The sequence below is a fragment of the Burkholderia sp. R-40 genome, assembly GCF_049942845.1.
Classification (GTDB): Bacteria; Pseudomonadota; Gammaproteobacteria; order Burkholderiales; family Burkholderiaceae; genus Burkholderia; species Burkholderia ambifaria.
In genome coordinates this window covers 969,198-1,886,937 of sequence record NZ_CP187967.1, presented here as the reverse complement: position 1 = coordinate 1,886,937, position 917,740 = coordinate 969,198, and the positions used below count along the sequence as shown (strand labels likewise).

The 917,740-nt window shown below is 67.0% G+C and carries 829 protein-coding genes, 22 tRNA genes, 1 other RNA gene, 3 pseudogenes and 5 riboswitches (2 of these 860 only partly in view); of the genes and pseudogenes, 316 read left to right on the top strand and 539 right to left on the bottom strand.

The window, feature by feature from the left end:
• Together ACP26O_RS08705 and cydX are read right to left on the bottom strand one after the other, a co-directional pair.
• A protein-coding gene (locus tag ACP26O_RS08705; RefSeq protein WP_175666542.1) for an AAA family ATPase crosses the window boundary here: on the bottom strand, positions 1-470 show its 5' portion. It extends 157 nt beyond the left edge of the window; the window shows 470 of its 627 coding nt (coding positions 1-470); its start codon is at positions 468-470; its stop codon lies off the left edge, out of view.
• Complete coding sequence (gene cydX / locus ACP26O_RS08700) at positions 467-613, bottom strand: cytochrome bd-I oxidase subunit CydX (RefSeq protein WP_012363934.1); 147 nt, start codon at positions 611-613, stop codon at positions 467-469. The genes ACP26O_RS08705 and cydX overlap by 4 nt, the downstream gene beginning before the upstream one ends.
• Positions 614-792: 179 nt before the next feature.
• On the opposite strand from cydX, the gene corA reads away from it, so the two are divergent.
• The gene (corA, locus tag ACP26O_RS08695; protein ID WP_175666543.1) at positions 793-1,770 is read left to right on the top strand and encodes a magnesium/cobalt transporter CorA; all 978 of its coding nucleotides are present in this window, start codon (positions 793-795) and stop codon (positions 1,768-1,770) included.
• A 9-nt stretch (positions 1,771-1,779) separates the two neighbouring features.
• On the opposite strand, the gene ACP26O_RS08690 is transcribed toward corA, so the two are convergent.
• Positions 1,780-2,067 (bottom strand): YciI-like protein, encoded by a 288-nt coding sequence (locus tag ACP26O_RS08690; RefSeq protein ID WP_011656925.1) that lies wholly within the window; start codon positions 2,065-2,067, stop codon positions 1,780-1,782.
• Between the two features lie 464 nt (positions 2,068-2,531).
• Here ACP26O_RS08690 and ACP26O_RS08685 point away from each other — a divergent pair, with 464 nt between their 5' ends.
• Together ACP26O_RS08685 and ACP26O_RS08680 are read left to right on the top strand one after the other, a co-directional pair.
• Entirely contained in the window at positions 2,532-3,020 is a 489-nt protein-coding gene (locus ACP26O_RS08685; RefSeq protein ID WP_006755037.1) for an aminoacyl-tRNA deacylase, read from the top strand.
• A 272-nt stretch (positions 3,021-3,292) separates the two neighbouring features.
• Positions 3,293-4,783, top strand: a complete 1,491-nt coding sequence (locus tag ACP26O_RS08680) for an ISNCY family transposase (protein ID WP_175666727.1) — start codon at positions 3,293-3,295, stop codon at positions 4,781-4,783.
• Positions 4,784-5,119: 336 nt separating this feature from the next.
• Here ACP26O_RS08680 and ACP26O_RS08675 read toward each other — a convergent pair whose 3' ends face one another.
• A complete protein-coding gene (locus tag ACP26O_RS08675) occupies positions 5,120-6,460 on the bottom strand; it encodes an APC family permease (RefSeq protein ID WP_175665242.1) in 1,341 nt (446 codons plus the stop codon).
• 129 nt (positions 6,461-6,589) lie between these two features.
• Positions 6,590-7,435 (bottom strand): carbon-nitrogen hydrolase family protein, encoded by an 846-nt coding sequence (locus ACP26O_RS08670; RefSeq protein WP_175665250.1) that lies wholly within the window; start codon positions 7,433-7,435, stop codon positions 6,590-6,592.
• 160 nt (positions 7,436-7,595) lie between these two features.
• Between ACP26O_RS08670 and ACP26O_RS08665 the strand changes: the two genes are divergently transcribed.
• From ACP26O_RS08665 to ACP26O_RS08635, 7 genes are all read left to right on the top strand, one after another.
• A complete protein-coding gene (locus tag ACP26O_RS08665; protein ID WP_175665241.1) occupies positions 7,596-8,414 on the top strand; it encodes a response regulator transcription factor in 819 nt (272 codons plus the stop codon).
• Positions 8,415-8,827: 413 nt separating this feature from the next.
• A complete protein-coding gene (locus tag ACP26O_RS08660; protein ID WP_175660828.1) occupies positions 8,828-9,970 on the top strand; it encodes an acyl-CoA dehydrogenase family protein in 1,143 nt (380 codons plus the stop codon).
• 49 nt (positions 9,971-10,019) lie between these two features.
• Positions 10,020-10,922 (top strand): HpcH/HpaI aldolase/citrate lyase family protein, encoded by a 903-nt coding sequence (locus ACP26O_RS08655; RefSeq protein WP_175665240.1) that lies wholly within the window; start codon positions 10,020-10,022, stop codon positions 10,920-10,922.
• An 8-nt stretch (positions 10,923-10,930) separates the two neighbouring features.
• Positions 10,931-11,584 (top strand): pyridoxine/pyridoxamine 5'-phosphate oxidase, encoded by a 654-nt coding sequence (locus ACP26O_RS08650; RefSeq protein ID WP_175701367.1) that lies wholly within the window; start codon positions 10,931-10,933, stop codon positions 11,582-11,584.
• A 47-nt stretch (positions 11,585-11,631) separates the two neighbouring features.
• Complete coding sequence (gene metC, locus ACP26O_RS08645; protein ID WP_175665249.1) at positions 11,632-12,813, top strand: cystathionine beta-lyase; 1,182 nt, start codon at positions 11,632-11,634, stop codon at positions 12,811-12,813.
• Positions 12,807-13,451, top strand: a complete 645-nt coding sequence (locus ACP26O_RS08640; RefSeq protein WP_175660825.1) for a glutathione S-transferase family protein — start codon at positions 12,807-12,809, stop codon at positions 13,449-13,451. Before metC ends, ACP26O_RS08640 begins: the two co-directional genes overlap by 7 nt.
• 21 nt (positions 13,452-13,472) lie before the next feature.
• Positions 13,473-14,261 (top strand): glutamine amidotransferase, encoded by a 789-nt coding sequence (locus ACP26O_RS08635; protein WP_175660824.1) that lies wholly within the window; start codon positions 13,473-13,475, stop codon positions 14,259-14,261.
• Here ACP26O_RS08635 and ACP26O_RS08630 read toward each other — a convergent pair.
• The 5 genes from ACP26O_RS08630 to ACP26O_RS08610 form a co-directional block, all read right to left on the bottom strand.
• The gene (locus ACP26O_RS08630) at positions 14,184-14,918 is read right to left on the bottom strand and encodes an autoinducer binding domain-containing protein (protein ID WP_175660823.1); all 735 of its coding nucleotides are present in this window, start codon (positions 14,916-14,918) and stop codon (positions 14,184-14,186) included. The two genes, ACP26O_RS08635 and ACP26O_RS08630, sit on opposite strands and share 78 nt — an antisense overlap.
• A gap of 85 nt (positions 14,919-15,003) precedes the next feature.
• A complete protein-coding gene (locus tag ACP26O_RS08625) occupies positions 15,004-15,435 on the bottom strand; it encodes a hypothetical protein (protein ID WP_175660822.1) in 432 nt (143 codons plus the stop codon).
• A gap of 59 nt (positions 15,436-15,494) precedes the next feature.
• A complete protein-coding gene (locus ACP26O_RS08620; protein ID WP_175665238.1) occupies positions 15,495-17,033 on the bottom strand; it encodes a DHA2 family efflux MFS transporter permease subunit in 1,539 nt (512 codons plus the stop codon).
• Positions 17,030-18,391: an HlyD family efflux transporter periplasmic adaptor subunit gene (locus tag ACP26O_RS08615; RefSeq protein WP_175665237.1), complete on the bottom strand. Its 1,362-nt coding sequence runs from the start codon at positions 18,389-18,391 to the stop codon at positions 17,030-17,032. The genes ACP26O_RS08620 and ACP26O_RS08615 overlap by 4 nt, the downstream gene beginning before the upstream one ends.
• Before the next feature lie 9 nt (positions 18,392-18,400).
• Complete coding sequence (locus ACP26O_RS08610) at positions 18,401-19,900, bottom strand: efflux transporter outer membrane subunit (protein WP_175665236.1); 1,500 nt, start codon at positions 19,898-19,900, stop codon at positions 18,401-18,403.
• Between the two features lie 103 nt (positions 19,901-20,003).
• Here ACP26O_RS08610 and ACP26O_RS08605 point away from each other — a divergent pair, with 103 nt between their 5' ends.
• The 3 genes from ACP26O_RS08605 (at position 20,004) to ACP26O_RS08595 (ending at position 23,217) form a co-directional block, all read left to right on the top strand.
• Entirely contained in the window at positions 20,004-20,840 is an 837-nt protein-coding gene (locus ACP26O_RS08605) for an AraC family transcriptional regulator (protein ID WP_175665235.1), read from the top strand.
• Positions 20,841-21,233: 393 nt separating this feature from the next.
• Positions 21,234-21,644 (top strand): acyl-CoA thioesterase, encoded by a 411-nt coding sequence (locus tag ACP26O_RS08600; RefSeq protein WP_105834432.1) that lies wholly within the window; start codon positions 21,234-21,236, stop codon positions 21,642-21,644.
• Positions 21,645-22,509: 865 nt separating this feature from the next.
• The gene (locus tag ACP26O_RS08595; RefSeq protein ID WP_175665234.1) at positions 22,510-23,217 is read left to right on the top strand and encodes an SDR family NAD(P)-dependent oxidoreductase; all 708 of its coding nucleotides are present in this window, start codon (positions 22,510-22,512) and stop codon (positions 23,215-23,217) included.
• A gap of 54 nt (positions 23,218-23,271) precedes the next feature.
• Here ACP26O_RS08595 and ACP26O_RS08590 read toward each other — a convergent pair whose 3' ends face one another.
• A complete protein-coding gene (locus ACP26O_RS08590) occupies positions 23,272-24,204 on the bottom strand; it encodes a LysR family transcriptional regulator (RefSeq protein WP_175665233.1) in 933 nt (310 codons plus the stop codon).
• A 264-nt stretch (positions 24,205-24,468) separates the two neighbouring features.
• Here ACP26O_RS08590 and ACP26O_RS08585 point away from each other — a divergent pair, with 264 nt between their 5' ends.
• The 5 genes from ACP26O_RS08585 (at position 24,469) to ACP26O_RS08565 (ending at position 27,288) form a co-directional block, all read left to right on the top strand.
• Positions 24,469-24,933, top strand: coding sequence for a RidA family protein (locus ACP26O_RS08585; RefSeq protein ID WP_175665232.1), 465 nt, complete (start codon positions 24,469-24,471; stop codon positions 24,931-24,933).
• A 273-nt stretch (positions 24,934-25,206) separates the two neighbouring features.
• Complete coding sequence (locus ACP26O_RS08580; RefSeq protein ID WP_006754192.1) at positions 25,207-25,626, top strand: organic hydroperoxide resistance protein; 420 nt, start codon at positions 25,207-25,209, stop codon at positions 25,624-25,626.
• A 66-nt stretch (positions 25,627-25,692) separates the two neighbouring features.
• Positions 25,693-26,019 carry a DUF4148 domain-containing protein gene (locus tag ACP26O_RS08575; RefSeq protein ID WP_165751438.1) on the top strand — a complete coding sequence of 109 codons (327 nt, stop codon included), beginning with the start codon at positions 25,693-25,695 and terminating at the stop codon, positions 26,017-26,019.
• A gap of 72 nt (positions 26,020-26,091) precedes the next feature.
• Complete coding sequence (locus ACP26O_RS08570; protein ID WP_175660813.1) at positions 26,092-26,421, top strand: DUF4148 domain-containing protein; 330 nt, start codon at positions 26,092-26,094, stop codon at positions 26,419-26,421.
• Between the two features lie 141 nt (positions 26,422-26,562).
• Positions 26,563-27,288, top strand: a complete 726-nt coding sequence (locus tag ACP26O_RS08565; RefSeq protein WP_175665231.1) for a GNAT family N-acetyltransferase — start codon at positions 26,563-26,565, stop codon at positions 27,286-27,288.
• A 138-nt stretch (positions 27,289-27,426) separates the two neighbouring features.
• Here the strand turns inward: ACP26O_RS08565 and ACP26O_RS08560 are convergent, their stop codons facing one another.
• From ACP26O_RS08560 to ACP26O_RS08545, 4 genes are all read right to left on the bottom strand, one after another.
• Positions 27,427-27,882 (bottom strand): MarR family winged helix-turn-helix transcriptional regulator, encoded by a 456-nt coding sequence (locus tag ACP26O_RS08560; RefSeq protein ID WP_165751435.1) that lies wholly within the window; start codon positions 27,880-27,882, stop codon positions 27,427-27,429.
• 126 nt (positions 27,883-28,008) lie between these two features.
• The gene (locus ACP26O_RS08555; RefSeq protein WP_175665230.1) at positions 28,009-28,149 is read right to left on the bottom strand and encodes a hypothetical protein; all 141 of its coding nucleotides are present in this window, start codon (positions 28,147-28,149) and stop codon (positions 28,009-28,011) included.
• On the bottom strand, positions 28,146-28,517 hold the full coding sequence (locus ACP26O_RS08550; protein WP_165751433.1) for a GFA family protein: 372 nt from the start codon (positions 28,515-28,517) through the stop codon (positions 28,146-28,148). Before ACP26O_RS08550 ends, ACP26O_RS08555 begins: the two co-directional genes overlap by 4 nt.
• A gap of 193 nt (positions 28,518-28,710) precedes the next feature.
• Positions 28,711-29,811, bottom strand: coding sequence for an NAD(P)H-dependent flavin oxidoreductase (locus ACP26O_RS08545; RefSeq protein ID WP_175665229.1), 1,101 nt, complete (start codon positions 29,809-29,811; stop codon positions 28,711-28,713).
• Positions 29,812-30,021: 210 nt separating this feature from the next.
• Between ACP26O_RS08545 and ACP26O_RS08540 the strand changes: the two genes are divergently transcribed.
• Both ACP26O_RS08540 and ACP26O_RS08535 read left to right on the top strand, forming a co-directional pair.
• Positions 30,022-31,194 carry a hypothetical protein gene (locus ACP26O_RS08540; protein ID WP_244099021.1) on the top strand — a complete coding sequence of 391 codons (1,173 nt, stop codon included), beginning with the start codon at positions 30,022-30,024 and terminating at the stop codon, positions 31,192-31,194.
• Between the two features lie 469 nt (positions 31,195-31,663).
• Entirely contained in the window at positions 31,664-33,121 is a 1,458-nt protein-coding gene (locus ACP26O_RS08535; protein WP_175665227.1) for an MFS transporter, read from the top strand.
• Between the two features lie 68 nt (positions 33,122-33,189).
• Here the strand turns inward: ACP26O_RS08535 and ACP26O_RS08530 are convergent, their stop codons facing one another.
• The 20 genes from ACP26O_RS08530 to ACP26O_RS08435 form a co-directional block, all read right to left on the bottom strand.
• Entirely contained in the window at positions 33,190-34,083 is an 894-nt protein-coding gene (locus ACP26O_RS08530) for a LysR family transcriptional regulator (RefSeq protein ID WP_175665226.1), read from the bottom strand.
• A gap of 159 nt (positions 34,084-34,242) precedes the next feature.
• Positions 34,243-35,070, bottom strand: a complete 828-nt coding sequence (locus tag ACP26O_RS08525) for an alpha/beta hydrolase (RefSeq protein ID WP_175665225.1) — start codon at positions 35,068-35,070, stop codon at positions 34,243-34,245.
• A 451-nt stretch (positions 35,071-35,521) separates the two neighbouring features.
• Positions 35,522-35,905, bottom strand: a complete 384-nt coding sequence (locus tag ACP26O_RS08520; RefSeq protein WP_175665224.1) for a VOC family protein — start codon at positions 35,903-35,905, stop codon at positions 35,522-35,524.
• A gap of 25 nt (positions 35,906-35,930) precedes the next feature.
• The gene (locus tag ACP26O_RS08515; RefSeq protein ID WP_175665223.1) at positions 35,931-36,893 is read right to left on the bottom strand and encodes a hydroxymethylglutaryl-CoA lyase; all 963 of its coding nucleotides are present in this window, start codon (positions 36,891-36,893) and stop codon (positions 35,931-35,933) included.
• 21 nt (positions 36,894-36,914) lie between these two features.
• Positions 36,915-38,105, bottom strand: coding sequence for a CaiB/BaiF CoA transferase family protein (locus ACP26O_RS08510; protein ID WP_175665222.1), 1,191 nt, complete (start codon positions 38,103-38,105; stop codon positions 36,915-36,917).
• Between the two features lie 577 nt (positions 38,106-38,682).
• On the bottom strand, positions 38,683-38,895 hold the full coding sequence (locus ACP26O_RS08505) for a hypothetical protein (RefSeq protein ID WP_006753449.1): 213 nt from the start codon (positions 38,893-38,895) through the stop codon (positions 38,683-38,685).
• A gap of 122 nt (positions 38,896-39,017) precedes the next feature.
• Positions 39,018-41,600 (bottom strand): EAL domain-containing protein, encoded by a 2,583-nt coding sequence (locus ACP26O_RS08500; RefSeq protein WP_175665221.1) that lies wholly within the window; start codon positions 41,598-41,600, stop codon positions 39,018-39,020.
• Between the two features lie 63 nt (positions 41,601-41,663).
• Entirely contained in the window at positions 41,664-45,398 is a 3,735-nt protein-coding gene (locus ACP26O_RS08495; protein WP_175665220.1) for a hybrid sensor histidine kinase/response regulator, read from the bottom strand.
• A 71-nt stretch (positions 45,399-45,469) separates the two neighbouring features.
• Positions 45,470-46,546 (bottom strand): ABC transporter substrate-binding protein, encoded by a 1,077-nt coding sequence (locus ACP26O_RS08490; RefSeq protein ID WP_244099020.1) that lies wholly within the window; start codon positions 46,544-46,546, stop codon positions 45,470-45,472.
• Positions 46,547-47,038: 492 nt separating this feature from the next.
• A complete protein-coding gene (locus ACP26O_RS08485) occupies positions 47,039-47,476 on the bottom strand; it encodes a hypothetical protein (RefSeq protein WP_165751421.1) in 438 nt (145 codons plus the stop codon).
• 208 nt (positions 47,477-47,684) lie between these two features.
• The gene (locus ACP26O_RS08480; protein ID WP_175665218.1) at positions 47,685-48,608 is read right to left on the bottom strand and encodes an ABC transporter permease; all 924 of its coding nucleotides are present in this window, start codon (positions 48,606-48,608) and stop codon (positions 47,685-47,687) included.
• A complete protein-coding gene (locus tag ACP26O_RS08475; protein WP_175665217.1) occupies positions 48,608-49,480 on the bottom strand; it encodes an ABC transporter permease in 873 nt (290 codons plus the stop codon). Before ACP26O_RS08475 ends, ACP26O_RS08480 begins: the two co-directional genes overlap by 1 nt.
• A 46-nt stretch (positions 49,481-49,526) precedes the next feature.
• Positions 49,527-50,606 carry an ABC transporter ATP-binding protein gene (locus tag ACP26O_RS08470; protein ID WP_175665216.1) on the bottom strand — a complete coding sequence of 360 codons (1,080 nt, stop codon included), beginning with the start codon at positions 50,604-50,606 and terminating at the stop codon, positions 49,527-49,529.
• Positions 50,607-50,655: 49 nt separating this feature from the next.
• Complete coding sequence (locus ACP26O_RS08465; RefSeq protein WP_175665215.1) at positions 50,656-51,822, bottom strand: ABC transporter substrate-binding protein; 1,167 nt, start codon at positions 51,820-51,822, stop codon at positions 50,656-50,658.
• A gap of 285 nt (positions 51,823-52,107) precedes the next feature.
• Positions 52,108-52,692 (bottom strand): RBBP9/YdeN family alpha/beta hydrolase, encoded by a 585-nt coding sequence (locus tag ACP26O_RS08460; RefSeq protein WP_175665214.1) that lies wholly within the window; start codon positions 52,690-52,692, stop codon positions 52,108-52,110.
• Between the two features lie 32 nt (positions 52,693-52,724).
• The gene (locus tag ACP26O_RS08455; RefSeq protein ID WP_175665213.1) at positions 52,725-54,053 is read right to left on the bottom strand and encodes an MFS transporter; all 1,329 of its coding nucleotides are present in this window, start codon (positions 54,051-54,053) and stop codon (positions 52,725-52,727) included.
• Between the two features lie 162 nt (positions 54,054-54,215).
• Positions 54,216-55,271, bottom strand: coding sequence for a 3-keto-5-aminohexanoate cleavage protein (locus ACP26O_RS08450; protein WP_175665212.1), 1,056 nt, complete (start codon positions 55,269-55,271; stop codon positions 54,216-54,218).
• A gap of 116 nt (positions 55,272-55,387) precedes the next feature.
• Positions 55,388-56,236: a TauD/TfdA dioxygenase family protein gene (locus ACP26O_RS08445; RefSeq protein ID WP_175665211.1), complete on the bottom strand. Its 849-nt coding sequence runs from the start codon at positions 56,234-56,236 to the stop codon at positions 55,388-55,390.
• 10 nt (positions 56,237-56,246) lie between these two features.
• A complete protein-coding gene (locus ACP26O_RS08440; protein WP_175665210.1) occupies positions 56,247-57,227 on the bottom strand; it encodes a quinone oxidoreductase family protein in 981 nt (326 codons plus the stop codon).
• A gap of 33 nt (positions 57,228-57,260) precedes the next feature.
• Positions 57,261-58,202, bottom strand: a complete 942-nt coding sequence (locus tag ACP26O_RS08435; protein ID WP_426356234.1) for a universal stress protein — start codon at positions 58,200-58,202, stop codon at positions 57,261-57,263.
• A 268-nt stretch (positions 58,203-58,470) separates the two neighbouring features.
• Between ACP26O_RS08435 and ACP26O_RS08430 the strand changes: the two genes are divergently transcribed.
• The 3 genes from ACP26O_RS08430 (at position 58,471) to ACP26O_RS08420 (ending at position 63,465) form a co-directional block, all read left to right on the top strand.
• Positions 58,471-61,164 carry a LuxR C-terminal-related transcriptional regulator gene (locus ACP26O_RS08430; RefSeq protein ID WP_175665208.1) on the top strand — a complete coding sequence of 898 codons (2,694 nt, stop codon included), beginning with the start codon at positions 58,471-58,473 and terminating at the stop codon, positions 61,162-61,164.
• A 264-nt stretch (positions 61,165-61,428) separates the two neighbouring features.
• A complete protein-coding gene (locus ACP26O_RS08425; protein ID WP_175665207.1) occupies positions 61,429-62,553 on the top strand; it encodes a porin in 1,125 nt (374 codons plus the stop codon).
• Between the two features lie 207 nt (positions 62,554-62,760).
• Positions 62,761-63,465: a glutathione S-transferase N-terminal domain-containing protein gene (locus ACP26O_RS08420; protein WP_175665206.1), complete on the top strand. Its 705-nt coding sequence runs from the start codon at positions 62,761-62,763 to the stop codon at positions 63,463-63,465.
• A 202-nt stretch (positions 63,466-63,667) separates the two neighbouring features.
• Here ACP26O_RS08420 and ACP26O_RS08415 read toward each other — a convergent pair whose 3' ends face one another.
• Positions 63,668-64,201 carry a MarR family winged helix-turn-helix transcriptional regulator gene (locus ACP26O_RS08415; protein ID WP_175665205.1) on the bottom strand — a complete coding sequence of 178 codons (534 nt, stop codon included), beginning with the start codon at positions 64,199-64,201 and terminating at the stop codon, positions 63,668-63,670.
• 128 nt (positions 64,202-64,329) lie between these two features.
• On the opposite strand from ACP26O_RS08415, the gene ACP26O_RS08410 reads away from it, so the two are divergent.
• Complete coding sequence (locus ACP26O_RS08410; protein WP_175665248.1) at positions 64,330-65,526, top strand: MFS transporter; 1,197 nt, start codon at positions 64,330-64,332, stop codon at positions 65,524-65,526.
• A gap of 41 nt (positions 65,527-65,567) precedes the next feature.
• Here ACP26O_RS08410 and cobM read toward each other — a convergent pair whose 3' ends face one another.
• The 4 genes from cobM to cbiE are packed head-to-tail and all read right to left on the bottom strand — an operon-like array spanning position 65,568 to position 69,400.
• The gene (gene cobM / locus ACP26O_RS08405; RefSeq protein WP_175665204.1) at positions 65,568-66,296 is read right to left on the bottom strand and encodes a precorrin-4 C(11)-methyltransferase; all 729 of its coding nucleotides are present in this window, start codon (positions 66,294-66,296) and stop codon (positions 65,568-65,570) included.
• 43 nt (positions 66,297-66,339) lie between these two features.
• Positions 66,340-67,080: a cobalt-precorrin-6A reductase gene (locus tag ACP26O_RS08400; protein ID WP_175665203.1), complete on the bottom strand. Its 741-nt coding sequence runs from the start codon at positions 67,078-67,080 to the stop codon at positions 66,340-66,342.
• Positions 67,077-68,165, bottom strand: a complete 1,089-nt coding sequence (locus ACP26O_RS08395) for a cobalt-precorrin-5B (C(1))-methyltransferase (RefSeq protein WP_175665202.1) — start codon at positions 68,163-68,165, stop codon at positions 67,077-67,079. The genes ACP26O_RS08400 and ACP26O_RS08395 overlap by 4 nt, the downstream gene beginning before the upstream one ends.
• Positions 68,165-69,400 (bottom strand): precorrin-6y C5,15-methyltransferase (decarboxylating) subunit CbiE, encoded by a 1,236-nt coding sequence (cbiE, locus tag ACP26O_RS08390; RefSeq protein ID WP_175665201.1) that lies wholly within the window; start codon positions 69,398-69,400, stop codon positions 68,165-68,167. Before cbiE ends, ACP26O_RS08395 begins: the two co-directional genes overlap by 1 nt.
• A 204-nt stretch (positions 69,401-69,604) precedes the next feature.
• Positions 69,605-69,796, top strand: a riboswitch (cobalamin riboswitch).
• A 68-nt stretch (positions 69,797-69,864) separates the two neighbouring features.
• Between cbiE and cobG the strand changes: the two genes are divergently transcribed.
• The 5 genes from cobG (at position 69,865) to ACP26O_RS08365 (ending at position 76,094) form a co-directional block, all read left to right on the top strand.
• Positions 69,865-71,292, top strand: a complete 1,428-nt coding sequence (cobG, locus tag ACP26O_RS08385) for a precorrin-3B synthase (RefSeq protein WP_244099019.1) — start codon at positions 69,865-69,867, stop codon at positions 71,290-71,292.
• Positions 71,285-71,911, top strand: coding sequence for a precorrin-8X methylmutase (locus ACP26O_RS08380; RefSeq protein ID WP_175665200.1), 627 nt, complete (start codon positions 71,285-71,287; stop codon positions 71,909-71,911). The genes cobG and ACP26O_RS08380 overlap by 8 nt, the downstream gene beginning before the upstream one ends.
• On the top strand, positions 71,908-72,642 hold the full coding sequence (locus ACP26O_RS08375) for a precorrin-2 C(20)-methyltransferase (protein WP_175665199.1): 735 nt from the start codon (positions 71,908-71,910) through the stop codon (positions 72,640-72,642). The genes ACP26O_RS08380 and ACP26O_RS08375 overlap by 4 nt, the downstream gene beginning before the upstream one ends.
• Complete coding sequence (gene cobJ, locus ACP26O_RS08370) at positions 72,639-74,384, top strand: precorrin-3B C(17)-methyltransferase (RefSeq protein ID WP_175701366.1); 1,746 nt, start codon at positions 72,639-72,641, stop codon at positions 74,382-74,384. The genes ACP26O_RS08375 and cobJ overlap by 4 nt, the downstream gene beginning before the upstream one ends.
• A gap of 354 nt (positions 74,385-74,738) precedes the next feature.
• Positions 74,739-76,094 (top strand): chitinase, encoded by a 1,356-nt coding sequence (locus tag ACP26O_RS08365; protein WP_175665197.1) that lies wholly within the window; start codon positions 74,739-74,741, stop codon positions 76,092-76,094.
• Between the two features lie 121 nt (positions 76,095-76,215).
• On the opposite strand, the gene ACP26O_RS08360 is transcribed toward ACP26O_RS08365, so the two are convergent.
• From ACP26O_RS08360 to ACP26O_RS08345, 4 genes are all read right to left on the bottom strand, one after another.
• Positions 76,216-76,959: an IclR family transcriptional regulator gene (locus tag ACP26O_RS08360; RefSeq protein WP_105834396.1), complete on the bottom strand. Its 744-nt coding sequence runs from the start codon at positions 76,957-76,959 to the stop codon at positions 76,216-76,218.
• A 60-nt stretch (positions 76,960-77,019) separates the two neighbouring features.
• Positions 77,020-78,186: an acyl-CoA dehydrogenase family protein gene (locus ACP26O_RS08355; protein ID WP_175665196.1), complete on the bottom strand. Its 1,167-nt coding sequence runs from the start codon at positions 78,184-78,186 to the stop codon at positions 77,020-77,022.
• Positions 78,187-78,328: 142 nt separating this feature from the next.
• Positions 78,329-79,630 (bottom strand): CitMHS family transporter, encoded by a 1,302-nt coding sequence (locus ACP26O_RS08350; RefSeq protein WP_426356233.1) that lies wholly within the window; start codon positions 79,628-79,630, stop codon positions 78,329-78,331.
• 112 nt (positions 79,631-79,742) lie between these two features.
• On the bottom strand, positions 79,743-80,909 hold the full coding sequence (locus ACP26O_RS08345; protein WP_175665194.1) for a CaiB/BaiF CoA transferase family protein: 1,167 nt from the start codon (positions 80,907-80,909) through the stop codon (positions 79,743-79,745).
• A gap of 270 nt (positions 80,910-81,179) precedes the next feature.
• Here ACP26O_RS08345 and ACP26O_RS08340 point away from each other — a divergent pair, with 270 nt between their 5' ends.
• Both ACP26O_RS08340 and ACP26O_RS08335 read left to right on the top strand, forming a co-directional pair.
• Positions 81,180-81,419 carry a hypothetical protein gene (locus ACP26O_RS08340; RefSeq protein ID WP_175665193.1) on the top strand — a complete coding sequence of 80 codons (240 nt, stop codon included), beginning with the start codon at positions 81,180-81,182 and terminating at the stop codon, positions 81,417-81,419.
• A gap of 162 nt (positions 81,420-81,581) precedes the next feature.
• On the top strand, positions 81,582-82,010 hold the full coding sequence (locus tag ACP26O_RS08335; RefSeq protein ID WP_011656850.1) for an NUDIX hydrolase: 429 nt from the start codon (positions 81,582-81,584) through the stop codon (positions 82,008-82,010).
• A 26-nt stretch (positions 82,011-82,036) separates the two neighbouring features.
• Here ACP26O_RS08335 and ACP26O_RS08330 read toward each other — a convergent pair whose 3' ends face one another.
• The 7 genes from ACP26O_RS08330 to cobW form a co-directional block, all read right to left on the bottom strand.
• The gene (locus ACP26O_RS08330) at positions 82,037-82,363 is read right to left on the bottom strand and encodes a low molecular weight protein tyrosine phosphatase family protein (protein WP_175665192.1); all 327 of its coding nucleotides are present in this window, start codon (positions 82,361-82,363) and stop codon (positions 82,037-82,039) included.
• Between the two features lie 36 nt (positions 82,364-82,399).
• Positions 82,400-82,972 carry a DUF1993 domain-containing protein gene (locus ACP26O_RS08325; protein ID WP_105834389.1) on the bottom strand — a complete coding sequence of 191 codons (573 nt, stop codon included), beginning with the start codon at positions 82,970-82,972 and terminating at the stop codon, positions 82,400-82,402.
• A 127-nt stretch (positions 82,973-83,099) separates the two neighbouring features.
• Positions 83,100-83,552: a YaiI/YqxD family protein gene (locus ACP26O_RS08320; RefSeq protein WP_011656847.1), complete on the bottom strand. Its 453-nt coding sequence runs from the start codon at positions 83,550-83,552 to the stop codon at positions 83,100-83,102.
• A gap of 91 nt (positions 83,553-83,643) precedes the next feature.
• Positions 83,644-84,252, bottom strand: a complete 609-nt coding sequence (locus tag ACP26O_RS08315; RefSeq protein WP_175665191.1) for a vWA domain-containing protein — start codon at positions 84,250-84,252, stop codon at positions 83,644-83,646.
• 68 nt (positions 84,253-84,320) lie between these two features.
• On the bottom strand, positions 84,321-85,412 hold the full coding sequence (locus ACP26O_RS08310; RefSeq protein ID WP_175665190.1) for an ATP-binding protein: 1,092 nt from the start codon (positions 85,410-85,412) through the stop codon (positions 84,321-84,323).
• On the bottom strand, positions 85,409-89,221 hold the full coding sequence (gene cobN, locus ACP26O_RS08305; RefSeq protein WP_175665189.1) for a cobaltochelatase subunit CobN: 3,813 nt from the start codon (positions 89,219-89,221) through the stop codon (positions 85,409-85,411). Before cobN ends, ACP26O_RS08310 begins: the two co-directional genes overlap by 4 nt.
• Positions 89,222-89,227: 6 nt before the next feature.
• Positions 89,228-90,316, bottom strand: a complete 1,089-nt coding sequence (gene cobW / locus ACP26O_RS08300) for a cobalamin biosynthesis protein CobW (RefSeq protein WP_175665188.1) — start codon at positions 90,314-90,316, stop codon at positions 89,228-89,230.
• Between the two features lie 337 nt (positions 90,317-90,653).
• A riboswitch (cobalamin riboswitch) is annotated at positions 90,654-90,916 on the bottom strand.
• A 137-nt stretch (positions 90,917-91,053) separates the two neighbouring features.
• A riboswitch (cobalamin riboswitch) is annotated at positions 91,054-91,290 on the top strand.
• A 170-nt stretch (positions 91,291-91,460) separates the two neighbouring features.
• Between cobW and cobA the strand changes: the two genes are divergently transcribed.
• The 4 genes from cobA to ACP26O_RS08280 are packed head-to-tail and all read left to right on the top strand — an operon-like array spanning position 91,461 to position 94,529.
• Entirely contained in the window at positions 91,461-92,210 is a 750-nt protein-coding gene (gene cobA / locus ACP26O_RS08295; protein ID WP_244103689.1) for a uroporphyrinogen-III C-methyltransferase, read from the top strand.
• Positions 92,207-92,584 (top strand): cobalamin biosynthesis protein, encoded by a 378-nt coding sequence (locus ACP26O_RS08290; RefSeq protein WP_175665186.1) that lies wholly within the window; start codon positions 92,207-92,209, stop codon positions 92,582-92,584. The genes cobA and ACP26O_RS08290 overlap by 4 nt, the downstream gene beginning before the upstream one ends.
• A 34-nt stretch (positions 92,585-92,618) precedes the next feature.
• Positions 92,619-93,221 carry a cob(I)yrinic acid a,c-diamide adenosyltransferase gene (gene cobO / locus ACP26O_RS08285; protein ID WP_011656839.1) on the top strand — a complete coding sequence of 201 codons (603 nt, stop codon included), beginning with the start codon at positions 92,619-92,621 and terminating at the stop codon, positions 93,219-93,221.
• Between the two features lie 3 nt (positions 93,222-93,224).
• A complete protein-coding gene (locus ACP26O_RS08280) occupies positions 93,225-94,529 on the top strand; it encodes a cobyrinate a,c-diamide synthase (protein ID WP_175665185.1) in 1,305 nt (434 codons plus the stop codon).
• Here ACP26O_RS08280 and ACP26O_RS08275 read toward each other — a convergent pair.
• Positions 94,526-95,733: pseudogene (locus tag ACP26O_RS08275) on the bottom strand (M20 aminoacylase family protein). The gene ACP26O_RS08280 and the pseudogene ACP26O_RS08275 overlap by 4 nt on opposite strands.
• A 355-nt stretch (positions 95,734-96,088) precedes the next feature.
• Here ACP26O_RS08275 and ACP26O_RS08270 point away from each other — a divergent pair.
• Together ACP26O_RS08270 and ACP26O_RS08265 are read left to right on the top strand one after the other, a co-directional pair.
• The gene (locus ACP26O_RS08270; protein ID WP_175665183.1) at positions 96,089-97,159 is read left to right on the top strand and encodes a type IV toxin-antitoxin system AbiEi family antitoxin; all 1,071 of its coding nucleotides are present in this window, start codon (positions 96,089-96,091) and stop codon (positions 97,157-97,159) included.
• Positions 97,128-98,033 (top strand): nucleotidyl transferase AbiEii/AbiGii toxin family protein, encoded by a 906-nt coding sequence (locus tag ACP26O_RS08265; RefSeq protein ID WP_175665182.1) that lies wholly within the window; start codon positions 97,128-97,130, stop codon positions 98,031-98,033. Before ACP26O_RS08270 ends, ACP26O_RS08265 begins: the two co-directional genes overlap by 32 nt.
• A 42-nt stretch (positions 98,034-98,075) precedes the next feature.
• Here the strand turns inward: ACP26O_RS08265 and ACP26O_RS08260 are convergent, their stop codons facing one another.
• The 9 genes from ACP26O_RS08260 to ACP26O_RS08220 all read right to left on the bottom strand — a co-directional run bounded on the left by ACP26O_RS08260 (position 98,076) and on the right by ACP26O_RS08220 (position 120,435).
• Complete coding sequence (locus ACP26O_RS08260) at positions 98,076-98,498, bottom strand: type II toxin-antitoxin system VapC family toxin (RefSeq protein WP_011656832.1); 423 nt, start codon at positions 98,496-98,498, stop codon at positions 98,076-98,078.
• Positions 98,495-98,761: a type II toxin-antitoxin system VapB family antitoxin gene (gene vapB / locus ACP26O_RS08255; protein ID WP_175665181.1), complete on the bottom strand. Its 267-nt coding sequence runs from the start codon at positions 98,759-98,761 to the stop codon at positions 98,495-98,497. Before vapB ends, ACP26O_RS08260 begins: the two co-directional genes overlap by 4 nt.
• A 277-nt stretch (positions 98,762-99,038) precedes the next feature.
• Positions 99,039-100,055, bottom strand: a complete 1,017-nt coding sequence (locus ACP26O_RS08250; protein WP_175665180.1) for a GNAT family N-acetyltransferase — start codon at positions 100,053-100,055, stop codon at positions 99,039-99,041.
• Positions 100,055-100,894: a formyltransferase family protein gene (locus tag ACP26O_RS08245; RefSeq protein ID WP_006755049.1), complete on the bottom strand. Its 840-nt coding sequence runs from the start codon at positions 100,892-100,894 to the stop codon at positions 100,055-100,057. The genes ACP26O_RS08250 and ACP26O_RS08245 overlap by 1 nt, the downstream gene beginning before the upstream one ends.
• Positions 100,895-100,980: 86 nt before the next feature.
• Positions 100,981-103,269 (bottom strand): TonB-dependent siderophore receptor, encoded by a 2,289-nt coding sequence (locus tag ACP26O_RS08240; protein ID WP_426356232.1) that lies wholly within the window; start codon positions 103,267-103,269, stop codon positions 100,981-100,983.
• A gap of 46 nt (positions 103,270-103,315) precedes the next feature.
• Positions 103,316-104,692: a lysine N(6)-hydroxylase/L-ornithine N(5)-oxygenase family protein gene (locus tag ACP26O_RS08235; RefSeq protein WP_175665178.1), complete on the bottom strand. Its 1,377-nt coding sequence runs from the start codon at positions 104,690-104,692 to the stop codon at positions 103,316-103,318.
• A gap of 34 nt (positions 104,693-104,726) precedes the next feature.
• Positions 104,727-105,752 carry a GNAT family N-acetyltransferase gene (locus ACP26O_RS08230; RefSeq protein ID WP_175665177.1) on the bottom strand — a complete coding sequence of 342 codons (1,026 nt, stop codon included), beginning with the start codon at positions 105,750-105,752 and terminating at the stop codon, positions 104,727-104,729.
• Positions 105,742-110,751, bottom strand: a complete 5,010-nt coding sequence (locus ACP26O_RS08225) for a non-ribosomal peptide synthetase (RefSeq protein ID WP_175665176.1) — start codon at positions 110,749-110,751, stop codon at positions 105,742-105,744. The genes ACP26O_RS08230 and ACP26O_RS08225 overlap by 11 nt, the downstream gene beginning before the upstream one ends.
• A 9-nt stretch (positions 110,752-110,760) precedes the next feature.
• Positions 110,761-120,435 (bottom strand): non-ribosomal peptide synthetase, encoded by a 9,675-nt coding sequence (locus tag ACP26O_RS08220; RefSeq protein ID WP_175665175.1) that lies wholly within the window; start codon positions 120,433-120,435, stop codon positions 110,761-110,763.
• 272 nt (positions 120,436-120,707) lie between these two features.
• Here ACP26O_RS08220 and ACP26O_RS08215 point away from each other — a divergent pair, with 272 nt between their 5' ends.
• Positions 120,708-122,453 carry a cyclic peptide export ABC transporter gene (locus ACP26O_RS08215; protein ID WP_175665174.1) on the top strand — a complete coding sequence of 582 codons (1,746 nt, stop codon included), beginning with the start codon at positions 120,708-120,710 and terminating at the stop codon, positions 122,451-122,453.
• A 190-nt stretch (positions 122,454-122,643) separates the two neighbouring features.
• On the opposite strand, the gene ACP26O_RS08210 is transcribed toward ACP26O_RS08215, so the two are convergent.
• From ACP26O_RS08210 to ACP26O_RS08145, 14 genes are all read right to left on the bottom strand, one after another.
• Positions 122,644-123,681 carry an ABC transporter substrate-binding protein gene (locus ACP26O_RS08210; protein WP_175665173.1) on the bottom strand — a complete coding sequence of 346 codons (1,038 nt, stop codon included), beginning with the start codon at positions 123,679-123,681 and terminating at the stop codon, positions 122,644-122,646.
• Positions 123,678-124,478, bottom strand: a complete 801-nt coding sequence (fhuF, locus tag ACP26O_RS08205; RefSeq protein ID WP_175665172.1) for a siderophore-iron reductase FhuF — start codon at positions 124,476-124,478, stop codon at positions 123,678-123,680. Before fhuF ends, ACP26O_RS08210 begins: the two co-directional genes overlap by 4 nt.
• Entirely contained in the window at positions 124,475-126,568 is a 2,094-nt protein-coding gene (gene fhuB, locus ACP26O_RS08200) for a Fe(3+)-hydroxamate ABC transporter permease FhuB (protein WP_175665171.1), read from the bottom strand. Before fhuB ends, fhuF begins: the two co-directional genes overlap by 4 nt.
• Positions 126,565-127,416, bottom strand: a complete 852-nt coding sequence (locus ACP26O_RS08195; RefSeq protein WP_175665170.1) for an ABC transporter ATP-binding protein — start codon at positions 127,414-127,416, stop codon at positions 126,565-126,567. The genes fhuB and ACP26O_RS08195 overlap by 4 nt, the downstream gene beginning before the upstream one ends.
• Complete coding sequence (locus ACP26O_RS08190; RefSeq protein WP_175665169.1) at positions 127,406-128,425, bottom strand: TauD/TfdA family dioxygenase; 1,020 nt, start codon at positions 128,423-128,425, stop codon at positions 127,406-127,408. The genes ACP26O_RS08195 and ACP26O_RS08190 overlap by 11 nt, the downstream gene beginning before the upstream one ends.
• Before the next feature lie 46 nt (positions 128,426-128,471).
• The gene (locus tag ACP26O_RS08185) at positions 128,472-128,714 is read right to left on the bottom strand and encodes an MbtH family protein (RefSeq protein ID WP_006753776.1); all 243 of its coding nucleotides are present in this window, start codon (positions 128,712-128,714) and stop codon (positions 128,472-128,474) included.
• 95 nt (positions 128,715-128,809) lie between these two features.
• Positions 128,810-129,478: an RNA polymerase factor sigma-70 gene (locus ACP26O_RS08180; RefSeq protein ID WP_175665168.1), complete on the bottom strand. Its 669-nt coding sequence runs from the start codon at positions 129,476-129,478 to the stop codon at positions 128,810-128,812.
• 426 nt (positions 129,479-129,904) lie between these two features.
• On the bottom strand, positions 129,905-130,927 hold the full coding sequence (locus tag ACP26O_RS08175; RefSeq protein ID WP_175665167.1) for a fimbrial protein: 1,023 nt from the start codon (positions 130,925-130,927) through the stop codon (positions 129,905-129,907).
• Positions 130,924-131,670: a fimbrial biogenesis chaperone gene (locus ACP26O_RS08170; RefSeq protein WP_175665166.1), complete on the bottom strand. Its 747-nt coding sequence runs from the start codon at positions 131,668-131,670 to the stop codon at positions 130,924-130,926. The genes ACP26O_RS08175 and ACP26O_RS08170 overlap by 4 nt, the downstream gene beginning before the upstream one ends.
• 15 nt (positions 131,671-131,685) lie before the next feature.
• Positions 131,686-134,139, bottom strand: a complete 2,454-nt coding sequence (locus ACP26O_RS08165; RefSeq protein WP_175665246.1) for a fimbria/pilus outer membrane usher protein — start codon at positions 134,137-134,139, stop codon at positions 131,686-131,688.
• A gap of 121 nt (positions 134,140-134,260) precedes the next feature.
• Positions 134,261-134,773, bottom strand: a complete 513-nt coding sequence (locus ACP26O_RS08160) for a fimbrial protein (RefSeq protein ID WP_011656811.1) — start codon at positions 134,771-134,773, stop codon at positions 134,261-134,263.
• An 833-nt stretch (positions 134,774-135,606) separates the two neighbouring features.
• On the bottom strand, positions 135,607-137,064 hold the full coding sequence (locus tag ACP26O_RS08155; protein WP_175665165.1) for an efflux transporter outer membrane subunit: 1,458 nt from the start codon (positions 137,062-137,064) through the stop codon (positions 135,607-135,609).
• Positions 137,064-140,201, bottom strand: coding sequence for a multidrug efflux RND transporter permease subunit (locus tag ACP26O_RS08150; protein ID WP_175665164.1), 3,138 nt, complete (start codon positions 140,199-140,201; stop codon positions 137,064-137,066). Before ACP26O_RS08150 ends, ACP26O_RS08155 begins: the two co-directional genes overlap by 1 nt.
• Positions 140,202-140,219: 18 nt before the next feature.
• Positions 140,220-141,407 (bottom strand): MexX/AxyX family multidrug efflux RND transporter periplasmic adaptor subunit, encoded by a 1,188-nt coding sequence (locus ACP26O_RS08145; RefSeq protein ID WP_011656808.1) that lies wholly within the window; start codon positions 141,405-141,407, stop codon positions 140,220-140,222.
• Between the two features lie 151 nt (positions 141,408-141,558).
• Here ACP26O_RS08145 and ACP26O_RS08140 point away from each other — a divergent pair, with 151 nt between their 5' ends.
• Together ACP26O_RS08140 and ACP26O_RS08135 are read left to right on the top strand one after the other, a co-directional pair.
• Entirely contained in the window at positions 141,559-142,206 is a 648-nt protein-coding gene (locus tag ACP26O_RS08140) for a TetR family transcriptional regulator (RefSeq protein ID WP_175665163.1), read from the top strand.
• Positions 142,207-142,535: 329 nt separating this feature from the next.
• Positions 142,536-143,813, top strand: coding sequence for a M23 family metallopeptidase (locus ACP26O_RS08135; protein WP_175665162.1), 1,278 nt, complete (start codon positions 142,536-142,538; stop codon positions 143,811-143,813).
• A gap of 33 nt (positions 143,814-143,846) precedes the next feature.
• Here the strand turns inward: ACP26O_RS08135 and ACP26O_RS08130 are convergent, their stop codons facing one another.
• From ACP26O_RS08130 to ACP26O_RS08040, 19 genes are all read right to left on the bottom strand, one after another.
• On the bottom strand, positions 143,847-144,572 hold the full coding sequence (locus tag ACP26O_RS08130; protein WP_175665161.1) for an amino acid ABC transporter permease: 726 nt from the start codon (positions 144,570-144,572) through the stop codon (positions 143,847-143,849).
• Between the two features lie 2 nt (positions 144,573-144,574).
• Positions 144,575-145,297: an amino acid ABC transporter permease gene (locus ACP26O_RS08125; RefSeq protein ID WP_175665160.1), complete on the bottom strand. Its 723-nt coding sequence runs from the start codon at positions 145,295-145,297 to the stop codon at positions 144,575-144,577.
• 120 nt (positions 145,298-145,417) lie between these two features.
• Positions 145,418-146,233 (bottom strand): ABC transporter substrate-binding protein, encoded by an 816-nt coding sequence (locus tag ACP26O_RS08120; RefSeq protein ID WP_175665159.1) that lies wholly within the window; start codon positions 146,231-146,233, stop codon positions 145,418-145,420.
• Between the two features lie 179 nt (positions 146,234-146,412).
• Positions 146,413-148,332, bottom strand: coding sequence for a rhomboid family intramembrane serine protease (locus tag ACP26O_RS08115; RefSeq protein ID WP_175665158.1), 1,920 nt, complete (start codon positions 148,330-148,332; stop codon positions 146,413-146,415).
• Positions 148,333-148,698: 366 nt separating this feature from the next.
• The gene (locus ACP26O_RS08110) at positions 148,699-150,003 is read right to left on the bottom strand and encodes an MFS family transporter (protein WP_175665157.1); all 1,305 of its coding nucleotides are present in this window, start codon (positions 150,001-150,003) and stop codon (positions 148,699-148,701) included.
• Between the two features lie 235 nt (positions 150,004-150,238).
• Positions 150,239-151,918: a SpoVR family protein gene (locus ACP26O_RS08105; RefSeq protein WP_006759305.1), complete on the bottom strand. Its 1,680-nt coding sequence runs from the start codon at positions 151,916-151,918 to the stop codon at positions 150,239-150,241.
• Complete coding sequence (locus tag ACP26O_RS08100; RefSeq protein ID WP_011656801.1) at positions 151,915-153,183, bottom strand: YeaH/YhbH family protein; 1,269 nt, start codon at positions 153,181-153,183, stop codon at positions 151,915-151,917. Before ACP26O_RS08100 ends, ACP26O_RS08105 begins: the two co-directional genes overlap by 4 nt.
• Positions 153,184-153,308: 125 nt before the next feature.
• Positions 153,309-155,231, bottom strand: coding sequence for a PrkA family serine protein kinase (locus tag ACP26O_RS08095; RefSeq protein WP_006754311.1), 1,923 nt, complete (start codon positions 155,229-155,231; stop codon positions 153,309-153,311).
• 519 nt (positions 155,232-155,750) lie between these two features.
• Positions 155,751-157,514: a methyl-accepting chemotaxis protein gene (locus ACP26O_RS08090; RefSeq protein ID WP_175665156.1), complete on the bottom strand. Its 1,764-nt coding sequence runs from the start codon at positions 157,512-157,514 to the stop codon at positions 155,751-155,753.
• 286 nt (positions 157,515-157,800) lie between these two features.
• Complete coding sequence (gene rbsK / locus ACP26O_RS08085; RefSeq protein ID WP_175665155.1) at positions 157,801-158,730, bottom strand: ribokinase; 930 nt, start codon at positions 158,728-158,730, stop codon at positions 157,801-157,803.
• Positions 158,727-159,758, bottom strand: coding sequence for a LacI family DNA-binding transcriptional regulator (locus ACP26O_RS08080; protein ID WP_006759468.1), 1,032 nt, complete (start codon positions 159,756-159,758; stop codon positions 158,727-158,729). The genes rbsK (ACP26O_RS08085) and ACP26O_RS08080 overlap by 4 nt, the downstream gene beginning before the upstream one ends.
• Before the next feature lie 36 nt (positions 159,759-159,794).
• Positions 159,795-160,814 carry an ABC transporter permease gene (locus ACP26O_RS08075; RefSeq protein WP_175665154.1) on the bottom strand — a complete coding sequence of 340 codons (1,020 nt, stop codon included), beginning with the start codon at positions 160,812-160,814 and terminating at the stop codon, positions 159,795-159,797.
• Complete coding sequence (locus ACP26O_RS08070) at positions 160,811-162,424, bottom strand: sugar ABC transporter ATP-binding protein (RefSeq protein ID WP_175665153.1); 1,614 nt, start codon at positions 162,422-162,424, stop codon at positions 160,811-160,813. The genes ACP26O_RS08075 and ACP26O_RS08070 overlap by 4 nt, the downstream gene beginning before the upstream one ends.
• A gap of 145 nt (positions 162,425-162,569) precedes the next feature.
• Entirely contained in the window at positions 162,570-163,520 is a 951-nt protein-coding gene (locus tag ACP26O_RS08065; protein ID WP_011656795.1) for a sugar ABC transporter substrate-binding protein, read from the bottom strand.
• An 873-nt stretch (positions 163,521-164,393) separates the two neighbouring features.
• Positions 164,394-165,320: a CysB family HTH-type transcriptional regulator gene (locus tag ACP26O_RS08060; RefSeq protein WP_006755334.1), complete on the bottom strand. Its 927-nt coding sequence runs from the start codon at positions 165,318-165,320 to the stop codon at positions 164,394-164,396.
• 79 nt (positions 165,321-165,399) lie between these two features.
• The gene (locus tag ACP26O_RS08055; protein WP_011656793.1) at positions 165,400-166,458 is read right to left on the bottom strand and encodes a sulfate/molybdate ABC transporter ATP-binding protein; all 1,059 of its coding nucleotides are present in this window, start codon (positions 166,456-166,458) and stop codon (positions 165,400-165,402) included.
• 13 nt (positions 166,459-166,471) lie between these two features.
• Positions 166,472-167,419, bottom strand: a complete 948-nt coding sequence (gene cysW / locus ACP26O_RS08050; RefSeq protein ID WP_012363820.1) for a sulfate ABC transporter permease subunit CysW — start codon at positions 167,417-167,419, stop codon at positions 166,472-166,474.
• Positions 167,416-168,315, bottom strand: a complete 900-nt coding sequence (gene cysT / locus ACP26O_RS08045; RefSeq protein ID WP_175665151.1) for a sulfate ABC transporter permease subunit CysT — start codon at positions 168,313-168,315, stop codon at positions 167,416-167,418. The genes cysW and cysT overlap by 4 nt, the downstream gene beginning before the upstream one ends.
• A gap of 146 nt (positions 168,316-168,461) precedes the next feature.
• Positions 168,462-169,499 (bottom strand): sulfate ABC transporter substrate-binding protein, encoded by a 1,038-nt coding sequence (locus ACP26O_RS08040; protein ID WP_011656790.1) that lies wholly within the window; start codon positions 169,497-169,499, stop codon positions 168,462-168,464.
• A gap of 264 nt (positions 169,500-169,763) precedes the next feature.
• On the opposite strand from ACP26O_RS08040, the gene lexA reads away from it, so the two are divergent.
• The 3 genes from lexA to ACP26O_RS08025 are packed head-to-tail and all read left to right on the top strand — an operon-like array spanning position 169,764 to position 171,510.
• Positions 169,764-170,411, top strand: a complete 648-nt coding sequence (lexA, locus tag ACP26O_RS08035; RefSeq protein WP_006754655.1) for a transcriptional repressor LexA — start codon at positions 169,764-169,766, stop codon at positions 170,409-170,411.
• Between the two features lie 26 nt (positions 170,412-170,437).
• The gene (locus tag ACP26O_RS08030; protein WP_006754654.1) at positions 170,438-170,776 is read left to right on the top strand and encodes a hypothetical protein; all 339 of its coding nucleotides are present in this window, start codon (positions 170,438-170,440) and stop codon (positions 170,774-170,776) included.
• 29 nt (positions 170,777-170,805) lie between these two features.
• Positions 170,806-171,510: a DUF2939 domain-containing protein gene (locus ACP26O_RS08025; protein WP_175665150.1), complete on the top strand. Its 705-nt coding sequence runs from the start codon at positions 170,806-170,808 to the stop codon at positions 171,508-171,510.
• A gap of 101 nt (positions 171,511-171,611) precedes the next feature.
• Here the strand turns inward: ACP26O_RS08025 and ACP26O_RS08020 are convergent, their stop codons facing one another.
• Positions 171,612-172,109 carry a universal stress protein gene (locus ACP26O_RS08020; protein ID WP_011656788.1) on the bottom strand — a complete coding sequence of 166 codons (498 nt, stop codon included), beginning with the start codon at positions 172,107-172,109 and terminating at the stop codon, positions 171,612-171,614.
• A gap of 331 nt (positions 172,110-172,440) precedes the next feature.
• Here ACP26O_RS08020 and nodI point away from each other — a divergent pair, with 331 nt between their 5' ends.
• Both nodI and ACP26O_RS08010 read left to right on the top strand, forming a co-directional pair.
• Positions 172,441-173,355, top strand: a complete 915-nt coding sequence (gene nodI, locus ACP26O_RS08015; protein WP_006754651.1) for a nodulation factor ABC transporter ATP-binding protein NodI — start codon at positions 172,441-172,443, stop codon at positions 173,353-173,355.
• 6 nt (positions 173,356-173,361) lie between these two features.
• Complete coding sequence (locus ACP26O_RS08010) at positions 173,362-174,195, top strand: ABC transporter permease (protein WP_175665149.1); 834 nt, start codon at positions 173,362-173,364, stop codon at positions 174,193-174,195.
• A gap of 55 nt (positions 174,196-174,250) precedes the next feature.
• Here the strand turns inward: ACP26O_RS08010 and ACP26O_RS08005 are convergent, their stop codons facing one another.
• From ACP26O_RS08005 to ACP26O_RS07990, 4 genes are all read right to left on the bottom strand, one after another.
• Positions 174,251-174,673 carry a hypothetical protein gene (locus ACP26O_RS08005; RefSeq protein WP_006754649.1) on the bottom strand — a complete coding sequence of 141 codons (423 nt, stop codon included), beginning with the start codon at positions 174,671-174,673 and terminating at the stop codon, positions 174,251-174,253.
• 179 nt (positions 174,674-174,852) lie between these two features.
• Entirely contained in the window at positions 174,853-175,911 is a 1,059-nt protein-coding gene (locus ACP26O_RS08000; protein WP_175665148.1) for a permease, read from the bottom strand.
• Positions 175,908-177,035 (bottom strand): tRNA 2-selenouridine(34) synthase MnmH, encoded by a 1,128-nt coding sequence (mnmH, locus tag ACP26O_RS07995; RefSeq protein WP_175665147.1) that lies wholly within the window; start codon positions 177,033-177,035, stop codon positions 175,908-175,910. Before mnmH ends, ACP26O_RS08000 begins: the two co-directional genes overlap by 4 nt.
• Before the next feature lie 64 nt (positions 177,036-177,099).
• Positions 177,100-178,053, bottom strand: coding sequence for a LysR family transcriptional regulator (locus tag ACP26O_RS07990; RefSeq protein ID WP_175665146.1), 954 nt, complete (start codon positions 178,051-178,053; stop codon positions 177,100-177,102).
• Positions 178,054-178,216: 163 nt separating this feature from the next.
• Between ACP26O_RS07990 and ACP26O_RS07985 the strand changes: the two genes are divergently transcribed.
• Together ACP26O_RS07985 and ACP26O_RS07980 are read left to right on the top strand one after the other, a co-directional pair.
• On the top strand, positions 178,217-179,638 hold the full coding sequence (locus ACP26O_RS07985; RefSeq protein ID WP_175665145.1) for a M20 family metallopeptidase: 1,422 nt from the start codon (positions 178,217-178,219) through the stop codon (positions 179,636-179,638).
• A gap of 35 nt (positions 179,639-179,673) precedes the next feature.
• On the top strand, positions 179,674-180,960 hold the full coding sequence (locus tag ACP26O_RS07980) for an MFS transporter (RefSeq protein ID WP_175665144.1): 1,287 nt from the start codon (positions 179,674-179,676) through the stop codon (positions 180,958-180,960).
• 85 nt (positions 180,961-181,045) lie between these two features.
• Here ACP26O_RS07980 and ACP26O_RS07975 read toward each other — a convergent pair whose 3' ends face one another.
• Together ACP26O_RS07975 and ACP26O_RS07970 are read right to left on the bottom strand one after the other, a co-directional pair.
• Entirely contained in the window at positions 181,046-182,098 is a 1,053-nt protein-coding gene (locus tag ACP26O_RS07975) for an NADP(H)-dependent aldo-keto reductase (RefSeq protein WP_006751002.1), read from the bottom strand.
• A gap of 200 nt (positions 182,099-182,298) precedes the next feature.
• The gene (locus ACP26O_RS07970; RefSeq protein WP_006751003.1) at positions 182,299-182,736 is read right to left on the bottom strand and encodes a PaaI family thioesterase; all 438 of its coding nucleotides are present in this window, start codon (positions 182,734-182,736) and stop codon (positions 182,299-182,301) included.
• Positions 182,737-182,906: 170 nt separating this feature from the next.
• On the opposite strand from ACP26O_RS07970, the gene ACP26O_RS07965 reads away from it, so the two are divergent.
• Together ACP26O_RS07965 and ACP26O_RS07960 are read left to right on the top strand one after the other, a co-directional pair.
• Complete coding sequence (locus ACP26O_RS07965) at positions 182,907-183,389, top strand: winged helix-turn-helix transcriptional regulator (protein WP_011656778.1); 483 nt, start codon at positions 182,907-182,909, stop codon at positions 183,387-183,389.
• Between the two features lie 468 nt (positions 183,390-183,857).
• Positions 183,858-184,481 (top strand): phospholipase D family protein, encoded by a 624-nt coding sequence (locus tag ACP26O_RS07960; RefSeq protein ID WP_041489924.1) that lies wholly within the window; start codon positions 183,858-183,860, stop codon positions 184,479-184,481.
• Between the two features lie 171 nt (positions 184,482-184,652).
• Here the strand turns inward: ACP26O_RS07960 and ACP26O_RS07955 are convergent, their stop codons facing one another.
• The 5 genes from ACP26O_RS07955 to ACP26O_RS07935 all read right to left on the bottom strand — a co-directional run bounded on the left by ACP26O_RS07955 (position 184,653) and on the right by ACP26O_RS07935 (position 187,325).
• Positions 184,653-184,871 (bottom strand): hypothetical protein, encoded by a 219-nt coding sequence (locus ACP26O_RS07955; RefSeq protein ID WP_041491161.1) that lies wholly within the window; start codon positions 184,869-184,871, stop codon positions 184,653-184,655.
• Between the two features lie 659 nt (positions 184,872-185,530).
• Positions 185,531-186,004 (bottom strand): VOC family protein, encoded by a 474-nt coding sequence (locus ACP26O_RS07950; protein ID WP_105834331.1) that lies wholly within the window; start codon positions 186,002-186,004, stop codon positions 185,531-185,533.
• 163 nt (positions 186,005-186,167) lie between these two features.
• Positions 186,168-186,761: an aspartyl-tRNA synthetase gene (locus ACP26O_RS07945; RefSeq protein WP_175665143.1), complete on the bottom strand. Its 594-nt coding sequence runs from the start codon at positions 186,759-186,761 to the stop codon at positions 186,168-186,170.
• On the bottom strand, positions 186,725-186,979 hold the full coding sequence (locus ACP26O_RS07940) for a hypothetical protein (RefSeq protein WP_341771710.1): 255 nt from the start codon (positions 186,977-186,979) through the stop codon (positions 186,725-186,727). Before ACP26O_RS07940 ends, ACP26O_RS07945 begins: the two co-directional genes overlap by 37 nt.
• 37 nt (positions 186,980-187,016) lie before the next feature.
• Complete coding sequence (locus ACP26O_RS07935; protein ID WP_175665142.1) at positions 187,017-187,325, bottom strand: phosphatidylserine/phosphatidylglycerophosphate/cardiolipin synthase; 309 nt, start codon at positions 187,323-187,325, stop codon at positions 187,017-187,019.
• A gap of 209 nt (positions 187,326-187,534) precedes the next feature.
• Here ACP26O_RS07935 and ACP26O_RS07930 point away from each other — a divergent pair, with 209 nt between their 5' ends.
• Together ACP26O_RS07930 and ACP26O_RS07925 are read left to right on the top strand one after the other, a co-directional pair.
• Positions 187,535-188,278: a DUF695 domain-containing protein gene (locus ACP26O_RS07930; RefSeq protein WP_126227793.1), complete on the top strand. Its 744-nt coding sequence runs from the start codon at positions 187,535-187,537 to the stop codon at positions 188,276-188,278.
• 685 nt (positions 188,279-188,963) lie between these two features.
• Complete coding sequence (locus ACP26O_RS07925) at positions 188,964-189,428, top strand: plasmid fertility inhibition factor family protein (RefSeq protein ID WP_011656770.1); 465 nt, start codon at positions 188,964-188,966, stop codon at positions 189,426-189,428.
• Between the two features lie 72 nt (positions 189,429-189,500).
• Here the strand turns inward: ACP26O_RS07925 and ACP26O_RS07920 are convergent, their stop codons facing one another.
• The gene (locus ACP26O_RS07920) at positions 189,501-190,019 is read right to left on the bottom strand and encodes a GNAT family N-acetyltransferase (RefSeq protein WP_175665141.1); all 519 of its coding nucleotides are present in this window, start codon (positions 190,017-190,019) and stop codon (positions 189,501-189,503) included.
• Between the two features lie 467 nt (positions 190,020-190,486).
• On the opposite strand from ACP26O_RS07920, the gene ACP26O_RS07915 reads away from it, so the two are divergent.
• A complete protein-coding gene (locus ACP26O_RS07915; RefSeq protein WP_175665140.1) occupies positions 190,487-190,855 on the top strand; it encodes a hypothetical protein in 369 nt (122 codons plus the stop codon).
• A gap of 79 nt (positions 190,856-190,934) precedes the next feature.
• Here ACP26O_RS07915 and ACP26O_RS07910 read toward each other — a convergent pair whose 3' ends face one another.
• The 9 genes from ACP26O_RS07910 to ssuD form a co-directional block, all read right to left on the bottom strand.
• Positions 190,935-191,126, bottom strand: coding sequence for a hypothetical protein (locus ACP26O_RS07910; protein ID WP_175665139.1), 192 nt, complete (start codon positions 191,124-191,126; stop codon positions 190,935-190,937).
• 358 nt (positions 191,127-191,484) lie between these two features.
• A tRNA-His gene (locus tag ACP26O_RS07905) sits at positions 191,485-191,560 on the bottom strand.
• Positions 191,561-191,623: 63 nt separating this feature from the next.
• Positions 191,624-192,610, bottom strand: coding sequence for a tRNA dihydrouridine(20/20a) synthase DusA (gene dusA, locus ACP26O_RS07900; RefSeq protein WP_233465783.1), 987 nt, complete (start codon positions 192,608-192,610; stop codon positions 191,624-191,626).
• Between the two features lie 125 nt (positions 192,611-192,735).
• Positions 192,736-192,990 carry a hypothetical protein gene (locus ACP26O_RS07895; RefSeq protein ID WP_059524526.1) on the bottom strand — a complete coding sequence of 85 codons (255 nt, stop codon included), beginning with the start codon at positions 192,988-192,990 and terminating at the stop codon, positions 192,736-192,738.
• A 55-nt stretch (positions 192,991-193,045) separates the two neighbouring features.
• On the bottom strand, positions 193,046-193,243 hold the full coding sequence (locus ACP26O_RS07890; RefSeq protein ID WP_011656764.1) for a hypothetical protein: 198 nt from the start codon (positions 193,241-193,243) through the stop codon (positions 193,046-193,048).
• Between the two features lie 139 nt (positions 193,244-193,382).
• A complete protein-coding gene (locus tag ACP26O_RS07885; protein ID WP_006400187.1) occupies positions 193,383-193,598 on the bottom strand; it encodes a TOBE domain-containing protein in 216 nt (71 codons plus the stop codon).
• 57 nt (positions 193,599-193,655) lie between these two features.
• Positions 193,656-194,615: an ATP-binding cassette domain-containing protein gene (locus ACP26O_RS07880; RefSeq protein WP_175665137.1), complete on the bottom strand. Its 960-nt coding sequence runs from the start codon at positions 194,613-194,615 to the stop codon at positions 193,656-193,658.
• On the bottom strand, positions 194,612-195,424 hold the full coding sequence (gene ssuC / locus ACP26O_RS07875) for an aliphatic sulfonate ABC transporter permease SsuC (protein ID WP_175660710.1): 813 nt from the start codon (positions 195,422-195,424) through the stop codon (positions 194,612-194,614). Before ssuC ends, ACP26O_RS07880 begins: the two co-directional genes overlap by 4 nt.
• A 16-nt stretch (positions 195,425-195,440) precedes the next feature.
• Positions 195,441-196,598: an FMNH2-dependent alkanesulfonate monooxygenase gene (ssuD, locus tag ACP26O_RS07870; protein ID WP_006751021.1), complete on the bottom strand. Its 1,158-nt coding sequence runs from the start codon at positions 196,596-196,598 to the stop codon at positions 195,441-195,443.
• A 341-nt stretch (positions 196,599-196,939) separates the two neighbouring features.
• On the opposite strand from ssuD, the gene ACP26O_RS07865 reads away from it, so the two are divergent.
• A complete protein-coding gene (locus ACP26O_RS07865; protein ID WP_175665136.1) occupies positions 196,940-197,368 on the top strand; it encodes a hypothetical protein in 429 nt (142 codons plus the stop codon).
• A 118-nt stretch (positions 197,369-197,486) separates the two neighbouring features.
• On the opposite strand, the gene ACP26O_RS07860 is transcribed toward ACP26O_RS07865, so the two are convergent.
• The 3 genes from ACP26O_RS07860 to ACP26O_RS07850 are packed head-to-tail and all read right to left on the bottom strand — an operon-like array spanning position 197,487 to position 199,518.
• On the bottom strand, positions 197,487-198,647 hold the full coding sequence (locus ACP26O_RS07860) for an enoyl-CoA hydratase/isomerase family protein (RefSeq protein ID WP_175665135.1): 1,161 nt from the start codon (positions 198,645-198,647) through the stop codon (positions 197,487-197,489).
• Between the two features lie 31 nt (positions 198,648-198,678).
• Positions 198,679-199,017, bottom strand: coding sequence for a DMT family transporter (locus tag ACP26O_RS07855; RefSeq protein WP_011656759.1), 339 nt, complete (start codon positions 199,015-199,017; stop codon positions 198,679-198,681).
• 3 nt (positions 199,018-199,020) lie between these two features.
• On the bottom strand, positions 199,021-199,518 hold the full coding sequence (locus ACP26O_RS07850) for a heme-degrading domain-containing protein (RefSeq protein WP_175665134.1): 498 nt from the start codon (positions 199,516-199,518) through the stop codon (positions 199,021-199,023).
• 226 nt (positions 199,519-199,744) lie between these two features.
• On the opposite strand from ACP26O_RS07850, the gene ACP26O_RS07845 reads away from it, so the two are divergent.
• From ACP26O_RS07845 to ACP26O_RS07815, 7 genes and pseudogenes are all read left to right on the top strand, one after another.
• Positions 199,745-199,821, top strand: a tRNA-Met gene (locus ACP26O_RS07845).
• A gap of 172 nt (positions 199,822-199,993) precedes the next feature.
• Positions 199,994-200,539, top strand: a complete 546-nt coding sequence (locus ACP26O_RS07840) for an NUDIX hydrolase (protein WP_006751026.1) — start codon at positions 199,994-199,996, stop codon at positions 200,537-200,539.
• Positions 200,540-200,550: 11 nt separating this feature from the next.
• Positions 200,551-201,315 (top strand): leucyl/phenylalanyl-tRNA--protein transferase, encoded by a 765-nt coding sequence (aat, locus tag ACP26O_RS07835; protein ID WP_006751027.1) that lies wholly within the window; start codon positions 200,551-200,553, stop codon positions 201,313-201,315.
• Between the two features lie 33 nt (positions 201,316-201,348).
• Entirely contained in the window at positions 201,349-202,179 is an 831-nt protein-coding gene (locus tag ACP26O_RS07830; RefSeq protein ID WP_126227785.1) for an arginyltransferase, read from the top strand.
• 153 nt (positions 202,180-202,332) lie between these two features.
• The gene (locus ACP26O_RS07825) at positions 202,333-203,370 is read left to right on the top strand and encodes a quinone-dependent dihydroorotate dehydrogenase (protein WP_006751029.1); all 1,038 of its coding nucleotides are present in this window, start codon (positions 202,333-202,335) and stop codon (positions 203,368-203,370) included.
• Between the two features lie 100 nt (positions 203,371-203,470).
• Positions 203,471-204,264: pseudogene (locus tag ACP26O_RS07820) on the top strand (transporter substrate-binding domain-containing protein).
• 122 nt (positions 204,265-204,386) lie between these two features.
• Complete coding sequence (locus ACP26O_RS07815) at positions 204,387-205,079, top strand: amino acid ABC transporter permease (RefSeq protein ID WP_426356321.1); 693 nt, start codon at positions 204,387-204,389, stop codon at positions 205,077-205,079.
• A gap of 55 nt (positions 205,080-205,134) precedes the next feature.
• Here ACP26O_RS07815 and ACP26O_RS07810 read toward each other — a convergent pair whose 3' ends face one another.
• The 6 genes from ACP26O_RS07810 to rnr form a co-directional block, all read right to left on the bottom strand.
• A complete protein-coding gene (locus ACP26O_RS07810; RefSeq protein ID WP_175665132.1) occupies positions 205,135-206,121 on the bottom strand; it encodes a Gfo/Idh/MocA family protein in 987 nt (328 codons plus the stop codon).
• Between the two features lie 101 nt (positions 206,122-206,222).
• Positions 206,223-206,939 carry a FadR/GntR family transcriptional regulator gene (locus ACP26O_RS07805; protein WP_006751033.1) on the bottom strand — a complete coding sequence of 239 codons (717 nt, stop codon included), beginning with the start codon at positions 206,937-206,939 and terminating at the stop codon, positions 206,223-206,225.
• Between the two features lie 283 nt (positions 206,940-207,222).
• A complete protein-coding gene (gene rpiA, locus ACP26O_RS07800; protein ID WP_175665131.1) occupies positions 207,223-207,915 on the bottom strand; it encodes a ribose-5-phosphate isomerase RpiA in 693 nt (230 codons plus the stop codon).
• A gap of 103 nt (positions 207,916-208,018) precedes the next feature.
• On the bottom strand, positions 208,019-208,888 hold the full coding sequence (locus ACP26O_RS07795) for an N-acetylmuramoyl-L-alanine amidase (protein ID WP_175665130.1): 870 nt from the start codon (positions 208,886-208,888) through the stop codon (positions 208,019-208,021).
• Between the two features lie 126 nt (positions 208,889-209,014).
• Positions 209,015-209,758: a 23S rRNA (guanosine(2251)-2'-O)-methyltransferase RlmB gene (gene rlmB / locus ACP26O_RS07790; RefSeq protein WP_175665129.1), complete on the bottom strand. Its 744-nt coding sequence runs from the start codon at positions 209,756-209,758 to the stop codon at positions 209,015-209,017.
• 150 nt (positions 209,759-209,908) lie between these two features.
• A complete protein-coding gene (rnr, locus tag ACP26O_RS07785; RefSeq protein ID WP_175665128.1) occupies positions 209,909-212,362 on the bottom strand; it encodes a ribonuclease R in 2,454 nt (817 codons plus the stop codon).
• A 250-nt stretch (positions 212,363-212,612) separates the two neighbouring features.
• Between rnr and ACP26O_RS07780 the strand changes: the two genes are divergently transcribed.
• The 9 genes from ACP26O_RS07780 (at position 212,613) to ACP26O_RS07740 (ending at position 220,826) form a co-directional block, all read left to right on the top strand.
• Positions 212,613-212,699: transfer RNA gene (locus ACP26O_RS07780), tRNA-Leu, on the top strand.
• 182 nt (positions 212,700-212,881) lie between these two features.
• Positions 212,882-213,871, top strand: a complete 990-nt coding sequence (locus ACP26O_RS07775; RefSeq protein ID WP_175665127.1) for an aliphatic sulfonate ABC transporter substrate-binding protein — start codon at positions 212,882-212,884, stop codon at positions 213,869-213,871.
• Between the two features lie 110 nt (positions 213,872-213,981).
• A tRNA-Leu gene (locus tag ACP26O_RS07770) sits at positions 213,982-214,068 on the top strand.
• A 245-nt stretch (positions 214,069-214,313) separates the two neighbouring features.
• A tRNA-Leu gene (locus tag ACP26O_RS07765) sits at positions 214,314-214,400 on the top strand.
• Positions 214,401-214,853: 453 nt separating this feature from the next.
• Entirely contained in the window at positions 214,854-216,101 is a 1,248-nt protein-coding gene (locus ACP26O_RS07760) for an ROK family protein (RefSeq protein WP_175660702.1), read from the top strand.
• Positions 216,088-217,641, top strand: coding sequence for a sugar ABC transporter ATP-binding protein (locus ACP26O_RS07755; protein ID WP_175665126.1), 1,554 nt, complete (start codon positions 216,088-216,090; stop codon positions 217,639-217,641). Before ACP26O_RS07760 ends, ACP26O_RS07755 begins: the two co-directional genes overlap by 14 nt.
• A 40-nt stretch (positions 217,642-217,681) precedes the next feature.
• A complete protein-coding gene (locus tag ACP26O_RS07750; RefSeq protein WP_006751041.1) occupies positions 217,682-218,719 on the top strand; it encodes an ABC transporter permease subunit in 1,038 nt (345 codons plus the stop codon).
• An 85-nt stretch (positions 218,720-218,804) separates the two neighbouring features.
• Entirely contained in the window at positions 218,805-219,749 is a 945-nt protein-coding gene (locus ACP26O_RS07745) for an ABC transporter substrate-binding protein (protein ID WP_175665125.1), read from the top strand.
• Between the two features lie 126 nt (positions 219,750-219,875).
• On the top strand, positions 219,876-220,826 hold the full coding sequence (locus ACP26O_RS07740) for a carbohydrate kinase family protein (protein ID WP_175665124.1): 951 nt from the start codon (positions 219,876-219,878) through the stop codon (positions 220,824-220,826).
• 39 nt (positions 220,827-220,865) lie between these two features.
• Here the strand turns inward: ACP26O_RS07740 and ACP26O_RS07735 are convergent, their stop codons facing one another.
• From ACP26O_RS07735 to ACP26O_RS07725, 3 genes are all read right to left on the bottom strand, one after another.
• On the bottom strand, positions 220,866-222,584 hold the full coding sequence (locus ACP26O_RS07735) for a SulP family inorganic anion transporter (RefSeq protein ID WP_175665123.1): 1,719 nt from the start codon (positions 222,582-222,584) through the stop codon (positions 220,866-220,868).
• A gap of 24 nt (positions 222,585-222,608) precedes the next feature.
• Positions 222,609-223,235 (bottom strand): ParB-like protein, encoded by a 627-nt coding sequence (locus ACP26O_RS07730; protein WP_011656723.1) that lies wholly within the window; start codon positions 223,233-223,235, stop codon positions 222,609-222,611.
• 139 nt (positions 223,236-223,374) lie between these two features.
• Complete coding sequence (locus tag ACP26O_RS07725) at positions 223,375-223,917, bottom strand: GNAT family N-acetyltransferase (protein WP_175665122.1); 543 nt, start codon at positions 223,915-223,917, stop codon at positions 223,375-223,377.
• A gap of 290 nt (positions 223,918-224,207) precedes the next feature.
• On the opposite strand from ACP26O_RS07725, the gene ACP26O_RS07720 reads away from it, so the two are divergent.
• The 4 genes from ACP26O_RS07720 to ACP26O_RS07705 all read left to right on the top strand — a co-directional run bounded on the left by ACP26O_RS07720 (position 224,208) and on the right by ACP26O_RS07705 (position 229,366).
• On the top strand, positions 224,208-225,428 hold the full coding sequence (locus ACP26O_RS07720; protein WP_175665121.1) for an MFS transporter: 1,221 nt from the start codon (positions 224,208-224,210) through the stop codon (positions 225,426-225,428).
• 216 nt (positions 225,429-225,644) lie between these two features.
• Positions 225,645-226,475: a TetR/AcrR family transcriptional regulator gene (locus ACP26O_RS07715; protein ID WP_175665120.1), complete on the top strand. Its 831-nt coding sequence runs from the start codon at positions 225,645-225,647 to the stop codon at positions 226,473-226,475.
• 192 nt (positions 226,476-226,667) lie between these two features.
• On the top strand, positions 226,668-228,422 hold the full coding sequence (locus tag ACP26O_RS07710; protein WP_011656719.1) for an AMP-binding protein: 1,755 nt from the start codon (positions 226,668-226,670) through the stop codon (positions 228,420-228,422).
• 29 nt (positions 228,423-228,451) lie between these two features.
• A complete protein-coding gene (locus tag ACP26O_RS07705) occupies positions 228,452-229,366 on the top strand; it encodes a DUF1571 domain-containing protein (RefSeq protein ID WP_175665119.1) in 915 nt (304 codons plus the stop codon).
• Positions 229,367-229,393: 27 nt separating this feature from the next.
• Here the strand turns inward: ACP26O_RS07705 and ACP26O_RS07700 are convergent, their stop codons facing one another.
• On the bottom strand, positions 229,394-229,675 hold the full coding sequence (locus ACP26O_RS07700) for a hypothetical protein (RefSeq protein WP_126227643.1): 282 nt from the start codon (positions 229,673-229,675) through the stop codon (positions 229,394-229,396).
• Positions 229,676-229,970: 295 nt separating this feature from the next.
• On the opposite strand from ACP26O_RS07700, the gene hfq reads away from it, so the two are divergent.
• On the top strand, positions 229,971-230,561 hold the full coding sequence (gene hfq, locus ACP26O_RS07695; RefSeq protein ID WP_175665245.1) for an RNA chaperone Hfq: 591 nt from the start codon (positions 229,971-229,973) through the stop codon (positions 230,559-230,561).
• 83 nt (positions 230,562-230,644) lie between these two features.
• Here the strand turns inward: hfq and ACP26O_RS07690 are convergent, their stop codons facing one another.
• The 14 genes from ACP26O_RS07690 to ACP26O_RS07625 form a co-directional block, all read right to left on the bottom strand.
• The gene (locus ACP26O_RS07690) at positions 230,645-231,352 is read right to left on the bottom strand and encodes a DUF2968 domain-containing protein (protein WP_175665118.1); all 708 of its coding nucleotides are present in this window, start codon (positions 231,350-231,352) and stop codon (positions 230,645-230,647) included.
• Positions 231,353-231,407: 55 nt separating this feature from the next.
• The gene (locus ACP26O_RS07685) at positions 231,408-232,799 is read right to left on the bottom strand and encodes a sigma 54-interacting transcriptional regulator (RefSeq protein ID WP_011656714.1); all 1,392 of its coding nucleotides are present in this window, start codon (positions 232,797-232,799) and stop codon (positions 231,408-231,410) included.
• A gap of 17 nt (positions 232,800-232,816) precedes the next feature.
• Entirely contained in the window at positions 232,817-234,682 is a 1,866-nt protein-coding gene (locus ACP26O_RS07680) for a TadG family pilus assembly protein (RefSeq protein ID WP_175665117.1), read from the bottom strand.
• 11 nt (positions 234,683-234,693) lie between these two features.
• Positions 234,694-235,026: a DUF3613 domain-containing protein gene (locus ACP26O_RS07675; protein WP_175665116.1), complete on the bottom strand. Its 333-nt coding sequence runs from the start codon at positions 235,024-235,026 to the stop codon at positions 234,694-234,696.
• A 23-nt stretch (positions 235,027-235,049) separates the two neighbouring features.
• Positions 235,050-235,937 carry a pilus assembly protein gene (locus tag ACP26O_RS07670; RefSeq protein WP_175665115.1) on the bottom strand — a complete coding sequence of 296 codons (888 nt, stop codon included), beginning with the start codon at positions 235,935-235,937 and terminating at the stop codon, positions 235,050-235,052.
• 24 nt (positions 235,938-235,961) lie between these two features.
• Positions 235,962-236,975 (bottom strand): type II secretion system F family protein, encoded by a 1,014-nt coding sequence (locus ACP26O_RS07665; protein WP_105834287.1) that lies wholly within the window; start codon positions 236,973-236,975, stop codon positions 235,962-235,964.
• A gap of 4 nt (positions 236,976-236,979) precedes the next feature.
• Positions 236,980-237,948, bottom strand: a complete 969-nt coding sequence (locus ACP26O_RS07660) for a type II secretion system F family protein (RefSeq protein ID WP_105834286.1) — start codon at positions 237,946-237,948, stop codon at positions 236,980-236,982.
• A complete protein-coding gene (locus ACP26O_RS07655) occupies positions 237,941-239,305 on the bottom strand; it encodes a CpaF family protein (RefSeq protein ID WP_011656708.1) in 1,365 nt (454 codons plus the stop codon). The genes ACP26O_RS07660 and ACP26O_RS07655 overlap by 8 nt, the downstream gene beginning before the upstream one ends.
• A 3-nt stretch (positions 239,306-239,308) precedes the next feature.
• On the bottom strand, positions 239,309-240,589 hold the full coding sequence (locus ACP26O_RS07650; RefSeq protein WP_175665114.1) for a fimbrial protein: 1,281 nt from the start codon (positions 240,587-240,589) through the stop codon (positions 239,309-239,311).
• Between the two features lie 45 nt (positions 240,590-240,634).
• The gene (locus tag ACP26O_RS07645) at positions 240,635-241,969 is read right to left on the bottom strand and encodes a type II and III secretion system protein family protein (protein ID WP_175665244.1); all 1,335 of its coding nucleotides are present in this window, start codon (positions 241,967-241,969) and stop codon (positions 240,635-240,637) included.
• Between the two features lie 64 nt (positions 241,970-242,033).
• Positions 242,034-242,939, bottom strand: a complete 906-nt coding sequence (gene cpaB / locus ACP26O_RS07640; RefSeq protein ID WP_175665113.1) for a Flp pilus assembly protein CpaB — start codon at positions 242,937-242,939, stop codon at positions 242,034-242,036.
• 88 nt (positions 242,940-243,027) lie between these two features.
• Complete coding sequence (locus ACP26O_RS07635) at positions 243,028-243,498, bottom strand: TadE/TadG family type IV pilus assembly protein (protein ID WP_175665112.1); 471 nt, start codon at positions 243,496-243,498, stop codon at positions 243,028-243,030.
• The gene (locus ACP26O_RS07630) at positions 243,495-243,995 is read right to left on the bottom strand and encodes an A24 family peptidase (protein WP_011656703.1); all 501 of its coding nucleotides are present in this window, start codon (positions 243,993-243,995) and stop codon (positions 243,495-243,497) included. The genes ACP26O_RS07635 and ACP26O_RS07630 overlap by 4 nt, the downstream gene beginning before the upstream one ends.
• Positions 243,996-244,075: 80 nt before the next feature.
• Entirely contained in the window at positions 244,076-244,240 is a 165-nt protein-coding gene (locus ACP26O_RS07625) for a Flp family type IVb pilin (RefSeq protein ID WP_011656702.1), read from the bottom strand.
• Between the two features lie 666 nt (positions 244,241-244,906).
• Between ACP26O_RS07625 and ACP26O_RS07620 the strand changes: the two genes are divergently transcribed.
• From ACP26O_RS07620 to ACP26O_RS07605, 4 genes are all read left to right on the top strand, one after another.
• On the top strand, positions 244,907-246,490 hold the full coding sequence (locus tag ACP26O_RS07620) for a collagen-like triple helix repeat-containing protein (protein ID WP_175665111.1): 1,584 nt from the start codon (positions 244,907-244,909) through the stop codon (positions 246,488-246,490).
• A gap of 40 nt (positions 246,491-246,530) precedes the next feature.
• Entirely contained in the window at positions 246,531-247,802 is a 1,272-nt protein-coding gene (locus tag ACP26O_RS07615; RefSeq protein ID WP_175665110.1) for a collagen-like triple helix repeat-containing protein, read from the top strand.
• A 143-nt stretch (positions 247,803-247,945) separates the two neighbouring features.
• On the top strand, positions 247,946-249,631 hold the full coding sequence (locus tag ACP26O_RS07610) for a ShlB/FhaC/HecB family hemolysin secretion/activation protein (RefSeq protein WP_175660684.1): 1,686 nt from the start codon (positions 247,946-247,948) through the stop codon (positions 249,629-249,631).
• 165 nt (positions 249,632-249,796) lie between these two features.
• On the top strand, positions 249,797-250,258 hold the full coding sequence (locus tag ACP26O_RS07605; RefSeq protein WP_175665109.1) for a DUF2147 domain-containing protein: 462 nt from the start codon (positions 249,797-249,799) through the stop codon (positions 250,256-250,258).
• Between the two features lie 99 nt (positions 250,259-250,357).
• On the opposite strand, the gene ACP26O_RS07600 is transcribed toward ACP26O_RS07605, so the two are convergent.
• From ACP26O_RS07600 to typA, 6 genes are all read right to left on the bottom strand, one after another.
• Positions 250,358-250,768, bottom strand: a complete 411-nt coding sequence (locus tag ACP26O_RS07600) for a transposase (RefSeq protein ID WP_006752277.1) — start codon at positions 250,766-250,768, stop codon at positions 250,358-250,360.
• A gap of 144 nt (positions 250,769-250,912) precedes the next feature.
• On the bottom strand, positions 250,913-252,010 hold the full coding sequence (gene zapE / locus ACP26O_RS07595) for a cell division protein ZapE (protein WP_006752278.1): 1,098 nt from the start codon (positions 252,008-252,010) through the stop codon (positions 250,913-250,915).
• A gap of 99 nt (positions 252,011-252,109) precedes the next feature.
• The gene (lpdA, locus tag ACP26O_RS07590; RefSeq protein WP_175665108.1) at positions 252,110-253,540 is read right to left on the bottom strand and encodes a dihydrolipoyl dehydrogenase; all 1,431 of its coding nucleotides are present in this window, start codon (positions 253,538-253,540) and stop codon (positions 252,110-252,112) included.
• Positions 253,541-253,621: 81 nt separating this feature from the next.
• Entirely contained in the window at positions 253,622-254,899 is a 1,278-nt protein-coding gene (gene odhB / locus ACP26O_RS07585) for a 2-oxoglutarate dehydrogenase complex dihydrolipoyllysine-residue succinyltransferase (RefSeq protein ID WP_175665107.1), read from the bottom strand.
• Between the two features lie 135 nt (positions 254,900-255,034).
• On the bottom strand, positions 255,035-257,899 hold the full coding sequence (locus tag ACP26O_RS07580) for a 2-oxoglutarate dehydrogenase E1 component (protein WP_006752281.1): 2,865 nt from the start codon (positions 257,897-257,899) through the stop codon (positions 255,035-255,037).
• Positions 257,900-258,216: 317 nt separating this feature from the next.
• A complete protein-coding gene (typA, locus tag ACP26O_RS07575; protein ID WP_006752282.1) occupies positions 258,217-260,043 on the bottom strand; it encodes a translational GTPase TypA in 1,827 nt (608 codons plus the stop codon).
• Between the two features lie 322 nt (positions 260,044-260,365).
• Between typA and ACP26O_RS07570 the strand changes: the two genes are divergently transcribed.
• From ACP26O_RS07570 to ACP26O_RS07555, 4 genes are all read left to right on the top strand, one after another.
• Complete coding sequence (locus tag ACP26O_RS07570) at positions 260,366-260,860, top strand: MarR family winged helix-turn-helix transcriptional regulator (protein WP_105834276.1); 495 nt, start codon at positions 260,366-260,368, stop codon at positions 260,858-260,860.
• A gap of 84 nt (positions 260,861-260,944) precedes the next feature.
• On the top strand, positions 260,945-262,441 hold the full coding sequence (locus ACP26O_RS07565) for an efflux transporter outer membrane subunit (protein WP_175665106.1): 1,497 nt from the start codon (positions 260,945-260,947) through the stop codon (positions 262,439-262,441).
• Between the two features lie 52 nt (positions 262,442-262,493).
• Positions 262,494-263,711, top strand: a complete 1,218-nt coding sequence (locus ACP26O_RS07560) for an efflux RND transporter periplasmic adaptor subunit (protein WP_012363744.1) — start codon at positions 262,494-262,496, stop codon at positions 263,709-263,711.
• Positions 263,712-263,739: 28 nt separating this feature from the next.
• Positions 263,740-265,299 carry a DHA2 family efflux MFS transporter permease subunit gene (locus ACP26O_RS07555; RefSeq protein WP_011656691.1) on the top strand — a complete coding sequence of 520 codons (1,560 nt, stop codon included), beginning with the start codon at positions 263,740-263,742 and terminating at the stop codon, positions 265,297-265,299.
• Positions 265,300-265,401: 102 nt separating this feature from the next.
• Here the strand turns inward: ACP26O_RS07555 and truB are convergent, their stop codons facing one another.
• The 9 genes from truB to ACP26O_RS07510 form a co-directional block, all read right to left on the bottom strand.
• Positions 265,402-266,334 (bottom strand): tRNA pseudouridine(55) synthase TruB, encoded by a 933-nt coding sequence (gene truB / locus ACP26O_RS07550; RefSeq protein WP_175665105.1) that lies wholly within the window; start codon positions 266,332-266,334, stop codon positions 265,402-265,404.
• Between the two features lie 13 nt (positions 266,335-266,347).
• Positions 266,348-266,746 carry a 30S ribosome-binding factor RbfA gene (gene rbfA, locus ACP26O_RS07545; protein WP_006752288.1) on the bottom strand — a complete coding sequence of 133 codons (399 nt, stop codon included), beginning with the start codon at positions 266,744-266,746 and terminating at the stop codon, positions 266,348-266,350.
• A 114-nt stretch (positions 266,747-266,860) separates the two neighbouring features.
• Positions 266,861-269,779 (bottom strand): translation initiation factor IF-2, encoded by a 2,919-nt coding sequence (infB, locus tag ACP26O_RS07540; RefSeq protein ID WP_175660682.1) that lies wholly within the window; start codon positions 269,777-269,779, stop codon positions 266,861-266,863.
• A 91-nt stretch (positions 269,780-269,870) separates the two neighbouring features.
• Positions 269,871-271,346, bottom strand: coding sequence for a transcription termination factor NusA (gene nusA / locus ACP26O_RS07535; RefSeq protein ID WP_006757628.1), 1,476 nt, complete (start codon positions 271,344-271,346; stop codon positions 269,871-269,873).
• Positions 271,346-271,804: a ribosome maturation factor RimP gene (gene rimP, locus ACP26O_RS07530; protein ID WP_006752291.1), complete on the bottom strand. Its 459-nt coding sequence runs from the start codon at positions 271,802-271,804 to the stop codon at positions 271,346-271,348. Before rimP ends, nusA begins: the two co-directional genes overlap by 1 nt.
• Before the next feature lie 415 nt (positions 271,805-272,219).
• Complete coding sequence (gene rluB / locus ACP26O_RS07525) at positions 272,220-273,938, bottom strand: 23S rRNA pseudouridine(2605) synthase RluB (RefSeq protein ID WP_175665104.1); 1,719 nt, start codon at positions 273,936-273,938, stop codon at positions 272,220-272,222.
• A gap of 60 nt (positions 273,939-273,998) precedes the next feature.
• Positions 273,999-275,021, bottom strand: coding sequence for an SMC-Scp complex subunit ScpB (scpB, locus tag ACP26O_RS07520; RefSeq protein ID WP_175665103.1), 1,023 nt, complete (start codon positions 275,019-275,021; stop codon positions 273,999-274,001).
• Positions 275,022-275,292: 271 nt separating this feature from the next.
• Positions 275,293-276,495, bottom strand: a complete 1,203-nt coding sequence (locus ACP26O_RS07515; protein ID WP_175665102.1) for a pyridoxal phosphate-dependent aminotransferase — start codon at positions 276,493-276,495, stop codon at positions 275,293-275,295.
• A gap of 64 nt (positions 276,496-276,559) precedes the next feature.
• On the bottom strand, positions 276,560-277,462 hold the full coding sequence (locus ACP26O_RS07510; protein WP_011656685.1) for a LysR family transcriptional regulator: 903 nt from the start codon (positions 277,460-277,462) through the stop codon (positions 276,560-276,562).
• Between the two features lie 432 nt (positions 277,463-277,894).
• Between ACP26O_RS07510 and ACP26O_RS07505 the strand changes: the two are divergent.
• A pseudogene (locus tag ACP26O_RS07505) lies at positions 277,895-278,290 on the top strand (transposase); the annotation flags it as partial.
• A gap of 203 nt (positions 278,291-278,493) precedes the next feature.
• The gene (locus tag ACP26O_RS07500) at positions 278,494-278,745 is read left to right on the top strand and encodes a hypothetical protein (protein ID WP_011656684.1); all 252 of its coding nucleotides are present in this window, start codon (positions 278,494-278,496) and stop codon (positions 278,743-278,745) included.
• Positions 278,746-278,934: 189 nt separating this feature from the next.
• Here ACP26O_RS07500 and ACP26O_RS07495 read toward each other — a convergent pair whose 3' ends face one another.
• Positions 278,935-279,252: a hypothetical protein gene (locus ACP26O_RS07495; RefSeq protein WP_006754206.1), complete on the bottom strand. Its 318-nt coding sequence runs from the start codon at positions 279,250-279,252 to the stop codon at positions 278,935-278,937.
• A gap of 199 nt (positions 279,253-279,451) precedes the next feature.
• On the opposite strand from ACP26O_RS07495, the gene ACP26O_RS07490 reads away from it, so the two are divergent.
• From ACP26O_RS07490 to ACP26O_RS07480, 3 genes are all read left to right on the top strand, one after another.
• Positions 279,452-280,126 (top strand): YdcF family protein, encoded by a 675-nt coding sequence (locus ACP26O_RS07490; protein ID WP_012363737.1) that lies wholly within the window; start codon positions 279,452-279,454, stop codon positions 280,124-280,126.
• Between the two features lie 222 nt (positions 280,127-280,348).
• Positions 280,349-280,621 (top strand): hypothetical protein, encoded by a 273-nt coding sequence (locus ACP26O_RS07485; RefSeq protein WP_011656682.1) that lies wholly within the window; start codon positions 280,349-280,351, stop codon positions 280,619-280,621.
• 136 nt (positions 280,622-280,757) lie between these two features.
• On the top strand, positions 280,758-281,015 hold the full coding sequence (locus tag ACP26O_RS07480; RefSeq protein ID WP_006758856.1) for a hypothetical protein: 258 nt from the start codon (positions 280,758-280,760) through the stop codon (positions 281,013-281,015).
• A 652-nt stretch (positions 281,016-281,667) separates the two neighbouring features.
• On the opposite strand, the gene bamC is transcribed toward ACP26O_RS07480, so the two are convergent.
• The 3 genes from bamC to ACP26O_RS07465 form a co-directional block, all read right to left on the bottom strand.
• Positions 281,668-282,876 carry an outer membrane protein assembly factor BamC gene (gene bamC, locus ACP26O_RS07475; protein ID WP_011656681.1) on the bottom strand — a complete coding sequence of 403 codons (1,209 nt, stop codon included), beginning with the start codon at positions 282,874-282,876 and terminating at the stop codon, positions 281,668-281,670.
• A gap of 141 nt (positions 282,877-283,017) precedes the next feature.
• A tRNA-Pro gene (locus ACP26O_RS07470) sits at positions 283,018-283,094 on the bottom strand.
• 172 nt (positions 283,095-283,266) lie between these two features.
• Positions 283,267-283,980: a class I SAM-dependent methyltransferase gene (locus ACP26O_RS07465; RefSeq protein ID WP_011656680.1), complete on the bottom strand. Its 714-nt coding sequence runs from the start codon at positions 283,978-283,980 to the stop codon at positions 283,267-283,269.
• Between the two features lie 564 nt (positions 283,981-284,544).
• Between ACP26O_RS07465 and ACP26O_RS07460 the strand changes: the two genes are divergently transcribed.
• Positions 284,545-286,755 (top strand): hypothetical protein, encoded by a 2,211-nt coding sequence (locus ACP26O_RS07460; protein ID WP_175665101.1) that lies wholly within the window; start codon positions 284,545-284,547, stop codon positions 286,753-286,755.
• 72 nt (positions 286,756-286,827) lie between these two features.
• Here ACP26O_RS07460 and ACP26O_RS07455 read toward each other — a convergent pair whose 3' ends face one another.
• The 13 genes from ACP26O_RS07455 to ACP26O_RS07395 all read right to left on the bottom strand — a co-directional run bounded on the left by ACP26O_RS07455 (position 286,828) and on the right by ACP26O_RS07395 (position 299,778).
• Complete coding sequence (locus ACP26O_RS07455) at positions 286,828-287,241, bottom strand: MerR family transcriptional regulator (protein WP_165751305.1); 414 nt, start codon at positions 287,239-287,241, stop codon at positions 286,828-286,830.
• Between the two features lie 60 nt (positions 287,242-287,301).
• Positions 287,302-287,688 (bottom strand): integration host factor subunit alpha, encoded by a 387-nt coding sequence (locus ACP26O_RS07450; protein WP_006753316.1) that lies wholly within the window; start codon positions 287,686-287,688, stop codon positions 287,302-287,304.
• Between the two features lie 72 nt (positions 287,689-287,760).
• Positions 287,761-290,190 carry a phenylalanine--tRNA ligase subunit beta gene (pheT, locus tag ACP26O_RS07445; RefSeq protein WP_175665100.1) on the bottom strand — a complete coding sequence of 810 codons (2,430 nt, stop codon included), beginning with the start codon at positions 290,188-290,190 and terminating at the stop codon, positions 287,761-287,763.
• A 96-nt stretch (positions 290,191-290,286) separates the two neighbouring features.
• Positions 290,287-291,300, bottom strand: a complete 1,014-nt coding sequence (gene pheS, locus ACP26O_RS07440; protein ID WP_006753318.1) for a phenylalanine--tRNA ligase subunit alpha — start codon at positions 291,298-291,300, stop codon at positions 290,287-290,289.
• A gap of 148 nt (positions 291,301-291,448) precedes the next feature.
• Positions 291,449-291,808 (bottom strand): 50S ribosomal protein L20, encoded by a 360-nt coding sequence (gene rplT / locus ACP26O_RS07435; protein WP_006052502.1) that lies wholly within the window; start codon positions 291,806-291,808, stop codon positions 291,449-291,451.
• A 30-nt stretch (positions 291,809-291,838) separates the two neighbouring features.
• Positions 291,839-292,036: a 50S ribosomal protein L35 gene (gene rpmI, locus ACP26O_RS07430; RefSeq protein WP_004191477.1), complete on the bottom strand. Its 198-nt coding sequence runs from the start codon at positions 292,034-292,036 to the stop codon at positions 291,839-291,841.
• Between the two features lie 190 nt (positions 292,037-292,226).
• Positions 292,227-292,751 carry a translation initiation factor IF-3 gene (gene infC / locus ACP26O_RS07425; protein WP_081467222.1) on the bottom strand — a complete coding sequence of 175 codons (525 nt, stop codon included), beginning with the start codon at positions 292,749-292,751 and terminating at the stop codon, positions 292,227-292,229.
• A gap of 49 nt (positions 292,752-292,800) precedes the next feature.
• Positions 292,801-294,708 carry a threonine--tRNA ligase gene (thrS, locus tag ACP26O_RS07420; protein WP_011656673.1) on the bottom strand — a complete coding sequence of 636 codons (1,908 nt, stop codon included), beginning with the start codon at positions 294,706-294,708 and terminating at the stop codon, positions 292,801-292,803.
• 271 nt (positions 294,709-294,979) lie between these two features.
• A tRNA-Val gene (locus tag ACP26O_RS07415) sits at positions 294,980-295,056 on the bottom strand.
• Between the two features lie 95 nt (positions 295,057-295,151).
• Complete coding sequence (locus ACP26O_RS07410; RefSeq protein ID WP_175665099.1) at positions 295,152-297,371, bottom strand: RelA/SpoT family protein; 2,220 nt, start codon at positions 297,369-297,371, stop codon at positions 295,152-295,154.
• Between the two features lie 39 nt (positions 297,372-297,410).
• Positions 297,411-297,764, bottom strand: coding sequence for a RidA family protein (locus ACP26O_RS07405; RefSeq protein ID WP_006758848.1), 354 nt, complete (start codon positions 297,762-297,764; stop codon positions 297,411-297,413).
• Positions 297,765-297,845: 81 nt separating this feature from the next.
• The gene (locus ACP26O_RS07400; protein ID WP_175665098.1) at positions 297,846-298,742 is read right to left on the bottom strand and encodes an alpha/beta fold hydrolase; all 897 of its coding nucleotides are present in this window, start codon (positions 298,740-298,742) and stop codon (positions 297,846-297,848) included.
• A 130-nt stretch (positions 298,743-298,872) separates the two neighbouring features.
• Entirely contained in the window at positions 298,873-299,778 is a 906-nt protein-coding gene (locus tag ACP26O_RS07395) for a LysR family transcriptional regulator (RefSeq protein WP_175665243.1), read from the bottom strand.
• Positions 299,779-299,916: 138 nt separating this feature from the next.
• Here ACP26O_RS07395 and ACP26O_RS07390 point away from each other — a divergent pair, with 138 nt between their 5' ends.
• From ACP26O_RS07390 to ACP26O_RS07380, 3 genes are read left to right on the top strand one after another with little or no spacing between them, the layout of a single operon-like run.
• Positions 299,917-300,474 (top strand): ester cyclase, encoded by a 558-nt coding sequence (locus tag ACP26O_RS07390; protein ID WP_175665097.1) that lies wholly within the window; start codon positions 299,917-299,919, stop codon positions 300,472-300,474.
• 11 nt (positions 300,475-300,485) lie between these two features.
• The gene (locus ACP26O_RS07385) at positions 300,486-301,493 is read left to right on the top strand and encodes a polysaccharide deacetylase family protein (RefSeq protein WP_175665096.1); all 1,008 of its coding nucleotides are present in this window, start codon (positions 300,486-300,488) and stop codon (positions 301,491-301,493) included.
• Positions 301,494-301,531: 38 nt separating this feature from the next.
• Positions 301,532-302,245: an SDR family oxidoreductase gene (locus ACP26O_RS07380; RefSeq protein ID WP_175665095.1), complete on the top strand. Its 714-nt coding sequence runs from the start codon at positions 301,532-301,534 to the stop codon at positions 302,243-302,245.
• 77 nt (positions 302,246-302,322) lie between these two features.
• Here ACP26O_RS07380 and ACP26O_RS07375 read toward each other — a convergent pair whose 3' ends face one another.
• On the bottom strand, positions 302,323-302,964 hold the full coding sequence (locus ACP26O_RS07375) for a CoA transferase subunit B (protein WP_175655837.1): 642 nt from the start codon (positions 302,962-302,964) through the stop codon (positions 302,323-302,325).
• A gap of 1 nt (position 302,965) precedes the next feature.
• Positions 302,966-303,670, bottom strand: a complete 705-nt coding sequence (locus tag ACP26O_RS07370) for a CoA transferase subunit A (RefSeq protein ID WP_426356319.1) — start codon at positions 303,668-303,670, stop codon at positions 302,966-302,968.
• 223 nt (positions 303,671-303,893) lie between these two features.
• On the opposite strand from ACP26O_RS07370, the gene ACP26O_RS07365 reads away from it, so the two are divergent.
• On the top strand, positions 303,894-304,439 hold the full coding sequence (locus ACP26O_RS07365) for a PAS and helix-turn-helix domain-containing protein (RefSeq protein WP_011656664.1): 546 nt from the start codon (positions 303,894-303,896) through the stop codon (positions 304,437-304,439).
• Between the two features lie 106 nt (positions 304,440-304,545).
• Here the strand turns inward: ACP26O_RS07365 and ACP26O_RS07360 are convergent, their stop codons facing one another.
• Positions 304,546-304,977 (bottom strand): acyl-CoA thioesterase, encoded by a 432-nt coding sequence (locus ACP26O_RS07360; RefSeq protein ID WP_006753331.1) that lies wholly within the window; start codon positions 304,975-304,977, stop codon positions 304,546-304,548.
• Positions 304,978-305,009: 32 nt separating this feature from the next.
• Entirely contained in the window at positions 305,010-305,786 is a 777-nt protein-coding gene (locus tag ACP26O_RS07355) for an SDR family oxidoreductase (RefSeq protein ID WP_011656663.1), read from the bottom strand.
• 178 nt (positions 305,787-305,964) lie between these two features.
• Here ACP26O_RS07355 and ACP26O_RS07350 point away from each other — a divergent pair, with 178 nt between their 5' ends.
• Positions 305,965-307,638 (top strand): electron transfer flavoprotein-ubiquinone oxidoreductase, encoded by a 1,674-nt coding sequence (locus tag ACP26O_RS07350; RefSeq protein WP_012363721.1) that lies wholly within the window; start codon positions 305,965-305,967, stop codon positions 307,636-307,638.
• 112 nt (positions 307,639-307,750) lie between these two features.
• On the opposite strand, the gene ACP26O_RS07345 is transcribed toward ACP26O_RS07350, so the two are convergent.
• The 3 genes from ACP26O_RS07345 to rbsK (ACP26O_RS07335) form a co-directional block, all read right to left on the bottom strand.
• Positions 307,751-308,698 (bottom strand): dihydrodipicolinate synthase family protein, encoded by a 948-nt coding sequence (locus ACP26O_RS07345; protein WP_175663832.1) that lies wholly within the window; start codon positions 308,696-308,698, stop codon positions 307,751-307,753.
• A 44-nt stretch (positions 308,699-308,742) separates the two neighbouring features.
• Entirely contained in the window at positions 308,743-310,062 is a 1,320-nt protein-coding gene (locus tag ACP26O_RS07340) for an MFS transporter (protein ID WP_165751295.1), read from the bottom strand.
• 63 nt (positions 310,063-310,125) lie between these two features.
• Positions 310,126-311,055: a ribokinase gene (gene rbsK, locus ACP26O_RS07335; protein ID WP_175664178.1), complete on the bottom strand. Its 930-nt coding sequence runs from the start codon at positions 311,053-311,055 to the stop codon at positions 310,126-310,128.
• Between the two features lie 238 nt (positions 311,056-311,293).
• Here rbsK (ACP26O_RS07335) and ACP26O_RS07330 point away from each other — a divergent pair, with 238 nt between their 5' ends.
• Positions 311,294-312,370, top strand: coding sequence for a LacI family DNA-binding transcriptional regulator (locus tag ACP26O_RS07330; RefSeq protein ID WP_175663833.1), 1,077 nt, complete (start codon positions 311,294-311,296; stop codon positions 312,368-312,370).
• A 69-nt stretch (positions 312,371-312,439) separates the two neighbouring features.
• Here ACP26O_RS07330 and aroC read toward each other — a convergent pair whose 3' ends face one another.
• From aroC to ACP26O_RS07315, 3 genes are all read right to left on the bottom strand, one after another.
• Positions 312,440-313,540, bottom strand: a complete 1,101-nt coding sequence (gene aroC / locus ACP26O_RS07325; RefSeq protein ID WP_105830864.1) for a chorismate synthase — start codon at positions 313,538-313,540, stop codon at positions 312,440-312,442.
• A 198-nt stretch (positions 313,541-313,738) separates the two neighbouring features.
• Positions 313,739-315,673, bottom strand: a complete 1,935-nt coding sequence (locus tag ACP26O_RS07320; protein ID WP_011656656.1) for an MFS transporter — start codon at positions 315,671-315,673, stop codon at positions 313,739-313,741.
• 142 nt (positions 315,674-315,815) lie between these two features.
• Complete coding sequence (locus tag ACP26O_RS07315; protein ID WP_006755543.1) at positions 315,816-316,271, bottom strand: CBS domain-containing protein; 456 nt, start codon at positions 316,269-316,271, stop codon at positions 315,816-315,818.
• 157 nt (positions 316,272-316,428) lie between these two features.
• Between ACP26O_RS07315 and ACP26O_RS07310 the strand changes: the two genes are divergently transcribed.
• Complete coding sequence (locus ACP26O_RS07310; protein ID WP_012363714.1) at positions 316,429-316,746, top strand: Mpo1-like protein; 318 nt, start codon at positions 316,429-316,431, stop codon at positions 316,744-316,746.
• Positions 316,747-316,764: 18 nt separating this feature from the next.
• Here the strand turns inward: ACP26O_RS07310 and ACP26O_RS07305 are convergent, their stop codons facing one another.
• Positions 316,765-318,096, bottom strand: coding sequence for a YihY family inner membrane protein (locus tag ACP26O_RS07305; protein ID WP_175655845.1), 1,332 nt, complete (start codon positions 318,094-318,096; stop codon positions 316,765-316,767).
• Positions 318,097-318,240: 144 nt separating this feature from the next.
• On the opposite strand from ACP26O_RS07305, the gene wrbA reads away from it, so the two are divergent.
• Genes wrbA through ACP26O_RS07285 form a run of 4 tightly spaced genes read left to right on the top strand, consistent with a single transcriptional unit; the run spans position 318,241 to position 321,545 of the window.
• Positions 318,241-318,861 carry an NAD(P)H:quinone oxidoreductase gene (wrbA, locus tag ACP26O_RS07300; RefSeq protein WP_175663834.1) on the top strand — a complete coding sequence of 207 codons (621 nt, stop codon included), beginning with the start codon at positions 318,241-318,243 and terminating at the stop codon, positions 318,859-318,861.
• Positions 318,858-319,250: a DUF2069 domain-containing protein gene (locus tag ACP26O_RS07295; protein ID WP_175663835.1), complete on the top strand. Its 393-nt coding sequence runs from the start codon at positions 318,858-318,860 to the stop codon at positions 319,248-319,250. The genes wrbA and ACP26O_RS07295 overlap by 4 nt, the downstream gene beginning before the upstream one ends.
• A 20-nt stretch (positions 319,251-319,270) precedes the next feature.
• Positions 319,271-320,692, top strand: coding sequence for an FAD-binding oxidoreductase (locus ACP26O_RS07290; RefSeq protein ID WP_175664179.1), 1,422 nt, complete (start codon positions 319,271-319,273; stop codon positions 320,690-320,692).
• A 25-nt stretch (positions 320,693-320,717) separates the two neighbouring features.
• On the top strand, positions 320,718-321,545 hold the full coding sequence (locus ACP26O_RS07285) for a metallophosphoesterase (protein WP_105830858.1): 828 nt from the start codon (positions 320,718-320,720) through the stop codon (positions 321,543-321,545).
• A gap of 56 nt (positions 321,546-321,601) precedes the next feature.
• On the opposite strand, the gene ACP26O_RS07280 is transcribed toward ACP26O_RS07285, so the two are convergent.
• Together ACP26O_RS07280 and ACP26O_RS07275 are read right to left on the bottom strand one after the other, a co-directional pair.
• Positions 321,602-321,760: a hypothetical protein gene (locus tag ACP26O_RS07280; protein WP_175663836.1), complete on the bottom strand. Its 159-nt coding sequence runs from the start codon at positions 321,758-321,760 to the stop codon at positions 321,602-321,604.
• A 124-nt stretch (positions 321,761-321,884) separates the two neighbouring features.
• On the bottom strand, positions 321,885-322,826 hold the full coding sequence (locus ACP26O_RS07275) for a LysR family transcriptional regulator (protein ID WP_011656649.1): 942 nt from the start codon (positions 322,824-322,826) through the stop codon (positions 321,885-321,887).
• 157 nt (positions 322,827-322,983) lie between these two features.
• Between ACP26O_RS07275 and ACP26O_RS07270 the strand changes: the two genes are divergently transcribed.
• From ACP26O_RS07270 to ACP26O_RS07255, 4 genes are read left to right on the top strand one after another with little or no spacing between them, the layout of a single operon-like run.
• The gene (locus tag ACP26O_RS07270) at positions 322,984-324,600 is read left to right on the top strand and encodes an efflux transporter outer membrane subunit (protein WP_175663837.1); all 1,617 of its coding nucleotides are present in this window, start codon (positions 322,984-322,986) and stop codon (positions 324,598-324,600) included.
• A gap of 15 nt (positions 324,601-324,615) precedes the next feature.
• Positions 324,616-326,817, top strand: a complete 2,202-nt coding sequence (locus ACP26O_RS07265; RefSeq protein ID WP_175663838.1) for an FUSC family protein — start codon at positions 324,616-324,618, stop codon at positions 326,815-326,817.
• Positions 326,814-327,017 carry a DUF1656 domain-containing protein gene (locus tag ACP26O_RS07260; RefSeq protein ID WP_006755504.1) on the top strand — a complete coding sequence of 68 codons (204 nt, stop codon included), beginning with the start codon at positions 326,814-326,816 and terminating at the stop codon, positions 327,015-327,017. Before ACP26O_RS07265 ends, ACP26O_RS07260 begins: the two co-directional genes overlap by 4 nt.
• Positions 327,018-327,029: 12 nt before the next feature.
• Positions 327,030-327,908, top strand: coding sequence for an efflux RND transporter periplasmic adaptor subunit (locus tag ACP26O_RS07255; RefSeq protein WP_011656646.1), 879 nt, complete (start codon positions 327,030-327,032; stop codon positions 327,906-327,908).
• An 18-nt stretch (positions 327,909-327,926) separates the two neighbouring features.
• Here the strand turns inward: ACP26O_RS07255 and ACP26O_RS07250 are convergent, their stop codons facing one another.
• Positions 327,927-329,603 carry a methyl-accepting chemotaxis protein gene (locus ACP26O_RS07250; protein ID WP_175663839.1) on the bottom strand — a complete coding sequence of 559 codons (1,677 nt, stop codon included), beginning with the start codon at positions 329,601-329,603 and terminating at the stop codon, positions 327,927-327,929.
• 395 nt (positions 329,604-329,998) lie between these two features.
• On the opposite strand from ACP26O_RS07250, the gene ACP26O_RS07245 reads away from it, so the two are divergent.
• Positions 329,999-331,237, top strand: a complete 1,239-nt coding sequence (locus ACP26O_RS07245; RefSeq protein WP_175663840.1) for an MFS transporter — start codon at positions 329,999-330,001, stop codon at positions 331,235-331,237.
• A gap of 69 nt (positions 331,238-331,306) precedes the next feature.
• On the opposite strand, the gene ACP26O_RS07240 is transcribed toward ACP26O_RS07245, so the two are convergent.
• The 4 genes from ACP26O_RS07240 to ACP26O_RS07225 all read right to left on the bottom strand — a co-directional run bounded on the left by ACP26O_RS07240 (position 331,307) and on the right by ACP26O_RS07225 (position 335,385).
• A complete protein-coding gene (locus ACP26O_RS07240) occupies positions 331,307-331,582 on the bottom strand; it encodes a hypothetical protein (protein ID WP_011656643.1) in 276 nt (91 codons plus the stop codon).
• Positions 331,579-332,061: a DUF2778 domain-containing protein gene (locus ACP26O_RS07235; protein ID WP_011656642.1), complete on the bottom strand. Its 483-nt coding sequence runs from the start codon at positions 332,059-332,061 to the stop codon at positions 331,579-331,581. The genes ACP26O_RS07240 and ACP26O_RS07235 overlap by 4 nt, the downstream gene beginning before the upstream one ends.
• A gap of 154 nt (positions 332,062-332,215) precedes the next feature.
• Positions 332,216-333,025, bottom strand: a complete 810-nt coding sequence (locus tag ACP26O_RS07230; RefSeq protein WP_041491153.1) for a 5'-methylthioadenosine/adenosylhomocysteine nucleosidase — start codon at positions 333,023-333,025, stop codon at positions 332,216-332,218.
• The gene (locus ACP26O_RS07225) at positions 333,022-335,385 is read right to left on the bottom strand and encodes a UvrD-helicase domain-containing protein (protein WP_175663841.1); all 2,364 of its coding nucleotides are present in this window, start codon (positions 335,383-335,385) and stop codon (positions 333,022-333,024) included. The genes ACP26O_RS07230 and ACP26O_RS07225 overlap by 4 nt, the downstream gene beginning before the upstream one ends.
• Before the next feature lie 203 nt (positions 335,386-335,588).
• Here ACP26O_RS07225 and ACP26O_RS07220 point away from each other — a divergent pair, with 203 nt between their 5' ends.
• Positions 335,589-338,456 (top strand): valine--tRNA ligase, encoded by a 2,868-nt coding sequence (locus tag ACP26O_RS07220; RefSeq protein WP_175663842.1) that lies wholly within the window; start codon positions 335,589-335,591, stop codon positions 338,454-338,456.
• Between the two features lie 87 nt (positions 338,457-338,543).
• Positions 338,544-339,428: a UTP--glucose-1-phosphate uridylyltransferase GalU gene (gene galU / locus ACP26O_RS07215; protein ID WP_426356318.1), complete on the top strand. Its 885-nt coding sequence runs from the start codon at positions 338,544-338,546 to the stop codon at positions 339,426-339,428.
• 60 nt (positions 339,429-339,488) lie between these two features.
• Here galU and ACP26O_RS07210 read toward each other — a convergent pair whose 3' ends face one another.
• The 7 genes from ACP26O_RS07210 to ACP26O_RS07180 form a co-directional block, all read right to left on the bottom strand.
• Positions 339,489-340,103, bottom strand: a complete 615-nt coding sequence (locus ACP26O_RS07210) for a DUF4136 domain-containing protein (protein WP_175663843.1) — start codon at positions 340,101-340,103, stop codon at positions 339,489-339,491.
• A gap of 37 nt (positions 340,104-340,140) precedes the next feature.
• Positions 340,141-342,528, bottom strand: coding sequence for a CHASE2 domain-containing protein (locus tag ACP26O_RS07205; protein WP_175663844.1), 2,388 nt, complete (start codon positions 342,526-342,528; stop codon positions 340,141-340,143).
• A 10-nt stretch (positions 342,529-342,538) separates the two neighbouring features.
• Complete coding sequence (locus tag ACP26O_RS07200; RefSeq protein ID WP_175663845.1) at positions 342,539-343,900, bottom strand: FecR family protein; 1,362 nt, start codon at positions 343,898-343,900, stop codon at positions 342,539-342,541.
• Positions 343,897-344,601 carry a response regulator transcription factor gene (locus ACP26O_RS07195; protein ID WP_006756066.1) on the bottom strand — a complete coding sequence of 235 codons (705 nt, stop codon included), beginning with the start codon at positions 344,599-344,601 and terminating at the stop codon, positions 343,897-343,899. Before ACP26O_RS07195 ends, ACP26O_RS07200 begins: the two co-directional genes overlap by 4 nt.
• Positions 344,602-344,948: 347 nt before the next feature.
• A complete protein-coding gene (locus tag ACP26O_RS07190) occupies positions 344,949-345,353 on the bottom strand; it encodes a peptidase (RefSeq protein WP_175663846.1) in 405 nt (134 codons plus the stop codon).
• A 225-nt stretch (positions 345,354-345,578) separates the two neighbouring features.
• Entirely contained in the window at positions 345,579-345,806 is a 228-nt protein-coding gene (locus tag ACP26O_RS07185) for a sulfurtransferase TusA family protein (protein WP_006753156.1), read from the bottom strand.
• A 131-nt stretch (positions 345,807-345,937) separates the two neighbouring features.
• Positions 345,938-346,873, bottom strand: coding sequence for a LysR family transcriptional regulator (locus ACP26O_RS07180; RefSeq protein ID WP_006759565.1), 936 nt, complete (start codon positions 346,871-346,873; stop codon positions 345,938-345,940).
• A 108-nt stretch (positions 346,874-346,981) separates the two neighbouring features.
• Between ACP26O_RS07180 and ACP26O_RS07175 the strand changes: the two genes are divergently transcribed.
• Positions 346,982-348,502: a CoA-acylating methylmalonate-semialdehyde dehydrogenase gene (locus ACP26O_RS07175; protein ID WP_175663847.1), complete on the top strand. Its 1,521-nt coding sequence runs from the start codon at positions 346,982-346,984 to the stop codon at positions 348,500-348,502.
• A gap of 54 nt (positions 348,503-348,556) precedes the next feature.
• Here the strand turns inward: ACP26O_RS07175 and ACP26O_RS07170 are convergent, their stop codons facing one another.
• The 8 genes from ACP26O_RS07170 to ACP26O_RS07135 all read right to left on the bottom strand — a co-directional run bounded on the left by ACP26O_RS07170 (position 348,557) and on the right by ACP26O_RS07135 (position 357,584).
• Positions 348,557-349,441: a MurR/RpiR family transcriptional regulator gene (locus ACP26O_RS07170; RefSeq protein WP_165751277.1), complete on the bottom strand. Its 885-nt coding sequence runs from the start codon at positions 349,439-349,441 to the stop codon at positions 348,557-348,559.
• A gap of 271 nt (positions 349,442-349,712) precedes the next feature.
• Positions 349,713-350,885, bottom strand: a complete 1,173-nt coding sequence (locus ACP26O_RS07165; RefSeq protein WP_175663848.1) for a Gfo/Idh/MocA family protein — start codon at positions 350,883-350,885, stop codon at positions 349,713-349,715.
• 63 nt (positions 350,886-350,948) lie between these two features.
• A complete protein-coding gene (locus ACP26O_RS07160) occupies positions 350,949-351,875 on the bottom strand; it encodes a TIM barrel protein (protein ID WP_126227584.1) in 927 nt (308 codons plus the stop codon).
• Between the two features lie 58 nt (positions 351,876-351,933).
• On the bottom strand, positions 351,934-352,947 hold the full coding sequence (locus ACP26O_RS07155; protein WP_175663849.1) for a Gfo/Idh/MocA family oxidoreductase: 1,014 nt from the start codon (positions 352,945-352,947) through the stop codon (positions 351,934-351,936).
• 63 nt (positions 352,948-353,010) lie between these two features.
• Complete coding sequence (locus ACP26O_RS07150) at positions 353,011-353,925, bottom strand: sugar phosphate isomerase/epimerase family protein (RefSeq protein ID WP_175663850.1); 915 nt, start codon at positions 353,923-353,925, stop codon at positions 353,011-353,013.
• 37 nt (positions 353,926-353,962) lie between these two features.
• Positions 353,963-354,988: an ABC transporter permease gene (locus ACP26O_RS07145; RefSeq protein ID WP_006753148.1), complete on the bottom strand. Its 1,026-nt coding sequence runs from the start codon at positions 354,986-354,988 to the stop codon at positions 353,963-353,965.
• Between the two features lie 26 nt (positions 354,989-355,014).
• Positions 355,015-356,589 (bottom strand): sugar ABC transporter ATP-binding protein, encoded by a 1,575-nt coding sequence (locus ACP26O_RS07140; RefSeq protein WP_175663851.1) that lies wholly within the window; start codon positions 356,587-356,589, stop codon positions 355,015-355,017.
• 68 nt (positions 356,590-356,657) lie between these two features.
• Complete coding sequence (locus tag ACP26O_RS07135) at positions 356,658-357,584, bottom strand: sugar ABC transporter substrate-binding protein (RefSeq protein ID WP_175663852.1); 927 nt, start codon at positions 357,582-357,584, stop codon at positions 356,658-356,660.
• A gap of 317 nt (positions 357,585-357,901) precedes the next feature.
• Here ACP26O_RS07135 and ACP26O_RS07130 point away from each other — a divergent pair, with 317 nt between their 5' ends.
• The 5 genes from ACP26O_RS07130 to ACP26O_RS07110 all read left to right on the top strand — a co-directional run bounded on the left by ACP26O_RS07130 (position 357,902) and on the right by ACP26O_RS07110 (position 364,233).
• Positions 357,902-359,857 carry a bifunctional 5-dehydro-2-deoxygluconokinase/5-dehydro-2-deoxyphosphogluconate aldolase gene (locus ACP26O_RS07130; RefSeq protein WP_175663853.1) on the top strand — a complete coding sequence of 652 codons (1,956 nt, stop codon included), beginning with the start codon at positions 357,902-357,904 and terminating at the stop codon, positions 359,855-359,857.
• 46 nt (positions 359,858-359,903) lie between these two features.
• A complete protein-coding gene (iolD, locus tag ACP26O_RS07125; RefSeq protein ID WP_175663854.1) occupies positions 359,904-361,787 on the top strand; it encodes a 3D-(3,5/4)-trihydroxycyclohexane-1,2-dione acylhydrolase (decyclizing) in 1,884 nt (627 codons plus the stop codon).
• Positions 361,788-361,848: 61 nt separating this feature from the next.
• The gene (gene iolE / locus ACP26O_RS07120; RefSeq protein ID WP_175663855.1) at positions 361,849-362,778 is read left to right on the top strand and encodes a myo-inosose-2 dehydratase; all 930 of its coding nucleotides are present in this window, start codon (positions 361,849-361,851) and stop codon (positions 362,776-362,778) included.
• Positions 362,779-362,821: 43 nt separating this feature from the next.
• Positions 362,822-363,640 carry a 5-deoxy-glucuronate isomerase gene (gene iolB / locus ACP26O_RS07115; protein ID WP_175655867.1) on the top strand — a complete coding sequence of 273 codons (819 nt, stop codon included), beginning with the start codon at positions 362,822-362,824 and terminating at the stop codon, positions 363,638-363,640.
• Positions 363,641-363,726: 86 nt separating this feature from the next.
• On the top strand, positions 363,727-364,233 hold the full coding sequence (locus tag ACP26O_RS07110) for a heme-degrading domain-containing protein (RefSeq protein ID WP_175663856.1): 507 nt from the start codon (positions 363,727-363,729) through the stop codon (positions 364,231-364,233).
• Between the two features lie 22 nt (positions 364,234-364,255).
• On the opposite strand, the gene ACP26O_RS07105 is transcribed toward ACP26O_RS07110, so the two are convergent.
• The 8 genes from ACP26O_RS07105 to ACP26O_RS07070 form a co-directional block, all read right to left on the bottom strand.
• The gene (locus ACP26O_RS07105; RefSeq protein ID WP_126227574.1) at positions 364,256-365,002 is read right to left on the bottom strand and encodes a glucose 1-dehydrogenase; all 747 of its coding nucleotides are present in this window, start codon (positions 365,000-365,002) and stop codon (positions 364,256-364,258) included.
• A 174-nt stretch (positions 365,003-365,176) separates the two neighbouring features.
• Positions 365,177-365,881: an ABC transporter ATP-binding protein gene (locus tag ACP26O_RS07100; protein ID WP_175663857.1), complete on the bottom strand. Its 705-nt coding sequence runs from the start codon at positions 365,879-365,881 to the stop codon at positions 365,177-365,179.
• The gene (locus ACP26O_RS07095) at positions 365,878-366,627 is read right to left on the bottom strand and encodes an ABC transporter ATP-binding protein (protein ID WP_175663858.1); all 750 of its coding nucleotides are present in this window, start codon (positions 366,625-366,627) and stop codon (positions 365,878-365,880) included. Before ACP26O_RS07095 ends, ACP26O_RS07100 begins: the two co-directional genes overlap by 4 nt.
• Entirely contained in the window at positions 366,624-367,850 is a 1,227-nt protein-coding gene (locus ACP26O_RS07090) for a branched-chain amino acid ABC transporter permease (protein ID WP_175663859.1), read from the bottom strand. The genes ACP26O_RS07095 and ACP26O_RS07090 overlap by 4 nt, the downstream gene beginning before the upstream one ends.
• Positions 367,843-368,781, bottom strand: a complete 939-nt coding sequence (locus ACP26O_RS07085) for a branched-chain amino acid ABC transporter permease (RefSeq protein WP_175664180.1) — start codon at positions 368,779-368,781, stop codon at positions 367,843-367,845. The genes ACP26O_RS07090 and ACP26O_RS07085 overlap by 8 nt, the downstream gene beginning before the upstream one ends.
• 13 nt (positions 368,782-368,794) lie before the next feature.
• Positions 368,795-369,232: an acyl-CoA thioesterase gene (locus ACP26O_RS07080; protein ID WP_175663860.1), complete on the bottom strand. Its 438-nt coding sequence runs from the start codon at positions 369,230-369,232 to the stop codon at positions 368,795-368,797.
• Between the two features lie 130 nt (positions 369,233-369,362).
• A complete protein-coding gene (locus ACP26O_RS07075; RefSeq protein WP_011656614.1) occupies positions 369,363-369,899 on the bottom strand; it encodes an NUDIX domain-containing protein in 537 nt (178 codons plus the stop codon).
• 119 nt (positions 369,900-370,018) lie between these two features.
• Positions 370,019-371,245: a YbfB/YjiJ family MFS transporter gene (locus tag ACP26O_RS07070; RefSeq protein WP_175663861.1), complete on the bottom strand. Its 1,227-nt coding sequence runs from the start codon at positions 371,243-371,245 to the stop codon at positions 370,019-370,021.
• Between the two features lie 124 nt (positions 371,246-371,369).
• On the opposite strand from ACP26O_RS07070, the gene ACP26O_RS07065 reads away from it, so the two are divergent.
• Positions 371,370-372,284: a LysR family transcriptional regulator gene (locus ACP26O_RS07065; protein ID WP_175663862.1), complete on the top strand. Its 915-nt coding sequence runs from the start codon at positions 371,370-371,372 to the stop codon at positions 372,282-372,284.
• A gap of 153 nt (positions 372,285-372,437) precedes the next feature.
• Here the strand turns inward: ACP26O_RS07065 and alaS are convergent, their stop codons facing one another.
• Entirely contained in the window at positions 372,438-375,062 is a 2,625-nt protein-coding gene (gene alaS / locus ACP26O_RS07060; protein WP_011656608.1) for an alanine--tRNA ligase, read from the bottom strand.
• 427 nt (positions 375,063-375,489) lie between these two features.
• Between alaS and ACP26O_RS07055 the strand changes: the two genes are divergently transcribed.
• The gene (locus tag ACP26O_RS07055) at positions 375,490-376,710 is read left to right on the top strand and encodes a CaiB/BaiF CoA transferase family protein (RefSeq protein WP_165751257.1); all 1,221 of its coding nucleotides are present in this window, start codon (positions 375,490-375,492) and stop codon (positions 376,708-376,710) included.
• A 73-nt stretch (positions 376,711-376,783) separates the two neighbouring features.
• On the opposite strand, the gene ACP26O_RS07050 is transcribed toward ACP26O_RS07055, so the two are convergent.
• Together ACP26O_RS07050 and ACP26O_RS07045 are read right to left on the bottom strand one after the other, a co-directional pair.
• On the bottom strand, positions 376,784-377,332 hold the full coding sequence (locus tag ACP26O_RS07050) for an RBBP9/YdeN family alpha/beta hydrolase (RefSeq protein WP_175663863.1): 549 nt from the start codon (positions 377,330-377,332) through the stop codon (positions 376,784-376,786).
• Positions 377,333-377,494: 162 nt separating this feature from the next.
• Positions 377,495-377,704 carry an ornithine acetyltransferase gene (locus ACP26O_RS07045; RefSeq protein ID WP_006497729.1) on the bottom strand — a complete coding sequence of 70 codons (210 nt, stop codon included), beginning with the start codon at positions 377,702-377,704 and terminating at the stop codon, positions 377,495-377,497.
• Between the two features lie 253 nt (positions 377,705-377,957).
• On the opposite strand from ACP26O_RS07045, the gene ACP26O_RS07040 reads away from it, so the two are divergent.
• Positions 377,958-379,667, top strand: a complete 1,710-nt coding sequence (locus ACP26O_RS07040; protein WP_175663864.1) for a glutamine--tRNA ligase/YqeY domain fusion protein — start codon at positions 377,958-377,960, stop codon at positions 379,665-379,667.
• 114 nt (positions 379,668-379,781) lie between these two features.
• On the opposite strand, the gene ACP26O_RS07035 is transcribed toward ACP26O_RS07040, so the two are convergent.
• The 3 genes from ACP26O_RS07035 to ACP26O_RS07025 form a co-directional block, all read right to left on the bottom strand.
• Positions 379,782-380,252: an NUDIX hydrolase gene (locus ACP26O_RS07035; RefSeq protein ID WP_175663865.1), complete on the bottom strand. Its 471-nt coding sequence runs from the start codon at positions 380,250-380,252 to the stop codon at positions 379,782-379,784.
• A gap of 10 nt (positions 380,253-380,262) precedes the next feature.
• Positions 380,263-380,649 (bottom strand): hypothetical protein, encoded by a 387-nt coding sequence (locus ACP26O_RS07030; RefSeq protein ID WP_175663866.1) that lies wholly within the window; start codon positions 380,647-380,649, stop codon positions 380,263-380,265.
• A gap of 127 nt (positions 380,650-380,776) precedes the next feature.
• The gene (locus tag ACP26O_RS07025; protein ID WP_175663867.1) at positions 380,777-382,126 is read right to left on the bottom strand and encodes a cytochrome-c peroxidase; all 1,350 of its coding nucleotides are present in this window, start codon (positions 382,124-382,126) and stop codon (positions 380,777-380,779) included.
• A gap of 221 nt (positions 382,127-382,347) precedes the next feature.
• Here ACP26O_RS07025 and ACP26O_RS07020 point away from each other — a divergent pair, with 221 nt between their 5' ends.
• Positions 382,348-383,934 (top strand): acid phosphatase, encoded by a 1,587-nt coding sequence (locus ACP26O_RS07020; protein WP_175663868.1) that lies wholly within the window; start codon positions 382,348-382,350, stop codon positions 383,932-383,934.
• Positions 383,935-384,039: 105 nt separating this feature from the next.
• Here ACP26O_RS07020 and ACP26O_RS07015 read toward each other — a convergent pair whose 3' ends face one another.
• Genes ACP26O_RS07015 through ACP26O_RS06990 form a run of 6 tightly spaced genes read right to left on the bottom strand, consistent with a single transcriptional unit; the run spans position 384,040 to position 389,768 of the window.
• The gene (locus ACP26O_RS07015; protein ID WP_426356317.1) at positions 384,040-385,584 is read right to left on the bottom strand and encodes an alginate export family protein; all 1,545 of its coding nucleotides are present in this window, start codon (positions 385,582-385,584) and stop codon (positions 384,040-384,042) included.
• Positions 385,581-386,276, bottom strand: a complete 696-nt coding sequence (locus ACP26O_RS07010) for a YoaK family protein (RefSeq protein WP_175663870.1) — start codon at positions 386,274-386,276, stop codon at positions 385,581-385,583. The genes ACP26O_RS07015 and ACP26O_RS07010 overlap by 4 nt, the downstream gene beginning before the upstream one ends.
• Positions 386,273-387,187: a glyoxalase gene (locus ACP26O_RS07005; RefSeq protein WP_175663871.1), complete on the bottom strand. Its 915-nt coding sequence runs from the start codon at positions 387,185-387,187 to the stop codon at positions 386,273-386,275. The genes ACP26O_RS07010 and ACP26O_RS07005 overlap by 4 nt, the downstream gene beginning before the upstream one ends.
• A 53-nt stretch (positions 387,188-387,240) precedes the next feature.
• Complete coding sequence (locus ACP26O_RS07000; protein ID WP_175663872.1) at positions 387,241-387,687, bottom strand: DoxX family protein; 447 nt, start codon at positions 387,685-387,687, stop codon at positions 387,241-387,243.
• Between the two features lies 1 nt (position 387,688).
• Complete coding sequence (locus ACP26O_RS06995; protein ID WP_426282978.1) at positions 387,689-389,581, bottom strand: amidohydrolase; 1,893 nt, start codon at positions 389,579-389,581, stop codon at positions 387,689-387,691.
• Between the two features lie 19 nt (positions 389,582-389,600).
• The gene (locus tag ACP26O_RS06990) at positions 389,601-389,768 is read right to left on the bottom strand and encodes a DUF1427 family protein (RefSeq protein ID WP_006756038.1); all 168 of its coding nucleotides are present in this window, start codon (positions 389,766-389,768) and stop codon (positions 389,601-389,603) included.
• A 101-nt stretch (positions 389,769-389,869) separates the two neighbouring features.
• On the opposite strand from ACP26O_RS06990, the gene ACP26O_RS06985 reads away from it, so the two are divergent.
• Positions 389,870-390,793 carry a LysR family transcriptional regulator gene (locus ACP26O_RS06985; RefSeq protein ID WP_175663874.1) on the top strand — a complete coding sequence of 308 codons (924 nt, stop codon included), beginning with the start codon at positions 389,870-389,872 and terminating at the stop codon, positions 390,791-390,793.
• Positions 390,794-390,870: 77 nt separating this feature from the next.
• Here ACP26O_RS06985 and ACP26O_RS06980 read toward each other — a convergent pair whose 3' ends face one another.
• Positions 390,871-391,557: a hydrolase gene (locus ACP26O_RS06980; protein ID WP_011656592.1), complete on the bottom strand. Its 687-nt coding sequence runs from the start codon at positions 391,555-391,557 to the stop codon at positions 390,871-390,873.
• 275 nt (positions 391,558-391,832) lie between these two features.
• Here ACP26O_RS06980 and ACP26O_RS06975 point away from each other — a divergent pair, with 275 nt between their 5' ends.
• Genes ACP26O_RS06975 through ACP26O_RS06960 form a run of 4 tightly spaced genes read left to right on the top strand, consistent with a single transcriptional unit; the run spans position 391,833 to position 395,050 of the window.
• Positions 391,833-392,093 (top strand): XapX domain-containing protein, encoded by a 261-nt coding sequence (locus ACP26O_RS06975; protein WP_006755534.1) that lies wholly within the window; start codon positions 391,833-391,835, stop codon positions 392,091-392,093.
• 25 nt (positions 392,094-392,118) lie between these two features.
• On the top strand, positions 392,119-393,699 hold the full coding sequence (locus tag ACP26O_RS06970) for a cation:proton antiporter (RefSeq protein ID WP_175663875.1): 1,581 nt from the start codon (positions 392,119-392,121) through the stop codon (positions 393,697-393,699).
• Between the two features lie 49 nt (positions 393,700-393,748).
• A complete protein-coding gene (locus tag ACP26O_RS06965; protein WP_011656589.1) occupies positions 393,749-394,141 on the top strand; it encodes an OsmC family protein in 393 nt (130 codons plus the stop codon).
• A gap of 24 nt (positions 394,142-394,165) precedes the next feature.
• Complete coding sequence (locus ACP26O_RS06960) at positions 394,166-395,050, top strand: pirin family protein (RefSeq protein ID WP_175663876.1); 885 nt, start codon at positions 394,166-394,168, stop codon at positions 395,048-395,050.
• A 60-nt stretch (positions 395,051-395,110) separates the two neighbouring features.
• Here the strand turns inward: ACP26O_RS06960 and ACP26O_RS06955 are convergent, their stop codons facing one another.
• The 9 genes from ACP26O_RS06955 to bcsB are packed head-to-tail and all read right to left on the bottom strand — an operon-like array spanning position 395,111 to position 409,863.
• Positions 395,111-395,308: a hypothetical protein gene (locus tag ACP26O_RS06955; protein WP_012363646.1), complete on the bottom strand. Its 198-nt coding sequence runs from the start codon at positions 395,306-395,308 to the stop codon at positions 395,111-395,113.
• A complete protein-coding gene (bcsG, locus tag ACP26O_RS06950; protein ID WP_175663877.1) occupies positions 395,290-396,843 on the bottom strand; it encodes a cellulose biosynthesis protein BcsG in 1,554 nt (517 codons plus the stop codon). Before bcsG ends, ACP26O_RS06955 begins: the two co-directional genes overlap by 19 nt.
• A 27-nt stretch (positions 396,844-396,870) precedes the next feature.
• A complete protein-coding gene (gene bcsA / locus ACP26O_RS06945) occupies positions 396,871-399,408 on the bottom strand; it encodes a UDP-forming cellulose synthase catalytic subunit (protein ID WP_175663878.1) in 2,538 nt (845 codons plus the stop codon).
• A complete protein-coding gene (gene bcsQ / locus ACP26O_RS06940) occupies positions 399,405-400,193 on the bottom strand; it encodes a cellulose biosynthesis protein BcsQ (RefSeq protein ID WP_175663879.1) in 789 nt (262 codons plus the stop codon). Before bcsQ ends, bcsA begins: the two co-directional genes overlap by 4 nt.
• Positions 400,190-400,399 carry a hypothetical protein gene (locus tag ACP26O_RS06935; RefSeq protein ID WP_105833244.1) on the bottom strand — a complete coding sequence of 70 codons (210 nt, stop codon included), beginning with the start codon at positions 400,397-400,399 and terminating at the stop codon, positions 400,190-400,192. The genes bcsQ and ACP26O_RS06935 overlap by 4 nt, the downstream gene beginning before the upstream one ends.
• The gene (gene bcsE, locus ACP26O_RS06930) at positions 400,396-402,360 is read right to left on the bottom strand and encodes a cellulose biosynthesis protein BcsE (protein ID WP_175663880.1); all 1,965 of its coding nucleotides are present in this window, start codon (positions 402,358-402,360) and stop codon (positions 400,396-400,398) included. The genes ACP26O_RS06935 and bcsE overlap by 4 nt, the downstream gene beginning before the upstream one ends.
• A gap of 22 nt (positions 402,361-402,382) precedes the next feature.
• Positions 402,383-406,327: a cellulose synthase subunit BcsC-related outer membrane protein gene (locus ACP26O_RS06925; protein ID WP_175663881.1), complete on the bottom strand. Its 3,945-nt coding sequence runs from the start codon at positions 406,325-406,327 to the stop codon at positions 402,383-402,385.
• Entirely contained in the window at positions 406,312-407,544 is a 1,233-nt protein-coding gene (bcsZ, locus tag ACP26O_RS06920) for a cellulose synthase complex periplasmic endoglucanase BcsZ (protein ID WP_175663882.1), read from the bottom strand. The genes ACP26O_RS06925 and bcsZ overlap by 16 nt, the downstream gene beginning before the upstream one ends.
• Before the next feature lie 3 nt (positions 407,545-407,547).
• A complete protein-coding gene (gene bcsB / locus ACP26O_RS06915; RefSeq protein ID WP_175663883.1) occupies positions 407,548-409,863 on the bottom strand; it encodes a cellulose biosynthesis cyclic di-GMP-binding regulatory protein BcsB in 2,316 nt (771 codons plus the stop codon).
• Positions 409,864-410,161: 298 nt separating this feature from the next.
• Here bcsB and ACP26O_RS06910 point away from each other — a divergent pair, with 298 nt between their 5' ends.
• Both ACP26O_RS06910 and tssF read left to right on the top strand, forming a co-directional pair.
• Positions 410,162-411,388 (top strand): sensor domain-containing diguanylate cyclase, encoded by a 1,227-nt coding sequence (locus tag ACP26O_RS06910; RefSeq protein ID WP_244101290.1) that lies wholly within the window; start codon positions 410,162-410,164, stop codon positions 411,386-411,388.
• A gap of 196 nt (positions 411,389-411,584) precedes the next feature.
• Complete coding sequence (gene tssF, locus ACP26O_RS06905; RefSeq protein WP_175663885.1) at positions 411,585-413,396, top strand: type VI secretion system baseplate subunit TssF; 1,812 nt, start codon at positions 411,585-411,587, stop codon at positions 413,394-413,396.
• A 50-nt stretch (positions 413,397-413,446) separates the two neighbouring features.
• On the opposite strand, the gene ACP26O_RS06900 is transcribed toward tssF, so the two are convergent.
• The 10 genes from ACP26O_RS06900 to ACP26O_RS06855 form a co-directional block, all read right to left on the bottom strand.
• A complete protein-coding gene (locus ACP26O_RS06900; RefSeq protein ID WP_105787315.1) occupies positions 413,447-413,698 on the bottom strand; it encodes a PAAR domain-containing protein in 252 nt (83 codons plus the stop codon).
• Between the two features lie 39 nt (positions 413,699-413,737).
• Positions 413,738-414,439, bottom strand: coding sequence for a putative type VI secretion system effector (locus tag ACP26O_RS06895; RefSeq protein ID WP_244103848.1), 702 nt, complete (start codon positions 414,437-414,439; stop codon positions 413,738-413,740).
• Positions 414,440-414,464: 25 nt separating this feature from the next.
• The gene (locus ACP26O_RS06890) at positions 414,465-415,202 is read right to left on the bottom strand and encodes a putative type VI secretion system effector (RefSeq protein WP_175663886.1); all 738 of its coding nucleotides are present in this window, start codon (positions 415,200-415,202) and stop codon (positions 414,465-414,467) included.
• Positions 415,202-418,027, bottom strand: a complete 2,826-nt coding sequence (locus tag ACP26O_RS06885) for a T6SS effector BTH_I2691 family protein (protein WP_175663887.1) — start codon at positions 418,025-418,027, stop codon at positions 415,202-415,204. The genes ACP26O_RS06890 and ACP26O_RS06885 overlap by 1 nt, the downstream gene beginning before the upstream one ends.
• Before the next feature lie 5 nt (positions 418,028-418,032).
• On the bottom strand, positions 418,033-419,055 hold the full coding sequence (locus ACP26O_RS06880; protein WP_341771696.1) for a DUF4123 domain-containing protein: 1,023 nt from the start codon (positions 419,053-419,055) through the stop codon (positions 418,033-418,035).
• A 2-nt stretch (positions 419,056-419,057) separates the two neighbouring features.
• Complete coding sequence (locus ACP26O_RS06875) at positions 419,058-421,589, bottom strand: type VI secretion system Vgr family protein (protein WP_175663888.1); 2,532 nt, start codon at positions 421,587-421,589, stop codon at positions 419,058-419,060.
• A 242-nt stretch (positions 421,590-421,831) separates the two neighbouring features.
• Positions 421,832-422,284: a hypothetical protein gene (locus ACP26O_RS06870; RefSeq protein ID WP_175663889.1), complete on the bottom strand. Its 453-nt coding sequence runs from the start codon at positions 422,282-422,284 to the stop codon at positions 421,832-421,834.
• Entirely contained in the window at positions 422,284-423,687 is a 1,404-nt protein-coding gene (locus ACP26O_RS06865) for a phosphatase PAP2/dual specificity phosphatase family protein (protein ID WP_175663890.1), read from the bottom strand. Before ACP26O_RS06865 ends, ACP26O_RS06870 begins: the two co-directional genes overlap by 1 nt.
• Complete coding sequence (locus tag ACP26O_RS06860; RefSeq protein ID WP_175663891.1) at positions 423,684-425,453, bottom strand: bifunctional alpha/beta hydrolase/class I SAM-dependent methyltransferase; 1,770 nt, start codon at positions 425,451-425,453, stop codon at positions 423,684-423,686. The genes ACP26O_RS06865 and ACP26O_RS06860 overlap by 4 nt, the downstream gene beginning before the upstream one ends.
• A 68-nt stretch (positions 425,454-425,521) precedes the next feature.
• Positions 425,522-426,127, bottom strand: a complete 606-nt coding sequence (locus tag ACP26O_RS06855) for a CDP-alcohol phosphatidyltransferase family protein (RefSeq protein WP_011656574.1) — start codon at positions 426,125-426,127, stop codon at positions 425,522-425,524.
• 450 nt (positions 426,128-426,577) lie between these two features.
• Here ACP26O_RS06855 and ACP26O_RS06850 point away from each other — a divergent pair, with 450 nt between their 5' ends.
• Complete coding sequence (locus ACP26O_RS06850) at positions 426,578-427,210, top strand: lysophospholipid acyltransferase family protein (protein ID WP_105833282.1); 633 nt, start codon at positions 426,578-426,580, stop codon at positions 427,208-427,210.
• A gap of 36 nt (positions 427,211-427,246) precedes the next feature.
• Complete coding sequence (locus ACP26O_RS06845) at positions 427,247-428,176, top strand: phosphatidate cytidylyltransferase (RefSeq protein ID WP_175663892.1); 930 nt, start codon at positions 427,247-427,249, stop codon at positions 428,174-428,176.
• A gap of 59 nt (positions 428,177-428,235) precedes the next feature.
• On the opposite strand, the gene ACP26O_RS06840 is transcribed toward ACP26O_RS06845, so the two are convergent.
• The 6 genes from ACP26O_RS06840 to ACP26O_RS06815 form a co-directional block, all read right to left on the bottom strand.
• Complete coding sequence (locus ACP26O_RS06840) at positions 428,236-429,060, bottom strand: topoisomerase IV (protein WP_175663893.1); 825 nt, start codon at positions 429,058-429,060, stop codon at positions 428,236-428,238.
• Positions 429,061-429,093: 33 nt separating this feature from the next.
• On the bottom strand, positions 429,094-429,870 hold the full coding sequence (locus ACP26O_RS06835; RefSeq protein ID WP_175701236.1) for a hypothetical protein: 777 nt from the start codon (positions 429,868-429,870) through the stop codon (positions 429,094-429,096).
• A gap of 122 nt (positions 429,871-429,992) precedes the next feature.
• Positions 429,993-431,822, bottom strand: a complete 1,830-nt coding sequence (locus tag ACP26O_RS06830; RefSeq protein WP_175663895.1) for a methyl-accepting chemotaxis protein — start codon at positions 431,820-431,822, stop codon at positions 429,993-429,995.
• Positions 431,823-432,100: 278 nt separating this feature from the next.
• The gene (locus ACP26O_RS06825) at positions 432,101-432,412 is read right to left on the bottom strand and encodes an AtuA-related protein (RefSeq protein ID WP_175663896.1); all 312 of its coding nucleotides are present in this window, start codon (positions 432,410-432,412) and stop codon (positions 432,101-432,103) included.
• Positions 432,412-433,773, bottom strand: a complete 1,362-nt coding sequence (locus tag ACP26O_RS06820; RefSeq protein ID WP_175663897.1) for an acyclic terpene utilization AtuA family protein — start codon at positions 433,771-433,773, stop codon at positions 432,412-432,414. Before ACP26O_RS06820 ends, ACP26O_RS06825 begins: the two co-directional genes overlap by 1 nt.
• 36 nt (positions 433,774-433,809) lie before the next feature.
• The gene (locus ACP26O_RS06815) at positions 433,810-435,108 is read right to left on the bottom strand and encodes a CitMHS family transporter (protein WP_175663898.1); all 1,299 of its coding nucleotides are present in this window, start codon (positions 435,106-435,108) and stop codon (positions 433,810-433,812) included.
• A 97-nt stretch (positions 435,109-435,205) separates the two neighbouring features.
• On the opposite strand from ACP26O_RS06815, the gene ACP26O_RS06810 reads away from it, so the two are divergent.
• A complete protein-coding gene (locus ACP26O_RS06810) occupies positions 435,206-436,102 on the top strand; it encodes a LysR family transcriptional regulator (RefSeq protein WP_175663899.1) in 897 nt (298 codons plus the stop codon).
• Positions 436,103-436,142: 40 nt separating this feature from the next.
• Here ACP26O_RS06810 and ACP26O_RS06805 read toward each other — a convergent pair whose 3' ends face one another.
• Positions 436,143-436,736 carry a flavin reductase family protein gene (locus ACP26O_RS06805; protein ID WP_175663900.1) on the bottom strand — a complete coding sequence of 198 codons (594 nt, stop codon included), beginning with the start codon at positions 436,734-436,736 and terminating at the stop codon, positions 436,143-436,145.
• 119 nt (positions 436,737-436,855) lie between these two features.
• Positions 436,856-437,638: a hypothetical protein gene (locus ACP26O_RS06800; protein WP_175655913.1), complete on the bottom strand. Its 783-nt coding sequence runs from the start codon at positions 437,636-437,638 to the stop codon at positions 436,856-436,858.
• Between the two features lie 393 nt (positions 437,639-438,031).
• Between ACP26O_RS06800 and ACP26O_RS06795 the strand changes: the two genes are divergently transcribed.
• Complete coding sequence (locus ACP26O_RS06795) at positions 438,032-439,192, top strand: porin (RefSeq protein ID WP_011656562.1); 1,161 nt, start codon at positions 438,032-438,034, stop codon at positions 439,190-439,192.
• Between the two features lie 455 nt (positions 439,193-439,647).
• Complete coding sequence (locus tag ACP26O_RS06790) at positions 439,648-440,874, top strand: transglycosylase SLT domain-containing protein (protein WP_175663901.1); 1,227 nt, start codon at positions 439,648-439,650, stop codon at positions 440,872-440,874.
• 73 nt (positions 440,875-440,947) lie between these two features.
• Here ACP26O_RS06790 and ACP26O_RS06785 read toward each other — a convergent pair whose 3' ends face one another.
• Both ACP26O_RS06785 and ACP26O_RS06780 read right to left on the bottom strand, forming a co-directional pair.
• On the bottom strand, positions 440,948-441,268 hold the full coding sequence (locus ACP26O_RS06785; protein ID WP_175663902.1) for a hypothetical protein: 321 nt from the start codon (positions 441,266-441,268) through the stop codon (positions 440,948-440,950).
• 273 nt (positions 441,269-441,541) lie between these two features.
• A complete protein-coding gene (locus ACP26O_RS06780) occupies positions 441,542-442,288 on the bottom strand; it encodes a MipA/OmpV family protein (protein ID WP_011656559.1) in 747 nt (248 codons plus the stop codon).
• Between the two features lie 246 nt (positions 442,289-442,534).
• Here ACP26O_RS06780 and ACP26O_RS06775 point away from each other — a divergent pair, with 246 nt between their 5' ends.
• Together ACP26O_RS06775 and ACP26O_RS06770 are read left to right on the top strand one after the other, a co-directional pair.
• Positions 442,535-443,260, top strand: a complete 726-nt coding sequence (locus ACP26O_RS06775) for a response regulator (RefSeq protein WP_175663903.1) — start codon at positions 442,535-442,537, stop codon at positions 443,258-443,260.
• On the top strand, positions 443,261-444,631 hold the full coding sequence (locus ACP26O_RS06770; RefSeq protein ID WP_175663904.1) for an ATP-binding protein: 1,371 nt from the start codon (positions 443,261-443,263) through the stop codon (positions 444,629-444,631).
• 158 nt (positions 444,632-444,789) lie between these two features.
• Here ACP26O_RS06770 and ACP26O_RS06765 read toward each other — a convergent pair whose 3' ends face one another.
• From ACP26O_RS06765 to ACP26O_RS06745, 5 genes are all read right to left on the bottom strand, one after another.
• Positions 444,790-445,770 (bottom strand): NADPH:quinone oxidoreductase family protein, encoded by a 981-nt coding sequence (locus tag ACP26O_RS06765; protein WP_175663905.1) that lies wholly within the window; start codon positions 445,768-445,770, stop codon positions 444,790-444,792.
• Positions 445,771-445,896: 126 nt separating this feature from the next.
• Positions 445,897-447,726 (bottom strand): acyl-CoA dehydrogenase, encoded by a 1,830-nt coding sequence (locus ACP26O_RS06760; RefSeq protein WP_175663906.1) that lies wholly within the window; start codon positions 447,724-447,726, stop codon positions 445,897-445,899.
• 452 nt (positions 447,727-448,178) lie between these two features.
• Positions 448,179-450,503, bottom strand: coding sequence for a xanthine dehydrogenase family protein molybdopterin-binding subunit (locus tag ACP26O_RS06755; protein ID WP_175663907.1), 2,325 nt, complete (start codon positions 450,501-450,503; stop codon positions 448,179-448,181).
• Entirely contained in the window at positions 450,500-450,961 is a 462-nt protein-coding gene (locus ACP26O_RS06750; RefSeq protein WP_006754739.1) for a (2Fe-2S)-binding protein, read from the bottom strand. The genes ACP26O_RS06755 and ACP26O_RS06750 overlap by 4 nt, the downstream gene beginning before the upstream one ends.
• Positions 450,962-451,343: 382 nt before the next feature.
• Positions 451,344-452,048, bottom strand: coding sequence for a FadR/GntR family transcriptional regulator (locus tag ACP26O_RS06745; protein WP_105787298.1), 705 nt, complete (start codon positions 452,046-452,048; stop codon positions 451,344-451,346).
• Positions 452,049-452,287: 239 nt separating this feature from the next.
• Here ACP26O_RS06745 and ACP26O_RS06740 point away from each other — a divergent pair, with 239 nt between their 5' ends.
• The 10 genes from ACP26O_RS06740 to ACP26O_RS06695 all read left to right on the top strand — a co-directional run bounded on the left by ACP26O_RS06740 (position 452,288) and on the right by ACP26O_RS06695 (position 462,323).
• The gene (locus tag ACP26O_RS06740) at positions 452,288-453,835 is read left to right on the top strand and encodes a sugar ABC transporter ATP-binding protein (RefSeq protein ID WP_175663908.1); all 1,548 of its coding nucleotides are present in this window, start codon (positions 452,288-452,290) and stop codon (positions 453,833-453,835) included.
• Positions 453,828-454,859 (top strand): ABC transporter permease, encoded by a 1,032-nt coding sequence (locus ACP26O_RS06735; protein WP_175664183.1) that lies wholly within the window; start codon positions 453,828-453,830, stop codon positions 454,857-454,859. Before ACP26O_RS06740 ends, ACP26O_RS06735 begins: the two co-directional genes overlap by 8 nt.
• A 39-nt stretch (positions 454,860-454,898) precedes the next feature.
• Positions 454,899-455,846, top strand: a complete 948-nt coding sequence (locus tag ACP26O_RS06730) for an ABC transporter substrate-binding protein (protein ID WP_175663909.1) — start codon at positions 454,899-454,901, stop codon at positions 455,844-455,846.
• 68 nt (positions 455,847-455,914) lie between these two features.
• Positions 455,915-456,931 (top strand): aldo/keto reductase, encoded by a 1,017-nt coding sequence (locus tag ACP26O_RS06725; RefSeq protein WP_175663910.1) that lies wholly within the window; start codon positions 455,915-455,917, stop codon positions 456,929-456,931.
• Positions 456,928-457,800, top strand: coding sequence for an amidohydrolase family protein (locus ACP26O_RS06720; RefSeq protein WP_175663911.1), 873 nt, complete (start codon positions 456,928-456,930; stop codon positions 457,798-457,800). The genes ACP26O_RS06725 and ACP26O_RS06720 overlap by 4 nt, the downstream gene beginning before the upstream one ends.
• A gap of 13 nt (positions 457,801-457,813) precedes the next feature.
• Entirely contained in the window at positions 457,814-458,821 is a 1,008-nt protein-coding gene (locus tag ACP26O_RS06715; RefSeq protein WP_175664184.1) for a zinc-binding alcohol dehydrogenase family protein, read from the top strand.
• A 24-nt stretch (positions 458,822-458,845) separates the two neighbouring features.
• The gene (locus tag ACP26O_RS06710; RefSeq protein WP_175663912.1) at positions 458,846-460,006 is read left to right on the top strand and encodes a mannitol dehydrogenase family protein; all 1,161 of its coding nucleotides are present in this window, start codon (positions 458,846-458,848) and stop codon (positions 460,004-460,006) included.
• Positions 460,003-461,526, top strand: coding sequence for a UxaA family hydrolase (locus ACP26O_RS06705; protein ID WP_175663913.1), 1,524 nt, complete (start codon positions 460,003-460,005; stop codon positions 461,524-461,526). Before ACP26O_RS06710 ends, ACP26O_RS06705 begins: the two co-directional genes overlap by 4 nt.
• 41 nt (positions 461,527-461,567) lie before the next feature.
• Positions 461,568-461,927: a hypothetical protein gene (locus ACP26O_RS06700; protein ID WP_175663914.1), complete on the top strand. Its 360-nt coding sequence runs from the start codon at positions 461,568-461,570 to the stop codon at positions 461,925-461,927.
• A 54-nt stretch (positions 461,928-461,981) separates the two neighbouring features.
• A complete protein-coding gene (locus ACP26O_RS06695) occupies positions 461,982-462,323 on the top strand; it encodes an L-rhamnose mutarotase (protein WP_175663915.1) in 342 nt (113 codons plus the stop codon).
• Between the two features lie 109 nt (positions 462,324-462,432).
• Here the strand turns inward: ACP26O_RS06695 and ACP26O_RS06690 are convergent, their stop codons facing one another.
• The 4 genes from ACP26O_RS06690 to ACP26O_RS06675 all read right to left on the bottom strand — a co-directional run bounded on the left by ACP26O_RS06690 (position 462,433) and on the right by ACP26O_RS06675 (position 464,853).
• On the bottom strand, positions 462,433-462,879 hold the full coding sequence (locus ACP26O_RS06690; RefSeq protein ID WP_175663916.1) for a hypothetical protein: 447 nt from the start codon (positions 462,877-462,879) through the stop codon (positions 462,433-462,435).
• 412 nt (positions 462,880-463,291) lie between these two features.
• On the bottom strand, positions 463,292-463,909 hold the full coding sequence (locus ACP26O_RS06685) for a hypothetical protein (RefSeq protein ID WP_175663917.1): 618 nt from the start codon (positions 463,907-463,909) through the stop codon (positions 463,292-463,294).
• A 29-nt stretch (positions 463,910-463,938) separates the two neighbouring features.
• Positions 463,939-464,256, bottom strand: a complete 318-nt coding sequence (locus tag ACP26O_RS06680) for a RebB family R body protein (protein ID WP_175663918.1) — start codon at positions 464,254-464,256, stop codon at positions 463,939-463,941.
• Between the two features lie 114 nt (positions 464,257-464,370).
• A complete protein-coding gene (locus ACP26O_RS06675; RefSeq protein ID WP_244101298.1) occupies positions 464,371-464,853 on the bottom strand; it encodes an RNA polymerase sigma factor in 483 nt (160 codons plus the stop codon).
• Between the two features lie 574 nt (positions 464,854-465,427).
• On the opposite strand from ACP26O_RS06675, the gene ACP26O_RS06670 reads away from it, so the two are divergent.
• Complete coding sequence (locus tag ACP26O_RS06670; RefSeq protein WP_244101291.1) at positions 465,428-466,009, top strand: Crp/Fnr family transcriptional regulator; 582 nt, start codon at positions 465,428-465,430, stop codon at positions 466,007-466,009.
• Positions 466,010-466,087: 78 nt separating this feature from the next.
• Here ACP26O_RS06670 and ACP26O_RS06665 read toward each other — a convergent pair whose 3' ends face one another.
• The 8 genes from ACP26O_RS06665 to ACP26O_RS06630 all read right to left on the bottom strand — a co-directional run bounded on the left by ACP26O_RS06665 (position 466,088) and on the right by ACP26O_RS06630 (position 471,880).
• A complete protein-coding gene (locus ACP26O_RS06665) occupies positions 466,088-466,411 on the bottom strand; it encodes a RebB family R body protein (protein WP_126227514.1) in 324 nt (107 codons plus the stop codon).
• Positions 466,412-466,609: 198 nt separating this feature from the next.
• The gene (locus ACP26O_RS06660; protein WP_105833278.1) at positions 466,610-466,978 is read right to left on the bottom strand and encodes a RebB family R body protein; all 369 of its coding nucleotides are present in this window, start codon (positions 466,976-466,978) and stop codon (positions 466,610-466,612) included.
• A 199-nt stretch (positions 466,979-467,177) separates the two neighbouring features.
• Positions 467,178-467,510: a RebB family R body protein gene (locus ACP26O_RS06655; RefSeq protein WP_166722286.1), complete on the bottom strand. Its 333-nt coding sequence runs from the start codon at positions 467,508-467,510 to the stop codon at positions 467,178-467,180.
• Positions 467,511-467,594: 84 nt separating this feature from the next.
• On the bottom strand, positions 467,595-468,245 hold the full coding sequence (locus ACP26O_RS06650) for a hypothetical protein (protein ID WP_175663920.1): 651 nt from the start codon (positions 468,243-468,245) through the stop codon (positions 467,595-467,597).
• 985 nt (positions 468,246-469,230) lie between these two features.
• Positions 469,231-469,608 carry a DUF3592 domain-containing protein gene (locus tag ACP26O_RS06645; RefSeq protein WP_175661814.1) on the bottom strand — a complete coding sequence of 126 codons (378 nt, stop codon included), beginning with the start codon at positions 469,606-469,608 and terminating at the stop codon, positions 469,231-469,233.
• An 860-nt stretch (positions 469,609-470,468) separates the two neighbouring features.
• Positions 470,469-470,545: transfer RNA gene (locus tag ACP26O_RS06640), tRNA-Arg, on the bottom strand.
• 175 nt (positions 470,546-470,720) lie between these two features.
• Complete coding sequence (locus tag ACP26O_RS06635; RefSeq protein ID WP_166722291.1) at positions 470,721-471,551, bottom strand: undecaprenyl-diphosphate phosphatase; 831 nt, start codon at positions 471,549-471,551, stop codon at positions 470,721-470,723.
• A 221-nt stretch (positions 471,552-471,772) separates the two neighbouring features.
• Positions 471,773-471,880 (bottom strand): hypothetical protein, encoded by a 108-nt coding sequence (locus ACP26O_RS06630; protein ID WP_006750334.1) that lies wholly within the window; start codon positions 471,878-471,880, stop codon positions 471,773-471,775.
• Between the two features lie 158 nt (positions 471,881-472,038).
• Here ACP26O_RS06630 and ACP26O_RS06625 point away from each other — a divergent pair, with 158 nt between their 5' ends.
• From ACP26O_RS06625 to ACP26O_RS06605, 5 genes are all read left to right on the top strand, one after another.
• On the top strand, positions 472,039-472,950 hold the full coding sequence (locus ACP26O_RS06625) for an aldose epimerase (protein WP_175663921.1): 912 nt from the start codon (positions 472,039-472,041) through the stop codon (positions 472,948-472,950).
• 110 nt (positions 472,951-473,060) lie between these two features.
• Positions 473,061-473,753, top strand: coding sequence for a peptidoglycan DD-metalloendopeptidase family protein (locus ACP26O_RS06620; protein ID WP_011656525.1), 693 nt, complete (start codon positions 473,061-473,063; stop codon positions 473,751-473,753).
• A 376-nt stretch (positions 473,754-474,129) separates the two neighbouring features.
• Positions 474,130-475,749 carry an acyl-CoA synthetase gene (locus tag ACP26O_RS06615; protein WP_175663922.1) on the top strand — a complete coding sequence of 540 codons (1,620 nt, stop codon included), beginning with the start codon at positions 474,130-474,132 and terminating at the stop codon, positions 475,747-475,749.
• A gap of 78 nt (positions 475,750-475,827) precedes the next feature.
• Complete coding sequence (locus ACP26O_RS06610; protein ID WP_126227507.1) at positions 475,828-476,154, top strand: DUF2288 domain-containing protein; 327 nt, start codon at positions 475,828-475,830, stop codon at positions 476,152-476,154.
• A 10-nt stretch (positions 476,155-476,164) separates the two neighbouring features.
• Positions 476,165-477,535: an MATE family efflux transporter gene (locus ACP26O_RS06605; protein WP_175663923.1), complete on the top strand. Its 1,371-nt coding sequence runs from the start codon at positions 476,165-476,167 to the stop codon at positions 477,533-477,535.
• 19 nt (positions 477,536-477,554) lie between these two features.
• On the opposite strand, the gene ACP26O_RS06600 is transcribed toward ACP26O_RS06605, so the two are convergent.
• Positions 477,555-477,731, bottom strand: coding sequence for a hypothetical protein (locus ACP26O_RS06600; RefSeq protein WP_006750327.1), 177 nt, complete (start codon positions 477,729-477,731; stop codon positions 477,555-477,557).
• Between the two features lie 138 nt (positions 477,732-477,869).
• Here ACP26O_RS06600 and ACP26O_RS06595 point away from each other — a divergent pair, with 138 nt between their 5' ends.
• Complete coding sequence (locus ACP26O_RS06595; RefSeq protein WP_006750326.1) at positions 477,870-478,040, top strand: hypothetical protein; 171 nt, start codon at positions 477,870-477,872, stop codon at positions 478,038-478,040.
• Between the two features lie 207 nt (positions 478,041-478,247).
• On the opposite strand, the gene ACP26O_RS06590 is transcribed toward ACP26O_RS06595, so the two are convergent.
• Positions 478,248-479,054 (bottom strand): GNAT family N-acetyltransferase, encoded by an 807-nt coding sequence (locus tag ACP26O_RS06590; protein ID WP_011656520.1) that lies wholly within the window; start codon positions 479,052-479,054, stop codon positions 478,248-478,250.
• A gap of 159 nt (positions 479,055-479,213) precedes the next feature.
• On the bottom strand, positions 479,214-479,675 hold the full coding sequence (sixA, locus tag ACP26O_RS06585) for a phosphohistidine phosphatase SixA (RefSeq protein WP_041491139.1): 462 nt from the start codon (positions 479,673-479,675) through the stop codon (positions 479,214-479,216).
• 161 nt (positions 479,676-479,836) lie between these two features.
• On the opposite strand from sixA, the gene ACP26O_RS06580 reads away from it, so the two are divergent.
• Positions 479,837-479,913 (top strand) — tRNA-Pro (locus ACP26O_RS06580).
• 1,128 nt (positions 479,914-481,041) lie between these two features.
• On the opposite strand, the gene ACP26O_RS06575 is transcribed toward ACP26O_RS06580, so the two are convergent.
• The gene (locus tag ACP26O_RS06575) at positions 481,042-481,179 is read right to left on the bottom strand and encodes a hypothetical protein (protein WP_175701237.1); all 138 of its coding nucleotides are present in this window, start codon (positions 481,177-481,179) and stop codon (positions 481,042-481,044) included.
• 523 nt (positions 481,180-481,702) lie between these two features.
• Between ACP26O_RS06575 and ACP26O_RS06570 the strand changes: the two genes are divergently transcribed.
• The 5 genes from ACP26O_RS06570 to ACP26O_RS06550 all read left to right on the top strand — a co-directional run bounded on the left by ACP26O_RS06570 (position 481,703) and on the right by ACP26O_RS06550 (position 488,734).
• Positions 481,703-484,210: a type VI secretion system Vgr family protein gene (locus ACP26O_RS06570; protein ID WP_175663925.1), complete on the top strand. Its 2,508-nt coding sequence runs from the start codon at positions 481,703-481,705 to the stop codon at positions 484,208-484,210.
• Between the two features lie 60 nt (positions 484,211-484,270).
• Entirely contained in the window at positions 484,271-487,093 is a 2,823-nt protein-coding gene (locus tag ACP26O_RS06565; protein WP_244098981.1) for a cell wall hydrolase, read from the top strand.
• 81 nt (positions 487,094-487,174) lie between these two features.
• Positions 487,175-487,519, top strand: coding sequence for a hypothetical protein (locus ACP26O_RS06560; protein ID WP_175663926.1), 345 nt, complete (start codon positions 487,175-487,177; stop codon positions 487,517-487,519).
• Between the two features lie 195 nt (positions 487,520-487,714).
• Positions 487,715-487,966, top strand: a complete 252-nt coding sequence (locus ACP26O_RS06555; RefSeq protein ID WP_175663927.1) for a PAAR domain-containing protein — start codon at positions 487,715-487,717, stop codon at positions 487,964-487,966.
• A 336-nt stretch (positions 487,967-488,302) separates the two neighbouring features.
• Positions 488,303-488,734 carry a hypothetical protein gene (locus ACP26O_RS06550; protein WP_175663928.1) on the top strand — a complete coding sequence of 144 codons (432 nt, stop codon included), beginning with the start codon at positions 488,303-488,305 and terminating at the stop codon, positions 488,732-488,734.
• Positions 488,735-488,798: 64 nt separating this feature from the next.
• Here the strand turns inward: ACP26O_RS06550 and ppx are convergent, their stop codons facing one another.
• A complete protein-coding gene (gene ppx, locus ACP26O_RS06545; protein WP_105833740.1) occupies positions 488,799-490,313 on the bottom strand; it encodes an exopolyphosphatase in 1,515 nt (504 codons plus the stop codon).
• 279 nt (positions 490,314-490,592) lie between these two features.
• Here ppx and ppk1 point away from each other — a divergent pair, with 279 nt between their 5' ends.
• Positions 490,593-492,656, top strand: a complete 2,064-nt coding sequence (gene ppk1 / locus ACP26O_RS06540; RefSeq protein ID WP_105787272.1) for a polyphosphate kinase 1 — start codon at positions 490,593-490,595, stop codon at positions 492,654-492,656.
• A 109-nt stretch (positions 492,657-492,765) separates the two neighbouring features.
• On the opposite strand, the gene phoR is transcribed toward ppk1, so the two are convergent.
• From phoR to ACP26O_RS06485, 11 genes are all read right to left on the bottom strand, one after another.
• Positions 492,766-494,085, bottom strand: coding sequence for a phosphate regulon sensor histidine kinase PhoR (phoR, locus tag ACP26O_RS06535; protein WP_006750314.1), 1,320 nt, complete (start codon positions 494,083-494,085; stop codon positions 492,766-492,768).
• Positions 494,086-494,142: 57 nt separating this feature from the next.
• Positions 494,143-494,844, bottom strand: coding sequence for a phosphate regulon transcriptional regulator PhoB (gene phoB / locus ACP26O_RS06530; protein WP_006750313.1), 702 nt, complete (start codon positions 494,842-494,844; stop codon positions 494,143-494,145).
• Positions 494,845-494,873: 29 nt separating this feature from the next.
• The gene (gene phoU, locus ACP26O_RS06525) at positions 494,874-495,578 is read right to left on the bottom strand and encodes a phosphate signaling complex protein PhoU (RefSeq protein WP_006750312.1); all 705 of its coding nucleotides are present in this window, start codon (positions 495,576-495,578) and stop codon (positions 494,874-494,876) included.
• Positions 495,579-495,596: 18 nt separating this feature from the next.
• A complete protein-coding gene (gene pstB / locus ACP26O_RS06520) occupies positions 495,597-496,445 on the bottom strand; it encodes a phosphate ABC transporter ATP-binding protein PstB (protein WP_011656506.1) in 849 nt (282 codons plus the stop codon).
• Between the two features lie 15 nt (positions 496,446-496,460).
• The gene (gene pstA, locus ACP26O_RS06515; protein WP_011656505.1) at positions 496,461-497,354 is read right to left on the bottom strand and encodes a phosphate ABC transporter permease PstA; all 894 of its coding nucleotides are present in this window, start codon (positions 497,352-497,354) and stop codon (positions 496,461-496,463) included.
• Positions 497,351-498,337 (bottom strand): phosphate ABC transporter permease PstC, encoded by a 987-nt coding sequence (gene pstC, locus ACP26O_RS06510; protein WP_011656504.1) that lies wholly within the window; start codon positions 498,335-498,337, stop codon positions 497,351-497,353. Before pstC ends, pstA begins: the two co-directional genes overlap by 4 nt.
• Before the next feature lie 94 nt (positions 498,338-498,431).
• Complete coding sequence (pstS, locus tag ACP26O_RS06505) at positions 498,432-499,466, bottom strand: phosphate ABC transporter substrate-binding protein PstS (RefSeq protein ID WP_105833742.1); 1,035 nt, start codon at positions 499,464-499,466, stop codon at positions 498,432-498,434.
• Positions 499,467-499,923: 457 nt separating this feature from the next.
• Positions 499,924-501,279 (bottom strand): phosphoglucosamine mutase, encoded by a 1,356-nt coding sequence (glmM, locus tag ACP26O_RS06500; protein WP_006758676.1) that lies wholly within the window; start codon positions 501,277-501,279, stop codon positions 499,924-499,926.
• Positions 501,280-501,315: 36 nt separating this feature from the next.
• Positions 501,316-502,257, bottom strand: a complete 942-nt coding sequence (gene folP, locus ACP26O_RS06495) for a dihydropteroate synthase (protein ID WP_175663929.1) — start codon at positions 502,255-502,257, stop codon at positions 501,316-501,318.
• A gap of 28 nt (positions 502,258-502,285) precedes the next feature.
• Positions 502,286-504,181 carry an ATP-dependent zinc metalloprotease FtsH gene (gene ftsH / locus ACP26O_RS06490; RefSeq protein WP_011656500.1) on the bottom strand — a complete coding sequence of 632 codons (1,896 nt, stop codon included), beginning with the start codon at positions 504,179-504,181 and terminating at the stop codon, positions 502,286-502,288.
• 166 nt (positions 504,182-504,347) lie between these two features.
• Positions 504,348-505,010 (bottom strand): RlmE family RNA methyltransferase, encoded by a 663-nt coding sequence (locus ACP26O_RS06485; RefSeq protein WP_012363552.1) that lies wholly within the window; start codon positions 505,008-505,010, stop codon positions 504,348-504,350.
• Positions 505,011-505,203: 193 nt separating this feature from the next.
• On the opposite strand from ACP26O_RS06485, the gene ACP26O_RS06480 reads away from it, so the two are divergent.
• The gene (locus ACP26O_RS06480; protein ID WP_012363551.1) at positions 505,204-505,731 is read left to right on the top strand and encodes a YhbY family RNA-binding protein; all 528 of its coding nucleotides are present in this window, start codon (positions 505,204-505,206) and stop codon (positions 505,729-505,731) included.
• A gap of 64 nt (positions 505,732-505,795) precedes the next feature.
• Here the strand turns inward: ACP26O_RS06480 and ACP26O_RS06475 are convergent, their stop codons facing one another.
• From ACP26O_RS06475 to gloB, 8 genes are all read right to left on the bottom strand, one after another.
• Complete coding sequence (locus ACP26O_RS06475) at positions 505,796-506,254, bottom strand: DUF4149 domain-containing protein (RefSeq protein ID WP_175664186.1); 459 nt, start codon at positions 506,252-506,254, stop codon at positions 505,796-505,798.
• A 14-nt stretch (positions 506,255-506,268) separates the two neighbouring features.
• The gene (gene greA, locus ACP26O_RS06470; protein WP_006750301.1) at positions 506,269-506,745 is read right to left on the bottom strand and encodes a transcription elongation factor GreA; all 477 of its coding nucleotides are present in this window, start codon (positions 506,743-506,745) and stop codon (positions 506,269-506,271) included.
• A 118-nt stretch (positions 506,746-506,863) separates the two neighbouring features.
• Positions 506,864-510,118, bottom strand: a complete 3,255-nt coding sequence (gene carB / locus ACP26O_RS06465; RefSeq protein WP_006750300.1) for a carbamoyl-phosphate synthase large subunit — start codon at positions 510,116-510,118, stop codon at positions 506,864-506,866.
• Positions 510,119-510,178: 60 nt separating this feature from the next.
• Positions 510,179-510,850, bottom strand: coding sequence for a leucine efflux protein LeuE (gene leuE, locus ACP26O_RS06460; protein WP_006750299.1), 672 nt, complete (start codon positions 510,848-510,850; stop codon positions 510,179-510,181).
• Between the two features lie 37 nt (positions 510,851-510,887).
• Positions 510,888-512,033 (bottom strand): glutamine-hydrolyzing carbamoyl-phosphate synthase small subunit, encoded by a 1,146-nt coding sequence (gene carA / locus ACP26O_RS06455; protein ID WP_006750298.1) that lies wholly within the window; start codon positions 512,031-512,033, stop codon positions 510,888-510,890.
• Positions 512,034-512,396: 363 nt separating this feature from the next.
• A complete protein-coding gene (locus ACP26O_RS06450) occupies positions 512,397-513,629 on the bottom strand; it encodes an MFS transporter (protein WP_175663930.1) in 1,233 nt (410 codons plus the stop codon).
• A gap of 159 nt (positions 513,630-513,788) precedes the next feature.
• The gene (locus tag ACP26O_RS06445; protein ID WP_175663931.1) at positions 513,789-515,363 is read right to left on the bottom strand and encodes a transglycosylase SLT domain-containing protein; all 1,575 of its coding nucleotides are present in this window, start codon (positions 515,361-515,363) and stop codon (positions 513,789-513,791) included.
• 151 nt (positions 515,364-515,514) lie between these two features.
• Complete coding sequence (gene gloB / locus ACP26O_RS06440; RefSeq protein WP_175663932.1) at positions 515,515-516,321, bottom strand: hydroxyacylglutathione hydrolase; 807 nt, start codon at positions 516,319-516,321, stop codon at positions 515,515-515,517.
• Positions 516,322-516,339: 18 nt separating this feature from the next.
• On the opposite strand from gloB, the gene ACP26O_RS06435 reads away from it, so the two are divergent.
• The 3 genes from ACP26O_RS06435 to dnaQ are packed head-to-tail and all read left to right on the top strand — an operon-like array spanning position 516,340 to position 518,365.
• The gene (locus ACP26O_RS06435) at positions 516,340-517,152 is read left to right on the top strand and encodes a class I SAM-dependent methyltransferase (protein WP_006750294.1); all 813 of its coding nucleotides are present in this window, start codon (positions 516,340-516,342) and stop codon (positions 517,150-517,152) included.
• Positions 517,149-517,592 carry a ribonuclease HI gene (gene rnhA, locus ACP26O_RS06430; protein ID WP_105833750.1) on the top strand — a complete coding sequence of 148 codons (444 nt, stop codon included), beginning with the start codon at positions 517,149-517,151 and terminating at the stop codon, positions 517,590-517,592. The genes ACP26O_RS06435 and rnhA overlap by 4 nt, the downstream gene beginning before the upstream one ends.
• A 38-nt stretch (positions 517,593-517,630) precedes the next feature.
• Positions 517,631-518,365 carry a DNA polymerase III subunit epsilon gene (gene dnaQ / locus ACP26O_RS06425; protein WP_175663933.1) on the top strand — a complete coding sequence of 245 codons (735 nt, stop codon included), beginning with the start codon at positions 517,631-517,633 and terminating at the stop codon, positions 518,363-518,365.
• Between the two features lie 51 nt (positions 518,366-518,416).
• On the opposite strand, the gene ACP26O_RS06420 is transcribed toward dnaQ, so the two are convergent.
• A complete protein-coding gene (locus tag ACP26O_RS06420; RefSeq protein ID WP_165751182.1) occupies positions 518,417-518,749 on the bottom strand; it encodes a YnfA family protein in 333 nt (110 codons plus the stop codon).
• A gap of 539 nt (positions 518,750-519,288) precedes the next feature.
• Between ACP26O_RS06420 and proP the strand changes: the two genes are divergently transcribed.
• Positions 519,289-520,770: a glycine betaine/L-proline transporter ProP gene (gene proP / locus ACP26O_RS06415; protein WP_175663934.1), complete on the top strand. Its 1,482-nt coding sequence runs from the start codon at positions 519,289-519,291 to the stop codon at positions 520,768-520,770.
• Between the two features lie 112 nt (positions 520,771-520,882).
• Here the strand turns inward: proP and ACP26O_RS06410 are convergent, their stop codons facing one another.
• Together ACP26O_RS06410 and ACP26O_RS06405 are read right to left on the bottom strand one after the other, a co-directional pair.
• On the bottom strand, positions 520,883-521,077 hold the full coding sequence (locus ACP26O_RS06410) for a hypothetical protein (protein WP_105833836.1): 195 nt from the start codon (positions 521,075-521,077) through the stop codon (positions 520,883-520,885).
• A 355-nt stretch (positions 521,078-521,432) separates the two neighbouring features.
• The gene (locus tag ACP26O_RS06405; RefSeq protein ID WP_175663935.1) at positions 521,433-522,062 is read right to left on the bottom strand and encodes a glutathione S-transferase family protein; all 630 of its coding nucleotides are present in this window, start codon (positions 522,060-522,062) and stop codon (positions 521,433-521,435) included.
• A gap of 183 nt (positions 522,063-522,245) precedes the next feature.
• Between ACP26O_RS06405 and phaZ the strand changes: the two genes are divergently transcribed.
• Entirely contained in the window at positions 522,246-523,469 is a 1,224-nt protein-coding gene (phaZ, locus tag ACP26O_RS06400; RefSeq protein ID WP_175663936.1) for a polyhydroxyalkanoate depolymerase, read from the top strand.
• Here the strand turns inward: phaZ and ACP26O_RS06395 are convergent.
• From ACP26O_RS06395 to madL, 11 genes are all read right to left on the bottom strand, one after another.
• Positions 523,456-524,124, bottom strand: a complete 669-nt coding sequence (locus ACP26O_RS06395; protein ID WP_175664187.1) for a phosphoribosyltransferase — start codon at positions 524,122-524,124, stop codon at positions 523,456-523,458. The two genes, phaZ and ACP26O_RS06395, sit on opposite strands and share 14 nt — an antisense overlap.
• A 179-nt stretch (positions 524,125-524,303) precedes the next feature.
• Entirely contained in the window at positions 524,304-524,825 is a 522-nt protein-coding gene (locus ACP26O_RS06390; protein ID WP_175663937.1) for a phospholipase D-like domain-containing protein, read from the bottom strand.
• A gap of 338 nt (positions 524,826-525,163) precedes the next feature.
• On the bottom strand, positions 525,164-526,096 hold the full coding sequence (mdcH, locus tag ACP26O_RS06385; RefSeq protein ID WP_175663938.1) for a malonate decarboxylase subunit epsilon: 933 nt from the start codon (positions 526,094-526,096) through the stop codon (positions 525,164-525,166).
• Positions 526,093-526,959 (bottom strand): triphosphoribosyl-dephospho-CoA synthase MdcB, encoded by an 867-nt coding sequence (gene mdcB / locus ACP26O_RS06380; protein ID WP_175663939.1) that lies wholly within the window; start codon positions 526,957-526,959, stop codon positions 526,093-526,095. Before mdcB ends, mdcH begins: the two co-directional genes overlap by 4 nt.
• On the bottom strand, positions 526,956-527,624 hold the full coding sequence (gene mdcG / locus ACP26O_RS06375) for a malonate decarboxylase holo-[acyl-carrier-protein] synthase (protein WP_175663940.1): 669 nt from the start codon (positions 527,622-527,624) through the stop codon (positions 526,956-526,958). Before mdcG ends, mdcB begins: the two co-directional genes overlap by 4 nt.
• On the bottom strand, positions 527,611-528,318 hold the full coding sequence (gene mdcE / locus ACP26O_RS06370) for a biotin-independent malonate decarboxylase subunit gamma (RefSeq protein WP_175663941.1): 708 nt from the start codon (positions 528,316-528,318) through the stop codon (positions 527,611-527,613). The genes mdcG and mdcE overlap by 14 nt, the downstream gene beginning before the upstream one ends.
• A gap of 126 nt (positions 528,319-528,444) precedes the next feature.
• Positions 528,445-529,368, bottom strand: coding sequence for a biotin-independent malonate decarboxylase subunit beta (locus ACP26O_RS06365; RefSeq protein WP_175663942.1), 924 nt, complete (start codon positions 529,366-529,368; stop codon positions 528,445-528,447).
• Positions 529,365-529,679, bottom strand: a complete 315-nt coding sequence (gene mdcC / locus ACP26O_RS06360; RefSeq protein WP_175663943.1) for a malonate decarboxylase acyl carrier protein — start codon at positions 529,677-529,679, stop codon at positions 529,365-529,367. Before mdcC ends, ACP26O_RS06365 begins: the two co-directional genes overlap by 4 nt.
• Positions 529,680-529,689: 10 nt before the next feature.
• Entirely contained in the window at positions 529,690-531,336 is a 1,647-nt protein-coding gene (gene mdcA, locus ACP26O_RS06355; RefSeq protein ID WP_175655949.1) for a malonate decarboxylase subunit alpha, read from the bottom strand.
• Between the two features lie 164 nt (positions 531,337-531,500).
• Positions 531,501-532,268, bottom strand: coding sequence for a malonate transporter subunit MadM (gene madM / locus ACP26O_RS06350; RefSeq protein WP_012363531.1), 768 nt, complete (start codon positions 532,266-532,268; stop codon positions 531,501-531,503).
• An 11-nt stretch (positions 532,269-532,279) separates the two neighbouring features.
• Positions 532,280-532,675, bottom strand: coding sequence for a malonate transporter subunit MadL (gene madL, locus ACP26O_RS06345; protein WP_105833763.1), 396 nt, complete (start codon positions 532,673-532,675; stop codon positions 532,280-532,282).
• 332 nt (positions 532,676-533,007) lie between these two features.
• Between madL and ACP26O_RS06340 the strand changes: the two genes are divergently transcribed.
• Positions 533,008-533,856, top strand: a complete 849-nt coding sequence (locus ACP26O_RS06340; protein WP_011656476.1) for a LysR substrate-binding domain-containing protein — start codon at positions 533,008-533,010, stop codon at positions 533,854-533,856.
• Positions 533,857-533,863: 7 nt separating this feature from the next.
• On the opposite strand, the gene ACP26O_RS06335 is transcribed toward ACP26O_RS06340, so the two are convergent.
• On the bottom strand, positions 533,864-534,781 hold the full coding sequence (locus tag ACP26O_RS06335; protein ID WP_175663944.1) for a 3-hydroxyacyl-CoA dehydrogenase NAD-binding domain-containing protein: 918 nt from the start codon (positions 534,779-534,781) through the stop codon (positions 533,864-533,866).
• 244 nt (positions 534,782-535,025) lie between these two features.
• Between ACP26O_RS06335 and ACP26O_RS06330 the strand changes: the two genes are divergently transcribed.
• On the top strand, positions 535,026-535,466 hold the full coding sequence (locus tag ACP26O_RS06330; protein WP_175663945.1) for an Hsp20/alpha crystallin family protein: 441 nt from the start codon (positions 535,026-535,028) through the stop codon (positions 535,464-535,466).
• A gap of 16 nt (positions 535,467-535,482) precedes the next feature.
• Positions 535,483-535,902 carry an Hsp20/alpha crystallin family protein gene (locus ACP26O_RS06325; protein WP_175663946.1) on the top strand — a complete coding sequence of 140 codons (420 nt, stop codon included), beginning with the start codon at positions 535,483-535,485 and terminating at the stop codon, positions 535,900-535,902.
• A gap of 110 nt (positions 535,903-536,012) precedes the next feature.
• On the opposite strand, the gene ACP26O_RS06320 is transcribed toward ACP26O_RS06325, so the two are convergent.
• Together ACP26O_RS06320 and ACP26O_RS06315 are read right to left on the bottom strand one after the other, a co-directional pair.
• Positions 536,013-536,315, bottom strand: a complete 303-nt coding sequence (locus ACP26O_RS06320) for a zf-TFIIB domain-containing protein (protein WP_175663947.1) — start codon at positions 536,313-536,315, stop codon at positions 536,013-536,015.
• A gap of 60 nt (positions 536,316-536,375) precedes the next feature.
• A complete protein-coding gene (locus ACP26O_RS06315; protein ID WP_126227479.1) occupies positions 536,376-537,131 on the bottom strand; it encodes a TerC family protein in 756 nt (251 codons plus the stop codon).
• 109 nt (positions 537,132-537,240) lie between these two features.
• Here ACP26O_RS06315 and ACP26O_RS06310 point away from each other — a divergent pair, with 109 nt between their 5' ends.
• Positions 537,241-538,134, top strand: a complete 894-nt coding sequence (locus tag ACP26O_RS06310) for a LysR family transcriptional regulator (protein WP_175663948.1) — start codon at positions 537,241-537,243, stop codon at positions 538,132-538,134.
• A gap of 148 nt (positions 538,135-538,282) precedes the next feature.
• Positions 538,283-539,386 (top strand): DUF2242 domain-containing protein, encoded by a 1,104-nt coding sequence (locus ACP26O_RS06305; protein ID WP_175663949.1) that lies wholly within the window; start codon positions 538,283-538,285, stop codon positions 539,384-539,386.
• Between the two features lie 77 nt (positions 539,387-539,463).
• Here the strand turns inward: ACP26O_RS06305 and ACP26O_RS06300 are convergent, their stop codons facing one another.
• Positions 539,464-540,384 carry a pyridoxal-phosphate dependent enzyme gene (locus ACP26O_RS06300; RefSeq protein ID WP_175663950.1) on the bottom strand — a complete coding sequence of 307 codons (921 nt, stop codon included), beginning with the start codon at positions 540,382-540,384 and terminating at the stop codon, positions 539,464-539,466.
• Between the two features lie 173 nt (positions 540,385-540,557).
• On the opposite strand from ACP26O_RS06300, the gene ACP26O_RS06295 reads away from it, so the two are divergent.
• Positions 540,558-541,469 carry a LysR family transcriptional regulator gene (locus ACP26O_RS06295; RefSeq protein WP_175663951.1) on the top strand — a complete coding sequence of 304 codons (912 nt, stop codon included), beginning with the start codon at positions 540,558-540,560 and terminating at the stop codon, positions 541,467-541,469.
• Positions 541,470-542,064: 595 nt separating this feature from the next.
• Positions 542,065-543,270: an MFS transporter gene (locus tag ACP26O_RS06290; protein ID WP_175663952.1), complete on the top strand. Its 1,206-nt coding sequence runs from the start codon at positions 542,065-542,067 to the stop codon at positions 543,268-543,270.
• 120 nt (positions 543,271-543,390) lie between these two features.
• On the opposite strand, the gene ACP26O_RS06285 is transcribed toward ACP26O_RS06290, so the two are convergent.
• The 3 genes from ACP26O_RS06285 to ACP26O_RS06275 are packed head-to-tail and all read right to left on the bottom strand — an operon-like array spanning position 543,391 to position 547,051.
• A complete protein-coding gene (locus ACP26O_RS06285) occupies positions 543,391-544,413 on the bottom strand; it encodes a histone deacetylase family protein (RefSeq protein WP_165751164.1) in 1,023 nt (340 codons plus the stop codon).
• A gap of 25 nt (positions 544,414-544,438) precedes the next feature.
• Positions 544,439-545,710 (bottom strand): Zn-dependent hydrolase, encoded by a 1,272-nt coding sequence (locus ACP26O_RS06280; protein WP_175663953.1) that lies wholly within the window; start codon positions 545,708-545,710, stop codon positions 544,439-544,441.
• Between the two features lie 30 nt (positions 545,711-545,740).
• Entirely contained in the window at positions 545,741-547,051 is a 1,311-nt protein-coding gene (locus tag ACP26O_RS06275) for an MFS transporter (protein ID WP_175663954.1), read from the bottom strand.
• A 183-nt stretch (positions 547,052-547,234) separates the two neighbouring features.
• On the opposite strand from ACP26O_RS06275, the gene ACP26O_RS06270 reads away from it, so the two are divergent.
• Positions 547,235-548,191 (top strand): LysR family transcriptional regulator, encoded by a 957-nt coding sequence (locus ACP26O_RS06270; protein ID WP_011656462.1) that lies wholly within the window; start codon positions 547,235-547,237, stop codon positions 548,189-548,191.
• Positions 548,192-548,436: 245 nt separating this feature from the next.
• On the opposite strand, the gene ACP26O_RS06265 is transcribed toward ACP26O_RS06270, so the two are convergent.
• From ACP26O_RS06265 to ACP26O_RS06150, 24 genes are all read right to left on the bottom strand, one after another.
• Entirely contained in the window at positions 548,437-549,867 is a 1,431-nt protein-coding gene (locus ACP26O_RS06265) for a purine-cytosine permease family protein (RefSeq protein ID WP_175663955.1), read from the bottom strand.
• A 257-nt stretch (positions 549,868-550,124) separates the two neighbouring features.
• Positions 550,125-550,802 (bottom strand): SOS response-associated peptidase family protein, encoded by a 678-nt coding sequence (locus ACP26O_RS06260; RefSeq protein ID WP_165751159.1) that lies wholly within the window; start codon positions 550,800-550,802, stop codon positions 550,125-550,127.
• A 339-nt stretch (positions 550,803-551,141) separates the two neighbouring features.
• Positions 551,142-551,771 (bottom strand): NAD(P)H-binding protein, encoded by a 630-nt coding sequence (locus ACP26O_RS06255; protein WP_175663956.1) that lies wholly within the window; start codon positions 551,769-551,771, stop codon positions 551,142-551,144.
• A 266-nt stretch (positions 551,772-552,037) separates the two neighbouring features.
• On the bottom strand, positions 552,038-553,429 hold the full coding sequence (gene lpdA, locus ACP26O_RS06250; protein WP_175663957.1) for a dihydrolipoyl dehydrogenase: 1,392 nt from the start codon (positions 553,427-553,429) through the stop codon (positions 552,038-552,040).
• Between the two features lie 5 nt (positions 553,430-553,434).
• Complete coding sequence (locus ACP26O_RS06245) at positions 553,435-554,781, bottom strand: dihydrolipoamide acetyltransferase family protein (protein WP_175663958.1); 1,347 nt, start codon at positions 554,779-554,781, stop codon at positions 553,435-553,437.
• Position 554,782: 1 nt separating this feature from the next.
• The gene (locus ACP26O_RS06240) at positions 554,783-555,826 is read right to left on the bottom strand and encodes an alpha-ketoacid dehydrogenase subunit beta (RefSeq protein WP_011656456.1); all 1,044 of its coding nucleotides are present in this window, start codon (positions 555,824-555,826) and stop codon (positions 554,783-554,785) included.
• A 2-nt stretch (positions 555,827-555,828) separates the two neighbouring features.
• Entirely contained in the window at positions 555,829-557,061 is a 1,233-nt protein-coding gene (locus tag ACP26O_RS06235) for a 3-methyl-2-oxobutanoate dehydrogenase (2-methylpropanoyl-transferring) subunit alpha (protein ID WP_105833783.1), read from the bottom strand.
• 386 nt (positions 557,062-557,447) lie between these two features.
• The gene (locus ACP26O_RS06230; RefSeq protein ID WP_175663959.1) at positions 557,448-558,074 is read right to left on the bottom strand and encodes a flavin reductase family protein; all 627 of its coding nucleotides are present in this window, start codon (positions 558,072-558,074) and stop codon (positions 557,448-557,450) included.
• Positions 558,075-558,358: 284 nt separating this feature from the next.
• Positions 558,359-558,505: a DUF3096 domain-containing protein gene (locus ACP26O_RS06225; protein WP_011656453.1), complete on the bottom strand. Its 147-nt coding sequence runs from the start codon at positions 558,503-558,505 to the stop codon at positions 558,359-558,361.
• 336 nt (positions 558,506-558,841) lie between these two features.
• Entirely contained in the window at positions 558,842-559,855 is a 1,014-nt protein-coding gene (locus tag ACP26O_RS06220) for a hypothetical protein (protein ID WP_175663960.1), read from the bottom strand.
• A gap of 201 nt (positions 559,856-560,056) precedes the next feature.
• Complete coding sequence (locus ACP26O_RS06215) at positions 560,057-560,575, bottom strand: DDE-type integrase/transposase/recombinase (protein WP_208446706.1); 519 nt, start codon at positions 560,573-560,575, stop codon at positions 560,057-560,059.
• A 3-nt stretch (positions 560,576-560,578) separates the two neighbouring features.
• Complete coding sequence (locus ACP26O_RS06210; RefSeq protein ID WP_208446604.1) at positions 560,579-560,677, bottom strand: IS3 family transposase; 99 nt, start codon at positions 560,675-560,677, stop codon at positions 560,579-560,581.
• Positions 560,678-560,699: 22 nt separating this feature from the next.
• Complete coding sequence (locus tag ACP26O_RS06205; RefSeq protein WP_208446603.1) at positions 560,700-561,089, bottom strand: transposase; 390 nt, start codon at positions 561,087-561,089, stop codon at positions 560,700-560,702.
• 216 nt (positions 561,090-561,305) lie between these two features.
• A complete protein-coding gene (locus ACP26O_RS06200; RefSeq protein WP_175663961.1) occupies positions 561,306-561,887 on the bottom strand; it encodes a 4'-phosphopantetheinyl transferase family protein in 582 nt (193 codons plus the stop codon).
• 188 nt (positions 561,888-562,075) lie between these two features.
• Positions 562,076-562,393, bottom strand: a complete 318-nt coding sequence (locus ACP26O_RS06195) for a hypothetical protein (protein WP_175663962.1) — start codon at positions 562,391-562,393, stop codon at positions 562,076-562,078.
• A gap of 47 nt (positions 562,394-562,440) precedes the next feature.
• Positions 562,441-563,190 (bottom strand): SDR family NAD(P)-dependent oxidoreductase, encoded by a 750-nt coding sequence (locus tag ACP26O_RS06190; RefSeq protein ID WP_199569555.1) that lies wholly within the window; start codon positions 563,188-563,190, stop codon positions 562,441-562,443.
• 51 nt (positions 563,191-563,241) lie between these two features.
• Positions 563,242-564,012: an SDR family NAD(P)-dependent oxidoreductase gene (locus tag ACP26O_RS06185; protein WP_175663963.1), complete on the bottom strand. Its 771-nt coding sequence runs from the start codon at positions 564,010-564,012 to the stop codon at positions 563,242-563,244.
• Positions 564,013-564,014: 2 nt separating this feature from the next.
• Positions 564,015-565,112, bottom strand: a complete 1,098-nt coding sequence (locus tag ACP26O_RS06180) for an NADH:flavin oxidoreductase (protein WP_175663964.1) — start codon at positions 565,110-565,112, stop codon at positions 564,015-564,017.
• 49 nt (positions 565,113-565,161) lie between these two features.
• Positions 565,162-566,154 (bottom strand): AfsA-related hotdog domain-containing protein, encoded by a 993-nt coding sequence (locus ACP26O_RS06175; protein ID WP_175663965.1) that lies wholly within the window; start codon positions 566,152-566,154, stop codon positions 565,162-565,164.
• Positions 566,155-566,226: 72 nt separating this feature from the next.
• Positions 566,227-568,068, bottom strand: coding sequence for an asparagine synthase (glutamine-hydrolyzing) (asnB, locus tag ACP26O_RS06170; RefSeq protein WP_175701239.1), 1,842 nt, complete (start codon positions 568,066-568,068; stop codon positions 566,227-566,229).
• A gap of 94 nt (positions 568,069-568,162) precedes the next feature.
• Positions 568,163-569,203 carry a 3-oxoacyl-ACP synthase III family protein gene (locus ACP26O_RS06165; RefSeq protein WP_175663967.1) on the bottom strand — a complete coding sequence of 347 codons (1,041 nt, stop codon included), beginning with the start codon at positions 569,201-569,203 and terminating at the stop codon, positions 568,163-568,165.
• A gap of 2 nt (positions 569,204-569,205) precedes the next feature.
• The gene (locus ACP26O_RS06160; protein WP_175661766.1) at positions 569,206-569,445 is read right to left on the bottom strand and encodes an acyl carrier protein; all 240 of its coding nucleotides are present in this window, start codon (positions 569,443-569,445) and stop codon (positions 569,206-569,208) included.
• Positions 569,446-569,548: 103 nt separating this feature from the next.
• Positions 569,549-571,108, bottom strand: coding sequence for an MFS transporter (locus ACP26O_RS06155; RefSeq protein WP_175663968.1), 1,560 nt, complete (start codon positions 571,106-571,108; stop codon positions 569,549-569,551).
• Positions 571,109-571,671: 563 nt separating this feature from the next.
• Positions 571,672-572,346, bottom strand: a complete 675-nt coding sequence (locus ACP26O_RS06150) for an NADPH-dependent F420 reductase (protein ID WP_175663969.1) — start codon at positions 572,344-572,346, stop codon at positions 571,672-571,674.
• Positions 572,347-572,527: 181 nt separating this feature from the next.
• Here ACP26O_RS06150 and ACP26O_RS06145 point away from each other — a divergent pair, with 181 nt between their 5' ends.
• The gene (locus ACP26O_RS06145; RefSeq protein ID WP_175655977.1) at positions 572,528-573,484 is read left to right on the top strand and encodes a LysR substrate-binding domain-containing protein; all 957 of its coding nucleotides are present in this window, start codon (positions 572,528-572,530) and stop codon (positions 573,482-573,484) included.
• A 101-nt stretch (positions 573,485-573,585) separates the two neighbouring features.
• On the opposite strand, the gene ACP26O_RS06140 is transcribed toward ACP26O_RS06145, so the two are convergent.
• The 5 genes from ACP26O_RS06140 to ACP26O_RS06120 form a co-directional block, all read right to left on the bottom strand.
• Positions 573,586-575,025 (bottom strand): efflux transporter outer membrane subunit, encoded by a 1,440-nt coding sequence (locus ACP26O_RS06140; protein ID WP_175663970.1) that lies wholly within the window; start codon positions 575,023-575,025, stop codon positions 573,586-573,588.
• Positions 575,022-578,198, bottom strand: a complete 3,177-nt coding sequence (locus ACP26O_RS06135; RefSeq protein WP_426356316.1) for an efflux RND transporter permease subunit — start codon at positions 578,196-578,198, stop codon at positions 575,022-575,024. The genes ACP26O_RS06140 and ACP26O_RS06135 overlap by 4 nt, the downstream gene beginning before the upstream one ends.
• A gap of 14 nt (positions 578,199-578,212) precedes the next feature.
• Entirely contained in the window at positions 578,213-579,406 is a 1,194-nt protein-coding gene (locus ACP26O_RS06130; protein ID WP_175663972.1) for an efflux RND transporter periplasmic adaptor subunit, read from the bottom strand.
• A gap of 183 nt (positions 579,407-579,589) precedes the next feature.
• The gene (locus ACP26O_RS06125) at positions 579,590-581,134 is read right to left on the bottom strand and encodes an amidase family protein (protein ID WP_175663973.1); all 1,545 of its coding nucleotides are present in this window, start codon (positions 581,132-581,134) and stop codon (positions 579,590-579,592) included.
• Between the two features lie 61 nt (positions 581,135-581,195).
• Entirely contained in the window at positions 581,196-581,441 is a 246-nt protein-coding gene (locus tag ACP26O_RS06120; protein WP_175663974.1) for a hypothetical protein, read from the bottom strand.
• A gap of 467 nt (positions 581,442-581,908) precedes the next feature.
• On the opposite strand from ACP26O_RS06120, the gene ACP26O_RS06115 reads away from it, so the two are divergent.
• Positions 581,909-582,496 carry a TetR/AcrR family transcriptional regulator gene (locus ACP26O_RS06115; RefSeq protein ID WP_175663975.1) on the top strand — a complete coding sequence of 196 codons (588 nt, stop codon included), beginning with the start codon at positions 581,909-581,911 and terminating at the stop codon, positions 582,494-582,496.
• A 301-nt stretch (positions 582,497-582,797) separates the two neighbouring features.
• On the opposite strand, the gene ACP26O_RS06110 is transcribed toward ACP26O_RS06115, so the two are convergent.
• A complete protein-coding gene (locus ACP26O_RS06110; RefSeq protein ID WP_175701240.1) occupies positions 582,798-583,037 on the bottom strand; it encodes a hypothetical protein in 240 nt (79 codons plus the stop codon).
• Positions 583,038-583,711: 674 nt separating this feature from the next.
• Here ACP26O_RS06110 and ACP26O_RS06105 point away from each other — a divergent pair.
• The 7 genes from ACP26O_RS06105 to ACP26O_RS06075 all read left to right on the top strand — a co-directional run bounded on the left by ACP26O_RS06105 (position 583,712) and on the right by ACP26O_RS06075 (position 591,175).
• Positions 583,712-584,737, top strand: coding sequence for a LacI family DNA-binding transcriptional regulator (locus ACP26O_RS06105; RefSeq protein ID WP_175663977.1), 1,026 nt, complete (start codon positions 583,712-583,714; stop codon positions 584,735-584,737).
• A 57-nt stretch (positions 584,738-584,794) separates the two neighbouring features.
• Positions 584,795-585,823 carry an ABC transporter substrate-binding protein gene (locus ACP26O_RS06100; RefSeq protein WP_175663978.1) on the top strand — a complete coding sequence of 343 codons (1,029 nt, stop codon included), beginning with the start codon at positions 584,795-584,797 and terminating at the stop codon, positions 585,821-585,823.
• A gap of 17 nt (positions 585,824-585,840) precedes the next feature.
• Positions 585,841-586,665, top strand: coding sequence for an ABC transporter permease (locus ACP26O_RS06095; protein ID WP_175663979.1), 825 nt, complete (start codon positions 585,841-585,843; stop codon positions 586,663-586,665).
• 10 nt (positions 586,666-586,675) lie between these two features.
• Positions 586,676-587,572: an ABC transporter permease gene (locus ACP26O_RS06090; RefSeq protein ID WP_105787219.1), complete on the top strand. Its 897-nt coding sequence runs from the start codon at positions 586,676-586,678 to the stop codon at positions 587,570-587,572.
• Positions 587,573-587,596: 24 nt separating this feature from the next.
• Complete coding sequence (locus ACP26O_RS06085; protein WP_175663980.1) at positions 587,597-588,628, top strand: ABC transporter ATP-binding protein; 1,032 nt, start codon at positions 587,597-587,599, stop codon at positions 588,626-588,628.
• A gap of 38 nt (positions 588,629-588,666) precedes the next feature.
• Positions 588,667-589,491, top strand: a complete 825-nt coding sequence (locus ACP26O_RS06080) for a phosphodiesterase (RefSeq protein ID WP_175663981.1) — start codon at positions 588,667-588,669, stop codon at positions 589,489-589,491.
• A 484-nt stretch (positions 589,492-589,975) separates the two neighbouring features.
• Entirely contained in the window at positions 589,976-591,175 is a 1,200-nt protein-coding gene (locus ACP26O_RS06075; protein ID WP_175663982.1) for an MFS transporter, read from the top strand.
• A gap of 21 nt (positions 591,176-591,196) precedes the next feature.
• On the opposite strand, the gene ACP26O_RS06070 is transcribed toward ACP26O_RS06075, so the two are convergent.
• On the bottom strand, positions 591,197-592,375 hold the full coding sequence (locus tag ACP26O_RS06070) for an EamA family transporter (RefSeq protein WP_175661753.1): 1,179 nt from the start codon (positions 592,373-592,375) through the stop codon (positions 591,197-591,199).
• 173 nt (positions 592,376-592,548) lie between these two features.
• Between ACP26O_RS06070 and ACP26O_RS06065 the strand changes: the two genes are divergently transcribed.
• The 3 genes from ACP26O_RS06065 to ACP26O_RS06055 all read left to right on the top strand — a co-directional run bounded on the left by ACP26O_RS06065 (position 592,549) and on the right by ACP26O_RS06055 (position 593,502).
• Positions 592,549-592,761, top strand: coding sequence for a hypothetical protein (locus ACP26O_RS06065; protein WP_426282909.1), 213 nt, complete (start codon positions 592,549-592,551; stop codon positions 592,759-592,761).
• Between the two features lie 109 nt (positions 592,762-592,870).
• Positions 592,871-593,224 (top strand): type II toxin-antitoxin system RelE/ParE family toxin, encoded by a 354-nt coding sequence (locus ACP26O_RS06060; RefSeq protein ID WP_175663983.1) that lies wholly within the window; start codon positions 592,871-592,873, stop codon positions 593,222-593,224.
• Positions 593,221-593,502, top strand: coding sequence for a helix-turn-helix domain-containing protein (locus tag ACP26O_RS06055; RefSeq protein WP_011656442.1), 282 nt, complete (start codon positions 593,221-593,223; stop codon positions 593,500-593,502). Before ACP26O_RS06060 ends, ACP26O_RS06055 begins: the two co-directional genes overlap by 4 nt.
• A 21-nt stretch (positions 593,503-593,523) precedes the next feature.
• Here ACP26O_RS06055 and ACP26O_RS06050 read toward each other — a convergent pair whose 3' ends face one another.
• The 3 genes from ACP26O_RS06050 to ACP26O_RS06040 all read right to left on the bottom strand — a co-directional run bounded on the left by ACP26O_RS06050 (position 593,524) and on the right by ACP26O_RS06040 (position 595,320).
• Entirely contained in the window at positions 593,524-594,312 is a 789-nt protein-coding gene (locus tag ACP26O_RS06050) for a molybdopterin-dependent oxidoreductase (RefSeq protein WP_126227454.1), read from the bottom strand.
• A 29-nt stretch (positions 594,313-594,341) separates the two neighbouring features.
• Entirely contained in the window at positions 594,342-594,974 is a 633-nt protein-coding gene (locus ACP26O_RS06045; RefSeq protein ID WP_175663984.1) for a cytochrome b/b6 domain-containing protein, read from the bottom strand.
• A 94-nt stretch (positions 594,975-595,068) separates the two neighbouring features.
• A complete protein-coding gene (locus ACP26O_RS06040) occupies positions 595,069-595,320 on the bottom strand; it encodes a pentapeptide MXKDX repeat protein (RefSeq protein WP_175663985.1) in 252 nt (83 codons plus the stop codon).
• A 269-nt stretch (positions 595,321-595,589) separates the two neighbouring features.
• Positions 595,590-595,707, top strand: a riboswitch (TPP riboswitch).
• 124 nt (positions 595,708-595,831) lie between these two features.
• Here ACP26O_RS06040 and thiC point away from each other — a divergent pair.
• The 5 genes from thiC (at position 595,832) to ACP26O_RS06015 (ending at position 601,621) form a co-directional block, all read left to right on the top strand.
• Positions 595,832-597,763, top strand: coding sequence for a phosphomethylpyrimidine synthase ThiC (gene thiC / locus ACP26O_RS06035; protein ID WP_012363481.1), 1,932 nt, complete (start codon positions 595,832-595,834; stop codon positions 597,761-597,763).
• 238 nt (positions 597,764-598,001) lie between these two features.
• Positions 598,002-598,214, top strand: coding sequence for a glycine zipper 2TM domain-containing protein (locus ACP26O_RS06030; protein WP_006754219.1), 213 nt, complete (start codon positions 598,002-598,004; stop codon positions 598,212-598,214).
• 200 nt (positions 598,215-598,414) lie between these two features.
• Positions 598,415-598,663 carry a hypothetical protein gene (locus ACP26O_RS06025; protein ID WP_175663986.1) on the top strand — a complete coding sequence of 83 codons (249 nt, stop codon included), beginning with the start codon at positions 598,415-598,417 and terminating at the stop codon, positions 598,661-598,663.
• Positions 598,664-598,805: 142 nt separating this feature from the next.
• The gene (locus ACP26O_RS06020) at positions 598,806-599,732 is read left to right on the top strand and encodes a DMT family transporter (protein ID WP_011656437.1); all 927 of its coding nucleotides are present in this window, start codon (positions 598,806-598,808) and stop codon (positions 599,730-599,732) included.
• A 608-nt stretch (positions 599,733-600,340) separates the two neighbouring features.
• Complete coding sequence (locus ACP26O_RS06015) at positions 600,341-601,621, top strand: EAL domain-containing protein (RefSeq protein WP_175655995.1); 1,281 nt, start codon at positions 600,341-600,343, stop codon at positions 601,619-601,621.
• Positions 601,622-601,672: 51 nt separating this feature from the next.
• Here ACP26O_RS06015 and arfB read toward each other — a convergent pair whose 3' ends face one another.
• Genes arfB through recC form a run of 4 tightly spaced genes read right to left on the bottom strand, consistent with a single transcriptional unit; the run spans position 601,673 to position 611,422 of the window.
• On the bottom strand, positions 601,673-602,077 hold the full coding sequence (arfB, locus tag ACP26O_RS06010; RefSeq protein WP_011656435.1) for an alternative ribosome rescue aminoacyl-tRNA hydrolase ArfB: 405 nt from the start codon (positions 602,075-602,077) through the stop codon (positions 601,673-601,675).
• Positions 602,074-604,386, bottom strand: coding sequence for an AAA family ATPase (locus ACP26O_RS06005; RefSeq protein WP_175663987.1), 2,313 nt, complete (start codon positions 604,384-604,386; stop codon positions 602,074-602,076). Before ACP26O_RS06005 ends, arfB begins: the two co-directional genes overlap by 4 nt.
• Complete coding sequence (gene recB / locus ACP26O_RS06000; protein ID WP_175663988.1) at positions 604,383-608,087, bottom strand: exodeoxyribonuclease V subunit beta; 3,705 nt, start codon at positions 608,085-608,087, stop codon at positions 604,383-604,385. Before recB ends, ACP26O_RS06005 begins: the two co-directional genes overlap by 4 nt.
• Entirely contained in the window at positions 608,084-611,422 is a 3,339-nt protein-coding gene (recC, locus tag ACP26O_RS05995) for an exodeoxyribonuclease V subunit gamma (RefSeq protein WP_175664189.1), read from the bottom strand. Before recC ends, recB begins: the two co-directional genes overlap by 4 nt.
• Before the next feature lie 180 nt (positions 611,423-611,602).
• Between recC and ACP26O_RS05990 the strand changes: the two genes are divergently transcribed.
• Together ACP26O_RS05990 and ACP26O_RS05985 are read left to right on the top strand one after the other, a co-directional pair.
• On the top strand, positions 611,603-613,894 hold the full coding sequence (locus ACP26O_RS05990; RefSeq protein WP_175663989.1) for an FUSC family protein: 2,292 nt from the start codon (positions 611,603-611,605) through the stop codon (positions 613,892-613,894).
• A gap of 307 nt (positions 613,895-614,201) precedes the next feature.
• A complete protein-coding gene (locus ACP26O_RS05985; protein WP_175663990.1) occupies positions 614,202-615,569 on the top strand; it encodes an amino acid permease in 1,368 nt (455 codons plus the stop codon).
• A 171-nt stretch (positions 615,570-615,740) separates the two neighbouring features.
• Here ACP26O_RS05985 and ACP26O_RS05980 read toward each other — a convergent pair whose 3' ends face one another.
• Positions 615,741-615,902, bottom strand: coding sequence for a hypothetical protein (locus ACP26O_RS05980; RefSeq protein WP_006754390.1), 162 nt, complete (start codon positions 615,900-615,902; stop codon positions 615,741-615,743).
• 242 nt (positions 615,903-616,144) lie between these two features.
• Between ACP26O_RS05980 and ACP26O_RS05975 the strand changes: the two genes are divergently transcribed.
• Genes ACP26O_RS05975 through ACP26O_RS05965 form a run of 3 tightly spaced genes read left to right on the top strand, consistent with a single transcriptional unit; the run spans position 616,145 to position 619,632 of the window.
• Positions 616,145-617,188 (top strand): Fe(3+) ABC transporter substrate-binding protein, encoded by a 1,044-nt coding sequence (locus tag ACP26O_RS05975; RefSeq protein WP_006754391.1) that lies wholly within the window; start codon positions 616,145-616,147, stop codon positions 617,186-617,188.
• Positions 617,178-618,854: an ABC transporter permease gene (locus ACP26O_RS05970; RefSeq protein ID WP_175663991.1), complete on the top strand. Its 1,677-nt coding sequence runs from the start codon at positions 617,178-617,180 to the stop codon at positions 618,852-618,854. The genes ACP26O_RS05975 and ACP26O_RS05970 overlap by 11 nt, the downstream gene beginning before the upstream one ends.
• Before the next feature lie 4 nt (positions 618,855-618,858).
• A complete protein-coding gene (locus ACP26O_RS05965) occupies positions 618,859-619,632 on the top strand; it encodes an ABC transporter ATP-binding protein (RefSeq protein WP_126227444.1) in 774 nt (257 codons plus the stop codon).
• A 46-nt stretch (positions 619,633-619,678) separates the two neighbouring features.
• Here the strand turns inward: ACP26O_RS05965 and ACP26O_RS05960 are convergent, their stop codons facing one another.
• The 4 genes from ACP26O_RS05960 to ACP26O_RS05945 form a co-directional block, all read right to left on the bottom strand.
• Entirely contained in the window at positions 619,679-620,149 is a 471-nt protein-coding gene (locus tag ACP26O_RS05960) for an Lrp/AsnC family transcriptional regulator (RefSeq protein ID WP_006754321.1), read from the bottom strand.
• Positions 620,150-620,452: 303 nt separating this feature from the next.
• Positions 620,453-621,094, bottom strand: coding sequence for an NAD(P)-dependent oxidoreductase (locus ACP26O_RS05955; RefSeq protein WP_175663992.1), 642 nt, complete (start codon positions 621,092-621,094; stop codon positions 620,453-620,455).
• Positions 621,095-621,229: 135 nt separating this feature from the next.
• Positions 621,230-621,685, bottom strand: a complete 456-nt coding sequence (locus ACP26O_RS05950; RefSeq protein ID WP_006754319.1) for an Rrf2 family transcriptional regulator — start codon at positions 621,683-621,685, stop codon at positions 621,230-621,232.
• A gap of 92 nt (positions 621,686-621,777) precedes the next feature.
• Positions 621,778-622,206, bottom strand: a complete 429-nt coding sequence (locus ACP26O_RS05945) for a hypothetical protein (RefSeq protein WP_165751135.1) — start codon at positions 622,204-622,206, stop codon at positions 621,778-621,780.
• 192 nt (positions 622,207-622,398) lie between these two features.
• Here ACP26O_RS05945 and ACP26O_RS05940 point away from each other — a divergent pair, with 192 nt between their 5' ends.
• The 10 genes from ACP26O_RS05940 (at position 622,399) to ACP26O_RS05895 (ending at position 638,848) form a co-directional block, all read left to right on the top strand.
• Positions 622,399-622,734 carry a hypothetical protein gene (locus tag ACP26O_RS05940; protein ID WP_175663993.1) on the top strand — a complete coding sequence of 112 codons (336 nt, stop codon included), beginning with the start codon at positions 622,399-622,401 and terminating at the stop codon, positions 622,732-622,734.
• Between the two features lie 250 nt (positions 622,735-622,984).
• Positions 622,985-624,178, top strand: coding sequence for an ammonium transporter (locus ACP26O_RS05935; RefSeq protein ID WP_175663994.1), 1,194 nt, complete (start codon positions 622,985-622,987; stop codon positions 624,176-624,178).
• Between the two features lie 192 nt (positions 624,179-624,370).
• The gene (locus tag ACP26O_RS05930; RefSeq protein WP_175663995.1) at positions 624,371-626,329 is read left to right on the top strand and encodes a PhoX family protein; all 1,959 of its coding nucleotides are present in this window, start codon (positions 624,371-624,373) and stop codon (positions 626,327-626,329) included.
• Positions 626,330-626,657: 328 nt separating this feature from the next.
• Positions 626,658-627,533 (top strand): alpha/beta fold hydrolase, encoded by an 876-nt coding sequence (locus tag ACP26O_RS05925; protein WP_011656420.1) that lies wholly within the window; start codon positions 626,658-626,660, stop codon positions 627,531-627,533.
• Positions 627,534-627,612: 79 nt separating this feature from the next.
• On the top strand, positions 627,613-628,755 hold the full coding sequence (locus tag ACP26O_RS05920) for an FAD binding domain-containing protein (protein ID WP_175663996.1): 1,143 nt from the start codon (positions 627,613-627,615) through the stop codon (positions 628,753-628,755).
• 516 nt (positions 628,756-629,271) lie between these two features.
• Positions 629,272-630,096, top strand: a complete 825-nt coding sequence (locus tag ACP26O_RS05915) for an IclR family transcriptional regulator (protein WP_011656418.1) — start codon at positions 629,272-629,274, stop codon at positions 630,094-630,096.
• Positions 630,097-630,340: 244 nt separating this feature from the next.
• Positions 630,341-631,714 (top strand): MdtA/MuxA family multidrug efflux RND transporter periplasmic adaptor subunit, encoded by a 1,374-nt coding sequence (locus tag ACP26O_RS05910; protein WP_175663998.1) that lies wholly within the window; start codon positions 630,341-630,343, stop codon positions 631,712-631,714.
• Between the two features lie 15 nt (positions 631,715-631,729).
• A complete protein-coding gene (locus tag ACP26O_RS05905; protein WP_175663999.1) occupies positions 631,730-634,849 on the top strand; it encodes an MdtB/MuxB family multidrug efflux RND transporter permease subunit in 3,120 nt (1,039 codons plus the stop codon).
• 3 nt (positions 634,850-634,852) lie between these two features.
• Complete coding sequence (locus tag ACP26O_RS05900) at positions 634,853-638,161, top strand: efflux RND transporter permease subunit (RefSeq protein WP_175664000.1); 3,309 nt, start codon at positions 634,853-634,855, stop codon at positions 638,159-638,161.
• Positions 638,162-638,464: 303 nt separating this feature from the next.
• Complete coding sequence (locus tag ACP26O_RS05895; RefSeq protein ID WP_175664001.1) at positions 638,465-638,848, top strand: VOC family protein; 384 nt, start codon at positions 638,465-638,467, stop codon at positions 638,846-638,848.
• Positions 638,849-639,054: 206 nt separating this feature from the next.
• Here ACP26O_RS05895 and ACP26O_RS05890 read toward each other — a convergent pair whose 3' ends face one another.
• Positions 639,055-640,569: an NYN domain-containing protein gene (locus ACP26O_RS05890; protein ID WP_175664002.1), complete on the bottom strand. Its 1,515-nt coding sequence runs from the start codon at positions 640,567-640,569 to the stop codon at positions 639,055-639,057.
• Positions 640,570-640,821: 252 nt separating this feature from the next.
• Here ACP26O_RS05890 and ACP26O_RS05885 point away from each other — a divergent pair, with 252 nt between their 5' ends.
• On the top strand, positions 640,822-641,451 hold the full coding sequence (locus tag ACP26O_RS05885; protein WP_175664003.1) for an SDR family oxidoreductase: 630 nt from the start codon (positions 640,822-640,824) through the stop codon (positions 641,449-641,451).
• Between the two features lie 108 nt (positions 641,452-641,559).
• Here ACP26O_RS05885 and ACP26O_RS05880 read toward each other — a convergent pair whose 3' ends face one another.
• A complete protein-coding gene (locus ACP26O_RS05880) occupies positions 641,560-642,111 on the bottom strand; it encodes a peroxiredoxin (protein WP_175664004.1) in 552 nt (183 codons plus the stop codon).
• 281 nt (positions 642,112-642,392) lie between these two features.
• Here ACP26O_RS05880 and cdpA point away from each other — a divergent pair, with 281 nt between their 5' ends.
• Both cdpA and ACP26O_RS05870 read left to right on the top strand, forming a co-directional pair.
• Positions 642,393-644,132 carry a putative bifunctional diguanylate cyclase/phosphodiesterase gene (cdpA, locus tag ACP26O_RS05875; protein WP_208446707.1) on the top strand — a complete coding sequence of 580 codons (1,740 nt, stop codon included), beginning with the start codon at positions 642,393-642,395 and terminating at the stop codon, positions 644,130-644,132.
• Between the two features lie 27 nt (positions 644,133-644,159).
• Positions 644,160-645,683 (top strand): HDOD domain-containing protein, encoded by a 1,524-nt coding sequence (locus ACP26O_RS05870; RefSeq protein WP_175664006.1) that lies wholly within the window; start codon positions 644,160-644,162, stop codon positions 645,681-645,683.
• Between the two features lie 96 nt (positions 645,684-645,779).
• On the opposite strand, the gene ACP26O_RS05865 is transcribed toward ACP26O_RS05870, so the two are convergent.
• From ACP26O_RS05865 to hpnI, 16 genes are all read right to left on the bottom strand, one after another.
• Positions 645,780-646,574, bottom strand: a complete 795-nt coding sequence (locus ACP26O_RS05865) for an ABC transporter substrate-binding protein (protein ID WP_006755075.1) — start codon at positions 646,572-646,574, stop codon at positions 645,780-645,782.
• A 358-nt stretch (positions 646,575-646,932) separates the two neighbouring features.
• Complete coding sequence (astE, locus tag ACP26O_RS05860) at positions 646,933-648,000, bottom strand: succinylglutamate desuccinylase (RefSeq protein ID WP_175664190.1); 1,068 nt, start codon at positions 647,998-648,000, stop codon at positions 646,933-646,935.
• Between the two features lie 7 nt (positions 648,001-648,007).
• Positions 648,008-649,348: an N-succinylarginine dihydrolase gene (gene astB, locus ACP26O_RS05855; RefSeq protein ID WP_175664007.1), complete on the bottom strand. Its 1,341-nt coding sequence runs from the start codon at positions 649,346-649,348 to the stop codon at positions 648,008-648,010.
• 14 nt (positions 649,349-649,362) lie between these two features.
• Positions 649,363-650,826, bottom strand: a complete 1,464-nt coding sequence (gene astD / locus ACP26O_RS05850; protein WP_175664008.1) for a succinylglutamate-semialdehyde dehydrogenase — start codon at positions 650,824-650,826, stop codon at positions 649,363-649,365.
• Positions 650,827-650,833: 7 nt separating this feature from the next.
• Positions 650,834-651,880 carry an arginine N-succinyltransferase gene (gene astA / locus ACP26O_RS05845; RefSeq protein WP_175664009.1) on the bottom strand — a complete coding sequence of 349 codons (1,047 nt, stop codon included), beginning with the start codon at positions 651,878-651,880 and terminating at the stop codon, positions 650,834-650,836.
• Positions 651,877-652,938, bottom strand: a complete 1,062-nt coding sequence (gene aruF, locus ACP26O_RS05840; RefSeq protein WP_175664010.1) for an arginine/ornithine succinyltransferase subunit alpha — start codon at positions 652,936-652,938, stop codon at positions 651,877-651,879. Before aruF ends, astA begins: the two co-directional genes overlap by 4 nt.
• A 30-nt stretch (positions 652,939-652,968) precedes the next feature.
• Positions 652,969-654,201 carry an aspartate aminotransferase family protein gene (locus ACP26O_RS05835; protein ID WP_126227425.1) on the bottom strand — a complete coding sequence of 411 codons (1,233 nt, stop codon included), beginning with the start codon at positions 654,199-654,201 and terminating at the stop codon, positions 652,969-652,971.
• A 934-nt stretch (positions 654,202-655,135) separates the two neighbouring features.
• Positions 655,136-656,176 carry a GlxA family transcriptional regulator gene (locus ACP26O_RS05830; protein ID WP_175664011.1) on the bottom strand — a complete coding sequence of 347 codons (1,041 nt, stop codon included), beginning with the start codon at positions 656,174-656,176 and terminating at the stop codon, positions 655,136-655,138.
• A gap of 22 nt (positions 656,177-656,198) precedes the next feature.
• On the bottom strand, positions 656,199-656,999 hold the full coding sequence (locus tag ACP26O_RS05825) for an ABC transporter ATP-binding protein (protein WP_011656393.1): 801 nt from the start codon (positions 656,997-656,999) through the stop codon (positions 656,199-656,201).
• A gap of 21 nt (positions 657,000-657,020) precedes the next feature.
• Complete coding sequence (locus ACP26O_RS05820; RefSeq protein WP_175664012.1) at positions 657,021-657,734, bottom strand: ABC transporter permease; 714 nt, start codon at positions 657,732-657,734, stop codon at positions 657,021-657,023.
• Positions 657,731-658,420 carry an ABC transporter permease gene (locus ACP26O_RS05815; RefSeq protein ID WP_006755250.1) on the bottom strand — a complete coding sequence of 230 codons (690 nt, stop codon included), beginning with the start codon at positions 658,418-658,420 and terminating at the stop codon, positions 657,731-657,733. The genes ACP26O_RS05820 and ACP26O_RS05815 overlap by 4 nt, the downstream gene beginning before the upstream one ends.
• 272 nt (positions 658,421-658,692) lie before the next feature.
• On the bottom strand, positions 658,693-659,250 hold the full coding sequence (locus tag ACP26O_RS05810) for a hypothetical protein (protein ID WP_105833828.1): 558 nt from the start codon (positions 659,248-659,250) through the stop codon (positions 658,693-658,695).
• A gap of 85 nt (positions 659,251-659,335) precedes the next feature.
• Positions 659,336-660,379: an HpnL family protein gene (locus tag ACP26O_RS05805; protein WP_175664013.1), complete on the bottom strand. Its 1,044-nt coding sequence runs from the start codon at positions 660,377-660,379 to the stop codon at positions 659,336-659,338.
• Positions 660,376-661,260 (bottom strand): hopanoid biosynthesis-associated protein HpnK, encoded by an 885-nt coding sequence (gene hpnK, locus ACP26O_RS05800; protein WP_175664014.1) that lies wholly within the window; start codon positions 661,258-661,260, stop codon positions 660,376-660,378. Before hpnK ends, ACP26O_RS05805 begins: the two co-directional genes overlap by 4 nt.
• Before the next feature lie 3 nt (positions 661,261-661,263).
• Positions 661,264-662,685: a hopanoid biosynthesis associated radical SAM protein HpnJ gene (gene hpnJ / locus ACP26O_RS05795; RefSeq protein ID WP_105833831.1), complete on the bottom strand. Its 1,422-nt coding sequence runs from the start codon at positions 662,683-662,685 to the stop codon at positions 661,264-661,266.
• A 188-nt stretch (positions 662,686-662,873) separates the two neighbouring features.
• Positions 662,874-664,049 (bottom strand): bacteriohopanetetrol glucosamine biosynthesis glycosyltransferase HpnI, encoded by a 1,176-nt coding sequence (hpnI, locus tag ACP26O_RS05790; protein ID WP_175664015.1) that lies wholly within the window; start codon positions 664,047-664,049, stop codon positions 662,874-662,876.
• A 647-nt stretch (positions 664,050-664,696) separates the two neighbouring features.
• Here hpnI and ACP26O_RS05785 point away from each other — a divergent pair.
• Positions 664,697-665,695 (top strand): LLM class flavin-dependent oxidoreductase, encoded by a 999-nt coding sequence (locus ACP26O_RS05785; RefSeq protein ID WP_175664016.1) that lies wholly within the window; start codon positions 664,697-664,699, stop codon positions 665,693-665,695.
• Positions 665,696-665,739: 44 nt separating this feature from the next.
• On the opposite strand, the gene ACP26O_RS05780 is transcribed toward ACP26O_RS05785, so the two are convergent.
• The gene (locus ACP26O_RS05780) at positions 665,740-666,798 is read right to left on the bottom strand and encodes an alpha/beta fold hydrolase (protein WP_175664017.1); all 1,059 of its coding nucleotides are present in this window, start codon (positions 666,796-666,798) and stop codon (positions 665,740-665,742) included.
• 174 nt (positions 666,799-666,972) lie between these two features.
• Here ACP26O_RS05780 and pdxY point away from each other — a divergent pair, with 174 nt between their 5' ends.
• The 3 genes from pdxY to ACP26O_RS05765 all read left to right on the top strand — a co-directional run bounded on the left by pdxY (position 666,973) and on the right by ACP26O_RS05765 (position 671,780).
• Complete coding sequence (gene pdxY / locus ACP26O_RS05775; protein ID WP_006755531.1) at positions 666,973-667,833, top strand: pyridoxal kinase PdxY; 861 nt, start codon at positions 666,973-666,975, stop codon at positions 667,831-667,833.
• Between the two features lie 304 nt (positions 667,834-668,137).
• Complete coding sequence (locus ACP26O_RS05770; protein ID WP_175664018.1) at positions 668,138-670,282, top strand: phosphocholine-specific phospholipase C; 2,145 nt, start codon at positions 668,138-668,140, stop codon at positions 670,280-670,282.
• A gap of 349 nt (positions 670,283-670,631) precedes the next feature.
• A complete protein-coding gene (locus ACP26O_RS05765; RefSeq protein WP_006755533.1) occupies positions 670,632-671,780 on the top strand; it encodes a branched-chain amino acid ABC transporter substrate-binding protein in 1,149 nt (382 codons plus the stop codon).
• 210 nt (positions 671,781-671,990) lie between these two features.
• Here ACP26O_RS05765 and ACP26O_RS05760 read toward each other — a convergent pair whose 3' ends face one another.
• On the bottom strand, positions 671,991-672,752 hold the full coding sequence (locus tag ACP26O_RS05760) for a FadR/GntR family transcriptional regulator (protein WP_011656382.1): 762 nt from the start codon (positions 672,750-672,752) through the stop codon (positions 671,991-671,993).
• A 361-nt stretch (positions 672,753-673,113) separates the two neighbouring features.
• On the opposite strand from ACP26O_RS05760, the gene gudD reads away from it, so the two are divergent.
• On the top strand, positions 673,114-674,466 hold the full coding sequence (gene gudD, locus ACP26O_RS05755; protein WP_175664020.1) for a glucarate dehydratase: 1,353 nt from the start codon (positions 673,114-673,116) through the stop codon (positions 674,464-674,466).
• A 410-nt stretch (positions 674,467-674,876) separates the two neighbouring features.
• On the opposite strand, the gene ACP26O_RS05750 is transcribed toward gudD, so the two are convergent.
• From ACP26O_RS05750 to ACP26O_RS05740, 3 genes are all read right to left on the bottom strand, one after another.
• On the bottom strand, positions 674,877-675,347 hold the full coding sequence (locus ACP26O_RS05750) for a DUF2214 family protein (RefSeq protein ID WP_175664021.1): 471 nt from the start codon (positions 675,345-675,347) through the stop codon (positions 674,877-674,879).
• Between the two features lie 37 nt (positions 675,348-675,384).
• Complete coding sequence (locus ACP26O_RS05745; protein WP_175656032.1) at positions 675,385-676,185, bottom strand: hypothetical protein; 801 nt, start codon at positions 676,183-676,185, stop codon at positions 675,385-675,387.
• 236 nt (positions 676,186-676,421) lie between these two features.
• Positions 676,422-677,486, bottom strand: coding sequence for a glycosyltransferase family 4 protein (locus ACP26O_RS05740; protein WP_011656377.1), 1,065 nt, complete (start codon positions 677,484-677,486; stop codon positions 676,422-676,424).
• Between the two features lie 562 nt (positions 677,487-678,048).
• Here ACP26O_RS05740 and ACP26O_RS05735 point away from each other — a divergent pair.
• Positions 678,049-679,878 carry an ABC transporter ATP-binding protein gene (locus ACP26O_RS05735; RefSeq protein WP_041491128.1) on the top strand — a complete coding sequence of 610 codons (1,830 nt, stop codon included), beginning with the start codon at positions 678,049-678,051 and terminating at the stop codon, positions 679,876-679,878.
• A 93-nt stretch (positions 679,879-679,971) separates the two neighbouring features.
• On the opposite strand, the gene otsA is transcribed toward ACP26O_RS05735, so the two are convergent.
• Entirely contained in the window at positions 679,972-681,351 is a 1,380-nt protein-coding gene (otsA, locus tag ACP26O_RS05730) for an alpha,alpha-trehalose-phosphate synthase (UDP-forming) (protein ID WP_165751109.1), read from the bottom strand.
• Complete coding sequence (gene otsB, locus ACP26O_RS05725) at positions 681,348-682,100, bottom strand: trehalose-phosphatase (RefSeq protein ID WP_011656375.1); 753 nt, start codon at positions 682,098-682,100, stop codon at positions 681,348-681,350. Before otsB ends, otsA begins: the two co-directional genes overlap by 4 nt.
• A gap of 283 nt (positions 682,101-682,383) precedes the next feature.
• Here otsB and ACP26O_RS05720 point away from each other — a divergent pair, with 283 nt between their 5' ends.
• From ACP26O_RS05720 to ACP26O_RS05710, 3 genes are read left to right on the top strand one after another with little or no spacing between them, the layout of a single operon-like run.
• A complete protein-coding gene (locus tag ACP26O_RS05720) occupies positions 682,384-683,037 on the top strand; it encodes an SCO family protein (RefSeq protein WP_012363427.1) in 654 nt (217 codons plus the stop codon).
• Complete coding sequence (locus tag ACP26O_RS05715) at positions 683,034-683,474, top strand: copper chaperone PCu(A)C (protein ID WP_175664022.1); 441 nt, start codon at positions 683,034-683,036, stop codon at positions 683,472-683,474. The genes ACP26O_RS05720 and ACP26O_RS05715 overlap by 4 nt, the downstream gene beginning before the upstream one ends.
• A 10-nt stretch (positions 683,475-683,484) precedes the next feature.
• Positions 683,485-684,357 (top strand): cytochrome c oxidase assembly protein, encoded by an 873-nt coding sequence (locus ACP26O_RS05710; protein ID WP_011656372.1) that lies wholly within the window; start codon positions 683,485-683,487, stop codon positions 684,355-684,357.
• Between the two features lie 19 nt (positions 684,358-684,376).
• On the opposite strand, the gene ACP26O_RS05705 is transcribed toward ACP26O_RS05710, so the two are convergent.
• The gene (locus tag ACP26O_RS05705) at positions 684,377-684,868 is read right to left on the bottom strand and encodes a GNAT family N-acetyltransferase (protein WP_011656371.1); all 492 of its coding nucleotides are present in this window, start codon (positions 684,866-684,868) and stop codon (positions 684,377-684,379) included.
• A gap of 128 nt (positions 684,869-684,996) precedes the next feature.
• On the bottom strand, positions 684,997-685,863 hold the full coding sequence (locus ACP26O_RS05700) for a pirin family protein (protein ID WP_175664023.1): 867 nt from the start codon (positions 685,861-685,863) through the stop codon (positions 684,997-684,999).
• A gap of 110 nt (positions 685,864-685,973) precedes the next feature.
• On the opposite strand from ACP26O_RS05700, the gene ACP26O_RS05695 reads away from it, so the two are divergent.
• Complete coding sequence (locus ACP26O_RS05695) at positions 685,974-686,891, top strand: LysR family transcriptional regulator (protein ID WP_105833183.1); 918 nt, start codon at positions 685,974-685,976, stop codon at positions 686,889-686,891.
• A 145-nt stretch (positions 686,892-687,036) separates the two neighbouring features.
• A complete protein-coding gene (locus ACP26O_RS05690) occupies positions 687,037-687,540 on the top strand; it encodes a GAF domain-containing protein (protein ID WP_175664024.1) in 504 nt (167 codons plus the stop codon).
• Between the two features lie 142 nt (positions 687,541-687,682).
• Here ACP26O_RS05690 and map read toward each other — a convergent pair whose 3' ends face one another.
• Positions 687,683-688,489 (bottom strand): type I methionyl aminopeptidase, encoded by an 807-nt coding sequence (map, locus tag ACP26O_RS05685; protein WP_175664025.1) that lies wholly within the window; start codon positions 688,487-688,489, stop codon positions 687,683-687,685.
• Positions 688,489-688,725, bottom strand: coding sequence for a ParD-like family protein (locus tag ACP26O_RS05680; protein WP_006751861.1), 237 nt, complete (start codon positions 688,723-688,725; stop codon positions 688,489-688,491). The genes map and ACP26O_RS05680 overlap by 1 nt, the downstream gene beginning before the upstream one ends.
• A gap of 127 nt (positions 688,726-688,852) precedes the next feature.
• Between ACP26O_RS05680 and ACP26O_RS05675 the strand changes: the two genes are divergently transcribed.
• The 4 genes from ACP26O_RS05675 (at position 688,853) to ACP26O_RS05660 (ending at position 691,305) form a co-directional block, all read left to right on the top strand.
• Positions 688,853-689,512, top strand: a complete 660-nt coding sequence (locus ACP26O_RS05675) for a helix-turn-helix domain-containing protein (protein ID WP_175664026.1) — start codon at positions 688,853-688,855, stop codon at positions 689,510-689,512.
• Positions 689,509-690,057: a GNAT family N-acetyltransferase gene (locus ACP26O_RS05670; protein WP_012363418.1), complete on the top strand. Its 549-nt coding sequence runs from the start codon at positions 689,509-689,511 to the stop codon at positions 690,055-690,057. The genes ACP26O_RS05675 and ACP26O_RS05670 overlap by 4 nt, the downstream gene beginning before the upstream one ends.
• Before the next feature lie 267 nt (positions 690,058-690,324).
• A complete protein-coding gene (locus ACP26O_RS05665; RefSeq protein ID WP_175664027.1) occupies positions 690,325-690,813 on the top strand; it encodes a hypothetical protein in 489 nt (162 codons plus the stop codon).
• Between the two features lie 162 nt (positions 690,814-690,975).
• Complete coding sequence (locus ACP26O_RS05660; RefSeq protein WP_011656363.1) at positions 690,976-691,305, top strand: hypothetical protein; 330 nt, start codon at positions 690,976-690,978, stop codon at positions 691,303-691,305.
• A 346-nt stretch (positions 691,306-691,651) separates the two neighbouring features.
• Here the strand turns inward: ACP26O_RS05660 and ACP26O_RS05655 are convergent, their stop codons facing one another.
• The 5 genes from ACP26O_RS05655 to ACP26O_RS05635 all read right to left on the bottom strand — a co-directional run bounded on the left by ACP26O_RS05655 (position 691,652) and on the right by ACP26O_RS05635 (position 696,833).
• Positions 691,652-693,130, bottom strand: a complete 1,479-nt coding sequence (locus tag ACP26O_RS05655; protein WP_175664191.1) for a sensor domain-containing diguanylate cyclase — start codon at positions 693,128-693,130, stop codon at positions 691,652-691,654.
• A gap of 241 nt (positions 693,131-693,371) precedes the next feature.
• A tRNA-Ser gene (locus ACP26O_RS05650) sits at positions 693,372-693,489 on the bottom strand.
• A gap of 21 nt (positions 693,490-693,510) precedes the next feature.
• Positions 693,511-694,044 (bottom strand): hypothetical protein, encoded by a 534-nt coding sequence (locus ACP26O_RS05645; protein ID WP_212061146.1) that lies wholly within the window; start codon positions 694,042-694,044, stop codon positions 693,511-693,513.
• Between the two features lie 19 nt (positions 694,045-694,063).
• Entirely contained in the window at positions 694,064-694,894 is an 831-nt protein-coding gene (locus ACP26O_RS05640) for a hypothetical protein (RefSeq protein WP_426356315.1), read from the bottom strand.
• Between the two features lie 1,234 nt (positions 694,895-696,128).
• Positions 696,129-696,833, bottom strand: coding sequence for an SOS response-associated peptidase family protein (locus tag ACP26O_RS05635; protein WP_426356314.1), 705 nt, complete (start codon positions 696,831-696,833; stop codon positions 696,129-696,131).
• Positions 696,834-696,886: 53 nt separating this feature from the next.
• Here ACP26O_RS05635 and ACP26O_RS05630 point away from each other — a divergent pair, with 53 nt between their 5' ends.
• Positions 696,887-697,378 carry a hypothetical protein gene (locus ACP26O_RS05630; RefSeq protein WP_212061150.1) on the top strand — a complete coding sequence of 164 codons (492 nt, stop codon included), beginning with the start codon at positions 696,887-696,889 and terminating at the stop codon, positions 697,376-697,378.
• A 59-nt stretch (positions 697,379-697,437) separates the two neighbouring features.
• On the opposite strand, the gene ACP26O_RS05625 is transcribed toward ACP26O_RS05630, so the two are convergent.
• Positions 697,438-697,677 carry a hypothetical protein gene (locus ACP26O_RS05625; RefSeq protein ID WP_426356313.1) on the bottom strand — a complete coding sequence of 80 codons (240 nt, stop codon included), beginning with the start codon at positions 697,675-697,677 and terminating at the stop codon, positions 697,438-697,440.
• 328 nt (positions 697,678-698,005) lie between these two features.
• Between ACP26O_RS05625 and ACP26O_RS05620 the strand changes: the two genes are divergently transcribed.
• Genes ACP26O_RS05620 through ACP26O_RS05600 form a run of 5 tightly spaced genes read left to right on the top strand, consistent with a single transcriptional unit; the run spans position 698,006 to position 700,603 of the window.
• On the top strand, positions 698,006-698,413 hold the full coding sequence (locus ACP26O_RS05620) for a PAAR domain-containing protein (protein ID WP_175765987.1): 408 nt from the start codon (positions 698,006-698,008) through the stop codon (positions 698,411-698,413).
• 4 nt (positions 698,414-698,417) lie between these two features.
• On the top strand, positions 698,418-698,921 hold the full coding sequence (locus tag ACP26O_RS05615; protein ID WP_426356312.1) for a DUF4123 domain-containing protein: 504 nt from the start codon (positions 698,418-698,420) through the stop codon (positions 698,919-698,921).
• Positions 698,914-699,393 (top strand): hypothetical protein, encoded by a 480-nt coding sequence (locus tag ACP26O_RS05610; protein WP_426356311.1) that lies wholly within the window; start codon positions 698,914-698,916, stop codon positions 699,391-699,393. The genes ACP26O_RS05615 and ACP26O_RS05610 overlap by 8 nt, the downstream gene beginning before the upstream one ends.
• Positions 699,278-699,871 carry a restriction endonuclease fold toxin 5 domain-containing protein gene (locus ACP26O_RS05605; RefSeq protein WP_346274631.1) on the top strand — a complete coding sequence of 198 codons (594 nt, stop codon included), beginning with the start codon at positions 699,278-699,280 and terminating at the stop codon, positions 699,869-699,871. The genes ACP26O_RS05610 and ACP26O_RS05605 overlap by 116 nt, the downstream gene beginning before the upstream one ends.
• A 6-nt stretch (positions 699,872-699,877) precedes the next feature.
• Positions 699,878-700,603 carry an immunity 52 family protein gene (locus ACP26O_RS05600; protein ID WP_426356310.1) on the top strand — a complete coding sequence of 242 codons (726 nt, stop codon included), beginning with the start codon at positions 699,878-699,880 and terminating at the stop codon, positions 700,601-700,603.
• 37 nt (positions 700,604-700,640) lie between these two features.
• Here ACP26O_RS05600 and ACP26O_RS05595 read toward each other — a convergent pair whose 3' ends face one another.
• From ACP26O_RS05595 to ACP26O_RS05460, 28 genes are all read right to left on the bottom strand, one after another.
• On the bottom strand, positions 700,641-701,429 hold the full coding sequence (locus ACP26O_RS05595) for a DNA adenine methylase (RefSeq protein ID WP_212061160.1): 789 nt from the start codon (positions 701,427-701,429) through the stop codon (positions 700,641-700,643).
• 168 nt (positions 701,430-701,597) lie between these two features.
• The gene (locus ACP26O_RS05590; RefSeq protein WP_212061162.1) at positions 701,598-702,092 is read right to left on the bottom strand and encodes a DUF2514 family protein; all 495 of its coding nucleotides are present in this window, start codon (positions 702,090-702,092) and stop codon (positions 701,598-701,600) included.
• Positions 702,089-702,583 carry a glycoside hydrolase family 24 protein gene (locus ACP26O_RS05585; protein ID WP_212061164.1) on the bottom strand — a complete coding sequence of 165 codons (495 nt, stop codon included), beginning with the start codon at positions 702,581-702,583 and terminating at the stop codon, positions 702,089-702,091. Before ACP26O_RS05585 ends, ACP26O_RS05590 begins: the two co-directional genes overlap by 4 nt.
• A 2-nt stretch (positions 702,584-702,585) precedes the next feature.
• Positions 702,586-702,870: a phage holin family protein gene (locus ACP26O_RS05580; protein ID WP_060145593.1), complete on the bottom strand. Its 285-nt coding sequence runs from the start codon at positions 702,868-702,870 to the stop codon at positions 702,586-702,588.
• Between the two features lie 73 nt (positions 702,871-702,943).
• Complete coding sequence (locus ACP26O_RS05575; protein ID WP_212061165.1) at positions 702,944-703,996, bottom strand: phage late control D family protein; 1,053 nt, start codon at positions 703,994-703,996, stop codon at positions 702,944-702,946.
• 10 nt (positions 703,997-704,006) lie between these two features.
• The gene (locus tag ACP26O_RS05570; protein ID WP_176307939.1) at positions 704,007-704,213 is read right to left on the bottom strand and encodes a tail protein X; all 207 of its coding nucleotides are present in this window, start codon (positions 704,211-704,213) and stop codon (positions 704,007-704,009) included.
• Positions 704,188-705,069 carry a phage tail protein gene (locus tag ACP26O_RS05565; RefSeq protein ID WP_426356309.1) on the bottom strand — a complete coding sequence of 294 codons (882 nt, stop codon included), beginning with the start codon at positions 705,067-705,069 and terminating at the stop codon, positions 704,188-704,190. Before ACP26O_RS05565 ends, ACP26O_RS05570 begins: the two co-directional genes overlap by 26 nt.
• Positions 705,070-705,078: 9 nt before the next feature.
• Positions 705,079-707,493 carry a phage tail tape measure protein gene (locus ACP26O_RS05560; RefSeq protein WP_426356308.1) on the bottom strand — a complete coding sequence of 805 codons (2,415 nt, stop codon included), beginning with the start codon at positions 707,491-707,493 and terminating at the stop codon, positions 705,079-705,081.
• 55 nt (positions 707,494-707,548) lie between these two features.
• Positions 707,549-707,878, bottom strand: a complete 330-nt coding sequence (locus ACP26O_RS05555; protein ID WP_426356307.1) for a phage tail assembly protein — start codon at positions 707,876-707,878, stop codon at positions 707,549-707,551.
• 94 nt (positions 707,879-707,972) lie between these two features.
• Positions 707,973-708,476 (bottom strand): phage major tail tube protein, encoded by a 504-nt coding sequence (locus ACP26O_RS05550; protein WP_175739597.1) that lies wholly within the window; start codon positions 708,474-708,476, stop codon positions 707,973-707,975.
• A 10-nt stretch (positions 708,477-708,486) separates the two neighbouring features.
• Complete coding sequence (locus ACP26O_RS05545; RefSeq protein ID WP_212061169.1) at positions 708,487-709,656, bottom strand: phage tail sheath subtilisin-like domain-containing protein; 1,170 nt, start codon at positions 709,654-709,656, stop codon at positions 708,487-708,489.
• Between the two features lie 78 nt (positions 709,657-709,734).
• Positions 709,735-710,187 (bottom strand): phage tail protein, encoded by a 453-nt coding sequence (locus ACP26O_RS05540; RefSeq protein ID WP_175701301.1) that lies wholly within the window; start codon positions 710,185-710,187, stop codon positions 709,735-709,737.
• A gap of 1 nt (position 710,188) precedes the next feature.
• Positions 710,189-711,307: a gp53-like domain-containing protein gene (locus ACP26O_RS05535; RefSeq protein WP_249180258.1), complete on the bottom strand. Its 1,119-nt coding sequence runs from the start codon at positions 711,305-711,307 to the stop codon at positions 710,189-710,191.
• Entirely contained in the window at positions 711,304-711,873 is a 570-nt protein-coding gene (locus ACP26O_RS05530) for a phage tail protein I (protein WP_212061170.1), read from the bottom strand. The genes ACP26O_RS05535 and ACP26O_RS05530 overlap by 4 nt, the downstream gene beginning before the upstream one ends.
• The gene (locus ACP26O_RS05525) at positions 711,863-712,756 is read right to left on the bottom strand and encodes a baseplate assembly protein (RefSeq protein ID WP_212061171.1); all 894 of its coding nucleotides are present in this window, start codon (positions 712,754-712,756) and stop codon (positions 711,863-711,865) included. The genes ACP26O_RS05530 and ACP26O_RS05525 overlap by 11 nt, the downstream gene beginning before the upstream one ends.
• Positions 712,753-713,097, bottom strand: coding sequence for a GPW/gp25 family protein (locus tag ACP26O_RS05520; protein WP_212061173.1), 345 nt, complete (start codon positions 713,095-713,097; stop codon positions 712,753-712,755). The genes ACP26O_RS05525 and ACP26O_RS05520 overlap by 4 nt, the downstream gene beginning before the upstream one ends.
• Positions 713,094-713,300 (bottom strand): hypothetical protein, encoded by a 207-nt coding sequence (locus tag ACP26O_RS05515; RefSeq protein ID WP_212061175.1) that lies wholly within the window; start codon positions 713,298-713,300, stop codon positions 713,094-713,096. Before ACP26O_RS05515 ends, ACP26O_RS05520 begins: the two co-directional genes overlap by 4 nt.
• Positions 713,301-713,363: 63 nt before the next feature.
• Complete coding sequence (locus ACP26O_RS05510; RefSeq protein WP_212061177.1) at positions 713,364-714,044, bottom strand: phage baseplate assembly protein V; 681 nt, start codon at positions 714,042-714,044, stop codon at positions 713,364-713,366.
• Positions 714,041-714,568, bottom strand: coding sequence for a hypothetical protein (locus tag ACP26O_RS05505; protein WP_212061179.1), 528 nt, complete (start codon positions 714,566-714,568; stop codon positions 714,041-714,043). Before ACP26O_RS05505 ends, ACP26O_RS05510 begins: the two co-directional genes overlap by 4 nt.
• Positions 714,561-715,088: a phage tail protein gene (locus tag ACP26O_RS05500; RefSeq protein WP_212061181.1), complete on the bottom strand. Its 528-nt coding sequence runs from the start codon at positions 715,086-715,088 to the stop codon at positions 714,561-714,563. Before ACP26O_RS05500 ends, ACP26O_RS05505 begins: the two co-directional genes overlap by 8 nt.
• Before the next feature lie 5 nt (positions 715,089-715,093).
• Entirely contained in the window at positions 715,094-715,384 is a 291-nt protein-coding gene (locus ACP26O_RS05495) for a head-tail joining protein (protein WP_105833213.1), read from the bottom strand.
• A 1-nt stretch (position 715,385) separates the two neighbouring features.
• Positions 715,386-716,381, bottom strand: coding sequence for a major capsid protein (locus ACP26O_RS05490; protein WP_175723050.1), 996 nt, complete (start codon positions 716,379-716,381; stop codon positions 715,386-715,388).
• A gap of 74 nt (positions 716,382-716,455) precedes the next feature.
• Positions 716,456-716,800, bottom strand: a complete 345-nt coding sequence (locus tag ACP26O_RS05485) for a head decoration protein (RefSeq protein WP_105833215.1) — start codon at positions 716,798-716,800, stop codon at positions 716,456-716,458.
• Between the two features lie 29 nt (positions 716,801-716,829).
• Positions 716,830-717,897, bottom strand: coding sequence for a head maturation protease, ClpP-related (locus ACP26O_RS05480; protein ID WP_212061183.1), 1,068 nt, complete (start codon positions 717,895-717,897; stop codon positions 716,830-716,832).
• Entirely contained in the window at positions 717,894-719,387 is a 1,494-nt protein-coding gene (locus tag ACP26O_RS05475; protein ID WP_212061185.1) for a phage portal protein, read from the bottom strand. Before ACP26O_RS05475 ends, ACP26O_RS05480 begins: the two co-directional genes overlap by 4 nt.
• Positions 719,384-719,590: a phage head-tail joining protein gene (locus tag ACP26O_RS05470; protein WP_006497114.1), complete on the bottom strand. Its 207-nt coding sequence runs from the start codon at positions 719,588-719,590 to the stop codon at positions 719,384-719,386. The genes ACP26O_RS05475 and ACP26O_RS05470 overlap by 4 nt, the downstream gene beginning before the upstream one ends.
• 13 nt (positions 719,591-719,603) lie before the next feature.
• Positions 719,604-721,646, bottom strand: coding sequence for a phage terminase large subunit family protein (locus ACP26O_RS05465; protein ID WP_426356324.1), 2,043 nt, complete (start codon positions 721,644-721,646; stop codon positions 719,604-719,606).
• Positions 721,591-722,121, bottom strand: a complete 531-nt coding sequence (locus tag ACP26O_RS05460; RefSeq protein ID WP_212061189.1) for a MarR family transcriptional regulator — start codon at positions 722,119-722,121, stop codon at positions 721,591-721,593. Before ACP26O_RS05460 ends, ACP26O_RS05465 begins: the two co-directional genes overlap by 56 nt.
• Before the next feature lie 573 nt (positions 722,122-722,694).
• Between ACP26O_RS05460 and ACP26O_RS05455 the strand changes: the two genes are divergently transcribed.
• Entirely contained in the window at positions 722,695-722,955 is a 261-nt protein-coding gene (locus tag ACP26O_RS05455) for a hypothetical protein (protein WP_176307950.1), read from the top strand.
• 240 nt (positions 722,956-723,195) lie between these two features.
• On the opposite strand, the gene ACP26O_RS05450 is transcribed toward ACP26O_RS05455, so the two are convergent.
• The 5 genes from ACP26O_RS05450 to ACP26O_RS05430 all read right to left on the bottom strand — a co-directional run bounded on the left by ACP26O_RS05450 (position 723,196) and on the right by ACP26O_RS05430 (position 728,185).
• Positions 723,196-723,969 (bottom strand): hypothetical protein, encoded by a 774-nt coding sequence (locus tag ACP26O_RS05450; RefSeq protein ID WP_426356306.1) that lies wholly within the window; start codon positions 723,967-723,969, stop codon positions 723,196-723,198.
• Between the two features lie 222 nt (positions 723,970-724,191).
• The gene (locus ACP26O_RS05445) at positions 724,192-726,699 is read right to left on the bottom strand and encodes a VapE domain-containing protein (protein ID WP_426356323.1); all 2,508 of its coding nucleotides are present in this window, start codon (positions 726,697-726,699) and stop codon (positions 724,192-724,194) included.
• 260 nt (positions 726,700-726,959) lie between these two features.
• Entirely contained in the window at positions 726,960-727,343 is a 384-nt protein-coding gene (locus tag ACP26O_RS05440) for a hypothetical protein (protein WP_426356322.1), read from the bottom strand.
• Entirely contained in the window at positions 727,330-727,875 is a 546-nt protein-coding gene (locus ACP26O_RS05435; protein WP_069232778.1) for a hypothetical protein, read from the bottom strand. The genes ACP26O_RS05440 and ACP26O_RS05435 overlap by 14 nt, the downstream gene beginning before the upstream one ends.
• A gap of 85 nt (positions 727,876-727,960) precedes the next feature.
• Positions 727,961-728,185: a hypothetical protein gene (locus tag ACP26O_RS05430; protein WP_059456070.1), complete on the bottom strand. Its 225-nt coding sequence runs from the start codon at positions 728,183-728,185 to the stop codon at positions 727,961-727,963.
• Positions 728,186-728,199: 14 nt separating this feature from the next.
• Between ACP26O_RS05430 and ACP26O_RS05425 the strand changes: the two genes are divergently transcribed.
• The 9 genes from ACP26O_RS05425 to ACP26O_RS05385 all read left to right on the top strand — a co-directional run bounded on the left by ACP26O_RS05425 (position 728,200) and on the right by ACP26O_RS05385 (position 733,110).
• On the top strand, positions 728,200-728,811 hold the full coding sequence (locus ACP26O_RS05425; protein ID WP_426356305.1) for a helix-turn-helix domain-containing protein: 612 nt from the start codon (positions 728,200-728,202) through the stop codon (positions 728,809-728,811).
• The gene (locus ACP26O_RS05420) at positions 728,756-729,220 is read left to right on the top strand and encodes a hypothetical protein (protein WP_426356304.1); all 465 of its coding nucleotides are present in this window, start codon (positions 728,756-728,758) and stop codon (positions 729,218-729,220) included. Before ACP26O_RS05425 ends, ACP26O_RS05420 begins: the two co-directional genes overlap by 56 nt.
• A gap of 129 nt (positions 729,221-729,349) precedes the next feature.
• Positions 729,350-729,568, top strand: coding sequence for a hypothetical protein (locus ACP26O_RS05415; protein ID WP_426356303.1), 219 nt, complete (start codon positions 729,350-729,352; stop codon positions 729,566-729,568).
• A gap of 50 nt (positions 729,569-729,618) precedes the next feature.
• On the top strand, positions 729,619-729,981 hold the full coding sequence (locus ACP26O_RS05410; RefSeq protein ID WP_426356302.1) for a beta-hexosaminidase: 363 nt from the start codon (positions 729,619-729,621) through the stop codon (positions 729,979-729,981).
• Positions 729,981-731,567, top strand: coding sequence for a ParB/RepB/Spo0J family partition protein (locus ACP26O_RS05405; RefSeq protein WP_426356301.1), 1,587 nt, complete (start codon positions 729,981-729,983; stop codon positions 731,565-731,567). The genes ACP26O_RS05410 and ACP26O_RS05405 overlap by 1 nt, the downstream gene beginning before the upstream one ends.
• Positions 731,564-732,040 carry a hypothetical protein gene (locus tag ACP26O_RS05400; protein ID WP_426356300.1) on the top strand — a complete coding sequence of 159 codons (477 nt, stop codon included), beginning with the start codon at positions 731,564-731,566 and terminating at the stop codon, positions 732,038-732,040. The genes ACP26O_RS05405 and ACP26O_RS05400 overlap by 4 nt, the downstream gene beginning before the upstream one ends.
• Positions 732,037-732,498, top strand: a complete 462-nt coding sequence (locus ACP26O_RS05395; RefSeq protein ID WP_176016910.1) for a hypothetical protein — start codon at positions 732,037-732,039, stop codon at positions 732,496-732,498. Before ACP26O_RS05400 ends, ACP26O_RS05395 begins: the two co-directional genes overlap by 4 nt.
• 16 nt (positions 732,499-732,514) lie before the next feature.
• On the top strand, positions 732,515-732,775 hold the full coding sequence (locus ACP26O_RS05390; RefSeq protein ID WP_426356299.1) for a hypothetical protein: 261 nt from the start codon (positions 732,515-732,517) through the stop codon (positions 732,773-732,775).
• On the top strand, positions 732,772-733,110 hold the full coding sequence (locus ACP26O_RS05385) for a helix-turn-helix domain-containing protein (protein ID WP_074800689.1): 339 nt from the start codon (positions 732,772-732,774) through the stop codon (positions 733,108-733,110). The genes ACP26O_RS05390 and ACP26O_RS05385 overlap by 4 nt, the downstream gene beginning before the upstream one ends.
• Before the next feature lie 36 nt (positions 733,111-733,146).
• Here the strand turns inward: ACP26O_RS05385 and ACP26O_RS05380 are convergent, their stop codons facing one another.
• From ACP26O_RS05380 to uvrC, 7 genes are all read right to left on the bottom strand, one after another.
• Complete coding sequence (locus ACP26O_RS05380) at positions 733,147-734,346, bottom strand: site-specific integrase (RefSeq protein ID WP_426356298.1); 1,200 nt, start codon at positions 734,344-734,346, stop codon at positions 733,147-733,149.
• Between the two features lie 171 nt (positions 734,347-734,517).
• Positions 734,518-734,591, bottom strand: a tRNA-Cys gene (locus ACP26O_RS05375).
• A 100-nt stretch (positions 734,592-734,691) separates the two neighbouring features.
• Positions 734,692-734,767: transfer RNA gene (locus ACP26O_RS05370), tRNA-Gly, on the bottom strand.
• A gap of 50 nt (positions 734,768-734,817) precedes the next feature.
• Positions 734,818-734,893, bottom strand: a tRNA-Gly gene (locus ACP26O_RS05365).
• Positions 734,894-734,945: 52 nt separating this feature from the next.
• Positions 734,946-735,021: transfer RNA gene (locus tag ACP26O_RS05360), tRNA-Gly, on the bottom strand.
• Positions 735,022-735,162: 141 nt separating this feature from the next.
• Positions 735,163-735,750 carry a CDP-diacylglycerol--glycerol-3-phosphate 3-phosphatidyltransferase gene (pgsA, locus tag ACP26O_RS05355; protein WP_006757520.1) on the bottom strand — a complete coding sequence of 196 codons (588 nt, stop codon included), beginning with the start codon at positions 735,748-735,750 and terminating at the stop codon, positions 735,163-735,165.
• 108 nt (positions 735,751-735,858) lie between these two features.
• Positions 735,859-737,913 carry an excinuclease ABC subunit UvrC gene (gene uvrC, locus ACP26O_RS05350; protein ID WP_175664028.1) on the bottom strand — a complete coding sequence of 685 codons (2,055 nt, stop codon included), beginning with the start codon at positions 737,911-737,913 and terminating at the stop codon, positions 735,859-735,861.
• A 75-nt stretch (positions 737,914-737,988) separates the two neighbouring features.
• On the opposite strand from uvrC, the gene earP reads away from it, so the two are divergent.
• The 3 genes from earP to ACP26O_RS05335 all read left to right on the top strand — a co-directional run bounded on the left by earP (position 737,989) and on the right by ACP26O_RS05335 (position 741,537).
• Positions 737,989-739,182 (top strand): elongation factor P maturation arginine rhamnosyltransferase EarP, encoded by a 1,194-nt coding sequence (earP, locus tag ACP26O_RS05345; protein WP_175664029.1) that lies wholly within the window; start codon positions 737,989-737,991, stop codon positions 739,180-739,182.
• Between the two features lie 139 nt (positions 739,183-739,321).
• Positions 739,322-739,879, top strand: coding sequence for an elongation factor P (efp, locus tag ACP26O_RS05340; protein ID WP_006751871.1), 558 nt, complete (start codon positions 739,322-739,324; stop codon positions 739,877-739,879).
• 272 nt (positions 739,880-740,151) lie between these two features.
• On the top strand, positions 740,152-741,537 hold the full coding sequence (locus tag ACP26O_RS05335) for a sigma-54-dependent transcriptional regulator (protein ID WP_175656041.1): 1,386 nt from the start codon (positions 740,152-740,154) through the stop codon (positions 741,535-741,537).
• Positions 741,538-741,693: 156 nt separating this feature from the next.
• On the opposite strand, the gene nagZ is transcribed toward ACP26O_RS05335, so the two are convergent.
• The 22 genes from nagZ to ACP26O_RS05225 all read right to left on the bottom strand — a co-directional run bounded on the left by nagZ (position 741,694) and on the right by ACP26O_RS05225 (position 761,576).
• Positions 741,694-742,722 carry a beta-N-acetylhexosaminidase gene (gene nagZ, locus ACP26O_RS05330; protein ID WP_175664030.1) on the bottom strand — a complete coding sequence of 343 codons (1,029 nt, stop codon included), beginning with the start codon at positions 742,720-742,722 and terminating at the stop codon, positions 741,694-741,696.
• A gap of 16 nt (positions 742,723-742,738) precedes the next feature.
• A complete protein-coding gene (gene acpS / locus ACP26O_RS05325) occupies positions 742,739-743,179 on the bottom strand; it encodes a holo-ACP synthase (protein WP_175664031.1) in 441 nt (146 codons plus the stop codon).
• A 69-nt stretch (positions 743,180-743,248) separates the two neighbouring features.
• Positions 743,249-744,025 (bottom strand): pyridoxine 5'-phosphate synthase, encoded by a 777-nt coding sequence (pdxJ, locus tag ACP26O_RS05320; protein WP_011656356.1) that lies wholly within the window; start codon positions 744,023-744,025, stop codon positions 743,249-743,251.
• Positions 744,022-744,861 (bottom strand): DNA repair protein RecO, encoded by an 840-nt coding sequence (gene recO / locus ACP26O_RS05315; RefSeq protein ID WP_011656355.1) that lies wholly within the window; start codon positions 744,859-744,861, stop codon positions 744,022-744,024. Before recO ends, pdxJ begins: the two co-directional genes overlap by 4 nt.
• Entirely contained in the window at positions 744,848-745,747 is a 900-nt protein-coding gene (gene era, locus ACP26O_RS05310) for a GTPase Era (RefSeq protein WP_011656354.1), read from the bottom strand. The genes recO and era overlap by 14 nt, the downstream gene beginning before the upstream one ends.
• 60 nt (positions 745,748-745,807) lie before the next feature.
• Positions 745,808-747,085 (bottom strand): ribonuclease III, encoded by a 1,278-nt coding sequence (gene rnc / locus ACP26O_RS05305; protein ID WP_175664032.1) that lies wholly within the window; start codon positions 747,083-747,085, stop codon positions 745,808-745,810.
• Positions 747,086-747,245: 160 nt separating this feature from the next.
• Positions 747,246-748,139 (bottom strand): signal peptidase I, encoded by an 894-nt coding sequence (gene lepB, locus ACP26O_RS05300; RefSeq protein ID WP_011656352.1) that lies wholly within the window; start codon positions 748,137-748,139, stop codon positions 747,246-747,248.
• Positions 748,140-748,155: 16 nt separating this feature from the next.
• A complete protein-coding gene (gene lepA, locus ACP26O_RS05295) occupies positions 748,156-749,949 on the bottom strand; it encodes a translation elongation factor 4 (protein WP_006759775.1) in 1,794 nt (597 codons plus the stop codon).
• 213 nt (positions 749,950-750,162) lie between these two features.
• On the bottom strand, positions 750,163-750,399 hold the full coding sequence (locus ACP26O_RS05290) for a glutaredoxin family protein (RefSeq protein WP_012363408.1): 237 nt from the start codon (positions 750,397-750,399) through the stop codon (positions 750,163-750,165).
• A 7-nt stretch (positions 750,400-750,406) separates the two neighbouring features.
• Positions 750,407-751,906 (bottom strand): DegQ family serine endoprotease, encoded by a 1,500-nt coding sequence (locus tag ACP26O_RS05285; RefSeq protein WP_175664033.1) that lies wholly within the window; start codon positions 751,904-751,906, stop codon positions 750,407-750,409.
• Positions 751,907-751,922: 16 nt separating this feature from the next.
• On the bottom strand, positions 751,923-752,975 hold the full coding sequence (locus tag ACP26O_RS05280) for a MucB/RseB C-terminal domain-containing protein (RefSeq protein WP_175664034.1): 1,053 nt from the start codon (positions 752,973-752,975) through the stop codon (positions 751,923-751,925).
• Between the two features lie 5 nt (positions 752,976-752,980).
• On the bottom strand, positions 752,981-753,598 hold the full coding sequence (locus ACP26O_RS05275) for a sigma-E factor negative regulatory protein (protein ID WP_175664035.1): 618 nt from the start codon (positions 753,596-753,598) through the stop codon (positions 752,981-752,983).
• Positions 753,599-753,685: 87 nt separating this feature from the next.
• Positions 753,686-754,285: an RNA polymerase sigma factor RpoE gene (gene rpoE, locus ACP26O_RS05270; RefSeq protein WP_006752490.1), complete on the bottom strand. Its 600-nt coding sequence runs from the start codon at positions 754,283-754,285 to the stop codon at positions 753,686-753,688.
• Between the two features lie 91 nt (positions 754,286-754,376).
• Positions 754,377-754,841 (bottom strand): protein YgfX, encoded by a 465-nt coding sequence (locus ACP26O_RS05265; protein WP_105833448.1) that lies wholly within the window; start codon positions 754,839-754,841, stop codon positions 754,377-754,379.
• A gap of 12 nt (positions 754,842-754,853) precedes the next feature.
• Entirely contained in the window at positions 754,854-756,086 is a 1,233-nt protein-coding gene (gene fabF, locus ACP26O_RS05260) for a beta-ketoacyl-ACP synthase II (protein ID WP_105833447.1), read from the bottom strand.
• A 162-nt stretch (positions 756,087-756,248) separates the two neighbouring features.
• Entirely contained in the window at positions 756,249-756,488 is a 240-nt protein-coding gene (gene acpP / locus ACP26O_RS05255) for an acyl carrier protein (protein ID WP_004197638.1), read from the bottom strand.
• A 144-nt stretch (positions 756,489-756,632) separates the two neighbouring features.
• Positions 756,633-757,382 carry a 3-oxoacyl-ACP reductase FabG gene (gene fabG, locus ACP26O_RS05250; RefSeq protein ID WP_175664036.1) on the bottom strand — a complete coding sequence of 250 codons (750 nt, stop codon included), beginning with the start codon at positions 757,380-757,382 and terminating at the stop codon, positions 756,633-756,635.
• Between the two features lie 36 nt (positions 757,383-757,418).
• On the bottom strand, positions 757,419-758,351 hold the full coding sequence (fabD, locus tag ACP26O_RS05245) for an ACP S-malonyltransferase (RefSeq protein ID WP_105833446.1): 933 nt from the start codon (positions 758,349-758,351) through the stop codon (positions 757,419-757,421).
• 85 nt (positions 758,352-758,436) lie between these two features.
• A complete protein-coding gene (locus ACP26O_RS05240) occupies positions 758,437-759,426 on the bottom strand; it encodes a beta-ketoacyl-ACP synthase III (protein ID WP_011656343.1) in 990 nt (329 codons plus the stop codon).
• A complete protein-coding gene (gene plsX / locus ACP26O_RS05235; RefSeq protein WP_175664037.1) occupies positions 759,427-760,533 on the bottom strand; it encodes a phosphate acyltransferase PlsX in 1,107 nt (368 codons plus the stop codon).
• A 129-nt stretch (positions 760,534-760,662) separates the two neighbouring features.
• Positions 760,663-760,842, bottom strand: a complete 180-nt coding sequence (gene rpmF, locus ACP26O_RS05230) for a 50S ribosomal protein L32 (protein ID WP_006051932.1) — start codon at positions 760,840-760,842, stop codon at positions 760,663-760,665.
• A 98-nt stretch (positions 760,843-760,940) separates the two neighbouring features.
• The gene (locus ACP26O_RS05225; protein ID WP_175661076.1) at positions 760,941-761,576 is read right to left on the bottom strand and encodes a YceD family protein; all 636 of its coding nucleotides are present in this window, start codon (positions 761,574-761,576) and stop codon (positions 760,941-760,943) included.
• Positions 761,577-761,832: 256 nt separating this feature from the next.
• Between ACP26O_RS05225 and ACP26O_RS05220 the strand changes: the two genes are divergently transcribed.
• Positions 761,833-762,462, top strand: coding sequence for a Maf-like protein (locus tag ACP26O_RS05220; protein ID WP_006759763.1), 630 nt, complete (start codon positions 761,833-761,835; stop codon positions 762,460-762,462).
• A complete protein-coding gene (locus ACP26O_RS05215; protein WP_006752481.1) occupies positions 762,459-763,181 on the top strand; it encodes an SAM-dependent methyltransferase in 723 nt (240 codons plus the stop codon). Before ACP26O_RS05220 ends, ACP26O_RS05215 begins: the two co-directional genes overlap by 4 nt.
• Positions 763,182-763,251: 70 nt before the next feature.
• Here ACP26O_RS05215 and ACP26O_RS05210 read toward each other — a convergent pair whose 3' ends face one another.
• Genes ACP26O_RS05210 through ACP26O_RS05195 form a run of 4 tightly spaced genes read right to left on the bottom strand, consistent with a single transcriptional unit; the run spans position 763,252 to position 766,333 of the window.
• Positions 763,252-764,244 (bottom strand): S49 family peptidase, encoded by a 993-nt coding sequence (locus tag ACP26O_RS05210; RefSeq protein ID WP_011656339.1) that lies wholly within the window; start codon positions 764,242-764,244, stop codon positions 763,252-763,254.
• A gap of 12 nt (positions 764,245-764,256) precedes the next feature.
• The gene (locus ACP26O_RS05205; RefSeq protein WP_126227395.1) at positions 764,257-764,667 is read right to left on the bottom strand and encodes a Rieske (2Fe-2S) protein; all 411 of its coding nucleotides are present in this window, start codon (positions 764,665-764,667) and stop codon (positions 764,257-764,259) included.
• Positions 764,664-765,323, bottom strand: a complete 660-nt coding sequence (locus ACP26O_RS05200; RefSeq protein WP_041491125.1) for an HAD-IA family hydrolase — start codon at positions 765,321-765,323, stop codon at positions 764,664-764,666. The genes ACP26O_RS05205 and ACP26O_RS05200 overlap by 4 nt, the downstream gene beginning before the upstream one ends.
• A gap of 5 nt (positions 765,324-765,328) precedes the next feature.
• A complete protein-coding gene (locus tag ACP26O_RS05195; RefSeq protein WP_105833442.1) occupies positions 765,329-766,333 on the bottom strand; it encodes an RluA family pseudouridine synthase in 1,005 nt (334 codons plus the stop codon).
• A gap of 721 nt (positions 766,334-767,054) precedes the next feature.
• Between ACP26O_RS05195 and ACP26O_RS05190 the strand changes: the two genes are divergently transcribed.
• From ACP26O_RS05190 to ACP26O_RS05165, 6 genes are all read left to right on the top strand, one after another.
• Positions 767,055-770,240, top strand: a complete 3,186-nt coding sequence (locus tag ACP26O_RS05190) for an Rne/Rng family ribonuclease (protein WP_175664038.1) — start codon at positions 767,055-767,057, stop codon at positions 770,238-770,240.
• 131 nt (positions 770,241-770,371) lie between these two features.
• A complete protein-coding gene (moaA, locus tag ACP26O_RS05185; protein WP_175656048.1) occupies positions 770,372-771,484 on the top strand; it encodes a GTP 3',8-cyclase MoaA in 1,113 nt (370 codons plus the stop codon).
• 28 nt (positions 771,485-771,512) lie between these two features.
• The gene (mobA, locus tag ACP26O_RS05180; RefSeq protein ID WP_175664039.1) at positions 771,513-772,130 is read left to right on the top strand and encodes a molybdenum cofactor guanylyltransferase MobA; all 618 of its coding nucleotides are present in this window, start codon (positions 771,513-771,515) and stop codon (positions 772,128-772,130) included.
• Positions 772,131-772,235: 105 nt separating this feature from the next.
• Positions 772,236-773,531, top strand: a complete 1,296-nt coding sequence (gene glp, locus ACP26O_RS05175; RefSeq protein ID WP_175664040.1) for a molybdopterin molybdotransferase MoeA — start codon at positions 772,236-772,238, stop codon at positions 773,529-773,531.
• Between the two features lie 37 nt (positions 773,532-773,568).
• Entirely contained in the window at positions 773,569-773,844 is a 276-nt protein-coding gene (locus ACP26O_RS05170; protein ID WP_006401288.1) for a hypothetical protein, read from the top strand.
• The gene (locus ACP26O_RS05165) at positions 773,841-774,326 is read left to right on the top strand and encodes a GNAT family N-acetyltransferase (protein WP_175661035.1); all 486 of its coding nucleotides are present in this window, start codon (positions 773,841-773,843) and stop codon (positions 774,324-774,326) included. Before ACP26O_RS05170 ends, ACP26O_RS05165 begins: the two co-directional genes overlap by 4 nt.
• 94 nt (positions 774,327-774,420) lie before the next feature.
• Here the strand turns inward: ACP26O_RS05165 and ACP26O_RS05160 are convergent, their stop codons facing one another.
• The 5 genes from ACP26O_RS05160 to pncB form a co-directional block, all read right to left on the bottom strand.
• Positions 774,421-775,908: a DNA recombination protein RmuC gene (locus tag ACP26O_RS05160; protein WP_175664041.1), complete on the bottom strand. Its 1,488-nt coding sequence runs from the start codon at positions 775,906-775,908 to the stop codon at positions 774,421-774,423.
• A complete protein-coding gene (locus tag ACP26O_RS05155; RefSeq protein WP_175664042.1) occupies positions 775,905-776,894 on the bottom strand; it encodes a 2-hydroxyacid dehydrogenase in 990 nt (329 codons plus the stop codon). The genes ACP26O_RS05160 and ACP26O_RS05155 overlap by 4 nt, the downstream gene beginning before the upstream one ends.
• An 81-nt stretch (positions 776,895-776,975) precedes the next feature.
• Complete coding sequence (locus ACP26O_RS05150) at positions 776,976-778,406, bottom strand: sodium:proton antiporter (RefSeq protein ID WP_175664043.1); 1,431 nt, start codon at positions 778,404-778,406, stop codon at positions 776,976-776,978.
• A gap of 52 nt (positions 778,407-778,458) precedes the next feature.
• Positions 778,459-779,121 carry a LutC/YkgG family protein gene (locus ACP26O_RS05145; protein ID WP_175701243.1) on the bottom strand — a complete coding sequence of 221 codons (663 nt, stop codon included), beginning with the start codon at positions 779,119-779,121 and terminating at the stop codon, positions 778,459-778,461.
• An 86-nt stretch (positions 779,122-779,207) separates the two neighbouring features.
• Complete coding sequence (gene pncB / locus ACP26O_RS05140) at positions 779,208-780,407, bottom strand: nicotinate phosphoribosyltransferase (RefSeq protein WP_175664045.1); 1,200 nt, start codon at positions 780,405-780,407, stop codon at positions 779,208-779,210.
• A gap of 286 nt (positions 780,408-780,693) precedes the next feature.
• Here pncB and fdxA point away from each other — a divergent pair, with 286 nt between their 5' ends.
• The 8 genes from fdxA to ACP26O_RS05100 all read left to right on the top strand — a co-directional run bounded on the left by fdxA (position 780,694) and on the right by ACP26O_RS05100 (position 785,081).
• Positions 780,694-781,017, top strand: a complete 324-nt coding sequence (gene fdxA / locus ACP26O_RS05135) for a ferredoxin FdxA (protein WP_006753067.1) — start codon at positions 780,694-780,696, stop codon at positions 781,015-781,017.
• A gap of 105 nt (positions 781,018-781,122) precedes the next feature.
• Positions 781,123-781,198, top strand: a tRNA-Asn gene (locus ACP26O_RS05130).
• A 71-nt stretch (positions 781,199-781,269) separates the two neighbouring features.
• A tRNA-Asn gene (locus ACP26O_RS05125) sits at positions 781,270-781,345 on the top strand.
• A 107-nt stretch (positions 781,346-781,452) separates the two neighbouring features.
• On the top strand, positions 781,453-781,938 hold the full coding sequence (locus ACP26O_RS05120; protein ID WP_175664046.1) for a CreA family protein: 486 nt from the start codon (positions 781,453-781,455) through the stop codon (positions 781,936-781,938).
• Positions 781,939-781,999: 61 nt separating this feature from the next.
• On the top strand, positions 782,000-782,917 hold the full coding sequence (locus ACP26O_RS05115) for an AraC family transcriptional regulator (protein ID WP_105833434.1): 918 nt from the start codon (positions 782,000-782,002) through the stop codon (positions 782,915-782,917).
• Between the two features lie 122 nt (positions 782,918-783,039).
• Positions 783,040-783,813 carry an AzlC family ABC transporter permease gene (locus ACP26O_RS05110; RefSeq protein ID WP_175664047.1) on the top strand — a complete coding sequence of 258 codons (774 nt, stop codon included), beginning with the start codon at positions 783,040-783,042 and terminating at the stop codon, positions 783,811-783,813.
• Complete coding sequence (locus ACP26O_RS05105; RefSeq protein WP_175664048.1) at positions 783,810-784,148, top strand: AzlD domain-containing protein; 339 nt, start codon at positions 783,810-783,812, stop codon at positions 784,146-784,148. Before ACP26O_RS05110 ends, ACP26O_RS05105 begins: the two co-directional genes overlap by 4 nt.
• Before the next feature lie 156 nt (positions 784,149-784,304).
• Positions 784,305-785,081, top strand: coding sequence for a DUF4088 family protein (locus ACP26O_RS05100; protein WP_126228792.1), 777 nt, complete (start codon positions 784,305-784,307; stop codon positions 785,079-785,081).
• 115 nt (positions 785,082-785,196) lie between these two features.
• Here the strand turns inward: ACP26O_RS05100 and ACP26O_RS05095 are convergent, their stop codons facing one another.
• Positions 785,197-785,607, bottom strand: a complete 411-nt coding sequence (locus tag ACP26O_RS05095; protein WP_175664049.1) for a hypothetical protein — start codon at positions 785,605-785,607, stop codon at positions 785,197-785,199.
• 287 nt (positions 785,608-785,894) lie between these two features.
• Here ACP26O_RS05095 and ACP26O_RS05090 point away from each other — a divergent pair, with 287 nt between their 5' ends.
• The 3 genes from ACP26O_RS05090 (at position 785,895) to fumC (ending at position 789,166) form a co-directional block, all read left to right on the top strand.
• Complete coding sequence (locus tag ACP26O_RS05090; RefSeq protein WP_175664050.1) at positions 785,895-786,113, top strand: RNA-binding S4 domain-containing protein; 219 nt, start codon at positions 785,895-785,897, stop codon at positions 786,111-786,113.
• A 128-nt stretch (positions 786,114-786,241) separates the two neighbouring features.
• The gene (gene norM, locus ACP26O_RS05085) at positions 786,242-787,630 is read left to right on the top strand and encodes a multidrug efflux MATE transporter NorM (protein ID WP_011656317.1); all 1,389 of its coding nucleotides are present in this window, start codon (positions 786,242-786,244) and stop codon (positions 787,628-787,630) included.
• Positions 787,631-787,771: 141 nt separating this feature from the next.
• Positions 787,772-789,166, top strand: coding sequence for a class II fumarate hydratase (gene fumC / locus ACP26O_RS05080; protein WP_175664051.1), 1,395 nt, complete (start codon positions 787,772-787,774; stop codon positions 789,164-789,166).
• A 57-nt stretch (positions 789,167-789,223) separates the two neighbouring features.
• Here fumC and ACP26O_RS05075 read toward each other — a convergent pair whose 3' ends face one another.
• Together ACP26O_RS05075 and ACP26O_RS05070 are read right to left on the bottom strand one after the other, a co-directional pair.
• Positions 789,224-789,736 (bottom strand): acyl-CoA thioesterase, encoded by a 513-nt coding sequence (locus ACP26O_RS05075; protein WP_011656315.1) that lies wholly within the window; start codon positions 789,734-789,736, stop codon positions 789,224-789,226.
• A 142-nt stretch (positions 789,737-789,878) separates the two neighbouring features.
• Entirely contained in the window at positions 789,879-790,019 is a 141-nt protein-coding gene (locus ACP26O_RS05070) for a hypothetical protein (RefSeq protein WP_006753078.1), read from the bottom strand.
• A 174-nt stretch (positions 790,020-790,193) separates the two neighbouring features.
• Here ACP26O_RS05070 and ACP26O_RS05065 point away from each other — a divergent pair, with 174 nt between their 5' ends.
• The gene (locus ACP26O_RS05065; RefSeq protein ID WP_175664052.1) at positions 790,194-790,901 is read left to right on the top strand and encodes an ArsR/SmtB family transcription factor; all 708 of its coding nucleotides are present in this window, start codon (positions 790,194-790,196) and stop codon (positions 790,899-790,901) included.
• A gap of 162 nt (positions 790,902-791,063) precedes the next feature.
• Positions 791,064-793,667, top strand: coding sequence for a DUF6600 domain-containing protein (locus ACP26O_RS05060; RefSeq protein ID WP_175664053.1), 2,604 nt, complete (start codon positions 791,064-791,066; stop codon positions 793,665-793,667).
• A gap of 108 nt (positions 793,668-793,775) precedes the next feature.
• Here ACP26O_RS05060 and ACP26O_RS05055 read toward each other — a convergent pair whose 3' ends face one another.
• Together ACP26O_RS05055 and ACP26O_RS05050 are read right to left on the bottom strand one after the other, a co-directional pair.
• Entirely contained in the window at positions 793,776-794,747 is a 972-nt protein-coding gene (locus tag ACP26O_RS05055; RefSeq protein WP_126227378.1) for a thymidylate synthase, read from the bottom strand.
• 42 nt (positions 794,748-794,789) lie between these two features.
• Positions 794,790-796,187, bottom strand: a complete 1,398-nt coding sequence (locus ACP26O_RS05050; protein ID WP_012363373.1) for a sigma-54 dependent transcriptional regulator — start codon at positions 796,185-796,187, stop codon at positions 794,790-794,792.
• 464 nt (positions 796,188-796,651) lie between these two features.
• Here ACP26O_RS05050 and ACP26O_RS05045 point away from each other — a divergent pair, with 464 nt between their 5' ends.
• Both ACP26O_RS05045 and ACP26O_RS05040 read left to right on the top strand, forming a co-directional pair.
• Complete coding sequence (locus tag ACP26O_RS05045) at positions 796,652-797,020, top strand: hypothetical protein (RefSeq protein WP_425100705.1); 369 nt, start codon at positions 796,652-796,654, stop codon at positions 797,018-797,020.
• Between the two features lie 282 nt (positions 797,021-797,302).
• On the top strand, positions 797,303-797,803 hold the full coding sequence (locus ACP26O_RS05040) for a dihydrofolate reductase (protein WP_006753184.1): 501 nt from the start codon (positions 797,303-797,305) through the stop codon (positions 797,801-797,803).
• An 88-nt stretch (positions 797,804-797,891) separates the two neighbouring features.
• Here ACP26O_RS05040 and pmbA read toward each other — a convergent pair whose 3' ends face one another.
• On the bottom strand, positions 797,892-799,262 hold the full coding sequence (gene pmbA / locus ACP26O_RS05035) for a metalloprotease PmbA (protein ID WP_011656307.1): 1,371 nt from the start codon (positions 799,260-799,262) through the stop codon (positions 797,892-797,894).
• 130 nt (positions 799,263-799,392) lie between these two features.
• On the opposite strand from pmbA, the gene yjgA reads away from it, so the two are divergent.
• Together yjgA and mog are read left to right on the top strand one after the other, a co-directional pair.
• Positions 799,393-799,995 carry a ribosome biogenesis factor YjgA gene (gene yjgA, locus ACP26O_RS05030; protein ID WP_012363370.1) on the top strand — a complete coding sequence of 201 codons (603 nt, stop codon included), beginning with the start codon at positions 799,393-799,395 and terminating at the stop codon, positions 799,993-799,995.
• Entirely contained in the window at positions 799,979-800,587 is a 609-nt protein-coding gene (gene mog, locus ACP26O_RS05025) for a molybdopterin adenylyltransferase (protein WP_105833462.1), read from the top strand. Before yjgA ends, mog begins: the two co-directional genes overlap by 17 nt.
• Positions 800,588-800,621: 34 nt before the next feature.
• Here mog and orn read toward each other — a convergent pair whose 3' ends face one another.
• Positions 800,622-801,242 (bottom strand): oligoribonuclease, encoded by a 621-nt coding sequence (gene orn / locus ACP26O_RS05020; RefSeq protein WP_011656304.1) that lies wholly within the window; start codon positions 801,240-801,242, stop codon positions 800,622-800,624.
• Positions 801,243-801,341: 99 nt separating this feature from the next.
• On the opposite strand from orn, the gene ACP26O_RS05015 reads away from it, so the two are divergent.
• The 3 genes from ACP26O_RS05015 to ACP26O_RS05005 are packed head-to-tail and all read left to right on the top strand — an operon-like array spanning position 801,342 to position 803,909.
• Positions 801,342-802,601, top strand: coding sequence for a M48 family metallopeptidase (locus tag ACP26O_RS05015; RefSeq protein ID WP_175664056.1), 1,260 nt, complete (start codon positions 801,342-801,344; stop codon positions 802,599-802,601).
• Positions 802,598-803,539 carry a ribosome small subunit-dependent GTPase A gene (rsgA, locus tag ACP26O_RS05010; RefSeq protein ID WP_012363367.1) on the top strand — a complete coding sequence of 314 codons (942 nt, stop codon included), beginning with the start codon at positions 802,598-802,600 and terminating at the stop codon, positions 803,537-803,539. The genes ACP26O_RS05015 and rsgA overlap by 4 nt, the downstream gene beginning before the upstream one ends.
• A 52-nt stretch (positions 803,540-803,591) precedes the next feature.
• Positions 803,592-803,909: a hypothetical protein gene (locus ACP26O_RS05005; protein ID WP_012363366.1), complete on the top strand. Its 318-nt coding sequence runs from the start codon at positions 803,592-803,594 to the stop codon at positions 803,907-803,909.
• Positions 803,910-804,003: 94 nt separating this feature from the next.
• Here ACP26O_RS05005 and ACP26O_RS05000 read toward each other — a convergent pair whose 3' ends face one another.
• The 6 genes from ACP26O_RS05000 to rpsP form a co-directional block, all read right to left on the bottom strand.
• Positions 804,004-804,942 (bottom strand): CobD/CbiB family protein, encoded by a 939-nt coding sequence (locus ACP26O_RS05000; protein ID WP_011656300.1) that lies wholly within the window; start codon positions 804,940-804,942, stop codon positions 804,004-804,006.
• Positions 804,943-805,062: 120 nt separating this feature from the next.
• Entirely contained in the window at positions 805,063-805,749 is a 687-nt protein-coding gene (locus ACP26O_RS04995) for a CoA pyrophosphatase (protein ID WP_011656299.1), read from the bottom strand.
• Between the two features lie 86 nt (positions 805,750-805,835).
• Positions 805,836-806,228 carry a 50S ribosomal protein L19 gene (gene rplS, locus ACP26O_RS04990; protein WP_011883860.1) on the bottom strand — a complete coding sequence of 131 codons (393 nt, stop codon included), beginning with the start codon at positions 806,226-806,228 and terminating at the stop codon, positions 805,836-805,838.
• Positions 806,229-806,361: 133 nt separating this feature from the next.
• Positions 806,362-807,156: a tRNA (guanosine(37)-N1)-methyltransferase TrmD gene (gene trmD, locus ACP26O_RS04985; protein ID WP_006761287.1), complete on the bottom strand. Its 795-nt coding sequence runs from the start codon at positions 807,154-807,156 to the stop codon at positions 806,362-806,364.
• A complete protein-coding gene (gene rimM, locus ACP26O_RS04980) occupies positions 807,153-807,833 on the bottom strand; it encodes a ribosome maturation factor RimM (RefSeq protein WP_105833421.1) in 681 nt (226 codons plus the stop codon). The genes trmD and rimM overlap by 4 nt, the downstream gene beginning before the upstream one ends.
• A 42-nt stretch (positions 807,834-807,875) precedes the next feature.
• On the bottom strand, positions 807,876-808,130 hold the full coding sequence (rpsP, locus tag ACP26O_RS04975; protein ID WP_006476550.1) for a 30S ribosomal protein S16: 255 nt from the start codon (positions 808,128-808,130) through the stop codon (positions 807,876-807,878).
• Positions 808,131-808,283: 153 nt separating this feature from the next.
• On the opposite strand from rpsP, the gene ACP26O_RS04970 reads away from it, so the two are divergent.
• Both ACP26O_RS04970 and ACP26O_RS04965 read left to right on the top strand, forming a co-directional pair.
• Positions 808,284-809,423 (top strand): PQQ-dependent sugar dehydrogenase, encoded by a 1,140-nt coding sequence (locus ACP26O_RS04970; RefSeq protein WP_175664057.1) that lies wholly within the window; start codon positions 808,284-808,286, stop codon positions 809,421-809,423.
• 109 nt (positions 809,424-809,532) lie between these two features.
• On the top strand, positions 809,533-810,000 hold the full coding sequence (locus ACP26O_RS04965) for an NINE protein (RefSeq protein WP_165751070.1): 468 nt from the start codon (positions 809,533-809,535) through the stop codon (positions 809,998-810,000).
• Between the two features lie 17 nt (positions 810,001-810,017).
• Here ACP26O_RS04965 and ACP26O_RS04960 read toward each other — a convergent pair whose 3' ends face one another.
• Both ACP26O_RS04960 and ACP26O_RS04955 read right to left on the bottom strand, forming a co-directional pair.
• Positions 810,018-811,196 carry a PA0069 family radical SAM protein gene (locus ACP26O_RS04960; protein WP_175661021.1) on the bottom strand — a complete coding sequence of 393 codons (1,179 nt, stop codon included), beginning with the start codon at positions 811,194-811,196 and terminating at the stop codon, positions 810,018-810,020.
• Between the two features lie 103 nt (positions 811,197-811,299).
• Positions 811,300-811,788: an Lrp/AsnC ligand binding domain-containing protein gene (locus tag ACP26O_RS04955; protein WP_006762687.1), complete on the bottom strand. Its 489-nt coding sequence runs from the start codon at positions 811,786-811,788 to the stop codon at positions 811,300-811,302.
• A gap of 145 nt (positions 811,789-811,933) precedes the next feature.
• Here ACP26O_RS04955 and ACP26O_RS04950 point away from each other — a divergent pair, with 145 nt between their 5' ends.
• Complete coding sequence (locus tag ACP26O_RS04950) at positions 811,934-813,220, top strand: D-amino acid dehydrogenase (RefSeq protein WP_165751068.1); 1,287 nt, start codon at positions 811,934-811,936, stop codon at positions 813,218-813,220.
• Between the two features lie 315 nt (positions 813,221-813,535).
• Here ACP26O_RS04950 and ACP26O_RS04945 read toward each other — a convergent pair whose 3' ends face one another.
• The 5 genes from ACP26O_RS04945 to ACP26O_RS04925 all read right to left on the bottom strand — a co-directional run bounded on the left by ACP26O_RS04945 (position 813,536) and on the right by ACP26O_RS04925 (position 817,967).
• Positions 813,536-814,471: an electron transfer flavoprotein subunit alpha/FixB family protein gene (locus ACP26O_RS04945; RefSeq protein ID WP_175656068.1), complete on the bottom strand. Its 936-nt coding sequence runs from the start codon at positions 814,469-814,471 to the stop codon at positions 813,536-813,538.
• Between the two features lie 16 nt (positions 814,472-814,487).
• Positions 814,488-815,237: an electron transfer flavoprotein subunit beta/FixA family protein gene (locus ACP26O_RS04940; RefSeq protein WP_011656291.1), complete on the bottom strand. Its 750-nt coding sequence runs from the start codon at positions 815,235-815,237 to the stop codon at positions 814,488-814,490.
• A gap of 229 nt (positions 815,238-815,466) precedes the next feature.
• Complete coding sequence (locus ACP26O_RS04935) at positions 815,467-816,261, bottom strand: MetQ/NlpA family ABC transporter substrate-binding protein (RefSeq protein ID WP_175664058.1); 795 nt, start codon at positions 816,259-816,261, stop codon at positions 815,467-815,469.
• A gap of 28 nt (positions 816,262-816,289) precedes the next feature.
• On the bottom strand, positions 816,290-816,943 hold the full coding sequence (locus tag ACP26O_RS04930) for a methionine ABC transporter permease (RefSeq protein ID WP_011656289.1): 654 nt from the start codon (positions 816,941-816,943) through the stop codon (positions 816,290-816,292).
• Positions 816,933-817,967, bottom strand: a complete 1,035-nt coding sequence (locus ACP26O_RS04925; RefSeq protein ID WP_105833416.1) for a methionine ABC transporter ATP-binding protein — start codon at positions 817,965-817,967, stop codon at positions 816,933-816,935. The genes ACP26O_RS04930 and ACP26O_RS04925 overlap by 11 nt, the downstream gene beginning before the upstream one ends.
• A 215-nt stretch (positions 817,968-818,182) precedes the next feature.
• On the opposite strand from ACP26O_RS04925, the gene ACP26O_RS04920 reads away from it, so the two are divergent.
• Complete coding sequence (locus ACP26O_RS04920) at positions 818,183-819,103, top strand: alpha/beta hydrolase (protein ID WP_175664059.1); 921 nt, start codon at positions 818,183-818,185, stop codon at positions 819,101-819,103.
• 26 nt (positions 819,104-819,129) lie between these two features.
• Here the strand turns inward: ACP26O_RS04920 and ACP26O_RS04915 are convergent, their stop codons facing one another.
• Complete coding sequence (locus ACP26O_RS04915; RefSeq protein ID WP_006750743.1) at positions 819,130-820,053, bottom strand: histone deacetylase family protein; 924 nt, start codon at positions 820,051-820,053, stop codon at positions 819,130-819,132.
• Between the two features lie 43 nt (positions 820,054-820,096).
• Here ACP26O_RS04915 and mltB point away from each other — a divergent pair, with 43 nt between their 5' ends.
• Positions 820,097-821,443, top strand: a complete 1,347-nt coding sequence (gene mltB, locus ACP26O_RS04910; protein WP_175664060.1) for a lytic murein transglycosylase B — start codon at positions 820,097-820,099, stop codon at positions 821,441-821,443.
• A gap of 78 nt (positions 821,444-821,521) precedes the next feature.
• On the opposite strand, the gene cysM is transcribed toward mltB, so the two are convergent.
• The 16 genes from cysM to gyrA all read right to left on the bottom strand — a co-directional run bounded on the left by cysM (position 821,522) and on the right by gyrA (position 839,242).
• A complete protein-coding gene (cysM, locus tag ACP26O_RS04905; protein WP_175664061.1) occupies positions 821,522-822,424 on the bottom strand; it encodes a cysteine synthase CysM in 903 nt (300 codons plus the stop codon).
• 192 nt (positions 822,425-822,616) lie between these two features.
• Positions 822,617-822,961, bottom strand: coding sequence for a ComEA family DNA-binding protein (locus tag ACP26O_RS04900; protein WP_175664062.1), 345 nt, complete (start codon positions 822,959-822,961; stop codon positions 822,617-822,619).
• Between the two features lie 73 nt (positions 822,962-823,034).
• The gene (rfaD, locus tag ACP26O_RS04895; RefSeq protein ID WP_166722807.1) at positions 823,035-824,027 is read right to left on the bottom strand and encodes an ADP-glyceromanno-heptose 6-epimerase; all 993 of its coding nucleotides are present in this window, start codon (positions 824,025-824,027) and stop codon (positions 823,035-823,037) included.
• Between the two features lie 55 nt (positions 824,028-824,082).
• Positions 824,083-825,033: a D-glycero-beta-D-manno-heptose-7-phosphate kinase gene (gene rfaE1 / locus ACP26O_RS04890; RefSeq protein WP_011656282.1), complete on the bottom strand. Its 951-nt coding sequence runs from the start codon at positions 825,031-825,033 to the stop codon at positions 824,083-824,085.
• 7 nt (positions 825,034-825,040) lie between these two features.
• A complete protein-coding gene (locus tag ACP26O_RS04885) occupies positions 825,041-826,441 on the bottom strand; it encodes a UDP-glucose dehydrogenase family protein (protein ID WP_175664063.1) in 1,401 nt (466 codons plus the stop codon).
• A 90-nt stretch (positions 826,442-826,531) separates the two neighbouring features.
• Entirely contained in the window at positions 826,532-827,704 is a 1,173-nt protein-coding gene (gene lapB / locus ACP26O_RS04880; RefSeq protein ID WP_175656077.1) for a lipopolysaccharide assembly protein LapB, read from the bottom strand.
• A gap of 53 nt (positions 827,705-827,757) precedes the next feature.
• Positions 827,758-828,051, bottom strand: coding sequence for a lipopolysaccharide assembly protein LapA domain-containing protein (locus ACP26O_RS04875; protein WP_006750751.1), 294 nt, complete (start codon positions 828,049-828,051; stop codon positions 827,758-827,760).
• 210 nt (positions 828,052-828,261) lie between these two features.
• Complete coding sequence (locus ACP26O_RS04870; RefSeq protein WP_006750752.1) at positions 828,262-828,585, bottom strand: integration host factor subunit beta; 324 nt, start codon at positions 828,583-828,585, stop codon at positions 828,262-828,264.
• A 22-nt stretch (positions 828,586-828,607) separates the two neighbouring features.
• A complete protein-coding gene (gene rpsA, locus ACP26O_RS04865) occupies positions 828,608-830,320 on the bottom strand; it encodes a 30S ribosomal protein S1 (RefSeq protein WP_034176254.1) in 1,713 nt (570 codons plus the stop codon).
• A gap of 143 nt (positions 830,321-830,463) precedes the next feature.
• Positions 830,464-831,150, bottom strand: a complete 687-nt coding sequence (gene cmk / locus ACP26O_RS04860) for a (d)CMP kinase (RefSeq protein WP_006750754.1) — start codon at positions 831,148-831,150, stop codon at positions 830,464-830,466.
• A 13-nt stretch (positions 831,151-831,163) separates the two neighbouring features.
• Positions 831,164-832,468: a 3-phosphoshikimate 1-carboxyvinyltransferase gene (gene aroA, locus ACP26O_RS04855; protein ID WP_105833411.1), complete on the bottom strand. Its 1,305-nt coding sequence runs from the start codon at positions 832,466-832,468 to the stop codon at positions 831,164-831,166.
• A 13-nt stretch (positions 832,469-832,481) separates the two neighbouring features.
• Entirely contained in the window at positions 832,482-833,408 is a 927-nt protein-coding gene (locus ACP26O_RS04850) for a prephenate dehydrogenase (protein ID WP_175664064.1), read from the bottom strand.
• 186 nt (positions 833,409-833,594) lie between these two features.
• On the bottom strand, positions 833,595-834,677 hold the full coding sequence (gene pheA / locus ACP26O_RS04845) for a prephenate dehydratase (RefSeq protein ID WP_011656277.1): 1,083 nt from the start codon (positions 834,675-834,677) through the stop codon (positions 833,595-833,597).
• A 34-nt stretch (positions 834,678-834,711) separates the two neighbouring features.
• Positions 834,712-835,794 (bottom strand): 3-phosphoserine/phosphohydroxythreonine transaminase, encoded by a 1,083-nt coding sequence (gene serC, locus ACP26O_RS04840; protein WP_175664065.1) that lies wholly within the window; start codon positions 835,792-835,794, stop codon positions 834,712-834,714.
• A gap of 161 nt (positions 835,795-835,955) precedes the next feature.
• Positions 835,956-836,555: a DUF2059 domain-containing protein gene (locus ACP26O_RS04835; RefSeq protein WP_006750759.1), complete on the bottom strand. Its 600-nt coding sequence runs from the start codon at positions 836,553-836,555 to the stop codon at positions 835,956-835,958.
• Positions 836,556-836,638: 83 nt separating this feature from the next.
• Positions 836,639-839,242: a DNA gyrase subunit A gene (gene gyrA / locus ACP26O_RS04830; RefSeq protein WP_011656274.1), complete on the bottom strand. Its 2,604-nt coding sequence runs from the start codon at positions 839,240-839,242 to the stop codon at positions 836,639-836,641.
• Between the two features lie 536 nt (positions 839,243-839,778).
• On the opposite strand from gyrA, the gene ompA reads away from it, so the two are divergent.
• From ompA to ssrA, 4 genes are all read left to right on the top strand, one after another.
• On the top strand, positions 839,779-840,447 hold the full coding sequence (ompA, locus tag ACP26O_RS04825) for an outer membrane protein OmpA (RefSeq protein WP_006750761.1): 669 nt from the start codon (positions 839,779-839,781) through the stop codon (positions 840,445-840,447).
• 154 nt (positions 840,448-840,601) lie between these two features.
• Positions 840,602-841,300, top strand: a complete 699-nt coding sequence (ubiG, locus tag ACP26O_RS04820; RefSeq protein ID WP_011656273.1) for a bifunctional 2-polyprenyl-6-hydroxyphenol methylase/3-demethylubiquinol 3-O-methyltransferase UbiG — start codon at positions 840,602-840,604, stop codon at positions 841,298-841,300.
• A gap of 13 nt (positions 841,301-841,313) precedes the next feature.
• On the top strand, positions 841,314-842,030 hold the full coding sequence (gene gph, locus ACP26O_RS04815) for a phosphoglycolate phosphatase (protein ID WP_175661010.1): 717 nt from the start codon (positions 841,314-841,316) through the stop codon (positions 842,028-842,030).
• Positions 842,031-842,047: 17 nt separating this feature from the next.
• Positions 842,048-842,417: a transfer-messenger RNA gene (ssrA, locus tag ACP26O_RS04810) on the top strand.
• Between the two features lie 240 nt (positions 842,418-842,657).
• Here ssrA and ACP26O_RS04805 read toward each other — a convergent pair.
• From ACP26O_RS04805 to ACP26O_RS04795, 3 genes are all read right to left on the bottom strand, one after another.
• A complete protein-coding gene (locus ACP26O_RS04805) occupies positions 842,658-843,011 on the bottom strand; it encodes a DUF4148 domain-containing protein (RefSeq protein WP_011656259.1) in 354 nt (117 codons plus the stop codon).
• A 324-nt stretch (positions 843,012-843,335) separates the two neighbouring features.
• Complete coding sequence (locus ACP26O_RS04800) at positions 843,336-843,605, bottom strand: hypothetical protein (RefSeq protein WP_012363336.1); 270 nt, start codon at positions 843,603-843,605, stop codon at positions 843,336-843,338.
• A gap of 100 nt (positions 843,606-843,705) precedes the next feature.
• A complete protein-coding gene (locus tag ACP26O_RS04795) occupies positions 843,706-844,812 on the bottom strand; it encodes a substrate-binding domain-containing protein (protein ID WP_426356297.1) in 1,107 nt (368 codons plus the stop codon).
• Between the two features lie 131 nt (positions 844,813-844,943).
• Here ACP26O_RS04795 and ACP26O_RS04790 point away from each other — a divergent pair, with 131 nt between their 5' ends.
• The 4 genes from ACP26O_RS04790 to ACP26O_RS04775 are packed head-to-tail and all read left to right on the top strand — an operon-like array spanning position 844,944 to position 850,246.
• A complete protein-coding gene (locus ACP26O_RS04790; protein ID WP_175656080.1) occupies positions 844,944-845,444 on the top strand; it encodes an NAD(P)H-dependent oxidoreductase subunit E in 501 nt (166 codons plus the stop codon).
• The gene (locus tag ACP26O_RS04785) at positions 845,441-847,018 is read left to right on the top strand and encodes a formate dehydrogenase beta subunit (RefSeq protein ID WP_175664066.1); all 1,578 of its coding nucleotides are present in this window, start codon (positions 845,441-845,443) and stop codon (positions 847,016-847,018) included. The genes ACP26O_RS04790 and ACP26O_RS04785 overlap by 4 nt, the downstream gene beginning before the upstream one ends.
• Before the next feature lie 17 nt (positions 847,019-847,035).
• Positions 847,036-849,987 carry a formate dehydrogenase subunit alpha gene (gene fdhF, locus ACP26O_RS04780; RefSeq protein WP_175664067.1) on the top strand — a complete coding sequence of 984 codons (2,952 nt, stop codon included), beginning with the start codon at positions 847,036-847,038 and terminating at the stop codon, positions 849,985-849,987.
• 7 nt (positions 849,988-849,994) lie between these two features.
• Positions 849,995-850,246, top strand: a complete 252-nt coding sequence (locus ACP26O_RS04775) for a formate dehydrogenase subunit delta (protein WP_006750770.1) — start codon at positions 849,995-849,997, stop codon at positions 850,244-850,246.
• Positions 850,247-850,254: 8 nt separating this feature from the next.
• Here the strand turns inward: ACP26O_RS04775 and ACP26O_RS04770 are convergent, their stop codons facing one another.
• A complete protein-coding gene (locus ACP26O_RS04770; RefSeq protein ID WP_175664068.1) occupies positions 850,255-851,907 on the bottom strand; it encodes an FAD-dependent monooxygenase in 1,653 nt (550 codons plus the stop codon).
• Between the two features lie 130 nt (positions 851,908-852,037).
• Between ACP26O_RS04770 and ACP26O_RS04765 the strand changes: the two genes are divergently transcribed.
• The gene (locus ACP26O_RS04765) at positions 852,038-853,876 is read left to right on the top strand and encodes a tetratricopeptide repeat protein (protein ID WP_425100713.1); all 1,839 of its coding nucleotides are present in this window, start codon (positions 852,038-852,040) and stop codon (positions 853,874-853,876) included.
• Positions 853,877-853,951: 75 nt separating this feature from the next.
• On the opposite strand, the gene ACP26O_RS04760 is transcribed toward ACP26O_RS04765, so the two are convergent.
• The 3 genes from ACP26O_RS04760 to ACP26O_RS04750 all read right to left on the bottom strand — a co-directional run bounded on the left by ACP26O_RS04760 (position 853,952) and on the right by ACP26O_RS04750 (position 857,722).
• Positions 853,952-855,250 carry an MFS transporter gene (locus ACP26O_RS04760; RefSeq protein ID WP_175661003.1) on the bottom strand — a complete coding sequence of 433 codons (1,299 nt, stop codon included), beginning with the start codon at positions 855,248-855,250 and terminating at the stop codon, positions 853,952-853,954.
• Between the two features lie 460 nt (positions 855,251-855,710).
• Complete coding sequence (locus tag ACP26O_RS04755; RefSeq protein ID WP_175664070.1) at positions 855,711-856,361, bottom strand: DUF2968 domain-containing protein; 651 nt, start codon at positions 856,359-856,361, stop codon at positions 855,711-855,713.
• A 164-nt stretch (positions 856,362-856,525) separates the two neighbouring features.
• Positions 856,526-857,722, bottom strand: a complete 1,197-nt coding sequence (locus ACP26O_RS04750; protein WP_175664071.1) for a gamma-glutamyl-gamma-aminobutyrate hydrolase family protein — start codon at positions 857,720-857,722, stop codon at positions 856,526-856,528.
• 269 nt (positions 857,723-857,991) lie between these two features.
• On the opposite strand from ACP26O_RS04750, the gene ACP26O_RS04745 reads away from it, so the two are divergent.
• The 8 genes from ACP26O_RS04745 (at position 857,992) to ACP26O_RS04710 (ending at position 866,011) form a co-directional block, all read left to right on the top strand.
• Positions 857,992-858,672 carry a GntR family transcriptional regulator gene (locus tag ACP26O_RS04745; protein WP_175664072.1) on the top strand — a complete coding sequence of 227 codons (681 nt, stop codon included), beginning with the start codon at positions 857,992-857,994 and terminating at the stop codon, positions 858,670-858,672.
• Between the two features lie 7 nt (positions 858,673-858,679).
• A complete protein-coding gene (locus ACP26O_RS04740) occupies positions 858,680-860,056 on the top strand; it encodes an amidase (RefSeq protein ID WP_011656246.1) in 1,377 nt (458 codons plus the stop codon).
• 149 nt (positions 860,057-860,205) lie between these two features.
• Positions 860,206-860,718 (top strand): disulfide bond formation protein B, encoded by a 513-nt coding sequence (locus ACP26O_RS04735; RefSeq protein ID WP_175664073.1) that lies wholly within the window; start codon positions 860,206-860,208, stop codon positions 860,716-860,718.
• 623 nt (positions 860,719-861,341) lie between these two features.
• On the top strand, positions 861,342-862,346 hold the full coding sequence (gene xdhC, locus ACP26O_RS04730) for a xanthine dehydrogenase accessory protein XdhC (protein WP_175664074.1): 1,005 nt from the start codon (positions 861,342-861,344) through the stop codon (positions 862,344-862,346).
• A gap of 18 nt (positions 862,347-862,364) precedes the next feature.
• Positions 862,365-863,390 carry an adenosine deaminase gene (locus ACP26O_RS04725; protein ID WP_175664075.1) on the top strand — a complete coding sequence of 342 codons (1,026 nt, stop codon included), beginning with the start codon at positions 862,365-862,367 and terminating at the stop codon, positions 863,388-863,390.
• A 27-nt stretch (positions 863,391-863,417) separates the two neighbouring features.
• A complete protein-coding gene (locus tag ACP26O_RS04720; protein ID WP_175664076.1) occupies positions 863,418-863,801 on the top strand; it encodes a hypothetical protein in 384 nt (127 codons plus the stop codon).
• On the top strand, positions 863,798-865,117 hold the full coding sequence (guaD, locus tag ACP26O_RS04715) for a guanine deaminase (RefSeq protein WP_175664077.1): 1,320 nt from the start codon (positions 863,798-863,800) through the stop codon (positions 865,115-865,117). The genes ACP26O_RS04720 and guaD overlap by 4 nt, the downstream gene beginning before the upstream one ends.
• Positions 865,118-865,219: 102 nt before the next feature.
• Positions 865,220-865,360, top strand: a riboswitch (yybP-ykoY riboswitch).
• A gap of 78 nt (positions 865,361-865,438) precedes the next feature.
• On the top strand, positions 865,439-866,011 hold the full coding sequence (locus tag ACP26O_RS04710; RefSeq protein WP_041489770.1) for a TMEM165/GDT1 family protein: 573 nt from the start codon (positions 865,439-865,441) through the stop codon (positions 866,009-866,011).
• A gap of 74 nt (positions 866,012-866,085) precedes the next feature.
• Here the strand turns inward: ACP26O_RS04710 and ACP26O_RS04705 are convergent, their stop codons facing one another.
• Positions 866,086-866,787 carry a DUF4136 domain-containing protein gene (locus ACP26O_RS04705; RefSeq protein WP_175664078.1) on the bottom strand — a complete coding sequence of 234 codons (702 nt, stop codon included), beginning with the start codon at positions 866,785-866,787 and terminating at the stop codon, positions 866,086-866,088.
• 187 nt (positions 866,788-866,974) lie between these two features.
• Between ACP26O_RS04705 and pepN the strand changes: the two genes are divergently transcribed.
• From pepN to ACP26O_RS04670, 7 genes are all read left to right on the top strand, one after another.
• Positions 866,975-869,668: an aminopeptidase N gene (pepN, locus tag ACP26O_RS04700; RefSeq protein ID WP_426356296.1), complete on the top strand. Its 2,694-nt coding sequence runs from the start codon at positions 866,975-866,977 to the stop codon at positions 869,666-869,668.
• Between the two features lie 288 nt (positions 869,669-869,956).
• Entirely contained in the window at positions 869,957-870,976 is a 1,020-nt protein-coding gene (locus tag ACP26O_RS04695; RefSeq protein ID WP_012363316.1) for a class 1 fructose-bisphosphatase, read from the top strand.
• A 208-nt stretch (positions 870,977-871,184) separates the two neighbouring features.
• Positions 871,185-871,260: transfer RNA gene (locus ACP26O_RS04690), tRNA-Thr, on the top strand.
• 170 nt (positions 871,261-871,430) lie between these two features.
• The gene (locus ACP26O_RS04685; protein ID WP_175664080.1) at positions 871,431-872,240 is read left to right on the top strand and encodes a helix-turn-helix transcriptional regulator; all 810 of its coding nucleotides are present in this window, start codon (positions 871,431-871,433) and stop codon (positions 872,238-872,240) included.
• A gap of 174 nt (positions 872,241-872,414) precedes the next feature.
• Positions 872,415-874,163 (top strand): FAD-dependent oxidoreductase, encoded by a 1,749-nt coding sequence (locus ACP26O_RS04680; RefSeq protein WP_175664081.1) that lies wholly within the window; start codon positions 872,415-872,417, stop codon positions 874,161-874,163.
• A 5-nt stretch (positions 874,164-874,168) separates the two neighbouring features.
• Positions 874,169-874,378 (top strand): hypothetical protein, encoded by a 210-nt coding sequence (locus tag ACP26O_RS04675; protein ID WP_175664192.1) that lies wholly within the window; start codon positions 874,169-874,171, stop codon positions 874,376-874,378.
• A gap of 261 nt (positions 874,379-874,639) precedes the next feature.
• Entirely contained in the window at positions 874,640-874,894 is a 255-nt protein-coding gene (locus tag ACP26O_RS04670; RefSeq protein ID WP_011656234.1) for a GlsB/YeaQ/YmgE family stress response membrane protein, read from the top strand.
• Between the two features lie 84 nt (positions 874,895-874,978).
• On the opposite strand, the gene ACP26O_RS04665 is transcribed toward ACP26O_RS04670, so the two are convergent.
• The 4 genes from ACP26O_RS04665 to ACP26O_RS04650 all read right to left on the bottom strand — a co-directional run bounded on the left by ACP26O_RS04665 (position 874,979) and on the right by ACP26O_RS04650 (position 879,576).
• Entirely contained in the window at positions 874,979-875,461 is a 483-nt protein-coding gene (locus ACP26O_RS04665) for a TlpA disulfide reductase family protein (RefSeq protein ID WP_175664082.1), read from the bottom strand.
• Positions 875,458-876,717, bottom strand: coding sequence for a sialidase family protein (locus ACP26O_RS04660; RefSeq protein WP_175664083.1), 1,260 nt, complete (start codon positions 876,715-876,717; stop codon positions 875,458-875,460). The genes ACP26O_RS04665 and ACP26O_RS04660 overlap by 4 nt, the downstream gene beginning before the upstream one ends.
• Positions 876,705-879,059, bottom strand: a complete 2,355-nt coding sequence (locus ACP26O_RS04655) for a TonB-dependent receptor (RefSeq protein ID WP_175664084.1) — start codon at positions 879,057-879,059, stop codon at positions 876,705-876,707. The genes ACP26O_RS04660 and ACP26O_RS04655 overlap by 13 nt, the downstream gene beginning before the upstream one ends.
• Before the next feature lie 127 nt (positions 879,060-879,186).
• Complete coding sequence (locus ACP26O_RS04650) at positions 879,187-879,576, bottom strand: DUF2946 domain-containing protein (RefSeq protein ID WP_175664085.1); 390 nt, start codon at positions 879,574-879,576, stop codon at positions 879,187-879,189.
• Between the two features lie 238 nt (positions 879,577-879,814).
• On the opposite strand from ACP26O_RS04650, the gene ACP26O_RS04645 reads away from it, so the two are divergent.
• Positions 879,815-879,919, top strand: coding sequence for a chorismate mutase (locus tag ACP26O_RS04645; RefSeq protein ID WP_162269111.1), 105 nt, complete (start codon positions 879,815-879,817; stop codon positions 879,917-879,919).
• A 220-nt stretch (positions 879,920-880,139) separates the two neighbouring features.
• Positions 880,140-880,733, top strand: a complete 594-nt coding sequence (locus ACP26O_RS04640; protein WP_175664086.1) for a chorismate mutase — start codon at positions 880,140-880,142, stop codon at positions 880,731-880,733.
• 36 nt (positions 880,734-880,769) lie between these two features.
• On the opposite strand, the gene ACP26O_RS04635 is transcribed toward ACP26O_RS04640, so the two are convergent.
• Positions 880,770-881,897, bottom strand: coding sequence for an exonuclease domain-containing protein (locus tag ACP26O_RS04635; RefSeq protein WP_175664087.1), 1,128 nt, complete (start codon positions 881,895-881,897; stop codon positions 880,770-880,772).
• Positions 881,898-882,058: 161 nt separating this feature from the next.
• Positions 882,059-882,262, bottom strand: a complete 204-nt coding sequence (locus tag ACP26O_RS04630; protein WP_006750857.1) for a cold-shock protein — start codon at positions 882,260-882,262, stop codon at positions 882,059-882,061.
• 391 nt (positions 882,263-882,653) lie between these two features.
• Here ACP26O_RS04630 and ACP26O_RS04625 point away from each other — a divergent pair, with 391 nt between their 5' ends.
• Both ACP26O_RS04625 and ACP26O_RS04620 read left to right on the top strand, forming a co-directional pair.
• Entirely contained in the window at positions 882,654-882,917 is a 264-nt protein-coding gene (locus tag ACP26O_RS04625; RefSeq protein WP_175664088.1) for a hypothetical protein, read from the top strand.
• 508 nt (positions 882,918-883,425) lie between these two features.
• Positions 883,426-884,568, top strand: a complete 1,143-nt coding sequence (locus ACP26O_RS04620; RefSeq protein WP_175660984.1) for a porin — start codon at positions 883,426-883,428, stop codon at positions 884,566-884,568.
• 102 nt (positions 884,569-884,670) lie between these two features.
• On the opposite strand, the gene greB is transcribed toward ACP26O_RS04620, so the two are convergent.
• Entirely contained in the window at positions 884,671-885,234 is a 564-nt protein-coding gene (gene greB / locus ACP26O_RS04615; RefSeq protein WP_006750853.1) for a transcription elongation factor GreB, read from the bottom strand.
• A gap of 130 nt (positions 885,235-885,364) precedes the next feature.
• On the opposite strand from greB, the gene ACP26O_RS04610 reads away from it, so the two are divergent.
• From ACP26O_RS04610 to ACP26O_RS04600, 3 genes are all read left to right on the top strand, one after another.
• Positions 885,365-885,441 (top strand) — tRNA-Arg (locus ACP26O_RS04610).
• A 67-nt stretch (positions 885,442-885,508) separates the two neighbouring features.
• A tRNA-Arg gene (locus ACP26O_RS04605) sits at positions 885,509-885,585 on the top strand.
• 61 nt (positions 885,586-885,646) lie between these two features.
• Positions 885,647-885,723, top strand: a tRNA-Arg gene (locus tag ACP26O_RS04600).
• A gap of 193 nt (positions 885,724-885,916) precedes the next feature.
• On the opposite strand, the gene ACP26O_RS04595 is transcribed toward ACP26O_RS04600, so the two are convergent.
• The 4 genes from ACP26O_RS04595 to ACP26O_RS04580 all read right to left on the bottom strand — a co-directional run bounded on the left by ACP26O_RS04595 (position 885,917) and on the right by ACP26O_RS04580 (position 890,297).
• Entirely contained in the window at positions 885,917-888,283 is a 2,367-nt protein-coding gene (locus ACP26O_RS04595) for a RelA/SpoT family protein (protein ID WP_175664089.1), read from the bottom strand.
• 63 nt (positions 888,284-888,346) lie between these two features.
• Positions 888,347-888,550 (bottom strand): DNA-directed RNA polymerase subunit omega, encoded by a 204-nt coding sequence (rpoZ, locus tag ACP26O_RS04590; RefSeq protein ID WP_006756189.1) that lies wholly within the window; start codon positions 888,548-888,550, stop codon positions 888,347-888,349.
• A gap of 58 nt (positions 888,551-888,608) precedes the next feature.
• A complete protein-coding gene (gene gmk, locus ACP26O_RS04585; RefSeq protein WP_175664090.1) occupies positions 888,609-889,292 on the bottom strand; it encodes a guanylate kinase in 684 nt (227 codons plus the stop codon).
• An 81-nt stretch (positions 889,293-889,373) separates the two neighbouring features.
• Positions 889,374-890,297, bottom strand: coding sequence for a YicC/YloC family endoribonuclease (locus ACP26O_RS04580; protein WP_011656223.1), 924 nt, complete (start codon positions 890,295-890,297; stop codon positions 889,374-889,376).
• A gap of 174 nt (positions 890,298-890,471) precedes the next feature.
• Between ACP26O_RS04580 and rph the strand changes: the two genes are divergently transcribed.
• The 9 genes from rph (at position 890,472) to ACP26O_RS04535 (ending at position 896,768) form a co-directional block, all read left to right on the top strand.
• A complete protein-coding gene (gene rph, locus ACP26O_RS04575) occupies positions 890,472-891,212 on the top strand; it encodes a ribonuclease PH (protein ID WP_175664091.1) in 741 nt (246 codons plus the stop codon).
• Positions 891,205-891,834 carry an RdgB/HAM1 family non-canonical purine NTP pyrophosphatase gene (rdgB, locus tag ACP26O_RS04570; RefSeq protein ID WP_175664092.1) on the top strand — a complete coding sequence of 210 codons (630 nt, stop codon included), beginning with the start codon at positions 891,205-891,207 and terminating at the stop codon, positions 891,832-891,834. The genes rph and rdgB overlap by 8 nt, the downstream gene beginning before the upstream one ends.
• A gap of 34 nt (positions 891,835-891,868) precedes the next feature.
• Positions 891,869-893,083, top strand: a complete 1,215-nt coding sequence (gene hemW / locus ACP26O_RS04565; RefSeq protein ID WP_165751031.1) for a radical SAM family heme chaperone HemW — start codon at positions 891,869-891,871, stop codon at positions 893,081-893,083.
• Positions 893,084-893,125: 42 nt separating this feature from the next.
• Positions 893,126-893,213: transfer RNA gene (locus tag ACP26O_RS04560), tRNA-Ser, on the top strand.
• 151 nt (positions 893,214-893,364) lie between these two features.
• Positions 893,365-893,766 carry a hypothetical protein gene (locus ACP26O_RS04555; RefSeq protein WP_165751030.1) on the top strand — a complete coding sequence of 134 codons (402 nt, stop codon included), beginning with the start codon at positions 893,365-893,367 and terminating at the stop codon, positions 893,764-893,766.
• 157 nt (positions 893,767-893,923) lie between these two features.
• Positions 893,924-894,217: a hypothetical protein gene (locus tag ACP26O_RS04550; protein ID WP_175664093.1), complete on the top strand. Its 294-nt coding sequence runs from the start codon at positions 893,924-893,926 to the stop codon at positions 894,215-894,217.
• 161 nt (positions 894,218-894,378) lie between these two features.
• Positions 894,379-894,867: a TonB family protein gene (locus ACP26O_RS04545; protein WP_175664094.1), complete on the top strand. Its 489-nt coding sequence runs from the start codon at positions 894,379-894,381 to the stop codon at positions 894,865-894,867.
• A 303-nt stretch (positions 894,868-895,170) separates the two neighbouring features.
• A complete protein-coding gene (locus tag ACP26O_RS04540) occupies positions 895,171-896,484 on the top strand; it encodes an MFS transporter (protein ID WP_175664095.1) in 1,314 nt (437 codons plus the stop codon).
• A gap of 104 nt (positions 896,485-896,588) precedes the next feature.
• A complete protein-coding gene (locus tag ACP26O_RS04535) occupies positions 896,589-896,768 on the top strand; it encodes a hypothetical protein (protein ID WP_175664096.1) in 180 nt (59 codons plus the stop codon).
• A 48-nt stretch (positions 896,769-896,816) separates the two neighbouring features.
• Here ACP26O_RS04535 and waaC read toward each other — a convergent pair whose 3' ends face one another.
• Positions 896,817-897,815 carry a lipopolysaccharide heptosyltransferase I gene (waaC, locus tag ACP26O_RS04530; protein WP_126227320.1) on the bottom strand — a complete coding sequence of 333 codons (999 nt, stop codon included), beginning with the start codon at positions 897,813-897,815 and terminating at the stop codon, positions 896,817-896,819.
• Between the two features lie 169 nt (positions 897,816-897,984).
• Between waaC and ACP26O_RS04525 the strand changes: the two genes are divergently transcribed.
• Positions 897,985-899,550 carry a chloride channel protein gene (locus tag ACP26O_RS04525; protein ID WP_175701245.1) on the top strand — a complete coding sequence of 522 codons (1,566 nt, stop codon included), beginning with the start codon at positions 897,985-897,987 and terminating at the stop codon, positions 899,548-899,550.
• 117 nt (positions 899,551-899,667) lie between these two features.
• Here the strand turns inward: ACP26O_RS04525 and ACP26O_RS04520 are convergent, their stop codons facing one another.
• The 5 genes from ACP26O_RS04520 to ACP26O_RS04500 all read right to left on the bottom strand — a co-directional run bounded on the left by ACP26O_RS04520 (position 899,668) and on the right by ACP26O_RS04500 (position 902,955).
• Complete coding sequence (locus ACP26O_RS04520; RefSeq protein WP_175664098.1) at positions 899,668-900,069, bottom strand: YXWGXW repeat-containing protein; 402 nt, start codon at positions 900,067-900,069, stop codon at positions 899,668-899,670.
• Between the two features lie 168 nt (positions 900,070-900,237).
• The gene (minE, locus tag ACP26O_RS04515) at positions 900,238-900,492 is read right to left on the bottom strand and encodes a cell division topological specificity factor MinE (protein ID WP_006750836.1); all 255 of its coding nucleotides are present in this window, start codon (positions 900,490-900,492) and stop codon (positions 900,238-900,240) included.
• Between the two features lie 12 nt (positions 900,493-900,504).
• A complete protein-coding gene (minD, locus tag ACP26O_RS04510; RefSeq protein WP_006750835.1) occupies positions 900,505-901,320 on the bottom strand; it encodes a septum site-determining protein MinD in 816 nt (271 codons plus the stop codon).
• A 59-nt stretch (positions 901,321-901,379) separates the two neighbouring features.
• The gene (gene minC, locus ACP26O_RS04505) at positions 901,380-902,144 is read right to left on the bottom strand and encodes a septum site-determining protein MinC (protein WP_126227317.1); all 765 of its coding nucleotides are present in this window, start codon (positions 902,142-902,144) and stop codon (positions 901,380-901,382) included.
• Positions 902,145-902,301: 157 nt separating this feature from the next.
• A complete protein-coding gene (locus ACP26O_RS04500; RefSeq protein WP_244098983.1) occupies positions 902,302-902,955 on the bottom strand; it encodes a GNAT family N-acetyltransferase in 654 nt (217 codons plus the stop codon).
• A gap of 537 nt (positions 902,956-903,492) precedes the next feature.
• Here ACP26O_RS04500 and ACP26O_RS04495 point away from each other — a divergent pair.
• Positions 903,493-904,653: an alkane 1-monooxygenase gene (locus ACP26O_RS04495; protein WP_175664099.1), complete on the top strand. Its 1,161-nt coding sequence runs from the start codon at positions 903,493-903,495 to the stop codon at positions 904,651-904,653.
• 36 nt (positions 904,654-904,689) lie between these two features.
• On the opposite strand, the gene ACP26O_RS04490 is transcribed toward ACP26O_RS04495, so the two are convergent.
• The 3 genes from ACP26O_RS04490 to serS form a co-directional block, all read right to left on the bottom strand.
• Positions 904,690-906,225, bottom strand: coding sequence for a methyl-accepting chemotaxis protein (locus ACP26O_RS04490; protein ID WP_175664100.1), 1,536 nt, complete (start codon positions 906,223-906,225; stop codon positions 904,690-904,692).
• Between the two features lie 400 nt (positions 906,226-906,625).
• Positions 906,626-906,716: transfer RNA gene (locus ACP26O_RS04485), tRNA-Ser, on the bottom strand.
• Between the two features lie 114 nt (positions 906,717-906,830).
• Positions 906,831-908,132, bottom strand: coding sequence for a serine--tRNA ligase (gene serS / locus ACP26O_RS04480; protein ID WP_175664101.1), 1,302 nt, complete (start codon positions 908,130-908,132; stop codon positions 906,831-906,833).
• 249 nt (positions 908,133-908,381) lie between these two features.
• Between serS and ACP26O_RS04475 the strand changes: the two genes are divergently transcribed.
• Positions 908,382-908,648, top strand: a complete 267-nt coding sequence (locus ACP26O_RS04475) for a DUF2164 domain-containing protein (RefSeq protein WP_006750829.1) — start codon at positions 908,382-908,384, stop codon at positions 908,646-908,648.
• A 37-nt stretch (positions 908,649-908,685) separates the two neighbouring features.
• On the opposite strand, the gene ACP26O_RS04470 is transcribed toward ACP26O_RS04475, so the two are convergent.
• The 3 genes from ACP26O_RS04470 to ACP26O_RS04460 form a co-directional block, all read right to left on the bottom strand.
• On the bottom strand, positions 908,686-909,996 hold the full coding sequence (locus ACP26O_RS04470; RefSeq protein WP_175664102.1) for a replication-associated recombination protein A: 1,311 nt from the start codon (positions 909,994-909,996) through the stop codon (positions 908,686-908,688).
• Between the two features lie 234 nt (positions 909,997-910,230).
• A complete protein-coding gene (lolA, locus tag ACP26O_RS04465; protein ID WP_006750827.1) occupies positions 910,231-910,920 on the bottom strand; it encodes an outer membrane lipoprotein chaperone LolA in 690 nt (229 codons plus the stop codon).
• A 46-nt stretch (positions 910,921-910,966) separates the two neighbouring features.
• Positions 910,967-913,276 (bottom strand): DNA translocase FtsK, encoded by a 2,310-nt coding sequence (locus tag ACP26O_RS04460; protein ID WP_126227313.1) that lies wholly within the window; start codon positions 913,274-913,276, stop codon positions 910,967-910,969.
• A gap of 301 nt (positions 913,277-913,577) precedes the next feature.
• Here ACP26O_RS04460 and trxB point away from each other — a divergent pair, with 301 nt between their 5' ends.
• The 3 genes from trxB (at position 913,578) to ACP26O_RS04445 (ending at position 916,065) form a co-directional block, all read left to right on the top strand.
• Entirely contained in the window at positions 913,578-914,540 is a 963-nt protein-coding gene (gene trxB, locus ACP26O_RS04455; protein ID WP_006750825.1) for a thioredoxin-disulfide reductase, read from the top strand.
• Positions 914,541-914,675: 135 nt separating this feature from the next.
• Positions 914,676-915,455 (top strand): Smr/MutS family protein, encoded by a 780-nt coding sequence (locus tag ACP26O_RS04450; RefSeq protein WP_175664103.1) that lies wholly within the window; start codon positions 914,676-914,678, stop codon positions 915,453-915,455.
• Positions 915,442-916,065 (top strand): trimeric intracellular cation channel family protein, encoded by a 624-nt coding sequence (locus ACP26O_RS04445; RefSeq protein WP_006750823.1) that lies wholly within the window; start codon positions 915,442-915,444, stop codon positions 916,063-916,065. The genes ACP26O_RS04450 and ACP26O_RS04445 overlap by 14 nt, the downstream gene beginning before the upstream one ends.
• A gap of 88 nt (positions 916,066-916,153) precedes the next feature.
• On the opposite strand, the gene ACP26O_RS04440 is transcribed toward ACP26O_RS04445, so the two are convergent.
• Positions 916,154-917,269: an ABC transporter ATP-binding protein gene (locus ACP26O_RS04440; protein WP_006750822.1), complete on the bottom strand. Its 1,116-nt coding sequence runs from the start codon at positions 917,267-917,269 to the stop codon at positions 916,154-916,156.
• 112 nt (positions 917,270-917,381) lie between these two features.
• A protein-coding gene (locus ACP26O_RS04435; protein ID WP_006750821.1) for a carbohydrate ABC transporter permease crosses the window boundary here: on the bottom strand, positions 917,382-917,740 show its end. The gene runs 499 nt beyond the window's last position; 359 of the gene's 858 nt are visible here — the last part of the coding sequence; its start codon lies beyond the right edge, outside the window; it ends in the stop codon at positions 917,382-917,384.

Sequence of the window (917,740 nt, the reverse complement as noted above, 5' to 3'; positions counted from 1 at the left end):
TGCCGGTATTCGTCCCAGTGCGCGAGCTTGTACGCGTCGTTCGGGTTGCCGCGCGCGACGATCCGCTGGTGCGCGACGTCTTCCGCCGTATGCACCCAGACGACCGTCAGCGCGATCTCCGGCCCGATGCCGAGCCACGCACGGTCGAGGATGCGCCGGTCACGCACTTCGCGCGACAGCGGGCCGACTACGAGCGCGCCGATGCCGAGCGCGAGATTCTCGCGGGCCGTGTCGAGCAGGCCCTGATATTCGGGATCGCGCAGATGCTTCAGGTAGAGCGGGCTGTCGCGATCGTCCGGATCGGAGGTGAGGGCGCCCATCGCGGCCGAGCTGTAGCGGCCGTAGAGCGTGTCCTTGTCGAGCAGGCAGAAGGCTTCGCCGGTCGCGCGCATCAGCGGCCCGATCAGCCGCTTCGCGAGCGTGGTCTTGCCGGTGCCGGCATGACCGCAGAAGAACACCAGGTGCGTCACGAATACCGGCTCCCCGAGCCCGCGCGCGACGCGTCGGTGCGCTTGTCTTCGCGCGGGAACACTTCCGCCTCGAGCCACATCACGTTGATGATGCCGAAGCCGAGCGCCACGCCGATGCCGAGGATCCACGAGAAATACCACATGGGTCTGTCTCCTTGATGGTTGGGCCGCGCGGCCGTGCCGTGCGTTTGCCGAAGCGGTGCCGCGCGCGTGCTGCGGCGCAGGCAGCCCGATCATGACCAATATCGGCGCGCCGCGCAAGCCGGGCCGCCCGCGCGTCAAACCGGTAAACTGATGCGCAAACCGCAACATTACAGACACCATGCTGATCAATTGTGCTGCATACCAGGACGGCCGCAAGCTGGCCGACATCGATATCGATGCCATCAGCGACTACGTGTCGAAGCCCGAGTGTTTCGTGTGGGTCGCCCTGAAGGATCCGACACCGGAAGAGATCGACCTGATGGGCGAGGAGTTCGCGCTGCACGAACTCGCGCTCGAGGATGCCCGCAAGGGGCATCAGCGCCCGAAAATCGAGGAGTACGGCGACTCGCTGTTCGCGGTGCTGCATACGGTCGAGCTCGATGAAGACGGCGAATTCAATGTCGGCGAGCTGAACGTGTTCGTCGGCCCGAACTACGTGCTGTCGATCCGCAACCATACCGAGCAGGACTTCCGCGCGGTGCGCAAGCGCTGCGAGCGCGAGCCGCATCTGCTGCAGGAGGGCTCGGCGTTCGTGTTCTATGCGTTGATGGACCAGGTCGTCGACCGCTATTTCCCGATCCTCGAGACGCTCGGCACCGAGCTGGAGGAACTCGAGGATCGCATCTTCGCGAAGGCCACGCTCGCGTCGTCGCGGGCGATCATCGAGGATCTCTATTCGCTGAAACGCCGGCTCGTGATGCTGTACCAGCACACCGCGCCGCTGATGGAGCCGCTCGCGAAGCTCACCGGCGGCCGCATTCCGCAGGTCTGCAGTGGCATGCAGCATTACTTCCGCGACGTGTACGACCACCTGCAGCGGATCGTGAAGACGATCGAAGGGCGGCGAGAGATGGTCGTGACCGCGATCCAGGTCAATCTCGGGATGATCTCGCTCGCCGAGAACGAGGTGACCAAGCGGCTCGGCTCGTTCGCCGCGCTGTTCGCGATCCCGACGATGATCGCCGGCATCTACGGGATGAACTTCGCGAACATGCCCGAACTGCACCTCAAGTACGGCTTCTACGGCTGCATCGCGGTGATGGTCGCGGCCGATCTCGCGCTTTGGTGGCGCTTCAGGCGGGCGGGGTGGCTGTAGCCGCGACGCCTAGTGCGGTGCGTGCTTGCCGACCACGACGCGCCACGGCCGCACGCGCCACGACTTGACGAGGCCGTTCTGCACGTACGGATCGGCGCGCGCGAACGATTCGGCGGCCTCCGGCGAATCGCCTTCGAACACGAGCACGGCCTGATCGGACGGATCCTGCAACGCGCCGGCGAGCACGAGCTCGCCGCGTTCGGTTGCGGCCTTCGCAAGCGCGAGGTGCTCGGCGCGGTATTGCTCGCGCCGGGACAGGTAATCGTCGACGAGTTCGTAGATTAGCTGGTAATGCATGGTCGCTCCCGGAATCGGCCGCCGCGGGATGGCGGGCGCTTGGGCTCAGTATAGGGCGCGATTCGGGCTTTGTCGGGACGGCTTGCGGCAGCTTGCCGCTCGTGGCTGGCTGACCTTGGCGGCTGTCTGGGATGATTTCGATATCTCGTTACCTGTCCTTTCAGTGCAACTAACGGTCTAACGCGAATCCGCCGTCGCATGATTTTGCGTTATCGCGCCGGACGGCTCGTCGCAGGTTTGGTCTTCAGGCAAGGCAGGTTTGGCAAGCGTATGGGACGCGCATTCCGGGGCGGAATTTCACATGTCGGCGAGGGCGGTCGCGTGATCGGAAAAAGGGCCGAAGCCCGGTGTGGGCGTCCGGACGGGGTGCCGCGGGAGGGCGTTTCCATTGGCCGCAATGCGACCTATGCTGAACAAATCCGGAGCGAACTCCATTCGCCCGATTCGCCCAGACGAGGTGTGCCATGCCTGTATCAGCCACCCTGCAGGATTGCCTGCGCCAGAAGTCATCGCGGTACGAAGTCGTGTACCACCCGTATAGCCATACCAGCATGGAGACGGCCGCCGCCGCGCATATCCCCGGCGATCGCCTCGCGAAAACCGTGCTGCTCGAGGACGACGAAGGCTACGTCGCCGCCGTGCTGCCGACGTCGCACGCGGTGCGATTGTCGGATCTCTGGGTCAAGACCGGCCGCCATCTCGTGCTCGCCAGGGAAATGGAACTGCGCGAACTGTTCAAGGATTGCGACCTGGGCGCGTTGCCGCCGGTGTGCATGGCGTACGGAATGAAGACGTTCCTCGAGGAACAGCTCGCGCAGCAGCCCGAGGTGTATTTCGAGGCCGGCGACCACGAAGCGCTGATCCATATGACGCAGGACGAATTCCTGTCGCTGATGGAGACGGCCGAGCGCGCGCATTTCTCGCACAAGATGCAGGGGATGTGGGTTTCCTGATTGCGTTGGTGCGGGAGGTTTGTCGTGAATGAGAACGGCGTCTGATGGGCGCCGTTGGGGCGTTGCGGGCTGTCGATCCAGGCGTCGTCGGGTTGGGTTGCGTTCGAATCAGCTATGTTTCCGGCGCAATTTCACATTTGACATAATCATAATTATCAAAGTTGAATTTTGTAATGGCTAGATTGAAATGTCCGCTTTTGGCTACATAGAAATGTCCGCTTTCGTGCCGCGTAAGCTGAACGGCCGCCGGGTGTCCGGCGCCGGAGGCTGCGATGGCTGCAACGGAGCGGATCACGATGACGATGCGCGAGTTGGACCGATTCAAGGTCATTCAGGACGTGGCGGACGGCAAGCTCAAGCCATGGCGTGCGGCAGAACGGCTGGAATTGACGACGCGGCAAGTTCGCCGGCTGGTCGCCCGGCTGCGTGAGCACGGTCCGGCAGGTTTGGTGTCGGGACACCGATCGAAGCCCGGCAACCGTCGCCTGGACCCAGGAGCCGCCGACCGGGCGCTCTCGATCATCCGCGACCGCTACGCCGATTTTGGCCCGACGCTGGCCTGCGAGAAGCTATGGGAATGTCATGGCATTCGGCTGGCCAAGGAGACGGTCAGGAAGCTGATGACGGACGCCGGCTTGTGGGTTCCGCGCCGGCAACGACCGCCGAAGATCTACCAGCCGCGAGCGCGCCGGGCATGCCTGGGCGAACTGATCCAGATCGACGGCAGCGACCATCGATGGTTCGAGGAGCGTGCGCCGGCGTGTACGCTGCTGGTGTATGTGGACGACGCGACGAGCCGGTTGATGATGCTGCACTTCACGCAGACCGAATCGACCTTCAGCTACTTCGAAGCGACGCGAGCGTACATCGAGCGGCACGGCAAACCTGGGGCGTTCTACAGCGACAAGGCCAGCGTGTTTCGCAACGTGAAGCCGGGCAAGACCGGCAATCGCGTGACGCCGTTTGGCCGGGCGATGTACGAGCTGAACATCGACACGTTCTGCGCGAACAGCAGCTCGGCCAAGGGGCGCGTGGAGCGAGCGCACCTGACGTTGCAGGATCGATTGGTCAAGGAGATGCGATTGCGCGGGATCAACACGGTGGCCGACGCCAACGCTTACGCGCCCTCCTTCATGGCCGCCTACAACGCACGCTTCGCGAAGCCGCCGAAGAGCGACTTCGATGCGCATCGGCCGCTGCGGGCCGACGAGAATCTGGACTTGGTGCTGACGTGGCGCGAGCCGCGAAAGGTAACGAAGTCGCTCACGGTGCAGTACGACCGGGTGATGTATTTGCTGGATGACACGCCGGCCAACCGGAAGCTGATCGACCGCCAGATCGAGGTATGGGAGTACCCGGATGGGCGGATCGAAATCCGGGCTGATGATCGTGTGTTGCCGTACCGGCAATACGATCGCCTGGCTGAAATCGATCAAGGTGCCGTCGTTGAGCACAAGCGTTTGAGCCATGTGCTGCAGGTCGCGCAAGCGCTTCAGGCGCAACGCGATAACAGTCGCATTGGTAAAGCTCCGTCACGCACCCATCGAGGCGACTCAACCCGGACCGACCGAAACGAGCCCCAAGCGGGCAAGAAGAAGCAACGCGAGATCACGCAGGCCGACGTCGAGCATGTGATCGTGGATCTGGCGCAACGTCGGCAGACCGCAAAGCCGCCAAACAAACCGGGCCGTCGGTCTGCAAAAGCTGGGGAAACAAGCGTGAGCGCCCTGCCCGTTCAGGCGCCGACCTTCGACACTGCGTAACGGTCAAAACGAGGAAACAGAAGTAGCAAAACCAACCTTAAAACCGGACATTTTTAAATGGCTGGAAGGTGGACATCTGAATCCGGGTATGACAAATTGCGGTTCAATGATGGGGCCCTAAAATTGTTTGTAAGGCCCATGTCGCACCATGTCCAACCCGGATGAAAATCCGGGATTTTTCGCGCCGTGTAAAGCGACCGGCCGCCGGGTGTCCGGCGCCGGACGCTGCGATCGCTGCAACGGACCGAGCGCCGGATTGTGGATCCGAGCGCCGAAGGTTTGTGTGATACCCCCAGCCGCATTCGAATACCCGCTGCCCATCCGTCCGCGACCCGCTCAAATCGCAACTTCCGGCGGTGCCTGGCGGAACAGGCGCGTAATCCAGCACAGATACACCAGCCCCAGCACGAACCACGCGACGCCGAGCACGAGCGCAGCCTTCTCGAGGCTCACGAGCAGCCAGATATCGGAAACCGCGCCGATCGCGGGAAACACGAGTCCGCCGATCACGCCAATCCGGCGTTCGCCTGACTGCCCCCGCAGGTACAGGCGAATCACGCACAGATTGACCGCTGTAAAGGCAAGAAACGCGCCGAAGTTGATGAACGACGTGGACGTGGCGACATCCAGCTTCAGCGCGATCAACCCGACGCTGCCGGCCAGCACGATGTTGATCGCGGGCGTCTTGAAACGCGGATGGATGAACCCGAAGATCCGCTTCGGCAGGATTTCGTCGCGGCCCATCGCATAGAGCAACCGGCCGACACTCGCTTGCGCGGAGATGCCCGACGCGAACTGAGCGAGGATCAGGCCGGCGAGGAACACGGTGACGAACAGATCGCCGCCGATCATCTTCGCCACTTCGAACGCGGCCGAATCCGTATCCTTGAATTCGACTCCCGGATGCGCGAGCTGCATCGTGTACGCCGCGATCACGAAGATCGCTCCGCCGATCAGTGCGATCAGCAGGATCGCGCGCGGCATGTTCTTTTTCGGATCGATCGTCTCTTCAGTCAGCGTCGAGACCGCGTCGAAGCCGAGGTATGAATAGGCGGCAATCGCGGCGCCTGCCATCGTCGCGCCGAACGGCACGTGCGGCTTGAAGAGCGGCTGCGCCATGGCAATACCGCCCGCGCCTGCCGCAGCCGACGCATAGTGCACGCACAGCACGACGAACATCGCGACGACCGCCAGTTGCACGACCATCAGCACGATGTTGAACCGCGCGGCCAGATCGATGCCGACGATGTTCAGGCCGCTCGTCGACACGATGAATGCCACGATCCAGATCCAGGTCGGCACGTGCGGAAATGCCGCGTTCAGATATGCCGCGCCGATCAGCCAGATCACCATCGGCAGAAAGAAGTAATCGAGCAGCGTTGCCCAGCCGATCATGAAACCCAGATGCGGGTTGAACGTCTTGCGCGTGTACGTATAAGCCGAACCCGCGGCCGGATGGAGCCGCGCGAGCTTGCCGTAGCTGAGCGCGGTGAAGGCGATGGCGACCAGCGCGAGCAGATAGGCCAGCGCGGCCGTGTCGTCGCTGGCCTTGGCCAGCACGCCGTAAGTACCGTAGACGATCAGCGGTGCCATGTAGGCGAGCCCGAACAGCAGCACGGACGGCAGGCCGAGTGTGCGCTTCAGGCGTGCGGGTTCATGGGATGATGACGCTTGCATGTTGTCTCCTGGGCCTCGGCGGCCGATACGAATGGCTGTATGCCGACTGGCCGGCATTTCAATGGGACGGGCGAGCACGTGCAGGGCATCGTGCCCTGCCCCATGCGTCGAATGGACCGTGGATTCCGCCTATTCGGCGCGGTGACGGCGCGGTTCGATCATGACTACGCGGTTCCCGCCCGCCCGTTCGACGGGCGACAGACCGAGCGCCACACGGGCATCGTGCAGATAGTTGTAGTGCTCGCGACTCGCTTCGAGACGCGTCGGATCGACGCTCGTGGGCACGACCGCCTCGTCTCGGCCCAGCTCGATCACCGTGTCGCCAAAGGGATCGACGAGCGTGGAAAGGCCGGCGAACGTCAGGTTGTCGTCGCCGGAACCGCAGCGGTTCACCATGACCGCGAACATCTGGTTTTCCATCGCGCGCGCGGCGATCGCACGGCGATGCACCGGACCGAACGGGTCCATGTTGCCGTTCGTGACGATCAGCAGATCGGCATCGAGCGCACCGACGGCGCGTGCCGTTTCGGGGAATTCGATGTCGTAGCAGATCAGCAGGCTGACCGTCAGACCGTTCCAGCTGCAGGTCTCGAAGCGATCGCCCGGCGTGAAGACGCCGACATCCGACGCCCAAAGATGCGTCTTGCGATAGCGCAGCACGATATCGCCCTGCTCGTCGACGAGCACCGTGGTGTTGTAGAACTGCCCGCCGTCGCGCTCGGCGAGGCCCACGGCCACGGCAACGCCCTTTTGCCGCGCCGCGTCGCGTACCGCGGACAATGCCGGGCCATCGAGCGGCTGCGCGACGTCGGCGACCGTGTCCCGCGTCGGGAAGCCGGACAGCGTCGTTTCGGGGAACACGATCAGCCGGGTACCGCCTGCGCTGTCGACGTGTTCGATCGTATCGATCACCTTGCGCGTGTTGTGCGCGACGTCGCCGTCGACGAGCGTCAGTTGCGCGAGTTCCACCTGCATGAAGTCATCTCCTTCCAATCGCCTTTCAGTTGCACGTCTGATGCCACGCGCGCCGAGCAAAGCGCCGCATGGTCTGCTGCGTGACGAAGTGAGGCTGATTATCGGGTTATTATTTTTGACCTGAAATTCCCCGCCAGGGTTACCCTCACCGGAGGACACGATGGACTTCGAATGGCGAGATCTCGCTTTTCACCGGGAGATTGGTTCGGCCATCGATGCCCTCGATGGCCCGCATTTCTGGGCGCGCCTCACGCGGGTGCTCGAACGGCACGTCGCTTTCGACAACTGGGTCGCGCTGTGTTTCGCGCGCGACGCCGCCCCGCTCGTGCTCGCCGAACAGGCGATGCCCGACGGCAAGATCGACCTGATGTTTCAGGACTATCTGGCCGCGCTCTATCAGCTCGATCCGTTCTATCTCGCCGCGTTCGAAACGCAGGCGCCCGGCTTCTATACCCTTGCCGACGTCGCGCCGGACAACTTCCGGATGACCGAGTACTACGAGCGGTACTTCAAGAAGAATATCGTCGGCGACGAAGTGCATTTCAACGTCGTGATCGATCGTGATCACACGCTCGGCTTCTCGCTCGGCAAGACAAGCAAGTACGACGAGCGCGAGATGGCACTGCTCACGCTGTACACGCCGTGGGTACTGTCGCTGATGCAGCAGCGCTTGCGGTTCGAAACGTTCGCGGTCAAAGGCGCGTCGCGCCCGGCGGAAATCGATGCGCCCGATCCGCATGCGCGCTTCGGCATGCTGACGGGAAAGAACGGGCGCGGCGCATTGACGACGCGCGAAATCGAAGTCGCGATGCTGTCGTTGAGCGGATTCTCGTCACGCGCGATCGGGGAGAAGCTGTCGATCTCGTTTGAGACCGTGCGTGCGCATAAAAAGCACATCTACGCGAAGCTCGGCGTCGGATCGCAATCCGAGCTGTTTGCCATGTTCTACGATCGGGCGCGAACGGACGAGCGCGGGTGATGTCCGTCGTGGCGGTCGGGGACGGGCGATACGTGTGAACCGGGGCCGGTGATCGTCAACCCCCTGCTGCTCCGTTACTACAGAATGGCCGGCATTCAGATCCGGGCGGTGGTTTGTCTCCGGCGCTGCCCCGAGATTGGCGAACCGCGTAAGTCTGGCTGACCGCACCAGCGCGGATCGTCGCGGTCGCCGCCACTGTCCGTCGGCGGCCGACGAGAATTCACCAGATCGACGCAGACCGTCACGGGTGTTATCGCCGGATCTGCGGTCCTGCGAATCCCACGCGGGCCGACAGTCGTTGGCCCCGAAACTACCACTACTGCCAGTACCTCCGCTGTCCGTGCCCACTTAATCTTGTCGGCATCGCAGGCGCGCCATCGAAGGCTGCGCCGACTCGATCGGAGACAAGACAGATGCCATTCGACTGGACGCAGGAACAGCACGCGACGCTCGCGCGCTTTCGCGAAATCGGCGCGGAAATCGCAGCCGCCGCGGATCGCGACGGCCACGCGCCCGCCGGATTCGACGATGCCGGGTGGGCACGACTCGGACAGGAAGGACTGTGGGACATGATCGTGCCGGAAACGTACGGCGGCGACGGCCATGGCTGGTGGCACTTTTCCGCTGCGCTCGAGGGGCTCGCATCGGCGGTCCGCCGCCCGGCGCTGCTGTTGTCGGTGATCGCGCAGGCCGGCATGGTCCGCGCGCTCGAACGATACGGCAGCGCTAGGCAGCAGGACCGCTATTTCGGCGCAATCCTGCGTGGCGAGCTGAGTGCGACTGCGATTGCCGAGTCGGGCACCGGCACCGACGTGCGCAGCATCGCGACGAAGCTGGTCGAGCACGGTAACGGCTATCGGCTGGCCGGCAGCAAATTCAATATCGCGCATGCGCCGCTCGCGCGCTTCGTCCTGGTCGTCACGCGCATCGAAACGCAGGACCGGCGCAATACCGCGCTCGTGATCGTCGATCACGACCAGCCGGGCATGACCATCGCCGCGCCCGACCGCAAGCTCGGCCTGGACGACCTGCCGACCGGCGCGCTGCATTTCGACGACTGCCCGATTGCGCGCGACCAGCTGCTCGGCGACCCCGGTGCGGGGCTCGGCAACCTGATCGACATCATTTCGCTCGGCCGCCTCTACTACGGCCTCGTCGCCGCACAGGTGACGGTGCCGTATCTGCGCGACGCGATCGGCTACTGCCGCAACCGGCGCAGCTTCGACAGCACGATCGATGCTCACCAGTACGTGCAACGGCGTCTCGTCGACCTGCAGATTGGTATCGAACGCGGTACGTGGCTCGCGCGCGGCGCCCTCGCGCAATTGCTGACGAATCACCCGCAAGCGCTGATGACGTGCTCGATCGCGAAGCTGGTCGGCGCACAGGATCTCGTCGACGGCGCGCTCGGCCTCGTGCGGTTGTACGGCAGCCTCGGCTATCAGGCCGGGCCGGTGGCGGCTTTTGCATCGGATGCGCTGGGTTTCATGAGCGTCGGCGGAACCGAGGAAATGCACCGCAAGAACATCTTCAACCAGATGATGCGTGCCGGCTGAACGCCCGCGTCATCGATATGCGCACCACGCGCGTTACAGGAAATCCAGCATGACATCGACGAACCGACGCCCTTCCCGCTTGCGCCGCTCCTGGCTATTCCTCGCCGGTGCGGATCACGACGCGCTCGTTGCCGGTGCCGCGAGCGGCGCAGACGTCCTGATCCAGGAGCTCGAAACCTTCACGCCGCCCGAGCGCCGTCCGGCCGCGCGCGAGCTCAGCGAACGCATGCTGGCCGGCTGGCGCGACGCCGGCGTGCTGGCGGCCGTGCGCGTGAATCCGCTCGATGCGGGCGGAATCGATGACTTGCGTGCCGCGATGCGCGGCCGCCCGGACATCGTGATGATGTCCTACGTTGCGACACCCGAGCAGGCCGCCGCGCTCGACGAAGCGGTGACGCGTTTCGAGCACGAATATGAGATCGCGCCCGGCTCGACTGAACTGGTGCCGAACGTCGAGACGACGCTCGGTCTCGTGAACACGATGGCGATCGCCCGTTCGAGCCCGCGCGTGTCGGCCGTACTCGTCGCGACCGAGGACATGGTGGCCGACATGAGTGCCGAACGCACGCGCGCGGGCCGCGAGCTCGACTACGTTCGCTCGCGCTTTCGCGTCGAGTGTGCGGCGGTCGGCGTCACCGCGATCGACTGCCCGTACAGTTATGCCGACAACGAGGGCGCGGAACGCGACATGCATGTATCGCGCGGCCTCGGTTACCAGGCGAAAGCGATCGTCAACGCGCAGTTCGTGCCGGTCGTCAATCGTGTGCTCACGCCGACGTCCGACGAAGTCGCCCTCGCCCGCCGCGTGATCGACGCGTTCGATACCGCTCGGCGCGAATCCGGCGGGCGCCGCGTTGCAGCGGCCGTCGTCGACGGCTTTCTCGCGGAAGTTCCCGACTATCTCGCCGCGCATCGGCTGATTGCCCGCGCAACGCAATTCGGTATCGCATGAGCCACGCCATGGACACGATCGCAATGCGTCTGAAGGCGCTGAAAACACTCGCACATGCCGCGCCCCATGTTGCCCCGCACGACTGGCCCGACACGCCGCATGCGCAATTCGAGCGCTGGCTCGGCGAGGCCGTGACGGCAGGCGCGCTTGAACCGCAGGTGATGACGCTGTCGACGGTCCGCCCAGACGGGCGGCCCGATGCGCGCGCTGTCGTCCTGCTGAACGTCGATGTGCGCGGCTGGCATTTCGCGGCGAATGCACGCAGTCCCAAGGGGCGTCAACTCGAACACCGGCCGTACGCCGCGCTGACGTTCTACTGGCCGGCGATCGCCAGTCAGGTCCGGCTCAGCGGCCCGGTCGAGCGGCTACCGGCCGCGGCCGGCCGAGCCGATTTCGCAAGCCGCCCGGAACGCTCGCGCGCGAGCATTCTGGCCGGCCGGCAAAGCGAACGGCTCGATGATCCGGCCGACCTCACGCGCGCAATCGATGCGCAGCTGGCGCGGCTGGCCGCCGATCCGGATCTGGCATCGGACGACTGGCACCTGTACGCGCTCGCGCCGGACGAAGCTGAATTCTGGCGTGCCGACAGTGTGCGGCGTTTTGCGCGGCAGGCGTACCGCCGCGCCGGCCAGCGCTGGGACCGGTGCGCGCTATGGCCTTGACGCCTGCCGAACGCCGATCGCAGCCGTGCGACGATCTGTACGGCGGGATGCACGACGACACGCAACTCGTGCATGCGGGCCGCGACAGCGCGGCATGGCACGGCTTCGTGAACCCGCCCGTCTACCACGCGTCGACCGTGCTCAGCCCGACCGTGTCGGATCTGCTGAACCGCACGCAACCATACATCTACGGCCGGCGCGGCACGCCGACTACGGAAGCGCTCGAGCAGGCGATAACGAGTCTCGAAGGTGGCGCCGGTACGGTGCTGTGTCCGTCCGGGTTGTCCGCGTGCACCCTCGCGCTGCTATCGTGTCTGAAACCGGGAGACCACCTGCTGATGACCGCATCGGTGTATGGTCCGGTGCGCCACGCATGCGAAGGCGTGCTCGCGCGGCTCGGCGTCGAGACGAGCTGGTACGACGCCGATACGCCCGTTGCAGCCGCATTCCGGCCGAACACGCGCGCGGTGTATGTCGAAGTTCCGGGATCCTACACGTTCGACATGCACGATGTGCGTGCGCTCGTCCGGCTCGCGCACGCGCACGGCGCACTGGTCATCGCGGACAACAGCTGGGCGACGCCGCTGTTCTTCCGGCCGCATGCACTCGGTATCGATCTGTCGATCCAGGCCGGCACGAAGTATCTGGTCGGGCATTCCGACGCGATGCTCGGCGTCGTCTCGGCGAACGAGCGCGCGTGGTCCGCGTTGAAGCAATTGCATGGCGATCTCGGGCTATGTGTCGGCCCGGACGACGTCTATCTCGCGCTGCGCGGCTTGCGCACGCTCGGTGTGCGGTTGCGGCAGCACCACCGCAACGCGCTCGCGGTCGCGACCTGGCTGACGACACGCGCGCAAGTGCAGCGCGTACTGTATCCCGCGTTGCCCGGCGATGACGGACACGCACTGTGGCGCCGCGATTTCCGCGGCGCGTCCGGGCTGTTCTCGATCGTGCTGCAGCCCGCACCGCGGCAGGCGGTCGACGCGTTTCTCGATCACTTGACGCTGTTCGGGCTCGGCTACTCGTGGGGCGGCTACGAGAGCCTCGCACTGCCCTTCGAGCTGGATGCGCATCGTCTTGCGCAGCGCTGGCCACCGGGCAGCCGCGGTGTGCGGCTGCATATCGGACTCGAGGATGCGGACGACCTGATCGCCGATCTGGCCGCCGGCCTCGACCGCTACGCTGCATTCGCGCGCACCGGTAGCTGCGAGGATGCCGCGCGATGCTGACCGTCTGGGGGCGCCGCACGTCGTTCAACGTGCAGAAGGTGCTATGGCTCGTCGGCGAGCTGCGACTGCCGTACCGGCACATCCCGGCCGGCGGCGAATACGGTTCGCTGCAGACGCCCGCATTCGCGGCGCTGAATCCTGCCTGCCGGATTCCGGTGATCGACTGGGACGGCGACGTCGTGTGGGAATCGCACACGATCCTGCGTTATCTCGCCGCGCGCGTGCCGAACAATCCGTTCTGGTGCCGCGACACGTTCGCCCGTTCGCGCGCGGAGCGCTGGATGGACTGGTCGCAGACCGCGCTCGAACCCGATGTGATGACCGGGCTGTTCTGGGCGTTGATCCGAACGCCGTCGGCGCAACGCGACGATGCGATCGTGCGGGACAAAACCGCACGCTGCGCCATGCATTACCGGCTGCTCGACCGGTTGCTGTCGACGCAGCCGTTTCTCGGTGGCGCGACGCCGGGCCTGGCCGACATTCCGGCCGGTGCGACGCTGTTCCGCTATTTCTCGCTCGACGTCGAGCGGCCGCCGTTGCCGCATGTCGAGGCCTGGTACGCTCGCCTGTGCCGTCGATCCGCCTATCGCGAACACGTGATGGTGTCGTTCGACGCGCTGCGCGGCCAGCCGGGTTGATCCTCCATCCGTCCACACAAGATGACGCACTCCACACTTCGCCCGATCCTGATCGTGCTGCATCGCGAACAATCGAGCCCCGGCCGGATCGGGCGCTTGCTGGCCGCACGTGGTCATCCGCTCGACATTCGCCGTCCGCCGCTCGGCGATCCGTTGCCGGCGACGCTCGCCGGGCATGCCGGTGCCGTGGTGTTCGGCGGGCCGATGAGCGCCAACGACGACGATCTGTGGATTCGCGACGAGATCGACTGGATCGGCGTGCCGCTGCGCGAACGCGCGCCGTTTCTCGGTGTGTGCCTCGGCGCGCAGATGATGATTCGCCATCTGGGTGGCCGCGTGAGCGCGCATCGGGACGGGCGCGCGGAAATCGGCTATTGGCCGATTGCCGCGACACCCGCCGGGCGGCGGCTCGGTTCATGGCCGTCGCATGTCTATCAATGGCATCGCGAGGGCTTCGAACGTGTCGCGGGGCTCGAGGTCCTCGCGACCGGCGAGCATTTCGAGAACCAGGCGGTTCGCTACGGACCGTGCGCATATGGCGTCCAGTTTCATCCGGAAGTGAGCTATCCGATGATGCGTCGCTGGAGCACGGCCGCCGCACACAAGCTGTCGGCACCCGGCGCGCAGGATCTCGCGACGCAGAATCGCGAGGGTCGGCGGCACGATCGCGCGACGGCAGCGTGGCTCAGCGCGTTTCTGGACCGCTGGGTCGCTGGTGAGCCCGCTGCGGCACTAGCCGGGCACCGTCACGTCGGAGATGCTGATCAGCCCCCACTCGACCGCGCGCAGCACGGCTTCGTGTCGACGTGACACGTTGAACTTGCGACGGATGTTCATGAAGTGGAAATTGATGCACGACTCGGTCACATTCAGGATGTGGCCGATCTCCCACGAGGTCTTGCCGGCCGCATGCCATCGCAGGCATTCGACTTCCCGTCGGCTGAGCCGCGGCACGCTGTCGGGCGGGGCATGGCAGGGCGTGCCGGCAATCGCTTCGCACGCGACGTCGCGCAGCAGCGTCAGCACCGCCAGATGGCGGTTACAGCGCGCACGCGTCGTGGTGATGTCGTCCACGCTCGCGCACGACAGCATGCCGACCTCCCCTTTCGCGCCGCGGGCCGGCAGCACGACCCCCGTGCGCATGCCGTACGCGGACGCCGCTTCGTAACACCGCCGCTGCTCAGGCAGCGCGAACAGCTCGCCGTCCCATACGAGCGGCAGCGCCGAACGAAAGCAATGCCGCAGCATCGGGTCGACGCGGTCGAACTGGCGCTGTCGGTACAGTGCCGTCCAGCCGGGCACGCCGCTGCTCCATTTACGCGCGAGATCGAACGATGCGCCGGCAAACGGCAAGACGATCAGCACGACCTTGTCGAACCCCATTCCGGCGGCCGCGTCGGTCATCCGCTGCCATGACGCGTCCGTGTCGCCGGGTACCAACCAATTCAGACATTCCAGTCCATTCATACAAGCCACCCCGTTTATTCGTTGGAATCTGCATTCAGGCGGACTTGCGCAACCGGTTCGAGGCGTTGCGCGCGCACGGCCCGCGCTAGACCGCACCAGTCAGGCGTCGCCGGCCTGCCTGCCTTGCATCGTCGAGCGAAGCCGCCACGTCGAACGGAACACCGAATGCCTTTTCGATTCCAGCCCCGTTTGCGACGGCCGCGTCGCGTTCCTTCGGGTCCGGTTCGACGGTGATCAGCGCACGGCAGACCGCGGCGAGCGCGGCACGGTTCTCCTTGAGCCACTTGCCGCGTTGCTTGCGATCGTCGTGCGCTTCGTCCGGGCGGGCCGGCGGAAAGATCATGACAAACGGCTCGCCGTGCCGCAGCAGCACATCCATGTCGTCGAGCCAGCGCTGCGCATAGCCGTCGGAAGCGATCGCGTCGTTGCGTACGACGACGAGCGGAAAGTCGGTGACATCGAATACGGCGAGCGTCGCCAGTGCGGACGACATCTTTCCAGCGTGTTGGGTATGCATCAGGTCGATCTCCTTCGAGTTGAACAGCATGGGTCGAAACGGGCCGCGCGGCGCCCGTTTCATCGTTTCGCGCCGGCACCGGGGCCGAACGGCGGGCGGGCGAGCCATACCACCGCCATCACGGCGAGATAGACGCAGCCGAGCGCGAATGAAACGTCGTTGAACGAAATCTGATAGGCCTGCGCGTCGACCAGATTGCCCAGTAGCGTGGCGGCCCGTTGCGGGTCGCCACCGCCGAGCCGCGCGACCTCGGCGCGCACGGCCGGATCGAACGCGCTCACGTGCTCGCTGAGTTGCGCGTGGTGCACGACGGCGCGCCGATCCCACAGGAACGACGTGATCGACACCGCGAAGCTCGCGCCGAGCGTGCGCAGGAAGGTCGACAGGCCGGAGCCTGCGGCGATCTCGTCGGGTTTCAGGTCGGACAGCAGGATGCTGTTGATCGGCATGATGAACAGCGCGAGGCCGAGCCCCTGCAGCAGCTGGATCAGCGCGATGTGCGTGAAGTCGACGTCGGGCACGAACCCTGCGCGCAGGAACGACGACGCACCGAGGATCGCGAATGCGCAGCACACGAGCACGCGCATGTTGAAGCGCGGCGCGTACTTGCCCATGAACGGCGCCGTCAGCACCGGAATCACGCCCATCGGCGCGACGGCAAGCCCGGCCCAGAACGCCGTGTAGCCGAGCGTGCGCTGCAGCCATTGCGGGACGATCACGTTGACCGCGAAGAACGCCGAGTATGCGAGCACGAGCGTCAGCGTGCCTGCCGCGAAGTTGCGATGGGCGAAGAGCCGCAGATTCACGATCGGATTCGGCTCGTTGAGTTCCCAGATCAGGAACAGCGCGATGCCGAATGCGGCGACCACCGACATCACGACGATGAACGTCGAGTTGAACCAGTCGGCCTCGTTGCCCTTGTCGAGCACGATCTGCAGCGCGCCGACGCCGACCACGAGCGCGGCGAGGCCGACATAGTCGACGCGCGCGGCGACGGTCGTTTCGACGCGCGCACGCATCTGCGCGAAGACGCAGAGCGCGGCGAACACGCCGATCGGCAGATTGATCAGGAACGCCCAGCGCCACGAGTAATGCTCGGTGATCCAGCCGCCGAACACGGGGCCCGCGATCGGCGCGACGACGGTAACCATCGCGATCATCGACAGCGCGAAGCCGCGTCGCTGCGGCGGGTAGATCGACAGCATCAACGCTTGCGTGGTGGGGATCATCGGCCCGGCTACCAGGCCCTGCAGCGCGCGAAACGCGACGAGCTGCGGCAGGTTTTGCGCGAGGCCGCACAGCAGCGACGCGAACGTGAAGGCGAGCGTGGCCCACACGAACAGCCGGACCTGCCCGACGCGCTTGACGAGAAACCCGGTCAGCGGCAGCGCGATTGCATTGCTGACCGAGAACGTGGTGACGACCCATGCGCTCTGCGTCGTGCTCACGCCGAAATTGCCGGCGATCGTCGGCAGCGATACGTTCGCGACGGTGCCGTCGAGCACCTGCATGAAGACCGCGAGCGCGAGACCGAACGTCGTCAGCGCGACGCTCGGTGGGCGAAAGCCGCCATCGGCGGCCGGCATCGGCCCGCTCATCGCACACGCTCCGCGCGCGCCGTCGCCGGCAGGTTTGCATGCAGGACATCGGCGATCAGTCCGTCGGCGCGCGCGAGCTCCTCACGGTATACATCGGTGCGGAACACGGGATCTCGCTGCGCGCGTTGCGACAGCATTGCGCCGCTGCGATCGTGCTGATCGACGCTTGCGTGCATCGACAGGCCAATGCGCAGCGGATGCGCGTCGAGCTGTGCCGGGTCCGTCAATTCGATGCGAACCGGCAGCCGCTGCACGATCTTGATCCAGTTGCCGGTCGCATTCTGGGCGGGCAGCAGCGAGAATGCGCTGCCGGTGCCGACCCCGAGGCTCTGCACGCGGCCGCTGTAACGGACGTTGCTGCCGTACAGGTCGGCCGTCAGTTCGACAGGCTGGCCGATCCGCATATGGTCGAGCTGCTTCTCGGTGAAATTGGCATCGACCCACAACTCGCGCAACGGCACGACCGCGAGCAGCGGCACACCCGGCGACACGCGCTGGCCGACCTGTACCGTGCGCTTCGCGACATAGCCGGTAACGGGGGCGACGATATCGGTGCGAGTGCGCGCCAGGTAGGCGGCACGCAGGCGTGACGCCGCGGCCTGAACGTCGGGATGAGAGGCGACGGCGGTGTCGTCGACCAGCGCCTTGCTCGTCTGATGCTGTTCGCTCAACGTGGCGAGCGCACTTTGTGCGGCCGCATACGCGCTTTGCGCGGATGTCAATGTATCGCGTGCATGAGCGAGCTCCTCGTGCGAAATCGCGCCGGAGCGGCCGAGATCCTCGCGGCGCCGGTAGTCGGCCTTCGCCTTGTCGAGCGCGGTGCGGCGCGCGGCGAGTTCGGCGCGCGCGCCGTCAATGCTGTTCGCGAGCCCGCGCTCGTTGCTGTACAGGCCGCGCACCTTCCGCACCGTTGCCGCGAGATCGGCCTGTGCGGCCGCGAGCGTGACCTGCGCGTCGCTCGGGTCGAGGCGCACGAGCGGCGTGCCTGCATGCACGAGGTCGCCGTCGTCCGCGTCGATCGACACGACGGTGCCCGTCACCTGCGGCGTCAGCTCGACGACGTTGCCTTGCGCGTAGGCGTTGTCGGTCGTTTCGTACCATCGGCCGACGAGCGCATACCAGGCGCCCCACCCGGCAATGCCGAACGCGAACACGGCGACGAGCGCGCGCACCAGATGCTTGCGTCGCGCGGGCGGTGCCGCGGGTACCGTCCCGCCCGCTCCCGGTTGCGCGCGGGGAGCGGCGTCGGCCGGCGAGCGCGATCCGCCCGGGTGATCGCCGACGGGATGCTGGCGCGCGCTGGCCGGATCGGCGGCCGCGGGTCGAGGAGGAGTCTGCAGGGTGTTGTCGCTGCTCATGGTTCGATCTCAGGGACGGTGGGAAGGCGTGACGGCGAGTGCGACGTCGTCGGGTTCGGCGCGGAAGCCGCCGCCCAGTGCCGCGACGAGCTGCAGCGATTGATCCGCGCGCTGGGCGCGCAGCGCGGCGACTTCGCGGCTCGCGACCAGTAGCTGCTGGCGCACGACGAGCGCATCGAGGTAGCTGCCGACTCCGGCCCGGTAGCGCGCGTCCGCGAGTCGCCACGCGTCGGTGGCGGAATCGAGCGCACGCTGCTGCGCGTCGGCCTGCATGGCGAGCGAATCAAGCCGGTGCAGATCGTCGGCCACTTCGCCGATCGCACCGATCAGCGTCTTGTTGTAGCCGGCGACCGCCAGGTCGTATTGCGCGTCGCGCTTGCGCAGCACGCTGCGCCGCTCGCCGCCGTCGAAGATCGGCAGGCTCACGGCCGGACCGATGTTGTAGGTGCGCGACGCGGCCTGGAACAGCGATGCGCCGCCGCGCGTCGCGAGCCCGATCAGCGCGGTCAGGCTCACGTTGGGCAGGAAGTCCGCGCGGGCGGCGACGACGTTGCGGCTCGCCGCCTCGACCCGCCAGCGCGCGGCGACGATATCGGCGCGCCGGCCGAGCAACGTGGCGGGCAGATCGGCCGGCACCGCGAGCGCCGCGATCGGCAATGGCGCGGGACGCGCGAGCGCAAGGCCGCGGTCGGGGCCCGCGCCGAGCAGGATCGCGAGGGCGATGCGCGCGCTGCCGATCGCCTGAGCCGCGCGTGCCTGCTCGCGCGCCGCGGCCGCGACCTCGCTTTCCGCCTGGCGCTGTTGCGCGACGTTGTCGATGCCTTTGGTTACACGCTGACGCGTCAGTGTCAGCGCTTCGTCGGCACGCTCGTATTCGGCACGCGCGACGTCCTGCTGATCGAACGCATACGCAAGGTTCACGTATGCGCGTGCGACGTTGACGGACAGCATGATGCGTGCGGCCCGCGCGTCGACCCGCGCGGCACGCGCTTCGCCGAGCGCGGCTTCCCATGCGGCACGGCGGCCGCCCCACAGATCGAGATCCCAACTGAAGCCGAGATTCATCTCGCGCGTGTGGCTGAAGAAACCGCCGCCTTCGCCGGTCGAGAACTGCGTGCCGGATGGGCGCTCGCCCTTCGCGCTCGCGCGGCCGACGACGTGCGGCACACGCGCGGCCTGCGCCTCGATCACCAGGGCTTGCGCTTCACGTGCGCGCGCATCGGCGGTGGCGAGATCGGGATTGCCGGCGAGCGCCTCGTCGATCAGCGCGTTCAGCTGCGGATCGTGCAGCGCACGCCACCAGTCGGCGGCCGGCCAGTCGGCAGTCGATGCGTGCGCGAGGCTGCGCGTCGCAGCGAACGACTCGGCGCCGCGCAGCGTGCCGGCCGGCGTGAGCCCGTCGCGGCTCGCGCACGCACCGAGCATCGCGAGCGCTGCCGCGATCGCCATTCGCGACACGACGCGCCGCGCGGCCGCAACGTCCGTCCAGGGAGCAAGTGCTGCATGCATCGCATTCCTCTGCTTCGTTTCGGTTTGAACACGACATGCATTGTTGGACGCCCAGGGACAAAGCTGATAATGTTGTTTAGACAAAAAATAATGAATTCCGGCCATGCCCATCCGTGAAGCTTCTCCGTCGCGCGCCGTGCAGCGCGCCGACGCCGATCCGAGTGAACGCGAGGACGGTCCGTCGCTGATCGCCGTGTGGGGTGAGGACGACGGCAGCAACGCGTATCAACTCGGCACGCGCGAAGTCGACTGGCACAGTCATTTGCGCGGTCAGGTGTTCTGCGTGGAGAGCGGGTTCGCGCACGTGCGCACGCCGCACGGCTCATGGCTGCTGCCACCGCATCGCGCAGGCTGGATTCCGCCGGGAGAGCAGCACAAGGTCAGCATCAGCGGTGCGTTGAGCGGCTGGAGCGTCGTGATCGCACCGGCCGCGAGTCGGCGGATGCCGGACCGCCCCTGCGTGATTGCGATTACTGAGCTGATGCGCGCGCTCGTGCGGCGTGCCGTGTCCTGGGCCGACCAGGACAGGCTCGATACCGAGCAGGCGCGCATGAGCATCGTGCTGCTCGACGAGATGCGCCGCGCGCCGCATGAACCGCTCCATTTGCCGATGCCGCACGATCGCCGGCTGCTGCGGATCGCCAATGCGATCCTCGGCCAGCCGCACGACAGCCGCACGCTCGACGCGTGGGCCGAATGGGCCGGGTTGTCCGCCCGCACGCTGAGCCGGCTGTTCGTCGCCGAGACCGGCACGAGCTTCGCGCAATGGCGACAGCAGGCGCGGCTCACGCACGCGCTCGAACGTCTCGCGAACGGCGACAGCGTCGCCAATATCGCGGATGCGCTCGGCTATGCGACGCCGAGCAATTTCATCGCGATGTTTCGCCGTGCATTCGGCGATTCGCCCGCGCATTACTTCGCGAAGCGCAAACAGCCCTAGCAGCACTGGCGCGACGCAGCCCGGCGCGCTTCCCTACCCCCTGTCAGTCGTGCGCGAGCATCGGTGTGGCTATAGTCGCCGTGTCGCCGGCGATCGGTCGCTCGATGCGTTTTCTGGAAGGGGCCGGCGTCGAATGCCGTCGGATCGTACAACCCGCCGGATCGTCTCCGAGCAGCATCTTGTCGCCCGCTGCAAGCCCGCCGGGCTATTCAGGATAGGGGCCGAGCATGAAAAGTTCGTCGCCGCCTGTTACGACGGGCCCTCCGACATCGCTGCCGTGCGCTATCCGTTCTGATAGTGGCGCTCCGATAGGCGTTCGATTAATTTTTCGGGTACCTGACTGTAAAGCAGGTTCGAATATATAAATCAACCCAGCCATTCCGGAGAGACATCATGACCAAGCGACATTACGAAACGCCGATTCACGTGAAGTATCGCGATACGGATTCGATGGGGCACGTGAGCAGTCCTGTCTATTACGACTATCTGCAGCATTCTTACCTCTGTTATATGTTCGATCTGCTCGGCCTGCCGCGCAGCGAGAAACTGCCGCACATCATGGTGAAGACGCAGTGCGAATACCTCGCGCCTGCGCAGTTCGGCGACAACCTGACGATTCGGTCGAGCATCGTGCGCTTCGGCAGCAAGAGCTTCGACCTCGAACATCTGATGGAGCGCGATGACCGGACTATCGTTGCGCGCGGCGCGTCGACGCACGTGATGTTCGATTACGCGAGCAATACGACGCTGGCCGTTCCGGACGACTTCAAGGCGCGCGTGCTCGAATTCCAGGGTTCGCTGTAACGCGCGCAGGCCGCGGCGTGAGCCGCATGTGAATGCGGCGGTGACGCGCGCACGGCGTCGGATCGATGCGATCGTCATCGTGCGCCTGCGGGACGCGGGCGTCGCCGTTTCGTTCGATGCGGCGACGCTTGCTCACGACGCGTCGTTGGCCGAGCGGTGCGCTGGTCGGCGGCCTCGCCCTGCGCCTTTGGCGACCACGGCCGTCCCGCGACGGTACGTCCGTTCGTACGCCGCAGACCATCGCGGCCAATGCGGTCGAGCACATCGCGGCCGGCAATCCGGACGCGCGACCCACTCTATCGGGAATGCGCGCATGCGACCGTCGATACCACCGCTCACGACATCGCGCGTGCGACGGCAAACGTATTGACGGTGCTGCATGCGTGGTGAGCGCGCCGGATTGACTGCGTGCTTCGCTTCTTCCACGCCCCCAGCGACCGGAACCCCCGTCAGACGCATTCTGGAACGAGCGAGTTCGTGCTTTTAATCGAGCTATTGTGATAAGAAAAGTTATCCAGATAGAATTGGTAAATTCGCGAAGTGCCTGCCGTGTTACGAACAAACCAGCGCCCGGCGCTCGCAGCATTTGACCGCGCAAACCCCGCATTCGAGACGATTCGACGCGCGTCCTTGCCCGATTGCCCGCTCGTTGACGATCACGTCGACCCACCTCCGCCAACACCACCGCCGCACCGATCGCCGCTGCAGGCGCCCCCACCCTCCCCGCATTTGTTCCCGCGACGCAAGACTGTTGCTCCACGGTGGGTGTTCGAACTCCGGCCCGACACGCCTAGAGTCTGGTCCATCGGATTCATCGATCCGGTCGGCACTGAAGCCAAAAACCAGTCACCTGTCGAGGCATATCATGAGCACATCCAAAGTCATCATCGTCACCGGCGCATCGCAAGGCATCGGTGCTGAAACGGTCAACGCATTCCGCGCCCACGGCCATCGGGTGGTCGCGACGTCCCGTTCGATCGGGCCGTCGGACGATCCCGATCTCGTCACCGTCGCTGGCGACATCGGCGATCCGGCGGTCGCGCGGCGCGTGGTCGACACCGCAATCGAGCGCTTCGGGCAGGTCGACACGCTCGTCAACAACGCGGGCGTGTTCATCGCGAAGCCGTTCACGCAATACACGGCGGACGACTATGCGGCCATCACCCGCGTGAACCTGGACGGCTTCTTCCACGTCACGCAGCGCGCGATCGCGGCGATGCAGCGGCACGGCGGCGGCCACGTGGTCAGCATCACGACGAGCCTCGTCGACCACGCGAACAGCAACGTGCCGTCGGTACTCGCATCGCTGACGAAAGGCGGGCTCAATGCGGCGACGAAGTCGCTCGCGATCGAGTATGCGAAGGCCGGCATCCGCGTGAACGCGGTGTCGCCCGGCATCATCAACTCGCCGATGCATGCGCCCGACACGCATGCAACGCTCGCATCGCTGCATCCGGTCGGCCGGATGGGCGAGATGAGCGACATCGTCGGCGCGATTCTGTATCTCGATTCGGCGCCGTTCGTCACCGGCGAGATCCTGCATGTGGACGGCGGCCAGAGCGCCGGGCACTGAGCGGCAAGGTAGTGAGAACGGCCGGCGCGGATGGCGCGCACCGGCCGAACGCGGCTAGCGCTTCCGTTTGTCGGGCGCCTGCTCGAGATGTTCGACGAGAAAGTCGACGAAGACGCGCACGCGTGACGACAGATAGCGCGCATGCGGATACAGCAGCATGAACGGCCGCGACCGCCCGCCCTGACCGGACAGCACCTCCGCGAGCGTGCCCTCCCGCAGATCCCGTTCGACGATGAAGCGGTAGGTCTGGAACAGGCCCGCACCACTGCGCGCCAGCGTGACGCCTGCGAGGACATCGCCCGACGTGCCGTAACCGCTGGTCGTCGCGATTTCAATTTCTGCCGCGCCGTCGTTGAACAGCCAAGGAATCGGCCGCCCGCTGCTCGGGAGCTCGAACTGGATGCATTCGTGCGCGTGCAGATCGTCGACGGCGCGCGGCACGCCGGCGCGCTTCAGGTAGCCGGGCGTCGCGACGACGACAAGTTCAGCGTCCTCCAGCTTGCGCGCGACCAGGCTCGAATCCGCCGGCGCACGGCCGCGGATCGCAAGGTCGAAACCCTCTTCGGCGAAGTCGATGTTGCGGTTGCTCAGGTGCGTTTCGACGCGGACGTCCGGGTAGCGCTCGCGAAACGCGGGCAGCAGCGGCAGCACCCGATAGTGTCCGTACGGCGTCGGCATGCTGATGCGCAGCACGCCCGCCGGCGTTGCCTGCTGGCCCGTTGCCTCGCGCTCCGCGTCGACGAGCTGAGACAGCGCGTCACGGCATTGCTCGAAGTAGCGCCGTCCGGAATCGGTCAGGCGGATTTGCCGAGTGGTCCGGACGAACAGGCGTACGCCGAGACGCTCCTCGAGCCGCGCGACCGACCGGCTGACGGCGGCCGGCGTGACGCTCGCGGCCGTCGCGGCGAGCGTGAAGCTGCCGAGTTCGGCTGCCAGGCAGAACAGCTCGATGCTGCCGAGCAGGAGGTCGTCGAATTTTCGTTGCATGAAGCGGCTCCAGCGGTGTCCGGTGCTTGCGTCGCGGGACGTCGAAGCAACGAGTGTGCATGAATCCCCGGCGGCAAACCAGCGAACCGGAGAACACGGCGGGCGGCACCGGGCCGCTTTGCCGGCACGCGTTCGCGCCGTTCGATGCCGCGCGCGATTCGTTACATCGTGTGCCAAATCAATTGCGCGAACGATATTTACCGGCGCCGACCGCCTCACTAGAGTGACTGACAGACCCGTCAATCATCCCCGAAGGAGAACGCGATGACGATCGAACAGAAACTGGCCGGACTCGGCTTTTCGCTACCCGAACCGCCGCAACCGCTCGGCAGCTATACGCCCGTCAGCGAAGCCGGCAACCTGTTGTTCGTGTCCGGGCAACTGCCACTCGTCGACGGCAAGGTGGCCTATACGGGCCGCGTCGGCGAACAATTGAGCGTCGATGACGGTCGGCACGCGGCGCAGCTCGCGGCGCTGAATGTGCTCGCGCAAATCGGCAAGCACCTCGGCGGGTTCGACCGACTGCATCACATCGTGCGGGTCGAGGGCCACGTCGCGTCGGCCGACGGCTTCTACGGCCAGCCGGCCGTGATCGACGGTGCCTCCGACCTGTTCGCCGCGGTGCTGGGCGACAAGGCCGGACACGCTCGCTCGGCCTTTTCCCAGCGCCAGTTGCCTGCCGACGCTGCCGTGATCCTGGTCGTGATCGCCGAAATCCGTCCGGCGTAACGGGGTTTCCGCTGCCGAGACTGCGGCCATTCCGACAGGCGTCTGCCCCGCCCGCCGTAAAATTTCCCCTGACGCATCGCCTTTTCAATATAAGGGATTGATCGCCGAAAAGCCTTGCCCCGCAAGGCCCGAAACGATTCAGATACATTGAAATACAAAATATCGCACGCGATTTAATCGAATCCGCTTGACGTGAGTCGGCGCCTCGACGAAACTGCATCGCATGCGATCGAATCGCATCTGAAAAAACCTTCAAACCTGACGGAGTGAATGATGAGCAAGATCGAAAAAGTGCTGTACACGGGCAAGACGCACACGACTTCCGGCGGCCGCGACGGCGCGGCGCGCAGTTCCGACGGCCGCCTGGACATCCAGCTGTCGTCGCCGGGCAGCGCCGGCACCGGCACCAACCCGGAACAACTGTTCGCGGCCGGCTGGTCGGCCTGCTTCATCGGCGCGATGCAGCTTGCGGCGCGCGCGGCGAAGGTGACGCTGCCGGCCGATCTCGCGGTGGACACCGAAGTGGACCTCGGCATGGGCGGCAACGCGTACTTTCTGCAGGCCCGCCTGAACGTGAGCGTGCCGGGGCTCGATCGCGACGTCGTGCAGCACATCGTCGATACCGCACATCAGACCTGCCCTTATTCGAAGGCGACGCGCGGCAACATCGATGTCGAAATCCGCATCGTCTGAGCATTGCATCGGGCGGCCAGACGCCGCCCTCACGAATCTCCCACCCTATTCTTGTCGAGGTAAATGATGAAAACCCAACTGATCGCTGCCCTTCTCGTTGCCGTGTCCGCCGCCGTTGCCGCCCCGGCCTTTGCCAGTGAAGCCGTCGTGACGCGTGCACAAGTGCGTGCCGAACTCGTCCAGTTGCAGCAGGCCGGCTATGCGCCGGGCCGCGCGAACGATCCGCACTATCCGGACGACCTGCAGGCCGCGCTGACGCGTATCCACGCGAACGACGCCGTCGCGGCCGATACGGCGACGTCCGGTTATGGCAGCGACGCCGCAGCCGTCACGCAGTCGGGCAGCCGTGCCGTCACGCGTGTCGCCGAACGTTCGATCTACTTCGGCCATTGAACGAAACCGCGACCGGCATCGCATGCCGGCGTGCCCGGACAACCCTGAATACGCTCTTTTCCATCGAGGTGAATGATGAAGACTCAACTGATTGCAGCCCTGCTCGTCGCCGTGTCGGCTTCCGTTGCCGCACCGGTTTTCGCCGCCGAAACCACCGTGACGCGCGCGCAGGTGCGGGCGGAGCTGGCCGCGCTCCAGCAGGCCGGCTATCTGCCGAATCGTCCGAACGATCCGAACTATCCGGACAACCTGCAGGCCGCGCTGAAGCGGGTTCGCGACAACGGCGCGACGGCGGCCGACACGCAGGCAGCCGGTTATGGCAGCAACGCTGACGGCGCGACGCAGTCCGGCGGTCGCAGCACGATTCGCATGGCCGAGCGCTCGATCTATTTCGGTCATTGAACGTCACGACGAAATCGGCGATACCGCCCGCCAAATAAAGCGCATGCGATGTAATCGCGTGCGCTTTTTGTTTGCCTGCAACCTGCGTGACCGATCGCGTCTATGCTGTGCGGCGGACAGCGTTCAATCAAGGAGCACGCGATGCGGGAAGCAACGGCGGGACACGAAGAAGGCGGATCGCACCCGCTCGACAACGCCGTTTGGCATGCGCTCGCCGGCGAGCAGCACCGTTTTGCGCTCGGCGATGTGCGTGCGCGGCGGTTTCCGCCGGCGCTCGCGCCGTTTGCCGGCATGGCCGATCGCAGCCCGGCCGCGTTCGACGCGTTGCGCGGACTGATCGACGCATACGGGCCGGCGGCACTGTTCTCGCCGGACGAGATTCCGACGCCGGTCGGTCTTTCAGTGGTCCGGCGCGCGACGCTGCATCAGATGATCTGGCAGGGAACGCTCGACGACGCCGATCCTTCGGAGCATGTGCCGCTGACCGAAGCCGACGTGCCGGAGATGCTCGCGCTGATCGCGGCGACGGAACCCGGCCCGTTCGGCCCGCGCACGATCGAATTCGGCGGCTATATCGGTGTGCGTAGGCAGGGCCGGCTCGTCGCTATGACAGGTCAGCGGCTCCGAGCCGGCGGCCATGCGGAGATCAGCGCCGTGTGCGTGGATCCGGCGTTTCGGGGCCAGGGGCTCGCTGCCGGACTGATCCGGTCATTGATCGCGACCATCCGTGCGCGGGCGGAAACGCCGTTTCTGCACGTGCTCACGTCGAATCACGTCGCGATCGAGCGCTATCGGGCACTCGGCTTCGTGACGCGCCGCGATATGCATTTGCTGGTGCTGGAGCGTGCGCAGACCCGGACGGGTTAGCAGGAAAGGAGCCGGCCTTGCCTGGTTGCGGCGGTGCGTCGGCCGCGATCGCCGGAGGTGTTCGGAAATTGCGGAAATTTCCGCAATGGCCGGCGGCAGGTGCGCCGCCGGCTCGTGTCTATTCGTGTCTATTCGTGTCTATTCGTCGATCGAATCGATCAGGTTGCCGCGCAGCGTGACGATCGCCTTCTGCATCTTCGCGAATTCGTCGGGCTTCAACCCGGTGGCTTCGACGAGATCCATGTCGAGCCCCTTCTCGCGCACGCGGCGGCCGCTTTTCGTCAGGCTCACAAGCACCTGGCGCTCGTCCGACGGATCGCGGTGCCGCTCCAGATAGCCCATCGCCTCGAGTTTCTTCAGGATCGGCGTCAGCGTGTTCGATTCGAGGAACAGCTTTTCGCCGAGCTGCCCGACCGTCTGGTTGTCCTCCTCCCATAGCGCAATGATCGTGATGTATTGCGTGTACGTGAGGCCGAGCTCCTCGAGGATCGGCTTGTATGCCTTGCCGAACGCGAGGTTCGTCGAATAGATCGCAAAGCACAGGAACTCGGACAGTTTCGGCGTGGCAGGCGATGGTGCGTCGGTCGGTTTCATGAGCGTCCTCCCTCGACACGGGATCGTGTCGCAGATGAACGCATTATATATCGCGTGCGATCTTATCGGAAGCATGATTATCGCTTCCGATCAACGGGATGCGATACACGCGGCGCCCGCCGGCGCTCAGTCTCGGCCGTCGTTCCGACCCCGGCGGGTGCCGACCCGCTGCCGGCTGATCGACAGCAGCGAACACTGCACCGGATGGGCCATTTCGGTCGCGAGGCCACCCGCGGCGAACAGCAGGATCATCAGCCAGCGTTTCATGCGTCCTCCACGACCGAAAGGCTCGCACCGTTGGCGACTGTCGCTTCGAGCGCGTACGGATCGACACCCTCGAGGCAGCCGAGATTGACCCGCCAGCACGCGGGATCCTTGCGCGTCTGGTGGAACGGGTAGATCCCGCACCGGCTGCAGAAAAAGTGGTGGGCCGTGTGCGTGTTGAACCGGTAGCTGGTCAACGCGCTCTCGCCTGCGACGATCTTCAGTTCGCTTGCGTCGAACATCGGGCTCATCAGCGCGCCGCGACGGCGGCAGAGGCTGCAGTTGCAGCGGGTCGCCGGCGCAAGCGCGGTCCGGACTTCGAATTTCACGGCGCCGCAATGGCAGGATCCGTTGAACCATGTTGCAGACATGTCGTGCTCCTCAGGAGGTCATGTCTGCTTTATAGCGGGCCGGGGCCCATGCTTTGTATCGCGTTGTATCCGTGCGGCGCTCAGATACAGAACATTGCAATTTTGTGGCCGGCGCCGTGCGTTGCGTATTGCGCGTTGCGGTGGCATCGCTGCGCATTCGCCCAGCCCGCTGCGCGCGGCGCGGGCCCTGGAATCAGTCCAGCACGTGCTGCAACCGCGCGATGGCCGCTCGCGTCTCGCGCTCGAGCGTCGCGAACAGCTCAGCCGCCGGCAGCGACCGGACGAGGGGCGCCGCCTGCCCGGCCCATTGTGCACCGTAGCCAAACTCGCCTTTCGCCTTCGCGGCCGCATGCAGTGCCTTGCCGGCGTCGTACGCGATCGGATAGGCCGGCGTGGCCGGTGCGCGCGGATCGTCGCCGAGCTCGGTCAGCCGGTTCGCGATGCCGCGCGCGAGCCGGCCGGAGATCGCGCTCGTGAACGTCGTGCGGCGCGCCGCGTCGCCGAGGATCGCGCGGCGATAGCCGTCGTCGATCGATGTCTCCGGGCACGCGACGAAGGCGGTGCCGAGCTGCGCGGCCTGCGCGCCGAGTGCGAGCGCCGCGGCGATGCCGTCGCCGTCCATGATGCCGCCCGCGGCGATCACCGGCAGCGCGCATTCGCGCACGATCAGGCGCGTGAGCGCGAACGTGCCGAGCCGATCGTCGTGCGCCGTCGAGTCGAACACGCCCCGGTGCCCGCCGGCCTCGATGCCCTGCGCGACGATCGCATCGATGCCGGCCGCGGCGATCTGCCGGGCTTCGTCGGGATTCGTCGCGGTCGCGAACAACGTGACGCCCGCGCGCTTCAACATCGCGATTGCCTCGTCGGATGGCAACCCGAAATGAAAGCTCACGACGGCCGGTTTTTCTTCGACCAGCATCGCGAGCATTTCATCGTCCGCGACGAAGCTCGTATAGATCTCCGACAGCGACGCCGGCGGCGTCGCGCCGTGTTCGCGAAATGCGGGCGCGAGCCAGTCGAGCCACGCGCGTTCGACGGCGGCGTCGGCACGGGCCGGCTGGTGGCAGAACAGGTTGATGTTGAACGGCCGGTCGGTCAGCGCGCGCGTGTCGCGGATCATCTTGCGCGCGCCGTCGGCGTTCGTCGCGCCGACGCCCAGCGAGCCGAGCCCGCCCGCATTCGACACGGCTGCCGCCAGCGCGGGTGTGCTGACGCCGGCCATTGGCGCCTGGATGATCGGGGTGCGGATGCCGAGGGTGCGCAACAGCGTCCGGTTGTCGGTCGAGGGAATCATGTCGTGCGTCTCCTGTGGGCGGCGCGAACGCAAACGGGAAGCATGCCGGCGGGCATGCGGGGCGGCCGGCGGGCCGGCGTTTCAGAAATCCAGCGCTCAGGATAGCGGACCGGGAAACGGCCTCCAAGTCGGCCGAACGGCAGATGCCCGTCGCGCCGCTTCGTGAAATACTGCGGCCACGCGTCCTTCCGGAACCCCGAGATGACCGACATGCCTGCCGTACCCTCGTTTCTTTGCCTGATCACGCGTTGCGCGCGGACGTGCATCGCCGTGTTGCTGATCGCCGGGCCGGCGACGGCCGCCTTTGCCGCGGACCCGGCGGTCCGTGCGCCGCAGCGCATCCTGTTTGTCGGCGACAGCCTCACACACGGCCGTTACGCGCCCGTGCGTTCGTACGGCGCAATGCGCACCGGCAGCCAGGGCGTCGGGGGCACCGCGCAGGTCGTCGACGAAAACTTCGGGCGGACCGATGCCCGCGCGGAACGCGAGCCGGGCCCGTGGGGCGGAATTCCGGGTATCTTCGCGCGCCTTGCCGTCGAAGCCGGGCTCGACTACGACGTGCACCTCGAGGCGATGTCGGCGACGAGTCTCGCGAAACATGCCCGCGTGGCATCGGACGTGATCGATCGGCCCACGTGGGATGCGGTCGTTCTGCAGGAGCTGAGCGCCAAGCCGCTGCCGTTTGCGCTCACGCACAGCCGCGCGAGCGATCCGGCCGGTTTCTGTGCGAGCGTAGCGAAGCTGGCGCGCGGCATTCGTGCGACGGCGCCGCAAGCGCGTGTCTATCTGTATGAAACCTGGCCGCGCGCCGATCTCGCGAAAGCGCTCGCGGGCGGGCCGGGCAGCGACGGTTTTCACGCACGCTACGTCGAGCGTCTCGCCGACATCGTCGCCGCGTATCGCGATGCATTTGATCGTGCGCGCCGCACCGATCCGTCGATCGCCGCGGTCGCGCCGGTCGGCCGCGCGTGGCAGCGCGCATGGGCGACCGGTGTTGCCGATCCCGACCCGTATGTGCGGTCCGGCGCGCCGCTGCTGTGGTACGGCATGCGTGAGCGGAACGACCCGCCGATCTCGCGGCCCGACTATCTGCATCCGGGCGTGTCGGGCGCTTACCTGAGCGCGCTCGTGTTGTTCCAGCAGATCGCCGGCGTCGACGTCCGAACCTTCGGCCCGCGCGAGCAAGCGGCCGCGCAACTTGGCATCGCGCCCGACCTGGCGGCAAGGTTGCAGGCTGTTGCGTCCGATACGGTCCGGGGTGAACGGGGCGACGCCGGAGGCGATGCTGGCGGTAGTGCCGGTGCGGATGTCAATGCCGCTCCCGGTGCTGATGCTGATGCGACCGCGACGGCCGGGCGTTCCGATCCGTGCGCGTCGCCATGAGCGGCGACAATGCGCGCCCTATGCGCCCTATGCGCCCTATGCGCCCGATCGATCGCCGGACGCTGGACGCCGACGAACGCGGGAAACCGAGTTCGCAGCTCTGTTGTGCGCCGCCAGGCCAACCGAGCCGATATCGAACCGCGCGCTACGGCATCGCGGAGCACCAGACACGCGCCACACCACCGATGGTTTTCCCTGCCCTCGTGTTCCCGCAGCGGCCGCCGCACCGTCCGACGCCCGTCCCGCGGGCGTTCCGCAGCCTTTCTGCGCAGGAAAGGATGCTTGAGGCATCCGCAATTATCGCGCCGCTCAAATTCGCCCACCATGTTTCGGACGATCGGCGCCCCCCGCGCATCCGGCCTTTCACGGGCTTGGCGGGCACGTGCGTCGCGTCGTGCGAGCGGGCCCACAGGGCCGGCCGCGAACGGCCGGGCGTCGCGCCACGGCAAATCGATAATCAGGAGACACGATGAACAGCCAATCCTTCGACCTTGGCGGCACCGCAGGAGATCCCGCGTCCGCCGTACCGCCCGCGGCCCGGGCCGGCGCCGATGCGACGGCCCTGCCCGCCCGCGCCATCACGCTCGGCGAATTCATGGACGATCTGCCGGTCGGTGCGCTGCACCGGTTCGTCGTCTGGGTGATCGGCATCGGGCTGTTCTTCGACATGTACGAGATCTTCCTCGTCAGCACGATCGGTTCCGCGTTGCAGAACGAATACGGGCTGAGCCGGCAAAGCGCCGATTTCAAGCTGCTGCTGGCCTCGGCATTCATCGGGATGTTCGTCGGCGCGATGTGTCTCGGCAGCCTCGCGGACCGCATCGGACGGCGCAAGGCGTTCCTGATGACGCTCGTCTGGTACAGCGCGTTTTCGCTGATCGGCGCGTTCTCGGTGAATGCCGACATGCTGGTGGCATGCCGGTTCCTGACGGGCATCGGCGTCGGCGCGATCTACCCGGTCGCCGACAGCTTCCTGTCGGAAATCCTTCCGAGGGAAAAGCGCGGGCGGCTCGCCGCGTGGGCGTATACGACTTCATACGTCGCGGTGCCGCTGGTCGGCTTCCTCGCGCTATGGCTGAACCCGCTTCACGTCGCGGGCGTGGCCGGCTGGCGCATTATCCTCGCGATCGGCAGCCTCGGCGCCGTCTACGTGCTGCTGATCCAGCACCGGCTGCCGGAGAGCCCGCGCTGGCTGCTCGCGCAGGGCCGCACGGCGGAAGCGCATGCCGCGGCGCGGCGCTTCGCGGAGAGCGCCGGCGTGCGCGCGCCCGAGCAGTTCGCGGCGTCGGTCGAACCGCAGCGGCCGCTGAGTCTCGGCGAGCGCATCGCGCTGCTGCGCCACCGGCCCTACGGCGCGCGCTACCTGATGCTCGCGGTGTTCCACCTGCTCCAGGGCTTCGGCTATTACGGCTTCGGCACGCTCGCGGGCACGGTCGTCAAGAGCCGCGGTTTCGACGTGACGGACAGCACGCTGTTCATTGCGCTGTCGTTCATCGGTTATCCGATCGGCTCGCTGCTGTCGATTCCGTTGCTGAACTGGATCGAGCGACGCACGCTCGTGATCGTGTCGATCCTGTCGATCGCCGCGTTCGGGCTGTGCTTCGCGTATTCGGGCAATACGGCGCTGATCGTCTGCTTCGGTTTCCTGACGACCTGCGCGTCGAACGTGTTCAGCAACGCCTATCACGTGTACCAGGCGGAGATTTTCCCGGCGCGCGTACGCTCGACTGCGATCGGCAGCACGTACGCCCTGTCGCGCATCGTCAGCGGCGCGCTGCCGTTCGTGCTGCTGCCGGTGCTGGTCGCACACGGCGCGGGTGCGATGTTCGGCGTGATCTCGGTCGCGCTCGGCATCGTCGCCGTCACGTTGCGCGTGCTCGGGCCGCTGACCACGCGCCGCAGCCAGGACGACATCAACCCGGTATGACGCGGTGCGCTGCGCCGGGGCGTGCGCATGTGCGCCCGGGTGCTTCGCGTGCGGCGCGTTCCCCTCGTTCAGCGTGCCGACATGAAATCGAACAGCTTCGCAATGTCGGTGGTCAGCACGGTGCCGGCCTTCACGCCGACCCACAGCGTGCGCGTCGCCCACGCGTCGTCGAGCTTCACGACCCCGAGCCGCGCCGCGCGCTCGCCGGTCACCGCGTCGCGCGGCAGCACGCCGATCCCGAGGCCGGCCTCGATCATCCGGCTCACGCCGTCGAAATTCGATACCTGGATGCGCAGTTTCAGCGAGCGCTCGGCCGCAAACGCGGCGTCGGTCATTCGCGCCAGCAGCGAGCTGCCGTCGCTCAGGCCGACGTAGTCTTCGTCGAGCGTCTCCGCGAAGCGGATGCTGTCGTGCGCGGCAAAGCGATGCCCGCGCGGCACGAGCAGCACGAGCTCGTCGCGCCGGTACAGCCGCCGTTCGATGCCGGGTGCGGGCACGTTGTCCGCGAACACGCCGAGATCGGCCTTGCCGGAGCCGAGCGCGTCGACGATCTCGTGGCTCAGCCGCTCCTCGAGGCTGACCTTGATGCCGGGATTGTCGGTGAGGAACGCGGCGAGATCGGCCGGCAGGAACTGGACGATGGCCGACGTGTTGGTCCACACGTGAATGTGGCCGCGCACGCCGGCGACGTAGTCGCTCATCTCGTGCGCCATTCGGTTGACCTGCTCGATGACCTTCGCCGCATGCTCGAGCAGCGCGCGGCCCGCCGGCGTCAGCTCGACGCCGCGCGCATGCCGCACGAACAGCGCGCTGCCGGTCACGCTCTCGAGCTCGGCGATCCGCTTGCTGACCGCGGACAGCGTGAGCTGGCCGTGTTCGGCCGCCTTGGTCAGGCTGCCGTGCTCGGCGACGAGCGCGAACACGCGCAGCGACTGTAGATCGAAATGAAGCGGGTTCACCATGATGAGGTCCTGGGAAAAGCCATGCGGCGCGGACGAACGGCACCGGACCGGCCCGATGCCGATCATACGCCCGGCCGCGCGCGGCGCGAACCGGTGTGACTCGGGGCGAAGCCGTGCGAATCCGTGCGGATTCGTACGACTTGGCGCAATACGTCGCGCTCAGCGCGGCGCGATCGCCTGCAACGCGGCGAGCATCGCGCTGTCGGGTGTCGCGAGATCGTCGAGCACCGTGAAATGCTGCATGCCGGGCAGCCACGCGCGCGCGATCCGCTCGCCGGCCGCCTCGCATGCGTGCGCATATTCGTGGGCGTGGCGTACGAGTTCCGGCAACTCGGCCGCGCCGACCGCGACGACGGTCGGCGCGCCGGGCCCGATATGACGCAGCGGACTGTAAGCGGCGATTTCGTGCGCGGTGAGCTGCAGTCTGTCGTTAAGCACGCACAGCGAGATCGGTTCGAGATCGACGAGCGGGCTGATCGCGAGCGCCGACACGACGGCAGGATGCGCGCGATGCACGGCCGTCAGGTGGCCGCCCGCCGAATGACCGCTCAGGTGGATCGGCCGTCGCGCGGTGCCGATGCCGTCGGGGTCGGTCGACAGGTAGTCGAGCAACGCGCCGATCTCGCCGACGATGTCGGTCATCGATGCGGCCGGGGCAAGCGTGTATTCCGCGAGCACGACGTCGAAGCCGCGCGCGAGCGGCCCGGCGGCCGCGTACGCGAAATCCTCTTTCGCGCAGTGCTGCCAGTAGCCGCCGTGAATGAACACGAACAGCGGCGCGTCGGGCCGGCCGCAGCGCAGCCAGTCGAAGCGCTGCGCGGGGCGCGCGCCGTAATGGAGGTCGCGCTGCCCGGGCGTCGCGTCGTACAGCGCCCGGCTGCGTGCCTGGCACGACGCGAGCACGGCCGGAAAATCGGCAATGGCTTTCGTGTTGAGGTAGGCGGCGTCGAGCGCCGCGCGGTCCATGCCGCGATAGAGGATCGTCATTCGGAAAGCGTCCGGGTCGGATAGGCGAATACGCGGATAGGCGGATGACGCGAGGACATTCACGGCGCCCGCGGCGAAGGCGCCGGACGGGCCGGCGCCGTTGCTCCATTATCCGCAGCGCGACCGGGGCCGGCTATCCGGAATCGGCGGCTGCGGCGTGCGCCTGTCCGCTTTCGGCGGAGGACTGCCGCGCGGCTGGCACGTCGTGCCGCCGCGCGAGCAAGCGAGCAAGCGAGCAAGCGAGCAAGCGAGCAAGCGAGCAAGCGAGCAAGCGAGCAAGCGAGCAAGCGAGCAAGCGAGCAAGCGAGCAAGCAAGCAAGCAAGCAAGCAAGCAAGCGAGCAAACGAGCAAACGAGCAAACGAGCAAACGAGCCAGCGAGCCAGCGAATAAACCGAGCAAACGAGCAAGCCGGCACGACAAAGCAACACGACCAACCGCCCGACGAGCCCCTCAAATCAATTCAGAGATCTCGATCAAGTTCAAATCCGGGTCGCGCACGTACACCGACCGGATCTTCTGCGTCGCCCCGGTGCGTTCGACGGGCCCTTCGACGATCGGCCATTCGACGCGTCGCAGATGCGCGATCACATCGTCGAGCGGCACCGACGCGATGAAGCACAGGTCGAGCGCGCCGGGCACCGGCACGTGCGCCTTCGGCTCGAACTCCGCGCCGCGCACGTGAACGTTGATCTTCTGGTTGCCGAAGCGGAACGCGAGCCGGCCCGCGCCGAAGGTTTCGAGCCGCATCTGCAGCACTTCGGTATAGAAATGCTTCGTCCGCTCCGGATCGACGCAAGTCAGGACGAGATGGTCGAGGTGGTCGATCAGCGCCATGTGATTCGCTCCTGTTGACGACTGTTCACGAAAAAGCCCGCTGCACCGGCATGTCGCCGGCTTCGGCGCACGGTGCCGGATGCAGGTCGGAGCGGCGCCCGGCCTTCAGGATCTGGCTCGGCACGTCATGCCCGATCAGCGCGGGCAGCCGTGCGGCCGCGGCGAGCACGGCCGCGAGGTCGATGCCGGTATCGTAGCCGTCGAGCGTGAGCATGTGCACGAGCTCCTCGGTGCATGCGTTGCCGGAGGCGCCCGGCGCGTACGGACAGCCGCCGAGCCCGCCGAGCGACGCGTCGAAGCGGTCGATGCCGGCGTCGAGCGCGGCGAGCGTGTTCGCGAGCGCCATCCCGCGCGTATTGTGAAAATGCAGCGTGAGCTGCAGCGCGCCGAAGCGTTCGCGCGCGCGTTCGGCCAGCGCGCGCACCTGCGACGGATACGCCATGCCGGTCGTGTCGCACAGCGTGAAACCGTGCACGCCGAGATCCGCGAAGCGCTGCATCCACGCGAGCACGGTTTCGTCGCGCACGTCGCCTTCCATCGGACACCCCATCGCGGTCGACAGCGACACGTTGATCGCGACGCCGGTGCCGCGCATCGCGTCGATCACGTCGCGCAGCTGGGCGAACGACTGCTCGCGGGTCATCCGCAGGTTCGCGCGGTTGTGGCTCTCGCTCATTGACATCACGAGGTTCACCTCGTCGACGCCGCACGACAGCGCGCGCTGCGCGCCGCGCACGTTCGGCACGAGCACCGTATAGACGACGCCCGGCGCGCGCACGATGCCGTGCATCACGGCCTCCGCGTCGCGCAGCGCAGGGATCGCCTTTGGCGACGTGAACGACGTGACCTCGATCTTCGCGTAACCGCACGCGCTCAATGCGTCGACGAGCGCGATCTTGTCGTCGGTGTCGACGAACGCCGCTTCATTCTGGAAACCGTCGCGTGTCGCGACTTCGTGGATATAGAGTCGTTGGGTTGGCTTACGCATGTCGTCGCTCCGCTGGCCGGTTCAGATCACGCCGCGCGTGCGCCACGCGTCGCGCGTCGCGGCATCGATGCCGATCGATTCGAGTACCGTGTCGGTATCGGCGCCGAGCGCGGGTGCGGGACGCTCGATGCGCCCCGGCGTCGCGCCGAGTTTCGGCACGATGCCCGGCACGAGCACGGGCGTGCCGTCGGGCAGCGCGGCGTCGACGATCATGTCGCGCGCGCGGTAATGCGGATCGGCCGCGATGTCCGCGACGTCGTAGATGCGCCCCGACGGGATGCGCGCGTCGTTCAGCGCGGCGAGCACGTCGTCGAGGTCGTGCCGCGCGCTCCATTCGCCGATCGCCGCGTCGATGCGCGCGACCTGCGCGACGCGCCCGTCGTTGTGCGCGAGCGCGGGATCGCCGCCGAGGTCGGGACGCCCGATCAATTCCATCAGGCGCCGGAAGATGCTGTCGCCGTTGCCGGCGATCAGTGCGTACTTGCCGTCGCGGCAACGGTACGCGTTGGTCGGCGCGATGCCGGGCAGGCTGCTGCCGGCCGCCTCGCGCACCGCGCCGAAGGCCGAGTATTCGGGCAGCAGGCTTTCCATCATGTTGAAGACTGATTCGTACAGCGCGACGTCGACGACCTGCCCGTTGCCGCCCTGCTGCTCGCGATGCCGCAGCGCGAGCAGGATGCCGATCACGCCGTGCAGCGCCGACAGCGAATCGCCGAGCGACACGCCGACGCGCACCGGCGTGCGACCCGGTTCGCCAGTGAGGTGGCGCAGCCCGCCCATTGCCTCGGCGATCACGCCGAAGCCGGGCCGGTCGCGATACGGGCCGGTCTGCCCGAAGCCCGACACGCGCAGCACCACGAGCCCGGGGTTGATCGCGGACAGCGTGTCCCAGCCGAGCCCCCAGCCTTCGAGCGTGCCGGGCCGGAAGTTCTCGATCAGCACGTCGGTCTCGGCGACGAGGCGGCGCACGACGTCCTGCCCTTCCGGCGTGCGCAGGTCGAGCGTGAGCGACGTCTTGTTGCGCGACTGCGCGGCCCACCAGACCGACGTGCCGTCGTGCAGCAGCCGCCATTTGCGCAGCGGGTCGCCGACGCCGGGCGGCTCGACCTTGATCACGTCCGCGCCGAATTCGGCGAGCATCCGGCCCGCGAACGGCCCGGCGATCAGTTGGCCGAGTTCCAGCACGCGGATACCGTCCAGGGGTCGCGTCATGACTGTCTCCGATGAAATCGTGTTGTCGATGACGGCGATCATGACGGCGTTCGCGCCCGGCGAAAATCGATCGATGCTCAACCAGCCTTTCCCGAACGGAAAGGCACGCACGGCAGAGAACCGGAAGAACGCCGCGCCGCCTTTCCGCGCGGGAAAGTGCGCTCGCGCAATGCAAGCCCGACGCGCGCCTGGCGTCGGCAGCGACGCGCCGGCTCGCCGGACATCAAGACAGGAAGGCAGAAAGACGCAACGCCGCGTTGCGGGCAACTCGTCGCAGCAGGATCGGACAATCGGGGAGACGGTATTGAGGCGACGCGCTGCCCGAACCGGTACGCGCGGGTGCGCGATGCACGCCACCGACGCGTGTCGGCCATCGGCCGCGCGTAGACAGAAAGACGCGACGCCGCGTTGCGGACAACTCACCGCAGCGGGATAGGCCAATCGGGGAGGCGGTATTCAGGCGACGCGCAACCCGAACCGGTGCGCGCGGATGCGCGATGCGCGCCGCCGACGCGTGTCGGCCATCGGCCGCGCGTCAGCGGGAATCAGTATGGAGCGGCCAGTGGACGGCCGGGCGTCAGTAAGCGGACATCTCGACGCAAGGATCGACCTTGGACGGCGAGCAGATGACCGAATACTTGGCGCTTTCGCGCATCAGCGCTTCGCCTTCGTGCAGCGCGATCTTGATCTCGGGATGACGCTCGTACGCCAGGAAGGCGGAGCAGACGACCGCGGACATCACGACCAGGGAAAACACAAATTTTTCAAGGGGTTGGAAACGTTCTGGCATGGTTCGACCTTTCTTCTAGGCCGACATTATACCGAAGAATAAGGGTTTTCCCTATATTCGCGGCGGCATACCGAACATCACCCAGGTCGTACCCCTTTTATCTGTCGATTCCCATCTCCCGTTCAAGTCCGCCCAGGCGCCTGCGCCACGTCGACGGCCCTGAGCGGAGACGGATGAATGCCGAGATGGCCCGCGCCGAGGCCCACCCGATTCTGCAGCGAACTGTGCTCGAACCGCTGGAACGACTCCGCAATATGCTTGCGCAGCAGCGCGACATCCCACGGCTTGATCAGCAATTTCTGGACGGACCCGTTGCCGGCCGCGTCGGCGAGCGAGTCCCCTTCCCCGTAGCCCGACAGCAGGATGCGCACGATGTCCGGGTACAGCGCCTTCACACGCTGCAGCAGGTCGATACCGGACAGGCTCGGCATGCGGAAATCCGACACGATCACGCCGACGCGATGCTGCGCGAGCAGGACGAGCGCTTCGTCGGGATCGGTGGTGTCGAGAATCTCGTAGCCGTCGCGGCCGAGCGCCCGCCTGAGCCTGCGCAGGACCTCGCGGTCGTCGTCCACCAGCAGCAGCGTCCGGTGCAGCAATTCGCGCTGCCGGCAGTGCTCGGGAAGCTGCGAGCCGGCGGACAGCATGTCGGCGATTTCATCGCCGGTGACCGGATGGCTGAAGTAGTAGCCCTGCATCGCATGGCAGCGATGCCGGTTCAGGAACGACAGCTGCGCTTCGGTCTCCACGCCCTCGGCCACCGTCTCCATGTGCAGCGACTCGGCCATCGCGATGATCGAGCGCGTCAGCGAAGCGCCTTCGGCGCTGGTGGTGACGTCGTCGAGGAACGACCGGTCGATCTTCACGACATCGATCGGCAAGTCCTTCAGGTACGACAGGCTCGAATAGCCGGTGCCGAAATCGTCGAGCGACAGCACGACGCCGAGCGCCTTCAGTTCGCGCAGCGTGTGCGCGATCGCGTCGCAGTCCTGCATCAGCACGCTTTCGGTGAGTTCGAGTTCGAGCGAGTCCGGCGCCAGGCCGGTCTCCTCGAGCGTCGTGCGCACCATGGCGGCCACGTCCTGCTGCCGGAATTGGCGCGCCGACAGGTTGACGGCGATCCGGATCGGCGGATGGCCTTCCCGGCGCCATGCGACGGCCTGCATGCACGCGGTGCGCAACACCCACTCGCCGATCGGCAAGATCAGCCCGCAGTCTTCGGCGATCGGGATGAAGCGGTCGGGCGGAATCACGCCGATCCCCGGCCGCCGCCAGCGAATCAGCGCCTCGACGCCGCTGATCTGGCCGGTCTTGAGATCGACCTTCGGCTGGTAGTACAGCTCGAGCTCGTGGTTCGCGACGGCCTGATGCAGCGCGTTCTCGAGGATGGTCTGCTCCTCGACCCGCGCACCCAGTTCGCGTGTATAGAAGCGGTAGCAGTTGCGCCCGTGTTCCTTCGCCGCATACAGCGCGGCGTCGGCCGTTTTCAGCAGCGTTTCGGCGTTGGTGCCGTCGGTCGGGCACAGGCTCACGCCGACGCTGGTCGTCACGTGCAGGTCGTGTTCGTCGAGCGTGAACGGCTCGATGAAGGTGTCGAGGATCTTGCGGGCGATCACGTCCGCGTCCGCTTGCGTCGCGAGGTTGACCAGCATCACGACGAACTCGTCGCCGCCGAGCCGCGCGACCGTGTCGCCATCGCGCACGGAGCGCTTCAGCCGTGCGGCGACGACGCGCAGCAGCCCGTCGCCGACCGAGTGGCCGAAGCTGTCGTTGATGTGCTTGAAGCGGTCCAGGTCGAGCACCATCACCGCGACGAGCTGCCCGGTGCGGCGCGCCTGCGACATCGCCTGCTCCATCCGGTCGCTCAGCAGGTTGCGATTGGGCAGGCCGGTGAGCGCATCGTGGTTGGCAAGATATTCGATGCGGCCCTGCTGCATCTTGCGCTCGGTGATGTCCTGCACGATGCCGCGCAGGATGATCGCGTGGTTCGGATCGCGCCCCGACTCCGCCTGATGCAGCACGCAGCGCTCGGTGCCGTCCGCGTGAACGAGCCGATGCTCGAGCGAGAACGGTACGCCTTCGGTGCGCAGGCTCGTGAACGACTGCACGAGCAACGGCTGTTCGTCGGCCGGCACGGCCTGCAGCAGCCGCTCGAACGTCGGCGGCGCGTGCTCCGCGTCGAGCCCGAGGATCCGGTACAGCTCCGGCGACCAGTAGCCGTCCGTGCGTCCCGCCTGGAATTCCCAGTTGCCGACATGCGCGAGCGCTTGCGCATGCGTGAGGCTGACCTCGGTAGTCGCCAGCTTTTCGACCGCCGCGGCGGCGCGCAGCAGATACCGGATCCGGTAGCCGAGCAGCTTCCAGCGCATCGGCTTCGACACGAAATCGGTCGCGCCGGCGTCGAACGCGCTGGCGATCGATGCGTCGTCGTCGTTGCCGGTGAGCATCACGATCGGCACGCGGCGGCCTTCCGGCAACGCGCGCAGTGCGCGGCAACAGTCGAAGCCGTCGCCGCCGGGCATCTCGACATCGAGCAGCACGACGGCGGGACGATGACGCAGGAACGCTTCGATGCCTTCCTGCGGCCCCGTCGCCTCCTCGACGCGAAAACCATCGGGCTCCAGCGTTTCCACGACCAGCATCCGCGTCATCGCGTCGTCGTCGATGATCAGAATCGCCGGCAAATCGGCATGTTCGTGGTTCACGACCGTCCTCCTGTTCCTGTATCTGTCGCTTCGCGATCGCGGTGGCGATCGGCCGGCGGCCAGTCAACTTTCGACGCGCTCCGCGACCAGCGCGGCGTGCGCCTGTTCGAATTCCGCATCCGTGCCGGCGACGAGCTCGACGGCCGCGTTCACGTCGGCAGCGCGCGCCAGCCGCTCGATCTCGCGGCAGCGGGCCGACAGCAGATGCGCGCCGACGTTCGCGCTGCTCGATTTCAGCGTATGGGCGGCGAGCTTCAGCGCGTCGGCATCGCCCGCTTCGACCGCGGCGTGCATGTCGCGGATCAGCCGCGGCGCGTCCATCGTGAATTGATCGATGATCCGCGTCAGCACGTCCGGGCGGCCGGGCCGCTGGAGCGCGCGCAATGCATCGAGCGCCTTGCGGTCGATCACGTTCGCGTCTTCGTCCGGCTCGGCGGCCGCTGCCGCGCTCGTTGCCACGCTCGTTGCGGGACGCGTTTCGATGCTTGCTTCGAGGTTCGTTTCGATACCGGTCCGGGCCACCGCTTCCGCGTTTTCGCTCGCGGCGGCCGGCACGTGTGCCCCGCCGCGAACATGGCGTGCGAGCGTCTGCAGCAGCGCATCCCGGCGGAACGGCTTGCCGAGATAGTCGTCCATGCCGGCGGCCAGGCAGCGCTCGCGGTCGCCGCTGAGCGCATTGGCCGTCAGCGCGATGACCGGCAGGCGCGGCGCGCCCGCTTCGGCTTCGCGCCGACGCAGCCGCCGCGTCGCCTCGAAGCCGTCCAGCACCGGCATCTGACAGTCCATCAGCACCACGTCGAACGCGTCTTGCTCGAGCATCTTCAATGCCTGCTCGCCATCGTCGGCCACGGCGACCCGATAGTCGGTGTCTTCGAGCATCGCGAGCGCGATCTGCTGATTCACCGCGTTGTCCTCCACCAGCAGCACGCGCGCGGCGATCTCGTCGAGCGGCCTGCCCGAGTCCGCCCCGGCTTCATCCGACACGGGCGCGGCCGACGCCAGCCGAGGCGGCATCACGTGCACCGCCGCCGCGATCGCCGTATAGAGATCGTTGCCATGGAGCGGCTTCGTCAGCCGGGCGGCGATGTCGAGTTCGTGCGCGACCTGGATGCTGTCCATCATCTCGAACGCGGTCAGCGTGATGATCCGCAGCGCACGCAGCGCCGGATCGCGGCGGATGTGCTGCACGAGCGAGATGCCGTCCATGCCCGGCATCCGCACGTCGATGATCGCGAGGTCGAACGGCGCACCGTCGGCGACGGCGGCCCGCAACTGCGACAGCGCATCGTCGCCGCCGATAGCCGAGGCGACGCACAGGTGCCATTCGATCGCATGTTCGAGCAGCACGCTGCGATCGGTCTCGCTGTCGTCCACGATCAGCACCCTCAGGCCGGCGAGCGACGGTCTTCCGTGCGCCGCGACGCCGACCTCGCCGGACGCCGGTTCGAACGGCGTCGTCACGGTGAATACCGAGCCCTTGCCGGGCGTCGAGTCGAGCGCGAGCGTGCCGCCCATCATCTCGGCGAGCTGGCGGGAAATCACGAGCCCGAGGCCGGTGCCGCCGTATCGGCGCGCGGTCGAACTGTCGGCCTGCTGGAACGGCCGGAACAACTGCGCGGCGACATCGGGCGCGATGCCGATGCCGCTGTCGGCGATCTTGAACACGATGCGCCCGTCGTCCGAATACGCGGCGCTGAGCCCGACGTGCCCGTGCTCGGTGAACTTGATCGCGTTGCCGAGCAGGTTCGTCAGGATCTGGCGCAGGCGGACCGGGTCGCCGCGCATGCGCTGCGGAACGGAATCCGCGCGCTGGTACACGAGCTCGAGCTCCTTGCGTTGGGCATTGGGCTCCATCAGCGCGACGACGTCGTCGAGCAATTGATGCAGGTTGAAATCGATGCGCTCCAGCGTCAGCTTGCCCGCCTCGATCTTCGAAAAATCGAGTATGTCGTCGATGATCACGAGCAGCGTCTGGCCGGACCGATACACGGTGTCGACAAACTTGCGTTGCTTCGACGTCAGCCGTGTGCGCTGCAGCAGCTCGGTCATGCCGAGCACGCCATTCATCGGCGTGCGGATCTCGTGGCTCATCCTCGCGAGAAAATCCGATTTCGCGGAATTCGCGGCTTCGGCCGTCGCGATCGCCGCCTGCAGATCGACGTCGCGCCGCTCGATTTCGTCGAGCATCATGTTGAAGCCGGCGATCAGCGCCGCGATTTCGTCGCTGCCCTTGTGCGACATGCGCAGCGACAGGTCGCTGCCGCTGCGGATGCGCGCCATCGTGCGCGTCAGGCTCGACAGCGGGCGCGCAATCGACGTGCCGAGCCGATGACTGATCACGAACCCGCCGATCGCAAGCAGGAACGAGACCACCACGATCATCAGGAACGCGCTCGTCACGGCCCGGTACACGTCCGACACGATGCCGCGCTGTTGCAGATCGACGCGCACCGCCTGCTGTTCCGTGTAGGCCGCGAGGCGATTGGCGGTGGTGTCGACGTCCGCGACGATGCGCTGCATCGCCACGTCGTTGGACAGCATGTCCGACTTCACCGCGACGATGCGGCGCGCGGCGCCGGCGAGTTCCGTGGTGAGCGCAACCACCGCCTGTGCGCGGTTCGCGTTGCCCTGCCCGTCCGTGACGAGGGCGTCGCGCAGTGCGCTCGCGGACTGCGCGAGCGTGCCGGCAAGCTTGTGCAGTTCGGTGTCGGCGTGCTTCAGACGCTCGGCCGTTTCGCTTTGCGCGACCATGCGCAGGTTGAACGCCAGTGTGTTGATGCCGCCGTTCACGGCGGCCGACAGCGACGCAATCCGCGCGGCGCGGCCCCGGAACGCGATCGCTTCGTCGAGGCGCTGGCGCGCAGCGACGATCCGCAACGCGAACGGATCCGCGATCTCCGCGAGCTTCACATCCAGCGCGTCGAGCGCGCGCAGCACCTGGTCCTCTTTCGCGCGGTAGCGTGTCGTGACGGACGGTTGCGCGAACATGCCGGCGCGCAGCGCGACGAGCCCGTCGTTGCCGTCGAGGATGTCGGCCGCCACGCGCCCGAGCGCGCTCGTGATGCCCTGCGCGGTCGCGGCATCGAGGTTCGGCGCCGCGATCGCGAGTGCGTTGCGCGCGCCGTCGATGGACGCCTGCATGCGTTCGCGCAGCGGCGCGAGCCGATATCGGTTCGGCGCGACGTCGACGCGGCTGGCGACGGTCGTGACGTCCTTGACGTTCGTCCGGACCTGGTCGAGCGCATGAATCGTCCGGTTGTAGGCGGTATTGGCCGCGAGCGCGTCGTTCACCCTCGCATCGGCGTCGGCGCCCAGCCGATCGGTTTCCTTGCCGATCTCGCCCAGCAGCGTGGTGCCCCGTGCCTGCACGCGTTCGATCAGCTGGCGTTCGGCGACGAGTTGCGCGTCGCCCCGCAGGCGCTTGTCGACGCCTTCGTTCATCGACCCGAGCATCGTGCGCAGGTCGGCGGACGGCGCGTCGATGCCGCCGTGCCCGTCGATCGCGCGCACGGCCGCCGTGATGCGCGCGATGCGCTGCAACTGCGTGTCGATCTCCGACGACGACTGCTCACGCTCCGATGCGTCCCGCGCCCGCTCGAGCTCGCCGAAATTCACCGCGAGTTCCGCGTACGCGCGCTGCAGCTCGTTGCTGTGCATCTGCAGCGGCAGCGATTCCGTCGTCAGCGTGCGCACGCCGGATGCGATACCGTGCACGGCGATCAGGCTGGTCATGGCAATCGCCACCGCGCCGAGCAGCATCAGGCTGGTGCTGGTGACGAGCTTCGCCTTGATGTCCATGCAGCCCTCCAGGATCGGGATGGCCAATCGGGATGGCCAATCGGACGGCCAGCGCGCGGCCGTCCGGCCGGTTATCTGGCCGGTGCGTCGAGCGGCGTGACGCGGCCGTGTGCGATTTCGGTGAGGAACACGTCGTCGAACGCCTGATGATCGTCGGCATTCAGGTCGGCCACCAGGCCGCCCAGGTCGACATGCCGGATCGATTCGAGCGCCTGCTTCAGCGTGGCGCGGGTCGGCGCCGGGCCCGCGCGCTCCAGCCCGATCAGCGCGATCTTCGCGTCGAGGCAGCCCTCGATGTGCACCACACCGGCCCGTTCGCCCGGAAAGCGTTGCTCGATCAGCCGGACGCAGTCGCGGATGACGGGGCGCTCGCTCTGCGGAAGCGGCACGACCTGCGAGATCAGCGTGCCGTTTCCTTCTTCGCCGAGCAGGCGCAGCAAGTCGTCGGTGCCGACGAACGACACCGCCGCGAGCCGCGCGTTCAGCCCTTCGCGGTGCGCCGCGCGAATGAACGCGGCCACCGGCGTATACGGGCCGACCATGATGACGACGTCCGGCCGCCCCTCGAGGACGGCCGCCAGGCCGGTGTCGACGGCCGTGGTGCCGCGCCGGAACGTTCCCGTCGCGACGACGTCGAGGCCATGGCGCTGCAGCGCGAGCCGCGTGCCGGCCAGCACCGCGAGCCCGAAGCCGTCGTCCTGGTAGAACACCGCGAAACGCTTGGCGTGGTCGTGCGCGAGCAAACGCTCGACCAGCGCGCGCGTTTCGTCTTCGTAGCTCGCGCGGATGTTGAATACCTCCGGCGTGACCGGCCTGCGCAGCGCCATCGCGCCGCTGAACGTGCCGACGAGCGGAATGCCAGCGTCCCGGATCATCGGCAGCACCGCGGTGGTCGTCGGCGTGCCCACATAGCCGAACAGCGCGAGCACGTTGCGCCGCTCGATCATCTCCAGCGTGTCGTCGACGGTCCGCTCGGGCTCGTAGCGATCGTCGGCGACCACGAGCTCGATCTTCCTGCCGTGCACGCCGCCGCGCGCGTTCACATCGTCGAATACGGCCTGCGCGCCCATCAGCAGACCGCGTCCGAGCCCGGCGGAATTACCCGACTGCGCGTTGACCATGCCCAGGCGGATCGTGTCGTCGCTCACGCCGGGCTCCGCCGCGATGCACGCGGCGGGGCCGGCCATCGCGGCGCAGCACGCGATTAACGCAAGCGTGCGTCGGTAGCGTGGACGGACAAGCCGGTGCAACACGTTCGAAGACGAGGTACCCGAACACATCCGTGCGACAGACACGCTCTCGTCCATGCTGGGTTCCCCTTCGGCACCCGGTTTTGTCGATTTGATGGTGCGCCGCGCCGTTGCCGTGGTACGCGTCAATTAGTCATATATATAGATTGCATCTATTAGGACTGCAAGGCGACGAGCGAACGATGGCGTTCGTGGTGGGCGTTGCACCGCAGCAACCGAACGCGCGCGGGCCGCGGCGGCGCCGGAATTACGCCGGCGGAATTTCGATACGGTCGTCAATGCGGGGCGTTGTTGCCGGAACCGGTTCGAGCGGGCCGGAGCCCGTCGTGCCGGCGAATCGGAAAATTCGGGAGATGGTGCGAGAAGATGCGAAGCGGCGCGATGGACGACTTACCGCGGCGCCGATGCGCTGCTGGCCGCATTGCCGGGCCATGCGTTGCCGATCTTGTCGATCAGCGATTTGGCGGCGCCCGTCGCGATGGCGGCGTCGACGCCCGAGGTCTGCCACGACCCATCGGCGGCCTGCACGAAGGTCAGGTTCGCCCGCGACGGCGCGTAATCGGTGTTGCGCCACGTGACCACGACATCGCACGTGTAAGTGCGCTCGCGGATCTTCCTGCAGTCGCCGTCGGGCTTCGCGGAAATCACGTCGGCAGACACGGGCAGCGGCTGGCCGAACAGCGCGTTCAGGCCGCCGTGGTTTTCCGCTTCGAGCGCGCGGCGCACCGCGGCGTCGACGTCGCTCGAGCCGGGGCCGTCGTGGAGCAGGTTGCAGGCGGCGAGCAGCGTGGCCGCACAGCCGAGCGTCAGCAGCGTGGGAAACTTCATGGAACTCCGTGGGTCGGGTGAGCGTCGGGTGGCATGCGGCGATGCCAGTGAACGCATCGCCGGGCCGGTACGCTGCGTAGTCTGCAACGTCGGCGCGTCGTTCGCGGTATCCATTTGTAACGAATTGCACGCAGGCTTGCGCAAGCACGGACGGCCCGAAGGGTACGACACGGCACGCGCGTCACTACCCCGCCGCTGTCCTCCGCGCTTACTGCCGCTCCTGCTTCACGCGGCTGACGAGCTGCGTCGGACTCACGAACTGCAGCGCGATCACGACCCATATCAGCGTGATGGCCATGTAGATCATCGCCATCGCGTCGATCGACTGCGGTGCGCGCACGCCGGTCGAGAACACCGCGTAATACAGCGCGACGACGAGCGTCTGCGTGCTCGGGCCGGCGGTGAAGAAGGTCAGCTCGAACATCCCGATCGTGCGCACCAGCACGAGCAGCGCGGCCGCGAGCATGCCGGGCACCAGCAGCGGCAGCAGCACGTAGCGGAAATAGCGCCATGTGTTCGCGCCGAAGATGCGCGCGGCGGCCTCGAGATTCGGGTCGATCTGCTCGATGAACGGCGTCATCACGAGGATCACGAACGGCAGCGCCGGCACGAGGTTCGCGAGGATCACGCCCGACAGCGTGCCGGCGAGCCCGACCTTGTACATCACGGTCGCCATCGGGATCCCGTACGTGACGGGCGGCACCATCAGCGGCAGCAGGAACACCAGCAGCGCGAAGCGCTTGCCGCGGAACTGCACGCGCGCGAGCGCATAGGCGGCCGGCACGCCGAGCGCGACCGACAGCAGCACGACCGCGCCCACCACTTCGACTGTCACCCACAGCACGCTCGCGAGCTGGAAGTCTTCCCACGCCTTCGCGTACCAGTGCAGCGTGAAGCCCTGCGGCAGCGGCGTGCCGAACCAGCGCGTCGCGACCGAGTTCACCGCGACGGTCGCGATCAGCAGCATCACGTTCAGCAGGAAGAACGCCATCAGCCCCCACACGAGGGCCTTCCATGCCCGGCCGGCGAGGTTGCTTCTCATCTTCTGCGGTGTCCTCGCGTTGACGGGGCGCGCATCGGGCGCGCCATGCTTCGGCGGCCAGGCCGGCGCGGCATGATTGTCGGTCGCCATCAGCCCTTGCCCCCTGTCACCGGCCCCGTATAGAAGAAGCGGCGCGCGCCGAGCATCGACGCGACCACCAGCAGTTGCACGAAGCCCATCACGATCGCGATCGCCGACGCGAGCGAATAGTCGTAGCTCTCGAACGCGGCTTCGGCGGCCGCGATCGAGATCACGCGCGTCGGCCCGGCCGGCGCGCCGAGCAGCACGGCCGACGGGAACACCGAGAACGCCTGCACGAACGACAGGCACGCGGCCATCGTGAGCCCCGGCACGAGCAGCGGCAGGTAGATCTGCCGGAACTGCTGCCACGGGTTCGCGCCGAGCGTGGCCGCGGCGCGTGCGAGCGTCGGGTCGATGCCGCTGATGTACGACAGCATCAGCAGGAACGCGAACGGAAAGCCCGACACGATCAGCGACAGCAGCACGCCCCAGTAGTTGTGCGTGAGGCGCACTTCGTCCGTGTACAGGTGCAGCCCCTGCAGCGCTTGCGGGAACCAGCCGTTCGGGCCGAAGTACGTGAGCATCCCGTCGGCGACGAGCACCGTGCCGAGCGTGATCGGAATCACGAGCAGCGTGGTGACGAACTTCTGGTACGGCGAGTTGCGGCGCAGCGCGAACGCGACCGGCACCGAGATGCCGACGTTGAGCAGCGTCGCCGGCACCGCGAGCTTCAGCGTGACGAGCACGGTCGGCCACATCGCGGTGTCGGTGAAGAACTGCACGTAGTTCGCGAGCGCGCTGCCGCCGTTCATCGGCTGGAACGACAGCACGAGGCCATAGGCGAACGGATAGATGAACAGCGCGACGATGAACGCGAGCGCGGGCGTGACGAGCCACGCCTTCGCGTCGCGCGGCGTGGCGCCGGTCGTGAGCGTGCTCATGCGGCCTCCCGCCGGCGCATTGCCGCGCATGCGGCACGGCGACCGTTCATTGCACGTCTCCCGCATAGACGAGCGTGCGCGCCGGCGCCACCCGCAGCCGCAGCCGCTCGCCTTCCACGAATTCGCCGGCGACCCGCGCCCAGATCGAGCCGAACGGCGTGATCGCACGGATCAGCGAATCGCGGCCGCCGTACTCGACCGTTTCGACGGTCGCGTCGAACGCGTTGTCGGCACCGGCTTCCGCGCGCTCGATGTCGTCGGGACGCAGCGCGATCACGACGTCCTTGCGGTCGAAGCCGGCCATCGGCACGCCGGTGATGCGCACGCCGGCGGCGGCGACGTTCACGTAGTCGCCGGCCATCCCTTCGAGCGTAAATGGCAGCACGTTGCGATAGCCCATGAAGCGTGCAACGTGCAGGTTGTGCGGGCGCGTGTACACGTCCTTCGGCGACGCGACTTGCTGCACGACGCCCTCCTTCATCACGACGATCCGATCGGCCATCGACAGCGCCTCGTCCTGGTCGTGCGTCACGTAGATCGTCGCGCGTTCGAGCTGCGTATGGATGCGGCGGATCTCGGCGCGCATCTCGATGCGCAGCTTCGTGTCGAGGTTCGACAGCGGCTCGTCCATCAGCACCAGCGGCGGCTCGATGACGATCGCGCGCGCGATCGCGACGCGCTGCTGCTGCCCGCCCGACAGCTGTCCGGGCAGCTTGCCCTCGTGGCCGACGAGCTGCACGAGTTCGAGCGCCTGCTGCGCGCGCCGCCGCGTTTCCTGCTTCGGCACGCCGCGCATCTTCAGCCCGAAGCCGACGTTGTCGAGCACCGACATGTGCGGAAACAGCGCGTAGTTCTGGAACACCATCCCGAAGCCGCGGCGCTCGGGCGGCAGCACGTCGATGCGCGTGTCGTCGAGCCAGATGCCGCCGCGCGTGAGCGGCTGCAGCCCGGCGATGCAGTTCAGCGCGGTCGACTTGCCGCAGCCCGACGGGCCGAGCAGCGCGATGAACTCGCCGCGCCGGATGTCGAGATCGAGCCCGTCCAGTGCGGCGACCTGCGCCCCTTCCGCATTCGTGAAGCTGCGGCACACGCCGTCGAGCCGCAACCGTTCGAAACTGTGCTTCATTACGCGAACTCCGTCGGCGCGGGCGCCGCAGCGCCCGCGGGTTCATGCGTCATTTCGACTTCTGCGAACCGATCTCGCGGTCCCACTTCTGGAACGCGGCGACCATCGCCTGCGCATTGAGCGGCTGCACGTGCGGACGTTCCGCGAGCAGCTTCGCGTACTCGGGGCGGCCGAACTTCCTGATCACCTCCTGGCTGTGCGCGGGCGCCATCTCGAGCGTCACGCCCTTCACCGCCGGGCCCGGATAGAAGTAGCCGTCGTCGTAGGTCATCGCCTGCTGCGCCGGTTCGAGCAGGAAGTTCATCAGCTTGAACAGCGCGTCGAGCTTCTCCTTCGGCACGCCCTTCGGGATCACCATGTAGTGCGCGTCGTTGACCCACGTCATGTCGTCGAACGCCTGGATCCGGAAGTCGGCCGGCACGATGCCGAGCGCGCGCGGGTTGAGGTCCCAGCCGGTGACGGTCACGGTCATGTCGCGCGTGCCCTCGCCGAGCTCCTTCATCACGGCCGACGTGCCGCCCGGGTAATACGGGATGCAGTCGTTGAGCTGCTTGAGGAACGCCCAGGTCTTGTCCCAGCCGTTGATCGGATCCTGCGGGTTCTTGTCGCCCAGCACGTAAGGCAGCCCCATCAGGAACGTGCGGCCGGGGCCCGAATTCGCCGGGCGCGCGTAGATCAGCTTGTTCGGATGCGCCTTGCACCACGCGAGCAGTTGGGCGGGCGTCTTCGGCGGATCGCTGACTTTCGCCGGGTTGTATTCGAGCAGCGGGCCGGCCGGCATGTACGTGACTTCGAGGCCGAAGCCCTGCGCGACATCCTGCATCTTGCGCGGGCCGGGCGCGTACTTGTCGAGCACGCCGGGAAAGGCGCCCGCGTTGTCGGGCAGCAGCTTCATCCACAGGTTCTGCTCGATGCCGGCGGCGAGCGCGTCGGTGCCCGTCAGCACGAGGTCGATGTCGGAGCGCCCCGCCGCCTGCATCGCCTTGATCTTGCCCGGCAGTTGCGGCGCGGGCGCGTTCGTGAACGTGACGTTCGATACGAGGTTCGGGTTCTTCTCCTTGAACGCCTCGATGGCGCCGCGCGTGAGCTGCAGGTTGCCCGCGACGTCAACGACATTCAGCGAAACGGGGGCCGCGACGGCGGCCGCGGCCGACAGCGTCAGGCCCAGCGCCAGGGTGATCCGGCGAACACGGCGCGCGATCGTAGTGGTGTTCATGTCTCCTCGCTTCGGTCGATGGATGGGACCTTTCTTTCGGGGAATCATGACGGCGTTATACGATGTCGGTCAACAAAAAACCGTGTCGCGCGGGGCGGGAATTTCCCTAACAAAAACCTTCCGTTCGCCAATGTTTGGCTGATCGATCGATTTCGCGGCGCGACGGTGCAACGGCCAAGCCGCGTGTTAGGACGTCGTATATCAATCGATGCTGAAATGGAATCGGTTCACGCGGACGCGCAGGCATGAAATCCTGCGCGCCGTGTTGCGATGCGTTGTGGGTACTCAGGCCGCTCGGGCCGCACGGAGCGCCGCCACCTCCCCGATCAACCGCTCCGCGTCATGCCACACGCCATACCCCGACGCCGGGTTCAAATGCCCGACCTCGCCGAGATCGACGAGCTTGCTGCCCCACCCCGCCGCGAACGCCTCGGCGCGTTCGAAGCGCGCAAGCGGATCGTTGCGGCTCGCGGCCACGATGCTCGGAAACGGCAGCCGCTGCGTTGGCACCGGCGTCCAGCCGTGCGCGTCAATCGCATCGGGCGCCGGATAGCCTGCGGGCATCGGCGTATCGAGATCGGCCGGCGCGGCAAGCAGCGCGCCGTCGATCGCACGCGTGGCCTGCCGCGCCCAATGCGCGACGATCATCACACCCGCGCTATGCGCGACGAGCATCACGGGGCCGTCGATCGCGGCCAGCGCCGCGTCGAGCGCCGCGACGCGCGCGGCGCGGCTCAGTTTGTCGGCTTCGAGCGGCGCGACGGCGCGCGCGTTCGGCAGGCGGCGTTGCAGATGCGTCTGCCAGTGGTCTTCGACGTGATCGCGCAAGCCGGGCACGATCAGGATGGTGGGCGTGGTCGCCAGGGTCATGCAGCCTCCGGGAGGGTTCGGTTCAGGAAGGTTCACGAAAAACGGGATGCGCGCCGTTCGCGTTCGACGCGCGCGATATCGGCCGAGTAGCTCGCGCGTCCGATCGCGAACAGCACGGCGGCCGCAAGCGGCACGGCGGGAATCCACTGCAGTGCGCCGACGAGACCCGCGCGATCGGCGACCCACCCCGTCAGCAGCGGGCCCGGCGCCATGCCGAGCAGGTTGTTGGCGAGCGTGAGCGTCGCGAACGCCGATGCATGGATCGCGGCCGGCGTCAGGTTCGCGACCATCGCGCCCGACGCGCCGGACGCCCCCGCGCCGACCAGCATGCCCGCGCAGATCAGCGCAAGCTGCAGTGGTCCGGGCGGCAACCGGAACGCGATCGCGAGGCACACGCCCGTCAGCACGCAATACGCGATCGCCGTCAGCCATTTGTGCGCGCCGTCGGCACGCCCGACGCGATCGGTGACGATCCCGCAGCCGACCATCCCGACGCCCGACAGCAGCACGAAGCCGGCCGCGAGCACGGCGGCACGGTCGGGCGCCATCGCGTAATAGCGGTTCAGGTAGCTCGGCAGCCACGCGAACAGCGCGCCGGGCACGAACAGGTGCAGCCCGCTGCCGACATACGCGCAGATCACCGAACGCGACGCGAACAGCCCCGACATCAGCACGCGCACGCTGCCGCGCAGGTCGCGCGGCGCATCGGGATGGGGCCGGCACGGTTCGACGCGGCACGCCGCGAGCCGCCGTTCGGTCACCACGCAGCGATACGCGATCAGCAGCACGATGCCGAGCGCGGCCATCACGCCGAACGACCAGCGCCAGCCGAGATGCGCGCCGACCAGCCCGCCGAGCGCCATCCCGAACACCGAGCCGAATGCGCCGCCGGCCATGAACGCGCCGGTCAGCGTCGCGCGCAGGCGGGCCGGAAAGATGCTGAGGATCAGTGCAACGCCGACGCTGCCGTACGCGGCTTCACCGAGCCCGACGAGGCCGCGCGCGACGAGCATTTCCGCGTAATTGGTGGACAGCGCGCAGCCGAGCGTCGCGACGCTCCACAACGCGGCCATCAGCACGATGCTGCGCACGCGCCCGAAGCGGTCGGCGAGCACCGACAACGGAAACGTCAGCAGCCCGACCAGCAGCGCGACGACGCCGGACAGCGAGCCGAGCTGCGTGTCCGACAGCCCCCACGCGTGCTTGAGCAGCGGAAACACGGCGTTGAGCACCTGCCGCGACATATAGTCCGACAGCAGCAGGCCGACGGTCAGCCCGAACACGAGCCAGGCATAGGCCGGTGCGCGCCGGCCGGTGGCGGCCGCCTCCTGCAGCGACGGCTCGACGTGATGAATCAGCATGCGTGTCTCCTCCGGCACCGGAGCGGTCGTGCTCCGGCGCGGCTTGCGTGGCCCCGCTCCGTTGACCGGAGTCAGCCCCCGCGCCGTGCGCAGGGGTGGGTGCCACGCCACAACGATCGGCGGGCGGCGGCCACCAAGGCCGCTACCCGGATGCGCGGCGCGTCAGGCCGCGCGCAGCGGCACGCTCGCCTGACCGGGCCGGCGGTTCGGCGCCATCCCGAGTTGCGCGAGCGTCTCGTCGACGCCGTCGTACTGCACGCCGATCCTGTAGATCGCCTTCGCTTCCTTGCCGGTCGCGATGTCGCGGCCGAGTTCGTGCGCGATCCGCACGCACTGCTCGACCTGCTGCACGGACGTCATCCGGTTGCCCTTCTGGTCGATGATCGTGTCCTCGATCCCGCAGCGCGGATGCAGGCCCAGCGCCATCGCGACCGTGTTGATCGGCAGCACGTTCTTCATCAGCGATTCGAGCGTGATGCACGCGCCGTCCGGGCAGCGCCGCACGAATTCCATGAAGTTGTACGGATTCGGGCCGTCGAAGCCGCCGCCGATGCCGACCCACGTGACGTTCAGCGGGCCGCGATAGACGCCGCGGCGGATGATCCGTTCGAGCGTTTCGAGCGCATGCATGCCGGTGAGCTGGAAATGCGGCTGGATGCCGGCCGCCTGCAGCCGGCGCAGGTGTTCGTCGACCCAGCCGGGGCCGGCCGGCACCGTCATCTCGCGGTACGCGTCCCACAGCGCGGGTTCGTTCAGCGACGTGCCGGCGATGTCCTGACGGTTCATCAGCTCGGTGATGTTCATCTGCACGGTGTTGATCGCGACCGTCACCTGGTCGGGCTTCGGCGTCAGCTCGGCGAGCATGTGGCGCGTGTCGTCGGACAGCCATTTCGCGTCGGCGCCGTCGCCTTCCGGCGCGAACGAGATCGAGCCGCCCACCTGCAGGATCATGTCGGGCACGGCCTCGCGCAGCCGGCCGAGCAGTTCGTTGAATTTCGACAGCCGCTTGCTGCCCTTCCCGTCGAGTTCGCGCACGTGCATGTGCAGCACCGTCGCGCCCGCGTTGTAGCAGTCGACGGCCTTCTGCACGTGCTCGTCCATCGTCACCGGAATGTCTTCCGGAAAATCGGCGGGCATCCATTCGGGGCCGTACGGCGCGACCGTGATGACTACCTTGTCCTGGTTTTCCGGGTGCAGCGAATCGTCGAAAAATTGCATGTCGTCCTCCAGTGGAAATCGTTGTGTTCGGGCGTACGGGCGTGCGTATCCCGTCGCGCCGGGCGGCGAACCCGGCGCGTTGTATCGGTCGTGGATCGGTTACGGTGCGCGCGTGCTCAGAACGGCACGTCGCCAACAATGCCCGCGCGCTCCATCCGCCGCACGCACGGCGGGTAGTCCATCACCGCGTAATGCTGGGTGGCGCGGTTGTCCCAGATCGCGACGCTGTTCTTCTTCCAGCGCCAGCGCACCTGGTATTCGGGGATCATCGCCTGGCCGATCAGGTAGTGCAGCAGCTGGCCTGCGCCGGGGTTCGCGTCCTGCCCGACGCGCACGCGCGCGGGGGTGTGGAAGTTGGTGAAATGCGTGGTGAACGCATTTACGTACAGCACCTTCTCGCCCGTTTCGGGATGCGTGCGCACGACCGGATGCTCGGCATCCGGATACTGCGCCTTCAATGCGAGGCGCTTGTCGATCGGCATCGCCGCGCCGAAGCTCGCCTCGATGCTGTGGCGCGCGCGCAGGTCCGCGATCTGCTGCTTTACGTGGTCCGGCAGGTTCTCGTACGCGAGCACCATGTTCGCCCACATCGTGTCGCCGCCAACCGGCGGACCGTCGATGCAGCGCAGCACACAGCCGAACGGCGGCGCCACGCGCCAGCTCGCATCGCTGTGCCACGCATTCTCGTAGCGGTCGTTCGGCTGGTCGGGCGACTTGTAGATCCGCACGAGCCCCGGGTGCTCCGGATCGCTGCCAGCGACCGGATGATCCTCGAGTTCGCCGAAGCGGCGCGCGAACGCGACATGCTCGGCACGCGTGATGTCCTGGTCGCGCAGGAACAGCACGCGATGGCGCAGCAACTGCGTGCGGATCTCGGCGAACAGGCCGTCGTCGTGCACGGCGTCGGCAAGGTTCACGCCAAGCAGTTCCGCGCCGATCGCACAGGTCAGGGGTTCGACTCGCATGCGCGTCTCCTCAGACGATGAATACCGACGAGCCGGTCGTCTTGCGCGACTCGAGGTCGCGGTGCGCCTGTGCCGCGTCCTGCAGCGCATAGCGCTGGTTGATTTCGATCCGGATGCGGCCGGCCGCGACATGCGCGAACAGTTCGCCGGCGAGATCGTTCTTCTCGGCCGGATCGGCGATGTAGTCGGCCAGCGCCGGGCGCGTCAGGTACAGCGAGCCCTTCATCGCGAGGCGCTGCGGATCGAACGGCGGGATCGGGCCCGATGCGGTGCCGACGCAGACCATCAGCCCGCGCCGCTTCAGCGAATCAAGCGAGCCTTCGAAGGTGTCCTTGCCGACGCTGTCGAACACGACGTCGACGCCGGCGCCGCCGGTCAGTTCGCGCACGCGTTTCGCGACATCCTCGCGGCTGTAGTCGATCGTGTGGTCGCAGCCGTGCGCGCGGGCGACCGCCGCCTTGCGTTCGCTCGACACGGTGCCGATCACCGTGAGCCCGAGCAGCTTCGCCCATTGCGACACGATCAGCCCGACGCCGCCCGCTGCCGCATGCAGCAGGATCGTGTCGCCCGGCGCGAACGCATGGATGCGGCGCAGCAGGTAGGCCGACGTGAGCCCGCGCATCGTCATCGCCGCCGCCGTTTCGCATCCGATGCCGGCCGGCAGCCTGACGAGGGGTGCGGCCGCGATCAGCCGCTCGGTGCTGTACGCGCCGAGCGTGTTCAGGAAGCCGGTGTAGGTCACGCGGTCGCCCACGGCGACGTTCGTCACGCCGGGCCCGACGGCCTCGACCACGCCGGCCGCCTCGACGCCGATGCCGGCCGGCAGCGCAACCGGATACAGGCCGCTGCGGAAATACGTGTCGGCGAAGTTCAGGCCGACCGCCTCGTGCCGCAGGCGCACCTGGCCGGGGCCCGGATCGCCGACGTCGACTTCTTCCCAGCGCAGCACGTCGGGGCCGCCGGTTTCGTGGAATCGCACTGCATGTGCCATCTTGTTCTCCGTAGATATTCAGTCGGATGCGCGTCACGCATCGTCGGGTTCGTTCGCGCCCGGTGGCGTCGCACTTGCGCCGCTCACCGGGGGCGCGTCCAGTTCGGTCCAGTCGGCGTCGACCAGATAGCGCCGCGCGGCCGGGAAAATCACGCCTTCCATGCGGCCCATCTGCTCGAATGCGCCACGCGCATAGACGGCAAGCGCGGCATCGAACGCGCTCGACCGCAACCCGCCGGCGGCGAGCCGCGCCAGCGCGTCGAGCGCGTGCGCATCGCGGCGCCGCTGGCGATCGAGCTCGTCGAGTTCGGCCGCGGTGCTCTGCGCCCGGATGCGCAATGCCGCGCAGAGACGGGCTTCGGGGCCGGTGCCGAAGCGTGCGTGCTGCAATGCCGCGAGCGATGCCAGTGCGGCCAGCGTGCCTCCCGTGTCGGCCGTCGGGTGCTCGGCAGCGTCGGGGCCTCCGCTTGCCATCATCAGCGCCTCCAACCGCTCGCCGAGTGCACGATGCGCGGCGAGACAGCGGGCCATCACGCGCGCCTCGGCCGGCCCATGCCGCGCCGGGCATACGAGCACCGGCACGTCGCTGGTCGCGAGCAGCGCCCGCCGTTGCGCGGCTGCCGCGGCATCGGCGTCGTGCGGCAGCGCCGCCACGCCGATCAGGTCGCAGCCGAGCGCGCCGGCGAGCGTGGCGGGCGACGTGTCGCCGGCCGCCGGATGGCCGGCCCCCGGATGGCCGGCCCGCGGATGGCCGCCCCCCGCGATCACATGGGACAGGCCCTGCGCCCGCGCGGCGGCTTCCACTTTCGCATCGTGTCGCGGCATCCGCGCTCCGGATAAACGCGAGTCGGGCACGGCGCCCGACAGCACGAACGTGACCCGCGCGCCGACCGCACGCGCCAGCTCGAGCGCATGGCCGATCGCGTCGATGCCGCCGGGCACGCCGTCGACCGTCACGAGCAGATGGCGATACATCGTGCCGCTCCGCTTATCCGGCGCTCGGCACGCTGTGTCGCGCGCCGGTCGATACGATGTTCATGGTCCCTTCCTCGTTGCATGGGTGAGTTGCATTCGTCAGTTGCGTTCGTCACGCTTCGGAACCCATGCTATCGACCGCGCGGCGCCGCGGCCCCACTCGTCGCGGGGGGGATTGACGCGCGAGCGCGGTTCGACCGATCCTTCCCCCCACACCCACCCCGGACGCTGGCCCGCACGGCATCGCCGGAATCCCACTGCTGCCCCGATGGCCCACCCACCCGATCGCGCCGACGCGCCCCCCACCGAACTCGTGCTGAAGACGACCGCGCCGCGCGTGCCGGCGCAGTTGCTCGCGCGTGCGCGGCTGAGCCTCGCCGCGCCGGCGTTCGACGCCCGGCCCGTGATGCTCGTGCAGGCGCCGGCCGGCTACGGCAAGACGTCGCTGCTCGCGCAATGGCGCCGCGAATCACTCGCGCTCGGCCGCGCGGTCGTGTGGCTGTCCGCCGACGAGCGCGACGACGCGCCGCGCCTGCTGCAGGGGCTCGTGCAGGCGGTGCGCACCGGTTGCGCGCGGCCCGGCTTCGGGCGCCTGATCGCGGGCGGCGCGGCGCGCGCGCTGGAGGGGCTCACCGCGTGGCTGGCCGAAGTCGCGCAACTGTCGATCGACGCGCTGTTGATTGTCGACGACGCGGAGCGGTTGCCGCCCGCCGGCCTCGACGCGCTGACCTATGTGCTGCACAACGCGCCGCAGAACCTGCGTGTGATCGTCGCGGGCCGCCGCGGGCTCGATCGCGCGGCCGGCGACCTGCTCGCCGGTGGCCAATGCACGCTCGCGGGCCCCGAATGGCTGCGCTTCACGCTCGACGAGACGATCGCGCTGGTCGGTGCGCGCTTCGCGCAGCGGGTCGACGCCGATGCGTGCGCGCGGCTGTTCGAGCGCGTGGACGGCTGGCCGCTCGGGCTGCAGCTCGCGATGGCCGCGATGGCGCGCTCGGCCGATCCGCGCCAGGCCGTCGACGCGCTCGCCGCGCGCATGGACGGCACCCGCGACCGGCTCGTCGAGCTGCTGCTCGCGAACCTGTCCGCCGACGACACCGCGTTCCTGACGCGCACGAGCATCGCCGACCGCCTGCATCCATCGCTGTGCGCCGCGCTGCTCGACGACGCGGGTGCGCCCGACCGGCTCGCGCGGCTCGCGCGCGATACGCCGCTGTTCATCGCATCGGATGACTCCGACTGGTGCCGGCTGCATCCGCTGGTGCGCGATACGCTGCGCGACCGCCTGGCGACGGGCCCGGCCGCGGCGCGCGGCGCGCTGCATGGACGCGCGGCCGCATGGCTCGATGCGCACGGGATGACGGAGGAAGCCGCACGTCACGCGTATGCGGCCGGCCAGGTCGAGACCGCGTACGCGCTCGCGCAGCGCTGTCTCGAGGATGCGATCAAGCAGGGCCGAATCAACGACGTGCTCGACTGGCTCGCGCTGCTGCCCGATGCGGAACTCGACAAGCGTCCGACGCTGCGGATCGCGGTGGCCTGGGCATTGGCGCTGGGCGAGCGCCATGTGGAGGCGCAGCGCCAGATCGCCGGCATCCTCGCCGACGCCGGCACGCCGGCCGCGATGCGCTACGAATGTGCGCTGATCCTCAGCGCGGCGGCCTATTACGCGGACGAAATCGACCGTTTCGTCGAGCTGTTCGAGCCGTGGGCCGACTTCACGCCGCCCGCGGCGACGTGGCTCGCGCAGATGCATGCGAACCGCCTGTCGGCACGCGCGATCATCGTCGGCGAACCGGCGCAGGCGCGCCGCTACCAGCAGGCCGCGCCGCGCGGCGGCACTGCTGCCGGGTTCGGCTACGTCGCGCGCTGGGGCGAGCTGATCACCGGCCTGAGCTACCTGTGCGAAGGCCAGATCCGGCTCGCCGACGACGCGTTGTCACCGGCACTCGCGCGCGCGGAAGCCGACCTCGGGCGCCGCCATCCGCTGACCTGCATGTTGGCGGCGATGTGCGCGGCGATCGCCTACGAGGCCGATCGCGTCGACCAGGCCGCCGCACTGCTCGCGAACCGGCTCGACGTGCTCGAGCACGCGGGCACACCCGACACCGTGCTGCTCGGCTATCGGACGGCCGCGCGCATCGCGTTGCTGCGCGGCGTCGAGCATCGCGCGATCGACCTGCTCGAGGCACTCGACGCGCTGGGCGTCGCGCGCCGGCTGCCGCGGCTGTCGGTGGCGAGTCTCGCCGAGCAGGTGCGCATTCACGCGGCGCGCTATCGCGAGGCGACCTGTCATGCGCTCGTCGAGCGGATCGATGCGATCGCCGCGGCCGAGTTTCCGTCGCATGGCCCGCTGTGGCGGCGCCCCGTCGTGCTGCTGCAGGCGATCGCGCATGCGGGCGCCGCGCTTGCCGCGCGCCGCTGGGACGATGCGTGCGCGGCGCTCGACGAAGCGGCCGTGCTGGCCCGCGAGATGAGTCTCGGGGGCGCGCGCATCGAGATCATGGCGCTCGGCGCGTTCGCGCTCGAACAGTCGGGGCACGACGGCCGCGCGCGGCTCGACGAGGCGATGAACCTCGCGGACATGTTCGGCCTCACGCGCACACTCGCCGATACGCATCCGGCCGTCGCCGACTGGGCGCGCCGCATCGGCGACGAGGCGATCGAGCGCGACGGTCCGGCAAGGTCCGCGCAACCGCAGCCGCGCATCGTGCCACCCGCGCCGCGCAGCACGGCCAGCCCGCGCGCGGTGCCGAGCGTCGTGCTGACGCCCAAGGAGCGCGCGATTCTCGAGCTGCTCGCGCGCAGCCTGTCGAACAAGGAGATCGCGGTGGCGCTCGCCGTCGGCGAGGAAACCGTGAAGTGGCACCTGAAGAACCTGTTCGGCAAGCTCGACGCCAGCTCGCGCAAGCACGTCGTGCGCCGCGCGCTGGTGCTCGGGTTGCTCGAAAGCGCGCCTTGATCGCTGCGTAGGCCGGCGTTGCCGGCTGTTGCACCCGTTGCGCCTGTTGACGCCGGCATCGGCGCCGCTCCCCTTTCGATTCTCCGCAACCCTGCCCCCCGCGCATGGGGGGGAGCGGCCACGCGCCGTTGCGTAGTCTTTCCGCACGGCTCGAACCGGCGTCGCCTCGCGCGCGTTCCCGCCTGCCTCGATGCTGCCCCGCTTCACTCGCTTCACCCGCCCGGGCTCGATCCCGTGCGGTCCATTACGATCCTGGAGACTTCGATGAAGACGAAACTGGCCGCGCTCGCGGCGCTTGCCGGCTGTTCGGCGCTCGCGCATGCGCAATCCTCCGTCACGCTGTACGGCGTGGTCGACACGGGCCTGCTGTACCAGAGCACGTCGGCCGCTTCGTTCCGCCCGAACGCGCCGAACACCGGCAAGGTGTTCCGGATGAAGGACGGCGGCATCTACTCGAGCTTCTGGGGCATCAAGGGCAGCGAGGACCTCGGCGGCGGCTACAAGGTCAACTTCAAGCTACAGGGTTCGTTCGACAGCGGCACCGGCCGGCTCCAGCTGAGCGACACGCCGGGCGCCGTCGCGATCTTCAACCAGATTGCGTCGCTCGGCGTATCGGGGCCGTTCGGCACGTTCACGGCCGGCCGCCAGATCGTGCCGATGATCTACGCGATGGCCGACACCGACGTGCGCAACGCGCAGTTCTTCGGCAGCGTGCTGACCGCGTGGCTCGGCCTGAACACCGCGGCCGGCTGGCCCGCGACGAGCACCAACGGCGCGATCGGCGCGCTGTACGACAGCAATGCGCTCGTGTATCAGTCGCCGACGTTCGCGGGCGTGTCGCTCGCGCTCGAATACGCACCCGGCGGCGTCGCCGGACAGTTTCAGGGCGGCACGCGCGAATCGGTCGTGCTCCGGTATTCGAACTACGGGCTCAATGCATCGGCCGTCTACTACAACGGCCACGACACGAATCCGGCACCGGGTGTCGCGCCGACCGGCGTCGACAACAACCGCTTCGTCTACGTCGGCGCGAAATACACGATCCGCGATTTCTCGATGTCGGCGTCGTACGGCAACGGCCGGAATCCCGCGCATGCGGACCGCGTAAACCTCGACATGCTGTCGGCCGGGGTCGGCTATCGCTTCACGCCCGCGCTGCAGGTCGCCTCCGCCGTGTACTACCTGAAGGACCGCAACCGCGCCGCGAACCGGTCGACGGCCGTCGTGCTCACGGCCGACTACAGCCTGTCGAAGCGGACGATGGTCTACGCACAGGCCGGCCACGTGAACAACCGCGGCACGATGGACCAGATGCTGGTGTACGGGCAGCCGGTCGCGCCCGGGGTCGGCACGACGGCCGCGATGGTCGGGTTGCGGCACAACTTCTGACGACGAAGTGACATGCGGCGGCGCTCGCGCGCGACGCGCGGCGGCCGTCTGCAACGATCGCGGGGATCGGCTACAGTGGGCGTTTTCGGCGCGGCCCGCCCGCCTGCCGATGCGCTCGTCCCGCCCCAGCCGCCGTGCCGGGGGCGCTCAGCGACGCACGGCCGGCCCGGCGGATCGCGGAACCTCCACGTTGACGAGCGAATCTCCATGCCCGACCTGTCCGCCTTCCCGATCACGAAAAAATGGCCGGCCCAGCATCCCGACCGTCTCCAGCTGTACTCGCTGTCGACGCCCAACGGCGTCAAGGTGTCGATCATGCTCGAGGAGACCGGCCTGCCGTACGAGCCGCACCTCGTGAGCTTCGACACGGACGACCAGATGTCGCCCGAATTCCTGTCGCTGAACCCGAACAACAAGATCCCGGCGATCATCGATCCGAACGGCCCCGACGGCCGGCCGCTGCCGCTGTTCGAATCGGGCGCGATCCTGATCTATCTCGCCGACAAGACGGGCCAGTTGATCCCGAAAGATGCCGCGGGCCGCTACGAGACGATCCAGTGGGTGATGTTCCAGATGGGCGGCATCGGCCCGATGTTCGGCCAGGTCGGCTTCTTCCACAAGTTCGCCGGCCGCGACTACGAGGACAAGCGTCCGCGCGACCGCTACGCCGCCGAGTCGAAGCGCCTGCTCGCCGTGCTCGACGCGCATCTCGCGAACCGCAAGTGGATGATGGGCGATACGTACACGATCGCCGATATCTCGATCTTCCCGTGGGTGCGCAACCTGGTCGGGTTCTACGAAGCGGGCGATCTCGTCGGCTTCAGTGAATTCCGCAACGTCAAGCGCGTGCTCGACGCGTTCGTCGCGCGTCCGGCCGTCGCGCGCGGGCTCACTATTCCGGCACGCGGCTGATTCGCGGCAGCGGGCGCGCCGTGTGCGGCCCGCTGCGTGATTGGCTCGACGCCTGTCCGGCCCGCCGCCTTGCGCGGCGGGCGGTTTGCTGGTTACCGTTCTGCTTTCCTGCTTTCCTGCTTTCCTGCTTTCCTGCTTTCCTGCTTTCCTGCTTTCCTGCTTTCCTGCGTTTCTGCTTTCCGCGCGTCGCGTTCAGCGTGACTCAGCGTGACGATCCGCGCCGCTGTTTTTCGGCCGGCGTCGGCTTCCCTTCTTCCAATCCCGCCAGCAGCTTTTCCAGCAGCGCCGACAACTGCGCCTGCTCCGCCTGCGACAGCGCGGCCAGCATCGCGCGCTGATTATCGACGTGCGCGACCACCGCCTCGTCGATCAGCGCGCGGCCCGCGTCCGTCAGCGCGACGAGCGTGCCGCGGCCGTCGGCCGGATTCGGCCGGCGCTCGACCCAGCCGGCCTTGTGCAGCCGGTCGATTCGTGCGGTCATCCCGCCCGACGACATCATCAGCGCGTCGTACAGCGCGGTCGGCGTCAGCGCGAACGGCGCGCCGCTGCGCCGCAGCGTCGCCAGCACGTCGAATTCGCCCGGCTGCATCCCGTAGCGCGCGAACAGCGGATTGAGGCCGTCGCGCGCGATCACGAGCGCGGCCTCCTGCAGCCGTCCCATCACGAGCATCGACGACGCATCCAGATCCGGGCGCTCGACGCGCCATTGCGCGAGCGCATGCGCGGCTCGATCCATTAACCCTCCTCGGCTCACCAGTTATCTTGACGTCGAGATAAATGCCGATTTATCTTGATGTCGAGATACTTTACATGAAAACGCACGACACGCCGACGGCGGTGTCGCGCACCGATATCGAGGACTCCATGAATCGCTGCATTTCCCCCGGCTGGCGGCTTGCCGCCATCGTGCTGGTCGGTTTGAACCTGCGGCCGGCGCTGGCCGCGATCGGTCCGCTGCTCGACATGATCCAGCGCGCGACCGGCATCGGCGACGGCGCGGCGAGCCTGCTGACCACGATCCCGATCCTGCTGATGGGCGTGGGCGCGCTGAGCGCGCGGCGGCTGCAACGCGTGACGGGGATCGCTGGCGGCGTGTGGCTCGGCGTCGCGCTGATCGGGTTCGCCTGCGCGTCGCGCATTGGTGCGCAGCATGCGTGGGTGCTGCTGGCGAGCGCATGCTGCGCGGGCATCGGGATCGCCATGGTGCAGGCGTTGCTGCCGGGGTTCGTGAAGACGCATTTCGCGACGCGGATCGGCGGCGCGATGGGCGTCTATTCGACGTCGATCATGGGCGGCGCGGTGCTCGCGAGCGTCGTCGCGCCGTTCGCCGCGGCCCGCTGGGGCTGGCTCGCCGCGCTCGCGGGCTGGGCGCTGCCGGCCGGCCTTGCAGCGCTCGCGTGGCCGCTGGCCAGTCGTGACGGCGACGCGCCGGCGTCCGGAGCGCTGCCGGCGTCGGCCGCGACATCGATGGCGCATGCGCGACCGTCGCGCTCGCCGCGCGCATGGCGGCTCGCGGTGTTCTTCGGGATCGCGACCGGTGCCTACACGCTCGTGCTGGCGTGGCTGCCGCCGTACTACATGCGGCTCGGCTGGTCGCCGACCGCGGCCGGCGGCCTGCTCGGCGGCGTGACGCTCGCGGAAGTCGTCGCCGGGCTGACGATCTCGGCGACGATCGACCGCCTGCCCGATCGCCGGCCGGCGCTGCATGCGGCGATCGCGTCGCTGCTGGCGGGGCTGCTGGTGATGCTGGCCGCGCCGCAGGCGCTCGCGTTGCCGGCCGCGCTGCTGCTGGGTGCGGGCATCGGCGCGCTGTTTCCGCTGTCGCTGATCGTCACGGTCGATCATGCGGCGACGCCGGCCGATGCCGCATCGTTGACCGGGTTCGTGCAGGGCATCGGCTATCTGGTCGCGGGGCTATTTCCGTTCGCGGCGGGCGTCGTGCGCCAGCATCTCGCGGATCTGTCGCCCGCGTGGGTCGCGATGGCTTGCCTGTGTGTCGTGCTGTTCGCGCTGGCGGCGGGTTTCGCGCCGCAGCTTACGCCGCGCGTCGCGCGTGCGTAGAGCGTGTGCCTCGGCCCGCATCGCGTTTCGCTTACGCGCAATCAGCCGCCGCTCGCATACAGCGTCGAATCCGCGAACCCTTCCGCATCGAGCACGCGCCCGACCAGAATCAGCGCGGTGCGTTCGATCTGCGTGCCCTGCACCTTGCCGACGATGTCGGCCAGCGTGCCGGTCACGCGTTCCTCGTCGGGCCAGCTCGCGCGATAGATCACCGCGACCGGGCAGTCGGGTCCGTAATGCGGCAGCACTTCGTCGACGATCCGCGCGAGATGGCGCACGCCGAGATGGATCGCGAGCGTCGCGCGGTGCGCGGCGAGCGCGCCGAGCGCTTCGCCTTCCGGCATCGTCGTCTTGCCCGCGAAGCGCGTGAGGATCACCGTCTGCGCGATACCGGGCAGCGTCAGCTCGACGCCGAGCGTCGCCGCGCATGCGGCCGTGGCCGTCACGCCCGGCACGATTTCATACGGAATCCCGAGCGCTTTCAGCCGGCGGATCTGTTCGCCGATCGCGCCGTACAGCGACGGATCGCCCGAATGCACGCGCGCGACGTCCTGCCCTTTCGCATGCGCATCGGCGAGCAGCGCGACGATCGCATCGAGGTCGAGCTCGGCGGTATTGACGACCTGCTCCGCGCGATGGCCGTCGAGCACGGCCGGCGGCACGAGCGAGCCCGCATACAGGATCACCGGGCACGTGCGCACGAGGCGCTGGCCCTTCACCGTGATCAGTTCGGGGTCGCCAGGGCCCGCGCCGATGAAATACACCGTCATCCAGAAATCTCCATCCAGTCATTGGGCAACCGGTCGCGCGGCATCACGTGCGCGCGGCCGGGTCGAGCGTATCGAGCGCCTCGAGCAGCGCGGTGGCCGAGTCGAACGCGCGGTCGGCGTCGGGCAGCGGCGGCCGGCGCAGCATCACGACCGGCAGCCGTCGTTCGCGCGCGACGTCGAGCTTGGCCTCGGTCGCGGCGCCGCCGCTGTTCTTGCTGACGACGACGTCGATGTCCGCGAGCGCGAACAGCGCGCGTTCGCCGTCGAGCGTGAACGGCCCGCGCGTCGCGACGATCTGCGCGCGCGCGTTGCCGGGATGCGCATCGAGGCAGCGCACCAGCCAGAACTGGTGTGGCGGGATCTCGTCGAGATGCGCGAGCGGTTCGCGCCCGAGTGTGAACAGCGGCCGCCGGAACGGCGCGAGCGCGGCCTCGATCCCGGCCCAGTCGTCCACGATCCGCCAGTCGTCGCCGGGCCGCGGCGTCCACGGCGCGCGGCGCAGCGCCCACAGCGGCACGCCCGCGTCGCGCGCGGCGGCGGCCGCGTTCGCGCTGATTTGCGCGGCATACGGATGCGTCGCGTCGATCACGAGACCGATGCCGGCGCTGCGCAAGTAGGCGGCAAGCCCCGCCGCTCCGCCGAACCCGCCGACACGCACGTCGCAGCGCAGGTCGTCCGGCACCTTGCCAAGGCCTGCGAGGCTATAGACGTGCCCGGGGCCGAGCGCGCGCGCGATCTTCAGCGCGTCGCCGGTGCCGCCGAGAAGCAGGATGCGTACGCTCATCGCGCAGTTCCGACGAAACGGCCCTGCCGGTCGATCGCGAACATCTCGACGGCCACCGAGGCCGGCACGATGTCGCGCGCGACCCGCAGCGCGTGCGCACAGACGAGGTCGCCGAGCGGCACGCCGTCCGCGAGCGCGAGCTTCAGCGCTTCCTGGCTGGTGTTCGCCGCGCGCATCGCGGCCTGCAGCGCATCGCTTGCACCGGCCTCGGCCGCCCACTGCGCGAGCAGCGGCAGGTCGATGCTCGAATGGCGGCTGTGCAGGTCGAGATGGCCGGCCGCGAGCTTGCTGAGCTTGCCGAAGCCGCCGCACATCGACAGGCGGGAGACCGGCGCGCGGCGCAGATGCTTGAGCACCGCGCCCGCGAAATCGCCCATTTCGATCAGCGCCATGTCGGGCAGGCCGTAGTGCGCGCGCATCGCATCCTCGCTTGTGTTGCCGGTGCACGCGGCGATGTGCGCGATGCCGTTCGCGCGTGCGACGTCGATGCCCTGGTGGATCGACGCGATGTACGCCGAGCACGAGAACGGCCGCACGATGCCGGTCGTGCCGAGGATCGACAGTCCGCCGACGATGCCCAGGCGCGGGTTCATCGTCTTCAGTGAGAGCGCCTCGCCGCCCTCCACGCCGATCGTCACATCGAAGCCGCCTGCGTAACCATATTCGGCCGCAAGCGCGTCGAGGTGCGTGGTCATCATCTGGCGCGGCACCGGATTGATTGCCGGTTCGCCGACCGGCAGCGTGAGCCCCGCGCGCGTGACCGTGCCGACGCCCGGCCCCGCATGAAAACGCACGCCCGGCGCGGCGGACAGTGCGACGCGCGCGAACACCAGCGCACCGTGCGTGACGTCCGGATCGTCGCCGGCGTCCTTGATGGTGCCGGCCTCGGCGCCGTCGGCGGTGGTCCGGCAGAACTCGAGCCGCATCATCACGCGCTGCCCCTTCGGCAACACGATCTCGACCGCATCGTCCGCGTGGCCCGCGAGCAGCAGGCGCGCGGCGGCGAGCGACGTCGCGGTCGCGCAACTGCCGGTCGTATAGCCGAACCGCAGTGGCGCCGGTCGTTCGGGGGTTTCGTCGCGCATCACGCGGGGCCCGTGAATTCCGTTGCCGCGGGATCGGGCTTGCGCCCGTCGTACAGCGTGACCGGCAACGGCTGCCGCCACGTGTCGAAGCGGCCGAGCGGCTCGGCATGCGCGAGCGACACGCGCGTGAGCGTGCCGCCATGGGCGTCGCGCCAGGCCGCGAGCGCCAGTTCGCCCTGCAGCGTGACCGCGTTCGCGACGAGCCGGCCGCCGGGCTTCAGCGCCGACCAGCACGCATCGAGCACGCCGGGTGCGCTCGCGCCGCCGCCGATGAAGATCGCGTCGGGCGCGGCGAGCCCCGCGAGCGCGTCGGGCGCGCGCCCCGCGACGAGTTGCAGCCCCGGCACGCCGAGCGCGTCGCGGTTGTGCTCGATGAAGCGCTGCCGTTCCGCATGCGACTCGATCGCGATCGCCTGGCACGACGGATGCGCGCGCATCCATTCGATGCCGATCGAGCCGCTGCCCGCGCCGACGTCCCACAACAGTTCGCCCGGTGCGGGCGCGAGCCGCCCGAGCGTCAACGCACGCATGTCGCGCTTGGTGAGCTGGCCATCGTGGCGGTACGCGTCGTCGGGCAGGCCGGGCGTGAGTGCGCGGCGCGGCGCATCGGGGCCGGCCCGGCAGTCGAGCGCGATCAGGTTGAGCGCGGCGGTTTCGGCGACGGGCCAGTCTTGCGCGAGGCCGTCGAGACGCCGCTCGAGCGGCCCGCCGAGATGCTCGAACACGCTGATGCGGGTCGGGCCGAAGCCGCGCGCCGTGAGTTCGGCGGCGACCGTGGCCGGCGTGCGGCCGTCGGCGCTCAGCACGAACAGGCGCCGGCCCGGCAGCAGGTGGCGCGCGAGCGTCGCGAGCGGCCGGCCGACGAGCGACACCGCGCCGACGTCCTGCAGCGCCCAGCCGAGCCGTGCGGCCGCCAGCGACAGCGACGACGGGGCGGGCAGCACGCGCCATTCGTCTGGGGATAGCTCGCGCGCGAGCGTGGCGCCGACGCCGAACAGCATCGGGTCGCCGCTTGCCAGCACGCAGACGGGCGCGTCGCGCCGTGCGAGCAGGCCCGACACGTCGAACGGCGACGGCCATGGCTCGCGCGCGGCCCGCAGCCGCGCGGGCAGCATGTCGAGGTGCCGCTTCGCGCCGACGACCCGCGTGGCGTCGAGCAGCGCGCGCCGCGCGCTGCGTCCAAGCCCCGCGTAACCGTCGTCGCCGATGCCCACTACCGTCAGCCACGCCGTCATGCACCCTTCCCCATCGTCCGATTCCATCGAGTCGCCGCACGGCGGCCGTGAAGGCGCCGGTGCGGCCGTCCGCGTTGCGAAAGTCGGCATGGTACCGTGTTCCACCGCGCGTTTCATCTGCGGGACTGCCCGCGCCGGGCCGCGTTTCGCTTCGGTCATGGTGCCCGCTCGACGGTCGCGAAGCGCCGGTGAAATCGGGTATCCTACGGCCGTTCGTTCGCCGGTGCCCTTCGGGGCCGAAGAGGGAACACAGGGCGCGCATCGCGCCGCTGTGGCTGCCCCCGCAACTGTAGACAGCGAGCCGATCTCCCCCCTCATGCCACTGGTTTCACCGGGAAGGCCGGGAGCCGGCGCCGACCTGTCAGCCAGGAGACCTGCCGGCCTGAAAGTGCGTGCGTGCCAGTCGGCGTCGGGCGGGGTGTACCGATGCGTTGGCCGCGGCGCCACACTGCCCCGGTATCCCGTTGAGTTCCGCCCCCGTTTCGATTCCTGCGTTGCCCGTCGTGCGCCCGTCGGCTTGCCCGGGGCTCGTGCGCGTCGTCGCGGCCGCCGACGGCGGGCTGTGCCGGATCAAGCTGCCGGGCGGCCGGCTCGATGCGCGGCAGGCGCGCGCGATCGCCGCCGCGGCGCGCAGCTACGGCTCCGGCGCGATCGACGCGACCAATCGCGCGAATCTCCAGTTGCGCGGCATTCGCGACGGCGCGGCTGATGTGCTGGCCGGTGCCTTGCTCGATGCGGGCCTCGGTCCGCGTGCGAGCGCCGCCGATGCCGCCGATGCCGCCGATGCCGCCGATGCCGCTCAGGATAGGGCCGCGCTCGCCGCGAGCGACGACGTGCGCAATCTGATGCTCAGCCCGCTCGCCGGGCTCGATCCCGCCGCGCTGCTCGACAGCCACGCACTCGCACGGCCGTTGCTCGACATGCTGACGCACGAACCCCGTCGCGGCGAACTGTCGCCGAAATTCTCGATCCAGCTCGACGGCGGCGAATCGGTCGCGGCGCTCGATCATCCGCACGACATCTGGCTTGCCGCGCGGCGCCGCGGCGACGGCGCGCTGCGCATCGCCGCGGGCCTGGCCGGCTGTCCGCCGGTCTCATCCGACGATTCGCCCGCTTCGTTCGACGTGGCGCCCGACCAGGCCGTCGCGCTGGTGCGCGCGTTGCTGCTCGCATTCCTCGATCTTGCGCCGGCCGACGTCACGCGGATGCGCGGGTTGCTCGCGACGGGCGGCGAACGCGCATTGCGCGAGCGCGCGCAGCACTACGCACCCTTCCCGCTCGAGGCCGATCCCGCGCTGGCCGGCTGGCGGCGCATGCCCGCGGATGCCGCGCTGCGTTTCGGCGCGCGGCCGTCGCTCGACGCGGCGCGCTGCAGCGTCGGCGCGCAGTTCGTGCTCGGTCGGCTCGACGCGACGCAACTGGAACGGCTCGCGGCACTCGCTGAAGCCGAAGGCGACGCCACGCTGTCGATGACGCCGTGGCAAGGCGTATTCGTGCACGGCGTGCGGCGCGAACGCGCGCCGGTCGTGCTCGATGCGCTCGCGTCGCTCCGTCTCGTGTGCACGCCGTCCGACCCGCTGGCGGCGCTGGTTGCCTGCACCGGCAGCGCGGGCTGCGCGAAGGCGCGCGCCGATACGAAACACGATGCGCTCGCGCTGGCCGCGCGCGTCGGCCAGCCGGTCGACGTGCACCTGACCGGCTGCGAGCGCCACTGCGCGCTGCCGCATCCCGCGACGTACACGCTCGTCGCGGTTGCGCCCGCCCGCTACGACCTTTACCGGCGCGACGCCGCCGCGGGCCTCGGCGCCCCGCTCGCGCGCCATCTGACGATTGACCAGGCCGCGGCCCGATTGACGGGCGCGGCACAGCCAGGACATACCACCGATGCTTGACTACATTCGCGACGGGCAGGAAATCTACCGCCAGTCGTTCGCGACGATCCGCGCCGAGGCCGACCTGTCGCAGGTTCCGCCCGATCTCGAGAAACTCGCGGTGCGCGTGATCCACGCGTGCGGGATGGTCGATGTCGTCTACGACCTGCGCTTCTCGGCCGGCGCCGGCACCGCGGGCCGAACGGCGCTCGCGGCCGGCGCGCCGATCCTCTGCGACGCGCGGATGGTCGCCGAAGGCATCACGCGCGCGCGGCTGCCGGCCGGCAATCGCGTGATCTGCACGCTCGGTGAACCGGAGGTGCCCGACCTCGCGCGGCATCTCGGCAACACGCGTTCGGCCGCGGCGCTCGAACTGTGGCGCCCGCAGCTGGCCGGCAGCGTCGTCGTGATCGGCAACGCGCCGACCGCGCTGTTCCACCTGCTCGACATGATCGACGCCGGCGCGCCGCGCCCCGCGCTGATCCTCGGCTTTCCGGTCGGCTTCATCGGCGCGGCCGAATCGAAGGCGCTGCTCGACGCCGAGAGCCGCGGCGTGCCCTACGTCACGCTGCTCGGCCGGCGCGGCGGCAGCGCGATGGCGGCCGCCGCCGTCAACGCACTCGCGACGGAGGCCGAATGACGGCCCCGCGCGGACGCCTGTTCGGGGTCGGCGTCGGCCCGGGCGATCCTGAACTGATGACGATCAAGGCGCTGCGCGTGCTGCAGGCCGCGCCGGTGGTCGCGTATTTCGTCGCGAAGGGCAAGAAAGGCAATGCGTACGGGATCGTCGAAGCGCACCTGCTCGACGCGCAGACGCAACTGCCGCTCGTCTATCCGGTGACGACCGAGGCGCTGCCGCCGCCGCTCTGCTACGAGACGGTGATCGCCGACTTCTACGACACGGCCGCCGAGATCGTCGCCGCGCATCTCGACGCCGGGCGCGACGTCGCGGTGATCTGCGAGGGCGATCCGTTCTTCTACGGGTCGTACATGTACCTGCACGATCGCCTCGCGGCGCGCTACGACACCGAAGTGATTCCGGGCGTATGCGCGATGCTCGGCGGCACGGCCGTGCTCGGCCAGCCGCTCGTCTATCGCAACCAGAGCCTGTCGGTGCTGTCCGGCGTGCTGCCGGAGGACGAATTGCGCACGCGGCTCGCGCAGGCCGACGCGGCCGTCGTGATGAAGCTCGGCCGCAACTTCGACAAGGTGCGGCGCGTGCTCGACGAACTCGGGCTCGCGAAGCGCGCGCTGTACGTCGAGCGCGCGACGATGGCGGCCCAGCGCATCGTGCCGCTCGACGAAGTCGATCCGATGGCGTCGCCGTATTTCTCGCTGCTCGTCGTGCCGGGGGAAAAATGGCAAGGATGACGACTCCGCCCGCGATCGTGATTCTCGGCGCGGGCGCGCTCGACACCGCGCGGCGTATCCAGGCGCGTTATCCGGGCGCTCGCGTGCATGGGCTCGCGTCGCGCGTCGAGGCCGACGTGCCGTTCGACGAACTCGGCGCGCACCTGCGCGAGCTGTACGCGCGCGGCCTGCCGATCGTCGCGCTGTGCGCGGCCGGCATCGTGATCCGTTGCGTCGCGCCCGCGCTCGCCGACAAGGGTGTCGAGCCGCCGGTGCTCGCGGTCGCGGAAGACGGCTCGGCCGTCGTGCCGCTGCTCGGCGGACTGACGGGCGTGAACCTGATCGCGCGCGAAATCGCCGAATGCCTCGGCGTTGCACCTGCGATCACGACGAGCGGCGAACTGCGCTTCGGCGCGTGCGTGCTCAATCCGCCCGACGGCTATGCGCTCGCCGATCTCCAGCAGGGCAAGCGCTTCGTGTCCGACCTGCTCGCGGGCGCGGCCACGCGCATCGACGGCGCGGCGCCGTGGCTCGACGACGTCGCGCTGCCACGCGACGACGCGGCCGCGCATGCGATCCGCGTGACGCCCGATGCGTGGCGCGGCGCGCGCGACGAACTCGTGATCCATCCGCGCAGCGTGGTGGTCGGCATCGACGCGCGCGGCGTGCAGGCCGACGCATCGCCATCGCTCGCCGAACGCATCGATGCGCTGCTCGATGCACACGGCCTCGCGCGGCTGGCGCTCGCCGCGCTCGTCGCACCGGCGACGTTGCTCGGCGATGCGCGGGTCGAAGCGGCGGCGCACGCGCTGGGCGTGCCGCTGCGCTTCGGCGAAGGCGAAGGCGATGTCGAAGGCAAAGGCAAAGGCAAAGGCGACACCGACACCGATGCCGCCGCACTGCTCGGCCGCACGTTGCGCGTCGCGCACACGCTGCGCGCAACGTCCGACGGCCTCGCCTGCGCGGTCGCGGCACAACCCGTCGATCCCGCCGCGCTCGGCCGCGCGCGCGGCCGCCTGACGGTGCTGGGCCTCGGCCCGGGCGATGCGGCATGGCTCACGCCCGCCGCACGCGACGCGCTCGCGCAAGCGACCGATATCCTCGGCTATACGACCTACGTGACGATGGCCGGCCCGTTCCGCGCGGACCAGCGCGTGCACGGCACCGACAATCGCGAGGAAATGCAGCGTGCGCGCCATGCGTTCGAACTGGCGGCCGAGGGCCGGCGCGTCGCAGTGGTGTCGTCGGGCGATCCGGGTGTGTTCGCGATGGCCGCGGCCGTGCTGGAAGCGCTCGACGAAGCGCGCGACCCGCGCTGGGCCGCGGTCGAGCTGCGTGTCGAACCCGGCGTATCGGCATCGCTCGCGACCGCCGCGCAGGCCGGCGCGCCGCTCGGCCACGATTTCTGCGCGATCTCGCTGTCGGACAACCTGAAGCCGTGGGACGTGATCGAGACGCGCTTGCGGCATGCGGCGCAAGCCGATCTCGTGATGGCGTTCTACAACCCGATCTCGCGCGCGCGGCCGTGGCAGCTCGATCGTGCGCTCGACGTCGTGCGCGCGCACCGCGCGGCCGACACGGTCGTCGTGCTCGGCCGCGATATCGGCCGGCCGGGCGCGACGCTCGCGACGACGACGCTCGGCGCGCTGCGCAGCGACCAGGTGGACATGCGCACGATGGTGATCGTCGGTTCGTCGACGACGCGGCGTTTCGCGATCGGCGACGGCCGCGAGTGGGTGTATACGCCGCGCTGGTATCGCTGAAGGCCGCTGTGCACGGCGCGGCACGTCCGCACACAGCATGCCGGCCGTCGGTGCCAGTGCCGGCGCGACTCATCCATGCACGCATTGGCCGCGCGCCGTGGGCACCGGTCGAGCGTCCGGCGCTTGCGCTTCATCGCACGACCAAGCAGACAAATCGCCCGCTTTACGTTTCGATATTCGCTCGAATCGGCGAGATTGTTAATTGCATGTGATGCAATAATAAAAATAACGTGCAACTGTTCATTGTTAGGAACTAATCCTTCAAGATGTGCATGCCGCCGGGCGGGCATGTGCAGCCGCCCGCCCGGCGGCGATACGCGGGCCAGCGTATCCCTCTTCCACTTGGAGAAAACAATGAACAACACCGTGTTGTCGCGATTCAACCCGCGCGCGCTCGTCGCGGGCTGCCTGCTCGCCGCCGCGAGCGTGTCCCACGGCGCCGGCGTCTATGCGCCGTTCGTCGACGTGACGCTCTACCCGACGCCGCTCGTCGACCGGATCGGCGTCCAGCAAGGCATCCAGCAGTTCACGCTCGCGTTCGTGACGGCGGGCAACGGCTGTGTGCCGTCCTGGGGCGGCGTGCAGCCGATCGGCAACGGTGCGAGCGGCGATCTGCTCGCGTCGCTGTCGACGTCGATCGCGAGCTATCGCGCGAAAGGCGGCGAGATCGCGGTCTCGTTCGGCGGCGCGAACGGCACGCCGCTGATGCAGGCGTGCTCGACCGTCCCCGCGCTGAAGACGGCCTACCAGACCGTGATCGACACCTACGGCCTCACGCATGTCGACTTCGACATCGAGGGCGCATCGCAGCAGGACAGCGCCGCCGTCGCCCGCAACTTCCAGGCGGTTGCGCAGCTGCAGTCCGACTACGCGGCGAAAGGCCGGCCGCTGCACGTCACGCTGACGCTGCCGACGATGCCGACCGGGCTCACGCAGGATGGCGTGAACGTCGTGACCGCGGCCATCGCGAACAAGGTCGCGTTCGACGCGGTGAACCTGATGACGATGGACTACGGCCCCGCGAACATCGACATGGGCGCGGCGGCGATCAGCGCCGCGCAGGCGCTCTACGCGCAACTCGACACGGCGTTCAAGTCGGCCGGCCAGCCGAAGACCGGCGCGCAACTCTGGCAGATGGTCGGGGTCACGCCGATGATCGGGATGAACGACGTGCAGGGCGAAACCTTCACGCTCGCCAATGCGCAGAGCGTGCTGAATACGGCGCTCAACAACGGTTACGGGTTCTTCGGCAACTGGTCGGTCGGCCGCGACCAGCCGTGCCCGAACAATGGCGCGTATGTGTCGCCGACCTGCTCGGGCATCGCGCAGCAGCCGTACGCGTTCGCGTCGATCTTCCGCAAGCTCGACGGCAAGTGGGGCGCGGGCGTCACGCAGGATCCGAACTACGGAGGCGGCTCGAACGGCGGAACGCCGCAGCCCGGCGCGCCCTGGTCGGCCGGCCAGGTCTATACGGCCGGCGCGACGGTCACCTATCAGGGCACGACGTACCAGGCGCAATGGTGGACGCAGGGCGACGTACCGGGCCAGGCGAGCGTGTGGAAAGCGATCGGCGGCGGCACGGCGACGTGGTCGGCAACGACCGCGTACCAGGGCGGCACGTGCGTGATGTATCAGGGCGCGAAATACTGCGCGAAATGGTGGACGCAAGGCGACAACCCGAGCGCCGGCGGCGTGTGGGTAAAGTCGTGACGTCGTGAAGTCTTGACCGCCGGCGCGTGACGGGCCGGCCGCGGCCGTTCCCCGGGGCGCCGTCCGGCGCGGCGGCGAACGGCCGCCGAAGCAGGTGCTGCGCGCTGCTTCCCGGCCCTTGCTATCCGCGCCCCTGCTCGGCCAGCAACCGCGCCTTCGCATCGACCAGCAGCGCCGCATGCGTGTCGCGATGCTGGCGGATCCGCTCGGTCGGGCCGACGACCGACAGCCCGTACCAGTCGCCGTCGAGCGTCAGCGCAACGGCGATCGCCGACAGCTCGGGCGCGCTTTCGCCGAAGTTCTCGGCCCAGCCGAGTTCGCGAAACCGCGCGGTTTGCGCGACGAGCGCCGGCAGGTCCGCGACGCTCGCGTCGGTGAAGCGTTCGAAAGACAGCTGCGCGCCGAGCGCCTGCTGCGCATCGCTCGCGAGCTCCGCGAAGATCGCCTTGCCGATCGAGTTCGCATGCAGCGGGCGCAGCTCGCCCGGCTGGCGCGTATAGCGGATCGCCTGCTCGGATTCGACGACGTCGAGATACGTGACCGACGTGCCCTGGATCTTGCCGAGCACGGCCGTCTCGCGGCTCGCATCGCGCAGCGCGACGAGATGCGGATGCACGATGTCGACGACCGGATCGGTCGCATCGATTGCCGCGGCGATCGTCTGCAGCCGCCGCGTCGGGTAGTAGCCGCCGCGCTTGCGCACCTCGTACAGATAGCCGCGGCTCACGAGCGTGCGCGCCATCGCCAGACAGCTCGACGCCGGCACATTGAGCAGGCGCGCAAGCTCGGTGAGCGGCAGCGGCCGCCGTTCGGCGGCGAACAGCTCGAACAGGTCGAGCGTGCGGGCAACGAGTTTGACGTCCATGTCGAGCGCTTGATTCGGAACGGGAAGCCGCGCGCCGGGCGAGCCGCCGGGTCGATACGGTCAGTACGACTTCGGCAGCCCGAGCACCTTCTCCGCGATGTAGCAGAGGATCAGTTGCGGGCTCACGGGCGCGAGCCTCGGAATCATACACTCGCGCAGGTAGCGCTCGACATGGTATTCCTTCGCATAGCCCATCCCGCCGTGCGTCGCGATCGCCGTCTGGCACGCCTCGAACGCGGCTTCCGCACCGAGGTACTTCGCGGCGTTCGCCTCGGCGCCGCACGACTGCCCCGCGTCGTAGCGCGTCGCGGCCTTCATCACCATCAGCCACGCGGCCTCGAGCTGCATCCACGCCTGCGCGAGCGGATGCTGGATCGACTGGTTCTGCCCGATCGGCCGGCCGAACACGACGCGCTCGCACGCATACTGCGTCGCGCGCCGCAGCGCGGCCTGGCCGAGGCCGATCGCCTCGGCGGCGATCAGGATCCGCTCGGGGTTCAGCCCGTGCAGCAGATAACGGAAACCGTCGCCCTCGTTGCCGATCAGGTCCCCGCGCGGCACGCGCAGGTTGTCGATGAACAGCATGTTCGAATCGACGGCCTTGCGGCCCATCTTCTCGATCTCGCGCACCTCGACGCGCGACCGGTCGAGGTCGGTGTAGAACAGGCTGAGCCCGTCGGTCGGCTTCGCGACCGCGTCGAGCGGCGTCGTGCGCGCGATGATCAGCATCTTGTTCGCGACCTGCGCGGTCGAGATCCAGATCTTGCGCCCGCTCAGCACGTAGTGGTCGCCGTCGCGACGCGCCTGCGTGCTCAGGTGTGTCGTGTCGAGGCCCGCGTCGGGCTCGGTCACCGCGAAGCACGCCTTGTCGCGTCCGGCGATCAGCGGCGGCAGGAAGCGCGCCTTCTGCGCGTCGTTGCCGAACACCTGCACCGGGTTCAGCCCGAAGATGTTCATATGGACGGCCGAGGCGCCCGACAGGCCGGCGCCCGACGCGCTGATCGTGCGCATCATCAGCGCGGCCTCGGTCATCCCTAGCCCGGCGCCGCCGTGGGCCGGGTCCATCGCGATGCCGAGCCAGCCGGCTTCTGCGAGCGCCGCGTGAAAGTCGGACGGAAACCCGCCCGCGCGATCGCGTTCGAGCCAGTAGTCGTCGCCGAAGCGTTCGCAGATTTTCTCGATCGCGCTTTCGATCGCGCGCTGGTCGTCGGTCAGGTCGAACTGCATGGATTGCTCTCCTCGAAATAGGCGAGCGGCCGCGCCGCTCTCAGCAACACGCCGGATGGAGCCAGCGCTTGCGCGTCGAAAAACGTCCGTTTGCGGGATGGGCCACCCGGCACATTGGCGCGAAGCGGCACGTCCGGCGCGCTCACAACGGAAACACGCCCACGATCACCGCGGCGAACACCATCAGCACGGTGGCGGCGAACAGGAACGGAATCGTGAATTTCTGGTGCTCGGCCAGCTCGACGCCGGTCAGGCCGACGATCAGGAACGTCGCCGGCGTGAGCGGGCTGACCGGGAAACCGGTCGTCATCTGGCCGAGCAGCGCGGCCTGCGCCATCTGGATCGGCGGCACGCCGAGCAACTTCCCGCTTTCCGCGAGCACCGGCAGCACGCCGAAGTAGAACGAATCGGGATCGAACAGCAGGCTGAGCGGCATCGACAGCAGGCCCAGCACGAACGGCATGTGGCGCGCATGTTCGACCGGCACGTGCGCGACGACGACCTCGGCCATCGCCTTCAGCATCCCGGTGCCCGACATGATTCCCGTGAACGCGCCGGCCGCGAGCAGCACGCTCGCCATCATCAGCGCGGCCTTCGCATGCGCGTCGATCCGCTCGCGCTGCGCCTGCACGTCCGGATAGTTGATGACGAGCGCGGCGACCGTGCCGAGCATGAACATCACCATCGGGTCGACGATGCCCGACACCAGCGTGCCGAGCACGACGAGCGTCAGCGCCAGGTTGATCCGGAAGCGCCCGGGCCGGCGCAGCGCGCGTTCGGCGTCGGTCAGCTCGCGCGGCGCGATCGCGAGCGACGCCGCGCCGGCGCGATTGAGCCCGAGCCGCTTCGCCTCGCGCACACCGAGCACGTACGCGGTGCCGAACACGAACACGAGGCCGACGATCTGCACCGGGATCATCGGCATGAAGATCGCCGAGCCGGGAATATGCAGCGCCGCGGACGCGCGCAGCATCGGCCCGACCCACGGCAGGAAGTTGACGCCGGCCGCCATCGACGCGACGCACGCGAGAATTCGCCGGTCCATCCCGAGCCGCGTATAGAGCGGCATCATCGCGGGCAGCGTGACGAGAAACGTGACGGCGCCCGAGCCGTCCAGATGGATCAGCAGCGCGAGCAGCGCCGAGCCCATCACGATGCGCGGCGGATGGCAGCCGATCACGCGCAGCACGCCCGCGATGATCGGGTCGAGCATCCCCGCGTCGGTGAGGATTCCGAAAAATAGAATCGCAAAAACGAACATGCCGGCGATCGGGCCGATGTTCTGCACGCCGTGCACGATGAACTTGCCGGTCGAGAGTCCGAAACCTGCCGCGAGCGACGCGGCCACCGGCACGACGATCAATGCGACGAGCGGCGACAGCCGCTTCGTGATGATCAGGCCGAATAGCGCGACGATCGCGATCGCGCCGATCCATGCGAGCATGATGTGTCTCCTCTGGCGCCGGCGCGCGTCGGGCGCGGCGTGATGTCCGAAGCGGCGTGAGGCCGTGCGGCGGCGGGCGACGCCATCGCACGGCCGCCGGCCGCGATGCGTGTCAGTGGTCGTGCTTGCCGGGGTCGTCTCGTTGCGCGTCGGCAAACACCTGCGCCGCGTGTTCGTTCAGCGCGGGCGGCGGCCGCCGGTACGCGGCCGGCGTGCGGCCGAGCTTGATCGGCGACGCGATGCCACGATGCCGGCCCAGTTCGACCTTCATCTGCCGATGCGCGACGTGCGGATGGTCGAGCGCCGCATCGAGCCCCAGCACGGGCGCGCACGGCACGCCGCGGCGCATCAGCTGCTCGGCGAGCGCCGCGCCATCGTGTGCGGCCAGCGCCGTTTCGAGCAGCGCGCGCAATGCGGCGCGGTTCGCGCTGCGCGCGCGGTTGTCGGCGAAGCGCGGGTCGTCGGGCCAGTCGCGCGTGCCGAGCACGTCGCATAGCGCGGCGAACTGCCCGTTGTTGCCGACCGCGAGAAAGATGTCGACGCTCGCGGTCGGAAAGCTGTCGTACGGCGTGATGTTCGGATGCGCGTTGCCGGTGCGCACCGGCGCCTTCCCCGAGTGGAAGAAATTCGGCGTATGCGGATGCAGAATCGACAGCGCGCAGTCGAACAGCGTCGATTCGACGAACTGGCCGCGCCCGCTCGCATCGCGTTCGCGCAGCGCCATCAGCACGCCGAGCGCCGCGTTCAGTCCGGTGACGAGATCGACGATCGGCACGCCGACGCGCAGCGGCGCGCCGCCCGCTTCGCCGTTCACGCTCATCAGCCCGGCCAGCGCCTGCACGGCCGCGTCGTAGCCTGGCAGCCCGCCGAGCGGGCCGTCCGCGCCGAAGCCCGACACGCGGCAATAGACGAGGCGCGGAAAGCGCGCATGCAGCGCGTCGAAGCCGAGGCCCCAGCGTTCCATCGTGCCGATCTTGAAGTTCTCGACCAGCGCGTCCGCGTGCTCGAGCAGGCCAAGCAGCCGTTCGCGATCTTCCGGCTTCGTCAGGTCGAGCGCGATGCCGAGCTTGTTGCGGTTCACGCCGAGGAAATACGACGCGGTGTCGCCGTCGAACGGCGGGCCCCAGGTGCGCGTCTCGTCGCCCGACGGCGGTTCGACCTTGATCACCTCCGCGCCGTGGTCGGCGAGAATCTGGGTCGCGTACGGGCCGCCCAGCACCCGCGACAGATCGATGATACGCAACCCCGCCAACGCGCCCTGCTGCTCCAGCTCCGCCATGCGTCTCGCTCCTGCTTCCGGTTGTTCGGACCGCCGGTTCCGCCCTGCCGACTCTACGGCGCGGTTTTCCTGGCTCGAATAATAATTCCTGTACGTGAATTTATATTCACACCGGAGAATTTTATTGTCAAGCCGGGCATACGCGGGCAACCCCGCGGAGGACGCGGCAACCTGCACGTGGGGACGACGTCGAACGCACGCCGGTTGCCGCGCCGGGCCGCGGTTCGCTAAGCTGCGGACGGTGCTCATCCGAACCAAGGCGGAAATTTCATGAAACGCATGCTGCTCGCGGCCCTCGTGCTCGCGTCGACGTTGGGCGTCGCCCGCGCGCAAACCCAGACCTTCCATTTTGGCGAGGGACAATCACAGCCGCGGGCCGCCGCGCCGGCGGCACGCCCCGCGCCCGCGCATCGGCACGTGACGCCGCCGCGTCACCGGCATGCGCTGCACAAGCGGCGCCATGCGCGCTCCGGCAAGCCGGCACGCCCGGTGATCCAGACGCAGGCGTGACGCGAGGCGCGTGGCGCGCGACAACGCACGGAACTGTCACGAACGGCCGGTATGATCGGCGCGGCGGCTTTGCACGCCGTCGTGTCAGCCCATCGGGCGACTGGCCGGCAACGCCGGTGCACGTGCATTTCACTCCACGATTCAGTACCTGTTTTGCCGAACATGAATACCGGGCCGGATACCGTCGCCAGCATCAAGGAGCGCGCCACGATCGTGTGCCGCCAGCGCAGCAGCGTGCTGCTGGTCGCGCGCACCGCGGCGCGCTGGACGCTGCCGGGCGGCACGATCCGGCGCGGCGAGACACCGCTGGAGGCCGCGCAGCGGGAGCTGGCGGAGGAAACGCGGCTCGAAGGGCTCGCGCTCGACTATGCGGTGCAGTTCGGCGGTCTCACGAAGCTCCATCACGTGTTCGTGGCCGACGTGCCGAAACATCTGGTCCCGCGCGCGAGCAACGAGATTGCGCGCTGCAAGTGGTTCGACGTCGAACGCCTCGAGACGCTGCGCGCGAGCGTACCGACCCGCAAGATCATCGAGCTGCTGCACCTCGACCGCTTTTCCCCGCTCGCGGACGGCCCGCTTCGTCTGCGCTGAAGCGACCCCGCGCGGCCCCGCACCGGTCACGCGCGCAGCAACGGCCCGGCCTTGCGTTCGAGCAGCGCGATCAGCTCGGGCTGCATGTACGTGTAGCGGTCGGGAATGTCGAGGCAGACGATCTTCTTGTGCTTCAGTCGGGCGCCGAACCGGGCGGTGAGCCTCGCCTTGTGCGCGCGCTCCATCACGAACACGATTTCGGCCCATTCGAGCTGCTCGACACACACTTGCGTGTCGGCGTCGGGCGCGAGCCCCGCGGAGTCGGTTTCGACACCCGGCCATCCCGCGAACACCGCCTCGGCGGTCGGGCTGCGCAGCCGATTGCGGCTGCAGATAAAGAGCGCCCGCGTCATGCCGGCGCGCCGCGGCCGGCTCGTCCGGTCATCCGTTCAACCTTGCGGAATCGTGTCGGGGCGCACGTACGCCAGCATGTGCGGCACGTAGTCGGCCTTGCCGAGCTCGACACCGTAATGGCGCAGGATCGCGTACGCGGCGATCGCGTGAAAGTAGAACTGCGGCAGCGCCCAGTCGCGCACGTACTGCTCGCCCGTCATGTCGAACGCGATGCCGTTCGGCAGCTCGAGGGCGATCGGCCGCGCGGCGCCGCCATCGAGCGCATCGGGCGCGAGTTCGCCGAGGAATGCGATCGTGCCGGACAGGATCCCCTGCGCGTCGCTCACCGTACCCGGCTGCGCATCGGCGTGCCAGCCGGCTTCGCGCAGCGCGAGCAGCGCATCCGGCAGCGGTTCGCCGCGCAGCCGGTAGACGGGCTCCATCGCCTGGAAGCACGAGAACCGCACCTGTGCGGCGAGCGGATACATGTCGGGCGCGAGCTTCAGCGTCAGCAGCGCATCGGGTGCGTCGCCGGCGGCCTGCCGGTGCGCGACGGCCTTGTCGAGCCACGCGGATTGCGCGCGCAGCATCTGGGTCAACGTCGGAACGAGAAGTTGGGTTGGTGACATCCATGCCCTCCGGTGGTTCGTTGGCGCTGCGATATCGATGTCGCGGCGAATCCGTATTCTGCCGCAGCCGACGATTCGACGCGAAACCGGTGACGCATCGCACGGCGCACGGCCGGCGCCCTAGGCGTCAGGGCTTGCCGTGGCGTGCCAGGAACCGGTCAAGCTGCGATGCGAACGCCTTGCCGTCGCGTGCGCTGAACGGGGCCGGGCCGCCCGTGTCGACGCCCGAGCTGCGCAGTTGATCCATCATCGCGCGCGTCGACAGGCGTTCTTCGATGTTCTCGCGGCTGAACCAGTTGCCGCGCGGATCGAGCGCATGCGCGCCCTTGTCGAGGACGGCCGCGGCCAGCGGGATATCGGCGGTGATCACGAGATCGCCGGCTTGCGCGAGCTCGACGATTCGCGCATCGGCGACGTCGAAGCCGGCCGGCACCTGCACCGACTTGATGAACGGCGACGGCGGCGTACGCAGGAACTGGTTCGCGACCAGCGTCACGCAGATCTCGGCACGACGCGCGGCGCGAAACAGCATGTCCTTGATGACGGCGGGACACGCGTCGGCATCGACGAGTACTTGCATGGCAGACGTTCCGGTAAGCAGAAACCGCGATCATAGCGCAGCGTCGGCGATCGTCCCGCGCGGTCGCTGCTCCGATCAACCGGTCAACCGATCAGCCGGTCAGCCCGGCGCACAGCGACGCGGCCGTCGTCCATTGCGCGCCCCATGCGTCGGCGAGCCGCCTGCCCTGCCCGATCCGCACGGCCGCGTCATCGAAATCGACGAACACGACGTGATCGGCGGCTGCCGGTTTCGGTGCCGTTTCGCGCGTGCGTCCATCGGATAGCACCCACAGCCAGCGCTGCTGGTCCGGCCTACGCCGTGCCGCGTGCGCGAGCAATTGCGCGGCGGCCGCGATGCCGTCCGCGAGCGGCGTGCCGCCGCCGCCGTCCACCGGCTCGAGCCAGCGCGCGTTCCACCAGCGCGGCACGGCCGGGCCGAAACGCCGCGCGGCGCCGTTGCCGCCGAAGCAGATCAGCGCGGTTTCCACCCGGTCGCGCGCGGCCTGGTCGAAGTACGCGACGATCAACCCTTTCGCGAGCGCGAGCCGTTCGTCCGACAGCATCGACGCCGAACAGTCGAGCACGAAGCAATGGAGCGCGCGCGGGGCGCCGGCCTGTTTGCGAAAACGCAGATGGCCGGCGTGCAGCGGGCCGCCGCGCTTCGCGGCGAGCGTCGCCGGCCACGCAACGGCCGTGCCGGCGCGTGCCGTCCCCGGCACACGCGCGGCAGCGCCTGGCTGCCATCGAGGACCGCGAACGGCGTTCGCGGCGGCGTCGGCTCGATGGCTCAGCGTTTTTTTAGCGGCAGCGGCACCACGCTTTTCACGTCGCGCAGGCCGGCCGGTTCGGGCGGCAGGTAGCCCCACTCGCCTTGCGATGCGGTCGCATCGTTGCGTGCCGCGCCCGGGTGATCGTCGGGCTGCCGGCGCGTGTCCGGCGGCGAACGGTCGTCGCGGTCGTGGTCGTGCTCGCCGTCGCCGCGCGATGGCGACGCGCCGGACGGCGGCGCGCCCGCATGACGCCGATGCCGCAGCACCGCGTCGGCCACGCGTTCGACATGCGACACCGTCACCGCGTCGGCCTGCTCCAGCGCCGCGAGCGCGCGCGCGGCGCGCAGCATCACGAGGTCGGCGCGCAGGCCGTCGACGGCCGCGTCGATGCACAGCGCGCTCACGCGTGCGTGAACCGCATCGTCGAAATCGAGCGCCGACAGCCGGGCCCGCGCCGCGTGAATCCCGTCGCGGAGTTCTCGCTGTGCGCTTGCGTGGCGCGCACGAAACGCGTCCGGATCGAGATCGAACGCGAGGCGCGCCTTCACGATCCGTTCGCGCTGCGTGGCGTCGAAGCAGTTCTCGAGCTCGACCATCAGCCCGAAGCGGTCGAGCAGTTGCGGGCGCAGCTCGCCTTCCTCGGGATTCATCGTGCCGACCAACACGAAGCGTGCATCGTGCGCGTGCGACACGCCATCGCGCTCCACCACGTTCACGCCGCTCGCGGCGACGTCGAGCAGCGTATCGACGAGCCCGTCGGCGAGCAGGTTCACCTCGTCGACGTACAGCACGCCGCGATGCGCGCGCGCGAGCAGGCCCGGCCGGAAGCGCACGCCGTTGGCGGCGAGCGCATGGGCGAGATCGAGCGTGCCGGTGACCTGCTCGTCGCTCGCCGACAGCGGCAGCGTGACGAATTCGCCTTCGGGCAGCAATTCCGCCAGCGCGCGCGCGGCGGTCGATTTCGCGGTGCCGCGCGGCCCGCTGACGAGCACGCCGCCGAGCGACGGGTCGATCGCGGCGAGCAGCAGCGCCTGCTGCAACGGTTGCTGTGCGACCAGCGCCGCGAACGGGAACACCGCGCGTGCGCGGGGCGTCGTCGGATCGGTCATCGCCGTCCTCCTTCCTGGAGTTGTTCGCTGTCGAGCCAGACCGCTTCGATCCGCTCGCGATAATCGCCCGGCTGCTGCCACAGCCCGCGCTGCATCGCTTCGACGAAGCGTTCGCAGATGCCGTGCAGCGCCTTCGGGTTGTGTCGTTCGAGGAACGCGCGCGTGTCGTCGTCGAACAGGTACGCATCGGCGACGAGCGCGTACTGGTGGTCCGACAGCACGCGGGCGGTCGCGTCATAGCCGTACAGGTAGTCGACGGTCGCGGCCATTTCGGCCGCGCCCTTGTAGCCGTGACGCTTCACGCCGTCGAGCCATTTCGGGTTGACGACGCGCGAGCGGATCACGCGCGCGATCTCCTCGCGCAGCGTGCGCATCTTCGGCGCGACCGGGTTCGCATGGTCGCCGTGGTAGATGCTCGGCTGCTGGCCGGACAGGTGGCGCACGGCCGCTGTCATCCCGCCCTGGAACTGGTAGTAGTCGTTCGAGTCGAGGATGTCGTGTTCGCGGCTGTCCTGGTTCTGCACGACGACGTCGATCGTCGCGAGCCGCTCGCCGAACACGTCGGGGGCCGCGTCGCCCGCGCTTTTCTGCGCGTACGCATGGCCGCCCCACTGGCGGTACGCGTCGGCGAGGTCGGCGTCGGTCTGCCAGCGGCGCTGGTCGATCATGTCCTGCAGGCCGGCACCGTAGCTGCCCGGCCGCGCGCCGAACACGCGCCAGCCGGCGCGGCGTCGCGCTTCGTCGGGCGCCACGCCCCGCTCGATCCAGGTCGCGCGTTCGCGCTCGATGCGCGCACGGATCGGGTTCAGTGCCTCGGGCTCGTCGAGCGCGGCGACGGCCTGCACGGCCGCGTCGAACAGGTGCATCAGGTTCGGGAACGCGTCGCGGAAGAAGCCCGACACGCGCAGCGTCACGTCGATGCGCGGCCGGTCGAAGATCTCGATCGGCAGGATCTCGAAGTCGGTCACGCGATGACTGCCGTGCGCCCATTTCGGCCGCACGCCGAGGAGCGCGAACGCCTGCGCGATATCGTCGCCGCCGGTGCGCATCGTGGCCGTGCCCCAGACCGACAGACCGATCGCGCGCGGATAGTCGCCGTGATCCTGCAGATGGCGTTCGATCAGCTGCTGCGCGGATTTCAGCCCGAGCGACCACGCGGCCTGCGTCGGCACCGCGCGCGTATCGACCGAATAGAAGTTGCGGCCCGTCGGCAGCACGTCGGGACGGCCGCGCGACGGCGAGCCGCTCGGCCCCGGCGGCACGAAGCGGCCGTCGAGCCCGCGCAGCAGCTGGCGCAGTTCCTCGCCGCCGCACGCGTCGAGCGCGGGCAGCAGCGTCGCGCGCACGCGTTCGAGCACGGCGAGCGTGTGCGGCCATGCCCCCGGCGGCGTCGCATCGATGCCGGCGTCGCCGCCAACATTCGCACAGCACAGTCCATCGAGCCACCGCTGCGCGAGCCGCTCGAGCCGCTCGCGCGTGTCGCCCGCATGGCGCCACGGCGACGCATCGAGCGCCTGCAGAACGGCCGGCCGCGGGCCTGTCCACGGCGCGGCCCAGTCGGCCGCGAGCGGATCGAAATCGTCGCCGAGCGCGAGATCGCGCGCGAGCGCGGCGATCAGCCCCGCGCGTTCGCCCTTGCCGTCGCCGACCGGAAAGCGTGCGAGCGCGAGCAGCGTATCGCGCCGCTGACGGTCGAGCGGCGACGCGCCGAACACGTGCAGCCCGTCGCGAATCTGCGCTTCCTTCAATTCGCACAGCCAAGCGTCGACGCGCGTGAGCAGCGCGTCCTCGTCGCCGGCGTCGCGCGGCGGCGACACGCTCAGCTCGTCATGCAGCCGGTGTTCGGCGATCGTCGCGAGGATCGTCTTGCGCAGCAGCTTCGCGCGCCGCGCATCGACCATCAGCGCTTCGTAGTATTCGTCGACCTGCCGTTCGAGATCCTGCAGCGGGCCGTAGTTTTCCGCGCGCGTGAGCGGCGGCATCAGGTGATCGATGATCACCGCCTGCGCGCGGCGCTTCGCCTGGCTGCCCTCGCCCGGATCGTTGACGATGAACGGATACAGGTGCGGCAGCGGCCCGAGCGTCAGGTCCGGCCAGCACGCGTCGGACAGCGCGACGCTCTTGCCCGGCAGCCATTCGAGATTGCCGTGCTTGCCGAGGTGGATGACCGCGTCGATGCCGAACGCATCGCGCAGCCAGAAATAGAACGCGAGGTACGCGTGCGGCGGCACGAGGTCCGCGTCGTGGTAGCTCGCATAGTCGTTCTCGCCGCGCGAACGCGACGGCTGGATGCCGACGAACACGTTGCCCGCGCGCCAGCCGGCGATCGGGAAGCGCCCGTGGCGCAGCGTCGGGTCCGCGTCGGGCGGCCCCCAGCGCTCGTTCAGCGCGTCGCGCACGGCGGCCGGCAGCCGCGCGAAATGCGCGACGTAGTCGGCCAGCGCGAAACTCTGGAACGCGGGGCGCAGTGCGCGCACGGCCGGGTCGTTGGTCACGCCTTCGGTGAGCCGCGCGATCAGCGCGTCGCCGTCGGCCGGCAGGTCGGCCACCGCATAGCCCGCGTCGCGCAGCGCCGCGAGCACGCGCAGCGCGGACGCCGGCGTGTCGAGCCCGACGCCGTTGCCGATCCGCCCTTCGCTTTGCGGATAGTTCGCGAGAATCAGCGCGATGCGCTTGTCGGCGTTGTCGAGCGTGCGCAGCCGGCACCAGCCGCGCGCGAGCGCCGCGACGAACGCGATCCGTTCGGCGTCCGGCTGGTAGCGCACGACGTCGACTTCGGTGTGCGGACACCGATACGCGAGCCCCTTGAAGCTCACCGCGCGCGTGACGATGCGCCCGTCGACTTCAGGCAACGCGATGTGCATCGCGATGTCGCGCGCGTGCAGCCCCTGGTTGTCGGCCACCCATGCGTCGCGGTTGCCGCCGGAGAGGATCACCTGCAGCACCGGCGCATCGCCGGCGAGCACGTCGGGCTCGGGGCTGTCGATCGCGCCGGCCGCGAAGGCCGTGGTGTTCAGCACGAGCGCGACGTCGTGCGTGTCGCAGAGCTGCGTGATGACCTCGCGGCTCACCGCGTCCTTCAGCGACGTGACCGCGATCGGCAGCGGATTGAGCCCTTCGCGCACGAGCGCATCGGCCAGCGCGTCGAACACGGCCGTGTTCGCGGCCTGCCAGTGCGCGCGATAGAACAGGATCGCGACCACGGGTGCGCCCGGCGTCCAGCGCGTGCGCCAGTCGTCGACGCTCGCCGGGTCGCGCGCCGGGTGATACAGCGCGGCGGCCGGCAGCGGGCGCGGCGGCTCGGGTTCGTCGCCGAAGCCTAGCGTATGGAATGCGATGCTGCGCAGCAGCGCGTCGGCGTTGTGCATCCCGCCGTCGCGCAGGTAGCGCCACCACAGCCGGCACAGCGCGGGCGCGACCGTGCTCTTCGCGACGAGGTTCGGGTCTTCCTGCAGGTCGCCCGAGAACATCGCGAGCTGCTGCCGGCGCTTGGACGCGAGCGACACGGCCTGTTCGATCCCGTACGGCCAGTATGCTTCGCCGCCGAGATGATCGATCACGACCGTCTTCGCATGACGCAGCACGTCGTCGACATAGAAATCGACCGACGCCGGCTGCCGCAGGAACGTGACGTTCGCGAGCCGCACGCTCGGAAAGCCGGCCGGCAGCTTCGGCACGACGCTCGCCAGCAGCGACAAGGTCGTATCGGCCGAACTCAGGATCACGATGTCGGCCGGTTGCTGGTCGATCCGGACGACGCCCTGCGTATCGTCGACGAAGCCGCCCGGCGTGGTGCGCAGCAGATGCATCGCGCGTTACGCCTGCTGCGTCTGGGCCGCGCACGCGGCCTCGAACGCGCGCTGCAGTTCGGCCGCGTCGAGATCCTCGCCGATCAGCACGAAGCGGCTCGCGCGCGTTTCGCCGTCCTGCCAGCGACGGTCGAAATAGCTGTCGAAGCGGCGGCCGACACCCTGGATCACGAGCCGCATCGGCGCATCGGGCAGCGCCGCGAAGCCTTTCGCGCGGTAGATCGTGTGCGTCTCGACGACGCGCTGCAGCGCGGCGATCGTCGCTTCGCGCGAGCCTGCGTCGCCCGACACCACGACCGAATCGAAATCGTCGTGATGGTGATCGTGATCGCCGTCGTCGGCCGAGCCGTGATGGTCGTGCCGCAGGTGGATCGTTTCCTCCGACGCCGATTCGAGCCCGAGCAGCATCGCGAGATCCAGTTCGCCGCGCGTCGCGCGCACGATCTTCACCTGCGGCGGGATCTCTTCGCGGATCGCGGCCTCGACTTCGGCGAACTGCGCGTCGGCGACGAGATCGGCCTTGTTCACGATCACGAGATCGGCGGACGACAGCTGGTCGGCGAACAGTTCGTGCAGCGGCGATTCGTGGTCGAGGTTCGGATCGGCGCGGCGCTGCGCGTCGACGGCCTGCGGGTTCTCGGCGAACTGGCCGCTCGCGGCGGCCGGCCCGTCGACGACCGTCACGACCGCGTCGACCGTGAAGCTGTTGCGGATCGTCGGCCAATTGAAGGCCTGCACGAGCGGCTTGGGCAGCGCGAGGCCCGACGTCTCGATCAGCACGTGGTCGATGTCGGCGCGACGCTCGACGAGCGCTTCCATCACCGGATAGAACTCTTCCTGCACGGTGCAGCACAGGCAGCCGTTCGCGAGTTCGTACAGTTGGCCCGACGCTTCGCCCTGCGCGCCGTCGCTATCGTCGCAGCCGATCCCGCAGCCCTTCAGGATTTCGCCGTCGATGCCGAGCTCGCCGAATTCGTTGACGATCACCGCGATGCGGCGGCCTTCCGCGTGCTGCAGGATGTGGCGCATCAGCGTGGTCTTGCCGCTGCCGAGAAAGCCCGTGACGATCGTGACGGGAAGCTTGCGTAGGGTCATGGTAGGTCCTGTGGCGAAAGTGGAATCAGGCCGGGATCGTCGCGTCGAATGCGGCGCGGCATGTCGTCGGGCGGATCGCGGGGATGGCGCGGCGCAGTCCGGCCGGACGGCCGCACGACGCACGGAACGACGAATCGGACATGACGCTTCCTTGTGAACGGTCGGCATGGTCAATGCCGGCACGGCTGCCGCCGGCCCTGCCCGCGCCGCCTGCCGTTCGTCGCGCCGGCCCGGGCGCGGCGCGCGTGCGGCGGCGGGCGGATCGGCGGAGGAAGCGGGAAACGCTCGGGTGTCGGGCATGCTGCGGCCGTGGACGATGCGCCGCCTCCCCGCGGCGCTGAACCCCAACGTTTCGGCCGGTATCCGGGCTGACGAACACGCCGCTTCGCCTTCCCGGATGCGCGGCATCCAGTGGCGGTCGTCCGCATGCGGCAGGCATGCGGCGAAGCGGCGCTGCGTCGCGCTGGGCGCGACGCGTTCGCTTACCGTTGCGGGGGCAGCACAGGTTGGCTCGACTGCGGCGCAGGCAGGCTCCCTGTTTCCCGTTTAACTGCGCGCGCCGGAGGAGCGCGCGCGAGCACCAAAACGCGTGCGAGTGTAGGCGGCGGTGCGGGGAGCGTCAAGGTGAAACGGGCCGCCGCGGGGTGTCCGGCATGGCCGCGGCAGCGCGTCCGGGGCCACGTCCTGGGCCACCCCAGGCGCCCGCGCGGCGGGTTCGCGCGGGCCGGGCGCTGTGCTATCGTATGCGCCGCGTTCGGTGCTCGCGCGCGCTCCTCCGGCGTGCGCAGTTAAACGGGAAACAGGAGGCGGAAGTCCGCCCGGCCTGTGCTGTCCCCGCAACGGTACGCCGCCCGCGCGTCGCGGTTCCCCGCACGCGCCCAGGCCGCCCGCGATGCCACTGCCCTTCAGCGGGCGGGAAGGCTGCGGCCTGGCAAGCGGCTAGCCCGGATACCGGCCGACGCAAGGGGCGAGCCCGCTGCTCGCCGAACGCCCGATCCGCGGGGGACGGATGGGGTGCGCTTTCCGCCCGCGCTCGCGCGGGCTTCGCTCGATCCGTCATGCATTGCCTGTCCGCCGGCCGCCGATGTGCCGCTCGCTGTCCCCTTTCCTCTGCCACGACACGGTGCGCGCCGTGCCGCGTCCGATGAGCCGCGCATGGCTCGTCGGCGCCGGCCCCGGCGACGCCGATCTGCTCACGCTGAAGGCCGTGCGCGCGATCGCCGCGGCCGACGTGCTGCTCGTCGACGATCTCGTGAACCCCGACGTGCTGCGCCACGCGCGCGCCGACGCACTGATCGAGCACGTCGGCAAGCGCGGCGGCCATGCGTCGACGCCGCAGGAAACGATCGTCGCCGCGATGCTCGCGCATCTGCGCGCGGGCCGCAGCGTCGCGCGGCTCAAGGGCGGCGATCCGTTCGTGTTCGGCCGCGGCGGCGAAGAATTGCTCGCGCTCGGTGCGGCCGGGTTCCCGGTCGAGGTCGTGAACGGCATCACGGCCGGGATCGCCGCCCCGGCCGCGCTCGGCATTCCGGTCACGCATCGCGGCGACGCGCAGGGCGTGATCTTCGTCACGGGCCACGGCGCGGGCGCGGACGAACCGGACTGGCGCGCGCTGGCCGCGACGCGGATGACGATCGTGATCTACATGGGCATTCGCCGGCTCGACGCGATCGCGGCCGCGCTGCATGACGGCGGCGTGGCCGGCGACACGCCGTGCGCGGCGATCGAGAACGCGACGCGTGACGGGCAGCGGCACGTGCTCGCGACGCTCGACACGATCGTCGAACGCGTGGGCGCGACCGGTATCGGTTCGCCCGCGATCGTCGTGATCGGCCGCGTCGCGGCGCTCGCCGACGATCCCGCGGTGCGCGCGGCGCTTGGCGGCCGCGCATGATGCGCGTCGCGCTCGGCGTCGGTTTCCGCGCGGGCGTGACGGCCGCGCAACTCGATGCCGCGATCCGCGCGGCGCTGGCAAGCCACCCGGGCGCCGAACCGGCCGTCGTCGCGACGCTCGCCGAGAAGGCGCGTGCCCGGCCGCTGCGCATGCTGTGCGCGCGGCGCGGCTGGCCGCTCGTCGCGTTCGACGCAGCGCAGCTCGCGCAGTGCCCCGAACCGGCATTGAGCGGCCCGTCGGCGGCCGCGCTGGCGCGTTTCGGCGTCGCGGGCGTGGCCGAGCCGTGCGCGCAACTCGCGGCGCCGCATGGCCGGCTGCTCGGCCCCAAATCCAGCCGGGACGGCGTGACAGTCGCGCTCGCCGGCCCGCTCTGAACCCTTTGTTTCGCTTTCGACAGGACGATTCCCGATGAAGACCGATGCCGAATCCCATCAGCGGATGGCCGAACGCCGCCGCGCCGGCCATGAAAAGAAGCAGGCTGCCGCCACCCAGGAAAAGGGCCTGCTGATCGTCAACACCGGCAACGGCAAGGGCAAGAGCACGGCCGCCTTCGGCATGGCCGTGCGCGTGCTCGGCCATGGCATGCGGCTCGGCGTCGTGCAGTTCATCAAGGGCGCGCTGCACACGTCCGAGCGCGACTTCCTCGGCGCGGTCGCGCAATGCGACTTCGTGACGATGGGCGACGGCTATACGTGGAATACGCAGAACCGCGACGCCGACGTCGCAACCGCGCGCAAGGGCTGGGACGAGGCGCGCCGGATGATCGAAAGCGGCGAGTACCGGATGGTGATCCTCGACGAGCTGAACACCGTGCTGAAGTACGAATATCTGCCGCTCGACGAAGTGCTCGCGACGCTCGTCGCGCGACCGGATTCGGTGCACGTCGTCGTCACCGGGCGGCATGCGCCCGATGCACTGATCGACGCGGCCGACCTCGTCACGGAAATGCGGCTCGTCAAGCATCCGTACAAGGAGCAAGGCGTGAAGGCGCAGCCCGGCGTGGAGTTCTGAGCGATGCCGGCCTGCCCCGCGCTGTTCGTCAGCGCGCCCGCGTCCGGCCAGGGCAAGACGTCGGTGACGGCCGGCCTCGCGCGGCTGCACCGCCGGCTCGGCCGGCGCGTACGCGTGTTCAAGACCGGGCCGGATTTTCTCGATCCGATGCTGCTCGAGCGCGCGAGCGGCGCACCCGTGCACGCGCTCGACATCGGGATGGTCGGTGAAGCCGGCTGCTGCGCGCTGCTCGCCGATGCCGCGCGCGACGCGGACCTGATCCTGATCGAAGGCGTGATGGGGCTGTTCGACGGCACGCCGAGCAGCGCCGATCTCGCGGCCGCGTTCGGGGTGCCGGTCGTCGCGGTGATTTCCGCGAAGGCAATGGCGCAGACGTTCGCAGCGATCGCGTTCGGGCTCGCGCGGTTCCGGCCGGAGGTGCCGTTTCACGGCGTGCTCGCGAACCGCGTCGGGTCGCCGCGACACGCGGAACTGTTGCGGCAGGCGCTGCCGGACGACTTGCGCTGGCTCGGGCACGTGCCGGCCGATGCGGGCATCGCGCTGCCGGAACGGCATCTCGGCCTGCACCAGCCGGCCGACATCGGCGATCTCGACGCGCGGCTCGAGCGTGCGGCTGACGTGCTCGCGCAGACCGCGCTCGCCGAATTGCCGCCGGCCGTGTCGTTCGCGGAACCGGAAGCCCGCGCCCCGCTGCCGCGCGCGCTCGCCGGCAAGCGAATCGCGATCGCGCGCGACGCGGCGTTTTCGTTTATCTATCCGGCCAATCTCGCGCTGCTCGATGCGCTCGGTGCGCAGCTGCGGTTCTTTTCGCCGCTTGCCGACGAACCCGTGCCCGACGCGTGCGACGCGCTGTTCCTGCCGGGCGGCTATCCGGAGCTGCATGCGGCGACGCTCGCGGCGAATGCCGTGGCCGCGCGGACGATTCGCGCGCATGCGGCGGCCGGCCGACCGATCGTCGCGGAATGCGGGGGAATGGTGTATCTGTGCGAGTCGCTGACCGACGTCGAAGGCGCGACGACATCGATGCTCGGGCTGCTGTCAGGCCATGCGACGATGCAGCGCCGGTTCGCGGCGCTCGGCATGCAGCAGTTGGACACGCGCAGCGGGCCGATGCGCGGTCATACGTTTCATTATTCGCGGCTCGACACGCCGCTGGCGCCGGTGGCTGCCGCCGCCCGGCCCGATGGGGAACCCGGCAGCGGCGAAGCCGTGTATCGCACGGGCTCGATCGTCGCGACGTACATGCACATGTACTGGCCGTCGAATCCGGATGCGGCGGTGGCGTTGTTTAGCGGGGCTGGGTTCTAGCTCGGCACATGCCGCGATTGAATCGATTCCCCGCATTCACCGTCACACCAGAAACGCTCGGCGAGCGCGATCCAGTAGCTCGCGCCGGTCGCGAGGCACGCGTCGTTGAAGTCATAGCCGGGGTTATGCACCATGCAGCCGCCCTCGCCGTCACCGTTGCCGATGATCAGGTAGCAGCCCGGCCGCTTCTCCAGCAGGAACGCGAAATCCTCGCTGCCGGTGAGCGGCACCATCTCGTCGATCAGGTTCGCTTCGCCCACCCACTCGCGCGCGACGTCGCGTGCGAACGTGGTCATCCGCGCATCGTTGACGAGCACCGGGTAGCGGCGCTGGTAGTCGATCGTCGCGGTCGCGCCAAAGCTGTCCGCCTGACCTTGCACGACTTCCGCGATGCGCCCCTCGAGCAGCGCGCGCACGTCGGGTTACAGCGCACGCACCCACAGTCGCATCACGACGCATCGGGAATCACGTTCGGCGCGTCGCCCGCGTGGATCGCGCCGACCGTGACGATCGCCATGTCGAGCGGCGACACGTTGCGCGACACGATCGTCTGCAGCGCAATGACGATCTGCGCGCACACGACGACCGAATCGATCGCCTTGTGCGGCACCGCGCCGTGGCCGCCGCGCCCCTGCACGTCGACGATCACGGTATCCGACGACGCCATGAACGGCCCCGGCAGGAAGCCGAACTTGCCCGTCGGGAAGCCCGGCATGTTGTGCATCGCGAAGATCGCGTCGCACGGGAACTGCTCGAACAGCCCGTCGTCGAGCATTTTCTTCGCGCCGCCGAGCCCTTCCTCGGCCGGCTGAAAAATCAGGTTCAGCGTGCCGGAAAAGCGCCGCTCGCGCGCCAGGTGCTTCGCGGCCGCGAGCAGCATCGCCGTGTGGCCGTCGTGGCCGCACGCGTGCATCTTGCCGGGGATCGTGCTCTGGTACGGCAGGCCGGTCGACTCGTGGATCGGCAGCGCGTCCATGTCGGCGCGCAGGCCGAGGCGCTGCGTGCCGTTGCCGACCTTCAGCTGCGCGACCACGCCCGTGCCGCCGAGCCCGCGGTGCACCGTGTAGCCCCATGCCTGCAACTGCTCGGCAACGAGGTCGCTGGTCGCGAATTCCTCGAAGCCCAGTTCGGGGTGGGCATGAATGCGGTGCCGGATCTCGATCATTTCGTCGGCGAGGCCTGCGGGGATCACGCTGTGCGTCACGGTGTCGTCTCCTGGATTTGGTGGGGAATGTGCACGCAAGGATAGTCCGTTGGGCAGCAACCGGACAGACAGAAAGTCGTCGTGGAGGCAACCAGGGGTTGCTAGCGCCTCATCGCCGCACATGAGAAATCGCCTGCTGGCGGAACCGGCCATCCGGGCGACTGCCGCGCATGAGCCGGATTCGCGACACTGTACATTCCGTCTCGATTTCTCCCCGTGGGAGCTTGCGTTGATTGCTGTTCGCCATTCCGGAATAATTCCGTCACATCAAAGGGTTGAGCGTTCTTGTTCATTTTTTGACGGCTGTACATTTTTTGTGTACGCTGACAAAAAAGTGAACACGCGATCCCTCCCGATGCCCGAGAACGCCACCCTGTCGATAGCGGAACAGCACGTGCTCGACGAAGCTTGCGCCGCGTTCGAACGCGCGACCCGACGCTTCAACGCACGGCCGGTGCGCGTGCCGACCGCATCCCGCGCGCATGCCGACGCGATGATCCGCTTCGGCATTGGCGGGCAGACCTTCGAGATGCCGGCCGCCGTGAGCGTTGGCGTCGAATCGGTACAGGACGCCCACGCCGCGCTGCTTCGCCGCAGCGCCACCCCGCTGCCCGGCGAGCGGCAACTCATGCTGGTCGCCCCGTACGTGTCGGCCGAGCTGGCCGCGCACCTGACCGATCAAGGCATCCCGTTCCTCGATACCGCCGGCAACGCGAGCCTGCTGGTGCCGGAGGCGACCGTGCTGATCTCCGGCCGGCCGAAACCTTCCCGCACGCCGCGCCGGCAGGCGTCGCGCGCGACCACGCCCAAGGGGCTCGCCGTGATGTTCGCGCTCGCGACGCAGCCGGGCCTCGTCGCGCAACCGTACCGGGCGATCGCCGCCGCGTCGGGCGTCGCGCTCGGCACGGTCAATCTCGCGATGGACGACCTGCTCGCGCGCGGCTTCGTCGCGCAGCGGCGCAATGGCGAGCGCCTGATGCCCGACTGGCCGCGCTTCGTGCAGGAATGGGTGGCGCTGTATCCGAGCCGCCTGCGCGCGAAACTGCCGGCCCGGCGGTTTGCCGCCGTCACGCCCGACTGGTGGCGCGACTTCGATTTCGCGGCATTCGATGCGCGGCTCGGCGGCGAACCGGCGGCCGACCTGCTGACGCACGACCTGAAGCCAGCCGCGGTCACCGTCTATACGCACGGCGCCGTGTCGAACCGGATGCTGCTCCAGGCGCGCCTGCGCCCGGACGAACGCGGCGACGTCGAGCTGCTCGAAGCGTTCTGGCCACCGTCGCCGGCGCTCGACTGGCGCGAGCCGGACGTGCCGCTCGTGCCGCCGCTGCTGATCTACGCGGATCTCGTCTCGTCCGGAGACAGCCGCAATCTTGCCGCCGCCGAACACATCCATGACCGATACCTCGCCCACCCGCCCGCTTGAAGTCGACGCGCGCCGGCCGCTCGAGCCGGCGGCGGCCGCGCTGCTGCAGGCGGTCGGCACGACCTGCGTGCAACTCGACACGGCATTCGTCGTCGCCGGCGCAACCGCGCGCGACATCCTGATGTGGCATGTCCACGGCATCCGGCCGGTACGTGCGACGCGGGACGTCGACGTCGCGGTGTGCGCGGTGAGCTGGCCGTTTCACGAGCGGCTCGTCGATGCGCTCGTCGCGACCGGGCAATTCGCGCGCGCGCCGAAGCATCAGCAGAAACTACTGTTCGACAGCGGGACGCAAGGATTTCGCACGGAGCTCGATCTCGTGCCGTTCGGGCCGCTCGAAGCACCGCCCGGCGAAATCGCGTGGCCGCCGCGCGGCGATTTCGTGCTGAACGTGCTGGGCTTTCAGGAGGCGGTCGATACGGCGCTGGCCGTGTCGATCGGCGCCGATATCGCTGTGCCGGTGGCGAGCCTGCCGGCGCTCGCGCTGCTGAAGTTGCTCGCGTGGAAGGATCGGCGCGCGCGCCAGAACAGCGACGCGTACGACCTGCTGTTCCTGCTCACGCATTTTCACGACGCGGGCAATCGCGAGCGCATCTGGGATGTCGCGCCCGATCTGCTCGAACGGCACGGTTTCCAGCCGGAGCTGGCGGCCGCCGGGTTGCTCGCGCGCGATGCGAAGCGGATTGCTTCGCCGCAAACGCACGACGCGATCCGCGCGCTGTTATCGGACGAAGCGGTTTACGCGACCCTCGCGCAAGACCTGCAGGCCCGCGCATTCGCACTGCTGCCGGGTGAATTCAACGATGACGCCGACCGGTATCTCGACGCGTTCCGCGGTGCTTTCCTGGCAGAACCGCCCATTCCTCGCGCGTGACGCGCTGCCGCGCGACAACACCGCCATCGTGCATTCGCCATCCTAGGCCGAGGCTGCCCAGTCTTCGAGCGACAACCCCGCGACACGGCTGAATTCGCGACTGTTGTTCGTTACAAGCACGGCACCGGCCGCGATCGCGTGACCGGCGATCGACGCGTCGTTCGCGCCGATCGGCGTGCCACGTGCGGCAAGGTCGACGCGAATCGCGGTCGTTGCATCGACCGCCGCGGTATCCCACGACAGCACGCCATCCAGCCGCGAAACAAAGGCCGTCACGAGTTCCGCATGCTTCGGCGAAGCCTTTCTGCCGACTGCGCCGAACCGCATCTCGGCATAGGTGATCGCCGACACGACGATCCGGTGCTGCGCATTGACGCACGACTGCAACCGGGACAACACCGCGGATGGCCGCTCGCGCATGATGAACGAACAGATGTTCGTATCGAGCATGTAGAGCGTCGTCACCGGGCCGACTCCGTCGGTACATCGTCATCGGCGCCGGGCAGGTCGAAACGACCGGCTTCGACCACCGTCGGGCGCTCGACGAGGAAGTCGGCATCGGCCCGTGGTTCAGTCGCGAACGACAGCCACGTCGGCCGCACCGGACGCAGCAGCAACGTGTCGCCCTCGCGGCGGATCTCGAGTTCCGTCACACCCTCGAACTCCATGTCCTTCGGGATGCGGATTGCCTGGTTACGGGCATTCTTGAAAATGGAAACGGTGCGCATGAGCCACTCCACAGGAGTACGATGCGCCCATTTTAGGCATATGCCAGCATATGTCAATGTCGGGGGACGTGCTGCGGGGATCGCGCCCGATGCTATCGCGGGTGTGCTTGCCATGTCGATTGGACCTGTCTGCGATGAGGATGCAATCCATTCTTCCTCATGCCGCCCGCCCGATCCATATCCCGAACGGCCGATGTCCGCGGCCCTTCGACCGCGCGAAACGTCGTCGCTTGCGAATTGACGCATCGGCGCATCGACGCTTCGCGCCCCCGCTCCATCACGGCAACCGGAAAGTGTCAAAGAACGTTTCGCGCTCCATCACGGTGAGCGCCGCCCGCTTGTGCGGGAAGTCGAACTCCTTCAGCGTGTAGAACCCGAGCCGATGCATGTACGCGATATGCCGCACGTGATCGACGCGCGGCTCGCCGACGAGCCGCTGCGTGCGCGGTTCGTCGACGAACATGTAGTGCAGCACCCCGCTCCACCATGCATGCAGCTTGCCCGCGCTCTGGAAGCGCGAGTCGCCGATCAGCAGATGCAGCCCGCGATCGTAGTCATGCGCGTCGTAGAACGGCGCGAGGCGGTCCTCCTTCGCCCAGTAGAACTCGAAATAGCCGAACGGCGTGTCGTCGAAATAGCCGATCATCGGATGCATGTGCGGATCGGCGAGCCGCTCCGCGAGATACGCGGCGTGCTCGTCGCGCGTGCCGCGCTGATCCCAGAAATGCGCGACGCGATCGAGGTTCATCCAGTCGCTGAACAACTGCGCATGTTCGTCGATGTCGACGGTGCGCAGGCTGAACGTCATCCCGACCTGCGGCATGTAGCGCGCATAGATCTCGCCGGCCGGCGACGGCGGCCGCACCGGATGCCGGTGGCCGTTCGTGATCGCGTAGCGCAGCGGCATCCCGCCCGATGCAGGCGCCTTCAGCCACGGCCGCGGGTTCTGCCAGAACGTCGCGCGCGATGCGCTCAGGCGCAGCCGGTCGCCGGCGACCTGCGCGCCGTCGATCACGCCCTCGCGCACCGCGCGCGCGACGTACGACGCGACGGCCGCCGGCCCGGCGCCGCCGAGCGGCACGGACACCGTCGCCGCGTCGTGCCGCGTGTCCGTGTTGAACAGCGCGACGAATTCCGCGAGCAGCGCGGCCGGCGCATCATCGGGCCGCCACGCGTCGAGCGTGCGCTCGGCGGTGGCCGCCGCATGCGCGGGCGCCGCGCCGTCCAGCGCCGCGACTACCTCGCCTTCGACGGCGTCCGCCGGGCCGGCCGGTTTCGTGAGGGTGTCTTCCATCACAGTGCTCCCGCGTCGTGGCGATCGGCGAGGATGTGCAGCCCCCGCTCGAGCGCCGGAAACAGGCTGCGCTGGAAGTTGTTCCAGCGCAGTTCGAGAATCGTGTCGTCCGGCGCGATCGGCGTGTCGAGCACGTCGCAGATCACCTCGCCGGAATCGATGCCATTGTCGACGTAGTGGAACGATGCGCCCGTCATCGTCACCGGTTCGACGCGCGACGTCGTGCCGCTCGCCCAGTCGACCCGTTCGCCGCGCGCGCCGTGCAGCGCATCGAGCGTCGCCCACGCGCCGCGCCGCTGGTACGGCGAATCGTCGGCCGTGATGCCGGGGTGGATGTTCGCGATGCGTCGATGAAAGCGCGCGCCGGGGCGCACCAGCTCGTCGAGGATCACGAGCAGCCCGTCGAGCACGACCACGTCGGCGTCGAGTTCGAGCAGGCGTTCGAGCAGGCGGCGCTCGAACGCCTGCTTGCCCGTCACGCGCTCGCGCGCGTCGCGCGGCAGCCGGCGGTACGTCGACGCGATCGTGCAGAACAGTTCGTCGACCGGCCGGCCCTGCACGGTCAGCCCGTCGGGCAGGATCCACGGGCGGCCCGGCGTGCGCGCGAAGCCGTAGTCGGCGACCTTCGCGCGATCGGCGGGCGAGCCTTCGTCGTCGTCGACGATCACGCCCTTGAGCGTGTAGCGCTCGCCGAGCGGCGAGTCGTTCAGGCGCTCGACGAGGAATTCGAGCGGCGCCTTCATGTAGCGCGTGCCGCCCTGGTAAGCAACCGGCTGGCCGGCGCGATCGGCCGCGCCGTTGCGCAGCGACTGGATGTAGACGAGATTTTTCTTCGGCATGGAGGCGTCGTGGAAAAAGCGGACGACGGCGCCACGGCCCGCCCGCACCGACCCGAAGGCCGGCCGGCGCGCCGCGGCGCGCGGCGTCACCAGTTGTATTTCGCGGTGGCGATCACCGTACGGTCGGTACCGAAAATGCACACGCTCGTCGACTGGCAACCGCTGATGTAGTGGCGGTTGAACAGGTTCGTCCCGTTCACGGCAAAGCGCCAGTTACGCGTGTCGTAGTGCACGCCCGCATCGAACAGCGTGTAGCTCGATACCGTCAGCGAGTTGTCCGCCGCACCGGCCGCCGCGCTCTGGTAACGCACGCCGCCGCCGAGGCCGAAGCCCGTGAGCGGCCCCGTGTGCCATGTCCAGTCGGCCCACAGCGACGCCATCTGGCGCGGCCGCGGAATGTCGACCGGCCAGTTGTTCAGCGATGCGTCGTTGGCCTTCACGTTCTTCACGTCCTGATACACGTAGGACGCGATCAGCGACAGGTTCCGCGTGAGCTTGCCGGTCGCGCTCAGCTCGATGCCGCGCGAACGCACTTCGCCGGTCTGGATCGACGTCGTACCGGACGGATCGAGATTCAGCGGCGTCGACGTGAGCACGTTGGTCTGGTTGATCTGGTAGATCGCCGCGTTCAGCATCAGGTTCTTGCCCGGCGGCTGCCAGCGCAGGCCGGCCTCGATCTGCTTGCCGCGCGTGGGCTGCGGCAGGCCACCGCCGTACAGGTTCACGCCGATCAGCGGGTTGAACGACGTCGCGTAGCTGATGTACGGCGACAGCCCGTAGTCGCCCTGGTACGTGAGGCCCACGCGGCCGGTGAACGCCGTGATGTCGGCCTTCGACTGCGTGCCGCCCGCGCGGTCGTCCAGCCGCTGGTTGACCCAGTCCTCGCGGCCGCCGAGCGTCAGCGTCCAGCGGTTCCACTTGACCTGGTCCTGCACGTACAGCCCGAACGTGTTCATCGTCGTGTACGTGTTGGTACGGTACGTGGTGTTCGGCGGCGAGAACACGGACAGCGTGACCGGCGTGTAGACCGGGTTGTAGATGTTCAGCGTCGGCGCGGCGGCCAGCCATTCGCTGTCGGTCGCGGTCTGCCGGTTGTACTGGAAGCCGAGCAGCAGCGTGTGCTCGAGCGGCCCGGTGCCGAAGCGGCCCTGCAGGTTGTTGTCGATGTCGAAGCGGCTGTAGTTCGTCTGGAACACGCCGGCCCAGCGGTTGATGTCGGTCAGGCTGCCGTCCGCGAAGCCCGCGCCGAACACCGAACCGTTGTCGAGCGACAGGTGCATCCAGCGCACGTTCTGCCGGAACGTCCACATCGAGTTCAGGTTGCGCTCGAACTGATAGCCGAGCGACCACTGCTTCTTGCGGTAGTAGTTGAAATTCGGGTCGCCGCCGTAGACGTCCTTGTCGAGCTGCCCGTTCGGGTTCGGCAGCACCGTGCCTTGCGCCGGCAGGAAGTTCGACGAGATGTCGCCCCAGTCCTGCAGATACGTGGCCGACAGCGTCAGCGACGTATCGGCGTCGGGGCGCCAGCGGAACGTCGGTGCGAGCGCGACGCGCTGGTCGTTGTTCGGGCCCGTCAGCGCGTTGCCGTCGCGCGCGACGCCGACGAACCGGTACGCATACTTGCCGTCCGCGTCGAGCTTGTCGCCGACGTCGATCATGAACTGCTTGCGCGCATAGTTGCCGAACTGCACGCCGGCTTCGCGCACGCGCTCGCCGTCGGCCATCTTGGTCTGCACGTCGATGATCGCGCCGGGGTCGCCCGCGCCGTACAGCACCGACGTCGGCCCGCGCAGCACGGTGATGCTGTCGATCATGTACGGATCGACGCGCCAGCTCGACAGGTTCAGCGTGTTCGGCACCTGCAGGCCGTTCACGTAGGCCGTCGGCGTGAAGCCACGCAGCGCCGCGTACCAGTCGGAACGGTTGTCCGAGCCGTACGACGAGAAGCCCGGCACGTAGCGCAGCGCCGCGTTCACGTCGGTCGCGCCGGTCATCTCGATCTGCTGCGCGGTGACGACGTTGATCGTCTGCGGGATTTCATTGATCGACGTATCGGTCTTGGTGCCGGTCCTGCTGCGCTTCGCGACGAGACCGACCGTGCCGTCGCCTTCCGAGCCCGCGTTGACGTTGATCGCCGGCAGCGTGCCGGTCGCCGGGCCGTTCGGCGTGCCGTTCGGCGCGCGGGTCGACGAACCGGTCGCCCCACTGGCTCCCGCACTCGCCGCCGCACCGTTGCGCGCGCTGTCGGCCGACGTCGCCGCACCCGCGTTCACGGCCGGCGCCGTCTGCGCGAATGCGTGCCCTGCCGCCATCCCGAACGTCACGCTCGCCGCGGCCGCGATCGCACGCAAACGCGTGCCTGTTGCCCACTCCATCTTTCTCTGCTCCACTTTTTTGATGCGGTCTCCGACCGCTCCTTTGTCAAAGAGCGAAAGCCATGCGGCCCGCGCTCGCCCCGTTTTGATGTCGTTGTTCATGCAATGCCCGGGCCGCGCCATCATCGTGGGCGGGCGCGATCCCGTCTTCGAGCGACGCGCAGATCTCGTCCGCACGGCGTGCCAGCACCGACAGCAGCGTGTCGGACAGGCCGTGGCTGTCTTCGCAGCAGCCTTGCAGGTAGATGCGCGGCGCGAAGTGCTCGGGTGTCGCGAGCAGGTAGTCGCGCGTGACGTCGCCGCGCGTGAGCGCGTCGCCGAGGTGCGGTGCGAGCCCTTCGAGCAGCGCCGAATGCGTGTCGCGCCGATAGCCGGTCGCGAGCACGAGCGCGTCGAAGCGCTCGACGCGCGTCGCGCCGTTCATCCGGTCGCGCAGCGTCAGCTCGATGCGGCCGTCGGCGGTGCGCACCGCGCCTTCGATCGCGCTGTTCGCGAGCAATGCATGGCGCGGCGTGCCGTCGATGCGCTGCAGGTACAGCATTTCGTAGATCTGCTCGATCAGCGGCCGGTCGACCACCGCGTAGTTGGTGTCGCGGTAGCGCTCGAGCAGCGCGCGGCGTGCATCGTGCGGCTGCGCGTAGACGACGTCGGTGAACTCGGGGCTGAAGATCTCGTTGACGAACGGGCTGTCGTCGGCCGGCTTCAACGCGCCCGCGCGCATCACGAGGTTCGCGTCGACATGGGGGAAGCGGCGCGCGAGATCGATGAACACCTCGGCCGCGCTCTGCCCCGCGCCGATCACCGCGACGCGGCGGCGTTCGCCGTCCGGCGACGCGACCAGCCGGTCGATGTCGGTCAGGTACGACGACGAATGGATCACGCGATCGCGGCCGAGCGCGGCGAACGCATCCGGCACCGCCGGCGTGCCGCCGACGCCGACCGACAGCGCACGCGTCACGCGCTGGCGCTCGCGGCCGGCCGCGTCGCGCGACAGCACGCGCAGCGCGTCGATCCGCGCACCGTCGCCGCGCACCGGCTCGATCGCCATGACGGTCTCGCTGTAATGGACGTGCGCGTCGAACGCATCGGCGACCCAGCTCAGGTAGTCGTGGAATTCGACGCGGGTCGGATAGAAGTTCTTCAGATTGACGAATTCGTTCAGCCGGCCACGTTCGAACAGGTAGTTGATGAACGTGTAGCGGCTCTTCGGATCGCGCATCGTGACGAGATCCTTCAGAAACGAGATCTGCATCCGGCAGTCGTCGAGCAGCATGCCGCGGTGCCAGCCGAATTCCGGCTGTCGTTCGATGAAGCAATGGGCGAGCGGGCGCGCCGCACGCCGCTCCTCCAGACGGATGGCCAGCGCCAGATTCGACGGCCCGAAGCCGACGCCGATCAGGTCGAATACGGTTTCTCTCTGCATGTCTCTCAGCTCCCTTGTCGGTGAAACCGGCCCGTCAGACGTGACGGCCGGAAAAGAAGGTCTCGCGCAGCGTGCGCATCCACAGCGGCTGTGCGTCGGCGAGCGCCAGACGGCGCTGCCGCGCGAAGCCATGCCGCGCGAGGGTGTCGACGACCCGCGCGCGGCCGGCCGGGACCGCGCAGCCGACCGCTTCGGTGCGCGGGTCGTCGAGAAACAGGTAATGCACGACGGACGGCAGCCAGCCGGCCACGCAATGCGGGCCGCGCCAGCGCGATTCGCCGACCAGCATCCGCAGCCCGCGGTCGTAATCGCGCGCGCCGACGTGCGGCGCGAGCGGATCTTCCTTCAGCCAGAACGCCTCGACATACGCGAACGGTTCGCCGTCGAAGCAGCCAACGAGCGGCGTGACGTGCGGATCGGCATCGGGCGCCGTGCCGTGGGCGCCGGGCTGCGTGCCGGGCCAGCCGTCGCGCACGCGCGGCTCGTCGAACCAGCGCGCGACGCGTGCGGCGTCCTCGCCCGGTTGCCAGCCGCGCAACGTGAAGCGCACGCCGAGCGCCGGCAGGTCGCGCGCATACACGTCGCCGCGCGGCGCGGGCGGCCGGCGCGGATGACGCCGGCCGTCGGTCAGCATCGGCAGCGTCGCGCACGGCAGCGGCGTGCCGACGCGCCACAGATCGGCCTGCTGCGCCCAGCCTTCGCGCATGCACAGGCCGCCGTCGGCGAGCACGCCGCTCGCGCGCAGCGCATCGAGCGCGACCGCGGGCCACGCGGCCGGGTCGAGCCGGATCGCCGCGCGGCGCACGTCGTCGGAAAATGCGGCGGCGAGCGCGGCCAGCAGCGCACGGCGCTGGTCGGCCGGCGCCGCGCGATGGTTGTACGCGACGAGGCGCAGCGTGCCGTCGTCCGCGAGTTGCGCGCGCAGCAGCTGCGCGCCGATGCCGTCGCCCTGCGCGACGCGGATCTCCGCGTCGTCGCGCGCGGCGAACAGGCCGTCCGCGAACGCGAGACGGCAGGTGTCGGGCATCGTGAAGCCGTCCGGACGCACTTCAGCCAGCATCGCGCACCTCCTGCTTCGTTTCGGCCGAGGCCTCGATTCGCGCGCCGAGCGCCGCGAGCGTCGGCGACGCGAACACGTCGGCCACCGTCAGCGCATGGCCGGCGCGGCCAGCCGCGTCGACGAAGCGCACGACGTCGAACGACGTCGCGCCGGCCTCGAACAGGTCGGCGTCGGGTGCGGGCGCGGCCGTCGCGAACGTGTCCGACCACAGCGCGGCGAGCGCGGTGGCTGCGTTCGGCGCGACATCGCTCGATGCCGTGACGCGCGGCGCGTCGCCGGCCGGCGCGGCCGCCGTGTGGGCGGCGAACAGCGCATCGGGCGCGCCGAGCGCCGTTTCCGGCGCCCCGGCAAAACGCGCGACTTCGTCGTGATAGAGATCGACGAGCGCGTCGACGAAGCGGCCGTCGAGCAGTTCGTCCGCATACGAGAACGCGGCGCTCACGCGCCCGTCCGGATGCTCGACGACGTCCAGCTCCAGCGTGAACACCACGCGATGGCGCACGTCGTCGAATTCGGCGAGCGACAGGCCGGCCCAGTCGCGCGCGGCGGCGCCGGTCGGGCGCAGGTAGTTGAACATCACCTGAAACAGCGGATTGGCGTGCGCGGCACGCGGCGCGCGCAGCGCCGCGACGACGTCTGCGAACGGCACGTCGGCATGCGCATACGCGGCAAGCGCCGTATCGCGCACCTGCGCGAGCACGTCCGTGCGGCTGGCCGCCGAATCGAGCCGCGTGCGAACGACCACGGAATTGATGAACAGACCGAGCGCATCGCGCGCCGCATCGCCCGTCAGCTCACGCGTCGACGCGAGCACGCCGACCGGCTGGTCGGCCGCGCCGGTCACGCGGAACAGCGCGGTGTTGAGCGCCGCGTGCAGCAGCATCGGCAACGTCGCGTGCGCGGCCGACGCGGCGTCGCGCGCGGCGCGGATCAGCGCCGCGTCGAACTCGAACGCGATGCGCGCCGCACGCCATTGCGGGACGGCCGGCGCGTTGGCGCGCCGCGGCAGCACGGACGACGGCAGGTCGGCCAGCGCGTCGCGCCAGTACGCGACGCGGGTGGGATGGCACGGCGCGGGCAGCACGAGCGACGTGTTTTCCGGCGTCGATGCTGCCGGTGCCATCGCTGCCGCCGCTGCCGAAGCGTCGCCCCGCACGAGCGCGACATAGCGCGCACGCACCGCGTCGAGCCACAGCTCGATCGATTCGCCGTCCGACACGATGTGATGGATCGTCACCGACAGCACGTGATCGTCCGCGCCGAGCCGCAGCACGCGTGCGCGCCACAATGGCGCATCGGCCGCGAGATCGAACGGCGCGAGCGCATCGGCGTCGGTCAGCGCCGCCGCGCGGGCGAGCGCGTCGGGTTGCGCGGACAGGTCGACCAGCGGCAGCGCGACGGGCGCCGCGGCGTCGATGCGCTGGCCCGGCCGCATGCCGTCGCGCGCGACGAGCCGCGCGCGCAGCGCTGGATGCGCGGCGGCCGCCGCCGAAAACGCCGCGCGCATCGCATCGACGTCGAGCGGACCGCGCACGCGCAGCGCGACCGGGATGTTGTAAGCGGCGCTGTCCGGCTGCGCGCGCCACAGGAACCACAGGCCGAGCTGCGCGGGCGACAGTGGCCACACGCCATGCGCATCGGGTTTGACCACCGCGACGCCCGGCGCCGCGGCACCGGCGTGCGCGGCGCGCGGCGCGTCGGCCACCTGGCGCGCGTATTGCGCGAGCACCGGCGCCTCGAACAGCGCCCGCACCGGCACGTCGCGGCCGAGCCGCTCGGCGACGCGCGTCGCGACGCGCACCGCTGCCAGCGAATGCCCGCCGAGTTCGAAGAAGTGATCGCCGCGACCGACGCGTTCGACGTTCAGCACGTCGCGCCAGATCGCCGCGAGCGCGGTTTCGTCGCCATCGTGCGGCGCTTCGTATGCGCGTTCGACGCGCACCGGGGCCGGCAGCCGCGCACGGTCGACCTTGCTGTTCGCATTGCGCGGCAGCGCATCGAGCACAATCAGTTGCGCGGGCACCATGTAGTCGGGCAGCGTGCGGCGCAAGTGCGCGTCGAGCGTCGCGGCCTCGACCGGCTGGGCGGCGGCCTGCGCATCGGCGCTCAGTTCGACGTACGCGACGAGCTGCGCGTGCGCGCCCTGCCCGTGCACGACCGCGCATGCTTCGCGCACCGCGTCGTGCGCGGCCAGTTGTGCCTCGATCTCACCGAGTTCGATGCGCAGCCCGCGCAGCTTCACCTGATGATCGACGCGGCCGATGAAGTCGAACACGCCGTCCGCGCGGCGTCGCACGAGATCGCCCGTGCGATACAGGCGCGCACCCGGCGCGCCGTACGGATCCGGCACGAAGCGCTCGGCCGTCAGCGCGGGACGATCGAGGTAGCCGCGCGCCACGCCGATCCCCTCGCCGCCGAGGTACAGTTCGCCGATCACGCCGACCGGCAGCGGATGCAGCCGCTCGTCGAGCACGTGCGCGGTGCGCGCGCCGACCAGCGTGCCGATCGGCAGATAGGCGGCGTCACCCAGCTTCGCAAGATCGTCGCCGGGACGGAACATCCACAGCGTCGGCGTGATCACGGTTTCGGTCGGGCCGTAGCCATTGACCACGCGCACGTTCGGCATCGCGCGGCGCAGCATCGCGAACGCTTCGCGCGAGGTCGCTTCGCCGCCGACGGTCAGCGAGCGCAGCGTCGGCGGCGCCCCGTGCGCGAGCGCCCATTCGGCGAGCTGAGCCGCGCAGCCGGGCGGCACGTAGGTCATCGTCACGCCGTCGCGGACCATCATCGCGCAGGTCTGCGCGGGCGGCCACAGCACGTCGGCCGTCACCGACACGGCGGCACCCGACAGGTATTGAGAAAACCAGCCTTCGTGCGCGCCGTCGAAGTTGACCGACTGGAACAGCAGGAACACGTCGTTCTCGCCCGCGCCGTAGCGCTCGGCAATCGCCACGCAATGCCGTGCGAACGCCGCGTGATCGACGATCACGCCCTTCGGTTTGCCGGTCGAGCCCGACGTGTAGATCGCATACGCCGCATGGCCGGGCAGCACGTCCGGCAGCACGACGTCCGCCGCCTCGTCGAGCGCGTCGACTTCGTCCGCGCGCCAGATGCGCAGTGCCGGCAACTCGGGCAGCGATGCGGCGCTCGCGCCGTCGGTCAGCACGTGCGCGATGCCCGCATCGCCGACGATCTGCGCGAGCCGTTCGAGCGGATGAGCCGGATCGAGCGGCACGAACGCGGCGCCCGACTTCAGCACCGCGATCAGCGCGACCAGCAGGTCGACCGACCGCTGCAGCGCGACGCCGACGCGCATCTCGGGCCGCACGCCGGCCGCGACGAGATTGCGCGCGATGCGTGCCGCGCGCGCGTCGACCTCGCCGCGCGTCAGCGCGCGATCGATGTCGGCGACGCCGCGTGCTTCGGGCCGTGCCTTCGCATGCGCGGCGATGCGCGCGTGCACCGGCACGAACGGCTCGGCTTCGGCCGCGCCTGCCGGTGCGTTCCACGCGAAGAGTTGCGCGAGTTCATCGGCCGGCAGCCAGTCGAGATCGCCGATCGGCAACTCGGGGCGAGCGAGCGCGTCGCCGAGCAGCGTGACGAAGCGGGCGGCGAGCCGCGCGATCGCGTCGGCATCGAACAGGTCGAGTGCGTAGATGAACGCAGCATCGAACGTGCCATCGGGCGTCGCCTCGACGGCAAGCGTCAGGTCGAATTTCGCGGACGGCGTGCCGGACGGCAACAATGCGGCCGACGCCGCGCCGAGCGCCGGCAGCGCGCGCCGCTCGCCATACGCGGCCATCACCTGGAACAGCGGATGGTGGCTGGCGCTGCGCGGCACGCCGAGCGCGTCGACGACCTGCTCGAACGGCACGTCCTGGTGCATCTGCGCATCGACGAGCGCGCGCTGCGTGCGCGCGACCAGCGACGAGAAATCACCGTGCGCCGGCACGTCGACGTCGATCGCGAGCGTGTTGACGAAGAAGCCGATCAGGCCGGCCGTTTCCGCGCGCTCGCGGTTCGCGGCCGGCACGCCGACGCAGATCCGCGTGTCGCCGGTCGCACGCGCGAGGAGCGCGTCGAGGGCCGCGAGCAGCACCGCGAACGGCGTCGCGCCCGATGCGGCCGCGAACGCACGGAGCCGTGCACCGATATGGGCGTCGAGCGAAAACACATGACGCGCACCGCGCGCGCTGCGGCGTGCGGGCCGCGCGGCCGCACCGGGCAGCGTGAGCACGCCGCGCTGCGGATCGAGCCGTTCGCGCCACAACCCCAGCTGGCGATCGCGCTCGCCGGCATCGAGCCAGCGGCGCTGCCACAACGCATAGTCCGCGTACTGGATCGGCAGCGGCGCGAGCGGCACCGGCTTGCCCGACGCATACGCGCGATAGAACGCCGCGAGTTCGTCCAGCATCACGCCCGACGACCAGCCGTCCGACACGATGTGATGCACGGTCAGCGCGAGCCAGTGATGCGTCGCGTCGAAGCGGATCAGGTGTGCGCGCACGAGCGGCGCCGCGCCGAGATCGAACGCATCGGCTTCGTCGGCCGCGGCGACGCTTTCGGCGCGCGCGACGCGCTGCGCATCGGGCAGCGCCTCGAGATCGGTCTCGCGCCACGGGCAGCGCAGCGGCGGATGAATCGTCTGCGCGACGCCGTCCTCCGCTTCGTCGAAGGTCGTACGCAGCGCTTCATGGCGCGCGATCAGCGCATCGCACGCGAGCCGCAGCGCGTGCGCGTCGAGCGGGCCCGTCAGCGCGAGCCGCTCGGTGATGTGATATGCGTCCGGCGCGTCGATCAGCCGCGCGTGCAGCCACAGCCGCGTCTGCGCGAACGACGCCGGCACGCGATCGCTGCGCGGCGTGCGCGGCGGGATCGGCAGCACGCGAAAATCGATGCCGGCCGCGCCGAGCTTGTCGATGAACACCGCGCGCTGCGCGTCGGGCAGTTGCGCGAAACGCGTCGCGAGCGCGAGCCAGTCGGGTTGAACCTTCGTCATCCGTCGTCCTTATTGGGTTTCCAGTTCGCCGAGCAGCGCGTCGATCGCGCTCGCCGCGTCGGTTTCGCCCTGTGCCGCGCAGGCCGCGTCGATCGCCTCCGCGCAGCGTGCGAGCGTGCGGGTGTCGAACAGCGTGCGCAGCGGCAGCGCGAGACCCCAGTGCAGGTTCGCCTGCGCATGGGCCTGTGTCGCGAGCAGCGAGTGGCCGCCGAGCAGGAAGAAATCGTCGTCGCGGCCGATCGCGTCCACATGCAGCACGCGTTGCCAGATCGCCGCGAGCGCGCGCTCCGTGTCGGTCGCGAGTTCGACGGCCGCGGCCGCCTCGCGCACCGGCGCCGGCAACGCATGGCGGTCGCACTTGCCGTTCGGCGTGACCGGCAGCGCGTCGAGCTCGATCAACTGCGACGGCACCATGTACGCGGGCAACTGCGCGCGCAGCGAATCCAGCAGTGCCGCCCGGTCGAGCGAAGCCGCATCGCCGCGTGCGACATAGCCGATCAGCTGCTCGTCGCGCACGATCACGACCGCGTCGTGCACACCCGGCGCCATGCGCAGCAGCGCCTCGATTTCACCGGGTTCGATCCGCTGGCCGCGCAGCTTCACCTGCGTGTCGACACGGCCGAGGTAGTCGAGTGCGCCATCGGCGCGGCGCCGTGCGAGGTCGCCGGTGCGGTACATGCGCGCGCCCGGCACGAACGGATCGGGCACGAAGCGCTCGGCGGTCAGCCCCGGGCGGCCGAGATAGCCGCGCGCGAGGCCCGCGCCCGCCAGATACAGTTCGCCAGTCGCGCCGGCCGGCACCGGCTGCCATGCCGCGTCGAGCACGTGCAGCTGCAGGTTCGCGATCGGATGGCCGATCGGCACCGCGACGGCGCTCGCGTCGTCGGGGCCGCAGGTCCAGTGCGACACGTCGATCGCGGCTTCCGTCGGCCCGTACAGGTTCACGAGCGTCGCGTTCGGCATGAGCCGTGCGACCTTCGCGACGAGTTCGGGCGCGAGCGCTTCGCCGCTCGCGACGATCAGGCGCACGCTGTCGCATTGCGCGGCGGCCGAGAAATCGTCGAGATACGCGGCGAACGCGGCCAGCATCGACGGCACGAAGTGCAGCACCGTCACGCCGTGCGCGTGGATCGCGGCCGCGAGGCGGGCCGGATCGCGGTGGTCGCCGGGCGCGGCGATCGCGAGCTTCGCGCCGATCGCGAGCGGCCACACGAATTCCCATACCGACACGTCGAAGCCGAACGGCGTCTTGTGCAGCACGACGTCGTCGCGCGTGAGCCGGTACGCGTGCTGCATCCACGCGATCCGGTTCGCGAGCGCGCCGTGCGAGTTGCCGGCGCCCTTCGGCTTGCCGGTCGAGCCGGACGTATAGATCAGGTACGCGAGCCGGGCGTCGTCGATGTCGGTGTCGGCCGCGGCTTCGTTCGCTCCATTCGCTTCGCCTGCTTCGTCGGCGAGCAGATCGGCCACCGTCAGCAGCTGCGTCGTCGCGTCGTCGCCGAGCGCGGCCTCGACCTGCTCGCGCAGATGGGCCTGCGTGATCGCGACCGCCGGCCGCGCGTCGCGCAGCAGATACGCGATGCGCTCGGCCGGATAGTCGGGATCGACCGGCAGGTACGCCGCGCCGGCCTTCAGCACGCCGACCAGCGCCGTCACCATGTCGAACGAGCGCTCGACGCACAATGCCACGGGCGTATCGGGCCGCACGCCGCGCCGGCGCAGTGCGGCGGCAACGCGCGTCGTGTTCAGGTCGAGTTCGCGATAGGTCGCGCGTTGCACGGCGCCGTCGGCATCCGCGTATTCGAGCGCGATCGCATCGGGCGTCGCCTGTGCGGCGGCCGCGAATTGCAGATGCAGCGGCTGCCGCTGCGCGTGCGGCCACGTCCGCGCGGTGTCCTGCGCGCGCGCCAGTGCGGCGCGCGCCGCGTCGTCGGCGATCGACAGCGTGCCAAGCAGCGCATCCGGCGTGCGGGCCAGCGCGTCGAGCGCGCATGCGAACGCGCGGTGCCAGGTCTCGACCTGGTGCGCATCGACGCGCGCGGTGTCGTAGCCGTAGTCGATCGTCAGCTCGGTACCGCTCTCGATCACGAGCGTGAGCGCGAAATCGGTCGCTTCGATGCTGCGCACGTCGCTCAGCGCGAGCGCGCGTGGATCGGCGTCGCGCACGGTCTCGTCGACCGGATAGTTCTCGAATACGACCAGCGTGTCGAACAGGGCGCCGCCGGCGCCACGCGCCCAGCGCTGGATATCGGCGAGCGGCGTGTGTGCATGCTCGGCGGCGGCCGCGTTCTCGCGTTGCAGCGCCTGCAGCCAGTCGGCCGCGCGCTGCTGCGGCGCCGGCGCCGTGATCACCGGCAGCGTGTTGATGAAGAGGCCGAGCACCGTGTCGACGTCCGCGAGCGCATCGGGACGGCCCGCGACGGTCGCGCCGAACGCGACGGCCGGATGGTGCGTCATGCGCTGCAGCGCGAGCGCCCACGCGCCCTGCACCAGCGTGTTGACGGTCAGCTTCAGCGCACGCGCCGTTTGTGCGATGCGCGCAGTCGCATCCGCATCGATCGTCGCGCGCCACGTGACCATCTCGGCGTCGGCGCGATCGGCCACGCGTTCGGCGATCAGCGTCGGCGCGTCGAGCCGCGCGAGCCGGTCGGTCCAGAAGCGTTCGTCCGCGGCACGATCGCGGGTGCCGAGCCACGCGATGAAGTCGCGATAGCGCAGCGCCGGGCGGCTCGCGAACGGCGACACCGCATCGGGGTCGCGATAGTCGCGCAGCACGTCCGCGAGCAGCCGCGCGGTGCTCCAGCCGTCGAGCAGCACGTGGTGACGCGTCCAGACGACGCGCCACGCGTCGTCCGTCACGCGGATCAGCGTGAGCCGCATCAACGGCGGCTCGCGCCAGTCGAAGCCGCGGGCGCGGTCGGCCGCGAGCCACGCGTCGAAATCGGCGTCGAGCGTGTCGGCGCGCGTGCGCCAGTCGAGCTGCTCGACCGGCATCTGCGCATGGCGATGCACGCATTGCAGCGGCGCGGCCTCGTCGGGCATCACGCTGGTGCGCAGGATGTCGTGGCGCGCGACCGAGGCGCCGAACGCGGCCGCGAGCCGGTCGGCGTCGAGCGCCGTTGCCGTCGCGACGAGCTGGTTCACATAGCTGGCATGACCGGGCGCGAACAGCGCATGGAACAGGATCCCCTGCTGCATCGGCGACAGCGGATACACGTCGTCGATCGTGCGCCAGTCGAGCGGCGCGCGTTCGATCGCGGCCTGCGTGAGGCCGGCAGCCTGCGCGAGCGGGAAATCGCCCGGCGTCGCGCCGCCGCCGCGATGCGCGACCCGCGACGCGCAGGCATCGGCGAGTTCGCGCAGTGCGGCGGCAAAGCGCGCCGCGAATGCGTCGATCGTCGCGCGCTCGAACTGCGGCGCGCCGTATACCCAGTGAACCTTCAGCGTGCGTGCGCCGTCGCGGTCGGTATCAAGGTATGCATGGATCGCGAGCGTGTTGCCGAGCGGGCCTTGGCGATCGCGCTCGATGCCGGTGCCGCCGAAGCGCGGCACGAGCGTCGCGTCGCGCGGCGCGTCGAACTGGCCGAGATAGTTGAACGTGACGCGCGGACGCGGCACGGCGGCCAGCGCCGCACGCGTCGCCGCATCGCCGTAGTGCGCGAGCACGCCGAAGCCGAGCCCCTTGTGCGGCACCGCGCGCAACGCATCCTTGACCGCGCACAGCGTGTCGCGCGCGGTGGCTTCGACCGGCAGCGTCACCGGATAGTGGCTCGTCAGCCAGCCGATCGTGCGGCTCGCGTCCGCATCGTCGAACAGCGCCTCGCGGCCATGGCCTTCGAGTTCGACGCGGCACGACGCGGCGCCGCCGGCACCGGCCAGCGCCAGCGCGAGCGCCGCGCCCAGCAGTTCGATCGTCTGCGTGCGATACGCGGCGTGGGCGTCGGTCAGCGCGGCGCGGGTCAATGCCGCGTCGATCGTCTGCACGACGACGGCCGCATCGGCGTTCGTCGCCGGTGCGTCGGGATGATCGGGCACGAGGTCGTCGCCTTCGGCCATGCCGGCCCAGTATGCGGTTTCAGCGGCAAACGGCGATCCGGGCTGCGTCGCGGCACGCGCGAGGCGGGCGGCCCATGCGTCCGCGCGCAGGCCCGGCTGCGACAGACGAGCCGGCGCGCCCTCGCATGCGGCGCGATACGCTGCGTCCAGGTCATCGAGCAGGATGCGCCACGACACGCCGTCGACGATCGCATGGTGGATCGCCAGATACAGTTGCGTCGAACCGTCCGGCAGCCGCGCCGCGCACGCGCAGGCGAGCGGCCCGCGGCCAAGGTCGAGGCGGCACTGCAATGCGTCGAAGCGCGCCAGTGCGTCGGCTTCGTCGCGGGCGGCGACTTCGACGAACGGCAGCGCGTCGTACGGCTTCGCCGCATCGCTCGCGTGCCACTTGCCGTCCGCGCCGCGCGCGAAGCGCTGACGGAATGCGTCGTGATGGGTCAGCAACGCATCGAACGCACGCGCGAACGCATCGGCGTCGAACGGGCCGCGCACGTCGAACGCGACCGACTGGTTCCAGTGGCCCGGATGCGGCACGTCGAGCGCGAAGAAGCGCTGCTGCGCGGGCGTCAGGATCGCGTCGGCAGCCGGTGCGGACTGCGCCGGCGCAGGCGTTGTCGTTGCAGCGCCGGCGTCCCCGGTCTTCGCGACACGCGCGAGTTCGGCGACCGTCGGGCCGTCGAACAGCTGCTTCGGCGTGAAGCGCACGCCGCGCTTGCGGGCACGCGCGATCACCTGCAGCACGAGGATCGAGTCGCCGCCGAGTTCGAAGAAGTTGTCGTCGCGACCGACGTGCGGCGCCTTCAGCACCGCTTGCCAGACTTCGGCGAGCGCCGTCTCGACCGGGCCCCGCGGCGCGTCGCCTGAGGCCGTCGCCACCGGCGCGGCCGCCCGTTCGCGCAGCGCCGCGCGATCGATCTTGCCGTTCGCGGTCACCGGCAGGCCGGCGAGCGCGACGAACTGCGCGGGCACCATGTAGTCGGGCAGCGTCGCGCCGAGCGCCGCGCGCACGGCGGCCTCGTCGAATGCCGCGCCGTCGCGCATCACGACGAATGTCGCGAGCCGCAGACGGCCGTCGTGCTCGATCGCGAGCGTTTCAGCCTGCGCGATCGGGCCGGCCGCGCGCACCGCCGCGCTCACCTCACCCGGCTCGACGCGATAGCCGCGAATCTTCACTTGATCGTCGATGCGGCCGAGGAACGCGAGACGGCCGTCCGTGCGCAGACGCACGCGGTCGCCGGTGCGATACAGGCGCGCACCGGGCGTGAACGGATCGGGCACGAAGCGCTCGGCGGTCTGCGCCGGCCGGTTCAGGTAGCCGCGCGCCACGCCCGGCCCGCCCAGATACAGCTCGCCCGTCGCCCCGGCCGGCACGCACGCGCCGAACGCGTCCAGCACCAGCGCGCGCGCATTCGGCAGCGGCACGCCGAGCGGCACGCCGCTCGCCGGATCGCGTGCGTCGGCCGCGATCGACGCGGTGTCGCAGGCAATCGCGCCGACGGTCGCTTCGGTCGGCCCGTAATGGTTGATCACGCGGCAGGCCGGTGCGAGCCCGGCCGCGCGCGCGACGAGCGCCCACGTCAGCGTTTCGCCGCCGGTCACGAGCGCGTGGCGCGGCAGCACGTCGGCCGGCACGCGCGCGTCGAGCAGCGCCTGCAGATGGCTCGGCACGATCTTCAGCACGCCGACGTCGCGGCCGCGCATTTCCTGCGCGAAGAGGTCCGGATCGAACGCGCACGCAGCCGGCAGCAGATGCAGCGTGCGGCCCCCGCACAGTGCGCCGAACAGCGTCGTGTGGCCGAGATCCGCGGCGACGGTCGACACCATCGCGAACGACGCGTCCGGCGCGAACGCGAGTTCGTCGAGCATCCCCTGCACGTAATCGGCCAGTGCGCCGTGCGACACGACGACGCCCTTCGGCGTGCCGGTCGAGCCCGACGTATAGATCAGATAGGCGCCCTGTTCCGGATGCGGTGCGACGCGCACGCCGGCCGCATGGGCAAGCGTCGCGTCCTGCGCGAGCGTGTCGACGTCGAGCGGCTGGGCGTCGATGCCGGCCGGCCACGCGGCCACATCCGCGACGAGCGCGCGGCGTGCGCCGCAATCGGCGGCCGCGGCCGCCAGGCGCGCGGCCGGCTGCGCGGGGTCGAGCAGCACGGCCAGCGCGCCGGCCTTCAGCGCGCCGAGCAGGCCGACGACGAAGCGGGCCGAACGCTCGATGCAGACGATGACGGGCGCTTCGGCCGTCACGCCCTGCAGTTTCAGTGCGTGCGCGATGCGGTTCGACGCGTCGTCGAGTTCGGCGAACGTCAGCGACGCCGACGCATCGGCCAGCGCGACGCGATGCGGATAGGCGGCCGCCTGCCGCGCGAATGCAGCGACGATGTCGGCGTGTTCGATGCTCAGCGCGCGGCCGTCGCGCGGCTGGCGCGTCGCCGGCGACGCGTCGCACGGCAGCGCGGCCGTCGCGCATTGCGGTTCATGGGCGGCGCACGCGAGCAGCGCCGCGTAGCTGTCGAGCCATGCGCGCGCGGTATCGGCGTCGATGCAGTCGGTCGCGTAGGCGGCGACGAGTTCGATCCCGTTCGCGTCGTCGGTGAAGTCCAGCGCGAAGTCGAAGCGCGCGGCGAGATCGGGGCCCGGCGTCGCCACCGCGGTCGCGCCCGGCAGCACGCTGTCGTGCCGCGCATCGAACTGCTGCGCGAATTTCACGCGCAGCCATTCGTCGCCGCGCTTGACGGGCGGCTTCACCGCATCGACGACGCGCTCGAACGGCACGTCCTGGTGCGCGACCGCGTCGAGCGCCGCCGTGCGTGCCGCGTCGACCAGCGCGCGGAACGGCAGCGTCGGCGCCACGCGCACGCGCAGCGCGACCGTATTCAGGAACAGGCCGAGCAGCGCGCGCGTTTCCGGGCGCTGACGATGCGCGACCGGCACCGCGACGACCACGTCCGTCTCGCCGGTCAGGCGCGCCAGCCATGCGTCGAGCGCGGCCAGCAGCACCGTGAAGACGGTGGCCTGCGCGTCGCGCGCAAGACGCCGCACGTCGGCCGCCACCGCGTCGGGCAGGCGGACCGACACGCGTGCGCCCTGCAGCGTGCGCGTCGCGCCCGGCTGGCGGTCGACCGGCAGCGCGAGCGGGCCCGGCACGTCGCGCAATGCGCGGCGCCAGTAGTCGAGCTGACGCTCGCCCTCGCCGCCGGCGAGCATGTCGCGCTGCCAGTCCGCGTAGTCGGCGTACTGGATCGGCAGCGCAGGCAACGACGGCTCGCGGCCTTGCGCGTACGCGCGGTACGCGGCGGACAGCTCGTCGAAGGCGCAGCGCGAGCTCCAGCCGTCGGTGATCGCGTGGTGTGCGGTCAGCAGCAGCCGGTGGCGATCGTCGGCGAGCACGACGAGCGTCGCGCGCAGCAGCGGACCGCGCGACAGATCGAACGGCGCGCCCGCGTCGCGTTCGGCAATGCGGGCGGCTTCCGCGTCGCGTGCCGCCGGCGGTTGCTCGCGCAGGTCGAGCGTCGTGATCGCCACCGGCAGATGTGCATGGATACGCTGCATCACGATGCCGTCGTCGTTGTCGACGAGCGTCGTGCGCCACGCGTCGTGCCGCTCGATCACGTGGTCGAGCGCGCGCTGCAGCGCAGCGCGGTCGAGCGCGCCGTCGATCGTCCAGTGCGCGGCGATGTGATAGGCAGCGCTTGCGTCGCGCGTCTGCGCGAGTACCCAGAAGCGTTGTTGCGCGAGCGATGCCGCGCGATCGACATACGGCACATCGCTATCGGCCGGCGCACGGCGCGCGGCGATCGCGGCCAGCGGTTCGCCCGTTTCGCGTTCCGCGCGATCGACGTGCGCGGCGAGTTCGGCCAGTGACGGATCGGCGAACAGCATGTCGAGCCGCAGGTTCACGCGCAACGCGGCGCGAATCGCGGCCTGCAGTTGCATCGCGGCGAGCGAATCGGCGCCCAGCGCGAAGAAGCGGTCGTCGCGCGACGGCGTCGTGTCGAGGCCGAGCAGCGTCTGCCAGAAGCCGGCAATCTGCGCTTCGGTCGGCGTGCGCGGTGCGTCGCCCGCCTGTTGTTCGGTGTCGCGCGCGGCGGCAATGCGCTCGCGCAGCGCGGCACGGTCGATCTTGCCGTTCAACGTATACGGCAGCGCATCGCAGCGCACGAACCGGTGCGGCTGCCACGCGGCGGGCAACTGCGCGCCCACGTGCGCCTTCAGCGCCGCATCGTCGGCGGCCGCGCGCAGCGCGACGCACGCGATCAGCCGCGTCGGCCCGTTGCCAGTTTCGGCGATCACGGCCGCGTCGGCCACGGCCGGATGCGTGCGCAGGCACGCGGCGATTTCCGCAGGCTCCACGCGCACGCCGCGCACCTGGACCTGGTCGTCGAGACGGCCGAGATAATCGAATGCGCCGTCGGCACGCAGGCGCGCGAGGTCGCCGGTGCGGTACACGCGCGCACCGGGCTCGCCGTGCGCATCGGGAATGAAGCGCTCGGCCGTCAGCGCCGGGCGGCCGTGATAGCCGCGCGCGATGCACACGCCGCCGAGGAGCAGCTCGCCGCCCTCACCCGACTCACCGGCCGCGTCGCCATCGATGCGCGCGACACGCGGACCGATCACGCGGCCGATCGGCAGCGACGCATACGCATCGTCGGCGGCCAGCTCGGGTGTGTCGCCCGGCTCGACGGGCCACAGCATCGGCGAGATCACGGCCTCGGTCGGCCCGTAACCGTTGATCAGGCGCACCGACGGGAAGGTGCGGCGCACGAATTCGAATGCCTGCTGCGGCAGCGCTTCGCCACCGAATGCGAGCACGCGCAGCGCCGGCGGCACGCCGTCGCGCGCGGCGAGCGCCGCGAATTCGCGCAGGTAGGCCGGCGGAAACGCGGCGACGCTCACCGATTCGCGCACCATCAGCGCGTGGGCGGCGTCCGGCGCGAACGGCTGCGGCGGCGCAATCGTCACGCTCGCGCCGACCGCGAGCGGCGCGAGCCAGCATTCGTGCGCGGCGTCGAAATTGACCGACGCGAAATGCAGCAGGCGGTCGCCGCCTTCGATCGGCAGCGCGGCCGCGAGCGCGTCGCAATGCGCGGCGAGCGGCCCGTGCTCGACGACCACCGCCTTCGGCGTGCCGGTCGAGCCCGACGTATAGATCATGTAGGCGGCTGCGCGCGGATGCACCGGCACGTCTTCGTCGTCGGCGAACGCGGCGGCATTCGCGCCGTCATCGGTGGCCGACATCGCGTCGAACGCATGTTCGAACGGCGCGCCGAGCGCCGCGCGGCCCGCCGCATCGACGATCCCGTGACGCAGCTGCGCATCGCGCACGATCCAGTCGAGGCGCGCGGCCGGATGACGCGGATCGAGCGGCACGAACACGCCGCCCGCCTTCAGCACGGCCAGCAGCGCGACGAACAGCTCGCACGAGCGTTCGACGCAGACGCCGACCCGCACTTCCGCGCCGACCCCGGCCGCGCGCAGTTGACGGGCCAGGTGCGACGCACGCGCGTCGAGCGCGCCGCGCGACAGGCGCAGGTCGTTCTGGAAAGGCGCGGCGAGCGCGGGTGCGTCGGGCGCACGGCGCGCCAGTTCGCGAATTCGGTGGTGCAACGCAGTCGGGAAACTCGTCATGTGCGTGAAGTCCTTCGGTCCGGCCGCTTCGGCCAAGTCTCGGGGCCGCAAGGGGCGGCTTCACTGGTGTGACGAACGGCGCGGCTGGTTTTTTACCGTTTTGCGTGCAAAGTCCGAATAGATGCATTTTTTGACGATGCGACTAAATATTTGCGCGGCCCGTTCGTCTATCAGGAAGGAAAGCCGCAACCGGGCCCGGCCCGCGCGCTGCTTTCACGTCAGTCTTGCCGTTTCCGCACGGTTTGCTTGCCCTTCATTTACCGACGTTGCCGATGACAGCCGCCCACGAGCCTTCTTCCCCGCCGTCCCTCGACGCCTCCCCCGGCCGCCCCGCGGCCCGCCTGATCCTCGCGCTGCTGCGCGAAAGCCGCGCGTCGCTCGCGCTGGCGCTCATCGCCTGCGTGCTCAACGGCGTCGCGAGCGTGCTGCTCGTCGCGACGCTGAACCGCGCGCTCGCGCAGCCCGGCGCGGCCGATGCGTCGCTCGCGTGGCGCTTCGCGCTGTGCGCGGTGATCGCGCTCGTCACACGCATCGTGTCGGGCACGCTGTTCGCCCGGCTGTCGCAGGACACGATGGCGCGGCTGCGCGTGCATCTCGCGCGGCGCGTCGGCGCGGCCGAGCTGCGCGACATCGAGCGGATCGGCGCGGCGCCCGTGCAGTCGGTACTGACCGACGACGCGACCAACGTGTCGATGCTGTTCTTCGCGCTGCCGAACCTGGTGATGCACGGCTCGATCGTGTTCGGCTGCCTCGGCTATCTCGCGTGGCTGTCGTGGCCGGTGTGCCTGCTCGCGCTGACCGCGATCATCGCGGGCTCGCTCGGCTATCACACCGGCGATCGCCGCGCGATCGCGTCGCTCGAAGCGGCCGGCCAGGCGCAGGACCGCCTGTTCGGCTATCTCGGCTCGCTGTTCTCCGGCGCGAAGGAGCTGAAGCTGCACGACGCGCGCGCGCGCCAGTTCGTCGACGGCCAGCTCGGCGCCGCGATCGGCGAGGTGCGCGACCACCGTCGCCGCGCGTTCAGCGCGTATGCGGTCGGCGTCGGCTGGATCATCTTCCTGTTCTACGTGTTCCTCGGCGCGGCCGCGTTCTGGCCGCAGCTGGGCGTGCATGCCGATCCCGGGACGGCGGCCGGCTACGTCGTCGTGTTCCTGTTCATGCTGGTGCCGCTCGACGGGCTGCTGAACAACCTGCCGACCGTCAACGCGGCGCGCGTGTCGCTCGGGCGCATCGAAGGCGTGATGGCCGAGTTCGGCGCGCTGCGCACGGTGCCGCCCGCGAGCGACGCGCCCGACGTGCCGCCGGCCGGCGCCGTCACGCTGCGCGGCGTCACGCATGCGTACTTCCACGAGCGCGATGAGCGGATGTTCCGCATCGGGCCGATCGACCTGACGATCCGGCCGGGCGAGCTCGTGTTCATCGTCGGCGGCAACGGCAGCGGCAAGACGACGCTCGCGAAGGTGCTGACCGGGCTCTACGAGCCGGAGGAAGGCACGATCGAGGTCGACGGCCGCACGATCGGCTGGCGCGAGCGCGCCGCGTACCGGCAGCGCTTCAGCGCGGTGTTCAACGACTTCCACCTGTTCGATGCGCTGCTCGGCATCGTCGATCCAGACGATCCGGCGCGTACCCAGGCCGATGCGCGCGCGAACGCGCTGGTCGCGAAGCTCGCGCTCGATCACAAGGTGAAGGTCGTCGATGGCGCGTTCTCGAACCGTGCGCTGTCGACCGGGCAACGCAAGCGGCTCGCGCTCGTCGTCGCGTATCTGGAAGACCGCCCGTTCTACCTGTTCGACGAATGGGCGGCCGACCAGGATCCGTCGTTCAAGGCTGTGTTCTACGAGCAGCTGTTGCCCGAGCTGCGCGCACGCGGCAAGGCCGTGATCGTGATCACGCACGACGACCGCTATTTCGATCTCGCCGATCGGCTGCTGAAGCTCGACAACGGTCAGATCGTCAGCGACACGACGCCCGCGCGTTCACGCGCACAAGCGGGTGTCGATGCGCTGAGTGCGTAAGCATGGTGTGAACACCAGCCGCCTGCGCGCAGCGATTGCGGCGCGCGGGCGGTGTCCGGTTGGAAGGATCGGGAAGGTTTGGAAAATCGGGAAAGGCCACGGGAATGTTGCAGCCCGTTCGGGCAACATGCGGACGGCAACGCAGTTCCCGACCACACCACCCCGCCCGCTCACGACGCGCTGCTACCGTTCAACGCCCGACGGCCGGCAGCTTCAGCATCGTATCGGTCATCACGTCGGCCAGCTTGAGCGCCGACATCGGGCCGCCGAACCCCCAGATATTGCGCTCGATGAGCGCGATCCGATGGTCGCGCAGCGCGGGCACGAAACGCCACACCGGCGAATCGAGTTTCGACGACAGCGGCACGTCCATCCCCGTTGCGGTGACGAACAGCACGGCGAGATCGCGCTGCCGGAGCAAATCGGCGGACGTCACGTAAACCGTGCCTTCCCGCGTCGGCTTCTTCGGCCACGGATCGAGCCCGAGCGCGCGCGCCAGCCCCGCCGACGTGCTGTTGCCCGTATAGGCCCAGTAGCGGTCGGGCAGACCGAGATCCTGCAGCAGTGCGATGCGTTCACCGCTGCGCCCGGCCTCCCTGAGCCGCGCCGCATTGCGGGCGATTCCCGCGTCGAGTTGCGCTTCCACCGCTTTCGCACGCGCGTCGCGCCCGGTGACGGCACCGATCGTGCGGAAGATCTCCCGCATCCAGTCGAGCTGCGTGACGGGCACGCCGTCTTCCGACACGTTCGGGCTGAACTGGAACAGGATCGTCGGCGCGATCCGGTCGAGCGCGGCGAAGATCGGCGCATGCCGGAAGCCGACGCCGATGATGAGATCGGGCTTCACCGCGGCGATCGCCTCGAGCCCCGGCTCCTGGCGTGAACCGATGTCGGTCACGTGCGCGAGCCGGTCGCTCCCGTAGCCGAGCCAGCCCGGATAGAACGCCGTATCGGCCATGCCGACCGGCACGAGGTCGAGCGCGATCACGCTTTCCGCGAACATGAAGTCGAGCGCGACCACGCGTTGCGGCCGTACGGGCATCGTCGCGCTCGCCTGCGATACGACGGGGTTGCCGGCGAGCGAGCGGCCCGCTGGCGACGCCGTGCTGCCCCACCCGCCGTGCGCGTCGTCAGCGAATGCGACGGCCGGTGCAACCAGCGCGCCGCAGCACGCGGCGCCGAGCGCGGCCAACGCGGCGAGCGCATGGCGGCGGCCGGCCCGCGTCACCGGATCGCGTCCTGCCCGGCCAGCGCCGCGTCGTCCATCGTCAATAGCAGGGGGCAGCTTCCACACAGTTGCGTTTCTCCAGGAATTTCATAGCGCAGGCAGCACACGCGGCGTGCGCGAAACGGTGTCGGCAGCAGCGGCGAGCGCGGCACGGCATCGCGCACCGGCAGGCGCAGCGGATTCGGCTCGCCGCGCACGCAGGACGCGCCGAACAGCCAGTCCGCATCACGAACGGGATCCGCCACGCACGGCAGCGACCGGTACGTGTCGAGCAGATAGTCGAGCAGGTTGCCCGCGTTGCTCCACAGCACGCGCGGCGTGACGCGGCCCATTGCCGCGAGCAGGTCGATCACCGCGCCGAGATGCGCGACGAGCCCCGCATAGCGCGACGCGGGCTCGCTGCACGGCGCGCCGAGCGCGGCCGGCGCGAAATACAACGCGGCCGGCATCCCGTCGTCGAGCGCGACGAACGTGCGTTCCGGCGTCATGTCGAGCGGCCGGCCGAGAGTCAGCGCGGCCACCACGCCGGCGGGCGCCGCGCGGCCGAAGTAGTACTTGCTCCATTGCGACATCAGCGCGCGCGCATGCTGCGCCGGATCGCCGCCATAATGGCGCACCATCGCGTCGAGCACCGCGTCGCGATGCGCGGGCAGCGCGCTCACGGGCACGACGATCCGGCCCGGCGCGTGCGTGTCGTCGGGCATCCCGAGCCATACGACGTCGAGATGCTCGGCGAATGGTTCCGGCGCGAACGCGGAAAAGCGCGTGGCGCATGCGCCGTCGAGCGCCGGTGTCATCGCCCCGTGCGCCGGGCGCGGCGCCCCTCGAGGATCAACAGGCCGAGCAGGTACGGCGCACCGATCAGCGCGGTCAGCACGCCAGCCGGCACTTCGCGCGGCGCGACGACCGTGCGGGCCGCCAGATCGGCGAGGCCGAGGATCAGCGCGCCGCAGGCGGCCGCGAGCCACAGCCGCGTGCGATGCCGGCGTGCGCCGAGCATCGTCGCGACGTGCGGCGCCATCAGCCCGATGAAGCCGACCGGCCCGACGGCCGCGACGGCCGCGCAGGCCGCGAGCGTCGCGATCGTCAGCGCGAGCGGCCGCAACGCGGCGACCGGCAGCCCGAGCGCGGCCGCCTGGTCGTCGCCGAGCGCGAGCATGTCGAGCGGCCGCGCGAGCCACGCGAATACGGGGACCGCGAGCACGCACCACGGCAGCAGCATCGACACCTCGCCCCAGCTGCGGCCGTAGGTGCCGCCGACGAGCCAGACGACGAAGCGCGCGGGCTGCACGCTTTCCTGCGTGATCAGCCATTGCGCGAGCGTGGTCCATAGCGCGCCGATCGCGATGCCGGTCAGCGCGACCGCGAGCGGTGCGTAACGATGCCGATGATTCAGCGCGAGCGTGATCGCGAGCGACAGCGCACCGCCGGTCAACGCGGCCGCGGCAAGCGTCACGTGGCCCATCAGCGGCCACGTCGACAACGCGAACAGCGTGACGAGCCCCGCTCCCTGCGTGACGCCGAGCACTTCGGGGCCGGCGAGCGGATTGCGCACGACGCTCTGCATCGCGACGCCGCTCACGGCCAGCAGCGCGCCCGCGAGGAGCGCGCACAGCAGCCGCGGCATGCGCAGGTCGATCAGCATCCGCGCGAGCGCATCGTGGCCCGACAGCGCGGCCAACCAGCGCGCGGGCGACAGCCACTCGGGGCCGGCCGATACGCCGACGAACAGCGCGAGCCCGCTGGCCGCGACGAACAGCACGGTGCGCAGCGGCCAGCCGAGCCCTTCGAGCCAGCCGACCACGCGCGTCGAGCCGCTGCCGGCCGCGCGTTCGGCTTGCGCATGCAGCACGCCCGACCACGCGGCGCCGCGCCGGATCATCGCGAGCATCAGCGGCGTGCCGACGAGCGCGATCGCGACACCTGTCGACAGCGTCGCGTCGAGGCCCGACGCGAGCACCGCGCTGTCGGTGACCAGCACGAGCGCACCGCCCGCGAGCGCCGACAACGGCACCAGCACGCCGAGCCGCGCGGCGCGGGCCCCGCGCACCTGGCGCAGCAGGTTCGGCGCGACGAGCCCGACATACGACAGCGGGCCCGCGATGCTGACCGCGACGCTCGTGAACGCGACCGCGACGATCGTCGCGGCGAGCCGCGTCGCATCGACACGCACGCCGGCCGCGGCCGCCGCCTCGTCGCCGAGCGCGAGCGGATTCAGCGGCCGGATCACGAACGGCAGCGCAAGCAGCGGCACGACGAGCCAGCGCGCGGCGAGCGCGAGCCCGGTCGCGCCCGGTTGATAGAGACTGCCGTTGGTCCACAGCGCGGCGCCCGCGATGTTCTGCTCGAAGAACGCGAGCACGAGCGTCGACAGCGCCGCGAACAGCAGCATGCAGACGCTGCCCGCGAGCACGAGCCGCAACGGCGTCGCGCGCCAGCCGCCGGCCGCGACGATCGCGCATGCGGCGGCGATTAGCCCGCAGACGAACAGCAGCGGCACCGATGCGACCCCGGCGAGCGCCGGCACCAGCATCGCCGCGAGCAGGCCGAGCTGCGCGCCGCCCGTCACGCCGAGCAGGTCGGGCGACGCGAGCGGGTTGCGCGTGAGCGACTGGAACAGCGCGCCCGCGATGCCCAGACAGCCGCCCGCGACGAGCGCGGCCGCGACGCGCGGCAGGTTGAGATCGAACAGGAACACGCCCGCGAGCGCGGCGGCGTCGCTGCCCGGCACGGCGTTCCACCACACGCGCAGGTCCGGCGCGACGCGCAGCACCGCCAGCATGGCGATCAGCACGACGAGGCCGAGCGCGATCGCACCGGCGCGGCGGCCGGATACCGTGCGCTGCCCGCTCGCCGCGAGCCGCTGGCGCCCCGCGACCGTCGTCATACGGCGATATCCCGGTCGACCGCGTGCTCGAACGCGTGCGCGGTGTCGGATGCCGGCGGCCCGTAGGCCGGCACGCACATCGGCGCGCCCGTCTGCGGATGCGCGAGCTTCAGCATGTCGACGCCGAACGCGGCGCGCAGCTGCGCCGGCTCCAGCATCGCGTCGGGCGACCCCTGCGCGACGAGTCGGCCGGCCCGCATCAGCACGATCTCGTCGCTGTACGCAGCCGCCTGGTTTAGGTCGTGCAGGACCCACACGATCGTCAGCCCGCGCGCGCGGTTCAGCGCGCGCAGCGCGTCGAGGATGTCGAGCTGGTGATGGATGTCGAGATAGGTCGTCGGCTCGTCGAGCAGCACGATCGGCGCCTGCTGCGCGAGCGCCATCGCGATCCACGCACGCTGGCGCTCGCCGCCCGACAGCGCGCCGACGTCACGCTCGGCATCGCCGGCGAGGCCGCTCGTGTCGAGCGCCTCGTCGATCGCCGCATGGTCGGCACGCGACAGCCCGCGCAGGAAGCCGCCATACGCGTAGCGGCCGTACGCGACGAGCTCGCGCACGGTCAGCCCCGAAGGAATCTGGTTGAACTGCGCGAGCATCGTGAGCTCGCGCGCGAGCGCGCGACGGCGAAACGACGCGAGCGGCCTGCCGTTCACGTCGACGTGGCCCGCGCGTGCCGGCTGCAGGCCCGCGAGCGTACGCAGCAGCGTGCTCTTGCCGCAGCCGTTCGGGCCGCACAGCGCCGTCACGCGGCCGGCCGCGATCGACAGGTCCAGCCCGTCGATCACGACATGGTCGCGATAACCCACCGTCAATCCGCGCGCGGCAAGCGCGGCGGTACTACGCGTCATCGGTCCTCCGTTCGGTCGCGCGCGGGACCGTGTAGCTCTGCGCCATCGCCACGACCACCTTGCGCGGCCCGTCGAACGGGTCGCGCGCATGCGCGCTCAGCATGTTGTCGAGCATCAGCACGTCGCCCGTGCGCCACGGGAACACGATGCGCTGGCGCTCGAGCACGCCGCGGATTTCCGCGAGCGCGTCGGCTTCCAGCGGCGCGCCGTCGCCGTAGTACACGTTGCGCGGCACGTTCTCGAGCCCGACCGCATCGACGAGCGCTTCCTGCATGTCGTCGTCGAGCGCGGACAGGTGAAACAGGTTCGCCTGGTTGAACCACACGCGGTCGCCGGTGCGCGGATGGCGCGCGACGGCCTGGCAGCGTTCGCGCGTGCGCAGCAGCAGTTCGCCGTCGTCGTCGGTGCGCCACGTGCATTCAATCCCGCGCGCCGCGCACATCCGCTCGACCTCGGCCGGCTCGTCGGTGCCGAACGACTGCTGCCACGGCAGGTCGAGCCCCTGGCCGAAATTGCGCACGTACAGCAGCTCGCGCTGCTCGAAGCGCGCGACGAGCGCCGGATCGAGCGCGCGATAGACGGCGCGGCTGTCGGCAATCGGCGTCGCCCCGCCCTTCGGCGCCGCGAGCGCGCAATGGAACCAGATCCGCAGCGGCCACTCGCGCGTGTACGACTGCTCGTTGTGCAGCGGAATCGCGCGGTGCGGCGGGTATTCGGTCGACGTGTAGACGGCGCCTTCGACCTGGCTGCGCGGCGTCGACGCATATTCATAGCCGATCAGCGGATCGCCGAACGATGCCGCGAACTGCTGGAACGCATCGATCGACGGCACGTGAAAGCCGGTGAACAGCACACCGCCCGCCCGTTCGAGCGTGTCGGCCGCGATGGCACGCGCCAGCGGCGCGACTTCGTCGATCGACATGCCGTCGGCGCTGCGCGGCGACACGACAGTGGGCAGCCCCGGCTCGATACGCAGGTCGTCGAGCGTCGGCAACGAAAGCAGGGTCATGCAACGTCCTCTTCAGGTGGCGCGCCGCCAAGCGCGGCGCAACGGGTCACGACGCGCGCGTCGCACGCTCGCCGTCCATCGCGCGGCGCAGGCTCGCGGGGCGCATGTCGGTCCAGACCGTCTCGATGTGCGCGAGGCAGTCGGCCTTCGGGCCGCGCACGCCGACCTCGCGCCAGCCGGCCGGCACGGGCCGGAACGTCGGCCAGATCGAATACTGTTCTTCGTCGTTGATGACGACCGTGTAGACCAGGTCGTCGGTGTCGGCGGAAGGCGTCGTGGCTTGCGTCATGATCGGAAAAAAGCGGGAGACGGTTGAAGGAAGCGAAGCGGCGGACTGTCGAATCGGCCGCTCCTGTCTTGAAGACGATTGGCCGGCGCGATTTTTTACCGGCGCCGCGCGCGACCGCCGAGAAACACCGGACACGCGACCCCGCGATGGCACGCGTCGAGACACTCCGCGCAGTGGCGCTCCGCGTCGCGCACCATGAAATGCACCAGCGTCTGCGACACGTTTAGCGCGCGCGCCGCGGTCTGCAGCGTCTCCTCGCGCAGCCGCACCATCTCGAACGCCGCGCGGCTGCGCGCCGGCAGGTCGTCGAGCGCGGCCCACACGCGGCGCAGCGTGTCGCGCGTCATCAGCGCGGCCTCGGGCGTCGGTTCCGGCGACGGCACGTCGAAGCCGTCGTCCTCTTCCGTGTGATAGACGTTCTCGAGGCTTTGCCGGCGGCACGCGTCGATCGATGCATTGCGCACCATCCGCGTCACGTACGCGACCGGCTGGCGCACCGCGTCCTGGTTCGGGAATTCGACGAGCTTCACGAATACGTCGTGGACGACGTCCTCGGCGCGGCTCGCGCAGCCGACGAAGCCGCGCGCTACGTTGACGAGCATCGCGCGATGGGCAATCAGCACGTCGAGCAGCGCGCCCTGCGCACGCGGTTCCTTGGCACGACGCGCACGCGGCGCGGGGCGCGACGGCAGGTCCGGATAACTGCCGAGGAACGGGTTCGCCGCTGCCGCTGCCGGGCGTTCGAGCACTTCCGCCATTGCCATCGATCTGCTCCGTCGAATTCCGAGATAAGGCAATTTAACGTAAACGCAAATCATTCTCAATGCGATTACCGAATGCCCCTTTCGGTTGTCGGGATTTGTCTGATCAATCGTGGGAATCGGTGCTTTGGAGGATGGGCCGGAGCCATGGAGGCTGCGGCATTCAGATAGCTTTCGACTTGAAAGGAAAGACGCCCAATGCCAAAAACGGCCCGAATTCTTGCTGCGAGCGTCTCTGCGGCGGGTTCACGGTTCGCTCACCCGCACCGCGGCGCCCGCATGGTGCCGGCGCAAGTTTTCATCATTCTAACGACGAGCATACGGCCGCCATTTGTCGTCGCAGCCTTATTACCCGCGAAATTTTGGGGTCGTACGACCGACGTGCCGATTCAAAGCGCGTGCCGGCCATCGCGGACGCGCATCCGCACGTCAGTAGATGAACAACCGGATCGTTGCGGTCGCATCGAATCGCCCGATCTTCGGCGGACCGAACGATTTCAGCACCGCGTCCATCAACACGCTTTGATTCATCACGTTGGACGCGAACTGCGCCAGCGTGAACTGCTGATTGAACGGAATGGCCTTGCCCTGGCTGTCCTCGATGCCGATACCGAAATTGCTGTCCTTCGCCGGCACCAGCAAGCCGTTCTGCACCGGAAAGCTCGTTTCGAAATACCCGTCGACCCGCACCGCGACGTTGCATTTCTTGGTCAATGACAACGAGAACCGCTTGCGCGGCACTGCCGGCATGAAGCCGTTACCCGCCGCCTGCACCTGCCCGAAGTTGACGACGCCCGGTTCGGGTGTGACGAGCACGTCGACGAAACACGGTGTCGGCTTCAAGTTGCGCAGGCCGCTCAGCCGGTACTGGAAGCTCGGGCTGTACGCATTGAGCCCGAACTCGCCGTCGAACTGGAAGACCGTGTAGATGTCGCTCGGTGGCTGGACCCAGTTGCCCTTCTTGCGCACGACGACCTGATAGTCGATGCTGATGCGGGTCTGCTGGCACCGCCCGCGGTCGAAATCGTACCGGCTGCACGGCGGCACCGAATAGCCGGTAAACACGCCGCCGCCGCGATTGCTCGTCTTGTCGAAATAGTCGATGCCCCGGTAGCGGATGCCGATCTCGAGCCCCCACGCGGCCGGGTCCGTGCGATTCGGGTTCGCGTAGAAATAGATGTTGTCGACGACTTTCAGGCTGCCCGCGTCACCGAGATCCTTGTAGCAATACCCCGTCGTTGTGCGCACCGGCGAGACCCAGATCACGTAGCCATCCGGCGCGTCGGTCGGATACGACGCCACGCCGCCGATCGGCTCGGTCAGCGAGGTCGCGCCGCTGTTGGTCAGGCACCGCAACGCCCACGCGGGCTGCGCCGCCGCAACGAACAACGCGAGCACGATCCAGCGCAACCATGCCGCCGGCATGTGCCGTTCACGCATTGCGCTACTCATCGCTTCACGCTCTTGCAAGCCCCCGCGTCACACGCATATTCGACGGCCACCTGGCCGCCGTAATCGTCGATATGCGTGATGAACAGCGTCGATGGCGTTGTGGCCTTGAACGGCACGTCGGCCGTGCTCATCGGGTCCACCATCACGGGCTCGATCGGCACCGGCGTCTTCTGCGCGCCCGCCGTCACGTCGACCACCGTCACGTGGTACGGCGTCGGATTGTCGAACACGAGCCGGTGCGCGGCCGCGTCGACGCGCAGCGTCATCGGCAGCGTCCAGTCCTCGTCACGTGCGGGCTGCACGCCCTTCGGCCGGTAGAACAGCTTCATCTGCGTATGCAGCGCGATCTGCAGCGTGTTCGGCGTATCGGTCTTCGGCGGCACTTCGCGGATGTTCAGATAGAACACCGATTCGCGATCGGCCGGCAGCGCGGCCCCGGGCAGCTTCGCGATGCGCAGCACGTTACGCTCGTTCGCCTCGACGCGCTGCAGCGGCGGCACGACCATCAGCGGCGACGTAATCTTGTTGCCGCGCGTGTCCTCGAGCCACGACTGCACGAGATACGGATACGTCGTGCTCTTGTTGGTGATCGTGACGATCGCGGCCGGTTCGCCTTCGTTGAAGATCACGCGCGTGCGGTCCGGCACGATCGCCGCGTGCGCGGCGCCTGCGAGCAGCGCGCTGGCCGCGGTCAGCATGCACGCCGCGCGGCGCGGGAAGGAAAGAGAGAAAACAGGGTTCATGCGGGATCCGTGAAATCATCGGTCGACCCGTGCGGCCGCTGCATGCGACTCGCCGGGCGGCTGGCACGTCACCGGAATCGGCGTGCCTTCGAGTTGAAGCTGGTTCGGCAGTGCATTCACCGCGCACAGCGTGCGTTCGCCTGCCCGCACCACCAGCGCGGATTTCGGCTGCACCTGGGTCAGGAACGCGGCGCCGGCTTCGCCGACGATGCCGAGCTCCTTGCCGTTCGCCGCGTCCTGCACGGATGCGCCGAACGGCAGCGGCTTGCCGGCCGCATCGGTCAGCGTCAGGTACAGGTTGCTGCCGCGCGCGGCGGAAAACTTCACGAAACCGATCGCACCGTCGGTCAGCACCATGCGCTGGATCGGGTTCGACACCTGCACCTCGAGCGGCAGCTTCTCGACGTTGACGGTCGCGTCGTACACGTTGTACGGCGAGATCCCGTCGAGCACCGCATAGCCGCGCGAGTCGGTATGCGTGAGCGTGCCGGACAGCGGCACGTCGGGCACGCCATCGGTCGATACCAGCAGCCGCGTATCGCCCGCGTTGCCGTTCGCATGCGCGGACACGCCGTACTGCGTCGCGACGAGCGAGCCGTCGACTTCGAGCGACGCGGCCGCATACGCGTTGGCGAGCGTCGACGCCTGCGCGCTCAGCTGGTAAGTCGACGTTCGCTGGCGGAAGCTCGCGTTCGCCGACGCGCGGCCGTCGGTCGCGCCCGCGTTGATCTGGTACGTGCGGCCGGCCGGATCGTCGTAGATGTAGCCCGCGTTCGCGCTCGTGCTGCCGCTGCCCGTCGTCAGGTTCGACGTGACGGTGTGGCGGCCGCCCAGCGGCAGCGTCGCGGTCACCGAGAACTGGTTGCCGCTCGCGCCCGCGCTTTGCGTGCGGAACGCCGACACGCTGACGTTCAGGTTGCGCAGTGCGCCGATCGAAAATGCGCGCGTGAGCGTGAGGCCGACGCGCTGCTCCGACGCGCGGGCCCAGTAGGTCGTCTGGTCGTACGAGAAATAGGTCGACGTGTCGCCGAAGCGCTTGGACATCGTCGCCGAGTAGCGTTGCTTGCTGTTGGCGAGGCCGTATGCGGTCGGGTCGCCCGAGAACTGCGCGAAGTTGGTGTACTCGCGTTCGGAGAAGCGATAGCCGAAGAAGCGCACGTCCGCGTCGAGCCCGTCGAAGTGCTTCGAATAATTGATGCGATACGAGTTGCCGTTGCGCGTCGCGCCGTTCCACCACAGGTGCGCACGCGCATGCGTGACATCGGCCGATACCGCGCCGAACGTGCCGAAATCGCGGCCGACGCCCAGTGCGATCGACGTATAGCCCGACGCGGCGATGAAGCCGCCGTACAGCGTGACGTCGAACGGCAACCCATACGCGACTTCACCGAACCCGAAGAACGGCGTGATGCCGGCGCCGCCGAACTGCCGCGGCTTGCCGATGGCGGCCTTGTAGCGCAGCTGTCCGGTACGGGCGAGGAACGGCACCGCGGCTGTCGTCACCTGGAAGCGCTGCACGCTGCCGTCTTCCTCATCGACCGTGACGTCGAGCGTGCCCTGCACGCTCGTGTTGATGTTCTGCAGCGCGAACGCGCCCGGCGACACGCGCGTCACGTACAGCACGCGGCCCGCCTGCGACACGGTCACGGTCGCGTTGGTGCGCGCGACGCCCGAGATCAGCGGCGCATAGCCGCGCAGCGAAGGCGGCAGCATGCGATCGTCGCTGCGGATCGACGCGCCCGTCAGCGCGAACGTGTCGAAAATGTCCGAGCTCAGGTAGTCGTCGCCGAACGTCACCGTCGACTGGATCGACGGCAGCGCGCGAAACGCGTAAAGCCGGCTGAAGCGGAACGTGCGGTCCGCATACGCCGTATTGCCCACGTTCGACTGCGCCTGGTAGTCGCCGCGAAAGCGCCATGCATCCCAGTTCGCGCCGATCGTTCCGTAGGCCTGGATCGAATTCGTCTGTCCGCCGCCCGAACCGAAGTTGCGGTTCGTGTTCGCGATCACGCGATAGTCGAGCATCGCGCCCGCAATCCCGTCGGACCAGCTCGACGGCGGCAGGTAGGTCGAATCGGTGAATTCGAGCGCGGCCTGCGGAATCGTGATCTTCAGCCGTCCGTCGCTCTTCAGGTAACGCACGGTCGCACCCTCGATCGCGCCGAGATCGACGCAACGTCCGCCCTGCAAGCGCGGCAGGTCCTTCGCGAGCGACGGTTTCAGCCCGAACCGCGCGACGAGTTCCGGCGGCAGGCACGGCTTGCCCGCGCCGGATGCGTCGAGCGCGATGAACTGAATCGCCTGCAGCCCGTAGAACAGGTCGTTGACCTGCACGTCGAGCATGTACTCGCCCGGCAGCGTGAAGTCGGGCTGCGAGAACTGAGACAGGTCGACATTGCTCGTGCCGTCGATGTCGAGGAACGACGAATTGAATTCCGTCGCATGGCTCGGGCTGCCGACGACCAGCACGGAGACGCAAAGGAAGGAATGTCTGATTCGCACGCGGCGCTACCGGAAATCCGGGGAAGTAGAGACGTGAAGGCAAGGAAGACGGAGAAAGGGTGTGCACACCCCTTCTCCGATACGGCGCTTACTGGTAGCGGACCGTGAAGTTCGCGACGCCGTCGGCCGTACCCGGCGTCACGCCGGCGGCCGTGGCTTCGTACATCGCTGCGAAGCGCGCGATGTTCGTGCCGTTTTGCAGCAGGGTCGGCGCCTTCTGCTCGGCGCCGTTGTCGAGGTATTCGCCCGATGCGGACTGCAGGCGGATGCCGACGTTGGTTGCCGAACCGATCGTCGCGAGCAGCTTCGGCTGGCCCGCGCTCGACGTGCCCGTGAACGTGAAGTACGCGTTCTGCGCGATGCTGGTGTCGCAGTCGGTCAGCTTGATGTCGAACGACACCGCGTCCGACTTGTCGCCGGCTTGCTTGAACTTGTTGGTCGGCACCTTGCCGAGCTGCACGGTCTGGTTGACGGAGTTCGAATCGATGCCGCATGCGCCCGCGACGATCTCGCCCGTGAAGTTGATCGTGCCGGTGCCCGCTGCGAAGGCCGAAGTGGACAGGGCTGCGAGTGCGACCGCGCTCAGGAGGGATTTTTTCATGACGTTTTCCGTGAGAATTGCAAAGGGAACAGACGACGTGGCGGATACAAAAGGCAGCGTGTGGTTGGCTCCCGTCCGACACGAGGCGGCATTATCGAGATAAGCGCGAAGGGATTTTGTAAATCATTGTCAAATCTCAATGACAATCTTCGTTTTATGGGTTTCAAAACCCAATCCCTCCTGCCGGCCGTCAATCCCGATATTTTCGTCCGCAGTCCTTTTTTATTTTCCGGAACCAACTGAAAATTAAAGACATTTCCTTTTCGGGCTTGAGAACTCCCCGCTTCTCCTTACCGGACAAGGCCTTTCGAGATACCCGACGTGAAATGCCAAAACTCTGTCCGATTCCGCCATCGTTGTCCTATCGCAACGAAAGCATTCGATGACTTTCAACTGACAGGAAATTAACGAGCGATATTCAACGCCGCAAAATTTTCGCGCAAACGATTGCGAAATTCGCACAAACGTTTTACCGCGACACTTTGTCGCCTCTTATTGTTCGCAATTCGCGAATTAATCGAATCGTCAACCCGGGATTAAAGCGGCGTGTAAAACCGTGCGCGCCAAAAGGACGTCCGCGGCACTGGATGGAGTCGGAATAAGAGGAAATCCGGCACGATCGGAGGCCGGCGGCGACGCGATCGGTCGCCGGGATGCGAGTCGAGTGGAAGGCGGCCCTTCAACCCGACTGCGTGGAGGAAAAACGGAGTCGACGACGCCCGCATGCACGTGTCGTCGATGGCTGCCGGAAACCCGACAGCAGCAACACCGACCGCGGCAGCGGCGACGCATCGCGATGCGCCGCCGCCACCTGGCCGATGCCGGTCAAGCCATCACGCGGCAGCTTCGCCAGCGGTGGCCGGCGCCCACCCGCCGCCGAGCGCGCGATATAGCGCGATCGCATTCGCGAGCCGCAGCGCCTTGAGCCGGATCAGCTCATGCCCGGACTCGTACGTGCTGCGCTGCGCGTCGAGCAGTTCGAGATACGTCGCGACGCCGCCCGCATAGCGGCGCTCGGCGAGTTTCAACCGCGCGCCGTCGGCCGCGTAGACGTCCTGCTGCGCGGCGAGCTGGCGATCGATCCAGTCGCGCGCGGCGAATGCGTCGGCCACTTCGCGGAACGCGGTCTGCACGGTCTTCTCGTACTCGGCGACCGCGATGTGCTTGCGCGCATTCGCGACGTCGAGATTCGCGCGATTGCGACCACCCGCGAAAATCGGCAGCGTGATGCGCGGCGCGAACGTCCACACGCTCGTGCCGGCCGCGAACAGGGTCGAGAACGCATCGCTGACCGAGCCGTAGTCGGTGGTCAGCGCGACGCGCGGGAAGAATGCCGCGCGCGCGGCGCCGATCTGCGCGTTCGCGGCCTTGAGCCGCGACTCGGCCTGCCGGATGTCCGGCCGCCGCTCCAGCAGCGCGCTCGGCGCGCCGGGCGCCACCGGCGCGATCGCGAGCGTGTCGAGCGCGGTGCCGTCGGCGGGCACGCTGCGCGCGAAATCGCCGGCGAGCAATTGCAGCGCGCGCACCGATTGCGCATGCTCGCGCTGCAGCGCAGCCTGCGATGCCCGCGCGGACGCGACCAGCATCTCGGCCGAACGCAGTTCGATCGCGTCGCTCGTGCCGGCCGCGTAGCGGCGCTGCGTGAGCGCGGCGATGCGCTCGCGCGCGTCGAGCGTGCGCTGGGCCAGCGCCAGTTGCTCGCGCAACGATCGCTCCGACACGTACGCCCCCGCGACTTCGGCAATCACGCCGATGCGCACCGTGCGCTGCGCGTCGGCCGTCGCGAAATACTCGGCGAGCGCCGCATCGGACAGGTTGCGCACGCGGCCGAACAGGTCGAGCTCGTACGCGCTGACGCCGACGCCCGCGCGATACAGCCCGCTCACCGCGCTCTCGCGCACGACCGGATCGTACTGGCGCGTGCGTTCGTAGCCGAGGTTCGCGTCGACCGACGGCATCAGGTCCGCGCGCTGCACGCCGTACAGCGCGCGCGCTTCGTCGAGCCGGCCGGCCGCGATCCGCAAGTCGCGATTGTTCGCGAGCGCGGCATCGATCCATGCCTGCAGCGCCGGATCGGTGAAATACGCGCGCCAGTCGTCGAGCAGCGCGGCGTCGGCCGTCGAAGCCGGGCCGACGCCCTGCTGCGTGTCGCCATCGACCGTCGCATAGCTGGCCGGCACCGGCGCCGCCGGCCGCTCGTAACGCGGCGCAAGCGAGCAGCCCGCGAGCGCGAGCACGGCGGCCAGCGCGAGCGGAAGCCTCGGTGCGGCCCATGCATTCAATGCAAACATCACTGCGAACCCTCCATCGTCGCCGGCTGCGCGCCGCCGCGCCGGCGCGGGCCGACGTCGAACAGGCGGCCGACGATCACGAAAAACAGCGGGACGAGGAACACCGCGAGCACCGTCGCCGTGATCATGCCGCCGAGCACGCCGGTGCCGATCGCCATCTGCGCGCCGGATGCGGCGCCCGACGCGAACGCGAGCGGCAGCACGCCGACGCCGAACGCGAGCGACGTCATCACGATCGGCCGCAGCCGCAGGCGTGCGGCCTCGAGCGCGGCGTCGACGAGCGACATGCGCTGCGCGACCAGGTCCTTCGCGACCTCGACGATCAGGATCGCGTTCTTCGCGGACAACCCGATCGTCGCGATCAGCCCCACCTTGAAATAGATGTCGTTCGGCATCGCGCGCAGCGTGACGCCGAGCACCGCGCCGATCACGCCGAGCGGGACGACCAGCATCACCGCGAACGGGATCGACCAGCTCTCGTACAGCGCCGCGAGCGCGAGGAACACGACGAGCACCGACAGCGCGAACAGCATCGGCGCCTGCGCGCCCGACAGCCGCTCCTCAAACGACTGCCCCGACCACGCGTGGCCGATGCCGGCCGGCAGCTTCGCGGCGATCCGTTCGATCGCGGCCATCGCTTCGCCGCTGCTGTGGCCGGGCGCGGCCGAGCCGTTGATCGTGAACGACGGATAACCGTTGTAGCGCGTGAGCTGCGGCGGCCCGAGCGTCCAGTGCAGCGTCGCGAACGCCGCGAGCGGCACCATCTCGCCGCCCGCGTTGCGTACGCGCAGCTTCTGCACGTCGGCCGGATCGAGCCGGTGCAGCCCGTCGGCCTGCACGATCACGCGGCGCACCTGCGTGCCGTGCATGAAGTCGCCGATATAGTCGGAGCCGAACATCACCGCGAGCGTCGTGTTGATCTCGTCCATCGACACGCCGAGCGCCGACGCCTTCGCGCGATCGATGTCGAGCTTCAGCTGCGGCGCGTCCTGCGTGCCGGCGAACATCACGTCGGTGAGCGCCGGATCCTTGCCGCCCGCCGCGAGCAGTTGCTCGCGCGCGGCGCTGAACGCGGCGTAGTCGAGCCCGCCGCGGTTCTGCAGCCGGAAGTCGAAGCCGCTCGTCGAGCCGAGATCGGGCAGCGCCGGCGAGTTCATCGCGAACACCGTGGTGTTCGCCGTGCCCGCGAAGCGCTCGTTGATGCGCGCGACGATCGCCTGCACGTGATCGCGCGCGGCCTTGCGCTCCTTCCAGTTCTTCAGCGTGACGAAGATCATCCCGCCGTTCGGCCCTTCGCCGTACAGGTTGAAGCCGCCGAGCGCGAACGTGTACGCGGCCGGCTCGTCGCGGCGAATATACGATTCGACCTCGCGCACGCTCTGCATCGTTTCCGCGAGCGGCGTGCCCTGCGGCCGGATCACCATCACCATGAAGTTGCCCTGGTCCTCGTCGGGCAGGAACGCGCTCGGCAGTTGCGTGAGCATCAGCGCCGCGGCCGCGGTCAGCGCGCCGTACACGACCAGCCAGCGCAGCGGCTTCTTCAGCATCGCGCCGACGCGCGTCGCATAACGCTGCGTCGAACGCGCGACGAAACCGTTGAACCAGCCGAAGAAGCCGCGCTTCTCGTGATGGTCGCCGGACACCGGCTTGAGCAGCGTCGCGCACAGCGCGGGCGTGAGCGACAGCGCGAGAAACGCCGAGAAGCCGATCGACACCGCGAGCGACAGCGCGAACTGCCGGTAGATGTTGCCCACCGCGCCGCCGAAGAACGCCATCGGCACGAACACCGACGTCAGCACCACGGTGATCCCGACGATCGCGCCGCTGATCTGCCGCATCGCCTTGACGGTCGCGTCGTAGGGCGCGAGGCCCTCCTCGACCATCAGCCGTTCGACGTTCTCGACGACGACGATCGCATCGTCGACGAGGATGCCGATCGCGAGCACCATCCCGAACATCGTCAGCACGTTGATCGAGAAGCCCGCCGCATACATCACGCCGAACGTGCCCGCGAGCGCGACCGGCACGACGAGCGTCGGAATCAGCGTCGCGCGCAGGTTCTGCATGAACAGGAACATCACGAGGAACACCAGCACGCCGGCCTCGATCAGCGTCGTGACGACCTTGTTCATCGACACGCGCACGAACGACGACGTCTCGTACGGGATCTGATACTTCACGCCCGGCGGGAAATACGCGGACAGCTCGTCCATCGTCGCGCGCACGCGCTTCTCGGTCGCCACCGCGTTCGAGCCCGGCGCGAGCTTGATGCCCATGCCGGTCGCGACCTTGCCGTTCACGTACGACGGATAGTTGTAGTCGTTGCCGCCGAACTCGATGCGCGCGACGTCGCGCAGGTGGAGCGCGGAGCCGTCCGGCTGCGTGCGCAGCGCGATCGCGCCGAAATCGGCCGGCGTCTTCAGCGGCGCATCGGCGAACACGGTCGCCGCGATCGGCGCGCTGTCCGGCACCGCGCTGCGGCCGATGTCGCCGACCGTCACGCGCGCGTTGTGCGCGCGCACGGCCGACGCGATGTCCGACGCGGTGAGGCCGTGACCGGCCAGCTTCACCGGATCGGGCCAGATCCGCATCGCGTATTCGGCGCCCCAGAACTGCACCTTGCCGACGCCGTCGACGCGGCGCAGCGCCTGCACGACGTTCGCCGACGCGTATTCGCCGAGCTGCACGTCGGTCATCCGGCCGTCGTCCGATGTGAGCGACACGACGAGCTGGATGTTGTCCGCGGCCTTCTCGACCTGGATGCCGTCGCGCCGCACCGGTTCGGGCAGCCGCGCCTCGACCGTCTTCAGCCGGTTCTGCACTTCGACGGCCGCGAGATCGGCGTTGACACCCTGCTTGAACGTCAGGTACAGCGACGCGGCGCCGGCGCTGCTCGTCGCGGACGTATACAGCAGCCCCGGCGCGCCGTTCATTTCGCGCTCGATCAGCGCGGTCACCGATTCCTCGACGACCTGCGCGGACGCGCCCGGATACGTCGCATAGATGCTGACGACGGGCGGCGCGATGTCCGGGTATTGCGCCACGGGCAGCGCGCGAATCGCGAACGCGCCGCCGAGCATGATGAAGAGTGCGATCACCCACGCGAAGACGGGGCGATCGATGAAGAAACGTGCCATGTTGGTCTATTGAACCGGTCAGGTTTGACGGGCGGCCGCCGGTTGCGCGGCCTTCGTCGGCGATGCCTGCTCGACGGGCTTGACGGCGGTATCGGGCGCGAACTGCGCGGCGTTGTCGACGATCACGCGCTCGCCGCCCGACAACCCGCGCGTGATGCGCCAGTCGCGTCCGCTCATCTGGTCGGCGACGACCTCGACGTCCTTCACCTTGCCGTTCGTGCCGACCACGCGCACCGACGTGCGCTCGGCCGTGCGCAGCAACGCATCGCGCGGCACGAGGATCGCCCGCTGGTCGACGGCCGCATCGAGCGCGATCCGCACATACGCGCCCGGCAGCAGCTCGCGCTCGGGATTGGGGAACAGCGCGCGCATCGCGACGGTATCGGTGGTCGGATCGACCGCGAGATCGCTGAACAGCAGCTTGCCCTTCAGCGGATACGCGGTGCCGTCGGCGCGCCGCAGCGTCACCGTGACGTCGTGCTGCGCGATCCCCGTCGCGTGCCCGCTCTTCACCGCGCGACGCAACGCGTCGACGTCGGCCGCCGGCTGCGAGAAATTCACGTAGATCGGATCGAGCTGCTCGACGGTCGTGAGCGGCGTCGCCTGGTCCTGGCCGACGAGCGCGCCTTCGGTGACGAGCGCGCGTCGTGCGCGGCCCGAAATCGGCGCGGTGACGGTCGCATAGTCGAGCTGCAGCTGCGCGCGGGCGAGCTCCGCCTTCGCGGAAGCGACGTCGGCCTTCGCGCGCGTGTCGTCGGCGACGGCCTCGGTGTGATCGCGCTCGCTGACCGCGTGGTCGCGCACCAGGTCGTCGTAACGGCGGCGCTTGTCGCTCGCCGCGAGCGCGGCGGCCTGCGCCTTCGCGAGCGCACCCTGCGCGGCATCGCGCGCGGCCTTCAGCGGCGCGGGATCGATGCGGAACAGCACCGCGCCCTGCTTCACTTCCTGGCCTTCCTCGTAAGTCCGCGCGGTGACGATGCCCGCGACCCGTGCGCGCACTTGCGCTTGCCGATACGCGTCGAGCCGGCCCGGCAATTCGACGGTCATCGGCACGGCCGTCGGACGCACCGTCACGACCGTCGCGTTCTGAATGGCCTCCGGCGCCTTGTCCTTGTCGCCCTTTCCGCATCCCGCCACGGCCAGCATGGCCGCGAGCGCGACGGGCGCCAGCCGGAGGCGGCGCGCGAGGGAGCGTTTGTTATTCATGTGTGACCTCGGAAACGTTCGCCGTCGATACAATGCGGCGGCTCAGGGTGGTCGATTATAATCAGTCACGACTGATTAAATACACCCGGTTGCCCTGCCACCGCCCCACTGTCTCAATAAAACGACAGCGAACTGTAAGGAAATTCACGCCATGGCCCGCAAGACCCGGGAAGAATCGCTCGCCATCAAGCACCGGATCCTCGACGCCGCCGAGCTGGTCCTGCTCGAAAAAGGCGTCGCGCAAACCGCGATGGCGGACCTCGCCGAGGCCGCCGGGATGTCGCGGGGCGCCGTCTACGGCCACTACCGCAACAAGATGGAAGTGTGTCTCGCGCTGTGCGACCGCGCGTTCGCACGAACCTCGGAAGGCTTCGACGCGGTGGACAGCCTGCCCGCGTTCGCGATGCTGCGCCGCGCGGCGTCGCACTACCTGCAGCAATGCGGGGAGCCGGGCTCGATGCAGCGCGTGCTGGTGATCCTCTATACGAAGTGCGAGCAGAGCGAGGAGAACGGCGCGCTGCAGCGGCGCCGCATGCTGCTCGAGCTGCAGATGCTGCGCATCACGAAGGCGCTGCTGCGCCGTGCGATCGCGGCCGGCGAAATCGCCGCCGATCTCGACGTGCACCTGGCGGCCGTCCATCTCGTGTCGCTGCTCGAAGGCGTGTTCGCGTCGATGATCTGGACCAACCGCCTGCGCGGCAATCTGTGGAACGACGCGGAAGCGATGCTCGACGCCGGTTTCGACGCCGTCAGGACCTCCAGCGCACTGCGGGTGCGCGCGCAAAAATTGCCTGCCTGACGAAAAGCCGCGCAATAAATGCTGATTTAACCCGATTTACCGCAGTGCGAAACGAATACGCTGACCCTCTTTAAAATTTTTAACATTTCGCGGAACATCGGTAGACTGACGCTGTCATCTTTCTTTAGCGTCTTCGTGATAATCCGGGTTCGACCCGGAAAGTTCACGCCGTCGTTCGAAGCGGGCATCCCGCAAGTTGGGTCGAACGGAAACGACACAGGCCCCTGGCGGGGCCTGTTTTGTTGCACGCCCATCGCCCGCCACCGTCGTCACCCGACGGATGGGCCGCCGATGGCTCCTGCCCACACCTCTTTGAACCGTTTTCCTGGATGTGGACACCTTTGGTCAAGCCTGCCGCAATTCCTGATGCTTTCGCGCCCGGGCGCGCGCAGCGCCTCGTGCGTGCGCTCGTGCCGGCCGCCGTGCTCGGCGCCCTCGCCGCCTTCGGTCTCGCCGCCGCGCTGCCCGCCGTCTCGCAGTTGCCGGGCGCCGTCGATTCGGGCACGGCCGCGCTGCCGCAGCGCGTGCTGTCCGACACGCCGTTTCCCACCGCGCAGCATTTCGTGACGAGCGAGCTCGCGCGCACGCTCGGCGAGCGCAACGAACTCGACGAACATAGCGACCGCAGCCCGCAGCCGGGCCTGTTCGCGCCGCTCAGCGCGCACCGCAACGACATGCTCGGCTATGCGAGCCTGTTCCAGTTCGCGGCGCCCGAAACCCAACACGGGACGCGCGCCGGCGACATCGAGCTCACGCTGTCCGATACGCTGAACCGTCTCGACGTGCCGCCCGAGGTGCGCATCCAGCTCGGCGATCTCGTCACCGGCAAGGTCGCGATGCGCGCCAGCGCGCAGCGCGGCGACTACTACCGCATCGCGTACGACACGAACAACGGCACGCCGCACCTCACCGCGCTCGAGCTGCGCGTCGCGGGCCGCACGTTCGGTGCGATCTGGTTCCGCGCACCGGGCGCCGACCACGGCGCGTACTACACGCTCGACGGCGCGCCGCTCGAGGCGGCCGCGTTCACGATGCCCGTCAAGTGGACGCGCATCAGCTCGTTCTTCGGCGAACGCGTGCACCCGCTGTCGCAGGCGATGGCGTTCCATACGGGCGTCGATCTCGCCGCGCCGTCCGGCACGCCCGTCAACGCGGCGGCCGATGGCGTCGTGTCGTTCGTCGGCACCGATCCGGACGGCTACGGCCGCTACGTGATCGTCGATCACGCGGACGGCTATTCGACCTACTACGCTCATTTGTCCGCGTATGCGCGCGGGCTGAAGACGGGCGAAACCGTGAAACAAGGCCAGCGCATCGGCTCGGTCGGCATGACCGGCGCGGCCACCGGCCCGCACCTGCACTTCGAGGTGCGCGTCGCGAACGATCCGGTCGATCCGCTCGTCGCGCTCGCGAACGCGCAGACCGGGCTGTCCGACATGCAGCGCACCGCGTTCCGCCACGAAGCGGCGCAATGGCGCTTCCGCCTCGCGTCGATCAAGACGTCACCGTTCGCGTTCGCGCAAAACGACGGCCCGCTGTGGGGCGACTTTGCGACCGACTCGTCAACGTTGCGTGCGGTCTTCAACACGCACTACAGCGCGTCCTGACGCCGACGCTGCGAAGCCCCTATACGCCCGCCGTCACCGCACGGGTTCCGTACGTTCGGCCGCGGCCTGCGCGATGCGCGCCGCACGCGGCCGACGTGACAACAGCCAGCGCGCCGCGCCGTCGAGCGACGTGCACAGCACCAGGTAAAGCGCCGCGACGAACAGGAAGATCGGCGCCGGATAAACCATCAGCCGGTTGTTCACCTGCGTCGCGACGAACGACAGTTCCGGCACGCCGACGATATACGCGAGCGACGTGTCTTTCACGAGCGCGACCCACTGGTTGACGAACGACGGCGTCATGATCCGGATCGCCTGCGGCAGCAGCACGTAGCGCACCGTCTGCCAGCGCGTGAGCCCGAGCGACAGCCCGGCCTGCCACTGCCCGTCGCCGGCCGCGACGATGCCCGCATGCACCGCATGCGCGAGATACGCGCCCCCGATCAGCGCCAGCGCACACATGACCGTCGCGAGCCCCGGCACATCCACGTGCAGCAGCATCGGCAGCAGGAAGTACGTCCAGAAGATCAGCATCAGCACCGGAATCGCGCGAAAGAAGCCGATGAACGCGAGCAGCAGCACGCGCAGCGGGCCGCGCGCGAGCGCCATCGCGACGCCGAGCGCCACCCCCAGCACCGCCGACGCGACGGCCGACGCGATCGCCAGCACGAGCGACAGCGCGGCGCCGCCGAGCGGGCCGTCCGGGAACGCGCCGACGAGCAGGTACGGCAGGTTGTCGAGCAGCAGCGACACATCCATCGTCAACGCCCCGCCCCGAGCCGGTCGCGCCATTGCGTGGCCGCGTAGGCGCCGGCCTCGATCGCGGCCACCGCGGCGACGTACAGCACGGTCGCGACACCGAACGCGGCAAAGGTCTTGAACGTCTCCGTCTCGACCTGCCGCGACGCATACGACAGCTCGGCGACACCGATCGCCATCGCGAGCGACGAGTTCTTCACGAGATTCATGTATTGGCCGAACAGCGGCGGCAGCGCGATGCGCACGGCCTGCGGCAGCACCACGTAGCGCAGCGACTGCATCGGCGTGAGGCCGAGCGCCGCGGCCGCGTCGTGTTGCGCACGGCGCACGCCGCGCAATCCGGCTTCGCACTCCTCGGCGACGAACGCGGCCGTGTAGGCGCTCAACCCGACCCAACCGGCGACGAACTCGAACGACGGCCATGCGAGCGTGAGCGGGCCCGCGCTCAGTTCATGGCGCGCGTTCAGCCACGTGATCCACGTATCGGGCAGCAACGACGCGACGCCGAAGTACCAGAACAGCAATTGCACGAGCAGCGGCGTGTTGCGGAACGCGACGACGTAGCCGGCCGCCACCGTGCGCACTGCCGTGCCGCGTGCATGCCGCATGACGGCGAGCAGCAGCCCGCCGACGGTCGCGGCGAGCGCCGACGCGCCCGCGAGGCCGAGCGTGAGCAGGAAGCCCTGCCAGAGCCAGGACAGATATTTGGGAGCCAAGCCGAGCATGCTGTTGTGTGCGGTCGCTGAACAATGCGAAAGAAGATGGAAGCAAGCGCAAAGCGCCGCGACCCGCGCATACCGGCACGACCGGCGGCGGATCGCGGCGCATGCGGCGCGGCGCGCGACTCAGGTCCGGTCGCCGATCCGGAAGATGCGCGTGAGCGGCGTCTTCGTGGCCGGCCCGAACCACGCGTCGTAGATCTGTCCCGCGCGGCCGTTCGCCTCGAGCCCCTTCAGCGTGTCGTTCACGAAGCCGAGCAGGCGCGTCTCGCCCTTCGGCACGCCGACGCCCATGTAGTCGTTCGAGATCGTGAACGCCGGAATCTCGTAGTTCTGCTTGTCGGGCACGTTCGCGAGCAGGCCGATCAGTTTCGGTCCGTCCTGCGTGATCGCCTGCACGTTGCCGGCACGCAGCGCGGCGAACGCGAACGGCGTGTCGTCGTACGCGACGATCGTCGCCTTCGGATACTTCTCGCGCAACGTGATCTCGTTCGTCGTGCCCTTGTCCGCGCCGACGCGCAGGCCGTTCAACTGGTCGGCCGATTTCAGCACGCCCTTCTTCGCGAGAAACTGCTGGCCCGACGAGAAGTACGGGATGCTGAAGTCGACCTGCTTCGCGCGCTCGTCGGTGATCGTGAAGTTCGCAAGCACGAGGTCGACCTTGCCGGACGTCAGGAACGGAATGCGGTTCGCGGGATTGGTCGGCTGCAGTTGCAACTTTACGCCGAGCTTGTCGGCGAGCGCCTTCGCGTAATCGACGTCGAGGCCGACGATGTGGTTGCTCTTGCCGTCGACATAGCCGAACGGCGGATTGCTGTCGAAGGTCGCGACGCGCAGCACGCCGGCCTTCCTGATGTCGTCGAGCCGGTCCGCGTGCGCGACCGTGCCTGCCGTGACGAGTGCGGCCCCGACGAGCCACGTGGCGAGAGTGTGAAATTTCATGAGCACGACCTGATTGTTATGAAGGCCGCCGCGGATCGCGCGGCGGCCCGGTTCGAGGAACATCGCGACGTGGTGTGTCGCCGCGAAGCCGCTAACGTATCAGCGCGTGCGGCGATTTCGAACCAACAAATGGTGCTTTGCTCTGCGGGTTTTGTGATGACGCACACCCGCGCTCGCGGTCATTCGCTATCGTCGTCGGTGGCGGCCACGGACGCCGCGCACAGGAACTCGCCGTCACCGCCGTCCTGCAGGTAATCGAGCGAACGGTCCATGCGCAGGAACGACAGCGTGCCGGCTGCGCCGAGCGCGAACAGCGTCTTGTGATCCGGCGCGAAGATCACCTGCGACACGCCGCCCGCGACCGGAAACTCGCCGACGGTACGACGCGTGGCGGTCTTGATCACGCGCATCGGCTTGTCGTCATAGCCGGTCACGGCGATCAGCGAACCGTCGCCGCTGCCGTCGAAGCTGTGCATCGACTCCTGGCAGACCGGATAACTGTCGCGTACGGCAAGGCTCGACGCATCCCGCCACTGAACCGACGACTTGTTGTAGACCCAGATGCCCGCGCCCTTCTCGCCAAGCTGAGCCTGGATGAAATCCGAATCGACCGGATAGGTCGCTACCTGCGCATTCGTCGCCGTATCGAACGCGACGATCGCGCCCTTCTGCATCGCGTATGCATACAGCCGCCGACCGTCGGGCGACAGCCACATCGACAGCGCACGGCCGAACTCGACGCCCGATGCATCGTGATCGCCGAGCCGCAGCGTCGCGATGACCTGCGGCCAGTGCGCGAGACTGACGACGGAAATCGTGTCGTCGACGCTGTTCAGCACGTACAGCCTGTCGTTGGATGCGGACGCAACGATTGCGCGCGGAAAGCGTCCGAGCGTCACGCCATCGACGATCGCACCGCTGTTCAGGTCGATGCGCGCGAGGCCGTTCTCGCGCATCGACGCAACATACGCGTAGCGCTCGTCGGGGCTCACGTACACGCCGCTCGCGCCGCGGCCGCGGCACATGTTCCCCGGGCAGCCGTCGAGCCCCGTCGCGAACGGCTCGCCTGTGATCGTGCGCACCACCGCCTGCCGCTCGACGTCGACGACGACGAGCGTGTTCCGGTCGTTGTCGGTCACGTACAGGCGTTTGCCCGACGCGCCCAGCACCATCGCGTACGGCCACTTGCCGACGGGTACGACGGTGCCTGCCGCCTGCTCGGCCGACACGGGCGCCGGACGGTGCTGCTCGTCGTCGCGGATCTGCTCGGCAATCGCGGCCGCCTGCTGTTGCGCGTGGCGCTTCGCGGCGTCGCGCTCGACGTCGCGGTGGGTCGCGTCACGCCAGCCTAGCAGTTCCTCGCTGCCCGCCCGCTGCGCGGCGAACAACATCGCAGCGCTGCCGAGCACCGCGAGCACGAGCGGCACGGCGACGCGCATCGAGCGGCCGGCCCCGTACATCAGCCAGCCGGCGATGAATCCGACGACCACGCCGCCGAGATGCGCGGCCTGATCGATACCGGAGATGAGGAAGCCCGAGCCCAGGTTGATCGCGATTACCTGCCCGAGCGCGCCGAGGTTGATGGCAACCGGCGCATCGCCCGCGCTGTCGCGTTGGCGTTGCAGCGCGAATGCCGCGGCCGCGCCCGCCAGTCCCATCAGCGCGCCCGACGCACCGACACTCACGACCGGCTGGATCCCGCTGGACGCCAGCGCGACGCCGAACGCAAAGGTGGCGCTGCCGACTTCGTGATAGCCATGCCAGAGCGCGCTCAGCAGCGAGCCGCCGAGCGCGGACAGAAGATACGCGACGCCGAACCGCAGCGTGCCGCCCGCGCGTTCGAGCACGATGCCGAGCACGACCAGCATGTACATGTTCAGCGCGAGATGGACCCAGCTGCCGTGCAGGAACGCGCTGGTCAGCAGCCGCCACGGCTGCCCGGTGAGCGTGTACGGCGCGAAGTTCGCGCCCCAGTCGAGCAGCAACGCGTTCGATAGCGAGCCGTACGACGCCTGTCGCCACATCAGCACGAATATCACGATATTGACGACGGCCAGCAGAATGGTCAACCACGGCCTGGAAGAATGTTGTTCTCTCATCGGGATCTTGTATGGGTTATCGCGCGTGAGCCGCGCGAGCGCCATTATATTTCGCGTCCCGCAAGCAACGAGCGTGTGACGAGGCCGGTCGGCGAACCGGGAATAAAAAAACACCCGCTGCATGCAGCGGGCGCGAATCCCAGTCAAGGAGGTGTCACACGAACTACGCGTTCAGCATAAAAGCATCGCCGGCCGCGGACAACGAAGCGATTGCAATATCGATATCGCGCGGCGCGCGATGCGCAATGCGCTTGCACGCGGCGACGCGAACGTGCCGCCCATGAAAAAACGGCGCGCCGCCTGCGTGGCGGAGCGCCGTTCCATTGTTTCAAGCCGCTCGAAGCGGCAGCCGGGTTGCCCCGTCGATCACGGCTCGTGACGCAGATACCCTTCCTTGCTCGGATCGCGCATCCGCCACGACACGATCAGCGACACCGCACACAGCGCCGTCACGTACCAGTAGAAGGTTTCCTCGCTGCCGACCGACTTGAACCACAGCGCGACGTATTCGGCCGAGCCGCCGAAGAGCGCGTTCGCGACCGCATACGACAGGCCGACGCCCATCGCGCGCACTTCGGGCGGGAACATCTCGGCCTTGATGAGGCCGCTGATCGACGTGTAGAAGCTGACGATCGCCAGCGCGATCGTGATCAGCACGAACGCGGCCGTCGGGCTCGTCACGGTCTTCAGCGCATGCATCAGCGGCACCGTGCCGATCACCGCGAACGTGCCGAACAGGATCATCGACGTGCGGCGGCCGATCTTGTCGGACAGCGCACCGAACACCGGCTGTATCAGCATGTACACGAGCAGCGCGACGGTCATCACGTTGCTGGCCGTCTTCGCATGCATGCCGGCCGTGTTCACCAGGTACTTCTGCATGTACGTCGTGAACGTGTAGAAGATCAGCGAGCCGCCGGCCGTGAAGCCGACCACCGTGAAGAATGCGCCCTTGTGCTGCCACACGCCGCGGATCGTGCCCGCGTCCTTCTTGTCGCGCGATGCGCTCGTCGACGTCTCGTCGAGCGATTTGCGCAGGTACAGCGAGATCAGCGCGGCCGCCGCACCGCAGACGAACGGAATGCGCCAGCCCCACGCCTTCAGTTCGTCATTCGACAGCGTCTGCTGCAGGATCACGAGCACCAGCAGCGCGCACAGCTGGCCGCCGATCAGCGTCACGTACTGGAACGACGCGAAGAAGCCGCGCCGCCCCTTCAGCGCGACCTCGCTCATGTAGGTCGCGCTCGTGCCGTATTCGCCGCCCACCGACAGCCCCTGGAACAAACGCGCGACCAGCAGCAGCGCCGGCGCGAGCGCACCGATCTGCGCATAGGTCGGCAGGACCGCGATCACGAGCGAGCCGCCGCACATCATCAGCACCGAGATCATCATCGCCGCGCGGCGGCCGTGACGGTCGGCGATGCGGCCGAACAGCCAGCCGCCGATCGGACGCATCAGGAAGCCGGCCGCGAACACGCCGGCCGTGTTCAGCAGCTGCGTCGTCGAGTTGCCGCTCGGGAAGAACGCCGGCGCGAAGTACAGCGCGCAGAACGAGTAGATGTAGAAGTCGAACCACTCGACGAGGTTGCCCGATGAGGCGCCGACGATGGCGAACACGCGCCGCCGGGTGTCATGCGCGGACAGCGCAGCTTGGTCGGTCTGGACGTCCATGGGTTGGTCTGTTCCTTTTAGTGCTTTCTAGGCGAGACGACCAGGGGCCGCCGCGTGCGGTCGACGTGGCACCGGTTCCGGTGCCACGGCGCTACGGGATTTTAGCGAAATGTAAAGTAACAGGCTTTCCGGGTTCGTCCGGATGTAGAAAAATTTTCTCGTTCGACCCGTTCGTCATATGAAAACGCCAGCCGTCAGGCTGGCGTCCGATGCAAGCTCTTTGGGGGCGAGCGATTCAGATACGCACCTCGGGCGGCACGTAGCGGCACTCGTAGCGCTTGCGCACGGTCCCGGCCTCGTCGACGCTTTCCAGGAACACGTCGAACTGCCAGAGTCGCGCCATGTGCTTGAGCACTTCTTCGCTGTCGTTCGACAGATGGCGGTTGTCGGTCATGAAGTGGCGCAGCGTGAGGCTACGGTCGCCGCGCGTGTTCACGGCCCAGACCTGGATGTTCGGCTCACGATGATGGATGTCGTACTGCCGCGACAGCGCCTGGCGCACGTATTGATAACCGGCCTCGTCGTGGATCGCCGACACCTCGAGCGAATCGCGCATGTCGTCGTCGAGCACCGAGAACAGCCGCATCTCGCGGATCAGGTTCGGCGACAGGTACTGCGCGATGAAGCTCTCGTCCTTGAAGTTGCGCATCGCGTAGTGCATCGCCGGCAGCCACGGAGTGCCCGCGATCTCCGGAAACCACTTGTAGTCCTCTTCCGTCGGCGCTTCGCAGATCCGCCGGATGTCGCTCATCATCGAGAAGCCGAGCGCATACGGGTTGATCCCGTTGTAGTACGGCTTCGTGACGGGCGGCTGATAGACCACGTTGCTGTGCGAATGCAGGAACTCCATCATGAAGCCGTCTTCCAGCTTGCCCTGGTTGTACAGCGTGTTCAGCAGCGTGTAGTGCCAGAACGTCGCCCAACCTTCATTCATCACCTGCGTCTGCCGCTGCGGATAGAAATACTGGCCGATCTTGCGCACGATGCGGATCACTTCCCGCTCCCACGGCTCGAGCAGCGGCGCGTTCTTCTCCGCGAAATACAGCAGGTTCTCCTGCGGCTCCGGCGGATAGCGTTCCTCCTGCTCTTCCATCTGCTCGGGCTTCTTGCCCGGCAGCGTGCGCCACAGCTCGTTGACCTGCGACTGCAGATACGCCTCGCGCTCGCGCCGCAGCGCGGCCTCCTTCGACAGCGACGGTTTCTGCGGCCGCTTGTAGCGGTCGACGCCGTAGTTCATCAGCGCATGGCACGAATCGAGCAGTTCCTCGACGCGATCGAGACCGTAGCGCTCCTCGCATTCGGCGACGTAGTTCTTCGCGTACACGAGATAGTCGATGATCGCGTGCGCGTCGGTCCACAGCCGGAACAGGTAGTTGCCCTTGAAGAAGGAGTTGTGCCCGTATGCCGCGTGCGCGATGACGAGCGCCTGCATCGTCATCGTGTTCTCTTCCATCAGATACGCGATGCACGGGTTCGAGTTGATGACGATTTCGTACGCGAGGCCCATCTGGCCGCGGCGATAGCTCTTTTCGGTCGCGAGGAAGTGCTTGCCGAACGACCAGTGGCGATAGTTGACCGGCATCCCGACCGACGCGTACGCGTCCATCATCTGCTCGGCGCTGATCAGTTCGAGCTGGATCGGATAGATATCGAGCTCGTATTGCTCGGCGACCTGCGAGATGTGCGTGTCGTATTCCTCGAGCAGTTCGAACGTCCAGTCGGACGGGCACGGCAGCGGCTTGCGTTCGGCAACGTTCATACGCGCTTCCTTCTGCCCGGAGCCGGGCAAGTCGGCGGCCGGCGGCGCCGGTTCGACCCGGCCGCTTTGCTGCGATGCGGCAGGACCGGCCGTGGCGTCGCCGGAAGGGCGCGGCGCATAGCCGCGCGACTCGTTGTGCAGATGGCGGGTCGTCATGACATTTCCACCTGCTTTTCGAACAATTCGCGAAACACCGGGTAAATGTCGGCAGCCGATTCGGCTTTCTTCATCGCGAGGTGCGGTTGCGACAGCGCCAGCTGCGCGTACTCCAGCCACAGGTTCTGCTCTTCCGGGGCAACCTGGATATACGCGAAATAGCGCGTCTTCGTGAGGATATCCTCTTCCAGGATTTTGCGACACTTCGGCGAATCGTCGGTCCAGTTGTCGCCGTCGGACGCCTGCGCGCCGTAGATGTTCCACTCGCTCGGCGAGTAGCGCTCGTTCATCACCTTGCGCATCAGTTCGAGCGCGCTCGACACGACGGTGCCGCCGCTTTCGGTCGAATGGAAGAAGGTATCTTCGTCCACCTCCTCGGCGCGCGTGTGGTGACGGATGAACACGACCTCGATGCGCTCGTAGTTGCGCTTCAGGAACAGGTACAACAGGATGAAGAAGCGCTTCGCGAGATCCTTGCGTTGCTCGTCCATCGAACCCGACACGTCCATCAGGCAGAACATCACGGCCTGGCTCGACGGCTGCGGCTGCTTCACGCGATTGATGTAGCGCAGATCGAACGGATCGATGAACGGGATGCGCCAGATGCGCCCCTTCAGGTGATGGATCTCGGCCTCGAGCGTCGCGATGTCCGCGCGACGGTCTTCGGGGTCGAGCTTCATCACCTCGAGCTGGGCTTCGAGCTCGCGCAACTCGTTGACGAGCGGCGAGCCGAGCGCGATGCGCCGGCCGAGCGCGCTTCTCAGCGAGCGCACGACGTCGATGTTGTTCGGCGTGCCTTCCGCCGACCAGCCCGCGCGCACGTTCTTCCAGCTCGGCACCGTCAGCAGGTGCGTCTTCACGAGACGCGGCAGTTCGAGATCGTCGAAGAAGTACTGCATGAATTCGTCGCGCGACAGCTCGAACACGAAGTCGTCCTGCCCTTCGCCCTCGTTGCTCGCCTGACTGCCGCCGCCGCCCGAGCCGCCCTGCGGACGCGGAATCTTGTCGCCGCGGACGTAGTCCTCGTTGCCCGGGTGCACGTATTCACGACGCCCGCCCGGCGCGTGCCGGAAATTCGGCTCCGCGATGTCCTTGCGCGGGATCGTGATGCTTTGCGTGCTCTGGATATCCTTGATGCTACGGTCGCGCACCGCGTCGGAGACGGCACGACGAATGTAGTTCTTGACGCGACGCAGAAAGCGTTCGCGGTTGGCGATGCTCTTGTTCTTGCCGGCCAGCCTGCGGTCGATGATTTGATGAAGCACTCCCGGTCTCCCGCTCGAAAGTCGATATGCCGGGACGCTCGCCGCACATGCCGTCTGCCGTCATGCGGGCGGCGTCTCTGAGGGCGCCCGTGCGGACGAACCGCACGGGCGCGGTACCGCGCGCGTCATGACGACTTGCGCACGCGCAGGTACCAGTCGCAAAGCAGCCTCACCTGCTTCGGCGTATAGCCCTTCGCGACCATCCGGTTCACAAAGTCTTCATGCTTGCGTTGCTCCTCTGCCGAGCCCTTCGCGTTGAACGAAATGACCGGCAACAGTTCCTCGGTATTCGAGAACATCTTCTTCTCGATCACGACGCGCAACTTCTCGTAGCTCGTCCACACGGGGTTCTTCCCGGCGTTCGCCGCCCGCGCGCGCAGCACGAAGTTCACGATCTCGTTGCGGTAATCCTTCGGATTGCTGATCCCGGCCGGCTTCTCGATCTTCTCCAGTTCCGCGTTCAGCGCGGCGCGGTCGAAGCTCTCGCCCGTGTCGTGATCGCGGAATTCCTGATCCTGGATCCAGAAGTCGGCATAGGTGACGTAGCGATCGAAGATGTTCTGCCCGTACTCCGAATACGATTCGAGGTAGGCCGTCTGGATCTCCTTGCCGATGAAGTCCGCGTAGCGCGACGCGAGCACGTCCTTCACGAAGGACAGGTACTTCTGCTCGGTTTCCGGCGGGAACTGCTCGCGTTCGATCTGCTGTTCGAGCACGTACATCAGGTGCACGGGGTTCGCCGCGACCTCGCTCGAATCGAAGTTGAACACGCGCGACAGGATCTTGAACGCGAAGCGTGTCGACACGCCCGTCATCCCTTCGTCCACACCCGCGTAGTCGCGATACTCCTGGTACGACTTCGCCTTCGGATCGGTGTCCTTCAGGTTTTCGCCGTCATAGACCTGCATCTTCGAGAACAGGCTTGAGTTCTCCGGCTCGTGCAGGCGCGACAGCACCGAGAACTGCGACATCATCTTCAGCGTGCCCGGCGCGCACACGGCTTCGGCCAGCGACGAATTGCGGATCAGCTTCTCGTAGATCTTCGTCTCTTCCGACACACGCAGGCAGTACGGCACCTTCACGACGAAGATCCGGTCGAGCAGTGCCTCGTTGTTGCGGTTGTTGCGGAACGCCTTCCACTCCGACTCGTTCGAGTGCGCGAGGATCACCCCGTCGAACGGAATCGCGCCGAATCCTTCGGTGCCCTTGAAGTTGCCTTCCTGCGTCGCGGTGAGCAACGGGTGCAGCACCTTGATCGGCGCCTTGAACATTTCGACGAATTCGAGCAGCCCCTGGTTCGCGAGGCACAGGCCGCCCGAATAGCTGTACGCATCGGCATCGTCCTGCGCGTACTGCTCGAGCTTGCGGATGTCGACCTTGCCGACGAGTGACGAAATATCCTGGTTGTTCTCGTCGCCCGGCTCCGTCTTCGCGATGCCGACCTGACGCAGGATCGACGGGTAACGGCGCACGACGCGGAACTGGCGGATGTCGCCGTTGTATTCGTGCAGGCGCTTGACGGCCCACGGACTCAGGATGCTCTTCAGGTAGCGGCGAGGAATGCCGTATTGCTCCTCGAGGATCGGGCCGTCTTCGTCGTAGTCGAACAGCCCGAGCGGCGATTCGTTGACGGGCGAACCCTTCAGCGCATAGAACGGCACGCGCTCCATCAGTTGCTTCAGACGCTCGGCGATCGACGACTTGCCGCCGCCCACCGGGCCAAGCAGGTAGAGAATCTGCTTCTTCTCTTCGAGCCCTTGCGCAGCGTGGCGGAAATACGCGACCACCTGCTCGATCACTTCCTCCATTCCGTAGAACTCACGGAATGCGGGATAGACCTTGATCACCTTGTTCGCGAAGATCCGCGACAGGCGCGGTTCGTTGCGGGTGTCGACTTGTTCGGGTTCCCCGATTGCAGCCAGCATGCGTTCGCCTGCCGTGGCATACGCTGACGGATCGTTCTTGCAGAGCGCGAGGTACTCCTCCAGCGAGAGCTCTTCCTCTCGCGTTTTTTCGAAGCGGTTCGCGAAGCTGCTGTAAATATCCATGCTACCTCCCTCGCCTGAGTCTGAAGACGTGCTTGCCTTCGTATGACTGCGCAGAAGCAAGCGCGTTCGAATTCATCCTAAACCCTTTCTTATTTTTTTTCACGAACTCTTCGTATGAAGTGCGTCATTCTCAGCAACACCGCTTGGACAACGCATTTTGACGCTTTACAATTGATCTCCCGTGCCGCAGAAACTGCATCCGTGGCGTCTCGTCCAGCATCGGAACGTCTCACGCGTTGGCCCCCTCCGTCGTCGTTGCGTCCTTCACTCCCCCTCCATCACTAGACGTTCGAGCGCACGTTTACGACGACATGCGGCGAGCACCGTTACAAATTTTTTTCGCATCGTCCGGAGATACCCGTAGCGCCGATGCGCGCATGCGACACGCGACGTTGTGCGAACGTTCATATGCGCTGTCACATTCGATCGGTGGCCGAAACGACGACGCCCGCAGTAGCGGGCGTCGTGTGCTGCCAAATAGGGAAAGATGCTCGGGATAGAGGCGCGGCGCGCCGCGAATCAGAACGTTTCCCAGTCGTCGCCGCCGGCAGTCGCGGCGGCCGGTGCGGACGCCACGGACGCGCCCGCCGGCTTGCGTACCGGCGCCGCACGCTTGGGCGCTGCGTCGCGATCGTCGCGCGCCGCAGCCGGTGCGGGCGAGCTCACCGGCACGGCAGCCGGCGCGGGCACCGCGCGCGGCGCCTGACGTGCGGCGGGAGCAGCTGCCGGCTGCGCCGCATCGTCGTCGATCCGGAAGACCGCCGCCGTGTCGCGCAGGCGCGCGGCCTGTTCGTCGAGCGACTGCGCGGCGGCCGCCGCTTCCTCGACGAGCGCGGCGTTCTGCTGCGTGACTTCATCCATCTGCGCGACCGCGCGCGCGACTTGGTCGATGCCGCCGCTCTGCTCCTCCGATGCAGCCGCGATTTCGCCCATGATGTCCGTCACGCGCTGCACGGCCGCGATCACGTCGCTCATCGTGCGACCGGCCTCGTCGACCAGCGTCGAGCCCGTGCGGATGCGGTCCACCGACGCGTCGATCAGCGCCTTGATCTCCTTGGCCGCGCTCGACGAGCGCTGCGCGAGGCTGCGCACCTCGCCCGCGACGACCGCGAAGCCGCGCCCTTCCTCGCCGGCACGCGCGGCTTCGACGGCCGCGTTCAGCGCCAGGATGTTGGTCTGGAACGCGATTCCCTCGATGATCGCGATGATGTCCGCGATCTTCGCGGAGCTGTCGTTGATCTCGCCCATCGTGCCGACCACCTGGCCGACCACCGTATTGCCCTTGTTTGCAATCTCCGACGCGTTCGCGGCCAGCGAGCTTGCCTGCCGCGCATTGTCCGCGTTCTGTTTCACCGTGCCGGTCAGCTGCTCCATGCTCGACGCGGTTTCCTGCAGCGCCGACGCCTGTTCTTCCGTGCGCGAGGACAGGTCGATGTTGCCGGCGGCGATCTGCCGCGCCGCGGTCGCGATCGACTCGCTGCCGCCACGCACCGTGCGCACCGTATCGACGAAGCCGCGCTGCATCCGCGCGAGGCCGTCGAGCAGCTGGCCCATTTCGTCGCGCCGATGCACGACGATCGAGCGGCGCAGGTCACCCGCGGCCATCGCGTCGAAATGCGCGAGCGCGTCGGCGAGCGGACGGCCGATCGCGCGGCTGAGCGTCAGCCACGACAGCGCCGCGGCGATCAGGCCGGCCACCAGCACGACGATCGACAGCACGCGCAGCGTGTCGTAGACCGATTCCGCGCGGTCGAAGTCCGCCTGCGCAGCGCTGAACTGGAAATTGCGCAGCGCTTCGCCCGAGATCGAAAGCTCGTTGTACAGCATCTGGAGCTGCTTGGCGCCCTCGCCGATCCGGTCGTGGTCGCCCGTCACAACCGTGCTTCCGAACGCGTCGCAGCTGCGCTGCAACGCCTGTCGCTTCGCGGCGACATCCTGTGCAAGGCGGTCCTCCTCCGGGCCGCGCGGCAGCGCGAGGTACTTCTGCCACCACGCGTCGGACTGCGCGCGCATCGCGCGGCTGCGCTCCACCGCGGCAGCGGAGTCGGGCGAGCCGGCCAGCAGCGCGGCGCGATCGAGCGCCAGGCGCTCGCGCGCCGCGTACATTTCCGCCACGGCCACGTTGACCGCGCTCGGCATCTGGTTCGTGAAGATTTCGCGTGTCGCGTCGTTCGAGCGCGTCATCCCGTACACGCCCAGCACCCCGATCAACCCCAGCAGCACCGCGAGAAACGCCATCGTCAGACCGATGCGCGCACGTATCGTCAGGTTTCCGATCACCATCATTCTTCCTGTGTTGCGTCGTCATGAACGGGCCGGGCCCGTTTTTCGAAACAGTGTTTCGCCCCGATGCATTTACGACCGTTCGCCGCACAACTTGATGGTATTGACGTCAATTTTCTCCGCAATTGATCTGTTTATTGCATTCTGCTGAATAATGGGGTGCGAAACACGCCGGCCGGTGCCGGGAGAGGACAGAGCGAATGTCGGGTGCGGGCCGATGAGGAAGCGATAGCCAGACAGCCGGCCGCCTGCTGTCGCAGGCGCCGGCCACGGTGCGCGCCGCGGCCTATCCGGCCAGTTCGGCGAGGGTGGGAATCGACGGCTGCGCGCCCGCGCGCGTGACCGACAGCGCCGCCGCGCGTTGCGCAAAGCGGATCGCGGTGTCGACGTCGTCGCCCGCGGCGAGCCGCGCGGCGAAACCGCCGATGAAGGTATCGCCGGCCGCGGTCGTGTCGAGCGCCTGCACGACCGGCGCCGGATAGTGGCGCGCCGCGCCGTCGGCCAGTAGCGCGAGCACGCCGCGTGCGCCGAGCGTGATCAGCACGTTGCGCGCGCCGGCCGCCTGCAGCATCCGCGCCGCGGCTTCGGCGTCGGCCGGGTCGCGCACCGGCAGCCCGGTGAGCGCTGCCGCCTCCACTTCGTTCGGAATCAGGTAATCGACCAGCGGCAGCCAGCCGTCCGGCAGCGGCGCGACCGCCGGCGCCGGATTGAGCACCACCGTGCGGCCGAGCCGCCGTCCGGCCGACAGCGCCGCGAACACGGCGTCCGGCGGCGTCTCGAGCTGGCAGATCAGCACGTCGGTCGCGGCCAGCGCGGCCTCGTGCCGGGCCACCGTCTCGGGCGTGACTTCGCCGTTGCCGCCCGCGACGATCACGATCGTGTTCTGGCTCGCGTCGTCGACGACGATCAGCGCGACACCGGTCGATGCCGCCGCGCTCGTCGCGAGCCGCGCGCAATCGATGCCTTCGGCCTCGAGGCCGGCCCGGAGCGCCGCGCCGTGCGCGTCCGCGCCGACGCAGCCGATCATCGTGACCTGCGCGCCGAGCCGCGCGGCCGCGACGGCCTGGTTGCCGCCCTTGCCGCCCGCCGCCTGCGCATACGCATGGCCGGCGAGCGTTTCGCCCGGCAGCGGCAGCCGCGGCGCCCGCACGACGAGATCCATGTTGAGGCTGCCGACCACCGTCACGCGGCCGGCGCCCGTCGTGCGCGCCGTCATGCGCGAGCGCCGGGCGCGGCCGGCTCGCGGTAGATCGCCGTCGATTCGCGCAGCACGAGGCGCGGCGATACGACGCGGCGGCGGCTCGGCGCAGCGGTCGAGCCGCCGCCGATCCGCTCGATCAGCGTCTGCGCGGCCATTTCGCCGAGCGCGCGCACCGACTGGCCGACCGTCGACAGCGCCGGGTACGTGTAGCGGGAGAATTCGATGTCGTCGAAACCGATGATCGAGCAGTCGTCCGGCACGCGCAATCCGCGCTCGGCCGCGGCGCGCAGCGCACCGACGCCCATCAGGTCGTTGCCCGCGAAAATCGCGCTCGGATGCACCGACTCGAACAGCCGCGACGCCGCGTGATAGCCGCCGAGGCACGAAAAATCGCTTTCCGCGATCGCGCCCGGCACGATGTCGATCCCGCGCTCGGCCATCGCGCGGATGAAGCCGTGCACGCGCATCGCGCTGACGGCCGTGTCGGTCGGCCCGGTGATGCAGCCGATCTTCGCGTGCCCGAGTTCGAGCAGGTGGCGCGTCGCCAGATACGCGCCGCGCTCGTGATCGATCTGCACGAGGTCGGCCGCGAGCCCCTCGATATTGCGGTCGACGACGACGAGCGGCGCATGCGCGTGCGCGAGCGTCTGCGCGAGCACGGCGTCCTCGCCGGCCGATGCGACGATCAGCCCGTCGATGCGCTTTTCCTGCAGCACGCGCAAGTAGTTGCGCTGCTTTACGGGATCGTCGTCCGAGTTGCAGAAGAACACGCAATAGCCGTTGGCCGCGCACTGATCCTCGATGCCGCGCGCGAGCTCCGCGAAGTACGGATTCGTACTGTTCGGCACGACGAGTCCGATGGTCGCCGTCGAACGCGCCTTGAGCGAGCGCGCCACGGCCGACGGCACGTAATTCAGCTCACGGATCGCGCCCTCGACCTTCGCACGCACGTCCGCGGACACCGGCCGCGAATTGTTCACCACGTGCGAGACGGTCGTAAACGACACGCCCGCCATGGCCGCCACATCCTTGATCGTCGCCATTTCCCGTTTCTCTCTGGTCTGCTTTCTGTGTAGTTCTTACCGGGCGCGCGCGCGCCGGCTGCGATACGTATCGAGCACGACCGCCACCACGATCACCGCCCCGGTGATGATCCGTTTGGTCGGCTCGTTCGCGCCGATCTGCGCCAGGCCCGCGGCCAGCACGGAGATGATCAACACGCCGAAGAACGTGCTGATCACCGAGCCGCGCCCGCCCATCAGGCTCGTGCCGCCGATTACGACGGCCGCGATCACCTGCAGTTCGAGGCCCGCGCCCGCGTTCGGATCGGCGGCCTCGAGCCGCGAGATCTGGAACAGCGACGCGAGCCCCGCGAGCGCGCCCATCAATGCGAATACGAGGATTTTATACGGCCGCGGGTTAACCCCGGCGAGCCGCACGGCCTCCTCGTTCGTACCGATCCCGACGAGATAGCGCCCGAACACGGTACGCGTGAGCACGAACTGTGCCGCGATCATCACCGCGACCGCGATCAGGAACGCCGGCGAAATGCCCAGCGCGATCGGGTTCGACAGGAAATCGAACGCGTCGCCGATGTAGGCAGTGCGCGAATTCGTCAGTTGGTAGGCGACGCCGCGCGCGGCCTCGAGCACGCCAAGCGACACGATGAACGACGGAATCCGCCAGCCGACCGTGATCGCGCCGGTCAGCGAGCCGGTCGCGGTCGCGACCGCGATCCCGATCAGCGCGGCCGGCAGCGGCCCCCACTGCCATTTCAGCGCGGCCACGCTGACCATCGACGCGGCCAGCGCGAGCACCGAGCCGACCGACAGGTCGATGCCGGCGATGATCAGCACGAAGGTCATCCCGACCGACATCACGACGAGATCGGGGATCTGGTTCGCGATCGTACTGAACGTATCGTAGGTCAGGAAATGCGAGCTCAGCGCGGAAAACAGCGCGATCATCGCGGCGAGCGCACCGGCGAGCCCGAGATAGTTCGACAGGCCGAGCCGCGTGCCGGACAGCGTGCGCGCGCGGCGCCCCGTCACGTCCTGCTGCGCGCCTGCGTCGCTCGGGGATACGGGATGCTGGGTCATTGCTGTCGTCCTGTGGTCGAAGTGCCGGAAGCCGCGCGCGGCGCCGCTTGCGCATCCGGGTGGCGCGTGCCTTCCGGCAGCGCGTCGCGGCCGAAGCCGGCGAACGCCGCGGCCAGCAGCGCATCCTGGGTCCAGTTGCCGCGTTCGAATACGGCGGTCATGCGGCCGGCCGACATCACGCCGATCCGGTCGCAGATCAGCATCAGCTCGCGCAGGTCGCTCGAGACGACCACCAGCGCGCGGCCGTCGCGCGCAAGCGCGCCCATCAGCGTGTAGATCTCGAATTTGGCGCCGACGTCGATTCCGCGGGTCGGCTCGTCGAACAGCAGCACGCCCATGTCGCGCGCGAGCCAGCGGCCGATCACGACCTTCTGCTGGTTGCCGCCCGACAATTCGCCGACCGGCTGTGCTGCGCCGTGCGTGCGGATCCGCAACGCGTCGATCTGCTGCTCGGCGAGCGCCGTTTCGCGCGCCGTATCGACGATGCCGCCGCGCGCGAGCTGCTCGAGCTGGCCGAGCGACACGTTCGACGTGACCGACTGCGACAGCAGCAGCCCTTCGCCCTTGCGGTCCTCGGTGATCAGCGCGATGCCGTGCCGCACCGCGTCGACGGGCGAAGCGATGCGCGCCGGCTTCAGCGGATCGCCGACTGAGATCATCCCGGCGTCCGGCGTATCCGCGCCGTAGATCAGCCGCAGCAATTCGGTGCGCCCCGCACCGATCAGCCCCGAGATGCCGAAGATTTCGCCCGAGCGCACTTCGAGCGACACGTCCTGCACGGCCGTGCCGCGCGTCATGCCCGACACGGCGAGTCGCGGCGCGCCGATCCGGCGCGGGCCCAGATCGATGTGCTCGCCGATCTCGCGCCCGACCATCAGCGTGACGAGCCCGTCGGACGTCGTCGCGGCCATGTCGCCGACGTGCACGAGCCGGCCGTCGCGCAGCACCGCGACGCGCTCGGCGACGCGCGCGAGCTCGTCGAGCCGGTGCGAGATGTAGACGATCGCCACGCCGTGCGCCTTCAACCGGTCGATCTGCTCAAACAGCAGCTCGACCTCGCGCGCGGTCAGCATCGCGGTCGGTTCATCCAGGATCAGCACGCGGCAGTCGCCGATCAGATTGCGCGCGATCTCGACCATCTGCTGGTGGCCGATGCCGAGCGCTCCGACCGGCGTGTCGGGGTCGATCGCGTCGAGCCCGACACGCGCCATCGCCGCCTGCGCGTCGTCATGCAGCCGCGCGCGGTCGATGATGCCGAAGCGTCGCGGCAGACGGTTCAGAAACAGGTTTTCGGCGACCGTCAGCGTCGTCAGCAGGTTCAGCTCCTGCATCACCATGCGCACGCCGAGCGCTTCGGCCTGCGTGCGGCTCGCCGGCGCATAGGCCTGGCCGCCGAGCTGCATCGTGCCGGTCGTCGGGTCGACGAGCCCGCCGATGATCTTCGACAGCGTGCTCTTTCCTGCGCCGTTCTCGCCCGTCAGCGCGAGCGCCTCGCCCGGCGCGAGCGTCAGCGTGACGTCGGCGAGCACCGGTTCGGCGTAGGTCTTGCCCACGCCGGAGACGGACAGCACGGGAACGGCTGAACGGGAGGGTTGGAAGGTCGGTTCCATCGCGATCCTGATTGCGGCCGCGCGCACGCGACGCGCGGGTATGACGCTCACAAGTGCATGTGCATGCAGTGGCCGTGATCGCGCTCACTCCGTATAACGGCCGCCAGCCCGGATTCTTGAGCGTGGCGGCCGCGTCGGGGCGGCGTTACTTCGTCACGAGATCCACCGGCGTCTCGACCACACCGGTCATGTCGGCCTGCTTGCGATGCTCGGCAATCGCCTTGAGCGCCGTGTCGATGCCGAACACGGCCTGCTTCGCCGCGTACTGGTCGGCGGTCGCGAGCACGCGGCCGTCCTTCAGCATCGGCTTGATCGCGTTGATGTTGTCGTAGCCGACCACGAACACCTTGCCCTGCTTGCCCGCGGCCCGCACCGCCGACACCGCGCCGATCGCCATGTTGTCGTTGCCGCACAGCAGCGCCCGCAGGTTCGGGTATTCGTTGAGCATCGCGGACGCGACCGCATTGCCCTTGTCGATCTCCCATTCGCCCGACTGCACCGACACGACCTTCATCCCGCCCGCCTTCATCGCATCCTGGAAGCCGGCCGTGCGCTGCTGCGCGTTGGTCGTCGTCGACACGCCTTCGAGGATGCCGACCTGGTCACCCGCCTTCAGCCGCTTCGCGAGGTAGTCGCCGATCTTGCGCGCGCCCTTGCGGTTGTCGGGGCCGACGAACGGCACGTTCAGGTTCTTCGACTTCAGCACGTCGGGATCGAGCCGGTTGTCGATGTTCACGACGATGATGCCCGCGTCGACCGCCTTCTTCACGACCGGCACGAGCGCCTTCGAATCAGCCGGCGCGAGTACGATCGCATCGACCTTCGATACGATCATCTGCTCGACGATGCGGATCTGGTTCGCGGTATCGGTCTCGTCCTTGATGCCGTTCGTGATCAGGTCGAACTGGCCGGCGTTGTGCTTCTGGTATTCCTTCGCGCCGGTTTCCATCGTCAGGAAGAACTCGTTGGCGAGCGACTTCATCACGAGCGCGACCTTCGGCTTGGCCCCCGCTTGCGCGTGGACGGCCGGTGCGGCGGCGACCGCGACGGCGGCAAGCGCGGCGGTCAGGAAACGACGGCGAAAGAGGACATTCATACACATCTCCTGGCGACTGGCCCGTGGGGCCGGATTGTTGTCTGGTTGTTGTTTTAATGCGAGCAAACGTTTGCGCCCAATTACCCGTGCACTGGCCATCGATGCTGCTTGTCGGTACCAAGGAATGGAAGCAGGCAGACGGCCGACTGCCTGGCGCGCGCTGTCGTCGACACGCCACCGCCGGCGGGAAGCCGGCGGAGTGAAAGCTATGCTGTACCGTTTCGGTTCGACGCGCAACCCGTCTGATCAATATTTAAGGGTTTATTCGGAGCACGCTGCGACGCTTGCAGATTGCGGCGCGTTACATCGCATTCGACGGTGGCGCTTCGTTGCGATCGTGGACGAAAAAGAGAAACCGTTTTCGGGTTCAATGATCCGCCTTCGTCGGATCCGGCTTGTGCGTCGGCTTTGGTTTGCGTTTTCCACGTGTGCGCTGTTCGGGTTTCATTCGGCGCGACGCGATGGCGATGCGATGGCGATGCGATGGCGATGCGATGGCGATGCGATGGCGGTGCGATGGCGGTGCGCTCGCCGCAGCAGGCTCGAGTCGGCTGCGGCAATGGCCGCGCAGCGCGCTGCCGACGCGGGTTGTCGATCCGCGTTCCGGCGCATTAAATCGTATCTTTGTGAAAATGCGCGTCGCTCGAGAAGGTCGACGCGAAGCATTCGAAGGTGCCGTCTTGTTGTTCTGTTTGATCGGCACATACGTGACGGTGGCCGCGCGCGGCAACGCGGATTGTCAGCGACGACGTCGATCGACGGTTCGACGCGTCGTCACGCCATGACATGACGACGCGAAACCGCCGTCATGTCAGCCATCGCGCAGCCCGTCCGGCGGGCGCTCGCCGCGCCCCCCGGGACACCGCCCCGCCGTCAGACCGTTTCGCGCAGCTGCGCGGCGATTTCCGCTTCGTTCAACTGCGGCGCGAACATCTCGATCAGCCGGTACGCATACGCGCGCAGGAACGCGCCCTTGCGGAGCCCGACGCGCGTCGTGCTCGCCTCGAACAGGTGCTGCGTGTCGAGCGCGACGAGGCCCGTGTCGCGCTGCGGATCGAAGGCCATCGCCGCGACGACGCCAATCCCCATCCCGAGCTCGACGTAGGTCTTGATCACGTCCGCGTCGATCGCGGTCAGCACGACGTCGGGCACCGCGCCGGCCTGCGTGAACGCCTGGTCGATGTGCGAGCGGCCCGTGAAGTCCTGGTCATACGTGATGATGGGATACTCGGCGATTTCGTCGAGCGTCAGGTTCTCGCGGCCGACGAGCGGATGCCCCTTCGGCACGACGACCGTGTGGTGCCACGAATAGCACGGGAACGTCACGATGTCCGGATAGCGGTCGAGCGCCTCGGTCGAGATGCCGAGATCGGCTTCGCCGTTCAGGATCATCTGCGCGATCTGCTGCGGGCTGCCCTGGCGTAGCGCGAGATGCACCTTCGGGAACACGTCGGTGAACTGCCGGATCACCTTCGGCAGTGCGTAGCGCGCCTGCGTGTGCGTGGTCGCGACGACGAGGTGGCCGCTGTCCTGGTCGGCGAACTGGCGCGCGACGCGGCGCAGGTTCTCGGCGTCGAGCAGCATCCGCTCGATCAGCTGGTGCACGGCCTTGCCGGGCTCCGTGAGCCCCGTGAGCCGCTTGCCGCGCCGGATGAAGATGTCGACGCCCAGTTCGTCCTCGAGATCCTTGATCTGCTTCGACACGCCCGACTGCGACGTGTACAACACGTTCGCGACTTCCGTCAGGTTCATGTTCTGCCGCACGGCTTCGCGCACGAAACGCAATTGCTGAAAATTCATGGGTATGCCTCTTAGGCTGTCGTTGTTCGAATGTCGCTCCGGAGCGGTATCCGCCCTCTTCTCTTTACCGCGTTCGGCGTCAGTGTGCGGGAAATACCCGGACCGCGCGCGGCACGGCCGTCGCGCCGTCGCCGACCTGCAGCGCAAGCGCACGCCACGCGTCGCGATCGAGTTCCGCTTCGAGTGCGCCGCCCGTGCGCGCCTCGAGTTCGACCCGCACCGAGCCGCCGAGCGGGATCACGCGGCGCACGTCCACCGCGATGCCGTCGCGATGACCGTCGCCGGCCGGCCACAGCTGCAGGTCGTGCGGCCGCACATACGCGTTCGCGGGGCCCGCGAAATCGGCATCGACCGCGATCGGCGCCGCCGCGCCCTCGGCGACGAAGCCACGGCCGGCGACCGTGCCCGGCAGGCGGTTCGCCGCGCCGAGAAATTCGTAGACGAACGCGCTTTGCGGATGATCGTAGACGTCCTGCGGGCTGCCGACCTGCTCCACGTGCCCGCGGTTCAGCACGACAATCCGGTCGGCCACTTCCAGCGCCTCTTCCTGGTCGTGCGTGACGAAGATCGTCGAGATGTGCAGGTCGTCGTGCAGGCGTCGCAGCCAGCTACGCAGTTCCTTGCGCACCTTTGCGTCGAGCGCGCCGAACGGCTCGTCGAGCAGCAGCACCTTCGGCTCGACCGCGAGCGCGCGGGCGAGCGCGATCCGCTGGCGCTGGCCGCCCGACAGCTCGGACGGATAGCGCTGCGCGAGCCAGTCGAGCTGCACGAGCTTCAGCAGCTCGTGCACCTTGTCGCGGATCACGGCTTCCGACGGCCGCTCGCGGCGCGGCTTCACGCGCAGCCCGAACGCGACGTTCTCGAACACGGTCATGTGGCGAAACAGCGCGTAATGCTGGAACACGAAGCCGACCTGGCGATCGCGCGCGCCGACCGACGCGACGTCGAGCCCCTGCAGCACGACCTGGCCGGCGTCCGCGTGCTCGAGGCCCGCGATCACGCGCAGCAGCGTGGTCTTGCCGCAGCCGGACGGCCCGAGCAGCGCGACGAGCTCGCCCGCGGGGAAGTCGAGCGACACGTTGTCGAGGGCGGTGAAATCGCCGAAGCGCTTCTGAAGGTGACGGACGGTGATACCCATTCTGGTTGCCTCTTTACGATTTCGACGAAATGGCGGCGACGGGGCCGGCATGAGCGGGAACGTCATCGCGTGCGCCGGCCAGTTCGGCGGCGAGATGACGCTCGGCGAGCAGCTTCAGCGCGAGCGTGACGAGCGCGAGTAGCGCCAGTACCGACGCCACCGCGAACGCCGCCGCGAAGTTGTATTCGTTGTACAGGATCTCGACGTGCAGCGGCATCGTGTCGGTGACGCCGCGAATGTGGCCGGACACGACCGACACCGCGCCGAACTCGCCCATCGCGCGCGCATTGCACAGGATCACGCCGTACAGCAGGCCCCACTTCACGTTCGGCAGCGTCACGCGCCGGAAGATCTGCCAGCCCGACGCACCGAGCACGCGCGCGGCCTCTTCCTCGTCGGTGCCCTGCGCCTGCATCAGCGGGATCAGCTCGCGCGCGACGAACGGGAACGTGACGAAGATCGTCGCGAGCACGATGCCCGGCACCGCGAAGATGATCTGCACGTCGTGGTTCTGCAGCCACGGCCCGAGCCAGCCCTGCGCGCCGAACAGCAGCACGTAGACGAGGCCCGAGATGACCGGCGACACGGAGAACGGCAGGTCGATCAGCGTGGTCAGCAACGCCTTGCCGCGGAATTCGAACTTCGCGATCGCCCACGACGCGCACACGCCGAACACGAGGTTCAGCGGCACCGCGATCACGGCGACCGTCAGCGTCAGCTTGATCGCCGACCATGCGTCCGGATCGGCGAGCGATTCGAGATAGAAGCCGACACCCTTGCGCAGCGCCTCGAAGAACACCGCGGCGAGCGGCACCACGAGGAAGAACGCGAGGAACGCCAGCGCGATGCCCGTGAGCAGCCAGCGCACGACGCGCGACTCGCTGACGGGGTCGGGCCGTTTCGCGGCACGCGCGCGCGCGGCGGACGGATTGTTCAGCACGGCACTGGACTCCTGGCTCATTGCTGGCCTCCTGCGGCGGTGGCAGCAACGGTTGCGCTCGACGGCGCGGGGCCGCTCGCCCCCTTGCTCGTACGACGCTGCAGATACCACTGCAGCGTGTTGATCAGGAGCAGCATCAGGAACGACACGACCAGCATCACGACCGCCAGCGCGGTCGCGCCCGCATAGTCGTACTGCTCGAGCTTCGTGATGATCAGGAGCGACGTGATCTCGGATTTCATCGGTACGTTGCCGGCGATGAAGATCACCGACCCGTATTCGCCGAGCGCGCGCGCGAACGCCAGCGCGAAGCCGGTGAGCAGCGCCGGCAGCACGGCCGGCAGCACGACGCGGCGGAACGTCAGCCAGCGCGATGCGCCGAGGCACGCGGCGGCCTCCTCCTGCTCGCGCTCGAAATCCTCGAGCACGGGCTGCACGGTGCGCACGACGAACGGCAGCCCGATGAAGGTCAGCGCCACCAGCACGCCGATGGGCGTGAACGCGATCTTGATGCCGAACGGCGCGAGATACTGGCCGACCCAGCCGTTGGTCGCATAGACGGCTGCAAGCGAAATGCCCGCGACCGACGTCGGCAACGCGAACGGCAGGTCGACGATCGCGTCGACGAGGCGCTTGAGCGGGAACCGGTAGCGCACCAGGACCCACGCGACGAGAAAGCCGAACACGGCGTTGATCAATGCACCGCCGAGGGCGGCGGAAAACGTCAGCCGGTACGACGCGAGTACGCGCGGCGACGTGACGGCGGTGACGAACTGGTCCCACGACAAAGTCGCGGTCTTCAGGAACGTGGCGGCGAGCGGAATCAGCACCACGAGGCTCAAATAGGCCACCGTGATGCCGAGCGTCACGCCGAAGCCGGGCAGCGCGCTCGGCTTGCGAAAGGTGTACGTCGTCATCGGATGCTCTTGCTGGGTCGATGCTGCTCATGGGTCCGACGCAAACGCCGGCGCGGGAAATCGCGCCGGCGGCCGCCGGGGATGCGGCGCGCTATCGTGGCGCGCCGCTGTCGTTATGGGTTTGCTGCGTGGTGCTACTGTTCGCGTTACTGCGGCTTGTAGATCGAGTCGAACACGCCGCCGTCCGCGAAATGCGTCTTCTGCGCATTCGTCCAGCCGCCGAACGTGTCGTCGACCGTGTACAGCTTCAGCTTCGGGAACTGCTTCGTCAGCTCCGCCGGCACGTTCTTCGAACGCGGGCGGTAGTAGTTGCGCGCGGCGATCTCCTGGCCCTGCGGGCTGTACAGGAAATTCAGGTAGGCCTCCGCCAGCTTGCGCGTGCCCTTCTTGTCGACCACCTTGTCGACCACCGCGACGGGCGGCTCGGCCAGAATGCTCACCGACGGCACGACGATCTCGAACTTGTCGGTGCCGAATTCCTTGATCGACAGAAACGCCTCGTTCTCCCACGCGATCAGCACGTCGCCGATCCCGCGCTGCACGAAGCTCGTCGTCGCGCCACGCGCGCCCGAATCGAGCACGCCTGCATTCTTGTAGAGCTTCGTCACGAATTCCTTCGCGCCCTGCTCGTTACCGCCCGGCTTGTGCACGGCATACGACCATGCGGCCAGGTAGTTCCAGCGCGCACCGCCCGAAGTCTTCGGGTTCGGCGTGACGATCGAGATGCCCGGCTTGGTGAGATCGTCCCAGTCCTTGATCCCTTTCGGGTTGCCCTTGCGCACGAGGAACACGATCGTCGACGTGTACGGCGATGCGTTGTCCGGCAGGCGCTTTTGCCAGTCCTTGTTCACCAGCCCCTTGTTGGCGAGCGCGTCGATGTCGTAGGCGAGCGCCAGCGTGACGACGTCGGCCTGCAGGCCGTCGAGCACCGAGCGCGCCTGCGCGCCCGAGCCGCCGTGCGACTGCTTGAAGTTGACCGTCTCGCCCGTCTTCGCCTTCCACGCCTTGCCGAATGCCTGGTTGAAGTCCTGATACAGCTCGCGCGTCGGGTCGTACGACACGTTCAGGAACGTCGTATCGGCCTGCGCATGCGTGACGACGCCCAGCGCCGCCGCCGCGCCCAGCGCGAGTGTTGCGATCAGGCGGCCCGCTCCGCCCACCAGCCCCGTATTGCGCTTCGCCATCCTTGGTTCTCCAGTGTTGTCGATGTTGCGATGTCGGGCCAGTCTAGCGAACGGGTTACATGATTAAAAATAATCGTTCTTCATTTTTTAATACTCAAAAGTGCTAACGCAGACTGGGCGGACGGTCGCGGCAGACAAACCGGCGTCCGGACGTCGCGAAATCGCGGCGGAACCGGCGCGATCGCGTCGAACCTCAAGTAACACTTGAAATTCGCCAAGTACTGTATAAAAATACAGCTCACTGTCTATCCATACAGTTAAGCCATGACCAAACTCACCGCACGTCAGCAGCAAGTGTTCGACTTGATCCGCCGGGCGATCGAGCGCTCCGGTTTCCCGCCCACGCGCGCCGAGATCGCGGCCGAGCTGGGTTTCAGCTCGCCGAACGCGGCCGAGGAACACCTCCGGGCGCTCGCGCGCAAGGGCGTGATCGAGCTCGCCGCCGGCGCGTCGCGCGGCATTCGCCTGCTCGGCATCGACGATGCGCCGCACCAGTTCACGTTGCCGCACGCCGGGCTGATGCAGCTGTCGCTGCCGCTCGTCGGCCGGGTGGCGGCCGGTAGCCCGATCCTCGCGCAGGAGCACATCTCGCAGCATTACGCATGCGATCCCGCGCTGTTCACGAGCAAGCCCGACTACCTGCTGAAGGTGCGCGGCCTGTCGATGCGCGACGCCGGCATTCTCGACGGCGACCTCCTCGCCGTGCAGAAGCGCACGGAAGCGAAGGACGGCCAGATCATCGTCGCGCGTCTGGGCGACGACGTCACGGTCAAGCGCCTGATGCGCCGGCCCGGCGGCCTCGAGCTGATCGCGGAGAACCCGGATTACGAAAACATCTTCGTCAAGGCCGGCAGCGCGGAATTCGCGCTGGAAGGCATCGCCGTCGGGCTGATCCGCTCGGGCGAACTCTGACAATCGGTCTCGCTGAGGAGAACACCATGGAACGCCTTTCCCGTTTGCTGCCTTTCCGTCAATTCGGTCGCCTGCGTCATCTGCGCGGCCGCACGCCCTGCGCGCCGCTGTCCGCCGCGGCGCCCGTGGTGAGCCAAGAAGTCGCAGTTGAACGGCAGGCGTCGCTGCTGCCGTCGGCGCTTCCCGCATTCGCGCGGGTTTCGCTGAATGCCGGCCTGAATCACGCGGAACCGGCGCGCCGTGCGCCCGTGCGCGTCTATCACGGTCGGTCGCGGCTGATCATGGTCGGGACGATCGATGCCGTGTGCCGGATGATCGATCGCTGCATCGCCGAGGAACGATCGTCCACGCACGGCGGTCTCTGATTGCGGAACCTGTTCGCACCGGAGGCATCGTGACTGGATCTTCGGGCCGCGCGTGGCGGCTCAAGCCCCTGCTGATCGTCGTGCTGGCCGTCGCCATTCTGGTGGCGGTCGGCTATGCGTACGCGTCGCCGTACGTCGCGCTAGGTCGCCTGAAATCGGCAATCGACGCGCGCGATTCGCAGGCGGTCAGCGAATATGTCGACTTTCCGTCGCTGCGCATCAGCCTGAAGCAGCAAGTCACGGAAGAGTTGATGCGCCGGATCGACGCGGTGAAGAAGGACAATCCGTTCGCGGTGATTGGCGCGCTGATCGGATCGGCGTTGATCGGCCCGCTGGTCGATGCGTATGCGACACCGGAAGGGGTGGCGGCGCTGATGAGCGGCATCCCGCCGCGCGGTAATCCGGGCGAGCGGCCACCCGACTGGTCGGGGCCGCCGGCAGGCGGCGCGCCCGGCAACGCACCGGCCGCGCCACCGGCCAATTCGGCTAGCGCGCCCGTGCCGGGCAGCAATGCCACCGCGTCGGCTGCATCTGCGCCGGCGGCGGCGCCCACGCCCGCCCCGGCGAGCCCGACCGACGCGGGTCATCCGCAGCAAACGAGTGCCGGCTACCGGAATATCGATGAATTCGTCGTGACCTACCAGCGCAGCGCCGACGGCACGCGCTATGCGGCGGTCTTCCGCCGCTTCGGCCTGTTCTCGTGGAAGCTGTCCGCGATCGACCTGCACGCCTGAGCAATCGCAGTCGTCACGGTCGCGCCCGATGCCGCCGATGCGGCACTGCGCGCGACCGCGCCTGAATCGCAGGCCATCCGGCCGTTCACGCGATTGCTGCGTTACTTGCCGTTCGAGATGGCCGCTTCGCGTTCGCGCGCGATCTCGGCCTTTTGCTCTTCGGCCGACGAACATGCGACCAGAATGCTGCAGTTCACGCGATCGAGCAGTTGCGTGTTGCCCGACCCCATCCACCATCTCGACAACCCGCTGCGGCACCGATGGCCGACGACGACGAGGTCGGCCTTCAACTCCGTCGCGAGATTCGCGATTTCGTCGATCGGATAGCCGAACGCGAAATGGCCTTCCGCCTGAACGCCGCGCTCGCGCAGCCAGTTCACGCCTTCCTGCAGGATCTCGCGCGCGGTTTCCTCGAAGCGGCCGCACGCGACGTCGGTCAGCAACCCGGCGCTTTGCGCGATGCTCGAGCGCATGTCGACGACCGACAGCAAGTGTGTTTCCGCCTTCAGGTCCAGCGCGAGGTTGGCACCGCACCGCAATGCCTTGCGCCCCTCGAGCGTGCCGTCGTAGCACAGCAGAATCTTGTTGTAGCTAGCCATGAAACCTCCCTATCGCGACTACATGCGCTATGCACTCATCATGGTGCGCCGCAATTGAGGACGCAAGGGATGGAAAACGCTGATTCGCCACGCGGGGCGCGCGGGCGATGATGCGGTGCACGATCCGTGCGCCGACGCACCATGCCGCGCCGGCATGCGCTGAAGAGACGCAGCCGATGCACTAGAATGGCCCGTTCGTGCCCTCGACGTGCGTTCGCCCCGGTCATGCCCATGTGACACGCATTCGCCCGATCCGTTCGCCGGCCCGCATGTCCAGCCAGCCAGCCGGCAACGAACCGCGTCCGCGCCCGCTTACAACGACAACCTGCCCATGTCCGTTGCACCGATCGATTTCCGGAACGTTGAAAAGCGCTATGGCGACAAGCTCGTCGTCAACGACCTCTCCTTCCACGTGCAGGCCGGCGAATGCTACGGCCTGCTCGGGCCGAACGGCGCCGGCAAGACCACGACGCTGAAGATGCTGCTCGGCCTCGTGTATCCCGATGCCGGCGCCATTTCACTGTGCGGCGAGCCGGTTCCGACGCGCGCGCGGCATGCGCGCCGGCGCGTCGGTGTCGTCCCGCAGTTCGACAACCTCGATCCGGACTTCACGGTCCGCGAAAACCTGCTGGTGTTCAGCCGCTATTTCGGGATGTCGGCGCAGGCTGCACGCGCGCTCGTGCAGCCGCTGCTCGAATTCGCGAAACTGGAAAACAAGGCCGATGCCAAGGTGGGCGAGCTGTCGGGCGGGATGAAGCGGCGTCTGACGCTCGCCCGCGCGCTCGTCAACGATCCCGACGTGCTGGTGCTCGACGAACCGACCACAGGCCTCGATCCGCAGGCGCGCCACCTGATGTGGGAGCGGTTGCGCTCGCTGCTGGCGCGTGGCAAGACGATCCTGATCACCACGCATTTCATGGAGGAAGCCGAACGCCTGTGCGACCGGCTGTGCGTGATCGAGGAAGGCCGCAAGATCGCCGAAGGCGCGCCGCATGCGCTGATCGAGTCCGAGATCGGCTGCGACGTGATCGAGATCTACGGGCCCGAGCCGGTCGCGTTGCGCGACGAGCTGGCGCCGTTCGCGAAGCACACCGAGATCAGCGGCGAAACGCTGTTCTGCTACGTGACCGATCCCGAGCCGCTCAGTGCGCGACTCAAGGGGCGCGCGGGGTTGCGCTATCTGCATCGCCCGGCCAATCTGGAAGACGTGTTCCTGCGGCTCACGGGCCGCGAAATGCAGGACTGATCGATCATGGACGCACGCAACTATTCCGCCGCGGCACCGTCCGCGCCGCCCCGCGAGTCACGCTTCGCGATGGCACTGCCCGCGAACGCGACCAACTGGATCGCCGTGTGGCGGCGCAACTACCTCGTGTGGCGTAAGCTCGCGCTCGCATCCATGTTCGGCAATCTCGCCGATCCGATGATCTACCTGTTCGGGCTGGGGTTCGGGCTCGGCCTGATGCTCGGCCACGTCGACGGCGTGTCGTATATCGCGTTCCTCGCCGCCGGCACGGTCGGTTCGAGCGTGATGATGTCCGCGAGCTTCGAGTCGATGTATTCCGGCTTCTCGCGGATGCACGTGCAGCGCACCTGGGAAGCGATCATGCACACGCCGCTCTCGCTGGGCGACATCGTGCTCGGCGAGATTGTCTGGGGTGCGAGCAAGGCGCTGCTGTCGGGCGTCGCGATCATGCTCGTCGCGGGCCTGCTCGGCTATGCGCACTTTCCGTCGATGCTCGCGGCGCTGCCCGTGATCGCGCTCGCCGGCCTCGCGTTCGCGAGCACCGCGATGATCGTCACGGCGCTCGCGCCATCCTACGACTTCTTCATGTTCTATCAGACGCTCGTGCTGACGCCGATGCTGCTGCTGTCGGGCGTGTTCTTCCCGCTCACGCAGTTGCCGCCGATCGCGCAGCGCGCGGCGCACGTACTGCCGCTCGCGAACGCGGTCGAACTGATCCGGCCCGCGATGCTCGGCCGGCCGGCGACGGACGTCGGCCTGCATCTCGCGGTGCTCGCCGGCTATGCGATCGGCGGATTCCTGGTCTGCGCGTGGCTGTTCCGGCGGCGGATGATGCGCTGACCGGCGCATCCGGCGCCGGCCCGATGCGACGACATTGAGACGCCGTCAGACGACGTTACTCGTCGTCATCACTCCACGGGATTTCGACGTCGGTCAGGAATGCGACGGTCGCCAGCGGGCCGCCTTCCTGGCGCCCGAGCTTGCCGTCCGCCCGATGCCATTCGACGCGGAATTGCGTACCCGGATCGTCGGCGATCAGATAGACCGCACGCAGCTCTTCCGCGTCGGCTTCTGCGACCGGGCCGTCGAACGACACCAGCATCTTCTGCGGCCACAGGCCGTTTACCGGATCGTAAATGCGGTCGCCCTGCGGAATCTCGATGCTGGCCTCGACGCCGATCGTGGCGGAGGCCTCGATGATCATCGTGCCGAGCGCGTTCAGCACGGCAGTCGCCCGCGCGGAATTGGCCTGGCGGATCGCGAGATCGCCGCGCGTCAGCGCCTTTTCGAGTCGAGGATGAATCTTCGGTTGGGTCATGCGTTTTCCTGTTTGCTTCTTGTAAAGGGCGCCGCACGTGCGAAGCGGCGGCGCCGGATGAATACGACGATCATGCGGCGGGATCGGTCAGCGCGCGGCGCGGCGGCCATCCCGCAGGGCCGGTCGCCGGCTCTGCCCCGGCGCTTGTTCGCGCCGGCTGGCCGTCCCGTGCGTGTTCGTCAGAACCCGAACGCAATCGCGAGCAGCCCGCTCGCGATCCCGAACACGACCACGAGGGCCGTGACGATCGCCAGCATGTACGGCTTGAACGAACGCGCGAGCATCGCGAGCGACGGCACGCTGATCGGCGGCAGCGTCATCAGCAGCGCGGCGGCCGGGCCGACGCCCATGCCGAGCGACAGCATCGCCTGGATGATCGGCACCTCGCCGGCCGTCGGGATCACGAACAACGTGCCCGCGACCGCGAACGCGACGATCCAGCCGAGATGGTTGCCGATGTCCGGGCCGATATGCGGGAACAGCCACGCGCGCGCCGCGCCGAGCAGCAGCACGAGCACGATGTATTCGGGCACGAGCCGCACGGCCATCCGCACGAGCAGCTTGATCCAGCGGACGAACGGATTGCCGGCCGCGGCCTGCCCGGCCACCAGCGCGGCGAGTTGCGCATCATCGATGCTGCGGTCCTCGGGACGCGCGATGCGGTTCAGCAAATAGCCGATCCCGAACACCATCGCGATGCCGAGCACGAGCCGCAGCACACTCCAGTGCCAGCCGAGCACGAAGCCCATGAACACCAGCGCGGCCGGATTCAGCACCGTGTTGCCGAGCCAGAACGCGACCGCGCCGCCCGGCGACGCGTGCCGCGCGCGCAGGCCGGCGACGACCGGCGCCGCGCAGCACGTGCACATCATGCCGGGCAGCGACAGCAGGCCGCCCGCGGCGACACTGCCGAAGCCGGTACGACCGAGCACGCGTGCGACCCAGTGCGCGGGCAGCAGCGCCTGCACGGCCGAACCGAGCAACAGGCCGAGCACCATCGCCTGCCAGATCGCCTTGCCGTATGCCCATGCGTAGTCGAGCGCCGCCTTCAGCGACGGCTCGGGCGCGCTCGCCGACGTGCCCATCAGGATCGACTGGCCGATCGAATGATGCTCGGCGGCGACGAATGCCTTGTTGTAGTACGGGAACCATTTCACGTAGAACAGTCCCGCGACTGCGATCAGCAGGAAAGTCATCCAGCCGAGCGCCGGATTGGGTTGGGTGCGTGTGGTCGTCATCGTGTGGTGGTCGATTGGTTTGTGTCGGTGTCGGATCCTGCTGCGTCGCCGGCGACGGGCGACGCCGGAAGCCCGGCGCGCGCGAGCGCGTCGAGCAGCGCACGCGCCTGCTGGCGCACGTCGGCCGCATTCGGCCGGAACGTGAAGGTCAGCATGCGGTTCGATTTGTCGTACGACGAACGGTAGGTGCGTGCATACGCAGGATCGTAATGCTTGTCGATCAGTGTGCCGAACAGTTCGGCACGCGCGTTCGCGTCGATCAGTGCGTTCCAGCGCGCGACCTCTTCCCGGCTGTGCAGGCCGATCAGGCGATGCAGCTGCGCCTTGAACGCGGCCGGGTCGTCGAACAGGTGGGCGTAGTCCTCGAGCAGGAACGCGATGCGTTCGTCATGCTCGGCCTCGACCTGCACCCACGGCCCCGCGCGAAACGCGTCCATCAGCGCGAGCGGCAACTGCACGAGCCCGATCTTGCGGCTTTCCGATTCGACGAAGACGGGCCAAGCGGGGTCGAAACGCTCCAGCGTGCCGACGAGGCCCGAATCGAACGACTTCTGCGCGGGCTGCGGCACACCCGGCAATGCGCCGAGCAGCGAGCCGCGGTGGCAGGCGAGCGCCTCCAGATCGAGCGTCTGCGCCCCTTCGTCGCGCAGCGCGTTCAAGAGCCGCGTCTTGCCGCAGCCCGTGTGGCCGACGAGCGCGATGTAGCGGAACCGCGTGGGCAGCGTGTCGAGCGTCGCGCACACCGAGCGGCGGTATGACTTGTAGCCGCCGTCGAGCTGCCGCGCCTGCCAGCCGATCAGGTTGAACCAGGTCGTCATCGAGCCCGAGCGCTTGCCGCCGCGCCAGCAGTAGATCAGCGGCCGCCAGTTGCGCGGACGGTCGGCGAACGTGGTGTCGAGATGGCGCGCGATGTTGCGTGCGACCATCGCCGCGCCGACGCGCGTCGCTTCGTACGGCGACACCTGACGGTACATCGTGCCGACGATCACGCGTTCCTCGTTGCTGAGCACGGGTGCGTTCAGCGCGCCGGGAATATGATCCTCGGCGAACTCGAGCGGCGTACGCACGTCGATGATCTCGTCGAACTCGCCAGCGCGATCGAGGGTGACAATCAGGTTCTTCAATTTGGCGTCGAACAGGGGCGATGCGGCTCGGTGAGCCGCACGGGCACGGAAGGCGGATTCGCGATTATCTCATGCTCGGGCGTCTCGGGCCGCGCGCGGCAACGGGCGGAGGCGACGCGGCGCTCATCACGTCGACCAGATGGTCGCGGAACGCGCGTACCGACGCTGGCAGGTCGCGCCCCGCCATGGTCTGCACCTGGATGCTGCGCTCGCGCAACTGCGGGTTCGTGACGGGCACGACGACGAAGCCGTCCGAGTCGAAGCGGTCGCGCACCGACAGCAGCCCCGTGAACATCACCGCGCCGGTGCGCTGCGCATAGCGGTACATCACGGCGGTGTTGTTGCTGGTCAGTTCCGGCTCGAGCATGAGCCCGTCGAGCACGCACGCGATGTCGATCAGCTGGCGCACCGTCGTGCCGGCCTCCGGCAGCACATGCGGGTGCCGCGCGACGTCGGCGAGCGACACCGAGTCGCGCGCCGCGAGCGGATGGTCGCGCCGCACGAGCGCGAAGACCGGCGCACGCTCCGTGTGCTCCACGCGCACGCCCTGCTCCGGCGCCAGACTGAACGTCAGCCCGATGTCGGCGTCGCCGTCGCGCACGCGCCGCGTCGCCTCCGCCGGCGACACGACCCACACCGAGAAGTCGACGCCCGGGTGGCGCGCCTTGAAGCCCGCGAGCGCGCCCGGCAGGAAATCGATCGCGAACCCTTCCGAGCAGACGATCTTCAGCAGGCTGCCGTGCAGCGCCTCCAGCCCGCCGATTTCCTTCATCACGTGCTCGGCCTCCAGCAGGCTGCGCTGCGCGAAGCCCAGCAGCCGTTCGCCGGCCTCCGACAGCGTCATCCCGCGCGGCCGGCGCTCGAACAGCGGCGCGCCCAGCTCGCTCTCGAGCTTCGCGATTTGCCGGCTGATCGCCGAGACGGCCACGTGCAGCCGCGCCGATGCGTCGCTGATCGACCCGGTGCGCGCCACTTCGACGAAGTACCGCAGCGCAAGACCATGCAGGAAAGCCGCCATCGTTCTCTCCGGGCCCGTCGGCCGGGCTGTTTTGCTTTGCCTTTTCGGCAACGAAATGTTCGAAATTCGATCATTGTGACAAAAAAAACGGCTTCCTAGAATCGATCGCACTTCCCGCCGTGCGCGCCGCGCCCGCCGGAAAAACCGAGAAAGGAGTCACCTCTTGAGCCGTACCGCCGCCATCCAGCACGCGCTGAACCAGTTTGAATCGGGCGCCTTCTTCACGACCCTGAGCCGCCGCGTCGGGCTGCGCACCGAAAGCCAGGACAGTGGCGCGGGCGCCGCGTTGCGCGCGTACCTGACCGACGAGATCGCGCCGGAAGCCGCGCGCCTCGGCTTCACGTCGCGGATCGTCGAGAACCCCGTCGTCGGCGGCGGGCCGTTTCTGCTGGCGTCGCGCCACGAGGACGACGCGCTGCCGACCGTCCTGATCTACGGCCACGGCGACGTCGTGCGCGGCTACGACGCGCAATGGCGCGCGCCGCTGTCGCCGTGGAGGCTGACCGTCGACGGCGATCGCTGGTACGGCCGCGGCAGCGCCGACAACAAGGGCCAGCACACGATCAACCTGGCCGCGCTGGCGAGCGTGCTCGACGCGCGCGGCGGCCGGCTCGGCTTCAACGCGAAACTGCTGATCGAGATGGGCGAGGAAGCGGGCTCGCCGGGCCTCGACGCGCTGTGCCGCCAGGAGCGCGACGCGCTCGCGGCGGACGTGCTGATCGCGTCCGACGGGCCGCGCGTGACCGCCGAACGCCCGACCGTATTCCTCGGCTCGCGTGGCGCGGTCAACTTCAAGCTGAGCCTGCGCGCCCGCGACGGCGGCCATCACTCCGGCAACTGGGGCGGCCTGCTGCGCAATCCGGCGACCGTGCTCGCGAACGCGCTCGCGAGCCTCGTCGACGCGCGCGGCGCGATCCGCGTGACAGGCCTGCGCCCGCCGCCGATCCCGGCCGCCGTGCGCGCCGCGCTCGCCGACCTGTCCGTCGGCGGCGGCCCCGGCGATCCGGCGCTCGACGCCGACTGGGGCGAGCCTGGCCTGTCCGCCGCCGAGCGCGTGTTCGGCTGGAACGCGTTCGAGATCCTCGCGTTCAAGGCCGGCAATCCCGAACATCCGGTCAACGCGATTCCGCCCGTCGCGTATGCGCACTGCCAACTGCGTTTCGTGGTCGGCACCGACTGGCAAGCGCTGCATGCGCACCTGCGCGCGCATCTCGATGCGCATGGCTTCGCCGACGTCGAGATCGACGTCGAACGCGGCGCGCCGGCGACGCGCCTGCCGCCGGACGATCCGTGGGTCCGGTGGGCCGTCGCGTCGCTCGCGCGCACGACCGGCAAGAAGCCCGCGATCCTGCCGAACCTCGGCGGCACGCTGCCGAACGAAGTGTTCGCCGATACGCTCGGGCTGCCGACGTTGTGGGTGCCGCACTCGTATCCGGCCTGCTCGCAACACGCGCCCGACGAGCACCTGCTCGCGAGCGTCGTGCGCGAGGGACTGCAGATGATGGCCGGCCTCTTCTGGGATCTCGGCGACGCCGTGCCGCCCGTTCGCCGCGCGGCACCCGCCGCGGCCGGCGCCGCCCTGTAACGCGCTTCGCCCCTTTCTCGGGACCTGCTCACACGATGAATACGACCACCCTGACCTCGCAGGACGCCGCGCTCCCCAGCGCCGCGAAGATCCGGCGCATCATCTTCGCCGCGTCGATCGGCAATGCGCTCGAATGGTTCGACCTGATCGTCTACGGCTTTTTCGCGGTGACGATCGCCAAGCTGTTCTTCCCCGCGACCAGCGAGGCGACGTCGCTGCTGCTCACGCTCGGCACGTTCGGGCTGTCCTACCTGATCCGGCCGATCGGCGGCTTCGTGCTCGGCGCCTACGCCGATCGCGCGGGCCGCAAGGCGTCGCTGCTGCTGTCGATCGCGATGATGATGGTCGGCACGCTATTGATCGCGTTGATGCCGACCTACGCATCGATCGGCGTCCTCGCACCGCTCGGGATCATGCTGTCGCGGCTGATGCAGGGCTTTTCGGCCGGCGGCGAATTCGCGAGCTCGACCGCGTTCCTCGTCGAACATGCGCCGCAGCGGCGCGGCTTTATGTCGAGCTGGCAGTTCGCGAGCCAGGGGCTCGCGACGCTGCTCGCGTCGGGCTTCGGCGCGCTGTTGACGTCGACGCTGAGCACCGCGCAACTGGAAAGCTGGGGCTGGCGCGTGCCGTTTCTGTTCGGGCTCGCGATCGGTCCGATCGGCCTCTATATCCGCCGCTACGTCGACGAAGGGGTCGAGTTCAAGACGCAGGCGCGCTCCGAAGCACCCGTGCGCGAGCTGTTCGCGGACCAGAAGATGCGCGTGCTGCTGTCGATCGGCGTGCTCGTGATCTCGACCGCGATCAACTACATGGTGCTGTACATGCCGACGTATGCGATCAAGCAGCTCGGGCTGCCGGCCTCGACGGGCTTCGCGGCGACGCTCGCGACCGGCTTCGTGCTGACGCTCGTCACGCCGCTTGTCGGCCACCTGTCCGATCGCACCGGACGGATCCGCGTGATGGCCGCGGCCGCTGTGCTGATGCTCGCGACCATCTGGCCGACGTTCGTGTGGCTCACGCATCACGCGTCGTTCTCGACGATGCTCGCCGCGCTGATCTGGATCGGCCTGCTGAAGGCGACGTACTGCGGCGCGCTGCCGGCGCTGATGGCCGAGCTGTTCCCGGCGCAGACCCGCGCGACCGGTCTCGCGGTCAGCTACAACACGGGCGTCACGCTGTTCGGCGGCTTCGCGCCGTTCGTGATCACGTGGCTGATCAGCGCGACCGGCAACCGGCTGTCGCCCGCGCTGTATCTGATGGGCTGCGCGGTGTTGAGTCTCGTCGCACTGTTGGTTGCGCGCATGCGGCTCGGGATGCGCTGACCGCGCTCAAAGGAAAACGACCGCGCAACGATGCGCGTCGGACGCGGCCCGTCGCGGCAACCCTGCCGCGCGGGCCGCTCGCCGTTTACGGCGCCGGGTTCGGCTGCAGTTCGTGCAGCGCGTCGATCTCGGCCAGGATCTCGTCGGACAGCTTCACGTCGATGCTGCCGATGTTCTCCTTCAACTGGTCGAGTGACGTCGCGCCGACCAGGTTGCTGCGCACGAACGGCCGGCTGTTGACGAACGCGAGCGCGAGCTGCGCGGGCGACAGCCCGTGGCGCTTCGCGAGCGCGACATAGCGCGACGTCGCTTCGACCGCGTGAGGCTTGCTGTAGCGCTGGAAGCGCTCGAACAGCGTGATGCGCGCGCCGGCCGGACGCGCGCCGTTCTCGTACTTGCCGGACAGCCAGCCGAATGCGAGCGGCGAATAGGCGAGCAGGCCGACGCCATCGCGATGCGTGAACTCGGACAGGCCGTTCTCGAACGTGCGGTTCAGCAGGCTGTACGGGTTCTGGATGCTCGCGATGCGCGGCAGCCCGAGCTTCTCGGCCGCGCGCAGGAATTGCGCGACGCCCCACGGCGTTTCGTTCGACACGCCGATCGCGCGGACCTTGCCGGCCTTCACGAATTCCGCGAGCACGCCCAGCGTTTCCTCGATCGGCACCGTATACGCATCGTCGACCCACGGATACGCGGGGCGGCCGAACGTCGTCGTGCTGCGATCGGGCCAGTGCAGCTGGTACAGGTCGACATAGTCGGTCTGCAGGCGCTTGAGGCTGCCGTCCAGCGCCTCGGTCAGGTTCTTGCGGTCGAACTGGTTGCCTTCGCCGCGAATGTGGCGCGGATTGTGCGGTTGCCGCGCCGGGCCCGCGATCTTCGTCGCGAGCACGATCCGGTCGCGTTGCGCACGATGCTGCGCGAGCCAGGTGCCGATGTACTGCTCCGTGCGGCCCTGGGTGTCGGGCTTCGGCGGCACCGGGTACATCTCCGCGGCGTCGATCAGCGTGACGCCCTGCCCGAGCGCGTAATCGATCTGCTCGTGGGCGTCGCGCTCCGAATTCTGCTCGCCCCACGTCATCGTGCCGAGACCGATCAGGCTGACCTCGATGCCCGAATCGCCGAGTGTGCGGTATTCCATGCTGTTCCTGTCACGTCAGTGGAAAGCAGAAACGCTATCACATTGAACCGAACGCTTCAGATGGCCGAGCCGCATGCTTACAGGCGGCCTTCGGCGTGTGACCGGCGCTCGGTCATGCGGATTGGGCCCGCCTCCGTCTCCGCGTGCGCGTCGTTCGGATGACGCCAGGCGGCCGAGGCGCCGCGCCGCGGCCCGCCGCGTCACTGCGGTCGCTGAATGAAGCAGGTCGCCGATGCGTGCGCGACGATCTTGTCGTCCGGCGTCTTCAGCGTGCCTTCCGCGACGCCGAGCGAACGCGACAGGTGAATCACGCGCCCTTCGGCGATCAGGTCGACGTCGCGCGGCACGGGACGCAGCATCTTCACATGCAGATCGACCGTGCCGTAGCCGACGCCCGCGTCGAGCATCGAATGCACCGCGCAGCCCGTGACCGAATCGAGCACCGTCGCGGCGAACCCGCCGTGCACGCCGCCGAGCGGATTCAGGTGCCGGCCGTCCGCCCGCGCCGAAAACTTCACGTAGCCGAACTCGACGCCCAGCGGACGCATCGGGATCGTTTCGGAAATCGACGCAAGCGGCACGTCTCCGGCGGCGGCCGCACGCAGCAGATCGAGACCGGACAGGGAAAGAGGATTCATCGGGTTGTCTCCGGGTTGATGGCGCGTCGCCGCGCGAGTAAGTTCTAAATTGGAACTCATTATTGACAACTGCTCCGGGCTTGTCAACGCAGCCGATGCGTCGTTGCAGTCGAAGGTAAGTTCTATAATCGAACCCGCTTCTTTGATGAACCGCCGCGCGAGACTCGACGATGAAATGGGATGACATCGGTACGCTGAACTGTTCGGTCGCGCGCACGCTCGCCGTGCTCGGCGATCGCTGGACCATGCTGATCCTGCGCAACGCCTTTCTCGGCTGCCGCCGCTTCGATGCGTTCCAGACGCAATTGGGCCTCACGCGCCACGTGCTGGCCGAGCGGCTCGCGCGCCTCGTCGACGAAGGCGTGCTGGTCAAGCGCGCGTATCAGGAACGGCCGCCGCGCTTCGAATACCGGTTGACCGAAAAAGGCCTCGATCTCTATCCCGCCCTGCTCGCGCTGATGACATGGGGCGACCGCTGGAAGGATGACGGCCAGGGACCGCCCCTGCAGTTGCGGCATCGCAACTGTGGTCAGCTGATGCATGCAGTCGCGGTGTGCTCGGCATGCGGTGAGCCGCTCGATGCGCACGACGTGCAGCCGGAACCCGGGCCGGGGTGGGTCGCGCCTGAGGCGGCGGGGCCGGTCGAGTCGTGATGCCGTGATGCCGTGATGCCGTGATGCCGTGATGCCGTGGTGCCGTGGTGCCGTGGTGCCCTGATGCCTAATGCCTGACGCAGCGCGCGTGCCACGCGCATCGCCGCGCGGCCTCATGCGGACGCGAGTTGCATGCGTTTCAGCCTGCCGAGCATTCGCGTTGCCGCCCTCGATGGGCTCCCCCCATCTCCTCAATCACACAGCGCATTGAATTTGCACCAGCGCGTACGCGCATTTCTTCTTGCGCGGCCTTGTCGTTCCACCTGTGCATGCACGCGCTGATCAATCGACCTCCATCAACCGGCGCGACCATCCGGCCGCTGCGGAAACCCCGCGGCATGATGAGCATCGCCCCATCAATCGTTGCAGTCGATCACGCCATCGCTCCATTCGCATTCGGGCGTGGCCGCGCCGCCGTGTCTGCGTTACACTCACGGCCCGCTGTCTCAAAATCATTCGCTGTCCAAGATGTTGTCGCGCAAACGCCTCGCCGCCACCTGCCTCGCCGCTTCCCTGCTTGCCACGCCCTTCGCCGCCTTCGGCAAGACGCACAATGAATCGCTGCTGCAGCAGGCAATCGACTTCATCGCGCAGCTGCTGCCGACGCCGACCCATGAAGCACCCGCCACGCAGGCCGTCGAATCGGCGTTCTCGCCCGACGGCGGCGCCGAGGCGCTCGTGCTGAAGGCGATCGGCGCCGCGCGCACCTCGATTCGCGTAGCCGCCTACTCGTTCACGTCGCCACCCGTCACGCGCGCGCTGCTCGCCGCGAAGCGGCGCGGCGTGAATGTCGCGGTCGTCGTGGACGACAAGGGCAATCGCGCCAAGAGCAGCAAGCAGGCGCTGAACCTGCTCGTCAACGCGGGCATTCCAACGCGCACGATCGACGCCTATGCCATCCATCACGACAAGTACCTCGTGATCGATGCCGAACATGTCGAGACCGGCTCGTTCAACTACAGCGCTTCGGCAGCCAGCCGCAATTCCGAAAACGTCGTCGTGGTGTGGAACAATCCGCAACTCGCGTCGCGCTACCTCGCGCATTGGCAAAGCCGCTTCGACCAAGGCGCGCCGTACCACTCGTCATACTGACGCATCCCACAAACGCAATCGCCATTCGCATGCGGCGCGGCCGACGCGCGTCGTTGCATGCATTCGGTTCGTGATGTCGTCAATGATCGCTGCGCACGACGCGCCCATCAACCTGGCCGAATGGCCGGCACACGCAGCGTGACAGTGCCGCGATCAGCAGCATCGATGAAATCAATGAATGTTGGGCGATCGCTCCGCGACTTGCGCGGTCGCGACACACCGGCTCGCCCGCGCATGCGCGTCGCTTGACGAAAACTTCGGCAGATCGCGATTGCCGCCCGGCAGCGCGCGCAGTACGCAGTCCGAGCTGAAGGTCAGCGTGTTCTGCACCATCGGATAAATCAGGTACAGCGCCAGCGCGAGATAACCCGCGTACAGAATTCGGACCATGGTGCGATAGATGAACGATTGACTCGTCCTATTTACGGCATCGCACCGGGCAGCTTGAGGCACCAGACACAAATTCATCTCGTGCATGCGTGAAGCGTCTGCATCGCTCTGTGCGCATGCGCTGCTCGCGAACGACAAGACGGTGATCCAGGACGCGCGCAACGACGATCGCTTCCACGACAACCCGCGCGTCACGGGGCCGCCGGGCATCCGCTTCCACGCAGGCAGGCCGCTCGCTGCGCCGAACGGCCTAACCGCCAGCACTCGCAACCGCGCGAACGCTGCGCCGGCGCACTCGCCCGGCTCGGCAGCGGCGAATTCGCGTGCTGTTGAGCACCGCCGATCCTGCCGACGTCGGCGAGCCGACCGCGCGCGTCACGCCGGCGCACGCGCAGCACAACGCGGCCGACGCACGCGGCTATGCGATCCGGTTCAGAGTCGGTCACGTCGCATACGGTCCTCAGCGGCATCGTACGGTCGCCAGCCTTGCTCGACTCAGCCGATCGTCACAGGTCCGAGGACAACCAGCGCGGCAAGGCCGCCGGCGCGTGAGCGCAGACGAACCGCGCGCCGATACGCGACGACCCGCGCCACCGCAACCGCAGGCGTAACCGCAACCTCCGCCGCCAGCCGCGCTCAGTCCGCTCAGCCCCCCTCGCTCAGCTCCCACACGGCGGCGCGCTCGCCATCGCTTCCGCGATCTGCTCGGGCGTCAGATCGCGCTGATGGGTCGCGATCGACCAGCGATGGCCGAACGGATCCTCCACTTGCCCATAGCGATCGCCCCAGAACATGTCGGCGGCCGGCATCTTGACCGTTGCGCCGGCCTCGACGGCCTGCGCGATCGCAGCGTCGGTGTCCGGCACGTACAGGTGCAAGCAGACCGACGTGCCTTTCAGCGCCTTCGGTCCGAGTGCGCCATGCTCCGGCATTTCATCCACGAGCATCAGCGTCGAATCGCCGATTGCGAGGCACGCGTGCGCGAGCCGGCCGTCCGGGGTCGGCAGGCGAAACCGTTCGGTCGCGTTGAACGCACGCTTGTAGAAATCGATGGCTGCGGCTGCGCCGGCGCAGATCAGATGCGGCGTCAGCGTGCGCATTCCTTCCGGGATCGGGTTGACGGACGTGGCCATGGGTGTCGCTCCTTCAGTCGGTTGTCGTGTCGGAAATCGGGACGGACGCACGATGCGCACGCCTCCAACGCTACGACGGACGGGCTCGACGGAAATCGACACGCATGCCGGAATTTTTTTAGCGCTCGCGACTGGCCGGCCAGATCACGCACGACGCACGGAATCAGTCCGTTCGGCCGACAGGATCATCCGGCATGCCGAACTGCCGGCGGCACGCTTCGAGCAACGCGGCAACGGCGTCGAGCGGAAGGTCGGCGAACCGGTTGATCGGCAGCATCACGCCGCCGGGCACCCTGGTGCGCGGCGAGTGCGCCGAGAACTGGTAGCCGATGTATCGGTTGCCTGCGACGCTGATCATCCCGAACTCGGTCACGTCGCGCCACCGCGTCACCGGCTTTTCACGCACGGAACCGACCAGCCTGAAGCCGGTTTCGTCGATATGTAGCGCCATCTTGCGGCGCGACACGAAGAAGAAGGCGCCGCTCGCGAGGGCCAGCACCACGGCCAGTGCCCCAACCGGCCAGAGCGTCCGGTCGGCCGCGTACCCGCATACGGCCAACCCGGCCAGCACCGCGCTGACGATCGCCTTGCGCCTGAAACTGCGGCCGTCGACCGGCAGGACCACCGGCAACGCGCCGATCACCGTTCCGGCAACCGGATCGACATGCCAGCCGGAATCGTTCGTTTCGCTTGCGTCGCTCACCGTTTCGGCCGCTCCCGTCAATTGCACACGTTGGCCGTGCCGTTCGACGTGCATTGACCGACCGCCCAGTGACTCTGCGCGGCGAGGTGCGGCGCAACACCGATTCCGCGAATCGGCGCCGCCGGCGACGACGCCGGAACCGGGGCCGATGCGGTCTCGGGCGACGGCTGCATCGATTCGGTCTGACAGGCCGCGAGCATCAGACAGAATGCGGCTCCCAACGGGGCAATGGCGTATGTGGACATGGCTTCGTGCGCGGTAGCGTGATTCATGTGTGGGCGGCTCGCGGAAACACGGGCCGATCGCCTTTCAGATTTGCGGAAGATCACGCAACGTACGCGACTCGTTCGTCGCATCGATGTCTAGCTCGATTCCTGCCGACGCGTCGCGATACAGCACGCGCTTCAGTTTCGGCCCCACCGCCGTTCCGTCCGCTTCGTCAAACACGGCACGAACGTCGTTGCCTGCGGCAAGCGCGCGTGCCACTTCCTCCACCGACGCCTCGCTCGGCGTCGCCGCCCACGACCGATCCGTCGGATTGACGGCCGCCCAGCGCACATGCGTCACGCGCGCACTGAGCACGTCGATTCGGACACCATTCACAGCGAACATCGACATCGGAATCTCCTTCGAAACGGTTGCGGCCGGGCGCACGCCTGACGACGGAAGCCGACGATTACACGATAGCAGGCGAATGCGACTGCCACCGGACCCGCCGGGTCAGTCGGACCGGCAATCATTGGCGCAGCATCGGCCAGCGCTGATTTTCGATGATACATTGGGACGCTTTGCAACCGTCAACAGACAATCGTGTACGGGAGAAACACATGAACGACGCCTGGGGAACCTTCCCTGCCAGAATGGGCGACCATCAGGCTTTCATCAGCTTCAATCAGAGCTTTGCCGAACTCGCCGAAAGCGATCCGCGCACGTCGCTGCTCAGCGTACGCGTCACGCTGGCGCATCCGACGCCCGAAGGCCTGCCGAGCGGCGACGAGTTCGCCGAGCTGACGAAGATCGAGGATCTGCTGGACGCCGCCGTGACCGCGAAAAACGGCGTGCAGGTCGGCCGCGTCACGGTCGACGGCAACCAGGATTTCCTGTTCTACGTGCCGTTCGACGAAGAAACCGCGAGCGGGATCGTCGACTCGCTGGCCGAACAGACGACCTACGCACTTCAGTACGCGTATCAGGACGATCCGGACAAGGAAACGTACTGGCGCACGCTCTACCCGACCGACGACGACTGGCAACTGATGCGCGACATGCGCGTGCTCGACGCGCTGCGGCAGAAAGGCGACGTGAGCGACATGAGCCGGCGCGTGATGCACTGGGCCTACTTCCCGGAGCCGAGCGACGCGCACCAGTTCGCCGACTGGGCCGAGTCGAAAGGCTATCTGGTCGAATCGGTCGCGCCGACAGAGGACGGCAAATCGGCCGTGCGGTTTGCACACGAAGGCACGATGGTGCTGGCCGACATCACGCACCATACGCTCGAGATCAATCGCGAGGTACGCTCGCTCGGCGGCGAATACGACGGCTGGGAAACCAGCGTCGAGCAGGCGGGCTGATCCGGCCGACACGCGCGTTGCGTGCGACCGGGCCTTGACGGTTTCGGGACAAAAAGCATCCCGGCAGCGCGAATGCGCGCCGCCGGGACCAAGGCATCACCGGCCGTAACCGGCGATGGGCCCGAGCGGCCGCTCAGGCACGAGGAAAGCGATTCATGCGGATCAGGCGAACGGATGCCGGGGGCGCAAAACGCCGCGTGCCGAACGCCTGTCCGGTTTCGCCGACGCGGCATGCATGCGCCGGGCGGGCAAAAAGCCCCGCTCCTGCGCGAGCGAGCGGGGAAACAGTTGACCGGGCCGGGGTAGAACGGTCAACCGGTCAAATTGTGATCGTGGGCCATGCGACCGTCTGTGCGGCAACTCACCCTTTCAACCGGAAAGCCCTCCTGCCACGCACACGGGCGTGCCGGGCAGCGACGATCGCGCCGGCAGTCAGCAGCGTTCCTGTGTTCATGATTCGCATGCGGATTTTTGATTTATGCGGGCGATTTCTTATATCGCACTGGAGCCTCTGGCATGTCGCATGCATTGCCAAAACCGCATGATTCCGTTTTTCCTTGAATCAGCGATTTGTCTTTTCGGATTTTCGTGAAATCATGTTTCGCGATCGGTATCTGTCGGCTTCTCGGCCGCGATCGCGCTGCTACCTCCGGCCACAAAAATCGCTTCGCCACCCAAGGAAACAATGACACTCGCTCGGGCACAACATGACGGCGTCGATGTCTGGATCGTCCAGCTTCCGGGACACACCGCCTATGCCTATACGCACCTCAAGCGGGTATTCGCATCCGACGACTCGCGGCATCGCGTCGTGACGGTCGACCTGACGAAGCTGCTCGCCTGCGCCGATCGCGACACGACCGACTACGTGCTGCCGGCGGTTCAGTACTGGGCGCCCGGCAAGGCCGCCGGCATCCGCGAATTCCTTGACCCGGCCGAGCGGCGGATTCCCGATATGCCCTTCATCACATTTCGCGAGACGAGAACGCGGACGCTGCTCGGCATCCCGGGCCTGTCGAAAGTGGGCGTCGCGTCGTTTCGGAACGGTCAGCATCGCGCGCGCTATCTGGCGTATGCGGGGGCGACGCGCCTGCCTGTCGAAGTGCATGAGACGGAGGCGGATTTGCTCGTGCGGTATTGCGGCGAGTGACGCACAGGCGCTTGGTCGATAGCGGAAAGGATCGTGCAGCGGGCCGCCGTTCGATTCGATGCCGACAGGCCGTCAGGCCTCGATCACGTAGGTTCGGACGGCGACTTCCGCCCGGCCGATGACGCTGGTTTCGACAGCCGCCAATCGCCAGCCGTTGTGCTCGTAGAAACCAATCGCGCGGACGTTGCCCTCGAGCACCAACAGATGAACCTTGTCCACGCCGATATTTCGCGTCCATGCGCGAACGGCTGCGATCATGCGTTTGCCGATACCGCTTCCGTGATGTTCGGGAAGGACGTGAAGACAATCGAGCAGGACGCCGAGCGCCGGATCGACCGGTCTTTCGGCGCTCACGAAACCGATGGGCACACCGTCCGATTCCGCGATCAGCACGAGGCCCCATTCCGCTTCGTCGCGGTCGAAATAGCGCCGCCACCGCGCCGCGTGTTCCGTCGGCACCTCGTCGGACAGATAGGCCGCGGGCAGGATATGGCTGTATGCACTCTGCCAGCTCAGCGTGTGCAAACGCGCGACGTGCTCTGCGTCGTGTGACGTCACGCTGCGCAGCGTGATGGTTGGGGTTTCCGGCATGCTGGGGTCGCTTCCGTTGCGTAATCGAGGCCGGGAAAGTGTAGCAGTCGCGATGTTTTAAACGGTCGATTGCATCGCGAATCGCATCGGACGCTGCACGGCGCCGCAGCTGGCAAAAAAATGCCCCGGCGCCTTCCGGGGCGCCAGGACAGAACGGCCCTGGAAAATCGAGGGCACGAGGAATCGATACATTACACGAATGTAAGCATGTTAAGCATTGGCGGGTTGCGCCAATTCACTGGTTTATTCCGCCAAGTTGCGCGCGATGGGCGTGCCAGGACGATCGCTTGGCTTGGCGAGTTCGCGAACGGCGCGGTACATGCGAATCCGGAAACGACATATCGGCATTACGATCGATGGAAGATTGAATCAGCGGACGCGACGGCATGAATTCTGAAATTCATACCGTGGAAAGCAAAACAGGCGCCGAAGCGCCTATTTCATTCAAGTAGTTTGGGGATCCTAGCATGACCGACCGTCTGAATTTGTTCAGCGGTGTGCTGATGGTGCGCGCCCTCCTCGAAGGCCACAAGACGCAGACGAGATGCGCATTTAATGCGCCGCCCGAAGCATCAATTGAATTGTGCTTGAAGCAGTTCCACCAGAATCACGAGCACAAGCCAAATAAGCGGTCCAAATGCGATCAGCAGCGTCAATCCGAGCCGCTTGCGCATCCGATACTTCCTGAAGCACCAGAACATAAAGACACTAAAGACAAGCCAGATTATGGCCAATCCGAGAAACATGTAGATGGCAAGACCTGCCACACAGCTACCGTCACCGCACGCGTATGCAACCGTCGGGAAAATCAGCGCGAGTCCGGGCACGGAACATAAGAGCCGGACGGCGTTAGCTACGCTACCCACATCGAACATGGGGGCAATGGATTTGACCCGCGAGGACTTTCGATTCATGTTATTCGTAGCGGCTGGCCCACTCCACTGAGCAGTTCTTCGTGTATTCGACAGCCTCGGCTTCCGTACCGAATTCGCCGAGTTGGCGAAACGCAGCCTCCCGGCTGAATCGCACCTCAGTTACCTCGACTTGGGTGGCGTACCTGCCGTCCTCCGTCACGCGCTGCTCGCAGTTCATCTCGTAACCACGCATCACAATTCTGCCGCATTACTTCAATGCTTATTTGAGGGAGAGGGATCGTAGCACACCGGACTCACCAACTCTAATTGCGCCCGCCCCTTACGTCACCATGGCCCTCGCCTGCTACCACCTGTCGTACAACATGCCGCATAGCTACGCGACGGCGATGCTGATGGCTGGAATGATCCCAGCCTTTGCGCGAAACAACTCGCGCTCAGCATCGAGATGTTCCTGACAACGTACGCGAAATGGATGGATGGTGAGCAGAACGCTCTAGAGATGGCGAGGCTCGAATCGACGTTATTGTCCCCGAGTTGTCCCCCGCAAAGCAAAACAGGCGCCTAAGCGCCTGTTTTGTTAATGCATTCGGTGGGGTGGCTGATGGGACTCGAACCCACGACGACAGGAATCACAATCCTGGACTCTACCAACTGAGCTACAGCCACCACTGATACTGCTTTGTTTCTTCGCTGTTTCGTTTCGTTCGTGTTCAGCAGCGAAGAACAAGATTATACGAACACTTTTCCGTCTTGCAAAGCATTTTTTTCAAAATTTTCGATCGCGTCGTTCAGATGCGTGCGCGCCTCGTCGAACACGGCCAGATCGCCGCGCGCGAGCTTCTTGTTGTCCGACAGCACGCGACGCCAGCCGCGTGCACCGCCGACACCGCGATACAGCCCGAGTGCGTGCCGGACGATCGCGCCGAGATACGTGCCGCGCTTCAGTTCCGCCGCGCAGTATTCGATCAGTTTCGCCTCGGCCTCTTCGCGCGTCGGCACCGCCGCGGTCGAACCATAGAAGCGCGCATCGACGCCCGCGAGCACATACGGGTTGTGATAAGCCTCGCGGCCAAGCATCACGCCGTCGACATGCTCGAGATGCTGCGCGACTTCGTCGAGCGTCTTGATCCCGCCGTTGATCACGATCTCCAGCGACGGAAAATCGCGCTTCAGTCGATACGCATAGTCGTACTTGAGCGGCGGGATCTCGCGGTTCTCCTTCGGCGACAGCCCCTTCAGGATCGCATTGCGCGCGTGCACGACGAACGTCTCGCAGCCCGCTTCCGCCACCTTGCCGACGAAGTCACGCACGAACGCATAATCCTCGACCGCGTCGACGCCGATCCGGTGCTTGACCGTCACCGGCACCGACACCGCATCGCGCATCGCCTTCACGCAGTCGGCGACGAGCTGCGGCTCGTTCATCAGGCACGCGCCGAACGCTCCCCGCTGCACGCGCTCGGACGGACAGCCGCAATTCAGGTTGATCTCGTCATAGCCCCATTGCTCGCCGAGTTTCGCGGCGCGCGCGAGATCGTCCCGCTCGCTGCCGCCCAACTGCAGCGCGACCGGCGATTCGTTCGGCGTGAACGCGAGATGCCGCTGCGCGTCGCCGAACAGCAGCGCGCCCGTGGTGATCATTTCCGTATACAGCCACGTGTCGCGCGTCAGCGTGCGATGGAACGACCGGCAATGACGGTCGGTCCAGTCGAGCATGGGCGCCACGGAGACGCGGCGGGGAGGAAGCGAGGACGGTGCGGACATGGAATTCGGGGCAGCAAGCGGCGCGGGAACAACCCGGCATTTTACCGCAACGCGACGAGCCCAGCCCGGCTGGTCGACTAGACCGGCCCGCCCTCGCCCAGTTCGGCGTCGACGGCCCGCCGCGCCTCCTCGAGTACGCGCTCGATCACGCGCCGTTCGGTGAGCAGCATCCCGTCGACCTTCACGAGCCGCCAGTCGATCCGCACGGCCGCGCCTTGCAGCACGCGGTAGTGCGCATGCTCGCCGTCCCACACCTGCTCGGTCTTCACCTCGATCTCGTAGCCGCGGTACGGCTCGCTGAAATCGCCGAGATCGCTGCCTCTCGGTTCCATCGCTCGCTCCGTGGCGACGCAGCGCCAGACCGCCTCGGCGGCCGGCGCCACGCGCTCAATCGTATTCGTTAGACAAAACGGCTTTGCCGTCGGCGGTCAGGTCGACGCGGTTGGCAGCCGCCTGGTAGATGAGCCCTTCGTTCAACAACGCATAGACGACATCGTCGAACGCGGCAGGAACCGCCCGGGTGTCGCCGAACTGGTCGACCCACTTCAGCGCCTCGATGGCTTCGGGAGAAAGGATGGGCGTCATGCGTTGGCCTCCGGCGTCGGTGTCGTTCCATCCTAGCACTTCGTCCGGACGCCGAATACGGAGGCAAACGCGCGCCGCGAAAGCCGGGGCGTCGCGCACGGTCAGACCGCCCGCGCCGCCCCGGTGCACCAACCGGCGCTCAGAGGCGCGCGATCGACACTTCGGTGGACTTCACGAGCGCGACGACCTCGGCGCCGACCTTCAGCTCGAGCTCGTCGACCGAGCGCGTCGTGATCACCGACGTGACGATGCCGAACGGCGTCTCGACGTCGACCTCGGACACCACCGGCCCGCGAATGATCTCCTTCACCTTGCCCTTGAACTGGTTACGCACGTTGATTGCAGTGATGCTCATCGGGTTGATCGCTCCGAACAAAAAAGTCTGAGAACGGGCGGCCTGCGCCGCCCGGATTTAAACGGCCCAGCGAATCTGCCCGACCGGTCGTACGTGATCGACTTCAAGCGCCGCCTCCTGATCTGCGCCACCCGGCCCGCCTGCGAGCACGCGTTGCAGCACACGGTCTTCCAGCGCGGCGAACGCGGCCGATGCGCGCGCACGCGGCCGATCGAGCGGTACCTGCTGATCGAGGGCGACGCGTCCCTGCTCGATCAGCAGGATGCGGTCGCCCAGCGCGACGGCTTCCTGCACGTCGTGCGTGACGAGCAGCGCGGTGAACCGATGCTCGCGCCACAGCCGCTCGATCAGCGCATGCATCTCGATGCGGGTCAGCGCGTCGAGCGCGCCGAGCGGCTCGTCGAGCAGCAGCAGTTGCGGCCGGTGCACCAGCGCGCGGGCGAGCGCGACGCGCTGCCGCTGGCCACCCGACAGCTGCGCGGGCCAGTCGTTCGCGCGCTCGAGCAGCCCGACTTCGTCGAGCACCGCGCGGGCCCGATCGCGCGCGCCGCGCCCAAGACCCAGCATCACGTTCTGCAGCACGGTCTTCCACGGCAGCAACCTTGCATCCTGGTACATGATCCGCGTGTCGAGCGCGCCGCCGCCCTCGCCGCGCGTGACGAGCGCACCGCTGCTCGGCGTCTCGAGCCCGGCGACGAGGCGCAGCAGCGTGGATTTCCCGCAGCCGCTGCGGCCGACGATGGCGACGAAGCTCCCGCGCGCGATGCCGAGTTCGACGTTGTCGAGCACGGTACGCGTGCCGAAGCGCTTGCTGACGCCCGACAGCGTCACCGCATCGTCGGGCGCGGGGCTGCCGGTGCGCCGCCGCGCGAGCGGAACGACGGATGCACCGCCGTCCCGATCGACGATCGCCGCATCCCGTACGGCGTCGTCCGTCACGCGCGCCTGTGCCAGTTCGGCCTCGAGGTCCGCGCCGGCGAGCGGGCCGTAGGCGGCCGCCGAAGTGGTCGCATTCATGCCTTTGCTCCTGATTGATAAGCGGGGTGCCAGCGCAGCGTCGTGCGCTCGATCCATTTCGCCAGCACGTCGGCCAGCTTGCCGAGCACTGCATACAGCAGGATGCCGACCACCACCACATCGGTTTGCAGGAATTCGCGCGCGTTCATCGTCATGTAGCCGATGCCCGACTGCGCGGAAATCGTTTCCGCGACGATCAGCATCACCCACATCAGCCCGAGCGCGAAGCGCACGCCGACGAGAATCGACGGCAATGCGCCGGGCAGGATCACGTCGCGATACAGCGCGAAGCCGCGCACGCCGTAGCTCTTCGCCATCTCGATCAGGTTTGCGTCGACCGAGCGGATCCCGTGATACGTGTTGATGTAGACGGGGAAGAACACGCCGAGCGCGACGAGGAACAGCTTCGCCTTCTCGTCGATGCCGAACCACAGGATCACGAGCGGAATCATCGCGAGCGCGGGGATGTTGCGGATCATCTGGATCGTCGAGTCGAGCGCGACCTCCGCCGCTTTCGACAGACCGGTCGCAAGCCCCAGCGCCAGGCCAACGCCGCCGCCGATCGCGAAACCGAACAGCGCGCGCCAGGTACTGACCTTCACATTCGCCCACATTTCGCCCGACGTCACGAGCGACCATGCGGCGCGCACGACCGCCACCGGTTCGGGCAGCACGCGGGTCGACAGCCAGCCGACGCGCGCGCCGACTTCCCACACGACCAGCAGCGCGAGCGGCACGAGCCACGGCGCGATTGCGCGCCACGCGCGGGCGGCCACGGCGGTGCCGGTCGTCGACGTTTTCGTTGTCATCGCATGCCTCCTTCGCTCAGCTCTGGCTCGCCTTGGGCAGGTAGTTGTTGCCGACGATCTCGCCGAACGGGCCCGACAGCGGGCCGGACGGCCGCTTTGCGCCCTCGCCCTTGATCAGCGGGAACACGAGCTCGGCAAAACGGTACGACTCCTCGAGGTGCGGATAGCCGGACAGGATGAACGTTTCGATGCCGAGATCCGCGTATTCGCGCATGCGTTCCGCGACCTGCTCGGGATTGCCGACGAGCGCGGTACCGGCGCCGCCACGGACAAGCCCGACCCCAGCCCACAGGTTCGGATACACCTCGAGCGCGTCGCGGCCGCCGCGCTTGCCGCCGTGCAGCGCGGCCATCCGGCGCTGGCCTTCCGAATCCATGTTCGCGAATGCCTTCTGCGCGCGGGCGATCGTCTCGTCGTCGAGCCGGCTGATGAGGCGCTCGGCATCGCGCCATGCTTCGTCCTCGGTCTCGCGCACGATCACGTGCATGCGGATGCCGAAGCGGATCTTGCGGCCGCGCGATTCGGCGCGCGCGCGGATGTCGGCGATTTTCTTCGCGACGGCCTCGGGCGGCTCGCCCCAGGTCAGGTAGGTGTCGATGTGATCCGCGGCGATCGTGTGCGCGGCCGGCGACGACCCGCCGAACCACAACGGCGGATGCGGGCGCTGCACGGGAGGATAAAGCGCCTTGCCGCCCTTCGACTGAAGGTGCTTGCCGATGTAGTCGAAGCCGCCGTTGTCGTGCGAGGCGGCGAGCAGCCCGCGCCAGATGTGCAGGAAATCGTCGGTGATTTCGTAGCGCGTGTCGTGATCGGCGAACAGTCCGTCGCCTTCGAGCTCGGCGGCGTCGCCCCCCGTCACGACGTTGATCAGCAGGCGGCCGCCCGACAGGCGGTCGAACGTCGCGGCCATCCTCGCCGCGAGGCCGGGCGATGCGATGCCCGGGCGCACGGCGACCAGGAACTTCAGGCGCTGCGTCGCGGGAATCAGGCTCGATGCGACGACCCACGCGTCCTCGCAGGAGCGGCCGGTCGGCAGCAGCACGCCTTCATAGCCGAGCGTGTCGGCCGCGACGGCGATCTGCTTGAAGTAATCGTAATCCGCGGCGCGCGCGCCTTCGGCGGTACCGAGGTAACGGCTGTCGCCGTGCGTGGGGATAAACCAGAAAACATTCATCTGCTGCTCCTGCTTGACTGTCCTTGCCGGAATCTGGATAAAACGAGGCCCTGCTCGCGTCGCGGATGAGCGACGCATGCATGATGTGCGTTCGAATCGGGATGGCTCGCCGGTCAGGCCGTGCAGCGGGCGAGTACGCGATTGCACGGCTGTTTCTGGGAAATCAGTCTATGGATCGGTACGGGGCTTTGGAACGATTTTTTTGAGCTTAGGTTTTCCGCTTTCGTGATTAGCACGACGCTCCAGCGAATATCGCGGCGGCCGGGCCCTATAATGGCGCACCAATCCGAACAACTTCGCGCGGACGGCCCCGGCCAGCCGCGCCTGCAATGCACTCACCGATGCAGAAAGTCATCCTGCCGTTCCTGTCCGGCTTCCTGGCCGCCCTCTTCTTTCGCGAAGCGACGCTCGCGCTGCTGCACACGGCCGACCTGATCGCCGCAGCGGGGTTCTCCACGCAACCGTTCGCACCGCTCGGCATTCCTGAATTTGTCGCGAACGCGCTGATCAGCGCGTGCTGTGCGATCCCGATGGCGTGGCTGCTGCGGGTGTCGCCGGAGCGCGAGGCGCCGTGGATCGGCGCGCTGGTGTTCGGCGGCATCGTGCTGACGGCCGCCCGCGTGTTCGCGATCGATCCGCTGCGGGGAATCTGGCCGTCGGGCAACATGATGCCGGTGCTCGCGTCTGGCTTCGCCGCGAACGCGGTCTGGGGCTTCGGCGCGCTCGTGTTCATGCGCGCGTTCATGTCGGACGAGGCCGGCGACGACTGACGCACGTCTCGCGGCGAGGCCCCGGCCCGCTGCCGCCGAGCCCGACCGCATCCGCCAATGACAAGGCCGCCTGCACCTGCAGGCGGCCTTTTTGCTTTTCACGCCGATAGCGCGCGCGTCAGTCCTTAAGCTTGCGCAGCGGATGCGTGTCGGGCGTCCACGGGCTGTCGAACATCGCGAGCACGTCGGCCCGGTCGATATCGGCGGCCGACTTGAAGCGCCAGACCGGCTGGTGGTCCTTGTCGACGATCAGCGCACGCACGCCTTCGATCACGTCGCCGTGCGCGAACGTCGAGCGCGTGAGGTCGAGATCGCGCCGCAGGCAATCGGCCATCGTCGCGCCACGCGCCCGTTCGACAACTTCGAGCGACACGGCCATCGACAGCGGCGACAACTGGCTGCGCATCGCATGCGTCGCCTTCTCGACCCATCCGTCGACGGCCGCGCAATCCTGCTCGGCGTCGAGCGACGCGAGGATCGCGCCGATATTGGGTTGCGCGAAATGCCGATCGATCCCGGCGCGCGCGTCGGCCAGCGCCGACGTGTCGGGCGTCGGCACGACCTTGTGCGCGGCAGCCGCGTCGGCCACGCACGCGACCGCCTGTGCGCCGCTGTCGATGCGCGCGCTGCGCAGCGTATCGAGCAGCGCCGGCAGCGCGGCATCGGGCAGATAGACGTCGGCGAGCTGCGCATACAGGGCGCCCGCCGCGTCGAGCGACGCGCCGGTCACCGCGAGATAGCGGCCGATCGCGCCCGGCGTGCGCGCGAGGAACCAGCTCATCCCGACGTCCGGGAACAGGCCGATGCGCGTTTCGGGCATGGCTATCTTCGTCGAATCGGTGACGACGCGCAGGCCGCCCGTATGCCGCGCAGCCTGCGAAATGCCCATGCCGCCGCCCATCACGACGCCGTGCATCAACGCGATGTACGGTTTCGGATAGGTGAAGATCGTGTGGTTGAGCGTGTATTCGTCGATGAAGAACCCGTCGATCGCCTCGCGGTCGCCGCGCTGCCACGCGTCGTGGAAGAAGCGCACGTCGCCGCCCGCGCAGAACGCGCGCGGATGCGGGCTGTGCACGACGACGGCTACCACGTCGGCGTCGTCGCGCCACGCGTCGAGCGCCTGCTGCATCACGCGGATCATCCCGACCGACAGCGCATTCAGCGCCTTCGGCCGGTTCAGTTCGAGATAGCCGATGCGGTTCGCGACATACGTGCGCACGTCGGGCTGGGCGACTTCGGCGGAAGCGGAATCGGAAACGGAAGCGGAATCGGTCATGTGAGCCATCCGGCGTATCGCGGGCGCACGCTCAGTGCGCCTGCATCTTCGAGAACAGGTTCAGCACCACGACGCCCGCGACGATCAGGCCGAGGCCGATCACCGCCGGCACGTCCGGCACCTGACGATAGAGCAGCATCGCGACGAGCGTGATCAGCACGATGCCGGCGCCCGACCACACCGCATAGATGATGCCGACCGGCATCGTGCGCAGCGTGAGCGACAGACAGTAGAACGCGATGCCGTAACCGGCCACGACGAGCGCCGACGGCCAGAAGCGCGTGAAGCCGTCCGCCGCGCGCAGCGCGGACGTGCCGACCACTTCCGCGACGATCGCGATCGCGAGCCATGCGTAACCCGGAAGCTGCATCGCTCAGCTCCTCGCAAGCGCCAGCGCGGCGTAGTCCTGCCCGAGCTCGGCGCACAGCGCTTCGACGACGAACTCGTGATCCGCGCGCTGCGGCAGCCCCGACGCGGTGATCGAGCCGATCACGCCGGCCCCCGCGACGGTCAGCGGAAACGAACCGCCGTGCGGCGAATAGTCGGAGATGGGCAGCCCGTGCTTGTCCGCGAGCGACGCGCCGGCCTGCTGCATGCGCAGGCCGATCGCATACGAACTGCGGCGGAAATGCGCGACCACGTTGCGCTTGCGACGCACCCAGTCCGCGTTGTCGGGCGTCGCGCCAGGGAGTGCCGCGTAGAACAGCGGCTGGCCGAACGTGACGATGTCGATTGCGATTGCGTGACCGCGCGCCGTCGCGAGCGCATGCATGCGGTTGCCGAGCGCCCACGCACGGGCCGGGTCGAAATGGGGAAACACGAGCGCCTGTTCCTGCGCGCCGATCGATTGCAGATCGTGAGCGATGTCCATGAATCCGTCGAGGCAGTAGTAACAACAGTAGTGAGCGTTGCAACGGCACCGATGCGATCGCGCACGGCTTCGCTGCAGGAATGAACGACACGAGCAAACCGTTCGATTCTAGCGCACGCCCCCGCCGTACCGGCCCCACAAGCTGCCAACGCGCCCCGGTGGCGCGATTGCCAAAAAGTGCTTGCATGCGTTCCGGATAGTCCATATAATTCATTTCTTCGACGGACGCGGGGTGGAGCAGTCTGGCAGCTCGTCGGGCTCATAACCCGAAGGTCGTAGGTTCAAATCCTACCCCCGCAACCAACGTCCCGATTCATGCAAAAAGCCCGGCTCCGCGCCGGGCTTTTTGTTTTTCCGCGCCCGTTCCCGCGCATCGCGGTCGCGCTTCGCACGGCACGCCGCGCGCAAGCGCTCGCGTTCGAGAATGCCGCGCCCCGGTGATACACTCGCATTCACCTCGTCCCTTCCACTCGACATGAAATTCTGCTCCGTCTGCGGTCACGACGTCATCGCACGCATTCCTCCGGGCGATAACCGCGAGCGCTTCATTTGCGATCACTGCGGCACGATCCATTACCAGAATCCGCGCAACGTGGTCGGCACGGTGCCGGTCTGGGGCGATCAGGTGCTGCTGTGCCGCCGCGCGATCGAACCGCGCTACGGGTTCTGGACGCTGCCGGCGGGCTTCATGGAAATGGGCGAGACGACGGCCGAGGCCGCCGCGCGCGAGACGCTCGAGGAAGCCGGCGCGCGTGTCGAGGTGCAGAACCTGTTCACGCTGCTCAACGTGCCGCACGTGCATCAGGTCCATCTGTTCTACCTGGCGCGGCTCGTCGATCCGGCTTACGAGGCCGGCGAGGAAAGCCTCGAGGTCAAGCTGTTCGATGAAGCCGACATTCCGTGGGACGAAATCGCGTTCCCGACCGTCAGCCAGACCCTGCGCTTCTTCTTCGCCGATCGCGCCGCCGGCGACTACGGCGTGCATACCGGCGATATCTTCCGCTCGCTGCGCAACGGCTGAGCACGCGCCCCATGGTCCCCTGGCTCGGCCCGGACGATCCGTTTCCGCCCGTCGAACGCGCGCTCGGCCCCGCGACCGGCGCGCCGGGGCTGCTCGCCGCGAGTGCCGACCTGCTGCCGTCGCGCCTGATCGAGGCCTACCTGCGTGGCATCTTCCCGTGGTATTCGGACGGCCAGCCCGTGCTGTGGTGGAGCCCCGACCCGCGGATGATCCTCGCACCGGCCGAATTCAAGGTGTCACCGTCGCTGCGCAAGACGCTCCGGCGCGTGCTGCGCGAACCCGCGTGGGAAGTGCGCGTCGACCATGACTTCGCGGGCGTGATGCGCGCGTGCGCGCAGGCGCCGCGCCGTGGCCAGCGCGGCACCTGGATCACGGCCGAGATCATCGACGCGTATACGTCGCTCTACCGCTCCGGCAACGCGCACAGCATCGAGACCTGGCACGACGGGCGCCGCATCGGCGGTCTGTACGGAGTGGCGTTCGGGCGGATGTTCTTCGGCGAGTCGATGTACGCGGATGCCACCGATGCGTCGAAAATCGCGCTGGCGACGCTGGTCGCCCACCTTCGCGAGCAGGGGCTGGAGATGATAGACTGCCAGCAGAATACGTCGCATCTAGCGTCGCTCGGTGGCCGCGAGATCGCACGCAAGGCCTTTGTTGCTCACGTGCGCCGCGCGGTGGCCGAACCGCCGATTCCGTGGCAGTTCGACAAGCGCGTGCTCGCCGCGCTGACGGGCCCCGCCGAACCGGCGGCGCCCTCCGGGATCGAGCGCTAGCGCGGCACTCCCTCCCTGCATCGAGAGCTGCCCATGACTCACCCGACTGAGCTGCCGCTTTCACCGCTTTCGGCGCTGCAATTCTATGCAACGGCGCCCTATCCGTGCAGCTATCTGGACGGCCGCATCGCGCGCTCGCAAGTCGCGACGCCGAGCCACCTGATCAACTCCGACATCTATACCGAGCTCGTGAAGGCCGGCTTCCGGCGCTCGGGCGTGTTCACCTATCGCCCGTACTGCGACGGGTGCCGCGCCTGCGTACCGGTGCGCGTGCCGGTCGGCGCGTTCACGCCGTCGCGCACGCAGCGCCGGATGTGGAAGCGGCACCGCGCGCTCGTCGCGACCGTCTCGCCGCTGCACTACGACGAGGAGCACTACGCGCTCTACATGCGCTACCAGTCCGCGCGCCACGCGGGCGGCGGCATGGACCGCGACAGCCGCGACCAGTACGAGCAATTCCTGCTGCAGAGCCGGATCAATTCGCGCCTCGTCGAATTCCGCGACCTCGACGCGCCGGGCGGCGAGCCGGGCAAGCTGCGCATGGTCAGCATGATCGACATCCTCGGCGACGGGCTATCGTCGGTCTACACGTTCTTCGAACCCGACGACCAGCACACGAGCTACGGCACCTACAACATCCTGTGGCAGATCGAACAGGCGAAGAGCCTCGGCCTGCCGTACGTGTATCTCGGCTACTGGATCCGCGAGAGCCCGAAGATGGCCTACAAGGCGAACTTCCATCCGCTCGAAGGATTGCTCGACGGCCGCTGGAAAGTGCTCGATCCCGATCGGGTCGAGCTGCCGCCGGTCGACGCGGCACTGGCGCGCGCGCCGCTGCCGGGCGGACATTCCGGGTCGGGTTGACCTCTGCTCCCGCGGTGCGGCTTCTCGCCTGCGCGCCGCCGCACCGCACGAGACGCGCCCCCGCCGGCGCGCGCGAAGCGAAGCCCGCCCGTGCCGCGCAACTCCCGGTAAAATAGCGGGTTGTCATTCATTCCGGCCGTCCGCCCAATTCCCGTGTTCAGTTCCCTCTATCCGCTGGCCCGCGCATCCCTGTTCAAGATGGATGCGGAAGACGCTCACCACCTCACGCTGCGCGCGCTCGGCGCGGCCGGCCGCACGGGCCTCGCCTGCGCGCTGTCCGCGCGCGTGCCCGATGCGCCGCGCACCGTGATGGGGCTCACGTTCCGCAACCCGGTCGGCCTCGCCGCCGGCCTCGACAAGGACGGTGCAGCCATCGACGGCCTCGCGTCGCTCGGCTTCGGCTTCATCGAGGTCGGCACCGTCACGCCGCGCCCGCAGCCGGGCAATCCGCGCCCGCGGATGTTCCGCCTGCCGCAGGCCGACGCGCTGATCAACCGGATGGGCTTCAACAACCACGGCGTCGACCAGTTCGTGAAGAACGTCCAGGCGGCCCGCTATCGCGGCATCCTCGGCCTGAACATCGGCAAGAACGCCGACACGCCGATCGAGCGCGCCGCGGAAGACTATCTCTACTGCCTCGAGCGCGTGTACCCGTTCGCGAGCTACGTGACGATCAACATTTCGTCGCCGAACACGAAGAACCTGCGCCAGCTGCAGGGCGCGGGCGAGCTCGACGCGCTGCTCGCCGCGCTGAAGGACAAGCAGCAGCGCCTCGCCGATCTGCACGGCAAGCTCGTGCCGCTCGCGCTGAAGATCGCCCCCGATCTCGACGACGAACAGGTGAAGGAAATCGGCGACACGCTGCTGCGCCACAAGATCGAAGCGGTGATCGCCACCAACACGACGCTGTCGCGCGCGGCCGTGCAGGGCCTGCCGCACGCGGACGAAGCCGGCGGCCTGTCGGGCCGGCCGGTGTTCGACGCGTCGAACGAAGTGATCCGCAAGCTGCATGCGGAAGTCGGCAGCGCGGTGCCGATCATCGGCGTCGGCGGCATTTTCTCGGGCGAAGACGCACGCGTGAAGCTCGCGGCCGGCGCATCGCTGGTCCAGCTGTATACGGGCTTCATCTATCGCGGCCCGGCGCTCGTGGCCGAATGCGTAAAGGCCATCGCGCGCGAACGCACCGCGTAATATAGTCATAAACAAACGATATTTAGTGGTCGATTGCATTTTTGCTATGATCGACCCCATTGTCAGACTCAAGCCCCGCCGGGGCAAGGAAGCTCACACGATGAAAATTTCGCTGCTGAAGAAGCTGCTCGTCGCCGGCCTGATCGGCACGTCGTTCGCCGCCGCCACCGCGCATGCGGCCGACCTCCTCGACCAGGTGAAGCAACGCGGCACGCTGCGCGTCGGCCTCGAAGGCACGTTCCCGCCGTTCAACTACCGCAATGCCGAAGGACAACTCGAAGGATTCGACGTCGACATCGCGAAGGCAGTCGCCGCGAAGCTCGGCGTGAAGCCGAGTTCGTCACGACCGAATGGAGCGGCATCATCGCCGGGCTGCAGGCCGGCAAGTTCGACGTGATCGTCAACCAGGTGGGCATCACGCACAAGCGCAAGGAAACGCTCGACTTCAGCATGCCGTACGTGTATTCGTCCGCGCAGCTGCTGCAACGCCAGAACGACACGCGTGCGTTCAAGTCGCTCGACGAGCTGAAGGGCAAGAAGGTCGGCGTGACGATGGGCAGCAACTACGTCGATCTCGTGAAGACGGTGCCCGCGATCGATCTGCAGGTCTATCCGGGCACGCCGGAAAACCTGCGCGACCTCGCGGCGGGCCGTATCGACGCGGCGCTCAACGACCGCCTGATGCTCGCGTATCTGATCAAGAACTCGCAACTGCCGCTGCGTCCGGGCGCGAACGTCGGCTCGGCGAATCCGTCGGGCATCCCGTTCAGGAAGGGCAACCCGAAGTTCCAGAAGGCGATCGACGACGCAATGACGCAACTCGAGGCCGACGGCACGTTCACGAAGATCTCGGACAAGTGGTTCGGCATCGACGTGACGAAGCCGATCAAGTAAGCACGCCTCTGTTTCCCGCCTGACGGCGGGCCGGAAAGGGCGGCATCCGAAACGATGCCGCCCTTTGTTTTATCGGTCCGGTTTATGATTGCGCTTTCGCGCACGCACTCGCTTCGTATTCCATGTCGACAACGTCCCTGCTCGTCCAATCGCTGCCGGTGCTCGCCCAGGGTGCCGTACTGACCGTCAAGTTCGCCGTGCTGTCGATGGTGTTCGGCCTGCTCGGCGCCGTCATGCTCGCGATGATGGGCATCCGGCAAAGCGAACCGCTCGAAGGCTTCGAACGCATCTGGGTCAACGCGCTCGCGTGGCTCGCGCGCGCGTATGTGAGCCTGATGCGCGGCACGCCGCTGCTCGTGCAGATCTTCGTGATTTATTACGGATTGCCGAGCCTCGGCATCTCGCTCGATCCGACGCCGGCCGGCGTCATCGCGCTGTCCGCGAACGTCGCCGCTTACATGTCCGAAAGCATGCGCGGCGCGATCAACGGGATCGCGCGCGGCCAATGGCTGGCCGCCTACAGCCTCGGGCTCACGCACGGGCAGACGCTGCGCTACGTGATCGGCCCGCAGGCGCTGCGCATCGCGGTGCCGAGCCTGTCGAACAGCCTGATCAGCCTGATCAAGGACACGTCGCTCGTATCCGTGATCACCGTGACCGAGCTGCTGCGTAGCGCGCAGGAAGTGATCGCGGCGACCTATCAGCCGTTGCCGCTGTACCTCGCCGCCGCCGCCGTCTACTGGGTGCTGTGCCAGATCCTCGAATGGGTCCAGCGCTGGTACGAAAAACGCCTGTCGCTGCCCGCGCGGCACTGAGCACGTCGCATCACCCGCCGGGCCGCGGATACGCGCCCGGCCCCTTCCTTCCCGTCTACTCGCCCGAATAGCGCACGCCGAGCGCCGCGCGTGCCGCGTCGGTCATCGCGATCATCTGTCGTGAATGGTCGTGCGTCATGATCGGGCTCTCAAGTTCACCCGCGCGCAGCAGGTCGCAGAAATGCGCGGTCTCGTAGTTCAGGCCGCCGCCGTCGAACGGTGCATCGAGTTCGACGGTACGTCCGTCGGCATAGCGGATCGTCGCCCGCGTGGGGTTCCACCACTTCTCGTGAATCGTCACGTGGCCGCCCGCCGCGGCGATCAGCGCGTCGCCGCGTCCCATCACGTCGAGCCCGCAAAAGAGCTGCGCGATGCCGCCATTCGCGTGGCGGCTGTTCAGGCTCGCGAAGACGTCGACGCCCGTCGCGCCGATACGGCCGAGCGTCTGCACATCAAGTGCGGCGCCGAGCCAGTCGACCGCGAGAAACGCTTCGTAGATCCCGATGTCGAGCAGCGCGCCGCCGGCGCGGTCGAGTCGATAGACGGAATGATCGTCCGGCACCGACGACGACGCGCAGCCCGCGCGCACGAGCCGGATCTCGCCGATCGGATCGTCACGCAGGTGCGCACGTAACTGTCGGTACAGCGGAAAGAACGGCGGCTTCATCGCTTCCATGAAGAGCCGTCCGGCAGCGCGCGCCGCGTCCAGCACCGCGTCGAGCTGCGCTGCGTTCAGCGTCGCCGGCTTTTCGCACAGCACGGCCTTGCCGGCGGCGAGCGCCGCCTGCGCGTACTGCGCATGGCTGTCGTGGAGGGTCGCGATGTAGATCGCGTCGATGTCGCTCGCGAGGAGCGCGTCGAGGCTGGCCGCGGGCGTGCCGCCGCAGCTGTCGCAGAAGGCGGCTGCCGCGTCGGCGCGGCGTGCCCACACGCCGGCGAGCGCGGCGCCCGGCACGTGAGCGAGGCTTTGCGCGAAACGGCGTGCGATGCTGCCTGCGCCGACGATGCCGAAGCGCACCGGGCGCTTGTCGAGGTCGTTCATCCGGATCTTCCGTGTCGTTCGTATAACGGTGGCCGACACGCTGCCGGCCGGCCGTCATGATAAACGGCTCGCCGGCTCAGGGCTAAGCGACGCGGTGGGATTCAGGCGCGGGCGGGCACGTCGACGGAGAAATCGCGCGAAATCTCGTCGGCGCTGAAATCGATCAGGGCGAGCGATGCCGCTTCGGCTTCGCGCGGATCGCGGCGTTCGATCGCATCGACGACGCGTGCATGCGCCTTGACCGCGATGTCGTGCGCGCCATCCTTCTGCACGACGCGCGGATTCACGAGCCGCACTGCGCCGCGCACGATCGCCGCCATCTGCTGGAAGAACTGATTGCCGCTAGCTTGAACGATGCGCGTGTGCAGCAGTTCGTCCGCCGTGTCGTAGCCGGGGTCGCCCGGTTGCAGCACCTTGAACGCGTCGAATGCCTCGCGAATGCCCGCGATGTCGACGGCCGTTGCACGCACCGCCGCCTGCGCGGTCGCGCGCGGTTCGATCAGCATCCGGAATTCGATGACGTCGCGCATGAATTGCGGATCCGGTTTCGCGCGAAACCGCCAGCTCACGACGTCTTCATCGATCATGCGCCAGTCGCGCATCGGTCGAACGCGCGTACCGACTTTCGGACGCACGTCGAGCATGTCGCGCGCAAGCAACATCGACAATGCTTCGCGCATCACCGTACGGCTCACGTCGAACTCTTTCGACAGCACGTCCTGCGGCGGCAAAATGCCGCCGTACTTGTCCTCGACGATACCCGCGACAAGCCCATCCATCACTTTGGCGACCAGTGACCGGTCTTTGCCCTGCTCCATGACACCTCCCCGTGCGTCGATTTGCGAACACCTGCTCCGCAGTTCCGCCGGCCCTGGTTACGACTGTTCTTATGATCTATAAGTTGATGATTTCGGGGATATTCCGCTATCTGGTAAACACCTGACAGGGTTATCCCTCTTTTGGAAGAGGTGATTTATAAGGCTTCAAAAAAAGCCCGGAAAGCGCGCTGCGCTTGCCGGGCCGGGACTTCCACAAGATTTAACCATGCAATCCATTACGGCTTGTTGACGCCATTACGGACTGCTTCTCATTCAGTCTTGATTAAGCGGGATAAACGATCGTCTCGACGCCGTTCGGCGTGCCGAGCAGGCACAGATTCGCGCCGCGTTCGGCGAACAGGCCGACCGTCACGACGCCCGGCCACGCGTTGACCTGCGCTTCGAAACCGCGCGGATCGGCGATCTGCAGCCCCTTCACGTCGATGATCTCGTTGCCGTTGTCGGTGATGTACGGTGCGCCGTCCTGCGTCACGCGCAGCACCGGCACGCCGCCGAGCGCGGTCACGCGCCGGCCGATCGCCGTGCGCGCCATCGGCACGACCTCGATCGGCAGCGGAAATGCGCCGAGCACCGGCACGCGCTTGCTGCCATCCGCGATGCAGACGAACGTATCGGCCACCGACGCAACGATCTTTTCGCGCGTCAATGCACCGCCGCCGCCCTTGATCATTGCACCGCTTGCGTCGATCTCGTCGGCGCCATCGACGTACACCTGCAGCGACTCGATCTCGTTCAGGTCGAACACCTTGATGCCGTGCGATTTCAGGCGCTCGGTCGTCGCGACCGAGCTCGACACGGCGCCGCGATAGCGCGATTTGACGGCCGCGAGCGCGTCGATGAAGCAGTTGGCGGTCGAGCCGGTGCCGACGCCGATCACGGCGCCTTCCGGCACGTTCTGGATCACATAATCGGCGGCCGCCTGGCCGACCAGGCGTTTGAGTTCGTCTTGAGTCATGAGGTGGGAATGCAGCGGGATTGCGGAAAACCGCCAGTTTACCGGACTCGCAACACGGCCCGGGCTTTTTCCGCGCGGATGTCGGCCCAGGACAAGCCGACGGTCACGGCGTGCCGTCGGCGGACACGTTGTCGGCAGGCGCAGCGGGGAAATACTTGTCGAGCAGCGCCTGCGCGATCGCGTCGGTCTCGGCGTCCGGGTTGCCCGCGTAGTCGGATGGCCGGAAGTGCATCTGGAATGCGGCGAAGACGCGGCGCGTGCGCGCGTCGAGCACGCCGTCGGTCGGCACGTCGTAGCCGTAGCGCGCGAGCTTCAGCTGCAATTCGCGCACGTCGACGAGCGCGTGCGGATCGCGATCGCCGAGCCGCGCGGCCACGGTCGCATCGTCCGGCCATGCGCCGACGCCGGCCTGCGCGAGCGCATGCCACGGGAACAGCGGACCGGGATCGATCTTGCGTTGCGGTGCGATATCGCTGTGTCCGACCACGCGCGTCGGCGCAATCCCGTAGCGCGCGACGATATCCTTCGACAGGCGAATCAGCGCATCGACCTGCTCGGGCGAATACGGCTGCCAGGTAAGGTTTTGCGGATCGAGCGGGCCGCGATTCACGTTCTCGATGCCGATCGACGCCGCATTGAGCTCGGTCGTGCGCTGCCATTCGCTGATGCCCGCATGCCATGCGCGCTTCGATTCAGGAACGAGCTGATAGACGACCGGCATCCCGTGTTCGATGCGCGGTTGCGGCGGCACGACGTAGTGCACGCTGACCGAATCGCCGGTCAGCGTGCGCAGCGATTTCGCTTCGTCGCTTTCGGTGTAATGCATCACGAGAAAGCGGATCCGCGCATCGGCGCCGCGCGCTTGCAGGCTCGTGTCGGCGTAGTAGCTGCCGCGCTCGATCAGCGACGGCGACGTGCAGGCGGCCAGCAGGCCAAGGATGGCGCACGATGCGCCGAGGCGAATCAGGGTCATGGTTCGCGAGTTCCGGGGCCGCGTGCCGCGCACAATCGCGGCACGCGTCGTTCGGGTCGTGGCGGCCCGCGCATCGCGCGAGACCGCGTGCGTCTGCCCGTGAGTCGGCCGGAGAATCAGCCGGTGTCAGCCCTTCACGCGCCGCTGCCGCACCGCTTCGTACAGGCACACGCCGCTTGCAACCGACACGTTCAGGCTCTCCACGCTGCCGGCCATCGGGATGCTCATCACGTCGTCGCAGGTGTCGCGCGTGAGCCGGCGCATGCCTTCGCCTTCCGCGCCCATCACGATGGCGACAGGGCCGTCGAGCTTCGTGTCGTACAGCGTCGCCGACGCGTCGTCCGACGTGCCGATGATCCATACGCCCGCTTCCTTCAGCTCGCGCAGCGCGCGGGCGAGGTTCGTGACCGTGATGTACGGCACCGTGTCGGCCGCGCCGCTCGCGACCTTCGCCGCGGTCGCATTCAGGCCGACCGCGCGGTCACGCGGCGCGATCACCGCATGCGCGCCTGCCGAATCGGCGACCCGCAGGCACGCGCCCAGGTTGTGCGGATCGGTGACACCGTCGAGCACCAGCAGAAGCGGCGTGCCCTGGATGCCGTCGAGCAGTTCGGACAGATTCTGCGCGAGCGGAACGTCCTCGACGCGCGCGACGACGCCCTGGTGGCGCTCGGTATGCGCGAGGCCCCACAGGCGGGTTTCGTCGGCCGCGATCAGCCGCACGCCCGCTTCCTTCGCGGTGTGCAGGAAGTCCTGCATGCGGCGGTCGCGGCGCGTCTGGTCGTACAGCACCTCTGCAACCGTCGATGCATCGTGCCGCAAACGTGCGGTCACCGCATGAAAACCGTAAAGAACCTTCAGACGTGACATGCTGGAACAACCTTCGATCAAACGTGCGGCCGCGCAACGTGCGCAGCCGCGATCCATGGAAAAGGAAAGCGCCGCGTTGCCGGCCGGTGACCGGTAGAACGCGGCGTCTCTCGATACTGCAAGGGCGTGCGCGTGCGCCGCCCCGAACGCTCAATACTTCTTGCGGGCGTGTGTCTTCTTCGCGGCCGTCTTCGCCGGCGCGCCGCCCTTCTTCTTCGCCGCACGCGCGTCGTTCACCGCGGCGGTCGGTGCGCTGGCCGTCCGCTTGCGACGCGGCGCGGCTTCCTCCACCGGCGGCAACGAGCGCACACGCGGGCCGCCGCGATCGTTACCGTTGCCGACAGCAACCGGCGCCGGTGCGGGACGCGGCGCCTTCACCGGCGTGTCGCGCACGAGGCGGAAGTCGATCTTGCGCGCATCGAGATCGACGCGGCTCACCTGCACGCGCACGCGATCCGACAGGCGATAACGGATGCCCGTGCGCTCGCCGCGCAGCTCGTTCTTGATCTCGTCGTACTGGAAGTAGTCCGAGCCGAGTTCCGTGACGTGCACGAGCCCTTCGATGAACAGCGTGTCGAGCTGCACGAAGATGCCGAACGACGTGACGCCGTTCACCATCCCGCCGTATTCCTCGCCGAGCTTGTCGCGCATGAAGTAGCACTTGAGCCAGGCCTCGACGTCGCGCGACGCTTCGTCGGCACGCCGCTCGTTCGCCGAGCAGTGCAGGCCGAGTTCTTCCCAGATCGCGGTGTTCACGCGCGACCGGCCGCGCGCTTCGTCGTCGGCCTGCTGCATCGCGCGGGCGCGCGGCGACAGCGCGGTATTCAGCTCGAAGCCGTCCGGTGCCTTCGGCGTGTACTTCTTGCCCGACAGGATCGCGTAGATCGCGCGGTGCGTGAGCAGGTCGGGATAGCGGCGGATCGGGCTCGTGAAGTGCGCGTACGCCTCATACGCGAGACCGAAGTGGCCGATGTTGTCCGGGCTGTAGACGGCCTGCTGCATCGAGCGCAGCAGCATCGGCTGCAGCATCTGCGCGTCGGGCCGGTCGCGAATCTGCGCCATCAGCGCCGCATAGTCGCTCGCATGCGGCTTCTCGCCGCCGCCGAGCGACAGGCCCATGCCGCGCAGGAACGCGCGCAGGTTCTCGAGCTTTTCCGGCGTGGGCCCCGCGTGCACGCGGTACAGGCCCGCATGCTTGTTGCGCTTCAGGAAGTCGGCCGCGCAGACGTTCGCGGCCAGCATGCATTCCTCGATCAGCTTGTGCGCATCGTTGCGCTGACGCGGCACGATCTGTTCGATCTTGCCCTGCGAGTTGCAGACGATGTACGTCTCGGTCGTGTCGAAGTCGATCGCGCCGCGCTTCTGGCGTGCGGCGAACAGCGACTTGTAGACGCCGTACAGATCCTGCAGGTGCGGCAGCAGGTCCGCGCGGCGCGCGGCCTCCGGCCCCTTCGTGTTCGACAGCACGGCCGCGACTTCGGTGTACGTCAGGCGCGCGGCCGAATGGATGACCGCCGGATAGAACTGGTACGCCTTGATCTCGCCGCGCGCGGTAATCACCATGTCGCACACGAGCACGCAGCGGTCGACCTGCGGATTCAGCGAGCACAGCCCGTTCGACAGCTTCTCCGGCAGCATCGGGATCACGCGGCGCGGGAAATAGACCGACGTGCTGCGCTCCAGCGCGTCGGCGTCGAGGCCGCTGCCCGGCTGCACGTAGTGCGACACGTCGGCGATCGCGACGATCAGGCGGTAGCCGTCGCCGCGACCGACCTTGGTCGGCTCGCAGTAGACGGCATCGTCGAAGTCGCGGGCGTCCTCGCCGTCGATCGTCACGAGCGGCACGTCGCGCAAATCGACGCGGAAGCGCAGGTCGGCCGGGCGTACCGCGTCCGGCAGCGCGGCGGCATCGTCGAGCGCCCGCTGGCCGAATTCGTGCGGCACGCCGTACTTGCGCACGGCGATCTCGATTTCCATGCCCGGATCGTCGATGTCGCCGAGCACTTCGACGACGCGGCCGAGCGGTTGCGAATGGCGGCTCGGGAAGTCGGTCAGTTCGACGACGACGACCTGCCCGACCTTCGCCTTCTTCACGTTCTGCGTGATCAGGATGTCGTGGCCGATGCGCTTGTCTTCGGGCGCGACGATCAGCGCGCCGTTCTCGTTGAGCAGGCGGCCGATCACGCGCTTGTTCGCGCGCTCGGTGACCTCGACGACATGGCCTTCCGGCCGGCCGCGGCGATCGTAGCCGACGATCCGCGCGAGCACGCGGTCGTTGTGCATCACCTTCTGCATCTCCCCGTTCGGCAGGAACAGGTCGTCCTGGCCGTCGTCGCGGATCACGAAGCCGTAGCCGTCGCGATGCCCTTGCACGCGACCGGCAACGAAGTTCGACGGATGAGTGAGCTGGTAGTGGCCGCGCTTGTCGAGGCGGATCTGGCCGTCGCGTTCCATTGCGGCGACACGCCGGAAGAACCCCTCGCGTTCCTGGCGCTTGATCGACAGCGCTTCGGCGATGTCGTTGGCGGCCAGCGGCGCGTCGCTCGTACGCAGCACGCCGAGAATTTCTTCACGGCTCGGAATGGGGTACGGATATTTGCTCAAGGGTTTGTCGATGATTGTTCTCGTTGCGTTGACTGATGGTGCACGGCATCAACATAGAAGTGTCCGTCAGACAGTTCTATAGTGACGGCGGCGGGTCATTCTATCATCCGACAGTGGCGCCAAATAACCGCGAATGCCGCGTGCGGGCGCCACGGCGGCCGGTTCGCGGCGCATCGCAAAAATGTGTTGACACGGATAATTGGGGCGCTATAATTTCGCTTCTTTGCAGCAGGCAGCTACTGCAAAACGTGCCCAGGTGGCGGAATTGGTAGACGCACTAGGTTCAGGTCCTAGCGGTGGCAACATCGTGGAGGTTCGAGTCCTCTCCTGGGCACCATCTGTTTTTGAAAAGGTCGGCTTCTAGCCGGCCTTTTTTCATTTCGGCCTCGCATTGCGCGCACTGGCCGCGCCATATGCCCGTCACTCCGATCGATAGCAGAATTAATCGGTTATCGATTGCCCTCCCCGTTGGTACGTTAGCCGCGTTGCTTTCAACGAACCCAACGGGGAACCCGCTCCATGACGTCGATGAACCGCCGCGCGTTCGCGCAGGCGATGCTGGCCGCCGGCCTGAGCGCCGCCGGCATCCGGACGCACGCCGAGAACACGCCATCCACACTGCGCATCGGTTATCAGAAATCGTCGACGCTCATCACGCTGCTCAAGACGCGCGGCACCCTCGAGCAGTCGCTCGCGCCGCTGGGCCTGCGCGTGTCGTGGCATGAATTCGCGAGCGGCTTGCCGCTGACCGAAGCGCTCAACGTCGGCGCGATCGATTTCAGCGCCGACGTGGCCGACACGGTTCCCGTCTTCGCACAGGCCGCGCATGCGCGATTCGTGTACGTCGCGCAGGAAGCGCCATCGCCCAAAGCGCAAGCCATCATCGTCAAGAACGGCAGCACGCTGCGCACGCTCGCCGACCTCAGGGCCAAGCGCATCGCCGTCACGAAGGCTGCCGGCAGCCACTATCTGCTGCTTGCCGCACTCGCGCACGCCAAGCTCGCCCCGACCGACACCGCGATCCACTACCTGACACCGGCGGACGGCCACGCGGCGTTCGAGCGCGGCAGCGTCGATGCGTGGATCACGTGGGACCCGTATGTCGCGTCCGTCGACTCGAACCCAGACGTGCGGATTCTGGCCGACGGCAACGGGCTTGCTTCGTACCAGCGCTATTACCTCGCGTCGAGCAGCTTTGCCGCCGCGCGCCCCGACGTGATCCAGATCGTCTTCGACCGCCTGTCGCAGGCCGGCGCGTGGCTGCGCGAGCATCAGCAGGAAGCCGCCGATACCCTCGCGCCGATCTGGGGGCTCGACGCGAAGACGATCGAGCGCGCCAACGCGCGACGCAGCTATCTCGTGCGCGCCGTGGTCACGCAGAATTTCGGTGAGCAGCAGAAGATCGCCGATACGTTTCTCGCAGCAGGCTTGCTGCCCGCCCGCGTCGACACGGGCGATGCGTTGCGCTGGAATTTCACGGCCAAGCGCGCGGAGCCGATCGGCGCCTGATGCCCCTCCCATGCAACGCACGATATTTTTATCGCCGTCGGTCAAATTGTGTTGACAGCCTGTTCGAACACGCTACAATAGCGGTCTTCGCATCGCAGCAAGCGAAACGTGCCCAGGTGGCGGAATTGGTAGACGCACTAGGTTCAGGTCCTAGCGGTGGCAACATCGTGGAGGTTCGAGTCCTCTCCTGGGCACCATCTGTTTTTGAAAAGGTCGGCTTATGCCGGCCTTTTTTCATTTCCGGCGCCGGATTGATACGCGCGCTCGCGGCGACATCTGTCCGCGCACCCCACGTCACGACGCATCGGCGATTCGTGGCCGCCCATGCCCTCGCCCAACGTCGCAGACAAGCCATCAAATAATTTTGCTCGCAACCCGTTGACAGATCCTTCAGGCGCGCTATAATTTCGCTTCTTTGCAGCAGGCAACTACTGCAAAACGTGCCCAGGTGGCGGAATTGGTAGACGCACTAGGTTCAGGTCCTAGCGGTGGCAACATCGTGGAGGTTCGAGTCCTCTCCTGGGCACCATCTGTTTTTGAAAAGGTCGGCTTCTAGCCGGCCTTTTTTCATTTCAGCTTCCGCAAGCGCGATATCGCGTCTCATCCCGTCCCTCCCCATTACGCGCGCCGGGCGTACCGCATCCCATTCCGCGTCATCTTCGCGCAAGGACAAACCTCCTCGGCCTTCGCGAGGAACCCACACGCGTCAGTGGCATCAAGCAAACGATCCGGTCGGATCGCGCTGAAATGGGGCGCCGACCAGGACCGCGCGTTCGTGCTTGGCAGCCCAATTCTGCCCCTCGTCGCACCCCGCAACCACGCCCCCTGAAAACCCACCACACCCGCAAACCCCCGCCCCGCCTGCCTTTCCGGCCGAGGCCGGGATTTCCCTAGGCTGACATACCATCGCTCACGCGGTTAAATAAATCAACGTGATTTATTTAATGCGTCGACAGACGACGCGCCCATGGAAGGAGACGCCATGAGAAGCCCGCACATCGGCCAGGGAAGCAACTCGGCCAACGTGCGCCGTTACAACGAGCGCCTGCTGTTGAAGACGCTGCGCCGGGCGGGCAGCGCGTCAAAGGCCGACCTGGCGCGTCTCGCGAGCATGACGGGCACGGCGGTCGGCAGCATCATCGCGTCGCTCGCCGACGCGAAGCTGATCGAATTCGCCGGCCGCACCGAGGGCCAGCGCGGCCAGCCGGCCTCGCTGATCCGTCTCGATCCGCGCGGTGCGTTCGGCATCGGCGTCCATCTCGACCGGATGCGCATCGAGACGGCGCTCGTCAATTTCGCGGGCGACGTGCTCGGCCGCCGCTCGCACGACACGCTGCTTCCTCCGCCCGCCGACGTGCTCGACATCGTGCGGCGCGACATCGATGCGATGCAGGATCTGCTCCCCCCGCATGAGCGCGCGCGCCTCACGGGCGTCGGCGTCGCGCAGCCGTACAACCTCGGCGCGTGGATGCGCGAGCTCGGCCTCGCGCCCGACACGTTCCGCGCATGGGAAGACGTCGATTTCGCGAGCGATCTCGGGCGCATGCTGTCGCTGCCCGTGTTCGGCGAAAACGACGGCAACGCCGCCGCGATCGCCGAACTGTTCTACGGGTACGGCCGGCAGTGCGACGACTTCGTCTACCTGTTCATCGGCCCCGCGATCGGCGGCGGCATCGCGGTCGACGGCGACTGCCTGCGCGGCGTGACCGGCAATGCCGGCGACATCGCCGTGATTCCCGTGCCGCCGAGCCGGCTGGCGTCCGCACCGCCGCCGCGCGGCCCGTGGGACATCCTGCTCGCCCGCGCGTCGCTGCATGCGCTCGTGCGCCACCTGCGCCATCACGGCGAGACGGTCGAGAATCGCGCCGACCTCGAGGCCTGCATCGCGCGCGGCCTGCCGGCGGTCGACGAGTGGATCGACGACTGCGTCGACGCGCTCGCACCCGCATTGCGCGCGGTGCTGTGCGTCGTCGATGCACCGGTGGTCGTGCTCGACGCCGATACCGACGCCGGCCTGCTCGACGCGGTGACGACCCGCCTGCGCGCGGCCCTCGTCGCCACCGCGCCGGAAGCGCGCGGCACGCCGACGCTCGTGCGCGGCACGTTCGGCGCCGACGCCGGCGCGATCGGCGCCGCGACGCTGCCGATGTTCTTCAACTTCTCCCCGCGGGCCGGCATCCTCAAGGGCGCCCGCACCGAATCGCAGGAGGTCAACCATGTCGCGTTCTGAGTCGTCCCGGCCGCTGCTCGAGATGCGCCGGATCAGCAAGACGTTCCCGGCCGTGCGCGCGCTCGACAACGTCAGCCTGACCGTCTATCCGGGCGAGATCCATTCGCTGATGGGCGAGAACGGCGCAGGCAAATCGACGCTGATGAAGATCCTGTCCGGTGCGTACCGCGCCGACGCCGGGGGCGAGATCCTGATCGACGGCGAGCGCATCGACGTCGACGGGCCGCTCGCCGCGCGCGATGCGGGCGTCGCCGTGATCTACCAGGAGCTGTGCCTGGCGCCGAACCTGACCGTCGCGGAAAACATCTACGTCGGCCGCGAACTGCGGCGCGGCAACCGGCGCTGGGGCACCATCGACCGCGCGGCGATGGCGCGTGGCTGCGAGGACGTGCTCGCCCGCCTCGGTGCGCCGTTCGGTCCGGACACGCTCGTCGGCACGCTGTCGATCGCCGAGCAGCAGCTCGTCGAGATCGCGCGCGCCGTGCACACCCGCGCGCGCATCCTCGTGATGGACGAACCGACGACGCCGCTGTCGTCGCGCGAGACCGAGCATCTGTTCGGCCTGATCCGCCAGCTGCGCGAGGAAGGTCTCGCGATCATCTACATCAGCCACCGGATGGCGGAAATCTATGAATTGTCCGACCGCGTGTCGGTGCTACGCGACGGATCGTACGTCGGCACGCTCGAGCGCGAATCGCTGTCGGCCGAGCGGCTCGTCGCGATGATGGTGGGCCGCGACATCTCCGGCTTCTACAAGAAGGAACATGCGCCGTACGACCCCGGCCACCTGCTGCTGTCGGTGCGCGACATCGCGGACGCCGATCGCGTGCGCGGCTGCAGCCTCGACCTGCATGCCGGCGAGGTGCTCGGCATCGCCGGGCTCGTCGGCGCGGGCCGCACCGAACTGGCGCGGCTGATCTTCGGCGCGGAACCGCGCACGCGCGGCGACGTGAAGCTCGGCGACCGCGCGTTCGGCGCGCACTCGCCGCGCGATGCGATCGACGCCGGCCTCGTCTACCTGACGGAAGACCGCAAGCGCCAGGGCCTGTTCCTCGACATGAGCGTACGCGACAACATCAACATCTCCGTGTGCAACCGCGATGCGCGGCTCGGTGCGCTCGATCTCGCACGCGGTGCGCAACGCGCACGCGACGCGATCAGCTCGCTGTCGATCCGCGTGCCGAACGCCAACGTCAACGTCGGCGCGCTGTCGGGCGGCAACCAGCAGAAAGTGCTGCTGTCGCGCCTGCTCGAGACCAAGCCGCGCGTGCTGATTCTCGACGAACCGACGCGCGGCGTCGACATCGGCGCGAAATCCGAGATCTACCGGATCATCAACGAACTGGCCCGCGCGGGCGTCGGCGTGATCGTGATCTCGAGCGAACTGCCGGAAATCATCGGTGTCGCCGATCGCGTGCTCGTGATGCGCGAAGGCGAGATCGCCGGCGAACTCGGCGGACACACGCACACGCCCATCACGCAGGAAGCGATCATCGCGCTCGCGACCGGCTCACAGGCCGAACTCGCCGACGCGCACTGACCACGGCCCATTCATTTCCTTCTTCATTCAAGGTACCGAAATGATCAACCCGACCAAGCAGCGGAACCTCGCTTCCGCGACGGCCCATCCGGTGGCCACCCGTACGCCGCTGATGCGCGGCGCCGATCATCGCGCGCGCATGCAGTCGCTGATGCGCACCGCCGGCATGCTGCCGGTGCTGCTGGTTCTGTGCATCGGCTTCGGATTCCTGACCGACGGCTTCTTCACGCTGCAGAACCTGTCGATCGTCACGCAGCAGGCATCGATCAACATCGTGCTCGCGGCCGGCATGACCTTCGTGATCCTGACGGGCGGCATCGACCTGTCGGTTGGCTCGGTACTCGCCGCATCGGCCGTCGCCGCGCTGCTCGCGTCGACCATCCCCGGCTGGGGCTGGCTCGGCGTGCCGATCGCGCTCGCCGTCGGCCTCGTGTTCGGCGCGATCAACGGCGGCCTGATCTCGTTCCTGCGCCTGCCGCCGTTCATCGTCACGCTCGGCGCGATGACGGCCGTGCGCGGGGTCGCCCGCCTGATCGGCAACGACACGACCATCTTCAACCCGCAACTGCCGTTCGCGTTCATCGGCAACGGCACGATCCTCGGCGTGCCGTGGCTCGTCGTGATCGCCTGCGCGGTGATCGCGCTGTCGTGGTTCATCCTGCGCCGCACGGTGCTCGGCATGCGGATCTATTCGGTCGGCGGCAATCCGGAAGCCGCGCGGCTGTCCGGCATCAACGTGCGGGCGATCCAGCTGTTCGTCTATGCGGCGTCGGGCCTGCTCGCGGGTCTCGGCGCGGTGATGTCGTCCGCGCGGCTCTATGCGGCCAACGGCCTGCAGCTCGGCCAGTCGTACGAACTCGACGCGATTGCCGCGGTGATCCTCGGCGGCACGAGCTTCGTCGGCGGTGTCGGCTCGATCGTCGGCACGCTGATCGGCGCGCTGATCATCGCGGTACTGACCAACGGCCTCGTGCTGCTCGGCGTGTCGGACATCTGGCAGTACATCATCAAGGGGCTCGTGATCATCGGCGCGGTCGCGCTCGACCGATATCGCCAGCGCGACTCGGCTCGTACCTGACACGCAGTCCTCACCATTAACCATCAGGGCGCAGGCAGGTCCTCCTGCGCCCGTCCGCCAACGGACCTCCCGGAGACACAACGACATGTTCAAGCACAAAGCCGCCCTGACCGCCGTCGCCTGCACGCTCGCATTCGGCACTGCCGCCGCCCACGCAGCCGACAAGCCGCTGAAATCGATCGGCGTCACGGTCGGATCGCTCGGCAATCCGTACTTCGTCACGATCGTGAAAGGCGCCGAAGCGCGCGCGAAACAGCTCAACCCGAACGCGAAAGTAACCGCGGTGTCGGCCGACTACGACCTGAACAAGCAGTTCACGCAGATCGACAACTTCATCTCCGCGCACGTCGACATCATCCTGCTCAACGCGACCGATCCGAAGGCGATCGAGCCGGCGGTGAAGAAGGCGCAGGCGGCCGGCATCACGGTCGTGGCGGTGGACGTCGCGGCAGCCGGCGCGAACGCGACCGTGCAGACCAACAACGTGAAGGCCGGCGAGCTGGCCTGCGACTATCTCGCGAAGAAGCTCAACGGCAAGGGCAACGTGATCATCGAGAACGGCCCGCAGGTGTCGGCCGTGATCGATCGCGTGAACGGCTGCAAGGCGGTGCTCGCGAAGAATCCGGGCATCAAGCTGCTGTCGAGCGACCAGGACGGCAAGGGCTCGCGCGAAGGCGGAATGAACTCGATGCAGGGCTACCTGACGCGCTTTCCGAAGCTCGACGGCGTGTTCACGATCAACGACCCGCAGGCGATCGGCAGCGATCTCGCGGCGAAACAACTGAACCGCCCGAACATCGTGATCACGTCGGTCGACGGCGCGCCCGACATCGAGGTGGCGCTCAAGTCCAACACGCTCGTTCAGGCATCGTCGAGCCAGGATCCGTGGGCGATGGCGCAGCAGGCCGTCAACGTCGGCTACGGCATCATGAACGGCCAGAAGCCGGCCAATCCGATGATCCTGATCGAGCCGACGCTCGTCACGCGCGACAACGTGAAGGGCTACAAGGGCTGGACCAGCCCGCGCTGATCGCGCTGCGCGACCCGCGACCGCGGGCGGCGCCGGGCCGCGTTGCCGCGTGCGACGCGCGCCCGCCCGTCCGTCCACCTCAACCGCCGCACCGCCGCGCGACACGCCGCGGCACGAGATTTAGACATGACGACGACGTTCCCCCGCCTGATCGTATTCGGCGAAGCGCTGACCGATTTCATCCGCGACGACGCGCAGCACTGGCGCAGCGTCGCCGGCGGCTCGTGCTGGAACGTCGCGCGCGTCGGCGCGCGGCTCGGCGTGCCGACCGCGTTCGCCGGCACGGTCAGCCGCGATATCTTCGGCGACGAACTGATGCGCCGCAGCGCCGATGCGGGGCTCGACCTGCGCTTCATCCGACAGGTCGATTGCCCGCCGCTGCTCGCGATGGTCGTGTCGAAACAGCCGCCCGACTATTTCTTTATCGGCGAGAACAGCGCCGACCTCGCGTTCGATCCGGCCGACCTGCCCGCTGGCGCGCTCGACGCGGCCGAGATCGTGCACGTGGGCTCGCTCGGCGTCGTGCGCGAGCCGCTCGCGCCGCGCCTGATCGAAGTCGTGCGGGCTGCCCGCGCGGCCGGCAAGCGGATCTCGTTCGACCCGAACTATCGCGCGCCAATGGCCGCGCCGTCGTATCGCGACACGCTGCGCACGCTGGCCGGTCTCGCCGACTGGATCAAGGTCTCCGATGAAGATCTGCGCGGCCTGTTTCCCGAACTCGACGAAGCCGCCGCGCTCGCGCAATTGCGCGCCTGGGCGCCCGACGCGACCGTGCTCGTCACGCGCGGCGCGGCCGGCATGCAGCTCCTGCACCGCGACACCGCGCTGTTCCAGCCCGCGTTCGCGACCGAGGTCGCCGACACCGTCGGCTGCGGCGACGCCAGCATCGGCGGCTGGCTCGCCAGCCAGCTCATGTATCCCGGCGCACCGGCCGCCGACCATCTGCGCTACGCGGCAGCCTGCGCGGCGGTCGCCTGCGCGCATGCGGGCGCGTATGCGCCGACCGCTGCCGAAGTCGCCGACGTCATCGCCAGCCGCGCGAGCGCCGAACCGGCCGACGCCGCGCTATCGCACTAGGCGGCACGAAGCGCTAACCGGCGCGCGTGCCTCGCAGGCTCACGCGCCGCCCTTGTCGACATGGCCGCGCGCCTGCAGCAGTTGCAGGCTCTCGTCGACGCTCAGCTCCGACATCGCCGCGTCACGCAGCGTATCGTCGGTCGCGCGACTCAGCGCATGCAGCGCGTGCTCCTTGAGTCGCACGATCGCAAACTGCAGCCCGCGTGCCGCGCATTCGGCCGCGAACGTGCGCAACGACTCGATCGTCGTGCCGTCGACGTCCGGCGTTTCCTCGAGACTCAGCATCACGGTATGCGTATCGGGCGCGGCCTTCAGCAGCGCGCGCACGCGATTGAGCATCCGGTCGGCGTTCGCGAAGAACAGCTGAGCCTCGGGCCGCACGATCAGCACGCCGGGTATCGGCTTCGCATCGGCGTGATTCGCGACGTCGACGAAGTCGTGCCCGTCGCGCAGCCGGCCGAGCACGCTGACGTTCGGCTCCGACAACTTGCGCAGCGTCAGCAGCAGGCTCACGCCGATTGCCGCGAGCAGCCCGTGCAGCACGCCGAGCACGAGCACGGCGAGCAGCGCGGCAGCCACGACGAGCCGATCGCGATGCCAGACCCAGTACGGCCGGAACACCGACGGATGCAGCGAATGGCTGACCGCGAAGATCACGATCGCCGCGAGCACGGGCTCTGGCGTGCGCGCGAGCTGCGGCAGCAGCAGCCACACGATCAGCGCGACCACGCCGGCCGCCCACAGGCTCGACAAACGCGATTGCGCGCCGGCCGCCTCGTTCGCCGCTGTCGCCGAATAGCCGGCGCCGACCGGCATCCCGTGCAGCAGCCCCGACACGAGGTTCGCGCAGCCGAGCGCGACGAGGTCGCGGTTCGGCGACACGCTGTCGCCGTGCTTCAGCGCGAAGTTGCGGATCGATCCGTACGACTCCGCATACAGGATCAGCATCAGCGCGAAAGCGAGCTCGACCGTCTGCATCCATGCGTTGCGGTCGAGTTGCGGCAGGCCGAATGCGAGGTGCTGGAAATCGATATGACCGACGATCGCGATCCCGTAGCGCTGCCAGTCGACCATATAGCCGGCCGCGATCGACAGCACGATCACGACGAGTGTGGCCGGCACCCGCTTGCTGCGCCCGAGCACGAACAGCAGCGCAAGCGCGCTCCCGCCGAGCGCGACGCTCGCGAGGTTCGCACGCGGCGCACCGGCGACGAGGTCGAGCGCGACATGCGGCGCATCGCTGTGCTGCACGGAGATCGCGAGGATCTTCGGCAGTTGCTTGAGGACGATCGTCAGCGCCAGTCCGAACGTAAACCCGCGCAGCACCGGCCGCGCGATGAAATCCGACATGCCGCCGAGCCGTGCCGCGCCCGCCAGGATGAACAGCACGCCGGTCATCGCGACGAGCGCGGCCGCCAGCGCGAGTTGCGCGGCGAGCGCCATCCCGGATTCGGCCAGCACGGTCGCCGCGAGCACGGCCGCCGACGACGAGGTCGACGACACGATCGCAAAGCGGCTGCTGCCGGTCAGCGCATACACCACGAGCCCCGACAGCAGCGCGATCAGACCAGCCTGGGGCGGCAGGTTGGCGAGCCCCGCATACGCGACCGCCTCCGGAATCAGCAGCCCGGCGATCGACAGACCGGCCAGCGCGTCAAGGCCGATGCGCCGCGTGGGCCGCGGCGTTGCCGCACCGAGTGCGGCGAAATGCTCGGGATGCTGCGGGCCGGCATCCGGACGGGGCGAGACGGTCGTCATGAGGCGATAGGCGTCGTGCGCATGTCAGGGTTTGGCGGCGATGACACCCGACCAGCCGGGCAGATAGCGCGCGTCCTGGTCGTGTGCGCGGCGCAGCGAGAGGTCCAGCGCCTTCGAGAAGTTCTTGCGGATCTGGTCGAGCGTCACGTGCTGGCGCAGGTAGTCGGCCCACAGGAATTCGCTGAACGGCGTCGCATCCTTCGCATAGCCGCCCGCCGTGCGCAGTTCGCCGGCGAGGCTCCGGTACGGATCGTCCTCGAGCCCCGTCAGCACCTTCGGCAGATTCGCGTAGTCGCGACGCGAGCCGTCCGGACCGAACGGATGCACCCACTGGTTGTGCTCCATCATCCGCCAGAAGATCGTGTCCTCGAGCCACGACAGATCCTTCAGCAGCATCGCGTTCACGCGCGTCTGCCCTTCCTCGATCAACGCGAGGCCGAGATGGTGATGATCGGTGATGTAGTAAAGGCCGCCCGGGCCGAGGACGGCCGGAAACCAGTGCGAGTCGATCGCGGCCTTGCGCGCACGCTTGTCGAGCGCTTTCCAGTGCCTGCGCTTCGCTTTCACTTCGCGATAGCCGACCGTCATTTGCGTCGGACGCAATGCGTCGAGCCGCACGGGAATGAGATGAACGTCGTTGCCGAGTGCCATGGTCGTACCCCATGTTGGGAATTTCCGGCAACGATACTCCTGATCGTGCGAACTGCTAATCCCTCGCGACGCGGATAAGCCTGCGCTTGACCTTGGCCAACAAACCGGCGTCGCCATCGCATCGCATCGCGCCACCGCGTCATGCTCGCAGGTCGTCGCGCTCGAGACGATGACGCACGTACGGAATCCCGTCGTGCACGACGCCCACGCGCCGCATCCCGAGCTTGCGTGCGACGTTCAGCGAGCCCGTGTTCGCCTCGGCGATATCGGCGATCACGCGCGGCAGCCGCACGGTGTCGAACGCATGACGCACGACGGCCGCGGCGGCCTCGCACGCGATGCCGCGCCCCCACGCCGCGCGCACGAGCCGCCAGCCGATCTCGACGTCGCGCGCGCCGTTCGCATAGTCGGGAATCAGCAGGATCCAGCCGATGAACGTGTCGGGCGCGGCCTTCTCGAAGATCGACCAGTAGCCGAGGCCCGGCGGATAGTCGCGCGTGATCCGGTGCGTGACGAAGCGGCGATGTTCGTCCGGGTCCTGCCACGGGCCCGCGATGTAGCGCGTGACCTCCGGATCGCGATCCATCTCGATGCTCGCGTCGAGATCGGCCAGCACGCGCGGGCGCAGCCACAACCGCTCGGTCTCGAGCACAGGCAATGCGGCCACGGAAGGTTCGGTCATCGGGACTCCTGATTCGGGGGCGATGCGCAGCGTGCGCATCACGCATTACATCACTGCTACAAAAAGCCTTCCGGAATAATACAGACGCCTGACGCTTGTCTCGCACGCCATCGTTTCCGCTTGCTCAACAGATCATTTCGTAGGGATTATTCCCGATTCACGGTTATCGCGCCCGACATCGGACGGCGTCGCCGCCTACACTCGACCCATGCCCCCGCGCCGCGCGCCAGCCGGGGCCGGCATCCGCCTTCAGATCGTGAGCGCAAGAAGCCCAACGAGGAGCCTCGGACATGAGCTGGACCCGCGAACAACGCAACGTCACGATCGCCGCCTACCTCGGCTGGACGCTCGACGCATTCGACTTTTTCCTGATGGTCTTCGTGTTGAAAGACATCGCCGCCGAATTCGCGTCGACGATTCCCGCCGTCGCGTTCGCGCTCACGCTGACGCTCGCGATGCGCCCGATCGGTGCGCTGATCTTCGGCCGGCTCGCCGATCGCTTCGGCCGCCGCCCGACGCTGATGGTCAATATCGCGTGCTATTCGCTGTTCGAACTCGCGTCGGGCTTCGCGCCGAGCCTGACCGCGTTGCTGGTGCTGCGCGCGCTGTTCGGCATCGCGATGGGCGGCGAATGGGGCGTCGGCTCCGCGCTGACGATGGAAACCGTGCCGACCCATGCGCGCGGCTTCGTGTCGGGCTTGCTGCAGGCCGGTTATCCGAGCGGCTATCTGCTCGCGTCCGTCGTGTTCGGCCTGCTCTACCAATACATCGGCTGGCGCGGGATGTTCATGGTCGGCGTGCTGCCCGCGCTGCTCGTGCTGTACGTGCGCGCGCACGTGCCCGAGTCGCCGGCGTGGAAGCAGATGGAAAAGCGTCCGCGGCCGAGCCTCGGCGCGACGCTGCAGCAGAACTGGAAGCTCACGATCTACGCGATCGTGCTGATGACCGCTTTCAACTTCTTCTCGCACGGCACGCAGGATCTCTACCCGACCTTCCTGCGCGAACAGCATCACTTCGATCCGCACACCGTGTCGTGGATCACGATCGTGCTGAACCTCGGTGCGATCGTCGGCGGCCTGTCGTTCGGCGCGATCTCGGAGCGGATCGGCCGCCGCCGCGCGATCTTCATCGCCGCGCTGATCGCGCTGCCGGTGCTGCCGCTGTGGGCGTTCTCGAGCGGGCCGGTCGCGCTCGCCGTCGGCGCATTCCTGATGCAGATCTCGGTACAGGGGGCGTGGGGCGTGATCCCCGTCCACCTGAACGAGATCTCGCCCGACGAGATCCGCGCGACCTTCCCCGGGGTCGTCTACCAGCTCGGCAACCTGCTGGCGTCGGGTAACGCGACAATGCAGGCGTCGCTCGCGGTGTCCCAGGGCAACAACTACAGTTTTGCGCTCGCGCTCGTCGCCGGCACCGTCGCGGTCGTGATCGCCGTGCTGATCCTATTCAGCCGCGAACGCCGCGGCATCGACATGACGCAATCGGTCAATACGCGTACCGCCGTCGGCTGAACCCGCGCGTTGCCGCATTGCATCATCGCGTGCGGCCCGTCCCGCGGGGGCCGCATGCGATGTATCCCGCAACCGCACATCGAACTAGAGGAATTTGTCCAGATTCCCTGCTTGCCCGCGCCGCCCGCGTTTTTTTATCTTAATAAAAACGGCTGTTTGAATTACATAATCAAATCACCTGTTCGCGGCCGCGCGACCGGCATAGGGAGGCGGGACATGGCAGTCATTCAGGAGGGACGATCGTCCGCGGGACGGCCGTCCGGGACGCGGGCACCCGGCAATCGGCAGGCCGGCGGCACGAAGGCGCGCATTCTCGATGCGGCCGAGGACCTGTTCATCGAGCATGGCTTCGAAGCGATGTCGATGCGGCAGATCACGTCGCGCGCGGCGGTGAACCTCGCCGCGGTCAACTACCACTTCGGCAGCAAGGAAGCGTTGATCCACGCGATGCTGTCGCGTCGGCTCGACCAGCTCAACCAGGAACGCCTCGGCATCCTCGACCGCTTCGATGCGCAGCTCGGTGCGCACATCACCTGCGAGCACGTGCTCGGCGCGATGTTCATTCCGGCGCTGAAGGCGTCGCGCGACCCCGATCGCGGCGGCCCCGCGTTCCTTCGACTGATCGGCCGCGCGTACACCGACCCGTCGCCGTTCGTGCGCAACTTCCTGACCGCGCACTATGCGAGCGTCGCGGGCCGCTTCTTCGATGCGTTCCAGCGCGCGCTGCCGCATCTGCCGCGCACGGAGCTCGGCTGGCGGCTGCACTTCGCGATCGGCGCGCTGTCCGGCGCGCTGGCCGGTGCCGAAACCGAAAGCCTGATCGACGAATTCTCGCAACGCCGCACGATGAACGACGTGCAGATGATCGCGCGGCTGTCGTCGCTGATCGTCGCCGCGCTGAAGGCGCCGATGCCCGACAGCACGCAGTTGTCGATCTTCGCGGCCGTGCTCGACGATGCGGGCGCGAGCGAAGCGTTCGGGCTTTCGCCGGGTACGGGTACGCCCGCGGCCACGGCCGATACGGCGACTGCACATTCGGCGAGCTGATTGCGTCACGCCGCGCAGGCGGCGATTCACGATTTGGGCGGCCCGGGCCGGCGTTGATGCGCGGGCCCGGGCCGTACGATTGTCATGCGGCGGGAGCCACGGCTGGCCGGCTTTCGTCGACGAAAAGCATGGGACGAGCGCAAAGCGCTGAAGCGCCGACGCTCGTTCCCCGCAAAGCCTTGGAGACACATCATGTCCTCGTCCGCAGCAACCGCAACGACCCAGCTGCCGCCGAACAGCGACGGCGTCTGGTACGCGTCGTATCCGCCCGGCGTGCCGCACGAGATCGACGTCACGCAATACACGTCGCTCGTGCAGTTCTTCGACGAATGCACGACGCGCTTCGCCGAGCGGGTCGCGTACGTAAGCGCGGGCGCATCGATGACCTACCGCACGCTCGCGCAGAAAGTCGACGCGTTCGCGTCGTATCTGCAAAGCATGGGCGTAAAGCCCGGCGACCGCGTCGCGATCATGCTGCCGAACACGTTCCAGTACCCGGTCGCGCTGTTCGGCACGCTGAAGGCCGGCGCGATCGTCGTCAACGTCAATCCGCTCTATACTGCGCGCGAACTCGCGCACCAGCTGAAGGACAGCGGCGCGCAGACGATCGTCGTGTTCGAGAACTTCGCGCGCACGCTGCAGGAAGCGCTGCCGGAAACGCAAGTGAAGAACATCGTCGTCACCGCGCTCGGCGACCTGCTCGCCGACGGTTTCAATGCGAAGGGACGCCTGATCAACTTCGTGCTGAAGCACGTGAAGAAGCTGGTGCCCGACTACAGCCTGCCGCAGGCGATCCGGCTGCGCTCCGCCCTCGCGCTCGGCGCGCGCGGCAAACCGCAGCCGGTGCCGACGACGCGCGACGATCTCGCGTTCCTGCAATACACCGGCGGCACGACCGGCGTCGCGAAAGGCGCGATGCTCACGCACGGCAACCTGATCGCGAACCTGCTGCAGGCCAAGGCATGGATCGCCGATCAGGTGTCGGGCGACGTCGAGACCGTGCTGACGCCGCTGCCGCTCTATCACATCTATTCGCTGACGGTGAACGCGTTCATCTTCATGGGGCTCGGCGGGCGCAACATCCTGATCGCGAACCCGCGCGACATGAAGATGGTGATGAAGATCATCCGCAACGAGACGTTTACCGGGATCACCGGCATCAACACGCTGTACAACGCGTTCCTCGACAACGAGGAATTCCGCAAGCGCGATTTCTCGCAGCTCAAGCTCGCGATGGCGGGCGGGATGGCGATGCAGCGCGCGGTCGCGGAGCGCTTCCAGCAGGTCACGGGCCGGCCGGTCGTCGAAGGCTACGGCCTCACCGAATGCTCGCCGATCGTCACGATGAATCCGGTGAACCTGAACGACATGGGCGAATTCAGCGGCTCCATCGGCCTGCCCGCGCCGTCGACGCTCGTGCGCTTTCGCCGCGAGGACGGCACCTGGGCCGCCGTCGGCGAGCCCGGCGAGCTGTGCGTGCACGGGCCGCAGGTGATGCGCGGCTACTGGCAACGGCCCGACGAGACCGCGAAGGTGATCGACGCCGACGGCTGGCTCGCCACCGGCGACATCGGCGTGATGGACGAGCGCGGCTTCATCCGCCTCATCGACCGCAAGAAGGACATGATCCTCGTGTCGGGCTTCAACGTGTATCCGAACGAGATCGAGGAAGTGCTGGTGATGCATCCGGGCATCAGCGAAGCCGCGGCCATCGGTATCCCGGACGAAGTCCAGGGCGAACGGATCAAGGTCTTCGTCGTGCGCCGCGACCCGACGCTGACGGTCGACGACGTGCTCGCGCATTGCCGCAAGAACCTGACCGGCTACAAGATGCCGAAGTTCGTCGAGTTCCGCGACGCGCTGCCGCAGACCAACGTCGGCAAGATCCTGCGCCGCGCGCTGCGCGACGAGGAGCTCGCCAGGATCAAGGCCGCGAAACAAGGCTGAACGACGCATCGCTCCGGGAGACACTGTCGATGAACGAAGGACACAAGCGCCGCGCGATGCAGGCGGCCGCCGCGGTCGCCTGCATGCTGTTGCTCGCGCAGCCGGGCCTGCATGCGCAGGAAACGGCCGATGCCGCGAGCGCGACCCAGGCGGCCGCGCTGCCGGCGGAGCTGGCGAAGGTCACACACGAGCCGCCCGCGCAGCAGGCGCGCTGGCTACGCACGGCCGCCCAGCGCGGCACGCTCGCCCAACTCGACGATGCGACGCTGACGACGCTGTTCAAGGCGCTCGATCCGCTCGCCGTGCCGCTCTATATCCGCAACGGTCCCAACGGTTATCCGTCGTACCAGTTCACGATGGTGCGGCAGGAACGCATCAGCGGGAAATGGTACGACACGCCCGATCGCATGCTCGTGAAAACCACCCGCGAGCCGCTGCGGGTCTATGCGAAATGGCTGCCGGGCGGCGCACATGCGGGACAGGAGACGATCTACGACACGACCCAGCGCAAGGACGAGATGTACGGCCATCTCGGCGGCCTGCTCGGCAAGATTCCGTTGTGGACGGCGCTCGACGGCGCACTCGCACGCGCGCAGTCGAATCACCAGGTGAAGGATCTCGGCACCGAGTTCATCACGAACCTGTACCTGACCGAAGGGAAGAAATACCAGGAAGCCGGCGTGCAGCGGCCGACGCAGGTGGAAGCGAAGACGATCGGTGGGGTGCGCGTCGTCGCGCTCACTTACGAGACGCCGACTGGCCGGCCGCAGTTTTACGCGAAGAAGGAAACGCTCGGGCTCGACCTGCATGCGCCCTACTTCCGGACCGTCGAATCGTATGACAACGACGGCAGGATCTTCGAGCGGATCATCATCGAGAAGATCGCGCCGGCCACGCTCGACGAAACCGCGTTCGACCCGAAAAACCCGGACTACGCGTTCTGAGCGCCGACGGCGCGGCGCATGGCGCGCTCAGTCGTCGTCATCGTCGTGGTGATGCTTGTGCCAATGCTTGTAATAGTGCTTGCGCCATTTCCGGTAACGGTCGTCGTCCTCGTCGCCGTCGTAACCGTATCCGTAGCCCGGATACGCGACCACCGCCGGCTGCGGCGCCACATAGACCGGCGCCGGTTCGACATAGACCGGCGCGACCGGCACGCCGACGCCGACCGACAGGTCGACGTGCGCCATTGCACTGGCGGAAGCGAGCAGCGCCACGCTCCCGATCGATACCGCCCATCCCCTCTTGTTCATGTTTCCGTTCCCTGATCCGCCGGCCTGCCCGGCACGCGCGATGAAGATAAGCCGGCCGCGCCGGGCCAGGTGCTACGGCGCTGCGAGAGTCGTAACGCGACGTAACGAAACGGCGTTAGCCATTTGGCCGAATCGCGAAAACGCGCTGGAACGTCTATAGTGGGTTACGGTTCGACACAATCACGAGCGCGCGCTGCTGGAACGAACAGGGTAAAATCCCGCCAAACACCTGGTGGGCGACCACGCCATCCACACGCACAACATATTCTCTGACGCAGGCTCCTGCCGCACCTCAATGGCCAATCCCGCAGAATCCCATCCGCAAAACGACTTCATCAATTCGGCGCGCAAGGAACGTAAGCGTGTTGAAATCTATCTCGTCAACGGCATTCGTCTGACGGGGTGTATCGAGTCGTTCGACCAGTACCTGGTGATGCTGCGCACCCCCGTGGGTCTGCAAGGCATCTACAAGCGTGCGATTTCCACGATCCAGCTCGATACGGGCGGCTCGCGCCCGGGCGGCGGCGGCCCCCGCGGCCCGCGCACCGGCGGTCGGCCGGGCGGCCGCGAAGGCGGCGGTCACAGCCCGTACGGCTCGCACGGCGGCTCCCGCGAATCGCGCGGCGACGGCGGCTACGGCTCGCGCGAGCCGCGTGAAGGCTACGGCTCCCGTGAACCGCGCGAAGGCTATGGCTCCCGCGAACCGCGCGAGGGTTATGGCGCGCCCCGCGAAGGTTACGGCGCGCCGCGCGAACCGCGTGAAGGCTACAGCGCGCCGCGCGACACCGGCGACGCATCGGGCAGCACGTCGCCGTCCGATAGCCGCGGCGGCAACGGGCCGGTGATCGTCACGCGCCGCCGGCGAATCGTGCCGGACGGCCAGTAAGACAAAAGGGCAAGCCAACCGGCTTGCCCTTTTTCCTGGTGAGCCGGCGCGGCATGTCGCCGCACCGGCCGTACCGCGACCGCTCAGTGTGCGGTCGCCGGCAAGCCCGCGTTGGCCTCGCGCTGCAGCGAACGCACCTGCTGCTGCAATGCGCGCAGCTGCGACTGAAGCTCCGCCTGTTGCGCCTGCAGCGCCGCCGTTTCATTGCGGACGCTCTTCTGGCGATCCACGACCGCGGCCTGCTGCTCACGTGCGATGGAGATGTCGGCCTGCAGACGCCGCGCCCGCTCCTGCGTGAGCGCGATCTGCCGGTCCATCTGGGCCTTCTGCGATTCCAGCTTCGCCGCACGCAATTCGTTGACGGCCAGCCGCTCCGCCTGATGCGAGAAATCGCGATAGATCGCTTCGGCCCGCGTTTCGTCGTAACTCTTGATCACGCGCCAGAACGCCTTCTGCTGGAACAGCGCGACGAAATAGGCACCGTCCTTCACGCTGAACAGCAGGCTCGCGCCGTAGCTGCCGTTATAGCTCGTGCGCATTTCCGTCAGCGAATGCGCCTGGATCTGGCGCTGCAGTTCGTCAACCGTGCTCGGCCCGGTCGTCTCGCCCGCCTGCGGCTGCACCGACGTTTGCACCTGCTGATCCAGCACCGGAATCGCCGCCACCGGCGCCGATGCCTGCTGTACGGCCGGCGCTCCATTGCCTGCCAGCCCCTGCGCGTACGCGCCCTGCACGCCTCCCATCATCGCGAGCAACACACACGCCCGCGCCAACCCAGTCATATGGCTCATGAATTTTTATTCCCCGCCCGTATCGTTGTAATGCAGCGCGATTTTATCTCATTAATTATTCGCTTTCGCGGGTCTCGGGCTCTTCGTCGAATATCTGATATTTACGCATCTTTTCCCACAACACCTTGCGGCTGATGCCGAGCTGCAGCGCCGTATCCTGGCGCCGCCAGCCGTTTGCGTCGAGGGCGGCGATCACGCGGCTGCGCTCGTTCATGTCCCACTTGCTTCGGTCGACGAAGACTTCCGCCGCGCTTTCCACCGGCACCGGCTGCGCCGAGTTGCGCGCATGCGCGACCAGCCGCTGCAGCCGGGCCGCGTCCCAGCCGCCTGTCTGCCGCACCGTCACGCCGACGCGCTCCGCGAGGTTGCGCAGTTCGCGCACGTTGCCGGGGAAATAGCTGTCCGCGACCGCGTCCGCGAGCCAGTAAGGCAGATCGGAGAGCTGCGCGAGCCGCTCGTCGCCCACCACTTCCGCGACGAACGATTTGAACAGCGCGATCTTGTCGACCGCGCCGCGCTCCTCCAGCGACGGAATGCTCAGCTCGATCACCGCGAGCCGATAGTAAAGATCCGCGCGGAACAGGCCGTCCTTCACGAGCTGCGGCAGCTTCTTGTTGCTGGCCGCGACCAGACGAAAATCGACCTTGATCGGCGACGTCGCGCCAACGCGCAGCACGGCGCCGTCCTCGAGCACGCGCAACAGCTTGACCTGCTGGTACAACGGCAGGTCACCGACTTCGTCGAGGAACAGCGTGCCGCCCGCCGCCTGTTCGAAATAGCCTTTATGCGCGACAACCGCGCCGGTGAACGAACCTTTCGCATGCCCGAAGAACAGCGATTCGAACAGGCCGTCGGGGATCGCGCCGCAGTTGACCGGCACGAATTCGCCGTTGCGATAGCGCGAATGCTTCTGGTGGAGCAATTGCGCGATGCGCTCCTTGCCGACGCCGGTTTCGCCGTGCAGCAGCACGTTGGTGTCGCAGTCGGCGAACGTGTCGACTTCGTGCAGCAGCGCCTGCATCGACTCCGAGTGCGCGACGAGTTCGGACGGCTGCAGCGTTTCGGCCGCGTGCGCGCGCAGCTGCGTGACGAGCTTGCCGATCATCCCGCGCAGTTCGGCGCAGGTGAAGTCGAGCGGCAGAATGTGCGAATAGTCGGGCGGATACTGCGATGCGTCGTGGTCGCGCGCCGCACCGACCCAGACGACCGGCATGCCGATGTTGGCTTGCCAGTCGCGCAGGAACGCCGCGCCGGTTTCGATCATCGTCACGCTGATGATCGCGAGCGAGGGCCGCAATGCGGCGCGCTCCGGCGAGATTTCCGCATTGTCGGCGCGGATCACTTCGACGTCGAAGCTCGCCATGCAGCGGGCAACGCGGTCGACAATGTCCGCCTTGCCTTCCCAGACGTACAGATCGAGTTCTGCGATTGCGGGCGTGTTTCTCATCGGGTGGTCTTGCTTCTCTAATTACTGACAGTTTGCGCAGCGCCGCAGGTCAGCGACATCTGATGTACCGTGGCGGCACCGAGCTGGACGCCAAGCAGATCGAGCAGTGGATCGATGATACCGTCCAGCGCGCTCAACAGCGGGCTCAAAACACCGGTCAGGACCCCTAGCAGTTTCGGAACAAAATCCGCTGTGAGCGGGACGGTGACGAATCCGAACAGCAGCTCCACTTTCGGTGTGATCGTGGCCGAGCTCAGACCCGCCAATGCATTGCTCACGGCTGAACCCAGCGCATTCGTGTTGGTGGTCCAGTAGTAGGACGGATCGCTTCCGCCCCGCCCGTAAAACGTATTGGTCGCCGTGTTGCCGGCCAGAGCCACCGACACATTGGAGACGGTCGCGGACACCTCGACCGCGCCCGCCAGTACCTTCACGTCTAGCACCGTGGCGGGCGTCGAACAGCTGTAGGTCGCCGGCAGGTTGAGCAGGTTGCCGCTGAGCGGCGGCTGGCCGATACATAGATTCGCGACGCTCGGTTGCGCGCTGATCGTGGCCGAATTCGGCGAGGTCCGGCAATTGGTCGACAACAGCGTTGCGCTGCCCGCACCGAGCTGCACGTAAAGCGGCAGATACACGTTCGCGGACGCCACGACCGGCAGCGGATTCACACCGAGGTCGACGAGGAGATAGACGCCGATCTGCGCATTCGTCGCGACCGTGCGCCACGCGCCGGTCGCGTCCTTCCCGCCTTCGCCCACCGCGATGGTCGGCGGACTGATGACCTGCACCTGCAACTGCGCGATCGATACGGAAGTGCCGTTCGGCAGCGCAAGCGGCACATTCGCGCCGATTACGACGCCCGGCTTGCCGCTCTGCGAGATCTGCGCCATCGCCATCACGAGATCGAGCACGTTCACGGTCGCGTCGGCCGCCGCCTCCGCATTCGCGAGGCCGAGCGTGAGCAGCGACGTGGCACCCTGTCCGGTCAGGCGCGCGACGTTGATGCTGGTATTGCTGAGCAGGCTCAGGTTGAGGATGTTGTTCAGTGCGCCGGTAGCACTCGACTGCAGAGCGGTGCCGAGGGTGGTGGTCTTCCCGACTGCCGCCACCGTCGCCTTGAGCAGCGTGCCGACCGATGCCTGCGCATTCACCAGCCCGCCCATCGTCCCGTTGCCCACCGACAGCGACTGCAGTGCGACGGCGATATCACCCAGCTTGACGTTCGCGCAGGCAAGGCCCTGATAGGACGCAAGATTGAGCGTCAGTGGCGTACCGCCCTGGCCTTGCAGCAGCGCGCCCAGCAGCGCATTCACCAGACCGGGATTGCCGGTCGGCACACCCGAGCAGCCGACTCCACCGACGGCGGCCAGCGTCGCGCCGATCGAGAATGTGTCGATGTTGGTCGCCTTTGCGGTCGACGTGGCGATCACGGTGCGCGTCGGTCCGAAGAAGAAATACGGCATCGACTTGGAAATCGTGACCCGGACCGCATTCAGCTGGGTGAGCATGGGAACCGACGTTTTCGACGAATAGAAACTGCTCGACGTCCCGGTGGCCGTCGGTGCCCAATAACCGCAATCGGCCGACAGGGTCGTGGTGCCGCCGACGGAAAAGCCGTTCGTCGATGCGTTGCTCGTGGCCACGCTCGTCACGTTCGCACACGCATCGTCCAGTCGCTGGACCGCCGCCAGCGCCGCGAGATCGGCGACGCGCTGCATGTCGCGGCGGGCCAGGAAGACGTTGCCGATGTCGACCGAACCGAGAATGACCATCGCCAGCAGTATCCATACGGACGCCATGACGACGACCGCGCCGCGCTGTCGCCGCGGCGCGGTGTGTCTCCGTCCGATCACTCGATTCGATGAATGGCGAGCCGCGATCATTACCGTCTCGCTCAATACGTTTGCATGGAATGCTGTCCGCCGGAGCCGCCGCTGCCGTTCGCGTTGACCGGTGATCCCATCGACTCCGGAATCTTGTGCTTGAACGAATCGAGATAGCGCTGGTAACTGAGCGACGCGGTATCGCCCAACATCGGCAACGCCGGTCCGGCCGCACGGTTGTCCCGCTGCAGCGCGAGCAGCGCGTCGGTCGCATGGCCGACTTCGGCCGCCGACGACATCGATTCCGCGCAATGTGCCGCAGTCGTCGCCCCCAGAAATGCAACCACTGTGATGCCGCGATGCAGCCATACATGGCTGCGCTTGAAACGTTTGTCGTTCGTCATGTCACTTCCCCCCGAATGCCTTGTCATTGTGCGAACCGTTGCAGCATCGGCGCGGTGGGATCGAATCCCTGAATGTTTGCGACGGGCGACGGCCGCCGCGAGACATCGGCGCCCGACACGTCGACCACGCTGCCCGAGCCGACCGGCGTCACCGTCGCGACCGAGGCCGGCGGCGGTGCCGCGCGGCGCCACGCACGCGCTGCCGCCGTGATTTTCATCGCGTCGCCGCGGATGTCGTTGCGCACGTCGGCCGACAGCTTCTGCTGCGCCATGAGCCGCTGCGCGTCGCGCGTACGGCCGGACGCGAGCAGGTACAGCACCAGGTTGCTGATGATCTTTGGATTGTTCTGGTCGAGTTCAGCCGCCTTCATCAGCGGGATGCGCGCACCGTCGATATCGCCGCCGCGCAATTTTGCGTAGGCGAGATCCGACAGCGTCGCGGCATCGGTCGGTGCCAGCACCGTCGCCTGCGCCAATGCCTGCGCGGCGCGCGGAAAATCGCCCGCCGCACCGGCGATCAGCCCCAGCCCGCGATACCCGCGCGCCGCCAGCGGCGTGTTGAGCAGTTGCGTATAGACAGCCGTGCTCGCGGCGGGCTGGTCTGTCATGCGCAACGCATCGGCGCGCAGAAGGATGGTCTGCGGTGACGCACCGTACTGCTTCTCGTACGCATCGATATGCGCAAGCGACGCGTAGTACAGTCCTTGCGACTGCATCCGCTCGATCAGGCCCAGATACATGCCGGGCGTATCGGGTGCTGACTGTTTCTGGGCCGCGGCGTCCATCAATGCCGCACGCTCGGCTTGCGGGCCAACACCGTACCCGCTTTCCTTGAACGCCGAACATGCGCAGAGCAGGCCAGCCATCGCCACCATGCCGGCCACTTTCGCGACTTCATCGATGCGTTTCATTTTCCGTCCTTTCCCTTCCCTGCATCAGTGCTGCGCCTGGTTCAGCGCACGCAGCACCGAAATCATCCCCGGCCCGGCCGTCACGATCAGCAGCGCGGGCAGAAGCGTCACGATCATCACGCCCGTCATCTTCACCGTCAATCGACCGATGCGCTCGCGCAGCATCGCGCGACGGGCCTCGCGCAAGCGCTCGCCGAACTGCTTGAGCGGCTCCTGGACCGCGCCGCCGTGCTTGTCGACCTGTATCAGCAATCGCACGATGGCGCGCAGATCCTCGTTTTCAAAGCCCGACGACAACCGCTGCAACGACTGCTCGCGTGTTCGCCCCGCCGCGAACTGCCGTTGGGCGATTTCCATTTCCGACGAGAGCACGGGCATCATGCCCTTGAAGTCGTTGGTGACGACCTGAATACTCTGATCGAGCGACAGACCGACTCCTTGAAGCAGACGCAGCATGTCGACCAGCAGCGGCAACTCGTCGGTCACCGCTTGTCGACGCTTCGCGGCACGGCGCCTCAGGTACAGCTTCGGCACCATGAATCCGACGATGAACGAAATACCCACGCCCAGCCACCACTGCGTGCCACTCACATGCGGCCCGACCACGCCGATGTATGCGAGCGGAATGACGATCGAGCAGGCGATCCGCGCACTCAGGAACAAGCCGCGCGTGCGCGTATCGACAAAACCGCATTGCTCGAGCAGCAGCCGATCCTCTTCGGCCACGACCAGCCGACCGATACCGGTATCCAGCCAGCGCATCCCGAACACCGACAGACGTGCCTGCATTTGCGCGAGTCGCGACGGCTGACCGGGTGCCTGCCGCGCGTCCGGCTCCTTCCGCAACGATTCGTCCGCGTCCTGGGCCGCCCGCCCGCTTGCGGCCGCCAGCGCTGCAAGCCGCCGCTCGAGTGCGTCGGTCAGTGTCCGGCCGCTGCGCGATTGCGCATGCGCGCTGCGGATCGCGAGCAGCGCCAGCAACAGGATGCCCAGCGCCCCAAGCACCAGTGCGAGCGAACCAAGTTGATTGGCTGTCATGCCGTCACCTGAGTTTGGCCATGTGATAAAGCCAGATCCCGCCCGCTGCCTGCAGCATGAAAGCGAGGACCAGCAACTGCCGACCGGTGTAATCGTTCCACATCGACTGGAGATAGAGCGGATTGGTCGCGATGACGAAGCTGCCGATCGCGATCGGCAGCATGACGAGCACCCATGCAGACAAACGCGTTTCCGACGACATCGCCTCCAGTTCCCGCTCGGCCTGTTCGAGGTCGCGCATGAACGTCGACATCCGGTCGAGCATGATGTCCGCGCGGCCGCCGTACCGCACCGACAGCCGCAGCACCGACCCGACCAGTTCGAACTCCTTCGTGTGGTACACGTTCGCGATATGCATCATCGCGCGGTCGATCTCGACGCCCGTGCGCAGCATCCTCGACACATGGTCCAGGCAGCCGCGCAACGGCGCCTCGGTGGTCTGCAGCGCGGCCTGGAACGCGGCCGGCACGCTATTGCCCAGCGTCACCAGCCGCACGATGCCGTCCAGAAACGACGGCAACTGGCGAACGATCATCTGGCGCCGCCGATGTATGCGCGACACCAGCCAGAACACGAGCAGCGCGGCCCCGCAGACGAGCGCGGCGATGCCGCCGAGCCAGCCGCCCCGATCCCCGGCGGCGAACGCGGCCCCGATCAGCGCCAGTAACGCAAGCAGCGCCTTGCCGCGCGCGTCCTCGATTCCCGCGCGGCTTGCCACGTTGGCGAAATACTCGGTCGCGACTGCGCGCCAGCGTGCCCATTGCGAAGCGGGTACGCCGGCTGACGCGCGCGCCGCGGCGGGCGCCGCCGGCCGGGCTTGCTGCTGACGCACACCGCCCGCTCGCGCGCCGGGTTCGATCCGGCTGTCGATGAAGCGCTGCACGTCGGCGCGATCGCGCTTCATCTCGCCGTGCCGCCACAGCATCAGCGCGGCGGCCACGAGCAGAAGCGCCATTGCCAGCACGCTATACATTGAAACCCCCGCCGCCGCGGCCGAATCCGCCGCCGAACCCGCCACCGCCGCCGCTACCGCCGAAGCCGCCCTGCAGCGTCTGACGGAAGCGGGCGAGCTTCGGCGAGTGCGGATGAATGCCGAGCGATTCCCAGGTGTCGACTTCTTCGCCTTCGGGCGTCACGCGCGCCTCGTAGCGATACAGTTCCTGCGTCGCGATGATGTTGTCCGACAGGCCGGTTACCTCGGTAATCGACAGGATCCGGCGCCGGCCGTTGGACAGACGGCCAATCTGCACGATGAAGTCGATCGCGTTCGCGATCTGCCGGCGCAGGCTCGACTCGGTGCCCTGGAACCCGGCGAAGCCGGCCAGCATCTCGAGACGATAGAGGCACTCGCGCGGCGAACTCGCATGCACGGTTCCCATCGAGCCGTCGTGGCCCGTGTTCATCGCCTGCAGCATTTCGAGCACCTCGCCGCCGCGCACTTCACCGACGATGATCCGGTCCGGGCGCATCCGCAACGTATTGCGCAGCAAATCGCGAATCGACACGACGCCGGTGCCGTCGAAGCCGCCGGGCCGGCTTTCGAGGCGCACGACATGCGGGTGATTCAGCGACAGTTCGGCCGTATCCTCGATCGTCACGACGCGTTCCGGCTCGGGAATGTGGAACGCGAGCGCATTGAGCAGCGAAGTCTTGCCCGAGCTCGTGCCGCCCGACACGAGGATGTTGCAGCGAGCCTCGACCGCCGCCTCGAGCAGCGCGCCGAGCTCCGCATTGAACGTGCCGTTGCCGAGCAGATCGGCCGGCTTGAGCGGATCCTTGCGGAATTTCCGGATCGACACGACCGGCCCGTCGATCGACAGCGGCTCGATCACCACGTTGACACGCCCGCCGTCCGGCAGGCGCGCATCGACCATCGGATTCGATTCGTCCAGGCGTCGGCCGATCGGCGCAAGGATGCGTCGCACGATACGCAGCAGGTGCGCGTTATCGGTAAAGCGGATCGGCAGCTTGGCCAGGATCCCGTGGCGCGACACGTAGATGTCGTTGTAGCCGTTGATCAGGATGTCCTCGACATGCGGATCGGCGAGCAAGTCCTCGATCGGCCCGAACCCGGCAAGCTCCTTGGTCAGCGCCTCGGCAATCGTCCTGACCTCGTTCTCGTTGAGCGGGATGCGCCGCAAACGCACGAAGCTGTCGATTTCCAGGTCGACGAACTGATTGATTGCCTGGCGCGACCAACGACCGAATTCGGCCCCCAGTTCCTCGATGCGCGTCAGCAAATGTTCGTGCGCGGCATTCTTGATGTCATGGAACTGCTGCGACTGGGAGAACGGCGCGGCGCCGTCGGCAAATTGAATGTCGTGTGCCATCGCTTACGAACGCTTGGACGAAGGTTGAATGAAACGCTTGAGCACGGACAGGCCCGAAGCGGCGCTCTTTGCCGGCGTCACCGTGCCTGCCAGTCGCTCCGCGAGCGGCTCGAGCGCACGCACATACGGATCGCGCTCGGCCATGTCGACGATGAGTCGCCCCTGGTTGGCTGCCTGCCCGATCGACACGCGCCGCGCAGGCAGCGTCGCCAGCAACGCGATGCCGAGCCGGTCTGCGATCTGTGCCGGCGTCAGGCTCAGTGCCGCGTCGTACTGGTTGACAACGAGACGCATCTTGCCGAGGTCCATTCCTGCATCGCGCAGCCCCTCGAGCAGATCGACCGCGGAGACGATCGACGCGACACCCTGATCGCAGACCAGCCACGCCTCGTCGGCAACCGCCGCGATCTGCGCGACGAACTCCAGGTTGGTAAAGCCGCCCAAATCGACAATCTGCTGATCGAAGAATGCGCGCAGCCGGTTCAGCAGGCCGACGCAGGCCGCGTACGACACGTCGCGCAAATCGGCGAGGTTCGGTGGCAGCGTCGTCAACGCCACGCCGCTCGCGTGTCGGGCGAGGGCCGTGTTGACGAAGGTCCGGTCGATGCGGCGCAGGTTGCGCACGGCCTCGACGAAATGGAATTCGCAGCGCGTGTTGAGAAAGAGTGCGCTATCGCCCGCCGGCAGACCGAGATCCACGAGCGCCGTTTGCCGGGCATGCGGCGTGGCGACACCGAAGGCAGGCGCGTCGCCGGCGACGATGCCGGCAGCGCCGCGCTTGTGCAGCCATACGGCGAGATTCGATGCGAGCGTACTCACGCCCATCCCGGCGCGCGCACCGAGCAGCGCGACCAGCTTGCCGTGGCGATTGGCCGGTTCCGCGCCGGCGTGCTCGAGCAGTCCGCGCGCGATGCGCAATGCGTCTTCCGCACTGCCGGAAACGTCGATGAAATCGCGCACGCCGGCCCGCAGCGCCGCGAGCGCGCTTTCCGGCTGCGCCAACGTACCGAGCGCGACGACCGGCAGGCTCGGATGTGCAAGACGGACCGCCGCGGCGGCAGCACTCGCTTCGGCATGGGCACGGGAAAAATCGATGAAGACGATCGCCGGGTTGAGCCCGAGGATGCGCTGGGCCAGCGCGCCGGGCTCCAGCGATACCGCTTCCACCATGCCGGCCGAGACGAGCGTATCCCGCAGCCAGCGCAGATGCTCGTCCTGGTGGGATGCGCATACAAAATAATCAGTCACGGCGGGCTCAGCCAATGAAAGGGTTCTCGCGTTCATGTTGAATACCCCCGAATCCGTATCGCGCGATGCCGCGCCGTGCGGTCATTTCGAAAATCCCGGCGCGGCATCCGGCGACGCGATACCGCCAAGATACGAGCGCCAGACAGGCCCGTCGCGCTGCTCGGACAGCTCGCCCGGCGTCGCCGGCAGCGGTGCGCCCTTCGCGATCGGCGCCACCAGATGCGGCGTCACGATGATCACCAACTCCTTGTCGTTCTGCTGGTAATTCAACGATTTGAAGAACGCACCGATGATCGGCAGATCGCCCAGGACCGGCACCTTGCTGATGTTCGACATCGTTTCGCGGTCGATCAGGCCGCCGATCACGAAGCTCTCGCCATCACCCAGTTCGACCGTCGTATCCGCGCGCCGGGTCGTGATGGCCGGCACCGACACGCTGTTGATCGTCACGCCGTGCTGAAAGTCGAGCTGGCTCGATTCGGGCGCGACCTTGAGCGCGATCCGATGCTGGCTCAGCACGGTCGGCGTCAGCGTGAGACCAACGCCGTACTGCTTCCAGTCGATCGCCGTCGCGCCGAGTGCCTGCGGCACCGGTACTGGAATTTCACCGCCCGCGAGAAAACTCGCGCTCTGTCCCGACAGCGCCACCAGCGTCGGCTGCGCAAGCACGCGGGCCAGGTTGTTCGCTTCGAGAATCGAAATATTGCCGAAAATGCCGCGACCGGCGGAATTCACGACTAGGTTGAACGCCGACGCGATCGGAATGCCGCCCGTCGCCGCGAAGGCCGACGTCGCGCCTCCCGTCACGGACTGAAGGCCGCCCGGCGAAAACGCACCGAACGCGAATCCGTTGCTCTGCTTGAAGAAGTTCAGCCCCGCTTCCTTCAGCACCGAGCGGCTGAATTCGACGACGCGCACATCGACCTGCACGACGCTCCGGTTACCGACCGTCGACGCATCGATTACCGTGCCGTCCTTGCCGCCCATCCGCTTGCCGACGGCCACAGCCCGTTCATGCGCGTCGAGCGACGCCGAGGAGCCTGACAGGACCGCGGCTCCGCCGTATCCCTTGACCTTCGGCCCCGAACCATCCAGTGCCGCCTGGGCGGCCGCATCGACGACATTGACGTTCCACACCGTCGGCTCGTCGCGGCCCCGCTCCCACAACAACACGTTCGTCGAACCCGGTGCTTTCGCAACCAGCAGCACGGATCCGGCATGGCTCCCCTTCATGACCAGCACGTCGACGACAGCGGGATCGCCAACCGCAATCCGTTGCAGCGTGCGGCCGGCAGCGACCTGTCGTTGCGAGCCGACCGCAAGGTCAATCGACGCGTTCGTACCGGCAGCCTCCGTCAGGACACCAAAGGTCATGGCCCAGATAGCAATCGCGTATGCAATCAGTTTGTTTGTCATTGTGTCGGTGCCGTCGCGCGGCCTTCTCTGTTCCGTAGCTGCTGTCGATGATCGTACGTTGATGTCAATAGGCAACCGTTTCGGCACGCCCGCCACGAATGACTTCGATACTGCTGCCGCTCCCCCGGGCCATCACCGGCGCGCGCGGGACAACCGGCGCGCGGGGCGTAGCACGCGCACGCCCACCCGACAGGTCGTCCAGCCATACGCCGCTCGCGGCCTGCGCCGACGGCGTCGCGCCCCCGCCCCCCGTACGAACCGCGACCGTCTGTGTCGCGATGTCGGTGTCGCGCGGATTGCGCAGCGCGAGCGTCAGACGACCGCTTGCCTCGGCGAGCGTGAGCGCATCGACCTGTGCGGTCGGCACGGCGAGCACCGCGGTCCGTACCGCGCCGCCCGGTCCGCCACCGCCGTCCCGATCGGAGGTCGCATCGCCGAACGACAGCACACGGACCCTCGACAGCAGCAGGCGCGCCTGCGTAGCGGGAATCTCCGAATTCACTTGGGCGCCGCCGGATCCGTCACGCCGCAGATTCAGGAACACGTCGACAAAGTTGCCGGGCCGCAGCCGGTTGCCGACCGCGTTCGATTCGTCGACCTTCACGGCGACGGCACGCTCACCAAGCGACACCTGGTCGGCCAGTCCGGAGGTCAACGCGCCTTCGAGCACCGGTGCTGCGGCAAGAATGTCGTTCGCCGGCACGCGACCGACAAGGGCCGTCGGATCGCTGAACCCGCCAGTCGGCATCATCGGCACCTGTGCAAGCTTCAATGCATCGGCGGGAATCGGCTGGCCGGCCGGCAGCACGCGCGCGGCCACGACGAGCGGCACCGATTGCGCCGCGACGGTCGGCGTTGCCACAACCGGCGGATGAGCCGGCGCGCGGCCAAGCGTCCATGCATAGATCCCGAGCAGGACTGCGATTGCGATCAGCAGCCCGGCGATGATCTTCGTCAAGTTGTTGGCCATGGTGAATGTCGGTGCCGTAGATTGATGTTGTTATGTTCGCGCGTGGACACCGCTGTGTGCATGTGACCCGCCGTGTATGCTGCCCGGCTCATAGGATGGTTGCCGGATTGATCTGGACGGTGGCCGTGCCGGTAAGCTGCGCCGGCGTGACGAGACCCAGCAACGGCAGAGACGGAACCAGCGGATGCGCCTGGTACGGATAGGTCACCGTGACCGTCACGCAATACATCGCCGGGTCGTAGCTGCAGGCTCCTGATACCGGCGTGGGGATCTGGACATGGGCCAGCCATGAAGTGAGGCCGGCAGCCGTCGTCTTTGCCGCGCTCGCCCGGTCCGTCAGCGCCTGCGAGCCCGAACCGTTGGCCTCATACACATAGTTCAGTGCCGAACGCGCGCCCTCGGTCGCCGCAAGCGTGAGGCTCTGCTGAACCGCGAAAATGAGCCCGAACGTCACGATCGCGTACAGAATCAGGAAAAACAGCGGAAATACCAGCGCGAATTCGACGGCAGTCGCTCCTCGCTCCCTCGAGCACGCGGCCAGTCGATACTGTCGTTTCATCGCCCGCTCCAGGTAACGACCAGATAGCCCAGCCAAATGGCCGCGGGAACGACGAGACACGCCGCGTACGGTGTCGAGCGCCGTCCGGCGAGCGCCATTGCCGGCAATCCGCGCACCCATAACGCGCCGAGCGGCGTGCGAGTGAGCAGCATCAATCCCAGGACGTGCACGCCGGCGGCAAGGCTGGCAATCACCCACAGCCAAAGCAATATCGGCAAACCGCACCACGCACCGAGGACCGCGAATACCTTGACGTCCGCCGCGCCCATGACGCGCATCGCAAAAAGCGGGAAGAAACTGACCAAACCGACCAGCATGCCGATCAATGCCTGCCCGGTTGAAATACCAAATGGATTTGCGTGTATCAGTGAACTGACGAGCGCAGCAGTGCCTCCGCAGATGACAAGCGAATTCCGAACGAGCCGAAATCGAATATCACCGGCAGCAACGAGAGCGGCCCAGGCAAAAAAAATGCTGGTGCTGAGGAGATGTGCCATATCGCGAACGACTGCGCATGCCGATGTAACGGCGAGCGAGCCGCGACCGCGACTCGCTCGCCCCCAACGAACCGCAATGGTTAGGGCAGCGAACTGGCAATCGTGGAGAACAGAGCCGCGATCTTCGTGCCGATGGTCGTCACGCTGGTAATGATCAAGGCCGCAATCAAACCCGCAATCAGCCCATACTCGATCGCGGTCACCCCGTCTTCTTCCTTGAGGAAGCGCTTGATAAGTGCTTTCATTTTTTAATTCCTCGTGCCTGTATGTACGTGTTTTTTGGCCTTTTATACGTTGTACATCCCCGTATATCTGGCCCGTGCCCCGCGCCGTTCGTTATCTGCGTAACGACAAGCGGGTGCGCTTTCTTTATATGTCACCCAGAGGGGTGAGTATCACAATTTGATGGAAGTTAACATTCGCGATAGTGCCCCTCCTCGAACGTCGTGTACCAATCCGTACATTTCCTTACATCTGCTCCGGATTCTATATCCGTTCCTATTTAAGTTCCAACCTCTTTCAGGACGGCTTCGAAAAAACTTTCCGAGAGCACAACGCATTTGTACGGCGTTTCGGTACGACTTACACATAGGATTTACGATAGGTTAGATGTGCACGCCTAATCCACCAGTAAAACAACAGACCGCCCGCGGGGCCTGTACCGGCCCTACGTTACGCCGCACGCGTAACGCCAATGTTGTGACGTTACGTTACGAAACGACCGAAACCGTTCTCATTTGAGTGCTTTTAAACAGATTCAACAATCTTTCAATTTCCCCAAATTCCTTTTCCGACAAGGAATTGCGTCGTTTAAAGCCAATCGTCGAGCCGACGGCTCTCGAAATGGCACGACAGTTGCAGAGTAATCCTCGCAGCACTCAACACAACATCAGCTTCAATGCGAGGACGAAATGGACATTCAGGTTATCCCTCATGGCATGCTTCGGACGACTATGATCGCGGCCACCGTGGCAGCCATGCTTTCCCTCTCCGCGTGCGGCGGCTCGGGTTCCATCAGCAAGGGGATCAGCGGCGGCTCCGGTTCCGGCGGCAGCGACTCGATCTCCACGTCGGGCGGCGGCACCTCGGGCGGCACGTCCGGTTCGACGAGCGGCGGCACCTCGGGCAGCACCAGCGGCTCGACCAGCGGCAGCACGAGCGGTTCGACGAGCGGCAGCACGAGCGGAACGACGAGTGGAACGTCCAGCGGTACGAGCGGCACCTCCGGTGTGTCGGCGAACCCGGTAGGAAGTGTCCTCGCACAAGGCGGCAACGTCATCACGAGTCTCGGTGGAACCGCGTCGGGCCTCGGCAGCACCGTCGCGAACCAGTCGCTGCCCGGCGTCGATCCGGCCACGACGCAGGCCGCCGGCGGCATCATCCAGTACGTCGGCGGCGCGGTCACGGCGCTCGGCACTGGCGTGGGCGGCGGCCTCGGCCAGCTCGGTGCGACGAAAGACCCGGTCGGCGTCACGGTCGCGAGCACGGGCGGCGTCGTCAACCAGCTCGGCGGCGCGGTCACGCAGACGGGCAACCTGGTCACGAGCCTCAGCAGCGGCCCGCTGTCGCCGCTCGCCCCCGTCACGGGCGCCGTCGGCGGCCTCGTGACGCAAGTCGGCAACGCGGTCTCGAACGGTGGCACCACGCTGTCCAACGCCCTGTCGACCGGCCCGATCCAGCAGATCACGCAGACGGTCAGCTCGGCCATCACGCCGATCACGACGATGGTCGGCCAGACGACGCAGACGATCGGGACGGCCACCGGCCTCGGCGCGCCGGTCAACACGCTGCTCGGCACGATCGGCAACGGCCTGAACCAGGGCGGCGCGCTGATCGCCTCGACGGGCGGCAACCCCGTCACGACCGGCCTCGGCAACACCGTCTCGTCGACCGGCAATACCGTCAAGGCAGTCGGCGGCCTGCTCACGGGCAGCACGGGCGGCGCGACCAACCCGCTCGCCCCGCTCACCGGCCTCCTCTCGACGGTCAGCGGCCCGCTCGGCGGCGCAACGGGCGGCACGAGCGGCGGCCCGCTCGCTCCGATCACCGGCCTCGTGTCCACCGTCACCGGCACGCTCGGCGGCGCAGCCGGCGGCACCAGCGGCGGCCCGCTCGCTCCGGTCACCGGCCTCGTCTCCACCGTCACCGGCGCACTCGGCGGCGCAGCCGGCGGCACCAGCGGCGGCCCGCTCGCTCCGGTCACCGGCCTCGTCTCCACCGTTACCGGTGCACTGGGTGGCGCGGCCGGCGGCACGAGCGGCGGCCCGCTCGCCCCCGTCACGGGCCTCCTCTCCACGGTCACCGGCGCGCTCGGCAGCGCAACCGGCGGTGGCAATCCAATCGCCGCTCCGGTCACCGCGGTCACCAGCACGGGCGGCGCACCGTCACTGAGCGGCACCACGGGCGCCGTCACGAACTCGGGCTCGGGTTCGAATCTGCTCGCACCTGTCACGTCGCTGATCGGCGGCCTGCTCGGCGGCACGCGCGGCAAGTAATCAGACATCCATTCATCGACAAGACAGCGAGGAGTCCATCATGTCCCAGCAACGTTCCATCACGACAGTCGCGCTGCGCCAGTGGCGCATGCCCGTCACCGTATTCGCCGCTGCGTGCCTGCTGGCCGCCTGCGGCGGCAACAGCGTCAGCACGCCGCCGACCGCCAACAACGGCGGCGGCTCCAGCGGCACGAGCGGTACCAGCGGCACGAGTGGCACCAGCGGTACGGCGACCGGCACCAACGGCGTCGTCAGCACGGTCGGCCAGACCGCGACCGACCTCGGCAGCACGGTCGGCAACATCAGCGTGCCGGGCCTCGGCGACGGCGTGACGAAGGGCGTCGGCAGCACCATCTCGAGCACCGGCACGATCGTCGGCGCGGCCGCCGACGCGTTGAGCAACGGGCTGGGACAGACCGGCACGATCAAGGACCCCGTCGGCACGACGGTCGCCGGCCTCGGGAACGTCGTCGGCGCGACGAGCAACACCGTGTCGGGGCTGAGCTCGACGGTCAAGGCGCTCGGCACCGGGCAGCTCTCGCCGCTCGCCCCGGTGACGACACCTGTCGGCACCGTGCTCGACACCGTCGCCAACGGTCTGACGGCCGCCGGCACGACGATCGGCTCGACGCTGTCGTCGGGTGCCGTGCAGCAAGTGACGCAACCGCTCAGCTCGGCAATCACGCCGCTGGTGATCACCGCGGGTCAGGTCACGCAACAGGTCGGCACGACCACGGGCCTCGGTCAACCGGTATCGGGCCTGCTCGGTCAGGTCGGCGGTGCGATCAGCTCGGCGGGCAAGCAAGTGGGTAGCACGTCGAATCAACCGCTCGTTGGCGACGTCGGCCAGCTCGTCACCGCGGTCGGCAACACCGTGACGAACGCGGGCGGCCTCGTGAACCCGAACGGCCCGAACGGCGCGGCACCCATCCCCGGCCTGATCACGAGCCTCGTCGGCGGCTCGACCACGGCCGTTCAGAACGGCTCGTCGTCGGGTTCCAGCGCGACGAACCCGCTCGGCGGCCTGCTGTCCGGCCTCGGCTCGACGCCGCTCGGTTCGCTCACGGGCGCGGTCGGCGGCGCGACGGGTGGCGCAGGCGGGGCAAACCCTCTCGCGCCGGTCACCGGTTTGCTGAATACTGTCACCGGAGCAGTGGGTGGTGCGGCGGGATCCGGGGCTTCGTCGAATCCGCTCGCGCCGGTCACGTCGCTCGTCGGCGGGGTGTCGGGGACGGCCTCGTCGGGCGGCTCGACGGGCCTGCTGGCGCCGGTAACGGGGCTGCTGGGCACGCTGGGTAGCGCCGGCAAGTAAGGAGGACGGTCGCGCCTTTGCAGCCGGAGCAGGAGGCGCGGCCGTACAAAACACAACCGGCCATGCGGCACGCGGCGCGCGACACTACGATGTCGCGCCCGCATTAGAACGAAGACGAAAAGAAAGGCCTACGAGGAAGAACAATGAAATCCAGATTCGATACATGGATGATGCTGCTCGCCATCGCAGCAGCAGGCACGGCACAGGCACAGACGCGCGCAGCAGGCAACCCGCTCGATTCCCTCCCCCAGATCAACGCGCCGAAGAAAGGGCCGAGCGTCACCGTGCAGGTCGCGCCGCAGGCACCGCAGTTGCAGGAATTGCTGTCGCGGCACGTGACACCGACAACGTTCCAGGTCGAAGGCGTGAAGTCGGTGCCGTTCGACGAAATCTCGCGTCGCTTCACGCCCCTCGTCGGCAAGGACATCACGATCGGCGAGCTGATCGAAACCGCCAACGGCGTGACGAAGCTGTACCAGGATCGCGGCTATGCGCTGTCGTTCGCGTTCATTCCCGCGCAGACGTTCGAGAACGGCGTCGTGCGCGTCACGGTCGTCGAAGGCTACGTGTCGGACGTCAAGGTCACCGGCAAGCCCGGCGCGATGGAATCGAAGATCCGCGCGATCGCCGCGCACATCACGGCCGATCGCCCGCTGCGCCGCGCGACGTTCGAACGCTACGTGAACACCTTCGGTCTCCTGCCCGGCGTCACGGTGAAGGCTAACGTGCCGCCCCCGCAAACGACCGACGGCGCGACGACGCTCGAACTCGCCGTCGACCGCAAGGCATTCAACATCAGCACCGGCATCGATTTCAATCATCCGGGCGTCCAGGGGCTCATCACCGCGACGGAGAATGGCCTCACGTCGTTTGGCGAGCAATTGAGCATTTCCGCACTGGTGCCGCCCGGACGCGACAAGCAGACCTACGTCGCATTCAGCGGCGCGGTGCCGGTCGGCAGCAGCGGCCTGGTCACGCGCCTCGACGCCAGCACGTATCGCGGCAAGCCGACCGACAACCCGGGCCTGCCGTCGACCGTCGAGCGCACGGTCAAGAACGAGAAGCTCGGTCTTTCGGCCTCCTATCCGTTGCTGCTGAACAACCAGCGCAGCCTGCTCGGCACCGTGTCGGGCTATGCGTCGCACAACGAAGACCGCTATCAGAACACGATCACCGGCAACAGCATCGACACGCGCTCGCAGGTCCGCGTGCTGCAGATGCAGCTCGACTACACGAGCGTGTCGGCCAAGCAGGTTCAGAAACTCAGCGTCAACGTCGCGAAGGGCTTCAACATTCTCGGCGCGTCGAAATCGCAGGACATCACGCTCGGCTCGACCACGACGTCGGTGGACAGCCCGATTTCGCTGACGTTCGTGCGCACCGGCGCGACCTTCACGCAAACCAACGAATGGCCGTTCAAGATCGGCACGTCGGTCTCGCTGACGGGCCAGTACAGCCCCGATTCGCTGCCGACGTCCGAACAGATCTCGTTCGGTTCGACGCGCTATGCGCTCGGCTACCAGCCCGGCGAAACGTCGGGCGACTCGGGTTGGGGGATGTCGCTGGAGGTCAATCGCGCCTTCACGCCGGGCTGGACGTACATGAAGTCGATCACGCCGTACATCGCTTATGACCGGGCACGTGTGTACCTGCATACGGGCACGCCATCGCCGAGCCGCTTGTCGTCGGTCGGTATCGGCGTACGGTTTTCGGACAGCCGCTACTACAGTCTCGACCTGAATATCGCGAAGCCAGTGGGCGATGCGCCGGTCGAAAGCGCATCGCGCAGCCCGCGCGTGAATGCCGCGTTCTCGTATCAGTTGAACTGATCGGTCACCAGACAGCGCGCGTCTCGCGGGCTGTTTGGATTAGAGCCCCCTCTATCAAACGCAGCGCGTCGTTTCACGTATTCTGGGAAAGCTCGCAACATGCCACGCCCCATGCAGGCGGTCGTGCGAGCGAATCGAACACGACATGAAACAAGGAGGAAGACGATGATTCAACTGACCCGCCCGTTGCGCGCACTGGCCGTCGCAAGTGCCCTGCTCGCTTGCGCCGCCCCCACCTACGCGCAGGCCGACAACCCTGTCGGCATGTGGCAGACGATCGACGACAACACGCATCAGCCGAAGGCACTCGTGCAGATCGCCGAGGACGGCGACGGTATGCTGTCCGGCAAGGTCGTCAAGGGCCTCGGCGCCAACGACACGCCCGATCGCCGCTGCACAGCGTGCACGGACGAGCGCAAGGATCAGCTCATCAAAGGCATGACGATCATCAAGGCGATGAAGAAGGACGGCGACCACTGGGACGGCGGCAACATTCTCGACCCGGAAAACGGCAAGGTCTACAAGTGCAAGATGTCGCTGGCAGACGGCGGCCAGAAGCTCGTCGTGCGCGGCTACGTCGGCGTATCGCTGCTCGGCCGGTCGCAGACCTGGGTTCGCGCACAATAACGCGACGCGCGTCGATACGCGCGACGCAATGAAAAATCGGCCTGCGATGTAGTCAGGCCGATTTTGTTTGGGTGCGTGCGTGAATGAAACCGGGCGACATCACGCAGCGTGCTTCAGCGTATCCGACGCATAACTGCCCGGTGCACGATACACCGGCGCCGCGGCACCCCGCGCCTCTGCCGCCTTCGATTGCGTGTGCTTGCGCATCCGCGTGGACAGTTCGTTGCACAGATTCACGCCTGCGTCGCCATACAGCTCACGCATCACCTGCATCAACGTGCCGGTCTCGTGCCAGACCTTGAAGCGGCGATGGCATGTCTGATATGAAGGGTAACGACGCGGCATCGCGGACCAGGTCGCGCCGCTATAGATGACCCATAGAACGCCGTTCAGGACGGCGCGCGTGTTGGCCAACGGCCGGCCGCGCAACTCGGTGCGCGGCTGCATTTCGGGCAGAAGCGGCACGACGCAGTGCCACTCGTGGTCGGTCAGATCGCGATACGGTGTCATGGATATCTCCAGCCTTAGGAACCATGACACAACGATATCGGCCGACTTCAACGATGAATATAAGACAAGTCCGAAAATACCTGGGGATCGCGATAATTTGACCGGAATTGACGTTTAAAGCCCGTCATTTATCGAAAACTACGCTCAGGTCAGCGAAGTATCGACGATGCGACGCGGCGTTTCAATGTATTCCTTCGACTGCATCTCGACGATCCGCGACACCGTGCGCGCGAACTCGTTCGCCATCGGCCCTTCGACGTACAACTGCTCCGCCGGCACCGCCGCCGACATCAGCAGCTTGACCTTGTGGTCGTACAGCACGTCGATGAGCCACGTGAAGCGCCGCGCCTCCGATGCCATGCGCGGCGACATCTGCGGCACTTCGGACAGCACGATCGCGTGAAAACGGCTCGCCAGCTCGAGATAGTCGTTCTGCGAACGCGGGCCGCCGCAGAGCGTCGCGAAATCGAACCAGACGACCCCGTCGGCCTTGCGCAACGCCTTCAGCTCGCGCTTCTCGATATGCAGGATCGGGCTTTCGTCGGGCACTGCGGCGAGCTTCGCGAATGCATGACGCAGTTCACGATCGGCGTCCGCGCCGAGCGGCGTGTGATACATCCGCACCTGCGCGAGCGTGCGCTGGCGATAGTCGACGCCCGCGTCGACGTTCAGCACGTCGAGCTTTTCCTTGATCAGCGCGATCGCCGGCAGCATGCGGTCGCGATGCAGGCCATCGGGATACAGGTCGTCAGGATCGTAGTTGGACGTCATCACGAACTGCACGCCGTTGTTGAACAGGCGATCGAGCAGCCGGTACAGGATCATCGCGTCCGCGATGTCCGATACGTGGAATTCGTCGAAGCAGATCAGCCGGTAGCGCTTCGCGATGCGTCGCGCGAGTTCGTCGAGCGGATCGGCCTGCCCTTTCAGCTCCTCGAGTTCGCGGTGCACTTCACGCATGAATTCGTGGAAGTGCAGGCGCGTCTTGCGCTGCACGGGCACCACCGCGTAGAAGCTGTCCATCAGGAAGCTCTTGCCGCGGCCGACGCCGCCCCACATGTAGACACCACGCGGCAGGTCCGGATGATTGATGAGCTTCTTGAACGCGTTCGAGCGGCGCGCCTTGTAGTCGACCCACTCGTCGAAGCAGTGCTGCAGGCGGTCGACGGCCGCGCGCTGGGCGGGATCGGACTGATAGCCGCGCGTGGTCAATTCGCGCGTGTAGTATTCGGTGACGTTCATCGGGCAAACCGGAAAAAACGAAGGCGAGCGGGAAACTCCCGCCCGCCTTCGTCATGAGACGGCCGCACCGGCCAAGGGCCGGCCGCCGCTATACCGCACTCAGCTGTTCAGCGAGCGCTTGTCGACGGCGAGCGCCGCTTCGCGCATCACTTCCGACATCGACGGGTGCGGATGGCAGATGCGTGCGATGTCTTCCGACGCCGCCTTGAACTCCATCGCCACCACGGCTTCGGCGATCAGGTCCGACGCGTTCGCCGCGATCACGTGCACGCCGAGCAGTTCGTCGGTCTTCGCGTCCGCGATCATCTTCACGAAACCGTCCGGCGCGTTCATGCCGAGCGCGCGACCGTTGATCGAGAACGGGAACTTGCCCGACTTGATCTCGCGGCCTTCGGCCTTCAACTGCTGCTCCGTCTTGCCGACCCAGGCGATTTCCGGGTACGTGTAGATCACCCACGGAATGCAGTTGTAGTCGATGTGCGGCTTCTGGCCGTCGATCACTTCCGCGACCAGCACACCTTCGTCTTCCGCCTTGTGCGCGAGCATCGGGCCGCGCACCACGTCGCCGATCGCGTAGACGTTCGGCACGGCCGTACGGCAGTGGTCGTCCACGTCGATGAAGCCGCGCTCGTTCGCCTTCAGGCCGATTGCCTCGAGGCCGAGGTTGTCGGTGTTCGGCACGCGGCCGACCGACACGATCAGGCGGTCGGCGTCGAGCGTCTGCGCGTTGCCGTCCTTGTCCGTGTAGGCGATCGACACGCCGCTCGCGGTCGTCTTCACGTCACCGATCTTCACGCCGAGTTGGATGTCGAGGCCTTGCTTCTTGAACAGCTTGGCCGCTTCCTTCGCGAGCGCTTCGTCGGCCGCGCCGAGGAACGCCGGCAGCGCTTCGAGCACCGTCACTTCGGCACCCAGGCGACGCCACACCGAGCCGAGCTCGAGGCCGATCACGCCCGCGCCGATCACGGCGAGCTTCTTCGGCACCGACTCGAACGTCAGCGCACCTTCGTTGTCCGACACGATCTTGTTGTCGACCGGGACGTTCGGCAGGTGACGCGCCTTCGAGCCCGTCGCGATGATCACGTTCTTCGCGGTGACGACTTCGGTTTCACCTTCGCCGCTCACTTCGATCTGCACGCCGGCGTCGGTCTTGCCGGTGAACTTGCCATGGCCCTTCAGCCAGGTGATCTTGTTCTTCTTGAACAGGAACTCGATCCCGCTCGTCATCTTCTCGACGATCGCGTCCTTGCGGCCGAGCATCTTCGCGACGTCGATCTTCACGCCGTCGACCGTGATGCCGTGGTCGGCCAGGTGATGCGACGTGTTCTCGAACTCTTCCGACGACGCGAGCAGCGCCTTCGACGGAATGCAGCCGACGTTCAGGCAGGTGCCGCCGAGCTTCAGCGCGCCGGCCGGGTTCTTCCACTTCTCGATACAGGCAACGGTCTTGCCGAGCTGCGCAGCGCGAATCGCGGCGATGTAGCCACCGGGGCCGGCGCCGATCACGACGACGTCAAATTCCTTGGACATGACAATCCTTTCTACTTGTACGTCCGCACGCTCGCGCGGTGGCGCGAGCGTGCGGAGCGGGTCAATGCAGTGAGACTCGGCTTACAGATCGAGCAGCAGGCGTGCCGGATCTTCCAGCGCGTCCTTCATCGCGACGAGCGACAGCACGGCTTCGCGGCCGTCGATGATCCGATGGTCGTACGACAGCGCCAGGTAGTTGATCGGACGGATCACGATCTGGCCGTTTTCGACAACCGGGCGCTCCTTCGTCGCGTGCACGCCGAGGATGGCCGACTGCGGCGGGTTGATGATCGGGGTCGACAGCATCGAGCCGAACACGCCGCCGTTAGAGATCGAGAACGTACCGCCCGTCATTTCCTCGATCGACAGCTTGCCGTCCTTCGCCTTCTGACCGAATTCGGCAATCTTCTTCTCGATCTCGGCGAGGCTCAGTTGATCCGCATTGCGCAGGATCGGCACGACCAGGCCGCGCGGCGAACCGACCGCGATACCGATGTCGAAGTAGCCGTGATAGACGATGTCGTTACCGTCGATCGACGCGTTCACCAGCGGGAACTTCTTCAGCGCGTGCACAGCCGCCTTCACGAAGAACGACATGAAGCCGAGCTTCACGCCATGTTCCTTCTCGAACTTGTCCTTGTACTTGTTACGCAGTTCCATGACCGGAGCCATGTTCACTTCGTTGAACGTCGTCAGGATCGCGTTGGTCTGCTGCGACTCGAGCAGACGCTCGGCGATGCGCGCACGCAGGCGCGACATCGGCACGCGCTGTTCCGGACGGTCGTTCAGCCACGTCGCTGCCGACGCCGGCACCTTCACTTCCGGCAGCGCCGGCTTCGCAGCGGCGGTCTTCGCCGGTGCGGCGGCCGGAGCGGCCTTCGGTGCGCTGCCAGCTGCGAGCGCGTCGCCCTTCGTGACGCGGCCATCGCGGCCCGAACCTGCAACGTCGCCTGCCGACAGGCCCTTCTCGGCCAGCAGCTTCGACGCGGCCGGCGATGCGGCAGCCGAGCTCGATGCGATAGCGGCAGCCGGCTGGGCTGCCGGTGCGGCTGCGGCAGGTGCTGCCGCCGGCTTCACTTCTGCGGCGCCTGCCGCGGCTTCGGCAGCACCTGCCTTCGCTTCGGTGTCGATCGTCGCGATGATCTGGTCGGCAACGACCGTGTCACCGTCGTTCTGCAGCACTTGCGCGAGCACGCCCGCGGCCGGTGCCGGCACTTCGAGCACGACCTTGTCGGTCTCGAGTTCGATCAGGATTTCGTCCTGCGCGACTGCTTCGCCCGGCTTCTTCTTCCACTGCAGCATGGTGGCTTCCGACACCGACTCCGAAAGCTGGGGGACTTTGACTTCTACGATAGCCATGTGATTTTCCTGGATGCTTAATCTGGGTAATGACGAGGTTCGTGCGATTCCTTCGGCCGAAGCGGCGCGCGACGCGCCCGGCGGGCCAAAAGAGACGGGAAAGCGCCGCGCGCCTTCCCGTTTCGCTTCCGTCGGTTATTTCGCGATCGATGCGCTCTTCAGGCGGCCGAACGCACCTTCGATCAGTGCCTTCTGCTGCTCGTAGTGCTTCGCGTAGTAGCCAACCGCCGGCGAGGCCGAAGCCGGACGGCCGCTGTATGCCAGCTTCTGCCCTTCCTTCATGCCTTCCTTCAGGTGGTGCTCGACGTAGAACCAGGGGCCCTGGTTCTGCGGCTCGTCCTGCACCCAGACCACTTCAGTCGCGTTCTCGTACTTCTTCATTTCGGCTTCGAACTGCTTGTGCGCGAACGGATACAGCTGCTCGATACGGATGATCGCGACGTCGTTCGCCTTCGCTTCGCGGCGATGTGCGACGAGGTCGTAATACACGCGGCCCGAGCATGCCAGCACGCGCTTGACCTTCTTCGCGTCGATGCCGCCGTCGGTTTCGCCCAGCACCGGCTGGAACGAACCCTTCGCGAGTTCCGACAGATCCGACACCGCTTCCTTGTGGCGCAGCAGCGACTTCGGCGTGGCGACGATCAGCGGCTTGCGGAACAGACGGATCATCTGGCGACGCAGCAGGTGGAAAATCTGCGCCGGCGTCGTCGGCTGAACGACCTGCATGTTGTGATCGGCACACAGTTGCAGGAAACGCTCGATACGGGTCGACGAGTGTTCCGGACCCTGGCCTTCGTAGCCGTGCGGCAGCAGCATCGTCAGGCCCGACACGCGGCCCCACTTCACTTCACCCGACGAAATGAACTGGTCGATCACGACCTGCGCACCGTTGACGAAGTCGCCGAACTGGGCTTCCCACAGCACGAGCGTGTTCGGCTCGGCGGTCGAGTAACCGTATTCGAAGCCCAGCACCGCTTCTTCCGACAGCACCGAGTCGATCACCGTGAACTTCGCCTGACCTTCGGCGATGTTCTGCAGCGGCACGTACGTGCCGTCGTTCCAGCGCTCGCGGTTCTGGTCGTGCAGCACCGCGTGACGGTGCGTGAACGTACCGCGGCCCGAGTCCTGGCCCGTCAGGCGCACCGAGTAGCCCGATGCGACGAGCGACGCGAATGCGAGGTGTTCGCCCATGCCCCAGTCGAGCGGCTGGTCGCCGCGCGCCATGTTGCGGCGGTCGTTGATCACGCGCTCGACGAGCGGGTGAACCTTGAAGTTTTCCGGGACCGTCGTGATGCGTTCGCCGAGGCGCTTCAGTTCGGCGAGCGGCACGGCCGTATCGGCTGCGTCCGTCCACTTGCGGTTCAGGAACGGAACCCAGTCGACCGCGTACTTGCTCTTGTAGTTCGACAGGACCGGATCGACGGTGTGGTGGCCGTCGTCCATCGCCTTGCGGTACGCCTTCACGTAGTTGTCGGCGTCTTCCGCGGTGATCACGCCCTGCTGCACGAGCTTCTCGGCGTACAGCGCACGGGTGCCCGGGTGCTGCGCGATCTTCTTGTACATCAGCGGCTGCGTGACGGCCGGCGTGTCCTGCTCGTTGTGACCCAGCTTGCGGAAGCAGACGATGTCGATCACGACATCCTTGTGGAACTGCATCCGGTAGTCGATCGCGATCTGGATCGCGAGCACGACGGCTTCCGGATCATCGCCGTTCACGTGCAGCACCGGCGCCTCGATCATCTTGACCACGTCGGTACAGTACAGCGTCGAGCGCGCGTCGCGCGGGTCGGACGTCGTGAAGCCGATCTGGTTGTTGATGACGATGTGCAGCGTGCCGTGCGTGCCGTAACCGCGCGTCTGCGCGAGGTTCAGCGTTTCCATCACGACGCCCTGGCCGGCGAAGGCCGCGTCGCCGTGGATCTGCACCGGCAGCACCTGCAGGCCGTCTTCGTCGCCGCGACGGTCCATCCGCGCCTTCGCGGAACCTTCGACCACCGGGTTCACGATTTCGAGGTGCGACGGGTTGAACGCGAGCGACAGGTGGACCGGGCCGCCTTCGGTCGACACGTCCGACGAGAAGCCCTTGTGATACTTCACGTCGCCGGCCGGCAGGTCGTCGACGTGCTTGCCTTCGAATTCGGCGAACAGGTCGGCCGGCATCTTGCCCAGCGTGTTGACCAGCACGTTCAGACGGCCGCGGTGCGCCATGCCGATGATGATTTCCTGCACGCCGCTCTTGCCTGCGTGCTGGACGACTTCGTCCATCGCCGCGATGAAGCTTTCGCCGCCTTCGAGCGAGAAGCGCTTCTGGCCGACGTACTTGGTGTGCAGATAGCGCTCGAGGCCTTCCGCTGCCGTCAGGCGATTCAGGATGTGCTTCTTCTTGTCGACCGAGAAGGCCGGCGTCGCGCGGGTCGATTCCAGGCGCTCCTGCCACCAGCGCTTCTGCTCCGGATCGCTGATGTACATGAACTCGGCGCCGATCGTGCCGCAGTACGTGTCACGCAGGCCCTTGACGATGTCGCGCAGCGAAGCCTGGTCGAAACCGAAATACAGGTTGCTTGCGCTGTAGGTCTGGTCGAGGTCGCCTTCGGAGAAGTCGTAGAACGCGGGTTCGAGCTCGGGAATGGCGGGACGTTCGCGACGCTTCAGCGGATCCAGATTGGCCCATTGCGAGCCGAGGAAGCGATAGGCGCTGATGAGGGACTGGACGTGGACCTGCTTGCGCGCGGTCGCCAGATTGCTGGTGCTTTCGCGCGGGATGAAGGCATTGGCCTTCGCACGCTCGGCGAACGATTCGACGATCGGAAAATGAGCGACGTCATTGGCGGTCGAGCCGTCGGTTGCAGGCACGTTCTGCAGCGCGTCGAAATACTCTCGCCAGTTCTCCGGCACCGATGCCGGATTGTTGAGGTATGCATCGTACAGTTCTTCAACGTACGAAGCATTGCCGCCGAACAGATAGGAGTTCAGCTGAAACTGCTTCATTACATCTGACATTTTACGCTCACCTTTCTTCGAGCTTCTCGAGAAATAGCGGGTTGCTCAACCTTCCGCGACACGGCCTGACCGTTTAGCGGATTGCGAATCAAGTCTTGCTTGGAAGGACCTAAAACTTGCGTGCGCGCAGCATATCACAGAACCGATACCGAAGTTCACGGCGAGATGCGCCCGGAAGGGCCGTACGACGGGGTTTTGCCCGATTGCCACGACACCGGGGAACAGTGTTTTGCAACCGCTCCGGTTGCACCTCGCGAGAATGCAAAAAAGGCCGCCCGAAGGCAGCCTTTTTCGTCATGCACGGGAACGATCGATGCTTAGTCGACCGCGCCTTCGCGGCTCGCGCGGCGACGCTCGTGCTCCTTCAGGAAGCGCTTGCGCAGGCGAATCGACTGCGGCGTCACTTCGACGAGCTCGTCGTCGTCGATGAATTCGACCGCGTATTCGAGCGACATCTGGACCGGCGGCACGAGACGCACGGCTTCGTCGGTACCCGACGCACGCACGTTGGTCAGCTGCTTGCCCTTGATCGGGTTCACGACGAGGTCGTTGTCGCGGCTGTGGATGCCGATGATCATGCCCTCATACAGCGCGTCGCCCGGCTTCACGAACATGCGGCCGCGATCCTGCAGCTTCCACAGTGCGTATGCCACTGCCGCGCCGTCGTCCTGCGAGATCAGCACGCCGTTGCGGCGCTCGAAGACCGAGCCGTCCTTGACCGGTGCGTACGAGTCGAAGATGTGGCTCATCAGGCCCGTGCCGCGCGTGAGCGTCAGGAATTCGCTCTGGAAGCCGATCAGGCCACGCGCCGAGATCTTGTATTCCAGACGCGTGCGGCCGCGGCCGTCCGACGCCATGTCGAGCATTTCGCCCTTGCGGCGGCCGAGCTCTTCCATCACGCCGCCCTGGTGCTCGTCCTCGACGTCGACGGTCAGCAGCTCATACGGCTCGTGGCGCACGCCGTCGATTTCCTGCATCACGACGCGCGGACGCGACACGGCCAGCTCATAGCCTTCACGGCGCATGTTTTCGACGAGAATCGTCAGGTGCAGTTCGCCGCGGCCCGACACTTCGAACACCGTTTCGTCGCCCGTGTCCTTCACGCGCAGCGCGACGTTGTGGTTCAGTTCCTTCATCAGGCGATCGCGGATCTGGCGGCTCGTGACGAACTTGCCTTCGCGGCCGGCCAGCGGCGACGAGTTGACGAGGAAGTTCATCGTCAGCGTCGGCTCGTCGACGGTGATCATCGGCAGCGCTTCCGGCGTATCCACCGCGCAGATCGTCGCGCCGATGCCGACATCTTCAATACCGTTGATCAGCACGATGTCGCCTGCTTCGGCCGAGTCGACCTGCACGCGCTCGAGGCCCGTGAACGACAGCACCTGGTTGATCTTGCGGTTCAGCACATCGCCTTCCGGGCCGAAGCGCATCGCGACCGGCTGACCCGGCTTGATGCGGCCGCGCGTGATGCGGCCGACGCCGATCCGGCCGACGTACGTCGAATAGTCGAGCGACGTAATTTGCAGCTGCAGCGGCGCGTCCGGATCGGCCGGACGGACCGGCACGTGCTGGAGGACCGCCTCGAACAGCGGGCGCATGTCGCCCTCGCGCGCGGCCGGGTCGAGCGACGCATAGCCGTTCAGGCCCGATGCGTAGACGATCGGGAAGTCGAGCTGCTCTTCGGTCGCGCCCAGCTTGTCGAACAGGTCGAAGGTCTGGTTGATGACCCAGTCGATCCGCGCACCCGGACGATCGATCTTGTTGACGATGACGATCGGCTTCAGGCCGAGCGCGAGCGCCTTCTTCGTGACGAAGCGGGTCTGCGGCATCGGGCCTTCGACCGCGTCGACGAGCAGCAGCACCGAGTCGACCATCGACAGCACGCGCTCCACCTCGCCGCCGAAGTCCGCGTGCCCCGGCGTGTCGACGATGTTGATGTGCGTGCCTTCGTATTCGACCGCGCAGTTCTTCGCGAGAATCGTGATCCCGCGCTCTTTTTCGATGTCGTTCGAGTCCATCACCCGTTCGGCAATCTGCTGGTTCTCGCGGAAGGTGCCGGACTGGCGGAGCAGTTGGTCGACGAGCGTGGTCTTGCCGTGGTCGACGTGGGCGATGATGGCGATATTGCGAAGGGCGCGGGTCATAGAAACCTGGAAATCGTTGAACGCGCAAACGCGCACGCTCGTCAGTCCGTGGGACACGTGCGCGCGCGTTGCAGCTTGGAAACCACAAATTATAGCACGTGAGCGTGGCGGCAGCCGGACTCTTCGTTGCAGCGCAACAAACCACCCGCCCCTGCGGCTGCCCCGCCCCGGGTCGACGGGCCGGCGGCACGCCGAAGACCCTGACGCCGACAAGGGGATTTTGGGGCGCGGAGCGCGCCCTCGTCCGTTCGATTAACATTTGCCGCGGCAAGCAATTGTGCCTATACTGCTGCCTAGTCAACTATTGCAGCTTCAGGGTTTTATGTCGGATTCTCCTTCCCAACCGCCTGTTTCGCCGCTGTCCTCCTATCAGATGAACGACAGCGTCGGTTATCTGATGTCGCGTGTGAAATCGGTGATGACCAACCTCGTCACGCAGCGCACGCAGGAAGAGCTCGGCATCACCGGCACGCAGGCGAGCATGCTGTTCATGATCGCAGTCGGCAGATGCTCGACGGCCGCCGAGCTCGCGCGGGAATACGGGATCGACGCGAGCGCGGTCACGCGCCTGCTCGATCGCGTCGAGAAGCGCGGGCTGCTGTCCCGCGTGCGCAGCATCGAGGATCGGCGGGTCGTGCGGCTCGAGCTGACCGACGAAGGCCGGGCGCTTGCCGAGCGGCTGCCGCCGGTGTTCCGCAGCGTGCTCGACGAGCTGCTGGGCGGATTTACGCCGGAAGAAGTCGGGTTCCTCAAGAGCATGCTGCGCCGCATTCTCAGCAACTATTGCGAGAACGCCGGCGGTAGCGCCCCGCAATAGTTGCCATAACAATTACTTTTGACAGATTAATGTAAGGAAATCCTTGCAGTGTCCATCATTCATTCCGAGTCAGGGAACAGCGCGATGAAACCCTCCCCGTTGTCCATGCGCGCCGGGTCGTGCCGCGCCGCCGTCGCCGCCGCGGTTGCCGCGCTGGCGCTGGCGGGCTGCGCAAACTACATCGGCATCAAGAGCGACAAGCAGATCGCTCCCGCGTCGCAATTCGACACCACCCAGAGCCTGCCGGCCCAGGGCGGCCAGTGGCCGGCGCTCGACTGGGCCAACCAGTTCGGCGATCCGCAGCTGCCGAAGTTGATCGACGAAGCGCTCGAGGGCAGCCCGTCGATCGCGCAGGCGCAGGCGCGCATCGCGAAAGCATCGTCGTACATCGAATCGTCGCGCTCGAACCTGATGCCGAAGGCCGAAGCCAGCTACTCGTGGACGCGCGAGCTGTATTCGTCGAACGCGCTGTTCCCGCCGCCGTACGGCGGCCAGTGGTACAGCGAGAACAACGCGCTCGCGAGCGCGTCGTGGGATCTCGACCTGTGGGGCAAGAATCGCGAGCGCCTGCACACGGCCGTGTCGCAGGAAAAGGCCGCGGAAGCCGACATGCAGCAGGCGCGCATCACGCTCGCGGCATCGGTCGCCCGCACCTACAACTCGCTCGCGCAACTCTATGCGCTGCGCGACATCGCGCAACGCGAGATCACCAACCGCCAGACGGTCGGCAAGATCACCGACGGCCGCGTGTCGGCCGGCCTCGACACCAACGTCGAACGCCAGACCGCGCGCGGCAATATCGCGACGACCCAGGCGTCGCTGTCCGACCTCGACGGCCAGATCACGACCGTGCGCTACCAGCTCGCCGCGCTGCTCGGCAAGGGTCCGGACCGCGGGCTTCAGATCGCCGCGCCGGTGATGAGCCCGGCCGGCGACGTCGCGCTGCCCGGCAACCTGCCGGCCGACCTCGTGTCGCGCCGCCCCGACATCGTCGCCGCGCGCTGGCAGGTCGAGGCCGCGATGCACGACGTGAAGGAAGCGAAGGCCGAATTCTTCCCGGACGTGAACCTCGCGGCCGGCTTCGGCTTCGATGCGTTCGGCTGGGGCAAATTCCTGAATTTCGCGAGCCGCCAGGCGCAGTTCGGTCCGGCCATCCACCTGCCGATCTTCGATGCCGGCGCGTTGCGCGCGCAGCTCAAGGGCCGCTATGCGGACTTCGACCTGTCGGTCGCGAACTACAACCAGACGCTGATCAACGCGCTGAACGACGTCGCGACGCAGGTCGCGTCGATCCGCGCGGTCGATCGCCAGATGGACGACGCGCAGCGTGCGCTCGACGCGTCGACGCGTGCATACGATCTCGCCGTGATCCGCTACAAGGCCGGCCTGTCGCCCCAGCTCCAGGTGCTGACCGCGGACAGCAACCGCCTCGCATCGGAACAGACGGTGACCAACCTGAAGATGCGCCGGCGCGACATGCAGCTCGCGCTGATCAAGGCGCTCGGCGGCGGGTTCGACGCGACCGGCACGCGGCTCGCCGCGCCCGACGCCGACAAGCCGACGAAACAGGCCGCCAACTGATCCGGCGCCACCACTACGCAGACACTCGAAATAACGGACGGAGAAAATCGCCATGAGCGACCCTCAACAAAACGCCGCCAGCGCACAGCCGCAGAACAACGGGAAGCGCAAACGGATGATGACGCTGCTGATCGCGGTCATCGTGATCGCGGCCATCGCGTACGGCCTGTACTACTTCCTCGTCGCGCGCTTCCATGAAGAGACCGACGACGCGTACGTGAACGGCAACGTCGTGCAGATCACGCCGCAGATCACGGGTACCGTGATCGCCGTGAAGGCCGACGATACGCAGACGGTCAAGGCCGGCGACCCGCTGGTCGTGCTCGATCCGGCCGACTCGCAGGTCGCGCTGCAGCAGGCCGAGGCCAACCTCGCGCAGACGGTGCGCCAGGTCCGCGGCCTGTTCGTCAACGACGATCAATACCGTGCGCAAGTCGCGCTGCGCCAGTCCGACCTGTCGAAGGCGCAGGACGACCTGCGCCGCCGGGTGGCCGTCGCGCAGACGGGCGCCGTGTCGCAGGAAGAAATCTCCCACGCTCGCGACGCGGTGCGCGCCGCCCAGGCGTCGGTCGACGCGGCGCAACAGCAGCTCGCATCGAACCGCGCGCTGACCGCGAACACGACGATCGCGTCGCACCCGAACGTGATGGCTGCCGCGGCGAAGGTGCGCGACGCGTACCTCGCGAACGCGCGTAACGTGCTGCCCGCGCCGGTCACCGGCTATGTCGCGAAGCGCTCGGTGCAGGTCGGCCAGCGCGTGTCGCCGGGCAACCCGCTGATGTCGGTCGTGCCGCTCAATGCGGTGTGGGTCGACGCGAACTTCAAGGAAGTCCAGCTCAAGCACATGCGCATCGGCCAGCCGGTCGAGCTGACGGCCGACATCTACGGCTCGTCGGCGGTCTACCACGGCAAGGTCGTCGGCTTCTCGGCCGGGACGGGTTCGGCGTTCTCGCTGCTGCCGGCGCAGAACGCGACGGGCAACTGGATCAAGGTCGTGCAGCGCCTGCCGGTGCGTATCGAGATCGATCCGAAGGAGCTCGAGAAGCACCCGCTGCGTATCGGCCTGTCGATGCAGGTCGACGTCAACATCAAGGACGAGCGCGGCGACCAGCTCGCCAACGCGCAGAACACCGTCTACGAGACCAACGTGTTCGCGAAGTACGGCGATGAAGCCGACGCCGAGATCGCACGCATCATCGCCGAGAACGCGGGCGGCAACGCGCCGGCGCCGGCCGCCGCGAAGGCGAGCGGCGCCGCCAAGATGATGTAACGACTCCGACTCCGGAAAAACTACCGACATGGCACAGGCTCCAGTCTCCCACCCGCCCCTGCAGGGCGGGCAACTCGTGCTCGGGACGATCGCGGTATCGCTCGCGGTGTTCATGAACGTGCTCGACACGTCCATCGCGAACGTCGCGATCCCGACCATCTCGGGCGACCTCGGCGTATCGTCCGACCAGGGTACGTGGGTCATCACGTCGTTCGCGGTCGCGAACGCGATCTCCGTGCCGCTGACGGGTTGGCTGACCGATCGCTTCGGACAGGTTCGCCTGTTCCTCGCGTCGATCCTCCTGTTCGTCATCTCGTCGTGGATGTGCGGGCTGGCGCCGACCCTGCCGTTCCTGCTCGCGTCGCGCGTGCTCCAGGGCGCGGTCGCGGGGCCGATGATTCCGCTGTCGCAATCGCTGCTGCTGTCGAGCTACCCGCGCGCGAAGGCGCCGATGGCGCTCGCGCTGTGGTCGATGACGACGCTGATCGCACCGGTCGCGGGCCCGATCCTCGGCGGCTGGATCTCCGACAACTATTCGTGGCCGTGGATCTTCTACGTGAACATCCCGGTCGGCATCGCCGCCGCGCTGGCCACGTGGTCGATCTATCGCACGCGCGAATCGACGGTGCGCCGCGCGCCGATCGACGGCGTCGGCCTCGCGCTGCTCGTGCTTTGGGTCGGTTCGCTGCAGATCATGCTCGACAAGGGCAAGGATCTCGACTGGTTCGCGTCGACGACGATCATCGCGCTCGCGCTGATCGCGGTCATCTCGTTCGCGTTCTTCGTGATCTGGGAGCTGACCGCCGAACATCCGGTCGTCGACCTGTCGCTGTTCCGCATGCGCAATTTCACGGGCGGCACGATCGCGCTCGCGGTCGGCTACGGGCTCTACTTCGGCAACCTCGTGCTGCTGCCGCTGTGGCTGCAGACCCAGATCGGCTACACGGCCACCGATGCGGGCCTCGTGATGGCGCCCGTCGGGCTGTTCGCGATCCTGCTGTCGCCGCTGACCGGCAAGTTCCTGCCGCGCACGGACCCGCGCTACATCGCGACCGCCGCGTTCCTGACGTTCGCGCTGTGCTTCTGGATGCGCTCGCGCTACACGACCGGCGTCGACGAGTGGTCGCTGACGCTGCCGACGCTCGTGCAAGGCATCGCGATGGCCGGTTTCTTCATCCCGCTCGTGTCGATCACGCTGTCCGGCCTGCCCGGCCATCGCATTCCCGCGGCGTCGGGCCTGTCGAACTTCGTGCGGATCATGTGCGGCGGCATCGGCACGTCGATCTTCCAGACCGCGTGGGATCACCGGAACAACTTCCACCACGCGCAACTGGTCGAGCAGGCGAACCCGTATAACCCGACGTTCAACCAGGCCGTCACGCAGATGGGCAACCTCGGGCTAACGCAGAACCAGGCGCACGGCCTCATCAACAACATGGCCACGCAGCAGGCCGCGCAACTGGGCGTGAACGATCTGTTCTACATCTCGGCGGCGATCTTCGTGCTGCTGATCGGACTCATCTGGATCACGAAGCCCGAACGCGCGGGCGGCGGCGATGCGGGGGCGGCGGCGTCGGCTGCGCACTGAACATTGAGCACCGCGCTCGAACGCGCGCGCCAAACAAAATAGCCCGGTCGATTCCGACCGGGCTATTTTTTTATTCCGACGGCGGCGCTTGCGCGCCGCGCATCACGCAGCCGTCACGACCAGGCGTTCGGGTGCGAGCACGCCGTTGGCCTTGCGCGCCACGCCGAGCAGCCGTGCCGCATCGTATACGCGCACACGCTCGCCCTCCGCCGCATCGATCGGATCGAGCGCCGACAGCGGCAAGCGCTGACCATGCAGGAACCGCTTCGCGCCGGCTTCGTCGAGACGCACCAGCGGAAACGTCGACAACAGCGCGTCGACCGGCTGAAGCCACGCATCGCGCGCCGCTTCGTCCGCATCGGACAGCGCGTCGAGCGTCACCGCATGCTCGAGCGTCAGCGCACCGACACCCGTACGACGCAACATCGTCAGATGCGCGCCGCAACCGAGCGCTTCGCCGATATCTTCGGCCAGCGTACGCACATACGTGCCCTTGCTGCAGGTCACGCGAAACGTCACGTCCGGCAGCTCGCAGGCCAGCAGGTCGAGTGCAAGAATCGTCACGTTGCGGCCTTCCCGTTCGACGGTCTGGCCCGCGCGCGCATATTCGTACAGCGGCTTGCCGTCGCGCTTGAGCGCCGAATACATCGGCGGCACCTGCACGATCTCGCCGGTGAAGCGCACGAGCGCGGCTTCCACCGCCGCGCGATCGCATTCGACCGCGCGTGTGTCGAGCACGTCGCCTTCCGCGTCGCCGGTGGTCGTGCGCACGCCCAGACGCATCGTCGCTTCGTAGGTCTTGTCCGCTTCCAGCAAGTCCTGCGAGAACTTCGTCGCCTCGCCGAAGCACAGCGGCAACAGGCCCGAGGCCAGCGGATCGAGCGTGCCGGTGTGACCGGCTTTCTTCGCGAGAAGCAGGCGCTTCGCGCGAATCAGGGCGTCGTTGCTCGACAGGCCGACCGGCTTGTCGAGCAGGAGGACGCCGTCCAGCGCGCGCCGGGGCACGCGCGGACGCTGGGAGGCTGCATTCGTCATAGGGCGCGCGCGCTCAATCGTCCTTCGCGGGCGCGTCGGCTTCGTCGTCGTCCTTCGCGCGCGTCGAGTTGGCCTCCTTGATCAGGCGCGACATTTCCACGGCCTTCTCGATCGTCTGGTCGTAATGGAAATGCAGCGTCGGCACCGTATGAATGTGCAGGCGCTTGAACAGCAGGTTGTGAAGGTGACCCGACGCGTGGTTCAGCGCTTCCTGCGTCTTGTCCGGATCGCCGGTCAGCGCCGTGAAATAGATCTTCGCGTGCGCGTAGTCCGGCGTGAGCTCCACGCTCTGGATGGTCACGATACCGATGCGCGGGTCTTTGACCTCGCGCATGATGAGTTCGGACAGATCGCGCTGAATCTGGTCGGCGATCTGAACGTTGCGATTGGGGGAAGTACGTTTCCTGGACATGATCCATCCCTGATTCGTTTATCAGGATAATGCGGCCGCCGTCTGGCGCGCCGCCATGAAAATGGGCGGGACAGGCCCACAAGCCTGCCCCGCCCACGAGCCGATACGCGACGATTACAGCGTACGCGCGACTTCGGTCACTTCGAAGACTTCGAACTGGTCGCCTTCGGTGACGTCGTTGAAGTTCTTCACCGACATACCGCACTCGAAGCCTTGCTTCACTTCCTTCACGTCGTCCTTGAAGCGCTTCAGCGATTCGAGTTCGCCCGTAAAGATCACGACGTTGTTGCGCAGTACGCGCACCGACGACGAGCGCTTGACGATACCGTCCGTGACCATACAGCCGGCGACCGTGCCGATCTTCGGCACCTTGAACACCTGGCGCACCTCGACCATACCGGTGATGACTTCGCGCTTCTCCGGCGCCAGCATGCCCGACATCGCGGCCTTCACCTCATCCACTGCGTCGTAGATGATGTTGTAGTAGCGGATGTCGATACCGTTCGATTCGGCCAGCTTGCGCGCCTGTGCATCCGCACGCGTGTTGAAGCCGATGATGACCGCCTTCGATGCCGTCGCGAGGTTGACGTCGTTTTCGCTGATGCCACCCACCGCGCTGTGCACGATCTGCACGCGCACTTCGTCGGTCGACAGCTTGAGCAGCGACTGCACGAGCGCTTCCTGCGAGCCCTGCACGTCCGCCTTGATGATGAGCGGCAGGTTCTGCACTTCGCCTTCGCCCATCTGCTCGAGCATGCTTTCCAGCTTCGCGGCCTGCTGCTTCGCCAGCTTGACGTCGCGGAACTTGCCCTGGCGGAACAGCGCGATTTCGCGCGCCTTGCGCTCGTCCGGCAGTACGATCACTTCCTCGCCGGCACCCGGCACTTCCGACAGACCCTGGATTTCGACCGGGATCGACGGGCCGGCTTCCTTCGTCGGCTTGCCGTTCTCGTCGAGCATCGCACGCACGCGGCCATAAGCCGAGCCTGCGAGCACGACGTCGCCGCGGTTCAGCGTACCCGACTGCACCAGGATCGTCGCGACCGGGCCCTTGCCCTTGTCCAGCTTCGCTTCGATCACGATGCCCTTGGCCGGCGCCTCGATCGGTGCCTTCAGTTCCAGCACTTCGGCCTGCAGCAGCACGTTCTCGAGCAGGTCATCGATACCGACGCCCGTCTTCGCCGACACCGGCACGAACGGCGAATCGCCACCGTATTCTTCCGGCACGACGCCTTCAGCGACCAGTTCCTGCTTGACGCGGTCCGGGTTCGCTTCCGGCTTGTCGATCTTGTTGATCGCCACGACGATCGGCACGCCACCCGCCTTCGCGTGAGCGATGGCTTCCTTCGTCTGCGGCATCACGCCGTCGTCGGCAGCCACCACCAGCACCACGATGTCGGTCGCCTTCGCGCCGCGTGCACGCATTGCCGTGAACGCTTCGTGACCCGGCGTATCGAGGAACGTGATGACACCGCGCGGCGTTTCGACGTGGTATGCGCCGATGTGCTGCGTAATGCCGCCCGCTTCGCCCGCTGCAACCTTCGCGCGGCGGATGTGGTCGAGCAGCGAGGTCTTGCCGTGGTCGACGTGGCCCATCACGGTGACGACCGGCGGACGCGGCAGTTGCTCCGCATCGGTGGTGGTCTCGCCTTCGACCAGCAGCGCTTCCGGATCGTCCAGCTTCGCGGCAACCGCGCGGTGGCCCAGTTCCTCGACGACGATCATCGCCGTTTCCTGGTCCAGCACCTGGTTGATCGTGACCATCTGGCCCATCTTCATCATCACCTTGATGACTTCCGAGGCCTTGATCGACATCTTGTGCGCGAGATCGGCAACCGAGACGGTTTCCGGCACGTGCACTTCACGCACGATCGGTTCGGTCGGTGCCTGGAACGTCGATGCGCTGTCCTGGTGACGGCCACGACCCTTCGGGCCGCCGCGCCAGCCGCGGTCGACGCCGCCGCTCGAATCGCCGCGCGTCTTGATGCCGCGGCGCTTCGCTGCGTCGTCCTGCCAGCCGCCCTTGCCGCCACCCGGCTTCTTGTTGCGGTCGCCCGCACCTGCCGGTGCCTGCGTGGTCGCCGGCGCTGCGCCGGCCGGCTTCTTCACGGCCGGACGTGCCGCGCTTGCGCCCGCCGGCTTTGCCGGCTTGTGCAGCGTGCCCTTCGCTTCGACCGGCTTCGGCGGTTCCACCGGCTTCGGCGGCTCGACTGCCTTGACCACGGCCTTGCGCGGCGTGTTCATCATTTCGCGGATCGCGCGCGCTTCGGCCTCGGCCGCCTCGCGACGCTTGCGAATCTCTTCCTGCTCGGCGCGCGTCTTGTCCGCCGCCTCGCGGGCAGCGTCCTCGGCCTTCTTCGCCGCTTCGCGCTGGGCCGCACGTTCGGCGGCCGCGCGTGCTTCGTCCTGCGCGGACTGCGCTCCGGCCGTTTCCTGCTGAGCCTCGGCGGCCTGCTGGGCAGCAGCCTGCTGTGCCTCTACGGCTGCGGCCGCGGCACGCTTCGCTGCCGCTTCTTCCTCGGCACGACGACGCTGGGCTTCGGCCGCTTCCTCGCGGGCGCGGCGCTCGGCTTCCTCGCGCTCGAGGCGCTCCTGGCGCTCGCGCAGTTCCTGCGCCTGCTTCTCGAGCAGCTCGGCCTCGCGGCGCGCTTCTTCCTCGCGACGCTTCAGTTCCGCATCGTCGTCCGCTTCGGCGACCTGCGCCTGACCCTGTTCCGCACCTTCGGCCACGTCGTCGCGCTTGACGAACGTACGCTTCTTGCGGACCTCGACCTGAATGGTGCGAGCCTTGCCCGTCGCGTCAGATTGCTTGATCTCCGACGTATGCTTGCGGGTCAGCGTGATCTTGCGCTTGTCGCCGTCGGTTGCGCCGTGCGACTTGCGCAAATGATCGAGCAGACGCGCCTTGTCCGCCTCGGACAGCGCATCGTCTTCACTCGCTTTCTGGACGCCCGCTGCCTGCAGCTGTTCGAGCAGCACACCAGCAGGCATTTTCAGTTCCGCGGCAAATTGGGCTACGTTGTTACTCGCCATTCATTCCTCTTAGTGCAAGGACCGATTCCTTGCGGTTAGCATCGGGTCAGGCCATAAGGCCGCCATCAAATCAGTGCGCCATGGTCATTTCTCACTGGAACCAGTGTTCACGTGCTTTCATGATCAACGCCTTAGCGGCATCCTCTTCCATCCCGGTCATGTCGACCAGTTCATCCACAGCCAGCTCGGCGAGATCGTCCCGCGTCTGCATGCCGTGTTCGGCCAGCTTTGCGAGCAACTCCGGCGTGATGCCGTCGAGGCCCTTCAAATCCAGCGCTGCGTTTTCGACCTTTTCTTCGTTCGCGATCGCCATCGTCAACAGTGCGTCGCGTGCGCGGTTGCGCAGCTCGTGCACGGTGTCCTCGTCGAATGCCTCGATTTCGAGCATTTCGTTGAGCGGCACGTAAGCGATCTCTTCGAGGCTCGTGAAGCCTTCGTCGATCAGGATATCGGCAACTTCTTCGTCGACGTCGAGACGCGCCATGAAGAGCGCACGCAGTCGATCGCGCTCTTCACCCTGCTTCAGGGCGGATTCGTCCGGCGTCATGATGTTGATCTGCCAGCCGGTCAGTTCGCCGGCAAGGCGAACGTTCTGACCGCTGCGGCCGATCGCGACAGCCAGCTCGTTCTCGTCGACGACGACGTCCATCGAGTGCTTTTCTTCATCGACGACGATCGACTGGACGGCTGCCGGCGCGAGCGCGCCGATCACGAACTGGGCGGGATCCTCGGACCATAGCACGATGTCGATGTTTTCGCCACCAAGCTCGTTGCGCACGGCCTGCACGCGGGAGCCGCGGATGCCGACGCAGGTACCGATCGGATCGATCCGCTTGTCGTAGGCGATCACGCCGATCTTCGCGCGCACGCCCGGATCGCGAGCGGCTGCCTTGATTTCGAGCAGGCCTTGCTCGATTTCCGGCACTTCCATCTCGAACAGCTTCATCAGGAACTCGGGCGCCGTGCGCGAGAGTTCGATCTGCGGACCACGCGCGGTGCGGTCGACCTTCGCGATGTACGCACGCACGCGGTCGCCCACGCGCAGGTTTTCCTTCGGAATCAGCTGGTCGCGGCGCAGCAGCGCTTCGACGCGGCCCGATTCGACGATGAAGTTGCCCTTGTCGAGGCGCTTCACCGTGCCCGTCATGATCTTTTCGCCGCGCTCGAGGTAGTCGTTCAGGATCTGCTCGCGCTCGGCATCGCGCACCTTCTGCAGGATCACCTGCTTGGCGGCCTGCGCGCCGATACGGCCGAACTCGATCGACGGCACCGGCTCCTCGACGAATTCGCCGACTTCGACGTCGGGGTTCTGCTCACGCGCTTCGAACAGCAGGATCTCGCGATCCGGCTCCTGCAAGCCTGCCTCGTCAGGGACGACGAGCCAGCGACGGAAGGTTTCGTGCTCGCCGCTTTCGCGATCGATATGGACGCGGATTTCGGCGCCTTCGTCGAACAGCTTCTTGGAAGCGGACGCGAGCGCAGCCTCGAGGGCGCCCAGCACCACATCCTTGTCGACGTTTTTCTCGCGCGCCAGCGCATCCACCAGCATCAACACTTCGCGACTCATTATTTGCGGCTCCTAAAGTCAACTTGCGGAATCAGGCGGGCTTTGTCGATGTCTGCCAGCGTGAAATCCAGCATGGCCGCCTCGCCCTTCTTCCCCTCAAATTCCAAACCGATCGTTTCGCCATTCGGCGCGTGCAGAATGCCGCGGTACGTCTTGCGCCCGTCCAGCGGCTTTTTCAAGGTCACGGAAACTTCGCTGCCGGCGAAGCGCTCGAAGTCGGCCAGTTTCTTCAACGGGCGGTCGAGCCCCGGAGACGAGACTTCGAGCCGTTCGTAATCGATGTTTTCGACCGTCAAGACGTGCTGGAGCTGACGCGTGACCTTTTCGCAATCTTCGAGCGAGATGCCGGCAAGCTGATCGATATAGATGCAAAGCATGCCGCGCCCGGTGCGCTCGAGATCCACCAGCTCGTAGCCGAGCCCGGTGACCGTGGTTTCTATCAGTTCCGTCAGTTGCACAGTGTCCTCTCAGGTGTTCGCGCCCGCCGCTCGCGATTACACCCGCGGGCGCGCGCCTTAGCCGGCGCAGGAAGCGCTACCCGAGATGCCTAACCGTTTCAGCAAAAAAAAATGGGCGGAACGCCCATCTTCTTACTGGTGGTCGCACCTGAGCCGCACATTGAATCCGTACGCCCAGCGACTCTGCGATTATAGCGTTTTTTGGCGCAAACGCCAAGCTAGCCGGTAAATGCAGCGCCCAGTCCGCATTTGCCGACCAAAAATGCGAAACCGGACTGTCCGACCAGGCACAATCCGGCAGCGATATATATATACAGTCGAAAGCAAGTCACGCAGCGCACGTGCCGACCGAACCGGATTCATGCCGATTTCGCCGGCGCGCCGGCGGCTTAACGCCGCCGTCCGCCGGAAACGCTCAGCGACCGCGCGAGCGATTGCGCTGCGGGCGCTGGCCACCGCGTGCACCGCCACCGGCGTTGCCGCCGCCTTCGGCGCGATTGCCGTTCGGGTTGCGGTTACCGCCGCCCTTGCTGCCGCCACGCTTGGCACCCGCGCCGCCTTCACGCTTGGGACCGGCGCCATACGACGCACGATTGCCGTCGACGTCGCGACCGCCACCCGAGCGGTTGCCATGGCCCGACGGCGAAACCGGCAGGCTGCCGTAGCCGCTCAGGCCCGGCAGGCCGGGGCCGCCGCGCCGACCGCCGCCGCGACGCGGCTGGTCGAGTTGACCATGCGTCGTCAGCACCGGCTCACGGCTGATGAAGCCCATTGACGTCTGCATCGGATCCGGCTGGCGGCGCTCGGCCGGCCCACTGCCACCGCGCTTGCCCTTTTCCTCGGACGGCGCCTTCAGGCCGACGGTCGCCATCAGCTTGCGCACCTGCGCCTCGTCGAGCTCTTCCCAACGACCGCGCTTCAGGCCGCGCGGCAGTGGGATCGGGCCGTGGCGCGTACGGATCAGGCGGCTCACCATCAGGCCGGCCGCTTCGAACATACGGCGCACTTCGCGGTTGCGGCCTTCGGCCAGCGCAACGTGATACCAGTGGTTCGTGCCTTCGCCGCCGCCGTCGCGGATGCGCAGGAAGTTCGCCGGGCCGTCATCGAGCTCGACGCCATGCAGCAGCTTCTGCCGCATCCCTTCGGACAGCTCGCCGACGACACGCACCGCATACTCGCGCTCGACGCTGTAACGCGGATGCATGAAGCGGTTCGCGAGATCGCCGGACGTGGTCAGCATCAGCAGACCTTCGGTGTTGAAGTCGAGGCGGCCCACCGCGAGCCATTTCGCCGTCTTCATCGGCGGCAGGCGATCGAACACCGACGGACGACCTTCCGGATCCGCATGGCTGACGATCTCGCCCGTCGGCTTGTGGTACAGCAGCACGCGCGGCGGCTTGTTCGGCAGCTTGCGCTTGACCGGCTTGCCGTTGATGCGGACCTGGTCGGTCGGCATGATGCGCTGGCCGATGTGCGCAGGCTCACCGTTCACCGACACGCGGCCGGCGACGATCAGCTCTTCCATTTCGCGACGCGAGCCCATGCCCGCTTCCGCGAGCACCTTGTGAAGCTTCGGCGCGTCGTCGTCCGGCGACAGCACGCGCTTGTTCGTCGGCTGGGTGCGACCGCGCCGCAGCATCGGTGCACGCACGCCGCTGCCGCCCGCGGAGTTGTCCGCGTCGAAGGCCGGCGACGTCACATAGGCGAACAGATCGTCCTGCGACGCTGCATCGCCTTCGGCCTTCGCCGCGCCGCCCTCGGCTTTCGCCGGGCCGCCACGCCGCCCCTGGCCGCCTTGTCCGCCCTGCGCACCCTTGGGTGCACCTTCACGCTTGGCGGCCGGCTTGCGGCCGCCCCTGGCCGCGCCTTCCTTGCGCGGTGCGCGCGCGGGCTGCGCTTCGGCGGCCTCGGCCGGCGGCGCGTCTGCGCCTTCGCCGTCCTGCGACTCGCCCTCGGCGCCCTTCGACTTGGTCGCCGCGCGGCGACGCGCGATCAGGCTGCGCGGACCGCGCCGCAGGCCGCGGCGGGGACGCTCGTCACCACCCGCGGCCGGAGCGTCCTGCTCCGGCGCATCGTCGGCACGCGCGGCCTGTGCGGCAGGCGCGGACGATTCAATATCGTGGATATCTGTCAAAACAACCTCAAAATGTCAGGTCTCGCGCCCGGCGCGGGCGCGGCAAGAAGTCGGCCGCGATCAGGCGCGGCGCTGTTCGGGTTCTGCTTCGTCGTCCGGCAGCGCGTCGGCGCCGATGGGCGCACTGGCACTGCGTACGGCATCGGCAAGGCTGTCGGACGTATCGTCCAGCATCTCGCCATCCGCGGGACCGGATCGTGAGGCGCCGGCGTTTCCAGCCTCGCCCGGCATGTCGCCGAGCGCCTCCGCTCCGTCTCCGGCAACCACGTCGGCGGCCGGCTTGCGATCTTCCTCGTTCCACTCCGCGCGCGGCGGCTCGGACTGCCCGCCGGCCGGCGCTGCTTCGGCGCCGCCCCGTTCGGTTTGAACGCGATCAGCTTCCAGCGTATCGCGGTTCGGTATTTCGTGCGTCGACGCGACGTCCGTCGCCGCGTCGCCCTGCAATTCGTCCGGCTGCGCGTGCGGTTCGTCGACCGCCGCTTCGCCGGCTTCCGGCGCCGCTTCCACCGCCGGCACGTCGCCGTCGAAGTCCATCGCCTGCTGCGCGAGCAGCGCTGCCTCGATGTTCGCGGCGGGCTCCTCGAGCGCGGGCAGGTCGTCGAGCGCCTTCAGGCCGAGATCGTCGAGGAACTGCTTGGTCGTCGCATACAGCGCCGGACGCCCCGGCACGTCGCGATGCCCGATCACCTCGATCCAGCCGCGATCCTCGAGCTGCTTGACCACCTGTGTATTGACCGTGACGCCGCGAATCTCTTCGATGTCGCCGCGCGTGACGGGTTGCCGATACGCAATGATCGCGAGCGTTTCGAGCACCGCGCGCGAATATTTCGGCGGCTTCTCGGGATGCAGTCGATCCAGGTAGTGACGCATCGCCGGCTTGCTCTGAAAGCGCCATCCGGTTGCCAGCGCCACCAGTTCGACACCGCGGCCGGACCAATCCTGTTTCAGATCTTCGAGCAACGTGCGGACCGTGTCAGCCGACACGCCGTCGGCAAAGAGCTTGCGCAAATCGCCGAGCTTCAGCGGTTCCTGCGCGCAGATCAAAGCAGTCTCGAGGACGATCTTCGCCTCTTGGGTATTCATGCAGCTAGGCCAGACCCTGTGGTCAAACGAACCGGATCAAACAGACGAAAGTAACGGAAGACGCGCTCGCCCGATTCTGATCGGTCATATTGATGGGAGCACGAACCGGGGGCGGCGAACCAACTTCAAGCCAGGCCCAAACCGGACGGAACAGCACGGCTCAACGACGGAACCGCGTGACTGAGCGCCATATTACGCAAATTCGCCCTGTGCGTAAAGATGAGCCGAACGGCCCGCCGTTCCGCGGGCCCCGCGGCGCTCCGTCCCCGCTTCAGCGCGGGCCCGCGCCCCGCGCGAGGAAGCGGCGCAAGCGCTCGACGCCCGCATCGAGCCGCGCCGGATCGCATGCATAGCACCAGCGCACGAACCCTTCCCCCTCCGGGCCGAATGCGCGCCCCGGCGCCAGTCCCAGCCCTGTCTCACGCACCAGCGACTTGCAGAACGCGAGGCTGTCGTCCGCGCCGGGCAAGCGCAGGAACAGGTACATCGCGCCCGATGGAGGCGGCACGTCGACGCCCGGCAGCGTGCGCAGCGCGGCAACGAGATGGTCACGCGCGCCGCGCAGCGCCGCGACGAACGACTGCACGAACGGCTCGCCATCGCGCAGCGCGACTTCGCCTGCAGCCTGGATGAACCCGGGCGCGCACGACGTGTTGTATTCGACCAGCTTCGACAGATCGCCCATGACCGGCGCCGGCGCGACCAGCCATCCGAGCCGCCAGCCCGTCATCGCCCAAGCCTTCGAGAACGAATTCACGACGATCAGCCGCTCGTCGCGCGACGCGATATCGAGGAACGACGGCGCGCCGGCCGCACCGAACGCGAGTCGTTCGTACACTTCGTCGGCGACCACCCAGATGCCGTGACGTCGGCAATGCGCGAGTACGGCCTGCTGGTCGTCGCGGGACATCGTCCAGCCGGTCGGATTGTTCGGCGAGTTGACGAACAGCATCCGCGTGTCGGGCGTCAGCGCCGCGAGCAGCCGGTCGATATCGAGCCGCCAGCCCGCATCGCCATGGCCGAGCGGCACGCATTCGACCTGCGCACCGAGTATCTTCGGGATTTCGACGAGGTTCGGCCAGAGCGGCGTGACCGCGACGACGCGATCGCCCGGACCGACCAGCAGTTGCGCCGCCAGCATCAGCGCGCTCACGCCCGAACTCGTCACGGCGACTGTATCGACCGGCGTCGCGCCGTGCCGCGCGCTCACGTACGCCGCGATCGCGCGGCGCAGCGGGGCGGTGCCGAGGTTCTGCGTATAGAAGGTTGCGCCGTCGCGCAGCGCCGCCGCGGCCGCGTCGCGAATGAATGCCGGCGTCACGCGATCGGATTCGCCGAACCAGAACGGCAGCACGTCGGGCACGTCGAAGCCGGCGTTCGCCACTTCCCTGATCAGCGACGGACGCAGCGCCTGGACTGCGCTGCGTGCCGCCGGCGCGCCCGTCGCCGGGCCGGCATCTGCGGAATGCGTCATCGAGAACTGCCCCCGTGGAACACGATCCGCGCAGTGTACCGGCGTGCGCGCCGGATCCGCACCGTCAGTCGAGGTCCTCCGCTCGCGCCGGCATCTGGCGCGCGAGCTCCCAGATCGCCTGCGCGGCGGGCGACAGCGACCGGTCGCGGCGGCGCACCAGTTCGACGGTGCGCTCGGTACGCGGCGTCAGCGGCCGCGCGACCAGCGTCGATCCTGCCGGCAGCGGCAGCGACAGCCACGGCTGCACGCTCACGCCGACGCCGGCCTCGACGAGCCCGAATACCGTCGCCGAATGCCCGAGTTCCTGCATGACGGTCGCATTCACCCGATGGGTGGCCAGCGCAGCGTCGATCAGCGGCCGGCTTCCGGACGCATGGTCGAGCAGCACGAGGCGCTCGCCGTCGAGTGCCGTCCACGGCACCTCGGGCCGCGCCGCAAGCGGATGATCGGCGCGCGCGACCAAACAGAACGAATCGGTCATCAACGGTTCGCACACGAGATCGGCCACGGTAAGCGGGCCGATGACGACACCAAAATCGACCTCGCTCGACTTCACCTTGCGCAGTACGTCGCTCTGCACGTCGTCGCGCAAGCCAAGCGTGACGAACGGGAACTGGCGCTCGCACGACGCGACGACACGCGGCATCAGCCGGCACGCGATCGTCGGGCTCGCGGCGACGATCACGCGCCCCCGCCGCTGCTCGCCGATCTCGCGAATCTCGCGCAGCGTGTCGTCGAGATCGTCGATCAGCCGGGACACGCTCGCGATCAGGTTTGCGCCGACATCGGTCAACTGCACGTCGCGCGTGGTCCGGTCGATCAGCTTCAGCCCGAGCTCCGTCTCGAGCTCACGCACGCAACGGCTCACCGCGGACTGCGTGAGCCCGATCTCATCGCCCGCGCGGCTGAAGCTCCTGAGCCGCGCTACCTCGATGAACACGCGAAGCTGGCGCAGCGTTACGTTCATCCCTTCACCTCATCAATCGTGGATACCGATGCGCGATTTTAATGCGCGAAACACGCTTCGAGGTGCGAATCCGGTATCGACCACCCATGTTTCGCTGCGGTGCAATATTCGCGCGAACGCACGCGGTACGGGCGAATTGCACAAGATTGGTGATTGTCCCGATTTGCTGCCGGGTTATTTTGGCGTCTTATACGCCCCTAGCTGACTTAGCCGTTAGCCCGCTGCCAAGCGGCTCTCGAGGGAATCGCCTCCGACGTGGCACACATCGTGCTTTATCTGACGCACAGGGCGCAGGTTTTCGTCGGACGGGAAGGCAGAAACGCCGCTGCCGGCCAACCGGACGCCCCCACCCGGCACTCGACGTTCGAGTGCCTGAAGAGTGCGCGGCGCAGGGCAGCGCACCGGAGTTAGCTTCGCTGAGGTGAGGACATGATGCTGTTCGACGATTTGAGAGATAACGAGTGGGCGCTGGTCGAAGGTCTGTTTTGCTCGGAACCCGCACGAAGCGAACGGCGCGGCCGTCCCCGCGTGGAGGCCCGTTCCGTGGTCAATGCCGTGCTGTGGGTACTGTCGACGGGTGAAGGCTGGTCCAAGCTGCCGGGCCGCTATCCGTCGCCGCCGACCTGCCGCCGTCGCTTCGACGAATGGCAGGCAGACGGTACGCTCGCCGAAATCGTCAAGCGACTCGGCACGAGCGGCCGCCAGATCTCGTTGCGCGGTCGCATCGGGGCAAGCGCGGCGAAGCCGCCTGCACCGCCGAGCCGCGACCGGCTGCGCGGCGCCTTCTGGACCAATCCGGAATCCTGGCGCGCCCCCGTGAAGATGGCGTAACGCATGCTCGATCGGGCGGCTTCGGCCGCCCGGTTTCTTTCAGGCGCCCCGTTCATTGCGCGGCGCTCGCGTCGTCGTCGACCACCGCTGTCGTGCTGCGATACATCTCTTTACTATTATTTACAGCAAACCTGCACTCCCGCGCTTACCTTAGCGTCATATCAACAAGCTGCGCCGGCGGCTTGAAGGGAGCCCCCGCCATGAAACCAATGTCACTGCTCGTCGCATGCGGCATTGTCATTTCACTGGCGCTGACCGCCCCCGCTCGCGCCGATGATCGCGGCAAGCAGCCTCACCGCCAGCAAGAACACCGGAATTCCCTTCGCCAGCAACCGCCTGCCACGGCGTCCAATCGGCAGACCGTGCCGCGCGGCGACTTGCGCGGCGACATCGCCAGCAACGCACGCGCGCGCATCGGCTCGCAGCCGACCGAGCTGCCGCGCCATCCGTAGCCCGGCAACCTGCCGGTTTTCGTCAAAGAAAATTCCCCGATTCGGGAACTGCTCGATATGCGACGAGTCACATTCGTTGCCATGAGCACAGCATGGCAACAGCAAAAGTATCCGGTACGCCCGTATCCTCGCGATACGGGCTTTTTTTCGGCGTGTCGCGCAGGGCTGCGCGAGGACAGGCGCGCGCCGCTACAGGCGGCTTTCGAGAATCGCCACGGCGCTGGCTTCGCTCAATGCGTAGTCGTCCATGCGGCGATCGGTCCAGGAAAGTAATTTCTCGTCGCGCTCGAGGCGCGCGCATTCGGCTCGACCGTTGTCGGTCAGCACCGCGATGTCGACCGGCGCATGAAAACCCGGTGCGGGCGCAACGGTCTTCTGCCTGACCGTGTCCATCAGTCCTAGCGACCGGAGATACTCGAACACGCCCGGGCGGCGCGCCCACGGTACCTGGCGGTACTGCACTCGTCTCAATGCGTCGAGCACCGCTTCGTTGGAATACGTGGCCATCTCGATTCTTTCTTAAAGTGCAGCGACAATGCGAAGCGGCGTGCCGGGCGGGAGCTCCGCCCGCCGATACCGCCACCGATTCTGGAGGCCGACGTTCGACGTCGCGTTAGGGCCAGATCGTCAGCCGTCCATAAAAAGACACCATACCCCAATCAAATTGATTCTGTTCGATTCGTTTGTACTTCTCTTCATCTGTTTCATGCTCTGCCGCAAGCGGCGGCGACAGATCGCGATCGCCGGCGCCGCGGTGTTCTGGCTGCTCGCGACCGGCTGGCTCGCGGCACCGCTCATCGCGTGGACCGAGGCCGGCGTGACGCCGGTCGAGCACCCCGACATGCACGGCCGGACCACACTGATCACGCTCGGCATCGGCACGCGGCGCGGCGAAACCGGCCTGCAGGCGCCGCCCGACGGCGAAGCGCGCATCCGCACGACCGCCGCGCTCTATCGCACGTGCGTGCAGCAGGCCACTCGCTGCACCGTGGTGATGTCGGGCGGCGACCCGCAACATCACGGCGAAACCGAGGCGGCCGTCTACGGACGCCGGCTGGTGGCGGAAGGTGTCGCCCCCGGCGACCTCGTGCTCGAGCCGAACAGCCGTACGACCTACGAAAACGCGAAATTCACTGCTTCTATACTACGCTCACAACATGACGACACGCGCATTCTCGTCGCGTCGTCGTACCAGATGCGCCGCGCATTGCTCGACTTCCGCCACTTCGGCATCGATCCGCAGCCCGTTTATTCGAATCGCCGGCGCGCACAACTGGGCTGGCTGCCCCGCCGGGACAACCTGGAAAACGCGAACCGGGCATTGCACGAGCTGGTCGGCATCGCGCAATTTCACGTCTATCGATGGCTCGGCTGGTTCTGACGGCGCCACGGGCAGCGGGGGTGAGAGCGACGGTTTCGCCCCGGATGGCAGGCGCGTGACGGAACGCACGAAGTGTTGCGCGACTTCAACGGGGCCTTGCGCTGCGCCTCGATCCGGTGCACATTGATCCGTCACTTTTGTTACACTCGACACGCACTCGATTGCAGTCGCCAGACAAAACGGCAACATTCGGGTTCATCACCACTTAGCGGAGGTAAAGCAATGAAGAAGACGTCCCTGGCTATTCTGGTCGCGATGTCGGCGCTGACTGGCGCAGCGTATGCGCAAGAGAGCACGCAAATCCAGACCATCACCGATCCGGCAAAGATCGCCGAGATCGAGCAGCGCGCACAGGCACTGCAACAGCAGCAAGCAGCCGAGGCTGCACAGCCGGCGGCGCAGGAAGAGCATCACCACGTCAAGAAGGCGATGCATCACAAGGCAGCGAAGAAGGCCGCCAAGAAGGCGGCTCCGGCAGAAGCTGCCAGCCAGTAAGTTCGGCGGCACCGCACAAGCGAAAAGCCGAATCCGGGCAACCGGGTTCGGCTTTTTTGGTTGCGGCGCCCGCGCGTTGTGCTAAAGTCGCGCACCGAAATTTTCCACCCGTGCGCACCCCGGTGCGGAGGACAGCATGAGCAACATTCAACTCGACATCGAGTGGACCGAAGAAGCCACTCGCAAGATCAAGCAACTGATGCCGCGCGGCTCGACCGACGCGTTCCTCGCGCTGCCGCCGATCGAGTGCCTGCCGATGGAGGGCGACGTGCTTTTCCTCGGCCCGCAAGGCAAGCAGCAACCGTTCATCGTCGCCGAGCGCCAGTATCATCACGACGGCGATGCCGACTGGACGATCATCCTGATTCTCGACGTACCCAGCACGTCGCACTGACGGATCGCAGCGGCCGGCAATGCGTCCGGCCGCCTTGCCCCGCTCAAACGAACCTCCACGGCGCGCGGATCCCGGAACGATCGATCCGTCCGCGACCGCTCCGCGGCAAGCCGGAATGTGCGTCAAACGCACATGCGCGGCCAATGCAGCCCCGCCTCCCAGCGCTCGACCAATACGAATCCTCGCGGCTGGATCGGCATGCATTCGCTTTGCCGCCCCAAAAAAATTGCCCGCGCTTCAGAAGAAGCGCGGGCGAAACCGTCGCCCTACGAGGAAAGGCGACGGGGCCATCGGGATCCGCGCATCGCGCGGATCGTTATCGGGTTTTGCGCCGGCGCTCGGAGCACCGGCATCTGAAGACATCGGTCGGACGGTCGAGACGCCGCCCGCTCTCTGACGCCACCCTCCCTGTTTTCACGATTCCACCTTATAAAGCAGTTTGTGTGCCAGGCGCACTTACGAAAGTACGCCATTGATCCATAAGGATATTTTCTGCGGTCATGACGATGTAACACCTGTCCAGCGGCCGTAACGCGCGGATGTTACGTAACGTCACGAGAAGGGATCGAACGTCCCGCACACGCCAACGCGCGCGACAATGAAAAAAGCCCGCCGGAAGGCGGGCTTTTCGAAGGCCGGGATCGTGCCGCGATCAGCGCAGCTGATTCACGAGCAGCCCCATGATTTGCCGGGCCGGCGTCGACGTATCGATCGCACCCGAATCGTCGACGACTGCGACGCGCGTCTGGTCGGACGACAGCGCCTTCACGTTGACGCGATACTGCTTCGCCTGCTTTTCCTTCTTGCCGTGGAACAGCTGGCTCCAGAAGCCCTGCTCGGCCGCGCTGATGTCCTTCGGATCGACATAACGCACGAAATACAGGCCCTTCGTGCGATCGCGATCGTCGACCGTGAAGTTCGCGCGATCGAGCGCGAGGCCGACGTGCAGCCACGAACGGTCGTACGGCTCGCCGAGCGTGACTTCGGACGGCACCGCAGCCGAGTCGACGTCGTTCGCTTGCGACGACGTACGCGCGACGTTCTGCGCGGCGATCGCCGCGGCGGCAGCCTTCGATGCGTCGGTGTCCGCCTTCTTGTCCTTCGGCACCGTGTTGTCGTTGATGTTCGCAATCGGCGGCTCGCCGTTCTTCGCGCGCTGCTCGTTCTGGGCGAGCACTGCCATCAGCCGCTTCAGGTATTCCGTCTCGAGCGCCGGATCGTTCGGCTTCGCTTCCCACTTGCTCGAATCGTTGTTCGCACCGGTGATCGCCTCGCGCATGCCCTTCTGGCTGATGAACACGTAGGTGCCGCCGTTCGGCGCCGAATCGAGGCGCGTGCGGTACTTGTTGCGCTCGGCCGTCACGTACGAGTTGCCCATCGCCTTCGTGATCACGCTACGGATCAGGCCGTCGTTGATCTGCGGGTGAGTTTCGTTCCAGTCGGTTTCCATCACGCCCTTGTCGCGCTGGTCGACGACGAGCAGGAAGCCCTGCTCCTGCCAGAAGCGGCGAACCTGCGGCCAGATGTCGGCGGGCTTCTTGCCGTCGATCACGAGCCAGCTCTCGGTGCCGTCGCGCTGGATATGCATGCCGGACACGGCGGGCGCGACGGTGTCCAGCGCGGGTGCCGCGTGCTGGACCTGCTGAAGCGCAGACAGGGAAGTCGCGCCGCCCTGCGGCGGCAGCGAACGCTGATCGGCCGTCTCGTCAAGCATGTTGGGCGGCACTGCGAGCGACGCTTCCTTCGATTTCGAATCGCTCTTGTAGTCCACTTTCGTGGGCGACGACGTACCGCAACCGGCGACGAGCGCGCCAGTGGCGAGCACTGCAGCGAACCGCATGGTAAGACGAAGATCAGTCATGTTCGGGGAATCCTCTTCCGCTAAATCACGGCGCTTTCCGTGGATCAACCTTGCATTTTACCGGGGCCGCGCCGGGATGTGCAAAAAAGCGACGGCCAAGAAAAAACCCGCGTCAGCCTGAACTGACGCGGGTTCTTTATCTGGTCGGGGCGAGAGGATTTGAACCTCCGACCACCTGCACCCCATGCAGGTACGCTACCAGGCTGCGCTACGCCCCGAAAGAAAAAAATTATAACAGACAGTTCGCCGGTTTAGAACGGGTCGCATGCATTTTGTGAATGTTCCTGCGAAATTTTTCCGAGATGGCGTGACAGCACGTGGCGGCCTCGACGCGAGCGGCAACGCGCATCCGGCCTCACCCACGAGCCGGCGATACGATCCGCCAGATGCTCACCGCTTGCGCGCGACGCAGATGACCGTGAGGCCCGCCATCCGATTGAACCGGAACATCGGCAACTCGGCCCGGCAGATCAGCTTGAGCAAACCGTTGACGACCGGATGGTGCCGGCGCAATTGCGACGCCGGTTCACGCGGTTGCCGACGCGCGCGTTCGCTCAGCCGCATTGCCGCCGCGAGCGGAAACGTGAGGCCGAAGTAGTACGCGCCGTGCTCGACCTCCAGCCCCGCGCGACGTGCGACGTCTTCAAGACCGTCGAGCGTGTACCTGCGCTTGTGCTCGAGAAAATCGTCATGCGCGCTCCAGAGGAACTGAAACGCGGGAACCGTGATCAGGAACCGGCTGCCCTTGGGCGCACCCTCCACATATCGCGCAAGCAACCCGACATCGTCATCGACGTGCTCGAGGACATCCATCAGCAACACGAGATCGGCATCGAATCGATCGACGGCGCGGCGAAAATGGACAGGCTTGCCGGCCGCCTCGCCGTCGGTATCGTCGGGGTAGCTCGTATCGACACACCACGCTTCGGTCGCCTGCGTGCGCTCGAGCAAATGCTTGGAAAAGAATCCCGAGCCCGCGCCGACGTCGAGGATCCGGCTCGCATCCGGCGAGCCCAGGAACCGACGGATCGCGCGCGCCTTCGACGCGTAGTACCAGTGATCGCCTACATCCGCTCCCAATACGTCGAGTTCCTTCAGATCCATGACGCCTCCCCCGTGTCGGCCACCATGCTGATCCATCCAGCCACTGATGCCGATCTTACCGCGCCTCGGCCGGCGCACCCACGGCAAGTTGCGCGAATCGCACCGGCAACCCACGTCGCGTCCTAATCGAAAAGGACGATGGCCGTTTCGCCGCGGATCGCTACCGTGCGCTTACCCGGCGCGAGATCGACGCGAAAGCGACGCGCACGGCGCATCGTCCGGCTGCACATGCTGGTCTGATCGGCCGTGCCGGCGACGACAGCGATACCGCGTCCGTCGCCGCCCCGCCCCCGCACGAAAACCCGCGTCAGCCCATGTCGGCGCCCGGTTTGACGATCGGTTCAGCGCGCCGCCCGCCCCGGCCGCAAAACCAAACGACCGTTTGATCTTGCCGCCGTGCCACCGGGAATCCATTGTCCTGTTGTGCGCCGCCCGGCCTTGCCCGCACGCCCGTTGTTTGGTGACGCCGCTCTAGCGCGCTATGCCACACTGCACGGCATCGACGTCCGCGCCGCACATCGGCCGCGCGCCCTCGTCGATCACGACAAGACCTGGAGACAGACGATGCGGAATGCGGTCCGGCGCGGCCATCGCACGCCTTTGGCAATTCTCGACTGGATGGCTGCCCCGCGACGCGCGGCGGTCTCGGTTTCGCACGGCACCTCCCGTGCACTCGGCTGCGGCGCGCTGGCGCTCGCGCTGCTCTGCGCCGGCTGCGCGGAACCAGCCGCGCAGCGTGACGGCAACGCGTCGGTCGCCTCGACGAAGATCGAGCGCGCCAAGGCCGAACGTCTCGCCCATGAACAGCAGATCGCCCGCACCGTGCCGTCGCTCGCGTCGATCAGCCTCACGCAGCCGCGCCCGTTCACGCTGCGCGACTCGGGCCAGAACGGTGCGATGACGTTTCTGCGCGATGTCGACTTCCGCATCGTCAACAACCTCGGCTTCTTCATCCATCAGCTGTCCGCGACACTCGTGCCGACGCAGGCCGGCGCGCCGATCGTGTTCGACGACCCGACTAGTTTCGAGATCGACGTGCACGAAGGCACGGTCACGCTCGACAACACGAAGCTGACCGCACTCTTCGACACCTACATCTTCGGTTACCGCAACGCACCGCTGCGCAAGCTCGCCGTCTCGGCCGGCGACGGCGTGATCCATCTGCAAGGCGAGATGCAGCGCGACGGCTGGGTGCCGTTCTCGCTGACTGGCACGCTGGCGATCCGCGACGGCAGTCAGCTCGTGTTCCATCCGACCGGCGTGCGCGTATCGGGCATCAATGCGCAGCCGGTGATGCGCGCGGCCAACGTGAAGATGGCCGACCTGCTGAAGGTCGAGACACCGATTGCGCGGCTCGTCGGCGACGACCTCGTGATGTCGGTCGACAAGCTGATGCCGCCGCCGCGGCTGAAGATCCGGATCACCGCGCTGCGCGTGACGCCGGCCGGGCTCGACCTGACGCTCGACGACGGCTCGCACGCCGGCTTCGCGCTGCCCGCGAACGCGCCGCAACAGGCGATGTACATCCGCGGCGGCGACGTGAAATTCATGCGCTCGATGCCGATGAACGCCGACATCCTGATCAGCCCCGTCGATCCGGCGAAGCGCGACCGGAATTTCGTGTTCGACCTGTATCACTATCGCGACCAGGTATCGGCCGGCTATTTCAATTTCGACGAAAGCGGTGCGATGGCGATCCGGATGCCGTCGTATGCGGGGCCCGCGAGCGGCGCCGCGCTGGGCAAAACGGCCGCCCGCCTGAACGACAGCTTCCTCGCCGCGCAGCAGAACGCGTTGCGCGACTTGCGCCAGCACTGGGAAGCGTTTGCGCTCGCGGCCGCCGCAGCGCAGCCCGGCATGCAGAAAGTCGCGATGCGGCGCTCGTCGACCACGCCGTTCAACGAACGGCACGTGTCGAACCGCAACCCGACGATCCACCTGCACAACGTCGACTTCAACCTGTCCGGCGACATCGGCTTCCATGTCGAGGATCTCGACGTGCAGCTCATCGCGAAACGGCCGGGCGAGCCGGTCGACCTCGACGATCCGAACCAGTACGACATCCGCATTCTCGGCGGAACGGTCGTCGAATCGTGGAAGGCGATGTCGGCGCTCTTCAACAACTATCTGCTCGACTATTCGCCGCGCTCGCTGAACGACCTGCAACTGAGCGCGGACGGCGAGGACCTGCGCGTGCAGGGCGGCATCAAGCTCTGGAATCACGTGCCCGGCGTATGGCTGCCGACCGACATGAAGGGCTCGCTGTCGGTGCTCGACGACCGGCACCTCGCGTTCAAGCCGTCGCAGGTTTCGGTGCTCGGCATTCCGCAGGCGCAGCTGCTGCGCTCGCTCGGCATCGAACTCGCGTCGCTGACGCCGATGCAGCGCCGCGGCGCGGAACTGCGCGGCGACACGCTCGTACTCGATCAGTACACCGTATTTCCGCCGCCGGTTTTGAACGGAAAACTCGCGCAGGCGACGGTCGAACGCGACGGGCTGCGCCTCACGTTCCGGCGTGCCGCCGACGCACCCGTGCCGAAGCGGCCGCAGATCGACGCGCCGAGCTACATGTGGATGGAAGGCGGCGACATGAAGATGTTCAACGTGCTCGAACTGAATGTGCGCGCGCTGATCCGGAATTCTGCCGAGGCCGGCCCGATGCGTTTCGACCTGTACGGTTACCGCAGCCAGGTCGCGCAGGGCTCGGTGCGGATGCTGCCGGACGGCACGCTGGTCGTCGACATGGGCAAGCCGAATCCGCTCGCAGCGCGCTGATAGCGCGGGCTCGCACGCATGAAAAAAGCCCGGTGGCACTTCGCCAACCGGGCTTTGTTTCGAGCGTCATGCTCAGTCGCGCTTCAATCCGTCGATCACGTCGAGGAGCGCCTGCCGCAACGCGTTCACATCGACCGTCTCACCCTGCTGGCCCGCCGCACGCTCATCGGCACCGGCCACGTCCGGCTCGGCCGGTGCCGGGGCGCCGCGTTCGCTGCCCGGCGAATCGAGCCGGTTGCGCGCCCCGTTGATCGTGAACCCTTGTTCGTACAGCAACTCGCGAATCCGCCGGATCAGCAGGACTTCGTGATGCTGGTAATACCGGCGATTGCCTCGCCGCTTCACCGGCCGCAACTGCGTGAATTCCTGTTCCCAGTAACGCAGCACGTGCGGCTTGACCCCGCACAGCTCACTGACCTCACCGATCGTGAAGTAGCGCTTCGCGGGAATCGGAGGCAAGACGACTTTCTCAACCGTAGTGGTCATCGTCGGTTAACCGTCGGTAAAGGGTGCGCGGCGGCCGCGCGGAGACGTCAACGCGCGGCGTCATTCCACGCCGTTTTCGACCAGCGCTTTCAGCTTCTGGCTCGCGTGGAAGGTTACGACCCGGCGGGCCGCGATCGGAATCGCCTCGCCCGTCTTCGGATTGCGGCCCGGACGCTGCGGCTTGTCGCGCAGCTGGAAATTGCCGAATCCCGACAGCTTGACGCTTTCACCGTTTTCGAGCGCGTCGCGGATCACTTCGAAAAAAGCCTCGACCATGTCCTTCGCTTCACGCTTGTTCAGCCCGACGCTGTCGAACAGCAGCTCCGCCAGTTCCGCTTTCGTCAGCGTCGGCGTCTCGGTGGACGCCGGCGCCGAAGCGTCGCGGTTCATGGCGCTGCGTTGCGCCGTCAGGAGGGCTTCGAATTCACTCGAGGTCATGTCGTTCATATCTGCCATACAGCGCGTTAAACCAAAACTTGCGAGGGGAAAAAGCCGCCCGCCAACGGGCGGCCCCTCTCCTTAGCCGCGCAGGCGGGCACCGGCACGAGCCATTCGCTCGACCAGCGTCTGGATCGCCTGATCGACGACCTCGTCCTGTAGCGTGCCAGCCGGATCCTGCAGCGTCACGCGGAAGGCAAGGCTCTTCTCGTGCGCGGCAAGGCCACCGGAAGTATTTGATTTTGCACGAAATTCGTCGAAGAGTACAACCTTCTGAACGAATCGGCAGGCGTCTTCGGCCAGCACCTTCTTCATTTCGTCGAAAAGTGCCTGAACCTCGACCGCCTGATCGACCACGACGGCGATATCGCGCCGGACCGGCGGGAATTTCGATACGTCGGTCGGAGCCGGCAGCGCACGCGCGGTGAGCGCGTCCGTGTCGATTTCGAACATCACCGGCGCGTGCGGCAGCTCGTACTTCTGCATCAGGCGCGGATGCAGCTCGCCGATCCAGCCGACCGCGCGGCCATCGACTTCGATGCGCGCGCTGCGGCCCGGATGAAGGGCCGGATGTTCGGCCTTCACGAAGCGCGCGGCGGCCGGCGCGAGCAGCGCCTCGAGATCGCCCTTCACGTCGAAGAAATCGACTGCGCGCGTGGCCACGCCCCACTGCTCGTCGACCGCCGGGCCGTACGCGAGCGCGCCGACACGTTTCGGCTGCGTGTAGCCTTCGACGGTCAGCTCGCCGGCCTTCACCGACGGATCGGCGAGGAACACGCGGCCGGCCTCGAACACGCGCACGCGATCCGCGCGGCGGTTCAGGTTGTGGCGCAACACCGAGATCAGGCTGCCGAACAGCGTCGTGCGCATCACCGACAGCTGGCTCGCGATCGGATTCAGCAGGCGAATCGGGGTGTCGTTGCCGGCGAAATCGTGCTCCCACTCCGCATCGACGAAGCTGAAGTTGACCGTTTCCGCGTAGTCGCGCGCCGCGAGCGCATGACGGATGTCGTGGATCGAACGCTGCGTCTCGTTGGTCGCGCGCATCTCGCTCGTCGCGACCGGCGGACGCGCCGGAATCTTCTCGAAGCCGTAAATGCGGGCGACTTCCTCGATCAGGTCTTCCTCGATCTCGATGTCGAAGCGGTGCGACGGCGGCGTGACCAGGAATGCGTCGTCGTCACGCTCGAACGGCAGGCCGAGGCGCGTGAAGATGTCCGCGATCTCGTCGGCGTCGATCTTCACGCCGATGATGCGGTTCGCGCGCGATACGCGCATCTTCACCGGCGCGCGCTGCGGCAGGTTGACCGCCTGATCGTCGATCGGACCGGCCTTGCCGCCGCAGATCTCGAGAATCAGTTGTGTAATGCGCTCGACGTGCTCGACGGTGGTTGCGTAGTCGACGCCGCGCTCGAAGCGATGGGCCGCATCGGTCGAGAAGTTGTACTTGCGCGCGCGGCCACGGATGCTGTCGGGCCACCAGAACGCGGCTTCCAGGTAGATGTTGGTCGTGTCGAGCGTGACGGCCGTGCTGTCGCCGCCCATGATGCCCGCGAGGCTTTCGACGTGGCGATCGTCCGCGATCACGCCGACCGTTTCGTCGAGTTCGACCGTATTGCCGTTCAGCAGCTTCAGCGACTCGCCGCGCTTGCCCCAGCGCACCTCGATGCCACCGTGGATCTTGTCCAGGTCGAACACGTGCGACGGGCGGCCAAGCTCGAACATCACGTAGTTCGAGATGTCGACGAGCGCCGACACGCTGCGCTGGCCCGAACGCTCGAGGCGCTCGACCATCCATTGCGGCGTCTTCGCGTGTGCGTTCACGCCGCGGATCACGCGGCCGGAAAAGCGGCCGCACAGATCGGGCGCGTCAATGCGCACGGGCAGCGTCTCGTCGAGCTCGACGCGCACCGGGCGGATATCGACCGGCGTCAGCGGCGCGCCGGTGATCGCGGCCGTCTCGCGCGCGATACCGAACACGGACAGGCAATCGGCCTTGTTCGGCGTCAGCTTGATTTCGAAGATCGTATCGTCGAGATTGAGCGTGTCGCGGATGTCCTGGCCGACCGGCGTGTCTTCCGGCAGGATCAGCAGGCCGCTGTGGTCCTCGGACAGCTTCAGCTCGCGCGCCGAGCACAGCATCCCCTGGCTCTCGACGCCGCGCAGCTTCGACAGCTTGATCGCGAACGGCTTGCCGCCCTCTTCCGCCGGCGGCAGTTCCGCGCCGACCAGCGCGACCGGCACCTTGATGCCGGGCGCCACGTTCGGTGCGCCGCAAACGATATTCAGCGTCGCGCCGGTGCCGGCGTCGACCTGGCAGACATTGAGCTTGTCCGCATCCGGATGCTTGACGACTTCGAGCACGCGGCCGACGACGATCTTCGACGTCGGCGGCGCAGCCTTGCTCAGCGATTCGACTTCGAGCCCCGCCATCGTCAGCGCGTGCGACAGCTCGTCGGTCGTCAGCTGCGGGTCGACAAAGGTTCTCAACCAGGATTCAGGGAATTGCATGGATGTCTACGTTCGAAACAGGTTAGATCGACGCCCGGGCCCCGTCGGAAACGTCCGGCGGGGCGTGCGCGGGCACATGTCGGCGCGGCGCGTGCGTTATGCGAACTGGCGCAGGAAACGCAGGTCGTTCTCGAAGAACAGCCGGAGATCCTGCACACCGTAGCGCAGCATCGTCAGGCGCTCGAGGCCGCTGCCGAACGCAAAGCCGATGTAGCGCTCGGGATCGAGGCCCATGTTGCGGATCACGGTCGGATGCACCTGCCCCGAGCCCGAGATCTCGAGCCATTTGCCGGCGTTCTTGCCGTGCTCGAACATCATGTCGATCTCGGCCGACGGTTCCGTGAACGGGAAATACGACGGACGGAAGCGCACGAGGATGTCGTCGCGCTCGAAGAATTTCTTCAGGAAATCGGTATAGACGCCCTTGAGGTCGGCGAAGCTGATGTTTTCGTCGATCCACAGCCCCTCGACCTGATTGAACATCGGCGAGTGCGTCGCATCGCTGTCCACGCGGTACGTGCGGCCGGGCGCGATCACCTTGATCGGCGGACGGTTCATGCGCGCGTAACGCACCTGCATCGGGCTCGTGTGCGTTCGCAGCAGCAGCTGGCGGCCGTCGGCATCCTTGCCTTCGACGTAGAAGGTGTCCTGCATCGAACGCGCCGGATGGTTCTCCGGGCTGTTCAGCGACGTGAAGTTGTACCAGTCGGTCTCGATTTCGGGACCGTCGGCCACGTCGAAGCCGATCGAGCGGAAAATCTGTTCGACGCGCTCCCACGTGCGCATCACCGGGTGCAGGCTGCCTGCACCGGCGCCGCGACCCGGCAGCGTGACGTCGATCGCCTCGGCGGCGAGGCGCTGGTTCAAGAGTGCGTCGGCGAGCGCCTGGCGACGTGCGGTCAGCGCGGCTTCAACCTGCTGCTTCGCGACGTTGATGCGTGCGCCTTCGGTCTTGCGTGCTTCGGGATCGAGCTTGCCGAGGCCCTTGAGCAACTCGGTCAGCGCACCCGACTTGCCGAGAAATCGTGCTTTCTCGTTTTCGAGCGTGGTGATGTCGGCAGCCTGTTCGAAGGACTGCTGCGCGTCGGCGACAATCTGGTCCAGATCCATAGATCCCATCATTTCCAACGTCATTCGGTCTTGGCGAGCAAATCTGCCCACCAAACAAAAAAGGGGCTCGGAAGAGCCCCGTTTTCGCTGCAGCGGCCGAAACTACCGGAACATCGCTGCAACTCACCACGCAGTGCTAATTTCGCAATTAGGCTGCAACGGCGGCTTTCACCTGCTGGACGATCGCAGCAAAAGCAGCCTTGTCGAACACCGCCATGTCGGCCAGGACCTTACGGTCGAGTTCGATCGACGCCTTCTTCAGGCCGTTGATGAACACGCTGTAGGTCATGTCGTGCTGGCGAACTGCCGCGTTGATACGCGTGATCCACAGTGCGCGGAACACACGCTTCTTGTTGCGGCGATCGCGGTACGCGTACTGACCAGCGCGCATCACCGCCTGCTTGGCGATGCGGTAGACGTTATTGCGACGGCCGCGATAACCCTTGGCCAGCTTGATGATCTTCTTGTGGCGGGCCCGTGCGGTTACCCCACGTTTGACTCGAGGCATGTTTCTCTCCTTAGAGTATCAGTTGAGGGGTTACGCGAACGGCAGCATTGCGCGGACGGAGTTCAGATCGGAATCATGAACTGCCGTTGCGCCGCGCAGGTGACGCTTGTTCTTCGTGGTTTTCTTGGTCAGGATGTGACGCTTGAAGGCTTGACCGCGCTTGACGGTACCGCCCGGACGCACCACGAAGCGCTTTGCAGCACTCTTCTTGGTCTTCATCTTAGGCATGACGAACAACTCCAGTTTATTAGATGGCGATGGGTGTGCGGTTGGCATGCGCCCTTGACCCGCCCTTCGAAACCCAGTCCACTTGTGTACGGCGAACCGCTTGCGCAGCCGCCGTCATTGTTGGCGCGCCGCCCTGACCGGGCAACGCACCGAACCACTTGCGAACCTGCGCGCCGTGCGCGCGGGCCCGTTACTTCTTTTTCTTCGGCGAGAGCACCATGATCATCTGGCGCCCTTCCATCTTCGGCATCTGCTCGACCTGGCCGACTTCCTCGAGATCCGTGCGCAGACGTTCCAGCATCCGCATGCCGATCTCTTGGTGAGCCATTTCGCGGCCGCGGAAACGCAACGTGATCTTCGTCTTGTCGCCCTCTTCGAGGAAGCGCACGAGATTGCGGAGCTTGACGTTGTAGTCACCGTCATCGGTACCCGGGCGGAATTTGACTTCCTTCACCTGGATGACCTTCTGCTTCAGCTTCGCTTCGTGCTGCTTCTTGGACTCCTGATACTTGAACTTGCCGTAGTCCATCAGGCGGCAGACCGGGGGAACCGCTTGCGGCGCGATTTCCACGAGGTCGACATCCAGTTCTTCCGATTTACGGAACGCATCAGCGAGTTTTACGATACCGAGCGGTTCGTTCTCGAGCCCGACCAGACGCACTTCCGGCGCAGAAATTTCACCGTTGATGCGATGCGACGACTTATCAGTAGCGATGTTACGTTTCCTCTAAAAATTAAAAAAACGAGCCGCGCTGCCAGGGCGGTTACTTGAACGAACGCAGGTCTTCCTGCAGACGCTCAACGAAGGCTTCGATCGGCATAACGCCAAGATCGACGCCGCCACGGGCACGCACGGCTACCGTTTGCGCATCACGCTCCTTATCACCCACGACGAGGAGATAAGGCACCTTTTCCAGCGTGTGCTCGCGTATTTTATAGCTAATCTTCTCGTTGCGCAAATCGCCCGCCACCCTAACCCCTTGTTTTTGCAACGTTTGGGTCAGAGAGTGTGCATATTCCACCTGACTTTCGGCGATATTGAGCACAACTGCCTGGAACGGCGCGAGCCAGGCCGGCATCGCGCCGGCATGGTGCTCGATCAGAATGCCGAGGAATCGCTCCATCGAACCGACGATTGCACGGTGCAGCATCACCGGCCGGCGGCGGCTGTTGTCCTCCGCGACGTACTCGGCACCGAGGCGCTCCGGCAGCACCATGTCGAGCTGCAGCGTGCCGCACTGCCACGACCGGCCGAGCGCGTCCTTGATGTGGTACTCGATCTTCGGACCGTAGAACGCACCTTCGCCCGGCAGCTCTTCCCACGACAGGCCGCACGCCGTCAGCGCGTCGCGCAGGCCCTGCTCGGCACGATCCCACGTTTCATCCGTGCCCGCACGCTGTTCGGGGCGCAGCGACAGCTTGATGTCGATGTGCTCGAACCCGAAATCCTTGTACACGCTCATCGCCAGCGTATTGAACGCGATCGACTCGGCGATGAACTGCTCTTCCGTACAGAAGATGTGCGCATCGTCCTGCACGAAGCCGCGCACGCGCATCAGGCCATGCAGCGCGCCCGATGCCTCGTTGCGGTGGCACGAACCGAATTCCGCGTAGCGCAGCGGCAGGTCGCGGTACGAGCGCAGGCCGTGCTTGAACACCTGAACGTGCCCCGGACAGTTCATCGGCTTGATCGCGTAGTCGCGCTTCTCCGACTCCGTCGTGAACATGTTCTCGCGGTAGTTCTGCCAGTGGCCCGACGCTTCCCACAGCGAGCGGTCCATGATCATCGGCGTCTTGATCTCGAGGTAGCCGGCGTCGTTCACGCGGCGGCGCATGTACTGCTCGACCTGCTGCCACAGTGCCCAGCCCTTCGGATGCCAGAACACCATGCCCGGCGACTCTTCCTGCATATGGAACAGGTCGAGCTGCTTGCCGAGCTTGCGGTGGTCGCGCTTTTCCGCTTCCTCGAGCATGTGCAGGTATTGGTCCTGGTCTTCCTTCTTCGTCCAGGCCGTACCGTAGATGCGCTGCAGCTGCTCGTTCTTCGAGTCGCCGCGCCAGTACGCGCCCGCGACCTTCATCAGCTTGAAGACCTTCAGCTTGCCGGTCGACGGCACGTGCGGGCCGCGGCACAGATCCGTGAAGCCGCCGTGCGAGTACAGCTTGATTTCGTCGGTTTGCGGAATCGATTCGATGATCTCGGCCTTGTACTTCTCGCCGATGCTGCGGAAATAGCCGGCCGCCTCGTCGCGCGACACGACGCGGCGCGTCACCGGCTCGTCCTTCTTCGCGATTTCCTGCATGCGCTTTTCGATCTTTTCCAGATCTTCCGGCGTAAACGGGCGGTTATACGAGAAGTCGTAGTAGAAGCCGTTGTCGATCACGGGACCGATCGTCACCTGCGCATCCGGATACAGTTCCTTCACCGCGTACGCGAGCAAGTGCGCGGTCGAGTGACGGATGATGTCGAGACCGTCGGCATCCTTGTCCGTGATGATCGCGAGCGCTGCGTCGCGATCGATGACCGTGGACGTGTCGACGAGCTCGCCATCGAGCTTGCCTCCAAGCGCAGCCTTCGCGAGGCCGGGACCGATCGAGGCCGCAACCTCGGCAACTGTCACCGGATGCTCGTATTGTCGAACTGAGCCGTCAGGCAAGCGTATCGAAACCATAGCAATCTCCGTGATGCCGACAGTGGGCGGCAAACCAGGTACGCGATATAAAAAATCACGCGCGAAATTTCGCGACAAAAAAAATGCGGCCCCGCTTTCGAGGGGCCGCATTCGATACTTCACTCAGGCTGAAAGGGCGAAAACGTTCCTCGACTAGCGTCGCTCCGAAAAGGTTTCGGTCAACGTTCGCGGTGTCATAACCGTATTCGCCCTGTTCGCGTTGAGTTATCTACTGCATCGAATACCCGGAAACCGGGCATTCTCAATTCGTTGGTAGGCTCGATTGGACTCGAACCAACGACCCCCACCATGTCAAGGTGGTGCTCTAACCAGCTGAGCTACGAGCCTAGAGAAGCTAAGATTATATGGAGCCAGCGCCGACTTGGCAAGTGTTTTATGCGGCCGCAGCAAAACGATCGTGTTCCGCCCCCATTACGGGGGCGTCACGTCTTGCGCCCCGCCCGCACGACGCCCTGCACTTCGCCAAGCAGCGTGCACGCACGCTGCACCTGCGCGGAATTCGACACCTCGACCGTGAACTGCATGAACGCCGCATTGCGGCGGCTCTGCGTCTTCACGCCCACCACGTTCATTTTCTCGCGCGCAAACACTTCCGAGATGTCGCGCAGCAAGCCTTGCCGGTCGCTCGCCTCGATCATCAGGTCGACCGGATAGACGGACGCGCCGCGTCCGCCCAGCACGTCGGCCGACCAGGTGGTCTGCAGCACGCGCTCCGGCGCCCGTTCAGCCATCCGCCGGAACGTCGGGCAGTCGCTGCGGTGGATCGACATCCCCTTGCCGCGCGTGACGAAACCGCTGATCGGGTCGGGCGGCGCCGGACGGCAGCAGCGCGCAAGCTGGGTCAACAGCGCATCGACGCCGACCACCAGCACGCCGGTCGACGCGCCGTGCGCGACACTCGCCCCGCTGCTGCGCTTCTCGAAATCGGCGGGCGCCTCGGGCGCATGCTCGGGCGGCGGCGCATCGGACAGCGCGTGCTCGACGTTGCGCAGGCTGAATTCTTCCTTGCCGACGACCGAGAACAGTTCGTCGGGCGACTTGAAGCCGAGCTTCGCGGCGAGGTTGTCGAGATTGACCGACGTCTTGCCCTCGCGCTGCAGCGTCTTTTCGACGAGCGCGCGGCCATGCGCGATGTTCTCCTCCTGCTCGATCGAGTTGAACCACGCCCGCACCTTCTGTCGCGCGCGCGAACTCTTCAGGTAGCCGAGCTGCAGGTTCAGCCAGTCGCGCGACGGCCCGCCCTCCTTCACCGCGACGATCTCGACGGTCTGGCCGTTCGCGAGCGACGTGTTCAGCGGCACCATCACGCCGTCGACGCGCGCGCCGCGGCAGCGATGGCCGAGCTCGCTGTGCAGGTGGTAGGCAAAATCGACCGGCGTCGCACCCTGCGGCAGCGCGATCACGCGCGCCTGCGGCGTCAGCACGTAGATGTGGTCGTCGTCGAGCGACGTCTCGCGCAGCTGGGCCCACGCCTGGTCGCCCGACACTTCGACGTCGTCCTTCCATGCGAGCAGCTGGCGCAGCCACGCGATCTTCTCGTCGTACTTGTCGCTCGCCGAGAACTGGCCGCCATAGCCGCGCGCGCCGGCTTCCTTGTAGCGCCAGTGCGCGGCGATCCCGTACTCCGCGAAGCGATGCATTTCCTGCGTGCGAATCTGCACTTCGAACGCGCGGCCGTCGTCGCCGATCACGACCGTATGCAGCGACTTGTAGCCGTTCGGCTTCGGGCGCGAGATGTAGTCGTCGAATTCCTTCGGCACCGGCTGCCACAGGTGATGCACGATGCCGAGCACCGCGTAGCAATCCTTGATGTCCGGCACGATCACGCGGAACGCCCGCACGTCGTACAGCTCGGCGAAGTCGAGCTCCTTGCCGCGCATCTTGCGCCAGATGCTGTAGATATGTTTCGGCCGCCCGCTCACGTCGGCCGGGATGTGCGCTTCCGCCAGCTCGTGCTGGAGCCGCTCGATCGCCTGGGCGACGTAGGCCTCGCGCTCGATGCGCTTCTCGTCGAGCAGCTTGGCGATGCGCTTGTAGGTGACCGGATCCTCGAAGCGGAACGCGAGATCCTCGAGCTCCCACTTCAGTTGCCAGATGCCGAGACGGTTCGCGAGCGGCGCGTAGATCTCGAGTGTCTCGCGCGCGACGTCGGGCGGCGGATCGATCTTCGCCGCCGCGTAATACCGCAGCGACTGCAAGCGCGACGCCAGCCGGATCAGCACCACGCGGATGTCCTGCGCGAACGCCAGCAGCATCTTGCGCAGCGCCTCGATCTGCGTGCGCCGCTCTTCCGCCGCGTCGCGCCCGGCTTCAGGCATCGCGTTCTGGGCGCGCAGGCTGACGGTGCCGAGCCGCAGCAGCTTGCGCACGTCGGACACGAGCCGCGCGACCTCTTCGCCGAACCGTTCGGTCAGTTCCCGCTCGGGATCGTTCAGATGCGGCGTCAGCACGAACAGCGCGGCCGCCTGCATTGCGTGCGGGTCGACGTTCAACGTGCGCATGATCGACGCGGTGCCCGCCGAGTGATCGGCGAGCAGTTCGCCCGTCGACAGGCGCGCGTCGCCGGCCCGCTCGCGCACGAACGCGAGCACGTCGTCGAACGACGGCGCCGCGACGGAAGAAGCGGTAACGGACTCGGTCATCGCACGGCCTGGCGTATTGCGGTCATCGTGATGCTTCGCTTAGCTCCGCTGCGCGGCGACGACGACGATCTCGACCAGCAGCGCCGGATCCGCGAGCTTCGCCTCGACGGTCGCGCGCGGCGGCGTGTTGCCCGGCGCGACCCACGCGTCCCACTCCGCGTTCATGCCTTCGAAGTTCGCGAGATCCGAAATGTAGATCTGCACCGACAGCAGATGCGCCTTGTCGCTGTTCGCTTCGGCGAGCAGGCGGTCGATGTGGCCCAGCACTTCGCGCGTCTGGCCCTTGATGTCCTGGGTGGTGTCTTCGGCGATCTGGCCAGCCAGATACACGGTACCGTTATGGATCGCGGTTTCGGAGAGACGGGCTCCGACGTGGTGACGAATGACTGCCATGGAATGTTCCGGTCGTTTGAATGGGTGAAGAATCGGCGACGACGCGGCCCGCGTGCCGCCGAACCGCATATTATGACGCGTTTATGAGACGCCTTCGACGAAAAACCGCCGCGCGAGCGCAATCTGGTCGGCGTTCAGGAATGCCGGCGCGTGCCCCGTGCCGGGAATTTCCGCCTGCGTCACATGCCGGCCGCGGCGCACCATCTCGGCGACGGTCTCGCACGACAACAGGTCTGACTCGGCGCCGCGCACGACGAGCAGCGACGCATCGGTCGTCTCGATCGCGCGCCACAGCGCGGCCTCACCGAGCGCGGCCAGTTCGGGCGTCGTCGCCTTGAACGGCTCGGCGATGCGCGGATCGTAGCGCATCGTCCAGCCGCCGTCGGGCAACTCGCGCAGCAACGGCCGGTTGATCTCGCGCCATTCGTCGCCGGTCAGTTCCCCGAACGGCAGCGACAGCGACGTCAGATAGTCGACGCCTTCCTGCTCGGTCGCGAAGCGCGGCTGCACGCCGAGGTATTCGCCGATGCGCGTCAGCGAATCGGGTTCGATGCGCGGGCCGACGTCGTTGACGATCATCCGGCGCAGCGACGAACCGGGCAACCCTGCGAGCGCCATGCCGATCAGCCCGCCCATCGACGTGCCGAACCAGTCGACCGACTCGACGTCGAGCCGCGCGATCAGCGTGACCATGTCGGCAACATATTGCGGAATCGCGTAATGCCGCGGATCGGCGAGCCAGTCGGAGCGACCGCGCCCGACGATGTCGGGGCAGACGACGCGATACGTATCGGACAGCGCGGCGGCGAGCCGGTCGAAGTCGCGCCCCGAACGGGTCAGGCCATGCACGCAGACCAGCACGCGCGGATTGGCCGGGTCGCCCCATTCGGTATAGGCGACGTGGTGAAGGCCGGCGGCGCTTGCACACTGCACGCGTCGCTGACGGGGAACCGGGGGATTCGCTGAGGTGATCGGCATCGTTGGCATCCTGTCGAACAGAGGCGGCGCGGCGGGCAACGCATGCGCCGCCCGATGCAAACGATTGTAAACCGCTTCGTCAACGCAGGTCGTCACGCCCCCCCCCGCCGGCACATCGCTCGCAGCGCGCTCAGTCGCCGCGGCCCCATGCGTCGCGCAACTGCTCGCGCAGGAAATCGACGAATGCGCGCACGCGCAACGGCACGTGACTACCACCGGGATAAACCGCATGAAGCGGCGCCGCCGGCGCCGCGAATGCCGGCAGCACGCGGATCAGTCGACCGGCATCGAGATCGGCACCGACGTCCCAGATCGACTTCAGCGCGATGCCCGCGCCCTCCAGCGCCAACGTACGCGCCGCGCCGCCGTCGTTCGTCAGCAGCGCGGCCGTCACCTCGACCGCAACCGTGCCCTGGTCACCGTCGAACCGCCACTCGGCACGCGGCTGGTCGCCCATCACGATGCATCGGTGCGCACGAAGCTCGGCCGGTTCAGCTGGCAAACCGTGCGCGGCGACATAGCTCGGCGACGCGCAAAGCACACGATGATTCGGCGCCAGCTCGCGGGCGATCATCGTCGAATCGGCGAGGATGCCGATCCGCACGGCGACATCGATGTCATGCGCGAGCAGATCGACGATCGCATCGGTCAGCATCAATTGCACGATCAGTTCGGGATGCCGCCGCTGAAACGCCGCGACGAGCGGCGCGATCCGCAGCCGGCCGAGCTCGCCCGGCGCGGTCACGCGCAGCACACCGCCGACCGTGCCGCGGCGATCGCTCATCAGCGTTTCGGCACGCTCGACTTCGGCGAGGATGCGCAGCACCTGCGCGTGGAACTGCGCACCGTCGTCGGTCAGCGTCTGCTGCCGCGTCGTCCGGTGCAGCAGACGCACGCCGAGCTGCGATTCGAGATGCGCAAGCCGCTTGCTGACGACGGACAGCGACAAGTCCAGCTCGCGCGCCGCCGCCGACAGGCTGCCGGCCGACACGATCCTCGCGAAGGTATCGAGCGCCGGGAGATCGTCGATCAGCATCGCGGCACCGTCCCCGAGCAAACCTTTCCTTTTTTCGAATAATCCATTCGATTTCCGACCGTATTTAGATGGAAATCGAAAACCTACCATACCTGTTCCGCGTCGTCGCACGACGCCATCCACAGGACACCCGAAACCATGTCGATTCGCCTTCTTTCGGCCGCTCGCCCGATCACCCGTGTCATCGCCGCGGCCGCCTGCGTCGTTGCGCTGTCGCCGGCCGCCTCCCACGCGGCCGGCCTCGTCGAGCCGCACAGCCTGACCGTCGCGGCCGACCTGCCGGCCCAGCAGGCACGCGCGCAGATCCTCGCCGCGCGTCGCTACGGCACGTTCTGGGATACCGGCGACGCCAGCCTCGCCCAAACGGCACTCGCCACCGGCTTCATCGACCGGACGCTTCCGGCCGGCCGCGCACAGGGTGTATCCGGACCGCTCGCGGCATCCCAAACGATGCGCGCGGCCATCCCGGACCTGCGTTGCGACATCGAGCAGATGATCGTCGCGGGCGACCGGGTCGTCGTGCACCTGCATTTTCGCGGGCACTTCACCGGCACGTTCAATGGCACGGCCGGCAGCGGGCAGACGGTCGACTTCATCGCGACCGACATCTACCGGATCGATCACGGCCGGATTGCGGAAAACTGGCACATCGAGGACAACCTGACGCTGATGCGTCAGCTCGGGCTCGTCGGCTGAAGGAGAGGACGATGACCTACAACGACTCCCATTCGCCGACGCCTCCGGCGCGCCGCACGTTTCTGGCACAGGCCGGCGCCGGGCTGGCGGCCGGCGTCGCGATGGTCGCGGGCGCCTCGCAGCCGGCCGCCGCCGCGCCGGCACCGCAGGAAGACACGCGCGCCGGCGGATTCTGGCCGAACGATACGCGGCTCGTCATCTCGATCTCGATGCAATTCGAGGCCGGCGGACAACCGCCGAAGGGCGCGGACAGCCCGTTCCCGCCCGTCGAATTTCCGTCGTCGGTGCCGGTCGATCTGGCGTCGGCCACGTGGTTCGCGTATGGCTATCGTGAAGGGATTCCGCGCCTGCTCGACCTGTGGGATCGGCACGGCGTGAAAGTCACGTCGCACATGATTGGTGAGGCCGCACGCCGGCATCCCGAACTGGCGCGCGAGATCGTGTCGCGCGGCCACGAAGCGGCCGCGCACGGCCCGACATGGCGCTCGCAATTCGCGATGAACCGCGACGACGAGCGTCGCTTCCTCACCGAAGCACGCGACATGGTCGAAGCGGTGACGGGACAGCGCCCGGTCGGCTACAACTGCAACTGGCTGCGGCGCGGGCCGCACACGCTGCCGCTGCTGCAGGAACTCGGTTACGTGTACCACATCGACGACGTCAGCCGGGACGAGCCGTTCATCGAGACCGTCGGCGGTCGCGATTTCGTGGTCGTCCCGTACACGCTGCGCAACAACGACATCCTGCTGATCGAGGGCCGCAACTACTCACCGACGATGTTTCTCGAGCAGATCAAGCTCGATTTCGACCAGCTGTACGCGGAAGCCGGGCAGCGGCGCAGATTGATGTCGATCAGCGCGCACGACCGGATCAGCGGCACGCCGCAGATGGTCCGCGCCTGGGATGCTTTCCTGCGCTACGCCCGATCGCATCCGGGAGTGGCCTTCATGCGCAAGGACGACATCGCCCGCTTCGCGCTGCGCAGCCCGTCGACGCTGCGCGAAGCCGAAACGATCTGACCGGGTTCCACTCACCTCCTCTCATCGGAACGACCACCATGAACGATCCACTCCACGGAAAGAAAGTACTTGTCGTCGGCGGCAGCTCGGGTATCGGCGCCGCGGCCGCGAAAGCCTTCACGCAACGCGGCGCTGTCGTGATGATCGCATCGCGCGACCCGGCCAGGGCCGGTGCAGATGCCGCGCCGGACGTGCCCGTGCGCACCGAAGCGCTCGACATCACCGATACGGCGGCCGTCGATGCGTTCTGCGCGCGCGTCGGCCAGTTCGATCACGTCGTGATTTCGGCCGCGAAGACGGCCACGGGCCCGCTGCGCGCACTGCCGCTTGCCGACGCGCAGGCTGCGATGGACAGCAAGTTCTGGGGCGCATACCGCATCGCCCGCTCGATCGACATCGCACCCGGCGGTTCGCTGACATTCGTGTCGGGTTACCTCAGCGTGCGGCCGAGCGCGTCGTCGGTGCTGCAGGGTGCGATCAACGCGGCGCTCGAGGCGCTCGCCCGCGGCCTTGCGCTCGAGCTGGCGCCCGTGCGGGTGAACACCGTGTCGCCGGGCCTGATCGCGACGCCGCTGTGGGACAAGCTCGCCCCCGACGCGCGCGATGCGATGTACGCGGGCGCCGCCCAGCGCCTTCCCGCACGCCGGGTGGGCCAGCCCGAGGACGTCGCGAACGCGATCGTCTACCTGGCCACGACGCCTTACGCGACCGGTTCGACGGTGCTGATCGACGGCGGCGGCGCGATCGCGTGACGCCTGCGGTCATGACAAAACGCCCCGCGTTCCTGACGGAACGCGGGGCGTCGAGGGTCATGCGGAAAGAACGATGCTCAGGCGACCGCGCTCACATCGAGCGGTGCGCCCGTCTTCGTCTGGATCTCTTCCGCGCTCACGCCGTCGGCGAGCTCGAGCACCTTCAGGCCGGCCGGCGTCACTTCGATCACACCGAGATCTGTGATGATCAGGTCGACCACGCCCACGCCCGTCAGCGGCAGGTTGCATTCGTCGAGAATCTTGTGCTGGTCGCCCTTCGCGACGTGCTCCATCAGCACGACAACGCGCTTCACGCCCGCGACGAGATCCATTGCGCCGCCCATGCCCTTGATCATCTTGCCCGGGATCATCCAGTTCGCGAGGTCGCCCGTCTTGCTGACCTGCATCGCGCCGAGGATCGCGAGGTTGATGTGGCCGCCGCGAATCATCGCGAACGAATCGGCCGACGAGAAGATCGACGAGCCCGGCAGCGTCGTGACGGTCTGCTTGCCGGCGTTGATGAGATCCGCATCGACTTCGTCCTCGGTCGGCGACGGACCGATGCCGAGCAGGCCGTTCTCCGACTGCAGCCACACCTCGACGCCTTCCGGCACGTGGTTCGCGACGAGCGTCGGCAGGCCGATGCCGAGGTTCACGTAGAAGCCGTCCTGCAGTTCCTTCGCCGCGCGCGCGGCCATCTGGTCACGATTCCAGGCCATGTCAGTCTCCTTTCGTGCGTACGACGCGTTGTTCGATGCGTTTCTCGGGCGTCGCGTTCAGCACGATGCGCTGCACGAAGATGCCCGGCGTGTGGACCTGGTCCGGATCGAGCGTGCCGTTCTCGACGATCTCCTCGACTTCCACGACGGTGATCTTGCCGGCCATCGCGCACATCGGGTTGAAGTTGCGCGCGGTGCGGCGATAGATCAGGTTGCCGGACTTGTCGGCCTTCCACGCCTTCACGAGCGCGACGTCGGCCGTCAGCGACGGCTCGAGCACGTAGTGGCGATCGCCGAACTGGCGCGTTTCCTTGCCTTCCGCGATCACGGTGCCGTAGCCGGTGTTCGTGAAGAAGGCGGGAATGCCGGCACCGCCCGCGCGCAGCTTCTCGGCGAGCGTGCCCTGCGGCGTGAATTCGAGCTCGAGCTCGCCGGCCAGGTACTGGCGCTCGAACTCCTTGTTCTCGCCGACGTACGACGAGATCATCTTCTTGATCTGGCGCGTTTCCAGCAGCAGGCCGAGACCGAAGCCGTCGACGCCCGCGTTGTTGCTGATGCAGGTGATGCCCTTGACGGCCGAATCGCGCAACGCGCCGATCAGTGCCTCGGGAATCCCGCACAGGCCGAAGCCGCCCACCGCGAAGGTCTGTCCGTCACGGACGATCCCTTCCAGCGCGGCGGCCGCGCTTGGATAGACTTTGTTCATCTGTATGTCCCTTCCTCTATGGAAACCAGCAAAACCGGTTCACGCGCCCACTGGGCCGCAAGCCCGCCGCACCATTCTATGCATGCACGGCGATACCTGCGTCGAGGCGCGCTGTTTTTATATCGCGGCAAACCACCGCGAGATGCCTGAAAGGGTACGATGCGGCGTGGATACGGCACAATACGCAAAAATACATAAGCATTTCCCTCCGCCTGCCTGCGCCATGCCCGCTCTCGATTACCAGACTGCCTTTCACCTCGCGCCGCTCGGCCTCGTGATGTCGCGCGACCGCGTGATCGAGGACTGCAACGACGCGCTCGCGTCGATCTTCCGCTGCGCGCGCGCCGATCTGCTCGGGAAATCATACGAGGTGCTCTATCCGTCGCCGGGCGAATTCCAGCGGATCGGTGAACGCATTTCGCGGGTGATGATCGCGAACGGCATCTACGCCGATGACAGAATCATGAAACGGGCCGACGGCGAGCTGTTCTGGTGCCATGTGACGGGCCGCGCGCTCGACCGCACCGCACCGCTCGCGGCCGGCATCTGGACCTTCGAGGACCTGAGCGCGACACGCCGCGTCGCCGTCGAGCTGACGCCGCGCGAACGCGAAATCGCCGCGCAGCTCGCGACCGGCAAGACCAGCAAGCAGATCGGGCGCATGCTCGACATCAGTTCGCGCACGGTCGACATCTATCGCGCGCGGCTGATGCGCAAGTACGGCACGAACAATACGCCGGAGCTGCTGCAGCGCCTGCTCGGCCAGTAACACGCGCGCCGCAATGGCAATCGGCCGCGTGACGCGGCCGATTCGGGAGAACTTCAGGAAATGGCGACACACCGGCGCCCGTGCACCGGCGTCGATGCCGCCGCGCTCAGCCGACCTTCGCCGCGAGCGCGCGCTCGATCGTATCGCGCAGTAGTTGCGGCAGCGGCACCGACTTGCCGAGCGCATAGTCGACCCACACGCAGCGCGCATTGCCCCGTGCGTAGACGTGCTGCGGATCGTCCGCGCGCGTCAGCTCGAAACCAGTGTCGAAGCTGCTGCGGCCCGGCTTCGCGGCCGACATCCGCGCGATCACGTCGCCCGGATAGTGCAGTTGCTTCAGGAACTCCATCGACGCCGTGACGATCACGGGCCCCTGCCCCTCGCCGTTGCCGCCCGCGATGCCGAGTTCCTCGAACCACGAGATCCGCGCCTGTTCCATGTAGCGGAAATAGACCGTGTTGTTCACATGGCCGAACGCATCCATGTCGCCCCAGCGGATCGGCATCGACATTTCAAATACGGGGGAATATTCGCTCATTGCAGTCTTCTTTGTTGCGGAATGTCATCCACTCAGGCGAGGCCGAAGCCGTCGTCGGCGGAGATAATCGAGCCGTTGATGAACTGCGACTCGTCGGCCGCGAGCAGCAACAACAGCCCGTCGAGATCCTGCGGCTTGCCGACGCGCCGGCGCGGCAGTATCGACTGCAGCTTCTGGCCCTGCTCGGTTTCCCACAGGTAATGATTGATTTCGGTATCGATATAGCCCGGACAGATCGCGTTGACGTTGATCCCGTGGCGGCCCCATTCGAGCGCCATCGCGCGCGTCATCTGCACGACCGCCGACTTGCTCATCGCATACAGCCCGATCTGCGGGAACACGCGCAGGCCGGCCACCGACGCGATGTTGATGATCCGGTACGGCGGCTTGCCGTTGCCGTTCGCGCGCATCATCATCCGTTTCGCGACTTCCTGCGCGACGAAAAACGCACCGCGCGTGTTGGTGTCGAACACGAATTCGAAATCGGCCGGCGTCACGTCGACGAGCTTCTGCATCGTCGAGACACCCGAATTGTTGACGAGGATGTCGATCGTACCGGCTTCCGTCTCCGCGTGCGCGATGGCCGCCTTGATGCTCTGCACGTCGGTGACGTCGAGCGACACGACGTGTGCGGCACCGCCCGCCGCCTCGATCTCCGCGCGCAGTTCCTTCAGGCGCTCGACGCGGCGGCTCGCGAGCACGACCTTCGCACCGGCCTGCGACAGCACCTGCGCGAAGCGTTGCCCGAGACCGCTCGATGCGCCCGTGACCAGCGCGACCTTGCCTTCCAGATTGATCGATCGACCCATTGCACATCCCCTTTCGATATCGTTTCGCCGCGACGGGCGCCCTGCCCCACGCAGCATAACCCTGGCACAAAAAATAGAACGATCGTGCTAATCTATTCGCATGCTGTTGCGGCAAGCGTTTCGTTTCGCAGACAATACGCTCCCGAATAAAAGCATTCTAACGGTTAGAGGAACGCCAATGACCCCCGCAAGCCTCATCGAGCAGTACGGCCCGCGCGAATCGATGGAATACGACGTCGTGATCGTCGGCGGCGGCCCCGCCGGGCTGTCGGCGGCGATCCGGCTCAAGCAGCTGGCCGCCGAGAAAGGCACCGAGATCGGCGTGTGCGTGCTCGAGAAGGGTTCCGAGATCGGCGCGCACATCCTGTCGGGCGCGGTGATGGACCCGCGCGCGATCACCGAACTGTTCCCCGACTGGAAGGAACGCGGCGCGCCGCTCGACGTCGCGGTGACGGAAGACCGCTTCCTGTTCCTGTCCGAGACGGGCGCGGTCACCACGCCCAATTGGGCGCTGCCCGCCAACTTCCAGAACCACGGCAACTACGTGATCTCGCTGGGCAACGTCACGCGCTGGCTGGGGGCACAGGCCGAAGCGCTGGGCGTCGAGATCTTCCCGGGCTTCCCCGCCGCCGAGATTCTCTACAACGACGACGGCTCCGTGAAGGGCGTCGCCACCGGCAACATGGGCGTGGGTAAGGACGGCGAGCCGACCGAGAACTTCCAGCTCGGCATGGAGCTGCACGCGAAGTACACGCTGTTCGCCGAAGGCTGCCGTGGCCACCTCGGCCGTCAACTGATCTCGAAGTTCAAACTGGACGCGAACGCGGATCCGCAGGCATACGGGATCGGCATCAAGGAGCTGTGGGAAATCGATCCCGCGAAGCACAAGCCCGGCCTCGTGATCCACACGGCCGGCTGGCCGTTGAAGTCCGATACGTACGGCGGCTCGTTCCTGTATCACATGGACAACAACCAGGTCGTGGTCGGCTTCGTGGTGGGCCTGGGCTACACGAACCCGTACCTGTCGCCGTTCGAGGAATTCCAGCGCTACAAGACGCATCCGTCGATCCGCGCGTTCCTCGAAGGCGGCAAGCGCGTGTCGTACGGCGCGCGCGCGATCACGGCGGGCGGCCTGCTGTCGCTGCCGAAGACGGTGTTCCCGGGCGGCGCGCTGATCGGCGACGACGCGGGCTTCCTGAATGCATCGCGGATCAAGGGCAGCCACGCGGCGATCAAGACCGGCATGCTGGCGGCGGACGCCGCATTCGACGCGGTGCAGGCCGGCCGTCAGAGCGACGAGCTCAACGCCTATCCGGACGCCTTCAAGCAATCGTGGCTGTACACCGAGCTGTACCGCGCACGCAACTTCAAGCAGTGGATGGCCAAGGGGCTGTATCTCGGCACGCTGATGGTCGGGCTCGAGCAGAAGGTGATGGGCGGCAACGTGCCGTGGACGCTGCATCACAAGCATGCGGATCACGAGATGCTGAAACCGGCGTCGCAATGCACGCCGATCGAGTATCCGAAGCCGGACGGCAAGCTGACGTTCGACCGGCTGTCGTCGGTGTTCATCTCGAACACGAACCACGAGGAGAACCAGCCGGCGCATCTGACGTTGAAGGACGCGAGCGTGCCGGTGAACGTGAACCTGCGCACGTACGCGGGGCCGGAGGCCCGCTTCTGCCCGGCGGCGGTGTACGAGTTCGTGAAGAACGACGACGGTGGCGATCGCCTCGTGATCAATGCGCAGAACTGCGTGCACTGCAAGACCTGCGACATCAAGGACCCGACGCAGAACATCGTGTGGGTCACGCCGGAAGGCGGTGGCGGGCCGAATTACCCGAACATGTAACCTGCCGGAAAACGCCGCCTCGCGCGGCGTTTTTTTCACCCGTCCGACAGTCGATGCTGCGCTGCCCTCGCTCCGGCGTGCGACTCATGCATGGCACGCCAGAGCGGCCCGGTCAGCGCGCCGCGATCCGCCGACGGAAGTGCTCGGTACCGGACACGATCTTGTCGAGCACCGCATCGAGCGCCCAGAACCGCTCGCGCACGTCGTAGTCGATCGCGCGGCAGCGAATCGACGCGAACGTGCCGATCCGCTGGTGATAGATCTTCGCCAGCGCCGGGTAGCCCAGTGCTTCCGACACGGCCGAGACCACCAGGAACGTCGACAACTCGTCGGCGAGCGCCGGATCCGAGTCGCCCCGCGTGCGCAACCATCGATACAGATCCGGATGAAAGTTGGTAAACACGCCGTTGAAGCCGGCGGAGCCCGCCTTCATCGCATCCCACGCGATCGCGGCGTTCGCATTCAGGATCTTCAGCGGCGACCCCGCGGCGAGCGCCACGCGCCGCTTCACCGTCTCCAGGTCGCAACTCACGTCCTTGAGCATCACGAAGCGGCCGGTGTCGATGCACGCACGCAGTTCGTCATCGGACAGCAATCGGCGGTATGGCGCCGGACATTCATACAAGCCGAGCGGCAGATCCGACGGCAGGCGCGCAAGCAGCTTGTGGAGATGGTCGAGAAACGCGGCGCTGCCTTTGCGCTGCGGGTCGAGGCGGTTGGTCACGAGCACGACGCCCTGTGCGCCCGATTCCGCGGCCGCGCGCAACTCGGCGACCTGCGCATCGAGATCGTCGCTGATGTGCCCGGACGCGACGACGGGCACGCGCCCGGCCACGCGTTCGACCACGAAACGCGCGAGTTCCGCCCGTTCGGCCAGACTCAGGAATTGCATCTCGCTCGATTGCGCGACCGCGAACAGCGCATCCGCACCGTACGCCAGATACCATTCGATGAGTCGCTCGAGTCCCGCGTAATCGATGGCGCCGGCGTCGTCGAACGGCGTCAGCATCACCGGTACGATCCCCTCGATGGTCGCGCTCGACTGCTGATGGTGTTGCATCTGTTTCTCCTTGCTTTCTTGAATACGTGATGGAGGCGCGGCGCTCAGGCTGGCAGCGCGCCGGACGCGGTGCTCGCGGCCTGTTCGGGAATCGGCTTGCGAACCAGCAGCAGGTAGGCCATCGCCCCGGCGAAGGCGATTGCCGCCGCCGTCAGCAGCGCGGGCACGAACGACCACTTCTGCGCGATCACACCCGTCAGGATAGGCGCGAGGGCCCCGCCGATGAAACCGCCGAAATTCTGGATCGCGCCGAGCGATGCGATGCGGCTCGGCGGCGCGGCCGCCGTCGCGAGCGCCCACGAACACGCCGATGCCGCATTGGCGAGAAAGATCACGACCGAAATGCACGCGAGCGCGACCGTGTTGCTCTGCACGAGCGCGGCCGGAATCGTGAATGCGACCATCCCGAGCATCGCGACGACCACCGCGTTGCGCCGGCTCACGACCGGCGAGCGGCTGCGGCGCGTGACCACATCCGACAGCCAGCCGGCGACCAGCGAGCCGACGAATCCGCACAGGAACGGCACCGACGCCGCAAACCCGGTGCGAATGAGGCTCATGTGACGCTCCATCGTCAGGTAGCCCGGCAGCCAGGTCAGGTAGACCCAGTTCAGATACACGGACCCGAAGAATCCGATCAGCATGCCCCAGGTCGTGCCGTGCGAGAACAGGCTGCGCCAGTCGGCGAAGGTCAGCTTCGGCATCGCGACGGCGGTCTGCGCATCGGCGTCGAGATACGCACGTTCCGCTGCCGTCAGTTGCGCACGTGCCGGATCGCGGTACAGGGCGAACCAGATCACGGCGACGACGAGGCCGAGCGCACCCGTCGCGACGAACGCCCAGCGCCAGTTGAACGACGCGACGAGCACCGCCAGCAGCAACGGCGCGAGCGCGGTGCCGAGCGGCGATGCCGCGTTGAAGATGCCGGTCGGCGTCCCGCGCGCGCGCAGCGGAAACCAGTTGCTCACGACCCGCGCCGCCGACGGGAACTGCGGCGCCTCGCCGATGCCGAGCACGATACGCGCGACGATGAACCAACCGAAGGTGGCGACGATGCCGCCCGACGCCTGCGCGAGCGACCAGACGATCAGCCCGACGCCCAGCAAGCGGCGCGGTCCGATGCGATCGACGAGTCCGCCGACCGGGAACTGGCATAACGCATAGCTCCACGAAAACGCCGACAGCAGCAAGCCCATTTCGGAGAGCGACAGACCAAGATCGTTCCGGATGGCCGAACTCGCGACGGCCAGCGTGCCGCGGTCGAGATAGTTGACGATGCCGCTCACCATCAGCAGCGCGAGCGCGATACGTTGTCCGCGCCGGATGCGTGGCGGCGCCGTCGGAACTGCATGATTCTCGTTCATTGCGTCTGTCTCCATTGTCCTGAATGGTTGGCCGGGCTGCTGCCCGTTCCGTCGTCGCGGAATCTATACGGCCGCGCGCTCCACTTCTTCGCGGGTCGGAATCGAGGTCTGCGCACCGTGGCGCGTCACGCTGATCGCCGCCGCGTGCTGGCCGAACGCAATGGCGTCATCCATCGACGCACCGCTCGCGCGGGCCGCCGCGAAGCCGCCGACGAAGGTGTCGCCGGCCGCCGTCGTATCGACGGCGACCACCGCCCTCGCCCGATGGCGGCCATGCCCTGCCGTCCCGCGCCAGCAGACGCCGCGCGCGCCGAGCGTGACCAGCACGTTGCCGACGCCCTTCGCGCACAGCGCATCGGCGGCGCGCACCGCCGACGCGTCGTCGCCGACAGCGATGCCGGTCAGCGACTCCGCCTCCGTCTCGTTGACGACGAGGTAGTCGATGCGGGCCAGCAATGCGTCGAACAGCGGCCGGGCGGGCGCCGGATTGAGCAGCACGGGCGTCCGGTGCGCGATGGCGCTGCCGATGGCGCGCGCGACGGTCTCGATCGGCACCTCGAGCTGGCACACCATCAGCGCCGCGCCGGCGATCACGTCGCGCGACGCATCGATCAGCGCGGCATCGACGCAGGCGTTCGCACCGGGCACCACGACGATGCTGTTCGCGCCGTGTGCGTCGACCGTGATCGTGGCGACGCCGGTTGCCTCGCCGTCGATCCGGCGCAGGTGCGTGACGTCGATACGCTCCGCCGCAAGCGCGTCGTGCAGGCGTGCGCCGAACGCGTCGTTGCCGACGCAGCCGATCATCGCGACCGACGCACCGAGGCGCGCGGCAGCCACCGCCTGGTTCGCCCCCTTGCCGCCGTGGACGGTCTGGAACGAGGTGCCGAGCAATGTTTCGCCCGGTACGGGCAGACGCGGCGCGCGCGTGACGAGATCGACGTTGACGCTGCCGACGACGGCGATCCGCGGTGGCTTTACAGGATTCATCATCGAATGTAACCGCTTACATTTGAGACAAACAAAAGGGCCGGAAAGGCCGACGTCGACGAAAACTTCGCAATGCACCAGGAATCTATGTCTGACATAATACGGATTCGCATCAAGATAGCGCTTACATTCTCACAGGCCGGAACGGAAATGCAAGCGGGACCACGATGAATCGAGGGTAAACGATGGCGCTTTTCAGAACGGGCGGTGTCCGCGCGACAGCCGCGGCGAAGGGGGCCCGATGAGCACGCCTCCTTCCAGCGGCGGCGCGGCGCGCGCACGCCGCGGCAGCGGCCGGTCGGTGCTCGGGGATGTCGCGAAACTCGCCGGCGTGTCGACCGCGACCGTTTCGCGGGTGTACAACGATCCTGGCAAGGTATCGGCCGACGTACAGCAGCGCGTGCGCGACGCCGCACGCGCGCTGAACTGGATTCCGAACGCCGCCGGCCGCGCACTCGCGTCCACGCGCACCCACATCACGGGGGCGATCATCCCGACGCTCGACGACCAGGTGTTCGCGTCGCAGGTAGCGGGAATGCAGGCGGTCATGGCCGAACACGGCATCACCCTCTTTCTCGGCTGCTCGAATTACGACCCCGCGCAAGCGCTGGCGCAGGTGCGCGCGATGCTGTCGCGCGGCGTGGAAGCCGTGTCGCTGGTCGGTGAAGCGTATCCGCCGGAAGTCTTCGAACTGCTGCACCAGCATCGCGTGCCGTATGTCGTGACCTACGCGTATCGCGACGACAGCCCGCACTGCTGCATCGGCTTCGACAACCGCGCGGCATTCGCGCGGCTGACCACGCACCTGCTCGACCTCGGTCATCGCGATTTCGCGATCATCATGCAGCCTTCCGCGGACAACGACCGCGTGCAGGCCCGCCTGCGCGGCATTCACGACACGCTTGCCGCGCGTGGCCTCGCGGTGCGCCCGGTCCACCAGCACGAAGGCGCGGCAACGATCGCGTTCGGGCGGGCGAGCCTGCGCGCGATTGCCGACAGCGGCGCGACGCGCCCGACGGCCGTGATCTGCGGCAACGACGCCCTCGCGCTGGGCGCGCTGCTCGAGGCGCAGGCATTGGGGCTCGACGTGCCGTCGCAATTGTCGATCACCGGCTTCGACGACGTCGCGCTCGCGCGTGAAATCCGCCCGTCACTGACGACGATGTGGGTCGACACCGCTGCGATCGGGCGCAAGGCCGCGCACGCGTTGCTCGACGCGCTCGGGAACGGCGAAACCGGGCCCGGTTACGCGGTACAGCCGGAACTGCGGGTGCGTGAATCGGCCGCGCCGCCACCGCCGGCGCGGGCAGCCAAATGAAAACGGGGCGCTCGAGGCGCCCCGTTTCGCATCGTATCGGTCGAGCCGGCGAGTGCCGGCCCGCGCGGATCAGGTCGCGCTGCCGGCGATCTTCGGCGTCGACGTCTCGACGTCACCGCACTGCGCGCGATGGCGCAGCGCATGATCGATCAGCACCAGCGCGAGCATCGACTCGGCGATCGGCGTCGCGCGAATGCCGACGCACGGGTCGTGGCGGCCGAAGGTTTCGACCGTCGCCTCGTCGCCGGCCTTCGTGATCGAACGGCGCGGTGTGCGGATGCTCGACGTCGGCTTGATCGCGATCGACACGGTGATGTCCTGCCCGGTCGAAATCCCGCCAAGCACGCCGCCCGCATGGTTGCCGACGAAGCCGGCCGGCGTCAGTTCGTCACCGTGCACCGAGCCGCGCTGCGCGACGCTGTCGAAGCCCGCGCCGATCTCGACGCCCTTCACCGCGTTGATGCTCATCATCGCCTTCGCGATGTCCGCGTCGAGACGGTCGAATACCGGCTCGCCCCAGCCGACCGGCACGCCCGACGCAACGACGTCGATGCGCGCGCCGATCGAGTCGCCGTCCTTGCGCAGTGCATCCATGTAGGCTTCCAGCTCCGGCACGATCGCCGCGTTCGGCGAGAAGAACGGATTCTCGCGCACATGCGACCAGTCGACGAACGGCACGTCGATGTCGCCGAGGCAGCTCATGTAACCGCGCACCTCGACGCCGAAACGCTCGCGCAGCCACTTCTTCGCGACCGCGCCCGCGCCGACGATCGGCGCGGTCAGGCGTGCGGACGACCGGCCGCCGCCGCGGTAATCGCGGATGCCGTACTTCTGCCAGTAGGTGTAGTCGGCATGGCCGGGACGGAACGTCTCGACGATGTTGCCGTAGTCCTTGCTGCGCTGGTCGGTGTTGCGGATCAGCAGCGCGATCGGCGTGCCGGTCGTCACGCCTTCGAACACGCCCGACAGGATCTCGACCTCGTCGGCCTCCTGGCGCTGCGTCACGTGCCGCGACGTGCCGGGCTTGCGACGGTCGAGCTCGAACTGGATGTCGGCTTCGGTCAGCCCCATTCCCGGCGGGCAGCCGTCGATCACGCAGCCGATCGCGGGACCGTGCGATTCGCCGAAGGTCGTGACAGTGAAAAGCGTGCCGAGGGTATTGCCGGACATGATGGAACCGCCCAAAGAGAAATGGACAAACCGATGTGCTGCCGGGGCCGCGGGCAGGCCGATCGTTTGCCGGTCGAGAAAAAGAGGTAAACCGCTATTATGCCAGCCGCACCGGGCCGGCGGGCCGTGTGAACCGTTCAGACCACACGGGTCGGCCATCCATCCGGCCCGGCACGCTGCCGCCGGGCCCGCCGCGCTTTACTTGCGCGCGCCGCGCAGTTCGGTCACCGCGGCCTGCAGCGCCTCGGGTGTGGCGACCGAGGCCGGCATCGGCTCGCCGACCGCGAGCGTCAGGCGGCTCATCACGCCGCGCTTGATCGGCCGCGGCATCCGCGCATCGGAATGGCGCGAGAAATAGCTACCCCACAGCCCGCGCAGGGCCATCGGGATCACGGGCGCCGGCGTGCGGCCCAGGATTTCGGTGATGCCGCGGTGGAACGTGTTGATGTCGCCCGTCTTGGTCAGCTTGCCTTCGGGGAAGATGCACACGAGTTCGCCGTCCTTCAGTGCGGCCTCGCACGCGTCGTACGCACGCGCGAGCATGTCAGGATCTTCGTGGCGCGGCGCGATCGGGATCGCCTTCGCATGCCGGAACACCCAGCTCGCGAAACGTGCCTTGAAGATCCGGTGATCCATCACGAACCGGATCGGCCGCGGGCTCGCCGCGGCCAGCACGAGCGCATCGACGTAGCTCACGTGGTTGCACACGAGCACGGCCGCGCCCTCCGCCGGGATGCGCTCCGCATGCACGAGGCGAATCCGGTAGAACGTGTGCACCAGCACCCACGCGACGAAGCGCAGCAGGAACTCGGGAACGAGCAGGTAAATGTACGTCGCGACGACGACGTTCAGCAGCGCGGTGACGAGGAACAGGCCCGGGATATCGACGCCGGCATGGGTCAGCCCCATCGCCATCAGGGCCGACAGGATCATGAACAGCGCGTTCAGGATGTTGTTCGCGGCGATGATCCGCGCCCGGTGGGTGGGCGCGCTGCGGCTCTGGATCAGCGCATACAGCGGCACGCTGTAGAAACCGCCGAACATCGCGAGCAGGAACAGGTCGGCCAGGATGCGCCAGTGGCGCCCACCGGCCAGGAATTCCCCCACCGACAGCAGATGGCCGGGCGACGGCAGCGAGCGGCTCGCGAAATACAGCTCGATCGCGAACACGCTGATGCCGATCGAGCCGAGCGGCACGAGGCCGATCTCGACGCGCCGCTGCGACAGCCGCTCGCACAGCAGCGAGCCGAGGCCGATGCCGACCGAGAACGTCGCGAGCAGGACCGTGACGACGTCGGGGCTCGCGGACAGCACGTCCTTCGCGAAATTGAAGAACGACGTGAGGAACGTCGCGCCGACGAACCACAGCCACGAGATGCCGAGCAGGCTCAGGAACACGGTGCGGTTCTGCTTCGCGAGGCCGAGGTTGCGCCAGGTCTCGCTGAACGGGTTCCAGTTGATCACGAGATCGGGCTGCGGCGCCGGCGTCGGCGGCACGCGTTGCGCGACGAGCCGCCCCGCCAGCGCGATGACGACCACGCTGACGGCGAGCACGCGCTCGCCGCTGCCTTCGATGCCTGCGGCCGCGCCGCCGATGATCGTGCCGATCAGGATCGCGATGAACGTGCCCATCTCGACGAGGCCGTTGCCGCCGACCAGCTCATGCTCGCCGAGATGCTGCGGCAGGTACGAATACTTGACGGGGCCGAACAGCGTCGAGTGCATCCCCATCATGAACGTGCACAGATACAGCAGCGTCGCGCTATGCGTGACGAACCCGGCCGCGCCGACCAGCATCAGCGCGATCTCGAAGGTCTTTACGAAACGCGTGAGCGTCGCCTTGTCGTATTTGTCGGCGATCTGGCCGGACGTGGCCGAGAACAGCACGAACGGCAAAATGAAGATCGCGGAAATCAGGAACGCGGCCGTCTTCGCATCGACGCCGGAGAAGCGCGCGGTGTGATAAGTGACGAGCGACGTGAAACCGATCTTGAACACGTTGTCGTTCAGCGCGCCCAGGAACTGGGTCGTGAAGAACGGTGCGAAACGTCGCTGGCGCAACAGGTCGAACTGCGACGCGTGGGCGCGCCGTTCGTCGCGCGACGCGGAAGAGACTTGCGTGTGATCGCTCATGCGGAATACGCGCGCATCGTCTGGGCGAAGCTGCGCGGGCCTCGTGTTGTTGTTGTTGAAAAAACGGCGGCGCAGGATGAACCTGCGCCGCCGGTCGTCGGATGGCAGCGCCCGCACGTCATGGCACCGGGCGCGGCGTGCGTCACGATTTGTGCGCTTCGGCTTCCGATTCCGGCCAGTCGCGGATGTACGCCTTCAGCATCCGGTTCTCGAAGCTCTGCGCCTCGACGACCGTCTTCGCGACGTCGTAGAACGAGATGACGCCCATCAGCACTTTCTTGTCGAGCACCGGCATGTAGCGCGCATGGCGCTCGAGCATCATCCGGCGCACTTCGTTGACGTCGGTTTCCGGCGTGCAGGTGAGCGGCTCGTCCATCACCTTGCGCACCTGCACGTCGCCGATCGCACCGCCGTTCACGTGCAGGCGCAGGATGATCTCGCGGAACGTCAGCATGCCGACGAGATCGCCGTACTCCATCACGACGAGCGAACCGATATCGTGTTCGGCCATCGTATCGACCGCTTCGCGCAGCGGCTTATCGGGCGTCACCGTAAACAGCGTGTTGCCCTTCACTTTCAGAATATCGCTGACGCGCATCGTAGTCCCCTCATGCTTGAATGCAAATCGCTTTCGATCCTATCGGAAAGCCTGTCAAAAGGAAAGCGCGGGCCCGCGCGGCGCGGCCGCCGGCGCTTGCGGACGCGGGCCGCCCGCCGCACAATGGGTGCATGGACGGCGGCCCGAGGAGACGGCCATGGCGCATACGCATACGGAGCAGTTCGCCAGCTTCGCTGATTTCTACCCGTACTACCTGAACGAACACCAGAACCTGACGTCGCGGCGGCTGCATTTCATCGGCTCGCTCGGCGTGATCGGCTGCGTCGCGATGGCGATCGCGACGGGCTACTGGCTGTGGCTGCCGGCCGCGGTCGTGTGCGGCTACGGATTCGCGTGGGTCGGGCACTTCTTCTTCGAGAAGAACCGCCCCGCCACGTTCCGGCACCCGATCTACAGCCTGATGGGCGACTGGGTGATGTTCAAGGACATCTGCACCGGCAAGATTGGGCTGTAACGCCCGCCCGGCACCGCGTCACGCCGTTTTCGGCGGCCGCGCGTGCGGGTCGGGTGCCCCGTCGGGCACCGGCCCGGGCACGCTTTCCTCCGGTTGCGCACCTGTGAGCCGGTGCGCGGCGATCAGCGACGCGAGCGATACGTCGAACCGGTCGTTCGTCAGCACGTCGAGCAAGGCCGCCCCATCGACGTGGCTGCGGCGCCGCTGCAGCTGGTAGGTCAGCTCGGTGCGGTCGATCACCAGCACGTCGAACAGCTGCGCGAGCGTCAGGTGCGCCGGGTTCGCCAGCAGGATGTAGCGCGGCCCGACTTCACCGCCATCCAGCCGCGCGATCCATTCCCGCTCCTCCATCGTCAGCAGCAGCCGCTGCGCGGTTTCCATGTCGCAGCGCAACATGGTCGCGAGCCGCGTCGCCGTATAGCCCGCCTTGCCGACCTCGTGCGCCTCGGCCAGCCGCGCGAGCAGTTCGAGCGCGTCGAGCAGGTCGCTGCCCGGATAGTGGATGCGATGGAACTGGCCGACGCGGATCGCCGGCAGCGCGGACGCGACCATCGCGCCGAGCAGCGCGATGAACCAGCTCAGATACACCCACAGCAGGAACACCGGCAGCGCCGCGAACGCGCCGTATACGGCCGTATAGGTCGGAATGCGCCGCACGTAATAGCCGAAGCCGCGCTTCGCGAGCTCGAACGCGATGGCCGCGAACAGGCCGCCGATCACCGCGTCGCGCCATGCGACCGTGCAGTTCGGCAGGTACACGTACAGCAGCGTGAACGCGAGCACGGTCAGCGGCAGCGACACGAGCGCGAGCAGCCACTCGACGATCGACGTCGACGGCGCGGCGCCTGTGAACGCGAGCGACTGCGTAAACAGGTACGACGAAATCGACAGGCTCACGCCGAACAGCAGCGGGCCGAGCGTGATCAGCGCCCAGTACGCGAGCACGCGCTGCGCGAACGGCCGCGGCTTGCGCACGCGCCAGATCAGGTTGAACGCGGATTCGATCGTCATCATCGTCATCACCGACGTGACGACGAGCACGATCAGGCCGGCCGTCGTCAGCCCCTTGGCTTTCGCGGCGAACTGGTTCAGGTACTTGAAGATCTGGACGTTGAACTGCGCGGGCATCAGGTGGTCCGCGAGGAACCCCTGAAGCGAGATCTGGAACGACGAGAACATCGGGAACGCGGTGAACAGCGCGAACGCGACCGTCACGAGCGGCACGAGTGCCAGCATCGTCGTGAACGTGAGGCTGCCCGCCACTTGCGGGATGCGATCCTCGGCGCTGCGCCGGGCCGCGAACTGCGCGAGGCGCTTGATGGTGTCGAGATCGACGCTCAACTTCGGCAAACGGTTTCTCCTTCTTGATGCCGCGCGCCCGACGGCGCGCCGCCGCCGCGCTGCGCGACGACTTCAGCCCCTATAATAGCCGCTCGATCCAGCAGGGGCCGACTGCACCGGGCATCCGCGCGGCCGCACGCGGCCCCGCCGCCCATGAAAGACATTCTCGTCCTCTATTACAGCCGTCACGGCGCCACGCGCGATCTCGCGCTCGCGATCGCGAACGGCGTCGACAGCGTGCCCGGCATGCAGGCGCGCATCCGCACCGTGCCGTCCGTCTCGACGGTCTGCGAAGCCACCGCCCCCGACATCCCCGCCGACGGCCCGCCGTATGCGGAACTGCGCGATCTCGAGGAATGCGCGGGCCTCGCGCTCGGCTCGCCGACCCGCTTCGGCAACATGGCCGCCTCCCTCAAGTATTTCCTCGACGGCACGACCCCGCAATGGCTGTCAGGCGCGCTGACCGGCAAGCCGGCGAGCGTGTTCACGTCGACCGGCAGCCTGCACGGCGGCCAGGAATCGACGCTGCTGTCGATGATGCTGCCGCTGCTGCATCACGGGATGATGATCGTCGGAATCCCGTACACGGAAGCCGCGCTCAGCACGACGCGCACGGGCGGCACGCCTTATGGCGCGTCGCACGTGTCGCAGCACGATCGCAGCGCGGCCGCAGGGCTCTCCGCCGACGAAAAGGCGCTCGCGGCCGCGCTCGGCGTGCGGCTCGCCCGCGCGGCGGCCGCGCTGTCCGCCGCCCAGGCGACCGACGCCGCATGAACGCGCCCGCCCGCCCCGCCGCCGCCGGCCGGCCGCGCTATGCGCTGGCCGCCGCCGCGTGCCTTGTCGCGCTGATCGCACTGTCGCTCGCCTGGGAGCTGTGGCTCGCGCCGCTGCGCCCGGGCGGCTCGGCGCTGATGCTCAAGGCCGTGCCGCTCGCGCTCGCGCTGCCCGGCGTCTGGCGGCGTAACATCTATACGATGCAGTGGGCGAGCATGCTGATCCTCGTCTATCTTGCCGAGGGCATCGTGCGCGGCATGTCCGACCGCGAGCTGTCCGCGACGCTCGGCTGGTGCGAGACCGCGCTCGCCGTCGGCTTCTTCGTGGCTGCGCTTGCCTACGTCGCGCCGTTCAAGCGCGCGGCGAAAAAGCAGCGCGCTGCGTCCTGACCCTTACGCGACCGACCGTGATGATTTCTTCCGAAGCCTTCGTATCCGCCTGCCGCGACGCGATCGGCGCCGCCGGCGTGCTGACCGATCCGCACGACACCGAACCGTTCCTGACCGACTGGCGCCGCCGCTACAAGGGCAGCGCGTGCGCGGTGCTGAAACCGGCCGATACGGCGGAAGTCGCCGCGCTCGTCCGGCTCGCGAATGCGCACGGCGTCGCGCTCGTGCCGCAGGGCGGCAACACGGGCCTCGCCGGCGGCGCGACGCCCGACGCGAGCGGCGGCCAGGCCGTGCTGAGCCTCGCGCGCCTGAACCGCGTGCGCGCGCTCGATCCGCACAACAACACGATCACGGTCGAAGCCGGCGTGATCCTCGCCGACGTGCAGGCCCGCGCCCGCGAAGGCGGCCGCCTGTTCGCGCTGAGCCTCGCCGCCGAAGGCAGCTGCACGATCGGCGGCAACCTGTCGACCAACGCGGGCGGCACCGCGGTGCTGCGCTACGGCAACGCGCGCGAACTGTGCCTCGGGCTCGAGGTCGTGACGCCGCAGGGCGAGATCTGGGACGGCCTGCGCGGGCTGCGCAAGGACAACACCGGCTACGACCTGCGCGACCTGTTCATCGGCGCGGAGGGCACGCTCGGGATCATCACGGCCGCCGTGATGAAGCTGCATCCGCTGCCCGCCGCGCAGGTCACCGCGCTGGCCGCGCTCGAGTCGCCGCACGCGGCGCTCGACTTCCTCGCGCTCGCGCAGCGCGCGGCCGGCCCGCTGCTGACCGGCTTCGAGCTGATGTCGGACTTCTGCATGCAACTCGTCGGCAAGCACTATCCGCAGCTGCGCTACCCGTTCGACCGCCCCCATGCGCAGACGGTACTGCTCGAGCTGTCGGACAACGAGAGCGAAGCGCATGCGCGCGCGCTGTTCGAGAAGCTGATGGAAGAGGCGTTCGAGGCCGGGCTCGTGGTCGACGCGGTGGTCGCGGAAAATCTCGCGCAATCGCGTGCGTTCTGGGGCCTGCGCGAACACATTCCGCTCGCCCAGGCCGACGAGGGGCTCAACATCAAGCACGACATCGCGGTGCCGATCTCGTCGATCGCGCGCTTCATCGACGAAACCGACGCGGCGATCCAGCAGGCCGCGCCGGGCGCGCGGATGGTCACGTTCGGCCATCTCGGCGACGGCAACCTGCACTACAACGTGCAGACGCCCGAAGGCGGCGACCCGAAGGCGTTCCTCGCGCAATTCCAGAAGCCGATCAACCGGATCGTCTACGACAACGTGCATCGCCACCACGGCACGATCAGCGCGGAACACGGGATCGGCCAGTTGAAGATCGACGACGCGCAGCGCTACAAGTCGCCGGTCGAAACGGCGCTCATGCGCACGCTGAAGACGGCGTTCGACCCGCGCGGGCTGATGAATCCCGGCAAGGTCCTGCGCTGAAGCCACCTACCCCGGAGCGATGGCCATGAGAATCCGCGTGCTGTCCGACCTGCATCTCGAATGCAACGCGCCCGACACGATCGTCCATGCCGACGCGGATCTCGTCGTGCTGGCCGGCGACATCCACAATCACGCGGAAGGCCTGCGCTGGGCCGCCGAGACGTTCGATCCCGACGTGCCGGTGGTCTACGTACCGGGCAACCACGAGTACTACGACGGGGAATTCGGCGCGCTCGAAACCGCGATGCGCGACGCCGCGCATACGCTCGACAACGTGCATTATCTGAACAACGGCGTGTACGTCGATCCGGCGCGGCGCTTTCGCGTGCTGGGCACGACGCTGTGGAGCGATTTCACGCTGTTCGGCGCGGACGATGCGAGCGTCGCGCGCGCGATCGAGGCCGGCAGACGCGTGATGCTCGATTTCAAGGGATTGATCCAGGTGACGTGGCCGCATGAAGCCGCGCTGCATGCGGGCGGCACGCCGGAGCGGGACTTCGCGCCCGCCGACGCGATCGCGCTGCACCGGCACGGCCGCGCGTGGCTCGAAGCGCGGCTCGCGACGCCGTTCGCGGGGCGGACGATCGTCGTCACCCATCATGCGCCGCATCTGCGCTCGCTGGCGGAGCGTTACGCGGAAGACCTGGCGTCGGCGGGATTCGTCACGGACATGGCGGAACTCGTGCGGCCGCCCGTGGACCTGTGGATCCACGGCCACACGCATACTTCATTCGATTACGTGACCGACAGCGGCACGCGCGTGGTGTGCAACCCGCGCGGCTATATCTTCCGGCGCACCGGGGAACTGGAAAATCCCGCGTTTGCGTGGGACAAAGTGGTCGAGCTCGGCTGAACGCCGGGCCCTCAGGCCGCGCGATGCGGCCCTTTCCGATCCGGCATGCCGCCCGATCAGCGCTCGGCGCGGCGCGATCCGCTCGACGACGCGCGCACCCGCACCGGTACCGGCTTCATGCGTGCCTTCATCGCCCGCAGCAGATCCCGCGTGGCCGCGGCGGCGGCCGCCGCGCCAAGCAGAACGCCAAGGCCGATCATCAATTGCGTATCCATTGCGACTCCGGGTGTGGGCAGATCCATGTCTCTATGATCCAACAGTATCAAACTGTCTGCCGGCCGATGGTAAAAAAATGTTGCACGAACGACAAATCTCGTCAGATCGGCGTGGAGCGCGCCGTCATGTCGCAGCCCTGAACTGCGCGAGCACGGCTTCGTCGGCTTCGAGGGTGGCCGGCAACTCATCGCGCAGGAAATCGACCCAGGTTCGGATTTTCGCGTCGAGGTACTGGCGCGACGGATACAGCGCGTAGATGTTCATCACGTGCGACCGGTATTCGGGCAACACGCGCACGATGTTGCCGCTGCGCAGCCCACCGATCGCCGAATAGAGCGGCAACCCGCCGATCCCCATCCCTTCCCGCACGGCCACCGCGAGCGCCTCCGCGACGTTCACGCGGAACGGCGGCGCCGTGATCGGAATCACCTCGTCGCCGTGCGGCCCCGACAGCGCCCACTCGTCGAAGTGAAAGCCCGGCGCGACCATCCCGAGACAAATGTGCTGCTCGAGATCCGCCGGCGTATGCGGCGCGCCGTGCGCGTCGACATAGCCGGGCGACGCGCACACCACGCTGTAGCTCTCGCCGAGCCGCTGCGACACGAGCCCCGAATCGGGCAGGTCGCGCCCGACGACGATCGCGACGTCGTACCCCTCGTCGAGCAGGTCGGGCATCCGCTGCGCGAGCGTCAGCTCGACGTGCACGTCCGGATAGCGCTGCCGGTAGCGCGCAATGGCCGGCACCAGATAGTGCTGCCCGAGGCTCGTGAAGCAATGGACCTTCAGCTTGCCCGACGGGCGCGCGTGCGCGTCGCCCGCTTCGGCTTCGGCCTGATCGACATACGCGAGGATCTGCTCGCAGCGCTGCAGGTAGCGCTCGCCCGCTTCGGTCAGCGCGATCCGGCGTGTCGTCCGGTTGAGAAGGCGCGTGCGCAGGTGCGCCTCGAGATCCGACACGGCGCGCGACGCATAGGCGGTCGTCGAATTCATCTGCTGAGCGGCGGCGGTAAAGCTTCCCGCATCGACCACGCGGACGAATACCCGCATGTTTTGTAACGTATCCATCCCATTACCCCTTTGAATCCGGGTGGATTGTTGCACAGGGGCCAACAAATATTATCTCAGGATTCGTAAAAATGACTTGCACCGTTGTCCGTTTATTCAGGAATCACTGAAAAATATAATCGCATCCGACTCATCTATATCCGAAAGGGAGAAAATCGTGCAGTCTCCGGCAACAAAAGGGACGCTGGCACTGGCGGTTCTTGCAGTCTCATTAATAATGACCGGCTGCGCGAGCATGGGCGACAACAAGCCCAAGTCCACCCGCATCGAAGCGAACGCGCTCGACGCCGGCGCGGCCATCCGCGCGGCCGACCGCGACGCGGGCTGGCCCGCGTCCGACTGGTGGCGCGCGTACCGCGATCCGCAGCTCGACGCGTGGATCGCCGCCGCCCAGGCCGGCAACCCGTCCCTCGCGGCAGCCGAAGCCCGCGTGCGCGAAGCGCAGGCGATGGCGCGCGTGGCCCGGTCGGCGGAACTGCCGCAGATCAACGGCAACCTGTCGCTGATGCGCCAGCACTGGCCCGACAACGTCTACTACGGCCCGGGGCCGCTCGCCGACACCGACACGTGGAACAACACCGGCACGCTCGGCCTGTCGTACCACGTCGATCTCTGGGGCAAGGACAAGAACGCGACCGAGCGCGCGCTCGATACCGCGCATGCGACCGCGGCCGACGCACGAGCCGCGAAGCTCGAGCTGGAGGTCAACGTCGTGCGCGCGTATGTCGGCATGTCGATGAACTACGCGCTGCTCGACCTCGCGCACGAGACGTTCGAACGCCAGCGCGCGCTGGCCGATCTCGCGCGCAAGCGTCTGCAGGCCGGGATTGGCACGCAGCTCGAAGTCAGCCAGGCCGAATCGACGCTGCCCGACTATGAGCGCCAGATCGACAGCTACGAAGAAGCCATCCAGCTCGCGCGCCACCAGCTCGCCGCGCTCGCGGGCAAGGGCCCGGGCGCCGGCGACGCGATCAAGCGGCCGAGCCTCGCGCTCGACGCGCCGGCCGGCCTGCCGTCCGCGATGCCGGCCGACCTGCTCGGCCGCCGCCCGGACGTCGTCGCGGCCCGCTGGACGGTCGACGCGCAGGCCCGCGGCATCGATGTCGCGAAAGCCGCGTTCTACCCGAACATCGACCTGCTCGCGACGGTCGGCGGCTTCGGCGTGACCGCGCCGTTCACCGACTTCCTGCGCGCGATGAACGGCGGCTGGACGGCCGGCCCCGCGCTGTCGCTGCCGATCTTCGAAGGCGGCCGCCTGCGCGCGCAACTCGGTGCGGCCGATGCCGGCTACGACCAGGCGGTCGAGCGTTACAACCAGACGGTCGTCGGCGCGCTGAAGGACATCGCCGACCAGGTCGTGCGGATCCGCTCGCTCGATACGCAGAAGAAGGACGCCGCGCGCTCGGTGGCCGCCAACGATCGCAGCTACCAGCTGTCGCGCGAAGGCTTCCGCCGCGGGCTGACCGATTACGTGAACGTGCTGATCGCGCAACAGCAACTGCTGCGCGCGCAGGAGACGGCGGCCCGCATCGACGCGGAACGCCTCGCCGCGCACGCGCAACTGATGGCCGCGCTCGGCGGCGGCGTCGAAACGGGCGAGGACGGACGGGACGGCCATCCGTCGGGCGACCATCCGTCGCGCGACGAAGCCGCCGCGGGTGCCGCCGCGCCGGCGGCCGCATCGGGTGCGAAGCCCGTCGCGGCTATTGCCCGGCCTGCCCGGCCCGCGCAGGTCGCGACGGCCGGCGCGAGCGCCACGCCGGCCGCACGGTAACGCGGAGCGACCGTCATGTCAGCCTCCTCCCCCGCTTCCACGCCCGCCGGCGGCCCGCTCGCGGCCTGGTACGCCGCGTTCGGCGACTGGGCCCGCAACGACGGCGCCGCATGGCTCTATCTGTTCAAGGCGCTGCTCGCCGCATTCATCGCGACCGGCGTGTCGATGCGGCTCGACCTGCCGGCGCCGAAGACGGCGATGACCACGGTGTTCATCGTGATGCAGCCGCAAAGCGGCGCCGTGCTCGCGAAAAGCTTCTACCGGGTCGCCGGCACGATCTTCGGGCTGATCGCGACGCTCACGTTCGTCGGGCTGTTCCCGCAGCAGCCGCAGCTGTTCCTGCTGGCGGTCGCGCTGTGGATCGCGCTGTGCACGGCCGGCGCCGCGCGCAACCGCAACTTCCGCAGCTACGGCTTCCTGCTCGCCGGCTATACGACCGCGCTGATCGGCCTGCCCGCGTCGCAGCATCCGGACGGCGCGTTCATGAGCGCCATGACGCGCGTGTCCGAGGTCATCATCGGGATCGTGTCGGCCGGCGTCGTCAGCGCGCTGGTGTTTCCGCAGTACACGGGCGAGCAGATGCGCACGACGGTACGCACGCGCTTCGGCGGCTTCGTCGACTACGTCGCGGCGGCGCTGTCGGGCAAGCTCGACCGCGCGCACATCGAAACGATCCATACGCGCTTCGTTGCCGACGTGGTCGGTTTCGAGGCCGCGCGCAGCATGGCCGTGTTCGAGGATCCGGACACGCGGATGCGCAGCGGCCGCCTCGCGCGGCTGAACAGCGAGTTCATGAGCGTGTCGAGCCGCTTCCACGCGCTGCACCAGCTGATGAACCGGCTGCGCGCGGCCGGCGCACAGGCCGCGATCGATGCGATCGAGCCGTACTTCCGCGAGATCGCGCCGCTCCTGACCCGCAACGGCGAACCCGTGCGCACGTCGACCGATGCGGCGCGCGCGGCCGAACAGCTGCTCGCATGGCGCGACGCCCTGCCGCGGCGCATCCGCGCCACGCGCGCGGCGCTCGAAACGCAGCCGGATTTTCCGCTGCTCGACTTCGACACGGCCGCCGAGCTGCTGTACCGCTTCATCACCGACCTGCACGAATACGCGGCAACCTACGCGTCCCTGTCGACCGCGACGCACGAGCGCGAACGCTGGATCGAGCGCTACGAGCCGCGCACCAACGTGACGGCGATGGTGATCGCCGCGATCCGCACCGCGACCGTGATCCTCGTGCTCGGCTGGTTCTGGATCGCGACCGCGTGGCCGAGCGGCGTGACGATGACGCTGACGGCGGCGGCCACCTGCGCGCTCGCGTCGTCGACGCCGCGCCCGACCGCGATGTCCGCGCAGATGGGCATCGGCACGGCCCTGGCCGTCTGCACGGGTTTCCTGCTGATGTTCGGCATCTACCCGCACATCGACGGCTTCCCGCTGCTGTGCGTGGCGCTCGCGCCGCTGCTCGCGATCGGCATCTACATGACGATGAAGCCGAAGCTCGCGGGCTACGGGATGGGCTACCTGATCTTCTTCTGTTTCCTCGCCGGCCCCGACAACATCACGCACTACGACCCGACGAGCTTCATGAACGATGCGCTCGCGCTGGTGCTGTCGATGGTGGTCTCGGCGATCGCGTTCGCGGTGCTGTTCCCGCCGACCGCGCCATGGCTGAAGAAGCGGCTGTTCGCCGACCTGCGCCATCAGGTGGTCGCGGCGTGCCACGCACGGCTGGCCGGCTTGCGCACGCGCTTCGAGAGCGGCGCGCGCGACCTGATGTATCAGGCGCACACGCTGTCGGCCGACCAGCCCGACGTGCAGCGCGACGCGCTGCGCTGGATGTTCGCGGTGCTGGAGACGGGCAACGCGGTGCTCGACCTGCGCGCCGAGCTGGCGACGCTACCGTCCGACCCGCGCCATGCGCCGACGACGCCGTGGCGACGCGCGATCGAGACGATGCGCACCGCGCTGTCCGCGCTGTTCAGCAAGCCGAGCGCGAAGCGCTTCGACGCGACGCTCGCGGCGGTCAACGCCGCGATCGACGCAACCCGGCACACGCTCGATGCCGTCACGTCGTCGCGCGACGAGCGCCACCGGCTGCAGCGCATCCTGAGCCATCTGCATTTCGTACGCACGGCGCTGCTCGATCCGGAATCGCCGCTCGAGCCGCTCAACCGCAACCGCCCCGTGCGTCCCCAACAAGGAGCCTCGTCATGATGCCGCGTGAAATCGCCATTCTCGATGCCTACATGCCCACGGTGGTCCTGATGTTCGTCCTGGGTGCGCTGGCAACCTGGGCCGTCGACCGCGTGCTCGCCTATACGGGCCTCTACCGTCACGTCTGGCACCCGTCGTTGTTCCGCGCGTGCCTTCTCGTCTGCATTTGCGGCGGACTGAGTCTTGCCGTTTACCGTTGATTCCGAACCATCATGATGCTCAGAAAACTCTTCGGCTTCGTCGCGACCGCCGTCATCCTTCTCGTCGCGATCCTGATCGGGCGCTCGCTGTGGGTGCACTACATGGACGATCCCTGGACCCGCGACGGGCGCGTGCGCGCCGAGATCGTCAACGTCGCGCCGGACGTGTCGGGCGCGATCGTCGAGCTGCCCGTGCATGACAACCAGCTCGTGAAAAAGGGCGACCTGATCATGCAGATCGACCCGTCGCACTACCAGATCGCGGTCGAGCAGGCCCAGGCGGCCGTCGCCGCCCGCCGCGCGGAACTGCAGATGCGCCGCGACGACGCGGCCCGCCGCGCCGACCTCGACGCGCTCGTCGTGTCGAAGGAAAACCGCGAGAACGCGGCGCACAGCGCGTCGAGCGCCGACGCGCAGTACCAGCAGGCGATCGCCGCGCTCGACGCCGCTAAGCTCAATCTCGAACGCACGCGCGTGGTCGCGCCGGTCGACGGTTACGTGACGAACCTGCAGACGTTCAAGGGCAACTACGCGGTAGCCGGTCAGGCGAAGCTCGCAATCGTCGACAGCCACTCGTTCTGGGTCTACGGCTACTTCGAGGAAACCAAGCTGCCGCGCGTGAAGATCGGCGCCCCGGCCGAGATGCGGCTGATGAGCGGCGGCGTGATGAAAGGTCACGTCGAGAGCATCTCGCGCGGTATCTACGATCGCGACAACCCGCAAAGCCGCGACCTCGTCGCGGACGTGAACCCGACCTTCAACTGGGTGCGCCTCGCGCAGCGCGTGCCGGTACGCATCCGGATCGACGAAGTGCCGGCCGACGTGGTGCTGTCGGCGGGCACGACCTGCACGGTCATCATCGACCCGGACCAGCAGAAGAAGAAGTCGTAAGCGTCGGCGGCCGGGTGCTTACGCCGCGATGCGAAAGCGCCCGACCAGCGACTTGAGCGCCTGCGCCTGCTCGTCGAGCGCATTCGCCGCGGCGGCCGCCTGTTCGACGAGCGCCGCGTTCTGCTGGGTGCCGGAATCCATCTGCATCACCGCGCGGCCGATCTCGTCGATCCCGGCGCTCTGCTCGTCCGACGCCGCGGAGATTTCGCCGATGATGTCGGTCACGCGCTTGACCGCCCGCACCACGTCGTCCATCGTGCGGCCTGCATCGTGCGCGAGCGCCGCGCCGTTCGCGACGCGCTCGACCGACGCGCCGATCAGCCCACGGATCTCCTTCGCCGCGCTTGCCGCGCGCTGCGCGAGCAGTCGCACCTCGCCCGCGACCACCGAAAAACCGCGCCCCTGCTCGCCCGCGCGCGCCGCCTCGACCGCCGCGTTCAACGCGAGGATGTTGGTCTGGAAGGCAATCCCCTCGATCGTGCCGATGATGTCGCGGATGTTCTTCGCGCTGTCGTCGATCTCGCTCATCGTCGCGACCACGCGCCCGACGACTTCGCCGCCGGCCTCCGCGACCGCCGATGCATTGGCCGCCAGCGCGCTCGCCTGGCGCGCGTTTTCGGCGTTCTGCCGCACGGTCGACGTGAGCTCCTCCATGCTGGCCGCGGTGCGCTCGAGCGCGACGGCCTGCTGCTCGGTGCGCCGCGACAGGTCGAGATTGCCGGTCGAGATCTCGCCGGACGCAGCCGCGATCGCCTCGGCGCTCACGGCGATCTCGCCGACGGTCGCCGCGAGCCCGGTCTGCATGTCGGACAGCGCACGTACCATGCTGTCGCGGTCGTGCCGGCCCAGCGGGATCGGCCGCGTGAGGTCGCCGCGCGCGATGTCGGCGGCGATCGCCTTCGCATCGGCGGGCTCGCCGCCGAGCTGCGACGCGAGGCGGCGCACGACCCGTTCGGCGATCACGATCGCCAGCACGAACAGCGCGGCCGTCATCGCCGCGATCATCGCGAACGACGACGAGAAGATCGTTGCGGACGCATCGAGCGTCGCCTTCGACTTCGCGCCGCGCGTCTTCACGAGCATGGCGACGAGCTTCTCGAGCTTGGCGGTCTCGACCAGCAGCGACACGTCCTGCGTGCCGACCTGCCAGTTCATCTGCGACAGGTCGAGCGGCTGCGCCTGCACGAGCGCGACGAAATCGCGCAGATGGCCGCTCCACGTGCCGACCGCCATCGAGAACGCGCGCAGTCGCGCGGAATCGTCCGCATCGGCCGGATCCGCGTAATGCTGCAGCGTCGCGAGCGCCTGGCCGATCGACGCGAGCCCGGCGCGAACCTCGGCGCCCAGGTCGTCGCGCTCCTTCGCGGTGGTCGCGGTCAGCAGCATCTTCTGCGCGCGGCTCGCACGCAGCACCTCGGCGCGCACTTCCTCCGCCGCGCGGCTCGCGACGTGCCCCTGCTCGTAGACCGACGCGATCGACGCGTTCAACCGGCTGATCTGCCACAGCGAAAACACGCCGATCGCGAGCGTGCCGGCCAGCAGGATCGCGAACGCCGCGCGCAACGTCGCCTTGACCGTCCAGGGCCGGCGTTCGCGCCGGACTGCGCGCGGACGTCGTGCGGCGGCGGGCCTGGCGGCTGCACCGGATGCGCTGGTGGCCGCACCCGGCCGTGGATGCAATGATGCTGCTTTCATCGATATATCCCCGTGTTGATCCCACCGCCGGACAGGTCGGGTCCGGCGGTCACCGTGATGCCCGCCCGGCTCGTGGCCGGTGCGGTGCGCGGCGCGCCTCTGTTGCCGTTGCGTCGTTCTACGGCCGCTCTCGCCATTCCTTGAGTCCGGACAAACACCGAGCCGAGCCCGGCGTGCCCGCGCTCACGGCAGACGCGCTGCCTGCGTTATACCCGGCCAAAAAAGGGTGGAATGGCCGATCAGCCGGCCCCGCGGCTGGCGGCGATGTCCGAATCGCGATAAAAGTTGGCCGGACATTCTCGATACGCCACATTACACTTCTTTGACGCAACAACGATTCGAACGCGCCGATCCCCATCAGAGCGCGTCCCGTCACCTCAACTCGCTCAGCTCACATGGAAACCAGCCTCGATACGGGTGCCGGCAACGCCGCCGCAGCCCAGCCGTCTGCTCCGCCCGCCGCGCGCACCGTCTACCCGGTGCTCGGCGCGATCAGCTTCTCGCACATGCTCAACGACATGATCCAGTCGTTGATCCTCGCGATCTATCCGATGCTCAAGAGCCAGTTCGCGCTGTCGTTCGCGCAGATCGGCCTGATCACGCTGACCTACCAGATCACCGCATCGCTGCTGCAGCCGCTCATCGGGCTCTATACGGACAAGCGGCCGAAGCCCTATTCGCTGCCGGTCGGGATGGGCTTCACGCTCGCGGGGCTGCTGCTGATGTCGGCCGCGCAGACCTTCCCGACGCTGCTGGTGGCGGCGGCCCTGGTCGGCTGCGGCTCGTCGGTGTTCCATCCGGAATCGTCGCGGGTCGCGCGAATGGCGTCGGGCGGCCAGCACGGGCTCGCGCAGTCGCTGTTCCAGGTCGGCGGGAATGCCGGCTCGGCGCTCGGGCCGCTGCTCGCCGCGCTGGTGATCATCCCGCACGGCCAGCACAGCATCGCGTGGTTCTCGGCGGCCGCGCTCGTCGCGATGGTCGTGCTCACGCAGATCGGCCACTGGTACAAGAAGCATCCGTCGATGAAGAAGAAGGCCGCGGCGGCCGGCCATCCGACGCTGTCGCCGCGCCGCGTGCTCGCCGCGATCGGCGTGCTGGTGCTGCTGCTGTTCTCGAAGTACTTCTACCTCGCGAGCATCAACAGCTATTTCACGTTCTATCTGATCGACAAGTTCCACCTGTCGGTGCAGGCCGCGCAGATCCACCTGTTCGTGTTCCTCGCGGCCGTGGCGGCCGGCACACTGATCGGCGGGCCGGTCGGCGACCGGATCGGCCGCAAGTACGTGATCTGGGTGTCGATCCTCGGCGTCGCGCCGTTCACGCTGCTGCTGCCGTACGCGAATCTGTTCTGGACGAGCGTGCTGAGCGTGATCATCGGCATCGTGCTGGCGTCGGCGTTCGCCGCGATCCTCGTCTATGCGACGGAGCTGATGCCCGGCAAGGTCGGGATGGTCGCGGGCCTGTTCTTCGGCTTCGCGTTCGGCCTGGGCGGCGTGGGTGCCGCCGTGCTCGGCCAGCTCGCGGACGCGACGAGCGTCACGTTCGTCTACAAGGTGTGCTCGTTCCTGCCGCTGATCGGCGTGCTGACGGTGTTCCTGCCGAACCTCGAAAGCGCGCGTCGCAAGAAGGCGTGACGGGGCGGCCGCGGCATGCGTGCCGCGGCTGGTGGCTCAATAAACGTTGCGAAGTGTGTCGCCAAAGGGCTATCGGCGCGGGGACTTTCGCGTCCCACGATCGAGAATTCGAGCGCCCAGCAGGACCAGCGCCAACGCGATCACGAAGCTGACGCCGAGCATGGTACTGATCAGGATGTCACCCTGGCCGTGAACACCGAGCATGTCGAACACGCTGAACAGCGGTTCGAACGCTCGCCAACCGGCGCCGCTTTGAAACCATTCATCCAGAGGTGAATTCGCCAGGCCGAGATAGACCGGGATCGTCAAAGCGATCGCGGCAAGCAGACGCAGAAGCGCTTTCATTGGACGACCACTCGACCGTAGTACTTCATCCCGGTGCCTGGAATCGTGCCGACGGCCTGCGACTTGAGGAACTTGCGAAGCGCATCGAACTGGGTTTTGTTCGGCAGTGTGATGCAGCCTTCGCTGATGCCCCAGTATCCGACGGGATGCAACCGGAAGTGGCCACGCCGAATGCCGTTGAGCGACGTCCAGTCGTCGATCACGCCATCGTTGCGATACAACGCGAACCAATCCGCGCGATGAGTACCTGCAAGCAGATCGGAGCGAAAGTCGTTCAACCACCCCATGCGTCCACCGCTCTGGCGATCCACGATGTAGTAAACACCGGCCGGCAACGGCCCGTCGTTGGGAACTGTTGTCGAATTCGGATCATTGACATATCGACCGTTGCCGCTGAATGCGGCGACTGCCCCAAAACCCGCACAATGCAGGACGGACGAGCGCTGACGGTTTAACGAGAAAGTACATTCCACAGGCATTCTGGCCCTCTCCGGATAGTTATTTTTTTGATGCGACCGCCTGCGACGTGCGATCGCCCCGACTGCCCCAACTTCCCCGGCAGCCGCGAGAGCTTAATCCATCATGGCCCGTTCGTCATTGCAGCGCCTAAGCACGACGCGCCTCCCTGCCTCCCTAAATGACTGCTGCCCCTCGCTCGGTCGCATGCAGCGTCAGGAACCGCTTGAGGATGCCGGTCGAATAGCTGCTCGCGATCGCCGACAGGAAGTGCGAGAACGACTGCGTCGCGTGGTCGTCGGCCGTATCGGAGATCGTGCGCACGAGGGCGAACGGCACGTCGTGTTCGGCGCACACCTGCGCGATCGCCGCGCCTTCCATCTCGACCGCAAGCGCGTCGGGCAACGCGTCGCGCAGCGCGACGACCTCGCGCTCGCTCGACACGAAGCGGTCGCCGCTGATGATCAGCCCGCCGTGCAGCGACGCGCCGGCCAGCCCGAAACGCTCGGCGAACCGCGCGCCCTCCTCGGCGACGAACAGCGTGCATGCGGCCTTCAGGCGGGCCGTCAGTTCCAGGTCGGTCGCGAACCGCGTGATGCCGAGCAGCGGCACCTCGTAGCGCGGAAACAGCGGCGACGCATCGAGGTCGTGCTGCAGCAGCGTATCGGCGACGACGACGTCGCCGACGCGCACCGTGCGCGACACACCGCCGGCGACCCCGGTGAACACGACGCCGGACACGCCGAATACATGGATCAGCGCACTGACCGTCGCGGCGGCCGCGACCTTGCCGACCCGCGCGAGCGTGACGACGCAGGCCGCGCCGTGCACGGTGCCGAGGTGGTAGTCGCGGCGGCCGAGCGTGATCGTCTTCATCACGCCCTCGGCGCGCATCGCGGCGATCAGGTCGCCGAGCTCCTCGGGCAGCGCAGCCAGAATGCCGAGCGGGCGCGTCGAAACCGTTCCAACCATGTCGATGCTCATCATTCCACCGCCTGCAGTTTCGCGACCGCCAGCGCGAGCCACTTCTCGCCGTGCCGCTTGAACTTCACCTGCGCCTTCGCATCGGCGCCGTTGCCTTCGAGCGCGGTGACCGTGCCTTCGCCGAACTTGGTATGAAACACCTGCTGGCCGACGCGAAAGCCCGTGTCGGCCGCGCGCTGCTTGTTCGCGAACGCCGGCAGCGGCGCGGAAACCGCCGCGTCGACGACCTGCTCGCGACTGCCGCCGCCCGGCCGCGAGAACCAGTCGCGCCCCCAGCCGGCGTTGTCCGAGCGGCCGCCCCAGCGCGCGCCCGCCTCGACCTTCGGCGTCAGCCACTTCAGCACGTGCTCCGGCAGTTCGTCGAAGAAGCGCGAGCGCACGTTGTAGCGCGTCTGGCCGTGCAGCATCCGGCTCTGCGCGAACGACAGGTAGAGCCGCTCCTTCGCGCGCGTGATCGCGACGTACATCAGCCGGCGCTCTTCCTCGAGGCCGTCCGATTCGAGCACGCTGTTCTCGTGCGGGAACAGCCCTTCCTCGAGGCCGGTGATGAACACGGCCGAGAATTCGAGGCCCTTCGCCGCGTGCACCGTCATCAGCTGCACGGCGTCCTGGCCGGCCTGCGCCTGATTGTCGCCGGCTTCGAGCGATGCATGCGACAGGAAGCCCGCGAGCGGCGTCATCGTGTCGGGGTTCTGCGCGGGGTCGTCGAGCGGCGCCGGATCGAGCACGTCGACCGACGGATCGTTCGCGTCCACGCCGAGCTCCGGCGCCGCGATCGCACCCGCGCGCAGCGGGATCGAGCGGGCCGGCGCGTCGAGCCCGTAGCCTTCCTCGCTGACGAACGCGGTGGCCGCGTTCACGAGTTCCTGCAAGTTCTCGAGGCGGTCCTGGCCTTCGCGCTCGCCCTGGTAGAAATCGGCGAGGCCGCTCGCGCGCACGACGTATTCGACCGTCTCGGGCAGGCTCATCTGCTGCGTCTCGGCGCGCATCTTCGCGATCAGCGTCGCGAACCCGCCGAGGCTCGTGCCGGCCTTGCCGGTCACGTACGGAATCGCGGCGGCCATCGAACAGTCGTACAGGCGCGCGGCATCCGCGAGCTGCTCGATCGAGCGCGCGCCGATCCCGCGCGTCGGGAAGTTCACGACGCGCACGAACGCAGTGTCGTCGTTCGGGTTGTCGATCAGGCGCAGGTATGCGAGCGCATGCTTCACTTCCTGGCGCTCGAAGAAGCGCAGGCCGCCGTACACGCGATACGGAATGCCCGAGGTCATCAACGTGTGCTCGATCGCGCGCGATTGCGCGTTGCTGCGATACAGGACCGCGACTTCGCTGCGCGACATCCCGGTATTGATCAGCGAGCGGATCTCCTCGATGATCCAGCCGGCTTCCTGAGCATCGGTGCTCGCCTCGTACACGCGCACCGGCTCGCCGTGGCCGGCGTCGGTGCGCAGGTTCTTGCCGAGGCGGTGCGCGTTGTTCGAGATCAGCTGGTTCGCCGCGTCGAGGATGTTGCCGTGCGACCGGTAGTTCTGCTCGAGCTTGATCAGGTTGCGCACGCGGAATTCGTCTTCGAAGTCGCGCATGTTGCCGACGTTCGCGCCGCGGAACGCGTAGATCGACTGGTCGTCGTCGCCGACCGCGAAGATCGCGTTCTCGCCGCCCGCGAGCATCTTGAGCCACGCATACTGCAGCTTGTTGGTGTCCTGGAACTCGTCGACGAGGATGTGCCTGAAGCGTGCCTGGTAGTGCGCGCGCAGCGGCGCGTTGTACGCAAGCAGCTCGTAGCAGCGCAGCAGCAGCTCGGGGAAGTCGACCACGCCCTCGCGCTGGCATTGCTGGTCGTACGCCTGGTACAGCTCGACGAACTTGCGGTTGAAGTTGTCGGTCGCGTCGACCTTGTCGGGACGCAGCCCCTGCTCCTTCGCGTTGTTGATGAAGTACTGGACATTCTTCGGCGGGTACTTCTCGTCGTCGACGTTCGCCGCCTTCATCAGCCGCTTGATCGCGGACAACTGATCGGCCGTGTCGAGGATCTGGAAGGTCTGCGGCAGGCCGGCGTCGCGCCAGTGGGTGCGCAGCATCCGGTTGCACAGCCCGTGGAACGTGCCGATCCACATCCCGCGCGTGTCGATCGGCATCATCGCGGACAGGCGCGCCATCATCTCGCGCGCGGCCTTGTTCGTGAAGGTGACGGCCAGCACGGTGGGCGGCGACGCATAGCCCTGCTGGATCAGCCACGCGATGCGGGTGATCAGCACGCGGGTCTTGCCGCTGCCCGCCCCCGCGAGGATCAGCGCCGGTTCGTTCGGCAACGTGACGGCGGCGTATTGTTCAGGGTTCAGATTGGCGAGCAGATCGGGCATGGAGCGGCAGCGGGCGTGCGAGAGAAATGCGGACCCGACATTATAAGTCGGCGGCGCGCTGCCGTTTCCGATCCGTTCGGCCTTGCGCCGCGAGCGCGTCGCGACGGGCCGGCGCGGACCCCGCAATGGCTGGCCGATGTGCATCCATTTATAATTGTCGGATTCGGCATCCAATTCACGCATTTTTCGGCAGATTTCCAACCATGAGCGACAGCACGCTTGCGAAGAGTTTCGAACCCCACACCATCGAGTCCCAATGGGGGCCGGAGTGGGAAAAACGCGGCTATGCCGCCCCGGCCTTCGACCCGGCGCGCCCCGATTTCGCGATCCAGCTGCCGCCGCCGAACGTCACCGGCACGCTGCACATGGGCCACGCGTTCAATCAGACGATCATGGACGGCCTCGCGCGCTACCACCGGATGCTCGGCGAGAACACGCTGTGGGTGCCCGGCACCGACCACGCGGGGATCGCGACCCAGATCGTCGTCGAGCGCCAGCTCGATGCGCAAGGCGTGTCGCGCCATGACCTCGGCCGCGAGAAGTTCGTCGAGCGCGTGTGGGAGTGGAAGCAGCAGTCCGGCTCGACGATCACCGGCCAGGTGCGCCGCCTCGGCGCGTCGACCGACTGGTCGCGTGAATATTTCACGATGGACGACAAGATGTCGGCCGCCGTGCGCGACGTGTTCGTCACGCTCTTCGAACAGGGCCTGATCTACCGCGGCAAGCGCCTCGTAAACTGGGATCCGGTGCTGCTCACCGCGGTGTCGGATCTCGAGGTCGCGAGCGAAGAGGAAAACGGCCACCTGTGGCACATCCGCTACCCGCTCGTCGACGGTTCGGGCTCGCTGACCGTCGCGACGACGCGTCCCGAGACGATGCTCGGCGACGTCGCGCTGATGGTCCACCCGGAAGACGAGCGCTACGCGCACCTGATCGGCAAGCTGGTCACGCTGCCGCTGACGGGCCGCGAGATCCCGGTGATCGCCGACGACTACGTCGACCGCGAGTTCGGCACGGGCGTCGTGAAGGTCACGCCCGCGCACGACTTCAACGACTATCAGGTCGGCCTGCGCCACAACCTCGCGCCGATCGAGATCCTGACGCTCGACGCGAAGATCAACGACAACGGCCCCGAGCAGTATCGCGGCCTCGACCGCTTCGACGCACGCAAGGCAATCGTCGCCGACCTCGACGCGCAGGGCTTCCTCGACTCCGTGAAGCCGCACAAGCTGATGGTGCCGCGCGGCGACCGCACGGGCGTCGTGATCGAGCCGATGCTGACCGACCAGTGGTTCGTCGCGATGACGAAGGCGGCGCCGGAAGGCACGTTCAACCCGGGCAAGTCGATCACCGAAACGTCGCTCGAAGTCGTGCGCAACGGCCAGATCAAGTTCGTGCCGGAAAACTGGACGACCACCTACTACCAGTGGCTCGAGAACATCCAGGACTGGTGCATCTCGCGCCAGCTGTGGTGGGGTCACCAGATTCCCGCGTGGTACGGCGAGAACGGCGAGGTGTTCGTCGCGCGCAACGAGGAAGAAGCGCGCGCGCAGGCCGCCGCGAAGGGCTATGCCGGCGCGCTCAAGCGCGACGAGGACGTGCTCGACACGTGGTTCTCGTCGGCGCTCGTGCCGTTCTCGTCGCTCGGCTGGCCGAACGAAACGCCTGAACTGGAGCACTTCCTACCGTCGTCGGTGCTCGTCACGGGCTTCGACATCATCTTCTTCTGGGTCGCCCGGATGGTGATGATGACCACGCACTTCACCGGCAAGGTGCCGTTCCACACCGTCTATGTGCACGGCCTCGTGCGCGACGCGGAAGGCCAGAAGATGTCGAAGAGCAAGGGCAACACGCTCGACCCGATCGACATCGTCGACGGCATCGACCTCGAAACGCTGGTCGCGAAGCGCACGACGGGCCTGATGAACCCGAAGCAGGCCGCCACCATCGAGAAGAAGACGCGCAAGGAATTCCCGGACGGCATCGCCGCGTTCGGCACCGATGCGCTGCGCTTCACGATGGCGTCGATGGCAACGCTCGGCCGCAACGTGAACTTCGACCTCGCGCGCTGCGAAGGCTATCGCAACTTCTGCAACAAGCTGTGGAACGCGACGCGCTTCGTGCTGATGAACTGCGAAGGCCACGATTGCGGCAACGACAAGCCGGAAGTGTGCGGCGCGGGCGACTGCGGCCCCGGCGGCTACCTCGATTTCTCGGCGGCCGACCGCTGGATCGTGTCGCTCCTGCAGCGCACCGAGGCCGACATCGCGAAGGGCTTCGCCGATTACCGCTTCGACAACATCGCGACCAGCATCTACAAGTTCGTGTGGGACGAGTACTGCGACTGGTACCTCGAGCTCGCGAAGGTGCAGATCCAGAACGGCACGCCGGAACAGCAGCGCGCGACGCGCCGCACGCTGCTGCGCGTGCTCGAGACGGTGCTGCGCCTCGCGCACCCGATCATCCCGTTCATCACCGAAGCGCTCTGGCAGAAGGTCGCGCCGCTCGCCGGCCGTTATCCGCAAGGCAAGGCCGAGGGCGAGGCATCGCTGATGACGCAGGCGTATCCGGTCGCGAACCTGCAGAAGATCGACGAGGCGTCCGAGCAATGGGCGGCCGACCTGAAGGCGATCGTCGACGCGTGCCGCAACCTGCGCGGCGAGATGAACCTGTCGCCGGCGACCAAGGTGCCGCTGCTCGCGGCCGGCGACGCCGAGCGCCTGCGCTCGTTCGCGCCGTACGTGCAGGCCCTCGCCCGCCTGTCGGAAGTCCAGATCCTCGCGGACGAAGCGACGCTCGACAAGGAAGCGCACGGCGCGCCGATCGCGATCGTGGGCCCGAACAAGCTGGTGCTGAAGGTGGAGATCGACGTCGCGGCCGAACGCGAGCGCCTGTCGAAGGAAATCGCGCGCCTGACGGGCGAGATCGCGAAGTGCAACGCGAAGCTCGGCAACGAGGCATTCGTCGCGAAAGCGCCGCCGGCCGTGGTCGAGCAGGAACAAAAGCGCGTCGCCGAGTTCGGTAGTACGCTGGAAAAACTGCGTGCCCAGCTCGATCGGTTGCCTGCGTAACAAACGGTAAGGTCGTTTGCGTTCACTATAATCGGAACGTGAACATAGACCGTCTGACAAGTCGATTACAGGAATAAAGGTTCGATCATGTTGAAAGTCAACAAGGCGGTATTCCCGGTTGCCGGTCTCGGCACGCGGTTCCTCCCTGCAACGAAGGCGAGCCCGAAGGAAATGCTGCCGGTCGTCGACAAGCCGCTGATCCAGTACGCGGTCGAGGAAGCGATCGCCGCGGGCATCACCGAGATGATCTTCGTGACCGGGCGCAGCAAGCGCGCAATCGAGGACCACTTCGACAAGTCGTACGAGGTCGAGGCCGAACTCGAGGCGCGCGGCAAGGCAAAGCTGCTCGAGCTCGTGCGCAGCATCAAGCCGAGCCACGTCGACTGCTTCTACGTGCGCCAGCCGGAAGCGCTCGGCCTCGGCCATGCGGTGCTGTGCGCGGAAAAGCTCGTGGCCGACAACCCGTTCGCGGTGATCCTCGCCGACGACCTGCTCGACGGCAACCCGCCGGTGATGAAGCAGATGGTCGACGTGTTCGACCACTATCACAGCTCGGTGATCGGCGTGGAAGAGATTCCGCCGTCGGAGACGAAGTCGTACGGGATCGTCGACGGCAAGGAGTGGGAAGAGTCGATCGTCAAGATGTCGGCGATCGTCGAGAAGCCCGCGCCGGAAGTCGCACCGTCGAACCTCGGCGTGGTCGGCCGCTACATCCTGAAGCCGCGCATTTTCGAACACCTGCGCGCGCTGAAGCCGGGCGCGGGCGGCGAGCTGCAGCTCACCGACGCCGTCCAGTCGCTGCTCGCGAACGAACAGGTGCTCGCGTATAATTACTACGGCACGCGCTACGACTGCGGCAGCAAGCTCGGCTACCTGAAGGCGACGGTCGAATTCGCGCTGCGCCACCCGGAAGTCGGCACCGAGTTCGACGCGTACCTGCGCACGCGCGGCAACGCGCATCCGGCCGCCTGAACGCGGCCCGGGCCGGCCTCGCCTTTCCGGCGGGCCCGCCCTCACCTCACGGCCGGCGCGTCAGCGCGCGGCGGCCGGCTTCACCGAGACGACGCCCGGCATTGCGCCCGCGTCGTCTTTTTTCGTCTTCACGAGCCAGCCGTCACCCTGCTCGAACGGCAGCTTCGCGAGCGCGCTCCGCACGAGCGTCGGCGCGGCCTGCTGCGTGCCCGCATCGCGATCGCGCAGCGACGCCGACACGCGATAGACATCCGCGCCGGAGGTTGCGTCGACGAAACGCAGCGTCAGCACGTGGCGGTACACCGTGCCCGCGAACGGCAGCGCGAACGGCGCCGGCCCGTCGACGGTCACGCACGCGCTGCTCGCGGCGCCGCACTGGTCGGCCGTCGCCGCGACGGACGCCGGCTGCGTCGCATACGCGATCGAAAGCCGGTAGCGCGCATCCTTGCCGGCTTGCGCGTCGAAGCCGCGCTGCGCGAGCGCGTCGCGCACGAGCGTCTCGATCCGCCGGTAGTCGGCATCGTCGGCCTGAGCGGCCGTGCGGACGACATCGTAGCCGTGCGCACCGGACGCGAACGCATTCGGCTGCCCGAGCGCGCTCACGCCGGTCGTGACGCCGGCGCAACCCGTCAACAGCGACGCCGCCAATGCGGTCGCTGCCCATTCCTTTCTCATGACTTCCCCCAAATGCCTGCCGTCGTGCCCGGCCCTGTCAGGCGGACGGCTCGTCGATCGCGGGCAGCGACACCGTCACCGCGGTGCCGACACCCACTTCGCTGTCGACCGTCACGCTGCCGCCGTGGCGCGTGACGACCGTCTTCACGAATGCCATGCCGAGCCCCGAACCCGAGATTTCGGGCCGCTCGCCGGCATGGAACCGCTTGAAACGCTCGAACAGATGCCGCTGATCTTCCGGCGCGATGCCGTACCCCTGATCGCGAATCGTACAGAACATCCGCCTCGATGCGTGCTCGATCGTCAGCGTACACGTGATCACCGTGTCGGACGGACTGTATTTGACCGCGTTGTTCAGCACGTTGACGAACGCGCGCGTGATCAGCGAGCGGTCGGCGCGCGTCCAGCCCATGTCGGTGCCGACATCGGTATCGATGCGGATGCGCTTGGCCTGCGCCTGCGGCCAGACTTCGTCGCTCGCATCGATCAGCACGTCGACGAGGCTCGTCGGCTCGAGCTGGTACGCCTGCGACTCCGCGCGCGCCAGTTGCACGAACTCGTCGGCGAGCGACAGCGCACGATGCGCATACCGCTCGATCCGCGCGAGCAGCCGGCGCGTCGCGTCGGTCTCGACGCGTTCGCGCTCGATCTCGACGAGCGCGAGGATCGACGACTGCGGCGAGCGCATGTCGTGCGACAGCAGGTGCAGCGCCTCCTCGCGCTGCCGCTCGGCCGCATGCAGCTCGGTCACGTCGACGAGGCCGGCGATCCAGCCCGTCACGTGGCCCTGCGCGTTCGTACATGCCGCGTAGCGTAGCAGATGGTCGAGCCCGTCGCGGTCGCGCACCTCGATGCCGCGCGCCATCGCGTCGTGCTCGGCCTCGAGCGTCGGGTCGAGCGCGGCCGGCCAGTGTTCGCGGATCGCGACGTCGTGTTCGACGTTGCCGTCAACCGTCTTCATGAAGGTCAGCTCGCCGAGCGCGGCGCGCAGCGGCCGCCCTTCCGGCAACGGCAGCGCGAGCCGCGACCCGTAGCGCTTCGCCGCGTGGTTCGCGATCAGCACGGTGCCGGCCAGGTCGGTGACGAAGATCGGCTCCGGCATGCTGTCGAGGCTGTCCCACACGAAGCGCTTCATGTCCTGCACGCGCTGCGCGGCCTGCGCCATCAGCGCCATCTGCCGTTCGAGCACGTCGCCGCCGACGCTGCGCGTGCGCGGCGCCTCGGGCAGCAGGTGCGGCTCGTCGGCGAGCCGCTGCAGCTCGCGGCGCAGGTATGACATCGTCATTTCGAGGCGCCGCCAGTTCCAGATCGGGTACACGGCGATCAGCCCGAAGATCGCGGGCGCGGGCGACAACCACACGCGCGCCTCGAACAACAGCGCGACGCTCGCGACGACGGCCGCCGCGGCCAGGCTCAGCGTGAGCAGCAGGCCGCGCCACGGCGACAACATCAGGAAACCGGCCAGCAGCACCGCGAGCGGCAGCAGCGACGCGGCGAACAGCCCCGCGCGCGACACGGGCAGGATCGCGCTGCCGGTCGTCAGCATGTCGAGCACGTTCGCGTGGATGTATACGCCGGCGAGCGGGCCGAACTCGCCCGACACCGGTGTCGCGAAGCGGTCGTAGAGGCCCGACGCGGTCACCCCGACAACGACGATCTTGCCGCGCAGCGCATCGGGTTTCACGCGCCCTTCGAGCACGTCGTCGAACGACAGCGTCGGATACGCGGGCGTGTTGCGGCTGAACGGAATCAGGTAGCGGCCCTCGCCTGTCACGTCGCGCGACAGGTCGTGCGCATGCGCGCCGGGCACGCCGCCGACCGGATGCAGCCGGCCGGCCTCGAGCGCGCGGTAGACGGGCACCATCAGTTGCGGCCAGCGCACGCGGCCGTCGCTTTCGAACAGCGCGACGCTGCGCACGATGCCGTCGGGATCGACTTCGAGATTGATGTGGCCGAGCCCCGTCGCGCGGGCCGCCAGCTCCGCCACCGGCGGATCGACGGTGCGCGTGCCGTCCGCCTGCTCCGGGCTCAGCAGCACGGCGAGGAACGTCGGCACACGGGCCATCGCGTCCGCGAACGGACGATCCTCGGGCGACTGCTCGGTAAACAGCACGTCGTAGACGACGGCGGCCGGCTGCGCACGCGCCAGCGTGTCGAGCAACCGCGCATGCACGCTGCGCGGCCACGGCCAGCGGCCGAGCGCGGATACGCTCTGGTTGTCGATGTCGACGACGACGACGTCGGGCGACAGCGGCAGGCTGCGCAGCATCAGCAGCCGGTCGTAGATCAGCCCGTCGACGCTCGACGACAGCCGGCCGAGCGCGCACGCGAGGATCACCGCGATCCCGAGGCAGCCGATCGCGATCCACTCGATCAGGAAGCGGCGGCCGAGGCGCCGCCGCGGGGAAACGGAGTCGGTTTTCATCTGCCGCGGATCAGCGCGACAACGTGAACGCGCTGACCGGACTCGTCTTCTGGTAGAACTTGCCGCCTTCGAACTCCTCGACCGTCACGGCCCAGTAGTAGTCGCCGGGCGGCAGGTGCGCGACGGTGATCTTGCGCGCGTGCAGGCCGACCTGGTCGACGACCGGCGCGCTCAGGTCCTTCGAGCGCGACAGCACGAACCGGTAGCGCGCATCCTTGCCCGAGCCGTTCGGCGACCAGCGGAACTCGTAGCCGCCGGCGCCGGGCGACGCGCTCGCGTCGAGCCCCATCTGGCGGCGCTCGAACGCATAGGTGCGCGGCATGCCTTCGAGGCCGTTGGTGTCGATCGCGGCGACCCGCACGAAATACGTGCCGTTCGGCACGTCGCGAAACACCGCGCTCGGCGTATCGGTGCGGGTTTCGCGGAACAGGTCGAGCATGCCCGCGTCGTGCGCGAGCTGCAGGTGGTATGCGTGCGCGGCGGCGAGCGGCGCGATGTCGAACGCGACGTCGGGCTCGTCCTGCACCTTGTCCGGATGCGTGAGCGCCGGTGCGGGCAGCAGCTGGACGGGCGCGCCGATCGCGCCGGACGACGTCGCGACGCTGCCGAAGCTCGCATGCACGAGCGTCGGGTCGGCCGGTTGCCGCTTGCCGGCGACGCCGACGGTGCCGTCGAGCACTTCGACGCGCGTCGCCGCGTTGCCGGCCGCGTCGTAGTTCACGCGAAAGCGCGTGCCGCGCACGCCGGCCACGACCGACGGCGAGCGGATCTGGAAGCGGTCGTCGCGCTTCTTCAGATGCGTGACTTCGCTGTCGACCGAGCCGCGCGTGAGCTCGAACTCGCGATCGAGCGTGCCGGTCAGCACGGTGCGGCGCAGCGTCTTCAGGTCGAGCTGGCTGTCGGGCGGCAGGCTCATGTGCGTGCCGTCGGTGAGCTCGATCGTCACGAAACCGTTCGCGCCGGTGCGCACGCGGTCACCCTCGTTGAGCGTCGCATCGTCGGCGAGCGGCGCGTACGCGTCGCCGGACCTGCGTTCGGCTGCACCCTGCACCGCGACGACGCGCGCGGTCAGCTTTTCCTTGCGCAGCCGCGCGACCGGCAGCTTCAGCGCGATGCCGGGCTGCAGGTGCTTCGGGGCCGGCACGCCGTTGATCTGCTGCAGCACCTGCCAGTCGTCCGGGCCCTGAAGGTAGCGCGCGGCGACGTCGTACAGCGTGTCGCCGGCTTGCGTGCGGTAGACGACCATCTTGCCCGCGGCAGCCGGCGGCCGCGCGGCGGCCTGCTGTGCCGCGCATGCCAGCGCGACCACGCACGCCGCGCGCAGTGCCGCCGTGCGCAGGCCCGGCGTGCGCTGCGTGATGCGCGCGATCACTCCGGTTCTCCCTGGCCGACGCGCTCGAGCCGGTAGCCGTAGCCGTAGATCGGCGCGAGGCGATAGCCGTTTTCCGGCCGCAGGCCGAGCTTCGTGCGCAGCATCGAGATGTGCGTGTCCATCGTGCGCGACGGAATGTCGGTCGCCTGCTTCCACACGAGATCGAGAATGTGCGCGCGCGACAGCGGCCGGTCGAGATGCTGGAACAGCAGCAGCGCGAGCTCGAACTCCTTCTGCGTGAGGCTCACGGCCTTGTCGCCGACGTAGGCCTGCTTCAGGTTCACGTCGAAGCGGAACTGGTCGAACTCGCGAACGGTCGCCTCCGGATTGACCGGATACGCGCGGCGCAGCAGCGAGCCGATGCGCGCGCGCAGGATCGGGCCCGACACGGGCTTGACCACGTAATCGTCGGCGCCGGCGTTGAGGATCTGCGTGATCCCCGCCTCGTCGTCGCGGCTCGTCATGAAGATGATCGGCAGGCTGTGCTCGGACTGGTTCGCACGGACCCACTTCAGCACTTCCTCGCCGGACATGTCGGGCACGTTCCAGTCGAGCACGAGCAGATCGAACGTCTCGCGCTGCAGACGCTTCTTCAGAGCCTTGCCTTCCTTGAACGCATAGCACGTGTGGCCGGCGGCCGTCAGCGTTTGACTGACGAAATCCGTCTGAGCCGGATCGTCATCCAGTACAGCAATTCTCATAGCACCCCGCAAATCGAAATCGATTCGTCCAGTTCAGCTCCCCGCGCTCACTCCGCCGCGCCGCACACGGGCACGGCTTCCGACGCCGGCCGGCGAGCCGCCGTTTGCCGCTCGCGCACCCTGCGTGACACGGCGCCCCGGCCAAATATCTCAAAAACGGGGCACGGACGAACCGGCGATTTCATCATAGTAGTATGAAATTCGCCAAGAAATTGCGCGGACTACGGTCCTTTATTCGAATAATCCTGCCCATCGCGCGATTACGCGCCCTGGTTGGCGCCCGCAAGGCCGGCCGTCGGCTCGGCAAAATCGTCGGCCGGCACACGCCGCCGCCGCGCGAGCGACGGCTACTCCGGCTGCCGCAGCGTCGGCTGCCGCAGCGTCGGCTGCCGCAGCATCGGCTGCCGCAGCATCCGCTCCAGCTGGCCGCGCACGCGCTCCCACGCCGGCGCCGCATAGTCGGGCTGGCTCGCCGCCCACGCGTGCGCGAGATCGAACACGCGTTCGACCGTCGCGCCGCAATACGTGAGGCCCGCGCCGTCGCCATGCGCGGCGTCGCGCAGCCGTTCGTCGAGCGATTCGGCCAGCCACGGCATCTCGGCCGCCGCCGAATCGGCATAGGCCTCCAGCGCGGCACGCGCGTGGCGATCCTGTTGCGGGTCGAGCTCGATCCGGCTCGACCCCGCCGCGCGTGCGGGCGCGATGCGTTCCGCCGCGGACGGACTTCGAATGGTCCCTTGTCTGAAGGACATGTCCTCTCCCCGTTTGTACGACGGTAGCGTCAGGCATGGCCCCCGTGCCCGCCTCGTATGACGTACCGTGGCCGGCGCATCCATCCGAGACGGACGACCGGCCGGGTCAGTATACGCAGCCGGTCGTGCGACGAGGTTTAAGAATTGTCAGAGGCAGCGAAGGCGCGGCCGGCCCGCCACGGGCGCTGCCCGGCCGGGTGCCGCGAGAGGCGCGTGATGCGGCCGTCAGCGGCGGCGCATCAGGAATACGAAGGTCTTGTCCTGGGTCGTCACTTCGACGATCTCGTTGCCCGTCTGCTTCGCGAACGCGGCGAAATCGCGCTGCGAGCCCGGATCGGTCGCGAGCACCTTGAGGATCTGCCCGCTCTCCATATCGGCGAGCGCTTTCTTGGCGCGCAGGATCGGCAACGGGCAATTAAGCCCGCGGGCGTCCACTTCCTTGTGAATCTGCATCGGCTGTCGACCTTCGAATAACGCGCCACACGGGCGCGGGAGGAAGCGGCGATTTTACCGCAGCGCGGCCGGGCCTGCCCGCGCCGCCCAGGCACGGCCATGGGGCACGCAGGCCCGGCCGCGCGCGCCGCTCAGGCGCCCGAAAAACCGCCGGCGAGCCGCTCGCGCAGGTGCCGCACGAGCGCGCGCACCGCGCTCGGCACGACCGGGCTGTACGGCCGGATCGCGAAGATATGGTCGCCGAACGCGCCCGACGGCCGCCAGCCGTCGAGCAGCGCGACGAGCCGGCCTGCGTCGAGATCGCGCTGCGCGCTGAAATCCGGCAGCAGCGCAATGCCGAGCCCGCCGAGCGCGGCCTCGCGCATCGCCTCGCTGTTGTTGGCCGCGAAGCTGCCGCGCACCGGCACGCTCACGCGCTGGCGGCGCCGGCCGTCGGGCTCGAAGCTCCAGGCGGCCGGTTCGTTGTCGCGCAGGTAGCACAGGCAGCTGTGATCGACGAGCTCGCTCGGGTGGCGCGGCGCGCCGCGCGCATCGAGGTAGTCGCGGCTCGCGACCAGCAGCGAACGCGTGTCACACAGCTTCCACGCGACGTGGGTCTGCGGCGCGGTCGTCGTATGGCGGATCGCGAGATCGAAGCCCTCCTGCGTCAGCGAATGCAGCCGGTCGGACAGGTCGAGCTCGATGTGCACGCCCGGATGCTGCCGCAGGAAATCGGGCAGGTGCGGCACCACCTGCTGGCGCCCGAGCGCGACGGGCGCCGTCACGCGCAGCAGCCCGCGCGGTTCGCCGGCCAGATCCTTCACGCGCGCGAAATGCTGGCCGATCGACTCGAACGCGTCGCGCGTGCTGTCGACCAGCGTCTGCCCCGCGTCGGTGAGCCGCACGCTGCGGGTGGTGCGCCGCACGAGCGGCACGCCGGCCGCCTTCTCGAGATCGGCGATGCGCTGGCTCATCGCGGCCTTGCTGATGCCGAGCCGCTGCGCGGCGGCCGTGAAACTGCCAGCCGCGGCGAGCACCGTCAGCGAATGGATATGCGGCCAGAGCGCCTGGACATTTTGCTGATTCATCCATCGATTATTCAGAATTCTGAACAGTGAATCAAGCTGCGCGGCCTTCTCCCGCCCCGCCGCTTTGCCTAGACTAGGCTCCATTCGCCCCCATCCCCAGGAGACACGATGAACCCGGTTCCCGCGTACACGTCCGACGCCGACGTCGGCCACTACCTCGACGGCGCGCCCGTTGCCGGCCGCAGCGGCCGCTTCCAGGACGTCCTCAACCCGGCGCTGGGCCGCGCGGTGCGCCGCGTCGCGCTCGCCGACGGCGACGAAGTGCAGCGCGCCGTCGCGTCGGCCCATGCCGCGTTCCCGGCCTGGGCCGAGACGCCGCCGATCCGCCGCGCACGCGTGCTGCACCGCTTCCTGCAACTGATGAACGAGCACCGCGACACCCTCGCGGCGATCATCACGGCCGAGCACGGCAAGGTGTTCTCCGACGCACAGGGCGAAGTCGCGCGCGGCATCGACATCATCGAATTCGCGTGCGGCGTGCCGCAGTTGCTGAAGGGCGACTTCACCGACCAGGTCAGCACCGGCATCGACAACTGGACGATGCGCCAGCCGCTCGGCGTCGTCGCGGGCATCACGCCGTTCAACTTCCCGTGCATGGTGCCGTGCTGGATGTTCCCGGTCGCGCTCGCGACGGGCAACACGTTCGTGCTGAAGCCGAGCGAGCGCGACCCGTCGGCGGCGTTGTTCATCGCCGACCTGCTCACGCAGGCCGGCCTCCCCGCCGGCGTGTTCAATGTCGTGCAGGGCGACAAGGGCGCGGTCGACGCGCTGCTCGACCATCCGGACGTGCAGGCCGTCAGCTTCGTCGGCTCGACGCCGATCGCGGCTTACGTGCAGCAGCGCGCGGTGCAGTCGGGCAAGCGCGTGCAGGCGCTCGGCGGTGCGAAGAACCACCTCGTCGTGATGCCCGACGCGAACATCGAGCAAGCGGTCGATGCGCTGATCGGCGCCGCGTACGGCTCGGCCGGCGAACGCTGCATGGCGATCAGCATCGCGGTGCTGGTCGGCGACGTGGCCGACCGGATCGTGCCGGCGGTCGCCGAGCGCGCGCGCAAGCTGGTGATCGGCGACGGGATGTCGCCGGAAGTCGAGATGGGCCCGATCGTCACCGGCGAAGCGCTCAAGCGCATCGAAGGCTATATCGAGCAAGGCGTCAGCGAAGGCGCGCAACTGGTGGTCGACGGGCGCGGGCTGCGCGTGCCGGGCCGCGAGGAAGGCTTCTTCACCGGCGGCACGCTGTTCGATCACGTGACGCCCGACATGCGCATTTATAAGGAAGAGATCTTCGGGCCGGTGCTCGGCTGCGTGCGCGTGAAGGACTTCGGCGAAGCGGTCGACCTGATCAACGCGCACGAGTTCGGCAACGGCGTCGCGTGCTACACGAGCGACGGCGGCATCGCACGCGAATTCGCGCGGCGCATCCAGGTCGGCATGGTCGGCATCAACGTGCCGATTCCGGTGCCGATGGCATGGCACGGCTTCGGCGGCTGGAAGAAGAGCCTGTTCGGCGACATGCATGCATACGGCGAGGAAGGCGTGCGTTTCTACACGCGCCAGAAGTCGGTGATGCAGCGCTGGTCGTCGAGCATCGGCAAGGGCGCCGAGTTCGCGATGCCGACCGCGAAGTAAGCGGCCCGCGCGGCGCCCGCCGGGCAATCCGGGGGGCGCCGCGCGAGCACATGGTCAGCCGGCCTTCGTGCCGTGCGCGCCGTCGGCGGTCGGCAGGTACGACAGTTCCAGGCGGTACGCGAGCGCGACGAACAGGCTCTGCGCAAGGCCCATCGTCGCGGTCAGCGCGCGGAACCCGAACGTTGCGCTGTCCTGCACCATCAGCGTCACCTCGGCCTCCCGCGCGAGCGGGCTCATCCGGCTGTCGGTGATCGCGATCAGGCGCGCGCCGCGCTGCACGGCCTGCTGCGCGACCTGAACGGTTTCTTCCGCATACGGCATGAACGAGATCACGATCATCACGTCGCCCTCGCGCACCGAGCGGATCTGGCCGAGATGCATGCTGCCGAGCGCGCTGAACAGGCCGATGCGCTTGTCGGTGTGCTGCAGCGCATAGTCGAGATACACGGCGATCGGAAACGCGCGGCGCGAGCCGGCGATCCAGATCGCCTGCGTGTCGGCGAGCAGGTCGACGGCCTGCGCGAGCGCCTGCGGATCGAGCGTCTGCCGCAGTTGCTGCATCCCGGCGATGCTGCCCTTGATGAATTCGTCGGCGATCTGCTCGGGCTGCAGGCTCGACGAGCCCGCTTCGATCACGTCGCGCAACCGCAGGTTGTACGCGCGGCCCGGCGCGATCTGCTGGGCCAGGCCCTCGCGGAACAGCCGCTGCATCTCGGAGAAGCCGGAGAAGCCGAAATGCTTCGCGAACCGCACGACGGCCGACGGCTGGACGCCGCAGGCCTCCGCGAGCGACTGGATGCCCTCCAGGCCAAGCTGGTCGCGATGCGTTTCCACGTGACGCGCGATCACCTTCAGGCGATTGCTGAGGCCGTCGTACTCCTGCGTCAGATGCTGCAGGAACTCCTCGACGGTGGCGGGAGGTTTCTCGGATGAACTCATCGGATAGCGCGAAGTTGACGGCCCCGATGCGCGCGCGGCTTGCGGGCGCGGCCCGGGACTCCCCTGAATACATGCATGAAGGGCGAATTTAATCACGTTTGTGGCACGGCCCGTGCCGCATGCTCGCTCCCACGCGCTCGATCATCACCTGCACACGCTCCACGGCGATACTGGAACCGTATCGGGACCGTACCGGAGCCCATTTTCCAATGCGCTCGCCGCGCCGTAAAGATCAGGGCGGCTACCGACGTCACGCATCGGCCGCCATGACTCAACGATAGTCGACCCACGCGCCGCCCGCATCGGCGGAGCGCACGCAGTTCTCGACCCAACGCACGCCTTCGACGCCTGCGTGAACGTCCGGAAAGCGGATGTTCTTCAATGCTTGCGTGTCGCCGCGATCGGCCGCATCCATCGCGAGCGCGAAACGCGCATACAGGTTCGACCACGCTTCGAACAGCCCTTCCGGATGCCCGGCGCCGATGCGATCCTCGCGCAATGCGTGCGGATGCAGATAGCCCATCCCGCGATCGAGCACCTGCGCGGGCTGCCCCTGGATTTCGTAGCGCAACTGGTTCGGATGCTCGTCCCACCATTCGACGCTCGCCTTCGAGCCAATCACGCGCACCTTCTGCCCGTGCATCGAGCCCGCGTTCACCGCGCTCGACCAGACGTAGCCGATCGCGCCCGTGTCGTATTCCATGATCGTGAACGCGTTGTCCTCGAGCGGCGCGCGGCTCTTCACGAAGCTCTGCCGCGAGCACATCAGCCGGCGGATCTTCAGCTCGGGCGCCATCACCTCCGAGATGTACAGCGGGTGCGTGCCGATGTCGCCGAGCACGTAGCTCGGGCCCGCGAACTTCGGATCGACGCGCCAGCGCGCGGCCGCGCTGGCGGCCTCGACGCCCTCGCTGTGAAAGCCGTGCGCGAACTGCATCTGCACGATGCGGATCTCGCCGAGATCGCCGCGCGCGATCATCTCGCGCGCCTGCTCGATCATCTGGTGGCCCGAATAGCCGTACGCGACGCCGACGATGCGGTTCTTCTCGATCGACAGCCGCTGCAGCGCCTCGGCCTCCGCGGTCGTGAAGCACAGCGGCTTCTCGCAGACCACGTGCAGCCCTGCGTTGAGCGCCGCGCGGCAGATCTCGAAGTGCGTGTTGTTCGGCGTCGCGATCGACACCGCGCGGATGCCGTCGGCGCGGCGTGCCTCGGCATCGAACATCGTCCGGTAGTCGGGATAGCAGCGCGCGGCGTCGACGCCGAGCTTCACGCCGAACTGCCGGCCGCGCTCGGCATCGATATCGAACGCGCCGGCGACCAGCCGGAAGCTGCCGTCGCGCAACGCGGCCGACCGGTGGCTGTAGCCGATCTGGCTGCCGAGGCCGCCGCCGACCATGCCCCAGGGAATCGAATGTCCGAGCAGAATCTGTCCGTCGATCATGATTGTCGTGTTCCTGTCCGTGTTCAGGTGTTCAGATGTTCAAAGGTTCAGGCGGTCGATCGTTCATGCGAATCCGGCCGACGCGAGAAACGCGCGGCTCGCCGCGACGTCGCGCAGGCTCGTGCCGGCGTTGCGCGGATCGCGCTCCTGTTCGATCGTGATGTAGCCGGCATAGCCGATATCGTCGAGCGCGCGACGGATCGCGCGGTAGTCGAGCACGCCGTTGCCGATCGGGCACATCACGCCGCGCGCGCAGGCCGCGAAGAACGCGATGTGCTCGCCCATCACCGCGTCGTAGACGGCCGCGTCGATATCCTTGAAATGCACGTAGTCGAGCCGGGCCGCATGGCGGCGCAGCCAGGTCTCGGGATCCATCCCCGAGTAGTACAGGTGGCCGGTGTCGAGACACAGGCCGGCCGTGTCGGCCGCGATATCGGCGACGATCCGGTCGATCTCGTCCGCGAACTCGATGTAGCCGCCCGCATGCGGATGGATCACCGCGCGCACGCCGAATTCGTCGCGCGCGATCGTCGCGATCCGGCGGATGTGGTCGACCATCCGCGCCCAGCGCTCGGCGCCCAGGCGCGGCGCGCGCGCCGTATGGCCGGCCGCGTAGTCGCGCTCCTCGTGCCCCCAGTCCATCACGACCAGGTACGGCGCCGCGTAGCGCTGGCCGTGCTGCGTCGGCAGCTTCGGCAGTCGCGTGATCAGCGCGCAGATCTCGCGTGTCTGGCGCAGCAGGTTCGGCAGGTTCTCCGGCGACACCAGATCGTCGAAGATCGTGCCGGCGGTGATGCTCAGTCGCTGCCGTTCGAGCTCCGCGCTCACCACGTCGAGTTCGAGCGGGATATAGCCGTAGGGCCCGAGCTCGATGCCCGAGTAGCCGGCCTGCGCGGCCTCGGCGAGCACGTGCCGCCACGACGGCAGGTGCGGGTTGTTCACGTCGTCGACGCCCCAGCAGCAGGGCGCGCAGCCAATCTTCATCGTCATGTCGGTCAGTCCGGTAGAAAAGCGGCGCGGTGCCGCGTGCGGGTGGCGCGGCCGTGGCTCAGCCGCGATAGAACGCCGGGCGTTCGGCCATCGCGATCGGCTCGACCGCCCCGCTCTGCTGTGCGCGCACGCACGCGTCGGCCGCGACCGCCGCCGCGTAGCCGTCCCACGCGGACGGGCCGGTCAGCGCACCTTGCCGCACGCCGTCGATGAATGCCTGCAGCTCGACGTCGTACGACGCGATGAAGCGCTCCTTCCAGTCGGTCATGATCTCGACCGATTGCCGCGCCGCGTGCTTGAGGCCGACCGCCGGCGGATCGGGCAGCTTCGCGATGCCGTTCTCGCCCACGACCTCGCACTGGATGTCGTAGCCGTACTGGCAGTTGACGAAGATCTCGACGTCGATGCGCACGCCGCTCGCGGTTTCGAGCAGCACGATCTGCGGATCGGCGAGATGCGCGCTCGCGTGGCGCGTCTTCTTCGGGTAGACGACCTGCGCGCTCGTGTAGTCCTCGCCGAGCAGCCAGCGCAGCACGTCCAGCTCGTGGATCAGCGTGTCGGTGATCGCCATGTCGGTCGTGTAGCGCTCGCCGACCGACTGGTTGCGGTGCGCGCAATGCAGCATCAGCGGCGCGCCGATTTCGCCGCGGTCGATCACGTGCTTCAGCGCGCGATAACCTTCGTCGTACGGCCGCATGAAGCCGACCTGCACGAGCCGGCGGCCGTGCGCGACCTCGGCCTCGACGATCCGCATGCAGCCTTGCGCGGTCACCGCGAGCGGCTTCTCGCAGAACACCGGCTTGCCGTGCGCGATCGCGTCGAGCACGAACGCTTCGTGCGTCGGCCCCCACGACGTGACGAGCACGGCCTGCACGTCGGCGGCCGCGACCACCTCGTGGCCGTCGCCGTAGATTTCCGCATCGAGCCCATACTTCGTCACCGCATCGCGCGCCTGCTGCGGATCGATGTCGTTGACGGCCACCACGCGCGCGCCGGACAGCGTGCGCGTCAGCCTGCGGATATGGTCCTGGCCGATCGCGCCGCAGCCGATCACGCCGATTTGCAAGGTCATCCGGATATCTCCAGTCTGTCGTTCAGCAATGGCGCGGCCGGTGCCGCGCCGGTCAGTCGTGAGTCAGCGCGCCGCCGCGCGATCGAAATGGCGCTCGACGTAGCGCTGGATCGTGTCGCGCATGTAGCGTGACGACGCTTCCGCGCGGTCCTCCCACGCGAACACGCACGACGACATCACGCCGTCGAAGCCGGCGTCGCCGAGCGCGCGGAAAAACGTGTCCCAGTCGATCTCGCCCTGCCCGATGTCGAGATGCTGGTGCACGCGGATCTGGTTCGAGCCGGGCGGGTTCACGATGTAGCGCAGCTGGCTGCTCTTGCGGTGGTCGAAGGTGTCGGCCACGCGCACGTGCGCGAGGATCGGCGCGGCCTGCGCGATCATCGCGGCCATGTCGTCGCCGTAGTAGAACGTGTGCGGCGCGATGTACGACAGCTTCAGCGACGGCGAGCCGAGGTTCGTGACGATGTCGATTGCCGGCTGCAGCTGCTCGATCCAGTCCTCCGGATGCGGCTCGACCGACAGCACGATGCGTTCGCGCTCGAGGATCGGCAGCAGCTCGTCCATCGAACGGAACCATGCGGCTTCGCACAGCTCTTTCGGGTTCGCGCCCGGCCGCTCGCCGACCGAGCGCTCCGGCGACGCGCCGCGCCCGAACTCGGACACCATCAGCGCGCATTCCATCTCGATGGCGACCTCGATCGCCTTCTTCCAGCAGCGCACCGCCCATTGCCGCTCGTCCTCGAACGGGCTGGCCCAGCGGTACATCGGCTGCAGCGACGCGAGCCCCACGCCGCTTGCGCGCAACGCGTGCCGGAACGCGGTCATGCGCGCGCGCGTCGCGCGCGGCATCACCCACCAGTCGAGAAAATCGCTGCGCGGCGACAGCTCGATCTGGTCGTAGCCGAGCTCGGCGACCGCATGCGGCAACCGGTCGAGCGGCAGGTGGCGAATCATGTAGGGATCCAGAGCGATCTTCATCTTCTTTCCTGGCGACGTGGGTATCGGTCTCGGCCGCTCAGCGGCGCGACTTCTTGTTGCGGTACTGATCGGCGATCACGGCCGCGACGATGATCGCGCCCTTGACCATCTCCTGGTAGTACGCGTCGATCCGGATGAACGTGAAGCCCGACGTCATCACGCCGAGAATCAGCACGCCGATCACGGTGCCCGTCACGCGCCCGAGGCCGCCCGACAGCGACGTACCGCCGATCACGACGGCCGCGATCGCGTCGAGCTCGTACATCACGCCCATGCCCGACTGGCCGGAGATCGCACGCGCGGCGGTCACGGTGCCGGCGATCCCGCTCAACAGGCCCGCGATCGCATAGACGAACACCAGGTGGCGCGTCACGTTGATGCCGGACACGACGGCCGCGTGCCGGTTCGCGCCGATCGCATACGTGTACTTACCGAAGCGCGTGTAACGCAGCACGACGTGGAAGATCGCGGCCACCACGAGAAAGATGATCACCGGGTTCGCGCCCGCGCCGATCGCCGCGAACGGGTCGGTCAGCATCGACACCGGCATCCCGTTGGTGAACCACTTCGCGAAGCCGCGCGCGGCGACCATCGTGCCGAGCGTCGCGATGAACGGCGGGATGCCCGTCAGCGCGATCAGCGAGCCGTTCAGCAGGCCGACCAGCAGCCCGACGCACACGCCGGCCAGCACCGGCCAGATGACCGGCAGGTCGGTCAGGTGCGGGAACACCGCGCGCGGAAAATCGGACACCTGCGCGAGGCTGGCCGATACCACGGCCGCCGCGGCGACGACCGAGCCCGACGACAGGTCGATCCCGCTGGTGATGATCACGAGGTTCACGCCGACCGCGATGATGCCGATCACGGCCATCTGCAGCACGATGATCTCGAGCCGCTCCGCGTTGAACAGGAAGCTCTGGCCGACGACGAGCCAGCCGATCACCTCGAAGAACAGGCTGATGCCCACCAGCACCAGGAAGATGCTCAGTTCGGGCGGCCACTTCGCGTGCCGCGTCTTGATCGTCAGGGACTGCGCGTCCGCGACCGGGTTCAGGTTGCCCATTGCTTTGTCTCCAATCTTGTTTCGGCTCAGCGCGAGGCCAGGTCCATGATGCGAACCTGGTCGGCGTCCTTGCGTTCGACGATGCCGGTCATCCGGCCTTCGTGCATCACCATCACGCGGTCGCTCATGCCGAGCACCTCCGGCATCTCCGACGAGATCATCAATACCGCGACGCCCTTGCCGGCGAGCGCGCTGACGAGGCGATGGATCTCGGCCTTCGCGCCGACGTCGATCCCGCGCGTCGGTTCGTCGAGGATCAGGATGCGCGGCTGCGTGAGCAGCCAGCGGCCGATCAGCACCTTCTGCTGGTTGCCGCCCGACAGGTTCTGGATTTCCTCGTGCAGCCCGGGCGTCTTCACGCGCAGCATCCGGCTCATTGCCTCGCAGTCGCGTTTCAACTGCGCCTGCCGCACGAAATTGAACTTCACGTAGCGGTTGCTGAGCACGGCCGCTTCCATGTTCGCGAGCAGGTCGAGATTCAGGAAGCAGCCGGTGTCCTTGCGGTCCTCGGTGAGAAACGCCATCCCGTGCTTCATCGCCTGCGCGGGCGTCGCGATGCGCACCGGCTTGCCGTCGATCCGGATCTCGCCGGCGGTGGCCGGCACGACGCCGAACAGCGCCTCCGCGACGTTCGAGCGCCCCGAGCCGACCAGGCCCGCGACGCCGAGGATCTCGCCCGCGCGCAGTTCGAAGCTGACGTCGCGGAACACGCCCTCGACGCCGAGGTTCTTCACGGCCAGCACGACCTCGCCGATCGGCACGTCCTCCTTCGGGAACATCTGCGTGATCTCGCGGCCGACCATCATCCGGATGATGTCGTCGCGCGTGACGTCGGTCGACGCGTGCGTGCCGATGTACTTGCCGTCGCGGAACACCGAGAACTCGTCGGCGATCTCGAACAGCTCGTTCATCTTGTGCGTGATGTAGACGATGCCCTTGCCCTGCTCGCGCAGCTGGCGAATGATCCGGAACAGGTGCGAGACCTCCTTGTCGGTCAGCGCGGACGTCGGCTCGTCCATGATCAGCACGTCGGAGTCGAACGACACGGCCTTCGCGATCTCGACCATCTGGCGGCTCGCAACCGTCAGCGTGCGCACGTCGGCTTCCGGGTCGATGTCGATCGACAGCCGCTCGAACAGCGCGGCGGTGCGGCGGCGCAGCGCGGCGTGATCGATCAGGCCGAAGCGGTTCTTCGGTTCGCGGCGGATCCAGATGTTCTCCGCGACCGTCATGTACGGCATCAGGTTGAGTTCCTGGTGAATCATCGCGATTCCGCGATCGAGCGCGTCGAGCGGGCCGCTCAGCACGACGGGCTCGCCGTTGATCAGGATCTCGCCCTGGTCGGGCGTGTAGACGCCGGCGATGATCTTCATCAGCGTCGACTTGCCGGCGCCGTTCTCGCCCATCAGCGCATGCACGGTGCCGCGGCGCACGCGGAACTGCACGCCGTCGAGCGCGACGACGCCGGGAAACGACTTGCCGACGCCGCGCACCTCGAGCAGGCAATCGGCGACGGGCGCACCGGACGAACCCGGCGCGGCGAACGACGCGGCCGGCGCGCTTTCGTTGGCCATCGGGCGCGCCATCCTGGCTGTAAACATGGACGTTCCTCGAAAGTCGCACGCGAACCCGGACGCGCCGGGCCCGCGCAGTTCAGCGGAAAAACCGGTCAGTGCTTCGCGTACTGGTTCATGTTCTCCGGCGTGACGAGCTCGAACGGCACGTTCACGTAGCGGTCGACCGGCTGCTTCTTCGCCAGCTTCAGCGCGGTCGCGACGGCCTGCGCGCCCTGCCCGGCCGCGTTCTGGTACACGGACACCTTCAGCTCGCCGCTCTTCATCGCCGCGAGCCCGTCCGGCGTCGCGTCGATGCCCGCGACGACCGTCTTCGGCGTCAGCTTGCGCGCGGCCTTCAGCGCGTTGATCGCGCCGATCGCCATTTCGTCGTTGTTCGACACGATCGCGTCGAACTTCGTGCCGGAGCTCAGCCAGTTCATCGTGATGTCCTGGCCCTGCGTGCGGCTCCACTTGCCTTCGCGCTTGTCGACGATCTTCATGCCGGAACAGTCCTTGGTCGCGATCACCTCCTCGATGTCCTTGGTGCGCGCGCGTGCCGACTCGTTGGACAGCTCGCCCATCAGCACGAGGATGTCGCCCTTGCCGCCGAGCAGCTTGCACACCTGGCGCGCCTGCAGCGTGCCCGACTGCTTCTCGTCGGACGCGACCACCGCGACGCCGGCCGGCAGCTTGTCGAAGTCGACCGGCTTGCGGTTCACGTAGACGAGCGGAATCTTCGCGGCGCTCACCATCTTCGTGATCTTCGGCGTCGCGTCGGTGTCGACCGCATTCACGATGATCGCGTCGACCTTCTGCGCGATCATGTTCTGGACCTGGCTCAACTGCTTGCCGACGTCGTTGCCGCCATCCTCGATCTGCACGGTCGCGCCGTCCTTCTTCGCCGCGTCGCCGATGCTGTTGCGCAGGATCGTCAGGAACGTGTCGTCGAACGATGCCATCGTCACGCCGATCTTCTCGGCGTGCGCGAGCGGCATGGTCAGGATCGCGGCGGCCGCGGCGGCCATCAGCTTGGTCTTCATGATCACTCTGTCTCCTCATCTCCGGGGGCGGAAAGCGGCGCGTTGCGCGCCGTCGGCGTCGAGTCCGATACGGACCGAAGCATCCGGATGAAACTGTAGATCACTTCCTCGAAAATTTGGAAATTTATTTCTACGTGATTTCACCTAGGGAACTGGATTTCCAAAAAGTCTAGACTCCGTTCCGTAGCCCGATTCCTTGCGGCAGGCGTTCTCGTGCCGTGCGGCATACGTGACGCGGAACCGTCAGAACCGTCGCGGGATCGGTCCCCTCAATCCGCCGGCCAGGTCGAACGCCGGCCGCGAGCGTGATACCTGATATGAGCCCGTTGAACTTTCCGACTGACCGCCCCATCGATCTCGCTTGCCTCGGCCGCGTCGCCGTGGATCTTTACGCGCAGCAGTACGGCAGCCGCCTGGAGGACGCGCGCAGCTTCCAGATGTATCTCGGCGGCTCGTCGGGCAACGTCGCGTTCGGCGTCGCCCGGCTCGGGCTGAAGACCGCGATGATCTCGCGCGTCGGCGACGAACAGATGGGCCGCTTCGTGCGCGAGACGCTCGAGCGCGAAGGGTGCGATACGAGCCAGCTGCAGACCGATCCGGAACGCCAGACCGCGCTCGTGCTGCTCGGGCTGAAGGACCGCGACACGTTCCCGCTGCTGTTCGTGCGCGAGAACTGCGCGGACATGGCCGTGCGCGCCGACGAGATCCGCGAGGACTTCATCGCCGGCTGCCGCGCGCTCGCGATCACCGGCACCCATCTGTCGACGCCGGCCACCCGCGAAGCGTCGCTGACCGCGCTCGGCTACGCGCGCCGCCACGGCGTCGTGCGCGTCCTCGACATCGACTACCGGCCGGTGCTGTGGGGGCTGACCGCGCGCGGCGCGGGCGAGAACCGCTACGTGCCGGATGCGCAGGTCACGCGGCAGCTGCAGCAGGTGCTCGGCGAATTCGACCTGCTGGTCGGCACCGAGGAGGAATTCCTGATCGCGGGCGGCGTGCCGCACGACCTGATCGCGTCGCTTCAGGCCGTGCGCCGCGCGAGCGGCGCGGTGCTGGTGGTCAAGCGCGGCGCGCTCGGCTGCTGCGTGATCGAGGGCGACGTCCCCGCCCGCATCGACGATGCACCGACCTTCCACGGCGAACGCGTCGAAGTCCTGAACGTGCTCGGCGCGGGCGACGCGTTCCTGTCGGGCCTGCTGTCGGGCCTGCTGCGCGGGCGCGACTGGGCCGAAGCGACGCGCATCGCGAATGCGTGCGGCGCGATCGTCGTGTCGCGCCACGCGTGCTCGGCCGCGATGCCGACGCCGGCCGAGCTCGCTCACTGGTTCGGCGGCGGCCGCCACCCGCAGGTCGACGCCGATCGCACGCTCGCGCATCTGCATCGCGTGACGGTGCCGCGCCGCGAATGGGACGAGCTGTGCGTGATGGCGTTCGACCATCGCAGCCAGTTCTACGAACTCGCGGTGCAGGCCGGCGCGGACGAAGCTCAGATCAAGACGCTCAAGCGCCTGCTCGTGCGCGCGGTCGAACAGGTCGAGCGCGATCGTCATCTCGAAGGCCACGTCGGCGTGCTGATCGACGGCGGCGCATACGGCCGCGACGCGCTCGCGCAGGCGACCGGCCGCGGCTGGTGGGTCGGCCGCCCGGTCGAGCTGCCCGGCTCGCGGCCGCTGCGTTTCGACGACACGCGCTCGGTCGGCTCGTCGCTCACGCACTGGCCGACCGAACAGGTCGTGAAGTGCCTCGTCCACTACCACCCCGACGACGACGTCGACCTGCGCGTCGAGCAGGAGCAGCGCGTGCTGGAATTGTGGGAAGCCACGCGCGCCAGCGGCAACGAGCTGCTGCTTGAAATGATTCCGCCGCGCGCGGTCACGCCGGCCGGCACCGAGGACGACGCGGTGCTGCGCACGGTCGCGCGCTTCTACAACCTCGGCGTGATGCCCGAGTGGTGGAAGCTCCCGCCGCTGAGCGCCGACGGCTGGGCGCGGCTCGAGACGCTCGTGGCCGAGCGCGACCATCACTGCCGCGGCGCGGTGATCCTCGGGCTGAACCAGCCGCTGCAGTATCTGGTCGACAGCTTCCGCTCGGCGACCAACCCGATCGTCAAGGGCTTCATGGTCGGCCGCACGCTGTGGGCCGATGCGTCGCTGCGCTGGCTCGCCGGCCAGAGCGACGACCAGGCGCTGATCGACGAAGTGGCCGGCAATTTCACGCAGCTGGTCGACGCGTGGCTCGGCCGCCGTGCCGCCGCGCGCGCCGCCGCGGCCTGATGCCGGCGCCTGTGACGACCACCCGACTCTTTCCTATCGACAGACGATGACCACCACCGTGAGACTGACCGTCAGCCAGGCGCTCGTGCGCTACCTGGCCGCCCTGCGCGCCGAAGTCGTCCAGCCGGACGGCCGCACCGAGATCCTGCCGTACTGCGGCGGCGTGTTCGCGATCTTCGGCCACGGCAACGTCGCCGGGCTCGGCGAGGCGCTCCACGCCGAACGGGAGCGGCTGCCGACGTTCCGTGCGCACAACGAGCAAGGCATGGCGAATGCGGCCGTCGCGTTCGCGAAGGCGAATTTCCGCCAGCGGATGATGGCCGCGACGTCGAGCATCGGCCCCGGCGCGACCAACATGCTGACCTCCGCCGCGCTCGCGCACGTCGGGCGGCTGCCGCTGTTGCTGCTGCCCGGCGACGTGTTCGTGTCGCGGCTGCCCGACCCGGTGCTGCAGCAGGTCGAGGATTTCGAACAGGGCGACGTCAGCGCGAACGACTGCTTCCGGCCGGTGACGCGCTACTTCGACCGGATCACGTCGCCCGAGCAGCTGCTCGTCGCGCTGCCGCGCGCGATCCAGGTGATGACCGATCCCGCGCAGTGCGGCCCCGTGTGTCTCGCGCTGCCGCAGGACGTGCAGACCTTCGCGTACGACTGGCCCGAGGACTTCTTCGCGCCGCCGGTGATCCGGATGCGCCGGCCGCCGGCCGACGCGCTCGAACTCGCGGATGCGCTCGACGTGCTGAAGGCCGCGAAGAAGCCGCTGATCGTCGCCGGCGGCGGCGTGCTGTACAGCCAGGCGTGGGACGCGCTGCGCACGTTCGCCGACACGCATGGCGTGCCGGTCGCCGAATCGCAGGCCGGCAAGGGCAGCCTCGCGTGGGACCATCCGCTGAACCTCGGTTCGATCGGCGTGACGGGCTCGCCCGCCGCGAACCGCGCGGCCGCGCAGGCCGACGTGGTGTTCGCGGTCGGCACGCGCCTGCAGGACTTCACGACCGGCTCGCACGCGCTGTTCGGCCATGCCACGCTGCTGAGCCTGAACGTGCAGCCGTTCGACGCGGGCAAGAAGCGCGGCCGGCAACTGATCGCCGATGCGCGCACCGGCCTCGGCCAGTTGTCCGCCGCGCTCGCGGGCTGGCGCGCGGATGCGGGATGGACCGCCGCGAACCGCGACCAGGCCGCCGCGTGGAACGCGCGCGTGACCGAGCTGACCACGCGCGTGCCGAACGACACGCTGCCGTACGACGCGGAAGTGATCGGCGCGGTGCGCGACTCCGCGGCCGACGCCGGGCGCGACAGCGCGCGCGACGATCTCGTCGTGTGCGCGGCCGGCACGCTGCCGGCCGAGCTGCACAAGCTGTGGCGCAGCGGCGTGCCGGGCAACTACCACATGGACTATGCGTACTCGTGCATGGGCTACGAGATCGCGGGCGGCCTCGGCGCGAAGCTCGCGCGGCCCGAGCGCGAAGTGATCGTGATCGTCGGCGACGGCTCGTACATGATGCTCAACGCGGAACTCGCGACCTCCGTGATGCTCGGCCGCAAGATCATCGTCGTGATCCTCGACAACCGCGGCTACGGCTGCATCGAGCGGCTGCAACTGAATTGCGGCGGCGCGAGCTTCAACAACATGCTCGACGACTGCGTGCCGGAAGGCGGCGAGCGCTCGACGATCGACTTCGCGATGCATGCGCGCGCGATGGGCGCCGAAGCCGTGCACGTGCGCGACGTCGGCGAGCTGCGCAGCGAGATGAAGCGGGCGCGCGCGGCCACGACGAGCCAGGTGCTCGTGATCGACACGACGCACGAGCGCACGACCGCGGACGGCGGCGCGTGGTGGGAAGTCGCGGTGCCGCAGGTGTCCGCGCGCGCCGGCGTCGAACGCGCGCACCAGACGTATCTCGACGAGAAAACCCGGCAGCGGCGCTGAACCGTTTTTCCTTTCCATGGGCCGCCCCGCGAAAACAACAACCGAACCAAGGAAGCACGTCATGAGCTGGAACGTTCGCATCGGTATCAATCCCCTGTCGTGGATGAACGACGACTTGCCGTCGCTCGGCGGCGAGACGCCGCTCGAGACGGCGCTGAAGGAAGGCGCCGAGATCGGCTATGCGGGCTTCGAGCTCGGCAACAAGTTTCCGAAGACGGGCCCCGAGCTGAAGGCCAAGCTCGCCGAGTTCGGGCTCGTGTGCGTGTCGGGCTGGTATTCGGGCTTCCTCGCGGAAGTCGAGCCGGGCATGAGCGACGCCGACGCGGTCGCCGCCGAAATCGAGCGCTGCCGCGCGCACATGACGAAGCTGCAGGTGAACGACGTGAAGGTCGTGGTGTACGGCGAATGCGCGGGGACGATCCAGGGCAGCATCGACACGCCGGTCGCGAAGCGGCCGCGCTTCGTCGACGATGAAAGCTGGCGGCGCTACGCGGCGCGCCTCGACGCATTCGGCGCGCATCTGCTCGAGACCTACGGGATCAAGCTCGCCTACCATCACCACATGGGCGCCTACGTCGAATCGCCGGACGACGTCGACCGCCTGATGGCGCTGACCGATCCCGCGAAGGTGTTCCTGCTGTTCGACACGGGACACGCGTATTTCGGCGGCGCGGCCGATCCGGTCGCACTGCTGAAGAAGCACGTGTCGCGCGTCGTGCACGTGCACTGCAAGGACGTACGGCCGCAGGTCGTCACGCAGGCGCGCAACGGCGGCTGGAGCTTCCTGAACGGCGTGATCAACGGCACTTTCACGGTGCCGGGCGACGGCGCGCTCGACTACGAAGCGACGCTGCGCACGCTGAAGGATGCCGGCTACGAAGGCTGGCTCGTCGTCGAGGCCGAGCAGGATCCGGCCGTCGCGCCGAGCTATCAGTATGCGAAGAAGGGCTACGAGTCGCTGCGCGCGATCGTCGACCGGTTGAGCGCGTGAGCGCTGTCATCCCCGCTATTCCCCCATTGTGGAGCCCCGTTCCATGACGATTTCTCCCCTGCTGGTCAAGGCATCCGCCGGCCGCGAAATCTGCAACGTGACGCCCGAGTCGGCCGGCTGGAAACACGTCGGCTTTCGCGCGCTGCGCCTGAAGGCCGGCGACACCGAAACGCTCGACACCGGCACGCGCGAACTGTGCGTCGTCGTGCTCACGGGCACGCTGCGCGCACAAGTCGACGGCGAAACCTACGATGCGCTCGGCAAGCGCGACAGCGTGTTCGAGGAGGTGTCGCCGGACGCGCTGTACGTGCCGGGCGGCAAGACCGTCACGCTGGTCGCGACGCGCGACGCGGAGGTTGCGCTATGCACCGCGCCCTACGCGAGCGGCGACAAGCGCGTGCAGCGCCTCGACGGCGAACGGATGCGCCGCGCGGTGCGCGGGCAAGGCACCAACACGCGCTACGTGTGCGACATCCTGATGGGCGACAACCCGGCGGCCGACCGGCTGCTGGTGGTCGAAGTGATCACGCCCGCGAGCCATTCGAGCAGCTATCCGCCGCACAAGCACGATCGCGACGCGGCGCCCGACGAAACGTCGCTCGAGGAAACCTATTACCACCGGATCGATCCGCCGCAGGGTTTCGCGTTCCAGCGCGTGTACACCGACGATCGCAGCCTCGACGAAGCGTGCGCGGTCGAGAACCACGACGTCGTGATGGTGCCGCGCGGCTATCACCCGGTGGTCGCGCCGCACGGCTACAACCTGTACTACCTGAACGTGATGGCCGGGCCGAGCCGCGCATGGGCGTTCAGGAACGATCCCGCGCACGAGTGGATGCTCGACGCGGCGCCCAAGCGCTGACACGCTGATGCGCTGAACGATCGACGGCCGGCGCGCGACGCGGCACGCGCACGCACGAGCCGGACTTGCGACGACACGGAGCTGCCATGGCCATCCCCTTCCCGCGCTTCGCACCCGCGCCTTGCAGTGACACCGCCTCGGCGCCGATGCTGCCGCACTTCGATGCCGAGGTCGCGCGCCGGCTCGGCGACATCGCAATCAATCTCGCGTCGCGGCGCGGGCTGCCGATCGCGGTCGGCATCGTCGGTGAAGCCGCACCGCTGTTCTATTGCGCGCTCGACGGCAGCCGCGCGCACCACAGCGACGCGATCCGCCGCCGGCAGAACACGGTGTTGCGGTTCGGCGTCAGCTCGCTCGAGGTCGGCGCGCGCTTTCGCCGTGCCGGCTGGTCGTTGCAGTCGCAGGGATTGTCGGACGCCGACTATGCGCTCGATGGCGGCGGTGTGCCGTTGCGGGTCGCCGGCGGCGCAATCGGTGGTGCACTCGTCGGCGCGATGACGATCGCGGGGCTCGACGACGAACACGATCACGCACTCGTCGTCGAGAGCCTGCGCTGGCATGTCGGCGCGAACGCGCTCGCGATGATCGCGTAGCGGCGCGCGCCGACCTCGCGGGTCAGTGCAGCCCGCCGCTCGCGACGAGGCGCTCGCCGGTCAGCCAGCGCGCATCGTCCGACGCGAGGAACACGGCAACCGACGCGATGTCGCCCGGTTCGCCGAGGCGGCCAAGCGGCGTGTCGTTGCGCACCTGCGTTTCGAGATCCGAACCGATGATGCCCGCGCTGTGCGTGCCTTCGGTCACGATCATCCCCGGGTTGATCGCATTCACGCGAATCTTGCGCGGGCCGAGCTCGAGCGCGAGCACGCCGGTGATCGCGTCGACGGCGCCCTTGGTGCCGCTGTACACGGCGCTCGCGGGCGGCGTGATGCTCGTCACGACCGAGCTGATGTTGATGATGCTCGCGCCTTCGCCGAGATGCTTGACGGCGGCCTGCGTCGTCAGCAGCACGCCGAACACGTTCGTATCGAACTGCCGGCGATAGTGCTCTTCGGTGATCGTCTCGATCGGCGAGAATTCGTAGACGCCGGAATTGTTGACCAGCACGTCGAGACGGCCATAGTTCTCGATCGCGGCATCGACGATGCGCTGCGCGTCCGCTGCCTTCGACACGTCGCCGCCCACCGCGACCGCGCGGCCACCCGCTTCGACGATCGCGCTCACGACGGCGTCGGCACCGGCCTTGCTGCTCGCGTAGTTGACGACGACCGACGCACCTTCGGCGGCCAGCGCCTTCGCGATCGCGGCGCCGATGCCCTTGGACCCGCCCGTGACGATCGCAACCTTGTTTGTCAGCTTGCTCATGATTTCATTCCTCAGTCGGAAGACTTTCGATGGATGGGCGCCGGTTGCCGCGCGGATGCGGCGCACCGGCATGACTGGCAATGTAAGGTGCTGCGCCGCAGCGATAAAGCGGCTCGACACGAATTGACTGGCGGGGTTTGCCGAACAATCGGCGCGCTTGCGCTCCGCCTGCCCTCAGCCGGCGCTCAGCCACGCACTGACGACGTCCCCACCGAGCCCGTCGAGCGCGCCGTCGTAGACGATCCGTCCGCGCCCCATCACCGCGACGCGCTGCGCGAGCCGCGGCGCGAGCTGCAGTCGCTGCTCGATCAGCAGGATCGCGACGCCGTCGGCCTGCAGCGCGGCGAGGCACGCGCCGACCTCGTCGATCGCGAGCGGCGCGAGCCCTTCGGCCGGTTCGTCGACGATCAGCACGCGCGGGCGGCCGGCAAGCGCACGCACCAGCGCGAGCACCTGCTGCTCGCCGCCCGACAGCCGCCCGGCCTTCACGTCGATCCGCGCGGCCAGCAGCGGAAAGCGCGCGAGCAGCCCGTCGAGCGCCGCGCGTTCGGCCGCGCCGCGCACACCGCGCAGCCCGAGCCGCAGGTTCTCGCGCACGCTCAGCAGCGGAAACACGTCGCGGCTTTCGGCGACGTAAGCCACGCCGCGCCGCGCGATCTCGAACGTGCGGGCGCCCGCGCATTCGGCGCCGACGATGCGCACCGAGCCCGCGGTGCGCACGAGCCCCATCACGGCCTTCGCGAGCGTCGAACGGCCCGAGCCGTTGCGGCCGAGCAGCGCGAGCGTCTCGCCCGGCGCGAGCGCGAGATCGACGCCGTCGAGCACGGGCTGCATCCCGTACCACGCGCGCAGGCCACGAATGTCGAGCAGCGCGCTCATGCGGCGGCGCCGAGATAGGCGGCGCGCACGGCCGGGTCCGCGCGGATCGCGTCGGGCGCACCGGTCGCGACCACCGCGCCGCGCACCAGCACCGTCACGCGCTCGGCGAAGCCGAACACCGCATCCATGTCGTGCTCGATCATCAGCACCGTGCGGCCCTGCGTCGTCGCGCGGATCAGCGCGATCATCCGCGCGGCCTGGTCGCGGTTCATGCCGGCCGTCGGTTCGTCGAGCAGCAGCGTGCGCGCGCCGCTCACGAGCGCGATGCCGAGATCGAGCGCGCGCTGTTCCGCGTAGCCGAGTTCGCCGGCCGGCGCGTCGCGCCGCGCATCGAGGCCGATGTCGTGCAGCACCTGCGCGGCCGCGCGATCGACCGACGCCGATTCGCGCAGCCGGTTCCACCAGCGCCGCCGCTCGTCCGGCGCATGCAGCGCCGCGCAGCGCAGGTTGTCGAACACGGAGAGCCGCGCGAATGCACTCGTCTGCTGGAAACTGCGGCCGATGCCGAGCCGGCTCGCGACGACCGGCCCGCGTCCGCGCAGCTCGACGCCGTGCAGCACGACGCGCCCGCGCGTCGGCCGCGTCGCGCCCGCAATCACGCCGAACAGCGTCGACTTGCCCGCGCCGTTCGGCCCGATCAGCGCGTGACGCTCGCCGGCGCAGACGCTCAGCTCGATACCGTCGAGCACCGTCTGCGCGCCGAAGCGCTGCACGATGCCGTGCAGCGCGATCGCGTTGCCGTTCATCGCCCGTCCTCCCGCTTGCCGTGCCCGGGGTGCATCAGCCGCGCGCGCCAGCCCCACAGCAGCATGCCGATGCCGGCCGCCGAGCACGCGACGACCCAGCCGGCCGGCGCATCGGCATCGATGCCCCACGCGCCGAACGCGCTGCCGGCGCCGTCGTCCTGCGCGAAGCGCCACGCATAGCCGAGCTCGGCCGCGCAGACGATCGCGACGCCCCAGAACACGCACGCGCCGACGCCGCACAGCACGCGCCAGCGCTCGGCGGCCGGCGCGTCGCGGCGCAACGCATGCGCGAGCGTCTGTGCGACGCCCGCGATCCCGCCGGGCGCCGCGACGACGACCGCGACGAACAGCACGCCGAGATACAGCCCCCACGCACGCGACACGCCCGCGACGACCACGCTCAGCGCGGTCAGCACCACGGCACCGGCCGCCGGCCCGAAGAACGTGCCGGTGCCGCCGATCACCGCGGCGATCAGCACGGTCGCCGAGCGCGCCATCGACAGGCTGTCGGGCGTCGCGATCTCGACGTCGATCAGCGTCAGCGTGCCGGCGATACCCGCGAAGAACGACGCACAGGTGACCATCGCGAGCCGCACGCGGCGCGGCTCGGTGCCGAGCGCAGCCACGCGCGCGGGGTTGTCGCGCACCGCGTTCGCGAGCCGCGCGAGCGGCGTGCGGGTCAGCGCATGCATCGCCAGCGCCGACACGATGCACCACGCGGCGATCACCGCGTAGGCCTGGGCCGGCGCGCCGAACTGCCAGCCGCCCCAGGGCGTGCCGCTCGCGCGGTCGATCGGCACGCCGCCGAGACCGCCGAACCACGCCGGCACGCTCCACGCGGCGGCCGCGACGCATTCGGCGAGACCGAGCGTGATCATCGCGAACACGGTGCCCGCGCGGCGTGTCGCGAGCAGCCCGGCGATGAACCCGAAGCCGGCGCCCGCCACGCCGCCGACGAGCGGCAACAGCGGCAGCGGACCGCCGACACGATTGAACCAGTGCGCGGCGGCGAACGCGCCGAGGCCCGCGAACGCGGCATGACCGAACGACAGCAGCCCCGTCGTGCCGAGCTGCAGGTTGTACGACAGCGCGAGCACGACGAGCGCGGCCGTCTGCGCGAGATAGCCGAGCATCGCGCCATGCGGCCACAGCCACGCGGGCAGCGCGACGCACGCGGCGAACAGCACCCAGCGCAGCGCGCCGGCCCGCGCGCGGCTATCCATCGACACGCTCGCCGAACAAGCCGCGCGGACGGGCGACCAGCACCGCGACGAGCAGCAGATACGGCACCAGCGGCGCGATTTGCGCGATCGATACGGCCGCGACGCTGTCGGGCAGCGCGACGCCCGCCCATTGCGCGAGGTCGCGCAGCGACGTATCGCTGGACGCCGCGAAGGTCTGCGCGAAGCCGACCGCGAGCGACGCGACGAACGCGCCGCCGAGCGAACCGAGCCCGCCGATCACGACCACCGCGAACACCACCGACCCGACCGTCTCGGCCAGCGCCGGTTCGATCACCGCGAGCGGCGCGCCGATCACGCCGGCCAGCGCCGCGAGCGCGGTGCCCGCGCCGAACAGGCCCGTCATCACGCGCGGCACGTCGTAGCCGAGCGCCTCGACGGCCGCGCGGTGCGTGAGCGCGGCGCGCACGACGAGCCCGATGCGCGACGCGCGCAGCAGCGCGCCGAGCGCGACCAGCATCGCCGCGGACATCGCCATCATGAAGAGCCGGTAGCGCGGCAGCGCGAGGCCGAACGCGGTCACGGGCGCGCCGTCGAACAGCGCCGGCACCGGGGCCGGCACCGGCGTGAGGCCCCATACGAGTTTCGCGCCCTCGCCGATCAGGTAGGCGAGGCCGAAGGTCAGCAGCAGTTCGCTCGTGTGGCCGCCGCGCGCCTGCACGCGGCGCAACAGCCAGCGCTCGCAGCCGGCGCCGAGCAGGCCGACGGCGAGCGGCGCGAGCACGAGCGCGGGCCAGAAACCCGCAGCGGCCGCGATGCTGTAGCCGACGTACGCGCCGAGCATGTAGAAGCTCGCATGCGCGAAGTTGAGCACGCCCTGCACGCTGAAAATCAGCGTCAGGCCGGCCGACAGCATGAACAGCAGCAACCCGTAGCTGAGGCCGTTGAACGCCTGGAGCGCGAACGCGTGCACCACCGCGCGCCTGTCAGCCGGCGAGCGGTTCGAGCGCCGCGCGCAGCGCATCCGGCAGCGGCACCGGGCGGCGCGTGCCGCGATCGACGTACACGTGCACGAAATGCCCCTGCGCCGCGGGCGAGGACTCCCCTGCCGCGAACAGCCCGATCTCGTAGCGCACGCTCGACGTGCCGAGCTTCGCGACGCGCAGCCCCGCGTCGACCGACTGCGGAAACACGAGCGGCGCGAAGTAGTTGCATCGCGTGTCGACCACGAGCCCGATCGTCTGCCCGTGCTCGACGTCGAGCACGCCCGCGCGAATCAGGTATTCGTTCACGACGGTGTCGAAGTAGCTGTAGTAGACGACGTTGTTCACGTGCCCGTAGACGTCGTTGTCCATCCAGCGGGTCGTGATCGGCAGGAAGTGGCGATAGGCGTCGCGCGGACGCGGCTGCGGCTTGTCGGACATGGCGATGGCGGTCAGGACGAGTGGGACGCCGCGCGGCGGCCGCGCGGGACGGCGCGCCGGGAAACGGCGAGATGCCGCGACGCGACCCTGCGCGGCGCGACGGATGAAATGTCGGAAGCGGCGCGGGCCGTCACTGCCCCGCTCGATCGACGAATTCGAAATCGAGGCCGCGCGCGCGCATCCAGTCGGCCAGCGCGTAGCCGGTGCCGGCCCGCCAAGGGCGCAGCAGCGGCGGATCGACGAGCCGGTATTCGAGCAGTTCCGGCGACAGCGCGACGGTGCCCGATGCGCGCACGTGGTACGCGATGATCAGCTCGTTCTTGCGGATGAACTCATAGACGCCGACGAGCGTGACCTGCTCGGCCTTCAGCGCGGTTTCCTCGAACACCTCGCGCGCGATGCCGTCCTCGGGCGTCTCGCCGTTCTCGAGGAAGCCGGTGATCAGCGCGAACATCCCTTCCGGCCAGGCCGCGTTGCGCGCAAGCAGGATCTTGCCGTCGAGCTCGACGATCGCGGCCACCACCGGCAGCGGGTTGTTCCAGTGCACGTAGCCGCACGCGTCGTCCGGGCAGGCCCGGCGGACGCGGCCGCCCTCGTGTTCGGGATCGGCGCGCTCGGTGAGCGGGCTCGCGCAGCGCGGGCAAAAACGGTAGTCGGCGGTGGTCATCGATGGGGATCTGGCGGACGCCGGCGGCGGCCCGCAGGCCGCCTCACGCCCGCTCGGCGCGGGAAAGGCTTCATTCTAGCGAGTTTGCCCGCGCCGCAGACGATCCGGCCCCGATCGCGTCAGGGTCGCGCGCGCCCGTGCGCGGCGGTCGCCGCGAAGCCGGCGGCCCCGACGAGCAACGCGCCCGCCGCGACCCACAGCGCCGGCGAGAACGACCCGAAACGCGCGGTCAGCGGCGCGGCGACGAGCGGACCGAGAATCTGCCCGACCCCGTACGACGCGGTCGCATAGCCCATCAGCCCGGCCGCGCGCTCGCCGTGCAGCCGCCGCGCCTCGCGCATCGCGAACAGCGTGATCGCAGTGAACGGCAGGCCGAGCAGCGCGCTGCCGACCGAGAAGCCGGCTGCGTTCGGCCACACGATGCCCGCCGCGATCCCGAGCGCCTGCGTCGCGCAGCCGGCGGCGAGCAGCAGCCGATTGTCCCAGTGGCCGGGCAGCCGCGCGGCGGCGATCGCGCCGACGATCAGCGCCGCGCCGAACATCGGCCAGAACAGGTCCGGCCACGGCGAGCCGGCCGGCAGCGCGGCGCGCGCAATCACCGGCAGGAACGTCGCGGTGATGATGTAGCCGAAGCCCGGCATCCCGTACAGCACGACGAGCCACGCGGCGTCGGCCCGATGGCGCCGCGCGTCGTAGGGTGCCGTAGCCGTCGCCGCAGGCCGGGCAGGAGCGGCGGCCGCCGGCGCGGTGCCGAACACGCGCCAGATCGCGACCGACAGCACCGCCGACAGCGCCGCGAAGCCGAGCCAGCCGGGCGCCGCGCGATGGCCGGCGAGCGCGCCGCCGATCAGCCCCGTCAGCACGATGCCGACACCGGGCCCCGCGTAGATCACCCCGCTCCACTCGGGCGCGTGCAGCTCGGTGAGCCGCCGCAGCCCCCATTGCGACACGAACACGAACGTCCACGCGCTGACGACACCCGCGACGAAGCGCACCACGAGCCATGCCGAAAGCAGATGGCCGATGCCCATCGCGGCGGTCAGCAGCACGGTGGCGGCGAGCCCGAAGCGCACCATTCGCGCGGGCGCGACCCGCACCGCCGCGCAGCTGACCGCGCCGACGAAATAGCCCGCGTAGTTCGCCGACGCGAGCCAGCTGCCGGCCTTCAGGCCGATCGAGCCGTCGGCGAGCATCAACGGCAGCAGCGGCGTGAACGCGAAGCGGCCGACGCCGAGCGCGACCGCGAGCCCGATCATGCAGGCGAGCGCGGCCGCGCGGGCGCGGCGGTCGGCGTCATCGGACAGGTGGGTGCCGGCGGCGGCACTCGGGGCATCGGAACGGGACATGGCGGCATGGGCCGCGCGCGGTGCGCGCCGGCCGGAACGGAAATCGGAACGCTTGTATCGTAGCTTGACCAAACGTTCTCTAAAAATGAATAATTAAGAACCCACATATCTCCCGGAGAGAATCATGGACCTGGCGGCACTGGCGATTTTCCGGGCCGTCGTGCGCGAAAACGGCGTCACGCGCGCGGCGGCGAAGCTCAATCGCGTGCAGTCGAACGTGACGACGCGCATCAAGCAGCTCGAGGAGGAACTCGGCGCGGCGCTGTTCGTGCGCGACGGCCGCCGGCTCGTGCTGACGCCGGCCGGGCACACGCTGCTGCCGTACGCGGAGCGGCTGCTCGCGCTTGCCGACGAGGCGCGCGACGCGGTGCGCGAGGACACGCCGCGCGGGCGGCTGCGGCTCGGCACGATGGAAAGCACGGCCGCGAGCCGGCTGCCGACCGTGCTCGCGCGCTATCACCATGCGTGGCCCGACGTATCGCTGGAACTCGTGACCGGCACGACCGGCTGGCTGATCGACAGGGTGCGCGACTTCGAGGTCGACGCGGCGCTGTTCGCGCGCCCGCCCGCACCGGACACGCTGCCGGACACGTTCGAGACGGTGCCGATCTACCGCGAGGATCTCGTGCTGCTGACACCGCGCGGCCATCCGCCGGTGCGCACGCCGCGCGACGTGATCCTGCCGACGCTGATCGCGTTCGAGCGCGGCTGCACGTACCGGAAATACGTCGAGCAATGGTATGCGGCGCACGGGGTGAAAGCCGCGCGCGTGCTCGAACTCGGTTCGTATCACGCGATCGTCGCGTGCGTCGCGGCCGGCGCGGGCGTCGCGGTCGCGCCGAGGTCGGTGCTCGATCTGCAGCCGGAAACCGGCAACGTCACGGCCCACACGATCGCCGAACTCGAAGGAATCGACACGGTGCTCGCGTGGCGGCACGGTTACGCGTCGGCGGCGCTCGCCGCGCTGCGCGATGGGCTCGGCGAGGCTGCTCGGCAGCCGGACGATGCAGCCAAGGCGCCGGTAGTGGCGCCAGCCTGAGCCGGGCCTTGACCGGCAGCGCAGGCGGCCGGGGCGCGTGGATGCTGCACGCCGGCCAAAAACAAAACGACCCGACCGGCCAACGCCGATCGGGTCGTTTTTTTCATGCGATGCGATGGGGCCGGCAAGCCCGCATCGCATCAGCCCGGACGATCAAAGACGTTCTTCGACCCAGCCCTTCACGCCCGCGAGCGCACCCGGCAGGTTCGCCGGTTCCGTGCCGCCTGCCTGCGCCATGTCCGGACGGCCGCCGCCCTTGCCGCCGACCTGCTGCGCAACGAAGTTCACGAGCTCGCCGGCCTTGACCTTCTTGCTCGCATCCGGCGTGACGCCCGCGATCAGGCTGACCTTGCCGCCTTCGACGGCCGCCAGCACGATCGCCGCGCTCTTCAGCTTGTCCTTCAGCTTGTCGACCGTCTCGCGCAGCGTCTTCGCGTCCGCGCCGTCGAGCGTCGCGGCCAGCACGTACACGCCGCCGATTTCGGTGGCCTGCTGCGCGAGCTCGTCGCCCTGGCTCGACGCGAGCTTCGACTTCAGCGCGCCCAGTTCCTTCTCGAGCGACTTCACCTGGTCCTGCACCTGCGCGATGCGCTGCGTGAGTTCCGACGGCTGCGCCTTCAGCGCGGCCGCGGCTTCGTTCACGCGCGCATCGAGTTCCTGCACGTAACGCACCGCGTTGTCGCCGGTGATCGCCTCGACCCGGCGGATGCCGGCCGCGACACCGCCTTCGACGACGATCTTGAAGAAGCCGATGTCGCCGGTGCGATGCACGTGCGTGCCGCCGCACAGTTCGCGCGAGAAGCCGAGATCGAGCACGCGCACTTCGTCGCCGTACTTCTCGCCGAACAGCGCCATCGCGCCGCCCTTCACCGCTTCGTCGTATGGCATCACGCGCACGATGCCCGGCGCGTTCGCGAGGATTTCGTTGTTGACGATCTGCTCGACGCGACGGATTTCGTCGTCGGTCATCGGCGCGTTGTGCGCGAAGTCGAAACGGGTCTTCTCCGCATCGACGAGCGAACCCTTCTGCTGCACGTGCGCGCCGAGCACTTCACGCAGCGCCTTGTGCATCAGGTGGGTGGCCGAGTGGTTGCGCTGCGTGCGGGCGCGGCGGTGCGCGTCGATTTCCGCGCGCAGCACGTCGCCGATCTTCAGCGTGCCCTGCTCCAGCGTGCCGTGATGGCCGACCACGTCGGCCTGCACCTTCAGCGTGTCGGCCACCGCGAAGCGCGTCGCGGCGTTCGCGAGCACGCCCTGGTCGCCGACCTGGCCGCCCGATTCCGCGTAGAACGGCGTGTGATCGAGCACGACGACCGCATCCTGGCCGGCCTTCACTTCATTGACGGCCGAACCGTCGACGTACAGCGCGACGACCTTCGCGTCGTCGAACGCGATTTCCTCGTAACCGTGGAAGGTGGTTTTCGCGCCCGAGTATTCGAGGCCCTGCGTGGCCTTGAACTTGCCGGCCGCGCGGGCCTGCTCGCGCTGGCGTGCCATCGCGTCGTCGAATGCCGGCTCGTCGACCGTCATCCCCCGCTCGCGGCACACGTCGGCCGTGAGGTCGAGCGGGAAACCGTAGGTGTCGTGCAGCTTGAACGCGAGTTCGCCGTCGAGCACCTTGCCGCCCTTCGCCTCGACGTCGGCGAGTGCCGCCTCGAGGATCGACATCCCGTGCTCGATCGTCTCGAAGAAGCGCTCTTCCTCCTGGCGCAGCACGTCGGTCACGCGCTGCTCGGCTTCCTTCAGCTCCGGATAGGCCGCGCCCATCTCGGCGACGAGGTCGGCCACCAGCTTGTGGAAGAACGAGCCCTTGCGGCCGAGCTTGTAGCCGTGGCGGATCGCGCGGCGCACGATCCGGCGCAGCACGTAGCCGCGTCCTTCGTTGCCCGGAATCACGCCGTCGACGATCAGGAACGAGCACGCGCGGATGTGATCGGCGATCACCTTCAGCGAGTTGTTGGTGAGGTCGCTGATCTCGGTCACGCGCGCGGCGGCCTTGATCAGGTTCTGGAACAGGTCGATCTCGTAGTTGCTGTGCACGTGCTGCAGCACCGCGGCGAGGCGCTCGAGGCCCATGCCGGTGTCGACCGACTGCTTCGGCAGGCGCGTCATGTTGCCCTGCGCGTCGCGGTTGAACTGCATGAACACGAGGTTCCAGATCTCGATGTAGCGGTCGCCGTCTTCCTCAGGCGACCCCGGCGGGCCGCCCCACACGTCCGGGCCGTGGTCGTAGAAGATTTCCGTGCACGGGCCGCACGGGCCGGTGTCGCCCATCGTCCAGAAGTTGTCCGACGCGTAGCGCGCGCCCTTGTTGTCGCCGATCCGGATGATCCGCTCGGTCGGCACGCCGACTTCCTTCGCCCAGATGTCGTAGGCTTCGTCGTCTTCCTGGTAGACGGTGACCCACAGCTTTTCCTTCGGCAGCTGGTAGACCGTGGTCAGCAGCTCCCACGCGAAGCGGATCGCGTCGTGCTTGAAGTAGTCGCCGAACGAGAAGTTGCCGAGCATCTCGAAGAACGTGTGGTGGCGCGCCGTGTAGCCGACGTTCTCGAGGTCGTTGTGCTTGCCGCCCGCGCGCACGCTGCGCTGCGCCGTCGTGGCGCGCGAGTACGGACGCGGGTCCGTGCCGAGGAACACGTCCTTGAACTGGACCATGCCCGAGTTCGTGAACATCAGCGTGGGGTCGTTACCGGGCACGAGGCTCGACGAGCGGACGATCGTGTGGCCCTTCGATTCGAAGAATTTGAGGAATTTCTCGCGGATTTCGGCAGCTTTCATGGCGTGCGGGGAATGTCTGGCTGAGACGGCTTCAAACGCCGGCCGTCCTCGCGGACGCACGGCGGGCAAATATCGTAAACGATCGATTATACGATACCGACCGGCGGCCCAGACGGCAGCGGCCCGCCGTGCCGGACGACCGGCCCAGGGCCTGTTCACGCTAACAACGGGCTTGCGAACGTGCCTTTCCGCCCGCAGGGCAAGGAGTGAGGAGGCGCAATAGCCGTAGCTATTGCAACGACGAACGACGCCGCAATGCGGGCGGAAAGGCACGTTCCCCTGTTTTGGAAAAAAAATCATTCGTGGGGCTGGCCCGTTATTAGCGTGAACAGGCCCTATACCACCCGCGCGGCCGATTCGCCTTAAGATGGTCGGCATGCCGATCCGCGTTGCCCGACGCCAAGCCATGAAAGGAGACGATTCGACGATGGGTGCCCTGAGCCATATCCGCGTGCTGGACCTCACCCGCGTGCTCGCGGGCCCGTGGTGCGCGCAGACCCTTGCCGATTTCGGCGCGGACGTGATCAAGATCGAGCGCCCCGGCGCCGGCGACGACACGCGCCACTGGGGGCCGCCGTACCTGAAGGACGCAGCCGGCGCCGATACGGCCGAGGCCGCCTACTACCTCGCGGCGAACCGCAACAAGCGCTCGGTTACGGTCGACATCGCGACGCCCGAAGGCCAGCAGATCGTGCGCGAGCTCGCCGCGCAAAGCGACGTCGTGCTCGAGAACTACAAGGTCGGGCAACTCGCGAAATACGGGCTCGACTACGAGTCGCTGCGCGCGGTGAAGCCCGATCTCGTCTACTGCTCGGTCACGGGCTTCGGCCAGACGGGCCCGTACGCGCATCGCGCGGGCTACGACTTCATCGTCCAGGGCATCGGCGGCTTCATGAGCATCACCGGCGAGCGCGACAGCGAGCCGGGCGGCGGCCCGCAGAAAGCCGGCGTCGCGATCGCCGATCTCGCGACCGGCCTCTATTCGACGATCGCCGTGCTCGCCGCGCTCGCGCACCGCGACCGCACGGGCGAAGGCCAGTACATCGACATGGCGCTGCTCGACGTGCAGGTCGCGCTGCTCGCGAACATGAACACCAACTTCCTCGCGAGCGGCAAGCCGCCGGTGCGCTGGGGCAACGCGCACCCGAACATCGTGCCGTATCAAACCTTCCAGACGAGCGACGGCTGGATCATCGTCGCGGTCGGCAACGACGGGCAGTTCCGGAAGTTCGTCGAGGCCGGGGGCCGCCCCGAGCTGGCCGACGACGAACGGTTCGCGACCAACCCGTCGCGCGTGCGCCATCGCGACACGCTGGTGCCGATCCTCGCGGAGATGGTGAAGACCCGCGGCAAGGCCGACTGGATCGGCACGCTGGAAGCGGCCGGCGTGCCGTGCGGGCCGATCAACGAACTCGACGAAGTGTTCGACAACGAACAGGTGGTCGCGCGCGGAATGCAGGTGTCGCTGCCGCATCCGTGCGGCGCGGACGTGAAGCTCGTGCGCAATCCGATCCGGATGAGCGCGACGCCGCCGGATGCGCGCACGGCCCCGCCGCTGCTCGGCGCGCAGACCGAAGCGGTGCTGCGCGACATGCTCGGTTATGACGCGGCGCGTATCGCGGCGTTGAAGGCGAAGCAGGCGATCTGAGCCCGCGGGAACGTACGCGTCGCGGCGCCGTCGGCGGCGTGCGACCGGTGGCCGTCGGCCAGTGAATCGATGGCTAGCGCGCGAGCGCGTCGAGCCAGCCGCGTGCGTCGGGCCAGTCGCCGAGCCCGCTGTCCGCGTTGGGGTGGCCGCGCGGGCCGAGGTCATGGAACGCACTGCCCCACGCGCGTGCGCAGCCGCGCGCGAACGCGAGCGAGCCGTACGAATCGTCGCTGCTCGCGGCCACGCAGGTTGGAAACGGCAGCCGTTCGAGCGGCACGGGCCCGAAGCCGTGCGCGTCGGCCGGAAACCCGGGCCCGGCCGGATCGGGCAGCGCGACGAGCAGCGCGCCGCGCACCTTCGCAAGCGCGGCCGGCCGCGCGTAGCGGGTCGCCCACCATGCCGTGGTCAGCGTGCCGAGGCTGTGCGCGGCGATCAACACCGGGCCCGGCGCGGCCTCGACCGCGCGATCGAGCGCGAGACACCAGCCGTTGCGGAACGCACGGTCCCAGTCGGGCATCGCGATGCGCACGAAACGCGCGTCGGCGCGCTCCCAGCGGCTTTGCCAATGGAACGGACCGGAGTTGCCGTAGCCCGGCAGCACGAAAACGGGAAAGTTGCTCATGGAGGATTCGTCGACGCATGAAGTCGTGATGTGACGTCGACGAAGTGTCGCACACCCGTTCCTCCCTGATGTTGCCTGTCGAATCGCGGAAGGGATATGCGAGGTCGTGACGCGGGGCGAACCCCGTCACGACCGGCCGGCGCGCATGCGTGCCGGCGTCGATCAGCGCACGCCGGCGCCGACCAGGCCGCCTGCCGCCGCGCCGGCCACCGTGCCGACCGGGCCGCCCGTGATCAGGTAGCCGAGCGCGCCGCCCGCGGCCGCGCCGATACCGGCATTACGTTGCGTATGCGTCATCGCGCATGCGCCGAGTTGCGACAGAGCCGCGACGATCACCGCGGTACGAACGAGAAAAGTGGTCTTCTTCATCATGGATTATTGGCTTCCTCCCGCCGGCAAAAAGGCCCGCCGGCGGCATTGAATCGGTGAAGCCATCATAGGAAAAGCCGAACGCGGGGGGCAATCCGATTTACGTCGTGTTACAGCCGACACATTATCGAGATATTGCGGCACGCAGCGCTACCCGGCGCCTGCGGCGCCACAACCCGCGCGGGACGGACCCCGCTCAGGTAGAATTACAGGATTAAACCGGCGCGACGCGCCGACACAACCTGACGCCAACCGCATGAGCACCGAACGTAACGACGCCCCCGCGGCTTCCAACTTCATCCGCAACATCATCGACGACGACAACCGCACCGGCAAATGGGGCGGCCGCGTCGAAACGCGCTTCCCGCCCGAGCCGAACGGCTATCTGCACATCGGCCATGCGAAGAGCATCTGCCTGAACTTCAGCGTCGCGCGCGACTACGGCGGCGTGTGCCACCTGCGCTTCGACGACACGAATCCGGAAAAGGAAAGCGTCGAGTACGTCGACTCGATCGTCGACGCGGTGCGCTGGCTCGGCTTCGACTGGCGCAAGGATGCGGTCGATCATCAGTATTTCGCGAGCGATTACTACGACAAGCTGTACGAATTCGCCGAGTTGCTGATCCAGCGCGGCAAGGCGTACGTCGACAGCCAGAGCGCCGACGAAATGCGCGCGAACCGCGGCTCGCTGACCGAAGGCGGCAAGCCGTCGCCGTACCGCGACCGTTCGCCCGAGGACAACCTCGACCTGTTCCGCCGGATGAAGGCCGGCGAGTTCAAGGAAGGCGAGCACGTGCTGCGCGCGAAGATCGACATGGCGTCGCCGAACATGAACATGCGCGACCCGGTGATCTACCGGATCCGCTACGCGCACCACTACCGCACCGGCGACGCATGGTGCGTGTATCCGATGTACGACTACACGCACTGCATCTCGGACGCGCTCGAGGGCATCACGCACTCGCTGTGCACGCTCGAGTTCGAGGATCACCGCCCGCTGTACGACTGGGTGCTGAACGAACTCGCAGATGCCGGCGTGTTCACGCGGCCGCTGCCGCAACAGATCGAATTCTCGCGCCTGAACCTCACGTATGCGATCACCAGCAAGCGCAAGCTGCTGCAGCTCGTCACCGAAGGTCACGTCGAAGGCTGGGACGATCCGCGCATGCCGACGATCGTCGGGATCCGCCGCCGCGGCTTCACGCCGGAGAGCATTCACCTGTTCTGCGAGCGGATCGGCGTGACGAAGGTCGATTCCTGGATCGACATGAGCGTGTTCGAAGGCGCGCTGCGCGACGATCTCGACGACAAGGCGCCGCGCTCGGTCGCCGTGCTCGATCCGCTGAAGCTCGTGATCGACAACTATCCGGAAGACCTCGAGGAAGCGTGCACGGCCCCCGTGCATCCGCATCATCCGGAGCGCGGCGTGCGCACGTTCCCGATCTCGCGCGAGCTGTGGATCGAACGCGAGGACTTCGTCGAGAACCCGCCGAAGGGCTATTTCCGCCTGTTCCCGGGCAACAAGGTGCGCCTGCGCTACGGCTACGTGATCGAGTGCACGGGCTTCGACAAGGACGCCGACGGCAACGTGACGGCCGTGCACTGCAACTACTTCCCGGACAGCAAGTCGGGCACGGAAGGCGCGAACACGTACAAGGTCAAGGGCAACATCCACTGGGTCAGCGCGAAGCATGCGCAGCCGGCCGAAGTGCGGATCTACGACCGGCTGTTCAAGGAACCGCACCCGGACGCGGGCGGCGCGAACTTCCTCGAGGCGCTGAACCCGGATTCGAAGAAGATCACGCAGGCCTACGTCGAACCCGGCGCCGGCGATGTCGCGCCGGAAACGCGCTTGCAGTTCGAGCGTCACGGCTATTTCGTTGCCGACCGGGTCGATTCGAAACCGGGCAAGCCCGTGTTCAACCGGATCGTCGGGCTGCGCGACAGCTGGGGCAAGCCGGCCTGACGGCCTGCGGCGCGCGCGGCGTGCGGCATCGAGCCGACGTCGCGCGATGATGAAAAAAAACCGACCCTCGGGGTCGGTTTTTTTATTGCGTGCGCGGCATCGAAGCGATAACGCTCACGCGCCCGTCAACCGCCGATGCAGATCCGCGAGCGACAGCGTCGTGCGAAACAGCCGCGCAAGGCTGCGGCTCGCATACGTATCGACGTCGGCGGGCGCCGTCCAGCGATACGCGTCCATCTCGGGAATCAGCGAGCCGTCGCGACGGCTCGGGAACAGCGACGTGCACGTGCAGTGCGCGGGATCGATCTCGTCGTCGGCGACCTGCACCGCGAACAGGTGCAGGTCCTTGTCGTGACGGTACGCGAAGCGGCCCAGATCGACGAGGCGCGCCGGCGCGAATTCGATGCCGGTTTCCTCGCGCAGCTCCCGCAGCGCCGCATCCGCCGGCGACTCGCCGGGCTCGCCCTGCCCCTTCGGGATGTCCCAGTGCGTGGTATCCGTCGCATGCGCGAGGAATACGCGGCCGGCCCCGTCGAGAATCACGACGCCGCACGATACCGTGCGCGGCGCACCGCTGCGCTTCATCGCACCGCGCTCAGCGTTTCTGCAGCTGCCACTTGCCCGCGGCGGTCTTGCAGAAGACCGGCTTGAGCGTCATCGACTGACCCTTCGCCGAGATTTCGGTCGCGATTTCGCGGCAGGTCTTGCCGTCGGTTTCGGACGTCGACGGCGTGAGCTTCGCATCGATCTGCGTGCCGCGGCCGTTGCTCTGCCACGTCGTGGTCTCGCCGTCCTTGCCTTCGTCGCGCACCTGCGCGACAGCCTTGGTCAGCGACGCGCGGTCGGTCTTGCTGAAGTAGGTCAGCGGCGTGTCGCTCAGGAAGCCCAGGTTGCTTTGTGCGTGGGCGGGGAGCATCGCGGCTGCGCACGCGGCGCCGGCCAGCACGCGCGTGACGACTGAAAGGGATGCACGCATCGACATGTGTTGTTCTCCTTGGATGTTCGATCGAACGGCGTGGCGCGCGGCCGGCGAACCGGCGGCCGGCCATCCGGCACGCGCCACGCCCGTCAGCGAGCGAGCATAGCATGCGTGCCGCAAGGAACGTCTTCTAGCGCGCAGCCGACGCGGCCGCCGGCTGATATCCGTCAGTCAGTGTGTTCAGGAACGCGATCACGTCCTTGATCTCGGCCGCGTTCAGCGCGGGCGCGTCGCCGCGCTTGCGATCGAACGGCGGCTCGCGGTTGATGTTCGGCCAGTAGCGCTTCGGCAGATCGTCGTACACCTGCACCTTGCCGTGCACCACCGGATAGAACTTCTCCGGATGGATGTCGCGCTCGACGTAGAAGCGCATCACGTCCTCGAGCGAGTGGTACACGCCGTTGTGGAAGAACGTCTTGCGCAGCGCGACGTTGCGCAGCGACGGCGTGCGGAACAACCCGCAGAATTCGTCGCGGCCCTTCAGGTCGGTGCGCTCGGGGCCGCACGCGCCGAGATCGTGGAAGCGCGGATCGCGATTGACCGGCAGCGCGCGGTTGCGCGGCACCGCGATCGCGATCAGGCCGAAATCGCTGAACTGCGGCGGACCGCCTTCGAGCGTGCGCTGGCTCACGTGGCAACTCGCGCAGTTGCCCTTCTTCTCGTCGTTGAACAGCTGCAGCCCGTGCAGCTCCGCAGGCGTGAGCTGCGCGTGGCCGGCGAGATACGCGTCGTACTTGCTCGTGTACGGATCGAACAGCGCCGGCTGCTGCTGGAATGCGTCGAGCGCGCGCAGCACCGCGCCGAAGGTCGCCTGGTCGTCGGCGAGGACCCGGTCGCCGAACGCGTGGCGGAACGCATCGGCATAGGGTGCGGCGCGAACTGCCTTCGCGACCCGCGCCGGCGAGCTGCTCATCTCGAATGGCGACGTGAGGGGAATGCGCGCCTGCGCATCGCGCGTGTCGACGCGGCCATCCCAGGTCAGCCCACCGGTCGGACCCGCGTCGATACTTTCGTCACCCTCGTCCGGTGAATCGTGGAAGTGCTCGCTGAACGGAGGAATGCCGCGCAGGTACTTCAGCGACGGCACCGCGCGAAAGCCCGTGCGGTGCATGTCGTCGCCGCCGAGTTGCACCGACAGCGCGTTCGGCGGCCCGAACGCATGCTCGGCGCTATGGCACGACGCGCACGCGAGCTTGCCGGACCCCGACAGCGACGGATCGAAGAACAACTGCTTTCCGAGTGCCGTCATCTGCTTGACGCCCTCGAATACCTGCGCGCGCGTTTGCGGCTGACTGGCCGGCGCGACCGCCGGAGCGGCCGGAGCAGCCTGTGCCGCCGGGACGATGGGCACGGCCGGCACATTCGCTGCGGGCCGCGCATCGCAACCGGCGAGCGCCGCGCATCCCGCAATGAGTGTCAGCGTTGCCGCGGCAGAGATCAGCGATCGCGCGGACGCGACGGGTTTCAGAAGGGTGTGCATCGTCGTTCTTCGTGTAGCGATGGGCAATCGGCCGGAGCTTATGTCAGTTCCGTGACTGCCACATGACGTTCGACCGACAGTTAATCGAAAGCACCCCTACACCTGCCTGTCAAATCGATTCCAGATAATGCGCGCAGCCGGCCGATGCCTCGAAGATCGTGCGCCGGCCCTGCGCCAACCCGGTTCCCACACGCGACAAACGACGAAAGAGAGAACATCGCATGAAGAAGCACGCCTGGATTCGCTACACGCCGCTCGCCCTCGCGGCCGCGCTCAGCCTGACCGCCTGCGGCGGCGACGATGTCACGCAGCAAGGCCTGTCGGCCGTCAAGAACGTCGTCGTCATCTACGCGGAAAACCGCAGCTTCGACAACCTGTACGGCAACTTCCCGGGTGCGAACGGTCTGCAGAACGCGACGGCCGCGAACTCGGTGCAGAAGGATCGCGACGGTTCGACGATGGCGACGCTGCCGAAGATCTGGGGCGGCCTGACCGCGACCGGCATCACGCCGGCCGTCACCGAGGCGATGACGGCGAACCTGCCGAACGCGCCGTTCGCGATCGACGATCCGAACGGCTTCAACCAGTCGATGAGCATCGCGACGCGCGACATCGTGCACCGCTTCTACCAGGACCAGATGCAGATCGACGGCGGCAAGAACGACATGTATGCCGCATGGACCGACGCGGGCGGCCTGACGATGGGCCACTACACGGCGGATCCGTCGAAGCTGCCGCTGTGGAAGATCGCGCAGCAGTACGTGCTGGCCGACAACTTCTTCATGGGCGCGTTCGGCGGCTCGTTCCTGAACCACCAGTACCTGATCTGCGCGTGCGCGCCGTTCTACGCGAACGCCGACAAGAGCCCGGCGGCCGGCAAGATCGCAGTCCTGAACGCCGACGGCAAGTCGCTGAAGGTCGCCACGAACTCGCCGGCCTCCGCACTGAGCGGCCCGCCGAAGTTCGTCAACGACGGCGCGCTGACGCCTGACTTCTATGGCGTCAACACGATGCAGCCGGCGTACCAGCCGAGCGGCAACAAGGCCGCCACGGGCGGCGACCCGCTGCTCGCCGATCCGGCCAATCCGTCGACGATGCCGCCGCAGACGGCGACCAACATCGGCGACCTGATGACCAACGCGGGGGTCTCGTGGGCATGGTATGGCGGCGCATGGGGCCAGGCGCTGCAGGCGAGCCAGAACGGCACGTCGAACGTGATCTACGGCGCCGATCTGTCGACGCCGAACTTCCAGCCGCACCATCAGCCGTTCAACTACTTCGCGAACCAGGCGCCGGGCACCGCGAGCCGCGCGCAGCACCTGCTCGACGGCGGCGCGAACGGTGCCGAGTTCATCAAGGCGATCGACGCGGGCACGCTGCCGCAGGTTGCGTTCTACAAGCCGCAGGGCAACCTGAACGAACACCCTGGCTACACGGACGTCACCTCCGGCGATCAGCACATCGCCGACGTGATCGCGCACCTGCAGGCAAGCCCGCAGTGGAAGAACATGGTCGTCGTCGTCACGTACGACGAGAACGGCGGCTTCTGGGATCATGCCACGCCGCCGAACGCCGATCGCTGGGGCCCGGGCACCCGCATTCCGGCGCTGATCGTGTCGCCGTATGCGAAGAAGGGCTTCGTGGACCACACGCAGTACGACACGGGTTCGATCCTGCGCTTCATCACGCGCCGCTTCTCGCTGCCGCGCCTCGCGGGCCTGCAGCAACGCGACGACGCGCTTAAGGCGAACGGCGCGCAGCCGATGGGCGACCTGACGAACGCGCTCGCGCTGTCCCCGAACCTGTAACGGCATCACCATCACCGCGAACGGGCCGGCCATGCCGCCGGCCCGGACGAACGAAGGGCGACCCTGCTCACGCGGGGTCGCCCTTTTTTTCATACGCCGTATGCGCTACCACCCATACTTCAGCTCAACACCGACGTAGTCCGCGTTGTGCCCGCCCGCCTGCCGGATCGCGTCGCCGACCTGGAAATGCACGGCCTCGACCGCGCCGATCAGGTTCGCGGCGATCGTCCAGTCCGCGCGCAGCTGCACGTACATCCCCGTCCATGAGCCGCCCTTGCCCGCGGTGCCAGGCACCGCGACGTTCGCCTGCTGATAGACGGCGTCGCCGGTCGTCTCGCGCCACTGGAAGCCGAGCGCGCCGAGCAGCGACAGGTTCGGCGCCGGCTTCAGCGTCACCGACGGCTTCACGTGGATCAGGTTCGAGTAGCCCGTGAAGCCGGCCAGCGTGAAGTAATAGCCGTTCGGAAACAGCGGGTTGAAGGTGCCGACGCGGCCGTCGTGCGGATGCCGGTCGCCCGACGCCGCATCGACCTGGAGCGCGATGCGCGGTGACCACGGCGCGTCGAGCCGGTAGCCGGCGATCGAGCCGACGGCCCATGCGCCGATCGTGTTGTTGCCGACCGTGCCGCTCTGCAGCATCGTCTCGAGATCCCAGTCGAAACGGCCCTGCGTGCCCGAGTAGCGCAGGTCCCACACGTCGCGATGCTCTGGGCCGCTCGCATCGAGAAAGCGCGCGTTCTTGCGGTTGTATCGCGACCAGTAGCCGGACAGGTCGCCCGGCCCGATCGACTGCCGCTCGAAGCGCAAGCCGCTGAACGTGAGATTGCGATTGGACACGTCGTCGAAATCGGATGCGTTGCGGTTCTGTACCGGCTGCGTCGCATAGCCGATGAAGCGCCACTTCCCGTATTCGTAATCGGCCCACACCGCATCGAACGATTGCCGCACGTTCGGGCCGTCGCGCGCGGCGATGAAGCGCTGCAAGTCGAACGCCATCTCCTGCCGGCCGACGCGGGTCTTGACCGTGCCGCCGCCCAACTCATCCACATACGTCGCGAACGCCTGTTCGAGGTCGAGCTGATTGCGATCGACCAGCGAGACCGTATCCTTGCCGAACGCGCGCGCATCCTGCAATTGCTCGAAGAACTGCCTGTGATGGCCGAGATGCGCATCGGCATGCACTTCGACGCGCTGGATCAGGTAGGTATCCGATTGCGCGGAGCCGATCCCGAACAGCGGCGCGTCGTTGGTCTCCAGCCGCTCGCGCAGGTTCACGCCGAGCGAAAGATAGGATGCCGGATCATTGCCGAGCGGGATGTATTTCAACCCGTCGAGCGGCGCGCGCGGCAAGCATGGATTCGCGAGCACCGACCAGTCTTCCTGCCAGCGGTTGAACAGCACCGTCGGGCGCTTGGCCGTGCAGGTCGATGCAGTGGTCGCCGCGGGTGTCGTTGCCGAGGTAGAAACCGATGACGCAGCCGAAGCCGGCGCCGGTTCTTGCGCCGGCGTCGAAGTCGATGCCACCGCCGTCTCCGCGAACGCCGCGTCGGCGCCCGCGAACAACAGCCCCGCGACGATCGACAGGCGTGCGGCAACCTCGAAGCGGCAGCCGTGATGTGTCCGGTGCCTGCCCGGCCTCCGCCCGATCATGCGCGCTCCTGCGTGGCCGGTGCGGCTGCCTGGGCCGAACCCAGCGCAAGCATCGCCAGCGCGCAGACAGGCGCGAGCAGCGCCGCAAAGCCGACGTAACGGAACCCGAGCGCACCGCCGGCCGCACCGAGTGCGAACGCGACGATCGCCGGCAGCATCTTGCCGAAGCGCGCGCGTGCCGCCGCTCGGACGCTGTCCGTCGTGCCGGCCGACAGCAGATCGACGACATCGAGAATCGCCTGCGTGACGTTGCCCGTCATCACCGTGTTCGGCACGCCGGCGCGCGCCATCACGCGCGGATGCGCGTTCTGCACGCCCATCGCGAACGTACCGACGATGCCGGCCACGAGCACCGGCAGGCTGTCGGATTGCGTGACGGGCGTCGCCCACAGGCCGGCCGCGCAGAAGCCGAGCAGCAGCACGGCCTGGACCGTGTGCAGCGCGCGCGTGCCCTGCCAGCCGGGCCGGCCGGACATCGACCGCGCGATCAGGCTCGCCGCAACGACGCCGCACACGAACGCGGGAAACACGCTGAGCTTCAGCACCACGCCTTGACCGAAGCCCGCGATGCCCGCGCCGATCAGCACGAAGTTGCCCGTCACGTGCGCGGTGAACAGCCCGAACAGCGCGACGAAGCTCAGCGTGTCGACGAAGCCGGCCACCGCGGCAAGGATCGTGTCCTCGTGCTTCATCGCGCCGCGCTCGCGTGGATCTCGGCGACGTAGCCGCCCGGGAACTGCACGAGCGCCGCGTCGCGGCCGTCCGATGCGAACGGCGGCACGAGCACGGTCACGCCGGCGGCTTCGGCCTTCTTCAACGTTGCGGCGAGGTCAGGCACTTCGTAGCCGGTCATCTCGCGCCCGAACGGGTACGGCAGGCTGCCGTCCGTCACGAGCACGGTCATCTTGCCGAAGCCCGATTCGATGCGGATGCGGCGGAACGTGTCGCTCGGACGACCGATTTCAACGCCCGGCGCCTTCAGGTTGTCGGACACCACCTTGCCCTTCGAGAACTTGACGAAGTCGTGCACGAACTTGCGCACGCTTTGCGGCGACACGTAGACGCGATTCTCAGGAATGGTCTGCAACGCGTCGTAGTGCGGCGCCTGGGTATGCCAGTAGAGCTGCATCTTCACGCCGCCCGTCCACGCGATGATCGCATCGCGGCCGATCGGGTCCGGGAACGTGTCGACGATCACGTCCGCGCCGTGCGCGCGCGCCGACTTCACCGCGACGTCCATGTCGGTGACGAGATAACCGGTGCGTTCCTCGCAGAACGGATACGGAATCGGCGTCTTGAAGCCGAACACCGACACCGTGCCGACCGGCGTGAGCACGAGCTGCGACATCGTCTGGCTCGGCGTCGGCGTGACCTGGAACACTCCCTGCTTCGACTTCTTGCCGCCGAACGTCGCGACGAAGCTGTCGGTAAAGCGGTCGAAATCTTCCGGCGCGACGCAGACGTGCGTCGTGTCGTACTGCGGACCGACTGCCAGCGTCGGCGTGACCGCGGGCGGCACCGGCGGTTTCGCGAACGCGACGGGCGCGGCGACGAGACCGCAGGCAATCGTCAGCGCCAGCAGCGCGGAACGAAGGGTTTTCATAACGGAAGTCCTTGTTGTTTCATCAGAGGATGGATCGGCTCGGGCAATTCCGGTCACCCGCGGCCGTCGTCGGCCGGTTGCCGCGCATCGTCGACGATGGTCGCGAGCACGAGTGCCGCGATCAGCCCGAGATGCTCGAAAAAGCTGTTCAGCGCCATGAAATGTTCGGCGCCCGAGCGATTCCAGAAATCGTTCGCCACGACCATCGCGACCAGCGTCAGCATCCCGAGGCTGCCCGCGCCGAGCCACGTGAAGCGGCGAAACACCACGCACAGCGAGCCGCCGATCTCGACCGCAATCGCCAGCGCCGCCCACAGCGCCGGCGGGTGCAGGCCGAAATGCGCCTGCTCCGCGACCGCATCGCCGAAGTGCATCGCCTTGTTCACCCCGCCGATCAGGAACGCGGAAACGAGCGCGAGCCGAACCAGCGAACCGACCCACGGCTGGGAAAGAAGCGCGCGAATCCACCCGGGGCTGCATCGGCCGGTCAGGGTCGTCATGTCAGACCGCCCAGCACGAACAGCCGAACGCGCCCCAGAAGCCCTTCGCGTCCGAGGTCGGCAACGTGCGACCCCACGCGCTCGCATGCGCATGGCCGTGCATCCCGCACGCGGTCGAACAGCCGCACGCGGCAGCGGCCGCTGCTGCGCGCTGCAGCGGCGCGCCCTCGCGCTGCGTCGCGCCCCAGCCGCCATAGCCGCCGTACGCGCGCACCGGCGACCAGTCCGGCATCGCCGGCGGAATCGGCATATCGTGCGACGCGAACGGCCCGGTACCCCACACGATCCGGCCGCCCACCACCGTCAGCAACGCCGTCGTGTCGGCGATATCGTCCTCCGCGCACGTGAAGAAATCACGATCGGGGACCATCAGGTCCGCCAGCTGACCGACCGCGATGCGGCCCTTCTTGCCCACTTCGTTCGAGAACCACGTCACGTACTCGGTCCACATGCGCAGCGCGGTTTCGCGATCGAGCAGGTTGCGCTGCGGATACAGGCGCGTGCCGCCGACCGTCTTGCCCGTCACGAGCCACGCGAGCGACACCCACGGGTTGTACGACGCCACGCGCGTCGCGTCCGTGCCGGCCGACACCTTGATGCCCTTGGACAGCATCTTCGCGACCGGCGGCGTCGCCTCGGCCGCCTGCGCGCCGTAACGCTCGACGAAGTACTCGCCCTGATACGCCATCCGGTGCTGCACCGCGATGCCGCCGCCGAGCGCCGCGATCCGGTCCATCGATCGCTCGGAGATCGTTTCCGCGTGATCGAAGAACCAGTTCAGCCCTTCGAGCGGGATGTCCTCATTGACCTTCTCGAACACGTCGAGCGCGCGGCTGATGGTTTCGTCGTAGGTCGCATGCATGCGCCACGGCCAGCGGTTCTGCGCGAGCACACGCACCACGCCTTCGAGATCGTCTTCCATTTGCGCGGGCAGATCCGGACGTGCGACGCGGAAATCCTCGAAGTCGGCCGCGGAAAACACCAGCATCTCGCCCGCGCCGTTGTGGCGGAAGTAGTCGGTGCCGTCGTGATACTTGACGCTCTTCGTCCAGTTCACGAAGTCTTCCTTCTCCGCGTTCGGCTTCTGCGTGAACAGGTTGTACGCGATGCGGATCGTCATCTCGCCCGCGTCGTGCAGCTGGCGGATCACTTCGTAATCGTCGGGGTAGTTCTGCGAGCCACCGCCCGCGTCGATCACGCCCGTCACGCCGAGCCGGTTCAGCTCGCGCATGAAGTGGCGCGTCGAGTTGTACTGGTACTCGAACGGCAGCTTCGGGCCCTTCGCGAGCGTCGCGTAGAGGATCGTCGCGTTCGGGTTCGCGAGCAGCAGGCCCGTCGGGTTGCCCGCGGCATCGCGCAGGATCGTGCCGCCCGGCGGCTCCGGCGTGTCCTTCGTATAACCGACGACGCGCAGCGCGGCCGCGTTCAGCAGCGCGCGATCGTACAGGTGCAGGATGAACACCGGCGTATCGGGTGCGGCCGCGTTGAGCTCGTCGATCGTCGGCAGGCGCTTCTCGGCAAACTGATGTTCGGTAAAGCCACCGACCACGCGCACCCATTGCGGCGCGGGCGTGATCGCGACCTGCTGACGCAGCATCTCCATCGCGACGGCAAGCGAGCGCACGCCGTCCCAGCGCAGCTCCATGTTGTAGTTCAGGCCACCGCGAATCACGTGCGTATGGTTGTCGGTCAGGCCCGGCAGCACCGCGCGGCCGTCGAGATCGACGACCTTCGTCGCGCGGCCCGCGAGCGGCATCACGTCCGCGTTGCTGCCGACCGCGACGAAGCGGCCGTCCTTGATCGCCACCGCGGCGGCGACGGGGTTCGCACGATCGAGCGTCGTGATGCGCCCGTTGTGCAGGATCAGATCCGGTTGGGTATCGGTTGCGCTCATTAACATGTCCTCGAAACAGTCAGAAGCCGAGCCAGTGACGCACGGGCCCGATGGCCTGCGCGCCGACCAGCATGCCGGCGAGGCCGATCAGTGCGATCAGCGGCGGCGCCGGCGAACGCACCTTGATCACGCTGTACACGACGCCGATCAGCACGCCTGCCGCCAACGACGATAGATAAGATTCCATAACGATTTTTCTCCCGACCGGATTAGAATGACCCGCATCGCGTCGGCCGCATGCTTCGCTGCCTTCGCTTCCACTTCGCTTCCCTGTCACCCTGTCCGGCCATGCAACATCTTCCTGATCTCGAAGCCTGGGCCATCTTCGCGCGCGTCGCGGAGACCGGTTCGTTCGCGAAAGCCGCGGAACTGCTCGGCATCTCGCAACCGACCGTGTCGAAGGCCATCGCGCGCCTCGAAAAACGCCTCGGCGCGATGCTGCTGTACCGCACGTCGCGCAAACTGTCGCTCACCCCGACCGGCGAACTGCTACGCGACCGCGCGATCCGCCTGCTCGCCGATGCGGAACTGATCGAGAGCGAGGCCTGCGCGCAAGCGCTCGAACCGCACGGTCTCGTGCGCGTGAACGCGCCGATGTCGTTCGGGCTGCGGCATCTGTCGCCGCTGCTGCCCGCGTTTCTCGAACGCTATCCGCGCGTCGACATCGACCTCGTGCTGACCGACAACATCGTCGACATCGTGTCCGGCGGGTTCGACATCGCGATCCGCATCGCCGAGCTGAGCGATTCGTCGCTGCGCTCGCGCCGCCTGTGCGCGGTGCGCCGTCCGCTCGTCGCATCGCCCGCGTATCTCGAGCGGCGTGGCCGCCCGACGCATCCGCGCGACCTCGAACAGCACGTGTGCCTCACCTACACGAACCTGCCGACGCCCGAGCACTGGCGCTTTCGCAATCCGGCTTCGGGCGAGGATGTCGGCGTGTCCGTGCAGGGACGCATCCGCACCAACAATGCCGACGTGATCGCCCCCGCCCTCCTCGCCGGTCACGGCCTCGCGCTGCAGCCCGAGTTCCTCGCGTGGGACGCGCTGCAGAGCGGCGAGCTCGAGGAAGTGATGCCCGAGTGGAAAATCGCCGACGTCAACGTCAACCTCGTCACGCCGCCCGGCATGCTGCGCGCCGCGCGCGTGACGGTGCTGCTCGATTTCCTCGCCGACCACTTCGCGCACGCGCCGTGGGCGTTGCCCGTGGCCTGAGCGAGCGGCGGCCTGCGAACACCGTGGCCGCCGGATGCGTCGATCGCAGCGGCCGCGGCGAACGCGGCCGGTTGCCGTTACTTCGCCGGAACGGGCGGAATCGACTCGTGCGGCGTCGCCGTGCGTTGCGGCGCCTTGTGGACCATCGTGTATGCGTAATCGACGCCCATCCCGTACGCGCCCGAATGCTCCTTCGCGATCGCCATCACCGCGTCGTAGCTGTCGCGGCGTGCCCAGTCGCGTTGCCATTCGAGCAGCACCTGTTGCCACGTGACCGGCACCACGCCTGCCTGCACCATCCGCTGCATCGCGATGTCGTGCGCGGCCTGCGACGTGCCGCCCGATGCGTCGGCGACCATGTAGATCTCGTAGTCGCCTTCGAGCATCGCGCACAACGCGAACGTCGTGTTGCAGACTTCGGTCCACAGGCCCGACACGACCACCTTCTTGCGGCCGTTCGCGGCCAGTGCGTCGCGCACCTTCTGGTCGTCCCACGAGTTCATCGACGTGCGTTCGAGCGTCTTCTGGTTCGGGAACACGTCGAGCAGCTCGGGATAGGTGTGGCCCGAGAAGCTGTCGCTTTCGACCGTCGTGATCGTGGTCGGGATGTTGAAGACCTTCGCAGCCTTCGCCAGGCCCACGACGTTGTTCTTCAGCACCTGGCGATCGATCGACTGCACGCCGAACGCCATCTGCGGCTGCTGGTCGATGAAGATCAGCTGGCTGTTCTGCGGAGTGAGTACTTCAAGTTTCGGATTGCTCATGGCGCGTGGAGTCCTGTGAACGAAAAAAAGGGAGGCCTGCCTCGGCCGTGAGAACGGGAGGAGCCGGAAATGCATCACGCCGGATCGTGACCCGGCGCGACGTATTTAATCGGCAAACGCTCGGCGTGACCACCCAAGAAACGGAATCGATGCCATTCTGGAAACGACGTGCGTTCGAGGCCCCGCGCTCTTTTTTTCTTCACGCAAACCCGATACGCTCTCAAGACTTTGACGGCGCCGTTGCGGCGTCGCTCGCCATCACCGGACGCTCCATCATGAAACCGTATGTCTTCTCGCTGCTCGCCGGCATCCTTGCCGGCGTCATCTACGGCGCGATCGGCGTGAACTCGCCCGCGCCGCCGATCATCGCGCTCACCGGCCTGCTCGGCATGCTGGCCGGCGAACAGATCCTGCCCGTTGCGCGGCGCATGCTCGCGGGCCATCGGCTGAACGCCGCATGGCGCGACGCGAAGTGCGGCCAGCACATGTTCGGCCCGCTGCCGGGCGGCAGCACGAACGAACGCACGCCGTCCTGATGCACGCTTCCCTCACGCGCCGCGCATGAGCAACGTCGAGCTGTTCCATTACCTGCTGTTGTTGATCTGCGGCGCGGGCGCGCTCACCTGGCTCGCCGAACGGATCTCGATTCCGCCGGCCGTCGTGCTGCTGCTCGGCGGCTGCGTCGTGGCCGTTGCCGGCAAGCGCGTGCCCGACATGGACCCGGCGCTACTGCTCGCGGCCGTGCTGCCGCCGCTCCTGATGTCGAGCGGCTTCTACACCGCGTGGAAGGAATTCCGGCACGAGCTCGCGTCAATCGCATCGCTCGCGCTCGGCGCGGTGGTGTTCACGACGGTGGCGGTCGCGCTCGCCGTGCATGCGGTCAATCCGGCGCTGCCGTGGGCCGCGTGCTTCACGCTCGGCGCGATCGTGTCGCCGCCCGACGCGGTCGCCGCGAAGGCGATCCTGCAGCGTCACCCGCTGCCCGCGCGGCTCGTCGCGGTGCTCGAAGGCGAAAGCCTCGTCAACGATGCGTCGGGCCTGCTGCTGTATCAGATGGCCGTATCGGCCGCGCTCGCCGTCACCATCACGACCGCGAGCGCCACCGGCCTGTTCTTCTCGCTCACGCTGATCGGCATCGCGGTCGGCCTCGCATGCGGCCATGCGATGTGCTGGGTGCTGCCGCGCCTGCGCGAGCCGATGCTCGGGATCGTCGTGACCTTCGCGATGGCGTGGGGCAGCTACGGGATCGCGGAAGCCGTGCACGGCTCCGGCGTGCTGTCGGTCGTGACCTGCGGCCTCGTGCTCGGGGTGCGCCAGCATCGCGTGTTCGACGCCGACCTGCGGATCAAGGCGAAGGCGACCTGGGAAGCGATCGTGTTCGTGCTCGACGCGCTGGTGTTCATCCTGATCGGCCTCGCGCTGCACGCGATCCTCGCACGCGTGAACCACGAAGGCGCGATGCTGATGGCCGGCCTGCGCGTCGCGCTGCCGGCGACGGCCGCCGCGATCTCCGCGCGCGTCGTGTGGGTGTTCGTCGCGATGTGGCTGCCGGGCCGTCTGCGCGCACGACGCGCGGGCCATCCGCCGTGGTCGTGGCGCGAGGCCGTCGTGCTCGGCTGGTCCGGCATGCGCGGCGTCGTGAGCCTCGCCGCCGCGATCGCGCTGCCGAGCGATTTCCCCGGCCGCGACCTGATCCTGTTCAGCACGTTCCTGCTGATCATCGCGACGCTGGTCGTGCAGGGCGGCACGCTCGCGCCGCTGATCCGCGTGCTGAAGCTGCGCCCGGCCACGCGGCACACGATGTCCGAGCACGCCGTGCGCGCGCATACGTTCGGCGCGGCGCTCGCCGAGCTCGACGCACGCGAGCAGCGCGGCTCGGGCCTCGAACGCGCATCGCTCGACCGGCTGCTGACCGAATATCGCAGCCGCGTCGCGTTCAACGAAAGCGCGCATCGCGACGGCGCGGAACCGGCGGGCGTGCGCGCGCGGATGCTGCGCGTCGAGCTCGAGCTGGTGGGCGTGTCGCGCGACGCGCTGCTCGACCTGCACCGCGACGGGCGGGTCGACGACGCGGTGCTGCACCGCATAGAATCGGAGCTGGATTTCGAGGAACTGCGGCTGCAGCGTCTGCTCGAACCGTAATGCCGGGCCGGCTACCGGCCCGCCTCCCCTTTCCCCACCTGGAACTGCAATGAGCGAACTGTCCGTCGAAGCGAGCATCGGCTCGGTCGATTACCTGGTCCATTTCACCGACGGCGTTCATCAATGGCGCGCCGACGAGCCCACAGCGCTCGGCGGCGGCGACGCCGCGCCGACGCCCGTCGCGCTGCTGTTGTCGAGCCTCGGCGCCTGCACCGCGATCACGCTGAAGATGTACGCGCAACGCAAGGGCTGGCCGCTCGCCGAAGTGCACGTGAAGCTCGCGCACGAATCAGGCAGCGCGGGCAGCACGATCGTGCGCCGCATCACGCTCGACGGCGACCTGTCGGACGAGCAGCGCGAGCGCCTGCTGCAGATCGCGAACGCATGCCCGGTGCACAAGATCCTCACGCATCCGATCACGATCGACACGGCGATCGCCTGACCCACCGAACACGAGAGCCTCACCATGTCCGCATCGATCAAGACCGTACTCACGCCGCGCGAAAGCGACATCGGCAACCTCGTCGTACGCCGCGTGCTGCCCGCGCGCGCCGCGCGCCTCGTCGGCCCGTTCATCTTCTTCGACGAAATGGGGCCGGCCGTGCTGCCGGCCGGCAGCGGCATCGACGTGCTGCCGCATCCGCACATCGGTCTCGCGACCGTCACCTATCTGTTCGACGGCACGCTGATGCATCACGACAGCCTCGGCTTCCGGCAGAAGATCGTGCCCGGCGACGTGAACTGGATGACGGCCGGACGTGGCATCGTCCACTCGGAGCGTTCGCCCGACGAGGACCGGCCGCTCGAGCAACCCGTGCACGGGATCCAGACCTGGGTCGCGCTGCCGGTCGAGCACGAGGACACGGCGCCCGCGTTCGCGCATCACGCGGCCGACACGATGCCGTCGTTCACGCGCGACGGCGCGAGCGTGCGCGTGATCGCGGGCACCGCGTTCGGGCTCACGTCGCCGGTCGCCGTGTTCTCGCCGACGCTCTACGCGTATGCGGAATTCGCGGCGGACGGGCAGCTCGCACTCGACGCGGAACACGACGAGCGCGGCGTGTATCTCGTCGACGGCGACCTCACGATCGACGGCGCGCCGCTCGCGCCGGCGACGATGGCCGTGCTCGAACCCGGCGCGAGCGTGTCGCTCGCGAGCGCGAACGGCGCGCGCGTGATGCTGCTCGGCGGTGCGCACCTGCCCGGCGAGCGGTTCATCGAATGGAATTTCGTGTCGAGCGAGCGCGCGAAGATCGAGGCGGCCCGCAACGCGTGGGCCGCGCAGACCTTCGGCAAGGTGCCGGGCGAGGAAAACGAATGGACGCGCCAACCGGCGCGCAAGGCGCAGTAAGCCGGCACCGGTCGGTCCATCCATGCAAGGCGGCCGGCATTCACGCCGGCCGCCTTGCGTTTACCGCTTCAATCCCATCAGCTTCGCGAGCGTCGGCCAGCGCTCGAGCGATTCGACGAACGCGCGCCGCGCCTGCTCGTCGACATAACGGGCCGGGTCCAGCGCGGGCAGGTGCCGCGCGAGGCCGAGCACGTCGTTCGGCTGCGACAGGCGATCGTCGTCACCTTCGCCGATGTTGATCACTGTTCGTCGATCCATACGCCATCCGGAGTCTTGACCGCGTAGCCCGCGCTCGTCTGCATCGTCACCGTGCCTTCGTTCTCGCCCACCATCCGCGTGCGCGGCAGGTCGGCCGCATATTGCGCGAGCGTCGTGCCGGGCTTGAACGGGCTGTTCGATACAAGGTTCGACAGCAGCTGCGAGAGCGCGAGGAAACTGGTCGGCTGGTCGATCACGGTCGTCTGGCCGTGATTGCCGGTGAAGCCGACGAGCCGCACACCGACCGGCCCGTGGACGATGCGCGGCGTCGGAATCTCGCGCAGGCCGGCCACCTGGTTCTTGTCGCCGCGCAGCGCGGCGCCGTGCTCGGGCACGAACACGATCACCGCGCGCCGGCCCGACTGCGCGATCAGATCGGCGAGCCGGTCGAAGTCGCTCATCAGCTTGTTGGCGCGCTGCGGATACGAATCGATGCTGGCGAGCGGGCTGCCCACCACGCGGTTGCCGTCGTGCAGGCTGATCGTGTTGTAGTACAGCGCGACCGGGCCCGGCACCGACGCGCGCTGCGCGTACCAGTTCGCGAGCGTGCCATAGTCGTCCTTGATCGCCGTGCCGTCGAACGCATGCATCGCGACCGGCGCGGCCGCGTTCGGGATCATCGGCGCGTCGGGCACGCCGATGTTGTCGTGAATGACTTGCAGGAAGTTGTCGAAGTGGCCGTCGTGGTTCAGCAGCGACTGCACCGTGTAGCCGGCGGACGCGAGCTGCGAGAACAGGTAGCACTGCTGCGGCGCGCCCTTGTACAGGTCCGCGTGCGCTTCCTGCCCGCAGCTCGCGCGCAGCACGCGGATCGCGGCCGGGCCGCTGTAGCTCGCGGCCGTGCTGAAGTTGTTGAACAGGTAGTCGAAGTGACTCAGCATCGGGTGGTTGCGCACCTTCGCCGCATCGAGATCGTCCCACGACAGCGAGCAGATGTGCAGCACGATCACGTCGAACTGCGCGGACGGATCGCTCGAGAGATGGCCGAACGCGACCTGCCGCTGCGACTCCTGCGCGCGGAACGTCGCGAGTGCCGCGTTGTGATCCTCGGGCTGGTCGGAGCGCCCGCCCGTCGCGCCGACCTGCTGCTGCGGCGACGCGACGACGCGCGCCATCAGCCCGTTGCCGGCCTGCCACAGCGGCATCACGATCAGCACGGCGAGCACGAAGGTCGCGACGCGCACCCAGCGATTGACGATGAAATAGACGATCAGCACGCCCACCACCGTCAGCACGAGCACCGGCGGCAACAGGCGCGGCAACAGCTCCATCCAGTAGTCGACGCGGAACGTGCTGACCTCGCGCGCGGCTTCGGCGAGGCGCGCGAGCGGCGGCGCATGCAGTTCGCGCGCGAGCAGCGGCACCGCGATCGCGATCGCGACGAGCTGCCGCACGATCCGCCATCCGCGCTGCCGCACCGGCGCGCTCGCCGCGAGCGCCAGCGCGAACGCGAGGTTCGCGAGCCACAGCGGCTGCAGGTGGCCGGTCGCGAACAGCGCGAACTTCAGGATGAAATACAGATTCCAGAACGTCATCTAAACCACTCCGTGATGGGCGCCGCGTCAGTCGCGCGCCCGATCGAGCTTCGGTGCCAGCATCGACTGCACGCCGCGCGCGACACCCTTCCACATCCGTACGTAACCGTCCAGGCCCACGCGCAGCACTTCCTTCAGCCCGCGCAACGGCGTGTCCGTGCGCGTGCTCGCGTGCCAGTCGAGCCACGCGTCCGCGCGGCCGAACGTGCATTGCACGAGCTGGCGCTCCTGCTCGAGCGTCAGCGCCTCGAAGCTCACGCCGACGTGGGTCGGCGTCACGCGGCTCACGCGCACCGGGAACGGGAACGGCCGGTCGCCGCGCGTCACGCACACCGTCAGCGTGTCGCCGATCGCGAGCGGCAGCCCCGGCACCGCCTCGAGGCCGAGGCCGCCGGTCGAGTAGTCGCTCGTGAAGCACGCGGCCGTCGAGCCGTCGGCGAGCAGCAGCGTCGCCGGCACGCGCATCGCGATCCGGTGCGTGACGCGCACCTGCTTGGTCTCGCGCGCAACCGCCAGCGCCGCGCCGAGCATCGCGAGGTTGTAGACGGTCCAGCCGAGCGTGATCAGGATCGTCGACGCCTCGTCGCCCTGGTCGGCCACGAGCCGCCACAGCCCGGCCGCGATCGCGAGCACGTTCAGCGCGAACAGCACGAGGTACGGCTTCGACGTCGACCAGTCGACGTAACCTTCGTCGATCTTGCCGCCTTTATCGGTCACGTTGAACTTGCCGTGCTTCGGGCTGAAGAACGCGACGGTGGTCGGCAGCGCGATGTACCACGCGAGCACCGATTCGTAGACCTCGGCCCAGAACGAATGGCGATAGCGGCCCTGCATCCGCGAGTTCGCGACGTTCGCGAGCACCAGGTACGGGATCACGTAGCTCGCGAGCGCGATCGACGACGCGTTGATGAAGTACAGGTGGAAGAACAGGTACGCGAGCGGAATCGTCAGGAACACGAGCCGCGGGATCCCGTAGAAGAAATGCAGCATCGCGTTGCCGTAGCAGATCCGCTGGATGAAGCCGAGCCCGCGCCCGAGAAACGGGTTGTCGATACGGAAGATCTGCGCCATCCCGCGCGCCCAGCGCGTGCGCTGCTTCACGTGGCCCGCGAGGCTCTCGGTCGCGAGGCCGGCCGCCTGCACGGTCGGCAGGTACGCCGACGTGTAGCCGCGGCGATGCAGCTTGAGCGCGGTGTGCGCGTCCTCGGTCACGGTCTCGACCGCGACGCCGCCCACCTCCTCCAGCGCGGTGCGCTTGAGCACCGCGCACGATCCGCAGAAGAACGTCGCGTTCCACAGGTCGTTGCCCGACTGCACGAGCCCGTAGAACAGGTTGCCCTCGTTCGGGATCTCGCGGAACGTGCCGAGGTTGCGCTCGAACGGATCGGGCGAGAAGAAATGGTGCGGCGTCTGCACCAGCGCGCATTTCGGGTCGCGCAGGAACACGCCCATCGTGGTCTGCAGGAACGAGCGCGTCGGCACGTGATCGCAGTCGAAGATCGCGATGTATTCGCCGTGCGTCTTCGGCAGCGCGCGGTTGATGTTGCCGGCCTTCGCGTGCAGGTTGTCATCGCGCGTCAGGTAGCCGATGCCGGCCTCCCGCGCGAACGCCGCGAACTCGGGGCGCTTGCCGTCGTCGAGCAGGTACACGCGCAGCTTGCCGGTCGGCCAGTCGATGCTCTGCGCGGCGAACACGGTCGGCTTCACGACCGACAGCGGCTCGTTGTAGGTCGGAATGTAGATGTCGACGCTCGGCCAGCTGTCCGGGTCGTCGGGCAGCGGCACGATCGGCCGGTCGAGCGGCCACGCGGTCTGCACGAAGCCGAGCAGCAGGATCATCCACGTATAGGCTTCGGCGCCGTACAGCAGGTAGCCGGCGACCGCCTCGATCGGGCTGCGGAAATCGAGCGTCTGGGTCGTGCGCCACCACACGTAGCGAAGCGTGGCGAGCAGCGCGAGCGACGCGAGCGCGAGGGTCGGCAGATGGCCCGGCAGGCGGCGCAGCGCGAGCGCCAGCACCGCGACGATCGCGAAGAACGCGAACTGCGCGCCGGGCATCAGCGGCGACATCGCGGCCGCGGCCCACATGAGGCCGCCCGCGCACAGCAGCAGCGGCGCGAGCCAGCGGTGCCGGCCGACGCCGTTCGCGCGCGCGTCGAGCCAGCCGCCCCAGCGCGCCCACGGCAAACGCTCGAGCTGTGCGCCGATGCGTGCGCCGAGCGCGCGCACGACGACGTACACCGGCACGACGAACGTGTCGAACCACGCGAGCGGATCGCGCGCGGGCTGCTCGCCGGCCGCGCGCGGTGCGCGCACGATCGCGCGCCACAGCCATTCACGCGGGCTCAGCGGCTGCAGCACGCCCCATTCGCGCGCGAGCCAGAGGAACGCGGTGCGCGCCCGGCGGCGGATAGGGTCGGGCCGGCCGAGCGGCGGCGCATGGAAGAACAGCCGCACGAGCCAGTCGAGCAGCGTGCGCTCGGCCGGCAGCCCGATTCCGCGCGCGCACCAGTCGGTCGCGCGTCGGACCGTGGCGCGCCAGCGCGACGCGAACGCGGCTTTCATCGCGACGCTCCAGCACGGCCGGCCGCGGCCGCCGTGAGCCATGCATCGACCCAGTTCGCGACGCCGTTCAGGTCGTGCGACGCCTGCGAATACGGGGCGTCGTCGAAGATCCAGCTGCCGCGCGCGAGCGTTTCGGGCACGGCCGCGTCGACGTGAATGCGCTGCTCGAGCATCGACTCCGGCCCCACGACGGCCCGCAGCATCGCGAGCGCATCGCGCTGCATGTCGCGCGCGGGGTTCAGCCGGTTCACGACGATCTGCAGGTCGCCGCGGCCACCGCGCAGCGCGTCCAGGCGCGCGGCGACGGTCGCGCACGCGGCCGGTTCGGGCGGCACGACGACGAGCGTCAGATCGGCGCGGCGAATCGCCTGCTCGGCCTGCGGCGACGGATAGCGGGCCGTGTCGACCAGCACGACGCCCTCGGCCGGCAGCGCGATCTCGTCGAGCGCGCGCGAGAGCCAGTCGGGATCGGCCGCGAGCCGCGCATCGCACGCGGCGGCGCCTGCCGCGTCGACCTGCCCATACGGAACGAACAGCACGCCGTCGGCATTGCGCCATGTGTGCGCGTGCCACGGCGCGGCGTCGGCAGGGTCCGCGAGCAGGCTGTGCGCGAGCCCGTGTTCGGCCAGCGTGTCGAGCCCGAGCGTCGCGCCCATCAGATTCTGCGCGTCGAACTCGACCGCGACGACCGGCCGGCCGCGGCGCGCGAGCAGCACCGCGAGCGCGCCGGCGAGCGTCGTGCGGCCCGCGCCGCCAGTGGTCGAGATGATGGCGATCGTCTTCATCGCGCGGCCTCGTCGGTGCGCTCGGCGTCGGGCAGCAGGCGTCCGCGCAGCGCGATCGGCACGAGTTCGCACGGCACCGCGTCGCGCCGGTGCAGCCCGCGCGGCGCATGAAAACCGCGGCCGATGCCGAGGTGCTGCGCGACGATCCACACCGGCACCGCGATCGCGATGCCGACGATGAATCCGATGACGAGTTCGGCGATCATGCGCCCTCCGGCTTGCGCAGCGGCATCGCGCTGCGGATGGCGCCGCGCGCACGCGCGGCGGGAATGTCGGCAGACGGTGCCGGTGCAGCGGCGGCTGGCACGGTTTCTTCGTCGCGCATGGGCGGCGGCGATATATCGATGCTCGGATCGGTCATGCCACCCGATTCGGCATTCTCCGCGCCCACGCCCCCGCCCGCGCGTTCGGCCGGCACGCGCGTCGCGCCCGCTTGCTTCGTAGCCGCGAACAGGTCGCTGTAGTCGGCGATCGGCGCGCGCCGGTTCTCGGTCTTCAGCGCATCGAGCTCGGTGTCGATGCTGCCTGCCCCGAGACACACGACGCGATCGGACAGCGTATCGACCGGCACGTCGAAGATCCGCGCGAGCGCGTCCTCGGCATCGACCGGTTCGCACGCGAACAGGAACACGTACAGGTGCGCGGCGTCGGCCGTCACGACGTCGCCGGCGCGGCGCGGCCGGCAGTGCCGCAGCGCGTCGACATGCGACACGCCGGGCAGCAGCGCGATCTTCGCGAGCGTATGCGGCAGCGCGAGCACGGCGCCGCGATCGAGCACCGCGCGAATGCGCAGGCAGAACGCGCCGACCGGCAGGTAGCCGAGCACCGAATCGCCGAGCGCGGCCGCGAGCGCCGCGCGATAGTCGGGCGCGACGGGCCGCGCATAGAGCTGCCCGTGCAGCGCGTTCACCGCGGCCTGCATCCGCGACAGCGGCAGGTCGCGCGCGACGACGCGGTTCGCGCCGACGCTCAGCAACAGCATCTCGAACTGCTGGCGGAGCACCTCGCCGCGTTCGACCACGGCGATCTTCAGCGCGCCGCCGCATTGGCGGCGCAGCGCGTGCACGGCCGCGCACAACGCCTCGAGCTGCGGATGCGAGCGGAACGCGAGCACCGCGGTCGCAGCCTGCGCGTGCGCACAGGCAGCAACGACCGCTGCGTTATCCTCGACGATTTCCCAGCCGGCGGGCACGCGGCCCGCATCGTCGAGCGCCGCGCGGCTGGCGACGACGCGATCCTCGTCGGTCGCGAGCTTCATTCCGCGCGACGGCTGGACGGCGCCACCGTCGACGATCGCCGCGAGCCGGCCGCCCGGCGCGAAGCGCAGCGGCCGCACTTCGCCGGCCGCGAGCGTGTCGCCCGCGCGCCAGAAATCGACGACCCACAGCAGTTCGCCGTGCGTGCGCTGCAGTTGCGCGACGCCCGAGCACACGCCGTGAAAGCCGCTGCGCGGCGCGCGATTCGCGACGCGCACGAGCGGCGGATCGTCGGTGTCGGGAGCGGCGCCGGTGCGCGCGATTTCAGGATCGACCAGCAGCACCAGCGCGATCCGGTGCGTGCGGCACCAGTCGGCGAGCGCGTGCGCCTCTTCCGCGAGCGCGGCCGGATCGTCCCAGCTGAACCAGCGTTGCGCGCCTTCGATGAAATACAGCGAGCGCGTGCGAAAGCCGTAGCGCTTCATCGCGCGCAAGCCACCCGCGAGCCGTGCGAACGGCGCGGTCGCCACATGGCGCGGCGTACCCGGTTCGATCGCGGCATCGCCGTCGGCTGCCACGGACGCGGACGCGGACACGGACGGCATCGCCAGCACGTTCAAATTGCGCGGCCAGCCGGCCGGCTGTGCGCCGCCCGCGAAACCACGCGCCTGCATCTGCGCGGCCACGCGCGCCGCGTCGCGTGACAGCACGACCGTCACGTCGCGCGTGCGCGACTGCCGCGCGCTTTCCCACACCAGCGCGTCACACGCCGGCGTGCCGGTGGCGGCATAGACGGCGTACAGGCCGCCTGCTTCCAGTTGCGTCCACGCATCGGGCAGCCCGTCGATCGCGAGCCGGCTCAGCGGGCCGGCGCGGCCGCGGGCCGGGCCCGTGCGCAGCAGCGCGCGCAGGCGGCCCAGCAGGCCGGCGGCGCCGAGCGCGGGACGGGTTGCGTCGATTTCGGTATTCACGCGTTCCATATGCAAGCAGACCCTAGTAATCCGAATAAAGCCGCACCGGCGTCGGCGTGACGAGCCAGCTGCGCTCCGCGCGCGCGTCGAACGCATAGCGCAGGTACACGAGCGCCGAACTCGGCGCATAGTCATGCGACCGGTCGACATGCAGTTGCGCGCCGACGCTCAGGTGCGGATTCACGCGATACTCGACGATGCCGTTCACGCCGTACGAAAACGACACGCCGCGCGTCGAACTGCCCGTATAGACCAGCCCGGCCGCCTCCTGCGCGGCGCGCTGGCCCGCGAAGGTCGGGTAGAACAGCGAATCCTTTTCATAGCTGTTCGAGATCCCGGCCGTGACGGTCAGATCCCACGACAGCGCGTCGCGCCGCCCCGCCCACTCGATCGGCACGCCGAGCGACAGGTAGCGCTGCGGGCTGTAGTAACCGCCCTGCCCGTACGTGTAGTAGCGCAGGTTCTGCGCGTAATGCCACGCATTGCCGACGAGCCCCGTGCTCACCCGCATCGTCGCGCGTTCGTACACGGGCACCGTGAAGCCCGAGCGCAGCGTGACTTCCGCGTTGCGCTCGACGTTGCGGCCCGACAGCACGCCCGCGCCGAGTTCCGCGAACAGGTTCACGCGGCCGACGTCGACCGCCGCACGCAGGTTCACGCCGTCGCGGCGCACGCCGCCCCACACCGCACCGGTCCACGGGTCGCGCATCCCCGCATACGACAGCACGCTGCTCGTTTCCGGCCGGCGCGACGCGTTCACGGCGAAGCTCGCCGGGCCCGCGTCGAAGTGGTAGCGCACGCCGCCGACCAGGTAATGCACCGGGAAACCGAGCGGCGACGTGCCGAGATCGACGCGCCACGCGTCCGTGCGATAGCCGGCGCCGAGCGCGACGCCCGTCGTCGGCTGGTGCAGGTCGCCGCGCGGATGCGCGATCAACTCCGCGGCCGACGGATTCGATGCGAACGGCGCAGGCAACCCGATCGGCGCGTTGAGCGCGGCGTAGGTCCCGAAGGTCTTCAGCGTATACGCGTTCGGGTTGCTCGTATCGAGCGTGCCTGCGTCCAGATGCACGGTGTCGAGCTGCAGGAACGCATGGCCGTCGTAGCGCACCGGCACCTGCAGGTAGATCGGCACCTGCTGCGCGCGGTACGCGGACACCCCTTCGTCGCCCGACTTGTACGCGGGCAGCCAGCCGGTCTCGATCTCCGGGTCGCGCCGCTGCTCGAGATCCGCGAACGCGGCCTGCGCGGGCGTGCGGCCGTCGCGACCCGGGCTCACGCCGCTCGTGCGTTCCTGCGACAGCGACAGCCGGTACAGCGACGCGGCATCGTCGTAGCGGCCCTGCGCCTCGGCCACGCGCCCGGCTGCCACCGTCACGTCGGCGCGCGCCGGATACGCGGCCTGCAGCGGGCCGGTCACCTGCGCGGCTTCGTCCGGGCGGCGCAGCGCGTTCAGGCGGCGCACGACCGACAGCCGCGTATCGACGTCGTCGTCCGGCGTGCGCGCGAGCACGGCCTGCACGCGCGCGAGCGCCGCGGCGCGATGACCGCTGTCCTCGTCGATCCGTGCGAGCGCGAGCTGCGTATCGGCATCGTCCGGCGTGCGCGCGACGACCGGCGCGAGCGCGTCGCGCGCCGCGTCGTAGTGCCCCTGCGCGCGTTCGAGGTCGGCCAGTTCCAGTGCGTAGCGCTTGTCCGCGCGACCGGCCTCGCTCGCCCGACCGAGCAGCGTGTGTGCGCGCGCATAGTCCTGCCGCGCGATCGCGTCGTCCGTCTGCCGCAGCACGAGCCGCAGCGACTGATCCTCGATGCGCGCGGTCTGTGCGGCCGTCAGCGCCGGCTCGCGGCGCAGCGCGTCGAGCCACGCGGCGAGCGCGTCGTCGCGCCCCGCGCTGCCGAGCAGATCGCCGTAGCGCAGCCGGACGTCAGTATCGGCCTCTCTTGGATGCGAGGCGATCCAGTCGCGCAACGGCGCGAGGCCGCGCTCGGGCTCGCCCGCGTCGATCCACTGCGCGCCGATCGCCGCGAGCATGTCGGGATCGTCGGGCGCGCTCGCCTGCGCATGCGCGAGCGACGCGGCGAACGCCGCGCGATCGCCGCGCCCGAGCGCGCCGCGCGCGTCGGCCAGCGCACCTTCCGCGTCGAGCTTGCGCGCGAGCGCCCGCATGCCGTCCGAGCGGTGCGCGTCGTCGACGCCCGCGAGCGCGGCCTGCGCGCCAGCGACGTCGTCGAGCGAGTTGCGGTACAGCGCGGTCGCATAGCGCATCTCGGGCGTGTCGCTCTGCGCGAGCCCGTCGTCCATCACCGTGCGGCCGAGCTGCGGCAGCCCGATGTCGCGATACAGCCGCGCGAGCGCGAAACGCGTCCACGGCTCATCGGGCGCCGCACGCACCGCGGCTTCGTAGCGTTGCGCGGCCGGCCCGCGTTCGCCCTTGTCGGCGAGCGCGCGCGCCTGGCTCGCGAGCAGGTCGGCGCGCAGCCCGTCGAGCGCGCGGCGATCGTCGCGGCCCGTCACGCGACCCTGCAGCGCGTCGAGCAGCGGGCCGACGCGATCCGTGCGGCCGGTGTTCTCATAGAGCATCGCGGTGCCGCGCACCGCCGACAGGGTCGGCGAACGGGCGGCCAGCAGTTCGCGCAGCAACGGCTCCGCGCGTGCCCAGTCGCGCTGCGCGAGCAGCGCATCGACAAGCTGCAGCTTCGCGTCCGGGCTGGCGGGCTGCATCGCGAGCGCGGCGCGCGCCGCGCGCTCGGCATCCTGCGGCCGCCCGGACGAAGCCGCCGCGCGGCCCTGCGCGAGCAACCCCCAGAACTGCGCGGTGCGCGCGAGGCCCTGCCACTTGCCGCGCTGGTCGGTCGAGCGCGCCGCAGCGCGCGTGAACAGCGCACGTGCTTCGTCGTGCCGGCCTTCGCGCAAGCGCAGCAGGCCGAGCCCGCCGAGCGCATCGGCGTCGTCGGCGCGCGCCTGCGCGGCGCGCGCGAGCAGCGGATCGGCGCCGGCCAGGTCGCCGCGCGCGAGCGCCTGCAGGCCGCGCTGCTGCGCGATGTAGTCGGGATCGCGTTCGAGCCGGCGTTGCGCGTCGCGCTGCCGGTCGAGGGTCGCGGCGCGATCGCGGAATTCGGTGTCGTCCGGCACGAGCGCCAGATACGCATGCAATGCGTCGAGATACGCGGGATCGGCGCCGGCGGATTGCAGCACGCGGCGCCACAGGGCCATCGCGTCCGTATGGTCGGTGTCGGCCCGCTTCGCGAGCGACCACGCGATCCGGTTCGCTTCCGCGCGCGTGTCGTCGCGCTGGTTCAGCAGCCGCGCGAGCGCCAGCGCCGCGCTCACGTCCTGCGGATCGGCCGCGACCGCGCGGCGCAGCGCGGCGATCGCCGGTTCGCGGCCGCCCGGCGCATTCGACACGATCTGGTAGTACTCGGCGCCGAGCGCGCCGGACGGCGCGCCGTTCGGAAACAGCGCGACGATCCGCCGGGCCGCTTCGTCGGCGCGGCCGCTGCGCGCGAGCAGGCGGATCTGCGCCATCTCGCCGCGCCCGCTCGTCGCGACGCGGTATTCGTCGGCCGCCCGCCGCGTGCCGGGTGCCGCGGGCGCACGCGCCTGCAGGCGCGCCAGCGCGGCCTGCGCGCCTTGCGCGTCGCCGAGCCGCAACAGCACGCGCATCTGCTCCGCGAGCAGTTCGGGATCGTCCGGCGCGATCAGCAGCCCCTTGCGCAGCGCGTCGCGCGCGAGGTCGTCGCGATGCTTCGCGCCCCACATGCGGGCGGTCGAGAGCTGGCGCTGCGCGTCGGCCCGATCGGTCGTGGCCGGCGCCGGCGCGGCTTTCGGCGCGACGGTTTTCGGTGGCGGAGCAACCGCGGAGGCGGTGGCGCCAGCAGCCGCGGCCGGCGCCGCCGCGCAGACCGACGACGCGAGCCACGCGAACCCGGCGACACGCGGTGCGGTGCGCTTCATCGGGCCGCGCATGGACGCCCCTCCCAGCGCGCGTCGAGCGATCCGTCCGCGCCGAACCGGTAGCGGCCCTCGCGCCAGCCGAGGCCGAACAGCGTCAGCACGCTCGTGTAGTAGCCGGGCGCCGACTGGCGCGCGAGCGTATCGACTCGCGCCGCCTGCGCATCGGCGAGCGCACGCTGGCCGCGCGCGTCGAGGAACGGCACGGCCGCCGCGGAGAAGCCGCCGTTGCCGTCGTTCGGCCCCGCTACGCCGGTCGTCGTGTCGACCTTCTCCGGCGGCGCGCCATGCGCGGCAATGTAGTCGGCAAACGGGGCGAACCGCGCGAGCAGCGGCGCGGCGAGCGGATCGGCGCGATCGAGCATGCCGGCCCACAGGTACACGCGGATCGCGTTGTACGCGCTTTCCGCGCGGGTTTGCGGATCGGGCCCGAAGCCGGCGCCCGCGCGATACAGCGCCCAGTCCGGCGAAAAACCCTTCGGCGCGGTGTCGAGCAGCACGCGCCCGGTGCTGGTAGCGAGCGCGGCCCAGCGCCGATCGTCGGGCAGGCGCGTGGCGAGCCCGCGAATCACCTGCGGCGGCGAATAGCTCGGGTTCACGCGCCATTGACCGTTGGCCAGCTTGAAGCCGGTCGGCCCGGGCAGCAGCGTGAGGCCGAGGCCCGGCACGCTGGCCGTCTCGTCGTTCAGCACGCGCTTCGCGAGCAGCGCGCCGCGCGCCGTGTAGCTGCGCTCGCGCCACAGCCGGCCGGCTTCGACGAGCGTGTACGCGATCCACAGGTCGGCGTCCGACGCCGCGTTCGCGTCGAGCACGCGCCATGCGCCGTCCGGCGCGCGGCCCCACAGCCACGCCGGCAGACGGGCGCTCAGGTCGCCCTGCGCGAGGTTGTTCTCGGTCCATGCGAGGATCGTGTCGAACGTGCGCCGGTCGTTCGCGACCAGCGCGAAGAACAGTCCATACGCCTGCCCCTCCGATACCGTGCGCGAATCGGCCGAGCCGACGTCGATCACCCGGCCGTCGGCCGACACGAAATCGCGCTTGAACGCGTCCCAGCGCGGCCACGCCGCGCCGCACTGCGCGTCGGCAGCGCCGCTTTGCGCCGCCTGCGCGCGCCCGGCGGTCGCGGTCGCGGTCGCGGTCGCCGCGCACGCCGCCGCGACGGCCAGCACGAGTGTCGTGCCGACGCGCCGCGCCGGCCGCGTTGCCCGTCGCCTTGCGAATGCCCACGCCATCCGTTACATCCCCCGTCGACGCGCGGCGATTCTCTGCAGCACGCTGAACACGCCGAGCGCGAGCAGCAGCCCCGCGGCGACGCCGACCACGCCGAGCACGACCGGATGCCGCGCCGCCTGCGTCCAGACGCGCGCATACCACGGCACGAAGCCGACCACGTACGGCTCGCCCACACGGAGGCTGTCCACCTGCCCCGGCCGCACCAGCGCGAGGTCGCCCTGCAGCTGCGACACGAGGCCCGGCTTCTCGAATACGTCGAGCAGATCGGCCAGGCGCGTCTGGTCGGTCGCCGTCAGCGCGACGACACTGCGGCCATGGCTGCCCGGCAGCTCGAAGCCGGCGAGCGCGGCGAGCGAGCCCGTCTGCTCGATATGCGCGCCGCCGTCGGCCATGCCGATGCCGTTGCGCCAGCGTTCCTTCACCGAGAAGGCGACCCGCGTCGCGCCCGTGCCGCCCTGCTGGTCGATCGTCAGCGGCAGCGCCGCGCGCCAGTGCGACAGCAGCGGCGACGCGGGCGAGCCGTCGATCACGAGCAGGTCCTTGCGGCCCGCCAGCGCAGCGACGTCGCCGGGCCGCGCAACCTCCACGCGCAGCGCCGGGAAACCGGTCCACTGGCCCATGTGGCCGAGCATCGTCAGGTAGGCTTCGAGCTCCTGCGGCGACGGCCGGTCCGGGATCACGACGGCCGTCTGCGACAGGTCGGCGAAGCGCGTGAACGGGAAGCCGCTGTTCGCGAAGAACGCGAGGTTCGGCAACTGCGCGTAGTGGACGAAGTGCGAGAAGTCGATCGTCGAATCGGGATCGATCGCCGCGCGCTGCGGCTCGGTCGCGGTGCTCGAGCAGAGCCCCGTCTTCTGCGAATCCAGCGTGAAGCGGAACTGCAGCTGATTGCCGCTGCCGACGCGAAACGCCGGGATGTCCACATCGCTCGTCACGCGCCCTTCCGGCACCGCGAGCAGCGGCAGCTGCATGCGCCCGCGCGCGTCTTCCGCATGTGCAGGCCCGAGTCGGTACGACTTCACGAGCTGTTCGTTGATCTCGACCGCGAGCGTCGAGTCGTCCTGCACCGTCGGCGCCGTATAGCGGTAGCGCAGCGTGATCGGCACGCCCGAACCGTTCCACGAATGGAGATCGGCCGGCACGCGCAGGTTCAGGCGGATCGCATCGGGCGTCGTGCCGCGCACTTCGAGCTCGCGCGGGTCCGACACGAGCTCGCGGAACGTGATCGGCCGGTTCACCGGCAGCCAGCGCGGCGCGTCGTACGGTTTGCGGGGCGCGCCGAGATCGACATGCGCGACGGTGGCCGCCGGGCCCGACAGCGCCGCACGGCCGAGCACCACCGCCGCGACCGCGTCGTCGACTTCGGCCGCCGTGCGGCCCGTCACGACCAGCAGCTTGCGGCCCGGCGCGGCCGGGTTGTCGGCCACCGCGAGCAGCGGGCCGTTGACCGACGGCAGCGCGAGGCCGGCCGGCAGCGTCGAAGCCGTGCCGACCACCACCGCCTGGTCGTCGGCAGGCAGCGTCGCCGCGACCGGGAAGCGCGCCTGCCGGTAGTCGGCTTGCGCGCCGAACCACGACGCGAGCACGCCGGCGCTGCGCAGCGTCGCCGAATCGGGCGACGCCGGCAGCACGAACGGCAGCCGCAGCAGCCCGTTGTCGCGCCGGTCGAAGAACGGCGCGGGCAGCAGCGCCAGGTCGTTCGGCAGGCGCAGCGGCGATTCGTCGAGGATCAGCTCGCTCGTCGGGCTCACGTCGGCCCACAGCGCCGAGTTCGACGGGTCCTCGCAGTGATCGAGCGTGTAGTGCGCGATCAGGCGCAGCCCGATCTGGTTGAAATCGGAGAAGTAGCGCGGATCGATCGGGATGTCCTGCGTGACCGTGCGGCCCGCGCGCGTCGCGTCGAACGGGACCGTCGCGATCACCTCGCCGTTCATCGACACCTTCAGGTGCGACATCGGGAACACCAGCGACGGCGAATACGCGTAGGTCAGACGCAGCCGCGCGCCGGTCACCACGCGATCGAGCCGCACGCCCGCATTGATCGTGCGCGCGTCGTCGGCGCCGCGCAGACGCACCGGATCGAATGCGCCGAGCGACGCGAACGGCAGGTGCACGGTCGTCGTCGGCAGCCCGGCGGACGCCGCGCTGGCGGCATTCGGCACGGCCGCGCCGCTGGCGGGCGACGGCACGGCCGGACTGCCGGCGGACGCCGAAGCGGCGGCAGGCACCGCCGGCATCGGTGCGGCCGACAACGCGGCCGCATGGAGCGCGCCGAACGTGGCCACCGACAGGACGAACAGCGAAACGGCCGGCTTCATGCGCGGCTCCGCATCGTCGTGATCGTCCGGTTATCAAGCGCGTCGCGACCGACGCGCGCACAGCAGTTCTGCCCGCGAGTGCACATCCCCACTGCTTCCCCTCAATGTCTGGCCTGAATGCAATTATCGAAACGACGCGGCGAACTCTCTGGCTGCCGATTCGTCAGACGGTGCGCACGCCTGGCACAGGCGCTCGCACATTCGTCACACTATCTCAAAATCAGGGCGAAACTCACCGTGATTCGCGCTGACGAAGCGAAAAACAACTCAATTCGGTCGGAAATGCTGCGCGCCGCGATTGAATGGCAAGAATTACGCCGTTGCTGCCTGCCGGACCGACCGGCATACTGCCGGCGCGCCGGGCTGGCGGTCGAAGACCCGACTACCGGCCGAATGCCGGTTGCGACCCCTTGCGGGCCGCCCGGATGCGCTGCCGCGCGAGCGGCGCGTATGCTACCGCAAGCTCGCACAGAGCGCCGCGCTTTCTTTATGGAAAACTGACTTGGATCAAATTGTCGACACTGCCACCCCGTCCCCCGACACGCTGCTGCGCATCATTGCCGCGCAGGCCGAAATCGCGAAACTCGGCCTCGATCTCGGCAGCGTGATGGCGTACGTGACCGAGCAGGTGCCGCAGCTTACGGGGGCGAGCGGCGCGGCGGTCGAATTCGCCGAAGGCGACGACATGGTGTACCGCGCCGCGTCGGGCTCCGCTGCCGGGATGCTTGGGCTGCGGCTGCGCCGCTCGGGCAGCCTGTCCGGCCTGTGCGTGACGCGCGGTGAATTGCTGCGCTGCACGGATTCGGAAACCGACCCGCGCGTCGATCGCGACGCGTGCCGCCGGGTCGGGCTGCGCTCGATGCTGGTGATGCCGCTCACGCATGCGGACACGACGGTCGGCGTGCTGAAGGTGATGTCGCCGGACGTCGACGGTTTTTCAGCCGCCGACGCCGGCACGCTGCGGCTGATGGCCGACCTGATCGCCGCCGCGATGTTCCACGCGGCGCGCAACGAAGCCAACGAGCTGTACCTGCGCGCGACGCACGACGCGCTCACCGGCCTGCCGAACCGCGCGCTGTTCTACGACCGCCTGCGCCAGTCGATGCACACGGCGCTGCGCGCGAACGGCCGGCTCGGCATCCTCAACATCGACATGGACGGGCTCAAGCCGATCAACGACGGCCTCGGCCACCGCGCGGGCGACGCCGCGCTGCGCGAGATCGCGATGCGGATGCTCGGCGCCGTGCGGCGCTCGGATACGGTCGCGCGGGTGGGCGGCGACGAGTTCGCGGTGATCCTGCCGAACGTCGGCGGCCGCGACGACGTCGACGCGCAACGCGCCCGGCTCGCGCGGCAGGTCGGCGAGCCGTTCGAATTCGACGGGCATCCGCTGCGGCTCGGCGTCAGCGTCGGCATCGCGATGCTGCCCGACGACGGCACCGACATGAACGCGCTGATCGAGCATGCGGATCGGGAGATGTATGAGGTGAAGCGCACGCGGAGGCGGCGGGAGGCGCAGGTGTGATACGAAGGCGGAATATCGCGTCTCCCGTCTCGGCATCCGGCGAAACAGAAAGCAGATCGACATACGATGACAGCAATATGTAATTTTATGGTTATCATTGCGATCCCAAGCACCGACACGCCCGACATCATGTGGCGCAACCGAGCAGGCAAAGAGTACGTGCCTTTGTCGCTCGATCGGTTCGCCACTTCACGCAATGGATCATCTGCTTCCGCACTACGAACGAGAGCTTGGCCTGCTGCGCGCATCAATTGCCTCCTTCTCGGCGCGCTATCCCAAAATTGCCGTCCGCCTCGGGATCAACGGAGATCGCTCTGAAGATCCGCATATCGAGCGAATGCTGCAGTCATTCGCTCTTCTTGCCGCGAATATCGGCACTCGGCTCAATGACGAGTATCCCGAATTCACCACGTCGCTCGCAGGCATGCTGTGTCCGCAATACCTGCGACCGGTCCCGGCATGTACGATTGCCCGGTTCGACATCGGCGACGTGTTCGACAAGCTGACCGAGCCGTCGTCGATTCGCCGCAACACCGAACTCTCGAGCAAAGCGGAGGACTGCCGCTTCCGTACTGTCTACGACGTTACGCTTGCGCCCATACGCATCGAGCACGCGCGGTACGGGCCGGCAACCAGCGTTCCGTCCTATGCGGTATTGCCACCGAGCACGTCCGGCCTCCTCTCGATCACTTTCGCGGTTACGCGGCCTGATTTTCGTATCGCGTCCATCCCGAGTCCGCTGCGTGTCCATATCCACGGCGCAGACGAAGTCGTCGCCACGATCCTCGATTCGATGACAATGCGGACCGCGGCAGCGTTCGTCGAAGACGCGCAACAGCGGTGGACCGCATTGCACGCTTCGCCGCTTGCACCGGTAGGCTATGACGACACCGAGCGGCTGATAGAGGAGGACGACGGAGCGCCGGCCCTGCGATTGCTCGGCGAATACTTCGCATACTCGAAGAAGTTCGATTTCGTTGACGTCGATCTCGGTGCGCTGACCGATGCAGCAGGCCCGGATCACAAACTGACGCTGCACCTCGCGATCGGCGGCATACATCCGGACTCGCGGGAAGCCCAGCGGCTGGGCGCGTTGTCGGCAGATAACCTGAAGCTCTTCTGCACGCCGATCGTCAATTTGTTCCGGCTAACGTCGGTGCCGCTCAAACGAGACTCGCTGACCGGCACGTATCCGGTGCAGTCGCAGAACACCGATGCAGCGCAGGTTGCGATCTGGTCGGTCGACACGGTACGGGCCACGACTGGCGTGTCGAGGGCGGCTGTCATTCCGCCGTTCACGTCGCTCATGCATGGCGGTGTCGGCGGCCCGACCGGCCCCTACTGGATTTCCGTCCAACGCGCGGCGACGACTTCTTCGGGAAAAGCCGAGGCTGCGATCAGTCTGGTGGGACTCGATGGTCGCCCTGCGTCCGACACCGGGATCGAGCAGATCACCGCGAACATGACGTGCACGAACGGCGATCTCCCCCGGACGATACGGGCGAGTGCGCCGAATGGCGATCTCGTCAATGAGCAAGGCGCAATCGTGTCGCGCATCGACATGCTCGACGCGCCCACCGCGGTTTCCCGTCTACCGCAAGAAGGCGACGCCGTATGGCGGCTCATCGCCCAACTCGCGCCGCATTCGATCGAACTGACCCGTTCGGGGCTTGCAGAATTGAAACGCCTGCTCCGCCAATTTGCGGTGCAGTCGGGCACGCACGCGAATCTGATCGATGGATTGACGAACCTGGGTCATCGCGTCCGGCAACTCTGGCTGTCGGGAGAGCCGATGCCGAGCTTTGTACGCGGTCTGGAGGTGACGCTGACCGTGGACGAACAGGCGTTCGCGGCAACGAGTCTGAATGCGTTCGTCGGTGTGATGGAGCGTTTTTTCACTGCACATATGTCCGCAACGAATTTCGTGCAGCTGGTCGTCATGTCCGCCAACAACGGCAGGGAAATTCGCCGCTGTGCGCCGCGACCGGGAGCGACGCCGCTTGTCTGACCTCGCGGTGCGACACGTCTCGTGGAACGTTCGCCGGTCACCTATGCCGATCAGACGAGGCTCGAAATCAAACAACATCCACAAGTCGCGCGATGGCCGTGCCGGGCAATCGGAATGCCATCGTCAGTCATCGATTCGTCGCCCTCGACGATCAGGTTCGGTTTGACCTCGGGATGCTGCGGACACGTCACTTCGTCGCCCTTGCGCGCCACGAATCGGCCGTCGAAGCGCATCTTCGACGAACCTGTGATTACCTTGCCGCCATGGTCGGTGTCGTCGCCGACACGGATGAGGTTCATCATGAATTCGATTCCTTGCTCGTAACGTGATCCGGATGCTTGTCAGTAGCGGAAATACAGGATGCCCAGTGCGGCGGGGTCGCCCGATTGCTTATTCTTCTTCGTGATGGCCGGTAGATCGATGTTTTTAACATCCTTCCAGCCGAATCCTTCGAAGATTCCTTCGGCCAGGCGAACAAAACCCATCATTTTTCGGGCAACGCGATAGGTAATGAGCGCGTAACCCAACGCGGACATCAGAGTCCCCAGTGCGCACGATATGGCCAAATCCTCGATTGGCACGCCGCCTTTACAAATAGCAAAGCACGCAATTATAAAATATGCGACAAATATCGCAGCCGCGAAAAACGCCCCACCCCATTTAAACGAAACTCGATAATGAGCAAAGCGTCCTCGACTACAATGCGGATGAAGCGCCACAATTTTGTCCGACAGTCGCCGGATACCGAAGGCCTGCCAAGTGTCACCCCAACGCTCAGCAACGACCTCTACCTCGTCGCCTTCCGTGAACACCGACCACCAAACCCAGGCCTTCACAGTCGTCCCATCGAGATCGAACTCGATCAGATCGGCATCTTCGGTCGTATCCATTGCCATACCGCCCAGCCCAACAGCAACTCCGCTCAATCCGACCAAGCCGGCCGCGACGGCCGTCGCGCCCATCTTGGTTCGGTCAGCATCGGTAAAGAAGAAGTCTTGACTGCAACGAGTCTTGCGAAGGTTGCAGATGCGCCCACGCAGCAACTGAGACTGCGGTCGTGATGTGAGGTTAGTAACGGAAATACAGCACCCCCAAGGCTCCCGGCTCGCCCGGTTGCTTATTCTTCTTCGTGATGGCCGGAAGATCGATATTTTTAACGTCCTTCCAGCCAAACCCCTCAAAAATTCCTTCGGCCAGCCGAACGAAGCCCATCATCTTACGGGCAACGCGGTAAGTAATGAACCCATAACCCAGCGCCGACACCAGAGTTCCCAGCGAAATCGATATAAGAAGATTTTCAACCGGCATTCCACCCCTCAATATTAAAAAACATGCCGATATAAAATATAGTACGGCCATTGCCGCCGCAAAAAATATCCCACCCCATTTAAACGACGCACGGTAATGCGCAAAGCGACCTCGACTGCAATGCGGGTGAAGGGCAACGATTTTATCTGAGAGTCGTCGAATACCAAACGCCTGCCACGCGCCATCGAAACGCTCTGCAACAACTTCTACTTCATCACCTTCCGAAAATATCGACCACCACACCCAGGCCCTGACTGATTCACCATTAAGATCGAATTCAAGCAAATCTGCTTCTTCAGTAGTGTCCATCGCCATACCACTTAGTCCAACGGCAATCCCACCCAATCCAACCAAACCAGCAGCAACGGCCGTCGCGCCCATCTTGGCGCGATCAACATCACTGAACAGAAAGTCATGACTGCAACGCGTCTTTTTAAGATGCTTAATATTCCCACGCAACAATACAGCAGAAGCAGCTTTATTTACACTCATATTCATCACACTCCGGCATCGGATTTCAAACCGACACTAGCAAGAGCCTTCTCAAATTCGTCCCGTTGCTTGTCCATAGCCCACGGCGGACTATCCTGCCCCTTGCCAAACGCGCATTTCTCGAACCATGTCTGCAATTCGTTATCGGTGAAATATGCAATCAAAAGCTGTAGTACCACGAGCGCCACGGCTACCTCCCAACCAGCAAGGAACAACACCATCCGGCCAATCACCAGTAGGCCAGCGCGCTCGGTAATTACAATTCCGGCCTCTTCGGCAGCTACACCAACTACCCTCATACCAACTTTGTAAGCCTCTCCGGTCGCGGCACCTGCAGCTATTGCTCCGGACCTGGCTGCTGCCCCTGCGATACCCGCGCCCATCTTTCCGATAAATACCACCCCACGCCCCCCTGTAATCCGGGAAACCAATGGTGCAGATGACGTCAATGCTGTAAGAAAATTGGCTGCCGTCGCCCCAAAACCGATCGACGCTTTAAAGAAATAGGCAGCCGCCATGGAGTACTGACTCTTGCTACCGCTATCAATGAATTTATATGTATCCAGCACCATCCCGATCATCGAAGACGCCCCGCCAAAATACCCGGTAATCGCCTTCAGATTGCTCAACGTCCGCGCCGCGTCCTTCGACAATCCCGTCATCAGCTTCGTCGAAGCCTGCAGGCAAGCGGACATCGACGAGAATCCCCCCGCCACCAACATCGCGTAGTCTTCGCCCTTCTTGTCCGCCTTCGCAAGCGCGCAACCGAAGCTCAGCAACTCGATCACGGCCAGCGTGCCGCCGATCCGCACACCGAGATTGACCGCCTTGCCTTCCTGCGTCAACTTGACCGCATTCCATTTCGCCCGATAGAGCTGGCCGCCTTCGTGTTCGGCGAGCGACTGAATCGTCCTGACGAACGCGTCTTTCGCCACGACGCCCTGACTGCGCAACGTCCGATATCCCTGCTGCAACCTCAGACGCAACTCCGGTTCGACCTTGATCGCCTGCCTGACGAGATCAATCGTGTCCGCCTTGCTGATGCCGATGCGCAACATCAGCGCACCGCGAATCATGAATGTACCGGCGCAATCGCCCAGAACGCCAAGCCCCGTCCATTTGAACAGTGCATTGCCCATCGTGATGACGAGTGCATCGCCCTGAAGGCTTTTCAAATACTTTTCCGACACCGATACGGGACTCTGATGCTCATGCACCTCCTGCATCTTGTCGCGGAAATCGACGAAGTTCTTCAACTGCTCCAGCACTTTGCTGACCTTGTCGGCGATGTCGCTGACCGTGTCGGTCTTGGTCGTCTTGTTCGCGATCGCCTGGGCCAGCAACTGCTTGATCTCGGCCTTCGGTTGCTTCTGGTTGTAGGCGAACGCACGCCACACGAGACTGGTCGGCAAAGTGGGATCCATGTTGTTGACCAGTTCTTCGACGACGGCCGCACCACGATCCTCCGACGGCAATCCGTTGATCGCCTCGATCACGACTTTCTCGAACGCCCGTCCGTCGTCCGCGTTTTCTTCGTGATAGTCATGCAGCGCGGCGATGAACGTGGGCGCCTTCAGCCATGCCTTCACGTCGGGGGTACGGCGCGCCTGAATTGCCTTGACCGCATCCTGAACAGACGTGAACCATGGCCGGAAGGCGCCGAGCTTGCGCAGATTCAGTTTGCCCTCGTACTTGGGCCACTCGGCATCGCCGATCGTCTTCGCTTCTTCGGGGCTGATCACGCCCGCTTGCTCGATGCGCCGGTCCGACGCCGCCTGCTGCTCGGGCGAGACGACGGCGTAACTCGGAATGCCGTCCATCGCGCCGGGGTTGTTCAGCATGCCTTCCCAGCCGGCCCGCAGGGCGGAGCGCATGCGGCTTTTGAACGCAACCGCCCCGTTGCGCACGGCCACCTCGGCTGCATCGATCGAGAGCATCGCGTCGATTTGCCGGCCCTGCTCCTTCACGTACAGCGACAACATGCTGCCTGCATCGTTACGAAAATCGTTCAGTTCGTGAACGTTGCCGATGCCGTCCCACAACGCGAGCATCATGGGCGGATGAGATTGCCCTTTCCCGGTCGAGCCGATCGTGTTCATCAGTTTGACCAGCGCTTCGCTCGTCGACAGTGGCGACGCCTGTCGGATATGCAGCGGGTAGCGGGTCGACTCCCGTCCCATCAGCTTCGGGTCGTAAGCGCCGGTCTCGTCGGTCAATCGCTGGTCCTGCGGGACGAGCAGTTTGGGGTCCAGCGCCGGCATGTACTCGATGACATCATCAATCCGCTCACGCGTTGCAACGACCGCATGCTTCTTCGGGTCGTTACCGCCGTTGATCCATTTGGACGGCTCGATCCATTGCATGCGCTGCTCGCGCAATGCCGGATTTTCCTCGTATCGCTTGAATGTATCCTCGACCCATGCGTGCTCGGAAAATGCGATGTAGACACGATCCGTGCATTTTTCCGGCCGCTCGATCGCGATCAAGTCCATCGGCACCGCAATCGCACACTGGGCGCACGCGGGATGCGTGGACGGTTCCTCAGGCAGCGGACGCGATTGTTTCCACAGTCGCCCGTCTTCCGTCACCTTGTACACCTCCCACCGCTTGGGACCTCGGGCACTCTGGACGTAATACAGGTACACCCATCCATCGCGGAGGGTGCGCAGCCCGTAACGGTGCGTCGTCAGTGGCACGTCGGTGATGCCTTTCCCGCCAATGCCGTCCGGAAGCTTTGCCGGAACCTTATTCGGCAAAACGGTATAGCGGACAGGCAGGATCGGCAGCCCGGTCTTCTGGCAATTCGCGCATTCTCGTTCAGTGGTCGCCATTTCTTTTATTCGTATCTCGTGTCGGGGCTCGGTCGGCGTTGCGGGTCGGATAGCGAGGCCGCCTGTCCGTACCACGCCCCTTGTCGAATTTCGTCGATGTCGTCAGGCTGAAGGTGGCCGATCGCCGCAGTATAAAAATCGTCGGGCGAAAAATGCTTCAACACCTTCTCAATCTCGGGATGCCGATCGAAGTGCGGATGCCAGTCGAGCGCGTGCCCGATGAACGCGATCAGGTCGTCACGATCCTGCAGCCCGTATTGCTCGGCCCGCGCCGCGGCCGCAACGGCCGCGTCTACTTCCGCAGGCGTCGGCTGACGGCCTGCCGCCAACGCGTGTAATGCGAGCGCACGGTTGACGAGGCCGTGGCGATGCACTTCCGGCCATTGCGCGGCCGTCAGCGAACACGCCCGGCTCGATCCAACGCCACGGCCATACGCTCGCGGTTTCGCGCACACGTCGAGTGCATGCCAGACAGTCACCGGCCCGAGTAGCGCCTGCTGCTGTTGCTCGGTCAATAGCGGCCAGATCAAACCCAACGCACGGGTATCGTAAAAGCGCAGCGCACATAGCCGCCCGCGCTCGTCGTACTGCAACACTTGCGTCGACCAGTGGCCGGCGACTTCGTCGGCGGAAGCGGTGCTCGCCAACCATCCGCCGATTCGCTGTCCGAGGCCCTGCGCCATCGACGCGGGACGCCGGTCTTCGAATGCGAGCCGCACGCTTTCCTTCAGCAGCATGGCGCCTGCCGGCGACCGCAAATCCAGTTCAACGAGGTAAGGGTACTGTTCAGCTGGAAATCCGTCGTGCGCGATCGTCACGATCGTGCGCCTCAGCTCGCTGAATGCCGATCCGTCGTCTGACAGCACATCACGCTGCGACGGATCGACAACCAGAAGACAACGCATTTCAGGGTGCTTGTCGAAATAGGCGTGCAGCACACTGGCGGTGGCGTCGATCACTGCGTTCTCGCTAGACGCACTCACGCCATCCGCACGATCCGCGACACGATTGTTCGGAGTATTCATCATGACTACTCCAGCACGACGCTCGACGCACTGTCGGCCGCCGCCGACGCCGTCTTCCATGCGCACCCTTTCTGTACACTCGCAATCGGCGACGGCAGGCGCATCGATGACGCACCGGGCTTGTCCCACGATGCACATTTCTCGAGGATCTGGCCGCTCGTGCCGTTCTCGATCAGGTCGGGCGCGATCTTGATATAAGAGCCGCCGGCACCGATCCAGATCTCTTTTTCCGCGGAGATCACGACACGCCCGCTCGAACTCGTGATCGTCACGTCGTTGAGCGCCGCAAGCTTCATCTCGTCGCTCTGCGCCTGAATCTCGACCTTCCCCTTGGCGGCGAAGAGCTTGATCCCCGCGTTCTGAGCAAACAGGCTGATCTTTTCCATCACGCTCGCGATCAGCGATTTCCCGGCGGCGACGTGCGTACTTCTGCCGCTGACGATATTGACTTGCTGGTTCGCCGTGAGCTGCGCCGAGTCCTGCGTCGATACGCCCACACCCGCGGGGCTCGCAATCAGCATGATCGGCGACGAGAACCCGTTTGCGCTACCCGTGCCGCCACCTCCCGTTCGCCCGCCGCTGCCTGCGCCACCCGCCACGTTGTACTGCGTTGCGTCGGTGAATCGCTTCAGCGCGTCGTGCCCTTCGTCCAGGCTCTCGGCCTGATTTGCCGCACTCGCCTGGGACGTCAGTTCCACCACGCTCTCCGCACTCGCCAATTGCTCGGTCGCGGCAGTCACGTTCAGAGGCTGGTGAGCCGTTGTCGAATGCGTCGAAACGAACAGCCCCTGCCCCGCACGAATGGCGCCGTACGCGTCCGATTTGAGATCGAAGCCATTGCCGAGGAATGCGCCGCGTGCATTGTCCGTATGCTGGATCAGGTAGCCGAGATGCAGATGGGACTGATAGCTGCTGGAATAGAGGTGAACGCGATTCTGCTGCGTCGAGTCGTCCATCACGAGCTGGTTGTAGCCCGTCCCGCCGTACTCGCGCGACCGGTAGCCCGACAGCAGTCCGTTCGAGTGCCACACCGGTTGGGTCGCGCCCCCGTACATCCTCGCAATGATGACGGGCCGGTCGCAATCGCCTTCCATGAAACCGACGACGACCTCATCGCCCTTGCGCAATGGCTGGATGCCACCGCGGTTCGCACCGGCATCGAGAAAAGTCGGCCGCACCCAACACGACGCGCGTTCGTCCTGGTCATTGCGGCGGTTCCAGTGAAACCACACCTTCACGCGATTCAACGAGTCGGTGTACACCTCTTCACCACCCGGTCCGGCAACGATCGCGTTCTGCAACTGCATGACCGGCTTCTTGTGCTCGAACGGACTGCGAAACGGAACGTTGCGCGGCTGTGCCTCGACCTTAACCTGAAAGAAGCCTTCGCTGCCGTCTGCATGCCGCACGGTTGCTCCGGCCTTCGCCTCGGAAACCTCGGCAGCCAGCCCATCGGGAAAGGCCTCCACACCATCGAGACCCGGCACGTTGTTGGATATCAGCCAGTCGACTCCAAGCAGCACGAACTCTCGATCGGCCTGGTTGCCCGCATCGTGAATCGGGTGACCGCGAAGTTCGAAACGCCTTCCCGGCATCGCGCAACGCAAGCCGCCCACACCGTGAAAGCGCTTCATTCGCGACATCTTCTCTTCAAGACGAATCCGCGCGAGGCGTTCGCCCTGCTCCCGATCGGACCACATGTAGGCACCCGGATAGTCGTAGACCTCGCCGTCCGTCGGCAAATTGCCGTGGACGTCGGTCACGCCTTGAACCTGTCGGGGAAGATCGGGCCGCTTGTAGTCGAACGAGCGCGACGTCAGTTGCGCACTCTCGATCTGAAGCTGCTCCTTCCATTGAGCGAATCCGTCCAGCTCGCCGCCAATTTCCATGCGGCCGAACTCGACGACCGGTTGCCTGAGCGCGGGAACGAAGTAGGCGTCGTCCGTCACGACCATCGTGTGGGATCGGCCGTCGTCCGCTTGTTCGAAGTAGGGAAATACACCCACCTCTTCCATGCTTCGGTGGACGAAATTCAGATCGTATTCCCATTGCACGCGATTCGAATACGACGGTAACGCACCATGCAGGTCGAAGCGGAACGCGCCGCGTGCCTGCGCATGCTCGTTGAATACGTCGGTGAGAATCTGTTCGCCGTTCTGCTCCTGCCAATCGCGCATGTCGCGACGCAGGCACAGGAAGTAAAGCCACGAGGAAAAGGCCAGCTTGTAGTACGTGAGCGGGCCATCGGATCCCAGCCGGCTGAAGCGGTGAACGTAACCGTGAATCGGCATGTACGTACCGTCGACCTGCTGAATCCAGAGCGTCACCGGCTTGGCCAGCAGCGCCTTGAGGTCGATCTGGCCACCGCGCGGCGACACGACGTCGATCACGAATTCATAGTCGCGTCCTAATCTGGCCGTTCCTTTAACGTACAGAGGCAGTAACCAGTCGACGCCGAGTGGCGTGTCCAGTTTGACAAGACGATTGTATTGCGCGTCGCCCAGACGCAACGTCTTATAAAGTGCGGTATGGCCCATGCAGCATGCCCTTGATTGTATTAAGGCGGGATTTCTGCCGAGCCGATATTATAAATACCTTTCACAATAAATTCGATTAGCCGACAGTCTTTGAATATTGTCAGGTTCAAAGCAACGACCATCGGGTAAATATTTCCGATATTCCGTATTTTGGTTTTGATTCGGCAATCATTACACGACACGCACCTTCTTCCATGCGTGGCTCTCGCTCGGTGGCACCCCGCCGCCTCGCGCACGCACGACTAACCCACCCACGGCACCGCGATCGCCAGCCCGACCACGATCCACTGCACGATCGCGACCAGCACGGCGGCACGGCACAGCCCGACCGCGCCGCGCACGCGGTCGTCCAAAGCGCGTCCAGCCTTCCCCGCATCGATCCAGCCGAGCTCGACAAGCGCGCGATCGAGCGCGGCGAGCCCGTCTTCGACCGACGCATCGCACGACGCCGCCCGCGCTAGCGCGGCGAACAGCCGCCGGTCGATCTCGATGCGCACCGCGTACCACAGCGCGGCAATCCCCGACCCGGTGCTGACCACGGCCAGCAGCACGCGCGCGACCGTCGCCGGCGCCCAGCCCGACGCGATCCACCAGCCGGCGCCGGCCGCGGCCAGCGCAGCCGCGATCGCCCACGCGCCGGCATCGAGCGCACCGCGCGCGGCGGCGATCCGGAACGGAGCAGATGGGTCGCGCATCACGGCCCTCCCGTCACGCGGCGGCGGTCGATCCAGTCCTGCAGCACGGCCACGCCGTCGTCCGACCATACCGCGCGCGGCCGCACCGCCCGTACCGCCGCGAGCGCGTCGCGCGCATCGCCGAGCCCCCGCCGCGCGGCGAGCCACGCGGCCGCGCACAACACGCTGCGCCCGTAGCCGAGCGCGCAGCAGACCAGCACGTCGCGCCCTTCCGCATGCAGGCGTTCGAGTGCCGCGACGGCCGCCGCGAGCTGCGCGGGTGTGGGCGCGACGAGGTCGAGTTGCGGCACCGCCACATACGCGAGAGACGCGTCGGCCGCGGCCCAGCGCGGCATCTCGGCCGTCAGGTCGACGAGCGCCGTGAAGCCGTGGCGCCGCACGTCGCGCGTGGTCGGCGTGCGGCCGATCCACACGCGCTCGTCGATCCGCACCGCCGCCGGCTGCCGGAACGTCCATAACCGCGAATTGACGAACGCCCCGGCGATCGTCGGCGCGAGCAGCCAGCGGACGGACATCGGCAAGCGGCCCGCATCGTCCTTCTGGAACGCGCCGGGCGCGCCGCGCCAATAGATCCACGCGACGCACGCGAGCGCCAGCGCCCCCCACCCGGCCGCCAACGCCAGGCCCGGCGCACGCGACACGCAGTAAAGCGCCGCGAGCGCGACCAGTGCAGCACCGAGCGCGTAGCGGCGCGCCAGCGCGCGTCCGGCGGCGGACGGGGAAGCGGCCGCACCCGGCAACCGCCCCGCGGCGTCACGCAACGGAAACAGGAACAGCGCGAGACAGCCGACAGCCGCACCGGTCGGCACGTCGATCGAGTGATGCTGGTAAGTCGTCAGCACCGACACGCCGATCGCCGCGAACCACGCATGCAGCACGATGCGCGCGGCGGTGCCGCGCAGATGCTTCGCATAGACAGCCCACAACACGACGAGCAGGCCGATGTGCAGCGACGGCGCCTGGTTGAACGGCTTGTCGAATCCCATCAGCAGCGTGAACAGCGCGCCGGCCGCGCCGCCCGCATCGGGCCGCTCGAAGCCGAAGCGCAGCGGCCATGCGATGAAGCACGCGACCGAGATCAGCTGCACGGTCAACAGCCGCTTCACGTGATCGAGCAGATCGTCGCGGCGGGTCCAGAAGAAGAACGACAGCGCGTACAGCAGGTCGATCGACCAGTACGGCACGATGGTCCACGGCACGAACGGAATCCCGTGCTCCCAGCCGAACGCGAAGGTCGGCACCTCGGCGCGGCGCGCGGCGAGCCAGTTCGCGAAGCCGTAGGTCGATAAGAACACCGCACCCATCGCCGCGAGCCAGCCGACGCGCAGCGCGAACGACGCATCGCGCGCGCCGGCCGCCGGCTCGGCCAGACCGCCGCCCGCGCCGCCGCCGAGCGCGCTCACGACGCGTCGACCCGCTGCGCGAGGCTCACCGTGAAGATGCCCATCTCGTCGATGCGCTGGTCGAGCTTGCGGAAACCGGCGCGCGCGACGAGCTCGTCCATCTCGGCCTGCGAGCGGCGACGCATCACCCAGGTCGCGTCGCCGCGATGGTTGTTCAGCGCACGCGCGATGAATTCGAGCTGCGGATGCCACGGCTGCCCCGTATAGACGAGATAGCCGCCGGGCGGCACCGCCTGCGCGAGCCCGCGCAGCGAGCGCTCGATCAGCGCGTTCTCGCCGAACAGTTCATACAGCCCCGACACGATCGCGAGCGTCGGGCGCGGCTCGAGCGTCGCGAGCGACGCCTCGTCGAACGCGTCGCCCCGCTCGAAGCGCGCGATCGGCTCGAGGCCGCGCTGCGCGATCAGCACGCGTCCGGCCTCGACGTTCGGCGGGCTGTAGTCGCGCAGCGTGATGTCGTCGGGCGCAGCGCCGTCGCGTTCGGCGGCCGTCGCGATCGCGTCGAGCACATAGCGTCCGTGCCCGGCCGCGATGTCGACGATCCGCACGGGTTCGCCGAGGCCGCGCAGCCGGCCGATCGCCGCGCCGATCAGCTCCTGCAGATGCACCTTGCGCTGACGGATGCCGACCCAGCCCGGCGAGTCGAGATAGGTGCGGTCGATCAGCGCGCCGACGCCGAGCCGGCCCTGCGCGCGGTTGCGGTACACGTAGTCGAGCGTCGAGCCCGAATCGAAGCCGAGCCGCAGCCCGAGCGCGATGCCGTCCGACAGCGCGCCGCCGGCCTTCAGCCCGGCTCGCGTGGTCGCCCAGTACGCGCGGGCGAACGGGTTCGCGGGCGGCCGGCCGAGCGCCGCGTATTCGTCGTGGAACGCGCCGCGCCGGTCGGCGTCGGCGAGCGACACGCGCGGGCTCGGCGTATCGAACTCGCGCAGCACGAACGTGCGCAGCGGCGCGAGCGCCTGCGCGCGGTCGCGCTCGCCGAGCGTGTCGTGATAGAAGCCGGGCAGCACGATGCGCTCCTTGCGCACGGCGCCGAGCCGCTCGAAGAAGCGGTCCTGCGGGCCGCGATGGACGACCCAGTCGGCGCCCGAGATCAGCAGCTGCGTCGGCACGGTGATCGCGGCCGCATCGGCGACGATCCGCTTCGCGGTGTCGTGCAGGTCGAGCAGCATGTTGACGGCGATCGGCCGCGTGATCAGCGGATCGGCCGCATAGCTCGCGATCCGTTCGGGGTCGTGCGTGAGGAATTTCGGTTTCACGTAGCTGTTCACGTAGAACAGCCCGCGCAGCTTGTGCATCAGCCGCAGCCCCGGCCGCGCGAACGGCACATAGAGCTTGATGTGGAACGCCGGCGACGCGACCACGAGGCAGCGGATCGGCGGCGCGTAATCGTGTACCCAGGTGGCGGCGAGCACCGCGCCGACGCTCTGCCCGATCACGGCGATGTCCTCGATCGCGATGCCGTGCGTGTCGCGGATATGCTCGACGAAGATCTGCAGGTCGCGCACCGACGCGGCCGCGCTCGGGCTGTAGCCGCGCGCGCCGGGCGAGCGGCCGTGGCCGCGCGCATCCCATGCGAAGAACGCGAAGTCCGGCAGGTCGAGCTCGTCGACGAGGTGCGCGACGCGCGCCGAATGTTCGTGGCCACGATGCAGCAGCACGATCGCGCCGCGGCAGCGCGGGCCCGTCGCGGGCCAGTGACGATAGAACAGCGTTTCGCCGTCGTGCGTGGTGAAGTCAGCCTCGCGGGCCGTGCGTGCGCTCATGCGTTTCTCTCGTTTCGTTGTTCGAATCATGCGGCGCCGCCCTCAGGCGCCGGCCCACCCGTTGGCCGTCAGCCGCCCGCTTCGGCGACGCCGGCCTGCACGCGGCGCACCACCGTCACGATCGACAGCACGATCAGCACACGCCACAGCCATGCGGCGACGCTGCCGACCGGCAGGCCGAAGCCGATCCACAGCGCGAACGCACCGAGCGCGAGCGCGCGGTCGCTCTTGCCGAACGGGCCGTCGTAGCGGCGCGTCGCACCGGCGAGCGGGCCGATCAGCCCTGCGCATTCGACGATGACCGCCATCAGCGCGAACAGCCAGACGTCCGCCGGAGCGAACGCGGGAATCGCGAGGAACGGCAGCACGAGCGCGACATCGGACACGACGTCGCCGAGCTCGTTCAGGTACGCGCCGAGCGTGCTCTTCTGCCCGTGTTCGCGGGCGAGCATGCCGTCGATCGCGTTGAGCGCCATCCGCGCGAACAGCCAGATCGGGATCAGCAGGAACAGCACGCGGGCGAATACGCCGAGCCCCGCGAGCGCGCCGACGACGATCGAGCCGCCGGCCGCGAACAGCGTGACCTGGTTCGCGGTGACGCCGCGTTCGGCAAGCGAATCCGCGAACGGACGCAGACGGTTCTGGAATTTCGGTTTGAGTGCGTAGAGGCTCATCGTTTTATTGGTTCTGCTCATTCGGACACGTTTCCAGCCGCCATGCCCCGGGCGGCGCAACCGTCGGCATCGACGGCTTTTCGACAGGTGGCCGTAATCGTCGCCGAGCGGCCCCGACGCGTCAAGCAGCACGCCGCTGGCGCCGCGCGGGCAATCTGGCGTTTTTGACGGAAACTCGCGATAATCCGCAGGCCCGATCGCAGCAAGATCCATTCGAACTGCAAACGGGCGCTCGTGCAACAGCCGATTATCACGCCGCCGACCGGCGACCGCGCCGCGACGTCCGCCGGCGCATCGTCCGATTATCGCGGCCCTGCGACAGGCAGCCACGAATTTGAAAAAACTTAAACAATGGCCGTCCGGTGCGCATCCTGCCGCGCCGGCATTCCGGGATTCCGCCTGCCGCGCGTGCGCGGCCGCGCGGGCATGCAGGCAGGAGGCGCGGCGCCGATGAACATCCTGAACGTCTGGCAGCGCGATTTCCTGCTGTCGATCGTCCGGCTCGTCGCCGGCGCGTATCCGGTCTGGCATCAGGCGCCGCCGTCGCCGACGCAGAAGATCTACTTCTCGAACCACACGAGCCACATCGACACGCTCGCGATCCTCGCCGCGCTGCCGCGCGACGTGCGCGCGGTCGTGCGGCCGGTCGCCGCGCGCGACTACTGGGACAGCAGCGACCTGAAGCGCCATATCGCGCAGAAGCTGCTGAACGTCGTGCTGATCGACCGGCATCGCGAAAACGGCGGCAATCCATTGGATCCCGTGCGCGACGCGCTGCGGCAAGGCCACTCGATCATCATCTTCCCGGAAGGCACGCGCGGCGCCGACGTGTTGCCGCAGCCATTCAAGAGCGGCCTGTTCCATCTCGCGACGGAGTTTCCCGACGTCGCGCTCGTGCCGGTCTATCTCGAGAACCTGCAGCGCATCATGCCGAAGGGCGCGATCTGGCCCGTGCCGCTGATCTGCAAGGTGCACGTCGGTGCGAACGACGCGCTCGGCGCCGGTGAAGACAAGCCGACCTTTCTCACTCGCATGCGCGACGCGATCGTCGCGCTCGCGCCGCCGCAGCGGCCGGCCGGCTGATCGCGGCGCCCTCCTCTCCCTTTTCCGGACCTCTTCATGCGAACTCTCTTCTGGGAACTGGTCGCGGGCGTCACCGGCGTGCTGGTGCTCGCGACGGTGATCGGCGCGATCCTCGGCGCGCGCAGCGGCGGCGCCAGCGCGACGGTCATCAACCTGAACCAGCGCATCCGCGCGTGGTGGGCGATGATCGCGATCATGGTCATCGCGATCAGCCTCGGCAACAACGTCACGTACCTGGTGTTCGCGCTGCTGTCGTACCTGACGCTGCGCGAATTCATCACGCTCACGCCGACCACCGCGAGCGACCATACGACGCTCTTCATCGCGTTCTTCGTCGCGATTCCGGTGCAGTACGTGCTGCTCGGGATCAACTGGTACGGGATGTATTCGATCTTCGTGCCGGTGCACCTGTTCTTCGCGATGTCGCTGGTGTCGGCGCTCACGCAGGACACGCGCGAATTCCTGAGCCGCAACGCGAAGATCAACTGGGCGCTGATGGTCTGCGTGTACGGGCTGAGCCATGCGCCGGCCGTGCTGATCCTCGACATTCCGCGCTACGCGGGGCAGAACGCGCTGCTGCTGTTCTTCTTCCTGTTCGTCGTGCAGATCAGCGACGTGCTGCAGTACGTGGTCGGCAAGCTGTGCGGGCGACGCAAGATCGCGCCGCGCCTGTCGCCGTCGAAGACGGTCGAGGGCTTCATCGGCGGCGGCCTGCTCGCGACGCTTTGCGGCGCGTCGCTGTATCGCGTGACGCCGTTCAGCTTCGGCGCGGCGTTCGGGATCTCGCTCGCGATCGTGATCGCGGGCTTCGTCGGCGGCCTCGTGCTGTCGGCCGTGAAGCGTTCGCTCGGCACCAAGGACTGGGGCTCGATGATCGCGGGCCACGGCGGGATGCTCGATCGCGTCGACTCGATCTGCTTCGCGGCGCCGGTGTTCTTCCACCTCGTGCGCTACGTGTACGTGTGACGGGCGGGCGGCGCGATGCCGCCCGGATCCGCGGTACCGTGGTTCCGCGCACGGACCGCTCAATACCCGTCGCGCACGGCCTTCGGCACGATGTAGCGGCCGCGCGCCGCGTCGAACTTCACCGTATGGCGCGCGTGAATCGCGCGATTGCCGCGCGTGCCGGTCTCGGTGACGATCAGCGGATACACGCTATCGTTGACGCTCGTGTCCGGCGCGATCGTGAAGCGGCGTTTCTCGCAGCGCGCCGGATCGTTCGCGCATTCGTTCGATTCCGCATTGTCGAGCGCTTCGTCGATGCGCGCCGCCGCCGGCACCAGCGCGTCGCCGTACGGCAGCCAGATCGAGCGCATGCTTTGCGTATAGCCTTGCCGCGAGTCGCTGTTGCCGAGGACGAAACCGAACAGGTGCGGCCCGAGCCGCTGGATGCTCACCGTGCCCGGCTCGCCGCGCCCGCCGGACACGATGCCCGTCTTCTTCAGCGCCGGTTCGAGCGTCGCGCCGTCCTGCGAAGGACGAAGCACGTACAGGTCGATGGTGCCCGGCGTCGCATCGGAATCCATCCCCGGCATGCCGTTCTGCACGGCGTCCTCGGTCTCGCCGCACATCGCGAGCAGCGTGCGCGGGCCGTCGGCCGTCGCGACGCGCAGCGATCCGCACGACGCGTAAATGAAGTCACCGGCGTCCGACTGCCAGCCTTTGCGATCGGCGCGCCAGTTGCCGTAGGTGTCGTGGATGAACTTTTGCAGCTGACGCTCGGGATGCGCCGGCTCGGCCGCATGGGCCGGTGATGGCGCGACGAGCGCGGTGAGTGCCGCGACGGCGGACAGTGCGGCGAGGGTCGCCGCGGGCAGCTTGATACGCGATTTCACGTTCCGGATGTCCATGTCTGAGTTCGATTGGGTGAGTCAGGCCGGCGATCACGGTTGCCGCGGCGCGATGCCGGTACCGTCGCGCTTCAGCCGCGCTGTCGGCACCCAGCCGTCGGCCCGGCTTTTCGTGCGGGGGTTCAGGTAGGTGACCGACGTGAACCGGCCGTATTCGGTTCGCGCGGCGACGTGATCGTGCTCGACGATGAATAGCCCGTCGATTCGGCATGCGTCATCCGGCGCGGAAAAGAACGGCAGTCGCCCCTTGCCTGTCACGATGCGTCCCGCGTCGCGGCTCGTCACGACGTCGCCCCGCTCCTGTGCGCGACGGTTCAGCGCGTCACAATCGATCGCGGCGGGAGCGGATGCGATGGTCCAGGCAGGCGCGGCCGGAGCGATACACGTCGATATGTAGCGCGACAGCGCCTGAGGGTCGACCGCCAGCACATCAGGCTGCGCCGGATCGCGCGTGACGTCGACCGCACGCAACGCATGTGCATCGAGCGTGACCCAACCGATCGTCGCGTCCCCGTTCGGCGTGCCCGGATGGTCGGGCTTCACGAACAGCCTGACGCCGTACACGCCTTCCGGTTGACCGGTCAGCTCCGCCGGCTCCGCATGGATCGCGCGCCGCTCGAACGCGGGATGCCGCAATGCCGGCACGATCAGTCGTGTCAGCCCTTCGTCGCACGACACAGGCACCGCCGCGTGAGCCGCGTGCACGGAACCCAGTCCCCCCAGCGCGACGCACCCCGCAATCGCCGCGAACCATCCACCGCGCATGGCCGCGCCCTTCACGCCCTCCAGCGTGACGATCTCGTTCTTCATTCCAGGATCCGGTCGATGCGCGCGGCCCCTGCCGCACGCGCGGGCGTTGCCCGCGAAGCCGTAGCGTACACGCACGGCGCGGCATCGCAAGCGCGCATCGCACTGGCCCGCCGCGCGCCGCGTCACACCCGCGCGGTATCGGCCGTTTGCGGCTGCGCCAGCTTGAATTCACCCACTATTTGCGCGAGCTGCGCCGCCTGCTCGCGCAACAGCGCCGCGGCCGCGGCGGACTCCTCGACGAGCGCCGCGTTCTGCTGCGTCGAATGATCGAGCTGCGACACCGCCTGGTTCACCTGTGCAAGGCCGGTACTCTGCTCGTTCGCCGCGACCGTCATTTCCGCGATCACGCTCGTGATGCCGCGCACGCCCTCGACGATCTCGTCCATCGTGGCGCCCGCCGTGTGCACAAGCCCCGACCCACCCTCGATCTTGTCGACGGACGCCTGGATCAGCTGCTTGATTTCCTTGGCGGCCTGCGCGCTGCGTTGCGCGAGCGTGCGCACCTCGCCCGCGACGACCCCGAAGCCTCGCCCGTGCTCGTTCGCACGCGCCGCCTCGACGGCCGCATTCAACGCGAGGATGTTGGTCTGAAACGCGATGCCGTCGATCACGCCGATGATGTTCGAGATTTCGTTCGACGCCGCCGTGATCTCGCCCATCGTCGCGACCACCTGGCTCACCACCTCGCCGCCGCGCATCGCGACACCCGACGCCGATTCCGCGAGGCGGTTTACCTGTGTCGCCGCATCGGCCGAGTTGCGCGCCGTGCCGGCAATCTCCTCGAGCGCCGCCGCGGTTTCCTGGAGGCTCGACGCCGCATGCTCGGTGCGGCCCGACAGGTCCTGGTTGCCCTGCGCGATCTCCGCGCTCGCCACGCTCACGGATTCGCTGAACCCGCGGATCTGCAGCAGGATCGCCGAAATCTTTTCCGCAAACAGGTTGAACGCGCGCGCGATCTGCGCGGCCTCGTCGTTGCCGTCCGCCCGCAGCCGCTTCGTCAGGTCGCCGCTGCCGCTGGCGACGTCGGTCAGCGCATCGCGCACCAGCAGCACGCGCTTGAATGCCGCGTTCGTCAGCGCGCCGACGAGCGCGGCCGCGATACAGGCCACGATGACGATGGCCACGAGCGTCGTCGTCGCGACGGCCCGCATGCCGGCCGTCACGTCCGACCGGTCGAGCGCCATCACGAGCGACCAATCCGTGCCGGCGATCGGTTGCGCGCGCAACAGCTTGGTCACGCCGTCCACCGCGGTCGCCACCGGCTCGCTCGCACTCTGCAGGCTCGCGAGGCGCTCAGGCGTCAGTTCCGGCGACAACTGCACGGCCGGTTTCATGATCAGGTCGGTCTTCGCGCCCGCGATGAGGCGCCCGCCGCGGTCGACGAGAAACGCGAAACTCGCCGGCGTCGGGTGCATCGACGCGACGATCGCGCTCGCGCGTTCCATATAGAGACTCGCCGCCAGCACGCCCTTCAGCGCACCGCCGCGCATGATCGGCACCGCGAATGCAAAAGCCGGCTTGCCGGTCGACGCGTCCTGATACAGCGCGGTGACGACCAGCCGGCCGGCCTCGACCGCCTGCTTGTACCACGGGCGCGCGGTCGGATCGTAACCGGGTGCAAGGGGGATGTTCGAGAAGGCCGTGTGGTCCGGCAGGCCGAGCGTCAGCACCTGGAACCCGCCCGACTTGCCGAGCAGCGTCAGTGCCGGCAGCGGATCGCCTTCGCCGAGCGGCAGCGTATCCGCCAGCGCCTGGGTCTGCTGCGCGCGGCCGGCGACCCACTCGTCGAGCGCCAGCGCGTGGCCGGCCAGGACCGACTGTAGGTTCCGGTCGATGGTTTCGTCGTTGTGTCGCTTGACGACCTGGTACACGAGGCCGCCGGTGACGGCGAGCGCCGTGACGACGATGGCGACGCAGGTCGCCACGATCCGGGCGCGAATTGATGACAGCATGATGACGACGATCTCCGGTTGCGCGTTGTTATCGGACAGTCAATGAGTACGCAAACGGGTTTAACGACCGGCCGTGCGGCAACTTGAGGTTAGACTGGTCAGACCATGCAAAAAAAATCAGCGGAGACACCCGGCTCGGCCTCCGGAGGCTCGCGCCGTGCCACGCCTGTACGTTACAGGCGAACCAGTCGAGCACGCAGGCGCGGCGCCGCAAACGCCCACTTCCGTAACCGGGACCCTGAGCGCACGCCCCGCCAGCGACGCACCCCGTCACATCATCACGCCGGCGCCGGCACCTCGATCGCCAGCAGCGCCGAACTGACCGACTTGCCGTGCGCGTCGAGCGCGAGCGAGCGCGTGACGCCACCGCCGAGCGCATCGCGCAGCACGAAGTTGAACGCGGCCAGCGCCGGCAGCTCGTAGCGCACGACATCGCCGTGCACGATGCCCGCGAGCCACATCTTCACCGCCCGCGCATCGAGATGCGCGCGCAGGTGCTCGTAGTGACGCGGATCGCGGCAGATGACCGACACGTTCAGCGTATTGCCCTTGTCGCCGGTGCGCGCATGCGCGAGTTCACGCAGTTGCATCAGGCCTCCACGAATGAAAACGACGGCGTCACGGCCGCGCGCGGCAGCAGCACCGACTGCACCGCGATCACCTCTCGGGTCGACTTGAACGCGCCGCCGCCGCCGGCCGGCCCGTTCGTATACAGCGTCTCGACTTCATTGCCGATCCGCGCGGCCTCGGCGGCACTCGCCGCGCGGCCAGCCACCCGCACGCGGACTTCGGCCGGCTCGCCGCGCACGGCGGGCGTCGCGTCGCCGTACAGCGCATCGACGCCGATCAGATCGAAGCGCAACTCGGTCGCGGCCACGCCGGTCAGCGCGAGCCGCTCGCGGACGATGTCGAGCGCGAGCCGCGCGCGCGCCAGCGCCCCCGGCCCGCCGTACGAGATCTGCCCTTCGCCGATATGGCCGTCGACATACGCGACCGACACCTTCAACGTGTCGGGGCGCGCGGTGCCGCGCCCGCCCGTCACGCGCACGCGGTCCGGCGCCTCCTCCGCGACGGCCACGCGCGTGAAATCCGCGACGACGTCGGGCTGCAGGTAGCGCGCCGGATCGTGGATCTCGTACAGCAGCTGTTCCTTGCAGGTCGCCGCGCTCACGCGGCCGCCCGCGTGCGGCACCTTGGTGATCACGACCGAGCCGTCGGCCGCGACCTCGCCGATCGGGAAGCCGAGCCGCGCGAGATCCGGCACGTCCTTGTAGCCGGGGTCGGCGAAATAGCCGCCCGCCACCTGCCCCGCGCATTCGAGCAAATGGCCGACGACCGTCGCGGCCCCCAGCGTGTCCCAGTCGTCCATCCGCCAGCCGAACGCATGAATCAGCGGCGCGGCGAACAGCGACGGATCGGCGACGCGCCCGGTCAGCACGACGTCCGCGCCGGCCGCGAGCGCGTCGACGATCGGCGCGGCGCCGAGATACGCGTTCGCGGATACGATGCGCTCGCGATACGCGGCGACTTCGTCGCCCGACTCCTCGAAACGCAACGCGCCGCGCAACACGACGTCGAGCACGTCGTCGCCTTCGACCGCCGCGACCTTCAGCCCCGCGAGGCCGAGCGACCGCGCGATCTGCGCGGTGCGCCGCGCGGCCGCGCGCGGGTTGGCCGCGCCCATGTTCGACACGATCCGCACGCCCTTGGCCGCGGCCACCGGCAGCACGGCCTGCATGCGCGCGTCGAGCAGCGGATCGTAGCCGAGCGACGGATCCTTGCGCCGCGCCTGCTGCGCGATCGCGATCGTGCGCTCGGCCAGGCATTCGAAGACGAGATAGTCGAGCTGCCCGTGTTCAGCCAGCTCGACCGCCGGCTCGATCCGGTCGCCCGAGTAGCCGGCGCCCGCGCCGATGCGCACGCGCCGTTCGTGTGGTGGCTTTGCTGTCATGTCGGTACCGTCATCCGGCGCGCGCGCCGGGAACAATCAAAAAACGCCCAGCACGACGCACGCGATCGTCATCACGATCGAGGCGCCGAACAGCAGCGGGAACGTGAACTTCTGGTGCTCGGCCAGCTCGATCCCGCACAGGCCGACGACGAGGAACGTCGCGGGCGTCAGCGGGCTGACCGGAAAGCCGGTCGTCATCTGGCCGAGCAACGCGGCCTGCCCGACATGCACGGCCGGCACGCCGAACTGGCCGGCCACCTCCGCGATCACCGGCAGCACGCCGAAGTAGAACGAATCGGGATCGAACAGCATGCTGAGCGGCATCGACGCGAGGCCGAGCGCGACCGGAATCTGGCCGGCCATCGACGGCGGCACGAAGCCGACCGCCGCCTGCGCCATCGCCTTCAGCATGCCGCTGCCCTGCATGATCCCGGTGAATACTCCGGCCGCGAGCAGGATGCCGGCCATCATCAGCGCGGCGCGCGCGTGCGCGTCGATGCGCTTTCGCTGCATGTCGACGTTCGGGTAGTTCACCATCAGCGCGACGCACAGCCCGACCATGAACATGATCGCGGGAGGAATTTTCTCCCCCATCACGACCATCGTGCCGAGCACGACGAGCGTCAGCACCAGGTTGAACCAGAACAGATGCGGCCGGCGCAGCGCCTGCTCGTCGGGCGTCAGCTCGCGTTTGGGCAGCGGAATCGACGCATCGTCGCGCGACAGGCCGAGCCGCTTCTCCTCGCGCCGGCCGAGCCAGTACGCGACGCCGAACACGAACACGAGCCCGATCGCCTGCACCGGAATCAGCGGATTGAACAGCGCCGACACCGGCAGGTGCAGCGACGCCGACGCGCGGATCATCGGCCCCGTCCACGGCAGGAAGTTGATCCCCGCGGCCATCGACACGGCCGCGGCCAGCACGCGCCGGTCCATCTTCAGGCGGTCGTACAGCGGCAGCACTGCGGGAATCGTCACGAGAAAGCAGACGGCGCCCGAGCCGTCGAGGTGGATCAGCAACGCGAGCAGCGTCGTGCCCATCACGATGCGCGTGGGCCGTGTGCCGACCGCGCGCAGGATGCGGTCGATGATCGGATCGAGCGTGCCGGCGTCGGTGATCGTCCCGAAATAGAGGATCGCGAAGACGAACATCCCGACCACGGGCGCGAGGCCCTTCAGACCGTCGATCACGAATTTGCTCGTATGCAGCCCGAAGCCGCCGATCAGCGACGCCGCGATCGGCACGATGATGAGCGCGACGAGCGGCGACATCCGCTTCGACAGAATCGCGGCCAGCAGCACGACGATCGTGCCAAGCCCGAGTAACGGCAGCATCCGTGTCTCCTACCTTGTCTTTTGTTGGAGACGAGCGTAAGGTCGCCGCAGCGATAGCACAATTGAAATGATTTGATCGCAGCAATCACGAATCGTTATGGATCTGAATCTTCGCGACATTCGCGCGTTCGTCACCGTCGCCCACGCCGGCAACTTCACGCGGGCGGCCGCGCGGCTGCATCTGTCGCAGCCGGCGCTGACCGTGCAGATCCGCCGGCTCGAGGAAATCGTCGGCGCGCGGCTGTTCGACCGCAACAGCCGCAGCGTCGCGCTCACGCAGACCGGGCGCGAACTGCTGCCGCTGCTGCAGCGCTCGCTCGACGACATGGAGCGCGTGCTGCGCGATGCGCGTGCGCTCGGCGAAGGCGCGAGCGGCACGGTACGGCTCGCGTGCCTGCCGACCTTCGCGTCGAGCCTGCTGCCGGAGCTGATCCAGTCGTTCCGGCACGACGTGCCGCGTGCGGGCTTCGAGATTCGTGACGGTGTCGCGAGCCTCGTCACCGCGCTGGTGCGCAACGAGGAAGCCGATCTCGGCCTGACGGGCGGCGATGCGTTCGATGCGTCGCTGGAGGTGCTGTACGTGGGCGCCGACCGGCTCGTCGCCGTGTGCCCGAAGGATCATCCGCTCGCGCGTAAGCGGTGCGTGCGCACCGCCGACGTCGCCGCCGTGCCGCTCGTGCTGACCGCGCGGGGCACGAGCGTGCGCGGCGTGGTCGATGCCGCACTGGACGCGGCCGGCTGCACGCCCGACATCGCGTGCGAACCGACCTACATGATGACGGCCGTCGCGATGGTGCGCGGCGGGCTCGGCGTGACGATCCTGCCGGCGACCGCGCGCGAGGTGCGCGCCGAGCCGGACCTCGTCGCGAAGCCGATCGACGATCCCGCGTTCGTGCGGCCGATCGCGCTCGTCGTGAAGCGCGGGCGCACGCTGCCGCGCGTCACGCAGGCGTTCGCCGACGCGATGCTGGCGGCGTTGAAAAAGCGCGCGTGAGCCGCGCGCCTGGAACTGCGGCCGACCACCGGCCGGCGGCTTACTGCGGGTCCGGCTGGCCCAGATCGACGTGCAGCGATTCGCCGATCGCATAGAAGTTGCCGCCCGCGATGTAATGCAGGCTGCGCAGCGCCGGATCGGCCGATTCGAAATACCAGTGACCGTCGCGGAACACACGCGTGTCGGACCACGCGCCGACCACCTCGCCGATGAACAGGTCGTAGGTCTGCTGGTTGTGCGGCTCGGGAATCAGCTTGCACGCGAGCCAGCCGGAGCAGCCGGCGACAAACGGCAGGTCGTGGCCTTGCACGTCGAACAGCGTGACGCCCGCGTCGCGCAGCTTGTCGGGCCGCTCGGCGAGACTGTGGCTGCCGACCGCATGCGTGAGCTGCAGCTGCGCGGCCGTCGGTACCTGGATCACGAACCTGCCGCTGCGCTCGACGAACTCGCGCGTCTTCGCGGACTTGTCGAGCACGACCGTCAGCTTCGGCGGCAGGAAATCGAGCGCGCAGGCCCATGCGGCGGCCATCACGTTGTCGACACCGTCGTGGCGGGCCGACACGAGCACGGTCGGGCCGTGGTTGAGGAGACGGTAGGCTTTCTGCAGCGCCACCGGCGCGATGTGACTGTCCATGCGGGTTCCCTGGTGAGCGGCGCGGCGCGCGCCGGCCGAAGCGCGAATTCTCGCACTCAATGCCGATCGGCGCCGACGCTGCGCGCCCCGCCCGGCACATGCCGGCGCGCCGCGTGGCATCAGCGCCGCCCCGCCGCCCAGTCGAGCGCCGCGTCGAATAGCGCGAGCCCGGCCGGCGACAGGTTCGCGAACGTGTCGTTGGCGAGGAAGAACATCACGCGGCGTGCGGGCGCGAGCGCTTCGTAGTCCATCGTCGCCCCCTTCTCGTACGCGAAAATCGCGGCCTTGTCCGGCTGCCCGTACACGGTCGCGATCGTGATCGCGCCGAGCCCCGGCCTGCCCCAGCTCATCGGCGCCTGCTTGCCGTACACGTCGGCCACGCCGGCCGGCAATCCGGCCGAGATCGAATGCGGCGCGTTGACGAGCCACAGATAGCGCTCCTTGCCCGTTTCGCCGAAGTCGACGTCGTGGCGCTTGCCCGTCATCGCGAGATCGTCGAGCAGGTCGTTCTCCCACGTGACGAGCGGCTTGTCGAGCGTGCGCCAGCCGGGCCGCACGTTCTTCGACGACACCGTCGACGAGATCACGACGAGGTCGGCATCGCGCGCCGCGTCGGGCGTCGCGCTCTCGTCGATCAATCGCACCGCGTAGCCGCGCTCGCCGAGATGCTGGCCGATCCGTTCGTCGATCTTCAGGTTCGGGCCGTGCAGTTGCACGAGCATCGCGACGCGCATGACGGGCTGCGCCGCGATCGCAGCCGCGGCATCGGCGGCGCGCACGGGCGCGCTGGCCGACAGGCCCGCGCACAGGGCGAACGCCGCACCCGCGAGCGAGCGCAACGCGCGACGCCGGGTGCCGGTAATCGCGGCGCGCGCGGCGGCCGTCTTCATCTTCCGGTTCATCAGGTTCTTCTCCGAAGCCGCGCGTCGTCATGCGCGACGCGCGGCGATTGCATGAAACAAGTGGGACACGTGCAATAGCATATTCGGGCCGCATCGCGCGATTCGATTCCATTAAATAATGAATTGACGAATCCATGACAAACGCCGTTTTAGCGAAATCGGATCGAAAATCCCACGGAATTATCACGAATCCGGCAATACGCCGCTCGCACTATCTTGAAATTCAGGTCGATTAGCACACAGCGCTCAATAATCTGAATCTCTCAACAGGCCTTTGCGCAGCATGCGGCTGTCTGCTTTAGGTCACATCGGAGAATTCCATTTTTGCCGTTCGACGGCGGCTCTGTAGTCTCCTGCCATTCCGGTTCACGCACCCCATGGCAAGGAGATGAAATGAAACGCACGACCCTCTCGCTGATTTCGCTCGCGTCGTTCGCCGCGATCCCCGCCGCGCACGCGCAGTCGAGCGTGGCGCTGTACGGCGTGATCGACACGTCGATCACGTACGTGAATCACGCGCAGGGCAAGGACAACGCATGGATGCTCGGCAACAGCAGCGCGGGCAACCTCTCCGGCAGCCGCTGGGGCGTGAAAGGCACCGAAGATCTCGGCGGCGGGCTGAAGGCGCTGTTCCAGCTCGAGAACGGCTTCGACCCGAGCAACGGTCGGCAGGGCCAGGGCGGCCGCCTGTTCGGCCGGCAGGCATTCGTCGGGCTGACGAGCGAGCGCTACGGCACGCTCACGTTCGGCCGCCAGTACGATCCGCTCGTCGACCTCGTGCAGGGCATCACCGCCGACAACTATCTCGGCAGCGTGTTCGCGACACCGGGCGACGTCGACAACTACGACAACAGCTTCCGCGTCGACAACGCGGTGAAGTACACGTCGGCCGTGTATTCGGGGCTGCAGTTCTCCGCGATGTACTCGTTCGGCGGCATCGCCGGCAGCACCGGCGCCGCGCAGTCGTATTCGGCTGCCGTGTCGTACAACAACGGGCCGTTCAGCGTCGCCGGCGGCTACTTCCACGCGACCAACAGCCCCGCGTCGAACGGCCTGCGCGACGGCTGGACCAGCTCGTCGGACGGCACCTTCGACGGCCCGATCAACAGCGGCTATGCGAGCGCGCACTCGATCGGCATCGCCCGCATCGCGGGCCAGTACGTCGCCGGCCCGTTCACGTTCGGCCTCGGCTACAGCAACGCGCAGTACCGTCGCGACGCAAGCTCGGCGTTCGACTCGAACGAGCACTACAACACCGGGCAAGGCTTCGTGAACTACCAGGCGACCGATGCGCTGCTCGTCGGCGTCGGCTACAGCTATACGCGCTCGGGCGGCGATACGTCGGCGACCTATCACCAGGTGTCGGCCGGCGCGGACTACAGCCTGTCGAAGCGCACCGACGTGTACCTGAGCGCCGCGTATCAGCATGCGAGCGGCCAGACCGGCGACGGCCACGGCGGATCGATGGCCGCGCAGGCGTCGATCGCGTCGTACGGCTATGCGGGCACGAGCTCGCAGACGATGGTCAACCTCGGGCTGCGTCACCGCTTCTGAGCGACGGGGGCCGGCTGCGGGCGGTGTCGTGATGTCGCGGTGTCGGGGTGCCGCGCGGCCGGCCGGTCGGTATCGGATCGCGGATGCCGGATTGCGGATTCGCCAAGACGGCGGCTACGGCCGCCGCCGCCATTTCCGGGCCCCGCAGCGGCGGCCGCACCATGTTCGTTTCACATCGCTGCATGATTCATCGCAGTATTCCGCATTCACGGCGCACCTGACGCGCGACGTCAGTATTGCGACTCCGCTCGAGCGTCGCCTGCGCGCGAAAATCAGCCGTTTTTACCGATCCCATCCGGTCCCGCGACGGTCCCCGCGCAGCGGAAAATGCGCGATAAACGCACCGGCAAATGCAAAGGAAAGTTTGACGCCAGCCATTTGACTGCGCGCTATGGCACACTTCGCGTCTGCGTAATTTCCTTGCACCGGGCGGCCGGATCCCGCCCCATCCTGCCATGCCGCGTCATACTGCCCGTTCGATCAGCCACGCCACGCCGAAGATCACCGCGACGATCGCGCTGTCGTGCGCGCTGCACGGCGCCGCGTGGGCCGATTGCCTCGACGATGCAGCCACGTTCCAGCACGTGAGCGTGAGCCTGCTGCGCGGCATCGCGCAGGTCGAATCGGGTATGAATCCGAACGCGGTCAACACCAACACGAACGGCACCGTCGACATCGGCCTGATGCAGATCAACAGCACCTGGCTGCCGACGCTCGCGCGCGAAGGCATCACGCGGGAAAGCCTGTTCGATGCGTGCACCAACGCGTACGTCGGCGCGTGGATCCTGTCGCAGAACATCCGCCAGCTCGGCGCGAACTGGACCGCGATCGGCGCGTACAACGCCGCGTCGCCCGACAAGCGCCTCGCGTATGCCCGCAAGGTCTATGATGCAATCCGGACCATGCCGGATTCGCCGGATACTCCCATGCCCATCCTGCCTCCTTCCTTTACGCCGCCGCAGCAGGTGCAGGCGTACAACCCGTTCGCGAGCCTGAGCGTATCCGCGCCGCCGGCCGCGCGGGCCCGCACGCTGTCGCCGGCCGCCCCGCCGCCGCCACCGCAAGGCGGTCCCGCCGGCCCGGCCGGCACGTACAACTTCGGCTGGACCGTCACGGGCGCCGACCAGGCCAAGCCGACCCAGGTGTTCGACGATGGCGCGCGGATCTACGTGCAGTTCAGCGACATGAAGCATATGCCGGCGATCTTCACCGAAACGTCGTCCGGCCGCGTGCTGATGTCGTGGGAGCTGCAATTCCCGTATGCCGTTCTGACGCGCCCCGCGCAAACGTTGATCTTCCAGCTCGGGCCGTTCGAGGCGCGCGCGCAGCGCGGCGCGGCGGGGGCAACGACGCAGGCAGGAGCTGGAGCGGCGGCGGGAGCATCACGTTCGGGGGCAACGACGGCTACCACGACGCCTGCGGGGAAACCGCCCGCGAATGCGTCGACCAAGCGCACGGCGTCGGCCGACGCGCTGTGGTATCTGAACACGCCGTCGACGTCGGGATCGGCCGCGACCGCGAACACGGCAAATACCGCGCCGGCGTCACCCTCGTCGATCTCGTCGAACACGCCGGCCACGTGGCCCACCGCGGTGACGTCGAATACGCCGCCGCCGGCCGCCACACCTCAGGCGCCGGCCGCGCGCGTCAGCACCGACGCGCTCTGGTATATCTCGAAGTAACGCGCACGGGTCCGCACGCCCGTCGCGGCCTGCCTACGATATGCGGCTCGGCCGGCCCCGCCGGCCCCATCCATCACCCGCGCCGCACCCAGATCACCTTGCCGTCGCGAATGCCGAGGTCGCGGCGCTCCTCGCGATAGTCCATCGTGCCCGGCAACGACTTGCCGTCGCGCTCGAGCACGCGCCACAGGCAACCGTCGAGCAGCGCGGCCGCCTCCGTTTCGGTCTTGCCGATCAGCGCATCGTCCGGCGCGGCGTCTGCGCTGCACATCGGCGCGGCGTGTCGCGCCGCGCCGCCGGCGGTTGCGTTGGGGTGCTTCGTGTTCATGTCCGCACATCCTGCAAAGGTTGCGCTCGCAACAAGTGCAACGAGCATCGCGATCGTGTTCTTCACTGGCTTCTCCCTGTCGCGGCCCGGCGGTCCATGTACGGCAGTCGTGCACGGCCGGGCATTGCATGCGTGATGGGTGTCGCGCGTCACCGGCCGTTTCCTGACGGATGCCGGCCGGCACACAGCGGCGTTGCGTGACGCGGTCGAATCGATTCGACACGCCGGCGTCGCAGGCCCGGCGTGGTGCCGGAACCGCCTGCATGTTACCGCACGCGATGCGCGGCAACGGCGCGACGCCGACGCTTCGTGGGCGGCAAGCGCGCGCCGGCCACCCGCTCAGAACTTGTAGGTCGCGCCGGCCATCCCGTAGTAGTTGCTGCGCGACTGGACGATCGGGCTGTCGCCATAGCGGCCGAGCAGCCGCGTCACGCCGCCCGTCGCGAGCACCGACCAGTGCCGCGACAGGTTCCAGTTCCATGCGACCGACACCGTCGCGCTGTCGATCCCGCCGCTCGTCGAATATGGCCGGAAGCGGCTCGTCATCGACTGCGCGTCCGTCACGCCGTAGAACGTCTGCGTATAGCGGCCGGTGCCGGCATGCACACTGCCCGTCACGACGATCTCGTGCTGCGCGGTCTTGAACACCGGCACCGCGAGATCGACATGCCCGGACACGCCGCGCGACGTATGCGTCACCGGCGTGTCGACCGTGACGCTCAGTTCGGCCGCGTCGAGCAGCGTCACGCCGGCCCGCACGCCGATGAGCACCGAGCCCGGAATCCGGCCCATCCCCTTCAGGTAGTCCGAACCCGGCAGGTCGAAGCGGTTCTCGTCCGCGCGGCCGGGGTCGTAGCTCACTGCCGCCGACACGAACGCACCATGCGGCAGGTCCAGCCGGTAGCCGGCGCCTTCGCGACTATCGATGAAGAAGCCTTTGCCGAACTTCGCGGAAAGCCCCGGTGCGACGATGCCGCGATACTGGTTGCTGCCCGGGTAGCGCGGCGCGAACCCGCCGCCGAGCGAAATCGAATACTGGTTCTCCGCGTGAGCGGCCGCGGCAAGGGTCAGGCCGGCAAGCGGCACGCAATAGCGGGAACGGCGAAGGGTTGAGCGCACAATATTGAGATATGAGTGACTGAGCCCGCAGTCTAGGTGCCTCCGTGCACCGGGGTTGTCCGTAATCTGCGGGGAATCTGTGCTCAATTGTGTTTGATTGTTCGCGATTGTCGTCCTGCTGCCCGGGGCGCCGGAACGCCGGCTAGAATTCGCGTGCCGCGCCGCGCGCCCGCGTGCGGGGAGCCGGGACGACGCGCGCATATCGAGGAGACCATGTACGACAATCCGCTCAAATACCGTGTGCTGCTGATCGAGGACGACGACCGCCTCGCGCAGCTCGTGCGCGAATACCTCGACAACTATGAATTCACGGTGACGGTCGTGCGGCGCGGCGACCTGGCCGTCGCGGCGGTGCGCGAGCACGAGCCCGCGCTCGTGATACTCGACCTGATGCTGCCGAATCTCGACGGGATGGAAGTGTGCCGGCGCATTCGCGCATTCACCAACGTCCCGGTGCTGATTCTCACCGCGCGCGCGGACGTCTACGATCAGGTCGCGGGCCTCGAAACCGGCGCCGACGACTACGTGACGAAGCCGATCGAGCCGCGCGTGCTGGTCGCGCGCGCCCGCGCGCTGCTGCGCCGGGCACGGCCGGCCGCGACGGAAACCCGCGCCGCCGCGCCCGACGCGCTGATCTTCGGCGAACTGACGATCTCGCCGCCGAACCGCACGGTCACGTGGCGCGGCGATCCGGTCGACCTGAAGACGGCCGAATTCAACCTGCTGCTGATCCTCGCGCGCGCGGCCGGCACCGTGCTGAGCCGCGACGATATCCTGAAGCAGTTGCGCGGGATCGAGTTCGACGGGCTCGACCGCTCGGTCGATTCCGGCATCTCGAAGCTGCGGCGCCGTTTCGAGGATGCGTCGTCGGAGCCGCACAAGATCAAGACGATCTGGGGCCGCGGCTACCTGTTCAGCCCTTCCGCGTGGGACGAATAAATGCTGCGTCCGTTGATCAGGCTGTACCTCATCGTGATCCTGTGCGGCGCCGGATCGATCGCGTTCATCCAGTTTTCGTTCGACCGGATCTTCTATGAACGCGCGGCGCAGGCGCAGCGAGACTCGCTGACCACCTACGCGTTCGTGCTGAACGATTATCTCGAACGCCATCCGGGCGCGCAGCGCACGCTCGCGCTGCGCGAGCTCGCGAAGCACGGCAAGGAAGGATTCGACTTCGTGACGATGGCAGAAGCCCGCGCGCAACTGAGCGGCGCGCCACTGCGCGACCTCGACGCCGGCAAGATCGCGATCGGCTACGACGGCAAGGATTACTACATGCCGCTCGCGGACGGTTCCGTGCTGCATGCGCGCCCGATCCAGCCCTTCGACCTCGACATCAAGATCTACGCCTACTTGCTGCTCGCGCTTGCCGCGCTGTTCGCGGTCGTGCTGTGGATCTCGTATCACTGGCGCGACCTGCGCAGGCTGCAGGCCGCCGCCCATGCGTTCGGCGCGGGCCGCCTGTCGACGCGCGTGAAGCTGTCCGGCCGGTCGAACATCTACGAGCTGTCGCAGCAATTCAACGACATGGCCGAGCGGATCGAGGCGTCGATCAAGCAGCAGCGCGAGATGATGCACGGGATCTCGCACGAGCTGAAGACGCCGCTCGCGCGCCTCGAATTCGGTCTCGCGCTGCTCGCCGAATCCGACGAGAGCGGCCGGATGCGCGAACGCCGCGACGAACTGCGGCGCGACGTGCGCGAACTCGACGAGCTGGTGACCGAGCTGCTGACGATCGGGCGGCTCGAACAAGGCGCCAGCGAGCTCGCGCCGATGGACGTCGTCGTCGATGCGCTGATCGACAGCGTCGCCGGCAACGTCGCGAACGACCTCGCCGATCGCGGCATCACGCTCGACGTGTCGACGACCGGCGCACCCGCCACCCACGTGTGCGATCCGAAACTCGTCGCTCGCGCGCTGCTCAACCTGATCCGCAACAGCGCGCGCTATGCGGCGCGCACGGTGCTGCTGTCCGCGACGCACGATGCGTCAGGGGCGCTGGTGCTGAGCGTCGACGACGACGGCCCCGGCATTCCGGCCGCCGAGCGCGCGCGCGTGTTCGAACCGTTCCAGCGGCTCGACTCGAGCCGCGACCGGCAGACCGGCGGGTTCGGCCTCGGGCTCGCGATCGTGCGGCGCGTCGCGCTCGTGCACGGCGGCAACGTGCGACTCGAGGATTCGCCGCTCGGCGGCGCACGCTTCGTAATTTCGCTGCCGGCGCGGACCTTGCCGGACTTCCGCGGCAACGCGCAGGCGAGTCCGGCATGCGGCCGGGCCGATCTGGCCGGCGCGGCTTCGTTGCTCCGCTGAGCGGATGCGCGGCGGAGCGGTGGCGAGGCGGCACGGCGGCACGGCGGCACGGCGGCACGGCGGCACGGCGGCACGGCGGCACGGCGGCACATGATGCGCCGCCCCGCTCCCGCCCGCCGCGCATCGGACCGCCGCCGCATGGTCCATTGTCAGCGTAATCACGCGTCCGGCAGAATCACGACCTTGCCCTTGACCTGCCGGTTCGCCATGCGCGCGATCGCGTCGACCGCACCCGACAGCGGCACGCGCTCGGTGATCGCCGGCCGCACCTTGCCGGCCGCGAACCATTGCGCCAGCTGGCGCATGTTCACCGCGTGCTCCGCGGGATCGCGCCGCACCGCATCGCCCCAGAACACGCCGAGAATATCGCGCTCCTTCAGCAGCGCCAGGTTCAGCGCGATCTTCGGAATCTCGCCGGCCGCGAAACCGACCACGAGGAACCGGCCTCGCCATGCGGTCGCGCGCAACGCCGCCTCGCTGTACGCGCCGCCGACCGGATCGTAGACGACGTCCGCGCCGCGCCCGCCCGTCAGTTCGTCGACGCGGCGCCGCAGGTCCTCGGTCGCATAGTCGATCGTGTCGTCGGCGCCGGCTGCGCGGCACAGCGCGAGCTTGTCCGCGCTCGACGCGGCCGCGATCACGCGCGCGCCCAGCGCCTTTGCGATCTCGATCGCCGCCAGCCCGACGCCGCCCGCCGCCCCCAGCACCAGCAGCGTCTCGCCCTGCAGCAGACGCGCGCGCTGCTGCAGCGCATGCAGCGACGTACCGTAGGCCAGCACCAGCGCCGCGCCCTGCTCGAACGTCATCCCCGGCGGTAGCGCCGCGATCTGGTGCACGTCGGCCACGCACTGCTCGGCAAAGCCGCCGTGACCGGTGAACGCGACCACCTCGTCGCCCGGCCGCCATGCGCTCACGCCGTCGCCGACCGCATCGATCACGCCGGCGAATTCCGCTCCGGGCGAGAACGGCAGCGCCGGCTTCACCTGATACAGCCCCTGGACGATCAGCGCATCGGGGAAATTGAGCGACGCCGCCTTCACGCGAATCCGCACCTGGCCCGCGGCCGGTTCGGGAATCGCGACGTCGTCGATACGCAAGCGGTCGATCGGGCCGAATGCGGTACACATCAGGGCTTTCATGCTTTCCTCTCTCCTTGCGCGACATCGCCGCGCATCGATACGGCAGCGGGACACGCCCGCGCAAGCGGCGCGCGGCGCACGCACATCGGCCTGCACCGCGGCACTGTCATCCGTGCATCGCGACGCTCAGAACCACGCGTCGCGCATCTCGAGCGTCGTCGTATCGACGCTCGCCAGCAGATCGAGCTGCGCATCCACCTTCGGCAGCTCCCAGCGAAAGAAGTAACGCGCGGCGGCGCGCTTGCCGTCGTGGAAATCGCTGTCGTGCCCGTGCGCGGCAAGCGTCACGTCGAGCCACAGCCACGCGACGACCAGATGGCCGAACGCCTCCAGGTAAACGCTCGCATTCGCGAGCCGCACCTGCGGATCGTCGAGCGCGGCCAGCGCGCGCGTGACCTCGACAAGCCGCGCCCAGCGCTGCGCGAGCGCATCGGCATGCGCGCGCGCGTCGCCGTCCACGGCCCGTGCGCGCTGGAGCGTCGCGCCGATGCGCGCATCGAGCCTGCGCAGCAGCGCACCGTCGTCCTGGCCGACCTTGCGACCCAGCAGGTCGAGCGCCTGGATGCCGTGCGTGCCTTCGTGGATCGGGTTCAGGCGGTTGTCGCGATACAGTCGCTCGACCGGATAGTCTCGCGTATAGCCGTAGCCGCCATGCACCTGGATCGCGAGATCGTTGGCCGCGAGGCACCACTGCGACGGCCAGCTTTTCGTGATCGGCGTCAGGATGTCCAGCAGCTGCGCGGCCTCCGCGCGCACCGCCGCATCGTCATGCGCGCGCGCTTCGTCGACGAGCCGCGCGCAGTACAGGATCAGCGCGAGCCCGCCTTCGACGTACGCCTTCTGCGCGAGCAGCATGCGCCGCACGTCCGGATGCGCGACGATCGGCGCCTGCGGCGCGGCCGCGTCCTTGCCGGCCGGTCCGAGCGCGCGCCCTTGCGGCCGGTTGCGCGCGTAGTCGAGCGCGTGCAGGTAACCGGTGTAGCCGAGCGCCACCGCGCCCGCGCCGACGCCGATGCGCGCCTCGTTCATCATGTGGAACATGTAGGCGAGGCCGTGATTCGGTTCGCCGACCAGATAGCCGATCGCGCCGGCGCGTCCCTGCGGACGATGGCGCGTGCCTTCGCCGAAGTTCAGCAGGCAGTTGGTCGTGCCGCGATAGCCCATCTTGTGATTCAGGCCGGCCAGCACCACGTCGTTGTGCTCGCCGCGCGCGGCGCCGTCGTCGGTCGGCAGGTTCTTGGGGACGATGAACAGCGAGATGCCGCGCGTGCCGGGCAGAAGCCGGCCCTGTTCGTCGGGAATCTTCGCGAGCACGAGATGGACGATGTTCTCCGCAAGCTCGTGCTCGCCTCCGGAAATCCACATCTTGTTGCCGGTGATCCGGTAGCGCGGGCCGAGCGGCGACGCACACTCGAAATCGGCGCGCGTGACGATGTCGGACAGCGACGAGCCGGCCTGCGGCTCCGACAGGCACATCGTGCCGAAGAAGCGCCCTTCCAGCTCGGGACGCGCGAACGCGTCGATCTGCGCGGGGCTGCCGTGCGCGAGCAGCAGGTTGGCGTTCGCGACGGTGAGGAACGGATACGCGGCGGTCGCGATGTTCGCGGCCTGGAAGAACAGGAACGATGCGGCTTCGACGAGCTTCGGCAACCGCATCCCGCCGAACGTTTCGTCCTGGCCCGCGGCGATCAGGCCGGCAGCCGCGAAGGCGCGCACGGCCGGCTCGACTTCGGGGATCAGCGTCACGCGCTCGCCGTCGAACCGCGGCTCCTCGCGATCGCCGCGCGCCGCATGCGGCGCGAACAGGTCGGAAGCGATCCGCTCGCTGGTATCGAGCACCGCATCGAAGGTCTCGCGGCTGTGCTCCGCATAGCGCGGCAGCGCGCCGAGCGCGTCGGCATCGAGCCAGTCGTACAGCAGGAACGCGAGATCGCGTCGCGACATCAGCAGGCTCATCGTGACGCCCTCCGCGTGGCCTGCGTTTTCCCCATCGTCGACGGCCGCTCGTGCGCGGCCCGGTCGTGCGCGGCCCGGTCGATCCGCGGGTGCTCGATCGATGCATGCTCCATCACGTCTGTCTCCTGTCGACCAGAGTTAGCGCTTTAGCGCTTACTCTGGTCCCATGCTTCGCGGTCGACCAGAGTTAACGCTTTAGCGCTTGCTCTGGTCCCATGCTTCGCGGTCGGGCGGCGCGTCGGCGCGCCCGTGGGCGCCGGTTGCCGGCACCGGATGATTGGGTCGGTGACTGCAAGTGCTGGCGGAGAATTTAGCACGGTCGTTCGCAAACAACAATGCTCCGGCTTCGCGCCGCCAATCGGCAAGCGCAGGCATTCGATGGATGCGCCGCCGGGGGTGCCGCACACCCGTACGCGCGCCGCCCTGCCCACGGCCCGGCGCGCGACAGCGTATCAACCGACCTTTTGCTTCGCGAGCTGATCGGCGACGGGCAGGCTGCGAATCCGCGTGCCGGTTGCCGCGAAGATCGCGTTGGTCAGCGCCGGCGCGACCGGCGGCAGGCCCGGCTCGCCCACGCCGCCGAGCGGTGTCGCATAGTCGTCCGGCGCGACCAGATGCACGCGGATTTCACGCGGCGCCTCGTTCATGCGGAGCACCTGGAAGCCGTTGAAATTGCTCTGCTCCGGTTGCCCGTCCTTGAACGTGATCTCGCCGTGCAGCGCGATGCCGAGCCCCATCACCACCGCGCCTTCGAGCTGCGAGCGCACGCGCTCCGGGTTGACCTGCGGCCCGCAGTCGATCGCGATGTCGACACGCGGCACCGAAATCGCGCCGTCCGCGCCAATCTGCACTTCGCACACGACCGCCGTGTACGACACGAAGCTGCGATGCGCGGCGATCCCCAGCCCGTGCCCCTTCGACAGCTTGCGGCCCCAGCCGGCTTCGCGCGCGACCGTCTCGATCACACGCCGCAGCCGTCCGGTATCGACCGGATACAACGCCGGATCCTCGCCGTAGTTCACGTTCTTCACCGTGATGTGCGGCTCGAACCGCCGCGCCGGCCCGATCAGGTCGAGCAGGAAATCCTTCGGGTCGCGGCCCGCCGCGTGCGCGAGCTCCGACACGAAGCTCTGGATCCCGAACGCGTGCGGAATGTTGTACACCGAACGGAACCAGCCGATCCGCGTGTGCGCTTGCGCGGCCGGGTTCTCGATCCGTACGTTCGGGACTGCGAACGGAAGATCGGCGATACCTTGCGCGAGCTCGCCCGCCTGCTCGTGCACGACGCCGGCCCTGAAGGTCGACTGGATCGACGGCGCGACCGTGCGATGCTGCCACGCGACCACCTTTCCCGCCGCATCGAGGCCGCCGTCGAACGCTTCCAGCGACACCGCGTGGAAATAGTCGTGCGCGATGTCGTCCTCGCGCGTGAACGTCAGCTTCACGGGCGCCCCCACTGCCTTCGATAGCAGCGCGGCCTCCACCACGTAGTCGGGTTTCGACTTGCGGCCGAAGCCGCCGCCGAGCAGCGTCACGTTGACCGTGACGCGCTCGCTCGGCAGCGCGAGCGCCTTCGCGATTTCGTCGCGCGTGGTCTGCGGCGCCTGCGTGCAGGTCCAGACTTCGCAGCGGCCGTCGGCCACGCGCGCGACGGCCGCGGGCGGCTCCATCGTCGCGTGCGCGAGATGCGGAATGTAGTACGTCGCACGCACCCGCTTCGCGGCGCCCGCGAGCGCCGCGGCCGTATCGCCATCATCGCGGATCACGTCGCCCGGCTGCGCGGCCGCCGCTTCGAGCGTCTTGCGGTAGGCCGCCGAATCGTAGCCTGCGTGCGGCCCATGCTTCCAGTCGATCTTCAGTCGGGCGCGCGCCTGGATGGCCGTCCATGTGTCGCGTGCGATCACGGCCACGCCGCCGAGCGGCTGGAACCCGGACGGCAGCGGCGTCGACGCGAGCTGCACGACCTTGACGACACCCGGCAGCTTTTCCGCGGCGGACGCGTCGAACGATGCGACCGTATCGCCATAGGCCGGCGGACGCGCGACGACCGCGTACAGCATGCCGTCGAGCCGCGTGTCGATCCCGTAGTGCGCGCGGCCGCCGACGATGTCGCGTCCGTCGATCAATGCCGTTTCGCCCTTGCCGATATAGCGGAACTCGGCCGGCGCCTTCAATGCCACGCTCTGCGTATCGGGTACGGGCAGCGCGGCCGCCTTCGCGGCCAGTTCACCGAAGCCGAGCTTGCGCCCGGTTTTCGTATCGACGACCTCGTGCACCGTCGCCTTCACTTGACGCACGTCGACGCCCCAGGTCGCCGCCGCGGCCTGCTCGAGCATCGAGCGCGCGGCCGCCCCCGCGCGGCGCAGCGCCGCGAAACTCTGGCGCAGGCTGCGCGAACCGTCGGTGTTCTGGTTGCCGTAGCGCGGCTCGTCGCCGACGGCCTGCGCGACCTTCACGCGTGCCCAGTCCGCGCCCAGCTCGTCGGCGACCACGAGCGCGACGCTCGTGCGCACGCCTTGTCCCATCTCCGAGCGAATGCAGGTCACCGTCACCGTGCCGTCGGGCCCGATCGCGACGAACAGGTGCGGATCGTCACGCAAGCCGTGCGGCATGCCCGCGCCGCCGTACTGCGGATTCGGGCTGACCGGCGGCTGCGCGGGCGCGGCCGCGCGCGCAAGCGACGGCACGCCGAACGCGAGCAGCAGTCCGCCGGACGCGAAGCCGAGCAGCAACGCGCGGCGGCTTTCATTGTGGACGGAGAGTTCCGGCGCGTTCATGCGGCACCTCCGCGGCGCACCGCCAGCCGGATCGCCGCGCGAATGCGCGTATAGGTACCGCAGCGGCAGATGTTGCCGGACATCGCGTCGTCGATGTCGGCGTCGCTCGGATGGGGATTCGTCTTGAGCAGCGACGCGGCCTGCATGATCTGCCCGGACTGACAGTAGCCGCATTGCGCGACGTTCAGTTCCTGCCACGCTTGCTGCAGCGGATGGTTCACGTCCGTCGACAGGCCCTCGATCGTCGTCACCTTCTTGCCCGCGGCGGCCGCGACGGGTGTGATGCACGACCGGATCGCGACGCCGTCGAGATGCACGGTGCAGGCGCCGCACAGCGCCATCCCGCAGCCGAACTTGGTGCCCGTGTGGCCGAGGACATCGCGCAGATACCAGAGCAACGGCATGTCGGGATTGCCGTCGAAATGCCGTTCGCCACCGTTGACGGTCAGCGTGATCATCGTTCACCTCCTGGTTGCGACGCCGCGTCGCGCGGGCGTCGTGTGGGGATTTGAACGGCGCTGGGCACATTCCGAACGACCAGGTGGGCCTGACGCCGTTTCGTTTTCCGGATTGCGGCGGGTGACGACGCAATCGGGGCGATGCTGCCGCCTGGTTGCCTGTGCAACGTTCGGCGGGATTCGCGCGATTGCTCGTTCGCGTGGATCGCCGCGCGTATTATCAGATGAATTGCGCTTTGTCGTCGGATGGTGGGCGATTTGGGGGTGATTCGGGGGGATTCCGCGACCTGCCGAACGCGAGATGAATACACGCGTTTCGGCTTTGCGCGCATGGCTGCGCGGGCCGGACGTCAGCGCTTTCGCGGGACCGATATCGGCGCCGTCAGGGCGCCGTCCCGTGCTGCAATGCGCCGCCGATCCAGCGCTCCTCCGACGCTTGAAGATGGGCGCGCATCGCGGTTTGCGCCGCGATCGGATCGCCCGCTTGCAACGCCTTCAGGATCTGCTCGTGCTCCCGCACGGCGGCAGCCCAAGTTTCCGGGCTTTCCGAATGTCCGCGAATCGCGGCGGCAATCGGATCGTGTCGGCTATCGAACAACTCGCCCACGAAGCGGCTCAACACGGAGTTGCCTGCCACCTCCGCAATGAGCATGTGAAACTGCCGGTCCGCATCGACCGGCGATTTTCCCGCGACGGCGAGCCGCTTCATGCGCTCGACCGTGCGACGCAATCGGTCCAGCGTGGCTGCCGAGAATCGCGCAGTGGCCAGCACGATCACCGAACCCTCGATGGCCCCGCGCGCCTGCATCAGCTCCGACGGGCTCTCGCCCAACGCGGGCACCCCGCCACCGTCGCTCTCGCCCGGATCGCGAACGTAGACCCCGGAGCCGAGACGTATCTCGATCTGCCCACCAATTTCGAGGGCGATCAAGGCTTCGCGCAACGACGGGCGCGAGACCCCGAGCGTGGTCGCGAGCTCGCGCTCGGGTGGCAGTCGCCCACCGGCGGGAATGCCACCCTGACGGATCAATGCAAGGATTTGCGCGGCCACGGATTGGTAAAGCCGCTTGGGTTCTGTCTGCTTCATGATCCGAAAAATGGTCGACCGAAATGGCCGGAGCTTCGCGTTCACGCGGAGTCTACCACGGCGGCGAAACCCCGGACCAGCATGGGATAGACGCGACACAAGGGTTAACACCATTGGTATGGTCACTTCAAAATAATCACAATTGGCTTGACCAGATAAGCGCCCGATACTCAAATTCATTGCAACTGGACTGGCCAGTTGCCGCTCGGCGACTGCGCCAGTGACCTACGGAGACACGCATGACCCCTGCCGACTTGCGGCAATCGCCACCCCTTTCGTGCGACGGGCCGACTACTCGAACCATCCTGCAGCTGCAGGGCGTGGGCAAGCGCTTCCCCGGCGTCGTGGCGCTCGACGGCATCGATCTGGATCTACGAGCGGGAGAAGTTCATGCCGTGTGCGGCGAGAACGGCGCGGGCAAGTCGACGCTGATGAAAATCATCAGCGGGCAATACCGCGCGGACGACGGCGTCGTCCTCTACGACGGGGCGCCCGTGCAGTTTTCGTCCGCCACCGACGCGCAAGCCGCAGGCATCGCGATCATCCATCAGGAGCTGAACCTGGTGCCCCACTTGTCGGTGGCGGAGAACATCTACCTGGCGCGCGAGCCCAAGCGCGGCCCGTTCGTCGACTACCGCGCGCTGAACCGCGCCGCACAGTTGTGTCTGCAACGAATCGGCTTGAACGTGTCGCCCACGACGCTGGTCGGCTCGCTCTCGATTGCACAGCAGCAGATGGTGGAAATTGCGAAGGCGCTGTCACTCGACGCGCGCGTGCTCATCATGGATGAACCCACGTCGTCGCTGACCGAATCGGAAACGGTCCAGCTGTTTCGCATCATCAAGGAGCTTCGCAGCGAAGGCGTCGCCATCCTTTACATCTCGCACCGACTCGACGAGATGGCCGAAATCGTGGATCGCGTGACGGTGCTGCGCGATGGGCGCCACATTGCCACGAGCGATTTTGCAGCGACGTCGGTGAACGAGATCGTCGCCCGCATGGTGGGCCGTCCGCTCGACGATGCCTACCCGCCGCGTCGATCCACGCCCACCGATCAGGTGCTGCTGAAGGTACGCGACCTGCAACGAACCGGCACGTTCGGCCCTGTGTCGTTCGAACTTCGCAAGGGCGAAATTCTCGGCTTCGCAGGGCTGATGGGTGCCGGACGCACCGAAGTCGCCCGCGCGATCTTCGGCGCGGAGCGGCCCGATGCCGGCTCGATCCTGCTGGGCGATACGCCGGTCGAGATCAACTCGCCGCGCGAAGCCATTCGCCACGGGATTGCCTACCTGTCCGAAGACCGGAAAAAGGACGGCCTCGCGCTGGCGATGCCGGTCGCCGCAAACATCACGCTGGCCAACGTCGCGGCGATCTCGTCGCGCGGCTTCCTGCGTTTCGCCGACGAAACGGCCATCGCCGAGCGTTACGTGCGCGAACTGGGCATCCGCACACCGACGGTCGCACAGATCGCGCGGAACCTGTCCGGCGGAAACCAGCAAAAGATCGTCATCAGCAAATGGCTATACCGCGGCTCGCGCATCCTCTTTTTCGACGAGCCGACGCGCGGCATCGACGTCGGCGCGAAATACGCGATTTACGGGCTGATGGACCGCCTGGCGGCCGATGGCGTCGGTGTCGTCCTGATCAGTTCGGAACTGCCAGAGTTGCTCGGCATGACCGATCGCATTGCCGTGTTTCACGAAGGACGTATCACCGCTGTGCTTGAAACCGGAAAGACCAATCAGGAGGAGATCTTGCATCATGCATCAGGAAGAAGTCATGCTTGACATCACATCGGGTCGCACGCCGGCCGTCGATAAACAGGCACGGCAGCGACGCCGCGACCTGATCCAGAAATTTGCCGCGCTGGGCAGCCTGGTCGTGCTGATCGTCGCGTTTTCGCTGACCAGCGCCGCATTCTTCTCCGTCGGCAACCTGATGACCGTGTCGCTTCAGGTGACGTCGATCGCGTATCTCGGCGTGGCCGCGACGTGCGTGATCATTACCGGCGGCATCGACCTGTCGGTCGGATCGGTCCTGGCACTGGCCGGCGTTGCCGCCGCGCTGCTCGTCAAGGCCGGCATTCCGGTCCCCGTCGCGATGCTGGGCGGCATGCTGGTCGGCGCTGCATGCGGATGGGTCAACGGGATCTGCGTCACGCACATGGGGCTGCCGCCGTTCATCGCCACCCTCGGCATGATGCTGGTCGCCCGCGGGCTCGCGTTGCAGATCACCGGCGCCCGACCCGTGTCGGGGCTCGGCGACGCGTTCGGCGAGCTCGGCAACGGCGCCCTCTTCAAGATCTCGCACGTCGGGGCCGACGGCTTTCCCGACACGATCTTTCCCGGCATTCCCTACCCCGTCGTCATCATGGTGGCCCTGTTCGTGGCGGTCTCGGTGCTGCTGTCGCGAACGTCGCTCGGCCGCCACATCTACGCGGTCGGATCGAACGCGGAAGCGGCACGTCTGTCCGGCGTGAACGTGCAAGGCGTCAAGCTGTTTACCTACGTCCTGTCCGGATTGCTCGCCGGCGCCACGGGTTGCGTACTGATGTCGCGTCTCGTCACGGCCCAGCCGAACGAAGGCGTGATGTACGAACTCGACGCCATCGCCAGCGCGGTGATTGGCGGCACGTCGCTGATGGGCGGCGTCGGCACGATCTCCGGAACCGCCATCGGCGCATTCGTGATCGGCGTGCTGCGCAACGGCCTGAACATGAACGGCGTGTCGAGCTTCATCCAGCAGATCATCATCGGCGTCGTCATTCTCGGCACCGTGTGGATCGATCAACTCCGCAACCGGAAGTTGTAATCACAAGACGAAGTTCCAACCACCAACAAGGAGCGAGACATGAAAAAACTATCCGTACTGGCAGCGGCGGCAATCTTGTGCGCGATGTTCGGCGCGCATGCGCAGGCCGCCGGAGGCGAAATTGCCGTGATCGTGAAGACGGCCAATTCGAACTACTGGCAGAACGTGCAGAAAGGCGCCACCGCCGCCATGACCAATGCGAAGGGATACACCATGACGTTCCAGGGTCCCGCCGCGGAATCGGCGATCGCCGACGAAGTCAACATGGTCGAGAACGCGGTGAACCGGCATGTCGCCGGCATCGTCCTCGCGCCGTCCGATCCGGATGCACTCGTGCCGGCCATGAAGAAAGCGTGGGAAGCGCATATTCCGGTGGTGTTGATCGACTCGACCGTATCCGATGCCGGCAAGCAGTACTACCAGTCGTTCCTGTCGACCGACAACGCGAAAGCCGGCGAACTCTGCGCGAAGGCAATGATCGACCGCGTCGGGCAGACCGGCAAGGTCGCGGTCATGTCGTACGTGCCGGGTGCCGGTTCGGAAGTCGGCCGCGTCGGCGGATTCCGCAAGTACATCGCCGCGCATTCGAAGCTGCAGGTGGTGGGGCCGTTCTATTCGCAGTCGCAGATGGCGAATGCGCTGAACCAGACGACCGACGTCCTGTCGGCGAACCCCGACCTCAAGGGCATTTTCGGCGCCAACGAACCGACCGCCGTCGGGATGGGACGCGCGCTGCAGCAGTCGGGCAAAGGCGGCAAGGTCGTGGCGATCGGTTTCGACGGCAATCAGGACCTCCAAGGATTCGTTCGGGACGGCACGATTCAGGCCATCGCCGTTCAGAGCTCGTACCAGATGGGCTACAAGGGCATCGAGACCCTCGTCAACGTGATCGAGCGCAAGCCTGTTTCCAAGCAGGTGGACACGGGCGTGCTGATGGTCGAAAAGCAGAATCTCGACTCGCCCGCAGCGAAGAACGTCCTGTACTGACGAACGCGGCGTCGCGGCGGCGCTCTGCCAGGCCGCCCGTCGGCATCTCCTCCATTCACATACACGCCATGAAAGCCATTGCAACGCACGCGCTACCCCGTAGCGGATTGGTCATGAGCACACTGGGCTTCGGTTGCTCGCAACTGGGCGGCCTCTACAAGTCGATGTCGACCGCCGAGGCCGATGCGCTCGTCGACTGGGCCTGGGATGCCGGCATCCGTTATTTCGACACCGCGCCGTTCTACGGCTACACGCTGTCGGAGCGGCGCATCGGACAATCGCTGCAGGCGCGGGCGCGCGAACGCTATGTGCTGAGCACCAAGGTCGGGCGGCTCATGCGGCCCGACGATACGGTTCAGCCCGGCGACGACGGTTGGGCGCACCCGCTGCCCTTCCGGCCTCACTTCGACTATACGTTCGACGGCATCATGCGTTCGTACGAGGACAGCCAGCAACGCCTCGGCATGCGGACGATCGACATCCTCTATGTTCACGATATCGGTGCCGCCACGCACGGCGATCGGCATGCCCACTACTGGGAACAGCTGACCCGCGGAGGCGGATTCCGGGCACTCGCCGAGCTGCGCGATGCCCGTGCCATTTCCGCCATCGGACTCGGCGTCAATGAGTGGGAAGTCGCCGTCGATTCAATGCAGGAAGCGGATCTCGACGTCATCCTCCTCGCGGGTCGCTACACGCTGCTCGAACAGGAGGCGCTGACGCCCTTGCTCGATAGATGCGTGCGCAACGATGTCAGGATCGTCGCCGGAGGCGTGTTCAACTCGGGCGTGCTGGTCGGAAACGGCAAATTCAACTATGCGGATGCGCCGGCCGAAGTAATCCGAAAGGTCGCGCGTCTCGCCGAGGTATGCGCCGGCTTCGGCATACCGCTTGCCGCGGCCGCACTTCAGTTTCCGCTGGCGCACCCCGCCGTCGTGTCCTGCGTGGTCGGGGCGCGCAGTATCGAGCAGTTGCAGAAGAACATCGCCTGGCTTGAAACGCCGCTCCCGCCGGAGCTGTGGACCGCGTTGCAACGCGATGGGCTGATCGCCGAAGCCGCGCCGGTTCCGGAGGTGTGCTCGTGATGTTCCGGATCGACGCTCATCAGCACTTCTGGCAGATGGCCAGTCGCGAAGGCTATTGGCCTCCGCAAACGCTGGATGCCATCTATCGGGACTTCGGTCCTCAGGATCTCGAACCGCTGCTTGCGCAGTCCGGCGTGCAGCGGACTGTCCTTGTCCAGTCGCTACCGACTCAGGAAGACACGCGCTATCTGCTCGACGTTGCATCCCGAACGAGCTTCGTATCGGCCGTCGTCGGATGGGTGGACCTCAAATCCACGGATGCGCCGGCCCATATCGAGTCGCTCGCTCGTGAGCCGAAATTCCGCGGCATTCGCCCGATGCTGCAGGATCTTGCCGATGACGACTGGATCGACGATCCGGTTCTCGAGCCGGCCATCGACGCCATGCTCGCGCACGACCTCGCGTTCGACGCACTCGTCACGCCGCGCCATCTGCCCGCGCTGCTCGCGTTCGCGCGCCGCTACCCTCGCCTGCGCATCGTGATCGACCACGCCGCGAAGCCACCCATCGCATCGGGCCGAAGTGAAGCGTGGCACGTCGCGATGAGCGAACTCGCCGCGCATCCGAACGTGCACTGCAAGCTCTCCGGACTGTGGACGGAAGCCGGCCCGCATCCCGATCTCCTGCTCGTCGAGCCGTACGTGCGCGCCGTATGCGAGTGGTTCGGCGCGTCCCGGCTGATCTGGGGCAGTGACTGGCCCGTCTCGCGCCTTGCCGGCCATTTTGGCGACTACGGCGCCTGGCTCGCATGGTGCGAACAATGCTGCGACCGCTTCCTCGGGCCCGACGCACGTGCGCGCGTTTTCGGCGGCAATGCATGCCACTTCTACAGAATCGATCGGCCGTCCGGCGATCAACACGCTCAATAACGAGGACGTCACCATGCTCAGTATCATTTGCGAATCGCCCGGCGTACTGCGCCACGAAGATCGCGCGCCGCCTTCCCGCGCCGACGGCGAGATATTGTTGCGCGTGCAACGAGTCGGTATTTGCGGCACCGACATGCACATCTATTCGGGCAATCAACCGTACCTGCAATATCCGCGCGTCATGGGCCATGAACTGTCCGCCATCGTGGCCGAGGCCGATCCCGGCGCGCACGTCGCGCCGGGAGACGCGGTCTATGTGATGCCCTACCTGTCGTGCGGACAGTGCATCGCGTGCCGACAAGGCAAGACCAACTGCTGCGTCAACATCAAGGTGCTCGGCGTGCATCGCGACGGCGCGTTGACCGAATATCTGTCGGTGCCCGCGCAGTTCGTGCACAAGGCCGAAGGGGTCACGCTGGACCAGGCGGCAATGATCGAGTTCCTGGCCATCGGTGCGCACGCGGTGCGGCGTGCCGCCGTGTCCGCCGGCCAAAGAATCCTCGTGGTCGGTGCGGGGCCGATCGGCATGGCGGCGATGCTGTTCGCCCAGCTGAGAGGCGCACACGTCACGTGCCTGGACACGCGCGCCGATCGCCTTGCGTTCTGCCAAGAACACTTCGCCGTTGCGACGGTGCAGACGGGGCCGACCGACGTCGACGCATTGTCGACGATGACCAACGGCGAGTTCTTCGATGTGGTGTTCGACGCGACGGGTAACGTGAAGGCCATGAATCGCGGTTTCGAGTTCATTGCCCACGGCGGCAAGTACGTGCTGATTTCGATTGTCCCGGGCGAGATCACGTTCTCCGATCCGGAGTTTCACAAGCGCGAAGCCACGCTGCTCGGCAGCCGCAACGCCACCGCCGAAGACTTCGAGACGGTCCTCGACGCGATGCGCGCCGGCCGCATTCCGGACAAGGCGCTCAATACGCATCGGATGAGCCTGTCGGACGTACCCGTCGAGTTCCCGAAACTGATGGAACCCGGGCAGACCGTCGTCAAGGCGCTGGTCGAGTGCTGACCGAATTCGCGGGAACCGTTCGAGATGAGTGAACCGATTCTTCAGTTTGGCACCAGCCGGTTTCTCCAGGCCCATGTCGCCCTGTTCGTATCGCAGGCGCTGGAGCGTGGCGATGCGATCGGCGGAATCCGCATGGTGCAGACCACCGACAATCCGGCAAGCCATGCGCGCATCGCCGCACTCGCCCAGTCAGGCAGTTATCCGGTGAAGATCCGCGGCAGGGAACACGGTGCGATCGTGGATACGGTCGTCCACTGCCGCGCGGTGCGCGCTGCATGGATCGCCGATCGCGACTGGGCGATGATCCGGCATGCGGTCACGCATGACGTCCGCGTGATTGTGTCGAACACGGGCGACGCCGGCTACCGTCTCGACGAGCGCGATTCACCGACCCTGCTCGCGCGGGACAGTCATGTCCCGCGCAGCTTCCCCGCCAAGCTGCTCACGCTGCTGCATGCACGATGGTGCGCACGGCCCGGTGCGGGCGTGTCGATCTTTCCGTGCGAACTCGTCGCGCGCAACGGCGACACGCTGCGCGCGCTGGTCATCGGCCTCGCTGAACAATGGGCGCTGCCCGCGCCCTTCGTCACGTATCTGTCGCAACAATGCATCTGGGTCAACTCACTGGTCGACCGGATCGTGTCCGAACCGATCGAACCGGTGGGCGCCGTGGCCGAGCCCTACGCGCTCTGGGCCATCGAACGACAACCGGGCATGGAACTGCCGTGCACACACGAACATATCGTCGTCACCGACGACCTGCTCAGCCATGAGCAGCTCAAGCTGTTCTTTCTGAACGTCGGGCATACCTGGCTCGCCGACCAGTGGCTGATGCAGCGCCGAAACAGCGCGCTGACCGTGTTCGAGGCGATGAACGACGCGACGCTGCGCGAGGGCATCGAGGCCGTCTGGGGCGAGGAAGTGTTGCCCGTATTCGATGCGCTCGGGATGCGCGTTCGCGCTGAGCAGTACGTTGCAAGTGTGCGCGAACGGTTTCTCAATCCGTATCTCGACCATCACATCGCGGACATTGCCGGCAACCATGTCGAAAAGGTCCGGCGGCGGATTCTGCCGCTGATCGAACTGGCCGATTCGCTCGGGGTCGCGCCTGATCAGACGCGGCTGCGCGATACGCTCGCGCGGCATGGCGTGACACCCTCAACCAAAGAGGCAAATGCATCATGAATGATCGGATGGTCGTCATGCTTCATGGCGACGACAACGTAGCGGTGGCATTGAGAACGCTCGAGGCCGGCACGACAATTGAAGTGAGCGGCCTGGCGACCACCGTTATGACGTCCATTCCGGCGGGCCACAAGATAGCGACCCGCCGCATCGTGCGAGGCAGCCCGGTGATCAAGTACCGGCAAACGATCGGTGTCGCGCTGAACGATATCGCGCCCGGCGAGCACGTTCACGTTCATAACGTCGGGATGCCCGAGCATCACGCGCATCGTGCCGCGCACGTCGATGCCGGTCACGCGCTCGCGCCAGCAGACCGGCAGGAAACGTTTCAGGGTTTCGTGCGGGCGGACGGACAGGTTGGCACACGCAACTACATCGGGGTTATCGCCAGCGTCAACTGTTCCGCCAGCGTCTGTCACGCGATTGCGGACGCGTTCAAGGGCGACGCGATGGCTCCGTTCGAATCGGTGGACGGCGTAGTTGCGATCACGCATCAGAGCGGCTGCGGGATGTCCGCAACCGGAGACGGCATCGCCGTACTTCGTCGCACGCTGACCGGCTACGCGTGCAATCCGAACTTCGCGGCCGTGCTGCTGGTGGGCCTCGGTTGCGAGGTGAACCAGGTCGGTGCCCTTGCAACGTCCGTTGAAACAACGCACGCTGCGCCGGTCAGGACCCTCGTCGTCCAGGATGAAGGCGGCGTGCGTGAAACCGTCGCGCGCGGCGTCGCGATCGTCCGCGAAATGTTGACGGCAGCCAATCGCATGACGCGTACCGAAGTTCCCGCCGCGCGGCTGAAAGTGGGCCTGCAATGCGGCGGCTCCGACGGCTACTCGGGGATCACCGCGAATCCCGCGCTCGGCGCAGCGGTTGATCTGCTCGTTCGCCACGGTGGCACCGCCATTCTTTCCGAGACACCGGAGATCTACGGTGCCGAACATTTGCTGACCGCACGCGCGTCCGGCGTCGTAGCCGAGCAGCTCCTCGACAAGTTGCGCTGGTGGGAACGGTATGCGGGCGAATCGGGCGGTGACATGAACAACAACCCTTCGCCCGGCAACAAGGCCGGCGGCATCACGACCATTCTCGAAAAGTCGCTCGGCGCGGTTTCGAAGGGCGGAAGCAGCCCGCTCAACGCCGTCTATGACTATGCCGACCGCGTATCGGAATCGGGCCTGGTCTTCATGGACACGCCCGGCTACGACCCGGTATCCGCCACCGGACAGATCGCCGGAGGCGCCAATCTGGTGTGCTTTACGACGGGGCGCGGTTCAGTGTTCGGCTCCAAGCCGGTTCCCACCATCAAGCTGGCGACCACCAGCGGCCTGTTCGAGCGGATGCGCTCGGATATGGACTTCAATGGCGGCGAGATCATCGACGGTTCGCTTTCCGTCGGGCAGGCAGGGGCGCAACTGTTCCGGTTGATGCTGGACGTCGCGTCGGGCGTACGCACCTGCAGCGAGCAGAACGGCATGGGCGACCGCGAGTTCGTGCCGTGGCTGCGCGGCCCGATCATGTGATGCCCTGCCCTGCTCCCACTCATCTCCGGCAATCGTCACCCATGGACATGAACCCGGCCGAATCGGCGCCGCACGATCGCACAAGCGAATTGCGGCTATCGGCGCAGCAACAAGATCTGCTCGATGAAGCGCTCTCGCTCTTGATCGACGTGCGTTCGCGCGCGCTGGACATTGCGGCTCAGGTCTGTCGACGCCAAGGCGGCGCCGTGCCCGATGTTCACGACTTTCAACTGCCCGCGATCATCGACCTGCAACGGCGGCTTGCACGAGCAGGAGCATGTGCACCACCCGACGCAACGGTAACGCATTCGGGATCACAAGCGTCCGTGCCAGTACTACACGGCATTCCGCGACGATCGGGCAAACGCGCGGCACGTATTTCGTTATCCGTTGATGTGTGATCCTGAGCAGTCGACGGTTCACGCTCTCCGAGCGCTTTCCAACATGAGGTCACCATGCGTTACTGTCTCGCACTGGATCTGAAAGACGATCCTGATCTGATCGCTCGCTATGAGGATCATCACCGTGCCGTATGGCCCGACGTGCTGCGGCATCTTCGCGAGCATGGGGTACGCGGTATGGAAATTTTCCGCGTCGGCACACGCATGACGATGGTGATGGACACCGATGACGCGGTGTTCGATGCCGAACGCATGGCCAAAGCCGCGGAAGCAAATCCGACGGTTCGCGCTTGGGAAGACGTGATGTGGACATTCCAGGCCCCGACGCCGTGGACACCGGCCGGTTTGAAGTGGACACCGATGACCTGCATATTCGATCTGCGAACGCAGACGTGAGCGTGCGACTCGCGGACCTCGTTTCCTGAAGTTTTCGCTACGATCACCTGAATGGCATTAGCCGGTGCCCTCTCGCATGGCGGGCGCCGGCTTCAACGGGCCGTGCCGCCTACACGTCGATCCACGCACCGGTGCCCTCCCGATACTGGATCACACCGCCGTTGAACCGCACCCGCAGGTTGCCGTCCGGCAACGGAACCCAGGTCGTCATGTCGAGGCTCTGCATCAGCCCCGCGAAGAAATCCCCCAGCTGTTGCGGCTCTTCGGCCTGCCAGACTTCGATGCGTCCGAGGCACGCACGCAGGTTGCCGGTCGGCTGCATGATCGCGCCGATCTGTCCGGCCACGTTCGACGCCGGATCGTAGACCGGCGTGCCGTCTGCGCTGACGATCGACAGATGGATCCCGCGTACCGACGCTGGTTGGCCCGGCGTCTGCTCGACGAGCGCGATGCAACTCGTCATCGCGCCGAAATCGATTTCCGTCGCATCTCCCCAGATGCGCTCGCCAACCGACAGCGGCGCGGGACCTTGTACGTTCTGAATGATGTAGGGCATGGGTTCCTCGCATGACTCGATGGGACTGCTGGTGGCGGAGCGGCGGCGTGTTCGGGAATGCGGACGTGCGTCGGCCCCGCTGCTCACTTTCCGCATCCGGCCTGACGGCGCGGCGGATCGTGTCGATGGATTCTTTGTCGCTGCGCACACCGGAGTCAATCGACCTGTGTTCACGGGGATGATTGCACGGGACGTTCGTCTTCGACTCGGTAATGGATCGGCCTGTCGTGGACGATGGGGGCCGCTTCTCCGTCGTCGTGCGTGCAGGCGATTTCGCTGGTGCACACGGTAGCCATTTCTTGATCTGTCGGTGTACTCATTGTTTCTCCGCTCACTCCCGAGGACCGGCAGGTTGGAAATCCGCACACCTTAGTCTTGCTTCCTCATGGAAGTCCGCCGCCACCGGCTCGCACTACGCACCCTTCTTGTCCAGCAGCGCCTGATACTTCTGCAAGCTCTCGTCGATCTTGTCGAGCGCGACGCTCGCAGCCTCCCCTTCGATCGCTTCCGCGGCACCCGCGACGAGCGCCGCGGTCGCGACGAACAGGTCCGTCAACAGCAGACCCATCGCATCCATCGCCATCCCGGACACGTTCTCGTCGATGGTCTTCTGCGCGAGATCCTTCATCAGCACGCTCTTGCCCGCGATCGCCAGCGACGTCGACGCCTCGAAGTAGTTGGCCGCCGCCTGCGCAACCATCCCGCCCGCCTGCGTGATCAACATGTTCGGGCCGACCGCGATCTGCGTCGTCGCGTAGGACGCCGCTTCCGCGTTGATCGCCTGCACGGTCTGCAGCGCCGAGCCGCCTGACCCGGGCCCACCCGCGATCTGGTTCGGCGCCTTCAGCGCATCGGTGAACCTGCGCAGCCGGTTGACCGGCCACGCGCGCGCGCCGACCTTCGACGCCGCGGCGACCGGCGCGACATCGGCTGGCGTCGCGGCGTCGGCTGCGGCTGCGGCGTCGTCGACATCGCGCGGCGTCTGCGGCGCGTCGTCGCCGCGCCCGCCCAAAAGGCCTTTCATATTCATGGTTCAGGTATCCCGAGAGTCTGCACGTGCTAATGCGCGGTACCCGTGTGCGGCCCGCTCGTCGCGGCGTGCGGCGCGCTGCCCGAAGCACCGCCCGATGCGCCGCCCGACGCCCCCTTCGGCGACGCTTCGACGGACAGGATCATCGCCACCGCTTTCGACACGACGGCGTTCGAAATCTGGTTCAGCGCCGCCTGCTGCTGCGTCATGTTCTGTGCGGAGATGCCGACGGCCTGGCTGAACATCTGGTAAAGCGTGCCCAGCGCCTGGGCGGGCGATCCAGCCACGACGTTGACATTGGTCTGCGTCAGCGCGTCGGTAACCTGCTCATTGACTTTGTCTGCCACGAGGCCTCCTCGAATCTCGGCTCCGGCATGCGGTTGAAGGAACGGGCGGGCCGGCAGGCCATCGACACCGCGTATGTCGTTAGGAACGCTGCGTCCCCGCATTCGTGAACGCGCTCAAGCGAGTCCGTCGCGCAATTTCTTGCGCAGCAGCTCGACGCGCTTTCTGGCAAGCGGCTCGTTGATGCCGAGCGTCGCCGCGATATGCGGATACGGCATGTCCTCCTCGAACTTCAGCGTGAACAGCATTTGCTGCTGCTGCGGGAGCATCGACAGCGCCTGGTCGAGACGTCGCAGTTGCTGTCGGAGCAGCAACTGCTGCTCCATCGACGGTGCGTGGCCCGCCAGCTCGGCGATGTGATCGTCGTCCCAGGTCGAGTCGTATTCGAGCATGCCGTTTTCGCGCTGGCGCTGGCGCGCGCCAGAGAGGAACGCGTGGTTCAGCGCCAGAAAGAGAAAGCCGGCCAGGTTCCGAACGCGCTCGGGCGAACGCTGCAGGTAAATGTGAACCTTGAGTGCGGTATCCGAAAGCAGTTCGTCGGCACGGTAAATATCCCCCTTGCACAAGAGGCGCGCGCGCCGCCGCAATTTCCCCTGCATTTCACGCCACGTCCGATCGAGCTGCTGCGCCTGTGACGCGGCCGGCGGGGCAGCGTGTGGGTTCGACGTTGTCATTCCGTGCCCTCCGTTTTTATGGAAAACACAGAATCGATTTGATGCCGAGAACGGCGCTGTTACCCGCGTAACACCGTTATTGAGATAATCGTTTTGGTCAATTCTCTTGATTATTGTGAACGGAAATTTTTAACCCACGGGCGTCGCCCGTTCCGCCGTATCAGGCACTCCGCCGGGCGTAAATAACGGCATTGCGATGAAAAAAGAACGACTAGCGTCGCGACGCGTTCGCGCGCCGGCACGCCGCTATCGATGTCGGTCGCCCGAACATCATTGCCGCCAAAGTGCCGTCGCGTCCGGACTGCTCGTCGATTATTTCGGTATCTTCATTATTTTTTTCACGCAGTACCAGAAGCAGCGTTTTCCGCTAGGTGGCCGCATCGTCAAACAACCTCGCACGGAAAACATGCCTGCCCTTGCTAACGCTCGAACGCTGCGCAATATACGGATACTCACCGATCTTCCGGAAAGCCTGCTCGCTCACGTCGAGCGACATCTGATGCCGTGGCCCGAACACGGCAACCGAATGTTGTTCTTCAAGGGCGATCCGGAAGATTTCGTCGCGTTCGTGCACCGCGGCCGCGTGTACAAGACACTGCACGAACCCGGCGGACGCGAAATCATTCTCGGCCATTCGGTGCCGGGCGAACTCATCGGTGAAAGCACCCTCCTTCGCGCGCACCGGCGCAGCTTCACGGCCCAGTTGAGTCACGACTGCCGCATTTCGCTGCTGCATCGCCAGCACTTCGCACCGCTGCGGGCCAATGCCGATTTCATGGAGCGCATCTACGAGCAGCTGTGCCTGCACATCCACCAGCTGAGCGACTTCGTCGAGTCGGCGTGCCTGTACCGGCTCGAAGCAAGGCTCGCGCGCCATCTGCTGAATCGCATGCAAGGGAACGACGTCGAGGTGCCGCTACCGGAGAACCAGAGCATCCTGGCCGCGATGCTCAACGTCAGCCGTCCGCGACTGAACGGCACGCTGCAGAAAATGCAGCGCGACGGCCTGATCCGGCTTCACGAACACGGTGTGACGATCGAGAAACCGGAGCGGCTCCGGTATATCGCCGACGCCAATTGATGCCGCGGCGCGCACGTCGTCGTGCGGTGCCGCGGCGTGAGGAGGTTGCGCGCAGGAATACGCGGCGCGCGGCGAAGATCAACTGCGCCAGTGACCGATGGCGTTCATCAACTGCGCGACGGCGGCCAGTTGCGACACGAAGCTGTCGTTCGACGATCGTGCCGCGGCAGCCGCCGCCACCGGCGAGCCGGCATAGAGCTGCATGATGCCGACGGTCGTGGCGGCGAGGTTGGACGCCGCCTGGTTCGCCTGCATTTGCACCGCGTTGTGAAGCAGGATCGCGGACGCGTGGCTGTTCGACTGCATGAGCGTGCCCAAGGCCACGGCGGGCGCTTCGCCCACCACCTTGACGTTGGCTTGCGTGACTGCATCGGCAATCGCGGCGGAGGCCTGTTCCGGCATGTCGTTACTCCTGTGGTTGCTCGCCGCTGCGGCGCGGTCGACGCGGTCACGGCGAAAGCATGAGTGGGTCGGTCGGCGAAGCGCGCCGCGCGGCCGTCGATGCGGCGCGGGCGGCGGCCTTCGCGGGTGTCGGCACGACGTCGGGTGCCTGGCGGCAGCCACCGCGGCTGCCGCCAGGCGTCAACGCCGGGTTGCGCGTCAGGCGAGCGCCTTGCCGATCGCGAGCACGTCAGCCAGCACGGAAAGCACGCCGCTCGAGCCGATTTCCGTCGCGGCGGCGCCCGCGCTCGCCGGCCCGAGCGTGTAGAGCTGCATCGTCCCCACGTTCGTCGAGGTCGGCAGTTGCACCGCGGACTGCGACTGCTGCTGCACGGCGTTTTCGAACAGCACGCTGAGCGAATGGCTCTGGGCCTGGTACAGCGAGCCCGTCGCCATCGCGGGCGCTTCGCCCACGACCTTGACGTTGGTCTGCGTGACCGCGTCGGTGATCGCGGCATTGACCGCGCAGGTCTTGCAGTCGCAGGCGTCGGTCGGGTCGCCAATGATCGGATCGTTTTCGTTTCCCATCGAGTTTCTCCTGGTTTGCGATCGGGCGCCGCATCGAATCGGCTCTGCCCGTTCTGTCAGTTCTGTCAGTTGCTCCGGAACACCACACGGCACCGCTGTGCTGGTGGCGGCGGCCGTGCTGCGGATCCGCGGCGCGGCGGCGGCATTGGCGGTGCGTACCGCTTGCGCCGCCGCTCAACCACGGTGTTGCGACGGCGCCTTAACGTGCCACCGCCTTGCCGATCGCGATCACGTCGGCCAGCAGCGAGATGATCCCGTTCGAGCCGATTTCCGTGGCGGCCGCGCCCGCGCTTTCCGGCCCGATCGTGTAGAGCTGCATCGTCCCCACGTTCGTCGACGTCTGCGACTGGATCGCGGCCTGCGACTGCTGCTGCACCGCGTTCTCGAACAGGATGCTCAGCGAATGACTTTGGGCCTGGTACAGCGAGCCCATCGCCATTGCCGGCGCTTCGGCGACCACCTTGACGTTGACCTGTGTGACCGCATCCGTAATCGCGGGATTGACCTGGCACACTTGACACTTTTCAGTCATTTGTTGCTCCTTGGTTCACGTAGTTGAGAGGTTGCACATCGGGGCCGGCCGTCTTTCGCGTTCAGCCGCATGACCCGTGTGCTACTACATGGACGCTGGGCCGGGGGTGTCGTGAACGACCGCGGTGGCGGCGGCATCCGGCGCGGTTGATTCAGGCGATTCGGTCGGACTGGCGCCAATACTTTGGAGGCGGTCGTATATCGCGTCGAGCCGGACGGTGAGCAGGTCGACGTATTGCCGGAAGCACGCATCGATTTCCTGCCGGATGAGACCCGTCAGTTGTTCGCCGATCATCGCCATTGCCTCGCGTGTGCTGTCCTGGATGTCGGCCGCGCCGGATGCCTGAGCGTCGGCCGGCGGCTCGTGCGCGTCGAGTACGCCGGACACCTTTCGCTGTTCCGACGCCAGCATGCCGAGGGTTGTTTCGTTCTGCGCATCGATCGTCTGCAGGATGCCGCGCATCTTCTCGTACGCCTTTTGCTGGTTGAGTTGCATGAAATGTTTGATCTGCTCGCGCGCTTCCTGGCGGGTTTTCGGCTGCGGCTGTGGTGGGTTCGCGGGGTGCGCCTGCGTGGCGTGCGCCTGCGTTGCGGTGCCGGCGGTTGGCGCCGGCTGATTGGTGTGCCTGCTCGGTAGTCGCTCCAGCAGCGCCTGTTCTTCGCCCGGCTCGAGTGGCCGCCCCAATCGCTTTTCCGCGAACTGCCGCAGCAGCGGGTCAAGTGCTTCATTGCTCATGGCTCACACCTCCTCGATGTCCGGCTGTGGCGCCGGTGCGTGCGGGGCGGGGTCGAGGTCGGATGGATGCGGCGCAGACGCGCGTGCGTCGGAGTGCTGCAACGGATATCGCATGATGTTCTCCCGGGAATGGATGCGCGACGGCCTTGCCGGAAATTCGGCAGGACTGCTGCAGGGACGAACTATGCGAGGGGTCTGTGAAATCGGTTGTCGTTGCGCCGGTGCGTGTTGATTGATCAATGAATTGCGTGATCGCTACGCTCACGATCGTGGACAACTACACGCGGGAATGGTTAACTTCTCGCGTCCACGCGAGCCGACCGACATCGCGAAGAACGAATCATTCAAGGGGCGCTTCCGGGGAAGAATGCCTAGACCGGCGAGCCCACCAGCTGACGAAGGTGGACTCAGCGGGGTAAGGTCCGGTGCCAACGATGCATTAGCCAGAAGACAAATCCCGCCACTGGACCCAAGCATATGAACGCCAAGAATCCCAAAGCAGCCGATAAATCGGCCTTGAAAAGATCGTCATCCCAGATAGAGGTGTAAATCAGATAGGTGGAAATCCACGTCAAGAATCCGGTGATACCGCCACCCAAACACGATGAAATCAGAGAAATACGCCAGTATTTCAAGACCAGCAGATACAGCGGAATCGCAAACACTGCCGTTCCGAAATAAGCGATTGGGATGGAGTACTTGAGTGATGTCGGGTCGCCGGTAAAGTACGACCACAGTAGACCGGGCACGAGAGCCGAAAGTGCAAAGGCAAGAAAGGGTATCCGGTGCATCGGTGGAAGCAGCTACGTTGCTGCAAAAAGTTTATTGGTGCAGTGTGGGGTTCGTCAGGTACGACGCCCCACGGCTTTTCGACCATCAGAAATTGGGCCTTTTGTCATGTCACGGTCCGAAATAGTCATCCGTCAAGTTTTCGCCTACGTGACTGCGATTGGACGAAGGAAGCTCGGGTCGATAATGGCTGTGATCATTGTCGTGACGGAAGGTTGATCAACCCACAAACGATGAAGCCCAATCCGAAGACAGCGAAAAAAACCACATTCCCCCAGATCGCATCGAATCGATCGATTCTCGCTGTCTGAATCGGATTCTCGGCGAGATAACGCACCTGCGGTCGATCGCTGACAGCCATTTTCGACACGATCCCGCCCTGCGGATACGAGACGTGTTCCCCGGCCTTCGTCACGAACTCGATTTCCGGGTGATACCCGCCCGCGTTCAACTTCACCACTTCGCCGGGCACCATGATCGACGTCCGCATGAATTCGCGCGTCAGTTGGACGTTTATCGCCGCTGCGATCAAAAAACCGACTCCGATCACGACAAAGGCTACGGCTTTGTACATAAATGCGCTCGCTCGTTCGTCAGATAGCAGTCGAAATCATACACAACGAGGCCCTGCAAGCCGAACTACCTCACGACATCCCGTCCCGAAAAGGATTAGAACGCAAGCCTGTCGGAACGCACGATCGTCGGCCCGACGAAAATGACCTTTCGTAGCGACGATTGAGGGCCGTGCGGCTGCATCTTGAAATGCGGACGACACCAGTGTGGGCTCTTTTCGTGATGCGTATCGCCAGCCTCATCTTCCGCGCCAATTGGTTCCCAATCCAGAACGGCAGGTCCCACGATATGTCGATCGTATAAGTACTCGATCTCCGCGAGTCGCTCTCGATGCTTGCGCTGCCCTAGTCCCTTGAACTCCCTCGGCGCCCGACTATATGCAAGATCGGCCTCGACACGCGCATCCGGAAGTTTCAGATACTCAGTTCTACGACGTAATCGAAAACCTGCCGCCAGTACGCAAGAGCCGCCTCGCGCTTTTCGGGTGCACATTGGCTGTTTAGATCCTCGAGAATCTGTTTGACCGTGCGATCCGACTCATCCAGCGGCTAGCTGATTAATTGCGTACGAAAGTCGCCTGCTACTGAACTCTTGCCAAGTTGCCATCGTCAACTGGTCGCCGGTTCTGTTATATCTCCGGCGGCGCGCCGTCGATATCGTGCCATATCCCAGGCTAATCAGACACACAGCTGCAGCAGCTTCCCACACCAGCCTGCGGCGCCATCAATCGCTTTTAAACGACCCTTCTGACATGGATCGTGTCTGGATCTGCATTGATCGCAAACACCTACACGGCACCTACACGGAATTTTTTGAGGATTGGGGACAGGCTTACAGATTAAGCCAACCCATTGATTCGACTGGCCCGCCCTACACGATTCGAACGTGTGACCTACGGCTTAGAAGGCCGTTGCTCTATCCAACTGAGCTAAGGGCGGTCGAGGGAAAAGACACGGCCACAAAAACCCGGACCGCATTTAACGCACGAAGCTTCGAGCCAGCCACAACAACCACGAACTCAAAGCCCCGAAACGAAACGGGCCCGGCATGAAGCCGAGCCCGAAATTATACCCGATCATCGCGTCATACCACGCGCGACCGGCGCCGCAACCGTCAAACCGGCTGCGGATGCATCATGAACCAGCCGAGGAAGAACACGCCGGCGATCACGCAATACACGCCGAACGAAGCCAACCGACCGCGCCCTTCGAAATAGCGCATCAGAAACCGCACGCTCAGATAAGCGGCAATCGCCGTCAGCACGCCGCCGAGCAGCGCATCCATGAGCTGGTCGCGCGCATGAAAGAGCTTCGGCAACTCGAGCACGCCCGCGGCGAAGATGATCGGCGTGCCGAGCAGGAATGAAAACTCCGCCGCCTTCTCCGCCGTCAGCCCGGCCACATTACCGGCGATCATCGTCAGGCCGCTGCGCGAGAAACCCGGAATCAGCGCGCCGATCTGCGCGAGGCCCACGAAGAACGCCTGCTTGAACGTCATCTTCTCCGGCGCCTGGTGCGCACGGCTGCGCTGGATGCGATCGCCGACCCACAGCAGCACGCCGTTGATGATCAGCGCGACCGCGACGATGCGCAGATCGTGGAACACGCGCTCGAGGCGCTTCTCGAGCAGCAGGCCGACGATCCCGGTCGGGATCGTGCCGATGATGAGCGCCCACATCAGGTGCCCGTCGTCGTTCTTGCGGCCGCCGAGCTGCGCGAAGAAGCCGCTGATCAACGCGATCCAGCGCGCACGGAAATACCACAGCAGCGCGAGCGCGGTGCCGAGGTGCAGCGCGACGAGGAACGGCAGCAACTGCGGCGCATGCTTGTCGATGTGCATGCCGAACAACGCCGGCACGAGCAACGTGTGGCCGAGACTGCTGACGGGGAAGAGTTCGGTAACGCCCTGCAGGACGCTCAGGAATACCAGAAACCAGAGACTCACGCGTCGGTCCTTTTAGTGATGAGCAATCGGGTGAACAAGCGGACGACGCAGCGCGCGTCCGAAAAAACGCGCCCCGATTATGCCCAGCCAGGATTACCGCGCCAAGGCATTTGGCAGGTTATTGCGGCAATGCACACAAACGCTTGCAATTTGTAAGCATTCGGAAAGCAAAAAGCCCGCCATTTGCATGGCGGGCCTTTCGATTCCGGCAGAAATTGCCGTCAGCGGCCGAGCTGGTAAAAAAACAATACCGTGCTGCCGGTGAACATGCCGAACAGTGCGATTCCCATTGCCATTGCCAGATCCATGGCCGCTCCTCGAAGTGTCATGACCCGGCAACCTCACCGGTTTAGAGGCATTATCCCGACAGCTGACAATCTGAAAAACTCGCGATTTCCCCGAGAAGGGTTTTCCCGGACCGCGTCGCGGCCCGATAATGGAGCGCGCCATCGCGCACCCCCGCCCACCCCGTTCATACCGATTCGCCATGCCGATCTTCCAGCAGCACGACATTCACGAACTTCACGCCGGCCCGTCGCTCGTTCGGGTCGCCCCGCAATTCGGCGGCCGCCTGCTGTCGTGGCACGTCGACGGGGAGCCGATCATCTTCTGGCCGGAAACGGCCGACTGGAGCAACCTCGCGCGCGTGCGCGGCGGCAATCCGCTGCTGTTCCCGTTCCTCGGCCGCCACCGCGTCGACGGCGAACTGGGCCGCTGGCGCGATGCCGCCGGCGTGGTCCGCGACCTGCCGATGCACGGTTTCGCACGTGACCTGCCGTTCGCGGCACAACCGTCGGCCGACGGCGCCGCGCTGTCGATGACGCTCGAGGCAAACGAAGCGCTGCACGCGAGCTACCCGTTCGATTTCCGCTTCGAAACGACCTACCGGCTCGCCGACGCACACACGCTGGAGGTCGCGCTCACCACGACCAACCGCGGCGACACGCCGCTGCCCTACTACGCGGGCCACCACTTCTATTTCGCGCTACCGCACGGCGAGCGCGCGCAAACCACGCTCGAGCTGCCGCCCACGCACCGCTGCGCGCAGAACGCCGACGGCTCTATCAGCCCGCCCGAACGCGGCGACGCGCATTACACGCTCGACGATCCGGACATCCTCGACCGCTTCCACTGCCTCGACGGCGCGCCGTCCACGCCGGTGCGCATCGTGATGCCGGGTCGCCGCCGCACGATCGAGATCGCGCTCGACGTACCGGGCTCGATCCCGTGGTACGCGGTCACGACCTGGACCGAAAAGCCGGAATCGGACTTCTACTGCGTCGAGCCATGGCTCGGCCTGCCGGACGCGATCCACAACGGCCTCGGGCTGCGCATGCTCGCGCCGGGCTCGACCGAAACGGCCACGCTGCGCATCCGCGTGGTGCCGCTCGCCGGCTGACGCCCTCGCGCGCCGAAACGGCGCGCGAAGTGCGAAACTGCGGCGCTCGGGTCGAAATCTGACGTTTTGTATTGCTTGCCGCGTCGCGCGGCAGGGTTTTGCGAGGTTCAATGTTCGGAACAACAACGAAGCGACTCGTCGCGGCCGCCTGCGCCGCGCTGCTCGTCGCGTGCGGCTCCGCCCCCGTCGGCCCGGGTTACTACCGCGTCGAGCGCGGCGACACGCTCTACAAGATCGCACGCGCGAATCGCACGTCGATGGCGAACATCGTGCGCTGGAACCAGATCACGAACCCCGATGCGATCGAGGTCGGCCAGGTATTGCGCGTCGCGCCGCCGCCCGGCACCACGACCGCGTCGACCACCGGCACCGGCAGCGCGGGACGCAGTCGCCCCGCGCCTTCCGCGCCGGTCGAATCGGCCGTCAAGCCGGCCAGCAGCATCGCGCTGATCTGGCCGGCCGCCGGCAACGTGGTGCGCACGTTCGACGGTTCGAAATCCAAGGGCATCGATATCGCGAACGCGGCGGGCTCGCCGGTGCTGGCTGCCGCGCCGGGCACGGTCGTCTATGCGGGTAACGGATTGCGCGGCTACGGCAACCTGATCATCCTCAAGCACAACGCCGATTACCTGACGGCGTACGCACACAACCGTGCGCTGCTCGTGAAGGAAGGTCAGTCGGTCACGCAGGGGCAGACGATCGCGGAGATGGGCAACAGCGACAGCGATCGCGTCGCGCTGCATTTCGAGCTGCGTTACGGCGGCCGCTCGATCGATCCGGCACGCTACCTGCCGGCGCGCTGAACGCGCCCGGCATCGACAAGGCGACACGCGATGCCGGCATGCATCGCATGTCGTCGCGAGGAGAATCGGGAAGGTTGTGTCAGCGCTTGCGCAGACGGCCGGTGAAACGGCCGGACAACGGATCGACGCGGCTGGCGAACACCACCAGCGCCCCGATTCCGAACAGGCTGAACCCCGCAGCTATCAAAAGCAAATCCATGGTCACATCACTGTTTTGTCGTGATCTTATGCGTCATTGCGGAATCGTGCACTGAGCCGCCCCCGTTGGACGAGTCCGCACATTCCCTATCTCTCGCACGCCATTGTGGTTAGGTCGCGTGAAATGTTGATGTAAACCATCGACCGGATCCGTCGATCGACATGAAGGAGACCCGCGATGCTGCCTGCCGCCGAACGCTACGACGACCTGCTCTCCCGCTTCCAGTGGGAGGTTCCGGCCCGCTACAACATCGCGGTGGACGTCTGCGACAAGTGGGCCGATGGCAGCGGACGGCTCGCGCTGATCCACGAAACGTCGCAAGGCGACGTGTCGCGCCTCACATTCGACGACCTGAAGAATGCTTCTAACCGGCTCGCGAACAGCTTTGCGCGTGCAGGTTTGCAACGCGGCGACCGGATCGCCATCTTCCTCGCGCAGGGCCCCGAAACCGCGATCGCCCATCTCGCCGCGTACAAGCTCGGCGCGATCGCGGTGCCGCTGTTCACGCTGTTCGGCACCGACGCGCTCGAATACCGGCTCGCGAACAGCGAAGCCGCCGCGCTCGTCACCGACGCGGCCGGCTACGCGAAGATCGCGCCGCTGCGCGCGCAACTGCCGACGCTGCACACGTGCTACTGCATCGGCGACGACGTGCCCGACGCGCCGGGCGTGCTGCGCTACGACGCCGCCCTCGCGTCCGAATCGCCGGACTTCGTGCCGGCCGACACCGCCGCCGACGATCCGGCGGTGATCATCTATACGTCCGGCACGACCGGCAAGCCGAAAGGCGCGCTGCACGCCCATCGCGTGCTGCTGGGCCACCTGCCGGGCGTCGAGATGTCGCAGCAATGCTTTCCGCGTGACGCGCGCCTGTTCTGGACGCCCGCCGACTGGGCGTGGATCGGCGGCCTGCTCGACGTGCTGCTGCCGTCGTGGCATCACGGCGTGCCCGTGCTCGCGCGCCGCTTCGAGAAGTTCGACGGCGAGGCCGCGTTCGCGCTGATGGCGCGGCACGGCGTGACCCACGCGTTCCTGCCGCCCACCGCGCTGAAGCTGATGCGCGCGGTGCCCGCGCCCCGCGAGCGCTACACGCTGGCGCTGAAATCGGTCGCGAGCGGCGGAGAGTCGCTCGGCACCGAGTTGACGACCTGGGGACGCGACGCGCTCGGCGTGACGATCAACGAGTTCTTCGGACAGACCGAATGCAACATGGTGCTGTCGTCGTGCGCCGCGCTGTTCGACGCGCAGCCCGGCGCGATCGGCAAGGCCGTGCCCGGCCATACGGTCGCGATCGTCGACGAGCACGGCACGCCGCTGCCGCCCGGCATCGAGGGGCGCATCGCGGTGCGCCGCCCCGACCCGGTGATGTTCATCGAATACTGGCGCAATCCCGCCGCGACGCGCGACAAGTTCGCGGGCGACTATCTGCTCACCGGCGACACCGGCACGATCGACGCCGACGGGTTCGTGCGCTTCGTCGGCCGCGATGACGACGTGATCACGAGCGCAGGCTACCGGATCGGCCCGGGGCCGATTGAGGACTGCCTGCTCACGCATCCGGCGGTGCGGATGGCGGCCGTCGTCGGGGTGCCCGACCCGACCCGCACCGAGATCGTCAAGGCGTTCGTCGTGCTGAACCCTGGCCATGTCGGCGACGACGCGCTCGTCCAGGCGCTGCAGGCGCACGTGCGCACGCGCCTGGCCGCGCACGAGTACCCGCGCGCGATCGCGTTCGTCCACAGCCTGCCGATGACGGCGACCGGCAAGATCGTGCGCCGCGCGCTGCGCGACGCTTGAACCGCCGTGGGCCGCGCCGGGCGGCCAGCCGCCGGGATGGTTTATAGTGGCGCCACGCAGTCTTTCCAACGCACAACGATGTCCTCCGATCAACACGAATCCGCCGCGGGCGCGTCGCACAGCCCGCTCTACGCCAAACTCCTCGGCGAAACCGCCAAGATCGACTGGTGCGATCTCGAGCGCTTTTTCGCGCAGGGCAAGCTGCTGTCGGTCGCGCGCGATCTCGATCTCGTCAGCGTCGCGGAAGCGATTGCCAGCGACGATGCGCAACAGGTCACGCGCTGGCTGTCTTCCGGCCTCGTCGCGCGCATGCCGGCCGAAACGGCCGCCGACTTCGCGGCGCGCAATCCCGAGCTGTGGGCGGTCGTCGTGTCGCCGTGGGTCTGCGTGCAGGAACGCGCCTGACGCGTCCGCCATGTCCGATTCCGCATTACCGCACGCAGTCGGCACCGGATCGGCCACCGTCTCGCACCGGCGCGTCCTCACGCTCGCGTTCCCGATCGTCCTGGCGAACCTGACCCAGCCGATCCTCGGCGCGGTGGACACGGCCGTCGCCGGCCACCTTGACGGCGCGCAGTATCTCGGCGGCGTCGCGCTCGGCGGACTGTTCTTCAATTTCGTGTTCTGGGGCTTCGGCTTCCTGCGCATGGGCACGACCGGCCTCGTCGCGCAGGCGCACGGCGCCGGCGACGCCGCCGGCATCCGCCTGAACGTGCTGCGCGCGCTGATCGTCGCGTTCGCGCTCGGCGCCGTGGTGCTCGCGCTGCAGGTGCCGCTGCTGTCGTTCGCGCTGTCCGCGCTGGGCGGCAGCGACGCGGTCCGCGCAACCGCGCTGGCCTACGGCCACGCGCGGATCTGGAGCGCGCCGTTCGCGCTCGCGAACTACGTCGTGCTCGGCTATCTGCTCGGCGTGCAGCGCGTACGGCTCGCGCTCGTCGCGCAGGTCTTCATCAATGCGGTGAACATCGGTGCCGTGCTGTTATACGTGTACGGCTTCGGCTGGGGCATTGCCGGGATCGGTGCGGCGACCGCAACCGCCGACGCATGCGGCTTCGCGCTCGGTGCGTGGATGCTGTGGCAGCTGCGGCCGCGCGGCCTCGCGCCCATCGCCGCGCGTGCGCTGGCGGACCGTGCGGCGCTCAAGCGGCTGATCGTGCTCAATCGCGACATCTTTCTGCGCACGATGTGCCTGCTCGGCGCGTTCGGCTGGTTCGCGCATCTCGGCGCGAAACAGGGCGATGCGACGCTCGCGGCCAACGCATTGCTGCTGAATTTCCAGACGTTCATGGCGTACGGGCTGGACGGTTTCGCGCATGCGGCCGAGGCGCTCGTCGGCGCCGCGGCCGGCGCGCGCGACCGCGCCGGATTCCGGCGGGCCGTGCGCGTCACGTTGCTGTGGTCCGCGCTCGGTGCGCTGCTGTTCGCGCTCGTCTACTGGGCGGCCGGCGGATGGATCGTCGCTCGGCTGACCGATCAGGCCGAGATCCGCGCGGTCGCGCTGCAATACCTGCCGTGGGCGGCGATCTCGCCGATCGTGTCCGTGTGGGGATTCCTGCTCGACGGCGTGTTCATCGGCGCGACGCAGACGCAATCGCTGATGCGCGCGATGGTCGCGTCGTTCGCGATCTTCATCGCGGCGACGCTGACCGTCGTCGGCCCGTTCGGCAATCACGGGCTGTGGTTCGCGCTGCTGTTGTTCATGGTCGCGCGCGGCGCGACGCTCGCACGCTACCTGCCGGCGCTCGTGCGGCGAATCGGCGCCGACGCGCCCGCGGCCGGCCCCTGACCGCCACGCGGGTCGGACGTTATTGCGCGGGTGCGGGTGCCGGCGCGCCCAGCATCGACGGCGGCGTCATGTCGGTCGGCACGCCGTGGTAATCGGCCGGATCTTGCGGCGGGTGGCCGCGACGGGCCTGGCGGGGATCGCTGGAACAGCCGGCAAGAAGGGACGCGGCCAGCACGGCCAGCATGAAACGGGTCATCGGGAAGGCTCTCCGGAAAACGGCGCGCCCATCGCGCGCCAGGACGGCGCCGAGTCTAGCGGAATTCCGGGTTAGGGGTCGTCCCGCGGATGTTCTAGTATGAAGGCATGGCGCTGTGCCCGTTGAAAGGAGGCTGCCATGTCGTCTGAAGAGATCGCTGGCCTGATCGGCCTGTTCGTCGGCCTGATGGTGCTCGTCGCCCTGTCGTACTTCGAATCGCGCGAATACAAGCGCAGCCACGGCGGCGAAGGGATGGTCCATCACTGGATGGCCGAACACCATCTGCTCGACTGGCGGCGCAAGCACTAGGCAAGCCGCCCTGTCGTCCGGGTCGCCGCCTGCGGGACCCGCCCCGAACGTGCGCCCGCTCGCACGGTGGTTGCTGCGTACCGTTCAAATTAACAGGGCCGGATAGGCCGACCTCGTCCGAATAGCCGAACGCCGTCGCTGGCAGGCCGTGAGAGCCTGCCCACGCGACGGCGTTCGCATTCGTGCGCGCCGCGCGATCCGGTTTGCTCAGCCCAGGAAGTGGCGGGCGTAACGGGCGTTGATGTCCGAGAGCCGGAACAGCGTCAGGAAATCCGCGCAGTTGAAGTCGGGATCCCAGGCCGGCGCGCCGCAAATCTTCGCACCGAGGCGCAGATAGCCCTTGATCAGCGGCGGCGGCGCGACGACGGTGCCCGTCTGCAGTTCGTCGACCGGCAGCGCCGTATGCGGGAACGCGCGATATTCGGGCGCCGTCAGCGCGTTGGCCGACAGCGACTGATACAGGTTCGCCGCATAGTGGCCGCCATCGGCCATCGACACGCTCGCGCAGCCGAGCATCGTCTCGTAGCCGTTCTGCATCATATAGGCGCCGAGGCCGCCCCACAGCGCCATGATCACGGCGCCGCTGCGGTAGTCGCTGTGCACGCACGAGCGGCCGACCTCCACCATCTTGCCGCGCAGGTGCGTCAGGCGCGATAGGTCGAATTCGCCTTCCGCGTACAGACGGCCGACACGCGCGGCCTCGTGCGGCGGCAGCACGCGGTACGTGCCGACCACTTTCAGCGTGTCGAGATCGCGCACCAGCAGGTGGTCGCAATAAGCATCGAACGGATCGACGTCGAGACCGGACGGGCCGCTGAGCTGCGCGCCCATCTCTTCGGCGAAGACGGTGTAACGCAGGCGCTGTGCCTCGCGCAGTTCGTCTTCCGTGCGCGCCCATGCGGCACGCAGACGGTACTCGGATGTGACGGTTTCAGCAGCGCGCGGCAGGTGACGCCGCGTCGTGTCGAGGGGAAGCGAGGCAAAAGGGAGCGTAGGCGTCGGCAGTTCTCGCATTAGGCTTTCCTGGTCGTAAGGAATAGGACGACATGCCAGCCAATGTAGTAACCGGCCGTTACCATTCTGTGGCACGACCGTGTCCATTCAATGACGTGTCGCCGAATTGACTTTAGCAGAAAGCTTGCGAAACCGTATGATCAATACGGTCAAACCCCGTCACACAAGGTCCGGCGGCAACAACGCACGCAGCACGGCCTGACGACTGCCGTCGCGCGTACGGCTTGCGATCCACACGATGCCGCCCTTCTTGATGCTCCAGCTGTCACCGTTGCCGGCGATCAGGTGCGCGACGACGCTGCCGAGCGTCGGCTGGTGTCCGACGATCATGACCGTCGGCGCAATGCCGTCCGGCCAGCCGGCGGCGGTCAGCACGTCGTCGACGCTGCCGCCCGGCGCGAGCGCATCGACGGTCCGGTACTGGTCGGTCAGCGCCTCAACGGTCTGCACGGTGCGGGCCGCCGGGCTCGCGAGAATCACGCTGTTCGACTCGAGCCGGCCGCGCAGCCATTTAGCCATTGTCTGCGCTTCCTTGCGCCCGCGGCTCGTCAGCTGGCGCGCGAGGTCGTTTGCCGCGTAGTCTTCGGCTTCGGCGTGGCGCCACAGGATCAGGTTCATCATGATGTCTCTCCATGCATCGGCGAACGATCCGGTCGCGCAGGTGCGTGCCGGACGCTCACACTCTGAATTGTCGCCAATCGTGAACGGTTCGGGATGATGTGCGCGATATGCATAACTTGATTGACCCGATCACCCATTAGACGATACAATCTTTGGCTCGTCGGAGCGTAGCGCAGCCTGGTAGCGCATCTGATTTGGGATCAGAGGGTCGTAGGTTCGAATCCTATCGCTCCGACCAAAGGAATCAAGGGGTTAGCGTAAGCTAACCCCTTTTTCTTTTTCTAGTCACGTTACCGTCGGGGAAAAAAATGGCCGCACGGCGCCGAATCGTAGCGGCCTTCATCGCATGCGCCCCGAGCGCGGTAGTGCCCGGCTATGAAACATCCGAGCACGCTTCCAGTCTGCTCCAACTATCCGCCCGGTTTACATTACTGCGGGAAGCGCGAACCAACACGGGTCAACATTATCGAACTCGTTAAGATCAAATCCAAGGTACCTGAAGTTCGTGGCGACACCATCTGCGACCCGTCCTTCTTGGCCCATGAACTGTTGAAATCCATACATGTGGACTTGGGCTAGTTGCATCGTTCCTCTAATGTCCGGGAAGCCCCTCCCTTATAACTTTGCGGGTCGCGTCACGACGTGCGAGTTGACGAAAAGAAAAAGCCGTCTGTCGGCTCTCCCCGATAAGCTCGTTGCGGTCGCGTATTTCTGATTTGTGACTCCCCATACGGAACACATTTCTCTCGCAGCAATTGACGCATTCAATAGTTTGGACCGAGCACATGTTTATTCACCTCGCGATCTTGCTCGGTCATGTTCAGACTACTGATGAAATCACCATCTTGGCACAGTCCGAATAGTGCGGTGAAGTATAAAACGACTTTAGATTCAGCATAAGACAATGCCAATTCATATTTGGACAAATTGGGCGATATCCGCCACGAACTCTGCCACTTTATGGCCCGCGGTGCTTTTTGTAAGCGAGGACACGCGCATCAATTACACTGCTGGAGCAAAAGCGGTCTCCGTACTTCTGCCACACAAGGCAGGGCGCCGGAGATACCGATTAGACGGGGGAATGGCTTTTCGAGAAAAGGACGCCCTAGCCCTCATCGATTGGGTTCATTAATTTTCTTTGGTTAGATAGGCGCGAACCTGCGAGGGCATACCTGCACGATACCGAATTGCCGGTCACCCCAACCTACCCCAAAATGGACCTATGCCGCCGCGATGAGGTCGGTAGATGGAATGAATGGGCTCATTGAGCACGAACAAGAGTGGCTTGAGACCAAGCGGCGGACATGAATTATTAGCATTCGGACGCATTTGCCCCCGCCCACCCACAATTACGTTGAATCAGCGGTCATTCGTCGGCAGGATAGAGGTTCAGCATCGCGCGCAAGGCCTCGGCGTTCTTCGTGTGCAACCGCTCGTCATAGTCGGATGACCGAAGGGTCACGACCGCCCGCTTCTCGTCGTTCGGCTTGTGCATGCGGGACATGGCCGGACGGCCATCGGCGTTGACCTTGAGTATGTACATACCAATCAACGTTCGGCCGTCAGCGCCCTTACAGTACCGGCAGATGATAGCGCGCGAGAAACTTTTCGTCCCCCGTGCCGAACATCTTTAAACGCCCCACCTAGCCACGAGAACTCAAGCCTGTCTTTTTCAACCTCGACGGGTTGCCCGAGTTTATTCGATCCCTATTTTCGCGTGGCAACGCATACGTTTCTCCTGATCGCGATATTCGCTTTATCGGCTGATTCCGCCGGAAGACTACCAGTCGATAGCATCGAACAAACCGTCAAGAATCGTCACCGTGCCTTTATTGTGCCGAACAGACTTTGGTATGATCTTTGGGGTTGGTGAGCTATATTCCGCAGTCTCCAGCTTTGAGCGGCTGCGGCATCCATCTGTAAGATTTATTTAATACAAAAGTTATTTATTTGTAATTTTAAGGCGTAAGACAGACGCAGTCTCGGCGTTGCAACCGGACGCGTTCTGCACGAAACGGGGTGACTGCATGAGCGGGGAAGTCTTGCTGAAGGTATTGCGCGGAGGCTACGCGCAGTTCGATCGCATCGTGAAACTTGACACGCCGCTTGGCGACGACTGGCTCACGCCGCTGTACGTCAAGATCAATGCGCGGCTCGGGCGCAATTTCGAGGTGACCGTGGATGCCTCGTCGGTCGTCGGCGACAAGATCAAGCTTAGCGCTCTCATGCTGCAACCCGTCACGCTCTGGATTCGCCAGACCGACGGCGGTTATCTGCCGATCCATGGCTATGTGCAGCGGGCGCGCCGCCTTGGAAATGATGGAGCCGTTTCGTATTTTCAGCTTCAGTTCTCTTCGTGGCTGAGCTTTTTGAAGCTCAGCAGCGATCGGCGCGACTGGCAGGAAGCCAGCGGCTGGCAGATTCTCGCCGACGTATTCGACAAGCATCCGCAGGCTTCCGGCAACTATGGACAGGAACTACGCGCGGCGATGCGCTCGTATTCGCACCGCGTGCAGTGGGAAACCGACTGGAATTTCGTGCACCGGAGTCTGGAGGAAGTCGGCGTGTTTCCGCGCTTCGATTTCGCAAAGGACGGCAAGTCGCACAAGGTCGTCATGATGGACGACCTGTATTTCGGGCCGCCGCTGCCGAATTCGGAGATGAAGTTCAGCCATGCAGGTACCGACGAGGATTTCGACGGACTCACCCAGTTGAGCGAACAGCAGGACGCACAAAGCGCGACGCTGACACTCGGCACCGCCGACTACAAGCGTCCGGACCTCGACAAACAGGTCAGTACGCCGGCGGCAGACCTGGAGGATTTACCCGGCCAAGGTGAAGACTATCTCTATACCGGCTCACAGACCTGGGCCGAATCCGACATCGGGCAACAGCAGGCCCGCATCCGCACCGAGGAATGGGCCTCGCGAGCAAAACGCTATTTCGCGATCGGCAGCCCCCGCTATGCACTACCCGGCTACTGGTTCAAGGTGTCGGGGCATCCGGTTCTCGATGCCCTGCCGGAGGAAGAGCGGGAATTGTCGATCATCGCGAGCGACTGGCTGATTCAAAACAACCTCCCGGGCCTGGATGCGCTGACGCGGTTTCCGCGCAGCCTGCGCAGCGAGATCGAACAGGTCCAGGCGGCTGGGACTGGTGCGACCGTCAGTCACCGCGATGGCGGCGTCGGATTTTTCCACGTCGAGATCGAGGCGCAACGCCGCAAGACGCCATTCCGCAGTCCGTTTGAGCACGAGAAGCCTGAGATGCATCTGCAGACGGCAATCGTCGTGACGGACAGCGACGAAGAAATCCTCACGGACGACGGCAATCGTGTTCGGGTCCGGACGTCGAACAGCCGGAACGACCGCAATACGAAGTCGACGTCATGGATCCGTGCGGCGATGCCGGACGCCGGCGCGAAGCGTGGCGGCTACTTCCCGTTACGCAAAGACGACCATGTGCTCCTGGGATTCGTAAATGGCGATTGCGACCGGCCGGTGATCATCTCGAGACTGCATGGTGGCGCGACGATGCCGGTATGGCACACGCACGGCCTGCTGTCCGGATTTCGGTCCCGTGAATACGGTGGCGACGGTTTCAACCAGCTCGTCATGGACGACTCGAGCGGTCAGAACCGGGTTCACCTTTACTCGTCGAGCTACAACTCCCACCTGCATCTGGGCTACCTGATTGAGCAATCCGACAACACACGCGGCACGTTCCTCGGCAACGGTTTCGACCTAAAGTCCGGAGCGCACGGCGCTGTGCGCGCCGAACAGGGCTTGTATATATCGACGCAGCCAGCCACCGCCCAGCCGCTGAACGTAACGGCCGCCACCGAGCCGCTCGCCGGCGCGGAAGCCGTGCTTGAGACGGTGTCGAAGGCCAGTGAAACGAACCGCGCCGAAAGCCTCCAAGACGGCCAGAACGCGCTGAAGTCATTCACCGACGCCACGCAGCGGACTGTCGCAGGCTCGACCAGCGGCGGCCGCACGGCCGGCGGCGGTACCGGTAATGCGAACGGTTTTGCGAAGCCGGTGATGCTGCTGTCGAGCCCCGAGGGCATCGCCGCGTCGACGCAACAATCAGTGCACCTCACGGCAAACCAGCATGCGAATATCGTTGCCAGCAAGAACGTCAACCTAGCAGCCGGCAAGTCGTTGTTGGTAAGTGTGCTCGACAAGATTAGCCTATTCGCCCAGAACCTCGGTATCAAGATTTTTGCGGCGAAGGGACCCGTGGACATCCAGGCGCAAAGCGGCACGGCCTCGCTAGTGGCTCTGCAGGATGTGAAGATCGAAAGTGCGGACGGACGTCTGATTCTGACGGCAGCGAAGGAAGTGTGGATCGGCGCTGGCGGCTCGTATATCAGCATCAAGGGCGGGCTGATCGAGAACGTGACGACCGGACAGATTTTGGAAAAATGCGGCACTTGGGACAAGCCCAGCGGAGGAAGCGGGACGATTCGCGATCCGTTGCAAGCGACACCGGTGGCGACTGACGGCGGGCGCGGTTCGCTGTTCTCTGGCTGACACCGAGACAGTCATCGTCCACGCGGCAAGAAAAACGAGAAACGAGAGATTCCGAGAAACATGAGCAAGAGCCACCATCCCCCGAAGCATGCCGCGCCGGCAAAGACGGCGGCCGCGTCTAGCAACCCGGCGACCACACAGAACACATCTGCGACACCGCCTTACAAACGGCTGCGATGGGCATTTCCGTTCACGCCGGTCGGGCAAGATGACCCAACTAATCCGATGACGTACATGAAGGCGCTAGCGGCTGCTGAAGATGGATTCTATCCGCTCGGTGCGAACGGCATGTGGCACGGCGGCATCCACTTCGGTCAGAACACTGGCGCGCATCTGAAGCAAGGTGACGGCATCCGTGCAATTGCCGATGGTGAAGTCGTTGCATACCGGCTCGACAGCAAGTATCCAGAACAAGACTACCAAGACGGTCGGCACGCGCTGTATTCGACGGGCTTCGTGCTGGTTCGCCATCGGCTGCAATTGCCGCCGCCTCAGCCACCGAAAACGGATACGTCCACGAATTCAGTTGCGCAGCCGGCGACGTCATCCCAATCAACTGCGACCGCGGCACCGGCATCGACACCCGCAGCGGCACCCGCAGCGGCAGCGAGTGCCAACAAGCCGGCATCAGGCGAAGTGTTGACATTCTTCAGCCTGTACATGCACACGATGGATCACGACAGCTACCAAGCGGCGGCAGAACAAGCGAAAGTAGCCCAGGTCGATCCGTCGAAACTGAACACGAATCCGATGCCGTATTGGGAAGGCGACCGTTACTATCGAGTCGGCGACAAGGCCAAAGACCCGCAGGAGGTGCCACGGCCGAAGATACCCGTGCCGAGCAATCGCGATGTGCTGGGGGAGTTCATCGAAAGCGATTTCAAGAAGGTGCCCGAGCCTGTAGCAGATACGAAAGACACGACGCCACTCCCATCTCCTATCACGGGCCTCCGCATCCGCGATCTGCCGAACGGGAAGATCATCGGCATTCTGCCGCGCGGAGCGGAATTAACTGTCGCTACCGACGACCAGACGAAAGCGAAGCCGGGCTGGGTTAAGATTAATGCAATCAAGTCAGGTACGCCGGCCAGCGCGGTCGTCGGTCAGCCGGTATCGCAACACGCACCGTACGGATATGTGTACGAGAAGGAACTGGACCCGATCGTCGACCCGAAGCCGCGGGATACAGTCGTCGTGCTGAAAGAGCCATATTCGGTCAAAGCCGGCGACGTCATAGGTCAACTCGGCCACTATCTACGCTACCCGGACGCAAAGCTACTACCGCCGAAGCCGACTCGGCCGTTGCTGCATCTTGAAGTGTTCGCTGGCCCTGAACTCGAAGCATTCATCAAGATGAGTCAGGCTCGAGCAAGTGAGCGCCCTCCGGAAAAAACATTTCTGGAAATTTCGCCGGGAGCACTGCTGATCACCGACTTGCCCCAACCGGACCAGAAACTGCAACCTGGCACCAAGCTTGTAGCTCTCGCCGCTGGCGCAAAGGGCAAGTGGGTCAAGGTGCAACCGAAAACGGCCGCACCTGTACATGGCGGCCGTCACGCGAAGCCGGCTTACAACGACGCCGGCGCACCCGTCTGGGTCGAAGCGAGCTTCGCCAACACGACAACGAACGCAATCGTGCCGGGCTGGAAGAGCTTCCCGTTAACCTTCTCGAACGCGAAAGGGCCGGGCGCAGATTTCCGCAATGTATTCCTACGAGTCAACCTCGAAAAGAACGGTGAGGCGAACAATGCGAAAGACGACAAGGGGCGCCGCTGGTACTACGTGACGATCGGCAACAAGGACGGCAGTACTCGCAACGGATGGGTGTGCGAGCAGGACCACCCGCTCGTGCGAATGTGCGGCCCATGGGACTGGCCGGGCTTCGAATTGATCGACAATAGCAGCATCAAGCCTGCGGACATGCTCAAACGCTACATCCACGTTGCCGAGCAGTTTCTGACCGACGAAGACAAAACCGAATTCGAAACGAGCGCCGCAACGGTCAACGCGAGCCCGCTGATCACAAAGCTCGAGAAGGCGATTGATGCGAATCACGACGGGAAGGTGACAGCACAAGAGCTGAAGCATGCGCAAGAAACACAGTGGACAGCAGAAGCCCTCTCCCATCTCGTAGTGCGCTGCCAAAGCGAATGGGGCGGCGGCCTGGGTAAATGGGAGGCGTTGTCCCCGCTCATGAAGAAACTACTGTGGCTATGGAAGGCCGAGATTGAGCGGATCGGAAAATTGCAGTGGTGGGAGCAGGTTGCAGAAAAAAAGATAGATGGTTTCCCGAATCAGCCAAGCCCGTGGCATTTCCATCCGATCGGACTGATCGGAAATTTCATTAATTCGTCATTTAGCGATAAAGCCCTCATCTTGACCGCGAAAGATGTGCTCGATTTGAAGAAAACACTGCAAACTGAGTGGGTGCAGTTCGCTGGCGATATGCAGGCGAAAGGAGTGATCGATACGATCTTGAATCGCGTAGCGTCTGGTCGACTCGGCCCTGGCCAAGATCATTTCGGAAGCACCGTTTCGGCGGTAGTCAATCAGTACAATCAATTCTCGGACGTCAATGGACCAATCGCACGAAAGCAGCATCACCGATCAACAGTCGAGCAAATTCCCGCCAGCGAAATAAGCCAGAGAGTGAATGATCTAGTGGATTCTTATTTGCGCGACCGAGAGAACGGGGAACCTTCGTCCGTGGGTACCAATCTAAACTATGCAAATCCGTATTATTCAGATGCGAATAATTTACCGTGGATCAACGCATTATCAGGGCCGCGTTATGGAAAAGGGAATGCAATGCATTATCACGGGACAACACCGGGACTGGAGCCATATCGCCCCGAACCGTATCCCATTGTTTTGATTGATTGATTGATTGATTGAGTAAAATAATAATCAATCATGCAATCAAGACCAAAATTCGCGCGACCTTGAAAATATTGATATTGAAAAATGAAAAAAATATTAACAGCAATTCTTCCTCTATTGCTTTTCTCTTCGACGCTCCCGGCGTCAGCCGAAACCATCCATGAAAAGAAAGCAATATTAGGTCGCTCTTATATATGTCATTTTGGAAAATACGGGATGGTCACGATCGACACTCGAGACCCGGGAGCTTCAATTACCATTGAAGGCATTCGCCACCCCGCAAAAGACGGCAGTTATTTCTATCAGACCGATGACGGAAAGTTTGCAATTGCATTCAACCCCAAAATGACCGCTTGGACGTATTTAAGCGAGGATGAACCGGATGGAATAACCGACTCTCACTGCAAGATTCGCACCAACAAGAAATAAGATATCCGTGGATGATGCGTTTACTCCAGACATGGTCCCTATAGTCGAGAAATTTTTTCACGTCAAGACTAGGGTTTTCCGGAGTCTTATGCTCCACATGGGCAAGATTTCGCCTACCTACGATGAACCCTATATTCCATTGACGGAAGCCCAACGGTCGTACCTGAAAGCCAAACTGAAAATGGAGTCCCACTCGTGATGAATTTAGTCCGCCTCAACGATGACACCGACCATGGTGGTAAGGTCATTACGGCGTCGTCCACAATGCGCTTCGGCGGCCGCTATGTCGCCCGCAAGGGCGATCGCGTGTCGTGCCCGCAGCATCCTGGTGTGTCGCCCAACATCATCGAGGAAGGCGATCCGTCGATGACGGATGACGGCATCCCGATCGCACGGCACGGCCATCGCGCCACGTGCGGCTGTCACCTGATCTCAAGTCTCGTTTGATCTTCAGTTCGAACAGGCGGCACGGTGTCGACAACTATCTTCAATTGGGGATCGAAATCAGGATTCGCAGATGTGTAATACGTCGTGCCCGGGCACCAGTGTCGGGCAGCATTGTTGGGTGGAACATGGCTTGTTATTGGCACCGAGTGCAGTCTTTATGGCAACCGGTCACATCGTTCCGGCGACGATACGCCCAAAGCGCTCCAATCGACCGCTCTTTGCAGAGCTTTTTCAGTGTGCCCCCACGCTTTCACTTCGTCCACCGCGCCATCCCCACCCCGCGCACGAATCTTGCGAGAACACGCGATAATATCCGTGACCAACCCGCAACCGAGCATGAAAAACAACGTCCTCAAGACTGCCCTGTTCGGCACGCTGCTCGCATTCGGCGCGTCCGGCGCCGCGTCGGCCAAGTCGCTCGACGACGCGCTCGACTGCCATTCGAACGGCCACAAGTTCGTCGCGCCGCTGCTCGCGGCCGGCGACATCCAGTCGGAGCCGATGCACGTCGAAGCGAATTCGGTGAACGCATTCCGCACGAACCATCCGCTGACCGCCTACGGCTTCGGCGTCTACGTCGTGCTTGGCTACCAGGCGAACGACCCGATCTTCCAGCCGGGCGACGGCACGCCGATCGGCAACTGGGCGTATGGCGTCGTGGTACGCGGCACGAAGAGTGCGGTCGAACAGGCCGTGCGCAAGGCGGGCAGCGACGCGACCGTCAAGCAGGCGTTCCCGTTCCTGACCGCGATCGTGTGCTCGGACTGAGCGCGTCACAAGGAAAGCGGCGCAAACTCGCCGCGCCGGTGTCGCTCGCCCGAAGCGCGCCTCGTTACGCGCCCGTATAAACCACGCGATACGGAATGCCGACCTTCTCCCACTCGGCCGCTTCCTGGCTGAGGCTGTAGTCGGTCAGCGGGTTCTGCTCGACCCACGCGCTCGGTAGGCGCACTTCATACCCGCCCTTCTTCATCTGCGACACGGAAATGTCCGGCAGCCCGGCATCGGTCCGGCGCCGGCACAGCAGCGCCGCGAGCCGCAGGCAGAACAGCAGCGGCCATTCGACGTCGCGCGCCTGCGACAGCTTGCCGAGCTTGCCCGCGTGTCCGAGCACGAGCGCGGCAAGCCGCGCCTGGTCGGTGCGCGAGAAACCCGGCATGTCGGCGTTGCTCGCGATATAGGCCGAATGCTTGTGATACGAACTGTGTGAGATCGACAGCCCGATCTCATGCAACGCGGCGGCCCAGCCGAGGAACATCCGGGCTTCCTCGCGCGCTTCGTCGTCGGCTTCATCGAGCTCGTCGTAGAACCGCACCGCCAGCGCACCAATGCGTTCGGCCTGCGCGCGATCGACGCCGTAGCGGCGCGTGAAACCCTCGACGGTCACCGCGCGCATGTCCTCGTGCTGGGTCCGGCCGAGCAGGTCGTACAGCACGCCCAGACGCAGCGCACCATCGGTGGTATCGACATAGTCGACACCCAGCTCCTCGAATACCGCGAGCATGATCGCGAGGCCGCCGGCGAGCACCGGCACGCGATCGGGCTTCAGCGCGATCAGCTTCAGCCGGTTCACGTTCTCGGACTTGATCAGCGCACGCTTCAGGCGTTCGAGCCCGCCGCGCGAAATGCCGTGCGTGATGCCCGCGTCGTTGAAGCCGTTCGCCTCGACGAGTTCCGCGAGCGCACGCGCGGTGCCGGATGAACCGATCGCCTGGTCCCACCCGGCCTTCTTGTACTCGCTGGAAATGATCTGGATCTCGCGCTTGGCCGCGAGTTCGGCCTGCCGCATCGTGTATTCGTCGACGTTGCCGGCCGGAAAGAACGCACGGCTGTGGCTCACGCAGCCGATGTAGAGGCTCTCCATCACGATCGGCGTGTAGTGCGAGCCGATGATGAATTCGGTCGAGCCGCCGCCGATGTCGACGACGAGCCGCTTGCCGGCGCTCGCCGGCACCGAATGCGCGGCACCCGCATAGATCAGGCGCGCCTCTTCGCGGCCCGCGATCACTTCGATCGGAAAACCGAGCGCCGCCTCGGCCTCGCCGAGGAATTCGGCCGCGTTCTTCGCGACCCGCAGCGTGTTGGTCGCCACCGCCCGCACATGATCCGGGTGGAAATCGCGCAGGCGCTCGCCGAACCGCTTGAGCGCCTCCCAGCCACGCTCCTGCGACGCGCGATCGAGCATCTTGTCGCTCGACAGGCCCGCGGCCAGTCGAACGGGCTCGCGCAGCGCATCGACGGGATAGATCTGGCTGCCCGCCGGGGTTTCCTCGACGCGCCCGACGATCAGCCGGAAGCTGTTCGAGCCGAGATCGACGGCAGCCAGCAAGTGGGGGGATGTAACCATCAGAAGGGGGCTCCGTGCGCGTTCGCCCGCGCCAGCCGCTGCGGCCACGCTGGACGATCAATCAAAGGCGATATTTTAAGCGTGGAACGCTTGCCGTAGCCACGCTTCACGGGCATGTACCCGGGTAGATTGTATATGGCCGAAACATTTATGAGATGAAACGGTTGCGGCGTAGAATTTCCCGATATAAATACATAATCGTCATCAGCACGTCATCGTACCGTGAGAGTTTCCGAGCGTCCTTTCGAATCATCGCCCGAATCATCCCCTACTCTGCCGATGTCCGTCCGTTATCCGCTTCTCAATCGTGAACTCGGCATCCTCGGGTTCAACGAGCGCGTGCTGGCCCAGGCTGCCGACCCGCAAGTCCCGTTGCTCGAACGCCTGCGCTTCATCTGCATCACCAGCAGCAACCTCGATGAATTCTTCGAAGTCCGGATGGCCGGCCTTCAGGAACAGATCCGCGACAACCCCGGCGCCCTGACGCCCGACGGCATGTCGTTACAGCATGCTTACGACCTCGTCGTCGAGCGCGCGCAGCGGCTCGTGCACCGCCAGTACACGATGCTGCACGAAACCGTGCTGCCGGCGCTCGAACAGGAAGGCATCTACTTCCACGCGAGCGACACGTGGAACGACGAGCAGCTCGAATGGGCGCGCCGCTACTTCCTCGACGAACTGCTGCCGGTGCTGACGCCGATCGGCCTCGATCCGGCCCACCCGTTCCCGCGCGTGCTGAACAAGAGCCTGAACTTCGTCGTCGAGCTCGAAGGCCGCGACGCGTTCGGCCGTCAGGCGGTGATGGGCATCGTGCAGGCGCCGCGCGCGCTGCCGCGCGTGGTGCGTATGCCGCAGGCACTGTCGGGCTTCGAGCATGGCTTCGTGCTGCTCAGCACGTTCATGCAGCGCTTCGTGGGCGAACTGTTCCCGCAACTCGTCGTGAAGAGCTGCAACCAGTTCCGCATCACGCGCAACAGCGAGCTGTTCGTCGACGAAGACGAAATCACCAACCTGCGCGTCGCGCTGCAGGGCGAACTGCCCGCGCGCCACCTCGGCAACGCGGTGCGGCTCGAGGTGTCGGCCGACACGCCGGCGCATATCGTGCGCCGCCTGCTCGAGGAAAGCCTGCTCGACGAGAAGGACTGCTATCGCGTGGCGGGCTCCGTGAACCTCGTGCGGCTGATGCAGATTCCCGATCTCGTCGATCGCCCCGACCTGAAGTTCGCGCCGTTCACCGCATCGATCCCGCCCGTGATCGCCAATGCACCGGCGATGTTCGACGCGATCGACGACGGCGACATCCTGCTGCACCACCCGTACGAAAGTTTCCAGCCGGTGCTCGAACTGCTGCAGCAAGCCGCGAAGGACCCGAGCGTCGTCGCGATCAAGCAGACGATCTACCGCACCGGCACCGATTCGCCGCTGATGGACGCGCTGATGGCCGCCGCGCGCAACGGCAAGGAAGTGACCGTCGTCGTCGAGCTGCTCGCGCGCTTCGACGAGGAAACCAACATCAATTGGGCGTCGCAGCTCGAAGCCGTCGGCGCGCACGTGGTGTATGGCGTGGTCGGTCACAAGTGCCACGCGAAGATGATGCTGATCGTGCGCCGCGTCGTGGAGGGCGGCAAGGCGACGCTGCGCCGCTACGTGCACCTCGGCACCGGCAACTATCACCCGCGCACCGCGCGCCTCTACACCGACTTCGGGCTGATGACGGCCGACCAGAAGATCTGCGAGGACGTCCACCACGTGTTCCAGCAACTGACCGGAATCGGCGGCGAGCTGACGCTGCACGAGCTGTGGCAGTCGCCGTTCACGCTGCATCCGCGCATCATCGAATCGATCCGCGCGGAGATCGACAATGCGCGCGCCGGCAAGCGCGCGCGCGTGGTCGCGAAGATGAACGCGCTGCTGGAGCCGACGGTGATCGCCGCGCTGTACGAAGCGTCGCAGGCCGGCGTCAAGGTCGACCTGATCGTGCGCGGCGTGTGCGCGCTGAAGCCGGGCGTGCCGGGGCTGTCGGAAAACATCACGGTGCGCTCGATCGTCGGGCGCTTCCTCGAACACCACCGCATCTACTATTTCCACGCGGACGGCGCCGAGGAAGTCTATCTGTCGAGCGCGGACTGGATGGACCGCAACCTGTTCCGCCGCGTCGAAGTCGCGTTCCCGATCCGCGAGCGCAAGCTCAAGCGCCGCGTGATCGCCGAGGGATTGTCGGTCTGTCTCGGCGACAACCAGTCGGCATGGCTGATGCAAAGCGACGGCCACTATCGGCGCCGCCGCGCGGGCAAGACGCTGCGCAACGCGCAACTCGGTCTGCTCGCGAAGTTCTGTTCGTAGGCAGGCGCCGCGCATCAAACGAAAAAGGCACAGCTCATGCGGGCTGTGCCTTTTTTGTTTCAGTCGTGCGCGGATCGATGCGCACGAACCGTATCAGACGATCACGCGCTCAAGCTTCGAACGCTGCCGGCCGGATCGCGATGATCCGCGACGCCGGGAAGCGCGCGGTGAACGTGCTGCCGCGCCCTTCCTCGCTCTGCACATACAGGTGCGAGTCGTGCCGCTGCAGCACGTGCTTGACGATCGCGAGGCCGAGCCCCGTGCCGCCCGTATCGCGCGAGCGGCTGCGGTCGACGCGATAGAAGCGCTCGGTCAGCCGCGGCAGGTCGGCGGCCGGAATGCCGAAGCCACTGTCGGTGACGGAGAACACGCCCTGCGCGCCCTCGCGCCGCCACGACACGAATATCTTGCCGCCGTCCGGCGTATAGCGGATCGCGTTGGTGACGAGATTCGCGAACGCGCTGAACACTTCGGTCTGCGCGCCCGTGACGCCGAGCGTCTCGTCGATCGCGAACGCGATCTCGTGATGCCCGTTCGACAGCGTCTGCGCATCCTCCTTCAGATGGTCGAACACGGCGCGCATGTCGATCGCGTGATCGACCGGCGGCCGGCTTTCGCCCTCGAGCTTCGCGAGCACCAGCAGGTCGGTGACGATGTGCCGCATCCGCGACGCCTGCTGCTCCATCATCTCGAGATAGCGCGCGCGATCTTCCTCGTTCAGCGGCAGCTCGCGCATCGTCTCGAGAAAACCCGACAGCACGGTGAGCGGCGTCTTCAGTTCGTGCGACACGTTCGCGACGAAGTCGCGGCGCATCGCGTCGGTCCGCTCGAGCTCGGTGATGTCCTGCGTGAGCAGCAGCTTGCGGTTCTCGCCGTACGGAAACACCTGCACCTCCAGCACGTTCTGCCGCGAGTCGCCCATCCCGCGCATCACGAGCGTTTCGTCGTAGTGCTGCGCGTTCAGGTAGCGGACGAATTCCGGATGACGCACGAGGTTCGTGATGTGCTGGCGCAGGTCGCGTTTCGCATCGAGGCCGAAATGCACCTCGGCGATCGCGTTGCACCACTCGATCTGGTCGTGGTCGTCGAGCATCGCGACGCCGTTCGGCGACGCCTGGATCGCCTGGATGAAGCGCGAATGCTGCTGCTCGACCTGCCGCACCTGCGCATGCCACTGCTTCGCGAGCTTGTGCAGCCGGTAATAGATTTCACCCCAGATGCCCGGTGCGCTCGGCACCTCGCCGTAGACGGGCGCATCGAGCAGACGCCACAGGCGTTGCGTATGGAAGGTACTGAAGAAGCCCTGCGCGACCAGCATCACGGCCGCAAACGCGCAGGCCGCGGTCGGGCCGGCGAACACGCCGACCAATACGCTGATCAGCACGAGCAGCACGAGCGACACGAGAAAGCGCGCCCAGATGATGTTCATGATTCAGCGCCCGAAAGAATGAACGGCATGCCGTGTCACACGGCATGCGCGAATACGTTACGCGTGCTTGGCGAGCCGGTAGCCGCTGCCGCGCACGGTCTCGATCATCGCATCGCAGCCGGCCGGTTTCAAGGCCGCGCGCAATCGTTTGATGTGCACGTCGACGGTACGCTCCTCGACGAACACGTGATCGCCCCACACCTGGTCGAGCAGTTGCGTGCGGCTGTGCACGCGCTCCGGATGCGTCATGAAGAAATGCAGCAGGCGGAATTCGGTCGGGCCGAGATCGAGCTTGATCTCGCTGCCGTCGCCGTGCGCGGCGACCCGATGCGTGGCCGGATCGAGGCGCAGCCCGTTGATCGACACGACGTCCTCGGTCAGCTGCGGCGCACGGCGGCGCAGCACGGCCTTGATGCGCGCCATCAGTTCCTTCGGCGAGAACGGCTTGGTCACGTAATCGTCCGCACCGATTTCGAGGCCGAGCACCTTGTCCTGCTCGTCGCCACGCGCGGTCAGCATGATGATCGGGATGTGCTTGGTCCGTTCGTTGTTGCGCAGGTCGCGCGCGAACGCGATGCCGGACTTGCCCGGCAGCATCCAGTCGAGCAGCACGAGATCGGGCAGCACATCGCTGATCAGGTTCTGCGCCTGCTCCGCGTTGTACGCGCGGATCGGGCAGTGACCGGCATGCTGGAGATTCACCGAGATCAGTTCGGAAATCGCGGGCTCATCTTCAACGACGAGAATGTTGCTGGGCATCGGCACCTCTGTTCTTCCTGTGCGTGGTGTTAACTGTTGGCTTCGCGCTCGAGCGTGTCGCGCGGCTGATGCCGCACGTCCGTGCCCTTCACGATGTAGATGATGAACTCCGCGATGTTCTTCGCGTGGTCGCCGATCCGCTCGATCGCCTTCGCGATGAACAGGTATTCGAGGCCGACCGAGATCGTGCGCGGATCTTCCTGCATGTACGACACGAGCTTGCGCACGAACGCGCGGAATTCGAGGTCGATTTCCTTGTCGTCCTTGACGATCTGCGCGGCGGCCACCGTATCGAGGCGCGCGAACGCGTCGAGCGCGCGGCGCAGGATCGTCACGGCCATCTCGCCCGACACCTTGATCTCGGCGATGTTCACCGTGCGCGCGGCCGGTTCGTCGACCAGGCGGCGCACGCGCTTCGCGATCTTCTCGGCCTCGTCGCCGGCGCGCTCGAGGTTCGTAATCGTTTTCGAAATCGACATCAGAAGGCGCAGGTCGCGCGCGGCGGGTTGTCTCCGCGCGATGATGTTGCCGCACTCCTGGTCGATGTCGACTTCCATCGCGTTCAGCGTTTCCTCGGCCGTGATCACCTTCTCGGCCGCATCGCGGTCGAATTCGTTCAGCGCATGCATCGCGCCGACGATCTGCGACTCGACGAGTCCGCCCATTTCCAGCACCTTCGACGACACGGCATTCAGGTCCGCGTCGAACTGGCTCGACAGATGTTTATCCGACATGGTTGTTGTTCTCCGTCATCAGCCGAAACGGCCGGTGATGTAGTCTTCCGTTTCCTTGCGCACCGGCTTGATGAAGATCTTTTCGGTTTCGCCGAATTCGATCAGCTCGCCCAGGTACATGTAGGCCGTGAAGTCCGAGCAGCGCGCGGCCTGCTGCATGTTGTGCGTGACGATCACGACCGTGTAGTCGCTCTTCAGCTCCGCGATCAGCTCCTCGATGCGGCCCGTCGAGATCGGGTCGAGCGCCGAGCACGGCTCGTCGAGCAGCAGCACTTCCGGACGGATCGCGATGCCGCGCGCGATGCACAGACGCTGCTGCTGGCCGCCCGACAACCCGTAACCGCTCTGGTTCAGCTTGTCCTTCACTTCGTTCCACAGCGCGGCCTTCGACAGCGCCCACTCGACGCGGTCGTCCATCTCCGAGCGCGTGAGCTTTTCGAACATCTTCACGCCGAACGCGATGTTGTCGTAGATCGACATCGGGAACGGGGTCGGCTTCTGGAACACCATGCCGATCCGCGCGCGCAGCAGCGAGATGTCGCGCTTCGTGGTCAGCAGGTTCTCGCCGTCCATCAGGATTTCGCCTTCGGCGCGCTGCTCCGGATAGAGCGCGTACATCTTGTTGAACGTGCGCAGGAGCGTCGACTTGCCGCAGCCCGACGGGCCGATGAACGCCGTCACCTTCCCTTCGGGAATGCGCAGGTTGATGTTCTTCAGCGCGTGAAACTTGTTGTAGAAAAAGTTGAGGTCGTTGACCTCGATCTTCGCGTTCAGCGGCGCCAGCGGGCTGCCATGCACCGCGTCGTGCGTGCCGGCGGGCGCAGCGGTGCGCTCGACGGAATTCAGGTGGCTTTCTGCCATATTCATCGGATCGCTCCGCCGTTACTTTTTCGAGAAGATCGAGCGCGCCAGGACGTTGAGTCCGAGCACCCCGAGCGTAATCAGGAACACGCCCGCCCATGCGAGCGACTGCCATTCGGCGAACGGGCTCATCGCGAACTTGTAGATCGTGACGGGCAGGTTCGCCATCGGCTGGCTCATGTCCCACGAGAAGAACTGGTTCGACAGCGCCGTGAACAGCAGCGGCGCCGTTTCGCCGGCGATCCGCGCGATCGCGAGCAGCACGCCCGTCACGATCCCGCCGACCGACGCGCGCAGCGTGATCTTCAGCACCATGCGCCACTTCGGCGTGCCGAGCGCGACGGCCGCTTCACGCAGTGCGTTCGGCACGAGCTTCAGCATGTTCTCGGTCGTGCGGATCACGATCGGAATCTGCAGCAGCGCGAGCGCAATCACGCCGGCCCAGCCCGAGAAGCGTCCCGACTTCGCGACGACGATCGCGTACACGAACAGGCCGATGACGATCGACGGCGCCGACAGCAGGATGTCGTTGATGAAGCGGATCGTGCTCGCCAGCAGGTTCTTCTGGCCGTATTCGGCGAGATAGACGCCCGCGAGGATGCCGATCGGCGTGCCGACCAGCGTGCCGAAACCGCACAGCAGCAGGCTGCCGACGATCGCGTTCGCCAGACCGCCGCCTTCCGTGTTCGGTGCCGGCGTCGATTCGGTGAACAACTGCAGCGACAGGCCGCCGACGCCGAGGTGCACGGTCGTGTAGAGAATCCACACGAGCCACAGCAGGCCGAATGCCATCGCGCCGAGCGATGCGGTGAGCGCGATCGCGTTGGTGAACTTGCGCCTGCGTTGCAGGCGGTTGCGCATCGCGTCGAGCGCGGCGCCGTTCGGCCCGGGGAAATTCATGATGGGCTCGCTCATTTCTTGCCCTCTCCCTTCTCGAGACGAAGCAGCAGCAGTTTGGAGACGGACAGCACGATGAACGTGATCACGAACAGGATCAGGCCCAGTTCCATCAGCGCGGACGTATGCAGGCCCGGCTGCGCTTCGGCGAATTCGTTCGCGAGCGCCGACGTGATGCTGTTGCCGGGCGCGAACAGCGACACGCTGTCGAGCAGGTTCGTGTTGCCGATCACGAAGGTCACGGCCATCGTTTCGCCGAGCGCGCGGCCGAGGCCGAGCATCACGCCGCCGATCACGCCGGTCTTCGTATAGGGCAGCACGACCTTCCACATCACTTCCCACGTCGTGCAGCCGATTCCGTACGCCGATTCCTTCAGCAGCACGGGCGTGACTTCGAACACGTCGCGCATCACCGACGCGATGTACGGGATGATCATGATCGCGAGGATCACGCCGGCCGCGAGGATGCCGATGCCGATCGGCGCGCCGGACGTCAGCGGACCGACCACCCACACGTCCTTGAAGATGCGGCCGATTGGCTTCTGGAAGTATTCGGCGAAGATCGGCGCGAACACGAGCAGGCCCCACATCCCGTACACGATCGACGGAATCGCGGCGAGCAGCTCGATCGCGATGCCGAGCGGGCGGCGCAGCCACACGGGCGACAGCTCGGTGAGGAACAGCGCGATGCCGAAGCTGACCGGCACCGCGATCACGAGCGCGATGATCGACGTCACGAGCGTGCCGTAGATCGGCACGAGCGCGCCGAAGACATCCGAGTTGGGATCCCACTCGGATTGAAACAGGAAGCCGAGGCCGAACTTCTGGATGGTCGGCATCGACGCAATGATCAGGGAAACGATGATCCCGCCCAGCAGCAGCAGGGTCACGATCGCGGCAAGCCATGCGAGGCCGCCGAACAGAACGTCGCCGAGGCGGCTCGGCGCGCGTTGCGACGCGGCGTCGGGGGACCGGGAGGACGTGTAGGAAATTTCAGACATGGGTGCCTGTTCTGGATCGCCGGGCGCCGTGACGCCCGGCCTTACCGCACACACTGCCCGACCGGCACGGCCGGGCAGTGAACCGCTGCAATGCTTACTCCGCGGCGACCGGCTTGCCCGATGCGTCCGTGACCTTCGTCTTCCACTGCTTGCGGATTTCCGCCTCGACTGCCGGCGGCAGCGAGATGTAGTCCAGGCTGTCGGCCGCCTTCTCGCCGTTCTTGAACGCCCAGCTGAAGAACTTCAGCGTTTCGGCGCCCTGCTCCGGCTTGTCCTGCTTCGCGTGCAGCAGCACGAACGTCGCGCCGACGACCGGCCATGCATCCTTGCCCGGCTGGTTCGTCAGGATCTGGTAGAACGACTTCGACCAGTTCGCGCCGGCCGCAGCGGCCTTGAACGTTTCCGTCTTCGGCTCGACCACCGTGCCCGTCGAATTCTTCAGCGCGGTGTAGACCATGTTGTTCTTCTTCGCGTACGCCCACTCGACGTAGCCGACCGCGCCCGGCAGGCGCTGCACGAAGGCCGCGACGCCGTCGTTGCCCTTGCCGCCCGTGCCCGTCGGCCAGTTGACCGTCGTGCCTTCGCCGACCTTCGACTTCCACTCGTCGTTCACCTTGGACAGGTAGTTCGTCCAGATGAAGCTCGTGCCCGAGCCGTCAGCGCGGCGAACGACCGCGATGTCCGTGTCCGGCAGCTTGACCTTCGGGTTCAGTGCGACGATCGCCGGATCGTTCCACTTCTTGATCTTGCCGAGGTAGATGTCGCCGAGCACCGGGCCCGACAGCGTCAGTTCACCGGCCTTCACGCCCGGCACGTTGACGACCGGCACCACGCCGCCGACCACCGTCGGGAACTGGAACAGGCCTTCCTTCGCGAGCTCTTCATCCTTCAGCGGAGCGTCCGAACCGGCAAAATCGACCGTCTTCGCGTTGATCTGCTTCAGGCCGCCCGACGAACCGATACCCTGGTAGTTCACCTTCGCGCCGCCGGACTGCTGGTAGTCGGCAGCCCATTTCGTATAGATCGGCATGGCGAACGTGCTACCTGCGCCCGTGATGTCGGCAGCGTGCGCGGCAACGGCGAAAAGCGCGCCAGCCAGGCCGGCAATCGCGGTTTGCATCAATTTCATGAGACCTCCAGTGTGTGAGCGGATGACTACGGCACCGCGAAGGTTAGGGGCTCCTCATGACGATAATGTGACAATCGATGAAACTGGCGTGACAGTAACATGACTGGTTGAAAGGGTGTATTCGGGGTGGTGCGATGGGCCGCGGAGGCCACGCGCGGCGGCGATGGTGGCAAGAATTGCCGGTCATGGAGGGACGGTATGGGCGCCCTTTCGCGGGGGTGCGCGGGCGATCCTGGCGCGGTGAAAAACAGGCGGGCAATGCCCTGCTCTGCACGCCGCTCCTGGTCAGAGTCGGATGATTTCTTCTGTCAGATGAAATCCGCGCCGAAGCCCCTTCTATTTAATAGCGCAAACCTTTGCGTCTGATGAATTGCGGCGCCCGAAGGCGCCGCAGGTCGATTCATTGCTGCGGCAGCGCGCACTCGGCCGACGCGTCGCGCGCCGTCCCCGGTTCGGCTCAGCTCGTCGCCATCCGCACCGCGTCGGCGATCGCTTCCGCGTGGCGGGTCGCGTCGGCCGCCTGCTGCGCCTCGACCATCACGCGCAGCACGGGCTCGGTGCCCGACGCGCGGATCAGCACGCGGCCGCTGCCGGCGAGCGCGCCTTCGGCTGCGTCGATCGCCGCGCGAATCGATGCGCTGCCCTTCCAGTCCGCGCCCGGCTTCATCCGCACGTTGATCAGCTTTTGCGGGAACAGCGTGACGCCGTCCAGCATCTGCGCGAGCGTGCGGTCGCTGCGCTTGAGCGCGGCGAGCACGAGCAGCGCCGACACGATGCCGTCGCCGGTCGAATGGCGGTCGAGCGACAGGATGTGGCCCGAGCCTTCCGCGCCGAGCTGCCAGCCGCGTTCGCGCAACTGCTCGAGCACGTAGCGGTCGCCGACCGCCGCGCGCACGAACGGCACGCCCTCGCGCTGCAACGCGACCTCGACCGCGAGGTTCGTCATCAGCGTGCCCACTGCGCCGTCGACCTTGCCGGCCGTCGCGATGCGGTCCTTCACGAGCACGTAGAGCAGCTCGTCGCCGTTGTACAGCCGGCCGGTCGAATCGACGACCTGCAGGCGGTCCGCGTCGCCGTCGAGCGCGATGCCGAGATCCGCATGGTTCGCACGCACCGCGCGCACGAGTGCATCGGGCGCCGTCGCGCCGACACCGTCGTTGATGTTGAAGCCGTTCGGCGCGACGCCGATCGGGATCACGTCCGCGCCGAGTTCGTGGAACACGTGCGGCGCGATCTGGTACGCGGCGCCGTGCGCGCAATCGATCACGAGCTTCAGTCCGCGCAGATCGTATGCGGCCGGGAACGTGCTCTTGCAGAACTCGATGTAGCGGCCGGCGGCGTCCTCCAGGCGGCGCGCCTTGCCCAGCCGGTCCGACGATGCGCATTCGAGCGGCTTGTCGAGCCACGCTTCGATCGCGGCTTCGGTATCGTCGGGCAGCTTGTTGCCGTCCGCGGAGAAGAACTTGATGCCGTTGTCCTGATACGGGTTGTGCGATGCGCTGATCACGACGCCGGCCGACAGGCGCAGCGCGCGCGTCAGGTAGGCGACGCCCGGCGTCGGCATCGGGCCGGCCAGCATCACGTCGACGCCGGCCGCCGAGAACCCGGCCTCGAGGGCGGCCTCGAGCATGTAGCCCGACACGCGCGTGTCCTTGCCGATCAGCACCGTCGGACGCGCACCGGCCGCGACGTCGGCCGTGCCGGCCAGTACCTTGCCGGCCGCATAGCCGAGACGCAACACGAAATCAGGCGTGATGGGCGCCTCGCCTACCGTGCCGCGAATGCCGTCCGTGCCGAAATATCGACGTCCCATGGCGAATCTTCCTCCTTCGTCTTTCTGAATTCTGACTTATCGTTGCCGCGCGGCTTCGCGCACGGCATTCCAGACCTTCAGCGCGTCGACCGTCGCCGCGACGTCGTGCACGCGCACGATCGCGGCGCCGCGCCCGACTGCGCACAACGCGGCCGCCACGCTTGCCGCGACGCGTTCCATCGGCGGCTTGTCGCCGATCACCGCGCCGAGCATCGACTTGCGCGACATGCCCGCGAGAATCGGATACGCGCGCCCGTCGGGCCGCGCGGGCGCCGTGTCCGCCAAGGCGGCCAGCAGCGCGTAGTTGTCGTCGACCACCGCCTTGCCGAACCCGAAGCCCGGATCGACGCAGATCCGCTCCGGCGCGATGCCCGCGTCGCGCAGCGCCTGCGCACGCGCGGCGAGAAAGTCGCGCACGTCGGTCACGACGTCGCCGTAGTCGGGCTCGCCGACCTGCATCGTCTGCGGCTCGCCGAGCATGTGCATCGCGCACAGTCCGCTGTTGCCCTCGCGCACCGCGTCGATCGCCCCCGGCTGGCGGAACCCCCAGATGTCGTTGATCAGGTCGGCGCCGGCCGCGAGGGCCGCGCGCATCACGGCCGGCTTGTAGGTGTCGATCGACAGCGGCACGTTCAGCGGCCGCAGCGCCTCGACGAGCGGGATCACGCGCGCGAGCTCCTCGTCGAGCGGCACCGGCGGCGCGCCGGGACGCGTCGACTCACCGCCGATGTCGATCAGGTCGACGCCTTCGGCGATCATCCGTTCGGCCTGGCGCAGCGCATCGTCGCGCGCGAGGAAGCGGCCGCCGTCGGAAAACGAATCGGGGGTTGCGTTGAGGATGCCCATCACGAGCGGGCGTTCGAACGTCAGCGAGAAGCGGCCGCACTGGAGCGGCGCGGGAATGAACGCGGAAACAGCGGAATCGGACACGGGCGGGAGGCGTTGATGAATGCAAAACGGGCCGGTGTGAAGCCACACCAGCCCGTGAACGGTGCTACAGCGGCGCTCAGGCCGGCGAAGCAGGCGCCGGCGCGTTGGCCGGCTTCACTTCGGCGGTCGTGCCACCACCCGACGAGTCGCCGCCGACAGCCGGCGAGCTCTTCGGCGAGCGCGGCGGACGCCCTTCCATGATGTCGTTGATCTGATCGGCGTCGATCGTTTCCCACTCCATCAGCGCGGCCGTCATTGCCTCGACCTTGTCGCGGTTCTCTTCGAGCAGGCGGCGCGCAAGGTTGTACTGTTCGTCGAGCACGCGACGGATTTCGCCGTCGACCTTCTGCTGCGTCGCTTCCGAGATCGTGCGCGTGAAGCCGCGGCCGAACGGGCCGTTGTCGCTCTCGTCGTCGACGTAGACCATCGGTCCGAGTGCGTCGGTCATGCCGAAACGGGCCACCATCGCGCGTGCCGTCTGCGTCGCCTTGTTGAAGTCGTCCGACGCGCCGGTGCTGATCAGGTTCAGGAACAGCTCCTCGGCCACGCGACCACCGAACAGGATCGCCAGGCGATCGAGCAGGTAGTCCTTCGAGTACGTCTCGTTGTCATGCTCCGGCAGCTGCCACGTGACGCCCAGCGCGCGACCGCGCGGGATGATCGTGACCTTGTGCACCGGGTCGGCCTTCGGCAGCAGCTTCGCGATCACCGCGTGGCCCGACTCGTGGTAAGCCGTCGCGCGCTTCGCTTCTTCGCGAATCACCGCCGACTTGCGCTCCGGACCCATGAAGATCTTGTCCTTCGCGTCCTCGAAATCCTGCATCTCGACGATGCGCTTGCCGCGACGGGCGGCGAACAGCGCCGCTTCGTTCACGAGGTTCGCGAGATCGGCACCCGAGAAACCCGGCGTGCCGCGCGCGATGACTGCTGCATCGACGTCGTTCGCGATCGGCACCTTGCGCAGGTGCACGCGCATGATCTGCTCGCGGCCGCGGATGTCCGGCAGGCCGACATAGACCTGGCGGTCGAAACGGCCCGGACGCAGCAGCGCCTTGTCGAGCACGTCGGAACGGTTGGTCGCGGCGATCACGATCACGCCGGAATTCGCCTCGAAGCCGTCCATCTCGACCAGCATCTGGTTCAGCGTCTGCTCGCGCTCGTCGTTGCCGCCGCCCATGCCGGCGCCGCGATGACGACCGACCGCGTCGATTTCGTCGATGAACACGATGCACGGTGCGTGCTTCTTCGCCTGCTCGAACATGTCGCGCACACGGGCCGCGCCGACACCGACGAACATTTCGACGAAGTCGGAACCCGAGATGCTGAAGAACGGCACCTTCGCTTCACCGGCGATCGCGCGGGCGAGCAGCGTCTTGCCGGTACCCGGAGGGCCGACGAGCAGCACGCCGCGCGGAATGCGCCCACCCAGCTTCTGGAATTTCTGCGGATCGCGCAGGAAGTCGACGAGCTCGGACACTTCTTCCTTCGCTTCGTCGCAGCCCGCGACGTCGGAGAAGTTGACCGCGTTGTTGTTCTCGTCGATCAGCCGCGCGCGCGATTTCCCGAACGAGAATGCGCCGCCTTTGCCGCCCCCCTGCATCTGCCTCATCATGTAGAACCAGAACACGATGATCAGGATCGTCGGCCCGAGGTAATACAGCGCGGACATCAGCGCGTTCGGCTCGTCGTCCGCCTTGCCGCTGACCTGCACGCCGTACTTCATCAGGTCACCGACCATCCAGATGTCGCCGGGCGACACGATCTGGTATTTCTGGCCATCAGACGGAGTGACGGTGAGGTTGCGCCCCTGCACGATGACGTTCTTGACCTTGCCGTTCTTGGCGTCGTCCATGAACTGCGAATAGGACACACCTTCCTGGACGCGGGGCTTGTCGAACTGCTTGAACACCGTAAACAGCACCAGTGCGATCACCAGCCACACTGCTGCCTTCGAAAACATATTGTTGTTCAAAGCACCACTCCTTCACTCGTAGACGAGCGCCTACATTTTCCTTGCGGCGCTCCTCGGTCATTCTAATCCAGTCCGACCACCCCTGCCATAAGCATTGACAACCGCCGCGATAGCGCTTCGCTTGTCTGGCAAGGGCCGGAGCCCGTTTGCGGCACCGCGCTCCGCGTCACCGCGGTTGCTTCAGTTGCCGGCCCAAAATGAATGTTTCGGACGATTTGTCGCGCGACGCCTTCGGCTTGCGGGGCGCGACCACCTTAAACTGCTGCTTGAACTTCTCGACGATCTGGCTGTAGCCGCTGCCGTGAAAGCATTTCACGAGCAGCGCACCATCCGGCTTCAGATGGTTCTGCGCGAATTCAAGCGCCAGATCGCACAGATGCTCGATGCGTGCTGCGTCCGCCGAGGCTACGCCGGAGAGGTTGGGGGCCATGTCGGAAATAACAAGGTCCACCGCGCGACCTTCGAGCACATCTTCGAGCTGCCGGAGGACGTCGTCCTCGCGGAAGTCGCCCTGGATGAAGTGGACGTCGGCGATCGGCTCCATCGGCAGCAGGTCGAGCGCGATGATCGTGCCGTCGATGCCGCCTTCGCGTTGCGTGTCGCGCTTCTTGCCCTGCGCGAGCTTGTTGCGGGCATACTGGCTCCAGCTGCCCGGCGTCGCGCCGAGGTCGACGATCACCTGGCCCGGACGGATCAGCTTGTCCTGCTCGTCGATTTCCTTCAGCTTGTACGCGGCACGCGCGCGATAGCCCTCCCGCTGCGCCATTTTGACGTACGGGTCGTTGATGTGGTCGTGCAGCCAGTGCTGGTTGAAGCGGTTTTTTGCCATTCGAGAGAGAGATTGCTGCTATTTGCTTCGTGAAGCCGTGCTTTTGGCGGATAATACGCGTCTTCTTCGCGCGGCTGCGGCCCCTTCTGAGGCCCAAGCCGCGATTTTACGTGGTTTCGGCGCGCGGCTGATGCGGTAACTTCCCGCGATTCGCTTCTGACGCAGCGCCCCTTATCTAGATTTCGACATTTCCATGCCCGCCCTTTCGCTTTCCCCCGCCGAGCGCTCCGCGCTGCGCTCCCAGGCCCATGCGCTCAAGCCCGTCGTGCTGATCGGCGCCGAAGGGCTCACCGACGCAGTGCTGAAGGAAATCAAGGTGCACCTCGCCGCGCACCAGCTGATCAAGATCCGCGTGTTCGGTGACGAGCGCGACGAGCGCGTCGCCATTTACGACGAGATCTGCGACCGCCTGAGCGCCGCGCCGATCCAGCACATCGGCAAGCTGCTGGTGATCTGGAAGCCCGAGGCCGCCGTGGCAACCCCGGCCCGCGGCCGTCGTGCCGGCACGCTGCCGAGCGCGGCCGAAGCCAGCGACGACAGGAAAGGCCGCGCACCGCGCACCGTCAAGGTCGTCAAGGTGTCGCCGAACGCGAGCCCCGTGCGTCGCCCGAAGCCGACCAAGGTCGTCGTGCGCGGCAACGAGCGCGTGACGGCGGGCGGCACGGTGAAGCGCGCGAAAAAGCGTCAGGCCAGCACGAAGCGGCCGCACCAGGACAAGTAATCCTGCCGGGCGGCACGGGGCATCCCGTGCCCTGCCCGTGCGGCGCTCAGGCTAATGAGGCCGTTCAGGCGTCGCGCGCCGGCAGACGCCAGATCAGCATCAGCCCCAGCACGCTCTCGACGAGATAGAACAGGCTCGAGACGCCGTGCAGCATCCCGAAGCGGCCCGCATACGGCGAGTTCGCGATATCGGTGCCCGCTTCCATCGCGGCCACGCGCAGCGCGTTCATGAACGGCTGCAGCGCAAAATACCCGACCAGCACGCACGCGACCATCGCCGCGACGATCCAGCGCACGCGACGATAATCGCCGCTGCCGCGCCGCACCTGCTGATTCGACAGCGCGAGCAGCAGCACGCCGCACACGACACCGAGGATCGCCTCGATGCGAAACAGCTGGGCGGCGACCGTACCGGCCGTCATCCGCTCCAGCGTCTTGAACAGCACGGGCGCGACCGCATACCCGATCGTCAGCAGGCTGCCGACCCACACGGCCGACAGCAGACGGAACACGCGATGCGGCATCACGTCGCCCGGCTTCAGATGTAGCTGACGGAAATGATTTCGTACTCGCGCACGCCGCTCGGCGCCTGCACGGCCGCGACGTCGCCTTCGGACTTGCCGATCAGCGCGCGTGCGATCGGCGAGCTGACCGAGATCAGGCCGTGATCGATATCGGCTTCGTCGTCGCCGACGATCTGATACTTGACGGTGTCGCCCGACTCGAGATCCTCGAGTTCGACCGTCGACGCGAAGACCACACGGCCCTCGGCATCGAGCACGGTGGGGTCGATGACCTGCGCGGCGGACAGCTTCGATTCGAGTTCCGCGATACGGCCCTCGATGAAGCCCTGCTTTTCCTTCGCTGCGTCGTATTCGGCGTTTTCGGACAGATCACCCTGTGCGCGGGCCTCCGCGATCGCGGTGATCACGGCCGGCCGCTCGACCGACTTGAGGCGCTGCAATTCATCGCGCAGTTGCTCTGCGCCACGCTTTGTCAACGGAATGGTGCTCATAAACGGCTCAATCGATAATAACGGCTATAAAAAAAATCACCGCGATTAAGCGCATTTCCGGTGAACCGGAAACACCGCTTAACCGCGGCACGTGTTGCTTCGACAGGAAACTGACTGCTTAGTTTAGGCGAGCGTGAAGACCTTGTAAATCATAGACTTCCAGATCCTTCAGGTAGCGCAAGCCTTCGACGGCCGCGCGCGCGCCCGACATCGTCGTGTAGTACGTGACCTTGTGCGCCTGCGCGCTCATGCGGATCGAACGCGAATCGGCGATCGCCTGGCGCGTCTCGTCGACCGTCGTGAACACGAGTGCGATCTCGCCGTTCTTGATCATGTCGACGATGTGCGGACGGCCATCCTTCACCTTGTTGACGACCTTTACCGGCACGCCGGCCGCTTCGATCGCGGCAGCCGTGCCCTTGGTCGCGACGATCGGGTAGCCGAGGTCGTGCAGCATGCGCGCGACTTCGACGGCCTTCGGCTTGTCGGCGTCCATCACGGTCAGCAGCACCGTGCCCGACTCCGGCAGGCGCGAACCGGCCGCGAGCTGCGACTTGAACAGCGCTTCGCCGAACGTCTGGCCGACACCCATCACTTCGCCGGTCGAACGCATTTCAGGCCCGAGGACCGGATCGACGGTCGGGAACTTGACGAACGGGAACACTGCTTCCTTCACGCTGAAGTACGGCGGCTCGACTTCCTTCGTCACGCCCTGCTGCGCGAGTTTCTGGCCGACCATCGCGCGCGCCGCGATCTTCGCGAGCGGCAGGCTGGTCGCCTTCGACACGTACGGCACCGTGCGCGAGGCGCGCGGGTTCACTTCGAGCACGTAGATGATGTCCTGCTTCGAGCCGTCCGCCTGCGGCACCTGCTGAATCGCGAACTGCACGTTCATCAGGCCGACCACGTTCAGCGCCTTCGCCATCGCGCCCGTCTGGCGCTTCAGCTCGGCCACGGTTTCCTTCGACAGCGAGTACGGCGGCAGCGAGCATGCCGAGTCGCCCGAGTGGACGCCTGCCTGCTCGATGTGCTCCATCACGCCGCCGATGAACACCGCTTCGCCGTCGCAGATGCAGTCGACGTCGCATTCGATCGCGTCGTTCAGGAAGCGGTCGAGCAGCACCGGCGAATCGTTCGACACCTTCACGGCCTCGCGCATATAGCGCTCGAGGTCGCGCGGCTCGTGGACGATTTCCATCGCGCGGCCGCCCAGCACGTACGACGGGCGCACGACGAGCGGGTAGCCGATTTCGGCCGCCAGCGCGAGCGCTTCTTCTTCGGCGCGCGCGGTGCGGTTCGGCGGCTGGCGCAGGCCGAGATCCTGCAGCAGCTTCTGGAAGCGTTCGCGGTCTTCGGCCGCGTCGATCATGTCCGGCGACGTGCCGACGATCGGCACGCCGTGCGCCTCGAGGTCGAGCGCGAGCTTCAGCGGCGTCTGGCCGCCGTACTGGACGATCACGCCGACCGGCTTTTCCTTGTCGACGATTTCCAGCACGTCCTCGAGCGTCAGCGGCTCGAAGTACAGGCGGTCGGACGTGTCATAGTCGGTCGACACCGTTTCCGGGTTGCAGTTGACCATGATCGTTTCGTAGCCGTCCTCACGCATCGCGAGGGCCGCGTGCACGCAGCAGTAGTCGAACTCGATGCCCTGGCCGATCCGGTTCGGGCCGCCGCCCAGCACCATGATCTTCTTGTTGGTGGTCGGCTGCGCCTCGCACTCTTCCTCGTAGGTCGAGTACATGTACGCGGTTTTCGTCGCGAACTCGGCCGCGCAGGTGTCGACGCGCTTGTAGACCGGGCGCACGTTCAGTTCCACGCGGCGCTTGCGGACGTCTTCCGGCGTCGCACCGAGCAGCTTCGCGAGGCGTCGGTCGGAGAAGCCGCTCTGCTTCAGGAAGCGCAGCTCGTCGAACGTCAGCGATGCGAGCGTGCGGCCCGACAGCGCCTTTTCCTTCAGGATGATCTGCTCGATCTGCGCGAGGAACCACGGGTCGATCGCGGTTTCCGCGAAGATCTCTTCGGCCGTCATGCCGATGCGGAATGCATCGCCGACGTACCAGATGCGATCCGGGCCCGGCTCGTGGATTTCGATCGCGATCTCGTCGCGGTCGGTCGACTTCTCGTCGAGACCGTCGACGCCGACTTCGAGGCCGCGCAGCGCCTTCTGGAACGATTCCTGGAACGTGCGGCCGATCGCCATCACTTCGCCGACCGACTTCATCTGCGTGGTCAGGCGCGAATCGGCTTCACGGAACTTCTCGAACGCGAAACGCGGAATCTTCGTGACGACGTAGTCGATCGTCGGCTCGAACGACGCCGGCGTCTGGCCGCCGGTGATTTCGTTCTTCAGCTCGTCGAGCGTGTAGCCGACCGCCAGCTTCGCCGCGACCTTCGCGATCGGGAAGCCGGTCGCCTTCGACGCGAGCGCCGACGAACGCGACACGCGCGGGTTCATCTCGATGACGACCATGCGGCCGTCCTTCGGGTTGATCGAGAACTGCACGTTCGAGCCGCCCGTGTCGACGCCGATCTCGCGCAGCACCGCGAGCGATGCGTTGCGCAGGATCTGGTATTCCTTGTCGGTGAGCGTCTGCGCCGGCGCGACCGTGATCGAGTCGCCGGTATGCACGCCCATCGGGTCGAGGTTTTCGATCGAGCACACGATGATGCAGTTGTCGGCGCGGTCGCGCACGACTTCCATCTCGTATTCCTTCCAGCCGAGCAGCGATTCCTCGATCAGCAGTTCGCGGGTGGGCGACAGGTCGAGGCCGCGCTTGCAGATCTCTTCGAACTCTTCGCGGTTGTACGCGATGCCGCCGCCCGAGCCGCCGAGCGTGAACGACGGACGGATCACGATCGGATAGCCGCTGCCGCCGGTGTACGCCATGATCTCGGCGTGCACCTGGGTCGCCTCTTCCATCGAGTGCGCGATGCCCGACTTCGCCGAGCCGAGACCGATCTTGGTCATCGCGTCCTTGAACTTCTGGCGGTCTTCCGCCTTGTCGATCGCTTCCGGCGACGCGCCGATCAGCTCGACGCCGAATTTCTCGAGCACGCCGTGGTGATGCAGGTCGAGCGCGCAGTTCAGCGCGGTCTGGCCGCCCATCGTCGGCAGGATCGCGTCCGGGCGCTCCTTCTCGATGATGCGCGCGACGACTTCCCACGTGATCGGCTCGATGTACGTGACGTCGGCCGTATTCGGGTCGGTCATGATCGTCGCCGGGTTGCTGTTCACGAGGACGACCTTGTAGCCCTCTTCACGCAGCGCCTTGCAAGCCTGCGCGCCCGAATAGTCGAACTCGCAAGCCTGGCCGATGATGATCGGGCCGGCGCCGATGATGAGGATGCTTTTGATGTCTGTGCGTTTTGGCATGGCTTGTGAATTCAGTAAGTAATCTTGGTCGTGGCGTTGTCGCGGGTCGGCCGGCTGCGCTCAACTCATGGTGGCGAGCGCGAGCTTCACCGAGAAACCGATGAACAGGCCGCCCACGCTGCTCGCCGCGCCCGCCGCGAGCTTGCGGCGGCGACGGAAATGCTCGGCGAGCCGCGCACCCGCGAAGATCAGCGTGCTCAGGTACAGGAAGCTCGCGCATTGCGCGATCGCCCCGAGCACGACGAACGACAGCGCGGGATGCGGGAATGCCGGGTCGACGAACTGGATGAAGAACGAGATGAAGAACAGGATCGCCTTCGGATTCAGGAGGCTCACGATCAGCGCCTTGCGGAACGGCTTGTCGAACGAGCGCTCGCCGTCGACCGCGAGCGGCGCGTCGGCCGGCGCATCGGCGCGTGCGCGCAGCTTGCGCCACGCGCCGCGCAGCATCCCGGCACCGATGTACAGCAGATACGCGGCGCCGCCGTACTTGACGACGGAGAACAGCAGCGGGTTCGCCTTCAGCAGCGACGCGACGCCCGCGGCGGACAGCACCATCAGCACCGTATCGCCGACGAACACGCCGCAGGCCGCGCGGTAGCCGGCCTTCACGCCGCGCTGCGCCGCGAGCGACAGCACGTACATCGAGTTCGGCCCCGGCAGCAGGATGATGAAGATCACGCCGAACACGTAGGTCCAGATATCCGTGATGCCGAGTGCGTGGCCGAACATGATGCGAATCTCCCGTTCTTCGGTTGCTTCAGTGGCGTCAGGCGTTGCGCTGCTGCGCCGCGTCCATCAGGGCGGTGAAACGGTCGAACAGATAGCCGATGTCGTGCGGGCCGGGCGACGCTTCCGGGTGGCCCTGGAAGCAGAACGCCGGCTTGTCGGTCAGCTCGAAGCCCTGCAGCGTGCCGTCGAACAGCGACACGTGCGTCACGCGCGCGTTGGCCGGCAGCGAATCCGCGTCGACCGCGAAGCCGTGGTTCTGCGACGTGATCACCACGCGGCCGTCGCCGAGATCCTTCACCGGATGGTTCGCGCCGTGGTGGCCCGTCTTCATCTTCAGCGTCTTGGCGCCGACCGCGAGGCCCATGATCTGGTGGCCGAGGCAGATGCCGAAGGTCGGCACGCCGCGCTCGATGAATTCCTTCGTGGCCGCGATCGCGTAGTCGCACGGCTCCGGGTCGCCGGGGCCGTTCGACAGGAAGATGCCGTCCGGATTCAGCGCGAGCGCGTCGGCCGCGCTGGCCTGCGCCGGCAGCACCGTTACCTGGCAGCCGCGTTCCGCGAGCATGCGCAGGATGTTGTACTTGACGCCGAAGTCGTACGCGACGACGCGGTATTTCGGCGATTCCTGCATCCCGTAGCCGCCTTCGAGGCGCCATTCGGTCTGCTTCCACTCGAACGGCTTCGTGGTCGACACGACCTTCGCGAGATCCATGCCGGCGAGGCCCGGGAACGAGCGCGCGAGCTCGATCGCCTTTGCCTCGTCGTCCGAACCGGCCAGGATGCAGCCGTTCTGCGCGCCCTTGTCGCGCAGGATACGGGTCAGCTTGCGGGTATCGATGCCGGCGATCGCGACGACGCCTTCGTCGCGCAGGTAGTCGCCGAGCGTGCGGTCCATGCGGAAGTTCGATGCGAGCGTGGGCAGATCACGGATGATCAGGCCGGCGGCATGGACTTTCGTGGCTTCGACGTCTTCGGCGTTGATGCCGACGTTGCCGATATGCGGGTAAGTGAGCGTGACGATCTGACGCGCGTAGCTCGGATCGGTCAGGATTTCCTGATAGCCGGTAATCGCGGTGTTGAACACGACTTCACCGATCGTATGGCCTTCGGCCCCGATCGAATAACCACGAAAGACCGTGCCGTCGGCGAGTGCAAGCAAGGCGGGAGAAAAAGACGGCAACACGGGAGGCTCCTTGGGGAACACCCTGCTGCCGACCTGTTTACCCTGCCGCGCGAGCGCCGCGCTGCGTAGGCGCGCGGAGTCGCTAGCTGGACGCGACCTGCGTTGTCGAGACGCGAACCCGGCGCGTGGCGCACGAGGCTTCGCGGCATCGCCCGACAGGCGGCGTGCGGCGGATGAACGGGATGAGTGAGGTAGGCGCTAGGGTGCGAGGTTGATCAGCACAAACTTTCAAATTATAGCCCGAAAATGGCCCTATCTTCAATCGATATGGCCGTCCGATCATGCATGCGGCGCGTCTGACAGTGCCGCGACCGCGTGCCGCGCGCGCTGCTGCGGCCCCGTTTGCGCGGGCCGCCCTACCCGTCAGCGTACCGCCGGATCACCCTGCTTGCCAGTGCCGCGCGCAGGCCACGCGTACCAGACCGCGCTCGCGAGCTGCAGCGCGAGCAACGCGCTCCACGCGGTGAAGTGTGCGGCGGCCGGGTAATGGCCGTCGATCGCCGGCCAGTGCGACAGCACCCCGCCGATACCGATCTGGAACGCAAAGATCAGCACGAAGATCACGAGGGTGAGCGTCGTGTTCGCGCGGCCGATCAGATGGGCCGGGAAATGACGGGCCAGCACCGCATAGGTCAGGATCCCGACGCCGCCGAACATCCCGTACGCCGCCCATAATACGGCCGGCGGCAGCGGGACGCGCGCGACGATCGCGGCTTGCGTCGCGACGAACAGCGCCATGCCGACGCCGCAAAATGCCTGGACGGACACCCCGCGCCGCTCGAGCACGCGCGCCGCCGCGCCGAAGCCGACGCAGCCGGCCATCATCGCGAAGCCGAGCACCGACACGAGTTGCGCCGCGCGCTGCGCATCGAACCCCGCGACATCGCGCAGGTACGGCCCGACCCACAGCGACTGCATCGCATAGAACACGCCCTGCGTGACGACCGAGAACGACGAGATCTTCCAGAACGCGCGACTGCTCAGGATGTGCCAGGTGCCCTTGAACTGGCTGACGAGCCCGCCCTGGTGGCGTGGCTGTTCGGCTTCCGGCGCGCCGAAGCCGATCGCGGCAGCGACGACGATCGTCAGCACCGCGAGGCCGCCGCAGATCGCGCGCCAGCTCGCGAGCCCGAGCAGCCAGGTCAGCGGCGAGCCGACCGCGACGCCGCCGAGGCCGCCGACGGCCATCACGAGACCGTTGAGGAGCGGCAACCGGGCCACGGGAAAATGCTGCGCGAGCGCCTTGAATGCCGCACCGAGGCACACCGAGACGCCGACGCCGATCAGGAGCCGGCCGATCATCATCGTGCCGAGGTCGTGCGCGACGCCGAACACCGCGGCGCCGGCCGCCGCGAACAGCAGCATCCCGGCCGTCACGCGGCGCGGGCCGAAATGGTCGAGCAGCACGCCGGCCGGAATCTGCGCGCCGGCGAAGCCGAGGAAATAGAGGCTGGTGAGCAGCCCGAGATCGGCGGCCGACAGCCCGAGCTCGTGCGTGACGAACGGCGCGAAGCCGAGATTGACGCCGCGGAACACATACGACACGAAATACCCGATCGCAAACAGGGCGAGCACCCTCGCCTGCACCGATGACATCGCCTCTCCTTGTTATTCCACGTCCCGCGCGACAGCGGCCGCGCCGCCGCGCACAAATGAAAACGCCGTCACCTCGGTGACGGCGTTGCCTCGCGTTTCGTCGGATGATAACGCAATCGCGCGGCCCGGATGGACCGCCGCGTTGCGACCGCGACCGCGTTACTTCTTCTTGCTCTTGCTCGCAGCAACCTTGGCCGGCGCCGCCTTCGCGGGGGCCGCCTTCGCCGCGCGGGCTGCCGGCTTCGCGGCGGCGTGCTTCGCGCCACGCGACTTGCCGCCGACGGACAGGCTCGCACGCTCGATATGCGCACCGGCCGCCGACGTCGCGATCCGCTCCGGACCCGGCTCGGCCGGCACCGCACGGCCGACCGGCACGTGCAGCACGAGCGCCTGGCCCGGCATCACCATATCGCGGTGCGTTCGGTTCCATGCCTTCAGCTGGCCGACCGAGACGCCGTAGCGGCCGGCGAGTGCGGCCATCGACTGCTTGCGGCGCACGCGGATCAGCATCTTGCGCGTGTCGGGCACGTCGGGCTCCATCGCGAGCACGCCATTTTCGGCGACGTCCGCGCTGATGTCCTCGTCGTCGTCATCGCCACGCGGCACGACGATCGTCGAACCCGGTTTCAGGCGCATGCCGGCCGGAATCTTGTTGATCGACATCAGCGTATCGGCGTCGACACCGATCTTCTCGGCGATCGCAGCCGGACGCGCGCGCTCGCTGACCGTGTAGGTGGTCCACGACGACAGCTGGCCGTTGTGCGCCTTCAGGTTCTTCTCGAACGCCGCTGCATTGTCGAACGGCAGCAGGATCTGCGGCTCGGTCGCACCCAGGATCACCGGCTTCGCGAACGACGGGTTCAGCGAGCGGAATTCGTCGAGCGACAGGTTCGCGAGCTTCGCGGCCACCGCCACGTCAATGTCGCGCGACGTCGTGACCGTCACGAAATACGGGTGATTCGGAATGTCCGGCAGCGCGAGGCCATACTGCTGCGGACTCGCGATGATGTTCTTCACCGCCTGCAGCTTCGGCACGTAGTTGCGCGTCTCGTTCGGCATCCGCAGGCTCTGGTAGTCGGTCGGCAGGCCGGCCGCCTGGTTGCGCGCGATCGCGCGCTGCACGTTGCCCTCGCCCCAGTTGTACGCGGCCAGCGCCAGATACCAGTCGCCGAACATGTCATGCAGGCGCGACAGGTAGTCGAGCGCGGCGCTCGTCGACGCGAGCACGTCGCGACGCTCGTCCTGCCACATGTTGCGCTTCAGGTTGTACGTGCGGCCCGTGCCCGGCATGAACTGCCACATGCCGGCCGCCTTCGCGACCGACAGCGCCTGCGGGTTGTACGCGGATTCGATGAACGGCAGCAGCGCGAGCTCGGTCGGCATGTGGCGCGCCTCGAGTTCCTCGACGATGTGATACAGGTACTTCTGCGAGCGCTCGGTCATGCGCTGCACGTAATCGGGACGCTGCGTGTACCACGTGGTCTGCATGTCGACGAGGTCGCTCTGCAGGTCGGGCATCTGGAAGCCGCGACGGATGCGGCCCCAGAGATCGGAGTCCGCACTGGTCAGGTCGCCGACGGATTGCTTGTCGACGTCGACAGTTTCTTTGGCGGTGGCTGATTTACGGAGGTAGTTGGACGTCGCCTGCGAATCGGCGGCGTTGTTGGCGACAGGAGCCTGGCTCGCACAAGCGGCGAGTAGCAGGACCACCATCGCACTCAATATAAGTCGCATGAAAATCTCGGCTTCCGACGGCTGGAAATTGCAGGCGATACTACGGAAGTGCGTGCTTCACGTCAATAAAAACACCGAAAACTCAGCGAAATCCTACATTTGGAGCAATTTTTACAGGCGCCACCTGAGGTTTGGAGTCCTCCGGAATGCGTCATCGGAAACGATTTTTCCACTCGCGCATCAGCGTGAATGCCGCCAGACGATCCGGCACCGTTTCGTGCAGCTCGGCCTCGAGCGTCGCATGGATCGCCGCGCTGTCCGCGCGCATGAACGGGTTCACGGCACGTTCGTGCGCGATGGTGGTGGGGAGCGTCGGCACGCCGCGCGCGCGCAGCGCCTGCGCGTCGTCGCGCCACGCGGCGAGCGCCGCATTGCCCGGTTCGCACGCGAGCGCGAAGCGGATGTTCGACAGTGTGTATTCGTGTGCGCAATGCACGCGCGTGTCGCCGGGCAGCGCGGCGAGCGCGTCGAGCGATGCGAGCATCTGCGCGGGCGTGCCTTCGAACAGGCGGCCGCAGCCGCACGAGAACAGCGTGTCGCCGCAGAACACGTGCGGCGTGGCCGCGCCTACGCCGGCCGCCTGAAAATACGCGATGTGGCCGCGCGTGTGACCGGGCACGTCGAGCACGTCGAACGCGAGCGCCGGTGCGTCGAGCGTCACGCGATCGCCGCCCGTGAGCGGCCGCGTGACCACGCCGATCGCCTCGGCTGCCGGGCCGTAAACCACGAGCGGCACATCGTCCGGTTGGCTATCGCGCAGGGCGGCGACACCACCGACATGGTCGGCGTGGTGGTGCGTGAGTAAAATAGCGGTCAACCGCCAGCCGCGTTCCGCAAGAACACGGCGTACCGGCGCGGCTTCACCCGGATCGACGGCGATCGCATCGCGGCCGTCCGACACGAGCCAGATGTAGTTGTCTTCGAATGCCGGCACCGGCACGTATTCCAGCTCGTTCATGGGCGCGCAATCAACGTTATGTCCGATCCACAAATTATAGACTGGCCCGCCTGGACCGACTCGCCGCCCGGCCGCTACGTGCTGGGCTGGGAGCAGGCGCAGCTCGACCGGATCGTGTCCGACGTGTTCGGGTTTCACGCGCTCCAGCTCGGCCTGCCGCAGCTCGACGCGCTGCGCGAGAACCGCATGCCGTATCGCGGCCTCGTGCTCGATCCGGCGAGCGGCGCGAGCGCGCCCTACCAGTATCCATGGGCGCGCGAGGCGCGCGGGCCCGAACACGCGCCGGCCGATCGCAGCACGACGTGGTGCGACCTCCTAGACCTGCCGTTCGAGTCGCAGAGCGTCGACCTGATCGTGATGCCGCACACGCTCGAATTCACGTCGGACCCTCACCGCCTGCTGCGCGAGGCCGAACGCGTGCTGATGCCGGAAGGCCAGCTCGTGATCACCGGCTTCAATTCGCTGAGCCTGTGGGGCATGCGGCAATCGTTCGGGCGCATGGCGAACCGCCCGTTCGTGCCGGCCGCGCGCGACCAGATCGCGTTCATCCGGCTCAAGGACTGGATCAAGCTGCTCGGCTTCGATCTCGAGCGCGGCCGTTTCGGCTGCTACCGGCCGCCGCTCGTCACCGACAAATGGCTTGCCCGCTACGGCTTCATGGAAGCCGCCGGCGACCGCTGGTGGCCAATCTTCGGCGCCGTCTACATGGTCACGGCCGTCAAGCGCGTGCGCGGCATGCGCCTCGTCGGCCAGATCAAGATGAAGAAGCCCGTGCTCGCGCCGGGCCTGACGCCCGCGGCCACCCCGACCACCCATCAAGAACACTCATGACCACCGACACCATAGACATTTATACCGACGGCGCCTGCAAGGGCAACCCCGGCCCCGGCGGCTGGGGCGCACTGCTACGCTATGGCGACCGCGAAAAAGAGCTGTTCGGCGGCGAGCCCAACACGACCAATAACCGCATGGAGCTGATGGGCGTGATCGGCGCGCTCGAAGTGCTCAAACGGCCGTGCCGCGTGATCGTCCATACCGACTCGCAGTACGTGCAGAAAGGCATCAGCGAGTGGATCCACGGCTGGAAGAAAAAAGGCTGGGTCACCGCGGCGAAGACCCCGGTGAAGAACGCCGACCTGTGGAAGCGGCTCGACGCGCTCGTCGCGCAACACGAGATCGAGTGGCGCTGGGTGAAGGGCCACGCCGGCCATCCCGAAAACGAACGTGCGGACGCGCTCGCGAATCGCGGCGTCGAATCGCTCGTGGCCTGAACCCAGGCCGCCCTACTGTCTTTCCCGATTTATCCGACATGCGCCAGATCATTCTCGATACCGAAACCACCGGCCTGAACCCCCGCACGGGCGACCGCCTGATCGAAATCGGCTGCGTCGAGCTGCTGAACCGGCGGCTCACCGGCAACAACCTGCACATCTACGTGAACCCCGAGCGCGACAGCGATCCGGGCGCACTGGCCGTGCACGGCCTCACCACCGAGTTCCTGCGCGACAAGCCGAAGTTCGCGGAAGTCGTCGACCAGATTCGCGACTTCGTGAAAGGCGCCGAGCTGATCATTCACAACGCGCCATTCGACCTCGGGTTCCTCGACGCCGAATTCGCGCGGCTCGACCTGCCGCCGTTCACCGAGCATTGCGGCGGCGTGATCGACACGCTCGTGCAGGCCAAGCAGATGTTCCCCGGCAAGCGCAATTCGCTCGACGCGCTGTGCGACCGGTTCGGCATCAGCAACGCGCACCGTACGCTGCACGGCGCACTGCTCGACTCGGAGCTGCTCGCCGAGGTCTATCTCGCGATGACGCGCGGCCAGGACAGCCTCGTGATCGACATGCTCGACGACGCAGGCGCCGACGGCAGCGCGGCGAACGGCCAGCGCGTGTCGCTCGCGTCGCTCGCCCTGCCGGTTCTCGCGGCAAGCGACGACGAGCTCGCCGCCCACCAGACCCAGCTCGACGAGCTCGACAAGTCGGTCAAGGGTACGTGCGTGTGGCGCCAGTCCGACGAGGTGGACACCGCTGAAGCCGCTTGACGCGGCGTCCTGCGCGCTCGAAAGTCTCGAAAGTCCCGCCTGCAGCCGCGCTTACGCGCGCGGCTGCAGCGCGATGACGGCCATCCCGCCGAGCGCGAGCATCGCGCCCGCCGCATCCCAGCGCGTCAGCGCGACGCCGTCGACCACCCGCAGCCAGATCAGCGCCACCGCGATATACACGCCGCCGTACGCCGCGTACGTGCGCCCCGCGGCGCTCGGGTGCAGCGTCAGCAGCCACGCGAACAGCGCGAGCGACAGCGCGGCCGGCACCAGCAGCCATACGGGCCGCCCGCCCTTCAGCACGAGCCACGGCAGGTAGCAGCCGACGATTTCGGCCAGCGCGGTAACGGCGAACAGCGCCGCGATCTTCATCAATTCGGTCATCCGGTTCCTCGTGAATTCTCCCGTCGCCCGGCGGGCCGCGCGACCCCGCCGCGCGCCGCCGATCATACCGGAGCCGAGCGCGCCAGAAGCCCCGCCCCACGGGCGATTCCGGGCAATTTGCACGATCGTCTGTCATCGTGCTATCATGTCGCCTGTTTCAACATTCAATCTCTGTCTATTCGATTTCGAGAGAAGTCCGTCCGCACGTTGCGGGCCGGTGCTTCGACCGGAATTGCATCCACAGGAAAGCCCGCCCGACAGGCCCGCTTTTCTCGTTTCGTTGCCCCTCCGGGGCAGTTGCCGGAACACCGGACCCCGTCCGCACCGGCATCCGCCGCTCGCATCACGCGGCCCATTCTTCATGAGCGCACCGTCGCGACGGCCCACCGGGCCCGCGTCGAAGCAATCCCTTACGGCCTCTTGCTGCCCCCTGTGCAGTAAGCGCTTAAAGGCTTGCCCCGACGCGCAGCACTCGACATCGCGCTCGCCGGCAAACCGTGTCGGACGGCTCGCCCGTTCCGGCGCAGTCAAAGGAGTGCATGACCTTGACCGCAACACACGTCAGCCCGACCGCTGCTTCTTCCTCCGCTTCGTCCGAGGCCCCGCTCGCCGCGGACGACATTACCGTCGTCGACCAGAGCCTGCTCAAGCGCGCCGTCAGCGCGATGGCCATCGGCAATGCGATGGAATGGTTCGACTTCGGCGTCTACAGCTACATCGCCGTCACGCTCGGCAAGGTGTTCTTCCCGTCGAGCAGCCCGTCCGCGCAGCTGCTCGCGACCTTCGGCACGTTCGCGGCCGCGTTCCTCGTGCGTCCGCTCGGCGGCATGGTGTTCGGCCCGCTCGGCGATCGCATCGGCCGCCAGCGCGTGCTCGCCGCGACGATGATCATGATGGCCGTCGGCACCTTCGCGATCGGCCTGATCCCCAGCTACGGGTCGATCGGCATCATGGCGCCCGTACTGCTGCTCGTCGCCCGCCTCGTGCAGGGCTTCTCGACCGGCGGCGAATACGGCGGCGCCGCCACCTTCATCGCCGAGTTCTCGACCGACAAGCGCCGCGGCTTCATGGGCAGCTTCCTCGAGTTCGGCACGCTGATCGGCTATGTGATGGGGGCTGGCGTGGTCGCGCTGCTCACCGCATCGCTGTCGCACGAAGCGCTGCTGTCGTGGGGCTGGCGCGTGCCGTTCCTGATCGCGGGCCCGCTCGGCCTGATCGGCCTGTACATCCGGATGAAGCTCGAGGAAACGCCGGCGTTCAAGCGCCAGGCCGAAGAGCGCGAAGCGCAGGACAAGGCCGTGCCGAAGACACGCTTTCGCGAAACGCTGCTGCGCAACTGGCGCGCGCTGCTGCTCTGCGTCGGCCTCGTGCTGATCTTCAACGTGACCGACTACATGGTGCTGTCGTACCTGCCGAGCTTCATGTCGTCGACGCTGCACTTCGACGAATCGCACAGCCTCGTGCTGGTGCTGATCGTGATGGTGCTGATGATGCCGCTGACGCTCGCCGCCGGCCGCCTGTCGGACAAGATCGGCCGCAAGCCCGTGATGCTGGCCGGCTGCGTGGGCCTGCTGGTGCTGTCGATCCCGTCGATGATGCTGATTCATGCGGGCACCACCGCGTCGGTGTTCAGCGGTCTGCTGATCCTCGGCGTGCTGCTGTCGTGCTTCACCGGCGTGATGCCGTCGGCACTGCCGGCGCTGTTCCCGACCGAGATTCGCTACGGCGCGCTCGCGATCGGCTTCAACGTGTCGGTGTCGCTGTTCGGCGGCACGACGCCGCTCGTCACCGCGTGGCTCGTCGACGTAACCCACAACCTGATGATGCCCGCGTACTACATGATGGGCGCCGCCGTGATCGGCATCGTGTCGGTCGTCGCGCTCGCCGAAACCGCGCGCCAGCCGCTCAAGGGCTCGCCGCCGGCCGTCGCGTCGCATCGTGAAGCCCACCAGCTGGTGCGCCAGCTGCGCGAGGAAGAGGACACGGAGATCTATGGCGTCGTGTCGGCCGCCCGCGCCTGAGCGTCATAAATGAAAAAGCCCCGGCCGAAGCCGGGGCTCGATCGAATCCGATCGGCCCGACCGGCGCTTGCGCCGGCCGGGCTTTTTTTTCGTCTGTCCGGTGCACGGACGTTCATGCGTGCGCTTCGCCGTTGAGGGAGAAGATCAGTGCGCGCGAACGCGACATGGCAGCCTGTGCGCCGCGCGCGGCGACAATCATGCCGACCTGGCCGAGATTGAAATCGCGCTCGACCATCAGCTGCGTCAGCGCGGCAAGCGGCAACACGACGGACGGGTGGTACAGGCTCGATTCGATCAGGGCTCTCATCTTCGGCTCCATCAGGCAATGCGTATTCGATGGAGTGGATTCTAGGGACCGGGTGCATCCGGATAAATGGCACGAATGCGAAGTCACTTGTCAGCGGCCGAGAACAATCGGCCGGGCCTTTGCCGGCGCGGCCGAGCGGGTGCAGAGGGGTGACCGGGGGACCGTAAAACAGACGCACGCGCCGTGGTTTTTGCGTCCGCTGCGCCGAACGGCCGGGGAAAAACGGGCGGCCTGGCAGTCGACGACGCCCGGGGCGAGCCGCGCCGGACGCCGGCACGGGTCCCGATGCGGCCCGACGCACGCCGGTCGCGCCCCCGCCCCGTCGATCCCCGCGCCGCCGCGAGCGACGCCGGCTTCAGTCGAGCGGCGTCTCGACGAACGCCGGCAGCAATTCCGCGCGCGCCGAATGCGTGGCCAGCGCCGGATAACGGGCCGGATCGATCCGCGCGAGCGCCGGGTAATCGGCGGTCATGAACTGCGTGAAACGCCATGCGACGGCGACGGTCACGTCGGACTGCAGCAGGCGCGCGCCGCCGAGCCAGCCGTTCGCGGCCGCGACCAGCGGCTCGAGTTCGCCGTATGCGGCCTCGAGCTGGCTCAGCACCCGCTCGAGCCACGGTGCGTGCTGCTTGTCGGCCGGCCGCAGCGCCTGCTCGTACACGACCTGCACCGTCTTCTCGGCCGCCGCCAGCGCGAAACCGACCGGCACGAGCGCGCGCAGCCGCGCGTCGGCGGCATCGGGCAGCAGGCGCCGCTCCGGCGCGACGCGATGGTCGAGGTAGTCGACGATCAGCGACGAATCGATCAGCGTCGTGCCGTCGTCGGTCACGAGCGTCGGTGCCTTCACGACCGGGCTGAACGTCCGGAACCGGTCGAAGTGGCGGAACACCGACACCGACTCGTGTTCGAACGGCAGGTCGAGCAGCCTCGCCGATATGGCGACACGGCGCACGAACGGGGAATCCAGCATGCCGATCAGCTTCATTGCAACGCTCCGCTTGAGGGGAATGGGAGCGACGACTGTAGCAGCGCCGTGCGTCGCCGCCTAGCGCGACGCATGCCCGCTGCATGCTTGATCCACGTCACCCGGTGACGATTTTTTCGACACCCGCTGTGCGGCCGGAGTGACCATAATGCAGATTCACGCCCCTTCCGCGCCAGGTTTGCCATGTGGTACGCCGTCGTCGAGCAGCAGCGGGAATGGATGCGCGCGTGGCGCGAAGCGACGCGTCACGCGTTCGACGTGTGGCCCGCCGAGACGCTGCCGCACGCCGCGTCGTCGTGTTATGACGACCTGTTCGAGCCGCTGCTCGGGCCGGCCGTGGAGCCGCCGCGCTTCGAGATCCGGCGGCCGGCCGTCGCCGAGCGGATCGTCGCGCACACGCCGTTCTGCCAGTTGAGGCGCTTCGCGCGCGACGACACCCGACGCACGATGCTGCTGTGCGCGCCGCTCGCCGGTCACGCGGCCGTGGTGATGCGGGAGACCGTCGAGGCGCTGCTCGCGGACGGCGACGTGTGCGTGACCGACTGGGTGAATGCGCGCGACGTGCCGCTTGCGGCGGGCCGCTTCGGGCTCGACGAATACGTGGCGACGCTCGACGGCTTCGTCGACGCGCTCGCACGCGACGCCCGGCCGCTGCACGTCGTCGCCGTGTGCCAGGCCACCGTGCCCGCGCTCGGCGCGCTCGCGCTGCGCGCCGCGCGCGGCCTCGCGCCACCCGCGAGCGTCACGCTGATCGGCGGGCCGCTCGACGCGCGCATCAACCCGAGCTCGCTCGGCACGACCGCCGCGTCGCGTTCGCTCACGTGGTGCCGCCGCCATCTGATCGATATCGTGCCGCCCTGCTTCCCCGGCCGCGGCCGGCATGTGTTCCCGACCTATCTCCAGCAAGGCGAAATCGCGCTGCTGTATCCGCAACGCTTGCTGACGCTGATCGAGGAGTACGCGCGCGCCGCGTCGCGCTTCGACCTGACGGCGCTGGCGGACGCGCGGCGCGCGCTGCGCGAATACACGGCGCTGCTCGACATGCCGGCCGAATACTTCCTCGATACCGTCGATGTCGTGTTCCAGCGAATGTGTTTGCCGAACGGCACGTGGGACGTCGGCGGCCGGCGCGTCGAGCCGGCCGCGCTGCGCGGCGTTTTGCTGCTGACGGTGGAAGGCCGTTGCGACGCCGTCACCGGCGCCGGCCAGACGCATGCGGCACTCGACATGTGCGGCGGCCTCGCGGCCGGCGAGCGCCATCGTGTCGATATCGACGATTGCGATCACTACGGGCTGTTCACGGGCGACCGCTGGCGCGGCGACGTCCATCCGGCGCTGCAGCGCGTGTTCGCGCAAGCCGAAGCCGCTCGCCCGGCAGCGCGCCGGCGCCGGGTCAGGCGGACGTGATGTCGTCGTCCTGCGCGCGGGACGCCTCGAGCAGCGCACGCACCTCGTCGTCCCCGGTCTGGTCGAAACGCGCGTAGAACTGGCTGATCCCGAAGAACAGGTACGGCTGCGACACCGTCACGAACGCGTCGGCCAGACCGTCGAACACGTGCCGCGCGCCCGCTGGCGCGACCGGTGCGGCGGCCACGATGCGCGCGGGATGGCGCTCGCGCAGCGCCTGCAGCGCGACGCGCATCGATGCGCCGGTCGCGACGCCGTCGTCGACGACGATCGCGATGCGGCCGTCGACCGGCAGCGGCGCCCGGCCGCCGCGATACAGCGCGTCGCGGCGCTCCAGTTCGACGGTTTCGCGCGCGATCACGTCGGCCAGCTGGCCATCGGGCACGCCCATCGCGCGAATCGCCGCGTGTTGCAGGTGGATCACCCCGCCGGTCGCGATCGCGCCGATCGCGAATTCGGGATCGGACGGCATGCCGAGCTTGCGCACGACCAGCACGTCGAGCGGCGCGCGCAGCGCCAGCGCGACCTGGTATGCCACCGGCACGCCGCCGCGCGGCAGCGCGAGCACGACGACGTCGCGACGCCCCGCATAGTCGTGCAGCGCGTCCGCAAGCCGGCGACCCGCGTCGGCGCGATCGGCAAAACACTCGGTCACGATCGGCTCCCTGCGTGGCGCCGTATGCGCGATACCCGCGCCGGCGCCTGTCCAACGAGCATGGTTCATCGGACGCGCCGATGCAAGCGGGGTCACACCGGCGTGGAATGCGTGCGGATTGCGGCCGGGGCTTGCCGCGCGGAAAGGGATGGTGGCGTTCGCCCTGGCGGGCTCGCCGGTCAGAGGCCGCCGGCCTGCCGATACAGCCGCCAGAACGACTGCGCGTACGACTGCGCAAGTTCCGGCGCGCGCTGGAACACGTTCACCGTTTCCGCGCGCGCGGCGGCGTCGTCGGACAGCGTCGTCAGCGCGACGCTGTCGTCGACGATCACGAAGCGCGGTGCCGGATCGCCCTGTCGCGAGTCGATCGCGACATCGATGCCGGCCGACTTCAGATAGCCGGCGCCGCTGTACTTGCCGGCACGCGACGAACGCACCAGCACGACCCGCACTTCGATCCCGCGCGAGCGCGCCGCACGCAGCGCGGCGGCGACCGCGGGCGGCACGTACGCGTAGCCTGCCAGCAGCACGCGGCGCTGCGCTTGGCCGATCAGGTCGACGGTCGCGTCGGCCGCCGCATTGTCATACGAAAAGTACGTGCCGACCGACGCGGCGTCGGACGGAATCGGGCTGGCGTGGGCGCTCGCCGCGCAGCCGAGCGCGGCGAGGAGGAAGGCGGCTGGTCTCATGGCGGGCGCCATTGTAGCGACGCCAATTCGCGTGGCAAGCACCTGCTGAAACGGTGCTGCGCCGGCGCAACACCCGCGGCGGAATGGTTATCGAACCGAGCGGTTTACGAGGGCGATTTGCCGCGTTGTCGGGGCGCTTGTGGGACGCCTTGTGGACGCCTTGCGGGGCGCCCTGCGTGTGGCTGCCCGGTGGCTGCCCGGTGGCTGCGTGGTAGCTGCGTGGTGCCTGCGGGGTGCCTGCGCGATGGCTGCGTGGTGGCTGCGTGGTGGCTGCGTGGTGGCCGCGCGGTGGCCGCGCGGTGCCTGCGTGGTGCCTGCGTGGTGCTTGCGGGGTGCCTGCGCGCCGCCGGTCAGCCGGCCGCGACGCGCGCGAGCCAGCTCGCGATACCGTCGACGGAACGGAATTCCGCGACGCTGCGCGCCGGCAGCGCCGGATACGCGCCGCCCGCCATCTCGGCCAGTGCGCGACCGGGGCCGAGTTCGAGAAACGCGGTCGCGCCGGCCTCGACGCACGCGGCGAGGCAAGCCGCCCACTCGACCGGCTCCGCGATCTGCCGCGCGAGCTTGTCGAGCCCCGCGCCGACATCGAGCACCGACGCGCCGTCGATCCCCGAAAACAGGCGCGTGCCGGGCGGCGGCCGGCGCACGTTCACGGCGGCCAGCGACGCGCGAAACGCAGGGACCGCCGACGCGAGCCGTCGCGTGTGCGACGCGATCCGCACGCACACGGGCGCCACGCGCAGCGCGCCGTCGCGTGCGGCGTCGTCGGCCACCGCGGCGACGTCGGCCTGCCGCCCGGCCACCACGAACGCGTCGCCGGGATTGGCGATCGCGATCGCGGCATCGCGTCCGTCGCATAGCCGCGCGAGTTGCGCGCGGGTCAGCCCGCGCACGAACGCCATCCGTTCATCGCCGCCGCTCGCGGCGTCCATGGCGCGCGCCCGTGCATCGGCGAGATCCAGCGCGTCGTGCGGATCGATCATCCCCGCGACGCTCCACGACGCGACTTCGCCGACGCTGTATCCCGCGACACAGCGACGCCGCGGCCACACCGTATCGAGCAACGCGGCCGCCGCGAGCGCCTGCAGCGTGCAGAGAAGCTGCGCTGCGCGGTTCTCGTGCAGTGCGTCCGGTTCGGCGTGCCGCACCCAGTTGCGCGGATCGTCGCCGAGGAGCCGGCCGGCGTGCGCGAACAGCGCATCGGCCTGCGGCACCGCGCCGGTCAGCTCGAACATGTCCGCGCGCTGCGCGCCTTGCCCCGAACACAGGATCGCCAGCGTCATCGCCCCACCTCGTCCGCTTCGAGCGCATCGACGAACACGCTCATCGCCAGCAGGTCGGCCGCGCCGCCCGGGCTCAGCCGGCGGGCAACGAACGCGCGGTGTGCTGCCGCCGCGCGCAAGCGCCAGTCGCGGGCGCGTATGCCGCCGCGGGCGACGAACGCGCGTGCCGTGGCCCGCGCGAAGTCGAGGCCGGCCTGCCCGCCCCGGTGCAGCAGATTCGTATCGTCGAGCGCGGCGATCAGCGCGAAGCACGCGTCGACACGCGCGGTTTCCGGATCGCCCGGGACACTGCGCCGCGCGCGACGCAGGGCCGGCAACCCGACGCCGTACACGGTCGCGAACCCGTCGGCCGCTTCGCGACGCGCGCCGCCGACGCCGTAACGACGGCTCGCGCGCTCGCCATGACTGTCGGGCAGCCGCGGGCCGCCGAGGATCTCGGTGCCCCAGCGCTGCGCAACGAACGCGCCGAGCGTCATCGCGCGGGCCGCCGTGCCGGGCACGGTGCGGCGGCCGGCAGCCGCGCACAGCAGCCCGAGCCCGAAGATCGCGCCGCGATGCGTGTTGACGCCGCCGGTCGCGGCGAGCATCGCGTGCTCCGCGCGCAGCCCGATCTTGCGCAGCACGGCCATGTCCGCGTCGCGCGCGCCGGCTTCGGCGAGCTCCGCGAAGTACGGCCGCAGCACGGCCGCGCTGCGAGCGAAGGTTGCGGCATCCATGTCCGCATGGCTGCCGGTGTCGACGTGACTGACGAGCCCCGGTTTCGGATACGTGTCGATTTCGAGCACGAGGCTGCGCTCGGCCAGTGCGGCGATGCGCTCGGCGTCGGACGGCGCCGTTACGCGGCGGGCGGCTCCTGCACTCATCGCGCGCCTCCCGTGAATGCGTCGGCAGGCATCAATTCGACGGCGGTCGCCGTCTTGACCGCGACTTCAGGCAGCCGCGCATGCAGTTCGCGCCAGTTCACGCCGGCGCCGTCGTCGCGCAGCAGTTCGCCGTCGATGCGCATCGGCGCGCGCGCATCGAGCGCCGCCAGGCCGTCGAGCAACGCGGCGAGCGAGGCGGCGGCCGGCAGCGGAAACACGATGTCGAGATCGGAGGACGCGCTCACGTAGCGCTCGCCCGTCAGCGCCTGCCACGCGAGGCTGCCGAACACGCGGCCCGGCACGCCGCAGCGCGCGCCGAGCGCGTCCAGCTCGCGCAACGTCGCGTGCCATGCGTCGGGCGCGGCAGCGAGCACGTCGGCCAGCGCAGGCAGCGGGCCGACCGCCGCCACCGCGTCGGCGGCGACGTTCAGCGCGATGCGCCGCTTGCCCGCGGCAGGCGGCAGCGGCAAGCCGAGCGGAATGCGACCCGCGTCGGCCTCGTCGGGCGACGCGCGGCGCACGATCAGCGGCCGGCCGTGCGCGGCCCACGCCTGCACGAGCGGATCGGCGGCCAGCGCGGGATCGCGCGCGCATGCCGAGCGCCACCCGGCCGCCGTCAGCGTGACGAGCGTGTGGCGGCGCAGCGGTGTGTCAGCGTGCGGCACGCGCGAGTGCCTCGACGCGTCGCGCGACGTCGGCCGCGACCGGCCGGCCGCGCGCCGCACGACCGTCGCCGCGTTCGGCCGGCCTGCCGAGCCATTCGCCGACCTGCGCGTCGAGCGCGCGGGCCGGATCGAGCACGGCGTCGACGGCGCCCATCTTCACGAGATTGTCGAGCCCCGGCGCGAACACCGGCGTCGAGCGCGCCATCTCCTTCAGCACGTCGATCGGCAGCTTCGTCACGCGCGACATCGACGGCAGGTCCATCACCTCCGGCTCGGCGCCCGGCACCGCGAGCAGCGTACGCGTCGCGAGCGCGGTCGCGATGAACGCACCCGCGGCCGTATGGCCGTACAGCACGCCGATCGTCCGGTGCCCGGCGAGCTCCGCCTGCATCAGGCATTTCGCGAGATGCGACAGCCCTTCGTTCAGGCCGAGCAGTTCGTCGCGCTTGCTCATCCGCTGGCTGTCGCTGTCGACGAGCACGAGAATCGGCGTGTCGCCGCCGCGCTCGATCGTGTCGAGCACGTGCGACGCGAGCGTCAGCGCTTCGTCGATGCCGAACGGCAAGCGCTCGGCCACGCCGATCACGTCGACGCGCGTGCTGGCCAGCTGCGCGTGGCCCGTCAGCAGGCCGCCGCTGCGCGTAATCGAATGGCCTTGGGGAAACAGCGAGGTCAGGACTTCATCGAGCGTCATGCTGCCTCCCGCCGGGCCGCCCAAGAGAGGCAGACGCCCCCTCGGGGGGAGCCATGCATGGGACCGGAGTAAGCGCTGAAGCGCCAACTCCGGTCGACAGCGAACGAAGTGAGCGTGGGAGTCGTTTCATTTCTGCTCCTGCAGTTGGTCGGCGAGCTTCGCGAATTCGTCGTCGGGCATGCCGGGGATCGCTTCCGGCGTGTCCGCGCCGAGCGCGCGCCACACGTCCAGAGCGTCCTTGCAGCCACCGAACCGTTCGACGCGGGCTTCGAGACGCGCCTGCTCCGCGCGCAGCATCGCCACGTCGAATGTCGGCGCACGCTCGAGCAGCGCGAGCGCGGCCGCGCGAAACGCGTCGGGCGTGTCGGCCACGTAACGATCCGCGCCACCGATCAGCCGCCGATGCTTGCCGCCCATCGTGCGCCAGATCAGCGCGCGATCCTTCGCGTCGAACTCCTCGACACCGCGATTGGTCTCGATCACCTCGGGGCCCGACACGCTGATGCGCCCCTGCTCGGACACCGCGAGCGCTGAGCAGCACGCGGCGAGTAGCCCGCCGCCGCCGTAGCAGCCGGAGCGCCCGCCGATCAGTCCGATCACCGGCACGCCGGCTGCACGCGCGTCGACGAGCGCCCGCATGATCTCGGCGATCGCGAGCTCGCCCGCGTTCGCTTCCTGCAGCCGCACGCCGCCCGTATCGAACAGGATCAGCACCGGCGTGCCGAGTTCGCGCGCCGCCCGCAGCAGCCCGGTGAGCTTCGCGCCGTGCACTTCGCCGAACGCACCGCCCATGAAGCGGCCTTCCTGCGCGGCGACGAACACCGGCTTGCCGTCGAGCCGGCCGTGGCCGACCACCATCCCGTCGTCGAACTGCTGCGGCAGGTCGAACAGCGGCAGGTGCGGGCTCGTCACGCGTTCGCCCGGCCCGAGAAATTCCGTGAAGCTGCCCGCGTCGAGCAGCCCGTCGACACGCTGGCGCGCCGACGCTTCGTACCAGCTCGCGCCGTTCGCGACGAACGCGGGCGCGTCATGGATCATGTCGGTCGTCATGCGTCCCCCTCGATCGCGCGCACGGCCTGCGCGAGCCGCAGCGACACCATGTCGGGCCGCGCGCCGCCGTCGTTGATCGACAGCTTCAGGCCGCCCGGCGCGCGCCGTTCGACGAAGTCCGACACGACGGCCTGCCACACCGCGCCGAAACCGACCGCCGCGGTGCGGATGTCGATCTCGCATTCATTGCCCGGCAGCACGCGCTCGACGAGCACCTCCAGATTGCCGGACGCGACCACGCCGACGAGCGCCGTGACCCGTTCGCCCTGCGCGCGTTCGCGCGCGGTGAAGCGGTAGTTCAACTGTTCCATGCCCTCTTCCTCACCAGTTGCGGAACCGGGCCGGCGGCGCATAGAGGCCGCCCGACCAGTGCACGAGATCCTTGATCGAACGCGCGGCGAGCCAGCGGCGATCGGCGTCGAGCGGATCGATGCCGAGATCCTCCGGACGCCGAATCACGCCGCGCTCGCGCAGCCGCTCGACCATCCTGCGGTCGCGGCCGCGGCCGACCTCGGTATACCCGGCCACGCCGCGGATCGCGTGCTCGCGCTCATCCTTGTCGCGGCACATCAGCAGGTTCGCGATCCCTTCCTCGGTGACGATGTGCGTGACGTCGTCGCCGTAGACCATGATCGGCGCGAGGTCGAGCTGCAGCTTGTCGGCGAGCTTCAGCGCGTCGAGCTTCTCGACGAACATCGGCACGTTCTTGTCGCCGAACGTCTCGCCGATCTGCACGACCAGCTTGCGGCCGCGCCTGAGCGCCGCCGGCGTGTCGGGGTCGGCTTGCGCGCCGGCCTTCAGCCACGGCTCGCTCGGATGACGCCGGCCGCGCGCGTCGCTGCCCATGTTCGGCGCGCCGCCGAAGCCGGCGATCCGCTCGGCCGTGACCGTCGACGAATGGCCCGCCAGGTCGATCTGCAGCGTCGAGCCGATGAACATGTCGCACGCATAGAGGCCCGCGGTCTGGCAGAACGCCCGGTTCGAGCGCAGCGACCCGTCGGGGCCCGTGAACCACACGTCGGAGCGCGCGCGGATGTAGTCGTCCATCCCCACTTCGGAACCGAAGCAGTGAATCTGCTCGACCCAGCCCGACTCGATCGCGGGAATCAGCGTCGGGTGCGGATTGAGCGCCCAGTGCGTGCAGACCTTGCCCTTGAGCCCGAGCTTCGCGCCGTAGGTCGGCAGCAGCAGCTCGATCGCGGCCGTGTTGAAGCCGATCCCGTGGTTCAAGCGCCTGATCCCGTACGGTTCGTAGATGCCCTTGATCGCGAGCATCGCAGTCAGGATCTGCGTTTCGGTGATCGCGGCCGGGTCGCGCGTGAACAGCGGCTCGACGTAGAACGGCCGGCCGGCCTCGACGACGAAATGCACGCGGTCGCCGGGAATGTCGACGCGCGGCACCTTGTCGACGATGCGGTCGACCTGCGCGATCACGATGCCATCCTTGAACGCGGTGGCCTCGACGACGGTCGGCGTGTCTTCCGTGTTCGGGCCGGTGTACAGGTTGCCGTCGCGATCGGCGCTGACCGCCGCGATCAGCGCGACCTGCGGCGTGAGATCGATGAAGTAGCGAGCGAACAGCTCGAGATACGTGTGCACCGCGCCGAGCGCGATCTTGCCACCGAACAGCAGCTTCGCGATCCGCTGCGACTGCGGGCCCGAATACGCGAAGTCGAGACGCTTCGCGATGCCGCGCTCGAACACGTCGAGGTGCTCGGGCAGCACGACGCCCGACTGCACCATGTGCAGGTCGTGGATCTTCGCGCTGTCGACATCGGCGAGCGCCGTCGCGAGCAGGTCGGCCTGTTTCTGGTTGTCGCCTTCGAGGCAAACGCGGTCGCCGGGCCGCAGCACCGCTTCGAGCAGCGCGACGGTGTCGCGCGCATCGACCCGCTTGCCCTGCGCGTACGCCGCGCCGGCCGCGAGGCGTGCATCGCGCGCCTGCCGCGCGTGATTCCATCCCGTCATGAACAGTTCTCCCGCTTCGATGGTCCAGCGGCATTCTAAGCCTGGCGCCGCCGTCGATTGATGATGTTGAAGAATGCGACTCAGAGGGCGCCGCGATGGATTCGGCGCGCCGGAAACCGCGCACACCGGCTACATGCGCGGCCCGCCCGAATCGCACGCGGCGGCTATGCGCCGACCAGCGCGCGCGTCGTGAAGAACAGCAGCGACGGGCCGAGCAGGCAGCCGACGCCCGTATGGAACGTCGCGACCAGCGCGCCATACGGCACCAGTCGGCGGTCGGTCGCGGCGAGACCCGCGCTCACGCCGCTCACGGTGCCGGCGAGACCGCCGAAGATCATCGCGGAGCGTGGCGTCTTCAGGCCCATGAAGTTGGCCGCGACCGGCGTGCCGACCATCACGATGATCGCCTTGACCAGCCCCGTCGCGATGCTGAGCGCGATCACGTCGGAGCTCGCGCCGATCGCCGCGCCCGTGACGGGCCCGACGATGTAGGTGACGGCGCCCGCGCCGATCGTCGTCATGCTGACCGCATCGGTGTAGCCGAACGCGCGCGCGATGCTCGCGCCGACGATGAACGGCAGCACGGTGCCGAGCAGCAGCGACACGACGCCGACGAGGCCGGCCTTGCGCGCCTCGGTCGGCTGCACTTCGAACGCGGTCGCGACGATCGCGAAATCGCGCAGCATCGCGCCGCCCATCAGGCCGACACCGGCGAACAGCCGCACGTCGGCGAGCCCCTTCTCGCCGCCGGTGAACGCGCCGCCGACATAGGCGAGCACGAGGCCGATCACGATCGCGATCGCGGAGCCGTGTACGCGGCCGAACGTGAGCTTGCGTGACGCGATCGACGACACCCACATGATCAGGCCGACCAGCGCGAACGACGCGACGAGCCCGTTGTGGGCGACGGTTTTTTCGAGCATCTGCAACATGGCGGCCTCCTTCACTGTTCTTCGAATTGCGGCACGCCCACGAAGGCCGTGTCGTCGCGCCCGGTGCGCACGAGTACCGCGATGCAGCATGCGCAGATCCCGACCGCGCCGACGGCGGCCAGCAGCGCGACCGGCCCGCCCTTCAGCGCGGCGACGACGTTCTGGTTCGCGGCCATCGCGACGACGACCGGGATGTACATCGCGCCCCAGAAACCGACGCCCGCTTCGGTCTCCTTCGGCAGCCAGCCGCGCCGGTGCAGCCACAGGCGCAGGCAGATCAGCAGCAGCATCGCGATGCCGACGCCGCCGACGTTGGTCTTCACGCCGATCGCGGCGCCCAGCAGGTCGCCGAGGAACAGCCCGGCCAGATGGCAGAACGCCAGCAGCGCGGTTCCGTAGATGATCATGAGTCGTCTCCAGTCTCTTCGTGACGGGCGCCTGACGCGTGCGGAAGCCAGGCCCGCACGCCGGTCCCGGGCGCGGACAGTCTGTCTCCTGCGGCGGGGCGCCGCGACCCGGCGGCTCGTCGTGCGAGCGCGTTCTCGGGCGGTCGATGGGATGATGCGGTTTCGGGCCGGACGCCGGATGGCTTAGACTGACCGATGGAGCTGGCGGCGCGACACGGGCTACGCGTCCGATGTGCCCCCTTCCATGGGCCGCATCAGGGCGTGATCCGATACTAGCGCCGCAAAATGCGGCCATTTATGAAGTTGTCGAAACCGATTCAGTGGATTTAGCAATGCGTCCCTTACCGCCCGAGTTGCTGCGCAGCTTCGTCGCCGTCGCCCAGTCCGGCAGTTTCACCGCCGCGTCCGAGCGCGTGAGCCTGTCGCAGTCGACCGTCAGCCAGCACATCCGCCGCCTCGAGGAGCTGCTCGACCGGCCGCTGTTCGAGCGTGACACGCGCAACGTGCACCTGTCGCAGCACGGCGACGCGCTGTTCCGCTACGCGGTGCGCATTCTCGAACTGATGGACGAGGCCGTCACGTCGGTGTGTGGGCCGCCGCTGTCGGGCAAGGTGCGGCTCGCGATGTCGGAGGATTTCGCGAGCGCGCACCTGACGGCCGCGCTCGCGAGCTTCGTGCAGCGCAATCCGGACGTCGAGCTCGCGATCTCGACGGGGCTGTCGGGCGACCTGTTCGATGCGCTCGACGAAGGCCGCCACGATCTGGTGTTCGCGAAGCGCGTCGCGGGCAGCCGGCGCGGCCGCGTGATCCGCAGCGAACCGCTGTACTGGTGCACCGGCCCCGATTCGCGGATCACCGGTCACGAGGCCGTGCTGCCGCTCGCGCTGCACCCGGAGCCGAGCGTGTCGCGCCGCCGCGTGCTCGAGTCGCTGGAGGCGGTCGGCCGCCCTTACCGGATCGCCGTGGTGAGCAGCAGCATCGCGGTGCTGCGCGCGGCCGCGAGCGCGGGGCTCGGCGTCAGCGCGTTCGCCGGCTACGTGATTCCGGCCGGGCTCGCCCGGCTCGACGCGGGGCTGCCCGAACTCGGCGAACTCGAATACGTGATCGACCGGCCCGCGGCTGCATCACGCTCGACGCTCGCGCTCGAGGCGACGCTGATCACGGCGGCCGCCGAACTGTAGCGAGCGCTCAGGGCAGGAAACTGCGCCGCCGCGCGTCGATCAGCTCGACGAGCAGCCGGTCGCGCTCGGCCGCCAGTTCCTGCATCGAACGCTCGCCCTGGATCGCGCGCAGTTCGTCGTTCAGCTTGCGATCGACGGCCGGATCGAACGATGGCGTGCCGAGGTCGTCCCACCACGTCGTGATCGGCCCCGACAGGTGTTCGAGGAAGTGCGCGATGCCGCCCGCGCCGCCGCCGAGGTGATAGGTCAGGCACTGCCCCATCAGCCCCCAGCGCAGGCCCGGGCCCCACGCGACGGCCTTGTCCGCATCGGCGACGCTCACCACGCCTTCGCCGACGAGGTGATACACCTCGCGAAACAGCGCGGCCGCGAGCCGGTTCGCGACGTGGCCGGTCATTTCCTTGTTGAGCACGATCGTCTGCTTGCCGAGCGCGTCGTAGAACGCCTTCACGCGCGCGATCACGGCCGGGTCGGTCGCGTCGCCGCCGACCAGCTCGACGAGCGGAATCAGGTGCGGCGGGTTGAACGGATGCGCGATCAGGCAGCGTTCCGGATGCTTGTCGCACGCGGTCTGGATCTCCGACATCTTCAGGCCCGACGAACTCGACGCGATCGGCACGCGCGCCGGCAGCACGTCGTCCATCTGCCGGTACAACGCGCGCTTCAGGTCGAGCCGTTCGGGGCCGTTCTCCTGCACGAAATCGACGCCGTCGAGCGCGCGCACGAGATCCGCGTCGAACGACAGCCGCGCGGAAAGCTCGGCGGCGCGTTCGCCGAGAAACCCGGCGAGTGCGTCGCGCAGCCGCGCGTCGGCCTGCGGCGCGGGATCGGTCGCGACGACGTCGAAGCCCTGCGACAGATAGAAAGCCGCCCAGCTCGCGCCGATCACCCCGGCACCAACGATCGCGATGCGTTGAATGTCCATGTCCGTCCCGTCTCCGTGGTCTGTGGATAGCGCGACGATTGTCGCATCGATTCGCATCGCCACGCATTGATGCCGGTTGCAATTTCCCTCTTGAAAACCGCCGCGGCGACCTCTAATTACCCGTTGCCAGGCAGTGCCCGTCACGCGCACTGCCCCCGTTTCGACTCAGCGGAAAACCGCGCATCGCACACGCCGTCGGCGTCGCGTCGTCGCGTCTTTCGCACTCATGTTCCGGAGGACCTTCATGAGCGGCATCCATTACGGCTACGACCTGTTCGACGAATTCGCCCGCGTGCAGCGGCAAGTGGCGAACCTGTTCGGCGAGCATCCGGCCGGCATCCGCGCGGTGCGGCCGAACGCGTTTCCCGCGCTGAACGTCGGCGCGACCGACGACGCGATCGAGATCGTCGCGTTCGCCCCCGGCATGGCCGCGGCCGACTTCGACGTATCGATCGACAAGGACCTGCTGACGATCAGCGGCGAGCGCAAGCCCGTGCCGCACGACGCCGGCGACGACCTGCGCACCTACGCGCAGGAGCGCTTTCACGGTGCGTTCCGTCGCGTCGTCGAGCTGCCGCAGAACGCCGACGCCGACAACGTCAGCGCCCGCTATGAAAACGGCTGCCTGCTGATTCGCGTCGGCCGGCGCGAGGCAGCGAAGCCGCGTGCGATCACCGTTCAGTAACCTTCAGGAGAACGACATGAATACGAGCCAGATGAGCCAGAACCTGACCGAACGCCGCAACGGTGCCCTCCATGCGGCAGCCGCCGAAGCCGCGCGCCGGCCCGCGCTCACGCCGGCCGTCGATATCGTCGAGGACGCGCGGCGCGTCACGCTGCGCGCCGACCTGCCCGGTGTGCCGCGCGAGAACCTCGACGTAAAGGTGCACGACAACACGCTGACGATCGAAGCCGACACGCGCATCGACACGCCGGCCGACCTGCGCGTGCGCCATGCCGAAGTCCGCGCGCCGCGCTTCGTGCGCACGTTCGTGCTGAGCCCCGATCTCGACACGTCGCAAATCGATGCGAGCCTGCGCGACGGCGTACTCACGTTGACGATTCCGCGCCGCGAGGAAACACGCCCGCGCCGCATCGACGTGACGGCCGGCAACGCGTAAGCGCCGGCGCGTGTTCATCGCGGCACGCGCATGACAAAGCCCCGCCAGGCATCACACCTGGCGGGGCTTTTTGCAACCTGCGGCGTGCTACGCGCGCGCCGCCGTCGCGTTCAATCGAAATCGAACAGGTCGAACATCGACTTCTTGCGACGCTGGCCGTCGTGCCGGTAACGGTCGTCGTGCGGGCGACCGTCGCGTCCCCAGCCATCGTCACGCCCGCGCGGCGCGTGGGCATCGTGACGCACGGGCGGCTCGTCGCGGCGTGCCGGTGCCTCGCCGGTTTCGCGTGCGATCAGCTTGTCGAGTTCGCCACGATCGAGCCACATGCCGCGGCACGTCGGACAGTAGTCGATCTCGATCGACTGGCGCTCGGCCATCAGCAGGTCGGGCGTCTTGCAGACCGGACATTTCATCGCGTTTCTCCTTTCGTTGAGAATTCCGAATCGAGGGCGGGCCCTCGCCCGCCCGCTTGCTCAGTGAGCTTCGCCGCGTGCCGCGCGCTTGGCCTTCGCACGACGCGCCAGCATGTTCATACCCTCGACGAACGCCGAGAACGCCATCGCCGCGTAGATATAGCCCTTCGGCACGTGCGAACCGAAACCTTCCGCGATCAGCGTCATGCCGATCACGACCAGGAACGACAGCGCGAGCATCACGATGGTCGGGTTGCGGTCGATGAAGCGTGCGAGCGGCTGGGCGGCGAACAGCATCACGCTCACCGCGACGATCACCGCGACGAACATGATCGGCACGTGCTCGGTCATGCCGATCGCGGTCACGATGCTGTCGATCGAGAACACGATGTCGAGCATCACGATCTGGCCGATCGCGGCCCAGACCGTCAGGCCGGCCGCGCCGCCGGACGCGCCCGAACCGTCGGCGTCATGCGACACGTGATGATGGATCTCGGTGGTCGCCTTCCACACGAGGAACAGGCCGCCCGCCAGCAGGATCATGTCGCGCCATGAGAACGCGTGATCGAACAGCGTGAACACCGGTTCGGTGAGGCTCGCGATCCACGCGACGCTGCCGAGCAGTGCGAGGCGCATTACCAGCGCGAGCGCGATGCCCAGACGCTGCGTGCGGGCGCGCTGCGCTTCCGGCAGCTTGTTGCTGAGGATCGAGATGAAGATCAGGTTGTCGATGCCGAGCACGACTTCCATCACGACGAGCGTCAGGAGCGCGGCCCAGACGGCGGGGTCGGCGGCAAGCGTCAGCAGATAGTCCATGAATAGGGCCGATTCGAATGTTGGAAAGTCCGATGATAGGCCTTCCATGACTTCGGAAAAATCAGCGAGAATCTGATCTTTGGTTCGGTTTTTCCGAAATCTCGCTCCGATGCTGAATTTTCGCCACCTGTACTATTTCTGGGTCGTCGTGAAGGAAGGCGGTTTCGCGCGCGCCGCCGAGCGGCTCGACATGGCCGTGCAGACGATCAGCGCGCAGGTGCGCGACCTGGAGAAGTCGCTCGGCCACCAGCTGTTGCGCCCGGCCGGGCGCGGCGTCGCGATGACCGATGCGGGCCAGGCCGCGTATGCGCGCGCGGAGGTGATCTTCGAGATGGGCCGGCTGATCCCCGACGAAGTGCGCGCGGCGGCGAGCCAGCCGACCGTGCGGCTCGCGGTCGGCCTCGCGGACGGGATCTCGAAGCTGGCCGCGCATGCGATCCTCGCGCCGGTGCTCGACACCCCCACGCTTCGCCTGCTGTGTCACGAGGGCGAGCACGACGCGCTGCTCGCGGAACTGGCCCTGCATCACCTCGATCTCGTGCTGGCCGGCCAGGGCGCGCCTTCAGGGTCGAATCTGCGGGTGACGAGCGAGCGGCTCGTCGCGTCGCCGGTCGACTGGTACGGCCCTGCGGCGCTCGTCACGCCCGCCGCGCGGCAGCGCTTCCCGCACTGCCTCGCCGAGCTGCCGGTGCTGCTGCCGACCGCCCATTCGGCGCTGCGCGCGCGCCTCGACCTGTGGCTGGAGCGGGAACGGATCGTGCCCCGGGTGGCCGGCGAATTCGAGGACAGCGCGCTGATGGCCGTGTTCGCGGCGCGCGGCCTCGGCGTGTTTCCGCTCAGCGAACTCGGCGCGAACGACGCGTCGCTGTTGCGCGGGCTGCGCCGGCTCGGCCGTGCGGGCGACGTGACCGAGGAAATCCACGCGATCCGCTCGCGGCGCGGCGAACACCATCCGCTCGTGTCGCAATTGCTCGCCGTCGCGCCGCCGGCGGCGGCCGGCTGAAGCAAGCGCGACATCAAACGAAACTATAATGACGCCCCGGCCATACGAGATTGCCAAGCGCCGTGCACCGGCACAGTCGTTGCGCGGCATCGCGTGGGCGGCGCCCGCCGCCCCGCCCGGCATTTCGCCGAGCCTTTTGAAAGACGCCATGCACAACCGATTTCGCCTGTTTTCCGTTTCGTGCGCGCTCGCGGCCGCGGCCGTGCTGGCGGCGTGCTCGTCGCCGCCCAAGCCGATCTACCAGCAGGAGCAGTTCGACGCGGCGACCAGCCCGTATGCGCACACGTTCCGCTCGAAATCCGACGCGGCCTGCGAGGCCGCGCGTCGCGCCCTGCTGAGCCAGGGCTATGTCGTGTCGTCGTCGCGCAACGATGCGGTCGACGGCAGCAAGAATTTCCAGCCGAACAACGACATGCACGTCGTGATCGAGTTTCACGTCGTATGCGCGGACGCGACCGCGGACGGCACGTCGAGCATCGCGTACGTGAACGCGGTGCAGGACCGCTACACGCTGAAGAAGTCGAATACGTCGGCAAGCGTCGGGCTCAGCGTGTTCGGGTCGCTGTCGCTGCCGATCGGCTCGAGCGACGACGCGCTCGTGAAAACGGCGAGCGAGACGATTCCCGCCGGCGTGTTCTACGAGCGCTTCTTCAATCTGGTCGAGCATTTCCTGAAGATCGATCCCGCCCGCCGCGATCGCGCCACCGTGAAAGCGGCCGAGAAGGAGCCCGTCGCGCCGCTGCCCGAACCCGCGCCGACGCCGCAGGGCGAGCCGATGAAGATGACGACGCCCGTCGTGCCGACACCGCCTGCGGCGCCCGTGCCGCTGTCGGTGCCGAGTGTCGCGCCGACGCCGGGCACGCCCGTCGTGCCGGCCGTGCCCGCGCCGGCTTCGGCCGTGGTCGCGCCGGGGGCGATGCGCGGGGTCGTGCCGGGGGCCGCGCCGGCTTCGGCTCCGGTGCCGGCTTCGGCACCTGCGTCTGCTGCTCCGACGCCGGCTTCTGCTTCGACGCTCGCTGCTTCGATGCCGGCTGCTTCGACGTCGGCTGCTTCGACGCCGGCCGCATCGACGCCAGTGGCTGCCACGACGGCGGCCGCAACGCCGGTATCGGCCACGCCCGTATCCGCGGCATCCGCACCTGTGCCGTCGAGCGCCACTTCGACGGCCGCAGACAAAGCGCCTGCATCGGCAACTGCCGCTCCCCTCGCCTCGTCCGCGCCGTCCGGCGCCAGCGCGCCCGCCGCGAACTAACTGCACAGGCGCCGTTACGGCTTCTTCTGCAGCGTCGTCCCGCTGCGCCGCGTGACGTACGCCGGGGCGTCAGCGCGTTACCGCAGCGTCGCGTTCAACGTCTGCAGTTGCTCGACCGTCGCCGTCACGCCGCCGCACACGATCACAGCGATGTCCGACGCCGACGCAAGCACCGGCACCGACTGCTCGAGCGCGGCCAGCGCCGCGCCGCACGCCGGCTCGACGACGATCCGGTGCTCGTCCAGGAACTGCAACGACGCCGCCACCGCCTGCGCATCCGTCACGACGACCGGATGAATCGGATGCCGCGTCGCCCATTCGACCGCCGCGTCGCACGGCCGCTTCGCGCCGAGCGTCGTCGCGATGCTCGTGATCGCCGGCAACTCGACCGGGCGCCCCTGCGCGACCGAGCGCGCATAGCTGTCGGCGCCCTCCGTCTCGACCGCGACCACCGGCACGTCGTGCCAGCCGTTGCGCGCGAGCCCCTCGAGCACCCCGCACAGCAGTCCGCCGCCGCCGACCGACAGCACGACCGCGTCGGGCTTCGGGCCGGTCAGCGCCATCTCGTCGATCATCGTCGCGTGCCCTTGCCACAGCACCGGGTCGTCGAACGGATGCACGAACGCGTCCTGCTCGCCGACGGCCGCCAGCGCGAACGCGTTCGCCTCCACCCAGCTCGCGCCGTGCACGACCACCTCCGCGCCTTCGACACGAATCAGCTCGCGCGCGCGGGCCGACGCGGTTTCCGGCACGACGACGAGCACCGGCACGCCGAGTTCACGACCGCAATACGCGACCGCGATGCCCGCATTGCCGCCCGACGACGACACGAACCGGCGCGCGCCGGCCGCATGGCGCGCTTCGCAAACCGCGCCGATGCCGCGCAACTTGAACGAACCGGACGGCTGCAGCGCGTCGAGCTTCAGCCGGATGTTCGTGCCGAGGCGGCGCGACGCGATTTGCGAACGGATATAGGGAGTCGGGATATGAAGCGGCATGGCGCGGGACACCGTGAGGACAGTCGGGACAAGGGAATCGCACGCAGCCTGTGAACAGGCCCGGCAATGGCGCCCATCGTACGGCACGCCAGCCATGCTTTCCAATACCATCGAATGGCCCTTGCTATGCTTGACAAGCATATCCACTGAATCGAAACCGGAGCCCACCCCGCATGCGCCAGATCGAACTGCGTCACCTGCGTTACTTCGTGGCGGTCGCGCAAGCCGGCAGCGTGATGGCCGGCGCCCGCGCGGCCGGCATCGTCCAGCCTGCGCTGTCGCGGCAGATCCGCGAGCTCGAGGACGCGATCGGTACGCCGCTGCTGATCCGCCGCACGACGGGCGTCACGCTCACGGCGGCCGGCGCGAGTTTCCTGCAGGATGCGACGGGCCTGCTCGCGACGTTGCAGGACAGCCGCGAACGCGCGTTGCGCAGCGCGGCCGGCCAGCTCGGCGAACTGCGGCTCGGCGCGCTGCCGAACTGCCTGCCGCTGCCGGTCGTCGCGAACGTGCCCAGGGCGTTTCGCGACGCGTGTCCGGACGTGAAGCTGTCGATCGCGCCGATGCTGTCGGCCGAGCAGGCGGCGGCGCTGATGCGCGGCCAGCTCGACGGCGGCATCATGGCGTGGCGCCGCGACGAGGCACCGCATCTGTCGGGCGTGCGGCTGCTGAGCGACCGATTCGTGCTGGCGATGCCCGCGCCGCCGGGCGGGCGCTTTCACGCGCCGCGCACGCTCGCCGACGTCGCGCACGAACCGTTCGTGTGGTTCGACGCGCGGCGCTCCGCCGCGCACCATCGCTTCCTGATGGCGCAGTGCGAGCGCGCGGGCTTCACGCCGCGCATCGCGCAGGTCGGCAGCGACATCCCGACGCTGATCGGGCTCGTCGCGGCCGGCATGGGTTGCGCGTTCGTGCCGGAAAGCGCGTCGCCGACGTGCCCGCGCACGGTACGGCTCGTCCCGCTCGACGAACTCGCGAGCCGCTTCGACATCGAGTTCGTGTTCGACGGCGCGGCGGCACCGGCTTCGCCTGTCGTCGCACGGTTTCTCGATGCCGTGCGCGACGCGGCCGGCCACGCGGACTGACCGAGCGCCGGCGAGCTCAACCCGCGTGCCTGCGACGGATTCCGCAGCATCGCGGACCGCCGATCGGGCCGCCTGGGGCGGGCGGCCGCGCCGCGCGACGACGGCCGGCTTCGCCGTCATCCCACGTAAACATCCGCCGGAACGCACGAAAATTCTTTCAGATTCATGACAATCGGCGCGGCCGCGTCGCTATTTTTAAATTGACACCAAAAACGACCGTTTAACGTCATTTCGAATCGTTATGCCCCGAAATATACTGCGCCCGCATCCAACCCTCGTGCCAAAGAGAGGATGCCTTTCCGCCCCGGTCACGGTCCCCCTGTGACCGGGGCTTTTTTTGCCGCAAGCCGCGGTGGTACAGGATCTGCGGGAAGGATCACGCACTTGCGTCATCACGAGTCGGCTGCCCTACCCCGTGGCCCGAGCGCCCCCACGCTGCCGACCTCACACCCACGCGGCCCCAACCCCGCATTGTTGACATGAAATCAAGATAATTTCGCCCGGATACGGCTTTTTCCGCAAAAGTCATGCAGGCACACTTCACCCTGTCCACAACGGCCGATGCCGTTGCCCCATGCTTACAGGAGCGCATCGCGTGAACCCCACGACTTCTTCTCCTTCCCGCCCCGGCGGCAGCGCCGCGCTGCCGCTGCTGGCGCTCGCCGCCGGTGCGTTCGGCATCGGCACGACCGAGTTCTCGCCGATGGGCCTGCTGCCCGTGATCGCCGACGGCGTCCACGTGTCGATTCCGCAGGCCGGCATGCTGATCAGCGCGTATGCGATCGGCGTGATGGTCGGCGCGCCGCTGATGACGCTGCTGCTCGCGCGCTGGTCGCGCCGCTCGGCGCTGATCGCACTGATGTCGATCTTCACGATCGGCAACCTGCTGTCGGCCATCGCGCCCGACTACACGACGCTGCTGCTCGCACGACTCGTCACGAGCCTGAACCACGGCGCGTTCTTCGGGCTCGGCTCGGTGGTCGCGGCCGGCCTCGTGCCGCGTGAACGGCAAGCCAGCGCGGTCGCGACGATGTTCATGGGCCTCACGATCGCGAACGTCGGCGGCGTGCCAGCCGCGACCTGGCTCGGCCAGATGATCGGCTGGCGCATGTCGTTCGCGGCCACCGCCGCGCTCGGCTTGATCGCGATCGCCGGCCTGTTCGCCGCGCTGCCGAAGGGCGAGGCCGGCAAGATGCCGAACCTGCGTGCCGAACTGTCGGTGCTCACGCGCCCCGTCGTGCTCGGCGCGCTCGCGACCACGGTGCTCGGCGCCGGCGCGATGTTCACGCTCTACACGTACGTCGCCCCCACGCTCGAACACGTGACCGGCGCGACGCCCGGCTTCGTGACCGCGATGCTCGTGCTGATCGGCGTCGGCTTCTCGATCGGCAACATCGCCGGCGGCCGCCTCGCCGACCGCTCGCTCGACGCCACGCTGATCGGCTTCCTGGTGCTGCTGATCGTGACGATGGCCGGGTTCCCGCTGCTCGCCCGCACGCATGTCGGCGCGGCGGCCACGCTGCTGGTGTGGGGTGTCGCGACGTTCGCGGTGGTCCCACCGCTGCAGATGCGCGTGATGCGTGCCGCGCACGAAGCGCCGGGCCTCGCGTCGGCCGTCAACATCGGCGCGTTCAACCTCGGCAATGCGCTCGGCGCGGCAGCCGGCGGCGCGGCGATCTCGGCCGGCTTCGGCTACGCGGCCGTGCCGCTCGTCGGCGGGCTGATTGCCGCGGCCGGGCTCGCGCTGGTCGCACTGCAAAGGATGCAACGCCGCCGCGCGCCGGTCGCCGCGAACTCGTAAGCGCACCGCGACCCGCAGGGTGCCGATACGCGGCACCCCAATTGAACAACGCCCGCGCCGGGATGCCGACGCGGGCGTTGTCGCTGATGGGCCGCGCATCGCGGCCGCCATGTCGACGTATCAGCGCGCGGCGGCGAACCCGCCGAAGAATGCTCGTGCATTCGCATCGAGGCTCTCGAGGTGATAGCCGCCCTCCTGCACGATCACCGTCGGCAAACCGAGCGCGCCGATCGCGCCGCCGAGCCGGCCGAACCCGTCGGTCGTGACGGCCACCTGCGATTGCGGGTCGTCCTTGTAGATGTCGAAGCCGAGCGCGAGCACGAGCGCATCGGGCTGGAACCGCGCGAGCGCGCGCAGCGCGTCGTCGAGCCGCTCGAAGAAGGTCGACTCGGGTGCACCGTGCGGCATCGGCAGGTTCAGGTTGTAGCCGTCGCCGGGCCCCGCGCCCGTCTCTTCCTCGTAGCCGGCTACGACCGGATAGAAATTGGTCGGGTCGCCGTGGATCGATACGTACAGCACGTCGTCGCGGCCGTAGAAGATCTCCTGCACGCCCTGCCCGTGATGCATGTCGGTATCGAGGATCGCGACGCGTTGATGGCGGCCGAGCAGCGCCTGCGCGGCGATCGCCGCGTTGTTCAGGTAGCAGAAGCCGCCGGCCGCATCGCGGCGCGCGTGATGGCCGGGCGGGCGGCACAGCGCGTACGCGTCGCGCGCGCCGTCGTTGACGTCCGCCGCGGCCGCGAGCGCGCTCTGCGCCGACCAGTACGCGGCGCGCCACGTGTTCGCGCCGACCGGGCAACTGCCGTCGGCGAGATAGCGCGCGGCTTTCGCGAGCACGCCGCGCAGCGGGTTCGGATCGCGCACGAACACGTTCGACATCACTTCGTCGCCCCAGTCGTCGGGCATCCGCTTCCAGTCGCGGTGCGCTTCCTCCAGAAAGCGCAGGTAGTTCATGTCGTGCACGGCCGCGATCGGGGCGGTGCCGCGGTCGGCCGGCTCGCGCACGTCGAAGTCGAGCGAACGCACGGCCGCGACCAGCCGCGCCGCGCGCTCGGGCACTTCCTGCGGCTCGCGCATCCTGCCGCGTGACAGGTAGGTGCGCGGATGGTGCAGCAACTGTTCGGGGTGGAAATAGGTGTTCATCGTCGGTCCTCGTCGATTCGTCGCGTCATGCATCGTGCGCGGCTGCCGCTGCAGCCACGCGCGTCGCGACGCCCGCCCGCGCGAGCACCGCGTTGAGCAGCACGTTCGTGCCGCGCGTCACGTCGTCGGGCAGCGCGTCCTCGGCCTCGTTGTGCGACAGCCCGTCGGCGCACGGGATGAACACCATCGCGGTCGGCACGCGGCGCGCGAGCAGGATCGCATCGTGACCGGCGCCGCTGACGATCCGTTCGTTCGTATAGCCGAATGCCTCCGCGGCCTGCGCGACCAGGTCGACGCAGGTGCGGTCGAACGGCGTCGCGGGGCTGCGCCAGCAGGTATCGATCGCGACCTGCACGCCGCGCGCGGCGGCCACGCGCGCGCATGCGTCACGCAGCGCGCGCTCCATCGCATCGACTTGCGCGTCGTCGTGATGGCGCAGGTCGACGGTGAACGTCACGTCGCCGGCGATCGTGTTGCGCGACGCGTTGCGGATGCCGATCTGCCCGATCGTCGCGAGCCCGCGCGGCGCGTAGCCGGCGACGATGCGTTCCAGTTCGAGCGCCATCTGCGCGCTCGCGAAATACGCGTCCTTGCGATACGGCATCGGCGTCGTGCCCGCGTGCGCGGCCACGCCCGTCACGCGCACGTCGAGCCAGCGAATCGCCTGCCCGCCCGTGACGATGCCGATCGTCGTGCCGTTCGCCTCGAGCACGGGCCCCTGTTCGATATGCGCTTCGAAATACGCATCGACCGCGCCGCCCGGCGCACGCGTGCCGCGACACCCGCATGCGTCCAGCGCGGCGCCGAGCGTGATGCCGTCGGCGTCCTGCTTCGCGAGCGCGTCGTCGAGCGGCAGCGCGCCCGTGAACACGGCCGAGCCGAGCATCGCCGGCGCGAAACGCGCGCCCTCCTCGTTGGTCCACGACACGATCTCGAGCGGCTTGCCGGTCGCGATGCCCGCATCGTTCAGCGTGCGCACGACTTCGAGCCCGGCGAGCACGCCGTACACGCCGTCGAAGCGCCCGCCTTCGGGCTGCGTGTCGAGATGGCTGCCGATCAGCACCGGCGCGGCCTGCGCATCGGCGCCGTCGCGCCGCGCGAACAGGTTGCCGACCGCGTCGACGCTCACCGTCATCCCCGCGTCGCGGCACCACTGCGCGAACAGGTCGCGCCCGCGCCGGTCGTCGTCGGTCAGCGCGAGGCGCCGCACGCCGCCGCGCGGCGTCGCGCCGACGCGCGCCATGTCGGCCAGGCTCCGCCACAGGCGGGCGCCGTCGATTTCCAACAGGTCTTTCATTTGCACTCCGATGAATTCGTTCGTCGAGGGTCAGTGCGAGCCGAGCGCTTCGGCCGCGGCCGGCCGGCCCGCGCGTCGCGCGTCGAGCGCGACGATGCAAATCAGCGAGATGCCGGCGAGACACGTGTAGAACACCGCGAGCGGCCACCACTGGCCCGCGAAGCGATGCGCGAGCCAGGTGCCGACGAGCGGCGTCAGGCCGCCCGCGATCGCGCCGCACACCTGGTACGCGAGCGAGATCGCCGAATAGCGCACGTGCGCGGGAAACACGCCGCTCACGAAGCCGGCGATCACCGAATAGAAGCCGGACATGCACACGACCGCGAGCGCGATGCCGGCGACGAGCGACCCGGACGTGCCGCCCTGCACGAGCATGAACATCGGGTACGGCGACAGCATCGCGAGCAGCGCGGCGATCTTCAGGAAACGCGCGCCGCCGATACGCTCGGCGATCCACGCGGCGAGCGGCTGCGCGATGAACTGGATGATCGCGACCGCGAACAGGCTGTCGAGGATCAGCGAGCGCGACACGCCGACGTACTGCGTGGTGTACGCGATCATGAACGTGTTGGTGAAATAGACGCCCGCGATCCCGATCGTGTTCGCGCCGATACAGAGCAGCACGAGCCCCGACGCGGAGCGCAACACTTCGGCCACCGGCAGCTTCACGGTGCGGTTCGCTTCCTTCACGCGCGCGAATTCCGGCGACTCGTTCACGCCGAGCCGGATCAGGATGCCGACGACGAGCAGCACCGAGCTCGCGAGAAACGGCAGGCGCCAGCCCCATGCGAGGAAATCGGCCTTGTCCATCAACGTGACCGCGCGAAACGCAACCAGCGACAGGATCAGCCCGGCCGGGCTGCCGAGCTGCGCGAACGACGCGAAGAACGTGCGCCTGCCCTGCGGCGCGTGTTCGCCCGCCATCAGCACCGCGCCGCCCCACTCGCCGCCGACGGCGATCCCCTGCACGACCCGCAGCACGATCAGCAGCACCGGCGCGAGCATGCCGACCTGCGAATAGTCGGGCAGCAGCCCGACGCACACGGTCGCGACGCCCATCATCATCAGCGTCGTCATCAGCGCCTTCTTGCGGCCGATGCGATCGCCGAGGTGGCCGAACACGATGCCGCCGAGCGGGCGCGCGAAGAAGCCGACCGCGAATGTCGCGAACGACGCCATCGTGCTGACGAAGCGGTCATGCGACGGGAAATAGAGTTCGCCGAACACGAGCGCGGCGGCGGTCGCGTAGATGTAGAAGTCGTACCACTCGATCATCGTGCCGACGAACGCGGCCGTCGCGGCACGCGCCGGCTGGCGGGCGGAAGGAAGGGACTGGGTCATGCGGGCTCCTGACGCGCGCCGCGGCACGCGCAATATCGTGGTGGCCGGCCGTCTGTCGCGGCCTCGCGCCGCACGGTGCGGCGCCCCTCCTTTATCGGCGACCGCAAATCATTAGTCAAATTTCAAGTTATTATTCGGCATATAAGTTCAGCTAATGACTGATCCGATTCGAGCGGAGACCCGATGCGCGCCGACCTCACCCCCTTCCTCAACGACCGCCTCGACTGGAACCTGCTGCGCACCTACCTGGTGATCATGCAGGAGCGCAGCGTGAGCCGGGCGGCCGCGCGCCTGCACGTGACGCAGCCGGCCGTGAGCCAGGCGCTGCGGCGGCTGGAAGACACGCTGGAGCGCAAGCTGATCGAGCGGCGCGGCGCGCACTTCGCGCCCACTCCAGCGGGCGAAGCCGTGTACCGGATCGCGAGCGACATCTACGGCGGCGTGTCGCGGCTCGAAACGGAGCTCGACGACAGCACGGCCGACCTCACCGGTTCGATCCGGCTGCTGACGGTGAGCCGCATCGAGTCGCCCGTCTACGACGCATTCCTCGCCGACTTCCATCGCGCGTATCCGCGCATCGATCTGCAGATCGAAGTGATGCGCTCGTCCGACATCCTGTCGTCGCTGCTGCAGAAGACGGCCACCGCCGGGCTCGGCCTGTGCCGCACGCCGCACGACAAGCTGGAGATGCGCTGCTTCCTGCGCCAGCGCTACGCGATCTACTGCGGCCGCCATCACCGGCTGTTCGGGCAGACGCAGTTGCGGATGGAGGATCTGCTCGCGGAGAACTTCGTGTCGTTCACGAGCGACCAGATCGGCGACAGCCTGTCGCCGCTCACCGTGTTCCGCGACCAGAAGGGCTTCACCGGGCGCATCGTCGCGTCGTCGCCGAGTCTCGAGGAAGTGCGGCGGCTGATCTTCGCCGGTTACGGGATCGGCTGCCTGCCCGAGCACATCGTGCGCGACGACATCGCGCAGCAACGGCTGTGGCGGCTGCCGCCCGACGACGGCCTCGTCGACGTCGACGTGTTCCTGCTGTGGCATCGCGACCGCAAGATGAACGCGGCCGAGCACGCGTTCCTCGACGCGATGGAGCGCTGCATGCAACAGCACTCGCTCGCGGAACGGCTGGGGATGTAGGCACGCGACTGCGTGCATACGCGAAAGGACAGTCGTGTTCGCCGTCGCGTTCGACGGCCACTGCCCTGCGGCGAATACGGCGTGCTTGAATGAAACGACGCCGCGCACGGTGGTCCGCCCTGCCGGCATCGTGGATCACGAAGGTGTGATGTGCAGCGGGCTGCCGATGATGCGGGATTCGGCGGGCCGCTCAGGCCGGCGGAAAGCCGGCCCGACAAGCGACGCGATGCGTCACGCGTCACGCGTCAGTGGTGAACCTCGCCGCGCTCGAGCGGCAGGATCAGCCGCTCGGGGATGCTGCGTCGCGACGCACGCGCGCCGACGTAGTACAGCACGGCCGGCACGATGAGGCCGAGGATCCACGAGATGTCAGTGCCGCCGAGCGCATCGACGAGCGCGCCCGTGTAGATGTGCGTCGACATGAACGGCACCTGCACCAGGATGCCGACCACGTAGATCGTGATCGCCATCACGTTCCAGCGGCCGTAGCGGCCATCCGGATCGGACAACGCCGGCACGTCGTAGCGCGAGCGCGTGAAGCAGTAGTAGTCGACCAGGTTGATCGCGCTCCACGGCGTGAAGAACGCGAGCAGGAACAGGATGAACGCGGTGAATTCCTTCAGGAACGAATGACGGCCGGCCAGCGCGATCAGCGTCGACACGCAGATCATCCCGAAGATGTAGACGAGACGGCTGCGCGACGACACCGCGCCCTTGCCGCGGAAACCGCTGACGATCGTCGCCATCGACATGAAGCTGCCGTACGCGTTGAGCGCGGTCACCGTCACCTTGCCGAACGCGATGCTCAAGTACAGCAGTGCGGCGACAGCCCCCGTCGAGCCGAGCCCGACGATGTACGACACCTCGTGGTGCGCAAACTGGCTGCCGGCCAGCGCGGCCGCGAACACGCCGAACACCATCGCGGCCTGCGCGCCGATCACCGAGCCGAGGCCGACCGCGACGAACGTGGCGACCGACGACGTCGAGCGCGGCAGGTAGCGCGAATAGTCGGCGACGTACGGGCCGAACGCGATCTGCCACGACGCGGACAGCGACATCGACAGCAGGAAGCTCGCGAGCGAGAAGTGCCGGTTCGCGAGCAGCGCACCGACGTCGTGGTTCGCGAACAGCTGCGTGAACATGTAGACGAACGCGACGATGCCGACCACGCTCGCGATCCGGCCGACGAAGTGGATCGCGCGATAGCCGAACACCGTCAGCACGACGATCACGGCCGCGAACAGCAGGATGCCGGCCGCGTCGTCGACGTGCAGCAGTTGCGCGACCGCCTGCCCGGCGAGCACCGAGCCGCTGGCGGAAAAGCCGATATACATCAGGCACACGAGCACGATCGGGATCATCGCGCCGTAGACGCCGAACTGCACGCGGCTCGAGATCATCTGCGGCAACCCGAGCTGCGGCCCCTGCGCGCCGTGCAGCGCCATCACCGCGCCGCCGACGAACTGGCCGAGCAGCAGCGCGACCAGCGACCAGAACACGTCGCCGCCGAGCACGACCGCGAGCGCCCCCGTGACGATGGCCGTGATCTGCATGTTCGCCGACAGCCACAGCGTGAACTGGCTCAGCAGCCCGCCGTGGCGTTCGGCGTCGGGAATGAAATCGATCGAGCGTACCTCGATCAGGCCGCCGGCTTTTCCACTGGGATTCGTTGACACGGGGAAATCTCCAAGATACTGAGGATCGCGAATGGTTCGGACGAGACGGGAAACTTGCCGGGGCGGCCGGTCGGCTCGCCGCGTGTGGCGCGCCGTGGATCGCCGACCTGCGCCGACATTGCCAGCGGATATTCTTGTATATACAACTTGCGTGATATCGGTGATTTCCCGGGTGTTCGACGATTTATGAAACGTGTCGGAAAACGGGCCGCGTCCGACCTGCGGAGTCGCCGGTCGCGCGTAGGAAAAATGAAAGCTCAGGTGCCGGCGGGCGACGCCGGCTCGGGCTCGGCCACCAGGTCGTCGGCGGGAAGGAGCGTCAGCAAGCGCCGCACGGCTTCGACGTCGCGCGCGTGCAGCCATTCGTCGTAGTCGTCGCGGCGCAGGATCACGACGCCCCGCTTCTCGTCGCCGGGCCGATGCATGCGCGCGAACACCGGGTGATCGTCGGCGTTGACCGTGAGCATCGTCATGCCGATTCGCTCGCGGCCGTCGGCGGTGACGAAGCTGCGCCAGATACCGGCGACGCAGCACGGCTGCCAGCCGTCGACGCCGATCCGGTGCCACACGTTGCGGCCCGTCTCGTAGCACGGCTCGAAGATCCAGCGCACCGGAATCAGGCAACGCTGGCCGTTGCGCCAGGCCGTGCTGTAGAGCCGCGACGAGCCGACCGTTTCCGCGCGCGCGTTCACCGTATCGAGCTTCTTGCGCTTGCGGCCGTTCTCGTCGACACGCACGGGCTGCATGAACTTCGGCCAGAAGCCGAACACCGCGCTGACGACCGCGACGCCGTCGCCGTCGGCACGCGCGATGGGCGCCACGTAATCGGGATACACGTCGGGTTCCCACGGGTCGCGGCGAAACAGGTCGCCGATGCCGAGCTTCAGCTCGCTGATGCCCGGGTCTTCATCGGGGGCGCGGTAGTGAGTGCACACGGTTCGGCAGACGATGGACGCGATGTCTTCATCGTAGGTCAGCGGGCACGCCGTGTTTGTGCAATCGGTTGGTATGACGAAACAGTCTTACGCGTGCAAGTGGATCGGAGCGTCGATCGGTCATTGCTTCCACTCTTGCCGGCAGCAAGATGCGCAGGCTGCTCGCCAGCAAGCTGAGCCATGCGGTCGAATTCCAGCTCGCGACGCTGGGCAACAGCGACGGCGGCGAAGCGCTGGACGCGTTCCACTCGACGGCCTCGTGCTCGCATGGCCGGGGCGCACGTCCGTTCATTCACCCGTGCCGACAACGTCCGTCGGCAGCACGTCGCCCGTTCCGGTTCAGGCGAGCCGTTCCGATCCGATGACATGCACGCCCGGGCGCGCATCGATCGCCGCATCGAGCAGCGCGCGCGCGATGCGCGGCGCGGGATTCACGCGCCACTTCGGCGGCAACAGCGGCCCGGCGGCACCGAGCGCCAGCGCCATCATCCGTTCGCCGAGCCGGAACTCGTCGCGACTGCCGCCGATCAGGCCCGGCCGCACGCAGGTGAGCGACGTGAATCCGATGCCAGCGAGCGCACGCTCGACTTCGCCCTTCACGCGGTTGTAGAAGATGCGCGACGCCGGGTCCGCGCCGAGCGCGGAATTCAGCACGTAGGTCGGCGTGCCGGACCGGTGCGCGAGACGCGCGACCGCGAGCGGATAGTCGTGATCGACACGGCGGAACGCAGCCTGCGAGCCCGCGACCCGCATCGTGGTGCCGAGCGTGCAGATCACCGCGTCGGCCTGCCACCAGTCGGCCGCCTCGGGCAGGTGATCGAAGTCGACCGTCACGGCGCGCATCTTCGAATGCGGCGACAACGGCCGGCGCGCGAGCACGACGATCTGGTCGACCCGCGCGTCGGCCAGCGCGATGTCGAGGACGTGGCGCCCGACGAGTCCGGTCGCGCCGACGAGCAGCAATTTCATGTGCAGTTGTCCGTGTATGGCCGGTGCAGAGCTGGCCGTGAGCGGCAGTCGTGCGACGCTGCACATCACCATGCCGCATCGCGCCGGAGCCGCCCGTTCGAAGCCGATGAATCGGACGGGATACCGACACGATGAACGGTTCACGCGAGAGGGTCAACAACGACCCGCGAGCCGCGCATGCTCGAACGCGACCGCACCGACCGCGCGGATCTGCGACGCAGCCGGGCTTCGTCCGGCGACGGACAGCAACGGATGCCGACGCGCGTTCACACGTGCAACGCATGCCCCAGCGCGCGCAATGCCGCCTCCTGCACCGCTTCGCCGAGCGTCGGATGCGCGTGGATCGTGCCGCCGATGTCCTCGAGCCGCGCGCCCATCTCGAGCGACTGCGAGAACGCCGCGGCCAGTTCCGACACGCCGCGCCCGACCGCCTGCCAGCCGACGATCAGATGCGTGTCGCGCCGCGCGACGACGCGCACGAAACCGTCGGTCGCCTGCAGCGTCATCGCGCGCCCGTTCGCCGCGAACGGGAACGACGCGCTGATGCAGTCGACGCCGGCCGCCTTCGCGTCGTCGGGCGACCAGCCGGACGTGACGACCTCGGGATCGGTGAAGCACACGGCGGGGATCGACGCGGGCGTGAACTTGCGGCGCCGCCCTGCGATCAGCTCGGCCACCATCTCGCCTTGCGCCATCGCGCGATGCGCGAGCATCGGCTCGCCTGCGACGTCGCCGATCGCCCACACGTTGCGCATCGAGGTCCGGCATGCGTCGTCGATGCGCAGCGCGCGGCCGTTGCGATCGAGCGGCAACGCTTCGAGCCCGAAGCCGTCCACGCGCGGCCGGCGGCCGACCGCGACCAGCACGCGATCGGCCGGCAGCGTCTTCTGCGCGCCGTCGGGTGCCTGCACGCGCACCGCGCCGTCGCTCGCCAAACCGAGCACCGTGTGACGCAGCCACAAGCCGACGCCGAGCCGCGCGAGCGAATCTGCGACCGGCTTCGCGAGTTCCGCGTCGTACGCAGGCAGCACGCGCTCCGCCGCCTCGACGATGCTGACCTCGACGCCGAGCTTGCGATAGACGGTCCCGAGTTCGAGCCCGATGTATCCGGCGCCGACGACAACCAGCCGCGTCGGCAACGACGTGGGCGACAGTGCGTCGGTCGACGATACGACGTGCCCGCCGAACGGCATCGACGGCAGCGCGACCGGCTCCGAACCGGTCGCGAGCAACAGGTGTTCGCATGCGATGCGCGTCGTGTGGTCACCGGCGACGACATCGACCGTCTTGCCGTCGACGACGCGCGCGTCGCCCTGCAGCACGCGCACGCCGTGCTTCTTCAGCAGCGCGCCGACGCCGCGCGTGAGCCGCTCGACGATCCCGTCCTTCCACGCGACGCTTTTCGCGATGTCGATCTCCGGCGCGCGCACGCGAATTCCGAGCATGCCTTCGCCGGCCTGCGCGCACGCCTGCTCGAACGCGTCGGCGACATGGATCAGCGCCTTCGACGGAATGCAGCCGATGTTCAGGCACGTGCCGCCGAGCCGTTCGCGCTCGACGAGCACCGTCGGAATGCCGAGCTGCCCCGCGCGAATCGCGGCGACGTAACCGCCCGGACCGCCGCCGATCACGAGCAGCGTGGTGTGTTCGTTCGGCATCGCACTCACTCCACGAACAGCAGCGCCGGGCGCTCGAGCAATCCGCGCACGGCCTGGATGAATTCGGCCGCGTCCGCGCCGTCGACGACGCGATGGTCGAACGACGACGACAGGTTCATCAGCTTGCGCGCGACGATCGCGCCGTCGCGGATCATCGGCCGCTCGACGATGCGGTTCACGCCGACGATGCCGACCTCCGGATGGTTGATGACCGGCGTCGACATGATGCCGCCGAGCGCGCCGAGACTCGAGATCGTGATCGTCGAGCCGGTCAGCTCGTCGCGCTGCGCGCGGTTCGCGCGCACCGCGTCGGCGAGCCGCGCGATTTCCGCCGAGATCGACCACACGTCGCGCGCTTCCGCATGACGCAGCACCGGCACCGTGAGGCCGCTGTCCGTCTGCGTCGCGACGCCCATGTGCACCGCGCCGTAGCGCGTGACGACCCCGGCTTCGTCGTCGTAGCGCGCGTTGATCTGCGGGAAGTCGCGCAGCGCGATCACCATCGCGCGGATCAGCAGCGGCAGCGGCGTGAGCCGGCCGCGCGCGTCGCCGTGGCGTCGGTTCAGCTCGCTGCGCAGCGATTCGAGCTCGGTGACGTCGATCTCCTCGACGTAGCTGAAGTGCGGAATGCGGCGCTTCGCTTCCTGCATCTTGCGCGCGATGGCGCGGCGCAGGCCGATCACCGGCACCTCCGTTTCATCGTTGCGCTCGTCGTAGCCGCGCGCTTGCGCGCCACCCGCCGCCGTGCCGCCCGTGCGTGCGTACGCATCGAGGTCCGCATGCAGGATCCGGCCGGCCTCGCCGGTGCCGCGCACGTAGCGCAGCTCGATGCCCATGTCCCAGGCGCGCTGGCGCACCGCCGGCGACGCGAGCGGCCGTTCGCCCGGCGCGAGGGCCGCGCGCGGCGGCGCCGCGTGTTCCGTGCGACGCGGCTCGGCCGGTGCACGCTCAGCGGTGTGTCGCGCTGCCTTCGACGCGTCGTGCGCTTCGGTAGCTTCGGCCGCTTCGGTGACTTTCGAAGACCTGGCAGGCGCGTCGACCGCCGCCGGACGCGACGTTGCATCCGCTTCGGCATCGCGTGCCTTCGTGCCCGGCTTCAGGTTGCCGTTGCCTTCGACCTCGACACGAATCAGCTCGCTGCCGACCGCCATCATCTCGCCGATCCGGCCGCCGAGCGCCAGCACCTTGCCCGCCACCGGCGACGGAATCTCCACCGCCGCCTTGTCGGTCATCACGTCGGCGAGCGGCTGGTCTTCCTTGATCGTCTGGCCGACTTCCACGTGCCACGCCACCAGCTCGACCTCGGCGATCCCTTCGCCGATATCCGGCATCTTGATCACATGAATCCCCATCTCAGGCCTCCATCACGCGTCGCAATGCTTCGCCAACCCGGGCCGGGCCGGGGAAATACGCCCATTCCTGCGCGTGCGGATACGGCGTGTCCCAGCCCGTCGTCCGCTCGACCGGTGCTTCCAGATGGTAGAAGCAGTGCTCCTGGACGAGCGATACCAGTTCCGCGCCGTAGCCGCAGGTGCGCGTCGCCTCGTGCACCACCACGCAGCGGCCGGTCTTGCGCACCGACGCGACGATCGTGTCGAGGTCGACCGGCCACAGCGTGCGCAGGTCGATCACTTCCGCGTCGATGCCGGTCTCCTCGGCCGCGGCGAGCGACACGTGCACGGTCGTGCCGTACGTCAGCACCGTCAGGTCGTTGCCGGGCCGCACGACGGCCGCCGTATCGAGCGGCACCGTGTAATAGCCGTCCGGCACCACGCTGCCCGGATGCTTGAGCCACGACGTGACCGGACGCTCGTGATGGCCGTCGAACGGCCCGTTGTACAGCCGTTTCGGCTCGAGGAAGATCACCGGATCGTCGTTCTCGATCGACGCGATCAGCAGCCCTTTCGCGTCGTACGGATTCGACGGCATCACCGTGCGCAACCCGCAGACCTGCGTGAACATCGCCTCCGGGCTCTGGCTGTGCGTCTGGCCGCCGTAGATGCCGCCGCCGCACGGCATCCGGATCGTCATTGGCGCGGTGAACTGGCCCGCGGAGCGATAGCGCAGCCGTGCGCCTTCCGACACGATCTGGTCGGACGCCGGGTAGAAGTAGTCCGCGAACTGGATCTCGCAGACCGGCCGCAAGCCATACGCGCCCATCCCGACCGCCGCGCCGACGATCCCGCCTTCCGAGATCGGCGCGTCGAACACGCGCGACTTGCCGTACTTGGCCTGCAGCCCTTCGGTGCAGCGGAACACGCCGCCGAAGTAGCCGACGTCCTGCCCGAACACGACCACGTCGCCGTCGCGCTCGAGCATCACGTCCATCGCGGAGCGCAGCGCCTGGATCATCGTCATCGGCTGCGCCGATGCCGTCGTCGTTTCCTGTTGCGCCATGATCACGCTCCCAGTTCCTGGCGCTGACGGCGCAGGTGCGCGGGCAGCTCCTTGTACACGTCGTCGAACATCGAGGCCGGCGACGGAATCCGGTCGTCGGCCAGCGTGCCGAACTGCTCCGCTTCCTTCTGCGCGGCGATCACTTCGGCTTCCAGCTCGGCCGTCAGCGCATCGTGCGCGCTGTCCGACCAGATGCCTTTCGCGATCAGGTGCTGCTTGAAGCGCGCGATCGGATCGCCGAGCGGGAAATGGGCCCAGTCGTCGGCCGGCCGGTATTTCGTCGGATCGTCCGACGTCGAATGCGCGCCCGCGCGGTAGGTGACCCATTCGATCAGCGTCGGGCCGAGATTGCGGCGCGCGCGTTCGGCGGCCCAGGTCGATGCCGCGTAGATCGCGAGGAAGTCGTTGCCGTCGACGCGCAGCGAAGCGATGCCGCAGCCGACGCCGCGCCCGGCGAAGGTGGTCCCCTCGCCGCCCGCGATCGCCTGGAACGTCGAGATCGCCCACTGGTTGTTGACGACGTTCAGCACGACCGGCGCGCGATACACGTGCGCGAACGTCAGCGCGGTGTGGAAGTCGGCTTCCGCGGTCGCGCCGTCGCCGATCCACGCGGACGCGATCTTCGTGTCGCCCTTGATCGCCGACGCCATCGCCCAGCCGACCGCCTGGATGAACTGCGTCGCGAGATTGCCGGAGATCGAGAAGAAGCCGGCTTCGCGGTCCGAGTACATCACCGGGAGCTGGCGCCCTTTCAGCGGGTCGCCTTCGTTCGACATCAGCTGGCAGATCATCCGTTCGAGCGGCACGTCGCGCGCGATCAGGATGCTTTGCTGGCGGTAGGTCGGGAAGCACATGTCGCCGTGACGCAGCGCCATCGCGTGCGCGGCGCCGATCGCCTCTTCGCCGAGGCTCACCATGTAGAAGGAGATTTTCTTCTGACGCTGCGCGATCATCATGCGCGCGTCGAAGATGCGGGTCTTCAGCATCGCGCGCATCCCGGCGATCAGGCGCGCATCGTCGAGGTCCGGCGCCCATGGGCCGAGCGCTGCGCCGTGGTCGTCGAGCACGCGCACGAGGCTGCGGGCGAGATGGGCGGTGTCCGCGGGGGCAACGTCGATCGGCGGGCGGCGAACCGCGCCGGCCGGCGATAGATGCAGATAGGAAAAGTCCGTCTTGCAGCCCGGACGCCCGGTGGGCTCCGGCACATGCAGACGCAATGGCTCTGACAGGCTCATCGTGTCGTCTCCACGCTCGATTGTGTCTCACGCTGTTGGAACGCGCGGCCGGTTGCCGGCTCACGCGCGGGCTGGCGCACGGATAAGCACGCCAACCTTGAAAATCTATGCCTCGCGGCGCGCGACGTCGATGACCAAGCCGCTCGATTGCGGTGAGCAGATTTGCCATGGCGGGTGTCGGCGGGCGATCGGCGCCGCCGGCGTGGTGAATGAAGGCCGCGTGTGCTGCGATGCGTCAATGGCTGCGGAGCGTGCGGATCGCGGCCGCACCGATCGTTCCGCGTCGATCATGTCGGACGATACGAAGCAAGAGACCCCGCGAAATCCGGGATCTCGGCGGGGGTCTCTTCGTCCGGGCGCTTGCCGGTTCGTGCCGGCGCGATGCGTTACGCGTCGGGGCGCGCGATATCGAAGCGGCTGTCGGGCTTGACGTGCACGTAGGCCGACGGGCCGCCCGCGCGAAGAATGATGCCCGCGCCGAACGTGTCGAAGATGCCGTCCTTCAGCAGGTCGTGGCGAATGTGCACGGCGATGACTTCGCCGAGTACCAGCGTGGCCGGCGTGTCGACGCCTTGGTGATCGCGCAGCGGGATCACGTCGGTCACCTTGCATTCGAAGTTGACGCCGCTTTCCGCGACGCGCGGCACATCGACGAGGCGCGACGGAACCGCGGTCAGGCCGCCGAGTTCGAATTCGTCGACGCCGTACGGCACCGCCGCACACGTCTGGTTCATCCTGTCGGCGAGATCGCGCGTCGCGAGGTTCCAGACGAACTCGCCGGTCTCCTGCACGTTACGCAGGCTGTCCTTCGCGGCCGTGCTCGAAAAGCCGATGATCGGCGGACGATAGTTGAATGCGTTGAAGAAGCTGTACGGCGCGAGGTTGATCGTGCCGTCGCTCCCTCGGGAAGAGATCCAGCCGATCGGGCGCGGGCCCACGATCGCGTTCAGCGGATCGTGCGGGAGGCCGTGGCCTTGCGAGGGTTCGTAATAGTGATGGGTCGAGTCGGTCATGGCGGGTGGTCTTGAGGCAGGCAAGCTGCGTTGAAGTCCATCGCCCGGCGCGCGTGTGCCGAGGGCAGCAACGGTGTGCGGTGCGATGTGCGCGCCAAGTATCACATGGGGTCGGTTTCGTTGCAGTGAGGGTGCGGTCGCGCGCGAGACGTTGCAGCGGCGATGCATGTGGCACGCAACATAAAAAACCGCGAGCCCTTCATTCGTTTTCTCGCTCGCGGTTTTTTCAAATCTTCATTGAAGCGGTCGCCGTCGAACCGGGGATGGAGGCCGAAAAGGGCTCGTCAGTGTATATGTCCTGCGAACAGTCCGAGCAATCCTATGATGATCAAGTAGATCGCAACGATGAAATTCAGCAGGCGCGGCACCACCAGAATCAGAATGCCAGCGATCAGCGAGACCAATGGGCTCAAGTTCGTGAATATGTGCATGGCGTTGCCCCTTAACAATAGATCGCGAAATCGCCAACTGGAGCACCTCGAAACCGTATTGCACGACCCTGTGCTTCGTAGCCGCTCCTTTTCAACGCTGCATGCGATTCCGTGACGGGTGGGAGATTTTTACCGACGCAGGCAACCGGAACCCTGACCGGTTGTCAGTGCAACGTTTGTTTGCATGTCGCAGCGATTTTCGTGCCTGCTCCAGCGCGTGCGACCGATTCCGTCTGTACGCTGGAATCCGGTGACATCACTCGAGATGCCACGCTTATGCCGTACCGCACATGGAATTTCAATTTGCGCCGCGAGAATGCGCGTGAGAATGAAGCCCTAGAAATTGCGTGCCAAGCCGACCATGAACATATCCTGGTCCTTGTCGTTGCCGGTTGCGACACGATTGAAGCGCAAGCTCGCCGCCCAATCGTTCGTGACCTGATAACTCACCTGCGCGCTGAGCAACGCATTGACTCTCGTTTTGCTCGAGGCTTCGTCCCGGTCGTGCGAAAGATACGGACCTGCCCCTGCCGACAGCGTCCATTTGGTCTTGATCGGCGCGACGTACCAGAGTTGCGCTGCCACACCTCTGCGGCCGGCGACGCCATTGTTGCCTTCGTAGACGAAGCTCGCCGAATAGGCCCACGCATTGCCGAGCGGCCGTTTGACTTCGACCATATAGCCCTTTTCGATCGGCACTTGCGGACGGTTCGTCTGCGACGTCCCGGCCCAAATGCTGACCTGCGTCTTGCCGTCCGACAACGCCGGGCCGGGATCGCCGCCAAAATCCGAACCGATACCGAACAGCACCGCGTCGGAATTGAATCCGCCAATCATCTGCACGTGGTTGTACTGCAGCTTGAGGAAGAAGCGGTCGGGAACGATGTAATACCGCACGGCTGCTGACGCGCGCACTCCCCAGCGCTTTTCATTGCGCGCCTGGTTGTCGACATGGGTCGTGTCGATGCTGAAATACGGCCCCGCCGACAATTCGACCGCCACGCGATTGCCGAGCGGCCAACGAAACGAACCGAGCGCGGCGAAGCCGTCACGGTGGTGGTCCACCGGATGCCCCTCGTTCAAATAGGCGAGGTAGATCGAGAAGTAGTCGTTCAACACGTCGCCGAAGCCGACTTCGTAGGCGCGCCAATGCATATCGCCGCCGTCGGTCGCGCGTCCGTCGCCATACACCGCATAAGCGTTGATCGTTCTTTCCGATGGCTTGAACGCGGTCGGTGAACTCGCGGGACCGTCCTCGGCATGCGCGTGGCCAACGCCTGCCAGAATCGCCAGACCCGCGATCGAGCCAGTGACGACGAAACGTGAATAGATGCGACGGCACTGTCCCATTTGGCCTCCCCACCTGAGCTGAACCCGGATGCTGGACGACGGTTGAACGAACTGCCTGCGAATCGAATCTGGTACTGGACGTGGCCGCTGGCATTCCTCGAGCGACGATGACCTGGCCCCAGTTTTAGTCCGGACTGCAGTTAGAGTCCGAGGTTAAAACCTGCTGGTTTGCATCGGGCGCCCGGACGAACTGCACAAGCGTCAGACAGCCCAGTGAGCTATGAGCTCGATACGCCATTCCTCAATCAGCCGCTTGGCGTGGCGCATTGAGACGAACCAGTGCTCGTTCAGGCATTCATCGCGGAACCGCCCGTTGAAGCTCTCGATATAGGCATTCTCCACCGGCTTGCCAGGCCGAAGGAACGAAAGTGTGACACCGGCTTCGTAGGCCCATACATCCAGCACCTTACCAGCGAACTCCGGCCCGTTGTCGACCGTGATGGATGCGGGTAAACCTCGTATCTCCTTGAGTCGCTCGACCACTTGCTGCACGCGTAGGCCCGGCAGTGAAGTATCGACCTCGATGGCCAAGCATTCGCGCGTGTAGTCGTCGACCACGCTCAGGCATCGACACCACCGACCATAGGTCAACCCGTCAGAAACGAAGTCCATCGACCAGCTCTGATTGGGGCCTGTTGGTAACGGCAGCGGCGTGCGCTCGACAGCCGCAATACGCTTGCGCCGCCGCTTGCGCACGTTGAACCCCGCCTTGCTGTACAAGCGCTAGACGCGCTTGGGGTTGGTGAAGCAGCCATCCCGCTGCAACAGCATGTGAATCCGGCGATAGCCGTAACGGCGCTTCTGCGCGGCGATGGCCGTCATCCGGCCAGTCAGCGCTTCGTCGTCAACTCGGCGGCGTGATTCGTAGTGGAACAGCGAGCGCGATATCCCTACCAGCCCGCAAGCACGGGTAACGCCCATGGCGCGTTCGGTCATCAAGATTCGGACTGCTTCGCGCTGGCCTGCGGGCTTGCAACTTTCGAGCCAGCAGGTCCTTCAGCGCGGCGTTGTCGAGCATTGATTCGGCCAACAGGCGCTTGAACTTGTTGTTCTCCTGCTCCAGTTCCTTCAGGCGCTGCGCTTCGGAAACCGTCATCCCGCCGAACTTCGCTTTCCAGTTGTAGTAGCTAGCTTCCGAGATGCCGTACCTGCGGCACAGCGCCGCCGGCTTCAGGCCAGCCTCGGCTTCCTTCAAGATGCCGATGATTTGCTCTTCGGTGAATCGTTTCTTCATTGCCGTTCTTCTCTGGAACGGACTCCACACCGTCACCGTACTAAACGCGGGGAGCAGGTCACAAATTTGGTAAATAGAAATCAAGGCGCGTGGACGCCAGCGAGGCGCATGAAATTTCAAGCCGGAGTTCCGCTCGCAGGTTGTAGCGGAAACAGGTCGGCGATCGCTTCGCGGCCAACGCGAATGAGCCAACCGGCGCCCCTCCCGATCAGCGTATTAGGCGCATGAAACCGCCATTACCCCCAGCATGCCCAGCCCCCAAGGCTGCGAAATGATCCGGTAGTTTCCGATCAGCTCGCCGCGTGCGGAATACTCGTAGGCGACGGAGTGCCTAACACCATCGTTGTCGATGAATACCTTGATGCGCCTCGGGTCGCGAAGCAGCCCGCAGCCCACGCACTTGAGTACGGCTTCCTTGCACGTCCAGCCAAGCAGGAATGCGGTGCGCCAGTCGTCGCATCGCGACAGGCAATCCCGCTCGTCACGATCGAATACGATGTCCGCGAGCTTCGGCGGAATCGCGCGATCGCATCGCTCGATGTCCACCCCGATCGGACCGTCCTCTCTGATCGCCACGACGATCAGGTCGCCGGCATGTGACACATTGAAACCCAGCGATGCGTGGGGAGGCGGCAAACCGGGTTTCCCGAGCCTGTCCACGACGAATTCGCCGAGATAAGGTTCACCGTCGATGCGTGCCCCCAACGTGCGCCGCACGAACGTGCGCCCGGCGATGAACCGTGCGCGTCGGGCGGGATCATCGATAACCCGCGCCCGGACCAATTCGGCTTCGGACAACAGCTGTGCATCTCGATCAAGTGCGCTGGCCAAATTGGCCCACGCGAACGTCAATGGACTCGGGGCACCGGCATAGTGCACCTGCGCGCTCCCTGTCTGAGATGCACTCCACAGCGGCGAGCCGTCCGGCTCGTGCCATCCCAACCTAACAATCCCCGGCGTCTGCGTCGCATTCGCGCCCAAGACGGTCACGCGACCTCACCGCTCTTTTGCTTCGCTTCACGCACCCGCGCTTCGATATAGTCAACCATCCGCCCGAATGTGTTGAACGGTGAGTTCTCGACAGCCAGGTCACGCTCGTTGGCGAGCTGTAGACGCACGCCCAGGTTCTTGAAGACATTCTTTTCGAGATCGGCGATGATCGTGACAAGACTCAGGGAATCGAGCTGCCCTGCTTCCGCGTACAGCTTCGCGTCGCGCCCCTGGGATAGATCGACCGGTTGCTCGAGATACGGATCCTGGCTCTTGATCGCCTCGGTCAGCATTTTGTTCAGTTGATCCTGCATGGTTGTGATCCTTAGGTTCAAATTTCGGAAAATCATCCGGAGACGCGTTACTCCGCTCCGGCCGGAGCGAGCAGCGCCCGAATCTCGATGAACCGGCCGCTCGTCAGACGCTGATCCGGCTTCGGATGAATGAGATCGAACACATCTACCGCACGCTGCGCCGGCGCTACCGCATAGCCCGGCGTGCGGAACCGCTCCTTCAATCGGGCATGCTCCGGAAACTCCGCGATGCGCGGGCTGAACACGATCTCGCGCGACAGCGCCGTATCGACGTTGCACATGCCCAGCACGGCAAAGAACACGTCGGGATACTCCTCGGCGTAGACTCCGCATAACGCCAGCAACGCTGCCTTCGACAGGCTGTACGGCAGCATGCCGGCGCGAAACCGCACCCCCGCTATCGACGCGGACGCGACCACGACGTCGGGACGCGTCGGCAGCGCGAGGAACGCATCGAGCAGCAGCTTGTTTGCCACCGTGTTGACGGTCAGCGTCCGCTGAAGCTCGTTAGACGAGCATTCCCGCGCGCGCCTAGGCGCTGTCCCAGACACGCCTGCATTCAGGTAGACGACGGACACACCATCCTGCGCGATGGGTGCGAACACCCCGTTGAACAGGTCCGTCGCCTCGTCGAGTGTGAGCAGGTCGCACTGCTTGAACACCATATTTCCGGACGCCAGCAGCGCATCTGGCCGGCGCCGGGCAATGCCGTACACAGTCCAGCCGCGGTCCAGATAGTGAGCGGCAAGCGCATGACCGATTCCGTCGCTGACGCCGGAAATGAAAACGCTCGCCACGTCACCCTCCGTCGTTCCGAGGCTTGCAATCCCCTGCCTCTCCGGACGGTCTCAAAACTTGCCCGCCACGAAGCCTCCATCAACGGACAGCAGCGTGCCCGTCACGTACGAAGCCTGCTCGCTGAGCAGCCACAGAATCGCGGCGGTGATTTCCTCCGGTTTCGCGAAGCGCTTCATCGCGGTCGACTGGATCTTCTCCTGCGTCGATTCCGGGTTCGCACGCAGACGCTCCTCAGTGTTCATGCCGCCGAGCGTCGGGCCGGGACACACAGCGTTCACGCGCACCACGTTCTGGCCCTCCGGCGGATTCGCGCTCTCGATCGCGGCCACCTGGGTCAGCATGTTCAGCGCCGCCTTGCTGCTCGAATAGGCACTCTGACGCGGTTGGCCAAGCACGCCGCCACAGGACGACACGTTGACGATCGCCGCGTGCTCGTGCCGCGCCATCAGGCGGATTTCATGCGACATCAGCAGAAGCGGGCCGACCAGGTTGATGTCCAGCACGCGTTTCCATTCCTTCAGGTCCAACTCGCGCACTGCTGCGCGCTTGGTCGTCACGCCTGCGTTGTTGACCGCGAGATCGAGACGGCCGTGACGGGATTCGATCAGGTCGAAGAGACTGATCACCGCATTCTCTTCAGTGACGTCGACCGCCACGTAGCGCGCGTTTTCGCCGAGCAGTTCCTGCGCGCGGCGGCCGTCGTCTTCGTTGCGCCCGGTCACATAGCAGAACGCGCCCGCATCGACCAGCGACTTTGCGACGTTCAGACCGATGCCACGCGTGCCGCCCGAGATCAACGCAACTTTTCCGTCAAATGCCATGTTCAATTCTCCTGGTATTTCATCTGAATGAGTTGAGGTCGAAGGTAGCGGGGATTGACGCAGCAGAAGACCCGATCCGCCAGCGGCTCCTTCTTGTCTCGCAGACAATACGAATCCCATCGGCAGCGATCGACTTCGCCCGCACGTCCCGACAATTCCTTCAGTACAAAATGGTGATCCGCAACGATCGCGCGCCCGAAACCGATGAAATCGGCGTCGCCGCTCGCGACGATTGCCTCCGCCTCTGCCAGGCTGTCGAGGTTGGCCGCGAAACCGATGGGCAACCGCGTCGTCCGCTTCAGGAAGCGCACCGCGTTGCGCGACTGCGCCAGCGAGTAGTCGCGGTTCCCGAGAAACTTCCCGAACGTCCCGGCCACGCCGGTCGCGCAGGTAATCGCATCGGCGCCCGCCTCCTCGAGCGCCGCGACCACGTCGCCCAGCTGCTCGACCTGCAACCCGGCTTCGCCGAAACCGTCGTCGATCTGCAGGCGCACGAAGATCGTCGCGCGATCGGCCGCCAGCGCGCGCAAGCGCCGCACGATCTCCAGCAGGATCCGCGCCCGCCCGATAGGTGTACAGCCCCACCGGTCCATGCGGCGATTCGTCCGCGGCGACAGGAAACTGCTCAGCAGATAGCCGTTGGCCGCATGAATCTGCAGCATCGGTGCCCCGATCGACAGCGCCAAGCGAGCCGCCTCGAAAAAATGGTCGATGTACTGACCGATCTGCTCGTCGCTCAACGACGTGACGTCGCCTTCCACCGCACGTTCGTCGCCGTTCGCGGGCGCCCGGACGCCGTAATGCTGAAGTTGGACGCCCAGGGCAAAGCCGAGGTGCCGCGCGGTCTCGAACACCGGACGCAGATCGTCCGCGTACGACGGCGACGTCAGCATCAAGCTCCGATCCGTGTACTGCGAATCCGGGTCGACCGAAGAATTTCCGAGGAATCCGAAACCGCATCCGCCCCGCATGATCGACGCATAGATGTCGAAGAATTCGGGCAGCGGACGCCCTGTCGGATCGCACACGTCGAAGCCGACGGACGAGAAATACATTCGGTTCGGCAGGATCAGGCCAGACCCGATCGTGAGCGGCTTCATCAGGTTCGGAAAATGATTCATTGGCATCGCTGCGTGCTCGCTCGTCCGTTCAACACACCGTAAAGCCGCGCTTGATCATTTCCTTCAAGCGCTCCAGCTCCGCGTACTCGATGTGACCGAAATCCCACGTGACGCCGTCCTCGTCCTGGCCTGCGTGCGTGACGGGCGCCTTGAAGCAGATGTTGCCGTCATAGATCACCGTCAGAAGCGCGTTGGGCGTGTTGCCGATTTTCGCGGCGCTGGTCACGCACGACTGCTTGCCGATCTTCCTGAGCGAGACGATCGACTGTCCCGCCCCGTCCGACGTGAGCAGCGAGATGACCGGTGCGCTCGGCACCGGCGCGAAATACTCGGTGTCGAACAGGCACGCGTTGCGCGCAAGCCTGAACTTGTCGAGCCGGATGACGGGCGCCACCGACTCGATCCGCGCGATCAGCGCGCCGCGCTGATAGAACGACGACGCGTAGCGCACCTCGCACGGCTGCAGGTCGTCCGTTTCAGTCAGATCGTCGACCACGATCTCGATCGGATACATTAGCTCCGCATACCCGTGGAATTTCGCATTGAGTCCGCTGAGGCTCACCGTCACCTTGCCGAGCGCATGCTCCGAGTATGTGTACAGCTGGTAATAGATCGCCTGCCGCGCCGCTTCCAGCAGCATGATGCCGGGCACGTGCTCGTGCCGTTTCCGGTAGAAGAAGTAATGGTCCGCGAGATTGACGAACTCGAAGCTCGTCGAGCGCGCGGACACGCCGTGATGTGTCAGGAACCGCTCGATTGCGTCGTCGCCGACCGGTACGCTCACCGGCGCGCGCAGGCTGTCGATCACCTGGTGCGGCACACCGCGAATGACGTCTTCCTTTGCGACGTCGGCGAACGGCCGCCCGGTCGCGAACCCGCGCGCTGGCGCCGTGCGCAGAATGCGCGCCGACGCGCCTGCGGATTCGTAGAGATGCTCAAGCCCGGCCACGCCGCCGTCCGGGTGCTCGCCCGTTACCGGCGACACGAGCCGCGACGGCACCACCTTGCGCGGCCGCGTCAACAGGACGTCGTCGGCCGAGTCTTTATGGAGAAGGTTCGGGGAAATTATCGTCGTGCTGATCATCTTTCTGCTCTACAGGGCGATTTCAACGTTGTAGTCCTTGATCCAGCGATTCATCCATAGCGCCATCTCCAGACCGCCGCGGTTGTAGGGCTGGCTGACTTGGGTTGGCGCGCGCTCCAGCAGCGCACGGACCTTCGCGCGATCGATCAGGTCGTGAATCGGTGCCGCTGGGTCATCCAGCACGTCGGCCAGCTCCGCGCGCAGGCCCTGCTCATACGCACCGTCTTGCGTCGCCGGGTAGGGCGTCTTCACCCGATTGAGGACGCTTTCCGGCAGCAGCGGACGAACCGCCTCGCGCAGCAGACTCTTCTCCCGCCCGTCGAACGTCTTCATCTGCCACGGCACGTTGAACACGTACTCGACCAGCCGGTGGTCGCAGAACGGCACGCGCACTTCCAGCCCGACCGCCATGCTCATCCGGTCGTTGCGATCCAGCAGGGTCTGCAGGAAACGCGTCAACGCGAGATACGACACCTCCCGTATCCGGCGATCCTGCTCGGATTCACCATCGAGAACCGGCACTTCGCGTAGCGCGTCACGGTATCGGTCCGCCCGGTAAGTATCGCGGTCGAGCGACGCCACGAAGTCAGGCGCCAACAGTTGGACGCCGCCGAAATAGCGCGACGAGCCGGCCGTCAGCCACGGGAACGTCTCAGCCTTCAGCGCGGCCGGATTCCGGAACCACTGATAGCCGCCGAACACCTCGTCCGCCGCCTCTCCCGACAACGCCACCGTCGAATGTTCGGATAGCTCACGGAACAGCAGATACAACGATGGCCACATATCGCCCCAGTACGCCGGCGGTGCATCCACCGCGCTCAGGATGCTGCTGCGGACCGACGCGTCGAGCATCTGGTCGCTGCGCAGTAGCAGCTCCGTATGGCGCGTGCTCGCGTGCGCGGCAAGATCCCGCGCGAACGGCGCGTCGGGCGAGCCCCGCACGCCGTCGGCAGTGAACCCGTCGAGGTTGTGCTGGAAGTCGACCGAATACGATGACAGCGCACCATCGCCCATCTGCCGTGCCGCGATCGCGGTCACCGCCGACGAATCGAGGCCGCCGGACAGCAGCGTGCAGAGCGGCACGTCCGACACGATCTGACGCTGGACCGTGTCCGACAGGATGTCGCGCACGGTCTCGATCGTCGCCTGCTGGTCGTCGCGATGCTCGTTAGCCTGAAGGCGCCAGTAGGTCTCCTTCCGGAGGCCGCTACGATCGAGGATTACCAGATCCCCCGGACGGACTTCCAACAGGCCGTCGTAGACAGTCAGCTCTGGCGTCTTGATCATGTCCAGCAGCTCGCGCAAGCCGTTCGCCGTCACGCGCGGCTTGACGAGCGGATGCTGGAACAGCGCCTTCGGCTCCGACGCGAACACGAGCCCGCCGTCTGTCGGGAAATAATAGAGAGGCTTCACGCCAAGACGATCGCGGATCAGGATCAGGCGCTCGCGCTGACTGTCCCAGATCGCGACGGCGAACATGCCGTTCAGATGACGCGCGACGTCCTCCTTCCAGTGCAGATAACCCTTCAGCAGCACCTCGGTGTCGCTGTTGGTCTCGAACGCGTAGCCGGCGCGCTGCAGTTCGGCGCGCAGGTCCTTGAAGTTGAAGATTTCACCGCAGAAGGACGCCACCGCCTTCCGGCCGGCGGGATCGATAGCGTGCATCGGCTGCGCCCCATAGGCGAGGTCGATGATCGCGAGGCGGCGATGGCCGAGCGCGACGTTCTCGTCGAGCCACGTGCCGTGCCCATCGGGACCGCGATGCACGAGCGAGTCCGTCATCGCCTCGATGAGACGATTCGGTTCGGGGAAGTTCCGTTTGAAATCGATCCAGCCGGCAATGCCGCACATGTTATCTCTCAGAATTTAGTTTATCTAAATATTAATCGTACTCTCTGCTGCTGCACGACCCCGTTTTTTCCTAGCGAAACGCGATCGCCTGCTACTACCCTTCTGCCAGTCCTTGTATCGCCTCCAATGCCACTTCCACCGGCGCCAGCACGTGAGTCTTCGACAAATCCGCCAGCAGCGCGCCCCACGCGAGCCCCACACCGAAGCCGCACATCACGACGTTGCGACGCGCCTCGCCGCCTTTCTCGTGACGACGGGACAACAGCAAGGGGATGGACGTCGAATTCGTGTTCCCGATGCCGTCGACGTCGACGGGCAACCGCTCGGGTGCGACGCCGAGCCGGTTCCGGATGTAATCCAGGATAAATCGGTTCGGCTGGTGCAGCGCGAACAGATCGACGTCCTCAAGGCCTTTACCTTGGCTCCTGAGCAGCGAATCGATCACTTCGGGCACGCGGCGCAACGCGAAGCTCATTACCGCCGCGCCGTCCATCTTCAAGCAACTGATTGTGCCTGTACGCCCCCCGTCCTTCTCGTACTGGAGGTTCACACCGAGCAGGCTCCGGCCGCTGCCATCCGCGCCGGACACAAATTGCAAAGCCTCGTCGCCCACCGTGATCAGCGTGGCCGACGCCGCGTCACCGAACAGCATGCGGGCCTGATGATCGCGGTCGTCGACCAATCGCGTATTGATGTCGCCGGTACACAGGAGCACGTTCCGGCACGCGCCCGACACGACGAGCGAAGCCGCCTGAATCAGGCCGCTCACATACCCCGCGCACCCAGCGTTGATATCGACGACGACGCAGTCTGTCGGCAACTCGAGCTGGTGATGAACCGCGTACGCGCATCCCGGGCTCCAGTCGTCCGGCGTCTGTGTTACGACAATCAGCCCGTCGATCTCGCCCGCGGCGATTTCCGAGCCGCGCATCAAGTTCAGGGCGGCGGCGACAATGAGGTCGCTCGTCGCCATACCGGCCGCCGTGCGGATCGAGCCAATGCCCGTCCCCCGCACGATGCGTGCGACCTCGCGCTCGCCGTAGATCGCCGCGAACTCCGCCTCGCCGATCGTGCCGGACGGCAGCGCCGCGGTAATCGCCTTGATCGAAATACCGGAAATCGTTTTGGCAACCATGTTCAATTCCCTTTCAGCTTCTGGACTAGGCTGACGAGATCGGAAACAGTGCCCAGCTTTGCAACATCCGGCAGGGTCAGCTGTTTCCCCGTGTGCTCAGTCACCAGCGCCACCACCGACAAAACGGCGAACGAATCCCATTTTTCATTACCGCTCAAAATCGTGGTCGGCTCGAGGTCCGTGGTATTGATATCCAGCGCTCTTGCAATTTGTGGTCTCAGGTTCTCGAAATTCAACTCCATGGCAAGGCCCTCTCTCGAATAAGATTTCGATATTTCTGGCGGCATGTCACTACTCTCGCCGATTTTCCGTTCGTTGCGCGCCTGGAATATCCCGGCTCCGGGTTCAATCGACAGAAGTCAGCGCAGACTGTTTGTCGTCCACACCGAAACGTTCGTCGGTCTTCTGGACGGGCGCCGGCTTTTTACGACCGAATACGATGGCGGCAGCGAACCCGAGCACGAGCGGCGCAAGCGTTCCGTACAGCGTGACCCAACCGAAACCCAGTATCAGTGCCGCGCGCGCCGTGACGATCGGAATTCCACCGGCATCGGCCGCCGCGAAGCTGCCCGCCGAGACCGCGTCGACCAGATGACGAATATCTGTACCGGCCGGCAGCGCTCCCGCCAGGCCCACGGATACGCCGCTCACCAACACGAAGCCCATGATCGCGATGTTGATCGCCAGCGAAATCATCCGTGCGCTGAACTCCATGCCGGACGCCATGCCCGCCCTCTCCGGCGGCAGCGACCCGGTGGCGGTATTCGTCACCGGTGTGTTGGTCAGCCCGAGCCCGATGCCCGCCACCACGCAGCCGGGCAGCAGCGTGATCCAGCTCGCGTGTCCGGTCGTCACGACCAGGTGGAACAGCAGGAAGCCGGCCGCGATCGTGAACAGCCCGACCGGAATCACGAAGTTCGGTCCGCGCTTCAGCAACAGCCGCTCGGCGACGGGCGGCACGACGATCGTCGGCAGCGTGTAGGCAAGCACGGTTAAGCCTGCGGCGACGCTGCTGTAGCCGAGCACCGCCTGCAGGTAGATCGGGAAATAGATAACGAACGGCCAGAAGCTGAAGTTCATCCCGCACGCGCCGAGTAACGCGCCCGAGAAATTGCGAACGCGAAACGCCTTGAAGTCGAACATCGGCCGCGCGACCCGGCTCTCGACGATGACGAACAGAACGAAGCTGATCACGGCGATCGAGAGCGCGCCTACGCCGAGCGGATTGTCAGCCTCAGGCTTCTGCCCCTGGCTAATCAGATACACGAGGCAAAAGACAGACGCCGACAAGGTCACCATCCCGCCGACGTCGATCTTAAGCGCATGCGGATCGGACGATTCGACCACACCGGCACGCGCGAGCGACACGGCCACCACGGCGATCAGCACGTGAATCAGGAACACCCACTCCCAAGTGGCAAAGCTCGCGATCGAGCCGCCGACGACCGGCCCGAAGCCCAGCCCGAGTCCAAACACGACGCCCCACCAAGCGAACGCTACGCCGCGCTCCGGGCCGCTCTGAAACTGATGGGATAGCACCGCGACCTGGCACGACAGCATCGCCGCGGCGCTCACCCCTTGCAGAAATCGGGCCGCGATCAGAAGCGGCGCACTCGGCGCCAGACCGCAAATCAGCGACGCGATGCCGAACACCACGATGCCGATCGTGAACACACGCTTGCGTCCGAAACGATCGGCCAATGCGCCCATCGCCACGAGCGACGAGCACATTGCAATCGTATACGCATTCATAATCCACTGGAGCTGCTTAAAATCGGCCGGCAATACATGCTCCAGTGTCGGCAGAATAGAAGGGACACTGGTAATTTCCAGCCCGAGCATGACCGCCGACAGGCAAATTGCCGCGAGCGCGATCTTGTTTTTCGATGATACGTCGACCGACATTTTGTCTCAGCTCCACAATTGAATGATTCAGATATTAACAGCGAGCCTCCATATTCCGCCCCACCACAACAAATATTTCTGTGACAACAAAACTCGATAGACACTGCGACAACAAAATATAGATATTGGATATATTAATATTATATCAAATATCTATATCTCCATTTCAAAAAACCCAGCAGGTCATCAATACGATTAATTGGCCGATTCCATCGGCGCATCGATTCGCCCGGCAATAAAAATGCACTATTTTCATGACGGAGATCGCCTATTTATAAAATCACGATAACCGCCGCTGGCACGGTCGATCGGAACGGCGTGTCAAGAGAAAAGCCACTCGCCGCGATGCTGATCGAGCCGCGCTGGCGAGAGTACGGATCGGCGCGAGAGCCGACCGGTGAGAAATGGAAGGGGCGTTGTGCGACGGATGCGTTCGGGAATGACCTCCGGCAGTTGAGAATCTAGCGGTCGCGGCTGCGCCGCTGAAGATCCGGAAACTGCCCGCCCGTTCGGAGACTCGATGCGATGGAACGAGGGGCAGGTTAGTGTTGCGCGCGGGGGCGTCAGGAGCGCATGCCTCGGTGCGTGCGCCAATGTGCTTCCGGCATCATCGAGTCGCGCGTCGTCTCGGCCAGCATCGGCGCCAGCATCGCCTTGTCGAGCGGCACGCAGTACACCGGCCGGCGTCGCTCGAAACGCCACCCTTCCGCCAGCGGTCCGGCATCGACCGCGTCGTAGCCGAGGCGATCCAGCAGCGTGATCGTCGCGCTGCGCGCGTCGGCATCGTCACCGGCTATCGGCAGCGCGCGGCGGTCCGGCGCACCGGCGGGGCGTGCGTCCGGCACCACCTCCTCCACCAGGATCGCATTGAATGCCTTGACGACGCGCGACTTCGGCAGATGATGAGCGAGCACCTCGGCCGTCGTCATCTCCCCACTCTCGAGTTCGGAGAGGAGACCAAAATGCGGGAAATAGTTCTGTGGGTTGAGCACGATCTTGCCCTCGAGTGGCTCGGCCGGCACCGCCCGATACGCCTGCAGCGGGAGCGCCGCGAACACGATATCGCCGTATGAGGCGGCTTCGTCCACCCGCCCCACTTCGCAACCGAGCGGCTTACACAGCGCCTGGATGGTTTCCGGTCCGCGCGAATTGCTCAACATGACCTGATAACCGGCACGGGTGGCCAACCACGCGACCGACTGCGCCATACGGCCTGCGCCAATGATTCCGATCTTCACACTCTCTCCTTTTTGGAATTTTCATCCGTCCGCGACGCGACAGTAATGAACGGCGGGACGAACGACAACTCGCCGACCAAACCAACCATGTTGGCGGTCGAGTTGTCAACGGTACAAAACATAGCAACCATCAGACAATGATATGATTAAAGTCAATAATGACGACAATTCTTTATAGATCATGAGCAAATTGATATTGGACGTCGACGCCATCCAGGCATTCGTGACCATCGCGGAATTCCAGAGCTTCACAAGGGCGGCGGAAGCGCTCGGCACGCAGCAAGGCGCGATTAGCGTGAAGCTGAAACGTCTGGAAGAACGCCTCGGCCACAAGCTGATCGAGCGCACCCCGCGCCTCGTTCGGCTGTCTGCCCAGGGCGCGCTGTTCCTCAATGCTGCGCGCGAGTTCCTCGCCGCACACGACCGCGCGGTGGCCGAACTGTCCGCCGAGCGTCGCCACTTCAGGCTCGGCATCGCCGAGCACGTGGCCGGGCCGGAAATTCCAGTCTTGCTTGCGCGCCTGTACGAGCGCGATCCGGCATTGACGATCGAAGTGCGCCTCGAAAACTCCCGCACCTTGCTCGATGCCTTCGACCACGGCAACCTCGACGCCGTGATCATCCGCCAGGACGACGATCGTCGCGACGGCAGCGACCTCGGCCCGGAGAATTTCGGCTGGTTCGCCGCCCCCGGCTTCACTCACCGCCCCGGCGAACCGATGCGGCTCGCGGCGCTGGCGCCCTGCTGCGGCGTGCGCGACATAGCAATGCGCGCACTCGACGACGCGGGCATCAGCTGGACCGAGGTGTTCGTCGGCGGCGGGCACGCGGCGGTGATAGCTGCCGTGTCGGCCGGCCTGGCGGTGGCGGCCTTCTCGTGCCGGCTCGCGCCACCCGACACGATCGAGGTCAGTCAGCGCTTCGGCCTCCCCGACCTGCCGTCGTCGAGAATCGTCCTGCATTCGACGCTGTCGGACCAGCGCTCCCGCGAAGCGTTGCGCACGCTCGCCGCGACCTACCGGGAACATCGCCCCTCCCGCCGTACTCCGGTGCAACACGAAACGCCCATCATCGATCCCGAACCTGTCGCGGCGTATTCCACGAGCGCACACGCCCGCACCGAATTCCGGCATACCTGACGACAGCTCGCGCCCCATACCCGGCCCAAAGCCCGACGCCGACCCGCGCGTCCTCCCGCCCGCTTTCGCGATGGCGCTGGTCACGCGGGGCGGCAACCCGCTCATCCCGCGGTCGGCGTCGACTGCCATCCACCCGCGAGCGCCCTGTACAGCGCAATCGTCGCCGCCGCGCTGCGAATCTGACCGTCGGCCATCGCATCCTGCGCCTGCAGCAGCGTGCGCTGCGCGTCGAGCACCTCGTAGTAGTCGATCGCGCCTGCCGCGAAACGCGTCTGCGCGAGCTGCGCCGCGCGCGCGCTACTCGTCGCCGCGCGTTCCAGATGCGCGGTTTCGTCACGCGTGCGCGCGGCGCGCAGCAGCGCATTCTCGGTGTCTTCCAGCGCGAGCAGGACCGTCTGTTGATACTGCGCAAGCTGCCCCGCGGCGTCGGCACGGCTCTCCGCAATACGCGCACGCACGCGGCCGACGTCGAGGAACGACCAGTCGATGCCGAGCGCGATCAGGTTCGTATCGCTGCCCGCCCGGAAGAAGCCGTAGCTGTTCGTCGCGCTGCCGAGCATGCCGGCCAGCGTCAGACGCGGGAACAGGTCGGCCGTCGCGACCCCGATCCGCGCGGTCGCCGCGTGCAGGCGCGCTTCAGCAGCCGCGACGTCGGGACGCCGGCGCAGCAGGTCGGCCGGCGTGCCCGGATCGATGTCGGCTGCGAGCAGTGGCAGCGACGCCGATGAGTCGAGCTGAGCGATCAGCGCATCCGGCGCTTGCCCCGTCAGCACCGCGAGCCTGTGTTCGTCGACGCCGATCGTCGCTTCATGCACCGCGATGCGCGAGGTCGTCGATTCGAGCTGCGCGCGCGCGCGCGCCGCGTCCAGATCGGAACCGCGCCCCGCGCCGACCCGCGCGTCGACCAGCGCAAGCGTCTGCCGCTGGTTGCGGACATTCGCGCGCGCGATCCGCAGCCGCTCCTGCGCGCCGCGCAGGTCGACGTAGGTTCGCGCAACCTCGGCCGCGATCGACACGCGCACCGCGCGGATATCCGCCGCGCTGGCTGCGGTCTCCGTCTGCTGCGCCTCGATCCCGCGCCGCACGCGGCCGAACAGGTCGAGCTCCCAGCTCGCGTTGATGGCCGCGCTTGAAATCGGATTGTCGCGCGCGACGCGCGGCGCGCCGAAGGCCTGATCCTTGCTCAGCAACTGGTGGCCGATCTGCCCATTTGCGGTGATGGTCGGAAAGCGGTCGAACTTTGCATGTGCGAGCAACGCGTTCGCGGCGTCGTAACGCGCAATCGCGAATCGCAGGTCCTGGTTCGCGGTCAGCGCCTGATCGATCAGGCGGCCCAGCACGGGATCGCCGAACCCGCGCCAGAACGCCACGTCGGCGTCGGCCGATGCCGCCGCGGGCTCGCGTTGCCCCAACGCCAGCTTTTCGTCGCGCGCGAAGCGCGACGCTGCCGGGGTCGCCGGCCGCTCGTAGTCCGGACCGACCGCGCAAGCGGCCAAAGCAACGGTGGCGGCAATCATCGGGATACGCATCAGTACGCTCATTGGAGTTCTCCTTCGGGCGTCACCGGTTGCTCGACCCAGACGACCGATTGCGGCCCCCCAGCCAGTTTGCGGATCACGACGTAGAACACGGGCGTCAGGAACAGCCCGAACAGCGTGACGCCGAGCATCCCCGCGAACACGGTGACACCAGTGGCCGCACGCACTTCGCTGCCCGCGCCGGAGCCGATCATCAGCGGCACCGAGCCCGCGACGAACGCGACCGACGTCATCACGATCGGGCGCAGCCGCAGCTTGCACGCTTCGAGCGCGGCTTCGATCGCACCCTTGCCCTGAATTTCAAGCTCGCGCGCGAACTCGACGATCAGGATCGCGTTCTTGCACGCGAGTCCCATCAGCACAACCAGCCCGACCTGCACGAACACGTTGTTGTCGCCGCCGGACAGCCACACACCAAACAGCGCCGCGCACATGCACACCGGCACGATCAGGATCACCGCGAGCGGCAGCGTCCAGCTCTCGTACAGCGACGCGAGCACCAGGAACACGAGCATCACCGCGAGCGGGAACACGACGATCGCCGCGTTGCTCTGCGTGACCTGCTGGTAGCTGAGGTCGGTCCATTCGAGTGTAATGCCCGGCGGCAGCACGTCCTTCGCGATCTGCTGCAGCTTCGCGATCGCCTGCGCGGACGACAACACGGCCGGGTCCGCTTCGCCGATCAGGCCGGCCGCCGGATAGCCGTTGTAGCGCACGACCGGGTCAGGGCCGAAAGTCGGCGTCACGGTCACCAACGAGCCGATTGGCACCATCTCGCCGTTCGCGTTGCGCACGCGCAGGTTCGCGATGTCCTCGACGTTCTGGCGGTGCGCGGCGTCGGCCTGCACCATCACGCGATAGACGCGGCCGAACACGTTGAAGTCGTTCACGTAGACGGATCCCAGATAGACCTGCAGCGCCTCGAACAGGTTCGTCAGCGGGACGCCCTGCGCCTTCGCCTTCAGCCGGTCGATCTTCACTTCGAGCTGCGGGATGTTCGACTGATAGGTACTCACCGGATAGTGCATGCCAGGCGTCTTCGCGACGGCGACCTGGAACGCGTTGACGGCGTTCTGCAGCACTCCATAGCCGAGCCCTGCGCGATCCTCCAGATAGAGCGCGTAGCCGGAGCCGTTGCCAAGGCCCTGGATCGGCGGTGGCATCAGCGCATACGCGAAACCGCCCTTGATGCCGGCAAAGCGCGCATTCAGTTCTGCGTTGATCTGCGCGGCGCTACGCTTGCGCTCGTCGAACGGCTTCAGCAGGATGTACGAGCTCGTGATGTTCGGGGTATTGACAACCTGCAGCGCATTCATACCGGCGAACGCAGGCATCATCTCGACGCCCTCCGTCTCGTGTGCGATCTTCACCATCTGCCGCACCACCGAATCGGTGCGCGACAGCGACGCGCCTTCCGGCAGCTTCGCGCCTGCGAACAGGTACAGCTTGTCCTGGATCGGGATGAAGCCTCCCGGCACCGTCTTGAACAGCAGCGCCGTCGCCACGAGCAGGCCGACGTAGACCCCGAACACCATGCCGCGCCGCTTCACGGCACGCCCGACCACGCCGTGATAGCGGTCCGAGCTGCGCAGGAAGAACCGGTTGAAGCCCCGGAACAGAGGGCCGAACAGGCGTTCAAGCACGCGCGACAGCGCGTCCTGCGGCGCGCCGTGCGGACGCAGGAGCTTGGCGGCGAGCGCGGGCGACAGCGTCAGCGAGTTGATCGCGGAGATCACCGTCGAGATCGCGATCGTCACCGCGAACTGCTTGTAGAACTGGCCCGTAACGCCCGATAGGAACGCCATCGGCACAAATACCGCGCACAACACCAGCGAGATCGCAATGATCGGCCCCGACACCTCCTTCATCGCCTGGTGCGCGGCGTCGCGCGGGCTCAAGCCCTGCGCGATGTTGCGCTCGACGTTCTCGACCACGACGATCGCGTCGTCGACAACGATCCCGATCGCGAGCACGAGCCCGAACAGCGTCAGCGTGTTGATCGAATAGCCGAGCAGGTACAGCCACGCGAACGTGCCGACCACCGACACGGGCACCGCGACGAGCGGAATGATCGATGCGCGCCAGGTCTGCAGGAACAGGATCACGACGAGCACGACCAGCACGACGGCCTCGATCAGCGTGTGCTGCACCGCGCGGATCGATTCGCGCACGAACACCGTCGGGTCCCACATCGGCTTGTAGGCCAGCCCCGGTGGAAACCGTTTCGACAGTTCGTCGAGCTTCGCATACACCGCTTTCGCGACCGCGAGCGCGTTTGCGCCGGGCGCCAGAAAGATGCCGACCGTCGCGGCGTCGGATTGATCCAGATGCGCGCGCAGCGTGTAGTCGCCGGCCCCGAGCTCGATGCGCGCAACGTCGGCCAGCTTGACGACCTGGCCGTCGGCGCCGCTCTTCAGCACGATGTCGCCGAACTCCTGGGTCGTGCGCAACCGGCCACGCACGTTGATCGACATGAGGAAATCAGTCGCCTTCGGCGACGGCTCCGCGCCGAGCTGGCCGGCCGACACCTGCACGTTCTGCTCGCGCACCGCGGCGATCACGTCGCCCGCGGCCAGCCCGCGCGACGCCAGCCGGTTCGGGTCGAGCCAGACCCGCATCGCATAGTCGCCGGAGCCGTACACGCCGACGTCGCCGATGCCGGTCAGGCGCGACAACTCATCCTTCACGTGCAGCGTCAGGTAGTTGCGCAGGTACAGCGGATCGCGGCTGCCGTCCGACGAGATCAGACCAACATACATCAGCGGCGTCGGCGACTGCTTCTGCGTGGTCACGCCATACTGGCGCACCTCATCAGGCAGGCGCGACAGCGCCTGACTCACGCGGTTCTGCACGCGCACCGCGGCCGTATCCGGATCTACGCTCGGCATGAACGTGACGACGACCTGCAGGCTGCCGTCCGACCCCGCGACCGACTTCATGTACATGATGCCTTCGACGCCGTTGATCGCTTCCTCCAGCGGCTCGGCCACCGACTCGGCGATTTCCTTCGGGTTCGCACCCGGATACGTCGCCCGCACGACGACGCTCGGCGGCACGACTTCCGGATATTCGCCAGCCGGCAGCATCGGAATCGAAATCAGGCCGATCGCGAAGATGATGATCGACAGCACGACCGCGAAGATCGGCCGGTCGATGAAGAATTTCGAGAAATCCATCGCGCCTCCGATCGTCACCGGGCGACCGCGCGTACCGCCGAATCATCGGTGGTCTGCACGGCCAGCGGCTTCGGCTTCACCGACGCGCCCGAATAAAAGATCCGCTGCATGCCCTCGACGACCACACGGTCGCCGGACTTCAGCCCGCTTTCGACAATGCGCCGGCCGTCGAACTGGCGGCCGATCGTCACGTCGCGACGCAGCGCCTTGTCCCCCGGGCCGACCACGTACACGTACTTGCGATCCTGATCCGTCAGCACGGCCTTGTCATCGATTAGCAGCGCGCGATCGTCGCGGCCACTCGTGAGCTGCACGCGCGCATACAGCCCCGGCGTGAACACATGGTCCGGATTCGCGAGACGTGCGCGCGCGCGGATCGTCCCCGTTGCCGGGTCGAGCCGATTGTCGAGGAAATCGACGGTGCCCGCATGCGGGAAGCCGGTCTCGTTCGCGAGCCCGATGCGGACCGGGTTCGCGCCGATCGCGCGACCCCGCGGATCGATGCGCTGCGCACTGTAGCGCAGATAGCTCTGCTCGTCGCAGTCGAAATAGACGTACACCGGATCCTGGGACACCAGTGTCGTCAGCAACGTCTGATCTGCGCTGGCGAGATTGCCCGTCGTCACGAGAGCGCGGCCGACACGCCCGGCGATCGGAGCACGTACTTCGGTAAAGCCGAGATTGAGCTTCGCGTCCGCGACGGCCGCCTCCGCCGCACTCAGGTCCGCGCGCGCCTGCGCATCAGCCGCGCGCGTGCTGTCCAGCTCCTCCTGCGACGTCGCGCGCGACGCGATCAGCGTCTGCACGCGCTTGTATTGCAGTTGCGCGAGGTTCACCGTAGCGCGCGCGCGTTGCAGATGCGCGTTCGCGCGATCGAGCGCGATCCGGTAGGGACGTTGATCGATCACGAAGAGCACCGCGCCCCGGACGACGCGATCGCCTTCCTTGTAGGCGACCCGCTCGAGATACCCGCTCACACGCGGCCGAAGTTCGACCGCGTCGACCGCTTCGACGCGGCCATTGAATTCGTCGGTGACGTGAACCGTGCGCGGCGCGACCGTCTCGACGCCAACTTCGGGCGCGGGCGCCGCCGCATCGTGCGCTTCCCCGTGACAACCCGCCAGCAAAACCAGCAAGCCTGCCCACGACACGAGCCGACTTGCGGCCTGGGGTCGGCTGGCGCTTCCAATACCTGAATGGCGAACCATAGTGTTAACCAACGTCTTAATAAATTAGTTGATCTTAATATCCGGCTCTCTTCCGGATCGGTGGTGCCCGTCCTATGCGCGGCAGCCAGCCAGGACAGCTCCCATGCGCGCGTCGCCGCTCGTGCGGCGGCACGGTGCGGAGCCGATGCTCATCGTGCGAATGTGTTCTCCTCGTTCGTCGTTTCAGGGCTGCATGGTGCGTGAATCGCGATACGCCTCCGTGCCAGATTCTCTGGCAGCGCCGAGAATCCGTTCCAGCGCCAGTCCAAGTGCAAGCACGCCCCGGTCCCCGCCCGGCAACCCGGCGAACTCGATCCCGATCGGCATACCGTCGGTCGCTAGTCCGGCCGGCAGCACGACGCTCGCCATGCCGACGCAACTACCGAGCGCGACATTGCGGCCCAGCGCATCGAACGAGTCGATCATGCGTCCGCCGTCGATCGTCACTTCGGTTTCCTCACCGATCAGGGGCGCACGCACCGTGGCGACAGGAAATGCCAACGCGTGCACGCGATACGCGCGCATGCGGGAGGTAATAATCGACGCGATCTTGCCCCGTTCGAACAACGCCGCCTCATAGGCTTCGCGCGAAGGCGCACACGGCGGCAGAATCATCGAATCCATCAGGTTCTTCGTGTTCGACGCGAGCGTCGCATACAGATCGTCGAACGAGACCCCCGTTTCGTGGCGCCGGAGAAAATCGACGACGCTGCTCCTCAATTCGTAAGCGACAATCGTCCCGACGACGCTGGGTGCACGCATTACGTCGTTCATCGACGCGGCGATTTCCACGACCGATACGCCCGCTTCGCGCAGGCGCGCCAGCGCCCGCCGTGCGACCCGTTCGACTTCCGGATCGAGATCCGCCCAGAGCGCCGCCGGCAGCGCGATGCGAATCTCGTTCGCGAGGCGCGGCGCGATCGGCCGCGCATCGCGTGCGGCAATCTGGTCGAACAGCACGAGATCCTCGACGGAACGGGCGAGCGGGCCGACCTGATCGAAGTTCCGGCTCAACGTCATGATGCCGTCGTCCGGATAGCGCCCACGGCTCGGGCGAAAGCCCGCGAGCCCGCAAAAGGACGCCGGCAGGCGAATCGACCCCCAGGTATCCTCGGCCACGGCGAGCGGCGCCATCCTGGCCGATACGGCCGCTGCCGAACCGCCGCTGCTGCCGCCCGGGCTGCGCGCGATATCATACGGATTGCGAACCGCTCCGAAGGTTTCGTTGTTGCTGGTCCAGCCGAACGACAGCTCGTGCAAGTTGGTCTTACCCATGACGATCGCTCCTTCTTCGCCGAGTAGCCCAATCACGCTGGCGTCCGCTGACGGTCGGAAGTCAGTCAGCGACCGCGTGCCGTTCGACGTCGGTAGCATGCGTGTGTTGACACTGTCCTTCACCGGAATCGGCAGGCCGTGCAGCCGGCCAAGCACGCCGCCCTGGCTGCGCTGCACGTCGGCCGCGCGTGCCGCCTGCAGCACCGCATCGCGATCCAGCATGCGAAATGCATTGAGGACACTCCAACGGTCTACTTGCTCGAGGAGCGTCGTCGCATATCGTTCTGCGGTGAAATCGCCACTCTGCATCGCGGCGACGGCCTCAACCGCCCCCAGGCCAAGTAGCGCGGCGTCGCGCGGCGGCACGGCTGGCGTCACCCGGAACGACGCGCCTTCGGCCGCCGAATGAGCAGCAACGGTCGTCGTGAAGCGCACTGCGCTGAGCGTATCCATCACCTTCCTCCGCCTCGACTGTTCATAAATCCCATTCCGACGCCACGCCGCCCCCGCCCGGTCAATGCGCGGCCGTCCCGGCCACGCGCCGATCGCTCCAATGCCGCACGATCGTGAACACCAGACCCGTCAGCACCAGCAGAATCAATGCGTCGCCATACAAATGCGCGACCTTCAGCAAGCCGAGCCACGGCGTTGTGTATCCCGCGAGAATCGTCGGCGGACTGTTCGCGAATAGCAGGACAAACACGAGATGCAGCGGCGCCGGCGCCAGCTCGGCGAGGGCGGTCGCAACGCCTTGCAACATCCGGGCGACGATGAGCCAGCCCGGGCCGATGGTCGCCAGGAACAGCCCCCTCGCCCCCCATTTCGAGGACGAGCGCCGCGCCGATCACCGAACGCCGGCCGATATAATCGGACAGCGCCCCGCTACAATTCGCGCAGACAGCAGCGACAGCGCATACACGCCGAAGATCAGCGTCAACAGCGTCGGCGACAAATGCCATTGCTCCTGGGAGAGCCGATAGAGGCGTCGGCACGCTCGACGCGACGAGATGGCCCCCTGGCGTGATCGTGTGGGGGGCCAGTGCGGAAGCGGTCGCAGCGGACGCTGCTCCGGCGGGTACTGCGGTTTGGGTGACGTTCGACATAAGGCCAGCCGACCACTAAAGCAAAGAATTTGCTTTAATATAGCGACGGTCGCGCGCAAATGCAAACATTTTGCTTTAGTGGCGTTCGTTGTTCGATGTGTTGCATGAAGGAATCGAATCGACCATGACGACGAGAAAGGGATTGCGGCCGGGTGGCCGCAGCGCGCGCGTGCAGGAAGCCGTGCATCGCGCGGTCCGTGGACTCCAGCAGGAAAACGGTCGGGATGGCCTGACCGTGCCAGCGATCGCGGCGCGCGCCGGTGTGACGCCGTCCACCATCTACCGGCGCTGGGGTGACCTGCCGCAGTTGCTTTCCGACGTGGCGGTCGAGCATCTCCTGCCCGACAGTCTGCCGCCGGACACGGGTGAGTTTCGGCAGGATATGGAGAACTGGCTGGCCCAGTATCTTGAGGAGATGTCGTCTGAAGTCGGCCGGACACTGCTGCGCGACGTGTTGAGCAGCGCCGATCCGCTCAATGCGGGGCAATGCGCGCACTGTATTGAGGAACAGTTGGACGTGATCCGCGAGCAAGCGCTGGCGCGCGGCGAAACCCCACCGACGTGCCAGACGTTGATGGATTACGTCATCGCACCGCTCGTCTACCGGATCCTGTTTGCGGCGCAGACGCCAACGTACGAGTTTGCGCAGGCGCTCTTGGATCGAGTGCTGACGGGGATCGCCGCACCGGCTGATACACAATTTCCCGCATGACCGTCGACCTATAACTTCTGCAATGTCCTGGCGGCGACATGAACCTCTTTGAAGCCCGGCCAGATGGGCTTCGCTCTGGGTTCGCCGTCGCCCTTGCGGCAGAGGAAGCCCGCCCAAGCGCAGCACGTCGTTGAGCTAGGGCTTGGCCGGCTGCTCGACCTTCAGTTTGTGCCGCACACACAAGATTTCGGATAGGTTCGTCAGCCGAGTTACCGCCGGCTCTCATCGGCGGCAGTTTGCCCGTGACATACATCACTCGGGTTGTCAGATCAGCATCGATCGCGAGCACGCGGTCTAGTGCTCATCGGATGTCCCGCGCGACCTCACGCACATAGCTGCGCGGCGAGCCAATCGCCGTCTGCAGTTCGATTGCGTCCACAGCAATAGCATAGGGATGCGCTGCGAGGAATCCCGCCTGCCGCTGTGATGGAGAAAGGTTCGGATAGTAAATGTGATGCCTGATGCGCGCTTTGCGATCGGTAAATGCCATCGTCACCAGTACAAACAGGAGATTCTGGCGATTCATCAGGGCCGCAAACATCAGCGGATGAGGAATTGGTGCCGGGGACCGGACTTGAACCGGCAAGCCAATTAAGGCGGCGGATTTTCGTCACACTGCTTCTTTCAAAGCCGGCGTCGTCGAAACGATGCCGTTCGTGCGCTGGACTATGCCTTCACCGTCGCGCGCGGGCGTGATCGCCGCCCGTGCGCCTTAGGCGCCCCCCGTCTAGTCTCTACACCTTCCTCGCTGCGATCTCGCCGCGAGGCTTGGCTCGGCGTTGCCTCGATGCGCGCATCAGGGGTTTCGCCGAATTTGAAGGGTTCTGCACCGACCGTTTCCGGCCGGGCACTCAATCGTTTAAGTCCGCTATGTTTACCAATTTCATCACCCCGGCAAAAGGGCGGGACGCGATTCTACCATTGCTTCGCGCATGCGTTCCCTGATTCACGCGTGATGCATCGCGACGCGGCATGCTTGCCTGCGCCATTCGCGCCCGAATCGATACGCAGCCGACGCCCCCGCCGCCACAGCGTCATCGATTTCGTCCCGCGCCGCAATATCCCCCGATACAATCACTGCGCCCATTCTCGGGGCGCAAAAACGTCTGATGTTTGTATCGTATTTTTTACGAAACAGATGTCTGGCGAGTCATCGCGAAGTCACAAACATTTTCGATAATCCATCGGTCGAAAACGTTTACATCGCGTAACTTCATGACCCCGACCATCAAGGATGTCGCCGCGCTCGCCGGCTTTTCGATCGCCACCGTCTCGCGCGCGATCAACGCGCCGCACACCGTCAGCCCCGCCACGCTGACGACGATCCGCACCGCCATCGACACGCTGCAGTTCCGCCCGAGCCCGCTCGGCCGGCAGTTGCGCGGCGAGCGCACGCGCCTCGTCGGCGTGGTCGTGCCGACGCTGTCGAATCCGGTGTTCGCCGACTGCCTGCAAGGCATCGATGCACTCGCAACCGCGGCCGGCTTCAAGCTGATCGTGATGACGACCGAATACGACGAGGCACGCGAGCGCCACGCGATCGAGACGCTGCGCGAGCAGCGCGTCGAAGGACTGATCCTGACGGTCGCCGACGCGGACACGCATCCGCTGCTCGACATGCTCGACCGCGACGGCCCGCACTACGTGCTGATGCACAACGACACGCAACGCCGCCCGTCGGTGTCGGTCGACAACCGCCGCGCTGCCTACGACGGCGTCCGTCTGCTGACCGCGCGCGGCCATCGCCGCGTGCTGATGCTGGCCGGCTCGCTCGCCGCGTCGGATCGCGCCCGCCAGCGTCATCTCGGCTACGCGCAGGCGCTCGACGAAGCCGGCGTCGCGACGCTGCCGCCGGTCGAAGTCGACTTCAACGCGGCCGAGCTGCCCGACGCAGTGCTCGCGCACCTCACCGCACAAGCCACGCGCCCCACCGCCCTGTTCTGCAGCAACGACTTGCTCGCGATGGTCGTGATGCGCGGCCTGCGCCGCGCGGGTTTCTCGATTCCCGACGACCTGTCGGTGCTCGGCTTCGACGGCATCGCGATCGGCGAGCTGCTCGCGCCACCGCTCGCGAGCGTCGCGACGCCGAACCAGGACATCGGCCGTCATGCCTGGCGACGTCTCGTCGAATGCATCGGCGGCGCGACGATCGAGCGCACGTCGCTGATCCTGCCGCACACGGTGCGCGACGGCGCGACGGTCTCGCCGCCGGCCGCCAATCTGCAATTGCACCAAGCCTGAATGCGTGTGCCGCGCGAGCGCGCGGCGACATACCCTTACCTCGCCCGGAGACCCACCGTGTCCTTTCGCCTGACCTCGCTGCTGCGCGTGCTCGCCGCACCCGTCGCCTGCGCCGCGCTCGTCGCGTTCGCGCCCGCTGCCCACGCCGACGAATCCGCGATCTGCTACAACTGCCCGCCCGAATGGGCCGACTGGGCCGCGCAAATCGCGGCGATCAAGCAGAAAACCGGTATCCGCGTGCCGTTCGACAACAAGAACTCGGGCCAGGCGATTGCACAGCTCATCGCCGAACAGAAGAGCCCGGTCGCCGACGTCGTCTATCTGGGCGTGTCGTCGGCGTTCCAGGCGAAGGACAAAGGCGTGATCGCTCCGTACAAGCCCGCGCACTGGAACGACATTCCCGCGAACCTGAAGGACCCGCAAGGCTACTGGTTCGCGATCCACTCGGGCACGCTCGGCTTCTTCGTGAACAAGGACGCGCTCGACGGCAAGCCGGTGCCGCGCTCGTGGGCCGATCTGCTGAAGCCGGAATACAAGGGCATGGTCGGCTACCTCGATCCGTCGAGCGCGTTCGTCGGTTATGCGGGCGCGGTCGCCGTGAACCAGGCGCTCGGCGGCAGCCTCGACAACTTCAAGCCGGCGCTCGACTGGTTCCACAAGCTGAAGGCGAACGCGCCGATCGTGCCGAAGCAGACCGCGTATGCGCGCGTGCTGTCCGGCGAGATTCCGATCCTGCTCGACTACGACTTCGACGCGTATCGCGCGAAGTACAAGGATCACGCGAACGTCGAGTTCGTGATTCCGCAGGAAGGCACGATCGCGGTGCCGTACGTGATGAGCCTCGTGAAGGGCGCGCCGCACGACGCGAACGGCAAGAAGGTGCTCGACTTCGTGCTCTCCGACGAAGGCCAGAAACTGTGGGCCAACGCGTATCTGCGTCCGGTGCGCTCGCAGACGCTCGGCGCCGACGTCGCCGCGAAGTTCCTGCCGGCAAGCGAATACGCACGCGCGAAACCGGTCGACTTCGGCAAGATGGCGGCCGGCCAGCAAGCGTTCGGCCTGCAATACCTGCAGATGATGCAGTAAGCGGCCGGAACCACGCGATGCTCGATCTGACTTTCCCGCTACGCTGGCGCATCGCACTCGTCGCGCCAGCGCTCGCGGTGTTCGCCGCGTTCTGGCTGCTGCCGATGGCGGCGCTCGTGCACGTGTCCGCCGACGGCGCGTTCTTCACGCAGTACGCGGCGCTGCTCGGCAATGCGCGCTACATGAAGAGCCTGGGCGAAACGGTGGCGTTGTCGGCCGGCGTCACGCTCGCGACGCTCGCGCTGTCGACGATCTCGGGCCTGCTGCTCGCGCGCCGCGAATTCGCGGGCAAGCGCGTGCTGCTCGCGCTGCTCACGTTTCCGCTCGCGTTCCCGGGCGTCGTGGTCGGCTTCATGGTGATCATGCTCGCCGGGCGGCAGGGGCTGATCGGCATGCTGTCCGCGAAGCTGACCGGCGACAAATGGGTATTCGCGTATTCGGTTGCCGGGCTGTTCGTCGGCTACCTGTACTTCTCGATTCCACGCGTGATCGTCACCGTGATCGCGGCGGCGTCGAAGCTCGATGCGTCGCTCGAGGAAGCCGCGCGCTCGCTCGGCGCGTCGCCGTGGCGCATCTTCGTCGACATCGTGCTGCCGGCGCTCGCACCGGGCCTGATCGCGGCCGGTGCGATCTGCTTCGCGACCGCGATGGGCGCGTTCGGCACCGCGTTTACGCTCGCCACCGACCTGAACGTGCTGCCGATGACGATCTACACCGAGTTCACACTGAACGCGAACATCGCGACGGCGGCCGGCCTGTCGATCGTGCTCGGCATCGTCACGTGGGCCGTGCTCGCGCTCGCGCGCCGGTTCACCGGCCATACCGCCGCCGCCGCGGCCTGAGGATTCCTTCATGCAATCGCTTTCCGGTTCGTCCGCGCCGTCGCCGGCGCCCGCTCCGTCGCATGCGAACGGCGTCGCACGACGCGCGCCGCGCGTCACGGGCGCGCGCGCGATCGCCGCGCTGCAATGGAGCGTCACGCTGCTGCTGTGCGCGTTCCTGATCGTGCCCGTCGTGATGTCGGTGCTCGCGGGCCTCACCGTCAACTATTTCCGCGGACTGTCGAGCGGCCTCACGCTGCGCTGGCTCGAACAGGTGTGGCAGCAATACCAGGGCTCGGTCGCGCTGTCGCTCGGCGTCGCGTTCGCGACGCTCGCGATCGTGCTCGCCGTCGGCGTGCCGGCCGGCTATGCGCTCGCGCGCAGCAAGAGCCGCGTCGCCCGCGCGATCGAGGAAGCGCTGGTGCTGCCGGTCGCGCTGCCGGGCCTCGCGTCGGCACTCGCGCTGCTGGTCGTATACGGCGGCTTCACCGCCTTCCGGATGAGCCTGTGGTTCATCGTCGTCGGCCACGTCGTGTTCACGCTGCCGTTCATGGTGCGCGCGGTCGCGGCCGTCGCGGCCGGTGCCGACCTGCGCACGCTCGAGGAAGGCGCGGCGAGCCTCGGCGCGTCGTTCGTCACGCGCTTCGTGACGATCGTGCTGCCGAACCTGCGCCCCGGCATCGTCGCGGGCGCGCTCGCGGTGCTCACGCTGTCGATCGGCGAATTCAACCTGACGTGGATGCTGCACACGCCCGACACGAAGACACTACCCGTCGGACTCGCCGATACCTATGCGTCGCTGCGTCTCGAAGTCGGCAGCGCCTACACGATCGTGTTCCTGCTGATGACGCTGCCGCTCCTCGTCGCGATGCAGTGGCTCGGCGTCGATCCGTCCGGCACGCGCGCGCTCAAGCGCCGCCCGCGCTGACCCTGTGCTGACTTTACCGATCCCATGAAACTCGATTCCACGCCCATCACCCTGACCCACTGCGCGAAGACGTTCCGCGGCACGCGCGTGCTCGAACCGCTCGATCTGTCGATCGGCGCGGGCGAGACGCTCGTGCTGCTTGGCCCGTCGGGCTGCGGCAAGACGACGACGCTGCGCCTGATCGCCGGCCTCGACACGCCGGACGCCGGCGGCACGATCGCATTCGGCGGCGACGACGTGACCGCGCTCCCCATCGAGCGCCGCCAGGTCGGCATGGTGTTTCAGAACTACGCGCTGTTTCCGAATCTAACGGTGCGCGGCAACGTCGGCTATGGACTGAAGATCCGCAAGACCGAGCCGCGCGCGCTGCGCGAACGCGTCGACGAATTGCTCGCGATGATGCGGCTCGACGCGCACGCGGACAAACCGGTCGATCAGCTGTCGGGCGGCCAGCGCCAGCGTGTCGCGCTGGCGCGCGCGCTCGCGGTGCGCCCGCGCGTGCTGCTGCTCGACGAACCGCTGACCGCGCTCGACGCGAAGCTGCGCGACGTGCTGCGCCGCGAGATGAATGCGCTGTTGCGCGAGCTCGGCGTGACGACCGTGTACGTGACGCACGACCAGGCCGAGGCGATGGAGCTCGGCGACCGGATCGTCGTGATGGGCGCGGGCCGCATCGAACAGATCGGCACGCCGCGCGACATCTACTACCGGCCGGCGAACCGCACGGTCGCGCAGTTCATCGGCACGCTGAACCGGCTTGCGGGACAATGGCGTGACGGCGCGCTCGTGACGACGGGTGGCGCGATCGTCACGCCGCACGCCGCCGACGAGTGGTTCTTCCGCCCGGAAGACGCGCAGCTCGCCGATCCCGCGCATGCGCCGCTGCGCGGTGCGATCGGCGCGTGCGCGTTCCTCGGCGAGCGCACGCGGCTCACGATCGAGCAGGCGGCGCCCGACGCGCTCGTGATCGACGTGCCGGGCCGCATCGAGCTCGCCCGCGGCACGGCGGTCGGCATTGCGATCGCGGCGGAAGGCCTGATCGCGCTTGCCGCATGACAGCGCCCCACGATAATCCGACATTCCGAGGAACGACGATGCTGCTTGCTCAAATCAGCGATCTTCACATCAAGCGTCCGGGCCAGCTCGCGTACCGGCGCGTCGACACGGCCGCCGCGCTCGCGCGCTGCATCGCGAAGCTGAACGCGCTGGTGCCGCGCCCCGACGCGGTGCTCGTCACGGGCGACCTGACAGATTTCGGCCACGACGACGAATACCGCCATCTGCGCGACCTGCTCGCGCCGCTCGAGATTCCGTATTACCTGATGGTCGGCAATCACGACGATCGCGCGGGGCTGCGCCGCGCGTTCGCCGATCGCCCCGAATTGCAGGACGGCGAGTTCGTGCAATACGCGCTCGACGTCGGCGTGGTGCGCGTGCTCGCGCTCGACTCGCAGGTGCCCGGCGCGAGCCACGGCGACCTGTGCGACGCGCGGCTCGCGTGGCTCGCCGCTCAGCTCGACGCCGCGCGCGACCGGCCGGTGATCGTCGCGCTGCATCACCCGCCGTTCGTGTCCGGAATCGGACACATGGACGCGCTGCGCCTCGCGCCCGCCGCCGCCGCGAAGCTCGATGCGCTGCTGCGCGGCTATCCGAACGTCGAACGCGTGCTGTGCGGCCACGTGCACCGGACGATGTTCACGCGCTTCGGCGGCACGCTCGCGTCGGCCGTGCCGGCGCCCGCGCACCAGGTTGCGTTCGACCTGCGCGCGGACGGGCCGTCGGCGTTCCGGCTCGAGCCGCCCGCATTCGCGGTGCACGTCCATACGCCGGAGACGGGGATGACGTCCCATCACGTGTACGTGGACGAAGGCGACGGGCCTTATCCGTTCTATGAACCGAGCGGGGAACTGGTCGACTGACGATGTGCATCATGGAGCGCATGACGGGCGACGGCCCGTCGGCTCTCGTTGCGGCCGGGCGGTGCCGGTAGCGGCCGGTCGAGCGCCGATCACCGGCCACTTGATCGCTTGATCGCTTGGTCGCTTGGTCGCTTGGTCGCTTGGTCGCTTGGTCGCTTGGTCGCTTGGTCGCTTGGTCGCTTGGTCGCTCGGTCGCTCGGTCGCTTGGTCGCTTGGCCGCTTGGCCGCTTGGCCGCTTGGCCGCTTGGCCGCTTGGCCGCTTGGCCGCTTGGCCGCTTGGCCGCTTGGCCGCTTGGCCGCTTGGCTGCTTGGCTGCTTGGCTGCTTGGCTGCTTGGCCGCTTGGCCGCTTGGCCGCGTGGCCGCCCTCCCGGCATGATTCCCGGTGCTCCGGTATGATCGGCACGCTCGATCGGCGCCCGGCCGCCCGCGCAGCCGACGCCGCGCCGCGCGCCACGCCGCCCCACTCCGTTCCCCGTTGCCGCCATGTCCGCCGCCTCCACCGACCGTCCGACCGACGCCGCCTCGCCCCACTACTCGCGCAGCCTGCTGTTGCTGCTCGCGACGATCGCGGGCGTGTCGGTCGCGAACATCTACTACAACCAGCCGCTGCTCGACAGCTTCCGCTCGGCCTTTCCCGACAGCGCGTCGTGGATCGGCGCGGTGCCGACCGCGACCCAGCTCGGCTACGCGGCCGGCATGTTCCTGCTCGCGCCGCTCGGCGACCGGTTCGATCGCCGCGGGCTGATCCTGCTGCAGATCGCGGGCCTGTCGATCGCGCTGATCGTGGCCGCGGCCGCGCCGTCGCTGGCGGTGCTCGCCGCGGCGAGCCTTGCGATCGGCGTGCTCGCGACGATCGCGCAGCAGGCCGTGCCGTTCGCGGCCGAGATCGCGCCGCCCGCCGAGCGCGGGCATGCGGTCGGCACCGTGATGAGCGGCCTGCTGCTGGGCATCCTGCTGGCGCGCACGGCGGCCGGCTTCGTCGCCGAATATTTCGGCTGGCGGGCGGTATTCGGCGCGTCGGTCGCGGCGCTCGCCGCGCTGGCCGCGGTGATCGTGCTGCGGCTGCCGCGCAGTTCGCCGACGTCGACGCTGTCGTACGGCAAGCTGCTCGGCTCGATGTGGCATCTGGCGGTCGAACTGCGCGGGCTGCGCGACGCGTCGCTGACGGGCGCCGCGCTGTTCGCCGCGTTCAGCGCGTTCTGGCCGGTGCTCACGCTGCTGCTCGCCGGCGCGCCGTTCCATCTCGGCCCGCAGGCCGCCGGGCTGTTCGGCATCGTCGGCGCGGCCGGTGCGCTGGCCGCGCCTTACGCGGGCCGTTTCGCCGACAAGCGCGGCCCGCGCGCGATCATCTCGCTCGCGATCGCGCTGCTCGCGGCGTCGTTCGTGATTTTTGCGCTGTCGGGGACGAGCCTCGTCGGGCTCGTGATCGGCGTGATCGTGCTGGATGTCGGCGTGCAGGCCGCGCAGATCTCGAACCAGTCGCGCATCTACGCGCTGAAGCCCGATGCGCGCAGCCGCGTGAACACCGTGTACATGGTGTGCTACTTCATCGGCGGCGCGCTCGGCTCGTCGGTCGGCGTCGCCGCGTGGCATGCATTCGGCTGGATCGGCATGTGCGCGGCCGGCCTGCTGTTTACCGCACTCGCCGGCTGGTTCCACCATCGCGGCGCGCAGCGCGGCTGACCGCCGCCGCGCACGGCGGCGTCACGCGCGGGCGCGCGACTCGGCCGGTTCGTCGGCGGGTGGCGGCGTGAACGCCTGAGCAGGGTCCATGACCGCGGCCGGGTCCACGACAGCGGCCGGGGTCGGCACCGCAAGCGGTATCGCGGAAGGCGTGAGGATCGGCGCCGAATCCGGCACCGCGGCCTGATCCGGTGCAGGTACCGGTGCAGGCGCCGCCGCCGAGCCGGTCGCCACGGCCGGCGAAACGTCGACCGCCGCGCGCGCCGCGGGACGGCGCGCGGGATCGAACAGGAACGACAGCCCGACGCTGCCGAGAATCGCGACCGTCGCGATCACGGTCGCCATCGTCACGGGCTCGCCGAGCATCAGCGCGCCGAGCGCGACCGCGACGATCGGGTTCACGTACATGCAGCTGCTCGCGATGATCGGGCTCGTGTGGCGAATCAGGTAGCCGTACGCGACGTACGCCGCCATCGTGCAGAACACCATCAGGTACAGGAACGCGAACACCGGCGCCGCCGCGACCTGCTCGATGCGCTCGCCGAGCAGCCACGCGGCCAGCGTGGACATCAGCCCGCCGAGACCGATCTGCAGCGACGTCGACAGGAACAGGTCCGACGGCAGCTTGAGCCGCGTCGACAGATGCGCGCCGCCCGCCCAGAACAGCGCGCCGGCCAGCACGCAGATCGTGCCGAGCGCCGAGTTCGCGGCAGCCGCGCCGCCCGAATTCAGCACGACGATGCCGACCATCCCGAGCGCGACGGCCGACCACTCGCCCTTCGTCACCGGGCGCCCGGCGACCGCCGCGATCACGGTCGCGAACAGCGGCACCGTGGCGACCATCACCGCGGCCGAGCCGCTGCTGACCGTGCGCATCCCGAGCGCGATCGTGCCGGACGACAGCGCGACCAGCATCGTGCCGACGATCGCCGAGTTGCGGATTTCCAGCAGCGTCGGCCATTCGGGCTTGCGCCGCAGCGCGAAGATGAACAGGCCGATCCCGCCGAGCAGGTTGCGCAGCCCCGACAGCAGCAGCGGCGGGAACGACTGCAGCGCGAAATGCAGGCCGCTGTAGGTCGAACCCCAGACGAAATAGATGAATACCAGCGCCAGTGCGACACGGCCGCCGCGGCTTTGCGGCAGGCGGATCCGGAACGGCAGGCGGCCGAGGAAATCGAGGAGGCGGTCGAGCGGTGTCATCGGTCAGCCTGCCTGCACGACGTGCCGCGCGCTGCGCTGAAAGACGCCGGAGAAACCGGCAAACGGCCCTGACGGGACCGGGAAGGCGCAGACAAACGTGCGGAACGACATGGCGGTGCGAACGGCGACGAATAAGAACCGGCGAGCGGCGGCAGAGGGTCACGAAAACGTGCGTGAACGGCTTCGTCCACGCAATGCTCGGCATTATGGCATCACGGATTCGAAAGCATCGTCGGACCCGTCTGAAAGGATATCGACTGACGTTTCGGCGCGACATTTTCGGGCCGCCGCACACGGTGGATCCGGGGCCGGATACGCGCTGCACGGGCGTCGCGAGCACCGCACTCGAACCCTTCCCCCGCGTCACGTTCGATACCTCGGCCTGATGGCCAGTCATGCGCTGCAGGTGTCGCTTCGCGCTTATCGTGACGATCGGCCTGCCGTCCGGCCGCCGACGTTCCGTTCATTCGATTCGCACACCACCCATACAAAATTTTGTATAATCCAGCCATTCTTCCGCCGAAGCCGGTTGTCTTCGTCGGCGGCGCGCTTGACGCGCTGCGCGGCTTTCCACTGCCCGCGCGCCGCGAAGCCGGCCACCAGATCGACCAGGTGCAGCGCGGTCTGGCGCCCGACGACTGGAAGCCGATGCGCACCGTCGGCCCCGGCGTGCGGGAAATTCGCCTGCGCGATGCGAGCGGCGCATTCCGGATCATCTACGTCGCGACATTCGCCGACGCGATCTACGTGCTGCACTGCTTCCGCAAGCAATCGGCGCGCACCTGCCAGGCCGATATCGAACTGGCCACCCGGCGCTATCGCGCGCTGACGATCGAGAGGAAACGATGAGCAACGAACGCTATACGAATGTCTGGGATGCAATCGAGGGCCAGCCGGCCGAGGCCGAGAACATGAAGCTGCGCTCCGAACTGATGATCGCGCTCAAGCAGCGCATCGCGCAGCTGGAGCTCAGCCAGGCGCAGGCCGCGAAACAACTGGGCGTCACGCAGCCGCGCGTGTCCGACCTGCTGCGCGGCAAGATCAACCTGTTCGGGCTCGACGCGCTCGTGAACATGGCGTCGGCCGTCGGCCTGCGCGTCGATCTGCAGGTGCGCCAATCGGCGTAACGCATCGGCAAGCCCCGCCGCTCACGATCCGCCGAACCAGTTGTACCCCTGGTCGACCCAGTAGCCGCCCGGGAACGTATCGGTCACGAAGATCTCCATGATGTGCTTCGGATTCTTGTAGCCGAGCTTGGTCGGCATCCGCAGCTTCATCGGAAAGCCGAATTCCGGCGGCAGGCGCTGGCCGTCGTAGTCGAATGTGAGCAGCGTCTGCGGATGCAGCGCGGTCGGCATGTCGATGCTTTCGTAGTAATCGTCCGCGCATTTGAAGCCGACGTATTTCGCGTGCGTATCGGCGCCCGCGCGCGCCAGAAACGCGCCGAACGGCGTGCCGCCCCAGCGCCCGATCGCGCTCCACCCTTCCACGCAGATGTGCCGCGTGATCTGCTCCGCGTGCGGCAGCGCATACAGCTCGTCGAGCGTCCACACGCGCTTGCCCGTCACGCGGCCCGACAGCATCAGCCGGTACGTCGCCGCGTCGACGTGCGGCACCTCGTCGATGCCGTAATACGCGTTGAACGGGAAGGGCCGCGTAATGTCGGCTTCGGTATAGGTCGGCGCGAGCCGCTCGCCGCTGAAGATCCACGCCTGCACGCGATCGTTCAGCCGCGATACCCGCTCGAGAAACGTGTTGACCGACGCGTCGTCGTGCAGCGAACAGCCGGTCAACATCGTCAGGCCGCCGAGCGTCAGGATGCGGCGGTTGAAAAGCCGCCGCGACGGCATGTCGAGCGTGCGGCGTACGTCGAGTTCGAGCGACTTGCGGTCGAGCGTCCAGCGCGAACCGTCGCGCGTGCTTTCGGATTCCGACATGATGATCCCCTTTGCCCGCACGGTGCGGGTCAACGTCCGCGCAGCATCGCGAGCAGCGAGCGCGGCACGCGCAACGCCATCGCGACGTGCACGACGACGAATGCGACCAGCAGCGACATCGCCCAGAAATGCACGACGCGCGCCATGTCATAGCCGCCGAACAGCTCGCGCAGCAGCGGAAACTGCACGGACTTCCAGATGGTGAGCCCCGACAGCACCAGCACGACGAGGTCGACGATCGCGGTCAGGTACGCGGTGCGCTGCACCGCGTTGTAGACGCCGAGATCGTCATGCGCCAGCCGTCCGCGCAGCGCGGCACGCAGGTCGCGCCAGACGGACGCCGGCGTGACCGGCAACAGCATGCGCGCGAAGCGCCCGGTCGTGATCGACATCGCGAGGTAGAACAATCCGTTGGCGACGAGCAGCCACATCGCCGCGAAATGCCATTGCAGCGCGCCGCCCAGCCAGCCGCCGAGCGTGATGCCGTGAGGAAACGTGAACAGCGGATAGATCGGCGACGCGTCGTAGATGCGCCAGCCGGACAACACCATCAGGATCGCCGCGAGCGCGTTGAGCCAGTGGCTCACGCGCACCCACACCGGATGGATCGGGCGCGCGGGCGGTGACGCCGCGTCGCGACCTGTGGCGGGAACGGTTTGCATGATGAAACCTCCGGAGATGCGGGAATGATGCAAACGCACGCATACGGCGCGGCGGGCGATGCAATGCACGCACCGCCTGCCGCGCCCGCCGGCGTCAGTTCGACGGCGCCATCTTGTCGCTCGGCGTCGTCTTGCCCATTGCGTCGTGGCCCATCGCGTCCTTCTTCATCGCATGCTTCTTCATGGTGCCCTTCTTCATCGCGCCGTCCTTCGCCATCGCGTCGTGGCCCATCGCGTCCTTCGACATCGACGTGCCGTCCTTCGACATCGCATCGTTCTGCGCATGCGCGCTCACGGCAACCATCGCGAAAGCGGCGACACAGACAGCCAGCAGTCCATTTTTCATGACATCTCTCCGGTACATGGGTGTAAGGAGCCGAATAGACGCAGCATGAGCCTGGAAATGACAGCCGATCGAATATTTTTTTCGGTCGGCGTTTCCGGCAGGAATCGAATGGCCGCGATGCCGCACCGCTTCGCCGCGGCGGCCGTGCTGGCGGCCGTGCTGGCGACCGGGGCGACGGCCGCGCGCGCGACCCGCGATGCTGCGGCCGCCCCGCCGCCTAAGTTCCGCCCCCGGTTGAAACCGCCGCGAAGCCGGTGTATCGTGTGCCCTTGCTAACGCGGGGGTCCTGCAATGCGTTCGGTCAAACAAACCGGCATTGCGGGTGAGAAATACCCTTTGAACCTGATCTGGATAATGCCAGCGCAGGGAAGCGTACGGATTTCGCCGCCTTCCTTCTGACGAAATCCGCCGCCTCACCAAACCTCGTCTCCTGCTTAGCTCGAGCCCCACATACGTCAAGGGCTCCGGGCAAGCGCCGTAGCGCGTGTCCGGCGCTCACACAGGAGATTGCATGAACGCCAATCCGAAGTTTCTGTCCGCCGACGCCCACGTCGATGCCGCTGCCGTCGCGCCGCTGCCCAATTCGCGAAAGGTTTATGTAACCGGCTCGCAGCCCGACATCCGCGTGCCGATGCGTGAAATCACGCAGGCCGACACGCCGACCGGCTTCGGCGGCGAAAAGAATCCGCCGATCTACGTGTACGACACGTCGGGCCCGTACACGGATCCGGACGCGAAGATCGACATCCGCGCGGGCCTGCCCGCGCTGCGCCAGGGCTGGATCGAAGCGCGCGGCGACACCGAAGTGCTCGACGGCCTGTCGAGCCAGTACGGCCTCGAGCGCGCGGCCGACCCGGCCACCGCCGACCTGCGTTTCCCGGGCCTGCACCGCAACCCGCGCCGCGCGCAGCCGGGCAAGAACGTCACGCAGATGCACTACGCGCGTCAGGGCATCATCACGCCGGAAATGGAATACATCGCGATCCGCGAGAACCAGCGCCGCGCCGAGTACATCGAGAGCCTGAAGTCGAGCGGCCCGAACGGCGCGAAGCTCGCCGCGATGATGGGCCGCCAGCACCCGGGCCAGGCGTTCGGCGCCGCGGCCTTCGGCGCGAACGCACTCGCCGAGATCACCCCCGAGTTCGTGCGCGACGAAGTCGCGCGCGGCCGCGCGATCATCCCCGCGAACATCAACCACCCGGAATCCGAGCCGATGATCATCGGCCGCAACTTCCTCGTGAAGATCAACGCGAACATCGGCAACTCGGCCGTCACGTCGTCGATCGGCGAGGAAGTCGACAAGATGACGTGGGCGATCCGCTGGGGCGGCGACACCGTGATGGACCTGTCGACCGGCAAGCACATCCATGAAACGCGCGAGTGGATCATCCGCAACAGCCCGGTGCCGATCGGCACGGTGCCGATCTACCAGGCGCTCGAAAAGGTCAACGGCAAGGCCGAGGATCTCACCTGGGAAATCTTCCGCGACACGCTGATCGAGCAGGCCGAGCAAGGCGTCGACTACTTCACGATCCATGCGGGCGTGCGGCTGCAGTACGTGCCGCTCACCGCGAACCGGATGACGGGCATCGTGTCGCGCGGCGGCTCGATCATGGCGAAGTGGTGCCTCGCGCATCACAAGGAAAGCTTCCTGTACGAACACTTCGAAGAGATCTGCGAGATCATGAAGGCGTACGACGTGAGCTTCTCGCTCGGCGACGGCCTGCGTCCCGGCTCGATCTACGACGCGAACGACGAAGCGCAGCTCGGCGAACTGAAGACGCTCGGCGAGCTCACGCAGATCGCGTGGAAGCACGACGTGCAGGTGATGATCGAAGGCCCCGGCCACGTGCCGATGCAGCTGATCAAGGAGAACATGGATCTCCAGCTCGACTGGTGCAAGGAAGCGCCGTTCTACACGCTCGGGCCGCTGACCACCGACATCGCACCGGGCTACGACCACATCACGTCGGGCATCGGCGCCGCGATGATCGGCTGGTTCGGCACCGCGATGCTGTGCTACGTGACGCCGAAGGAACACCTCGGACTGCCGAACAAGGACGACGTGAAGGAAGGCATCATCACGTACAAGCTCGCCGCGCACGCAGCCGACCTCGCCAAGGGTCACCCCGGTGCGCAGGTGCGCGACAACGCGCTGTCGAAGGCGCGTTTCGAGTTCCGCTGGGAAGACCAGTTCAACATCGGCCTCGACCCGGACAAGGCGCGCGAGTTCCACGACGAGACGCTGCCGAAGGACTCGGCGAAGGTCGCCCACTTCTGCTCGATGTGCGGCCCGCACTTCTGCTCGATGAAGATCACGCAGGACGTGCGCGAGTTCGCCGCGCAGCAGGGCGTGTCGGAAACCGAGGCGCTGAAGAAGGGGATGGAAGTCAAGGCGGTCGAGTTCGTGAAGACCGGCGCCGAGATCTATCACCGTCAGTAAGCGCGCATGGCGATCCGCACGGATCGCCTCGTGACGCCCGGCAGGAAGCCCGCTTTCGAGCGGGCTTTTTTTGCGCCCGCATCACGCATGCCCGCTCAGGCGCGGGAAACAATTGATTACGAAACCGTACCAGGCTTAACAAGTCCTTACAGCAGCGTGGGGGTACGGCGCGTAGATTGGGGTCATGCGCGACCCGGGGGTCGCGCGACTTCCGCCCACTACCACAAGGACAACGATCATGAACTCGATTCGGCGTTTTGGGGTATACGCGCTCCTCGTCGCGACTGTGGCCAGCCTGTCGGCCTGCGATTCGATGTCACGGCGCCAGCGCGATACGGCAATCGGTGCGGGTGTCGGCGGCGTAGCCGGCGCGGCGATCGGCGGCAACGCACTGTCGACGCTCGGCGGCGCGGCAGCCGGCGGCCTGATCGGCAACCAGATCGGCAAGTAAGCCGGTCCGGCGCGTGCCGTGCGACGCGCGGCACGTTTCAGTTTTGACCCGACGGCGTTTCCGCACTGCGGAAGCGCCGTTTTCGCATCCGGCGCAGCCGACGCGCGGAAATGATCCGTTACCGTTTTGCGCACCGCGTCATCGTCGTGCGGCCTAAGCTTTAAGCATCCGCCGATTGCCGGCTACGCCGGAGAAACATCATGAAAAGGACCCTCGTCGCCGCGGCGCTCGCGTGCGCGACACTCGCCGGTTGTTACTACCCTTACGGCTACTATCCGTCCGGCTATTACGCAGCGGCGCCGGTACAGACCGCGCCGGTGTATGTCGAGCCCGGCCCCGCGTACTACTATCCGGCCCCCGCGTATGCGCCGGCATGGGGCGGCTATTGGGGCCCCGCGCTGTCGCTGAACTTCGGTTTCGGCGGACGCGGCGGCCATCGCCATCACTGAGCCACCGAGCCGGCCATCCGGCCGGTTCGCGGCGGCAGCGAGCGGATTTCCCGTTTCTTGTCGTTTCATCCGATCGTGAAACGACGGCGTGGTAGCGCGGTGTAAGATTCAGCGCATCCCTTCCCCACGCCCGCCACCCTCGATGTCGCCCAAGAACGCCTTTCTGCTGACCGTACTCGCCGCCCTGTGGGGCGCGTCGTTCCTGTTCATCCGGATCGGCGTCGCCGAATTCGGCGTCGCGCCGCTGATGGCGTTGCGCGTGGGCATCGGCGCGCTGTTCCTGACGGGCCTCGCGCTGACGCGTTTCAAGCCCGCCGACCTCGCCGCGCGGCTGCGCCGGCATGCGTGGCCATTGTTCGTCGTCGGCCTGCTGAACTCGGGCGCGCCGTTCTGCCTGTTCGCCTATGCCGAACTGACGCTGTCGGCCGGCGTGACCTCGGTGATCAACGCAACCACGCCGCTGTGGGGCGCGCTCGTCGCGTACGTATGGCTGAAGGACAAGCTGTCGCTGCCGCGCGCGCTCGGCCTCGTGATCGGCTTTGCCGGCGTGCTCACGCTCGTCTGGGATCAGATCGCGAACGCGCACGGCAGCACCGGCGCCAGCGCGACCGCGCTGGCCGCCGTCGCCGCGCTCGGCGCGACGCTGTTGTACGGCATCGCGGCCAACTATACGAAGCGCAAGCTCAGCGGCGTCGATCCGCTCGTCAACGCGACCGGCAGCATGATCGGCTCGACCGTGCTGCTGCTGCCGTTTGCAATCGCGACCTGGCCCGCGGCGGCGGTCAGTGCACATGCATGGGGCGCCGTGCTCGCGCTCGGCATCGCGTGCACGGGCATCGCGTATTTCATCTTCTTCTACCTGATCGCGCATGTCGGCCCGGCCCGCGCGATTACCGTGACGTTCGTGATCCCGGTGTTCGGGCTGCTGTGGGGCGCATTGTTCCTCAGTGAACACGTATCGGTCGTGATGCTCGAAGGCTGCGCGATCGTGCTCGTCGGCACCGCGCTCGCGACCGGCGTGATCAAGCGGATTCCCGGGGTCCGCCCGCGGGGGGAGGAAGCTGCGTGAGCGGCCTGAGCTGACTGTGCGGCCGGAGCGGACTGCGTGGACTGAGCTGCCTGAGCTGCCTGAGCTGCCTGAGTGGTGTGAACGGTGTGAGCGTGTGAGCGGACTGAGCAGCCTGAGCGGACTGAACGGCGGTGAGCGTGGCGGCCGGCGCCCCACCGGTTCTCTGTTTCGCGTGACGCGCCCGTTGTCAGTTCTCGGTCTTCTTCAAGCACCGCGCGCGCGCCGATACGCGCCGAAGCACGGCGTCTTTCGCCCGACGCCGATGACCTCGCGCGGTGCGTAGCCTTCCGGCCCCACCGTTTTCGGAATCCCGCCGCATTCTTCGCACGCAATGCATGCGGGCCACGTTGCGCTGTCGTCTCGGGCTCGACCGGCGCGCCCTCGCGGGGTGCATGCTCCCGGCCGGACAACCCCGCCCCCGTGCTGTGTAGCGTTTGCGTCTGGAGTAACCCTGATACGCGCACCGCGCCATTCCCGTTACACTCGGGACACTCATCCGCAGAAGGCGGTCACGATGCGCCACGTTCTTTCGCGTCCACCTGCGCGTGCGACGGCTTCGGCGTGGCGGCACGACACGGCCCCCCGGAGCGCGCCAGCGCACCACTGACATGAAGGCCTCCCGCGAGCTCTCGCTCGAATCCCTGCTCGAACGCCTGACGCCGACGCCCAGCGGCTGGATCGCCACGTATCGCGAGACGACGCTGCGCAGCGTGTTCCAACCCGTGCTGTCGATCACGCACAAACGCGTGGTCGGCTACGAAGCGCTGCTGCGCGTCGTGGACGCGAACGGTACGCTGGTGTCGCCGGTCGCACTGTTCGACAAGACGCGCGCGGCCGCCGACGCGTTGCTGCTCGACCGGCTCGCGCGCTGCCTGCATACGGCCAACTTCGTCGCGCAAGGCATCGGCGACGGCTGGCTGTTCCTGAACGTGACGCCGCGCGTGCTCGATTCGGGCCTCGTGCAGCGCGAATTCGTCGAGGCGCTGTGCCGGCATTTCGCACTCCCGCCGAACCGCATCGTGCTGGAAGTCGTCGAGCAGCCGTCGCGCGACGAAGCCGCGCTCGCCCGTACGATCGACATGATCCAGCATCGCGACTTCCTGATCGCGATCGACGATTTCGGCACCGGATTCTCGAATTTCGACCGCGTGTGGCGCGCGCGGCCGGATATCGTCAAGCTCGACCGCTCGCTCGTCGAACGCGCGACCGGCTCGGGCGAGGATCGCCGCATCATGCATCACCTGGTATCGATGCTCCACCAGGCCGGCGCGATGGTGCTCGCCGAGGGTGTCGAAAACGACGACGCACTGCAGGCGCTGATGGACGCCGATATCGATTTCGTCCAGGGCTTCCAGTTCGGCCAGCCCGATGGATCGATCGCACATGCGAGCGCCGCGGCGCCCGCGATGCTCGATGCCGCGTGGCAGCGTTTCATCGCGCAGCGGCATACGCCGGGGAGCGCCGAGCAGCCGGGCTTCGACGCGATCGAGCGGCTCGTGCTCGCCGGCGCAGCCGCGTTTTCCGCGAGCGGCGACCTGAACGACGCCGCCCAGCGCGTCTTCACGGTGCCGGCCGCGCGCCGCGTGTTCGTCACGGACGAGATCGGCGAACAGTTCCTGCCGTCGATCGGCGCGCCCCCCGAGGACGGCCAGGCGGGCGGCACCCGGCTCTCGCCGTTGTTTCCGGAAACACACAGCAACTGGTCGCGACGCCCGTACTTCCAGCGCGCAATCGCTGCGCCGGGACGCGTCGCGCTGATGGGCCCGCACTTCTCGCTGACCGAAGGCCGCGACTGCTACACCGCGGCGGTCGCGATTCGCGCGCAAAGCCGCCTCGTCGTGTTCTGCGTCGACTTCGTGCTGGACAGCGCGGGCACCGTGATGCGGTAGCGCGCGCGACGGCCCGAAACCGTCAGCAATGCCGCCCGGCTGAGCCCTTCGTCAGTCCGTCACCTTCCCTCTTCCCGACTTCACCGCGCTGCGACGCGACTTGTGTTCGAGCCGCCGCTCCTTCGACGCGCGCGTCGGGCGTGTCGCGACTCGCGCACGCGGCGTGTACGCGACGCTGGCGATCAACGCATCGAGCCGCGCGAGCGCCGCGTCGCGGTTCTTCTCCTGCGTGCGGTATTCCTGCGACTTGATCACGACGATGCCGTCGCGCGTGATGCGCTGGTCGGACAGCGCGAGGAGCCGCTCCTTGATGACGGGCGGCAGCGACGACGCGCGAATGTCGAAGCGCAGGTGAATCGCGCTCGACACCTTGTTGACGTTCTGTCCGCCGGCGCCCTGCGCGCGCACGGCGGTCCATTCGACTTCGGCCGGATCGAGCGTGTAGCGGATCATCATCGCGACTGCTCCTTGCGACGCCGCGCGAGCGCCTCGTCGACGCGGGCCGCAAGGCCCGAATCGCGTTGCGTGCGCGTCGCGACTGCCTGCGCGAGCACGCGCCGCGGGCCGATCACCTGCACGCGCGTGCGCGCGCGCGTGACGGCCGTATAGACGAGTTCGCGCGTGAGCACGCGCCCGAACGATGCCGGCAGCACGAGCGCGGCCTCGTCGAATTCGGAGCCCTGCGATTTGTGGACCGTTAGCGCGAACGCCGTTTCGTGCGGCGGCAGCGCAGCGGGCGACACGGCGCGCGCGGTGCCGTCCGCGCGCCGGAACCACACGCGCAACACGCCGTGCGCGTCCGGCAACGCAATGCCGATGTCGCCGTTGAACAGTCCGAGCGCATAGTCGTTACGCGTGACCATGATCGGCCGCCCGGTGAACCAGTGTGCGCCGACCGCGAGCGGCACGCGCGCGGCATGCCGCACGTGCGTGGCCACCAGCGCATTGACGTGCTCGGCGCCGCGCGACCCCGTGCGCGTCGCGCAGAGGATCCGGAAGCGATTGAGCGCATCGAACAACGGCAACGGATCGGGCACCGGCTCGGACAACGCGGTACGCAATGCGTCGAGGTACGCGCCGAACCGGCGCGCGAGCCGCTCGACCGTCGACGCCGCAAGCGTATCGCCCGCATCGTCATGAAACGATGCGGCAGCGGCATCGTCGGTCGGCAACGCATCGAGCGCGGCCTGCACGTCGCCGCGGCGAATCGCCAGCGACAGGCGGCCGATCGGCGAATCGAGACCGAAACGGTAATTGCGTTCGAGCCACACGACGCAGTCTGCAAGCGGTGCGGGCGCGGGCGACGCTGCGGCGTGGTCGTCGGCTTGCGTTGCGACGGTCGATGCGAGCAACGAATCGGCTGCATTCGCCGCATCGGCCGGATCGAATGGCGCGAGCTCGACCGCGTCGAGCCACGCTAGGTCGTCGGCTTCGATCCATGCAGGATCGGCGGAAGCGCTGCTGATGTCGGTCAGCCCGGGCGCCGCAGGTGGCAACGACACGGCCGACGGCGCGACATCGGTAGCGGACATCGCTTCGTCCTGCAGATCGTCGTCGAACAGCGACGCCTGGCGCGTATCCACGTTCCGTCGCGCCGGCGGCTTGCGCGCGGCGCTCGTCGACACCGGCGCGGATGCCGGAGCTGGCGCTGAGGCCGGAGCTAGAGCGGGCGCCACAACCGCCGCCGCCTCGCCGTCCGGCACCGGCAACGCCGCGACGAAAGCCGCCTCGTCGATCCCGAGTGCACCCGCGATGCGCGTGCATGCCGCGGCGGTAAACGTCGGCCGTGCGCTGAGCTCGGCGAACACGGCGCCGGCCTCGACCGCGGCGAGCTGATCCTTGTCGCCCAGCAGCACGAGCCGTGCGCCGGGCGCGAGCGCATCGAGCAGATGCGCGGCGAGCGCGACGTCGATCATCGACGCCTCGTCGACGACGATCAGGTCATACGGCAACGGATTGTCGCGGTGATGGCGGAAGCCCGCCGCTCCGCCGCCGCCCAGCAGGCGATGCAGCGTGTACGACGTGTCGGGCAGGCGCGCGGCAAGTTCCGGCGGCAGGTCGCCCGCCCGCGCGTGCAGCGCCTCCTGCATCCGCTGCGCGGCCTTGCCGGTCGGCGCCGCCAGCGCGATGCGCAGCCCCGGATGCGCGTCGAGCAGACAAGCCAGCACGCCGACGACGGTCGTCGTCTTGCCGGTGCCGGGGCCGCCGCTGACGATCGTCACGCGCCCTGTCAGCGCAACGATCGCCGCGACGCGCTGCCAGTCCACCTCGCCGGTCGCAGGCCCGAAGTAACGCGCAAGACTGTCGCGCAAGCGCTCAGGCGACAGCGCGTCGCCCGGTGCGGCGACGCCGGCCTGCGCGACGAGCGCATCGGCGAGCCGCCGTTCGTAGTCGAAGTAGCGCGACAGATACAGATGGTCGAGCCGGTCGACGATCAGCGGCCGCTCGTCGCCGCGCGCGAGCGTACCGAACGCCACCACGCCGCTCGCGGCAAGCGCCGCGCGCACGTCGTCCACCGGCTCCTCGTAGCGCTGCGCGAGCGCGCCGAGCGACACGCACACGTGTCCGCCCGCGGTCGCCCGGCTCGTCGCGAACGCGGCACGCGCCGCCCAGCGGGCGGCCACGGCCGGCGCACCCGCGCGGCGCGACAGGTCACCCATGCGGCGCGCGAATCCTTCCGCGAGCGCGATGCCGAAATCCGCGGGCTCGGGCAGGCGCGCGACGAGGCCGCCGGTGAATTCGAGCGTATCGTCGGACACGTTCATGCGCGGCCCCCTTCCATCATCCGGTCGAGTGCGTCGACGAGTTCGCGCGCGGGCCGCCGCGCATGCACACCGGCCGGTTCGCCGCCGCTGCGCCAGTCGGGCCGCACGCCACGCACGAACAGATACAGGTAGCCCGCCATATGCGTGTCGTAGTCGTAGTCGGGCAGCCGCCCGCGCAGATAGCGATGCAGCGCGACCGTATAGAGCAGCGCCTGCAGGTGATATGCGTGATCGGCCATCGCGACGTCGAGCGCGCGCGGGCCGTAGGCATCCGGCGTATTGCCGAGATGGTTCGACTTCCAGTCGACGATCCAGAAGCGGCCGTCGTGTTCGACGATCATGTCGATGAAACCCTTGATGAAACCGGCGAGCATGCCCGAGTCGAGCGCAACGTCCGGATAGCCGTGCGCCACCAGCAGCCGGCGCAGCGCGCCCAGCTCGAGCGACGGCGCCGGGAACAGGAAACCCATTTCGTCGAGCCGCCTGGCGGGGTCGAGATCCGCAAGCCGCATGCCCGGCACGAGCTCCGTACGCACGACATCGTCGACGAGCCGCGCCATCATCGCCGGCAGACGCGTCGCGAGTTCGGGTTCGGCCTCGACCGGCCGGTCGTGCAGCGCGCCGAGCGCTGCCTGGTGCCATGAATCGGGCTCCGTGAAGCGGCTGAGTTCGAACAGGCGGTGCAGGCACTCGCCCGCTGCCGCACCGCGCGGAAACACGAGGATGTCGTCGTCCGACGGCTCGGCTGCAACTGTGTCGGCCGCGACGAACGCACCGTCCGGCGCCACGGCGGCTAGCGCATCGTGATCGGGCCGAAGCTCGTCGTCCGGCACGACCGCGACGCCCGCCTCCTCGCGCGCCATCGACGCCGTCAGCGAACTGAAGCTCGCCATCCGCCACGCGTCGCGTAGCACGCGGGTCGCATGGCGTGCCGCGAGCGTCTGCGTTGCATCGTGGCCGGCCGCGAGCCGTTCGCACCGAGCCGGCACCGGCAACGGCGCAACGCTCACGGGGCCGTCGGCCAGCGCTTGCCACGCCGCGTCGAGCACCGCTTCGTCGGGCGGCTCGTCGAGCCACGCGTCGAACGACTGGCCGGCGCCGGCCACGAGCCAGTTCAGCACGCTGCGCCGTGCCTCACGGGTCGAGCGCGACGACAGATAAGGCCCGGCGACGAGATAGCACCGATACACCGCGCGCGTGAGCGCCACGTAGACGAGCCGCGCGCGTTCCGCCGCCTGTTCGCGCAGCGCCTGGCGCGCGGCATGCTCGGCGGCTTCGTCGTCGCACCCGTAATGCAGCACGGCGTCGCCCGCGTCGTCGTGATACTCGCGCGCGTCCGGCAACCCCGACGCGGGCGGCTCGCGCAGCCCGCCGTCGTTCAGGAACGGACAGAACACGACCGCGTATTCGAGGCCCTTCGACTTGTGCACGGTCACGATCTGCACGAGATTGCGATCGGATTCCAGGCGCAGCTGGGCTTCCTCGCCGCCACCGTCGAGCCGTTGCGCGGCGAGCCAGCGCAGCGTCGGCGCGATGCCGGGCTGCGCGGACGCGCGCGCCTGCGTCAGTTCGGCCAGATGGTTGATGTCGGTCACGCGGCGCTCGCCATCCGCGCCGGCCATCAGCCGCTCGGCGATGCGCAGCTCGCGCGTGAACGTGCGCCACATCACCGCGAAGCCGCGTTCACGCCACAGCAGCCGATAGCGCGAGAAGCGCTCGACCCAGCTCATCGCGTCCGCGCCGTCAGCCGCTTCGCGCGACGCGTCGCCGTCGCCCTGCTCCATCCGCCACAGCGCACCGGCATCGAGGCCGAACCAGTCGGCGGCCAGCGCCGAACGCAAGCGCCGCAAATCGCCCGGCGCGTCGATCGCCGCCAGCACGCGCTCGAGCTGCTCCGCATCGCCGGTCGAAAACACCGACGCCTGCGCAAGCTCGACGCTGCCGATACCCCACGTGGCGAGCACGCGCTTCACGAGACTGCCCTGCCGGTGCGTCTGCACCAGCACCGCGATGTCGCCCGGCGACAGCGGCGTATCGCCAAGCCGCGCATGCCCTTCGCGCGCGCCGCGCATCAGCCGGGCAATCTCGGCCGCGCACGCCTGGGCGGCCTGCGCCTGCGCATCGCGCTTGAGCAGCGTGCCGTCGCCGCCCGGCAGCGCCCAGATCCGGAAATCGCCGGACGGGCCCGGATCGGTTGCGTCGACGAACGGTGCGCGCACGCGCGTGCCGGCGCGCACCGCGTAATAGTCGAGCCCGTCGAGCACGAACGCGCGCGGGTTCGACATGAAGAAGCGGTTGCACGCGTCGACGATCTCCGGCGTCGAGCGCTGGTTGACCGCGAGCGTATAGCACGCGCTCGCGCTTGCCCGTGCGGCGAGATAGGTATGCAGATCCGCCGCGCGGAAGCTGTAGATCGCCTGCTTCGGGTCCCCGACGAGAAAGAGCGGCCCGCCCGGCGCGAAGATCCGGTTGAAGATCGCGAACTGCAGCGGGTCGGTATCCTGGAATTCGTCGATCAGCGCGGCCGGATAGCGCGCGCGCAGCGTCTCGGCGAGCCACGGGTGCGCGTGCAGTGCGTGATACAGGTTCGCGAGCAGGTCGTCGAACGACACGACGCGACGCGTACGCTTGCGTTCGGCCAGCTCGCCCGGCGCGGTGTCGAGCCAGTCGGCGATCAGCGCGAGCCAGCGGGCGCGCTGCGTGGCCTCGGCCGCGGCCACCGCCGCTTCGAGCGCGTCGGCCACGTCGAAGAACGCGTGCTCGGGGGTCACGCCGCCCTTTTTCGTCGCCTTCGCGAGCGCGGTGCGCGTGAGCTTGAGCGCCGCCTTCGGCAGCGCGGCCGCGGCATCGCCCTGCGCGAAATGCGCGCTCCACGCGGCGAGTGCATCGGCGAGCGCGTCGGGCTTGTGCGAGCGCTGGTTGAGCGCGGGCTGCGCGGCGCGCAGCAACGCATCGATCGCATCGCGCTCGTCGGCCCACAGCCGCGCCGCCTCCGCAAAGCACTCGGCGGCAGCGGCCTCCGCCGATTCGTCCGGTTCGACGACGCCGTCCCAGCGCAGCGCGGCGAGCGGCTTCTTCAACCGGCGCGCAAGCTGGGCGTCGAGCGCGGCCGGGCCCGCGCCGGAATCGACGAGCCACGTCGCGAAGCCGGGCCAGCGCGCGGCTATCGGTTCGACGCGCGTGCGCCAGAAGTCCGCCGCGAGTTCGAAGCGCAGCGCTGCATCGTCGGCCTGCATGTCGAACGCGAACGGCATCGCGGCGGCGAACGGCGCTTCCTGCAGCGCACGCTGGCAGAACGCGTGGATCGTGTGGATCGCCGCCTGGTCGAACGCACGCAACGCGCGCCGGATCCGCTTCGCGGCGGTCTCGGGGTCGAGCGTGCCGGCGTCACCGAGTGTCGTCTCGAGCAGGCGCTCGACGAACGGATCGCCGCCGTCGTCACCGGTATCGAGTGCATGCGCGAGCTGCGCGAGCCGCCCGCGGATCCGCTCGTGCAGTTCGGCGGTCGCGGCCTTCGTGAAGGTCACGACGAGGATTTCGTCCGCGCCGAGATCCTTCTCGAGCAGCAGCCGCACGTACAGTGCGCAGATGTTCCACGTCTTGCCGGTACCGGCCGACGCCTCGATCTGGTTGACGCCGTCGAGCGGGCACGCGAACACGTCGAGTTCGAGCGCCGCCTGCGGCTGCGATGCGGCGCTCATGCGATCTCCTTCAGATGTTCCAGCATCGGCTCGAACACGATCCGCGCAAGTGTGCCGAACGGCTCGTCGAGCGACGGATGGGCGCCACGCCACGCGATCGCGATGGCCGGATCGTCGGCTTCGCTCACCACGCGCTCGTTGATCCAGACGCTCGCGGCCTTCGCCTCGCCGTCGGAAACGCGTGCCCATGCGCTGCGCGGGAAAAATCGCAGCGGCATGCGCCGCCCCGCGCGAAACAGCGCGGCGAGCGGCGCGAGACGCTCGAGCGGTGCAGCGACCGGCGTGAGTTCGAACGCGCCGCCGCTGCCGAACCACAGTGTGCGGCGCGGGCCGTCGGGCTCCACCGCGCAATAGACGAGGTGCGCAAGCCACGCGGACAGGTAGTCACGCGCGCTCGGCCGCGCATAGCGATAGATGATCTGGCCCGCCGGCGTCAGCCGGTTCAGCGTGCCGTGCAATTCGAGCGGCGCACTCACCGCGTCGCCCGACAGCATCGCGTCATCGGCGCCGAACAGTGCCTGATCGGTGCCGGGCCATGCGGGCGCGATCGCGAGCGTGAACGGCCGCCGCTCCATGCCGTCGGCCAGCGCACGGCGCACGTTCGACGCAAGCTGCATCATCGAGCCGAGCGCCTGGTCCCGCCAGACGGCACCCGTCGCGCCGCCGGGCAGTTCGGGGCTCGCGTCCGCGATGCGCAGCGCATGATCGTGCACGCCGCCTTCATCCGATTCGATCAGGAGCGGCAGCACGCGCTCGGCGAGCGCGTCACTGCCGGCGAAGTCGAGTGCGAACGGCTCCGTGTCGAGCAGTTCGGCCTGCGCGTCGGACAACACGATGCCGAGCCGCGCACGCAGCAGCGCGCGCGCCGGATGCCGCCAGAAACGTTCGAATTCGCTGAATGCAACGGGCTCGACCGGCTCGGCCGGCAACGGCTGCGCGAAGAACGGCTGCTCGCGCGTCGCGTCGCGCGCGGCTTCGGCCGCCAGCAGCGACGCGAGCGTCGCGCGCTCGGCGTCGTACGACGCCAGTTCGCTGCCGGGCCGGAAATACTCGGCCGCGAACGGTTGCAGCGGATGCTCGACGATGAACGCGCGCCGCGCGGCATCGACGGCGCCCGGTGCGGTGTCCGCGCCGGCCGTGACGAGCGCGAGATGGTCGAGCAGTTCGTCGACGAGCGCCGCGGGCGGCAACGGCGCGTTGTCGCGAATGCTTCGCCCCGTATAGGCGATCAGCAGCCGGTCGCGCGCCGCGAGCAGCAGATCGAGAAACAGGTTGCGCTCGTCGTCGCGGCGCTGGCGGTCGCCGAGCTTCGGCAGGACGGCCATCAGGTCGAACTCGTCCGCGCGCGCGAGGCTCGGCAGCACGCCGTCGTCCATGCCGAGCAGGCACACGACGCGGTACGGCAAGCCGCGCAAGCTCGTCAGCGACGAGAACGTGACGCCGCCCCACGGCACGCCGCCGCGCGCCGGATCGTCGAGCGCGGCCGTCAGCCCCGCGCGCACGACGGCCGCGGGCAACGCCTCGTCGGGCGCGCCTTCCGTCATCGCGGCGAGCATCGCGTCGAGCGCGTCGCGCACGCCCGCGAGCGCATCGGCATACGCGGCGCCGGAATCGAAGAAGCGCGCGAGGGTGTCGGCGAACAGTTCGCTCCATGCGCGCGGCGTATGCGCGCTGGCCAGCCGCCGCGCGAAGCCGTCGAGATCGTCGGTAAAGCGCGCGAGCCGGCCGAGCAGTTCGGCCTCGCTGCCGGTGGCCGCCTCGATCGGCAGCCACGCACCGACGGGTGCCGCGCCTTCGGGCATCGCATAGCCGAGGAAGAGCCGCGCGAGCGCATCGGAGAATGTATGGCGCGGCGCCGGCACCGCCGCATCGTCGCTCGCCGTCGGCGACAGCCCGCGCCGCGCGCCGGCGGCCGCGAGCCAGGTCTGCACCGTCTCGAGCGCGGCGGCGTCGATGCCGTAACGGGCCGCGACCGCGTCGACGCGCAGCCATTCGACCAGCTCCGGCGCGCCGACCTGCCGCTCCGGCAACGCGAGCCATTCGAGCAGCACGCGCGCGACCGGGTTCGCCTGCGACGGCGGCAGGCCGGTGATCCGGTAAGGCACGCGCGCGCCGCCGGCGCCCGCCGTGCCGAACACCGCATCGATCAGCGGCCCGGCCGCCGCGAGATCGGCGACCGCCACCAGCACATCGGACGGCTGCAGCGTCGCGTCGGCGTCGAACCACGCGAGCAGGCGGTCATGCAACACCTCGAGCTGACGCGCGAGACTGTGGCACACGTGCACCTCGATCCCGCGCTCGGCTGGCGGGTCGCCGAGTTCGGCTTCCGGCTGCAGGTCGAGGATCGCGTTCTGCACGCGCGCGAGCCAGGTCGGCGCGGGATTGCCGACGAAGCGCGACGCGTCGCCCAACGCGGCGCTCTCGGTCAGTTCGTGCAGCATGTGCAGTTGCGCCTGCGTCTGCCGGCCCCACTCCGCGAGCAACGGATGGCCGACTTGCTGGTAGTCGAGCCGGCCGGCCGCATCGAGCGCCTCGGCATGCGCGGCGGTGACGATGTCGAACCAGAATTCGCGGCACGGGTTGAGCGCATAGACGCGCACGTCGATCCAGCGCGACAGCTCGCGCAGCAGCGCGACGTGCAGCGGCGGCATCGTCGGCAGCGCGAAGACGCTGACCGATTCCGGCCAGTCGGCGCGCGCGACGGTTTCGGAATCGAGGTTGCGTGCCTCCACGAGGAACCGATGCGCGGGCGGCGTGCCGCTGTCGCTCAGCTCGGCGAGCAGCGCGCGCCACAGCGCGGCCTGCCAGTGCTCGTCGTCGCGTGCGGCATCGCTGATCCCGCGCGGCGCGGCGTCGCCCGCGAGCACCGACTCGCCGGCCTGCCACGCGGCCAGCCATTCGGGCCGATAGGTCAGGTAATGATCGAGCACGGCCGCGACGCGCTGCGCCAGCTCGTAGCGCATCGCGTCGTCGGACGCGGACAGATACGCGGCCAGCCGCGGCGACGCGAGCCACGGCGCATCGCCCGCGGCCTGCGCGAACAACCGGTAGCAGCGCCACACGAGGCGGTCGGGTGCGAACGGCGAACGCGCGGGCACCGTCAGCACGCGGCCGATCTGCGCCCACAGCCACTGCGCGAGATACGTGAACTCGACGTTCGCGCACACGCCGTGGCGCGCGGCGATGTCGAGCTCGAGCCGGCGGCGCAGCGCCGCGCTCGGCACGATGACCTGCTGCGGCGCCCACGGGCCGTTGCGGGCCGGGAACGCGGCGAGGTCGTCGAGCAGTGCGTCGGCGAGCGTTTCGTGACGGTTCGAATAGAAGAGATGGAGCATCAAGCGGGTGTCGAAGCGTCGCGCCGGCCGGGCCGGGCGTACAGGAGCACCAAGGATAGCAAAAGGACCGGCACCACGAAGCTCGGCCGAACGGCCAGGTTTTGCGGACCGCGAAATACGATAGACTCGTCGCCAGTCAATACGCCGCCCCGGCGTCTTCGTCTGTCATTCAGCCCATCGATGCGCTATTCGGTCGAAATCAGAAAGTTTCTCTACAGCCAGTACTTTTTCGGCGGCCTGCGGATCGCGGTCGGCGTGTCGCTGCCGGCCGTGCTGTGCCTGATCGTGTTTCACAACCGGGAGCTTGGCTTCACGATCTCGACCGGCGCGCTCGGCGCGTGCGTCGTCGACATGCCGGGCCCGCTGAAGTACAAGCACAACGAAATGCTCGCGTGCAGCGTGATCGGCTTCCTGGCCGCGCTCGCGACCGGCCTCGCCACGCCGAACATCTTCGGGCTGTGGCTGACGATCGTGCCGCTCACGTTCGTGCTGTCGCTGATCGTCGTCTACGGCAACCGCTGGCCGCAGATCAGCTTCGCGACGCTGTTCATGATGGTGATGACGCTCGAGGAGAAGTTCACGCCGCTGGAGGCGTTCGTCAACGCGGGCTGGATTCTCGCGGGCGGCCTCTGGTACACGTACTGGGCGACGCTCGTGTCGCAATGGCAGGCGCGCCGGATCGAACAGCAGGCGCTGGCCGAAAGCCTGTTCGCCTGCGCGGACTACCTGCTCGCGCGCGCGCAGTTCTACGATCTCGACGCCGATCTCGACGAGTGCTACCGCAACCTCGTCGCGAAGCAGATCACCGCGGTCGAAACGCAGGAAACCGCGCGCGACATCGTGCTGCGCAATCTGCCGAAGCTGCGTCGCGGCAAGCTCGATCCCGGCCGCGCGACGATGTACAACCTGTTCATCAACAGCGTCGACCTGCACGAGCTGTTCGTGGGCGCGCACACCGACTATCCGCTCGTGCGCAACACGTTCGGCGGCTCGGATCTGATCATTTTCTATCGCGACCTGATCCGCAAGGCCGCCGCCGATCTCGAGCAGATCGGCCTCGCGGTGCTCGAAAACCGCGCCCCGCATTCGCGAATCAGCGTGAAGGCGGAACTGCGCGCGATCGAGTACGAGATCGAGCTGATGCGCAAGAAGAACTTCCCGGCCAGCAATGCGGAAGCGTACGCGGCCGTGCTCGCGACGTTCCGGCGCATCTGGAGCGCGACGCGCCTGATCGACCGGATGCGCCGCAACCTGTCGGGCCATGCCGACCCGCAGCAGATGGAACTGAAGATCGACAAGGCGCTCACGCGCTTCCTGCAGCGGCGCCGGATGTCGCCGCTGCTGATCTTCTCGAACCTGAACATGCGCTCGCCGAGCTTTCGCCACGCGCTGCGCGTGACGATCGCGGTGGCGGTCGGCTTCTGGCTCGGCCGGCTGCTGCCGCTCACGAACGCATACTGGATCGTGATGACGACCATCATCATCCTGAAGCCCGGCTACTCGCTCACCAAGCAGCGCAATGCGCAGCGTATCGTCGGCACGCTGATCGGCTGCGCGGCGAGCATCGCGCTGATCTACACGGTGAAGGAGCCGCACCTGCTGATCGCGATCATGTTCGGCTCGATGGTGATGAGCTACAGCCTGCTGCTGTTCAACTACGCGGCGAGCGTCGTGTTCACGTCGTCGTACGTGCTGCTGATGTTCCACCTGCTCGCGCCGGGCAGCATGCGGATCATCGGCGAGCGCGCGATCGACACCGTGGTCGGCTGCATGATCGCGATCGCCGCGAGCCGCCTGTTCCCGTACTGGGAATACCGGCTGATGGGCAAGCTCGTCACCGACATGCTGACGTCGACCCGCAAGTATTTCGAGGCCGTGTGGCGTGCCGGACGCGGCGCATCGCCGCCGCCCGTGCCGACCGCCGACGGCGCGGCGGTCGTGCCGGTCGTCGCCGCGGCGATCGAAGCGCCCACCACCGCCCTCGACGACGACTACCGCTACCGCCTCGCGCGCAAGGACGTGCACATCGCGTTCGCGAACCTCGGCCAGGCGTTCCAGCGGATGATGATCGAGCCGAAGGCGCACCAGCGCTTCGTGCCGGAGCTGAACGACCTGCTCGTGCAGACGCACGTGCTCGGCGCGCAGATCACCGCCGCCGCGCCGCTGATCCGCAGCGCGTGCGCGGCCGACGAGACCCTCGTCCACGACGACGCGCTGCACCGCGGCCTGTCCGCCGTGCTGGAGAACCTCGAGAAGGCGGAAGCCGGCGAGCCGCCGCCGGCCGACCAGCTCGACGCGACGAAGCAGATCACGCGCGAGCTCGACGCAATGGTCGTGTCCGCGGAAAAATCCGACGCGGTGGGTGCCGAGCTCACGCACGATCTGAAGGTGCTCGCGCACCAGTGCAAGCAGATGCTCGCGTCGTCATTGCTGATCCGCAAGGACGCGAGCGTGATCCGCCTGCCCGCATGACCGCATGACGCCGTTCCCGCCGCCGGCCGGCCGCGCATGCAAGCGGGCCGGCCGGCGGCGCTCCACCGCTTCCCCGCTCCCGCAATACCGTTCCGCAGCATGACCCGCCCGCCCCACCCGGCCCGTGCGCGCGCCGCGCGTTTGTCCCACCCGCGATTCAACCGGTTGCGCCAGTCAGGGAATACCCGATTCCGGTCACATGGCCGGGCTTGTTATCATTCGTTCACATTCAAGTTGTATAGACAACTTGAGCCGACCGGGCCGGCCCTGCTCGCCCGGTCCGTCGCATAACGATATCGGAGACTCGATGAAGAACCTGCAGCGCCACCTGAGCGCACGGCACATCCGCTTTCTCGCGCTGGGCTCGGCGATCGGCACCGGGCTGTTCTACGGCTCGGCGTCCGCGATCCAGCTCGCGGGCCCGGCGGTGATCCTGGCCTACATCCTGGGCGGCGCGGCCGTCTACATGGTGATGCGCGCGCTCGGCGAGATGGCCGTGCGCGAACCCGTCGCCGGCTCGTTCGGCCACTACGCGACCGAAAACCTCGGCCCGTTCGCCGGCTTCGTCACCGGCTGGACCTACACGCTCGAAATGGTGATCGTCGCGATCGCCGACATCACCGCGTTCGGGATCTACATGAGCTTCTGGTTTCCGGACGTGCCGCAATGGATCTGGGTGCTCGGCGTCGTCGCGGTCATCTGCGGGCTGAACCTGTGCCACGTGAAGGTGTTCGGCGAGCTCGAATTCTGGCTGTCGATCATCAAGGTCGGCGCGATCGTCGCGATGATCGGCGGCGGCGTCGCGATCCTGCTGACCGGCATGCACTTCGGCCATTCGGCCGACGTGCCGACATTCGCGAACCTGTGGAACCATCGAGGCTTCTTCCCGAACGGGATCGGCGGGCTGATCGCGTCGCTGTCGGTCGTGATCTTCGCGTACGGCGGCATCGAGGTGATCGGGATGAGCGCCGGCGAGGCGAAGGATCCGGAGCGCGTGATTCCGCGCGCGATCAACGCGGTGCCCGCGCGCATCCTGCTGTTCTACGTGCTGACGATGGTCGTGCTGATGTCGATCAGCCCGTGGACCGGCGTCGGCAGCGACGGCAGCCCGTTCGTGCAGATCTTCTCGGCGCTCGGCGTGAAGTCGGCCGCGACGATCCTCAACCTCGTGGTGATCAGCGCGGCGATCTCGGCGATCAACAGCGACATCTTCGGCGCGGGCCGGATGATGTTCGGGATGGCGCGGCAGGGTCAGGCGCCGCGCGTGCTGATGACGACGTCGCGGCACGGCGTGCCGTGGGTCACGGTGCTCGTGATGGCCGGCGCGCTGCTGGTCGGCGTGGTGCTCAACTACCTGATGCCGAAGGACGTGTTCCTGGTGGTCGCGGCGATCGCGACGTTCGCCACCGTGTGGGTGTGGCTGATGATCCTGCTGTCGCAGGTCGCGATGCGCCGTCGCCTGTCGGGCGCGGAAGTCGCCGCGCTGAAGTTCAAGGTGCCGCTGTGGCCCGTCGCGCCCGCGCTGACGATCGCGTTCATGGGTTTCGTGATCGTGATGCTCGGCTGGTTCGATGACACGCGCGTCGCGCTCTACGTCGGCGCGGGATGGCTCGTGCTGCTCGCGGTCGTGTTCTACGCACGGATCCGCCCGAAGTTCGCGCCTGCGTCACGTTGACGCACGACTGACCTTCCCATGCGGCGCGCCGGGTCCGGCGCCCGCGTCTGTCCCGGCGCGACGCGGCGCATCGCGCGTCGTCCGCCGGTTCCCTGCTCCTCCCGCCGTTCCCACACGTCCCTTGCGCCCCCAGCCAACCGGCCCGCAGCGATCATGCCGGCCGTGCCGGCGTCAGTGCGACGCGGCGCTCGCGGCCTCGGCCGGATGGGCCTCGTCGTACGCGTGCTTCTGCGAGATCGCGTTGTACGCGATCGTCCCGATCACGAGCAGCACGGCCACGACGATCAGGATGCTCACGTTGCGGACAGGGTTCTTCTTGCGCTGATCGTTCATGGTCGGTCCGGCTCCGTCGAATTCGTTGAAGCGGGCATTCTACGCGCTTGCGCCCGCGCCGCGACGCGCCGTTACGCCCCCCTCATCCCGCCTTCCGCCCAGCTTTCCACCACCTTTCATTTGATAATCATTCCCATTTCGATCTAGAATCGAAAGTCTTTCGTTTTGTAATGTTTCGGGTCGCTCGGGCGGCAGGCACGCCCCGGAACGCCTCTTCGTCCGCCTGCCTCACCGGAGTCTCCATGTCGAATCCGCGCACCCGCCTGCTGCCGCTCGCCGGCGCCCTCGCCGTTGCCGCCGCCGCGTTCGCGCCGCTGGCCCACGCCGCCGAGGAAGTGAGCCTGTACACCACCCGCGAACCGAAGCTGATCCAGCCGCTGATCGACGCGTTCACGCAGCAGAGCGGCGTCAAGGTCAACACGGTATTCGTGAAGGACGGCCTGCTCGAGCGCGTGAAGGCGGAAGGCGCGCAGTCGCCCGCCGACGTGCTGATGACGGTCGACATCGGCAACCTGCTCGACCTCGTCGACGGCGGCCTCGCGCAGCCGGTGCGCTCTAAGGTGCTCGACGACGCGATTCCCGCGAACCTGCGCGGCGCGCAGGGCGACTGGTACGCGCTGTCGCTGCGCGATCGCGTGCTGTATGTGGAGAAGGACCTGAAGGTCGACGCGTTCCGCTACGAGGATCTCGCCGATCCGAAATGGAAGGGCAAGGTCTGCATCCGCTCGGGGCAGCATCCGTACAACACGGCGCTCGTCGCGGCGATGATCGCGCACGACGGCGAAGCCGCGACCGAAAAGTGGCTGCGCGGCGTGAAGGCGAACCTCGCGCGCAAGGCGACGGGCGGCGACCGCGACGTCGCGCGCGACATTCTCGGCGGGATCTGCGACGTCGGCCTCGCGAACGCGTACTACGTCGGTCACATGAAGAACGCGGAGCCGGGCACCGATGCGCGCAAGTGGGGCGACGCGATCAAGGTCGTGCGGCCGACGTTCGCGAACGCGAAGAGCGGCGGCACGCACGTCAACATCAGCGGCGCGACGGTCGCGAAGCACGCACCGAACAAGGCCAACGCGGTGAAGCTGCTCGAATACCTCGTGTCGCCGCAAGCGCAGGCGCTCTATGCGCAGGCGAACTACGAATACCCGGTGCGCGCGAACGTGAAGCTCGATCCGGTGATCGCGAGCTTCGGCACGCTGAAGGTCGACCCGCTGCCGCTGACCGACATCGCGAAGCATCGCAAGGCGGCCAGCCAGCTCGTCGACAAGGTCGGCTTTGACAACTGACGCATCGTTCGTCCGCGCGCGCCGCCGGTCGTTGCGTTCGCGCGCGGGCAGCCTCTGGCTCGCCGCGGCCGTCGCGATCGCCGCGGCGGTCGCGGCGCCGCTCGCGGTGCTGGTCGCCGCCGCGTTCGGCGCCGATCTCGCGCACTGGAAGCATCTCGGCGCGTTCGTGCTGCCGCAGGCGCTCGCCAATACGCTGCTGCTGCTCGCGGGCGTCGGCGCGATCGTCACGGTGGTCGGTACCGGCTGCGCATGGCTCGTCACCGCGTACGACTTTCCCGGCCGCCGGATACTGACCTGGGCGCTGCTGCTGCCGCTCGCGGTGCCCACCTATATCGTCGCGTTCGCGTATCTCGACCTGCTCCACCCGATCGGCCCCGTGCAGGGCGCGATCCGCTGGCTGCTCGGCTTCGACAGCCCGCGCCAGTTCCGCCTGCCCGACCTGCGCTCGCTGCCCGGTGCGATCTTCGTGCTCGGCTTCGTGCTGTATCCGTACGTGTACCTGAGCACGCGCGCGATGTTCGTCACGCAGTCCGCGAGCCTGCTCGAGGCCGCGCGCACGCTCGGCGCGGGACGTATCGCGACATTCTGGCGCGTCGTCGTGCCGCTCGCGCGGCCCGCGATCGCGGTCGGCGTGAGCCTCGCGCTGCTCGAAACGCTGAACGACATCGGCGCGTCGGAATTCCTCGGCGTGCAGACGCTGACCGTATCGGTCTACACGACGTGGATCACGCGCTCCGATCTCGCCGGCGCCGCGCAGATCGCGCTCGCGATGCTCGCGATCGTCGTCGGCATGATCGTGCTCGAACGCTATGGGCGTCGCCGCCAGCGCTACGCGCACGGCCGGCGCATGCGTCCGCTCGCGCCGCGCAAGCTGACCGGCGCGGCCGCGTGGAGCGCCGCCGTGGCCGGCTGGCTGCCGGTGCTCATCGGCTTCGGCGCGCCGGCCGCGTACCTCGCGGTCGAGACGGGCAAGCGGCTGCATCTCGTCGGCGGCGTGTCGGCGCAATTGCTGACCGGGCTCGCGAACACGCTGACGATCGCCGCCGCCGCGACCGTCACTACCCTTGCCTGCGGGCTCGTCGTCGCCTGGGCGGCACGCGCGCGGCGCGACAGCGCCCATGCGGGCCCGGCCCGCGCGTGTGCACGCATCGCGAGCCTCGGCTACGCGGTGCCGGGCACCGTGCTCGCGATCGGCCTGCTGATCCCGTTCGCCGCGGCCGACCGGCTGCTCGGCGCGGCGCTGGGCCGCGACGGGCTGCTGCTGATGGGTTCGGCCGCCGCGCTCGTGATCGCGTACACCGTGCGCTTTCTCGCGATCTCGACCGGCAGCATCGAAGCGGGCCTCGCGCGCATTCCGCCGTCGCTCGAACAGGCCGCGCGCTCGCTCGGCGAGACGGCCGGCGGCACGCTGCGCCGCGTGCACCTGCCACTGCTGCGCCCCGCGCTCACGACGAGCGCGCTGCTCGTCTTCGTCGACGCGATGAAGGAGCTGCCGGCGACGCTGCTGCTGCGCCCGCTGAATTTCGACACCCTCGCTACCTGGCTGTATGCGGAAGCCGCGCGCGGCACCTATGAGGAAGGCGCGGTCGCCGCGCTCGCGATCGTGCTGGCCGGGCTCGTGCCCGTGATCCTGCTCGCGCGCACCCGTCACAAGATCGGAGCCTGACATCGTGAACCTGCTCGAACTCGACGACCTCTGCGTCGCCTACGACACGCCGCACGGCCGCCGCACGGTGGTCGACGGGCTGAGCCTCGCGCTGCCGCGCGGCGACATCGGCTGCCTGCTCGGCGCATCGGGCTGCGGCAAGACCACCGTGCTGCGCGCGATCGCGGGCTTCGAGCCCGTGCGCATGGGGCGCATCGTGCTGGACGGCACGCCGGTCGCGGCGCCGTCGCTCGACGTGCCGCCCGAGCGGCGGCGCATCGGGATGATGTTCCAGGACTACGCGCTGTTCCCGCATCTGAGCACGGCCGACAACGTTGCGTTCGGCCTGCGGCGCATGCCGAAGGCCGAACGGCGCACCCGCGTCGCGGACATGCTCGAACTCGTCGGTCTCGCCGATGCGGGCAGCGCGTATCCGCACGAACTGTCGGGCGGCCAGCAGCAGCGCGTCGCGCTCGCCCGCGCGCTCGCGCCGTCGCCGGAGCTGCTGCTGCTCGACGAGCCGTTCTCGAATCTCGACGTCGATACGCGCGAGCGGCTCGCGTTCGAACTGCGCGACATCCTGAAACGCACGGGTCATACCGCGATTCTCGTCACGCACAACCAGGCGGAAGCGTTCGCGATCGCCGACCGGATCGGCGTGATGAAGGATGGCCGGCTCGCGCAATGGGACACGCCGTACGCGCTGCACCATCATCCGGCGAGCCCGTTCGTCGCGGAGTTCGTGCGCAGCGACGCGCTGGCGGACGAACGCGCCCGGGCGCTGGCGCGCGGCCGCTGAGCGCGATGACGAGGGCGGCGTGCTCCGTGCGAGCCGCCGTACCGCGCTACGCCGGCTCGGACAGATCGCGCACCGGCAGCGCGGTCGAATACTTGATCTGCTCCATCGCGAACGACGAGCTCACGTCGAACAGCGGCACCGCGCGGATCAGCTGCTTGTAGACGCGATCGTAATCGTCGATGCCGGCCACCACGACCCGCAGCAGATAGTCGGTCTCGCCGCTCATCCGGTACACCTCGACGACTTCCGGCATGTCGCGCACGGCCTGAGTGAAGCGCTGCGCCCACTCCTCGGTGTGCTGGTTCGTGCGAATCGCGACGAACACGGTCGTGCCGACTCCGAGCTTGCGTGGATCGCACAGCGCGACCTGCGCGCGGATCGCGCCGGTTTCCTTGAGCCGCTGCACGCGCTTCCAGCAGGGCGTCTGCGACAGGTTCACGCGCTGCGCGAGTTCCGCGATCGGCAATGTGGCATCTGCCTGCAACAGCTCCAGCAGCTTGCGATCGATGGCATCCATTTCCCCAGTCCTTCGTAGATAGAAATTTTTTCTATACATCCTGCATGACGGGGAACGATATGGAAACCGCTGCGCGGCGTCGACCGGGATAAATACCAATCAGCGAGGGATACGCGCGCGATGTGCGGAATCCCGCGCACGTTGGCCTAGCGATGAGCGGCACCCCAAACGAAACAGGCGATTCCACCCGTCAAGGTGGAATCGCCTGAAGTCGTTGCGACCGCGTGAGCTAAGAGCCGCTCACGGACGTTCACGGAAAACGCGCCGCGCGCGCACAGCCTCGCCGTGATGTCGCGATGTCGCTCAATACGCGACCGTCGCGATCTCGCGCACGAAGCTGTCTTGCTCGAGCGCATCGACGAACGCGACCGCGTAGTCTTCCGCCGAGATCTTGCTGTTGCCCTGCGCGTCCACGATCAGCTTGCCGACGCCCGTGCGGAACGTGCCCGTGCGCTCGCCCGGCGCGATCAGCGCGGCCGGCGCGAAGAAGGTCCAGTCGAGATCACCGGCCGTTTCCAGATAGTCGAGCGCATCGCGGTGCGCGAGCGCGACCGCCTTGTACGCGTCCGGGAAGCCTTCGGTGTCGACCAGCTGCTTGCCCGGCGCGACTTCGAGCGAACCGGCGCCGCCCACCACCACGAGCCGCTTCAGGCCCGCCTGACGCGTGCCGGCCACCAGCGCCTTTGCCGCCGCGACGACCTTCGCGGCATCGTCCTGCTTCGGACCGTACGCGCTCGCGACGACGTCGTGACCCGGCAGCGCGGCCGCGATGCTGGCCGCATCGAACAGGTCGGCCGCCTTCGCGACGATGCCGTCGGCGGATGCGCCCGGGTGGCGCGACAGCGCGGTCACGCGATGGCCGCGGCGCGCGGCTTCCGCGGCGATGCGCGAACCGATCATCCCGGTGGCGCCAAACAGTGCAATGTTCAGGGTACGTTGCGTCATGTCGATTCTCCAGAAAGAAAAAGTAACTAAAGTGATTACATATAAGACCGAAAAAAAAACGGAGCGAAACTCCGTCGTGCCGGCCGCCGCGCGTGCGCGCCGCCCGGCCTCCTGCCCTGCATCATCCGTCGCCTGTCACCCGCCGGCGCTTCCCGCGGGCCGGCTGCGGTGCTCCGATTCAAGCACGTCGGCCGTGACGTCCGCGAGCGTGCGCGTGGCAAGCGATGCTTCCATCGCGCGCTGCGCGTCGCCGATGTAGTCGATCAGCACGCCCTGAATGTGCCGCCCGACGAGACACGCGGGGTTCGGCGCCTCGCGATGCAGTGCGAACAACTGCGCATCGTCGACCGCGCGATACACGTCAAGCAGCGTGATCTCGCCCGGCTCGCGCGCCAGCAGCGCACCGCCGCCCGCGCCGAGCTGCGACGTGGTCAGCCCCGCGGCCGCCAGCATCGACAGCAGACGACGAATCAGCGCCGGATTCGTGTTCACGCTGCCCGCGATGATGTCGGACGACAGCGGCGCGCCTTCCTGCATCGACAGCAAGGCAAGCACGTGAACGGCAAACGCGAACCGGCTGCTGGTATTCATTCCTCACTCACCTGACGACGCCGGCCCGTACGGCAGCCGGCGACAATGTGTAACTACTATAATTACATTTCGCGGATTGCGCAAGTGCCGGGTTACTCGCCGCTGGCAGGCTTCGCGCCGGACGCATTCTGCTGGCTCCACTGCTGCAGCTTCTTGCCGGCCTCCGCCATTTTCGCGCCCGCTTCGGACGCCGCATGCGCGACGACCGCGGACGCGGCCGCATCGAGCTGCGCTTGCGCGGCCGACGCGAGACCGCTCGCGGACAGCGGCGGCACGGCCGAGGCCGCGCTCGCGATGCCGGCCTTCGCGGCATTGAGCTGCTGGTTGACGGTGCTCGCCACCTGGTCGAGCGCCTTGGCCGCGCTGTTGGCGGCGTCGGTGGCCGCGCTTGCGGCCGTATCGGCTTGCTGGGCCGGCGTGCCGGACTTCTCGCAGCCTGCGAGCAACAGCAGCGCACCGACGGCCGCGGCCGCCAGCACGAACCCGGGCGCGCGACGCGCCCGCGAAGTCTTCATCTTCATCAGCAATCTCCGGCCGTGCGCCGCACGGCCTGAATGGTTGGACCGATGCCGATGATACCGCTTGTGGAACAGGGCCACTGACCACTCCCGTTTAAAAATGCCTTTCAATTTCGGACTCGTCTGATTCAATCGCACACGCGCCGACACTAAAGTGGGCAGCCTTCCATCCGCTCCGTCCGCTTCCCGCTTTTCATGGCTTTCCTCATCGACTGGTTCATCGCGCTGGCCGCCGTGCTCGCCGCTACCCTGTTCCTGTGTCTTCGCTCGCCGTCCGCGACGCGCCTGCGTGCCGTCGGGCGTGCGCGCCGGGTCGCGTGCGCGCGCCTGCTAGTTCAAGCGGTGATCGGCTTCTGGACGGCCGCACTGATCGTCGCGCAAGGCATCCTCGGCCCCGACGGCGACGGCCAGTCGCACGCGGGCGTCGCCGCGCTCGCGTTCGCTGCAATCGGGCTCGCGGCCGTCGCCGCCTACTGGTGCGCGTGCGCGCTGCGGCTGCGGCGGCCGCGCACGCTGTTCGCGCGTCGCTGACGCGCCAGACCGGTGCATCGCGGCACATCACGCCGCCCCGCGCCGCGCGTCGCGCACCAGTTGCGCACGTTTCGCACCACGCGCGTGCATCGGGTGCGCTCCTCTCGCGCATCCAGCCCGCCCCGCGACCGTGCATGCTTCACCGGAATGCCGCACCGCGCGGCCTTTCGCACCATTTGCACGCAGTAATTCACCACGTTGGCTCGATACTTGCATTCCTCGCGCATTTTTTGCGCAAGGAAGCCACGGCATGGATGGTCTGAAATCCGGCGTCGATACACTGTTCCTGTTGATCGGCGCCGTCATGGTGCTCGCGATGCACGCGGGCTTTGCATTCCTCGAGCTCGGCACGGTCCGCAAGAAGAACCAGGTCAACGCGCTCGTGAAGATCCTGGTCGACTTCTCGGTGTCGACGCTCGCGTACTTCTTCATCGGCTACACGATCGCGTACGGCGTCGAATTCTTCGACGACATCGGCACGCTGTCGCAGCACAACGGCTACGCGCTCGTGCGCTTCTTCTTCCTGCTGACGTTCGCGGCGGCCATCCCCGCGATCGTGTCCGGCGGCATCGCGGAACGCGCGAAATTCAATCCGCAGCTCGTCGCGACGCTGATCATCGTCGGTTTCATCTATCCGTTCTTCGAAGGGATCGCATGGAACGACCGCTTCGGCGTGCAGAACTGGCTCACGCATGCGTTCGGCGCGCCGTTCCACGATTTCGCGGGCTCGGTCGTCGTGCACGCATTCGGCGGCTGGGTCGCGCTGCCGGCCGTGCTGCTGCTCGGCGCGCGCCACGGCCGCTATGCGAAGGACGGCCGGATCGCCGCGCATCCGCCGTCGAACATTCCGTTCCTCGCGCTCGGCGCGTGGGTGCTCGCGGTCGGCTGGTTCGGCTTCAACGTGATGAGCGCGCAGACGCTCGACAAGATCAGCGGCCTCGTCGCCGTGAACTCGCTGATGGCGATGGTCGGCGGCACGCTCGCCGCGTGGATGGCCGGCCGCAACGATCCGGGCTTCACGTACAACGGCCCGCTCGCGGGCCTCGTCGCGGTGTGCGCGGGCTCCGACGTGATGCACCCGATCGGTGCGCTCGTCACGGGTGCCGCGGCCGGCGCGGTCTTCGTCGCGATGTTCACCTGCGTGCAGAACAAATGGCGCATCGACGACGTGCTCGGCGTGTGGCCGCTGCACGGGTTGTGCGGCGCGCTCGGCGGCGTCGCGGCCGGGGTGTTCGGGCAGCCCGTGTTCGGCGGCCTCGGCGGCGTGTCGTTCGTGTCGCAGCTCATCGGCACGCTCGGCGGCATCGCGATCGCCACCGCGGGCGGCACGCTCGTGTATGGCGCGCTGAAGGCGACGGTCGGGCTGCGCCTCGATCGTGAAGCCGAATTCGACGGCGCCGACCTGTCGATCCACCGCATCTCGGCGACGCCCGAGCGCGATTGAACACCATCAAGCACGAAACCGGCGTCCGCCAGCCCACCTGACGGACGCCCGGTGCGTCATTACGTTTTCTATTCAAAAAACTTTCATCTAGCGTCCCTACACTTCGGTCCAGTTTTCAACTTGCCTTCGCCTTGCTTGCCGAGAGCCTGCTTCGCGACGGCCATTCTTCCAACATCTGAAACTGGACTCCACATGCCCGCGTTGCCCAATGCTTCCCGTCGTCAGGCCCTGAAGATCCTCGCCGGCGCGCCCATGCTGCCCCTCTCCGGCCTCGCGCTGCCGGCTCTCCTGACCGGTTGCGGCGGTGACGACAATCCGACGGCGACGCCGGCCGCCGCCGCGTACACGTCGGCGGCGTTCTCGGCGATGGCCGCGCCCACGCTCGACAACGCGGCCGCGATGGCCACGACGACGGTCGGCTCGACGCTGTCGGTGTCGTTCTCGGACGGCTCGTCGCGCAACTTCAAGCTGGCGTACCGGCCGTTCTTCGTGACGGGCGACATGGTGCCGGACGGCAAGGGCGGCACGACGCTCGCGGGCGGCTACTACGACATCAACAACCAGCCGATCATCGACCGCTCGGTGGCCGGCAAGGAGCGCCAGTTCTATTCGGACTGCCCGGACGGCAGCTCGCTGCTGACGCTGAAGAACGCGAACGTCGCCGGCGTGAAGGGCAACACGGTGTTCGCGGTCGTGCAGTTCGAATACACGACGCGCGACCAGGCGAGCGCATCGCAGTACGGCCAGCTGCCGTCGCCGATCGCGGTGATCACGCTCGACCAGGATCCGTCCAGCGGTGCGCTGAAGGTCGTCAAGTATCACAACGTCGACACGTCGAGCGCGCACGGCCTGTGGATCACCTGCGGCGCGAGCCTGTCGCCGTGGGGCACGCACCTGTCGAGCGAGGAATACGAGCCGGACGCGACGAAGGCCGCGACCGATACGCAGTTCAAGGCATTCAGCAAGAACACGTTCGGCGACGAGACGAAGGCGAACCCCTATCACTACGGCCACCTGCCCGAGATCACGGTGAACCCGGACGGCACCGGCACGGTGAAGAAGCACTACTGCCTCGGCCGCATCTCGCACGAGCTGATCCAGGTGATGCCGGACCAGCGCACCGTGATGATGGGTGACGACGCCACCAACGGCGGCCTGTTCATGTTCGTCGCCGACAAGGCGGCCGACCTGTCGGCCGGCACGCTGTACGTCGCGAAGTGGACGCAGACGTCGTCCGCCGGCGCCGGCAGCGCGACGCTGACGTGGATCCGGATCGGCCACGCGACGAGCAGCGAGATCGAGACGCTCGCGAACACGCTGAAGGCGTCGGACATCATGGACCTGACGACGACCGACCCGAGCGACGCGAGCTACACGAAGATCCACTTCGGCGGCAAGTTCAACTGGATGCGCGTGAAGCCCGGGATGGAAAAGGCGGCCGCGTTCCTCGAGACGCACCGCTATGCGGCGCTGATCGGCGGCAGCATGGCGTTCACGAAGCTCGAAGGCACGACGGTGAACGCGAAGGACAAGATCGTCTACACGGCGATGTCGCGGATCGAGACGTCGATGGTCAAGGGCAATGCGGTGTCGCGCGACGTCGCGGTGGACAAGAAGATCGCCGCGGGCGCCGTCTATGCGCTGAACCTGAAGGCCGGCCAGCGCGACACGTCGGGCGGCGCGATCGACAGCGAATGGGTGCCGGTCGACATGGCCGCGCCGGCGGCGCTCGTCGGCGAGGACCTCGCCGCGGCCGACGCGCTCGGCAACCTCGCGAATCCGGACAAGATCGCGAACCCCGACAACCTGAAGTTCTCCGAAAAGCTGCGCACGCTCTTCATCGGCGAAGACTCGGGCATGCACGTCAACAACTTCCTGTGGGCGTACAACGTCGACACGAAGTCGCTCTCGCGCGTGCTGTCGTGCCCGGCCGGCGCCGAATCGACGGGACTGCACGCGGTCGACGAGATCAACGGCTGGACCTACGTCATGAGCAACTTCCAGCACGTGGGCGACTGGGAGACGCCGCTGCACGACAAGGTCAAGTCGACGCTCGACCCGCTCGTGCGCGCGAACTACAAGGACCGCTTCGGCGCCTGCGTCGGCTACCTGACGGCCGAGCCGACCAGCATCAAGCTCGCGAAGGCCTGAGCGGCCGGGGGTCCTGACCGGGCGTCCCTGACCGGGCGTCCCTGACCAGCCCCACTCTCTTCATCACGTTTCATTCGTCGGCGCTCCACGCCGGTTCATGCGCGATGCCCACTGCGGGCGTCGCGCTTTTTTTTGCGCGCACGCCGCACCGACGCCACTCGCCGCACTGCTCACATCGGCATTGGAGGTCGCCCTCCTCCGAGGAACACTTAATCGTCATTCAGAACAATTCATGCGACTGGCCATGTCGCTTCGCCTATGCTCGGACAGCACTCGCGCGCACGTCGCTCCGATGGCGCGTCGTCCGAACCGAAATGGGAACCGACACATGTCCACCACCACGCCTTCGATCGTTCACCACACCGTCACCGCGAACGGCATTCGACAACATTTCATCGACGCGGGCAGCGGCCCTGTCGTGGTCCTGCTGCACGGTTTCCCGGAAACCAGCTTCGCATGGCGCTTCCAGATTCCCGTCCTGGCACAACGCTACCGCGTCATCGTGCCCGACCTGCGCGGCTACGGCGAAACCGACAAGCCGGCCGCCGGCTACGACAAACGCAACATGGCCCGCGATCTCGTCGCATTGCTCGACACGCTTGGCATCGGCCGAATCGCGCTGGTCGGGCACGATCGCGGCGCACGCGTCGCGACACGCTTCGCGAAGGACTTCCCCGAGCGCCTCGAGCGCCTTGTCGTGATGGACAACGTGCCGACCCGCATCGTCGCGCAGAACATGACAGCCCAGACGGCACGCGCGTACTGGTTCTTCCTGTTTCATCAGGTAGCGGACCTGCCCGAAGCACTGATCGCCGGCAAGGAAGCCGAGTGGCTCAGCTACTTCTTCTCCGACTGGTGCTACAACCCGCACGCTATTTCCGGCGAGGCGTTCGACACGTATGTGCGGGCCTATCGTCGTCCCGGCGCCGTCCGTGGCGCACTCGCCGACTACCGCGCGAACGCGGAAGACGTCCAACAGGATCTCGCCGACGCCGATGTGAAGATCGCATGCCCGACCATGGCGATCTGGGGTGAGGATTTCTACGCGGTCGGCAAGATGTTCGACATGAAATCCGTCTGGGAAAGCATGGCGACACATCTTCGGGCCGAGCCCATCGCGCAATGCGGCCACCTTCCGCAGGAAGAACAGCCGGAACGCGTCAACGCGCTGCTGCTCGATTTCCTGAAGAGCTGGGAAGGTTGAATCCGCGGCGCACCGGCATCGACGCAGCAGGGAATCGGACGCGCGGCACGCGCGATCCACTGGCTGACAGGAGCACTTCATGAATGACGTATCGACGCCGCGGGCACTCGTGATCGGCGGATCGGTAGGCGGACTCTTCACGGCAACTGCGCTGCGTGCGGCAGGATGGCACGTCAGCGTGTTCGAACAGTCGCCGAGCGAGCTCGATAGCCGCGGCGGAGGCATCGTCCTGCAGCCGCCGATCGTCCGCGCGTTCGCATTCGGCGGAGTACCGATGCCGGGCGATACCGGCGTGGATTCGAGCGAGCGGATCTATCTCGACGAGGGTGACCGGATCGTGCAGCAAATGCGCATGCCGCAAACCCAGACTGCGTGGAATGTGATCTATACGGCGCTGAAGCGCGCGCTGCCAGCGGGCGTCGTCCATGCAGGCGAGACGTTCGAGCGACTCGATTCCGATGGCGCGCGCGTTACCGCGCATTTCGCGAGCGGCCGGGTAGAACACGCGGATCTGCTCGTCGGCGCGGATGGCGGGCGCTCCGGCGTGCGCGCGCAACTGCTGCCCGATTCGCAACCCACCTATGCGGGCTACGTTGCGTGGCGCGGGCTCGTGGACGAACATGACCTGCCCGATCAGGTACTTCGCGTGCTGCGCAACCGCTTTACGTTTCAGCAGGGTGACGCACATCTGTTCCTGACCTACCTGGTGCCAGGTCGCGACGGAACCGTCGAGCCCGGCAAACGGCGCGTGAACTGGGTGTGGTACCGGCGTCTCTCGTACGACAAGCTACCTGAACTGTTTCTTTCCCGGGACGGCACACAGCGAGACGGATCGCTGCCGCCCGGTGCAATGCGCGACGACTATCGGTCGGAACTCGTCGACGCGGCCCGCAACCTGCTCGCGCCGACGCTCGCCGCGCTCGTCGACGCAACGCACGCGCCGTTCGCACAGGCAATCCGGGATCTTGTCGTCGAGCGAATGGTGTTCGGCCGCGCGGTATTGCTTGGCGACGCGGCTTGCCTTGTCCGCCCCCATACCGCCGCCGGCGTGGCAAAGGCGGCGGACAATGCGGTTGGACTCGCCGAAGCGATGCAGGCTTTCGCGCGAGGCACGGCGTTCGACGCCGCACTGTCGCGTTGGGAACGCGATCAGCAGAAGATCAACGCTTCGCTATCGGCGCTCGGTATTTCACTGGGTACGCGCATCATGGGATCGACGTGACCACCCAGATAGCCCCGAGGTAGTCGAACCGCCGGACATCACGTGGATGAGGAAATAGCGCTCCAGATCGGGCGCCGAACAACAACCTTCGGCAATGCGGCATACTTTGACGTTTTTGAAACCGCTCTTGCTAGCTGCTGCAAACTTTGTTGCGCGCCGATAACGGGCAAAAAAAAGCGCCACGGAGACCGTGGCGCTAAAAAAGTTCTAGCCATTCCGAGGGCCGTGCTAGAACCTGAGAGACTGCGCGAAACACCGTTGCCGGTTAAACTCCTGAAACGATGTTTCGAAAACGTGAGACATTCTTTCCGTTTCCGCCCGACAAGTCAAGCGGTATTTGCACCGGCTCCTGCACTTTCCGGCAATGGTCATTTGAGAACTTTCCTAATAAACCAAGGGTGAACCCGTAAAATCCCATACGATGAACGATTCACCCACGGAACATGCATCTTTTGACAATCATCTTACGATACCAACAAAATTGAAATCGAGTTTCGGAAATAGAGAGAATTCCTCGTGTCGATATCTGTAACGCCTCCCGCACCCCGGGACCGTGAATCGGCGCCGGACGAGATCACCGCGCTCGCGCGCGGCCTCGCCGTGCTGCGCCGCATCGCGGCCGCCGACGCCCCCGTCAGCAACCGCGAGCTGACCGAATTGACGGGCATCCCGAAGCCGACCGTGTCGCGCATCACGGCGACGCTCGTCAGCGCCGGCTTCCTGTTCCAGCTGCCCGACAGCGAGCGCTTCGTGCTGACCGCGTCGGTGCTGGAGCTGAGCCACGGGTTCCTGCGCAACTTCGATATCCGCGCGCGCTCGCGGCCGTTCATGATCGAACTCGCCGAGCGCACGTCGCTGTCGGTGCACCTCGCGGTGCGCGACCGGCTCGACATGGTCGCGATCGACGTGATCCGGCCGCGCTCGGCGGTGCTGGTCACGCGCCTCGAGATCGGCTCGCGGATGGACATCGCACGCACCGCGGTCGGCCGCGCGTATCTCGCGGCGCTGGAGGACGACGAGCGGCGCACGCTGCTCGACGCGCTGCGCGCGACGGCCGGCGACGATTGGCCGCACGTGTCGGCGCGCCTCAACCCCGGGCTCGAGGACGCGATGCGCGCAGGCCACGCGATCGCGATCGGCGAATGGCGCGAGGGGCTGAACGCGGTCGCGGCCGGCTTCGTCGGCCCGTCGGGCCAGCGCTACTCGGTGAACTGCGGCGGCGCATCGAGCCAGTGTTCGGCCGAATGGCTGCAGGAACACGTGGTGCCGGCGCTGCACGAATGCATCGCGAAAATCACCCGCGAGATCGGCGGCGCGCCGGCCCGGCGCAGCGCCGCGTAATCGATCCGTCATCGTCCCGTCGCGTTATGTAACGACCGTAACCCGTTGAAAGATAGACCGCTGGACTGTAACGGGGACGGGACGTAGCATCATGCCCATCGTCGCGCCGCATTCGCGGTGCGCACCGCTCTTTCCCGCGCGGACCGCCAGGGCCGGACCGAGCCGGCCCTCGCGGCATCGCATGCCCACGCGCCGCTCCACCCCCGTTTTCCGGCACGCCGCGCCGTCTTCCTGACAGAACACGATGGACAACCAACAAAAGCCCACGCCCCCTTCGAAGGATCCCGCCTCCCCTGCCGCCCGTCGCCCGCGCCGCACGCTGGTGATCGGGACGCTCGCAGTCGTCATCGGCGGCCTGCTGTGGTGGCACCCGTGGAGCCGCACGCCGGCCGGCACGCAGGCCGCAGGCAGCGCGGCCTCCGGCGCGAGCGCCGGCGGCGGCCATCGCGGCCGCGGCGGCCCGGCCGCGATGGCGAACATTCCGCAGCCCGTGTCGGTCGCGAGCGCGACGCAAGGCGAGATGCCGATCGTGCTGTCCGCGCTCGGCACCGTGACGCCGCTCGCGAACGTGACGGTCAAGACGCAGCTGTCGGGCTATCTGCAGTCGGTCGCGTTCCAGGAAGGCCAGCTCGTCAAGAAGGGCGACCTGCTCGCGCAGATCGACCCGCGTCCGTACCAGGTCGCGCTCGAAACCGCCGAAGGCACCTACGCCCGCGACGCGGCCTTGCTCGCAACGGCCCGCCTCGACCTGAAGCGCTACCAGACCCTGCTGTCGCAGGACTCGATCGCGTCGCAGACGGTCGACACACAGGCGTCGCTCGTCAAGCAATACGAAGGAACGGTGAAGACCGACCAGGCGGCGATCGATTCCGCGAAGCTGAACCTCACGTACGCACGCATCACGGCGCCGGTGTCGGGCCGCGTCGGCCTGCGCCAGGTCGACCCCGGCAACTACGTGACGGCGGGCGACACGAACGGGATCGTCGTGATCACGCAGATGCAGCCGATGAGCGTGATCTTCACGACGTCGGAAGACAACCTGTCGCAGATCCTCAAGCAGGTGAACGCGGGCAAGAAGCTGTCGGTCACCGCGTACAACCGCAACAACACGGTGCCGCTCGAGACGGGCGCGCTCGAAACGCTCGACAACCAGATCGACACGAGCACCGGCACGGTCAAGCTGCGCGCGACGTTCGATAACAAGGAAGGCCTGCTGTTCCCGAATCAGTTCGTGAACACGCGCCTGCTCGTCGACGTGCTGCGTAATGCGACGATCGTGCCGACGGCCGCCGTGCTGACGGGCTCGATCGGCCAGTTCGTGTACATCGTGAAACCCGACAACACGGTGACGGTGCGCAAGGTCACGATTGGCCCGGTCGACGGCGAACGCACCAGCATCGTCAGCGGCGTCGCGCTCGGCGAGCGCGTGGTCACCGACGGCTCCGACCGGCTGCGCGAAGGCGCGAAGATCACGATCCCGGCCGACAAGCCCAAAGGCGCGTCGGGCGCGCACGGCGCCGGCGCGGCGTCCGGTGCATCGGGCGCATCGGGTGCGGCCGGCCATCGCGGCGGACACAAGCGCGGCGCGTCGCAGGCCGCGGCCCCCGCGGCCCAGTAACGCGCGGGCCGCTCGATGAATCCATCCCGCCTCTTCATTCTCCGGCCGGTCGGCACCGCCCTCCTGATGGCGGCGATCATGCTGGCCGGTCTCGTCGCACTGCGCTTCCTGCCGCTCGCCGCGCTGCCCGAAGTCGACTACCCGACGATCCAGGTCCAGACCTTCTATCCGGGCGCGAGCCCCGAGGTGATGACGTCGTCGGTCACCGCGCCGCTCGAGCGGCAATTCGGGCAGATGCCGTCGCTGAACCAGATGTCGTCGCAAAGCTCGGCCGGCGCATCGGTGATCACGCTGCAGTTCTCGCTCGACCTGCCGCTCGACATCGCCGAGCAGGAAGTCCAGGCCGCGATCAACGCGGCCGGCAACCTGCTGCCGTCCGACCTCCCGGCCCCGCCCATCTACGCGAAGGTCAACCCGGCCGACGCGCCGGTGCTGACGCTCGCCATCACGTCGAAGACCTTGCCGCTCACGCAGGTGCAAGACCTGACCGACACGCGCCTCGCGATGAAGATCTCGCAGATCGCCGGCGTCGGTCTCGTCAGCCTGTCGGGCGGCAACCGGCCGGCCGTGCGGATCCAGGCGAACCCGACCGCGCTCGCGCAGTACGGGATGAACCTCGACGACCTGCGCACGACGATCTCGAACCTGAACGTGAACACGCCGAAGGGCAACTTCGACGGCCCGACGCGCGCGTACACGATCAACGCCAACGACCAGCTCACCAGCGCCGACCAGTACAACTCCGCGGTCGTCGCGTACAAGAGCGGCCGCCCGGTGATGCTGACCGACGTCGCGAAGGTGGTCGCCGGCTCGGAGAACACCAAGCTCGGCGCGTGGGTGAACGCGGAGCCCGCGATCATCCTGAACGTGCAGCGCCAGCCGGGCGCGAACGTGATCGCGACCGTCGACGCGATCAAGGCGCAGCTGCCGAAGCTGCAGGAGACGCTGCCCGCGGCGCTCGACGTGCAGGTCGTCACCGACCGCACGACGATGATCCGCGCCGCCGTGCGCGACGTGCAGTTCGAGCTGCTGCTCGCGGTCGTGCTGGTCGTGCTGGTGATGTACCTGTTCCTCGCGAACGTCTACGCGACGATCATCCCGAGCCTGTCGGTGCCGCTGTCGCTGATCGGCACGCTCGCGGTGATGTACATGGCCGGCTTCTCGCTGAACAACCTGTCGCTGATGGCGCTCACCATCGCGACCGGCTTCGTCGTCGACGATGCAATCGTGATGATCGAGAACATCGCCCGCTACGTCGAGGAAGGCCACACGGGCCTCGAGGCCGCGCTGAAGGGGTCGCGGCAGATCGGCTTCACGATCATCTCGCTGACGGTGTCGCTGATCGCGGTGCTGATCCCGCTGCTGTTCATGGGCGACGTGGTCGGCCGCCTGTTCCACGAATTCGCGATCACGCTCGCGGTGACGATCGTGATCTCGGCGATCGTGTCGCTCACGCTCGTGCCGATGATGTGCGCAAAGCTCCTGCGCCATTCGCCGCCGCCGGAAAGCCACCGCTTCGAGGCGCGCGTGCACCGCGTGATCGACGCGGTGATCGCGCGCTACGGGGTCGCGCTCGAATGGGTGTTGAACCGCCAGGGCTCGACGCTCGTCGTCGCGCTGCTGACGCTCGCGCTGACCGCCCTGCTCTACGTGTACATACCGAAGGGCTTCTTCCCCGCGCAGGATACCGGCGTGATCCAGGCGATCACGCAGGCGCCGCAGTCGATTTCCTACGGCGCGATGGCCGAACGCCAGCAGGCGCTCGCGGCCGAGATCCTGAAGGATCCGAACGTCGAGAGCCTCACGTCGTTCATCGGCGTCGACGGCACCAACATCACGCTGAACAGCGGCCGGATGCTGATCAACCTGAAGGCGCGCGACCACCGCTCCGAGTCGTCCGCGCAGATCATCCGCGACCTGCAGCAGCGCGTCGCGAACGTGACCGGCATCACGCTGTTCATGCAGTCGGTGCAGGATCTGACGATCGACTCGACCGTGAGCCCGACCCAGTACCAGTTCATGCTGACGAGCCCGAACCCCGACGAGTTCGCGACCTGGGTGCCGAAGCTCGTCACGCGGCTGCAGAAGGAGCCGTCGCTCGCCGACGTCGCGACCGACCTGCAGAGCAACGGCCAGTCGGTGTACATCGAGATCGACCGCGCCAGCGCCGCGCGCTTCGGCATCACGCCGGCGACCGTCGACAACGCGCTGTACGATGCGTTCGGCCAGCGCATCGTGTCGACGATCTTCACGCAGTCGAACCAGTACCGCGTGATTCTCGAGTCGGAGCCGAAGGAGCAGCATTACGCCGAATCGCTGAACGACATCTACCTGCCGTCCGCCGGCGGCGGCCAGGTGCCGCTGTCGTCGATCGCGTCGTTCCACGAACGGCCGTCGCCGCTGCTCGTCGCACACCTGTCGCAGTTCCCGTCGACGACGATCTCGTTCAACCTCGCGCCGGGCGCGTCGCTCGGCGAGGCCGTGAAGGCGATCGGCGCGGCCGAGAAGGACATCGGCCTGCCCGGCTCGTTCCAGACGCGCTTCCAGGGCGCGGCGCTCGCGTTCCAGGCGTCGCTGTCGAACCAGCTGTTCCTGATCCTCGCGGCGGTCGTCACGATGTACATCGTGCTCGGCGTGCTGTACGAGAGCTACATCCATCCGATCACGATCCTGTCGACGCTGCCGTCGGCCGGCGTCGGCGCGCTGCTCGCGCTGATGATCACCGGGCACGACCTCGACATCATCGGGATCATCGGGATCGTGCTGCTGATCGGCATCGTGAAGAAGAACGCGATCATGATGATCGACTTCGCGCTCGAGGCCGAACGGGTCGAGGGCAAGCCGCCGCGCGAGGCGATCTACCAGGCGTGCCTGCTGCGCTTCCGGCCGATCCTGATGACGACGCTCGCCGCGTTGCTCGGCGCGGTGCCGCTGATCGTCGGCGCGGGCGCCGGCTCCGAGCTGCGCCAGCCGCTCGGGATCGCGATCGCCGGCGGCCTGATCGTGTCGCAGGTGCTGACGCTGTTCACGACGCCGGTGATCTATCTCGGCTTCGACAGCCTCGCGCGCCGCGCGCGCGGCTGGTTCGAGCGGTACGGCCCCGGCGCCGATTCCGGCAAGCACACGGGTGCCTAAGCGATGAACCTGTCGCGCCCCTTCATCACCCGCCCCGTCGCGACGACGCTGCTCGCGCTCGGCGTCGCGCTCGCCGGCCTGTTCGCGTTCATCAAGCTGCCGGTGTCGCCGCTGCCGCAGGTCGACTTCCCGACCATCTCGGTGCAGGCGTCGCTGCCCGGCGCGAGCCCCGAGACCGTCGCGACCAGCGTGACGAGCCCGCTCGAGCGGCACCTGGGCTCGATCGCCGACGTCAGCGAAATGACGTCGACCAGCACGGTCGGCAACGCGCGGATCATCCTGCAGTTCGGGCTGAACCGCGACATCGACGGCGCCGCGCGCGACGTGCAGGCCGCGATCAACGCGGCGCGCGCCGACCTGCCCGCCTCGCTGAAGAGCAACCCGACGTACCGCAAGGTCAACCCGGCCGACTCGCCGATCATGATCGTGTCGCTGACGTCGGAGACTTCGTCGCCCGCGAAGCTGTACGACGCCGCGTCGACGGTGCTGCAGCAGTCGCTGTCGCAGATCGACGGGATCGGCCAGGTGTCGGTGAGCGGTTCGGCGAACCCGGCCGTGCGCGTCGAGCTCGAACCGCATGCGCTGTTCCACTACGGGATCGGACTCGAGGACGTGCGGGCCGCGCTCGCGTCCGCGAACGCGAACAGCCCGAAGGGCGCGATCGAATTCGGCCCGAAGCACTACCAGCTCTATACGAACGACCAGGCCTCGCATGCGTCGCAGTACAGCGACCTGGTCGTCGCGTACCGCAACGGCGCGGCCGTGCGGCTGTCCGACCTGTCCGAGGTCGTCGACTCGGTCGAGGACCTGCGCAACCTCGGCCTGTCGAACGGCAAGCGCGCGGTGCTCGTGATCCTCTACCGCTCGCCCGGTGCGAACATCATCGAGACGATCGATCGCGTGCGCACGGCGCTGCCGCAGCTCACCGCGTCGCTGCCGGCCGACATCACCGTGACGCCGGTGCTCGACCGTTCGACGACGATCCGGGCCTCGCTGAAAGACACCGAGCACACGCTGCTGATCGCGATCAGCCTGGTCGTGATGGTCGTGTTCCTGTTCCTGCGCAACTGGCGCGCGACGCTGATTCCGAGCGTCGCGGTGCCGATCTCGATCATCGGCACGTTCGGCGCGATGTACCTGCTCGGCTTCTCGATCGACAATCTGTCGCTGATGGCGCTGATCGTCGCGACCGGCTTCGTGGTCGACGATGCGATCGTCGTGCTCGAGAACATCACGCGTCACATCGAGAACGGCAAGCCGCGGCTGCAGGCCGCGTTCGACGGCGCGCGCGAGGTCGGCTTCACGGTGCTGTCGATGAGCATCTCGCTCGTCGCGGTGTTCCTGCCGATCCTGCTGATGGGCGGCATCGTCGGGCGCCTGTTCCGCGAATTCGCGCTGACGCTGTCGCTCGCGATCGCGGTATCGCTCGCGGTGTCGCTGACGGTCACGCCGATGATGTGCGCGCGGCTGCTGCGCGAGCCGCACGACGCGCACGAGGAAGGCCGCCTCGGCCGATTCCTGGAGCGCTTCTTCGCGCGGATGCAGCGCGGCTACGAGCGCTCGCTGTCGTGGGCGCTGCGCCGCCCGCTGCTGGTCCTGCTGATCCTGTTCGCGACGATCGGGCTCAATGTCTATCTGTACATCATCGTGCCGAAGGGCTTCTTTCCGCAGCAGGACACCGGGCTGATGATCGGCGGCATTCGGGCCGACCAGTCCACGTCGTTCCAGGCGATGAAGCAGAAGTTCACCGAGATGATGCGGATCGTGCAGAGCAACCCGAACGTGCAGAGCGCCGCGGGCTTTACCGGCGGCACGCAGACCAATTCGGGCTTCATGTTCGTCACGCTGAAGGATCGCACCGAGCGCAAGCTGTCGGCCGACCAGGTGATCCAGCAACTGCGCAAGCCGCTGGCGGATGTCGCCGGCGCGAGCACGTTCCTGCAGGCGGCGCAGGACATCCGCGTCGGCGGCCGGCAGAGCAACGCGCAATACCAGTTCACGCTGCTCGGCGATTCGAGCGCCGACCTGTACAAGTGGGGGCCGCTGCTGACCGAGGCGCTGCAGAAGCGCGCCGAGCTGACCGACGTCAACTCGGACCAGCAACAAGGCGGCCTGGAGGCGATGGTGACGATCGACCGCGCGACCGCCGCGCGGCTCGGCATCAAGCCCGCGCAGATCGACAACACGCTGTACGACGCATTCGGCCAGCGCCAGGTCTCGACGATCTACAACCCGCTGAACCAGTACCACGTCGTGATGGAAGTCGCGCCGAAATACTGGCAGAGCCCGCAAATGCTGAACGAAGTGTGGATCAGCACGTCGGGCGGCAGCGCGAACGGCTCGCAGTCGACCAACGCGGCGGCCGGCACCTTCGTCGCGACCTCGGCCGGCACGTCGAGCGCCGGCACGGCTGCCACCAGCGCCGCGGCGATCGCGTCCGATTCCGCGCGCAACCAGGCGTTGAATTCGATCGCGTCGAGCGGCAAGTCGAGCGCGTCGTCGGGCGCGGCGGTGTCGACGTCGAAGTCGACGATGATCCCGCTGTCCGCGATCGCGACCTTCGGCCCGAGCACGACGCCGCTGTCGGTCAACCACCAGGGCCTCTTCGTCGCGACGACGATCTCGTTCAACCTGCCGCCGGGCGTGTCGCTGTCGCAGGCGACCCAGGTGATCTACCAGACGATGGCGCAGATCGGCGTGCCGCCGACGATCGTCGGCAGCTTCCAGGGCACCGCGCAGGCGTTCCAGCAATCGCTGAACAACCAGCCGATCCTGATCCTCGCGGCGCTGCTGGCCGTCTACATCGTGCTCGGGATCCTGTACGAGAGCTACATCCACCCGATCACGATCCTGTCGACGCTGCCGTCGGCCGGCGTGGGCGCGCTGCTCGCGCTGCTGCTGTTCAAGACGGAATTCAGCATCATCGCGCTGATCGGCGTGATCCTGCTGATCGGCATCGTGAAGAAGAACGCGATCATGATGGTCGACTTCGCGATCGACCAGACGCGCAACGGCAACAAGTCGTCGTACGATGCGATCCACGAGGCGTGCCTGCTGCGCTTCCGGCCGATCATGATGACGACGATGGCGGCGCTCCTCGGCGCGCTGCCGCTCGCGTTCGGCCACGGCGACGGCGCCGAGCTGCGCGCGCCGCTCGGGATCGCGATCGCCGGCGGGCTGATCATGTCGCAGGTGCTGACGCTCTATACGACGCCGGTCGTCTATCTGTACATGGACCGGCTGCGTGTGTGGGGCGAGAAGCGCCGCAACCGCCGTGGAAATTCGGGCGGGCCGGCGGTGGCTGGGGAGTAACGCGTAGCGGGACGTGGGACGCGGCGGGACGCGGCGGGACGCGGGACGACGGAGCGTGGAGCGGCGCGGCGGTGCTCGACAGCGATTCTTGGCGGCGCCAAAAACCGCGCCAACGACCTTGGCTCCCGAACAAGTAGCCGATCGTCCAGATCGTTTCAGACGACGATTCACGCGCGGCCGCCGGGGCCGCCGGGGCCGCCGACAACGAGGCGGCGCATTCGCCCGGGATCGGGCTTGCGCGCCGGCGGCGATCGACTATCGTGTGTCCATGCCCACCCTCGCGCCCGTTTCCGGGAGCCCGCCATGAACGTCCAGCTGAACCATACGATCGTCTGGTGCCGCGACAAGCACGCGTCGAGCCGCTTCCTCACCGAGCTTCTGGAGTTGCCGGCGCCGACGCCGTTCGGCCCGATGCTGGTCGTCCCGCTCGAGAACGGCGTGTCGCTCGATTTTTATGAAACGGACGGAGAGATCGCGTCCCAGCACTACGCATTCCTGACCGACGAGGCCGGCTTCGATCGCGTGTACGCACGCATTCGCGAGCGCGGTCTGCCGCACTGGGCCGATCCGGCGAAGCGGCAGCCCGGTGAGATCTACCGCCATCACGGCGGGCGTGGCGTGTATTTCGACGATCCGGACGGTCACTTCCTCGAAGTGATGACGCAGCCGTATGTGCTGAACGGATAACGGGACGCGTCGGCCGGCGTTGCACCGGCCGACGGGGTGAGACAGGCGGCGCCCTCGGTCGGACGCCGCCCCCGCGCGGCCGGCGCAGTTGGCGCGCAGTTGGCGCGCGGTTGACGCGGTTGACGCGGTTGGCGCGGTTGGCGCGGTTGGCGCGGTTGGCGCGGTTGGCGCGGTCGGCGCGGTCGGCGCGGTCGGCGCAGCCAGCGTTACTCGGCAGCAGCGGCCGTCTTGCGCGGACGACGCGCACGGGGAGCCGTCTTGCGGGCCGGTTTTTTCGGCTTTGCAGCGGCGGCTTCGTCAGCCGCCTCGCCGGTCGATTCGACAGCCGGTGCCGCTTCGTGCGCCGGCTGCGCGGCAGCCGCCGAAGCGCCGTACTCGCCGGCCGTCGGCGCCGCGACGTGCCGTTCCTCCCGATGCTCCGCGTCGCGATGCGTCGCTTCGGCAGGCTGGCCTTGCGCGTGCTTTTCACCACCATGCTTCGCACCGCCGTGCGCGGCCTCGTCCGGCTTCGCCGCCGCTTGACGGCCTGCGCCCTTCGCCTCACCGCCCTTTGCCTCGCCGCCCTTCTTGGCGCCGGTCTTCTTCGCCGCGCTCTTGCGCGCGCGCTTGCGGCCGTCCTTCGCTTCACCGTGCGTATCGGCCACTTCAGTCGCTGCAGTCGCTTCGGCCGTCGCTGCCGGCACGAGCGCCGCTTCGTCCGTGACATCGACGACGGCCGCCTCTTGCGCTTCGGCCTGCACGCTTTCCTGCACGACTGCTTCCGCCCGCTGCCCGCGACGCCGCGACTGGCGCTCGGCCGGTGCTGCCGCTTCCGCATGACGCCCGCCGTGACCGTGATGCGTGCCGTGCCCATGGTGCGCGCCGCCCGTATCACGTGCCGTCGCCTGCTCCACCGCGGACGACTGGCGCGGCCGCGACACGAACGCACCCGACTTGTCGTCGCGCCCCACTTCGAGCAGCCCGCGCGCCTGCGCTTCGTCGAGCAGGTTGCCGAACGCGCGGAAGCCGTAATACGACTCGTTGAAATCCGGCTTGCGGCGCTTGATCGCGCTCTTGAGCACCGACGCCCAGATCTTGCCGACGTCGTCGCGCTCCGAGGCCAACGCATCGAACGTCTCGACCGCGAGCGCGATCGCCTCGCTGCGGCGCGCTTCCAGCTCCGGCTTGCGCGACGGTTCGTCCGGCCGCTTCGCGCCGCCGTTACCGGCGTGCTGCTGTTCGCGCTTCGCCTGCGCGCGCTGCTGCTCGCGCACCAGGTCGTCGTAGAAAATGAATTCGTCGCAGTTCGCGACCAGCAGGTCCGACGTCGACTTCTTCACGCCGACCCCGATCACCTTCTTCGCGTTCTCGCGCAGCTTCGACACCAGCGGCGAAAAATCCGAGTCGCCGCTGATGATCACGAACGTGTCGACGTGCGACTTCGTGTAGCAGAGATCGAGCGCGTCCACGACGAGCCGGATGTCGGCCGAGTTCTTGCCCGACTGGCGCACGTGCGGAATCTCGATCAGCTCGAAGCTCGCCTCGTGCATCGACGCCTTGAAGCCCTTGTAGCGCTCCCAGTCGCAATATGCCTTCTTCACGACGATGCTGCCCTTCAGCAGCAGCCGCTCCAGCACGGGCTGGATGTCGAATTTCTCGTACTTCGCGTCGCGCACGCCGAGCGCGACGTTCTCGAAGTCGCAGAACACGGCCATGCTGACGTTGTCCAGGGGTAATGCCATGTGTACTCCAACCGGTTGGTCGCCGCGCTGCATTGCGTCGCGGCGAAAAATGCATCGCGCACATGATAGCCGGTCAGCGGGTCGATTCCGCAATCGATGCGCACGATGGCGTCCCGACGGGGGCCGCGCCGGCAAGCCTCGAGCGGTGCGTCCCTCATTACCTGCACGCCGCCGGCCCAAATCGACATACACTTGAGTATCGGTCGTCCGTCCCTATCTGGGAGGATGACGCATCGTGCAAGGAGCGGTTTCATGACGACGAAGGTACTGCTGATTGGCGCGACCGGCCGCACGGGCCAGGCCTGCGCGGATCTGCTGCTCAAGCAGCCGGAATTCGAGGTGACAGCGCTGGTGCGCCGGCACGGCTATGCGCTGCCGGGCGCGAAGGTCGTCGAGGCCGATCTGACGGGCGATTTCTCGCACGCATTCCAGGGCATCACGCACGTGATCTACGCGGCCGGTTCGGCCGAATCGGAAGGCGCCGCCGAAGAGGAGCAGATCGACCGCGACGCGGTCGCGCGCGCGGCCGAGCATGCGCTCGCCTACAACGTGCAGAAGCTGGTCGTGATCAGTTCGCTGACCGCGTACTGGCCGGAGCGCAGCGGCGACGCGCTGCGCCACTATTCGCAGATGAAGCGCGAAGGCGACGAGCGCGTGATCGCGTCGGGCATCGACTACGTGATCCTGCGCCCCGGCCCGCTGTCGGACAGCCCGGGCGTCGGCAAGATCGCACTGACCGAGGAGCCGCTCAACGCGGCGCCGCCGGTGTCGCGCCAGGATGTCGCATGGGCCGCGATCGAGGCGATCAAGCTGGGCATTTCGCGCAAGATCATCGGCTTCGTCGGCGGCGGCGTGCCGATCGAACAGGCATTGCGCGCTTAACGGACATCCGGTACGTCCGGTGCGCCCGCGCCGCCACCCGGCGGCGCGTTCCATCGTGCTTGCGGCCCGCACAGCGGGCCGCTTTACCACCCGCTCACCCCCTGCGGCTTACTGCTTCGGATGCGCGTCGGCCCACGCCTTGACCGCGGCGAGCGTGTTCTCCACGTGCTTGTCCGGTGACAGGCTCGTGTACTCGTACAGCACCTTCCCTTCCGGCGAAATCACGTAGGACACGCGGTTCGCGCGATCGAGCGCGGGCAGCTTCGCGTCATATTCGCGGATGATCTTCGCGTCCGGATCGGCCGCGACCGGAAACTTGCTGCGGCACTCGCTCACCGAGAACTTGGTCAGCGTGTCGATGTTGTCGGCGGAGACTCCAATCACCGTTGCACCGTAAGCTTTGTAACGATCGACCGCATCCGCGAACGCATGCGCCTCGATGGTGCAACCCTTCGTGAACGCGGCCGGGTAGAAGTACAGCACGACCGGCCCATGCTTCAGCGCATCGGCGAGCGCGTACGTGTAAGTCTTGCCGCCTAGCGACGCCTGCGTCGTGAAATCGGGGGCCGTAGCGCCCGGCTTCAGTTGCGCCTGCGCGACCAGCGCATGACCGGCCACCAGCAGCGCCGCCGCGGCGCCCACCAATAGTTTTCGCTTCATCTGTGTCCTCATTTCTTATACAGTCAGCCTCGATGTGGGCCATGCGGCGTTCGACCGTCGAACGCCGCATGCACGACCCGGTCCGGCGGCAGCGCAAGCCGCTGCCGGCCGGCCGGTTAAAGATTCCGCGCAACCTGCCGTTATTCCTTCCGGACAACCGGTTCCAGCCCTTCACGTCAGCGAGAAACATGGAAGCCAACAGGAAACAGACGCCACGCAAGGGCTCCTGGCGCAATGCCTTGCATACGCTGCGCCGCTTCGCCTGGTCGGGCGGCGCGCTGATGCCTGCGCGCGCCGGCGCGCCGCGCCGCGACGACACCGTGCGCAACTGGCTGGAACAGACGGTCGGCACGGTGGATTTCCTCGCCCATGTCGACCGCGAGCTGCGCTTTCTGTATGTATCCGACGCGAGCCTGCGCTTCATCGGTTATCACCGCGACTACCTGCACACGCTGACGCTGCGCGACCTGATCGCGGAACAGGATACCGCGACGCTCGAAGGCCTGCTCGCACGTGCCGCGCGTTCCGGCCAGGTCGAGAAGGCGACGATCTGCATCGTCAAGTCGCTCACCTACCCGCTCGACGTCGAGATCCGCGCGTTCAAGAGCCGCCACCACGGCGTCGACGGCTTCGCGATCGCGGCGTTCGACGTGACGGCCTGGCGTGCGCTCGAAGCCCGCCTGACGTACGAGATGCACCACGATCCGATGACGGGGCTCGACAACCTGTCCGCGCTCGTGCCCGCGCTGATGCGCGCGCAGCAGGCGGCCGACGAGAGCGGCACGTGCGCGGCGCTGCTGCTGCTCGATCTCGACGATTACCAGCGCATCAACCGCGCGCTCGGCTACGACGCCGGCGACACCCTGCTGCGCGACACCGCGCAGCGGCTGCGGGCGCTCGTCGCGCCCGGCGAGCAGCTCGCGCGCGTCGCGAGCGACAAGTTCGCGGTGGTGTTGACCGCATCGAACCGGGCGCGTGCGAGCGACGCCGCTGACGCGCTCGCGCGCCGGCTGCAGGCCGCGGTACGCGAACCTTACGTGTTTCAGGGGCAGACCGTGCACTTGTCCGCGAGCATCGGCATCGCGCTGTACCCGGACGAGCGCGCGGCGCCCCATCGCGCGCAGCACCACAGCCCGCTGCTGCGCCGCGCCGACCATGCGCTCGCGCAGGCGAAGGCGTCGGGCGGCAATGCGCTCGCGTTTCACGAGCCGGTCGACGACCCGGCCGACGCGGAGCGGCTCAAGCTCGAGGCCGACCTGTACGACGGCGTGCGCAACGGCGAGTTCTCGCTCCACTTCCAGCCGATCACGCGCAGCCAGTCGGGCGCGGTGGACGGCGTCGAGGCGCTGATCCGCTGGCGGCATCCGGTGCACGGCCTCGTGCCGCCGGCCACCTTCATTCCGCTCGCCGAATCGATCGGCCTGATCAACTATCTCGGCAACTGGGTGCTCAAGGCCGCGTGCATGCAGCTCGTCGCGTGGGACCGCCAGGGGCTCGCGCTCCAGTACGTGGCGGTCAACGTGTCGCCGCAGCAGTTTCGCGACCCGCGCTTCACGCAGAGCGTGCGCGAGGCGATCGCGCTGACGGGCATCGACCCGCGCCGCATCGTGCTCGAAATCACCGAAAGCCTGCTGATGCACGATCCCGCGCAGGCGAAGGTGCTGCTCGAGGAGCTGACCGAGCTCGGCATCCGCTTCGCGATCGACGATTTCGGCACCGGCTATTCGAGCCTCGCGTACCTGCAGCGCTTCCCGCTCGCGAAGCTGAAGATCGACCGCAGCTTCGTCGAGAACCTGCTGACGTCGCGCAACGATCGCGCGATCGTGTCGGCGGTGGTCGGCCTCGCGCAGACGCTCGATCTCGAGCTCGTCGCGGAAGGCGTCGAGACCGAGGCGCAGCGCGAACTGCTGACCGAAATGGGCTGCAACCACATCCAGGGCTGGCTCGTGTGCCAGGCGCTGCCGTCCGAGGAGCTCGCGCGGCGCTTCGAGGCGCAGCAGTTGCGCCTGCACGCCGCCTGACGCGCGCAGCGAACCGGACTGATCCGTATGTCAATCACCGCACACCTGCCCCGCACGGCGCTGCTCGACAAGCTGTGGGCCCGGATGAACGAACGGGGCGACTTCCCGCTGCTGTCGGAATCGCTGCGCGCGACGATGGCCGCGATGAAGAACGACGACCTCGACTTCACCGCGCTCGTACGCGTCGTACTGTCGGATTTCGCGCTCACGCAGAAAGTCCTGCGGCTCGCCAATTCCGCGATGTACATGGCGTTCGGCGGCAACATCACGACCGTCACGCGAGCCCTGATGGTGCTCGGCATGGACACGGTCGGCCATCTCGTCGTCGGGCTGAAGCTCGTCGACCATTTCCATCACAGCACGCCGCGCCGCATCGACGCGAAGCTCGAGCTGAACCGCGCGCTGCTGTCCGGCTGCGTCGCCCGCAAGCTGACCGAGCATGCGGAACTGCGCGGCGGCGAGGAAGCCGTCGTCTGCACGCTGATGCGCCAGGTCGGCAAGCTGCTCGTGGTCTGCTATCTCGACAGCGAATGGGACCGGATCCGCCGCCGCGCCGCCGAGCTGAACGGCGATGACGCAGCCGCGTGCGTCGACGTGCTGGGCGTCGGCTTCGACGAAATCGGTCTGGAGGCCGCCGCGAGCTGGCGCTTGCCCGACGTGATCCGCGCCGGGATGGCCGACGGCGACGGTCGCGCCGCGCACGCCGCCCACCGCGACGAACGCGAAGAAGACGACGAAGACGAGCGCGCCGACCGCCGGCGCCCCGCGGCCTGTGCCGACGAAGGCGCCGACCGCGTGCGCTGGCTGCGTTCGGTGAGCCGCTGCTCGACCGACGTCGCCGGGGCGCTCGCGATGCCCGCGGGCCCGCAGCGCGACGCGCACATCGCGGTGCTCGCGCAGCGCTACGGGCAGGAGCTGGAGATCGATGCCGACGCGCTGGTGGAGATCGCCGACCGGCTCGCACGCGAGGAAGCGAGCGACACCGTGATGCGCGAGATCGTCGAGCTGCGTGCGAACGCCGACGCGATCGCGCGGGCGCAGCCCGAACCCGAGGCATGCCTCGAGGCCGGCCTCGCGGACCTGCGCGCGCTGCCGTCCGAGCACGTGCTGACGCCGGTGCTCGCGCTCGCGTCGGAAAGCCTGCTCGCGGGGCTCGCGTTCACCCGCACCGTGATGTTCGTGCGCCGTGACGACGGCATGTTCGCCGCGCGCCTCGGCTTCGGGCCGGACGTCGATGCGGCGCTCGACCGCCTGTGCTTCGACGAGCGCTTCGAGCCGGACGTGTTCCATCTCGCGATCACGAACTCGGTCGGCATCTTCATCGAGCAGGCGCAGGAGCCGAAGATGGTGAAGCGCCTGCCGGCGTGGTACCTCGATGCGCTCCCCGACACGCGCGCGTTCGTGCTGCTGCCGGTGCGCGTCGGCACGACGACCGTCGGCCTGCTGTACGGCGACTGGGCCGGCGCGCAGCCCGCGCGCAAGATCACGCAGCAGGAAATGAGCGTGCTCAACGAGCTCGCGCGCGAACTGGGGCGGTTCTTCCCCGCGTGACGCACGCGGCACGCCGGCACGTGTGCGAGAAGCGGCGCCCGAAAAGCAAACCGGCCGCGAAAGCGGCCGGCTGCATCGTGCGACGGATCGAAACGCTTACTTGAGCGTGACCGGCACGCTGAAGTACTTCTTCGCGAGGGTGTCGATCGTGCCGTCGGCCTTCAGCCCCTTCAGCGCCTGATCGAGCGCGGTCTTCAGCGCCGCGTCGTTCTTGCGCAGGCCGAAGCCGACGCCCGAGCCGAGGATCTCGGCATCGGCCACCGTACCGCCGGCGAAGCCGAAGCCCTGGCCTTGCGGCTTCGACAGAAAGCCCTTCGAGCCCGCTTCCGAATCCTGGAACGTCGCGTCGAGACGGCCCGACTTCAGGTCGGCGTAGGCCAGGTCCTGCGTCTGGTACGGCACGACCTCGACACCGGCCGGCGCCCACTTCTTCTTCGCGTACGCTTCCTGGATCGTGCCCTGCAGCACGCCGACCCGCTTGCCCTTCAGCGCTTGCGGGGTCGGCTGGAGGCCGCTGCCCTGCTTCGCGATCAGCTGGTTCGGGATCGTGTAGATCGGATCGGTGAACGCGATCGCGTGCTTGCGCTGGTCGGTGATCGTCATGTCCGAGTTGATCGCATCGAACTTGCGCGCCTGCAGCGCGGGGATCAGGCCGTCGAAGTCGTTCTCGACCCACACGCACTTCACCTTCAGCTTCGCGCACACCGCGTTGCCGATGTCGATGTCGAAGCCGGTCAGCTTGCCGTCGGGCGTCTTGTATTCGAACGGCGCGTACGAGGCCTCCACGCCGAACCGGATCTCCTTCAGATCCGCAGCCATCGCGCTGCCTGCCGCCACGGCCGTTGCCGCCACTACCGCGTGCGCGGCCACTTTACGCCAATCCAACTTCATCAGGTGTTCTCCTCGATACTCGAATGTTCCGGAACTACGGGCGCTTGCATCATTGCAGGGTCGGATGACAACGACAATCCCGATGCCGCGCCTTGATGCGGCGCAACAGCCGCAAGGCGGCGATTGTACCAATCCGCGCGGCCCGATACGGCAAAGCGGCCGCCGGCACGCGATGCTGCGCTGCGTGCGCCGGCATCGGCCGGGCCTTCGTCGAACTTGCAAGACGATGTCGCAAATACGCAAGGGCCGATGCGCGGGCCTCTGCGCGGCAGGCGGACGTACGTCAACCCCAAAATGCGAATGCGGCGCGACGATGCGCGGGCTGCGATCACCGCAGCCGCGCGCAACCGCGCATCGCTCAGACGAGCGCGGCGAGCGTGTCGCGCGTCGTGTCGACGACGAGCAGGCCCGCGCGCAAGCCCGGCTTCACTGACGGATTCGGGAACACGATGCGCTCCTCGTCGTGCTTCACCGTATAGCGGTAGTCGCCGTCCTGCGCGAGCACGGTGCCGCGCGCGAACGCGGTGAAGTTCGCGACGTCGGCCGCGACGAACAGCTCGAGCGCGTCGCTCTGCTTCGTGATCTGGTCGATCACGGTGAACACTCGCGGCAACGGCGGATGCCCCCCCTGCGAATCGACATCACGCGGCGCGCCCGACACGAGCTTGCGCACCGCACGGTCGGCCGGCGCGAAGCGCGACAGGTCGTTCTGGCCGAACGGCCGCACCTTGCCGAGTTCCAGCGTGCATGCGAGCGCGCCGCACTGCTCGGCCGTGAAGTGCGAATACGTGTTGCCCTTCGCGGTATGCAGCAGCACGGCCGCGATGCGCGCTTCGCCGAGCCATTCGACCATCGCGCGGGTCGGCGGCGTGCCCGTGTGCGGCAGCAGCGCGAACTGCTCGAACACCGATGCGCGAATCGCCGTGTGCATGTCGATGTGCCAGCGTGCACCGCCCGCCGGCGCGGCCGCGAAGAACGCGGCGGCCGCCGCTTCGAGCTGCGCCGCGCGCGGCGCTTCGCGGCTCGTCGGCACGTGCGCGTGACGCCCGCTGAACAGGCGGTTCAGGTCGTCGTCGAGATAGCGCTCGCCCGCGCGCATCGCCGGCACGTTGCCGAGCACGACGAGTAGCCGGCACGCGAGCGGCAGCGTACCCGCCGCGAGATCATGCACGAGCATCGACAGCAGCTCGATCGGCGCGGTCTCGTCGCCATGCACGCCGGCCGACACGAGCACGCTCGCGCGCGCCGCAGCGTCAGCATCGGCATCGCCCGCCGCATCGCGTGCGGCCGGCTCGAACGCGAGCAGCCCGTCGCCGAGCCATTGCCAGCGCACCGCGCCGTCCGCGCACGCGCCGTCCTTCACGGCCGGCGGGTCGCCCGCGAGCGTGAACGCGAGGAAGTCGTCGAGCAGCGCGGCGGCCGGCATGCGGGACTCAGCGCTGGAAGTCATACAGCGACCCCACACGCAGGATCTGCGTGAGCTCGTCGAGCGCCGTGCGCGATTCGTCGAGCAGCGTCGGATCGGCGAGGTCTTCCGGTGCGAGACGGTCGCGGTAGTGCTTTTCGATCCACGCGTCGAGCGACGCGAACAGCGTGTCGTTCATCCACACGTTCGACGTGACGGCCGCCCGCTCGGCGTCGTTCAGCACGACGCGCAGGCGCAGGCACGCAGGTCCGCCGCCGTTCTTCATGCTTTCGCGCAGGTCGAACACGAGCACGTCGCGGATCGGGCCGTTGCCGGCCGCGAGTTCGTCGAGATAGGCCGCGACGTTCGCGTTCTCGCGACACTCCTGCGGCACGACGAGCACCTGCGAGCCGTCGGCGCGCGACAGCAGTTGGCTGTTGAACAGGTACGACGTGACCGCGTCGTTCACGCTCACGGCCGCCTCGGGCACCTCGATCACGTTCAGCCGCGCGCCGCGCGCGTCGAGCGTGGCCGTCAGCGTGTCGTAGATCGCCTGCTTGTTGACGAATGCGCGCTCGTGCGTGAACAGCGTGTCGCGGTTGCCGACCGAGATCACGTCGTTGTGGAACACGCCCGCATCGATCACGTCCGGATCCTGCTGCGCATAGACCGTCGCCGTTTCATCCAGGCCGTGGCGATGCGCGACCGCGCGACTCGCCTCGAAGGTCTGGCGCGCCGGGAAGCGCTTCGGCTCCGGGCCGCGGCGGTATTCCGCACGGCCGTACACGAAGAACTCGACGCCCGGCTTGCCGTATTCGGCGCAAAAGCGCGTATGGTTCGCGGCCCCCTCGTCGCCGAGCGCCGGCGTGCCCGTGAGCGCCTCGTGCACCGCGAAGTGCGCGGGATCGGCGAACAGCGTCGACAGCGTGCGGCGCGTCGCTTCATGCTCGATCGCGCGATGCAGCTTGCTGCACAGGTTGGCCGGCGTGAAGTGCACACGGCCGTCGCCGGTGTCGGCCGACGGGCTGACGGTCGCCGCGTTCGCGGTCCACATCGCCGATGCCGAGCTGGCCGCGGCGAGCAGTTCGGGCGCCTGCTTCGCGGCCTTCGCGATCACGTCCGCGTCCTTGCCGGAGAAGCCGAGCTCGCGCAGCAGGCGCAGCGACGGCCGCTCCTGCGGCGGCAGCACGCCTTGCGCGAAGCCGAGATCCGCGAGCTGCTTCATCTTGCGCAGCCCCTGCTTCGCGGCCGCCTTCGGGTTGGCCGCCGACTTCTCGTTGTTGAGCGACGCCACGTTGCCGAACGACAGCCCGGCGTAGTTGTGGGTCGGGCCGACGAGTCCGTCGAAATTGGCTTCTTGTGCGTTCATCGTCGTTCCCTCGATCAGAAGTGCAGGCCCGGCGACAGGCTCGCGGGCAAGGTCAGTTGCGTGCTTTCCACCGACGCCATCGGATACGCGCAATAGTCGGCCGCGTAGTACGCGCTCGGACGATGGTTGCCCGAGCGACCGGTGCCGCCGAACGGCGCGGCGGACGATGCGCCGTTGGTCGGGCGGTTCCAGTTGACGATCCCCGCACGGATCGTGCGGCGGAAGTGCTCCCAGGCGTGCGCGTCGTCGGCCAGCAGGCCGGCGGACAGGCCGAACGCCGTGTCGTTCGCGCGCTCGATCGCTTCGTCGAACGTCGCGTAGCGGACGATCTGCGCGAGCGGGCCGAAGTGCTCTTCGTCGGGCAGGTGCGCCACGCCGGTCACGTCGATGATCGACGCGTTCACGAAACCCAGGCGCGGATCGCGCTGCGTCATCTCGATGATCGGCTTCGCGCCCTGCTCGACCAGGCGCGACTGCGCATCGACGAGCTTCGCGGCCGCGCGCGCCGAGATCACCGCGCCCATGAACGGTTGCGGATCGGCATCGAACACGTCGGCCGTGATCTTCGACGTGACGTCGGCCAAGCGGGCGAGGAAGCGCTCGCCGAACGCGCCCTGCGGCACGAAGATGCGGCGTGCGCACGTGCAGCGCTGGCCGGCCGACAGGAACGCCGACTGGATCGTGTGGTGCACGGCCGCGTCGAGGTCCTCGACTTCGCCGATCACGAGCGGGTTGTTGCCGCCCATCTCGAGCGCGAGCACGATTTCCGGACGGCCGCCGAACTGCCTGTGCAGCAGCGTGCCGGTATCCGAGCTGCCGGTGAAGAACAGGCCGTCGATCTGCCGGTGATTCGCGAGCGCGATGCCCGTGTCCTTCTCGCCCTGCACGAGGTTCAGCACGCCGGCCGGCAGCCCGGCTTCCTGCCACACCTCGACCGTCGCGCGCGCGACGCCCGGCGCAAGCTCCGACGGCTTGAACACGACCGTGTTGCCCGCGATCAGCGCCGGCACGATATGGCCGTTCGGCAAGTGGCCGGGGAAGTTGTACGGGCCGAACACCGCGACGACACCGTGCGGACGATGACGCAGCACCGCGACGCCGTCGGCCATGTCCTGGCGCTTCTCGCCGGTGCGTTCCTGGTATGCCTGGATCGAGATGCCGACCTTCGCGGCCATCGCCGCGACTTCGGTGCGCGCTTCCCACAGCGGCTTGCCCGTCTCGCGGCCGATTGCCGTCGCGATCGCTTCCTTGCGCTCGGTGAGCAACGCCGCGAAGCGCTTGACGATTTCGCAACGCGCTTCGAAGTCGAGCGCCGACCAGCCGGCGAACGCGCGGCGCGCGCTTGCGACCGCGCGGTCGACGTCTGCTGCCGACGCGCTGTCGCCCTGCCACGCGATCGCGTCGGTGCCCGGGTTGCGCGAAGCGAAGGCGGGGCCCGAGCCTGCGATCCAGGCGCCGTCGATGAAGAGTTCCGTCATGATTCGTTTATCCCTGTTTGACTTTGAGCGGCAGCACGCGCACCGGATCGCCGGCCTTCACGTCGAGCGCGACGGCATCGTCGGCCGACAGCACGAACGTACCGTTCGCGACCACGCCCGGCGCGACGCCGACGCGGAAATCGTTCAGCGACGTGTTCGACACGAGCGACTTCGGCGAACGGTCGCCCCGCGCGTCGTCACCGGTGTCCGGCTCGCCGATCGTGACCGGCACGACCACGCTCTCGCGCACCGTGCGCAGGTCGTTGATGTGGCATTCGAGCACCGGGCCCGCGTCGAAGATGTCGACGTGGTTCTGATAACGCAGCCCTTCCGCCTCGAGCATCTTGCGCGCCGGCAGCGTGTCGCGGTGCGTGAGGCCGACCGCGTCCTGCGCGTCCTGCGGCAGCAGGTCGACGTACACCGGATAGCGCGGCATCAGTTCCGCGAGGAACGACTTGCGGCCGTGCGAGCTCAGGTAGTCCGCCGCATTGAAATCGATCTGGTAGAAGTGCGAACCGACCGCGCGCCAGAACGGCGACGTGCCGTCTTCGTCGAAGTGGCCGCGCAGTTCCGCGCAGATGCGTTCCGGGAACCGGTCGCGGAACTGCGCGATGAACATGAAGCGCGAGCGCGACAGCAGGCCGCCGACACCGCCCGTGCGATAGCGCGGGCTCAGGAACAGCGAGCACACTTCCGCGTAGCCCGTCAGGTCGTGCGAGATATTGAGCGCGGACATCCGCGTCCACACGCCGAGCTCCTGGCTCGCGTGCACGACCGTGCTCACGCGATAGTTGTAGAACGGCTGTTCGAGGCCGACCTGCGTCTCGATCCCGCACACGCCCGCGATGTCGCCCGTCTTCGATTCTTCCATCACGAAGAAGTAGCCGGCTTCGCCAGGCGCGGCGTTGCCCTCGAGCGTGCGGCGCGAGCGTTCGATGCGCGCGGCGAGCGCGTCGCGGTCGGGCTTGAACGTGGTCAGGCCCGGCCCGGTTTCCTGCGCGAGCGACACGAGCGCGTCGACGTCGCCCGTTTGTACGACCCGAACGACGATCATGCTGCGCCTCCCTTCGTTTCTTCATCGTCGCGGCGGTGCAGCGGCACGCAGCGCACGACATCGCCATCCTTCACATCGAGCGCCGCGCGCACGTCGCCGGACAGCGGCGCCAGGTCGCCGTGCGCATCGTCGTCCGGCAGGTCGGCCAGCACGCAGCGGAACGATTCGCCGCTGCCCGTCGACACCATGTACGCAGCGTCACCCTGCTGCCGCGCGGCTTCGCGCACGGTGCGCTCCGCGGCGTGCTTCACGCATGCGATGCGGTCGACCTGCGCGGTCAGCACGGGGCCCGCGTCGAAGATGTCGACGAAGCGGTCCGGCTCGAAGCCTTCCTCGAGATGGATGTCGTACGCGAGCAGCGCCGTTTCGTTCGGCTCGCCGAGCACGCGCTGCGCGGCTTCCGGCAGCAGCGGCACGTAGAGCGGATAGGCCGGCATCACTTCCGCGATGAACGTGCGGCTGCGGCCGCCCGATGCGATGTCGACGTCGGTGAAGTCGCGGCCGAAGAACTTGCGGCCCACTGCTTCCCAGAACGGCGATGCGCCCGTGTTGTCGCTCACGCCGAGCAGCAGCGTGAACACTTCCGGCGTGAAGCGGCGGCGGTTCGCGGCGATGTACATCATCCGGGCACGCGAGATCAGGTGCGCGGCCGCGTCGCCGCGCAGCGACGGATCGACGTAGAAGCCCGCCAGCCGGCTCTTGCCGGTCAGCTCGTGCGACATCGTGAGCGCGTGGATCTTGCGGTTCACGTGCAGCTCGCGCGACGCGTGGATCAGGGCGTCGTTGCGGAACGCGTAGAACGGTTCCGAGTAGCCGGCCGCGGCCACGATGCTCGCCGTGCCGAGCAGCTTGCCCGTCGAGGAGTCTTCCAGCACGAAGAGGTAGAACTCTTCGCCGGCGAAGTCGACGTCCGCGCGAAACGAATCCTCGGAGAGCGCCACGCGCGCTTCGAGCGCCGCGCGGTCATGCGGCAGCGAGTGCAGGACCGGCTGCGCGGTGCGCGCCATGTGCGCGAGCGCATCCAGATCCGTGAGTTTGCCAGGGCGAACAAATAGCATCGTCGTTCCTGTCTGCGATGGGTGCGCCGATCAGCGCGCGGTGGCTTCCTGGGCCGCGAGCACCTGTTCGACTGCCTTCTCGAAGCGCTTCATGCCTTCGTCGAGCAGGTCGAACGGAATCACGAGCGACGGCACGAAACGCAGCACGTTCGGGCCTGCGATCAGCATGATCAGACCGTTCTCGGCGGCGGCGGTGACGAAGTCCTTCGCGCGGCCGTCGAAGGCGGCGGTCAGTTCCGCGCCGACCAGCAGGCCCTTGCCGCGGATGTCCTTGAAGATGCCGAAGCGTGCGTTGATGCGTTCGAGCGCGCCCTTCAGTCGCACGCTGCGTTCGCGCACGCCTTCGAGGAGAGCCGGGTCGCCGATCAGTTCGACGACCTTGTCGGCGATTGCCGATGCGAGCGGGTTGCCGCCGTACGTCGTGCCGTGCACGCCGACCTTGAAGTGGGCGGCCAGTTCGTTCGTCGTCAGCATCGCGCCGATCGGGAAGCCGTTACCGAGCGCCTTCGCGGTCGTGAGGATGTCCGGCGTGACGCCCGTGTCCATGTATGCGTAGAACTGGCCCGTGCGGCCGACGCCCGTTTGCACTTCGTCGAAGATCAGCACTGCGTCGTGCGCGTCGCAGGCTTCGCGCAGTGCTTTCAGGAAGGCCGGATCGGCCGGGATCACGCCGCCTTCGCCCTGCACCGGCTCGACGATCACCGCGCAGGTTTGCGGGCCGATCGCGGCCTTGGCGGCTTCGATGTCGTTGAACGGCAGGTGCTTGATGCCGGCCGGCACCGGGCCGAAGCCTTCCGAGTATTTCGGCTGGCCGCCGACGCTGACCGTGAAGAACGTGCGGCCGTGGAACGACTGGACGAACGACACGATTTCGTATTTGTCGGCGCCGTGGCGGTCGAAGGCGACGCGGCGCGCGAGCTTCAGCGCGGCTTCGTTCGCTTCCGCGCCCGAATTCGCGAAGAATGCGCGGTCGGCGAAGGTCAGCGATTCGAGGCGTTTCGCGAGGCGCAGCACCGGTTCGTTCGTGTAGCCGTTGCCGATGTGCCAGAGCTTGCGGCCTTGTTCGTCCAGGACTTTCAGCAGTTCCGGGTGGCCGTGACCCAGCGACGTCACCGCGATGCCGCACGCGAAATCCACGTATTCGCGGCCGGCCGTGTCCCACACGCGGGAGCCCTCTGCACGGTCCGGCACGAACGGCGCGGGGGAGAATACCGGCACCATCACTTCGTCGAATGTCTGGCGGGTCACGGTCGAGGTCGTCATGGTCGTTCCTTTCGGTTTCGTAAGAGGGTTCAACAGGATCAAGTTTAGGTAAGGGTGACGCAAGCGTCTTGCGGATTTGCGACGGGTTCTATCGGAAGCGGCTTCCTCGCTTTATTTTGACTCTTTTGCGGTGGGGGTTCCTTCGTTCGGTGCATCTGTGTTTGGTGGTGCGCCCGCGTTTTCGTGAAGCACCCGCAATCGTGTCGGTCTATTAGCGTCGCCCCTGCGCGGGGCGGCGGTTACTTTTCTTTGTCTTGCCAAAGAAAAGTAACCAAAAGAAAGGCGCTCAGACAGCGCATGACCTCCCGGTGCCATGGCCAACATAGTGGCACTCGCCTAAGTGTCCGCGCCAGTAAAGAACCCGGAGTGGTTCGAGCAATAGTTCTGACACCCCTCACCACCCCGCGGAGCGGTATACCGCCCGCTAGCTCCATCCTCGCTTCGCTCGGCTGCAAGGTACTTCACCGCAATTCACACGCCTGCGCATTCCGCACCCGCCCCACTAATCAGGTCCCCCAATCAGTCCATGTCCGCCTAGAGCAACGGGGATTTCATTAATTGCATGCATGTGCTCTGGGCGACGATTGCGTTAGCCAATCGAGATTGCGCTGAGAAGGAGGAAGTGGACCTATCGGCCGAGCGAAGCGAGGACGGAGCTAGCGGGCGGTATACCGCTCCGCGGGGTGGTGAGGGGTGTCAGACCGCTTGCTCGAACCACTCCGGGTTCCCAACTTGCGCCGACACTTAGGCGAGGGCCACTCTGCTGGCTATGGCACCGGGAAGTCATGCGTTGTCTGAGCGCCTTTCTTTTGGTTACTTTTCTTTGGCAAGACAAAGAAAAGTAACCGCCGCCCCGCGCAGGGGCGACGCTAATAGACCGACACGATTGCAGGTGCTTCACGAAAACCTAAGCGCACCACCAAAAACCCAGCCCTTAATCCTTCCGCCGCTCAACGAGCGCCCCCCCCCGAGGCTCACTCCCGCCCCCAGTCTGCTTCTCGAGCCATGCCCGCCGATCTTCCCGAGGCGTAACCCCAAACCGCTCCCGATACGCATTAGAAAAATGCGCAGCAGAAGAGAACCCACAGGCGAGACTGACTTGAACGACCGACTTACTGGTCCGCTGCAACTGAGTGCGCGCCTTGAGCAGTCGAAGATTGAGGTAATACTTGGAGGGCATGGCCCCGAGATACTGTCGAAAGAGCCGCTCGAGCTGCCGGCGTGAAACGCCCACCAGCCCGGCAATCTCATCGGTAGTCAAAGGATCCTCGATATTGGCTTCCATCAAAAGCAAAGCATCATTCAACCGAGGATGTCGCTCACCGGGCGCGGTAACAAAAGGAATCCGTTGGCGCTCCTCACCACTCCTCAGAGTCCCGGCGCCGAGCGCATCGGCAATCCGCTCCGCGAGATCCGCCCCATGTTCGCGGCCAATCATGGCCAGCATGAAATCGACAGTAGCCTGCCCACCGGCACAGGTCGCCCGATCGCGATCGATCTCGAAGATCTGCTGCGTGACGATCGACCGCTCGAACTGCTCGGCGAACTGCTGATACGTCTCCCAGTTCACGCTAACCCGATACCCGGAAAGCTGCCCGGCCATCGCGAGCCACCACACGCCGTGGTGAATCCCCGTGACGACCGGCGTGCGCTGCCCAATGCGCGCGAGACTCGCGAGAAACAACCGGTAGTCGGCAAACTGCTGAAACCGCTCCGACACGACGATCAGCCAGTCGCACGCGACAGCATCGTTGAACGCCGCATCGGCATGCCACTGCGCGCCGCCGGCGAGCGGCACGGGCCGCCCGTCCCACGAACACACCTGCCAGCGATACAGCAAGCGCCCGTCGATCTCGTTCGCGAGATTCAACGCATCGACGATCGGCCCCACACCCGACATCGACACGGGCGGCAATGCAACGATCGCCACCTGCGTCGTGCGGGTGGCGCCTGCGGGACGAGTCACCGGTACCACGTATGAAAACCCGCCCGTCGCGTTACTTGAGGCTGCCCGACAGGAACTGCTTCAGACGCTCGCTCTGCGGACGCACCAGCACCTCCTTCGGATCGCCCTCTTCCTCGGTCCGCCCCTGATGCAGGAACATCACGTGGTTCGACACGTTGCGCGCAAAACCCATCTCGTGCGTGACGACGATCATCGTGCGGCCTTCCTCGGCCAGCTTCTGCATCACCTTCAGCACTTCACCGACGAGCTCCGGATCGAGCGCCGACGTCGGCTCGTCGAACAACATCACGTCCGGATGCATCGCGAGCGCACGCGCAATCGCGACACGCTGCTGCTGGCCGCCCGACAGATGCGACGGATACTGCTTCTCGACACGCGGCGCCAGCCCGACCTTCTCCAGGTACGCACGTGCACGCTCCTCGGCTTCCCGCTTCGAAATGCCGAGCACGTGCACCGGCGCTTCCATCACGTTCTCGAGCACGTTCATGTGCGCCCACAGATTGAAGTGCTGGAACACCATCGCGAGCTTCGTGCGGATGCGCTGCAACTGCTTGTGATCGGCAACCTCGAGCGCGCCGGCGCGGTCGGGCTTCGTGCGCACGGTCTCGCCGTCGACGACGATCTGCCCCGCATTCGGCCGCTCGAGAAAATTGATGCAGCGCAGGAACGTGCTCTTGCCCGACCCGCTCGCGCCGATGATGCTGATGACGTCGCCGGCCTTCGCGTTCAGCGACACGCCCTTGAGCACCTCGTTATCGCCATAGCGCTTGTGAATGTCGACCGCGGCAAGCTTGGTGGAAGCGGACGCGCTCGTTTGAGTGATCTCGGCCAACTGGCTCTCCTCGAAGTGAAATCAATGACGGCCGGCCGCGAGATACGCGAGCCAGTGGCGCTCCGCCCGGCGAAATGCCGCGACGAGTGCGAACGATACCGCAAGATAGATCAGCGCGGCGATCCCGAACGACTGGAACGCCATGTAGGTCGCGGAATTGGCGTCGCGCGCGACCTTCAGGATGTCGGGCACGGTCGCCGTGAACGCCACGGTGGTCGCGTGCAGCATCAGGATCACCTCGTTGCTGTACAGCGGCAGCGCGCGGCGCAGCGCCGACGGCAGGATCACCCGGCGGTACATCGTGAACGGCGTCATCCCGTACGCACGCGCCGCCTCGACCTCGCCGTGCGGAATCGCACGAATCGCGCCGGCGAAGATCTCGGTCGTGTACGCGCAGGTGTTCATCGCGAACGCGAGAATCGCGCAGTTGAAGCCGCTCCTGAAGAACGCGTCGAGCAGCGAGTGCGAACGCACGAACTCGAGGCTGTACATGCCCGTGTACATCAGCAGCAACTGCACGTAGAGCGGCGTGCCGCGGAACACGTACGTGTAGAACCGCACCGGCATCGACAGCCACTTCTTCTTCGACACGCGCGCGACCGCAAGCGGCACCGCGCACACGAAGCCGAGCGAAATCGACGCGACGAGCAGCCACAGCGTCACCGCAAGGCCGGAGAGGCGCTGGCCGTCCCAGTAAAGGAACGCCCGGCCGAATTCCTGGAGGATCTCGATCATAGTTCTGCGTGGCGCACGCCCATGGAATAACGCTTCTCGAGCTGGATCAGCACGAGGTTGGAGACGGTCGTGATCGCGAGGTAGATCAGCGCCGCGATGAGGATGAAGAAGAACATGTTGAACGTGCTCTTGCCGGCGTCCTGCGCGGCCTTCACGACGTCCGCGAGGCCGATGATCGACACCAGCGCGGTCGCCTTCACGAGCACCTGCCAGTTGTTGCCGATGCCCGGCAGCGCGAAGCGCATCATCTGCGGAAACATGATCCGCACGAACACGCGCATCCCGCTCATCCCGTACGCCGCGCCGGCCTCGAGCTGGCCGCGCGGCACCGACAGGAACGCGCCGCGAAACGTCTCGGTGAAGTACGCACCGTAGATGAAGCCGAGCGTCAGCACGCCGGCGACGAACGGATCGATATCGATCTGCTCCCAGCCGACGAGGTCGGTGAACTGGTTCAGCCAGATCTGAATGCTGTAGAACAACAGCAGCATCAGGACAAGATCGGGCACCGAGCGGATCAGCGTCGTATAACCGGTCGCGATCGCTCGCAGCACCCGGTTGTGCGACAGCTTCGCCACCGCGCCGATCAGTCCCAGCGCCACCGCGGCAGCGAGCGACAGCACCGACAGCTCGATGGTCTGCACGGTGCCGGCCCAGAGGACGGGACCAAAGCCGTAAAGGAACACGCGCGTCTCCAGTGTTGAATGAACACCGGCACGCAAACTTCTGTCGCGCCGGGCTGACGCGGATAGTCGCAAGCGAAAATGATTGCCTCAAATCACCGTGCGCGCGACTGTTGCAGCGCAACAATTCGCTCGATCATTTGCAGGCGCGGCCTACGCCCCTGTTTCAAAAGGAAAAAACCCGCTTCCTGACAGTCGGATGACACGCAGGGAAGCGGGCTTTTTGCAATTTTCCGGTCGCTTTTTCGATATAGCAGCGGCGCCGGAAGGCGGGTTCAGTGCCCCTTCAGGATATCGGAGCGCGAAGTCGTATAGACGAGCCCGTCCGGGCCGAAATGGACGTTGAAGAACGCGTCGGTGTTCACGCCATCCTCGAGCCAGCGCCAGCTCCACACCGTCTCGGGCTTGAGGGGATATTGCGCGATGTCGCCCGGCTTGCCGAGCAGGCGCCGCACCTCGTCCTCGTCCATCCCGGGGCGCACCTTCGCGAAGTTCTCGGCGGTCAGCACCTGTGTGGCGCCCGCGTAGTGCCCGCTCGCGTCGAGATCGACGAACCAGGTCTGATTGCCCATCGGGCCACGCGGATATTCGAGACGCTTGGAGCCATCGGTGAAGGTGCGCTCGGTGTCGGGCTTGCCCATCGTGCCGCGCACGTCGGCTTCGGTCGATACGCCGACCTTCAACCCCTTGAGCAGCAGCGGCGCCGGCTTGATCGCGGTGAAAAAGTCCCTGATGCGTTGCACGTCGAGATTGCCTTGCTTGTCATCGCAGCCGGCAAGCGCCAGCGCGGCGGCCAGCATCGTGACGGGGAGCAGCCGGAAACGAAAAATCATCTGAGGAATTGCGCGTCGAGAAAACACGCGCCAAGGATACCCGCGCAACGCCAAAAGCGCGAGACGGGCGCGGTCCGTCCCGTGTTCAGTGCGTCGTTTCGGTGTGCGCGTCGGACTCGCGGCGCGCGTGCGGTGCATCATCCGACCCGGCCGACACCCCACGGATGTGGCGGCGCGTGCGCACGAGTTCGGCAAGCTGCCACGAACCGAGCGCCACGCAGCCGAACAGCACCTCGCGGCCGCGCTTGACCAGCGCGAGCGACAGCGCCGTCTCGCGATCGACGCCGAACATCTGCGCGAGCAGCACGACGGTCGCCTCCTGCACGCCGAGGCCGCCCGGCACCATGAACGCCGCATGGCGCACGGCCTGCGTCATCGCCTCGATCGCGATCGCGCCGCCGATCGAGACCGGATGCCCGAGCAGCGCGAGCGCCCAGTAAATTTCGAGCGCGCCGAGCACGTAGCCGGCCAGTTGCCAGAAGAACGCACTGAACAGCAGCGCCGTGCGCGACATCAGCGCGTCGATGTCGGCATCGAGCCGGCGGCCGTCGACGCCCTGCAGCAACCGGTGCGAATCGCCGAGCAGACGCCCCGCGAAGCGCTCGATCGCGTGGAAGATTCCGCCGCGCCGCATCAGCACCACGCCGAGCACCGGCAACGGCAGCGTCAGCAGCAGCGCCAGGCCGATCGTGCCGCCGCCCATGTCGTGCGTGGTCGCGAGCAGCAGCACGAGGCCGAGCGCCGCGAACGCATACTGGACGACGATCGTCACCAGCACCTCGACGATCACCGACGCGGTCACGCGGCTCGCGTCGGGCACCTGCCAGCGCGCGATCCGGATCCCGACCAGCTCGCCGCCGATCCCGACCACGGGCAGCAGCCGGTTCACGGCTTCGCGCACGGTCGCGATCCACCACAAAAATGGCAGCGACGCGCGCCGGTCGAGCAGCTGATGCCACGCATACGCGTCGAGCAGCAGCGGCAGCGCGTGGAACGGCACGAGCCACAGCAGCGTGAAGCCGGCGCGCTCGAGCATCCGCGACACGTCGCCGATGCCTTCGTGCAGCCCCAGCGCGAGCAGGATCCCGATGCCGATCGGCCAGCCGAGCCATTTGATCCACCGGGTCATGACGGCCGCGCCCCCGCTTCGCGCGACGCACGCGTGCCGCGGCGCATCGCGGGCTGGCCGAATACGTCCGCAAACCCGCCGGTCGCGACGTCGGCCGCCTTCAGCGCGGCCGCGACGCGCGGCGACAGCAGCGCGTCGAGTTCGTCGACCGGGCGGTAATCGGCCATCGTCGGCGTGATCGGGCCGTCGCCGGCCTCGGCCGGATGACAGTAGATCTCGCCGACACCGGGCGGCAGCGCCGCGAGCGCGTCGAGCAGCACGCGCTCGTCCATCGCGCCCGTATGCGCGATCCCGACCACGTAGTCGTTGTGCGCGAGCCCCGCGCGATCGAGCCGGGCGCGCACCAGCGCGATCCACGGCTTGAGCAGCGCGGGCGCGCTCGTTTCATACGGCAGCCGCACCGCGCGCAACCCGTAGTCGCGGCCGATCTCGATGATCAGCGACAGCACGGTCGGATGCAGGTGGAAATGCTTGTGCGCGTTCACGTGATCGAGCGGCAGGCCGCTCGCCGCGAACGCGTCGAACTGCGCGCGGATCTCGCGGCGCAGTTGCGCACGAACGTGCGGCAGGAAGAAGAAGCGGCAGCCGTCCTTCGCCATCGCGTCGCCGAACCGCCCGTCGGGGCCGACGAGCGCGGGGATCTCATGCGCGGGCAGCATGGCCGGCCCGTCCGCGAGGACGAGATGCAGGCCGACCGCGAGCGACGGCAGCCGCCGCGCGCGTTCGATCGCATCGTGCGCCGCGGGCGCACCGACCATCAGGCTCGCGGCGTTCAGCACGCCGTCGCGATGCGCGCGCTCGACCGCCGCGTTGACGCGCGGATGCAGCCCGAAGTCGTCCGCGGTGAAGATCAGCGCCCGCGCCGCCCGCTGCGTCGTCACGAATCAGGCCTCGTGCGCGCGCAGGAAGCGGAAGAACTCGACGCCTTCGCGCAGACGGCGCTTCATCATGTCCCAGCTCGTCAGCATCTCGCGGACGATCTCCCAGATCTTCGACGGACGGAAGTAGAACTGACGATAGAACTGCTCGAGCTGGTGATAGATCTCGTCGCGCGACAGGTGCGCATAGCCGATCGCCGCGAGCTGCACGCCTTCCTTGCTGACCAGGTTGATGGTCTTGTTCTCTTCCATCCAGCCGTTCTCGACGGCCTGCTTGTACAGCGTCGTGCCCGGATACGGCGCGGCGAGCGACACCTGGATCGTGTGCGGATTGATTTCCTTCGCGTACTCGATCGTCTTCTTGATGGTTTCCTGCGTCTCGCCCGGCAGGCCGAGGATGAAGGTGCCGTGGATCTTGATGCCGAGCTTCTTGCAGTCCGCGCTGAAGCGGCGCGCGAAATCGGTGCGCACGCCCTTCTTGATGTTCACGAGGATCTGGTCGTCGCCGGATTCGAAGCCGACCAGCAGCAGGCGCAGGCCGTTCTCCTTCATGACCTTCAGCGTCTTGTACGGCACGTTCGCCTTCGCGTTGCACGACCACGTGATGCCGAGCTTGCCCAGGCCGATCGCGATGGCTTCAGCGCGCGGCAGGTCGTCGGTGAAGGTGTCGTCGTCGAACATCAGTTCCTTCACTTCCGGCATGTTGTCGCGGATCCACTTTGCTTCCGCGAGCACGTTCTCGACCGAGCGCGTGCGGTAGCGATGGCCGCTGACCGTCTGCGGCCACAGGCAGAACGTGCAGCGCGACTTGCAGCCGCGGCCCGTGTAGATCGATACGTACGGATAGTTGAGGTAGCCGATGAAGTAGTTGTCGATCTTCAGGTCGCGCTTGTAGACGGGCGCGACGAACGGCAGCTCGTCCATGTTCTCGAGGATCGGACGCGCTTCGTTGTGCTCGATCGAGCCGTCCTTCGCGCGCCAGCTCAAGCCCTTGATCTGCGAGAACGGCCGGCCCTCGGCGATTTCCTTGCAGGTGAAGTCGAATTCCTCGCGGCACACGAAGTCGATGGCGTCGCTCGCCGTGAGCGAGTTGTGCGGATCGACCATCACCTTCGCGCCGACCATGCCGACCAGCATCGACGGCTTCATCTTCTTCAGGTCCTGCGCGAACATCGCGTCGGTCGGGAACGACGGCGTGCTCGTGTGGATGATCACGAGGTCGTAGTCGTTGGCGATCTTCAGCGTTTCCTCGACCGACAGCCCGTCGGCCGGTGCGTCGACGACGCGGCTGCCCGGCACGAGCGCGGCGGGCTGCGCGAGCCACGTCGGGTACCAGAAGGAACGGATTTCGCGCTTCGCCTGATAGCGCGAGCCGGCTCCGCCGTCGAAGCCGTCATACGAAGGGGCCTGCAAGAACAGCGTTTTCATGATTGCTCCGGTAGCCTGCATAGTTCGATTCGTTTCAACGATTCAGTCAATAACCCGCGGGCCGCCGTGCCGGCGCCCGCCGCTCTATCATGTCGCGTCGCGCGGCGTGGCCGCGCGGCGCGTTCTCGGCCCTCAGGCCGAATTCGATCGGGGAACGCGCGCACGGCCGCTCCCTCGGGCAACGTGCGTTAGCGGCCGTCCCCGCCTTCCACCGCCGCCGTCGCGCGCTCGCCGCCGACGACCGTCATCCGCGCGCCGCGCCACACGACGTGCGTGCCGAACGCGGCCGCGAGCCATTCGAGCGTGAGCAGCGTGTCGCGCACCGCGACGAGCGGCAGATCGCGCCAGAACGCGCGCCAGCCGTCCTCGCCGCGCGCGTGCAGCACCAGCCGCCCGAACGTGCCCACGATGGCCGCGCCCCCCGCCAGCGTGCCGGCGAAGGTGCCGTCGAGACGCAGCGCGAGCGCCGCGCCGATCGCGAGCCACGGCGCGGTAAACGTGATGAACAGGAACGTGAAGCCGGCCGGGTTCAGCGAACGGATCGTGCGCAGCCAGCGCGTCTCGCGGTGCCAGAGCGGCCCGAACGACGGTTCGATCACGTCGGTCGCGACCTCGACCTCCGACAGCACGGTGCGTCGCCCGAGGCGGCGCGGCAGTTCGGCGAGCCAGAAATCGTCGGCCAGCTCGTCCTTCAGCGCGAGCAAGCCGCCGATCCGGTCGAGCGTGTCGCGCGTCAGCGCAAGTGTCGCGCCGAAGCCGAAGTGGCTCGAGCGGCCCAGGTGCGCGATCCGCACCGACGGCGCGAACCACGCATCGACGAACTGCGCGCCGATCCGCGTCCAGAACCCGCCGACGCTGCGCGCATGATACAGACACGTGACGACCCCGACCGACGCGTCGGCGAGCGGCGCGGTCACGCGTTCCAGATAGTCGGGCTTCACCGCGATGTCGCTGTCCGCGATCACGATGCGGCCGTACTTCGCGCGTTCGGCCAGATTGATCAGGTTGCTGACCTTCAGGTTCTTGCCGTGCACGCGCGCGTCGACCACGAGCGTGATGTCGCACTCCGGATAGTCGGCGCGCAAGCGCTCGACGACGGCGACGGCCGGATCGGCCGCCGACGCGACGCCGAACAGCACTTCATGGCGCGGATGGCGCTGCTCGCAGAACGTCGCGAGGTTCTCGTACAGGTGCGGCTCCGCGCCGCACAGCGGCTTGAGCACGCTGACGGGCGCGAAGCCGTCGCGCGCCGCGGTGCGCGGCGTGCGCGGGCGCGGCGCGAAGGCCGCGGCGAGCGCGTAGCCGGACGCAGCCAGCGTGAATGCGAGCAGGAGCCAGTCGAGCAGCGTGACGATCGGCGTCATGCGCGCGCCTCCCCGGCGACGCGGGCGCCGTGCCGATCGATTGAACCTGGTTGAACGCGATTGGGTATTCCGACAGCAACGAACGCGGGCACGACCCGACTCCTTGTTCCAGCAGCGTCTGTAATGGCGAGGCTCGGCCCATTCCCCGAATGCGACCGGCACCGGCTTCGCGTGGCACATTTCCGCGCGATGCCCGGACGGGATGCGGGAAGATTCGAATGGCGAACATCGGCACAACATGAACAGGCGCCGGATTTTAGCAGCGCAAGTCGGCCCGCGCGTGACGGCGCGCGAAACGGACTTGTGCGATTTCGGCAAAGCTGTGCGATCGGCAAACCATTCGGGTGCCACTACGTTCACGCTAGCGTAAGCACTTTGCAGGCGTATTGCAGTCTTGAAAATCAGACGTTTCGTGGAATTTTGTATGTCGATGCGAAGACATATCCAATCCCCGTAAAGTTTGGTCATTATTTGGGGATTGAATTGATTTATGCAACGATCGCGACCTCCCATCCTATGCAACCTTGCACCCCTGAAAGGCGCATGGGTATCCGTGCGTCGCCAGCGCGTTCCGGAACCCTTTGGCAAAATCGTCGACATCTGTTGCGCACGCGCATCACCGCGCCCCTCCCTTTAGAAGGCCACCGATGATTCCGTTTTCCGTACTCGATCTCGCCCCTATTCCCTCCGGCGCGGACGCCGCGCAGGCTTTCCGCAACACCGTCGATCTCGCGCAGCATGCGGAGCGCCTCGGTTACCGGCGCTACTGGCTCGCCGAACATCACAACATGCCCGGCATCGCGAGCGCGGCGACGGCCGTCGTGATCGGTCATGTCGCGGGCGCGACGAAGACGATCCGCGTCGGCTCGGGCGGGATCATGCTGCCGAACCATGCGCCGCTCGTGATCGCCGAACAGTTCGGCACGCTCGCGTCGCTGTATCCGGGGCGCATTGACCTCGGGCTCGGCCGTGCGCCCGGCACCGACCAGACCACGTCGCGCGCGCTGCGCCGCGACCTGATCGGCAGCGCCGACTCGTTTCCGGACGACGTCGCCGAGCTGCAGCGCTACTTCGCGGAACCGGTGCCCGGCCAGCGCGTGCGCGCGGTGCCCGGTGCGGGGCTGGACGTGCCCGTATGGCTGCTGGGTTCGAGTCTGTTCAGCGCGCAGCTCGCCGCGATGCTCGGGCTGCCGTTCGCGTTCGCGTCGCACTTCGCGCCGGATTACCTGATGCGCGCGCTCGAACTCTATCGTGCGCAGTACCGGCCGTCGGCCGCGTGGCCGAAGCCGCATGCGATGGTCGGCATCAACGTGTTCGCGGCCGATACCGACGACGACGCGCGGCGCCTCTTCACGTCGCTGCAGCAGCAGTTCATCAACCTGCGCCGCGGCACGCCGGGCAAGCTGCCGCCGCCGGTCGACGCGCTCGAGGCAAGTGAATTCGAACTCGCGAACGTCGCGCACGCGCTGTCGTTCGCGGCCGTCGGCTCGCGCGACACGGTGCGCGACAAGCTGCGCGACCGGATTGCACAGACGGGTGCGGACGAGGTGATCATCACCGCGCAGATCTACGATCACGCCGCGCGGGTGCGCTCGTTCGAGCTGGCGGCGCAGATCCGCGACGAACTCGCGAACGAAACCCGCTGACCGGACGGGCGCGGCCGCCGGCGCGCGCGCCCGCCGTCACGTCACTACGGGTGCACCGCGTCCAGCCCGTCGAGCAGCGCCTTGTGGAACGCGTCCGGATCCTGGATCTGCGGCGCGTGGCCGAGCGCCGGGAATTCGACGAGCTGCGCGCCGGGGATCGCCGCCTGCGTACGCTTCGCGAGTTCCGGGTAATGGCCGAGCTTCGCGTGCACGTCGGGCGGCGCCACCTCCTTGCCGATCGCGGTCGTGTCCTTGTCGCCGATCAGCAGCAGCGTCGGCACGCGGATCGCGCCGAGTTCGTAGACCACCGGCTGGGTGAGGATCATGTCGTAGATCAGCGCCGAATTCCACGCGACCGCGTCGCGACCCGGGCCGCGATACATGCCGGCGAGCATCTGCACCCAGCGCTCGTAGGCGGGCGACCACTTGCCCGCGTAGTAGGTCGCCTGTTCGTAGCGGCGGATGCCGTCGGCGTTCGTCTTCTGTTCGCGCGCATACCAGTAGTCGACCGGCAGCGGCGGCACGCCGAGCGCCTTCCAGTCCTCGAGGCCGATCGGGTTCACCAGCACGAGCTGGTCGGTCGCCTTCGGATACATCAGCGCATAGCGCATCGCGAGCATCCCGCCCGTCGAATGGCCGACGATCGTCGCCGATTTCACGCCGATCGACTCGAGCAGCGCATGCGTGTTGCGCGCGAGCTGCTGGAAGCTGTACTGATAGCGTTCGGGCTTCGACGACTTGCAGAAGCCGATCTGGTCCGGCGCGACCACGCGATAGCCGGCGCGGCTCAGCACCCCGATCGTGTCCTCCCAGGTCGCCGCGCAGAAGTTCTTCCCATGCAGCAGCACGACCGTGCGGCCGTTCGGGTGCGTCGGCTGCACGTCCATGTACATCATCTCGAGGGTTTCGCGCTGCGACACGAACGCGTAGTGATGCACCGGCTCCGGATAGTCGAAACCTTCCAGGCGGGGGCCGTACGCGGGTCCGTCGTTGCCGGCCGGCGCCGGCGCGGCGGCCACGGCGGAGGTCGCGCATGCCGCGGCGACGCCGGCGCCGAGCACGGCGGCGCGCGCGAGGGACAACATCTTGCAAATCGAGAGCATGGCGATCACGGTAAGGGGAAATACACGCGCGCAACCGGGCGGCTTCGCGCCCCGCGATTCTACGCGGTCGGGCTGACGACGGCGCGCAACACTCGATGGGCGTGCGACTTCCGCGCGCGCGACGAACTCGGGTATCGTGTGTCGTGACCCTGAAACGCCTGCAGGCGAACACTCATGAAAAACGTCCTCAGCATTCAGTCGCACGTGATCTACGGACACGCCGGCAACAGCGCGGCCGTGTTTCCGATGCAGCGCCTCGGCGTCAACGTCTGGCCGCTCAACACCGTCCAGCTGTCGAATCACATGCAGTACGGCCACTGGGCGGGCAGCGCGATCGACGCCGCGAAGATGGAGCAGCTCGTCGACGGCGTCGCCGCGATCGGCGCGCTCAAGCGCTGCGACGCGGTGCTGTCCGGCTTCGTCGGCTCGCCGCCGCAGGCGCGCGCGACGGTCGAGATCGTGCGCACGGTGAAGGCGATGAACCCGAACGCGTGGTACTTCTGCGATCCGGCGATGGGCCAGACGGGCGGCGTGCGGCCCGAACCCGGCGTCGAGGAATTCATCGTCCAGGAGATGCCGGCGCTCGCCGACGGCATGTCGCCGAACCACACCGAGCTGCAGAAGCTCGCCGGGCGGCGCATCGAGACCGTCGCCGAAGCCGTCGACGCGTGCCGCGCGCTGATCCGCCGCGGCCCGAAGATCGTCCTCGTCAAGCACCTGCACGACCGCAACAGCCCGGCCGACCGTTTCAACATGCTCGCCGTCACCGAGACCGAAGCGTGGATCGGCCAGCGCCCGCTGTATGCGTTTCCGCGCCATCCGGTCGGCGTGGGCGATCTCACCAGCGCCATTTTCGTCGCGCGCCGGCTGCGCGGCGACTCGGTGCGCGCCGCGTTCGAGCACACGCTCGCGGCCGTGCACGCGGTCGTGAAGGCGACCTACGACGCGCGCCGCTACGAGCTCGAACTCGTCGCCGCGCAGGACGAAATCGCGCGCCCGAGCGAATGGTTCGGCGCGTGGGTGACCGACGCGTGATGCGCCCGCATCGGCCGCGAACCCTCCGCATCTCGTCGAATCCCCCGGTATCCCCCGCTTTTCCGGCGTGCCGCGCGCGCTGCCGCCCTCGCCTCTCCCCCGCAGTTCGCTCGCCGGCGCCATGCCGTTCGGGTTCTGTCCGGTCCGTGCGTGCAAACGTTTCCGGACTTCACATGAATGACACCGATTCCCCGCTATGCTCGCGACGGCACGACCGGCGCAGCCGCATCCTGCGCCCGGACGCGCCGAATTTTTCCCGCATGTCCCGCCAATCGGCTCCCTTCCTTGACCCACGATAACGACCATGACCCGATCGAACCGTCGTGACTTCCTGCGCGTCGCCGCCGGCACTGCCGGCGCCGCCGCGCTGAACCTGTTCCCGCCCGTGATCCGCGATGCGCTTGCGATTCCGGCGAACCGCCGTACCGGCACCATCCGCGATATCGAACACATCGTGATCCTGATGCAGGAGAACCGTTCGTTCGACCACTACTTCGGCACGATGCGCGGCGTGCGCGGCTTCGGCGATCCCCGCCCGCTGCGCCTCGCGAACGGCAAGTCGGTGTTCCATCAGCCGGTCGGCCCGGCCGAGCTGCTGCCGTTTCACCCGGGCGCGGACAAGCTCGGCCTGCAGTTCCTGCAGGACCTGCCGCACGGCTGGCAGGACATGCACGCCGCGTGGAACAAGGGCCGCTACGACCAGTGGGTGCCGAACAAGGGCACCACGACGATGGCGTACCTGAAGCGCGACGACATCCCGTTCCACTACCAGCTCGCCGACGCATTCACGATCTGCGACGCGTACCACTGCGCGATCCCGAGTTCGACCGACCCGAACCGCTACTACATGTGGACCGGCTACGTCGGCAATGACGGCACGGGCGGCGGCCCGGTGCTCGGCAACGAGGAAACGGGCTACGGCTGGACGACCTATCCGGAAGTGCTCGAGCAGGCCGGCGTGTCGTGGAAGATCTACCAGGACGTCGGCACCGGGCTCGACGCGAAGGGCTCGTGGGGCTGGACGCAGAACCCGTACATCGGCAACTACGGCGACAACGCGCTGCTCTACTTCAACCAGTACCGCAGCGCGCTGCCCGGCACGCCGCTGTACGACAAGGCGCGCACCGGCACCAACATCAGCGCCGGCGGTACGCTGTTCGACGTGCTGCAGCAGGACGTGAAGAACGGCACGCTGCCGCAGGTGTCGTGGATCTGCGCGCCGGAAGCGTACTCGGAACACCCGAACTGGCCGGCCAACTACGGCGCGTGGTACATCGAGCAGGTGCTGAAGGTGCTCGTGTCGAATCCGGACGTGTGGAGCAAGACCGCCCTCTTCATCACCTACGACGAGAACGACGGCTTCTTCGACCACGTGCCGCCGCCGTTCGCGCCGCAGTCGCGCGACAACGGGCTGTCGACGGTCGCAACGACCAACGAGGTGTTCGCCGGCGACGCGTCGCACATGGCCGGCCCGTACGGGCTCGGGCCGCGCGTGCCGATGCTGGTCGTGTCGCCGTGGACCAAGGGTGGCTGGGTCTGCTCGCAGACCTTCGATCACACGTCGCTGCTGCAATTCATCGAAGCGCGCTTCGGCGCGCAGTATCCGGTGACGGCCGCCAACGTGTCGCCGTGGCGCCGTGCGGTGTGCGGCGACCTGACGTCGGCGTTCGAATTCGCGACCGCCGACACCGCATGGCCGACGCTGCCCGACACGAGCGGCTATGCGCCGCCCGACCGCGTGCGCCACCCCGACTACATCCCGGTGCCGCCGGTGCTGCAGAAGCTGCCGAAACAGGAGGCCGGGCTGCGTCCGGCGCGCGCGCTGCCGTACGAGCTGTTCGTGCACGGCCGCGTCGAAGCCGCGAACGGCCTGTTCCGGCTGACCTTCGCGAACACCGGCCGTGCGGGCGCGGCATTCCAGGTGCAGTCGCGCAACCGCCTCGACGGCCCATGGGCGTACACGGTCGAAGCCGGCAAGCGGGTCGCCGATACGTGGAGCGCCGCGCCGTCGCTCGGCCTGTACGACCTCGACGTGTACGGCCCGAACGGCTTCTACTGCCATTTCCGCGGCCCGTTCGCGACCGGCGTCGGCAGCGCGAGCGTGAACCCCGAGGTGATCTACGGCTACGACGTCGCCAACGGCAACATCACGCTGCGCCTGATGAACCGCGGCCACAAGGCCGTGCAGCTCAAGGTGACGAACGCGTACGGCCACGGCCGCGCGCGCACGTTCGACCTCGCCCCGGGCGCGCACGTCGACGACTACTGGGATCTGCGCGGCAGTCACGGCTGGTACGACCTGACCGTCAGCGATGGCCGTCCGCTCGGCTTCCTGCGCCGCTTCGCGGGCCACGTCGAGACCGGCCGCCCGAGCACGAGCGACCCGGCGATCCGCACGAACGCGTCGCACGACGACGCCGAAGCCGCATCGGACGCCCTGTCCGACTGACGACGTCGAACGCGGCGCGGCCCCGCCGGGGCCGCGCCGCCCAGCCTGCCTCCCGTCCGCTCGTGACGGGAAACTCCCGATACCGGCCGCCCGCGCACGCGCGGAAGCTATGCGCAAATCCGCATCGAATGCGCGGCAAATTGCCAAGACCCGTGCATATCGGCGACCTATATATCGAGACGATCGGGGCTCCTCGCCGAGCCTGACGGGAGATTCTTCCGGGAATCATCAACATGCCGACCTCCCCGCCCGATTCCGAGAAGCGGTCGAACCGCCCACCCGTCGCACGCGTCCGGCCCGCCGGCTGCGTGCGGTATCCACCCGCTGGTGTAGAACAAGAGGAACGAACATGAAATTCCGTCATTCCCTGCTGTCGGTGTCGGTCATCTCCGCCTTTGCCCTCCTCTCGCAACAAGCCGCCCGGGCCGCCGACGCGACCGACGTGAAGGTCGGCTTCGCCGCGCCGCTCACAGGCGTGAACGCCGGCTACGGCAAGGATCTTCAGAACGGCGTGCAGCTCGCGCTCGACGATGCCGCCGCGCAGAAGATACAGATCGCCGGCAAGCCCGCGCACTTCAACCTGATCGTGCAGGACGACCAGGCCGACCCGCGCATCGGCGTGCAGGCCGCGCAGGCGCTGATCGACCAGAACGTGTCGGTGGTGGTCGGCCACTTCAACTCCGGGACCACGATTCCGGCGTCGGTCGTCTACGACAAGGCCGGCATCCCGGTGATCGATCCGGCCGCGACCAACCCGACGCTCACGTCGCGCGGGCTCGCGAACATGTTCATGGTGATCGCGACCGACGGCCAGAACGCCGGCAACGCGGGCAAGTACGCGGTCGACGTGACCAAGGCGAAGCGCATCGCGATCATCGACGACCGCACCGCGTTCGGCCAGGGCGAGGCGGACGAGTTCGAGAAGGCCGTGAAGGCGGCCGGCGGCAACATCATCGGCCGCGAGTTCACCAGCAACCAGGCGGTCGATTTCCGTGCGCAGATCACGAGCCTGAAAGGCAAGAACCCCGACCTGATCTTCTTCGGCGGCCTCGATTCGCTCGCCGCGAACTTCGTCAAGCAGATGCGCCAGCTCGGGCTGAACGCGAAGTTCGTCGGCGGCGGCGGCGTGAAGGACAACGAGTTCATCAAGATCGCCGGCCCGGCCGCGGAAGGCGCGATGGCGTGGGAATACGGGCGTCCGCTCGACGAGCTGCCGCAGGGCAAGGATTTCGAGCAGCGGTTCAAGAAGCGCTTCGGCGTCGACGTGCTGTCGTACGCGCAGTTCGGCTACGACGCGACCTGGGCCGCGATCAAGGCGATGCAGGCAGCCAACTCGACCGATCCGAAGGTCTACCGCCCGGCGCTGAAGAAGATCGATTTCGAGGGCATCACCGGCCGGATCTCGTTCGCGAACGACGGCTCGCTGAAGAGCGGGATGTCGACGCTGTACCAGGTGAAGAACGGCGCGTGGAAGACGATCGTGACGAAGGGGGGCTAATCGAACCGGATGGGCGGCCTGGGTAGCCGGGCCGCGCCGGGCGTGACGGGCGGCGGCGGGAACGCCGCCCGGTCCGCCCTTCACACGATGCGGAGCAGTCGAAGGTGCTGCGGCCGCGAAACGATCGGCGCAATGACGCCGATCTCATACGATGTCTGATGTTGAGGTTACGGCCCGTCGCGACGCACGGGCCGTGTAGGCGGCGTCGCGTCAGTTGGTCTGCGTGTCGCGTTCCGCCTCGGCCGCCTCGTGTGCGCGGCGCAGCCGCTCGCGACTGTTGGTCAGGTGCGTGCGCATGGCAGCACGCGCGGCTTCCGGATCGTGACGCGCGATCGCCTCGTAGATGTCCTCGTGCTCGTGATTGAGCCGGCCGACATAGCGCTCGAGGTCGTCGCCGGCGAAGCGCGCCGAATTCACGCGCGTGCGCGGGATGATCGACGCACCGAGCTGCGTCATGATGTCGACGAAGTAGCGGTTGCCGGTGGACTGCGCGATCTGCAGGTGGAAGTTGAAGTCGAGCTGCGCGGTGTCGCGCCCGCCGCCCGCCCCCGACGCGATCGCGTCGAGCGCACGCCGCAGCGCGGCGAGGTCGGTGTCGTTCGCGCGCTGCGCGGCGAGGCTCGCGCATTCGCTTTCGAGGCTGATGCGCAGCTCGAGCACCGCGAGCACGTCGCGCAGCGTCATGATGGTCGCGGGATCGATGCCGAGCGCCTGGCGGCGCGACGGTTCGAGCACGAAGCTGCCGATGCCGTGGCGCGTCTCGATGAGGTGGCTCGCCTGCATCCGCGAAATCGCTTCGCGCACGACCGTGCGGCTGACGCCCTGCGCTGCCATGACTTCGGTTTCGGTCGGCAGCTTGTCACCGGGACGCAGCGTGCCGTTTTCGATCTGCGCGGTCAGCGCGTCGACGACATCTTGTGCGAGGCTGCGTGCGCGACGGCGCGGCGCAGCGGGAAGCGTGGGCACGGACATGAGGCCGGTTCCTTTTTGAATGATCGTAATGTGAGCCGAGGGTTTACGCGGGGTTTGAGCGAACGCCGATGATTCATTATACTGCGTCACAAGTCATCCGACGACTGATGATCGCCACACGGATCTCCTGTTGACCGAGGCTGGCACATCGGCGCCTACCCGGTCCCGTGGTTCGCGATCGACCGACCTTCGCGCTTGCGCGCGATATCGGCATCGAGCTGGTCGCTCCCGCCCATTCGGGTTGCTGTCGACATGCGGGGCTTGCGCGCCGCGCACGTCGGTTGTCGAATGATCGCACCTCCCGCCGCGCGCGGCAAAGATTTTGCCGCACGGCATCGCCCACTCTTCTGCCATCGCCGCCATGAACGCCGTCACTGCCTCGCCTTCCCACGACACGCCGCGCATCGTCGAGCTGCAAGCCATTCCGGTCGCCGGCCACGACAGCATGCTGCTCAACCTGAGCGGCGCGCACGGTCCGTTCTTCACCCGCAACCTCGTGGTCCTGAAGGACAGCGCGGGCCGGACCGGTGTCGGCGAAGTGCCGGGCGGAGAAAGCATCCGCCGCACGCTCGAAGATGCGCGCGCGCTCGTCGTCGGCCAGCCGGTCGGCAACTACCACGCGGTGCTCAACGACGTGCGGCGCACCTTTGCCGATCGCGACGTGAGCGGCCGCGGCCTGCAGACGTTCGACCTGCGCACCACGATCCACGCGGTCACCGCGCTCGAGGCCGCGCTGCTCGACCTGCTCGGCCAGCATCTCGGCGTGCCTGTGGCCGCGCTGCTCGGCGAAGGGCAGCAGCGCGAGCGCGTCGAGATGCTCGGCTACCTGTTCTACGTCGGCGACCGCGGCAAGACCGCGCTGCCCTATCGCGACGGCCGCGGCGCGACCGACGACTGGACCCGCGTGCGCGACGAGGCCGCGCTGACGCCCGAGGCGGTCGTGCGCCTCGCCGAAGCCGCGCACGCGCGCTACGGTTTCAACGACTTCAAGCTGAAGGGCGGCGTGTTCGAAGGCGCGCGCGAGGTCGAAGCCGTGACGGCGCTGGCCGAGCGTTTCCCCGAAGCGCGCGTGACGCTCGATCCGAACGGCGCGTGGTCGCTCGACGAGGCCGTGCGGCTGTGCCGCGACCTGCACCACGTGCTCGCCTACGCGGAAGATCCGTGCGGCGCGGAGAACGGCTACTCGGGCCGCGAGGTGATGGCCGAATTCCGCCGCTCGACCGGGCTGCCCACGGCCACCAACATGATCGCGACCGACTGGCGCCAGATGGGCCACGCGGTGCAGCTGCACGCCGTCGACATCCCGCTCGCCGACCCGCACTTCTGGACGATGCAGGGCTCGGTGCGCGTCGCGCAGATGTGCCGCGACTGGGGCCTCACGTGGGGTTCGCATTCGAACAACCACTTCGACGTGTCGCTCGCGATGTTCACGCACGTCGCGGCCGCGGCGCCCGGCCAGGTCACCGCGATCGACACGCACTGGATCTGGCAGGACGGCGAACGGCTCACGCGCGAGCCGCTGAAGATCGAGAACGGGCTCGTTGAAGTGCCGAAGCGGCCGGGCCTCGGCATCGACATCGACATGGATGCGGTCGCGGTCGCGCACGAGCTGTACAAGCAGCACGGGCTCGGCGCGCGCGACGATGCGGCGGCGATGCAGTATCTGATTCCGGGGTGGACGTTCAACAACAAGCGCCCCTGCCTCGTGCGCTGAGCGCGGGACGAACCGGGCGGCGGGTCCGCTCGGCCGGAAGGCGATGCGTCGCTTCGCCCGCGCATCGGCGGGTTGCGGGGCGGGAAAAGCCGGCCGGCATCGAACGGAAACGGAATCGGAATTCGCGCGGCCACGGCCCGCCGGTCGGTCGGTCGGTCGGTCGGTCGGTCGGTCGGTCGGTCGGTCGGTCGGTCGGTCGGTCGCTCGGTCGCTCGGTCGCTCGGTCGCTCGGTCGGTCGCTCGGTCGGTCGCTCGGTCGCTCGGTCGCTCGGTCGGTCGCTCGGTCGGTCGGCCCGTCGGTCGGCCCGTCGGTCGGTCCGTCGGTCGGTCCGTCGGTCGGTCCGTCGGTCGGTCCGTCGGTCGGTCCAGTATGATCCGGCCCGGCAACGGCACCCGGCGCTATCAGCCCGTCAAAGCTGCCCGGCGGCCCAGATCCCCCGCGCCATCCCCGACGCGGCCAACACGATCACCATCACGAGCACGGCCTGCCAGTGACCGATCCGCACATAGGTCCGTGCGCGGCCGAGATCCGGCATCTGCTGCCGCCGCGCGGCGATGCGCCAGCGGATCAGCCCGAGCATCGGCACGATCTCGAGCAGCAGGATCAGCACGAGCGCGGTCATCTTGAGGTGAAAGAGCGGCTCGTGAAGGTAATACGCGGCGCCTTTCTCGAAGCCGCCGAACGCGCGCGTGAGCCCTGTCGCGATCAGCACCAGCGCGGACAATCCCCACGCCGCATCGGCCTTGAACACGCCGCGCAGGTCGGCGGCCTGCGCCGACGCGATGACCCGCCGCAGCGCGCGGTTGCGCCCCACGATCGCGGCGAACGCGACGCCGAACGCCATCAGGTGAACGGCTGCCAGCAACCAGCGGACGATCATTGCGCCTCCTTGTCGCCCGCGCGCCGCGCAGGCGTGGTCAGACGATCTGCTTGAGCGCCGCGTCGAGCGCGAGCACGGCGACGCGGTCGCCCTCGGTCACGAGCGGCGCGCGCATCACGATCTGCCGGTTATGGCCGACGGCTGCCGGCGAATCCCACAGCAGCTCGACCTTCGGCCGCCGGAACAGGCTGCCGCGACGCGGCGGCACGGCGGCCAGCTGCGCCCCCTGCTCACCCGCTGCCGGCGCAACCTGGCCGGGCCAGCGCACGGAGAGCTCGCGCGCATCGTACTGGCCGACCTTGCGGCTCTCCATCCAGACGATCGCGGTACGGGTGAGCGTATCGAGCGAGATCGCGTAGCGGCCGACCGCGAAACGGCGCGCGGCCACGTTGGTCCGCCACAGCGGCCGCGGCCGGCACATCCACACGATCGCCGCATACAGCGCCGGCGCGGCGATCAGCCAGCCGTTGGTCGCCGTCACCGCGTGCAGCGCAGAACGCCAGCCGGCCGCCCACGCGAACGCGCCGATCGACCAGACGGCAAACAGGAAACCGATCAGCGCGAACACGCGCAGCGCTTGGCGCAGCCACTGCGGCAGCGGATGGAACGGCCGCTCGGCGCGCGCGGCGGCGCCCGGCAGCGCGAGCAACAGGAAGATCAGCACGAGATAGACGAACGCCCAGGGCGACGACACCATCGCCGACAGCGACGCGCGATAGCCCATCTGGGACATCGAGAACAGCCAGCGCGCGAACAGCACGAGCCCGATCGCGCGCAATGCGAAGATCACGCCGGCGCCGGGGGCCGGCGCTGCGCGCGTCGTTTTCGTTCTCGCCAAGACTGCTCTCCTCTCGATGTTCGTGCGGGGCCGGATTTCACGGCACGGCCATTATAGGGACATTACCGTCTGGACAGATTGCCGGATGGCGTGCCGGCCCCGTTCCGGGGCCGTTCGCGGCGTCGGGCGCGGCGAGAATACAACAGATCCGCGCCGCGGATGTGACAACGCCCCGCCGGGGTCCCGGACGGGGCGTCGCTGAGGGCCTCAACCGCGGTGCGGCCGGCAGCCCGGCATCAGTTTGCGTTGACTTCGCGCAGCACCGTGCGGTGCTTCTGGCGCAGCAGTTCCTCGTAGCCCTTCACGTAGTTCTGCGCCATCACCTTCGACGAGAAGCGCGCTTCGAACGCGGCCCGCACCTTCTCGCGCGGCAGCGTATCGAGGCGGTTGAGCGCCGCAACGGCCGAGAGTTCGTCTTCGACAACGAAGCCCGACACGCCGTTGTCGATCACTTCCGGCACCGAGCCGCGCTTGAACGCGATCACCGGCGTGCCGCAGGCCATCGCCTCGATCATCACCAGGCCGAACGGCTCCGGCCAGTCGATCGGGAACAGCAGCGCGTGCGCGTTGCCCAGGAATTCGGTCTTTTCCGACTCGCTGATTTCGCCGATATACTCGACGTGCGGCAGCGCGAACAGCGGCTTGATCTTCTCTTCGTAGTACGCGCGGTCAGCCTTGTCGAGCTTCGCGGCGATCTTGATCGGCAGGCCGGCCTGCTCGGCGATGCGGATCGCGGTGTCGACACGCTTTTCCGGCGAGATGCGGCCGAGGAACGCGAGATAGCTCGGCTTCACGTTCGGGATCGGCGTCAGCAGGTTTTCCGGCAGGCCGTGATACACGGTCGACAGCCAGTTCGCCTGCGGCAGCGGGATGCGCTGGTTGTCGGAGATCGACACGACCGGCACGTCGCTGAACGCGTTGAAGATCGGCTGCAGTTCCGGCAGGTCGAGACGGCCGTGCATCGTCGTCAGATGCGGGACCGGCTGGCGCGAGAACAGCGAGAACGGGTAGTAGTCGATGTGGCAGTGCAGGACGTCGAACTCTTCCGCGCGGCGGCGCACCTGCTCGAGGAGCAGCATGTGCGGGGCCATCACGTCGCGGATCGTCGGGTCGAGGCGCAGTGCCTGCGGCCAGCACGCTTCGAGCTTCGCGGAGGTCTGCGAATCGCCGCTCGCGAAGAGCGTGACGTCATGCCCCATCTCGACAAGTGCTTCGGTCAGATAGGACACCACTCGCTCGGTACCACCGTAAAGCTTCGGGGGGACTGCCTCATGCAACGGAGCGATTTGGGCGATTCGCATGCGTAACTCCTAAAAAATCGGCTAAAAACCAGGTATGGGTCGGCAACCTGCCAGCGGTCGGGCTGGATGCATTTCGTCCGACGGTCGGACGAATCAGCCTGCCGGGGCGTCGAACCCGCGCTGCTCAAGGAGCGTCGGCGACGCGACAGGCATAGAACGTTCGAAACGAAGACCCGTTGACAGGGGTTCGTAAAAAAACCTGGGATCGACCCCGGAGCCGATTATCTAGGGTTAATCCCGAGACGGCCCCCGACATTTCAAACACTTTACTTTGTTACAAAGGCGCAACACTTTGCAACCCGCGGACTCGGGTGTCCGTTCTAGAGTGGAAGGCCCTTTTGGCGATCCTTGTCACCCGTGCGTGCCGGCAGCGTGATTCCGGCACATGAAACAGGACGGGATGCCAGATTTTATCTCAAAATCGCTCGCGAGCCTCTGGCCCAGGCAAGATTCGCGCAGCGCGACGCAGGCCTTGTTTACAATGCCGGATTATTCAGTCCGAGCGCACGCCGGCATGCGATCCAGCCGCCACGCTCAATCACCGAATCACCGCACGCATATTTTGGAATCTCTTACCCCCGCCCAGCGCAACGCCCACAACGCGAAGCTCTCGAGCTACGCGCACCGGCCGATCGCGTTCCTGTTCCGCTACATCCGCCTGCATCCCGTTGCTCACCTCGTCGTGCTCTGCAGCGTGCTGGCTGCCGTCGGCTGCGCGCTCGGCTCGCAATACGCGATCAAGCACCTGATCGACGTGCTGGCGACCGGGCGCCATCATCCGGGCCCGCTGTGGAGCGCGTTCGCGCTGCTCGTCGGGCTGATCGCGGCCGACAACCTGCTGTGGCGGGTCGGCGGCTGGGCTGCCGCGCACACGTTCGTCGCGGTCACCGGCGACCTGCGGCGCGACCTGTTCCAGTATCTGATCGGCCATTCGCCGACCTACTACTCGGAAAAGCAGCCGGGTACGCTCGCGAGCCGCATCACGGCCACGTCGAACGCGGTCTATACGTCGGAGAACACGATGGCGTGGAACGTGCTGCCGCCGTGTATCGCGGTGATGGGCGCGATCCTGATGATCATCGTCGTCAATCCGCTGATGGCCGCCGGCCTGCTCGGCTGCTCGGCCGTGCTGTCCATCATCCTGTTCAAGCTGGCCGGGCGCGGCTCGGCGCGCCACCACGCATTCGCGGCGAAGGCCGCGGCGGTCGACGGCGAGCTCGTCGACGTGATCGGCAACATGGGGCTCGTGCGTGCGTTCGGGATGACGGTGCGCGAACAGAAGCGCTTCAGCGCAACGATCAAGGCGGAGATGGACGCGCGCCAGCAGAGCCTGTTCTATCTCGAAAAACTGCGGCTGCTGCATGCGGTGATCACCGCGATGCTGTCGGCCGGCCTGCTCGGCTGGGCGCTGTGGCTGTGGGACCAGGGCCGCGCGACGTCGGGCGACATCGTGCTCGTCAGCTCGCTCGGCTTCACGATCCTGCACGGCACGCGCGACCTCGCGGTCGCGCTCGTCGACGTCACGCAGCACGTCGCGCGCCTGTCCGAAGCCGTGAAGACGCTGCTCGAACCGCACGGGATGCCCGACCACTCCGACGCGAAGCCGCTGGCGGCCACCGGCGGGCGCGTCGACTTCGAGCGCGTGACGTTCGCATATCCGCACCGCCGCGCGATCCTCGACCACTTCGACCTCCATATCGAGCCGGGCCAGCGTGTCGGCCTGATCGGCAAGTCGGGCGCCGGCAAGTCGACCGTGCTCGCGCTGCTGCAGCGCTTCTACGACACGCAGGACGGCGTCGTGAAGGTCGACGGCCAGGACGTGAAGGTGATCACGCAGGACAGCCTGCGCCACGCGATCGCGCTCGTGCCGCAGGACATCTCGCTGCTGCACCGGACGATCTACGACAACATCGCCTATGGCCGCCCCGACGCGACCCGCGAGCAAGTGCTCGCCGCCGCGCGCGACGCGCGCTGCGCGGAGTTCATCGAAGCGATGCCGGAAGGCTATGACACGATCGTCGGCGACCGCGGCGTCAAGCTGTCGGGCGGCCAGCGCCAGCGCATCGCGATCGCCCGCGCGATCCTGAAGGACGCGCCGATCCTGCTGCTCGACGAAGCGACGTCCGCACTCGACAGCTCGTCCGAGGAAGCGATCCAGAGCGCGCTCGACCGCCTGATGGTCGGCCGCACGGTGATCGCGATCGCGCACCGGCTGTCGACGCTGCGCAACTTCGACCGGATCATCGTGATGAGCAACGGCAAGGTGATCGACGATGGCAGCCCCGACGTGCTGCGCAACCGCCCTGGCCTGTACCGCGACTTGCTCGCGAAGCAGCACGGCCGCCATCACGCGCCCGACGGCACCGCGCCGACCGGCGAACGCGTGGCCTGACGCCGCGGCACGCAACCGATAAAAAAGCCGCCAGTGCGAAGCACGGCGGCTTTTTTCATGGCATCGCGCGGCATCCGCCGCGCGGCGCGCCCGCTACACGCGCTGCAGGTCGCGCAGGAAGTTGTCGCGCCACACCGACACGTTGTTCTCGCGCAGTTGCGCGATCATGTCCGCATAACGCGCGCGCCGCTCGGCGAGCGGCATCGTCAGCGCCTGCGACAACGCATCGGCCATTCCGTCGATGTCGATCGGATTGACGATCAGCGCGCCCGTCAGCTCACGCGCGGCCCCCGCGAAGCGCGACAGCACCAGCACGCCCGGATCGTCCGGATTCTGCGCGGACACGTACTCCTTCGCGACGAGGTTCATGCCGTCGCGCAGCGGCGTGACGAAACCCACGCGCGCCAGCCGGTACAGCGCGGCCAGCACCTGCCGGTCGTACTGGCGGTGAATGTAGAGGATCGGCGCCCAGTCGAGTTCCGCGTAGCGGCCGTTGATGCGCCCCGACTCCGCTTCGAGCTGCAGGCGGATGTCCTGGTACGCGCGCAGGTCGGCGCGCGTCGACGGCGCGATCTGCAGGAACGACACGCGGTTGCGAATCGACGTCTGGTGCTCCAGCAATTTCTCGAACGCGCGGAACCGCTCGACGAGCCCCTTCGAATAATCGAGCCGGTCGACGCTCATGATCAACTGGCGCCCGCGCAGCGACGTCGCCAGCGTGCGCACGGCCTTGCCGTTCTCGGCCGCCTGCGCGAGCGACGCGATCTCGTCCGGATACACGCCGATCGGATAGGCGGCCGCGCGCAGCGTGTTGCCGAACGCGTTCACGCGCACCGTGTGCCCTTCGCGCGCGACTTCGCCGCCCGCCTCGAACTCGATGTAGTCGCAGAACGCGCGCAGGTCGGGCTCGGTCTGGAAGCCGAGCAAATCGAACGCGCACAGCGACTCGACGAGCTCGCGATGCGGCGGCACGTTGACGAGCACCTGCGCGGCCGGAAACGGAATGTGCAGGAAAAAGCCGATGCGGTTCTTCACGCCGGCCTCACGCAGCGCACGCGCGAACGGGATCAGGTGATAGTCGTGCACCCAGATCACGTCGTCGTCCTGCAGCAGCGGCACGAGCTGCTGCGCGAGCCACACGTTCACGCGGCGGTAGCCGTCGAACTCGTGGCGGTCGTACTGGATCAGGTCCGCGCGGTAATGGAACGCGGGCCACAGCGTCGCGTTCGAGAAACCGCGGTAGTACTGGTCGTAATCGCGGCGCGACAGCCCGACGGTCGCGAACGTCACGGGGCCGCGCTCCTCGATGCGGATCTGCGGCGCACCGGATGCGACCACCTCGCCGCTCCAGCCGAACCACATGCCGCCCGTCTCCTTCAGCGCATCGTAGACACCGATCGCGAGGCCACCCGCCGCCGGTTCGCCTTCCGAAATCGGGGCGACGCGGTTTGAAACGATGATGAGTCGACTCATGCGCCCCGCTGCTCCGCGCCAAGCCAGCGGGCAATCTGCGCGTGCAGCGCGTCGACCGAGTCGAGCCGCATGCGGGCCGACGTCTCGCCCGCGCCGACCTTGATCGACAGACCGCCCCGCGCGTTGACCACCGCGAAGCCCTTCTCGTCGGTCAGGTCGTCGCCCGCGAACAGCGGCACGCGGCCCGCAAACGGCGGCTCGTCGAGGAACGCAGCCAGCGCGCGCCCCTTGTCGACACCCTTCGGCTTGATCTCGAACACCATCTTGCCCGGCTGCAGCACATACGCATCCGCATATTCGGCGACGAGGCGCTCGGCCGCTTCGCGCGCGGCCGGCTCGCGCTCGGGCGCATTGCGGTAGTGCAGCGCGACGGCCGCGCCCTTGATTTCGAGCAGCATGCCCGGATGACGGTCGACGACGGACGCGAGTTCGCGCTCGATGCGCAGCAGCCGGTCGTCGTTGAAGCCGATGCGCTGCGTGTCGCCGTTCGCGTCGCGACGCTCGGCGCCGTGCAGGCCGGCGATCGGCAGGTCCGGCATGTTCAGGAACGCGTCGAGGTTGTCGATGCCGCGACCCGACACGACGGCGAGCGCGCCATGCGAGCGGCGCCGCAGTTCATCGAGCAGCGTCAGCAGCGACGGCGGCACGTGAATGCTGTCGGGCGTCGGCGCCAGTTCGACGAGCGTACCGTCGAAGTCGAAAAAGAACGCGGTATCGGTCAGGGACAGGGAAGCCGGAACGGATTGCATCGATTCGATGGTCTGAGGAGCGGCCTGCACACGCCCGGCCGCCGCTGCGAGAATGGAATTGTGCGCATCTTACCGCGCCTGCGTACCGAGATGGGCGAAACCGGCGCATGGCGGACCTCGCGCCACCGTGCGCGCCAACTGCGACATATTGCCCCGCTCGCCCGTGCCGTGCGGGTTTCGAAAGGACGCGGGCGCGGGAATTGCGCTACAGTCGGCAACCGCCGGCCGCGCGACGCATGGCGCCGCGCCGGCCGACGACCGTTCCGTCCGATCGAGCCCCAGGATGTCGTCTGCCCGTCCCGCGCCGCACCGGCGCCACCTCATCACCCGCTTCGTCCGCACGGCCGCGGCGCTGACCGCCGCCGTCGCGCTCGCCGCCTGCACGCACGACGAGCCGAACTGGCACCTGACCAACGTCACGGGCCACCTGCCCGACCTGTCGTTCACGCTGACCGGCGGCGACGGGCATCCGGTCGACGCGAACGCATTCCGCGGCCGCATCGCGCTCGTCTATTTCGGCTATACGCACTGTCCGGACGTCTGCCCCGAAACGATGGCGCGGCTGATGGAAGTGCTCGCGAAGCTCGGCCCGCAGGCGAACGACGTGCGCATCCTGTTCGTCTCGGTCGATCCCGCACGCGACACGCCGCAGGCGATGCAGTCGTACGTCGCCGCGTTCGACGCCGCGCACGCGCGTGGGCTGACCGGCACCGACGGCCAGATCGAATCGCTCGCGAAACGCTATCGCGTCGCGTACCAGATGGAAAAACGCGATCCGTCCGGCGGCTACGAAGTCACGCACAGCTCGGCCGTCTACATCTTCGACGCGAACGGTCGCGCGCGTTTGCTCGCGACCGACCGCGATTCGCCCGACGCCATCGCCGCCGATGTGCGCCGGATCATCGACACTGCCTCCCCCTCCCGAACTCCGACATGAAGACGACCCTCAAGACGTTCGCCCTCCTCGCCGCCCTGTGCACCGGCGCGCACGCCTATGCCGCCGGCGCGATCACCGCGCAGAACGCGTGGGTGCGCTGGCTGCCGAACCAGCTGCCCGCGGGCGGCTACGTGACGCTCGTCAATACGGGCGACAAGCCGGTCGATCTCGTCGACGTCGACAGCCCCGACTACGGGATGGCGATGCTGCACCAAACCGTATCGAACGGCTCGACGCAGAAGATGGAAATGGTCGACAAGCTGACGATCCCCGCGCGCGGCAAGGTCGACATCGCGCCGGGCGGCTATCACTTCATGCTCGAGGAACCGAAGCACGCGATCAAGCCCGGCGACACCGTGCGCCTGCGCCTGAAGTTCTCCAACGGCGAAACGGTCGACACGCCGTTCACCGTGAAATCGCCGGCCCAGGCGAAGTGATGCGCGCGCGATGAACGTCCTGTACTGGCTCGATCCGTGGGAACCGTCGCCGACCGTGGTCATCGCGGTGCTGACGGCCGCCGTGCTGTTCGCGCGCGGCGTGAAGAAGGCGAAGGTGTCGCCGCTGCGGCAGTTCTCGTTCTGGTTCGGGCTGACGGCGCTCTACATCGCGCTGCATACGCGGCTCGACTACTTCTTCGAGCATGAATTCTTCCTGCACCGCGCGCAGCACCTCGTGCTGCATCACCTCGGGCCGTTCTTCATCGCACTGGCGTACCCGGGCGCGGCGATCCGCGCAGGCATTCCGTTTCGCTGGCGGCAGCGCTTCGTGCGCCCCGCGCTCGCGTGGGCGCCCGTGCGCGCGACGCTCGACGTGGTGTTCCATCCGGTCGTCGCGGTCGTGCTGTTCGTCGGGCTGATCTATTTCTGGCTGCTGTCGCCGATCCACTTCGTCGCGATGCTCGACTGGCGCCTGTATCGCGTGATGAACTGGAGCATGGTGATCGACGGGCTGCTGTTCTGGTGGCTCGTCGTCGATCCGCGTCCCGCGCCGCCCGCGCGGCTGTCGCCGGGCCGCCGGATCCTGATCGTCGTCGCGGCGATCCCGCCGCAGATCGCGCTCGGCGCGCTGATCTTCTTCACGCCGCACGAGCTGTATCCGATCTACTCGATCTGCGGACGCGCGTTCACGTGGCTCAGCCCGCTGCGTGACCAGCAGATCGGCGGCTTGCTGCTGTGGATTCCGGGTTCGATGATGAGCGTGATCGGCGCGCTGATCGCGCTGCGGCACTGGCTGCGGCTGTCCGCGCGCGGCCGATTGCTCGACGAGCGCGCTGCCGCCCGGCGCGCGGAGCGCCCGTCGGTGACGCGCGCCGCCCACTGACGGCACGGCGCGCCGCGCGTCAGCCGCGCGCGCTGGTCATCCACACGTGCGGGATGCCGTCCTCGTCGTGCACGTCCGAGTTCGGCGTGAAGCCGAATGCCCCGTAGAAACGCTGCAGGTGGGCCTGCGCATGCAGGCTCACCTGCGTATCCGGCCACTGCGCGCGGATGTGCTCGAGCGCGCGCGAGATCAGCGCGTTGCCGAGGCCCGCGCCGCGAAACGGCGCGGTCGTCAGCACGCGGCCGATGCGCACGTCGGTATTCTGCGCATCCGGCAACAGCACGCGCAGGTAGCCGGCGAGGCGGCCCGCCGGATCGTACGCGGCCAGATGCCACGCCGCCTGATCCGCATCGTCGATGTCGCGATACACGCAGTTCTGCTCGACGACGAACACGGCGCTGCGCGCGTCGAGGATCGCATAGAGTTCACGCGCGGTCAGCGCGTCGAAGGATTTCCAGCGCCAGTCGAGATCGTCGGCGCGCGCGGAGGCGGCAGGTGCGGAAGCGGTCATGGTCGTCCTGATTCGGGGCGCGCCGGCCGGCGCGCGGCAACCGTCGATTATGCCTCGAAGCACACGCAGCACGCACGCGCCCTTCCGCGCACGAAAAAAGGCCCCGCAATGTGCGCGGGGCCTGTCCGTCATGCCGGCATCTGGCCGAAGCGGCCGTTGTTGAAATCGTCGATCGCGGTCCGGATTTCCTCTTGCGAGTTCATCACGAACGGCCCGTAACCAACGACCGGCTCATCGATCGGTTCGCCGCTCAAAATCAACAGCTTGGCGTCGCCGTTCGCTTCGATCTCGACGTCGCGGCCGTCGCGGCTCAGTTGCACGAACTGCGCTTCGCGGGCGACCGTCTCGCCGTTCACCAGCAGCGTACCGTCGAGCACCACCACCGCGAGCGTCCGCCCTTCGGCGATCGGGAACCGCGCGCGGCCGCCGGCTGCGAGCCGCACGTCCCACACGTCGATCGGCGTGTGCGTGCGGGCCGGGCCGCGCCGTCCGTCGAATTCGCCCGCGATGATCCGCGCACGCCCCGCACCGTCCGGCAGCTCGACCACCGGGATGTCCGCGTTCAGCAGCGTCTGGTAGCCGGGCGTGCCCATCTTGTCGGCGGCGGGCAGGTTCACCCACAGCTGCACCATCTCGAGCGGACCGCCGCGCTTCGTGAACGCATCCGAGTGGAATTCCTCGTGGAGGATCCCGCTCGCGGCCGTCATCCACTGCACGTCGCCCGGGCCGATCACGCCGCCCGCGCCGGTCGAGTCGCGGTGAGCGACTTCGCCGTCATAGACGATCGTCACGGTTTCGAACCCGCGATGCGGATGCTGACCCACCCCGCGCGGGGCCGAAGCCGGCTCGAAGTTCGCGGGGCCCGCGTAGTCGAGCAGCAGGAACGGGCTGAGGTGCGCCCCGTGCGACTGATAGCTGAACATCGAACGCACCGGGAAACCGTCGCCGACCCAATGGCCACGCGGCGCGCTGTAAACACCCTGGATCTTCTTCATTTGCCTTCTCCGAATTGCGGCGAAACACGTGCTTCGCATCCTGGGTACGAATATAGAGATGGAACGATCGATCCGGTAGACTGCGAAAATCGCACTCAGCGTTCTATTTGATGAACGATCAAGAACGGGATCTGAACGATCTCTATTACTTCGTGCAGGTAGTCGAGCACGGCGGCTTCGCGCCGGCCGGGCGCGCGCTCAACCTGCCGAAATCGAAGCTGAGCCGCCGCATCGCGCTGCTCGAGGCGCGGCTCGGGATGCGGCTGATCCAGCGCTCGACGCGCCGTTTCACGGTCACCGACGTCGGCCAGACCTACTACGCGCACTGTCGCGCGATGCTCGTCGAAGCCGACGCCGCCGACGAAGCGATCGCGCTGTTGCACGAGGAGCCGCGCGGCATCGTGCGCGTGAGCTGCCCGGTCGTACTGCTCGATTCGCTGGTCGGCACGATGATCGCCGCGTTCATGGCCGCGTGCCCGCGCGTCGAGATTCACCTGGAGGCGACCAACCGGCGCGTCGACGTGGTCGGCGAAGGGATCGACGTCGCGATCCGAGTGCGCCCGCCGCCGCTCGAGGACAGCGATCTCGCGCTGCGCGTGCTGGCCGAGCGCGGCCAGTGCCTCGTCGCGAGCCCCGCGTTGCTGCGCGAGCTCGGCACGCCGGCCGTCCCCGCCGATCTGACCCGCCTGCCGAGCCTCGATCACGGCGTGCCGCAGGCCGCGCACGTCTGGCGGCTGCGCGGCCCCGACGGCGCGCAGGCGGAAATCCACCACCAGCCGCGCCTCGTGACGGGCGGCATGCTCGCGCTGCGCGCGGCGGCCGTCGCGGGTGTCGGCGTCGTGCAGCTGCCGACGATGATGGTGCGCGATGAAGTCGAGCGCGGCGAACTGGTGACCGTGCTGCCGAACTGGGCGCCGCGGCGCGAGATCGTGCACGCGGTGTTCGCGTCGCGGCGCGGGCTGTTGCCCGCGGTGCGCGCATTGCTCGACTTCCTGACCGAACGGTTCGCCGAACTCGCACCGGATTGAGCGGGCTCGCGTGCCCGTGCGTGGCGCATTCGGCATCGCGCTCCCGAACCGGACGCTGCAGACGGGCCGCGCGTGCCGTAGACTGCGGGACGCGCATCGCGCTTTTCACAACCCAGCCGTTCACCACCCTTATCGCATTTCAGCCATGTTCACGCTGTCCAACGATCCTCACGCCTCCAAGGCCGAACTCTATGCGACGCTCGTCGAGCAGGCACGCGCGCTCGTCGAATCGGAACGCGACCTGACCGCGAACGCCGCGAACTTCTCCGCGCTCGTCTATCACTCGCTCGACCGCCTGAACTGGGCCGGCTTCTATTTCTTCGACGGGTCAGAACTCGTGGTCGGCCCGTTCCAGGGCAAGCCCGCGTGCGTGCGGATCGCGCTCGGCAAGGGTGTATGCGGCACGGCCGCGCAGACCCGCGAGACGCAGGTCGTGCGCGACGTGCATGAATTCCCGGGCCATATCGCCTGCGATGCCGCGTCGGAATCGGAAATCGTCGTGCCGCTGGTGGCCGCCGACGGCACGCTGATCGGCGTGTGGGACGTCGACAGCCCCGTTGCCGCACGTTTCGACGACGAGGACCGCAACGGGATGGAAGCGCTGTGCCGCGTGTTCGTTGAACATGCGTGGCAGAAGACGCGCGGTTAAGCGGCGTTCGCAGCGTGACGCTGCCGGTCGCGGCGGTCGAAACGATGGCCTTGCTGACCGTCCCGCGCGACTGCCAATGAATGACACGGGCCCCACGACGGGGCCCGTTTCGATTGCGCCTTTAAGTGCGGGCTGCCGCGCGTCAGGCCGCGTGCGTGCCGGAGAGCGCCGCGAACGCCTGCGGCTTCACGTCGTCCGACAGGATCTCGACGCCCTGCTCCGTCACCACGACCATATGCTCCCATTGCGCGGACAGCGAATGGTCCGTCGTGACGACCGTCCAGCCGTCCGCCAGCACGCGCGTATCGCGCTTGCCCGCATTCAGCATCGGCTCGATCGTGAAGATCATCCCCGGCCGCAGCGGCACGCCGGTGCCCGGGCGGCCGTAGTGCAGCACCTGCGGCTCGTCGTGGTACACGTCGCCGATCCCGTGCCCGCAGTACTCGCGAACCACGCTGAACCCTTCACGATGCGCGACCTGCTGGATCGCATAGCCGACGTCGCCGAGCGTCGCGCCCGGACGCACCGCGCGGATGCCCGCATGCATCGCCTCGTAGGTCGTCGCGACGAGGCGCCGCGCCAGTTCACCCGGCTCGCCGACGAAGTACATGCGGCTCGTGTCGCCGAACCAGCCGTCCTTGATCACCGCGATGTCGAGATTCACGATGTCGCCGTCGCGCATCGGCCGCGACGATGGAATACCGTGACAGACCACATGGTTGACCGACGTACACAGGGTTTTCGGATAACCGTGATAGCCGATGTTCGCCGGGATCGCGCCGAGTTCGTCGACGATGTATTCGCGGCAGCGGGCGTCCAGTTCGTCCGTGGTGACGCCCGGCTTCACGTGCTCGGTGATCATCGTCAGCACGCGGGACGCGAGCTTCGCGGCCTCGCGCGACTTGTCGATTTCCGCGGCGCCGCGGATCGGGATTTCTCGCTTCGCCATTACGCCACCTGCTCGATGTCGCGCGCCACCGACTCGGTCGGCCCCGCATCGCCGCCGCGCGCTTCGATCTCGATCAGCATTCGGCAGATATCGCCGTAGGACAGCGACGGATTGAGTTCCGACAGCATCCCGACGCGCAGCCAGTGTTCCGCCTGCGCATTGATCGAACGGCTGAGCGCGGTACTGGTCGAGCGCAGCCGTTCATGCATGTGCTCGGATATCTTGATGATTCCCATATAACCCTAATTAAACGAAGTGTAGTCGTTTCGTATATTACGCTCGGGCCGGCCCACGGGCAAGCGTTCCGACTCCGCCGAAACCCCGTTGACATCGAATTCCAGCTTGCTGGACAATAAATCCATCATGCAGGAATTCACCCGCCCGCCCGTCGACGACACCGGCATCAACGAACGCATCGCCCGGCGCGTGCGCGACTTGCGCACGCTACGAGGCTACACGCTCGATGCGCTCGCCGCGCGTTCGGGCGTCAGCCGCTCGATGATCTCGCTCATCGAGCGCGCGTCGGCGAGCCCGACGGCCGTCGTGCTCGACAAGCTCGCGGCGGGTCTCGGTGTGTCGCTGGCCGGGCTGTTCGGCGGCGATCGCGACGACGCCCCGGCGCAGCCGCTGGTGCGGCGCGCGCAGCAGGCGGAATGGCGCGATCCGGCGTCCGGTTACGTGCGGCGCAATCTGTCGCCGCCCGGCTGGCCGTCGCCGATCCAGCTCGTCGAGGTCGATTTCCCGCCCGGCGCGCGCGTCGCGTACGACTCCGGCGGGCGCGAAAGCGCACTGCATCAACAGGTGTGGGTCGTCGATGGGCGCGTCGACGTCACGCTGGGCAACCAGCTTCACGAACTTCACGCCGGCGACTGTCTGGCCATGCGTCTCGATCAGCCGCTGATTTTCAGCAACCCGTCGTCGCAGGCCGCGCGCTATGTCGTCGCGATCTGCGATGTTCCCGCCGCCGCCGGCGCGCGGAGTGTGTCATCCGTTCAAAGCCGCCAAGCGCAGGAGCCCGTATGAATTCCCCGAAACAGCGTGACGACGTGCGCCTGATCGATTGCAGCGAGGCCGAGCATGCCGCGGCCATCCTCGAGATTCTGAACGACGCGATCGTGAACTCGACCGCGCTGTACGACTACCGGCCGCGCCCGCCCGAAGCGATGGTCGCGTGGTTCGCGACGAAGCGCGCCAACGGTTTTCCGGTCGTCGGCGCGGTCGATGAATCGGGCACGCTGGTCGGCTTCGCGAGTTGGGGCACGTTCCGCGCGTTTCCGGCGTTCAAGTACACGGTCGAACACAGCGTCTACGTGCACCGCGACCATCGCGGCCGCGGGCTCGGGGAGCTGCTGCTGCGCGAATTGATCCGGCGTGCACGCGAAGCCGACGTGCACGTGCTGGTCGGTTGCATCGACGCCACCAACGGCGGCAGCGTCGCGCTGCATACGCGCCTCGGCTTCGTGCATTCGGGCACGATCACCGAAGCGGGCTTCAAGTTCGGCCGCTGGCTCGATGCGGCGTTCTATCAGTTGACGCTCGACACCCCCGCGCAGCCGGTGGATGGCTGATCGGCATCGGTGAGCGTTCGGCAATCTCCCGCTGACGCGGGCGATGCAGACGCCCCCGCCACGACGACCACCGCCCTTGCAGCACCAACGCGATCAAGCCAGCGTTGTCGCCACGCCTCCAGGCTTACGCGTCCCGGGCCCCGCACCTTCGTCCCGTGACGACGAGCGTGACGTTCGCCGCATTCTTGCGCGAGAACGGCAGCGATACGGTATTCCCCAGCGGCCGCAGCGCGGTCGCATACCGATCCATCACTCGGAGGATGCCGTATGAAAACGCCCCATGCCCTGCCGTACCATCCCGATTCGCGACACGACGCCGGCCTCGCGCGACGCGCGCTCCGCTGCGTGGCGTGCTCGCTTGCCGCCCTTCCGCTTTTTTGCGGACAAGCGTTCGCGGCCGGCGCGTGTCCGACGCCGCTCGTATTGACCGGCAACACCGATCTGCTGTGGAAGGAAGTCACCAACAACCAGTGGCGCAACATGCTGCCGCGCGGCTGGACCGACAACGGTTTTCACTTCTACAGCCGGGTGCGCAGCCGCGGCCCGGAGAACGGCATCAACACGCCGTCGGATCTCGAGTCCGAAATCCGCAAGCAGAGTGCAGACGAGCCGGCCGGTGGCAACAATCCGAATCGCCGGGCGATCACGCTGCCGATCTTGAACAGCAAGGGCCAGCATCTGCTGGTGATTTACGACTACGACGGCAAAAGTACGTCGAAGTGCGAGCTGGTGACGTTGACGTATCCGGCGGAATAGATGCGTGAATGACGTGCTGGAAAAGGAAAAACCCCGCCGAAGCGGGGTTTTTTCTTTCTTGGCGGGCGACACGTTCGACCCGGCGCGAAAGCCTCGCGATCACGGTTCGCGCGTCCGCAATTGGCGAGTACACTGAAAATTCAATCGCAGCAGGAGAATGTGATGATTGACGCTGGCCCTCAAAGCACTTTCCGAGGCCTGCCGCTTACGGTGGAGCAGGACGCGGAAGTGAAGCACTACATAACCGATCGAACTCGGCGCGGGCTGCCCTGGGACACGCCGGAGTTGAGCGCGATGCTCGAGGACATGCTGCATCCCCCGGGTGACGGGGACGAGGACGGGGACGACGATGTCGCATCCCCGGCAGACGAAGCTCGAGCCGCCGCCGAACGTGCAGAGGCATCGATTGACGATGCGATGGATCCCATCGAGGCGAATGAGGAGTGGAACGCGGCCATGGAGTCGGAAGCCATGAAAGGGCCCCGACGATAACCTGCAGACGTCACGCCGAGGATGAAGCAGCACCTGCGTGCCTTATCGGATGGCGCGCGGATACGAAACCTTGCGCGGCCATTGTCCCCGCCCCTGAGGCAAGAAATAGTCCGGTCCGGAAGTAGAGAAATTCGGCATGATGTGTCCATCACGGACACCAAGGCCATGCCCTGGTCAATGCGCGTCGATTGCCAACTGGATCCACAGATGGTCAGTTTGCAGGCGTGGTAAGCGCGAGCCTTATCCTGCAAGACTCCCGCCCCTTGCCGTAGCAAATTTGCAGCACGCAAAAAAGCCCGCCTTCAGCGGGCTTTCGCGTTTGTGGAGCGGCAAACAGGCATCCCCGTCACTCCAACGGCTGCAACGCGGCAACCCGGTTCCGGCCGATCGTTTTCGCATAGTACAGCGCCTCGTCGGCCGCCTTGATTACCGCGTCGGGCTCATTGTCCTGTTCCGGCGTCCAGCTGGCCAGCCCAATACTGGCCGTGACGCGCCCATACTCGCTGCCGGCATGTTCGAGTGCCAGTTCGTCGATTGCCGCGCGAATCCGCTCGGCGATCTGTGCGGCGCCGGCCGGCGGCGTATCGGGAAGCAGCACGACGAATTCCTCCCCGCCGTAGCGCGCCGCGGTATCGACCGGCCGGCGGATGTTTTCGCCGATGCAGCGGGCGACCGCCGCCAGCGCGTCGTCCCCGGCCTGATGCCCGTAGGTGTCGTTGTAAGCCTTGAAGCGATCGACGTCGACGAACAGCAGCGAGAAGACGGAATGCGTGCGCCTCGCGCGACGCCATTCCCGGTCCAGAACTTCCCCGAAACTGCGTCGATTGTTCAAGCCGGTGAGCCCGTCGGTACGCGCCAGCAGCACCAGCTCGGATTCGGCCCGCATCCGGCGGCGCAGTTGCCCGCTGAGCAGGAATGACAGCGCGATGAACGCGACGCCGAACGTCGCCACCAGTGCGCCGATCGTCACTGCGCGGTGCCGCCACGCGGCATAAACGTCCTGCTCGCCTTCTGCAACCATGATGATCAGCGGCAACTTCGGCAGGTGCTTGAAATAGTAGAGGCGACGTACACCGTCGATTGAAGCCGTTTCCGAGAATACGCCCTCCGACGCACGCTGAAATCGTCGAAAGGTCGTAGCCTTGCTGATATCGCGACCGACGATGCTGACGTTGTACGGTTGACGCATCACCATGATGCCGTCCTTGCCGATCAGCGACATCGAACCGTGCTGCCCCAGCGACAGGCCCGCAAACAGGTGGTGGAAGTACTCGAGATTGATCGCAATCAGCGCGACGCCGCCGAACGATCCGTCCGGGTTCGAGATGCGCCGAGACAGCACAATGCAGAGCATGCCAGCGCGCAGGCGCGACACGAACGGATCGCTCACATAGAGGCCAACGTCGGGATTGTCGCGATGCACGGTGAAGTATTTGCGATCGGCGAAATTGCCCTTGCGGGGCACGTCGTTGGCCGAATCGAGAACGATATCGCCGTTCGCGTCGAGTACCAGTTGCGAACCAATGAAGGGGGCACTCATCGCATGATCGAACAGCACGCCGCGCCGCAGCGCCGGCGCTGCCGACATCACATCAGGCCGTTGCAGACCCTGAATCACCGCCTGCAACGACAGGTCGTAGAGTTCGAAGTTGCGCTCGATGTCGCGCTCGGCGATCAGGCCGAGATTGCGCGAGGTTTCGCTTGCGCGCTCCAGTGCGTCGTTCCGGCTCTGAAATAGCTGCAGCACGCACAGGCCCATCAGTGCGCACGCGATCACGATGCCAACCGCCACGATGACGTAGGGGGCCGCCGTACGACGATGCATGGTGTCCTCAGCGCAAAATGAGCCGCGCCCGTCGTTCGGCGCGTGGTTTCCGCATACTAAATCGGACGGGTACATTTGAACACTCGGCGCGTACCCGACCAGAACCCGAACAGCAAAAAGCAACTTTGTGTCCGACTGATGACAAACCCCGCCCCACTACCCCAGGCGGCTTTCCCAAGGATGAAAACGGCGCCGGAAAAAGAAAAAGCCCTGATTTCTCAGGGCTTTTTCTTTTCTTACTTGGAGGCGCGAGCCGGAGTCGAACCGGCCTAAACGGCTTTGCAGGCCGTCACTTTACGCACAAAATCAATATTTTGCGCCAATTGACCATCCAAATTGACCGCTCTGCCGATCGCCCCAGCTCCAAAGATGGCATCGGATCAAAAACGCTTGCCGATGGATATCGAAACGCCGACCGTGTTCAATGGACTATGCTCGCTCGCAGGCGCATCGGTGTACTGGACGTTGGTGAACTTGATCTTGGCGGACTTCAAGGCGTTCATAATCCGCACCTTTTCCGGAATGTCCGGGCCACCGACCTCGATTCCAGTAGTGGAGTTCGTCAATCCGCCGAACCACTTCACGTCCAGACCCGCAGCCGTCATGGCGTCGTATAGTTGTGCGTGAAATGCCGCCGGTTCATCTTCGTGGCGGTTGTGGTTGAGCCATAGCGAAAAGCTTGGGCCCTTGCGAAGCTCAGTTTGCAGCGCCGCGGCTTGTCTAGTTGAAAGCATGCGCGGCGCGAAGGCTAGCTGACCGCTCGTCCATCTGTTGATAATCGGCGTTACCGCAGCGATACAGCCTGCCGCTATGGCAGTCCGTGTCCAGGAATAGCCGCCCGCAACTGCTGCAACGGTGCCGCTAGAGACAGACACGATGAATGCGAGTTTGTCCAGAAACTTGACGGATGACACCTGTTTCTCCTTGTCTTCTCTACTTTCCTGCGCCTTTCACCCCGTCGGCAGCTAGCAGAATCCATAGGTCAATTTTGCGCTGTGTGTCCTCAGGCAATTTCATGCGCAGCTCTGGCCAGAGCTGGCCCATGCCTTCGATCGCCTTTGCCATGAAGGGCATACTGTACTGGAGCGGTAGCGACATTATCTGCAATGCGCCGGGATCGCCGGCGTGAGTTAGTCGCAATTGGCTCAACGCGAACGGCAGCGTATGCACGTACTGAGACAACTGCATGATCACGCTAAGGTAGTAATCGTGATTGATCCCGCTCGACTGATTGCGATCGCTTTGGATGCGGATGTACGCGGGAGCTTCACCAGCAGTTATTTTCTGCTGAACTTTTTTTGATAGTTTTCCGTAGAATGGATGGACCATCGCAGCGTCACGTAGCATTTTTGCGTCATCCCGGAGTTGATCAATGTCCGGACCTGCCGCGCCGATACCATCCAACATGGTCAACCGATGTTCCTTGTCATGAAGCTCCCATAGCAGAATTCGCATTTCACGTTCGCGATCAGTCACAGGTTGCAATGCGATATACGCGAGCGCACCGAATGACTCGACCAGTGTACGAGCGATCGCGCATGCGGCACCGATATCCCATAGCTCAGGATTCGAACTGTTTTGAAGCGTCGGCGAGATACGTCGCAGGCTTATTGCATGGCAGACCATCTTTGTGAAGATGACTTCGGCATGTATCAGATGCTCTTCGACGACCTTTCGCCCAGTCAGACGTCTGGAAAAGCCGCAGGCTTCGTCCAGAATCAGGTCGTATTCAGCCAGTATCGCCGTGTATCGGCTGATGGTCATCTGACTCTTGTTCGCCATATCCTCCGTCCATGGTGGAATGCACCTCCGGAAGTATATCGAGTTGTAGTTTCTGATCGAAATGGAAACGATCGTAGATTGCTGACGATGTTCGTTGCTGTTTCGGATGTCCGCAGTTGGCCACTTTCGGCCCGTCAGGTACGCCGCTGCCTCAAAGCTGCTTTGCCGAACCGTCAGCTTTCTTTCGAATTCTGTACTGCAGAGGCAGTTACCATCCCGTAGTTCAGGGGATGGAATGACAGGCGCGAGGCTTGTCCAGCAAGGCTCCCATCCCTTGCTGTAGCAAATTTGTAGCACGTGAAAAGCCCGCTCTCAGCGGGCTTTTGTGCTTCCGGGCCCCCGATTTCGCCACCTGGTTGCAAAGCAACTTGCACTGCCTGATCATGCAGCAGTACCTGCGCCTTATCTGACGTGGCTCTCGCCCTTTTTTGAGGATCGTCCGCTAACGACCCTGAGCAGCCTGTCAGGCCCTCGCGACACGAACGACCACTTCCGAAGTCAAACGGACGTCCGTCGACACCGGAGAGCAGCGGCTTCTCGGCCCGAGCCGACATACGAGGACGTGCCTCGTTGAAGCAGCTACTCACTTGAATCTTACCGGAATGGATGCTTGTATTGCTCGACAAACGCGAAAACGATAAAACCAAATAGGGCAAGCCAAAACAAGGCCTCCATAGATCGATATTCAATTCCGCTTAGATAAGCAATCTGTCCATGAACATCGTGATAGTAAATCCTGCCGGCAGACGGTACGGGTGCGCGCGGCCGCGTGTTAACAAAATAGATAGACAGAAATATTGCAGAGAAAAATGATGTTACCGATATTGTTAGGGCGATCACCTCACAAAACCTCCACAATCCTCTCGCCCTATCGTCAACCATGATATTAATTCCTTTCGTCTGGGTCGCCGCCACAGCGCGTCGTAGTCAAAGCTCTCGGTATTTAATCGCCAAACATCGTAATGGCTCGTTCACAGCTCTATGAATGACCTATCTTAACCGGACATGTGACGCTCGCGCGTCTGAATTGTGACGGCATGGAACGTCCATAGTTGACTAGGAGCTGACACTCGGATGTCGGATTCATGCCCGGGGCGAGCGTCGCTTTTTGGCCGGCAGCCGCCAGTCGTAGTCTCCGGCAACTGGCCGAACGGCGAACTTCAGCGATCCGGTGCGGGGCGCTGGTCTCCTCGGGTAGGCTTGGCGAGCAGCAAACCTACTTTGCCTCTACAACCATCTCGTCAGCCGGGTAGAGTTGCAGCATCGCTCGCGCTGCCTCGACGTTCGACGTTGTCAGCCATTCCTCCCAGTCGTCCGGGCGCAGGATCACGACTGAGCGCTTCTCCTCGCCCGGCTTATGCATGCGCGACATGATCGGATGGTCGTCTGCATTAACCGTAATCATCGACATTGCATGACGCACGGTCCCGCCCGGGCCCTTCAACGTCCGCCAGATACCGGCCACGCACATCGTCGGACGGCCGGCCACGCCGACCTTTTGCCACACGCACGGGCCGAGGACCAACCTTCCGTCGCCTGCCTGCCGCGCGTCCGGGTACGACGGCTCGATCACATACTGCGCTGGAATCAGACAGCGGCTACCTGATCGCCATGCAGGGCCGTAGAGGGCCGATTTGCCAAGATTGTCGTCGCGCACATTCATCGTGCTACGCATCGGAGGCGGCTTCCGCCCCTGCTCTTTCGCCTTCTCGATGTTCGCTTTCTGCAGTTGCCGGGGCCAGAACCCAAATCCCGCAATCAGCGGTCTGAATTGTCCGTCAATGCTCGCGACGATAGGCGCGTCATAGTCTTGGTAGATCTCCGGCTTCCACGGGGTCCAGCGATACAGGTCTCTGAAGCTGTCGATCTTCAGTTCGCTCAATCCCGGATCCTCGCCGGGAGCCACGTAGTTGGTGCACATCCGCTGTCCCCGCTTTCCGTGCTTGACCAAACCATCTTACCGCGCGATACACTGTGTTTTTATACAGTGTCTCAGCCGTGATCAAGCCACAGTGGGCCTACATCTGGGAGTACGGATTCCAAGGCGACAAGGCGCGCCTGAGGACACCGATCGAGCTCACGAAACGCGAATTTGAGTCGTGGGTCGACAAGGATCCGAGGTCGGCGTTCCTTGGCACATGCGCGCCGATCGAGTCGACCAGGATCGACCGCAACCGCGTTCCGCTCACGGATCCGCGATTCAAGTTGCGGCCAGTGGTACCGGAATTCGACGCGCCAACCGAGGACGAACTTCGCGCGCTGTGGCGCGAGTACACCGACCTTCAAGTCCGATGGTTGATTCTGGAGATCCGCGCCCTACGAAAATCGCTCGAGCGCATCGAGGCGTGGTACGCGTACACCGACAAGAACGTCGCGAACAAGGGTGATCTAGCCGGGGCGCAGGGGCAGTTGCATCGGCTGATGCATCTGCTGCGCGAGGAAATGAGGCGCGCGAGGATGAGCTAAGGCCAAGTCAACAGCTGGCTAGTAGTCTGGGCGCCCCCGGCCGCGATCCTGCGTCACATTCAATGACCCCGCGATCGCTCCACTTGTTCGATGGACGCTCTAACTACCTCAAGAATATGCCGAACCGTTTCTTCGCTCGACATGCCAGAATCGAGGTATTCCTGAACACTCATCGTTCGCGGCTGATGCGAGCTTCCGTCGTTGTTGACGATGTAAATCTTGGCTGTCGCGTCCTCGACCAGTAGGACAATTTGAACGATTTTTTCGCCGACTATAGCCTGCATGGTTACCGTCGACATTGCTCTCTCCCGTTGGGTCACGATGTACGGAAGTATGGTCCGCAGCGTGAGGCATTGATAGATGGTTTACGACTGGGTAACTGCATTTAAGCGTGGTTCGATCACGTCGAAAAGAACGTCCTCGATCGTGGAGCGCTTGGCTTCGGACAGGGCGAAGTTCAGCGCCCGCGGCATCTGATGCGTGCCGAGAAGGGTCGGGCCGGGATGCTCTGACGCCAATGCTGCCCCACTCGATTGACAATCGTTGACCGACTGCGAGACGGCCAGCGGCTGACTACTCTTCCGGAAATGGTAAATTCATACGAAAACCACATCTACGAGAGAGCATATGGCCCGAGCCATGATCTGCGTCGGCGACACGACGACGCACGGCGGTCGCGTGCTGGAGGGCACCGCGACCGCCACCATTGACGGGAAACCCATCGCCGGCGTCGGACACAAGGTACTTTGCCCACAATGCAAAGGCGTCTTCCCGATCCTGCCCGCGACAGGGCGGCGCTACCCGCATCAAATCGCCGGCCGGGAAACGGCCATCGAAGGCATGAAGACCGCTTGCGGGGCAACGCTGATCGCCTCGCAATCGTCCGCGACACTCGACGACGTCGGAGCCGGCGAAGCGACGACGGGCGGTGCAGTCGCCAACGCTGCAGCAGCGCTGGCCCCTTCGCCCACGCTTTGCCTCGAATGCCTGAAGTCCGCGGCCGAAAATGCTGCCACGATGATCGCGCGCGGGTAGAACCATGACCGGCAATTCGATCGAAGCGTTCTACTTCACGCGGCAACAGCAGTTGACCATGCAGGTGCACTTGTACGCGCTGGTCGATGGTCTCCTGTTCGCAGATGCGGCCGGCGGGTCCCCGCCTCAGCGATCGCAAGCGGCCGTGGCGCTGTTCGATGGCACACCGGACGCATCGCTCGCCGATGCAGGCCCGTGGCTGCTCGACTACGAGCGTGCGGGCGGCAACGTGCGACGTTCGCTCGCCGCGATGGCCGGTGGCCCGACAGGCGTGTCGTGGCTGATCAGCGCCTATCCAATCGAGTCATTGGCCGACGATCTGCGCCGTCGACTTGACGTGCGCTTGCCGGATGGCCGTACAGCCCTTTTCCGCTTCTACGACGCCCGCATCATGGCCGACGTGGCATCGCTGATGGAATTCACGCAGCGCATGCAGTTCTTCGTCCCGACATTTAACTGGCTCGTTGAAGTGAATGGAAAACTGAAGGGAGTGCACCCGCATGCTTGAGCTGACAAGCGAACAGGTCGCCGGCCTTGCCGAGATCGACGCACGTGGATACGTCGAACGCACACGGCAGGATCTCGTCAAAGCGGATCCGAAGCTGGCCGACGACGACACGCTACCCACGCGCCTCTGGAACGCGTACATCGCTGCTCGACGACTCGGCATCCAGTCCGATGAGAATGTCGCCGCGTTTCTCCGGATCGAGGCATACGCGCCAAAGTTTTACGAGAAACCGGCGACACGCGCATGGATTACGCGCCCCGGACGCTCGGCCGACGAACGCTTTCACGATTACCTACGCGTCATCAAATGGCGCATCGAACATCAGAACGACAACGGAGGGGCTGAGCATGGCGGGATTGGTGGTGCCGGCGATCGAGGCGGCGATAGTGGAACTCGGACCAGTCTTGGCGCGCGCTGGCGTCGCCTTATTGGGTGGGGCGGCAGTCGCGGGAACGGGGAGCCTGTCGGGTGATACACCAAAGGATGAAAGCAAGGCGAAGCCGGACGTCCGGGCGATTCCGCGTACGGGTGAGAGCTGCAAGAAGTGTCCGCCCGAAGCTGGCGCCTCGATGCGTCGCAATCATGGTGTGAATTGGAACGCCTATCGCTATCAGGCCCGCATCACCGGCTTCCCGTTCGATATTGAAGAGTGCCGCTGGAGCGATGAATGGGAATGGCTTGGCACGTTCTTTGATGGCTTCCAACCCGCCGCATGTATGCTGCAGGAGGCAAAGGGGAATTACGATCAGTTTCTCGACGGATCTATTCCGAAGGCCGATAAATGGTTCGATGGCTTTCGGACTATGGAGGACCAGATCATCGACCAAGGCTCCGTCGTACGGGCAAATCCGCCTGCACGCCTGACGTGGTATTTTCAGACCCCGCTCACCCACAGGAAAATGGCCCCGCTGTTGGCTCGCATGGGTGTGCAATCCGTCTATCAACCGTGACCGATCATGGAAATCAATGCGATGTTTCGGGACGCTTCCCTCTCGTCCCAGGATTTTCGGGAAATGCTGGTTAGAGAATCGCGGCTCGTCGCGGCACTGTCGGCAAAAGAGCCATTGATGGCTCATGCAAACTGGCGACTGACTGGCGATTCGCTGGAAGAAGCGAGCCTCTACCCGGCGTTCGACGAATCCGAAGCACCGTCGACGGCAGCGCTCGCAGTTCTGACGGAACGCGGAAGTACCAAGAAGCGCGGCGCATCGCACGCCGCAATCTGGAACGTCGCCACAAGCGACAATGAAGGAGCTGCGATTTCATGCCACGTATCAGACTTGAAGGTGCTGCCCGATCGGGTCACGATCGACATTGACGCACCGCGCTGCTATCAATCCGTGGACGATCTCGCTGACTCGATTCAGACGATCGTCGCTACGTTCCATCCGTTGGTCGTAGAGGCTTCGCCAAGAGGTTATTTCGAAAAGCAGGTGTTCGATGACAAGCCGGGTGTCGGCGCGATGCTTTATCTGCCGAAGGTCATCACACAACAGCAGGTCCCCGAGGCACGCGCCCTGATCCCTGTTCCCGAAGCCGGCAAAAACCAGACCGGTACAATCATCGTCAGCGTGACCGATGCCCCGTTCTCGATTGACAATCCCGAGCACGTCGAGGTTGCCAATCGCATCGAGATCCGCCTCGTCGATCAGGATCTTCTCCCAACCTACGCGAGTATCTAAGTCAGGTGGGGGCGATCGCCCCACCCACTATCCGTCTTCAAAACAGTCCGACCGGCTGCGCCGCGTCATCCCAACTGAAGATAATCAGCTCGTTTCGCTCGACGCCCCTCCCACCACCGACCGTGTATTGAATCGGCACGGTCTCGATATGAAATCCGTCGAACACGCGCCGAATGTCGGGATGGTCGTTGAGGCTCACGATCGCGTGCCCCTTGATCGACCGCAGACGCTGCGCCATCTTCTCGTACTCCGAGAACGGAAACGCCACGCCATACCCTTCCGTCTCGTAATACGGCGGGTCCAAGTAGAACAGCGTATGCGGCCGGTCGTATCGATCGATACAAGCCGCCCAATCCAGACGCTCCACGAACGTGTTCGCCAAACGTAGGTGTGCCGCAGACAGTTCCTCCTCGATGCGCAACAGGTTCAGGCCCGGCGGGGTTGTGGTCGCCGTGCCGAACGTCTGCCCTTCCAGCTTTGCCCCAAAGCAACTTTTCTGCAGGTAGTAGAACCGGGCCGCACGCTGAATATCCGTGAGGGTTTCCGGGACCGTTTGCTTTAGCCATTCGAACACCTGCCGGCTGCTCAGCGCCCATTTGAACTGCCGCACGAACTCTTCCAGATGGTGCTGCACAACGCGGTACAGGTTGATCAGCTCGCCGTTCACATCGTTGATGACCTCGACCTTGGCCGGCGGCCGGAGAAAGTACAGCGCTGCGCCGCCTGCGAACACTTCCACGTAGCAGTCATGCGACGGGAAACGCGGGATGATGTGATCTGCGAGACGGCGCTTACCGCCGATCCAAGGAATGATGGGATTTGCCATTGTGAAAGCCGTTTTTAAACTTGGTGTAGAATCCGGCCGGCCTACGTAGGTAAGCAGGGCCTTGGCTGATTCACTGGCTCAGACAGTGGAAAGGCGACCGGGGAGCGTGTTGCTGCACGCCGCTCGGTCGCCCTGTTTCTCTCGAGACCGCCCGGTCTCGGTGCCGCGTTATCGCGGCTGTTTGAATTGCTTGTCGCCGATCAACGCGCCGTAACTGCGCTCGCACTGTTGGCCGGCGCTGCCGCGTTCGTCAGCGATTCGCGCCAACTCTCCCGCAGCTTCGTCAGTCCGGCCGAGCAGGTCGGCGAGCAGATCGAAGGCGTTGCCGGTTGCCGGGCTTCCGGCCGAAGCGCCGGCACGTCGGACGTCGGCGACAAGTGCGGCGACTTGCTTGCGCAGGCCGTCAGCAGCGCCATCGGCAGCAGCAGCATCGCGGCGTGCCTGATCACGTTCTTTCGCAGCATCGGTTGCGATCTCCTGTTGTGCCGCCAACTGACGGCGAAATTCGTTACGCTCGATCTTCAGCTCGTCGATTTGCCTCGCCTGATCCGCAACCTTCGCGGACTGATCGGCATCGTGATGCCCCTTGAAATACCCGCCCGCCGAGCCGGCAATAACACCAGCAACGACGAGCAGCCAGATGCGCGGATCGATCCACGTCATGCGAGCACCTCCCCGCCGGCCGCGCGGTATGCAGCCAGCAAATGTTCGATCTTGTTTTCGTGCTGACCGTAGCCAGCACCCGGCAAACTGGCCCATACATTCGAGACCTTCGCGACAGCCTCGCGAAACCGCCCTGCATCGATCAACGCCAACGCACCGCGCTCGCGCAGTTGCTGCAATGCGTACAGGTCCTGTGAGACCGGACCGAAGTCCGGCAGCTTCATCTGCGCCTGATAGATCCGCCACCAGCGCGTGAGGATTTGATAGCGGCCGGCGGCCGTCGACGGCACCGGAATCTGCCGATTGAGCACATTCGGATGCGCCGCGTAGCTCGCGAACAGCAGCGGGCGCGACGACGTCGAGCCAACCAGCACGTTGTACCCATCGTCCGACTTCGCCAGCAGATCGGAGCCGATCTCGCTCACCGCAATCATGTCGAGGAACGCGATGCGATTCCGACCGCCTGCAGCGGTAACACTGATACGCGCCATCGTCACTTCTCCCCGAACAGTCGCTTCGCGTTTCGACGCAGCAGCACTTCAAGGTACTGCGATCCGATGATGCCCAACGCACTGCCCAGCCCGAGCAGCGCGATCGGCGGCAGATCCGGGATCTGCAACAGCGCCAACCCGGCGACCATCGACGTCGCCGAACCCAATACCGCCCTGCCGGCGACCAGCCGAAACGTCAGCTGCTCGCTGCCGACCAGCACCTTCGCCACACCAATCAGACCGCCCATGATGATCAGCTCCAGAATGGTTTTCTCGTGGTCCTGCATTCCACCCCCGCAATAAAAGAAAAAGCCGCCCGAGTTGCCCCGAGGCGGCTACCAGAATCGACGCACGCGCGTGTTACTTCGGCGGCGACGGTACGACCAGGTCGACCTTCTTCGTCGGCTTCTTGCGATGACCCACCTTCGCCTTGCCCTTGTTGCCGGCGTTCAGCTCGACCGACGTCTCCCACCCGTTCCCGGCATACGTGTGCCGGACCAAGTCGACGAGAAAATCCCCATCCGCTTCCTGCTTGAAACCCGAGAGCTTCACGGTCTTCTCGGCCGAGATGTCCGAGCGGCCCTTCATCCGCAACACGCTGCGCGCGGTGTGCCGATTCAGCTTCTCAAGACGAGACTTCGCGCCGGCCTTCGCTGCCTCCGGACTCGCGAACGCGTGACGCTCGGTGTGGACCGCAGCGGCGCCCGGAGGCGCATCGGGATTCGGAATCGTGAGGTCGATCTTCTTCCCGGATTTCTTGTCGTGCACCTTCGCCCGTACTGCAACGAAGCTCGCGCGATCGGGAAACGAGATCTCGTAGTCGGTCAGATCGCTCGGCGTCAACGTGATCGCCGGCAGCGTCTTGCCGCTCGCGCTCTTGCCTCCGCCGATCGGCCCAACGATCAGCTTGCCGGCCTTCACCGTTGCGGTCGCGCCATACTGCCGCGCGATCCGCGTGATGAAGTGCAGATCACTCTCCCCGAACTGATCCGCGCGCGGAATCGCCGCGTCGACCGAGCACGCGGCAATCCACTTGTTGCGACGAGCGACGTCGCCCACGATGTCGGCCAGCTTCACGTTCGTCCAGCTGCCATTGCGCTGCGTCTTCGACGTCGCTCGCATGTTGGCCGGTCGGCCGCGGATGACGATCGTCGCCGGCGGTCCGCGCAGCACGATCTCGTCGACGGCATACTCGCCGAGCATCGACAGCCCCTGCCCCTCCCATCCGAGCGAGATCTTCAACGTCGCGCCCTTCGGCGGGAAGCGGACCTTGCCGTCACGGTCGTCCAGCTCCAGCTCGCATTCGTCCGCTTCGAGGCCCGGCTTGTCGGTTGTCTGGATCCGCAGCACACGGTCCTGAATCACGCGCGTGATGTCGTCGCCGTTCGCGACGACCTGAAAAATTGCCTGCATAGCCCCTCCCTCACGACCAGAGCTGAATCGGCTCGTCACGCGGCGTGTCGAGATCGGGCATCGTGATCAAGACGCCCGATCGAAACGGCTGCGCCTCGCGCGCGAGCCCCGGATTGGCTTCGTACACAGCCTCGACGGTGCCCTTCAACGTCCCGTAATGGGCGTAGCAGAGCGTGTCCAGGATGTCCCCGTCAGAGGTTCGCAAAATCTTCGCCATAGCGGCCGAACTCCAGGCTGTAGGTTTGCTTGCGCGGCGCACCGTCGGACATCAGCGCCTCCTGCTCTTCGTCGACGCTGTGCAGATACCAGCGCCCGAGCACGTCGCCCGTGCCGGCCGTCAGCTGCACCGGCTTCAACTTTGCACCGATCGAGCGCAACGCTTCGAGCTGACGAAAGCCGGCACCGAGCGACGGGAACACGACGCCTGACAGCGTGATCGTGTCGCCGCCCTGACTCACGGGTTGCTGCGCCTCTTCGCGATTCAAGCGCTCCTGCGATGCGATCTTGAAGCGCGTCGAACGCCGCAGCTTGTCGTACGCCGCCGTCGACAGCCCGAAGTGGAACGCGCCCCCGTCATCCGTTGATAGCGTCAGCAGATGAGGGGTGGAAGACGTCGCGCTGTCGAACAGGCCGGAAAGGACCGAGCTGAGGCCCGTCGTCTGCGCAAACGACTGCAGTGCGCCCGTCGTCTGCTCGCCGACCAACGCCGAGAACTGTGTTTTCGCATCGCCCAACGCGCCCATGACCGACTGCGCGGCCGACTGGATCAACGGATGATTGATCCCGCCAACCATCTTGACGATGCCGCTCACGGCCGCCCCCGTCGCCGAAAAGCTGCGCATCACCGTTCCGATCTGCGGACTCAGATCGCCGGCCACCGACAGCAGGCTCGTCGCCCCGCGCAACAGGTCAGCGGCCGACGTGAGATTCCCCGTCGCGAGCTTCGTCAACGTGTCGACCGTGTTCTGACTGGCGCTGCGGTTTCGATCGAAAACCCGCACGACGTGTCGAACGCGTTCGGACGCGATGCTCGCCTGCGTCGCCGCCTGCGTCACACTGGAAATGAAGTCCATCTACCCCCCTTACAGATGCGGCGCATCGAACATCGCCGATCGGTTGCTCTTGTCCAGCGACTCGGTCATCGTCCGCTGAATCAGCGGATTGATGCGCGCGAGCAGCTTGTCCGCAATCTCCGTGTCCGTGCTGCCCTCAACCTTGATGTGGAACACCGGAGCAAACGAGTTTTGTTGCTCGACCTTGAACGGCCGCGACTGCGGCGAATCCGGGCCGGCCGCCACCTTCGCGGCCGCCTTCGCCGCATCACTGTCGCCGTCCTTCGAGCCCGTCGCCCACCGCGCCATCGCCCCAAGTAACTTTCCGCCGGCAAACGTGCCGACCGCACCGCCTAGAACGCCACCAATGGCCGCCCCGATCGGCCCGCCGAGCATCCCGATACCAGCGCCGAGCTTCGCCCCGACGACGCCCCCGGCCAGCGAGCCGCCGATGCTTGCGTACCCTTCCGCCTTCCGCGCGGTCGGCTGATCACTGCGCGCGACCGCATACGCATCCTTGGCTGCGAATGCGATCTTCAGGACACTGCCGGCGACCGCCAGTCGCCCCGCGTAGGGCGCGAAACGGCCGGCGACCGTCCGAAACGCACCGATGACACGACCGAGACGACCGCGCGGAACGCGACCACCGCCAGAGCCGCCGCCCGCCAGATCGCCAAGCAGGTCGCCTGCAGCACCCGCGACGCCGCCAAGACCGCCTCCCGGCAAGTTGACAACGAATACGCGCTGAACGCCCCCGGCAGCCCCGCTCAACGCGTCGAGCGCCTTACCGAGCCGCCCACCGGCCGCACCGCCCCCGGCAGCTCCGCCACCACCCCGTCGCGCCATCCAACCGCCGCGCAGGATGTCGAGCACACCACGCCCCATATTCCACGCGGCACGTGCGCCACGAACGGCAATCGCGGTGCCGATAACGCCGACGACGGCCGCCGTCGCGCCAGGTGCGGCGTCCGACGCGTGCTGCACCGTCTCGCCCGCCCGCTTCGCGACCTTGCCGGCAAGATCCGTCACCGGCCGCAGCGCGTCGCCGATGCTGCGCATCGCGTCGTCCCACTGCTGGACGACCTCGCTCCAGATCTGCTTCGACGTTGCGCGGCGATCGGCCAGATCCTTGTCGATCTCGCCGTTCGCGTCGGCCGCATTGCGCTTGAGCTTCTGATAAAGGTCGGCGTTCTGCATGTAGGCCGTCAACGCCGCCTTGACCTGCATGTCGTTGAACAGATCGCCGGTCTTCATCGTGTCCTCGAAGGCCCGCATCTGCGCCTGACGCTTGGCGGGATCCAGCTCGCTGTTCAGCTGCTTCGCCACCGCCGCGAGCTGCGCGGCCTTCTTCGGATCGACGCGTTCGATGTAGGCCCGCGCGAGAACGAACGACGCCTCCAACGTCGACCATCCCTTGCCGATCGCCTCCTTCATCTTCCCTTCGTAGTCGACGCCAGCCTTCTTGTAGTTGCGCTCGGTCTCGCCCGAACCGATCTTCGAGAACCAGTTCTTCAGGTTGTTCGCCGCCTCGTCGGCGTTGCCCGCCGTCTTCATCTGCACCTGCAGCATCGCGCCGAGCTGCGTCACGGAGTCCTGCCCCGTGATGCCGATCTTCTTCATTTCGGCGAGCAGCACGGGGAACCATCGGGCCATGTCAACGGATTCGAACGAGCCCTCCTTGCCGAGGTACGCGATCGCCTCAAGCGCCTTCATCATCGCCTTGGGATCCGCGATGTTGGCGTTCTGCTGCAGCGCCTGAATCATCTGTGCCGTCTCAACGCTCGACGCACCCTGACCGACCGAGAATTTCGCGACGGCCGGGCCAAAGTTCAGCGCCCGGTCGACGTCCATCCCGGCCGCGACCATCTGGTTGACCGCGTCGGCCAGCTCGTTGCGTCCCATGCCGTTCGACAACGCGTCACGGCGGATGCGCTCGGACATCACGCGCTCCTGCTCGGTGCGCGCGATGCCGGCCTTGATGGCGATATCCCGGATGATTGCCTGATACTGCGCGGACACAACGGTCGGAACAGCAACAGCGGCCCCGAGCTTCACCGCGTCGCCTGCCGCACTGCGCATACCCTCGCGGCCGGCCGCCAGACGCTCGTGACCGGAGGCTTTCAGCTCAAGTCCCCGCACGGTGCGCCCAAGCCGCGCATACGCGCGGTCGAGCCGATCCACCTCGAAGCCGGCATCACGTAGCGCACGGACGTTGTTGTCCAGCTTGCGCCGGATCCCGTCCGCAGCGCTGTCACCGGCAAGATGTAGTCGGCGAAACTCTTCCTGCAGCTTGATGGTCTCGCCAATCTGCCGCTGCCACATGCCGCGTTCGCTTGCAGTCTTGCGCAGTCCGACGATCTTCGAATTCGTATCGGCAAACGCCTTACCGAGCGTTGCCGACACGGCACCGCCGATGACGATGCCAAGTGCAATATCGCGTGCCATGTCAGTCCTCGCTCAATCGGTCAGCCACCACAACAAATCGTCGATCGTCATGTCGTCAACCGACTGCGGCTGCGTTCCGTACTCCTTCATCATTCGCCGAGCCAGCGCCTTCACCGTCGCGATTGGAAGCCGGACGAATCGATCGAAAGGATTCGTACGCACGCTGCATGGCGTCGTAATCGACCATGTCCATTCCTTCGATATCGTCGGGAGCCACTTGGGCCAGCGTCGCGAACAGCACGATTTCGCGCAACTCATCGTCGCCTTGCGCCTGCTTGCTTGCGGTACGCATATCGCGCACCTTCGGGCGGCGCATCACCAGCTCGTTGCGCACAACGCCGTCGAACGAGACGGGATACTTCAGCGTGATCTTCACGGTTTCCATTCAGCACCTCAGAAATGACAAAGGGGCGGCCAACGGACCGCCCCTCGGGTTATCGAAAAGTTACTTTGACCGGCGCATTGGCCGGCTGCAGCGCTCACATGCCGAGCGCCTTGCGCACGTCGGCGAGTTGATCGACGCCGTCGATGATGCGAATCATGTTCAGCACGTCGATCTCGCAGATCACTGCACCGTCGATCTCGGCCTTGTAGTACGTCAGCTCGGCCGTGTACTTCAGCTCCGACGTGGAACCCGGCTTCCAGCTGCCGGGATCGTATTCGGACAACATGCCGCGCATGATCAGCGCAACCGACTTCACCTTGCCGCGAGTGTCACGGAATGCGCCGCGAAACGTCGCGTTGAACGCGTTGTTGTCGGCCAGCCCGAAGAACTTCAGCACGTCGCGCTCGACGCTCCCCATCGAGAACGCCGCCTGCAGGCCTTCCATGCCCTGATCGACCTTGACCGGTGCATCCATGCCGCCCGCGCGGTAGTCCTCCGTCTTGATCTTCAGCTTCGGCGGACTGAGTTCAGGAGCGCGGCCCGCAAAGCCGCGTCCGTCGACGTACAGCGCCATGTTATTCAGAGTTTCCGGGACCATGCGTCACCTCTTACGATTGCGTGTCGAGAACTTCCGTCAGCCACTCGTTCGTGACTTCGAAGCGGAAGATCGGGTTTTCTGCCGGCGGAACGTCCGTGAAGCGGATGTTCCAGTACACCTTGCCCTGCTCCAGCTGCGTCGCCGAATTGAGCTTCGGATCCGGGTACACCTCGAAATTGATGACCGCGCCCTGCATGCGCAGATCGCGCATGAACGCTCGCAGCCCCTCGGTGACGTCCTTGACGTACGTCGCGGTGATCCCGCGATCGACCGCCCACTTGTGACCGGCCTGCACCGCGTCCATCACGATGTCAAGAGTGCGAACGCGCGTGACGAACGACCACTTCGGATCGGCCGACAGCGTGCGGTTACCCCACAGGCGATATCCACCGTCGCGGATGATCGTCGTGATGAACGAATTGTTCAGCAGGTTCGCGCGGCAGGTCTCGTCACCGTCGAGAAATTCGATCGGCCGCTTCGTGCCGCTGATCCCGACGATCTCCTTGTTCGAGGGCGACGCCCAGAAGCCGATCGCCGCATCGGTCTGACAGAACAACCCCGCAGCGTACGCGGATGCCGGCGCGTCGACGTCAGCGTTCTTCGCCGTGTCCCAATACCGTACGCCGGGATCGACCAGATACAGGCGCTTGCTGCCGAAATTCTTCGCGTACGCGATCGCGTCCTCGTCGGTCTTGTTCGGCCCGTCGAGAATCGCGATTGCGCGCAGCTTCGCTGCCAGCTCGTCGGTCGCTGTTGCGACCGGCTGCTTGGCCGTGTGTCCGGGCGCGATCAGCAACCGCGGCTTCAGGTCGAACAGCGATTTGCCGTCGAGCAGCGCCTGCATGCCGGTGCGTACGCCGCCGGCCGACACGCCACCGATGATTGCGGACGTCAGCTCGGCGTCAGTTTGATCGGCCGGGACGCCAACCGCCACCATGACCGTCTTGCTCTGCTTGTAGATGCCTTGAATCGCGCGCGTAATCGCGCTCGCCTCGCCGAACGCAGCGACGGCGTCGTATTCGCTGGTGATCCGCACGGGCACGTTCGGTGCAACGAGGTCCGCGCCCGGCGTGTAGGTGTCGGCAATACCGACAACCGACGTCGACGGCACTGCGATCGTGCGCGGGCCGGTATCGACCAGCACGGTCGTCACGCCATGATAGAAAGAAGTAGCAGCCATTCAGATCTCCGAGAAAGCTACAAATAGAAAGGCCGCTCGAATTGAGCGGCCTCACATAGGTTTGAATCGGAAGTAGCGTTACACCGTCACCTTGGGTTGGGTCGTCGCGAACGGCGGTGGCGCCGGCAGGTCCGCATTCGGCCAGCCCGGAAGATCGCTGGCTTCTCGCAGCGACTGGCGATAACGGAGTAGCATCGCAAACTGATCCGCCGTCAGCGTCGTGCCATCGCCCAGTAATTGTTCGTCCTGGTGCCGGGAAACAAGCCAGTCCGTTGCCTTCAAAGCGGTATCGCGCTGCGCGCGTTTGACGTTGGCGAACTCCGCACGCGTCGGCGGTGGCGGATCGACGGCGATCGGCGCTCCGTTTTTGACCGCAAGGCGCTTTCCGGTGGCCTGTGCGCGCATGAGATCGTGCCATTGGTCGGCAGTAATTTCGATCACTGCGACTCCATCGGGAGCGGGACTATCGACCGTGTCGTAAATGGCCGTGATGTAGCCTTCCGCGTTGTACGCGGCGAGTTTTTGTCCCATGTCACTTTCCCCAGCAAAAGATGCGGCCGGCAATACCGCTGGAAGAGCTCGGCCCGTTTGTTCTGTCGATGCTGCGTACCCGAGCCAATGCGGTCGATAGTGTCGATCCCGCAATGTCGAAGGCCCAGATGGTCGTGGTGTTTACACCCCATCCGCCCGGAAAACCCTCGTTCGCGATTCCTCCGAGCACTGCGTTTGGAAACGCGATCGGAAGCGTCACGTTCATGTTTCCATTCGCATCGCTTCCACCCGTGACCCACTGAAAAATCATCCCGCCCGACAGTTTCTGGTAACCGGTTGTCCCAAGCGAACTGGCGAAGGTTTGCCCCATGCGCTGCGTATAGGTCCCGAACGCCTGCCAATACGTGCCGCTCCATACCAGCACGACGAACTCGCCGGCAATGAGTGTGATCGACGAGGCAAGACCAGCGGTGGTATCAATGATCGCGTTCGCCTTCTTGGTGCCGATCGTCAATCCGGCTTGTGCGCCGCGTTGAAACGCAATCGCAGCCCCCGGAGGCAAGCCCGTTTCGCTCGGCAATGTGACGGTCTGGCTAGCCGCACCGTTGAAGTAATGAAAACCTCCGATGTCGTCGTTCGTGAGTGCCGTCGCAGCGACGCTGATACCGGAGCCCGTCCCGCTGCTTAGATTGAAGTTCCCCAGCGCACGCTGCAAGAATTCGTTGGTTGTAAGCCGCGCGCTGTTGTCGAACTGCGGCGCAGTTGTCCCCTTCGGCACGCCCGTGAATATCGGCGAGTCAAGCGGCGCTTTCAGCGCAAGCTGATTCGTGATCGTCGTCGCGAAGTTCGGGTCATTACCGAGCGCCTTCGCGAGTTCACTGAGCGTATCGAGCGTTTCCGGGGACTGCGCTACCAGCGCGGCCAACTTCTCCGCCAGATCAGCATGCGTTGCGTACTGCGGATGCGGATCGACCGCCGCAACGTGCTCGTCAAAGTGACTTTGACCCGCCTCAACCGCCTTTTTCAGGTAACGGGTCCGGTTCGCGAGTTGTTTCGCCTGCAGGTTGTCGATTCCGTCCGGACCGCCGACGACGGGATCCGATGTTTCGAGCTGGTAAACCCCATCCTCCCACCGCTCAATCTCAACCAAATTGGTCATGTTGTAATACTCCCTCTCGTGTATTGCCCGTCCCGCCGCGCAACGCCGTTGTGTCGGATCGGAACGGCCGCATAATCGAGCGCAGCAAGCTGGCTGCGCGCAGGCGCGTAACGCTCAATTGCTCGCCACAGCTTGTCGGCCTGATCACGGGTAATCGGCACCCCAAGCTTGACGATGTACTCGGCCCATGCGCTTGCCTTCCCGTGCAGTTGCTCGCCGTTACGCTGGATCGAGCCGTCACGACGACGGCCACTGCGCCCTTCGATGATCGTCACTTCGCCGAATCCGAGCCGCCGAATCACTTCGCGTACCGCCCACGGCGTTCCTTTCTTCCGGTGCAGCGCCATCGAGCCCTTCACCAATGCTCGCCGGGCGTCCTCAGATTCGGCCAGCTCCCAGCCATCGACAGCGAGCGCCCATGCGAGCCACGGCAACCATGCGGCCGGACAACGATCCGCGTCCCATAACGTGCGCAAGATCTCTGGATCAATACTCGGCCGCAGCACGCGCGCGAGCGCGGCCTCCAGCGGCGTCTGGTTGGACGGCAGCAGTGGCTCACGCGTCATCGGCCTTGACCTCCAGATTGATGCTCGTACAGTGCGCAAATTCGCGCGAGCCACACACGACATCGGCAACCGGTGCACGCAATTCGATTCGCGTGACTCCACTGTCCGGCGCGTGCAGCGCTCCCTCGATCGCGGTTCGTGGCATGCCGGCTCGAAGCCGGCGTGACTTCAACACCACGCCGTCGAGCGCCTTGCGCCGTGCGTCGAGCACAATGGTTGGATCTGGTCCGCTACCGACATAGATCAGCCCTTCGATCTCATACTCGACCTTGATCGCCGGCTCGACCAGAACCGTGTCGTTGAGTGGCCGTACGGTCTCGGGCGACACCTTCGAGCGGACCAGATCGAGTAATGCCTGATTCGGGACCCCATCACCACGCGCGGACATGATCGTGAGCCGCACCGTGCCCGGTTCCGGCCGGTCGACAGCGACATCGAGGACGTCAGCCGACGCATCCATCGCAAGTGCGCGATATGCCGCGAACGGCCCGGCAACCGTCGCACGTTCCATCGACATCTGCGTGCGAAGCTTCAGCCGGTCATCCGATTCCATCCGTCGGTCGATCGGCGGGTTCGCCTCCGGATCGCCGGGATCGACCACCGCCCGCTCTGTATCCAGCAATGCAGCCAGATGCTCCAGGTCGGCGCCTGTCGAGAATGCGAGCATCACTGCGCGGGCAGTGTCGTTCACCCGCGCTGCCGCACGGATCTCGTCATACGCTGCCAGCTCGATCAGCTTCACGACGGGATCCGATTTCAGCGCCGCCGTCCAGTCGGGATAGATGGATTTGAAATACTCCAGCTTCTTCTGGAACGCCGCCTCGAAGTCGAGCACCTCGACGAGATCGGGCGGATCGAGTGAAGCGAGGTCAATGATCGTCATGTTGGTACCTCGATTTCAACGGCCGTACTGTCGTATTCGCCACGGATCGCGAACGTTGGCTTGCCGTCAATGACCGACAACACCTTGACCTGAGAGAGCTTGATTCGCGGCTCCCATCGGCCAATCGCGCGCGCGGCCTCGGCCTGTGCCGCCGATATCCAGCCGCGCGTGATCGGAAGGTCGACCATTAGCGGCAGATCCGAGCCGTAGTCGGGCAATTCCCGCCGACTGCCCCTGCGCGTGCTGAGGATGTCGCCGAGGCTCTGCTTAAGGTGCGCGACGCCACTGATCGGCGCACCGGTCCATCGGTCCATGCCGACGAGCGCACCAGTCCGGCTCATCCGCGCTCCTCAAGCCGCTTGAAGTCCGGATGCGCTTCGAGGTATTCGATCTGCGTAGCCGTTTTCGCGATCGCTTCGCCGGACAGGACGTGCAAAACCTCGCCGCTCGGGAAGACGATCACGCGACTACGGAAGCGCGTGTCAAGAAACGTCGCGACGGACGGAATTGGCCGGGTTGCAGCCTGCGGAGTGTCTTTTGCCATGATGAGCCCCTTAAAAACAAAACCCCGCCGAAGCGGGGCAAAGCAACTTTGCGAATGTGCGCGTTACAGCGGAGGCGACACCGGTGCACCGTCGCCCTCTTCCATGTGACTATGTCCGAGGAACGACTTGCCGCCGATTTCGACGTCGTCCGTGTAGCTCGCCCCGCCCTCGACCTGGACGGCTGGGCCACCGTCACCGCCGCCCTTGCCCTGCATCCCGCCGTTGAAAGTCAGCAACTTCTCCGTCGTCGTGTTGCCAGTGAACGTCGAATCAGGTACGTCGCCGAGCAGCTGCTGCGTACGCAACGTCACACCATCGGCCCGCAGCTCCAGTTCCGTCTCGCCGATGCGAAACACAATGCGACCGCCGGCCGGCACGTCGACGCGGTATTCGTGCTTGTCATGGTCATAGACCTCCGAAGCACCGTCCGGGTAGTCCCATGCAGTCTCGTTCGGGTTGGACCGCGCCGACCCACCGTGCTGATCGGAGTAATAGCCCGGAGCCGCGTACGCGCCGGCCAGATCGCCTGACGGCGCAAACATCGACGCCTGCTCGCCAACGGAGGGAGGACGCCAGAAGCGAACAACGCCCGCTGCCGCAGTCTTCCACGGCATCCAGTCGCTGACCCAATCGCCGATCCGCACGCGGCACTGTGGCGGCTGATACGAGACGTTCTCGACAGTCCCGTGCTGCACCATGCAGGCCATGCGGCGATCAATTTCGCCCAGCTCGTAGTCGCTCATGGTCCATCGCCTCCTTCTTCCGCCGGATCCCAGTACTGACCTTCATTGCCGGGGCCAGTGTCGGGGTCCACACCCCACACGAGTGCTCGCCCATCCGGGATCTCGTCCAGGTCGATCCCGAGCCCGAATTCATGCGTCCACTCGACGAGCCAGACGCAGTACGTATCGAGCTGCGGCCGGAACGGATCTTCTGCGACTTGCACGACTTTGCCCGGCGTGATGGGCAGTTCCCATGTATTGCCATGCACGACCATCGCAACGCGAGCCGCGACTTCCCGCACGGTCAGCTCCGCGCCGTCCTCAATCGGATCGAACACCACACGGGCCTGCATGCGCGCGATCAGCGCCACGTCGCCCGTTCCGTCATCGTGACCGGGTTCGAACTCGCTCAGCTCGATCGCGATCAGCGGCGTCTCGATCTTCTGGCCGAGACGCGGGTATGCCTCGATCCGCTTCATCGCCGGCAGCTTCGCGCGCATGCCGCGCTCAATCGCCTCATGTAGCGCTTTCAGGTTCTCAAGCACGTCGCATCACCTTCTGCAGTTCGTAGTTCACTTCCTGACGGAGAATCACCATCAGCCGTGCCTCACATGCCTTCGCGGCACGGCGAAAGGCCGGCTCGCCCGATTGCTGCCACGCGACCGTCACCATCCGGTAAGGCATCCGTTCCTTGCCGACGCGCTCGTAGATTGGTCCGTCAGGTTTTCGAGTGGTTTGCCGCCATGCGCCCTCGAACGACTGGCGACCGACCCGCATCCCCTTGCGCGTCCTCGTCGCGTTGCCGAGGCGATGCGCCTCGATCGGGTTCAGACCGAGCCACACCTTGCCGGTGTCAGCCGAGCGAAGAAAGAAGTAGAGGCGGCGACGGATCACCTTTTGCGGGATCTTCGTCGCGCCCCCGACCTCCTTCGCCGTCTGGCTCTTGATCCAGCCCGCCGTCTTGCGCAACGTCCGTCGCCACGCTGCCTGCATCGCGGACGGCGACAACCCTTGCAGCACGGTCGTCGCCTCCTTGATGTCGATTTCGATCTTCAGATCGTCCATATCGGCTACTGGAGAATGAGAACCGTCCAGCCGGTGCCGTCCGGATGCGCTTCAAGCACACGATAGCGGTCTCCGTTCGCGATCAGGATGCTGCCCTGCCGGACCGCAGCAGCATCGCGATCACGCACATGGAATACCGGTGCAACCAGTTGCGTGCGTTGGCTGCCGAGATCGGGGCCAAGCCAAGGTGACGCGAACATCCCCTCGACGGGTCGGCCGTCGATCGTGACATCCGCGTCGCCCAGGTCGCGCAGCACGGCCGCGTCGACGTCCGAGATCAGATCCCGGAACGCCATGTCACGCCTTCAGCTTGATGAGCGCCTTCGGGCGGGTGCACAAGTGCACCGGGTTCGACTGCGCCTCGATGTCGACGCCCTTGCCGAACTGCGCCAGTTCCTGCTTCGCGTAGTACGGCAGGCCCGTCGTGTTGACCGCCTCGACATAGTCGGCCGGCGCAAAGCGCGTGATGAACAGCTCCGGCACGCCCTCCGGCACCGCATACGCTTCGTCGTCGGCCACATATCCGACGTCGCCGACGCGACCGCGATAGCGCTCGAACGTGCAACCGCCGAAGTCAAGCGCGTCGCGCGCATCGCCGCGCAGAGACGCGGCCATCGCGGTCGCGAGATACGTCTCTTTGACAGTCTTCGCGACGATCAGCTTGTTCCAGAACGCCCGGCCGCAGAGCACGCGCACGCCGGTGTATGTCGTCGCGCCCAGCGCATCTTCGATGGCGTCCTGCACCTCGACGCACTTCACGCGGATCTCGGTGTCCGCCTTGCCCAGCTCGAACGGAATTACGGTCTGCTCGATGCCGAAGTACTGGAGCAGATCGATCAGCACCGTCTTGCCGTCGGCGTCGAGCACCGCGCCCTTGATCGCGCCGATGCGGTGGAATTCGTGCGTCGCGTCGAGCTGGCGGCGCAGCTTGGCGAGCCGCCGGTTCACGACCGTCTGCAGCGCCTCCAGCTCCGTTTCGGAACCGAACGCGCGGAGATTCTGGATCTCGTCGGCCTTAACGAACGCGCGCTGCGGCAGGTGCACGGTGTTGAACGGGATCATGGTGCGCTTGCTGCCGACCACGATCGCCGACGGAGAGCCGCGCTCGCCTGCCGAAACCAGCGACAGCGTGTCACCGTCGCGCTCGATCTGGATCGTCGTCGTGGTGATGCCGTCCTCTTCGAACAGACCGAGTGCGCCGACGCGGCCGGGTACGTGCGGCTGCTCGTTGATCGCGGCCGTGAGCGACGACAGCGAGAACGCGTCATCTTGAAACAGGGCGATGTCCGCCATACAACCTCCAACAGGGAAAATGGATACAAAAAAGGCCACGCGGTCGGCGTGGCCTTGAATGGGGTGTGTTGCGATCAGCGGACGATCACGTGTCGCTCGGCGAGATCCCCGCGACCGGCTGCATCGAGTCCCGTGAGCAGCCCGCCAGCGACTTCGGCGAGCCGGACGATCCCCGTCGCCGGGCGCGACGCTTCGGACGCCGCCAGCGGCGCGTAGAGCACGGCTGCTGCGACTTCGGAACCGTCGTTCGCGGCGTTGTCGTACGGCGCGTATTCGCCGGTGCTGGTCACGCCGAGCACCTGCCCGGCCGGCAGTGCCGCGCCTGCCTTCACGACGATCCGCTCGCGCGAGATCTGCCCGTTACCCTCCGACACGAGAAATTCGGCCGGCAGCACGCCTTGTTGCTTCACGTTCGACATGAGTGTTCCCTCCTCGGGTTACGTCAAAGTTACTTGCCGCTCTTGCGAGCCGCGTAGATGGACGCCGCACGCGGCGCATTCGCGACCACGGGCGCGTCTTGCGACGCAACCGGGGCAGCACGATGGTTGATCGGCTTCTGCGAGGCCGTGACACGCTCGAACAGCCGCGCGCGCACCTGATCCGGCGTCAGGCCGTCGGCAACAAAGCCGGCCGTCAGGTCGGTCAGGCTCGCAGCCAGACAGATACCGGCGATGTCCTGTGCGTTTCGGATCGCGGCATCGACTGTCGCGCGATCGCGCAGACCAGTCGCCAGTACGATGCCTTCGGCGCAGTGCTCGATGCGCGCGTCGCGGCACGCCGCATACACATGTGAAGCCAGCGCCGCCACATCTGGCCCAGCCTGCGGCGCAGGCTTCGCCTTCGGCTGGGTCGCAGGAACAGGCGGCGACTCGATGTCATCGGCGAGCAGCGCGCGGATCGGGTCCGGCACGGCCGAGAAGCGCGCGACGTGTCGGGCTGCACCCGCATACGCGGCGATGCGAATCGGCTCGGCGATCGTGTCGCAAAACCCTTGCTCCTTAGCTTGCGCCGCCGTCAGCCAAGTTTCGGCATCCATGATCGCGCGGACCTCCTCCTCGGTCCGGCCGCTTCGCTCCACGTATGCCGCCAGCATGTTGTCGGACGTGCTGTCCAGCAGGTCCGCAAGCCTGCGCAGGTCGGTAGACTCGCCGATCGCGACCGTATGCGGGTTGTGAATCATCAGCATCGCGTTCGACGGCATCTCGATCGTGTCGCATGCCATCAAGACAAGCGATCCGGCCGACGCAGCGACACCGTCAACACGACCCGCCACCTTGCCAGCATGCCGACGCAGTGCGTTGTAGATCGTGAACGCATCGAATACGTCGCCACCCATCGAATTGATGGCCACCACAATCGACGTCGCCGTCGCAGCGACCTCTTCCAGCATCGACGCGAACTCTTCTGCATCCGTGCCCCAAAAGCCGATGTCGCCGTAGATTCGGATCTCGGCGACTTGCTCACCGGCCGCGTTCGCTTGCGCACGGATGTCCCACCACCGCTTCTTCCCTTTCATTCGCCATCCCCATTAGAAAGATCGCCCGCCCCGTCGACCGGATCGAGCGTGTCATATCGAATTCCGAGCCGGCGCTCGCGCGCGAGATCGTCCGCGTTCTCCTGATCGACCTGCTCCGGATCGTCACCACGCGAGAGCACTGCACCTGTCCGGCTCGCGAGCCCGGACCGGATCTCCATCCGCTTCGCCGTGACGTCCTGCACGGGATGGATATACGGCCAGCCCTGCGGCACCCACCGCACCCGCAGATAGTCGCGACGGCGCCGGTAGTAATCCGCCATCGGCATCGCGCCTGATAGTGCGCAGGCATCGACCCACCAGCGCCAGACCTTCCGGCAAAACTGGTGAATGAACACGTTCCACTGGAACTGCTCGATCGACCGCCGGAACTCGTTCAGGATCACGCGCAGCACGCGATCGCTCACGTCGCGCAGATCGCCCGTCAGGACTTCGTACGGCATGCCGACCGACGCCGCAGCAGCCATTAGTTGCTGACGCATGAAGGGGCCGTAGTCGGTCCCCGCGCCCGGCGGCTCCGCAAACTTGACGTCCTCGCCGGGGGCCAGCTCCTGCATGCTTCCCGGTTCGAGCGATACGATCGGCGAGAAACCGTCGACGTCGTACTGCATTTCGCCGCCGGTCACCGGATCGCTCATGAGGCCCGGCTCGGCGGGCGGCTTCGTGATGAATCCGGCAAAGAGGTTGCTGACCTCCTGCCGGAACAGCACCGCGTCGTCGAAGTTGTCCAGCGACTTGAGCCGCAGCAGGACGGTCGACAGCTCGGGAACACCACGCACCTGGCCGGGCCGCAGCGCGAGGAACACGTGCGCGATCTCGTCGGCCGGCACGCGAACGGTCTGCATGCTGGCCGTCGACGCACGCCCGTACTCGCCGGGATGACGCTGCAGCAGGTGATACGCAACGCGTCGACCGTCCGCATTGAACTCGACGCCGTTGACGATCTCGCCCCCGCCGGGGACGATCTCGTTCTTCTCCATCGGCAGCAGATCGCCTTCGAGAAGCCGGATCTGCATCGGGACCGCCAAGCCCTCGCTCGGACTGCGGAACTGGCGACGAACCAGCACCTCGCCGTCACTGAAAAACGCCCGTGCGGCAAGCGTCTGCACACCCGCCATGTCGAACAGTTCGTCCGCGTCGATCTCCTCGCAGCTATCCTCCCAAAGTTGCTTTTGCATCTTCCGCACTGCGTCGTTCGGATGCTTTGGGTGCGCCTGAATACCGTTCCCGATCGTGTTCGATACGAGTCGTGCAATCGCCGTTTTCGCCCACGGATCGTTGCGAATCGCGTCGCGAGCGCGCGAGCGCAGCAACGGCAAGTTTTGCGCCGCCGCCGCGTTCGGTCCCGCGCTCGACGCACGCCACGACTTCGCCCGTGCGCCCGTCGTGCTCGCCGACTCATATGCCGCCGCCTTCAGCCGCGTCGGCACCACGAATCCGCGCCGCGCGAGTGACGGAAAGCCCGCCTTCATCGCACCCCCTTGCCGGCGTGGCGAATCCGGACGATCGACGAACGCCCGGCCGCGCCGTTCAGGTCGCGAATGATCTCGGTGCGTGCCTCGCGCAGCTCGCCGATCGAGCGATATTTCACGCGCCGGTCGGCATACTGGACTTCCAGCTCGCCCTTCGCGATTGCAGACTGGATGTTCTGCAGATCCTGTTTTGTGTATGCCATGCCATTCCCTCGTTTAGCGCCGCTTCAGGTACGTCGAGCGACCAACACGACGCCCCTGAATGCGCGAAACCCCGCTCGGAGGCGGGGTTTCGGTGGGTTTTGCTACCTGCGGCGACGGCCGCGGCGTCTCGATAATCTCTGGCACCTCCGGCGGATCGGGCGGTACCTCGGCCGGCAGCGCCGCAGGCAATGCCTCCAGCACCGGGACCGCATCGAACAGTGAAACCTGCGATGCACGATGCTGCTCGACCTGCCAGTGCGCCTCGGTCATAAGGTGTACTTTCACGCTACGGGCCGCGTGCAGCGCGTACGCTTCGCAGTCCAGCGCCTCGTTGCGCGAGCTGATCTTCTTCCACACGCGCTTACCTCCACGCGGCCCCGGCACCTTGACCTCCGCCGTGAGCTGCGACAGGTAGTCGCTGCGCACGCCGCTATACCAGTGCATGCGGCCCGGCCCATCGCCTTCGAGCTTCAGCCGGTTTTCGAGGATCAGGTCCTTCGCGCGGCTCACGCCGACCATATACGGGCGCAATCCGTACTTCGCCGCCTTGCTGTTGTTGCGCGTCGAGTCGATCGACGCTTTCGGCACGCTGAAGATCTCCGCGTCTACGTTGCTGCTGCCCTTGGCGGCCATGACGTTGTAACCAGCCTTCTGCGCCGCGCGCACGTACTTGTATACCGCGTCCGACGTCGCTCCGTCCGACGAGTCAATCGACGTTGCCCGTACACGCATCAGCCAGCCGTTCTCATGGCGGTATGCGTGAGACAGCAGCATCGTCAACGCGCCCCAAACACCGCCCGTCATCGGGTCTTGCTGCTGCTCCGTCACGTTGCCGTAAATTTCTCCCCACACGACGAGCCAGCTTTCCTCGCCGCGTCCCCATGCACGCACGACGACCGCGAGCCGGTCGTGTTGCACGTCGACGCCGAGCGTCAACACCAGACCTCCGAGCGGCACCGTCAGCTCCGCGTATGGCAGCGCACGTTGCGCGAGCACGTCCAGCTCGGGCAGATCGGTCTTGTACTTGTACGCCCGGCCCTGCGAGTTGTTCACGAACGAACGCATCTTCGTATCGTCGCCCTCGCGCAGCGCCTTGTCGGCCGTCAGCCACTTCTTGACCAGCTCGGCCATGTTCGAGCCGGGGAACGGCGACACCAGCTCGTTGATGCGGAAGCCGGCCACGCCGTGAAACGGTGCCGTCGCAACCCATCGCCCGCGACGGACCGCACGAATGCGCGTCGCGTCATCCCACAGAGAGCCGCAATGCGGGCAGGTGTAACGAGCCGTCTCCGGTTGTGCGCGGCCGTAGACCTCATGTACGACTTCGGCGTCCTCGCTCCACGTGACGTTTTCCCACGCCAGCTCATGCTCCTCTTCACAATCAGGGCACGGCACCAGATACACGCGCTGATCCGATGCCGCGTAGGCCTGCTGGATGCGCGATAGGCCGTCGATGGTCGGCGTGCCACCCAAGATCATCTTGCGTCGCCGCGCCGAATAGCTCTTGTTCCGTTCCTCCAGCAGCGTGATCGAATCGCCCTGCTCGCGCACGTTCGTATTCGCGTCGTCCGGCTCCTCGACCGCAACCACCGGGGCCGGCGTCGACTTCACTTCGTCCGGCGCGTTCGACGTGATGAACTTCAGGAAGCCGCGCGCGAACGTCTTGTGATCCCACAAGTTGTTTTTGTCGCGGGCCGCGTGAACCGGCAATTTCGCCGACAGGCGAGGCGTCACCTCGACCATGGGCTCGAACTTCTCCAGGTTGAACTTCTTCGCCGTCTTCTCTTTCGGGAACATGACGATCATCGGGCACGGGTCAACGTCGATCCGCTTACCGATGTAGTTCAGCAGCACGCCATCCGTCCACGCGACCTGCGCCGACTTCATGCACACGACCTTCTGCACGGTCGGATCGTCCAGCGCGTCGTGCATGCCGAACACCCACGGCGTGATATTCGGGTTATAGCGGCCGGGGCTGGCCGATCCCTTCGCGCTCAACCTACGATTCTTGCGCGCCCACTCCGTCGTCGCAATCCGCTCCGGCGGACGCAGCATCTTCGCGATTCGACGAATCACCGCGTGGACTGTCTGGGTCGTATTCAGAAAGCTGCTCAAGGCATCCATATATATGCTCGTTCAACCATTCGACGTCCACCTCGACGCCGTAGAGCGTGCGCAGCTCCTGCACCAGCTTGTCGGACAGCGACAGCAGCTCCGTTTGAAATGCGCCGACCATCAGGCCGTACGCCTGTTCGAGCTGCGCCGCATTGACGAGCTGCCCCTTCTTCTCAGCGAGCGTCAGCAGCTTGATCTCGCGATCGACGCGCTCCGTCATCGCCCGCTCGGCGACGAGATCAATCCCGGTCTCGCTGGAGCGCCCGGCTGCGACCTCGCGCAAGTGACGAATGTAGGCGACGCGGATCTCGTCGATCGACACCGCTCGGTAATCGAGCCGAACCTTATCGACGAATCGCGAAACGGCCGACTGGTCTAGGTCTAGGTGCTCGGCAATCTGCTGCTGAGTCGGCATGAATATGACCCCCTATGGAGACTCGCCAGTAGAGAAAAAACGCGGGTGCGAGCCCCCGCGTGTGGCGATGCCCGTAGGGTCCCCGCCTGCACAAAAACTAGGTAGGCGCAACGAGATCGCACCAGAATCGCACCGCGCCCCGAGCCAAGACGGCTGACACCGACGTGCTGAAATCTTCCGACGCGCTTAGCGCCGCTGACAGCACCCTAAGCGCATCTAATTCTTCCTCTCCCGCTATCCCGAACGAACGCAGATCGTTTTGAGCCGCTTCGTCGATGGCCGCTGCGATCTGCTCACCAACAATAGCGACCGCCGAGGCATCTCCTGACCTTGTTCGCATTTCGCGCTCCAATGCAAAAAGCCCCGAGGCTTTCGCACTCAGGGCTTAGGAATTCATTCAAATGTCAACTTACATCGGACTGCGCTGCTGTTGCTTCACGCACCGGCTTCCCGTGTCGCCAACCTCTACTAATGACCTATTCTGTTCGCCTCATCTACCGCCTAAGTTTTACACGTCCGGGCATTCCAGAATGCTCTCGACGATCGATCAACCATTCAGAAGGAGTCGACACCATGCCCAACATCACAGTGCACGTGACCGGGAGCGAAAAGGAAGACGTAACTTCAGTCGCCATCGGAACGAAAGGCTGGGGAGGAGTCAACGCAATGACTAAAATTGGGGAAGCTCAGGCAATAAACGCTGGCACTTACACCGCGACCGTCCGCAAAGCCACAGACCCGAAACAGGTCACTACCCAGGTCCAGATTTTCGAGAACAGCAGCGCAGTCCATCTGACCGTGACGGTTAACAATGTCACCGCAATAGTTGCCTGAGGCCGCAAACAAAAGCCCTGAGGGCTTTCGCACTCAGGGCTTCGATATTCATTTCGTAAGGGCGAACGCCCTCCCAACAGATCCCGACAGACAGTTATCGTTGTTGGTCGCGGCGCTCCCGCGATTCAGTACGCCTGTCAGGCGATGGTTGCGACACGAGTATGCGGCCGCTCATTTATCCAGTGACGCGGTAAAGGATGTGCAGAGTTTAAGCGATCCGCTCTTGAAATGGAATACGTTTCATCCTCGCAATTGACGACGCAATGTGTCGTACACCGATCCATCCACCGTATCCAACAGCGCGAGCATGTCGTGAAAGCGCCACGACCAATTCTTCCGGTACTCATCGAGCGATACGCCGAGCGCGTGCGCCCGGCCAGCGTCGTCGACCTGCCGCTTGCCGGAACCGGAACAGTCGGGGCAAATGTGCCGGCCCTTCGCATCCGAAACCGGCGACGCAGCGATCCGCCCCATCCCACTGCAGTCGTCGCATGGTTCGTATTCCCGAAAGACCAGCGGTCCGTTACGCCCTTCGAAGAACGGGATGCGCTCCTCCGATACACACACCTTCCCGCTGCCCCCGCATACGTCACATGCGTGCGTTGACGTCGTGACGGGACGCGCGCGACGCACGACGCCGCGCCCTTCGCACTCGACACACTGATCGTTCACCCACTCGTCCAGCAATCGCAGCGCGAACCGCTCGACGATGTCGACCTTCGAACGCTCGACAGCATGGCCCGCACGTTGATCGCGCCGCTCGTCGCGCGACAGGCCCGTGAACCGCGCACGCTTGAATCGGCCCGACGTCCGGATCATCTGCGCCAACAGCAACGTCGCGCGTCGAACCATCGCAGACGTCGGCATCGGCCCGGCCTTGATTCGGGTCAGCAAGCTCCCGAGATCGTTCGCAAAGGCGAGCGCGCCCAAAGTAACTTTAGGATCGGCAATCGGGTCGGTGAACTGACCACGAACGCTCATCGCAACGCCCACCCGCTCTTTCAAATCGATCATCACTCTCTCCTACTCGTCCTAATGTCTCAATGTCCCAAGGGAAAAGGCTTGCAGGGGTGCGCGCCTGCGACATGCGCGACATGCGCCGCTGACGTCGCGCATGTCGCGCCCCCGCACCCGCGCCCGAGACCGCGCCTTGGGACATTGGGACATGGGACGTCCACAGCGCGCCAAGACGGGGCAAGTGGCGCGCTTGCCGTGCAGGCACAGCGCGCCACGCGATCACAGCGGACTGTCGTCATCACCCGCTGCGACCAGTTCGCGCTCCGCTTCCGGCTCCTGCTCTTCCTTCACGTAGTACCAACCGCGCGATCCGGTCGACTCGCGCTTGCGCACCCACCCGAGCGACTTCAACGCCTTGCCGATGCGGCGCTGCTCGGCCAGCGTCCACTTCGACGTATCGAGCTTCAGAATGTCCGCGAGGATCTCTTCCATCGTCGTGCGCGACACAAATTCCAGGGCCTTGGCGATCTTGTCCTCGTACACGTCGCCCTCATAGCGCTCCGCCTGCTCGATCTCGAACAGCGGGCGCTCATGCTCTTCTACGTGCCACACGACGCCCGAGCGATACAGGTGCACGGCTTCCGCCCAGAGCTGTTCGCGGACAGCCACAATGCCGTCGATGTCGACCAGGCCGCCGACACGCAGCGGCCAGTAACGCCGGTTGCCTGATTCGTCTTTCAGGTACGTGTCGAAGTTGACCGAGCCGGCGAACACGCACTGACGCGGGACGTCGGTCGCCCGCTTGCCGTAGAAGTTGCGGAACCGATCGACGGCCGTCGCGAAGAAGCTCTTCACCGCCGAGGAGTCGGCCTTGTTCAACGAGTCCAGCTCGGCCAGCTCGATCACCCACTTCCCGGCCAGCACCGCGTACGTGTCTTTGTTGCCGATCTGGATCGGCGTATCGGTGAACCACGGTGCACCGGCCAGCACCTTCAGCGCCGTCGATTTGCGATGCCCCTGCTTGCCTTCGAGGATCAGGACGTTGTCGACCTTGCAGCCCGGTTCCATCACGCGCGCGACGGCGGCGATCATCCACTTCATGAACGCGAGCTGCACATACTCGCTGTCGGCCACACGGAGGTATGTCGACGGCATCGATCGCACGCGCGACACGCCGTCCCATGTCAGCCCTTCGAGGTATTCGCGCACTTCATGAAAGTGCGTCGCGTCCGCCACCAACAGGACTGCATTCATCACGATATCGGTACGCACCGAGAGGCCGTATCGCTGCGACAACCAAAGCGCGCAGCGCTGATCGTCCATGTCAGTCCACTCGCCCTTCACGCCCTGCGGGAAGGGCGGCGCTTTGCGCTTCATCACGCGGCCACCGAAGTCGTCCTGCTCGATGACCCCCTGCCATGCCTTGTGATTCGACAGGATCATGTGCACGTTGCCAAGCGTCGGCAGCAGCGTGCCCTTGTCCGAACGCGCGAGATCCTGCTCCCACGTGTGCGCGCCGTTCTCGGCCTCGCGGCCATCCCATTCCGGCTGTTTCGCGGCAGCGGACGTCGCGACGGATTTCGTCGGCGTGTCGTCCGCGGTCGACACCGCCACCGTCGCTGGCCGGATCTCTTCGTTCGCTGGTGCGATGACGCGCAAGATTGCCGCCTGCACTTGCGCCTGGACAGGGTCGATGCCCTCTTCGACGTGCAGGTCGTTGAAATCGGTCAGCTTGCGCTCGCCGCGATTGGCGAATGCTGGATAGACGACGCTGACGTCGGCGACCGTCGCTGCCGCCTCGTACGCACGCTTCAGGCCCGTGTTCTCGAAGCGCTTACGGCGCAACGGCATCACGTCATTTCCGTAGCTCACCTCGACATACGGCACGCCATTGTCGTCACGACGGCGTGACGCGGCGACCATGTACCACGTGTTCTTCGCCTCGACCCGCACCGGGTCGGCACCAAACACCAGTTCACCCCGGAAAGCGAATTCGTCGGCGAGCCAGTCGCGCATGCGCTGCTCGATCTTCCAGTCGTCGTCGGCGCAGACCAGCACGTGCACATCCGGATACGTCGCACGCAGGTAGCGCACGGCCGGGAGGATGCCACCTGCGTCGAAGCAGACATTGACTGCAAACGCCTCGTCGATTGCCATGCGGATCGAGCGCGCGGTCGCGTAGCCTTCGGCGACCAGCACGATCTGGTCGTCTGCGCCGACCTCGCCGAGCAGATACGACGCGCCCTTCTTTTCCATGCCCTTGTTGAAACGCTTCGCGCCGTCCGGCGTGATCTTCTGCAGGCCGACAAGACGAGCGTCGTCGCCGTACTGATACATCGGTACGAAGATCGTGCCGTCCGCATCGAAACGCACGCCTTCGGCCGTGATGCGCTTGCGTTCTAGATAGGCGGACTCGCCATGCTCTGCCGCGCGGTTCCACTGATCTCGCGCGCGGTTCGCGGCGAGCTTCGCCTGACGCGCATCACGCTCTGCCTGCTCACGGTCGGCGGCTTCCTGTCGGCGACGCGTCTCCGCGAGCACTTCCTCGCTCATCGGTGCGCCGCTCCACTCGAATCGCTCGGTGCCCGGATCGTCGCCCGAGAAATGGCCGAATGTGCCGCCATAGCCGATTACCGCGCCCTTGCTGACAATCTCGCGAAGCTGATACCAGTATTTCTTGCGCGGCCCGTACCGGTGATGTTTGCCGTCCGCGATCGGATGCCCGGCGGGCAGGTCGGGATGACCCGCAGCACGCAGTTGCTGAATAATCTGGTCCAGTGTCGCCATACAAAAATTCCCTCGATCAAAGTTACTTTGGCCGCTTGTCGCGGCCAGATCACAATTCGTTGAATGGTTCCCTGCTAACTCGCACGCCGAGCGGTCTCCAACTCGACGAGACGACGGTCGCGCTCGACCTTGTGAGAAAAGCTTCGCCATGAGGCCCGCCCGGCCGCATAGCACTGCCGTCCGCTCGGTGAGCGGCTGTACTGCGATGCGCTGCGTCGCAACGCGCTACTGATCCCGTTCACGTTCACATCTGTCTCCGGTTATTTGCCGCGCAGTCGACGCCATTCCGCCGACATGAGATCGTCGAACGCGGCAAGGTCCAGCGCGCAGAGACGATCGGTAAGCTGGTCGCGGAACGCGTGACGTTCCGCCTTGGTCGCAAGCGCGGCGCATGCGCGCGCAGCTCGCTCGATGAACAAGCGCACGCGCCCGGCTGCGCTCGCTTCCGCGAGAATCGGAGCGAGGCGATCGGGGAAGGCGGCGATCAGTTCGGATAGCAAGCGCCCCGCTTCGGCGGGGGCATACTCGAATCGGGATGCGAGCGTCGTGACAGCGCACGCCGATTGCTGCTCAAGCGAGCAGCAAAGGCCGATATGCTCACGGTCCGGACGACAGCACTCCATGCCGGGCTTAAACCGCTCCATGACGACGACGGCGACGTGCGGCCAGGTTACGAGCAGCATGGATCAAGCGCTGGAACAGACGCTGACCCTTGCGACCGGTCGCGATGATCTGCTCCGCCCTGCCGTCATCGATGCGCTGCTCCCCAAGAACGCGCGTCACGTCGTCTGCGACGCGGCCGACGTGAGCCTGAAGGTGCAAGGCGGTCGAGACCAGATGCACGTCGACACCCGGCCCGATGTCGTCATCAGCGCCATGCTCGTCGACGTATTCGGCAACCAGCCCGAAACGCGCATTCAGCGCATGGAGCGCATCGAGCGCGTGCGCCTTTGCCTCGGTCTTTTCTTGCATCCATTCGATCAGCAGCTCGAACATTTCCATCGACAAGCGACTGTCGCCTACACCACGCAGGCGCAGACGAAGCGATTCCGGCGTGATGTTTTTCCCGCGCCGGACCGTGAGGTGGTTCGCCGCGTCGGCGACACCACCGGGCGTGTTGCGAACGGACGTATAGAGCACGTCCAGCCATTCGGTACTGTCGTATCGGCAGGTCATATTGGGTATTGAGCGGAAGCGGCTTTCATCCTGTCGCGGCGCACGAGCCACGATTACGATTCGGCCAATGGATAAACGGACGAAGTCAATGCACCGCAGGTTGTGCCGCGCGCGATACCGGGTGATCGGCGAAGTGGTCGTAGAGCGCCTGGACGGTCGACACGCGCGGATCACGATGGATGCGCAGAGCGATCTTTGTCAGCGTTTGGTAAGGGATGCCGCATTGGCGGGAAATTTCCGGCCACGCGCCTTTGGCTGCGTCAAGGTTGCGCAGCACGGTTGCGAGCATCGGTTCTTTGTTGTTCCGCATCGGACGATCCTTGGATGATGACCGCCCCAATAATATCCCATTCGGGATATACACTCAACGCCTACCGCCAGGCCAATATCTCGCAAGGGATTGCTCTTTCGCGGCAATATGCAGCCATGAATAAGATGCCGCTTCGGAAAATCTTGGCGCGGAACATTCGCCGGCACATGGAGGCGAACGAAAACATCCGCACGCAAGTGCAGCTCGGCAAAGCCGCTGGCGTGGCCCAGAGCAGTATTGCCCGCGTACTTAAGGGTGAAGTCGACACCCAGCTCTTCGTTATTGAAGCGATCGCCGAGGCTATCGGCGTGCCACCCGGATCGCTCCTCATGGATGACGAAGTCGAGCAGGAATTGCTGCGCTTCAATCGATCGCTTGTGGCCGCGCTACCGCCCTCCGAGAAAGCCAAGATCGAGAGCTACATCGAGTTCGTTTTGAGCCAGACGGAAGCCGTTCACGTTGAAGACGACGGCTCCCTCAGCATCTCAGAAGAAGTCCCGGCGACAAGCGAATCTAGACGCCGCGCCGGTGTGGCTGCTCAACGTCCATTATCAAATGAAACGGTGAGCAATGAGAAACCACGCCGCGAAACAGCATTCCGAGAGACCAGAAAGCAGCGCCGATAACGTCTACCACCTTTCGAATCACGACCTCAATCTTCGGCACCGCGCAATTCGCGAACATCTTCGCGACCAGCTAGCCCGGCACGCCGAAGAGTCGATCGTTGCAATCGCCTGCGTGACCATGCAGGCCGACGGAACGATCAGCATCTCCGCCAAAGGAATCGAAGCCGATCTCGCCGACGACATGCTCGACGGCCTGGGACACTTGTCGGCCCGAATTCGCCACCACACAAAGGGAAAGCCAAAGCCCGGCGGCCGGCAGCGCGGATATGCTGTAGTCGGCTTAATGGCAGCCGTTGCGCTACTCGCCTTCGCGTACGTCAACGAGATACCGTGGCTCGATTGCGCCACCGTACTCGCGGGCCAGCTACTCGCCCCCTTTAGCAGTCGCACCCGCGCCTCACGCCAATAACCCCATCGCCCCGCCATCCCCTGCGGGGTATTCTCAGGCATAAATATCCCGATGGGGATTGACATACAAATATCCTAACGGGGATACTTCGACTGTCGCGTCGCCCGACGCTCAACCGGAGATCCCACCATGAAACCCAATGATCTGAACGCGGAAGCCCGTCAGGACTGGCTCCGCGACGAGCAGGCACCCCGCGTCACCCCATCCGAACCCGCCCGCCAAAGCAACTTTGAGAAGTCGCCGATCTTCCGCTGGACGGTCGTTGCCGCCCTCTTGTTCGTTGCGGTAAACGTGTTCCAAGACGATCCGGTCGTCGTCCCGACGACCGCTTACCAAGTCACAGTCTGAACCGCCCCGACCCTGCCGGGGCAAGCGACCCCGGCGTCATGGAGACCACCATGCCGCGCATCAAAATCAAAGCCGAACCCCTCTTCGATGTCGAACGTCGAGATACCCTCTCGCTTCGCACCATCACGCGATACGACCGAAACGCTCGCCGTCCGTCGACCCCGATTCTGATCGGGAAGTACATAGTCGGACGCCGCCCGCTCCCGGACAGCGTACATACGGAATATTTGATCCTCGACGGTACAGAGATCGCCCGCCGGCAGATATCGATTCCGGACGAAGGCAACTGCGCCGACGCAATCAAGCGCCTGCGCGACGCCAAGCGCGCAGCGGGTGTCGAGGCGTCGAGTGCGATCGATAAAGCGAAGACGCGTAGCAAGACGCGGACGGCGGCGACGCAGGAGGTCGCGTAATGGACGACCGCACGCAACAGCTCGACCTCACCGCGCCGATCCCGACCGGCAACATCAAGGCCGCAGCCGCAGCGGCCGGCGCAACGTCTGCGGATCTATGGATGGTCCCGTACGAACAACTTCACTATGACCCGTCCGACAACATCCGACCGGTCGATCCCGAATGGGTGACGCACCTCACTGCACTGATGATGGAGAACGGGTACGACAAAGGTTCGCCGCTCCATTGCTACGCACGAAAGGTCGCCGGCAAGGATCTGCTGTACGTGTATAAGGGACAGCACCGCTATCTTGCGGCCGGCAAGGCAATTGAAGCAGGCAAGGACATCGGCAAGATCCCGGTCGTTGTCCGAGACGCCAAGACGGTCAACCGTGCCGAAATGGTGATCGACGGCTATCTCAGCAACAACGGCAAATCGTCGTCGCCGCTTGATCTGGCCGCTGCCGTTGCAGAGCTGCGTGACATTCACGGTATGACGCTAGCCGCCATCTGCAAGCGCCTGAATGTCACTGACCAAACGATCCGCGACGTCGGTCTGCTCGAACGGGCACCGGCTGAACTGCATCAGCTCGTACGGAAGGGCCAATGTACCGGCACACTGGCGATTGAGCAGATCCGCCTGCACGGCGGCGACAAGGCGCTCGAACGCATCGTCGTCGGGATCGCCAAAGCCGCTGAAGCCGGCAAGACGAAGGTGACGAAGAAGTACCTCGAAGCAGCGCCCCTGCTCGATAGGCAGCCCAAGCCGGAACCCTCGCCCGAGCACGCAGCCCCCGCCAACGCCGCACCGCTCGCCGCGTCGACGACCGCGGAAGCCACCATCGAGCCGCAGGCGCCGATGCAGGCAGCGTCGCGGCAAAGCGCCCCCGCCAAGATCAGCGAGAAGCAGTCAAAGCAACTTTTCCAGGCCCTGCAGGTTGTACTCCATGACAAGAATTTTGGCCGACTGGCAAAGCCGACGATCGAAGCAGTTCATGCAGCGCTGCTGCCTCTCACTGAGCTACTGGACGACCCCACATCGCGAAAGGTCTGGCCGGTCACGGAGCCGGACGAGAACGGCGGGTGCAAGCCCGTCGAGTGCGTGCGTGGACCCGAACGATCCGGTCGTATCAAGGGCCCCCTCGCTCATATTCGCATCGCGCAACCGAGTCCCGGAGCATGGATTTATGCGATCGAATACAACACCGGGACCAGCTTTGCGAGCGAACCTCTGAAGGTATCTCCGCAAACGCGCGCAGTGTGGACACGCGTTCAGGCCATTCGCTCTGGCGCTGCGCGGCTGATCGACACCATCAAGTCACCCGTCCACGGGCAGACCAAGGCAGAGCAAGCCGCGTTTAAGCAGATCCTCGCGTGGGCGCACGAGATCATCGCCATGCCCGACCCCGACATGACCGCCGAATTCTCCGCAGCCACCGCCAAAGGGGAACGCCCGGACCTCAGTGACGTATTGACGGCCATCGAGCATAAGCGTCGGATCAAATCGAACTCGGAGCTGCTGACAGCTGCATTCCCGGCGCGAAAAGCGAAGCCCGGTCTAGATCCCGCGTCCGCATGGCCGTTCCCGACAGGAGCCGCAAATTGACCTCGCGCCCGGCCCTTTCTACCCCACGTCCGCTGCCGCGAAAGCGGGAACACGCGAAGAAGCGCCCGGCTATCGCACTGGCGAGCGTCAACGGTACGTCGATGCAGTCGAACAACGACGGGCTGACGCCCGCAACAGCTATCCAGAAAGACGAAGCGCCGCTCGCGCGGCGCAAACCTATCCAGATGAACGAAGCCTTGGCGGATACCCGCCAAGGCAGACTCGCGCGATTCGACGCCCTTCGCGTCGAAATCCGCGCGTTGATCGCTGAGATCTCGCACGCGGCCGACATCGAACTGCTTGACCTGATGTCCGACGAGATCGGCTCGTTCGCCCGCCACAAGGCCGCGCAGGATGCGCGCACCTGGGCAGCAACCGCCGGGATCACGCTGGAAACCGGCCTGATGCAGCTTGGCCGTGCACTGCCGCAACGTGAGCCAGATTCAAAGAACCAAGGATTCGAATTGAAATGATCCCATCACGGAACAATCCGGCCGAAGTGTACGGACTTAAGCCAATCAGGCAAGACAGCAAAGGCCCTCTTTTTAGCAACCTCGATACGCTGACGATGGTTGCGAATTACATCAACGCCGACTCTCACTACTTTCAACGCCGACTTAAAGACATGAACACCGATTTCGCAAAGGCTGAATCCACCACGCAAGATGCAATCGCCCTCTTCGAACGCTCGCTGTCCCGCATGATCGATGCCGAGAAGCAAGTCTCTGAGTCGACGAAAAAAGCGGCGGGGAGTGTTCGGAAGTCGGCAAACGAACTCGGCGACACGATGCAACGTCTCCTGAAAACGGCCGACATTGACCGCCTTGAACGTTATGCCACCGTCCTCGAACGCATGGCAACCGCAATGCAAGCATTGGCGATCTTGGAGATCGACGGCAAGCTCGATCGTATCGTCAGCGCCATTCGATAATGGGGAGCGTTAGCCGATGACAACGCCTCCGAAGCGCGCAGTCCAGTTTCGTCTCGAACTGCAGGCAAACACAGTTGATCACCTTGTCACCGCACTTACCGATCTCGCCGCGCAGATCAGTGCTAACCGGTTGAGCGCACATGCGATCAGCGGCGGCGCCTTCAGCAGCCACGAATGCTGGCTTACCGTCGCGGATCACCCGACGCACGCCGAATACATCGAGCAACTGGAGCAATGGCGCGACCGCATCACTGCAGATCGAGGAGGTAACGCGTGAGGACGCTTGACCTGATCGAGTGCGCGGAATTCCTGAAGATCGACCGCACGACGCTGCTCGACATCGTCCATCGGGGCGACATCCTTGGTGCCAAGATCGGCCGAGCATGGGTCTTTCTGGAGGACGACGTCGTGGCCTACCTACGTGAACAGGTGCAGGCGCAAACGCAGAAGCGGATCGAACAGATCCGGTGCGGATCGCCAGCAACTGACGCCCGAGTCGACAAGGCAATCCGAAAGCAACTTTCGCAGACGGACCCGCGCCGGCCCGGCCGCAAAGCACGCCCCCTTCCACGCCTCCCCGAAATGGACGCACCGGCCGCAATGGCCGCGTGATCGCTCCAGACCCACCCCGGCCACCCGGCCGGGGTCTCACCAAAGCCTTTCGGCGAGATCGCTCCCCCGCAGGTTTGCGTACCGCATCAAGACCTTGGGATTCGTGTGTCCCGTGATCTTCGCGATCTGAACGTCACTCAACGTCGTACGCTCGTACAGCCTCGACGTCGCCTCGTGCCGCAGGTCATGGAACACAAGATCCGAGCAACCTGCCGCGTCGAATATCCGCCCGAACTGCGCCGATAGCCGGGACGAGACGCGAGCAAGCACCTTGCGCTTGAGCAGCTGCACGCCCTCGGCCCGCATCGACGCCTCCATAGCGCCAACCCACGGGAACAAGCGGCCGGAGTCGAAGGTGAAACCGTTCATCTCTGGATCGCCGCCATTCACGGCGACGATGTACCGCTCGTACGCGGCTATCGCGATCGTCGTGAGCGGCACCGAGCGCTTGCTGCCGTTCTTCGTCTTCTCAAGGGAGACCGTCCGCCGAGCAACATCAAACTGGTCGACCTCCAGCGTGTACATTTCCCGCATCCGCATGGCGGACTCGATGCCAAGCTCGAAAAGGAACACCAGCGCCGGCCGGTACGGGAGATCGAACGCACGCTCGCGGCCGTTTGGCTTCCCGCCGGCCATCAGTCGTCGAATCTCGGCCTGCTCCGCCTCGCTCGGCCGCCGATCCCGGTGTACGTCCTCTTTCGCGTCGACATCCTGCGCCTCGACCGCGACCCGATCTTCATCAGTGTAGGTTGCGTATCGCTTCGGGAGCAGGCGGAGAGGGTTAGTCGCCAACATCGGCGTGCCCGATCTCACCACCCAATCGAAGCAGCGAGCCAACGCACCGACGTAGTGCCGGATCGTTGACGGCGAAAGGTGGTCATGTCGCTTCATGGCGGTCACCCACTGCTCGACCCACTGGTAATCGAGTGTCGCAAGCGACTTTGCTTTGATGGCCGCTCGTCCGAGGAGCGCATTGAGCACCTGGACGTCGGAATCAGGGACCGATACGCGGCGCAGGTACGCTCGAATGGCGTCCCCCGTTGTCGCGATCGCTTCGCGTTGCTCGACCACTTCGTCCGGCACGATGCCGGCGTCCAGCAGCTGCTCCAATCGGGCGACGTACGCGTCGCCTTCTTCCTCAGTGTCAAAGGTCAGGGAAAGTGGCTTTGGTAGCAGCTTCGCCCGTTTGATCGTGTATTCCCACGTGCCGGACGGCCGCAGTCGTTTGTTCGCCATGCCTAGATGAACTCGCCTCGATTGCCAATTAGCCGATTGACGGGTGGTTGGCGTCGGTTTTTAGTTGGTTACAGGCGACTTTTTACCACTCTAGGCAACTCTATTACAAGAATGAAAGCGACGCAGAAAAAAGAAAAGCCCTGACGAATCAGGGCTTTATCTCGTTCTACTTGGAGGCGCGAGCCGGAGTCGAACCGGCCTAAACGGCTTTGCAGGCCGCTGCATAACCGCTTTGCTATCGCGCCAAAAGCGGACTGTCCGGATGCCGTGAAGGCAAGCGACAGATTTTTATTCGAGGACCATCAGTCCATCAAATAAAAAGGGAAGCGAGGCTTCCCCATTACCTGGAGCGGGAGACGAGTCTCGAACTCGCGACCTCAACCTTGGCAAGGTTGCGCTCTACCAACTGAGCTACTCCCGCATTGTCCTGCACCTGCAGCGCTTTGCCGTACAACGCGCTGCCAGAAAATCTGGAGCGGGAGACGAGTCTCGAACTCGCGACCTCAACCTTGGCAAGGTTGCGCTCTACCAACTGAGCTACTCCCGCATATGTCCTGCATCTGCAGCGCTTTGCCGTACAACACGCTGCCAGAAAAATCTGGAGCGGGAGACGAGTCTCGAACTCGCGACCTCAACCTTGGCAAGGTTGCGCTCTACCAACTGAGCTACTCCCGCGTATTGCTGCCTACTGCTTCCGTCACACACTTACTTCGTCGTGCAGCGGAGAAGCGAGATTATGGCGAAGGCACATTCGTGTGTCAAGAGCTTTTCCAGCCCTTTTTACAAAAACCGGTGCGATCGAATCGGACGATCACGTCATGCGCCGCCGCGCTCGCGGATCTGCGGCCATGCGAGCTTCATGTAGTACAGCATCGACCAGATCGTCAGCACCGCCGCGAGATACATCAGCCACTCGCCCCACACGCGCGTGTCGATCGTCGCGATGCCGAGCGGCAGCGGGCCGTAGTACAGCAGCATCGGAATCGCGACCATCTGGCACGCGGTCTTGAACTTGCCGAGCTGGTTCACCGCGACGCTCTTCGACGCACCGATCTGGGCCATCCATTCGCGCAGCGCCGAGATCGCGATCTCGCGACCGACGATCACCAGCGCGATCGCCGCATCGACCCGCGAAATCTGCACGAGGATCAGCAGCGCGGCCGTCACCATCAGCTTGTCCGCGACCGGATCGAGGAACGCGCCGAACGACGACGTCTGGTTCCACTTGCGGGCGAGAAACCCGTCGAACCAGTCGGTCAGCGCGGCGAGGATGAAGATCGCCGCTGCCGCGAGGTTGCGGTGCGCGCCGCCCATCACCGTGTCCGGCAGATAGAACACGCCGACGACGAGCGGAATCAGCACGATCCGGACCCACGTCAGGAAAATCGGGAAATTGAACGGCATGGCATGCGGGTCAGTAAGGGATTCGCAATTGTGCCGTGTCGACCGGCCTGCTACAAGGACGCAAGAACGCGAGAGCGCGGGCAGGCGCGGCCGGTCGCACGGCCTGGATCAGTGAAGCTGCTTGTAGATCTGCTCGGCGAGCGCGTGCGAGATACCCTCGACGCTCGCCAGTTCCTCGACGCTCGCGGCGACCACGCCGCGCAGCCCGCCGAATCGCGCGAGCAGCCGCTGACGGCGTTTCGCGCCGACCCCTTCGAGCTCCTCGAGCCGCGACGTCTGGCGTGCCTTCGCCCGCTTCGCGCGCATCCCGGTGATCGCAAAACGGTGCGCCTCGTCGCGGATCTGCGCGACGAGCATCAGCGCGGCGCTCTCCTTGCCGAGTTCGAGCGGCGTGCGGCCGTCCGCGAACACGAGCGTCTCGAGGCCGACCTTGCGCCCCTCGCCCTTCGCGACGCCAACCAGCATCGACGTGTCGAGCCCGAGCTCGGTGAATACCTGCCGCGCGATCTCGACCTGTCCCTTGCCGCCGTCGATCAGCACGATGTTCGGCAGCAAACTCGACGCCTCGGCCTCGCGCGTCGATTCGCCGTCGATGCCGGCTGCCGCGTCGGCGGCGGCCGCCTGCGCGGCCTGCTCGACCATCTTCTCGTAGCGGCGCGTCAGCACCTGCCGCATGGCCGCGTAATCGTCGCCCGGCGTGATGCCGGTGATGTTGTAGCGACGGTACTCGCCCGACTGCATCTTGTGATGGTGGTAGACGACGCACGACGCCTGCGTCGCCTCGCCCATCGTGTGACTGATGTCGAAACACTCGATCCGCAGCATCGCGAGATCGTCGCATTCGAAGCTGAGCGTCTCCGCGAGCGCGCGCGTGCGCGCCTGCTGCGAGCCCTGCTCGGACAGCAGCCGCGCAAGCGCGAGCCGGGCATTCTGTTCGGCCATCGACAGCCATGCGCGCCGCTGCCCCTGCGGCTGCCGCACCAGCGAAACCTTGTGACCGGCCTGCTCGGACAGCAGCTCGAGCAGGTCGCGGCTCGCGGGCGCATGGCTCACGACCAGCACGGGCGGCACGCGATTGCCGAGATAGTGCTGCGCGATGAACGCATCGAGCACCTCGGCCTCGACCGATGCCGACGATGCGCCCGACGCCGACGGCGCCGCGTCTCGCGCGCCAGCAGCTTCGTCCGCGGGCTCGCCGGGCAACGCCGCGGCGGCTTCGTCGGCACCATCCGCGCCGTCGGTTTCGTCGCCGAGCCCGCCCTCGGCAAGCGTCAGCGCACTTTCGACATGCGCCGGGAAATAGGCCTTGTCGCCAAGATGCCGGCCGCCGCGCACCATCGCCAGGTTCACGCACACGCGTCCGCCCTGCGCGACCACCGCCAGGATGTCGACGTCGCTGTCGCTGCCGACCTCGATCGCCTGCTGGTGCAGCACCGTCGCGAGCGAACTCATCTGGTTGCGCACGGCCGCCGCCTGCTCGAACTTCAGCTCGGCCGCGAACGCGTGCATCTTCTGCTCGAGCTCCTTCATCACTTCCGACTGCCGGCCGAGCAGGAAGCGCGCGGCGTTCGACACGTCGATCGCGTAGTCGTCCGCGGAAATCGCGCCGACGCACGGCGCCGTGCAGCGCCCGATCTGATGCAGCAGGCACGGCCGCGTGCGGTTGTTGAAGACCGAATCCTCGCAGGTGCGCAACTGGAAGACGCGCTGCAGGATCTGGATGCTCTCGCGCACGGCCCACGCGCTGGGGAACGGTCCGAAATACTGGTTCTGCTTGTCGACCGAGCCGCGGTAGTAGGCCATGCGCGGAAAGCGGTGCGCGGTGAGCTTCAGGTACGGATACGACTTGTCGTCGCGAAACAGGATGTTGTAGCGCGGCGCGAGCGCCTTGATCAGGTTGTTCTCGAGCAGCAGCGCCTCGGCCTCGGAGCGCGTGACGGTCGTCTCGATGCGCGCGATGCGCGTGACCATCATCGCGATGCGCGGCGACAGCTGCGTCTTCGTGAAATAGCTCGACACGCGCTTCTTCAGGTCGCGCGCCTTGCCGACGTAAAGCACGGCGCCCGCCGTGTCGTAGTAGCGGTAGACGCCCGGCATGTGCGGCAACTGGGCGAGGATCTTCTTCGGTTCGAACGGGATGTCGACGGCTTCTGGGGATGTCATGCGTGATCCGGGGGCCTTGTGGCGCGGAACGGGTCCATTAGAATCGCCAGTTTAGAGCATTCACCGCCCGCATCGATGCCCCGCACCGCCCCTGCCCCCGCTTCCGCTTCACCGCTCGCGCCCGACGAGCCGATCGCATGCGACCTCTTCTGCACCGTGATCGACAACTTCGGCGACGTCGGCGTGTGCTGGCGCCTCGCGCGCCAGCTCGCGCACGAACACGGCTGGCAGGTGCGCCTCTTCATCGACGACCTTCACACGTTCGCGCGGCTGCAGGCGGGCGTCGATCCCGAGGCGCCCCGGCAGACGCTCGACGGCATCGTGGTCGAACACTGGCATGCGGAAGTCGGCGATGCGCTCGAGATCGCCGATGTCGTGATCGAGGCGTTCGCATGCGAGCTGCCCGGCGCGTATCTCGCGGCGATGGCGCGCCGCACGCGCCGCCCTGTGTGGATCAATCTCGAATATCTGAGCGCCGAGGACTGGGTCGCCGATTTCCATTTGCGTCCGTCGCCGCATCCGCGCTACCCGTTGCTGAAGACGTTCTTCTTCCCGGGGCTGTCGGCCGGCACGGGCGGCGTGCTGAAAGAACGCGACCTCGACGCGCGCCGCACAGCCTTCGACGCGGACGCGGCGGCGCGTGCCGCGTGGTGGCGGCAGGCGACCGGCGACGCGCCGCCGGCGCCCGGCACGACGGTCGTCAGCCTGTTCGCGTATGAAAACCCGGCCGTCGACGCACTGCTCGCGCAGTGGCGCGACAGCCCGTCGCCCATCGTCGCGCTGGTGCCGGCCGGCCGCGTGTCTCCCGCCGTCGCGCGCTTTTTCGGGGTCGAATCGTTCGGCGCCGGCGCACGCGCGACGAACGGCAACCTGACCGCATACGGGCTCGCGTTCGTCCCGCAAGCCGACTTTGACCGGCTGCTGTGGGTAGCCGACGTCAATTTCGTGCGCGGCGAGGATTCGTTCGTCCGCGCGCAATGGGTTCGCAAGCCGTTCGTGTGGCACATCTACCCGCAGGCCGACGATGCGCACTTGCCGAAGCTCGACGCCGCGCTCGCGCACCTGTCGGCCGGCCTCGCCGACGCGCCGCGCACGGCGCTCGAGCGCTTCTGGCATGCGTGGAACGGCGTCGGCACGCCCGACTGGGGCGATTTGCTCCAGCATCGTGCCGCACTCGACGCCAACGCGGCCCGCTGGGCCGATGAGTTGGCGAGCGTCGGCGATCTCGCCGGAAAGCTGGCGGAATTCGCAAAATCTCAGTTAAAATAAGCGGTTATCCGACGGCTGACCACGCAAGCGCTCGCGTTCAAGGGGCGCTTGGCGCCCATCGGAACCCTCCCGCTTGCGCCGTCAGCCGTTGCGCAACGCTCAAGCATCTATTTATTTGATTGGATCAGGACAGTTTTTTATGAAGACCGCACAGGAACTCCGCGTAGGCAACGTCGTGCAGATCGGCAGCGACGCATGGGTCATCGCAAAGACGGAATACAACAAGTCGGGCCGTAACGCCGCCGTCGTCAAGATGAAGATGAAGAACCTGCTGACGAACGCAGGTCAGGAATCGGTCTACAAGGCCGACGACAAGTTCGACGTCGTCATGCTCGACCGCAAGGAAGTGACGTACTCGTACTTCGCGGACCCGATGTACGTGTTCATGGACGCCGACTACAACCAGTACGAAGTCGAAGCGGAAATGATGGGCGAAGCGCTGAACTACCTCGAAGACGGCATGGCTTGCGAAGTCGTGTTCTACAACGAGAAGGCGATCTCGGTCGAACTGCCGACGATCCTGGTTCGCGAGATCACCTACACGGAACCGGCCGTCAAGGGCGACACGTCGTCGGGCAAGGTGCTGAAGAACGCCAAGCTCGCAACGGGCTTCGAACTGCAAGTGCCGCTCTTCTGCAGCACCGGCGACAAGATCGAAATCGATACGCGCACGAACGAATACCGCAGCCGCGCGTAATCGCCTGCGATTTCCGTATCGAACAAAGCGCCCTGCGGGGCGCTTTTTATTTGCCTGCCGTCAACGGCAACAGAGGCTCCGGCACCATAGGCAACACAAAATCCAGCACTAAAGGTATTCAATTTGTATCATCGGTAACTGTTTTATAGCGATGGAGAAATAATGCCCGTCAGGCGTGCAGCGGGGCATAAAATCAGTCTTTAATCTGACATGCGGCTGCGGCTGGCTCGACGGCCGACAGCCCGCCTCTCTTGACTCGACTCGCGTCCACCATGCCACACGCCCTGATTGTCGAAGACGATCCCAACAGTCTGTCCGGCCTGACCGCGCTGCTTGCCGCAGACGGCTTCTCGGTCGACACGGCCACGTCGCTCGCCGAGGCACGCACGGCGCTCGGCCGCTCGATTCCCGACGTCGTCCTCGTCGACCTGAACCTGCCGGACGGCAGCGGGTTCGACCTGCTCCAGCATCTGCCGCAGCAGCAGCCGAACGGGTCGCTGCCGGTGATCGTGCTGACGGGCAACGCGACGGTGGAGAGCGCGATCGAGGGCCTGCGTCACGGCATCTGGGACTACCTGCTCAAGCCGATCAACATTCCGCGCCTGCGCAGCCTGCTGGCCCGGATTCCGCGGCCCTACGAACTGATCGACGAAGTGCGGACGCTGCGTGCGTCGCTGCGCCACCTCGGCCGCTTCGGCGCGCTGGTCGGCCGCAGCGAGGCGATGCAGCACGTGTACGACATGATCGAGCACAACGCCGGCACCGAAACGGCCGTGCTGTTCGCGGGCGAGGCCGGCACCGGCAAGAAGCTGGCCGCGCGCACGCTGCACGACCTGAGCCGGCGCCGCAAGGGGCCGTTCGTGTCGTTCGACTGCCGCACGATCGCGCAAGCCGGCCGTCACGGCGCGTCGCTCGACAGCATCCTGTTCGGTCATGAGCGCGGCGCGTTCGACGGCGCCGAGCGGCGCGAATCGGGCCTGTTCGAACAGGCCGGCGGCGGCACGCTGTGCCTCGACGAGATCACCGCACTGCCGCTCGTGCTGCAGGAGGCGCTGCTGCATGCGCTCGACTCGCAGAACTTCATGCGGATCGGCGGCACGAGCTCGATCGCGAGCGACTTCCGGCTGATCGCGACCACGCGCCGCTCGGCCCGCGACGCGGTCGCGAACGGCCTGCTGCGCGAGGATCTGTGGCTGCGTCTCGATGCGGCATCGATCACGATGCCGCCGCTGCGCGAGCGCGACGGCGATGCGCTCGCCATCGCCGATTCCCTGATCGACGAACTGAACCGCGACGCGCGCGCCACCGGCCGCGGCACGACCGACAAGCGCGCGGCGCAGGGCTTCGTGCGCGAATGCCTGTCCTACGAATGGCCCGGCAACGTGCGCGAACTGCAGGAGCGCGTGCGCTTCGCCTATGACGCGTCCGGCGACTTCATCGAGACGCTGCGCGCGGGCGAAGCGAGCTTCGCGGCCGGCGCCGCACTGAACGGCAGCAGCGTGCAGATCAAGGTCGGCACCCCGCTGTCCGACGTCGAGGATCTGCTGATCCGCGCGACGCTCGACGCGGTCGGCGGCACGCGCCATCGCGCGGCGACGCTGCTCGGCATCAGCCCCAAGACGCTGTACAACAAGCTGCAGCGGATGAAGGTCAACTGACCGGGCCGCCGTTGTCGGGGGCGCTAGCGAGAGTTGACGGTTAGTTGCGCAAAGACGTATCGCCCCGCGCTTCACGCCCCGATGAAAAAAGCCGCGCTAATGCGCGGCTTTTCGTTTTCAGCAACGGAAGAGCGGCATCGCGCCGCCCTTCCCCGCTTACGCCAGTGCGCTGCTCAACAGCGCCTGCGCCTGCAGATACTCGGGCTGCGCGATCAGCTTGTCCCACTTGAGCGGCTTGCCGCGCGCGCGCATCCGCTTCAGGCGTCGCACCGACTCGGCCGACGCGTGCGCCTTCAGCCCGTTCAACACGACCTCGGCCGCCTCCGGCTGGTTGCAGACGAGCACCATGTCGCAACCGGCGGCGAGCGCCGCGTCGGCCGCCTGCGTGAGCGTGCCGCCTTCGCGGGCCGCCTCCATCGACAGGTCGTCGCTGAAGATCGCGCCGGTGAAGCCCAACTGCCCGCGCAGGATGTCCTGCAGCCACACGCGCGAAAAACCGGCCGGCCGCTTGTCGACCTGCGTGTAGATCACGTGCGCGGGAATCACGGCGGACAGCGACAGCCCGAGCCAGTCGTACGGCGCGACGTCCTGCTTGAGGATCGCATCGAGCGGCCGGTCGTCGGTCGGCAGCGCGACGTGCGAATCGGCTTCCGCGAAGCCGTGCCCCGGGAAATGCTTGCCGCAGTTCGCCATGCCCGCGAGCGACAGCCCGTGGTTCAGGCTCTTCGCGAGCAGCGTGACGACGCGCGGGTCGCGATGGAACGCGCGATCGCCGATCACCTTCGAGTGCCCGTAATCGAGGTCGAGCACCGGCGTGAAGCTCATGTCGATCCCGCACGCGCGCAGCTCGGCGGCCAGGATGTAGCCCACCGCGGTGGCGACCTTCGTCGCGAGCAGCACGTCGCGGTCCCACAGTTCGCCGAGGCGGCGCATCGCGGGCAGCACCGTGAAGCCGTCGGTGCGGAACCGCTGCACGCGGCCACCCTCGTGATCGACGGCGATGAGGATGTCCTCGCGCACCGCGCGGATCGAATCGGTCAGCGCGGTCAGTTGCGCGCGGTTCTGGAAATGCCGCGCGAACAGGATCACGCCGCCGGTGTTCGGATGGGCAAGGCGCCGCGCATCGTCGCGCGACAGGGCCGTGCCGACGACGTCGAGCATGACCGGGCCGGGAGTCGTTTTCATCGAATCGGGAAGTCCGTCAGGAAGTGGTTCGGGAAACAGATGTGGGGGCAGGCGGCGGTGCGGCGTCGGTCTCGGTGACTACGAACGACACCGCGTAGTCGCGTTCGTCGCTGACCGTCACGCGTGCGGTGATGCCCCGCGCGGCGAGCCAGTCGGCCAGCTCGCCCGACGCGACGACGTACGGTTCGCCGCTGCGCTGGTTGAGGGTCTGCAGTGCGCGCCAGGTCATCGGCCAGTGCATGCCGAGCCCGATCGCCTTCGAGAACGCTTCCTTCGCGGAAAAGCGCGTCGCGAGGAACGCGATGCCGCGCGCCTCGGAGCGCGCGCGGCGCGCGTGGAACACGCGCAGCTCGTCGGGGCCCAGCACCTTCTCGGCAAACCGTCCGCCCGTGCGCTCGAGCACGGCCGCGATGCGGCTTATCTGGACGACGTCGGTGCCGATGCCGTAGATCGCCATGTCAGCGCCCGCCGTGATACGCGGACGATGCCGGGTGGCGAGCGAAGCGTGCGCGGAGGAAACGCATCGTCAGCGCGCGCCGCCGTGCAGCGCGGCGACACGCGCGGCGACCATGATCGCCTTCATCTCGCGCACGGCGTTGTCCCAGCCCGCGAAGATCGCGTGCGCGACGATCGCGTGGCCGATGTTCAGTTCGACGATGCCGTCGATCGCGGCGATCTGCTGCACGTTCGTGTAATGCAGGCCGTGGCCCGCGTTGACCTTCAGGCCCAGTCGCGCGCCGGCCTGCACGCCCGCGACGATGCGCTCGTATTCGCGCTGCTGCTCGGCTTCGTCGTGCGCATCGGCGTAGCGGCCCGTATGCAGCTCGACCACCGGCGCACCGGCTTCGTGCGCGGCGCGGATCTGCGTTTCGTCCGGATCGATGAACAGCGACACGCGCACGCCGGCGTCGGCGAGCTGCTTGCAGGCCGCACGCACGGCCTCGAAGCGGCCGGCGACGTCGAGACCGCCTTCGGTCGTCAGCTCCTCGCGCTTCTCGGGCACGAGGCATGCGTCGTGCGGACGCACGTCGCACGCGATGTCGAGCATCTCGGCCGTCACCGCGCATTCGAGGTTCATGCGCGTCTTCAGCAGCGGGCGCAGCTTGCGCACGTCGGCGTCGACGATGTGGCGGCGGTCCTCGCGCAGATGCAGCGTGATCACGTCCGCACCGGCCTCTTCGGCGGCGAGCGCCGCGCGGATCGGATCGGGATAGGCCGTGCCGCGCGCGTTGCGCAGCGTCGCGACGTGGTCGATGTTCACGCCGAGATCGATGGCGGTGGGCGTTGTCAGGAAGAAGCTCATAGGTTTTGCAGGTCGATCAGGATCTGACGCGTGGCAAGCGGCGTACCGCCGAGATAGGTGTTCAGCAGGAAGCGCATCAGCGTCTTGCTTTGCGCAACCGTCTGGGCTCGATGGTAATCGTCCTGCTCCATGTCGAGCAACGTCTGTCCGGTAATCACCGGCCAGTGCGACGGCACGTCGTCGTCGGCATTGCGCACGCCGCGCTCGGGATCGAACACGTAGCGTCGATCGGGTTCGACCGCGCGGCGCGCGACCGTGCGGTTCAGCGCCATCGCATAGCCGGTCTCGCGCAGCAGCACGCGTTCGAACGAGCGCAGCACCTGCACCGCGGGTTCGCCGTGCGCGAGGCGCGTGAGCGTCAGCACGTAGTGATTGAAAAGCGGCGGCTGCGGATCCTCGCGCGCGCAGAATTTCACGAGCAGCTCGTTCACGTAGAAGCCGCACAACAGCCCGTCGCCGCCGAGCGGCAGCATCCCGCCCACCCACTCGGCGCCCGTCAGCGTGCGCACTTCGGATTTGCCCGACCAGGACAGCAGCAGCGGCTGGAACGTCTGCAGCACGCCGCGCAGCGCGGAGTGCGGGCGCTTCGCGCCCTTCGCGACGAGCGCGAGGCGGCCGTGATCGCGCGTGAGCACGTCGATGATCAGGCTCGTTTCCCGGTACGGATAGCTGTGCAGCACGAACGCCGGCTGCTCGGCGACGCGGAAATCGGACGTGCGAGACGTCGCGCGCCGCGCCTTGCGACGCGGCGGTTCGGGCGGTGCCGGCAGCGGCGCGTCGTTCGCGCCGGCGGTCACCGCATCTTCGGTCGACGTCGGCGCGTCATTCGTACCCATAGGCGCGCAGCCCCGCCTCGTTGTCGGCCCAGCCGCTCTTCACCTTCACGAAGGTCTCGAGATACACGGGGCCGTCGAACAGCCTCTCCATGTCCATCCGCGCCTCGGTGCTGATTTGCTTGAGCTTCTCGCCCTTCTTGCCGATCACCATCGCCTTGTGCGAATCGCGTTCGACGAGGATCGTCGCGAAGATGCGCTTCAGCCGCCCTTCCTCCTCGAACTTGTCGATCAGCACGGTGCTCGTGTACGGCAGTTCGTCGCCGGTCCAGCGGAACACCTTCTCGCGCAGGATTTCGGCCGCGAGGAAGCGCGAGCTGCGGTCGGTCAGCTCGTCCTCGCCGTAGATCGGCTCGCCTTCCGGCAGGTACGGCTTGATCGTGTCGAGCAGGCGCTTGATGTCTTCCGGCCGCTGCGCCGACAGCGGCACGAGTTCGGTGAATTCGCGCAGCCCGCTCATCTGCTGCATGAACGGGAACAGCGTCGCCTTGTCGGTCACGCGGTCGATCTTGTTCGCGATCAGCAGCGTCGGCATGCCGGGCGGGATCAGGTCGAGCACCTTCTGGTCGTCGGGCCCGAAGCGGCCGGCCTCGATCACGAACAGGATCACGTCGACCGACGTGAGCGTCGACGTGACCGCGCGGTTCAGCGAGCGGTTCAGCGCGGTGCTGTGACGGGTCTGGAAGCCCGGCGTGTCGACGAACACGAATTGCGCGTCGTCGAACGTGTTGATGCCGGTGATGCGGTGGCGGGTCGTTTGCGCCTTGCGCGACGTGATGCTGATCTTCTGGCCGACGAGTGCGTTCATCAACGTCGACTTGCCGACGTTCGGGCGGCCCACGATCGCGATCATGCCGCAACGGAAACCGGTAGGAGCGGGAGTGTTCATATCGTTTGGGAGACAGGTTCTGAACCGGCCGCGCGGCGCGCGGCACGATCGGTGGGCAATTCAGTGGTCGGCATCGGCCGCGCGCGCCTGCGCGGCGGCGAGGGTCGCGCCGCCCGGCGGCGTGTCGGCATCGGGCGCCGCGGCGTCGCGGGCGCGCAGCGTCGCGCGCGTGGCGGCATCGGAACCGGCAGCCGGCTTGTCCGTGGACGACACGGCCGGATCGGCCGCCTGGCCCGCCGGCTTGTCGGCTGCACGCGGTGCGCCTGCGCTTTCCGCGGGCTTGTCGGCACGCTCGGCCGGCTTGTCCGCCGCGCGCGAGCCGGTTTCGCCGCGATCCGACGGCTTGTCGGCCGCCTTCTCGGCAGGTTTGTCGGCCGTCGGCTTCGCGGCACGGTCAGCCTTGTCCGCGGTCGTTTCCACATGCGCCGCGCGAATCGCGGCCATCGGCGTCGGCGTCGGTCGCTCGCTCGGCGGAGCGTCGGCGTCGGTCGCTGCAAGCGTAGCCGCGGCCGCCTTCGCATCGCGCGCCGCCGCACGCTCCTTGCGTTCCGGAGAACGCAGGTCAAGCGCTTCCTGCACACCCTTCACGCCCGGCACGATTTCGGGCTCGACGTGCTTCGATCCGCGTGCGTTCTTCGAACGCTTCGGCTTCGCGGCCAGCATCGGCGCGGCCGCCAGCACCTCGTCGAGCGCCTTCTTCGCGGCAGCCTGCTCCGCTGCCCGCCGGCTCGCGCCGGAGCCCGACACCTTCACGTCGAGCTTCGGCACCGTGCATTCGACCTCGAACTGCTGATTGTGCGCCGCACCATGCGTCGCGACGACCGTGTAGGTCGGCAGCGCGATCTTGTGCCCCTGCAGGTACTCCTGCAGCAGCGTCTTCGCGTCCTTGCCGAGCGTGCGCGGATCGATGTGGTCGAGAATCGGGATATAGAGGCGCTTGATGACCCCTTGGGCGGCTTCGAAGCCGCCATCGAGGAATACGGCCCCGATGATGGCTTCGAACGCGTCCGCGAGGATCGACGGGCGGCGGAAGCCGCCGCTGCGCAGCTCGCCCTCGCCCAGCCGCAACCCTTCGGAGATATTCAGGGCCTGAGCGATTTCATACAGCGACTGCTGCTTGACGAGATTGGCGCGCACGCGCGACAGGTCGCCTTCGTCCAGCTTGCTGAAACGCTGGAACAAAAGGGCGGCCACCGCGCAATTCAGAACGGAATCGCCGAGAAACTCGAGCCGTTCGTTATGCGTGGCACTGTGACTGCGGTGGGTCAAAGCCTGGCGCAACAATTCCGCATTGCGAAATTCGTAGCGCAGCCGGCTTTCCAACTGGGATGGGGGCATGTGCAGGAGTATAACGCGGGCGCCGGTCGGGCCGAAACGGCACGGCCGGACGCGAAAAGGCGTGACGGAGCGGTGTTACCGCCGGTTCTTAAAGTAGTCCGGCAATACGCGACGCGGCCCGTGCGTCACGTATTGCATGTTGGATGCGAGTCGAACGCGATCAGTTGAAGGAACCGATCCGCTTCAGGTCGCCGAAGTTCATCCAGATGAAGAACGCGCGGCCGACGATGTTGTTGTCCGGCACGAAACCCCAGTAGCGGCTGTCCGCGCTGTTGTCGCGGTTGTCGCCCATCATGAAGTAGTGACCCGGCGGCACCTTGCAGATCACGCCGCGGCTGTTGTACGTGCAATTGTCGCGATACGGATAGTCGTATGCGCCCATCACGAACGGCGGCACGGCGGGATTGTTGAGGATCGCATTCTTCTTCGTGCCGATCGTTTCCTCGAACTGCTTCGCGTAGTTCTGGCGCTCGTCATCGAAGAAATCCGGCAGCGGCGCCTCGGGCACCGGCTGGCCGTTGATCGTCAACTGCTTGTCCTGGTAGGCGACCGTGTCGCCCGGCAGGCCGATCACGCGCTTGATGTAATCGACCGACTCGTCCTTCGGATAGCGGAATACGACGACGTCGCCGCGCGACAGCGGGCTGCCTTGCGTGATCTTCGTGTTCGTGATCGGCAGGCGCAGGCCGTATTCGAACTTGTTGACGAGGATGAAGTCGCCGACCAGCAGCGTCGGCACCATCGAGCCCGAAGGAATCTTGAACGGCTCGACGATGAACGAACGCACGACGAACACGGCCAGGATCACCGGGAAGAAGCTCGCGGTGTACTCGAGCCACCACGGCTGGCGCAGCTTTTCGTCGCGCAGCTTCGAGCGCGTCTGCACCGCGTTTTCGTCCGCGAAACGCTTGTCGATGCGCGACTGCTGGCGATCGAACTCTTCGATCGCCACGTCGGCCGCCTTGCGTCGCCGCGGCAGGAACACCAGTTTGTCCAACACCCACGCTACGCCCGTCACGACGACGAGCACAAAAAGAATCAGCGCAAAATTCATAAAAGGAACAGTCCTGTTATTTGTCTTCGACGCGCAAGATCGCGAGGAACGCTTCCTGCGGGATCTCGACCGAACCCACCTGCTTCATGCGCTTCTTGCCTTCTTTCTGCTTCTCGAGCAGTTTCTTCTTCCGCGTGATGTCGCCGCCGTAGCACTTCGCGAGCACGTTCTTGCGGAGCGCCTTGATGTTCTCGCGAGCGACGATGTGCGCGCCGATCGCGGCCTGGATCGCCACGTCGTACATCTGGCGCGGAATGATCTCGCGCATCTTCGCGGCGACTTCGCGGCCGCGATACTGCGACTGCGACCGGTGCACGATGATCGACAGTGCATCGACCTTGTCGCCGTTGATCAGCATGTCGACCTTCACGACGTCCGACGAACGGTATTCCTTGAACTCGTAGTCCATCGACGCATAGCCGCGCGACACCGACTTCAGGCGATCGAAGAAGTCGAGCACGATCTCGGCCATCGGGATCTCGTACGTGAGCTGCACCTGGCGGCCGTGATACTGCATGTTGATCTGCGAGCCGCGCTTCTGCTCGCACAGCGTGATCACGGAGCCGACGTAATCCTGCGGCATGTACAGGTTCACGGTGACGATCGGCTCGCGAACTTCGGCGATGCGGCCGGGCTCCGGCATCTTCGCCGGGTTCTCGACCATGATCGTCGAGCCGTCGCTCTGCACGACCTCGTAGACGACCGTCGGCGCGGTCGTGATGAGATCCATGTCGAACTCGCGCTCGAGCCGCTCCTGCACGATTTCCATGTGCAGCAGCCCGAGGAAGCCGCAGCGGAAACCGAAGCCGAGCGCCTGCGACACTTCCGGCTCGTACTGCAGCGATGCGTCGTTGAGCTTCAGCTTCTCGAGCGATTCGCGCAGCGCATCGTACTGGTTCGCCTCGACCGGATACAGCCCCGCGAACACCTGCGGCTTCACTTCCTTGAAGCCCGGCAGCGGCTCGCTGGCGGCCTTCGCCACATGCGTGACCGTGTCGCCGACCTTCGCGGCCGTCAGCTCCTTGATGCCGGCGATGATGAAGCCCACCTGCCCGGCCGACAGCGATTCGAGATTGCGCGACTTCGGCGTGAACACGCCGACGTGCTCGACCGGATACTGCGCGCCGGTCGCCATCATCTTGATCTTTTCCTTCGGGCGCAGCGTGCCGTTGACGATGCGCACGAGCATCACGACGCCGACGTAGTTGTCGAACCAGGAATCGATGATGAGCGCCTGCAGCGGCGCGGCCGGATCGCCCTTCGGCGGCGGCACCTTCGCGATCAGCGACTCGAGCACGTCCTCGACGCCGAGGCCCGTCTTCGCGCTGCAGCGCGTCGCGTCGGTCGCATCGATGCCGATCACGTCCTCGATCTCCTCGATCGCGTTTTCGGGGTTCGCGGCCGGCAGGTCGATCTTGTTCAGCACCGGCACGACCTCGACGCCGAGCTCGATCGCCGTGTAGCAGTTCGCGACCGTCTGCGCCTCGACACCCTGGCTCGCGTCGACCACGAGCAGCGCGCCTTCGCACGCGGACAGCGAACGGCTGACCTCGTACGAGAAGTCGACGTGCCCCGGCGTATCGATCAGGTTGAGGTTGTAGACCTTGCCGTCGCGGGCGCGATAGGACAGTGCCGCCGTCTGCGCCTTGATCGTGATGCCGCGCTCGCGCTCGATATCCATCGAGTCGAGTACTTGCGCCTCCATTTCACGGTCGGCGAGACCGCCGCATACCTGGATGATGCGATCCGCGAGTGTCGACTTGCCATGGTCGATGTGCGCGATGATCGAGAAATTGCGAATATGATCCATTCAGTGCCGATCAAGCGAAAAAGGCGCGCTCGACGACTGCGGAGCACGCCTTGTGTAAGTCGGTGAAAAAACGGCTTATTTTAGCCGAAAAGGCCTTTGCCGGGCGGTAATTTGGGACGCCCCGGCCCGGGGCACCCCGCTGGAGCCTTTGTGGTAAGGGCCCGCCGACGAAAGCCCCGCGCGCGGGGCGGCCGGCCGACGCCCGGGGTCGGTTCAGCGCCGCGCCGCGAGTGCGCCGCGCACCCTCGCCTCGTCGAACCGGTGGCGACACACTTCCGCGCCGTCCAGCAGCAGCACGGGCACGTCCTCGTCGTAGCGGGCAACGAGCGCCGGATCGGCATCGATGTCCACGTAACGGACCTCGATGCCGGATTCGGCCGCCACCGGCGCCAGCGCGTCGCGCATGTCGTCGCACAGATGGCACCAGCCGCGGCCGTAGAGCGTGAACATCGGCGCGTTACTTCTGGGTCGGGCGCGGGCGCACCGGCACGAACTGCGTGTTGTCGCCGCGCCGCACGAGCACCGCGACCGCCTTCTGCGAATCGAGCTGCGCGGTCACTTCGGCGAACTGCTTCGCGCTCGTGATGTCGGTGTCGCCGACGCGCAGCACGATGTCGCCGCGCTGCAGGCCCGCACGGGCGGCCGGGCCGTCGACGGCGTCGATCTGCACGCCATTCTTCAGCTTCAGCGATTTCATCTGATCCGCCGGAATGTCGCTGACCGTCAAGCCGAGCGAATTTGCCTGGCGCGGCTTCTGCGGCGTGTTCTTGCGCTGCTCGGCCTTCGCCGTCGTCTCCGCCGGCGTCTCGGCGATCGTGATCGGCAGATCGCGCGCCTGACCCTTGCGCCATACGCTGACGGTCGCCTTCGTGCCCGGCTTCGTGTCGCCGACCATGCGCGGCAGATCCGACGCCGTCTCGACCGGCCGGCCATTGAACTTCAGGATGATGTCGCCCGGCTGGATGCCCGCCTTGTCGGCCGGACCGCCCGGCTCGACGCTGCTGACGAGCGCGCCCTCCGCCTTCGGCAGCCCGATCGAGTCGGCCACGTCCTTCGTCACCTCGCCGATCGCCACCGCGATGCGGCCACGCGTGACCTTGCCGGTCGCCTTCAGTTGGTCGGCCACGCGCATCGCCTCGTCGATCGGGATCGCGAACGAAATGCCCATGAAACCGCCGGTGCGGCTGTAGATCTGCGAGTTGATGCCGATCACCTCGCCCTGCATGTTGATCAGCGGCCCGCCCGAGTTGCCGGGGTTCACCGCGACGTCGGTCTGGATGAACGGCAGGTAGTCGCCCGTGTTGCGGCTCTTCGAGCTCACGATGCCGGCCGTCACGGTGTTGTCGAGGCCGAACGGCGAACCGATCGCGACGACCCACTCGCCGACGCGCACCTTGTTCGAATCGCCGATCGCGACGACCGGCAGGTTCGACGCCTGGATCTTGACCACCGCGACGTCCGTGCGGTCGTCGACGCCGATCAGCTTCGCCTTGAATTCGCGCTTGTCGGTCAGCGTCACGTAGATGGTGTCCGCATCGTCGACGACGTGCGCGTTCGTCATCACGTAGCCGTCCGCCGACACGATGAAGCCCGAACCGACGCCGCGGTTCTGCTCGGCGTCGGGCGGATTGTCCGGCGCCGGCGCGTTCTTCGGATTGCCGTTGCCGCCACCGTTGCCGGGCGCCTGCGGCAACGGAATGCCGAAGAAGCGCCGGAAGAATTCCGACATGTCGCCGTTGTCGAAGCCCGGCGGGAGCGCACCGCGCGGGCCGGGAATCGGCACGTTCGCGGTAGTCCGGATGTTCACGACGGCCGGCCCGACCTTTTCGACCAGATCGGCGAAGTCGGGAAGGCTGGCGGCGGGCGGCGTGACCGCCACCGCGGTATGCGGGATGAGGGGCAGGCAGGCACACAGCACCGCCGCCGCGAACACGTTGCGCAGCGTGAGTTTCGTCATGTCGGAAGCCGTAGCGTTACTTGGAAGCCTTGTATTCTATGGCAGCCGCGAACTGCTGCAACGTGGCCGGCGGCACTTCGCCGAGCACGGTGATCCAGTAGTCGCCGCGACGCTTCACGAGAACGTGGGTCGCACCGGTGCTGCCCGCGCCTTCCTTGCGCGTGTTCTTTTCGGCCGGCTCGATGAAGACGGAGATCGTCGCGAGCCCGTCGGTGAAGACGGCCTGGTCGACCGGAATCGGCGGATCTCCGGCGTCGCGCGCGGCCATCGGGCGGCGCACCTCGCGAATCTTCCGGAAGCCGGCGACGTTCGGCGCGATCTGCCAGCCCTGCGCTTCCATGTCGACCGTCGCGACCGGCGGGCGGACCACCGTCCAGCCGCTCAGGTTGCGCATGCCGGCCGCGATCGCGGCCTTGTCGCCGGACGTGCCGCCCGTCTGGACTTGCGAGAACGCGATCTGCTCGAGCACGTGATCGGTCGCGTCGAGCGTCTGCGAACGCAGCAGCAGGCCCGTCCGGGCATCGGCCCACAGCTTGTACGTGAAGCGGTACGCATCCTTCGGCACGAGTTCGACGACTTGCGCATCGAGCCCCGCCACACGGTCCTTGCCGAGCAGCTTCGCGTCGTAGACGGACATCACGTGGTCGCCGCCCGCGCCGAGCAGCGAAGGAAACGAGTCGCGCGTCTGGCGGCGCTCGACCACGCACAGCTTGCGCTCCGGCACGAACGTGTACAGCTCGTCGTTATGCCGCAGCACCTTGCGCGGCTTGCCGTCGAGCGTTTCGATCCGCTCGAACTCGCCGTCGCGGGACGCCACGTGCGCGATGCGCGACGACTGGACATATGCGCCGCGCTGGTAGACGAAGGTGCCCTCGTAGCTCTGCTGCTGCGCCGCCTGCTGGATGCGGTCGAGCCACTCCGCCGCACCCTTGCGGGTCGCGACGGGATCGTCCGGTTGCTGGGCGCTGGCAGGAAAGGATTGAACGGACAACAGGGCGGCTGCGCAAAGCAGGAGGGCCGGCAGCCGCTTCCATCCGGAGATGGCGTGATTCAACTGCAATGTCCGCATCGAGTTTATTGGCCTGGCGTGGTGGTCACGGCAGCGCGGATCAGCGGCATCGAGCCTGTGACGACGGGCTGCTGCGCGAATTGCTGGTGCGCTTCAAGGTATTGGTCGAGACTTGCGTCGCGGATGATGTTGACGTCCTGCAGGCCCGGCTGCGCCGATGCCTGTGCAACCGTCACGCGCTGCAGGTTGCCGCTCTGCGGCGCGCCTGCCGACGCGACCTGGACGGCGCCGGGCGCACCGGCCGTCTGCAGTTGCGGAACGACGATCCACGTGAGCGTGGCGGCCGCGGCGGCCACCGCGAAAGCGGGCACGACACGGCGGCGCAGCGACAGCAGCTTGCGCGCGACCGGCGCGGCGGCCGGTGCAAGCAGGTGCGGCTCGCTTTCGAGCGCGGCGGACATGCGCGCGGTGAACGCGACGCTCAGCGCGGGCGACAGCGCGAGCTCGTCCGAGCGCAGCGCATCGCCGATCAGGTGGTAGTGGGCCCACGTCGCGCGATCCGCACGATCGAACTCAGCCAGAAACTGCCCGTGATCCGGGCCGTCGAACAGCTCACCGTCGACCAGAGCGGAAAGACGCTCGCCGCGCGAGTACGCTTGCGACTGCTTATTGACCGACCCCATGATGCTCCCCATCTTGCACACACCCCGTCGTGAATTCACGACTCTATCCGTAACTAGACCCTGACCGCGCCGTTACACCCGTCGCGCTTACCAGCGCTTGCCTTCGGGCGTATCGAGCAGCGGACGCAATTTAGCAGCGATTGCCTCGCGCGCCCGGAAGATCCGCGACCGGACCGTCCCGATCGGACAATCCATCATTTCCGCGATCTCTTCGTAGCTCAGGCCCTCGATCTCGCGCAGCGTAATCGCCTGGCGCAACTCTTCGGGCAGGACGGCCATTGCAGCGTTGACCGTCTCGGCAATCTGCTTGCTCATCAACATCGACTCAGGCGTGTTGATATCCCTTAGTTGGTCTGCGTCGGAGAAAGTTTCCGCTTCCTCGGCATCGGCCTCCGTGGAGGTCGGTGCCCGGCGGCCCTGCGTCGCAAGGTAGTTCTTCGCCGTATTGACGGCAATCCGGTACAACCACGTGTAGAACGCCGACTCGCCGCGGAACTGCGGCAACGCACGATACGCCTTGATGAACGCATCCTGGGCCACATCCTCGACCTCGGCGGGATCCCGCACGAGGCGCGAGATCAGCCGAATGATCTTGCGGTGGTATTTGGAGACCAGGAGTTCGAACGCCGCCTTGTCGCCTTTCTGTACGCGCTCGACCAGAGCCTGATCGATTTCTTTTTCACTCACCTGACAAATCCGTTAACTAGGGATGCAACGCGGAGCGTTATTGTAGCGTTCCGGCGCCGGGCGCTGGTTACGGTAGGTAACCAAGCCGCCGTCATGCCCGCGCCGCCGTGCCCGCGGTACGCGCCAGCACGGATAGCGCGCTGAACGACGCGGCGTCGAGCGCATCGGCCGGAATCAGCAGCGGCCGGGCGCGCCGGGCGCCCTGCCCGACCGACAGCACGAGCAGCAGGCTGCTCCAGTGCGCGTGGCCGGTCACGCGGCCGCGGGCCAGCAAGCGCCCGGTGCGGCCAAACGCCGCAATCTCCCCGAATGCATCGATCCGCAATTCGGCCGGCAGCCGACGGGCACAGGCCCGCGCGGCACACACGGCAAGCAGCGCGGCCGTCGCCGCGGACACGCACGCGCCGGCGGCGGCGCCGGCCCGCGGCGCCCAGAACAGGTACACGGACGCGGCAGCCGCCGCGACGAACGCGGCCAGCACGACATACGACACGGCCGAGGCCCGCAACGCAAAGCGCTGCGGACGCCCGGCCGGAGCATCGATTGGACTCGTCAAGCGATTTCGACGTCAGACGCGCTTGAACACCAGCGTGCCGTTGGTACCACCGAAGCCGAAGTTGTTCTTCACGGCCACGTCGATCTTCATGTCCCGCGCGGTGTTCGCGCAGTAATCGAGATCGCACTCGGGGTCCTGGTTGAAGATGTTGATGGTCGGCGGCGACACATTGTTGTGCAGCGCCAGCACCGTGAACACCGACTCCAGACCACCCGCGCCACCCAACAGGTGGCCCGTCATCGACTTCGTCGAGTTCACGACGAGCTTGTACGCGTGCTCGCCGAATGCCGCCTTCACCGCGTCGGACTCGTTCTTGTCACCGAGCTGCGTCGACGTGCCGTGCGCGTTCAGGTACTGGACCTCGTCCGGGTTCACGCCGGCGTCGCGCAGGGCCGCGACCATGCAGCGGCGCGGACCGTCCATGTTCGGCGCGGTCATGTGGTACGCGTCGCCCGTCATGCCGAAGCCCGAGACTTCCGCATAGATCTTCGCGCCGCGTGCCTTCGCCGCCTCGTACTCTTCGAGCACCATCACGCCCGAACCCTCGCCCAGCACGAAGCCGTCGCGGTCCTTGTCCCACGGACGGGACGCGGTGGCCGGATCGTCGTTGCGGGTCGACAGCGCCCGCGCGGCCGCGAAGCCGCCGATGCCCAGCGGCGACACCGTCGATTCGGCGCCGCCCGCGACCATCACGTCGGCGTCGCCGGCCTGGATCAGGCGTGCCGCGAGGCCGATGCTGTGCAGGCCGGTCGTGCAGGCCGTGACGGCCGCGAGGTTCGGGCCCTTCAGGCCGAACATGATGCTCAGGTGACCCGAGATCATGTTGATGATCGAACCCGGCACGAAGAACGGCGAAATACGGCGTGCGCCGCGATCGACGTAGGTCTGGTGCGTGTCTTCGATCATCGGCAGGCCGCCGATGCCAGAGCCGACCAGCACGCCGATGCGTTCCGCATTGGCTTCGTTCACCTCGAGGCCGCTGTCCCGGATTGCCTGGACGCCGGCTGCGATGCCGTAATGGATGAACGTGTCCATGTTGCGGGCTTCCTTCGCCGGGATGTACTCCTCGGCGCTGAAACCCTTCACCTCGCCCGCGAAATGCACGGCGAGGTTCGACGGATCGAACTTCGTGACGGTGGCGATGCCGGACTTGCCGGCGACGAGATTGGCCCAGCCGTCGGCAACATTATTGCCAACGGGCGAAATCAGCCCCAGGCCTGTAACGACAACACGACGGCGGCTCACGGTAACCTCTTTTCCATTGGATGACAAAAACAAAAGCCACAGTGGCCCCAGGAACCAGCCCTGCGAGCCCTGCGGCTGTTAGTCCGTCCGGCGCGAATGCCGGCAGGATGGCGCGTCAATCGCGAAGATCGCGGCGACGTTGCGGACAAACGCGAAAGGCGCTTATGCCTTGACGTTTGCGCGAGCGTAGTCGATCGCTTGCTGAACCGTCGTGATCTTCTCTGCTTCTTCGTCCGGGATTTCCATGCCGAACTCGTCTTCGAGCGCCATCACCAGTTCGACCGTGTCGAGCGAGTCAGCACCCAGATCGTTCACGAACGATGCTTCGTTCTTGATCTCGGCTTCCGCGACGCCCAGTTGCTCAGCGACGATCTTCTTGACACGTTGTTCGATGTTATCCATTACCCCTCCGAGGGAAAGTTCAGATTTACAAGTGCGCGCATTTTATCAGGTTTGCTGACGCCAAAACGCGCGTTGGCTTGATGGTCGATCCAGCACCGATCCGCCTGAAAAACGGGATACGGCGCGGATGGTAAACGAAAACCGTTACGACATGTACATGCCGCCGTTCACGTGCAGCGTCGTGCCGGTGATGTAACCGGCCTGCGGCGATGCGAGGAACGCGACGGCATGGGCGATGTCTTCCGGGCTGCCGAGTCGGCCGAGCGGAATCTGGGTCTTGAGCGCGGCCTGCTGTTCTTCCGGCAGGGTCTTCGTCATGTCGGTATCGATGAAGCCCGGCGCGACGCAGTTCACCGTGATGCCACGGCTGCCGATTTCGCGCGCGAGCGCGCGGGTCATGCCCGCGACGCCGGCCTTCGCGGCCGCGTAGTTGGCCTGGCCCGGGTTGCCGGCCGAACCGACCACCGACGTGATGTTGATGATGCGGCCGCCGCGGGCCTTCATCATCGGGCGCAGCACCGCGCGCGACAGGCGGAACACCGACTTCAGGTTGGTGTCGATCACCGCGTCCCAGTCCTCGTCCTTCATGCGCATCGCGAGCTGGTCCTGCGTGATCCCGGCGTTGTTCACGAGCACGTGGAGCGCGCCGAATTCCTTCACGGTCGCGTCGATCAGCGCTTCGGCGGCCGCCGCGTCGTTGACGTTCAGCACCGCGCCTCGGCCCGTCACGCCCGCTTCCGCGAACCCGGCGGTAATCGCGGTGGCGCCCGATTCGCTCGTCGCGGTGCCGATCACCGTCGCGCCCAGGCGCGCGAGTTCGAGCGCGATCGCCCGGCCGATGCCGCGCGATGCGCCGGTCACGATCGCGACCTGTTTATCGAGAGTCTTTTCCATGAATCGAATATCCGTCTCTTGAGGAAAGGCGCCGCGTCAGGCGGTCGCCAGCTTCAGTGCTTCGTCGAGCGAAGCCGGATCGAACACCGAGGCGCCGACCAGGTTGCCGTCGATGCGCTTCGTGAGGCCCGCCAGCACCTTGCCCGGACCGCATTCGATCACGTGCGTGACGCCCGTGCCCGCGATGTGCTGCACGCATTCGACCCAGCGCACGGGGCCCGCGGCCTGGCGCACCAGCGCGTCCTTGATCGCGGCCGGATCGCTGACCACCGCGACGTCGATGTTGTTGACGACCGGAATCTGCGGCGCCTTCACGTCGACGTTCGCGAGATAGTCGCGCAACTGGTCCGACGCCGGCTTGAGCAGCGACGAATGGAACGGCGCCGACACCGGCAGCGGCAGCGCGCGCTTCGCGCCCTTCGCCTTCGCGATTTCGCACGCCTTCTCGACGGCCGCCTTCGCGCCCGCGATCACGACCTGCGCCGGCGCGTTGAAGTTCACGGCTTCGACGACGCCCGCTGCCGCGGCTTCGGCGCACACCGCGCGCACCGTATCGTCATCGAGACCCAGGATCGCGGCCATGCCGCCCTGGCCGACCGGCACGGCCGTCTGCATCGCCTGCGCACGGAAGCGCACGAGCGGCACCGCGTCCTTGAACGCGATCGCGCCCGCCGCGACGAGCGCCGTGTATTCGCCGAGGCTGTGGCCCGCGACGATCGACGGCGCCGGCCCGCCGGCCTGCTGCCACGCGCGATAGCACGCGTAGGCGGCCGTCAGCATCACGGGCTGCGTGTTCGTGGTCAGGTTCAGCTCTTCGGCCGGACCTTCGGCGATCAGCTTGCCGAGATCCTGATTGAGTGCATCGGATGCTTCCTGGAGCGTCTCGCGCACGACGGCCAGATCGGCGAATGCGTTGAGCATGCCGACCGACTGCGAGCCCTGCCCCGGAAAAACGAATGCAAATTTCATATCGTCCCCAATTGAATCGATTCGAACGGCGCGCGCGAACGGCGCGCCGGTTTGGGAGCCGCGCGCGGCAGTCGCGCGCCGCGGATCAGAAGCGGAAGACCGACGCGCCCCAGGTGAAGCCGCCGCCGACGCCCTCGATCAGGACGTGCTGACCACGCTTGATACGACCGTCGCGCACCGCGGTGTCGAGCGCCAGCGGGATCGATGCAGCCGACGTGTTGCCGTGCTGGTCGACCGTCACGACCATGCGCTCCTGCGGCAGGCCGAGCTTGCGGCAGGTGCTGGTCATGATGCGGATGTTGGCCTGGTGAGGAATCAGCCAGTCGACCTGCTCGGGGGCGAGATTCGCCTTGGCGAGTGCCTCGATCGCGACCTTTTCGAGCACGTTGACCGCGAGCTTGAACACGGCCTGCCCGTCCATGTACAGGAACGCGCTGCCGTCGATCACGCCGCGATTGACGTTGCCCGGCGTGCAGAGGATGTGCGAGTAGCTGCCGTCCGCGTGCAGCGCGCTGCCGAGCACGCCCGGCTCTTCCGAGGCGGACAGGATCACCGCGCCCGCGCCGTCGCCGAACAGCACGCAGGTGGTGCGGTCCTTGAAATCGAGAATGCGCGAGAACGTCTCCGCGCCGATCACGAGCGCCGTACGGTGCTGGCCGCTGCGGATGAAGCTGTCGGCCGTCGCCATCGCATAGGCGAAGCCGGAGCACACGGCCTGCACGTCGAATGCCGCGCCGCCGTTCCTGATGCCAAGCTTGTTCTGCAGCAGGCACGCCGTGCTGGGGAACACGAAATCCGGGGTCGAAGTCGCGACAATGATCAGATCGATCGATTGCGGATCGATGTCGGCCGCCTCGATCGCACGACGCGCCGCTTCGAGCGCGAGATCGCTCGTCGTGACGTCCGGTGCGGCGAAATGGCGCGCATGGATGCCCGTGCGCGCAACGATCCACTCATCGCTCGTCTCGATGCCTTCCTTCGCGAGACGGTCGGCGAGCTGCTGGTTCGTGACGCGGTCGGGCGGCAGGTAGCTGCCCGTGCCGAGCACGCGGGAATAGAGAGTCGATTGGGCCATTTATGCTTTAGAGGATTGCGCAGCGGAAGGTTCAGCGTGATGGCCTGGGGCCGGGCTCGTCGGGCCCGCGCCGCCCGCGTCGTGTCCGCCGTCGCCGAGCGACACCGAATTATCCGCCATCGCGCGCGCGAGGCGCTCCAGCACGCCGTTTTTGACGGCATCATAACCCCGTTTGACCGCCCACTCAAACGCGTAGGCATCGGCCGAACCGTGGCTTTTGATCACGAGGCCCTTCAGCCCCAGCAGCGCCGCGCCGTTGTACTGGCGATGGTCGACGCGCTTCTTGAAGCGCATCAGCACCGGCAGCGCGAGCAGCGCCATCAGCTTCGACATCAGCGAACGGCCGAACTCCTCGCGGATGATGTCGGACAGCATCTGCGCGAGCCCCTCGGACGTCTTGAGCGCGACGTTGCCGACGAAGCCGTCGCAGACGATCACGTCGACCGTACCCTTGTAGATGTCGTTGCCTTCGACGTTGCCGCGGAAATTCAGCGTGCTGGCGCGCAGCAGTTCACCCGCGCGCTTGATCGTCTCGTTGCCCTTGATGACTTCTTCGCCGATGTTCAGCAGGCCGATCGTCGGACGCTCCTTGCCTTCGAGCGCGGCGACGAGCGCGTGCCCCATCTCCGCGAACTGCAGCAGATGCTGCGGCTCGCAGTCGACGTTCGCGCCGAGGTCCAGCATCATCGTGTAGCCGGTCGGGTTCGGCAGCGCGAACGCGATCGCAGGCCGCTCGATGCCGGGCAGCGTCTTGAGCACATAACGGGACACGGCCATCAGCGCGCCGGTGTTGCCGGCGGAGATACAGGCCTGGGCCGCGCCTTCCTTGACCTGGTTGAGCGCGACACGCATCGAAGAATCCTTCTTCTTGCGCAGCGCGACTTCGACAGGGTCGTCCATCGCCACGACTTCGGTGGCGGGCACGATGGTCAGCGCGGGATCGTCGAGGGCTTTCAGCTTTTTCAGCTGAGCGCGGATCGCGCTTTCGATGCCGACGAGCATCAGGTGCGCATCAGGATGCGCGCGGACGAACTTGACTGCCGCGGGAACGGTCACGGACGGGCCGTGGTCGCCTCCCATGCAATCGATTGTGAGCTTTACGGTCATGGAATGCGACGAATTTCAGGCACAAAAAAGCGGCAGTTGAATGCCGCCTTTTTGTTGAGCCAGGAAAGTGTCAAGCGAACCAGTTGTCACGCGAACGGCGAGCGTAGCGCGCAACGCGTGACTTGACGCTTAGTCGTTCTTCGTCTTGACGACTTTCTTGCCGCGATAGTAGCCGTTCGGGCTGACGTGGTGACGCAGGTGCACTTCACCCGTGCTCGGCTCGACTGCCAGCGGCGCTGCCGTCAGGAAATCGTGCGAACGATGCATGCCGCGCTTCGACGGCGACTTCTTGTTTTGCTGGACTGCCATGACTAACTCCTAATTGATTTTCCGGATTCTAACACAGCCCGATCCGGCGCTTAACTACCCTGGCCCAAAGCCTTTACGCCTTCCCGCGCCACAACTGCTTAGTGTTTCTTGCTGCCGTCCCCGTCCTTCTTCAACGCTTGCAGCGCTGCGAACGGATTCGGCCGTTTGCCTTCGTCCTCGTCTTCGGCGGACTCGTCGTCCGCCTCTTCCGAAGGACCGCTCACACCCGACACGAGGCTTTCGTGAACTGCCGGGCAAACCTCGTGCTTGGGCACGAGCGGCAACGAAAGCAGCAATTCCTCTTCGATCAAGTCGACGAGATCGAACTGGCGTGTGCCCACGATCACATCGGCTTCATCGTCGTCGAGCGGAAATTCTTCAGCTTCTTCTTCGGTCGCAACGACCCGGTACGTCATGTCGACGTCGAACGTCTGGTCGTACGGGGTCATGCAGCGCTGGCACGTGAGCCACGCATGGCCGTGCACCGCGAGTCGCAGATACGGCTGCTGCCCATCGGCGCCGTCGTCCTGCAACTCCTTCTGGGTGAACCCTTCGGCCTGCCACGTGAAGACCGTGTCGCGATCTGGCGCGTCCACCGGCACTTCGTTTAACATGCGCGGCAGCTGCGACAGACGCACCGCACCCGCTGCCTGCCGCCCGCTGCGGGCGAATTCGAACAGGTCGACTGCGTGCGGATCAAGCGATGCCGCCGGCTTGCCAGAAGAAGTGTTCATGTTGCGCTCCTGCCTACAGGCTGACTTGCGGGATCCGGCTTGCCGGCGCCGCTTATCTGGCGCCGCCCACGGACGTGATCTACGCCACGTACGATTACGTAACTTTACTTCCGAAGACCCGGCAGGCGCCACCACAGCGAAAGCCTGCCGACGAAAAGCGGGAAAGCATACCTGTTTTACCTTTTGCGGTCAATCACTTATGCTTGCGCCCTCGCAACGCCGTGCCACACCTGACGATTCACCGACCCAATCGACCATGCCGCATACCGTTTGCCGCCCGCCGCGGCTGATTCTCGCCTCCAGTTCCCGCTACCGCCGCACGCTTCTCGAGCGCCTCGGCCTGCCGTTCGACGTCGTATCGCCCGACCTCGACGAAACCCCGCTCGCGGGGGAAACGCCCGCCGCGACCGCGCTGCGTCTCGCCGGCGCGAAGGCGCGCGCGGTCGCCGCGACCATCGACGCGCCGGACGGCGTGCTCGTGATCGGGTCGGACCAGGTCGCGACGTTCGACGGCCTTCAGATCGGCAAGCCCGGCACGCACGAGCGCGCGCTCGCGCAGCTGCTGTCGATGCAGGGCCGCGACGTCGAGTTCCACAGTGCGCTCAGCCTGTACGACAGCCGCACGGGCGAAACGCAAAGCGAGGACGTCGTCACGCACGTGCGCTTCCGTTCGCTGCCCGAAGCCGAACTCGATGCGTACCTGCGCGCGGAAACGCCGTACGACGTCGCCGGCAGCGCGAAGTCCGAGGGGCTCGGCATCGCGCTGCTCGACGCGATCGACTCCGACGACCCGACGGCGCTCGTCGGCCTGCCGCTGATCGCGCTCACGCGGATGCTGCGCACCGCGGGCTATCCGCTGTTCACTACTCACGGAGACCGCGCATGACGGCCGGCACGCTTTATCTCGTCCCGAACACGCTCGGCGAAGGCGACGAATCGATGCTCGCCGCCGTGCTGCCCGCGGCCGTGCAGGCGCGCGCCGGCACGCTCGGCTATTACATCGGCGAAAACGCGAAAACGACCCGCGCGTTCCTGAAGAAGATCGGCACCACACGGCCGATCCAGGAAATCGCGATCCGCGAACTGAACGTCAACACGCCGGCCGGCGAGATCGACAAGCTGCTCGCCCCGGTGCTCGCGGGCACGGACGCCGGGCTCGTGTCCGAGGCCGGCTGCCCCGCCGTGGCCGACCCCGGCGCGCTGCTGGTGCGCCGTGCGCATGAACGCGGCGTGAAGGTCGTGCCGCTCGTCGGGCCGAGTTCGATCCTGCTCGCGCTGATGGCGTCGGGCCTGAACGGCCAGAGTTTCGCGTTCAACGGCTATCTGCCGGTCGATGCGGCCGCGCGCGCGAAACGCCTGCGCGAGCTCGAGCAACTGTCGCGCAAGGGCCGCCAGACGCAGATCTTCATCGAGACGCCGTACCGGAACCACGCGATGCTCGACACACTCGTCGCGACCTGCGCGCCGTCGACGCAGATCTGCGTCGCGGCCGACCTGACCCTCGAAACCGAGACGATCGCCAGCCGTTCGGTGGCGGACTGGAAAAAGGCGCCGGCGCCGAATCTGCACAAGCGCCCCGCCATCTTCCTGCTGCTCGCGAACTGACGCGCCGACGCCCGCAGCCGCCTCGCGGCACGGAGCGCGCGGCTGCGTTCGCCGCGGCGCGGGCCCGCGCTCAGCGCAGGCTGAACGACGTGCCGCCGGCGGCGAGCGCCTTCATCGCGGCACCGCCGACCGCCGCGCCGAATTTGCGCGCGACGCGGTTCGTCAGGCTTTCCTTCACCGTGTAGTCGACGAGATCCGGCGCCTTCAGCACGTCGCGCGCGACCGTGTCGGTCGTGCCGTAGCCGTCGGCGAGGCCAAGCTCGACGCTCTTCTCGCCCGTCCAGAACAGACCCGAGAACATGTCGGGCGTTTCGTGCAGCCGCTTGCCGCGACCGTCCTTCACGGCCTTGATGAACTGCGCATGGACCTGGTCGAGCAGTGCCTGCGCATGCGCGTCCATCTTCGGCGTCTCGGGCGAGAACGGGTCGTAGAAGCCCTTGTTTTCGCCCGACGTGTGCAGACGGCGATCGACGCCGAGCTTGCCCATCAGGCCCGTGAAGCCGAACCCGTCCATCAGCACGCCGATCGAGCCGACGATGCTCGCCTTGTCGACGAAGATCTTGTCGGCGGCGGACGCAATGTAATAACCGCCCGATGCGCACATGTCGGTCACGACGACGTACAGCGGCTTGTTGGGATATTTCGTGCGCAGCCGGCGGATCTCGTCGTAGACCATCCCGGCCTGCACCGGGCTGCCGCCCGGGCTGTTGATCCGCAGCACGACGCCGGCCGCGCCGTCGTCGTCGAACGCGGCGTCGAGCGCCGTATTGATGTCTTCGCCGTTCGCGTTGGTGCCTGCCGCGATCTCGCCGTCGATCGTCACGAGCGCCGTGTGGCGCCCGGTCGACGCGAACTTCGCATCGTTCGAGAAATCGATCAGCGCGAACGCGAGCAGCAGGAACACGCCGAGGAACGCGAAGCGGAAGAAGATCTTCCAGCGCCGCGCCGCGCGCTGTTCCTTGACGGCCGCGAGCGCGATCCGCTCGAGCGCCGCGCGCTCCCAGTTCGGCTCGCGGCTGTCGGGACGGGACGAGGAATCAGGGATATTCGGTTGGTCGGCCATGCAGTGGTGTCGTCAGTCGGTCGTGGCGGGAGGAGTCGAAGCGGCGGGACGCAGGTCGGCATCGGGCACCCAGAATACCGCACGGCCATCGGGCATGTCGCGCTCGTCGACCTCCACCGGCCGCAGGCGGCCGCCGCGGCACGGGCCGCCGACGCACTTGCCGGTGTCCGGCGCGTAGATCGCACCGTGCGTCGCGCACATCAGGTAAAGGCCCGACGACTCGAAGAACTGCCCTTCGGCCCAGTCGAGCTCCATCGGCACGTGTGCGCAGCGGTTCAGGTAGCCGTACGCACGGCCGTCGTAGCGTACGAAGAACACGACCGCCTGCTCGCCGCGCAGCGTCGCGTCGACGCGCACGCCGGCGCCGCCGTCGGTCAAGGCGTCCGATGCGCACACGCGCACGGCTTCCGGCGCCGCGCTCATGCGTGCTCCCGCAGCCACGCCGCCAGCGCGACGACGTCCGGCGCGACGAAGCGCGGCGTCAGCGCGGCCAGCGCCTCGGCCGTATGCGCGCCGTAGGACACGCCGACGCCGGCTGCGCCCGCGCTCGCCGCCATCTGCAGGTCGTGCGTGGTGTCGCCGATCATCACGGTACGCGCCAGATCCTGCCCCAATTCGCGGGACAGTTCGTGCAGCATCGCCGGGTGCGGCTTCGAGAACGTTTCGTCCGCGCAGCGCGTCGCATCGAACAGGCTCGTCAGCTTCGACTGGTCCAGCACGCGATTCAGCCCGACCCGGCCCTTGCCGGTCGCGACCGCCAGGAGGTAACCCGTATCGCGCAATTCCGCGAGCAGTTCGCGCACGCCGGCGAACAACTCGATGCGCTGATCGTCCAGCAGGTAGTGAAAGCGGTAACGCTCGGCCAGCCGCGGATAGTCGGACGGATCGAGGGTCGGAGCAGTAATGCGCAGCGCATCGCGCAGCCCGAGGCCGATCACATAGCGGGACGCCTCGTCCGACGGCGTGGGCAGGCCGAGATCGCGGCACGCGGCCTGGATGCTGTGCGCGATGTGCGCAGTCGAATCCATCAGCGTGCCGTCCCAGTCGAAGACGATCAGGTCAAATTGCTGTCGGGCCATGCGAGTCATGCGTTATCGCGCAAAGCGCTGAGTTGATCGAGGAAGCGGCGGCATTCGTCCGGCAGCGGCGCGTCGAACTGCAGCGGCTCGCCGGTCAGCGGGTGCGCGAGCTTCAGCCGGTGCGCATGCAGGAACATCCGTTTCAGCGACGGCTGCGCGTTCGCGCGCGCCAGCGCCTTGTTCAGTGCGAAATCGCCGTACTTGGCGTCGCCGGCGATCGGCAGGCCGAGATGCGCGAGGTGCACCCGGATCTGATGGGTCCGGCCCGTTTTGAGTTCCGCTTCGACCAGCGCGTAATCCGGCCAGCGCTCGAGCAGGTTGAACACCGTGTGCGACGGCAGGCCGTCGTCCTGCACGCGCACGCGCCGCTCCCCTTCCGCGGTCGAATACTTGAACAGCGGCGCCTTCACCGCGCGGCGGCGGCCCCAGTCGGCCTGCCACTCCCCGTGTCCGCATGCGAAGTAACGCTTGTCCATCCGGTTTTCGCGGATCTGCTCGTGCAGGCCGACGAGCGCCGTGCGCTTCTTCGCGAGCATCAGGATCCCGGACGTCTCGCGGTCGAGCCGGTGCACGAGCTCGAGGAATTTCGCGCGCGGACGCGCCTGGCGCATCTGCTCGATCACGCCGAACGCGACGCCGCTGCCGCCGTGCACCGCGACGCCGGCCGGCTTGTTGATGACGAGCATCGCATCGTCTTCGTACAGCACCTCGAACTGCGCGGGCGGCACGATCGGCGTGTCGGCGCGCGCGAGATCGGCCGCCGCCACCCGCACCGGCGGCACGCGGACGATGTCGCCGAACGCGAGACGATACTGGGCATCGACCCGACCCTTATTCACGCGCACTTCGCCGCTGCGCAGGATCCGGTAAATATGGCTTTTGGGCACGCCTTTACAGACGCGCAACAGGAAGTTGTCGATCCGCTGACCGGCCGAGTTTTCGTCGATCTCGAGCATCGATACCTGGCCGCTTGCGACTGAATTCTGGGATATTTTGCCTAACTCATTCATACTGAATATAATTTTGCCCAGCCTGACGTTGAGGGTAGCCTGACAGGCCGGCCCCGGCTGAATCGGGCAAGGCGCAAGCGCAAACCGCTATTTTACTTGCGCCGGGGGTCCGCTGCTCGCCCCTAATCAAAGAGATGCAGCAAGTTGCACGCACGGCGCCGCCCGTCGGCAAGGATCGCGCCCACAGGCGGATTCGGTCGGCAAGGCGCCGCGGTAACGGAAAGTTGGTTGAAAAGAATTTGATCGGTAGCCCGACGGCGCGAAGTGCGTCCGCAGGCTGCCGGTTGCGAAAATTACGGCGTTGCGCCTGATTTGGCCCCGCGAAGGTGCGGGGCTTGGCGACGTCAAACCAGGGAAGTACACCCCAAGCGGGAAAGTCGGGTTGGATTCGATACTCCCCGCTGCGGCCCAAGCCGCAGCATCTGCCGCCCGTCGGCGCGCGCGACGTATTGTGCGCGCCCGTGGCGATGCCCGGACTCAGGCTTAGCGCGCTTGTGCAGCGTGCGGTGTGTGAACGCCGTGCTTTGAAACCGTATTCGCAGGTGCCCAACGGCCGCCGGCCCCGTCTTTCGGGCCCAAGCGCCTCTTCAGGCAATTCTCCCCGCCATCCTTCCCGCTCCAGCGTGCTTGTGACAACACAACAAGGTGCGGCCTGCCGTCGTTCCCGCCTTCGCGACTGACAACCGCGAGGCGCCGGCAGCGGAGCCGCCTGGAGTCGTTCATGAAACGCATGCTGTTCAATGCGACGCAGCAGGAGGAGCTGCGCGTCGCCATCGTCGATGGGCAAAAGCTCATCGACATCGACATCGAGACAGCCGGGCGCGAACAGCGCAAAGGCAATATCTACAAAGGTGTCATCACCCGTATCGAGCCGTCGCTCGAAGCGTGCTTCGTCAACTACGGCGAAGACCGCCACGGCTTCCTGCCGTTCAAGGAAGTCGCCCGCCAGTACTTCAAGGACGGCATCGACATGCGCTCCGCGCGCATCCAGGATGCGCTGCGCGAAGGCCAGGAACTGATCGTTCAGGTCGAGAAGGAAGAGCGCGGCAACAAGGGCGCCGCCCTCACGACCTTCATCTCGCTCGCCGGCCGCTACCTCGTGCTGATGCCGAACAATCCGCGCGGCGGCGGCGTGTCGCGCCGGATCGAGGGCGACGAGCGCCAGGAACTGCGCGAAACGATGGCGCAGTTGCAGATTCCGGACGGCATGAGCATGATCGCCCGCACCGCGGGCATCGGCCGCAGCGCCGAGGAACTGCAGTGGGACCTGAACTATCTGCTGCAGCTGTGGCGCGCGATCGAAGCGGCGTCGCAAAGCGGCAATGCCGGCCAGCCGATGCTGATCTATCTGGAATCGAGCCTCGTGATCCGCGCGATCCGGGACTATTTCCAGCCCGATATCGGCGAAATCCTGATCGACACGACCGAGATCCACGATCAGGCCCGTGCGTTCATGGACATCGTGATGCCGGACAACGTGTCGAAGGTGAAGCGCTACCACGACGACGTGCCGCTCTTCTCCCGCTTCCAGATCGAGCACCAGATCGAGACGGCCTACTCGCGCACGGTACCGCTGCCGTCCGGCGGCGCGATCGTGATCGACCACACCGAAGCCCTCGTCGCGATCGACGTGAACTCGGCGCGCGCGACCAAGGGCGCGGACATCGAGGAAACGGCGACCCGCACGAACCTCGAAGCGGCGGACGAAGTGGCCCGCCAGCTGCGCCTGCGCGACCTCGGCGGCCTGATCGTGATCGACTTCATCGACATGGAGTCGGCCAAGAGCCAGCGCGAAGTCGAGCAACGCCTGAAGGACGCGCTCAAGCACGACCGTGCGCGCGTGCAGATGGGCAAGATCTCCCGCTTCGGCCTGATGGAACTGTCGCGCCAGCGCCTGCGTCCGGCGCTGTCGGAAGGCAGCCACGTGACGTGCCCGCGCTGTAACGGCACCGGCCACATCCGCGATACCGAATCGTCCGCGCTGCAGGTCCTGCGGATCATTCAGGAAGAAGCGATGAAGGAAAACACCGCGGCGATCCACTGCCAGGTGCCGGTCGAGGTGACCGCCTTCCTGCTCAACGAGAAGCGTCAGGAAATCAACAAGATCGAGTCGCGCTTCAAGGTCGGCATCGTGCTGATCCCGAACAAGCACCTCGATACGCCGCACTACAAGCTCGAGCGCCTGCGTCACGACGACGCGCGCCTCGACGATCCGCGCGCGTCCTGGAAGATGGCCGAGGAAGCCGCCCGCGAACTGGAGTCGGAAACCGGCTACAGCAAGCGCACGGCCGACGTGAAGCCGAAGCAGGAAGCGGCGGTCAAGGGCATCACGCCCGAGCGCCCGGCGCCGAGCGCGGCACCGCAGCGCCCGGCCGAGCCGGTTGCGGCGGCGCCCGCCCCGGTCGCCGTGGCAAGCAACGGCGGCTTCATCGGCTGGCTGAAGGGTCTGTTCGGCATGTCGCCGGCCCCGGCGCCCGCGCCGGTTGCACCGGCACCGGCGAAGGAACAGGCTGCCCGCCCGGCCCGCGAGCGGACCGAGAAGACCGAGCAGCGCGGCGGCGATCGCAACCGCAACCGCCGCGGCGGCGCCCAGCAGGCTCAGGGTGGCCGCGACCAGGCAGCGACAGGCCGTGGCCAGTCGCAACGCCAGGAACGCGAAGGCAAGGAAATTCGCGAGCCGCGTGAACCGCGTGAACCGCGCGAGGGTCGTGAACCGCGTGAAAGCCGCGAGCCGCGCGAAAGCCGTGAGGGTCGCGAAGGTCGTGAGGGCCGTGGCCCGCGCGAAGGCCGCGAGCCGCGTGAAAGCCGTGAGAGCCGCGAGCCGCGCGAGAACCGCGAACCGCGCGAGCGCGTCGAGCAGCCGGAAGCCGTCGAGGCCGGCGGCCGCGGCGAGCGCCAGGAACGCGGCGAACGTCGCGAGCGTGGTGAGCGCCGCAAGCCGGTGCAGCACGCGGCGACGCTCGAGACCGTCAACCGTGGCGAAAACCATCCGGAAGCCGAAGCCGACCAGGCCGTCGCGGCCCTGCCGGGCGCCGATGTCGGTGCCGACGCGGAAGCCGGCGCACGTGACGGCGAGGAACGTCGCCGTCGCCGCCGCGGCCGCCGCGGTGGTCGTCGCGAGCGCGAGGACGAAGGCTCGGTGGTCGAGCATGCCGAGCAAGGCGCGGACGGCGAAGGCCCCGTGCACGCCGTGACGACGGAAGCCCCGAACGCGGTCGAGCCGGCCCGTACGGCCGCACCGGTCGCCGTGGCGTCCATGGCAGCCGTTTCGGCAGCAGGCGCCGCGGTTGCGGAAGCCGAAGTCGAGGAGCGTGCCGAAGCGGTCGCACCGGCCGCGGTCGAGTCGCAAACGGCACCGGTTCGTGTCGAAGCGACGCCGGTCGCACCGCTCGAGCCCGCCCCGGTCGCACCGGCAGCCGAACCGGCACCGGTCACGCCGGCCGCTGAATCGGAAGCCGGCCCGGCTCCGGTCGCGGTTTCGCCGACCGATGCGTTCGAAGTGCCGGCCGCACCGGCTGCTGTCGAAGCGCCGCAGTCCGCGCCCGTCGAGCAAGCCGCACCGGCACCGGTCGTGGCAGCTGAGGTCGCTCCCGCACCCGTTGCTCCGGCACCGGTCGCACCGGCTCACGTCGAACCGGCTCGCGTCGAAGCCGCACCGGCCGAAACCGTTGCCGCACCGGCTCCGGCTCCGGCGCCCGCCCAGCCGGCCGCCGCGCCTGCTTCGGCGAGCCTCGATGCCGTGCTGGAGCAAGCCGGTCTCGTGTGGGTGAACACGGACGCCGACAAGTTCCGCGCTGCCCAGGAAGCCGCGTCGCGCCTGCCGCGTCCGGCCCGCGTGCCGCGCGAGCGCAAGGCGCAGCCGCCGGTCGACCCGACCCCGATGCAGCAGGTCGAAACGCACCGCTAAGCGGCGCATCGCACGACCAGGAAAAGCCCGCCTCCGGCGGGCTTTTTCATTTCCGCGCTGCGGGTTTCCGCCCCCCGGCCCGGCCGGCCGCTTGCGGCTAAAATAGAGGCCTGACTCGCACTTCTTTCAACATGTCCCGACGCATCATTCCCCTCGCCGACGTCAGCGGGATGCCGGATATCTCCGGCGTCGCGCATACCCCCGACGGCGCGCTGGCCGACAGGTTCGCCAGGCCGCTGCGCGACTTGCGCATCTCGGTGACGGACCGCTGCAACTTCCGCTGCGTGTACTGCATGCCGCGAGACGTGTTCGACAAGGACTACCCGTTCCTGCCCCACAGCGCGCTGCTCACGCACGAAGAGATCGAGCGGGTGGCGCGGTTGTTCGTCGCCCACGGCGTCGAAAAGATCCGGATCACGGGCGGCGAGCCGCTGCTGCGCAAGAACCTCGAATTCCTGATCGAGCGTCTCGCGCGCCTGACGACTCACGACGGCCGCCCGCTCGACCTGACGCTGACCACCAACGGCTCGCTGCTCGCGCGCAAGGCGCGCGCGCTGAAGGACGCCGGCCTCACGCGCGTGACGGTCAGCCTCGACGCGCTCGACGACACGCTGTTCAAGCGCATGAACGACGCCGACTTCGCGAGCGCCGACGTGCTCGAGGGCATCTTCGCCGCGCAGGCCGTGGGCCTCGCGCCCGTCAAGGTCAACATGGTCGTGAAGCGCGGCACCAACGATAGCGAAATCCTGCCGATGGCCGAGCGCTTCCGCGGCACCGGCGTGATCCTGCGCTTCATCGAATACATGGACGTCGGCACGTCGAACGGCTGGAACATGACCGAGGTGCTGCCGTCCGCGGACGTCGTCGCGCGGATCGCCGAGCGGTTCCCGCTCGTGCCGCTCGACGCGCACACGGCGGCGGAAACCGCGCAGCGCTGGGGCTATGCGGACGGCGGGGGCGAGATCGGCGTGATCTCGAGCGTCACGCAGGCATTCTGCGGCGACTGCACGCGCGCCCGGTTGTCGACCGAAGGCAAGCTGTACCTGTGCCTGTTCGCATCGACGGGCCATGACCTGCGCGCACTGGTGCGCGGCGGCGCCAGCGACGCCGAGATCGCGACCGCGATCGCCCGGATCTGGCAGGCCCGCACCGACCGCTATTCGCAGCTGCGCGGCAGCGCGGCCGCCGACGCCGCGCCCGACGGCGCCGGCAAGCGCGTCGAAATGTCGTACATCGGCGGCTGACGCGCGCCGCCCCAGCCGACTTCCCGAGATGTCCGCTTCCCCGTCGCCCTCCATCACCGGCCTGCTGCTCGCGGGCGGCCGTGCCACGCGCATGGACGGCGCGGACAAGGGCCTGCAGCTGCTCGACGGCACGCCGCTCGCGCTGCACGTGCTGCGCCGGCTCTCGCCGCAAGTCGACGAGACGCTGATCAGCGCGAATCGCAACGCCGATCGCTACGCCGAGCTCGGTGCGCCTTTCGACGCGCGCATCGTCGCGGACGAAACAGCCGATTTCCCCGGCCCGCTCGCGGGGCTGCTCGCCGGCATGCGGGCGGCGCGCGCCCCGCTCGTCGCGTGCGCGCCGTGCGATACGCCCTATTTGCCGGCCGACCTGGTCGCGCGGCTGCATGCGGCGCTCGACGCGCAGCGGGCCGACATCGCGATGGCCGTGACCGTCGACGCGCAGCACGCGCGTTCGCCGCAGCCGACCTTCGCGCTGCTGCGCACGTCGCTTGCCGACGATCTCGCCGCCGCGCTCGCGGCCGGCGAGCGGAAGGTCCGTGCGTGGTACGCACGCCACAAGACGGTCGAAGTCGAGTTTCGCGACGAGCGTGCGTTTTACAATGCCAATTCCTGGCATGAACTCGCCGCGCTTGCCCGCCGCTGACGGCACCGGCATCCGTTCCCGCCCGCCGCATGCGCCTTCGCGCTCAGGCGCCGTCCGCGCGCCACCGGCCACGAACCCGATACGCCTTGCGGCGCAGTCCGACTGATGATCACGCAATCCTCGCCCGCCTCCCGAACCGCACCCGATTCCGCCGCCCCGCTGTCGCTCGCCGACGCGCAGGCGCTCGCGTGCCGGTTTGCGGTGCCGGTCGACGCGTGCGACACGGTGTCGCTGCATGACGCACTCGATCGCGTGCTCGCGGTCGACGTGAACGCGCCGTTCGACATCCCCGCGTACGACAACTCGGCGATGGACGGCTATGCGTTCGACGGCGGCGCAGGCGCGCCGGCAGCGGCCGCCGATATCACGCTGACGGTCGCCGGCACGGCGTTCGCCGGCCATCCGTTCGACGGATCCGTGACGGCCGGCACGTGCATTCGCATCATGACCGGCGCGCCGATGCCGGCCGGGTGCGACACGGTCATTCCGCAGGAGCGCGTGCGCGTCGACGGCGACGTGATCCGCTTCGCCGCACACGACGTCGCACGCGGCGCAAACTGCCGCCGGGCCAGCGAGGATCTCGCGCGCGGCGCCTGCGCGCTCGCCGCCGGCCGCATCCTGCGCCCGTCCGATCTCGGCCTGCTCGCGTCGTTCGGGTTGCGCGAAGTCACGGTGCGCCGCCGCGTGCGCGTCGCCGTGTTCTCGACCGGCGACGAACTGCGCGAACCGGGCGAGCCGCTCGGCCGCGGCTCGCTGTACGACAGCAATCGCGCGATGCTGGTCGCGATGCTCGAAAGGCTGCACATCGACGCGCTCGATCTCGGCATCGTCCGCGACGATCCGGCCGCGCTCGAACGCGCGCTGCGCGATGCCGCCGACGCACGGGCCGACGCGGTGATCACGTCGGGCGGCGTATCGGCCGGCGAAGCCGATTTCACGCGCGACGTGATGGCGCGGCTCGGCGACGTGACCTTCGCCAGCCTCGCATTGCGACCCGGCCGGCCGCTCGCGTGCGGCACGCTTTCGCGCGCGGGCGACGGCGCCGGCCCCGTGCTGTTCTTCGGGCTGCCCGGCAACCCGGTCGCGTCCGCCGTGACGTTCTACGCGATCGTGCGCCCCGCGCTGCTGACGCTGGCTGGCGCGCACACGCCGCCGCCGGCGACGTACACGGCGCTCAGCACCGTGGCATTGAAAAAGCGTCCGGGCCGCACCGAATACCTGCGCGCCATCGCGACGCGTGCCGCCGACGGCCAGTGGCACGTCGCGCCGGCCGGTTCGCAGAGTTCCGCATCGTTGAGCGGTCTCGCGGCCGCCAACTGTTTCATCGTCCTGGGCCACGATTGCGCGACAGTCGACGCGGGCGCCCCGGTCGACATCCTGCCGCTCGACGGCCTGATCTGAATTCCAATCGATATATCTCTACGGGGGCAATCCGCACATGAAGAAACAAATCTCGTCGATCGCCGCGGGGCAGACCGCAAAGGCGCTGATCCTCGTCTACCTGACGTTCAGCGTGCCGATCGTGCTGCTCGGCATCCTGGTCGCGTACGTCCGCTACGGGATGGTGGAGCTGAGCACGATCCTGAGCGCGCTGCTGCTGAACGCGATCCTCGGTTTCGTGCTGCTGTGGATCGCCTGCCACGCCTACAACTGGGTCGCCTCGCGCTTCGGCGGCATCGAGATCGTGCTGTCCGATCCGCCGGAGGAAGCTTGAGCGGCACGCCGCTGATCCGCGCGGCCGAAGCGCGCGACGTCGGCGCGATCCTCGCGCTGATGCGCGAGCTGGCCGAGTTCGAGAAACTCACGCACCTGTTCGTCGCGAGCGACGCCGATCTGGCCGACGCACTGTTCGGCGCGCACCCGGCCGCCGAAGCGCTGGTGGCCGAGCGCGACGGCGCGATCGTCGCGTATGCGCTGTTTTTCCACAACTATTCGACGTTTCTCGGCCGTCGCGGGCTGTATCTCGAGGATCTGTACGTGCAGCCGTCGCAGCGCGGCACGGGTCTCGGCACCGCGATGCTGCAGCACCTCGCGGCACTCGCCGTCGAACGCCGCTGCGCGCGCTTCGAATGGTCGGTGCTCGACTGGAACCAGCCGGCGATCGATTTCTACGAGAAGATGGGCGCGACCGTGCTGCCGGAGTGGCGCATCGTGCGCGTAACCGGCGACGCATTGGACGCGCTCGCCGCACGCTGAACGCGGGCCGGCCATGCCGGTCGCCGCTGCAAAAAAACGGGCGCCACGGCGCCCGTTTTTCGTTTCAGCCGGTTACGGCCGCACACGTCATGCGTCATGCCTCGTCCGCATCGGCACCGTCTGCGCCGTCCGCGACTTCCGCACCCAGCAGCCCGGCCGCCGTATCGCCCGGTAACGCCTCGACCTGCTTCAGCTTGCGGTTCATCACGCGCGTGCGCTGCTCGGCCGCCTCGATCGAGCGCGTGACCGTTTCGAGCTGCGCCTTCGTGCGCGCAAGCACATCGCCGAACTTGCCGAACTCGGTCTTCACCGCGCCGAGCACCTGCCACACTTCGCTCGAGCGCTGCTCGATCGCGAGCGTGCGAAAGCCCATTTGCAAGCTGTTCAGCAAGGCGGTCAGCGTAGTCGGCCCGGCCACCGTCACGCGATAGTCCCGCTGCAGCATGTCGGTCAGCCCCGGGCGGCGCAGGATCTCCGCAAAGAGCCCCTCGGTCGGCAGGAACAGCAGCGCGAAATCGGTCGTATGCGGCGGTGCGACGTACTTCTCGGCGATCGTCCTCGCCTCCATCCGCACGCGCGCCTCGAGCGCACGGGCCGCTTCCTCCACCGCCACCGAATCGGCACGTTCCTGCGCATCGATCAGCCGCTCGTAGTCCTCGCGCGGAAATTTCGCGTCGATCGGCAGCCACACCGGCGGCGCGTCGCCCGTCCCGGCGGCGCGGCCCGGCAGCCGGATCGCGAACTCGACACGTTCGCTGCTCCTCGGCACCGTCGCGACGTTCTTCGCGTACTGGTCGGGCGTGAGCATCTGCTCGAGCAATGCCTCGAGCTGCACCTCGCCCCAGGTGCCGCGCGTCTTCACGTTGGTCAGCACCTTCTTCAGATCGCCGACGCCGGCCGCGAGCGTCTGCATCTCGCCGAGCCCGCGGTGCACCTGCTCGAGCCGGTCCGACACGAGCTTGAACGATTCGCCGAGCCGGTGTTCGAGCGTCGCATGCAGCTTCTCGTCGACGGTGCGGCGCATCTCCTCGAGCTTCGCCGCGTTGTTCGTCTCGATTTCCTTCAGCCGCTGCTCGAGCGTCGCGCGCACTTCGCCGATCCGGCGATCGTTGGCCTCGGTAAGTTGCGTGAGCTGCCTGTTCAGCGTGTCGCCGAACAGGCGCAGCGCGACCGTCTGCTCTTCGCGCGCCTGCTGCGCCTGACGCTGCACGCTCTCGCGCATCGCGTCGAACTGCTGCGCGTTGCCGGCGACGAGCTTGCCGAGCTGTTGCGCGAAACCGTCGATCTGGTTGTTCTGCACGGTCGCGATGCTCGTCAGCTGGGTCGCGAGCGTCTGCTGAAGCTGCGAGAAACTGCCGGCCAGCTCGGTGCGCGAGCCGCGCGCGTTCTCGACGATCTCGCCGCGCAGCTCGCGTTCGAGCCGTTCGACCGCGAGCGCCTGCGCGTGCGCGGCGTCCTCGATCTGGTCGCCGAGCACGGCCGCATCGTCGTGGCGGCCGCCGCCGCGCACGAGCGCGACGATCGCCACCGCGAGCGCGATGGCCAGCACGACGACCGCCGCCAGCAACAACATCGTCGTCATGCGCGCGACTTCCCGATCACGTCAGGGTTGATCGGATTCGGCGGCTGCCCCGCGCGCGGCCCAACGCCCAGTGCGGCGATCAGGTTGTCGGCCGCGAGGTTCGCCATCGCGCGGCGTGTCTTCTCGGTCGCGCTCGCAATGTGCGGCGTCAGCACGACGTTCGGCACCTCGAGCAGCGCCGGATGGACGCTCGGCTCGCCTTCGTACACGTCGAGGCCGGCCGCTGCGATCGTCCCGTCGCGCAGCGCGGCAGCCAGCGCCGCGTCGTCAACGATGCCGCCGCGCGCGATGTTGGTCAGCGTCGCGGTCGGCTTCATCTTCGCGAGCTCGGCCGCGCCGATCGTGTGATGGTTCTCCTTCGTGTACGGCAGCACGAGCACGACGTGATCGGCGCGCGCCAGCAGCGCGTCCTTCGCCACGTATTCGGCGTTCAGCTCAGCCTCGATCTCCGGTGCGACCCTCGACCGGTTGTGATAGATCACCTGCATCCCGAAGCCGCGCGCGCGGCGTGCGAGTGCCTGGCCGATGCGCCCCATGCCGATGACGCCGAGCGTCGACCCGTAAATGTCGCTGCCGAGGAAACCGTCGTACGCCCACTTCTGCCAGTGCCCGGCGCGCAGCCAGTGCTCGGATTCGGCGATCCGGCGCGCGGCCGCCATCATCAGCGCCCAGCCGAAATCCGCGGTGGACTCGTTCAGCACGTCGGGCGTGTTGGTGCCGAGCACGTTCGCCGCGTTGAACGCGGCCATGTCGAAGTTGTTGTAGCCGACCGCCATGTTCGACACGACGCGCAGGCGCGGCGCCGCCGCAAGCGCGGCCGCGCCGATCGGGTCGCCCGCCGTCAGCGCGCCGTCCTTGTCGGCAAGACGCGCGGCAAGCGCGTCGGGGGCGAGCGCGTCGCCGTTGTTCCAGTCGACTTCGAAATACTGTTCGAGCCGTTCGATCACGTCCGGAAAGATCGGACGTGCGACCAGGATCTTCTGCATCGCCATCTCCGCATGCCGCGGCCGGAACGCGGCGCATCGTGCGCCGCCGGAACCGTCCACGCTTGGTTGAAAATCGTCAGCCTACGCCGGGAAGAAGAGCCACGACGTCAGCAGGAATACCGGTACCAATATCACGAGCGCCCAGCCGAGATACGCGAAGAAGCTCGGCATCCTCACGCCGCGCGACTCCGCGATCGCCTTCACCATGAAGTTCGGCGCATTGCCGATGTAGCTGTTCGCGCCCATGAACACCGCCCCCGCGGAAATCGCGGCAAGCGTCGTCGCGCCCGTCGTCATCAGCGCTTGCGCGTCGCCGCCCGCGAGGTTGAAGAACACGAGATAGGTCGGCGCGTTGTCGAGGAACGACGACAGCAGGCCCGTCGCCCAGAAGTACATCGCGTCGATCGGCTTGCCGTCGGGGCCCGTGACGAGATGGACGATCTGCGCGAACGCGCCCTGCGCACCCGCGCGCAGGATCACGATCACCGGCGCGATCGTCACGAAGATCCCGGCGAACAGCTTCGCGACCTCCTCGATCGGCGCCCAGTTGAATGCGTTGCCTTCGCGCGCCGAGCGCGGTGTCAGCGCGAGCGACGCGAGCGCCACGACGATGAGCGCAACGTCGCGCACGAGATTCTGCAGCGCGACGTGCGTGCCCCACACGTCGAACGTGATGCCCGGCTTCCAGATGCCGCTCATCAGCACGAGGCCGATCACGGCCGCGAGCAGCACGAAGTTGACCTTGCCGTCGATCGACAGCGCGCCGCCGTCGGGCGTCGGGTCGAGCGCGGCCGGCCGCTCCTCGCCGCCCTTCCGGTAGAAGTACGTATCGAGCACGAAGAACAGCGTCAGCAGCACCGCGCAGATGAACAGCATCGGCAGCGCGAGATGCGTGGTCGTCCAGAAGAAGCTCACGCCGTTCAGGAAGCCGAGGAACAGCGGCGGATCGCCGAGCGGCGACAGCGAGCCGCCCGCGTTCGCGACGAGGAAGATGAAGAAGATCACGACGTGCACGACATGCTTGCGGTTGTCGTTCGCGCGCAGCAGCGGGCGGATCAGCAGCATCGCGGCGCCCGTCGTGCCCATCACGCTCGCGAGCAGCGTGCCGAGCGCGAGGATCGCGGTGTTCAGCTTCGGCGTGCCGTGCAGGTTGCCGTTGACGCAGATGCCGCCGGCGACCGTATAGAGCGCGGTCAGCAGCACGATGAACGGGATGTATTCCTCGAGCAGCGCGTGCACGAGCGTACCGAACGCCGTGCCGGCGCCGAATGCGACCGCGAACGGCGCCAGGAACGCGATCGCCCACGCCGCGGCGATCTTGCCGAAGTGGTGATGCCAGAACACCGGCGCGACGAGCGGGAACACCGCGATGGACAGCAGGATCCCGGCGAACGGGATACCCCAGAGTGCGGACAGCGTGGCACCGTCGAGCGTGGCGGCCGATGCGAGCGCGGGAAGCGCGCCAAGCGCGGCTCCCGACGCCATGCCCGCCCAGGCGGCATGTCGTTTCATGCAGAACTTCCTTGTGCGAGTGAGTCGAGTGAGGATGAAGCCGGCGCGCGCGTCATGCGCCGCGCACGACGATCGCGTGAACGCGGTACGGGCCGTGTGCGCCCAGCACGATGGTCTGCTCGATATCGCCCGTGCGCGACGGCCCCGATACGAAATTGACTGCACGCGGCAATTCGCCGCGCTCCGCGCGAATCAGCGCGAATGCATCTTCATGGCCCGCGACGATCCGCGACGCCGGCACGATCGCGATGTGCGTCTCCGGCAGCAGCGCGGCCGACGCGTAGGTGTCGGGGCCGGACAACAGCACCAGCGCACCCGTTTCGGCGGTGGCGCAAAAGCAGCCGGTCAGGCCGACGAGGTCGCCCTCGCGCGGCTTGCGGCATTCGACCGACAGGCCCGCGCCGGCCCAGTCGAGCTCGGCGAGCGTGCGCCAGGCGACGGCCTGCATCGGCAGGCCGTGAGCGGCAAGATAGCGGGCGGCGGCGGCGGGCGCATCGGCCAGCGTCGCGACTTCGTCGACCGTCGTCGACAGGCGCGCCGCTTCGTCGACGAATGCGGCGACGAGGTCGGCCGGCATCGGCGGGCGCGGCCCTTCGGGATGGCGAGCGAGATACTCGGCGACGCCGTCGCGCTCCGCTGCATCGGGTTCGGGCGCGCGTCCTTGCGCCGCGCGAATGCGTGCGAGGATCTGGCGACGGGCAGCGGAAGTGTCCATGAACGGTCCTCGTGACATGAGCGTGCGATATCGTCGGATTATACCGGCCGCCCTCGCCGCGACGCACCAGGCCGAACGGCCGACGCCTACTGCGATGCGTCGTCGTCGGCCGGCTGCGCGATGCCGAACACCTGGCGCAGGTACGCGAGATACGCGCGGTCGTCGCACATGCTCTTGCCCGGCGAATCCGACAGCTTCGCGACCGGCTGGCCGTTGCACCGGACCATCTTGATCACGATCTGCAGCGGCACGTAGCCGAGATCGTTCGTGAGGTTGGTGCCGACGCCGAACGCGAGCTTGCAGCGGTTGCGGAATCGTTCGTACAGCTGCATGACCTTCGGAATGTCGAGCGCATCCGAGAACACGAGCACCTTGGTGCGCGGGTCGCAGCGGTTCGCCTCGTAGTGGCGCAGCATGCGCTCGCCCCACTCGAACGGATCGCCCGAATCGTGGCGCGCGCCGTCGAACAGCTTGCAGAAGTACATGTCGAAGTCGTTCAGGAACGCATCCATCCCGTAGACGTCCGACAGCGCGATCCCGAGGTCGCCGCGATACTCCTTCGCCCACATCTCGAAACCGTAAGTCTGCGAATCGCGCAGGCGCGGGCCGAGCGCCTGGCATGCCTGCAGGTATTCGTGCGCCATCGTGCCGAGCGGCGTCAGCTCGTGCTTCATCGCGTAGAACACGTTGCTCGTGCCCGCGAACTGCGGCCCGAGCCCGTCGCGCAGCGTCAGCGCGACCTCCTCGTGCCACACCTTCGAGAAGCGTCGGCGCGTGCCGTAGTCGGCGATCTTGCAGTCGGCGAACTCGGGCTTCGCGCCGAGCAGCTTGATCTTCTCGCGCAGCCGCTCGCGGCCTTCGCGATAGTCGGGCTCGCGCTGCGTGTTGCGGAAATAGACTTCATTGACGATCGCGAGCACCGGGATCTCGAACAGGATCGTGTGCAGCCACGGCCCCTCGATCACGATGTCGATCTCGCCGTTGCCCTTCGGCGAAGGCGTGATCGAGATGTACTTCTCGTTCAGGTGGAACAGCGCGAGGAAGTCGACGAAATCGCTCTTGATGAAGCGCATCCGCCGCAGGTAGTCGAGTTCGACGTCGGTGAAGCGCAGCGAACAGAAGCCGCGCACCTCGTCGCGGATCTCGTCGATGTACGGGACGAGATCGACGCCGGGCGTGCGGCACCGGAACCGGTACTCGACGTTTGCGGCGGGAAAGTGATGCAGGACGACCTGCATCATCGTGAACTTGTAGAGATCCGTGTCGAGCAGCGAAGTGATGATCATGATTACGGCACCGCCAATATCGAGACAGGGTCCGGCACACCGCGCGCCGCCCGGTCTGTCGGCCATGTTACCCGAATGCGGGCCGGACCATCGTGAAAGCGCGCCTGCCCGCTCCGGGCGGGCCGCGGCCGGCGCACGCGCGGCGCCCCCCGTCGGCCCCATAAACTAATCACGAAACGATATAAGCCGGAAAGCCGACCACGTCATGCGGGTTTTGCGCTTCAGTTACAATGCCGCTTTTGGCGCAAACGCCACCCCATATATACCGCCAAGCAGGAGCGTTTTAATGACTCACGTTGTGACCGAAGGCTGCATCAAGTGCAAATACACGGACTGCGTGGATGTGTGCCCGGTGGATTGCTTCCGTGAAGGTCCCAACTTTCTCGCCATCGATCCGGACGAGTGCATCGACTGCGCCGTGTGCGTCGCCGAGTGCCCGACCAATGCGATCTATGCCGAAGAAGACGTTCCGGGCGACCAGCAGCAGTTCACCGAGCTGAACGCCGAGCTGGCGAAGAACTGGCCGTCGATCACGAAGACCAAGCCGGCACCGGCCGACGCGGACGAGTGGAAGGACGTGCAGGAAAAGCTGCACCTGCTCGAGCGCTGATCGCGCAGCGGCGCCGCGCAATATTTTTTGCGCCCCGCCGCTCAAAGGTGTTGACAGGTTAGCCAACGCTCCATACAATCTCGTTTCTCTGCTGTTGTTGTTTGTTCCCCGATAGCTCAGTCGGTAGAGCGCCGGACTGTTAATCCGTAGGTCCCTGGTTCGAGCCCAGGTCGGGGAGCCAAAAAAGCAAAGGCCCGTTGAATGTGCGCGGGTTTCTTGTTGGAAACAAACCAAGCAGATGTACCGATTTATTCCCCGATAGCTCAGTCGGTAGAGCGCCGGACTGTTAATCCGTAGGTCCCTGGTTCGAGCCCAGGTCGGGGAGCCAGACAGCGAAAGGCCCGTCATTCGACGGGCCTTTTGTTTTTCCGGCGCCCGTCGCTCACCGCCGCGCATGCTAGAGTCTTTATCCCGCATTCGCATCCGGTTCCGTCGATGAAGCACCGCCTCCTTTCCGCCTTGCCGTTCACCCTCTTCCTCTCGGCCTTTGCCGCCGCGCCGCTCGCGCACGCGGAGGAAGTCGGCAGCGTCAACACCCATTTCCGCGTGACGGGCTCCGACCGCGTGGTCGTCGAAGCGTACGACGATCCGCTCGTGACCGGCGTCACCTGCTACGTGTCGCGGGCGCGCACCGGCGGGATCAAGGGCTCGCTCGGCGTCGCGGAGGATCCGAGCGAAGCGTCGATCGCGTGCCGGCAAGTCGGCCCGCTCAGCTTCAAGGAGCCGCTCAAGCAGCAGACCGACGTGTTCAGCGAGCGGATGTCGTTCATCTTCAAGACGCTGCATGTCGTGCGCGTCGTCGACAAGAAGCGCAACACGCTCGTCTACCTGACCTACAGCGATCGCATCGTCAGCGGCAGCCCGAAGAACGCCGTCACCGCGGTGCCGATGCCGGCCGGCACGACGATTCCGGTCAAGTAAGCGCGCGCCTGCCGGGTGCGCGAGCGCTACACTTACCCATTCGACCGCTCCGCGCCCGATCATGTCCGCCACCCGCCTTCCCGACGCCGCACGCTACTGGCGCACGCCGCTGCTGCCGGATGCGGATCTGCTCACGGCCACCTATCGCAACCACGCATTCGCGCCGCACTGGCACGACGCCTATACGATTCCGGTGATCCTCGAAGGTGCGGAGCGCTACACGTGTCGCGGCAGCGGCCATGTCGCCGAAACCGGCACGGTGCCCGTGATCAATCCCGGCGAAGTGCACACAGGCTCGCGCGCGACCGACGAAGGCTGGTGCTATCGCGTGAGCTACGTGCCGGTCGACTACATTCGCGCGCTCGCCAGCACGATCGCCGGTCGGCCGCAGGATGCGCCGTGGTTTCCGTCCGACGTGATCCGCGACCCCGATCTCGCGGCGCGGCTCGCGCTGGCCCACCGGATGATGGAGGCCGGCAGCGAACGCATACCGTCCGCCCACTCGCACGACCAGCCGGCCGATGACGCTCCGACGGCCGGCGCTCCGGCAGCGGGTGCACCGCGCCTCTACGATCCCCTCGCCGCCGAAACGGCGATGCTCGACGCGCTGTCGACACTGATCGCGCGCCATGCCGACGCGCGGCTGCAGCCTGCGGCGCTCGCGGCCGACGAGCCGCGCGTCGAGGTGATGCGCGAACGGCTCGCCGCCGATCTCACGTGCCCGGTCACGCTCGGCGACGTCGCGCAGGCCGCCGGCCTGTCGCCGTTTCATGCAGCGCGGCTGTTCACCCGCACGACCGGGATGCCGCCGCATGCGTGGCGCAATCAGTTGCGGCTGCAGCGTGCGCTCGCACCGTTGCGCGCGGGCGTGTCGATTGCAGAGGTCGCCGCGGCCAGCGGCTTCGTCGACCAGAGTCACTTCACGCGACATTTCAAACGGATGTTCGGCGTACCGCCCGGACGCTGGCAGGCGCGCTGACGCGCCCACACCCCTCCCTGCATCGACCACCCGCTGCAACCGGCACGCGGATTGCGCCGCCGGCCCCCGCGGGCGCAAGAACATACAAGCCGCCACGGCATCGGCCCGCTATCCTCCCCGTCATGGAGAAGCGTCCCTTGAATCCCCCATCCACACCGTCGCCCCCGCCGCGCAGTCCATTCAACGAATGGCTCGACGGCGCGCGCGACACGATCCCGATGATGATCGGCGCGGCGCCGTTCGGCGTGATCTTCGGCACGCTCGTCGCCGGCGGGCCGCTCGCCGCCTGGCACGGCGCGCTGATGTCGCTCGCGGTGTTCGCGGGCTCCGCGCAGTTCATCGCACTCGGCCTGATCGCCGGCAGCGCGAGCTTCGTCGTCGTGCTCGCGACGACGCTGATCGTGAACCTGCGTCACCTGCTGTACAGCGCGACGCTCGCGCCGTACGTCGCGCACCTGCCGCTGCGCTGGCGCGCGACGCTCGGCGCGCTGCTGACCGACGAGGTGTTCGCCGTCGCCTACTCGCACTACCGGCACTTCCCGCCCGGCGCGATCGGCCCCCACTACTTCTTCGGTTCGGGCCTCGCGATGTACCTGAACTGGCAGGTCTGGACGCTCGCGGGCATCGGCTTCGGCGCGGCCTTCCCGGGCCTCCAGTCGCTCGGCCTCGATTTCGCGATGGCGGCGACCTTCATCGCGATCGTCGTCCCGCAGCTCGGCAAGCTGCGCTATTTCGCTGCCGCCGCGACAGCCGGCACGCTCGCCTACTTCTGGCAGGGCTGGCCGTACAAGCTCGGGTTGCTGGGCGCGGTCGCCGCCGGCGTCGCGGTCGGTGTCGCGCTCACGCTGCGGCACGAGCGCTCGCGCACCGGTTCACGCACGGAGGCCGCCTCGTGAGCTACGCGCTGCTGATCCTCGGGATGGCCGCGATCACCTATGCGATCCGGACGACGTTGTTCCTGTTCGGCGAGCGGCTGACCTTCCCGCCGCTCGTGCGGACCGCGCTCGGCTTCGTGCCCGTCACCGTGCTGACCGCGATCATCGTGCCGATGACCGTCTCTCCGCACAGCGGCACGGCCGAGCTGACCTGGCGCAATCCGCAGCTCGTCGGCGCACTCGCCGCGGTGCTGGTGTCGGCGACGACGCGCCGGCCGCTCGTGACGATCGCCGTCGGGCTCGCGGTGTTCTTCTTCTGGCAAGGGATCGTGATGCCGCACTGGCTGCCGGCCTGAGCGGAGTTGCCGGCCGCGCTCAAGTTTTCGTCCGGCGCGCCGATATAGGGGATGAAGACCCGCCACAGCCTCGGCGCGAACGGTCCGTCGACGCTGCGCCCGTACCGGTGCACGACGCCGGGCGCCGACACGCGCGGGCCGCCATCGAGACGATTCATGGGCCAGATCACCCTTTCCCTCAAGGACGACACGCTTGCGTCCTTGCGCAAGGACTACGACGCGTTCGTACGCGTATCGCTGAAACTCGACCCGCAGTTCGCGACGCCGTCGTTCGAGGATTTCCTGCGCGCCAAGCTGCTCGACAACATGGTGCCGCTGACCGAGCATGCCGTGCAGCGGATGCTCGAAGGCGGCCAGTACGCGTGGGCGAAGCGCACGCTCGACAAGGAATTCCCGGACGTCGTCGCGATCCTGATGCGGCAGGCCGCCGAATTCGGCTTCGGCTTCGCGTCGCGCGCCGAGTGGACCCCCGACGAGCTCGCGAAGGCGTGCCGCGACTGGGCCAAGGCGATCGTCGCCGAAGCGCAGGGCGACGCGTCGCTGATCGATCCGCTCGCCGCGCAGATCAAGAGTGCGGTGCACGACATCCAGGCGCTCGAGGAAATGATGCAGACGCCCGCGTGGCGGCTCGCGGAATCGCTGCGCCAGCGCATCTACGAGGCCAAGCTCGCGTGCGAGATGAGCGTCGGCAGCGCCGCGCGCGACAAGCTCGGCGAATTGCGCGGCCTGCTGCGGCTCGGGCTCGCGCACGGTTCGTTCCAGAAACAGGAAGCGCAGCAGATCATGGAATACCTGCGGCTCCTGAAGCCCGAGATCTTCATCGAGGAACCGTACGACGTATTCGCGCGGCTCGCCGCGTGGCTGCGCGGCGTGTTCGCGCCGGCCGCCGCACGACCGGCGCACGGGCCGGGGCCGGAACAGCGCCGGCCATGACGATCGGCCCGCACGCATGAAGAACGGCCCGGTTCGCGCGAAGCGAACCGGGCCGCCGTTCGATCGCCGTCACGACGCGCCGTCCGGGACGAACATCGTGACGGGCGGGCGCCGCTTACTGCGTGCCGCCCGCGGCCGATGCACCGCCCTGCACACCCGTCGACGCACCGCCTTCGACCGCCTCGTCGCCGACCTTCGACTTCGTCGAGCGGGCTTGGTGCTTGGCCGACTTCGTCGCATGCTTCGCGTGCTTCTTGGTCGAATGGACCGACGACGCCGCCGTATCCTTCGCGCCGTCGGCTGCCGCACCGACCGCATCGGTCGCGCCACCGACCGCGCCGCCCGACGCATTCGTGCCGGCACCACCCTGCATGCCCGCGCCGGCGCCGGCCCCTGCTGCCGGGGTCTGCGTCTGCACGCCGGCGCCTGCGGTACCCTGCGTTGCGACGCCCGTCTGCGCGAATGCGGCCGAAGTTGCGAACGCCGTCAGCGCGGCACCGATCAGCATCGTACGAATCTTGGACATGACTATCCTCCTCGAGAAGTTGTGGGCGCGGAGCACATCGATACGCTCCGTCGCGTCCCCTGCCGCAACACGCAGCAGGTACGACAGAAGACCCGCGCGCCGCCCGGCCGGTTCTCGAATCTCTCAGACTGTTACCCACCGTTTCATTTGCTGACGAATCGCTCACAGTCCTTAACAACTGCACGCGAACCCGTACGAACCGGCCCGGATGTCCGCGCTCGCGCGCCGGGCCGCGGTGCCGTATGATGCGGAGCGATTCCTCCCGCGCATCGCGCGCCTCCTTCGTCATGCCCAATCTGGATTTCACGCTGACCGGCGACTACGTCGAACTGCACAACCTTCTCAAGATCACCGGTCTCGCCGACAGCGGCGGCACCGCGAAGATGTTCGTCGCGTCCGGCGCGGTGAAAGTCGACGGCGTGGTCGAGCTGCGCAAGACCTGCAAGATCCGCGCGGGCCAGGTGGTGCTGTTCGGCGATACGCGGATCGCGGTGCACGACGCATAGCCGTTCCCCTGACCGTGGCATGGCCATCAGCGCGCGCGTTCGACACCGTTCGAATAAAGCCGTAAGCTAGCTGTCTCTCAAAATAAATACAGACAGCGCGGGCCCGCACCCGCGCGAGCGCCCATTCCATGTCGCATTCCGGTCTTACGCGGACGGCCGCCGCGCCGCCCTCCCTGTCCAGTCATGCCGCCGATACCGCGCGCCTCGCCGCGCCGCTCGCGATCGCACAGCTCTCGCAGATGGCGATGAGCGTCACCGACACGGTGCTGCTCGGCTCGCTCGGCCCCGATTCGCTCGCGGCGGGCGGCCTCGGCGCGAACTACTTCTTCGTCATCGTGACCGTGCTGCAAGGCGTGCTGTCGTCGGTCAGCGTGAGCGTCGCGCATGCGCGCGGCGCGCAGGCGGAGCACCGCGTGCCGCACATCTACTGGACCGGCTTCGTACTGTCGTTGCTGCTCGCGATTCCGGCGATCGTCGCGCTGTCGCTGTCGGAGCCGATCCTGCTGATGTTCCACGAGCCGCCGACGCTCGCGCATCACGTCGGCGAATACACCGGCATCCTGCGGTTCGCGGCGCTCGGCAGCCTGATCGGCGTCGGGCTGATGCGCGCCTTTCTCCCCGCGATCGGCGCCGCGCGGCGGCTGCTGTGGGTGTCGATCGGCGGTGTCGGTGTCAACGCCGTGCTGAACTACGGGCTGATCCACGGCGCATTCGGCTTGCCGCGGCTCGGCTTCCTCGGCTCCGCTGTCGCGACGACCATCACGATCTGGCTGACCGCGCTCGCGCTGATCTGGCTGCTGCACGGCCGCGAGCGGTTCCGCCATTTCGTGACCGCCGCCCGCCCGAAACTGCCCATGATGGGCGAGCTGATCGGCATCGGCTGGCCGGTCGCGATCACGTACGGGGTCGAATCGACGCTGTTTCTGGCGACGGGCCTGACCGTCGGCGTGCTTGGCGCGACGTCGCTCGCCGCGCACCAGATCGCGCTGAACGTCGCATCGCTCGCGTTCATGGTGCCGCTCGCGATCGGCCAGGCCGCGAACGTACGGGTCGGCTACTGGGTCGGCGCCGGCGAGCCGGTCGCCGCGCGGCACGCGGGCTTCGTCGCGCTCGGCCTCGGCGTCGCATTCATGTCGCTGTCGGGGCTCGTGCTGATCGTCGCGCCGCATGCGATCGTCGGCCTGTACCTGCACCTCGACGACCCGGCCAACGCGGCGACCGTATCGCTTGCCGCGTCGCTGCTCGGCATCGCCGCGGTGTTCCAGATCGTGGACGGGATGCAGACGGTCGCGTCGGGCGCGCTGCGCGGGCTGCGGGATACGCGCATCCCGATGCTCGCGGCCACCCTCGGCTACTGGGGCATCGGCTTCCCGACCGGTTACTGGCTCGCGTTCCACGCGGGCCTCGGCGCACGCGGCCTGTGGTGGGGGCTCGCGGCCGGCCTCGCCAGCGTCGCCGTGCTGATGGCCTGTCGGTTTCACATGAAGACCGCGTCGCTCATCGCGTCGGCGCGCTGAGCGCGACACGACGCGAATTCGCGGCCGGCGCTATGCTTGTCGGCTGAAGACCCAAGACGCCGCGCCAGCGGCGCGCCTGCCTCACGATACGCCCGACGCCGCGCGACGCGCGGCCTTTCCCCTTCCCAAGAGGAGTGCATCATGAACGAAGCAGTTCGGATGGAACGCGACACATTCGGCGAGATCGCCGTGCCGGCCGACCGGCTCTGGGGCGCGCAGACCGAGCGCTCGCTGCAGAATTTCCGGATCTCGACCGAGAAGCAGTCGCCCGAGCTGATCCACGCGCTCGCGATCGTCAAGCGCGCCGCGGCCGCCGTGAACCAGTCGCTCGGCGTGCTGGCCGACGACAAGGCGCGCGCGATCATCGACGCGGCCGACGAGATCATCGCGGGCAAGCACCCGCGCGAATTCCCGCTCGCCGTGTGGCAGACGGGATCCGGCACGCAGACCAACATGAACCTCAACGAGGTGATCGCGAACCGGGCGAGCGAGCTGCTCGGCGGCGAGCGCGGCGAAGCGCGCAAGGTCCATCCGAACGACGACGTGAACCGCGGCCAGTCGTCGAACGACGTGTTCCCGACCGCGATGCACGTCGCGGCCGCGTACGCGATCGTCAACCACCTGCTGCCCGCGCTGCGCACGCTGCGCACGACGCTCGACGCGAAGTCGAAGGCCTTCGCCGACATCGTGAAGATCGGCCGCACGCACCTTCAGGACGCGACGCCGCTTACGCTCGGGCAGGAATTTTCCGGCTATGTCGCGCAACTCGACCAGAGCGTGCGGCACGTCGAGTCGGCACTGCCGCACCTGTACGAGCTCGCGCTCGGCGGCACCGCGGTCGGCACCGGGCTGAACGCGCATCCGGAGTTCGCGGTGCGTGTCGCCGACGAGATCGGCCGGCTGACGAAGCTGCCGTTCGTGACCGCGCCGAGCAAGTTCGAGGTGATGGCCGCCGCCGACGCGCTGGTGTTCGCGCACGGCGCGCTGAAGACGGTCGCGGCCGGCCTGATGAAGATTGCCAACGACGTGCGCTGGCTCGCGAGCGGGCCGCGCTGCGGCCTCGGCGAACTGTCGATTCCGGAAAACGAGCCGGGCAGCTCGATCATGCCGGGCAAGGTGAATCCGACGCAGTCGGAAGCCGTGACGATGCTGTGCTGCCAGGTGTTCGGCAACGACGTCGCCGTGAACGTCGGCGGCGCCAGCGGCAACTTCGAGCTGAACGTGTTCCGCCCGATGATCGCGCACAACGTGCTGCAGTCGGTGCGGCTGCTCGCCGACGGCGCGCAAAGCTTCAACGATCACTGCGCGGCGGGCATCGAGCCGAACCGCGCGCGCATCGACCTGCTGCTGAACGAATCGCTGATGCTCGTGACGGCGCTCAATCCGCACATCGGCTACGACAAGGCCGCGCAGATCGCGAAGAAGGCGCACAAGGAAGGCACGACGCTGAAGGCCGCCGCGCTCGCGCTCGGCTACCTGACCGAGGCGGAATTCGATGCGTGGGTGCGACCCGAAGAGATGATCGGATCGCGATAATCGCGGGTGTGACGCGATGACGCGACGGGCGCGGCGCGAACGCTGCGCCCGTTACCGTCAGACGGTGCCCTTCGCCACTTCCTCGGGCTTCATCTCGACGATCTTGTCGAGCGCGGCGCGCACGTCGGCCGCATATTTCGCGAGGATCTTCTGCTCGTCGGTCTCGGGCACGAACGGCGGCACCGGCACTGGGTTGCCGTTCTCGTCGACCGCGACGAAAACGACGAGACAGTCGGTCGTCTGACGCAGCACGCCCCCCTTCGGATCGCCGGCATGCACGGACACATGGATGTGCATGCTGGTGCGGCCCGTCGCGACGACGCGCGCCTTCAGCTCGACCAGGTTGCCGACGAGGATCGGACGCTGGAAGCGGATGTTGCCGACGCTGACCGTCACGCAATAGCGGCTCGACCAGACTGCCGCGCACGCATACGCGACCTCGTCGATCCACTTCATCAGCGCGCCGCCGTGCACCTTGCCGCCAAAGTTCACGGACGACGGCTCGGCGAGGAAGCGGAATACGGTTTCGGTGCGGTCCAGGGCGGCCGGTACGGGGGACTGTGGGGACATCGTGGTAGCTCCAGGCGGCGGGGTACTGCAATCGGCGCATTATACGTTGCACTGCGGCAACCCGTGGCTGGGCCGCCGCTCGGTCGCGACCGCACGCGCACCCGCACGTCGACCCGGCATCGGAACAGGAAACCGGCGCCCGTCAGCGGCGCACCGTGATTCCCTGATCGATCGTCCCGTACATCTCGAGGCTGCCGCCCCGCTCGCCGGCGGCGCCCGCGCCACCCTGCGCACAGGCCGCGCATACTAACGCGGCCGCCAACAGGCAGAAAATCGTCTTCATCGTTGCATCGTGTCGCATCCGGCGGCCCACTGCCGCCGCGTCCGGCCATTCTACGCGTGCGCGGCCGGCGACCGCGGCTGGGCGCCCCGCCGCATCCGACATTTCATCCGGACGCGAAACATCGAATGTGCGCAGCGCCTACACTGCTGTCATTGCGCCTGACGAGAAACGACGATGACCGATCAAGACGACCACCACTTTCCGGGCCTGAGCCGGATCGGCGCACTGCTCGCCGATCCGGGACGCGCCGCGATGCTATGGGTGCTGATGGACGGCAGCGCGCGGCCGGCCGGCGAACTGACGATGATCGCGGGGCTGTCGCCGTCCGCGGCGAGCGCGCACCTCGCGCGCCTGACCGAAGGCGGCCTGCTCGCGCTCGACGTGCGCGGCCGGCACCGCTATTACCGGCTCGCGTCGGCCGACATCGCGGCGTCGCTCGAAGCGCTCGCGAACGTGGCCCGGGCGGCCGCGCCGAACCGTCCCGTGCCGCCGCCGGCCCGCACGGTGCCGGCCGAGCTGCGCTACGCGCGCACCTGCTACGACCACATGGCCGGCGAACTCGCGGTCCGCATCTTCGACGGGCTCACCGCGCGCGGCTGGCTGCACGCGGACGGCGATGCGATCGAGACCACCGAGCTCGGCACGCAAGCCCTCGCGCGCTGGGGCATCGACGTCGCGCAGCAGCGCACGCGCCGGCGCCGCTTCGCATGCGGCTGCCTCGACTGGAGCGAACGGCGTGCGCATCTCGGCGGCGCGCTGGGCGCGGCCCTGCTCGACAGCTTCTGCGCGCACGGCTGGATCGAACGCACGGCGCGGCCGCGCGTGCTGCGCGTCACCGTGCCCGGACGGCAGGTTTTCGACAACTGGCTTACGTCCGCTTGACACGCGGATTGCGACCGGACGACAACGGCGCGCGACGGACAGGTTTTGTTACATCGCGTGCCATTCGACTTACAAAACACCGAGCACGGAAACAGGCCGAGCGGATATCGTGAACTCGACGGCACGAATCGACGCGCCGCAATAACGACGAAGACGCTCAACATGGCTCCCCTGTTCACGCTCAAGCGAACCGCCCGCTGCACCCTGCTCGCGTTCGCCGCGCTGGCGACCCTGCCTTCCGCATTCGCGCAAGCGACACAGGCCGCGCCGTACGCGGCCGCCGCCCGGCAACCGGGCGGCGATCCGCCGAGCCGCGTCGCCCGGCTCAACTACATGTCGGGCGCCGTGACGACGGAGCCGGCCGGCAGCGATACATGGTCATACGCCGCCGTGAACCGGCCGCTGACGACGGGCGACCAGCTGTGGAACGACGCCGGCGCGCGCTCCGAGCTGCACATCGGCTCGACCGCTGTGCGACTCGGCGAATCGACGAGCCTGTCGGTTCTGAACCTCGACGACACCACGACGCAACTGAAGGTCGGCCTCGGCACCGTCTCGACGCACGTGCGCGACCTGCCGCCCGGCGGGTCGTACGAAATCGATACGCCCAATCTCGCGCTCGGCCTCACGGGCCCCGGCGACTATCGCGTCGATGTCGCGCCGAACGGTGCGAGCACGACGGTCACCGTGCGCAGCGGCAGCGCGACCGTGTACGGCAGCAACGGGCAGTATCCGCTGTCGCCCGGCCAGCAGGTCGTGTTCACCGGCACCGACCTGCAGGTCGCGCAGCAATCGGCCGCGCCGGCCCCCGACGCGCTCGACCAGTGGGCCGCCAGCCGCGATGCGGCCGAGCAGCGCTCGGTATCGGCCCGCTACGTGTCGCGCGACATTCCCGGCTACCAGGATCTCGACGCGAACGGGACGTGGCGCGAGACCCCGAACTACGGTGCGGTCTGGGTGCCGAACGACACGCCGGCCGACTGGGCGCCGTATCACGACGGTCACTGGATCTGGCAGGCGCCGTGGGGCTGGACCTGGGTCGACGACGCACCGTGGGGCTTCGCGCCGTACCACTACGGCCGCTGGGCCCATGTGGACGACAGCTGGGCGTGGGTGCCCGGCCCGGTGGCCGTCAGCCAGCCGCCCGCCTATGCACCCGCGCTGGTCGCGTTCGTGGGCGGCGGCAGCGGTCCCGACTGGAGCGTCGCGCTGACGGTGGGCGGCGTCGCCGCAGCCGGCTGCGCATGGTTCGCACTCGGCCCGGGCGAAGCGTGGCATCCCGGCTGGGGCGGCTGGAGCCCGCATTACTACGAACGCGTGAACCGGAACATCGTGGTGAACAACGTCACGGTGAACAAGACCGTGAACGTGACGAACATCACCAACATCACGAACATCAACAAGACGTACGTGAACTTCCGCGCGCCGCACGCGATCACGGCCGTGCCGGCGTCCGCATTCGTGCACGGCCAGCCGGTCGCGCACTTCTCGCAGCACGTCGATCCGCAACAGTGGCGCAACGCGCACGTGATGCCGGGCACGCCCGGCATTGCGCCGGTACGCCAAAGCTTGAACGGCGGATTGCGCACGGCCAGCTACCGGCCGCCGGCGGCGGTCGGACAGCACCCGTTCGTCGCGACGCGCAATCCGGCGGTGCCGGCCGCGTATCGCGATCAGGCGGCCGTCCATCTCGCCCGGCAGGGCGCACACGTGCCGGGCGCGGGCGCGCCGATCGCGAGAACCAGCGTGCCGGCCGACTATACGGCTCGCCCGGTCCGTATTCCGGGCAATCCGAAAGCCGGTGCGTGGGCGATGCGCAACGTGCAGCTCGTGAATCCGCACGGCCCCGTCGTGCAGCCGGCGCACGCGCCGCGCGAAGGCCAGCCTGCGCTCACACAGGCGGCCCGGCCGGGCGCGCCGACGCCGGTCGTGCCAAATGGCGCGCGACCGATGAACGCCCAAGCCCCCAATGCGCCGCGCTTCGCCAACGGCGCGATGCCACCAGCGCCGGGCAATTCGGCTCCGCATCAGGCCTTGAGCCCGGGTAATGGCGTCCCGCACCCGCCGACGGCCGGCAACGAGCCGACCCGGCACGACAACGCGCATGCAGCCGCGGCGCCCGCCCCGGTCTGGATGCAGCCGCACACGCCGATGGAGCGTCAGCGCCCGACGCCGCCGAGCGCCCTCCACGCGGCGGGCCAGAATGCGCTGCCGCCCGTGCGCAGCGCGGCGGCGGTCCCGCATCCGGACGGCACGCCCGGAATCCAACCCGGCGGCCATCAGGAAGCGCCGCGCGCGCGGCCGCAACCGCGGCCCGACACGACCGCGCAGATTCCGCAGCCGCATCCGCGCCCCGATTTCCCGACACCGGCCCAGCCAGCGCAGCCGCGTCCGGAGCGCGCTGCGCCGGCGCCGCAGCCGCGCCCCGACTTCGCGCAACCGGCACCGCACCGCGAAGTCGCACCGCCGCACGTGAACGAGTACCGGCCGCCCGCGCCCGCGGCGCATGACATCCCTCGACCGCAGCCGCAGGCCCCGCGGATGGAGCCGCGACCGTCGATGCCCGCGCCGCACATGGAGCCGCGACCGTCGATGCCCGCACCGCACATGGAGCCACGGCAGTCGATGCCGGCGCCGCACATGGAACCCCGCCCGTCGATGCCCGCACCGCATATGGAACCGCGGCCGCAACCGGCGCCCCACGTCGAGGCGCCGCGCCCGAGCAACCCGCCGCCCGGCGGCCACGACGAACGACGCCATCAGTGACCGTCGCCCGATGAAACAGAAAGGCCCGAGCCGGCAGGTGCCGTTCGGGCCTTCGACATCGTGCCTGATGCGGGTCGCGTCACCCGCGCCGCCGGCGACCGCCGGTGCTCAGACCGCCATCGGCGCGGTCAACGGCTCATGGTGCCGGTAGCCGACGAGCGAGAAATCGGACGGCTCGATCTGCTCGAGCCATTCGGGTGCATACACGCCCGTCTTCGCGTAATCGGGCACGCGTTCGGCGATCTCGAGCCGCGGGCTCTCGTACGGCTCGCGCGTGAGCTGCTGCTGCAGCATGTCGAGCTGGTTCTCGTAGATGTGCGCATCCCCGATGAAATACGTGAACCAGCGCGGCGTGTAGCCCGTCAGCCGGCCGACGAGCGCCAGCAGCGCGGCGCCTTCCGTCAGGTTGAACGGCGTGCCGAGGCCGACATCGTTGCTGCGGATGTACAGGCACAGCGAAATCTCGCGCTTCGTGACGTTCGGCAGGAACTGGTACAGCAGATGGCACGCGGGCAGCGCGATCTGGTCGAGCACGGCCGGATTCCATGCGTGAAACAGGATGCGACGGTCGGCCGGGTTCTCCATGATCGTATCGAGACACTGGCGCAGCTGATCGATCGCCTTGTACAGCAGCACCTTCGGCGCACCGTCCTCGTCGAAGCGCGTGACGATCCGGAAACCGCGGCGCGTCGCGTCGGCGATCTGCGCGTCGGCGCCCGCGTCGAGCACCTTGTAGCCGGGCCACTGGCGCCATTGCACGCCGTACACGTCGCCCAGGTCATCGACGCCCTGGCGGTACGGGTTCGCGAGCCACTGCGCGTTGTCGTTCGCGTTCGCATCCCACACCTTGCAGCCGAGCGCGCGGAACTCGGCCGCGCTGCGCGACGCGCGCAGGAAACCGACCAGTTCGCCGATCGCGGACTTGAACGCCAGCTTCTTGGTCGTCACGGCCGGGAAGCCCTGCTGCAGGTCGAACCGCAGCATCGCACCGGGCATGCTGATGGTGCGGATGCCCGTGCGGTTCTCCTGCCAGGTGCCGGTGTCGAGGATGGTGCGAACGAGGTCGAGGTACTGTTTCATGCGGGTTCCTTCGGCCGCGAGGGCGGCCGTCACCCGCCAATTTTAGCAAGCGTGACGCGGAACCTCCGGCGCCGGCGCCGAAAACCCTGCCAGCGTGTCGCCGCGATCGCGCATGCCATGCGCGCACATCAGCCTGTACAGCGTGACGCGCGACACCCCCAGCTCACGCGCCGCATCGGCAAAACGGCCGCGATGACGCAGCAGCGCCTGCTCGATCGCCTGCCGCTCGGCCGCTTCCCGCGCCTCGGTGAGCGAGACGGGCGCCAGTATCGCGAATTCGTGGAGCTCGAGATCGGCTGCGGTAATCATCCGGCCCTCCGACATCACGATCGCGCGGCGCACGCGATTGATCAGCTCGCGCACGTTGCCCGGCCACGAATAGCCGTACAGCGCGGCGATCGCGTCCGGGGAGAAGCCGCGCAAGCGACGATGCGCATCGCCCTTGAAACGCTCGAGCATGTGGCGGGCGAGCACCTCGATGTCCTTGCCGCGCGCGCGTAGCGGCGGCTCCTCGATCTTCAGCACGCACAGACGATGGAACAGATCCTCGCGGAACCGCCCTTCGCGCAGCGCCGTTTCCATGTCCACATGCGTCGCGCAGATCACGCGCACGTCGACCGGCACCGATACATGCGCGCCGAGCCGCTCGATCTTGCCTTCCTGCAGGAACCGCAGGAGGCTCGCCTGGCTCTCGAGCGGCAGGTCGCCGATTTCGTCGAGAAACAGCGTGCCGCCGTTGGCAGCCTCGACGCGGCCGATCTTGCGCTGGTTCGCGCCCGTAAACGCACCGCGCTCATAGCCGAACAGTTCGGCTTGCAGCAGCGTCGACGGAATCGCACCGCAGTTGATCGCGACGAACGGCGCGTGCGCGCGCGCCGAGCGCTCGTGAATCGCGACGGCCGTCAGCTCCTTGCCGGTACCCGATTCACCGGAGATGAACACCGGCGCATCGGTGGTCGCGACGCGCCGGATCGTCCTGAAAAGGCCGAGCATCGCATCGCAGGTGCCGACCATCTCGCCTTCGGTACGCCCGGCGCCGACCGGCGACGCCACCGGGTCGGTCAGCGCGATCATGCCGTGCGCGTGGCCGACGGTCTCGACGATGCGCGACGTCTCGTACGGCATCGTCACGTAGTCGAAGCAATAGTCACGGATGAGATGGCGCAACGTGGCGTCCTGCAACTGGCCACGCCGGGTCGCCGCGATCCAGCCGATGTGCTGGATGCTCAGACACGCTTCGAGTTCGCGCAGATCTGCGGGCCTGAAACCCGGCGAGAAATCGAGCAGGCCAGCGGATGCCACGCCGTGCTGCACGACACGCCGCAAGTCGCGTGCGCTTTCCGCGAGATCGACACACCATCCGCATTCATCGAAATGCCCGCGCAACGCGTCGTTCGGCTCGCGCGAGAAATAGATCACATGCCGCTGCTCGGCTCCCATATACCCACCCCGTTCATCAACCGTCTAACGATTGCCGCACGTGCGAAGTCACGTGCAAAAGGATCGAACCGGGTCAGCCGAAGCCGCTCGATTCGCCATGCCGATGCGCGGCAACGACAGAGCCTCGCATGATGGCGCTTATCTCGCGTCCAGTTATTTTTTGATCAACACAGCTTATTGAGTTATAGGCGCTGAATACGACAAACGGATTGCAGCGCGAATGGGCGAGCGGCCGAATCGCTCAGCGGTCGACGTTCATCAATCATCTGCACAGAACACTTGCGCAGCGACCCGTACCTGCATCGACACACGCGCCGATTTTCATCCTTGCAGCGTATCGATTGAATCCGCAGTATTCCCAAGCCCCATCGTTTCAAGCCTGAAACATTTTCCGGCACTTTCGATCGCGATTCACAACGCGCGCTCCTGAGTCGCAGGCGCGATAACGCTTGCGGCGCGATGGCATGCATTTCGCTGAATTCATCACAGATCGGGAGCACGCGACCATGCGCAAACTCATTTTGCTTTCTTTCCTGCAGACAACGTTTGCGCTCTCCGGCGCGCTCCCGTTCATGTCGATACGTGCAGACGAATGCGTGACGCCCGCACATGCAGCGCTGCTCGTCGGCAGTGCACCCAGCATGCAACGGGACAACGGCTTTGGCATCGTGCCCGTAGCGGTGCCGCAACCGCATTCGGCCGACAAGGCATCGGTGACGCTGTGGGATGAAATCGCTCCGCGGTCTCCGTTGCCGATACCAATCCCTGCGCCGCGGCCCGGCCACGTGCAGCATGCGATGGCAGGGCATGCCCGCAACGGCACGGTGCAATGATATGCATGCGATACCGCGCACCCGAAATTGCCAAGGAATCCATATTGAATTGATGCGCGGCAGACAATCACGATCGCGCCCGGCGTCGTCGACGTAACGATGCGAACCGTTTTTGTGTCCGTCCCCCGGCGGGCACTCTTTTTATTCTGGACGTCGCGATGCGAACGCCGCAGTGCATACGCGCCGGCACGGCGAATGTGCCGGCGCATCCGCGCGAAGCCGGCGCGCGCCGCCGTTCCGGTAGAATCGGCGCCATTCCGGTTCTCCTCTTCCCCGACCTTCATGACGACGTTGACCCTGATCGTCGCGCGTGCCCGCAACGGCATCATCGGCCGCGACAACCAGTTGCCCTGGAAACTTCCTGAAGACCTCGCATTCTTCAAGCGCACGACGATGGGCGCGCCGATCGTGATGGGCCGCAAGACCCACGAGTCGATCGGCCGGCCGCTGCCGGGCCGCCGCAACATCGTCGTCACGCGCGACGCAGCGCGCCGCTTCGACGGCTGCGACACCGTCACGTCGCTCGCCGACGCGCTCGCGCTCGCCGCGCGTGACGGAGCGGCCGAAGCATTCCTGATCGGCGGTGCGCAGCTCTATGCGGAAGGCCTCGCGCTCGCCGACAAGCTGATCGTCACAGAGATCGACGCAGACTTCGACGGCGATGCGTCGTTTCCGGCGCCGGATCCCGCGCATTGGCACGAAGTGTCGCGCGAACCGCATCAGGCCGCCGCGCCGAACACGTTCGGCTATGCGTTCGTCGTCTACGCGCGCAAGCGCGACTGACCGACACGCGGCACGCGATAAAAAAGCCCGACCGGCTCACTCGCGCCGGTCGGGCTTTTGCGTTTCCTGGCGGCCGATGCCGCGCCGCTTACTGCCCGGCGATCGTCATCTGCTCGATCAGCACCGAGCCCGTTTCCTTCGTCCCGCGCACGATCGAATCCGCGCCGATCGCGACGATATGCCGGAACATCTCCTGCAGCGTGCTCGCGACGGTGATTTCCTCGACCGGATACTGGATCACGCCGTTCTCGACCCAGAAGCCCGCCGCCCCGCGCGAATAGTCGCCGGTCACGTAGTTCACGCCCTGCCCCATCAGCTCGGTCAGCAGCAGGCCCGTGCCGAGCTTCTTCAGCATCGCGTCGAAGTCGTCGCCCGGCTGCGTGTCCGAGCTGCGCAGCGCGAGGTTGTGCGAGCCGCCGGCGTTGCCGGTCGTCTGCGTGCCGAGCTTGCGTGCCGAATAGGTCGACAGGAAGTAGCCTTCGACGACGCCGTCCTTGACGACGCTGCGCGCACGCGTGCGCACGCCCTCCTCGTCGAACGGTGCGCTGCCCATCGCGCGCGGCACGTGCGGATCCTCGACGACCTGGACGTGCGGTGCGAACACCGGCTTGCCGAGGCTGTCGACGAGGAACGACGTCTTGCGATACAGCGCGCCGCCGCTGACGGCCTGCACGAACGCGCCCAGCAGGCCGGCCGCGAGCGGCGCCTCGAACAGCACGGGTACCTTGCGGGTGTCGAGACGGCGCGCGCCCATCCGCGCGAGCGCACGCTCGGCCGCGTAGCGCCCGACGGCTTCCGGCGCCGCGAGATCGACCGCGCTGCGCTTCGACGAATACCAGTCGTCGCGCTGCATGTGGCGACCGCTGCCCGCGATCGGCGCGCAGGCGATGTAGTGACGCGAGTACGGATAGCCGGCGAGGAAGCCGCGCGACGTCGCGAGCACGAACTGCGAATGCTGCGCCGACACGCTCGCGCCTTCCGAGTTGCGGATCTGCGGGCTGACCGCGAACGCGGCGTCTTCCGCGCGGCGGGCGAGCTCGACGGCCTCGTCGGCCGACAGCGCCCACGGGTGATACAGGTCGAGGTCGCGCGGGTCGGTTTCGAGCAGCTCGGCCTCGGCGAGGCCGGCCGCGTCGTCCTCTGCCGTGAAGCGCGCGATGTTGTACGCGGCGGCGACGGTATCCTTGATCGCGGCCGGCGAGAAGTCCGACGTGCTCGCGTTGCCGCGCTTCTTGCCGATGAACACCGTCACGCCGACCATCTTGTCGCGGTTGTGTTCGATCGTCTCGACCTCGCCGCGGCGCACCGACACCGACAGGCCGTCGCCTTCGGAGATTTCGGTGGCGGCGTCCGTCGCGCCGAGCGCCTTCGCATGGCGGAGGATGTCGGAGGCAATTTCTTTGAGCTGGTCCTGCGTGTGCGGGAAATAGCGCGCTTGTACGTCGAGATTGGCTGCCATCGTCGTCTTGGTATCCGGTGGCGGGCGGGCGCCCGCATGGTCAAAATGTTACGTATCCCGCGATCATAGCAAGGTCCGGCGCCGGGCACAGACAAGCTTGGGGTGTCCGCACCGCGATACAATGCCGCCCATGACACGCAAAACCCGAATCCAGCCGATCGAGCATGCCGCCGAAGTCGACGACAATGGCTACGATCGCCCCAGCAAATCCCAACTGAAGCGCGAAATGCACGAGCTGCAGGTGCTCGGCCAGGCGCTCGTCGATCTGCCGAAAGACGCGCTGAAACGCATGCCGATGCCCGAAAGCCTGTCGGACGCCGTCCGCGAAGCGCGCCGGATCACCGATCACGAAGGCAAGCGCCGCCAGCTCCAGTACGTCGGCCGCGTGATGCGCACGCTGACCGACGACGAGACGGCCGCGCTGCGCACCGCGCTCGACGCGCAGCGCGGCGTGAACAAGGCCGCGACGGCCCGCCTGCACTGGATCGAGCGCACGCGCGACCAGTTGCTCGCCAACGACGACGCGCTGACCGAATTCCTCCGCCAGCACCCCGACGCCGACATCCAGGAAGGCCGCACGCTGATCCGCAACGCGCGCAAGGAAGCCCAGCAAGGCAAGCCGCCGCGCTATTTCCGCGAGCTGTTCCAGTGGATCAAGACCGCAAGCGGCACGCCAGGCGGGGATGACGAAGCGGCCGACGAGGCCGGGGACGACCATGACGACGAAGCGTAACCACCCGGACGAGCTCGTGGTCGGCCTCGTGTCGATCAGCGACCGCGCGAGCACGGGCGTCTACGAGGACAAGGGCATTCCGGCGCTGCAGGAGTGGCTCGCCGGCACGCTGGTGTCGCCGTGGCGCGCCGAAACGCGCCTGATCCAGGACGACGCGCCGACGATCTCCGCCACGCTGACCGAACTCGTCGACATCGCCGGCTGCGATCTGGTGCTGACGACCGGCGGCACCGGCCCCGCGCGCCGCGACGTGACGCCGGAAGCCACGCTGGCCGTGGCAACGAAGGAAATGCCGGGATTCGGCGAACAGATGCGGCAGATCAGCCTGAATTTCGTGCCGACCGCGATCCTGTCGCGGCAGGTCGCGGTGATCCGCGAGACGGCCGACCACGCGGCGCTGATCATCAACCTGCCCGGCCAGCCGAAGTCGATCCGGGAAACGCTCGAAGGGCTGCGCGACGCCGACGGCAAGTCGACCGTGCCCGGCATCTTCGCCGCGGTGCCCTACTGCATCGACCTGATCGGCGGCCCGTACATCGAGACCGACGCCGCGGTGGTCGCGGCGTTCCGGCCGAAGAGCGCGCGGCGCTGAGCCTGTAGCGAGCGCCGGGTGCGTGCCGGCCCGCTCAGGCGGCCGGTGCGGACTCGCCTGCCGGCGCCGACGCGGCCGGAATCAGGAAATGTTGGCGGTAGTACTTCAGCTCGTCGATCGACTCGTGGATGTCCGCGAGCGCCGTGTGCATCGCGCGCTTCTGAAAACCCTTGTAGATCGCGGGCTGCCAGCGGCGGCACAGCTCCTTGAGCGTGCTGACGTCCAGGTTGCGGTAGTGGAAGAACCGCTCGAATTCCGGCATCCAGCGCGCCATGAAGCGGCGATCCTGGCAGATCGAGTTGCCGCACATCGGCGACTTGCCGGGCGACACGTACTGCGCGAGGAACGCCTGCAGCTGCGCGGCGGCGTCCGCCTCGGTCACGGTCGACGCGCGCACGCGATCGATCAGCCCCGAACGGCCGTGCGTCGACTTGTTCCAGTCGTCCATCTTCGCGAGCGTTTCGTCGCTCTGGTGGATCGCGAACACGGGGCCTTCCACCGCGATGTCGAGGGTGGAATTGGTGACGACGACCGCGATTTCGATGATGCGGTCGTTATCCGGGTCGAGGCCCGTCATCTCCATGTCGAGCCAGACGAGGTTCAACTCGTTGCGCACGAGCGCGGGCTGGCTGGCGGAAGCGGCGGTATCGGTCATGAGTCATCCTGGAAAATGGCGGACGGCGGGCGGCATCGCGTAAGCGGGCCCGGTCCGCAAGAACATATAATTCTCGCATAGAACCCTTTGGCGCCTTCGATGTCACCCTTTTCGTTCACCCTGCTGTTCGCGGTCGCCGTGCTCGCGATGGTCGTCACCAAGCTGTGGCTCGCGTCGCGGCAGATCCGCTTCGTCGCCGCGCACCGCAACGGCGTGCCCGCGCAGTTCAGCGCCACCATTCCGCTGACCGCCCACCAGCGCGCGGCCGACTACACGGTCGAGCGCACGCGGCTGGCGATGCTCGAGATCGTCGTCAGCGCGGCCGTGCTGGTCGGCCTCACGCTGCTCGGCGGCGTCGGCGCGCTCGACACGCTGCTGACGGGCTGGTTCGGCCGCGGCTACGGGCAGCAGGTCGCGCTCGTCGCCGCCGTGCTCGTGATCACAGGCGTGATCGACGTGCCGTTCGAGTATTACCGCCAGTTCGGAATCGAACAGCGGTTCGGCTTCAACCGGATGACCAAGCGCCTGTTCTTCACCGACATGCTGAAAAACACGCTGCTCGGCGCGGTGCTCGGCCTGCCGCTGCTATTCGTCGTGCTGTGGCTGATGAACCAGGCCGGCGGCCTGTGGTGGCTGTGGACCTGGATCGTCTGGGTCGCGTTCCAGATGCTCGTCCTGCTGATCTACCCGACCTTCATCGCGCCGATCTTCAACAAGTTCGAGCCGCTGAAGGACGAAGCGCTGCGCGCGCGCATCGAGTCGCTGATGAAACGGTGCGGCTTCGCGGCGAAGGGCCTGTTCGTGATGGACGGCAGCCGCCGTTCCGCGCACGGCAACGCGTACTTCACGGGCTTCGGCGCATCGAAGCGGATCGTGTTCTTCGATACGCTGCTCGCGCGGCTGTCCGGCGAGGAAATCGAGGCCGTGCTCGCGCACGAACTCGGCCACTTCAAGCGCCGCCACGTGATGAAGCGGATGCTCGTGTCGTTCGTGCTGAGCCTCGTGCTGCTCGCGCTGCTCGGCTGGCTCGCACAGCGCACGTGGTTCTACACGGGGCTCGGCGTCACGCCGTCGCTCGACTCGAGCAACGCGGGCGCCGCGCTCGTGCTGTTCTTCCTCGCGATCCCCGTGTTCCTGTTCTTCGCGACGCCGTTCAGCAGCCTCACGTCGCGCAAGCATGAATTCGAGGCGGACGCGTTCGCGGCCAGCCAGACCGACGCGCAGGATCTCGTCAGCGCGCTCGTGAAGCTCTACGAAGACAACGCGTCGACGCTCACGCCCGACCCCGTCTATACGGCCTTCTACTACTCGCATCCGCCTGCGTCGCAGCGGATCGACCGCCTGATGCAGCACGCATGAGCCGGCCGACCTCCCGCAAGCCGGCCCCGCGCGCATCGGGCGCGCAGCGTGTCGAAGGCCGCGTGATCGCGGCGCACGGCCGCCACTACATCGTCGCGCCCGACGACGGCGGCCCGATGCTGCAGTGCTTCCCGCGCGGCAAGAAAAGCGAGATCGCGGTCGGCGACCGCGTCGTGTACGAACAGGCATCGGCCGACCAGGGCGTGATCGTCGAGATCGGCGAGCGGCGCAACCTGCTGTACCGCTCCGACCAGTTCAAGTCGAAGCTGTTCGCAGCCAATCTCGACCAGTTGCTGATCGTGCTCGCGACCGAGCCCTATTTCAGCGAGGATCTGCTCGGCCGCGCGCTGATCGCGGCTGAAGCGAACGAACTGAAGCCCCTCGTCGTGCTGAACAAGATCGACGTCGAAGCCGCGCTGCCGGTGGCCCGCGAGCGCCTGGCGCCCTACCGCGCGCTCGGCTACGACGTGCTCGAACTGTCGGTGAAGGGCTCGCCCGACGATGCGCGCGCGCAGCTGATGCCGCACCTGGCCGGGCACTCGACGATCCTGCTCGGTCAGTCCGGGATGGGCAAGTCGACGCTCGTGAACCTGCTCGTGCCCGATGCCGAGGCCGCGACCCGTGAAATCTCGGCCGCGCTCAACAGCGGCCGCCACACGACGACGTTCACGCGCCTCTACCCGCTCGAAGGCGGCGGCGCGCTGATCGATTCGCCCGGCTTCCAGGAATTCGGCCTGTACCACCTGACGGAGGGGCGTCTCGAGCGCGCGTTTCCGGAATTCCGCCCGCTGCTCGCGGACTGCCGTTTCTATAATTGTCATCATCTGCACGAGCCCGGCTGCGCGATTCTCGAAGCCGTGGCCGACGGCCGCATTGCGCCGTCGCGGCATGCGCTTTACGCGCAGCTCGTGCACGAGGCGAGCCAGATCGTCCGCTGACCATACGGCGGGCAGACAGCCGCCGGCCCGGCCTTCACCGACAGGAGCCGCGATGCGTTTCAAGGCCCCCGACCTCGCCACGGCGCAGCATTGGGCGAACGTGCTGCAGGTGGCCGGCATCGGTTGCGAGCTGCACAACTGCTATGCGCCCGGTGCGCTCGGCGGCCTGCCCGCCGACGCATGCGCGCCCGAGCTGTGGCTCGACGACGAGCGCGACGATGCGCTCGCGCGGCGGCTTCTCGATGCGGCATCGCACGGCCCGTCGGCCGGCGCCGCGCCATGGCGCTGCCGCCAGTGCGGCGAGACGCTCGAGGCGCAATTCACCACCTGCTGGCAATGCGGCGCCGTGCGCGATCCGCTCGACGACTGACCGGAATCACCGGATTGACCGGATTGACCGACGCACAGCAAAAAGGCCGGCATCGAGCCGGCCTTGTCATTTCATCGGGCGCCGCGCAAGCGCGTCACGATACCCAGACCGCCAGCGTCAGCATCAACAGCAGGATCATCCACAGGATCACGGCGCGCCACACCAGGCCGACCGCCGACTGCAGCGTGCGCGGCGTGCAATCGTCGCCGACCGTCAACGGACCGCTGTCGCCGACCGCCAGCGCGTCGAGGCTCGACGGTTCCGCGAGCGGCCCTGCGAGGCGTGCGCCAAGTGCGCCGCTACCGGCCGCGAGCAGCACGCCGTCGTTCGGGTCGGGCCATTGCCGCGTGTGATTGCGCCACGCGTAGATCGCATCCTCGAAGTTGCCGACGATCGCGAAGCCGAGCGCGGTCAAGCGCGACGGAATCCAGTCGATCACGAAGAACGCCCGCTGCGCGAACGTCGAGAACGCGGCCGTGCGATCGTCGCCCGGCGTCGACCAGCTGCGCGCGAGATATTCGGAGATGCGATACAGCACGGCGCCTGCCGGACCGATCGGCAGCACATACCAGAAGAACACGCCGAACACGTGGCGATGCGACGCAACGACCGCATGAATCAGCGTATGGCGGACGATTTCACCGACCGGCATGTCGACCGTGTCGAGGCCCGTCCATTCATGCAGGATTTCGCGGGCGCGCGGCACGTCGTCGTTGTTGAGCGCGAGATGGATATCGGTGAAGTAGTGGCTGAACTGGCGGAAGCCGAGCGTGAAATACACGACGACGACGTTCCAGATGAACGCGAGCACGAAGCTCACCTTGTACAGCAGGAAGTAGATCAGCGCGACGATCAACACCCACGGCAGCACGACTGCGAGCCATGCGAGCACGCCATGCTTTTGCTTGCCGGCGTCGAGGCCATGCGCGACGGTTTCCGCATGAAACTGGAACAGCGCGAACACCGGATTGCTTGGCGACAACGCGCGGACCTGTTCGATGATGAGAGCGAGGAGAACCGAAAAGAAAGTCATGCGTGGCGCCGTCTTCCGAGTTATGTCATTTTTTGCATAACGATAGCACAGCGTAAGCGACGGATGGCTGCTGGCGCGACGGCCCGCGAGCCGGCCGCGTGGGCACGCTCGGGCGGGATGCTAGCCGGCTGCCAAGAAGCGGTACAGATTGCGCAACATGCCGGCAGTTGCGCCCCAGATGAAGTAATGCCCGGCCGACTCGCCATTCGGATAGGGCATCGCAAAAAAACGACGCTCGCCGCCTTCCCAACGGAACACGCGCACCTGGTGGTTCGCGGGACTCATCAGGAACGCGAGCGGCACCTCGAAAATCTCGGCGACTTCGAACGCATCGGCCTGCACGGTGAACGGCGGATGCACGAGCCCGACGACCGGCGTCACGCAGAAGCCGGTACCCGTCAGGTAGTCGGGCAGCGCGCCGAGAATCTCCACCCGCTCGGCCGTCAGTCCGATTTCTTCCTTCGCCTCGCGCAACGCGGTCGCCGTCGCATCGCGATCGTACGACTCGCGACGGCCGCCGGGGAAGCTGATCTGTCCGGCATGGTCGTTCAGGTGATCGGCGCGCTGGGTCAGCAGCACCGTGAGGCCGCTCTCGCGCACCACGAGCGGGATGAGGACGGCGGCGCTGCGCGGATCGACGCCTTCCACCAGGCGAGCCTCGCCGGGCTCGACGTTCCATTCGAGCGTGCGCGCGAAACGTTCGCGCAGCCCGGGCGGCGTCAGCAGGCGTGCATCGATGGACGGCAGGCCGGCGCCGGTGCCTTCGACCGGCAGCACTTCGGGATCAACGATGGGGCGGCGATTCAATGGGACTCTCGGTTCGTGACGTATCGAGCATATTGTCGCGCCAGAATGAAAAAAGCACCCGGGAGGGTGCTTTTTCCTTACAGCTCTTACTCTTGGGAAGCTGCTGCGGTGCGATCCTTCGACACCAGCTTTTCCTTGATTCGAGCCGACTTGCCCGAACGCTCGCGCAGGTAGTACAGCTTCGCACGACGCACATCACCGCGACGCTTGACGACGATGCTCGCCAGCAGCGGCGAGTAGGTCTGGAACGTACGCTCGACGCCTTCGCCCGACGAAATCTTGCGGACGATGAAGTTCGAGTTCAGGCCACGGTTGCGAATCGCGATCACGACGCCTTCGTAAGCCTGAACGCGCTTGCGGTTACCTTCAACCACGTTCACGTTCACGATCACCGTGTCGCCCGGGGCGAATTCGGGGATCGTCTTGCCGGCGAGCGCGCGCTCGATCTCTTCCTGCTCAAGTTTTGCAATCAGATTCATCACTGACTCCTAAAGCCATCGTGTCGGCGTTTGCGCCCGCCTGCTTCCAGGCCTGGCCCCGACAGAGGATGGATTCACATCAGGCGCCGCGCACGCATGCACGGCACCGCCATTTCCCGCCCGCGACGCCGCCTCAGGAGGCGTTCTTCGCTTCGCGTGCGAGGTTCGCAAGCCACGCCTCGTCGGCCCGGCTCAACAACTTTTCGCGGCGCGCCCGGACGATCAGATCCGGCCGCTTCCGCAACGTATTCTTCAATGCTTCCTGGCGGCGCCACCGCTCGATCTCGGCATGATGCCCACCGAGCAGCACGTCCGGCACGCGCATTCCCTCGTATTCCTCGGGGCGCGTGTAATGCGGACAATCGAGCAGCCCGTCGACGAAGCTGTCCTGTACGGCTGACTGCGCATCGTTCAGCACGCCGGGCAGCAGGCGCACGACGGCATCCATCATCGCCATCGCCGGCAGTTCGCCACCGGACAGAACGAAATCGCCGAGGCTGATTTCCTCGTCTACACAACGGTCGAGCAGACGCTGATCGATCGCCTCGTAGCGGCCGCACAGCACGATGACACCAGGCTCCTGCGCCATCCGCACCGCACGTTCGTGCGTGAACGGCGCACCTTGCGGCGACATCATCACCACACGCGTGCTCGCGACGCCCTGCTCCGCCTGCGCTGCCTTCGCAGCGCCGATCGCGGCCTCGAGCGGCTTGGCCAGCATCACCATGCCCGGACCACCACCATACGGACGATCGTCGACCGTGCGGTAGTTGTCCGTCGTGAAATCACGCGGGTTCCAGGTGCGCAACCCGAAGCGCTCCTGCTTCACGGCCCGGCTGGTGATACCCCAGTCGGTCAGCGCGCGGAACATTTCAGGAAAGAGCGTGACGACGTCGAACTGCACCGCGCTCTCCGTAACCTGGTTCATGAGTAATCGGCTTCCCAGTCGACGACGATGCGACGTGCCGCCTGATCCACCGTCTTGACGTATACGCCGACGAACGGAATCAGCCGTTCGTCGGTGGTCGGCCGACCATCCTTGCCGACTGCCGGATACTCGACGCGCATGATCGAATGCACGCCGTTGTCGATCATCCCGCTCACTGTCCCAAGCGCCACCGATTGCTCGTTGACGACCTCGAGACCGATCAGGTCGACCCAATAGAATTCGTCCGCGGCCAATGCCGGGAAATCTTCCCGGCGCACGAACACGCGAAAGCCGCGCAAAGCCAATGCGGCATCGCGGTCGCTGACACCCGCGGCATGCGCGACGACTGTGTCGCCGTGCGTTTTCGACTGCAGGATGCGGGCGGACAACCGCTCCCCACCCCGTTCCAGCCACCAGCGGCGCGCGTCGAGCAGCGCATCGCCGCCGCGACCGGCGTCGGCATGCGTCGCCACCTTGATCCAGCCTTTCAGGCCATAGGCGTCGACCACTGCCCCGACCTCGACAGCATCGTCGGGCCAGGCTTGCACCGCTTCGAGACTGCCCTGCTCGGCAGCCTCACCGGCGCTCGCGACAACGTCGCGCTCGACCGGCTTGCGGACGAATGCGCCAAACGACGCTCGCCCGCGCTTTGCGTTACCGGAATCGTGACCGGACATCAATGCTCCTTGCAGCCGGCACGACCGGCACACCGCGCCATGTTAGGCGGCCGGTTGCGCCTTTTGCGCTTCCTTCACGAGACGCTGGACGGTCGGCGACAGTTGCGCGCCAACACCTTGCCAGTACGTCAGGCGATCCTGAGCGATACGCAGCGATTCGCCCTTCGTGGCGACCGGGTTGTAGAAGCCGACGCGTTCGATGAAGCGGCCGTCACGACGATTGCGCGAATCGGTAGCAACGATGTTGTAGAACGGGCGCTTCTTCGAGCCGCCGCGAGCCAGACGGATGATAACCATATGAAATCCTTCGGGGAAACCGGGTTCGAAACTACTGAAACGTGCGATTATAGCCGGAAACCAAAGCCACAACAAACACTTACGCGCAAAAATTCCGCAGGCGCCGTGTTCGCCGGGCCTACAATCGTCGTGTTCACGACGCTCCCCGCCGCCATGCCGCTATTTTGCGCCGCCCTGGCGTACCGCGCGCAGCATCGCCTCACGGGCCTGCTGACCGGCTTCGCCATCTGCCTCGCAGCCACCACGGCGTGCGCCGCGCCGCCGGTGGGCGAACTCGTCGTGCCGCCCGGCTTTCACGTCACCGTACTGACCGACGCCGTGCCGACCGCCCGCGAAATGGCGTGGTCGCCGCGCGGGATCCTGTATGTCGGCTCACGGGAAGGCCGTGTGCATGCGTTCGTGATGCACGAGGGCCGGATCACTGCTCGCTACGTGGTCGCTTCGGGCCTCGACATGCCCGTCGGCGTCGCGTATCGCGACGGCGCGCTCTATATCTCCGCGGTGTCGCGCATCTTGCGCCTCGACCACATCGACGACCGGCTCGACCGGCCGCCCACGCCGGCGGTCGTGACGGACGCGCTGCCCACTGATCATCACCACGGCTGGAAATTCATCGCATTCGGCCCCGACGGCAAGCTCTACGTGCCGACCGGCGCGCCGTGCAACGTGTGCCTGGCCGATCGCAGCCGCTACGCGATCATCGCACGCATGAACGCCGACGGCAGCGGCCGCGAGGTATTTGCCCGCGGCGTGCGCAATACCGTCGGCTTCGCATGGCACCCCGACTCGGGCGAGCTGTGGTTCACCGACAACGGGCGCGACCTGATGGGCGACGATGTACCCGACGACAAGCTGAACCGCGCGCCGCGCGCAGGCCTCGACTTCGGCTTTCCATATTGCCATGGCGGCGACACGCCCGACCCCGAATTCGGCAGCGCCGACGTGTGCCGCCGCCATGTGCCGCCCGTGCTGAAACTCGGCGCGCACGTCGCGGCACTCGGCATGCGCTTCTATACGGGGCCGATGTTCCCGGCGTCGTATCGCAACAATGTGTTCATTGCCGAGCACGGTTCGTGGAACCGCAGCACGAAGGTCGGCTACCGCGTGATGCGCGCGGTCGTGTCGGCCGACGGCAGCCACGCGCGCCAGACGCCGTTCATCACCGGCTGGCTGCGCGCGGACGGCACCGCGTGGGGACGCCCGGCCGACGTGCTGCCGCTGCCCGACGGCTCGCTGCTCGTCAGCGACGACTATGCAGGCGCCATCTACCGCGTCACCTATGCGGCACCTTGACGCAGCCGAGGGGTGACCGGGCCCGACCGCGCATCGTAGAATGCGTGCCGGGCCGAGCGCCCCGCGCCGGCCTGCCGCCCGCCACGCCAACGATAATCCGCCGCCACCCATGTCCAGCAGCACCGCACCGTCCCGCCGCTTCCGCTCCAAGACGCTCACTGCCGCCCTCGCGTTCCTGTTCGGTTCGCTCGGCGCACACCGCTTCTACCTGTACGGCCTTCGCGACGTGTACGGCTGGGCGCACCTGCTCGCGACGATCGTCGGGATTCCGGGTTTCATGCTGCTCGCCGCCACCCAACGCACAGCCAGCCTCGGCTGGTGGCTCGCCGTGCCGGGTGCGATCTCGCTGCTGGCCGCATTCCTCGCCGCGCTCGTCTACGGCCTGCGCCCCGACGAGAAATGGGACGCGCAATTCAATGCCGATACGGGCAAGCAGAGCCGGTCGGGCTGGACGGTGATCTTCATCGTGATCTTCTCGCTGCTGATCGGCGCGTTCCTGCTGATGACCGCGCTTGCGCTGTCGTTCCAGACGTATTTCGAATCGCAAGTCGAAGCGGCAAAGCAGATTTCGCAGTAAGCGCCGACGCACACCGGTCAGAACAGGCTCAACTGCGTGTCATCACGCGACTTCGTGCCCGTTGCGCCCACCACGGTGCGCCGCGCTGCCACCGCGCCGGCCGGCGCGCCGCGAAACTGCGACAGATCCAGAATGCCGTTCCTGCGCTCGTTCAACCCGAGCCGCTTCACGGCCTGACGGAAACGCTGCCGCAACAGGTCGGCCCAGATCCCCTCGCCCTTCATCCGTTTCGAGAAATCGGAGTCGTAGTCCTTCCCGCCGCGCATGTCGCGCACACGGTTCATCACGCGCTCCGCGCGATCGGGGAAATGCGCGGCGAGCCAGCTCTTGAACAGCGGCGCGACCTCCCACGGCAGCCGCAGGACGATATAGCTCGCATGCGTGGCGCCTGCTTCCGCGCAGGCTTCCAGCACGCGCTCCATGTCCGGCTCGGTGACGAACGGGATCATCGGTGCAATGCTGACACCCACCGGCACACCCGCGTCGCGCAACGCGCGGATCGTACGCAGCCGGCGTGCCGGCGTCGCCGCACGCGGCTCGAGCGTGCGCGCGAGATCGGCGTCGAGCGTCGTGATCGTGACCGCCGCCATCACCTGCCCGCGCTCGGCCATCGGGGCAAGCAGGTCGAGATCGCGCTCGATCAGCGACGATTTCGTGATCGCGGCGAACGGCAGCGCATGATCGTGCATCACCTGGATCACGCTGCGCGTGATGCGCAGGTCGCGCTCGACCGGCTGGTATGCATCGGTGTTGACGCCGAGCGCGATCGGCTCCGGCACGTAACGCTTGCGTGAAATCTCGCGCTCGAGCAATTCGGCCGCATTGACCTTCGCATAGATGCGACTCTCGAAGTCGAGCCCCGGCGACAGCCCGAGATAGCTGTGGGTCGGCCGTGCAAAGCAGTAGATGCACCCGTGCTCGCAGCCGCGATACGGATTGAGCGACACGCTGAACGGAATGTCCGGCGACTGGTTGTGCGTGAGGATGCTCTTCGCACGCTCCTCGAACACCTGCGTGCGCAGCGGCGCGGGCAGATCGGCGTCGTCAGATTCGTGGGCCCAGCCGTCGTCGACCGCTTCGCGCAGCGCCGTTTCGTACCGCCCCTGGAGGTTGTCGACCGCACCGCGCCCCTTGCGGGGCGCCGGCGGCGCTATCGGAAATTCGTTGTCGGACCGGCCGTCCATGCGCTCACCCATTCGCCTGCACCCAATACTGTATATTTATACAGTATTGGGTGCAGCATGCCAAGGGCGAGATAAGGGGCCCGACAGCGGCGCCGGCAACCGGCCGCCGCAGCGGTCATTCGCCGACCGAAATCGTCAGCGTCTCCTTGATTTCCTCCATCACGACATAGCTCTTCGACTGCACCGCGCCGGGCAGTTGCAGCAGGATGTCGCCGAGCAGCTTGCGGTAGTCGGCCATTTCACCGATCCGCGCCTTGATCAGGTAGTCGAAGTCGCCGGACACCAGATGGCACTCGAGCACCTCGTCGATCTTCATCACTTCGCGACGGAACTGCTCGAACATGTTGCCGCCCTTGTGGCCGAGCGTGATCTCGACGAACACCAGCAGCGCGGCGCCGAGCTGGCCCGGATCGACGCGTGCGTGATAGCCGGTAATGACGCCGTCGCGCTCCATGCGCCGCACGCGCTCGATGCATGGCGTCACGGTCAGGCCGACCTGTTCCGCGAGGTCCTTCATCGCCATCCGGCCGTCGTCCTGCAGCAGTTTGAGGATGCGGCGGTCGAGCTTGTCGAGCGAGCGTACTGGCTGGCGTTGCGTTCTCATTTGTTTATTCTGAAAACCTGAAAAATACGATAACAAAACCTGCACATTCGACAATACCATAGCTCAAAAAACTAGATCAGCTAGAGGTTACACGGAGACGCAGGTGCGCCCGGCCTCGACCTGATCCCTTCCATCTGGAGCAGCTATGCGAGTCGTCGTTCTGGGCAGCGGTGTGGTGGGCGTGGCAAGCGCGTATTACCTCGCGCGCGCCGGTCATGAAGTCACGGTGATCGACCGCGAGGCCGGCCCGGCGCTCGAGACGAGCTTCGCGAACGCCGGCCAGATCTCGCCCGGCTATGCGGCTCCGTGGGCCGCGCCCGGCGTGCCGCTGAAGGCCGTCAAGTGGATGTTCGAGAAGCACGCGCCGCTCGCGATCCGCCTCGACGGCACGCGTTTCCAGCTCCAGTGGATGTGGCAGATGCTGCGCAACTGCACGGCCGACCGCTACGCAGTCAACAAGGGCCGCATGGTCCGCCTCGCCGAATATAGTCGCGATTGCCTGCAGGCGCTGCGAGCCGATACCGGCATCCAGTACGAAGGGCGCACGGGCGGCACCCTGCAACTGTTCCGCACGCAACAGCAACTCGACGGCGCGGCGAAGGACATCGCGGTGCTGCAGGAAGCAAACGTGCCGTTCGAACTGCTGTCGCCGGCCGAATTGAAGAACGCCGAACCGGCGCTCGCCGCCGTATCGCACAAGCTGACGGGCGGCCTGCGCCTGCCGGGCGACGAAACGGGCGACTGCCAGCTGTTCACGACGCGCCTCGCGGCGCTTGCGGAATCGCTCGGCGTGAAGTTCCGCTACAACACGCCGATCGACGCGCTCGCGATCGCAGGCGGCCGGATCGCCGGCGTGCAGTGCGGCAGCGAGACGGTGCGCGCGGATGCATATGTCGTCGCGCTCGGCTCGTACTCGACCAGCTTCATCTCGAACTTGATGAAGATCCCGGTCTATCCGCTGAAGGGCTATTCGATCACCGCGCCGATCGTGAACGAGGCGGCGGCCCCTGTATCGACGGTGCTCGACGAAACCTACAAGATCGCCATCACGCGTTTCGACCAGCGCATCCGTGTCGGCGGCATGGCCGAGATCGTCGGCTTCGACAAGAACCTGCGTGCCGCGCGCCGCGAAACGCTCGAAATGTGCGTGAACGACCTGTTCCCCGGCGGCGGCGATACGTCGAAGGCAACGTTCTGGACGGGCCTGCGCCCGATGACGCCGGACGGCACGCCGATCGTCGGCCGCACGCCGGTCTCGAACCTGTTCCTGAACACCGGCCACGGCACGCTCGGCTGGACGATGTCGTGCGGGTCGGGCCAGTTGCTCGCCGACCTGATCTCGGGCAAGAAGCCGGCGATTCAGGCCGATGACCTGTCGGTGCATCGCTACCTGAAGGACGTGGCCGGCCAGACGCGCCCGGCATACGCATAAGCCGGAACGGCACGCGGCGACGCGGGCGGTCGGCATCGATCGAAAGGCGCCCCTTGCGGGGCGCCTTTTTCGTTGCAGCGAACGCGTTGCCGGCGCCGGAGCGGGCTTGCGCAAGCGCGCCCACATTCGTTGCTCTTCGCGCCAACGATCGACGCTGCGGGGCTGCCTGCACAAGAGCATGCTCCCCGCAGCGTTGCGCAATCGCGGCTCGGTGCATCGCAGAACACCCCGCCCTCACCTGCACGCCACAAAAAAAGGGGCGCTCATCGCGCCCCCTGTCTTGCTGCATGCTTACCGCCGAAGCGGCCTGCCGCGTCAGCCGAGCTCGCTCACGAGCTCCGGCACCAGCGCGAACAGGTCGCCGACGAGGCCGTAGTCGGCCACGCTGAAGATCGGCGCTTCGGGATCCTTGTTGATCGCGACGATCACCTTCGAATCCTTCATGCCGGCCAGATGCTGGATCGCACCCGAGATGCCGACCGCGATGTACAGCTGCGGCGCGACGATCTTGCCGGTCTGGCCGACCTGGTAGTCGTTCGGCACATAGCCGGCGTCGACTGCCGCGCGCGATGCGCCGAGTGCCGCCGACAGCTTGTCCGCCAGCGGCTCGAGCACCTTCGTGTAGTTCTCGCCGCTGCCCAGACCGCGGCCGCCCGACACGATGATGTTCGCGCTGGTGAGTTCCGGACGGTCCAGCTTCGTCACTTCCCGGCTCACGAATTGCGACTTGCCTGCGTCTGCCGCCGCTTCGATCTTTTCGACCGATGCGCTGCCACCTTCGGCTGCAACCGGATCGAAACCCGTCGCACGCACCGTGATGACCTTGATCGGGTCGCTCGACTGCACCGTCGCGATCGCGTTGCCTGCGTAGATCGGGCGCTCGAACGTGTCGGCCGAATCGACCGCCGTGATGTCCGAGATCTGTGCAACGTCCAGCTTCGCGGCGATACGCGGCGCGATGTTCTTGCCGTAGGCGGTCGCCGGCGCGAGGATGTGCGAGTAATCCTTCGCGATGTTCAGCGCGGTCGCTTCGACGTTTTCCGCCAGGCCCGCTTCGAGCTGCGGCGCGTCGGCCAGCAGCACCTTCGACACACCCGCGATCTTCGCGGCCGCGTCGGCTGCGGCTTGCGCGTTGTGGCCCGCGACCAGCACGTGAATGTCGCCGCCGATCTTCGCGGCCGCCGCCACCGTGTTCAGCGTCGCGGCCTTGATCGACGCGTTGTCGTGTTCTGCAATCACCAGAATCGTCATTTCTTTCCGCTCCCTCTTACAGCACCTTGGCTTCGGTCTTCAGCTTCTCGACCAGCGTCTTCACGTCCGGCACCTTCACGCCGGCCGCGCGCTTCGGCGGCTCGGCCACCTTCAGCGTCTTCAGACGCGGCGTCACGTCCACGCCGAGGTCTTCCGGTTTCACGTTTTCCAGCGGCTTCTTCTTCGCCTTCATGATGTTCGGCAACGTCACGTAGCGCGGCTCGTTCAGGCGCAGGTCGGTCGTGACCACCGCCGGCAGCGTCAGCGACAGCGTTTCCGCGCCGCCGTCGACTTCACGTGCGACCGTGGCCTTGCCGTCGGCGATCGTCACCTTCGACGCGAACGTCGCTTGCGGGAGACCTGCCAGCGCGGCCAGCATCTGGCCCGTCTGGTTCGAATCGTCGTCGATCGCCTGCTTGCCGAGGATCACCAGTTGCGGCTGCTCCTTGTCGACCAGCGCCTTGAGGATCTTCGCGACGGCCAGCGGCTCGACGCTGTCGTTCGATTCCACCAGGATCGCGCGATCCGCACCGATCGCCAGCGCCGTGCGCAGCGTTTCCTGCGCTTGCGCGACACCGACCGACACCGCGATCACTTCGGTCGCCACGCCCGCTTCCTTCAGGCGCACCGCTTCTTCCACCGCGATTTCGTCGAACGGGTTCATCGACATCTTCACGTTCGCGATGTCGACGCCCGTGTTGTCCGACTTCACGCGGACCTTCACGTTGTAATCGACCACTCTTTTCACTGGCACCAGGATTTTCATGCACACGCTCCAAAGTTACGAATACGACCAGAGGCCATTCTATAGCGAGGCCTCGTGACTGCGCGGCCCAGCGGACCCATCCATCGCGGCTATCGAGGATAGCGCTCCTCGTCGGCGCGCCGGCAATAGCGAACGGTCGTTCTATTTTAAAAGAGAAAAAACCCGGACGCAAAGCCCGGGTTTTCGATCATCGACTCTAATCGTCGCCGGGCGCGCCCTGTACCTCGTGTTACCAGGCGGCGATGACCGCCCCGCCGAACTTCTGTTCGATGAACTGCTTCACTTCCGCCGAATGGTAGGCCGCCACCAGCTTCGCGACCCACGGCTTGCTCCGGTCGGCGTCGCGAATCGCGAGAACGTTCGCGTACGGGCCGTTCGGGCCCTCGATCGCGATCGCGTCCTGCTTCGGTTTCAACCCCGCTTCCATCGCGTAGTTGGTATTGATCGCGGCCGCATCGACGTCGGCCAGCGAGCGCGGAATCTGCGCCGCATCGAGCTCGACGATCTTCAGCTTGCGCGGATTGTCGACGATGTCGAGCGGCGTCGCCTTGAGGCCAGCGTCCGCGCGCAGCTTCAGGAGCGCCTGCTTCTGCAGCAACAGCAGCGCGCGGCCGCCGTTGGTCGGGTCGTTCGGCACCGCGATGCGCGCGCCAGGCTTGAGTTCGGCCAGCGACTTCACGCGCTTCGAATAGATGCCCATCGGAAACGTGACCGTGTCGGCGACCTTGATCAGCTTGTAGCCGCGATCCTTCACCTGCGCCTGCAGATACGGATCGTGCTGGTAGCTGTTCGCGTCCAGATCGCCCGACGCGAGCGCCGCGTTCGGCTGCACGTAGTCGGAGAATTCGACGACGCGGATGTCGAGGCCGCTCTTGGCCGCGACCTTCTTCACCACGTCCATGATCTGCGCGTGCGGGCCGCCCGTCACGCCCACCTTGATGGTTTCGGCCTGCGCATGTGCGCTCACGAACAGCGCGGCCGCGCCGAGTGCGGCCGCGAACTTCAGCATGAAACGTCGTTGCATCGTCTCCCCCAAATGGATGAATGTCGTTTTACTTGTGGCTCAGCCGGCGCACGAGCCAGTCGCCGAACGATTGCACGATCTGCACGAACACGATCAGGATCGCGACGACCGTCCACATCACTTCCGGCAGATAGCGCTGATAGCCGTAGCGGATGCCCAGATCGCCGAGCCCGCCGCCGCCGATCGCACCGGCCATCGCCGAATAGCCGACGAGCGACACGAACGTGATCGTCAGGCCCGCGACGATGCCCGGCAGCGATTCGGGCAGCAGCACCTTGAACACGATCTGCGACGTCGTCGCGCCCATCGACTGCGCGGCCTCGATCAGCCCGCGGTCGACCTCGCGCAGCGCGGTCTCGACCAGCCGCGCGACGAACGGCGCGGCCGCGAGCGTCAGCGGCACGACCGCCGCGGCCGTGCCGATCGACGATCCCGTGACGAGCCGCGTGAGCGGAATGACCGCGACCAGCAGGATGATGAACGGCGTCGAGCGCACCGCGTTCACGATGCCGCCGAGCACGCGATTCAGGCCGAGGTTCTGCAGCACGCCCTGACGGTCGGTCAGGTACAGCAGCACGCCGAGCGGCAGCCCGACGAGCGCGCCGACCGCTCCCGAGATGCCGACCATGATCAGCGTCTCCCAGAACGACTGCACGAACATATCGAACATCTCACTCAACATACGAAAGCTCCTCTACCACTACACCTTGCTCGCGCAGGAACGCGAGCGCCTGCCCGACCTTGCCCGGTTCGCCGCCCGCGAGCACCGCGAGCGACCCGAACGCCTGACCCTGGATCTCGTCGATCTGGCCGTGCAGGATGTTGAAATCGAGTTCGTACCGGCGGATCGTCTCCGACAGGATCGGCTGGTCGACACCCGAGCCGGTGAACGCCAGCCGCAGCAAATGCCCGCTGCCCGTCTTCAGTCGCTCGGCCACCCGTGCCTTCAGCGCCGGCGGCAGCTCCTGCGCGATCACGTCGCCGATCAGCGCGCGCGTCACTTCATGATGCGGCTGCAGGAACACGTCGATCACGCGGCCTTCTTCGACCACGCGGCCGGCGTCGAGCACCGCCACGCGGTCGCACACCTGCTTGATCACTTCCATCTGGTGGGTGATCAGCACGATCGTCAGGCCGAGCTCGCGGTTGATGCGCTTGAGCAGATCGAGGATCGAGCGCGTGGTCTCTGGGTCGAGCGCCGACGTCGCTTCGTCCGACAGCAGCACCTGCGGCTTGCTCGCGAGCGCGCGGGCGATGCCGACGCGCTGCTTCTGGCCGCCGCTGATCTGGGCCGGATAGCGGTCCTTCTGCGCGGACAGCCCGACGAGGTCGAGCAGCGGCAGCACGGCCGCCTCGATGTCGGCGCGGCCTGCACCGGCCAGCTCGAGCGGCAGCGCGACGTTGTCGAATACCGTGCGTGACGACAGCAGGTTGAAGTGCTGGAAGATCATGCCGATTTCGCGGCGCGCTTCGCGCAGCGCGCCCGCCGGCAGCAGCGTGAGATCGCGTCCGCCGACGACGACGTTGCCTTCGGTCGGCCGCGTGAGCAGGTTGATGGTGCGCACGAGCGTGCTCTTGCCGGCGCCGCTTCGGCCGATGATGCCGAACACCTCGCCCTGCGGGATCGTCAGGTTGACGTTGTGCAACGCGTCGACCCAGCCGGTCGGGCCGGGGAAACGCTGAGACAGATTGCGTAATTCGATCATGTAAACAGAACGGCGGCCGGCTGGCGAGGCCCGCCAGTCGGCCGCCGATGCATCTGGAATAGCCGGCGATTTTACCGCAAACGCCTCATTCCCCTTAATAATCGATTTCGATCTTTTCATAACCAGACGAAATTAGAGGGGCGCTGCTGGCCCGCCTCCGGAATGCGGCGACTATGATCCGGAACACCGATGCCAACGAACCGGGGACCCGCCAGATGAACGCCACCACCACGCCGACCGCCGTACCCGCCACCCCGGCACTGGAGCCGGCGTCCCTGCCCGCTCCGCGCATGGGCCGGCTGCGTACCGCGGACGGACTCGAACTGGCGTCGTACCGCTGGCCGGCCGGCGACGGCACGGTGCCGCCGCGCGCGACGCTCGCGCTCGTGCACGGCCTCGCCGAGCATGCGGGGCGTTACGCGGCGCTGGCGGCCAGACTGAACGCGGCCGGCATCGACGTGCTGGCGATCGATCTGCGCGGGCACGGCCAGTCGCCCGGCAAACGTGCGTGGGTCGAGCGTTTCGACGGTTACCTGAACGATGCGGATGCACTCGTTGCCGAAGCCGCCTGCGGCGATACGCCGCTCTTCCTGATGGGACACAGCATGGGCGGCGCCGTCGCGGCGCTGTATGCGATCGAACGCGTGCCCGCCCGCGGCCACGCGCTGGCCGGTCTCGTGCTGTCGAGCCCGGCGCTCGCGCCGGGGCGCGACGTGCCGCGCTGGATGCTCGCGATGAGCCGCTTCATCAGCCGTGCATGGCCGAGCTTCCCCGCGATCAGGATCGATGCGGCGCTGCTGTCGCGGGATCCGGTCGTCGTCGCGGCCAATCGTGCCGATCCGCTCGTACACCATGGCGCGGTGCCGGCGCGCACAGGTGCCGAAATCCTCGACGCGATGGCGCGCGTCGAGCGCGGCCGCGGTGCGCTGCGCATGCCGGTGCTCGTCTATCACGGCACCGAGGACAAGCTGACCGAGCCCGACGGAAGCCGCGCATTCGGCGCCCACGTCGGCTCGCCCGATCGCACGCTGACGCTATACGAAGGCGGGTTCCACGAGACGATGAACGATCTCGAGCGCGATCGCGTGATCGATGCGCTGATCGCGTGGATTCACGCGCGCGTGCCGGCGCGCTGAACGCGCGCGGCCGCGCTGCCTGCCGGTCAAATGCCGGCCAGCACGCGCAGGTGCGCGACGACGCTGCGGCCGAGCGCGGACAGGTTGTAGCCGCCCTCGAGACAGCTCACGATGCGGCCCTGCGCATGTCGGCGCGCGACGTCGACGACCTGCGCGGTCAGCCATTCGAAATCGGCCTCGACGAGACCGAGGTTGCCGATGTCGTCCTCGCGATGCGCATCGAAACCGGCCGACACGAACAGCATCTGCGGCTTGAACGCGTCGAGACGCGGCAGCCAGAACATGTCGACCGCTTCGCGGATCGCCATCCCGTTGCTGCGTGCCGGCATCGGCAGGTTGACCATGTTCGGCGCCTGGTGATCGGCGCCCGAGAACGGGTACAGCGGATGCTGGAAGAAGCTGCACATCAGCACGCGCTCGTCGTTCGCGAACGCGGCTTCGGTGCCGTTGCCGTGATGCACGTCGAAATCGATGATCGCGACGCGCTCGATGCCGTGGACGTCGAGCGCATGCCGCGCGGCGATCGCCACGTTGTTGAAGAAGCAGAAGCCCATCGCCCGCGCGGGTTCCGCGTGATGGCCGGGCGGCCGCACGCTGCAGAACGCATTCGCGTAGCGGCCTTCGATCACCGCGTCGGTCGCCGCGATCGCCGCGCCGGCCGCCCGCAGCGCGGCGCGCCACGTGTCGCGGTTCATCAGCGTGTCGGGATCGATCTCGACGTAGCCGTCGACGGGCGTCATGCTGCGGATGTAGTCGATATGGGCCTGCGTATGCACGCGGCCCAGCGCCACCTCGCTCGCGAACGGGGCGGTTTCGTGCACGATCAGGTCGTCGATGCGGCTCGCGATCAGCTGATCCTGGATCGCCGACAGTCGGGCCGGGCATTCCGGATGCCATTCCCCCATCTCGTGCAGCATGCAATCGGGGTGCGTATAGAAGGCGGTTGCCATAAGCTGTCATCCGCGACGCAAGGTGCGCCACGAGTCTCCATCAATGATGTCCATCGTCTGCCGCGAATTCGCCGCTAACTTACCACAACGGTGCGCTGCATCGCCCCGGCACGCAGGGTGCGTCGGGTATACTGCGCCGAACCCCATCGCCCTGTCAGCCCGCTTCGACATGAATTCCAGCAAGCCTGCCGCCCTTCTCTCCGCACTGTCGCGCGTTCGCGTTCCGCTCGTTGCCGCTGCCGTCGCCGCTACGCTGGCCGCCGCACCCGCCGTCGCGCAGACGCAGCCTGCGAAGTCCTCCGGCACGCGCGTCGCGCAGGAGCAACCGCCGCAGCAGCCGTCGCAAGGCCAGACCTTCGAAGAGGAAATCGTTCCGCAGCGTTACGCGAACAAGGCGAAGGTCGATGCGTTCATCGACGAGATGGTGAGCCGCAACGGCTTCGATTCCGCGAGCCTGCATGCGCTGTTCTCGCGCATCAGCTACTCGGCCACCGCCGTGAAGCTCGTGAAGCCGGCACCGACGCCTTCGGTGAAGAACTGGAGCGTCTATCGTTCGCGCTTCATCGAGCCGATCCGCATCAACGCGGGCGTGAAATTCTGGAAGGCGAACCAGGCGACGCTGCAGCGCGCGTCACGGGAATTCGGCGTGCCGCCCGAAGTGATCGTCGGCATCATCGGTGTCGAAACGATCTACGGCCGCTACATGGGCAACTTCCGCGTGCTCGATACGCTGACCACGCTCACGTTCGACTATCCGGACACGCCGAATCGCGACAGCCGCCAGGCAACGTTCCGCAAGAACCTCGAGGACTTCCTGGTCTGGACTCGCGACAACCAGCTCGACCCGACCACCGTGCTCGGCTCGTACACGGGCGCGATCGGCATCCCGCAGTTCCTGCCGAGCAGCATCCGCCAGTATGCGGTCGACTACGACGGCGGCCACGTCGATCTGCGCAGCAGTCCTGCCGATGCGATCGGCAGCGTCGCGAACTACCTGAAGCAGCATGGCTGGGAGACCGATCGCCCGGTGGTCTGGCGCATCACGCCCGACACGGGCAGCCTCGGCATCGCGCAGGCAGCGGCGGACGGTCAGCCCGAGCCGCACTGGGCGCTGTCGCAACTGCTGCGCGCCGGCCTGACCCTCAACGAGCCGACGGTCAACATCACCACCGAAGGCGGCACGCCGGTCACCGTGGTCGACCTGCCGTCGCCGGGACGCGCGACCGAATACATGCTCGGCCTGAAGAATTTCTACGTGCTGACGCGCTACAACCGCAGCTTCTTCTATGCGCTCACCGTGTACCAGCTCGGCGAAGCCGTGAAGGCGCAGATGGAAGCGAGCGGCGCGCTGCCGCTGCCTGCCGCGGATACGGAGACGCCGGCGCAGTAATCAACGGCCCGCGCAAAGAAAAAAACGCCGCTCATGCGGCGTTTTTTTATCGTTCGACGCTGCGGACGCCGATCGGGCTCAGGCAGGAAATACACCGGTCGACAGATAGCGGTCGCCGCGATCGCAAACGATGAACACGATCGTCGCGTTCTCGACCTGGCGGGCGATGCGCATCGCGACTTCGCATGCGCCGCCCGACGAAATGCCGGCAAAGATGCCTTCGACGGCCGCGAGCCGACGCGCCATCGTTTCCGACGCGGCCTGGCTCACGCTCTCGACGCGATCGACGCGGCTGCGATCGAAGATCGTCGGCATGTAGGCTTCCGGCCATTTGCGAATGCCCGGAATGCGCGACCCTTCTTCCGGCTGCGCGCCGACGATCTCGATCGCCGGATTCTGTTCCTTCAAATAGCGCGACGTGCCCATGATCGTGCCCGTCGTGCCCATCGCCGATACGAAGTGCGTGATGCGCCCTTCGGTGTCGCGCCAGATCTCCGGGCCCGTTCCTTCGTAGTGCGCGACCGGATTGTCGGGGTTCCCGAACTGATCGAGGATCACGCCCTTGCCTTCGCGCTGCATCTGCTCCGCGAGGTCGCGCGCCAGTTCCATCCCGCCCTTTACCGGCGTCAGGATGATTTCGGCGCCGTAAGCGGCCATGCTCTGGCGACGCTCGACCGACAGATCCTCGGGCATGACCAGCACCATCTTGTACCCACGGATGGCCGCGGCCATCGCGAGCGCGATGCCCGTGTTGCCGCTCGTCGCCTCGATCAGCGTATCGCCCGGCTTGATGCGACCGCGCTCCTCGGCCTTGCTGATCATCGACAGCGCCGGGCGATCCTTCACGGACCCCGCCGGATTGTTGCCTTCCAGCTTGGCGAGCACCACGTTGTTGCGTGCGCGAATCTCGTCGTCCGGCAGGCGGACCAGTTGCACGAGCGGCGTGTTGCCGATCGTGTCTTCGATAGTTTTGTAAGCCATGGAGATACCGTGAGTGCGAGGCCGATCAATCAATCGATTGTAAACCAGCGCGGGGGCGCGCGCCGGCAACCCCATCGCGACGATGGAATAGGTCTGCCGCATGACGCATGACGCATGACGCAAAAAACCCGCGGCATGCCGCGGGAAGCCGTCGCAAGACGGCGACTGAAGGAGCCTTTCGTCTGGTGTGCGTTACTTCTGCGCGGTGCGGGCAGGCGCAGCGGCAGGTTTCGCCGCAGCGGGCTTGCCCGTGGCCGGGGCCGTCGCGACCGAAGCGGCCGCGCCGATCGTCAACCCTTCCTGCTGAAGGCGCTCGACCGTATGGCCGCCCATGCCTTTCACACGCGACGCGAGATCTTCTGCATTCCTGAACGGCCCGCGTGCGCCGCGCTCGTCGAGAATCGCCTTTGCCCGCGCGGGACCGATGCCCTTGATGCCGACCAGTGCATCTTCATTCGCGGTGTTGACGTCGACGGCCGCCCATGCCGACGCGATCGCGCCGAGCATCGCGGCCGCGGCAAACCATTTTTTGATCATGTGCTGGATCTCCGATGAAAACGATCGGCGGCTGCCGACCGTGAGACCCAGTCTAGCGACGCAGCGCGTGCGTTTAAACCTGGCCGGACAGCCAACGCACGTAGCGGTCGACACCTTCCTGCACCGTCAGGAACGGCGCATCGTAGCCGGCACCACGCAGCTTCGTCTGGTCGGCCTGCGTGAAGCACTGGTACTTGCCGCGCAGCGCGTCGGGGAACGCCACGTATTCGATCAGCCCTTGCTCGACCTGCTGCGCGAGCGTCAACGGCGGCAGGTTGTCGAGCGCGCGCAACGTGTTCACGACCGTCGATGCGACGTCGTTGAACGGTTGCGCACGGCCGGTGCCGAGGTTGAAGATGCCCGACTTCTCCGGATGATCGAAGAAGAACAGGTTCACTTTCGCGACGTCCTCGACCGATACGAAATCGCGCGTCTGCTCGCCCGGCGCATAACCGTTGTACTCGCCGAACAGCTTGACCTTGCCTTCCGCGCGGAACTGGTTGAAGTTGTGGAATGCGACCGATGCCATGCGGCCCTTGTGCGTCTCGCGCGGGCCGTACACGTTGAAGTAGCGGAACCCGGCGATCTGGCTCTTCGCGCTCGGCAGCACGCGGCGGATCACCTGGTCGAACAGGAACTTCGAATAGCCGTAGACGTTCAGCGGCGCCTCGACCTCGCGCTCCTCGACGAACCGCGTCGAGCCGCCGTAAGTCGCGGCCGACGACGCGTACAGGAACTGCGCGCCCTGCGCGAGACATGCATCGAGCACCGCGCGGCTGTAGCGGAAGTTGTTGTCCATCATGTAGCGGCCGTCGGTTTCCATCGTGTCCGAACAGGCGCCTTCGTGGAACACCGCGCGTACCTTGCCGAAATCGCCGCGCGTGAAGCGCTCGACGAATTCCGTCTTGTCGAGATAGTCGTCGATCTCGCAATCGACGAGGTTGCGGAACTTGTCCGCGCGCGTCAGATTGTCGACCGCGATGATGCGCGACTCGCCGCGCTCGTTGAGCGCCTTGACGATGTTCGCGCCGATAAAACCGGCTGCGCCGGTGACGATGATGGTCATGATCGTTCTGCCTGAAAAATTACGAGACATCCGTGCGGCGCGCCGCCGAATGCGCTCAGTGAAACAGTTCGTCGTAGTCTACCGTGGCCGTACCGAGCTTGCCGACCACGATGCCTGCCGCACGGTTCGCGAGCACGACGGCATCGACGAGCGGCACGCCGGCGCCGAGCATCGTCGCGACCGTCGCGATCACGGTATCGCCCGCGCCGGACACGTCATACACCTCGCGCGCGAGCGCCGGGGCATGCAGTTCGCCGTTTGCGGAAAAAAGCGTCATCCCCTCCTCCGAACGCGTGAGCAGCAGCGCGTCGAGATCGAGATCCGCGCGCAGCCTGGCGACGCGCGCGCGCAGGTCGTCTTCCGATTGCCACTGACCGACGACTTCGCGCAGCTCGGCGCGGTTCGGCGTGATCAGCGACGCGCCGCGATAGCGCGCCCAGTCACCACCCTTCGGATCGACGAGCACCGGCTTGCCGGCCGCACGGGCCTTGTCGATCATCGTCGTCACGTGCGTCAGGCCGCCTTTCGCGTAGTCCGACATCAGCACGACGTCGTGCTGCGGCAGCAGTACATCGAAACGCGCGAGCCCGGCGAGCAACACCTCGTGCTTCGGCATCGCCTCGAAGTCGACCCGCAACAATTGCTGCTGACGCGCGAGCACGCGCAGCTTGATCGTCGTCGGCAGCGACGCATCGCGCTCGAGATGAGGCGTCACGCCGCTGCTGTCGAGCAACTCGACAATCCGCTCGCCCGGTTCGTCACAGCCGACCACGCACAAGAGCCCGGCCTGACCGCCGAGCGTCACGGCGTTGCGCGCGACGTTGGCCGCGCCGCCGAGGCGCTCCTCCTGACGCTGCACATGCACGACAGGCACCGGCGCTTCCGGCGAAATGCGGTCGACGTTGCCGAACCAGTAGCGGTCGAGCATCACGTCCCCGACGACGAGCACGCGCGAACCCGCGAGCTGCGCGCGCGGTACCGGCACCACTTCTCGAAGGGTAGTCATCGTGCGTTCATCCACGGGAGGAAGACTGGGGAGCGACATGCGGACGCCCGATCGCATGGTAGTCGATGCCGAGTTCGGCCATCGCGTCCGGCTCGTACAGGTTGCGCCCGTCGAAGATCACCGGCGCCTTCAGCTCGGCCTTCAGGCGCGTGAAATCCGGGCTCCTGAATTCCTTCCACTCGGTGACGATCACGAGCGCATCCGCGGCGATCACAGCTGCGTCCTGGGTATCGACGAAATGGAGGCGCGCAAGCGCGTCGGAAGCCTCGCCAAGATCGAGCGCGAACACACGGCGCGCTTCGTCGATCGCGACCGGATCGTACGCGCGCACGGTCGCGCCACGATCGAGCAGCGCGGCGATCAGCCGGCGGCTCGGCGCCTCGCGCATGTCGTCGGTATTCGGCTTGAACGCGAGGCCCCAGACCGCGAATTCGCGGCCGGTCAGGTCCGCGCCGAAGCGCTGTTCGATCTTGCCGATCAGCACATCCTTCTGCGCGGAGTTGGCGGCTTCGACAGCCTCCAGGATGCGCAGCGGCTGGCCGTTTTCGCCCGCGGTGCGGATCAGCGCCTGCACGTCCTTCGGGAAGCACGAGCCACCGTAACCGACGCCCGCGTACAGGAAGTGATAGCCGATGCGCGGATCGGAGCCGATCCCGCGGCGCACGGCTTCGATGTCGGCGCCGACCTTGTCGGCGAGATTCGACATCTCGTTCATGAACGAGATGCGCGTCGCGAGCATCGCATTCGCCGCATACTTCGCGAATTCCGCCGAACGCACGTCCATGTAGATCGTGCGCTCGTGGTTGCGGTTGAACGGCGCATATAGCTTCTTCATCTTCTCGCGCGCCACCGTGCCCGTCTCGTCGTCGTCGACGCCGATGATGATGCGGTCCGGGCGCATGAAGTCCTCGACTGCCGCGCCTTCCTTCAGGAATTCCGGATTCGATACGACCGAGAACCGGTGCGCGACGCTGCCCGCGAGCCCGCGGGCGCCGAGCGCCTCGTCGACCACCGCACGCACGCGCTGCGCGGTGCCGACCGGCACCGTCGACTTGTCGACGATCACCTTGAAACCCGTCATGTGACGGCCGATGTTGCGCGCGGCCTCGAGCACGTATTGCAGGTCGGCCGAGCCGTCCTCGTCGGGCGGCGTGCCGACCGCGATGAACTGGATCTCGCCGTGCGCGACGCTCGCCGCGATGTCGGTCGAGAAGCGCAGACGCCCAGCCGCGCGGTTGCGCGCGATGATGTCCAGCAGGCCCGGTTCGTGAATCGGCATCCCGCCGTTGTTCAGGATATCGATCTTGCGCGGATCGACATCCAGGCAAAAGACGTCGTGGCCGATCTCGGCGAGACAGGAGCCCGTGACAAGACCGACATAGCCGGTGCCGATGATGGTGATTTTCATAGATGTTCCGGTACGTCCCGGTAATTGACTAACTTGGCCGCCGGGCCGGACCCGGCGGCAACCGCAGCGCGTCGGCGCCGCACGCCGGGATCAGCCCGGCATCGCAGGTTCGACGCGGCGCGGCGCATAGGTTTCCCAGCCGCTGCATCCGGGGCACTGCCAGTAGAAGAGCCGTGCCCGGAAACCGCAATTCTGGCACGTATAGCGTGGCAGATTTTTGGTGCGCTGCTTGATCAGCGCGCGCATCATTTCAAGTTCCTTACGGCGCGGCTCGTCGGCGGCCGCGATCTGCGCGTCGAGCAGGTGCAGCATGCCGGACAGGTTCGGCGACTTCTCCATCTGCGTGCGTGCGAGCGTATGCGCGGCCTCCTGGCCGCGCAACCCGGCGATGTGCTGATACGCGATTTCGAGCAGGTCGTTCGACGGATAACGCTCGACATAGCCCATCAGCAGCTCGGCGCCCTCGACCGGCTGGCCGAGCGCGACATAGGCCTTCATCAGCTTGTCGGCGACGAGCGGCAGATACGCCGGATTCTGCGCTTCGACGCGCTTCCAGTGCTCGATCGCGGCCGCGTGATCGGCCGCTGCCGCCGCGGCGTCGCCCGACAGTATCGTCGCGCGCACGTTCTGCGGGTTCGCGGCAAGCGCGAGCTTCAGCTGTTCGGCCGCTGCCGCGGCGTCCTTGCGCTGCAGCGCGTCCTGCGCGAGTTCGCAGTGGAACTGCGCGATTTCGATGGCGAGTGGCTTGTCGCTCATCGACTCGATCCGCTTCGCGGTATCGATCGACTTGTTCCAGTCCTTCTCGATCTCGTAGATCGTCAGCAGCGCCCGCTGCGCACCCAGCGCGTAGTCGCCGTCGGCGAGCCGGTGGAAGGCCTCTTCGGCACGATCGAGCAGGCCGGCTTTCAGAAAATCCTGGCCGAGTTCATACAGCGCGTGGTCGCGCTCGTTCACAGGCAGGTCCGTGCGACTCAGCAGATTCTGGTGCACGCGGATCGCCCGGTCCGTTTCACCGCGGCGGCGAAACAGGTTGCCGAGCGCGAAGTGCAGTTCGACCGTCTCGGGGTCGAGCTTCGCGACCTCGATGAACGCGTCGATCGCCTTGTCCGGTTGTTCGTTCAACAGAAAGTTCAGGCCGCGGAAATACGATCGCGGCAGGTTGGCGCTCTCCGACAGGAGGTTCTTCAGGTCATAGCGTGACGCCGCCCAGCCAAGCGCGAACGCCACCGGAATTGCGAGCAACCACCAGAAATCCAGATCCATGCGAAATATCGAAGCAGAGACGAAAACCGCGCGGGATTCGCGCGGCGTCCGTATTAAATGACGGGCGGCATCGGCGGCTGATCGACGACGACCGGAGTTTCGCGCACCGCGCGCAGATCGCGCTTCAGGCGCCCGTTCTCGAGGCGCAGACGGAAGATCGCCGGCAGTGCGGACAGCAGGCCGGCCAGCAGACCCACGACGAAGAACGCGAGGCCGATCAGGATCAGCGGCGCTTGCCATGCGTAGCCGGCAAGGAAATTCAGCGTCGCGGTTTGCGTATTGGCCAGTGCGAGCACCAGCAGCAGCACGAACACCAATACCCGGATCAGCCAGACGATAAACTTCATGTAGCCCTCTCTTTGTTGAGGTTTGCCGTGACGCGCGACTCCCCTTCGCGACGCCGAATCGACCCGTATTGTAAAGGAAGCGTTTCCGCGTCACCGCACATCCTGCGGATGCGCGTTGCCACACGGCCGCCGAAAACGAAAAAAGCGCCCGCTAGGGGCGCTTTTTTCTTCAGCCTTCGCCGGACAGGTTCCGGGCAAGCCGAACGACGCTCAACGCTCGTCGTCCGGATCATCAGCTTTCAGCGGCTCGCCGGCGCGACCGTCGACGCGTTCGCGCAATTCCTTGCCGGGCTTGAAGTGAGGCACGAACTTCTCGGGCACCTGCACTTTCTCCCCCGACTTCGGGTTGCGTCCGACGCGCGCCGGGCGACGGTTGAGGCCGAAGCTGCCGAAACCCCGAATTTCGATGCGATGCCCTTTCGACAGGGCGTCGGACATCGCATCGAGCATCGTTTTCACCGCGAAATCCGCATCCTTGAGGACAAGTTGCGGAAATCGCAGTGCCAGCTGCGCGACCAACTCGGATTTGGTCATACTTCAGCAGACCTCGTGAGGCTTACTGGTTCTGGCCGTCGAGCTTCGCCTTCAGCAGCGCGCCGAGGTTGGTCGTACCGGTCGCGGCAGCGCTCGAATCGGACTGCAGGCCGCGGATCGCTTCCTGTTGTTCAGCCGAATCCTTCGCCTTGATCGACAGGTTGATGCCACGCGACTTGCGATCGATGTTGATCACCATCGCGTTGACCTTGTCGCCTTCCTTCAGCACGTTGCGTGCGTCTTCGACGCGATCCTGCGAGATTTCCGATGCGCGCAGGTAGCCTTCGATGTCGCCCGTCAGCGTAATGACAGCGCCCTTCGCATCGACCGACTTCACCACGCCGTCGACGATCGAGCCCTTGTCGTTCATTGCAACGTAGTTGCTGAACGGGTCGCCTTCGAGCTGCTTGATGCCGAGCGAAATACGCTCCTTCTCGACGTCGATACCGAGCACGATTGCTTCGACTTCGTCGCCCTTCTTGTACTTGCGAACGGCTTCTTCGCCGGCTTCGCTCCACGACAGGTCCGACAGGTGGACCAGGCCGTCGATGCCGCCCGGCAGACCGATGAACACGCCGAAGTCGGTGATCGACTTGATTGCGCCCGTGATCTTGTCGCCCTTCTTGAAGTTGCGGCTGAAGTCATCCCACGGATTCGGCTTGCACTGCTTCATGCCGAGGCTGATACGACGACGGTCTTCGTCGATCTCGAGGACCATGACTTCGACTTCGTCGCCCAGCTGGACAACCTTCGACGGAGCAACGTTCTTGTTGGTCCAGTCCATTTCCGACACGTGGACGAGGCCTTCGATGCCCGATTCCACTTCGACGAATGCGCCGTAGTCGGTGATGTTCGTGACCTTGCCGAACAGGCGCGTGCCCGACGGGTAACGGCGCGAGATGCCTTCCCACGGATCGTCGCCCAGTTGCTTGATGCCCAGCGAGACGCGGTTCTTCTCTTGGTCGAACTTGAGGATCTTCGCGGTGACTTCCTGGCCAACCGACAGGACTTCGCTCGGGTGACGCACACGACGCCATGCGATGTCGGTGATGTGCAGCAGGCCGTCGATGCCGCCGAGGTCGACGAACGCGCCGTAGTCGGTGATGTTCTTGACCACGCCGTTGACGATCGCGCCTTCCTTCAGCGTCTCGAGCAGCTTCGCGCGCTCTTCGCCTTGGGTTGCTTCGATCACTGCACGACGCGACAGCACGACGTTGTTACGCTTGCGATCGAGCTTGATCACGCGGAACTCGAGCGTCTTGCCTTCGTACGGGGTCGTGTCCTTGACCGGACGCGTGTCGACCAGCGAACCCGGCAGGAACGCGCGGATGCCGTTGACCATCACGGTCATGCCGCCCTTCACCTTGCCGGTGATCGTGCCGGTGACGAGTTCGTTGTTGTCGAGGGCCTTTTCCAGCGACAGCCACGATGCAAGGCGCTTCGCCTTGTCGCGCGACAGGATCGTGTCGCCGTAGCCGTTTTCGAGTGCGTCGATCGCGACGGACACGAAATCGCCCGACTGCACCTCAACCTCGCCCTGATCGTTCAGGAATTCCTCGATCGGAATGTAAGCCTCGGACTTCAGGCCTGCATTGACGACCACGAAGTTGTGGTCGACGCGCACGACTTCGGCGGAAATCACTTCGCCGGCGCGCATGTCTTGACGGGTCAGCGACTCTTCGAACAGAGCCGCAAAGGATTCGGTATTCGGGGTGGAGGTTTGCAGGTCGGACATAAAAATCTGATTGTGCATGGATCGCTGTGCGCCACGCCGGCCGAAATGGCAGGCTGAAAGGGCCAGATCGAATTCCACACGGGGTTAAGGGTTCGAAACACGCTTCGCGCTCCAGCGCGAAGCACCTACAACCACCCGCCTTTTCAGGCGGGCTGGCCAAGCGCCCGGTACCACTGCAGCACCTGGTCGACAGCTTCATCGACCGAAAGCGCCGACGTATCGAGCAGCTCGGCATCTGCCGCGGGCTTCAGTGGCGCCGCTGCGCGATTGCTGTCGCGCGCGTCACGTTCACGAAGATCCCGGAGCAAGTCATCTATATTAGCAGAAAAACCTTTTTGCATCAATTGCTTATGCCGTCTGGCCGCGCGTGCCTCGGCGCTGGCCGTCAGGAACACCTTCAGCACGGCGTCCGGGAAGATCACGGTGCCCATGTCGCGCCCGTCGGCGACGAGGCCCGGCGTCTTGCGGAACGCGCGCTGGCGCGCGACGAGCGCGGAACGCACCGGCCCGTGCACGGCAATCGCCGACGCGCGGTTTCCGACCGCTTCGGCGCGAATGTCGTTCGACACGTCGACGCCGTCGAGCTGCGCGCAGCCCTCGCGGAACGTGATGTGAAGATCGTCGATCAGCTTCACAAGGGCATCGATGTCCTCCGCCGCGATGCCGTAGCGCACGCTCGCGAGCGCCGCGAGACGGTACAGCGCGCCGCTGTCGAGCAGGTGGAAACCAAGATGCGCGGCGACGAGCGCCGCGACGGTCCCCTTGCCGGAAGCGGTCGGGCCGTCGATCGTGATGACGGGGGTCGGGTGAAAGGGTCGGGTCGATTTCATCGGGTGAGTCGGGTCAGGCTTTGGCGAGCGCGGCGAAGCGGTCGAAATAGTCGGGGAACGTCTTGCCGACGCACTTCGGATCGTTGATCCGCACGGGCACGCCGCCCAGGCTGACGAGCGAGAAGCACATCGCCATGCGGTGATCGTCGTACGTGTCGATCGCGGCATTCGGCGTGAGCCGTTGCGGCGGCGTGACGACCAGATAGTCGGCACCTTCCTCGACGATCGCGCCGACCTTGCGCAGCTCGGTCGCCATCGCCGCGATGCGGTCGGTTTCCTTCACGCGCCAGCTCGCGATATTGCGCAGCGTGCTCGTGCCGCTCGCGAACAGTGCCGCGACCGCGATGGTCATCGCCGCGTCGGGAATCAGGTTGAAGTCCATGTCGATCGGATCGAGCTTGCCGTGGTCGTGGCCGATGCCGCGCACCTCGATCCAGTCGTCGCCCATCGACACGTTCGCCCCCATCTGCATCAGCGCATTCGCGAAGCCGACGTCGCCCTGGATGCTCGCGCGCCCCACGCCCTCGACGCGCAGCGGACCGCCGCCGAGCGCGCCGGCCGCGAGGAAGTACGAGGCCGACGACGCATCGCCCTCGACCATGATGCGGCCCGGCGACCGGTAGCGGACGCCGGCCGGCACGACGAAGCGCTGCCAGCCGTCGCGCTCGACGGTCACGCCGAAGCGCTCCATCAGCCGGATCGTGATGTCGATGTACGGCTTCGAGATCAGCTCGCCGTCGATTTCGACGACGGTCCTGCCATCCTTCGCCTTCACGAGCGGCAGCGTCATCAGTAGCGCGGTGAGGAACTGGCTCGACACGTCGCCGCGCACGCGGATCGGCGCGTCGACCGAGATCGTCCCGGGCTTGATCCGCAGCGGCGGAAAGCCTTCGTTCTGCTCGTAGTCGATCTGCGCGCCGATCTGGCGCAGGCCGTCGACGAGGTCGCCGATCGGCCGTTCGTGCATGCGCGGCACGCCGTGCACGCGATAGTCGCCGCCGTTGATCGCGAGCGCCGCCGTCAACGGCCGCACTGCCGTGCCCGCATTGCCGAGGAACAGGTCGGCAGTCTTCGCGGTGAACGCGCCGCGCGTGCCGGTGACGACACAGGTGTCGCCGTCGCGCGCGAGCTTCACGCCGAGCTTGCCGAGCGCATCGAGCATCACGCGCGTGTCGTCGGAATCCAGCAGGTTGGTGATCGTCGTGTCGCCTTCGGCAAGCGCCGCGAGCAGCAGCACGCGGTTCGAGATGCTCTTCGAGCCGGGCAGCCGCACGGTGCCCGAAGCGCTGGAATACGGGCCGAGATCGAGATAGTCCATGGGAATCGTCCTGTTATTTCTTGACCGGTTCGGCAGCGGGCTGCGCGCCGCGCTCCTGCCATGCCTTGCGTGCGGCGCGCGAGCGCGTGAACACGGCTTCGAGCGCCGCGCCGTCGCCGGCGTCGATCGCAGCACGCAGCCGTGCGAGCACGCGCGTGTAGCCGTCGAGCTCGTCGAGCAGCGCCGCGCGATTCGCGACGCACACGTCGCGCCACATTTCCGGACTCGACGCCGCGATCCGCGTGAAATCGCGAAAGCCGCCCGCCGCATACGAGAATTTCAGTTCGGCATCCGCCTCGCCGAGAATCTGCTCGACGAGCGCGAACGACAGCACGTGCGGCAGATGACTGATCGACGCGAACACGCGATCGTGCTGCTCGGTACTCATCGTGCGCACGTCGGCGCCGGTCGCCCGCCACATCGCGTCGATCCGCGCGACCGATGCGGGCGCGTTCTCCGGCAGCGGGCACAGCACGACGTTGCGGCCGACGTAGAGATCCGGCAGCGCGGCTTCGACGCCACTCGACTCGCGCCCGGCGATCGGATGCCCCGGCACGAACTGCGCGATCCGCGCACCGAGCGCTGCGCGCGCGGCCGCGACGACATCGGACTTCGTGCTGCCCGCGTCGGTGACGATCGTCGCGGCGTCGAGCCACGGCGCGATGCGCGCGAGCAGCGGGCCCGTTTGCGCGACGGGGGCGGCCAGCAGCACGAGATCGGCGCCGGCCAGTGCGTCGCGCAGTTGCGCGTCGTCGTCGAGCGCCGCCGCGCGGTCGATCACGCCGAGTGCCAGCGCGCGGTCGACCGACGCACGCGACCGGCCGACGCCGATGACTTCACCCGCGCCGCCCGGCGCGCGCTCGCGCAGTGCGCGCGCCAGCGATCCGCCGATCAGGCCGACGCCGAAAATGACCAGTTTGTTGAATGCAAAGCCTGACACGACAAGAGCCAAGTGACGCGCGCGGAACGACGCCCCGCGCACGGAAGTCCAGATCCCGGGCAACGGGCCCGCACCCGGCGCGCCCTGCACCGGATACCGCCCGAGCCCGCCTTCGGCAGTGCCACCCGGCCTGCCCTGCCCGCTGCACCCGCCGCCCGCGCGGTGCGGGTGACGGGCCGCCGCGCGTCAGCGCGCGCGCGGATACGAACCGAGTATCTTCAGGAACGCGGCCTTCTGGCCGAGCTCCGCGAGCGCGGCGGCCACCGCCGCTTCGTCCCGGTGCCCTTCGATGTCGATGTAGAAGTAATACTCCCACGTGCCGACGCGCGCCGGACGCGACTCGAAGCGCGTCATCGACACGCCGTGCCGCGCGAGCGGTTCGAGCAGCTTGAACACGGCGCCCGGCTCGTTCTTCACCGACACGATCAGCGACGTCTGGTCATGGCCGCTCTGCCCGGCCGGCTCCTTGCCGATGATCACGAAGCGCGTGCGGTTGTGCGGATCGTCCTGGATCAGCGAGAACGCGATCTGCAGCCCGTAGTGCGCGGCCGCGCGATCGCCCGCGATGGCCGCGACGCTCGGGTCGGCCGCCGCGAGGCGCGCGGCCTCCGCGTTGCTCGACACCGCTTGCCGCTCGAGCTGCGGCGCATTCGCGGCAAGCCACTGCTGGCATTGCGCGAGCGCCTGCGCATGCGCGCAGACGCGCGTCACGCCGTCGAGCGTGCCGCTCTGCGTGAGCAGGTTGTGATGGATCGGCAGCGCGAGCTCGCCGCTGATCAGCAACTGGGTTTGCAGCAGCAGATCGAGCGTGCGCGAAACCGCGCCTTCGGTCGAATTCTCGACGGGCGCGATGCCGAATGCGGCCGCACCGGCCTCGACCGAGCGGAACACCTCGTCGATCGACGGACACGGCAGCCCTTCGATCGACTGGCCGAAATACTCGAACATCGCCTGTTCGCTGTACGTGCCGACCGGCCCGAGGAATGCGACGTGGATCGTCTGCTCGAGCGCGCGGCTCGCGGCCATGATCTCGCGCCAGATGGCGCTGATGTGCTCGCCCGCGAGCGGCCCCGCGCTCATGTCCTGCAGGCGCGCGATCACTTGCAGCTCGCGCTCCGGCCGAAACACCGGCGCGTTGAAATGCTTCTTGACCTCGCCTACCTCGAGCGCCACCGCGGCGCGCTGGTTGAGGAGCGCGATCAGCTGCGCGTCGATCGCATCGATGCGGTCGCGCAGCGGTTTCAGGCGGGAATTCAGTTCGTCGTCCATGCGTAGTTGCCGTGCTGTTTGAACAGCGTCGCGCTCAGGCGCCGCGCTGTTCGAAGTCCTTCATGTACTCGACGAGCGCCTTCACGCCCTCGAGCGGCACCGCGTTGTAGATCGACGCCCGCATGCCGCCGACGGACTTGTGGCCCTTCAGCTGCAGCAGCCCGCGCGCCTTTGCGCCGGCAAGGAAGTCTTCATTGCGCGTTTCGTCGGCCAGGAAAAAGGGCACGTTCATGCGCGAACGCACCGCCGGCTCGACCTTGTTCAGGTAGAAGCCGCTCGCATCGATCGTGTCGTAGAGCAGCTTCGCCTTCTCGGTATTGCGGGCCTCGATCGCCTCGAGGCCACCCTGCCGCTTCAGCCACTGGAACACGAGGCCCGCGATGTAGATCGCATAGGTGGGCGGCGTGTTGTACAGCGAGTTGTTCGCGGCGACGGTCTTCCATTCGAATGCGGACGGGCAGATCGACAGCGCGCGATCGAGCAGATCCTCGCGAACGATCACGACCGTCACGCCGGCCATCCCGATGTTCTTCTGCGCGCCGCCGAACAGCACGCCGTACTTCGCGACGTCCATCGGGCGCGACAGGATGTGCGACGACACGTCCGCGACGAGCGGGATGTCGCCGAGGTCGGGAATCTCGAACGTCTCGACGCCGTCGATCGTCTCGTTCGTGCACAGATGCACGTACGCCGGATCGTCCGACAGTTGCCACTCGGCGCGGGCGGGCGCGCGCGTGAAACCGTCGGCCGTCTTGCCCGATGCGGCCAGATGCGGCGTGCCGTATTTCTTCGCTTCGTTGAACGACTTCTGCGACCACGAGCCCGTCACGACGAAGTCGGCGGTCTTGCGCGAACCGAGCAGGTTCATCGGCACGATCGCGTTCTCGGCAATGCCGCCGCCCTGCAGGAACAGGATCCGGTGGCTGGCCGGCACATCGAGCAGCTCGCGCAGGTCGGCCAGCGCCGCCTCGTGGATCGACATGAATTCCTTGCCGCGATGGCTCATCTCCATCACGCTCATGCCGCTGCCGTGCCAGTCGAGCATTTCGTCGGCGGCCTGCCGCAGCACTTCCTCGGGCAGCGCCGCAGGACCGGCGGAGAAATTAAAGACGCGCATCGTGAAAACCTCGGGAGGGACGCGACCGGCTTGCCGCCGGCAGTAAGAACCGCGCCAGAAAAGGAATGGCCGCTTGCGCTCGCGCGCAAACGGCCATTATCGCACTGTCATCAGGCTCCCGCCAAACCCGGCCGAATGGCCGGGCGGCGTGCCCGGACGGCTTACTTGCCCGGCTTGACTGCCGCGACTTCCTTGTCAGCCTGCGCGCGCGTCGCCTGGATCGCTTGCGGCATGTACTTCTGCATCAGGCCATTGACCACGTCGCGACCGACCTGATCCTGAACCTGGATGAACTTGCGGCCCGTCGGGCTCTTGTAGAACGTCGTCAGATCCTTGATCTCCGACGTGCTGTAGTACTTCGCGTAGGCGTCGTACTGAGCCGACATCGCGTCGCTCTGGAACTGCTGCGTGCCGAACACCTTGCCTGCGCCGTCAACCAGCTTCGGCACCGCGTTCTTCTGCAGCGACGGCACGGCCGCCTGCTTCTGCTTGTCGTTCAGCGACTTGTTTTCCGACAGCGCGTCCGACAGGATCGCCGGCACGAGCTGCTTCGCCTGCATTTCGGCGCTGTTGCCGATAGCCGACACGAGCTTCGGCGCGTCGATCGCGTCGAGCAGATCCTTGATCGCAGCCTTCTTGTCGGCGTCGATCGGCGCAGCTGCCGCGGTCGCAGCCGGTGCGGAATTCGACAGCGCTTGCGCCATCGCGAACGTCGGCACCAGTGCAGCCAGCAGAACCAGTTGCTTGAATTGCTTTTGCATCATCACTCCCTTTTGGAAATATGAATGGTTGCTCGCCGACCGCGGCGCGTAGCGCCCGCGGCGGCTCGAGTCTCATCCGTTATTCAGGCTTCGCCGTCCGACGCCTCGTCGGCCTCGCCTTCGCCCTCTTCGGCTTCCGCGACCTGCTGCAGGCCGGAGAGCTTGGTACCCTCATCGAGACTGATGAGTGTAACACCTTGCGTAGCGCGCCCCATCTCGCGTATCTCGGAAACGCGGGTACGAATCAACACGCCGGCAGTCGTGATCAGCATGATCTGATCCTCGGCGTCGACGAGCGTCGCGGCCACGACCTTGCCGTTGCGCTCGGACGTCTGGATCGCGATCATCCCCTTCGTGCCGCGGCCGTGACGCGTGTACTCGGCGATCGGCGTGCGCTTGCCATAGCCGTTCTCGGTCGCGGTGAGCACGGTCTGCTCCTCGCTGCCGGCGACCAGCAGCGCGATGACCTGCTGGCCGTCTTCGAGCTGCATGCCGCGCACGCCGCGCGCCTCGCGCCCCATCGGGCGCACGTCGTTCTCGTCGAAGCGCACGGCCTTGCCGGAGTCGGAGAACAGCATCACGTCGTGCGCGCCGTCGGTGATCGACGCGCCGATCAGGTAGTCGCCCTCGTCGAGGCCGACCGCGATGATGCCCTTCTTCATCGGGCGGCTGAATGCCTCGAGCGGCGTCTTCTTCACGGTGCCGAGCGACGTCGCCATGAACACGAACTTGTCGGCCGAGAATTCCTTGACCGGCAGCACGACGTTGATCTTCTCGCCTTCCTGCAGCGGGAACATGTTGACGATCGGGCGGCCGCGCGAGTTGCGCGAGCCCTGCGGCACTTCATAGACCTTGACCCAGTACACGCGGCCGCGGTTCGAGAAGCACAGGATGTAATCGTGCGTGTTCGCGATGAACAGCGTCTCGATCCAGTCGTCTTCCTTCATCTGCGTCGCCTGCTTGCCGCGACCGCCGCGCTTCTGCGCGCGATACTCGGACAGCGGCTGCGACTTCACGTAGCCCGCGTGCGACATCGTGACGACCATGTCCTGCGGCGTGATCAGGTCTTCCGTATTCAGTTCGGTCGCGTTCAGCTCGATGCGCGAGCGGCGTGCGTCGCCGAATTCGGCCTTCACCGACGTCAGCTCGTCGCCGATCATCGTCGTGATCCGCTCCGGGCGCGCGAGGATGTCCAGCAGGTCGGCGATCTGTGCCATCACTTCACGGTACTCGCCGATGATCTTGTCCTGCTCGAGACCGGTCAGGCGTTGCAGACGCATCTGCAGGATTTCCTGCGCCTGCGTGTCGGACAGACGGTAGAGCCCGTCGGTCTGCATCCCGAACGCGGGGTTCAGGCCTTCCGGACGATACGCGGAGCGGCCGCCCGCCGACGCGTTCTCGGTCTCGGCGCGCGTGAGCATCTCGCGCACGAGCGACGAATCCCACGGCTTCGCCATCAGTTCCTGCTTCGCGATCGGCGGCGTCGGCGCGGCCTTGATGATCGCGATGAACTCGTCGATGTTCGCGAGCGCGACCGCCAGACCTTCGAGCACGTGGCCGCGTTCGCGGGCCTTGCGCAGTTCGTAGATCGTGCGGCGCGTCAGCACTTCGCGTCGGTGCGACAGGAAGCACTGCAGGATTTCCTTCAGGTTCAGCAGCTTCGGCTGGCCGTCGACCAGCGCGACCATGTTCATGCCGAACGTGTCCTGCAGCTGCGTCGCCTTGTACAGGTTGTTCAGCACGACTTCCGGCACTTCGCCGCGCTTGAGCTCGATCACGACGCGCATGCCGCTCTTGTCGGACTCGTCGCGGATGTCGGAGATGCCCTCGAGCTTCTTCTCGTTGACGAGCTCGGCGATCCGCTCGAGCAGCGAGCGCTTGTTCACCTGGTACGGCAGCTCGTCGACGATGATCGCCATCCGCTGGCCGCGGTCGATCTCCTCGAAGTGCGTGGTGGCGCGCATCACGACGCGGCCGCGGCCGGTGCGATAGCCGTCGCGCACGCCGGCGACGCCGTAGATGATGCCGGCCGTCGGGAAGTCCGGGGCCGGAATGATCTCGATCAGCTCGTCGATCGTCGCTTCGGAATTGTTCAGCAGGTGCTGACAAGCGTCGACGACTTCGTTCAGGTTGTGCGGCGGGATGTTGGTCGCCATGCCGACCGCGATGCCCGACGAGCCGTTGATCAGCAGGTTCGGAATGCGCGACGGCAGGACCGCCGGCTGCATTTCGTTGCCGTCGTAGTTCGGCTCGAAGTCGACCGTTTCCTTGTCGATGTCGGCGAGCAGCTCGTGACCGATCTTCGCCATGCGAATTTCGGTGTAACGCATCGCCGCGGCATTGTCGCCGTCGATCGAGCCGAAGTTGCCCTGCCCGTCGATCAGCATGTAGCGCAGCGAGAAGTCCTGCGCCATCCGGACGATCGTGTCGTACACCGCGGTATCGCCGTGCGGGTGATACTTACCGATCACGTCACCGACGATACGCGCCGATTTCTTGTACGCGCGGTTCCAGTCGTTGTTCAGTTCGTGCATCGCGAACAGTACGCGCCGGTGCACGGGCTTCAGGCCATCGCGGACATCCGGAAGGGCACGTCCGACGATCACGCTCATCGCGTAATCGAGATACGAACGGCGCATTTCCTCCTCAAGGGAGGTGGGCAGGGTCTCTTTGGCGAATTGATCCATGTATCCGTATCGTTTCGGAGCGAAGACGGCGACCGCCTTTCGCGTGGGCGCTGCATGCGCAACGCAACGCGAGATTCTAACATGCGCCCATCAGCCGCCAGTTCGCCACCCCCTCTATATGTAAACAGCAAGAAACGTCGTCAAGGGCGGGCCACCCCGCCCCGCCCTGATCGCGCCCCTTCACTGCCCTGCGCGGCCGCTCGAATCAATGACGCGCACGCGAGTAAACATATGCAGCCTTTCGCGCAATTTCGCCGACCCGCTCTTGACAATCCCTAAAACTTACGGCAGGCCGGTGTTGCGCATGCACCACAAACGTTGAGGCGATCTTGGGGTGGGGAGGATTTTTTTTCGTAGGAAGGGAACGATATGGCAAAATGCCAACGCACTGGAAGTTAGACGCTGCTCGAAGTCTACACAGAGCGGTGCCGCGTTTTTTGTGCCGCACCAATGTTATACTTCGAGCAATGTATGACTTGTCACCGTCAACAGGCTCGCAGTAAACCTGCGGTAATCTCAATTTCGAGAGGAGAAATATGAATAAACTTTCAAAGCTCGCGTTCATTGCAGCTACCGCAGTTATGGCTGCATCCGCTTCGGCACAGTCGGTGCCGGCGTCGCGTCAAGCCGTCAACGACAACTGGGTGAACGGCACGGGCGAATGGGTGTGGATGAACGGCACGAACGAGCTCTGCTGGCGTGACGCGTTCTGGACGCCGGCCACCGCCAACGCAAAGTGCGATGGCGCACTGGTCGCCCAGGCACCGCAGCCGCCGGTCGCTCCGGTCGCTCCGGCCATCTCGAGCCAGAAGATCACGTACCAAGCCGACGCACTGTTCGACTTCGACAAGGCAACGCTCAAGCCGCTGGGCAAGCAGAAGCTGGACGAACTGGCTTCGAAGATCCAGGGCATGAACACGGAAGTGGTCGTCGCAACGGGCTACACGGACCGCATCGGTTCGGACAAGTACAACGACCGTCTGTCGCTGCGCCGTGCGCAAGCAGTCAAGTCGTACCTGGTCAGCAAGGGTGTCCCGGCCAACAAGATCTACACGGAAGGCAAGGGCAAGCGCAACCCGGTCACGACGGGCTGCAACCAGAAGAACCGCAAGCAACTGATCGCCTGCCTCGCACCGGATCGCCGCGTGGAAGTGGAAGTGGTCGGTACGCAAGAAGTCCAGAAGACGACCGTTCCGGCGCAGTAAGCCACGGTTTTCGACTGCTTCAAAGCCCCGCTCCGGCGGGGCTTTTTCGTTGCCGCCCGTCCACGTGCTCGTCGCTTCGCCGCTCGCCCGCATCTTATATACTCGGGGCTGACGCACCGTTGCACCGCCCTCCTCCCGTAGCCCGTTTGCCGACATGACCAACGCCGATCCGCACGAACTCCAGAAATTCAGCGACCTCGCCCATCGGTGGTGGGATCCGAATGCCGAATTCAAGCCCTTGCACGAGCTGAACCCGGTCCGGCTCGGCTGGATCGATGCGCATGCGCACCTGGCCGGCAAGCGCGCGCTCGATATCGGTTGCGGCGGCGGCATCCTGTCCGAATCGATGGCCGGGCTCGGCGCGCAGGTCAAAGGCATCGACCTGTCGACCGAGGCGCTCGGCGTCGCGGATCTGCACAGCCTGGAAAGCGGCGTCACGGTCGACTACGAGGCGATCGCCGCCGAAGCGCTCGCCGAACGCGAGCCGGGCACCTACGACGTCGTCACGTGCATGGAGATGCTCGAGCACGTGCCGTCGCCGGCCGGCATCGTCTCTGCGTGCGCCACGCTCGTCAAACCGGGCGGCTGGGTGTTCTTCTCGACGCTGAACCGCAACCTGAAGTCGTACCTGTTCGCGGTGATCGGCGCGGAATACATCGCACGAATGCTGCCGAAGGGCACCCACGACTACGCGCGCTTCATCCGGCCGTCGGAACTGGCGAGCTTCGTGCGCGGCACCGATCTGCACATCGTGGAGATCAAGGGCATTACCTATCACCCGATCGGCAAGCGCTTCGCGCTGTCGAACGACACCGACATCAACTACCTCGTCGCGTGCCGCCGCGGCGCGTGACCTTCCAACCGGCATGACGACTCCCCTTTCGACCGGGCGGGCCGCGCTCGACGAGCCGCGCCTGCTGCACTGCGCTGCGGTGCTGTTCGACCTCGATGGCACGCTCGCGGATACGGCGCCCGATCTCGCCGCAGCCGTCAACAAGATGCAGCGCGTGCGCGGCCTGCCTGAAACACCGCTCGACGTGCTGCGTCCGCTGGCATCGGCCGGTGCGCGCGGCCTGCTCGGCGGCGCGTTCGGCATCGACCCGCAATCGCCCGGCTACGACGCGATGCGCGACGAGTTCCTGGCCAATTACGCGACGGACATCTGCGTGCACACGACGCTGTTCCCCGGCATCGGCGACGTGCTCGACGAACTCGATACACGCGGCGTGCGCTGGGGCATCGTCACGAACAAGGTGATGCGCCTCACCGCACCGCTCGCCGACCTGCTTGGGCTGGCGCGACGCGCGGCCTGCATCGTCGGGGGCGACACAACGCCGCACTCGAAACCGCATCCGGCCCCGCTGCTGCATGCGGCCGAACAAATGACGCTCGCGCCGGAACGCATCGTCTACGTGGGCGACGATCTTCGCGACATCCAGGCCGGCAGCGCGGCGGGCATGGCGACGGTCGCGGCCGCCTATGGTTATTGCGGCGACGGCGCCGCCCCGGGCGACTGGCAGGCGCAGCATCTCGTCGGCTCGACGCAGGAACTACGCGAACTGCTGCGCGATGTTGGGCTATAATGATCGATCTGATCCGCGGGGGCGACCTGGTTTCGACAGGGGTTGTGAAGCGGCTAGGGCATGTCGAGGACCCGTCACCTCGTTAATCAATGGGAAAATCGTAACTGCAAACGACGATACGTTCGCACTGGCAGCCTAACGGCCGCCGTCCTCTGCCTAGTTCACTGACGGGCTAGTGTCGCAAGACCGGTAGCAATACCGCCAGAGGTCATTTACGTCAGTTAAGCCCTGTCGGCGTCGCGACGCCAGGGTCGAAAATCTAGCGAATCGCCGTAGTGCAGCGTGTTCGTCCGCGTCGCTGCGGTTAAATCAAATGACTGAACTAAACATGTAGAACTAGTCGTGGAGCGCTTCTGGACGCGGGTTCGATTCCCGCCGCCTCCACCAAATTCCGCGCTTGACGCACAAACCCCGCACGACGCGAGTCTGCGGGGTTTTTTGTCGCCGGCGAAACCGTACGTCCCGCGCGTTACCGAAAAAGCGCCCAGCCCCGGGCGGGCCGGGCGGAATGCCGCCGGTATGCCGGCGGCAGGAGGTAACGGATGCTCGGTACCGCCGGGCACCGCGGCGGGCGCGCAACGTGTCGTCGTTGCGCCGCCCGCGCAGCGTCATCCGGTGATGCTCCGCTTAGCTGCCGCGATACAGCGACTTCATTTCTTCGGCGCTGGCCGGACGCACGCCGATCGCACGCGAGCCCGATGCCGATGCGCCCTGCGCTTGTGCGCCATAGCCGCTGGCATCGGCGCCTTGCGCCTGGGCAAGCGCGCTGCGTTGCTGCTCGGCGACGCGCGCAGTGGCTGCCTGGATGGCTTCCGGATAGTGCGGATCTTCGCCGCGGGCGGTGTTGTAACCGGCCTGCTGGAGCTGAACCAGTTCGGCGCGAACTTGTGCGCGGGTGAGTGCCGAGCCGGGCTGCGCGAACGACACGACCGGGGCGACGAGAGCGGCAGCAACGACAACGGCTTGAACGAGCGACTTCATGATGACCTACCTCCAGATTTGTCTGATTTCGCGGTGAACACCCGTTCATCGCTGACAGATCGAAGTTTATGTAGGCGCGTGCTTAAGAATAAGGCAGGTTTCAGGAAGACATCCTTCCTGGATTCAGGGTTAACCCTAGATCTATGAATTCGACATTCGGCCGCTCCGGCGCCGGATGCTCAGGCTCGACCACAACGTACGTGCCGCAAAAAACACGGCCCCGCGAAGCAGCAAGCTTCGCGGGGCCCGGAGACAACCGCCCGATCTCATGCGGTTATCGGCAACGCGCTCGCGGCGGCAGCGATGCCGCACGCCGGCGCGAGCTTACTGGGTGTCGAGCGGGCACTTCAGGTTGCAGCCGTTCGGGTCACCCAGATCGCCCTTGCGGCGCAACGCCGACTTCTTGCCGTTCTGGTATTTCTGCGACGGTGCTGACGCTGCGAACGGCATCTGCGGATGCTCGGCCAGGCGGAACTGTTCGCTCAGGATCCCGCCGGGCACGCCGGGAGAATTCTGCGCAAACGCAAACGGCGAAACAGCGACCAGAAGCCCCGCGGTCAACGCTGCCGCGGCAAGGGGAACGGAAAATTTCATGGCGGGATGACGCCTGAACGGCGTGCTTGTTGGAACGTTGATCAAGCGGCAAGCGTAGCGCAAATCCCCCGCTGCTGCAGCGCGCTTCGCACGCTTGCCGTTACCGTGCGTTGCCGCCCGGCCCACCCGCGTCGGCCGTGCCCGCGAGCCCGGCCGCGATGCCGGTCAGCGTCCCGCATGCGGCCGGGTCGTAGCCGTCGAGATGCGCGACGCGCTCGACGAAGCGCGCATCGCGCAGCAAGGCCAGCACGCCGGCGAGCGGATGCGAATCGAGCCGCGCGCGTTCGCACGCGAAGTAGTAGTCCTCGTCGACGACCGGGATGAAATCGAGCCCGAAATGATGGGCGGCCGGCTCGACGCCGAAGCCGAGATCGGCCATCCCGCTCGCGACGAATGCGGCGATCGCCGAGTGCGTGAGTTCGGCGGACGCATAGCCGTCGATACGCTCGGGATCGATGCCGATCGCGCGCAGCGCGAGATCGAGCAGCATGCGCGTGCCCGACCCCGGCTGCCGGTTCACGAAGCGGATGTCGTTGCGCGCGAGATCGGCGAGCCCGCGGATCTGCTTCGGGTTGCCGCGCGGCACGAACAGCCCCTGCTGGCGACGGGTCAGATGAATCAGCACGTGGCGCGTGTCGTCGAGCCACGGCCGGTAGATCTGCGCGCACTGCTCGCGAAACGCGCCGCGCGGCAGATGGAACCCGGCCAGCTCGCATTCGCCGCGCGCGAGCGCCTGCACGGCCTCGACGCTCTCGCGATACTTGATGTCGACGGCTGCCTGCGCATCGACGAGCGCGGAAACGAGCGCCGCGACCGCGTAGCCGTGCGATGCATGGATGCGCACGGCGCCGTCGCGTTGCGCGAGCCGCCGGTTCAGGTCGCTCGCCACCTCGGCCGCCAGCGTGCGCAGGTTCCCGTCGAGACGGCTGCGCGCGAGGCGCTGCGCGTCGACGACCGCCTGCCCCAGTTCCGACAGCGTCGATCCCTTGCCGCGCGCGGTTTCGATCAGCTCGCCGCCGACGCACGACTCCAGCGCCCGCAGCAGCCCCCACGCGTGCCGATACGACAGCCCTTTCGCCTGCGCGGCCTGCGCGATGCTGCCCGTCTCAGCCACGAGCTCGAGCAAAGGCGCGACGTCCGACAGGCTCGCGGTGCGGCCCTCCGTGTCGCGTACGGTCAGATACGCGTCGCATTCAATTCGAATCAATTATGCACTCCGATTTCCTATTGCGACTGCGAAATCTTCCGCTTATCGTTGGGGAAAATCAATCAGTACGAAGTCCTGCTGCGCACTATATGCATTCCCAGCGCATATGAGACTTTGGAGGAGCATAAGCGATGTCCCCGAATTCCCCTGCGCCCGACGTGCTCGTCGAGCGCCATGCGCGCGCCGGCCGCTCGCTCGTCGCGATCCTGCACGCGATCCAGGACGACGCCGGCTACGTGCCGGCCGGCTGCGTCGCGCCGCTCGCGAAGGCACTGAACCTGTCGCGCGCGGAAGTGCACGGCGTGCTCACCTACTATCACCACTTCCGCACCGCGCCGCCCGCGCGCGTGACGATCCAGATGTGCCGCGCCGAGGCGTGCCGCAGCATGGGCTGCGAAACGCTGGCGGCGCACGCGGAAGCGCGCACGGGCTGCCGGTTCGACGCCGCGCACGGCGATGGCGCCACTGCGCACGCGCCGGGCGACGTCGCACTCGAATCGGTCTACTGCCTCGGGCTGTGCGCACAATCGCCGTCGATGACGGTCAACGGCGTGCTGCACGCGAAGGTCACGCCCGAGAAGTTCGACGCGCTGCTCGCCGACGCGGCCGCCCACACCCCGGAGGCCGCATGACGACCCGCATCTACGTTCCGCGCGACTCGTCCGCACTGGCGCTCGGCGCCGACGCCCTAGCCGCCGCGATCGTCGCGGAAGCCGAGCGGCGCGGCGTCGCGATCGAACTGGTCCGCAACGGTACGCGCGGCTTGCTGTGGCTCGAGCCGCTCGTCGAGGTCGGCACGGCCGCCGGGCGCGTCGGCTACGCGAACCTGTCGGCCGCCGACGTGCCCGCGCTGTTCGACGCGAACTGGCTCGACGGCGGCACGCATCCGAGCGGCGTCGGCCTCGTCGATGCGCTGCCCTATCTCGCGCGCCAGCAGCGCCTCACGTTCGCGCGCATCGGCCTGACCGATCCGCTGTCGATCGACGACTACCTGAAGCACGACGGCCTCGCCGGCCTGAAGAACGCGCTCGCGCTCGACGGCGACGCCGCGTGCGAGACGCTGATCGAATCGGGGCTGCGCGGCCGCGGCGGCGCGGCCTTCCCGGCCGGCATCAAGTGGCGCACGGTCCGGCAGGCCAGCGCGACGCAGAAGTACATCGTCTGCAACGCGGACGAAGGCGATTCGGGCACGTTCTCCGATCGCCTGATCATGGAAAGCGATCCGTACTGCCTGATCGAAGGGATGATCATCGCGGGCATCGCGACGGGCGCGACGCTCGGCTACATCTACGTGCGCAGCGAATATCCGCACGCGATCGCGGCACTCGAAACCGCGATCGTGCGCGCCCGTGAAGCCGGCTGGCTCGGCGAGCACGTGCTCGGCTCCGCGCATGCGTTCGACCTGCACGTCGCGAAGGGCGCCGGTTCGTACGTGTGCGGCGAGGAAACGGCGCTGCTCGAATCGCTCGAAGGCAAGCGCGGCGTCGTGCGCGCGAAGCCGCCGCTGCCGGCGCTCGCCGGCCTGTTCGGCCAGCCGACCGTGATCAACAACGTGATCACGCTCGCGACCGCGCCGGTGATCTTCGCGCGCGGCGCCGCGTTCTATCGCGACTACGGGATGGGCCGCTCGCGCGGCACGCTGCCGTTCCAGCTCGCGGGCAACATCCGCCACGGCGGGCTCGTCGAGCTCGCGTTCGGCGTCACGCTGCGCGAGCTGCTGTTCGACTACGGCGGCGGCACGGCAAGCGGCCGGCCCGCGCGCGCCGCCCAGGTCGGCGGCCCGCTCGGCACCTATCTGCCCGAACACCAGTGGGACGTGCCGCTCGACTACGAGGCCTATACGGCCATCGGCGCGGTCGTCGGCCACGGCGGCATCGTGCTGCACGACGACACGTCGAATCTCGCGGAGCTCGCCGAATACGCGATGAAGTTCTGCGCGATCGAATCGTGCGGCAAGTGCACGCCGTGCCGGATCGGATCGACGCGCGGCGTCGAGACGATCGCACGCATTCGCGAAGGCGACACGTCGGAGCGCCAGGTCACGCTGCTGCGCGACCTGTGCGACACGATGCTCGCCGGCTCGCTGTGCGCAATGGGCGGGATGACACCGTACCCGGTGCTGTCCGCGCTCGATCATTTCCCCGAAGATTTCGGGCTCGCCGCCGGCAAGCAAGCCGCGTCGGGTCCGGTCAAGGCTGCGGCCTGACCCAGAAGGAGCCCTGCATGTCCCTCGACACGAACAACGTCCGCCAAGGCGGCTGCGGCTCAGGCCAATGCGCGTGCAAGAGCGCCGCCCAGGCGCGCGCCTTCGATCCGTTCGACGACACCGACTACGGCACGCCGCAACGGCATGCCGATACCGACGTCACGCTCGAAATCGACGGCCAGCCGGTGACGGTGCCGGCCGGCACATCGGTGATGCGCGCCGCGATCGAGGCCGGCGTCAATGTGCCCAAGCTCTGCGCGACCGATTCGCTCGAACCGTTCGGCTCGTGCCGTCTGTGCCTCGTCGAAATCGAAGGCCGGCGCGGCTATCCGGCATCGTGCACGACGCCCGCCGAAGCCGGGATGAAGGTGCGCACGCAGTCGGACCGGCTGCAGTCGCTGCGCCGCAACGTGATGGAGCTGTACATCTCCGATCACCCGCTCGACTGCCTCACCTGCCCTGCCAACGGCGACTGCGAGCTGCAGGACATGGCGGGCGTCGTCGGCTTGCGCGAAGTGCGCTACGGCTTCGACGGCGCGAATCACCTGCGCGAGCAGAAGGACGAATCGAATCCGTACTTCACGTACGATCCGTCGAAGTGCATCGTCTGCAACCGCTGCGTGCGTGCGTGCGAGGAAACCCAAGGCACGTTCGCGCTGACGATCGCCGCGCGCGGCTTCGAATCGCGCGTCGCCGCCGGCGAAAGCGAATCGTTCATGGACTCGGAATGCGTATCGTGCGGCGCGTGCGTCGCCGCCTGCCCGACCGCCACGCTGCAGGAAAAATCCGTTGTCAGGCTCGGCCAGGCCGAGCACTCGGTCGTCACGACCTGCGCGTACTGCGGCGTCGGCTGCTCGTTCAAGGCCGAGATGAAGGGCACGCAGGTCGTGCGCATGACGCCGCACAAGAACGGCCTCGCGAACGAAGGCCACGCGTGCGTGAAGGGACGCTTCGCATGGGGCTACGCGACCCACAAGGATCGCATCACGAAGCCGATGATCCGCGAGAGGATCACCGACCCGTGGCGCGAAGTCAGCTGGGACGAGGCGCTCACCTACGCGGCGACGCAATTCCGCAAGCTGCAGCAGAAGTACGGCCGCGATTCGATCGGCGGCATCACGTCGTCGCGCTGCACGAACGAGGAAACCTACCTCGTGCAGAAGCTCGTGCGCGCCGCCTTCGGCAACAACAACGTCGACACCTGTGCGCGCGTGTGCCATTCGCCGACCGGCTATGGCCTGAAGGCGACGCTCGGCGAATCGGCCGGCACGCAAACCTTCGCGTCGGTCGACCACGCCGACGTGATCGTCGTGATGGGCGCGAACCCGACCGACGGCCACCCGGTGTTCGGCTCGCGCCTGAAGCGGCGCATCCGCGAAGGCGCGAAGCTGATCGTGATCGATCCGCGCCGCATCGACGTGGTCGACGGCCCGCACGTGAAGGCCGCGCACCACCTGCAGCTGCGCCCCGGCACCAACGTCGCGATCGTCAACGCGCTCGCGCATGTGATCGTCACCGAAGGGCTCGTCGCCGACGCGTTCGTCGCCGAGCGCTGCGAAGCGCGCGCATTCGAGCAATGGCGCGACTTCGTGTCGCGTGCCGAGAACTCGCCCGAAGCGACCGCCGATGTGACGGGCGTGCCGGCCAACGTGGTGCGCGAAGCCGCGCGGCTCTATGCGACCGGCGGCAACGCCGCGATCTACTACGGCCTCGGCGTGACCGAACACGCGCAAGGCTCGACGACGGTGATGGGCATCGCGAACCTCGCGATGGCGACCGGCAACATCGGCCGCGAAGGCGTCGGCGTCAATCCGCTGCGCGGCCAGAACAACGTGCAGGGCTCGTGCGACATGGGCTCGTTCCCGCATGAACTGCCCGGCTACCGCCACATCGGCGACGACAGCGTGCGCGCACTGTTCGAACAGGCATGGTCGGCCACGCTGCAACCGGAACCGGGGCTGCGCATCCCGAACATGTTCGACGCGGCGCTCGACGGCAGCTTCAAGGGGCTCTACTGCCAGGGCGAGGACATCGTCCAGTCGGACCCGAACACGCAGCACGTCGCCGCCGCGCTGTCGTCGATGGAATGCGTCGTCGTGCAGGACATCTTCCTGAACGAGACCGCGAAATACGCGCACGTGCTGCTGCCGGGCTCGACGTTCCTCGAGAAGGACGGCACGTTCACGAACGCGGAGCGCCGCATCTCGCGCGTGCGCAAGGTGATGCCGCCGCTCGCGGGCTACGCGGACTGGGAAGTGACGCTGCTGCTGTCGCAGGCGCTCGGCTACGACATGCACTACACGCATCCGTCGGAAATCATGGACGAGATCGCGCGGCTCACGCCGACCTTCTCGGGCGTGTCGTACGCGAAGCTCGACGCGCTCGGCAGTATCCAGTGGCCGTGCAACGACCAGGCGCCGGACGGCACGCCGACGATGCACATCGACGCGTTCGTGCGTGGCAAGGGCCGCTTCGTGATCACGCAGTTCATTCCGACGCCGGAAAAGGTCACGCAGCGCTATCCGCTGATCCTGACCACGGGCCGCATCCTGTCGCAATACAACGTCGGCGCGCAGACGCGCCGGACCGAGAACGTCCAGTGGCACGAAGAGGACCGCCTCGAGATCCATCCGCACGACGCGGAAGATCGCGGGATCCGGACTGGCGACTGGGTCGGCATCGAATCGCGGGCGGGCCAGACGGTGTTGCGCGCGCTCGTGTCCGATCGCATGCAGCCGGGGGTCGTGTACACGACGTTCCACTTCCCCGAATCGGGCGCGAACGTGATCACGACGGACAGTTCCGACTGGGCGACGAACTGCCCCGAATACAAGGTCACGGCCGTGCAGGTGATGCCGGTCGCGCAGCCGTCCGACTGGCAGCGTGCGTACGCGCGCTTCAACTCGGAGCAGCTCGACCTGCTCGAGCGCCGTGCAGCCGCGCCGGCCGCCGTGACGACGGGCAAGTGAGGACGCGATGGACAACGGACACCTGATCGACATGGCCAACCAGATCGGCGCTTTCTTCGAATCGATGCCCGATCGCGAAGAAGCGCTGACCGGAATCGCCGAGCATATCCGGCGCTTCTGGGAACCGCGGATGCGTCGTGCGTTGCTCGCCGCGCTCGACGACCCGTCGAGCGAAGCCGCCCAACGCGCGGCGCCGATCGTGCTCGCCGCGATCGCCGCGCACCGCGCGTCGCTCGTGCCGGCCGCAGTCTCCGCCTGAGCGCCCCGCTACGCGGGCAGCGACATGCCCGCGAACCAGCTTTCGCAGTGGCGCAGCAGCGCGTTCGCGTCGGTGGCCGTACGGCCGCGCGCCGCGATGTAACCATCGGGCCGCAGCAGATAGAACGACGGCCGCGAGCGGCCGTATGCCTGCGCAAGCCCGTCCTCGCCGTCGCTTTCGGCATCGGCGACGCGCCACGTCCGCACCGCGCCCGGCATGATCCGTTCCAGCCCCTGCGCGAGCGCCCGCGCATCCGCGGGCATTGGCGGCACGTCGTTCGCATCGCCCGCTTCGACGGCTGCCGGCTCCTCGAGCAACAGCAGCGTGAAGCTCGCCGGGTCGTGCAGGTCGTATAGCCGCGCGGTGCCGGGTGCCCGGCCGAGCGGCCCGTCGACCACATGTACGAGCGCGTCCGGCGCACGCTCGCCGGCGCGCGGCCCGCCGTCGAGCACGCGCTCGAGCGTGAGCGGGCTTTTCCGGTATTGCACGCCAAGCTCGCTGACGGTGCGCCGCACCGCGTCGCGCACCGGCCCGAACGTCGCCAGCAGCGGCACGACATGATCGCGCAGCAGCTTCATCGCACCGTGATCGGCTTCGACGATCTGCGTGACGAGCCCCGTCTGCCGCAATACGTCACGCTCGATCGGATGGCGCTCCGCGTGATACGTGTCGAGCAGCCGCTCCGGCGTGCCGCCGCCAAGCACGCGTGCGAGCTTCCAGCCGAGATTGAACGCTTCCTGCATGCCCGTGTTCATGCCCTGCGCGCCTGCCGGGCTGTGAACGTGCGCGGCGTCGCCCGCGAAGAACACGCGCCCGTGACGCAGCCGGGCGACCATCCGGCTATGCAGGCGGAAATACGACGACCACGCGAGGTCGCTCGGCGCGATCGACGCACCGACGCGGGCGCGCACGATCGCCTCGCATTGCGCGAGCGACGGTGGCGGTGCATCGGGAGATGCATCGCCAGGCGGCCGGTCGGCGACGAGCCGGTAGCGGCCGCCGCCCATCGGGAACAGCCCCGCGATGCCGTCGGGCGTCGTGAACAGGTGGATCTCCTCTTCCGGCCAGTCGGGTATCGCCGAGAAATCGGCGAGCAGGAAGGTCTGCTCGAACGCTTGCCCGGCGAAGCCGAGGCCAAGCAGATGGCGCACCGTGCTGTGCGCGCCGTCGGCGGCGATCAGGTACGACGGCGCGAACGATTGTTCACGCCCGTCGGCGCCGCGGATCGTCACGTCGAGCGACGTGCCGCCCGCGTCGCACGCCGTGAGCGTGACGCCGCGTTCGACCGTCACGCCGAGGCCGGCCAGGTGCTCGGCGAGCAGCTGCTCGGTGATGCTCTGGTCGAGAAACAGCAGGTACGGATAGCGAGTTTGCAGCGGATCGAAATCGAGCCGCGCGATCACGCGGCCGCCCGCATGCAGCGCGGCCGCGTGCGCGCGATGCCCCAGCACGAGAAACGGTTCGACCGCGCGATGCTGCTCCAGCATTTCGAGCGTGCGCGCCTGGATGCCGATCGCACGCGAATACGGGGCGGGCGTGGTGAGCCGGTCGATGATGCGTACCGGCACGCGGGCACGCGCGAGACTCATTGCGGCGGCAAGGCCGGTCGGGCCTGCGCCGACGATCAGCACGGGCGGGATGTCGAGCAGTGTGTCAGCCATGAGCACCTCGATGACACGCGATCCTGCAAGTCTACGCCGCTCCGCGTGACGGGGCCATATGCCGACCGGCCAATCTGGGGCGCCCGCGCGCAGTGTGGGAAAATACGCGCTTTCCGCCAGTTTTCGCGTCATGGATTCCGCATTCGACCGAGCGTACGCCGCGCACCGCGCGGGCCGCCTCGCCGAGGCCGAGCACGGCTATCGTGCCGCGCTCGGCACCAATCCCGCCGACGCCGACGCGCTGCATCTGTTCGGCGTGCTGCGGCATCAGCAGGGCCAGCATGCCGAGGCAGCCGATCTCGTCGGGCGTGCGGTCGAATTGCGCCCGGGCGACGCCGCGCTGCAGCTCAATCTCGGCAACGCGCTGAAGGCGCTCGGCCGGCTCGACGAAGCGATCGAGCGGTTTCGCAACGCGCTGACGCTCGCGCCCGAATTCCCGCTCGCGCACTACAACCTCGGTAACGCGTACGCGGCGCTGCAGCGCCACGAAGATGCCGTCGACGCATTCGGCCGCGCACTTCGGCTCACGCCCGACGACGCGTCGATCCACAACAATCTCGGCAACGCGCTGAATGCGCTCGGCCGCCACGACGATGCGCTCGCCGCGTTCCATCGTGCACTCGAGCTGCGGCCCGGACATGCCGGCGCGCACAACAATCTCGCGATGGCGCTGAACGCGATGGGCCGGGCCGACGACGCGATCGCGCACTTCCAGGCGGCGATCGCCGCGCAGCCGCGCTTCGTCGCCGCGCACTTCAATCTCGGCAACACGTTCGAGGCGCTCGGCCGTCACGGCGAAGCCGCAGCGGCGTTCGAAGCCGCGCTCGCGCTGCACCCGCCGTTCCCGCTCGCCCTGTTCGGGCTCGCGAACGCGCTGTGCGCGCTCGGGCGCCAGCGCGAAGCGCTGCCCTACTACGAACGCGCGGTCGGCCTCGATCCGTCGTTCAGTCTCGCGTGGCTGAACCTCGGCAATGCGCATCACGCACTCGGCGCGCACGAAATGGCGCTACGCGCGTTCGACCAGGCGCTGCGCGTCGCGCCCGACCTGAAGCTCGCGCAACTGCACCGCGCGGTCACGCTGCTGACGCTGGGCGACTTCACACGCGGCCTGCCCGCGTACGAAACGCGTCACGACACGCCGGGCGCGACGCCGCTCGGCACACTGCCGCGCTGGCAAGGCGAGCCGATTGCGTCGCGCACGCTGCTGATCCGCGCGGAACAGGGCTTCGGCGACACGCTGCAGTTCGTCCGCTTCGTGCCGCTGGTCCGCGCACGCTGCGCGCGCGTCGTGCTCGAAGTGCAGCCAGAGCTCGTCGCGCTGCTCGCGCCGGCGGCGACGCGCTGGCGCGTGACGCTCGTCGCACAGGGTGCTGCGAAGCCGCCGGCGGCGGACATCGCGTGCACGCTGATGAGCCTGCCTTTCCTGCTCGGTCTGCAGCCGTCCGACATCGTCGCGGGCAAGCGTTACCTCGATGCGCCGGACAGCGCGCGCCGGCGCTTTCGCGGCTCGCTCGGCGGCCAGTCGAAGCGCAAGTTCGGCCTCGCGTGGTCGGGGCGCCGTCAGGCACAGGAAAACCGCTCGATGCCGTTCGACGCGCTCGCACCGCTGCTCGCGCTGCCGGACATCGACTGGGTCGTGCTGCAGCCCGCGCTCGACGAAGACGAACGGGCGCGCGTCGACGCGCATCCGCGCGTGCATCACCTCGACGGGCGGCTGAACGACTTCGCCGACACGGCCGCGCTGATCGAACGGCTCGACGGCGTCGTCACGATCGATACGGCCGTCGCGCATCTGGCGGGCGCGCTCGGCAAGCCGCTGTGGATCATGCTGCCGTTCGCGCCCGACTGGCGCTGGTTCACCGGCGACGACTGTCCGTGGTATCCGCACGCCAAGCTGGCCCGCCAGTCTGCACCGGGACAATGGCTCGACGTGGCGGCGACGGTCGCCGACGCGCTGCGCGCCGCGTGAATTCCGAACGCCGATGAGAAAAGGGAGCGCGGCGCGCTCCCTTGTTTCACCTGCCGTGGCGCGGTGCAGACGGCGTCAGGCCGCCTTGTACTGGTTGCGCGCCTCGCGCGTGCGATACAGCACGAGCGTCGCGATCAGCCCGCAAAGCGCCGCGACGCTCAGCCACAGCCCCGGTGCGGCCTTGTTGCCGGTCTGGTGAATCAGCAACGTCGAGATCGCCGGCGTGAACCCGCCGATCGTCGTCGCGAGGCTGTACGCGAGCGAGAAGCCGGCGGTGCGCACGTCGACCGGCATCACTTCGGTCAGCGCGACGACCATCGCGCCGTTGTAAGAGCCGTACAGGAACGACAGCCACAGCTCGACCGCCAGCAGCCGCAGGAACGACGGTTCGGCCACGAGCCACAGCACGGCCGGATAGGCCGACAGCAGCGTGAGCACCGTGAACGCGATCAGCACCGGCCGGCGGCCGATGCGATCCGACAGCGCGCCGGACAGCGGCAGCCACACGAGATTGGACAGGCCGACGCAGACGGTCACGACGAGTGCGTCGAGCGACGACAGGTGCAGCACTTCCTTGCCGAACGTCGGCGTGTATGCGGTGATCATGTAGAACGACACCGTCGTCATGATCACCATCCCCATGCCGGCGATCACGACACCCCAGTTCTCGAGCATCGAACGCATGATCTCGCCCATCGTCGGACGGTGACGCTTCGCGAGGAACTCGTCGGTTTCCTTCAGCGAACGACGGATCAGGAACAGGAACGGCACGATCAGGCAGCCGATCAGGAACGGAATGCGCCAGCCCCACGCGGTCATGTCCTCGGCCGGCAGCAGGCGGTTCAGCAGCACGCCGACAAACGCGGCGAACACGACGGCCACCTGCTGGCTGCCCGATTGCCACGATGTATAGAACCCCTTGTGGCCCTTCGTCGCGATCTCCGACAGGTAGACCGACACGCCGCCCAGCTCGACGCCCGCGGAAAAGCCCTGCAGCAACCGGCCGAGCAGCACGAGCGCCGGTGCGAGCACACCGATCGTCGCGTAGCCAGGAACCCCGGCCACCGTCAGCGTGCCGAGCGCCATCAGCCCGAGCGTCAGGATCAGCCCCTTGCGGCGGCCGTGATGGTCGATGTACGCGCCGAGCACGATCGCGCCGACCGGGCGCATCAGGAAGCCCGCGCCGAACACCGACAGCGACAGCATCAGCGACGCGAATGCGTTGCCGCTCGGAAAGTAGGTCTTCGCGATGGCCGACGCGTAATACCCGTAGACCATGAAGTCGTACATTTCCAGGAAGTTGCCGCTGACGACCCGGAACACGGTGCGGACCTTCGATTCCTGCGCGACTGCGTGTGTTGCTGCTGTGGACATGTTGTTCTCTCGGTTCGGATGGCGCGACATCCGCGCCGTGTGAGCCGGCGATGCGTGTCGCACCGGTCGGCGCGCACGGACATCGCCACCATCCGGCGGCACGTCGCGCGACGATGCGCACGCCGGCATGGCCCGCAAATGATGCCACGCGAAGCCGACAGTTGCCTTGGAGCGGGCCGGCAGTCGCTGTTGCCGACCGCGCATCCGGCCCGTGCGGATCGGACGGATCCTGTCGAAAGGCGCATCAAAGTCGGATCGATCCGATCGACCGATCGCCCCGGCACGAGTCGCAGAGGTGCCCACGCACCGACTTACTTCGACCATGCGTCGCGACTGTCGCACCGCCGCCCAACCGACCTGCTTCGCACGCTTCCCGGCCGACGGCCACCCAATAAAAAACCCGGCGAAGCAGGCTTCGCCGGGTTTCGTTCGTGCGTCGATCCAATGGACCGACCTGTCGTCACTTGCGCGCGGGCAACCCTGTGTCGGCTTGCCGCTGGAGTTGCCGCACCTGCTCCTGCAGATCGCGCAGCTGCACTTGCGCGGCCCGCTTCTCGACCTGCAGCGCCTGCGTCTGCTCCCGCGCCGACTGCTGCCGCTGCGCGACCTCGGCCTGCTGACTGCGCGCGACGCTCAGATCGGCCTGCAGTTGCTGCGCGCGATTCGCCTGCAGCGCGATCACGCGTTCGAGGAACGTCTTCTGCGCCTGCAGTTCGGTGCGACGGATCTCGACGTCCGCGAGCTGCACCGTCTGCTGGACGAAGTTCGCGTACACCCTCTCCGCGCGGCTCTTCTCCTGCGACTTGATCACGCGCCACAGATGCTTGTCCTGGAACAGCGCGACGTAATACGTCATCTCGCGCTGATCGAACATCAGGCTCGCGCCATAGCTGCCGTTGTAGGTGGTGCGCATCTCGACGATCCGCCCGTCTTGCAGCATCTGCGTGAGTTCGGCCACGTTGCCTTGCGCGGCGGCATCCGTCGCGGACGCGGGGGACGCCGTCGCCGGCGCGTCATCGCCGCTCAGGCTCGTCACCGCGGGACGCGTACCGGCAGCGGGCGCGCTCGCATCGGCCGACCATGCTGCGCCCGCGTGCGCGCAGGCGGCCATCGCAACGATCCACGTTGCGCATCGTGCGGGGGAAAATTTTCGGAAGACCAACGTCAGACTCCGGCGAACGAATCGGGAGTCGCGATTATCGTTCAAAACGAAACGGCCGCATCTCGAATTTACGGGATGCGGCCGGCCTTCTCACGACGCGATGCGAGCGCCGGCTACAGGCGCGTTTCGCGTGCCGCGCGCAGGAATGCGTCGAGCAACGGCGTGCAGTCGAGCAGCTCGGAGCCGCCCGCGCGATGAAACTCGGGGTGCCATTGCACGCCGACGACGAACGGCGCGCGCCGGTAGCGGATGCCTTCGATGATCCCGTCGCCCGCCGACACGGCCTCGATGTTCAGATCGCGGCCGAGATCGCGGATCGCCTGATGGTGGATCGAGTTCACGATCGCTTCGCTGCGCCCGGGAAACATGCTCGCGAGCGTCGACGAGTCGGGAAAGCGGATCGAATGGCGATGCTGGTCGTAATGCTCGCTCACGTGCGGATGCGCGGTCGGCACGTCGGTCGCGATGTCCTGGTACAGCGAGCCGCCGAACGCGACGTTGATCAGCTGGCAGCCGCGGCACACGCCGAGCACCGGCTTGCCGGACTCGACGAACTCGTGAAACAGCTCGAGCTCGTACATGTCGCGCACGCGGTCGCCCGGCCATTCGGGGCGCGCATCGGATGCCGCGTAGGTTTGCGGCGACACGTCGGCGCCGCCTTGCAGCAGCAGGCCGTCGAGATGCTTCGCGTAGTCGCGCAGCCGGATGTTGCTCGGGTGCAGCATCCCCTGGTGGCCGACGGTCGGAATCATGAACACGAGCACGTCGCGCGACATCACCCAGTGCGCGATCGATTCCTCGAGATACTGGAGCGTCTTGCCGCGCAACCCCTTCGCACCCGGCTCCGGATGGAAGATCCGCGCCGACACGCCGATGCGCAACGTGCGCTGCGTGATCCGCTGGCCGGCGCGGTCGAACAGCCGGCGCGCACGCGCCGCGACGATGCGGCCGAACACCGACCACGGCGTGTCGCTGTTCTTCAGGTAAGCCGGCGGCGCATTCTGCGCGCTCGCGGGCGGCGGGCGGGGCGTGTCGAAATCGGGCTGTGCGCCAAAACCGGGCGGCGCGGCACCGGCTTTTGGCGCGGCAGTGGGTTCAGCAGTGGGCGTCGTGCCCGCGGCGCCCGGCTCCGACGCCGCCGTGACCGGCGATGCGCCGTCCGCCGCGACATCCTCGGCCGCGGCAGCCTGCGCGACGGAGGGCTGCGTGGCGGGTACCTCCGGCGCGTGTGCCGGATCGGAACGGGTGGAACGGGAAGACGCGGAAGGGGTGCCGGACAGACCGGCCGGGGAAGGCGTGGTTTCGCTCATGACGATGGTCTGGTGCGTCGCTCGCGCGTATTTGGATTGACGAGGATTCATTATGCTTCAGTGCACGATCGCGCGGTAAACCTGCAACATCCTGTCGATATTGTTGCAAGTCGTCGCATGCGGCGCCGGACGCGTCAGAGTAAGTCGTCTGGCGGCCTCAAAGGGTCGCCCCGGTGAACTGGACATCAGTGATATATCACAATAATATTCACGGATTGCCTATCTTCCCTGACCACTCGCGCCATGATCGTGCTCCAGCCGGCCTCCGCATGAACGCCCTGCCCGATGCCCTACCCGACCGCCCCGCCGCCTCGGCGCTCAGCCTCGCCGAGCGCGCGTACGCGCTGATCCAGCGCGACATCATCACGATGCGCCTGAAGCCCGGCGCCGCGCTCAACGAAGCCGACCTCGTCGCACGCACCGGCATCGGCCGCACGCCCGTCCATCAGGCCGTGCACCGGCTGGTGCTCGAAGGGCTGCTGTCCGTGATGCCGCGCAAGGGGCTGCTGGTGCAGCCGCTGTCGCTCGACGACATCGTCGCGGTGATCGACGTGCGGCGCATCAACGAAGCGCACTGCGTCGAACTCGCCGCCCGCCATGCGACGCCCGACGATCTCGCCCGCATCGCCGCGCTGCTCGACGACGGGCAGTCGTGCGTCGACACGCACGACGTCGAAGGCATGATGGAGCTCGACCGCGCGTTTCATCAGGCGATCGCCGCGGCGGCACGCAATACGGTGCTCGCGGAAATCCTGCGCGCGCTGCACGAACGCTCGCTGCGCTTCTGGTTCGTGACGCTGTCCGAACCGCATCACCTGTCCGACGTCCAGCGCGAACACCGCGAACTGTTCGAGCGGCTGTCCGCGCGCGACGCCGCCGGCGCACGCGCGGCCGTCGAGCGCCATATCGATTCGTTTCGCGCCACCCTTGTCCAACATCTTCGCCCCTGAGCCGCCCATGACCACTTTCACGCCCTTCCCCCCGCTCGCCCGGCTCGCCGCCGACCTCGCCGCCGGCCGGACCACGAGCCGCGCGCTCGTCGACGTCGCGCTCGAACGGATCGCCGATCCGTCGGGCCAGGGCGCGGCCGTCTTCACCGAAGTCGACGCCGACAACGCGCGCGCGGCCGCCGACGCGCACGATCGCCTGCGTGCCGCCGGCACCGTGCTGTCGCCGCTCGCGGGCATCCCCGTGTCGGTGAAGGACCTGTTCGACGTCGCGGGCCAGGTGACGCGCGCCGGTTCGCGCGTGCTCGACGGCGCGCCGCCCGCGCAGGCCGATGCGGTCGCCGTCGCGCGGCTCAAGCGTGCGGGCGCGGTGCTGGTCGGCCGCACCAACATGAGCGAGTTCGCGTTCTCCGGGCTCGGCCTGAATCCGCACTTCGGCACGCCGCGCTCGCCGTACCACCGCGACGTACCGGGCGACGCACGCATTGCCGGCGGCTCGTCGTCCGGCGCGGCCGCGTCCGTCGCCGACGGGATGGCGGCCGTCGCGCTCGGCACCGACACCGGCGGCTCGATCCGGATTCCGGCCGCGCTGTGCGGGCTCACGGGCTTCAAGCCGACCGCGAGCCGGATTCCGACGCAAGGCGGCGTGCCGCTGTCGACGACGCTCGACTCGTTCGGCCCGATCGGCCTCACGGTTGCCTGCTGCGCGCTCGTCGACCGGATGCTCGCGGGTCTCGAGCCGCACGTGCCGGCCGCTCGGCCGCTCGAAGGCGTGCGGCTTGGCGTGCTGACCAACTATGTGACGGACGGCGTGGACGCCGACGTCGCCACCGCGCTCGACGCATCGCTGAAGCATCTCGAGGCCGCCGGCGCGATCGTCACGGAAGTGCGCTTTTCCGCGCTCGACCGGCTGCCGGACATCAACCGCTTCGGCTTCTCGCCGATCGAGGCATACGCGTGGCATCGCCCGCTGCTCGCGCAGCACCGCGACCGATACGACCCGCGCGTGCTGTCGCGCATCCTGAAGGGCGAGCCGGCGAGCGCGGCCGACTATCTCGACCTGCTCGCCGCCCGTCAGGCGATGCTGGACGAAGCGGCACACACGGTCTGGTCGCGCTTCGACGCACTCGTCGCCCCGACGGTGCCCGTCGTGCCGCCGCGCATCGCCGAACTCGAAGCGGACGACGCCGCGTTCACGCGCACCAATGCGCTGATCCTGCGCAACCCGAGCGCGTTCAACTTCCTCGACGCATGCGCGCTGTCGCTGCCCTGCCATCCGCGCGACGCGGCGCCGGTCGGCCTGATGCTCGCGGCCGCGCCGCATCGCGACGATGCGCTGCTCGCGATCGGCCAGGCGGTCGAAGCCGTGCTGAACACGATCCGATGACCGCGCAAGCGCAATGACGATGGACGATGCACCGGATGAAGCGGGTGCGGCCGGGTGCCGCACGCGCGCTGTCAGTTTCGTGCCAGATCGTTCGCGCTAAAATCGCGCGATTGTTTATCGGACCGACCAACGACAGGAATCCCGCCGACATGAATGACTCCACGCTCGCACTCCGCCGTGAACGCCGCCTGCTGATGCTGCTCGGCTGGGTGTGCATCGCCTTGCTGGCCGGCGCGCTGTACCTGCAATATGTGAAGAACGAAGATCCGTGCCCGCTGTGCATCATCCAGCGCTACTTCTTCGCGGCGATCGGCATCTTCGCGTTCCTCGCGGCCGGGATACGCAACTGGCGCGGCATCTGGGTGCTCGAGCTGCTGATCGCGATCGCCGCGGCCGGCGGCGTCGGCACCGCCGCGCGACACCTGTCGATCCAGATGAATCCGGGCTTCAGCTGCGGCTTCGACACGCTGCAGCCGATCGTCGACAGCCTGCCGCCCGCCCAGTGGTTCCCCGGCATGTTCAAGGTCGCCGGCCTGTGCGAGACGGTCTACCCGCCGATTTTCGGCATCCTGCTGCCCGGCTGGGCGCTGATCGGCTTCGCCGTGATCCTGGTCGCCGTCGCGTCGAGCCTCTGGCGCCATCGCCGCAAGCTGGCAGGCTGACCGGTCGGGGCCGCGTAGCCGCCCCGTTCGTCCGGCTCCGCCGGCGACGTCCCGCGCGGCCGCATCCTGCCGGCCGCACCTCGCCGGCCACGGCTGGCCGGCCGCGCGTAAACACCTAACCCCGCCGCAGCCCGGATTTCCGGGCGAACGCACATCGCACAACATCCGCGCGACCTCCGCGCGCATGCCCCGCCACGCAAGCGTTTCGGCCCGATGCGCGCGCACCGACGCCCCCGATCCCGCGCGGCGGGCCTATGATCGACATGATCGCTGCCTGATAGCCCGGATCACCGCCCGGTGATGTTCCCGCCGCGTTGCGGTGCTATCTTCGCGACTGGATGGCGATCTACGTGCGCGAGGCCAGGCGGTCTCACCTCCTGCGTAACGCGCGCCCGATCCGCAATGTCGACTGGATTTCTCATGACAACGCACACCATCCGCATCCGTCACCCTCATGGCGTCCGCCCGTCCCGCGGCGTCGTTCGCGCGCGCCCGCGGCGCACCACCGCCGCACCGCATCGACCGTGTGGCCCGCCTGCGTCGCTCCCGTCAGTCCTCGTTATCGCCGCACCCGCCAGCGCGCGCCGCGCGTCGTGCCGCGTCGTCGTGAACGGAGCGTGCTGATGGAAGCGTGGATCGGCGATCTGCAGCAATTGCTCGCGCACGGCGAAGCGGCCGTGCTCGTGACGGTCGCGCATACCGACGGCTCCGCGCCGCGCGAGGCCGGCACCAAGATGCTCGTCACGCGCGACATGGCCCGCCATACGATCGGCGGCGGTCATCTGGAATGGAAGGCGATCGAAATCGCGCGGCATCTGCTGAAGGACGGCGCGCACGTGCCCCACGCGCGCAGGCTCGAACGGCTCGCGCTCGGCCCGAGCCTCGGTCAGTGCTGCGGCGGCGCGGTCGTGCTCGCGTTCGAGCGGCTCGATGTCGGCGACCTCGGCTGGATCATGTCGCTCGCGAAGCGCGTCGCGGCCGGCGCCGCGACCGTGCGTAGCGTATCATTCGGCCCCTCGCCGGGCGCGCCGCTGCTGAGCGAGCCCGAATCGCCCGCCGCGCGTGCCGATTGCCTGCTGTGGGAAACCGGCGGCGTGTCGCTGATGACCGAAACGATCGCGCCGTATGCGTTCCCCGTCATGCTGTTCGGCGCCGGACACATCGGCACCGCGCTCGTGAAGGTGCTGGCGACGCTACCGTGCCACGTGCGCTGGATCGACGGGCCCGCTGCGGCGTTCCCGCCGGCCGAGGCGCTCGCCGGGATCGGCAATCTCGCGATCGAAGCGGTGGCCAGCCCGGCCGACGCCGTCGACACGGCGCCGCCGCACGCGTACTTCGTCGTGATGACGCACGACCACGCACTCGATTTCGCGCTGGCCGAGCGCATCCTGCGGCGCGGCGACTACGCGTACTTCGGGATGACCGGCTCGCGCACCAAGCGCGTGCAGTTCGATCATCGGCTGGCAGCGATCGGCATCGACCCGGCCCAGGTCGCGCGGATGCGCTGCCCGATCGGCGTCGAAGGCATCATCGACAAGGCGCCCGAAGTCATCGCGATCTCGGTGGCCGCGCAGTTGCTGCAGGCCGTCGAGGCGAACGCGCCCGTGCAGGCTTCCCCTACCTTCTGACCGACCAAGAACAACGCCATGACCCCGACATTCAAGGACAAGATTGCCCGCGCACCGAAAGCGGAACTGCACATCCATATCGAAGGCTCGCTCGAGCCGGAACTGATTTTCGCGCTCGCGCAACGCAACGGCGTGAAGCTCGCGTACGAGTCGATCGACGCGCTGCGCGCCGCCTACGCGTTCACCGACCTGCAGTCGTTCCTCGACATCTATTACGCAGGCGCGAGCGTGCTGCTGACCGAGCAGGACTTCTACGACATGACGGCCGCGTACTGCGAACGCGCGCTCGCCGACAACGTCGTCCACACCGAACTGTTCTTCGACCCGCAGACGCACACCGAACGCGGCGTGCCGATCGAGACGGTGGTAGCCGGCATCGACCGCGCGCTCGCCGATGCCGAGCCACGCGGGCTGTCGAGCAAGCTGATCCTGTGTTTCCTGCGCCACCTGTCCGAAGAAGACGCACTCGCGACGTTCGAATCCGCGCGGCCGCTGTTCGAACGCTATCGCCGCCGGCTGATCGGCGTCGGCCTCGACTCGTCCGAGCTCGGCCATCCGCCGGCGAAGTTCGCGCGCGTGTTCGAGAAGGCGCGTGCGCTCGGGCTGAAGCTCGTCGCGCATGCGGGCGAGGAAGGCCCGCCCGCCTACATCCACGAAGCGCTCGACGTGCTGAAGGTCGACCGGATCGACCACGGCGTGCGCAGCATCGAGGACGCGGCGCTCGTCGAACGCCTCGCGCGCACGCGCGTGGCGCTGACCGTGTGCCCGCTGTCGAACCTGAAGCTGTGCGTGTTCGACGACATGGCGAAGCACACGCTGAAGGCGCTGCTCGATCGCGGCGTCGCGGTGACGATCAACTCCGACGATCCGGCCTACTTCGGCGGCTACGTCAACGACAACTACTTCGCGACGGTCGACGGGCTGCAACTGACGGACGCCGAGGTGCACGCCGTGATCCGCAACGGCTTCGAGGCATCGTTCGTCGATGCGGCAGCGCGCGATGCGCTGATCGCGCGTCTCGATTCGTACTGGCAGGCCGCGTGACGGCCGGCATCGAGGTTCGCTAGACAGATGAAACAGCGCGACGACATCCGCTTCGCGACGACCGGTTCGGCCCTGCGCCGCGCCGGCCGCATGCGTGCGCGGCGCCTGCACGCCGACATCGCGCCCGTCGCTCGCGCGGCGACGGCGTTGCGCGTCGTCGTGCACCGAAGCCTGTCGTTGCGGCGCGTCATGCCGCTCGCCGCCGCGCCTGTCGCGATTGCGGCGCCGTCCGCCGGCAACCCCGCGAAGGCGGCCGCGACGCTCGCGTGCGCACGCGCAGTCCGCGGCGCGCCCGCCTTCTCGCGTCGCCGCATCGCGCATGCACGGGCCGCGCCCTTCAAGCCGTCGCCCGCGCGGCACCGACCGTTTTCTTCTGTTCGCCTTACCTTGATGCAGGACCATTCGTCGTGACGCAAACCGCTTTCCGTTCCCAGCTGCTGACCTTCAACGGCGACCCGGCGCAGTCGAGCCAGGCCGCGAACCACGAGACTGACGGCCTCCTGATCGTCGACGACGGCAAGGTCGTCGCGGCCGGCCCGTATGCGCGGCTCGCCCCGACGCTCGCGCGCGACGCGATCGTCCACGACCTGCGCGACAAGCTGATCGTGCCCGGCTTCATCGACACGCACATCCACTATCCGCAGACGGACATGATCGCGTCGCCGGCCCCCGGCCTGCTGCCGTGGCTCGACAAGTACACGTTCCCGACCGAGCGCAAGTTCGGCGATCCGGAACATGCGCGCGAGGTCGCCGACTTCTTCGTCGACGAACTGCTCGCCTGCGGCACGACGAGCGCGCTCGTTTACTGCACCGTGCACAAGCAGTCGGCCGACGCGCTGTTCGCGGCGAGCGCTGCCCGCGACGTGCGGATGATCGCGGGCAAGGTGCTGATGGACCGCAACTGCCCCGAGTTCCTGCGCGACACCGCGCAATCGGGCTATGACGACAGCGCCGAGCTGATCGGCCGCTGGCACGGCAACGGCCGCCAGCTGTACGCGCTCACGCCGCGCTTCGCGCCGACGTCCACCGAGGCGCAGCTCGAGGCGTGCAGCGAACTCGCGCGCCGCCATCCGGACGTGTTCGTGCAGAGCCACGTCGCGGAAAACGTCGATGAAGTGAAATGGGTCGCGGAGCTGTTCCCCGGCCACCGCAGCTATCTCGACATCTACGATCGCTACGGGCTGCTGCGTCCGCGCGCGGTGTACGGCCACTGCATCCACCTCGACGACGAGGACCGCCGCCGGATGGCCCAGACGCGCACCGTCGTCGCGCACTGCCCGACGTCGAACTTCTTTCTCGGCAGCGGACTGTTCGACTTCGACAAGGCCGGCGAATACGGCGTGCCGGTCACGCTCGCGACCGACGTCGGCGGCGGTACGTCGTTCTCGATGCTGCAGACGATGAACGAGGCGCACAAGGTCGCGCGGCTGTCGGGCCACCACCTGAGCGCGACGCGGATGTTCTGGCTCGCGACGGCCGGCGCCGCGCAGGCGCTCGATCTCGCCGATACGGTCGGCACGCTCGCGCCGCGCACCGAGGCCGACTTCATCGTGCTCGACCCGCAGGCCACGCCGCTGCTCGCGCGCCGCACGAAGCGCGCGGATTCGCTCGAGGAACTGCTGTTCGCGTTCGCGCTGCTCGGCGACGATCGCGCCGTGTACCGCACGTACGCGGCCGGCCGGCTCGTGCACGAGCGCGGTGCCGCCCGCCGCGCCGCCGCCGCGTAACGCGCGCGCGTTTGCCCGCTTCCTCCCCCGCTCCGGCGTGCGCCACGGCGCATCCCGGAGCCGCCGGATTCGCTCCGCCCGCCGCACGCACCGTGCTAGAATTCGGCCCTCATTGGGGAGTAGCCGCTCCGCTCGATGTCCCGCGCTTCCGGCGCGCATCGTGACGGAGGCGTCCGTCAACAGACTTGGCCGTTCATCGGCCATGGCGGACGCAGCCACCGAGGCCTGGCGAGACCGATGGTTCACTGCGCGCCGCATCAGGGCCCGGCGCGCGGCGGATCGTCGCTCGCACGCACAACATCGGCCCGTGGAACCCCATACGTGTCTCAAGCCTTCCTGATCTCCACCGGCGCCGTCGCCCTCGCTGAAATCGGCGACAAGACCCAACTGCTGTCCCTCGTGCTGGCCGCGCGCTATCGCAAGCCCGTGCCGATCATTCTCGGCGTGCTCGTCGCGACGCTCGTGAACCACGGCTTCGCCGGTGCGTTCGGCGAGTGGCTCGGCATACTCGTCACGCCGTCGATCATGCGCTGGGCGCTCGCGTTCTCGTTCATCGCGATGGGGTTGTGGATCCTCGTGCCGGACAAGCTCGATGCCGACGAAGCCAATGCGACCCGCTCGCGGCTCGGCGTGTTCGGCGCGACGCTCGTCGCGTTCTTCCTCGCGGAAATGGGTGACAAGACGCAGATCGCGACCGTCGCGCTCGCCGCGCGCTTCCAGGATTACATCGGCGTGGTGGCCGGCACGACCTTCGGGATGATGCTCGCGAACGTGCCCGCGATCCTGCTGGGCGACCGTTTCGCGCACCGGCTGCCGACCAAGCTGGTGCACGGCATCGCGGCCGTGCTGTTCGTCGTGCTGGGCGTGCTGGCGTTGCTGGGCGTTGGGTTCTGACACATACGACGCAAACAACGCACGCAGGCAGGCAGGTGGCGCGGCCGGGCGGCCGCGCCGGTGTCGACAACGCGTTACTTCGCGACCGCCGCACCCGAGGCCGACACGGCCGGCACCGCACGCTCGTTGGCGGCCGGCGCCGCGGGCCCGCCGCGCTTGTCGACCGGCAGCCGCACCGTGCGGATCGCGCCGTTCGCCAACGGGAAATCGGCGAGCGCGCTGCGCGCGAGGAACGGCATCGCATACAGCAGCGCACCGTTGTCGCCGGTGGTGCGCGCGCTCACGTTGTAGACCTCCTTGCCGGTCGCGCGCTCGGTGATCCGGATGCCGAGCGTGTAGTCGAACACCTGGTAGGTCTGCGCGACATAACCGGCCGGCATCGGCCCCCAGGGCCCCCACGGGCCCCACGGCCCGCCCCGCCAGTACGGCCCCGGGCCCGCGAACCACGGGTCGTAGTAGACCGGCTGCGGCACCGTCACCAGATCGCTGCCGACCCCGTAGGTCAGCCCGACCAGATAGCGCGCCTGCGCGGCCGGCACCGGCCGGAATGCGTACGCGGACAACTCGTTCGCGACGATCGGCTCGTAGGTCGACTGCTCGATGCTGTGCTTCTGCGCATCGGTGCGCGTGAAGGCGTAAGTGCGTGTCGCGTCGCTGCCGCTCCAGTCGGAGAAGGCCGTGACCTGCGTCGTCACGTAGCTGGTGCAGCCCGTCAGCAGCGCCACGCACAGCACCGCCGCCCAGCCCGCACCGCGTTGAATCCATTCGCGTTTCATGTCGATCCTCGTCGATCCGTCATCCGTCCGTCGCACCGCGCGAACCGCACGGGATGCCGATAATACGCGGACTCCCCGAACCGGTAAAAAGTTCGCTGCGGCGCGCGGCCGCAAGCCTTTGTACAATGGCCCGATTCGCCCGGTCCGCGCTGCGGGTCCGATCCCCACCCCTCCGATCTCGACGACCATGTCCGACAACGCCTCCTCCACCGTGATCCGCCGCGCCGACTACACGCCGCCGGCCTTCCTCATCGATTCCGTCGCACTCGAGTTCGATCTCGCGCCGGCCCGCACGATCGTCAGGAATACGATGCGCGTGCGCCGCAATCCGGACGCGGCGCCCACCCCGCATCTGGAGCTGATGGGCGAAGCGCTCGAATTCCTCGGCGCGCAGCTCGACGGCGCGCCGTACGGTGCGGTGCGCGCGCACGAACACGGGCTGACCGTCGAAAACGTGCCCGACGCGTTCGAGCTCACGCTCGAGAGCGCATGCGCGCCGGACCAGAACACGACCCTGTCCGGCCTGTACGTATCGAGCGGCAACTTCTTCACGCAGTGCGAGGCCGAAGGCTTTCGCCGCATCACCTACTTCCTCGACCGGCCCGACGTGATGGCCTCGTACACCGTCACGCTGCGCGCCGACAAGGCCGCCTATCCGGTGCTGCTGTCGAACGGCAACCTGGTCGACTCGGGCGAGCTGCCCGACGGCCGCCACTTCGCGAAATGGGAAGACCCGTTCCGCAAGCCGAGCTACCTGTTCGCGCTCGTCGCGGGCAAGCTCGTCGCGATCGAGGAGAAGATCACGTCCGGCTCCGGCAAGGAAAAGCTGCTGCAGGTGTGGGTCGAACCGGCCGATCTCGACAAGACCCGTCACGCGATGGATTCGCTGATCCACTCGATCCGCTGGGACGAGAAGCGCTTCGGTCTCGAGCTCGATCTCGACCGCTTCATGATCGTCGCGGTCGGCGATTTCAACATGGGCGCGATGGAGAACAAGGGGCTCAACATCTTCAACACGAAGTACGTGCTGGCGAACCCCGAGACCGCGACCGACACCGACTTTGCGAACATCGAGTCGGTGGTCGGCCACGAGTACTTCCACAACTGGACCGGCAACCGCGTGACCTGCCGCGACTGGTTCCAGCTGAGCCTGAAGGAAGGCCTGACGGTGTTCCGCGATCAGGAGTTCTCGGCCGACATGGCGGCGGGCGACGACGTCGCATCGGCGGCCCGCGCGGTCAAGCGCATCGAGGACGTGCGCGTGCTGCGCCAGTTGCAGTTCGCCGAGGACGCGGGCCCGATGGCGCATCCGGTGCGTCCGGAAAGCTACGTCGAGATCAACAACTTCTACACGATGACCGTCTACGAGAAAGGCTCGGAAGTCGTGCGGATGTACCAGACGCTGTTCGGCCGCGACGGGTTCCGCAAGGGAATGGACCTGTACTTCCAGCGCCACGACGGTCACGCGGTGACGTGCGACGACTTCCGTCACGCGATGGCCGACGCGAACGGGCGCGATCTCGCGCAGTTCGAGCGCTGGTACAGCCAGGCCGGCACGCCGCGCGTATCGGTGCGTACCGCTTACGACGCGGCCGCACGCCGCTACACGGTCACGCTTTCGCAGGGCTACGGCGACGCGTCGCCGGCGGCGCGCGACACGCAACAGGGGCCGCTGCTGATCCCGTTCGCGATCGGCCTGATCGGCCGCGACGGCCGCGACCTGCCGCTGCGCGTCGACGGCGAAGCCGCCGCGTCGGGCACGACGCGCGTGCTCGAGTTCACCGACACCGAGCAGACCTTCACGTTCGTCGACGTGCCGGAACAACCGCTGCCGTCGCTGCTGCGCAATTTCCCGGCGCCGGTGATCGTCGAGTACGACTACAGCGACGACGATCTCGCGTTCCTGCTCGCGCACGACAGCGACCCGTTCAACCGCTGGGAAGCCGGCCAGCGCCTCGCGACGCGCGCGCTGCTGACGCTCGCCGCGCGCGCCGCCGCGAACCAGCCGCTCACGCTCGGCGAGAATTTCGTCGCCGCGTTCCGCCGCGTGCTGACCGATGAAAACCTGTCGCCCGCGTTCCGCGAACTCGCGCTGACGCTGCCGTCGGAAACCTATCTCGCCGACCAGATGGCGGAATCCGATCCGGCTGCCGTGCATCGCGCACGCCAGTTCGTGCGCCGCCAGCTCGCGACCGCGCTGCGCGCCGAGTGGCTCGCAGCGTACGAGCAGCACCAGACGCCGGGCGCGTACGAGCCGACGCCCGAAGCGTCCGGCCGCCGCGCGCTGAAGAACCTCGCGCTCGCGTATCTCGCCGAACTCGAGGATCCGGCCGACGCCGTGCGCATCGCGACCGCGCAGTACGACGCCGCGAACAACATGACCGATCGCGCCGCCGCGCTCGGCGCGCTGCTGTCCGCCGCGGCCTCGGGCGCGAACGACGCGGCCACGCATGCGCTCGACGACTTCTACCGTCGCTTCGAGAAGGAAGCGCTCGTGATCGACAAGTGGTTCGCGATGCAGGCCGCGCAACGCGGCACGGCCGCCCAGCCGACGCTCGCGAAAGTCCGCAAGCTGATGGCCCACCCCGCGTTCAACCTGAAGAACCCGAACCGCGCACGCTCGCTGATCTTCAGCTTCTGCGCGGCGAACCCGGCGCAATTCCACGCGGCGGACGGTTCGGGCTACGCGTTCTGGGCCGAGCAGGTGCTCGCGCTCGACGCGATCAACCCGCAAGTCGCCGCGCGCCTCGCCCGCTCGCTCGAACTGTGGCGCCGCTTCACGCCGGCGCTGCGCGACCGGATGCGCGAAGCGCTCGAGCAGGTCGCGGCCGGCGCGAAATCGCGCGACGTGCGCGAGATCGTCGAGAAGGCGCTCGCGTAACGGCACGTACGCGGTTCGCGTCGCGTTCCCGCGTGCAGAAGCCGGCGCCGCTCCGTTGCGGCGCCGGCTTTTTAATCGGCTGAAGGTTCGCGGGGTCGGAGCCGGAGAGCACGTTCGACCGCTGGCAGTGGCGCCGTCGCAGGCACCGGTCCGCCGCGCCGCGCACGCCGGAACCCGGCCGTACCGGCCGCCCGGCCATGTAACCGGACGAAAAAAGCCGGCGGCGCGGGAGGCGCGGCGGGTAAAATTGCGGGCATTCAAGGATTCTTTGGCCTTTCGGAGTCAGTCATGTCCATTGCCCGTCGCACCACGCTGTCGAAGTTCCTGATCGAACAGCAACGCGAGACCAACAACCTCCCCGCCGACCTGCGCCTGCTGATCGAAGTCGTCGCACGCGCGTGCAAGGCGATCAGCTACAACGTGTCGAAGGGCGCGCTCGGCGAAGCGCTCGGCACCGCCGGCAGCGAGAACGTGCAGGGCGAAGTGCAGAAAAAGCTCGACATCCTGTCGAACGAGATCCTGCTCGACGCGAACGAATGGGGCGGCAACCTCGCCGCGATGGCGTCGGAGGAGATGGAAACGTTTTTCCCGATCCCCGCGAACTATCCGCGCGGCGAATACCTGCTCGTGTTCGATCCGCTCGACGGCTCGTCGAACATCGACGTGAACGTGTCGATCGGCACGATCTTCTCGGTGCTGCGCTGCCCGGACGGCAAGCAGGCCACCGAGGAATCGTTCCTGCAGCCCGGTACGGAGCAGGTCGCGGCCGGCTACGCGGTGTACGGCCCGCAAACGGTGTTCGTGCTGACGACCGGCAACGGCGTCAACTGCTTCACGCTCGACCGCGAAGTCGGTTCGTGGGTGCTCACGCAAAGCAACATGCAGATCCCGGCCGATACGCGCGAATACGCGATCAACGCGTCGAACGCGCGCCACTGGTACGAGCCGGTCCAGCGCTATGTCGACGAACTGAACGCCGGCAAGGACGGCCCGCGTGGCGACAACTTCAACATGCGCTGGATCGCGTCGATGGTGGCCGACGTGCACCGGATCCTGAACCGCGGCGGCATCTTCATGTACCCGGCCGACAAGCGCACGCCCGATCGCCCGGGCAAGCTGCGCCTGATGTATGAAGCGAACCCGATGTCGTTCATCGTCGAACAGGCGGGCGGCGCCGCGACGACGGGCACGCAGCGCATCATGGAAGTGCAGCCGACCGGCCTGCACCAGCGCGTGCCGGTCTTCCTCGGTTCGAAGAACGAAGTCGAGCGCGTGACCAGCTATCACGCCGAAGGCGAAGGCAAATAAATTTGCCCCGCAGCACTGGACGAAGGGGCGAGACGTCAGTACAATCGCGCCTTCGCGATGTGGCCCTGACAGGCTGCGTCGCAGTGAAGTGAAAGCGGGAAGTCCGCCGGATCGATGGTTTCGTGAAGCAGCGGCAGCAAGCTGAAAAAATTTCGCAAAACCTATTGCCAAGATCTCGGATTTGACCATATAATTTCATTTCTCTGCTGCCGGTGTAGCTCAGTTGGTAGAGCAGCGCATTCGTAATGCGAAGGTCGTAGGTTCGACTCCTATCTCCGGCACCAAGACATAAAGGCCTGACAAGCATCGCTTGTCAGGCCTTTTCTCTTTTTCAGCCGCGTTTTCCGATTCACGAAATCGCGCGCCCCGTCATTTCCGCTTGCGGGCATCCCCCGACTCCCGCGTCGCGTACCGCCGATTACAATCGTCGGGTTCCCCTGCCCTCCCCTGCATCATGCGCACCTGGCGTCTCGAGCGAGCGAACCTCAGCGGGCAACTGGACGTGTCCCGCGCGACCGGTCTCGTCGCCGCGATCGGCGGCAGCGAGCCGAACGCGTTCGCCGCCGAAATCCTGAAGCTGTTCGACGATGGGCTGTCCGTCACGCAGTGCACGATCTTCGCGTACGAGTTCGGCAACCGGCCGCGCACCGTGTCGGTCGCCGATCATCGCGGCGGCCGCTACCTGCGCGATGTCGCCGACACCTACGCGCGACACTTCTATGCGCTCGACGGCAACCAGACGATCGTCTCGGCCGCCGGTCGCGGCCCGCACCACCGCGACGTGCTGCTGCATCAGCAGGCCGGCGACGAGATCGGTCACGACGCGTATCGCGCGGCCTGCTATCGCGGCCCCGACGTATCCGATCGCCTCGCGCTGCTGATGCAGCCGAACGACTCGACCTGGTTGTCGATCAACCTGTATCGCGCGCATCGCAGCGGCGCATTCCAGTCGCGCGAGATCGCAGCCATCGAAACGCTCGCGCCGCTGATCGCGCAGGCGGCGCAACATCACTACGCGCTCGCGGGCTCGACGCAGATCGGCATCCCGCAACTGATGCTCGCGCGGCTGCGCGGCGCCTGTCCGGCGTTGTCCAAGCGCAAACTCGACGTGCTGCGCGGTGTGCTCGAAGGCCTGAGCGCGCGGGAAATCGGCGACACGATCGGCGTGAAGGCGTCGAGCGTCGTCACCTACCAGAAGCGCGCGTACCGGCGTCTCGGCATCTCGAGCCAGCGCCAGCTGTTTGCGCTGTGCCTGCAACCGTGAACGGCGCGCGCCGATCCTGAACGCGTCGGGGTAAATCCCGACCCGCCGCCAGCCGTTCGCCGTACCCGGAATGGGGACAGCGGTGACCGGCGCGGCTTCCATACTGCATCGACCCGCCGCACGCGTCACGTCATCGCGCGCGTGCGTCCGATCACTGCAACCTGGAAGCCACCGATGGGCATCGAATTCAAGCCATATCCGTTCGTCGCCGCGCGTCATGCGGCGCACCTGCCGGCCTGCAGCGACGGTGTCGACACGCAGCGGCACCGCGTCGCGATCGTCGGCGGCGGGCCGGTGGGCCTCGCCGTCGCACTCGGCCTCGCCAACCACGGCATCCGCAGCGTGCTGCTCGAAGCCGACGACTCGGTCTGTCACGGCAGCCGCGCGATCTGCATCTCGCGACGCAGCCTCGAGATCATCGAGCGGCTCGGCGCGCTCGACGACTTCCTGCGCGTCGGACTGCCGTGGAGCGGCGGGCGCAGCTTCCATCGTCGCGACGAAGTGCTGCATTTCACGATGCCGCAGGACGAGAACCAGAAGCTGCCGCCGATGGTGAACCTCGCGCAGTATCACATCGAACAGTTTCTGCTCGATGCCGCGCTGCGCCGCCCCGAGCTCATCGAGATCCGCTGGCAGGCGAAGGTCGCGGGCGTCACGCGCTACCCGGACGGCGTGCGCGTCGACATCGAAACGCCGCTCGGCGGCTACGCGCTCGATGCCGACTGGATCGTCGCGAGCGACGGCGGGCGCAGCACGATGCGCGAGGCGCTCGGCCTGTCGCTTCAGGGCACAAGCTACGAAGGCCGCTACGTGATCGTCGACATCGCGCTCGACAGCGACCGGCCGACCGAACGGCTCGCGTATTTCGACCCGCCGTCGAACCCCGGCTCGACGGTGCTCGTCCACAAGCAGCCCGACAACGTGTGGCGGATCGACTACCAGCTGCGCGACGATGAGGATCCCGAAGCGGCCGTGAAGCCTGACAACGTGATCCCGCGCGTGCAGAACCTGCTCGACATGATGGGTGAACGCGGCGCGTGGTCGCCGATCTGGATCACGATCTACAAGGCGAACGCACTGACGCTCGAACGCTACCGGCACGGCCGCGTGCTGTTCTGCGGCGACGCCGCGCACCTCGTGCCGATCTTCGGCGTGCGCGGCGCGAATTCGGGCATCGACGACGCCGACAATGTCGCGTGGAAACTGGCGTACGTGATTCGCGGCCTCGCGTCGGACACTCTGCTCGACAGCTATTCGGACGAGCGGGTGTTCGCGACGCACGAGAACCTGCGCTACGGCACCAAGAGCACCGAGTTCATGGCGCCGCCGTCGTTCGCGTTCGATCTGATGCGCAAGGCCGTGCTGACACTTGCTGTGCGGCATCCGGCGTTGCGTTCGCTAATCAATCCGCGCCAGACGACGGCCATCGCCTACACGGCGTCGCCGCTCAACGCGGACGAGCGCGATGCGTTTTCGGCCGGACCAGCGCCCGGCACGGTGCTCGCGGAATGTCCGTTGATGCTGCAGGCGGCGTCGCGCGTCATCGGCAACGCCGGCAGCGCACGCCGCGGCCATCTGACCGATCTCGTCGGCCCATGCTTCACGGCGTTGCGCTTCACGCGCGATGGCGCACCCGATCCGTCGTTCACCGAACTCGAGCGCCACCTGCACGACGCCCGCATACCGTTCGCGCTGGTGACGCTCGCGCGGCATGCGCCGCCGCAACATCCGGGATGCGACGGCTACGATGCGGACGACCGGCTGTTCGAGCTGTACGGTGCACGCGACGGCACCGTCTACCTCGTGCGTCCGGACGGACACGTGCTCGGCCGCTGGCACGACGCACGCCCCGCCGACCTGAGCGCAGCACTCGAGCGTGCGCTTCATCCGCGCACGTCAGCCGATCTTCAGGAGAACGCATGATGACCATGACCGACACCGAACGCGACATCCTCTACACCGACCTGTGCCGCGCGATGACCCGCATCGGCGAAACCGACGCCCCGCTCTTTCTCGCCCGCTTCGCGCTGCTGGCGATCGAGACGATCGGCGATACGGCGACCGTCACCCGCCTGATTGCAGATGCCGGCGACGGCCTGCCCGATACGGGCGCACCGGCGCCAGCCTGCGGACAATGACGCAGGACACGCCGCCGGGCAGACATCGCCACTCCTTACGAATTCATTTCGCCGCGCATCGTTTGCGCACCCGTCGCGCCGTAGGCAGACGAATCCCCTGGAAAAACCCGTTAAGGGTGCATAACATTACTTAACGATTCCGACCCGTCTATCGCGTTACATTGCGTGGGCGGCGCGGCGGGTCGCATGCCGCCTTCCTGCAGCTTGCGGCGAAACAGCCGACGTCCGGTCATTTCGACTCAATACAAGGAGAGGATCACCATGACTCATGGCTTGATTATGTGGCTCATCATCGGCGCGATCGCCGGCTGGCTGGCAGGCCTGCTCGTCAAGGGCGGCGGGTTCGGCCTGATCGTCGACATCATCGTCGGTATCGTCGGCGCGGTGATCGGCGGCTGGCTGGCCACGATGCTCGGTATCGGCATCGGCAGCGGATTCATCGGCTCGGTGATCGTCGCTGTCATCGGCGCCGTGATCCTGCTGTTCGTGATCCGGCTATTCAGGCGCGCGGCCTGACGATCTTCTCGCGCGCCTTCGGGCGCGCGCTCGTTCGTTTTCGCATCGAAGCGGCGCGCGACATCCCGCGCGCCGCCTGCCGTTTCAGCGGCGCTTGCCGCGCTGCAACCAGCCGTCGAGCACGTCGGTCGTCAGCAATCCGCTGCGCGCTTCGCGTGCGCCATCGCGACCGATCCACACGGTACGCGGCATTTCTCCCCGCCATCCCGCATCGAGCGCCGCCCGCAGACGCTCGGGCATCGGCTCCGCGTTCGCATACTGCGCGACCTGCGGCGGCAGGTTCATTTGCGCGAGCGCCTGGGCGATCGCAGCGCCGTTGTCGTCATAAGCGTCCATCGCGACCATCGCGAGCTGCACATCCGGATGCCGGCGCTGCCACGCGACGAGATGCGCGGCGTTCTCGCGGCAGTATCCGCAATCGAGCGACCAGATCTCGACCGCGAGCGGCCGTTCGTGCGCCGTCGCATACAACTTCGCGACCTCGGCCGCGCGCAGCGGTTGCAGCTCGCCGGCCCACGCCGGCAGGCTCGCGAGCACGGCGCCGATCAACACCATCAGCCGTTTCATTGCGCGCCCTCCACGGGAATCAGCCGGTAGCCGTCGTTACGCGTACGCCACGACAGGTAGATGCGCCCCGCGTCGTCGAGCAGTTGCGGATTGTCGCTCGCGCCCGACGTCGACGCGATCACGCGGGGCGCCGACCAGTGCTCGCCGCGATCGTCGGAGCGGCGCAGCTTGATCTGCATCGTGTCGCCGTCGAACGCCTTCCACGCGAGCCAGACGACGTCGCCGTGCGCGACGAGCGCCGCATGCGATGCCTGCTCGGCCGGCACCGCCGGATTCGCGCCGAATGCCCACGGCGTGCCGCGCGGCTGGCCGTCGGCGCCGATGCGCGAGTAGAACACGTCAGCGCGGCCATCGACGACGCCGAACCACGCGATATGACGCGTACCGTCGGGCGTGATCGCAAGCGCCGGCCCGTGCTCGGGGCAGGCCTCGACATGCCAGTTCGAGAACGTCGCGCGCACCGGCACGACGGGCTCCGACGCCGACACGGGCAGCACCGCGAGCGCATGGTCGCGGATCTGTCCGGGGAACACGTTGCGCCACACGCCTTCGATGTGTCCGGCCGGATCGATCGCCATCGCGATGCGGCAGCATTCGCACGTATGGTCGGTCACCTTGCGCTCGGGCTCGAACGACGCGCCGCCGTCGCGCGACACCGCGTAGTACACGGCCGCGCCCTCGTACGCGTGCCCCGCCGCCTTGGCCGCGACGAGATCGCGCTTGTCGATCCACGCGATCGCGATGTTGCCGGCCGGATCGACGGCCATCATGTCGAAGCGATGCGTGATCGGCTGCCGGTCGCGATGCACGGTGACGGGCATGCTCCAGGTCGCCCCGCCGTCAAGCGAGCGCGAGAAGCGCACCATGCCGGTGTACGGCGCATCGAGCGGCATCGACCACGACACGTACACCGCACGGCCGTCGGGGCTCGTCGCGATCTTTGGCCGATTCTCCGCGCTCGTGTAGATCGGCTCGGGCATCGCGTTGACGGTCACGGGCGCGGACAGCGTGCGGCCCGCGTCGTCCGAGTGCGCGACGACGACGTGCGCGCCTTCCACCCATGCGACCCACAGCCGGTGCCGCGCGTCGAACGCGGCGCCGGTCGCGAGCGGCTGCTTCTGTTGCGCCGGCGCAGCCTGCATGCTCATGTGCGCGGCATGCGGATCGGCGGTTTTCGGTGCGTCGTGCGCGCCGGCGGGCGACAGCGCCGCGAGCCAAAGCGCGCAGCCTGCCGCGAACGATTTCACAGCGACCATTTCAGTTCTCCAAAGAAAGTGCGGCCCGGATACGGGTGGAACACGTAGTAGCGGCGGTCCGTCAGGTTGTCGATGCCGACCGATGCGGTCCAGTGACGGTCGAACCGGTAGCGCGCCTTCAGGTCGACGACCGTGAAGGTGCTCGTGCCGCCGTACACGTCCGGATTCACGTCGCTGTTGTCGAGCGTGTTGAACTGGCGACCGGAGTACCGGACGCCGACGCTCGCGAGCCAGTGCTCGTCGAAGCGGTACGACGCGAGCAGGTTCGCGCGCATGCGCGGGATGCGCGGAAAGCGCGAGCCGACGTATGCGGGATTCGCGGTGTCGGCCAGGATCTGCGCATTGCTCGCCGACACGTTCGCGTCGATGTCGAGCCCGCGCAGCCCGACGTTGCGGCCGCTGAATCCGAGTTCGACGCCGCGCACGCGCACGCGATCGACGTTCGAGATGTTGGTGACGGTCGACGCGCCCGACACCGTCGTCTGGCTGTAGATCGAATCGCGCAGGTCGCTCTGGAACACGCTCGCGCGCACGATGCCGACGCCCACGTCACGCTCGGCCGTGAAGTCCCAGTCGATCGCCTTTTCCGGCCGCAGGCTCGGGTTGTTGTTGACGATCGCGTTGTTCGAGATCGTGCCCTGGAACAGCTCGCCGACCGTCGGGAAGCGCGTGCCCGTCGCGAACGACACCCGGAAACGCCAGACGTCCGTCGCGTCCCACTGCAGCGCGACTTTCGGCGACAGCGCATTCGCGCCGCGGTCCGCGTAACCGACCGTGCCGCCCGCGTTGCCCAGCGCGCCGCCGTATGCATCCCAGCGCTCGTAGCGCAGGCCGAGGGTCGCGAGCCAGCCGGGCGCGAAGCGCCACGCGTCCTGTGCGAACAGCGCCTGCGTGCGCGTGTCGCCCTGGTAGACGCTCGCGAGCGAGGTAGTCGGCCCGGCCAGCCAGTCGGCCGTGTTGTACGTGACGTTGCGCAGGAAATAGTTGTCGTAGTGATAGCCGAACGTGAACGTGTGGCCCTTCACTTCCGGCGCCTCGGCCTTCAGGTCGAGCGTGCGCCAGCCCGTGCCGTCGCCCAGGAACAGCGTGCCCGCCCCGCCCTGCGCGGTCGATGCCGCGCGCAGCACGTCGCGCGACACGTCGTAGGCGGACACCACGCCCGACAGCCGCCAGCCCGAATCGAGCCGGCCGTTCAGGCCGAGCGCGTACAGCCAGTTCTCCTGGTCGCCGCGCTGCGGCGCGAACGCGCTCGGCGCGACGGTCACGTTCCGGCCGCCGATCGACACGTTGCCGCCGTAGACGGGATTGCCGGCTGCGTCGCGCAGGAAGGTTTCGCCGTGCTGCCGGTAATGGTTCTCCCAGTGCCCCAGCGTCAGCGTCGCGTCGACGCGGTCCGTGAACGCATAGCCCATCCGGACCGTCTCGTTGAGCTGCTCGGTACGCTCGATGTTCTGCGCACCGACGATCGTGCGCGGCTTGCCGTTGGGTCCGATGTCGGTGGCCGCGCCTGTGACGGGCACCGCGGCGCCGAGCTTCGGGTTGTACGTGGAATTGGGGCTTGCATACTGCATCGGCTGACCGTCGTTCTCCAGCCGGTCGAGCGACAGCGAGAACCAGAATTTGCCGATCCGGTTCGCGATCCGCGCGGTCTGGTGGTTGCCGCCGAAGCTGTCCGCCAGCCCGTAGCCGTCGTGATAGCGCTGCGTGAAGAACTGCGTCGACAGCGACGCCTCGAGTTTGTCGGGCCGCCGCGTGGTCAGCAGCACGGTCGAGCCGATCGCGTTGCCGGGGTACAGCGCAGAAAAGGGGCCATACAGCACGTCGACGCGCTCGATATCGTTGGGCGCGATCAGCGACCAGCGCGGCGGGTACGCATAGCTCGAGCCGAGCAGGTTCGACAGCAGCAGGCCATCGGCATACACGAGCCCGCGCGCACTCTGCAGTTCGTTGAAGTCGCGGCCGGCGAACACGCTGTTGCGGTCGCCGATATAGCGCTTGCGAACCATCAGGTTCGGCGCGTACTTCAGCGCGTCCTCGGTCGTGACGTTGGTGTGCGCGTCGATCTGCTCGCGCGTGATCGACTCGACGACGGCCGGCGTATCCGGATCGACGGGTTGCCGCCGGGCGGCGACGCTGACCTCGGTCAGCGTGTCGCCCGGCGGCGCGGGCACGACCGCGGCAACCGATGCGGCGCGGCCGGCCGGGTTGCCCGAGCCGCCGGGCGCCGGCTCGGCGGACGCGCCATCGATCGCAGCCGCCTGTGCGGCAGGCAACGCAAAAGCGGCCGCGCACGCGAGCGCGAGCCGACCGCGCGACGGCCGCGCGGCGAAGGTGAACGACATGGATGAATTCCTGAAAACGTGACCGGGAGCCGCCGCACGCGCGCCGACGCGCCGCGCGCCTACGGCGCGGCGCGCGGATCGGGCCGCGGGCGGCACGCGCGCCACCGGGGCGCGCGAACGATATCAATCAGACCGGGACGTTTTCAGGCGGACCGCGCGGCTGCGCGAGGCGGATGCCCTTGCGGGGAAAATCGGGAACGGCCGGGGCGGCCGCCCGGTACGCGAACGCGCGCACGAAACCCGGCAACGCGGGCAGGCTCGCGCCGAGCGCGACGTTCGACGCGAAGCCGGGACAGTACACGCAGTGCGGCACGCCGGCATGGTCGAACGACGCTGCGCCGCGATCGTCGCCGGACTGCGCGAGGGTGACCTGACGCGCGCCTGCCGCGCTGCACAGCTCGAGCGTGAGCTCGCCGGAACCGCTCGACGCGACGCGCGCGTAGCCGATGACGGGCGACAGTACGTTCAGTACCAGCGCCAGCCATACGAGGCCGATCCATCGCGTCGTCCGTTTCATCGCGGTCCAGGAAAAAGTGCGCGCAAGTATAGCAAGCACCCGCCGGTTGCCGATTGAGCCGGATGCAATAGCCGGCATCGCACGCGCGCCGCAGCGCATGTGCCGTTAATACAACAGAGACAAAATCTAACGATTCGCCGCTGGCACAAATCCAAGCGCGAGGTTGATAATTATTGGACCTGCTGGAGAAACGACCATGGACGAAAGACCAACTCGCATGCCCCCGCCCGAGCAAGTGATGAGCCCGGATCCGGAACCCGTCGGCGTGGAATTCCTCGCCGAATTGCCCGATCACGTCCGGGCATTCTTCGACGAGCAGCACAAGCTGTACTCGCCGAAGTGAACCTGCGTCCGGTTCTGTAACCGCCGCGTGTCGATCGAGACCATGCGGTTCATCGCTGCGTTTTCGGCGCAGATCGCTTCGCACCCGGGCTGCAACGGCCTGACGGTGCCGGGTCAGCGCGTCCGCTGATTCTTCTGTCGCGTCGTTTCGCCGCGCGACTGTCTTCGTCTATCCTTCTGGTTTTCCACCCCCGGCCCGCCCGGCTCTCCCGATCGTTCCGATGAAACAAGCCATTCGTGCCAGCGTCGCTGTCGCCGCGCTCGGCGTCGCCCTTCTTTCGTCACCGCTTGTCGCGCGCGCCGACGGCGACGACACCGCGCTCACCAACCTCGTCGCGCTCGCGTCGCAGCGGATCGCGCTTGCCGAACCCGTCGCACGCTGGAAATGGGCGAACCACAAGGCGATCGAGGACCAGCCGCGCGAAGCGGAACTGCTCGCATCGGTGGAGAAGCGCGCCGCCCAATCGGGCCTGGATCCGGCGTTCGCGCGTACGTTCTTCGAGGATCAGATCGCCACGAGCAAGGACGTGCAGAACGCGCTCTTTGCCACCTGGCGCGCGACGCGGCCGCCCGAAGGCACGCCGCCCGACCTCGCGACCAGCACGCGGCCGGCGCTCGACCAGCTCACGCAAAAGATGCTGGCCGGCCTCGGACGAATCGCGCCGCTGCGCGACGCGCCCGATTGCCAGGCGCGGCTGGCCCGCAGCATCGCGAACTGGAAGACGCTCACCCGCTACGACGCGAGCCGCTCGCAGGCGCTCGATACCGCGCTGTCGCACGTGTGCTCGGCCGGCGGCGCCAGCGCGATCGGCTGACGACGCGCGGCCGCCGCGTGCGGCGGCACGCGGCGCTCAGTCGGCAGGCGTGAGCGCCGCGAGCGGAATCAGTTGCAGGCCGCGCGCGAGATGAGTCTGCAGCAGGCGATGGGTATGGGGTTCGTACGCACCGTCCAGGCCGTCGGCCGCGAGCCGCAGGGCCGCGTCGAGTGATTCGGCCGCCCCGAGATAGCGCCACCCGTCGATCACGTGAAACAGGCGGCGCTCGTCGCCGGCTTCGAATGCGACCGCGCCGTCGAACGGCCAGCCCGCATTGCCCGCACGGGCTTTGTCGGCTGCGGGACGCCGGTTGTGCGACGGACGCAGGCGGGCGATCCACTGCGCTTCGGCGAGCATCGCGCCCAGCTCGTTGCCGGTCTCCCGCCATTCGACTCGCCGCACCTGCTGCGCGAGCCGCATTTCCTTCGACGAGCGCCGCTCGCCGGTCAGCAACGCGCGCAAGCGCTGCCGCACCCGCACACTGCGCCCGACGTAAAGGGCTTCGTCGCCCTCCCCGAACAGCGCGTACACACCGCATCCGGCGGGCGCGGTATCAAGCCACGCTTCGGTCATGCCGCCCGCGAGACGGAAGTGGCGCGTCGTACGCGCAATCTGGTCGCGCAGACGCTCGAGCGGCACGATCTCGTGCAACTGCCGCCAGAACTGCCAAAGGAGATCGGCATCCGCGAGCGCCCGGTGGCGGGCCGCGGGAACGAGGCCATGCCGCTCGATCAGCGCATCGAGACCGTGCCGCGCCTCGCGGGGAAACAGCGCGCGCGACAGCCGCACCGTACACAGCACGTCCGGATTGAACGCGATGCCGGCACGTTCGAATTCCGCGCGCAGGAAGCCGCGGTCGAAGCTCGCGTTGTGCGCGACGAACAGCTTGCCGTCGAGCCGCTCGAACAGCGTGGGCGCGAGCGACGCGAACGACGGCGCGTCGCGCACCATGTCGTCCGAAATGCCGGTCAGTTGCTGGATGAACGGCGGAATCGACTGTCCGGGGTTGACCAGCGTCGTCCACGTCGACACACCGAGCGGGCCGATTTCGACCACGCCGATTTCGGTGATGCGGTGCTCGGCGGACGAGCCGCCGGTGGTTTCAAGGTCGACGAAGACAAGCGGCTGCTCGCAGGCGGGATCGGACGGACAGGAATCGGACATGAAAAATGCAGGGAAACGGTGCTTTCGTGAGTATGCACCGGCATGCACGTTCAGGACCAGTCCGAACCGGAAACGATTCGCCGGCGGCCGGTTTTCATGCCCCAAAAAACAAAAAGCCCCCGCGATGCGGGGGCCGGACGTGATCGGCAGTGCGTGGCGCGTCAGACCGCCTGGATATTCGCTGCCTGCTTGCCTTTCGGCCCGAGTTTCACCTCAAAGGAAACGCGCTGGTTTTCCTTCAGCGTTTTGAAGCCGTCCATCCGGATTTCGGAAAAGTGCGCAAACAAATCTTCGCCGCCATTGTCTGACGTAATAAAGCCGAAACCTTTAGCATCGTTAAACCATTTTACGATACCGGTATCCATACCTTTCTTCCCCACTCGTTTAGATCAAAAAAGCTACTGATATAGCCGCCTCCCGAAATCCCGCAACGGCGCGCCGATACCCACCCCCAGCGCTCCGCCCGGGGACGGAGTGCTCACTTTATAAATTGGACAATCCGGGTGCGTCAAGAAAATTTTTGAGCCGTTCTTTATCAAAAAGACGTCAATACCACTGGAATCGGTACACCATCCTCTTTTATTAATTGATTCGCATCAAAAACCTGTCAATATTACCGGGATCAGATCCCCAATAATCAATACAGTGAAAAACCTACCGAGAAAAAACGGGTCGGTAAAATCCTCGGGTTTTTTCGGGTTGCGAAAAGCGGGGGACGTTGCGATGCTGGTGCCAAGCAATGGAAGGAGAAGGGTCATGTGGCTGGATGGAATCAAGCGCTTCGCGAGCCGGCTCGCACGCGCACGCCGCAAGTCCCGCGCGCTGGCCGAGCCTCGTGAAGCGCCGTGCGATACCGAGTTCGATCCGAACTGGCATGGCGATCATTGGCAGAACCTGCTGGCGTCGCCGCTGGACGCTCGTCACTACGTGATGGAAGACTGGACTTATACGCCGCCGCAGGCCGAAGCCGAGGCTCCCCCGCCGGCTGCCAAGCGCAAGCGACGCTCGTACATGCAGTAAGGCCAGCAGGGATCGGGAAGACCGGGCAAAAAAAAAGCGCGACTGGGAAGTCGCGCCGACAAAGGTTTGGAGATCTTTTCCGTCAACGAAAAAGTCTGCTTCGGAAAGCAGAGATCGCAGTATAGCGAGAGAACATCCTTTCATTATCCATGCTCCACACAAACCTCTATTGCCGATGTGTCAATAATCGCGCTAGGCCTACCCTCGTCTGCCACTGAAGGCCTGTCGCGCTCGCGCAACGCCTGGTACGCAGTCCTGAGTAGTATTTCCGCCCGCTGCGCCGCAGCAAGGTCTTGCTGGACGCGGCTCTCCGCGCATGCACCCATTTTTGCGCGATTCAAAATACAGTATTGCAGGAAGCGGTTTTCCTCCGCGCCGAGGCCGCTCCGTACACTGCAAATGGTTTTCCGACGAGGGTGCCGCGCCCACGCGCACGGCGTCGCCGACCGGTGACGCCGCCGATGCCCACAGCAGGTTCGATCGACATCCTCCTGTTTGGAGACAGATCATGAAAAAGACCCTGATCGTCGCCGCATTGGCGGGCGTGGCTGCCAGCGCCGCCCATGCGCAAAGCAGCGTCACGTTGTACGGCCTGATCGATGCAGGCATCACCTACACGAACAACCAGCACGGTCACAGCGCGTGGCAGGAAACGAGCGGCTCGATCAACGGCAGTCGCTGGGGCCTGCGCGGCACCGAGGATCTCGGCGGCGGCCTGAAGGCGATCTTCACGCTGGAAAACGGCTTCGGCATCAACAACGGTTCACTGAAGCAGAACGGTCGCGAGTTCGGTCGACAGGCGTTCGTCGGGCTCGCGCACAACAGCTTCGGCTCGCTCACGCTCGGCCGCCAGTACGACAGCGTCGTCGATTACCTCGGCCCGCTGTCGCTGACCGGCACCCAGTACGGCGGCACGCAGTTCGCGCACCCGTTCGACAACGACAACCTGAACAACTCGTTCCGGATCAACAACTCGGTCAAGTACCAGAGCGCGAACTACGGCGGCCTGAAGTTCGGCGGGCTGTACGGCTTCTCGAATTCCACCGGTTTCGCGAACAATCGCGCGTACAGCGTCGGCGCGTCGTACAGCTACATGGGCTTCAACGTCGCGGCAGCGTACCTGCAGCTCAACAACAACATCAACGCGCTGGCGCTCGCAGCCAGCGACCCCGGCGCGGTGGCCGGCGACTGGACCTTCGCGGCCAGCCGGCAGCGCACGTGGGGCGCAGGCCTGAACTACACGTTCGGGCCCGCGACGGCCGGCTTCGTGTTCACGCAGACACGCCTGACCAATTCGGCCGGGATCAGCGCCGGGCAGTCCGGCGTGTCGACCGGCATCCCGCTCGCCGGAGGCACGCGCTTCAACAATTACGAGGTGAACGGCCGCTACGCGCTGACGCCGGCGTTCTCGCTCGCCGGCTCGTACACGTACACCGACAGTCGTCTCGACGGCCAGACGCCGAGCTGGCACCAGTTCAACCTGCAGGCCGACTATGCGCTGTCGAAGCGCACCGACCTGTACTTGCAGAGCGAATACCAGCGGGTCAATGCCAGTGGGCTGGCGATCGGCGCGAACATCAACGGACTCGGCGCCGCGTCGTCGACGAACAAGCAGATCGCCGTCACGGCCGGCATGCGCCACCGCTTCTGAGCGATACGATCGGCGTAGGCCGTGCGGCCAAGACCGTCATGACGAAGCGCCCCACCCGGGGCGCTTGTTCGTTTCAGCGCGGCGCTTCGCGGATGCGCCGCTTCACGCGTTGCCCGGTGCCGGATAGCGAACGTCGAGCACGTCGATCGGCTGCGGACCGGCCGGCGTCATCAGCGTGACGGTATCGCCGATCTTCGCCTTGATGAGCGCCCGCGCGACCGGCGAGATCCAGCTGACGCAACCGTGATCGAGATCGACCTCGTCGATCCCGACGATCGTGATGGTGTGATCCTCGCCGTCCGGCGTCGCGTAGTCGACAGTCGCGCCGAAGAACACCTGGTCGACGTTCTCCTGCCGGCTCGCATCGACGACTTCGGCGAGATCGAGCCGCTTCGTCAGGAAGCGAATCCGGCGGTCGATCTCGCGCAGCCGCCGCTTGCCGTAGATATAGTCGCCGTTCTCCGAGCGGTCGCCGTTCGACGCGGCCCACGACACGAGGCGCACGACCTCGGGACGCTCGACGTCGATCAGGTTCAGGAGCTCGTCCCTGAGCCGCTTGTGGCCGGCCGGCGTGATGTAGTTCTTGGTGCCCGCCGGGATCGCGGGCTGACTCGGGTCGAGATCGTCGTCGTCACCGTCCGACTCTTTGACAAACGCCTTGTTCATGATGCGGATTCAAAACCTGGATGATCGATGCTTCAAGGGTACACGAACGCGGCCACGCAAGATCGTGCGACATATTTTGCGAAGAAGGCTTCCCTTTTTATACGACTCTGCTATACTTCCGCTTCTGCGTGCGGCTGTAGCTCAGTTGGATAGAGTACTTGGCTACGAACCAAGGGGTCGTGGGTTCGAATCCTGCCAGCCGCGCCACTTTTTTCGAGGGCCTTCCGAACCGAAGGCCCTTTCAGTTCAAAGTAATAGTATTTTGTTTTTGCGTGCGGCTGTAGCTCAGTTGGATAGAGTACTTGGCTACGAACCAAGGGGTCGTGGGTTCGAATCCTGCCAGCCGCGCCACCTTTTTGGGGGCCTTCCCATCGCAGAAGGTTCCGACAGTTGAAGTAGTACCGCTTTGCGTGCGGCTGTAGCTCAGTTGGATAGAGTACTTGGCTACGAACCAAGGGGTCGTGGGTTCGAATCCTGCCAGCCGCGCCATCTTAGAAGGGCCTTCCTCCGGGAAGGCCCTTTTTCTTTGCCCCTCCCTCTCCGCTTCTTCGCAGCGATCGCCGCTCCCTCCCGACAATTGAACTGGGCCGCCACCGCACCCCGCCACGCCAACTCGCCTGCGTGACCAATGAAAACGGCGGCCCATGGCCGCCGTCGTATCCCGCTCAGACAACGCGTCGCGTCAGTAATCCTGCCGTTCGCGCTCGATGCGCATGCCGCCGTCGTGACGCGCATGCACGCTGTCGTCGGTCGAGCGCTCGCGCATGATCCGCATTACATCCGGATTGGTCCGCACGCGCCGCATCACGTTCGCCAGGTGCACGCGATCGCTGACCTGGATCACGAAGCGCAGCACCGTCGATTCGTGCGTCAGATCCTCGTCCATGGCGATGTGGACGATGTTCGCGTCGGCCGACGTGATGTCCGCCGCCACGCGCGCGAAGATGCCCTTCGTGTTCTTCACGAGCGCCTTCACCGCGACGTCGAACAGGCGGCCCGGCTGCGGCGCCCACTCGACGTCGATCCACCGGCCCGGATCGCGGCGATGGATGCGCTGCGCGACACGGCAATCTGTCGTATGAATCGCCATCCCGAGGCCGATGCCGATATAGCCCATGATCGCATCGCCCGGAATCGGCCGGCAGCATGCCGACAGCTGCACGGACATCCCTTCGGTGCCGGTGATGACGACCGGCGGCGCATTGTGCGCGGGATGCCGCTCGGACTTCGGCAGATCGTCGTCCGCATCGCGGCCGCTCGTCAGCACCTCGATGCGCTTGGCCATCACCGCGGCGACGCGGCGGCCGAGGCCGATGTCCGCAAAGATTTCCTGGCGGCTCTTGTTGCCCGTCCACTGCACGAGCTTCTCCCACACTTCCGGCGCCACGTCGGCCAGCGCAAGCCCGTAACCCTTCAGGCTTTGATCGACGAGCCGCTCGCCGAGCTGCACCGACTCGTTCAGGCGCATCGTCTTCAGATAGTGACGAATGGCCGAGCGCGCCTTGCCGGTGCGCACGAAACCGAGCCAAGCGGGGTTCGGCTTCGAATACGGCGCGGTGATCACCTCGACGATGTCGCCGCTCTTCAGCTCGGTACGCAGCGGCAGCAGCTCGTTGTTGATCTTCACGGCCACGCACTGGTTGCCGAGATCGCTGTGGATCGAATACGCGAAATCGAGCGCCGTCGCGCCGCGCGGCAGCGCCATGATCTTCGACTTCGGCGTGAACACGTAGACCGCATCCGGGAACAGGTCGATCTTCACGTGCTCGAGGAATTCGCTCGAATCGCCGGCTTCGCTCTGGATGTCGAGCAGCGACTTCAGCCACTGGTGCGCGCGCTTCTGTACGTCGTTCAGATCGGCGCCGCCGTTCTTGTACAGCCAGTGCGCGGCGACGCCGGCCTCGGCGATCTCGTGCATCTTGCGCGTGCGCACCTGGAACTCGATCGGCGCGCCGAACGGGCCGACGAGCGTCGTGTGCAGCGACTGATAGCCGTTGATCTTCGGGATCGCGATGTAGTCCTTGAACTTGCCGGGCACGGGCTTGTACAGCGCGTGCAGCGCGCCGATGCACGTGTAGCAGTCGAGCGGGCTATCGACGACGACGCGAAAGCCGTACACGTCGAGCACCTGCGAGAACGACAGCTGCTTGTCGCGCATCTTGCGGTAGATGCTGTAGATCGTCTTTTCGCGGCCGGTGATCTCGGCGTCGATCTTCGCGTCGGACATCGCGCGCTGCGCGGACTCGAGGATCTTGCTGATCACTTCGCGGCGGTTGCCGCGCGCGGCCTTCACGGCCTTCTCGAGCGTCGCGTAGCGATGCGGGTTGAAATTCGCGAAGCTCATGTCCTGCAGCTCGCGATACGTGTTGTTCAACCCGAGGCGGTGCGCGATCGGCGCATAGATGTCGAGCGTCTCGCGGGCGACGCGGCGGCGCTTTTCCATCGGCACCGCGCCGAGCGTGCGCATGTTGTGCAGACGGTCGGCGAGCTTGACGAGGATGACGCGCACGTCGCGTGCCATCGCGAGCAGCATCTTGCGGAAGTTTTCCGCCTGCGCTTCCTCGCGGCTGCGGAACTCCATCTTGTCGAGCTTCGACAGGCCGTCGACCAGTTCGGCGACCTTCGGCCCGAAACGTTCGGCCAGCTCGCTCTTGGTCACGCCCTGGTCTTCCATCACGTCGTGCAGCAACGCGGCCATCACGGCTTGCGCGTCGAGCTTCCAGCCGGCGCAGATTTCCGCGACGGCGACAGGATGGGTGATGTAGGGTTCGCCGCTCTGGCGATATTGACCGAGGTGGGCTTCGTCGCTGAAGTGGAACGCCGCCTTGACCTCTTTGATTTCGTCCGGAGGGAGATACTCGGCAAGCGCGGCCGTCAGTTTCGCGATCGAAACGACGCCGTGCTTGCGCGGCTGCTCCGGAGTGGCGGTCGGCCCGAACAGATGCCGGAAGGACTGTTCGAGGACCGCGTCGATGTACTGGCGCGCAGGCGACCGGGCCGTGGCTTCGGTGGTCGAATCCGCGGAGGCGGACGATGGGGTGGTGCTCATATTCGCCTCCAGGTCGAGTCGTTGCGCGCGTGGATTACATGGCTGGAACGGGCCGGATGCGCGTTACACCGGCACCTTCTTCAACATCTCGACGCCGACGTGACCGGAAGCGATTTCGCGCAGCGCGACGACGGTCGGCTTGTCGCGGCTTTCGATCTTCGGCGTATGGCCTTGCGCGAGCTGCCGCGCGCGGTAGGTGGCGGCGAGCGCCAGTTCGAAGCGGTTGGGGATTTGCTTCAGGCAGTCTTCGACAGTAATGCGAGCCATGTTGGTAATTCCTTCTGAATATAGTCCTTATTCTACCTTATGTCCCTCTACCCTCGCGTCATTCCGCGTGGGGCAGATGGATGCCGAGCTCGATGAACAGCTCCGTGTGTCGCGCGTACTGCGAAGCAAAGCGCAGGCGCGTTGCCGTGACGATGCATTCGAGCTCGGCCAGCGCACGATCGAAATTCTCGTTGATCACGACGTATTCCGCCTCGGATGCGTGCGCCATCTCGCTGCCCGCGGCGAGCAGGCGTCGCGTGATCACGTTCGGCTCGTCCTGCCCGCGCTTCTTCAGGCGCTCCTCGAGCGCATCGAGCGACGGCGGCAGAATGAAGATGCCGACCGCGTTGCGGAACTGCTTCTTCACCTGCTGCGCGCCCTGCCAGTCGATCTCGAGCAGCACGTCGTGGCCGTTCATCATCTGCTCTTCGATCCAGACGCGCGACGTGCCGTAGTAGTTGCCGTGCACTTCCGCGCTCTCGAGGAATTCGTGCGCGGCGTGGCGCGCGCGGAAATCCTCGACGGTCGTGAAGTGGTAGTGCTGGCCGTCCTGCTCGCCCGGGCGCGGCTTGCGGGTCGTGTACGAAATCGACAGACAGATGTCGCTGTCCTTCGACAGCAGCGCGTTCACGAGCGTCGACTTGCCGGCGCCCGACGGTGCGATGACCATGAACAGGTTGCCGGGATAGACGTCGCCGTGCAGCGCATGCGACGCGTGGCCGTCGCGGGTGAATTCGGTCATGTCAGCCTCCGCCGTGCCGCCCCGATAACACTCGCCGCCCCGTCGAGGGACAGCAAACGTAGTGAGGGTTGTTTCATCTCTTTACTCCAGGTTTTGCACTTGCTCGCGCATCTGCTCGATCAACAGCTTGAGCGCCATCGATGCGTCGGCCAGTTCCTTCGCCGCCGCCTTCGAGCCGAGCGTGTTCGCTTCGCGATTCAGTTCCTGCATCATGAAGTCGAGACGCTTGCCGACGCGGCCGCCCTTCTCGATCACGTGACGCGTTTCGTTCAGGTGCGCGGTGAGTCGCGACAGCTCTTCCGCGATGTCGATCCGGATGCCGTACATCGTCACTTCCTGACGAATGCGTTCCGCGGCTTCCTCGCGCGTGACGATCGCCGCGCTGCCTTCGGGCGCCGCGAGGCCGAGCGCTTCCTGCAGCCGCTCGACGATCTTCTGCTGATGCTTCGCGATCAGCTCCGGCACGAGCGGCGTGATGCGCGCGACGATCGCTTCCATTTCGGTGACGTTCGACAGCAGCATCGTCGCCAGCTGCGCGCCTTCGCGCGAACGCACGACGACGAGCTCGCCGATCGCTTCCTTGCCGCACGCGAGCACGGCCTCGCGGATCGCATCCGCCGACACGCCGCTCTCGGCGAGCACGCCGGGCCAGCGCAGGATCTCGCCCGCGCGCAGGCGGCCGACACCCGGGAACGCATCGAGCACCGAGCGCTCGAGCTCGGCGAGCTGGCCGAGCGCCGACTGGTTCAGCGCGCCCGCGCCGATGCTCTGCTCGCCGCGCTGCAGGTTGATGCGCACGTCGACCTTGCCGCGCGACAGCTTGTTCATCAGCATTTCGCGCAGCGCGGATTCGCACGCGCGCACGTCGTCCGGCATGCGGAAATTCAGGTCGAGGAAGCGCGAGTTCACGGTGCGCAGTTCGACCGACACGCTGGTGCCGCCGTTGCCGGTGGCCGTCGCGAGTTCGCGCGTCGCGCTCGCATAGCCCGTCATGCTGTAGATCATGGTTCGTCTCGCCGTCTGGGTGCCCTTGCGGGCGGAAATAAGTCGAGGCGCCCGGCGCATTGCAAGGCGCGGGGCGGGAAGCGCGCATTATCCCATTTTTGCACCCTATCCCGCCGGGCAACGCTGCCGTTCGGCGCTAAAATTGGGGTTTCCTCTCCCGTCCACGATTCCCCCATGACGTCTTCCCTGTCCCGCCCGAGCGGCCGTCGCGCCGACGAACTGCGCAAGGTCGCGCTCACGCGCCACTACACGAAACACGCCGAAGGCTCGGTCCTGGTCGAATTCGGTGACACCAAGGTGATCTGCACCGCGAGCGTCGCCGAACGCGTGCCCGAATTCCTGCGCGATCGCGGCCAGGGCTGGCTGACGGCCGAATACGGGATGCTGCCGCGTGCGACGCACACGCGCAGCGACCGTGAAGCCGCACGCGGCAAGCAGACGGGCCGTACGCAGGAAATTCAGCGCCTGATCGGCCGCGCGCTGCGCGCGGTGTTCGATCTCGAGGCGCTCGGCCCGCGCACGATCCACATCGACTGCGACGTGATCCAGGCCGACGGCGGCACGCGCACGGCGAGCATCACCGGCGCGTTCGTCGCCGCGCACGACGCCGTGTCGAAGCTGATCGCGGCCGGCAAGCTCGCACGCTCGCCGATCACCGATCATGTCGCCGCGATCTCGGTCGGCATGTACGAAGGCGTGCCGTTGCTCGACCTCGACTACGCGGAAGACTCGCGCTGCGACACCGACATGAACGTCGTGATGACGGGCGCCGGCGGCTTCGTCGAAGTCCAGGGCACCGCCGAAGGCGTGCCGTTCTCGCGCGCCGAGATGAATGCGCTGCTCGACCTCGCGCAAAGCGGAATCGGCCAGCTCGTGCAGTTGCAGAAGGACGTGCTGGGCGCCGGCCATGTCTGACGATCGCACTCTCGCGCCGTTCTCGCGCATCGTGCTCGCGTCGAACAACGCCGGCAAGCTGCGCGAATTCACCGCGCTGTTCTCGACGGTCGGCATCGAGATCGTGCCGCAGGGCGACCTGGCCGTGCCCGAGGCGGAAGAGCCGTTCGGCACGTTCATCGAGAATGCGCTGACGAAAGCGCGGCATGCGTCGCGGCTCACCGGCCTGCCGGCGATCGCCGACGATTCCGGTCTGTGCGTGCGCGCGCTGCGCGGCGCACCGGGCGTCTATTCGGCGCGCTACGCGCAGCGCGCGGGTCGCGCCCCGGGCGACGCGGCGAACAACGCGTACCTCGTCGAGCAGCTGCGCGGCGTCGGCGACCGGCGCGCATACTATTGCTGCGTGCTTGCACTGGTGCGCCACGCGGACGATCCCGAACCGCTGTTCGCCGAAGGTCGCTGGGCGGGCGAGATCGTCGACACGCCGCGCGGCGAGCACGGATTCGGCTACGACCCGTATTTCTACCTGCCGTCGCTCGGCGCGACGGCGGCCGAACTCGAGCCGGCCGTGAAGAACACGCACAGCCATCGCGCGCTCGCGCTGAAGGCGCTGCTCGCGCGGCTCGCAGAGGAACCCGCATGATCGTCTTCGTCACGAATTCGCAGCCGGAGGCCGCATGAGCCAGGCGGCGGAAACCGGCGCGCGCGTCGTCGCGACGTTCACGTCGCCCGGGCAGGTGCGGCTCACGTCGCTGCCGCCGCTCGCGCTGTACGTGCATTTTCCGTGGTGCGTGCGCAAGTGCCCGTACTGCGATTTCAACTCGCACGAGTGGAAAGGCGAGCGCTTTCCGGAAGCCGAATATCTCGACGCGCTGCGTGCCGATCTCGAGCAGGCGCTGCCGCTCGTCTGGGGCCGGCAGGTGCATACGGTGTTCATCGGCGGCGGCACGCCGAGCCTGCTGTCCGCGGGCGGCCTCGACCGGCTGCTGTCCGACGTGCGCGCGCTGCTGCCGCTCGATGCGGATGCCGAGATCACGCTCGAGGCGAACCCGGGCACGTTCGAGGCCGCGAAGTTCGCGCAGTTTCGCGCGAGCGGCGTGAACCGCCTGTCGGTCGGCATCCAGAGCTTCAACGAAGGCCATCTGAAAGCGCTCGGCCGCATTCACGACACCGCGCAGGCGCGCGCGGCCGTCGAGATCGCCGCGAAGACGTTCGACAACTTCAACCTCGACCTGATGTTCGCACTGCCGAACCAGACGCTCGACGAATGCCGGACCGACATCGAGACCGCGCTGTCGTTCGCGCCGCCGCATCTGTCGCTGTATCACCTGACGCTCGAGCCGAACACGATGTTCGCGAAGTTTCCGCCCGCGGTGCCCGACGATGACGCATCGGCCGACATGCAGGAATGGATTCACGAACGCACGGCCGAGGCCGGTTACGGACGCTACGAAGTGTCCGCGTACGCGAAGCCGAATCATCAGTGCAAGCACAACCTGAACTACTGGCGCTTCGGCGACTATCTCGGGATCGGCGCGGGCGCGCACACGAAGCTGTCGTTCCCGAACCGGATCCTGCGGCAGGCGCGCTACAAGCATCCGGCGACCTTCATCGAACAGGCGATGGCCGGCACGCCGGTGCAGGAAGAACGTGAAGTCGGCCCGCGCGACCTGCCGTTCGAGTTCATGCTGAACACGCTGCGGCTCGTCGAGGGTTTCCCCGTGCACAGCTTCGCCGAACGCACCGGCCTGCCGATCAGCACGATCGAGCCGGCACTCAAGGAAGCGGAGCGGCGCGGGCTGATCACGCGCGATTTCGCGCAGATCGCGCCAACGCCGCTCGGCCAGCGTTTCCTCAACGACCTGCAGGAATTGTTCCTGCGCGACGACTGAAGCGGAACGACGCGGCATTTCGGTTACAATGCCGCCTCGTGTGGAAGCGTGGCCGAGCGGTTTAAGGCACCGGTCTTGAAAACCGGCGACGGGAAACTGTCCGTGAGTTCGAATCTCACCGCTTCCGCCAAGCGTTCGCCAAACCCCGTCCATTCCTCGAATGACGGGGTTTTTGTTTTTGCGCCGCATGATGCGCGCGATGCACGCCCCGCCGGCCGACGCATGCCGCCGGATGCCGTTACAATCCGGCGCTCCGATCCGCGAAACGGGAAACCCACGTCATGAAGCCCTTCATCGCCTCGTCGCTCGTCGCCCTGCTGGCCACCGTCGGCACGCACGCGGCGGCCGCCGATTCCGCCTCCGGCGCCGACGCGCAAACGCCGTCGTGCGCGATCGCGTACGTGAAGGGCGTCGGCGGCTCGCCGCGCGGCCTGCGCGAATATCTCGCGAGCCCGACGCCGTACAACTACCTGAAGGAAAACGAGCTCCAGTGCAAGGTGTCAGATGACGGGCGCGCGTCTAACTGCACCGGCGTGACGTATATCCGCAACGAGCAGGTCAGCGTGTACGACGATTCCGACCCAACGACGCTGACGGTCGTCGCGCCGGTGGAACTCGAACATGGCCAGAAGTATCCCGTGATCCTCGTCGTGCAGCGCAAGGACGCGCGCTGCGCGCGGTAACGCGCGACCCGGCACGCTCGACGTCGCCGCAGGCCATGCGCGCAGGCCTCACGGGCCGCGCCGCCATCGCCTAGAATTCGATCAGCACGGCGACACGACCGCCGCCGCGACTCGAGGCCGCCCGCGCCACCCGTGCGAGCGGCACACGGAGACCGCCATGACCGAACTGTCGACAGCGACGGATCACGTCGATTACGAAGGCTTCGAGATCCACGTCGTGCCGGGCCTCGCCCCCGGCAGCGACTCGCGTTACACCTACACCGGCTATGTCTGCCATCCTGGCGCGAATCCCGCGCTGCCCGATCACGCGGTGCCGTTCCACGCGGACGGCGAGGAAAGCTACGCGAGCGTCGACGAAGCGGTTCGGGAAGGCGTGCACATCGGCAAGAGCATCATCGACGGCACGCATCCGGACCTGTCCGTTCTATCGCTCGTGACGCACGGCTACTGAGCCAAGCCCGCCGCATTCATCGCTGCCGCCGCGCGCCGTCATCCGCGAATCGCTACGTCGCGGCGCGCGCCTTATGCGTTTCTCCCGATATCAGGTCGTGCACGGGCGTCTATCATTTTTTTATCGTCACCCTCCGGCGCTTCTCCATGCCGGCACCTCCCATGTGCTCTCTTCCCCGCCCTCGCGTCGCCCGGCCGCGCGTTGTCGCGCTGGTCGCCGCCATGATGCTTGCCGCCTGCACGATCACGCCGCCACCGTCGGTGCACTCGGTCGTGACCATCCCGTCGATCACGCGCAGCGGGAATCTCGCGCAGTACCGCGTGGAAGTCGCGCGGTGCGTCGCCGAGCACAATCCGTCCGCCGTGTCGCGCGGGCCGCAGGCGATGCTGCGCTCGCTCGTCGTCGTCGCGTTCACCGTCGATCGCGGCGGCCGCCTCGTCAACGCATCCGTCTATCGCAGCAACGGCGACAGCGAAGCGGAAGCGCTCGCGCTCGCGTCGCTGCGCCGCTCGGCCCCGCTGCCGGTGCCGCCGTCGAAACTGCTGGACGGCAACGGCCGGATCGAGATGATGGAAGGCTGGCTGTTCAACGACGACGGCCGCTTCCAGTTGCAGAGCACCGCATCGGCGCAAGCGCAAACGCTCGACTGAGCCTAAGCCCGCGCCCGCCCGCGATTGCCGCTATGTCGCGGCGCTGGCTATAATTTTCCGCAATCGCGCGGCCATCCTCCCGCGCGCGCGTTCGTACGCCGCACCCGGCATGCGAGCCGACCATGCCGGCACCGGGCGGCGGCGACCTATCCGTCTCCATCGTCGACCGGCGGGCGACGTCCGCGCCACGGCGCGCGCGTCCACACCGCTACCGCATCATCCGCTCGGCGGCTCTTCCGGCAGGCACCCGCCTGCCCGCGCGCACGCCCAGCCGATCGCCCCAACGACAAATCGGAGACATCCATGTCCGCACCTCCCCCGGCCGTTGCACACGCAACCGGTTCGGCCGGCGCCGCCATCAGCCACCGGCGCATCGTGTTCGCGAGCTTCATCGGCACCGCGATCGAGTTCTACGACTTCTACGTGTATGCGACCGCCGCGGCGCTCGTCATCGGCCCGGTGTTCTTTCCGCATGGCTCCGCGACCGCACAGGCGCTTTCTGCGTTCGTCACGTTCGGCATCGCGTTCATCGCACGGCCGATCGGCTCATTCCTGTTCGGCCACTTCGGCGACCGCATCGGCCGCAAATCGACGCTCGTCGCGTCGCTGCTCGTCATGGGCGTGTCCACCACCGCGATCGGCTTCGTGCCCGGCTACGACACGATCGGCGCGCTCGCGCCGGTGCTGCTGTGCGTGCTGCGCTTCGGCCAGGGGATCGGCCTCGGCGGCGAATGGGGCGGCGCGGCGCTGCTCGCGACCGAGCACGCGCCGCAAGGCAAGCGCGGCTGGTTCGGGATGTTCCCGCAACTGGGCCCGTCGGTCGGCTTCCTGATGTCGAACGGGCTGTTCTTCGCGCTCGCGCTGTCGCTGTCCGACGAACAATTCCGCAGCTGGGGCTGGCGCATCCCGTTCCTCGTCAGCGCGGTGCTCGTCGCGGTGGGCCTCTACGTGCGGCTGAAGATCACCGAGACGCCGGCGTTCCAGGCCACGCTCGATCGCAACGAGCGCGTGCGCGTGCCGGTCGCGACGCTCGTCTCGCAACACTGGCGGCCGGCGCTGCTCGGCGCGCTCGCGATGGTGGTCTGCTACACGCTGTTCTATATCTCGACGGTGTTCTCGCTGTCGTACGGCGTGGCGACGCTGCATATTCCGCGCCAGAGCTTCCTCGGCCTGCTGTGCTTCGCGGTGGTGTTCATGGGGCTCGCGACGCCGCTGTCGGCATGGGCGTCGGATCGCTTCGGGCGCAAGCCGGTGCTGATCGTCGGCGCGATCGCCGCGCTGCTGTCCGGCTTCGCGATGGAACCGCTGCTCGGCAGCGGTTCGATGCCGCTCGTCGCGCTGTTCCTGACGCTCGAGCTGTTTCTGATGGGCGTGACGTTCGCGCCGATGGGCGCGCTGCTCCCCGAGCTGTTCCCGACCAACGTCCGCTATACGGGCGCGGGCGTCGCGTACAACCTCGGCGGGATCCTCGGCGCGTCGATCGCGCCGTACATCGCGCAGCTGCTCGCTGCGCACGGCGGCCTGTCGTGGGTCGGCGGGTACGTGTCGGTCGCGGCGGCAATCAGCCTGATCGGCGTGCTGCTGATGCGCGAAACCCGCGACGCATCGCTCGTCTGAGCCTGCGGGGCGCACCGGGTTGTGCGGCGGGCCGCGCTGCCTATACTCGACCGTGGGGGCGCCGTTGCGCGCCCACGGGATCCCTCCCCGAAGGAGCCGCCGCGATGAACATCCGCCTCGACAACGCCGACCTCATCCTGATCCTGGCGCTCGCGCTGGGTGGCGCGCTGCTGCTCGCCGCGCGCTTCCGGCCGAAAACCTGGCGTGGAATGCTGCTCGACGCGCTGCTCGCCAATCTGGCGGCGATCGCCGCGGTGGTCGCGTTCGAAGCGCTGCTCGCCTGAACCGGCCGGCTTCGCTTCCGCGCGGCCGGGTCACGCGAATCGCCGGCGCTAGGCCGTCAGCTGCGCGGGCCGCGCGGCATAGGCCGGTGCGACCGCGTCGATCGCATCGAGTGCCTGCGCAACCGACGGCGGCGCGCCGGGCTCGCCGATCGACAGCGCATTCGGTGCCCCGCCGATCCCGCAATGGTGGCGCGACGTCGCGACGAAAATCATCACGGTCGGCCGCTGCAGCGCGTGCGCCATGTGCACGAACCCGGTATCGACGCCCACCACGAGCGCGGCCCGGCCGAGGGCCGCGCCGAGTTCGCGCACCGACATCGCCGGCAGCACGATCGCGCCCGGCGCGCGCGCGGCAATGTCCCGCGCGTCGTCATGTTCGGCGGGCGACCCCCACGGCAACAGCACGCGCACGCCGCGCGCCATCATCCGGGTGGCCAGCGCGGCCCAGTGGTCGGCCGGCCATTTCTTGTCCGGATTGGACGTCGCGTGAAACAGCAGCATGAACGGCGTGCCGTCGGTCACGGCGGGCGGCAGGCTCGCATCCTGCGGCGGGACGATCCCGTACGTGGCGATGCCTTCGGGCACATAGCCCAGCGCCTCGCCGGCGCTCACGCGCATGCCGTGCCATGCGTCGCAGTCGGGCCGGGGGCCGAAGCGATGCGAATACGCAAAACGGGCGCCCGTCTCGCCGAGATCCTGCGTCTGGTAGCCGACGCGGCGCGCGGCGCGCGCGAGTACCGAAATGATCGCGCTCTTGTACACGCCGTGCAGATCGATGACCGCATCGTAGCGATGCGCGCGCAGCGCGCCGATCGACGCGGAGATCGCCTTCAGGTCGCCGCCGTTGCGCATCTTCTTGAACCGCCGCAGCGGCGCGCAAAGCACATTGGTCACGCCCGGGTGCCAGCGCACGACTTCCGCGCAGGATTCGTCGACGGCCCAGTCGACCGTCACGCCCGGGAAGGCGCGATGGAGGTCCGCGACGACGGGCAGCGTCTGGACGACGTCGCCGAGCGACGTCACTTTCACGATGAGGATGCGTTTCACGTTCTTTGTGGGATATATCGGACCATTGCGCCATGCTAACGACGCTTGGCGGGTACAAACATTACACCGACATTACATTTGCAACAAAATGCATCGTTTTTGTGAAGGTTTGTCGAGACCGGCATCCGGTTCTTTTTATAATGTGTCCTTTGCCTCCCGGCCCCCGCCGATGCAACGCCCCACCCTTCCCCCCCTGTTTCCCGCCCTCACCCGCCGCTCGCTGCGGATCTGGCGGCAGTACGGTGTGTTCTGGCTCGGCGCGATTGCCGTGGGCCTGGCAGCCGTGCTGTACGCGCGGCTGATCGACTGGGGCTACGACACGTTCCGCACGCTGCGCGAGCACGCCGCATGGCTGCCGCTGCTGCTCACGCCGTCGATCGCCGCCGCATCCGTATGGATGACGCGCCGCTTCTTTCGCGGCGCGGAGGGCAGCGGGATCCCGCAGGTCATCGCGACGCTGCATGCGAGCCCGAGCGCATTCGGCGCGCGGCTGCTCACGCTGCGCATCCTGTCCGGCAAGGTCCTGATCTCGTTCCTCGGCATCCTCGGCGGCTTCACGATCGGCCGCGAAGGCCCGACCGTGCAGGTCGGCGCGGCGCTGATGTTCAACCTGCGGCGCTTCTACCCGCGCTCGAACGCGCAGATCGAGCGGCAGCTGGTGCTCGCCGGCGCGGCGGCCGGCCTGTCGGCCGCGTTCAATACGCCGCTCGCCGGGATCGTGTTCGCGATCGAGGAACTGACGCGCAGCTTCTCCGCGCGCGCGAGCGGCGTGCTGATCACCGCGATCATCCTCGCCGGTGTCGTCGCCTTGGGCCTGAACGGCAATTACACGTACTTCGGCACGATCGACGCCGGCCAGCATTTCCCGAAAATGCTCGCCGTCGCCGTGCTCGTCACCGCGCTCGTGACCGGCGTCGCGGGCGGCCTCTTCAGCTGGCTGCTGCTCAATACCGGGCGCTGGCTGCCCGCGCGCCTGCTCAGCCTGTATCGCGAGCGCCCGATCACGTTCGCGGCGGTGTGCGGCTTCGTGATCGCCGTCGTCGGCATCGTGTCGGGCGGGACGACGTTCGGCAGCGGCTATGCCGAGGCACGCGGCCTGCTCGACGGCCATGAACAGCTGTCGGTGCTCTATCCGTTCCTGAAGATGGTGTCGATGGTCGCGTCGTACCTGCCGGGCATCCCGGGCGGGATCTTCGCGCCGTCGCTGTCGATCGGCGCCGGGTTCGGCAACGTGCTGCACATCGCGTTCAGCCACATGAGCCTGCCGATGCTGATCGCGCTGGCGATGGTCGGCTACCTCGCGGCCGTCACGCAGTCGCCGATCACGTCGTTCGTGATCGTGATGGAGATGATCAACGGCCACGCGCTCGTGATTTCGCTGATGGCGACCGCGCTGGTGTCGAGCCGCATGGCGCGCTTCTTCGCGCCGCCGCTCTACGAAACGCTCGCGCAGCGCTATCTGGCGCCGCCTGCGGCCGCGGCCGCGGTCGAACCCGCCCGCGCAGCGGCGCCGGCGGCGACAACCGGCGTCACCGAGCCGCAGGATGCAGCCGCAGCGCCCGCCGATCCGCTCGACACGCTGCGTGAAGGGGATGGCCGCGAGCCGCGCGCCGCGGGGGCCGATACCAACACGGACACCGGCGCCGCGCAAACGCCGGCGACGCCGCATGACGGCGGCCGGCCGGCATCCGGCGCGAACGGCCCGGCGCAACCGAGCCCGACCGACACTCAGTAGATCACCACCGGCGCCGGCCGATAGTAGACAGGCCGGGCCGGCACGACGATACATCCGGCGAGCGTGATCGCGACGAGCGCGATCGCAATGACGGTTCGTTTCATCGCACGCGCTCCGTCAAGCCCAGTGGCCGCGGGTCCAGAACCAGTTCGGACCACGCTGATTCCAGTGGCCCGGCACCCAGTGCATGCCGACACGCTCGGCTTCCCAGTAGCCGCCGATCCACACGTAGCGACCATGATCCCAGCGCCAGTGGCCGCGCTCCCACACATAGCCGACGCGCGCGTCGGGCACGACCTCGTAGCGCACGGCCGGCGGCGCGTTCGGCGCGACGACGACGATTTCCTCGGCGGGCGCGGCCACCGGTTCGGCGACGACCATCCGGCCCGATTGCACCAACACCGGCGCGCCGACGAGAATCTCGTCCGCGCGTGCAGCGAGCGGCGCGGCGACGGCTGACAGGCCCGCGGCGAACAGCGCGAGCGAAACGATACGACGTTGAACAACAGAGACAGCCATCACAACCTCCTGATTGAGAAATGACGCGAGCGACGCGAGCGTATTCGTTCAATGCGGGAGGTCGACCAACGGCCGACAGACACCGTGTTACGGCGAGCCCGAAAGTGCAACAGGGCGTAAGACGCGCACGGCGGCATGCGCCGCCGTGCGGAGAGAGGCCGACAAAGGTCAGGCTTGCGGGATCTCGATCTTCACTTCGAGGACTTCGAGATCGTCCTGGCGCTCGAGGCTCACGCGGATGTCATCGTTCGAAATACGGACGTACTTCGAGATGACCGCGACCAGCTCCTTCTGCAGCGCCGGCAGGTAATCGGCCGGCGGCCGGCCGCCGACCCGCTCGTGCGCGATGATGAGCTGCAGGCGCTCCTTCGCGACCGATGCGGACTTCTTCTTCTCACCGAGGAGAAACGAAAGGATGGACATGGGCGGCCTCCGTTACTTGCTGCCGAAGAGGCGCTGCAGCAGGCCCGGCTTCTGGTAATCGGTGAAGCGCAGCGGCTTGTCCTCGCCGAGGAAGCGAGCGACGACGTCCTTGTACGCTTCCGCCACGTCGGTGCCGTCGATATGCACGGCCGGCAGACCCTGGTTCGATGCGTGCAGCACGGCTTCCGATTCGGGCACCACGCCGATCAGCTTGATGCGCAGGATCTCGCTGATGTCCTCGAGCGACAGCATCTCACCTTCGCTCACGCGCTTCGGGCTGTAACGCGTGATCAGCAGGTGCTCCTTGATCGGATCCTTGCCTTCGGTCGCGCGCTTCGTCTTCGACGACAGGATGCCGAGAATGCGGTCCGAGTCGCGCACCGACGACACTTCCGGGTTCGTGACGATCAGCGCTTCGTCGGCGAAGTACATCGCATGCAGCGCACCGGCTTCGATCCCGGCCGGCGAATCGCAGACGATGAAGTCGAAGTCCATCGCGACCAGGTCGTTCAGCACCTTCTCGACGCCGTCGCGGGTGAGCGCATCCTTGTCGCGCGTCTGCGACGCCGGCAGGATGTAGAGGTTCTCGCACTTCTTGTCCTTGATCAGCGCCTGGTTCAGGTTCGCTTCGCCCTGGATCACGTTGACGAGGTCGTACACCACGCGCCGCTCGCAGCCCATGATGAGATCGAGGTTGCGCAGGCCAACGTCGAAGTCGATCACGGCCGTCTTGTGGCCACGCAGCGCGAGGCCCGACGCGAAGCTCGCGCTGGTCGTCGTCTTGCCCACGCCGCCCTTGCCCGAAGTCACCACGATGATTTTTGCCATTTACCCAATACCCTGTGTTCGTCAATGAGAGCCGATCGATCCGGCGTGCGCCGCGTGAATCACGTCAGGCGCAGCGGTTCGATCATCAGTTTTTCCTCTTCGAGCCGGATCTGCACCGCTTTGCCCAGTATGTCGGCGGGCAACGGGTTCTCGGTCGTTCGATAGATACCCGCGATTGAAATCAGTTCCGGTTCGAGACACGTGCAGAAAATGCGCGCGTCGTGATTGCCGTGCACGCCCGCGAGTGCGCGGCCGCGCAACGGCGCGTAGATGTGGATGTTGCCTTCCGCGATGATCTCGGCGCCGTGACTGACCGGCGCAAGCACCACGAGGTCCCCTTTCGCGTAAATCTGCTGCCCCGAACGCAGCGGCCGATCGACCACCAGCGTCTGGCCGCCCGCCGAAATCTGCGTCGGTGCAGGCTCCGGCGCCGGTTCGGCTGCCGCAACGGCCTCGGCAACGACAGGCGCTGGCTCCGCTTCGTCGGCCGGCTTCGCGGCCGACACGCGGCGATCACGTGCCTCCAGCAACGGCAGACCGGCTTCCCCCGCCCAGCCCTGCGTGGCCAGCGCCACGACGCCCACCGGGCGCATCCGCACGTCGTTCAGCATCTGGCGGATGTCGGCGAGCGCGACGCGTTCGCCGTCCGCGAGGCGGCGGACGTCGATCGCGACGACATCGTCGGCGAAAAACTCGGGAGTCGCTTCGAAGCGCTTGACCAGTTCGGTACGCAACGCATCGAGATCGGTCGTCTTCACGGTGAACAGCAACGTATCGACCGATCCGCTGCGCAGCTCGAAGAATGGCGATTTTTTAAGCGACATGGACACTCTGCAAAAAATTTTTGCGTATTTTACAGGCGTCCACGCGTGCAGCCATCATTTTTGGGAAACCAGGCCGCGGCGAACGCGCGACCAGAAGGGGGGCAGTGGGACGGGCGACCGGGCCTTCATTGCGCCGTGCGGCCCGCGCGTTCATGCGTCAGGGTGTGTTGAAGTGCGACACGAACAACGACTTCATCGCGCCGGGCATGCGCGCGATTGGTGCATGCTCGCCCGTGTTGCCGAAACCCGCGCGTTCGTAGAAACGGATGGCGTTGCGGTTTGCGTCGGCGATCCATGCATAGACGTCCTGCGCACCGCGTTCGGCCAGCCACGCGGTGGCCGTTTCCAGCAGCAGCACGCCGCCGCGCAGATGACGGACCGCGTGCGCGACCCACAGCTCGCTGACGAACGCGCGCCGCTCGGGCGTATTGTCGAAATACGCGCCGATCATGCCGGCCGGATGGCCTTCGGTGTACAGCAGGAAAGTCGTCGACTCGTCGGACGTGGCGCGCAGCGCGGCGATGGCCGTCGCCGCGTCGGCATCGACGTTCAGCAATTCGGCCTCCGGCGCTTCGCCGGGCGCGTAGGGCTCACGCAATGACGCGGCGCGGAGTTCGCGATACACGCGGCCCTGGTCGGCAGCGATACGACGAACGGTCAAGGTCGAACTCATGCAGGCACAGCCCCCTTCGGACAGCAAGCTACTAGCTTCAACCGAAAGCGGGGCATGAGTCAAATCGTTATTTTCAAATGACAGCGCGGATCGAAAGGCAACGGATGTCGCGCTCGCGCGGGTGTGCAGATGCAGCATTGGTGCGGCGATGCGCAGCGATGCGTGGCGACCGCACCGCAAGGTCGGACATGTCGCCCTCCTCGCCTTGTCATGTATGGGATTCATGCAGCGTGCGTCCGCTATTTGATCGCCACGGCCGTAATCGTTCGTAACATATGTACGGAAAAGGACTGGCGCGCCGCACGTCGTTGAGCCGCACTTATTGCATTGCAACATTCGTTGCGAAGCTCGCCGCCGGAGGCATGCGAGCGTCACAACACGCATTCCTCTGACGAGACCCCGGCCGGACGGGGGATCGGGCCTGCGTGCGCCTGTTTCAATCACCCCGTATCGGCCCTTCCCGACCCGCATCACCCACGGCCTGCCGTTTGGAGTTTCATGCCTAGCGCCGGGGTTTGGAAAGCGTGCGCGACGGTCGTATAACTGGCACAACCGGACACCGATCCGGTGCCGCGCGCCGTGTCGCGGACCAACGACGATTCGAACGACGATAAACGTGCACGTGTGGCCGCCGCGCCCGCAAGCGCAGGAGCCGGCCCCGAAAGGAGGGAGACAATGGCAACGACCGACGAATCGGCCTCGGGCTGGTCGGATGGCAAGCGTTATTTGTGGCTGCTCGGTGCGGTGACGATCACGCTGCCGATCTTCTCGGCCCAGCTCGCGTTGTCGACCGGCCTTCACGTGTTCTGGTGGTTCGGCCCGCTGTTCGCGTTCGGCGTGATTCCGATCCTCGACACGCTGATCGGCGACGATCGCGACAATCCGCCCGAAGCCGTCGTCCCGGACCTCGAACGGGCGCGCTACTACCGCTACATCGTCTATCTCGCGACGCTGGTCGAATACATCGCGTTCTTCATGTGCGTGTGGATCGTCGGCACGCATGCGCTCGCGTGGTACGACTACGTCGGCTTCGCGCTGTCGCTCGGCGCCGGGACGGGCATCTCGATCAACACCGCGCACGAACTCGGGCACAAGACCAGCCGCTTCGAACGCTGGCTCGCGAAAGTCACGCTCGCGCCGGTTGCGTACGGGCACTTCTTCGTCGAGCACAACCGCGGCCATCACGTGCGCGTCGCGACGGCCGAGGACCCGGCGAGCGCGCGCTATGGCGAATCGTTCTGGGCCTTCCTGCCGCGCACGGTGACGGGCAGCATCCGCTCGGCCTGGCGGCTCGAAAAGACGCGCCTCGAGCGGCTCGGGCATTCGCCGTGGACCTGGCGCAACGAGGTACTGCATGCATGGGCGATGACCGTCGTCGTGTGGGGCATCGCGATCGCGATGGCCGGCAAGGTCGTGATCCCGTTCCTCGTGATCCAGGCCGTGTACGGCGCGTCGCTGCTCGAAGTCGTCAACTACGTCGAGCACTACGGGCTCGGCCGCCGCAAGCTGCCGAGCGGCCGCTACGAACGCTGCGCGCCGCAGCATTCGTGGAACAGCAATCACGTCGTCACCAACCTGTTCCTGTATCAGCTGCAGCGGCACGCCGACCATCACGCGAACCCGACGCGCTCGTACCAGGCGCTGCGCCACTTCGACGACTCGCCGCAACTGCCGGCCGGCTACGCGACAATGATCCTGTTCGCGTACGTGCCGCCGCTCTGGTATCGCGTGATGAATCCGCGTGTCGTCGCGCACTACGGCGGCAACATGGCGCAATCGAACATCAAGCCGTCGATCCGCGCTCGCGTGCTCGCGCAGTATTCGGCCACGGCGTGATGCCAGGCGGTGCGGTCGCGGTCGCCGGCGATATCGTCACGCGGCTTGCGGCAGCCTGAACACGGCGACCGCGTGCCGCAGCGCGCTCGCCTGCTCGGCAAGCGCCTGCGTCGCGGCCGACGCCTGTTCGACCAGCGCCGCGTTGCGCTGCGTCGCTTCATCCATCTGCGTGACCGCGACGTTCACCTGCTGGATGCCGCCGCTCTGCTCCTGTGATGCGGACGAGATCTCGCCGACGATCGTCGTGACCCGCTGCACCGCGCCGACGATCTCGTGGATCGATTCGCCGGCGCGGCCGATCAGCACGGCGCCCTCGTCGACTCGCCGCGTCGATTGCTCGATGAGCGCCTTGATCTCCTTCGCGGCGGCCGCACTGCGCTGCGCGAGCGTGCGCACCTCCGACGCGACGACCGCAAAGCCGCGCCCCTGCTCGCCCGCCCGCGCCGCCTCGACGGCCGCGTTCAGCGCGAGGATGTTGGTCTGGAATGCGATGCTGTCGATGACCGCGATGATCTCGCCGACCTTCGCCGAACTGGCGGCAATCCCGCTCATCGTGTCGACGGCGTCCGTCATCACACTGCCGCCGGCGGACGCAATGTCCGATGCGTCCTGTGCCAGCTGCGCCGCATGCTGCGCGTACCCGGCCGACTGGCGCACGATATCCGTCAGTTCGGTCATGCTGGCGGCGGTTTCCTCGAGCGACGCGGCCTGGGCCTCGGTGCGCGACGACAGGTCGTGATTGCCCGATGCGATCTGCGCACTCGCGGTCGCGACGGCTTCGGCATGCGTACGCACCTCGAGCACGACACCCGACAGGCTCGTCTGCATCGTCCGCAACGCGCGCAGCAGATCGGCGATCTCGTCGCGGCCGGCCACGTCGACGTCGCGCGTCAGGTCGCCGCCGGCCACCGCCTGCGCGCAGGCGACCGCGCGATCGAGCGGCCGCAGGATCGCGCGGCTGAACAGGAACGCACCGATCATCGCGATGCCGAACACGATCAGCATCAGCACGACGCTTGTCGCGGTCGCACGGCGCGCGTCGCGACTCGCTTGCGCCGACACGTCGGCGCTCTCGTCGGCGATCGACTTCGCCGCGCGCTCGAGCAACTCGGCGGGTGCCCGGTCGACGCCCGCCACGGCCGCGTCACCGGCAGTTGGCTCGAAACCCGCGGCCTTGAATGCGTCGAACCCGCGCCGGTAGCCGTCGCCCATCGCCGCATGCGCGCGCATGAACTGCTCGACGAGCGTGCGGCTCTCGCCGGACGGCAACTGGTTGACGAGTTGCGCGGCGAGCGTATCGACTGCGCGCTCGCGCGTCTGGAATGCCTGCCAGTACTTGTCGAGCTTGTCGGGCTGCTTGCCGCGCAGCAGCGTGTCCTTCCATTCCTGGACCTGCAGCTTGAACTGCACGAGCGTCGCCGACACGAGCCGCTCGTTGGCGACATGCGTCTGCACGTCGTTCGCGAACGTATCGATCGACCGATTGAGGATGCGGATGCCGTACAGCGCACCGCAGAACATCAGCAGCAGCGCAATGGCGAATGCGAGGGGAATCTTGTAGCTCAGCTTCATGGGACCTTGAATCGACGGAGAACGATGCGACCGGCACGAGTACCGGCCGCCGCACCGTGTTAACGGCCCGGACATCGAAGGCTTAAAGCAGAGGAAAGCGATGAGGGCCCGCGTACTGCGCCGGCCGGGCAGGCCGGATGTGGCTCGCATGGCGCAACTGTCCCGGCAAGTATGCGGGACCGCCACCGGCTGCACCTGACGACGATCGACAACATGACGAAATAGGCTCCGTCGATCCCGACGATCGCGCCGGTCAGGGAGTGGCCGACCTGCGTCGGTGTCGACACGAGCGAATGCGCCGATAGCTGCCCTGCTGTCGTCGCATCGTCAATCGACACATGCAGCGGCGACCCAAAACGAAAAACCCCGTGATCCTTTCGGATCACGGGGCTTCGTATTTTGGCGGAGAGGGTGGGATTCGAACCCACGGTACGGGGAAACCGTACGCCTGATTTCGAGTCAGGTACATTCGACCACTCTGCCACCTCTCCTTCCTTGCTGCATCTCACGGCTGGTCGTTTCCGCGAGAAAAAGATTATAAGACGATCGTTTCCTCGCTGACAAGCCCTTTCTGCAAATTTTTTGCGAAGGGTTTGAAGGCCGCGTTACGACGCCTGTGCAGGCGCGTCGATTCGCTCCATGCCGCCCATGTACGGACGCAGTGCTTCCGGCACCGTGACCGAGCCATCCGCGTTCTGGTAGTTCTCCAGCACCGCGACCAGCGTGCGGCCGACCGCGAGACCCGAACCGTTCAGCGTATGCACGAGTTCCGGCCTGCCCTGCGCATTGCGGAAACGCGCCTGCATCCGGCGCGCCTGGAACGCCTCGGTGTTCGAGCAGCTCGAGATCTCGCGATAGGTGTTCTGCGCGGGCAGCCACACTTCGAGGTCGAACGTCTTCGCGGCCGAGAAACCCATGTCGCCGGTGCACAGCGCCACAACGCGGTACGGCAGGCCGAGCTTCTGCAGGATCGCTTCCGCGTGGCCGACCATCTCGTCGAGCGCCGCGTACGATGCGTCGGGCGCGACGACCTGCACCATCTCGACCTTGTCGAACTGGTGCTGGCGGATCATCCCGCGCGTGTCGCGGCCGTACGAGCCTGCTTCCGAGCGGAAGCACGGCGAATGCGCGGTCAGCTTGATCGGCAGCGCGGAGCCTTCGACGATCGATTCGCGCACGGTGTTCGTCAGCGAAATCTCGGACGTCGAGATCAGGTATTGCGTGATCGTGTTCTCGCCGCCGCCCTTCTCGACGCGGAACATGTCGTCCGCGAACTTCGGCAGCTGGCCCGTGCCGTACAGGATCTCGGGATTGACGATGTACGGCGTGTACGTCTCGCTGTAGCCGTGCTGCAGCGTGTGCGTGTCGATCATGAACTGCGCGAGCGCGCGGTGCAGGCGTGCGATCGCGCCGCGCAGCATCGTGAAGCGTGCGCCGGCAAGCTTCGCGCCGGTTTCGAAATCGAGACCGAGCGGCGTGCCGACGTCGACGTGATCCTTCACCGCGAAGTCGAACTCGCGCGGCGTGCCCCAGCGGCGCACCTCGACGTTGTCGGCTTCGTCCTTGCCGACCGGCACGCTTTCGTGCGCGATGTTCGGCATGCCCAGCATCAGGTCGGACAGGCGCGTCTGGATCTCGCCGAGCTTGGCCTCCGACGCCTTCATCTCGTCGCCGATCCCGCCGACTTCAGCCATCACGGCCGACGTGTCCTCGCCCTTCCCCTTCATCGCGCCGATCTGCTTCGACAGGCTGTTGCGGCGCGCCTGGAGCTCTTCGGTACGGGTCTGGATCGCGCGGCGTTCCGCTTCGAGGGCGGAAAACGCGGCGACGTCGAGGGTGTAGCCGCGATCGGCGAGGCGCTTCGCGACGCCGTCGAGGTCTTTGCGCAGCAACTGGATGTCGAGCATGGGAGGACTTGGGAAATCGTTGTGTAAGACGGGAATTCTAACGCACCGCGCGCTCGCCACGGCATTGGCCGGACGGACAGCGGCGCAAACGCGCGACTGACGTGGCAGTATCGCATTGCCGGCGTGCGCGTCGGCAGCTCTGTGCAGCGTTGCTGCGCAGCGCGCGACAGCCGCGCCGGCCGGGCCGGCCGAGCGCAAAGCGGCGGGTCACACACCCGCCTTTGCATCACCATCACCCGAGGGAACCCGATGGCAATCGAGCTGGACAAGGATGTCCGCGACCGCGCGATCGCGTCGCTGCAACGCTATTTCACAGAAAACATGGACGAGCCGATCGGCAACATCCAGGCTGGCGCGCTGCTGCACTTCTTCGTCGAGGAAATCGCGCCGGCGATCTACAACCTCGCGATCGCCGATGCGCAGGAACGCCTGCACGCACGCGTCGCCGAACTCGACATCGAATGCCACGCGGAGCCGTTCGAGTACTGGAAGAAGCAGCCGGGCCGCAAGCGCTGACGCACCCGGCGCAGCGGCCGCCACCGCGTGCGGCCGGTCAGTCCTTCTTGCCGGCCTCGCGGTCGAGCTCGCGCAGCCACGCGAGCTTGTCGGCGATCTTCGCTTCGAGCCCGCGCGGCACCGGCTTGTACCAGCGCGGCTCGCGCATGCCTTCCGGCAGGTAGGTCTCGCCAGCCGCATAGGCGTTCGGCTCGTCGTGCGCGTAGCGATACGCATGACCGTAGCCGAGTTCCTTCATCAGCTTGGTCGGCGCATTGCGCAGATGCACGGGCACCTCGCGCGACTTGTCCTGCTTGACGAACGCCATCGCCTGGTTGAACGCGTTGTAGCCAGCATTGCTCTTCGCCGCGCACGCGAGATAAATCACCGCCTGCCCGAGCGCCAGCTCGCCTTCGGGGGAACCGAGCCGCTCGTAGGTTTCGGCCGCGTCGTTCGCCACCTGCAGCGCGCGCGGGTCGGCCAGGCCGATGTCTTCCCACGCCATCCGCACGATCCGTCGCGCGAGATATTTCGGATCCGCGCCGCCGTCGATCATCCGGCAGAACCAGTACAGCGCGCCGTCCGGGCTCGAACCGCGCACCGACTTGTGCAGCGCCGAGATCTGGTCGTAGAAATTGTCGCCGCCCTTGTCGAAGCGCCGCGCGTTCAGCGTCATCGCGCTGCTGACGAACTCGGCATCGATGGTCGTGATTCGGGAGGAAGCAGCAGCCGTCTGCGCCTGCTCGAGCAGGTTCAGGAAGCGCCGCGCGTCGCCGTCCGCGTAACCGATGAGCGTATCGACCGCCTTGTCGTCGAACGCGAGGCCGTCGAGCGCGATTTCCTGCGCACGCTTGAGCAACTGACGCATCTCGTCGTCGTTCAGCGACTGCAGCACGTACACCTGCGCACGCGACAGCAGCGCCGAGTTGACTTCGAAGCTCGGGTTCTCGGTCGTCGCGCCGATGAAGGTCACCAGCCCCGACTCGACGAACGGCAGCAGCGCATCCTGCTGCCCCTTGTTGAAGCGGTGGATTTCGTCGACGAACAGAATCGTGTGGCGGCCGGTGCGGTTCAGCGTGTCCTTCGCCTGCTCCATCGACTCGCGGATGTCCTTCACGCCGCCGAGCACCGCGGACAGCGCGATGAATTCGCAGTCGAACGCGAGCGCGGTGAGGCGCGCGAGCGTCGTCTTGCCGACGCCGGGCGGCCCCCACAGGATCATCGAATGCGGCTTGCCGGATTCGAATGCGAGCCGCAGCGGCTTGCCTTCGCCCAGCAGATGCGTCTGGCCGATCACCTCGGCGAGCGTCTTGGGCCGCAGCGCCTCGGCGAGCGGCCGGCGCGGCTCGACTTGAAACAGGTCGGACATGAACCCTCGCTCCAGATCAGACAATGGCGGCCGAACGGGCCGCCGGACCCAATATTATGACAGCCGCGCGACTGCGCCGCCGGGGGCGGGGGCCGGGCGCCCGCGCGCGGTGCCCACGCCTGGTGCCCGGCGCCGGTGCCCACGCCCTGTGCCCGGCGCCCGGTGCCCGCGCCCCCAAACAACACGGGCCTGCCGTCGCCGGCAGGCCCGTGTCGGGACAACGGTGCGACGCCGTCAGCCGTTGATCACGTCCGCGCCCTTCGGCACGACGAACTTGAACGTGTCGCCCTTCAGCGGCGGATTCGTCTGGATGTTCGTGAACGTGAGCAGCGTGACGTTGCCGAACACGTCGTGCAGTTCCATCGCGGCGAGCGTGCCGTTGCGGAACCCGATGCCGATCCGCTGGAACTGCGTGTCCTGCGCCTTCGGCAGCATCTCGAGCCAGTCGATCCCGCCCTTCTCGCCCGCATCGCGCAGCGTGTAGTTCTTGTCGAGATCGTTGCTGCCGAACAGGATCGCGGCCGGGCTCGCGCCCAGCGCGCCGTTCAGCTTGCGCTCGGTGACCTGGTTCAGGTCGCGGTCGTACACGTAGAGCTTGTCGCCGTCGGCCTGCAGCACCTGCTGGTACGGCTTCTGGTACGTCCAGATGAACTTGCCCGGACGCGAGAACACGAACGTGCCGCTCGAATTGTCGTTCGGCTTCGGCGCGGCCTGCGCGGCGCTCGCGCCCTTGCTCGGCGCCTTGACGATCTGCTGCGTGAATTCGCCCTTCGCCGAACGCACCTGCGACACGAAGGCCTTCAGTTGCTCGGTGCCGCTCGCGAACGCGTGCGTCGCCGCGAGCATCAGCGATGCGCCGGCGAGCGCCGCGCCGAGCCAGCGCCGCGTCGAACGAAGGGACAATGCGAACGAATGTTGCTGCATATTGCGGTTTTCTCCGTGGGTGGCCGGCGCCGCGGGCGCCGCGGACTCATTCCGCGTCGCGCGCCGGCACAAGAATTTCGCGGTTGCCGCTCGACGACATCGCCGACACGAGCCCCGACTGTTCCATCTGCTCGAGCAACCGCGCCGCGCGGTTATAGCCGATCCGCAGATGGCGCTGCACGAGCGAAATCGACGCGCGGCGGTTCTTGATGACGATCTCGACCGCCTGGTCGTACAGCGGATCAGACTCGCTGCCGCCTTCACCGGTTCCCGCGCCTGCCGAACCCTCGTCGCCGTCGGCGGTGCCGCCCTCGAGCAGCCCTTCGACGTAGTTCGGCTCGCCGTGCTCCTTGAGCTTCTCGACGACGCGATGCACTTCATCGTCGGCGACGAACGCGCCGTGCACGCGCACCGGCAGCCCGCTGCCCGGCGGCAGGTACAGCATGTCACCCATCCCGAGCAGCGATTCGGCGCCCATCTGGTCGAGAATCGTGCGCGAGTCGATCTTCGACGACACCTGGAACGCGATCCGCGTCGGCACGTTCGCCTTGATCAGGCCGGTGATCACGTCGACGGACGGACGCTGCGTCGCGAGGATCAGGTGGATGCCGGCCGCGCGCGCCTTCTGCGCGATCCGCGCGATCAGCTCCTCGACCTTCTTGCCGACGACCATCATCAGGTCGGCGAGTTCGTCGATCACGACGACGATATTCGGCAGGCGGCCGAGCGGCTCGGGATCGTCCGGCGTCAGGCTGAACGGATTCGGAATCTTTTCCTCGCGCTTCGCCGCGTCGTCGATCTTGTTGTTGTAGCCGGCGAGGTTGCGCACGCCGAGCTTGCTCATCAGCTTGTAGCGGCGCTCCATCTCCGCGACCGTCCAGTTCAGCGCATGGCCGGCCTGGCGCATGTCGGTGACGACCGGGCACAGCAGGTGCGGAATGCCTTCGTAGACGCTCATTTCGAGCATCTTCGGATCGATCAGGATCAGGCGCACCTGCTCGGCAGTCGCCTTGTACAGCAGCGACAGGATCATTGCGTTGATCCCGACCGACTTGCCCGAACCGGTCGTGCCCGCGACCAGCAGGTGCGGCATCTTCGCGAGATCCGCGCACACCGGCTTGCCGCCGATGTCCTTGCCGAGGCTCAGGGTCAGCGCCGACGATGCGGCCGCATAGACTTCAGAACCGATGATCTCGGACAGGTGCACCGTCTGACGGCGCTGGTTCGGCAGCTCGAGCGCCATGTAGTTCTTGCCGGGGATCGTCTCGACCACGCGGATCGACACGAGCGACAGCGAACGCGCGAGATCCTTCGCGAGGTTGACGATCTGGCTGCCCTTCACGCCGGTGGCCGGCTCGATCTCGTAGCGCGTGACGACCGGGCCCGGATACGCGGCCACGACGCTCGCCTCGACGCCGAAATCCTTCAGCTTCTTCTCGATCAGCCGCGACGTGAATTCGAGCGTATCGGCGGAAATCGCTTCCTGCGTCTTCGGCGCGGGATCGAGCAGCGACACCGGCGGCAGCGTCGAATCGCCCGGCAGGTCGGTGAAGAGCGGCACCTGGCGCTCGCGCTCGACGCGCTCGGACTTCGCCGGCGTGACGACCGGCGGCACGATCGTCACGGGCTCGTGATCCTCGATGCGCACCCGCTCCTCCTCGACCTTGCCTTCGCGGCGCACGGCCGCGGCCTCGCCGAGCTTGCGGTCGCGCTCGGCCTCGCGGCGCAGCTTCGCGACGTTGACGGCAGACAGGATCGCGCCGCCGACGCGCTCGGCGACCGACAGCCACGAGAAGCGGAAATACAGCGACAGGCCGATCGCGAGCGCGATCAAAAGCAGCAGCGTGCCGCCGGTGAAGCCGAACGCGTGCGACATCGCGCCGGCCACGGCCTCGCCGATCACGCCGCCCGGCGCGCGTGGCAACTGCACCTTCAGCGACCACATCCGCAGCGCCTCGATGCCGTCGCACGCGAGCACGACGAGCACGAACGCGAAGATCTCGGTGAGCCAGCCGATCGGCCGCTCGGGTTCGTCGACGACCGCCTCGTGACGCGTGATGCGCCGGTAGTTGACCGCGATGCGCCGTCCGAGCGGCACGATCAGCCAGTAGGCCGACAGGCCGAACAGCAGCAGGATGATGTCGGCCGTCCACGCGCCCACGCGGCCGGCCCAGTTCGAGATGTGGTCCACCTGCGCCGCGTGCGTCCAGCTCGGATCGCGCCGGCTGTAGCTCAACAGGGCCATCACCAGAAAAGCGCAGAGCGCGACCTGGAGAATCCAGCGGATCTCCGTGAGGAGCTTCGACATCCGGTGCGGCAACGCCTGTGCCTGGGCGGAATAAGGAGCTTTTGCCATGAATCCGTATAAAGAGGACGGGCCGCGGGCCCGCCTGTCGTTCGATCGCGCTCATTGTAAACGCTGCACCGGGCCGCCAAGTGTAAATGACGGTTACATAAGAGGGCCGGGTGCATGAAGCCTGGCCGCGAGCCGCGTCCCGGCAAACGCTATCGCGACGATTGAAACTCTCGTTCGGCAGTGCAGCAACGGGGCCTTTATAATGCGCGTCTGATACCCATCTATGACGGCATCCCGGTCAACCCAGACCGTCCGGCGAGCCTTATCCCGCCCGCCGCGGCCGCCTTTTACGGATTCGCACATGTCCACGCCCAAACACGCCAAAGTCCTGATTCTCGGTTCCGGCCCCGCCGGCTACACGGCTGCCGTCTACGCGGCACGCGCCAACCTGTCCCCGGTGCTCGTCACCGGCATCGCGCAGGGCGGCCAGCTGATGACGACGACCGATGTCGAAAACTGGCCGGCGGACGCAAAGGGCGTGCAAGGCCCGGAACTGATGGCGCGCTTCCAGGAGCACGCCGAGCGCTTCAACACCGAAATCGTATTCGATCACATCCACACCGCGAAACTGCACGAACAGCCGATCCGGCTGATCGGCGATTCGGGCGAATACACGTGCGACTCGCTGATCATCGCGACCGGCGCGTCCGCGCAGTATCTCGGCCTGCCGTCCGAGGAAGCCTTCATGGGCAAGGGTGTGTCGGCCTGCGCGACGTGCGACGGCTTCTTCTATCGCAACCAGGAAGTCGCGGTGATCGGCGGCGGCAACACGGCCGTCGAGGAAGCGCTCTACCTGACGGGCATCGCGAAGAAAGTCACGGTGATTCACCGCCGCGACAAGTTCCGCGCCGAGCCGATCCTGATCGACCGCCTGCTGGAGAAGGAAAAGGAAGGCGTCGTCGACATCAAGTGGGATCACGTGCTCGACGAAGTGACCGGCGAGCAGTCGGGCGTCACGGGGCTGCGCATCAAGAACGTGAAGACCGGCGCGACGCAGGACCTCAACGTGCAGGGTGTGTTCGTCGCGATCGGCCACAAGCCGAACACCGACCTGTTCCAGGGCCAGCTCGAGATGAAGGACGGTTACATCCTGACGAAGAGCGGCCTGCACGGCAACGCGACGTCGACCAGCGTGCCGGGCGTGTTCGCCGCCGGCGACGTGCAGGACAACGTGTATCGCCAGGCGATCACCAGCGCCGGCACGGGCTGCATGGCCGCGCTCGACGCACAGCGCTACCTCGAAGGCCTGCACGACAAGAAGTAAGCATCAAGCGTTCGGCCGCCGGGCGCTACAATGGCGTCCGCTGCCGCGAAGCGGGCTTGACCGGAAAGCCGCTGCCGCCGTGCAGCGGCTTTTTTGTGCCCGCGCGTCCGAACGCGCCTGCCCGGTTACCGAATCATGGCGAAGAACCAGCCCCATCCGAGCGATCCCGCGAAGCGGCAGATCGCCGCCCGTCCCGCGAACCCGGCGCCCGCCGCGCCCCCGCCCGCACCCGATGCCGCCGCATTGCGCGGCCAGGGCCTGGCCGGCCTCGGCGCGCTGCGCAAGTCGCTGCAAGGCGAAGCCGACCGCCGCGAGCGCGCCCGCGTCGAAACCGCGAAGGTCGCGCGCCAGGCGGAAGCCGACGCGAACCTGTTCCGCAACGAAATCGGCGCGATCCAGCCGCTGAACACGCCGCCGCGCGCGAAGCCCGGCCGCACGCCGCCCGACCCCGTGCCGAAGCAGACGCAGCGCGACGAGGAAGACGTGCTGAACGCGACGCTGTCCGACGAATTCGATCCCGAGACGCTGCTCGACAGCGACGAATCGCTGTACTACCACCGCCCGGGCATCAGCCGCGAGGTCGTGCGCAAGCTGCGCAGCGGCGCATGGATCGTGCAGGCGCAGCTCGACCTGCACGGGATGCGGCGCGACGAGGCGCGCGACGCGCTCGCGGAATTCATCCGCGAAGCCGGCAAGAAGGGGCTGCGCTGCCTGCGCGTGATCCACGGCAAGGGGCTCGGCTCGATCGGCAAGGAGCCCGTGCTGAAAGGCAAGGTGCGCGCGTGGCTCGTGCAGAAGGAAGAAGTGATCGCGTTCTGCGAGGCGCGCAGCCACGACGGCGGCGCGGGCGCGGTGCTCGTGCTGCTGCAGCCGCTGCCGGCCCCCGCCGATCGGGGGCCGCGTGCCGCATCCTAGGCTGACGCTCGCGATCTCGATACTGGAAGCGATCGCGACGCTCGCCTTCGCGATCTCGGGCTTCATCGAGGCGCGCAAGAACCGCCTCGACTCGGTCGGCACGTTCGTCGTCGCGCTCGCCACCGCGTTCGGCGGCGGCACGCTGCGCGACATCCTGCTCGAACGCCGGCCGTTCTACTGGGTCATCCACGACGACTACGTGATCGCGATCTTCGTGCTCGCGCTGTTCGCGCCGATCGTGCTGCGGATGCTGTCGCGGCTGTCGGCCGAGCGGCTGCTGCTGGTGGCCGATGCGATCGGGCTCGGCATCTTCAGCATCTCGGGCACCGCGATCGCGCTCGATGCCGAGATGCCGCGCTTCATCGCGGTGATGATGGGCGTGATCACCGGCGTGGTCGGCGGCATCATCCGCGACGTGCTGTGCAACGACATCCCGCTGATCCTGCGCGATTCGCGGCCATACGCGACCTGCGCGTTCGTCGGCTGCTGGTTCTATCTGCTGCTCGCGTGGCTGCAGTTCGACTCGGTGTACAGCGTGCTGTTCGCGACCGGCTTCATCCTCGTCGCGCGGCTCGCGACGTTCAAGTTCGACGTGCGGTTGCCGCACTGACGCCGCCGCGCCGCGCGTCGCCACATGCAAAAATGAAAGGGGCCGTTCACAGACGGCCCCTTCTCTTTCGTTCAGCGTAAACGCCGCCTCACGCGATCCGCTCTTCCGATGCCGGATCGAACAGCACCGCCTTCGACACGTCGAACAGCAGCGACAGCGTCTGGTCGGGCTGCGGGTTCGCGGCCGGATGCACGCGGCTCACGATCCGCTTGCCGTTGACCTGCGCGAACACGTGCGTGTCCGGGCCGGTCGGCTCGGTCACGTCGACGCGCACGTCGAACGGCTGCAGGTGCGACGCGTCGCCGTTGTGCGCGTGGCGCACGTCGGTGATGCGCTCCGGACGCAGGCCGAGAATCACCTCGCGGCCGACGTGCGACTTCAGCTGGCCATCGAACGGCAGATTGAGCGCACCGCGCTTGACGCCCGTGTCGATCTCGAGCGCGATCCCGCTGCCCTGCTCGACCAGCTTGCCGTTGATGAAGTTCATCGGCGGCGCGCCGATGAAGCCCGCGACGAACAGGTTCGACGGCGAATCGTAAATGTCCTGCGGCGCGCCGAACTGCTGGACCACACCGTCCTTCATCACCGCGATCCGGTCGCCGAGCGTCATGGCCTCGATCTGGTCGTGCGTCACGTAGACGATCGTCGTGCCGAGACGCTGGTGCAGCAGCTTGATTTCGGCGCGCATCTCGATGCGCAGCTTCGCGTCGAGGTTCGACAGCGGCTCGTCGAACAGGAACAGCGACGGATCGCGCGCCAGTGCGCGGCCCATCGCGACGCGCTGGCGCTGGCCGCCCGACAGCTGGCCCGGCTTGCGGTCGAGCAGGTGCTGGATCTGCAGCATCGCCGATACGCGCTCGACGATCTGCTGCTGCTCGCTCTTGGGCACCTTGCGGATGTTCAGGCCGAACGAGATGTTCTCGCGCACCGTCATCGACGGATACAGCGCGTACGACTGGAACACCATCGCGATGTCGCGATCCTTCGGCGACAGGTCGTTGACGACCTTGCCGTCGATGCAGATCTCGCCGCTCGTCACGGTCTCGAGGCCGGCGATCATGTTGAGCAGCGTCGACTTCCCGCAGCCCGACCCGCCGACCAGGATCAGGAACTGTCCGTCCTCGATCTCGATGTCGACACCCTTCAGGACCGGCACCCCGTTCGGGTAGGTCTTGTACACGTCACGGATGGAAAGGCTTGCCATGCTGTGAATCCTCTGTCTCGTCTCGCGCGGCGCACTGCGGCGCCGCGTCGGGTTCGTTTCGATGCGCCGCGCATCGCGCGCGGCCGGTTCGTCGTATCGGATGAAACCGCGCTTACCCCTTCACCGCGCCCGCCGTCAGCCCGCGCACGAAGTAGCGGCCGGCGACCACGTAGACGAGCAGCGTCGGCAGCGCGGCGATGATCGCGCCCGCCATGTCGACGTTGTACTCCTTCACGCCCGTCGACGTGTTGACGAGGTTGTTCAGCGCAACCGTGATCGGCATCGAGTCGACGCCGGAGAACACGATCCCGAACAGGAAGTCGTTCCAGATCTGCGTGAATTGCCAGATCAGGCACACCATGAAGATCGGCAGCGACACGGGCAGCAGGATCTTCGTGAAGATCGTGAAGAAACCCGCGCCGTCGATGCGCGCGGCCTTCACGAGCTCGGCCGGCACGCTCACGTAGAAGT

Coding starts and splice junctions, on each gene's coding strand:
- ACP26O_RS06670 (WP_244101291.1), top strand. CDS start 465,428: ATGCCGTGGCCCGAACACGGCAACCGAATGTTGTTCTTCAAGGGCGAT.
- ACP26O_RS06325 (WP_175663946.1), top strand. CDS start 535,483: ATGAATACGAGCCAGATGAGCCAGAACCTGACCGAACGCCGCAACGGT.
- ACP26O_RS08325 (WP_105834389.1), bottom strand. CDS start 82,972: ATGTCACCAACCCAACTTCTCGTTCCGACGTTGACCCAGATGCTGCGC.
- ACP26O_RS06435 (WP_006750294.1), top strand. CDS start 516,340: ATGTCCGATCCACAAATTATAGACTGGCCCGCCTGGACCGACTCGCCG.
- ACP26O_RS05005 (WP_012363366.1), top strand. CDS start 803,592: ATGCGTTTCAAGGCCCCCGACCTCGCCACGGCGCAGCATTGGGCGAAC.
- ACP26O_RS05095 (WP_175664049.1), bottom strand. CDS start 785,607: ATGTCCAAGATTCGTACGATGCTGATCGGTGCCGCGCTGACGGCGTTC.
- ACP26O_RS06220 (WP_175663960.1), bottom strand. CDS start 559,855: ATGGGACAGTGCCGTCGCATCTATTCACGTTTCGTCGTCACTGGCTCG.
- ACP26O_RS04500 (WP_244098983.1), bottom strand. CDS start 902,955: ATGCTGCATCTGCACACCCGCGCGAGCGCGACATCCGTTGCCTTTCGA.
- ACP26O_RS06890 (WP_175663886.1), bottom strand. CDS start 415,202: ATGAATATGAGTGTAAATAAAGCTGCTTCTGCTGTATTGTTGCGTGGG.
- ACP26O_RS08020 (WP_011656788.1), bottom strand. CDS start 172,109: ATGGCTAGCTACAACAAGATTCTGCTGTGCTACGACGGCACGCTCGAG.
- ACP26O_RS06080 (WP_175663981.1), top strand. CDS start 588,667: ATGCTGCTTGCTCAAATCAGCGATCTTCACATCAAGCGTCCGGGCCAG.
- ACP26O_RS08265 (WP_175665182.1), top strand. CDS start 97,128: ATGACCGATACCTCGCCCACCCGCCCGCTTGAAGTCGACGCGCGCCGG.
- ACP26O_RS08680 (WP_175666727.1), top strand. CDS start 3,293: ATGGCTGCAACGGAGCGGATCACGATGACGATGCGCGAGTTGGACCGA.
- ACP26O_RS04760 (WP_175661003.1), bottom strand. CDS start 855,250: ATGTCCACAGCAGCAACACACGCAGTCGCGCAGGAATCGAAGGTCCGC.
- ACP26O_RS06835 (WP_175701236.1), bottom strand. CDS start 429,870: ATGAAGAACGAGATCGTCACGCTGGAGGGCGTGAAGGGCGCGGCCATG.
- ACP26O_RS06365 (WP_175663942.1), bottom strand. CDS start 529,368: ATGACGACCGACATGATCCATGACGCGCCCGCGTTCGTCGCGAACGGC.
- ACP26O_RS07330 (WP_175663833.1), top strand. CDS start 311,294: ATGAGCACGCCTCCTTCCAGCGGCGGCGCGGCGCGCGCACGCCGCGGC.
- ACP26O_RS07105 (WP_126227574.1), bottom strand. CDS start 365,002: ATGAGCAAGCTGACAAACAAGGTTGCGATCGTCACGGGCGGGTCCAAG.
- cobO (WP_011656839.1), top strand. CDS start 92,619: ATGAAGACCGATGCCGAATCCCATCAGCGGATGGCCGAACGCCGCCGC.
- trxB (WP_006750825.1), top strand. CDS start 913,578: ATGTCCACGCCCAAACACGCCAAAGTCCTGATTCTCGGTTCCGGCCCC.
- pncB (WP_175664045.1), bottom strand. CDS start 780,407: ATGATCATCACTTCGCTGCTCGACACGGATCTCTACAAGTTCACGATG.
- ACP26O_RS08215 (WP_175665174.1), top strand. CDS start 120,708: ATGACAGCCGCCCACGAGCCTTCTTCCCCGCCGTCCCTCGACGCCTCC.
- ACP26O_RS08570 (WP_175660813.1), top strand. CDS start 26,092: ATGATGAAGACTCAACTGATTGCAGCCCTGCTCGTCGCCGTGTCGGCT.
- pstS (WP_105833742.1), bottom strand. CDS start 499,466: ATGAAATTGATGCAAACCGCGATTGCCGGCCTGGCTGGCGCGCTTTTC.
- mog (WP_105833462.1), top strand. CDS start 799,979: ATGACGACGAAGCGTAACCACCCGGACGAGCTCGTGGTCGGCCTCGTG.
- rbsK (WP_175664178.1), bottom strand. CDS start 311,055: ATGATGAATCCTGTAAAGCCACCGCGGATCGCCGTCGTCGGCAGCGTC.
- ACP26O_RS08280 (WP_175665185.1), top strand. CDS start 93,225: ATGCCGGCCTGCCCCGCGCTGTTCGTCAGCGCGCCCGCGTCCGGCCAG.
- thrS (WP_011656673.1), bottom strand. CDS start 294,708: ATGGTTTCGATACGCTTGCCTGACGGCTCAGTTCGACAATACGAGCAT.
- ACP26O_RS06625 (WP_175663921.1), top strand. CDS start 472,039: ATGCCGATCTTCCAGCAGCACGACATTCACGAACTTCACGCCGGCCCG.
- ACP26O_RS04535 (WP_175664096.1), top strand. CDS start 896,589: ATGAACATCCGCCTCGACAACGCCGACCTCATCCTGATCCTGGCGCTC.
- ACP26O_RS08480 (WP_175665218.1), bottom strand. CDS start 48,608: ATGGCGACCGACAATCATGCCGCGCCGGCCTGGCCGCCGAAGCATGGC.
- ACP26O_RS08590 (WP_175665233.1), bottom strand. CDS start 24,204: ATGCAACGAAAATTCGACGACCTCCTGCTCGGCAGCATCGAGCTGTTC.
- ACP26O_RS08610 (WP_175665236.1), bottom strand. CDS start 19,900: ATGCATGCAGCACTTGCTCCCTGGACGGACGTTGCGGCCGCGCGGCGC.
- ACP26O_RS06570 (WP_175663925.1), top strand. CDS start 481,703: ATGAGCGGGGAAGTCTTGCTGAAGGTATTGCGCGGAGGCTACGCGCAG.
- ACP26O_RS05770 (WP_175664018.1), top strand. CDS start 668,138: ATGACCCGATCGAACCGTCGTGACTTCCTGCGCGTCGCCGCCGGCACT.
- ACP26O_RS05470 (WP_006497114.1), bottom strand. CDS start 719,590: ATGGCATACACAAAACAGGATCTGCAGAACATCCAGTCTGCAATCGCG.
- metC (WP_175665249.1), top strand. CDS start 11,632: ATGCACGACGACACGCAACTCGTGCATGCGGGCCGCGACAGCGCGGCA.
- ACP26O_RS07065 (WP_175663862.1), top strand. CDS start 371,370: ATGGACCTGGCGGCACTGGCGATTTTCCGGGCCGTCGTGCGCGAAAAC.
- ACP26O_RS06630 (WP_006750334.1), bottom strand. CDS start 471,880: ATGACACTTCGAGGAGCGGCCATGGATCTGGCAATGGCAATGGGAATC.
- ACP26O_RS07625 (WP_011656702.1), bottom strand. CDS start 244,240: ATGAAAGCACTTATCAAGCGCTTCCTCAAGGAAGAAGACGGGGTGACC.
- ACP26O_RS04775 (WP_006750770.1), top strand. CDS start 849,995: ATGGACAACGGACACCTGATCGACATGGCCAACCAGATCGGCGCTTTC.
- ACP26O_RS07010 (WP_175663870.1), bottom strand. CDS start 386,276: ATGAAGCACGAGGACACGATCCTTGCCGCGGTGGCCGGCTTCGTCGAC.
- mdcC (WP_175663943.1), bottom strand. CDS start 529,679: ATGGAACAGTTGAACTACCGCTTCACCGCGCGCGAACGCGCGCAGGGC.
- ACP26O_RS05580 (WP_060145593.1), bottom strand. CDS start 702,870: ATGCAGGACCACGAGAAAACCATTCTGGAGCTGATCATCATGGGCGGT.
- ACP26O_RS06615 (WP_175663922.1), top strand. CDS start 474,130: ATGCTGCCTGCCGCCGAACGCTACGACGACCTGCTCTCCCGCTTCCAG.
- ACP26O_RS08510 (WP_175665222.1), bottom strand. CDS start 38,105: ATGACGCGACCCCTGGACGGTATCCGCGTGCTGGAACTCGGCCAACTG.
- ACP26O_RS06145 (WP_175655977.1), top strand. CDS start 572,528: ATGAGCAAATTGATATTGGACGTCGACGCCATCCAGGCATTCGTGACC.
- ubiG (WP_011656273.1), top strand. CDS start 840,602: ATGACCAACGCCGATCCGCACGAACTCCAGAAATTCAGCGACCTCGCC.
- ACP26O_RS07965 (WP_011656778.1), top strand. CDS start 182,907: ATGAAATGGGATGACATCGGTACGCTGAACTGTTCGGTCGCGCGCACG.
- ACP26O_RS08400 (WP_175665203.1), bottom strand. CDS start 67,080: ATGAGCGTACGCATCCTGCTTCTCGGCGGCACCGGCGACGCGCTGAAG.
- ACP26O_RS05615 (WP_426356312.1), top strand. CDS start 698,418: ATGACCGGCAATTCGATCGAAGCGTTCTACTTCACGCGGCAACAGCAG.
- recC (WP_175664189.1), bottom strand. CDS start 611,422: ATGCTCCATCTCTTCTATTCGAACCGTCACGAAACGCTCGCCGACGCA.
- ACP26O_RS05560 (WP_426356308.1), bottom strand. CDS start 707,493: ATGGCACGCGATATTGCACTTGGCATCGTCATCGGCGGTGCCGTGTCG.
- ACP26O_RS08465 (WP_175665215.1), bottom strand. CDS start 51,822: ATGAACACCACTACGATCGCGCGCCGTGTTCGCCGGATCACCCTGGCG.
- ACP26O_RS04750 (WP_175664071.1), bottom strand. CDS start 857,722: ATGAGCGAAACCACGCCTTCCCCGGCCGGTCTGTCCGGCACCCCTTCC.
- ACP26O_RS07375 (WP_175655837.1), bottom strand. CDS start 302,964: ATGGCCTGGAATCGTGACCAGATGGCCGCGCGCGCGGCGAAGGAACTG.
- ACP26O_RS05870 (WP_175664006.1), top strand. CDS start 644,160: ATGTCAATCACCGCACACCTGCCCCGCACGGCGCTGCTCGACAAGCTG.
- rlmB (WP_175665129.1), bottom strand. CDS start 209,758: ATGTCACGTCTGAAGGTTCTTTACGGTTTTCATGCGGTGACCGCACGT.
- ACP26O_RS08355 (WP_175665196.1), bottom strand. CDS start 78,186: ATGCAGTTCGACCTGACCGACGACCAGCGCGCGATCGAAAGCGCGATC.
- ACP26O_RS07355 (WP_011656663.1), bottom strand. CDS start 305,786: ATGGGTCGATCGATCAATCTGGAAGGCAAGGTCGCGCTGGTCACGGGC.
- ACP26O_RS08070 (WP_175665153.1), bottom strand. CDS start 162,424: ATGGAACCGACCTTCCAACCCTCCCGTTCAGCCGTTCCCGTGCTGTCC.
- ACP26O_RS05075 (WP_011656315.1), bottom strand. CDS start 789,736: ATGTCCCCACAGTCCCCCGTACCGGCCGCCCTGGACCGCACCGAAACC.
- ACP26O_RS08060 (WP_006755334.1), bottom strand. CDS start 165,320: ATGAATTTTCAGCAATTGCGTTTCGTGCGCGAAGCCGTGCGGCAGAAC.
- ACP26O_RS05495 (WP_105833213.1), bottom strand. CDS start 715,384: ATGGCGTTCCGGGATCTGATCTCGGACGTCGACGCGGCCGTGCTGCGC.
- ACP26O_RS04720 (WP_175664076.1), top strand. CDS start 863,418: ATGAAACAGCGCGACGACATCCGCTTCGCGACGACCGGTTCGGCCCTG.
- cobM (WP_175665204.1), bottom strand. CDS start 66,296: ATGACGGTGTATTTCATCGGCGCGGGCCCTGGCGACCCCGAACTGATC.
- ACP26O_RS07380 (WP_175665095.1), top strand. CDS start 301,532: ATGAACGATCCACTCCACGGAAAGAAAGTACTTGTCGTCGGCGGCAGC.
- ACP26O_RS05050 (WP_012363373.1), bottom strand. CDS start 796,187: ATGGGAGCCGAGCAGCGGCATGTGATCTATTTCTCGCGCGAGCCGAAC.
- ACP26O_RS06165 (WP_175663967.1), bottom strand. CDS start 569,203: ATGGTTGCCAAAACGATTTCCGGTATTTCGATCAAGGCGATTACCGCG.
- cmk (WP_006750754.1), bottom strand. CDS start 831,150: ATGAAATCGACCCGACCCTTTCACCCGACCCCCGTCATCACGATCGAC.
- greA (WP_006750301.1), bottom strand. CDS start 506,745: ATGAGCACCATTCCGTTGACAAAGCGTGGCGCAGAGCAACTGCGCGAT.
- rpmI (WP_004191477.1), bottom strand. CDS start 292,036: ATGCCTAAGATGAAGACCAAGAAGAGTGCTGCAAAGCGCTTCGTGGTG.
- ACP26O_RS07495 (WP_006754206.1), bottom strand. CDS start 279,252: ATGGCCACGTATTCCAACGAAGCGGTGCTCGACGCATTGAGACGAGTG.
- lapB (WP_175656077.1), bottom strand. CDS start 827,704: ATGGATCTGGATTTCTGGTGGTTGCTCGCAATTCCGGTGGCGTTCGCG.
- cdpA (WP_208446707.1), top strand. CDS start 642,393: ATGCCTGCGCGCGCCGGCGCGCCGCGCCGCGACGACACCGTGCGCAAC.
- ACP26O_RS04785 (WP_175664066.1), top strand. CDS start 845,441: ATGACGACCCGCATCTACGTTCCGCGCGACTCGTCCGCACTGGCGCTC.
- nusA (WP_006757628.1), bottom strand. CDS start 271,346: ATGAGTCGCGAAGTGTTGATGCTGGTGGATGCGCTGGCGCGCGAGAAA.
- recO (WP_011656355.1), bottom strand. CDS start 744,861: ATGGGTACGAATGACGCGCCGACGTCGACCGAAGATGCGGTGACCGCC.
- iolB (WP_175655867.1), top strand. CDS start 362,822: ATGACGATTTCTCCCCTGCTGGTCAAGGCATCCGCCGGCCGCGAAATC.
- ACP26O_RS04870 (WP_006750752.1), bottom strand. CDS start 828,585: ATGACCAAATCCGAGTTGGTCGCGCAGCTGGCACTGCGATTTCCGCAA.
- ACP26O_RS07945 (WP_175665143.1), bottom strand. CDS start 186,761: ATGCACGTCGAACGGCACGGCCAACGTGTGCAATTGACGGGAGCGGCC.
- ACP26O_RS05440 (WP_426356322.1), bottom strand. CDS start 727,343: ATGGAGCGGTTTAAGCCCGGCATGGAGTGCTGTCGTCCGGACCGTGAG.
- ACP26O_RS08270 (WP_175665183.1), top strand. CDS start 96,089: ATGCCCGAGAACGCCACCCTGTCGATAGCGGAACAGCACGTGCTCGAC.
- ACP26O_RS06650 (WP_175663920.1), bottom strand. CDS start 468,245: ATGAGCAATGAAGCACTTGACCCGCTGCTGCGGCAGTTCGCGGAAAAG.
- ACP26O_RS04935 (WP_175664058.1), bottom strand. CDS start 816,261: ATGCAACGACGTTTCATGCTGAAGTTCGCGGCCGCACTCGGCGCGGCC.
- ACP26O_RS04885 (WP_175664063.1), bottom strand. CDS start 826,441: ATGAAAATCACCATCATCGGCACCGGCTATGTCGGTCTTGTCACGGGC.
- ACP26O_RS07130 (WP_175663853.1), top strand. CDS start 357,902: ATGAGCCCGTTGAACTTTCCGACTGACCGCCCCATCGATCTCGCTTGC.
- ACP26O_RS07310 (WP_012363714.1), top strand. CDS start 316,429: ATGGCGCATACGCATACGGAGCAGTTCGCCAGCTTCGCTGATTTCTAC.
- ACP26O_RS06665 (WP_126227514.1), bottom strand. CDS start 466,411: ATGCCGGAACAGGCCTCCGCCGCGATTGCCGATGCAGTCACGCAAGCC.
- ACP26O_RS04965 (WP_165751070.1), top strand. CDS start 809,533: ATGTCCAGCAGCACCGCACCGTCCCGCCGCTTCCGCTCCAAGACGCTC.
- ACP26O_RS05240 (WP_011656343.1), bottom strand. CDS start 759,426: ATGGCCCAATCGACTCTCTATTCCCGCGTGCTCGGCACGGGCAGCTAC.
- ACP26O_RS07890 (WP_011656764.1), bottom strand. CDS start 193,243: ATGACGCCCATCCTTTCTCCCGAAGCCATCGAGGCGCTGAAGTGGGTC.
- ACP26O_RS07360 (WP_006753331.1), bottom strand. CDS start 304,977: ATGAGCGAATATTCCCCCGTATTTGAAATGTCGATGCCGATCCGCTGG.
- ACP26O_RS08310 (WP_175665190.1), bottom strand. CDS start 85,412: ATGACCGATCCGACGACGCCCCGCGCACGCGCGGTGTTCCCGTTCGCG.
- madL (WP_105833763.1), bottom strand. CDS start 532,675: ATGATCATCTACGGAACCGCGCTGCTGGCGTTCTGCCATCTGGCCGGG.
- ACP26O_RS05865 (WP_006755075.1), bottom strand. CDS start 646,574: ATGAAGTTGGATTGGCGTAAAGTGGCCGCGCACGCGGTAGTGGCGGCA.
- rpiA (WP_175665131.1), bottom strand. CDS start 207,915: ATGACTCAAGACGAACTCAAACGCCTGGTCGGCCAGGCGGCCGCCGAT.
- ACP26O_RS06970 (WP_175663875.1), top strand. CDS start 392,119: ATGAGCAACGTCGAGCTGTTCCATTACCTGCTGTTGTTGATCTGCGGC.
- ACP26O_RS05765 (WP_006755533.1), top strand. CDS start 670,632: ATGAAATTCCGTCATTCCCTGCTGTCGGTGTCGGTCATCTCCGCCTTT.
- ACP26O_RS06860 (WP_175663891.1), bottom strand. CDS start 425,453: ATGAGCGCACGCACGGCCCGCGAGGCTGACTTCACCACGCACGACGGC.
- ACP26O_RS08640 (WP_175660825.1), top strand. CDS start 12,807: ATGCTGACCGTCTGGGGGCGCCGCACGTCGTTCAACGTGCAGAAGGTG.
- ACP26O_RS05715 (WP_175664022.1), top strand. CDS start 683,034: ATGAAGACGACCCTCAAGACGTTCGCCCTCCTCGCCGCCCTGTGCACC.
- ACP26O_RS05710 (WP_011656372.1), top strand. CDS start 683,485: ATGAACGTCCTGTACTGGCTCGATCCGTGGGAACCGTCGCCGACCGTG.
- ACP26O_RS08250 (WP_175665180.1), bottom strand. CDS start 100,055: ATGGAAGACACCCTCACGAAACCGGCCGGCCCGGCGGACGCCGTCGAA.
- ACP26O_RS06745 (WP_105787298.1), bottom strand. CDS start 452,048: ATGAAGCAGACAGAACCCAAGCGGCTTTACCAATCCGTGGCCGCGCAA.
- ACP26O_RS06800 (WP_175655913.1), bottom strand. CDS start 437,638: ATGAACCGGAAGATGAAGACGGCCGCCGCGCGCGCCGCGATTACCGGC.
- ACP26O_RS08395 (WP_175665202.1), bottom strand. CDS start 68,165: ATGCGCGACGAAACCCCCGAACGACCGGCGCCACTGCGGTTCGGCTAT.
- ACP26O_RS08475 (WP_175665217.1), bottom strand. CDS start 49,480: ATGAGCACGCTCACGACCGGCGCCACGCCGCGCGACGCGAAGGCGTGG.
- ACP26O_RS05590 (WP_212061162.1), bottom strand. CDS start 702,092: ATGACGTGGATCGATCCGCGCATCTGGCTGCTCGTCGTTGCTGGTGTT.
- rph (WP_175664091.1), top strand. CDS start 890,472: ATGACGTCTTCCCTGTCCCGCCCGAGCGGCCGTCGCGCCGACGAACTG.
- xdhC (WP_175664074.1), top strand. CDS start 861,342: ATGGAAGCGTGGATCGGCGATCTGCAGCAATTGCTCGCGCACGGCGAA.
- ACP26O_RS07865 (WP_175665136.1), top strand. CDS start 196,940: ATGCAGAAAGTCATCCTGCCGTTCCTGTCCGGCTTCCTGGCCGCCCTC.
- ACP26O_RS06235 (WP_105833783.1), bottom strand. CDS start 557,061: ATGAGCCTGTCAGAGCCATTGCGTCTGCATGTGCCGGAGCCCACCGGG.
- ACP26O_RS06315 (WP_126227479.1), bottom strand. CDS start 537,131: ATGGACTATCTGCTGACGCTTGCCGCCGACCCCGCCGTCTGGGCCGCG.
- ACP26O_RS05985 (WP_175663990.1), top strand. CDS start 614,202: ATGAAGAACCTGCAGCGCCACCTGAGCGCACGGCACATCCGCTTTCTC.
- ACP26O_RS05500 (WP_212061181.1), bottom strand. CDS start 715,088: ATGGACGATCTGAAGATCGAAATCGACATCAAGGAGGCGACGACCGTG.
- ACP26O_RS07970 (WP_006751003.1), bottom strand. CDS start 182,736: ATGAATCCTCTTTCCCTGTCCGGTCTCGATCTGCTGCGTGCGGCCGCC.
- ACP26O_RS08455 (WP_175665213.1), bottom strand. CDS start 54,053: ATGCTGATTCATCACGTCGAGCCGTCGCTGCAGGAGGCGGCCGCCACC.
- ACP26O_RS07485 (WP_011656682.1), top strand. CDS start 280,349: ATGAAGAAGACGTCCCTGGCTATTCTGGTCGCGATGTCGGCGCTGACT.
- ACP26O_RS08055 (WP_011656793.1), bottom strand. CDS start 166,458: ATGGGTATCACCGTCCGTCACCTTCAGAAGCGCTTCGGCGATTTCACC.
- ACP26O_RS08190 (WP_175665169.1), bottom strand. CDS start 128,425: ATGACCCTGCTTTCGTTGCCGACGCTCGACGACCTGCGTATCGAGCCG.
- ACP26O_RS08220 (WP_175665175.1), bottom strand. CDS start 120,435: ATGACGAGTTTCCCGACTGCGTTGCACCACCGAATTCGCGAACTGGCG.
- ACP26O_RS05920 (WP_175663996.1), top strand. CDS start 627,613: ATGAATGACGTATCGACGCCGCGGGCACTCGTGATCGGCGGATCGGTA.
- ACP26O_RS06735 (WP_175664183.1), top strand. CDS start 453,828: ATGCTTGACATCACATCGGGTCGCACGCCGGCCGTCGATAAACAGGCA.
- ACP26O_RS07205 (WP_175663844.1), bottom strand. CDS start 342,528: ATGAAAACCGACTCCGTTTCCCCGCGGCGGCGCCTCGGCCGCCGCTTC.
- ACP26O_RS07935 (WP_175665142.1), bottom strand. CDS start 187,325: ATGTCGATGTTCGCTGTGAATGGTGTCCGAATCGACGTGCTCAGTGCG.
- ACP26O_RS08655 (WP_175665240.1), top strand. CDS start 10,020: ATGACATCGACGAACCGACGCCCTTCCCGCTTGCGCCGCTCCTGGCTA.
- ACP26O_RS08460 (WP_175665214.1), bottom strand. CDS start 52,692: ATGACCCTGGCGACCACGCCCACCATCCTGATCGTGCCCGGCTTGCGC.
- glp (WP_175664040.1), top strand. CDS start 772,236: ATGATCACGCAATCCTCGCCCGCCTCCCGAACCGCACCCGATTCCGCC.
- ACP26O_RS04800 (WP_012363336.1), bottom strand. CDS start 843,605: ATGAAATTTTCCGTTCCCCTTGCCGCGGCAGCGTTGACCGCGGGGCTT.
- ACP26O_RS08160 (WP_011656811.1), bottom strand. CDS start 134,773: ATGAAAAAATCCCTCCTGAGCGCGGTCGCACTCGCAGCCCTGTCCACT.
- ACP26O_RS07630 (WP_011656703.1), bottom strand. CDS start 243,995: ATGGCACATCTCCTCAGCACCAGCATTTTTTTTGCCTGGGCCGCTCTC.
- ACP26O_RS05935 (WP_175663994.1), top strand. CDS start 622,985: ATGGATGGTCTGAAATCCGGCGTCGATACACTGTTCCTGTTGATCGGC.
- ACP26O_RS06900 (WP_105787315.1), bottom strand. CDS start 413,698: ATGATGAACCTCATCCGTGTCGGCGACGACACCGACCATGGCGGCAAG.
- ACP26O_RS08105 (WP_006759305.1), bottom strand. CDS start 151,918: ATGACGACCCGCCATCTGCACAACGAGTCGCGCGGCTATGCGCCGCGC.
- ACP26O_RS05895 (WP_175664001.1), top strand. CDS start 638,465: ATGAACGTCCAGCTGAACCATACGATCGTCTGGTGCCGCGACAAGCAC.
- ACP26O_RS08155 (WP_175665165.1), bottom strand. CDS start 137,064: ATGTTTGCATTGAATGCATGGGCCGCACCGAGGCTTCCGCTCGCGCTG.
- ACP26O_RS07490 (WP_012363737.1), top strand. CDS start 279,452: ATGCTCTGCCGCAAGCGGCGGCGACAGATCGCGATCGCCGGCGCCGCG.
- ACP26O_RS07645 (WP_175665244.1), bottom strand. CDS start 241,969: ATGACAAACAAACTGATTGCATACGCGATTGCTATCTGGGCCATGACC.
- ACP26O_RS07145 (WP_006753148.1), bottom strand. CDS start 354,988: ATGGGCAACCTGAACCCGGTCGCGGACGCGCAGTCCCTGACGATCAAG.
- ACP26O_RS07690 (WP_175665118.1), bottom strand. CDS start 231,352: ATGAGCCATATGACTGGGTTGGCGCGGGCGTGTGTGTTGCTCGCGATG.
- ACP26O_RS05925 (WP_011656420.1), top strand. CDS start 626,658: ATGTCCACCACCACGCCTTCGATCGTTCACCACACCGTCACCGCGAAC.
- ACP26O_RS08435 (WP_426356234.1), bottom strand. CDS start 58,202: ATGTATCGCCATCTGCTCGTGACGGTCGACGGCGTGCCCGGCGGCATC.
- cobW (WP_175665188.1), bottom strand. CDS start 90,316: ATGACCCTACGCAAGCTTCCCGTCACGATCGTCACGGGCTTTCTCGGC.
- ACP26O_RS06715 (WP_175664184.1), top strand. CDS start 457,814: ATGCTCAGTATCATTTGCGAATCGCCCGGCGTACTGCGCCACGAAGAT.
- wrbA (WP_175663834.1), top strand. CDS start 318,241: ATGAAAGACATTCTCGTCCTCTATTACAGCCGTCACGGCGCCACGCGC.
- ACP26O_RS05525 (WP_212061171.1), bottom strand. CDS start 712,756: ATGACGATCATTGACCTCGCTTCACTCGATCCGCCCGATCTCGTCGAG.
- ACP26O_RS04805 (WP_011656259.1), bottom strand. CDS start 843,011: ATGAAGTCGCTCGTTCAAGCCGTTGTCGTTGCTGCCGCTCTCGTCGCC.
- ACP26O_RS07815 (WP_426356321.1), top strand. CDS start 204,387: ATGTCGACAACGTCCCTGCTCGTCCAATCGCTGCCGGTGCTCGCCCAG.
- ACP26O_RS07740 (WP_175665124.1), top strand. CDS start 219,876: ATGACGACGACGTTCCCCCGCCTGATCGTATTCGGCGAAGCGCTGACC.
- ACP26O_RS05430 (WP_059456070.1), bottom strand. CDS start 728,185: ATGCGGAACAACAAAGAACCGATGCTCGCAACCGTGCTGCGCAACCTT.
- phoU (WP_006750312.1), bottom strand. CDS start 495,578: ATGTCGGATAAACATCTGTCGAGCCAGTTCGACGCGGACCTGAATGCC.
- ACP26O_RS08195 (WP_175665170.1), bottom strand. CDS start 127,416: ATGACGCGTAGTACCGCCGCGCTTGCCGCGCGCGGATTGACGGTGGGT.
- ACP26O_RS06330 (WP_175663945.1), top strand. CDS start 535,026: ATGAGCGGCATCCATTACGGCTACGACCTGTTCGACGAATTCGCCCGC.
- ACP26O_RS08630 (WP_175660823.1), bottom strand. CDS start 14,918: ATGAATGGACTGGAATGTCTGAATTGGTTGGTACCCGGCGACACGGAC.
- pgsA (WP_006757520.1), bottom strand. CDS start 735,750: ATGCCGTTCAATTTCCCGATTTTCCTGACGTGGGTCCGGATCGTGCTG.
- ACP26O_RS05720 (WP_012363427.1), top strand. CDS start 682,384: ATGTCGTCTGCCCGTCCCGCGCCGCACCGGCGCCACCTCATCACCCGC.
- ACP26O_RS05680 (WP_006751861.1), bottom strand. CDS start 688,725: ATGGGAATCATCAAGATATCCGAGCACATGCATGAACGGCTGCGCTCG.
- ACP26O_RS07990 (WP_175665146.1), bottom strand. CDS start 178,053: ATGGCGGCTTTCCTGCATGGTCTTGCGCTGCGGTACTTCGTCGAAGTG.
- ACP26O_RS05170 (WP_006401288.1), top strand. CDS start 773,569: ATGAAGAAACAAATCTCGTCGATCGCCGCGGGGCAGACCGCAAAGGCG.
- rpsP (WP_006476550.1), bottom strand. CDS start 808,130: ATGGTTATCATCCGTCTGGCTCGCGGCGGCTCGAAGAAGCGCCCGTTC.
- ACP26O_RS05910 (WP_175663998.1), top strand. CDS start 630,341: ATGGACAACCAACAAAAGCCCACGCCCCCTTCGAAGGATCCCGCCTCC.
- ACP26O_RS06205 (WP_208446603.1), bottom strand. CDS start 561,089: ATGAAGAAACGATTCACCGAAGAGCAAATCATCGGCATCTTGAAGGAA.
- ACP26O_RS06125 (WP_175663973.1), bottom strand. CDS start 581,134: ATGGATACGCTCAGCGCAGTGCGCTTCACGACGACCGTTGCTGCTCAT.
- hfq (WP_175665245.1), top strand. CDS start 229,971: ATGGCCAATCCCGCAGAATCCCATCCGCAAAACGACTTCATCAATTCG.
- ACP26O_RS04790 (WP_175656080.1), top strand. CDS start 844,944: ATGTCCCCGAATTCCCCTGCGCCCGACGTGCTCGTCGAGCGCCATGCG.
- ACP26O_RS07455 (WP_165751305.1), bottom strand. CDS start 287,241: ATGACCACTACGGTTGAGAAAGTCGTCTTGCCTCCGATTCCCGCGAAG.
- ACP26O_RS05930 (WP_175663995.1), top strand. CDS start 624,371: ATGCCCGCGTTGCCCAATGCTTCCCGTCGTCAGGCCCTGAAGATCCTC.
- ACP26O_RS04490 (WP_175664100.1), bottom strand. CDS start 906,225: ATGAAGCTGAGCTACAAGATTCCCCTCGCATTCGCCATTGCGCTGCTG.
- ACP26O_RS06185 (WP_175663963.1), bottom strand. CDS start 564,012: ATGGCATTTGACGGAAAAGTTGCGTTGATCTCGGGCGGCACGCGTGGC.
- ACP26O_RS07660 (WP_105834286.1), bottom strand. CDS start 237,948: ATGTATAGCGTGCTGGCAATGGCGCTTCTGCTCGTGGCCGCCGCGCTG.
- ACP26O_RS06550 (WP_175663928.1), top strand. CDS start 488,303: ATGAAAAACAACGTCCTCAAGACTGCCCTGTTCGGCACGCTGCTCGCA.
- gudD (WP_175664020.1), top strand. CDS start 673,114: ATGAACGCCGTCACTGCCTCGCCTTCCCACGACACGCCGCGCATCGTC.
- mltB (WP_175664060.1), top strand. CDS start 820,097: ATGATGTCCATCGTCTGCCGCGAATTCGCCGCTAACTTACCACAACGG.
- ACP26O_RS06040 (WP_175663985.1), bottom strand. CDS start 595,320: ATGAAAAATGGACTGCTGGCTGTCTGTGTCGCCGCTTTCGCGATGGTT.
- ACP26O_RS05380 (WP_426356298.1), bottom strand. CDS start 734,346: ATGGCGAACAAACGACTGCGGCCGTCCGGCACGTGGGAATACACGATC.
- mdcH (WP_175663938.1), bottom strand. CDS start 526,096: ATGACGCTGGCGATCCTGTGTTCGGGGCAAGGCGCGCAGCGCGCGGAC.
- typA (WP_006752282.1), bottom strand. CDS start 260,043: ATGACCCGCGCCCTTCGCAATATCGCCATCATCGCCCACGTCGACCAC.
- ACP26O_RS06995 (WP_426282978.1), bottom strand. CDS start 389,581: ATGAGCGCAACCGATACCCAACCGGATCTGATCCTGCACAACGGGCGC.
- ACP26O_RS07005 (WP_175663871.1), bottom strand. CDS start 387,187: ATGAAAACCCTTCGTTCCGCGCTGCTGGCGCTGACGATTGCCTGCGGT.
- cpaB (WP_175665113.1), bottom strand. CDS start 242,939: ATGGCCAACAACTTGACGAAGATCATCGCCGGGCTGCTGATCGCAATC.
- ACP26O_RS05000 (WP_011656300.1), bottom strand. CDS start 804,942: ATGACTTTCTTTTCGGTTCTCCTCGCTCTCATCATCGAACAGGTCCGC.
- ACP26O_RS05835 (WP_126227425.1), bottom strand. CDS start 654,201: ATGACGACCTCGACCGTGACCCGCCAGACATTCGACGAAGTGATGGTG.
- ACP26O_RS06075 (WP_175663982.1), top strand. CDS start 589,976: ATGTCCGCCGCCTCCACCGACCGTCCGACCGACGCCGCCTCGCCCCAC.
- ACP26O_RS05450 (WP_426356306.1), bottom strand. CDS start 723,969: ATGATCGATTTGAAAGAGCGGGTGGGCGTTGCGATGAGCGTTCGTGGT.
- ACP26O_RS07650 (WP_175665114.1), bottom strand. CDS start 240,589: ATGAACGCGAGAACCCTTTCATTGGCTGAGCCCGCCGTGACTGATTAT.
- ACP26O_RS05585 (WP_212061164.1), bottom strand. CDS start 702,583: ATGGCGCGTATCAGTGTTACCGCTGCAGGCGGTCGGAATCGCATCGCG.
- rimM (WP_105833421.1), bottom strand. CDS start 807,833: ATGTCCGGTCACGATTCCGGTAACGCAAAGCGCGGGCGAGCGTCGTTT.
- ACP26O_RS05950 (WP_006754319.1), bottom strand. CDS start 621,685: ATGAATACCAGCAGCCGGTTCGCGTTTGCCGTTCACGTGCTTGCCTTG.
- rbsK (WP_175665155.1), bottom strand. CDS start 158,730: ATGACGGCGCGCACGACGGGCGCCGGCCGCGTGACGGTGGTCGGCAGC.
- ACP26O_RS05975 (WP_006754391.1), top strand. CDS start 616,145: ATGTCGAATCCGCGCACCCGCCTGCTGCCGCTCGCCGGCGCCCTCGCC.
- ACP26O_RS05040 (WP_006753184.1), top strand. CDS start 797,303: ATGACGACGTTGACCCTGATCGTCGCGCGTGCCCGCAACGGCATCATC.
- ACP26O_RS07610 (WP_175660684.1), top strand. CDS start 247,946: ATGAAATCCAGATTCGATACATGGATGATGCTGCTCGCCATCGCAGCA.
- astD (WP_175664008.1), bottom strand. CDS start 650,826: ATGACGGAACTCTTCATCGACGGCGCCTGGATCGCAGGCTCGGGCCCC.
- ACP26O_RS05190 (WP_175664038.1), top strand. CDS start 767,055: ATGAAACGCATGCTGTTCAATGCGACGCAGCAGGAGGAGCTGCGCGTC.
- rnc (WP_175664032.1), bottom strand. CDS start 747,085: ATGCCCCCATCCCAGTTGGAAAGCCGGCTGCGCTACGAATTTCGCAAT.
- ACP26O_RS04475 (WP_006750829.1), top strand. CDS start 908,382: ATGGCAATCGAGCTGGACAAGGATGTCCGCGACCGCGCGATCGCGTCG.
- ACP26O_RS06925 (WP_175663881.1), bottom strand. CDS start 406,327: ATGCGCGGCCCGATGAAGCGCACCGCACCGCGTGTCGCCGGGTTCGCG.
- ACP26O_RS06280 (WP_175663953.1), bottom strand. CDS start 545,710: ATGAAAGACCTGTTGGAAATCGACGGCGCCCGCCTGTGGCGGAGCCTG.
- ACP26O_RS07920 (WP_175665141.1), bottom strand. CDS start 190,019: ATGCCGGAAACCCCAACCATCACGCTGCGCAGCGTGACGTCACACGAC.
- ACP26O_RS05145 (WP_175701243.1), bottom strand. CDS start 779,121: ATGGACACTTCCGCTGCCCGTCGCCAGATCCTCGCACGCATTCGCGCG.
- uvrC (WP_175664028.1), bottom strand. CDS start 737,913: ATGACATCCCCAGAAGCCGTCGACATCCCGTTCGAACCGAAGAAGATC.
- pstB (WP_011656506.1), bottom strand. CDS start 496,445: ATGAATATGGCAGAAAGCCACCTGAATTCCGTCGAGCGCACCGCTGCG.
- ACP26O_RS06115 (WP_175663975.1), top strand. CDS start 581,909: ATGACGACGAGAAAGGGATTGCGGCCGGGTGGCCGCAGCGCGCGCGTG.
- ACP26O_RS06300 (WP_175663950.1), bottom strand. CDS start 540,384: ATGCCGCTTCATATCCCGACTCCCTATATCCGTTCGCAAATCGCGTCG.
- ACP26O_RS08010 (WP_175665149.1), top strand. CDS start 173,362: ATGGACGCACGCAACTATTCCGCCGCGGCACCGTCCGCGCCGCCCCGC.
- ACP26O_RS07515 (WP_175665102.1), bottom strand. CDS start 276,495: ATGACGCATTCCGCAGATGCCGGCCCGGCGACGGGCGCGCCGGCGGCA.
- pmbA (WP_011656307.1), bottom strand. CDS start 799,262: ATGGCAGCCAATCTCGACGTACAAGCGCGCTATTTCCCGCACACGCAG.
- ACP26O_RS07635 (WP_175665112.1), bottom strand. CDS start 243,498: ATGAAACGACAGTATCGACTGGCCGCGTGCTCGAGGGAGCGAGGAGCG.
- ACP26O_RS07410 (WP_175665099.1), bottom strand. CDS start 297,371: ATGACCGAGTCCGTTACCGCTTCTTCCGTCGCGGCGCCGTCGTTCGAC.
- ACP26O_RS06390 (WP_175663937.1), bottom strand. CDS start 524,825: ATGGCGCCCGCCATGAGACCAGCCGCCTTCCTCCTCGCCGCGCTCGGC.
- truB (WP_175665105.1), bottom strand. CDS start 266,334: ATGACGAATGCAGCCTCCCAGCGTCCGCGCGTGCCCCGGCGCGCGCTG.
- ACP26O_RS08410 (WP_175665248.1), top strand. CDS start 64,330: ATGAATCGCTGCATTTCCCCCGGCTGGCGGCTTGCCGCCATCGTGCTG.
- ACP26O_RS06605 (WP_175663923.1), top strand. CDS start 476,165: ATGTCCGATTCCGCATTACCGCACGCAGTCGGCACCGGATCGGCCACC.
- ACP26O_RS08115 (WP_175665158.1), bottom strand. CDS start 148,332: ATGAGAGAACAACATTCTTCCAGGCCGTGGTTGACCATTCTGCTGGCC.
- leuE (WP_006750299.1), bottom strand. CDS start 510,850: ATGTTCGGCCACGCACTCGGCATCACGGATATCTGGACCTACGTGTTC.
- ACP26O_RS07570 (WP_105834276.1), top strand. CDS start 260,366: ATGTCGGATTCTCCTTCCCAACCGCCTGTTTCGCCGCTGTCCTCCTAT.
- ACP26O_RS06070 (WP_175661753.1), bottom strand. CDS start 592,375: ATGACACCGCTCGACCGCCTCCTCGATTTCCTCGGCCGCCTGCCGTTC.
- ACP26O_RS07510 (WP_011656685.1), bottom strand. CDS start 277,462: ATGAACGTAACGCTGCGCCAGCTTCGCGTGTTCATCGAGGTAGCGCGG.
- bcsB (WP_175663883.1), bottom strand. CDS start 409,863: ATGAAGCCGGCCGTTTCGCTGTTCGTCCTGTCGGTGGCCACGTTCGGC.
- ACP26O_RS07035 (WP_175663865.1), bottom strand. CDS start 380,252: ATGAAGCGCAGCGGTGCGCCGCGCACGGTATCGTGCGGCGTCGTGATT.
- ACP26O_RS07285 (WP_105830858.1), top strand. CDS start 320,718: ATGAGAATCCGCGTGCTGTCCGACCTGCATCTCGAATGCAACGCGCCC.
- cydX (WP_012363934.1), bottom strand. CDS start 613: ATGTGGTATTTCTCGTGGATCCTCGGCATCGGCGTGGCGCTCGGCTTC.
- ACP26O_RS07915 (WP_175665140.1), top strand. CDS start 190,487: ATGACCGACCGTCTGAATTTGTTCAGCGGTGTGCTGATGGTGCGCGCC.
- ACP26O_RS07350 (WP_012363721.1), top strand. CDS start 305,965: ATGACCCCCGCAAGCCTCATCGAGCAGTACGGCCCGCGCGAATCGATG.
- ACP26O_RS06820 (WP_175663897.1), bottom strand. CDS start 433,773: ATGACAGCAAAGCCACCACACGAACGGCGCGTGCGCATCGGCGCGGGC.
- ACP26O_RS08685 (WP_006755037.1), top strand. CDS start 2,532: ATGCCTGTATCAGCCACCCTGCAGGATTGCCTGCGCCAGAAGTCATCG.
- ACP26O_RS07340 (WP_165751295.1), bottom strand. CDS start 310,062: ATGAACGAGAATCATGCAGTTCCGACGGCGCCGCCACGCATCCGGCGC.
- ACP26O_RS08605 (WP_175665235.1), top strand. CDS start 20,004: ATGCCCATCCGTGAAGCTTCTCCGTCGCGCGCCGTGCAGCGCGCCGAC.
- ACP26O_RS05900 (WP_175664000.1), top strand. CDS start 634,853: ATGAACCTGTCGCGCCCCTTCATCACCCGCCCCGTCGCGACGACGCTG.
- ACP26O_RS05535 (WP_249180258.1), bottom strand. CDS start 711,307: ATGACCAATTTGGTTGAGATTGAGCGGTGGGAGGATGGGGTTTACCAG.
- ACP26O_RS04520 (WP_175664098.1), bottom strand. CDS start 900,069: ATGGCTGTCTCTGTTGTTCAACGTCGTATCGTTTCGCTCGCGCTGTTC.
- pheS (WP_006753318.1), bottom strand. CDS start 291,300: ATGGATCTGGACCAGATTGTCGCCGACGCGCAGCAGTCCTTCGAACAG.
- ACP26O_RS06005 (WP_175663987.1), bottom strand. CDS start 604,386: ATGAACGTGTCCGACGATACGCTCGAATTCACCGGCGGCCTCGTCGCG.
- odhB (WP_175665107.1), bottom strand. CDS start 254,899: ATGGCTATCGTAGAAGTCAAAGTCCCCCAGCTTTCGGAGTCGGTGTCG.
- ACP26O_RS07075 (WP_011656614.1), bottom strand. CDS start 369,899: ATGACCACCGCCGACTACCGTTTTTGCCCGCGCTGCGCGAGCCCGCTC.
- ACP26O_RS07400 (WP_175665098.1), bottom strand. CDS start 298,742: ATGCCGATCACCTCAGCGAATCCCCCGGTTCCCCGTCAGCGACGCGTG.
- ACP26O_RS08650 (WP_175701367.1), top strand. CDS start 10,931: ATGGACACGATCGCAATGCGTCTGAAGGCGCTGAAAACACTCGCACAT.
- ACP26O_RS08540 (WP_244099021.1), top strand. CDS start 30,022: ATGCCTGCCGTACCCTCGTTTCTTTGCCTGATCACGCGTTGCGCGCGG.
- ACP26O_RS04675 (WP_175664192.1), top strand. CDS start 874,169: ATGACCGACACCGAACGCGACATCCTCTACACCGACCTGTGCCGCGCG.
- astB (WP_175664007.1), bottom strand. CDS start 649,348: ATGAACGCACAAGAAGCCAATTTCGACGGACTCGTCGGCCCGACCCAC.
- ACP26O_RS07960 (WP_041489924.1), top strand. CDS start 183,858: ATGTTGTCGCGCAAACGCCTCGCCGCCACCTGCCTCGCCGCTTCCCTG.
- iolD (WP_175663854.1), top strand. CDS start 359,904: ATGACCACCACCGTGAGACTGACCGTCAGCCAGGCGCTCGTGCGCTAC.
- ACP26O_RS07100 (WP_175663857.1), bottom strand. CDS start 365,881: ATGAGCGCGCTGCTCGACATTCGTGGCCTGCGCGCGTGGTACGGGATG.
- earP (WP_175664029.1), top strand. CDS start 737,989: ATGCCCCGCACCGCCCCTGCCCCCGCTTCCGCTTCACCGCTCGCGCCC.
- ACP26O_RS05595 (WP_212061160.1), bottom strand. CDS start 701,429: ATGGCAAATCCCATCATTCCTTGGATCGGCGGTAAGCGCCGTCTCGCA.
- ACP26O_RS07220 (WP_175663842.1), top strand. CDS start 335,589: ATGAGCGACAGCACGCTTGCGAAGAGTTTCGAACCCCACACCATCGAG.
- ACP26O_RS07025 (WP_175663867.1), bottom strand. CDS start 382,126: ATGCACACCCTTCTGAAACCCGTCGCGTCCGCGCGATCGCTGATCTCT.
- ACP26O_RS07750 (WP_006751041.1), top strand. CDS start 217,682: ATGATCAACCCGACCAAGCAGCGGAACCTCGCTTCCGCGACGGCCCAT.
- mdcA (WP_175655949.1), bottom strand. CDS start 531,336: ATGACGGGATGGAATCACGCGCGGCAGGCGCGCGATGCACGCCTCGCG.
- ACP26O_RS07910 (WP_175665139.1), bottom strand. CDS start 191,126: ATGCGTGGTTACGAGATGAACTGCGAGCAGCGCGTGACGGAGGACGGC.
- ACP26O_RS05455 (WP_176307950.1), top strand. CDS start 722,695: ATGCCCAACATCACAGTGCACGTGACCGGGAGCGAAAAGGAAGACGTA.
- ACP26O_RS06975 (WP_006755534.1), top strand. CDS start 391,833: ATGAAACCGTATGTCTTCTCGCTGCTCGCCGGCATCCTTGCCGGCGTC.
- ACP26O_RS07260 (WP_006755504.1), top strand. CDS start 326,814: ATGATGCCGCGTGAAATCGCCATTCTCGATGCCTACATGCCCACGGTG.
- ACP26O_RS08545 (WP_175665229.1), bottom strand. CDS start 29,811: ATGATTCCCTCGACCGACAACCGGACGCTGTTGCGCACCCTCGGCATC.
- bcsZ (WP_175663882.1), bottom strand. CDS start 407,544: ATGGCGTGGGCATTCGCAAGGCGACGGGCAACGCGGCCGGCGCGGCGC.
- ACP26O_RS08375 (WP_175665199.1), top strand. CDS start 71,908: ATGACGGCCCCGCGCGGACGCCTGTTCGGGGTCGGCGTCGGCCCGGGC.
- moaA (WP_175656048.1), top strand. CDS start 770,372: ATGTCCCGACGCATCATTCCCCTCGCCGACGTCAGCGGGATGCCGGAT.
- ACP26O_RS04770 (WP_175664068.1), bottom strand. CDS start 851,907: ATGGCTGACACACTGCTCGACATCCCGCCCGTGCTGATCGTCGGCGCA.
- map (WP_175664025.1), bottom strand. CDS start 688,489: ATGGCGAAGCGAGAAATCCCGATCCGCGGCGCCGCGGAAATCGACAAG.
- ACP26O_RS06660 (WP_105833278.1), bottom strand. CDS start 466,978: ATGGGAAACGAAAACGATCCGATCATTGGCGACCCGACCGACGCCTGC.
- lolA (WP_006750827.1), bottom strand. CDS start 910,920: ATGCAGCAACATTCGTTCGCATTGTCCCTTCGTTCGACGCGGCGCTGG.
- ACP26O_RS06565 (WP_244098981.1), top strand. CDS start 484,271: ATGAGCAAGAGCCACCATCCCCCGAAGCATGCCGCGCCGGCAAAGACG.
- ACP26O_RS07710 (WP_011656719.1), top strand. CDS start 226,668: ATGTCCTCGTCCGCAGCAACCGCAACGACCCAGCTGCCGCCGAACAGC.
- ppx (WP_105833740.1), bottom strand. CDS start 490,313: ATGGTTACATCCCCCCACTTGCTGGCTGCCGTCGATCTCGGCTCGAAC.
- ACP26O_RS05090 (WP_175664050.1), top strand. CDS start 785,895: ATGCCCAATCTGGATTTCACGCTGACCGGCGACTACGTCGAACTGCAC.
- serC (WP_175664065.1), bottom strand. CDS start 835,794: ATGCGCGTCTTTAATTTCTCCGCCGGTCCTGCGGCGCTGCCCGAGGAA.
- phoB (WP_006750313.1), bottom strand. CDS start 494,844: ATGCCCAGCAACATTCTCGTCGTTGAAGATGAGCCCGCGATTTCCGAA.
- ACP26O_RS06105 (WP_175663977.1), top strand. CDS start 583,712: ATGACCCCGACCATCAAGGATGTCGCCGCGCTCGCCGGCTTTTCGATC.
- ACP26O_RS08365 (WP_175665197.1), top strand. CDS start 74,739: ATGAACAACACCGTGTTGTCGCGATTCAACCCGCGCGCGCTCGTCGCG.
- ACP26O_RS08515 (WP_175665223.1), bottom strand. CDS start 36,893: ATGCGTAAGCCAACCCAACGACTCTATATCCACGAAGTCGCGACACGC.
- ACP26O_RS07265 (WP_175663838.1), top strand. CDS start 324,616: ATGTCAGCCTCCTCCCCCGCTTCCACGCCCGCCGGCGGCCCGCTCGCG.
- acpP (WP_004197638.1), bottom strand. CDS start 756,488: ATGGATAACATCGAACAACGTGTCAAGAAGATCGTCGCTGAGCAACTG.
- ACP26O_RS04920 (WP_175664059.1), top strand. CDS start 818,183: ATGAACGCCACCACCACGCCGACCGCCGTACCCGCCACCCCGGCACTG.
- ssuD (WP_006751021.1), bottom strand. CDS start 196,598: ATGAATGTTTTCTGGTTTATCCCCACGCACGGCGACAGCCGTTACCTC.
- ACP26O_RS06885 (WP_175663887.1), bottom strand. CDS start 418,027: ATGGCGACCACTGAACGAGAATGCGCGAATTGCCAGAAGACCGGGCTG.
- ACP26O_RS07565 (WP_175665106.1), top strand. CDS start 260,945: ATGAAACCCTCCCCGTTGTCCATGCGCGCCGGGTCGTGCCGCGCCGCC.
- ACP26O_RS08350 (WP_426356233.1), bottom strand. CDS start 79,630: ATGCTCGCATGGATCGGCGCGATCGCGATCGTCGCGCTATTCGGCCTG.
- ACP26O_RS07295 (WP_175663835.1), top strand. CDS start 318,858: ATGAACGCGCCCGCCCGCCCCGCCGCCGCCGGCCGGCCGCGCTATGCG.
- ACP26O_RS08625 (WP_175660822.1), bottom strand. CDS start 15,435: ATGCATACCCAACACGCTGGAAAGATGTCGTCCGCACTGGCGACGCTC.
- ACP26O_RS05210 (WP_011656339.1), bottom strand. CDS start 764,244: ATGGCCGACCAACCGAATATCCCTGATTCCTCGTCCCGTCCCGACAGC.
- ACP26O_RS06320 (WP_175663947.1), bottom strand. CDS start 536,315: ATGAAATGTCCGGTCTGCAAGACGCCCGACCTGCTGATGGCCGAGCGC.
- ACP26O_RS05640 (WP_426356315.1), bottom strand. CDS start 694,894: ATGACCATCAGCCGATACACGGCGATACTGGCTGAATACGACCTGATT.
- ACP26O_RS06575 (WP_175701237.1), bottom strand. CDS start 481,179: ATGTCCCGCATGCACAAGCCGAACGACGAGAAGCGGGCGGTCGTGACC.
- ACP26O_RS04970 (WP_175664057.1), top strand. CDS start 808,284: ATGCCGCTATTTTGCGCCGCCCTGGCGTACCGCGCGCAGCATCGCCTC.
- ACP26O_RS08415 (WP_175665205.1), bottom strand. CDS start 64,201: ATGGATCGAGCCGCGCATGCGCTCGCGCAATGGCGCGTCGAGCGCCCG.
- ACP26O_RS08635 (WP_175660824.1), top strand. CDS start 13,473: ATGACGCACTCCACACTTCGCCCGATCCTGATCGTGCTGCATCGCGAA.
- ACP26O_RS08560 (WP_165751435.1), bottom strand. CDS start 27,882: ATGAAACCGACCGACGCACCATCGCCTGCCACGCCGAAACTGTCCGAG.
- ACP26O_RS07500 (WP_011656684.1), top strand. CDS start 278,494: ATGAAACCAATGTCACTGCTCGTCGCATGCGGCATTGTCATTTCACTG.
- ACP26O_RS08080 (WP_006759468.1), bottom strand. CDS start 159,758: ATGGCGACGATCAAGGATGTGGCGGCCATGGCGGGCGTGTCGTTTACG.
- cobA (WP_244103689.1), top strand. CDS start 91,461: ATGAGCCGCGCATGGCTCGTCGGCGCCGGCCCCGGCGACGCCGATCTG.
- ACP26O_RS08600 (WP_105834432.1), top strand. CDS start 21,234: ATGACCAAGCGACATTACGAAACGCCGATTCACGTGAAGTATCGCGAT.
- ACP26O_RS04835 (WP_006750759.1), bottom strand. CDS start 836,555: ATGCAAAAGCAATTCAAGCAACTGGTTCTGCTGGCTGCACTGGTGCCG.
- ACP26O_RS05485 (WP_105833215.1), bottom strand. CDS start 716,800: ATGTCGAACGTGAAGCAACAAGGCGTGCTGCCGGCCGAATTTCTCGTG.
- ACP26O_RS05655 (WP_175664191.1), bottom strand. CDS start 693,130: ATGCATCGTCGTACGGCGGCCCCCTACGTCATCGTGGCGGTTGGCATC.
- ACP26O_RS05200 (WP_041491125.1), bottom strand. CDS start 765,323: ATGGCCCGACAGCAATTTGACCTGATCGTCTTCGACTGGGACGGCACG.
- ACP26O_RS07370 (WP_426356319.1), bottom strand. CDS start 303,670: ATGAACAAAGTCTATCCAAGCGCGGCCGCCGCGCTGGAAGGGATCGTC.
- ACP26O_RS07160 (WP_126227584.1), bottom strand. CDS start 351,875: ATGACGATGAAGATTGGCTGCGCGCCCTGCTGCTGGGGCGTCGACGAC.
- ACP26O_RS07180 (WP_006759565.1), bottom strand. CDS start 346,873: ATGAATCAGCAAAATGTCCAGGCGCTCTGGCCGCATATCCATTCGCTG.
- ACP26O_RS04595 (WP_175664089.1), bottom strand. CDS start 888,283: ATGAGCACCACCCCATCGTCCGCCTCCGCGGATTCGACCACCGAAGCC.
- ACP26O_RS08145 (WP_011656808.1), bottom strand. CDS start 141,407: ATGAATAACAAACGCTCCCTCGCGCGCCGCCTCCGGCTGGCGCCCGTC.
- ACP26O_RS08140 (WP_175665163.1), top strand. CDS start 141,559: ATGGCCCGCAAGACCCGGGAAGAATCGCTCGCCATCAAGCACCGGATC.
- ACP26O_RS08615 (WP_175665237.1), bottom strand. CDS start 18,391: ATGAGCAGCGACAACACCCTGCAGACTCCTCCTCGACCCGCGGCCGCC.
- ACP26O_RS05810 (WP_105833828.1), bottom strand. CDS start 659,250: ATGATTTTTCGTTTCCGGCTGCTCCCCGTCACGATGCTGGCCGCCGCG.
- ACP26O_RS08420 (WP_175665206.1), top strand. CDS start 62,761: ATGCCCGACCTGTCCGCCTTCCCGATCACGAAAAAATGGCCGGCCCAG.
- ACP26O_RS05520 (WP_212061173.1), bottom strand. CDS start 713,097: ATGAGCCGGACTGGTGCGCTCGTCGGCATGGACCGATGGACCGGTGCG.
- ACP26O_RS07745 (WP_175665125.1), top strand. CDS start 218,805: ATGTTCAAGCACAAAGCCGCCCTGACCGCCGTCGCCTGCACGCTCGCA.
- hemW (WP_165751031.1), top strand. CDS start 891,869: ATGAGCCAGGCGGCGGAAACCGGCGCGCGCGTCGTCGCGACGTTCACG.
- rfaD (WP_166722807.1), bottom strand. CDS start 824,027: ATGACCATCATCGTCACCGGCGCAGCCGGTTTTATCGGCGCGAACATC.
- vapB (WP_175665181.1), bottom strand. CDS start 98,761: ATGCGCACCGTTTCCATTTTCAAGAATGCCCGTAACCAGGCAATCCGC.
- ACP26O_RS08090 (WP_175665156.1), bottom strand. CDS start 157,514: ATGGTGATCGGAAACCTGACGATACGTGCGCGCATCGGTCTGACGATG.
- aat (WP_006751027.1), top strand. CDS start 200,551: ATGGTCCCCTGGCTCGGCCCGGACGATCCGTTTCCGCCCGTCGAACGC.
- ACP26O_RS08565 (WP_175665231.1), top strand. CDS start 26,563: ATGCGGGAAGCAACGGCGGGACACGAAGAAGGCGGATCGCACCCGCTC.
- ACP26O_RS04550 (WP_175664093.1), top strand. CDS start 893,924: ATGACCGAACTGTCGACAGCGACGGATCACGTCGATTACGAAGGCTTC.
- ACP26O_RS05155 (WP_175664042.1), bottom strand. CDS start 776,894: ATGCAGAAGATCCTGGTCGCACGTCCGATCTTTCCGGACGTGATCGAA.
- gph (WP_175661010.1), top strand. CDS start 841,314: ATGACGACTCCCCTTTCGACCGGGCGGGCCGCGCTCGACGAGCCGCGC.
- sixA (WP_041491139.1), bottom strand. CDS start 479,675: ATGATGAACCTGATCCTGTGGCGCCACGCCGAAGCCGAAGACTACGCG.
- ACP26O_RS07320 (WP_011656656.1), bottom strand. CDS start 315,673: ATGAGCGATCACACGCAAGTCTCTTCCGCGTCGCGCGACGAACGGCGC.
- ACP26O_RS08485 (WP_165751421.1), bottom strand. CDS start 47,476: ATGAAGTTTCCCACGCTGCTGACGCTCGGCTGTGCGGCCACGCTGCTC.
- aroC (WP_105830864.1), bottom strand. CDS start 313,540: ATGTCCGGCAATACCCTCGGCACGCTTTTCACTGTCACGACCTTCGGC.
- ACP26O_RS07155 (WP_175663849.1), bottom strand. CDS start 352,947: ATGACCTTGCAAATCGGCGTGATCGGCTGCGGCGCGATCGGCCAGGAC.
- ACP26O_RS07055 (WP_165751257.1), top strand. CDS start 375,490: ATGGGTGCCCTGAGCCATATCCGCGTGCTGGACCTCACCCGCGTGCTC.
- ACP26O_RS07760 (WP_175660702.1), top strand. CDS start 214,854: ATGAGAAGCCCGCACATCGGCCAGGGAAGCAACTCGGCCAACGTGCGC.
- ACP26O_RS04540 (WP_175664095.1), top strand. CDS start 895,171: ATGTCCGCACCTCCCCCGGCCGTTGCACACGCAACCGGTTCGGCCGGC.
- carB (WP_006750300.1), bottom strand. CDS start 510,118: ATGCCAAAACGCACAGACATCAAAAGCATCCTCATCATCGGCGCCGGC.
- ACP26O_RS07675 (WP_175665116.1), bottom strand. CDS start 235,026: ATGACGAACGACAAACGTTTCAAGCGCAGCCATGTATGGCTGCATCGC.
- rfaE1 (WP_011656282.1), bottom strand. CDS start 825,033: ATGACTACCCTTCGAGAAGTGGTGCCGGTACCGCGCGCGCAGCTCGCG.
- ACP26O_RS06830 (WP_175663895.1), bottom strand. CDS start 431,822: ATGCTGTCATCAATTCGCGCCCGGATCGTGGCGACCTGCGTCGCCATC.
- ACP26O_RS07255 (WP_011656646.1), top strand. CDS start 327,030: ATGATGCTCAGAAAACTCTTCGGCTTCGTCGCGACCGCCGTCATCCTT.
- ACP26O_RS06475 (WP_175664186.1), bottom strand. CDS start 506,254: ATGCCGCATCGCGTGTTCCGTCTGCTGTCGGCCGTGTGGGTCGGCAGC.
- ACP26O_RS05060 (WP_175664053.1), top strand. CDS start 791,064: ATGGCTCCCCTGTTCACGCTCAAGCGAACCGCCCGCTGCACCCTGCTC.
- ACP26O_RS06845 (WP_175663892.1), top strand. CDS start 427,247: ATGCGAACTCTCTTCTGGGAACTGGTCGCGGGCGTCACCGGCGTGCTG.
- ACP26O_RS07795 (WP_175665130.1), bottom strand. CDS start 208,888: ATGACCCTGATTCGCCTCGGCGCATCGTGCGCCATCCTTGGCCTGCTG.
- ACP26O_RS07925 (WP_011656770.1), top strand. CDS start 188,964: ATGACACTCGCTCGGGCACAACATGACGGCGTCGATGTCTGGATCGTC.
- ACP26O_RS06710 (WP_175663912.1), top strand. CDS start 458,846: ATGAGTGAACCGATTCTTCAGTTTGGCACCAGCCGGTTTCTCCAGGCC.
- ACP26O_RS08675 (WP_175665242.1), bottom strand. CDS start 6,460: ATGCAAGCGTCATCATCCCATGAACCCGCACGCCTGAAGCGCACACTC.
- ACP26O_RS05475 (WP_212061185.1), bottom strand. CDS start 719,387: ATGAAGGCGGGCTTTCCGTCACTCGCGCGGCGCGGATTCGTGGTGCCG.
- ACP26O_RS04875 (WP_006750751.1), bottom strand. CDS start 828,051: ATGAAGTTTATCGTCTGGCTGATCCGGGTATTGGTGTTCGTGCTGCTG.
- ACP26O_RS07450 (WP_006753316.1), bottom strand. CDS start 287,688: ATGAACGACATGACCTCGAGTGAATTCGAAGCCCTCCTGACGGCGCAA.
- ssuC (WP_175660710.1), bottom strand. CDS start 195,424: ATGACAACGAAAACGTCGACGACCGGCACCGCCGTGGCCGCCCGCGCG.
- ACP26O_RS04630 (WP_006750857.1), bottom strand. CDS start 882,262: ATGGATACCGGTATCGTAAAATGGTTTAACGATGCTAAAGGTTTCGGC.
- ACP26O_RS06120 (WP_175663974.1), bottom strand. CDS start 581,441: ATGTTGCAAGGCGTTGCGACCGCCCTCGCCGAGCTGGCGCCGGCGCCG.
- ACP26O_RS06760 (WP_175663906.1), bottom strand. CDS start 447,726: ATGAGCCTGCTGATGTCGCGACGCGATCTCGCGTTCCTGCTGTACGAC.
- ACP26O_RS05740 (WP_011656377.1), bottom strand. CDS start 677,486: ATGCGAATCGCCCAAATCGCTCCGTTGCATGAGGCAGTCCCCCCGAAG.
- ACP26O_RS07315 (WP_006755543.1), bottom strand. CDS start 316,271: ATGCGCGTCAGCGATATTCTGAAAGTGAAGGGCAACACGCTGTTTACG.
- ACP26O_RS07725 (WP_175665122.1), bottom strand. CDS start 223,917: ATGACCGAACCTTCCGTGGCCGCATTGCCTGTGCTCGAGACCGAGCGG.
- ACP26O_RS05290 (WP_012363408.1), bottom strand. CDS start 750,399: ATGTTCACGCTCTACGGCCGCGGCTGGTGCCATCTGTGCGACGACATG.
- ACP26O_RS07705 (WP_175665119.1), top strand. CDS start 228,452: ATGAACGAAGGACACAAGCGCCGCGCGATGCAGGCGGCCGCCGCGGTC.
- ACP26O_RS07390 (WP_175665097.1), top strand. CDS start 299,917: ATGTCGATTCGCCTTCTTTCGGCCGCTCGCCCGATCACCCGTGTCATC.
- ACP26O_RS04740 (WP_011656246.1), top strand. CDS start 858,680: ATGACCACTTTCACGCCCTTCCCCCCGCTCGCCCGGCTCGCCGCCGAC.
- ACP26O_RS08150 (WP_175665164.1), bottom strand. CDS start 140,201: ATGGCACGTTTCTTCATCGATCGCCCCGTCTTCGCGTGGGTGATCGCA.
- ACP26O_RS04755 (WP_175664070.1), bottom strand. CDS start 856,361: ATGGCCGCCTGCGCGCACGCGGGCGCAGCATGGTCGGCCGATGCGAGC.
- minD (WP_006750835.1), bottom strand. CDS start 901,320: ATGGCAAAAATCATCGTGGTGACTTCGGGCAAGGGCGGCGTGGGCAAG.
- ACP26O_RS08380 (WP_175665200.1), top strand. CDS start 71,285: ATGCTTGACTACATTCGCGACGGGCAGGAAATCTACCGCCAGTCGTTC.
- ACP26O_RS08330 (WP_175665192.1), bottom strand. CDS start 82,363: ATGACGCGGGCGCTCTTTATCTGCAGCCGCAATCGGCTGCGCAGCCCG.
- ACP26O_RS07715 (WP_175665120.1), top strand. CDS start 225,645: ATGGCAGTCATTCAGGAGGGACGATCGTCCGCGGGACGGCCGTCCGGG.
- ACP26O_RS05675 (WP_175664026.1), top strand. CDS start 688,853: ATGCAGGAATTCACCCGCCCGCCCGTCGACGACACCGGCATCAACGAA.
- ACP26O_RS06755 (WP_175663907.1), bottom strand. CDS start 450,503: ATGAACGCGCCGGAACTCTCCGTCCACAATGAAAGCCGCCGCGCGTTG.
- ACP26O_RS08130 (WP_175665161.1), bottom strand. CDS start 144,572: ATGGATGTGTCGCTGCTGCTCGACAACCTGCCGTACCTGCTCGTCGGC.
- ACP26O_RS08660 (WP_175660828.1), top strand. CDS start 8,828: ATGCCATTCGACTGGACGCAGGAACAGCACGCGACGCTCGCGCGCTTT.
- ACP26O_RS04670 (WP_011656234.1), top strand. CDS start 874,640: ATGACTCATGGCTTGATTATGTGGCTCATCATCGGCGCGATCGCCGGC.
- lepA (WP_006759775.1), bottom strand. CDS start 749,949: ATGGATCATATTCGCAATTTCTCGATCATCGCGCACATCGACCATGGC.
- trmD (WP_006761287.1), bottom strand. CDS start 807,156: ATGAACCAGGTTACGGAGAGCGCGGTGCAGTTCGACGTCGTCACGCTC.
- pstC (WP_011656504.1), bottom strand. CDS start 498,337: ATGTCTGAAATTTCCTACACGTCCTCCCGGTCCCCCGACGCCGCGTCG.
- ACP26O_RS04635 (WP_175664087.1), bottom strand. CDS start 881,897: ATGTCCGATTCCTGTCCGTCCGATCCCGCCTGCGAGCAGCCGCTTGTC.
- ACP26O_RS07135 (WP_175663852.1), bottom strand. CDS start 357,584: ATGAAGACCAAGCTGATGGCCGCCGCGGCCGCCGCGATCCTGACCATG.
- ACP26O_RS05550 (WP_175739597.1), bottom strand. CDS start 708,476: ATGGTCCCGGAAACTCTGAATAACATGGCGCTGTACGTCGACGGACGC.
- ACP26O_RS04705 (WP_175664078.1), bottom strand. CDS start 866,787: ATGAAACGCGAATGGATTCAACGCGGTGCGGGCTGGGCGGCGGTGCTG.
- rpsA (WP_034176254.1), bottom strand. CDS start 830,320: ATGTCCGACCTGCAAACCTCCACCCCGAATACCGAATCCTTTGCGGCT.
- ACP26O_RS07345 (WP_175663832.1), bottom strand. CDS start 308,698: ATGCAACACCATCAGCAGTCGAGCGCGACCATCGAGGGGATCGTACCG.
- ACP26O_RS04680 (WP_175664081.1), top strand. CDS start 872,415: ATGGGCATCGAATTCAAGCCATATCCGTTCGTCGCCGCGCGTCATGCG.
- ACP26O_RS04655 (WP_175664084.1), bottom strand. CDS start 879,059: ATGTCGTTCACCTTCGCCGCGCGGCCGTCGCGCGGTCGGCTCGCGCTC.
- ACP26O_RS06590 (WP_011656520.1), bottom strand. CDS start 479,054: ATGCGAGAACTGCCGACGCCTACGCTCCCTTTTGCCTCGCTTCCCCTC.
- ACP26O_RS07580 (WP_006752281.1), bottom strand. CDS start 257,899: ATGTCAGATGTAATGAAGCAGTTTCAGCTGAACTCCTATCTGTTCGGC.
- ACP26O_RS04900 (WP_175664062.1), bottom strand. CDS start 822,961: ATGATCAAAAAATGGTTTGCCGCGGCCGCGATGCTCGGCGCGATCGCG.
- ACP26O_RS06790 (WP_175663901.1), top strand. CDS start 439,648: ATGCCGCGTCATACTGCCCGTTCGATCAGCCACGCCACGCCGAAGATC.
- ACP26O_RS08180 (WP_175665168.1), bottom strand. CDS start 129,478: ATGGCAATGGCGGAAGTGCTCGAACGCCCGGCAGCGGCAGCGGCGAAC.
- ACP26O_RS07665 (WP_105834287.1), bottom strand. CDS start 236,975: ATGACAGCCAATCAACTTGGTTCGCTCGCACTGGTGCTTGGGGCGCTG.
- ACP26O_RS06985 (WP_175663874.1), top strand. CDS start 389,870: ATGCAACATCTTCCTGATCTCGAAGCCTGGGCCATCTTCGCGCGCGTC.
- rplS (WP_011883860.1), bottom strand. CDS start 806,228: ATGAATCTGATTGCAAAACTTGAGCAGGAAGAGATCGAGCGCGCGCTC.
- ACP26O_RS04745 (WP_175664072.1), top strand. CDS start 857,992: ATGAACGCCCTGCCCGATGCCCTACCCGACCGCCCCGCCGCCTCGGCG.
- ACP26O_RS08000 (WP_175665148.1), bottom strand. CDS start 175,911: ATGACGACCACACGCACCCAACCCAATCCGGCGCTCGGCTGGATGACT.
- ACP26O_RS06305 (WP_175663949.1), top strand. CDS start 538,283: ATGCACAACCGATTTCGCCTGTTTTCCGTTTCGTGCGCGCTCGCGGCC.
- ACP26O_RS07615 (WP_175665110.1), top strand. CDS start 246,531: ATGTCCCAGCAACGTTCCATCACGACAGTCGCGCTGCGCCAGTGGCGC.
- ACP26O_RS05435 (WP_069232778.1), bottom strand. CDS start 727,875: ATGACCTGCCGATACGACAGTACCGAATGGCTGGACGTGCTCTATACG.
- ACP26O_RS06610 (WP_126227507.1), top strand. CDS start 475,828: ATGTCCTCCGATCAACACGAATCCGCCGCGGGCGCGTCGCACAGCCCG.
- ACP26O_RS04725 (WP_175664075.1), top strand. CDS start 862,365: ATGACCCCGACATTCAAGGACAAGATTGCCCGCGCACCGAAAGCGGAA.
- ACP26O_RS07150 (WP_175663850.1), bottom strand. CDS start 353,925: ATGAAGATCGCTCTGGATCCCTACATGATTCGCCACCTGCCGCTCGAC.
- ACP26O_RS05110 (WP_175664047.1), top strand. CDS start 783,040: ATGGAGAAGCGTCCCTTGAATCCCCCATCCACACCGTCGCCCCCGCCG.
- ACP26O_RS08445 (WP_175665211.1), bottom strand. CDS start 56,236: ATGCGAGTCGAACCCCTGACCTGTGCGATCGGCGCGGAACTGCTTGGC.
- ACP26O_RS06405 (WP_175663935.1), bottom strand. CDS start 522,062: ATGAAGCTGATCGGCATGCTGGATTCCCCGTTCGTGCGCCGTGTCGCC.
- ACP26O_RS05015 (WP_175664056.1), top strand. CDS start 801,342: ATGTCACCCTTTTCGTTCACCCTGCTGTTCGCGGTCGCCGTGCTCGCG.
- ACP26O_RS07080 (WP_175663860.1), bottom strand. CDS start 369,232: ATGTCCGACAAGCCGCAGCCGCGTCCGCGCGACGCCTATCGCCACTTC.
- ACP26O_RS07830 (WP_126227785.1), top strand. CDS start 201,349: ATGACTCACCCGACTGAGCTGCCGCTTTCACCGCTTTCGGCGCTGCAA.
- ACP26O_RS05620 (WP_175765987.1), top strand. CDS start 698,006: ATGGCCCGAGCCATGATCTGCGTCGGCGACACGACGACGCACGGCGGT.
- ACP26O_RS08425 (WP_175665207.1), top strand. CDS start 61,429: ATGAAGACGAAACTGGCCGCGCTCGCGGCGCTTGCCGGCTGTTCGGCG.
- ACP26O_RS08580 (WP_006754192.1), top strand. CDS start 25,207: ATGAGCAAGATCGAAAAAGTGCTGTACACGGGCAAGACGCACACGACT.
- lpdA (WP_175665108.1), bottom strand. CDS start 253,540: ATGTCCAAGGAATTTGACGTCGTCGTGATCGGCGCCGGCCCCGGTGGC.
- ACP26O_RS08340 (WP_175665193.1), top strand. CDS start 81,180: ATGAAACGCATGCTGCTCGCGGCCCTCGTGCTCGCGTCGACGTTGGGC.
- ACP26O_RS08450 (WP_175665212.1), bottom strand. CDS start 55,271: ATGCAATTTTTCGACGATTCGCTGCACCCGGAAAACCAGGACAAGGTA.
- aruF (WP_175664010.1), bottom strand. CDS start 652,938: ATGCTATTTGTTCGCCCTGGCAAACTCACGGATCTGGATGCGCTCGCG.
- ACP26O_RS06030 (WP_006754219.1), top strand. CDS start 598,002: ATGAACTCGATTCGGCGTTTTGGGGTATACGCGCTCCTCGTCGCGACT.
- ACP26O_RS04735 (WP_175664073.1), top strand. CDS start 860,206: ATGAATGACTCCACGCTCGCACTCCGCCGTGAACGCCGCCTGCTGATG.
- ACP26O_RS06295 (WP_175663951.1), top strand. CDS start 540,558: ATGCGCCAGATCGAACTGCGTCACCTGCGTTACTTCGTGGCGGTCGCG.
- ACP26O_RS05280 (WP_175664034.1), bottom strand. CDS start 752,975: ATGCGGACATTGCAGTTGAATCACGCCATCTCCGGATGGAAGCGGCTG.
- ACP26O_RS05480 (WP_212061183.1), bottom strand. CDS start 717,897: ATGAAAGGGAAGAAGCGGTGGTGGGACATCCGTGCGCAAGCGAACGCG.
- ACP26O_RS04470 (WP_175664102.1), bottom strand. CDS start 909,996: ATGTCCGACCTGTTTCAAGTCGAGCCGCGCCGGCCGCTCGCCGAGGCG.
- ACP26O_RS06270 (WP_011656462.1), top strand. CDS start 547,235: ATGCGCGCCGACCTCACCCCCTTCCTCAACGACCGCCTCGACTGGAAC.
- ACP26O_RS07110 (WP_175663856.1), top strand. CDS start 363,727: ATGGCCATCCCCTTCCCGCGCTTCGCACCCGCGCCTTGCAGTGACACC.
- fdxA (WP_006753067.1), top strand. CDS start 780,694: ATGACTCACGTTGTGACCGAAGGCTGCATCAAGTGCAAATACACGGAC.
- ACP26O_RS05760 (WP_011656382.1), bottom strand. CDS start 672,752: ATGTCCGTGCCCACGCTTCCCGCTGCGCCGCGCCGTCGCGCACGCAGC.
- ACP26O_RS05890 (WP_175664002.1), bottom strand. CDS start 640,569: ATGGCATTACCCCTGGACAACGTCAGCATGGCCGTGTTCTGCGACTTC.
- ACP26O_RS06445 (WP_175663931.1), bottom strand. CDS start 515,363: ATGCGACTTATATTGAGTGCGATGGTGGTCCTGCTACTCGCCGCTTGT.
- ACP26O_RS05285 (WP_175664033.1), bottom strand. CDS start 751,906: ATGACGAAACTCACGCTGCGCAACGTGTTCGCGGCGGCGGTGCTGTGT.
- ACP26O_RS05460 (WP_212061189.1), bottom strand. CDS start 722,121: ATGCCGACTCAGCAGCAGATTGCCGAGCACCTAGACCTAGACCAGTCG.
- ACP26O_RS05065 (WP_175664052.1), top strand. CDS start 790,194: ATGACCGATCAAGACGACCACCACTTTCCGGGCCTGAGCCGGATCGGC.
- nodI (WP_006754651.1), top strand. CDS start 172,441: ATGTCCGTTGCACCGATCGATTTCCGGAACGTTGAAAAGCGCTATGGC.
- ACP26O_RS06410 (WP_105833836.1), bottom strand. CDS start 521,077: ATGAGAGCCCTGATCGAATCGAGCCTGTACCACCCGTCCGTCGTGTTG.
- ACP26O_RS05635 (WP_426356314.1), bottom strand. CDS start 696,833: ATGTGCACCAACTACGTGGCTCCCGGCGAGGATCCGGGATTGAGCGAA.
- ACP26O_RS04955 (WP_006762687.1), bottom strand. CDS start 811,788: ATGAGAACGCAACGCCAGCCAGTACGCTCGCTCGACAAGCTCGACCGC.
- ACP26O_RS06485 (WP_012363552.1), bottom strand. CDS start 505,010: ATGGCAAAAAACCGCTTCAACCAGCACTGGCTGCACGACCACATCAAC.
- ACP26O_RS04440 (WP_006750822.1), bottom strand. CDS start 917,269: ATGGCAAGCCTTTCCATCCGTGACGTGTACAAGACCTACCCGAACGGG.
- ACP26O_RS07680 (WP_175665117.1), bottom strand. CDS start 234,682: ATGATCGCGGCTCGCCATTCATCGAATCGAGTGATCGGACGGAGACAC.
- fumC (WP_175664051.1), top strand. CDS start 787,772: ATGAACGAAGCAGTTCGGATGGAACGCGACACATTCGGCGAGATCGCC.
- ACP26O_RS04650 (WP_175664085.1), bottom strand. CDS start 879,576: ATGAAACGGACGACGCGATGGATCGGCCTCGTATGGCTGGCGCTGGTA.
- era (WP_011656354.1), bottom strand. CDS start 745,747: ATGAACACTCCCGCTCCTACCGGTTTCCGTTGCGGCATGATCGCGATC.
- astE (WP_175664190.1), bottom strand. CDS start 648,000: ATGCCGGCCGCCGCGCTGCTCGACGACTTCCTCGCGTTCACGCTCGCG.
- ACP26O_RS06850 (WP_105833282.1), top strand. CDS start 426,578: ATGAACATCCTGAACGTCTGGCAGCGCGATTTCCTGCTGTCGATCGTC.
- ACP26O_RS05055 (WP_126227378.1), bottom strand. CDS start 794,747: ATGAAACAGTACCTCGACCTCGTTCGCACCATCCTCGACACCGGCACC.
- ACP26O_RS07395 (WP_175665243.1), bottom strand. CDS start 299,778: ATGCTGATCGACGATCTCCCGGCGCTCGATACCTTCGCGAGGATCGTG.
- iolE (WP_175663855.1), top strand. CDS start 361,849: ATGAGCTGGAACGTTCGCATCGGTATCAATCCCCTGTCGTGGATGAAC.
- ACP26O_RS07885 (WP_006400187.1), bottom strand. CDS start 193,598: ATGAGCATCACTGCAATCAACGTGCGTAACCAGTTCAAGGGCAAGGTG.
- ACP26O_RS06805 (WP_175663900.1), bottom strand. CDS start 436,736: ATGGACAGTCACATCGCGCCGGTGGCGCTGCAGAAAGCCTACCGTCTC.
- ACP26O_RS07090 (WP_175663859.1), bottom strand. CDS start 367,850: ATGGATAGCCGCGCGCGGGCCGGCGCGCTGCGCTGGGTGCTGTTCGCC.
- ACP26O_RS05555 (WP_426356307.1), bottom strand. CDS start 707,878: ATGGAAACCGTGAAGATCACGCTGAAGTATCCCGTCTCGTTCGACGGC.
- ACP26O_RS05600 (WP_426356310.1), top strand. CDS start 699,878: ATGGAAATCAATGCGATGTTTCGGGACGCTTCCCTCTCGTCCCAGGAT.
- ACP26O_RS06700 (WP_175663914.1), top strand. CDS start 461,568: ATGGACATGAACCCGGCCGAATCGGCGCCGCACGATCGCACAAGCGAA.
- phaZ (WP_175663936.1), top strand. CDS start 522,246: ATGTGGTACGCCGTCGTCGAGCAGCAGCGGGAATGGATGCGCGCGTGG.
- ACP26O_RS07405 (WP_006758848.1), bottom strand. CDS start 297,764: ATGGCAGTCATTCGTCACCACGTCGGAGCCCGTCTCTCCGAAACCGCG.
- minE (WP_006750836.1), bottom strand. CDS start 900,492: ATGTCCATCCTTTCGTTTCTCCTCGGTGAGAAGAAGAAGTCCGCATCG.
- ACP26O_RS07560 (WP_012363744.1), top strand. CDS start 262,494: ATGAGCGACCCTCAACAAAACGCCGCCAGCGCACAGCCGCAGAACAAC.
- cbiE (WP_175665201.1), bottom strand. CDS start 69,400: ATGACGGCGTGGCTGACGGTAGTGGGCATCGGCGACGACGGTTACGCG.
- ACP26O_RS06210 (WP_208446604.1), bottom strand. CDS start 560,677: ATGACGGCCATCGCCGCGCAGAAGCGCCGTTACGGCTATCGCCGGATT.
- ACP26O_RS07235 (WP_011656642.1), bottom strand. CDS start 332,061: ATGCCTGTGGAATGTACTTTCTCGTTAAACCGTCAGCGCTCGTCCGTC.
- ACP26O_RS07620 (WP_175665111.1), top strand. CDS start 244,907: ATGGACATTCAGGTTATCCCTCATGGCATGCTTCGGACGACTATGATC.
- ACP26O_RS04960 (WP_175661021.1), bottom strand. CDS start 811,196: ATGGGTGAGCGCATGGACGGCCGGTCCGACAACGAATTTCCGATAGCG.
- scpB (WP_175665103.1), bottom strand. CDS start 275,021: ATGAATACCCAAGAGGCGAAGATCGTCCTCGAGACTGCTTTGATCTGC.
- ACP26O_RS07880 (WP_175665137.1), bottom strand. CDS start 194,615: ATGAATGCGACCACTTCGGCGGCCGCCTACGGCCCGCTCGCCGGCGCG.
- ACP26O_RS08030 (WP_006754654.1), top strand. CDS start 170,438: ATGGAACGCCTTTCCCGTTTGCTGCCTTTCCGTCAATTCGGTCGCCTG.
- recB (WP_175663988.1), bottom strand. CDS start 608,087: ATGAGCGCCGCATCGCAGCCGCAGGCGGCGCTCGAACTCGACGTGTTC.
- ACP26O_RS05780 (WP_175664017.1), bottom strand. CDS start 666,798: ATGCTCTCGATTTGCAAGATGTTGTCCCTCGCGCGCGCCGCCGTGCTC.
- rplT (WP_006052502.1), bottom strand. CDS start 291,808: ATGCCTCGAGTCAAACGTGGGGTAACCGCACGGGCCCGCCACAAGAAG.
- minC (WP_126227317.1), bottom strand. CDS start 902,144: ATGTCGCTTAAAAAATCGCCATTCTTCGAGCTGCGCAGCGGATCGGTC.
- ACP26O_RS06695 (WP_175663915.1), top strand. CDS start 461,982: ATGCGTTACTGTCTCGCACTGGATCTGAAAGACGATCCTGATCTGATC.
- ACP26O_RS08225 (WP_175665176.1), bottom strand. CDS start 110,751: ATGACGAAGGTTCAACCCGACTGGCTCGCGCTCGCGACGCGTTTCGCG.
- ACP26O_RS07685 (WP_011656714.1), bottom strand. CDS start 232,799: ATGAGAAACACGCCCGCAATCGCAGAACTCGATCTGTACGTCTGGGAA.
- yjgA (WP_012363370.1), top strand. CDS start 799,393: ATGACACGCAAAACCCGAATCCAGCCGATCGAGCATGCCGCCGAAGTC.
- ACP26O_RS07895 (WP_059524526.1), bottom strand. CDS start 192,990: ATGGAACCGAGAGGCAGCGATCTCGGCGATTTCAGCGAGCCGTACCGC.
- ACP26O_RS07940 (WP_341771710.1), bottom strand. CDS start 186,979: ATGAATCACGCTACCGCGCACGAAGCCATGTCCACATACGCCATTGCC.
- ACP26O_RS08125 (WP_175665160.1), bottom strand. CDS start 145,297: ATGCTCGGCTTGGCTCCCAAATATCTGTCCTGGCTCTGGCAGGGCTTC.
- ACP26O_RS06130 (WP_175663972.1), bottom strand. CDS start 579,406: ATGGTTCGCCATTCAGGTATTGGAAGCGCCAGCCGACCCCAGGCCGCA.
- ACP26O_RS05820 (WP_175664012.1), bottom strand. CDS start 657,734: ATGATCGAGATCCTCCAGGAATTCGGCCGGGCGTTCCTTTACTGGGAC.
- ACP26O_RS08005 (WP_006754649.1), bottom strand. CDS start 174,673: ATGACCCAACCGAAGATTCATCCTCGACTCGAAAAGGCGCTGACGCGC.
- ACP26O_RS04450 (WP_175664103.1), top strand. CDS start 914,676: ATGGCGAAGAACCAGCCCCATCCGAGCGATCCCGCGAAGCGGCAGATC.
- ACP26O_RS06255 (WP_175663956.1), bottom strand. CDS start 551,771: ATGAAATTGCTGCTCGTCGGCGCGACCGGACTCGTCGGGCGCCACGTC.
- dusA (WP_233465783.1), bottom strand. CDS start 192,610: ATGCTCGACTGGACCGACCGTCATTGCCGGTCGTTCCATCGCACGCTG.
- ACP26O_RS07385 (WP_175665096.1), top strand. CDS start 300,486: ATGACCTACAACGACTCCCATTCGCCGACGCCTCCGGCGCGCCGCACG.
- galU (WP_426356318.1), top strand. CDS start 338,544: ATGTTGAAAGTCAACAAGGCGGTATTCCCGGTTGCCGGTCTCGGCACG.
- ACP26O_RS05115 (WP_105833434.1), top strand. CDS start 782,000: ATGTCCGCCACCCGCCTTCCCGACGCCGCACGCTACTGGCGCACGCCG.
- ACP26O_RS06690 (WP_175663916.1), bottom strand. CDS start 462,879: ATGCCCTACATCATTCAGAACGTACAAGGTCCCGCGCCGCTGTCGGTT.
- ACP26O_RS06050 (WP_126227454.1), bottom strand. CDS start 594,312: ATGTCGGAATCCGAAAGCACGCGCGACGGTTCGCGCTGGACGCTCGAC.
- ACP26O_RS08175 (WP_175665167.1), bottom strand. CDS start 130,927: ATGAGTAGCGCAATGCGTGAACGGCACATGCCGGCGGCATGGTTGCGC.
- ACP26O_RS04940 (WP_011656291.1), bottom strand. CDS start 815,237: ATGAAAATCCTGGTGCCAGTGAAAAGAGTGGTCGATTACAACGTGAAG.
- ACP26O_RS07775 (WP_175665127.1), top strand. CDS start 212,882: ATGACGTCGATGAACCGCCGCGCGTTCGCGCAGGCGATGCTGGCCGCC.
- ACP26O_RS05045 (WP_425100705.1), top strand. CDS start 796,652: ATGCATTTCGCTGAATTCATCACAGATCGGGAGCACGCGACCATGCGC.
- ACP26O_RS06870 (WP_175663889.1), bottom strand. CDS start 422,284: ATGCGCGACCCATCTGCTCCGTTCCGGATCGCCGCCGCGCGCGGTGCG.
- ACP26O_RS07000 (WP_175663872.1), bottom strand. CDS start 387,687: ATGACGACCCTGACCGGCCGATGCAGCCCCGGGTGGATTCGCGCGCTT.
- ACP26O_RS06020 (WP_011656437.1), top strand. CDS start 598,806: ATGTCGCCCAAGAACGCCTTTCTGCTGACCGTACTCGCCGCCCTGTGG.
- bamC (WP_011656681.1), bottom strand. CDS start 282,876: ATGACTGATCTTCGTCTTACCATGCGGTTCGCTGCAGTGCTCGCCACT.
- asnB (WP_175701239.1), bottom strand. CDS start 568,068: ATGTGCGGCATTGCCGGCTGGATCGATTTCAAACGGAACTTCCCCGAA.
- ACP26O_RS05705 (WP_011656371.1), bottom strand. CDS start 684,868: ATGACCGCTTCCGCACCTGCCGCCTCCGCGCGCGCCGACGATCTCGAC.
- ACP26O_RS06990 (WP_006756038.1), bottom strand. CDS start 389,768: ATGGAATCTTATCTATCGTCGTTGGCGGCAGGCGTGCTGATCGGCGTC.
- otsA (WP_165751109.1), bottom strand. CDS start 681,351: ATGAGTCGACTCATCATCGTTTCAAACCGCGTCGCCCCGATTTCGGAA.
- ACP26O_RS05690 (WP_175664024.1), top strand. CDS start 687,037: ATGTTCACGCTGTCCAACGATCCTCACGCCTCCAAGGCCGAACTCTAT.
- ACP26O_RS05905 (WP_175663999.1), top strand. CDS start 631,730: ATGAATCCATCCCGCCTCTTCATTCTCCGGCCGGTCGGCACCGCCCTC.
- ACP26O_RS05515 (WP_212061175.1), bottom strand. CDS start 713,300: ATGGCAAAAGACACTCCGCAGGCTGCAACCCGGCCAATTCCGTCCGTC.
- bcsG (WP_175663877.1), bottom strand. CDS start 396,843: ATGACGTTCTGGAATCTGTATTTCATCCTGAAGTTCGCGCTGTTCGCG.
- fabD (WP_105833446.1), bottom strand. CDS start 758,351: ATGAAATTTGCATTCGTTTTTCCGGGGCAGGGCTCGCAGTCGGTCGGC.
- ACP26O_RS06275 (WP_175663954.1), bottom strand. CDS start 547,051: ATGACCCAGTCCCTTCCTTCCGCCCGCCAGCCGGCGCGTGCCGCGACG.
- ACP26O_RS06160 (WP_175661766.1), bottom strand. CDS start 569,445: ATGGAGTTGAATTTCGAGAACCTGAGACCACAAATTGCAAGAGCGCTG.
- ACP26O_RS06965 (WP_011656589.1), top strand. CDS start 393,749: ATGAGCGAACTGTCCGTCGAAGCGAGCATCGGCTCGGTCGATTACCTG.
- zapE (WP_006752278.1), bottom strand. CDS start 252,010: ATGAACGTCACCGAATACTACACGCGCGAATTGACCACGCGCGGCTAT.
- ACP26O_RS07930 (WP_126227793.1), top strand. CDS start 187,535: ATGAACGACGCCTGGGGAACCTTCCCTGCCAGAATGGGCGACCATCAG.
- ACP26O_RS06955 (WP_012363646.1), bottom strand. CDS start 395,308: ATGGATCGACGAACAGTGATCAACATCGGCGAAGGTGACGACGATCGC.
- ACP26O_RS06595 (WP_006750326.1), top strand. CDS start 477,870: ATGTCGTCTGAAGAGATCGCTGGCCTGATCGGCCTGTTCGTCGGCCTG.
- ACP26O_RS08335 (WP_011656850.1), top strand. CDS start 81,582: ATGAATACCGGGCCGGATACCGTCGCCAGCATCAAGGAGCGCGCCACG.
- mdcE (WP_175663941.1), bottom strand. CDS start 528,318: ATGACGCTCGATGAAGTCCTGACCTCGCTGTTTCCCCAAGGCCATTCG.
- ACP26O_RS06740 (WP_175663908.1), top strand. CDS start 452,288: ATGACCCCTGCCGACTTGCGGCAATCGCCACCCCTTTCGTGCGACGGG.
- cysM (WP_175664061.1), bottom strand. CDS start 822,424: ATGGCTTACAAAACTATCGAAGACACGATCGGCAACACGCCGCTCGTG.
- ACP26O_RS05575 (WP_212061165.1), bottom strand. CDS start 703,996: ATGCAGGCAATTTTTCAGGTCGTCGCGAACGGCGACGACATCACGCGC.
- ACP26O_RS04925 (WP_105833416.1), bottom strand. CDS start 817,967: ATGATCGAATTACGCAATCTGTCTCAGCGTTTCCCCGGCCCGACCGGC.
- ACP26O_RS07365 (WP_011656664.1), top strand. CDS start 303,894: ATGCCCGCTCTCGATTACCAGACTGCCTTTCACCTCGCGCCGCTCGGC.
- ACP26O_RS06855 (WP_011656574.1), bottom strand. CDS start 426,127: ATGAGCCTCTACGCACTCAAACCGAAATTCCAGAACCGTCTGCGTCCG.
- dnaQ (WP_175663933.1), top strand. CDS start 517,631: ATGCGCCAGATCATTCTCGATACCGAAACCACCGGCCTGAACCCCCGC.
- ACP26O_RS07460 (WP_175665101.1), top strand. CDS start 284,545: ATGCGGAATGCGGTCCGGCGCGGCCATCGCACGCCTTTGGCAATTCTC.
- ACP26O_RS08230 (WP_175665177.1), bottom strand. CDS start 105,752: ATGCTGGCTGAAGTGCGTCCGGACGGCTTCACGATGCCCGACACCTGC.
- ACP26O_RS05805 (WP_175664013.1), bottom strand. CDS start 660,379: ATGACCCGGTGGATCAAATGGCTCGGCTGGCCGATCGGCATCGGGATC.
- nagZ (WP_175664030.1), bottom strand. CDS start 742,722: ATGAAAACGACTCCCGGCCCGGTCATGCTCGACGTCGTCGGCACGGCC.
- glmM (WP_006758676.1), bottom strand. CDS start 501,279: ATGGGACGTCGATATTTCGGCACGGACGGCATTCGCGGCACGGTAGGC.
- ACP26O_RS07275 (WP_011656649.1), bottom strand. CDS start 322,826: ATGGATACGTTACAAAACATGCGGGTATTCGTCCGCGTGGTCGATGCG.
- bcsA (WP_175663878.1), bottom strand. CDS start 399,408: ATGAAAGCCGCGTTCGCGTCGCGCTGGCGCGCCACGGTCCGACGCGCG.
- ACP26O_RS08620 (WP_175665238.1), bottom strand. CDS start 17,033: ATGAGCGGGCCGATGCCGGCCGCCGATGGCGGCTTTCGCCCACCGAGC.
- otsB (WP_011656375.1), bottom strand. CDS start 682,100: ATGCAATCCGTTCCGGCTTCCCTGTCCCTGACCGATACCGCGTTCTTT.
- ACP26O_RS06810 (WP_175663899.1), top strand. CDS start 435,206: ATGGATCTGAATCTTCGCGACATTCGCGCGTTCGTCACCGTCGCCCAC.
- ACP26O_RS05750 (WP_175664021.1), bottom strand. CDS start 675,347: ATGATCGTCCGCTGGTTGCTGGCAGCCGTTCACCTGATGGCGTTCGGC.
- hpnJ (WP_105833831.1), bottom strand. CDS start 662,685: ATGAAAACGCTGTTCTTGCAGGCCCCTTCGTATGACGGCTTCGACGGC.
- ACP26O_RS05335 (WP_175656041.1), top strand. CDS start 740,152: ATGCCACACGCCCTGATTGTCGAAGACGATCCCAACAGTCTGTCCGGC.
- greB (WP_006750853.1), bottom strand. CDS start 885,234: ATGAACAAGGCGTTTGTCAAAGAGTCGGACGGTGACGACGACGATCTC.
- ACP26O_RS08555 (WP_175665230.1), bottom strand. CDS start 28,149: ATGAAACGCTGGCTGATGATCCTGCTGTTCGCCGCGGGTGGCCTCGCG.
- ACP26O_RS07185 (WP_006753156.1), bottom strand. CDS start 345,806: ATGCAGATTCACAAGGAAGTGGACGCCCGCGGGCTTAATTGCCCGTTG.
- ACP26O_RS06135 (WP_426356316.1), bottom strand. CDS start 578,198: ATGGATTTCTCGAAATTCTTCATCGACCGGCCGATCTTCGCGGTCGTG.
- ACP26O_RS08525 (WP_175665225.1), bottom strand. CDS start 35,070: ATGACGATCCTCTATCGCGGCATGGACCGCGCGGCGCTCGACGCCGCC.
- ACP26O_RS05410 (WP_426356302.1), top strand. CDS start 729,619: ATGCCGCGCATCAAAATCAAAGCCGAACCCCTCTTCGATGTCGAACGT.
- ACP26O_RS07225 (WP_175663841.1), bottom strand. CDS start 335,385: ATGCCCGATCTGCTCGCCAATCTGAACCCTGAACAATACGCCGCCGTC.
- ACP26O_RS05530 (WP_212061170.1), bottom strand. CDS start 711,873: ATGACGCGTGAGCCACTGCTGCCGTCCAACCAGACGCCGCTGGAGGCC.
- madM (WP_012363531.1), bottom strand. CDS start 532,268: ATGTTGCAGATGCTCGAAAAAACCGTCGCCCACAACGGGCTCGTCGCG.
- lpdA (WP_175663957.1), bottom strand. CDS start 553,429: ATGCCGAACGAACACACCACGCTGCTCGTGATCGGCGGCGGTCCGGGC.
- ACP26O_RS07195 (WP_006756066.1), bottom strand. CDS start 344,601: ATGAGAATTGCTGTACTGGATGACGATCCGGCTCAGACGGATTTCGTC.
- ACP26O_RS07030 (WP_175663866.1), bottom strand. CDS start 380,649: ATGTCGATGCGTGCATCCCTTTCAGTCGTCACGCGCGTGCTGGCCGGC.
- ACP26O_RS08240 (WP_426356232.1), bottom strand. CDS start 103,269: ATGGAGTGGGCAACAGGCACGCGTTTGCGTGCGATCGCGGCCGCGGCG.
- ACP26O_RS06055 (WP_011656442.1), top strand. CDS start 593,221: ATGAGCAACGAACGCTATACGAATGTCTGGGATGCAATCGAGGGCCAG.
- ACP26O_RS06450 (WP_175663930.1), bottom strand. CDS start 513,629: ATGTCATCGGTGCAGGCGAGGGTGCTCGCCCTGTTTGCGATCGGGTAT.
- ACP26O_RS08120 (WP_175665159.1), bottom strand. CDS start 146,233: ATGAAATTTCACACTCTCGCCACGTGGCTCGTCGGGGCCGCACTCGTC.
- ACP26O_RS06730 (WP_175663909.1), top strand. CDS start 454,899: ATGAAAAAACTATCCGTACTGGCAGCGGCGGCAATCTTGTGCGCGATG.
- ACP26O_RS08095 (WP_006754311.1), bottom strand. CDS start 155,231: ATGGATATTTACAGCAGCTTCGCGAACCGCTTCGAAAAAACGCGAGAG.
- ACP26O_RS05670 (WP_012363418.1), top strand. CDS start 689,509: ATGAATTCCCCGAAACAGCGTGACGACGTGCGCCTGATCGATTGCAGC.
- ACP26O_RS04765 (WP_425100713.1), top strand. CDS start 852,038: ATGGATTCCGCATTCGACCGAGCGTACGCCGCGCACCGCGCGGGCCGC.
- fabG (WP_175664036.1), bottom strand. CDS start 757,382: ATGGAAAAGACTCTCGATAAACAGGTCGCGATCGTGACCGGCGCATCG.
- ACP26O_RS06225 (WP_011656453.1), bottom strand. CDS start 558,505: ATGCACATATTCACGAACTTGAGCCCATTGGTCTCGCTGATCGCTGGC.
- ACP26O_RS04915 (WP_006750743.1), bottom strand. CDS start 820,053: ATGGCAACCGCCTTCTATACGCACCCCGATTGCATGCTGCACGAGATG.
- ACP26O_RS06285 (WP_165751164.1), bottom strand. CDS start 544,413: ATGAACACCTATTTCCACCCCGAACAGTTGCTGCACCATCCGCGCACC.
- ACP26O_RS05225 (WP_175661076.1), bottom strand. CDS start 761,576: ATGAACACTTCTTCTGGCAAGCCGGCGGCATCGCTTGATCCGCACGCA.
- acpS (WP_175664031.1), bottom strand. CDS start 743,179: ATGGCGATCTACGGCATCGGCACCGACGTCGTCCAGATAAGCCGCATC.
- ACP26O_RS06725 (WP_175663910.1), top strand. CDS start 455,915: ATGAAAGCCATTGCAACGCACGCGCTACCCCGTAGCGGATTGGTCATG.
- ACP26O_RS06335 (WP_175663944.1), bottom strand. CDS start 534,781: ATGGACATTCAACGCATCGCGATCGTTGGTGCCGGGGTGATCGGCGCG.
- ACP26O_RS08440 (WP_175665210.1), bottom strand. CDS start 57,227: ATGGCACATGCAGTGCGATTCCACGAAACCGGCGGCCCCGACGTGCTG.
- alaS (WP_011656608.1), bottom strand. CDS start 375,062: ATGAAAGCTGCCGAAATCCGCGAGAAATTCCTCAAATTCTTCGAATCG.
- ACP26O_RS05570 (WP_176307939.1), bottom strand. CDS start 704,213: ATGGCGAAGATTTTGCGAACCTCTGACGGGGACATCCTGGACACGCTC.
- ompA (WP_006750761.1), top strand. CDS start 839,779: ATGAATAAACTTTCAAAGCTCGCGTTCATTGCAGCTACCGCAGTTATG.
- ACP26O_RS06825 (WP_175663896.1), bottom strand. CDS start 432,412: ATGCAACTGCGTGAACTCGCGCATGCGCGCACCGGCGACAAGGGCAAT.
- ACP26O_RS07280 (WP_175663836.1), bottom strand. CDS start 321,760: ATGGATACGCAATTGATGATCGGCCTTGGCGTTCTGCTTGGCGCGGCG.
- cobN (WP_175665189.1), bottom strand. CDS start 89,221: ATGCATCTGCTGCGCACCACGCCGGGCGGCTTCGTCGACGATACGCAG.
- ACP26O_RS08690 (WP_011656925.1), bottom strand. CDS start 2,067: ATGCATTACCAGCTAATCTACGAACTCGTCGACGATTACCTGTCCCGG.
- ACP26O_RS07240 (WP_011656643.1), bottom strand. CDS start 331,582: ATGAAAGCGCTTCTGCGTCTGCTTGCCGCGATCGCTTTGACGATCCCG.
- ACP26O_RS07975 (WP_006751002.1), bottom strand. CDS start 182,098: ATGGAATACCGCACACTCGGCGATTCGGGCATCGAGGTCAGCCTGATC.
- tssF (WP_175663885.1), top strand. CDS start 411,585: ATGGATCATCTGCTTCCGCACTACGAACGAGAGCTTGGCCTGCTGCGC.
- ACP26O_RS06085 (WP_175663980.1), top strand. CDS start 587,597: ATGAAACTCGATTCCACGCCCATCACCCTGACCCACTGCGCGAAGACG.
- ACP26O_RS04625 (WP_175664088.1), top strand. CDS start 882,654: ATGTGGCTGGATGGAATCAAGCGCTTCGCGAGCCGGCTCGCACGCGCA.
- ACP26O_RS07045 (WP_006497729.1), bottom strand. CDS start 377,704: ATGATGAAGAAGACCACTTTTCTCGTTCGTACCGCGGTGATCGTCGCG.
- ACP26O_RS07605 (WP_175665109.1), top strand. CDS start 249,797: ATGATTCAACTGACCCGCCCGTTGCGCGCACTGGCCGTCGCAAGTGCC.
- ACP26O_RS04930 (WP_011656289.1), bottom strand. CDS start 816,943: ATGTTGAGTGAGATGTTCGATATGTTCGTGCAGTCGTTCTGGGAGACG.
- ACP26O_RS05100 (WP_126228792.1), top strand. CDS start 784,305: ATGGGCCAGATCACCCTTTCCCTCAAGGACGACACGCTTGCGTCCTTG.
- ACP26O_RS08235 (WP_175665178.1), bottom strand. CDS start 104,692: ATGCAGAGAGAAACCGTATTCGACCTGATCGGCGTCGGCTTCGGGCCG.
- gyrA (WP_011656274.1), bottom strand. CDS start 839,242: ATGGATCAATTCGCCAAAGAGACCCTGCCCACCTCCCTTGAGGAGGAA.
- ACP26O_RS04460 (WP_126227313.1), bottom strand. CDS start 913,276: ATGGCAAAAGCTCCTTATTCCGCCCAGGCACAGGCGTTGCCGCACCGG.
- cobJ (WP_175701366.1), top strand. CDS start 72,639: ATGACGACTCCGCCCGCGATCGTGATTCTCGGCGCGGGCGCGCTCGAC.
- ACP26O_RS06480 (WP_012363551.1), top strand. CDS start 505,204: ATGCCCGCCCTTTCGCTTTCCCCCGCCGAGCGCTCCGCGCTGCGCTCC.
- ACP26O_RS08320 (WP_011656847.1), bottom strand. CDS start 83,552: ATGCAAGTACTCGTCGATGCCGACGCGTGTCCCGCCGTCATCAAGGAC.
- ACP26O_RS05540 (WP_175701301.1), bottom strand. CDS start 710,187: ATGGGACAAAAACTCGCCGCGTACAACGCGGAAGGCTACATCACGGCC.
- ACP26O_RS07810 (WP_175665132.1), bottom strand. CDS start 206,121: ATGAACGACCTCGACAAGCGCCCGGTGCGCTTCGGCATCGTCGGCGCA.
- ACP26O_RS06705 (WP_175663913.1), top strand. CDS start 460,003: ATGAATGATCGGATGGTCGTCATGCTTCATGGCGACGACAACGTAGCG.
- cysW (WP_012363820.1), bottom strand. CDS start 167,419: ATGAGCCAGGAGTCCAGTGCCGTGCTGAACAATCCGTCCGCCGCGCGC.
- gmk (WP_175664090.1), bottom strand. CDS start 889,292: ATGACCGAATTCACCCGCGACGGCCACGCGTCGCATGCGCTGCACGGC.
- mobA (WP_175664039.1), top strand. CDS start 771,513: ATGTCCGCTTCCCCGTCGCCCTCCATCACCGGCCTGCTGCTCGCGGGC.
- ACP26O_RS08075 (WP_175665154.1), bottom strand. CDS start 160,814: ATGACCCAGCATCCCGTATCCCCGAGCGACGCAGGCGCGCAGCAGGAC.
- ACP26O_RS07555 (WP_011656691.1), top strand. CDS start 263,740: ATGGCACAGGCTCCAGTCTCCCACCCGCCCCTGCAGGGCGGGCAACTC.
- ACP26O_RS06095 (WP_175663979.1), top strand. CDS start 585,841: ATGCTCGATCTGACTTTCCCGCTACGCTGGCGCATCGCACTCGTCGCG.
- ACP26O_RS05660 (WP_011656363.1), top strand. CDS start 690,976: ATGATTGACGCTGGCCCTCAAAGCACTTTCCGAGGCCTGCCGCTTACG.
- norM (WP_011656317.1), top strand. CDS start 786,242: ATGTCGCATTCCGGTCTTACGCGGACGGCCGCCGCGCCGCCCTCCCTG.
- ACP26O_RS06245 (WP_175663958.1), bottom strand. CDS start 554,781: ATGGGGATTCATGTGATCAAGATGCCGGATATCGGCGAAGGGATCGCC.
- ACP26O_RS06765 (WP_175663905.1), bottom strand. CDS start 445,770: ATGAAAGCCCTGATGTGTACCGCATTCGGCCCGATCGACCGCTTGCGT.
- ACP26O_RS05220 (WP_006759763.1), top strand. CDS start 761,833: ATGCCGCATACCGTTTGCCGCCCGCCGCGGCTGATTCTCGCCTCCAGT.
- ACP26O_RS08520 (WP_175665224.1), bottom strand. CDS start 35,905: ATGGCGCTGATCGACCACCTCGACCATCTCGTCCTGACTTGCGTCGAT.
- ppk1 (WP_105787272.1), top strand. CDS start 490,593: ATGTCCGTCCGTTATCCGCTTCTCAATCGTGAACTCGGCATCCTCGGG.
- ACP26O_RS05960 (WP_006754321.1), bottom strand. CDS start 620,149: ATGGATGCCATCGATCGCAAGCTGCTGGAGCTGTTGCAGGCAGATGCC.
- pheA (WP_011656277.1), bottom strand. CDS start 834,677: ATGGACGACGAACTGAATTCCCGCCTGAAACCGCTGCGCGACCGCATC.
- ACP26O_RS05945 (WP_165751135.1), bottom strand. CDS start 622,206: ATGAAGATGAAGACTTCGCGGGCGCGTCGCGCGCCCGGGTTCGTGCTG.
- ACP26O_RS06675 (WP_244101298.1), bottom strand. CDS start 464,853: ATGCAGGGGAAATTGCGGCGGCGCGCGCGCCTCTTGTGCAAGGGGGAT.
- ACP26O_RS05120 (WP_175664046.1), top strand. CDS start 781,453: ATGAAGCACCGCCTCCTTTCCGCCTTGCCGTTCACCCTCTTCCTCTCG.
- ACP26O_RS07840 (WP_006751026.1), top strand. CDS start 199,994: ATGAAATTCTGCTCCGTCTGCGGTCACGACGTCATCGCACGCATTCCT.
- ACP26O_RS08040 (WP_011656790.1), bottom strand. CDS start 169,499: ATGGCGAAGCGCAATACGGGGCTGGTGGGCGGAGCGGGCCGCCTGATC.
- ACP26O_RS04695 (WP_012363316.1), top strand. CDS start 869,957: ATGTCCATTGCCCGTCGCACCACGCTGTCGAAGTTCCTGATCGAACAG.
- lepB (WP_011656352.1), bottom strand. CDS start 748,139: ATGAATTTTGCGCTGATTCTTTTTGTGCTCGTCGTCGTGACGGGCGTA.
- ACP26O_RS07600 (WP_006752277.1), bottom strand. CDS start 250,768: ATGACACCGTATCGCGATCTGACCGACCACGAGTGGCACTGCGTCGTG.
- ACP26O_RS08585 (WP_175665232.1), top strand. CDS start 24,469: ATGACGATCGAACAGAAACTGGCCGGACTCGGCTTTTCGCTACCCGAA.
- bcsQ (WP_175663879.1), bottom strand. CDS start 400,193: ATGAAGACGATCGCCATCATCTCGACCACTGGCGGCGCGGGCCGCACG.
- ACP26O_RS07140 (WP_175663851.1), bottom strand. CDS start 356,589: ATGTTTACAGCCAGGATGGCGCGCCCGATGGCCAACGAAAGCGCGCCG.
- ACP26O_RS07015 (WP_426356317.1), bottom strand. CDS start 385,584: ATGATCGGGCGGAGGCCGGGCAGGCACCGGACACATCACGGCTGCCGC.
- ACP26O_RS06840 (WP_175663893.1), bottom strand. CDS start 429,060: ATGGACATCCGGAACGTGAAATCGCGTATCAAGCTGCCCGCGGCGACC.
- ACP26O_RS06025 (WP_175663986.1), top strand. CDS start 598,415: ATGAAAAGGACCCTCGTCGCCGCGGCGCTCGCGTGCGCGACACTCGCC.
- ACP26O_RS06795 (WP_011656562.1), top strand. CDS start 438,032: ATGAAACGCACGACCCTCTCGCTGATTTCGCTCGCGTCGTTCGCCGCG.
- fhuB (WP_175665171.1), bottom strand. CDS start 126,568: ATGACGACGGTCGCGGGGCGCCAGCGGCTCGCGGCGAGCGGGCAGCGC.
- ACP26O_RS08290 (WP_175665186.1), top strand. CDS start 92,207: ATGATGCGCGTCGCGCTCGGCGTCGGTTTCCGCGCGGGCGTGACGGCC.
- ACP26O_RS07250 (WP_175663839.1), bottom strand. CDS start 329,603: ATGAAAGCAGCATCATTGCATCCACGGCCGGGTGCGGCCACCAGCGCA.
- ACP26O_RS07465 (WP_011656680.1), bottom strand. CDS start 283,980: ATGGATCTGAAGGAACTCGACGTATTGGGAGCGGATGTAGGCGATCAC.
- ACP26O_RS06645 (WP_175661814.1), bottom strand. CDS start 469,608: ATGTACAAAGCCGTAGCCTTTGTCGTGATCGGAGTCGGTTTTTTGATC.
- ACP26O_RS06685 (WP_175663917.1), bottom strand. CDS start 463,909: ATGAATATGAAAGGCCTTTTGGGCGGGCGCGGCGACGACGCGCCGCAG.
- astA (WP_175664009.1), bottom strand. CDS start 651,880: ATGATCGTCGTTCGGGTCGTACAAACGGGCGACGTCGACGCGCTCGTG.
- ACP26O_RS05275 (WP_175664035.1), bottom strand. CDS start 753,598: ATGGGGTCGGTCAATAAGCAGTCGCAAGCGTACTCGCGCGGCGAGCGT.
- ACP26O_RS05215 (WP_006752481.1), top strand. CDS start 762,459: ATGACGGCCGGCACGCTTTATCTCGTCCCGAACACGCTCGGCGAAGGC.
- arfB (WP_011656435.1), bottom strand. CDS start 602,077: ATGATGATCCGCTACACGCTCGATCCGGCCGAAGTCGAATGGACCGCC.
- phoR (WP_006750314.1), bottom strand. CDS start 494,085: ATGAACATCATCTGGGCGCGCTTTCTCGTGTCGCTCGTGCTGCTCGTG.
- ACP26O_RS05205 (WP_126227395.1), bottom strand. CDS start 764,667: ATGAGCGCGGCGCCGGAAGCCGTGCGCGTGTGCGCATCGGACGCCTTG.
- ACP26O_RS07735 (WP_175665123.1), bottom strand. CDS start 222,584: ATGACGACCGTCTCGCCCCGTCCGGATGCCGGCCCGCAGCATCCCGAG.
- ACP26O_RS07040 (WP_175663864.1), top strand. CDS start 377,958: ATGAGCACCGAACGTAACGACGCCCCCGCGGCTTCCAACTTCATCCGC.
- ACP26O_RS07175 (WP_175663847.1), top strand. CDS start 346,982: ATGAACCCGGTTCCCGCGTACACGTCCGACGCCGACGTCGGCCACTAC.
- ACP26O_RS04555 (WP_165751030.1), top strand. CDS start 893,365: ATGAAGCCCTTCATCGCCTCGTCGCTCGTCGCCCTGCTGGCCACCGTC.
- ACP26O_RS07480 (WP_006758856.1), top strand. CDS start 280,758: ATGAGCAACATTCAACTCGACATCGAGTGGACCGAAGAAGCCACTCGC.
- ACP26O_RS08470 (WP_175665216.1), bottom strand. CDS start 50,606: ATGAAGCACAGTTTCGAACGGTTGCGGCTCGACGGCGTGTGCCGCAGC.
- ACP26O_RS07980 (WP_175665144.1), top strand. CDS start 179,674: ATGAATACGACCACCCTGACCTCGCAGGACGCCGCGCTCCCCAGCGCC.
- ACP26O_RS08135 (WP_175665162.1), top strand. CDS start 142,536: ATGTGGACACCTTTGGTCAAGCCTGCCGCAATTCCTGATGCTTTCGCG.
- ACP26O_RS07700 (WP_126227643.1), bottom strand. CDS start 229,675: ATGAACAAGAGGGGATGGGCGGTATCGATCGGGAGCGTGGCGCTGCTC.
- ACP26O_RS08430 (WP_175665208.1), top strand. CDS start 58,471: ATGGCCCACCCACCCGATCGCGCCGACGCGCCCCCCACCGAACTCGTG.
- pstA (WP_011656505.1), bottom strand. CDS start 497,354: ATGAGCGAGCCCATCATGAATTTCCCCGGGCCGAACGGCGCCGCGCTC.
- ACP26O_RS05195 (WP_105833442.1), bottom strand. CDS start 766,333: ATGAATGAGTTAGGCAAAATATCCCAGAATTCAGTCGCAAGCGGCCAG.
- ACP26O_RS04545 (WP_175664094.1), top strand. CDS start 894,379: ATGTGCTCTCTTCCCCGCCCTCGCGTCGCCCGGCCGCGCGTTGTCGCG.
- ACP26O_RS08345 (WP_175665194.1), bottom strand. CDS start 80,909: ATGGCGGAGCTGGAGCAGCAGGGCGCGTTGGCGGGGTTGCGTATCATC.
- ACP26O_RS06770 (WP_175663904.1), top strand. CDS start 443,261: ATGCTGCGTCCGTTGATCAGGCTGTACCTCATCGTGATCCTGTGCGGC.
- ACP26O_RS05070 (WP_006753078.1), bottom strand. CDS start 790,019: ATGAAGACGATTTTCTGCCTGTTGGCGGCCGCGTTAGTATGCGCGGCC.
- ACP26O_RS07165 (WP_175663848.1), bottom strand. CDS start 350,885: ATGATCGACGGACAGATTCTGCTCGGACATTCGATTCCCTGGGGCATG.
- ACP26O_RS08670 (WP_175665250.1), bottom strand. CDS start 7,435: ATGCAGGTGGAACTCGCGCAACTGACGCTCGTCGACGGCGACGTCGCG.
- ACP26O_RS04665 (WP_175664082.1), bottom strand. CDS start 875,461: ATGAAACGGCTGATGGTGTTGATCGGCGCCGTGCTCGCGAGCCTGCCG.
- ACP26O_RS05150 (WP_175664043.1), bottom strand. CDS start 778,406: ATGAAACGACATGCCGCCTGGGCGGGCATGGCGTCGGGAGCCGCGCTT.
- ACP26O_RS07860 (WP_175665135.1), bottom strand. CDS start 198,647: ATGACCGATTCCGCTTCCGTTTCCGATTCCGCTTCCGCCGAAGTCGCC.
- ACP26O_RS06045 (WP_175663984.1), bottom strand. CDS start 594,974: ATGCAAACCGTTCCCGCCACAGGTCGCGACGCGGCGTCACCGCCCGCG.
- pepN (WP_426356296.1), top strand. CDS start 866,975: ATGTCCGACAACGCCTCCTCCACCGTGATCCGCCGCGCCGACTACACG.
- ACP26O_RS05395 (WP_176016910.1), top strand. CDS start 732,037: ATGATCCCATCACGGAACAATCCGGCCGAAGTGTACGGACTTAAGCCA.
- ACP26O_RS06090 (WP_105787219.1), top strand. CDS start 586,676: ATGCAATCGCTTTCCGGTTCGTCCGCGCCGTCGCCGGCGCCCGCTCCG.
- ACP26O_RS07805 (WP_006751033.1), bottom strand. CDS start 206,939: ATGGAGCAGGGCAAAGACCGGTCACTGGTCGCCAAAGTGATGGATGGG.
- ACP26O_RS04645 (WP_162269111.1), top strand. CDS start 879,815: ATGAGCCCGGATCCGGAACCCGTCGGCGTGGAATTCCTCGCCGAATTG.
- ACP26O_RS07855 (WP_011656759.1), bottom strand. CDS start 199,017: ATGCAGCTTCCGGGTTACGCATGGCTCGCGATCGCGATCGTCGCGGAA.
- rnhA (WP_105833750.1), top strand. CDS start 517,149: ATGACCACCGACACCATAGACATTTATACCGACGGCGCCTGCAAGGGC.
- ACP26O_RS05990 (WP_175663989.1), top strand. CDS start 611,603: ATGCGCTATTCGGTCGAAATCAGAAAGTTTCTCTACAGCCAGTACTTT.
- ACP26O_RS06230 (WP_175663959.1), bottom strand. CDS start 558,074: ATGACCGACTCGACCCATCACTATTACGAACCCTCGCAAGGCCACGGC.
- ACP26O_RS04580 (WP_011656223.1), bottom strand. CDS start 890,297: ATGATCTACAGCATGACGGGCTATGCGAGCGCGACGCGCGAACTCGCG.
- ACP26O_RS07290 (WP_175664179.1), top strand. CDS start 319,271: ATGATTTCTTCCGAAGCCTTCGTATCCGCCTGCCGCGACGCGATCGGC.
- thiC (WP_012363481.1), top strand. CDS start 595,832: ATGAACGCCAATCCGAAGTTTCTGTCCGCCGACGCCCACGTCGATGCC.
- ACP26O_RS05415 (WP_426356303.1), top strand. CDS start 729,350: ATGAAACCCAATGATCTGAACGCGGAAGCCCGTCAGGACTGGCTCCGC.
- ACP26O_RS06195 (WP_175663962.1), bottom strand. CDS start 562,393: ATGCAGGATCAACTGAACAAAATGCTGACCGAGGCGATCAAGAGCCAG.
- ACP26O_RS07655 (WP_011656708.1), bottom strand. CDS start 239,305: ATGGCACACGACATTCAATTTGCCGACGGCGCCGCGCCGTTCTCCCAG.
- ACP26O_RS05785 (WP_175664016.1), top strand. CDS start 664,697: ATGATTCCGTTTTCCGTACTCGATCTCGCCCCTATTCCCTCCGGCGCG.
- ACP26O_RS07755 (WP_175665126.1), top strand. CDS start 216,088: ATGTCGCGTTCTGAGTCGTCCCGGCCGCTGCTCGAGATGCGCCGGATC.
- hpnI (WP_175664015.1), bottom strand. CDS start 664,049: ATGACGCCGATCGTCACGCTGCTCGACTGGCTCCTGCTCGCATTCACG.
- pdxY (WP_006755531.1), top strand. CDS start 666,973: ATGAAAAACGTCCTCAGCATTCAGTCGCACGTGATCTACGGACACGCC.
- ACP26O_RS07730 (WP_011656723.1), bottom strand. CDS start 223,235: ATGGCACTCGGCAACGACGTTCATCTCATTCCCGTGCGGCTCGACGCA.
- ACP26O_RS05565 (WP_426356309.1), bottom strand. CDS start 705,069: ATGGACTTCATTTCCAGTGTGACGCAGGCGGCGACGCAGGCGAGCATC.
- ACP26O_RS06875 (WP_175663888.1), bottom strand. CDS start 421,589: ATGGGCCATACCGCACTTTATAAGACGTTGCGTCTGGGCGACGCGCAA.
- ACP26O_RS08185 (WP_006753776.1), bottom strand. CDS start 128,714: ATGACGCAAGCCACGACGCCTTCCGCCGACACCGACGACCTGGTCTAC.
- ACP26O_RS08245 (WP_006755049.1), bottom strand. CDS start 100,894: ATGCCGAAGAAAAATCTCGTCTACATCCAGTCGCTGCGCAACGGCGCG.
- ACP26O_RS04525 (WP_175701245.1), top strand. CDS start 897,985: ATGCAACGCCCCACCCTTCCCCCCCTGTTTCCCGCCCTCACCCGCCGC.
- ACP26O_RS05940 (WP_175663993.1), top strand. CDS start 622,399: ATGGCTTTCCTCATCGACTGGTTCATCGCGCTGGCCGCCGTGCTCGCC.
- ACP26O_RS08550 (WP_165751433.1), bottom strand. CDS start 28,517: ATGTCTGCAACATGGTTCAACGGATCCTGCCATTGCGGCGCCGTGAAA.
- ACP26O_RS04620 (WP_175660984.1), top strand. CDS start 883,426: ATGAAAAAGACCCTGATCGTCGCCGCATTGGCGGGCGTGGCTGCCAGC.
- ACP26O_RS06880 (WP_341771696.1), bottom strand. CDS start 419,055: ATGATGAATACTCCGAACAATCGTGTCGCGGATCGTGCGGATGGCGTG.
- ACP26O_RS06655 (WP_166722286.1), bottom strand. CDS start 467,510: ATGACTGAAAAGTGTCAAGTGTGCCAGGTCAATCCCGCGATTACGGAT.
- ACP26O_RS05625 (WP_426356313.1), bottom strand. CDS start 697,677: ATGTCGACGGTAACCATGCAGGCTATAGTCGGCGAAAAAATCGTTCAA.
- ACP26O_RS07050 (WP_175663863.1), bottom strand. CDS start 377,332: ATGAGCAACTTTCCCGTTTTCGTGCTGCCGGGCTACGGCAACTCCGGT.
- ACP26O_RS08535 (WP_175665227.1), top strand. CDS start 31,664: ATGAACAGCCAATCCTTCGACCTTGGCGGCACCGCAGGAGATCCCGCG.
- lexA (WP_006754655.1), top strand. CDS start 169,764: ATGACCAAACTCACCGCACGTCAGCAGCAAGTGTTCGACTTGATCCGC.
- ACP26O_RS07230 (WP_041491153.1), bottom strand. CDS start 333,025: ATGATGAGCATCGACATGGTTGGAACGGTTTCGACGCGCCCGCTCGGC.
- ACP26O_RS05695 (WP_105833183.1), top strand. CDS start 685,974: ATGAACGATCAAGAACGGGATCTGAACGATCTCTATTACTTCGTGCAG.
- ACP26O_RS07070 (WP_175663861.1), bottom strand. CDS start 371,245: ATGTCCCGTTCCGATGCCCCGAGTGCCGCCGCCGGCACCCACCTGTCC.
- ACP26O_RS08665 (WP_175665241.1), top strand. CDS start 7,596: ATGGACTTCGAATGGCGAGATCTCGCTTTTCACCGGGAGATTGGTTCG.
- ACP26O_RS08505 (WP_006753449.1), bottom strand. CDS start 38,895: ATGCCAGAACGTTTCCAACCCCTTGAAAAATTTGTGTTTTCCCTGGTC.
- corA (WP_175666543.1), top strand. CDS start 793: ATGCTGATCAATTGTGCTGCATACCAGGACGGCCGCAAGCTGGCCGAC.
- rpmF (WP_006051932.1), bottom strand. CDS start 760,842: ATGGCAGTCCAGCAAAACAAGAAGTCGCCGTCGAAGCGCGGCATGCAT.
- ACP26O_RS05880 (WP_175664004.1), bottom strand. CDS start 642,111: ATGAAGCGAAAACTATTGGTGGGCGCCGCGGCGGCGCTGCTGGTGGCC.
- aroA (WP_105833411.1), bottom strand. CDS start 832,468: ATGGACTATCTCGATCTCGGCCCGTATTCCAGCGCTTCGGGCACCGTG.
- ACP26O_RS06775 (WP_175663903.1), top strand. CDS start 442,535: ATGTACGACAATCCGCTCAAATACCGTGTGCTGCTGATCGAGGACGAC.
- ACP26O_RS05510 (WP_212061177.1), bottom strand. CDS start 714,044: ATGAGCGACTACGAGCTGGGCGAAATTGATCGCCGCATGGCCTGCATG.
- ACP26O_RS07950 (WP_105834331.1), bottom strand. CDS start 186,004: ATGGCCACGTCCGTCAACCCGATCCCGGAAGGAATGCGCACGCTGACG.
- rsgA (WP_012363367.1), top strand. CDS start 802,598: ATGAGCCGGCCGACCTCCCGCAAGCCGGCCCCGCGCGCATCGGGCGCG.
- pheT (WP_175665100.1), bottom strand. CDS start 290,190: ATGCAATTCCCTGAATCCTGGTTGAGAACCTTTGTCGACCCGCAGCTG.
- ACP26O_RS07190 (WP_175663846.1), bottom strand. CDS start 345,353: ATGTCCTTCAGACAAGGGACCATTCGAAGTCCGTCCGCGGCGGAACGC.
- ACP26O_RS06310 (WP_175663948.1), top strand. CDS start 537,241: ATGCTGAATTTTCGCCACCTGTACTATTTCTGGGTCGTCGTGAAGGAA.
- plsX (WP_175664037.1), bottom strand. CDS start 760,533: ATGACCGTAAAGCTCACAATCGATTGCATGGGAGGCGACCACGGCCCG.
- ACP26O_RS05700 (WP_175664023.1), bottom strand. CDS start 685,863: ATGAAGAAGATCCAGGGTGTTTACAGCGCGCCGCGTGGCCATTGGGTC.
- ACP26O_RS05885 (WP_175664003.1), top strand. CDS start 640,822: ATGACGACGAAGGTACTGCTGATTGGCGCGACCGGCCGCACGGGCCAG.
- ACP26O_RS08170 (WP_175665166.1), bottom strand. CDS start 131,670: ATGAACCCTGTTTTCTCTCTTTCCTTCCCGCGCCGCGCGGCGTGCATG.
- ACP26O_RS06240 (WP_011656456.1), bottom strand. CDS start 555,826: ATGGCGCAACAGGAAACGACGACGGCATCGGCGCAGCCGATGACGATG.
- ACP26O_RS05390 (WP_426356299.1), top strand. CDS start 732,515: ATGACAACGCCTCCGAAGCGCGCAGTCCAGTTTCGTCTCGAACTGCAG.
- ACP26O_RS05955 (WP_175663992.1), bottom strand. CDS start 621,094: ATGACGCAACGTACCCTGAACATTGCACTGTTTGGCGCCACCGGGATG.
- ACP26O_RS06750 (WP_006754739.1), bottom strand. CDS start 450,961: ATGATCACGCTGACCGTCAACGGTGGCGAACGGCATTTCGACGGCAAT.
- cysT (WP_175665151.1), bottom strand. CDS start 168,315: ATGACGACGTACACCTTTCGCAAGCCGAGCGCGCTGCCCGGCTTCGGC.
- ACP26O_RS05980 (WP_006754390.1), bottom strand. CDS start 615,902: ATGAACGATCAGCGCAAGAAGAACCCTGTCCGCAACGTGAGCATCCTG.
- ACP26O_RS08495 (WP_175665220.1), bottom strand. CDS start 45,398: ATGGACATCAAGGCGAAGCTCGTCACCAGCACCAGCCTGATGCTGCTC.
- ACP26O_RS06560 (WP_175663926.1), top strand. CDS start 487,175: ATGAAAAAAATATTAACAGCAATTCTTCCTCTATTGCTTTTCTCTTCG.
- fhuF (WP_175665172.1), bottom strand. CDS start 124,478: ATGACACCGGCGCTCGACGGCGCATGCGCCACGCGCTTTTCCGCGTTC.
- ACP26O_RS04660 (WP_175664083.1), bottom strand. CDS start 876,717: ATGGTCGCTGTGAAATCGTTCGCGGCAGGCTGCGCGCTTTGGCTCGCG.
- ACP26O_RS05465 (WP_426356324.1), bottom strand. CDS start 721,646: ATGCTGCGTCCGCCGGAGCGGATTGCGACGACGGAGTGGGCGCGCAAG.
- ACP26O_RS06960 (WP_175663876.1), top strand. CDS start 394,166: ATGTCCGCATCGATCAAGACCGTACTCACGCCGCGCGAAAGCGACATC.
- rbfA (WP_006752288.1), bottom strand. CDS start 266,746: ATGTCCAGGAAACGTACTTCCCCCAATCGCAACGTTCAGATCGCCGAC.
- efp (WP_006751871.1), top strand. CDS start 739,322: ATGAAGACCGCACAGGAACTCCGCGTAGGCAACGTCGTGCAGATCGGC.
- ACP26O_RS08110 (WP_175665157.1), bottom strand. CDS start 150,003: ATGGACGTCCAGACCGACCAAGCTGCGCTGTCCGCGCATGACACCCGG.
- ACP26O_RS05425 (WP_426356305.1), top strand. CDS start 728,200: ATGATGACCGCCCCAATAATATCCCATTCGGGATATACACTCAACGCC.
- ACP26O_RS06935 (WP_105833244.1), bottom strand. CDS start 400,399: ATGATCGCCGAACTCGTCATCGGATTCATCGTCGGCATCGCGATCGCG.
- ACP26O_RS05445 (WP_426356323.1), bottom strand. CDS start 726,699: ATGGCGACACTGGACCAGATTATTCAGCAACTGCGTGCTGCGGGTCAT.
- orn (WP_011656304.1), bottom strand. CDS start 801,242: ATGACCGATACCGCCGCTTCCGCCAGCCAGCCCGCGCTCGTGCGCAAC.
- serS (WP_175664101.1), bottom strand. CDS start 908,132: ATGCTCGACATCCAGTTGCTGCGCAAAGACCTCGACGGCGTCGCGAAG.
- ACP26O_RS05160 (WP_175664041.1), bottom strand. CDS start 775,908: ATGACGACGATGTTGTTGCTGGCGGCGGTCGTCGTGCTGGCCATCGCG.
- ACP26O_RS06140 (WP_175663970.1), bottom strand. CDS start 575,025: ATGAGCGTACTGATGCGTATCCCGATGATTGCCGCCACCGTTGCTTTG.
- ACP26O_RS05405 (WP_426356301.1), top strand. CDS start 729,981: ATGGACGACCGCACGCAACAGCTCGACCTCACCGCGCCGATCCCGACC.
- infB (WP_175660682.1), bottom strand. CDS start 269,779: ATGGCGAGTAACAACGTAGCCCAATTTGCCGCGGAACTGAAAATGCCT.
- ACP26O_RS06340 (WP_011656476.1), top strand. CDS start 533,008: ATGCGTCCCTTACCGCCCGAGTTGCTGCGCAGCTTCGTCGCCGTCGCC.
- fdhF (WP_175664067.1), top strand. CDS start 847,036: ATGTCCCTCGACACGAACAACGTCCGCCAAGGCGGCTGCGGCTCAGGC.
- ACP26O_RS08575 (WP_165751438.1), top strand. CDS start 25,693: ATGAAAACCCAACTGATCGCTGCCCTTCTCGTTGCCGTGTCCGCCGCC.
- ACP26O_RS04950 (WP_165751068.1), top strand. CDS start 811,934: ATGCGAGTCGTCGTTCTGGGCAGCGGTGTGGTGGGCGTGGCAAGCGCG.
- ACP26O_RS07720 (WP_175665121.1), top strand. CDS start 224,208: ATGAGCTGGACCCGCGAACAACGCAACGTCACGATCGCCGCCTACCTC.
- ACP26O_RS06815 (WP_175663898.1), bottom strand. CDS start 435,108: ATGCTGCCGTTACTCGGGCTTGGCACGATCGTCGTGCTGCTGGCCGCG.
- ACP26O_RS07955 (WP_041491161.1), bottom strand. CDS start 184,871: ATGGTCCGAATTCTGTACGCGGGTTATCTCGCGCTGGCGCTGTACCTG.
- ACP26O_RS04640 (WP_175664086.1), top strand. CDS start 880,140: ATGAAACAAGCCATTCGTGCCAGCGTCGCTGTCGCCGCGCTCGGCGTC.
- pdxJ (WP_011656356.1), bottom strand. CDS start 744,025: ATGAGCTTCTTCCTGACAACGCCCACCGCCATCGATCTCGGCGTGAAC.
- proP (WP_175663934.1), top strand. CDS start 519,289: ATGACCTTGACCGCAACACACGTCAGCCCGACCGCTGCTTCTTCCTCC.
- ACP26O_RS08530 (WP_175665226.1), bottom strand. CDS start 34,083: ATGGTGAACCCGCTTCATTTCGATCTACAGTCGCTGCGCGTGTTCGCG.
- ACP26O_RS07170 (WP_165751277.1), bottom strand. CDS start 349,441: ATGAGTTCATCCGAGAAACCTCCCGCCACCGTCGAGGAGTTCCTGCAG.
- ACP26O_RS07245 (WP_175663840.1), top strand. CDS start 329,999: ATGGAAACCAGCCTCGATACGGGTGCCGGCAACGCCGCCGCAGCCCAG.
- ACP26O_RS06015 (WP_175655995.1), top strand. CDS start 600,341: ATGAAGGCCTCCCGCGAGCTCTCGCTCGAATCCCTGCTCGAACGCCTG.
- mdcB (WP_175663939.1), bottom strand. CDS start 526,959: ATGAGTGCAGGAGCCGCCCGCCGCGTAACGGCGCCGTCCGACGCCGAG.
- ACP26O_RS05490 (WP_175723050.1), bottom strand. CDS start 716,381: ATGGCGGACATCGCCCTGTTTCAAGATGACGCGTTCTCGCTGTCGTCG.
- ACP26O_RS07020 (WP_175663868.1), top strand. CDS start 382,348: ATGAAGAAGCACGCCTGGATTCGCTACACGCCGCTCGCCCTCGCGGCC.
- ACP26O_RS07210 (WP_175663843.1), bottom strand. CDS start 340,103: ATGAGAAAGGAATGGGCAGCGACCGCATTGGCGGCGTCGCTGTTGACG.
- ACP26O_RS07095 (WP_175663858.1), bottom strand. CDS start 366,627: ATGAACGGCAACGCGATCGCGCTGCACGGCATCGTGCAGCGCTTCGGC.
- ACP26O_RS08595 (WP_175665234.1), top strand. CDS start 22,510: ATGAGCACATCCAAAGTCATCATCGTCACCGGCGCATCGCAAGGCATC.
- ACP26O_RS04945 (WP_175656068.1), bottom strand. CDS start 814,471: ATGACGATTCTGGTGATTGCAGAACACGACAACGCGTCGATCAAGGCC.
- ACP26O_RS06110 (WP_175701240.1), bottom strand. CDS start 583,037: ATGTTTGCGGCCCTGATGAATCGCCAGAATCTCCTGTTTGTACTGGTG.
- ACP26O_RS07850 (WP_175665134.1), bottom strand. CDS start 199,518: ATGGACATCGCTCACGATCTGCAATCGATCGGCGCGCAGGAACAGGCG.
- ACP26O_RS06180 (WP_175663964.1), bottom strand. CDS start 565,112: ATGAAGCCGCTCACGATCGGGTCTGGCCTGATCCTGCCGAACCGAATG.
- ACP26O_RS07670 (WP_175665115.1), bottom strand. CDS start 235,937: ATGAAACGCATCGATGAAGTCGCGAAAGTGGCCGGCATGGTGGCGATG.
- rdgB (WP_175664092.1), top strand. CDS start 891,205: ATGTCTGACGATCGCACTCTCGCGCCGTTCTCGCGCATCGTGCTCGCG.
- ACP26O_RS08065 (WP_011656795.1), bottom strand. CDS start 163,520: ATGAATGTCCTCTTTCGCCGTCGTTTCCTGACCGCCGCGCTTGCCGCC.
- ACP26O_RS08360 (WP_105834396.1), bottom strand. CDS start 76,959: ATGGACGTCAAACTCGTTGCCCGCACGCTCGACCTGTTCGAGCTGTTC.
- ACP26O_RS05610 (WP_426356311.1), top strand. CDS start 698,914: ATGCTTGAGCTGACAAGCGAACAGGTCGCCGGCCTTGCCGAGATCGAC.
- rpoZ (WP_006756189.1), bottom strand. CDS start 888,550: ATGGCTCGCATTACTGTCGAAGACTGCCTGAAGCAAATCCCCAACCGC.
- ACP26O_RS06155 (WP_175663968.1), bottom strand. CDS start 571,108: ATGTCGGTCGACGTATCATCGAAAAACAAGATCGCGCTCGCGGCAATT.
- ACP26O_RS06980 (WP_011656592.1), bottom strand. CDS start 391,557: ATGAGCAATCCGAAACTTGAAGTACTCACTCCGCAGAACAGCCAGCTG.
- ACP26O_RS05665 (WP_175664027.1), top strand. CDS start 690,325: ATGAAAACGCCCCATGCCCTGCCGTACCATCCCGATTCGCGACACGAC.
- ACP26O_RS04685 (WP_175664080.1), top strand. CDS start 871,431: ATGCGCACCTGGCGTCTCGAGCGAGCGAACCTCAGCGGGCAACTGGAC.
- gloB (WP_175663932.1), bottom strand. CDS start 516,321: ATGAACGAGCTGGAATACGTGCCGGTGCCGGCATTCGAAGACAACTAC.
- ACP26O_RS06620 (WP_011656525.1), top strand. CDS start 473,061: ATGTTCGGAACAACAACGAAGCGACTCGTCGCGGCCGCCTGCGCCGCG.
- ACP26O_RS04495 (WP_175664099.1), top strand. CDS start 903,493: ATGGCAACGACCGACGAATCGGCCTCGGGCTGGTCGGATGGCAAGCGT.
- ACP26O_RS05420 (WP_426356304.1), top strand. CDS start 728,756: ATGAGAAACCACGCCGCGAAACAGCATTCCGAGAGACCAGAAAGCAGC.
- ACP26O_RS06600 (WP_006750327.1), bottom strand. CDS start 477,731: ATGACCCGTTTCATGCTGGCCGTGCTGGCCGCGTCCCTTCTTGCCGGC.
- ACP26O_RS05545 (WP_212061169.1), bottom strand. CDS start 709,656: ATGGCTGCTACTTCTTTCTATCATGGCGTGACGACCGTGCTGGTCGAT.
- ACP26O_RS06420 (WP_165751182.1), bottom strand. CDS start 518,749: ATGACCGAATTGATGAAGATCGCGGCGCTGTTCGCCGTTACCGCGCTG.